Source organism: Streptomyces sp. HUAS MS02 (genome assembly GCF_055702265.1).
In genome coordinates, this window is record NZ_CM146747.1 from 5,686,400 (window position 1) to 6,609,145 (window position 922,746).

746 protein-coding genes, 15 tRNA genes, 3 rRNA genes, 1 other RNA gene, 11 pseudogenes and 1 riboswitch (2 of these 777 only partly in view) are annotated in these 922,746 nt (G+C 71.1%); of the genes and pseudogenes, 446 read left to right on the forward strand and 330 right to left on the reverse strand.

The window, feature by feature from the left end:
- The 4 genes from ACZ9QC_RS24575 to ACZ9QC_RS24590 form a co-directional block, all read left to right on the forward strand.
- Window positions 1-918, forward strand: the 3' portion of a protein-coding gene (locus ACZ9QC_RS24575; protein WP_472915097.1) for an aldehyde dehydrogenase family protein. The gene continues 486 nt to the left of window position 1, outside the view; only the last 918 of its 1,404 coding nucleotides appear in the window; the start codon falls outside the window, past its left edge; its stop codon occupies window positions 916-918.
- A gap of 138 nt (window positions 919-1,056) precedes the next feature.
- The gene (locus ACZ9QC_RS24580) at window positions 1,057-2,211 is read left to right on the forward strand and encodes an ABC transporter ATP-binding protein (RefSeq protein WP_472921792.1); all 1,155 of its coding nucleotides are present in this window, start codon (window positions 1,057-1,059) and stop codon (window positions 2,209-2,211) included.
- Window positions 2,212-2,214: 3 nt separating this feature from the next.
- Window positions 2,215-3,069, forward strand: coding sequence for an ABC transporter permease (locus ACZ9QC_RS24585; RefSeq protein WP_472915098.1), 855 nt, complete (start codon window positions 2,215-2,217; stop codon window positions 3,067-3,069).
- Between the two features lie 3 nt (window positions 3,070-3,072).
- Window positions 3,073-3,903: an ABC transporter permease gene (locus ACZ9QC_RS24590; protein WP_472915099.1), complete on the forward strand. Its 831-nt coding sequence runs from the start codon at window positions 3,073-3,075 to the stop codon at window positions 3,901-3,903.
- Window positions 3,904-3,924: 21 nt separating this feature from the next.
- Here the strand turns inward: ACZ9QC_RS24590 and ACZ9QC_RS24595 are convergent, their stop codons facing one another.
- The 3 genes from ACZ9QC_RS24595 to ACZ9QC_RS24605 all read right to left on the reverse strand — a co-directional run bounded on the left by ACZ9QC_RS24595 (window position 3,925) and on the right by ACZ9QC_RS24605 (window position 8,039).
- A complete protein-coding gene (locus tag ACZ9QC_RS24595) occupies window positions 3,925-4,665 on the reverse strand; it encodes a TetR/AcrR family transcriptional regulator (RefSeq protein ID WP_472915100.1) in 741 nt (246 codons plus the stop codon).
- Between the two features lie 157 nt (window positions 4,666-4,822).
- Entirely contained in the window at window positions 4,823-6,511 is a 1,689-nt protein-coding gene (locus ACZ9QC_RS24600) for an IclR family transcriptional regulator domain-containing protein (protein WP_472915101.1), read from the reverse strand.
- Window positions 6,512-6,734: 223 nt separating this feature from the next.
- On the reverse strand, window positions 6,735-8,039 hold the full coding sequence (locus ACZ9QC_RS24605; protein WP_472915102.1) for a M6 family metalloprotease domain-containing protein: 1,305 nt from the start codon (window positions 8,037-8,039) through the stop codon (window positions 6,735-6,737).
- A 305-nt stretch (window positions 8,040-8,344) separates the two neighbouring features.
- Here ACZ9QC_RS24605 and ACZ9QC_RS24610 point away from each other — a divergent pair, with 305 nt between their 5' ends.
- The gene (locus tag ACZ9QC_RS24610; protein WP_472921793.1) at window positions 8,345-8,968 is read left to right on the forward strand and encodes a TetR/AcrR family transcriptional regulator; all 624 of its coding nucleotides are present in this window, start codon (window positions 8,345-8,347) and stop codon (window positions 8,966-8,968) included.
- A gap of 162 nt (window positions 8,969-9,130) precedes the next feature.
- Entirely contained in the window at window positions 9,131-10,696 is a 1,566-nt protein-coding gene (locus ACZ9QC_RS24615; protein ID WP_472915103.1) for an MFS transporter, read from the forward strand.
- A gap of 204 nt (window positions 10,697-10,900) precedes the next feature.
- Here the strand turns inward: ACZ9QC_RS24615 and ACZ9QC_RS24620 are convergent, their stop codons facing one another.
- Window positions 10,901-11,407 carry a MarR family winged helix-turn-helix transcriptional regulator gene (locus ACZ9QC_RS24620; protein WP_472915104.1) on the reverse strand — a complete coding sequence of 169 codons (507 nt, stop codon included), beginning with the start codon at window positions 11,405-11,407 and terminating at the stop codon, window positions 10,901-10,903.
- Window positions 11,408-11,615: 208 nt separating this feature from the next.
- Here ACZ9QC_RS24620 and ACZ9QC_RS24625 point away from each other — a divergent pair, with 208 nt between their 5' ends.
- Complete coding sequence (locus tag ACZ9QC_RS24625) at window positions 11,616-12,401, forward strand: dioxygenase family protein (protein ID WP_472915105.1); 786 nt, start codon at window positions 11,616-11,618, stop codon at window positions 12,399-12,401.
- Window positions 12,402-12,622: 221 nt separating this feature from the next.
- Window positions 12,623-12,988 carry a DUF1330 domain-containing protein gene (locus ACZ9QC_RS24630; protein ID WP_472915106.1) on the forward strand — a complete coding sequence of 122 codons (366 nt, stop codon included), beginning with the start codon at window positions 12,623-12,625 and terminating at the stop codon, window positions 12,986-12,988.
- A gap of 74 nt (window positions 12,989-13,062) precedes the next feature.
- On the opposite strand, the gene ACZ9QC_RS24635 is transcribed toward ACZ9QC_RS24630, so the two are convergent.
- The gene (locus tag ACZ9QC_RS24635; RefSeq protein WP_472915107.1) at window positions 13,063-13,581 is read right to left on the reverse strand and encodes a GNAT family N-acetyltransferase; all 519 of its coding nucleotides are present in this window, start codon (window positions 13,579-13,581) and stop codon (window positions 13,063-13,065) included.
- A 193-nt stretch (window positions 13,582-13,774) separates the two neighbouring features.
- Between ACZ9QC_RS24635 and ACZ9QC_RS24640 the strand changes: the two genes are divergently transcribed.
- Entirely contained in the window at window positions 13,775-14,773 is a 999-nt protein-coding gene (locus ACZ9QC_RS24640; protein ID WP_472915108.1) for a sigma-70 family RNA polymerase sigma factor, read from the forward strand.
- A 594-nt stretch (window positions 14,774-15,367) separates the two neighbouring features.
- Here the strand turns inward: ACZ9QC_RS24640 and ACZ9QC_RS24645 are convergent.
- Window positions 15,368-16,342: a helix-turn-helix transcriptional regulator gene (locus tag ACZ9QC_RS24645; protein WP_472915109.1), complete on the reverse strand. Its 975-nt coding sequence runs from the start codon at window positions 16,340-16,342 to the stop codon at window positions 15,368-15,370.
- A 62-nt stretch (window positions 16,343-16,404) separates the two neighbouring features.
- On the opposite strand from ACZ9QC_RS24645, the gene ACZ9QC_RS24650 reads away from it, so the two are divergent.
- The 5 genes from ACZ9QC_RS24650 (at window position 16,405) to ACZ9QC_RS24670 (ending at window position 22,897) form a co-directional block, all read left to right on the forward strand.
- On the forward strand, window positions 16,405-18,024 hold the full coding sequence (locus tag ACZ9QC_RS24650; RefSeq protein ID WP_472915110.1) for an MFS transporter: 1,620 nt from the start codon (window positions 16,405-16,407) through the stop codon (window positions 18,022-18,024).
- A gap of 243 nt (window positions 18,025-18,267) precedes the next feature.
- A complete protein-coding gene (locus ACZ9QC_RS24655; protein WP_472915111.1) occupies window positions 18,268-19,131 on the forward strand; it encodes a DeoR/GlpR family DNA-binding transcription regulator in 864 nt (287 codons plus the stop codon).
- Complete coding sequence (gene pfkB, locus ACZ9QC_RS24660) at window positions 19,128-20,075, forward strand: 1-phosphofructokinase (protein WP_472915112.1); 948 nt, start codon at window positions 19,128-19,130, stop codon at window positions 20,073-20,075. The genes ACZ9QC_RS24655 and pfkB overlap by 4 nt, the downstream gene beginning before the upstream one ends.
- Window positions 20,076-20,277: 202 nt before the next feature.
- Window positions 20,278-22,440, forward strand: a complete 2,163-nt coding sequence (locus tag ACZ9QC_RS24665; RefSeq protein WP_472915113.1) for a PTS fructose transporter subunit IIABC — start codon at window positions 20,278-20,280, stop codon at window positions 22,438-22,440.
- Window positions 22,441-22,618: 178 nt separating this feature from the next.
- The gene (locus ACZ9QC_RS24670; protein WP_316727834.1) at window positions 22,619-22,897 is read left to right on the forward strand and encodes a hypothetical protein; all 279 of its coding nucleotides are present in this window, start codon (window positions 22,619-22,621) and stop codon (window positions 22,895-22,897) included.
- A 32-nt stretch (window positions 22,898-22,929) separates the two neighbouring features.
- On the opposite strand, the gene ACZ9QC_RS24675 is transcribed toward ACZ9QC_RS24670, so the two are convergent.
- The 4 genes from ACZ9QC_RS24675 to ACZ9QC_RS24690 form a co-directional block, all read right to left on the reverse strand.
- Complete coding sequence (locus ACZ9QC_RS24675; RefSeq protein ID WP_045556191.1) at window positions 22,930-23,688, reverse strand: DUF6227 family protein; 759 nt, start codon at window positions 23,686-23,688, stop codon at window positions 22,930-22,932.
- Between the two features lie 157 nt (window positions 23,689-23,845).
- On the reverse strand, window positions 23,846-25,063 hold the full coding sequence (locus tag ACZ9QC_RS24680) for a L,D-transpeptidase (protein ID WP_472921794.1): 1,218 nt from the start codon (window positions 25,061-25,063) through the stop codon (window positions 23,846-23,848).
- A gap of 251 nt (window positions 25,064-25,314) precedes the next feature.
- Window positions 25,315-26,346: a P1 family peptidase gene (locus ACZ9QC_RS24685; protein WP_472915114.1), complete on the reverse strand. Its 1,032-nt coding sequence runs from the start codon at window positions 26,344-26,346 to the stop codon at window positions 25,315-25,317.
- The gene (locus ACZ9QC_RS24690; protein WP_472915115.1) at window positions 26,336-27,595 is read right to left on the reverse strand and encodes a low temperature requirement protein A; all 1,260 of its coding nucleotides are present in this window, start codon (window positions 27,593-27,595) and stop codon (window positions 26,336-26,338) included. The genes ACZ9QC_RS24685 and ACZ9QC_RS24690 overlap by 11 nt, the downstream gene beginning before the upstream one ends.
- Window positions 27,596-27,770: 175 nt before the next feature.
- On the opposite strand from ACZ9QC_RS24690, the gene ACZ9QC_RS24695 reads away from it, so the two are divergent.
- Window positions 27,771-27,959, forward strand: coding sequence for a hypothetical protein (locus tag ACZ9QC_RS24695; RefSeq protein ID WP_215456031.1), 189 nt, complete (start codon window positions 27,771-27,773; stop codon window positions 27,957-27,959).
- Between the two features lie 28 nt (window positions 27,960-27,987).
- Here ACZ9QC_RS24695 and mscL read toward each other — a convergent pair whose 3' ends face one another.
- The 6 genes from mscL to ACZ9QC_RS24725 form a co-directional block, all read right to left on the reverse strand.
- Window positions 27,988-28,464 (reverse strand): large conductance mechanosensitive channel protein MscL, encoded by a 477-nt coding sequence (gene mscL, locus ACZ9QC_RS24700; protein ID WP_472915116.1) that lies wholly within the window; start codon window positions 28,462-28,464, stop codon window positions 27,988-27,990.
- Window positions 28,465-28,593: 129 nt separating this feature from the next.
- Window positions 28,594-29,241, reverse strand: coding sequence for a hypothetical protein (locus ACZ9QC_RS24705; protein WP_472915117.1), 648 nt, complete (start codon window positions 29,239-29,241; stop codon window positions 28,594-28,596).
- A gap of 156 nt (window positions 29,242-29,397) precedes the next feature.
- Complete coding sequence (locus ACZ9QC_RS24710) at window positions 29,398-30,348, reverse strand: S-methyl-5'-thioadenosine phosphorylase (protein WP_472915118.1); 951 nt, start codon at window positions 30,346-30,348, stop codon at window positions 29,398-29,400.
- Window positions 30,349-30,597: 249 nt separating this feature from the next.
- Entirely contained in the window at window positions 30,598-30,927 is a 330-nt protein-coding gene (locus ACZ9QC_RS24715) for an FmdB family zinc ribbon protein (protein WP_472915119.1), read from the reverse strand.
- A 69-nt stretch (window positions 30,928-30,996) separates the two neighbouring features.
- The gene (locus ACZ9QC_RS24720; RefSeq protein ID WP_472915120.1) at window positions 30,997-32,286 is read right to left on the reverse strand and encodes an MFS transporter; all 1,290 of its coding nucleotides are present in this window, start codon (window positions 32,284-32,286) and stop codon (window positions 30,997-30,999) included.
- Between the two features lie 265 nt (window positions 32,287-32,551).
- The gene (locus ACZ9QC_RS24725) at window positions 32,552-34,135 is read right to left on the reverse strand and encodes a potassium/proton antiporter (protein WP_472915121.1); all 1,584 of its coding nucleotides are present in this window, start codon (window positions 34,133-34,135) and stop codon (window positions 32,552-32,554) included.
- Window positions 34,136-34,397: 262 nt separating this feature from the next.
- On the opposite strand from ACZ9QC_RS24725, the gene ACZ9QC_RS24730 reads away from it, so the two are divergent.
- Window positions 34,398-37,205, forward strand: coding sequence for a penicillin acylase family protein (locus ACZ9QC_RS24730; protein WP_472915122.1), 2,808 nt, complete (start codon window positions 34,398-34,400; stop codon window positions 37,203-37,205).
- 89 nt (window positions 37,206-37,294) lie between these two features.
- Here the strand turns inward: ACZ9QC_RS24730 and ACZ9QC_RS24735 are convergent, their stop codons facing one another.
- Window positions 37,295-37,870: a 5-formyltetrahydrofolate cyclo-ligase gene (locus ACZ9QC_RS24735; RefSeq protein ID WP_472915123.1), complete on the reverse strand. Its 576-nt coding sequence runs from the start codon at window positions 37,868-37,870 to the stop codon at window positions 37,295-37,297.
- Window positions 37,871-38,003: 133 nt separating this feature from the next.
- Here ACZ9QC_RS24735 and galU point away from each other — a divergent pair, with 133 nt between their 5' ends.
- The 7 genes from galU to ACZ9QC_RS24770 all read left to right on the forward strand — a co-directional run bounded on the left by galU (window position 38,004) and on the right by ACZ9QC_RS24770 (window position 43,840).
- Window positions 38,004-38,906 (forward strand): UTP--glucose-1-phosphate uridylyltransferase GalU, encoded by a 903-nt coding sequence (galU, locus tag ACZ9QC_RS24740; RefSeq protein WP_472915124.1) that lies wholly within the window; start codon window positions 38,004-38,006, stop codon window positions 38,904-38,906.
- Between the two features lie 5 nt (window positions 38,907-38,911).
- On the forward strand, window positions 38,912-40,234 hold the full coding sequence (glp, locus tag ACZ9QC_RS24745) for a molybdotransferase-like divisome protein Glp (protein WP_472915125.1): 1,323 nt from the start codon (window positions 38,912-38,914) through the stop codon (window positions 40,232-40,234).
- An 84-nt stretch (window positions 40,235-40,318) separates the two neighbouring features.
- On the forward strand, window positions 40,319-40,801 hold the full coding sequence (moaC, locus tag ACZ9QC_RS24750) for a cyclic pyranopterin monophosphate synthase MoaC (RefSeq protein ID WP_329900540.1): 483 nt from the start codon (window positions 40,319-40,321) through the stop codon (window positions 40,799-40,801).
- The gene (locus ACZ9QC_RS24755; RefSeq protein ID WP_472915126.1) at window positions 40,798-41,379 is read left to right on the forward strand and encodes a MogA/MoaB family molybdenum cofactor biosynthesis protein; all 582 of its coding nucleotides are present in this window, start codon (window positions 40,798-40,800) and stop codon (window positions 41,377-41,379) included. The genes moaC and ACZ9QC_RS24755 overlap by 4 nt, the downstream gene beginning before the upstream one ends.
- Window positions 41,380-41,438: 59 nt before the next feature.
- Window positions 41,439-42,038: a GNAT family N-acetyltransferase gene (locus tag ACZ9QC_RS24760; RefSeq protein WP_472921795.1), complete on the forward strand. Its 600-nt coding sequence runs from the start codon at window positions 41,439-41,441 to the stop codon at window positions 42,036-42,038.
- Between the two features lie 209 nt (window positions 42,039-42,247).
- The gene (sepX, locus tag ACZ9QC_RS24765; protein ID WP_472915127.1) at window positions 42,248-43,618 is read left to right on the forward strand and encodes a divisome protein SepX/GlpR; all 1,371 of its coding nucleotides are present in this window, start codon (window positions 42,248-42,250) and stop codon (window positions 43,616-43,618) included.
- 148 nt (window positions 43,619-43,766) lie between these two features.
- Window positions 43,767-43,840, forward strand: a tRNA-Ala gene (locus ACZ9QC_RS24770).
- A gap of 49 nt (window positions 43,841-43,889) precedes the next feature.
- Here ACZ9QC_RS24770 and ACZ9QC_RS24775 read toward each other — a convergent pair.
- Both ACZ9QC_RS24775 and ACZ9QC_RS24780 read right to left on the reverse strand, forming a co-directional pair.
- A complete protein-coding gene (locus tag ACZ9QC_RS24775) occupies window positions 43,890-44,846 on the reverse strand; it encodes a hypothetical protein (protein ID WP_472915128.1) in 957 nt (318 codons plus the stop codon).
- A 1-nt stretch (window position 44,847) separates the two neighbouring features.
- Window positions 44,848-45,243 (reverse strand): hypothetical protein, encoded by a 396-nt coding sequence (locus ACZ9QC_RS24780; RefSeq protein WP_472915129.1) that lies wholly within the window; start codon window positions 45,241-45,243, stop codon window positions 44,848-44,850.
- 144 nt (window positions 45,244-45,387) lie between these two features.
- Here ACZ9QC_RS24780 and ACZ9QC_RS24785 point away from each other — a divergent pair, with 144 nt between their 5' ends.
- Window positions 45,388-50,028 (forward strand): CHAT domain-containing protein, encoded by a 4,641-nt coding sequence (locus ACZ9QC_RS24785; RefSeq protein ID WP_472915130.1) that lies wholly within the window; start codon window positions 45,388-45,390, stop codon window positions 50,026-50,028.
- 183 nt (window positions 50,029-50,211) lie between these two features.
- Here the strand turns inward: ACZ9QC_RS24785 and ACZ9QC_RS24790 are convergent, their stop codons facing one another.
- Complete coding sequence (locus ACZ9QC_RS24790; RefSeq protein ID WP_217177882.1) at window positions 50,212-50,694, reverse strand: GNAT family N-acetyltransferase; 483 nt, start codon at window positions 50,692-50,694, stop codon at window positions 50,212-50,214.
- 74 nt (window positions 50,695-50,768) lie between these two features.
- Between ACZ9QC_RS24790 and ACZ9QC_RS24795 the strand changes: the two genes are divergently transcribed.
- Window positions 50,769-51,572 (forward strand): exodeoxyribonuclease III, encoded by an 804-nt coding sequence (locus ACZ9QC_RS24795; RefSeq protein WP_472915131.1) that lies wholly within the window; start codon window positions 50,769-50,771, stop codon window positions 51,570-51,572.
- 157 nt (window positions 51,573-51,729) lie between these two features.
- On the forward strand, window positions 51,730-54,021 hold the full coding sequence (locus ACZ9QC_RS24800) for an ATP-binding protein (RefSeq protein WP_472915132.1): 2,292 nt from the start codon (window positions 51,730-51,732) through the stop codon (window positions 54,019-54,021).
- A 174-nt stretch (window positions 54,022-54,195) separates the two neighbouring features.
- Here ACZ9QC_RS24800 and ACZ9QC_RS24805 read toward each other — a convergent pair whose 3' ends face one another.
- Window positions 54,196-54,573 (reverse strand): hypothetical protein, encoded by a 378-nt coding sequence (locus tag ACZ9QC_RS24805; protein ID WP_472915133.1) that lies wholly within the window; start codon window positions 54,571-54,573, stop codon window positions 54,196-54,198.
- Window positions 54,570-55,841, reverse strand: a complete 1,272-nt coding sequence (locus ACZ9QC_RS24810) for a hypothetical protein (protein ID WP_472915134.1) — start codon at window positions 55,839-55,841, stop codon at window positions 54,570-54,572. Before ACZ9QC_RS24810 ends, ACZ9QC_RS24805 begins: the two co-directional genes overlap by 4 nt.
- Window positions 55,842-56,164: 323 nt before the next feature.
- Between ACZ9QC_RS24810 and ACZ9QC_RS24815 the strand changes: the two genes are divergently transcribed.
- Entirely contained in the window at window positions 56,165-59,374 is a 3,210-nt protein-coding gene (locus tag ACZ9QC_RS24815) for an AfsR/SARP family transcriptional regulator (RefSeq protein WP_472915135.1), read from the forward strand.
- A 231-nt stretch (window positions 59,375-59,605) separates the two neighbouring features.
- On the opposite strand, the gene ACZ9QC_RS24820 is transcribed toward ACZ9QC_RS24815, so the two are convergent.
- On the reverse strand, window positions 59,606-60,307 hold the full coding sequence (locus ACZ9QC_RS24820) for a MerR family transcriptional regulator (protein WP_472915136.1): 702 nt from the start codon (window positions 60,305-60,307) through the stop codon (window positions 59,606-59,608).
- A 155-nt stretch (window positions 60,308-60,462) separates the two neighbouring features.
- Here ACZ9QC_RS24820 and ACZ9QC_RS24825 point away from each other — a divergent pair, with 155 nt between their 5' ends.
- From ACZ9QC_RS24825 to ACZ9QC_RS24840, 4 genes are all read left to right on the forward strand, one after another.
- Window positions 60,463-62,022, forward strand: coding sequence for a flavin-containing monooxygenase (locus ACZ9QC_RS24825; RefSeq protein WP_472915137.1), 1,560 nt, complete (start codon window positions 60,463-60,465; stop codon window positions 62,020-62,022).
- On the forward strand, window positions 62,019-62,954 hold the full coding sequence (locus ACZ9QC_RS24830; protein WP_472915138.1) for an alpha/beta fold hydrolase: 936 nt from the start codon (window positions 62,019-62,021) through the stop codon (window positions 62,952-62,954). Before ACZ9QC_RS24825 ends, ACZ9QC_RS24830 begins: the two co-directional genes overlap by 4 nt.
- Complete coding sequence (locus ACZ9QC_RS24835) at window positions 62,951-63,847, forward strand: SDR family oxidoreductase (RefSeq protein ID WP_472915139.1); 897 nt, start codon at window positions 62,951-62,953, stop codon at window positions 63,845-63,847. The genes ACZ9QC_RS24830 and ACZ9QC_RS24835 overlap by 4 nt, the downstream gene beginning before the upstream one ends.
- A 101-nt stretch (window positions 63,848-63,948) precedes the next feature.
- Window positions 63,949-64,248 carry a hypothetical protein gene (locus ACZ9QC_RS24840; RefSeq protein WP_215456009.1) on the forward strand — a complete coding sequence of 100 codons (300 nt, stop codon included), beginning with the start codon at window positions 63,949-63,951 and terminating at the stop codon, window positions 64,246-64,248.
- Window positions 64,249-64,412: 164 nt separating this feature from the next.
- Here ACZ9QC_RS24840 and ACZ9QC_RS24845 read toward each other — a convergent pair whose 3' ends face one another.
- Complete coding sequence (locus ACZ9QC_RS24845; protein ID WP_472915140.1) at window positions 64,413-67,775, reverse strand: S41 family peptidase; 3,363 nt, start codon at window positions 67,773-67,775, stop codon at window positions 64,413-64,415.
- 220 nt (window positions 67,776-67,995) lie between these two features.
- Here ACZ9QC_RS24845 and ACZ9QC_RS24850 point away from each other — a divergent pair, with 220 nt between their 5' ends.
- From ACZ9QC_RS24850 to ACZ9QC_RS24860, 3 genes are all read left to right on the forward strand, one after another.
- On the forward strand, window positions 67,996-68,601 hold the full coding sequence (locus ACZ9QC_RS24850; RefSeq protein ID WP_472915141.1) for a TetR/AcrR family transcriptional regulator: 606 nt from the start codon (window positions 67,996-67,998) through the stop codon (window positions 68,599-68,601).
- A 167-nt stretch (window positions 68,602-68,768) separates the two neighbouring features.
- Window positions 68,769-71,114: an MMPL family transporter gene (locus ACZ9QC_RS24855; RefSeq protein ID WP_472915142.1), complete on the forward strand. Its 2,346-nt coding sequence runs from the start codon at window positions 68,769-68,771 to the stop codon at window positions 71,112-71,114.
- Window positions 71,115-71,291: 177 nt separating this feature from the next.
- Complete coding sequence (locus tag ACZ9QC_RS24860) at window positions 71,292-71,834, forward strand: DinB family protein (RefSeq protein WP_472915143.1); 543 nt, start codon at window positions 71,292-71,294, stop codon at window positions 71,832-71,834.
- 77 nt (window positions 71,835-71,911) lie between these two features.
- On the opposite strand, the gene ACZ9QC_RS24865 is transcribed toward ACZ9QC_RS24860, so the two are convergent.
- Window positions 71,912-72,376 (reverse strand): hypothetical protein, encoded by a 465-nt coding sequence (locus ACZ9QC_RS24865; protein WP_472915144.1) that lies wholly within the window; start codon window positions 72,374-72,376, stop codon window positions 71,912-71,914.
- A gap of 60 nt (window positions 72,377-72,436) precedes the next feature.
- Here ACZ9QC_RS24865 and ACZ9QC_RS24870 point away from each other — a divergent pair, with 60 nt between their 5' ends.
- Complete coding sequence (locus ACZ9QC_RS24870; RefSeq protein ID WP_472915145.1) at window positions 72,437-72,967, forward strand: hypothetical protein; 531 nt, start codon at window positions 72,437-72,439, stop codon at window positions 72,965-72,967.
- Window positions 72,968-72,988: 21 nt separating this feature from the next.
- Here the strand turns inward: ACZ9QC_RS24870 and ACZ9QC_RS24875 are convergent, their stop codons facing one another.
- Window positions 72,989-73,219, reverse strand: coding sequence for a hypothetical protein (locus ACZ9QC_RS24875; RefSeq protein WP_472915146.1), 231 nt, complete (start codon window positions 73,217-73,219; stop codon window positions 72,989-72,991).
- Window positions 73,220-73,688: 469 nt separating this feature from the next.
- Here ACZ9QC_RS24875 and ACZ9QC_RS24880 point away from each other — a divergent pair, with 469 nt between their 5' ends.
- Entirely contained in the window at window positions 73,689-74,570 is an 882-nt protein-coding gene (locus ACZ9QC_RS24880; protein ID WP_472915147.1) for an intradiol ring-cleavage dioxygenase, read from the forward strand.
- On the opposite strand, the gene ACZ9QC_RS24885 is transcribed toward ACZ9QC_RS24880, so the two are convergent.
- Together ACZ9QC_RS24885 and ACZ9QC_RS24890 are read right to left on the reverse strand one after the other, a co-directional pair.
- Window positions 74,554-75,393, reverse strand: coding sequence for a histidine phosphatase family protein (locus tag ACZ9QC_RS24885; RefSeq protein WP_472915148.1), 840 nt, complete (start codon window positions 75,391-75,393; stop codon window positions 74,554-74,556). The two genes, ACZ9QC_RS24880 and ACZ9QC_RS24885, sit on opposite strands and share 17 nt — an antisense overlap.
- A gap of 231 nt (window positions 75,394-75,624) precedes the next feature.
- Complete coding sequence (locus ACZ9QC_RS24890) at window positions 75,625-75,969, reverse strand: SsgA family sporulation/cell division regulator (protein WP_472915149.1); 345 nt, start codon at window positions 75,967-75,969, stop codon at window positions 75,625-75,627.
- A gap of 280 nt (window positions 75,970-76,249) precedes the next feature.
- Here ACZ9QC_RS24890 and ACZ9QC_RS24895 point away from each other — a divergent pair, with 280 nt between their 5' ends.
- The 6 genes from ACZ9QC_RS24895 to ACZ9QC_RS24920 all read left to right on the forward strand — a co-directional run bounded on the left by ACZ9QC_RS24895 (window position 76,250) and on the right by ACZ9QC_RS24920 (window position 81,439).
- Entirely contained in the window at window positions 76,250-77,341 is a 1,092-nt protein-coding gene (locus ACZ9QC_RS24895; RefSeq protein ID WP_472915150.1) for an energy-coupling factor ABC transporter permease, read from the forward strand.
- 1 nt (window position 77,342) lies between these two features.
- A complete protein-coding gene (gene cbiQ, locus ACZ9QC_RS24900) occupies window positions 77,343-78,104 on the forward strand; it encodes a cobalt ECF transporter T component CbiQ (RefSeq protein WP_472915151.1) in 762 nt (253 codons plus the stop codon).
- Entirely contained in the window at window positions 78,092-78,877 is a 786-nt protein-coding gene (locus ACZ9QC_RS24905; protein ID WP_472915152.1) for an energy-coupling factor ABC transporter ATP-binding protein, read from the forward strand. The genes cbiQ and ACZ9QC_RS24905 overlap by 13 nt, the downstream gene beginning before the upstream one ends.
- Window positions 78,878-78,983: 106 nt before the next feature.
- Window positions 78,984-79,457, forward strand: a complete 474-nt coding sequence (locus ACZ9QC_RS24910; RefSeq protein WP_472915153.1) for a MarR family winged helix-turn-helix transcriptional regulator — start codon at window positions 78,984-78,986, stop codon at window positions 79,455-79,457.
- A 128-nt stretch (window positions 79,458-79,585) separates the two neighbouring features.
- Window positions 79,586-80,044: an organic hydroperoxide resistance protein gene (locus tag ACZ9QC_RS24915; protein WP_472915154.1), complete on the forward strand. Its 459-nt coding sequence runs from the start codon at window positions 79,586-79,588 to the stop codon at window positions 80,042-80,044.
- 105 nt (window positions 80,045-80,149) lie between these two features.
- The gene (locus ACZ9QC_RS24920; RefSeq protein WP_472915155.1) at window positions 80,150-81,439 is read left to right on the forward strand and encodes a serine hydrolase domain-containing protein; all 1,290 of its coding nucleotides are present in this window, start codon (window positions 80,150-80,152) and stop codon (window positions 81,437-81,439) included.
- 303 nt (window positions 81,440-81,742) lie between these two features.
- On the opposite strand, the gene ACZ9QC_RS24925 is transcribed toward ACZ9QC_RS24920, so the two are convergent.
- From ACZ9QC_RS24925 to ACZ9QC_RS24940, 4 genes are all read right to left on the reverse strand, one after another.
- Entirely contained in the window at window positions 81,743-82,747 is a 1,005-nt protein-coding gene (locus ACZ9QC_RS24925) for a helix-turn-helix domain-containing protein (protein WP_472921796.1), read from the reverse strand.
- Window positions 82,748-82,921: 174 nt separating this feature from the next.
- Window positions 82,922-83,197, reverse strand: coding sequence for a DUF1876 domain-containing protein (locus ACZ9QC_RS24930; RefSeq protein WP_033532019.1), 276 nt, complete (start codon window positions 83,195-83,197; stop codon window positions 82,922-82,924).
- A gap of 115 nt (window positions 83,198-83,312) precedes the next feature.
- Window positions 83,313-84,158 (reverse strand): EamA family transporter, encoded by an 846-nt coding sequence (locus ACZ9QC_RS24935; RefSeq protein ID WP_472915156.1) that lies wholly within the window; start codon window positions 84,156-84,158, stop codon window positions 83,313-83,315.
- Window positions 84,155-84,697, reverse strand: coding sequence for a YbaK/EbsC family protein (locus ACZ9QC_RS24940; RefSeq protein WP_472915157.1), 543 nt, complete (start codon window positions 84,695-84,697; stop codon window positions 84,155-84,157). The genes ACZ9QC_RS24935 and ACZ9QC_RS24940 overlap by 4 nt, the downstream gene beginning before the upstream one ends.
- Before the next feature lie 399 nt (window positions 84,698-85,096).
- Between ACZ9QC_RS24940 and ACZ9QC_RS24945 the strand changes: the two genes are divergently transcribed.
- Entirely contained in the window at window positions 85,097-85,756 is a 660-nt protein-coding gene (locus tag ACZ9QC_RS24945) for an RBBP9/YdeN family alpha/beta hydrolase (RefSeq protein WP_472915158.1), read from the forward strand.
- A gap of 77 nt (window positions 85,757-85,833) precedes the next feature.
- On the opposite strand, the gene ACZ9QC_RS24950 is transcribed toward ACZ9QC_RS24945, so the two are convergent.
- From ACZ9QC_RS24950 to ACZ9QC_RS24960, 3 genes are all read right to left on the reverse strand, one after another.
- Window positions 85,834-87,603, reverse strand: coding sequence for a penicillin-binding transpeptidase domain-containing protein (locus ACZ9QC_RS24950; RefSeq protein ID WP_472915159.1), 1,770 nt, complete (start codon window positions 87,601-87,603; stop codon window positions 85,834-85,836).
- A 421-nt stretch (window positions 87,604-88,024) separates the two neighbouring features.
- On the reverse strand, window positions 88,025-89,659 hold the full coding sequence (locus ACZ9QC_RS24955; RefSeq protein WP_472915160.1) for a penicillin-binding transpeptidase domain-containing protein: 1,635 nt from the start codon (window positions 89,657-89,659) through the stop codon (window positions 88,025-88,027).
- Window positions 89,660-89,958: 299 nt separating this feature from the next.
- The gene (locus ACZ9QC_RS24960) at window positions 89,959-90,456 is read right to left on the reverse strand and encodes a MarR family transcriptional regulator (RefSeq protein WP_472915161.1); all 498 of its coding nucleotides are present in this window, start codon (window positions 90,454-90,456) and stop codon (window positions 89,959-89,961) included.
- 24 nt (window positions 90,457-90,480) lie between these two features.
- Here ACZ9QC_RS24960 and ACZ9QC_RS24965 point away from each other — a divergent pair, with 24 nt between their 5' ends.
- Both ACZ9QC_RS24965 and lepB read left to right on the forward strand, forming a co-directional pair.
- Window positions 90,481-91,062 (forward strand): peptidase inhibitor family I36 protein, encoded by a 582-nt coding sequence (locus tag ACZ9QC_RS24965; protein WP_472915162.1) that lies wholly within the window; start codon window positions 90,481-90,483, stop codon window positions 91,060-91,062.
- 92 nt (window positions 91,063-91,154) lie between these two features.
- Window positions 91,155-91,817 (forward strand): signal peptidase I, encoded by a 663-nt coding sequence (gene lepB, locus ACZ9QC_RS24970; RefSeq protein ID WP_472915163.1) that lies wholly within the window; start codon window positions 91,155-91,157, stop codon window positions 91,815-91,817.
- Window positions 91,818-92,173: 356 nt separating this feature from the next.
- On the opposite strand, the gene ACZ9QC_RS24975 is transcribed toward lepB, so the two are convergent.
- Window positions 92,174-93,913, reverse strand: a complete 1,740-nt coding sequence (locus tag ACZ9QC_RS24975; protein ID WP_472915164.1) for a dolichyl-phosphate-mannose--protein mannosyltransferase — start codon at window positions 93,911-93,913, stop codon at window positions 92,174-92,176.
- A 131-nt stretch (window positions 93,914-94,044) separates the two neighbouring features.
- Between ACZ9QC_RS24975 and rsmI the strand changes: the two genes are divergently transcribed.
- The 14 genes and pseudogenes from rsmI (at window position 94,045) to ACZ9QC_RS25045 (ending at window position 112,206) form a co-directional block, all read left to right on the forward strand.
- On the forward strand, window positions 94,045-94,902 hold the full coding sequence (rsmI, locus tag ACZ9QC_RS24980) for a 16S rRNA (cytidine(1402)-2'-O)-methyltransferase (protein ID WP_472915165.1): 858 nt from the start codon (window positions 94,045-94,047) through the stop codon (window positions 94,900-94,902).
- A 320-nt stretch (window positions 94,903-95,222) separates the two neighbouring features.
- Window positions 95,223-95,639 carry a hypothetical protein gene (locus tag ACZ9QC_RS24985; RefSeq protein WP_472915166.1) on the forward strand — a complete coding sequence of 139 codons (417 nt, stop codon included), beginning with the start codon at window positions 95,223-95,225 and terminating at the stop codon, window positions 95,637-95,639.
- Window positions 95,640-95,697: 58 nt separating this feature from the next.
- A complete protein-coding gene (locus tag ACZ9QC_RS24990; protein ID WP_472915167.1) occupies window positions 95,698-96,573 on the forward strand; it encodes a TatD family hydrolase in 876 nt (291 codons plus the stop codon).
- Between the two features lie 155 nt (window positions 96,574-96,728).
- Entirely contained in the window at window positions 96,729-98,090 is a 1,362-nt protein-coding gene (locus tag ACZ9QC_RS24995; RefSeq protein WP_472915168.1) for a ubiquitin-like domain-containing protein, read from the forward strand.
- A gap of 278 nt (window positions 98,091-98,368) precedes the next feature.
- Window positions 98,369-99,247, forward strand: a complete 879-nt coding sequence (rsmA, locus tag ACZ9QC_RS25000; RefSeq protein WP_472915169.1) for a 16S rRNA (adenine(1518)-N(6)/adenine(1519)-N(6))-dimethyltransferase RsmA — start codon at window positions 98,369-98,371, stop codon at window positions 99,245-99,247.
- A gap of 73 nt (window positions 99,248-99,320) precedes the next feature.
- Window positions 99,321-100,250 carry a 4-(cytidine 5'-diphospho)-2-C-methyl-D-erythritol kinase gene (locus ACZ9QC_RS25005; protein ID WP_472915170.1) on the forward strand — a complete coding sequence of 310 codons (930 nt, stop codon included), beginning with the start codon at window positions 99,321-99,323 and terminating at the stop codon, window positions 100,248-100,250.
- A 67-nt stretch (window positions 100,251-100,317) separates the two neighbouring features.
- Window positions 100,318-101,742: an acyltransferase family protein gene (locus ACZ9QC_RS25010; protein WP_472915171.1), complete on the forward strand. Its 1,425-nt coding sequence runs from the start codon at window positions 100,318-100,320 to the stop codon at window positions 101,740-101,742.
- A 240-nt stretch (window positions 101,743-101,982) separates the two neighbouring features.
- Window positions 101,983-102,762, forward strand: a complete 780-nt coding sequence (locus ACZ9QC_RS25015) for an MHYT domain-containing protein (protein ID WP_472921797.1) — start codon at window positions 101,983-101,985, stop codon at window positions 102,760-102,762.
- A 111-nt stretch (window positions 102,763-102,873) separates the two neighbouring features.
- Window positions 102,874-104,889 (forward strand): sensor histidine kinase, encoded by a 2,016-nt coding sequence (locus ACZ9QC_RS25020; protein WP_472915172.1) that lies wholly within the window; start codon window positions 102,874-102,876, stop codon window positions 104,887-104,889.
- 385 nt (window positions 104,890-105,274) lie between these two features.
- A pseudogene (locus tag ACZ9QC_RS25025) lies at window positions 105,275-105,691 on the forward strand (ATP-binding cassette domain-containing protein); the annotation flags it as partial.
- 171 nt (window positions 105,692-105,862) lie between these two features.
- Window positions 105,863-107,089 (forward strand): ABC-F family ATP-binding cassette domain-containing protein, encoded by a 1,227-nt coding sequence (locus tag ACZ9QC_RS25030; protein ID WP_472921798.1) that lies wholly within the window; start codon window positions 105,863-105,865, stop codon window positions 107,087-107,089.
- Between the two features lie 265 nt (window positions 107,090-107,354).
- Window positions 107,355-109,124 (forward strand): outer membrane protein assembly factor BamB family protein, encoded by a 1,770-nt coding sequence (locus ACZ9QC_RS25035; RefSeq protein ID WP_472915173.1) that lies wholly within the window; start codon window positions 107,355-107,357, stop codon window positions 109,122-109,124.
- A gap of 67 nt (window positions 109,125-109,191) precedes the next feature.
- Window positions 109,192-111,210, forward strand: coding sequence for an outer membrane protein assembly factor BamB family protein (locus ACZ9QC_RS25040; protein WP_472915174.1), 2,019 nt, complete (start codon window positions 109,192-109,194; stop codon window positions 111,208-111,210).
- 303 nt (window positions 111,211-111,513) lie between these two features.
- On the forward strand, window positions 111,514-112,206 hold the full coding sequence (locus tag ACZ9QC_RS25045; RefSeq protein ID WP_472915175.1) for a helix-turn-helix transcriptional regulator: 693 nt from the start codon (window positions 111,514-111,516) through the stop codon (window positions 112,204-112,206).
- A 30-nt stretch (window positions 112,207-112,236) separates the two neighbouring features.
- Here the strand turns inward: ACZ9QC_RS25045 and ACZ9QC_RS25050 are convergent, their stop codons facing one another.
- The 5 genes and pseudogenes from ACZ9QC_RS25050 to ACZ9QC_RS25070 form a co-directional block, all read right to left on the reverse strand.
- Entirely contained in the window at window positions 112,237-113,415 is a 1,179-nt protein-coding gene (locus ACZ9QC_RS25050; RefSeq protein WP_472915176.1) for a serine hydrolase domain-containing protein, read from the reverse strand.
- Window positions 113,416-113,486: 71 nt separating this feature from the next.
- Window positions 113,487-113,690: a DUF397 domain-containing protein gene (locus ACZ9QC_RS25055; RefSeq protein ID WP_472915177.1), complete on the reverse strand. Its 204-nt coding sequence runs from the start codon at window positions 113,688-113,690 to the stop codon at window positions 113,487-113,489.
- Between the two features lie 51 nt (window positions 113,691-113,741).
- Window positions 113,742-113,936, reverse strand: coding sequence for a DUF397 domain-containing protein (locus ACZ9QC_RS25060; RefSeq protein WP_472915178.1), 195 nt, complete (start codon window positions 113,934-113,936; stop codon window positions 113,742-113,744).
- An 8-nt stretch (window positions 113,937-113,944) separates the two neighbouring features.
- Window positions 113,945-114,268: pseudogene (locus ACZ9QC_RS25065) on the reverse strand (Scr1 family TA system antitoxin-like transcriptional regulator); the annotation flags it as partial.
- A 24-nt stretch (window positions 114,269-114,292) separates the two neighbouring features.
- A pseudogene (locus ACZ9QC_RS25070) lies at window positions 114,293-114,556 on the reverse strand (Scr1 family TA system antitoxin-like transcriptional regulator); the annotation flags it as partial.
- Window positions 114,557-115,169: 613 nt separating this feature from the next.
- Here ACZ9QC_RS25070 and ACZ9QC_RS25075 point away from each other — a divergent pair.
- On the forward strand, window positions 115,170-115,865 hold the full coding sequence (locus ACZ9QC_RS25075; RefSeq protein WP_472915179.1) for a class I SAM-dependent DNA methyltransferase: 696 nt from the start codon (window positions 115,170-115,172) through the stop codon (window positions 115,863-115,865).
- Here ACZ9QC_RS25075 and ACZ9QC_RS25080 read toward each other — a convergent pair.
- Both ACZ9QC_RS25080 and ACZ9QC_RS25085 read right to left on the reverse strand, forming a co-directional pair.
- Window positions 115,846-116,055, reverse strand: coding sequence for a DUF397 domain-containing protein (locus tag ACZ9QC_RS25080; protein ID WP_472915180.1), 210 nt, complete (start codon window positions 116,053-116,055; stop codon window positions 115,846-115,848). The two genes, ACZ9QC_RS25075 and ACZ9QC_RS25080, sit on opposite strands and share 20 nt — an antisense overlap.
- An 8-nt stretch (window positions 116,056-116,063) precedes the next feature.
- Entirely contained in the window at window positions 116,064-116,915 is an 852-nt protein-coding gene (locus ACZ9QC_RS25085) for a helix-turn-helix domain-containing protein (RefSeq protein WP_472915181.1), read from the reverse strand.
- Between the two features lie 223 nt (window positions 116,916-117,138).
- Here ACZ9QC_RS25085 and ACZ9QC_RS25090 point away from each other — a divergent pair, with 223 nt between their 5' ends.
- From ACZ9QC_RS25090 to galK, 9 genes and pseudogenes are all read left to right on the forward strand, one after another.
- Window positions 117,139-117,549: an ATP-binding protein gene (locus ACZ9QC_RS25090; RefSeq protein WP_472915182.1), complete on the forward strand. Its 411-nt coding sequence runs from the start codon at window positions 117,139-117,141 to the stop codon at window positions 117,547-117,549.
- An 86-nt stretch (window positions 117,550-117,635) separates the two neighbouring features.
- Window positions 117,636-118,461: pseudogene (locus tag ACZ9QC_RS25095) on the forward strand (hypothetical protein).
- 700 nt (window positions 118,462-119,161) lie between these two features.
- Window positions 119,162-119,716: a GntR family transcriptional regulator gene (locus ACZ9QC_RS25100; RefSeq protein WP_472915183.1), complete on the forward strand. Its 555-nt coding sequence runs from the start codon at window positions 119,162-119,164 to the stop codon at window positions 119,714-119,716.
- On the forward strand, window positions 119,713-120,660 hold the full coding sequence (locus ACZ9QC_RS25105) for an ABC transporter ATP-binding protein (protein WP_316727910.1): 948 nt from the start codon (window positions 119,713-119,715) through the stop codon (window positions 120,658-120,660). The genes ACZ9QC_RS25100 and ACZ9QC_RS25105 overlap by 4 nt, the downstream gene beginning before the upstream one ends.
- Window positions 120,657-121,685 carry an ABC-2 transporter permease gene (locus ACZ9QC_RS25110; RefSeq protein ID WP_472915184.1) on the forward strand — a complete coding sequence of 343 codons (1,029 nt, stop codon included), beginning with the start codon at window positions 120,657-120,659 and terminating at the stop codon, window positions 121,683-121,685. Before ACZ9QC_RS25105 ends, ACZ9QC_RS25110 begins: the two co-directional genes overlap by 4 nt.
- Before the next feature lie 121 nt (window positions 121,686-121,806).
- Window positions 121,807-125,190: a S8 family serine peptidase gene (locus ACZ9QC_RS25115; protein ID WP_472915185.1), complete on the forward strand. Its 3,384-nt coding sequence runs from the start codon at window positions 121,807-121,809 to the stop codon at window positions 125,188-125,190.
- Window positions 125,191-125,370: 180 nt separating this feature from the next.
- Window positions 125,371-126,432, forward strand: coding sequence for a galactose-1-phosphate uridylyltransferase (gene galT / locus ACZ9QC_RS25120; RefSeq protein ID WP_472915186.1), 1,062 nt, complete (start codon window positions 125,371-125,373; stop codon window positions 126,430-126,432).
- Window positions 126,429-127,430, forward strand: a complete 1,002-nt coding sequence (galE, locus tag ACZ9QC_RS25125; RefSeq protein ID WP_472915187.1) for a UDP-glucose 4-epimerase GalE — start codon at window positions 126,429-126,431, stop codon at window positions 127,428-127,430. The genes galT and galE (ACZ9QC_RS25125) overlap by 4 nt, the downstream gene beginning before the upstream one ends.
- A 140-nt stretch (window positions 127,431-127,570) precedes the next feature.
- Window positions 127,571-128,731, forward strand: coding sequence for a galactokinase (galK, locus tag ACZ9QC_RS25130; RefSeq protein ID WP_472915188.1), 1,161 nt, complete (start codon window positions 127,571-127,573; stop codon window positions 128,729-128,731).
- Window positions 128,732-128,792: 61 nt separating this feature from the next.
- Here galK and ACZ9QC_RS25135 read toward each other — a convergent pair whose 3' ends face one another.
- Complete coding sequence (locus tag ACZ9QC_RS25135) at window positions 128,793-129,236, reverse strand: GNAT family N-acetyltransferase (protein WP_472915189.1); 444 nt, start codon at window positions 129,234-129,236, stop codon at window positions 128,793-128,795.
- Window positions 129,237-129,497: 261 nt separating this feature from the next.
- Between ACZ9QC_RS25135 and ACZ9QC_RS25140 the strand changes: the two genes are divergently transcribed.
- Window positions 129,498-130,280, forward strand: a complete 783-nt coding sequence (locus ACZ9QC_RS25140) for a LuxR C-terminal-related transcriptional regulator (RefSeq protein WP_472915190.1) — start codon at window positions 129,498-129,500, stop codon at window positions 130,278-130,280.
- A gap of 69 nt (window positions 130,281-130,349) precedes the next feature.
- Here ACZ9QC_RS25140 and tamR read toward each other — a convergent pair whose 3' ends face one another.
- Entirely contained in the window at window positions 130,350-130,847 is a 498-nt protein-coding gene (gene tamR, locus ACZ9QC_RS25145) for a MarR family transcriptional regulator TamR (protein WP_467329224.1), read from the reverse strand.
- A 165-nt stretch (window positions 130,848-131,012) separates the two neighbouring features.
- Between tamR and ACZ9QC_RS25150 the strand changes: the two genes are divergently transcribed.
- From ACZ9QC_RS25150 to ACZ9QC_RS25165, 4 genes are all read left to right on the forward strand, one after another.
- Window positions 131,013-131,831 (forward strand): trans-aconitate 2-methyltransferase, encoded by an 819-nt coding sequence (locus tag ACZ9QC_RS25150; RefSeq protein ID WP_472915191.1) that lies wholly within the window; start codon window positions 131,013-131,015, stop codon window positions 131,829-131,831.
- A complete protein-coding gene (locus ACZ9QC_RS25155; protein WP_472915192.1) occupies window positions 131,828-132,196 on the forward strand; it encodes a VOC family protein in 369 nt (122 codons plus the stop codon). The genes ACZ9QC_RS25150 and ACZ9QC_RS25155 overlap by 4 nt, the downstream gene beginning before the upstream one ends.
- Window positions 132,197-132,403: 207 nt before the next feature.
- Window positions 132,404-133,270: a PaaX family transcriptional regulator gene (locus ACZ9QC_RS25160; protein WP_472915193.1), complete on the forward strand. Its 867-nt coding sequence runs from the start codon at window positions 132,404-132,406 to the stop codon at window positions 133,268-133,270.
- A 454-nt stretch (window positions 133,271-133,724) separates the two neighbouring features.
- Window positions 133,725-135,812: a glycosyltransferase family 4 protein gene (locus tag ACZ9QC_RS25165; protein WP_472915194.1), complete on the forward strand. Its 2,088-nt coding sequence runs from the start codon at window positions 133,725-133,727 to the stop codon at window positions 135,810-135,812.
- A gap of 220 nt (window positions 135,813-136,032) precedes the next feature.
- Here ACZ9QC_RS25165 and ACZ9QC_RS25170 read toward each other — a convergent pair whose 3' ends face one another.
- The gene (locus ACZ9QC_RS25170; RefSeq protein ID WP_472915195.1) at window positions 136,033-136,710 is read right to left on the reverse strand and encodes a TetR/AcrR family transcriptional regulator; all 678 of its coding nucleotides are present in this window, start codon (window positions 136,708-136,710) and stop codon (window positions 136,033-136,035) included.
- Window positions 136,707-137,738 (reverse strand): acyl-CoA desaturase, encoded by a 1,032-nt coding sequence (locus ACZ9QC_RS25175; RefSeq protein WP_472915196.1) that lies wholly within the window; start codon window positions 137,736-137,738, stop codon window positions 136,707-136,709. The genes ACZ9QC_RS25170 and ACZ9QC_RS25175 overlap by 4 nt, the downstream gene beginning before the upstream one ends.
- A gap of 382 nt (window positions 137,739-138,120) precedes the next feature.
- Between ACZ9QC_RS25175 and ppc the strand changes: the two genes are divergently transcribed.
- A complete protein-coding gene (gene ppc / locus ACZ9QC_RS25180) occupies window positions 138,121-140,853 on the forward strand; it encodes a phosphoenolpyruvate carboxylase (protein ID WP_472915197.1) in 2,733 nt (910 codons plus the stop codon).
- A gap of 176 nt (window positions 140,854-141,029) precedes the next feature.
- On the opposite strand, the gene ACZ9QC_RS25185 is transcribed toward ppc, so the two are convergent.
- The 7 genes from ACZ9QC_RS25185 to ACZ9QC_RS25215 all read right to left on the reverse strand — a co-directional run bounded on the left by ACZ9QC_RS25185 (window position 141,030) and on the right by ACZ9QC_RS25215 (window position 146,729).
- Window positions 141,030-141,563, reverse strand: a complete 534-nt coding sequence (locus ACZ9QC_RS25185) for a hypothetical protein (protein WP_472915198.1) — start codon at window positions 141,561-141,563, stop codon at window positions 141,030-141,032.
- A 78-nt stretch (window positions 141,564-141,641) separates the two neighbouring features.
- The gene (gene pth / locus ACZ9QC_RS25190; RefSeq protein ID WP_467329241.1) at window positions 141,642-142,244 is read right to left on the reverse strand and encodes an aminoacyl-tRNA hydrolase; all 603 of its coding nucleotides are present in this window, start codon (window positions 142,242-142,244) and stop codon (window positions 141,642-141,644) included.
- Window positions 142,245-142,318: 74 nt separating this feature from the next.
- The gene (locus tag ACZ9QC_RS25195) at window positions 142,319-142,912 is read right to left on the reverse strand and encodes a 50S ribosomal protein L25/general stress protein Ctc (RefSeq protein ID WP_472915199.1); all 594 of its coding nucleotides are present in this window, start codon (window positions 142,910-142,912) and stop codon (window positions 142,319-142,321) included.
- Between the two features lie 200 nt (window positions 142,913-143,112).
- On the reverse strand, window positions 143,113-144,087 hold the full coding sequence (locus tag ACZ9QC_RS25200; protein WP_472915200.1) for a ribose-phosphate diphosphokinase: 975 nt from the start codon (window positions 144,085-144,087) through the stop codon (window positions 143,113-143,115).
- A 109-nt stretch (window positions 144,088-144,196) separates the two neighbouring features.
- Window positions 144,197-145,645: a bifunctional UDP-N-acetylglucosamine diphosphorylase/glucosamine-1-phosphate N-acetyltransferase GlmU gene (gene glmU / locus ACZ9QC_RS25205; protein ID WP_472915201.1), complete on the reverse strand. Its 1,449-nt coding sequence runs from the start codon at window positions 145,643-145,645 to the stop codon at window positions 144,197-144,199.
- A 136-nt stretch (window positions 145,646-145,781) separates the two neighbouring features.
- Window positions 145,782-145,854: transfer RNA gene (locus ACZ9QC_RS25210), tRNA-Gln, on the reverse strand.
- 14 nt (window positions 145,855-145,868) lie between these two features.
- A complete protein-coding gene (locus tag ACZ9QC_RS25215) occupies window positions 145,869-146,729 on the reverse strand; it encodes a GNAT family protein (RefSeq protein ID WP_472915202.1) in 861 nt (286 codons plus the stop codon).
- A 168-nt stretch (window positions 146,730-146,897) separates the two neighbouring features.
- Between ACZ9QC_RS25215 and ACZ9QC_RS25220 the strand changes: the two genes are divergently transcribed.
- Window positions 146,898-148,265, forward strand: a complete 1,368-nt coding sequence (locus ACZ9QC_RS25220; protein ID WP_472915203.1) for a sensor histidine kinase — start codon at window positions 146,898-146,900, stop codon at window positions 148,263-148,265.
- Between the two features lie 183 nt (window positions 148,266-148,448).
- Here ACZ9QC_RS25220 and ACZ9QC_RS25225 read toward each other — a convergent pair whose 3' ends face one another.
- Both ACZ9QC_RS25225 and ACZ9QC_RS25230 read right to left on the reverse strand, forming a co-directional pair.
- Entirely contained in the window at window positions 148,449-148,943 is a 495-nt protein-coding gene (locus tag ACZ9QC_RS25225; RefSeq protein WP_184893163.1) for an SUKH-3 domain-containing protein, read from the reverse strand.
- 188 nt (window positions 148,944-149,131) lie between these two features.
- Window positions 149,132-149,632 carry a YwqJ-related putative deaminase gene (locus tag ACZ9QC_RS25230; RefSeq protein ID WP_472915204.1) on the reverse strand — a complete coding sequence of 167 codons (501 nt, stop codon included), beginning with the start codon at window positions 149,630-149,632 and terminating at the stop codon, window positions 149,132-149,134.
- A 324-nt stretch (window positions 149,633-149,956) separates the two neighbouring features.
- On the opposite strand from ACZ9QC_RS25230, the gene ACZ9QC_RS25235 reads away from it, so the two are divergent.
- From ACZ9QC_RS25235 to ACZ9QC_RS25245, 3 genes are all read left to right on the forward strand, one after another.
- Window positions 149,957-150,943: an SMI1/KNR4 family protein gene (locus tag ACZ9QC_RS25235; protein WP_472915205.1), complete on the forward strand. Its 987-nt coding sequence runs from the start codon at window positions 149,957-149,959 to the stop codon at window positions 150,941-150,943.
- 7 nt (window positions 150,944-150,950) lie between these two features.
- Window positions 150,951-153,854 carry an SUKH-4 family immunity protein gene (locus tag ACZ9QC_RS25240; RefSeq protein WP_472915206.1) on the forward strand — a complete coding sequence of 968 codons (2,904 nt, stop codon included), beginning with the start codon at window positions 150,951-150,953 and terminating at the stop codon, window positions 153,852-153,854.
- Between the two features lie 306 nt (window positions 153,855-154,160).
- Entirely contained in the window at window positions 154,161-155,036 is an 876-nt protein-coding gene (locus tag ACZ9QC_RS25245; RefSeq protein ID WP_472915207.1) for a cellulose-binding protein, read from the forward strand.
- A 162-nt stretch (window positions 155,037-155,198) separates the two neighbouring features.
- Here the strand turns inward: ACZ9QC_RS25245 and ACZ9QC_RS25250 are convergent, their stop codons facing one another.
- Window positions 155,199-156,782: a sodium/solute symporter gene (locus tag ACZ9QC_RS25250; protein WP_472921799.1), complete on the reverse strand. Its 1,584-nt coding sequence runs from the start codon at window positions 156,780-156,782 to the stop codon at window positions 155,199-155,201.
- A gap of 95 nt (window positions 156,783-156,877) precedes the next feature.
- The gene (locus ACZ9QC_RS25255) at window positions 156,878-157,366 is read right to left on the reverse strand and encodes a DUF485 domain-containing protein (RefSeq protein WP_472915208.1); all 489 of its coding nucleotides are present in this window, start codon (window positions 157,364-157,366) and stop codon (window positions 156,878-156,880) included.
- A gap of 361 nt (window positions 157,367-157,727) precedes the next feature.
- Here ACZ9QC_RS25255 and ACZ9QC_RS25260 point away from each other — a divergent pair, with 361 nt between their 5' ends.
- The 3 genes from ACZ9QC_RS25260 to ACZ9QC_RS25270 all read left to right on the forward strand — a co-directional run bounded on the left by ACZ9QC_RS25260 (window position 157,728) and on the right by ACZ9QC_RS25270 (window position 168,416).
- Window positions 157,728-161,390 carry a LamG-like jellyroll fold domain-containing protein gene (locus ACZ9QC_RS25260; protein ID WP_472915209.1) on the forward strand — a complete coding sequence of 1,221 codons (3,663 nt, stop codon included), beginning with the start codon at window positions 157,728-157,730 and terminating at the stop codon, window positions 161,388-161,390.
- Between the two features lie 120 nt (window positions 161,391-161,510).
- Window positions 161,511-168,059, forward strand: a complete 6,549-nt coding sequence (locus ACZ9QC_RS25265; protein ID WP_472915210.1) for a polymorphic toxin type 30 domain-containing protein — start codon at window positions 161,511-161,513, stop codon at window positions 168,057-168,059.
- 12 nt (window positions 168,060-168,071) lie between these two features.
- Entirely contained in the window at window positions 168,072-168,416 is a 345-nt protein-coding gene (locus tag ACZ9QC_RS25270) for a hypothetical protein (RefSeq protein WP_472915211.1), read from the forward strand.
- Between the two features lie 80 nt (window positions 168,417-168,496).
- Here the strand turns inward: ACZ9QC_RS25270 and ACZ9QC_RS25275 are convergent, their stop codons facing one another.
- On the reverse strand, window positions 168,497-170,002 hold the full coding sequence (locus tag ACZ9QC_RS25275; protein WP_472921800.1) for an MFS transporter: 1,506 nt from the start codon (window positions 170,000-170,002) through the stop codon (window positions 168,497-168,499).
- Window positions 170,003-170,711: 709 nt separating this feature from the next.
- Here ACZ9QC_RS25275 and ACZ9QC_RS25280 point away from each other — a divergent pair.
- Together ACZ9QC_RS25280 and ACZ9QC_RS25285 are read left to right on the forward strand one after the other, a co-directional pair.
- Window positions 170,712-171,500 (forward strand): ABC transporter ATP-binding protein, encoded by a 789-nt coding sequence (locus tag ACZ9QC_RS25280; RefSeq protein ID WP_316727936.1) that lies wholly within the window; start codon window positions 170,712-170,714, stop codon window positions 171,498-171,500.
- Window positions 171,497-174,076, forward strand: coding sequence for an ABC transporter permease (locus tag ACZ9QC_RS25285; RefSeq protein WP_472915212.1), 2,580 nt, complete (start codon window positions 171,497-171,499; stop codon window positions 174,074-174,076). The genes ACZ9QC_RS25280 and ACZ9QC_RS25285 overlap by 4 nt, the downstream gene beginning before the upstream one ends.
- Before the next feature lie 119 nt (window positions 174,077-174,195).
- Here the strand turns inward: ACZ9QC_RS25285 and ACZ9QC_RS25290 are convergent, their stop codons facing one another.
- Window positions 174,196-175,662, reverse strand: a complete 1,467-nt coding sequence (locus tag ACZ9QC_RS25290) for a DUF2079 domain-containing protein (RefSeq protein ID WP_472915213.1) — start codon at window positions 175,660-175,662, stop codon at window positions 174,196-174,198.
- 397 nt (window positions 175,663-176,059) lie between these two features.
- Between ACZ9QC_RS25290 and mfd the strand changes: the two genes are divergently transcribed.
- From mfd to ACZ9QC_RS25310, 4 genes and pseudogenes are all read left to right on the forward strand, one after another.
- Complete coding sequence (gene mfd / locus ACZ9QC_RS25295; RefSeq protein ID WP_472915214.1) at window positions 176,060-179,593, forward strand: transcription-repair coupling factor; 3,534 nt, start codon at window positions 176,060-176,062, stop codon at window positions 179,591-179,593.
- Window positions 179,594-179,717: 124 nt separating this feature from the next.
- Window positions 179,718-179,957 (forward strand): annotated as a pseudogene (locus tag ACZ9QC_RS25300) (hypothetical protein); the annotation flags it as partial.
- Between the two features lie 130 nt (window positions 179,958-180,087).
- The gene (locus ACZ9QC_RS25305; protein ID WP_472921801.1) at window positions 180,088-180,813 is read left to right on the forward strand and encodes an HNH endonuclease family protein; all 726 of its coding nucleotides are present in this window, start codon (window positions 180,088-180,090) and stop codon (window positions 180,811-180,813) included.
- A 170-nt stretch (window positions 180,814-180,983) separates the two neighbouring features.
- Window positions 180,984-181,163 carry a hypothetical protein gene (locus ACZ9QC_RS25310; protein ID WP_472915215.1) on the forward strand — a complete coding sequence of 60 codons (180 nt, stop codon included), beginning with the start codon at window positions 180,984-180,986 and terminating at the stop codon, window positions 181,161-181,163.
- A gap of 168 nt (window positions 181,164-181,331) precedes the next feature.
- Here ACZ9QC_RS25310 and ACZ9QC_RS25315 read toward each other — a convergent pair whose 3' ends face one another.
- The 3 genes from ACZ9QC_RS25315 to ACZ9QC_RS25325 form a co-directional block, all read right to left on the reverse strand.
- Window positions 181,332-182,336: a HEAT repeat domain-containing protein gene (locus tag ACZ9QC_RS25315; RefSeq protein ID WP_472915216.1), complete on the reverse strand. Its 1,005-nt coding sequence runs from the start codon at window positions 182,334-182,336 to the stop codon at window positions 181,332-181,334.
- A 3-nt stretch (window positions 182,337-182,339) separates the two neighbouring features.
- On the reverse strand, window positions 182,340-183,011 hold the full coding sequence (locus tag ACZ9QC_RS25320) for a HEAT repeat domain-containing protein (protein WP_472915217.1): 672 nt from the start codon (window positions 183,009-183,011) through the stop codon (window positions 182,340-182,342).
- A gap of 142 nt (window positions 183,012-183,153) precedes the next feature.
- Complete coding sequence (locus tag ACZ9QC_RS25325) at window positions 183,154-183,891, reverse strand: hypothetical protein (protein ID WP_472915218.1); 738 nt, start codon at window positions 183,889-183,891, stop codon at window positions 183,154-183,156.
- 238 nt (window positions 183,892-184,129) lie between these two features.
- Here ACZ9QC_RS25325 and ACZ9QC_RS25330 point away from each other — a divergent pair, with 238 nt between their 5' ends.
- From ACZ9QC_RS25330 to ACZ9QC_RS25400, 15 genes are all read left to right on the forward strand, one after another.
- Window positions 184,130-186,160, forward strand: coding sequence for an N-6 DNA methylase (locus ACZ9QC_RS25330; RefSeq protein ID WP_472915219.1), 2,031 nt, complete (start codon window positions 184,130-184,132; stop codon window positions 186,158-186,160).
- A 217-nt stretch (window positions 186,161-186,377) separates the two neighbouring features.
- Window positions 186,378-187,019: a hypothetical protein gene (locus tag ACZ9QC_RS25335; protein ID WP_472915220.1), complete on the forward strand. Its 642-nt coding sequence runs from the start codon at window positions 186,378-186,380 to the stop codon at window positions 187,017-187,019.
- A 71-nt stretch (window positions 187,020-187,090) separates the two neighbouring features.
- The gene (locus ACZ9QC_RS25340; protein ID WP_472921802.1) at window positions 187,091-188,557 is read left to right on the forward strand and encodes a protein kinase domain-containing protein; all 1,467 of its coding nucleotides are present in this window, start codon (window positions 187,091-187,093) and stop codon (window positions 188,555-188,557) included.
- Between the two features lie 137 nt (window positions 188,558-188,694).
- On the forward strand, window positions 188,695-189,366 hold the full coding sequence (locus ACZ9QC_RS25345) for a SurA N-terminal domain-containing protein (protein WP_472915221.1): 672 nt from the start codon (window positions 188,695-188,697) through the stop codon (window positions 189,364-189,366).
- A gap of 56 nt (window positions 189,367-189,422) precedes the next feature.
- Window positions 189,423-190,439: a nucleoside triphosphate pyrophosphohydrolase gene (locus tag ACZ9QC_RS25350; RefSeq protein WP_472915222.1), complete on the forward strand. Its 1,017-nt coding sequence runs from the start codon at window positions 189,423-189,425 to the stop codon at window positions 190,437-190,439.
- Between the two features lies 1 nt (window position 190,440).
- Window positions 190,441-190,932: a hypothetical protein gene (locus ACZ9QC_RS25355; protein ID WP_472915223.1), complete on the forward strand. Its 492-nt coding sequence runs from the start codon at window positions 190,441-190,443 to the stop codon at window positions 190,930-190,932.
- Between the two features lie 85 nt (window positions 190,933-191,017).
- On the forward strand, window positions 191,018-192,328 hold the full coding sequence (locus ACZ9QC_RS25360; protein WP_472915224.1) for a cytochrome P450 family protein: 1,311 nt from the start codon (window positions 191,018-191,020) through the stop codon (window positions 192,326-192,328).
- 205 nt (window positions 192,329-192,533) lie between these two features.
- On the forward strand, window positions 192,534-193,547 hold the full coding sequence (locus ACZ9QC_RS25365) for a transglycosylase family protein (protein ID WP_472915225.1): 1,014 nt from the start codon (window positions 192,534-192,536) through the stop codon (window positions 193,545-193,547).
- A 182-nt stretch (window positions 193,548-193,729) separates the two neighbouring features.
- Window positions 193,730-193,929, forward strand: a riboswitch (cyclic di-AMP (ydaO/yuaA leader).
- 4 nt (window positions 193,930-193,933) lie between these two features.
- Window positions 193,934-194,608, forward strand: a complete 675-nt coding sequence (locus tag ACZ9QC_RS25370) for a transglycosylase family protein (RefSeq protein ID WP_472915226.1) — start codon at window positions 193,934-193,936, stop codon at window positions 194,606-194,608.
- A gap of 442 nt (window positions 194,609-195,050) precedes the next feature.
- The gene (gene eno, locus ACZ9QC_RS25375; protein ID WP_472915227.1) at window positions 195,051-196,331 is read left to right on the forward strand and encodes a phosphopyruvate hydratase; all 1,281 of its coding nucleotides are present in this window, start codon (window positions 195,051-195,053) and stop codon (window positions 196,329-196,331) included.
- 111 nt (window positions 196,332-196,442) lie between these two features.
- Complete coding sequence (locus tag ACZ9QC_RS25380) at window positions 196,443-196,925, forward strand: FtsB family cell division protein (RefSeq protein WP_472915228.1); 483 nt, start codon at window positions 196,443-196,445, stop codon at window positions 196,923-196,925.
- Between the two features lie 58 nt (window positions 196,926-196,983).
- Entirely contained in the window at window positions 196,984-197,535 is a 552-nt protein-coding gene (locus ACZ9QC_RS25385) for a DUF501 domain-containing protein (protein WP_472915229.1), read from the forward strand.
- Window positions 197,532-198,473 carry a Ppx/GppA phosphatase family protein gene (locus tag ACZ9QC_RS25390; protein WP_472915230.1) on the forward strand — a complete coding sequence of 314 codons (942 nt, stop codon included), beginning with the start codon at window positions 197,532-197,534 and terminating at the stop codon, window positions 198,471-198,473. The genes ACZ9QC_RS25385 and ACZ9QC_RS25390 overlap by 4 nt, the downstream gene beginning before the upstream one ends.
- Window positions 198,474-198,955: 482 nt before the next feature.
- Window positions 198,956-200,338, forward strand: coding sequence for an NAD(P)/FAD-dependent oxidoreductase (locus ACZ9QC_RS25395; RefSeq protein WP_469075406.1), 1,383 nt, complete (start codon window positions 198,956-198,958; stop codon window positions 200,336-200,338).
- Between the two features lie 399 nt (window positions 200,339-200,737).
- The gene (locus ACZ9QC_RS25400) at window positions 200,738-202,039 is read left to right on the forward strand and encodes a class I SAM-dependent methyltransferase (RefSeq protein ID WP_472915231.1); all 1,302 of its coding nucleotides are present in this window, start codon (window positions 200,738-200,740) and stop codon (window positions 202,037-202,039) included.
- A gap of 82 nt (window positions 202,040-202,121) precedes the next feature.
- Here the strand turns inward: ACZ9QC_RS25400 and ACZ9QC_RS25405 are convergent, their stop codons facing one another.
- Together ACZ9QC_RS25405 and ACZ9QC_RS25410 are read right to left on the reverse strand one after the other, a co-directional pair.
- Window positions 202,122-204,662 (reverse strand): ABC transporter permease, encoded by a 2,541-nt coding sequence (locus tag ACZ9QC_RS25405; protein ID WP_472915232.1) that lies wholly within the window; start codon window positions 204,660-204,662, stop codon window positions 202,122-202,124.
- A 112-nt stretch (window positions 204,663-204,774) separates the two neighbouring features.
- The gene (locus tag ACZ9QC_RS25410) at window positions 204,775-205,545 is read right to left on the reverse strand and encodes an ABC transporter ATP-binding protein (protein WP_472915233.1); all 771 of its coding nucleotides are present in this window, start codon (window positions 205,543-205,545) and stop codon (window positions 204,775-204,777) included.
- 511 nt (window positions 205,546-206,056) lie between these two features.
- On the opposite strand from ACZ9QC_RS25410, the gene ACZ9QC_RS25415 reads away from it, so the two are divergent.
- A tRNA-Leu gene (locus ACZ9QC_RS25415) sits at window positions 206,057-206,139 on the forward strand.
- Between the two features lie 513 nt (window positions 206,140-206,652).
- Window positions 206,653-207,534, forward strand: a complete 882-nt coding sequence (locus tag ACZ9QC_RS25420) for a Bax inhibitor-1/YccA family protein (RefSeq protein ID WP_215455904.1) — start codon at window positions 206,653-206,655, stop codon at window positions 207,532-207,534.
- 100 nt (window positions 207,535-207,634) lie between these two features.
- Here the strand turns inward: ACZ9QC_RS25420 and ACZ9QC_RS25425 are convergent, their stop codons facing one another.
- Window positions 207,635-207,865 carry a DUF4287 domain-containing protein gene (locus ACZ9QC_RS25425; RefSeq protein WP_033524870.1) on the reverse strand — a complete coding sequence of 77 codons (231 nt, stop codon included), beginning with the start codon at window positions 207,863-207,865 and terminating at the stop codon, window positions 207,635-207,637.
- 103 nt (window positions 207,866-207,968) lie between these two features.
- Between ACZ9QC_RS25425 and ACZ9QC_RS25430 the strand changes: the two genes are divergently transcribed.
- A complete protein-coding gene (locus tag ACZ9QC_RS25430) occupies window positions 207,969-208,280 on the forward strand; it encodes a hypothetical protein (protein ID WP_472915234.1) in 312 nt (103 codons plus the stop codon).
- Between the two features lie 67 nt (window positions 208,281-208,347).
- Here ACZ9QC_RS25430 and ACZ9QC_RS25435 read toward each other — a convergent pair whose 3' ends face one another.
- From ACZ9QC_RS25435 to ACZ9QC_RS25445, 3 genes are all read right to left on the reverse strand, one after another.
- The gene (locus ACZ9QC_RS25435; protein WP_472921803.1) at window positions 208,348-209,130 is read right to left on the reverse strand and encodes a hypothetical protein; all 783 of its coding nucleotides are present in this window, start codon (window positions 209,128-209,130) and stop codon (window positions 208,348-208,350) included.
- A gap of 294 nt (window positions 209,131-209,424) precedes the next feature.
- Window positions 209,425-210,642, reverse strand: coding sequence for an acetyl-CoA C-acetyltransferase (locus tag ACZ9QC_RS25440; RefSeq protein WP_472915235.1), 1,218 nt, complete (start codon window positions 210,640-210,642; stop codon window positions 209,425-209,427).
- Window positions 210,643-211,426: 784 nt separating this feature from the next.
- Window positions 211,427-212,521, reverse strand: a complete 1,095-nt coding sequence (locus ACZ9QC_RS25445) for an SGNH/GDSL hydrolase family protein (RefSeq protein ID WP_184893231.1) — start codon at window positions 212,519-212,521, stop codon at window positions 211,427-211,429.
- A gap of 159 nt (window positions 212,522-212,680) precedes the next feature.
- Here ACZ9QC_RS25445 and ACZ9QC_RS25450 point away from each other — a divergent pair, with 159 nt between their 5' ends.
- Entirely contained in the window at window positions 212,681-214,075 is a 1,395-nt protein-coding gene (locus ACZ9QC_RS25450) for a cystathionine beta-synthase (protein WP_472915236.1), read from the forward strand.
- A gap of 516 nt (window positions 214,076-214,591) precedes the next feature.
- Here the strand turns inward: ACZ9QC_RS25450 and ACZ9QC_RS25455 are convergent.
- Window positions 214,592-215,032, reverse strand: coding sequence for a hypothetical protein (locus tag ACZ9QC_RS25455; protein WP_472921804.1), 441 nt, complete (start codon window positions 215,030-215,032; stop codon window positions 214,592-214,594).
- Between the two features lie 179 nt (window positions 215,033-215,211).
- Between ACZ9QC_RS25455 and ACZ9QC_RS25460 the strand changes: the two genes are divergently transcribed.
- The 3 genes from ACZ9QC_RS25460 to ACZ9QC_RS25470 all read left to right on the forward strand — a co-directional run bounded on the left by ACZ9QC_RS25460 (window position 215,212) and on the right by ACZ9QC_RS25470 (window position 218,367).
- Window positions 215,212-216,813: an aromatic amino acid ammonia-lyase gene (locus ACZ9QC_RS25460; protein ID WP_472915237.1), complete on the forward strand. Its 1,602-nt coding sequence runs from the start codon at window positions 215,212-215,214 to the stop codon at window positions 216,811-216,813.
- The gene (locus ACZ9QC_RS25465; RefSeq protein ID WP_472915238.1) at window positions 216,810-217,670 is read left to right on the forward strand and encodes a MurR/RpiR family transcriptional regulator; all 861 of its coding nucleotides are present in this window, start codon (window positions 216,810-216,812) and stop codon (window positions 217,668-217,670) included. The genes ACZ9QC_RS25460 and ACZ9QC_RS25465 overlap by 4 nt, the downstream gene beginning before the upstream one ends.
- A gap of 121 nt (window positions 217,671-217,791) precedes the next feature.
- Window positions 217,792-218,367: a hypothetical protein gene (locus tag ACZ9QC_RS25470; protein WP_472915239.1), complete on the forward strand. Its 576-nt coding sequence runs from the start codon at window positions 217,792-217,794 to the stop codon at window positions 218,365-218,367.
- A 57-nt stretch (window positions 218,368-218,424) separates the two neighbouring features.
- On the opposite strand, the gene ACZ9QC_RS25475 is transcribed toward ACZ9QC_RS25470, so the two are convergent.
- The 7 genes from ACZ9QC_RS25475 to ACZ9QC_RS25505 form a co-directional block, all read right to left on the reverse strand.
- Window positions 218,425-219,786, reverse strand: a complete 1,362-nt coding sequence (locus ACZ9QC_RS25475; protein WP_472915240.1) for an APC family permease — start codon at window positions 219,784-219,786, stop codon at window positions 218,425-218,427.
- Between the two features lie 96 nt (window positions 219,787-219,882).
- Entirely contained in the window at window positions 219,883-220,596 is a 714-nt protein-coding gene (locus ACZ9QC_RS25480; RefSeq protein WP_472915241.1) for a lipoprotein, read from the reverse strand.
- 104 nt (window positions 220,597-220,700) lie between these two features.
- Complete coding sequence (locus ACZ9QC_RS25485; protein WP_215455894.1) at window positions 220,701-221,075, reverse strand: roadblock/LC7 domain-containing protein; 375 nt, start codon at window positions 221,073-221,075, stop codon at window positions 220,701-220,703.
- A gap of 16 nt (window positions 221,076-221,091) precedes the next feature.
- Entirely contained in the window at window positions 221,092-221,700 is a 609-nt protein-coding gene (locus tag ACZ9QC_RS25490) for a roadblock/LC7 domain-containing protein (RefSeq protein ID WP_472915242.1), read from the reverse strand.
- Between the two features lie 37 nt (window positions 221,701-221,737).
- Window positions 221,738-222,979 carry a hypothetical protein gene (locus tag ACZ9QC_RS25495; protein ID WP_472915243.1) on the reverse strand — a complete coding sequence of 414 codons (1,242 nt, stop codon included), beginning with the start codon at window positions 222,977-222,979 and terminating at the stop codon, window positions 221,738-221,740.
- Complete coding sequence (locus tag ACZ9QC_RS25500; protein ID WP_009327980.1) at window positions 222,976-223,374, reverse strand: hypothetical protein; 399 nt, start codon at window positions 223,372-223,374, stop codon at window positions 222,976-222,978. Before ACZ9QC_RS25500 ends, ACZ9QC_RS25495 begins: the two co-directional genes overlap by 4 nt.
- 324 nt (window positions 223,375-223,698) lie before the next feature.
- Window positions 223,699-225,120, reverse strand: coding sequence for a type III PLP-dependent enzyme domain-containing protein (locus ACZ9QC_RS25505; protein ID WP_472921805.1), 1,422 nt, complete (start codon window positions 225,118-225,120; stop codon window positions 223,699-223,701).
- Window positions 225,121-225,277: 157 nt separating this feature from the next.
- Between ACZ9QC_RS25505 and hutU the strand changes: the two genes are divergently transcribed.
- The 4 genes from hutU to hutI all read left to right on the forward strand — a co-directional run bounded on the left by hutU (window position 225,278) and on the right by hutI (window position 230,992).
- Entirely contained in the window at window positions 225,278-226,948 is a 1,671-nt protein-coding gene (gene hutU / locus ACZ9QC_RS25510; RefSeq protein ID WP_472915244.1) for a urocanate hydratase, read from the forward strand.
- Window positions 226,949-227,127: 179 nt separating this feature from the next.
- A complete protein-coding gene (locus ACZ9QC_RS25515; protein ID WP_472915245.1) occupies window positions 227,128-228,333 on the forward strand; it encodes an allantoate amidohydrolase in 1,206 nt (401 codons plus the stop codon).
- Entirely contained in the window at window positions 228,330-229,670 is a 1,341-nt protein-coding gene (locus tag ACZ9QC_RS25520; RefSeq protein WP_472915246.1) for a formimidoylglutamate deiminase, read from the forward strand. The genes ACZ9QC_RS25515 and ACZ9QC_RS25520 overlap by 4 nt, the downstream gene beginning before the upstream one ends.
- A complete protein-coding gene (gene hutI, locus ACZ9QC_RS25525; RefSeq protein ID WP_472915247.1) occupies window positions 229,667-230,992 on the forward strand; it encodes an imidazolonepropionase in 1,326 nt (441 codons plus the stop codon). The genes ACZ9QC_RS25520 and hutI overlap by 4 nt, the downstream gene beginning before the upstream one ends.
- 82 nt (window positions 230,993-231,074) lie before the next feature.
- Here hutI and ACZ9QC_RS25530 read toward each other — a convergent pair whose 3' ends face one another.
- Window positions 231,075-232,973: a ricin-type beta-trefoil lectin domain protein gene (locus tag ACZ9QC_RS25530; protein WP_472915248.1), complete on the reverse strand. Its 1,899-nt coding sequence runs from the start codon at window positions 232,971-232,973 to the stop codon at window positions 231,075-231,077.
- A gap of 230 nt (window positions 232,974-233,203) precedes the next feature.
- A complete protein-coding gene (locus ACZ9QC_RS25535; protein WP_215457863.1) occupies window positions 233,204-234,106 on the reverse strand; it encodes an RNA polymerase sigma factor SigF in 903 nt (300 codons plus the stop codon).
- A gap of 247 nt (window positions 234,107-234,353) precedes the next feature.
- Between ACZ9QC_RS25535 and ACZ9QC_RS25540 the strand changes: the two genes are divergently transcribed.
- The 4 genes from ACZ9QC_RS25540 (at window position 234,354) to ACZ9QC_RS25555 (ending at window position 237,901) form a co-directional block, all read left to right on the forward strand.
- Window positions 234,354-234,722: an STAS domain-containing protein gene (locus ACZ9QC_RS25540; protein WP_230221066.1), complete on the forward strand. Its 369-nt coding sequence runs from the start codon at window positions 234,354-234,356 to the stop codon at window positions 234,720-234,722.
- A gap of 390 nt (window positions 234,723-235,112) precedes the next feature.
- Complete coding sequence (locus ACZ9QC_RS25545; RefSeq protein WP_472915249.1) at window positions 235,113-235,628, forward strand: ATP-binding protein; 516 nt, start codon at window positions 235,113-235,115, stop codon at window positions 235,626-235,628.
- A gap of 206 nt (window positions 235,629-235,834) precedes the next feature.
- Window positions 235,835-236,581 (forward strand): LPXTG cell wall anchor domain-containing protein, encoded by a 747-nt coding sequence (locus ACZ9QC_RS25550; protein ID WP_472915250.1) that lies wholly within the window; start codon window positions 235,835-235,837, stop codon window positions 236,579-236,581.
- A 207-nt stretch (window positions 236,582-236,788) separates the two neighbouring features.
- Window positions 236,789-237,901, forward strand: a complete 1,113-nt coding sequence (locus ACZ9QC_RS25555; RefSeq protein ID WP_472921806.1) for a hypothetical protein — start codon at window positions 236,789-236,791, stop codon at window positions 237,899-237,901.
- A gap of 161 nt (window positions 237,902-238,062) precedes the next feature.
- On the opposite strand, the gene ACZ9QC_RS25560 is transcribed toward ACZ9QC_RS25555, so the two are convergent.
- Window positions 238,063-239,607: a peptide MFS transporter gene (locus ACZ9QC_RS25560; RefSeq protein WP_472915251.1), complete on the reverse strand. Its 1,545-nt coding sequence runs from the start codon at window positions 239,605-239,607 to the stop codon at window positions 238,063-238,065.
- Window positions 239,608-240,241: 634 nt separating this feature from the next.
- Here ACZ9QC_RS25560 and ACZ9QC_RS25565 point away from each other — a divergent pair.
- Window positions 240,242-240,919, forward strand: coding sequence for a response regulator transcription factor (locus tag ACZ9QC_RS25565; RefSeq protein ID WP_184893268.1), 678 nt, complete (start codon window positions 240,242-240,244; stop codon window positions 240,917-240,919).
- Window positions 240,920-241,132: 213 nt separating this feature from the next.
- Window positions 241,133-242,401: an ATP-binding protein gene (locus ACZ9QC_RS25570; RefSeq protein WP_472915252.1), complete on the forward strand. Its 1,269-nt coding sequence runs from the start codon at window positions 241,133-241,135 to the stop codon at window positions 242,399-242,401.
- 240 nt (window positions 242,402-242,641) lie between these two features.
- Here the strand turns inward: ACZ9QC_RS25570 and ACZ9QC_RS25575 are convergent, their stop codons facing one another.
- Window positions 242,642-243,184: a GtrA family protein gene (locus tag ACZ9QC_RS25575; RefSeq protein WP_472915253.1), complete on the reverse strand. Its 543-nt coding sequence runs from the start codon at window positions 243,182-243,184 to the stop codon at window positions 242,642-242,644.
- A 271-nt stretch (window positions 243,185-243,455) separates the two neighbouring features.
- Here ACZ9QC_RS25575 and ACZ9QC_RS25580 point away from each other — a divergent pair, with 271 nt between their 5' ends.
- The 4 genes from ACZ9QC_RS25580 (at window position 243,456) to ACZ9QC_RS25595 (ending at window position 247,850) form a co-directional block, all read left to right on the forward strand.
- Window positions 243,456-244,616, forward strand: coding sequence for a 5-(carboxyamino)imidazole ribonucleotide synthase (locus ACZ9QC_RS25580; protein WP_472915254.1), 1,161 nt, complete (start codon window positions 243,456-243,458; stop codon window positions 244,614-244,616).
- The gene (gene purE, locus ACZ9QC_RS25585; RefSeq protein ID WP_472915255.1) at window positions 244,613-245,146 is read left to right on the forward strand and encodes a 5-(carboxyamino)imidazole ribonucleotide mutase; all 534 of its coding nucleotides are present in this window, start codon (window positions 244,613-244,615) and stop codon (window positions 245,144-245,146) included. The genes ACZ9QC_RS25580 and purE overlap by 4 nt, the downstream gene beginning before the upstream one ends.
- A 59-nt stretch (window positions 245,147-245,205) precedes the next feature.
- Window positions 245,206-246,384 carry a dipeptidase gene (locus tag ACZ9QC_RS25590; RefSeq protein WP_472921807.1) on the forward strand — a complete coding sequence of 393 codons (1,179 nt, stop codon included), beginning with the start codon at window positions 245,206-245,208 and terminating at the stop codon, window positions 246,382-246,384.
- Between the two features lie 164 nt (window positions 246,385-246,548).
- Window positions 246,549-247,850 carry a dipeptidase gene (locus ACZ9QC_RS25595; RefSeq protein ID WP_472915256.1) on the forward strand — a complete coding sequence of 434 codons (1,302 nt, stop codon included), beginning with the start codon at window positions 246,549-246,551 and terminating at the stop codon, window positions 247,848-247,850.
- A 97-nt stretch (window positions 247,851-247,947) separates the two neighbouring features.
- On the opposite strand, the gene ACZ9QC_RS25600 is transcribed toward ACZ9QC_RS25595, so the two are convergent.
- On the reverse strand, window positions 247,948-248,310 hold the full coding sequence (locus ACZ9QC_RS25600; RefSeq protein ID WP_472915257.1) for a VOC family protein: 363 nt from the start codon (window positions 248,308-248,310) through the stop codon (window positions 247,948-247,950).
- Window positions 248,311-248,420: 110 nt separating this feature from the next.
- Between ACZ9QC_RS25600 and ACZ9QC_RS25605 the strand changes: the two genes are divergently transcribed.
- Window positions 248,421-248,927, forward strand: coding sequence for a CGNR zinc finger domain-containing protein (locus ACZ9QC_RS25605; protein WP_472915258.1), 507 nt, complete (start codon window positions 248,421-248,423; stop codon window positions 248,925-248,927).
- A 169-nt stretch (window positions 248,928-249,096) separates the two neighbouring features.
- Here ACZ9QC_RS25605 and ACZ9QC_RS25610 read toward each other — a convergent pair whose 3' ends face one another.
- On the reverse strand, window positions 249,097-250,440 hold the full coding sequence (locus ACZ9QC_RS25610) for a UDP-glucose dehydrogenase family protein (protein WP_472915259.1): 1,344 nt from the start codon (window positions 250,438-250,440) through the stop codon (window positions 249,097-249,099).
- 230 nt (window positions 250,441-250,670) lie between these two features.
- On the opposite strand from ACZ9QC_RS25610, the gene ACZ9QC_RS25615 reads away from it, so the two are divergent.
- Both ACZ9QC_RS25615 and ACZ9QC_RS25620 read left to right on the forward strand, forming a co-directional pair.
- Entirely contained in the window at window positions 250,671-251,828 is a 1,158-nt protein-coding gene (locus ACZ9QC_RS25615) for an acyl-CoA dehydrogenase family protein (protein WP_472915260.1), read from the forward strand.
- A gap of 178 nt (window positions 251,829-252,006) precedes the next feature.
- A complete protein-coding gene (locus ACZ9QC_RS25620) occupies window positions 252,007-252,372 on the forward strand; it encodes a four-helix bundle copper-binding protein (protein ID WP_215455871.1) in 366 nt (121 codons plus the stop codon).
- A 100-nt stretch (window positions 252,373-252,472) separates the two neighbouring features.
- Here ACZ9QC_RS25620 and ACZ9QC_RS25625 read toward each other — a convergent pair whose 3' ends face one another.
- Entirely contained in the window at window positions 252,473-253,750 is a 1,278-nt protein-coding gene (locus ACZ9QC_RS25625; RefSeq protein ID WP_472915261.1) for an LCP family protein, read from the reverse strand.
- A 244-nt stretch (window positions 253,751-253,994) separates the two neighbouring features.
- Entirely contained in the window at window positions 253,995-255,446 is a 1,452-nt protein-coding gene (locus ACZ9QC_RS25630; RefSeq protein ID WP_472915262.1) for an LCP family protein, read from the reverse strand.
- Between the two features lie 134 nt (window positions 255,447-255,580).
- Between ACZ9QC_RS25630 and ACZ9QC_RS25635 the strand changes: the two genes are divergently transcribed.
- A complete protein-coding gene (locus ACZ9QC_RS25635; protein WP_472915263.1) occupies window positions 255,581-256,609 on the forward strand; it encodes a glycosyltransferase family 2 protein in 1,029 nt (342 codons plus the stop codon).
- Between the two features lie 161 nt (window positions 256,610-256,770).
- Here the strand turns inward: ACZ9QC_RS25635 and ACZ9QC_RS25640 are convergent, their stop codons facing one another.
- The 4 genes from ACZ9QC_RS25640 to ACZ9QC_RS25655 form a co-directional block, all read right to left on the reverse strand.
- The gene (locus tag ACZ9QC_RS25640) at window positions 256,771-258,447 is read right to left on the reverse strand and encodes an LCP family protein (protein ID WP_472915264.1); all 1,677 of its coding nucleotides are present in this window, start codon (window positions 258,445-258,447) and stop codon (window positions 256,771-256,773) included.
- Window positions 258,448-258,736: 289 nt separating this feature from the next.
- Window positions 258,737-260,488, reverse strand: coding sequence for an LCP family protein (locus ACZ9QC_RS25645; protein ID WP_472915265.1), 1,752 nt, complete (start codon window positions 260,486-260,488; stop codon window positions 258,737-258,739).
- A gap of 244 nt (window positions 260,489-260,732) precedes the next feature.
- Entirely contained in the window at window positions 260,733-261,929 is a 1,197-nt protein-coding gene (locus ACZ9QC_RS25650; protein ID WP_472915266.1) for an LCP family protein, read from the reverse strand.
- Between the two features lie 249 nt (window positions 261,930-262,178).
- Window positions 262,179-262,934 carry a TIGR03089 family protein gene (locus ACZ9QC_RS25655; protein ID WP_472915267.1) on the reverse strand — a complete coding sequence of 252 codons (756 nt, stop codon included), beginning with the start codon at window positions 262,932-262,934 and terminating at the stop codon, window positions 262,179-262,181.
- Window positions 262,935-263,054: 120 nt separating this feature from the next.
- Between ACZ9QC_RS25655 and ACZ9QC_RS25660 the strand changes: the two genes are divergently transcribed.
- Window positions 263,055-264,512, forward strand: a complete 1,458-nt coding sequence (locus ACZ9QC_RS25660) for a peptidoglycan recognition protein family protein (protein WP_472921808.1) — start codon at window positions 263,055-263,057, stop codon at window positions 264,510-264,512.
- A gap of 201 nt (window positions 264,513-264,713) precedes the next feature.
- On the forward strand, window positions 264,714-265,796 hold the full coding sequence (manB, locus tag ACZ9QC_RS25665; protein WP_472915268.1) for a mannose-1-phosphate guanylyltransferase: 1,083 nt from the start codon (window positions 264,714-264,716) through the stop codon (window positions 265,794-265,796).
- A 215-nt stretch (window positions 265,797-266,011) separates the two neighbouring features.
- On the opposite strand, the gene ACZ9QC_RS25670 is transcribed toward manB, so the two are convergent.
- From ACZ9QC_RS25670 to ACZ9QC_RS25685, 4 genes are all read right to left on the reverse strand, one after another.
- Window positions 266,012-267,013 carry a DNA-3-methyladenine glycosylase family protein gene (locus ACZ9QC_RS25670; RefSeq protein ID WP_472915269.1) on the reverse strand — a complete coding sequence of 334 codons (1,002 nt, stop codon included), beginning with the start codon at window positions 267,011-267,013 and terminating at the stop codon, window positions 266,012-266,014.
- Between the two features lie 123 nt (window positions 267,014-267,136).
- Entirely contained in the window at window positions 267,137-268,438 is a 1,302-nt protein-coding gene (locus tag ACZ9QC_RS25675) for a coenzyme F420-0:L-glutamate ligase (RefSeq protein WP_472921809.1), read from the reverse strand.
- Window positions 268,439-268,500: 62 nt separating this feature from the next.
- On the reverse strand, window positions 268,501-269,460 hold the full coding sequence (gene cofD, locus ACZ9QC_RS25680) for a 2-phospho-L-lactate transferase (protein WP_472915270.1): 960 nt from the start codon (window positions 269,458-269,460) through the stop codon (window positions 268,501-268,503).
- Between the two features lie 114 nt (window positions 269,461-269,574).
- Window positions 269,575-270,072, reverse strand: a complete 498-nt coding sequence (locus tag ACZ9QC_RS25685; protein ID WP_472915271.1) for a cysteine dioxygenase — start codon at window positions 270,070-270,072, stop codon at window positions 269,575-269,577.
- Between the two features lie 627 nt (window positions 270,073-270,699).
- Between ACZ9QC_RS25685 and ACZ9QC_RS25690 the strand changes: the two genes are divergently transcribed.
- The 3 genes from ACZ9QC_RS25690 to ACZ9QC_RS25700 all read left to right on the forward strand — a co-directional run bounded on the left by ACZ9QC_RS25690 (window position 270,700) and on the right by ACZ9QC_RS25700 (window position 276,332).
- A complete protein-coding gene (locus ACZ9QC_RS25690) occupies window positions 270,700-270,963 on the forward strand; it encodes a WhiB family transcriptional regulator (RefSeq protein WP_003975777.1) in 264 nt (87 codons plus the stop codon).
- Window positions 270,964-271,164: 201 nt separating this feature from the next.
- Window positions 271,165-274,797: a glycosyltransferase family 2 protein gene (locus tag ACZ9QC_RS25695; protein ID WP_472915272.1), complete on the forward strand. Its 3,633-nt coding sequence runs from the start codon at window positions 271,165-271,167 to the stop codon at window positions 274,795-274,797.
- A complete protein-coding gene (locus ACZ9QC_RS25700; protein ID WP_472915273.1) occupies window positions 274,794-276,332 on the forward strand; it encodes a DUF5719 family protein in 1,539 nt (512 codons plus the stop codon). Before ACZ9QC_RS25695 ends, ACZ9QC_RS25700 begins: the two co-directional genes overlap by 4 nt.
- A 172-nt stretch (window positions 276,333-276,504) precedes the next feature.
- Here ACZ9QC_RS25700 and ACZ9QC_RS25705 read toward each other — a convergent pair whose 3' ends face one another.
- A complete protein-coding gene (locus tag ACZ9QC_RS25705) occupies window positions 276,505-276,960 on the reverse strand; it encodes a metallopeptidase family protein (protein WP_316731763.1) in 456 nt (151 codons plus the stop codon).
- 347 nt (window positions 276,961-277,307) lie between these two features.
- On the opposite strand from ACZ9QC_RS25705, the gene ACZ9QC_RS25710 reads away from it, so the two are divergent.
- The 9 genes from ACZ9QC_RS25710 (at window position 277,308) to ACZ9QC_RS25750 (ending at window position 287,707) form a co-directional block, all read left to right on the forward strand.
- Complete coding sequence (locus ACZ9QC_RS25710; RefSeq protein WP_086804662.1) at window positions 277,308-277,730, forward strand: DUF3499 domain-containing protein; 423 nt, start codon at window positions 277,308-277,310, stop codon at window positions 277,728-277,730.
- A gap of 263 nt (window positions 277,731-277,993) precedes the next feature.
- Window positions 277,994-279,610 carry an L-lactate permease gene (locus tag ACZ9QC_RS25715; protein WP_472915274.1) on the forward strand — a complete coding sequence of 539 codons (1,617 nt, stop codon included), beginning with the start codon at window positions 277,994-277,996 and terminating at the stop codon, window positions 279,608-279,610.
- Between the two features lie 118 nt (window positions 279,611-279,728).
- A complete protein-coding gene (locus tag ACZ9QC_RS25720) occupies window positions 279,729-281,093 on the forward strand; it encodes a phosphomannomutase/phosphoglucomutase (protein ID WP_472915275.1) in 1,365 nt (454 codons plus the stop codon).
- A gap of 209 nt (window positions 281,094-281,302) precedes the next feature.
- Window positions 281,303-281,473, forward strand: coding sequence for a Trm112 family protein (locus tag ACZ9QC_RS25725; RefSeq protein ID WP_005485663.1), 171 nt, complete (start codon window positions 281,303-281,305; stop codon window positions 281,471-281,473).
- Window positions 281,474-281,582: 109 nt separating this feature from the next.
- The gene (locus tag ACZ9QC_RS25730) at window positions 281,583-282,710 is read left to right on the forward strand and encodes an SIS domain-containing protein (protein ID WP_472915276.1); all 1,128 of its coding nucleotides are present in this window, start codon (window positions 281,583-281,585) and stop codon (window positions 282,708-282,710) included.
- 96 nt (window positions 282,711-282,806) lie between these two features.
- Window positions 282,807-283,958 carry a mannose-6-phosphate isomerase, class I gene (gene manA, locus ACZ9QC_RS25735; protein WP_472915277.1) on the forward strand — a complete coding sequence of 384 codons (1,152 nt, stop codon included), beginning with the start codon at window positions 282,807-282,809 and terminating at the stop codon, window positions 283,956-283,958.
- A gap of 198 nt (window positions 283,959-284,156) precedes the next feature.
- Window positions 284,157-285,134 (forward strand): cation diffusion facilitator family transporter, encoded by a 978-nt coding sequence (locus ACZ9QC_RS25740; RefSeq protein WP_472915278.1) that lies wholly within the window; start codon window positions 284,157-284,159, stop codon window positions 285,132-285,134.
- A 353-nt stretch (window positions 285,135-285,487) separates the two neighbouring features.
- Window positions 285,488-286,945, forward strand: a complete 1,458-nt coding sequence (gene ahcY / locus ACZ9QC_RS25745; RefSeq protein WP_472915279.1) for an adenosylhomocysteinase — start codon at window positions 285,488-285,490, stop codon at window positions 286,943-286,945.
- 147 nt (window positions 286,946-287,092) lie between these two features.
- Entirely contained in the window at window positions 287,093-287,707 is a 615-nt protein-coding gene (locus tag ACZ9QC_RS25750; RefSeq protein ID WP_472915280.1) for a hypothetical protein, read from the forward strand.
- Window positions 287,708-287,729: 22 nt separating this feature from the next.
- Here the strand turns inward: ACZ9QC_RS25750 and ACZ9QC_RS25755 are convergent, their stop codons facing one another.
- On the reverse strand, window positions 287,730-288,746 hold the full coding sequence (locus ACZ9QC_RS25755) for an RDD family protein (protein WP_472915281.1): 1,017 nt from the start codon (window positions 288,744-288,746) through the stop codon (window positions 287,730-287,732).
- Between the two features lie 167 nt (window positions 288,747-288,913).
- Here ACZ9QC_RS25755 and ACZ9QC_RS25760 point away from each other — a divergent pair, with 167 nt between their 5' ends.
- From ACZ9QC_RS25760 to rrf, 4 genes are all read left to right on the forward strand, one after another.
- Window positions 288,914-289,921 (forward strand): stage II sporulation protein M, encoded by a 1,008-nt coding sequence (locus tag ACZ9QC_RS25760; protein WP_472915282.1) that lies wholly within the window; start codon window positions 288,914-288,916, stop codon window positions 289,919-289,921.
- Between the two features lie 599 nt (window positions 289,922-290,520).
- Window positions 290,521-292,046 (forward strand): 16S ribosomal RNA (locus ACZ9QC_RS25765).
- A 300-nt stretch (window positions 292,047-292,346) separates the two neighbouring features.
- Window positions 292,347-295,470 (forward strand): 23S ribosomal RNA (locus tag ACZ9QC_RS25770).
- 95 nt (window positions 295,471-295,565) lie between these two features.
- Window positions 295,566-295,682, forward strand: a 5S ribosomal RNA gene (rrf, locus tag ACZ9QC_RS25775).
- Together the 16S, 23S and 5S rRNA genes form the textbook arrangement of a ribosomal RNA operon.
- Before the next feature lie 101 nt (window positions 295,683-295,783).
- Here rrf and ACZ9QC_RS25780 read toward each other — a convergent pair.
- The 5 genes from ACZ9QC_RS25780 to ACZ9QC_RS25800 are packed head-to-tail and all read right to left on the reverse strand — an operon-like array spanning window position 295,784 to window position 301,397.
- Window positions 295,784-297,094 (reverse strand): DUF58 domain-containing protein, encoded by a 1,311-nt coding sequence (locus ACZ9QC_RS25780; protein ID WP_472915283.1) that lies wholly within the window; start codon window positions 297,092-297,094, stop codon window positions 295,784-295,786.
- Entirely contained in the window at window positions 297,094-298,083 is a 990-nt protein-coding gene (locus ACZ9QC_RS25785) for an AAA family ATPase (RefSeq protein WP_472921810.1), read from the reverse strand. The genes ACZ9QC_RS25780 and ACZ9QC_RS25785 overlap by 1 nt, the downstream gene beginning before the upstream one ends.
- A complete protein-coding gene (locus tag ACZ9QC_RS25790; protein WP_472915284.1) occupies window positions 298,083-299,276 on the reverse strand; it encodes a DUF4350 domain-containing protein in 1,194 nt (397 codons plus the stop codon). The genes ACZ9QC_RS25785 and ACZ9QC_RS25790 overlap by 1 nt, the downstream gene beginning before the upstream one ends.
- The gene (locus ACZ9QC_RS25795; protein ID WP_472915285.1) at window positions 299,273-299,962 is read right to left on the reverse strand and encodes a DUF4129 domain-containing protein; all 690 of its coding nucleotides are present in this window, start codon (window positions 299,960-299,962) and stop codon (window positions 299,273-299,275) included. The genes ACZ9QC_RS25790 and ACZ9QC_RS25795 overlap by 4 nt, the downstream gene beginning before the upstream one ends.
- Before the next feature lie 40 nt (window positions 299,963-300,002).
- On the reverse strand, window positions 300,003-301,397 hold the full coding sequence (locus tag ACZ9QC_RS25800) for a DUF7847 domain-containing protein (protein ID WP_472915286.1): 1,395 nt from the start codon (window positions 301,395-301,397) through the stop codon (window positions 300,003-300,005).
- A 140-nt stretch (window positions 301,398-301,537) separates the two neighbouring features.
- Between ACZ9QC_RS25800 and mtnA the strand changes: the two genes are divergently transcribed.
- The 7 genes from mtnA to ACZ9QC_RS25835 all read left to right on the forward strand — a co-directional run bounded on the left by mtnA (window position 301,538) and on the right by ACZ9QC_RS25835 (window position 310,422).
- Entirely contained in the window at window positions 301,538-302,683 is a 1,146-nt protein-coding gene (mtnA, locus tag ACZ9QC_RS25805; RefSeq protein WP_472915287.1) for an S-methyl-5-thioribose-1-phosphate isomerase, read from the forward strand.
- Window positions 302,684-302,691: 8 nt separating this feature from the next.
- Window positions 302,692-303,381: a two-component system response regulator MtrA gene (gene mtrA, locus ACZ9QC_RS25810; RefSeq protein WP_189823911.1), complete on the forward strand. Its 690-nt coding sequence runs from the start codon at window positions 302,692-302,694 to the stop codon at window positions 303,379-303,381.
- A 1-nt stretch (window position 303,382) separates the two neighbouring features.
- Window positions 303,383-305,476: an MtrAB system histidine kinase MtrB gene (mtrB, locus tag ACZ9QC_RS25815; RefSeq protein ID WP_472915288.1), complete on the forward strand. Its 2,094-nt coding sequence runs from the start codon at window positions 303,383-303,385 to the stop codon at window positions 305,474-305,476.
- Between the two features lie 28 nt (window positions 305,477-305,504).
- Window positions 305,505-307,292, forward strand: a complete 1,788-nt coding sequence (locus ACZ9QC_RS25820) for an LpqB family beta-propeller domain-containing protein (protein ID WP_472921811.1) — start codon at window positions 305,505-305,507, stop codon at window positions 307,290-307,292.
- Window positions 307,293-307,664: 372 nt separating this feature from the next.
- Window positions 307,665-308,459 carry a ComF family protein gene (locus ACZ9QC_RS25825; protein WP_472915289.1) on the forward strand — a complete coding sequence of 265 codons (795 nt, stop codon included), beginning with the start codon at window positions 307,665-307,667 and terminating at the stop codon, window positions 308,457-308,459.
- Between the two features lie 315 nt (window positions 308,460-308,774).
- Window positions 308,775-309,467 carry a ribosome hibernation-promoting factor, HPF/YfiA family gene (gene hpf / locus ACZ9QC_RS25830; RefSeq protein WP_472915290.1) on the forward strand — a complete coding sequence of 231 codons (693 nt, stop codon included), beginning with the start codon at window positions 308,775-308,777 and terminating at the stop codon, window positions 309,465-309,467.
- 205 nt (window positions 309,468-309,672) lie between these two features.
- Entirely contained in the window at window positions 309,673-310,422 is a 750-nt protein-coding gene (locus tag ACZ9QC_RS25835) for a response regulator (RefSeq protein ID WP_184893352.1), read from the forward strand.
- A gap of 3 nt (window positions 310,423-310,425) precedes the next feature.
- On the opposite strand, the gene ACZ9QC_RS25840 is transcribed toward ACZ9QC_RS25835, so the two are convergent.
- Both ACZ9QC_RS25840 and ACZ9QC_RS25845 read right to left on the reverse strand, forming a co-directional pair.
- Window positions 310,426-311,616, reverse strand: a complete 1,191-nt coding sequence (locus ACZ9QC_RS25840) for a winged helix-turn-helix domain-containing protein (protein ID WP_472915291.1) — start codon at window positions 311,614-311,616, stop codon at window positions 310,426-310,428.
- A gap of 304 nt (window positions 311,617-311,920) precedes the next feature.
- Window positions 311,921-312,490 (reverse strand): GNAT family N-acetyltransferase, encoded by a 570-nt coding sequence (locus ACZ9QC_RS25845; RefSeq protein WP_472915292.1) that lies wholly within the window; start codon window positions 312,488-312,490, stop codon window positions 311,921-311,923.
- Window positions 312,491-312,770: 280 nt separating this feature from the next.
- Between ACZ9QC_RS25845 and secA the strand changes: the two genes are divergently transcribed.
- Window positions 312,771-315,617, forward strand: a complete 2,847-nt coding sequence (gene secA / locus ACZ9QC_RS25850; RefSeq protein WP_472915293.1) for a preprotein translocase subunit SecA — start codon at window positions 312,771-312,773, stop codon at window positions 315,615-315,617.
- A gap of 174 nt (window positions 315,618-315,791) precedes the next feature.
- Here the strand turns inward: secA and ACZ9QC_RS25855 are convergent, their stop codons facing one another.
- A complete protein-coding gene (locus tag ACZ9QC_RS25855; RefSeq protein ID WP_472915294.1) occupies window positions 315,792-316,349 on the reverse strand; it encodes an Rv3235 family protein in 558 nt (185 codons plus the stop codon).
- A 381-nt stretch (window positions 316,350-316,730) separates the two neighbouring features.
- Between ACZ9QC_RS25855 and ACZ9QC_RS25860 the strand changes: the two genes are divergently transcribed.
- The gene (locus tag ACZ9QC_RS25860; RefSeq protein WP_472915295.1) at window positions 316,731-317,252 is read left to right on the forward strand and encodes a DUF6912 family protein; all 522 of its coding nucleotides are present in this window, start codon (window positions 316,731-316,733) and stop codon (window positions 317,250-317,252) included.
- 254 nt (window positions 317,253-317,506) lie between these two features.
- Entirely contained in the window at window positions 317,507-318,175 is a 669-nt protein-coding gene (locus ACZ9QC_RS25865) for an HAD family hydrolase (RefSeq protein WP_472915296.1), read from the forward strand.
- Between the two features lie 54 nt (window positions 318,176-318,229).
- On the opposite strand, the gene ACZ9QC_RS25870 is transcribed toward ACZ9QC_RS25865, so the two are convergent.
- Entirely contained in the window at window positions 318,230-318,796 is a 567-nt protein-coding gene (locus tag ACZ9QC_RS25870; RefSeq protein WP_472915297.1) for a DJ-1/PfpI family protein, read from the reverse strand.
- A gap of 535 nt (window positions 318,797-319,331) precedes the next feature.
- Between ACZ9QC_RS25870 and ACZ9QC_RS25875 the strand changes: the two genes are divergently transcribed.
- Window positions 319,332-324,305: an NAD-glutamate dehydrogenase gene (locus ACZ9QC_RS25875; protein WP_472915298.1), complete on the forward strand. Its 4,974-nt coding sequence runs from the start codon at window positions 319,332-319,334 to the stop codon at window positions 324,303-324,305.
- A 65-nt stretch (window positions 324,306-324,370) separates the two neighbouring features.
- On the opposite strand, the gene ACZ9QC_RS25880 is transcribed toward ACZ9QC_RS25875, so the two are convergent.
- Together ACZ9QC_RS25880 and ACZ9QC_RS25885 are read right to left on the reverse strand one after the other, a co-directional pair.
- Window positions 324,371-326,329: a serine/threonine-protein kinase gene (locus tag ACZ9QC_RS25880; RefSeq protein WP_472915299.1), complete on the reverse strand. Its 1,959-nt coding sequence runs from the start codon at window positions 326,327-326,329 to the stop codon at window positions 324,371-324,373.
- Window positions 326,330-326,556: 227 nt separating this feature from the next.
- Window positions 326,557-327,600 carry a serine/threonine-protein kinase gene (locus ACZ9QC_RS25885; RefSeq protein WP_472915300.1) on the reverse strand — a complete coding sequence of 348 codons (1,044 nt, stop codon included), beginning with the start codon at window positions 327,598-327,600 and terminating at the stop codon, window positions 326,557-326,559.
- A gap of 181 nt (window positions 327,601-327,781) precedes the next feature.
- On the opposite strand from ACZ9QC_RS25885, the gene ACZ9QC_RS25890 reads away from it, so the two are divergent.
- Window positions 327,782-330,823, forward strand: coding sequence for a bifunctional glycosyltransferase/CDP-glycerol:glycerophosphate glycerophosphotransferase (locus ACZ9QC_RS25890; protein WP_472915301.1), 3,042 nt, complete (start codon window positions 327,782-327,784; stop codon window positions 330,821-330,823).
- Window positions 330,824-330,909: 86 nt separating this feature from the next.
- Window positions 330,910-332,004 carry a glycosyltransferase gene (locus ACZ9QC_RS25895; protein ID WP_472921812.1) on the forward strand — a complete coding sequence of 365 codons (1,095 nt, stop codon included), beginning with the start codon at window positions 330,910-330,912 and terminating at the stop codon, window positions 332,002-332,004.
- A gap of 88 nt (window positions 332,005-332,092) precedes the next feature.
- Here ACZ9QC_RS25895 and ACZ9QC_RS25900 read toward each other — a convergent pair whose 3' ends face one another.
- A complete protein-coding gene (locus tag ACZ9QC_RS25900) occupies window positions 332,093-332,950 on the reverse strand; it encodes an ABC transporter ATP-binding protein (protein WP_472915302.1) in 858 nt (285 codons plus the stop codon).
- Window positions 332,943-333,875 (reverse strand): ABC transporter permease, encoded by a 933-nt coding sequence (locus ACZ9QC_RS25905; RefSeq protein ID WP_472915303.1) that lies wholly within the window; start codon window positions 333,873-333,875, stop codon window positions 332,943-332,945. Before ACZ9QC_RS25905 ends, ACZ9QC_RS25900 begins: the two co-directional genes overlap by 8 nt.
- A gap of 196 nt (window positions 333,876-334,071) precedes the next feature.
- Between ACZ9QC_RS25905 and ACZ9QC_RS25910 the strand changes: the two genes are divergently transcribed.
- On the forward strand, window positions 334,072-334,710 hold the full coding sequence (locus ACZ9QC_RS25910) for a TetR/AcrR family transcriptional regulator (protein ID WP_033524948.1): 639 nt from the start codon (window positions 334,072-334,074) through the stop codon (window positions 334,708-334,710).
- A 101-nt stretch (window positions 334,711-334,811) separates the two neighbouring features.
- Window positions 334,812-335,309: a DUF6174 domain-containing protein gene (locus ACZ9QC_RS25915; protein ID WP_472915304.1), complete on the forward strand. Its 498-nt coding sequence runs from the start codon at window positions 334,812-334,814 to the stop codon at window positions 335,307-335,309.
- 9 nt (window positions 335,310-335,318) lie between these two features.
- Here the strand turns inward: ACZ9QC_RS25915 and ACZ9QC_RS25920 are convergent, their stop codons facing one another.
- The 7 genes from ACZ9QC_RS25920 to ACZ9QC_RS25950 form a co-directional block, all read right to left on the reverse strand.
- On the reverse strand, window positions 335,319-336,302 hold the full coding sequence (locus tag ACZ9QC_RS25920) for an ADP-ribosylglycohydrolase family protein (RefSeq protein WP_472915305.1): 984 nt from the start codon (window positions 336,300-336,302) through the stop codon (window positions 335,319-335,321).
- Window positions 336,299-336,922, reverse strand: coding sequence for a pentapeptide repeat-containing protein (locus ACZ9QC_RS25925; protein ID WP_472915306.1), 624 nt, complete (start codon window positions 336,920-336,922; stop codon window positions 336,299-336,301). The genes ACZ9QC_RS25920 and ACZ9QC_RS25925 overlap by 4 nt, the downstream gene beginning before the upstream one ends.
- Window positions 336,923-336,938: 16 nt before the next feature.
- Window positions 336,939-339,206 (reverse strand): hypothetical protein, encoded by a 2,268-nt coding sequence (locus ACZ9QC_RS25930; protein WP_472915307.1) that lies wholly within the window; start codon window positions 339,204-339,206, stop codon window positions 336,939-336,941.
- Window positions 339,203-339,637 carry a DUF6507 family protein gene (locus ACZ9QC_RS25935; RefSeq protein WP_230211395.1) on the reverse strand — a complete coding sequence of 145 codons (435 nt, stop codon included), beginning with the start codon at window positions 339,635-339,637 and terminating at the stop codon, window positions 339,203-339,205. Before ACZ9QC_RS25935 ends, ACZ9QC_RS25930 begins: the two co-directional genes overlap by 4 nt.
- Before the next feature lie 131 nt (window positions 339,638-339,768).
- On the reverse strand, window positions 339,769-340,731 hold the full coding sequence (gene galE / locus ACZ9QC_RS25940) for a UDP-glucose 4-epimerase GalE (protein ID WP_472915308.1): 963 nt from the start codon (window positions 340,729-340,731) through the stop codon (window positions 339,769-339,771).
- Window positions 340,732-340,807: 76 nt separating this feature from the next.
- A complete protein-coding gene (locus ACZ9QC_RS25945; RefSeq protein WP_472915309.1) occupies window positions 340,808-342,427 on the reverse strand; it encodes a glycosyltransferase in 1,620 nt (539 codons plus the stop codon).
- Between the two features lie 134 nt (window positions 342,428-342,561).
- A complete protein-coding gene (locus ACZ9QC_RS25950; RefSeq protein WP_472915310.1) occupies window positions 342,562-343,089 on the reverse strand; it encodes a MarR family winged helix-turn-helix transcriptional regulator in 528 nt (175 codons plus the stop codon).
- Between the two features lie 139 nt (window positions 343,090-343,228).
- Here ACZ9QC_RS25950 and ACZ9QC_RS25955 point away from each other — a divergent pair, with 139 nt between their 5' ends.
- Window positions 343,229-343,642, forward strand: coding sequence for an organic hydroperoxide resistance protein (locus tag ACZ9QC_RS25955; protein WP_184893393.1), 414 nt, complete (start codon window positions 343,229-343,231; stop codon window positions 343,640-343,642).
- Between the two features lie 88 nt (window positions 343,643-343,730).
- Here the strand turns inward: ACZ9QC_RS25955 and ACZ9QC_RS25960 are convergent, their stop codons facing one another.
- The 9 genes from ACZ9QC_RS25960 to ACZ9QC_RS26000 all read right to left on the reverse strand — a co-directional run bounded on the left by ACZ9QC_RS25960 (window position 343,731) and on the right by ACZ9QC_RS26000 (window position 362,441).
- Window positions 343,731-345,374 (reverse strand): hypothetical protein, encoded by a 1,644-nt coding sequence (locus tag ACZ9QC_RS25960; RefSeq protein ID WP_472915311.1) that lies wholly within the window; start codon window positions 345,372-345,374, stop codon window positions 343,731-343,733.
- 39 nt (window positions 345,375-345,413) lie between these two features.
- Window positions 345,414-346,751: a hypothetical protein gene (locus ACZ9QC_RS25965; RefSeq protein WP_472915312.1), complete on the reverse strand. Its 1,338-nt coding sequence runs from the start codon at window positions 346,749-346,751 to the stop codon at window positions 345,414-345,416.
- Between the two features lie 7 nt (window positions 346,752-346,758).
- The gene (locus tag ACZ9QC_RS25970; RefSeq protein WP_472915313.1) at window positions 346,759-349,005 is read right to left on the reverse strand and encodes a bifunctional glycosyltransferase/CDP-glycerol:glycerophosphate glycerophosphotransferase; all 2,247 of its coding nucleotides are present in this window, start codon (window positions 349,003-349,005) and stop codon (window positions 346,759-346,761) included.
- Window positions 349,006-349,009: 4 nt separating this feature from the next.
- On the reverse strand, window positions 349,010-351,250 hold the full coding sequence (locus ACZ9QC_RS25975; protein ID WP_472915314.1) for a bifunctional glycosyltransferase/CDP-glycerol:glycerophosphate glycerophosphotransferase: 2,241 nt from the start codon (window positions 351,248-351,250) through the stop codon (window positions 349,010-349,012).
- Between the two features lie 263 nt (window positions 351,251-351,513).
- Entirely contained in the window at window positions 351,514-353,757 is a 2,244-nt protein-coding gene (locus tag ACZ9QC_RS25980; protein ID WP_472915315.1) for a bifunctional glycosyltransferase/CDP-glycerol:glycerophosphate glycerophosphotransferase, read from the reverse strand.
- A 142-nt stretch (window positions 353,758-353,899) separates the two neighbouring features.
- On the reverse strand, window positions 353,900-354,787 hold the full coding sequence (locus ACZ9QC_RS25985; RefSeq protein ID WP_472915316.1) for a carbohydrate ABC transporter permease: 888 nt from the start codon (window positions 354,785-354,787) through the stop codon (window positions 353,900-353,902).
- Window positions 354,784-356,148, reverse strand: a complete 1,365-nt coding sequence (locus ACZ9QC_RS25990; protein ID WP_472915317.1) for a carbohydrate ABC transporter permease — start codon at window positions 356,146-356,148, stop codon at window positions 354,784-354,786. The genes ACZ9QC_RS25985 and ACZ9QC_RS25990 overlap by 4 nt, the downstream gene beginning before the upstream one ends.
- A gap of 9 nt (window positions 356,149-356,157) precedes the next feature.
- The gene (locus tag ACZ9QC_RS25995; protein WP_472915318.1) at window positions 356,158-357,585 is read right to left on the reverse strand and encodes an ABC transporter substrate-binding protein; all 1,428 of its coding nucleotides are present in this window, start codon (window positions 357,583-357,585) and stop codon (window positions 356,158-356,160) included.
- Between the two features lie 590 nt (window positions 357,586-358,175).
- Window positions 358,176-362,441: an FHA domain-containing protein gene (locus ACZ9QC_RS26000; protein WP_472921813.1), complete on the reverse strand. Its 4,266-nt coding sequence runs from the start codon at window positions 362,439-362,441 to the stop codon at window positions 358,176-358,178.
- 506 nt (window positions 362,442-362,947) lie between these two features.
- Between ACZ9QC_RS26000 and ACZ9QC_RS26005 the strand changes: the two genes are divergently transcribed.
- From ACZ9QC_RS26005 to ACZ9QC_RS26030, 6 genes are all read left to right on the forward strand, one after another.
- Window positions 362,948-364,660: a protein kinase domain-containing protein gene (locus ACZ9QC_RS26005; protein WP_472915319.1), complete on the forward strand. Its 1,713-nt coding sequence runs from the start codon at window positions 362,948-362,950 to the stop codon at window positions 364,658-364,660.
- Window positions 364,661-365,054: 394 nt separating this feature from the next.
- Entirely contained in the window at window positions 365,055-366,287 is a 1,233-nt protein-coding gene (locus ACZ9QC_RS26010; RefSeq protein WP_472915320.1) for a serine/threonine-protein kinase, read from the forward strand.
- 6 nt (window positions 366,288-366,293) lie between these two features.
- Window positions 366,294-366,530 carry a hypothetical protein gene (locus ACZ9QC_RS26015; protein WP_472915321.1) on the forward strand — a complete coding sequence of 79 codons (237 nt, stop codon included), beginning with the start codon at window positions 366,294-366,296 and terminating at the stop codon, window positions 366,528-366,530.
- A gap of 108 nt (window positions 366,531-366,638) precedes the next feature.
- Window positions 366,639-366,917, forward strand: coding sequence for a hypothetical protein (locus ACZ9QC_RS26020; protein ID WP_472915322.1), 279 nt, complete (start codon window positions 366,639-366,641; stop codon window positions 366,915-366,917).
- A gap of 130 nt (window positions 366,918-367,047) precedes the next feature.
- Complete coding sequence (prfB, locus tag ACZ9QC_RS26025; protein WP_472915323.1) at window positions 367,048-368,151, forward strand: peptide chain release factor 2; 1,104 nt, start codon at window positions 367,048-367,050, stop codon at window positions 368,149-368,151.
- Window positions 368,152-368,459: 308 nt separating this feature from the next.
- Entirely contained in the window at window positions 368,460-369,359 is a 900-nt protein-coding gene (locus ACZ9QC_RS26030) for a hypothetical protein (RefSeq protein ID WP_472915324.1), read from the forward strand.
- A gap of 126 nt (window positions 369,360-369,485) precedes the next feature.
- Here ACZ9QC_RS26030 and ACZ9QC_RS26035 read toward each other — a convergent pair whose 3' ends face one another.
- The gene (locus tag ACZ9QC_RS26035) at window positions 369,486-369,677 is read right to left on the reverse strand and encodes a hypothetical protein (protein WP_005486830.1); all 192 of its coding nucleotides are present in this window, start codon (window positions 369,675-369,677) and stop codon (window positions 369,486-369,488) included.
- A 268-nt stretch (window positions 369,678-369,945) separates the two neighbouring features.
- Between ACZ9QC_RS26035 and ftsE the strand changes: the two genes are divergently transcribed.
- The 5 genes from ftsE to ssrA all read left to right on the forward strand — a co-directional run bounded on the left by ftsE (window position 369,946) and on the right by ssrA (window position 374,032).
- Entirely contained in the window at window positions 369,946-370,635 is a 690-nt protein-coding gene (ftsE, locus tag ACZ9QC_RS26040; protein WP_472915325.1) for a cell division ATP-binding protein FtsE, read from the forward strand.
- Window positions 370,636-370,669: 34 nt separating this feature from the next.
- Entirely contained in the window at window positions 370,670-371,587 is a 918-nt protein-coding gene (gene ftsX / locus ACZ9QC_RS26045) for a permease-like cell division protein FtsX (RefSeq protein WP_472915326.1), read from the forward strand.
- Window positions 371,588-371,654: 67 nt separating this feature from the next.
- The gene (locus ACZ9QC_RS26050; protein ID WP_472915327.1) at window positions 371,655-372,878 is read left to right on the forward strand and encodes a S41 family peptidase; all 1,224 of its coding nucleotides are present in this window, start codon (window positions 371,655-371,657) and stop codon (window positions 372,876-372,878) included.
- Window positions 372,879-372,990: 112 nt separating this feature from the next.
- Window positions 372,991-373,533, forward strand: coding sequence for an SsrA-binding protein SmpB (smpB, locus tag ACZ9QC_RS26055; protein WP_254408619.1), 543 nt, complete (start codon window positions 372,991-372,993; stop codon window positions 373,531-373,533).
- 112 nt (window positions 373,534-373,645) lie between these two features.
- Window positions 373,646-374,032: a transfer-messenger RNA gene (gene ssrA, locus ACZ9QC_RS26060) on the forward strand.
- 75 nt (window positions 374,033-374,107) lie between these two features.
- On the opposite strand, the gene ACZ9QC_RS26065 is transcribed toward ssrA, so the two are convergent.
- The 3 genes from ACZ9QC_RS26065 to ACZ9QC_RS26075 all read right to left on the reverse strand — a co-directional run bounded on the left by ACZ9QC_RS26065 (window position 374,108) and on the right by ACZ9QC_RS26075 (window position 379,120).
- Window positions 374,108-375,121 carry a LacI family DNA-binding transcriptional regulator gene (locus ACZ9QC_RS26065; RefSeq protein ID WP_472915328.1) on the reverse strand — a complete coding sequence of 338 codons (1,014 nt, stop codon included), beginning with the start codon at window positions 375,119-375,121 and terminating at the stop codon, window positions 374,108-374,110.
- Window positions 375,118-377,403, reverse strand: a complete 2,286-nt coding sequence (yicI, locus tag ACZ9QC_RS26070) for an alpha-xylosidase (RefSeq protein ID WP_472915329.1) — start codon at window positions 377,401-377,403, stop codon at window positions 375,118-375,120. The genes ACZ9QC_RS26065 and yicI overlap by 4 nt, the downstream gene beginning before the upstream one ends.
- A gap of 247 nt (window positions 377,404-377,650) precedes the next feature.
- A complete protein-coding gene (locus tag ACZ9QC_RS26075; protein WP_472915330.1) occupies window positions 377,651-379,120 on the reverse strand; it encodes an MFS transporter in 1,470 nt (489 codons plus the stop codon).
- 83 nt (window positions 379,121-379,203) lie between these two features.
- Here ACZ9QC_RS26075 and ACZ9QC_RS26080 point away from each other — a divergent pair, with 83 nt between their 5' ends.
- The 15 genes from ACZ9QC_RS26080 to ACZ9QC_RS26150 all read left to right on the forward strand — a co-directional run bounded on the left by ACZ9QC_RS26080 (window position 379,204) and on the right by ACZ9QC_RS26150 (window position 398,501).
- Window positions 379,204-380,178: a LysR family transcriptional regulator gene (locus tag ACZ9QC_RS26080; RefSeq protein ID WP_472915331.1), complete on the forward strand. Its 975-nt coding sequence runs from the start codon at window positions 379,204-379,206 to the stop codon at window positions 380,176-380,178.
- 160 nt (window positions 380,179-380,338) lie between these two features.
- The gene (locus ACZ9QC_RS26085) at window positions 380,339-381,343 is read left to right on the forward strand and encodes a hypothetical protein (protein WP_472915332.1); all 1,005 of its coding nucleotides are present in this window, start codon (window positions 380,339-380,341) and stop codon (window positions 381,341-381,343) included.
- Window positions 381,343-383,658: a glycosyltransferase gene (locus ACZ9QC_RS26090; protein ID WP_472915333.1), complete on the forward strand. Its 2,316-nt coding sequence runs from the start codon at window positions 381,343-381,345 to the stop codon at window positions 383,656-383,658. Before ACZ9QC_RS26085 ends, ACZ9QC_RS26090 begins: the two co-directional genes overlap by 1 nt.
- Window positions 383,655-384,911 carry an acyltransferase family protein gene (locus tag ACZ9QC_RS26095; protein WP_472915334.1) on the forward strand — a complete coding sequence of 419 codons (1,257 nt, stop codon included), beginning with the start codon at window positions 383,655-383,657 and terminating at the stop codon, window positions 384,909-384,911. The genes ACZ9QC_RS26090 and ACZ9QC_RS26095 overlap by 4 nt, the downstream gene beginning before the upstream one ends.
- A 118-nt stretch (window positions 384,912-385,029) precedes the next feature.
- Entirely contained in the window at window positions 385,030-385,836 is an 807-nt protein-coding gene (locus ACZ9QC_RS26100) for a hypothetical protein (protein WP_472915335.1), read from the forward strand.
- A gap of 149 nt (window positions 385,837-385,985) precedes the next feature.
- Entirely contained in the window at window positions 385,986-386,441 is a 456-nt protein-coding gene (locus ACZ9QC_RS26105) for a helix-turn-helix domain-containing protein (RefSeq protein ID WP_472915336.1), read from the forward strand.
- 368 nt (window positions 386,442-386,809) lie between these two features.
- A complete protein-coding gene (locus ACZ9QC_RS26110; RefSeq protein ID WP_472915337.1) occupies window positions 386,810-388,189 on the forward strand; it encodes a serine hydrolase domain-containing protein in 1,380 nt (459 codons plus the stop codon).
- A gap of 202 nt (window positions 388,190-388,391) precedes the next feature.
- Complete coding sequence (locus ACZ9QC_RS26115) at window positions 388,392-389,774, forward strand: nitrate/nitrite transporter (protein WP_472915338.1); 1,383 nt, start codon at window positions 388,392-388,394, stop codon at window positions 389,772-389,774.
- Window positions 389,775-390,007: 233 nt separating this feature from the next.
- A complete protein-coding gene (locus tag ACZ9QC_RS26120) occupies window positions 390,008-391,171 on the forward strand; it encodes a uroporphyrinogen-III synthase (protein ID WP_472915339.1) in 1,164 nt (387 codons plus the stop codon).
- 292 nt (window positions 391,172-391,463) lie between these two features.
- A complete protein-coding gene (locus ACZ9QC_RS26125) occupies window positions 391,464-392,054 on the forward strand; it encodes a CGNR zinc finger domain-containing protein (protein WP_472915340.1) in 591 nt (196 codons plus the stop codon).
- A gap of 290 nt (window positions 392,055-392,344) precedes the next feature.
- The gene (locus ACZ9QC_RS26130) at window positions 392,345-392,920 is read left to right on the forward strand and encodes a sigma-70 family RNA polymerase sigma factor (RefSeq protein ID WP_079049401.1); all 576 of its coding nucleotides are present in this window, start codon (window positions 392,345-392,347) and stop codon (window positions 392,918-392,920) included.
- A gap of 29 nt (window positions 392,921-392,949) precedes the next feature.
- On the forward strand, window positions 392,950-393,738 hold the full coding sequence (locus ACZ9QC_RS26135) for an anti-sigma factor family protein (RefSeq protein ID WP_472915341.1): 789 nt from the start codon (window positions 392,950-392,952) through the stop codon (window positions 393,736-393,738).
- A gap of 124 nt (window positions 393,739-393,862) precedes the next feature.
- Window positions 393,863-396,160, forward strand: a complete 2,298-nt coding sequence (locus ACZ9QC_RS26140; RefSeq protein ID WP_472915342.1) for a HelD family protein — start codon at window positions 393,863-393,865, stop codon at window positions 396,158-396,160.
- Window positions 396,161-396,535: 375 nt separating this feature from the next.
- Entirely contained in the window at window positions 396,536-397,948 is a 1,413-nt protein-coding gene (locus tag ACZ9QC_RS26145) for an NAD-dependent malic enzyme (protein ID WP_472915343.1), read from the forward strand.
- Window positions 397,949-398,219: 271 nt separating this feature from the next.
- Window positions 398,220-398,501, forward strand: coding sequence for an HU family DNA-binding protein (locus ACZ9QC_RS26150; protein WP_152169247.1), 282 nt, complete (start codon window positions 398,220-398,222; stop codon window positions 398,499-398,501).
- Window positions 398,502-398,655: 154 nt separating this feature from the next.
- On the opposite strand, the gene murA is transcribed toward ACZ9QC_RS26150, so the two are convergent.
- On the reverse strand, window positions 398,656-400,002 hold the full coding sequence (murA, locus tag ACZ9QC_RS26155; protein ID WP_472915344.1) for a UDP-N-acetylglucosamine 1-carboxyvinyltransferase: 1,347 nt from the start codon (window positions 400,000-400,002) through the stop codon (window positions 398,656-398,658).
- 311 nt (window positions 400,003-400,313) lie between these two features.
- On the opposite strand from murA, the gene ACZ9QC_RS26160 reads away from it, so the two are divergent.
- The 10 genes from ACZ9QC_RS26160 to ACZ9QC_RS26205 all read left to right on the forward strand — a co-directional run bounded on the left by ACZ9QC_RS26160 (window position 400,314) and on the right by ACZ9QC_RS26205 (window position 412,630).
- Window positions 400,314-400,886 carry a YqgE/AlgH family protein gene (locus ACZ9QC_RS26160; RefSeq protein ID WP_472915345.1) on the forward strand — a complete coding sequence of 191 codons (573 nt, stop codon included), beginning with the start codon at window positions 400,314-400,316 and terminating at the stop codon, window positions 400,884-400,886.
- Between the two features lie 29 nt (window positions 400,887-400,915).
- The gene (locus ACZ9QC_RS26165; RefSeq protein WP_005486786.1) at window positions 400,916-401,197 is read left to right on the forward strand and encodes a DUF3039 domain-containing protein; all 282 of its coding nucleotides are present in this window, start codon (window positions 400,916-400,918) and stop codon (window positions 401,195-401,197) included.
- 259 nt (window positions 401,198-401,456) lie between these two features.
- Window positions 401,457-402,758, forward strand: a complete 1,302-nt coding sequence (locus ACZ9QC_RS26170; RefSeq protein WP_472915346.1) for an extracellular solute-binding protein — start codon at window positions 401,457-401,459, stop codon at window positions 402,756-402,758.
- Window positions 402,736-403,734 (forward strand): carbohydrate ABC transporter permease, encoded by a 999-nt coding sequence (locus tag ACZ9QC_RS26175; RefSeq protein ID WP_472915347.1) that lies wholly within the window; start codon window positions 402,736-402,738, stop codon window positions 403,732-403,734. The genes ACZ9QC_RS26170 and ACZ9QC_RS26175 overlap by 23 nt, the downstream gene beginning before the upstream one ends.
- Window positions 403,731-404,573: a carbohydrate ABC transporter permease gene (locus ACZ9QC_RS26180; RefSeq protein WP_472915348.1), complete on the forward strand. Its 843-nt coding sequence runs from the start codon at window positions 403,731-403,733 to the stop codon at window positions 404,571-404,573. Before ACZ9QC_RS26175 ends, ACZ9QC_RS26180 begins: the two co-directional genes overlap by 4 nt.
- A gap of 4 nt (window positions 404,574-404,577) precedes the next feature.
- Complete coding sequence (locus ACZ9QC_RS26185; protein ID WP_472915349.1) at window positions 404,578-406,230, forward strand: beta-N-acetylhexosaminidase; 1,653 nt, start codon at window positions 404,578-404,580, stop codon at window positions 406,228-406,230.
- A gap of 358 nt (window positions 406,231-406,588) precedes the next feature.
- Window positions 406,589-407,482, forward strand: a complete 894-nt coding sequence (locus tag ACZ9QC_RS26190) for an FAD binding domain-containing protein (protein ID WP_467332839.1) — start codon at window positions 406,589-406,591, stop codon at window positions 407,480-407,482.
- The gene (locus ACZ9QC_RS26195; RefSeq protein ID WP_472915350.1) at window positions 407,479-409,527 is read left to right on the forward strand and encodes a (2Fe-2S)-binding protein; all 2,049 of its coding nucleotides are present in this window, start codon (window positions 407,479-407,481) and stop codon (window positions 409,525-409,527) included. Before ACZ9QC_RS26190 ends, ACZ9QC_RS26195 begins: the two co-directional genes overlap by 4 nt.
- Window positions 409,524-411,839: a xanthine dehydrogenase family protein molybdopterin-binding subunit gene (locus ACZ9QC_RS26200; protein ID WP_472915351.1), complete on the forward strand. Its 2,316-nt coding sequence runs from the start codon at window positions 409,524-409,526 to the stop codon at window positions 411,837-411,839. The genes ACZ9QC_RS26195 and ACZ9QC_RS26200 overlap by 4 nt, the downstream gene beginning before the upstream one ends.
- Before the next feature lie 194 nt (window positions 411,840-412,033).
- Window positions 412,034-412,630: an SUKH-4 family immunity protein gene (locus ACZ9QC_RS26205; RefSeq protein WP_472915352.1), complete on the forward strand. Its 597-nt coding sequence runs from the start codon at window positions 412,034-412,036 to the stop codon at window positions 412,628-412,630.
- 82 nt (window positions 412,631-412,712) lie between these two features.
- On the opposite strand, the gene ACZ9QC_RS26210 is transcribed toward ACZ9QC_RS26205, so the two are convergent.
- Window positions 412,713-412,784: transfer RNA gene (locus ACZ9QC_RS26210), tRNA-Cys, on the reverse strand.
- 258 nt (window positions 412,785-413,042) lie between these two features.
- Here ACZ9QC_RS26210 and ACZ9QC_RS26215 point away from each other — a divergent pair.
- From ACZ9QC_RS26215 to ACZ9QC_RS26235, 5 genes are all read left to right on the forward strand, one after another.
- Window positions 413,043-414,551 (forward strand): MFS transporter, encoded by a 1,509-nt coding sequence (locus tag ACZ9QC_RS26215; RefSeq protein ID WP_472915353.1) that lies wholly within the window; start codon window positions 413,043-413,045, stop codon window positions 414,549-414,551.
- Between the two features lie 46 nt (window positions 414,552-414,597).
- A complete protein-coding gene (locus ACZ9QC_RS26220; RefSeq protein ID WP_037710693.1) occupies window positions 414,598-414,798 on the forward strand; it encodes a ribbon-helix-helix protein, CopG family in 201 nt (66 codons plus the stop codon).
- Window positions 414,795-415,175 carry a type II toxin-antitoxin system death-on-curing family toxin gene (locus ACZ9QC_RS26225; RefSeq protein WP_472915354.1) on the forward strand — a complete coding sequence of 127 codons (381 nt, stop codon included), beginning with the start codon at window positions 414,795-414,797 and terminating at the stop codon, window positions 415,173-415,175. Before ACZ9QC_RS26220 ends, ACZ9QC_RS26225 begins: the two co-directional genes overlap by 4 nt.
- A 168-nt stretch (window positions 415,176-415,343) precedes the next feature.
- Complete coding sequence (locus tag ACZ9QC_RS26230; RefSeq protein ID WP_184893467.1) at window positions 415,344-417,140, forward strand: DEAD/DEAH box helicase; 1,797 nt, start codon at window positions 415,344-415,346, stop codon at window positions 417,138-417,140.
- A 404-nt stretch (window positions 417,141-417,544) separates the two neighbouring features.
- Window positions 417,545-418,186, forward strand: a complete 642-nt coding sequence (locus tag ACZ9QC_RS26235; protein ID WP_472915355.1) for an IclR family transcriptional regulator — start codon at window positions 417,545-417,547, stop codon at window positions 418,184-418,186.
- A gap of 130 nt (window positions 418,187-418,316) precedes the next feature.
- Here the strand turns inward: ACZ9QC_RS26235 and ACZ9QC_RS26240 are convergent, their stop codons facing one another.
- Window positions 418,317-419,147 (reverse strand): alpha/beta fold hydrolase, encoded by an 831-nt coding sequence (locus ACZ9QC_RS26240; protein WP_472915356.1) that lies wholly within the window; start codon window positions 419,145-419,147, stop codon window positions 418,317-418,319.
- Window positions 419,148-419,233: 86 nt separating this feature from the next.
- Here ACZ9QC_RS26240 and ACZ9QC_RS26245 point away from each other — a divergent pair, with 86 nt between their 5' ends.
- Complete coding sequence (locus tag ACZ9QC_RS26245) at window positions 419,234-419,710, forward strand: MarR family winged helix-turn-helix transcriptional regulator (RefSeq protein WP_472915357.1); 477 nt, start codon at window positions 419,234-419,236, stop codon at window positions 419,708-419,710.
- Between the two features lie 105 nt (window positions 419,711-419,815).
- Window positions 419,816-420,616, forward strand: coding sequence for a S16 family serine protease (locus ACZ9QC_RS26250; RefSeq protein WP_472915358.1), 801 nt, complete (start codon window positions 419,816-419,818; stop codon window positions 420,614-420,616).
- A gap of 62 nt (window positions 420,617-420,678) precedes the next feature.
- Here ACZ9QC_RS26250 and ACZ9QC_RS26255 read toward each other — a convergent pair whose 3' ends face one another.
- Entirely contained in the window at window positions 420,679-421,203 is a 525-nt protein-coding gene (locus ACZ9QC_RS26255) for an Lrp/AsnC family transcriptional regulator (RefSeq protein WP_472921814.1), read from the reverse strand.
- Between the two features lie 122 nt (window positions 421,204-421,325).
- Between ACZ9QC_RS26255 and hppD the strand changes: the two genes are divergently transcribed.
- Window positions 421,326-422,489 (forward strand): 4-hydroxyphenylpyruvate dioxygenase, encoded by a 1,164-nt coding sequence (gene hppD / locus ACZ9QC_RS26260; RefSeq protein WP_472915359.1) that lies wholly within the window; start codon window positions 421,326-421,328, stop codon window positions 422,487-422,489.
- Between the two features lie 180 nt (window positions 422,490-422,669).
- Here hppD and ACZ9QC_RS26265 read toward each other — a convergent pair whose 3' ends face one another.
- Window positions 422,670-424,184: a tetratricopeptide repeat protein gene (locus tag ACZ9QC_RS26265; RefSeq protein ID WP_472915360.1), complete on the reverse strand. Its 1,515-nt coding sequence runs from the start codon at window positions 424,182-424,184 to the stop codon at window positions 422,670-422,672.
- Between the two features lie 89 nt (window positions 424,185-424,273).
- Between ACZ9QC_RS26265 and ACZ9QC_RS26270 the strand changes: the two genes are divergently transcribed.
- Window positions 424,274-425,680: an FAD-binding oxidoreductase gene (locus ACZ9QC_RS26270; RefSeq protein WP_472915361.1), complete on the forward strand. Its 1,407-nt coding sequence runs from the start codon at window positions 424,274-424,276 to the stop codon at window positions 425,678-425,680.
- Window positions 425,681-425,717: 37 nt separating this feature from the next.
- Here the strand turns inward: ACZ9QC_RS26270 and ACZ9QC_RS26275 are convergent, their stop codons facing one another.
- On the reverse strand, window positions 425,718-426,131 hold the full coding sequence (locus tag ACZ9QC_RS26275) for an SsgA family sporulation/cell division regulator (protein WP_472915362.1): 414 nt from the start codon (window positions 426,129-426,131) through the stop codon (window positions 425,718-425,720).
- A 265-nt stretch (window positions 426,132-426,396) separates the two neighbouring features.
- On the opposite strand from ACZ9QC_RS26275, the gene ACZ9QC_RS26280 reads away from it, so the two are divergent.
- Window positions 426,397-428,121, forward strand: a complete 1,725-nt coding sequence (locus tag ACZ9QC_RS26280) for an RDD family protein (RefSeq protein WP_472915363.1) — start codon at window positions 426,397-426,399, stop codon at window positions 428,119-428,121.
- An 87-nt stretch (window positions 428,122-428,208) separates the two neighbouring features.
- Window positions 428,209-428,919, forward strand: coding sequence for an RDD family protein (locus tag ACZ9QC_RS26285; RefSeq protein ID WP_472915364.1), 711 nt, complete (start codon window positions 428,209-428,211; stop codon window positions 428,917-428,919).
- Window positions 428,920-429,014: 95 nt separating this feature from the next.
- On the opposite strand, the gene ACZ9QC_RS26290 is transcribed toward ACZ9QC_RS26285, so the two are convergent.
- Entirely contained in the window at window positions 429,015-429,314 is a 300-nt protein-coding gene (locus tag ACZ9QC_RS26290) for a hypothetical protein (RefSeq protein ID WP_472915365.1), read from the reverse strand.
- A gap of 447 nt (window positions 429,315-429,761) precedes the next feature.
- Here ACZ9QC_RS26290 and ACZ9QC_RS26295 point away from each other — a divergent pair, with 447 nt between their 5' ends.
- Together ACZ9QC_RS26295 and ACZ9QC_RS26300 are read left to right on the forward strand one after the other, a co-directional pair.
- Entirely contained in the window at window positions 429,762-432,116 is a 2,355-nt protein-coding gene (locus ACZ9QC_RS26295; protein WP_472915366.1) for an immune inhibitor A domain-containing protein, read from the forward strand.
- A 135-nt stretch (window positions 432,117-432,251) separates the two neighbouring features.
- Window positions 432,252-432,614, forward strand: a complete 363-nt coding sequence (locus tag ACZ9QC_RS26300) for a hypothetical protein (RefSeq protein ID WP_472915367.1) — start codon at window positions 432,252-432,254, stop codon at window positions 432,612-432,614.
- Window positions 432,615-432,713: 99 nt separating this feature from the next.
- On the opposite strand, the gene ACZ9QC_RS26305 is transcribed toward ACZ9QC_RS26300, so the two are convergent.
- Both ACZ9QC_RS26305 and ACZ9QC_RS26310 read right to left on the reverse strand, forming a co-directional pair.
- Window positions 432,714-433,301: an isochorismatase family protein gene (locus tag ACZ9QC_RS26305; protein WP_472915368.1), complete on the reverse strand. Its 588-nt coding sequence runs from the start codon at window positions 433,299-433,301 to the stop codon at window positions 432,714-432,716.
- A gap of 262 nt (window positions 433,302-433,563) precedes the next feature.
- A complete protein-coding gene (locus tag ACZ9QC_RS26310) occupies window positions 433,564-434,892 on the reverse strand; it encodes a nicotinate phosphoribosyltransferase (protein ID WP_472915369.1) in 1,329 nt (442 codons plus the stop codon).
- Window positions 434,893-435,069: 177 nt separating this feature from the next.
- On the opposite strand from ACZ9QC_RS26310, the gene clpS reads away from it, so the two are divergent.
- The 9 genes from clpS to ACZ9QC_RS26355 all read left to right on the forward strand — a co-directional run bounded on the left by clpS (window position 435,070) and on the right by ACZ9QC_RS26355 (window position 442,327).
- A complete protein-coding gene (gene clpS, locus ACZ9QC_RS26315) occupies window positions 435,070-435,387 on the forward strand; it encodes an ATP-dependent Clp protease adapter ClpS (RefSeq protein WP_472915370.1) in 318 nt (105 codons plus the stop codon).
- Window positions 435,388-435,398: 11 nt separating this feature from the next.
- Window positions 435,399-436,001 carry a DUF2017 domain-containing protein gene (locus tag ACZ9QC_RS26320; RefSeq protein ID WP_472915371.1) on the forward strand — a complete coding sequence of 201 codons (603 nt, stop codon included), beginning with the start codon at window positions 435,399-435,401 and terminating at the stop codon, window positions 435,999-436,001.
- A gap of 333 nt (window positions 436,002-436,334) precedes the next feature.
- A complete protein-coding gene (locus ACZ9QC_RS26325; protein WP_472915372.1) occupies window positions 436,335-437,780 on the forward strand; it encodes an amino acid permease in 1,446 nt (481 codons plus the stop codon).
- A gap of 98 nt (window positions 437,781-437,878) precedes the next feature.
- Complete coding sequence (locus ACZ9QC_RS26330) at window positions 437,879-438,301, forward strand: M67 family metallopeptidase (protein WP_060884533.1); 423 nt, start codon at window positions 437,879-437,881, stop codon at window positions 438,299-438,301.
- A gap of 88 nt (window positions 438,302-438,389) precedes the next feature.
- Window positions 438,390-439,457 carry a LacI family DNA-binding transcriptional regulator gene (locus ACZ9QC_RS26335; protein WP_472915373.1) on the forward strand — a complete coding sequence of 356 codons (1,068 nt, stop codon included), beginning with the start codon at window positions 438,390-438,392 and terminating at the stop codon, window positions 439,455-439,457.
- A gap of 210 nt (window positions 439,458-439,667) precedes the next feature.
- Window positions 439,668-439,763, forward strand: a complete 96-nt coding sequence (locus ACZ9QC_RS26340; RefSeq protein ID WP_020115562.1) for a putative leader peptide — start codon at window positions 439,668-439,670, stop codon at window positions 439,761-439,763.
- 113 nt (window positions 439,764-439,876) lie between these two features.
- Complete coding sequence (locus ACZ9QC_RS26345; protein WP_215455756.1) at window positions 439,877-440,155, forward strand: MoaD/ThiS family protein; 279 nt, start codon at window positions 439,877-439,879, stop codon at window positions 440,153-440,155.
- A 6-nt stretch (window positions 440,156-440,161) separates the two neighbouring features.
- Window positions 440,162-441,112, forward strand: coding sequence for a PLP-dependent cysteine synthase family protein (locus tag ACZ9QC_RS26350; protein ID WP_472915374.1), 951 nt, complete (start codon window positions 440,162-440,164; stop codon window positions 441,110-441,112).
- Window positions 441,113-441,574: 462 nt separating this feature from the next.
- The gene (locus ACZ9QC_RS26355; RefSeq protein ID WP_472915375.1) at window positions 441,575-442,327 is read left to right on the forward strand and encodes an MBL fold metallo-hydrolase; all 753 of its coding nucleotides are present in this window, start codon (window positions 441,575-441,577) and stop codon (window positions 442,325-442,327) included.
- Window positions 442,328-442,473: 146 nt separating this feature from the next.
- On the opposite strand, the gene ACZ9QC_RS26360 is transcribed toward ACZ9QC_RS26355, so the two are convergent.
- The gene (locus tag ACZ9QC_RS26360) at window positions 442,474-443,751 is read right to left on the reverse strand and encodes a PTS transporter subunit EIIC (RefSeq protein ID WP_472915376.1); all 1,278 of its coding nucleotides are present in this window, start codon (window positions 443,749-443,751) and stop codon (window positions 442,474-442,476) included.
- A gap of 285 nt (window positions 443,752-444,036) precedes the next feature.
- Between ACZ9QC_RS26360 and ACZ9QC_RS26365 the strand changes: the two genes are divergently transcribed.
- The 4 genes from ACZ9QC_RS26365 (at window position 444,037) to rdgB (ending at window position 446,364) form a co-directional block, all read left to right on the forward strand.
- Window positions 444,037-444,270: a PTS sugar transporter subunit IIB gene (locus tag ACZ9QC_RS26365; protein ID WP_045560653.1), complete on the forward strand. Its 234-nt coding sequence runs from the start codon at window positions 444,037-444,039 to the stop codon at window positions 444,268-444,270.
- 60 nt (window positions 444,271-444,330) lie between these two features.
- Window positions 444,331-445,068 carry a ribonuclease PH gene (gene rph, locus ACZ9QC_RS26370; RefSeq protein WP_472915377.1) on the forward strand — a complete coding sequence of 246 codons (738 nt, stop codon included), beginning with the start codon at window positions 444,331-444,333 and terminating at the stop codon, window positions 445,066-445,068.
- 207 nt (window positions 445,069-445,275) lie between these two features.
- Window positions 445,276-445,674, forward strand: a complete 399-nt coding sequence (locus ACZ9QC_RS26375) for a hypothetical protein (RefSeq protein WP_472915378.1) — start codon at window positions 445,276-445,278, stop codon at window positions 445,672-445,674.
- Between the two features lie 87 nt (window positions 445,675-445,761).
- On the forward strand, window positions 445,762-446,364 hold the full coding sequence (gene rdgB / locus ACZ9QC_RS26380) for an RdgB/HAM1 family non-canonical purine NTP pyrophosphatase (protein ID WP_472915379.1): 603 nt from the start codon (window positions 445,762-445,764) through the stop codon (window positions 446,362-446,364).
- A gap of 58 nt (window positions 446,365-446,422) precedes the next feature.
- Here rdgB and ACZ9QC_RS26385 read toward each other — a convergent pair.
- The 4 genes from ACZ9QC_RS26385 to bcp form a co-directional block, all read right to left on the reverse strand.
- Window positions 446,423-446,498 (reverse strand) — tRNA-Leu (locus ACZ9QC_RS26385).
- A 10-nt stretch (window positions 446,499-446,508) separates the two neighbouring features.
- On the reverse strand, window positions 446,509-447,369 hold the full coding sequence (locus ACZ9QC_RS26390) for an HNH endonuclease signature motif containing protein (RefSeq protein WP_472915380.1): 861 nt from the start codon (window positions 447,367-447,369) through the stop codon (window positions 446,509-446,511).
- The gene (locus ACZ9QC_RS26395) at window positions 447,366-447,992 is read right to left on the reverse strand and encodes an HNH endonuclease (RefSeq protein WP_472915381.1); all 627 of its coding nucleotides are present in this window, start codon (window positions 447,990-447,992) and stop codon (window positions 447,366-447,368) included. The genes ACZ9QC_RS26390 and ACZ9QC_RS26395 overlap by 4 nt, the downstream gene beginning before the upstream one ends.
- 161 nt (window positions 447,993-448,153) lie before the next feature.
- Window positions 448,154-448,621 (reverse strand): thioredoxin-dependent thiol peroxidase, encoded by a 468-nt coding sequence (gene bcp, locus ACZ9QC_RS26400; protein WP_472915382.1) that lies wholly within the window; start codon window positions 448,619-448,621, stop codon window positions 448,154-448,156.
- A 105-nt stretch (window positions 448,622-448,726) separates the two neighbouring features.
- Here bcp and ACZ9QC_RS26405 point away from each other — a divergent pair, with 105 nt between their 5' ends.
- Window positions 448,727-449,056 carry a DUF3618 domain-containing protein gene (locus tag ACZ9QC_RS26405; RefSeq protein ID WP_472915383.1) on the forward strand — a complete coding sequence of 110 codons (330 nt, stop codon included), beginning with the start codon at window positions 448,727-448,729 and terminating at the stop codon, window positions 449,054-449,056.
- A gap of 22 nt (window positions 449,057-449,078) precedes the next feature.
- On the forward strand, window positions 449,079-449,420 hold the full coding sequence (locus ACZ9QC_RS26410; RefSeq protein ID WP_033525031.1) for a GroES family chaperonin: 342 nt from the start codon (window positions 449,079-449,081) through the stop codon (window positions 449,418-449,420).
- Between the two features lie 139 nt (window positions 449,421-449,559).
- Here the strand turns inward: ACZ9QC_RS26410 and ACZ9QC_RS26415 are convergent, their stop codons facing one another.
- Window positions 449,560-453,177, reverse strand: a complete 3,618-nt coding sequence (locus tag ACZ9QC_RS26415; RefSeq protein WP_472915384.1) for a transglycosylase domain-containing protein — start codon at window positions 453,175-453,177, stop codon at window positions 449,560-449,562.
- Between the two features lie 298 nt (window positions 453,178-453,475).
- Here ACZ9QC_RS26415 and ACZ9QC_RS26420 point away from each other — a divergent pair, with 298 nt between their 5' ends.
- Genes ACZ9QC_RS26420 through ACZ9QC_RS26435 form a run of 4 tightly spaced genes read left to right on the forward strand, consistent with a single transcriptional unit; the run spans window position 453,476 to window position 457,145 of the window.
- Window positions 453,476-454,276, forward strand: a complete 801-nt coding sequence (locus tag ACZ9QC_RS26420) for an ABC transporter permease (RefSeq protein ID WP_472915385.1) — start codon at window positions 453,476-453,478, stop codon at window positions 454,274-454,276.
- Window positions 454,269-455,150 carry an ABC transporter permease gene (locus ACZ9QC_RS26425; protein WP_472915386.1) on the forward strand — a complete coding sequence of 294 codons (882 nt, stop codon included), beginning with the start codon at window positions 454,269-454,271 and terminating at the stop codon, window positions 455,148-455,150. Before ACZ9QC_RS26420 ends, ACZ9QC_RS26425 begins: the two co-directional genes overlap by 8 nt.
- 47 nt (window positions 455,151-455,197) lie before the next feature.
- On the forward strand, window positions 455,198-456,247 hold the full coding sequence (locus ACZ9QC_RS26430) for an ABC transporter ATP-binding protein (RefSeq protein WP_472915387.1): 1,050 nt from the start codon (window positions 455,198-455,200) through the stop codon (window positions 456,245-456,247).
- A gap of 34 nt (window positions 456,248-456,281) precedes the next feature.
- The gene (locus ACZ9QC_RS26435; protein WP_472915388.1) at window positions 456,282-457,145 is read left to right on the forward strand and encodes a DUF1707 SHOCT-like domain-containing protein; all 864 of its coding nucleotides are present in this window, start codon (window positions 456,282-456,284) and stop codon (window positions 457,143-457,145) included.
- 117 nt (window positions 457,146-457,262) lie between these two features.
- Here the strand turns inward: ACZ9QC_RS26435 and ACZ9QC_RS26440 are convergent, their stop codons facing one another.
- A complete protein-coding gene (locus tag ACZ9QC_RS26440; RefSeq protein ID WP_472915389.1) occupies window positions 457,263-458,588 on the reverse strand; it encodes an SGNH/GDSL hydrolase family protein in 1,326 nt (441 codons plus the stop codon).
- 238 nt (window positions 458,589-458,826) lie between these two features.
- Here ACZ9QC_RS26440 and ACZ9QC_RS26445 point away from each other — a divergent pair, with 238 nt between their 5' ends.
- From ACZ9QC_RS26445 to ACZ9QC_RS26455, 3 genes are all read left to right on the forward strand, one after another.
- Window positions 458,827-460,164, forward strand: coding sequence for a DUF445 domain-containing protein (locus ACZ9QC_RS26445; protein ID WP_472915390.1), 1,338 nt, complete (start codon window positions 458,827-458,829; stop codon window positions 460,162-460,164).
- A gap of 58 nt (window positions 460,165-460,222) precedes the next feature.
- On the forward strand, window positions 460,223-461,710 hold the full coding sequence (locus ACZ9QC_RS26450) for an MFS transporter (protein ID WP_472915391.1): 1,488 nt from the start codon (window positions 460,223-460,225) through the stop codon (window positions 461,708-461,710).
- A 169-nt stretch (window positions 461,711-461,879) separates the two neighbouring features.
- Complete coding sequence (locus ACZ9QC_RS26455; RefSeq protein WP_472915392.1) at window positions 461,880-462,428, forward strand: hypothetical protein; 549 nt, start codon at window positions 461,880-461,882, stop codon at window positions 462,426-462,428.
- Between the two features lie 31 nt (window positions 462,429-462,459).
- On the opposite strand, the gene ACZ9QC_RS26460 is transcribed toward ACZ9QC_RS26455, so the two are convergent.
- Both ACZ9QC_RS26460 and ACZ9QC_RS26465 read right to left on the reverse strand, forming a co-directional pair.
- Window positions 462,460-462,960 (reverse strand): levansucrase, encoded by a 501-nt coding sequence (locus ACZ9QC_RS26460; protein ID WP_472915393.1) that lies wholly within the window; start codon window positions 462,958-462,960, stop codon window positions 462,460-462,462.
- A 57-nt stretch (window positions 462,961-463,017) separates the two neighbouring features.
- The gene (locus tag ACZ9QC_RS26465; protein ID WP_472915394.1) at window positions 463,018-463,533 is read right to left on the reverse strand and encodes a protease; all 516 of its coding nucleotides are present in this window, start codon (window positions 463,531-463,533) and stop codon (window positions 463,018-463,020) included.
- 143 nt (window positions 463,534-463,676) lie between these two features.
- Here ACZ9QC_RS26465 and ACZ9QC_RS26470 point away from each other — a divergent pair, with 143 nt between their 5' ends.
- Window positions 463,677-464,645 carry a GlxA family transcriptional regulator gene (locus ACZ9QC_RS26470; protein ID WP_472915395.1) on the forward strand — a complete coding sequence of 323 codons (969 nt, stop codon included), beginning with the start codon at window positions 463,677-463,679 and terminating at the stop codon, window positions 464,643-464,645.
- 114 nt (window positions 464,646-464,759) lie between these two features.
- Here the strand turns inward: ACZ9QC_RS26470 and ACZ9QC_RS26475 are convergent, their stop codons facing one another.
- A complete protein-coding gene (locus tag ACZ9QC_RS26475; RefSeq protein WP_472915396.1) occupies window positions 464,760-465,062 on the reverse strand; it encodes a hypothetical protein in 303 nt (100 codons plus the stop codon).
- Between the two features lie 461 nt (window positions 465,063-465,523).
- Here ACZ9QC_RS26475 and ACZ9QC_RS26480 point away from each other — a divergent pair, with 461 nt between their 5' ends.
- From ACZ9QC_RS26480 to ACZ9QC_RS26495, 4 genes are all read left to right on the forward strand, one after another.
- Window positions 465,524-467,056 (forward strand): hypothetical protein, encoded by a 1,533-nt coding sequence (locus ACZ9QC_RS26480; protein ID WP_472915397.1) that lies wholly within the window; start codon window positions 465,524-465,526, stop codon window positions 467,054-467,056.
- A 119-nt stretch (window positions 467,057-467,175) separates the two neighbouring features.
- Complete coding sequence (locus ACZ9QC_RS26485; RefSeq protein ID WP_472915398.1) at window positions 467,176-468,351, forward strand: winged helix DNA-binding domain-containing protein; 1,176 nt, start codon at window positions 467,176-467,178, stop codon at window positions 468,349-468,351.
- Between the two features lie 92 nt (window positions 468,352-468,443).
- Window positions 468,444-468,923 carry a hypothetical protein gene (locus ACZ9QC_RS26490; RefSeq protein WP_472915399.1) on the forward strand — a complete coding sequence of 160 codons (480 nt, stop codon included), beginning with the start codon at window positions 468,444-468,446 and terminating at the stop codon, window positions 468,921-468,923.
- Window positions 468,920-469,279 carry a hypothetical protein gene (locus tag ACZ9QC_RS26495; protein ID WP_472915400.1) on the forward strand — a complete coding sequence of 120 codons (360 nt, stop codon included), beginning with the start codon at window positions 468,920-468,922 and terminating at the stop codon, window positions 469,277-469,279. Before ACZ9QC_RS26490 ends, ACZ9QC_RS26495 begins: the two co-directional genes overlap by 4 nt.
- Here ACZ9QC_RS26495 and ACZ9QC_RS26500 read toward each other — a convergent pair.
- The 3 genes from ACZ9QC_RS26500 to ACZ9QC_RS26510 are packed head-to-tail and all read right to left on the reverse strand — an operon-like array spanning window position 469,233 to window position 470,602.
- Window positions 469,233-469,514, reverse strand: coding sequence for a DUF4240 domain-containing protein (locus tag ACZ9QC_RS26500; protein ID WP_472915401.1), 282 nt, complete (start codon window positions 469,512-469,514; stop codon window positions 469,233-469,235). The two genes, ACZ9QC_RS26495 and ACZ9QC_RS26500, sit on opposite strands and share 47 nt — an antisense overlap.
- Window positions 469,515-469,562: 48 nt before the next feature.
- Window positions 469,563-469,757 (reverse strand): DUF397 domain-containing protein, encoded by a 195-nt coding sequence (locus tag ACZ9QC_RS26505; RefSeq protein WP_472915402.1) that lies wholly within the window; start codon window positions 469,755-469,757, stop codon window positions 469,563-469,565.
- Window positions 469,757-470,602 (reverse strand): helix-turn-helix domain-containing protein, encoded by an 846-nt coding sequence (locus ACZ9QC_RS26510; protein ID WP_472915403.1) that lies wholly within the window; start codon window positions 470,600-470,602, stop codon window positions 469,757-469,759. The genes ACZ9QC_RS26505 and ACZ9QC_RS26510 overlap by 1 nt, the downstream gene beginning before the upstream one ends.
- A gap of 200 nt (window positions 470,603-470,802) precedes the next feature.
- Here ACZ9QC_RS26510 and ACZ9QC_RS26515 point away from each other — a divergent pair, with 200 nt between their 5' ends.
- Entirely contained in the window at window positions 470,803-471,477 is a 675-nt protein-coding gene (locus ACZ9QC_RS26515; RefSeq protein WP_472915404.1) for an ATP-binding protein, read from the forward strand.
- Window positions 471,478-471,942: 465 nt separating this feature from the next.
- Here ACZ9QC_RS26515 and ACZ9QC_RS26520 read toward each other — a convergent pair whose 3' ends face one another.
- The 4 genes from ACZ9QC_RS26520 to ACZ9QC_RS26535 all read right to left on the reverse strand — a co-directional run bounded on the left by ACZ9QC_RS26520 (window position 471,943) and on the right by ACZ9QC_RS26535 (window position 477,171).
- Complete coding sequence (locus tag ACZ9QC_RS26520; RefSeq protein WP_472915405.1) at window positions 471,943-472,755, reverse strand: DUF6551 family protein; 813 nt, start codon at window positions 472,753-472,755, stop codon at window positions 471,943-471,945.
- 805 nt (window positions 472,756-473,560) lie between these two features.
- Window positions 473,561-473,974: a very short patch repair endonuclease gene (locus tag ACZ9QC_RS26525; RefSeq protein ID WP_472921815.1), complete on the reverse strand. Its 414-nt coding sequence runs from the start codon at window positions 473,972-473,974 to the stop codon at window positions 473,561-473,563.
- 507 nt (window positions 473,975-474,481) lie between these two features.
- On the reverse strand, window positions 474,482-475,492 hold the full coding sequence (locus tag ACZ9QC_RS26530) for a tetratricopeptide repeat protein (RefSeq protein WP_472915406.1): 1,011 nt from the start codon (window positions 475,490-475,492) through the stop codon (window positions 474,482-474,484).
- A 116-nt stretch (window positions 475,493-475,608) separates the two neighbouring features.
- Window positions 475,609-477,171: a glycoside hydrolase gene (locus ACZ9QC_RS26535; RefSeq protein WP_472915407.1), complete on the reverse strand. Its 1,563-nt coding sequence runs from the start codon at window positions 477,169-477,171 to the stop codon at window positions 475,609-475,611.
- 172 nt (window positions 477,172-477,343) lie between these two features.
- Between ACZ9QC_RS26535 and ACZ9QC_RS26540 the strand changes: the two genes are divergently transcribed.
- The 4 genes and pseudogenes from ACZ9QC_RS26540 (at window position 477,344) to ACZ9QC_RS26555 (ending at window position 480,546) form a co-directional block, all read left to right on the forward strand.
- Complete coding sequence (locus tag ACZ9QC_RS26540; RefSeq protein ID WP_472915408.1) at window positions 477,344-478,078, forward strand: class E sortase; 735 nt, start codon at window positions 477,344-477,346, stop codon at window positions 478,076-478,078.
- A 56-nt stretch (window positions 478,079-478,134) separates the two neighbouring features.
- On the forward strand, window positions 478,135-478,446 hold the full coding sequence (locus ACZ9QC_RS26545) for a DUF6412 domain-containing protein (RefSeq protein ID WP_472915409.1): 312 nt from the start codon (window positions 478,135-478,137) through the stop codon (window positions 478,444-478,446).
- Window positions 478,447-478,624: 178 nt separating this feature from the next.
- A pseudogene (locus ACZ9QC_RS26550) lies at window positions 478,625-479,347 on the forward strand (YidC/Oxa1 family membrane protein insertase); the annotation flags it as partial.
- A gap of 341 nt (window positions 479,348-479,688) precedes the next feature.
- Entirely contained in the window at window positions 479,689-480,546 is an 858-nt protein-coding gene (locus ACZ9QC_RS26555) for a fumarylacetoacetate hydrolase family protein (protein ID WP_472915410.1), read from the forward strand.
- 124 nt (window positions 480,547-480,670) lie between these two features.
- Here the strand turns inward: ACZ9QC_RS26555 and ACZ9QC_RS26560 are convergent, their stop codons facing one another.
- Both ACZ9QC_RS26560 and ACZ9QC_RS26565 read right to left on the reverse strand, forming a co-directional pair.
- The gene (locus ACZ9QC_RS26560) at window positions 480,671-481,144 is read right to left on the reverse strand and encodes a heme-degrading domain-containing protein (RefSeq protein WP_472915411.1); all 474 of its coding nucleotides are present in this window, start codon (window positions 481,142-481,144) and stop codon (window positions 480,671-480,673) included.
- Entirely contained in the window at window positions 481,141-482,226 is a 1,086-nt protein-coding gene (locus tag ACZ9QC_RS26565; protein WP_472915412.1) for a Gfo/Idh/MocA family oxidoreductase, read from the reverse strand. The genes ACZ9QC_RS26560 and ACZ9QC_RS26565 overlap by 4 nt, the downstream gene beginning before the upstream one ends.
- Before the next feature lie 119 nt (window positions 482,227-482,345).
- On the opposite strand from ACZ9QC_RS26565, the gene ACZ9QC_RS26570 reads away from it, so the two are divergent.
- The 6 genes from ACZ9QC_RS26570 to ACZ9QC_RS26595 all read left to right on the forward strand — a co-directional run bounded on the left by ACZ9QC_RS26570 (window position 482,346) and on the right by ACZ9QC_RS26595 (window position 489,148).
- Entirely contained in the window at window positions 482,346-483,668 is a 1,323-nt protein-coding gene (locus ACZ9QC_RS26570; protein ID WP_472921816.1) for an ROK family transcriptional regulator, read from the forward strand.
- A 338-nt stretch (window positions 483,669-484,006) separates the two neighbouring features.
- Window positions 484,007-484,816: a cell wall protein gene (locus tag ACZ9QC_RS26575; protein ID WP_472915413.1), complete on the forward strand. Its 810-nt coding sequence runs from the start codon at window positions 484,007-484,009 to the stop codon at window positions 484,814-484,816.
- 259 nt (window positions 484,817-485,075) lie between these two features.
- Window positions 485,076-485,855, forward strand: a complete 780-nt coding sequence (locus ACZ9QC_RS26580; protein WP_472915414.1) for an HAD-IIA family hydrolase — start codon at window positions 485,076-485,078, stop codon at window positions 485,853-485,855.
- Window positions 485,856-486,076: 221 nt separating this feature from the next.
- Window positions 486,077-486,865, forward strand: coding sequence for a hypothetical protein (locus ACZ9QC_RS26585; protein ID WP_472915415.1), 789 nt, complete (start codon window positions 486,077-486,079; stop codon window positions 486,863-486,865).
- Window positions 486,866-486,874: 9 nt separating this feature from the next.
- The gene (locus ACZ9QC_RS26590) at window positions 486,875-487,609 is read left to right on the forward strand and encodes a class F sortase (protein WP_472915416.1); all 735 of its coding nucleotides are present in this window, start codon (window positions 486,875-486,877) and stop codon (window positions 487,607-487,609) included.
- A 507-nt stretch (window positions 487,610-488,116) separates the two neighbouring features.
- A complete protein-coding gene (locus ACZ9QC_RS26595) occupies window positions 488,117-489,148 on the forward strand; it encodes a glycoside hydrolase family 6 protein (protein WP_472915417.1) in 1,032 nt (343 codons plus the stop codon).
- Window positions 489,149-489,277: 129 nt separating this feature from the next.
- On the opposite strand, the gene glxA is transcribed toward ACZ9QC_RS26595, so the two are convergent.
- The 4 genes and pseudogenes from glxA to ACZ9QC_RS26615 all read right to left on the reverse strand — a co-directional run.
- The gene (gene glxA, locus ACZ9QC_RS26600) at window positions 489,278-491,215 is read right to left on the reverse strand and encodes a radical copper oxidase GlxA (protein WP_472915418.1); all 1,938 of its coding nucleotides are present in this window, start codon (window positions 491,213-491,215) and stop codon (window positions 489,278-489,280) included.
- Window positions 491,212-493,206 carry a glycosyltransferase family 2 protein gene (locus ACZ9QC_RS26605; protein WP_472915419.1) on the reverse strand — a complete coding sequence of 665 codons (1,995 nt, stop codon included), beginning with the start codon at window positions 493,204-493,206 and terminating at the stop codon, window positions 491,212-491,214. The genes glxA and ACZ9QC_RS26605 overlap by 4 nt, the downstream gene beginning before the upstream one ends.
- Window positions 493,207-493,684: 478 nt before the next feature.
- Window positions 493,685-493,758 (reverse strand) — tRNA-Lys (locus ACZ9QC_RS26610).
- A 113-nt stretch (window positions 493,759-493,871) separates the two neighbouring features.
- Window positions 493,872-494,009 (reverse strand): annotated as a pseudogene (locus tag ACZ9QC_RS26615) (IS701 family transposase); the annotation flags it as partial.
- 92 nt (window positions 494,010-494,101) lie between these two features.
- On the opposite strand from ACZ9QC_RS26615, the gene ACZ9QC_RS26620 reads away from it, so the two are divergent.
- The 8 genes from ACZ9QC_RS26620 to ACZ9QC_RS26655 all read left to right on the forward strand — a co-directional run bounded on the left by ACZ9QC_RS26620 (window position 494,102) and on the right by ACZ9QC_RS26655 (window position 502,702).
- Window positions 494,102-494,506, forward strand: a complete 405-nt coding sequence (locus ACZ9QC_RS26620) for a type II toxin-antitoxin system PemK/MazF family toxin (protein WP_472915420.1) — start codon at window positions 494,102-494,104, stop codon at window positions 494,504-494,506.
- A gap of 240 nt (window positions 494,507-494,746) precedes the next feature.
- Window positions 494,747-496,465, forward strand: coding sequence for a peptidoglycan-binding protein (locus ACZ9QC_RS26625; RefSeq protein WP_472915421.1), 1,719 nt, complete (start codon window positions 494,747-494,749; stop codon window positions 496,463-496,465).
- Window positions 496,466-496,617: 152 nt separating this feature from the next.
- A complete protein-coding gene (locus ACZ9QC_RS26630) occupies window positions 496,618-497,763 on the forward strand; it encodes an SPFH domain-containing protein (RefSeq protein ID WP_472915422.1) in 1,146 nt (381 codons plus the stop codon).
- A gap of 96 nt (window positions 497,764-497,859) precedes the next feature.
- Entirely contained in the window at window positions 497,860-498,477 is a 618-nt protein-coding gene (locus ACZ9QC_RS26635; RefSeq protein WP_230211507.1) for a lytic polysaccharide monooxygenase auxiliary activity family 9 protein, read from the forward strand.
- Between the two features lie 119 nt (window positions 498,478-498,596).
- Window positions 498,597-499,067, forward strand: coding sequence for a DUF3592 domain-containing protein (locus ACZ9QC_RS26640; RefSeq protein ID WP_472915423.1), 471 nt, complete (start codon window positions 498,597-498,599; stop codon window positions 499,065-499,067).
- 40 nt (window positions 499,068-499,107) lie between these two features.
- Window positions 499,108-500,754 (forward strand): long-chain-fatty-acid--CoA ligase, encoded by a 1,647-nt coding sequence (locus ACZ9QC_RS26645; RefSeq protein WP_472915424.1) that lies wholly within the window; start codon window positions 499,108-499,110, stop codon window positions 500,752-500,754.
- 71 nt (window positions 500,755-500,825) lie between these two features.
- Complete coding sequence (locus ACZ9QC_RS26650) at window positions 500,826-502,064, forward strand: sensor histidine kinase (protein ID WP_472915425.1); 1,239 nt, start codon at window positions 500,826-500,828, stop codon at window positions 502,062-502,064.
- Entirely contained in the window at window positions 502,049-502,702 is a 654-nt protein-coding gene (locus ACZ9QC_RS26655) for a response regulator transcription factor (protein WP_472915426.1), read from the forward strand. Before ACZ9QC_RS26650 ends, ACZ9QC_RS26655 begins: the two co-directional genes overlap by 16 nt.
- A 123-nt stretch (window positions 502,703-502,825) precedes the next feature.
- Here the strand turns inward: ACZ9QC_RS26655 and ACZ9QC_RS26660 are convergent.
- From ACZ9QC_RS26660 to ehuB, 6 genes are all read right to left on the reverse strand, one after another.
- A tRNA-Lys gene (locus ACZ9QC_RS26660) sits at window positions 502,826-502,899 on the reverse strand.
- 114 nt (window positions 502,900-503,013) lie between these two features.
- A complete protein-coding gene (locus ACZ9QC_RS26665) occupies window positions 503,014-503,772 on the reverse strand; it encodes an IclR family transcriptional regulator (protein WP_472915427.1) in 759 nt (252 codons plus the stop codon).
- Between the two features lie 214 nt (window positions 503,773-503,986).
- Window positions 503,987-504,763, reverse strand: a complete 777-nt coding sequence (ehuA, locus tag ACZ9QC_RS26670) for an ectoine/hydroxyectoine ABC transporter ATP-binding protein EhuA (RefSeq protein ID WP_472915428.1) — start codon at window positions 504,761-504,763, stop codon at window positions 503,987-503,989.
- Between the two features lie 10 nt (window positions 504,764-504,773).
- Window positions 504,774-505,424 carry an ectoine/hydroxyectoine ABC transporter permease subunit EhuD gene (ehuD, locus tag ACZ9QC_RS26675; RefSeq protein ID WP_472915429.1) on the reverse strand — a complete coding sequence of 217 codons (651 nt, stop codon included), beginning with the start codon at window positions 505,422-505,424 and terminating at the stop codon, window positions 504,774-504,776.
- Window positions 505,424-506,140, reverse strand: a complete 717-nt coding sequence (gene ehuC, locus ACZ9QC_RS26680) for an ectoine/hydroxyectoine ABC transporter permease subunit EhuC (RefSeq protein ID WP_472915430.1) — start codon at window positions 506,138-506,140, stop codon at window positions 505,424-505,426. The genes ehuD and ehuC overlap by 1 nt, the downstream gene beginning before the upstream one ends.
- Window positions 506,137-507,060, reverse strand: a complete 924-nt coding sequence (gene ehuB, locus ACZ9QC_RS26685; protein ID WP_472915431.1) for an ectoine/hydroxyectoine ABC transporter substrate-binding protein EhuB — start codon at window positions 507,058-507,060, stop codon at window positions 506,137-506,139. The genes ehuC and ehuB overlap by 4 nt, the downstream gene beginning before the upstream one ends.
- 131 nt (window positions 507,061-507,191) lie before the next feature.
- Between ehuB and ACZ9QC_RS26690 the strand changes: the two genes are divergently transcribed.
- Window positions 507,192-507,686 carry a DUF3830 family protein gene (locus ACZ9QC_RS26690; RefSeq protein WP_472915432.1) on the forward strand — a complete coding sequence of 165 codons (495 nt, stop codon included), beginning with the start codon at window positions 507,192-507,194 and terminating at the stop codon, window positions 507,684-507,686.
- A gap of 228 nt (window positions 507,687-507,914) precedes the next feature.
- Here ACZ9QC_RS26690 and ACZ9QC_RS26695 read toward each other — a convergent pair whose 3' ends face one another.
- Together ACZ9QC_RS26695 and ACZ9QC_RS26700 are read right to left on the reverse strand one after the other, a co-directional pair.
- Window positions 507,915-509,330, reverse strand: a complete 1,416-nt coding sequence (locus tag ACZ9QC_RS26695) for an amidase (RefSeq protein WP_472915433.1) — start codon at window positions 509,328-509,330, stop codon at window positions 507,915-507,917.
- A 20-nt stretch (window positions 509,331-509,350) separates the two neighbouring features.
- Window positions 509,351-510,310 carry a D-2-hydroxyacid dehydrogenase gene (locus ACZ9QC_RS26700; protein WP_472915434.1) on the reverse strand — a complete coding sequence of 320 codons (960 nt, stop codon included), beginning with the start codon at window positions 510,308-510,310 and terminating at the stop codon, window positions 509,351-509,353.
- A 174-nt stretch (window positions 510,311-510,484) separates the two neighbouring features.
- Here ACZ9QC_RS26700 and ACZ9QC_RS26705 point away from each other — a divergent pair, with 174 nt between their 5' ends.
- The 3 genes from ACZ9QC_RS26705 to ACZ9QC_RS26715 all read left to right on the forward strand — a co-directional run bounded on the left by ACZ9QC_RS26705 (window position 510,485) and on the right by ACZ9QC_RS26715 (window position 513,391).
- Entirely contained in the window at window positions 510,485-511,294 is an 810-nt protein-coding gene (locus ACZ9QC_RS26705) for a maleate cis-trans isomerase family protein (RefSeq protein ID WP_472915435.1), read from the forward strand.
- On the forward strand, window positions 511,291-512,022 hold the full coding sequence (locus tag ACZ9QC_RS26710; protein ID WP_472915436.1) for a maleate cis-trans isomerase family protein: 732 nt from the start codon (window positions 511,291-511,293) through the stop codon (window positions 512,020-512,022). Before ACZ9QC_RS26705 ends, ACZ9QC_RS26710 begins: the two co-directional genes overlap by 4 nt.
- A 253-nt stretch (window positions 512,023-512,275) precedes the next feature.
- Complete coding sequence (locus ACZ9QC_RS26715; RefSeq protein WP_472915437.1) at window positions 512,276-513,391, forward strand: LLM class flavin-dependent oxidoreductase; 1,116 nt, start codon at window positions 512,276-512,278, stop codon at window positions 513,389-513,391.
- On the opposite strand, the gene ACZ9QC_RS26720 is transcribed toward ACZ9QC_RS26715, so the two are convergent.
- Window positions 513,382-515,142, reverse strand: a complete 1,761-nt coding sequence (locus ACZ9QC_RS26720) for a putative bifunctional diguanylate cyclase/phosphodiesterase (protein WP_472915438.1) — start codon at window positions 515,140-515,142, stop codon at window positions 513,382-513,384. The two genes, ACZ9QC_RS26715 and ACZ9QC_RS26720, sit on opposite strands and share 10 nt — an antisense overlap.
- A gap of 592 nt (window positions 515,143-515,734) precedes the next feature.
- On the opposite strand from ACZ9QC_RS26720, the gene ACZ9QC_RS26725 reads away from it, so the two are divergent.
- Window positions 515,735-517,156 carry a M6 family metalloprotease domain-containing protein gene (locus ACZ9QC_RS26725; protein WP_472915439.1) on the forward strand — a complete coding sequence of 474 codons (1,422 nt, stop codon included), beginning with the start codon at window positions 515,735-515,737 and terminating at the stop codon, window positions 517,154-517,156.
- Between the two features lie 91 nt (window positions 517,157-517,247).
- Here ACZ9QC_RS26725 and ACZ9QC_RS26730 read toward each other — a convergent pair.
- The 7 genes from ACZ9QC_RS26730 to ACZ9QC_RS26760 all read right to left on the reverse strand — a co-directional run bounded on the left by ACZ9QC_RS26730 (window position 517,248) and on the right by ACZ9QC_RS26760 (window position 523,986).
- A tRNA-Lys gene (locus tag ACZ9QC_RS26730) sits at window positions 517,248-517,321 on the reverse strand.
- Complete coding sequence (locus ACZ9QC_RS26735) at window positions 517,312-517,983, reverse strand: bifunctional DNA primase/polymerase (RefSeq protein WP_472915440.1); 672 nt, start codon at window positions 517,981-517,983, stop codon at window positions 517,312-517,314. The genes ACZ9QC_RS26730 and ACZ9QC_RS26735 overlap by 10 nt, the downstream gene beginning before the upstream one ends.
- A gap of 320 nt (window positions 517,984-518,303) precedes the next feature.
- Window positions 518,304-518,666, reverse strand: a complete 363-nt coding sequence (locus tag ACZ9QC_RS26740; RefSeq protein WP_184893663.1) for a hypothetical protein — start codon at window positions 518,664-518,666, stop codon at window positions 518,304-518,306.
- 182 nt (window positions 518,667-518,848) lie between these two features.
- The gene (locus tag ACZ9QC_RS26745; RefSeq protein ID WP_472915441.1) at window positions 518,849-520,192 is read right to left on the reverse strand and encodes an AAA domain-containing protein; all 1,344 of its coding nucleotides are present in this window, start codon (window positions 520,190-520,192) and stop codon (window positions 518,849-518,851) included.
- A complete protein-coding gene (locus ACZ9QC_RS26750; RefSeq protein ID WP_472915442.1) occupies window positions 520,189-521,820 on the reverse strand; it encodes a hypothetical protein in 1,632 nt (543 codons plus the stop codon). The genes ACZ9QC_RS26745 and ACZ9QC_RS26750 overlap by 4 nt, the downstream gene beginning before the upstream one ends.
- On the reverse strand, window positions 521,811-523,004 hold the full coding sequence (locus ACZ9QC_RS26755) for a hypothetical protein (RefSeq protein WP_472921817.1): 1,194 nt from the start codon (window positions 523,002-523,004) through the stop codon (window positions 521,811-521,813). The genes ACZ9QC_RS26750 and ACZ9QC_RS26755 overlap by 10 nt, the downstream gene beginning before the upstream one ends.
- A complete protein-coding gene (locus ACZ9QC_RS26760) occupies window positions 522,955-523,986 on the reverse strand; it encodes a phosphatase PAP2 family protein (protein WP_472915443.1) in 1,032 nt (343 codons plus the stop codon). Before ACZ9QC_RS26760 ends, ACZ9QC_RS26755 begins: the two co-directional genes overlap by 50 nt.
- Window positions 523,987-524,183: 197 nt before the next feature.
- On the opposite strand from ACZ9QC_RS26760, the gene ACZ9QC_RS26765 reads away from it, so the two are divergent.
- Window positions 524,184-524,780: a histidine phosphatase family protein gene (locus ACZ9QC_RS26765; RefSeq protein ID WP_215455680.1), complete on the forward strand. Its 597-nt coding sequence runs from the start codon at window positions 524,184-524,186 to the stop codon at window positions 524,778-524,780.
- A gap of 28 nt (window positions 524,781-524,808) precedes the next feature.
- On the opposite strand, the gene ACZ9QC_RS26770 is transcribed toward ACZ9QC_RS26765, so the two are convergent.
- Window positions 524,809-526,320, reverse strand: coding sequence for a hypothetical protein (locus ACZ9QC_RS26770; protein ID WP_472915444.1), 1,512 nt, complete (start codon window positions 526,318-526,320; stop codon window positions 524,809-524,811).
- Window positions 526,321-526,578: 258 nt separating this feature from the next.
- Between ACZ9QC_RS26770 and ACZ9QC_RS26775 the strand changes: the two genes are divergently transcribed.
- Both ACZ9QC_RS26775 and ACZ9QC_RS26780 read left to right on the forward strand, forming a co-directional pair.
- On the forward strand, window positions 526,579-526,953 hold the full coding sequence (locus ACZ9QC_RS26775) for a hypothetical protein (RefSeq protein ID WP_472915445.1): 375 nt from the start codon (window positions 526,579-526,581) through the stop codon (window positions 526,951-526,953).
- A 159-nt stretch (window positions 526,954-527,112) separates the two neighbouring features.
- Entirely contained in the window at window positions 527,113-527,985 is an 873-nt protein-coding gene (locus ACZ9QC_RS26780; protein ID WP_472915446.1) for a spermidine synthase, read from the forward strand.
- 20 nt (window positions 527,986-528,005) lie between these two features.
- Here the strand turns inward: ACZ9QC_RS26780 and ACZ9QC_RS26785 are convergent, their stop codons facing one another.
- Window positions 528,006-528,569 (reverse strand): hypothetical protein, encoded by a 564-nt coding sequence (locus ACZ9QC_RS26785; protein ID WP_472915447.1) that lies wholly within the window; start codon window positions 528,567-528,569, stop codon window positions 528,006-528,008.
- 100 nt (window positions 528,570-528,669) lie between these two features.
- Between ACZ9QC_RS26785 and ACZ9QC_RS26790 the strand changes: the two genes are divergently transcribed.
- The 7 genes from ACZ9QC_RS26790 to ACZ9QC_RS26820 all read left to right on the forward strand — a co-directional run bounded on the left by ACZ9QC_RS26790 (window position 528,670) and on the right by ACZ9QC_RS26820 (window position 537,749).
- Complete coding sequence (locus tag ACZ9QC_RS26790; protein ID WP_472915448.1) at window positions 528,670-529,368, forward strand: response regulator transcription factor; 699 nt, start codon at window positions 528,670-528,672, stop codon at window positions 529,366-529,368.
- A 37-nt stretch (window positions 529,369-529,405) separates the two neighbouring features.
- Entirely contained in the window at window positions 529,406-530,848 is a 1,443-nt protein-coding gene (locus ACZ9QC_RS26795) for a sensor histidine kinase (protein WP_472915449.1), read from the forward strand.
- Window positions 530,849-531,114: 266 nt separating this feature from the next.
- Entirely contained in the window at window positions 531,115-532,425 is a 1,311-nt protein-coding gene (locus tag ACZ9QC_RS26800) for an ABC transporter substrate-binding protein (RefSeq protein ID WP_230211530.1), read from the forward strand.
- On the forward strand, window positions 532,422-533,414 hold the full coding sequence (locus ACZ9QC_RS26805) for a carbohydrate ABC transporter permease (protein WP_472915450.1): 993 nt from the start codon (window positions 532,422-532,424) through the stop codon (window positions 533,412-533,414). The genes ACZ9QC_RS26800 and ACZ9QC_RS26805 overlap by 4 nt, the downstream gene beginning before the upstream one ends.
- The gene (locus ACZ9QC_RS26810; RefSeq protein WP_351408980.1) at window positions 533,411-534,328 is read left to right on the forward strand and encodes a carbohydrate ABC transporter permease; all 918 of its coding nucleotides are present in this window, start codon (window positions 533,411-533,413) and stop codon (window positions 534,326-534,328) included. Before ACZ9QC_RS26805 ends, ACZ9QC_RS26810 begins: the two co-directional genes overlap by 4 nt.
- Before the next feature lie 83 nt (window positions 534,329-534,411).
- Window positions 534,412-535,734 (forward strand): glycoside hydrolase family 36 protein, encoded by a 1,323-nt coding sequence (locus ACZ9QC_RS26815; protein WP_472915451.1) that lies wholly within the window; start codon window positions 534,412-534,414, stop codon window positions 535,732-535,734.
- A complete protein-coding gene (locus ACZ9QC_RS26820; RefSeq protein WP_472915452.1) occupies window positions 535,731-537,749 on the forward strand; it encodes a beta-galactosidase in 2,019 nt (672 codons plus the stop codon). Before ACZ9QC_RS26815 ends, ACZ9QC_RS26820 begins: the two co-directional genes overlap by 4 nt.
- 54 nt (window positions 537,750-537,803) lie before the next feature.
- Here ACZ9QC_RS26820 and ACZ9QC_RS26825 read toward each other — a convergent pair whose 3' ends face one another.
- Window positions 537,804-538,250: an NUDIX domain-containing protein gene (locus ACZ9QC_RS26825; protein ID WP_472915453.1), complete on the reverse strand. Its 447-nt coding sequence runs from the start codon at window positions 538,248-538,250 to the stop codon at window positions 537,804-537,806.
- 171 nt (window positions 538,251-538,421) lie between these two features.
- Here ACZ9QC_RS26825 and ACZ9QC_RS26830 point away from each other — a divergent pair, with 171 nt between their 5' ends.
- Both ACZ9QC_RS26830 and ACZ9QC_RS26835 read left to right on the forward strand, forming a co-directional pair.
- A complete protein-coding gene (locus ACZ9QC_RS26830; RefSeq protein WP_472915454.1) occupies window positions 538,422-538,904 on the forward strand; it encodes a GNAT family N-acetyltransferase in 483 nt (160 codons plus the stop codon).
- Between the two features lie 312 nt (window positions 538,905-539,216).
- Window positions 539,217-539,828 (forward strand): calcium-binding protein, encoded by a 612-nt coding sequence (locus ACZ9QC_RS26835; protein WP_472915455.1) that lies wholly within the window; start codon window positions 539,217-539,219, stop codon window positions 539,826-539,828.
- A gap of 76 nt (window positions 539,829-539,904) precedes the next feature.
- On the opposite strand, the gene ACZ9QC_RS26840 is transcribed toward ACZ9QC_RS26835, so the two are convergent.
- From ACZ9QC_RS26840 to ACZ9QC_RS26855, 4 genes are all read right to left on the reverse strand, one after another.
- Window positions 539,905-541,347 (reverse strand): GH1 family beta-glucosidase, encoded by a 1,443-nt coding sequence (locus ACZ9QC_RS26840; protein WP_472915456.1) that lies wholly within the window; start codon window positions 541,345-541,347, stop codon window positions 539,905-539,907.
- A gap of 129 nt (window positions 541,348-541,476) precedes the next feature.
- A complete protein-coding gene (locus ACZ9QC_RS26845; protein WP_472915457.1) occupies window positions 541,477-542,382 on the reverse strand; it encodes a carbohydrate ABC transporter permease in 906 nt (301 codons plus the stop codon).
- Entirely contained in the window at window positions 542,379-543,407 is a 1,029-nt protein-coding gene (locus tag ACZ9QC_RS26850) for a carbohydrate ABC transporter permease (RefSeq protein WP_467296361.1), read from the reverse strand. Before ACZ9QC_RS26850 ends, ACZ9QC_RS26845 begins: the two co-directional genes overlap by 4 nt.
- Window positions 543,404-544,726: an ABC transporter substrate-binding protein gene (locus ACZ9QC_RS26855; protein ID WP_472915458.1), complete on the reverse strand. Its 1,323-nt coding sequence runs from the start codon at window positions 544,724-544,726 to the stop codon at window positions 543,404-543,406. Before ACZ9QC_RS26855 ends, ACZ9QC_RS26850 begins: the two co-directional genes overlap by 4 nt.
- Window positions 544,727-545,149: 423 nt before the next feature.
- Here ACZ9QC_RS26855 and ACZ9QC_RS26860 point away from each other — a divergent pair, with 423 nt between their 5' ends.
- Window positions 545,150-546,205: a LacI family DNA-binding transcriptional regulator gene (locus ACZ9QC_RS26860; RefSeq protein ID WP_184898479.1), complete on the forward strand. Its 1,056-nt coding sequence runs from the start codon at window positions 545,150-545,152 to the stop codon at window positions 546,203-546,205.
- 251 nt (window positions 546,206-546,456) lie between these two features.
- Here ACZ9QC_RS26860 and ACZ9QC_RS26865 read toward each other — a convergent pair whose 3' ends face one another.
- The 5 genes from ACZ9QC_RS26865 to ACZ9QC_RS26885 all read right to left on the reverse strand — a co-directional run bounded on the left by ACZ9QC_RS26865 (window position 546,457) and on the right by ACZ9QC_RS26885 (window position 550,066).
- On the reverse strand, window positions 546,457-546,912 hold the full coding sequence (locus ACZ9QC_RS26865) for a DUF5707 domain-containing protein (RefSeq protein WP_472915459.1): 456 nt from the start codon (window positions 546,910-546,912) through the stop codon (window positions 546,457-546,459).
- 289 nt (window positions 546,913-547,201) lie between these two features.
- A tRNA-His gene (locus ACZ9QC_RS26870) sits at window positions 547,202-547,274 on the reverse strand.
- Between the two features lie 108 nt (window positions 547,275-547,382).
- Window positions 547,383-547,985 (reverse strand): oligoribonuclease, encoded by a 603-nt coding sequence (gene orn / locus ACZ9QC_RS26875; protein WP_467332707.1) that lies wholly within the window; start codon window positions 547,983-547,985, stop codon window positions 547,383-547,385.
- A gap of 134 nt (window positions 547,986-548,119) precedes the next feature.
- The gene (locus tag ACZ9QC_RS26880) at window positions 548,120-549,346 is read right to left on the reverse strand and encodes a helix-turn-helix domain-containing protein (protein ID WP_467332706.1); all 1,227 of its coding nucleotides are present in this window, start codon (window positions 549,344-549,346) and stop codon (window positions 548,120-548,122) included.
- Window positions 549,347-549,724: 378 nt separating this feature from the next.
- Complete coding sequence (locus ACZ9QC_RS26885; RefSeq protein WP_472921818.1) at window positions 549,725-550,066, reverse strand: hypothetical protein; 342 nt, start codon at window positions 550,064-550,066, stop codon at window positions 549,725-549,727.
- 509 nt (window positions 550,067-550,575) lie between these two features.
- Between ACZ9QC_RS26885 and ACZ9QC_RS26890 the strand changes: the two genes are divergently transcribed.
- Window positions 550,576-551,106, forward strand: coding sequence for a universal stress protein (locus tag ACZ9QC_RS26890; RefSeq protein WP_184893726.1), 531 nt, complete (start codon window positions 550,576-550,578; stop codon window positions 551,104-551,106).
- 300 nt (window positions 551,107-551,406) lie between these two features.
- Here the strand turns inward: ACZ9QC_RS26890 and glmS are convergent, their stop codons facing one another.
- The 3 genes from glmS to ACZ9QC_RS26905 all read right to left on the reverse strand — a co-directional run bounded on the left by glmS (window position 551,407) and on the right by ACZ9QC_RS26905 (window position 554,616).
- Entirely contained in the window at window positions 551,407-553,224 is a 1,818-nt protein-coding gene (gene glmS / locus ACZ9QC_RS26895; protein WP_472915460.1) for a glutamine--fructose-6-phosphate transaminase (isomerizing), read from the reverse strand.
- Window positions 553,225-553,240: 16 nt separating this feature from the next.
- On the reverse strand, window positions 553,241-553,498 hold the full coding sequence (locus ACZ9QC_RS26900) for a hypothetical protein (protein ID WP_472915461.1): 258 nt from the start codon (window positions 553,496-553,498) through the stop codon (window positions 553,241-553,243).
- Window positions 553,499-553,746: 248 nt separating this feature from the next.
- A complete protein-coding gene (locus ACZ9QC_RS26905; protein ID WP_472915462.1) occupies window positions 553,747-554,616 on the reverse strand; it encodes a DUF4429 domain-containing protein in 870 nt (289 codons plus the stop codon).
- A gap of 104 nt (window positions 554,617-554,720) precedes the next feature.
- On the opposite strand from ACZ9QC_RS26905, the gene ACZ9QC_RS26910 reads away from it, so the two are divergent.
- A complete protein-coding gene (locus tag ACZ9QC_RS26910) occupies window positions 554,721-556,328 on the forward strand; it encodes a beta-N-acetylhexosaminidase (protein WP_472915463.1) in 1,608 nt (535 codons plus the stop codon).
- Between the two features lie 230 nt (window positions 556,329-556,558).
- Window positions 556,559-558,313: a hypothetical protein gene (locus tag ACZ9QC_RS26915; protein WP_472915464.1), complete on the forward strand. Its 1,755-nt coding sequence runs from the start codon at window positions 556,559-556,561 to the stop codon at window positions 558,311-558,313.
- Window positions 558,314-558,401: 88 nt separating this feature from the next.
- Here ACZ9QC_RS26915 and ACZ9QC_RS26920 read toward each other — a convergent pair whose 3' ends face one another.
- From ACZ9QC_RS26920 to ACZ9QC_RS26965, 10 genes are all read right to left on the reverse strand, one after another.
- A complete protein-coding gene (locus ACZ9QC_RS26920; RefSeq protein ID WP_472915465.1) occupies window positions 558,402-560,174 on the reverse strand; it encodes an IucA/IucC family protein in 1,773 nt (590 codons plus the stop codon).
- Entirely contained in the window at window positions 560,171-560,716 is a 546-nt protein-coding gene (locus ACZ9QC_RS26925; RefSeq protein ID WP_472915466.1) for a GNAT family N-acetyltransferase, read from the reverse strand. Before ACZ9QC_RS26925 ends, ACZ9QC_RS26920 begins: the two co-directional genes overlap by 4 nt.
- The gene (locus ACZ9QC_RS26930) at window positions 560,713-562,020 is read right to left on the reverse strand and encodes a lysine N(6)-hydroxylase/L-ornithine N(5)-oxygenase family protein (RefSeq protein ID WP_472915467.1); all 1,308 of its coding nucleotides are present in this window, start codon (window positions 562,018-562,020) and stop codon (window positions 560,713-560,715) included. Before ACZ9QC_RS26930 ends, ACZ9QC_RS26925 begins: the two co-directional genes overlap by 4 nt.
- The gene (desA, locus tag ACZ9QC_RS26935; protein WP_472915468.1) at window positions 561,974-563,419 is read right to left on the reverse strand and encodes a lysine decarboxylase DesA; all 1,446 of its coding nucleotides are present in this window, start codon (window positions 563,417-563,419) and stop codon (window positions 561,974-561,976) included. Before desA ends, ACZ9QC_RS26930 begins: the two co-directional genes overlap by 47 nt.
- A gap of 140 nt (window positions 563,420-563,559) precedes the next feature.
- Window positions 563,560-564,417, reverse strand: coding sequence for a siderophore-interacting protein (locus ACZ9QC_RS26940; protein WP_472915469.1), 858 nt, complete (start codon window positions 564,415-564,417; stop codon window positions 563,560-563,562).
- 191 nt (window positions 564,418-564,608) lie between these two features.
- Window positions 564,609-565,658: an ABC transporter substrate-binding protein gene (locus tag ACZ9QC_RS26945; protein WP_472915470.1), complete on the reverse strand. Its 1,050-nt coding sequence runs from the start codon at window positions 565,656-565,658 to the stop codon at window positions 564,609-564,611.
- A gap of 364 nt (window positions 565,659-566,022) precedes the next feature.
- Window positions 566,023-567,183, reverse strand: a complete 1,161-nt coding sequence (locus ACZ9QC_RS26950) for an acyl-CoA dehydrogenase family protein (RefSeq protein ID WP_472915471.1) — start codon at window positions 567,181-567,183, stop codon at window positions 566,023-566,025.
- Window positions 567,184-567,188: 5 nt separating this feature from the next.
- Window positions 567,189-568,145 carry a hydroxymethylglutaryl-CoA lyase gene (locus ACZ9QC_RS26955; RefSeq protein WP_472915472.1) on the reverse strand — a complete coding sequence of 319 codons (957 nt, stop codon included), beginning with the start codon at window positions 568,143-568,145 and terminating at the stop codon, window positions 567,189-567,191.
- On the reverse strand, window positions 568,142-570,142 hold the full coding sequence (locus ACZ9QC_RS26960; RefSeq protein WP_472921819.1) for an acetyl/propionyl/methylcrotonyl-CoA carboxylase subunit alpha: 2,001 nt from the start codon (window positions 570,140-570,142) through the stop codon (window positions 568,142-568,144). The genes ACZ9QC_RS26955 and ACZ9QC_RS26960 overlap by 4 nt, the downstream gene beginning before the upstream one ends.
- Before the next feature lie 22 nt (window positions 570,143-570,164).
- Window positions 570,165-571,781 carry a carboxyl transferase domain-containing protein gene (locus ACZ9QC_RS26965; RefSeq protein ID WP_472915473.1) on the reverse strand — a complete coding sequence of 539 codons (1,617 nt, stop codon included), beginning with the start codon at window positions 571,779-571,781 and terminating at the stop codon, window positions 570,165-570,167.
- 86 nt (window positions 571,782-571,867) lie between these two features.
- Here ACZ9QC_RS26965 and ACZ9QC_RS26970 point away from each other — a divergent pair, with 86 nt between their 5' ends.
- A complete protein-coding gene (locus ACZ9QC_RS26970; RefSeq protein WP_472915474.1) occupies window positions 571,868-572,494 on the forward strand; it encodes an SACE_7040 family transcriptional regulator in 627 nt (208 codons plus the stop codon).
- 607 nt (window positions 572,495-573,101) lie between these two features.
- Here ACZ9QC_RS26970 and ACZ9QC_RS26975 read toward each other — a convergent pair.
- The 3 genes from ACZ9QC_RS26975 to ACZ9QC_RS26985 form a co-directional block, all read right to left on the reverse strand.
- On the reverse strand, window positions 573,102-573,935 hold the full coding sequence (locus tag ACZ9QC_RS26975) for an NAD(P)H-binding protein (RefSeq protein WP_472915475.1): 834 nt from the start codon (window positions 573,933-573,935) through the stop codon (window positions 573,102-573,104).
- A 64-nt stretch (window positions 573,936-573,999) separates the two neighbouring features.
- The gene (locus ACZ9QC_RS26980) at window positions 574,000-574,920 is read right to left on the reverse strand and encodes an RNA polymerase sigma-70 factor (RefSeq protein WP_472915476.1); all 921 of its coding nucleotides are present in this window, start codon (window positions 574,918-574,920) and stop codon (window positions 574,000-574,002) included.
- Between the two features lie 178 nt (window positions 574,921-575,098).
- On the reverse strand, window positions 575,099-575,572 hold the full coding sequence (locus ACZ9QC_RS26985) for a carboxymuconolactone decarboxylase family protein (protein WP_472915477.1): 474 nt from the start codon (window positions 575,570-575,572) through the stop codon (window positions 575,099-575,101).
- 172 nt (window positions 575,573-575,744) lie between these two features.
- Between ACZ9QC_RS26985 and ACZ9QC_RS26990 the strand changes: the two genes are divergently transcribed.
- Window positions 575,745-576,125 (forward strand): DoxX family protein, encoded by a 381-nt coding sequence (locus tag ACZ9QC_RS26990; RefSeq protein ID WP_472915478.1) that lies wholly within the window; start codon window positions 575,745-575,747, stop codon window positions 576,123-576,125.
- On the opposite strand, the gene ACZ9QC_RS26995 is transcribed toward ACZ9QC_RS26990, so the two are convergent.
- Window positions 576,118-576,534 (reverse strand): Lrp/AsnC family transcriptional regulator, encoded by a 417-nt coding sequence (locus ACZ9QC_RS26995; RefSeq protein WP_472915479.1) that lies wholly within the window; start codon window positions 576,532-576,534, stop codon window positions 576,118-576,120. The two genes, ACZ9QC_RS26990 and ACZ9QC_RS26995, sit on opposite strands and share 8 nt — an antisense overlap.
- 54 nt (window positions 576,535-576,588) lie before the next feature.
- On the opposite strand from ACZ9QC_RS26995, the gene ACZ9QC_RS27000 reads away from it, so the two are divergent.
- The 4 genes from ACZ9QC_RS27000 to ACZ9QC_RS27015 all read left to right on the forward strand — a co-directional run bounded on the left by ACZ9QC_RS27000 (window position 576,589) and on the right by ACZ9QC_RS27015 (window position 580,131).
- Window positions 576,589-577,098, forward strand: coding sequence for a GNAT family N-acetyltransferase (locus ACZ9QC_RS27000; RefSeq protein WP_472915480.1), 510 nt, complete (start codon window positions 576,589-576,591; stop codon window positions 577,096-577,098).
- 29 nt (window positions 577,099-577,127) lie between these two features.
- Window positions 577,128-577,802 (forward strand): maleylpyruvate isomerase family mycothiol-dependent enzyme, encoded by a 675-nt coding sequence (locus ACZ9QC_RS27005; protein WP_472915481.1) that lies wholly within the window; start codon window positions 577,128-577,130, stop codon window positions 577,800-577,802.
- Window positions 577,803-578,020: 218 nt separating this feature from the next.
- Window positions 578,021-579,178 carry an acyl-CoA dehydrogenase family protein gene (locus tag ACZ9QC_RS27010; protein WP_467296326.1) on the forward strand — a complete coding sequence of 386 codons (1,158 nt, stop codon included), beginning with the start codon at window positions 578,021-578,023 and terminating at the stop codon, window positions 579,176-579,178.
- Window positions 579,179-579,213: 35 nt separating this feature from the next.
- Window positions 579,214-580,131, forward strand: coding sequence for an acyl-CoA thioesterase (locus ACZ9QC_RS27015; protein ID WP_472915482.1), 918 nt, complete (start codon window positions 579,214-579,216; stop codon window positions 580,129-580,131).
- Here ACZ9QC_RS27015 and ACZ9QC_RS27020 read toward each other — a convergent pair.
- The 3 genes from ACZ9QC_RS27020 to ACZ9QC_RS27030 form a co-directional block, all read right to left on the reverse strand.
- On the reverse strand, window positions 580,118-580,912 hold the full coding sequence (locus ACZ9QC_RS27020; RefSeq protein WP_472915483.1) for a phosphatase: 795 nt from the start codon (window positions 580,910-580,912) through the stop codon (window positions 580,118-580,120). The two genes, ACZ9QC_RS27015 and ACZ9QC_RS27020, sit on opposite strands and share 14 nt — an antisense overlap.
- 61 nt (window positions 580,913-580,973) lie before the next feature.
- Complete coding sequence (locus ACZ9QC_RS27025; protein WP_472915484.1) at window positions 580,974-581,522, reverse strand: AAA family ATPase; 549 nt, start codon at window positions 581,520-581,522, stop codon at window positions 580,974-580,976.
- A gap of 44 nt (window positions 581,523-581,566) precedes the next feature.
- The gene (locus tag ACZ9QC_RS27030) at window positions 581,567-583,171 is read right to left on the reverse strand and encodes a helix-turn-helix domain-containing protein (protein WP_472915485.1); all 1,605 of its coding nucleotides are present in this window, start codon (window positions 583,169-583,171) and stop codon (window positions 581,567-581,569) included.
- Between the two features lie 108 nt (window positions 583,172-583,279).
- Here ACZ9QC_RS27030 and ACZ9QC_RS27035 point away from each other — a divergent pair, with 108 nt between their 5' ends.
- The 5 genes from ACZ9QC_RS27035 to ACZ9QC_RS27055 all read left to right on the forward strand — a co-directional run bounded on the left by ACZ9QC_RS27035 (window position 583,280) and on the right by ACZ9QC_RS27055 (window position 597,576).
- Window positions 583,280-584,734: a sodium:solute symporter family protein gene (locus tag ACZ9QC_RS27035; protein ID WP_472915486.1), complete on the forward strand. Its 1,455-nt coding sequence runs from the start codon at window positions 583,280-583,282 to the stop codon at window positions 584,732-584,734.
- A gap of 55 nt (window positions 584,735-584,789) precedes the next feature.
- Window positions 584,790-585,770, forward strand: coding sequence for an agmatinase (gene speB / locus ACZ9QC_RS27040; protein ID WP_472915487.1), 981 nt, complete (start codon window positions 584,790-584,792; stop codon window positions 585,768-585,770).
- A 34-nt stretch (window positions 585,771-585,804) separates the two neighbouring features.
- Entirely contained in the window at window positions 585,805-587,490 is a 1,686-nt protein-coding gene (locus ACZ9QC_RS27045) for a thiamine pyrophosphate-binding protein (RefSeq protein ID WP_472915488.1), read from the forward strand.
- Window positions 587,491-587,683: 193 nt separating this feature from the next.
- On the forward strand, window positions 587,684-590,599 hold the full coding sequence (locus tag ACZ9QC_RS27050) for a LamG-like jellyroll fold domain-containing protein (protein ID WP_472915489.1): 2,916 nt from the start codon (window positions 587,684-587,686) through the stop codon (window positions 590,597-590,599).
- 74 nt (window positions 590,600-590,673) lie between these two features.
- Window positions 590,674-597,576, forward strand: a complete 6,903-nt coding sequence (locus ACZ9QC_RS27055; protein ID WP_472915490.1) for an RHS repeat-associated core domain-containing protein — start codon at window positions 590,674-590,676, stop codon at window positions 597,574-597,576.
- 59 nt (window positions 597,577-597,635) lie between these two features.
- Here ACZ9QC_RS27055 and ACZ9QC_RS27060 read toward each other — a convergent pair whose 3' ends face one another.
- Entirely contained in the window at window positions 597,636-598,088 is a 453-nt protein-coding gene (locus tag ACZ9QC_RS27060; RefSeq protein WP_472915491.1) for a DUF5959 family protein, read from the reverse strand.
- 34 nt (window positions 598,089-598,122) lie between these two features.
- Window positions 598,123-598,737, reverse strand: coding sequence for a TetR/AcrR family transcriptional regulator (locus tag ACZ9QC_RS27065; RefSeq protein WP_472915492.1), 615 nt, complete (start codon window positions 598,735-598,737; stop codon window positions 598,123-598,125).
- Between the two features lie 87 nt (window positions 598,738-598,824).
- Here ACZ9QC_RS27065 and ACZ9QC_RS27070 point away from each other — a divergent pair, with 87 nt between their 5' ends.
- Complete coding sequence (locus ACZ9QC_RS27070) at window positions 598,825-599,754, forward strand: alpha/beta fold hydrolase (RefSeq protein ID WP_472915493.1); 930 nt, start codon at window positions 598,825-598,827, stop codon at window positions 599,752-599,754.
- Between the two features lie 185 nt (window positions 599,755-599,939).
- Here the strand turns inward: ACZ9QC_RS27070 and ACZ9QC_RS27075 are convergent, their stop codons facing one another.
- Both ACZ9QC_RS27075 and ACZ9QC_RS27080 read right to left on the reverse strand, forming a co-directional pair.
- The gene (locus ACZ9QC_RS27075; protein ID WP_472915494.1) at window positions 599,940-601,433 is read right to left on the reverse strand and encodes an FG-GAP-like repeat-containing protein; all 1,494 of its coding nucleotides are present in this window, start codon (window positions 601,431-601,433) and stop codon (window positions 599,940-599,942) included.
- 284 nt (window positions 601,434-601,717) lie between these two features.
- Window positions 601,718-602,521, reverse strand: a complete 804-nt coding sequence (locus tag ACZ9QC_RS27080; RefSeq protein WP_472915495.1) for an endonuclease I family protein — start codon at window positions 602,519-602,521, stop codon at window positions 601,718-601,720.
- A 691-nt stretch (window positions 602,522-603,212) separates the two neighbouring features.
- Here ACZ9QC_RS27080 and ACZ9QC_RS27085 point away from each other — a divergent pair.
- Window positions 603,213-604,472, forward strand: coding sequence for a phosphatase PAP2 family protein (locus ACZ9QC_RS27085; protein ID WP_472921820.1), 1,260 nt, complete (start codon window positions 603,213-603,215; stop codon window positions 604,470-604,472).
- A 33-nt stretch (window positions 604,473-604,505) separates the two neighbouring features.
- Here ACZ9QC_RS27085 and ACZ9QC_RS27090 read toward each other — a convergent pair whose 3' ends face one another.
- Entirely contained in the window at window positions 604,506-604,871 is a 366-nt protein-coding gene (locus ACZ9QC_RS27090; protein ID WP_472915496.1) for a DUF4180 domain-containing protein, read from the reverse strand.
- Here ACZ9QC_RS27090 and ACZ9QC_RS27095 point away from each other — a divergent pair.
- The 3 genes from ACZ9QC_RS27095 (at window position 604,870) to ACZ9QC_RS27105 (ending at window position 607,322) form a co-directional block, all read left to right on the forward strand.
- Window positions 604,870-605,010 (forward strand): hypothetical protein, encoded by a 141-nt coding sequence (locus ACZ9QC_RS27095; protein ID WP_472915497.1) that lies wholly within the window; start codon window positions 604,870-604,872, stop codon window positions 605,008-605,010. The genes ACZ9QC_RS27090 and ACZ9QC_RS27095 overlap by 2 nt on opposite strands.
- 219 nt (window positions 605,011-605,229) lie before the next feature.
- Window positions 605,230-606,237, forward strand: a complete 1,008-nt coding sequence (locus tag ACZ9QC_RS27100) for a serine hydrolase (RefSeq protein ID WP_472915498.1) — start codon at window positions 605,230-605,232, stop codon at window positions 606,235-606,237.
- 59 nt (window positions 606,238-606,296) lie between these two features.
- On the forward strand, window positions 606,297-607,322 hold the full coding sequence (locus tag ACZ9QC_RS27105; RefSeq protein WP_472915499.1) for an esterase-like activity of phytase family protein: 1,026 nt from the start codon (window positions 606,297-606,299) through the stop codon (window positions 607,320-607,322).
- Between the two features lie 143 nt (window positions 607,323-607,465).
- On the opposite strand, the gene ACZ9QC_RS27110 is transcribed toward ACZ9QC_RS27105, so the two are convergent.
- Entirely contained in the window at window positions 607,466-608,482 is a 1,017-nt protein-coding gene (locus tag ACZ9QC_RS27110) for a LuxR C-terminal-related transcriptional regulator (protein ID WP_472915500.1), read from the reverse strand.
- Between the two features lie 149 nt (window positions 608,483-608,631).
- On the opposite strand from ACZ9QC_RS27110, the gene ACZ9QC_RS27115 reads away from it, so the two are divergent.
- The 15 genes from ACZ9QC_RS27115 to ACZ9QC_RS27185 all read left to right on the forward strand — a co-directional run bounded on the left by ACZ9QC_RS27115 (window position 608,632) and on the right by ACZ9QC_RS27185 (window position 627,365).
- Complete coding sequence (locus ACZ9QC_RS27115) at window positions 608,632-608,769, forward strand: hypothetical protein (protein ID WP_472915501.1); 138 nt, start codon at window positions 608,632-608,634, stop codon at window positions 608,767-608,769.
- Window positions 608,770-609,101: 332 nt separating this feature from the next.
- Window positions 609,102-609,290: a lysine biosynthesis protein LysW gene (locus ACZ9QC_RS27120; RefSeq protein ID WP_046703902.1), complete on the forward strand. Its 189-nt coding sequence runs from the start codon at window positions 609,102-609,104 to the stop codon at window positions 609,288-609,290.
- On the forward strand, window positions 609,287-610,165 hold the full coding sequence (locus tag ACZ9QC_RS27125; RefSeq protein ID WP_472915502.1) for a RimK family alpha-L-glutamate ligase: 879 nt from the start codon (window positions 609,287-609,289) through the stop codon (window positions 610,163-610,165). The genes ACZ9QC_RS27120 and ACZ9QC_RS27125 overlap by 4 nt, the downstream gene beginning before the upstream one ends.
- Window positions 610,166-610,410: 245 nt before the next feature.
- A complete protein-coding gene (locus ACZ9QC_RS27130) occupies window positions 610,411-611,085 on the forward strand; it encodes a degT/DnrJ/EryC1/StrS aminotransferase (protein ID WP_472915503.1) in 675 nt (224 codons plus the stop codon).
- Window positions 611,082-612,401, forward strand: a complete 1,320-nt coding sequence (locus tag ACZ9QC_RS27135; RefSeq protein ID WP_472915504.1) for a DegT/DnrJ/EryC1/StrS family aminotransferase — start codon at window positions 611,082-611,084, stop codon at window positions 612,399-612,401. Before ACZ9QC_RS27130 ends, ACZ9QC_RS27135 begins: the two co-directional genes overlap by 4 nt.
- A complete protein-coding gene (argC, locus tag ACZ9QC_RS27140) occupies window positions 612,394-613,464 on the forward strand; it encodes an N-acetyl-gamma-glutamyl-phosphate reductase (protein WP_472915505.1) in 1,071 nt (356 codons plus the stop codon). The genes ACZ9QC_RS27135 and argC overlap by 8 nt, the downstream gene beginning before the upstream one ends.
- Window positions 613,465-613,487: 23 nt before the next feature.
- Window positions 613,488-615,437, forward strand: a complete 1,950-nt coding sequence (locus ACZ9QC_RS27145) for a M20/M25/M40 family metallo-hydrolase (RefSeq protein WP_472915506.1) — start codon at window positions 613,488-613,490, stop codon at window positions 615,435-615,437.
- The gene (locus tag ACZ9QC_RS27150; RefSeq protein WP_472915507.1) at window positions 615,434-616,255 is read left to right on the forward strand and encodes a thiamine pyrophosphate-dependent enzyme; all 822 of its coding nucleotides are present in this window, start codon (window positions 615,434-615,436) and stop codon (window positions 616,253-616,255) included. Before ACZ9QC_RS27145 ends, ACZ9QC_RS27150 begins: the two co-directional genes overlap by 4 nt.
- Window positions 616,252-617,337, forward strand: a complete 1,086-nt coding sequence (locus ACZ9QC_RS27155) for a transketolase family protein (protein WP_472915508.1) — start codon at window positions 616,252-616,254, stop codon at window positions 617,335-617,337. The genes ACZ9QC_RS27150 and ACZ9QC_RS27155 overlap by 4 nt, the downstream gene beginning before the upstream one ends.
- A gap of 34 nt (window positions 617,338-617,371) precedes the next feature.
- A complete protein-coding gene (locus ACZ9QC_RS27160) occupies window positions 617,372-618,625 on the forward strand; it encodes an ATP-grasp domain-containing protein (protein WP_472915509.1) in 1,254 nt (417 codons plus the stop codon).
- Entirely contained in the window at window positions 618,622-619,980 is a 1,359-nt protein-coding gene (locus tag ACZ9QC_RS27165) for an amidohydrolase family protein (protein WP_472915510.1), read from the forward strand. The genes ACZ9QC_RS27160 and ACZ9QC_RS27165 overlap by 4 nt, the downstream gene beginning before the upstream one ends.
- Window positions 619,977-621,206, forward strand: a complete 1,230-nt coding sequence (locus ACZ9QC_RS27170; RefSeq protein ID WP_472915511.1) for an MFS transporter — start codon at window positions 619,977-619,979, stop codon at window positions 621,204-621,206. The genes ACZ9QC_RS27165 and ACZ9QC_RS27170 overlap by 4 nt, the downstream gene beginning before the upstream one ends.
- 353 nt (window positions 621,207-621,559) lie before the next feature.
- Window positions 621,560-625,306 carry an ABC transporter ATP-binding protein gene (locus ACZ9QC_RS27175; RefSeq protein ID WP_472915512.1) on the forward strand — a complete coding sequence of 1,249 codons (3,747 nt, stop codon included), beginning with the start codon at window positions 621,560-621,562 and terminating at the stop codon, window positions 625,304-625,306.
- A 107-nt stretch (window positions 625,307-625,413) separates the two neighbouring features.
- Window positions 625,414-625,794: a hypothetical protein gene (locus tag ACZ9QC_RS27180; protein WP_472915513.1), complete on the forward strand. Its 381-nt coding sequence runs from the start codon at window positions 625,414-625,416 to the stop codon at window positions 625,792-625,794.
- Window positions 625,795-625,934: 140 nt separating this feature from the next.
- The gene (locus tag ACZ9QC_RS27185) at window positions 625,935-627,365 is read left to right on the forward strand and encodes a S28 family serine protease (protein WP_472915514.1); all 1,431 of its coding nucleotides are present in this window, start codon (window positions 625,935-625,937) and stop codon (window positions 627,363-627,365) included.
- A gap of 108 nt (window positions 627,366-627,473) precedes the next feature.
- Here ACZ9QC_RS27185 and ACZ9QC_RS27190 read toward each other — a convergent pair whose 3' ends face one another.
- The 4 genes from ACZ9QC_RS27190 to ACZ9QC_RS27205 form a co-directional block, all read right to left on the reverse strand.
- The gene (locus ACZ9QC_RS27190) at window positions 627,474-628,151 is read right to left on the reverse strand and encodes a hypothetical protein (RefSeq protein ID WP_472915515.1); all 678 of its coding nucleotides are present in this window, start codon (window positions 628,149-628,151) and stop codon (window positions 627,474-627,476) included.
- A gap of 165 nt (window positions 628,152-628,316) precedes the next feature.
- The gene (locus tag ACZ9QC_RS27195) at window positions 628,317-630,125 is read right to left on the reverse strand and encodes a glycoside hydrolase family 3 protein (protein ID WP_472915516.1); all 1,809 of its coding nucleotides are present in this window, start codon (window positions 630,123-630,125) and stop codon (window positions 628,317-628,319) included.
- Between the two features lie 1,278 nt (window positions 630,126-631,403).
- Complete coding sequence (locus tag ACZ9QC_RS27200; protein ID WP_472915517.1) at window positions 631,404-632,255, reverse strand: hypothetical protein; 852 nt, start codon at window positions 632,253-632,255, stop codon at window positions 631,404-631,406.
- 66 nt (window positions 632,256-632,321) lie between these two features.
- Window positions 632,322-633,443, reverse strand: a complete 1,122-nt coding sequence (locus ACZ9QC_RS27205) for a hypothetical protein (RefSeq protein ID WP_472915518.1) — start codon at window positions 633,441-633,443, stop codon at window positions 632,322-632,324.
- A gap of 907 nt (window positions 633,444-634,350) precedes the next feature.
- Between ACZ9QC_RS27205 and ACZ9QC_RS27210 the strand changes: the two are divergent.
- Together ACZ9QC_RS27210 and ACZ9QC_RS27215 are read left to right on the forward strand one after the other, a co-directional pair.
- Window positions 634,351-634,534, forward strand: a pseudogene (locus ACZ9QC_RS27210) (3-phosphoshikimate 1-carboxyvinyltransferase); the annotation flags it as partial.
- 81 nt (window positions 634,535-634,615) lie between these two features.
- Window positions 634,616-635,359: a Type 1 glutamine amidotransferase-like domain-containing protein gene (locus ACZ9QC_RS27215; RefSeq protein WP_472921821.1), complete on the forward strand. Its 744-nt coding sequence runs from the start codon at window positions 634,616-634,618 to the stop codon at window positions 635,357-635,359.
- A gap of 222 nt (window positions 635,360-635,581) precedes the next feature.
- Here ACZ9QC_RS27215 and ACZ9QC_RS27220 read toward each other — a convergent pair whose 3' ends face one another.
- The 9 genes from ACZ9QC_RS27220 to ACZ9QC_RS27260 form a co-directional block, all read right to left on the reverse strand.
- Window positions 635,582-636,538 (reverse strand): MHYT domain-containing protein, encoded by a 957-nt coding sequence (locus ACZ9QC_RS27220; RefSeq protein ID WP_472915519.1) that lies wholly within the window; start codon window positions 636,536-636,538, stop codon window positions 635,582-635,584.
- A gap of 233 nt (window positions 636,539-636,771) precedes the next feature.
- Entirely contained in the window at window positions 636,772-637,578 is an 807-nt protein-coding gene (locus ACZ9QC_RS27225) for a sugar phosphate isomerase/epimerase family protein (protein WP_472915520.1), read from the reverse strand.
- A 234-nt stretch (window positions 637,579-637,812) separates the two neighbouring features.
- Window positions 637,813-638,730 (reverse strand): bifunctional helix-turn-helix transcriptional regulator/GNAT family N-acetyltransferase, encoded by a 918-nt coding sequence (locus ACZ9QC_RS27230; RefSeq protein WP_472915521.1) that lies wholly within the window; start codon window positions 638,728-638,730, stop codon window positions 637,813-637,815.
- Between the two features lie 107 nt (window positions 638,731-638,837).
- On the reverse strand, window positions 638,838-640,364 hold the full coding sequence (locus ACZ9QC_RS27235; protein WP_472915522.1) for an FAD-dependent oxidoreductase: 1,527 nt from the start codon (window positions 640,362-640,364) through the stop codon (window positions 638,838-638,840).
- A 15-nt stretch (window positions 640,365-640,379) separates the two neighbouring features.
- A complete protein-coding gene (locus ACZ9QC_RS27240; protein WP_472915523.1) occupies window positions 640,380-640,676 on the reverse strand; it encodes a CDGSH iron-sulfur domain-containing protein in 297 nt (98 codons plus the stop codon).
- 185 nt (window positions 640,677-640,861) lie between these two features.
- Window positions 640,862-641,857, reverse strand: a complete 996-nt coding sequence (locus ACZ9QC_RS27245; protein WP_472915524.1) for an iron-containing redox enzyme family protein — start codon at window positions 641,855-641,857, stop codon at window positions 640,862-640,864.
- Between the two features lie 395 nt (window positions 641,858-642,252).
- Window positions 642,253-642,462 carry a CsbD family protein gene (locus tag ACZ9QC_RS27250; RefSeq protein WP_472915525.1) on the reverse strand — a complete coding sequence of 70 codons (210 nt, stop codon included), beginning with the start codon at window positions 642,460-642,462 and terminating at the stop codon, window positions 642,253-642,255.
- A 96-nt stretch (window positions 642,463-642,558) separates the two neighbouring features.
- Window positions 642,559-643,263 carry a hypothetical protein gene (locus ACZ9QC_RS27255; protein ID WP_472915526.1) on the reverse strand — a complete coding sequence of 235 codons (705 nt, stop codon included), beginning with the start codon at window positions 643,261-643,263 and terminating at the stop codon, window positions 642,559-642,561.
- Window positions 643,264-643,617: 354 nt separating this feature from the next.
- Window positions 643,618-644,661 carry a LacI family DNA-binding transcriptional regulator gene (locus ACZ9QC_RS27260; protein WP_472915527.1) on the reverse strand — a complete coding sequence of 348 codons (1,044 nt, stop codon included), beginning with the start codon at window positions 644,659-644,661 and terminating at the stop codon, window positions 643,618-643,620.
- 260 nt (window positions 644,662-644,921) lie between these two features.
- Between ACZ9QC_RS27260 and ACZ9QC_RS27265 the strand changes: the two genes are divergently transcribed.
- The 5 genes from ACZ9QC_RS27265 (at window position 644,922) to ACZ9QC_RS27285 (ending at window position 648,842) form a co-directional block, all read left to right on the forward strand.
- Window positions 644,922-646,079: a Gfo/Idh/MocA family protein gene (locus ACZ9QC_RS27265; protein ID WP_472915528.1), complete on the forward strand. Its 1,158-nt coding sequence runs from the start codon at window positions 644,922-644,924 to the stop codon at window positions 646,077-646,079.
- Complete coding sequence (locus tag ACZ9QC_RS27270; protein ID WP_472915529.1) at window positions 646,076-647,230, forward strand: dihydrodipicolinate synthase family protein; 1,155 nt, start codon at window positions 646,076-646,078, stop codon at window positions 647,228-647,230. Before ACZ9QC_RS27265 ends, ACZ9QC_RS27270 begins: the two co-directional genes overlap by 4 nt.
- A 38-nt stretch (window positions 647,231-647,268) precedes the next feature.
- Window positions 647,269-648,066, forward strand: coding sequence for a sugar phosphate isomerase/epimerase family protein (locus ACZ9QC_RS27275; protein WP_472921822.1), 798 nt, complete (start codon window positions 647,269-647,271; stop codon window positions 648,064-648,066).
- A 105-nt stretch (window positions 648,067-648,171) separates the two neighbouring features.
- Window positions 648,172-648,453, forward strand: coding sequence for an Arc family DNA-binding protein (locus tag ACZ9QC_RS27280; protein WP_472915530.1), 282 nt, complete (start codon window positions 648,172-648,174; stop codon window positions 648,451-648,453).
- Window positions 648,450-648,842, forward strand: coding sequence for a PIN domain-containing protein (locus ACZ9QC_RS27285; RefSeq protein WP_472915531.1), 393 nt, complete (start codon window positions 648,450-648,452; stop codon window positions 648,840-648,842). The genes ACZ9QC_RS27280 and ACZ9QC_RS27285 overlap by 4 nt, the downstream gene beginning before the upstream one ends.
- A 326-nt stretch (window positions 648,843-649,168) precedes the next feature.
- On the opposite strand, the gene ACZ9QC_RS27290 is transcribed toward ACZ9QC_RS27285, so the two are convergent.
- The 6 genes from ACZ9QC_RS27290 to ACZ9QC_RS27315 all read right to left on the reverse strand — a co-directional run bounded on the left by ACZ9QC_RS27290 (window position 649,169) and on the right by ACZ9QC_RS27315 (window position 652,660).
- A complete protein-coding gene (locus ACZ9QC_RS27290; protein WP_472915532.1) occupies window positions 649,169-649,534 on the reverse strand; it encodes a hypothetical protein in 366 nt (121 codons plus the stop codon).
- Between the two features lie 12 nt (window positions 649,535-649,546).
- Entirely contained in the window at window positions 649,547-649,927 is a 381-nt protein-coding gene (locus ACZ9QC_RS27295) for a hypothetical protein (protein ID WP_472915533.1), read from the reverse strand.
- 25 nt (window positions 649,928-649,952) lie between these two features.
- Window positions 649,953-650,480, reverse strand: a complete 528-nt coding sequence (locus tag ACZ9QC_RS27300) for an RICIN domain-containing protein (RefSeq protein WP_472915534.1) — start codon at window positions 650,478-650,480, stop codon at window positions 649,953-649,955.
- Window positions 650,481-650,590: 110 nt separating this feature from the next.
- Window positions 650,591-651,595: a helix-turn-helix domain-containing protein gene (locus tag ACZ9QC_RS27305; RefSeq protein WP_472915535.1), complete on the reverse strand. Its 1,005-nt coding sequence runs from the start codon at window positions 651,593-651,595 to the stop codon at window positions 650,591-650,593.
- A gap of 7 nt (window positions 651,596-651,602) precedes the next feature.
- Window positions 651,603-651,803 (reverse strand): DUF397 domain-containing protein, encoded by a 201-nt coding sequence (locus tag ACZ9QC_RS27310; protein ID WP_472915536.1) that lies wholly within the window; start codon window positions 651,801-651,803, stop codon window positions 651,603-651,605.
- Window positions 651,800-652,660 (reverse strand): helix-turn-helix domain-containing protein, encoded by an 861-nt coding sequence (locus ACZ9QC_RS27315; RefSeq protein WP_472915537.1) that lies wholly within the window; start codon window positions 652,658-652,660, stop codon window positions 651,800-651,802. Before ACZ9QC_RS27315 ends, ACZ9QC_RS27310 begins: the two co-directional genes overlap by 4 nt.
- Before the next feature lie 150 nt (window positions 652,661-652,810).
- Here ACZ9QC_RS27315 and ACZ9QC_RS27320 point away from each other — a divergent pair, with 150 nt between their 5' ends.
- Window positions 652,811-653,377, forward strand: a complete 567-nt coding sequence (locus tag ACZ9QC_RS27320; protein ID WP_472915538.1) for an ATP-binding protein — start codon at window positions 652,811-652,813, stop codon at window positions 653,375-653,377.
- On the opposite strand, the gene ACZ9QC_RS27325 is transcribed toward ACZ9QC_RS27320, so the two are convergent.
- Window positions 653,276-653,854, reverse strand: a complete 579-nt coding sequence (locus ACZ9QC_RS27325) for a hypothetical protein (RefSeq protein WP_472915539.1) — start codon at window positions 653,852-653,854, stop codon at window positions 653,276-653,278. The two genes, ACZ9QC_RS27320 and ACZ9QC_RS27325, sit on opposite strands and share 102 nt — an antisense overlap.
- Before the next feature lie 57 nt (window positions 653,855-653,911).
- The gene (locus ACZ9QC_RS27330) at window positions 653,912-654,607 is read right to left on the reverse strand and encodes a hypothetical protein (RefSeq protein ID WP_472915540.1); all 696 of its coding nucleotides are present in this window, start codon (window positions 654,605-654,607) and stop codon (window positions 653,912-653,914) included.
- A 149-nt stretch (window positions 654,608-654,756) separates the two neighbouring features.
- Here ACZ9QC_RS27330 and ACZ9QC_RS27335 point away from each other — a divergent pair, with 149 nt between their 5' ends.
- Both ACZ9QC_RS27335 and ACZ9QC_RS27340 read left to right on the forward strand, forming a co-directional pair.
- Window positions 654,757-656,763, forward strand: coding sequence for a sensor histidine kinase (locus ACZ9QC_RS27335; RefSeq protein WP_472915541.1), 2,007 nt, complete (start codon window positions 654,757-654,759; stop codon window positions 656,761-656,763).
- On the forward strand, window positions 656,760-657,455 hold the full coding sequence (locus tag ACZ9QC_RS27340; RefSeq protein ID WP_472915542.1) for a response regulator: 696 nt from the start codon (window positions 656,760-656,762) through the stop codon (window positions 657,453-657,455). Before ACZ9QC_RS27335 ends, ACZ9QC_RS27340 begins: the two co-directional genes overlap by 4 nt.
- 13 nt (window positions 657,456-657,468) lie before the next feature.
- On the opposite strand, the gene ACZ9QC_RS27345 is transcribed toward ACZ9QC_RS27340, so the two are convergent.
- The 16 genes from ACZ9QC_RS27345 to ACZ9QC_RS27420 all read right to left on the reverse strand — a co-directional run bounded on the left by ACZ9QC_RS27345 (window position 657,469) and on the right by ACZ9QC_RS27420 (window position 678,090).
- Window positions 657,469-658,596, reverse strand: a complete 1,128-nt coding sequence (locus ACZ9QC_RS27345; protein ID WP_472915543.1) for an ABC transporter ATP-binding protein — start codon at window positions 658,594-658,596, stop codon at window positions 657,469-657,471.
- Complete coding sequence (locus ACZ9QC_RS27350; RefSeq protein WP_472915544.1) at window positions 658,589-660,361, reverse strand: ABC transporter permease; 1,773 nt, start codon at window positions 660,359-660,361, stop codon at window positions 658,589-658,591. Before ACZ9QC_RS27350 ends, ACZ9QC_RS27345 begins: the two co-directional genes overlap by 8 nt.
- A 49-nt stretch (window positions 660,362-660,410) precedes the next feature.
- A complete protein-coding gene (locus ACZ9QC_RS27355) occupies window positions 660,411-661,565 on the reverse strand; it encodes an ABC transporter substrate-binding protein (protein ID WP_472915545.1) in 1,155 nt (384 codons plus the stop codon).
- Window positions 661,566-661,693: 128 nt separating this feature from the next.
- Complete coding sequence (locus tag ACZ9QC_RS27360) at window positions 661,694-663,250, reverse strand: DUF6177 family protein (RefSeq protein WP_472915546.1); 1,557 nt, start codon at window positions 663,248-663,250, stop codon at window positions 661,694-661,696.
- The gene (gene eccCa / locus ACZ9QC_RS27365; RefSeq protein WP_472915547.1) at window positions 663,247-667,278 is read right to left on the reverse strand and encodes a type VII secretion protein EccCa; all 4,032 of its coding nucleotides are present in this window, start codon (window positions 667,276-667,278) and stop codon (window positions 663,247-663,249) included. Before eccCa ends, ACZ9QC_RS27360 begins: the two co-directional genes overlap by 4 nt.
- 31 nt (window positions 667,279-667,309) lie before the next feature.
- Window positions 667,310-668,947, reverse strand: coding sequence for a hypothetical protein (locus ACZ9QC_RS27370; RefSeq protein ID WP_472915548.1), 1,638 nt, complete (start codon window positions 668,945-668,947; stop codon window positions 667,310-667,312).
- Between the two features lie 16 nt (window positions 668,948-668,963).
- A complete protein-coding gene (gene eccD, locus ACZ9QC_RS27375) occupies window positions 668,964-670,352 on the reverse strand; it encodes a type VII secretion integral membrane protein EccD (protein WP_472915549.1) in 1,389 nt (462 codons plus the stop codon).
- 16 nt (window positions 670,353-670,368) lie between these two features.
- Window positions 670,369-670,686, reverse strand: a complete 318-nt coding sequence (locus tag ACZ9QC_RS27380) for a hypothetical protein (RefSeq protein WP_217177788.1) — start codon at window positions 670,684-670,686, stop codon at window positions 670,369-670,371.
- A 42-nt stretch (window positions 670,687-670,728) separates the two neighbouring features.
- Window positions 670,729-671,040, reverse strand: a complete 312-nt coding sequence (locus ACZ9QC_RS27385) for a pore-forming ESAT-6 family protein (RefSeq protein ID WP_472915550.1) — start codon at window positions 671,038-671,040, stop codon at window positions 670,729-670,731.
- A 43-nt stretch (window positions 671,041-671,083) separates the two neighbouring features.
- Window positions 671,084-671,416: a hypothetical protein gene (locus tag ACZ9QC_RS27390; RefSeq protein ID WP_184893891.1), complete on the reverse strand. Its 333-nt coding sequence runs from the start codon at window positions 671,414-671,416 to the stop codon at window positions 671,084-671,086.
- 374 nt (window positions 671,417-671,790) lie between these two features.
- On the reverse strand, window positions 671,791-672,180 hold the full coding sequence (rbsD, locus tag ACZ9QC_RS27395) for a D-ribose pyranase (protein WP_472915551.1): 390 nt from the start codon (window positions 672,178-672,180) through the stop codon (window positions 671,791-671,793).
- A complete protein-coding gene (locus ACZ9QC_RS27400; RefSeq protein ID WP_217177784.1) occupies window positions 672,177-673,082 on the reverse strand; it encodes a ribokinase in 906 nt (301 codons plus the stop codon). Before ACZ9QC_RS27400 ends, rbsD begins: the two co-directional genes overlap by 4 nt.
- A 104-nt stretch (window positions 673,083-673,186) precedes the next feature.
- Entirely contained in the window at window positions 673,187-675,148 is a 1,962-nt protein-coding gene (locus ACZ9QC_RS27405) for an ABC transporter permease/substrate-binding protein (RefSeq protein ID WP_472915552.1), read from the reverse strand.
- The gene (locus ACZ9QC_RS27410; protein WP_472915553.1) at window positions 675,138-676,667 is read right to left on the reverse strand and encodes a sugar ABC transporter ATP-binding protein; all 1,530 of its coding nucleotides are present in this window, start codon (window positions 676,665-676,667) and stop codon (window positions 675,138-675,140) included. The genes ACZ9QC_RS27405 and ACZ9QC_RS27410 overlap by 11 nt, the downstream gene beginning before the upstream one ends.
- Window positions 676,664-677,716: a LacI family DNA-binding transcriptional regulator gene (locus ACZ9QC_RS27415; RefSeq protein ID WP_472915554.1), complete on the reverse strand. Its 1,053-nt coding sequence runs from the start codon at window positions 677,714-677,716 to the stop codon at window positions 676,664-676,666. Before ACZ9QC_RS27415 ends, ACZ9QC_RS27410 begins: the two co-directional genes overlap by 4 nt.
- Window positions 677,717-677,883: 167 nt before the next feature.
- Entirely contained in the window at window positions 677,884-678,090 is a 207-nt protein-coding gene (locus tag ACZ9QC_RS27420; protein ID WP_472915555.1) for a hypothetical protein, read from the reverse strand.
- 32 nt (window positions 678,091-678,122) lie between these two features.
- Here ACZ9QC_RS27420 and ACZ9QC_RS27425 point away from each other — a divergent pair.
- The 5 genes and pseudogenes from ACZ9QC_RS27425 (at window position 678,123) to ACZ9QC_RS27445 (ending at window position 683,031) form a co-directional block, all read left to right on the forward strand.
- Window positions 678,123-678,315 (forward strand): annotated as a pseudogene (locus ACZ9QC_RS27425) (DUF397 domain-containing protein).
- 119 nt (window positions 678,316-678,434) lie between these two features.
- Window positions 678,435-678,815 carry a type II toxin-antitoxin system RelE/ParE family toxin gene (locus tag ACZ9QC_RS27430; protein WP_472915556.1) on the forward strand — a complete coding sequence of 127 codons (381 nt, stop codon included), beginning with the start codon at window positions 678,435-678,437 and terminating at the stop codon, window positions 678,813-678,815.
- Entirely contained in the window at window positions 678,812-679,135 is a 324-nt protein-coding gene (locus tag ACZ9QC_RS27435) for a helix-turn-helix domain-containing protein (protein WP_472915557.1), read from the forward strand. Before ACZ9QC_RS27430 ends, ACZ9QC_RS27435 begins: the two co-directional genes overlap by 4 nt.
- An 86-nt stretch (window positions 679,136-679,221) precedes the next feature.
- On the forward strand, window positions 679,222-681,483 hold the full coding sequence (gene recD2, locus ACZ9QC_RS27440) for an SF1B family DNA helicase RecD2 (protein WP_472915558.1): 2,262 nt from the start codon (window positions 679,222-679,224) through the stop codon (window positions 681,481-681,483).
- Window positions 681,484-681,741: 258 nt separating this feature from the next.
- Window positions 681,742-683,031, forward strand: a complete 1,290-nt coding sequence (locus tag ACZ9QC_RS27445) for a citrate synthase (protein WP_033531335.1) — start codon at window positions 681,742-681,744, stop codon at window positions 683,029-683,031.
- A gap of 854 nt (window positions 683,032-683,885) precedes the next feature.
- Here the strand turns inward: ACZ9QC_RS27445 and ACZ9QC_RS27450 are convergent.
- The 3 genes from ACZ9QC_RS27450 to ACZ9QC_RS27460 all read right to left on the reverse strand — a co-directional run bounded on the left by ACZ9QC_RS27450 (window position 683,886) and on the right by ACZ9QC_RS27460 (window position 687,266).
- Window positions 683,886-686,213 (reverse strand): heavy metal translocating P-type ATPase, encoded by a 2,328-nt coding sequence (locus ACZ9QC_RS27450; RefSeq protein WP_472915559.1) that lies wholly within the window; start codon window positions 686,211-686,213, stop codon window positions 683,886-683,888.
- A gap of 34 nt (window positions 686,214-686,247) precedes the next feature.
- Complete coding sequence (locus tag ACZ9QC_RS27455) at window positions 686,248-686,487, reverse strand: heavy-metal-associated domain-containing protein (protein ID WP_472915560.1); 240 nt, start codon at window positions 686,485-686,487, stop codon at window positions 686,248-686,250.
- Between the two features lie 131 nt (window positions 686,488-686,618).
- On the reverse strand, window positions 686,619-687,266 hold the full coding sequence (locus ACZ9QC_RS27460) for a TetR/AcrR family transcriptional regulator (RefSeq protein WP_472921823.1): 648 nt from the start codon (window positions 687,264-687,266) through the stop codon (window positions 686,619-686,621).
- A gap of 218 nt (window positions 687,267-687,484) precedes the next feature.
- Between ACZ9QC_RS27460 and ACZ9QC_RS27465 the strand changes: the two genes are divergently transcribed.
- Together ACZ9QC_RS27465 and ACZ9QC_RS27470 are read left to right on the forward strand one after the other, a co-directional pair.
- A complete protein-coding gene (locus ACZ9QC_RS27465; protein ID WP_472915561.1) occupies window positions 687,485-689,764 on the forward strand; it encodes an MMPL family transporter in 2,280 nt (759 codons plus the stop codon).
- A gap of 56 nt (window positions 689,765-689,820) precedes the next feature.
- The gene (locus ACZ9QC_RS27470; RefSeq protein ID WP_472915562.1) at window positions 689,821-690,864 is read left to right on the forward strand and encodes a zinc-dependent alcohol dehydrogenase family protein; all 1,044 of its coding nucleotides are present in this window, start codon (window positions 689,821-689,823) and stop codon (window positions 690,862-690,864) included.
- Between the two features lie 31 nt (window positions 690,865-690,895).
- On the opposite strand, the gene ACZ9QC_RS27475 is transcribed toward ACZ9QC_RS27470, so the two are convergent.
- Together ACZ9QC_RS27475 and ACZ9QC_RS27480 are read right to left on the reverse strand one after the other, a co-directional pair.
- The gene (locus ACZ9QC_RS27475) at window positions 690,896-691,099 is read right to left on the reverse strand and encodes a helix-turn-helix transcriptional regulator (protein ID WP_215455564.1); all 204 of its coding nucleotides are present in this window, start codon (window positions 691,097-691,099) and stop codon (window positions 690,896-690,898) included.
- Window positions 691,100-691,447: 348 nt separating this feature from the next.
- Window positions 691,448-692,374 (reverse strand): sugar phosphate isomerase/epimerase family protein, encoded by a 927-nt coding sequence (locus tag ACZ9QC_RS27480; RefSeq protein WP_472915563.1) that lies wholly within the window; start codon window positions 692,372-692,374, stop codon window positions 691,448-691,450.
- 126 nt (window positions 692,375-692,500) lie between these two features.
- Between ACZ9QC_RS27480 and iolC the strand changes: the two genes are divergently transcribed.
- The 9 genes from iolC (at window position 692,501) to ACZ9QC_RS27525 (ending at window position 706,295) form a co-directional block, all read left to right on the forward strand.
- Window positions 692,501-693,451, forward strand: a complete 951-nt coding sequence (iolC, locus tag ACZ9QC_RS27485) for a 5-dehydro-2-deoxygluconokinase (protein WP_472915564.1) — start codon at window positions 692,501-692,503, stop codon at window positions 693,449-693,451.
- Between the two features lie 32 nt (window positions 693,452-693,483).
- Window positions 693,484-694,362 carry a Cgl0159 family (beta/alpha)8-fold protein gene (locus tag ACZ9QC_RS27490; protein WP_472921824.1) on the forward strand — a complete coding sequence of 293 codons (879 nt, stop codon included), beginning with the start codon at window positions 693,484-693,486 and terminating at the stop codon, window positions 694,360-694,362.
- Window positions 694,363-694,369: 7 nt separating this feature from the next.
- On the forward strand, window positions 694,370-695,218 hold the full coding sequence (gene iolB, locus ACZ9QC_RS27495; protein ID WP_472915565.1) for a 5-deoxy-glucuronate isomerase: 849 nt from the start codon (window positions 694,370-694,372) through the stop codon (window positions 695,216-695,218).
- Window positions 695,215-697,140, forward strand: coding sequence for a 3D-(3,5/4)-trihydroxycyclohexane-1,2-dione acylhydrolase (decyclizing) (gene iolD, locus ACZ9QC_RS27500; RefSeq protein ID WP_472915566.1), 1,926 nt, complete (start codon window positions 695,215-695,217; stop codon window positions 697,138-697,140). The genes iolB and iolD overlap by 4 nt, the downstream gene beginning before the upstream one ends.
- 16 nt (window positions 697,141-697,156) lie before the next feature.
- Window positions 697,157-698,659 carry a CoA-acylating methylmalonate-semialdehyde dehydrogenase gene (gene mmsA / locus ACZ9QC_RS27505; protein WP_472915567.1) on the forward strand — a complete coding sequence of 501 codons (1,503 nt, stop codon included), beginning with the start codon at window positions 697,157-697,159 and terminating at the stop codon, window positions 698,657-698,659.
- Window positions 698,660-698,918: 259 nt separating this feature from the next.
- Window positions 698,919-701,576, forward strand: a complete 2,658-nt coding sequence (locus tag ACZ9QC_RS27510) for an alpha/beta fold hydrolase (RefSeq protein ID WP_472915568.1) — start codon at window positions 698,919-698,921, stop codon at window positions 701,574-701,576.
- A complete protein-coding gene (locus ACZ9QC_RS27515; RefSeq protein ID WP_472915569.1) occupies window positions 701,573-702,469 on the forward strand; it encodes an ABC transporter permease in 897 nt (298 codons plus the stop codon). The genes ACZ9QC_RS27510 and ACZ9QC_RS27515 overlap by 4 nt, the downstream gene beginning before the upstream one ends.
- A 159-nt stretch (window positions 702,470-702,628) precedes the next feature.
- Window positions 702,629-704,248 carry a vWA domain-containing protein gene (locus ACZ9QC_RS27520; protein ID WP_472915570.1) on the forward strand — a complete coding sequence of 540 codons (1,620 nt, stop codon included), beginning with the start codon at window positions 702,629-702,631 and terminating at the stop codon, window positions 704,246-704,248.
- Between the two features lie 121 nt (window positions 704,249-704,369).
- Window positions 704,370-706,295 (forward strand): AMP-dependent synthetase/ligase, encoded by a 1,926-nt coding sequence (locus tag ACZ9QC_RS27525; protein ID WP_472915571.1) that lies wholly within the window; start codon window positions 704,370-704,372, stop codon window positions 706,293-706,295.
- A 90-nt stretch (window positions 706,296-706,385) separates the two neighbouring features.
- On the opposite strand, the gene ACZ9QC_RS27530 is transcribed toward ACZ9QC_RS27525, so the two are convergent.
- Together ACZ9QC_RS27530 and ACZ9QC_RS27535 are read right to left on the reverse strand one after the other, a co-directional pair.
- On the reverse strand, window positions 706,386-706,784 hold the full coding sequence (locus tag ACZ9QC_RS27530; protein WP_472915572.1) for a rodlin: 399 nt from the start codon (window positions 706,782-706,784) through the stop codon (window positions 706,386-706,388).
- 111 nt (window positions 706,785-706,895) lie between these two features.
- Complete coding sequence (locus ACZ9QC_RS27535) at window positions 706,896-707,300, reverse strand: rodlin (protein ID WP_472915573.1); 405 nt, start codon at window positions 707,298-707,300, stop codon at window positions 706,896-706,898.
- A 255-nt stretch (window positions 707,301-707,555) separates the two neighbouring features.
- Here ACZ9QC_RS27535 and ACZ9QC_RS27540 point away from each other — a divergent pair, with 255 nt between their 5' ends.
- From ACZ9QC_RS27540 to ACZ9QC_RS27550, 3 genes are all read left to right on the forward strand, one after another.
- Window positions 707,556-707,960, forward strand: coding sequence for a rodlin (locus ACZ9QC_RS27540; RefSeq protein ID WP_472915574.1), 405 nt, complete (start codon window positions 707,556-707,558; stop codon window positions 707,958-707,960).
- A 248-nt stretch (window positions 707,961-708,208) separates the two neighbouring features.
- Window positions 708,209-708,466 (forward strand): chaplin, encoded by a 258-nt coding sequence (locus ACZ9QC_RS27545; protein WP_472915575.1) that lies wholly within the window; start codon window positions 708,209-708,211, stop codon window positions 708,464-708,466.
- Window positions 708,467-708,576: 110 nt separating this feature from the next.
- Complete coding sequence (locus ACZ9QC_RS27550) at window positions 708,577-709,662, forward strand: chaplin (protein ID WP_472915576.1); 1,086 nt, start codon at window positions 708,577-708,579, stop codon at window positions 709,660-709,662.
- Window positions 709,663-709,722: 60 nt separating this feature from the next.
- On the opposite strand, the gene ACZ9QC_RS27555 is transcribed toward ACZ9QC_RS27550, so the two are convergent.
- Entirely contained in the window at window positions 709,723-710,982 is a 1,260-nt protein-coding gene (locus tag ACZ9QC_RS27555; protein WP_472915577.1) for an NAD(P)-binding domain-containing protein, read from the reverse strand.
- Window positions 710,982-712,319 (reverse strand): carboxylate--amine ligase, encoded by a 1,338-nt coding sequence (locus tag ACZ9QC_RS27560; RefSeq protein ID WP_472921825.1) that lies wholly within the window; start codon window positions 712,317-712,319, stop codon window positions 710,982-710,984. The genes ACZ9QC_RS27555 and ACZ9QC_RS27560 overlap by 1 nt, the downstream gene beginning before the upstream one ends.
- Before the next feature lie 179 nt (window positions 712,320-712,498).
- On the opposite strand from ACZ9QC_RS27560, the gene ACZ9QC_RS27565 reads away from it, so the two are divergent.
- On the forward strand, window positions 712,499-713,887 hold the full coding sequence (locus ACZ9QC_RS27565; protein ID WP_472915578.1) for a glycoside hydrolase family 26 protein: 1,389 nt from the start codon (window positions 712,499-712,501) through the stop codon (window positions 713,885-713,887).
- A 22-nt stretch (window positions 713,888-713,909) separates the two neighbouring features.
- Here ACZ9QC_RS27565 and ACZ9QC_RS27570 read toward each other — a convergent pair whose 3' ends face one another.
- The 9 genes from ACZ9QC_RS27570 to ACZ9QC_RS27610 all read right to left on the reverse strand — a co-directional run bounded on the left by ACZ9QC_RS27570 (window position 713,910) and on the right by ACZ9QC_RS27610 (window position 724,982).
- A complete protein-coding gene (locus ACZ9QC_RS27570; protein WP_472915579.1) occupies window positions 713,910-715,091 on the reverse strand; it encodes a GNAT family N-acetyltransferase in 1,182 nt (393 codons plus the stop codon).
- The gene (locus ACZ9QC_RS27575; protein ID WP_472915580.1) at window positions 715,088-715,756 is read right to left on the reverse strand and encodes a YveK family protein; all 669 of its coding nucleotides are present in this window, start codon (window positions 715,754-715,756) and stop codon (window positions 715,088-715,090) included. Before ACZ9QC_RS27575 ends, ACZ9QC_RS27570 begins: the two co-directional genes overlap by 4 nt.
- The gene (locus ACZ9QC_RS27580; RefSeq protein WP_472915581.1) at window positions 715,753-716,901 is read right to left on the reverse strand and encodes a glycosyltransferase; all 1,149 of its coding nucleotides are present in this window, start codon (window positions 716,899-716,901) and stop codon (window positions 715,753-715,755) included. The genes ACZ9QC_RS27575 and ACZ9QC_RS27580 overlap by 4 nt, the downstream gene beginning before the upstream one ends.
- Window positions 716,902-716,908: 7 nt before the next feature.
- Window positions 716,909-717,601 carry a polysaccharide deacetylase family protein gene (locus tag ACZ9QC_RS27585; protein WP_472921826.1) on the reverse strand — a complete coding sequence of 231 codons (693 nt, stop codon included), beginning with the start codon at window positions 717,599-717,601 and terminating at the stop codon, window positions 716,909-716,911.
- Window positions 717,602-717,764: 163 nt separating this feature from the next.
- Window positions 717,765-719,414 (reverse strand): lipid II flippase MurJ, encoded by a 1,650-nt coding sequence (locus ACZ9QC_RS27590; RefSeq protein ID WP_472915582.1) that lies wholly within the window; start codon window positions 719,412-719,414, stop codon window positions 717,765-717,767.
- Between the two features lie 341 nt (window positions 719,415-719,755).
- A complete protein-coding gene (locus ACZ9QC_RS27595; protein WP_472915583.1) occupies window positions 719,756-721,135 on the reverse strand; it encodes an O-antigen ligase family protein in 1,380 nt (459 codons plus the stop codon).
- Window positions 721,136-721,137: 2 nt separating this feature from the next.
- Window positions 721,138-722,592 carry an exopolysaccharide biosynthesis polyprenyl glycosylphosphotransferase gene (locus ACZ9QC_RS27600; RefSeq protein WP_472915584.1) on the reverse strand — a complete coding sequence of 485 codons (1,455 nt, stop codon included), beginning with the start codon at window positions 722,590-722,592 and terminating at the stop codon, window positions 721,138-721,140.
- Window positions 722,589-723,761 carry a glycosyltransferase gene (locus tag ACZ9QC_RS27605; RefSeq protein WP_472915585.1) on the reverse strand — a complete coding sequence of 391 codons (1,173 nt, stop codon included), beginning with the start codon at window positions 723,759-723,761 and terminating at the stop codon, window positions 722,589-722,591. Before ACZ9QC_RS27605 ends, ACZ9QC_RS27600 begins: the two co-directional genes overlap by 4 nt.
- Before the next feature lie 39 nt (window positions 723,762-723,800).
- Window positions 723,801-724,982, reverse strand: coding sequence for a DUF3344 domain-containing protein (locus ACZ9QC_RS27610; protein ID WP_472915586.1), 1,182 nt, complete (start codon window positions 724,980-724,982; stop codon window positions 723,801-723,803).
- A gap of 299 nt (window positions 724,983-725,281) precedes the next feature.
- Between ACZ9QC_RS27610 and chpG the strand changes: the two genes are divergently transcribed.
- The 8 genes from chpG (at window position 725,282) to ACZ9QC_RS27650 (ending at window position 730,513) form a co-directional block, all read left to right on the forward strand.
- A complete protein-coding gene (gene chpG / locus ACZ9QC_RS27615; RefSeq protein ID WP_045557607.1) occupies window positions 725,282-725,521 on the forward strand; it encodes a chaplin ChpG in 240 nt (79 codons plus the stop codon).
- Between the two features lie 191 nt (window positions 725,522-725,712).
- A complete protein-coding gene (locus ACZ9QC_RS27620; protein ID WP_472915587.1) occupies window positions 725,713-726,540 on the forward strand; it encodes a hypothetical protein in 828 nt (275 codons plus the stop codon).
- Window positions 726,541-726,664: 124 nt separating this feature from the next.
- Window positions 726,665-726,955, forward strand: a complete 291-nt coding sequence (locus ACZ9QC_RS27625) for a hypothetical protein (protein ID WP_467338572.1) — start codon at window positions 726,665-726,667, stop codon at window positions 726,953-726,955.
- A gap of 209 nt (window positions 726,956-727,164) precedes the next feature.
- Window positions 727,165-727,662 carry a DUF5949 family protein gene (locus tag ACZ9QC_RS27630; protein ID WP_217184543.1) on the forward strand — a complete coding sequence of 166 codons (498 nt, stop codon included), beginning with the start codon at window positions 727,165-727,167 and terminating at the stop codon, window positions 727,660-727,662.
- Between the two features lie 125 nt (window positions 727,663-727,787).
- Window positions 727,788-728,381 (forward strand): vitamin K epoxide reductase family protein, encoded by a 594-nt coding sequence (locus tag ACZ9QC_RS27635; RefSeq protein WP_472915588.1) that lies wholly within the window; start codon window positions 727,788-727,790, stop codon window positions 728,379-728,381.
- A gap of 214 nt (window positions 728,382-728,595) precedes the next feature.
- Window positions 728,596-729,102: a hypothetical protein gene (locus ACZ9QC_RS27640; protein ID WP_472915589.1), complete on the forward strand. Its 507-nt coding sequence runs from the start codon at window positions 728,596-728,598 to the stop codon at window positions 729,100-729,102.
- Between the two features lie 108 nt (window positions 729,103-729,210).
- The gene (locus ACZ9QC_RS27645; protein ID WP_472915590.1) at window positions 729,211-729,663 is read left to right on the forward strand and encodes a tyrosinase family oxidase copper chaperone; all 453 of its coding nucleotides are present in this window, start codon (window positions 729,211-729,213) and stop codon (window positions 729,661-729,663) included.
- Window positions 729,647-730,513, forward strand: a complete 867-nt coding sequence (locus ACZ9QC_RS27650; protein WP_472915591.1) for a tyrosinase family protein — start codon at window positions 729,647-729,649, stop codon at window positions 730,511-730,513. The genes ACZ9QC_RS27645 and ACZ9QC_RS27650 overlap by 17 nt, the downstream gene beginning before the upstream one ends.
- Window positions 730,514-730,696: 183 nt before the next feature.
- On the opposite strand, the gene ACZ9QC_RS27655 is transcribed toward ACZ9QC_RS27650, so the two are convergent.
- Complete coding sequence (locus tag ACZ9QC_RS27655) at window positions 730,697-730,993, reverse strand: chaplin (RefSeq protein WP_472915592.1); 297 nt, start codon at window positions 730,991-730,993, stop codon at window positions 730,697-730,699.
- Between the two features lie 283 nt (window positions 730,994-731,276).
- Between ACZ9QC_RS27655 and ACZ9QC_RS27660 the strand changes: the two are divergent.
- Window positions 731,277-731,621: pseudogene (locus ACZ9QC_RS27660) on the forward strand (DUF2087 domain-containing protein); the annotation flags it as partial.
- Window positions 731,622-731,801: 180 nt separating this feature from the next.
- On the opposite strand, the gene ACZ9QC_RS27665 reads toward ACZ9QC_RS27660, so the two are convergent.
- From ACZ9QC_RS27665 to ACZ9QC_RS27675, 3 genes are all read right to left on the reverse strand, one after another.
- Window positions 731,802-731,884, reverse strand: a tRNA-Arg gene (locus ACZ9QC_RS27665).
- A gap of 67 nt (window positions 731,885-731,951) precedes the next feature.
- The gene (locus ACZ9QC_RS27670; protein WP_472915593.1) at window positions 731,952-732,149 is read right to left on the reverse strand and encodes a hypothetical protein; all 198 of its coding nucleotides are present in this window, start codon (window positions 732,147-732,149) and stop codon (window positions 731,952-731,954) included.
- A 50-nt stretch (window positions 732,150-732,199) separates the two neighbouring features.
- Window positions 732,200-732,955: a GntR family transcriptional regulator gene (locus ACZ9QC_RS27675; protein ID WP_472915594.1), complete on the reverse strand. Its 756-nt coding sequence runs from the start codon at window positions 732,953-732,955 to the stop codon at window positions 732,200-732,202.
- Window positions 732,956-733,032: 77 nt separating this feature from the next.
- Here ACZ9QC_RS27675 and ACZ9QC_RS27680 point away from each other — a divergent pair, with 77 nt between their 5' ends.
- The 3 genes from ACZ9QC_RS27680 (at window position 733,033) to ACZ9QC_RS27690 (ending at window position 735,334) form a co-directional block, all read left to right on the forward strand.
- Window positions 733,033-733,314, forward strand: coding sequence for a hypothetical protein (locus ACZ9QC_RS27680; RefSeq protein ID WP_097250152.1), 282 nt, complete (start codon window positions 733,033-733,035; stop codon window positions 733,312-733,314).
- A gap of 537 nt (window positions 733,315-733,851) precedes the next feature.
- On the forward strand, window positions 733,852-734,157 hold the full coding sequence (locus ACZ9QC_RS27685) for a hypothetical protein (RefSeq protein WP_472915595.1): 306 nt from the start codon (window positions 733,852-733,854) through the stop codon (window positions 734,155-734,157).
- Between the two features lie 385 nt (window positions 734,158-734,542).
- Window positions 734,543-735,334: an IS5 family transposase gene (locus tag ACZ9QC_RS27690; RefSeq protein WP_472915596.1), complete on the forward strand. Its 792-nt coding sequence runs from the start codon at window positions 734,543-734,545 to the stop codon at window positions 735,332-735,334.
- Here ACZ9QC_RS27690 and ACZ9QC_RS27695 read toward each other — a convergent pair.
- Both ACZ9QC_RS27695 and ACZ9QC_RS27700 read right to left on the reverse strand, forming a co-directional pair.
- Complete coding sequence (locus ACZ9QC_RS27695; RefSeq protein ID WP_472915597.1) at window positions 735,291-735,842, reverse strand: hypothetical protein; 552 nt, start codon at window positions 735,840-735,842, stop codon at window positions 735,291-735,293. The two genes, ACZ9QC_RS27690 and ACZ9QC_RS27695, sit on opposite strands and share 44 nt — an antisense overlap.
- Before the next feature lie 425 nt (window positions 735,843-736,267).
- On the reverse strand, window positions 736,268-737,959 hold the full coding sequence (locus tag ACZ9QC_RS27700; protein ID WP_472915598.1) for a DUF262 domain-containing protein: 1,692 nt from the start codon (window positions 737,957-737,959) through the stop codon (window positions 736,268-736,270).
- 306 nt (window positions 737,960-738,265) lie between these two features.
- Here ACZ9QC_RS27700 and ACZ9QC_RS27705 point away from each other — a divergent pair, with 306 nt between their 5' ends.
- From ACZ9QC_RS27705 to ACZ9QC_RS27720, 4 genes are all read left to right on the forward strand, one after another.
- Window positions 738,266-739,732, forward strand: a complete 1,467-nt coding sequence (locus ACZ9QC_RS27705; RefSeq protein ID WP_472915599.1) for a restriction endonuclease — start codon at window positions 738,266-738,268, stop codon at window positions 739,730-739,732.
- Between the two features lie 1,103 nt (window positions 739,733-740,835).
- Window positions 740,836-742,635 carry an IS481 family transposase gene (locus ACZ9QC_RS27710; protein ID WP_472921788.1) on the forward strand — a complete coding sequence of 600 codons (1,800 nt, stop codon included), beginning with the start codon at window positions 740,836-740,838 and terminating at the stop codon, window positions 742,633-742,635.
- Window positions 742,636-742,830: 195 nt separating this feature from the next.
- On the forward strand, window positions 742,831-744,630 hold the full coding sequence (locus ACZ9QC_RS27715; RefSeq protein ID WP_472921788.1) for an IS481 family transposase: 1,800 nt from the start codon (window positions 742,831-742,833) through the stop codon (window positions 744,628-744,630).
- Between the two features lie 165 nt (window positions 744,631-744,795).
- A complete protein-coding gene (locus tag ACZ9QC_RS27720; RefSeq protein ID WP_472915600.1) occupies window positions 744,796-745,590 on the forward strand; it encodes a GntR family transcriptional regulator in 795 nt (264 codons plus the stop codon).
- Here the strand turns inward: ACZ9QC_RS27720 and ACZ9QC_RS27725 are convergent.
- Entirely contained in the window at window positions 745,574-746,614 is a 1,041-nt protein-coding gene (locus tag ACZ9QC_RS27725) for an XRE family transcriptional regulator (protein ID WP_472921827.1), read from the reverse strand. The genes ACZ9QC_RS27720 and ACZ9QC_RS27725 overlap by 17 nt on opposite strands.
- 425 nt (window positions 746,615-747,039) lie before the next feature.
- Here ACZ9QC_RS27725 and ACZ9QC_RS27730 point away from each other — a divergent pair, with 425 nt between their 5' ends.
- From ACZ9QC_RS27730 to ACZ9QC_RS27775, 10 genes are all read left to right on the forward strand, one after another.
- Window positions 747,040-747,387, forward strand: a complete 348-nt coding sequence (locus tag ACZ9QC_RS27730) for an SCO3933 family regulatory protein (protein WP_472915601.1) — start codon at window positions 747,040-747,042, stop codon at window positions 747,385-747,387.
- Between the two features lie 2 nt (window positions 747,388-747,389).
- Window positions 747,390-748,745 carry an FtsK/SpoIIIE domain-containing protein gene (locus tag ACZ9QC_RS27735; RefSeq protein WP_472915602.1) on the forward strand — a complete coding sequence of 452 codons (1,356 nt, stop codon included), beginning with the start codon at window positions 747,390-747,392 and terminating at the stop codon, window positions 748,743-748,745.
- 82 nt (window positions 748,746-748,827) lie between these two features.
- Window positions 748,828-749,514 carry a DUF2637 domain-containing protein gene (locus ACZ9QC_RS27740; protein ID WP_472915603.1) on the forward strand — a complete coding sequence of 229 codons (687 nt, stop codon included), beginning with the start codon at window positions 748,828-748,830 and terminating at the stop codon, window positions 749,512-749,514.
- Window positions 749,504-749,698, forward strand: coding sequence for a hypothetical protein (locus tag ACZ9QC_RS27745; protein ID WP_472915604.1), 195 nt, complete (start codon window positions 749,504-749,506; stop codon window positions 749,696-749,698). Before ACZ9QC_RS27740 ends, ACZ9QC_RS27745 begins: the two co-directional genes overlap by 11 nt.
- A gap of 1 nt (window position 749,699) precedes the next feature.
- On the forward strand, window positions 749,700-749,891 hold the full coding sequence (locus tag ACZ9QC_RS27750) for a mobile element transfer protein (protein WP_472915605.1): 192 nt from the start codon (window positions 749,700-749,702) through the stop codon (window positions 749,889-749,891).
- A gap of 12 nt (window positions 749,892-749,903) precedes the next feature.
- On the forward strand, window positions 749,904-750,059 hold the full coding sequence (locus tag ACZ9QC_RS27755; RefSeq protein ID WP_319674235.1) for a hypothetical protein: 156 nt from the start codon (window positions 749,904-749,906) through the stop codon (window positions 750,057-750,059).
- 30 nt (window positions 750,060-750,089) lie between these two features.
- Window positions 750,090-750,407, forward strand: coding sequence for a SpdD-like protein (locus ACZ9QC_RS27760; RefSeq protein ID WP_472915606.1), 318 nt, complete (start codon window positions 750,090-750,092; stop codon window positions 750,405-750,407).
- 229 nt (window positions 750,408-750,636) lie between these two features.
- The gene (gene repSA / locus ACZ9QC_RS27765; protein WP_472915607.1) at window positions 750,637-752,001 is read left to right on the forward strand and encodes a replication initiator protein RepSA; all 1,365 of its coding nucleotides are present in this window, start codon (window positions 750,637-750,639) and stop codon (window positions 751,999-752,001) included.
- Window positions 751,998-752,195, forward strand: a complete 198-nt coding sequence (locus tag ACZ9QC_RS27770) for a helix-turn-helix transcriptional regulator (RefSeq protein WP_472915608.1) — start codon at window positions 751,998-752,000, stop codon at window positions 752,193-752,195. Before repSA ends, ACZ9QC_RS27770 begins: the two co-directional genes overlap by 4 nt.
- A complete protein-coding gene (locus tag ACZ9QC_RS27775; RefSeq protein WP_472915609.1) occupies window positions 752,195-753,625 on the forward strand; it encodes a tyrosine-type recombinase/integrase in 1,431 nt (476 codons plus the stop codon). The genes ACZ9QC_RS27770 and ACZ9QC_RS27775 overlap by 1 nt, the downstream gene beginning before the upstream one ends.
- A gap of 177 nt (window positions 753,626-753,802) precedes the next feature.
- On the opposite strand, the gene ACZ9QC_RS27780 is transcribed toward ACZ9QC_RS27775, so the two are convergent.
- Window positions 753,803-753,875: transfer RNA gene (locus ACZ9QC_RS27780), tRNA-Arg, on the reverse strand.
- 271 nt (window positions 753,876-754,146) lie between these two features.
- Between ACZ9QC_RS27780 and ACZ9QC_RS27785 the strand changes: the two genes are divergently transcribed.
- The 7 genes from ACZ9QC_RS27785 (at window position 754,147) to ACZ9QC_RS27815 (ending at window position 763,526) form a co-directional block, all read left to right on the forward strand.
- Window positions 754,147-755,829, forward strand: coding sequence for a dynamin family protein (locus ACZ9QC_RS27785; RefSeq protein WP_472915610.1), 1,683 nt, complete (start codon window positions 754,147-754,149; stop codon window positions 755,827-755,829).
- Window positions 755,826-758,066: a YfjP family GTPase gene (locus ACZ9QC_RS27790; RefSeq protein WP_472915611.1), complete on the forward strand. Its 2,241-nt coding sequence runs from the start codon at window positions 755,826-755,828 to the stop codon at window positions 758,064-758,066. The genes ACZ9QC_RS27785 and ACZ9QC_RS27790 overlap by 4 nt, the downstream gene beginning before the upstream one ends.
- A gap of 215 nt (window positions 758,067-758,281) precedes the next feature.
- Window positions 758,282-758,761, forward strand: coding sequence for a single-stranded DNA-binding protein (locus ACZ9QC_RS27795; protein ID WP_472915612.1), 480 nt, complete (start codon window positions 758,282-758,284; stop codon window positions 758,759-758,761).
- A 291-nt stretch (window positions 758,762-759,052) separates the two neighbouring features.
- On the forward strand, window positions 759,053-760,486 hold the full coding sequence (locus tag ACZ9QC_RS27800) for a Cys-Gln thioester bond-forming surface protein (RefSeq protein WP_472915613.1): 1,434 nt from the start codon (window positions 759,053-759,055) through the stop codon (window positions 760,484-760,486).
- A 269-nt stretch (window positions 760,487-760,755) separates the two neighbouring features.
- Window positions 760,756-762,420 carry an energy-dependent translational throttle protein EttA gene (ettA, locus tag ACZ9QC_RS27805; RefSeq protein WP_472915614.1) on the forward strand — a complete coding sequence of 555 codons (1,665 nt, stop codon included), beginning with the start codon at window positions 760,756-760,758 and terminating at the stop codon, window positions 762,418-762,420.
- Between the two features lie 6 nt (window positions 762,421-762,426).
- The gene (locus tag ACZ9QC_RS27810; protein ID WP_184893989.1) at window positions 762,427-762,837 is read left to right on the forward strand and encodes an acyl-CoA thioesterase; all 411 of its coding nucleotides are present in this window, start codon (window positions 762,427-762,429) and stop codon (window positions 762,835-762,837) included.
- A complete protein-coding gene (locus ACZ9QC_RS27815; RefSeq protein WP_472915615.1) occupies window positions 762,834-763,526 on the forward strand; it encodes a DUF8010 domain-containing protein in 693 nt (230 codons plus the stop codon). Before ACZ9QC_RS27810 ends, ACZ9QC_RS27815 begins: the two co-directional genes overlap by 4 nt.
- A 6-nt stretch (window positions 763,527-763,532) precedes the next feature.
- Here ACZ9QC_RS27815 and ACZ9QC_RS27820 read toward each other — a convergent pair whose 3' ends face one another.
- Entirely contained in the window at window positions 763,533-763,946 is a 414-nt protein-coding gene (locus ACZ9QC_RS27820; RefSeq protein ID WP_472915616.1) for a globin, read from the reverse strand.
- A 125-nt stretch (window positions 763,947-764,071) separates the two neighbouring features.
- On the opposite strand from ACZ9QC_RS27820, the gene ACZ9QC_RS27825 reads away from it, so the two are divergent.
- On the forward strand, window positions 764,072-765,052 hold the full coding sequence (locus ACZ9QC_RS27825) for a methyltransferase domain-containing protein (RefSeq protein ID WP_472915617.1): 981 nt from the start codon (window positions 764,072-764,074) through the stop codon (window positions 765,050-765,052).
- A 120-nt stretch (window positions 765,053-765,172) separates the two neighbouring features.
- Here ACZ9QC_RS27825 and ACZ9QC_RS27830 read toward each other — a convergent pair whose 3' ends face one another.
- From ACZ9QC_RS27830 to ACZ9QC_RS27900, 15 genes are all read right to left on the reverse strand, one after another.
- Window positions 765,173-766,945 (reverse strand): FHA domain-containing protein, encoded by a 1,773-nt coding sequence (locus ACZ9QC_RS27830; RefSeq protein WP_472915618.1) that lies wholly within the window; start codon window positions 766,943-766,945, stop codon window positions 765,173-765,175.
- A gap of 145 nt (window positions 766,946-767,090) precedes the next feature.
- A complete protein-coding gene (locus ACZ9QC_RS27835; protein ID WP_472915619.1) occupies window positions 767,091-768,437 on the reverse strand; it encodes a vWA domain-containing protein in 1,347 nt (448 codons plus the stop codon).
- 142 nt (window positions 768,438-768,579) lie between these two features.
- Window positions 768,580-769,899 carry a PP2C family serine/threonine-protein phosphatase gene (locus ACZ9QC_RS27840; protein ID WP_472915620.1) on the reverse strand — a complete coding sequence of 440 codons (1,320 nt, stop codon included), beginning with the start codon at window positions 769,897-769,899 and terminating at the stop codon, window positions 768,580-768,582.
- Window positions 769,900-772,701 carry a serine/threonine-protein kinase gene (locus ACZ9QC_RS27845; RefSeq protein ID WP_472915621.1) on the reverse strand — a complete coding sequence of 934 codons (2,802 nt, stop codon included), beginning with the start codon at window positions 772,699-772,701 and terminating at the stop codon, window positions 769,900-769,902.
- The gene (locus ACZ9QC_RS27850) at window positions 772,698-774,023 is read right to left on the reverse strand and encodes a hypothetical protein (RefSeq protein WP_472915622.1); all 1,326 of its coding nucleotides are present in this window, start codon (window positions 774,021-774,023) and stop codon (window positions 772,698-772,700) included. The genes ACZ9QC_RS27845 and ACZ9QC_RS27850 overlap by 4 nt, the downstream gene beginning before the upstream one ends.
- A 67-nt stretch (window positions 774,024-774,090) precedes the next feature.
- A complete protein-coding gene (locus tag ACZ9QC_RS27855; protein WP_472915623.1) occupies window positions 774,091-775,140 on the reverse strand; it encodes a glutamate ABC transporter substrate-binding protein in 1,050 nt (349 codons plus the stop codon).
- A gap of 20 nt (window positions 775,141-775,160) precedes the next feature.
- Entirely contained in the window at window positions 775,161-776,648 is a 1,488-nt protein-coding gene (locus tag ACZ9QC_RS27860) for a hypothetical protein (protein ID WP_472915624.1), read from the reverse strand.
- A 276-nt stretch (window positions 776,649-776,924) separates the two neighbouring features.
- Complete coding sequence (locus ACZ9QC_RS27865) at window positions 776,925-777,881, reverse strand: N-acetylglucosamine kinase (RefSeq protein WP_472921828.1); 957 nt, start codon at window positions 777,879-777,881, stop codon at window positions 776,925-776,927.
- A 128-nt stretch (window positions 777,882-778,009) separates the two neighbouring features.
- Complete coding sequence (locus tag ACZ9QC_RS27870) at window positions 778,010-779,275, reverse strand: 6-phospho-beta-glucosidase (protein WP_472915625.1); 1,266 nt, start codon at window positions 779,273-779,275, stop codon at window positions 778,010-778,012.
- Between the two features lie 7 nt (window positions 779,276-779,282).
- A complete protein-coding gene (locus ACZ9QC_RS27875; protein WP_472915626.1) occupies window positions 779,283-780,182 on the reverse strand; it encodes a carbohydrate ABC transporter permease in 900 nt (299 codons plus the stop codon).
- Window positions 780,182-781,123 carry a carbohydrate ABC transporter permease gene (locus ACZ9QC_RS27880; protein WP_472921829.1) on the reverse strand — a complete coding sequence of 314 codons (942 nt, stop codon included), beginning with the start codon at window positions 781,121-781,123 and terminating at the stop codon, window positions 780,182-780,184. The genes ACZ9QC_RS27875 and ACZ9QC_RS27880 overlap by 1 nt, the downstream gene beginning before the upstream one ends.
- 40 nt (window positions 781,124-781,163) lie before the next feature.
- The gene (locus ACZ9QC_RS27885; protein WP_472915627.1) at window positions 781,164-782,501 is read right to left on the reverse strand and encodes an ABC transporter substrate-binding protein; all 1,338 of its coding nucleotides are present in this window, start codon (window positions 782,499-782,501) and stop codon (window positions 781,164-781,166) included.
- Between the two features lie 135 nt (window positions 782,502-782,636).
- Entirely contained in the window at window positions 782,637-783,911 is a 1,275-nt protein-coding gene (locus ACZ9QC_RS27890; protein WP_472915628.1) for an ROK family transcriptional regulator, read from the reverse strand.
- 144 nt (window positions 783,912-784,055) lie between these two features.
- Window positions 784,056-784,889: a hypothetical protein gene (locus ACZ9QC_RS27895; RefSeq protein WP_472915629.1), complete on the reverse strand. Its 834-nt coding sequence runs from the start codon at window positions 784,887-784,889 to the stop codon at window positions 784,056-784,058.
- Between the two features lie 236 nt (window positions 784,890-785,125).
- Entirely contained in the window at window positions 785,126-785,662 is a 537-nt protein-coding gene (locus tag ACZ9QC_RS27900) for an HNH endonuclease (protein ID WP_033526416.1), read from the reverse strand.
- 315 nt (window positions 785,663-785,977) lie between these two features.
- On the opposite strand from ACZ9QC_RS27900, the gene ACZ9QC_RS27905 reads away from it, so the two are divergent.
- The gene (locus ACZ9QC_RS27905) at window positions 785,978-787,078 is read left to right on the forward strand and encodes a mechanosensitive ion channel family protein (RefSeq protein WP_472915630.1); all 1,101 of its coding nucleotides are present in this window, start codon (window positions 785,978-785,980) and stop codon (window positions 787,076-787,078) included.
- A gap of 132 nt (window positions 787,079-787,210) precedes the next feature.
- On the opposite strand, the gene ACZ9QC_RS27910 is transcribed toward ACZ9QC_RS27905, so the two are convergent.
- Genes ACZ9QC_RS27910 through ACZ9QC_RS27920 form a run of 3 tightly spaced genes read right to left on the reverse strand, consistent with a single transcriptional unit; the run spans window position 787,211 to window position 789,836 of the window.
- Complete coding sequence (locus tag ACZ9QC_RS27910; RefSeq protein ID WP_472921830.1) at window positions 787,211-788,569, reverse strand: ABC transporter permease; 1,359 nt, start codon at window positions 788,567-788,569, stop codon at window positions 787,211-787,213.
- Between the two features lie 32 nt (window positions 788,570-788,601).
- Entirely contained in the window at window positions 788,602-789,306 is a 705-nt protein-coding gene (locus tag ACZ9QC_RS27915; RefSeq protein ID WP_472915631.1) for an ABC transporter ATP-binding protein, read from the reverse strand.
- Window positions 789,303-789,836: a PadR family transcriptional regulator gene (locus ACZ9QC_RS27920; protein WP_319245788.1), complete on the reverse strand. Its 534-nt coding sequence runs from the start codon at window positions 789,834-789,836 to the stop codon at window positions 789,303-789,305. Before ACZ9QC_RS27920 ends, ACZ9QC_RS27915 begins: the two co-directional genes overlap by 4 nt.
- Before the next feature lie 186 nt (window positions 789,837-790,022).
- Between ACZ9QC_RS27920 and ACZ9QC_RS27925 the strand changes: the two genes are divergently transcribed.
- The 3 genes from ACZ9QC_RS27925 (at window position 790,023) to ACZ9QC_RS27935 (ending at window position 792,912) form a co-directional block, all read left to right on the forward strand.
- Window positions 790,023-790,259, forward strand: coding sequence for a hypothetical protein (locus ACZ9QC_RS27925; protein ID WP_215455510.1), 237 nt, complete (start codon window positions 790,023-790,025; stop codon window positions 790,257-790,259).
- Window positions 790,260-792,371 carry a 4-alpha-glucanotransferase gene (gene malQ / locus ACZ9QC_RS27930; protein ID WP_472915632.1) on the forward strand — a complete coding sequence of 704 codons (2,112 nt, stop codon included), beginning with the start codon at window positions 790,260-790,262 and terminating at the stop codon, window positions 792,369-792,371. It begins immediately after the preceding gene.
- 283 nt (window positions 792,372-792,654) lie between these two features.
- Window positions 792,655-792,912 carry a hypothetical protein gene (locus tag ACZ9QC_RS27935; protein WP_472915633.1) on the forward strand — a complete coding sequence of 86 codons (258 nt, stop codon included), beginning with the start codon at window positions 792,655-792,657 and terminating at the stop codon, window positions 792,910-792,912.
- Between the two features lie 112 nt (window positions 792,913-793,024).
- Here ACZ9QC_RS27935 and ACZ9QC_RS27940 read toward each other — a convergent pair whose 3' ends face one another.
- Window positions 793,025-793,600 (reverse strand): TetR/AcrR family transcriptional regulator, encoded by a 576-nt coding sequence (locus ACZ9QC_RS27940; protein WP_472915634.1) that lies wholly within the window; start codon window positions 793,598-793,600, stop codon window positions 793,025-793,027.
- A 110-nt stretch (window positions 793,601-793,710) separates the two neighbouring features.
- Here ACZ9QC_RS27940 and ACZ9QC_RS27945 point away from each other — a divergent pair, with 110 nt between their 5' ends.
- Window positions 793,711-795,324 carry an FAD-dependent monooxygenase gene (locus ACZ9QC_RS27945; RefSeq protein ID WP_472915635.1) on the forward strand — a complete coding sequence of 538 codons (1,614 nt, stop codon included), beginning with the start codon at window positions 793,711-793,713 and terminating at the stop codon, window positions 795,322-795,324.
- Between the two features lie 30 nt (window positions 795,325-795,354).
- Here the strand turns inward: ACZ9QC_RS27945 and ACZ9QC_RS27950 are convergent, their stop codons facing one another.
- Window positions 795,355-795,873 (reverse strand): MarR family winged helix-turn-helix transcriptional regulator, encoded by a 519-nt coding sequence (locus ACZ9QC_RS27950; protein WP_472915636.1) that lies wholly within the window; start codon window positions 795,871-795,873, stop codon window positions 795,355-795,357.
- Between the two features lie 111 nt (window positions 795,874-795,984).
- Here ACZ9QC_RS27950 and ACZ9QC_RS27955 point away from each other — a divergent pair, with 111 nt between their 5' ends.
- Window positions 795,985-796,980 (forward strand): EamA family transporter, encoded by a 996-nt coding sequence (locus ACZ9QC_RS27955; RefSeq protein WP_472915637.1) that lies wholly within the window; start codon window positions 795,985-795,987, stop codon window positions 796,978-796,980.
- 40 nt (window positions 796,981-797,020) lie between these two features.
- Here ACZ9QC_RS27955 and pepN (ACZ9QC_RS27960) read toward each other — a convergent pair whose 3' ends face one another.
- Both pepN (ACZ9QC_RS27960) and ACZ9QC_RS27965 read right to left on the reverse strand, forming a co-directional pair.
- Window positions 797,021-799,600 carry an aminopeptidase N gene (gene pepN / locus ACZ9QC_RS27960; protein ID WP_472915638.1) on the reverse strand — a complete coding sequence of 860 codons (2,580 nt, stop codon included), beginning with the start codon at window positions 799,598-799,600 and terminating at the stop codon, window positions 797,021-797,023.
- Between the two features lie 237 nt (window positions 799,601-799,837).
- The gene (locus ACZ9QC_RS27965; protein WP_472915639.1) at window positions 799,838-800,857 is read right to left on the reverse strand and encodes an aspartate-semialdehyde dehydrogenase; all 1,020 of its coding nucleotides are present in this window, start codon (window positions 800,855-800,857) and stop codon (window positions 799,838-799,840) included.
- A 357-nt stretch (window positions 800,858-801,214) separates the two neighbouring features.
- Between ACZ9QC_RS27965 and ACZ9QC_RS27970 the strand changes: the two genes are divergently transcribed.
- Together ACZ9QC_RS27970 and ACZ9QC_RS27975 are read left to right on the forward strand one after the other, a co-directional pair.
- Complete coding sequence (locus ACZ9QC_RS27970; RefSeq protein ID WP_374116909.1) at window positions 801,215-801,745, forward strand: RNA polymerase sigma factor; 531 nt, start codon at window positions 801,215-801,217, stop codon at window positions 801,743-801,745.
- 1 nt (window position 801,746) lies between these two features.
- Window positions 801,747-802,775, forward strand: a complete 1,029-nt coding sequence (locus ACZ9QC_RS27975) for a hypothetical protein (protein ID WP_472915640.1) — start codon at window positions 801,747-801,749, stop codon at window positions 802,773-802,775.
- Between the two features lie 110 nt (window positions 802,776-802,885).
- Here ACZ9QC_RS27975 and ACZ9QC_RS27980 read toward each other — a convergent pair whose 3' ends face one another.
- The gene (locus tag ACZ9QC_RS27980) at window positions 802,886-806,200 is read right to left on the reverse strand and encodes a S8 family serine peptidase (RefSeq protein WP_472915641.1); all 3,315 of its coding nucleotides are present in this window, start codon (window positions 806,198-806,200) and stop codon (window positions 802,886-802,888) included.
- Between the two features lie 224 nt (window positions 806,201-806,424).
- Here ACZ9QC_RS27980 and ACZ9QC_RS27985 point away from each other — a divergent pair, with 224 nt between their 5' ends.
- The 3 genes from ACZ9QC_RS27985 to ACZ9QC_RS27995 all read left to right on the forward strand — a co-directional run bounded on the left by ACZ9QC_RS27985 (window position 806,425) and on the right by ACZ9QC_RS27995 (window position 810,350).
- Window positions 806,425-806,889: an NUDIX hydrolase gene (locus ACZ9QC_RS27985; protein WP_472915642.1), complete on the forward strand. Its 465-nt coding sequence runs from the start codon at window positions 806,425-806,427 to the stop codon at window positions 806,887-806,889.
- Window positions 806,890-807,243: 354 nt separating this feature from the next.
- Window positions 807,244-809,025 (forward strand): TIGR03767 family metallophosphoesterase, encoded by a 1,782-nt coding sequence (locus ACZ9QC_RS27990; protein WP_472915643.1) that lies wholly within the window; start codon window positions 807,244-807,246, stop codon window positions 809,023-809,025.
- Between the two features lie 113 nt (window positions 809,026-809,138).
- A complete protein-coding gene (locus tag ACZ9QC_RS27995) occupies window positions 809,139-810,350 on the forward strand; it encodes a serine hydrolase domain-containing protein (RefSeq protein ID WP_472915644.1) in 1,212 nt (403 codons plus the stop codon).
- A 79-nt stretch (window positions 810,351-810,429) separates the two neighbouring features.
- Here ACZ9QC_RS27995 and ACZ9QC_RS28000 read toward each other — a convergent pair whose 3' ends face one another.
- A complete protein-coding gene (locus tag ACZ9QC_RS28000; protein ID WP_472915645.1) occupies window positions 810,430-811,506 on the reverse strand; it encodes a hypothetical protein in 1,077 nt (358 codons plus the stop codon).
- A 285-nt stretch (window positions 811,507-811,791) separates the two neighbouring features.
- Window positions 811,792-814,392 carry an aminopeptidase N gene (gene pepN, locus ACZ9QC_RS28005; protein ID WP_472915646.1) on the reverse strand — a complete coding sequence of 867 codons (2,601 nt, stop codon included), beginning with the start codon at window positions 814,390-814,392 and terminating at the stop codon, window positions 811,792-811,794.
- A 176-nt stretch (window positions 814,393-814,568) separates the two neighbouring features.
- On the opposite strand from pepN (ACZ9QC_RS28005), the gene ACZ9QC_RS28010 reads away from it, so the two are divergent.
- Window positions 814,569-815,225 (forward strand): mycothiol-dependent nitroreductase Rv2466c family protein, encoded by a 657-nt coding sequence (locus ACZ9QC_RS28010; protein WP_472915647.1) that lies wholly within the window; start codon window positions 814,569-814,571, stop codon window positions 815,223-815,225.
- A 183-nt stretch (window positions 815,226-815,408) separates the two neighbouring features.
- On the opposite strand, the gene ACZ9QC_RS28015 is transcribed toward ACZ9QC_RS28010, so the two are convergent.
- The 9 genes and pseudogenes from ACZ9QC_RS28015 to ACZ9QC_RS28055 all read right to left on the reverse strand — a co-directional run bounded on the left by ACZ9QC_RS28015 (window position 815,409) and on the right by ACZ9QC_RS28055 (window position 824,745).
- The gene (locus ACZ9QC_RS28015) at window positions 815,409-815,627 is read right to left on the reverse strand and encodes a hypothetical protein (RefSeq protein ID WP_472915648.1); all 219 of its coding nucleotides are present in this window, start codon (window positions 815,625-815,627) and stop codon (window positions 815,409-815,411) included.
- Between the two features lie 230 nt (window positions 815,628-815,857).
- Window positions 815,858-816,499: a superoxide dismutase gene (locus ACZ9QC_RS28020; protein ID WP_472915649.1), complete on the reverse strand. Its 642-nt coding sequence runs from the start codon at window positions 816,497-816,499 to the stop codon at window positions 815,858-815,860.
- A 148-nt stretch (window positions 816,500-816,647) separates the two neighbouring features.
- A complete protein-coding gene (locus ACZ9QC_RS28025) occupies window positions 816,648-818,033 on the reverse strand; it encodes an amino acid permease (RefSeq protein ID WP_472915650.1) in 1,386 nt (461 codons plus the stop codon).
- Window positions 818,034-818,144: 111 nt separating this feature from the next.
- Window positions 818,145-819,062, reverse strand: coding sequence for a TauD/TfdA dioxygenase family protein (locus tag ACZ9QC_RS28030; protein ID WP_472921831.1), 918 nt, complete (start codon window positions 819,060-819,062; stop codon window positions 818,145-818,147).
- A gap of 24 nt (window positions 819,063-819,086) precedes the next feature.
- Window positions 819,087-820,442: pseudogene (locus ACZ9QC_RS28035) on the reverse strand (LLM class flavin-dependent oxidoreductase); the annotation flags it as partial.
- On the reverse strand, window positions 820,439-821,215 hold the full coding sequence (locus ACZ9QC_RS28040; protein ID WP_472915651.1) for an ABC transporter ATP-binding protein: 777 nt from the start codon (window positions 821,213-821,215) through the stop codon (window positions 820,439-820,441). The pseudogene ACZ9QC_RS28035 and the gene ACZ9QC_RS28040, both read right to left, overlap by 4 nt.
- On the reverse strand, window positions 821,191-822,126 hold the full coding sequence (locus tag ACZ9QC_RS28045; protein WP_472915652.1) for an ABC transporter permease: 936 nt from the start codon (window positions 822,124-822,126) through the stop codon (window positions 821,191-821,193). The genes ACZ9QC_RS28040 and ACZ9QC_RS28045 overlap by 25 nt, the downstream gene beginning before the upstream one ends.
- Window positions 822,123-823,187, reverse strand: a complete 1,065-nt coding sequence (locus tag ACZ9QC_RS28050) for an ABC transporter substrate-binding protein (RefSeq protein WP_472915653.1) — start codon at window positions 823,185-823,187, stop codon at window positions 822,123-822,125. Before ACZ9QC_RS28050 ends, ACZ9QC_RS28045 begins: the two co-directional genes overlap by 4 nt.
- A 247-nt stretch (window positions 823,188-823,434) precedes the next feature.
- Window positions 823,435-824,745, reverse strand: a complete 1,311-nt coding sequence (locus ACZ9QC_RS28055; RefSeq protein WP_472915654.1) for an ROK family protein — start codon at window positions 824,743-824,745, stop codon at window positions 823,435-823,437.
- Between the two features lie 460 nt (window positions 824,746-825,205).
- Here ACZ9QC_RS28055 and ACZ9QC_RS28060 point away from each other — a divergent pair, with 460 nt between their 5' ends.
- Entirely contained in the window at window positions 825,206-825,790 is a 585-nt protein-coding gene (locus ACZ9QC_RS28060; RefSeq protein WP_472915655.1) for a biotin transporter BioY, read from the forward strand.
- 223 nt (window positions 825,791-826,013) lie between these two features.
- Here ACZ9QC_RS28060 and ACZ9QC_RS28065 read toward each other — a convergent pair whose 3' ends face one another.
- Window positions 826,014-826,754 carry a cell wall protein gene (locus ACZ9QC_RS28065; protein ID WP_472915656.1) on the reverse strand — a complete coding sequence of 247 codons (741 nt, stop codon included), beginning with the start codon at window positions 826,752-826,754 and terminating at the stop codon, window positions 826,014-826,016.
- Between the two features lie 261 nt (window positions 826,755-827,015).
- On the opposite strand from ACZ9QC_RS28065, the gene ACZ9QC_RS28070 reads away from it, so the two are divergent.
- Complete coding sequence (locus tag ACZ9QC_RS28070; RefSeq protein WP_472921832.1) at window positions 827,016-829,178, forward strand: serine/threonine-protein kinase; 2,163 nt, start codon at window positions 827,016-827,018, stop codon at window positions 829,176-829,178.
- A 113-nt stretch (window positions 829,179-829,291) separates the two neighbouring features.
- Here ACZ9QC_RS28070 and ACZ9QC_RS28075 read toward each other — a convergent pair whose 3' ends face one another.
- Window positions 829,292-830,758 (reverse strand): amino acid permease, encoded by a 1,467-nt coding sequence (locus ACZ9QC_RS28075; RefSeq protein ID WP_472915657.1) that lies wholly within the window; start codon window positions 830,756-830,758, stop codon window positions 829,292-829,294.
- 276 nt (window positions 830,759-831,034) lie between these two features.
- Between ACZ9QC_RS28075 and ACZ9QC_RS28080 the strand changes: the two genes are divergently transcribed.
- Complete coding sequence (locus tag ACZ9QC_RS28080) at window positions 831,035-831,520, forward strand: ribose-5-phosphate isomerase (RefSeq protein WP_472915658.1); 486 nt, start codon at window positions 831,035-831,037, stop codon at window positions 831,518-831,520.
- 216 nt (window positions 831,521-831,736) lie between these two features.
- Window positions 831,737-832,588, forward strand: a complete 852-nt coding sequence (locus ACZ9QC_RS28085; protein WP_472915659.1) for an Fpg/Nei family DNA glycosylase — start codon at window positions 831,737-831,739, stop codon at window positions 832,586-832,588.
- 25 nt (window positions 832,589-832,613) lie between these two features.
- On the opposite strand, the gene ACZ9QC_RS28090 is transcribed toward ACZ9QC_RS28085, so the two are convergent.
- Window positions 832,614-833,861, reverse strand: a complete 1,248-nt coding sequence (locus ACZ9QC_RS28090) for a GNAT family N-acetyltransferase (RefSeq protein WP_472915660.1) — start codon at window positions 833,859-833,861, stop codon at window positions 832,614-832,616.
- A 225-nt stretch (window positions 833,862-834,086) separates the two neighbouring features.
- On the opposite strand from ACZ9QC_RS28090, the gene ACZ9QC_RS28095 reads away from it, so the two are divergent.
- Both ACZ9QC_RS28095 and ACZ9QC_RS28100 read left to right on the forward strand, forming a co-directional pair.
- A complete protein-coding gene (locus ACZ9QC_RS28095) occupies window positions 834,087-835,259 on the forward strand; it encodes a PP2C family protein-serine/threonine phosphatase (RefSeq protein ID WP_472915661.1) in 1,173 nt (390 codons plus the stop codon).
- 755 nt (window positions 835,260-836,014) lie between these two features.
- The gene (locus tag ACZ9QC_RS28100) at window positions 836,015-836,491 is read left to right on the forward strand and encodes an HD domain-containing protein (RefSeq protein ID WP_472915662.1); all 477 of its coding nucleotides are present in this window, start codon (window positions 836,015-836,017) and stop codon (window positions 836,489-836,491) included.
- A gap of 45 nt (window positions 836,492-836,536) precedes the next feature.
- Here the strand turns inward: ACZ9QC_RS28100 and ACZ9QC_RS28105 are convergent, their stop codons facing one another.
- Entirely contained in the window at window positions 836,537-837,739 is a 1,203-nt protein-coding gene (locus tag ACZ9QC_RS28105; RefSeq protein ID WP_472915663.1) for an acyltransferase family protein, read from the reverse strand.
- 579 nt (window positions 837,740-838,318) lie between these two features.
- Between ACZ9QC_RS28105 and ACZ9QC_RS28110 the strand changes: the two genes are divergently transcribed.
- Window positions 838,319-838,513 (forward strand): hypothetical protein, encoded by a 195-nt coding sequence (locus tag ACZ9QC_RS28110; RefSeq protein WP_033526477.1) that lies wholly within the window; start codon window positions 838,319-838,321, stop codon window positions 838,511-838,513.
- On the opposite strand, the gene ACZ9QC_RS28115 is transcribed toward ACZ9QC_RS28110, so the two are convergent.
- The 3 genes from ACZ9QC_RS28115 to ACZ9QC_RS28125 form a co-directional block, all read right to left on the reverse strand.
- Window positions 838,510-838,770 (reverse strand): hypothetical protein, encoded by a 261-nt coding sequence (locus ACZ9QC_RS28115; RefSeq protein WP_472915664.1) that lies wholly within the window; start codon window positions 838,768-838,770, stop codon window positions 838,510-838,512. The genes ACZ9QC_RS28110 and ACZ9QC_RS28115 overlap by 4 nt on opposite strands.
- 367 nt (window positions 838,771-839,137) lie before the next feature.
- A complete protein-coding gene (locus tag ACZ9QC_RS28120; protein WP_472915665.1) occupies window positions 839,138-839,890 on the reverse strand; it encodes a hypothetical protein in 753 nt (250 codons plus the stop codon).
- 119 nt (window positions 839,891-840,009) lie between these two features.
- Window positions 840,010-840,083 (reverse strand) — tRNA-Gly (locus ACZ9QC_RS28125).
- Window positions 840,084-840,260: 177 nt separating this feature from the next.
- On the opposite strand from ACZ9QC_RS28125, the gene ACZ9QC_RS28130 reads away from it, so the two are divergent.
- The 5 genes from ACZ9QC_RS28130 to clpX all read left to right on the forward strand — a co-directional run bounded on the left by ACZ9QC_RS28130 (window position 840,261) and on the right by clpX (window position 845,206).
- Window positions 840,261-840,337: transfer RNA gene (locus ACZ9QC_RS28130), tRNA-Pro, on the forward strand.
- A 198-nt stretch (window positions 840,338-840,535) separates the two neighbouring features.
- A complete protein-coding gene (tig, locus tag ACZ9QC_RS28135; protein ID WP_472915666.1) occupies window positions 840,536-841,933 on the forward strand; it encodes a trigger factor in 1,398 nt (465 codons plus the stop codon).
- A gap of 408 nt (window positions 841,934-842,341) precedes the next feature.
- Window positions 842,342-842,956 (forward strand): ATP-dependent Clp protease proteolytic subunit, encoded by a 615-nt coding sequence (locus tag ACZ9QC_RS28140; RefSeq protein ID WP_239760336.1) that lies wholly within the window; start codon window positions 842,342-842,344, stop codon window positions 842,954-842,956.
- A gap of 79 nt (window positions 842,957-843,035) precedes the next feature.
- On the forward strand, window positions 843,036-843,716 hold the full coding sequence (locus tag ACZ9QC_RS28145; RefSeq protein WP_467338435.1) for an ATP-dependent Clp protease proteolytic subunit: 681 nt from the start codon (window positions 843,036-843,038) through the stop codon (window positions 843,714-843,716).
- Window positions 843,717-843,919: 203 nt separating this feature from the next.
- On the forward strand, window positions 843,920-845,206 hold the full coding sequence (clpX, locus tag ACZ9QC_RS28150) for an ATP-dependent Clp protease ATP-binding subunit ClpX (protein WP_472915667.1): 1,287 nt from the start codon (window positions 843,920-843,922) through the stop codon (window positions 845,204-845,206).
- A 65-nt stretch (window positions 845,207-845,271) separates the two neighbouring features.
- Here clpX and ACZ9QC_RS28155 read toward each other — a convergent pair whose 3' ends face one another.
- Window positions 845,272-846,219 carry a hypothetical protein gene (locus tag ACZ9QC_RS28155; RefSeq protein ID WP_472915668.1) on the reverse strand — a complete coding sequence of 316 codons (948 nt, stop codon included), beginning with the start codon at window positions 846,217-846,219 and terminating at the stop codon, window positions 845,272-845,274.
- A 138-nt stretch (window positions 846,220-846,357) separates the two neighbouring features.
- Here ACZ9QC_RS28155 and ACZ9QC_RS28160 point away from each other — a divergent pair, with 138 nt between their 5' ends.
- From ACZ9QC_RS28160 to ACZ9QC_RS28210, 11 genes are all read left to right on the forward strand, one after another.
- Window positions 846,358-848,982 carry a valine--tRNA ligase gene (locus ACZ9QC_RS28160; protein ID WP_472915669.1) on the forward strand — a complete coding sequence of 875 codons (2,625 nt, stop codon included), beginning with the start codon at window positions 846,358-846,360 and terminating at the stop codon, window positions 848,980-848,982.
- 215 nt (window positions 848,983-849,197) lie between these two features.
- The gene (folC, locus tag ACZ9QC_RS28165) at window positions 849,198-850,682 is read left to right on the forward strand and encodes a bifunctional tetrahydrofolate synthase/dihydrofolate synthase (protein WP_472921833.1); all 1,485 of its coding nucleotides are present in this window, start codon (window positions 849,198-849,200) and stop codon (window positions 850,680-850,682) included.
- A 10-nt stretch (window positions 850,683-850,692) separates the two neighbouring features.
- The gene (locus ACZ9QC_RS28170; protein ID WP_472915670.1) at window positions 850,693-851,058 is read left to right on the forward strand and encodes a DUF4233 domain-containing protein; all 366 of its coding nucleotides are present in this window, start codon (window positions 850,693-850,695) and stop codon (window positions 851,056-851,058) included.
- A 76-nt stretch (window positions 851,059-851,134) separates the two neighbouring features.
- Entirely contained in the window at window positions 851,135-851,548 is a 414-nt protein-coding gene (gene ndk / locus ACZ9QC_RS28175) for a nucleoside-diphosphate kinase (protein ID WP_184894113.1), read from the forward strand.
- A gap of 473 nt (window positions 851,549-852,021) precedes the next feature.
- Entirely contained in the window at window positions 852,022-853,041 is a 1,020-nt protein-coding gene (locus ACZ9QC_RS28180) for a rod shape-determining protein (protein WP_005479350.1), read from the forward strand.
- A 173-nt stretch (window positions 853,042-853,214) separates the two neighbouring features.
- Window positions 853,215-854,168, forward strand: a complete 954-nt coding sequence (gene mreC / locus ACZ9QC_RS28185; RefSeq protein ID WP_472915671.1) for a rod shape-determining protein MreC — start codon at window positions 853,215-853,217, stop codon at window positions 854,166-854,168.
- A 28-nt stretch (window positions 854,169-854,196) separates the two neighbouring features.
- Window positions 854,197-854,868, forward strand: coding sequence for a rod shape-determining protein MreD (gene mreD / locus ACZ9QC_RS28190; RefSeq protein WP_230211721.1), 672 nt, complete (start codon window positions 854,197-854,199; stop codon window positions 854,866-854,868).
- Window positions 854,869-854,973: 105 nt separating this feature from the next.
- On the forward strand, window positions 854,974-857,337 hold the full coding sequence (gene mrdA, locus ACZ9QC_RS28195) for a penicillin-binding protein 2 (protein WP_472915672.1): 2,364 nt from the start codon (window positions 854,974-854,976) through the stop codon (window positions 857,335-857,337).
- Window positions 857,334-858,530: a rod shape-determining protein RodA gene (gene rodA / locus ACZ9QC_RS28200; protein WP_472915673.1), complete on the forward strand. Its 1,197-nt coding sequence runs from the start codon at window positions 857,334-857,336 to the stop codon at window positions 858,528-858,530. Before mrdA ends, rodA begins: the two co-directional genes overlap by 4 nt.
- An 89-nt stretch (window positions 858,531-858,619) precedes the next feature.
- Window positions 858,620-860,167 (forward strand): CYTH and CHAD domain-containing protein, encoded by a 1,548-nt coding sequence (locus ACZ9QC_RS28205; protein ID WP_472915674.1) that lies wholly within the window; start codon window positions 858,620-858,622, stop codon window positions 860,165-860,167.
- A gap of 116 nt (window positions 860,168-860,283) precedes the next feature.
- A complete protein-coding gene (locus ACZ9QC_RS28210; protein WP_472915675.1) occupies window positions 860,284-862,248 on the forward strand; it encodes a TIGR03960 family B12-binding radical SAM protein in 1,965 nt (654 codons plus the stop codon).
- A 77-nt stretch (window positions 862,249-862,325) separates the two neighbouring features.
- On the opposite strand, the gene ACZ9QC_RS28215 is transcribed toward ACZ9QC_RS28210, so the two are convergent.
- Complete coding sequence (locus ACZ9QC_RS28215; protein ID WP_472915676.1) at window positions 862,326-863,729, reverse strand: collagen-like protein; 1,404 nt, start codon at window positions 863,727-863,729, stop codon at window positions 862,326-862,328.
- Window positions 863,730-863,967: 238 nt separating this feature from the next.
- On the opposite strand from ACZ9QC_RS28215, the gene ACZ9QC_RS28220 reads away from it, so the two are divergent.
- The 8 genes from ACZ9QC_RS28220 to obgE all read left to right on the forward strand — a co-directional run bounded on the left by ACZ9QC_RS28220 (window position 863,968) and on the right by obgE (window position 875,560).
- Window positions 863,968-865,134 (forward strand): glycosyltransferase, encoded by a 1,167-nt coding sequence (locus ACZ9QC_RS28220; RefSeq protein WP_472915677.1) that lies wholly within the window; start codon window positions 863,968-863,970, stop codon window positions 865,132-865,134.
- An 87-nt stretch (window positions 865,135-865,221) separates the two neighbouring features.
- Entirely contained in the window at window positions 865,222-866,307 is a 1,086-nt protein-coding gene (locus ACZ9QC_RS28225; RefSeq protein ID WP_472915678.1) for a hypothetical protein, read from the forward strand.
- A 48-nt stretch (window positions 866,308-866,355) separates the two neighbouring features.
- Entirely contained in the window at window positions 866,356-867,177 is an 822-nt protein-coding gene (locus tag ACZ9QC_RS28230) for a TIGR03936 family radical SAM-associated protein (protein ID WP_472915679.1), read from the forward strand.
- A 244-nt stretch (window positions 867,178-867,421) separates the two neighbouring features.
- Window positions 867,422-871,606, forward strand: coding sequence for an Rne/Rng family ribonuclease (locus ACZ9QC_RS28235; RefSeq protein ID WP_472915680.1), 4,185 nt, complete (start codon window positions 867,422-867,424; stop codon window positions 871,604-871,606).
- Window positions 871,607-871,893: 287 nt separating this feature from the next.
- Window positions 871,894-873,192 (forward strand): phospholipase D-like domain-containing protein, encoded by a 1,299-nt coding sequence (locus tag ACZ9QC_RS28240; RefSeq protein WP_472915681.1) that lies wholly within the window; start codon window positions 871,894-871,896, stop codon window positions 873,190-873,192.
- Window positions 873,193-873,388: 196 nt separating this feature from the next.
- Complete coding sequence (gene rplU, locus ACZ9QC_RS28245) at window positions 873,389-873,709, forward strand: 50S ribosomal protein L21 (protein ID WP_033525816.1); 321 nt, start codon at window positions 873,389-873,391, stop codon at window positions 873,707-873,709.
- A 14-nt stretch (window positions 873,710-873,723) separates the two neighbouring features.
- Window positions 873,724-873,978: a 50S ribosomal protein L27 gene (gene rpmA / locus ACZ9QC_RS28250; RefSeq protein ID WP_033525817.1), complete on the forward strand. Its 255-nt coding sequence runs from the start codon at window positions 873,724-873,726 to the stop codon at window positions 873,976-873,978.
- A gap of 145 nt (window positions 873,979-874,123) precedes the next feature.
- The gene (gene obgE, locus ACZ9QC_RS28255) at window positions 874,124-875,560 is read left to right on the forward strand and encodes a GTPase ObgE (protein WP_472915682.1); all 1,437 of its coding nucleotides are present in this window, start codon (window positions 874,124-874,126) and stop codon (window positions 875,558-875,560) included.
- Window positions 875,561-875,896: 336 nt separating this feature from the next.
- On the opposite strand, the gene ACZ9QC_RS28260 is transcribed toward obgE, so the two are convergent.
- Window positions 875,897-877,966 (reverse strand): hypothetical protein, encoded by a 2,070-nt coding sequence (locus ACZ9QC_RS28260; RefSeq protein ID WP_472915683.1) that lies wholly within the window; start codon window positions 877,964-877,966, stop codon window positions 875,897-875,899.
- A gap of 355 nt (window positions 877,967-878,321) precedes the next feature.
- Between ACZ9QC_RS28260 and proB the strand changes: the two genes are divergently transcribed.
- From proB to ACZ9QC_RS28285, 5 genes are all read left to right on the forward strand, one after another.
- Entirely contained in the window at window positions 878,322-879,428 is a 1,107-nt protein-coding gene (gene proB / locus ACZ9QC_RS28265; RefSeq protein ID WP_472921834.1) for a glutamate 5-kinase, read from the forward strand.
- A gap of 174 nt (window positions 879,429-879,602) precedes the next feature.
- Window positions 879,603-880,070, forward strand: coding sequence for a hypothetical protein (locus ACZ9QC_RS28270; protein WP_472921835.1), 468 nt, complete (start codon window positions 879,603-879,605; stop codon window positions 880,068-880,070).
- Between the two features lie 102 nt (window positions 880,071-880,172).
- On the forward strand, window positions 880,173-881,459 hold the full coding sequence (locus tag ACZ9QC_RS28275; RefSeq protein ID WP_472915684.1) for a glutamate-5-semialdehyde dehydrogenase: 1,287 nt from the start codon (window positions 880,173-880,175) through the stop codon (window positions 881,457-881,459).
- Window positions 881,460-881,579: 120 nt separating this feature from the next.
- Window positions 881,580-882,182 (forward strand): SCO2584 family spore wall biosynthesis protein, encoded by a 603-nt coding sequence (locus tag ACZ9QC_RS28280; protein ID WP_472915685.1) that lies wholly within the window; start codon window positions 881,580-881,582, stop codon window positions 882,180-882,182.
- 122 nt (window positions 882,183-882,304) lie between these two features.
- Window positions 882,305-883,375, forward strand: coding sequence for an SCO2583 family membrane protein (locus ACZ9QC_RS28285; protein ID WP_472915686.1), 1,071 nt, complete (start codon window positions 882,305-882,307; stop codon window positions 883,373-883,375).
- A gap of 136 nt (window positions 883,376-883,511) precedes the next feature.
- Here the strand turns inward: ACZ9QC_RS28285 and ACZ9QC_RS28290 are convergent, their stop codons facing one another.
- Window positions 883,512-884,588: a M48 family metallopeptidase gene (locus tag ACZ9QC_RS28290; RefSeq protein WP_472915687.1), complete on the reverse strand. Its 1,077-nt coding sequence runs from the start codon at window positions 884,586-884,588 to the stop codon at window positions 883,512-883,514.
- Between the two features lie 98 nt (window positions 884,589-884,686).
- Between ACZ9QC_RS28290 and ACZ9QC_RS28295 the strand changes: the two genes are divergently transcribed.
- The 9 genes from ACZ9QC_RS28295 to ACZ9QC_RS28335 all read left to right on the forward strand — a co-directional run bounded on the left by ACZ9QC_RS28295 (window position 884,687) and on the right by ACZ9QC_RS28335 (window position 890,214).
- Entirely contained in the window at window positions 884,687-884,857 is a 171-nt protein-coding gene (locus ACZ9QC_RS28295; RefSeq protein ID WP_184894148.1) for a hypothetical protein, read from the forward strand.
- A 176-nt stretch (window positions 884,858-885,033) separates the two neighbouring features.
- Window positions 885,034-885,201: a hypothetical protein gene (locus ACZ9QC_RS28300; protein WP_472915688.1), complete on the forward strand. Its 168-nt coding sequence runs from the start codon at window positions 885,034-885,036 to the stop codon at window positions 885,199-885,201.
- A gap of 58 nt (window positions 885,202-885,259) precedes the next feature.
- Window positions 885,260-885,970 (forward strand): nicotinate-nucleotide adenylyltransferase, encoded by a 711-nt coding sequence (nadD, locus tag ACZ9QC_RS28305; protein ID WP_230211737.1) that lies wholly within the window; start codon window positions 885,260-885,262, stop codon window positions 885,968-885,970.
- Between the two features lie 16 nt (window positions 885,971-885,986).
- A complete protein-coding gene (locus ACZ9QC_RS28310) occupies window positions 885,987-887,789 on the forward strand; it encodes an LCP family protein (RefSeq protein WP_472915689.1) in 1,803 nt (600 codons plus the stop codon).
- A gap of 157 nt (window positions 887,790-887,946) precedes the next feature.
- Window positions 887,947-888,393, forward strand: coding sequence for a ribosome silencing factor (gene rsfS / locus ACZ9QC_RS28315; protein WP_184894153.1), 447 nt, complete (start codon window positions 887,947-887,949; stop codon window positions 888,391-888,393).
- The gene (locus ACZ9QC_RS28320; RefSeq protein WP_472915690.1) at window positions 888,390-889,058 is read left to right on the forward strand and encodes a histidine phosphatase family protein; all 669 of its coding nucleotides are present in this window, start codon (window positions 888,390-888,392) and stop codon (window positions 889,056-889,058) included. The genes rsfS and ACZ9QC_RS28320 overlap by 4 nt, the downstream gene beginning before the upstream one ends.
- 132 nt (window positions 889,059-889,190) lie before the next feature.
- Window positions 889,191-889,263 (forward strand) — tRNA-Ala (locus ACZ9QC_RS28325).
- A gap of 399 nt (window positions 889,264-889,662) precedes the next feature.
- Entirely contained in the window at window positions 889,663-889,896 is a 234-nt protein-coding gene (locus ACZ9QC_RS28330) for a hypothetical protein (RefSeq protein ID WP_005479297.1), read from the forward strand.
- A gap of 245 nt (window positions 889,897-890,141) precedes the next feature.
- A tRNA-Ala gene (locus ACZ9QC_RS28335) sits at window positions 890,142-890,214 on the forward strand.
- 128 nt (window positions 890,215-890,342) lie between these two features.
- Here the strand turns inward: ACZ9QC_RS28335 and ACZ9QC_RS28340 are convergent.
- Window positions 890,343-891,959 carry an NADH-quinone oxidoreductase subunit NuoF family protein gene (locus tag ACZ9QC_RS28340; RefSeq protein ID WP_215455403.1) on the reverse strand — a complete coding sequence of 539 codons (1,617 nt, stop codon included), beginning with the start codon at window positions 891,957-891,959 and terminating at the stop codon, window positions 890,343-890,345.
- A complete protein-coding gene (locus tag ACZ9QC_RS28345) occupies window positions 891,956-893,272 on the reverse strand; it encodes a ferric reductase-like transmembrane domain-containing protein (protein WP_472915691.1) in 1,317 nt (438 codons plus the stop codon). Before ACZ9QC_RS28345 ends, ACZ9QC_RS28340 begins: the two co-directional genes overlap by 4 nt.
- A gap of 500 nt (window positions 893,273-893,772) precedes the next feature.
- On the opposite strand from ACZ9QC_RS28345, the gene leuS reads away from it, so the two are divergent.
- The 9 genes from leuS to holA all read left to right on the forward strand — a co-directional run bounded on the left by leuS (window position 893,773) and on the right by holA (window position 905,135).
- Window positions 893,773-896,640 carry a leucine--tRNA ligase gene (gene leuS, locus ACZ9QC_RS28350; RefSeq protein WP_472915692.1) on the forward strand — a complete coding sequence of 956 codons (2,868 nt, stop codon included), beginning with the start codon at window positions 893,773-893,775 and terminating at the stop codon, window positions 896,638-896,640.
- Between the two features lie 238 nt (window positions 896,641-896,878).
- A complete protein-coding gene (locus ACZ9QC_RS28355; protein WP_472915693.1) occupies window positions 896,879-897,634 on the forward strand; it encodes a hypothetical protein in 756 nt (251 codons plus the stop codon).
- 90 nt (window positions 897,635-897,724) lie between these two features.
- Window positions 897,725-898,570, forward strand: coding sequence for a DegV family protein (locus ACZ9QC_RS28360; RefSeq protein WP_472915694.1), 846 nt, complete (start codon window positions 897,725-897,727; stop codon window positions 898,568-898,570).
- A 226-nt stretch (window positions 898,571-898,796) separates the two neighbouring features.
- Entirely contained in the window at window positions 898,797-899,843 is a 1,047-nt protein-coding gene (locus tag ACZ9QC_RS28365) for a ComEA family DNA-binding protein (protein WP_472915695.1), read from the forward strand.
- A gap of 92 nt (window positions 899,844-899,935) precedes the next feature.
- On the forward strand, window positions 899,936-902,440 hold the full coding sequence (locus tag ACZ9QC_RS28370; RefSeq protein WP_472921836.1) for a ComEC/Rec2 family competence protein: 2,505 nt from the start codon (window positions 899,936-899,938) through the stop codon (window positions 902,438-902,440).
- A 4-nt stretch (window positions 902,441-902,444) separates the two neighbouring features.
- Window positions 902,445-903,299 carry an arylamine N-acetyltransferase family protein gene (locus ACZ9QC_RS28375; RefSeq protein WP_472915696.1) on the forward strand — a complete coding sequence of 285 codons (855 nt, stop codon included), beginning with the start codon at window positions 902,445-902,447 and terminating at the stop codon, window positions 903,297-903,299.
- 32 nt (window positions 903,300-903,331) lie between these two features.
- Window positions 903,332-903,748, forward strand: a complete 417-nt coding sequence (locus ACZ9QC_RS28380) for a hypothetical protein (RefSeq protein ID WP_472915697.1) — start codon at window positions 903,332-903,334, stop codon at window positions 903,746-903,748.
- Window positions 903,749-903,814: 66 nt separating this feature from the next.
- Complete coding sequence (locus ACZ9QC_RS28385) at window positions 903,815-904,060, forward strand: hypothetical protein (RefSeq protein WP_184894173.1); 246 nt, start codon at window positions 903,815-903,817, stop codon at window positions 904,058-904,060.
- A gap of 88 nt (window positions 904,061-904,148) precedes the next feature.
- Window positions 904,149-905,135: a DNA polymerase III subunit delta gene (holA, locus tag ACZ9QC_RS28390; protein WP_472915698.1), complete on the forward strand. Its 987-nt coding sequence runs from the start codon at window positions 904,149-904,151 to the stop codon at window positions 905,133-905,135.
- A 351-nt stretch (window positions 905,136-905,486) separates the two neighbouring features.
- Here holA and rpsT read toward each other — a convergent pair whose 3' ends face one another.
- Window positions 905,487-905,753 (reverse strand): 30S ribosomal protein S20, encoded by a 267-nt coding sequence (rpsT, locus tag ACZ9QC_RS28395; protein ID WP_184894177.1) that lies wholly within the window; start codon window positions 905,751-905,753, stop codon window positions 905,487-905,489.
- 214 nt (window positions 905,754-905,967) lie between these two features.
- Here rpsT and lepA point away from each other — a divergent pair, with 214 nt between their 5' ends.
- Window positions 905,968-907,836: a translation elongation factor 4 gene (gene lepA / locus ACZ9QC_RS28400; RefSeq protein WP_319099567.1), complete on the forward strand. Its 1,869-nt coding sequence runs from the start codon at window positions 905,968-905,970 to the stop codon at window positions 907,834-907,836.
- A 301-nt stretch (window positions 907,837-908,137) separates the two neighbouring features.
- Window positions 908,138-910,015, forward strand: coding sequence for an AMP-dependent synthetase/ligase (locus tag ACZ9QC_RS28405; protein WP_472915699.1), 1,878 nt, complete (start codon window positions 908,138-908,140; stop codon window positions 910,013-910,015).
- A gap of 82 nt (window positions 910,016-910,097) precedes the next feature.
- Here ACZ9QC_RS28405 and ACZ9QC_RS28410 read toward each other — a convergent pair whose 3' ends face one another.
- Both ACZ9QC_RS28410 and ACZ9QC_RS28415 read right to left on the reverse strand, forming a co-directional pair.
- On the reverse strand, window positions 910,098-910,670 hold the full coding sequence (locus ACZ9QC_RS28410; protein ID WP_472915700.1) for a response regulator: 573 nt from the start codon (window positions 910,668-910,670) through the stop codon (window positions 910,098-910,100).
- Complete coding sequence (locus tag ACZ9QC_RS28415; protein WP_472915701.1) at window positions 910,667-914,737, reverse strand: HAMP domain-containing protein; 4,071 nt, start codon at window positions 914,735-914,737, stop codon at window positions 910,667-910,669. Before ACZ9QC_RS28415 ends, ACZ9QC_RS28410 begins: the two co-directional genes overlap by 4 nt.
- Window positions 914,738-914,943: 206 nt before the next feature.
- On the opposite strand from ACZ9QC_RS28415, the gene ACZ9QC_RS28420 reads away from it, so the two are divergent.
- The 3 genes from ACZ9QC_RS28420 to ACZ9QC_RS28430 all read left to right on the forward strand — a co-directional run bounded on the left by ACZ9QC_RS28420 (window position 914,944) and on the right by ACZ9QC_RS28430 (window position 919,360).
- Window positions 914,944-917,388, forward strand: coding sequence for a SpoIIE family protein phosphatase (locus ACZ9QC_RS28420; protein WP_472915702.1), 2,445 nt, complete (start codon window positions 914,944-914,946; stop codon window positions 917,386-917,388).
- Window positions 917,389-917,446: 58 nt separating this feature from the next.
- The gene (hemW, locus tag ACZ9QC_RS28425) at window positions 917,447-918,679 is read left to right on the forward strand and encodes a radical SAM family heme chaperone HemW (protein WP_472915703.1); all 1,233 of its coding nucleotides are present in this window, start codon (window positions 917,447-917,449) and stop codon (window positions 918,677-918,679) included.
- A gap of 102 nt (window positions 918,680-918,781) precedes the next feature.
- The gene (locus tag ACZ9QC_RS28430; RefSeq protein WP_472915704.1) at window positions 918,782-919,360 is read left to right on the forward strand and encodes a Uma2 family endonuclease; all 579 of its coding nucleotides are present in this window, start codon (window positions 918,782-918,784) and stop codon (window positions 919,358-919,360) included.
- On the opposite strand, the gene ACZ9QC_RS28435 is transcribed toward ACZ9QC_RS28430, so the two are convergent.
- A complete protein-coding gene (locus ACZ9QC_RS28435; protein WP_472915705.1) occupies window positions 919,338-920,153 on the reverse strand; it encodes a DUF3097 domain-containing protein in 816 nt (271 codons plus the stop codon). The two genes, ACZ9QC_RS28430 and ACZ9QC_RS28435, sit on opposite strands and share 23 nt — an antisense overlap.
- Before the next feature lie 42 nt (window positions 920,154-920,195).
- On the reverse strand, window positions 920,196-920,927 hold the full coding sequence (locus ACZ9QC_RS28440) for an MBL fold metallo-hydrolase (protein ID WP_472915706.1): 732 nt from the start codon (window positions 920,925-920,927) through the stop codon (window positions 920,196-920,198).
- Window positions 920,928-921,312: 385 nt separating this feature from the next.
- On the opposite strand from ACZ9QC_RS28440, the gene hrcA reads away from it, so the two are divergent.
- Together hrcA and dnaJ are read left to right on the forward strand one after the other, a co-directional pair.
- Window positions 921,313-922,329 carry a heat-inducible transcriptional repressor HrcA gene (hrcA, locus tag ACZ9QC_RS28445; protein WP_472915707.1) on the forward strand — a complete coding sequence of 339 codons (1,017 nt, stop codon included), beginning with the start codon at window positions 921,313-921,315 and terminating at the stop codon, window positions 922,327-922,329.
- A protein-coding gene (dnaJ, locus tag ACZ9QC_RS28450) for a molecular chaperone DnaJ (protein WP_472915708.1) crosses the window boundary here: on the forward strand, window positions 922,330-922,746 show its beginning. 720 nt of this gene lie beyond the right edge of the window; only the first 417 of its 1,137 coding nucleotides appear in the window; its start codon is at window positions 922,330-922,332; the stop codon falls past the right edge of the window.

Here is a 922,746-nt window from a genome sequence, read left to right on the forward strand (position 1 = left end):
CTCCTGCCGCTCCACCTCGACCCGCAGGCGGTGGCCGTTGTCGAGGGCGGCGTCCCCGAGACCACGGCCCTGCTGGAACAGCGCTTCGACCACATCTTCTACACCGGCAACGGCGCCGTCGGCCGGATCGTGATGGCCGCCGCCGCACGCCACCTCACCCCGCTGACCCTGGAACTGGGCGGCAAGAGCCCCGCCGTGGTGGAACCCGGCACCGACCTGGCCACGGCCGCCCGCCGCATCGTCTGGGGCAAGTTCATGAACACCGGCCAGACCTGCGTGGCACCGGACTACGTCCTCGCCGTGGGCGAGACGGCCACCGCACTCGAACCGCACCTGGCCTCAGCGGTCCGCGAGATGTACGGCGACGACCCGGCCACCAGCCCCCACTACGGCCGCATCGTCAGCACCCGCCACTTCGACCGGCTCGTCGGCTTCCTCAAGGACGGACGCACCGTCGTCGGCGGAGACCACGACCGCGACAGCCGCTACATCGCCCCCACCGTCCTCGCCGACGTCGACCCCGGAGCGCCGGTGATGAACGAGGAGATCTTCGGCCCCGTCCTGCCCGTCGTCGCCGTCCCCGACCTGGACGCGGCCATCTCGTTCATCAGCGAACGGGACAAACCCCTGGCCCTCTACGCCTTCACCGCCTCCGCCGGCAGCAAGCGACGCCTGACCGCGGAGACCTCCTCCGGCGCCCTGGCCTTCGGCGCCCCCAACGCCCATCTGACCGTCCCCGGCCTGCCCTTCGGGGGCGTCGGCGAAAGCGGCTTCGGCCGCTACCACGGCGAGCACTCCATCGACACCTTCAGCCACACCAAGGCCGTCCTCGACAAGCCACTCTTCGCGGACCCGCTCCGGCTCGCCTACCCGCCCTTCACCACCTGGAAGGACCGACTGCTGCGCCTCCTGCTGTGAACGACGGCAGAACGGCTCACCTGCCGGCTCCGGCGGGCGAGAAATCGGTTTCCCCGTGCGGGGCATGGGCCTAGCATGCCGCAGTCGTTCCGGATGACGTTCGGGACGTCGAACGGGCGGTGAAGGGGAGTGATGCCGTTGTCCGCGGTGATCGAGGCGCGTGGGTTGTGCAAGGTGTTTCGGACGACCGTGCGGCAACCCGGATTCGCGGGCGCGCTCAGGTCGCTCGTCAGTCCGCGGCGCGTGGACAAGGTCGCGGTGCAGGACGTCGACTTCCAGGTGGGCAGAGGGGAGTTGCTCGCCCTCCTCGGTCCCAACGGCGCCGGCAAGTCCACCACCATCAAGATGCTCACCGGCATCCTCACACCCACCTCCGGCGAGGCCCTCGTCGCCGGGGTCGTCCCGCACCGGGACCGGGAGCGCAACGCCCACAACATCGGGGCCGTGTTCGGGCAGCGCACGCAGCTGTGGTGGGATCTGCCCGCCCGGGAGTCGTTCGAGATCCTGCGGGACATCTACGGGGTTCCCGAAGGGCAGTTCCGGGCGCGGATCGAGGAGTTCGACGAACTCCTCGAACTCTCCGAGTTCTGGGACACCCGGGTCCGGCATCTGTCGCTCGGGCAGCGGGTGCGTTGTGATCTCGCCGCCTCGCTGCTGCACGACCCGCCCGTCGTCTTCCTCGACGAACCCACCATCGGCATGGATGTGGTGGTGAAGGAGCAGGTACGGCGGTTCCTGCGGCACCAGGTCGAGGAGCGCGACCGTACCGTCCTGCTCACCACGCACGACATGACCGAGGTGGAACGCCTCGCCGAACGCGTCGTGCTCATCAACCACGGCCGGATCGTCCTCGACGGCTCCCTCCAGGAGATCCGGCAGCGTTTCGGCGGCACCTGGCAGGTCCGGGCCACCCTCACCGACCCGGCCGACGTCGAGGTCGTGGAAGCCGTCGAGCAGGGGGAAGGAGCGGGTGGCTCCGTTCCGCTGCCCGGGTTCGCCGGTATCGGTGTGGTGCGGCAGGAAGGGCCACGCGTCGTCTTCGGACCCGTGGAGGAGGACGCTCCCACCGTTCACGAGGCCCTCAAGGTGATCATCGGGCGGTTCCGGGTCGCGGACCTCGCGCTGGAGGAGAACGACCTGGAGGACGTCATGCGCGCCGCCTACCTCAGCGACGTACCCGCCCAGGAGGGAGAGGGCCCACACCTGGCCGCCGTCGCCGCCGCTCCCACCTCGGCTTCCGCCTCAGCCGCCAACGCCACCGCCGACTCACCCTCCACTCCCCAGGGCGGCTGAACCATGGCCGCGACCACCCCGTCCACCCCTGCCCCCGCCTCCCGCACCCTCACAGCCGCCCTCTCCCGTGCCTGTCGCGTCTCCTGGATCACCCCCCGGGGCGAACTGCTCGCGCCGCCCCGGATGACCGCCACCGCCATACGACTCTTCGTCCAGGTCTGCCTGGTCGTCTACCTCTGGCGCGGGCTGTACGCGAACACCGAGTCCAGCGCCGGGCTCGACGAGACCCAGGCCGTCGGCTACGCCGTACTCGCCGTCCTCGCGAGCCGTATCCGCGGCCTCGACCGGCAGGCCGGCCGCGACATGGTGATCCAGCACCTGCGCTTCGGGACGATCGTCTACTGGTACCTGCGGCCGATGAAGCCCCAGCGCTACTACGCACTGCGCGCCCTCGGCGACCAGCTGTACGGCTTCGGCTGGGTGCTCGCCGGATACGTGCTGTGTCTCGCCGTGGGCGTCGTCCCCCTGCCCGCGTCCCCCTCGGTCGCCGGGGTCTTCGCGGTGAGCATGCTGCTCGGCCAACTCGTCCTGTACTACGTGATGATGCTGGTCGACCTGCTCTGCTTCTGGACCCTGCGCAACGAGGCGGCCCTGCTGATCCTCGTCTTCGCGCAGAACCTGCTCTCCGGCGTGTACGCCCCGCTCTGGTACTTCCCGGACTGGTTCATCACGTTCAGCTCGTTCCTGCCGTTCCAGGCGACGCTCAGCGTGCCGCTCTCCATCTACGTCGGCCGTATCGACGTCGGTGACGCCTTCGGGCAGATGGCGGTCCAGGCCGTCTGGGTCGTCGTGCTCGCGCTGCTCACCCGCCGGCTCTGGGACCTGGCCGGCCGTCGTGTCGTGTCCCAGGGAGGATGACCGATGACCACGGAGACCACACCCAACGGACCCGCGCACGCCTGGCGCGTCGTCTGGCGGATCACCAAGCTCAACTTCAAGGCCCGGCTGGAGTACCGGGGCGAGTTCCTGATGGGGGTCGCCGTCGGGGCGATCTGGCAGGTCTCCATCGTCGTCTTCGCCTCCGTCCTGCTCACCCGGTTCCCCGGCCTCGGCGGCTGGTCCAGCTCCGACGTGCTGCTCATCGCCAGCATGCGCATGCTGGCCCACGGCCTGTACGTGCTCTTCCTCGGCCGGATCCAGTACATGAACACGCTCGTCCAGGAGGGGATTGTCGACCCCTGTCTGATCCGCCCGATGCCGGTCTACCGACAGGTCCAGCTGACGTTCTTCCCGGTCAACGCCATCGGCGACCTGTTCGTCGCGGTCGGCCTGTTCGTCGCCGCGCTCCACCGCAGCTCCCTGGACTGGACGGCCGGCCGGATCACGTACGTGGTGGCCGGTGTCCTCGGCGGCATGCTGGTGGAGGCCGCGCTCTTCACGGCCCTCGCCGCCGCCGCGTTCCACTTCCCGGCCACGTCGTACTGGAGCCAGTGGCTGGAGGAGTTGATGGGCACGTTCGGCAGCTATCCGCTGAGCATCCTCCCGAAGGCCGCGTCCGCCGCGTTCACCTTCGTCGTACCGCTCGCGTTCATCGCCTACTTCCCGGCCGGCGTCCTGACCGGCCACGGGGACGCGATGGGCGTACCGGAGGCGCTCGCGGTGGCCTCACCCTTCATCGGCCTCACCGCGTTCGTCCTGTCCCGGCTGCTGTGGAACTGGAGCCTCGGCAAGTACACGGGCGTCAACGGCTAGACGGACAAGGGGAATCGAGGGTCACTTCAGCCGCGTCGCCAGTCCGTCCAGCACCCGGTCAAGGCCGTACTGGAACCCCTCCTCCCGGGCCGCCCGGGGGTCCGTGCCGCGCTGTTCGGCGTAGCCCTCGCGCAGCAGTGGGTAGTCCTGGGCGGCCTCCTCGGCTGCGGGCCACAGCTGTTCGACCACGCTCTGCTCGTCCTGGCCGCTGCGGGCGAGGACGTTGAGCCAGGCGGCCTCGGCGGTCGCCGTGCCGGTGACGTACGCGACGACCGTGGTGAGCGCCCGGTCGGCCTCGTCGGCCGGGAATCCGGCGGTGGTCAGCAGCCTCAGCATGGCCTCCGAGACCCGCATCCAGTTCGGGCCGAGATAGGACATGCCCAGCTCGCCGAGGACGGCGGCGAGCCACGGGTGGCGCAGGATCGTGGTGCGCAGGTTGTGGGCACAACTGGCTGTGTCGGTACGCCAGTTCGCCGGGTCGGGAATGGCGGTGACCTCGATCTCGCCGTAGATCTCGTCGACGGCCAGCTCCAGCAGCTCGTCCTTGTTGGCGACGTGGCGGTAGAGGGAGGTCGCGCCGGCTCCCAGGCGGGCGCCGAGCTTGCGCATGCTCAGCGCGTCGATGCCCTCCTCGTCGAGCAGCCGCAGCGCCTCGGCCACGATCTGTTCCCGGCTCAACGCGGGCTGCTCCCGCCCGGTCCGGGGCCGGGTCCAGACCGACGGGAACCCCTCCTGCTTCTTGACCGGCTTCTCGGGTGCCATGGGGTGCGTTCTCCTCTACCTGCGCCTGATCTTGCCGCTCACGCCTTTTGATACCGCGACTGGGACTGCGACCGCGTCCTGCGTACGGCTGACGCGACCAGCGTACGGTGTGCGCAGGGCTGGTGGGGCACGAGGTGTGCCGTCCGTCCGGGCGACGTCAGACGCCCGGTACCCGCCGGAACATCCCCGCCACCGCCAGTTCCGCCTCGATCCGGCTCGCCGCGTCCCGCAGCGCGGGCAGTACCTCCGCCACGCACTCCTCGACCGACCGCCGGCTGCTGTGCATCGCGACGTTCACCGCGGCGACGACCCGCCCGCCCCGCTCCCGCACGGGTACGGCGATGGAGCGCAGCCCCTCCTCCAACTCCCCGTCGACGAGGGCGTATCCGGCGTCGCGTACCCGTTCCAGGATCGTCAGCAGTTCCCGGCGGTCGGTGACCGTGTGCGGGGTCAGCGGGGCGGGAGTCTCCGGCAGGGGGACCTCGGGCAGCAGGTCGGCGAGCATCACCCGGCCCAGGGACGTCGCGTACGCCGGCAGCCGCGTCCCGAGGGTGATGTTGACGCTCATGATGCGGCTGGTGGCGACCCGCGCCGTGTACTGCACCTCGTGCCCGCCGTCGGTGAGGACCGAGAGGGACGCCGATTCGTGGACGCGCGCGGAGAGTTCGGCCAGGTGCGGCGCGGCGATCCCGGAGAGGGGCAGCATCGACAGGGGCGGGAAGCCCAGGCCCAGCACCCGGGGTGTCAGACGGAAGACGCGGTCGTACGACTCCACGTACCCGAGGTGTTCGAGGGTGATCAGCGCCCGTCGGGCCGTCGCCCGGGCGAGCCCGGTGGCCTGCGCGACCTCGGTGAGGGTGAGCGCGGCCCGGCCCTCGCCGAACGAGGTGATCACGGTCAGCCCCCGGGCTAGCGACTCGACGAACTCCCGGCCCAGTTCCTGCTTGGAGGCGCCCGTCCAGTCGGCGAGGCCGGAGGACGCCGGCCCACCGCCGTCCACCGCCGCGGCGGCTGCCCGTGGCTTCGCCGACTCCCGCAGCTCTCGTTCCATCTGCGCCACCGTCGCCCGCAGTCGGGGCAGCAGCGTCTCGCGCAGCGAGTCGGCGGTGTGCCGGCTCGTGTGGCTGACGACGCTCGCCACGCACGCGACCCGTCCCGTACGGGGATCCCGCACGGGTACGGACACGGCCACCAGCCCCGGTTCGATCAACTGGTCGTCCAGCGCCCACCCCTGCGCGGCCGCCCGTGCCGTGCGGTCCTCGAAGTCGTCGTAGGCGCCGCCGCGCGGAGGCACCGCCGGAAAGCCGTGGCCCTCCGGGTCGGCCGTGCGGCGGGCGCGCCAGCGGGACCAGTCGGCCGGGTCCCACTCGGTGGCGAACAGCGGGCCGGGCGCGGTGCGTTCGGCGGGGAGGAGGTCGCCGATGCGGAAGCTGAGGGACATCGCGCGGCGGCGGGTGGCCTGGTGGATGAAGCGGACGCCGTCCTGGTCGCGGACCGCCAGGGACACCGACTCGTCGAGCTCGTCGGCGAGGGCGTCCGCGTGGGCGTCCAGGAGGCGGGGGAGGCGGATGGCGGCCAGGTAGGCGTTGCCCAGCTCCATCAGGCGGGGGGCGAGGACCGCGTCGCGGCCGTCCAGTCGTACATAGCCCATGCGGGCCAGCGTCCCCGTGATGCGGTCCACGGTGGAACGCGCGAGGCCGGTCGCCTTCTCCAGCGCGCTCGGGCTCAGCGTGCCGTCCGCTTCGGTGAGCCGGCGCAGCACGGTGATCCCCCGCATCAGGGGGGCGACGGCTTCGGGGGGCGCGGGGGAGGGGGTGGCGGCCGCGTCGGAGGCGTTCGGGAGCATGGGTTCACGGTAGTGCGGTGGGGCTGCGCCGCTGTGCCGGGCGCCTTGGGGCTCGGGGGTGCGGGTTCGTTTGCGGCCGTGGGCCCGGTGGGGCTTCTCGCGCAGTTCCCCGCGCCCCTGAAAAGCAGGGGCTGCGCCCCGTGCTTTTCAGGGGCGCGGGGCCGGAGTCGTTCAGCGCCGCGCGGCCGCAAACGCACCCACTACCCACTACCCCCCGCCCCCCTCACCGCCGACTCACCACCACCCGATGGTTCCCCCCGACATCCACCCCCGCCACAGCGATCTCCACCCCCGCCCGCGCGTCCTTGAACGTCTCGCCAGGCACGAGCGGCGCGTCGGACAGTTCCGCGTGGACGTTGGGGCTGCGCGTGCACCCCCCGCTGTCGCGCCGCGCGTCGTGGACCTTGATCGGCCCGTTCCCGGTGTCGACGGCCGCGTCGACCCGGTACACCAGCACCCCCGGCCGGCACACCACCGCATCGTTGCCCGCCCGCGTCCGCAACTCCGCGACGTACGCCGCACGGGAACTCAGCGGCACGACGACCAGCTTCGCCCCACCCCCGGCGGCGAGCGGCGTCAGCACGTACTCCGCGGAGCCGACGGCCGCCACGCACGAGACCTGCGTCTCGTCGAGCCACCCCAGCTTCCACTTGTGCCAGCCCAGCAGATCGTTGTCGACGCCCCAGTCCTCGCTCATGATGTCCCAGTGGCCGACCGCGCCCCCGCCCTCATGGGTGTAGAGGTCGGGAAGGCCGAAGACATGCCCGTTCTCGTGCGGCAGCACCCGGTACCCGGTCTCCCCGTACGACCCCGAGCCGTCGTCCTGGCGGCTGTAGACGAAGGACGCGTTGGCGACCGGCACCCCGTCCGCGACCGGCGCCTCCCGGTTGCCCGCGAACGTCACCGACAGGACCGTGTCCAGGGCGGAGGGACCCGCGTTCGGGGTGACGAGGACGTTGACGAGGTCGTACGAGCGGAAGTCCACCAGCGGATCGGCGGCCCGCACCATGTCCTGGACCAGCCGGCGGTAGCCGGGGTCGAACGGGGCGCCGCGCTCTATGTCGTAGGAGCGGAAGGATCTCGGCATCCGCAGCCACTCGGTGAGCGGCGCCTCGGGACGGTAGTCGATACGGCCGTACGAACTCGTCCTGAACCATTTCTGCGTCTGGGGCGCGAACTCCGCGAAGCGGTCCATCGCGCTGCCCTCACCGGGGGCGTCCGAGAAGTCGATCATCAGGTTGAGGGCGCGGACCGTGCCGGTGGAGCGGGAGTAGCCCGGCGGGGTCGGGATGCCCTCGGACATCTGGGTGCCGAGCGAGCCGCGGATCAGGCAGGGGCCGAGCGCCGAACCGCGGACCACGGCGGTGGCCCCCGCGGCCGTCGTCGTGCTGTCCTTCGCCATCAGGCGCCCGGTGCCGGCGGAGGTGCTGACCGCGAGCGTGAGGGCGGTGACGGACGCGAGCGCGACGGCCCGGCGCGGACGTATCCGGCGCGGAGGTATCCCGTTTCTGCGGAACAGCTGCTGCATGCCCGCGCCCTTCGCTCCACGGCAGCCGTCCGGTGACGAGGCTGCGCCCTTTGATCACCCTGGTTCGACGGGTGCGCGGGCGCGCGCTGGAAGGGCCGAACGTGGGTCCCGCCCCATGTGTGACCCAGGTCACGCCAAAAGACTTCGGCGAGGGGAAATAACCGGGGACCGTTTCCCCGTTTACCCCTTCGTCCGAGCGAAACGGGGACTCCATCCCCGGATCGTCACCGGCGCCCCCCACACCACTGGATCAGGCAGAGGAGTACGTCGTGGAGAGCAGCACCGCCACCGCCGTGCGTCGCAGGATGCCTCGCCCTCGGGCGGACGCCCTGCGCAACCGGGAGCGGATCGTCACCGCCGCCCGGGAGATGTTCGTCGAGTTCGGCCCCGAGGTGCCGCTCGACGAAATCGCCCGCCGGGCCGGTGTCGGCAACGCCACGCTGTACCGCAACTTCCCGGACCGCGACGCGCTGGTCCGTGAGGTCGTCTGCTCGGTCATGGACCGCACGACCCTCGCGGCCGAGGCCGCGCTCACCGAGACCGGTGACGCGTTCGAGGCGCTCTCGCGCTTCGTGCACACCTCGGCCGACGAACGGGTCAGCGCCCTCTGCCCGATGATCCAGAGCACGTTCGACAAGCACCACCCCGACCTGGAGGCGGCACGCGAGCGCCTGGAGGAGCAGATCGAAAAGATCATGCGGCGCGCCCGGGAAGCCGGGCAGCTGCGCTCCGACGTGGGTGTCGGCGACCTGATGATCGCCGTCAGCCAGCTCAGCAGGCCACCGGCCGGCACCCAGTGCGCGGGCGTCGACCGCTTCCTCCACCGCCATCTGCAACTGTTCCTGGACGGGCTGCGCGCCCCGGCCCCCTCCGAACTGCCCGGCACCCCGGTGACCGTGGAGGACCTGCGGAGGCCCTGCCCGTCCTGAACCCCCTTACCGAACCGCCTGTCCTGATCCTTGTCCGGGCCCTGTCCGGACCCCGTCCTGATCCTGTCCTGACCAGCTGAGTTCAACGCCCGTCGCCGTCGCCGCCGGCGGGCCGCTCACCGATCTTTTTTTCCGTCACGAAGTCCCGAAGTGGGTACCTCCATGTCCGAAACAGTCGGCACATCCAAGTCGTCCGAGGCATCACAGACAAAGGCATCAGAGGCAGACGACGCGCACGCCAACCGCTGGAAAGCGCTCGTCTTCATCGCCCTCGCCCAGCTGATGGTCGTGCTCGACGCGACCATCGTGAACATCGCCCTCCCCTCCGCCCAGCAGGACCTCGGCATATCCGACGGCAACCGGCAGTGGGTCATCACCGCGTACGCCCTGGCCTTCGGCGGTCTGCTTCTCTTCGGTGGCCGCATCTCCGACCTCTGGGGCCGCAAGCGCACCTTCGTCACCGGTCTGATCGGCTTCGCCGGCGCCTCCGCACTGGGTGGCGCGGCCACCGGTGAGGCGATGATGCTGGGCGCCCGCGCGCTCCAGGGCGCCTTCGGCGCGCTGCTCGCGCCCGCCGCGCTCTCCCTCCTCGCGGTGATGTTCACCGACGCCAAGGAGCGCGCGAAGGCGTTCGGCATCTACGGCGCGATCGCCGGTGGCGGCGGCGCCGTCGGCCTGATCCTCGGCGGCTTCCTCACCGAGTACCTGGACTGGCGCTGGACGTTCTTCGTCAACATCCCGTTCGCGGTGATCGCCGCGGTCGGCGCGTACTTCGTCATCCGGGAGCCCGCGGGCGGCCGCAACCGCTCCCCGCTCGACATCCCCGGCGTCGTCCTGTCCACCCTGGGCCTGGTCTCCCTCGTCTACGGCTTCACGCGGGCCGAGTCCGACGGGTGGGGCGACTCGATGACGATCACCCTGTTCGTCGCCTCGGCGGCACTCCTCGCCGCCTTCGTGTTCGTCGAGTCCAAGGTCAAGGCCCCGCTGCTGCCCCTGCGCGTGATCACCGAGCGCAACCGTGGTGGTGTCTACCTCTCCCTCGGCCTCGCGATCATCGCGATGTTCGGCCTGTTCCTCTTCCTGACCTACTACCTGCAGATCGTGAAGGGGTACTCCCCGGTCAAGACCGGCTTCGCCTTCCTGCCCATGATCGCGGGCATGATCATCGGCTCGACGCAGATCGGCACCCGTCTGATGACCCGGGTCGCGCCGCGCCTGCTGATGGCCCCGGGCTTCCTGGTCGCCGGTCTCGGCATGCTCCTGCTGACCCAGATGGAGGTCGGTTCCTCGTACGCCACCCTGCTGCTGCCGGCCCAGTTGCTGCTCGGCCTCGGTATGGGTACGGCGTTCATGCCGGCGATGTCCCTGGCGACCTACGGGGTCGAAGCGCGTGACTCGGGCGTGGCCTCCGCCATGGTCAACACCTCCCAGCAGGTCGGTGGCGCCATCGGTACGGCCCTGCTGAACACCATCGCCGCCTCCGCCACCACGTCCTACGTCGCGGACCACATCGGCTCGGCCACCTCGAAGCCGGCGGCCCAGCTGGTCCAGCTCCAGGGCATGGTCCACGGGTACACCAACGCCATCTGGTTCGCCGTGGGCATCCTCGTGGCCTCCGCCGCCATCGCCTTCACCTTCGTCACGACGGGCAAGCCCGACATGACGGCGACCACGGCCGAGGGCGAGGGCGCGACGAACGAGGCCAAGGTCCCGGTGATCGCCCACTGACCACGGCACCGGAACCCGACGGACACCGATGACGGAACGGGTGGAGCAGGGGCCCCAAAGCCCCTGCTCCACTCCCGCGACGGCGCCCGGTCAGGGGCGCGGGGAACTACGCGACCAGCCCCCGCTCACCCGCACATCTCCACGCCGGTATCCATGCCGGTATCCACGCCTGTATTCACGCCGGTATCCACGACGGAAGAACCCCTACCGCAGCCAAGGCAGATCCGCCCCCGCCTCCGACGGCTGAAGCCCCTCCGCGACGATCTCCATGATCTCGCCGAGGGCTTTCTGCTGTTCCGGCGACAACCGGTCGAACAGCGCCTGCCGCACCGCCGCCACATGCCCGGGCGCGCTCTTGCGAAGCGTCTCGTACCCGCCGTCCGTGAGAACCGCGAACTGCCCCCGCTTGTCCACGGGGCAGTTCTCGCGCCGCACCCACCCGTTCTTCTCCAGCCGGGCCACGGCGTGCGACAGGCGCGAACGCGTGATCTTCGTCTGCATCGCCAGCTCCGTCATCCGCAGCCGCCGCTGCGGCGCGTCGGACAGCACCACGAGCATGTGGTAGTAGAGGTGCGGCATGCCCGCGTCACGCTGCAACTGGCGATCGAGATGGTCTTCGAGCAGGGTTTTGGCGTGCACATAGGCGACCCAGGTGCGCTGCTCCTCGTCCGTGAGCCAGCGGGGTTCTTCGTCGGCGGATGCGGTCTTCATGCCCCCACTGTACGAGGCCCCTCCTTGAAATTTGAACTATAGAGATGTAATGTGAAACAAGAACTATTGAGACTTCAACTACTGGGGAGTTGGGAGAGGTCTCAAGCGCCCGGAGTGCCGGGCGTGACCAAGGAGACAGAAGCGACTGCCAGGCCCACCGAGGCGTGTGTGTCGTGTGCGTCGCGCAGGTTTTGAGGGAGTCACCCCTATGTCCGCCGCCACCGTCGAGCGCATGCCCGCCCTGTACCTGAGTCACGGGGCCCCACCGCTCGCCGACGACCCGATCTGGCCCGGCGAACTCGCCGCCTGGGCCGCGAAGCTGCCCCGCCCCAAGGCCGTCCTCATGGTCTCCGCCCACTGGGAGGAGGCCCCCCTCGCCCTCGGCGCGGTCCACACCGTCCCCCTGGTCTACGACTTCTGGGGCTTCCCCGAGCACTACTACCAGGTCCAGTACGGCGCTCCTGGCGCCCCCGAGCTGGCGGCCTCGGTCCGCAAGCTGCTCCAGGCCCCCGGCACCCCCGTCCAGGACATCCCGGACCGGGGCCTCGACCACGGCGCGTACGTCCCCCTCGTCGAGATGTACCCCGACGCCGACATCCCGGTCCTGCAGATCTCCATGCCGACCCTGGACCCGCTGAAGCTGATGGACGTCGGCCGCAGGCTCGCGCCCCTCCGCGACGAGGGCGTGCTGATCATCGGCTCCGGTTTCTTCACCCACAACCTCGCCGCCCTGCGGCAGGCCGGGGTGCCGACCTGGTCCACCGAGTTCGACGACTGGGGCCGCCGGGCCCTGGAGTCCCGCGACTGGGACGCCCTCCTGGACTTCCTCCACAAGTCCCCGGCCGGACGGCTGGCCCACCCCCGCACGGAGCACTTCGCCCCCCTCTTCGTCACGATGGGCGCGGCCGAGGCAGCCGGCGAACTCGACGCCCAGAAGTCGGTGATCGACGGCTTCTGGATGGGCCTGGCAAAGCGCTCGGTCCAGTTCGGCTGACACACCACGGGCGCGGGTGCAGGGCGCAAGGGCGGGGGCGCGTGTACGTGGGACACGGGGAACGGGCACGGCGCGGGCCGGGGGCGGTTACCTGACAGGTCATCGACCCGGGCCCGTACGCCTGCCAGGCTCGACGACGTACACAGCCCAACCGCCCCGGTCGACGGGGGCCGCCCTCGACGGGGCCGCCCCGGTCGACGGGACCGACCGGAGGGACGCGCATGCCCGCCTACGCCATAGCCCACCTCAAGGACGCCGCCCCGCACCCGGAGATCGCCGAGTACATCGAGCGCATCCCGACCACCTTCGAGCCGTACGGCGGCCGCTTCCTCGTGCATGTCACCCCGCACGAGGTGAAGGAGGGGAGCTGGCCCGGAGCCGTCGTGGTGATCGGCTTCCCCGGCATCGCCGAGGCGCGCGCCTGGTGGGACTCGCCCGCGTACCAGGAGATCGCCCCGCTGCGCTCACGCCACATCCAGGGCGACATCATCCTGGTCGAAGGGGTACCCGAAGGCTATGACCCCCGCACCACCGCGAAGACCATGAGGAAGGCCATGAGGGACTCCTCGGCAGCCGCCGAGCAGTGAGCCCGAGGGCCGGGCGGCGGTCAGTGGGCCGACGTTCCGGGCGGCGGTCAGCGGGCCGGAGGCGTCGGAGGGAGTCACAGTTCCTTCTCGTACCACGCGACATCCCAGTACCGCCCGAACTTCCGCCCGACCTCGCGATAGGTGCCGACGTACCGGAACCCGAAGCGCTCGTGCAGTCGGGTCGACGGCAGGTTCGGCTGGGCGATGCCCGCGTAGGCGCGATGGACGTCCTCGTCGGCGAGCGCCTCGAACAGTGCCTTGTACAGCAGCGTGCCCACGCCCCGGCCGCCCGCGTCCGGGGCGAGGTACACCGACACCTCCACCGAGGTGGCATAGGCCGGCCTCGCGCGAAACGCGCTGCTCGTGGCGTACCCCAGAATCCGCTGTGAACCGGTCTCGACGGCAACCATCAGGCGATGCCGTCCGTCTTCAAGGTGGGAGAGCAGCCAAGGGCGGCGCTCTTCCGGGGTGAAGACAGCGGTATCGAATGTGATGGGCGTCTCACGGACGTAGTGGTTGTAGATGTCGGTGAGAACGGCGAGGTCGGTCTCGACTCCTGGTCTGACCTGCACCTCTACGGACTCCGCCGACATCACGCCCCCTCCTGTGGCGGCACAGGGTACTGCAAGATCAGAAAAATAGTGGGATGGCTTGGGAATTCTGTCCTGATTCCAGTCGTTGTTTCCTTCGGAAGCCGGGCACTCGGGAGAGTGTCCGAGCGGCCGCATCACGACCCACGTAGGACCAGATACGACCCTGCCAGCCCACCATCGCAAGGGAGCACGCATGGCAACCCGTGCCGTCGCCGCTCGTCGTTCGTCCGCCTCCGGCCGGACCGACGCGGCTCGCAGCGTTCGCGCCTCTGGCGGCGAGATCGCCGACCGCGACCTGGTCGGCATGTACCTCGACGAGATCGCGCGTACACCGCTGCTCGACGCCGCCAAGGAAGTCGAGCTGTCCCAGATCATCGAGGCGGGTGTGTTCGCACAGCAGATCCTCGACGGCGAGGAGCAGGCCAGGGCGGACGCCAGCCGCGAGGAGCTCGAAGCCCTGGTCGCCGACAGCGAGCGGGCCAAGGACATCTTCATCCGATCCAACCTGCGCCTCGTCGTGGCCGTCGCCCGGCGGTACCCGCGCAGCGGCCTGCCCCTGCTCGACCTGATCCAGGAGGGGAACGCCGGCCTGGTCCGCGCGGTGGAGAAGTTCGACTACCGCAAGGGCTTCAAGTTCTCGACGTACGCCACCTGGTGGATCCGTCAGGCCATCACCCGCTCGATAGCCGACCAGTCGCGCACCATCCGGCTGCCCGTCCACCTCGTCGAGGAACTGGGCCGGATCCGCCGTGTGCAGCGCGAGTTCAACCGCGAGCACGGGCGCGACCCCGAGCCCGCCGAGATCGCCGCCGAGCTCGGTTCCAACGCGGACCGCGTCAGCGACGTCCTCGACTGGGCCCGCGACCCGGTCTCGCTGAACATGTCGGTGGACGACGACGGCGACACCCAGTTCGGCGACCTGCTGGAGGACACCTCCGCGGTCTCGCCCGAGCAGTCCGTGCTCACGCTGCTGCGCAGCGAGGAGTTGGACAGCCTCATCGGGCGCCTCGACCAGCGCACCGCGTCCATCATCAAGATGCGGTACGGCATCGAGGACGGCCGCGAGCGCACCCTCACCGAGGTCGGCAAGGAGCACGGTCTCACCCGCGAGCGGATCCGTCAGATCGAGAAGCACGCCCTGCTCGAACTGAAGAAGCTCGCCCGCGACACCGGCTTCGACGCCGTCGCCTGATCCGGCCGCACACCGACCAGGGCCCCGTCACGGCGCGCCCCCTGGGGCCGCCACGGGGCCCGGCCCGGCCCCTCCGCCCACACCTCGGCAGTGCGTCGGCCATGACCGGCCATGTCCGGCCGGATGTCCGACCGAACGTCCGCCTGCTGTCCACGCTTGACCGCACGCAGTCCACGCCTGACCACACACCGTCCACGCCTGGCCGTACCTTGCCGCCGATTGGCTGTACTACGCCGCTACTTGGCCGTACTGCATCGCTTCAACTCCCCGTTCCCGGGGCACAAGACTTCCGGGCCCAGACTTCACCGGCCCGGAGCCTCAGGCCCGGGACCGGAGTTCGACCGCCGCGACCGCAGTCATCCGAAGCCGAGTCCCGACGCTCTCCCCCCAGCGCCGGGACTCTCCCAGAGCCGGGCTTCGGCGCCTCCCCCCTGGCGCCGAAGCCCGGCTCGATTTCCGCCCCCTGAGGCGCCGACGGGCCACCCCGGACCTGAACCCCGGGGTGACCCGAGCGGCAGATTCTGCCACAGAGCCCACCCCGCCGGATCCCGTCGAGGGCCGTCTGCGCACGTCAGAGGCGTCGGCACCCGCGCCTCACCCTTCGGCGTCGCCCGCCGCCCGCGTCAGCCGCGCCCCCAACTCCCTTACGTGGGAGACCAGTTCCGGCGGCTGATGCACCGTGAAGTCGCAGTCGAGCATCGCGAGCCGGAACGCCAGCCACTCCACGGAGTCACCCACGGAGGCCCGCAACCGGCAGCTGTGCTCGTCGACGGGCTCGGGCGTACCGACCCAGCGGGGCACCCGGGCCGCGACGACCTCGGCCGGCGCGGCGAAGGTGACGTCGCACTCGTACGTCTCCTGCCGCTGGTAGATCGACTGCTTCAGATACTCCTCCGCGCTCCCCGTCGGCAGCTCGCGCGGCGCGAACCGGGCGCCCGTGGCGAAGGGTTCCTCGACCCGGTCCACCCGGAAGGTCCGCCAGTCGGCGCGGTCGAGGTCGTACGCGACGAGATACCAGCGGCGCCCGGTCGACACGAGCCGGTACGGCTCGCAGTGCCGACGCGAGTCCGTCCCGTCGCCGGAGCGGTAGGCGAACCGCAACCGCTCGTGCCCCGCCACCGCCGAAGCCATCACGGTCAGCGTCTCGGGCGTCACGGTCGCCCCGTCACCACTGGTCAGGGGAGTGGTGGCGGCCTGCAGGGTGGAGACCCGGTGGCGCAGCCGCGACGGCAGCACCTGTTCCAGCTTGGCGAGCGCCCGTACGGAGGCCTCGTCCACCCCCTCCACGGCGTGCCCGGCCCCGGCCCGCAGCCCCACCGCGATCGCCACCGCCTCCTCGTCGTCCAGCACGAGCGGGGGCATGGCCTTGCCCGCGACCAGCCGGTAGCCGCCGTCGGCCCCCATCGTCGCCTGCACGGGATAACCCAGCTCCCGCAGTCGGTCGATGTCCCGCCGGACGGTGCGCCGCGAGACCCCGAGCCGGTCGGCCAGTTCACCCCCGGGCCACTCGCGGGGCGTCTGCAGGAGGGACAGCAGCTGGAGGAGCCGCGCCGGAGTGTCGGTAGTCATGCCCCCGAGCATGCCGGAGAACTAGGACACAGACTGACCTACTCGACCTCTACCTTCAAGCCATGACCTCGACAACGAGCGCCCTGAAGGGGCGCGGGGCTGATGCATCCGCGACTCCGTCGCGTGGGCGCGATCAGCCACGAACAACCCGCACGGAACCCCCGGCGGAAACCCCGACGGCGCTCGACGCACCCCCCACGCTCGACGCACACCCCGGCGGAGCCGACCGCCGCCGCTGGATCGCCCTGGCCATCGTCATGACGGCCGCCTTCATGGACCTCGTCGACGTCACCATCGTCAACATCGCCGTCCCCTCCATCCAGCGGAGCGAAGCCGCCAGCTTCACTCAGATCCAGTGGATCACCGCCGGTTACGCCCTCGCCTTCGCCGCGGGACTCGTCACCGGCGGCCGGCTCGGCGACATCCACGGCCGCCGCCGGATCTTCCTCCTCGGCATCGGCGGCTTCACGCTCGCCTCCGCGCTGTGCGGGCTCGCCGCCAACCCGGAGATGCTGGTGGCGGCGCGGATCGCGCAGGGCGCGACCGCCGCGCTGATGGTGCCGCAGGTCCTGTCGATCGTGCACGCGACCTTCCCGGCACACGAACGCGGCAAGGTCTTCGGGCTGTTCGGCGCGGTCGTGGGCCTCGGCGCGGTCTCCGGCCCCCTGCTCGGCGCCCTGCTCATCGAATGGAACCCGCTCGGCCTGGAATGGCGGGCGATCTTCCTGATCAACCTCCCGGTCGGTGTCGCGGGGCTCATCCTGGGCCGCCGCTTCATCACCGAGTCGAAGGCCCCGCACGCCCTGAAGCTGGACCTCGTCGGCGTCGCGCTCGTCACCGGCGGGCTGCTGATGCTGCTCTACCCGCTCACCCGGGGCCACGAGACGGGCTGGCCGCTGTGGGGCCACATCTCGATGGCGGGCTCGCTCGTCGTGTTCGCGGCGCTGGTGGCGTACGAGCGGCGCAAGGCCGGGCGCGACGGCTCCCCGCTGATCGAACTGTCCCTGTTCCGGGTGAAGAGCTTCGCGGCCGGCATCGCCGTTCAGACCGTGTTCGGAATCGCCCTCGGCGTCTTCTTCCTCGTCTGGACCCTCTACCTCCAGACCGGCCTCGGCTGGAGCGTCCTGAAGGCCGGCCTCACCGGCATCCCGTTCTCCCTCGCCGTGTCGGTCGCGGCCGGGATGTCCGTCCAGAAACTCGTCCCGCGCTTCGGCCGCAAGGTCCTCCAGGCGGGCGCGCTGCTGATGGCGGCCGGTGTGCTTCTCTACCTGGCGGAGTCCGAACGGTACGGCCTCGCCATCACCCCGTGGCAGATGGCGCTCCCGCTGATCGTGATGGGTGCGGGCATGGGGCTCATCGTCGCCCCGCTGACCGACGCGATCCTCTCCGGGGTGCCGCGTGAGCACGCCGGTTCCGCGTCCGGGCTGATCAGCACGGTCCAGCAGATGGGCAACGCCCTCGGGCTCGGTCTGGTCGCCGTGGTCTTCTTCGGCGTCATGGACGACCGTCTCGCGCCGGCCGACATCGGCCCCGCCTTCGTCGACGCCTTCGAGTACGCGCTCGGCTGGGTGGCGGCGGTCCTGGCCGCGATCTTCCTGCTGATGTTCGCCCTGCCGGGACGCTCCGCCGCGAGCCCCGAGGAGTTCGCCGACGCCGAGGATCCGGCCATCTCGGCCGGATAGTCCGGGCGCGTGAGCGGCACGCGAGGAGCACGCGAATGGCGCGCGAGGACCACGCGAATGGCGCGCGAGGAGCGTGCGAGGGGCCCCGCACCTGAGGTGGTGCGGGGCCCCTCGCCGTCCGCGTCACGCCCGATCATGTCCGAGTCGGCCCGAGTGTTGCCCGAACCTGTTTACTTTCCTGAAATCCAGGCGTAGCCTCCGAGCGAAACCACAGAATCGGGCATCAGTCGGAGGCGAACGGACATGTACGCACCGGAGCGGCAGCAGGAGATCCTCCGGCTCGCCCGTGACGGCGGCCGGGTGGACGTGGTGTCGCTGGCGGAGGAGTTCCAGGTCACGGCCGAGACGATCCGTCGCGACCTGAAGGCCCTCGACCGCGCCGGCCTCGTCCAGCGGGTGCACGGCGGCGCGATCCCCGCCGGCCGCCTGGACTTCGAGCCCGACCTCGCCGAACGCGAGGGCACCGCGGCCGACCAGAAGGACCGCATCGCCCAGGCGGCCCTCGCCGAACTCCCGAACGACGGCACGGTTGTCCTCGACGCCGGTACGACGATCGCGCGCCTCGCCGCCGCCATCCCGCTGGAGGCCACGCTCACCGCGGTCACGCACAGCCTGCCGATCGCCGCCCGCCTCGCCGACCACCCTGGCATCCAGCTCCACCTCGTCGGCGGCCGCGTCCGCCACCGCACTCGCGCCGCCGTCGACGCGTGGGCGCTCCGCGCCTACGGCGAGATCCGCGCCGACGTCCTCTTCGTGGCCGCCAATGGTTTCTCCGCCGACCACGGCCTGACCACCCCCGACCTCGCCGAGGCCGCCGTGAAACGGGCGGCGGTGAGCGCCGCCCGCCGCGTGGTGCTGCTCGCCGACTCCTCCAAGCACGGCCAGGAACACTTCGCCCGCTTCGGCGACCTGAGCGACGTGGACCTGCTGATCACCGACTCCGGCCTGAGTCCCGAGGATGCCCTCGCCATCGAACGCAAGGGCACCGAAGTGCTGCGCGTCCCGGGCACCGAGCCTGTCGGCGGCTCGGGCGGCCCGGGCGGCTCCGCCGGCGCGGGCGCCCTCGGCGTCCCCGGTGCCAACGGCCGGAAGGACCACCGCTCATGATCCTCACCGTCACCCCCAACCCCTCCCTCGACCGCACCTACGAGGTCCCCTCCCTCGACCGCGGCGAGGTCATCCGGGCCACCGGCGAACGCATGGACCCGGGCGGCAAGGGCGTCAACGTCTCCCGAGCGGTCGCCGCCGCCGGGCGCCGGACCGTGGCCGTGCTGCCGCTCGGCGGCGCGCCCGGCGCACTGGTCGCGGACCTGCTCGACGCACAGGGCATCGAGGTCGCCCGCGTGGCGGTCGCCGGGGCGACCCGCTCCAACATCGCCCTCGCCGAGGCCGACGGCGTCCTGACGAAGATCAACGCGCCCGGCCCGGAGCTCTCCGCCGCCGAACAGGAACTCCTCCTGGAGACCGTCCGCGCCCAGTCCGCCGACGCCTCCTGGATCGCCTGCTGCGGCAGCCTCCCGCGCGGCCTAGCCCCGTCCTGGTACGCCGAACTCGTCGCCCGCGCCCACGCCGCCGGCGCCCGCATCGCCCTGGACACCTCCGGCCCGGCCCTCATCGCCGCGCTCCGCGAACGCCCCGACGTCGTCAAGCCCAACGCCGAGGAACTCGCCGAAGCCGTGGGCCGCCCCCTCACCACCGTCGGCGACGCCGTCAAGGCCGCCGAGGAACTCCGGGAGATGGGCGCCACCGCGGTACTGGCCAGCCTCGGCGCCGACGGCCAACTCCTCGTCGACGCCGACGGCTCCTGGTACGGCACCGCCCGCGTCGACACCGTCCGCAGCAACGTCGGCGCCGGCGACTCCTCCCTCGCCGGCTTCCTCATCGCCGGCGGCCAGGGCCCGGTCGCCCTCGCCTCGGCCGTCGCCCACGGCGCCGCGGCCGTCCAACTCCCGGGCAGCGTCATGCCCACCCCCGCCGACCTGGACCCGGCGGCGGTGACGGTGACACGAGAGGTGCCCACGGACCGGGTGCTGAGGGAGCCGGTGTCATGAGGAGAACCGGCGTCATGAGGATCACCGGCGTCATGAGGATCACCGGAAGCCGCCATCCGCGAACGAACATTCGTTTTGGCTTACCCGCCGCCCCGGCACTCCCCCTCCCTCCGTCGGCCCCCGAGGCCCCCGCCCCCCACACTTCCGTCCCCACCCCCGCCCTGCCCAGCCCCCGGGCGATACGCGTGCGAAGGAGCCCGCGATGAGCGAGATGATCACCGCGGATCTGGTCGACCTCGACCTGTCCGCCGAAACGAAGGAAGCGGCGGCGCGTGCCCTCGCCGAGCGCATGGTGGCGCAGGGCCGGGTCACCGACCTGGACGGCTTCCTGGCCGACGTGGCGGCCCGTGAGGCGCAGATGCCGACCGGCCTCGACGGCGGCATCGGCATCCCCCACTGCCGCAGCGAGCACGTCACCGAGCCGACCCTCGCCTTCGGCCGCAGCGCGGCCGGCGTCGACTTCGGCGCACCCGACGGCCCGGCCGACCTGATCTTCCTGATCGCCGCCCCGGCGGGCGCGGACGACGCGCACCTGACGATCCTCTCCTCCCTCGCCCGCCAGCTCATGAACACCGAGTTCACGGACGCGCTGCGCGCCGTGGACGACGCCGCCCGCGCGGCCGCCCTGATCCGGGGCGACGCCCCGGCCGAGAGCGCCGCAGGCACCGACACCAAGAGCACCGAGGGCACCGAGAGCACCGAGAGCACCGAGAGCACCGAAGACTCCGCGGCGGCGTCGGGCGGAACGGCCTCCCCCGACGCCGCCGCGGTCAGCACCACCCCGGCCCCGGCGACCCCCGCCCCGGCTGCTCCGGCCACCCCGGCCGCGACGGTCCCGGCGGCGCCCGAAGCGACGGCCCCCGCCGAGGCCCGCCCCTTCCGGATCGTCGCCGTCACCTCGTGCCCCACCGGCATCGCCCACACCTACATGGCCGCCGAGTCGCTGGAGAACGCGGGCCGCGACGCCGGTGACGTCGAGATCGTCGTCGAGACACAGGGCTCGGCCGGCTTCACCCGCCTCGACCCGGCCGTCATCGCCGCCGCCGACGGCGTGATCTTCGCCCACGACGTCCCCGTACGGGAGAAGGACCGATTCGCCGGGAAGCCCACCGTCGACGTCGGGGTGAAGGCGGGCATCAATCGCCCCGCCGAACTGATCTCCGAGGTCCGCGGCAAGGCCGAACGCGGCGAGGTCACGGCCGCCCGCCCCGGCGGCACCCCCGTCGACCGCGCGGGCGACTCCGGCGACGGCTACGGCACCAAGCTGCGCAAGTGGCTGATGTCCGGCGTCAGCTACATGGTCCCGTTCGTCGCCGCGGGCGGTCTGCTCATCGCCCTCGGCTTCGCGATCGGCGGCTGGGAGATCAACAGCGCCAAGCCCGTCACCGAGCACTTCGACTGGCTGCAGGTCGACAGCTGGGCGGCCCTGCTGTTCCAGATCGGCGTCGTCGCCTTCGGCTTCCTGATCCCCGTCCTCGCCGGCTACATCGCGTACGGCATGGCGGACCGGCCCGGCCTCGTCCCCGGCTTCGTCGGCGGCATGATCGCCGCCAACATCAACGCCGGCTTCCTCGGCGGCCTGGTCGCCGGCCTGATCGCCGGCGGGGTCGTCCTCGCCATCCAGCGGATCAAGATCCCGCCGGTGCTGCGCGGCATCATGCCGGTGGTCGTGATCCCGCTCGTCTCCTCGACGATCGTCGGCTTCCTGATGCTGGTGGTCATCGGCAAGCCCATCGCCGAGGCCCAGAAGGGCATGACGGACTGGCTGAGCGGCCTCTCCGGCAGCAACGCGATCCTGCTCGGCGTCCTCCTCGGCCTGATGATGTGCTTCGACCTCGGTGGCCCGGTCAACAAGGTCGCCTACGCCTTCGCCACCGCCGGCATCGCCGTGCAGGACCCCAGTGACTCCGCGATGAAGATCATGGCTGCGGTCATGGCGGCCGGTATGGTCCCGCCGCTGGGCATGGCCCTCGCCACCACCCTGCGCAAGAAGCTGTTCACCACCGCCGAGCGCGAGAACGGCAAGGCGGCCTGGGTGCTCGGCGCCTCGTTCATCTCCGAGGGCGCGATCCCGTTCGCCGCCGGCGACCCGCTGCGCGTGATCCCCGCCTCCATGGCCGGCGGCGCGGTCACCGGCGCGCTGGCCATGGCCTTCGGCTCGACCCTGCGCGCCCCGCACGGCGGCATCTGGGTCACCCCGCTGATCGGCAAGCCGTTCCTCTACCTGCTCGCCATCGCGATCGGCACGGCCGTCACGGCCGGTCTGGTCATCGTCCTGAAGGGCATGCGCAAGACCCAGCCGGGCGCGGCCCCGCAGTCCGCCCCCGCCGCCACGGCGGAGACGAAGGAACCGGTCGCGGCCTGAACCCGGGACCGTACGACGGCCGCGGGCCCCCTCCCACGCGAGGGGGTCGCGGCCGTCGTGTTTCTGCCCCGTGCGCCCCTTTGAGATCCTTTACAACCCGTGTGACGTGTAAGCCGTACCTGCGAGATACGTCACGGTCCGGGCTCAAAGTCCCATCCGGTGGTGTCTACTGGACGGCATGCCTGAGCACGTGTCGATACTTCAGCTGATGGGCGGGACCGCCCTCGCCCTCGCCGCGGTCATCTGGGTCGCCGTGCTCGTCCGCGTCCTGCGCCGTGACCGCGACATCCACCGAGGCCGCTTCGCCGACCTGGCCCGCCGACGCGGACAGCGACTGCGCGGACTGCCTCATCAGCTCCGCAAGGGCCCCCACGTGGAACACGTGGAGCTGACCCCGGCGGAACAGGACGCGTTCGCGTTCCTGGCCCGTCAGTTCAGCGACGACCGCCTGGCCTGAGCACACCGCTCCCGCGAGGTGGGCCCGGCCGACTAGCCGAGCGTCCCCGCCCGTCGCTCCATCGCGTCCCGTGCCGCGTCCTCCGAGACGTACACCTCGCACATGTGACGGCCGTCCGGAGTTGCCGTGTGCTCGACCTCCCAGAGAGAGATCTCCTGCCCGTCGGTGAGCAGGAAGGCGTGCTCGTACAGCGAGAAACTGAGACCCGGCCGACCCCGGCGCGCGGGACGGTGCGGGCGGCCGAAGGCCTGCGTGATCTCGTGCGCGAACGCGGTCCGCAGCAGTAACGTGGCCAGCTCGTCCCCGGGAGGATCCGGGTTCTCCGCGCGCCGCAGCAGTCGACGGGCATGATCCGCCGAGTCGTCCGGCACGTACTCATGCCGCGGCTCGGGGAACGCCGCCAGCTCCACCGTGACGGGCAGCTCGAAGTCGGGGGCGTCCGGTGGCAGCGGCAGCCGCGCGGTGGCGGCCCGCAGCTCCTCGTCGTCCGTGTACACCTCGTGCTGGGTGTCACTTCCCGGCACCGTGTTGTGCACCAGCTCCCACAGGGTGACGGCCGAACCGTCGGCGAGCAGCCAGGTGTGCCGGTACGTCGCCCGGTGCAGCCCCGAACTGTAGTGCGCGGAGTGCAGCGAGCTGTCGTGCGCGAGGGCGCAGTCGAGCTGCCGTATGGTCTCGTCGGGCAGCTCGAAGGAGTTCAGGGCGCGGCCGAGGAGTCGCGCGAGGTGCTCCTCAGGAGACTCGGGCGACTCGGGTGGCTCGTACGCTGCCGTCTCGTACGGAACGCTCAAGGTTTCTCCCGGCGTTGCTGCATGTCACCTTGTGGGTGCATACCGTAGCCCCTCGGTCGGACATCATGTCCGGGAACCGAGAAAACGTACGCCTGTAAAACGCCGGAGCCGCGCGGTTGGTTCCCGCGCGGCCCGACGAACTACCGGAAAGACGTGGTCAGATGGCGTCCCCCGCCGTCCACTCGCTCCACGGCATGTTCCAGCCGTTGAGGCCGTTGTCCGGCGCGACCGTCTTGTCGGGGGAGTTCTTGACGGTCACCACATCCCCGATGAGCGAGTTGTCGAAGAACCACTTGCCGAGCGTGTCGCTGTTCGCGCCCCGGGCGTCCGCGAGACCGATGCAGCCGTGGCTGGTGCCCTGCCGCCCGAACGGCGGGTTGCCCTGGTTGTACCAGTAGTTGCCGTGGACGAAGGTGCCCGACGTCGTCAGCCGCATCGCGTTCGGCACGTCCGAGATGTCGTACTCACCGCCGAAGCCCACCGTCGACCCGTTCATCCGCGTCTGCCGGAACTTCTCCGAGATCACCATCTGGCCGTTGTACGTCGGGGTCGCCGCGGCGCCGGCCGAGATCGGCACGGTCTTGATCGTCTTTCCGTCCCGCACCACCGTCATGGTCTGCGTGTTCACGTCGACCGTGGACACCTGGGACCGGCCGACCGTGAAGGTGACGGTCTTGTCCTGCACCCCGTAGAGCCCGTTCGCGCCCTCCACGCCGTCCAGGTCGATCTTCATCGTGACCTTGGAACCGGCCTTCCAGTACTCCTCGGGCCGGAAGTCGAGCCGCTGCGCCCCGAACCAGTGCCCCACCACCTCCTGCCCGCTGCTCGACGTCACCGTGATGTGCGACTGCACGGCCTTGCGGTCCGTGATCGCCTTGTCGAAGGTGAACGACACCGGCATCCCCACCCCGACCGTGGTGCCGTTGTCCGGCGTGTACGTCCCGATGAAGCTGTTGGCCGTCGACACGGTCGTGAAGATCGAGTTGGCCGCCGACGTCTTCCCTTCGGCGTTCTTCGCCGTCGCCGAGATCCGGTACTTCGTGCCGCGCTCCAACTGCTCCTTCGGCTTCCAGGACCGCCCGTCCGCCGATATCTCGCCCGGTACGGCCGCGCCGCCCTCCGCGACGGTCATCTTCACGTCGGTCAGCTTGCCGCCGCTGACCTTCACCCCGGTCGCATTGATGGACGCGCCCGTCGAACCGTCCTTCGCGGAGATCGTGATCCGCGCCGCGGTGTCCTCGGCCGAAGTCCCCTTGCCGCCACCCTTGTTGTCCGCCTGGGCGTCCCCGCCACAGCCGGTGAGGGTCAGCGCACCGACCACCAGCACGGCACAGGTCCCCAGTGCCCGCCGTACAGCAATCTTCGGCCTTGTCACGATCTGCTCCAGCTTCTTCGCTTCTAGGCGATCCACGTCATCCGCTCCGGTACGTGGACATAGAGCGAGCGGCGGCCGAGCGGGTTCCCGCCGTTGCCTTCTCGCCGCATCACGTGACAGAACCGCGACAATCGCTCGCTACGGCCCGACGGGAACCACCGGCCCCGCAATCCCCGGGGGCTCTCCCCCTCCCCCTCCCCCTCCCCTCCCGCCCCCTCCCCCTCGACCCTCAACCCCTCCTGCCCCGTCCCTCAACCCCTCCCGTACAACTCCCCGTACGACGGCCACGCTCCGCCCGGGCCCGTCACCGACTCGGCCGCCCTGGCCGCTCGTACGATCGCTCGGGTCACCAAGTCCGCTCCCGCCGCCAGGAGTTCGTTCAGGGCGAGGGGGCCGGCCTGGGGTGGCAGCGGGCGCGCGCCTGTCGCCAGGGTGAACACGGTGTCCCCGTCGTTGAGCAGATGCACGGGGCGTACGGCGCGGGCGATGCCGTCGTGTGCCGTGCCGGCCAGCTTCTGGGCCTGTGCGCGGGTCAGGTCGGCGTCGGTGGCGACCACGGCCAGCGTGGTGTTCATCGGGGGAGGGGGGCTCTTCGCGGCGGCCTCGGCCAGGCGGCGACGCGCTCTCTCCTGCACCTCCGGCGCCGGATACGTCGCACGCCCTTGGAACAGCTCCCCGTACAGCACCCCCGTCTCCGGATCCGTCACCGATCCCGCCGCGTTGGCCACCACCAGCGCGGCCACCGTGATTCCCGAGTCCAGCACGGTGCTCGCGGTGCCCATGCCGCCCTTCAGCAGCCCGACCGTCGCCCCCGTCCCGGCCCCCACGCATCCCTGCGCCACCGGGGCGCCGGGCCCGCTCGCGTCCGCCGCCTCGACCGCGGCCCGGCCGAGGGCGGCATCCGGTCTGGCCTTGAAGTCGCCACCCCGGCCCAGGTCGAAGACACAGGCGGCCGGCACGACCGGCACCACGTGCGCCGGGTCACGGCCGACCCGCACGCCCCGTCCGCGCTCCTCCAGCCAGGCCATCACCCCCGACGCGGAGTCCAGCCCGTACGCGCTGCCGCCGGTCAGCACCACCGCTTCGACCTTCTGCACCAGGTTGCGCGGATCGAGCGCGTCCGTCTCCTTGGTGCCGGGCCCGCCGCCGCGCACGTCCACGGCCGCGACCGCGCCGCCCTCCGGGGCCAGCACGACCGTGGTGCCGGTCAGCCAGCCCCCGCCGACCCGGGTCGCGTGCCCGACCCGCAGGCCGAACACATCGGTCAACGCGTCAACTGCCATGAGCGTCTCGGGTGTCGTGGGCCCGCGCGGGCTGTCCCGACTCGTGGCCGCGGGCGGCGAGTGCCACCCCGACCGCGACCGTCACCGCCGACACGGCGCCCGCCGCCGGCACCGCCCACTGCCCCAGGAAGGTGCACATCACCACAGCCAGGGCGGCGAGCGGCAGCACCGTCTGCTGTGCCGTGCCCACCTTGAAGTGGCGGGCGTGCAGCGCCCACACGGAGATCAGATACAGCGCCGTCGGCAGCGTCACCGCCGCGGACGCGGCCAGGGTGGAGATGTGCGCCTTGTGCACCGTCTCCTCCACCGCGACCTCCAGACCGGCGCCGATCGCGGCGGCCGACGCGAAGATCAGGTAGTGGCCGTACCCCCACAGGAAGCTCTCCCTGCTGGAGCGCAGATGACCGTGGATGGGAACGGTGAAGTAGATCCACCACGCAGAGAAGACGATCAGCAGCCCGCCCACCGCGATCGGCAGCAGTTCCCCCAGCGCGTCGTTCTCGTCGGCCGCCGACTTCACCGCGACCGTGGCCGCCAGGATCGTCTCGCCCAGCACGATGATGGTGAACAGGCCGTACCGCTCCGCGATGTGGTGCGGATGCCAGGACGTCTGGAAGCCTCTCTCCGCGTACACCGGGACCGACAGCTCGGCGATCGCCATCGCCAGGAACAGCCACGGTCTGGCCGGCTCCGGCAGGACCAGCAGCCCCAGCCAGCCGATCTGGCACAGCGCCACACCACCCGCGTACCGCAGGGCCGTGACCCGTTCCGCGTCCGTCGCGGTGCGCGCGGCTCTCAGCCACTGCGCGGTCATCGCCAGCCGCATGATCACGTAGCCGAGCACGACCAGGGACCAGTCGTGGTCCTCGAAGGCCCGGCCGACTCCGGCGGCGAGCACCAGCACACCCGAGATCTGGATGAGCGTCACCAGTCGGTAGGGCACGTCGTCGTTGTCGTACGCCGACGCGAACCAGGTGAAGTTCATCCAGGCCCACCAGATGGCGAAGAAGACCATCGCGTAGTTCAGGATGCCCTCGGCGGCGTGCGCCTCCGCCACGGAGTGGACCAGTTGGACGCCCGCCTGGGCGACGGCCACGACGAAGCACAGGTCGAAGAAGAGCTCCAGCGGCGAGGCGACCCGGTGTTCCTCTCCGCGGCCCCGTGCGACCAGCCTGCGCACCGGTGGCTTTCCGGCGCCGGAGGAGGGGACGGGAGCCGAGGGAGGCGGAGGTGTGGAACTGGACGTCATGGGGCCAAGCACACCAGAAAAGCCGGTGGAATTCTCGCGCAGGTGTTCACCCGTTCCGGGGCGGACCGGAGGTGTGCGCGGACGGGCCCGGGGCGGGTGCGGAGAGGCCGGGGGAGGGGCCGTGGAAGCAGCCGGTGCTGACGGCGGTCCGGGCGCGGGGCCGTACCCTGGACTCATGAGTACCGCTCCCGCCCCCGGCTCCGAACCGCGTGACCCCAAGGCCGCGCTGGTCTTCGACGACCCGCTCAGCCGGCCGTCGTCCGACGACTCGGACCACGGCTGGGGCGAGCGCTCGGGTGAGGGCGGCGACAGCGCGGCCGACCTGAAGCGCTTCCTCGACGAGAAGCCGCCCCACCACATCTGACCCTGCCCGCCGCAGGTCTCCGCCCCCGCTACGTGCGGTCGTGGCCCGAACCGCGCTGGGCCACCAGGGCGTCGCGGATCTCCTTCAGGACCTCCAGCTCGGTCACCTCGATGACCTCGTGCGTGCCCTCCTTCGCCTTCCGGCGGGCTTCCTGGCGGGCCAGGTACTTGGACATGGGGAGCACCATCAGGAAGTAGACGACGGCCGCGGTGATGAGGAACGTGAGCGTCGCGTTCAGCACCGTGCCCCAGAGGATGGCGACGCCGTCGGTGACCGTTCCGTCCGCCGAGACCTTGCAGGGGTCCTTCAGGCAGTAGCGGTACTGGTCGAGGTTCTTCGTGCCGAACGCGCCCACCAGCGGGCTGATGACCCCCTTCACCACCGAGTTGACGATGTTGGTGAAGGCCGCGCCGATGACCACGGCGACGGCCAGGTCGACGACGTTCCCCCGCATCAGGAAGGCCTTGAAGCCCTCCCAGACGCTCGGCTCCTTCTTCTCGCTCACCACGAGGCCTCTCTGCGCTGGTTGTGGAACAAACGACTCCGCAACCTACGTCAGGGCCCGGGCCCAATGTCCAACTGGGTCCCTCCATCGTGGGACTTGACGGGCGAGTGCCGGCGATACGGCGAGCGGTCACCACAGCGTCACCGCCAGGCGGGACGTGGCGCCCGCGCCGGCCAGTCGGGCCGCCGTGCGCCGGGGCACGGTCAGGACGACCAGGGCTCCGCTCTCGGCCGCGTCGGCGGTGGGCACCTCGGAGACACGGGCGCCCCGGGCCACGACCCTCGCGGCACCGCCCGTCGCGGACTCCTCGGCCGCGATCACGTCGACCCGGTCGCCCGGGCGCAGCAGCCGTACCGTCGCGGCGTCGGCGATGCGGACCGGGGCGGTCACCGTCCCCACGCGGGCGGGCCGTTCGGGGACCGGGTCGGCCACGGGGTGGCCCCTGACCCGTTCCGCCTCCCTCGGGCCCGCCCCTGTCACCAGCAGGGCGGCGGCGGTCACCGCCAGACCGGCGGCCATGGCTCGCCGTCGGCAGCGGGCGAGGCGGCGCAGCCGGTGCGCTCCGCCGCGCACCCGCAGCGGGGCGAAGTGCGGGACCTCGCAGGTGGGAGGGGCGTCGGTGCCGGGTGGGCCGGCGGCCCAGGACGGGACGCGTGCGGACGAGGGCGACGACGAGCGCGAGGAGGGCGACGGCGACGGCGAGTGCGAGGACGGCGAGGGGGAGGGCGAGAAGGGGCTCGGGGGCACCGGCACGGACGGAGACGGAGTACGGGACATGAGGCCACCACCTGCTGTGTGAGATCGGCTTGCGGTCCCACGATGAGGCTTCGCGGCGAGACCCGCCGAGGCCTGTGGACCACCCACCGGTTGTGGAAAACCTCGCCACTCGAACGAGGAGTTCCGCTCCGCCTCGGCGCCCCGGCCCTCACCCCGTCACGGCAGCACGAACCCCGGATCCATCCCGCCCAGCGCCTTTGTGCACAGGCAGTCGCGGCCGTCGTTCGGCGGCAGGGCGGCGACCGCCTCGAAGAGGACGCCCCGGAGGCGGTCGATGTTGGCGGCGAAGACCTGGAGGACCTCCTCGTGGGACACGCCCTCGCCGGTCTCGGCACCGGCGTCGAGGTCGGTCACGAGGGTCAGGGAGGTGTAGCAGAGCTCCAGCTCGCGGGCCAGGATGGCCTCGGGGTGGCCGGTCATGCCGACCACGGACCAGCCCTGGGCCTGGTGCCACAGCGACTCGGCGCGGGTGGAGAAGCGGGGGCCCTCGACGACGACGAGGGTGCCGCCGTCCACCGGTTCCCAGTCCCGTCGGCGCGCCGCTTCCAGGGCGGCCTTGCGGCCGACGGGGCAGTAGGGGTCGGCGAGCGAGACGTGCACGACGTTCGGGACGGCGCCCCCGGGCAGGGGGAGGCCGTCGAAGTAGGTCTGGGCGCGGGACTTCGTACGGTCCACGAGCTGGTCCGGGACGAGGAGCGTGCCCGGTCCGTACTCGGGCCGCAGACCGCCCACCGCGCACGGGCCGAGCACCTGGCGCGCGCCGACGGAGCGCAGGGCCCAGAGGTTGGCGCGGTAGTTGATGCGGTGCGGCGGCAGGTGGTGGGCGCGGCCGTGGCGCGGGAGGAAGGCGACGCGGCGCCCGGCGATCTCGCCGAGGAAGAGGGAGTCGCTGGGCGGCCCGTAGGGGGTGTCGACCTGTATCTCGGTCACGTCGTCGAGGAAGGAGTAGAACCCCGATCCGCCGATGACACCGATCTCGGCCAGACCGGCCGCCCCCGTACCTGCCGCTGCCGTGTCATGCGCCGTGGCCGCCGCTGCTGTGCCGTCCGCCGTGCCCGTACCGCCCGCCGGCCCGACCCCGCTGTCCACGTGTTCCGTGTTCGCCATGCCCGCACCTTAACCGGGCCCGGAAACGCCGAAGACCCCGCCGGTCGTCGTACGACGGCAGGGTCCTGGACACAAGCGGTGGCACGGCCGAAATGCGGCCCGAGCGCCACCGGCCCGAAGCGCTGATGCGGCGGGAGCGCCACCGGCCCGAAGCGCTGACGCGGCGGAAGCGCCACCCGCCCGTCGCGCTACGCGGGCCGTCGCGCTACGCGGCGAGGGCGCTCCGCGGCGATGTTACGCGGCGATGCGTTACGCGGCCGACGTGCTGCTGGCGGAGGAGGAGCCCGAGGACGACGACTTCGCGTCGGAGGACGACGAGGACGAGGTCGAGGACTTCGTGTCCGAGGAGGACGAGGAGGCCGTCGAGGACTTCGCCGTCGCCGGGCTGCTGCTCGACGACGAGCCACGGCTGTCGTTCCGGTAGAAACCGGAGCCCTTGAAGACGATGCCGACCGCCGAGAACACCTTCTTGAGGCGGCCGTTGCAGCTGGGGCACTCGGTCAGGGCGTCGTCGGTGAACTTCTGCACCGCTTCGAGGCCCTCACCGCATTCGGTGCACTGGTACTGGTACGTCGGCACTGGTCTTCCTCCTGGCACTCTCACTCGATGAGTGCTAACGACGGTCCATAGTGACCTATTCCCCGGGGATCAGTCCACTGTCACCGGCACTCGGTGACCGACGACACGCGCGACGGTGCGGCCGCGAGGGCTGCCCGCCAGCCGCGTACGCAGGGCCAACAGGGTGGCCAGGGCCAGTGCCGTACCGGCCGCCGGCACCAGGAATCCGGCGCCGGTCCACAGCCGGTCCTCCAGCTGACCGGCGGCCGTGACGGCGGCCGCCTGGCCGAGCGCGACCGCGCCGGTCAGCCAGGTGAAGGCCTCCGTGCGGGCGCCCGCGGGGACCAGGGAGTCGACCAGCGTGTAGCCGGTGATCAGGGCGGGGGCGATGCACATGCCGACGAACAGGCCGAGCGCGGCGAGGACGAGCACGGAGTCGGCGGTCCACAGGGCGGAGGCGACGACCGCCAGAGCGGTGTAGCCGACGACCAGGCGCCGCTGCGGGGCCGTCTTCCAGGCGATGGCGCCGCAGACGATGCCGGAGAGCATGTTGCCGGCGGCGAACACGCCGTACAGGACGCCGTTCAGGCCGGGCTCGCCGATCGACTCGGAGAAGGCCGCGAGGGAGACCTGCATGCCGCCGAAGACGGAGCCGATGCCCAGGAAGGTGACGATCAGGACGCGCACCCCGGGGACGGACAGGGCGGAAACGCGCTCCACGCGCGCGTGGGACGCGGGTACGGCCCGCGGTTGGGTGCCGCGCTGCGCGGCGAACAGCAGACCGCCGATCAGGGTCAGCGTCGCCTCGGTGAGCAGGCCGGCGGCCGGGTGCACGGCGGTGCACAGCGCGGTCGCGAGCAGCGGGCCGAGGACGAAGGTCAGCTCGTCGGTGACGGACTCGAAGGCGGCGGCGGTGCCCATCAGGGGCGAGCCCTGGAGCTTGACGCCCCAGCGGGCCCGCACCATGGGGCCGACCTGCGGCACCGAGGCCCCGGTGGGCACGGCGGCGGCGAAGAGCGCCCACAGGGGGGCGTCCATCAGGGCCAGCGCCGTCAGGGACAGGCCGGCCGCCCCGTGGACGAGGACGCCGGGGATCAGGACGGCCCGCTGGCCGTGCCGGTCGGCGAGACGGCCGCTCCAGGGCGCGAACAGGGCCATGGAGACGCCGGTGACGGCGGCCACGGCACCGGCCGCGCCGTAGGAGCCGGTGGTGTGCTGGACGAGCAGCACGATGGAGAGCGTCAGCATCGCGAACGGCTGGCGGGCCGCGAAGCCGGGCAGGAGGAACGTCCACGCGCCACGGGTGCGCAGCAGCTGCCCGTAACCCGGCCGGGACGCCGTGGAGGTGTTCGAGGTGTTCGAGGTGACCGTGGACGCCACGGCCGTGCCTTTCCGCCGCCTGGTAGCGCGCCCGTGCGGGGGGCGCCGAGAGCTGTCCTCTTGCGCCACTGCGGTAGATGCCGGGCCCGCGGAAGGGGGGCGTGACGGCCGCCATACGGTCGCGCCAGCTCTGCGTCAGACAGAGTTGGTCCGATCAAGTGCGCCTTCATCGTACAGGGGGATGGAGGGAATCACCTGTGAAAGTGAGCACTATGGGCGGCCGCACCCCTGCTTCCGGAGGGTGTGAACAGTGTGAAATCTGCCCTTAACGACGGGAGCCCCTGGTGCCGTGGCCACCGCCGTCGCCCGTGCCCAGCCAGTCGGCCAGCTTGCCGCCCTGGCCGACGGCCCTGAGCCGGCGCTCCGCCTGGTCCCGTACGGGGTCGGTGGCGACGACGAGGAGCTCGTCGCCGCGGCGCAGGACGGTGGTCGGCAGGGGCACGAAGGACTTGCCGTCGCGGACGACGAGGGTGACGGCGGCACCCGCGGGCAGCCGCAGCTCGTTGACCTCGACGCCGTGCATACGGGACTTCTCGGGGATGTCGACGGACAGCAGGTGGCCGCGCAGCCGCTCCAGCGGCGCGGATTCGATGCCGAGGTCGGCCGCCTCGTCGCCGGAGCCGCCGAGGCGCAGCTTGCGGGCCAGCCAGGGCAGCGTCGGTCCCTGGACGAGGGTGTAGACGACGACGAGCACGAAGACGATGTTGAAGATCCGGCGGCTGCCCTCGACGCCGCTCACCATGGGGATCGTCGCCAGGATGATGGGGACCGCGCCGCGCAGTCCGGCCCAGGAGAGCAGGGCCTGTTCGCGCCAGGGCACCCGGAACGGCAGCAGTGCGGCGACGACGCTCAGCGGCCGCGCCACCATGGTCAGCACCAGGCCGATGACGAGGGCGGGCCAGATGTCGTCGCCCATCTCGTGCGGGGTGACCAGCAGCCCCAGCAGGACGAACATGCCGATCTGGGCGATCCAGCCGACTCCCTCGGCGAAGCCCCGGGTGGCGGGCCAGTGGGGCAGCTTGGCGTTGCCGAGGACCATGGAGGCCAGGTAGACGGCGAGGAAGCCGCTGCCGTGGGCCAGGGCGCCGGCCGAGTAGGCGGTGACGGCGATGGCCATGACGGCGATCGGGTAGAGGCCGGAGGCGGGCAGCGCCACATGCCTCAGGCCCCAGGAGCCCAGCCAGCCGACGGCGAGGCCGATGGCAGCGCCGATCACCAGTTCCAGCGCTATCTCGCCGATCAGGACGTACCAGTGCTCGACCGGTCCGGCCATGGAGAGCGAGGCGACGAGGATGACGACCGGGGCGTCGTTGAAGCCGGACTCGGCCTCCAGGGTGCCCGTCACGCGCGCGGGGAGCGGGATCCTGCGCAGCACGGAGAAGACGGCCGCCGCGTCCGTGGAGGACACCACCGCGCCGATGATGAGCGACTGCCGCCACTCCAGCCCGATCAGATAGTGCGCGCCCGCGGCGGTGACGCCGACGCTCACCGCGACTCCGACCAGCGCCAGTGAGCTGGCGGCGGGCAGGGCCGGCCCGATCTCCTTCCACTTCGTGCCGAGGCCGCCCTCCGCCAGGATCACGACGAGGGCCGCGTAGCCGATGACCCGGGTCAGGGCGGCGTCGTCGAAGTGGATGCCGCCGATGCCGTCCTGACCCATGGCGATGCCGATGCCCAGGTACACGAGCAGGCTGGGGAGCCCGCTGCGCGACGAGATCCGGACCGCGGCGACCGCGACGAGAAGGACGAGCGAGCAGACGAGCAGGAGCTGGTTGAGATCGTGGACAGTCAGCGGGCCGTACCTTTCTTGCCGAACCGCACGTGGTTCCGAGTGTGGGGCGTCGAGCACTGGATGCGGGCACGCGCGCGTGGGGGCATGCGAAGCCGATCACGGAAACCGTGCGATTGCGGTTACGTCAGTGCGAGTACTTCGTTACCTTACCTAACTCTTGACGATTTCTTGACGCTCGCGAGGGCAAGATCGAACAGTCGTCCGTGCCAGTTCCCGACTCCGCGTCAAGTCGTGTCGGGCCCTGCGCCTATGGTTGCTCCAGCGTTCAGTACAAAGCACAGCCCGACCTGCCGCTCGTGTTAGGACAGCAAGGACAGCGATGCCCACCGACACCACCCCCTCCGGCCAGCAGCCGGGCAAGTCCGGCAGGAAGAAGGGGCGCAAAGTCCGTCTTCTCCTGATCGTCCTGGTCCTGGCCATCATCGGTGGCGTCGGCTACGGGGCGTTCTGGTCCGTCTCCACCGTGCGCGCCTCCTTCCCGCAGACCAAGGGGTCGATAACCCTGGACGGTCTGGCGGGACCGGTCGACGTCAAGCGCGACGGCTACGGGATCCCGCAGATCTACGCCTCCTCCGACGAGGACCTGTTCATGGCGCAGGGCTACGTCCAGGCGCAGGACCGGTTCTACGAGATGGACGTGCGCCGCCACATGACGGCCGGCCGCCTCTCGGAGATGTTCGGCGAGAGCCAGGTCGACAACGACGAGTTCCTGCGCACCCTCGGCTGGCACCGGATCGCCGAGGAGGAGTACAAGAAGACGCTCTCGGCCGAGACGAAGAAGTACCTCGACGCGTACGCCAAGGGGGTCAACGCCTACCTCGCCGGCAAGGACGGCGACGAGATCTCCGTCGAGTACGCGGCCCTCGGCTTCTCCAACGACTACCAGCCCGAGGAGTGGACCCCGGTCGACTCGATCGCGTGGCTGAAGGCGATGGCGTGGGACCTGCGCGGCAACATGCAGGACGAGATCGACCGCGCCCTGATGACCAGCCGCCTCGGCCCCAAGCAGATCGCCGACCTGTACCCGCAGTACCCGTACAGCCGCAACGGGACGATCGTGCGCGAAGGCCAGTACGACGAGCTGACCAAGACCTGGTCCGACGGGTCCGGCTCGTCGCAGAACACGGGCGGCTCCACGCAGGGCACCGGGACGGGTACGGGCACCGGGACGGGCACAGGCACGGGTACCGGGACGGGCACAGGCACCGCCGCCGGCACCTCCACGGACTCCGGAGCCCTCCAGACCCAGCTGGACGGCCTCTACAACGTCCTGGAGGACCTGCCCGAGGCCGTCGGTGTGAACGGCAACGGCATCGGCTCCAACTCCTGGGTCGTCTCCGGCGACCACACCATCACCGGCAAGCCGCTGCTCGCCAACGACCCGCACCTGACGGCGTCGCTGCCGTCGGTCTGGTACCAGATGGGCCTGCACTGCAAGGCCGTCTCCGCGAAGTGCCAGTACGACGTCTCCGGCTACACCTTCTCCGGCATGCCCGGCGTGGTCATCGGCCACAACGCCGACGTCGCCTGGGGCATGACCAACTCCGGCGTCGACGTCACCGACCTCTACCTGGAGAAGCTCACCGGCGACGGCTACCAGTACGGCTCCAAGGTCCTGCCGTTCGACACCCGCGAGGAGACCATCGAGGTCGCCGGCGGCCCGTCCAAGAAGATCGTCGTCCGCACCACCAACAACGGCCCCCTGCTCTCCGACCGCAACGACGAACTCGTCCAGGTCGGCAAGAAGGCCACGGTCGACCAGGACGCCCCCGACCGCGGCGACGGCTACGGCATCGCCCTGCGCTGGACCGCGCTCGACCCCGGCACCTCCATGGACGCCGTCTTCGCCATGAACAAGGCCAAGGACTGGGACGACTTCCGCGAGGCCGCAACCCTGTTCGACGTCCCCTCGCAGAACCTGATCTACGCCGACACCGAGGGCCACATCGGCTACCAGCTGCCCGGCAAGATCCCCACGCGCGGCAAGGGCGACGGCTCGCTGCCCGCTCCCGGCTGGGACCCCGCGTACCGCTGGAACGGCTACGTCGACCAGGACGAACTGCCCTACGAGTACGACCCGGAGCGCGGCTACATCGTCACCGCGAACCAGGCCGTCGTCGACAAGAAGTACCCGTACACCCTCACCACGGACTGGGGCTACGGCACGCGCGCGCAGCGGATCACCAGCCTGATCGAGTCCAAGATCAAGGGTGGCGGCAAGATCTCCACCGACGACATGCGGCAGATGCAGATGGACAACAGCAGCGAGATCGCCAAGCTGCTGGTGCCGCTGCTGCTCAAGATCGACGTCGGCGACAAGCACATCCGCGAGGCCCAGAAGCTCCTGGAGGGCTGGGACTACACCCAGGACGCCGACTCGGCGGCCGCGGCGTACTTCAACTCGGTCTGGCGCAACATCCTCAAGCTCGCCTTCGGCGACAAGCTGCCCAAGGAACTGCGCGTCGAGGGCCAGTGCCTGTCGGTCGAACCGGTCGACAGCACCGGGCCCGCCGACGAGGACCAGCGGGTGCGCGAGTGCGGCAGGCGCGACGCGGACCAGGCGCAGCCGGACGGCGGCGACCGCTGGTTCGAGGTGGTCCGCCGGCTCGTCGACGACCAGGACAACGCCTGGTGGTCCACGCCGAAGACGCGCAACCTGGACGCCGCCGACACCCGTGACGAGCTGTTCCAGCGGGCCATGCGGGACGCCCGTTGGGAGCTGACCGCCAAGCTCGGCAAGGACATCGACAGCTGGAGCTGGGGCCGACTGCACCGGCTGTTCCTGAAGAACCAGACCCTCGGCACCGCGGGCCCCGGTTTCCTCCAGTACATGCTCAACCGCGGCCCCTGGAAGCTCGGCGGCGGCGAGGCCACGGTCAACGCCACCGGCTGGAACGCGGCGGGCGGCTACGAGGTCGTCTGGGTGCCCTCGATGCGGATGGTGGTGAACCTCGGGGACCTCGACAAGTCCAAGTGGATCAACCTCACCGGCGCCTCCGGGCACGCCTACAACGCGCACTACACCGACCAGACCGACAAGTGGGTCAAGGGCGAGCTGCTCACCTGGTCGTTCTCGGACAAGGCGGTCGAGGAGAACACGAGCGACACGCTGCTGCTGAAGCCGTAGCGCTCCGCTCGGTGGGCCGTTCTTCGGCTGCGGCGCCGTCGTGGCTGGTCGCGCAGTTCCCCGCGCCCCTTTCGGGGCGCGGGGAACTGTCATGTGAAGCGCCGTACGCCCGACGGCGTCACCACCGCGTGCACCGGGCGGTCGTGCTCCTCCTCCGGCACCCGGTCGACCACCTCCGTGTCGTACAGCAGGACCACCAGCGCCGGGTCGGCGCCCGCGCGGTCCAGACGGGCCAGGACGCGGTCGTAGGAGCCGCCGCCCCGGCCCAGACGCATCCCGCGCCCGTCGACCGCCAGGCCCGGGAGCAGGACGACGTCGGCGTCGGTCACGGCGTCCGGACCGAGCCGCTCGCCGGCGGGTTCGAGGAGCTCCATGCGGCCGCCGTGCCGCACGCGCGCGAGCGAGGTCTCTCCCTCGTAGACGCCCCAGTCCAGGTCGTTGTCGGGCAGCAGCACCGGAAGCAGGACGCGCACGCCCCGAGCGCGGAGCGCGTCGAGGAGCGCGAGGGTGCCCGGTTCACTCCCTACGGACACATACGCCGCCACCGTGCGCGCCTGCGCCAGTTCGGGCAGATCCAGGGCCCGGTCGGCAAGGGCACCCGTCGTTTTCCGGACGTCATCCGCCGTCAACCCACTCCTCACCAGGAGGAGCTCTCGACGCAACATTCGCTTGGAAAGCTCCGGTTCAGGTCCCATCCGGCCCACAGGTGACTCCAGTATTCTTCGTAATCGGCTCATATGAGAACGAATTCAGCGGAGCCACAGATTCCCCACAAAGGCACCGGATATGGTTCCGCCCATGAGTGAGGCGAACCCCAGGATCAGCAAGGCTGTCATTCCCGCGGCGGGTCTGGGAACCCGGTTCCTGCCGGCCACCAAAGCGACTCCCAAGGAGATGCTGCCGGTGGTGGACAAGCCGGCGATCCAGTACGTGGTGGAGGAGGCCGCGGCGGCGGGACTCGACGACGTGCTGATGATCACCGGCCGCAACAAGCGCCCCCTCGAGGACCACTTCGACCGTAACCACGAGCTGGAGTCCGCCCTCCAGAAGAAGAACGACGCCCACCGGCTCGCCAAGGTCCAGGAGTCCAGTGACCTCGCGACCATCCACTACGTCCGCCAGGGCGACCCCAAGGGCCTCGGCCACGCCGTGCTGTGCGCCGCTCCGCACGTCGGCGAGGAACCCTTCGCGGTCCTCCTCGGGGACGACCTGATCGACCCCCGCGACCCGCTGCTGCAGCGCATGGTCGAGGTCCAGGAGCAGAACGGCGGCAGCGTGATCGCCCTCATGGAGGTCGCGCCGGAGCAGATCCACCTCTACGGCTGCGCGGCCGTCGAGGCCACCGAGGACGGCGACGTCGTCAAGGTCACGGGCATGATCGAGAAGCCCGACCCGGCCGACGCCCCCTCGAACTACGCGATCATCGGCCGCTACGTCCTCGCCCCGCAGATCTTCGACGTCCTGCGCCAGACCGAACCGGGCCGCGGCGGCGAGATCCAGCTCACCGACGCCCTCCAGCAGCTCGCCGCGGACGAGAAGGTCGGCGGCCCCGTGCACGGAGTCGTCTTCAAGGGCCGCCGCTATGACACCGGAGACCGTGGCGACTACCTGCGTGCCATTGTCAGACTCGCGTGCGAACGTGAAGACCTGGGCCCGGACTTCCGGACCTGGCTTCGCAGTTACGTAGCCGAGGAGATGTAGCCACATTGAGCACCGCCGCGACCCGCACCACCGGCCGGGACCACCTCTGGTCGGTGACCGAGCACCTGGAGGACATCCTCGCCACCGTCCGCCCCCTGGACCCCATCGAGCTGCAACTCCTCGACGCCCAGGGCTGCGTCCTGGTCGAGGACGTCACGGTGCCGGTGTCACTGCCGCCGTTCGACAACAGCTCCATGGACGGGTACGCGGTGCGGGTCGCGGACGTCGCGGGCGCGAGCGAGGAGTTCCCCGCCGTGCTCACGGTGATCGGCGACGTCGCGGCGGGCCAGGCCGAACAGCCCCGGGTGGGCCCGGGGGAGGCCGCCCGCATCATGACCGGCGCCCCCCTGCCGCCCGGCGCCGAGGCGGTCGTCCCCGTCGAGTGGACCGACGGCGGCCTCGGCGAGGGCCCCGTCTCCGGGATGCGCGCCCGCAGCGCGAACCCCGAGGGTGCCACCGGCCAGGTCGCCGTGCACCGCGCCGCCGAGGCACGTGCGCACGTGCGCGCGGAGGGCAGCGACGTCAAGGCCGGCGAACGCGCCCTGGCGGCCGGCACCGTCCTCGGCCCGCCCCAGCTCGGCCTGCTCGCCGCCATCGGCCGCGCCTCCGTGCACGTACGCCCGCGCCCGCGCGTGGTGGTGCTCTCCACCGGCAGCGAACTGATCCCGCCCGGCGAGACCCTGGCCACCGGCCAGATCTACGACTCCAACAGCTTCGCCCTCACCGCCGCCGCCCGGGACGCGGGCGCCATCGCCTACCGCGTCGGCGCCGTCGCCGACGACGCCGAGACCCTCCGCTCCACCATCGAGGACCAACTCGTCCGCGCCGACCTGGTGGTCACCACCGGCGGGGTCAGCGTCGGCGCGTACGACGTCGTCAAGGAAGCCCTGGAGTCCGTCGGCGACGAGGACGAGGAAGGCGCCGGCATCGACTTCCGCAAGCTCGCCATGCAGCCCGGCAAGCCGCAGGGCTTCGGCACCATCGGCCCCGACCACACCCCCCTGCTCGCCCTCCCCGGCAACCCGGTGTCGTCGTACGTCTCCTTCGAACTCTTCGTCCGGCCCGCCATCCGCACCCTGATGGGCCTCGACGACGTCCACCGGCCGACGACCACGGCGACCCTGCGGGCTCCCAAGGCCCTGACCTCGCCCGCGGGCCGCCGGCAGTACCTGCGCGGGACGTACACCGACGGCGAGGTCACCCCCGTGGGAGGTGCCGGATCGCACCTCGTCGCCGCCCTCGCGCACGCCGACGCGCTGATCGTGATCCCCGAGGACACCGAGTCGGTCGAGCCCGGTACGGAGGTCGAGGTCGTCCTGCTCGGCTGAACCGTCGAGGGTGGCGTACCGTGTCGCGCACAACAGGCCGCGCGCCGCACCGCGACGGGCCCCGACCGGGAGCGCCACACCACCATGAGTACGCCGCAGGACCGACTGACCCACATCGACGAGGCGGGCGCCGCCCGCATGGTCGACGTCTCCGGGAAGGACGTGACCGCGCGCACCGCCCGCGCCAGCGGCCGGGTCCTGGTCTCGCCGGCGGTGGTGGAACTGCTGCGCGGCGAGGGGGTGCCCAAGGGCGACGCCCTCGCCACCGCGCGCATCGCCGGAATCATGGGCGCCAAACGCACCCCCGACCTGATCCCGCTCTGCCACCCCCTGGCGGTCTCGGGCGTCAAGGTCGACCTGGCGGTCGCGGACGACGCCGTCGAGATCCTCGCCACCGTGAAGACCACCGACCGCACGGGCGTCGAGATGGAGGCCCTCACCGCGGTCTCCGTCGCCGCCCTCACCGTGATCGACATGGTGAAGGCGGTCGACAAGGGCGCGGTCATCACGGACGTCCGCGTCGAGGAGAAGACGGGCGGCAAGTCGGGCGACTGGAGCCGGGCATGACGGCCCCTGCGGAGCCGCCGCTCGGGGGCGCCCTCACCGCGCCGTACGCCGCCCTGGTCGTGACCGCCTCCAACCGGGCCGCCGCCGGGGTCTACGAGGACCGGGGCGGGCCCCTGATCGCCGAGGGGCTCCGGGCGTTCGGCTTCGCCGTCGACGGCCCCCAGGTCGTGCCCGACGGCGACCCGGTCGAGGCCGCGCTGCGGGCAGGCGTCGACGCCGGCTACGACGTGATCGTGACGACCGGCGGGACCGGCATCTCGCCGACCGACCGCACCCCCGAGGCCACCCGCGCGGTCCTCGACCGCGAGGTCCCCGGCATCGCCGAGGCGATCAGGGCGTACGGCCGGGACAAGGTGCCCACGGCCGCGCTCTCCCGGGGCCTCGCCGGAGTCGCGCGCGGCACGCTGATCGTCAACCTGCCGGGCTCGACCGGCGGAGTACGGGACGGCCTGGCCGTCCTGGAGCCCCTGCTGACCCATGCCGTCGACCAGATCCGCGGCGGCGACCACAAGAGGCCGGCCACCGGCGGCTCACCGGCCGAGGAGGACCCCTCCAGACCCCGTGGGGGTGCGAGCTGAACAGTCCATCCTGGCCCGTGGTGCTGGTGGACGGCGATGTCGTCCTCCGGCCCATAAGGATGCGCGACCAGCGGGTCTGGCGCGAGGTCAACCGGCGCAACCGGGACTGGCTGCGGCCCTGGGAGGCGACCATCCCGCCCCCCACGCCCAGCGGGCCGATCGCGCACCGGCCGACGTACCGTCAGATGGTCCGCCATCTGCGGTCGGAGGCGAACGCGGGCCGGATGCTGCCGTTCGTGATCGAGTACCAGGGGCGGCTGGTGGGGCAGTTGACGGTCGCCGGGATCACCTGGGGCTCCATGTGCTCCGGCCATGTCGGCTACTGGGTCGACGAGTCGGTCGCCGGGCGGGGGGTGATGCCGACGGCGGTCGCGCTCGTCGCCGACCACTGCTTCCGGACCGTCGGTCTGCACCGCATCGAGGTCTGTATTCGTCCCGAGAATCGGCCCAGCCGACGGGTCGTGGAGAAACTCGGATTCCGTGAGGAAGGCCTTCGTCCACGATATCTTCACATCGACGGTGCCTGGCGCGACCACCTCGTCTTCGCGCTGACCGCCGAAGAGGTGCCCGAGGGTCTGCTCGGCCGCTGGCAGCGGGAACGCGCGCGGAACGCGCGGAACGCGGGTTCCGACGCCGGCAAGCCAGGCCATCCGCAATAAATGAAATACGTGTTCGAACAATGGTGGGGCGGCGACCGGGCGACGATCAGGTTGAACGACTCGGTGCGTTCTCGGCACGTTAATTTCGTGCTCTCGATGGCCCGCTGATCGGATCGGTCACAAAAAAAGCTCGAAATATCAGCCAGATCGTGCGACACACCGGCTCAATTGGCGGATGGCCTCACGCAAACCCCTCTACCGTGTGAGGCGTGAGCAGCAGCGGCCTCATCTACGCAGTCATCGTCGGGGCCTGGGCCGCCTACTTGGTGCCGATGTGGCTCCGTAGGCAGGACGAGCTGAACGAAGCCCGTCCGACGGAACGCTTCAGCACCGCCATCCGGCTGCTTTCCGGCCGGGCGGGGATGGAGCGCCGATACGCCAGGGACCGGGCGCGCTCCACCGAAGAGGGGGAGCCCAGCGCCGAACCGGACGGCGTCACCGACTCGGTGGACGTCCGGGCCTTCGCCATGCCCCCGCTCCGGGAGCACACGAAGGCACAACTGCCGGTGGAGCGGGGTGAGTCACCGCAGGCCGGTCAGCAGCCGCAGCAACCGGGGAAACCGGCGACGCAGGCGCCCGCGCAGGTGCACGCGAAGCCGGTGCCGCAGCAGGGCGGTGCGCCGGCGGCCCAGCAAGCGGCGGCCGCCAAGCAAGGAGCGGGCAAGCAGGCGACGGGCAAGCAGGGGGCGGCCCAAGTGCCCGCTCCCGCGCGGTCGAAGCGGTCGGCCAAGCAGACGGCGGGCGCACGCCGGGGCGAGACGGCGGAGGCCAAGGCGCGGGCCCAGCGCTTGAAGGTGCTCGCGCGCCGACGGCGTACGACCGTGATGCTCTTCCTCGCCTTCACGCTCGGCGCGGTCGTCGCGGCGGTCGGCGGACTCGCCTTCCTGTGGGCGCCGGGGGTGCCCGCGGTACTGCTGAGCACCTACATCGCGCATCTGCGGCACCAGGAGCGGAAGCGGTTCGCGTACACCATGGACCGGCAGCAGGCCGAGGCGGCGGCGCAGCGACTGCGGGAGCGGCAGCCCCAGCGGCGGCGCCCCGCGCCGGACCAGGTCGACACCGACGAGCCGGAGGACGGACCCGAGAGCGAGGAGACCCGGGCCGACCTGAGCGCGCTCGCGGCCGACCGGCGGGCCCTCGTCGAGCAGACCGACCACGCCGAGTGGGTCGACCAGCAGCGCGAGCGCCAGCGGCGCCCCGGTCAGGGCGACAGCTGGGACCCGGTCCCGGTGCCGCTCCCGACCTACGTCACCGCGCCGGTCGCACCCCGGGCCACGTCCGGGGTCGACCTCGGCGCCCCGGACGCGTGGAGCTCAGCGCGCTCCAGCGCGGCCGACCCGCACGGCTCGTCGGGCGCCCCCGCGAACTCCCCGAGCGCCTCCGGGCGCGCGCCGGAGGGGGGCGAGGGCGGCGAGGGGAACGCGGAGGCCGCCGGCCCGGGTGAGGCGGCCGACGCACCCGACGGCGGCCGCTCCGACGCACGGCGGGCAGCGTCCGCACGCCGCTCCCGGGAGCGGGGGCGCACCCCGCTCTTCGACCAGTACGAGGACGGCGACCGGCCGCGCGCGGCCAACGAGTGACCTCCGGCCTCCGGCTCCCGCCCCTCCCGCTGACCAGCCACGAGCCGCCCGTGAGCCGCCCACGCGCCGCCCCCGGGCGGCTCCCCGGCCGCCCGGGAACGGATTTCCAAGCACCGCGATGGGGATGCTAGAGTTTCACTCGTTGCAAGGGCCTGTGGCGCAGTCCGGTAGCGCACCTCGTTCGCATCGAGGGGGCCAGGGGTTCAAATCCCCTCAGGTCCACGCATCACAGAGGCTCGCTCCCCATCGGGGAGCGAGCCTCTGGTCGTTTTCAGGGGGTGGGTGAGGGCGGGTCACGGCGGGCCGTGGGGCGGCCCTCGGCGAGATGGGCCGTGAGGTCCGTGCCCTGCCGTCGGGTGAAGGGGCCGTCGTTCTCCAGGCCCAAGTGGCGGGCCAGGTCGCCGACATGAAGGCGCGTCGCGGCCTCCACCAGCGTGGCGTACGCGTCGGTGGTGGCACGGAAGCGGTGCCAGGCCGTGGTCATGATCGCGGCGGAGAGCAGAGCACCCGGCCACCACACGACGGCGACGCAGAGGTACAGCAGCGCCCAGCCGGCCAGCGTGGTGGCCCGCTGCATCGCGTCCCGGGCCGCGGTGATCTCCGCCCGTGTGGTGTCGGGAGCGTGCAGCCACAGAAGCGGCCAGACGGCCGCCACCTCCACCCCGAGTTGCGCGCCCAACCGCGCGTCGACCGCGTCGAGACGATCCCCCGGCCCCGTCGGGCGGACCGGGCGGGTCTCGGCGATGCGGCGCAGCCGATGACTGGCGACCGCCGTGCGCAGGCCCGTGCCCGCCGGACCGCTCGCGTCCCCCAGGACGTGGTCCTCCGCCGCGCTCCTCGCGACCCGCTCGCGGCGCTCGTCGTACCGGCGCTGTCGGCGGGCGATGAGCCGGAGGATTGCCGGATGCGCGTGCTCGGGCCAGTTCGGCCAGTCGGCCGCCAGCCACACGCGCTCGACCAGCGAACCCAGAGCCTGTGCGGCGAGCCCACAGGCCGCGGCAGTGAGCAGGAACACGGAGAGCAGGAGGAACAGTCTCGCGGCGGACCCCGTCGACTGCGTGGTGTGGGCGTCGAGACGGTCCGGCAGGGTCGCCACGTCGTACCAGCGCGCATGGCCCAGCAATCGTCCCGCGGCCAGGACACCGAGGAAGAGGGCTCCGGGGAGGACGAGGAGGGAGAGCCACCGCTCGGCGAGCTTCTTTCCCAGTTCGCTCAGGAAACCGTTCACGTCAGACGCTCTTCGGCAGCAGGGGGGTGCCGTCGACACCGCACGCCTGGGGCGCGGCGGGGTCGGGCCACTGGTGGCGGGTGCAGCGCCGATGCGGGCAGAGCAGGACCGTCAAGGGACGTCCACCGCCGTCGATCCCCGCGATCTCCGTGCCCGGGCTCCGCGTACGGCCGTACAGGCCGCGGGCGTCGCCGCTCGCCTGGAGACGCTCGTGCAGAAGGCGAACGGCCGCGCCGACGTCCTGACCTTCCCGTACGGCGGCCAGCAGTTGGTCCACGGACGTGTCGTCCGTGCTCTGCCCCGCGCGCAACTGGTCGCGGATCTCCTCCACATGGGTGCAGAAGTACGCCAGCGCGTCGGCCGTGCGACGGGTCTTCCGGTCGGACAGGTCGGTCATGGAACCTCCGGTCGGCGTGCGGCCTCCCGCCGATCGGTGTCCCACCGCCGGTCGGTCGGGCCGCTCGGGAGGCGGTGTGACGATACCGAGGCTGCTCGGACAACTCCACCTGGGCGTTCGGCCGTTGCTCTACTCTCGGCGGACATGTGCACAGAGGGGGAGGCGCCCGCGCGGGATCGACGGCTGGCGTCCGCACGCAGGCTGCTGCGGCGGGGCAGGGGATCCGACGGCCTTTCGGAGGCATGGAGGGTGGAGGCACGGGCCGAGATCGCGGGCCTGCTGGAACTGCGCCGCGTCGACGGCGAGGACGTCGAGGTCAACTACCGTCTCGGCTGGGCGCTGTTGCTCCTGAACCTCGTGGAGACAGTGGAGGACGCCCAACTGGAGACCATGGCGGACTCCTTCGCGGTCTGTCTCCTGGCCGGTGTCGACGACCTGCCGTCCCGCCTCCTCTCCGGGATCGCGTCCGCTGCCGAGGGCCGGGCCGTCGCCCTGCTGCGGCGGACCCTCGCCGACGCCGATCCCGACCTGCTGGACGCCGCTGTCGTCCAGTGCCGCAGGGTGCTGGGAGCGACCCCGGCCGAGCACCCCGGCCGACCGCAGCGACTCGCCAACCTGGGGGTGGCCCTGCACACCCGTTTCGACCGGCAGCACACCCGCGCGGACCTCGACGAGGCACTGGCCCTGCACCGCGCCGCGACAGAAATGACCCCGGCGCAGGACCCGGAACTCACAGGCCGCCTCAACGGGCTCGCGGGAGTCCTGCGCGCCCGTCACGAGGTGACCGGCGATCTCGCCGACCTGGATGCCGCGGTCGACGCCATGCGCCGGGCGGCCGACTCCACCGCGGCCGACCCCGCGCACCACGCGATGTGCCTGTCCAACCTGGGACTGGCGTTACGGGACAGGTTCCGGGCGGGCGCGGACCCGGCGGACCTCGACGCGGCGCTCGACGCCGCCCGGCAGGCCTGGGAACGCACCGGCCCCGACGAGCCCTACCGCGGGGTACGGCTCAACAACCTGGGTGCCGCACTGCTGCTCCGGTGCCGCCAGGCCCGGGGCGAGGCCGCACTGCTGGAGACCGCCACCGGGGTACGGGCGGCAGCGGCCGCCGTCCCCTGGGGGCAGCCCTGGTTCAGCGCGGCCGCGAACGCCGTCCCGCAGGGGCCACCCGGAAGCCCCTCGCCCACCGCCACGCTCGAACTGTTCGCGCTCTGCTTCCTCTCCGGTCTCCACGAGCTCCCGACCGAGGTGGTGTCCGGCGTCGTGCTCATCGCCACCAACTACGCCACCGGCCTGACCATGCCGCTGTACCGCTCGTACGACCCGGATGCGCACGAGGGGGTCGTCTCGCTGTGGCGGCGCATCGTGGACCTCGCTCCGGCCGGTGACCCCCATCGGCACATCCCCCTCGCCAACCTCAGCTTCGTCATGCTGCTCCGCTATCAACGCACCGGAGCGAGCGCGGACCTCGGCTCGGCGCTCGACGCGGCACGACGGTCGGTGCGGGAGGCGCCGGTCGGACATCCCGACCAGGGCCGGGGGCTGAGCAACCTGGCTGTGGCCCTTCTGGAGCGGTTCCGGCGCGAGAACGAGGCGGAGGACCTGGACCTGGCCATCGATCTGACGAGGGAGGCCCTGGCGTACATCCCCGAGGGACACGGCAACCGGGCGCGGTGCCTCAGCGATCTGGGAGCCGCGCTGGCGCTGCGCTTCCAACAGCAGAACGACCCGGCGGACCTCGACGACTCCGTGGCGGCGCTGCGCGAGGCCACCCAGGGCGCCGCGGTCGATCCCCTGGGGCAGGGGATGGCCCTGGCCAACCTCGGTGAGGTGCTGGAGCGGCGCTATGTCGTCCGGGGAGACACCGCGGACCTCGACGAGGCCGTCGGTGTGCTGCGGGCGGCCGTCGAGGCGACCGCCGAGGGGCACGCGGCCCATGTCGGCTGCCTCGCCTCGCTCGGGGCCGTACTCCAGACCCGCTTCGCACGGCTGGGAGGTGTGTCCGACCTGGAGGAGGCGATCGGTGTCCTGCGGGAGGCCGTGGCCGTCGCGCCCCCGGGCTCGCCCGTACGGAACAGGTCGCTGCACAACCTGGCCGGCGCCCTGTACTCCCGGCTGGAGGCGCGTGGTGAGGCCGACCCGGACGAGATCGTGACGCTGACCCGGGAGGCGCTCGCCCACACGCCCGTCGACAGCGCCGAGCACGTGGCGCTGCTGGCCCTGCTGACGAACGCCCTCCGCAGCCGCTTCGAGCTCATCGGTGATCCCGCGGACCTCGCCGAGGCCGCGGAACTCGGCAGGACCATGACCCGCGCGGCCTCCGGCGGAGCACACCATGGCCTGGCGGCGCGGCTCTCGGCGGGGGCCGGCGCACTGCTGGTGCAGCAGCTGCGCACCTTCTCGGCGACGGATCTCGACGAGGCGATCACCGTGCTCCGTACGACGCTGGGCACGCTGGCCCCGGGACACGCGGAACGTCTGGTGGCCCTGCACAATCTCGCCCTGGCCCTGATGGCCAGATGCGCGCGGACCCTGTCCGCCGTGGACCTCGACGCGGCGATCGGCGCGCAGCGAGCCGCCCTGGAAGAGGCCGGCCCCGCGCACAGCCATCGACCCATGCTGTTGAACGCGCTCGGCACGATGCTGCAGGCCCGAAGTGCCCTCACCGGTGTCGTGGCCGACCTGTCCGAAGCGATCACGGTCTTCGGGTCGGCCGTCGAGGCGGCACCTCCCCATCATCCGACGCTGCATCTGATGGTCGCGAACCTGGGGAACAGCCTGCTGCTGAAGGCCGAGGTCACGGGGGATGCGGCCGATCTCGATGCCGCTGTCACCACCGCCCGCCTGGCGGTCGACGCCGCCCCCGCGGGCAGTACGCGGAGGTTCTGGAACGTGAGCGTTCTCGGCCGGGCGCTGCTGCACCGTCACCGACGGAACGGTCGGGCCTCGGACCTGGACGAGGCGGTGACTGTGCTGCGCTCCGCCCACCGTGACAGCGGGCACGGTCACCCGGTCCAGCAGATCGCGCTCTCCGCGCTGGCGGAAGCCCTGCACCTGCGATCCGTGCGCTCCGGGAGCGCTGACGATTTCGAGGAGGCGGTGCGCCTGTACGAGGACTGCGCGGCACTCGCGACGGCGTCGGCGGGGATGCGGGTGATCGCCGCGGTCAAGGGCGGCAGACTCGTGGCAGGCTCCGACCCGGCAAGGGCGGCGGACCTGTACGAGGCCGCCGTGCACCAGCTCCCGTATCTGGCGCCGCGCCAACTGCACCGCAGCGAACAGCAGTTCATGCTCGGACGGTTCGAGAGCATGGCGGCGGACGCGGCCGCCGCGGCGCTCGACGACACCACCAGGCCGCCCGGAGAACGCGCCCTGCGCGCGCTGCGGCTGCTGGAGACGGGCCGGGGGGTGATGCTGAGCCAGGCGCTCGACACCTTCGGCGACGTCTCCCGCCTGCGGCGGCGTTCGCCGGAACTCGCCGGCCGCTACGAGGCGTTGCGGGACCTGCTCGACCTGCCGGAAGGGGGTACGGACGCGTTGACCGGGCTCACCACGGGCGTGGGGCCGGACGGCGTTCCCGTCACCGGCGATCGACACCGGCTCGTCGCCGACCTCGCCGAGGTGCTCGCCGAGATCCGGCGGCTGGACGGGTTCGGCGGGTTCGGGCTGCCGCCCTCCACGGAGGAACTCCTCATGGAGGCCCGGGAGGGCGCGATCGTCGTCCTCAACGTCGGCTCGCTGCGCAGTGACGCGCTGCTGCTCACCGGCGCGGGGGTCACCGCCGTGCCCCTGCCCCGGCTCACCCCGGAGGTGGCGGCGGAGGCGGCGGACGCCTTTCGGGTCGCCACGCACGACGCGACGGAGGCCCCGGACGAGGCCGAACGCCGTATGGCGCAGGGCCAGTTGTCGGAAGTTCTGGGCCTGCTGTGGGACACCGTCGCCGAGCCCGTGCTCACGGCTCTCGGTCATGACAGGGCGCCCGAGGACGGTGTTCCGCCACGCGTGTGGTGGGTGCCCTGCGGGCCGCTGAGCTCGTTGCCGATCCACGCGGCGGGCCGCCACGACGTCCCCGGCGCGGCCGTGCTCGACCGGGTCGTCTCCTCGTACACCCCCACTGTCCGCGCCCTCCACCACGCTCGGCGGCCGCTTCCCGGGGACGGCGTGACCGCTCGGACCCTGGTGGTGGCCATGCCCACGACACCCGGGCACGCGCCGCTCGACTGGGCGCTGGACGAGGTCGACGTGCTCCAGGAGCACTTCCCGGACCGGGTGGTCCTCGGTGGCGCGGACGGGCCGCCGACGTGTGCGGCCGTACTGGAGCGGCTGTCGGGGTGTTCGATCGCCCACTTCGCCTGCCACGGCGCCGCCGACGCCGTGGATCCGTCACACAGCCTGGTGCTCCTCGAGGACCACGAGCGGGCGCCCCTCACGGTCGCCAGGCTGGCCACCGTGCGGCTCGATCACGCCCGACTGGCCTATCTCTCCGCGTGCCGCACGGCCGTCTCCCACGCCGAGTCCCTGCTGGACGAGGCCATTCATCTGACGACGGCCTTCCAACTGTCCGGGTTCCGCCACGTCATCGGCACCCTGTGGCCGGTCGTCGACGACACCGCGGTCGACGTCGCCGAGGCCTTCTACGCCGGCCTTCGTCCGCAGGGCGGCGCCGGGGCCCCGGATCCCGACCGGTCGGCGTACGCCCTGCACACCTCGGTGCGGGCGCTGCGGTCGCGACTGCCGGGGACGCCTTCCCTGTGGGCGTCACACATCCATGCCGGGGCCTGAGGCCGGGAGGGCCTTCGCCTCCGTCGGGGCGGTGTTCGGGTCCGCCGTGCGCGTCAGCCGGGTCGGCCGCCTCCGCGTGGGCCGTGATCGCCGCGTCCGTGATCGCGTCGACGTACGGCCGGCCGTTCACCTCGATGCAGGGGCCCGACACCCCGGTGGGCACCGGGATTCACGGGTCCGGGGTCAGGGGTGGAGCGGCTTGGCGAAGCAGAGGCTCAGCTCGTGGAAGCGGTAGTAGCCGAACTTGGCGCAGGGTTCGTAGCCGCTGGAGGTGTAGAGGGCCACGGCCTCGGGCTGCTTGGAGCCGGTCTCCAGGACCATGCGGGTGCGGCCGCCGGCGCGGGCGTCGGCCTCCAGTTCGCCCAGTATGCGGCGGGCCAGACCCAGGCCCCGGGCGCCGGGGGTGACGTACATACGCTTGATCTCGGCGTCCCCGTCCTGGTACCCCTCGTCATTGGTGTCCTGGGTGCGCCAGCCGCCCGTGGCGACGGGGCTGTCGTGCTCGTCGTAGGCGATCAGGTACAGCCCGGCCGGGGGGACGAAGTGCGCCGGGTCCATGGGGGTGGCGTCGCCCTCGTCGCCGTAGCGGACGCTGTACTCGGCCTGGACCTCGTCGTTCAGCTTGACGGCGTCGGGGTGGTCGAAGGGGACCCGGCGGATAATCATGTCAAGCATCGTACATCTATGCATGCGCATGCTCCATATCTGGACCTTGTCCAAGGTGCGGGTATCGTGCCCGGGTGCTGACTGTGACCTCTGTGAATGTGAACGGGCTGCGGGCCGCCGCGAAGAAGGGCTTCGTGGAGTGGCTCGCCGGGACCTCCGCCGACGTGCTCTGCCTCCAGGAGGTGCGGGCCGAGCCGGAGCAACTCCCCGCCGGGGTGCGGCAGCCCGACGGGTGGCACGTGGTGCACGCCCCGGCCGCCGCCAAGGGGCGCGCGGGGGTGTCGCTGTACAGCCGTCGCGAGCCCGACCGGGTGCGGGTCGGCTTCGGATCGGCCGAGTTCGACGGCAGCGGCCGGTACGTCGAGGCCGATCTGCCCGGTGTCACCGTCGCCAGCCTCTACCTTCCCTCCGGCGAGGTCGGGACCGAGCGGCAGGACGAGAAGGTCCGGTTCATGGACGAGTTCCTCGCCTACCTGAAGGAACTGCGCGAGCGCGCGGCCGCCGACGGGCGCGAGGTCGTCGTCTGCGGCGACTGGAACATCGCCCACCGGCCCGCCGACCTCAAGAACTGGCGGGCGAACCAGAAGAACTCCGGGTTCCTGCCCGAGGAGCGGGAGTGGCTGGGGCGGGTCCTCGACGAGGCGGACGGGGCGTACGTCGATGTGCTGCGCGCCCTGTACCCCGACGTCGAGGGGCCCTACACCTGGTGGTCCTACCGGGGGCGGGCCTTCGACAACGACTCGGGATGGCGCATCGACCACCACGTGGCCACGGCCGGGCTCGCCGGCAAGGCGGTCAAGGGGCTGGTGGAGCGGGCCGCGAGCCATGACGAGCGGTGGTCGGACCATGCTCCGGTGACGGTCGTCTACGACCTCTGAGAGCTGCCCCGCCCGGTGACCGGGGTCCGAGGCGTGGCGGGCGAGCGACCGACATCACAGATCCTTGACACTCTGTGCCGCACTGCATCGGTTGTTCGATTGCTGTGCGGAAATACTCATCCCCAGGGGACGGTGCCTACCGGCCGGAGGGGGACACGTGCGGGGGCAGGGGCCAGGCGGCCACAACGAGCTGAGCGGCGTCGTGCACGGTCCCAGCGTGCAGGCCGCCGTCGTGTACGGCGGGGTCCAGGTCAGGACCGGTGACGCGGTCGCGCCGCGGCCGCGCGCCGCGGTTCCGTGGCAACTGCCGCCCGCGGTGCCGCTCACCGCTCGCACGGCCGAGGTCGAGCGACTGGAACACCACCGCGTCTCCGTGTCCCGCAGGGGCCATCCCGTCCTCGCCGCGGTGAGCGGACTGGGCGGGGTGGGCAAGACCGCGCTCACCCTCTCCTGGCTGCACGGGCTGCGGCCCGACTTCCCGGACGGCCAGTTGTACGCGGACCTGGGCGCCCAGTCGCCGTCCGGACCGGCCGATCCCGGCGAGGTGCTGAGCGGATTCCTGCGCGGCCTGGGTGTGCCGCCGCGACAGGTTCCCCACGAGCCGGAGGAACGGGCGGCGCTGTACCGGTCGTTGACCGCCGAGCGCGCGCTCGTGGTCCTCCTCGACGACGCGGCGACGGCGGCGCAGGTACGGCCGCTGCTGCCGGGCGGCCGCAACCTCACCGTCGTGACCGGTCGCCGGCGGATGTCCGGCCTGGCCCTCGAAGGCTGCTACCAGCTGCAGTTGGAGCCCCTCGCTCCGGAAGCGGCGCTGGAACTCCTCGCGGCGACGCTCGCCGACGACCGGGTGGCCACCCAGACCGACGACGCCCGAGCCCTCGTGCGGCTGTGCGCGGGGCTGCCGCTCGCCGTGCGGGTCGCGGGCGCACGGCTCGCCGCCCGGCCGGGCAGGCGGATCGGCACGATGGTGCGGGCCCTCGCCGCCGAGCAGGGCAGACTCGACGGGCTCGCCATCGAAGGAGATCACGGTGTGCGTGCCGCGCTGGATCTGTCGTACCGGGGCCTGCCCGAGACGTCGGCCCGGCTCTACCGGCTGCTCGGCGTGCACCCCGGACGCGAGTTCCAGAGCGCGGTCGCGACGGCGGTTCTGGCTCGCGGGTCCGCCGACGGCGCGTCGGGGTCCGCCGGCGCCACCGGGCCGGGACCCGTCGGCGCCAGCGGGCCGCCAGGCGCGGAGCGCGCGCTGGAGAACCTGTACGACGCCAATCTGCTGATCGACGTGGGCGAGGACCGCTACCGCTTCCACGACCTCGTCCGGCTGCACGCGGCCGAGAAAGCCGCGCAGGACGAGTCCGAGGCGGAACGGGCTGCCGCGTTCCGCCGGCTCGCGGACCACTATGTGGCCACCGCGACCCGGGCGGAGAAGGCCGTCGAGCCGTACCACCCCTTGCGGGAGCGGTTCTACGGCCTCGGTCCGGTGATCGAGGGCGACCCCGGGCCCGGACCACGGGCCGCACTGGATTGGCTCGAGCGGGAACTGCCCCAGCTGATGGCGGTGATCCGCCGTGCCAGGGCGGCGGGCGCGGCGGAGGCCTGCTGGCAGCTCGCCGATGCCATGGGGCCGCTCTTCGTCCGGCGTAAGCACTACGACGAGTGGCTCGCCGCGTACGAGGAGGGGCTGGTGGCGGCGCGCGAGGTGGGCGACACCCAGGCCGCGTGCCGGATGCTGACGTCCGGGGGCCAGGGCGCTCTGGGGAGCGGCGGGCACGGGCGGGCGCTGGAGATGTTCGAGGAGGCGGCCGGGCTGTTCGCCTCCATCGGCGACACGCTCGGCCACGCCCGTACGCTCAACTACCGAGGGCTGGCTCACCAGCGGCTGGGGCAACTGGACGAAGCGGCCGTACTGTTCGCGCGCGCGGCCGTCGAACTCCCCAGACACGGGGACGAACGCGCGGGCGGGCTCGCCCGGCTCAACGCCGCCGACGTCGACCTCGACCTCGGCCGTCCGGAGCGGGCCGCCGAAGCGGCCGCGGCCGCACGGGAGACGTTGCTGGCCGTGGACGACCCCTACAACGCCGCGCGGGCCGCCACGCTGCTCGGCCGGTCCGCCCTGCTTCGGGGCCGGCTCGACGAGGCGGAACGCCTGCTCTCCGGTGCGCTCGACGACCTGGGCGCCGTGGGGGCGGACTCCGAGACGGCCCGGGCGCTCGGTGCGCTGGGCGAGGTCGCCGAGCGCCGCGGCGAGCCCGCCCTCGCCCGGGAGCGCTACGGCCGGGCCCTCGCGCTGGCCACCGCGGCGGGGCAGTCGAGGCGGGCCGACGAACTGCGCGAACGGTTGAGGCTGTCGGCCGATTCCGGTGCCGATGCCGACGCTTCGGTCGACAGCGGTGCCGGTGCCGGTGCCTCGGCCGACTGCGACGCCGATGCCCAGGCCGACGCCGCCGGATGACCGGGGTGATCGGCGGGGCCGGCGGGGTGGGTGCTGCTGGGTGCTGCTGGATGACCCGGGGTGACCGTCCGGGCTGGTGCTGCCGGGTACCCTGCCTCGGTTGCCGGGCGCCCGGCGGCGTCGACGGCTGGGCACGGCGGTCGGGTCGGAGCCCGGTGGGGTGATGTGTGTAGTTCAGCCGGTGCCTGTCACCAGCCATGTGTGGGCCAGGGACGCCCAGACCGGCCAGGGGTGTACGGCCGCGTGTCGTTCGGTCAGGTGCAGCCGTAACGGTATGCGGCCGTGGGGGCCTACGCGCAGCCAGCACCTCCCGGTCCCGGTGTGCACCGCCACCACCGCCGTGCCCGGGTGGGCGGCGGCCAGCGCGTCGGCCGCGGCGTCTCCCCATCCCGGCGCCACCAGCACGTCGGCGAGGGCGGGCCAGGGCCAGGGGGCGGGCAGTTCCACCCGCAGGTGCTCGTCGACGAGCGCGGGCGGGCGGGCCGGTCCGGGCGGAATGATCCGGACGTACCGGCCCCACGGGCGCTGCGTCTCCTCTCCCGCCGTGTTCACGATCCGGCTCCGCCCGGCACGCCGTAGCGCACCAGGACCGGCGGCGGCGCCGCCTCCGCGGCGGGGCGGGCGACCGGCGCGCGCAGCCGCAGCTTCCGGTAGAGCAGCGCGCGCATCCGCCGGGCGAACCGGCCCGGTTCCGAACTGATCCGGGCCGCGACCCGCGCGTACCGGTCCGGGCGGTGGGCGACGGAGCTCTGCCGCAGCTGGCGGAGCAACGGCCGGCCCGTGTCGATCCACGGCACCAGCGAGCGCAGTTCCGCCATGGGCGAGGCGGGGTCGAGGTCGGTGTCCGGTGAGCCGGCGGCCAGCAGACGGGCGCCCGTCATCGTGCCGTACAGCGACACCGAGCCGTGGTCCCCGACGATGTAGTCGGCCGCGACGACGGCGCCGCACCACTCCGCGTGCTGGCTGACCAGCCCGATGCCGCAGCGGCTGAGGCCGGCGAACGCGCTGCGGATGTGCCATTCGCTGTGGGCGTTCCAGACGTTCGAGTGCAGCATGACGACGATGCGGAAGTCCTCCCGGGGGAGCTGGTCGGCCAGTTGCTCCAGCAGGTCCCAGTGCCGTCCGAGCAGGGACTCGGGGCCCCAGGTCGAGCAGACGAGGACGAGCTCCTGCCAGGGCGCCGCGCCGAGCGCGCGCCGGTACAGGTCCCGGGCGGGCAGGCTCGCCGCGACGCGGTCGTAGCAGGGGTCCCCGACCACCTCGGCCACGGGCAGGGCCTCGGGGCACTCCCGGCCCAGACGGGTGCGGTCGTCCTCGTGGGCCAGGACGATCGCCGCGGGCACCACCACTCCGTCGCGGACCAGCCACTGCCGGCCCAGCCCGTACACCTCGCGCATCGCGGGGAGGCGGCCAAGGCGGCCGCGACGGTCGTCGGGCACGGAGACGCGCTTGTTGTACGAGGCGCCGTGCGGCAGCACGATCACCGGGACGTTCAGTTCGTGCAGGCTCCCGTAGCTCGCGGTCAGCGCGAGGTCGAAGCGGGTGTGCACCGCCTGTCCCCACGGCACGACGAGGGCCCTGGTGTTCTCCAGGAACTCGTCCACGCCGTGGTTGAAGACGTCACCGGCCACCGTGAAGAGCACCTGCACCCGCGGGTCCCCCTCCAGCAGCCGGACCGCGTCCAGCAGCCGACGGGCGGAGGTCACGGTGTGGACCACCGCGAGCACCCGCTTGCGGATGCGGAAGGTCGCCCAGCGCTCGACATCCAGACGCAGGGGTACGGCAGGGCGCCGGTCGGCGTCCGGCATCAGCAGGCTCATCTGAACTCCCCCGTGAAGCAACAGAGTTGAGGTGCGGGCCGACAGCTCGTCGTCGGCCGCTGTAACTGCGTCTCCCCGGACGGGTGGACGGCCGGCTTGCAGAAAACTTGCACCTCGGGCGTGCGGGTCCGTCGGCGTGCTTCGTGCGCCCCTTCGCGCGACTGTGCGCCCTGCGTTGCACCTCTGTTCAGTCCGGCACGGTGGCGACAGTGAGACATCTGGTGGACAGATGTGCGATCCACCGGCCGCCCGTGCGGAGACCGCCGGTGCGAGGACAGCACGACCGAGGCACGCGCCTGGACGAAGCGAACCACCTGGGGGAAGTGGTGCACCTTCTTGCGCTCGGGCCGCTCGAACTGTGGCACGGGGGACGGCAGTACCCGCTCGGCTCGCTGAAGGAGCGGCGGGTGCTGGCGGTCCTGCTGTACGCCCAGGGTGATCCCGTCGCCGTCGATACGCTCGTCGAACGGGTCTGGGACGACGACGAGGTGCCCGTGACCGCCGTGGAGACGCTGCACTCCTATCTCTCCCGACTGCGCACCCGGCTGCGTCGCGCCGTCGGTGATCTGGCCGTGCTGGAGCGCCCGTCCCCGCGCCGCTACCGGCTGCGCGTCCGGCACGCGGACGACGTGGACTTCGTACGGCTGCAGCGGCTGCGTGACGAGGCCCGTGCGGCGGCCGGGCGCGGGGACCGGGAGTACGCCGTCGGTCTGCTGCACACCGCCGCGTCGCTGTGGCGGGGGGAGCCGTTCGCCGAGTTCACCGGCGACTGGGCCGCGTCCGCCCGGGCACGGCTGACCGAGGACCACCGCCGGGTGCGCGAGGAACGCATTCGGCTGGAACTGGAGCTGGGCCGTCACGCCGACCTCCTCGGCGAACTCCACGAACTGGTTTCCCTGAACCCGCTGGCCCAACAGGCGGTCACCGCCCTGATGCTGGCCCTGTACCGGTCCGGGCGGGACGGCGAGGCGCTGGCCCTGTACCGCACCACGCGCCGGCGGCTGAACGAGGAGCTCGGCATCGACCCCGGTACCGAACTCCAGGCACTGCAGCGGCGGATCCTCGGTCAGGACCCCGCCCTGCGGGAGCACCACGCGGCGGAGACCGAGCCCGGCACCGGCCGGGGGAGGGGCGCCCCGCAGGCGGCGGACCGTGCCGCCGGGCACCCGGGAAGCAGTCTGCCGCGGGACACCCGGGACTTCACCGGCCGCGCGAGCGAGCTGGGCATGCTGCTCGCCGGCCAGGGACCCGGTGGCAACGGGACCGCGCTGCCGGTCACCGTCGTGCACGGCATGCCCGGCGTCGGCAAGTCCGCGCTGATCGTGCACGCCGCGCACCGGATGCGCGAGCGCTATCCGGACGGCCAGTTCTACGTGGACCTGCGCGCCTACAGCGACCAACCGCCCCAGGATCCCGCGGACGCCCTGGCGTTCCTGCTGCACACCGTCGGAGTCCCCGATCCGCTGCCTGTCACCCTGGACGAGCGGGCCGCGCGCTGGCGTGAGTGGACCGCCCGCCACCGGGTCCTGGTGGTGCTCGACAACGCCCGGGACGCCGAGCAGATCCGCCCGCTGCTGCCCGGCTCGCCGGACTGCCGCGCGATCGTCGCCAGCCGTAACCGGCTCACCGAACTGGACGGCGCCACGCCGCTGTTGCTGGACGTGCTGTCCGTGACCGAGGCCGGTGCGCTCTTCGCCCGGATCGCGGGGGCGGCCCGGGTCTCCGACACCGCCGCGCTGCGCCGCGTCGTGGAACTGTGCGGCAGGCATCCGCTCACCCTGCAGCTGCACGCGAGCCGGTTCCGGCACCGGGACACCTGGGACCTGGAGTACGTCGCGGACCGGCTCGACGGGGCCGGCGACCGGCTGGAGGAGTTCGACGAACGGGTCGCGGCCGCGCTGGAGATGTCCTGCGCCGATCTGGACGCCTCGGCGCGCGGCCTGTTCCGCCGGCTCGCGCTGCACCCGGGCCCCGACATCACCCTGGAGGCGGCGATGGCGCTGTCCGGGGACGTCGATCCGGGCGCGGTGCGCCGCGCGGCCGAGACCCTGCTGGACCGCCACCTGCTGGACGAACCGGTCCGGGACCGCTATCAGCTCCACGATCTGGCCCGTGCGTTTGCCGGTCGCCTCGGCCGCCGGGAGGATCCGCGGCCCGAGCGGCGCGCGGCCCTGCGGCGGCTGCTGTCGTACTACCTCACGGCCGCCGACCGCGCGGACCGGCTCGCCCACCCGCGACGGCGCAGACGACCCGTCCCGAGGGAACTGATCGCACCGGTCACCCCCGGGTTCGCCGCGGAGCCGCCCACCGAGTCCGCCGCCGACGAGGCGTCGGTGTGGCTGACCGTGGAGCGAGGCAACCTGCTGGCGGTGGCACGTACGGCCGCGGCGGAGTTCCCCGAGTTCGCGGCGCTCTTCCCGCACGTCCTCGCGCACTCCCTGCAACGCTGGGGCACGCACGACATCACCGCCGAGCTGCAGGCGGCCGCGCTGACCGCGCTGCGCTCGGGCGAGGACCGGCCGGCCCTCGCCCGGACCCTGGTGGAGCGGGCGAGCGTCCTGGCCCGGGAGAACCACAACGCGGCTCTGGAGCACGCCACCGAGGCGTTGACCCTGTTCGAGGATCTCGGTGACCCCCGGGGCCGGGCCGACGCGCTGCTCGAGATAGGCCGTGCCCATCTCGGGGCGGGCCGCGGCGAGGCCTGTCTGCGGGAACTGGACCGGTGCCTCGTCCTCTACCGCGCCGTCGACGACCCGCACGGCATCGCCGCCACCCTCAATGTGCAGGGCACGGCGAGGGTGCATCGGGCGGAGTACGCCGAGGCGACGCACTGCTTCCGGACCATGCTCGGCATCAACCGGGAACTGCGTGACCGTCACGGTGAGGCCGTCGCATGGAACAACCTGGGGGACATCCGGCTCGCCCTCGGGCTCCCCGAGGAGGCCGGCTACCACTACGAGCACGCCCTCGTCCTGATGCGCGACATCGGAGGGAAGAAGGACCTCGCGATCCTCGACACCAATCTCGGTGCCGTGTACTCCGCCACCGGTCAGCCGGGTCGGGCGCTCGCCTGTTTCCGCCGGGCCCTGGCCAGTCATCGGGCGGGCGGGGACGCCATCGGTGAGGTCAACACCCTGATCTCGCTGGGCGAGACCTGTGCGGGTTCCGGTCGCACGAAGGATGCCCTGGACCACTTCGGCGCGGCGGAGAAGGTCGCCCGCCGCATCGACAATTCCTACGAGCGGCAGAGAGCGCTTCTCGGAATTGCTGACACGTATTACAGGGAGAGGCGGTGGGGCATCTCGCTGGAGACCTATCGGAAGGCACTTTCCATCGCGCACGAGCACAGTTATTCGTTGTGCTCGGCGCGGGCGCTGGCCGGTATTTCCCGGGTGAGCCTCCGAATGCACGACATCCCGTCCGCCCGAGCCCACGCGGAACGCGCGCTGGCGATGTACCGGAGGCTCGGGGCGGACGGGGAGGCGGCTGAACTGGGCCGCTTGTTCGACGACTGGGGGGCTACCGGCTCGTGAGAGCCGGTGGGGTCACCAGATGCATTCCGCGTACGCGGCCGTCATGTTCATGACGAAAAGGGCGGCGGTGGTGAAGCTGAGGGTGAGTACGCGGTTCACTTCTCTCCTGGTTCGAAAGTGGATCCGAAGGGGAAGCGTCTGAGCGACGATTGGGCCCCACATTAGTCGATTCGATGGGCCGTCGAATCGATTCTGCTAACCCGTTCGAGTGAATGTCGCGGCCGTGCGGGTTTAACTCCCGCCTTGTTGACTTGTCGACTTCCGCAGCCGTCGGTCCAGCGCCAGAGAAAGTTCCGCTTCCGCCACGCTCTTCGCCAAGGGCCGCAGGCGGGCGAGGTCCTCGGTGGTGCGGCCCGGCTGGGTGAGGATGAGGTCGGTGAAGAGGGCGGCCAGGGCCTCGGCGTGTTCGCGGACGCGGCGGCCCGCGCCGAGGACGTCGGCGAGGGGGACGCCCTCGCGGACCAGCGCGGCCGAGACGTCGAGGAGACGGCGGCTGATGTGGACGATCTCGCCGCCGTCGGTGCCGAGGTAGCCGAGGTCGAGGGCGGCGGCGAGGTTCTCCGAGGTGGCCTGGTCGCCGAAGTGGTCGGCCAGTTCCTCGGGGGTGAGGCGGACCGGGACCTCCTCGGTGGGGGCGCCGAGGCCCAGCAGGTCGCCCACGTCGCGGCCCTGGTCGAACGCCTCGGCCAGCTCCGCTATGCCGCTGAGGGTGTGGCCGCGCTCCAGCAGGGCCGCGATCGTGCGCAGCCGGGCCAGGTGCGTGTCGTCGTACCAGGCGATGCGGCCCTCGCGGCGCGGCGGCGGGATCAGTTTGCGCTCCCGGTAGAAGCGCAGGGTGCGTACGGTGATGCCGGCCGCCTCGGCCAGCTGTTCCGTGCGGTACTCGTGTCGCTCGCCGTCTTCTGCCGGGTCTGCCGCCGCTGCTTCTGCCACCCGCGCAGCCTATGTCGTACCGCTGGTAACTCCAGAGGCCCCAACCCCTACCCATCGGTACGGTCCTGCCCTACGCTCCCCATTGCGCCAGTGATTACTGGCGCGGACATGGTGCGAACGCGGTGTGCGCACGCGATGAGGCGTGGAGGTACCGGATGGGCGGGCACAGGGGCGGGAACGGGCCGCATGTGCGGGTGGCGGTGATCGGGTCCGGGTTCGGCGGGCTCGGGGCGGCCGTACGGCTGCGGCGCGAGGGGATCACCGACTTCGTCGTCCTGGAGCGGGCGGGTTCGGTCGGCGGCACCTGGCGGGACAACGACTATCCCGGGTGCGCCTGCGACGTGCCCTCCCACCTCTACTCGTTCTCCTTCGCCCCCAACTTCGAGTGGCCCCGCGCCTTCTCCGGGCAGGAGCACATCCGGGCCTATCTGGAGCATGTGACGGACGTCTTCGGGCTGCGGCCGCACATCCGCTTCGACTCCGAGGTGCTGCGGATGGCCTGGGACGGGGAGCGGCTCTGCTGGGACATCGAGACCAGCGGTGGATCGCTCTCCGCCGACTTCGTCGTCTCCGCGACCGGGCCGCTGTCCGACCCGAAGGTGCCGACCGAGGCCGAGCTGCCGGGGCTCGGGTCCTTCCCGGGCAAGGTGTTCCACTCCGCCCGCTGGGACCACGGCTACGACCTGCGCGGCAAGCGGGTCGCGATGATCGGTACGGGTGCCTCCGCGATCCAGATCGTGCCGGCGATCCAGCCCGAGGTCGGCCGGCTGACCCTCTTCCAGCGGACCCCGCCCTGGGTGCTGCCCCGCGTCGACCGCGGCATCAGCGGGGCCGAGAAGTGGCTGCACAAGCAGCTGCCGTTCACCGCGCAGGCCCGGCGCGGACTGCTGTGGGGCGTACGGGAGCTGCAGGTGCAGGCCTTCACCAAGCGGCCGAACCAGCTGGGGCTGGTGGAGCGGATGGCGAAGCGGCACATGGCCCGGAGCGTCGCGGATCCGCAGCTGCGGGCCCGGCTCACCCCTGACTACCGCATCGGGTGCAAGCGCATCCTGCTGTCCAACACCTACTATCCGGCGCTCACCCGGCCCAACGTCGACGTCATCGCGTCCGGGCTGTCCAAGGTCGACGGCTCCACGCTCGTCGCCGCCGACGGCTCCGCCGCCGAGGTCGACGCGATCGTCTTCGGCACCGGGTTCCACGTCACCGACATGCCCATCGCCGACCGGGTGGTGGGCGTCGACGGGCGCACGCTGGCCGAATCCTGGGCGGGCGGGGGGATGCGGTCGCTGCGCGGGGCCTCCGCGGCCGGGTTCCCGAACTGGATGACGATCATCGGACCCAACACGGGTCTGGGGAACTCCAGCATGATCCTGATGATCGAGTCCCAGCTGAACTACATGGCCGACTTCGTACGGCAGTTGGACGTGCTCGGGGGCCGGGTGGCCCTCGACGCCCGGCCCGACGCCGTCGACGCCTGGAACGAGCGGGTGCAGAAGCGCATGGAGCGCACGGTGTGGAACACCGGCGGCTGCACCAGCTGGTACCTCGACGCGAGCGGTCGCAACACGACCGTCTGGCCGGGTACGACCACCGAGTTCCGCGGCGCGACCCGGCGGGTCGACCTGAGCGAGTACGAGGTGGTGCGGGCCGCCCCGCCGGGTACGGGGAACAGCGGCGGGGCTACGGACACGGTGAAGGTGGAGGCCGGAGCGTGACCCGACTGACCCATGTGAAGCACGGGCCCTACGCGCCGCCCGTCGCCGTCCGGGAACTGGCGGCCGTGTCCGCCGACGGTGCGCGGCTGCACGTCGAGGTGCACGGTCCGCAGGAGGCGCCGACGGTGGTGCTCGTGCACGGCTGGACCTGCTCCACGGCGTACTGGGCGGCGCAGGTCCGGGACCTCTCCGTCGACCACCGGGTCGTCGTCTACGACCAGCGCGGGCACGGGCGCAGTCCCGCGTCCGCCGCGTGCAGCGCGGACGCCCTCGCCGACGATCTGGAGGCGGTGCTCGCTGCGACGCTCGCGCCGGACGAGAAGGCGGTGCTGGCCGGGCACTCCATGGGCGGGATGACGCTGATGGCCGCCGCCGGACGACCGGGCTTCCAGGAGCACGCGGCGGCGGTCCTGCTGTGCAGCACGGGCAGTTCGAAGCTGGTCGCCGAGTCGCTGGTCGTGCCGCTGCGGCCGGGGCGCGTGCGGGCCTGGCTGACCCGGAAGGTCCTCGGCTCCCGGGCACCGCTCGGGCCGGTCACACCGATCGCCCGGCGGATCCTCAAGTACGCGACGATGGGCCCCGGTTCCTCGCCCGTGATGGTCGAGGCGTGCGCGCGGATTGTGCACGCGTGCCCGGCGAGGGTGCGGCACGCCTGGTCGCACGTCCTCGCCTCGCTCGATCTCGACCACGGCGTACGGGCGTTGGCGGTGCCGACGGCCGTGGTCGTGGGCACCGCGGACCGGATGACGCCGCCCGTGCACGCGCGGGCGCTGGCCGCCGCGCTGCCCGACTGCCTGGGCGTGAGCGAGCTGACCGGGGTCGGACACATGGCGCCGGTGGAGGCGCCGGAAGCGGTCACCGCGCACATACGAGAGCTGGCCGCGCTGTACGTACGTGCCGGGCGGGACGAGTTGGAGGAGGCGGGCGCATGAGCAACGGCAGCACCCTGGAGGGGCGGGTCGCAGTCGTCACCGGGGCCGCGCGGGGCGTCGGGGAACTCCTCGCGCGCAAGCTCTCGGTGCGGGGGGTGAAGGTCGCGCTCGTCGGCCTCGAACCGGACGAGCTGAAACGGGTGTCGGAACGGCTGTACGGAGAGAGCGAGTTCTGGCACGCCGATGTGACCGACCACGAGGTCATGACGCGGGTCGCGGCCGAGGTGAAGGAGCGGTTCGGGAGGGTCGACATCGTCGTCGCCAACGCGGGCGTCGCCAACAGCGGGCCGTTCGTGGACTCCGACCCCGACTCCTGGCGGCGGGTCATCGAGGTCAACCTCGTCGGATCGGCCGTCACCGGGCGGGCGTTCCTGCCGGCGCTGATCGAGAGCCGGGGGTATCTGCTGCAGATCGCCTCCCTCGCGGCGATCACCCCGGCGCCGATGATGACGGCGTACTGCGCGTCCAAGTCGGGCGTCGAGGCGTACGCGCACTGTCTGCGCGCCGAGGTCGGGCACCAGGGCGTGGGGGTCGGGGTCGGGTATCTGTCCTGGACCGACACGGACATGGTGCGCGGGGCCGACAAGGACGAGGCGCTGCGGGAGTTGAGGGAGCGGCTGCCCTGGCCGGCGGGCAAGACGTACCCGCTGGGGCCGGCCGTGGACCGGCTCGTCGCCGGGATCGAGCGGCGGTCCAGCCATGTGTACGGGCAGTGGTGGCTGCGGGGGATGCAGGGCGTGCGCGGGTATCTCCCGGGGCTCATCGGGACGTTCGCGCCGCGCGAGGTGCGGCGGATGGAGCCGCGGCTGCGCGGGGTGGCCAAGGGGCTGGTGGGGGCCGGTGGGGCCGCGGACGAGCGGACCCGGGGGGTTGGGGCCACGGAGCCGGAATAGCTCTGGGTCACCGAGCGTCACTGATCGAAATGCGTGGGATGTCCGTGCGTGTTTGTCTGGTCGAGGCCCGATCCCCTCACCCACAACGGGAGTGAATCCACATGGGCATGAAGGACCAGTTCCAGGACAAGGCTGAGCAGCTGAAGCGGAAGGCCGGGCAGTCGCCCGAGGAGCGGCAGCGGGCTCAGCGGCCTGGTGAGCGCGCGTCCGAGCGTCAGCCGCAGCAGGCGCAGCGCGAGCACGGCCGGCCCCAGCGCGAGCACGGGCAGCCGCAGCGCGAGTCCGGCCGGCCCCAGCGTGAGCACGGCCAGCCGGAGCGCGGCGCGCGGCGCCGTGACGAGGAGTCGGAGCGGCTGATGCGGGACGAGGAAGACCGCGTCCGCCAGGACTTCGACGTGTAACTCCCGCACCCGGCCCCGGCCGTGTGAGACGCGGGGCGCCCTCCTTGAGCGGAGGGTGCCCCGCGTTCGCGCGTTGCGGGGCGCCGGCCGGGCGTGGCGAGGCGCTGGCCGGGCGTGGCGAGGCCGTCAGGATGCTCCGTCAGGACGTGCCGCTTGCATGCCCTTTACGGGATCGCCCTCGGCGGCAGTTGCGGGCGGGCCCTGTTCGGGACGTTGCTGTAGTCCGGGGGGTCCGCCGCGGGGTGGGTCTTCAGGAGGTCCAGGGCCAGGTTCACCGCCGCCTCCAGCTGGGTGTTGCGGCCCTCGGCCCAGTCCAGGGGAGTGCGCAGGGTCTCCAGGTCCGGGGTGACGCCCCGGTTCTCGACGGTCCAGCCGTACGCGTCGAACCAGGCGGCGTTCATCGGGACCGTGATGACCGTGCCGTCGCCGAGCTGGTGGCGGCCGGTCATGCCGACGACACCGCCCCAGGTGCGCAGGCCCACCACCGGGCCGAGGCCCAGGAGTTTGAACGCGGCGGTGATCATGTCGCCGTCGGAGGCGGTCGCCTCGTCGGCCAGGGCGACGACGGGACCGCGCGGGGCGCTCGACGCGTACGACACCGGCTGCGCGTTCCTCGTCAGGTCCCACCCGAGGATCGTGCGGGTCAGCTTCTCCACCACCAGTTCGCTGATGTGGCCCCCCGCGTTGCCGCGCACGTCGACGATCAGGGCGGGCCGGGAGACCTCCATACGCAGGTCGCGGTTGAACTGGGCCCAGCCGGAGCCGCCCATGTCCGGGATGTGCAGGTAGCCGCAGTGGCCGCCGCTCAACTCCCGTACGACGGCACGGCGTTTGGCCACCCAGTCCTGGTAGCGCAGGGGCCGTTCGTCGAGGAGGGGGACCACGGCGACGCGGCGGGAACGGCCGGCCGCCGTCTCCGTGTCGGAGAGGTCCGAGGGGACCTCCCCGGAAGGGGGCTGGGTGAAGGTCAGCTCGACCGTCGTGCCGCCCGCGCCCATCAGCAGGGGGTACGGGCCCGTCGTCGGGTCGACCGGGCGGCCGTCGACGTGGGTGAGGACCGCGCCCTCCCGGATGCCGGTGCCGGCCAGCGGCGAGCGGGCCTTGGAGTCGGAGGAGTCGCCGGGCAGGATACGGCGGATCGTCCACGCGTCGTCCCGGCGGACGAGGTTGGCGCCCAGGAAGCCCTGGCGGCGCTGGTAGTGGGGCGGGCCCTCGTTGCGGCGCGCCGGGGAGACATAGGCGTGGGAGGTGCCGAGTTCGCCCAGCACCTCGCGCAGCAGGTCCGCGAACTCGTCGGGGGACGCGACCCGTTCGACCAGCGGGCGGTACTGGTCGAGGACCCCGTCCCAGTCGATGCCGCTCATCCTCGGGTCCCAGAAGTACGCGCGGATCAGCCGGCCGGCCTCCTCGTACGCCTGGCGCCACTCGGCGCCCGGGTCGACCTCGTGCGGGATGCGCCGCAGGTCGATCCAGACGGTGGAGTCGACGTCGCCGGACTCGGTGGAGGGCACGGCCCGCAGGTCGCCCTCGTCCACGACGACGAGCCGTGAGCCGTCGCCGCTGACCGCGAACCAGTCCAGGTGGTCGACGAGTTCGGACCTCTTCGCCTTGCTGATGTTGAAGTATTCGAGCGTCGGGCGGCCGGTCATGTCGTCCGGGTTGGCGAAGGTCTCGCCCAGGGCGCCGGAGATCGGCCAGCGCAGCCAGACCAGGCCGCCGCCCGCGACCGGGTACAGCGCCGAGTACTTGGAGGCGGTGACCGGGAACGGCGTGACCCGGTTCTCCAGGCCCTCGGTCTCCACGGTCACCGTGCCGTCGGTGTTCTCGTCCTCGGTGGGGTCCATGCCCCCGGCGACCGGCCGCCCGTCGGGGTTCAGGGCGAAGGGGGAGGGCGTGGCGGAGGAGAGCGGGACCAGGTAGGGGCGGCAGCCGAGCGGGAAGGACAGGTCGCCGGTGTGCACGTCGTACACCGGGTCGAAGCCGCGCCAGGACAGGAAGGCGAGGTAGCGGCCGTCGCTGGTGAACACCGGGTTCTCGTCCTCGAAGCGGCCGTTCGTGACGTCCACGACCACCCGGTCCTTCATCCGGGCCATCTTGATCTGGCGCAGGGTGCGGCCGATGCCCGGGTGGGACCAGGTCAGCCAGGCGCCGTCGGGGGAGAAGGCGAGATCGCGGACGGGGCCGTTGAGGGAGGTGATGAGTTCGGTGACCTCACCGTCCGGCTGCTCGGTGCCGGTGCCGGTGCCGGTGGCGGCCGCCGCGTCGTCGGGCACGGTCAGCAGGAGGACGCGGCCGTCGTGCGAGGCGACGGCGAGGCGTTCGCCGCGCGGGTCGGACACCAGTTCCAGGACGCGGCCCAGGCCGCCGGAGGCGAGGCGGCGGGGCTCGCGGGTGCCGGTGGCCCCGGGGAGGTGGGCGATCTCGATCGCGTCCTCGCCGTCCGCGTCCGTCACGTACGCCACCCGGCCGCCGGAACCCAGCATCTCCGGCAGCCGGACGCGGACGCCCGGGGTGTCGGCGATGGTCCGGGCCGGGCCGTCGCGGTGGGTCAGCCAGTAGAGGCTGCCGCGGACGACGACCGCGCTCGCGCGGCCCGTGTCGTCCACGGAGAGGCCGTCGACGTGCTGGGCTGCCGGCACCTGGTACGGCCGCCGCCCGGTGCGCGCACCGCCGAGCCGTACGTCGAGGCGGCGCGGCACGGCGTCGGCGGCGAGGTCGTCGACCAGCCACACCTCGCCCGCGCACTGGTACACCACCCGGGTGCCGTCGCTCGACGCGTGCCGGGCGTAGAAGGCGTCGTGGTCGGTGTGGCGGCGCAGGTCGGAGCCGTCGTACGCGCAGGAGTAGAGGTTGCCGACGCCCTCGTGGTCGGAGAGGAAGGCGATCCGGCCGCCGACGAACAAGGGGGAGTGCAGATGCCCGTCGAGGTCGGCCAGCAGCCGCTCGCCGTGCAGCCAGAGGCGGCCCGTGGCCCCGCCCCGGTAGCGCTTCCAGGAGGCCGGTTCGTGCGGGGGTGTGCCGGTGAGCAGCAGGGTGCGGCGCTCGCCGTCGATCTCGGCGGACTGGATGTCGGAGACCGGGCCCCAGGGCAGTTTGCGGCCGGGGTCGCCGTCCGTGCCGACCTTGTACGCCCAGGTGAAGTGCGAGAACGGCTCGCCGTGGGAGGCGACCGCCAGGATGTCCGAGCGGCCATCCGGGCTCGGGGGTGTCCAGCCGCGGACCTCGGTGTCGGGGCTGCCCCAGTGGGTGAGCCGGCGGGCGGGGGCGCCGCCGTCCACCGGGGTCAGATGGATCTCCGGGAGGATGCTCCGCCAGCTCGTGTACGCGATGTGCCGGCCGTCGGGCGAGAAACGCGGTGTGGCGACCTTCGTGCGGTCGACGGTGAGCCGCCAGGCGCGGTCCGAGCCGTCCAGCGGGGCCAGCCACAGGTCGTCCTCGGCGACGAAGCAGAGGCGGTCGCCGCTGAGGTGGGGGTGGCGGAGGTAGCCGGGGTCCCGGCCCGTTCCTTGCTCGTAGCTGTCGCTCACCCACCCATGCTTTTCCGGCCGGGGGACACCGGCAACTTCAACCAGGTGACTCACTAGGCGAACGAAACGGTTTCGTTTTCTTCGACCTTCGGGGTATCGTCTTAAGCGTACGAAACCGTTTCGTTCGCGAGGTGGGGTGTCCGTTCGGTGTCATCCGTGAGATGCCGCCCGGCCGGTAGCCTTGTCGTCTCGAACGCGTAACCGCAGCAAGGGGAGTGGGATGACTGAGACCGCGACGGCGCGCCGCAGTCGGATCACGCCCGAGCGCGAGGCCGAGCTCTACGCCGCCGTCCTCGACCTCCTCCGGGAGGTCGGCTACGACGCCCTCACCATGGACGCCGTGGCCGGCCGCACCCGGTCCAGCAAGGCCACCCTCTACCGCCAGTGGGGCGGCAAGGCCGAGCTGGTCGCGAGGGCCATGCGGCACAACAAGCGGGGCGCCGACATCGGCGCCATCGACACCGGGTCCCTGCGGGGCGACCTGCACGCCCTGGTGATGAACACCGACGACTGCGCCATGGAACAGAACAACGCGCTGATGCGGGGTCTGGCCATGGCCGTCCATGGAAACCCCGACCTGCTGAAGGCATTCCGTGAAGTGATCATCGAGCCGGAGATGGTGGAGATGCGCCGTGTGGTGCAGCGCGCCGTCGACCGGGGCGAGGTCCGTCCGGACAACCCCGCCATCGACTACGTGATGCACATGTTCGTCGGCGCCTTCGTCGCGCGCGGCATGATCGAGGACCAGCCGCCCACGCAGAGCTTCCTCCGCTCGTACCTCGACGCCGTCGTCCTCCCCGCCCTCGGCGTCTCGACCTCCCGGTAGCTCACCGCGGTTCGCCGCGCATCCCCACCTGACCCACCGCTCATGCCGTCGGGCTGATCACCCCTGCCCCGCCATGCCCTGCCCCGCCCTGCCGCCTCCCTCCCCACGGCACGGGCCGATCCGTCCTGCCCTCCGCACGTCCACGACTTGAACGGGAGTACCGCCCCGTGGCCACATTCCTCTACAAACTCGGTCGACTCGCCTTCCGGCGACGACACCTCGTCGTCCTGATCTGGGTGGCACTGCTGACGCTCGCGGGCGTCGGCGCCGCCTCCGCGCCCGCCGCGGGTTCGTCCTCCTTCTCCATCCCCGGCACGGAGGCCCAGAAGGCCTTCGACCTGCTGGAACAGCGTTACCCCGGGATGAGCGCCGACGGCGCCACCGCCCGCGTCGTCTTCAAGGCGCCCGAGGGCGAGAAGATGGCCGACGCCGCCAACAAGCGCATCGTCGAGAAGACCGTCGGGGAGCTGCGTGACGGCTCCGAGGTCGTCGCCGTCAGCGACCCGTTCACCACGAACGCGGTCAGCCGGGACGGGACGATCGCCTACGCCTCGGTGACGTACAAGGTCCCGGCCATGGAGCTGGAGGACGCCTCCAAGGAGTCCCTGGAGGCCACCGCGCACAAGGCGCAGGACGCCGGGCTGACCGTCGAGATGGGCGGCGACGCCCTGCAGCCCGAGCCCGAGACCGCCGTCACCGGTGAGATCATCGGCCTGGCCATCGCCGCCGTAGTCCTCGTCATCACCCTGGGCTCGCTCGTCGCGGCCGGGCTGCCGCTGCTGACGGCGATCATCGGCGTCGGTATCGGCGTCGCCACCATCACCGCCCTCGCGAGCGCGCTCGACCTCGGCGACACCACCTCCACCCTCGCCCTGATGATCGGCCTCGCGGTCGGGATCGACTACGCGCTGTTCATCGTCTCCCGCTACCGCTCCGAACTGGCCGAGGGCCGCGAGCGCGAGGAGGCGGTCGGCCGGGCCGCCGGCACCGCAGGCTCGGCGGTGGTCTTCGCCGGGCTCACGGTCGTGATCGCGCTGGCCGGTCTCGCGGTCGTCAACGTCCCGATGCTGACCAAGATGGGTCTCGCCGCGGCGGGCACGGTCGTCGTCGCGGTCCTCATCGCCCTCACCATGATCCCGGCGCTGCTCGGCTACGCGGGCCGCAAGGTCCGGCCGGCCGGGGAGAAGGGCGGGCTGCCGGGGCGCCGCAGGGGGAAGGGCTCCGCCGAGGGCAAGCCCGCGGCAGAGGCGTCCGCCGGGGCCAAGCCAGCGGCAGAGGCGTCCGCCGGGGGCAAGCCCAGCCTGGGCACCCGCTGGGCGAGCTTCGTCGTCCGCCGCCCCGTCGCCGTGCTGCTGCTCGGCGTGGTCGGCCTGGGTGCGATCGCGCTGCCGGCCACCCAGCTCGAACTGGGCCTGCCCGACGACGGTTCGCAGCCGACGTCCACCACGCAGCGCCGGGCGTACGACCTGCTCTCCGAGGGCTTCGGCCCCGGCTTCAACGGCCCCCTGATGGTCGTCGTCGACGCCCGGGACAGCGCGTCCCCGAAGGAAGCCGCCACCGCGGTGACCGACGGGATCAAGGGGCTCAAGGATGTCGTGACGGTGACCCCGGCGACGTTCAACAAGGCCGGGGACACCGCGATGATCACGGTCATCCCCGAGTCCAAGCCGTCCTCGACGCAGACCGAGGACCTGGTGCACACCATCCGGGACGCGGGCGCCGACGTGGCGACCGACACCGACGCCAAGGTGCTGGTCACCGGCGCCACCGCCATGAACATCGACTTCTCGCAGAAGCTCACCGACGCGCTGGTCCCGTATCTGGCGCTGGTGGTGGGCCTCGCCTTCCTCCTGCTGATCGTGATCTTCCGGTCGATCCTGGTGCCGCTGAAGGCGGCCCTCGGCTTCCTGCTCAGCGTGCTCGCCGCGCTCGGCGCCGTGGTCGCGGTCTTTCAGTGGGGCTGGCTGGCGGGGCTCATCGGGGTCGAGGAGACCGGCCCGATCATGTCGATGATGCCGATCTTCATGGTGGGTGTCGTCTTCGGCCTGGCGATGGACTACGAGGTCTTCCTCGTGACCCGGATGCGCGAGGCGTACGTCCACGGTGAGAACCCGAACCAGGCCGTCGTGACCGGCTTCCGGTACAGCGCCCGGGTGGTCGCGGCCGCCGCGGCGATCATGATGGCCGTCTTCGCCGGCTTCATCGGCTCCGGCGAGTCGATGATCAAGATGATCGGCTTCGGTCTCGCCATCGCCGTCTTCTTCGACGCGTTCGTCGTCCGCATGGCCATCGTCCCGGCCGTCCTCGCCCTGCTGGGCGACCGCGCCTGGTGGTTGCCGAAGTGGCTCGACCGCGCGCTGCCCAACGTCGACGTCGAGGGCGAGGGCCTGCGGACGCACGACGACGCGGCGAAGAAGCCGGCCGAGGACGGCAAGCACCACGAGGGCGACAAGGGAGACAAGGGCGACAAGGGCGACAAGGGCGACGAGGACAGGTCGCTGGTCCGCGTCTGACGTGGGAGCGGCGCGCGTCTGACGCGCGGTGAGGGAAACGGCGGCCGGACCGGGGAAACCGAGGGACGGCCGCCGGGCAGGACCGCCGGTGAGGGCCCGTGGGGACGGGCGCCCTCACCGGCTTCCGAGGGTGATGGGGGCGGCGTGCCGGGGTCCGCGGTCAGGTAGGCATGAGGGGTGACCGAAGAAATCGAACGCCCTGAACGCATCGAAGACCTCGACGACCGCGTGGGTCCGCCGTATCGCGGCACCGAACGCGAGACGCTCCGCGCCTTCCTCGACTACCACCGCGCCACGCTCGCCATGAAGTGCGCGGGGCTGACGGACGAGGAGCTCCGCCGACGGTCGATGCCCCCGTCCACGCTGTCCCTGCTGGGTCTCGTACGGCACATGGCGGAGGTGGAACGCGCCTGGTTCAGGCGGGTGTTCGAGGATCACGACGCGCCGATGGTGTGGTCGAAGGAGATCGACTTCCAAGCGGCGTACGACGCGAGCGCCTCGACGCGGGCGGAGGCGTTCGGGGCGTGGGAGGCGGAGGTGGAGACCTCGCGGCGTATCGAACGGGAGGCGGAGTCCCTGGACCTCATCGGCCGCCAGCCGCGCTGGGACGAGGAGGTCTCGCTCCGCATGGTCGTGATCCACGTCCTGCTGGAGTACGGCCGCCACAACGGTCACGCGGACTTCCTGCGGGAAGGGGTGGACGGGGTGGTGGGGGCGTGAGGGCGCGCGCGAGTGACAGGGACGGCCGGGATACTTCCGGATGGTCCGGGCGACTCGGGTGAGGTGACTCTCGGCACCTAAAGATGCTGCTTGGCGGTGCTGATGAGGCGGGCGATGCCGTCCCGGGTCCGCACCCGGCGTGTGTCGAACTCCGGTCTGCTGTCGGTCTTGAGGACGGCGGTGACGTCGGCGAGGACGGCCTCGGCGGTCCGGCTCAGTTCGTCGTCGGGCGTGAGCATCTGCACGCGGAACAGTGCCTCCTGGGCGGCGGACCGCAGGTCGTACGTGCGGACGCGGACCGTGTCGGGGTCCTCGGGCGGGGGCTGTTCGTGCTCGCAGAACCACAGGTGGACAAGGGAGCGGCGGTAGTTGAGGAGGGCGCCGGCATACACGGAGTAGGCGTCGAGACGTTCCTGGCGGAGCTTCTCCCGGCGGGTGAACTCGTGGGTCCGGTCGGTGGCGCGCTGCTGGTAGGCGAGGGTCAGGCCCGACCCGAGCAGGGTCCCGAGCACGGCTATGCCACTGGCGATGATGGTCTCCACACCCCAAGCTGATCACGCGGCGACGGCCGCCGACAGACAGGGTGGGGAAGGGGCGGGGTGGTGGTGGCGGGGTTCCTGGAGAGGTTGCGGCGGGCATTCCTGAGATTCGACCGGCGTCTCGGCGGGGCGGAGCCGCCCCCGAGGGCACAGGTGTTCCTGGCCCGGCATCCGGTGGGCGCCGGAACGGTCTTCGGCGTGCTGCTCGGAGGTCTGGTCGCGTGGGCCCTGGCCGCGTTCCACGACCCGGCGCGGCTGGTCCAGGCGGTGGCGATCGGGCTGAGCGGGGGCCTGTTCATCTGGCTCTGCTGCCGCTTCGAACGCCGCCGTCAGGCCCACTACGCGCGCGCCGGAGGCTTCCGCTGGGCCCCTCCCCGGCCGCCCGCCCGGGACGAGGACACCCTGCCGCTCTGGTACGAGGGCCTGCTCTGGCTCAGCCACTGGACCGTCTGCCTCGTGCTCCTCTGGCTCATCGGCCGACTACGGAACGAGCCCTTCACCTGGGTCCAGAGCGCGATCTACGCCGGTGTCCTCGTGGTCGGTGGCTGGGCCGTACGCCTGAGCAAAGAGCGTCGCCGCCGACGAGGACACTGAGCAGGTGGCCGAGTCCCAGGGTCACTTCTCGGCGAACACCTCGGCGGCGGAGGTGGCCGTGATCGCGCGGGTGAACCAGCGGTTGAGGATGTCGAGGTCGTGGCAGGACATGACGCGGTCGCGGTCGGCGGCGGAGACGTGGACCTCTCGACCGTCCAGGAGCAGCAGGATGTCCTCGGCCTTGCCCTTGGCGCGGCCTTCCTCCCGGATCTCCTCGGAGATCGGCGACGTGAAGAACGAGAGGTCGGTCATGAGAGCCCTCCAGGTCTTGGCGGCCGGGGCTTCGCCCAGCCCCTGAGATGTCAGTTCAACGAAGATCGTCGCGGTGTCCGGATCGCGGGCTTCGAGGCCCTTCAGAGCGTCTACCAGAACTTTGAGTATGGCATCGGCCTGTGGGTCACGGCGGTGCAGGACTGCGGACAGCACGGTCAGCGGGATGTCCCGGCGAGCTTGGACCGGATCGTCGATGACCGGCACGTCGTCAGGTCCCAGGACGAGAGGGCGCAGAGTGAGGGAGGGCCACTCGGGCGGCCCGAAGTCGACGGTCTCCGACGCCCGGGCGGCATAAGGGTGGAGTCCTCTCTCCGGTTGACCGAGGGTGGCCGGATGTCATCGAGCTCGCACAACAACGCCAAGGCGAAGACCTGGGAAGCGCACAGGAACAGCCCATAGCATCACGCGCATTCCATGACGGGGACATTCGGAAAGCGCGGTTCCGCAGATGAGCGCAGCATCCAAGAGCAGCGGCCACGGGCACGACCACCACCAGGGTCACGACCACCACCACCACGACGAGTTCGACAAAGGGCTCTCCCACGACCTGCCCGTGTTCGCCCGCCGCCGCATGATCAGACTGCTGGCCGGCGCGAGCATGGTCCCGCTGGTGGCGGCCTGTTCCTCGGACAACTCCAGCGGCGGTTCCGCGTCGGACTCGGCCTCCTCCGCCCCGTCCTCGTCCGGCACCACCGGCGCCGACTGCGAGGTCATCCCGAGCGAGACGGAAGGCCCGTACCCCGGCGACGGCTCGAACGGCCCCAACGTCCTGGAGGAGAGCGGTGTCGTCCGGCGCGACATCACCAAGAGCTTCGGCTCGTCGAACGGCGTCGCCGAAGGCATCCCGCTGACGATCACACTCACCGTCGTCGACCAGTCCTCCGGCTGCGACACCCCGAAGAAGGGGGCGGCCGTCTACCTGTGGCAGTGCGACCGGGAGGGCCGGTACTCCCTCTACTCCGACGGCGTCACCGACGAGAACTACCTGCGCGGCGTCCAGGAGACCGGCGACGAGGGCCGGCTCACCTTCACCTCGGTCTTCCCCGGCTGCTACCCCGGCCGCTGGCCCCACCTCCATTTCGAGGTCTACGACAGCCTCGACGACGCCACCGCCGCGCGGAACATCGCGGTCACCTCGCAGCTCGCCTTCCCCAAGGACGTCTGCGACACCGTGTACGCGACGGACGGCTACGGCGACAGCGTCCAGAACCTCGGCGAGCTCTCCCTGGAGACCGACATGATCTTCAGCGACGGCTACGACCAGCAGCTCGCCACCATGGAGGGCGGCACCGACAAGGGCTACACCGCCACGCTCACGGTGCGGGTGTAGCCGGGGCCGGGGAGCCGACCGGGCCCGGCTGTTCGAGGTGCCTCGTGTCGCCCCACCGCGTCGGCCGCAACCGTCGTCCGTCGTTGTCCCACCGCGAGACCGAGGCGTTGGGGACGGGCGGCAGCCGGTCCGGCGCCGTCGCGCCGAGCCCCGCGCACACGAGACGTACGGCGACGGCGATCGCGTCGTGGGCGACCAGCAGGACCCGGCTGCCGGGGGCGACGCGGTCCAACTCGCCCACGAGGTCCCGCACCCGCAGCACCACATCGGCCAGCGCCTCACCGCCCGGCGGACGGTAGAACCAGTCGCCGGTCTGCGCCCGCCGCGCCGCCTCCTCGGGTGCGCGGGCCCGCAGCGCGGCCGGCGGATGCATCTCGAAGACCCCCATCTCCCGGTCCCGCAGCCGCTCGTCGACCAGCAGCGGCGGCGGGACCACACCGGGGTGCCCCGCCATCAGCTCCCACGTCTGCCGCGCCCGCACGTACGGCGAACACACCACCAGGTCCGGACCCGGCACGCCGCCGTCGTCGCCGCGCGCGAGCCCCGCCAGCCACCCGCCCAGCGCCTGGGCCTGCGTGCGGCCCAGGTCGGAGAGGGGGACGTCCGCACCCCGGCCCGGCAGCGGCTCGGTCGACCCCGTCCGCTCGGCCTCGGCGTACGCGACGTTCGCGGTGCTCTGCCCGTGCCGTACGACCCACAGCGAGGCCAGCGTGTACGGCGGCGCCAGCCCTTCGCCGGGCACAGTCCTGATCCCGGTGGCCGTGGTGTCCGTGGTGCCCCCGGTGCCCCCGGTGTCCGTGGTGTCGTTCGCCCGCGCTGTCATGCGTCCCCCGTGCTCGCGGTACCTGCGGCGACCAAGGCTCCGCGTCGGTCGCCGTCCCGTCAGCCGTCAGCCGTCGTCCGTCCGTCGTCCGTCCGTCGTCCGTCCGGCGTCGTCCCGTCCGTCGCCGTCATGCGTACCCCCGGGAGGCGCACCGGACGCACCGGACGCCGCACCGAACGCGCCTCCGGACGTGCCCGCCCGTGCCACGCCCGTGCCGCGCCCGCGCTCCGCTCAGTGCGCCACCGGCGTGGCCGTGTACGTCCGTCGCAGGAAGCGGATCAGTGCCTTGGTGTCGAACTGCATCACCGCCACCCCTTTCGCGGAGTGGAACTCCATGACGGCCTGCACCCGCCCGCAGGGCCAGATGCTCACGGGGCCGACGGTGGTGGGGGTGCGCAGCCCGCGTTCGAGCAGCTCACGGGGGAAGGCCCACTCGTCGGGGCCGGGGAGGCGCACGCGTACGGCGGCGGCGTCGGTGTCGGGGTCGTAGCGGAGGACGACCGGCACGGTGTCCCGGTCCTCGGGGGAGTCCGTGACGACATGGGCTCGGGCGTACTGCTCGACGGTGACGGACATCGAACGGCTCCTCACGCTGAGTGACAAGCAGAAGCTGTGAATCCGCTGTCCACTGCCTCTCCAATGTCGCATATTTTCGGCCGCGCGCCCCCTGAAGCCCTGGAAGGGCACTGCAATCCGCCTGTAAGAGCCATGGTGTCCGGCGAGTCGTTGGCTAATCGGTTTGGAGACGCTCTTGCAAGAGACTCGCAATAAGGCTCTATCATCGTAAGGTTCCAGCCAGCGCGTCCCCACTCTGTGGCCCGGCCCTACCAGGCCTACCAGGAGAGCGAGCCCTCGTATGCATGTCCCCGACGGATTCATCAACGCCCCCGTCTCGGCGGCCGCCGGAGTCGTCGCCGCCGGTGCGGTCGCGCTGAGTCTGCGCGGTGCCCGGCGCGAACTGGACGAGCGGACGGCGCCCCTCGCCGGACTCGTCGCCGCGTTCATCTTCGCCGTGCAGATGCTGAACTTCCCGGTCGCGGCAGGGACCAGCGGACATCTGCTCGGCGGGGCCCTGGCCGCGATACTCGTGGGCCCCTACACCGGGGTCCTCTGCGTGTCCGTGGTGCTCCTCATGCAGGGCATCCTCTTCGCGGACGGCGGTCTCACCGCCCTCGGCGTGAACATCACGATCATGGGCGTGGTCACCTCCGTCGTCGGCTACGCCCTCTTCCGCGCGCTGGTCAGGATCCTCCCCCGCAAGCGGCGTTCGATCACCGTCTCGGCGTTCGTCGCCGCCCTGGTCTCCGTGCCCGCCTCGGCCGCCGCCTTCACCCTCGTGTTCGCGATCGGCGGCACCACGGACGTGCCGATCGGCTCGGTGCTCACCGCCATGGTCGGCGTCCACACCCTCATCGGCATCGGCGAGGCCGCGATCACCGCCGCCACGGTCGGCGCCGTCGTCGCCGTACGCCCGGACCTCGTGCACGGCGCCCGGGGCCTGACCGCCCCGCTCAAGCTCCGCGTGAACGGCGAACTGGTGGACGCCCCCGCCGCCGAGCCGGCCACCACGCCCACGCCCGTGCCCGCGACCGCACCCGCCGCCGCCCGCTCGACCCGCAAGCTGATCCTCGCCGGCCTCGGCACCTCCCTCCTGCTCGCCGGTGTCGTCAGCTTCTACGCCTCCGCCAGCCCTGACGGCCTGGAGAAGGTCGCCGCCGACAAGGGCTTCGACGCCAAGGTGGAGGACCACGCCGCCGCCGACTCCCCGCTCGCCGACTACGGCGTCGAGGGCCTCACCGACGCCCGCCTCGCCGGCGGCCTGGCGGGCGTGATCGGCGTCGGCGTCACCGTCGTCGCCGGCACCGGGATCTTCTGGGCCGTACGCAAGCGGCACGGTGGCGAGGACGACGCCGCGTCGTCCCCCACCTCCGTACCCGAGAACGTCTGACATGGGCGCGGGCCACGTCCACAAGCTCTACCGGCACGCGCACTCGCCCGTGCACGCCCTGCCGCCGCACACCAAACTCGCGGCCGTCTTCGCCTTCGTGGTCGTCGTGGTGTCGACGCCACGGGAGGCGATGTGGGCGTTCGGGCTGTACGCCGTGCTGCTGGGCGTGGTCGCGTACGTGGCGCGCGTGCCCTACGGGTTCCTGCTCCGGCGCCTGCTGATCGAGGTCCCCTTCGTCGCGTTCGCCGTGCTGATGCCGTTCGTGGCGCAGGGCGAGCGCGTCGAGGTCCTCGGGATGTCGCTGAGCGTCAGCGGACTCTGGGGCGCCTGGAACGTCCTCGCCAAGGGGACTCTGGGCGTCGCCGCCTCCGTCCTCCTCGCCTCCACCACCGAACTCCGCGCCCTCCTCCTCGGCCTCCAGCGGCTCAGACTGCCGCCGCTGCTCGTCCAGATCGCGTCCTTCATGATCCGTTACGGCGACGTCATCACCGACGAGCTGCGGCGGATGCGGATCGCGCGCGAGTCACGCGGGTTCGAGGCGAGCGGCGTACGGCACTGGGGCGTGCTCGCCAAGACCGCCGGGGCGCTGTTCATCCGCTCGTACGAGCGCGGCGAGCGGGTCCATCTGGCCATGATCAGCCGGGGGTACGCGGGCACCATGCCCGTCATCGACGAGGTGACCGCGTCCCGGGCGCAGTGGTCGTACGCCTTCGCCCTCCCGGTCGCCGCGCTCGTCGTCTGTCTGCTGGGATGGAGCCTGTGACCGCGTCCGAACCCCTTCTCGCCCCGTCCCTCGAAGTCGCCGGCCTCGCCTTCGCCTACCCCGACGGCCACCAGGCCCTCTTCGGGGTCGACTTCACCGTCGGACGCGGCGAACGCGTCGCGCTGCTCGGACCCAACGGGGCCGGCAAGACCACCCTCGTCCTGCACCTCAACGGCATCCTCACCGGGGGCGCCGGCTCGGTGACCGTCGCCGGGATGCCCGTCGGCAAGCGGCACATGGCCGAGATCCGGCGGAAGGTCGGCATCGTCTTCCAGGACCCCGACGACCAGCTCTTCATGCCGACCGTGCGGGAGGACGTGGCCTTCGGGCCGGCGGCGGCGGGCATGACCGGGGCCGAGCTGGAGGCCCGGGTGGACCGGGCGCTCGAACAGGTCGGCATGGCGGAGTTCAAGGAACGGCCGCCGCACCACCTCTCCTTCGGGCAGCGGCGCCGGGTGGCCGTGGCGACGGTGCTCGCCATGGAGCCGGAGATCCTCGTCCTCGACGAGCCGTCCTCCAACCTCGACCCGGCGTCGCGGCGCGAACTGGCCGACATCCTGCGGTCGTTGGACGTCACGGTCCTCATGGTCACGCACGATCTGCCGTACGCGCTCGAACTGTGTCCCAGGTCGCTGATCCTCAGCGAGGGGGTGATCGCGGCGGACGGCCCGACGGGTGAACTCCTGGTCGACGAGGACCTGATGCGGGCGCATCGGCTTGAACTGCCGTTCGGGTTCGATCCGCGCTCGGTGAACGGCCGGACGGGGGTCTGAGAAGGCTGGGGCGCAGCCCCGGCTCTTCAGGGGCGTCAGGGGCGCGGGGAACCGCGCGAGCAGCCGGCCCCCACCGGCCCCGCGGACGAATACCGCGTCCGCGACAATGGACCCCGTGACGAACCAAGCGGATGCGCCCCGGCACGGCTCACTGCTCCTCGACGAGCAGTTGTGCTTCGCGCTCTACGCGGCCCAGCGCGCGGTCACCGCCGCGTACCGCCCGCTGCTCGACGAACTCGGCCTGACCTACCCGCAGTACCTGGTCATGCTCTCTCTCTGGGAGCACGGGGAGACCAGCGTCAAGGACCTGGCGGGCGCCCTGCGCCTCGACTACGGCACGGTCTCGCCGTTGCTGAAGCGGCTCGAGTCGGCCGGCCTGCTGCGCCGGGAGCGGTCGCCGCGCGACGAGCGCTCCGTGCGGATCGCCCTCACCGGGCGCGGCGAACAGCTCCGCGACCGCGCGGCCGCCGTCCCCGCCACCCTCGCCGCCGCCACCGGACTGCAGGGCCCCGAGGTGACCCGGCTGCGTGAGGAGCTGTGGCAGCTGACGGCACGGGCGACCAGGGCGGCGGGCCGCTGAGCCCGGTTACTCGTGGTTACTACCCCCGGGTAACCATATTTCCCTACCGGCCGGTACCTTGTGCACGATGTATTCGTGCGCGCCTGTCCTGGGGAGGCCACGCGCTCGTCCCGGGGGAGGCCAAGGGAATGACTGACGACACCGCGGTGGAGACCCGCACCGACACGCGTCCGACGAAGATCATGTACGTCGCCGAGGCGACCGCGCACGGCGGTCGCGACGGCTACGTCACCAGTCAGGACGGCCAGATCGACCTCAAGGTCGCGATGCCGCCGGCGCTGGGCGGCGACGGCGACGGCACCAACCCCGAGCAGCTGTTCGCCGCCGGGTACAGCTCCTGCTTCCACAACGCGCTGGTCCTCGTCGGCCGCCGCGCGGGCTACGACCTCACCGGCTCCACCGTCGCCGCGAAGGTCGGCATCGGCCCCAACCAGCAGCGCGGCTATGGCCTCGCCGTCGCCCTCAGCGTCTCCCTCCCGGTCATCGACCAGGGCATCGCGGCCGAGCTCGTCGACGCGGCCCACCAGGTCTGCCCGTACTCGAACGCGACCCGCGACAACATCGACGTCACGATCGTGCTGGGCTGAGACGGGCCCCACCGCGCCCCGGCCGGGGGAATCCGGGGCCGTGCGTGTACGTTGCACCCGTCGCCGTGACGAACGCGGCGGGTGAACGGACAGGGGAGCACCGGCGTGGACGTGAACGGTACGGTCGCCGAGGGCTTCGAACCGGTCAGGGCCGCGTTCGTACGCAACTTCGAGGCGCTGGGCGAGCGGGGTGCGGCGGTCGTCGTGTACCGGCACGGGCGCAGGGTCGTCGACCTGTGGGCCGGCACCCGGGACGTCGACGGCACCGAGCCCTGGCGGCGGGACACCGCCCAGATCATGCGCTCGGCGACCAAGGGCGTCGCCGCCGCCGTACCGCTGATGCTGGCCGAGCGCGGTGAACTGGACCTGGACGCGCCCCTGGGCCGGTACTGGCCGGAGTTCAAGGCGCACGGCAAGGGCCGGGTGCTGGTGCGGCACGTGCTCAACCACCGGGCCGGGCTCCCCGCCCTCGACCGCCCCCTCACGCCCGCCGAGGCACTGGACCCGCGCCGGGGCCCCGAGGCCGTCGCCGCGCAGACGCCCGCATGGGAGCCCGGCACCGCCCACGGCTACCACGCCCTCACCTACGGCTGGCTGCTCGACGAACTGGTCCGGCGCGTGACCGGCCGCGGTACCGGCGAGTGGATCGCGTCCGAGATAGCCGCCCTGCTGGGCCTCGCCGACGACCTGTGGCTGGGCCTGCCGGACTCGGTGGCGGCGACGGGCCGGGTCGGCCGCGCCGGGCGCCTGGAAGCGGCGCCCGAGCCCACCGGCGGCCTGAGGGTCCGCGCCAAGCGGTCGGTCACCGAGGCGTACGACGACCCGGACTCCCTCACCCGCCGCGCCTTCGCCGCGATCACCCCGTTCCCCGACCAGAACGACCCCGCGTACCGCGCGGCTGCGCTCCCGGCGACCAACGGCATCGCCACGGCCGAGGGCCTGGCCCGCTTCTACGCGGCACTCGTCGGTGAGGTCGGGGGAGAGGGCGGGGTCGGCGGCGAGGCTGAAGGCTCGGTCGGCGGCGAGGCTGAAGGCTCGGTTGGCCGCTCGGTCGGTGGCGCGGTCGAAGGCGCGGTCGAAGCCTCGGTTGGCGGCGTACGGCTGTTCGGGTCGGCGACGCTGGCGGCGGCCCGCGCGGAGGAGTCCTCCGGCCCCGACCGCGTCCTCGTCGTCAACACCCGCTTCGGACTCGGCTACATGCTCCACGGGACCGCCTCCCCGCTGCTGGCCCCGACGTCCTTCGGCCACCCCGGCCGCGGCGGCCCCCTCGGCTTCGCCGACCCTGAGTCCGGCATCGCCTTCGGCTACGTCACGAACGGCTACCGCCAGACGGTGACGGCGGACCCGAGGGCGCAGGCGCTGGTGCGGGCGGTGCGGGAGGCCCTGAAGGGCTGAGGGGGCGCGACCCCGCCTCGGCACGGGGCGTACCTCGCGCTTCGGTACGGGGCGTACCTCGCGGAGGGCGGCCGCCACGGTGAGCGGCCGGACCGGCCCAGGGCTCCCCCGTAGTGTCCTGGCACGATCCTGGAGATTCGGACGACCGCCCTCCGCGGCGGCGCTCACCAGGATGCGACGAATTTCCCCGCATGTCGTTGGCAGGCGGTCCACTGTCACTTGGCAACGAGTCCACTGTTCACGGCCCCCTCGGCGGCCACGCGACTCACTCGGTGGGACCCCGGTTCACTTCGGCGCCGTAGCTCACTCGGCGGCGATCCGGCTCCGCAACTCGCTCGGCGGCACCCCGTACGCCGCGCGGAACGCCCGGCTGAACTCGGCCGCACGCGGAAACCCCCAGCGCGCCCCGACAGCGTGGATCGGCGTGGCCCGCAGCACGGGGTCGGGGGCGGTGAGATCGCGGTACGCGTTCCGTAGCCGCTGGTCGCGGACGTATGCCGCGACGGTCAGGCCCTCCGCCTGGAAGAGCCGGTGCAGATAGCTGCGGGAGATGTGGTGGGCGGCGGCGATGGTCGCGGGCGTGAGGTCGGGGTCGCCCAGGTGCCGCCGTATGAACACCTTGACGTTCAGCAGCAGTGTCCGTCTGTGGGCCTCCGGCGTCAGCCGCGGCTCCGTGTCGGCGACATGGCCGAAGAGTGCGGTGATCAGGTCGGCGACGACCGTGCCCAGGCGGGACGCGTCAGCCGGCCCGTACGGGTTCGTGTCCTCCGCCAGCCGCATCAGGAACTGCGCGAGCAGCGCGCCGACGCCTTCCCGGCCCGACAGACGGCTGCCGATCACCTGGTCCGCCTTGCGCGCGGGCAGGGCGACGAGGGAGCGGGGTATCTCGACGCCGACGGTGGTGACCGGTTCGGTGCCGGTGAGGATCTCGTACGCCATCGAGGTGCAGTTGACGTGGAAGTCCTGCGCCTCGTACGCGGTTTGCTGTCGGCCCCAGCTGGCGGCGCCCTCGCCCTGGAGGAGCAGGGAGAGATGGAACGTCTCCGGGTCGGACTGCCGGACCATCCTCGGGGTGCGGCGGAAGACGATCGGGTCGAAGGTGGCGGGCCAGATCGTCACGTCGCCGAGGGCGATCAGGCGTTGGTGGGCGTGGTAGTCGGCGCCGGGGTGGTGGCCGCGGTCGGCCGTCGACAGCGGGATGGGGACCAGGTCCATGGGCGCGTGCGTCTGCCGCAGCAGCTCCGCCCAGGCCTCGAACCGGGCGTCCACCGGGAGATCCACGGACCGGAAGACCGACTCGTGCAACACGGGGTCAGTCAACCACAGGAAGGAATCAGGCCTGTTGGGCCCCCGGGGGCTCCGCAGCCCCGGCCGACGGATCCCCGGCCGACGGGTGTCGGCCGGGGAGTGGGGTCGCGTCGCGCCGCCGGTCGCCCGCCGGGCGCCTCCTGCTCGCCCGCCTGGCGCCCGTCGACCGCCGGCTCAGAGGGCTATCGGGTGGGACGTCCTGCCCGATGCCTCGTCTATCTCGTCGTGGGCCTTGGTGAGGAGCTTCATGGCGAGCTCGTTCAAGGCCCTGGCCCCGGCTATCTCCTCGCCGACCCGGGGCTGATTGGCGTCCGTCTGGTGGCGGCTGGCGTAGCCGTTGGCGCGTACTTCCTTCCCGTCGGGGAGCCGTACGAGGGCCGCCGCCCGTGTGCGCTGATCGTCCTCCTGGAACTCCAGCTCGATGTGCCATCCGACAGCGGTTTTCATCATGACGATCACCTCCGGAACCGCTCTTTCCAGAGTGCTCCTCCCCGCCGACGGATGCACGACCTGCGCACGGCCCGCCCGATGCCCGTCCCGTCTCCCGGTTCTCCCGTCTCCCCGCCTACCCGGCCCGCAGCATCAGCCCGATCCCCACCACCAGTAGTCCGGCCGCCACCAGGCGGGGCGCTCCGAACCGTTCCTTGAAGAGCACCGCGCCGATCGCCGCCCCCACGATGATCGACGACTCCCGCAGGGCCGCGATGGGCGCCAGCTCGGCCTTCGTCTGGGCCCACAGGACCAGCCCGTACGCCGCCACGGACAGGGCGGCGCCGAGGAGGCCCACACCGGCGTACGGCCGGAGGCGCGCGACCGTCTCCCCGCGCCATCGCCAGGCCGCGTACGCGGGGATCGCGAGTCCCTCCAGCGCCATCAACCAGGCGATGTAGGCCATCGCGGACCCGGAGGCCCGGACACCGAGGCCGTCCACGACCGTGTACGCGGCGATCGACAGGCCCGTGGCCAGCGCCGCCCCGATCGCCGCCCAGTGCGGCCGGCCGCCACGCAGTCCCCACAGCGCGACGCCCGTCAGCCCGGCGCAGCTCAGCAGGATGCCGGCCATCGCCCAGCCGTCCGGCACCTCGTCCGCGAAGACCGCGGCGAGGACGGTGACGACTAGGGGCGCGGAGCCGCGCGCGATCGGGTACGCCTGGCCGAAGTCGCCCAGTCGGAAGGACGCCATCAGCAGCACGTAGTAGACGAGGTGGATGACCACCGACGCGATCAGGTACGGCCACGCGGCGGACTCCGGGAGCGGCACGAAGGGCACCATCGCGAACCCGATCAGCGCGCCGCCGCCGGCTATCAGCGTGAACCCGACGAGCTTGTCCGTGATCCTGTGCGCGATCGCGTTCCAGCTGGCGTGGGTCACGGCGGCGAGCAGCACCGCCGCGGTGACGAGCGGCGTCACGCGTCGGTCTCGTCGGTCTCGTCGGCGGCGGTCGTGGTCTCACGGACGTCCACCAGGGTGGCGCCCGCGTGCGCGATCAGCGTTTCCGGGGCCATGGGGAAGACGGTGTGCGGCGTGCCGGCCGCCGCCCACACCGTCGCGTGCGCGAGGAGCGAGCGGTCCGCGAGGACGCGCGTCCTCGTCCGGTGCCCGAAGGGCGGGACTCCGCCGATCGCGTACCCGGTCGTCTCCCGTACGACGTCGGCGCGGGCGCGGGTGACCTTCGTGGCGCCGAGTTCACGCCGGACCAGCTCCACGTCTACGCGGGAGGCGCCGTCCATGAGCACCAGCACGGGGACGCCGTCCGCGGCGAAGATCAGTGACTTGCAGATCTCGCTGAGTTCGCAGCCGAGGGCGGCGGCCGCCTCGGCCGCAGTGCGGGTGGCCTCCGGGAAACGGCGGATGCGGTGGCGCAGTTCGTCGAGGCCCAGGGTGGTGAGTGCCTCGGTGAAGAGGGGGTGGGCTCCGGAGTCGGTGGTGTCCTGTGCGTCGGTGGTCATGTGCGGCACGGTAGTGGTGGGTGTAGCGGCCATGCGAGTGGGTTGTCGGGGTGCGTCGACGCGGTGGGCCGGGGTGGGTGCGTCGTCGGGTGCGGGTGCGTGGGGGCTGGTCGCGCAGTTCCCCGCGCCCCTCAAGAACCAGGCCCTGCGGGCCTGAAGAGCACGGGCACGGCCCCATGCTTTTCAGGGGCGCGGGGAACTGCGCGAGAAGCCCCACCGGACCCGCACCGGAGCCGCACCGGACCCGCACCGGACGACGCACCGGACCCGCACCGGACGACGCACCCGACGACGCACCGGGCGACACACACGACGACTCACCAGCCCCCGCCCCCGAAAACCCATCCAGCAACAGAGACGGCACTGGACCGACTGATCCGTTTCGCTGACGATCGGGGGATGACAGAAACCCCATCCGCCGACGACACCCGCGCCTTCCTCATCCTGCACGGCTGGCAGAACCACCGCCCGCCCGCCCACTGGCAACACTGGCTGGCCGACCGTCTCACCGACCTGGGCCACGAGGTCGCCTACCCGCAGCTCCCGGAGGCGGACGACCCGGACCTGGAGCGCTGGCTCGCGGAACTGGACGCACTGCTCGGCGAGTTGGAAGGTCGGCGGATCACGGTGGTCTGCCACAGCCTGGCCTGTCTGCTGTGGCTGCACGCGGTCGCCCGGGACGGCATCCTGTCCGGCCCCGTCGACCGCGTCCTCCTCGTGGCCCCGCCGTCCCCCGAGTTCGCCCTGAAGCAGCCGGAGATCGCCGAGTTCGCCCCGCCGCCGCTGACCCCGGAGCGGCTGGCCGCGTCGGCCACGTACACCCGGGTCGTCGGCAGCGACAACGACCCGTACTGCCTGCCGGGCGCGGCCACCGCGTACGCGAGCCCCCTCGGCCTGCCCGCCGACGTGCTGCCCGGCGAGGCCCACCTCAACCCTGACTCGGGCTACGGCCCGTGGCCGTCGATGCTCGACTGGTGTCTGCGGCCGTCGTCCGACCCGTACGAGGAGATGCCGATCCAGGAGCGCTCCGTGCAGCGGACGGACGCGGCCGGCGGCTGAACCGCTCGCGCGCCCGGCCGCCCGCGCGCCCGGCCGCTGCCCGCCGGCCTCGCCTCGCGACTCGTGCGCGCCGTCGCTCAGCCGCCGCTGCCCGCCTTGAGCAGCGCGGCCACGATCGGGCCCGCCGACTCGCTGCCGTGGCCGCCCTGCTGGACGACCCCGGCGGAGGCCAGGTCTCCCTTCCAAGCGGTGAACCAGCCGTTGGGCTTCTTCTGGCCGTCGACCTCGGCCGTGCCGGTCTTGGCGCCGTAGTCGGGCCCGAGGCCGGACATCGTCTCGGCCGCCGTGCCGGCCGCGGCGGTGTACTGGAGGAGTTCCCGCAGCTGGGCGCGGACCGTGGCGGACATGGGCCGGGAGGCGGTGGCCAGGGTGCGGTCGTCGACGGACGGCGGGACCAGATAGGGCTGCTTGAAGACGCCCGTCTTGGCCGTCGCGACCACCGACGCCATGTTCAGCGGGTTCATCCGCACCCCGCCCTGGCCGATGAGCGAGGCCGCCATCGGGGCGGCGCTCTGCACCGGCACCGCGCCGTCGAAGCTGGAGACGCCGATGGCCCAGTTGTTCAGTCCGAGCCCGAAGACCTGCTGGGCCTCCTTGGTCAGGGAGTCGTCGTCCAGCTTCTTCGCCTGGGAGATGAAGGCGGTGTTGCAGGAACGGGCGAAACTCGCCTTGAACGTCCCGCCCTTGATCTCGAACTTGTCGTCGTTCTGGAACTTCCAGCCGCCGTACGACGAGTACTTGGGGCACGGGTGGCCCTTGTCGGCCGAGGCCAGGCCCTTGTCGATGAGCAGGGCCGACGACACGATCTTCATCGTGGAGCCGGGGGCCAGCGAGCCCTGGAACGCCACGTTGAAGCTGCTGGAGTTGGCCGCGGCCAGGATCTCGCCGGTCGAGGGGCGCATCACGACCACCGACGCCCGCTTCGTGGCCGCCACCTTCTCCTCGGCGGCGGCCTGCAGCGCCGGACTGAGCGTGGTTCTCAACTCCCCCGGGGTGCCCTCGCTCAGCTCCAGCAGCGTCTTGTCGGCGGCCTTCTCCTTGCCGGACTTGGTGGACTTGGTGGAGTTCGCGGACTTGGCGGACTTGGCGGCGTCCGTGGGCTCGGCGGAGGACTTGCCGTCGGACCCGTCCTCGGCCGGGTCGGCGCGGACGATGCGCAGCTCGACGCCCGCCTTGCCGCCCGCCTTCTTGCCGTACTTCTCCCGCAGACTGTCCAGCACCGAGCCCAGCGACGGGTACTTCTCGGTCGTCAGCTCGCCGCCGTCCCGGTCGAGGGCCTTCACCGGGGGAGTGCCGGCCTCGCCGGTCACCAGCCGGTCGCCCTCGGCGAGTTCGGGGTGGACGACGGACGGCTGCCAGTCGACGACGGGTTCGCCGTCCTTCTTCGCCCGTACGACGGTGAGGGCGGACTTGTAGGTCAGCGGCTTCTCGGTGCCCTTGAAGGAGACCGTGCCCTTCACCGTGAACGGCACCTCGTCGCCCGCGCGCTTGCCCCGGGTGAGGGTGACGTCCTTGATGTGGGCGTCCTTGGTGAAGCCGGTCAGCGCCGCCGTGGCGGCCGCCGAGTCGTCGGTGGCGGCGGCGGCCTTGGCGACCGTGCCCTTCTGCCAGGCCGTGAGGAACATGGTCGCGGCGGTGCGGACCTCGGCGGCGGACAGGGGGCCGCTCTTCACGGCCTTGCCGTCGGACGAGCCGTCCTCGGCGGCCGCGCCGGCGCCGAACACCGTGTAGACGGCCATCGCGCCGCCGCCGAGGGCTGCGACCGCGACTCCGCCCAGCACGAGGTGCCGCCGTGACCTCCCCGACTTCGTGGTCTTCCGCTCGTCGACGCGCCTTCTCTTACCCACGTTCCGACCTTCCGCTGCCCCCGGCTGCCTCTCGTTCCTCAACGAGAACCACCACACTAGAGTCCCGCGGATCACTCCGTGGGCCGGGCCGCTCTTAAGCACGGGCCCGGTGAGGCTTCTCGCACAGTTCCCCGCGCCCCTGAAGGACCGGGCCCTGCGGGGCTGAACGGTGAGGGTCGTGCGGGTTGAGAAGCATGGGGCGCGGCCCCTGCTTTTCAGGGGCGCGGGGAACTGCGCGACCAGCCCCCACGCACCCGCACCCCGCAACGAATCCGCGCCCCTTCGACGCGGATCCGCACCCCTACGGCGCGGATCCGCACCTCGACTCGCCGCCCCGCCGCTCACGACCACACCTCTACGGCTCGACGGCTCTACGGCCCGAACCGGCAACTCACCCCAAACCCAGGGACCCGAACCACGCTCACCCCCCGGCCTTCAGCACATCCACCACGATCGGACCGGCCGCCTCACCCCCGCGGCCGCCACCCTCCGACATCGCCGCCGCCGCCACATCCCCACGGAACCCGGTGAACCAACTGTCCGCCACCGCCTGCCCGTCGATCTCCGCGGACCCGGTCTTCGCCCCGATGTCCCCGTTCAGCCCGGCCATGACGGTCTTCGCAGTCCCCTGCGTCGCGGTCAGCCTCATCATCTGCTTCAGCTGCGACGCGGTACTGGCCTTCAGCCCCTCCGCCGTGGCCAACTCCCGCTCGTCCAGCTCCGGCGACACCAGATACGGCTGCCGGAACCGCCCCGTGATCGCCGTGGACGTCACCGACGCCATGTTCAGCGGGTTCATGAGCACGTCGCCCTGCCCGATGGCGTTGGCGGCCCGGTTCGGCCCGCCGGACGGCGGTACCTTGCCGTCCATGGAGGCGATGCCCGTCTTCCAGTCGTCCCGGCCGATCCCGAACCGTTCCTGCGCCTCCTCGGTCAACGACGCGTCGGTCAGCGGCTCCTCGTCGATCAGCTTGATGAAGGCCGTGTTGCAGGACCGCTCGAAGCTGTTGGCGAGCGTGGCGTTCGCCGTCTCGTCGGCCTTGAGACCCGGCAGGTTCTTGAAGGTCTGGCTCTGCCAGGTGGCCGTGTCGGGGCAGGGGGCGGGGCCGTTCATGGAGGTCACGCCGTTGTCGATGAGCATCGCGGCGGTAATGATCTTCATGGTGGAGCCGGGCGGCAGTTCGCCCTGGAAGGCCGCGTTGAAGCCGTCGCCGCGGTTGTTGGCGACGGCGAGCACCTGCCCGGTGCTGGGCTGGAGCGCGACCACGGAGGACTCCCCGAACTTCTTGACCGCCTGCTCGCCCGCCGCCTGCACCCCCGCGCTGATCGTGGTCTCCAGCTTGCCCGCCTTGCCCTCGGCGAGGGTCAGCAGGGTGGTGTCGCCCGCGTTCGTGGTGGTGTGCCGGATGCCCAGTTCGACACCGGGGGTGCCGCCCGCGTCGGGGCCGTACCGTTCCCGCAGGGTGTCGAGGATCGGTCCGAGGGAGGGGTACTTCTCCTTGGTCAGCACCTTGCCGTTCCGGTCCACGGCCTCGATGGGCGGCGCCGCCGCCTCGCCGAGGAACAGGGTGTCGCCGGCCTTCAGCTCGGGGTGCACGACGGACGGCCGCCAGTCGACCAGGGCCCGCCCGGTCGTCTTGCCCCGTACGACGGTCAGCCGGCTCTTGTACGCGAGGTCCTTGCTCTTCCCCTCGTACGACACGGTCGCCCTGACGGAGAACGGGACGGTCCGCCCTCCGCTCCCGGCCGGCTTCCCCGGCTCGATCCTCACGTCCTCGATCCGCGCGGTGTCGACGAAGCTGCCGAAGACCTTCCCCGCGTCCGCCGCGTTGTTCGTGTACGACGACGCCGTGACCGCGTCGCCCTTCTCCCAGGCCGCGAAGAACTTCTCCGACGTCTCCCGCACCTCGTCCGCACTCGGCGGCCCGGTCCGTTTCTCCGTTCCCCCACCGCCCCCGTTGAGCGCGGTCACGACGTTGTACCCGCCGTACCCCGCACCCCCCACCATCGCCGCGAACACCCCGCCGACTATGGCGACCTTGACCCCCTTGCGCATGACGCGATCCTCCCCGTTGCGCGGTCTGTGTGGCTTGTACGGCCTGTGTGGCCCGCGCGGTCCGCGTGGCCTGTACGGCCCGTCGTACGCCACCTTCCGAACGCCGTTGAACACGTTCAGAAAACACTTTCCGAGACTCACTGTAAACACGCCTGGGTGACGCGTGGGGCTAATGCTTCGCTTGTGTGCCTCGATTGTTAGCCCGGTCGCGCCGGGGGGCGCATTCAGGCCACCGGGGCCCATTCATCCGGACATCCCCGCGGTGCGGACCGCCATCCACGCGGTGCGGCCCCGAGGGGTCACGCCGACCGGGCGCCGACCCGGTGTGGGAGCGGGGCCGGGACCCGGGGCGTGGGGAGCGCCACCGCGTCCGGCCGACGTCCTTCCAGCAGGGCCTGGCCGAGCGGGGACACTGTGTGCCGCACGGTGTTCGTCACCCGCTGGCTGATGATCAGGTTCGCGTCCCGCATGGTCGCGGTGTGCTCGCTCGCGGAGGCGGCCGAGATGCCCAGCCGCCGGGCGAGTTCCCCTCCGGTGATGCCGTTGGACGCCGCGATCTCCTCCAGGACCGCCGCGCGCGTACGCCCCAGGAGGCGGGCCAGGGCGGTAGGTCCCGATGTCATGGGGTCCTCCGTGAGCGGCTGGAGAGTGCGGTTGGCCGGATACACCAGTACCGGGTCCAGCGTGGTGTCACCGAGGGAGAGGGGGCGCCCCCAGCAGAAGTACGAGGGGATCAGGAGCAGTCCTCGGCCGCCCAGGAACAGATCTTGGCGCACCGGGTAGTCCACCCTGAGCACCGGCGGCTCCCAGCGGACCAGCGGATGGATGCTGCCGAGCAGCCGTTCGACGCCGCAGTCGAGGAGATCGCGATGATGAAACGGTACATGCGCGGTGTCCTGACGGCGGCTGCCGTGATCGGGCTGGTCGCGACCGCCGGTCCCGCCCTGGCGGCCTCGGACGCCAAGCCGTCCGCCCCGGCGAAGGCCGCCCCCGGCGCGCCGACCCCGGTACGCCCCGGCGCCAAGCTCAGCGGACTGGCCGCGGCCGACGGCGCCGACGGGTACCTCTACGCCTACGACCTGCCGGGCTTCAGCGGGGCCTCGTGCCGGTGGAAGGGCAACGACGGGTACTGGGGCGACGAGTGCGGCAACTTCAACGACCGCGCCACCTCCCTGTGGAACAACGGGTTCCCCGGCAACTTCAGCGAGGTCGCTCTGTACCGTGACGTGAGCCCCGGTGCGGGCCAGTCGGTGTTCTGCATCGAGGCCGGCAGTTACTGCGGAGACCTGTCCCTCGGCTACGAGAAGTTCCTCGACGGCGGCTCGGCGGACAACGCGATCAGCGCCCACACCTGGTTCACCGACGGCGCGGACTACATCAACGACCCGTACTACGGCTGCTGACCGGAGCGTCGGATACGGCACGGGCCCGCACCGGCCGTTCACACACGCCCGCTACCGTGCCGCTGCGGATGTGCCGCGAGGGGGAGGAAACGATGTCGGGCAAGGGACGGCGACTGTGGGTCACGGCGGTCGTGGTGGGGTTGGCGGGGGTGGCGTTGACGGTCGCCTCCCTCGTGTACGCGCGGAGTTCATACGGGGCTTCCGTCGTCAGCAGCCGGAACATGGCGCCGACGTACGAGCCGGGCGACCGGATCTTCTCCGAGAAGGTCGACGGCGGTGAGGTGCGGCGCGGTGACGTCGTGCTGTTCTCGGCACCGGAGCGCTACGAGTCCGGCGTCGGCGTGGCGCAGCGGGTGATCGGTGTCGGCGGCGACCGGGTGGTGTGCTGCACGGGCGAGGGCCCGGACGCGCGGCTCAGCGTCAACGGGAAGCCGATAGCGGAGCCGTATGTGAACGGCGGCGACGCGAACGGCGTGAACAGGTCGTACGACGTCACGGTCCCGAAGGGGCGGCTGTTCCTGCTCGGTGACAACCGGGCGGACTCCCTGGACTCGCGCTTCTTCGCGAGCGACCACGACGGGACGGTGCCGGTATCCGCGGTACAGGGCCGGGTGACCGACGACCGCACGATCCCCGCCGTCATCGGTACGGCCGTCATCGCCGGGGCGGTCCTCACCCTGGTCGGCCTCGGCCTGGCGATCGCCGCGTTCGTCGCACTGCGGCGGAGGAGGACGGTGCCGGTGGCGACCGCCTGACAAGGACGATGCCACGACGCCTGAGCGTTCGTCGTGGTCATCGTCGTGTCAGACCCGCCAGACCCAGGTGTCCAGCCACATCCGCGACCGCCAACTGCCGATCGGGATCGGTGGCCCGTGTAGATGGTGTGATCACGGTGTCGCAGCTGGCTCCATCTCGTCAGGCGCCCCCAAAGCGGCTGGCTTACGGAAAGCCGCAGGCCGTGGAAGGTGGATTGAGCCCGCTGTGAATCTGCCCACGAATGGAGCCGGGCCGTTTCCGAGCCGTCCGAGGAGGACCAGTGACGGCCACTAATGACCGCCAATGACCTTGCGGGCACGGCGCGCTGCTGTGCCCGCAAGGCCCGTCTGCCCAGCTAGACCCAGGTGTCCATCCACATCCGGGAGCGCCAGTTGTCGATGGGGATCGGTTCGCCCGTGTACAGGGGCCAGAAGTAGATGAAGTTCCAGGTGATGAGGAGGAACAGGACGCCGGCTGCCGCCGCGCCCGCGACTCGGCGGCGTTCCGGGGCGCCGGGTGGGCCGAGGATCGCGCCGATCATCATCGTGACCGCGAGGCAGAGGAAGGGGAGGAAGACGACGGCGTAGAAGAAGAAGATCGTGCGTTCCTGGTAGAGGAACCAGGGAAGGTAGCCGGCGGCGATGCCGCAGGCGATCGCGCCCGCGCGCCAGTCGCGGCGGAAGAGCCAGCGCCACAGGACGTAGAGGACGGCGAACGCGGCGGCCCACCACAGCAGGGGCGTGCCGATGGCCAGGACCTCGCGGGCGCACTTGTCGGCGGTGTCGGCCGCGCAGCCGTCCTTGCCGGGGGACGGGGACTCGTAGAAGTACGAGACCGGGCGGCCGAGGACGATCCAGCTCCACGGGTTCGACTGGTACGTGTGCGGGGACGACAGGCCGACGTGGAACTCGTAGACCGCGTGCTCGTAGTGCCACAGGCTGCGCAGCCAGTCCGGCAGCCAGCTGAACCAGCCGCCCTTGCCCTCGGTCGCGGCCCAGTTGCGGTAGTAGCCGCCGGAGCCGTCGTCGGGGGAGAGGATCCAGCCCGTCCAGGACACCAGGTAGGTGGCGATCATCACCGGGACCGTGGACAGGAACGCGAGGCCCAGGTCGCGCTGCATCGTCGCGATCAGCGGCCGGCGGGCGCCGGCGACCTTGCGGGCCGCGTAGTCCCAGAGCACCGTCATGATCCCGAAGAACACCATGAAGTACAGGGCGTTCCACTTGGTGCCGAGCGCCAGGCCCAGGCAGAGTCCGGCCAGCCAGCGGTACGGGCGCCAGCCGAGGCGGGTCGTCTCGGCGACGAGGGAGTTGGGGCGTACGATCCCGTCGCCGTCCGGAGGGAGGGCGGCGGCCAGGCGTTTGCGCGCCCTGTCACGGTCGATGACCAGGCAGCCGAACGCGGCCAGCACGAAGAACATCAGGACCTGGTCCAGCAGCGCCGTGCGGCTCATCACGAAGTGCAGTCCGTCGACGGCCATCAGGGCGCCCGCGAGGCAGCCGAGGAACGTCGAGCGGAAGATACGGCGCCCGATACGGCACAGCATGAGGACGGAGAGCGTGCCGAGCAGGGCCGTCATGAAGCGCCAGCCGAACGGGTCGAAGCCGAACATCAGCTCGCCCAGACCGATCACGTACTTGCCGACGGGCGGGTGCACGACGTACGCCGCGTCCGTCGGGATCGGGACGTTCCCGTTGTTCTGGAGGATCAGCTCGTTGGCGTTCTTGGCCCAGTTGACCTCGTAACCGCGGTGGACGATCGCCCACGCGTCCTTGGCGTAGTACGTCTCGTCGAATATCACCGCCCTGGGGCTGCCCAGGTTGTGGAACCGCATCAGCCCGGCGAGCAGCGTGACCAGCAGGGGACCGCCCCACGACGACCAGCGGACGAGGCGGGCCGCGACCTCCTCGCGCACGCCGAGCACGGCCCAGAAGCGCGGGCCGGGGCGGGTGTACGGGGGCACCAGCCGGGTGCGGACGTCGCTTCTCGGCGCCGCCGTGTAGCCGAAACGGCGCAGGCGGTGCTGCCACGACGGCCGCGGGTCTTCGGTGGCCTGGTCCTGCCGGGTGTCCGTGGAGGACGCGGTACTGGTCACCGCGCCATCGTAGGGAACACGGCTGTGGGAGTCCCGTGGATGGGGATGTGGGGCGCCTAATAGCCGCGGTACAGCCCCGCGCCCCTTTTGGGGCTGCGCCCCTCAGGGGCGGGCCCTGGGAGGATGGGGAGGTGACTGGAATCCTTGTGCTGGCAGGTACCCCCATCGGTGAGATCGCGGACGCGCCGCCTCGGCTCGCCCAGGAGTTGGCCGGGGCGGATGTCGTCGCCGCCGAGGACACACGGCGGCTGCGGCGGCTCACGCAGGCGCTGGGGGTGCAGCCGGGCGGGCGGATCGTCTCCTACTTCGAGGGCAACGAGGCCGCGCGTACGCCGGAGCTCGTCGAGGCGCTGGTGGGCGGTGCCCGGGTGCTGCTGGTCACGGACGCGGGGATGCCGTCGGTCTCCGACCCCGGGTACCGGCTGGTGGCCGCCGCCGTGGAGAAGGACATCCGGGTCACCGCCGTACCCGGTCCCTCCGCCGTCCTCACCGCCCTCGCGCTGTCCGGGCTGCCCGTGGACCGGTTCTGCTTCGAGGGGTTCCCGCCGCGCAAGGCCGGGGAGCGGCTCGCCCGGCTGCGCGAGGTCGCGGAGGACCGGCGCACGCTCGTGTACTTCGAGGCGCCCCACCGGCTCGACGCCACGCTCGCGGCGATGGCCGAGGTGTTCGGCACGGGGCGGCGGGCCGCGGTGTGCCGTGAGCTGACCAAGACGTACGAGGAGGTCAGGCGGGGACCGCTCGGGGAGCTGGCCGAGTGGGCGGCGGACGGGGTGCGCGGGGAGATCACCGTGGTGGTCGAGGGCGCGCCGGAGAAGGGGCCGGAGGAGCTCGACGCGGAGGAGCTGGTGCGGCGGGTGCGGGTGCGGGAGGAGGCGGGGGAGCGGCGCAAGGAGGCGATCGCCGCGGTCGCGGTGGAGGCGGGGGTGCCGAAGCGGGTTGTTTTTGACGCGGTGGTGGCTGCGAAGCGGGATGGGGGCCGGGGCGCCTGAGAGGGGTGGGGGTGCGGGTTCGCTGGCGGGTGCGGGTGCGGGTGGGTGGGGGCTGGTCGCGCAGTTCCCCGCGCCCTTGAGAAAGCGGGTTGCGCCCTGTTTTTTCGGCCCACCCCCCGGCACCCACAACCGGTCGACCCATGCCGCGGCAAAGCCGAGCAAAGCGCAGCCCTCGTGGGGCGGGGCTTCCCACAAGGGGAGGCCAAATGCCCTTCAACAGTCGGCAGATGGGGTGCCCACCGGGTCCGTGAAGGCGTCCACTGGGTGGTGGGGACGTACACGTCACGTCCCCACCGTCCAGCGGACAAGAGGAGCTGGCAATGACCGAGATCGCAGAGCGCGCGATGCTGCGCGACACCGCCACCGCCGTCGTTCACGAGTCGTACGCCTTCGCCTGCATGCGGTGCGGGCACGGCTGGGAGCAGTCGTACGAGATAGAGCACCACAACGACGCCCAGGGGCGCGACTTCGTGATGTACGTGGCCGACGGCACGGTCGTGCCGTCCCCGCTGTCCCGGCCCACGTGCCAGAACTGCGACGGTCATGTCGTCCGGATCATGCGGGCGGGCCAGGTGTCGTCGGTGCGGGACGCCGAGCGTCGCCGGCATCTGCCGAAGCCCCGCCCGGTGGCGGACACGGACACCCCGGCAGCGGCGGAGTCCCGGGAACAGCCGCAGGACGACCACCACTGGCACCTGTCCGACCTGCTGCACCCGTTCCACCGCAAGGCGAGCTGACCTCCCCCCAGCGAGCCTGTGGGGCATGCCCCGATCGTGCGATTCGTAGGATCGGGGCATGCCCTCGAACGACAAGAACGCCGCGCCCCCGCTCCCCGAACCCCTCCGGGTGCCGGTCGCCGATTCGCACACCCATCTGGACATGCAGTCCGGCACCGTCGAGGAGGGCCTCGCCAAGGCCGCCTCCGTGGGGGTGACGACGGTCGTCCAGGTCGGCTGCGACATCAAGGGCTCGCGCTGGGCCGCCGAGACGGCCGAGCGGTACGAGGCCGTGCACGCGACCGTCGCACTGCATCCGAACGAGGCGCCGCGCATCGTCCATGGCGACCCGGACGGCTGGTCCCGGCAGGGCGCACGGACGCCCGGCGGGGACGCGGCGCTCGACGACGCCCTCGCCGAGATCGACCGGCTGGCCGCGTTGCCGCAGGTCAAGGGTGTCGGGGAGACGGGGCTCGACTACTTCAGGACCGGACCGGAGGGCAAGGCCGCCCAGGAGCGGTCCTTCCGCGCGCACATCGAGATCGCCAAACGGCACGGCAAGGCGCTGGTCATCCACGACCGCGACGCCCACGACGACGTGTTGCGGATCCTGAAGGAGGAGGGCGCGCCCGAGCGGACCGTCTTCCACTGCTACTCCGGCGACGCGGAGATGGCGGCGGTCTGCGCCGCGCACGGCTACTTCATGTCCTTCGCCGGGAACATGACGTTCAAGAACGCCCAGCCCCTGCGCGACGCGCTCGCCGTCGCGCCCCTCGAACTCGTCCTCGTGGAGACCGACGCGCCCTTCCTGACGCCCGCGCCGTACCGCGGACGGCCCAACGCGCCGTATCTCGTTCCGGTCACGGTTCGGGCGATGGCCGAGGTGCGGGGCACCGACGAGGACGCGCTGGCGACGGCGATCGCGGCGAACACGGCGAGGGCGTTCGATTACTGAGGGGTCACGTCCCGTAGGCCGTCCGGGGGACCCAAAAAGATGATCAGTGTCCCGTGTCGCGACACTGAGTGACCGCGTTGCTTTGGAGGGTGACCGGAGTCCGCTAGGTTCACGTCGCCCGACCCGGACCCGGATCCCCTCTGGAGCGTGTCGTCGTGAGCAATGCGCAGTCGCCGCAGTCGCCGCAGTCGCCGTACGAGGCCGAGACCCTGCCCTACGGGGTGCGCCCGGACCCCCTGGACCACTTGGACCACGTGGATCACCCGGACTACCCGGACCTCGTGGATCACCCGGACCACCCGGACACCTACCGGCCCGCCTACGAGGACCGGCTCGCCCAAGAGGCCGCGGGAGAGCCGGAGGGCGGAAGCGGTGGCCGGAGCGGCTCCCGGCGGGCCGTGCGGCGCAGGCGGGCCGCCGACCGGCCCGGTTCGCTGCGGCGGCTGGTGCCGCAGGCCCTGGTGGTGGCCTTCCTCGCGGGCGGCACCTCCGCGTTCGTGGCGAAGGACAAGGCGATCGAGCTGACCGTCGACGGGCGGCCCCGGACGCTGCACACCTTCGCCGACGACGTCACCGAACTGCTCGCCGACGAAGGGGTCGCCTTCGGCGCGCACGACGTCGTCGCCCCCGCCCCCGGTACGCCGCTGAGCAGCGGGGACGAGGTCGCCGTGCACTACGGGCGTCCCGTGGCCCTCACCCTCGACGGGCAGCGGCGCAAGGTGTGGACGACCGCCCACACGGTGGACGGGGCGCTTCAGCAGCTCGGGGTGCGTGCGGAGGGCGCGTACGTGTCGACCTCGCGCTCCCAGCGGATCGGGCGTGCGGGGCTGGAGCTGGACGTCCGTACCGAGCGCACCGTCACGATCCTCGCGGACGGGCGGGCGCGGACGATCCGTACGAACGCGGCGACCGTGGGGGAGGCCGTGGAGCAGGCCGGGGTCACCCTGCGCGGCGAGGACACCACCTCGGTCGCGCGGTCGAGCTTCCCCCGGGACGGGCAGACGGTGACCGTGTTGCGGGTGACCGGGTCCGAGGAGGTCCGAGAGGTGCCGATTCCGTTCCGGGTGCGCCGTACCGAGGATCCCTCGCTCTTCCGGGGCACGGAGGTCGTGGAGCGGGCCGGGCGGCCGGGGGTGCGGCGGGTCACATACGCGCTCCGGACGGTCAACGGGGTGCGGCAGCGGCCGCGGCTGGTGCGGACGGAGGTGGTTCGTGAGCCGCGGGAGCAGGTGGTGAAGGTGGGGGCGAAGGCGATGCCGACGTCCGTGGCGGGGGCGGAGGGGTTGAACTGGGGTGGTCTCGCCGCGTGCGAGTCGGGAGGGCGGCCGAACGCGGTCGACCCTTCCGGGACGTACGGGGGGCTGTACCAGTTCGACACCGGGACGTGGCGGAGTCTCGGGGGGAGTGGGCGGCCCCAGGACGCGCCGGCGGCGGAGCAGACGATGCGGGCGAAGAAGCTGTACGTGCAGCGGGGGGCGAGCCCTTGGCCGCATTGTGGGGCTCGGTTGCGGGGATAGGGCGCGTTGGGGGTGGAGGTGCCGGGTTCGTCGGCGGGTGCGGCCCGGTGGGGCTTCTCGCGCAGTTCCCCGCGCCCCTGAAAAGCAGGGGCTGCGCCCCGTGCTTCTCATCGCCCGACCGACCGCCGTTTTCCAGGCCCGCAAGGGCCTGGCCCTTGAGGGGCGCGGGGAACTGCGCGAGAAGCCCCACCGGAGCCGCAGTCGCCAACGCACCCGCAGCCCCCAGCTACCAGGCGCCCAAGAACCTGGCGGAGCCCCCCGCCCCGTACCCTGGTGCCGTGAGCAGCCCCTCCTCCGACGCCCTCCTCGGCCCCGCCGACGTCCGTGAACTCGCCGCCGCGCTCGGTGTGCGTCCGACCAAGCAGCGCGGCCAGAACTTCGTGATCGACGCGAACACGGTTCGCCGCATCGTGCGGACCGCGGACGTCCGCCCGGAGGACACCGTCGTCGAGGTGGGTCCGGGCCTCGGCTCGCTCACCCTCGCCCTGCTGGAGGTGGCGGACCGGGTCACGGCCGTCGAGATCGACGACGTCCTCGCCGCCGCGCTGCCCGCGACGATCGCCGCCCGTATGCCCACCCGCGCCGCCCGCTTCGCCCTCGTCCACTCCGACGCGATGGACGTGACGGAACTTCCCGGCCCCGCCCCCACCGCCCTCGTCGCGAACCTCCCCTACAACGTCGCCGTCCCCGTACTGCTGCACATGCTCGACACCTTCCCGACCATCGAACGCACCCTCGTGATGGTCCAGGCCGAGGTCGCCGACCGGCTGGCCGCCGGGCCGGGCTCGAAGGTGTACGGCGTGCCGTCGGTGAAGGCCAACTGGTACGCGGAGGTGAAGCGGGCCGGGGCGATCGGACGGAACGTCTTCTGGCCGGCGCCGAACGTGGACAGCGGGCTCGTCTCCCTGGTCCGCCGCACGGAGCCGATCAAGACCACCGCCGCCCGACGGGACGTGTTCGCGGTGGTCGACGCGGCCTTCGCCCAGCGGCGCAAGACCCTGCGGGCCGCCCTCGCGGGGTGGGCCGGTTCCGCGGCCGCCGCCGAGGCCGCCCTCGTCGCCGCCGGGGTCTCCCCGCAGGCCCGCGGCGAGTCCCTGACGGTCGAGGAGTTCGCCGCCATCGCGGAGAACCGCGTCACCGAGGGAACCGTCGCATGACGGACCACAGGGTTCAGCCGAAGCCTCACCCCGAGGTCCACCACCAGGCCCACCCCGAGGAGTGCCGTACCCCGTGAGCGTCACCGTTCGCGTTCCCGCCAAGGTCAACGTGCAGCTCGCGGTCGGCGGTGCCCGGCCCGACGGGTTCCACGACCTGGCCAACGTCTTCCTCGCCGTCGGGCTGTACGACGAGGTCACCGCCACCCCCGCCGACGAACTCACCATCACCTGCGAGGGCCCAGGCGCCGACCAGGTGCCCCTGGACCGGAGCAACCTCGCCGCCCGCGCCGCGCTCGCACTGGCGGAGCGGCACGGCATCGAGCCCGCCGTCCACCTCCACATCGCCAAGGACATCCCCGTCGCCGGCGGCATGGCCGGCGGCAGCGCGGACGCGGCCGGCGCGCTGCTGGCCTGCGACACGCTGTGGGGCACGAACGCCTCCCGTGCCGAACTGCTCGACATCTGCGCCGAGTTGGGCAGTGACGTGCCGTTCAGCCTGGTGGGCGGCGCGGCGCTCGGGACCGGGCGGGGCGAGCGGCTCCAGACCCTCGACGTGGGCGGGACCTTCCACTGGGTGTTCGCCGTCGCCGACGGCGGTCTCTCCACGCCCGCCGTCTACCGCGAGTTCGACCGGCTGCACGAGCACGACACCGTCCCCGAGCCCGTCGCCTCCCAGGTGCTGCTGCGCGCGCTCGCCAAGGGCGACGCCGACGCGCTCGCGGCCTTCCTGCCGGACTCCAACGGCCTCCAGCCCGCCGCCCTCTCCCTCTTCCCGCGGCTGGCCGACACCCTGTCCGAGGGCCGCGCGGCCGGCGCGCTCGCCGCGCTCGTCTCCGGCTCGGGCCCGACCACGGCCTTCCTCGCCCGGGACGCGGAGTCGGCCCGCGCCGTCGCCGACGGGCTCCTCGCGTCCGGTACGTGCAAGGCGGCGCGCGTCGCCGTCTCACCCGCGCCGGGAGCCACCGTGGTCCAGAGGGCCGGGGGTCGGGACGGACAACCGTAGGTACTCAGATGTGAGTTGAGTACGGGAGCGCTGCCGCCCACAGCGGCGCCCGCGCGACCGTACTCCCATGACCGCAACAGCCGACGCAACAGCAGGCGCGACAGCAGGCGCAAGGACCGCCGCGAGCGCGAGCGTGAGTGCGCGTGAACTCGCCGCCGCCACCCCGGCCGACAGGGACCGCTACGTCGACCTGCTCCGCGTCGCCTCCCTCGGCACGGTCGTGCTCGGGCACTGGTTGATGGCCGCGGTCACGAACGGCGCCGACGGCCAGGTGGAGGTGGGCAACCTCCTCGCCGTCGAGCCGAAGCTCCAAGTCCTCACCTGGGCCTTGCAGATCATGCCGGTGTTCTTCTTCGTCGGCGGCTTCTCGCACGCCCTCTCCTACCGTTCGCTCAGCCGCAGGTTCCCGGACGGGGGTTCGGTCTACCCCGCCTTCCTGCGCGCCCGCCTCCAACGGCTGCTCCGCCCCACCATGGTCTTCATAGGGGCGTGGGGCGCCGCTGCCGTTCTCCTCCATCTGGCGGGCGCCGGCGGCGGGTTGCTCGACGTGGCGCTGCGGCTGGTCGCGCAACCGCTGTGGTTCATCGGGATCTATCTCGCGATGGTCGCCTTCACCCCGCCGCTGCTGAAGCTGCACGAGCGGTTCGGCTGGGGCGCGTTCGGGGCGCTGGTCGCTGCCGCCGCGCTCGTGGACGTCCTGCGGTTCGCGCTCGACGTGCCCTTCGTCGAGTTCCTCAACTTCGCCTTCGTGTGGCTCGCGATCCATCAACTCGGCTTCCTGCGCGCCGACGGGCGGTTGACCCGGCCGTATCTGCTCGCCGGTGCCGGGCTCGCGGGGGCCGCGCTGCTGGTGGCGTACGGGCCGTATCCGCTGTCGATGGTCGGGATGCCGGGCGAGAAGGTGTCGAACATGGCGCCGCCGACCTTCGCGCTGCTGTGCCACGGGCTGTGGCTGGTCGGCGCGGTGGAGTGGGTGCGCCGGCCCGTCGCGCGGTGGCTGGAGCGGCCGAAGGTGTGGCGGACGGTCGTGGCGGCCAACGGCATCTCGATGACCGCGTTCCTATGGCATCTTTCGGCCATGCTCGGGGTGTACGGCGTGCTGTTGGCTCTGGACGTCGACCTGCCGACACCGGCGACGGGCGCCTGGTGGGCCCAACTGCCCCTGCGGATCGGGGCCGCGGCCGTCCTCACGGCGGTTCTCGTCGCCGCCTTCCGACGCTTCGAGCGGCCCGCGGCCCGACCCTCCGGACCGTCTCGGCCGAGCGGTTCCCGCAGGTCGGGGGCGTATTCGGGGCCCGCCGCGGCCCTCGGGGCGACCCTGTGTCTGTTCGGGGTGCTGGGGCTCTCCATGGTCGGATTCGGCGGGCTGTTCGAGGGGCGTACGGCCCTGTTGATCGCCGTCCAGGTCAGCGCTCCGGTGGCCGTGGCCATGACGCTCGCCGGATGGGCGCTGGTGGAACTCATTGGTTGTGGAACACGGTCAAGTGCCTGACCGGTGTGGCCCGGTGGAGGAAATGTGCAGGTCATGCAATGGTTTGTCATACCCTTCAGTTTGTTACCCACGCCACAGTACTTTAATTTTCACAGAAGTGCCCTTTGGTCCCCCTTCGGGTGATTTGCCGGTCATCTTCGAGTGGCATGATCTCGATCCCCGGTGCCCAGTTACCGGTGGTACTTCCCGCGCGCGTGGTGTCGTCCACGCGGCGGGCGAGAGGGGTTCCTCATGGAACACATGGACCACATCGACCACTTCAGTGCCGGATGGGTCACTCCCGTCCTCTCCTACGTCATGGCCTGCGTCGGCTCCGCGCTCGGACTGCGCTGCACCGTCAGGGCACTTGAGGCCGAGGGGGCCTCCAAGCGGAACTGGCTCACGCTGGCGTCGTTCGCGATCGGCTCGGGCATCTGGACGATGCACTTCGTCGCGATGATGGGCTTCGGCGTGCAGGGCACCCCGATCCGCTACGACGTCCCCATGACCGTCCTCAGCCTGGTCATGGCGATCGCCGTGGTCAGCGCCGGTGTCTTCACCGCCGGTTACGGCCGCTCCCGGGTCCGCGCGGTGGCCTTCGGCGGCCTCGGAACCGGCCTCGGCGTGGCCGCGATGCACTACACCGGCATGGCCGCGCTCAACCTGCACGGCGAGGTCGGCTACGACCCTTCACTGGTCATCGCCTCCGTGGTGATCGCGGTCGTCGCCGCGACCGCCGCGCTGGCGCTGACGCTGGTCGTGCGCGGCGGTGTCCTCGCCGCGATCGCCGCGCTCGTGATGGGGCTGGCGGTGAGCAGCATGCACTACACCGCGATGTACGCCGTGAGCATCGATCTGGCGCCCAGCACGGCACAGTTGTCGGGGGCGACGGCCACCGAGTTCCTGTTTCCGCTGGCCGTGCTGCTGGGGTCGTTCCTCTTCCTGACCTCGGCGTACGTGGCGTTGTCGCCGACGGGGAAGCGGGCGGAGTCCTCCTTCGCCGACGAGCTGTTGCGTGAGGTCGAGCTCTCCACGGCGTGAGTCTTCCGCTCGACCTTCAGTGAGTACCTGCGCGCCCGTGGGGGCTGGTCGCGCAGTTTTCCGCGCGCCTGACGGGGCGCTTGATCCTCCCCTCCCCTTGCGAGGTCCCCAATGAAAATCTTCCACGCGGCCACCCGGCTGCTGCGCCCCAGATCCGTGCGGGCGAAGATCGTCGCCTTGTTGATGCTGCCCATCGTGTCGCTGATGGCGTTGTGGAGCTACGCCGCCGTGACGACCGTCGCCGCCATCGGTGACACCGAGCGGGCCAAGGACGTCAACAGCGAACTGCTGGCGCCGGTCGCCGCGTTCGTGACCGCGGTGCAGAACGAGCGGACGGCCGCGATGCGGTACGCCGCCCACCCCACCGAGACGGGTCTCGACGACCTGAGGGCCGACCAGCAGGCCACCGACAAGACCGTGACGGCGCTCCGCGCGGGCCTCAGCACCTCCAGTTCGGACGCCGCCCTCATCGACCCGGCGCTGCCCGACCGACTGGAGACCCTCGAAGGCGACTTCAGCGACCTCGCCGCCCTGCGCGCGGGCGCCACCGGGTCCGACGCGAAGGACACCAGGACCACGGTGTCGACGGCGTACACCGACTACTCCGCCGTCATCGACCACGCCTTCGCCGTGACCGGCGCGCTCACCAGCGAGCAGGGCACCGACGCGACCTCCGAGGCGCGGGTCGTCCTCGAACTCTCCCGGGTCCGCGACGCCGTGGCCCGCGAGCAGGCGCTGCTGACCGCCGCCACCGCGTCCGGGACGCTGGGCAAGGAGCAGTACGCGCGGTTCGTCGGCGCCGTCGCCACCCAGCGCGAACTGCTGAGGCCGGCCGTCGCCGACCTCAAGGCCGAGCACCGGCCCGCCTACGACGTGCTCCTCGACAGCGACAGCTACGCCACCCTCGTCAAGGTCGAGGACGGGGTGACCGACGCCGGGCCGGGACCGGTGTCGACGGCCGTGCTCAAGGACTGGGACGCCTCCTCGACGGCCGTGCTGAAGGGCCTGGCGGCGGCCGAGGAGGACGCGGGAACGGGCGCGGCGGCCAAGGCGGACGTCTTCGGCTGGGACAACCTCGGCGCGTCCGGCGTCGCCGTCGTCCTCGGTCTCGCCGGTGTGCTCCTGTCGCTGCTGGTCTCCGTGGGCGTCGGCCGCGGCCTCATCGTCGAACTCCTCGACCTGCGCAACTCCGCCCTGGAGGTCGCCGGGCGCCGGCTGCCGCAGGCGATGCGCAAGCTGCACGCCGGGCAGGGCGTCGACATCGACGCCGAGGCCCCGATGCGCCGCCTCGCCGGTGACGAACTCGCCCAGGTGGGCACCGCGCTCACCGCCGTGCAGCGGGCCGCGCTCAAGGCGGCCTCCGAGCGTGCCGAACTCCTCAGCGGCATCTCCGGGGTGTACGTCAGTCTCGCCCGCCGCAGCCAGGTGCTGCTCCACCGGCAGCTCGACCTGCTCGGCGTCATGGAGCAGCGCCAGCAGGAACAGCAGAACCACGCCGAGCTGTACGACCTGTACCGCGTCGACTACCTCGCCACCCGGATGCGGCGCCACTCCGAGTCGCTGCTCATCCTGTCGGGGATCGCGCCCGGCCGGGGCTGGCGCGATCCGATCGCGCTGACGGACGTCCTGCGGGCCGCCGTGGCCGAGATCGAGGACGCGACCCGGGTCGAGGTGTGGGCCGTACCGAAGGTGTCGCTGAACGGCGGTTCCGTCGCCGACGTCATCCATCTGCTCGCCGAGCTCGTCGAGAACGCCGCCGCGTTCTCCCCGCCCTCCACCAAGGTCCAGCTGCGCGCGGCCCGGCTGCGGGACGGCATCCTCATCGAGGTCGAGGACAGCGGCTTCGGCATGAACGAGGAGGCGATGGCCGAGGCCAACCGCAAGCTCCGGTCGGAGCGGGTCGACCTCCTCGACGCCAAGCAGATCGGCCTGTTCGTGGTGAACCGGCTCGCCGACCGCCAGGGTCTGCGCGTCGAATTGCGGCAGTCGACCAACGCAGGCGTCGCCGCGGCCGTCTTCATCCCCGAGAACCTGATCCGCGACGACATGCCCGTGCACCGGGAGCCGGCCGGCCGCGGCCGTTCCACGGACCAGGGAACGGCGCTGATCCAGCAGCGGCGGAGGTAGGCCGCACAGGACCGCCGTGCGCCCCGGGTGGTGGTTTCCCCGGGGCGCACGGCCTTTTCTCGTGGGGGGAATCGCTGTGCGGCCGCTGCCGATCCGTGGAGCCTGGAAGGTCAGCTTCCACCTTTACGGTGATGGCTGTGACGCGTCCACGTCAATTAGGGGAATCCCTCGGCCCGGGCGGGGGACCGCGGGTGCGTCGTCGGGTGCGGGTCCGGTGGGGCTTCTCGCGCAGTTCCCCGCGGCCCCTGAAAGCTCCAGGCCCTGCGGGCCCACCGGACCCGCACACGACCACCACCGCGCTCCCCGTCCGCCAGGCGCCGCCCGTCACACCCGTGCGCCCCGCCGACTACCCTGGAGGGTCGATCGTCCCCGTGGCAGGAGAGTAATGGCCGTCAACCTGGTCAATGTCGAGAACGTCAGCAAGGTGTACGGCACCCGCGCCCTGCTCGACGGGGTCTCGCTCGGCGTCTCCGAAGGGGACCGGATCGGCGTCGTGGGGCGCAACGGGGACGGCAAGACCACCCTGATCCGGATGCTCGCCAAGCTGGAGGAGGCCGACACCGGGCGGGTCACCCACTCCGGCGGCATCCACGTCGGCGTGCTCACCCAGCACGACTCCCTCGACCCCACCGCCACCGTCCGGCACGAGGTCATCCGAGACCTGGCCGACCACGAGTGGGCGGGCAACGCCAAGATCAGGGACGTACTGACGGGGCTCTTCGGCGGGCTCGACCTCCCCGGCTTCCCGCAGGGGCTCGACACCGTCATCGGCCCGCTCTCCGGCGGTGAGCGGCGGCGCATCGCGCTCGCCAAGCTGCTCATCGAGGAACAGGACCTGATCGTCCTCGACGAGCCCACCAACCACCTGGACGTCGAAGGCATCTCCTGGCTCGCGAACCACCTGCGCGAGCGGCGCTCCGCCCTCGTCTGCGTCACCCACGACCGGTGGTTCCTCGACCAGGTCTGCACCCGGATGTGGGACGTGCAGAAGGGCTCGGTCTTCGAGTACGAGGGCGGCTACTCCGACTACGTCTTCGCCCGCGCCGAGCGGGAGCGGATCGCCGCCACCGAGGAGACCAAGCGGCAGAACCTGGTCCGCAAGGAGCTGGCCTGGCTGCGGCGCGGCGCCCCGGCCCGTACGTCCAAGCCCCGCTTCCGGGTCGAGGCGGCCAACGAGCTGATCGCGGACGTACCGCCGCCGCGCGACACCAGCGAGCTGATGAAGTTCGCGTCGTCCCGGCTGGGCAAGACCGTGTTCGACCTGGAGAACGTCACGGTGCAGGCCGGTCCGAAGGTGCTGCTGAAGCATCTGACCTGGCAGCTCGGGCCGGGCGACCGGGTCGGCCTCGTCGGTGTCAACGGCGCCGGCAAGACCTCCCTGCTGCGGGCCATGGCGGACGCCGCGCGCAGCGAGGGGGAGAAGCAGCCGGCCGCCGGGCGGGTCGTCACCGGCAGGACCGTCAAGCTGGCGTACCTGTCCCAGGAGGTCGCCGAACTCGACCCGACCTGGCGGGTGCTCCAGGCCGTGCAGCAGGTCCGCGACCGCGTCGACCTCGGCAAGGGGCGCGAGATGACGGCGGGGCAGCTCTGCGAGACCTTCGGCTTCAACAAGGAGAAGCAGTGGACGCCGGTGGGCGACCTCAGCGGTGGTGAGCGGCGGCGGCTGCAGCTGCTGCGGCTGCTGATGGACGAGCCCAACGTCCTCTTCCTCGACGAGCCGACCAACGACCTCGACATCGAGACGCTCACACAGCTGGAGGACCTGCTCGACGGGTGGCCCGGCTCGATGATCGTGATCTCCCACGACCGGTTCTTCATCGAGCGGACGACGGACAAGGTGTTCGCGCTGCTCGGCGACGCGACGCTGCGGATGCTGCCGCGCGGCATCGACGAGTACCTCGAGCGGCGCCACAAGATGGAGGAGGCCGCGGCGGCGTCCGCCGGGGTCGCCGCGAAGCCCGCCGCCGAGGCCGCGTCGCAGAAGAGCGCCGCCGACGCCCGCGCCGCGAAGAAGGAACTCCAGAAGATCGAGCGGCAGTTGGACAAGGTCTCCGAGAAGGAGGCGAAGTTGCATGCGCGGATTGCCGAGAACGCGACGGACTTCTCGAAAGTGGGGGAGCTGGACGCCGAGTTGAGGGCGCTGCTCGCCGAGAAGGAGGAGCTGGAGATGCGGTGGCTCGAACTGGCTGATGACGCCTAGTCGACGCCTGGTCGGCCGATCCGGTCGGCCACCCGCCGTTGGGGCTGGTGTTCGACGCCAAGACCCCGCGCACGTCCCGTGAAGGGGGCGTGAAGGAGCGTAACGGGGGCATCACGGGCCGGTTCTCCCTTGGGAACAGGGGAGCGACCGGCCCCATGTGCGAGCACGTCACAGTGATAGAAAGAGCCGTCTGAGAACAGTCTGAGAAGCGATACCACGCGGTCACACGGGTGGCTCGAAAGCAGCGAACAGGGGGAGAGCGCTGATGGTTCAGCCGCCCGATCAGCCGCCGCAGGGCGGTTACGGAGTACCGCAGAATCCACCACCGCCGTCGCATCCGCAACAACCACAACAGCCGTACGGCTACCCGCAGACGCCCCCGCCGCAGGGCCCGCCCGCACCGGGCCCCGGCTACGGCTACCCGCCCCAGCAGCCGCCCGCGCAGCCCGGCCCGTACACCCAGCCCGGCCCGTACGCGCAGCCCGGCCCGTACAACCCGGCCTCGCAGGCCGGTTACGGCTACCCGCAGTCGCAGTACGCGGGCGCGCCCACGCCCCCGCCGGTCGGTGGCGGCGGTGGCTCGAAGAACCCCTTCAAGGGCCGGCCCGCGATGGTCGTCGGTGCCGCCGTGGCCGCACTGCTCGTGGTCGGCGGCGCCGTGTTCGCCGCGACGAGTCTCGGGGACGACGGCGAGAAGAAGCCGGTCGCCAAGGAGAGCACGGGCCCGTCCGAGGACGGCAAGCCCTCCGACGCGCCCTCCGCGCCCGTCAACCAGGGCGACGGCAGCGGCGACGGCGGCGAGGACCTCGACATCTCCGACCTCAACGCGGACCGCGAGGACGGCGAGGCGAAGGTGCTCTGGTACAAGAGCGCGCCCGACGCCCCCGGTTCCGGCGCGAGCGCCCCCGGCCTGTGGGTCACCGACAAGGTCGCGGTGAAGCCCGCGTACAAGCAGCTGTTCGCCTACAACGTGGGCGACGGCGACCCGGCCTGGGACCCGATCGAGTTCCCCGGCAAGATCTGCGCGGTCACTCCGCGACCGACCTCGGACGACCAAGCCGTGGTCGCGTACCAGAAGAGCACCGCGAAGAACGCCGACTGCGACCAGCTCCAGCAGATCGACCTGAACACCGGCGAGAAGGGCTGGTCGGCCCAGCTGGAGAAGGGCGACCTGTTCGACAGCGCCCACAGCGTCTCCCTGGCCGTCGCCGGTGACACCCTCGTGGTGGGCCGCTCGCAGTCCGGGACGGCGTACGACATCGGCACGGGCAAGAAGCTGTTCGACAAGAAGACCTACGGCCAGTCCTGCTACCCGTCCGGGTTCGCGGGCGGCACGCGGCTGGTCGTCGTCTCCTCCTGCGCGGTGACCACGGACAAGGAGCACGACGAGGTCCAGGAACTCGACCCGCGCACCGGCAAGGCCAAGTGGACGCGGAAGATCCCCAAGGGCTGGAAGGTCGAGAACGCCTACTCCGTGGACCCGCTCGTCCTCTACCTCACCAACGAGGAAGAGAACACCTGGAACATCTCCACCTTCAAGGCCGACGGATCGACCCGTTCGCAGGTCGACTCCGACGCCTCGTTCGCCCCCGACTGCGACGGCGGGATCCTCAGCGGGGACCTGGCCGGCTGCACCGGTGTCGCGAGCGACGCGAACACGCTCTACCTGCCGACCGAGGAGAAGGACGGCACCAACGAGATCGTCGCGCTGAACCTGGCCACCGGCAAGGAGAAGTGGCGCGTCAAGTCGCCCTCCGCCGACGCGGCGATGGAGCCGCTGCGGACCGAGGCCGGGAAGCTGATCGTGTACGTCGAGCCGTCGGACGCGGGCGGCCGGATCGTGTCGTTCCCGACCACGGGCGGCAAGCCCGCGGCCACGACGCTGCTGCAGATGCCGGCGAGCGCCGCGGCGATCGAGGGCTCCTTCTACTCGAAGGCCGTCGACTACGTGGACGGGCGCTTCTACATCTCCTCGACCCTGCTGAGTGGTGCCGACGAAGCGAAGGAGAAGTTGATGCTGGCCTACGGCAAGTGACAGCCCCGCTCGTCCTCCACCCGACCACCGAGATCCGCTCCGAGATCCGCTCCGAGGTATCCACGTCATGACGCAGCCGCCGCCCCCGCCGAACCAGCCGCCGGGCCCGCCCCCGAACCAGCCGCCGGGCCCGCCCCCGAACCAGCCGCCGGGCCAGTCCTTGTCCAAGGACCAGCCGCCGGCCCAACCGCAGGCCCAGCAGCCGCCGGCGCAGCCCCCGGCCCAGCAGCCCCCGGCCCCGGGTCAGCAGCCTCCGCAGAGCGCACCGCCGCAGGGCGGTTTCGGCGCGCCCACCCCGCCGCCGGCCGGCGGCTTCGGCGCCCCGACACCCCCGCCGCAGGGCCCGCCCGCGCCGGCCCCGGGCTACGGCTACCCGCAGACGCCCCCGCCGCAGCAGCCCGGCTACGGCTACCCGGGTCAGCCCGGTCAGCCCGGTCAGCCGGGCGCCTACGGCCACCCGCAGCCCGGCCCGTACGGCCAGCCCGCGCCCGGCCCCTACGGGCAGCAGCCGTACGGCTACCAGCCGCAGACCATGCCGATGCAGCCGCAGGTCGGGCACGCCCCGGGCGCTCCCGGCGGCCCCGGCGGCAAGAAGAAGGTGAACTCCGCGGTGATCATCATCACCGCGGCGGTCGCGGCCATCGCGCTCATCGTCGGCGGCGGCGTCTACATCGCCACCTCCAAGGGCGACGACGACAACGGCAAGAAGGACACCGCCAGTTCGGAGGGCACCTCCGGCGGCAAGGACGACACCAAGGGCGACGACGACGGCGGTTCCTCCTCGTCCGGCGGTTCGTCGTCCGGTGGCGTCGAGATCCCGACCACGGCACAGGAGAAGGCACCGTCCAGCCCCAGCGCGAAGATCCTCTTCCAGGTGCCGGCGCACGAGGTCAAGGAAAAGCTCCAGATCGACAGCGTCAAGGGCTCTTGGCTGACGAAGACCACGTACGCCAAGTCCGCGCTCAACAAGATCGTCGGCTACGAACCGGACAGCGGCAAGACCAAGTGGACGCTGGACCTGGCCGGTCAGACCTGCGCGGGCTCCCGTGAGATCACCACCGAGGGCATCGCCGTCGTGGTGACCGAGTCGGCCAAGCGCAAGAACAACGACGACCGCCAGCCCTGCACCGAGATCACCGCGTTCAACGTCGAGACCGGCAAGGAGGTGTGGACCAAGAGCGCCGACCTCAGCGGCAGCAAGGTGCCGTTCGGCGAGGTCACCATCTCCGGTACGACGGTCGCCGCGGCCGGCGGCTACTCCGGCGGCGCCGCGTTCGACGTCAACTCCGGCAAGGTGCTGTGGTCGCCGAAGGCCGGCGAGTGCACCGACGAGGGCTACGCGGGCGGCGCCCAGCTGATCGCGGTCCGCAAGTGCGGCGACTACGGCAGCGAGACCTTCGAGATCCAGCTCCTCGACCCGAAGTCGGGCAGCGTCAAGTGGACGTACAAGGTGCCCTCCGGCATCCAGCGCGCCAAGATCATCTCCACCAACCCGGTCGTCTTCGGCGTGGTGACCGGCAGCGACGTCCCGCTGACCGGCACGACCGACATCTTCTCCCTGGACGACAAGGGCAAGCTGCGCGCCAAGATCTCCATCCCGGACGAGAAGTACGACTACGAGTGCCCGGTCCGTGGTGTCTGGGCCTGCAAGGGCATCTACGTCGGCAACGACAAGGTGTACATGCCGACCAAGAGCCACGACGGCACCGGCGCCTACAGCTCCACCAACGAGATCGTCTCCTTCTCGCTGGCGACCGGGAAGTCCACCGGCGACCGTGTGGACGCGGGCGACGACCACGAGCTGTTCCCGATCCGGATGGACGGGCCGAACATCATCGCCTACAAGGACGGCCCCTACGACAAGGGCGCCCAGATCGTCTCCATCGACGGCAAGACGCTGAAGCAGACCAAGCTCCTGGAGACCCCGGCCTCCGAGTCGGTGCTCCGCGCGATCAGCGCCATGACGCCGACGATGAGCGAGATGCTCTACACCGACGGACGCTGGTTCATCGGCTCTGAACTCGTCAGCAAGCCGTACTCGGACGACGAGAAGGAGTACACGGCGCTCGGCTTCGGGGCGAAGTAACCCCACGCGCCCCCTCGGCCTCGTTCCACGGCCCCGCCCCAGCTCAGGGGCGGGGCCGTGCACGTATCCGTCATCACGCTCGAATAGGAGGGAATTTCGGTAATCCGGGGCACTTCTCTCCCATAGGGGGAGCGCAACGTCGAACAAGCGTGTAGCTTCCGGGGGCATGAGGAGCGGGCGTCGGCGGGTGAGTCGACGGGAAGTCGGGGGGCTTCTGTCCGCGAGGTCCGGTGGGCGGCCATAGTGGGCAACCATCTGGGGGACTGTGGGGGACTGTGGGGGACTGGGGGGTGGGGTGGCTCGATGGGAGTGCGGCTCATGGTGGTCGACGACCACCGACTGCTGGCCGAGGCGCTGGCCTCGGCCTTGAAGCTGCGGGGACACCGGGTGCTCGCGGCGGCGGCGCCCGCGGCGGGCGCGGCGGAACTGGTGATCACCAGGGCACCGGAGGTGTGCCTGCTCGGCACGGCGACACCCGCCGAGCCGGGGATATTCGACCCGGTGGTGAAGATCAAGAGGGAACGCCCGCAGGTGGCGGTACTGGTCCTCGGCCCGGTACCCAACCCGCGCGGCATCGCGGCGGCGTTCGCCGCGGGAGCGTCCGGCTACGTCCGCCACGACGAACGCATCGAGGGCGTCGAGCGGGCCATCATGAAGGCCAGGGCGGGTGAGGCGGCGGTGGCGCCGCAGCTGCTGCAGAGCGCGTTCGGTGAGCTGCTGAACCCCGCCGCCCAGCCGGACGACGAGGGGCAGCGGCTGCTCCAGATGCTGACCCCGCGGGAGGTCGAGGTCCTGGTCCGCGTCGCGGACGGCGAGGACACCCGCCTGATCGCGGCGGGCATGGGCATCGCCCCGTCGACGGCCCGCACCCACGTGCAACGGGTCCTGATGAAGCTGGGCGTGGGCTCCCGCCTGGAGGCGGCGGCACTGGCGGCCCGAACGGGGTTGCTGGACCGGGCGGGGCCGGTGCGGCAGGGGCCGGGGGTGGAGGGGTAGAGGTCCGCTACGTCGTGGCCCGGTGTCTGGCTACTTCCTGTCCTGTCGACACAGGGCGTGGTCGATGAGGTCGGTGATGCCCTGGATCTGCCGCGCGGCGGTCTCCTCGTCGCCCGGCCGGCTGTGGACGGCGACGGTGACGGAGGTACGGCCGTCGGCCGTCGTCCCGGGCCAGGTCAAGGAGCCGAAGTTGCTGCCGCTGTGGCCCCAGTAGCCGCCGCCGCACGTCAACGGTGTCCACGCCAGCCCGAGTCCGTAGCGCGACCCCGGCACCTCGCCGGGCGCGTCCGGCACGGCGACGGTACGACGCATCTCGGCGAGCTGGGCGGGGGCGAGGAGCCTGCCGCCGAGCAGGGCGGAGAAGAACCGGTTGGTGTCGGCGGCCGTACTGATGATCGAGCCGTCGGCGTCCCCGTCGAAGGGGAGGTAGGCGAGGGTGGTGTCGGTCCACGGGGCGTCGTCCCCCGGCTCGAACTGCTGGTAGTTACGGGCGTGGGGGCGGGGCAGCGTCGGATCGTCGCCCGGCGCGTAGGTGCGCGTGAGCCGCAACGGCCGCAGGATCCGCTCGCGCACCTCCTCCTCCCACCTCCTCCCGGTGACCGCCTCGATCACCATCCCGGCGAGGATGTAGTTGGTGTTGGAGTACTCCCAGCGGGCGCCCGGCTCGAACACGGGAGGGTGCGTCATGGCGAACGCGACGCGCTGCGCCGAGGTGTACGTCGTCGACCGGTGCTTCAGATAACCGGCGGCGCTCAGTTCGGGCACGACGTCGCCGATGTAGTCGGGCAGCCCGCTGGTGTGCTGCAGCAGCTGCCGCACGCTGATCCGGTCGCCGTCGTTCCCGTTCCCCTTCACCACCCCCGGCAGCCACCGCTCCACCCGGTCCTCCAGCGACAGCCGCCCCTCCCCGACCAGCTGGAGGAGGACGGTCGCGACGTACGCCTTGGTGGTGCTGCCGATACGGATGTACCCGGCGGGGGGTACGGGTGCGCCGGTACGAAGATCCCCGACCCCACTACGGGCGCCCCGCGACCCCCGGGCCCCGTCCAGCCGCACGGCGACCCCGGTCACCCCACTGTCCCGCAGGGCGTCGGCGTCGCGTTGGAGGGGGTCCGCTGCGGCTTGCGCGCGGGCCGGGACGAGGGTGCCGACAAGGGCGAGAGCGAGGGCGACGAGGGTGGTCGGGGCGGTGCGGGGGGAGGTGGTCATGGGGCCACGCTAGAAACGGGCGACCCCGACCTGCCATCCAGAGAACCCCCGCGTGTCGCCGGGGGCTTACCTCAGCTTGTCGTACGAAACCCGCCGGTCTTTATGTGGTGGAGGAGCCCGGCGAGGGGGGTGGGGGTGGTGCGGAGGTGGGTGGCGGGGGTGTCGGATTCGCGCAGACCGAGCAAGTGTGTCGATATGGTCGCCAGTTCGATACAGGTGTTGCCTTCGCCGCCCCCGGAGAACGTGGACTTCTGCCAGGCGCCTGGGGATGTCATAAGTTGCCTCCCGTGTCCGACGTCCGAAGAGGCTCAGTGATCACGGCGATGCTAGGTGAACCTGCCGGTGGCTATCGCGCGGAGGAGTTGGGCAAGGGGTGTGGTCGTGGTGGTGACGACGGACGTGGGGACATCGGACTCACGTAGACCGATCACGTGGGCCGGGAGGGCGCAGACTTCGACACAGTCGTTGCCGTCGCCAAAGCCTGAGAACGAGGATTTCTGCCAGATCTCGGGGGTCGTCATGGGCTGCCTCACAGTTCCTTCACCAGCCTGTGGATGAAGTTGCGGGAACGCTCGGGGTCCAGTGCCACAGCTTCTACTTTACGGAAAAGCGTTCGAAGCGCACCGAGTTGGGCCTCGGCATCGATGAAGGCTGTGCCGTGGGGCGCGTCACGCAAGGCCGTGTCCAGCTTTGCGACCGGCCCGCCCACGTATGTCATGCCACTCGTGGCCCCGGCGTAGCCGTCCAGGTCGAACGGGATGACACGTACGGTGATGTGCTCAGCTTCGGAGGACTCCAGGACGCGGGTGAGCTGAGCGCGTGAAGCGGCCCGGTCCCCGACCCGGATGAGCAACGGGCGGGCACTGACGCTTGCCTTTCAGGGCAGAGCCTCGATGGCCTTCAGGATCAGGGCCCGCGCTTCGGCCCCGTACACGGCCATGCTCCGCAGTTGCTCGAACGCCTTCACGTACTGGTCGATCTCACTGGGCTGCATCACGTTGATCTGCGCCGAGACCAACTCCACCGCCACCAGCGAGTCGTCGTAGATGTGGAACGTCTCCTCGGGCCACCGTGTCCGGTCGGTCGTGACCATCGGGATGATGCCGAGGGACACTGCGAGCAGCGCGCCGGCCGGGAGCAGTCGAGGGTGTCGGACCTGAACGTGGAGATGCGGGCCCACCACGTGCCGCGCCGGAAGGGGGTTGGTGACCGTGGCCCCCGATCAGGACCTCGACGTGGGTGACGCATTCGCCCATCGCGCCTGGCACGAGGACCACAGCCGCAGTGCCCGCCTCGTACGCCTCCCTGACAACCAGGGCTCAGGCTCAGGCTCCGGCACCGGCGAACTGTCCGCCTGCGCCTCCTGCCGCCACGCGTACGACCGCGCCCCGCTCGCCGGTCAACCGCTGCGACAGGTGCGGAGAAGACGCCGGAGTGCGAGCACGGCATGCACCGGTACTGCTCAGGCCCGGAGGTCGTACGGCGTGAGGGAGCGCCCGTTTGGGAGGCGCCGCTGATGACGCTGAGCTGCGGATGCCGGTGTCATGGCAGAAGCCCCTGGTCGGGCCGAGCACTCCAGGCATGATTCGGCCGTATCGGGCCCGTCCGAGCGCATAGCGCGTCACCGCATCCGATATATCCACCGTGTTGTGCCCCCTGACACCGCACCGGACCCTGACCTGTCTGACCGCGATGCGGGTCGCGTCGCTCCGGGCGCTGCTGCCGATGTCAGTGGCACCCGCTACCTTCCCGGCATGGCCGAACTGGACTCCCTCTCCGCCACCCGCGACGCCTACGACGCCGTCGCGGCGCGCTACGCACAGCACTTCGCCGACACTCTGCGCGACCGGCCGCTGGAGCGTGCGCTGCTCGCCGCGTTCGCCGAGTCGGTGAGCGGTGATGGTGAGGGCGAGGTCGCGGATCTAGGCTGCGGACCCGGGCATATCACGGCTCATCTAGGGCGGTTGGGACTGCGTGCCTTCGGTGTCGATGCGTCGCCCGCCATGATCGGGCTGGCACGGGAGGCCCACCCGGGGCTGCGTTTCGAGGTGGGCTCGATGGCAGCGCTCGACATCGCGGACGGCGCCCTGGGCGGGGTGCTCTCGCGATCCTCGATCATCCACATCCCACCGCAGGACCTCCCGACCGTGGTCGCGGAGTTCGCCCGGGTACTGGCTCCTGGTGGCCACCTGCTGATCAGTTGCTTCGCCACCGACGACTCCGCGATCCCCACGCAGTCCTTCGACCACTCGGTGGTGACGGCCTATCGCTGGTCGCCCGACCGCCTGACGAGGCTGCTGCGCGATGTGGGCGTAAGCGAGACCGCCCGTGTGCTGTGCGAGCCGAAGCCCTCCGACAAGCGGCAGTTCCACGAGCTGCACTTGCTGGCGACCAAGAACTGGTTGTCCTACGAGAAGAACCCCTTGGTGATCACGGGCGGCGCGGGGTGAACCTGCCGGTGGTTATCGCGCGGAGGAGTTCGGCGACGGGCGCAGGGGAGCTGGTGAGGACGGCGGTCGGCGCTTCGGATTCGCGGAGGTGGAGAGCCGGAGGGCCGGCGGCTGCCGCGAGTTCGATGCACGCGTTGCCCTCCGCGCCGCCGGAGAAGCTGGACTTCTGCCAGTTGAGAGCCTGAGCCATAAGGCGCCTCACAGTTCCTTCGACAAGCGGTGGATGAAGTCCCGGGACGCCAGGGGTGTCAGCGTCGCCTCCTCCACTTTACGGAAAAGCGTTCGAAGCGCTCCCAGTTGGAGTTCGGCATCGATGAACGCCGTGCCTGTGGCGGCTTCCCGGAGGCCTGTGTCGAGTTGGGGCACCGGACCTCCCATGTACATCATCGAGGCACCGGCCCCGCCGAAGCCGTCCTGATCGACCGGGATGACGCGCACGGAGACGTGACCCTGCTCGGTCCGGTCGAGGATCTGCCGCAGCTGAGCGCGGGAGACCTGTCGGTCGGCCACGCGGATGCGCAGGGCGAATTCGTGGACGATCGCCTCGTACGGGGTTGGGGAGTCCCCCTCGATAACAGTGCGTCGCCGCATGCGATGTTCCACTCGGGGTGTCAGCTCACTGTCTGGCAGTTCCGGTCGCATGTAGCCGAACACTGCTCGCGCGTAGTCGGGGGTCTGGAGGAGCCCCGGAACATAGGTGATGACGACCTCGCGCAGGAATGCCGAGTGGTGCTCCGTCTCGGCCAAGTCCAGGTTGACCGGGGGCAGTACGCCTCGGTACTCCTCCCACCAACCTCGGGTCCGATCGGTCGCCATCGCCACCAGGGCCTCGATCAACCCGTCGTCTGTGCAGGCGTAATGAGCGGCGAGGCGACGCACCCGAGCGGCGCTCACGCCTGCGACCCCGGACTCGATCTGGCTCATCTGGACCGAATCGGCCCCCAGGAGCGCCGCGGCCTCGCGGGCCTTCATGCCAGTTGCTTCGCGCAGTCTGCGCAGCTCCGTGCCGAGCCGCACTCTGCGGGCCGTGAGATGCCTCTTTGGCGGCAACCGTGCCTCCTGCCTCAACTGCCCTGCGCGCGTCGCTCTTTCGGGGTCAGAATACGGCAGCCGCTTGCAGCATCCTAAATTTAGGAAATACCGTCAGTTGCGCGCCGCTCACTCTGCGGTATCGCCGGGCCCCGGAAGCGCACCACTCCGTCATGCCGCGACGGCTGAGGCATTGCCACCGCCCGCCCGATCAACTCCCCACCCCAACGAACGGAGTTCACCCATGCCCGAAACGGCAGCGGAACCCTGGGAGTACGTCCTCCACATCCCCCACGACCCCCGAGCTGTCACCGTCTCCCGCCGCACCCTCCGGCTGATCCTCGCCGCGCACGGCCTGGCCGCCCTGCTCGACCCCGCCGAACTCCTCGCCACGGAACTGATCGCCAACGCCGTACTCCACACGAAGGGCCCGGCGGCCCTGCGCGTCCGCTGGTCCGGCAACACCCTGTGGATCGGAGCCTGGGACGCCGACCCCGAACCCCCGGAACCCCCATGCCGCTTGGCCGCGCCCGACATCGAGACCGGCCGGGGCCTCGCTCTCGTGCGCGCGTGCACGGACATCTGGGGCTGGCAGCCGTCGTCCCGGTTCGGCCACCCAGGCAAATACGTGTGGTGCGAACTGATGGCCGCGTAGCTCGTTGAGCATCCCGACAGAAAGGAGATCCGATGGTCAGCTCGCCCCACGAGGCGCTGCATCGCATCTTTCAGAAGGACCCCTAGCTGCTCACCCGCACCCTGCAACGGGTGTTGCACGTGCCCTTCCCGGAGCCGCGCGAGTTCGCCGCCATGAATGTCGACCTCACGGAGATCGAACCGGTCGAGCGGCGCGTGGACACGCTGTTACGGGCGGAGACCGACGAGGGGACGTATCTCCTGGTCGTCGAGTCCCAGGGCAAGAAGGACGAGGCCAAGCAGCGCAGTTGGCCGTACTACCTCAGCTACCTGTATGCGAAGTACCACTGCGACCCGGTGCTGATCGTGATCACCCAGAGCCGTGCCACGGCGCGCTGGGCGGCGCAGCCCCATCCATCTCGGAGTGCGTGGGCGTCCCTCTCTGACGGTACGGCCGCTCGTGCTGGGCCCGGACAACGTACCGGTCATCGCGGACGAGCGGGCGGCCGAGCGGGACGTATCTCTCGCGGTGCTCTCGGCGATGACGCATGGCAAGGGCCCTGAGGCTGCCGTCATACTGGAATCCCTGGTGGCCGCCCTGCATACCATCGACGCGGAGAGCGCCGCGGTCTTCGTGCAGTTCGTCGACTCGTGCCTGAAGGACCCCGAGGCACGGCAGATCTGGAGGGACCTCATGACGGATACGCAGTACTTCTGGCGGCACCCACTCGCTGAGCAGACGCGTGAGGAAGGCAGGGAGGAAGGCCGGATCCAGGCTCAGATCGAGATGATCTTCAAGACCCTCGAATGGCGTGGCATCCCGGTGCCGGACCAGGTCCGCGAACGAGTCACCAACTGTCCTGACCGGGCCCAGCTCATGATCTGGGCGGAACGAGCCCTTCGGGTGACCGCGGCCGAGGATCTGTTCCGCTGATCGGGTAGTGCGTATGGGGGTCGAGCGCCTGTGCGGGGCAGCTCCGGGCGCTCCCCCTCGGCATTCTCTGACTTCGCGGCGGTTCTGCGGGCCGTGGATCCGGACACCGAAGCAACTCATGATGCCTGTGAACTACTTCTTCAGGAACCCGGTCGCCGTGAAGCTGCGGGAGGAGGGCCGGGTGGAAGAGTGAATCGCCAGCGTCCTGCGCACGCTCGACCGGCGGCACATCGACGTACCTGACTCCGTCCGGCAGGGCCTACGCAACTGCACCGATCCCGATCTCCTCCAGATCTGGGTGGACCGCGCGTACGGCGTCACCGACGCCGCCGAGCTGTTCGACGACGACCAAGCCTGACCCGGCCGGCGTCTTCGCTCACTGGTGCGTCTCGGACGAGGGCGCACCAGCGGCAGTGTTCGCCGCCGCGATCTTCGAGGCAGCGGCGCCATCCTCGGGCTGACTGAGGCCTTCGGCGGCCCCCGGCGTGAGGACTTCGAACCGCCCCCACGGGTCATCGGAACGGATCCCCTGAACACCCGCCGGTCCTTCCGATGGCCGGTGGTGCCCCCGCCGCACGCGACGCGTGCCCTCACGCCCTCGCCGACGCGTGCCCTCATGCCCTCACCCGTGCCCCGACCTGTGGGCTTTGACAGGTTCGCGATCTGTGCTCCATAGTCATTTCACTAGTCGACTAGTGAAATGGTGGTGAAGGGGTTGGAGTTCCGCATCGACAGGCGGAGCGGAGTCGCCGCCTATCAGCAGATCGTTCAGCAGACCAAGCAGGCGCTGCGGCTCGGCGTACTCGGGCCCGGCGACCAGTTGCCCACGGCCAAGTCGGTGGCGCAGACCTCCGCGGTCAACCCCAACACCACGCTCAAGGCGTACCGCGAGCTGGAGCGGGAGGGGCTGGTCGAAGCACGGCCGGGGCTGGGGACGTTCGTGAGTCAGTCGCTGGCCCGTCCGCAGGCGCCGGTGGATTCGCTGCTGCGCGGCGAGCTGGAGAGCTGGATGGACCGGGCCCGCGAGGCGGGTCTTGAGCAGGACGACGTGACCGCTCTGGTCACGTCGGTGATGGAGGAGCGGTACGCCGGGACCGGGCCTGCCGCCGAGCACACGGGACCAACGGGACCAGTGGGACCTGCAGAAACCACAACACCAGCAGGAACCACAGCATCAGCCGGAATCACAGGAGCTGCGGGAACCACAGGAACCGCAGAAACCACAGAAACGACGGGGACAAGGGGACACGCATGACGAGTTACGAGACGGGCTACGGGGGGCCGGCGGACACGTCCGCGATAGAAGCCCGCGGGGTGGGACGGAAGTACCGCCGGGGCTGGGCGCTGCGGGACTGCTCCTTCCGGCTGCCGGCCGGGCGGATCTGCGGTCTGGTGGGTCCCAACGGGGCCGGCAAGACCACGCTGATGGCCATCGCCGCCAACCTGATGGCGCCGACCACCGGCACCCTGCGCGTGTTCGGCGCGGCCCCGGAGTCGGCGGAGGCCACCCGGCGTACCGCGTTCCTCGCCCAGGAGAAACCCCTGTTCCGGCGCTTCACCGTCGCCGAGACCCTGCGGATGGGGCGAGAACTGAACCCCGGCTGGGACCAGCGAGCAGCCGAGAACATCGTGCGCGCGGGCAACGTGCCCTTCGACGCGAAGATCGGCACCCTCTCCGGCGGCCAGCGCACCCGGGTGGCCTTCGCCGTCTCCTTCGGCAAGCGTCCCGACCTGCTGCTCCTCGACGAGCCGATGTCCGACCTCGACCCGCTGGTGCGCCATGAGCTGATGGGCACCCTGCTGGCCGAGGCCGCCGAGCGCGGCACCACCGTGCTGATGTCCACCCATATGCTCGCCGAGCTGGAGAACACCTGCGACTACCTGCTGGTCATCGCGGGGGGCCGGCTGCGTATGGCCGGTGAGGTCGACGAACTGCGCACCTCCCACGCCGTGCTGACCGGGGTCCACTCCGACGGGCGGACGCCCCCGGAGCTGGCGTACCACACCGTGGTCGAGACCCGCACCAGCGGACGGCAGTTCACCTCACTGATACGCCCCGACGGGCCGGTGGCCGGCGGCCCCTGGGAGGCGAGCACCCCGAACCTGGAGGAGCTCCTGCTCGCCTATCTGCGCTCGCCCGAGGCCCCGCCGCTGATCAGCCCAAGTTCCTACGTCGCCCCGCAGGCGGTGGCGGCATGAGCACGATGACCAGCACCGGCAGCGCCTCCCACGACCCCGCCGCCGCAGAAGCCGGCCGTGGCCATGGCCGTGACCGTGGCCGCGGCCTCCGGCTCAGCGGCATGAACTGGCTCGTCTGGCGTCAGCACCGCGCCGCCTACTGGACGCTGCTGGCCGCCGCCGCGGTCACCGTCGCGGTGCTCGTCTACCAACGCCAGCAGATGATCACGTACCTCGACGGGTACGGCTATCCCCACCTCCAGTCCGGCTGGGAGGACAAGTTCGACCAGAATCCGCTCAACGCGGCCGCCGGTCTGCTCGGGCTCCTGCCCGTCGTGATCGGCGTGCTCCTCGGTCCGCCCCTGCTCGCCGGCGACCTGGAGAGCGGCACCGCCAAGCTGGTCAACGCGCAGTCCGTGAGCCGTGTCCGCTGGCTCGCCACCAAGCTCGGTATGACCACGCTCGTGGTCGTGGTGTGCGCCACGGCGGTCTCCGCCGCGTTCACCTGGTGGTGGTCGCCGGTCAAGTCGACGTCGTACGTCCTGTCGTGGGCCGAACCCGGCGCGTTCGACAACAGCGGACCCGTGCCCGTGGCGCTCACCCTGCTCACGGTCGTCGGTGGCGTGGCCATCGGCATGCTGCTGCGCCGGACCCTGCTGGCCATGGTCGTCACCCTGGGCTTCGCCGTCGCGCTGCAGGTGGCGTGGTCGTACGTCAGGACGTCCCTCGGGAACGTCATCACGGTCACCAGCCACAACGGTGTGGGTGACAACAGCCAGCCGAACCTGCCCGACAACGCCTACGTCCTGGACGAGTTCTACCTCACGGCCTCCGGCGACCTCATGGGCTGGGGCAGCTGCGCCGAGGCCACGGAGAAGGCCCGCAACGCCTGCCTGGACGAGGCGCAGGTCGTCGGCTGGTCGGTCGACTACATCCCGTTCTCCCAGATGGCGTCCATGCAGTGGCTCGGCGCCTCGATCCTGCTGGCCCTGACCGCCGGCATCGCGGCGTTCGTCATTCTCTGGGGTCGCAAGCGCCTCGTCTGACCGTCCGGCCAGGCGCCTCGTCCGACCCGAATCCTCCCGGAAGCACGCGGTCTTCCGCCCCACGCGGTCTTCCGCCCTCCCACGCGGCCGAGCGGCCACCGTGTCGCTCGGCCGCGCCCTCATGCTGCCCCGAACCGGCGAGCACATCGCCATGAACCATGTCGAAAGGCCTGAGTTGAAATCGCACAAGCGCAGAAAACGAGTGGTCACCACCGTCCCGTTGGCGGCCGCCCTGGCGGCCGCGCTCGGCGCCGGGCTGCTGGTGAGCACGTCCGACAGTGCCGAGGCCGCCCGGCCGGGGCCCCCGGTCGGCGTCCCCGCGAGGACCGTCACCCTCGTCACCGGCGACAGAGTGACCCTCGACGCCGAGGGCAAGGTCACCGGCGTGGTGGCCGCCGAGGGTCGCGAGGGGATGGCCTTCCGCGTCCAGCAGGCCGAGGGCCACGCGTACGTCCTGCCGCGCGACGCCGAACCGCTGATCGCGAACGGGACCGCCGACCGGCGACTGTTCGACGTGACGAGACTGGTGAGTTCGCGCTACGACGACGCCCGCCGCTCCGACCTGCCGCTGATCGTCACCTACGACAAGGGCACGTCCCTGTCGGCGAGCACGTTCCGCGGCGCGGGTGCGACCGTCCGACGGGATCTGCCGAGCATCAACGGTGACGCCGTACGCGCCCGTAAGTCCGAGGGCTCCGCGCTGTGGGAGACCCTCACCAGCGCGACCGGCTCCGCGAAGGTCAAGAAGATCTGGCTGGACGGCAAGGTCAGGGCGACCCTGGACCAGAGCGTGCCGCAGATCGGCGCGCCCGCGGCGCACACGGCGGGATACGACGGCAAGGGTGTCGAGGTCGCCGTCCTCGACACCGGCATCGACGCCACGCATCCGGACCTCAAGGACCGTATCGAGGCGGTGAAGAACTTCTCCGCGTCCGCGGACACCGTCGACCGCGCGGGCCACGGCACCCATGTGGCCTCGACGATCGCGGGCTCCGGGACCGCGTCCCCCACGGGTGCGAAGTACGCGGGCGTCGCGCCCGGCGCCCGGCTCCTCGTCGGCAAGGTGCTCGACGACTCCGGCGAGGGCGACGACTCCGGCGTCATCGCCGGCATGCAGTGGGCCGTCGCGCAGGGCGCCAAGGTCGTCAACATGAGCCTGGGAGGGGAGGACCGCCCCGGCATCGACCCCGTCGAGCAGGCCGTCAACGACCTGTCGGCCAGCTCCGGCGCCCTGTTCGTCATAGCCGCCGGCAACGAGGGACCGGGCGAAGGCACCATCGGCACCCCCGGCAGCGCCGCCGCCGCGCTCACCGTCGGCGCGGTCGACCGCCGGGACGCCATCGCCGAGTTCTCCAGCCGCGGTCCCACGGCCGACGGCTTCCTCAAGCCCGACGTCACCGCACCGGGCGTGGACATCGTCGCCGCCAAGGCCGCCGAAGGGAACATGGGCGACCCCGCCGCCGACGGCTATGTCTCGATGAGCGGTACGTCGATGGCGACCCCGCACGTGGCGGGTGCCGCGGCGATCCTGGCGCAGGAACACCCGGACTGGACGGGCCCGCAGATCAAGGCCGCCCTCACCGCCTCCGCGAAACCGGCCGCCGCCACCTCCGCCTACACACAGGGCACCGGCCGGGTGGACGTCGCCAGGGCGATCACCCAGCAGCTCACCAGCAGTCCGACCGCGCTGGGCTTCGGGACACAGGCGTACCCCCACACCGACGACCGGCCGATCGCCAAGGACGTCACCTACCGCAACGCGGGCACCGAGCCGGTCACCCTCGACCTGGCCACCGAGACCTACGGCAACGACGGAAAACCGGCCGCCGAGGGCCTGTTCACCGTCTCGCCGCAGCGGCTCACCGTCCCGGCGGGCGGTGAGGCGAGTGCCACCGTGACCACCGACACCCGCGTGGGAACGGCCGAAGGCAGCTTCGGCGGATCGCTGACCGCCACCACCGCCGACGGCACGACGACCGCGCGCACCTCCCTGGGCGTGGTCCGCGAGGTCGAGTCGTACGACCTGACCCTCAAGCACCTCGACCTCAAGGGCAAGGCCCTCGGCGACGCCTCGACGAGTATCTACGGCCTGGACAACGACATCTGGACGGAGGCCTTCGACGAGAAGGACGGCGAGGTCACCATCCGTCTGCCGAAGGGGCGTTACGCCCTGGAAGGCCTGCTCCGCACCGGCGGCGACGGAGGGTCCGTGCTGCTGCACCCGAAGTTCGCGCTGACCAAGGACACGACCCTGGTCATGGACGCCCGGAAGACGAAGCCCGTCAGGATCACCGTGCCGGACGGTGCGGCCAAGCCCGCGGGCGCGATGTTCTTCCTCCACGTCGACGTCAACGACAAGCCGTACACCTCCATCTACGACGGCCCCTCCTTCGGCAGCATCCGCGTCGGACAGCTCGGCGCCCCGGCGCCGGCCGCCGAGGTGTCGGCGATGTACCACGGCATCTGGACCCACAAGGCCGTCAACTACCGGCTGGCCTGGAACCGTACGGGTGACCTGTCCGGCTTCACCAAGAACGTCGAGCGGGCCCAGCTCACCAAGGTCAAGGTCGTCGTCGGTGCGCCCGTCAAGGGCAAGACCACGACGATCACCGCCGCACCACTGATGTACGGCGGCTTCTACAACCTGCACTCGACCACGGGTCGTCTGCCGCTGACCGGCACCGACTACGTGCTGCCCAACGGAATCAAGTGGTTCTACCAGGCCAGCCAGTACGGCGCCCCCGACGCCGAGGGCGAGCCGACGTGGGAGAGCACGCAGGCCGGCATTCCCCGGGCGTACGCGGCGGGCAAGGCCCACACCCAGCGGTTCAACGTCGGCGTCTTCGGTCCGTCCCTCCCCTCGGGCCCCCTCTCGGCCGTCCTCGACCGGCCCGAAGCGGTCCGCGTCGGCGACACCTTCACGGCGTACCTACCGCTGTTCTCCGACGGCGTCGGCAACCTGGGGACCTCCGACCACACCAAGGCCAGGAGCTCCCTCCACGCCGACGGCGAGAAGATCTTCGCCGTGAACGCCCCGCTCGACGGCCAGGCGTACACGGTTCCCGCGGGCAAGCGCACCTACAAGCTCGCCGTGGACGTCTCCCGCGCCCCGGCACGGTTCGCGGTCAGCACCCGGACGACCGCCACCTGGACCTTCACCTCGGCCCATGTCCCCGGCGACACCCCCGAGCGGCTCCCGCTGACGGTCGTCCGCTACACGCCCAAGCTGTCGACGGCCAGTACAGCGAAGGCCGGTACGACCCTCACCGTGCCCTTCAGCCTCCAGGGCGCGGCCACCAAGGCCGCCACGCTGCGCAAGCTGGCCTTCACCGTCTCCTACGACGACGGCAGGACCTGGAAGAAGGCCCCCGTGGTGAACGGCAAGCTGCTCAAGCTGCGCAGCCCCGCCGAGCCCGGCCCCGTCTCTCTTCGGGTCGCCCTCACCGACGCCGACGGCAACACCCTGACCCAGACCATCCACCGCGCCTACCGCACCACCAAGTAGACGACAACGACGCAGTCGGCCCCCGCCGGGCAATCGGCGGGGGCCGACTGCGTCGTTGTCGGGCAGCGAAGCCCATAGTCTGGATCTGGTGATCTTTGTTTGTTTGTGACGGTGACGAACGTCGGAACCTGTGCTTTGATGTGTTTGGTTCTGTTTGATGGGTGGGATGGGGAGTCCGGCGTGAAGAAGACCTCGACCCGGCTGGCCGACGGTCGTGAGCTGATCTACTACGACCTGCGCGACGACGCCGTGCGCGACGCGGTGGACAAGCGGCCCCTGGAGCGCACCGTCACCACCTCGGAGGTACGCCGGGACCCGCTGCTCGGCGACTCCGTCGCGATCGCCTCGCACCGCCAGGGCCGCACCTACCACCCCCCGGCGAACGAGTGCCCGCTCTGCCCCTCCGAGGGCGACCGCCTCAGCGAGATACCGGACTCCTCGTACGACGCCGTCGTGTTCGAGAACCGCTTCCCCTCGCTCGCCGGTGACTCCGGCCGCTGCGAGGTCGTCTGCTTCACCTCGGACCACAACGCGTCCTTCGCCGACCTGACCGAGGAACAGGCCCGCCTCGTCCTGGAGGCCTGGACCGACCGCACCGCCGAACTGTCCCACCTCCCCTCCGTCGAGCAGGTGTTCTGCTTCGAGAACCGCGGTGCCGAGATCGGCGTGACCCTGGGCCACCCGCACGGGCAGATCTACGCGTACCCCTTCACCACCCCCCGCACCGCGCTGATGCTGCGCGCCCTCGCGGCCCACAAGGACGCCACCGGCGGCGGGAACCTCTTCGACACCGTCCTGGAACGGGAGCTGGCGGACGAGCGGATCGTCCTCGAGACCGAACACTGGGCGGCCTTCGTGCCGTACGCGGCGCACTGGCCGTACGAGATCCACCTGTACCCCAAGCGCCGGGTCCCCGACCTGCTCGCGCTCGACGAGGACGCGCGCTCAGAATTCCCCAAGGTTTATCTGGAACTCTTGAGGCGCTTCGACCGGATCTTCGGCGAGGGTGAGCCTCCGACCCCGTACATCGCGGCCTGGCACCAGGCCCCGTTCGGCACGCTGGAGGAGTTCGAGGGTGTCCAGCGCGAGGACTTCGCGCTCCACCTCGAGCTCTTCACCATTCGCCGCACCACCGGCAAGCTGAAGTTTCTCGCGGGTTCCGAATCCGGCATGAACGTGTTCATCAACGACGTGCCGCCGGAGCGCGCGGCCGAGCGACTGCGAGAGGTAGCGAGTTCATGAGCGGGCAGCAGGACGGGCAGCAGGGCGGGAAGCACCGCGGCAAGTACCTGGTCACCGGTGGCGCGGGGTATGTCGGCAGCGTGGTCGCCCAGCATCTGCTGGAGGCGGGCCACGAGGTCGTCGTCCTCGACAACCTCTCGACCGGCTTCCGCGAGGGCGTCCCGGCCGGCGCGGCCTTCGTCGAGGGCGACATCCGCGACGCCGGCAAGTGGCTCGACGGCTCCTTCGACGCCGTCCTGCACTTCGCCGCGTTCTCGCAGGTCGGCGAGTCCGTCGTGAAGCCCGAGAAGTACTGGGACAACAACGTCGGCGGCACCATGGCCCTGCTCGCCGCGATGCGCGAGGCGGGCGTGCGCAAGCTGGTCTTCTCCTCCACCGCCGCCACCTACGGCGAGCCGGAGACCACCCCCATCGTCGAGTCCGCGCCCACCAGGCCGACCAGCCCGTACGGCGCCTCCAAGCTGGCCGTCGACCACATGATCACCGGCGAGGCCGCCGCCCACGGCCTGGGCGCCGTCTCCCTGCGCTACTTCAACGTGGCCGGCGCGTACGGCACCTGCGGCGAGCGCCACGACCCCGAGTCGCACCTCATCCCGCTGGTGCTCCAGGTCGCCCAGGGCAGGCGGGACGCGATCTCCGTCTTCGGCGAGGACTACCCGACCCCCGACGGCACCTGCGTCCGCGACTACATCCACGTCGCCGACCTCGCCGACGCCCACCTGCTGGCGCTGGACGCCGCACAACCGGGCGAGCACCTCATCTGCAACCTGGGCAACGGCAACGGGTTCTCGGTGCGCGAGGTGATCGAGACCGTCCGCCGGGTCACCGGCCACCCGATCCCCGAGGTCGTCGCCCCGCGCCGGGCCGGCGACCCCGCCACCCTGGTCGCCTCCGCCGACACCGCCCGCGAACGGCTCGGCTGGAACCCGTCGCGCGCGGACCTCGCGGAGATCGTGGCGGACGCGTGGGAGTTCACGCAGGCGCGGGCGGCTCAGTAGTCCGCGCAGGCGCAGGCACGGTAGTCCACGCGGGAGCGGGCGCGGGCCCGCACCCGTTCGCGCCCAGTAGTGTGCCGGCTCGGCCAGTTCAGCGGCCGAGCCGGTTCGTCGGTCCAGTACGGAAAGGTCAGGGTCACGGGATGAGCGAGGCTGTCGTCGTCGCCGGGCGGTTCGAGGAGCTCTACGGGGCGGCGCCGGAGGGAGTGTGGGCCGCGCCGGGCCGGGTGAACCTCATCGGCGAGCACACCGACTACAACGACGGCTTCGTCATGCCCTTCGCCCTCCCGCACACCACCGTCGCGGCCGTCTCCCGGCGCACGGACGGCGTCCTGCGCCTGCACTCCGACGACGTCGAGGGCGGCGTGGTCGAACTGTCCCTCGACGCACTCACCCCCCAGGCCGACCGCGCCTGGACGGCGTACCCGTCGGGTGTGGTCTGGGCCCTGCGCGAGGCGGGCCACACGGCGGTGACCGGCGCGGACGTGCACCTGACGTCCACGGTCCCCACGGGCGCCGGCCTCTCCTCCTCGGCGGCCCTCGAAGTGGTCGTCGCCCTCGCCCTCAACGACCTCTACGACCTCGGCCTCAAGGGCTGGCAGCTGGCCCGCCTGTGCCAGCGCGCGGAGAACGTCTACGTCGGCGCCCCGACCGGGATCATGGACCAGACGGCCTCCGCGTGCTGCGAGAGCGGCCACGCCCTGTTCCTCGACACCCGGGACCTCTCCCAGCGGCAGATCCCCTTCGACCTGGCCGCCGAGGGCATGCAGCTGCTGGTCGTCGACACCCAGGTCAAGCACTCCCACAGCGAGGGCGAGTACGGCAAGCGCCGGGCCGGCTGCGAGAAGGGCGCGGCCCTCCTCGGCGTCGACGCGCTGCGGGACGTCGCCTACGACGAGCTGGACGCGGCCCTCGACCGCATCGGCGACGACGAGGAGGTCCGCCGCCTGGTCCGCCACGTGGTCACCGAGGACCAGCGCGTCGAGCGCGTGGTCTCCCTCCTGGAGTCGGGCGAGACCCGCGCGATCGGCCCCGTCCTGGTCGAGGGCCACGCCTCCCTCCGCGACGACTTCCGGATCTCCTGCCCCGAGCTGGACCTCGTCGTCGACACCGCCCTGGCCGCCGGCGCCCTCGGCGCCCGGATGACCGGCGGCGGCTTCGGCGGCTCCGCGATCGTCCTCGTCGACGCGACCGACGCGGACGCGGTCACCAAGGCGGTGGAGGAGGCCTTCGCCGACGGCGGCTTCACGGCCCCGCGTGTCTTCGTGGCGGTCCCGTCGGCCGGAGCGCGCCGGATCTCCTGACCCGCGGCGCCCATCGACGCCGGGCTCGCGGCACCGATCGGCGCCAACGCTCGCGCCGTGCTCAGCCGAGCCTTTTCGTGAGCGTGTACTCCGTGATCCCCGGCGGATAGTCGGGGATCACGCACACCACCTCGTAACCGAGCCGCTTGTAGAACTCCGGCGCCTGGAAGTCCCAGGTCTCCAGACGGCAGGAGCGGGCGCCCCGTTCCCGGACGGCGATGTGCTCGGCCTCGGAGAGGATGCGCGAGCCCAGGCCCCGCCCCCGGTGGCGCTCGTCGACCCAGAGATAGGTGACGTGGAGCCAGGTCGTCCAGGTGTGGCCGACCAGGCCGCCCGCGAGATCGCCGGCCTCGTCCAGGATCCATACGTGGAGCGGGACTTCGCGTTCACCGGGGGTGCCGCGCAGGTCACGGAGGATCGGCGAAGCGGCGGCATTGGTGGCACGCAGCCGGGAAAGCAGCAATTGGCTTCGATCCCTGTCGACTTCTGTCTCCATACGAAACATGCGGCACACGATAAACGCGCTGGACAACCAGTTCTGCAAATTACCTTCCGCTCCAGCCCCCCGGCCTTACTCTGATGAACAGCGCCGGTGGGGGCCGGTGCTGATCAGGGGGCGAGACAGTCGGGTACGACGCCCGGAGTGGGGGTAGCGGTTCAGCACGGCGGCGGCCGTGCGGCTGCGACGCCCCGTCCCAGGTGTACACCGGGGCACGCTCCGGGCGCCGTACTCGCGCCGGTCGTCCCCCGACCAGTGGGGGTTTCAGTGGTTCGCATCCGAGTCCTGGTCGTCGACGACCACCGTATCTTCGCCGAGTCGCTCGCGGCGGCGCTGGCCGCCGAGCCGGACGTCGACGTGTCCGCGGCCGGCAGCGGCCCCGCGGCGCTGCGCTGTCTGGACCGCGCGGCGGCGGAGGGGCGCAAGTTCGACGTGCTGCTGGTCGACGCCGACCTGGGGGGTCATGCCCAGGTGCCCGGCGCGCGGCCGACCGCCGTACCCTCGCCGGACGGCGGCGAGGACGGTCTCGTGGACGGCATATCGCTCGTCGCGGGCGTGCGTTCGGGACAGCCGAGCGTACGGATCGTCGTCCTCGCCGAGAAGGACGATCCGCGCAGAGCCGCACTGGCCCTCCAGGCGGGCGCGTCCGGCTGGGTCGCCAAGGACTGCTCGCTGTCCCGGCTGCTCACCGTCATCCGGGGCGTGCTGCGCGACGAGACGCATCTGCCGCCCGCGCTGCTCACGGGCGTCCTGCGGGAGTTGACCGCCGCGCGCAAGCACCGCACGGAGAGTGAGCGGCTCGTCGAGTCCCTCACCCCGCGTGAGCGCGAAGTGCTCCGGTGCATGGTGGCGGGGCTGGGGCGCAAGGCCGTCGCCGAGCGCCTGTTCCTCTCCCCGCACACCGTCCGCACCCATATGCAGAACGTCCTCGGAAAGCTGGGCGTCCACTCCACCCTCGCCGCCGTGGCCCTCGCCCGCCGGGCGGGTGTGGGTCCGGTGGACCTGGGGCCTGCCGGGCGGATCATGCCGGAGGAGAGCAGCAGCGCCTGACAACCGCCGCTGAGCGGGGTCCGGTGCGTGCCGGACCCGCGTCTCCGGCAGGATCCGGTCGGCAGGCCCTCAGCCGGGGATGTTGTCGAACGGGGCGGTCAGCTGACGTAGGAGGCCTGCCAGTTCGCCGCGTTGGGCGCGGGTGAGTTCGGCCAGGATCGCGCGTTCCTGGTCGAGGAGTCCGGCGAGCGCCTGGTCCGCCCGGTCCCGGCCCTCGTCCGTGAGCCGGACGAGCACGCCACGGCGGTCACTGGGGTCGGGCAGTCGTTCGACCAGGCCCTTCTTCGTGAGCCGGTCGATACGGTTGGTCATCGTGCCCGACGTCACCAGCGTCTGGGTGAGCAGCTGACCGGGCGAGAGCTGGTACGGGGTTCCCGCCCGCCGCAGCGCCGTCAGCACGTCGAACTCCCACGGCTCCAGCTGGTGCTCCGCGAACGCCAGCCGGCGCGCGCGATCCAGGTGCCGGGCCAGTCTGCTCACCCGGCTGAGTACTTCCAGCGGCTCCACGTCGAGGTCGGGGCGCTCCCGGCGCCACGCTGCGACCAGCCGATCGACCTCGTCCTCCATGACGATCAGTGTAGTGGTTGTGTCGATGTGAAGTCTCTTGAGATCAAGATGATTAGATCAAAGTCTCTTGACTTCGAGATATATGCGGTCGAGAGTGGGAGTGCCGTCCGGCAGCTGAGTGATGACGAGAGTCATGACGAGAGCGATCACGAGGAGGACGTCCCCATGCCCGCCACCAGCCCCACCTGGGACCCCCAGCAGTACCTGCGGCACGCCGGCCACCGCGCCCGCGCCTTCGGGGACCTGCTCGCCCACGTCCCCGACCCGCCCGCCGCGCACCCCCGCATCGCCGACCTCGGCTGCGGCCCCGGCAACGTCACCCGCCTGCTCGCCGACCGCTGGCCCACCGCACGCATCACCGGGTACGACAACTCGCCCGAGATGCTCGACCGGGCCCGGGCCGACCACGAGGGGCCCACCCCGGGCGGCGGGCACATCGACTTCGCCGAGGCGGACGTCCGTACCTGGGTACCCCCGGAGCCGTACGACCTGATCGTCGGCAACGCCACGTTCCAGTGGGTGCCCGGGCATCTCGCCCGCTTCCCCGCCTGGGTCGAGGCACTGGCCCCCGGCGGCACCTTCGCCTTCCAGGTCCCCGGGAACTTCGACTCGCCCAGCCACCGCCTCATGCGCGAACTGGCGCACTCCGCCCGCTGGAAGGACCGCCTCGGCGACACCCTCCGCCACGACGACGCGGTCCACGCCCCCGTCGCCTACCAGGCCGCCCTCGCCGACCTCGGCTGCGAGGTCGACGCCTGGGAGACGACGTACGTCCACCTCCTCCAGGGCGAGGACCCGGTGCTCGACTGGGTCGAGGGCACGGGCCTGCGCCCGGTCCTCACCGAACTGGGCCCGGACGCGGCGCCCTTCGTCGCCGAGTACCGCACGGCCCTGCGCGAGGCGTATCCGCGCACGGCGCACGGCACCCCCTTCCCGTTCCGCCGCATCTTCGCCGTCGCCCACAAGCCGGACACGCCCCGATGATCACCGCGGTCGACCACGTCCTGCTGGCGGCACCGCCGGGCACGGAGGGCCGGCTGCGGGAGTACTACGTGGGCGTCCTCGGAATGGCGGAGATCCAGAAGCCACCCGCACTCGCCGTACGGGGAGGGTGCTGGTTCGCGGCGGGGGAGGTGTTGCTGCATCTGGGGGTGGAGGCGGGGTTCCGGCCGCCGCGGAAGGCCCACCCCGGGCTGCGGGTGCGGGGCATCGACGCGTTCGCCGCCCGGCTGGCCGCGCGCGGGGCCGTCGTGACCTGGAACGACGACCTGCCGGGGTACCGCCGCTTCTTCTCCGAGGACCCGGTGGGAAACCGGTTGGAGTTCTTGGAACCGGGCCGGCCGGGCTGATTCCGGGGCGCGCCCCGGCAGGGGCGCGGGGAACCGCGCGAGAAGCCCCACCGGCCCGCGGCCGAGCAACGCGCCAACCTCTCCCGGGCTCCTGACGAACCGCGTCGCCGCCGGACCGCGCCCCTGACGGAACCCCTGCCCCGCCCCCCTGACGGAACCCTTCCTCGCCCCCTGACCCGGCCCCGACCACCCCCGTACCCTTGCGCTGTGGAGGACGAGATCCCGGGTGTCGAGGCCGTCGACGTGCCGCAGTTGCGGCCGCAGTCGCTGGTGCTCTCCTTCTTCGGCAATCACGTGCTGGACCGGGGGGAGAGCGGCCTCGGCGTGTACTCGGGGAGCATCATCGACGTGCTCGGCCGGGTCGGCACGGGCGAACAGGCCGTGCGGTCCACGCTCACGCGGATGGTCAACCGGGGGCTGCTGAGGCGCCAGCGCGAGGGCCGGCGGATGTTCTTCGGCCTCACCCCGCACGCCGAGGACATCCTGCGCGACGGCGGCCGGCGCATCTGGCGCGACGGCGCGGTGAACGAGGACTGGGACGGCACCTGGACCCTCCTCGGCTTCTCCCTCCCCGAGTCCTGGCAACGCCAGCGGCACGACCTGCGCTCCCGGCTCACCTGGTCCGGCTTCGGCGCCCTCTACAGCGGGCTGTGGATCGCCCCGGGCCGGGCGGACGTCCGGGAGATCGTCTCGGAACTCGGACTGGACGCGCATGTGAAGGTGTTCCACGCGCGGGCCGACGAGTTCACCGACGTCGGCCTGATGATCCGCGAGAGCTGGGACCTGGGGACCCTCGCCGCACGGTACGCGGCCTTCGACAAGCGGTGGAGCACCGCCGACGTCGCCGAGGCCGACCCGATCGCCACCCGGCTGCGCCTCGTCGCCGAGTGGCTGCGCGTCATCCGTATCGACCCGCGGCTGCCCGTGCGGCACCTTCCGACCGAGTGGCCCGCGCGGCAGGCCCAGGACACGTTCCGGCGCATCGCGGAACAGACGGCGGGCCCGGCCGGGCGGATGGCGGCGGACGTTCTGGAAACGACCCCGCTGCGCCCCGCGCCGCTCGAAATGCCGTAGCCGAAAAACGGATTTCCTTATTCCGTGCGGACCGCCCGCTTCCCGGTGCCTCTGGTGCGGGAGTGGCTGATATTGTTCTTTGGCTTTCCTTTGTGATGGATATATTCTCAGTTCACTTTTGTTGTCTCCCGCCGGATGTTCGGGGAAGCGGGAGTTCGTGCTGTGACCAGGGGGGATCTGGGCCAGTGGTGATCTGCTGAGCCGCTCGGCGCGTTTGACGGGGATTGTGACGCGCGCCACATAGGCTTTTTGTCGTCCGGTCGGGATTTCGTTTCCGCGACTCTTCTCGCGGATTACCCGATCGGCCGATTTCCGCTGCGCCGAATCATGCATTTCTTGATTGTCGACCACGTATCACGTATATAGCCGTGCCCGTGCGCATCCCTTGCCCGACCAGCAGGGGGTGCGGGCGCGATGCTGCCCGCCCTCGGGCGGTTTCCAGGGGGAAAAACATATGAAGATCGCGTTCCTGATCAACAATGCCTTCGGTATCGGAGGCACCATCCGCTCGACCGCCAACCTCTCCGCCGCATTCGCCGACCGGCACGAGGTGGAGGTCGTCAGCGTCCACCGCTCCCGCGACGAACCCGCCCTCCCGTTCGACCCGCGCGTCCGTCTGACCTCGCTGATCGACCTGCGGGAAGGCAGCCCCGGATTCGAGGGCGACCACCCGCTCACCCAGCGGCCCGGCACGATGTTCCCGTACACGGGGGCCACCGGGAACCTGCCCTACACCGGCCTGCAGGACGAACGCATCGGCGGCTTCCTCGCCGACACCCAGGCCGACGTCGTCATCGCCACCCGCCCCGACCTCAACGGCTACCTCGCCCGCGACGGCCGGCGCCGCTGTCTGCGGATCGGGCAGGAGCACCTCAGCCTCGACCAGTACCGGGAACCGCTGCGCGGCGACCAGAACCGGGCCATCGGCGGACTCGACGCCTACGTCACCGTCTCCGAGGCCGACGCCGCCCAGTACCGCGCCGCCCTGCCCGACGTCCGCACCACCATCGTCTGCGTCCCCAACGGCGTCCGGGCCCCCGCAGTGGAGCGGTCCACCCTGGACTCCCGGGTCATCGTCGCCGCCGGCCGGCTCATCCCCATCAAGCGCTACGACCGCCTGGTGAACGCCTTCGCCAAGGTCGCCGCCGACCACCCCGGCTGGACCCTGCGGATCTACGGCCGCGGGCCGCAGAAGGAGAACCTGCGCGAGCTGATCGACCGGCTCGGGCTGCACGACCGGGCCTTCCTCATGGGAGCGGTCTCCCCGATCGAGACCGAGTGGGCCAAGGGCGCCGTCGCCGCCGTCTCCTCCGACATGGAGTCCTTCGGCATGACCATCGTCGAGGCCATGCACTGCGGCGTCCCGGTCGTCGCCACGGACTGCCCGCACGGCCCCGGCGAGATCATCACCCACGGACAGGACGGCCTCCTCGTCCCGCTCGACGGGGACGTCGACGCCTACGCCGACGCGCTGAACCGCGTCGTCTCCGACGAGGCCCTGCGCGAACGGCTCGGCAAACAGGCCCTCATCAAGGCCGAGACCTACGCCCCCGACGCCATCGCCCAGCGCTACGAGGACCTCTTCGAGGAACTGACCAGGTCCCGGCGGCGCGGATGGGACGGCGCCGCCCGGCTGAAACGGCTCGCCGCCCGCGCCGTCCGGCCCCGCCCCGCGAAGGCCGCCCCCGCCGCCGAGGCCGACGGGAGCGCTCCCACGCCCACCGTGCACGCCCGCGCCCTCGCCGACGGCGGCCTCACCGTCCTCCTCGACCCGGCCGAGCTGCCTTCCGGGCCCCTCGACCTCGTCGCCCGGCTGCGCCGCGACCCCGGCAAGCGGCAGGTCAGGGTGGAGGTGCTGCCGAGCGCCGACGCGCCGGACACCGTGGTGCGGGCGACCCTGCGCCCCGCCGAGCACACCCTCGCCGAGGGCCGCTGGGACTGCTACGTCGCGCCGCGCGGCTCGAACAAGCGGGTGCGGCTGGGCGCACGGCTGGTGGAACAGGCCGCGCTGGTCGGTCGGCCGCCGTGGGTGGACCCGCGGGGGGTCGGGGCGTGGATCCCGTATCCGACCGTCGACGGGTTCCTCGCGCTGCGGACGTGGCTGCGGCCGGCCCACGCGGAGATCGACGCGGTGGAGGTGGGGGAGGGGACGGTGACCGTGACCGGGACGGTTCTGGGGGCCGCCGAGTCCGTGGCCGGTGCGGTCGCGGAGGGGGCCGTGGTGCGGGTGGTGTCACGGGCCGACAGTGCGTACGACTTCGATGTGCCTGTGTGGGCCGTGGGGGAGCGGGGGTTCCGGTTCACCGTTCCCTACGGCGAGCTCCTGCGGCGGCGGAGTGTCGAGCACGATCTGTGGGACCTGCGGCTGGGGGACGTACCGGTGGGGCGGATCGGGGGTGATGTGGTGGAACGACGGAAGACCGATCGGGTGCCCGGGCAGATGTTCGAGCATGGTGAGCGGGGGTGGACGCGGGTGCGGCCGTATTTCACCGTGAACAACGAGCTGGCGCTCAGCGCGAAGGATGTGGACGGGGGCGCCTGATAGCTCGGGGGTGCGGGAGCGATGGCGGGTGCGTGGGGGCTGGTCGCGCAGTTCCCCGCGCCCCTGAAAAGCCGGGGCTGCGCCCCGTGCTTTTCAGGCCCGCGGCCCCGTCGCTTTTCAGGCCCGCAGGGCCTGGTCTTCTAGGGGCGCGGGGAACTGCGCGAGAAGCCCCACCGGACCCGCACCCGACCACGCACCGCCCCCACCACGCACCCCCGGCTCAAGACTTCCGGTGGCCGATCAGCCGCGGCTTCTGGTTCAGGCCGTCCAGCCCGTGCCACGCCAGGTTCACCAGATGCGCCGCCACCTCCGCCTTCTTCGGCCGGCGGACATCCAGCCACCACTGGCCGGTCAGGGCGACCATCCCGACCAGTGCCTGCGCGTACAGCGGTGCGAGCTTCGGATCGAAGCCGCGGCTCTTGAACTCGCGGCCGAGAATGTCCTCCACCTGCGTGGCGATGTCGGAGATCAGCGACGCGAAGGAACCCGTCGACTGCGGGATGGGCGAGTCACGGACCAGGATGCGGAAGCCGTCCGTGTGCTCCTCGATGAAGTCCAGGAGCGCGAACGCGGCCTGTTCGAGGAGTTCACGCGGGTGCCCTGCCGTCAGCGAACTGGTCACCATGTCCATCAGCCGGCTCATCTCGCGGTCCACCACCACCGCGTACAGCCCTTCCTTGCCACCGAAGTGCTCGTAGACCACCGGCTTGGACACCCCGGCCTTCGCCGCGATCTCCTCCACCGACGTGGCCTCGAAGCCCTTGGCGGCGAACAGAACGCGCCCGACCTCCAGCAGCTGTGCCCGGCGTTCGGCGCCCGTCATCCGGGTGCGGCGCGTACGCCGCGGCTTGTCGTTGCTCGGGGTGCTGCTGGAGTCGGTCGCCACGGCGTCAATCATGCCGCCTCGGCGGGCGCCTTCCGGTGTTCGGTGCCGTCCTCACCCGTCTTGCGCCTGGAATCGATACGCGAGCGTGACGGCCAGCGGACGTCGTACGCCCAGCCGCACACCTCGAACCACCGGATCAGCCGAGCGGAGGAGTCCAGCTGGCCGCGCTCCACCCCGTGCCGGGCGGAGGTGGGGTCGGCGTGGTGGAGGTTGTGCCAGGACTCGCCGCAGGAGAGGACCGCCAGCCACCAGACGTTGCCCGAGCGGTCGCGGGACTTGAAGGGGCGCTTGCCGACCGCGTGGCAGATCGAGTTGATCGACCAGGTCACGTGGTGCAGCAGGGCCACCCGGACGAGGGAGCCCCAGAAGAACGCGGTGAACGCGCCCCACCAGGACATCGTCACCAGACCGCCGATCAGCGGCGGAAGGGCGAGGGAGAGCATCGTCCAGTAGATGAACTGGCGGGAGATCGCGCGGAGCGCCGGGTCCTTGACCAGGTCCGGGGCGTACTTCTCCTGCGGCGTCTGCTCCTCGTCGAACATCCAGCCGATGTGGGCCCACCACAGGCCCTTCAGCAGGGCGGGGAGCGTCTCGCCGTAGCGCCACGGCGAGTGGGGGTCGCCCTCGGCGTCGGAGAACTTGTGGTGTTTGCGGTGGTCGGCCACCCAGCGCACCAGCGGGCCCTCAACCGCCATCGAACCGGCGATCGCCAGCGCGATCTTCAGCGGGCGCTTCGCCTTGAACGAGCCGTGGGTGAAGTGCCGGTGGAAGCCGATCGTGATGCCGTGGCAGCCCAGGTAGTAGAAGAACACCAGCAGGCCGAGATCCAGCCAGCTCACACCCCAGCCCCAGGCCAGCGGCACGGCCCCGAGGAGCGCGAGGAACGGGACGGTGATGAAGAGGAGCAGCGTGATCTGCTCGATCGAACGCTTCTGCTCGCCGCCCAGCGTGGCCGACGGTGCGGGGGAGTCGGTCGGTGCGGAGCCTGGAGAACCTGTCGCATTCGGCGCGTCTTCGATCACATCGGACCTTGAGCTCATGGGGCGTCCCCTGGGGGGTCGAGGGTGGAGAGCGGGGGAAAGTGCCTGCGGAACAGCATGCGGGGGATACCTGTCGGCTTTCCCTACGGTTCCGTAACCTACGGCATCGTAAGTATGGCAGCGCGGTGCCGGGCGGCAAGGGTCCGCCCGTCTGCGCGTCCAGGTGTAACCAGCGGGCCCGACGGACAGGTGGCACTGAGTGCCGCAAAAGTGGCACCTGTCGCCGAGGGCGCCCAGGTGGACGCCTATCCTGGACTCGTTCGGACAGCGCGGTCCGCTCTGAATCCTGTCCCGCGGCCAGGCCCCACGACGAAGGCCGGGCCGCCGGGCCCCCACCCGGGTTCCCCTCAGCCGAGCTTCAACACTGCAAGGAGCCGCACCTGTGAGCAGTGCCGACGACCAGAACACCACGGTCAGCAGCGAGCTGCGCGCCGACATCCGGCGCCTGGGTGACCTACTGGGCGAGACCCTCGTACGCCAGGAGGGCCCCGAACTCCTGGACCTGGTCGAGCGTGTCCGCCGCCTGACCCGCGAGGACGGTGAAGCCGCCGCCGAACTGCTGCGCGGCACCGAGCTGGAGACCGCGGCCAAGCTGGTCCGCGCCTTCTCCACCTACTTCCACCTCGCCAACGTCACCGAACAGGTGCACCGGGGCCGCCAGCTGAGGGCACAGCGTGCCGCCGAAGGCGGTCTCCTCGCCCGTACGGCCGATCGCCTGAAGGACGCAGACCCCGAACACCTGCGCGAGACGGTCCGGAACCTCAACGTCCGCCCCGTCTTCACCGCCCACCCCACCGAGGCCGCCCGCCGCTCGGTCCTCAACAAGCTCCGCCGCATCGCCGCGCTGCTGGAGACCCCCGTCATCGAGTCCGACCGCCGGCGCTACGACATCCGGCTGGCCGAGAACATCGACCTGGTGTGGCAGACGGACGAACTCCGCGTCGTCCGCCCCGAACCCGCCGACGAGGCCCGCAACGCCATCTACTACCTGGACGAGCTGCACGCCAACGCCGTCGGCGACGTCCTGGAAGACCTCACCGCCGAACTGGAACGCGTCGGCGTCACCCTCCCCGACACCACCCGCCCCCTCACCTTCGGCACCTGGATCGGCGGCGACCGCGACGGCAACCCCAACGTCACCCCCCAGGTGACCTGGGACGTCCTCATCCTCCAGCACGAACACGGCATCAACGACGCCCTCGACCTCATCGACGAACTGCGCGGCTTCCTCTCCAACTCCATCCGCTACACGGGTGCCACGGAGGAACTGCTCACCTCGCTCCAGGCCGACCTGGAGGCCCTGCCCGAGATCAGCCCCCGCTACAAGCGCCTCAACGCCGAAGAGCCCTACCGGCTCAAGGCCACCTGCATCCGGCAGAAGCTCGAGAACACCAAGGAACGCCTCGCCAAGGGCATCCCGCACGAGGACGGCCGCGACTACCTCGGCACCGCCGAACTCCTGCACGACCTCACCCTCATCCAGACCTCCCTGCGCGAACACCGCGGCGGCCTCTTCGCCGACGGCCGGATGAACCGCACCATCCGCACCCTCTCCGCCTTCGGCCTCCAGCTCGCCACCATGGACGTCCGCGAACACGCCGACGCCCACCACCACGCCCTCGGCCAGCTCTTCGACCGCCTCGGCGAGGAATCCTGGCGCTACGAGGACATGCCCCGCGAGTACCGCCACAAGCTCCTCGCCCGCGAGCTGCGGTCCAGGAGGCCGCTGGCCCCCACACCCGCGCCGCTGGACGCCGCCGGCGCCAAGACCCTCGGCGTGTTCGAGACCGTGAAGAAGGCGCTCACCGTCTTCGGCCCCGAGGTCATCGAGTCGTACATCATCTCCATGTGCCAGGGCGCCGACGACGTCTTCGCCGCCACCGTCCTCGCCCGCGAGGCCGGGCTCATCGACCTCCACGCCGGCTGGGCCAAGATCGGCATCGTCCCGCTGCTGGAGACGACGGACGAGCTGAAGGCCGCCGACACGATCCTCGAAGAGATGCTCGCCGACCCCTCCTACCGGCGGCTCGTCTCCCTGCGCGGAGACGTGCAGGAAGTCATGCTCGGCTACTCCGACTCGTCGAAGTTCGGCGGCATCACCACATCACAGTGGGAGATCCACCGGGCGCAGCGCCGCCTGCGCGACGTCGCACACCGGTACGGCGTACGACTGCGGCTCTTCCACGGCCGCGGCGGCACGGTCGGCCGCGGCGGCGGCCCCTCCCACGACGCGATCCTCGCGCAGCCCTGGGGCACCCTGGAGGGCGAGATCAAGGTGACCGAGCAGGGCGAGGTCATCTCCGACAAGTACCTCGTCCCGTCCCTGGCCAGGGAGAACCTGGAGCTGACGGTCGCCGCCACACTCCAGGCCTCCGCCCTGCACACCGCCCCCCGCCAGTCGGTCGAGTCCCTCGCCCGCTGGGACGCGGCGATGGACCTCGTGTCGGACGCCGCGCACGCCGCGTACCGCAAGCTCGTCGAGGACCCGGACCTGCCGACGTACTTCCTCGCGTCGACGCCGGTGGACCAGCTCGCCGACCTGCACCTCGGCTCACGGCCCTCCCGCCGCCCCGGCTCGGGCGTCTCCCTCGACGGACTGCGGGCCATCCCGTGGGTCTTCGGCTGGACCCAGTCACGGCAGATCGTGCCCGGCTGGTTCGGCGTCGGCTCCGGCCTGAAGGCGCTGCGCGAAGCGGGCCTGGACACCGTGCTCGACGAGATGCACGAGCAGTGGCACTTCTTCCGCAACTTCCTCTCCAACGTCGAGATGACGCTGGCCAAGACGGACCTGCGGATCGCCCAGCACTACGTCGACACCCTCGTCCCCGACGAGCTCAAGCACGTCTTCGACACGATCCGGGCCGAACACGAGCTGACCGTGCGCGAGGTGCTGCGCATCACCGGCGAGGACAAGCTGCTGGACGCCAACCCCGTGCTGCAGCAGACCTTCTCCATCCGGGACGCCTATCTCGACCCGATCTCGTATCTCCAGGTCGCCCTGCTCAAGCGTCAGCGGGACGCTGCCGCTGCGGGGGAGCCGGCCGATCCGCTGCTGGCGCGGGCGTTGCTGCTCACGGTCAACGGGGTGGCGGCGGGGCTGCGCAACACGGGGTGACTTCGGGGGGTTCGTTCGCGGCTGACCGGTTCGGTGGGGCTTCCCGCGCAGTTCCCCGCGCCCCTGAAAAGCAGGGGCTGCGCCCCTTGCTTTTCAGGCCCGCAGGGCCTGGTCTTTTAGGGGCGCGGGGAACTGCGCGACCAGCCCCCACCGGGCCATCAGCCGAAAACGTACCCTCAGAGCGCAACCCACGCCGCCGTGATCAGCGCGACCCCCAACCCGCCCAGCACCCACGCCGAGCGCACCATCCGCAACCCGCCGGCCACGACCACCGCCGCCAACAGCAGCGCACCACCCAGCGGCACCCACGCATGCAGCAGGCCCGCCGGGCCCGTCCGGACCACATCGCTGCTGCCCGGCTTCACGACCACGGTGTACGTCTGTCCCGTCTCCACCGCCACGGACCGCTCGATGTCGACCCGCTCACGGGCCCGCGACCCCGTGGAGACCGGCTCGTACGGCCCCCAGCAGGTCTCGTCCCGGCACTCGGACACGGTCAGCGTGCCCTGCTCGCGCCCCTTGCTCAGCATCACGTGCTGGGCGTAGCCCCAGGACCCCCACACCCCGGCGATCAGAATCACCACCGCGGTCACACTCATGGCCACCAGCCGCCCGTACCGCAGCGCGGCGGACGCGCCACCGGCGCTCGGACGCGCACGGCGCCGCGCACGGTGAGCGGGGGCTTTCCTGTCGGGCATGGCCGGGATCATTGGCCATGGCACAGCGGTCGGTCAACCCTCGCAGGCCAGCGCGCGATGACCGACGAAACAGGATATGTGCGGACCAGGTCAGGAGTTGTACGTCCCCTGCGCCCGCTCCAACCCCTCGATCACCAGACACTCCACCGCGTCCGCCGCCCGGTCCACGAAATAGTCCAACTCCTTGCGCTCCGTGGCGGAGAAGTCCTTCAGCACGAAGTCCGCGACCTGCATCCGACCCGGCGGACGACCGATCCCGAACCGCACCCGGTGGTAGTCCGACCCCATCGCCTTCGTCATCGACTTCAGCCCGTTGTGACCGTTGTCACCACCGCCGAACTTCAGCCGCAGCGTGCCGTAGTCGATGTCCAACTCGTCATGGATCGCGACGATGTTCGCCACCGGCACCTTGTAGAAGTCCCGCAACGCGGTCACCGGCCCACCCGACAGGTTCATGTACGACATCGGCTTCGCCAGGATCACCCGACGGTTCCCCGGCCCCGGCGGCCCGATCCGCCCCTCCACGACCTGCGCCTGCGCCTTCCCGGCCCGCTTGAACCTCCCCCCGATCCGCTCGGCCAGCAGATCGGCCACCATGAACCCCACGTTGTGCCGGTTCGCCGCGTACTCGGGCCCGGGATTGCCCAGCCCGGCGATCAGCCAGGGGGCACTCGGATCGGTCGTCACGTCCATCTCTCCTTGATACGCGCCAGCCGCCGCCCCCCGAAGGGAAGCAGCGGCTGACGAACCGATGACGGAGCCGGGGCTCAGGCCTGCGCGGCCTCGTCACCCTCGGCGGACTCCTCCGACGGCTCCTCCGCCTGCGCGGCCAGAACCTGCAGAACGACCGTGTCCCCGTCGACACCCAGCTTGGTGCCCGACGGCAGCGGGATGTCCTTGGCCAGCACGGAGTCACCAGCCGACAGACCCTCGACGGACACCGTCACCGACTCGGGGATGTGGGTGGCCTCGGCCTCGACCGGCAGCGCGTTCAGCACGTGCTCCAGCAGGTTGCCACCCGGGGCCAGCTCACCCTCGGTGTGCACGAAGATCTCGACGTTGACCTTCTCGCCACGCTGGACCAGCTGCAGGTCCACGTGCTCCAGGAAGCCCTTGATCGGGTCACGCTGCACGGACTTCGGGATCGCCAGCTCGCTGGTCTTGCCGTCGATGTCCAGGGAGATCAGGACGTTCGGCGTACGCAGCGCGAGCAGCAGGTCGTGACCCGGCAGGGTCAGGTGCAGCGGGTCGGAACCGTGACCGTAGAGAACACCGGGAACCTTGGCGTCACGGCGGATACGGCGGGCGGCGCCCTTGCCGAACTCGGTACGCGTCGACGCGGTGAGCTTCACCTCGGACATGATCACTCCTCGTAGAAAATAGGAACGGACGTGGTCACCCGGCCACGAACGGCCTGCTACGAAGAGCGCGTCGATAACGGACAGCCGCACCACCGTCCTGAGACGGAAACGCGTACGGCCTCCCTCGCCGAGCAACTTTCGCAGTCTACTCGGAGAGGAAGGCCGTACCCAAAACGATCTCCGGCGAGAGCCGGCGAACCCTACTGCTCGTCGAACAGGCTCGTCACCGAACCGTCCTCGAACACCTCACGCACCGCGCTCGCGATCGTCGGCGCGATCGACAGCACCGTGATCTTGTCCAGCTCCAACTCGCTCGGCGTCGGCAGCGAGTTGGTGAACACGAACTCACTCACCTTCGAGTTCTTCAACCGATCGGCCGCCGGACCCGACAGCACACCGTGCGTCGCCGTCACGATGACGTCCTCCGCACCGTGCGCGAACAACGCGTCCGCCGCCGCGCAGATGGTGCCACCGGTGTCGATCATGTCGTCCACCAGGACACACACGCGACCCTTGACCTCACCCACGACCTCATGGACGGTCACCTGGTTCGCCACGTCCTTGTCACGCCGCTTGTGCACGATGGCCAGCGGCGCACCCAGACGGTCGCACCAACGGTCCGCCACCCGCACCCGACCCGCGTCCGGCGAGACCACCGTCAGCTTGTCCCGGTCCACCTTCGCGCCCACATAGTCCGCGAGCAGCGGCAAAGCGAACAGATGATCGACAGGCCCGTCGAAGAAACCCTGGATCTGGTCCGTGTGCAGATCCACGGCCAGAATCCGGTCCGCACCCGCCGTCTTCATCAGATCCGCGATCAGACGCGCCGAGATCGGTTCACGACCACGGTGCTTCTTGTCCTGCCGCGCGTAACCGTAGAACGGCACGATGACGGTGATCGAACGGGCGGAGGCACGCTTCAGCGCGTCGATCATGATCAACTGCTCCATGACCCACTTGTTGATCGGAGCCGTGTGGCTCTGGATCAAGAAGCAGTCCGCACCTCGCGCCGACTCCTCGTAGCGGACATAGATCTCACCGTTCGCGAAGTCGAAGGCCTTGGTCGGGACGACCTCGACACCCAGCTGCTGGGCGATCTCCTCGGCAAGCTCGGGGTGGGCGCGGCCGGAGAAGAACATCATCTTCTTCTCGCCGGTCGTCTTGATCCCGGTCACAGCACTGTCTCCTCAGAGGTTCTCAGCCAGGCGCGCGGAAGCCGCTCGCCAGCTGGGGTGCGGGTGTGCATGTATCACGGTACGACGTCCTTGGCGCACCTGTTTCCAGTCAGCTTTCGCTCTCGCCCTCCCGGGACGCCGCCTCGGCCGCCTTCGCCGACGCGCTCCCCGGCCGCTTACGCGCCACCCAACCCTCGATATTCCGCTGCTGGCCACGGGCCACGGCCAGCGAACCGGGCGGCACATCCTTCGTGATCACGGACCCGGCGGCGGTGTACGCACCGTCCCCGACCGTGACAGGCGCCACAAACATGTTGTCCGAACCCGTCTTGCAGTGCGAGCCCACAGTCGTGTGGTGCTTGTTCTCACCGTCGTAGTTCACGAACACGCTCGCCGCGCCGATGTTCGAGTACTCACCGATGGTCGCATCACCGACGTACGAGAGATGCGGGACCTTCGTCCCCTCACCGATGGTCGCGTTCTTGGTCTCGACATACGTGCCGATCTTCGACTTCAGCCCGAGACGGGTACCGGGACGCAAGTACGCGTACGGCCCCACGCTCGCCTGCGGGCCGACCTCGGCACCGTCCGCCACCGTGTTGTCCACGCGCGCGCCCGCCCCGACCGTGGTGTCCTTCAGCCGGCTGTTCGGGCCCACCTCCGCACCCTCGGCGACGTGCGTGGCCCCCAGGAGCTGGGTACCGGGGTGGACGACCGAGTCCTGCTCGAACGTCACGGTCACATCGACCCAGGTGGTGGCGGGGTCGATCACGGTCACCCCGGCGAGCATGGCCTCCGTGAGCAGCCGGTCGTTCAGGATGCGGCGCGCCTCGGAGAGCTGCACGCGGTTGTTGATCCCGGCGATCTCCCGGTGGTCGCCGGCGACGGAGGCGCCGACCCGGTGCCCGGCCTCACGCAGGATGCCGAGGACGTCGGTCAGGTACTCCTCGCCCTGGCTGTTGTCCGTCCTGACCTTCCCGAGTGCGTCCGCGAGCAGCTGGCCGTCGAACGCGAACACCCCGGAGTTGATCTCACGGATCGCGCGCTGCGACTCGGTGGCGTCCTTGTGCTCCACGATGGCCGTCACGGCACCGGAGGCGCCGTCCCGCACGATGCGGCCGTAGCCGGTGGCGTCCGGGACCTCGGCGGTCAGCACGGTCACCGCGTTGCCGTCGGCGGAGTGGGTGGCGGCCAGCGCCCGGAGGGTGGCGCCGGTGAGCAGCGGGGTGTCGCCGCAGACGACGACCACGGTGCCGTCGACGACGCCGCCCAGCTCCTCCAGGCCCATCCGTACGGCGTGCCCCGTGCCGTTCTGCTCCGCCTGGACGGCCGTGCGTACGCCGGGGTCGGCCTCGGTGAGGTGGGCGGTGACCTTCTCGCGGGCGTGCCCCACGACGACGACCAGGTTCTCGGGCTCCAGCTCGCGCGCGGCGGCGAGGACGTGGCCCACCAGGGAGCGGCCGCAGATGCTGTGCAGAACCTTGGGTGTGGCCGACTTCATACGGGTGCCCTCACCCGCTGCGAGTACGACGACGGCTGCCGGGCGGGTTGCGCTCACGGGGATGCCCTTCGGCTGTGGATGTGTGGGGTGTGGACATCCGCAGGATACCGGGGCGTTGAGAGGGGGAAATGTGAGCGGGTCCTGACCGTGGTGCTTGGGTCAGGACCCGAACTGAGGACGCGTGTGCGGTGAGCTCCCCCGCAAGGATTCGAACCTTGTCCTGCTAGATCCAAAATCTAGTGTGCTGCCAGTTACACCACGGGGGACAGCGCCTCAGACCTTACCGGAGACGCTCCTGCGCCTGCGCCACGATTCCCTGCCACCAGCCTTCGATGCGGTTGTATAGATGGGCGCTTCTGGCCACCGTGACGACCAGGCAGCCGTGGTAGTCCTCACCGGTGTTCTTGCGGACGGTCTTCGGGTTGTGCCTCTTGAGCGTCGGCCTTGCGAAGACCGACGTGTCGACCTGCACCAGCTCGGCCCAGTACCGGTGCGCGGCCTCGACGTCCGCAGACTCGTGGATGAGCACTCGGTAGCGCAGCCGCTCGCGATCGACGTCCAGGAGGTCCAGCCATGCGAGGTAGGTCTCGATGACGCCTGGGTCGCTGTTGACGAACGTGACGCGCTCGCGGCGGTCGTAGGACTTGCTCTTCGCGCCCTCGGCCCAGTACAGAGCGACGCCGACCATGAAGAGCTCGCGAGCCGACAGGGTCTGGACATCTTGATGCGCCGCGTGCTTCCTCTCCGAGCGCGCCTCGTTCTCAGCGGCACGGAGGCGGGCCAGCCCCTCGTGCATGAGCGCCTGTCGCTCTTCAGGCGTGTAGCGAGGTTGGGGCTTCGGCAGGTCTCGCACCCAGAGTGAGATCGAACTTCGCGAGCAGCCGAGCTCCAGTTGGATCTGGTCGTACGTCCAGCCCTGGAGCCGCAGCTCTCTTGCCTTCGCCTTGAGGTCGTCCTTGGCGTTGGGGCGCTTGGTCCACTCCGGTGGGGGTTCGCCCTTGACGAGTCGGTTCAGCAGGTCGTTGTTGAAGATCTTCAGCTCGTCGCGGATCTGCCGGAGGCTGTGGCCCTCGCGGCGCAGGGCCACGGCCTGGTCGCGGAGGGACTCGAAGTCGGCGTACTTGCCGTGGGGATGTGCCATGGGCATACCGTCCGGGCGGAATGAGGGGTTCCGGGGTCGAACGGTGGGCGATTCAGCAGTTCGAGGGAAAGTGGGTGGTTTCGCTTCTGTTCGAAGGTGGGGCGTGGTGTGGGGCACTACGGGAAACTCGCCGGAAAAGCGGGGGCGCTCGAACGTAGGCTTGGGTGTATGACCACGACGGGGGAAGACCACACCGCGGCCGGGACGGGGGACGGGGCCGGACCGTGGTGGTGGAACCGGTGGCGCAGCGCGGTCCTCGACGGCGGGCTGGCGCTGGTGTCGGCGGTCGAGTGTTCGATCGAGGGCGTCGAGTTCGCCCGTAACGCCGCCCTGCCGGAGGCCGTCGGCGTGCTGTTCGGCGCGCTGGCCGGGTCCGTGCTGCTGGTCCGGCGGATGTGGCCCGTCGCCGTCGTGCTGGTCTTCATCGCTGTCGCGCCCGCGCAGATGGGTTATCTGATGGGGCTCGTCGGGCTGTACACGCTGGCGGCGTCGGAGGCGCCGAGGCGGATCATCGGGGCGTTGTCGGGGATGGCGTTCGCCGGTGTGTTCATCGTGTGGTTCGTCGAGGCGACCCGGAGCAATCTGCAGGGGGACGGGGCGGTCGGCGGCGGGGACGCGTTCGCCGTGTTCCTCGCGTCCACGATGGCGATCGGGCTGACCGCGCCGCCGGTGCTGCTGGGGCTGTACGTGGGGGCGCGGCGGCGGTTGATGGAGAGTCTGCGGGAGCGGGCGGATTCGCTGGAGCGGGAGTTGCAGCTGCTCGCGGAGCGCGCGGAGGAGCGGGCGGAGTGGGCTCGGGGGGAGGAGCGGACCCGGATCGCGCGGGAGATGCATGACGTCGTCGCGCATCGGGTGTCGTTGATGGTCGTGCACGCGGCCGCCCTACAGGCCGTGGCGCGGAAGGATCCGGAGAAGGCCGTGCGGAACGCGGCGCTGGTGGGGGACATGGGGCGGCAGGCGTTGACCGAGTTGCGGGAGATGCTCGGGGTGTTGCGGTCGGGGGAGGGGTTCTCGTCGATGGGGCGGGTGCGGTCGGGGCCGGCGTCCGCGTCCGGGGTGGCGTCGGCGCCGGTGCCTCTGGCGGCGGTGGGGGCGGCGGCCGCGGCGGCGGCTTCGCGGGCCGAGAGCGAGGCGGCGGAGGGGCCCAGTCTGGCGGAGCTGGAGGTGCTGGTGGGGCAGTCTGCGGCCGCGGGGATGGTCGTGGAGTTGTCGGTGGAGGGGGAGGTGCGGGTGTATGCGGCGGAGGTGGAGCAGACGGCGTACCGGGTGGTGCAGGAGGCGTTGACGAACGTCCACAAGCACGCGGCGGGGGCGAAGACGCGGGTGCGGCTGGCGCATCGGGCGGCGGAGATCGCGATGCAGGTGGAGAACGGGCCGCCGCCGGAGCCGGGGGCGGCGGGTGCGGCGCGGTTGCCCAGTGGGGGGAACGGGTTGCTCGGGATGAAGGAGCGGGTGGCCGAGCTGGGGGGTGTGTTTGTGTCCGGGCCTACGGATGCCGGGGGGTTTCGGGTGTCTGCGGTGATTCCGGCGGCGTAGGGGGTGGGGGAGCTGGGTGCCTGGGGTCTGGGCGCCCGGGGTGCTCAGGGTGCCCGGCGGCTGGGGTGGGGCGGGGGCGGGTTCCGCTGCTCGGCGGTTACGAGGTGCCGCTGCGCCCACCCGTGCCGCCCCAGCGGCACGATTGCCCGCAGCGAGGCGCGAGGTCCGTAGTTGCGTGTGGGCTCAGCTTGCTGTGAGGCGGGTTGGGGTCGTGCCGGTGAGGAGGGTGGTGAGGGCTGTGTCGATGGTGGGGCCCAGGTACCAGTCGCCGGTGTGGTCGAGGGCGTAGGTGCGGCCCTCCGTGTCGATGGCGACGAGGGCGCGGGTGGCGGTCTCGTGGCCGAGGGGGCAGACCTCGGTGTCGAGGGCGCGGCCGAGGTCGCCGAGCGTGCGGGCCATGTGGAGGCCGTGCAGCGGGTCGAGGTGCAGGTCGGCGGGGGCGAGTCGGCGGCCGGGTCCCTGGGCGGTGAGGCGGAGGCCGCCGAACTCGGCCCAGGCCTCGACCGCGGCCGGGAAGACCGCGTGGCGGTGGCCGGCGGGGGAGGTGTGCTCGCGCAGGGTGTCGGCCCAGATCTCGGCCTGCTTTATGTCCCAGCGGCCCGGCTGCCATCCGGCGGCCCGCAGGGCGGCGTCGACGGGGACGGAGAAGCGCGTGGTGGAGGTGCGGTCTGTGTGCATCTGCCCTTTGTTCGTCGGTGGTTCGTCGGTGGCTCGTGGGTGGTTCGGTGGGTGGTTCGGTGGGTGGTTCGTATGCGGGTTCGTGGGTGGTTCGTGGGTGGTTCGTGGTGTGCGTCGGCGGTGGTCGTTCGTGGCCGGGTTTCGTGCCCTGGTCTGTGCTCTGGACGCGATCTCCGGGTGGTGGGTTCCTAGGGCTCCTGGGTCGGGTCCACGATGCGGACGCCGAAGTGGGCGCTGAGGGCCGCGCAGGAGCGGCAGGGCGTGGCGAACGCGCCGTGCAGGGGGTCGCCGTCCTCGCGGATGTGGCGGGTGGTGAGCTTGGCCTGCTTGAGGACCTTGCGGGCCTCGCCGTTGGACATGGGTCTGCGGGCGGCGCGCTTGCTGCGGGCCGCGTCGGCGCCGGTGATGTGGCGGGAGATGAGGATGGCCTCGGCGCAGCGGCCGGTGAAGCGGTCGCGCCGGTCGGTGGCGAGGGAGTCGAGGAACTCCTGGACCAGGGGGTGCAGGGGCGGCGCGTGGTCGCCGCGGGCGGCGGTGCCGGTGAGGGTCTCGCCGCGTACGGAGAGGGCGGCGGCCACGGTGGGCAGGATGCCGTCGCGGCGGTGGAGGAGGGCGGGGGCGTGCGGCTGTTCCGCGGTGCTCCAGCCGATGCGGGGGTCGCCCGAAGGTCCCGCCTGCGTCGCGCTCATGATCGTGATCCCCTCCTATTGCATCCCCCGCCAGGGGACACAGAGTGCCAAACGGTGTGGCCGGTGCGGAAGCTGGGGCAGTGCGACACGCCCGGTCTTCGGCGTTGCGTGAGGGTGGTGTGACGGCTGGTCACGGAACTGGAGGCCCGATGACCGGTGTGGCCGTACCGCTTAGGCTGTCGACAACCGCGATCCGTTCGGTCTTGCGATCGAGGGCGGACAGAACAGGCCGTACCAGGGCCTTTTCTGCTGTCGGAGAGCAGTACGACACAGCAACAACGCAGCCAGAACAGGTCTCACAGAACGCCGCAGGGGGCTACCGCCATGACGACAGGTCGGCTCGGGCAGCAAGCCGCGCCGCCGAACGCGGCCTACGCCGGGCAGGTCGTGCAGTTTCCGGACCCGGTCCGGGCGGCGCGTCACCCGAGGGGTGTCCGTGTTGACGCGCACGGCTATCCGGACTTCTCGCCCTACGCGCGCGCCGCGGCGGAGATCGCCGATCCCCCGGAGGGCTTCGGCGTGGACGAGCTTCGGTTGACGGACTATGTGTCCGCGAACGCGGCGCTGGCGGCTTCGGGGCACGAACTGTGGGACACGATCCCGCCGGTGGCGACGCCGCACGGCTGGACGTGGCACCACGCGCCGGGTGGCCGGCGGCTGGAGCTGGTGCCGGTCGAGGTGAAGGCGCTGCTGCGGCACCACGGTGGTATCGCGACGGCCCGCGTCGACCAGCACAAGCGTGGTACGCGGCCGTTGCAGGAGACTCGGCCGGCGCACTTCGGGCTGCCGAAGTCGTCGGCGGTGGCGGTGACCGAGGCGCAGGTGCAGGGCGTCGAGGAGGATCTGGGGTACCGGTTGCCGGGCGCGTACCGGTCGTTCCTGAAGGCGGCGGGCGGTTGCGCTCCCGTGGGGGCGGCGCTGGACGCGGAGTTGGGGCTGCTGGTCGACCAGCCGTTCTTCACGGTGCGGGACGAGGCCGCGGTCAACGACCTGGTGTACGTCAACAAGTGCCTGCGGGACCATCTCACCAAGGACTATCTGGCCGTGGCGTTCGCGCAGGGCGGGATCCTCGCGGTGAAGGTGAAGGGTGACCGGATCGGGTCGGTCTGGTTCTGCGCGTACGACGACGCCCGTGACGTCGATCCGTCGTGGCCGCCGGCCGCGCGGGTGGAGCGGTTGCTGCTTCCGGCCGGTGACGACTTCGACGCGTTCCTGTCCCGGCTGGCGGGCAATCCGCCGGAACTGGAGACGGTGGCCAACCTGATGGTGGACGGTGGCTTCGCGCGTGCCGTGCCGGTCGCGGGGGAGTGAGTTTTCGATGGTGACGTTCGCTCAGGCGCAGGAGCGCGCCGAGGAGTGGATCAACGGTGATCTGCCGGGCTACCAGCACCGTGAGGTGCGGGTGCGGGAGTTCGAGCTCGGGTTCGTGGTGTGGGCGGAGGACCGGGCGGACGGCCCGCGTTCCGACGGTGGCGCGCAGCGGCTGGTGATCGCCCGGGACAGCGGGGAGGCCACGCTGTGGCCGTCGCTGCCGGTGGGTGAGGTGATCCGCCGGTTCGAGGAGGAGTACGGCCGTACGGAGGCCGCTCCGGCCGCGGCGCCGGAGCCTCCGGCTCGGGTGGACCTGAACCAGACGTCGTTCCTGCTGACTCCGCCGGAGTGGTTGCAGGACGCGGCGGACCGGATGGGGATTCCGGACCACCGCACTGGTGCGGGTGCGGGCTCGGGGGTCGGCTCCGGGTCCGGCTCTGGTGCCGGTGCGTCCGATGGTGGCGGGTCCCGTTCTGCGGCGGCCGCCGCCGCGGGTGCCGTCGATTCCGGTTCAGGTACGGGTGGTTCCGGTGTCCCGGGTGCCAACGGGGTGTCCGGGGGCGGTGGTTCGCTGCCCGAGACGATGGCGGGGCCGGTCGGCCAGTCGCCCTCGGTCGGCCGTGGGGCGCCCGACGTGCCCGCTGACGCCACGCCGTGGCCGGCCGCGGCGTCGGCGGACGACGAGGTGCGGGACGCGGTGCCGCCGAGGGACGCCGAACCGCACGACGCGGTGCCCGCCGGGGCGACCCCGTGGGCCGGTACGGACACCAACGCCGAGGCCGAGGACGACCGTTCGGTGCCGTTGCCGGACACCGTGTTCGCGCCCCAGCTGTCCGAGGTCAGTGACGCGGACGACGCCCCGCCGCCCAGCGCGCTGCCGGAGGCCAGGACGGCGTTGATCTCCGGCGGCAGCCAGCTCCCGCGTACGACGGTGGCGCCGGCCCTCGGTGCCCCTGGTGCCGACTCGGGCGCACCGGGCGGCCCCGCGCAGTCTTCGCAGCAGCCTCCGTCCGGCCCGGGAACCCCGCCGCCGGGCGCGCCGCAGTCGTACGGCTACCCGCAGGGGCCCGGTGCTCCCCAGGGACCCGGTCCGCAGGGTCCGGGGACCCCGCCGCCCGGTACGCCGCCTCCGGGGCCCTCGCTCGCGCCCCACGCCGGTGACATCGCCGACGCCGCCACCAGCAAGGCCGCGCCGCCGCCGCGCCGGGGCGGTGCGGCGGGTGCGCCGCCGCCTCCGGCTCCGCCCGGGGCCCCCGGGACGCCGGGTGCGCGTCCGGGCGCCACGCCTCCGCCGCAGTCCGGTCCCGGTGTTCCGGGTACCCCGGCGGGCGGGTACGTGCCGACCCAACTGGTCTCCTCCCTCGGGCCGGACGGTCCGGGGGGCCCGGGGGCTCCCGGTCAGCCGGGTGCCCCGGGTGCGCCTGGTGCTCCTGGTGCGCCGAATCCGCCGGGGGGTACGCCCGCCGGTGGTGTGCACCATGCGGCGACGATGCTCGCCGGGCCCGCCGTGGGCGGACCGGGCGCGCCGCTGCCGCCGGGACCGCCTGGGGCTCCGGGCCAGCCGGGCGCTCCGCACGCTCCCGGTGCCCCGGGTGCGCCTGGTGCTCCTGGTGCGCCGAATCCGCCGGGGGGTACGCCCGCCGGTGGTGTGCATCACGCGGCGACGATGCTCGCCGGGCCCGCCGTGGGCGGTCCGGGTGCCCCCGGGGCTCCGGGGACGCCGCCGGGTGCCCCCGGTCCCGTGCACCACGCCGAGACGATGCTGGCCGGGCCGCCGCTCGGCGGTCCGGGTGGGCCCGGGGCCCCGCAGCCGCCCGGTCCGCCCGGGATGCCGCCGGGTGCTCCCCACGGGATGCCCGGACAGCCGATGCCCGGTCAGCCGGGGCCGCCGATGGGCGCCCCGCCGGCGTACGGCTATCCGCAGCCGCCCGCCGGGCAGCCGACCGTGGGCCCCGGCTACCAGGCCGTCCTGCGCTTCCGGGCGCCGGACGGGTCCGAGCAGCAGGTGATCCGGCGTTCGGCGCCGGGCACGCCGCACCCGGAGTGGCAGATCTTCCACGAGCTGCGCGGGATGAACATCCCGCCGGAGGCCGTGCTGGAGCTGCACACCGAGCTGGAGTCGTGCGAGCTGCCCGGGGCGTACTGCGCGCGGATGATCCGTGAGCAGTGGCCGAACGCGCGCATCACCTCCATCGCCCCGTACGGCAAGGACCACGCGAGCCGGCAGCAGGGTATGGCCCAACTCCTCGCTCACCAGGGCGAGTTGCATCAGGTCGCGGACGGTCCGGCGCGGCCCGCGCCGGTGCGGGCGCCGTTGCCGCCGGTGCAGCCGGCGCCGCCGGTCCCGCCGGAGGTGATCGGGCAGGAGCTGGCGGCGGCCTTCGGGCCGGGGGTGTTCCGGTTCGACCAGCAGGCGGTGTCGCGGCAGGGCGTCCCGCCGATCGTGGCGCACACCCTGGTCGTCGCCGGGCTGCCGGTGGACATGGGTCCCTTCTTCTGGGCGCAGGCCCAGCCGGGCCGTCCGGTGCCGACGCTGGCGGAGCTGGCGCAGGAGCGGGGGGTGCAGCCGGCGGCCGACGCGGGCTCGTACCTCGTCATGGGCAGCGACTTCGGCAAGGCGCTCTGTGTGCAGTACGGCACGGCGAACATCGTGGCCGTGCCGGTGGAGGCGGGGCCGGGCGGTGCGCCCGTACCGCCGCAGTTCGTGAACACGGGTCTGCCCGAGTTCGCGCGCTGCCTGGCGCTGCTCGGGCGGATGTGGCGGCTGCGGTTCGGTCTCAACCAGGAGCAGGCGGGCCGGTGGACCGTCGACTTCCAGGCGCAGCTCGCGGCCCTCGACCCGGCGGCGCTCGCGTCGCCGGAGAGCTGGTGGTCGGTGCTGCTGGAGGAGATGTGGGACGGGTTGCTGTGACCCGTCGCGGCTGAGTTCCACGTCGGCCGCCCGCCATCGGAGGGACGCGAGGGCCCGGCCCGGACACGAAGGTGATCCGGGCCGGGCCCTCGCGCGTGTCCGAGGCGGTGCCTCGCACGCGTGCTGGACGGTGCCTCGCACGAGTGCGGGACGGTGTGGCGCTGGGCGGTGCGGGGCCCTGTGGGCGTCTGGCTGTCCGCTCCCGTGACCTCGCACGGAGTGTCGCGTTATGAACCCTTTGGTCCGATCCATCAAGATGTGGCGCGAAATCATCATTTCGTGTGCGTCCGGCGGAGAGGGCCCAGCATGAGCAGCGCACCGACGGCACCCCATGACTTCGAGTTCGATGTCGTACGGCGTGGCTACCGTCCCGAGGAGGTCGACGCCCACGCGGCGGCCCTCTCCCGGGACCGTGACGCCGCCTGGGAGCGGGCCGCCCGGCTGACCGTGCTGGCCCGGGAGATGGGCGCGGACCTCGACGTGCTGCGCGAGACGGTCGCCGGGCTGGCCCCGCAGACGTACGAGGCGCTCGGCGGGCGGGCGCGGGAACTGTTCGAGCTCGGTGCCGCGGAGGCCGAGGCCGTCCGTGCGGGCGGGCGCGAGGACGCCCGGCGGATCGTGGCGGACGCGGAGGAGGCGGGGCAGCGGCTGCGGGGGGCTGCGCAGGCGTACGCCGACAAGGTGCGGGACGAGGCCGAGGAACGGGCCCGGCAGGTGCTGTTGGCGGCCCAGGCCGAGGCGGACGAGCTGCGGATCGAGGCCCGGCGTGGGGTGAAGGAGGGGCGGGGCGAGGCGTTGGCCGCGCTGCGGGAGACGCGGGAGCGGGCGGAGGGGATGCTCGCGGAGCTCCAGAAGGAGTACGACGAGCGGGTGGCCGGGATCGAGCGGGAGGTGGCCGAGCGGGAGGCCGCGTTCGACGAGGGGCTGGCCGAACGGGTCGCGCGTGCGGAGGCGGAGCTTGCCGCGGCCGAGCGGGGGTTCGCCGAGGCGGAGGCCGATGCGGCGCGGATGGGGGAGGAGGCGGAGGAGCGGGCCGCGGAGGCGTTGGCGGAGGCTCGGCGGCGGGAGGAGTGGGTGGCTCGGGAGACCGAGAGGGTGTTGCGGGAGCACGGGGAGAGGTGGGACGACGTTCGGGCCCACATGGACTGCATTCGGGAGAGTCTGTCGGCGCTGACGGAGTAGGGCGGCGGGGAGGGCGGCTGCGGCGGGTCGGCTGGTGGGTGCGTTGTCGGGTGCGGGTGGGTGGGGGTTCTCGCGCAGTTCCCCGCGCTCCTGGAGGGGCGCGGGGAACCCGGGGGTTTCAGGGCGGCCGGGGATTCGGCCGCCCCCGAGTCAGTCGCTCTGTCAGTCGCCCCTTCGTGTCGCGCCCGCCAGGATCCAGCCCTCCACCGCCTCGTACTGGCGGCGTTGTTCCTCTGCCTTGGAGCGGCCCGAGAGGGTGGTGCCCAGCCAGCCGAAGGCGAAGCCCAGGGGGATGGAGACGAGGCCCGTGGTGGTGAAGGGGAACCAGTTGAAGTCTGCTTGGGGGAAGGCCGCGTGGGGGGAGCCGGAGACCAGGTTGGTGCCGGTCATGAGGACCAGGACCGAGAGGGAGCCGCCGATGAGGGTGTACATCAGCCCCGTACGGGTGTAGCGGCGCCAGAAGAGTCCGTAGACGAGGGCGGGCGCGATGGCGGAGGCGCCCAGGCAGAACGAGAGCGTGACCAGCGGCTGGAGGTTGCGGTGCTGGACCATCGTGGCGAGGACGATCGCCGTGACGCCGACCGCGCACGCCGAGAGCCTGGCGATGGTCATCTCGCGGCGGGGCGTGAGCGGCCTGCCGGCGCGGGCCGCGAAGACGTCGTGGGCGAGGGAGTTGGCGCAGGCGAGGATCATGCCGGCCACGGAGGCGAGCAGCGTCAGGAAGACGGCCGTCGTGACCGTGGTGAAGAGCAGTGTCTCCGCCGTGGACACCTCCGTGCCGAACGCCGCCATCGACCCCAGCAGGTAGGCGGTGTTGCCCTGGGGGTCGGCCGTCGCGATCACCTCGCGGCCGATGAGCGCCGTCGCGCCGAATCCGATCACCGAGATGATCAGGACGAAGAGGGCCACGGAGGGGACCGCCCAGGACAGTGAGCGGCGGACCTGGCGGGCGCTGTTGGCGGTGTACATGCGCATGGTGATGTGGGGGAGGCAGGCTCCGCCGAGGACGACCGTCAACTGGGCGCTGATCATGTCGAGTTCGGGGTGCGGGCCGCTGGAGAACTGCAGGCCGGAGTGGAGGTAGCCGGTGCCGATGCCGCTCTTCTCGGCCGCCGCGTCGAGCAGCAGGCCGGGGTTCCAGTCGAACTTGTGCAGGATCAGGACGGCGATGAGCGCGCCGGAGCCGAGCAGCATCACGATCTTGAGGATCTGGATGAGGGCGGTGCCCTTCATGCCGCCGATGGCCGCGTAGCCGATCATCAGTGCGCCGACCACCACCACGACACCGGTCTTCAGGCTGTCGCTGGAGAAGCCGAGAATGAACGCCAACAGGTCTCCGGTGCCCGCGAGTTGGACCAGCATCATCGGCATCAGCGCGGCGATCGTGACCACACAGGCGACGACGCGGACGGAGCGGCCGGGCATCCGCCGGGCGAGCGCGTCGCCCATGGTGAACCGGCCGGCGTTGCGCAGGGGTTCGGCCAGCAGGAACATCAGCAGCATCAGGGAGAGCGCCGTGCTCAGGGCGAGGACGACCCCGTCGTAGCCGAAGAGGGCGATCACGCCGCCGGTGCCCAGCACCGTCGCCGCCGAGATGTAGTCGCCGGCGATGGCGAGGCCGTTGCGCATGGGGGAGAGCGAGCCGTAGCCGGTGTAGAACTCGTCGAGGTCGTCCCGGTCGGGACCCGTCATCACGCACAGCAGGAGCGTGATGGTGGCGACCGCCGTGAAGCCGACGAGTGACATGGCCTGCGCCGACCCGCTGAACTCGGCGAGCCCCGCGGCCGTGGTCGAGGGGAGGGCCGTGGGCGTGGGGGCGGTGGTGAGAGCGGTGGTGACGGTCATCGGACGGCCCCCCGCCTCGCGTCGACCGCCGCCAGTTCGCGGATGCGGTCGGCCAGCGGGTCGACGCGCAGGCGTGCCGTGTGCTCGTAGAGCCAGATGGCGAGGCAGGTCACCGGTACCTGGAGGAGGCCGAGCAGCAGGCCCGTGGAGAGTCCGCCGCTGACCTCGCTCGTCATGAACGAGGGGGCGAACGCGGACAGCAGCAGGAACAGCACGAAGTAGCCGAGAGCCGTCAGGGTCGCCACCCGTCGCTGCCAGCGGTAGGCGCCGCGCAGTACCCGCAGGTCGCTGTGGTGGCCGGGGGAGGGGTGGCGCGGGGCGTCCTGGGGCGGCTGCTGTTCCGGTTCCTGGGGGACCCAGGGATAGGTCTGGTACGAGGGGGACGAGTACGAGGGGGACGAGGTGTGCGGCGGGTACGGGCGATGCTGCGGGGACGGGTTCGGGTGTGGGGTTCGGTGCGGGGGTGACGAGAACGGGTCGGTCATCCCTTGGTCTCCTTGCGCGGCTCGGGTCCGGGTGCGGACCGCAGGGAGGGGGGCGGGCGTGAACGCTACTCGTGGGTTCGGTTGAACGCGAGCCTTTCGGCAAACTGATCGGTCGGTATGCGCTTACTTGGAGGATCTGGCCCTGACCTGGGGTGTTACCCGGATTAACTCAGGTTTTTGAACGAGGGTCAGACGGGGACTGTGGGGCTGCTGTGCGCACTGTGTGAGATGTGCCTCACGGATCGCCACTTGGTCAACAAAACGACACTGGTTAACCTCCCTTCGACCACGAATAACCAAAAAATAAAAAGCGGGGGGAAGAGTGCGACGACACAGTCGCAGTCGAGCCATGCGCGGAGCGATGACCGTCGCGTCCGCGGTGCTCGTGCTGGCCGGCGGACTACAAGCCGCTCCGGCGCAGGCGACGGGCACGGACCAGGACACGGGGAACAAGAACACGGGGAACACCGGCCGGACGGCCGACGACGGGGCACGGGGCAAGGACTTCTGGGAGGACGACGAGCTGCCGGCCGCCACGGCCGAGGCACGCGCCTCCGAGCGGGCCGTCGCCTCCGGAAAATCCGTCACCGTCGACGAGTTGACGTCGTCGACCAGCAGGGTCGTCGCCCATCCCGACGGCACCTTCACCGCCGAGACGGCGACCTCGCCCGAACGCGTCCGCAAGGACGGCGAGTGGACCGCCATCGACACGACGCTCGTCACCCGGGCAGACGGCTCCCTCGCGCCACGCGCCGCCGAGGACATCCGTTTCTCCGGCGGCGGCACCGGCGAACCGCTCGCCCGGATGGTGCTGGCGGGCAAGGAGTACGCGGTCTCCTCCCCGTGGGAGCTGCCGAAGCCGGAGGTCGACGGCTCGTCGGCGGTGTACCGGTCGGTGCTGCCCGACGTGGACCTCGCCGTGCAGGCCCACTCGGACGGGTTCACCTACCACCTCGTGGTCCACAGCCGTGAGGCCGCCGCCGACCCGGCCCTGCGGGAGGTGAGTTTCCCCGTCGAGACCGAGGGGCTGTCCGTGCGCCCGGACGACTCCGGGGCCGCCTCGTTCGTGGACGCCTCGGGGCACGCGGTCGTCTCCAGCGGCTCGGCGCTGATGTGGGACGCGGGCAGCGAGGCGAAGCCGTCGGCGGACTCCCCGGTGCGGAAGACCTCGTCGGCCGGGAAGAACTCCGCGCCCGGCACGGCCTCTTCGGCCTCTTCGGCCGCCGCGACCTCCTCGGCATCGTCGTCGGGCTCCGCCGAGGCCGTCGCCGACGCGCTCAGCGCCGACGCCACCTCCCGTACGGCCGTCATGGACACGGCCGTCACCGACGACACCCTGACCGTCGTCCCCGACCAGGACTTCCTGACCGACCGGGACACCACCTACCCGGTGGTCATCGACCCGCCCGCGGTCAAGGCGACCCTGACGGGCTGGACGGCGCTGTGGTCGGACTCGCCGGGCACCAGCTTCTGGAAGACCAAACACGCCCTCGGTGTGGGCTACGACGCGTTCGTGGACAACAAGAAGTCCCGCTCGCTGTTCCAGTTCGACACCCGCAGGGTGGCCGGCAAGAAGATCCTCAACGCCACCTTCACGGCGTACGCGATCTGGTCGGCCAACTGTGACAAGCGCGACGTCCACCTGTACCGCACCAGCCAGATCTCCTCGTCCACCACCTGGAACTCGCAGGAGCGGTCGCTCAAGTGGCACGCGAAGGTCGACACGGTCTCCGCCGCCAAGGGGCACTCCGTGGACTGCAAGGACGGTGACATCGAGTTCGACGCCACCGCGGCCGTCGCGCACACCGCCAAGGCCAAGGACACGCTGACCACGCTCGGGCTGCGCGCCGACGAGGGCGACCCGATCGCCTGGAAGCAGTTCATGTCGCCGCTGGACCCGGACGCCACCGCCGCGCGCAAGCCCCGGCTGTCCATCACCTACGTCACCCCGCCGAACAGCAAGCCGTCGTCGGTGAAGATGTCCGACCCGAAGATCGCCTGCTCGGCCTCCTCGGCACCCGCGCAGATCCGGGACGCCACGCCCCGGCTGACCGCGACGCCCACGTCCAGCGACGCCTCCAACGCCTCGCTGCGCCCCCACTTCGAGCTCTACAAGGGCAGTTCGACCACGGCGACCTCGCTGAAGCCGACCACCTGGACGGACAGCGGCACGGCCGGCACCTCCCTCACCGCGACCCTGGACGAGAAGGTCACGTACAAGTTCCGGGCCCGCACCGAGTACAAGTACACCTGGAAGGGCGACACCCACTCCCTCTACGGGCCGTGGTCGGGCTACTGCTACTTCACGGTGGACTCCAAGGGTCCGCTCCTGCCGAAGGTCTCCTCGACCGTCTACAAGGAGTGCGCGGGCACCAGTTGTGACGCCGCCGACCCGGAGCAGGGCAGCGTCGGCATGACCGCCGGCTTCAAGGTCGAGGGCGGCGCGGGCGATGTACGCCGCTACGACTGGTGGCTCAACGGCGTGAAGCTCGGCAGCAAGTCGTTCACCGCCAACACCCCCACGTACGAGATCGAGGCCGCGCCCGACAAGCGGCTCACCAACACCCTGCGCGTGCAGACGTACGACGGGGCGGGCAACGCCAGCCCGCACGCCGACTACCAGTTCCGGGTGGCCAAGGGCTCCGACCCGGTCGCGAGCTGGAAGTTCGACGACGGCGGCGGGACGACCGCCGCGGACTCCTCCGGCAACAACCGCACGCTCACCCTGACGTCGACGACCTGGACGGACAAGGCACGCCTCGGCGGCGGGCTGCGCACCGCGGGCGTCGGCGGACAGGGCGGTGTCACCGCGTCCACCGTGCTCGACACCACCAACAGCTTCGCCGTCGGCGGCTGGGTACGGCTGACCTCCAAGGACCACATCTCCACAGTGGCCACCCAGAGCGGCACCCGCGCGGGCGCCTTCCAGCTGTACTTCTCGCAGTCGCTGGACCGCTGGGTCTTCAACCGGTACGCCACCGACGCCGACGAGCCGACGATCGTGCGCGCCCAGTCCAAGAAGCCGCCGGTGGTGGGCGCGTGGACCCATGTCATGGGCGTCTACGACCACAACAGGAAGCAGATCAGGCTCTACGTCAACGGACAGCTCCAGGCGGCCACCGAGTTCACCACGCCGTGGGCGGCCAAGGGCACCTTCGAGGTCGGCCGGATGAAGGCGAGCGGCCGGTACTCGTCGTGGTTCGAGGGCGACCTCGACCACATCCAGGTCTGGAACCGCGTGGTCTTCGACCACGAGATGGGCGCGATCGCCAACGCCGAGAACCCGGCCACCGGGCAGACCCAGCCCGCGCTGCTCGCCAACTGGGGCTTCGACGAGACCTCCGGCACCGTCGCGGCCGACGCCACCGGCCGGGGCCACGGCCTGACCCTCGAACAGGGCGCGGCCTTCGCCACCACCGACGACCCCGCCCACGGCAGTGTCCTGGAGCTCGACGCCGCCCAGTACTCGCGGGCCACCTCGCCCGTGTCCCTGGACGAGTCCGGCAGCTACACCCTGGCCGGCTGGGTCGACCTGGCCGCCCAGTCGCGGCTGGAGAACCTCGACATCGCCCACTCGCCGACCGTCTTCTCCCACCCGGGCGCCGAACGGAACTCCTTCCGCCTCTGGTACCGGCAGCCGGAGGGCCAGAGCGTCGGCGACTGGAACTTCGGGCGGTACGAGACGGACGTCCTGCTCGGCCCGGCCGCGACGGTCACCTCCGACGAGGTCAACGCGCCCGGCGGCTGGGTGCACGTCGTCGCCGTCTTCGACTCGGTGAACAGCTCCATCAAGCTGTACGTCTCCGGGCAGCGGCAGGGCGACGAGGACGGTGTGCTCAGCGAGGACACCTACCAGCCCGCCGGGCCGCTGATGGTCGGTGGTTCACGCCGCCACGACAACGGTGAATGGGGCAACCCGCTGCCCGGCCGCCTCGACGACCTGCGTGTCTACGCGGGCGTGCTGTCCGACGCGGAGATCACGCAGCTGGCGACGGTGGACGAGCCGCCGGTGCCGATCGAGTAGCGCCGCGCGCACCTCCTGACTCCGGTGCGCCACGACTCTCCACGGCGTGCCGGGCCTCGGCCCGGCACGCCCCCGACCCTCTTCTCTTTCCTCATCCCTTCATCCAGGAGAACCCCTCACGTGTTGTCCAGGAACAGCTCACTGCTGCCCGAAAGCTGGGCATGGAGCAGAGCGGGCCGGCGCCGGCTGGCGTCCGTCGTGCTGCCCGTGTCCATGGCGGTCGTCGCCACGCTGCTGAGCGCCGCCCCGGCGCTCGCCGCCGACGACGAGCGCGCCCACACCGCCCTGCAGAAGGCCAAGTACGGCAAGGCCCAGCCCTTCGACCCGAAGGTCACCAAGGTCAAGGACCCGACCGTGGCCGCCGCGCGCGAGACGCTCGCGAAGGCCCGCGCGAAGGTGACGTGGCCGGACGAGTCCGCCGTGACGGTGAAGCCGTCCAAGCCGTCCAAGCGGTCCGGGGCGTCCGGGGCGTCCGACCCCTCCAAGGCGTCCGACCCGTCCGAGGCCGCCAAGACGTCCTCGTCGGTTCGAGGGGCGAAGGCCGCCGGGAGCGAGGCCCGGGCGCCGCAGGTGCGGGTCCTCGGCCGCAAGGCCACCGGTCGACTCGGCATCGACGGCCTGGTGTTCACCGTCTCCGGCGGCGACGGCACCAAGGCCGCCACCACCGTCGACTACAGCTCCTTCGCCGACGCCTACAGCGGCAACTGGTCCTCCCGGCTGCGTCTCGTCCAGCTCCCCGCGTGCGCCCTGAGCACGCCGGAGAAGGCGGAGTGCCGCAGGACCACACCGGTCGCGTCCGAGAACGACGCCGAGGCGGAGACGGTGACGGCCCAGGTCGCCCCGCCGAAGGCCAAGGTGGGCGGGGCCGCGAAGCCCGCCGCCCTGGTGATGGCCCTGTCCGCCGCGGCCGGCTCCGACCAGGGCACCTACGAGGCCACGCCGCTGGCGGCGTCCTCCACCTGGTCGGCCGGCGGTTCCAACGGCGACTTCACCTGGAACTACCCGCTGGAGACCCCGCCGGCGCCGGCCGGTCCGGCGCCCAACCTGTCCATCGGCTACTCCGCGCAGAGCGTGGACGGCCGTACCTCCTCCACCAGCGCGCAGTCGTCCTGGATCGGTGAGGGCTTCGACCTGTCGACCTCGTACGTCGAGCGGGCGTACGGCAGTTGTGAGGACGACGGCCAGGACAAGAAGTACGACCAGTGCTGGAAGGAGGACAACGCCTCCCTCGTCCTCAACGGCAAGTCCACGCCGCTGGTCAAGGGCTCCGACGGCAAGTGGCGGCCCAAGAGCGACGACGGCGAGCGGATCGTCCACGACACCGGCGCGGCCAACGGCGACGACGGCGACACCGGGGACAAGGGCGACAAGGGCGAGTTCTGGACGGTCACCTCGACCGACGGCACCCAGTACGTCTTCGGCAAGAACCGGCTGCCCGGCTGGAGTTCGGGCAAGCCGGAGACCAACTCGGTGTGGACGCTGCCGGTCTTCGGCGACGACTCCGGCGAGCCCGGCTACTCCTCCGGCGACTCCTTCTCCGGCCGCGCCAAGACGCAGGCCTGGCGGTGGAACCTCGACTACGTCGTGGACCCGCACGGCAACGTCATGACGTACTGGTACGACAAGGAGCTCAACCACTACGCCAAGAACGGCACCACCGGCAACGGCACCGCGTACGTCCGGGGCGGCTGGCTCAAGCGCATCGACTACGGCCAGCGCACCGACACCATCTTCTCCACCACCCAGCCGGCCGCGGCCCGGGTGAAGTTCACGGTCGCCGAGCGCTGCCTTCCCGTCTCCGGCGGCGAGAGCTGCGGCTCGCTCACCTCGTCCAACCGCAACGCCTGGCCGGACGTCCCGTTCGACCAGATCTGCGCCGCCGACAAGCCCTGCACCGACCAGCCCAGCCCGTCGTTCTTCACCCGCAAGCGGCTGACCGACGTCACCACCCAGGTGTACGACGGTGCCGGCAGCGCCGAGAGCGACTACCGCGCGGTCAACGCCTGGCACCTGGGGCAGACCTTCCCCGACCCGGGCGACGGCTCCGACGCCGGCCTGTGGCTGGACTCCATCAAGCGCACCGGCAAGGTGGGCGGGGACGCCTCCCTGCCCGCGGTCACCTTCAGCGGCGTCCAGCTGCACAACCGTGTCGACCGTACCGGTGACGACGTCGCCCCCTTCATCAAGTGGCGCGTCCGTTCGGTCCTCTCGGAGACCGGCTCCAAGCTGACGGTGAACTACTCCAAGGAGGACTGCGTCGCCGGCAGCGACGTCCCCTCCGACCTGGACTCCAACACCCGCCGCTGCTACCCGGTCAAGTGGATCCCGCCGTCCAACCCGACGCCGGGCACCGACCCCAAGCCGCGCACCGACTTCTTCCACAAGTACGTCGTCACCCAGGTCACCGAGTCCGACCCGTACGGCGGCGCCCCGCTGAAGCAGACGGACTACACCTACAGCGGCGGCGGCGCGTGGGCGTTCGACGACGAGTCGCCCATCACCCAGGCCAAGTACCGCACCTGGAACATCTGGCGCGGCTACCAGAAGGTCACCACGACCACCGGCGAGCCCTCCGGCACCCGCTCGAAGTCGACGACCCTCTACTACCGGGGCATGGACGGCGACAAGCAGTCCGGGGACACCACCCGCAAGGAGACCGTCACCGACTCCACGGGCAAGACGGTGACGGACTCCGAGCAGTTCGCCGGCCAGGCCCGTGAGCAGATCACGTACAACGGCGTCGACGGCCCCGAGACCAGCGGCACCGTCAACACCCCCTGGTCCCGCACGACCGCCACGGACAAGCACTCCTACGGCACGGTCAACGCGTACATGGTCCGCACCGCCTCCACCGTCACCCGCACCCCGGTGACCGGCGGCACCACGCTGACCTCCACCAAGTCGACGACGTACGACCCGACGAGCGGTCTCGCCCTGAAGGAGGAGACCGACGCGGCCGGCGAGAAGGACTGCGTCGTCACGGAGTACGCCACCAACGAGACGGCGTGGATCCTGTCCCTGCCGAAGCGGGTGGAGAAGGTCTCCACGTCCTGCGACGCCACACCGAAGCGGACGAACGACCCGAAGACGACCGATGTGATCTCGGACGTCCGCACCTCGTACGACGACCAGGCCTATGGCAGGGCCCCGACGAGGGGTCTCGCGACCCGCGAGGAACGGGTCACGGGTTACAAGGCCGACGGCTCCGCGGTGCTGCAGACGGTCACGACCAGCAAGCACGACGCTCTGGGGCGGGTGACCGACAGCTGGGACACCCACGGCACCAGGATGAAGCACACCGAGTACACCCCGGCGGCCGGCGGACCGCTTACCAGGACGGTCGAGACCAACGCGCTGGAGCACACGGTCACCACGGACCTCGCGCCGGAGTGGGGAGTGAACCTCTCCACCACCGACCCGAACGGCAATCGGACAGAGATGGCCTACGACGCGCTCGGCCGCCTCACCGACGTCTGGCTCGCCGACCGGAACCGGTCCGCCGACCAGGCCCCCAACCAGAAGTTCGAGTACAAGGTCCAGAACACCGCCGCGTCCTGGGTCGCCACCAAGGCGATGCGCAACGACGGCAAGACGTACGACACCCGTTACGCCATCTACGACTCGCTGCTGCGTCTGCGTCAGACCCAGACACCCGCCGCGACGGGGACAGGCCGGGTGATCACCGAGACGAAGTACGACACCCGTGGTCTGGAGGTCGCGGCCGTCTCCGACTACGTGGACACCAAGGCGCCCTCCGGAGAGCTGGCCGATCTGCTGACCGCCGCACCGGCCGGAACCGCGGTCGAGTACGACGGAGCGGGCCGGCCCGTGGTGGAGAAGATCCTCGTCAACGACAAGGAGTTCTCCCGCACCAAGCACACCTACCTGGGCGACACCACCGTCGTGGAGCCGCCCGTCGGCGCGTCAGCCGTACGGCAGAAGGTGGACGCACGCGGCCGGCTCGTCGAGAAGCTGGAGTACGACGGAAACACGGCCGGGGGCGGCTTCACCCGGCTCACCTACGGCTACGACCACGCCGACCGGCTCACCAGCGTCAAGGACGACGACGGCAACACCTGGACGTACGGCTTCGACTTCCTGGGCCGTGAGACCAGCGCGAGCGATCCCGACGCGGGAGCGACCTCCTCCGAGTACAACGACCTCGACCAGGTCGTCGCGACCACGGACGCGCGGAAAAAGACCATCGGCTACACCTACGACCTGCTGGGCCGCTCGACGGGCAAGCTCGACGGCCAGGTCGCCGTGGTCGACGGCAAGCCCGCTCCCGACGACACCAAGTACCTGGCGCGCTGGACGTACGACTCCATCGCCAAGGGGCAGCTCACGTCGTCGATCCGGTACGTCGGCGGCAAGTCCGGCAACGTCTACGCCTCCACCAACGCCAAGTACGACAAGGTCTACCGCGTCCTGAGCGAGCAGTACACCGTCAGTAAGGCCGAGGGCGACCTGGCCGGCGCAAGTGGTGTGTACACGATCACCAACGAATTCAACCTCGACGGCACACAGAAGAAGCGCACCATCCCCGCCATGGGCGGTCTGGCCCAGGAGGTCCTGGAGTACGGATACACGGAGAAGGGATCACCCGACACGCTCCAGGGTCTCACCGGCATCGTCCAGAACACGGACTACCTGCCGGCCGGCGAACAGATCCGCGTGACGCTCGGCGTGTCGTCCACGGCGAAGTGGACGGAGATCAACCGGAGTTACGAGACCGGCACCAAGCGACTGGCCCGTCAGAACGTCGTCTCCGAGACCAACTCCGGCACCGACTCGGACGTGTACTACCGCTACGACCTCTCCGGTAACCCCGTGGAGGTCGAGGACAGGGCCACCAGCCCCAGTGACCGGCAGTGCTTCACCTTCGACGGCCACCGCCGGCTGAAGGCCGCCTGGGCCACGACCGCCGACTGCGCCACGGCTCCCACCAGGACCAACGTCGGTGGACCGGCTCCGTACTGGCAGTCGTTCTCCTTCGACGCGGCCGGCAACCGCAAGTCGGTCACCAACCATCTGACGTCGCAGACGACGTCGTACCAGTACAAGACCGCCGACCAGCCGCGTCCGCACGCCCTGGCCTCGACCGAGACCAAGAACGCGGCCGGGACCGTCACCGCCGAGTCCGGGTACACCTATGACCCGTCGGGCAACGCCATCACCCGTACGACGGGCGGGAAGACGCAGAGACTCGACTGGAACACGGAGGGCAAGCTCGACAAGGTCACCGAGGCCGACGGCACCACCACCGAATACCTGAACGACGCCGGCGGCAACCGCCTGATCCGCCGGGACAAGACCGGTACCACGCTGTACCTGGGCGAGACGGAACTGCGCCTCGACAAGGCGAGCGGCAAGGTCGAGGCCACCCGCTACTACGGTCATGCCGGGCAGACGGTGGCGGTCCGCACGACGGCTGGGCTCACCTGGATCGCCAGTGACCACAACGGCACGGCGAGCGTGCAGGTCGACGCGGTGACCCAGGCTGTCACGCGCAGACACATGACCCCCTTCGGCGAGGCCCGAGGGACGGCGGCGAAGTCCTGGGTGGGTGACCGGGGATTCGTGGGAGGCACCCAGGACCCGACGGGTCTCACTCATCTGGGGGCACGCGAGTACGACCCGGCCACAGGGCGGTTCATCAGCGTCGACCCCGTGGCCGACGTCACCGATCCGCAGCAGATCAACGGCTACGCGTACAGCAACAACAACCCCGTCACCTTCGCCGACCCGGACGGGAAGTTCTTCGGTGCGATCTTCGCCTTGATCCGGGCCATCGTCCGCATCATCGTCGCGGTGATCAACTACCTGCGCTGGCGGGCCGCCTCCTCCTCGCAGTCCGGCGGGATGTCCACCATGGGCAGCGCCAACTACGCGAGCAGCGGTGGGACCGGCACGGACTGTTCCGCCACGTACCCGGCATACAAGCCCGGCTGCAACACCAATGTGGAACCGGAGGACCCGCGCGCGGAGGGCTCGTTCAAGGACAGCCTGGGAGGCATCGGCCACAACCTGGTGTCGGGCTTCGAGGCCATGTCCAACTTCAGCCCCGTGTGCTGGTTCGAGGACTGCAGCGGTGGCACCGACATGTACGACGACTTCGTCGAGAAGCACGGCGTCGACACCGACTCGCAGGCCTACGACTCCGGGGACAAGGCGGCCGAGGCGGCGGGCTTCGCGACGGGAGGCATCGGGTTCCTGAGGTCGCTCGCGAAGAAGCTGTTCAAGAACACGAGCAAGAAGGCGCCCAAGGGCGACGTGCCCCAGGCGAAGGCCGCGACCAGGATCAAGGACGGGGGCTGGGACCTCCAGGGCGGCGCCGACCCGCTCAGCATCGTTCCCAAGAACGCCACTCCGGAGACGTGGACGCAGATTCCGGGCGGTGCGGCGAAGGGCGCCAAGTGGAAGTGGACGGATCCGGTGACCGGCAAGACGGTACGTCTCCGCGTGCACAGCGCGGACCCCAGCGCGCCGGCCGGCAGCAACGCGGCCAAGGGCGACATCGTCCGTATCCAGATCGGAAATCAGTTCCAGGACGTCACCGGTAAGCTCTACCACAAGAACATCCACAAACCGGCCAGCCCGAATTACAGTGCAGCCGCCGCGAACGCGACGCATATTCCCTGGCCCAGTCAGCACAAGCTGCCGTACTGATCGGAGAGCGCGATGGGTATCGGCAACAGAAGACTGGCCGAGTTGATCAGGGAGCTGGTCAGCGACGACGGACGGCTGCGCGAGACCGGCAGTGACCGTGTCGAGGACTGGATGAATTCCTACTCCCCGAAAGAGGCGAGGTTCATCGCCGAGACACTGGCGCTCATGGCGTCCTTCGAGGAGTCACGGGAGTGCCTGGAAGCTCAGCTCCACGCCCTGTCCGAGTTGGACACCGCCGACCTGATCGGCGTTGCGGACCTGACTCCGCTCCGGGACATTCCCGACGCTCGCGTTCACGTCGAGCACCGGGAGTATCTGGAGGATCTCGCCCCCTATCTCGAAAAGGGAGCGGAATAGCCAGGAGGTTCGGGACGACAAACCGTAAGTGAGATGTGCGGGGCGGACACGCGTCATGGCGTGCCCGCCCCGCGCCGTGCTCAGTCCTTCAGCACCGGAAACCTCCGAGGCGCCAGCACCAGCAGCACCAGCAGTGCCGCCACCGCCGCGCACCCCGCTCCCAGGTAGACCGCGTGGACCGCGTCCGCGATCGCGTGGCGGTACGGCTCGGCCGCCGCTCCGGTGCCGAGGCCGTGGGTGACGGCGTCGAGGTTGCCCGAGCCGCCCAGCCGGGACGCCAGCACCCCGTTCGCGACCGCCCCGAACACCGCCGCGCCCAGGGTCTGCCCGGTCTGGCGGCAGAACAGGATCGAGGCGGTGGCGGTGCCCCGCTCCTCCCACTCCACCGACGACTGCACGCCGATGATCAGCGGCAGTTGGAAGAGCCCCAGCGCTGCGCCCAGCAGGAGCATCAGCAGCGTCGGTTGCCAGGGTTCGCCGGGGTAGGGGAGGAAGGCGAACGAGAAGAGGGCGAGCGCGGCGACGGTGATCCCGAGGACCGACGTGTTCCGGAAGCCGATACGGCGGTAGACGTGCTGGCTCAGGGCCGCCGACAACGGCCAGGTCAGCGTCCAGACCGAGACCAGGAAACCGGCGGCCAACGGCGCCAGGCCCAGTACGGACTGGGCGTAGGTCGCGAGGAACACCGTGGGCGCGACCATCAACAGGCCGAGCGCGCCGAGCGCCAGGTTCACCGCCGCGATCGTGCGCCGGCGCCACACCCAGCCCGGGATGATCGGCTCGGCGGCCCGGCGTTCGACCAGCACCAGCACGCCGATCAGGCCGACTCCCGTGCCCAGCAGCGTGATCGAGGGCCAGGAGAGCCAGGGCCAGGCCACCCCGCCCTGCACCAGCGCCGTCAGCAGGGCCCCTCCGCAGGCGAGGATCGTCAGGGCGCCCGCCCAGTCGACCCGGGGCCGGCTGCCCGTCGACTCCCTGGGCGGCTCGTGCAGATGGCGGACCAGCAGCCACAACGCCACCGCGCCGAGCGGCAGGTTGATGAGGAAGATCCAGCGCCAGTCCGCGTAGGCGGCCAGCACACCGCCCACGCCGGGGCCCGCCACCGCCGACACCGCCCACACCGTGGACAGTCTGGCCTGGATCTTCGGTCGTTCCTCCAGTGGGTACAGGTCCGCCGCCAGCGTCTGCACCGTGCCCGCGAGGGCGCCGCCGCCGAGGCCCTGGACGATCCGGAAGGCAATCAGGGCGGCCATGTTCCAGGCCAGCGCGCACAGCAGCGAGCCCAGCAGGAACACGGCGGCGCCCACGACGAGGACCGGCTTGCGGCCGAAGGTGTCGGAGAGCCTGCCGTAGACCGGGAGGGTGACGGTGGCGGCGAGCAGATAGCCGGAGAAGAGCCAGGAGAAGACGGAGAAGCCGCCGAGGTCGGCGACGATCTGCGGGACGGCGATCGAGACGATCGTGGCGTCCAGCGCGGCCAGCCCCATGGCCAGCATCAGTGCGACGGTGACGGCTCTTCGGCGGCCGGTCCCTCCGGTCGGCTGTCGGGCTAGTTCGGTGGGTTGTCGGGCTCGTTCGGTTGGCAGTCCGGTTCCTTCGGTTGGCAGTCCGGCTCTGCCGGTGGGTTGTCCGGCCCCTGCGGCAGGCAGTTCGGTCCCTGCGGCAGGCAGCCCGACTCCTCCGGTCGGCTGTCCGGCCCGTTCGGTGGGCTGGCCGATCGCTCCGGCGGGCTGTTGGGGTCCTCCGACGGGCTGCCCGGTCCCCCCGGTCGGCCGTGCCGAGTCGTGTGGCGCGGGCCGTGCGCCGCCCGTCCGATCGCCGCCTTGACCGGCGCCCGCCTCGTCGCCGCCCGTCCGATCGCCGTCCACCGGATGCCTTCCCCTTGCACCTATCCGCCGCCGACCAACATGCCATTGACCCTCACGCCACGCCAGGGTGCAGCCTGGTCGTGCCGGTGGGGGACGGAGGGAGGAGGTGAACCCCGAGACGGTCTCCTCCCCAGGGGCGAGATCCCTTAGGGGTACCTCCGTACTACTGCTGGGGGCCGGTTCGTACTGCCGGAGGACGAGACGGGACGCCGTCCGTCCTTAATCTGGCTTTACGCCGCTGGGGGGCGGCGTACCGGACCCGCGGGGGTGGGGTTTACCCCCGCAGAAGACTGCGCTGGGCACCAGCGCGCCGGGCCCCGTCCGGGGGCCAGACTCATCGGCATACCAAGTCGAGCCGCTCCTACGGCTCACCCGGATCGTCCACCGAGCGGCGTAACCATCCGCTGCCCGACTTAGGAGACATACCGTGACATCGGCTGTGACCATCACCAGGCACGGGGGTACTGGAGGGACTACGGCCGTTGCCGCGCGGGCGCGGCAGGTCGTGAAGGCGTACGGGTCCGGGGAGACCCGCGTCGTCGCCCTCGACCACGTGGACGTGGACATCGCGCGGGGCCAGTTCACCGCGATCATGGGCCCTTCGGGGTCCGGCAAGTCCACCCTCATGCACTGCCTCGCCGGACTCGACACCGTGACCTCGGGTCAGATCCACCTCGACGACACCGAGATCACCGGGCTCAAGGACAAGAAGCTCACGCAGCTGCGCCGGGACCGGATCGGGTTCATCTTCCAGGCGTTCAACCTGCTGCCCACGCTGAACGCGATAGAGAACATCACGCTCCCGATGGACATCGCGGGCCGGAAGCCGAACAAGGAGTGGCTGGGCCGGGTCGTCGAGACCGTCGGCCTGAGCGACCGCCTGAAGCACCGGCCCACCCAGCTCTCCGGCGGCCAGCAGCAGCGCGTCGCCGTGGCCCGCGCCCTGGCCGCCCGGCCGGAGATCATCTTCGGTGACGAGCCGACGGGCAACCTGGACTCGCGGGCCGGCGCCGAGGTGCTGGGCTTCCTGCGCAGGTCGGTCGACGAGCTGGGCCAGACCATCGTGATGGTCACCCACGACCCGGTGGCCGCCTCGTACGCGGACCGGGTGCTGTACCTGGCCGACGGCCGCATCGTCGACGAGATGTTCAAGCCGACCGCCGACGCCGTGCTGGACCGCATGAAGGACTTCGACGCCCGGGGGCGTACGTCATGACTGTCATGAAGACCTCGATGCGCAACTTCTTCGCGCACAAGGGACGCATGGCCCTCTCCGCCATAGCGGTCCTGCTGTCGGTGGCGTTCGTGACCGGGACCCTGGTCTTCACCGACACGATGGGCACCACCTTCGACAAGCTGTTCGCGGCCACCTCCTCCGACGTCACGGTCAGCGCCAAGGGCGCCTCGGACAGCGGTGAGACGCAGTCCGACAACGGCAAGCCGCCGGTCATGCCGGCGTCGGTCGTGGACAAGGTGGGCGGCGCGGACGGCGTGAAGTCGGCCGAGGGCACCGTGTTCTCGACCTCGGTGACGGTCGTCGACGCCGACAAGGACAACCTCTCGCCCACCAGCGGCGCCCCGACCATCGTCGGCAACTGGAACGCCAACGACGCCCGCACCATGAAGATCGCGTCCGGCAACGCGCCGCGTGGCCCCGACCAGATCGTGGTCGACGCGGACACCGCCGACAAGCACGACCTGAAGCTCGGCGACGAGATCGGCGTCATCAGCGCCGTCGGCACGCACGAGGCGAAGGTCTCCGGCATCGCCGAGTTCCAGGTCACCAACCCGGGCGCCGCGATCTTCTACCTCGACACCGAGACCGCGCAGAAGGCCCTCGTCGGCGAGACCGGCGTCTACACCAACGTCAACATCACCGCCGCGAACGGCTTCACGGACGCGCAGGTCAAGAAGAACGTCTCCGCCGAACTGGGCGGCGCCTACAAGGTGCAGACCGCGAAGGAGATCGCGGACGCCAACGCCAAGGACGTCGGCGAGTTCATGAGCGTGATGAAGTACGCCATGCTCGGCTTCGCCGGGATCGCCTTCCTGGTCGGCATCTTCCTGATCATCAACACCTTCTCGATGCTGGTCGCCCAGCGGACGCGCGAGATCGGCCTGATGCGGGCCATCGGCTCCAGCCGCGGCCAGGTCAACCGGTCGGTCCTCGTCGAGGCCCTGCTCCTGGGCGTGTTCGGCTCGGTCCTCGGTGTGGCCGGCGGGGTCGGCCTCGCCGTCGGCCTGATGAAGCTGATGAGCGCCACCGGCATGAACCTGTCCACCGACGACCTGACCATCGCCTGGACCACCCCGGCGGTCGGTCTGCTCCTCGGCATCGTCGTCACCGTCCTCGCCGCCTATGTGCCGGCGCGGCGGGCCGGCAAGGTCTCCCCGATGGCCGCCCTGCGCGACGCCGGCGCCCCGCTGGACGCCAAGGCGGGTCTCGTCCGGGCCGTGGTCGGTCTGCTCCTGACCGGTGCCGGCGGCTACTGCCTCTACCTGGCCTCCGCCGCCGACAAGGCGAGCGAGGGCTCGATGTGGCTCGGCGGCGGCATCGTCCTGTCCCTCATCGGCTTCGTCGTCATCGGCCCGCTGCTCGCCGGCGCGGTGGTGCGGGTGCTGGGCGCGGTCCTCCTGCGGGCCTTCGGACCCGTCGGCCGCATGGCCGAGCGCAACGCGCTGCGCAACCCCCGCCGGACGGGGGCCACCGGCGCCGCCCTGATGATCGGCCTCGCCCTGGTCGCCTGTCTCTCCGTCGTCGGCTCCTCCATGGTGGCCTCGGCCACCGATCAGCTCGACAAGACGGTCGGCACGGACTTCATCATCCAGTCCGACACCGGCCAGCTGATCACCCCGCAGGCGGTCCGGGCCGCGAAGTCCGCCGAGGGCGTCAAGAGCGTCACCGAGTACAAGTGGACCCAGGCCGACTTCACCACCCCCGACGGCAAGACGCTGGAGAAGACGGCGATCACCGCCGCCGACCCGAGCTACGCCACGGACCTCGCCACCGAGGTCGTCGCGGGCAAGCTGGCCGACGCCTACAAGCCCGACTCGATGTCCGTCCACGAGAAGTTCGCGAAGGACCACGGCGTCGAGCTCGGCTCGAAGATCGCCGTCGACTTCAAGGACGGCCGCACCGCCGACCTGACCGTCCGCGCCATCACCAGCAGCGACGTCGTCATCGACGCCGGGGCGATGTACACCTCCATCGACACGATGGCCACGTACGTCCCGGCCGAGAAGATGCCCCTCGACCAGCTGCTCTTCGCCTCGGCGAAGGAGGGCCAGGAGGCGGCCGCGTACAAGTCCCTCAAGGACGCGCTGCACGACTACCCGCAGTACGAGGTCCGCGACCAGACGGACTACAAGGAGGCCCTGAAGGGCCAGATCGACCAGCTCCTCAACATGATCTACGGCCTGCTCGCCCTGGCGATCATCGTCGCGATCCTGGGAGTGGTGAACACGCTGGCCCTGTCGGTCGTCGAACGGACGAGGGAGATCGGCCTGATGCGGGCGATCGGCCTCTCCCGCCGCCAGCTGCGCCGCATGATCCGGCTGGAGTCGGTCGTCATCGCCCTCTTCGGCGCGCTCCTCGGCCTGGGGCTGGGCATGGGCTGGGGCGCCACCGCGCAGCAGCTCCTCGCCCTGGAGGGCCTGAAGGTCCTCGACATCCCGTGGCCGACGATCATCGGGGTCTTCATCGGCTCGGCCTTCGTGGGCCTGTTCGCCGCGCTGGTCCCGGCGTTCCGGGCGGGCCGGATGAACGTCCTGAACGCGATCGCCACCGAGTAGCCACCGGCTGCCACCGGACACGGGGGAACGGGGACACGGGGGAGAACGGGGGAACGGGGGAACGGGGGAGAGCCCGGCGCCCGGAGGCGGAAGCCTCCGGGCGCCGGGCTCCAGCCGCGTCAGGAGGACGGGGGCGTGGTGGCGGGCGACGTACGCTCCAGCAGCATGTACCCCTGGATGACGCCCCGCAGCCTGTACGTGTCGCGCGGATGCAGTTGGCGGGCGAACGCGGGGGCGTCCTTCACCCAGTGCGAGCGGTTGTTGAAGACGATGTAGTCGGGCGAGAGCCCCTTCGCGCGGCCGATCCAGAAGACCCGGCAGCGGGACGTCAGACGGGCTATCGGGCCGATGTTGGCCTCGACGGTCGCCCCGTCGGGGATGGTGTCGAGCAGCCTGTCGACCGCTCCGACCTCGGCGGGCACCCGATAGGCGTCCGCCTTGGTCAGGTTGCCCAGCGGCAGCGCGGTCGTCAGCGCGAGCGAGGCCGCGAGGACGGCGGCGGGCAGATGCAGCGCGTACGAGCGCAGCCAGGGCCGGGAGCTGTGGCGGGCGGCCGGGAGCGCGTCGACGAGCGCGAGCGTGATGATCGGCATCAGGACGGCGCTGTAGTGCCAGGCCGTGCCCCAGTAGTTGTCGTCGGAGGAGACGAACCGCCAGCCCAGGGTGGGCAGGACGGCGAGGAGGACCGGGGAGCGCAGGGCGAGCAGTCCGCTGGTCGGGATCAGCAGCCAGAGAACGGTGCGGATCTTGACGTCGAGGCCGTCGAGGGGGCCGGAGCCGCCGACCTTGGCCAGGTAGTCGGAGGCGCCGGCGGTGTTGAAGGCCGGGATGATCAGGGTGAACGTGAGCAGCGTGGCGACCGCGCCGAACGACGCCACGCCGATGGCGTACGGCACCACGCGGGGCGATCCCTCGCGCCGGGCCCGTAGCGCGACGACCACGGCGATCGCCGCCAGGGTCAGCCCCTGGTCCTCCTTGACCAGCACCAGCGGCAGTCCCCACAGGAGCGCCGCCCGCCAGCGCCGCCGCAGCAGCGCCTCCAGGGAGAACGCGATCAGCGGGACCGCGAAGCAGATCTCGTGGAAGTCGAAGTCCACGGCGTTCTGCAGCCCCCACGACAGCCCGTACGCCACCCCGAGCGCGAGCCCCCGGGCCCGCCCCAGCGTCCGTGTGGCCGCCCGGGTCACCGGCACCGCCGACAGCGCGAACAGCGCGGCCTGGATCACCAGCAGGGTCACGGGGGACGGGAACACCCGGTAGAACGGCGCCAGCAGCATGGTGACCGGGCTGAAGTGGTCGCCCAGGACGTTGTAGCCCAGCCCCTTCAGCTCGACGATCGGCGCCTGGAGGTGCGCGTACGCCCGCACGGCCTGCTCGTAGATGCCGAGGTCGTACGAGCGGGTCCCCAGCCGCAGGTACCGCCCGACCGACACCGTTGCGTACGCCGCGAACAGCAGGGCCGCGAGCACGTACGGCTCCCGGCCCGCCAGGGAGAACCGCCGACCGGGGCCACCGGGCGCGCCCGAAACCGTGACCGGCGCGGATATGAGCGCCGACGGATTCGTGGACGGGGCGCTCGGAACCATGGGGACTCACGTTCGGGTGGGGGCAGGGGTGCCCTAAGAGGGTAGGCGCCCGGAAAACCGCCCCGAAAAGCAGAGGGCGCAGCCCTGCTTTTCGGAGGCTCGGGGGCTCGGGGAGGGCAGAGGGCGCAGCCCCTGCCCTCCAGGGGCGCGGGGAACCGCGCGAGAACCCCCAGCGAACCCGCATCCGCCCACCCACCCCGCGCGGAGCGCGAAAGGGGGTCGAAGGGGCGCAGCCCCTGGAGACGGGACGGGTAGGGGCGGCGGGGGCGAGGAAAGTCCCCCACGACCCCCTCACCGCACGTCGTACCCTGGACACCCCCGGCCGTTCACACGAGTCCGGGCGTTCGTGTTGCCCCAGTAACCCCCATCTTGCCCACCCGGACGGGAAACGCCCCGAATGAGTCTCCACGGTCTGCTAGACGCCGTAGTCAAGGACGCCCCCCTCGCGGAAGCGATCAGGGCGGCGTCCGACGGCCACCGCACCCACATCGACCTGGTGGGCCCCCCGGCGGCTCGCCCCTTCGCCGTGGCCGCCCTGGCCCGTGACGCCGGCCGCCCCGTGCTCGCCGTGACGGCGACGGGCCGCGAGGCCGAGGACCTGGCGGCGGCCCTGCGCTCCCTGCTGCCCCCGGACGGCGTGGTGGAGTACCCGGCCTGGGAGACCCTTCCGCACGAGCGCCTCAGCCCGCGCAGCGACACCGTGGGCCGTCGTCTGGCCGTCCTGCGGCGCCTGACCCACCCCCGCCCGGACGACCCGGAGACCGGCCCGGTGTCGGTGGTGGTCGCGCCCATCCGCTCGGTCCTCCAGCCGCAGGTCAAGGGCCTCGGCGACCTGGAGCCGGTCGCGCTGCGCACGGGCGAGACGGCGGATCTGAACCGTACGGTCGAGGCGCTGGCGGCAGCCGCGTACTCCCGGGTCGAGCTGGTCGAGAAGCGCGGGGAGTTCGCCGTGCGCGGCGGCATCCTGGACGTCTTCCCGCCCACCGAGGAGCACCCCCTGCGGGTGGAGTTCTGGGGCGACGACGTCGAGGAGATCCGGTACTTCAAGGTCGCCGACCAGAGATCGCTGGAGGTGGCCGAGCACGGCCTGTGGGCCCCGCCCTGCCGTGAGCTCCTCCTCACGGACGACGTGCGCGCCCGCGCCCGCGACCTCGCCGAGCGCCACCCCGAGCTGGGTGAGCTCCTGGGCAAGATCGCCGAGGGCATCGCCGTCGAGGGCATGGAGTCCCTCGCCCCGGTCCTCGTCGACGACATGGAACTGCTGATCGACGTCCTGCCGAAGGGCGCGATGGCGATCGTGTGCGACCCGGAGCGGGTGCGCACGCGTGCGGCGGACCTGGTGGCCACCTCGCAGGAGTTCCTCCAGGCGTCCTGGGCGGCCACGGCCGGCGGCGGCGAGGCCCCCATCGACGTCGACGCGGCCTCCCTGTGGTCCATCGCGGACGTCCGCGACCGGGCCCGTGAGCTGGACATGATGTGGTGGTCGGTGTCGCCGTTCGCGGCGGACGAGGAGCTGTCGGCCGACACCCTCAAGCTGGGCATGCACGCCCCCGAGACCTATCGCGGCGACACCGCGAAGGCGCTGGCCGACACCAAGGGCTGGCTGGCGGACGGCTGGCGCACGGTGTTCGTGACCGAGGCCCACGGCCCGGCCGCCCGTACGGTCGAGGTGCTCGGCGGCGAGGGCATCGCGGCCCGGCTGGAGGCCGAGCTGGGGGAGATCGCCCCGTCGGTCGTGCACGTGGCCTGCGGCTCCATCGACTACGGCTTCATCGACCCCGCGCTGAAGCTCGCGGTGCTCACCGAGACCGACCTGTCCGGGCAGAAGGCGGCCGGCAAGGACGGGGCCCGGATGCCCGCCCGCCGCCGCAAGACCATCGACCCGCTCACCCTGGAGGCGGGCGACTACATCGTCCACGAGCAGCACGGTGTCGGCCGCTACATCGAGATGGTGCAGCGGACCGTGCAGGGCGCGACCCGTGAGTACCTGGTCGTCGAGTACGCCCCCGCCAAGCGCGGCCAGCCCGGCGACCGCCTTTACATCCCCACCGACCAGCTGGAGCAGATCACCAAGTACGTCGGTGGCGAGGCGCCCACGCTGCACCGGCTCGGCGGCGCCGACTGGACGAAGACCAAGGCGCGTGCGAAGAAGGCGGTCAAGGAGATCGCCGCCGACCTCATCAAGCTGTACTCCGCGCGGATGGCGGCGCCCGGTCACGCGTTCGGCGCGGACACACCCTGGCAGCGCGAGCTGGAGGACGCCTTCCCTTACGCGGAGACGCCCGACCAGCTGACGACGATCGCCGAGGTCAAGGAGGACATGGAGAAGACGGTTCCGATGGACCGTCTGATCTGCGGCGACGTCGGCTACGGCAAGACGGAGATCGCGGTCCGGGCCGCGTTCAAGGCCGTCCAGGACGGCAAGCAGGTGGCGGTGCTGGTGCCCACGACCCTGCTGGTGCAGCAGCACTTCGGCACCTTCAGCGAGCGGTACTCGCAGTTCCCGGTGAACGTCCGGGCCCTGTCCCGCTTCCAGACGGACACCGAGGCCAAGGGCACCCTGGAGGGCTTGCGCGAGGGCGCCGTGGACATCGTGATCGGCACCCACCGTCTGTTCTCCTCCGAGACCAAGTTCAAGGACCTGGGCCTGGTCATCGTCGACGAGGAGCAGCGCTTCGGCGTCGAGCACAAGGAGCAGCTGAAGAAGCTGCGCGCCAACGTGGACGTGCTGACGATGTCGGCGACCCCGATCCCGCGCACACTGGAGATGGCCGTCACGGGCATCCGCGAGATGTCGACGATCACGACGCCCCCGGAGGAGCGCCACCCGGTCCTGACGTTCGTCGGCCCGTACGAGGAGAAGCAGATCGGCGCGGCGATCCGCCGCGAACTCCTGCGCGAGGGCCAGGTCTTCTACATCCACAACCGGGTGGAGTCCATCGACCGGGCGGCGGCCCGGCTGCGGGAGATCGTCCCCGAGGCGCGGATCGCGACCGCCCACGGCCAGATGTCGGAGCAGGCCCTGGAGCAGGTCGTCGTCGACTTCTGGGAGAAGAAGTTCGACGTCCTGGTCTCCACCACGATCGTCGAGTCGGGCATCGACATCTCCAACGCCAACACGCTGATCGTGGAGCGCGGGGACACCTTCGGTCTGTCGCAGCTGCACCAGCTGCGCGGCCGGGTCGGCCGGGGCCGGGAGCGCGGTTACGCGTACTTCCTCTACCCGCCGGAGAAGCCCCTGACCGAGACCGCCCACGAGCGGCTCGCGACCATCGCCCAGCACACGGAGATGGGCGCCGGCATGTACGTGGCGATGAAGGACCTGGAGATCCGGGGCGCGGGCAATCTGCTGGGCGGAGAGCAGTCCGGCCATATCGCGGGCGTCGGCTTCGACCTGTACGTGCGGATGGTCGGCGAGGCCGTGGCGGACTACCGGCGGCAGTTGGAGACCGGGGGGATCGAGGAGGAGCCGCCCCTCGAGGTCAAGATCGAGCTGCCGGTCGACGCGCACGTCCCGCACGACTACGCGCCGGGGGAGCGGCTGAGGCTGCAGGCCTACCGGGCCATCGCCTCGGTGAACACCGAGGCCGACATCGCCGCCGTGCGCGAGGAACTCGTCGACCGGTACGGCAAGTTGCCCGAGCCGGTGGAGAACCTGTTGCTGGTGGCCGGGCTGCGCATGCTGGCCCGCGCCTGCGGTGTCGGCGAGATCGTCCTCCAGGGCACCAACATCCGCTTCGCCCCGGTGGAGTTGCGGGAGTCGCAGGAGCTGCGCCTGAAGCGGCTGTACCCGGGCACGGTCATCAAGCCGGCCGCCCACCAGGTGCTGGTGCCGCGCCCCAAGACGGCGAAGGTGGGCGGGAAGCCGCTGGTCGGGCGGGAACTGCTGGGCTGGACCGGGGAGTTCCTGGCGTCGATCCTGGGGTCGTAGGGGTCGATCCTGGGGTCGTAGGGTTCGGTCACCCGTCCCCCCGGTCGGCCGCGGTGTCGAGCCGGGGGGACGGGGAACCCTCGCAGGACCGCGTGCGAGCACAGACAGAGGAAAGGGGTGTCGCGTGGTGCGACAGAGGGGTGGGGTCGCCGCCGTCGCTCTGGTACTGGTCGCCGCGACCGGCTGCGAGCCGGACAACGCGGGCGGCTCGGCCGGACCGGGGGAAGTTCCCGGCGGGGGCGGTGCCGCGTTCGCGGCGGCGGAGGCACTGACCGTCAAGGGCCGGGTGCCCAGGACCGGTTACGACCGTGACGAGTTCGGCAGTCCCTGGGCCGACACCGACTCCAACAGCTGTGACACCCGCGTCATCTCTGTGCTTTGCCGGGTGATGGAGACGTTTGCGCAGCTTGCGCGGGGAAGGGTGAGCTGTGCTTACTGAGAGGTACGTGAGTCACAAGGCTGTTGGAAGTGCACGTTTCTTCCGCGCGGTGACAGTGTCCGCGGCTGCCGTACTCCTCCTTGCGGGATGCGAGGGTCTCGGCGAAGACCGTTCCCCTACGGGCTCAGGCCCGACTGCCTCGGACGGGCGGGCGGTCAGTCCTCTCAAGAACCCGGACGGAACGAAGCCAGGGCTCGCGCCCCTGACGACGGACGCGGACAAGGCCGCGGCCCGCAAGCTCATCGAGGAGCTGTACACGAAGGGGCGGGGGCCGAAGACGGGCTACGACCGCGACGAGTTCGGCTACGCGTGGATGGACACGGCCGACGGAGTGCCGCTCGCGAGGAACGGGTGCGACACTCGAAATGATCTCATTCGTCGTGATGGCCAGGACCTTCGTTTCCGAACCGGCTCCGACTGTGTGGTCATGGCTATGACGCTGGACGACCCGTACACCGGGACAACCATCGAGTGGCGCAAGCAGCAGGCCGCCGAGGTGCAGATAGATCACGTGGTGCCGTTGTCCTACAGCTGGCAGATGGGCGCCTCCCGCTGGGCGGAGAGCAAGCGCGAGCAACTCGCCAACGACGTGCTCAATCTGATGCCGGTCGAGGGGCGGGCCAACTCGGCCAAGGGCGATTCCGGACCCGCGTCCTGGCTGCCGCCCAACAAACAGATCAGGTGCGCCTACGCGGTCCGGTTCGCCCAGGTCGCCACCAAGTACGAGATGCCGGTCACCGAGCCGGACAAGCAGATGATGTTGCGCCAGTGCGGCGGTTGACGGGCACCGCAGGCCCAACAAGGGCGGATCGGCTGGTTGTGGACAGCGGCCCGTGCCCGGCCTGTTGACGCTCCGGACATCCGGCTGCCCGGCGCCATGATGCGGCGGGCCAGGGCGAGCACCGTAAGCATGGAGTACTGCCGCCAGCGGCTGGCGGATGATCCACATCTGTGGGGAGCACGCTCTTCGACGAGGTCCGCGAACTCGGCTACGGGGGTGCGTACTCGACGTTCACCCGGGCTCTGCGCCGGCACCAGGCGCGCCCGCACTGCGGCAGGTGGCGGGCGGTGCTGACGGAGTCGGAGGACTTCCCGCACCTGGTCCACCCGCTCGATCAGGTGGAGGCATGAGCGGTCGGTGGACGGACCGATCCAGGTGGCTCCGTCGGGTCCGCCCGGAGCGGGAGCCAGTGGCGTGAACGACGTCCCTTGGTCCGCTGTACCCCCTCGGCGGACGGCGACGGATCCAGGCCCGTCCGCCCCGCGGGACTCGTGCGGGCAACCGGGGGAAAGATGCTGTCACCCCACGTCGCGAAGCTGAAGCAGGTAAGTGGCGGTTAGCGCGACAGCACGGTCCTCGTCATGGGACAGCTCCACGAGGGCACGTGACGCCGTCGTCCCCGGGATGTCCGCCAGTGCTTGGGTCAGCCGCCCGCGTGCAGGTGCCTTGGTCGTGTCGTGGGCAAGGCGGTCGACGAGCCTGGTCGCGATCTGATCTGCCGTCGCGGTGTCGCTCGCCAGCACGCTCAGTGCATCGGCTGCATCGGTGTCGTTCCTTCCCTCCACGATCATGTCGATGAGCGCCGGGACCGCATCGGCCACACCACAGGTACCGAGCGCCAAGGCCGCATACCCACGGACCACGGCGTCGGAGTTCGCAAGGGCATCCCGCAGCTGCGCGGTAGCTTCAACACCAGGTATCTCGACGAGGGCCTGAACGGCACGCTCCCGCACCGCGGCCACCGGTGAGCTGAGGCCCTCTGCCAGCAGGGGCAGGGGATCGTCGTCCGATCGCGCCAACGCCCATCGCAGGGCTCCCGCGACGTTCGGCTCCGTCTCGCTGAGTGCCGCCTCGACCAGGGCCTCCACCGGCACGGTAACCTCGTCGCCCGAGGAGAGGACCGCGCGCTGGCGCGCGTCGGCGCTCTTCGACCCCAGTGCTTGGAGGAGCGCAACGACCTGGAGCACGTCCTCCCAGCCGACGGGGTCCGTGGCATGGATCCGGCGGAGCCGCGTGAGTAGCTCGGTCTCGGCCGCGATGCGGTCGCGCGTCTGCCGGATGAGGCCGCCGACGAGCGCCGAGGGCGTGAAATCGGGATCGTCGAGCGCGCGCCCGATCTCACGCAGCGACAGGCCCAGCGACCGCAGGCTCTCGATGTGGAAGATCCGCCGGATGTCCTCCGCGGAGTACTCCCGATAGCCGGATCCCGTACGGCCCGAAGGCCGCACGAGGCCCAGCGATTCGTAGTGCCGGAGCATGCGGGCACTGACTCCGGACCGTTTGGCCACCTCACCGATCAACACAGGTCAATCGTCTGCCCTGGGGGCTCCGGCGAGGGCCGCGACGCGCTTGGCCTCCTCGATCGCCAGCTCGAATCCGGCGTCGGGGTCCCGGAGCAGCCGTTGGGTGGCGAGCGCGTGTGCACGCACGCGCGGGTCTTCGGCCGTCGTCGCGGCGTGCAGGGCCGGCCCGGCCACTTCACCCAGTGCCACCAGCGCCTGGCTGAGACTCAGCTGCGTCTCCCGCTCACCGCGCCCGAGCTGCGTCGCCAGGCCCGTGGCCAGGGCGGGCTCCTCGCCTTCCGGAACGAGCACGACCGCGGCCCGCCAGGCGCTGCGCGCCACCTCGTCGTCGGCGTCGGACAACAGTGCCCGGGTGATCACCGGCCACACCTGCCGGTCCCCGATCTTGGACAGCGTGTGCAGCGCCTGGCTGCGTGCCTGCGCACGCTCGGAGCGGACCTCGCGGAGCAACTCGGGGAGCGTCAGGGACACCGGGTGACGGGTGAGTGCCCAGGTCAGCATGTCGCGGACGAAGAACTCGGGCTCGATCGCGCATCGTTCGATCAGCTTGTCGACGAAGCAGGGGTCGGGCGCCGTACCGACCGCCAGAGCGGCCCGCAGCCGGACGGACGCACGCCTGTTCTCCAGCCCCCGGAGCGCTCGTATCGCATCCGTGTCCCCTCTCATCATGGTCATCGGGACCACCTCCTCGGGAAGCAGTCAAGGCCTTGTCACCGTGTCAAGGTCAAACGTCGGCATCGCCGGCCGGCACGCGGACCGGCGCCTCGGCGGTGCCGCCTCCCGGCGGGCCAGGGCCTGTCCGACAGGCCCTGGCGGTTCAGCTGAAGTCCTCGTCGAGGTCGATGACCTTGCCCTTGGGGGCCTTGGCGGGCACGGGCTCGTCGAAGTCGGTGAAGACGAGGTCGCCGGGCTCCTTCGCGGACTGGCTGACGACCCGCAGCAGGTACGGCTTGCCCTCGGTGGCGACGTACAGGGTGTAACGGTCCTTGCCGTCCTTCTCGTTCAGGGTGAAGGCGGGGGTGCCGTCGACCTCGGCGGTCTTGCCGCGAGTGGCGCCGGAGTCGACGTCCTCGAAGTCGGCGAGGACGGTGTCGAGGTCGCAGAAGCCCGCGATGTCCTTGGAGTCCGAGGCGGTCGCGGACGTCTTGGTCCACTTGCCGGCGAGCATGTCGACGACCATGTCGGCCTCCTCCTCGGAGGAGTCCTTCGACTGGGCGCGCAGGAAGGCCTCGTCGTACTTCATGTAGAGGGTGTCGCCGACCTTGATCAGCTCGGCCTGGCCCTCGCCCCCCATGCTCATGGTGCCGGCGCAGTCGCCCTTCTTGTTCATCGCCATGTCCATCTGGACCGTGCCGCCGGCGGACTCGTCCTGGATCTCGCCCTTCATCCGGAGCGATTCGGCGTCCGAGGTGGCCTTCACGGCCTTGTCGGCGATCTCGCCGCCGGTCAGACCCGCGAAGGGGCCCTCGGCCTTCTCCTCGCCGGGCAGACAGCCGGTGAGCGAGAAGGTCGCCGCGGCGGCGATGCAGAGAGCGGCGAGAGCGGTGCGACGCATGGTTGTTCCCCCCTGGGAATCGATGAGTGAGCGGAGCGGCGGGCGTCGATACACAGCGCGCAGACGTGTGATGGCTTGGATCGAGCGGTCCGCCGTTCGATGGGTCAATAAGAGCAGAGCCTGTGAACCGAGTCAACACGGTTCACGGAATCCGGGGAGTTCACGGCGTGAAGGGGTAGATCTTGCGTGCGTCGGTATGCTCGACGTCACACCACCAGGTACGAGGGGAGCCGGGCGCGTGCAGGGGAACCAGACAGAGGTCACGGCCGCGGACATCGCGCGGCTCGCCGGGGTGGGTCGCGCCGCCGTCAGCAACTGGCGCCGTCGGCACGCCGACTTCCCCAAACCGGTCGGCGGCACCGAGACCAGCCCGGCCTTCGCGCTCAGCGAGGTCGAGGAGTGGCTGCGCGACCAGGGCAAGCTCGCCGAGGTGCCCCTGAAGGAGCGCGTCTGGCAGCAGGTCACCGGTCACCCGGAGGGCCCCGTCACCGCCCTGGTGCACGCGGGCTGCGCCCTGCTCCTCCTGCACGACCGGCCCCTGGCCTGGCTGGGGTTGAGCGCCGTCACCGACGACGGGGAACTGGCCCGGCTGCTGCCCGAGCCGCTCGGGGAGGTCCTCACTCCGCGCTTCGGCCCGGCCCGTGAGCCCGCCGTCTCCCGGCCGCTGCCCGCCGAGATCCTGCCCTCGATCCCGCTGCTGCGCGGCGCCACCGAACTCGCGGCCGACCTCGGCGCGCGGCAGACCTTCGAGTTCCTGCTCGCCCGGCACCTCGACGCCAACCCGCGCCAGTACACGCTCACTCCGGGTGAACTGGCCGAGCTGATGGCCGAACTCGCCGGACCCGCCCGGTCGGTGCTCGACCCGGCCTGCGGCACCGGCGCCCTCCTGCGGGCCGTCGCCGCCCGCCCCGGCCAGGAGCTGTACGGCCAGGACAGTGCCGCCGAACTGGCCGCCCTCACCGCGCTCCGCCTCGCCCTGCGCACCGGCAGCACCGTCCGCACCGCCCCGGGGGACAGCCTTCGCGCGGACGCCTACGAGAACCTCAGGGCCGAGGCCGTCCTGTGTCACCCGCCGTTCAACGAGCGCAACTGGGGCCACGACGAACTCGCCTACGACCCGCGCTGGGAGTACGGCTTCCCGGCCCGCACGGAGTCCGAACTCGCCTGGGTGCAGCACGCGCTGGCCCGCCTGGAGGACGGCGGCACCGCCGTGCTGCTGATGCCGCCGGCCGCCGCGAGCCGCCGCTCGGGGCGCCGGATCCGCGCCGACCTGCTGCGCCGGGGCGCCCTGCGCGCCGTGATCGCCCTGCCGGTCGGCGCGGCACCCCCGTACAACATCCCGCTGCACCTGTGGGTGCTGCGCAGGCCCGGCAGGGCGTCCGTGCCACCGCGGCTGCTGCTCGTCGACACCGGACGGCTCGTGCCCGAGGGACGGAGCGGGTTCGACTGGGCGGCGGTGCGCGCCGCCGTGCTCGACGCCTGGCGGCCCTTCGACCGCGCGGGCGATGCGGTGGAGCAGCCGGGGATCAGCCGTGCGCTGCCGGTCATCGACCTGCTCGACGACGACGTGGACCTGGCCCCCGCCCGGCACCTGCCGCCCCCGGCCGCGGGCGGCGGCGCCGAGGAACTGACCGCCGTACGCGCACGCCTCGGCGAGACCCTTCGGCTGACCGCCGACCTCACACCCCCGCTCCCCGAGGAGGCGCGGCCGACGCGCTGGCCCCTCACCACGGTCGGCGAACTCGCGCGCGGGGGAGCCCTGGTGCTGCGCACCGGCGGGAACGGCCCCCACGCGCGCGTGCTCACCGACCACGACGTCCTGGCCGGCACGGCGCCCTCCGGAACGCTGCCCGAGACCGCGGGCGAGGCGCCTGTGCTGGTGGCGCCCGGCGACGTCGTCGTCCCCGTCCTCGGCGGGGGCGGGATCGCGCGGGTCGTCGACGAGGACACCGCGGGCGCCGCCCTCGGCCGCAACCTCACCCTGCTGCGTCCCGACACGGCGGCGCTCGACCCCTGGTTCGTCGCCGGGTTCCTGCGCTCGACCGCCAACAGCCGCCAGGCCAGCAGCTACGCCTCCACCGCGACCCGGCTCGACGTCCGCCGCCTCCAACTGCCCCGCCTGCCGCTGGAGCAGCAGCGCCGCTACGGCGAACGGTTCCGTGCCCTGGCCGCCTTCGAGGACGCCCTGCGGCAGGCCGGCCGCCTCGGCGAACGCCTGGTGCGCGGCATGTACGACGGCCTGACGGACGGCACGGTCGCCCCGGACTGAGCCTGCGCACGGCCGACCGCGCGCCGCCAACTCCCCCCGCGCGTCCACCGCTGATGCCTTGCACGCCTAGCGGACGGAACCGCTCCGGTCCGGGACGGCGTGACCAGCACTGCGGTACTACAACGGTTGTCCACAACCCTGGACCTCATGTCGCGGTCGACCGATACCCTCGGGACGACATCGCACGTCCACTCTCACCAGGCCCTCAGGAGCAGCCATGCAAGGCCACGGCTACGCGCCGACACCGCCCCCCGGCCCCGATCAAGGGGGCCAGATCACACTCCGTGTGATCTTCGTGGTGGTCGCGGTCATGAGCTGTGGCCTGCTCGCCTGGGCCTGCCTGCTGCGGCTCGCCTCGGTGACCCGCAGGCCCCGCGACTGGTGGCTGTTCGCCCTGGCGCTCGTCCACATCGTCGTGACGCTGTACATCATCGGCACCGACCCGGGCAAGGACGAGTTCACCACCTGGCGCGGTGACGTCGGCATGGGGCTGCTCTTCGGCGGACTCGTGGCGATCGTCGCGTACTACCTGTCCGCGGACATACGTCACTTCAGCCGCTCCCGTGCGGTGCCGCCGTCGCCGTTCGCCGGGACCACGGCGTACTCGGGCCAGAGCGGGTACAACACCCAGCCCTCCGGCTACAACCCCCAGCAGTCCGGCTACAGCTACCCGCCGGTCCCAGCCCCCCAGCCCTACACCCCGACCCCGCCGGTCCCGCAGCCGCCCGTGCAGCAGCCCCCGCCGCAGCACCAGCAGGCCCCGGACCCGCAGCGCCCCGGGCCCGCCCGAATCGACCAGGTGCGCGCCGAGCTGGACGAGCTCAGCGACTATCTCCGCAACCACGAGGGAGACAGGTGACCCAGGGGCAGGGGACCGGCCGCCTGATCACCGGCCGCTACGAACTGTCCACGCTCATCGGACAGGGCGGCATGGGCCAGGTGTGGACGGCCTACGACCAGCGCCTGGACCGGCGGGTGGCGGTGAAACTGCTGCGCCCGGACAAGGTCGCGGGCCAGGAGGCCGACGAACTGCGCCGCCGTTTCGTGCGGGAGTGCCGCGTCACGGCCCAGGTCGACCACCCCGGCCTGGTGACCGTGCACGACGCGGGCAGCGAGGGCGAGGAGCTGTTCCTCGTCATGCAGTACGTCGACGGGGCCGACCTCGCCGACCACCTCGCCGAGCACGACCCCTACCCGTGGCAGTGGGCCGTCTCGGTCGCCGCCCAGCTGTGCGCCGTGCTCTCCGCCGTGCACGCGGTACCGATCATCCACCGCGACCTCAAGCCGCGGAACGTCATGGTCAAGCAGGACGGCACGGTCACCGTCCTCGACCTCGGCGTCGCCTCCGTCATGGACAGCGACACCACCCGCCTCACCCACACCGGTTCACCCATCGGCAGCCCCGCCTACATGGCCCCCGAGCAGGCCATGGGCGGCGCGGTCGGCCCCTACACCGACCTGTACGCCCTCGGTGTGCTGATGCACGAACTGCTCAGCGGGAACGTCCCGTTCACCGGCTCGACCGCCCTCGGCGTGCTCCACCGCCACCTGTACGATCCGCCGGTCCCGGTCCGCCGCATCCGCCCCGAGGTCCCCGAGAACCTGGAGGCCCTGGTCCTCCGTCTGCTCTCCAAGGATCCGCAGCACCGCCCGTCCTCGGCCCAGGAGACGTACGAGCAACTCCTCCCGCTGCTGCCCGCGCGCGGTATGCCCACCGGGTCCCCGCTCGACCCCGCGCGCCCCTTCCTGCGCCCGCACGCCCCCTGGCCGGACCGCGCCCGCATCCCCGCGCCCCAGCCGTCGGCCGCGCCCGACCCCGCGCCCGCGGCCGACAAGCCCGACGTGGCCGGCGCCGTCGACGAGGTCAAGCGCCTCCTCGGCGAGGGCCGCATCACCCAGGCCGTCGACATCCTCGGCGCGATCCTCCCGGCCGCCGCCGCCCAGCACGGCGAGCACTCACCCGTCGTCCGCACTCTGCGCAAGCAGTACGCGGCCACGCTCATGGACGACGGCCAGTACCGCCGCGCCCTGCCCGAGCTGCGCCGCCTCGCCGACGAGCGCGCCGCCGAGGCCGGCCAGGCCGACACCCAGGCCCTGCGCTACCGCTACGACTCCGCCCAGTGCCTCGAACAGCTCGGCGAACCGGCCGCGGCCCTCGCCGAGTACCGCTCCCTGCTGCCGTACTACGAGAACCAGTACGTCGGCGGCGACCCCGAGCTCTCCCTCGACGTCCGCCGCCGCATAGGCCACCTGCTCCTCGCCCTCGGCGACCGCGGCGCCGCCCACGAGACCCTGGGCCGGCTGCTGCTCGACGTGGAACGGCTGCGGGGACCGGGCCACCCGCTGGCGGGCGAGGTGCGGCGCACCCTGCAGTGGCTGGGGCAAGTGCGGGGCTGAGCCGGACGTGGCACGAGGCGGTGCCGGAAGTCGACGTGAATCGTTGGTCGAATGGCTGGCCGAGAGCAGGGCCACTGCCTACCATCGATCACCGCAAGACCTTGTGCACCGCCGCACAATCTCCTCGGGAGGCCAACTTGCACCGCCGCCGTCGCACCGCGCTCCTCCTCACCGCCGCGCTCACCGCCGCGGCCCCGCTCCTCACCGCCTGCGGAGGCGATGCGCACCCCGGTGCGGCGGCCGTCGTCGGCGACGACCGGATCACCGTCGCGCAGCTGGAGAACCGGGTGAACGAGGTGCGCGCCGCCCAGCGCGCCGCGAGCACGGACGACAGCCAGTACCAGCAGGCCGTCGCCCAGACCAGCGCCCTCACCCGCAACACCCTGAACGGCATGGTCCTGGAGAAGGTCCTCGACCAGGCGCTGAACGACGCGGGCGTGACCGTCACCCGCAAGGAGGTCCAGCAGTACCGTTCCGGCCTGGAGACGGAGGCCGGCGGCGCCGAGGCCCTCGAAGCGGCCTACCTGCAGCGCTACAGCGTCGCCCCCGAGCAGTTGGAGGAGAGCCTCCGCAGCGATGTCGAGGTCCAGAAACTCGCAGCCGCCCTCGGCGCCGACCTGAACAGCCCGGAGGGCGGCACGGTCTTCTGGAAGGCCCTCTCGGAGGCATCCGAGAACCTCGGCGTCGACCTCAACCCCCGCTACGGCAGCTGGGGCGTCGACAAGGCATCCGGCCGCATCGGCCTCCTGGAGGCCAAGACCCCGTGGCTGAAGGAAGTCACCGGGGCGGGGACACAGCAGCCGGCGTAGCGCGGGGCGGAACCGGTGCTTCGGGGGCCGTCGGCGGCGTGGGTTACGTTCGTGGGGTGAACGCACACCGCCCCGACGGCGACCCCGGTCCCACGGCCCCCCAGACGTCGTCCCCCGACCCCGGCCGAGTCGTCCTGCTCACCACCAGCCACCGGGTGGCGCCCGGTCTGCTGTCCTGGCCCGCGTGGCAGGCACTGCACGGGGCGGACCGGGTCCTCTGCGCGGACGAGGCGCATCCGCAGCTCCCGTATCTGCGCGAGGCCGGCGTCACGGTCGAGCGGGCGACCCCGACGGCCGAGGAACTGGTCGACGCCTGCGCCGGCGGCCGCACCGTGGTCGTGGTGGCCACCGCCGAGGGCGAACCCCGCCTCACCGACGGCCTCGCCCGCCTCGCCGGTTCGGGCCGCCTCACGATGCCGTCCCTGGAGCTGCTCCCCGCCTCCTACGACCTCCCCGGCGCGCGCCTCCTCGACCTCGTCCAGGTCATGGACCGCATCCGGGCCGAATGCCCCTGGTCCTCGCAGCAGACCCACAAGGGCCTCGCCAAGTACGGCATCGAGGAGGCGTACGAACTCGTCGAGGCCATCGAGGAGGGCGACCGCGAGGAACTCCGCGAGGAACTGGGCGACGTCCTCCTCCAGGTCGTCTTCCACGCCCGTATCGCCGAGGACGACCCCGACGCCCCCTTCTCCATCGACGACGTCGCCGCCGGCATCATCACCAAGCTGATCCACCGCCACCCCCATGTCTTCGGCGACGCCACGGCCACCACCCCGGAGGAGGTCAAGGCGCACTGGCTGCGCACGAAGGCGATAGAGAAACGCCGGGAGTCCGTGACCGACGGCATCCCCCTCGGCCAGCCCGGCCTCGCCCTCGCCGCCAAGCTCTCCTCCCGCGTCCGCACCGCCGGCCTCGCCGTCCCGCCGCCCCAGGGCCACGGCATCGGCTACGAACTCCTCACCCTCGCCGCCCGCGCCGAGGCCGAGGGCACCGACCCCGAAGCGGCCCTGAGAGCGGCGTCCCGCGCCTACCGCGACGCGATCCGCACCGCGGAGGGCCTGGACACGGACTGACATGCCCCGGAGCGACGAAACCCCCGACCTGCCGTGGGACGAGGTGAAGGAGCGCTTCGACCCCGACCTGATGGGCGCCCTGCCGGACCTGTACGTCCCGAACGCATCGGCGCGGCACTGGCAGGCGCTCCTCGACCTCGTCGCACGGAGCGGCTGGAAGCACGAGTACATGGAAGGCGCCACGCCGCTGGCCGTGCCGAGTGCCGCCCACGTCCTCGCGCGACCGCCCGGCGCCGAATGCCCCCAGCTGAGGGTGTGGCCGACGCGGGACATGCTGGTGATCTTCCGCTTCCTCTCGGACGAGGAGATCGACTTCGACATGGACCTGCGGGAGATCCAGGGCCAGGACCGGCTCGACGCGTTCTGCGACTTCCTGCGCGGCCTCGGTCGCCACCTCGCCAGGCCGGTCGTGATGTGCCCGGAGGGTGCGTACGACCACCCGGTGCTCGGGTTCGACCCCGTGCTCGACCGAGTCCGGGTGCTGGGCGACTGAGGCCCGTCGCCCCCCCCGGGGCGCGCGGGACGAGAAGATCCTGGCCGGGAGGGAGGCCGCCCGGGGCGCCCGCTACCGTCGACGGGTGACCGAGCAGCCCGCACCCACCCCCACCGGCACTCCCGCGGCACCCCCCGCGCCCGACCTCTTCACCTGGGAGTTCGCCACCGACCCCTACCCGGCGTACGCCTGGCTCCGGGAGCACGCGCCGGTCCACCGGACCCGGCTCCCCAGCGGTGTGGAGGCCTGGCTGGTCACCCGCTACGCCGACGCCAAGCAGGCCCTCGCCGACGCGCGCCTGTCGAAGAACCCCGCGCACCACGCCGAGCCCGCCCACGCCAAGGGCAAGACCGGCATCCCCGGTGAGCGCAAGGCCGAGCTGATGACCCATCTGCTCAACATCGATCCGCCGGACCACACGCGGCTCCGCCGCCTCGTCTCCAAGGCGTTCACACCCCGCCGCGTCGCCGAATTCGCCCCGCGGGTCCAGGAGTTGACCGACCAGCTCATCGACCGCTTCGCGGAGACGGGCGAAGCCGACCTCATCCACGACTTCGCCTTCCCCCTGCCCATCCACGCCATCTGCGACCTGCTCGGCGTCCCCCGCGAGGACCAGGATGATTTCCGGGACTGGGCGGGCATGATGATCCGGCACGGCGGCGGCCCGAGGGGCGGTGTCGCGCGCTCGGTCAAGAAGATGCGCGGCTATCTCGCCGACCTCATCCACCGCAAGCGGGAAGCCCTCACCGAGCACCCCGCCCCCGGCGAGGACCTCATCTCCGGCCTCATCCGCGCCTCCGACCACGGCGAGCACCTCACCGAGAACGAGGCCGCGGCGATGGCGTTCATCCTGCTCTTCGCCGGCTTCGAGACGACCGTCAACCTCATCGGCAACGGCACCTACGCCCTGCTCACCCACCCCGAGCAGCGCTCCCGCCTCCAGACCTCCCTCGCCGCGGGGGAGACCGCGCTGCTCGAGACCGGCGTCGAGGAACTCCTGCGCTACGACGGCCCCGTGGAACTAGCCACCTGGCGCTTCGCGACCCGCCCCCTCACCGTCGGCGGGCAGGACATCGCCCCGGGTGACCCCGTCCTCGTCGTCCTCGCGGCCGCCGACCGCGACCCGGCCCGCTTCGAGGACCCCGACACCCTCGACCTCTCCCGCCGTGACAACCAGCACCTCGGTTACGGCCACGGCATCCACTACTGTCTCGGCGCCCCCCTCGCCCGCCTCGAAGGCCAGACCGCGCTGGCGACACTCCTCAGCCGCCTCCCCGACCTTCGACTCGCGGTGGATTCAGCCGATTTGAGATGGCGAGGAGGGCTCATCATGCGGGGATTGCGCACGCTTCCGGTGCAATTCACCCCGCAGGGGCGGTTCGTGGGCGGCGCGTGAACGGTACGTAGTAGTACCCGGGCAGCCCGTAGCAGTAACGCATTCCATGGCGGAAAATGACGCTCCCTCAACTCTGTGATCTTCACGTGATCTGCGCTGCATTAACTTGTGACAACTGATCGACTGCGGCTACGTTCACACGTCAGTGCGAAGGGGTCATCACGCCCTTCGCACCGGTCACTGCTGTCGTGTGAAAGGCAACCGCATGCTCTCCGGGAACGGTCGTCACCGTCGCCCCCGTCAGGCGCCCGCCCTCCTCGTCGCGGCCGGAGTGACCGGCTCGGCCATCGCGATCCCCCTGCTCGGCGCCACCGGCGCGAGCGCGGCCGACGGGACCACCTGGGACCAGGTGGCGGAGTGCGAGAGCGGTGGCTTCTGGAGCGCGGACACCGGGAACGGGCGCTACGGCGGCCTCCAGCTCACCCAGGCGAACTGGGAGAAGTACGGCGGCCTCGACTATGCGACCAGCGCCGACCAGGCCAGCCGTTCGCAGCAGATAGCCGTCGCCGAGAAGGTGCTCGCCGACCAGGGCGTCGGCGTCTGGGCCACGTGCGGTCTGCTGCACAACCTCGGTGGCGACTCCGGTTCGGCCGACGTGGACACGGGCGTTGCGGACGACTCGGCGAAGTCGGGCGGTTCCTCCGATTCCTCCGATTCAGCCAACTCGTCTGGTTCTTCGGATTCGTCAGGTTCATCTGATTCGTCCACTTCGGCCGGGAAGGGTGACGGGTCCGACTCGGCCGAGCCCTCGGACTCGACCGGCTCGACCGCCGACGGCTCCACCGAGGCCGAGGTCGAGGCCGGCGCGGACGACTCCGCGACCTCCGAGGGGGCAAAGTCGGACAAGTCTGAGCAAAGCGACAAGTCTTCGGCCGGTGAGAGTGATGCCGGTACCGGTCGCCACCGCGGCGCCAGCGCCGACGAGAGCGCCGCCGTCGACGCGGAGGCCGGTGTGGACGCGACCGAGGGCTCCCGCGCCGCCGACCCCACCCCCTCCGGCCGTCACGCCTCCCGTGGCGGCGACGCGGCGCAGGCGGCCACGGACGGCGCGTACACCGTCCGTGCGGGCGACAGCCTGACGCGGATCGCCAACTCGCTGGACCTGACCGGCGGGTGGCGCGAGCTGTACGCCGAGAACGAGACCACGGTCGGAACCGACCCGGACCTCATCCTTCCCGGTCAGACCCTCGAAGTCGGTGCCGAAACGGGCGAAAAGTAGCGAGAGTTCGGGTCACCATTCGCCCCTGAATGCCCGTTTTGATCTCCATGGGAGATGAATCACAGACCCCCTGATCGTCTTTGAAATTCGGGCAATCACCTGTTTACGGTCGTGACCGCTCGCCACAGCGGGCCCCTGCGGTCGGTACGCCGAATCCTGCCAACGGCCGCAAGGAACAGTCGTCGCGTCAAGCGCCGTAGGCAGGAGCGGGGGACCCAAGGTAAGTGCCGGGTCCGGTGGTTGCGGCCCTTCGGGGGCGTACGTCCGGAACCGGCTCGGGGTGAAGCCGCGCCATGTGAGCCGAGAGGCGAGCGGACGCGGCCGGGCAACTCAACCGGCCCGAACCCGACAGCTCACCTCGCAGGCGTCGGTGAGGGGATCTCTCCATGCTGTTTTCCAGCAAGGGCAAGCACCGTCGCCCGTCCAAGGCTGTTCGCGCCATCGCCGTCGCCGGTGTCACCGGCGCCGCCGCCGTCGCCGCCCCGCTGATGGCCGCCGGCAGCGCCTCCGCCGCCACCGCCTCCGAGTGGGACGCCGTCGCCCAGTGCGAGTCCGGCGGCAACTGGTCCATCAACACCGGCAACGGCTACTACGGCGGCCTGCAGTTCGCGGCCTCCACCTGGGCCGGCTACGGCGGCACGCAGTACGCCTCCACCGCCGACCAGGCGACCAAGGCCCAGCAGATCGCCATCGCCGAGAAGGTCCTCGCGGGCCAGGGCAAGGGCGCCTGGCCGGTCTGCGGCAAGGGCCTGTCCAGCGCCTCGTACGACGGCGCCGCCGCCTCCTCCTCGAACTCCGGCACCTCGCAGAAGAGCACCGAGAAGAGCGGCGAGGAGACCCGCGCCTCCCGTTCCTCCGAGCGCGCCACCGTCGAGACCCCGACCGGCAAGAAGGTCAAGAAGGGCGACGGCGAGTACAAGGTCGTCAGCGGCGACACCCTCAGCGGCATCGCCGAGAAGAAGAACGTCAAGGGTGGCTGGGAGAAGCTCTTCGAGCTGAACAAGGACATCATCGACGACGCCGACTTCATCTACCCGGGCCAGCAGCTCCACCTGAGCTGACCCCGGGCGAGGACGACGACTACCACACGCCTGCCGTCCCCCACGGCCGCCCCCATGGCCGGGCAGGCGGGGCTGGTTCGGCCGGGCCGAGAAATTCGGGCCGCTTCCCGGCTGAACCACAGCCCGCTCACATCCGTGTCCTCCATAGTGAAGACCTCGTGAGGCCGTCCCCCGTCCCCACGAGCTCCCCGCCCCGGTGCGCATTCCCCCGTACGCACCGGGGCGGGGTTTTTCATGCCCGTGCACCTCCAGGCCCGCCCCGCGGGACCCTTCCCGTTCACTTTCTGGCCCACCCCCCTTTGTTCCGGACTGAAACAATGGGTACGGTCTGTCTGTCCACGGGACGGTCGGTCGGCTGCCGACGCGCCCGGGGCGGTTAGGCTCTAGTCGCAAGGCCCGCGGGCCCCGCACTTCCGCGTCACATCCCATGAAGGAGATGCTCGTGCCGTCCATCGACGTCGTCGTAGCCCGGGAAATCCTCGACTCGCGAGGCAACCCCACCGTCGAGGTCGAGGTCGGCCTCGACGACGGCAGCACCGGTCGTGCCGCCGTCCCGTCCGGCGCCTCCACCGGTGCCTTCGAAGCCATCGAGCTCCGTGACGGCGACCCCAACCGCTACCTCGGCAAGGGTGTCGAGAAGGCCGTCCTCGCCGTGATCGAGCAGATCGGCCCGGAGCTCGTCGGCTACGACGCCACCGAGCAGCGCCTCATCGACCAGGCGATGTTCGACCTGGACGCCACCGACAACAAGGCCTCCCTCGGCGCCAACGCCATCCTCGGCGTCTCCCTCGCCGTCGCCCACGCCGCCTCCGAGGCCAGCGACCTGCCGCTCTTCCGCTACCTGGGCGGCCCGAACGCGCACCTGCTGCCCGTTCCGATGATGAACATCCTGAACGGCGGCTCGCACGCCGACTCCAACGTGGACATCCAGGAGTTCATGATCGCCCCCATCGGCGCGGAGTCCTTCTCCGAGGCCCTGCGCTGGGGCGCCGAGGTCTACCACACCCTCAAGAAGGTGCTGAAGACCAAGGGCCTGTCCACCGGCCTCGGCGACGAGGGCGGCTTCGCCCCGAACCTGGAGTCCAACCGCGCCGCCCTGGACCTCATCCTCGAGGCCATCAAGGAGGCCGGCTACACCCCCGGCGAGCAGATCGCCCTGGCGCTCGACGTCGCCGCCTCCGAGTTCTACAAGGACGGCGTCTACGTCTTCGAGGGCAAGGAGCGCTCCGCCGCCGAGATGACCGAGTACTACGCCGACCTCGTCGAGGCGTACCCGCTCGTCTCCATCGAGGACCCGCTGTTCGAGGACGACTGGGCCGGCTGGAACACCATCACCGCGAAGCTGGGCGACAAGGTCCAGATCGTCGGCGACGACCTCTTCGTCACCAACCCCGAGCGTCTCGCCCGCGGTATCGAGGAGGGCTCCGCCAACGCCCTGCTGGTCAAGGTCAACCAGATCGGTTCGCTGACCGAGACCCTGGACGCCGTCGAGCTGGCCCAGCGCAACGGCTTCAAGTGCATGATGTCCCACCGCTCCGGCGAGACCGAGGACGTCACCATCGCCGACCTCGCCGTCGCCGTGAACTGCGGCCAGATCAAGACCGGCGCCCCGGCCCGCTCGGACCGCGTCGCCAAGTACAACCAGCTGCTGCGCATCGAGGAGATCCTCGACGACGCCGCGGTCTACGCCGGCCGCAGCGCCTTCCCCCGTTTCAAGGGCTGACGGCAACAGTAGGAAGCGTCGTACGTACGTCCCCGTACCGGTCCCGTACCGTGTGCGGGGACGTACGCGCGTGCGCGCGGGAGAAGGCAGAAGCGGAAGGGGAAGCGGGACATGGCCGTGAAGGACCGGGACCGGGACCGTTTCTCCACCGCGACCCGGCTGAAGGTGCTCGGTGAGCAGACGGCCGCCCGGGTCTACCGCTCCCAGACCAAGCGCCAGGCCCGCCGCTCCCGGCTGACCGGCCGGGCCGCGCTCCTCGCCCTCGTCCTCTGTTCGATGATCGTGGCGCTCGCCTATCCCATAAGGCAGTACGTCTCCCAGCGTGCCGAGATCGCCGACATGCAGCGGGAGCGCGAGGAGGCGCGCGAGCGGGTCGAGGAGTTGCGCGACCTCAAGGCGCGCTGGCAGGACGACGCGTACGCCGAGCAGCGCATCCGCGAGCGGCTGCACTATGTGATGCCGGGCGAGACCGGTTACACGATGATCGACCCGGACGCGGCGAAGCAGTCCCGTACGACCCAGGGGGCGGCCGACCGTCCCTGGTACACCAATGTCTGGGACGGGGTCGACAAGGCCGACGCCGCCGACAGCTGAACGGTCACCTTCGTGACCGTCAACCGATGAGCCACACCGAGGACTTGAGTAGCAGGTTATGCAGACCCCTCCGCCGCCCACCCCGCGCACCGAGCCGACCGACGCCGACGTCGAGGCCTTCCAGCAGCAGCTCGGGCGCCCGCCGCGCGGGCTGCGCGCCATCGCGCACCGCTGCCCCTGCGGACAGCCGGACGTCGTCGAGACGGCTCCGCGCCTGCCGGACGGGACGCCCTTCCCCACGACGTACTACCTGACGTGCCCGCGCGCGGCCTCCGCGATCGGCACGCTGGAGGCGAACGGCGTGATGAAGGAGATGACGGAGCGGCTGGGGACCGACCCGGAGCTGGCCGCCGCCTACCGGTCCGCGCACGAGGACTACATCGCCCGCCGTGACGAGATCGAGGTCCTGGAGGGCTTCCCGAGCGCGGGCGGCATGCCGGACCGGGTGAAGTGCCTGCACGTCCTCGTCGGCCACTCGCTGGCCGCCGGTCCCGGCGTCAACCCGCTGGGCGACGAGGCGATCGCGATGCTGCCGGAGTGGTGGGCCAAGGGCCCGTGCGTGGTGCCGGCGTCGGCGCCCGAGAAGACCGAGCAGGGGGAGGACCAGTGACCCGGGTCGCCGCCGTCGACTGCGGTACGAACTCCATCCGGCTCCTCGTCGCCGACGCCGACCCGGCCGCCGGTGAGCTGGTCGAGCTGGACCGGCGGATGATCATCGTGCGGCTGGGCCAGGGCGTGGACCGTACGGGACGGCTGGCGCCCGAGGCGCTGGAGCGGACCTTCGCGGCCTGCCGCGAGTACGCGGCCGTCATCAAGGACCTGGGCGCCGAGCGGATCCGTTTCGTGGCCACCTCCGCCTCCCGGGACGCCGAGAACCGGGACGACTTCGTGCGCGGGGTGTTCGACATCCTCGGCGTCGAGCCCGAGGTGATCTCCGGCGACCGGGAGGCCGAGTTCTCCTTCACGGGCGCCACCAAGGAGCTGACGGGCCGCACCGACCTCACCACGCCGTACCTGGTGGTGGACATCGGCGGCGGCTCCACGGAGTTCGTCGTCGGCGACGGGCGGGTGCGCGGCGCCCGCTCGGTGGACATCGGCTGCGTACGGCTGACCGAGCGGCACCTCGTCCGGGACGGGGCGGTCGTCGACCCGCCCGGGCCGGAGCAGATCGCCGCGATCCGCGCCGACATCGAGGCGGCGCTCGACCTCGCCGAGCGGGACGTGCCGCTGCGCGAGGCGCACACCCTGGTCGGGCTGGCGGGTTCGGTCACCACCCTGTCCGCGATCGCCCAGGACCTGCCCGCGTACGACTCGGCGGCCATCCACCACTCGCGGATCGCCTACGACCGGGTCCGTGAGATCACCGAGTGGCTGCTGCGGTCCACGCACGCCGAGCGGGAGGCGGTCCCGTCGATGCATCCCGGGCGGGCGGACGTGATCGCGGCGGGCTCCCTGGTGCTGCTGTCGATCATGGAGCGGATCGGGGCGGCGGAGGTCGTGGTGAGCGAACACGACATTCTGGACGGCATCGCCTGGTCCGTGGCGTAGTCCGGGGGTGACCGCCGGGGTCCTCCCGGCGGCCCGCGGACGCTTGTGAGCGAGTGTTTACTACTCACTGGTAGCCCTCGCTTGAGCTGTTCGGATAACGTATGAGCGCGTCCGAGGGGTGCTCCGGCACCTCTCGTCGACCCGGCGCCGAGAAAGTTCGTGAAGTTCTTCACAAGAGAATCGCCCCTGTTGAGCGATGTTTTGAGGCTCCGCAGAGCGTTCCGGGGCTCCAAGGGGTCAACGGGGCGCCCTCGAAGGGTTTTCGCGGGGGTCTCGTCCGTGTGAAACGGAAGGGTGGTCCAGGGCCCCCGAGAGGCCGGAACGGCAGTTCACGCGGCCTTGACAACGGTCAAACCCCCCGGCCGGTCCCCTGGTGGGCGGTGGGCCCGGCCAAAGGGGTCGCGCAGTGTATCAGAGGGCGTGGAGAAGCTTGTGAAGGGGCGCACGAGCGACCCCCGGATGGCGGGTACATACTCGATGGCATGAGCACCACGGAGCGTCCCAGGATCCTCGTAGTAGGCGGTGGGTACGTAGGCCTGTACGCAGCTCGGCGCATCCTCAAGAAGATGCGCTACGGAGAGGCGACCGTCACGGTCGTCGACCCCCGGTCGTACATGACCTACCAGCCCTTCCTCCCCGAAGCCGCCGCCGGCAGCATCTCCCCCCGACATGTCGTCGTCCCGTTGCGACGCGTGCTCCCCAAGGCGGAGGTCCTCACCGGCCGGGTCACCACCATCGACCAGGACCGCAAGGTCGCCACGATCGCCCCGCTGGTCGGCGAGGCGTACGAGCTGCCCTTCGACTACCTGGTGATCGCGCTCGGCGCGGTCTCCCGCACCTTCCCGATCCCCGGCCTCGCCGAACAGGGCATCGGCATGAAGGGCATCGAGGAGGCCATCGGCCTGCGCAACCACGTCCTCGAACAGCTGGACAAGGCCGACTCCACGACCGACGAGGACGTCCGCCGCAAGGCGTTGACCTTCGTCTTCGTGGGCGGTGGCTTCGCGGGTGCGGAGACCATCGGCGAGGTCGAGGACATGGCCCGCGACGCCGCGAAGTACTACAAGAACGTGTCCCGCGAGGACATGCGCTTCGTGCTCGTCGACGCCGCCGACAAGATCCTCCCCGAGGTCGGCCCGAAGCTCGGCCTCTACGGCAAGGAGCACCTGGAGGGCCGTGGGGTCGAGGTCTACCTCAACACCTCCATGGACTCCTGCGTCGACGGCCACGTCGTGCTGAAGAACGGCCTGGAGGTCGACTCCAACACGATCGTCTGGACCGCCGGCGTCAAGCCGAACCCGGTCCTCTCCCGCTACGGCCTCCCGCTCGGCCCCCGTGGTCACGTGGACGCCTCGCCGACCCTCCAGGTCACCGGCACCGACTACATCTGGGCCGCGGGCGACAACGCCCAGGTCCCGGACGTCGCCGCCCGCAAGGCCGGCATCGAGAACGCCTGGTGCCCGCCGAACGCGCAGCACGCGCTGCGTCAGGCCAAGGTCCTCGGCGACAACGTGGTCTCCGGCATGCGGGGCTTCCCGCAGAAGGAGTACGCGCACTCCAACAAGGGCGCGGTGGCGGGTCTCGGCCTCCACAAGGGCGTCGCGATGATCGTCATGGGCAAGATGAAGATCAAGCTGCGCGGACGCCTGGCGTGGTACATGCACCGTGGCTACCACGGTCTCGCCATGCCGACCTGGAACCGCAAGATCCGGGTCTTCGCCGACTGGACGCTCGCGATGTTCCTCAAGCGCGAGGTCGTCTCCCTCGGCGCGATCGAGACTCCGCGCGAGGAGTTCTACGAGGCGGCCAAGCCCGCGCCGGTCGCTGCCGCGAGCAAGACCGGGGAAAAGGCCAAGGCCTCCTGACCCGCTGAGCTGTCCGAAGGGCCTCCCGCCATCCGTGGTGCGGGAGGTCTTTTGGCGTTCGCGGTAGGGGGTGGGGGGTTCGGTTCGTCGGCGGGTGCGGGTGCGTGGGGCTTCTCGCGCAGTTCCCCGCGCCCCTGAAAAGCAGGGGCCGCGCCCCGTGCTTTTCACCCCGCGGCCCCGCCGCTCTTCAGGCCCGCAGGGCCGTGGTCTTTCAGGCCCGCAGGGCTTGGTCTTTCAGGGGCGCAGGGCCTGTCTTTCAGAGGCGCGGGGAACTGCGCGACCAGTCCCCACTCACCCGCAGCCGAAAACACACCTCCCGCCGGGAATACGGCACAGCCCCGCGGGTGATTACGTTTGTCGTTGGACATTCCGGGATCTGTTGTCACGGAGGTGTGCGCCATGCAGGACGCCGCGTCGCGGCTGAAGACCCTGTTCGAGCAGTTGTCGGGGACCCCGCTCCCGGTCCGCCTGCGAGCCTGGGACGGATCGACGGCGGGACCGCCCCAGGCCCCCGCCCTCGTCGTACGCAACCGCAGGGCCCTGCGCCGAATGCTGTGGAAGCCCGGCGAACTGGGCCTGGCCCGCGCCTGGGTCGCCGGTGACCTCGGTGTCGAGGGCGACCTCTACGCCGTACTGGACCTGATGGCCGCACACGTGTGGGAGCGGGACGAGGACGCCCGGAGCCTTGCCGACGTCCTGCGCGACCCCCGGGCGCGGACGGCCGTCAAGGAGCTGCTGAAGCTGGCCGGCCCCGCCGTCCTGGTCCCGCCCGGACCGCCCCGCGAGGAGGTCCGCAGCCGCCACCGGCACACCAGACGCACCGACAGACGAGCCGTCAGTCACCACTACGACGTGGGCAACGACTTCTACGAGGCCGTCCTCGGCCCGTCGATGGTGTACTCCTGCGCCTACTGGGCCGCCTCCGACGGCACCACCACCCTGGAGGCCGCCCAGTACGACAAGCTCGACCTCATCTGCCGCAAGCTCGACCTGCGCCCGGGACAGCGGCTCCTGGACGTCGGCTGCGGCTGGGGCTCGATGGCCGTGCACGCCGCCCGCGAGTACGGCGTCCGGGTCGTCGGCGTCACCCTCTCCCAGGAGCAGGCCGCCTACGCCCGCAAACGCGTCGCCGACGAGGGCCTCACCGACCGCGTCGAGATCCGTGTCCAGGACTACCGCGACGTCACCGACGGGCCCTACGACGCGATCTCCTCCGTCGGCATGGCCGAACACGTGGGCGCGGACCGGTACCTGGAGTACGCCGAGGACCTGTACCGGCTGCTCGCTCCGGGCGGCCGGCTGCTCAACCACCAGATCTCCCGGCGGCCGCGGCGCGACGAGAGCGCGTATTCCGTCGACGGCTTCATCGACGCGTACGTCTTCCCGGACGGCGAACTCGCCCCGATCGGCACCACCGTCACCCAGCTCGAACGCGCCGGGTTCGAGGTCCGCGACGTGGAGTCCCTGCGCGAGCACTACGCCCTGACCCTGCGCGCCTGGGTCACCAACCTCGAAGCCCGCTGGGCCCACGCGGTCGCCCTGGTCGGCCCCGGCCGCGCCCGTGTCTGGCGCCTGTACATGGCCGCCTGCGCCCTCGGCTTCGAACGCAACCGCCTCGGCGTCAACCAGGTACTGGCCGTACGGCCGCCGGAAGGGGGTGCGTCGGGCCTCCCGCTCAGGGCCCGGACCTGGGGGGCCTGAACGCACGGACGGGGGCGCGTACGGCCATGTACGCGCCCCCGTCCTTATGTCTCCCGCCGGGCTCCCGCCGGCTCCCGCGCGGCTACTCCGACTTGATCGCCGCCAGCATGTTCAGCTTCGCCGCGCGGCGGGCCGGCCACAGGGCGGCCAAGATGCCGACGGTGGCGGCGAGGAGGAGGAAGACGGCCATCCGGGCCCAGGGGACGACCAGTTCGTACGTGGGCATCCGGCTGGCGATCAGCTCGCCGGCGGCCCAGCCGAAGAAGACACCCAGGCCGATGCCGAGGACACCGCCGAAGAGGGAGATGACCAGGGACTCCAGACGGACCATCCGCTTGATGCCCCGCCGGTCGAGACCGATCGCCCGGAGCATGCCGATCTCCTGCGAGCGCTCGAACACCGACATGGCGAGGGTGTTGATCACTCCGAGGACGGCCACGATCACCGCCATGGCCAGCAGGCCGTACAGCATGTTCAGCATCAGCGTGAACATCTGCGCGATGTCGTCGGAGAGGTCCTGCCCGCTCTGGACCTTGATCGCCGGGTTCTCGCCGAGGGCCTTCTCCAGCCGGTCCTTGGTGGCGTCGGAGGCACCGGCCGAGGTCTTGACCATGACCATCATGTCGGCCGGGGCCGCGTCGGCCGGCAGCCGCTTCGTGAGCGTCGCGTTGTCCAGCAGGATGCCCCGGATCAGCTCGTTGCTCTCGTAGACCCCGGAGACGGTCAGCTTCTCCTTCTCGCCGCCTTCGAACCCGGCGGTGAACTCGGAGCCGGCCTTCCAGCCGCGCCGCTCGGCGGTGTCCGCGTCCACCACGACCTCGCCGCCGCCGACCTTGAACGCCCCGTTGTCCACCGGCAGGCTGGTGAGCTTCCCGATGGCCGCGCCGTTCACGCCCGTGAGGTACTCGGTCTCGTCCCCGATCCGGGACTCGGCGTTGCGCAGCGGTGAGACGGCGGTGACGCCCTCGGTGGCGGAGAGCTTCTTCTCCACGTCCGGGGAGAGGTAGTTGCCGTTGGCCATCGAGACGACGTAGTCCGCCTTGATCGCGTCGGCGGCCATCTTGCCGATGGACTTCTGCAGGCTGCCCGCCATCACCGTCATCCCGGTGATCAGCGTCAGGCCGATCATCAGCGCCGAGGCGGTCGCCGCGGTGCGGCGCGGGTTGCGTACGGAGTTCTGCCGGGCGAGCTTGCCGGAGATCCCGAACACCCGCATGAGCGGGGCCGCGGCCGCGATCAGCGGGCGGGACAGGAGGGGGGTGAGGACGAAGACACCGATGATCAGCAGCACCGCGCCGATGCCCATCGGCGCCTGCCCGTCCGAGCCGTCCATGGTGGTGGCGTACAGCACGGTGGCCACGCCCGCGCCGGCGAGCAGCGCGCCGATCGTGTTCCGGACGACCAGCGACTTGGTCGTCGCCTTCGCGTGCACACTGCTCATCGCCGCGACCGGCGGGATCTTCGCCGCACGACGGCCCGGCAGCCAGGCCGCCAGCATCGTGATCAGTACGCCGACGAGCAGCGCGGTGGCGACCGTGCCGGGGGAGACCACCAGCGGGCCGGCGGGGACGGTCTCGCCGAGGGCGCTGATCAGCGCCCGCATCCCGGCGCCGATCCCGACACCGGCGGCCAGGCCGGTGACCGCGGCGACCAGGCCCACCACGAACGCCTCGATCAGCACGGAGCGCGTCACCTGGCGGCGGGAGGCACCGACCGCGCGCAGCAGCGCCAACTCCTTGGTGCGCTGGGCCACCAGCATGGTGAAGGTGTTGGCGATGATGAACGTGCCCACGAACAGGGCGATCCCGGCGAAGACCAGCAGCGCGTTCTTCAGGCCGCTCATCTCGGTGGCGATCTGCGTGGCCTGGTCGTCCGCGAGCTGCTGACCGGTGGTGGTGTGGACGGAGTCCTTCGGCAGGACGTCCTCGACGGACTTCCGCAGCTGGGTCTGGCTGGTGCCGGCCGCCGCCGTCACGTTGATCGTGTCGAACTCGCCCTCCAGGTGGAAGAGCTTCTGTGCGGTCGCCGTGTCGAACAGGGTGAGGCTGCCGCCGGCGGCGACATTGCCGTCGTCCGTCGTGAAGATGCCGCTGACGGTGGGGGTGAGGACCGGGCCGTCGACGGACAGCCGCACGGTGTCGCCCACCTCGTACCCGGCACGCCTCGCGGTCTCCGAGTCGATCGCGACCTCGTCGGCGCCCTTCGGCGCGCGGCCGCCGTCCCGGATGGGATACCGGGGGTCGTCCGTCCCCCAATAGTTCCCGCCCTGCGACTGGAAGTCGCCGCCGATCAGCTTGCCGTCCTTGCCGGCGAGGGCGGTGAACCCGCTCACCACCCCGATCGCCGACTCGGCGCCGGGTGCCCGCTCGACCTTCTCCAGCACCTCGGGAGTCAGCTTGGGCTGGTCGGCGACGGTGTCGCCCTCGTCGGGCTGGTACCCCGGCCGGATCGCGACGTCCACCTGGTCGAAGCCCTTGGCCGAGCTCTTCTGCAGCGCGTCGGAGATGGTGTTGGTGAAGACGAGCGTGCCGGACACGAAGGCGACGCCGAGCATCACCGCGAGCACGGTCATGAGCAGCCTGGCCTTGTGCGAGAGCACGTTGCGCAGGGCGGTACGGAACATGAAGGGGTCCTGTGGTCGGGGCGGGCAGGGCGGAGCGGATGTGCGCGCGGGTGCGCGGTGTGCGGGTGCGCGGGATGCGCGCGGGGGATGTGAGCCGGGGTGGCGAACTCCCTCAGCTGGTCCGCCCCTTGGTGTCGAACCTCTTCATCCGGTCCAGCACCAGGTCCGCCGTCGGCTCGTGCATCTCGTCCACGATGCGCCCGTCGGCGAGGAAGATGACCCGGTCCGCGTACGCCGCGGCCACCGGGTCGTGCGTCACCATCACCACCGTCTGCCCCAACTCCCGTACGGAGTTGCGCAGGAAGCCCAGCACCTCGGCGCCCGAGCGCGAGTCCAGGTTTCCGGTGGGCTCGTCCCCGAAGATGATGTCCGGCCGTGAGGCGAGCGCCCGCGCCACGGCGACGCGCTGCTGCTGGCCGCCGGAGAGCTGGGCGGGCCGGTGGCTCAGCCGGTCGGCCAGGCCCACCATCCGGATCACGGTGTCCAGCCACTGCTTGTCCGGCTTGCGGCCCGCGATGTCCATCGGGAGGGTGATGTTCTCCAGCGCGGTCAGTGTGGGCAGCAGGTTGAACGCCTGGAAGATGAAGCCGATCTTGTCCCGGCGCAGCTTGGTGAGCTGCTTGTCCTTCAGCGAGCCCAGTTCGGTCTCGCCGATGCGGACGGAGCCGGCCGAGAAGGTGTCCAGGCCGGCCACGCAGTGCATCAGCGTGGACTTGCCGGACCCCGAGGGCCCCATGATCGCGGTGAACTGGGCCTGCCGGAAGTCGACGGTGACCTGGTCCAGCGCGACCACCCGGGTCTCGCCCTGTCCGTAGACCTTCGACAGTTCCGTGGCGCGGGCGGCCACGGCGGTGGACCGGGTGGCGAGGGGGGTGGTGGTCACGGGTGGAACTCCTGTCGGGACGACGGTGTTTGGGGTGTGCGGGAACGGCCGGGCGGGCCGGGCGACGGGCGGTTCGTGGCGCGTGCCGAGGGCATGCCGGGGCCGTTCGCTTCTCGTTTCGTGGAGGGCTCCATCGTCTCGACGCGCGAGCGCCGTGTAGTCAGCCGCTGTTCCGGTTCCGGGGGCAGACTTCTGACGGACCGGCGGGCGTCGCGTCATACCTGGGGATGACGGTGGGCTCCGACCCCGAGGGGCGGGGCCCTGACCGACACGAGTCACCGCGTCACCGCGCGTGTGACACGGGGGACCGCTCGTTCGGGCGGTGAAATTCCGTCATTCCGCACACGGGCGGTCTTGCCGTCCGTAAGGCTATTGGCAAGTGCGGATGGCGTGTTCCGTGGGCTGATGCACCCTCAGACGTCAATAAAATAAGACAACATCGGTCCGCTCTTCGACTGTTCGGGGGAAGCGTCCCGATAGGCTCGGGACCTCAGCGCGGAGCCCATGGCCTGCCCGGATGGTGGAATGCAGACACGGCGAGCTTAAACCTCGCTGCCCCTCGCGGGCGTACCGGTTCAAGTCCGGTTCCGGGCACCTCCGATCAAACCAGACCATTTCCCCCCAAACCCCCACACACCTCCCACCGGCAAGGTGCGCCTCTCACTCGCCGCATTACACCGTCCGGCAGGCCCCGGCCGGCGCGGAGAAGTCGCCTCCCGCACGCGGCGGCCGTTCTCCTCGGTCCGGTGATCGGGGCGGGCGTCGGGTTCGCCTCCGGCGGTGACTCCGGGCGGTGCACCGCGAGACGGGCCCAAGAACCCACTGACACGGAGAGCGACAAGGCCTTCAGCGTCAAGGGGTGCCGGCCGTGGCTGCCGGCCGTGGGTGCGGGTCGGGTGATGTGAGGGGCGCGGTAGGTCTCCGGGAGGTCACGGGGGTGTAGCGGGGTGGGGTCGGGTTGAGGGGGGTGGGGCGGGGAATCATGGGGACGCGTAGCGTGTTCGATGTCAGGGCATGGGAAAGATCCTCCCCAAGCACTAGGGTCAATCCTTTGCCTACCTATTACTCTTGAGCCAAGGCCACGCAGGGTGGCCATGGAGGAGTGAAATGAGGAGCAGCAACCCGGTCTTCTCGCGACGGGGGTTCAGCCGCGACAACGGCTACGCGGGCTTCAACACCGCGCCGCAGGCCGGGGGAGCAGCTGTCGGCACCCAGGGCAACCCCTACGCCCAGCAGGGCGGTAACCCGTACGCGACGAACCCGTACGCCCAGCAGGGCGTCCAGCACGGCACGCCGCCGCAGGCCCCGGCCCGCACGGGCGCCATGACCATGGACGACGTCGTCATGCGCTCGGCCATGACGCTCGGCACGGTCGTCGTCGGCGCGGTCCTCGCCTGGGCCCTCCTGCCGGTGTCGCCCACGAGCTACGGCCTGGCCATCGGTGCCGCGCTCATCGCCTTCGTCCTGGCGATGGTGCAGTCCTTCAAGCGCAAGGCCTCGCCCGCGCTGATCCTGGCGTACGCCGCCTTCGAGGGCGTGTTCCTCGGCGTGCTCAGCGAGATGTTCAACGCGCAGTGGAGCGGTGCGCCCTTCCAGGCGGTGCTCGGCACCATGGCCGTCTCCGGAGCCACCCTCCTGGTCTACAAGGCGGGCTGGATCCGGGTCACCGCGCGGTACGCCCGCATCGGTATGACCATCGCGATCGCCTTCATTCTGGTCATGGCGGTCAACCTGCTGCTCGTCGTCTTCGGGCTCGCCCCCGACGGCGGACTGCGCAGCATGGGCCCGCTCGGTGCGATCGTCGGCATCCTGGCGATCCTGCTCGGCGCGTTCTTCCTGACCCTGGACTTCAAGCAGATCCAGGACGGCATCGCCTACGGCGCCCCGCGCGAGGAGGCCTGGCTGGCCGCGTTCGGCCTGACCATGACCCTCGTGTGGATCTACATCGAGATGCTCCGCCTGGTCGCCATCTTCAGCGGCGACGACTAGGAGTGACGAGCGGCGGCCGGGACCGACCCCAGCCGCCTCCCCCTCGTGGAAGGGCCCCCGAACCTCACGGTTCGGGGGCCCTTCGTGGTTCTCGGCGGCTTCACCGGAGCTTCCGCGCGGCCCTCCTCAGGTCGTACTCGTGAATGATCGCTTTGGCGTGGCCGTACGCGAGGTCGTACTCGTGCCGGAGCCAGCTGACCTTCTCCTCGAAATTGAAGAGAGCGGGGCCTTCATCGACTTTGCGGATCCAGTCGGAGACTTCACGACCGGTGCAGTGTGGGATGCGGGCGAGCAGGTTGCGATGGGTCTCCTCGGAGAAGACTTGGGACATCGGCGCCTCCGGACGAAAGGGAATGTAAGCCGGTCCTTCAGGTCACGTTGCCTGAGTGGCGGCCTGTTGGCAACAGTCCGGCAGAGGCGCGTACTCTCGCGGCGTGCTTGATACGACGCCGTTGACCCGTGCCGTGGATCATTTCGCCGACCGGCTGCGGGCGGCCCCGCAGAGCCGGCTCCAGCGGAGCGCCGCCGCGGAGGCGCTGGCGCTGGCCAGGGAGTTCGCACTGCGTGCCCAGCGGTTGGAGACGCCCGAGGGGCCGCTCCACGAGATGCCGGACGCGGGCATGTTCGCGGCGGCCGACCAGGTGACCGTCGCGGGAAACGATCTCGCGCTGGTGCTGGGCGACGAGGCTGCGCTGGCGGAGGCGGTGGCCCTCGTGGAGGAGGCTCAGCGGAGGGCCGGGGTGTGAGGGGCTCGCGCGGTTCCCTGAGCCCCTGAAGGGCGCTGCACCACCCGGCGGCGTGAGAGGCGCCGCCCTACAGCGACGCGATCACCCTGTCCGCCAGGATGTAGACCATGTCCTCGCCGCACTCGAAGGTGAGCGTGTAGGCGCCCGAGATGCCCGAGCCGCCCAGCAGGACGGGGACGTCGCCGGTCTGGAGGGCCGTGGCGAGGCGCTCGGCGGTCTCCCGGTGGCCGGGGGTCATGCACAGGGTGGTGCCGTCGGCGAAGACGTAGACGTCGAGCGTGCCCAGCGGGCCCGGGCGGACGTCGGCCAGCTCCGTGCGGGACGCGGCGAGGTCCTCCAGGCAGGCGACCGTGCGCTCGTGGTCGTTGGTGAGGGGTGACTGCACCGGTACGAAATCGGGGTGCGAGGGGTGACGGCGGCGGGCCGCGGCCAGCTCGGCGGAGTCCCCGGCGTACTCGTCGCTCTCCAGGCCGGGCTCGATCGCCGGCTCCAGGTGCTCCAGGCCGGCGAAATCGGACTGCCGGGGCAGGAACAGGTCGCTCTCGGGCAGACCCAGCAGCGGAGGCGTGTCGGTGACGTCACGGGACTCCTGGGCGGCCCAGAAGGCCCGGGCCTCGGCGAGCTCACGCTCCCGCTCCTCGGCGAGGGCCTCGGCGACGGCCGCGCGTATCTCCTCCGTGTCGGCCGCCGGACGGGCGGCCGGCACCAGGGCGCGCGTCCCGGCGGCCCGGCTCTCGGCCAGCTCGGTGCGCAAGGCAGCGACCTGTCGGCGCAGACCCATGAGGGTGCGCAGGACGGCGACGCCCACGGCGGCGGTGGCGGCCGTGGTGAGCAGCAAGGCGATCGGCATAGCGCTCACTGACGTACTCCCGGTTCAAAGTCGACCCCCGACTTCCTACATCAGCTTGAAGGGCGGACTAACCAGCTGTCAGTGCGTAACGTCACGAAACGGGCAGGAAACTTGCCCCGATGTTTGGTGCTGAAACGGCTCTGACCTGCGTAAATCGCTCTCCGGGGGGAGATAGGTCACATCCTGGGGGAGATTGGATCACAAAACGGCCCGGAGCCCCCGGTTTCCGGGACTCCGGGCCACGGCATCACCGGGCGCGTCCGTGCGGTCACGGCCGCGCACGGGGCCGCACGGTCAGCTGAGGCGCTCGATGACCATCGCCATGCCCTGGCCGCCGCCGACGCACATCGTCTCCAGGCCGAACTGCTTGTCGTGGAACTGGAGGGAGTTGATGAGCGTGCCGGTGATGCGGGCGCCGGTCATGCCGAAGGGGTGGCCGACGGCGATGGCGCCGCCGTTCACGTTCAGCTTGTCCAGCGGGATGTCCAGGTCGCGGTAGGAGGGGATCACCTGGGCGGCGAAGGCCTCGTTGATCTCGAACAGGTCGATGTCGTCGACGGTGAGACCCGCGCGGGACAGGGCCTGCTTCGACGCCTCCACGGGGCCGTAGCCCATGATCTCGGGGGAGAGGCCGGAGACGCCCGTGGAGACGATCCGGGCGAGCGGGGTGAGCCCGAGGTCCCGCGCCTTGGTGTCGGACATGATCACCAGGGCGGCGGCGCCGTCGTTCAGCGGGCAGCAGTTGCCGGCGGTGACCAGGCCGTCCTCGCGGAAGACCGGCTTCAGGCCCTGTACGGCCTCCAGGGTGACGCCGGCGCGGGGGCCGTCGTCCTTGCTGACGACCGTGCCGTCGGGCAGCGTCACCGGGGTGATCTCGCGCTCCCAGAAGCCCTTGCCGATGGCCTCCTCGGCGAGGTTCTGCGAGCGGACGCCGAACTCGTCCATCTCCTGCCGGGTCACGCCCCACTGGCGGGCCAGGTTCTCGGCGGTCTGCCCCATCGCGATGTACGGGTCGGGGAGCAGACCGTCCTCGCGCGGGTCGTGCCAGGAGGCGCCGACCGACTTGGAGACCGCCTCCGTGCGGGCCTCGGCCTCGGCGAAGAGCGGGTTGCGGGCGGTGGGGATGTCGCTGGTGCCGCGCGCGGTGCTGCTGACGACCTCGACGCCGGCCGAGATGAAGACATCGCCCTCGCCGGCCTTGATGGCGTGCAGGGCCATGCGGGAGGTCTGCAGCGACGAGGAGCAGTAACGGGTGATCGTGCAGCCCGGCAGGTGGTCCATGCCCAGCTGGACGGCCACGATGCGGCCCAGGTTGTGGCCCTGCTCGCCGCCGGGGAGGCCACAGCCGAGCATCAGGTCGTCGATGTCCCTCGGGTCCAGCTCCGGGACCTTCGCGAGGGCGGCCGCGACGATGGTGGCGGTCAGGTCGTCGGGGCGCAGGTCCTTCAGCGAGCCCTTGAAAGCGCGGCCGATGGGGGAGCGGGCGGCTGAGACGATCACGGCTTCGGGCATCACGGCTCCATTGGCATGCGTACGGAAAGCGGGGCTGTGGGGGAAGTTACCCGTACGTATGGTCCGGGTCACGGCCAACAGGGTGTGACGCCGACCGCACTTTTCTAAGCGCTTGCTTTGTGAGGCGGGGTGCGCGGGGCGTGTTGGGGGTGCGGGGCGTGTTCGGGCGCGTTGGGGGGTGGGGGTGCCTGTGACCGGGCGACTGCGGGTGCGTCGTGGTTGCTCGCGCAGTTCCCCGCGCCCCTAAAAGATCCGGACCCCGCGGCCCTGAAAGGCGCCGGCGACGGGCCGAAGGCAACGGGCGACTGTCGATGAACCGCGAGGCGACTGGCGATGGGCTGTGAGGCGGTGGGCGGTGGGCCGCGAGGCGGTGGGCGGTGGGCGGTGGGCGGTGGGCGGTGGGCCGCGAGGCGGTCGGCGGTGGACCGTGAGGCGATGGCGGTGGGCCGCGAGGCGGTCGGCGGTGGGCTGTGAGGCGGTGGGCCGCGAGGCGGTCGGCGGTGGACCGTGAGGCGATGGGCGATGGGCGATGGGTGATGGGCGGTGGACCGTAAGGCGGTGGGCGGTGGGCCGTGAGGCGAGCGGCAGTGGGCCGAAGGGTGATCGGCGGCGGACACAAAGCCGACCGACAGCAAGGGAAAAGCCAGGGGCGCAGCCCCGGCTTTTCAGGGGCGCGGGGAACTGCGCGAGAAGCCCCACCGAACCTGCACTCGCCGGCGAACCCGTACCCCCCGAGCTATGAGGCGCCCGGACCCGCACTCGCCGGCGAACCCGTACCCCCGAGCTATGAGGCGCCCGGTTGGGCCTCCGCAGGGGTGGCTGGGGTGGGGTCCGATGCCGGTACCCGCCGGCGGCGGCGTCGCTTCAGCAGGGCCCACGGCCCGCGCGGCCCCGTCGGCATCGCCGCCGTCACCTCCGTACCGGCCTCCGACGCGGCCTCCGCGGCGGCCCGAGCCACCGGCAGGAAGCCCTCGCGGCGGCTGACGTCCGGCCGCTCCTCCTCCGCCGGCCACAGACCCAGCGCCGCGCACACCGTCGGCAGCACGGCCATCGCCGCGGTCGCGTACCCCTCGGCGGAGGGGTGGTAGTTGTCGGGGCCGAACAGCTCCCGGGGGTTCTGTTCGAACTCGGGGCCGAGAAGGTCGCCCAGCGACACGGTACGGCCGCCCTGTTCGACGGTTCCGATCGTCTGGGCGGCCGCCAGCTGCCGCGAGGCCCGGCGGGCGAGCCAGCGCAACGGCTGCTGCACGAGCTCGATCGTGCCGAGGTCGGGACAGGTGCCCACCACGACCTCGGCCCCGGCGGTCCGCAGCCGCCGTACCGCCGCGGAGAGGTGGCGGACGGAGCGGGTCGGCGGCATCCGGTGGGTCACGTCGTTCGCGCCGATCATGATCACGCAGACGTCGGGGACCTGGGCCGGGTCCTCCAGGACCAGGGCCACCTGCCGGTCGAGGTCGTCCGACTGGGCACCCGGCAGCGCCACGTTGCGCAGCAGCACCGGGCGCTCGGCGACGGCCGCCAGCCCCGAGGCGATCAGCGCGCCCGGGGTCTGCCGGGACCGGTGGACCCCCTGGCCGGCGGCGGTGGAGTCACCGAGCATGACGAGCCGGAGCGGGGGATCGTCAGGGACGTCGTACGAACTGCCGTACGAGCCGTAGCCGTACGCGCGGCCGTACCGGCTGCCGTGCGTGTGGCCGTACACGCCCTCCGCGCTCGGCGGGTGCGGGCTGTGCCCGTTGCCCACGACCCGCTTGGCCATCCGCACCTCGGCCAGCAGCACACCCACCGCCGCCGCGCCCAGCAGACCGATGCCGCCGCCGCCGTACGCCGCGCCCGCCGCGATGCGGCGGGCCACCCTTGCTCTGGACATGCTCGTCATGCGTCGCCGCCACCTCCTCGTAGCCGTACACCCACTCCTTGCCCCGTACCGGCCCTCGGCCAATCCCGGCGGAAGGTGAACAGGGAGGAGAACAGTGAGGGCGGGGCTTAGGCTGGCTGGACATTACGACCATCCCTTTTTGCGGCTCCGGAGACAACGGTGCAAATCCACGACTCGATGATCAGCCTCGTCGGCAACACCCCGCTGCTGAGGCTCAACAGAGTGACCGAGGGCATCCAGGCGACCGTCCTGGCCAAGGTCGAGTACTTCAATCCCGGCGGTTCCGTGAAGGACCGCATCGCACTGCGCATGATCGAGGCGGCGGAGAAGAGCGGGGAGCTGCAGCCCGGCGGCACGATCGTCGAGCCGACCAGCGGAAACACAGGTGTGGGCCTCGCCATCGTGGCCCAGCAGAAGGGGTACAAGTGCATCTTCGTGTGCCCCGACAAGGTGAGCACGGACAAGATCAACGTGCTGCGGGCCTACGGCGCCGAGGTCGTCGTCTGCCCCACGGCGGTCGACCCCGAGCACCCCGACTCGTACTACAACGTCTCCGACCGGCTGGTCCGTGAGACGCCCGGCGCCTGGAAGCCGGACCAGTACTCCAACCCCAACAACCCGCTCTCCCACTACCACTCGACCGGCCCTGAGCTGTGGGAGCAGACGGAGGGGCGGATCACCCACTTCGTGGCGGGCGTGGGCACCGGCGGCACCATCTCCGGCACCGGCCGGTACCTGAAGGACGCCAGCGACGGCCGCGTCCAGGTGATCGGCGCCGACCCCGAGGGTTCCGTGTACTCCGGCGGGTCCGGGCGGCCGTACCTCGTCGAGGGCGTCGGTGAGGACTTCTGGCCGACCGCGTACGACCGGACCGTCGCCGACGAGATCGTCGCCGTGTCCGACAAGGACTCCTTCCAGATGACCCGGCGGCTGGCCAAGGAGGAGGGCCTGCTGGTGGGCGGCTCCTGCGGCATGGCCGTCGTCGCCGCCCTGGAGGTCGCCAAGCGCCTCGGCCCGGACGACGTCGTGGTCGTCCTGCTGCCCGACAGCGGGCGCGGCTACCTCAGCAAGATCTTCAACGACGAGTGGATGGCCGACTACGGCTTCCTGGAGGACGAGGGGCCGAGCGCGCGCGTCGCCGACGTCCTCAGCCACAAGGAGCACGGCGCCATTCCGTCCCTCGTCCACATGCACCCGGACGAGACGGTCGGTCAGGCGATCGAGGTGCTGCGCGAGTACGGCGTCTCGCAGATGCCGATCGTGAAGCCGGGCGCCGGTCACCCGGATGTCATGGCCGCCGAGGTCGTCGGGTCCGTCGTCGAGCGCGAGCTGCTGGACGCCCTCTTCACCCAGCGCGCCTCGCTCGACGACCCGCTGGAGAAGCACATGTCGGCGCCGCTGCCGCAGGTCGGCTCCGGTGAGCCGGTCGGCGACCTGATGACCGTGCTCGGCTCGGCGGACGCGGCCATCGTGCTGGTCGAGGGCAAGCCGACCGGTGTGGTCAGCCGACAGGACCTGCTCGCGTTCCTCGCCAAGGGCGGGGTCAAGCAGTAGGGCGGCTGTCCGCCGACCCGGGCGACGGGAGGGGCCTCTCCCCGACGGGAGGGGTCTTTGCCCGACGGAAGGGGGCGCCGTCGAGGCGAGGTCTGCCTGACGGGGAGGGGGCGCCGTCGGTGCGAGGGCCGCTGCCGAGGGGCGGGGCGCCTGATTCGGGGGAAAAAATCCCGGGAAGACCCCTTCTTCATCGAAGATTTGCGCGAGTCGAGGGTTTGGCTTCGCAGAAGTGGTACGAGCGCGTCACGTCCGCGCAGCACCCGCTTAACACGGGTCCGGCACATTAGTGGATGTCGGCAGGGCGGGAGCGGCTCCCCGCCCCGGCCGGCAACCGAAACGGCGTCAAGGACCTCCGGAGCGGCTCCCGGACCTCCATGGACGCCACGGACGCGCCAGCCCGGTCCTGACCCGGCCCGCGTCCCTCGCGGGGACCGCCGTCGTCCCGCCCCCCGTCACACGGGGGTGCGGCGGTCCCCGCGCATATCTCTTCCACCTTCTCCGGGAACGCGGGGGAGGTCACCCTTCCCGTTCCCCATCCCCGCTCGTGCCCCGGCGCCTGCCCAGGGTCGGTGAGTTGCGCAGGGCCCAGGCCACGTTCACGCCCACGATGCCCGCCCAGGTGACGAACAGGCCGGGCAGTTCGGCCACCCCGCCGCCGATGCCGGACAGGGGGATGGCGGCGACGAGGGAGACCACGCCGAAGCCGTAGCGTTCGCCCCAGCTGTCGGTGGACCTGTCGGGGGAGCGGCTGCCACGGGCCACCACCATCTGCTGCTCGGCCACCTGACGCCGGACCCGGCGGTCGACCGCGCTGTCGATGCGCTGGTCGACCTTCTCCAGGAACGAGTCGACGAGCGCGGACTCGTAGTCCTCGCCCAGTTCTCTGCGGGCGTGCAGGGTGGCGGCGAGTTCCTTCTTCAGCTCGGTGTCGCCGAGCTGCGCGTCACGGGCATCCATACCGGTCATGCTCTTCACGGTAGGGAGCCGGGGGCCGCCTGGCACTGGGGTTAGCCCCCCAGTCGGCGTACGGCTCTCCACGTTTCCCGTCCGGCCGCCCTTGCCCGTCCTGCATAGCTTCATGCAGAGTTCTCGGTGTCTGAATATGTGATTCCGCCGAGGCTGAGGAGGCTACGGGTATGTCCTCTCGGATCATGGGCGCGACGGACACCCCCGCCGCCGTCACCGAGCCGACCGCGCAGGCCGGGCTGGTCGTCCTCGACGGGCGTGCGCTGGGGGTCGCCGACGTCGTCCGGCTCGCCGACGGTGTCGTCCGACCGGTGCCCGACGGCGCCGCCGTGCGACGGGTCGAGGAGTCCTGGGACGCCGCCCGGCTCATCGCGGCGACCGGGCGCGTGTACGGCCGTTCCACCGGCGTCGGCGCCAACCGCACCGAGGACGTGCCCACCGAGGCCGCCACCGAGCACGGCCTGCGGCTGCTGCGCAGTCACGCCGGGGCCATCGGGGAGGAACTGCCCGCCCGGCAGGTGCGCGCCATGCTCGCCGTACGCGCCAACCAGCTGCTCGCGGGCGGCGCCGGGCTCCGCCCGACCGTCGTCACCGCGCTCTGCGCCGCGCTGGAGAGCGGGGCACACCCCGTGGTCAACGAGTTCGGTTCGGTGGGGACGGGCGACATCGCGGCCCTGGCCCAGGTGGGGCTGGCGCTGGCGGGGGAGCATCCGTGGCGTGTGCCTGGGGTGCCGGAGGCGCGGCTGGAGTATGGGGGCGGGCCAGGCGTCGGCGTGCCCGAGGCGCAGCCGCTGGACAACAACGACGCCCTCGCGCTGATCAGCAGCAACGCGCTCACGCTCGGGCAGGCCGCGCTCGCGCTGCACGAGCTGCGGGGGCTGATCGCGGCCACGCAGGTCGTCGCCGCGCTCTCGCTCCTCGCCGTGGACGGCTCGCACGAGGCGTACGCGGCGCCCGTGCACCTCGCGCGCGCCCACCGGGGGTCGCGCGAGGTGGCCCGGCGCATGCGGGAGCTGATCGGTGCGGCCGACCGGCCCACGCCCCCGCTGGGGCGGATCCAGGACCCGTACGGCTTCCGGTGCCTGCCGCAGATCCACGGTCCCGCGCTGGACGCGGCGGACGCGCTGGAGGGCGTTCTGGAGGTGGAGTTCAACGCGGCGGCGGAGAACCCGCTGATCATCCCGGAGGACATGGCCGCGTACCACCACGGCGGCTTCTACCAGGCCCAACTCGCCCTCGCCCTGGACCACTTCAGGCTCGCCGTGACCCAGGTGGCCCGGCTGTCGACCTCCCGGCTCTCCTCGCTCAACGAGCCCGCGTACACCCGGCTGCGGCCCTTCCTCGCCGACCACGAGCCCGCCTCCTCGGGCGTGATGATCCTGGAGTACGCCGCCGGGGCCGCCCTCGGTGACCTGCGGGCCTTCTCCGCGCCCGCGTCGCTCGGCCACGCTGTACTGTCCCGGGGCGTCGAGGAACAGGCCAGCTTCGCCTCGCTCGCCGCCCGGCAGACGCTGCGGGCGTGCCGCGCGTACCGGCTCGTCGTCGGCTGTGAACTCGTCGCGGCCGTACGGGCGTTGCGCCAGCGGGACCTGCGGCCGGACCCGGGGCTGCCGGTCGGACGCGCGCTGGAACTGGCGGAGGCCGTGCTCGATCCGGATCCGGCCGACCGGCCGCTGACGGCGGACGTGGGCGCGGCGGCCGTACTGCTCGATCGGTTCACCGAGATCTGGACGGACGTCCAGGCGGACCCACTGAGGGGGAGCGCGTCATGAGCGCGGACAACGGCACGGGCGTGACGGACGGTCCCGCCGCGCGACTGCAGGCGCTCTTCGAGGGGCACCGGCTGACGCCCACCCAGCGGCGCATCGCCCACAGCATGGTGCGGCGGGCGGCCGACGTGCCGTTCCTGTCGAGTGTGGAACTGGCCGAGCTGGCCGGGGTGAGCCAGCCGTCCGTGACCCGGTTCGCGGTGGCGCTGGGCTTCGACGGCTACCCGGCGCTGCGCCGGCACCTGCGGGACGTCGGGCCCGTGGAGCCGGCCCCGGACACCACCGCGTACAACGAGTACCAGCAGGCCGTCGAGGCCGAGATCGAGAACCTGCGGCACCTGGCCGAGGTGCTCGCCGACCCCGCCCCGGTGGCCCGGGCCGGACGGCTGCTGGCCGCGTCCCGGCCGCTGCCGGTGCTCGGCCTGCGGGCGGCGGCCTCCCAGGCGTACGGGTTCGCCTACTTCGCCGCCAAGGTCCACCCCGACGTACGGCTGCTGCACGAGGGCGGCAGCATGCTCCGCGACCGCATCGACGCGGCCGTGCGCGGGGGCGCGACCGCGCTGCTCTGCTTCGCGCTGCCCCGGCATCCCCGCGAGGTCGTCGAGACCCTGGCGTACGCCAAGGAGGCCGGGCTCTTCGTCGTCACGGTCGCCGACTCCGCCTTCGCGCCCGTGGCCAAGGTCTCCGACCTGCTGCTGCCCGCCGCCGTCGGCACCGGGCTCGCCTTCGACACGGCCTGCGCCCCCATGCTGCTGGGCCGGGTGCTCCTGGAGGCCATGTGCGACGACCTGCCGGAGGCCCAGGCCCGGCTGGAGGAGTTCGACGCGAAGGCCGCGACCAGGGGACTGTTCGTGGAGTAGTCCGCGTCGTGGAGCAGTCCGCTCGATCGGCCGAGGTTCGCGATTCTCAGGCGCGTCTCACGTTCTCCCGCTAGCGTGCCCGCGACTGTCGTACGACCTGAGTTCACGGGAGGCGGGGAGCGTGGCGCGCGGAGGGCAGGGGCTTGCTCGGGTGGCCGTCGTGGTGCGGGCAGGGGCGGCGCCGTTGTGGTGGCTGGGAGTGCTCGCGGCCGGGATCGGTGTCCTGCCGTCCGGGCTGACCGGGCGGCGGATCGGGGTGCTGGCGGGGGCCGCCGTGTTCATCGTCGCGGCCGCCGTGGTGGCGTGGGTGGGGCGCGGCCGGTATCTCGCGCCCGCGCGGGAGGCCGTGCGCGCCGGCAAGCACGATGTCCTCCAGGACCGTGCCGTGACGCTGCGCGCCTGGCGCCGGGGTCACCGCTGGTGGCTGCTGCTCGGCTTCGCGGCCGCCCTGGGCTCCTCCTTCGCGCTCCCCGCGGCGGGTGGGCTGCTCCTCGCCGGCCTCGGCACCGGCCTCCGGCTCAAGGCCGCCTGGCTCGGCCGCCGCGAACGGGCCGCCGGGCAGCTCTTCTGGGTCCGGGTGGACTGGCTGTCCGCACGGGCCGGCCGCCCCACGGGCAAGCGGGTGCCCTCCTACCGGCTCACGGGCATCGAAGCGGGCGACGCGGCACCCGGGGGCGGCCGAGCCAGGCGGCCGTAGGGCCGCCGCCCGACGACGGCGGGCGCGTGGGCTCGCTCCGGTGGGGCGGTGCGGGCGCTACTCGTCGCGCGTGCGCAGGACCAGCTTGTTCACCGCCCACAGGGCGATGCCGATGGCCAGGAGCACACCCGCGCGGATGTAGACGTCGGCCGGGCGGTCGGCCAGCGGGCTCGCCAGGATCAGGGCCGTCAGGGCGCCGAGCACCGGCAGGGCCGTCGGCGTCCGGAAGTGGGCGTGGTCGACGCGGTCACGGCGCAGGACCAGGACCGCGATGTTGACGACGGCGAAGACACAGAGCAGCAGGAACGCGGTGGTGTCGCCGAGGCCCTCGATCTCGCCGGTGGAGACCAGGCCGATCGCGAGGAGGGTGACGAAGACGATGCCCACGACGGGCGTACGGCGGCGGGGCAGGACGCGGGCCATGCCGCGCGGGAGGATGCGTTCGTTGGCCATGCCGTAGCAGAGGCGGGAGGCCATCATGATGTTGATCAGGGCCGAGTTGGTGACCGCGAAGAGGGCGATCAGGGCGAAGAGTTCGTGCGGGAAGTCCACCCCGCCGGCCTTCACCACTTCGAGGAGCGGACCGCTGGAGCCCTCCAGGGTCCCGGCGTCGACCAGCAGCGACGACACCAGGGCCACCAACACGTAGATCGTGCCCGTCACGGCCACCCCGATGAAGATCGCGCGGGGGAAGGTCCGGGTCGGGTTCTTCGTCTCCTCCGCCATGTTCACCGAGTCCTCGAACCCGACGAAGGCGAAGAACCCGAGGGCCGTGGCGCCGAGCACGCTGGTGAGCAGGGCGTATCCCGTGCCGCTCGCCTCGAACTCGGTCAGCCGGGACGGCTCGCCGTCACCGTTCAGCACCGCCCAGGCGCCGATCGTGAGGATGATCAGCAGGCCGGTCAGCTCGACCAGGGTCAGCACCACGTTCGTCTTCACCGACTCCGAGACGCCCCGCAGGTTCAGGGCGGCCAGCAGGACGATGAAGGCGATGGCGACGAGGGTGGGCGGCAGGGCCCCGTTCGTCAGCTCCTCGAGATAGTCACCGCTGAAGGCGCGCGCGGCGGCGCTCGCGGAGGACAGGCCGGAGCACATCACCATGAAGGCGACGATGAACGTCAGGAAGGGCAGCTTGAACGCCTTCTGCGTGTAGAGCGCCGCCCCGGCCGCCTTCGGGTACTTGCCGACCAGTTCGACGTACGACGCCGCCGTCAGGATCGCCACCACGAAGTCGATCACGAAGGGGAGCCAGAGCGCTCCGCCGACCTTCCCGGCGACCTTGCCCGTGGTCGCGTAGATGCCGGTGCCGAGGATGTCGCCGATCACGAAGAGGATCAGCAGCTTGGGGCCGAGCACCCGCTTGAGGCCGGTCTCCTCGGCGGGCGCGGGTGCCGCGGCGGTGCCTTCGGCGGTGGACAAGAGAACCTCCCCCGGTCGGTGATCCGTCCGGGGGACTCATGCCCGGTCGCGGGCCGTGGATGCCTGCGCGACCGGTTCTCGGCGCCGGGAGGGTGATCAGGTCGTGCTCAGTGTCCGCTTGGCCAGCTCGTACGCCGGGAGCATCTGCTCGTGCTCCTGTGTGTCGAGGCCGCCGAGATGGACCACGACGGGCCCGTCCGGGGTGACGGTGACGAAGGCCCGCTCCTGCTTGGTCTCGTCCAGCGCCTCACTGGTGTAGAGGTACTCGACCTCGGTGCCCCGCACGTCGGAGTCGGAGGTGAACTCGCCGTACTTCGCCTCGCTCGTGTCCCCCTCAGCCGCCACGAACTCCTTGAGCAGCGCCTCCGCGTCGCCCTCCTCGGCCCCCTTCTCGCCCGTCCAGACCCGGATGAAGCCGATGTTCCCGGCCGGCTTGGCGTCGATCTCGCACGCGGCGGTGAACGGGCCCTGCCGGAGCAGCCCCTCGGCCAGCTCGGCCGCGAGCTCGTCCTCCTCGGAACCGCCGCCGGCGCCGGGCGTGCCGGCCTCGACGGCCTCCGGCCGCCACTTCTCGGCCGTGTCGAAGGTGACCGGGAGGGGGCAGGCGGAACCGGCCGCGCCGACACTGCCGCCGCTCTTCGCGGCCTCCTCGGTGCCGGCGGCGGTGTCCTTCCCTGCGGCGGACGCCGCGCCGCCGGTGCTCGCCGACGGCTTCGCGTCGTCGTCCCCCGCCGGCTCCGAGCACCCTGTCAGCACCCCGGCCAGCAAGGCCAGCTGCGCCGGCACCGTCCCCCGTACCGCTCTTCCCACGGTCACCCTCCCCTTGTCGTTCGAGGTCGGACACGGTAGCCGAGGTGCGCGCGGGCGGCGCTCCCCGGTTGGGGGGCGCCGCCGGAGCCGTCGGATCAGGCCGGTCAGACCTCCAGTTCCGCCTCGATCCGCCGCAACTGGTGCCGGGCCATGGCCAGGTTGGCGCGCTTGGCGTCGAGCACCAGGTAGAGGAAGAGGCCGTTGCCGCCGCGCCCGGTGATCAGGCGGATCAGGTGGTACGCGTCGGTCAGGGTGATCAGGATGTCCTCGATCTCGCCCTTGAGGCCGAGGTGTTCCATGGTGCGCAGCTTGGCGCGGACGACGTCGGTGTTCCCGGCGGCGGCGACGGTGAGGTCGAACCCCTTGCTGCCGCCGATCGTGCCCAGTGCCATGCCGCTGGTGTAGTCCACGAGGGCGGCGCCGGTCGCACCCTCGATGGACGCGAGGGCCTCTTTCAGCGCGGTCTCGGTGTTGGTCATGGTGTGCGGTGTCCTTTCAACTCTCACTGGTGGTAGGTGTGTTGGGAGTGGTTCGGGGGGTGGGGCGTGGGGTGGTGGCGCGTGGTGTCCGGCGGGGCATGGTCGACCTGACCGTGGCCTTGGCCGGTGCCTGGGGCGAGATCGCGGCCGCGGTCGCGTCGGAGCCGTTCGCCCCGTTGGCGGTTCGGGCCACGGACCGGGCCAGGTTCCTGGTGGCCGCCCTGGCGCCCGCCGCGGCCTGCTCGTCGGGCCGTGGCAGCGCATCCACCAGTTCGCCGATCCGGCCGCCCGCCCGGCGGCCCTCCAGGTGCAGCCGGCCCACGTTGACGCGGTCCTGGGTGAGCAGCGTCAGTACGGCGGAGGAACCCGCCGCGTACGTCGCCACATAGCCTTGGTCGCCGCGCAGCAGCAGTTCACGGAGATCGCCCCGGCCGGCGGCGTCCGTCATCCGTACGGCGACGCCCAGCGCGGCCGCGGTGAGCGCCGCCAGGCCCTCGGGTTCCACCCCGGGGGTGTCGTGGGCGAGGACCAGCCCGTCCACGCTGGCCGCCAGCGCGCCGGTCAACTGGGGTACACGGGCCCTCAACCGGTGTAGTTCGTCGAGGACTTCGGCCTCCGCGGCCATGAGCAGTCTCCTCTCGGCGGGACGCTCCCGCTGCCGCTCAAAGGGCCTCCAGCGCATCCCTGAGCCTTTGCAGTAGAGCCACGTCGGGGTCGGGGGTGGTGAGCGGCCAAGGTGGGGTGAAGGGTGCGGCCCCGACACCGGCCGTGAGCCCGGCCGACGGATCACGGCCCGGGGCGGACGGTGCGGGGTGCCCCGGGACGACCCGGGTGAGGTGCCCGGGGGCGACCGGTGCGAGCGGGCTCGGGTGGCCGGGGTCGGCCGGTGGGAGCCGGTGCGGGTCGAGCGGCGCGGGGTGGCCCGACTCGACCGGTGTGAGGTGCCGTGCGTCGGCCGGTGCGAGACCGCCCGGGGCCGTCGGCGTGTGGCGCTTCGCGTCGGCCGGGGTGAGGTGCTCCGGGTGGGGGAGCGGGGACTGGTCCGGGCCGGGTGGTGGTGGGGGAGGGCCCGGCGGGCGGGCGGGGGCGGGGTCCCGGCGGGTGGCAGGGGCGGGGTCCGGCCCTGCCGGAGCCAGCGGTGCGGGAGCCGGCGTTGTCGAAGCCCGCCCTGCGGGAGCCGGGGGTGCCGGGGCCGGGACGCGTCGGGCCGTGGATATGAGGCCGGCCGCCGCCAGTCTTCGCACGTCCACGAGGGTGTGGAAGGCGGGGCGCCCCAGACTCAGGGAGATCTCGGCGGCCGTGCGGAAGCCGTCGACCTGCCCGAGCACGGCTCCCTGCCGGGCCGGGACCGACGGTGCGTCCGGGCCGACCGCTCTGACCAGTGGAGCCTCGTCCGTCGCCGGGTCGGGCCAGATACGGTGCAGAAGGTCGCGGCGGCGCCGGGCCTCGCGCTCCACGGCGGCCACCGGCACCGGCCGGATCGGCCCCAGCCAGTGCGCGGCCCCGTAACGGAAGCTGGCCGGCGCGCTGCTCGGGCCGAGGACGAAGTACGCCGCGTCGAAGAGCGCGCCCGCGTGGCACAGCTCCAGCGCGCCCCGGGCGACCCGGCCGCTGTCCACCAGGAACCGCCCGACCCGCAGCCCCGCCCCGGCCGTGTCGACCGCCTCCCGCCAGCCGTCGGAGTCCAGGATGCCGCCGGTGGCGAGCAGGACGTCGAGACCCGGGGAGCGGGGGCTCTCGGCGTGCACGACCTTCCCCTCGGACAGGTACAGCGACCCGCTCTCGCGCAGCAGGACGCCGGTGGCCCCCTCGGCGGCGAGCCGGCTCAGCATCGGGGAGACGGCCTGCCGGAAGTGCTCTCCGCGCACGGGCAGCGGGGGCGCCGGTGTGGTGATCACGCTCATGCCAGCACCAGCCGTCCGGCCATCTCGCCGAGCCGGATCCGGGCCAGCGCGAGGTTGCCGTCCGTACGCGCCAGCCACAGGTGCAGGAACACACTGCTGTCGAACGTCGTCCGCACGAACCGCAGCACGTGGTACGTGTCCCGGTTGCTGACGATCAGGTCCTCGACCGGCAGATCAGCCCCGGACCAGTCGGAACCCTCCTCCGGTGCGAACGCCCGGTGCTCCGCCGCGAGCCGCGCCAGTTCCGCCGCCTCCGCCGCTGTCGTCTCGTGGTCACCGCCGGGTGCCTCCCCGACCGTGCCCAGCGCCAGTCCGCTGGTCCAGTCGACCACCGCGGCGCCCAAGGCACCGGGCAGCCTCATGGCTTCCACCAGACACTCGTCGATTCCGGGCACCGTGGCTCCCCTCCTGCCTGCGGTTCGGCTGAGTGACGCAGACGCTACGCAACGTGTGCGCGAGGGGTGAGAGATCTGGCATTTTCCAGCGGAACATGCGGACAGGTGACTAGGGTGGGTCGACTTGCCTGCTTTTCACCGCTGTTGGGCCCGGGAACAGGCCCGGCGCGCTGAGGTGGACCTATGCGGCCGACCTGCATGGCGGGCGCGGACGGAACGCCGCGCCTTCACCATTCTGAGGGGCGCGAGGGGCGCGCGAGAGGGAGCTTCTGCGAACTTGGGGCGCGGGCAAGTCCTTCACGGGCGCGAGCCGGCAGGCGCCGGTCAGAGCCCCAGCAGTCCCGACCGCTCCCCTCCCCCCGCCTCTGCCACGATCTCCTCCACGCTCTGCGCCTGCCGTACCACCGCGAACCGCATCTGCCCCTCCCCGGGCGCGTACCCGTAGATCCCGGGCCGGGGCAGGGAGTTGTACGCGTAGTGGTGCGCGAAGTAGTACGCGCCGGTGTCCAGCGCGGCCGCGTAGTCCCCCGGCTCGAACAACGGCAGCGAACGCCCCTCCGCCAGCAGATCCCCGGCGAAACAGGCGGGCCCCGCGACGTCCTGCGGCACCGCCGGCCCCTCCTTCACGCGGCCCTTCGCGTCGTACGCGGCGATCCGCAGCGGCCAGGACCCGGGCGCGTACACCGTCCGGGTCGCCACCTGCACCCCGGCGTGGGTGACCGCGATGGCCCGGCCGCCCGCGCTCTTCGTGTACTCCACCCGGGCGACGACCGTCCCGTGCTTCGCCAGCAGCGACCGCCCGAACTCGGTCACCAGCCCGTACCGCCCGTCGAACAGCCCCGGCACCGCCTCCGCCAGCAGCCGCGCGTACTGCTCGTACGTCGGTGTGGCCGCCTCCGAGGCGAAGTTCACCGGCAGCCCGCCGCCGATGTCGATCGTGTCGATCTGCCGCCGCCCGATCCGCCGGTTGATCTCCTCCGCCAGTTCGTACGTCTCCGTGATCCCCCGCGTCATCAGCGACAGCGGGATCCCCTGCGACCCGGTGTGCGCGTGCAGCCGGCTCAGCCACGGCCGCTTCAGATACGCCTGGACGACCCACTCCCGGGCCCCCTCGTCCCGGAGTGCCACCCCGAACTTCGAGGTGGCCGTCGCCGTGGACAGCGCGTCGATCGCGCCACCGCCGACCTGCGGGTTCACCCGGATGCCGACGGGCGAGCGGGTGGTGGCCGACCGGACGAGCGCGTCGATACGGTCCAGCTCCTGCGGGTTGTCCGCGTTGACGGCGATGCCGAGCGCCAGCGCCTCCCGCAGCTCGGCCGGCGTCTTGGCGGGGGAGTCGAGCACGGTCAGCGTCGGCGGCACCCCGGCCGCCCGAGCCAGGGCCAGCTCCCCCGCGCTCGCCACCTCCGCGCCGATCCCCGCCTCGCGCAGCAGCCGCAGCACGGGCACGAGCGGCGTCGCCTTCACCGCGAACGCGTGCAGCACCGGCGTCCCCGGCGCCGTCACCGCGTCGAAGGCCCTGCGCAGTGCCCCGGCCGACGCCCGGATCCCGGTCACGTCGAGCAGGGCGACGACCGGCTCGCCGGGACCGAGGAGCCCCTGCTCCACCGCCGCCCGCACCGCCTCGTCCCGTCGCGCGGCCCGCTCGCCGTCGGTGTCGAACAGGCGCAGCGTGCGCTCGGCCTCCTCCTCGTCGTGCCGACCGCCGGGCCGCTCCCCTTCGGTCCCGTGCGTCACGTCTCCCATCTCTTCCCCCGTTGTCGTGTCGTCGTCCGCACCCATAGGGCCAGTGTGTCCAGCCAAACATCCACGGCGTGCCGCCGCTGGCCCTACGGGTGTATTGACTAGTTCTATTCAGCAAGTCAGGATGTGAATAGTTGCTGTAAAGCGAGGAGGCAGACCCGTGTCAGGACCCCGCCCCGTCCGAGCGCCGCGCGGTACGGAACTCAGCGCCCTGGGCTGGCAGCAGGAAGCCGCCCTGCGCATGCTCCAGAACAACCTCGACCCCGAGGTCGCCGAGCACCCCGACAAGCTCGTCGTCTACGGCGGCACGGGCAAGGCCGCCCGCGACTGGCGCTCCTTCGACGCCATGGTCCGCACCCTGAGGACGCTCAAGCAGGACGAGACCATGCTGGTCCAGTCCGGCCGCCCCGTCGGCGTCATGCAGACCCACGAGTGGGCCCCCCGTGTCCTCATCGCCAACTCCAACCTCGTCGGCGACTGGGCCAACTGGGAGGAGTTCCGCCGGCTGGAACAGCTCGGGCTGACCATGTACGGGCAGATGACCGCCGGTTCCTGGATCTACATCGGCACCCAGGGCATCCTCCAGGGCACCTACGAGACCTTCGCCGCCGTCGCCGCCAAGAAGTTCTCCGGCACCCTCGCCGGGACGATCACCCTCACCGCCGGCCTCGGCGGCATGGGCGGCGCCCAGCCCCTCGCCGTGACCATGAACGACGGCGTCGCGCTCTGCATCGACTGCGACCCCCGCGCCATCGAGCGCCGCATCGAGCACCGCTACCTCGACGTCAAGGCCGACTCCCTCGACCACGCCCTCCAGTTGGCCGTCGAGGCCCGTGACGCCCGCCGCCCCCTGTCCATCGGCGTCCTCGGCAACGCCGCCGACCTGGTCCCGCAGCTCCTCGCCATGGGCGCCCCCATCGACATCGTCACCGACCAGACCTCCGCCCACGACCCGCTCGCCTACCTGCCCGTCGGCGTCGACTTCGACGACATGGCGTCGTACGCGGCCAAGGACCCGGCCGGTTTCACCACGCGCGCCCGCGAGTCCATGGCCCGCCACGTCCAGGCCATGGTCGGCTTCCAGGACGCCGGGGCGGAGGTCTTCGACTACGGCAACTCCATCCGGGGCGAGGCCCAACTCGCCGGGTATGAAAGGGCGTTCGCCTTCCCCGGTTTCGTCCCCGCCTACATCCGGCCGCTGTTCTGCGAGGGCAAGGGCCCCTTCCGATGGGCGGCCCTCTCCGGCGACCCCGCCGACATCGCCAAGACCGACAAGGCGATCCTCGACCTGTTCCCCGAGAACGAGTCCCTGCACCGCTGGATCAGGATGGCGGGCGAGCGCGTCCATTTCCAGGGCCTCCCGGCCCGCATCTGCTGGCTCGGCTACGGCGAACGCGACAAGGCCGGCGAGCGCTTCAACGACATGGTGGCCTCCGGAGAGCTGGCCGCGCCGCTCGCGATCGGCCGCGACCACCTCGACTGCGGCTCCGTCGCCTCCCCCTACCGCGAGACCGAGGCCATGCTCGACGGCTCGGACGCGATCGCCGACTGGCCGCTGCTGAACGCGATGGTCAACGTGGCCTCCGGGGCGTCCTGGGTGTCCCTGCACCACGGCGGTGGCGTGGGCATGGGCCGCTCCATCCACGCCGGCCAGGTGACCGTGGCAGACGGCACGAAGCTGGGCGGCGAGAAGATCCGCCGGGTACTGACCAACGACCCCGGCATGGGCGTCATCCGGCACGTGGACGCCGGGTACGACATCGCGGAGTCCGTCGCCGACGAGCGGGGCGTACGGGTACCGATGCGCGAGGGTGAGGGCGAGGACGCGTGACGCGGAGCGAAGGGGGGTGTGGCGGCAGCGCTTCGGTGGGGGCCGAGGCCTCGTCGCCGCATGCTGGTCCGGCCGCGGGGAGCGGTGCCGCCGACCGGACCGGTGCGGGGAGCGGTCGTGCCGGGGCCCCGCAGGATCCTGGGCGAGCGCCCCTCGCGCGGGGTGCCTCCTTCCATGAGATGTGGCGGGAGCTCAGGCCCATCGGGCGGCACTCCGAGTCCGGGGGATACCGCCGGTTCGCGTGGACCGGGGCCGACGCCGAGTGCCGGGCCTGGTTCGAGGAGCAGGCCCGGGACCGGGGGTTGGACTACGAGGTCGACCGCAACGGGAACCAGTGGGCCTGGCTCGGCGACCCCGCCGCCGGGGATGCTGTCGTCACCGGGTCGCATCTCGACTCCGTGCCCGACGGCGGCGCCTTCGACGGCCCCCTCGGCGTCGTGTCGTCCTTCGCCGCGCTCGACGAACTCCGCGCCCGGGGCGCCCGGTTCGACAAGCCGCTCGCCATCGTCAACTTCGGCGACGAGGAGGGCGCCCGGTTCGGGCTGGCCTGCGTGGGGTCCAGGCTCGCCGCCGGGCACCTGACCGTCGAGCAGGCGGGCCGGCTGACCGACGCGGACGGGGTCACCCTGCCGCGGGCCATGGAGGCGGCCGGGTACGACCCGGAGGGCATCGGCCCGGACCCGGAACGGCTCGCACGGATCGGCGCGTTCGTCGAACTGCACGTCGAGCAGGGACGGGCCCTGGACCTCTCCGGCGACGCCGTCGGCATCGCCAGCTCCATCTGGCCGCACGGCCGGTGGCGGTTCGACTTCCGCGGCGAGGCCAACCACGCGGGCACCACACGGCTCGTGGACCGCCGGGACCCCATGCTGTCGTACGCGGAGACCGTGCTCGCGGCCCGCCGTGAGGCGCGGCTCGCCGGAGCCGTCGCCACCTTCGGCAAGATCTCCGTCGAGCCGAACGGCGTCAACGCCATCCCCTCCCTCGTACGCGGCTGGCTCGACTCCCGTGCCGAGGACCAGACGACACTGGACACGGTCGTCGGCGCGATCGAGGAGGCGGCCCGTGATTTCGCCCGCGAGCACGGCGTCGAACTGGACGTCGTCCGGGAGTCCTTCACCCCCGTCGTCGAGTTCGAACACGCCCTGCGGGACGAGATCGCCCGCATCCTGGGCCAGGACACGGCCGACCTGAAGGTGCCGGTGCTCGGGACCGGCGCCGGACACGACGCCGGGATCCTCTCCGGGACCGTCCCGACCGCCATGCTGTTCGTACGCAACCCGACGGGCGTCTCGCACTCCCCGGCCGAGCACGCCGCCGAGGACGACTGCCTGGCCGGGGTGACCGCGCTCGCCGACGTACTGGAAGGGCTGGCCCGCAGGTGACGGAGACGACCTACTGGCTCGAACACGCCTGGCTCGGCACCGACGTCGAGCCGGGGGTGACCCTCACGGTCACCACCGAAGGCCGCGTCGGCGCCGTGCGCACCGGCACGCCCACCCCGCCCCCGGGCGCGGTCGTCCTGCGCGGCCTGACCCTGCCCGGTCTCGCCAACGCCCACAGCCACGCCTTCCACCGCGCCCTGCGCGGCACAGTCCAGGTCGGCTCGGGCACCTTCTGGACCTGGCGCGAGGTCATGTACCGGGTGGCGGACCGGCTGACCCCGGACACCTACCACGCACTCGCGCGAGCCGTGTACGCGGAGATGGCGCTGGCCGGGATCACGGCCGTCGGCGAGTTCCACTACGTGCACCACGCCCCCGGCGGCACCCCGTACGCCGACCCGAACGCCATGGGTGAGGCGCTGATCGAGGCCGCCGCCGAGGCGGGCATCCGGATCACCCTCCTCGACACGGCCTACCTCTCCGCCGGCTTCGGCAAGGCCCCCGACCCCCACCAGCTCCGCTTCTCCGACGGCACGGCCGAGGCCTGGGCCGAACGCTGTTCAGTTCTCAAGGACCGGGATCACGCGCGGATCGGTGCGGCCGTGCACTCCGTACGGGCCGTGCCGGCGGGACAGTTGGCGACGGTGGCGCGGTGGGCCGAGGAACGGCGGGCCCCGCTCCATGTGCACCTGTCGGAGCAGACGGCGGAGAACGACGCCTGCCTGGCGGCGCACGGCTGCACCCCCGCCCGGCTCCTCGCCGACCACGGCGTGCTGGGCCCCCGTACCACCGGCGTCCACAACACCCACCTCACCGACGAGGACATCGCCCTCCTCGGCGGCAGCGGCACCGGCACCTGTATGTGCCCCACCACCGAACGGGACCTCGCGGACGGCATCGGACCGGCCGTCGCCCTGCAACGCGCCGGCTCCCCGCTCTCCCTCGGCTCCGACAGCCACGCCGTCATCGACCTGCTCGAAGAGGCGCGCGCGATGGAGCTGAACGAGCGCCTGCGCACCCGTACGCGCGGTCACTGGACGGCGGCGGCCCTCCTGCGGGCGGCCTCGGCCGACGGCCACGCGGCGATCGGCTGGCACGACGCCGGCACCCTGGAGACGGGCGCGCTCGCCGACTTCACGACGATCGCGCTCGACTCCGTCAGGACAGCGGGGCCGCTTCCACGGCTCGGCGCGGAGACGGCTGTATTCGCCGCGTCGGCAGCAGACGTGTCGCACACGGTGGTGGGAGGTCGGCACGTCGTACGGGACGGGGCGCACGCGCTCGTACCGGATGTGCCGAGAGCCCTCGCGGACGCCGTCGCCGCACTGCGCGGATGACCCCCGGCGGCACGAGCGAACGGCCCGCCCCCGGACCCGACTCCGCCCGCGAACCCCACTTCGCTCCCGAACCCGACCCGACCGCCGACCAGGCAACCAAGGACGCCATGAGCAGCCCGACGACCGACAGCCCCGCCCACTCGGCGAGCACCGCCAGCACGCTCATCACCAACATCGCTGCCCTGGTCACCAACGACCCCTCCCTCGGCGACGGTTCCCCCCTCGGACTGATCCAGGACGCGGCCGTCGTCATCGACGGTGAACGCATCGCGTGGACCGGTGATCAAAGCAAAGCACCCGCCACTGACAATCGCGTCGACGCCGGTGGGCGGGCGGTGATCCCGGGCTTCGTGGACTCCCACTCCCACCTCGTCTTCGCGGGTGACCGGACCGCCGAGTTCAACGCCCGTATGTCCGGCCGGGCCTACAGCGCGGGCGGCATCCGCACGACCGTCGCCGCCACCCGCGCCGCAACCGACGAGGAACTGGAGGCCAACCTCACCCGCTACCTCGGCGAGGCACTCCGCCAGGGCACGACCACCTTCGAGACCAAGTCGGGCTACGGCCTGACCGTCGAGGACGAGGCACGGGCGCTGCGCATCGCCGCGCGGCACACGGACGAGGTGACCTACCTCGGCGCCCACATCGTCTCCCCGGATCACGCCGAGGACCCCGCCGCCTACGTGGCCCTCGTCACCGGCGAGATGCTGGACGCCTGTGCCCCGTACGCCCGTTGGATCGACGTCTTCTGCGAGAAAGGCGCCTTCGACGGCGACCAGGCCCGCGCGATCCTCACGGCCGGCAAGGCCAGGGGCCTGCACCCGCGCATCCATGCCAACCAGCTCTCCTACGGCCCCGGCGTCCGGCTTGCCGTGGAACTGGACGCGGCCAGTGCGGACCACTGCACCCACCTCACCGACGCCGACGTGGACGCCCTCGCGAACAGCCGTACGGTCGCCACGCTGCTCCCCGGCGCCGAGTTCTCCACCCGCGCCGAGTGGCCGGACGCCCGGCGCCTCCTCGACGCGGGCGTCACCGTCGCCCTCTCCACGGACTGCAACCCCGGCTCGTCCTTCACCTCGTCCGTCCCCTTCTGTGTCGCGCTCGCCGTGCGGGACATGGGGATGACGCCGGACGAGGCCGTCTGGTCGGCCACGGCCGGGGGTGCGAGGGCGCTTCGCCGCGACGACATCGGACGCCTCACGCCGGGCGCGTACGCCGACCTCGCGCTGCTGGACGCACCCAGCCACGTCCACCTCGCCTACCGGCCGGGCGTCCCCCTGGTCAGCGGGGTGTGGCGCAGGGGAGCGCGCGTCGCCTGACCACAGCCGGGCGCTGACCGGCGCGGGCGGACCGGTGTGGGGCGCGGGCGGCGGTGCCCGGTGCCGGCGGCGGTGCCCCGTGTCAGCTGGAGACCGGTCCCGCGCCCGCGCGCCAGCGCTGCCCGTCGCGTCCGGACGCCTCGGTGAAGGAGACGGAGCCGAGGGCGTCCGGGGTCACGGCGTGCCCCGGCGCGATCGCCGGGCGGATCATGCCGCGGGAGTCGACCTCGAACCGCAGGTTGTCGCCGTTGTCCCCGTCGAGCGAGTCGCAGTCCCAGATGCCCACGCCGTCGTCGGTCGCCCCTCGGCTGTCGAGGCACAGGTCGGGATCGGCGAACGACTGGAGGGCGTCCCGGCGGGAGTCGAGGCGCCAGCGCTGGGTGTCCCGCGAGGAGCAGGTGGCCGTGACGACGTCGGTGCCCTTCTCCAACTCGCCCCGGATGTCCAGGCACAGGCCCGACGCGACGTTCACCACCTGGGTGTAGGCGCCGTTCAGCGGGGGCCCGTACGGCAACGACGGCTTCGTCGGGCCAGGCGTCGACGGATCCGGACTCGGGCTCTTGGTCGGCTTCTCCTTCTCCGGAGTCTTCGAGGGGCTCGCGGTCTCCGAGGGGGTCGGGGACGGTGTCGGGCTCGGCGGGACGGTCGGGGGCACCGTGCTCGGGGGCGGTACGACGGGCGTGGTGCCGGAGCCCGCCTCGTCGTCGGACGAGGAGCCGACCGACCCCGAGAACACCAGGAACGCCAACAGCGGCGCCAACGCCACGCCGAGCGCCACCGAGGTCAACGCGACCCGACGCGACGACGACCACCTGGCCCCCGAGGCCCCGGCCCCGTCCTCGCCACCACTCGAACGCAACGACCGGGTCCAGCCCACACTCCGGGCCGCCCCGCCACCGACTCCCGCACCGAACCCGGGCCCGCCACCGAACTCGGTCCCGCCACCGCTCTCCGCGCGCTCCCCACCACCGACATCGGAACCGCTGCCCGAACCCGCAACCGAACCCGAGTCGGAACTGAAGTCGGAACTGGAGCCAGGGCCGGCAGGGCCGGCAGGGACGGCGGCCCAGGCCTCGGCCACCGCCTCGGCCGCCGCTGCCGAGCCCTCGGTCCGCGTCCCGGTCGCGCCCCGCGTGTATTCCGTACCGCCCCACGGCAGCAACCCCTCCGCGAGAGTCGCGCGCGGGCTGTCACGCAGGGCGCACAGCTCCTCGTACGCGCCGGCGCAGTGCCGGCAGTGCTCCATGTGGGCCTGCAGATCGGTGCTGTGGCGAGGGGTGTCGGGCCGTACGGACTCCTCGATCAGCCGGCGGAAGTCCTGGCAGCGCGGGTCGTCGGAGGCGGCCAGCCGCACGCTCAGACAGGCCCGGCGCAGGGCGTGGAGCGCGGACTCCCGCTTGTACGTGACGTCGGCGGGGGTGAGGCCGAGCAGGACGGCCGTACGGTCGTCCGGTTCCCGCTCCACGACGCCGTACCAGATGAGGCCCTGCGGTTGGGGCGGCAGCAGTTCGAACGCCGCGAGCAGGGGCGGGACCCGGCCATCGGGGCCCGTCGTGTCCAGCACGCCCCGCAGGGCGGGGGCGAGACCGGTCGCGCCGCCGTCGGTGGCCCAGCCGGCGGTGACCCGCGCGGTCAGCAGGAGCAGCCGGTGGCGCCAGGGCACGGTCGGTTCGACCCCCCGGGCCGTCTCCTTGGTGGCGACCGTGAACGCCTGGGTGGCCAGCTCCCGTGCCGCGGACTCGCTCGCGGCGCACAGCCGGGCGTAGGCGAGGACCGAGGCGTGGTGGCGCTCGCGCAGTTCGCGCAGGGCCACGTACGCGGTCGGTGAGTCGGAACGTAACAGCGCGGTGAGGCGGGTGTCGGACGCGTTCGCGTGCCGGTGCTCGGACCCGTCGCCGGGGCGTGCGCCCGGCGTGCCGGTGTTCCGGTGGTCCTCATGGCCGTCGTCGCCGTCGGGGCGCTCGTCCCGAGCCCGAGTCATCCTCGTGCCTCCTCGCACCCCCGTGTCCACCCGTCGGCCTCTGGCATACCGAACAGTCTGACGCGTGACCATAGTGGCTGAAGGTGAACCGAGGGGAAGGGGTTTCTTGCGGTAAGGGGGTGATAGGGGAGGAGACAGGGGTCGGGCCGGGAACGGTTCGGCCGGGTACGTCAGGAGTGTCGCAACTCCCGCCGCACCCGGCCGACTTCGATCTCCGTCGCGACGGACGGTCACTCCTCCAGCGTCAGTCCCTTGCGCAGACGCACCAGCGTGCGCGACAGCAACCGGGACACGTGCATCTGGGAGATGCCGAGTTCGTCCCCGATCTCGGACTGCGTCATGCCGGCCACGAACCGCAGCGACAGGATCTTCCGGTCGCGCGGCGGCAGTTCGGCGATCAGCGGCTTCAGGGACTCGACGTACTCGATGCCTTCGAGGCCGTGGTCCTCGTAGCCGATCCGGTCCGCCAGGGCGCCCTCGGAGTCGTCCTCCTCGGGCTGGGCGTCCAGGGACGAGGCGGTGTACGCGTTGGACGCCGCCATGCCCTCGACGACCTCGTCGTTCGTCAGCCCGAGGCGCTCCGCCAGCTCTCCCACCGTCGGAGCGCGATCGAGCTTCTGGGCGAGCTCGTCACCGGCCTTGGCCAGATCGAGCCGGAGTTCCTGGAGTCTGCGCGGCACCCGCACGGACCAACTCGTGTCGCGGAAGAAGCGCTTGATCTCGCCGACGATCGTCGGCATCGCGAACGTGGGGAACTCGACGCCCCTGCTCAGTTCGAAGCGGTCGATCGCCTTGATGAGGCCGATCGTGCCGACCTGGATGATGTCCTCCATGGGTTCGCTGCGCGAGCGGAACCGGGAGGCGGCGAACTTCACCAGAGCCAGGTTGAGTTCGACCAGGGTGTTGCGGACGTACGAGTACTCGTACGTGCCTTCCTCAAGGGATTCGAGCCGCTCGAAGAGGGTCTTGGACAGGGCACGTGCGTCCACCGGTCCCACCTCGTCGTACGGGGGGATCTCCGGGAGGTCGGCGAGCGCGTCGCCCGGATGGTGGGCGAGGTCGTCCTGCGTCTCTTCCGGGGCGGATGCCGACGTCGCCCTCTGGGTATGCGATTCGTCGAGCCGGGGTGACATGATGTCCTCCATCGTTCTCGGCATATGGCCGCCGATGCCCATACGTGCACTGCGGTGTGCGGCGCCTCCAAAGCCGGCCGTGTCGATTGGTGTCACTACTAGCCCTACCCGGTTTCCCGAGGTCGTCGCAAGTGCCTCCTGTGGCGAAATGTCCCTTTGTGGGCGATTGTTCGGGTGTCGGAGAGTGTGGAGAAGGCGTAGTGTTCGAGGGCGAGTCAGCAGTCACAACGGTCGGGAGAGAGACGGCATGGACCGTGGGACGGTCGGCAGCGCACAGTCGGGCCGACTACGGGTCGAGGTGCGGGAAGAGGGCCCCAGCGCCGTCGTGACCCCGGCGGGTGAGCTCGATCACCACACCGCCGATCTGTTGCGTGAGCCACTCGAGAGCTGCCTGGACAAGGGGTTCACCCGTCTGGTGGTGGACTGCTCACGCCTGGAGTTCTGCGACTCCACCGGGCTCAACGTCCTGCTGGGCGTGCGGCTCAGGGCGGAGGCGGCGGGCGGCGGCGTCCATCTGGCGGGCATGCTCCCGGCGGTGGCGCGGGTCTTCGAGATCACCGGGGCGGACGCGGTGTTCACCGTCCACGACAGCCTTGAGGCCGCCCTGGGTGACTAGGGCCGCCGACCGGCCCGCCCGTGACCTCCGTCACGGGCGCCGTCGACCGTGACGGTCGACGCCGTCGGGTCGGCGGCCTCCGCCGCTCGTACGTTCCGGGGCGTCCCCGGGTGTCGCACCCCGACCGTCGGGTTATTCGCGTCACAGGTTCTGTGCCGAAAACGTGGGTGTTCTGACGGTTCGCTCGGGCAGGAGACATCCTGGACGCGTCGGTGGTGACCCGGATACGACCGGGTCATGGCCCGGTGGCACGGATGTACCGCGAGGTGTGACGGAAGTACGGATGGCGCAACGGATGACTGCAGAGAACGGCATGCACCGCGGGTCTTCGTCCCGCACCCTTGATAAGTCCTGAATCGTGAACTGGTGAATCGGTGAGGTGAAGCGCTGATGAGCACCACCCGGCCTTTCTCGCCGGGCGACCGCGGCCCGGAACCGGGTGCCGGCGGCGCTTCCGGGATGCCGGGCGGAGACCCGCCCGAGGCCCCCGCCGCGAACCGGCTTCCCCGTCGACTCGGCTTCGACGGCGAGAGCGGCGTGGTGCCGCTCGCCCGTGACTTCACCCGCCAGGCGCTGTACGAGTGGGGGTGGCTGCCGGCCGCGACCGCGGACCAGCGGGCCGCGGCCGAGGACGTGCTGCTGGTCGTCTCCGAACTGGTCACCAACGCCTGCCTGCACGCCGGGGGTCCGTCCGAACTGCGCATCGGGTGCGACAACAAGGTGCTGCGCATCGAGGTTTCCGACCGGGGGACGGGCAGCCCGGCCCCGCGCACACCGCACCGGGCCGGACGGCCGGGCGGGCACGGGATGTTCATCGTGCAGCGGCTCTGCCTGGACTGGGGGGTCGTACGGGCTCCCGGGGCGTCCGGGAAGACGGTGTGGGCGGAGCTGGGAGCACCCGCGTAGCCGCTCCCGCGTGGCCGCTCCCGCGTGGCCGCACCCGCGTGGCCGCACCCGCGTAGCCGCTCCCTCCCTTTCGTGAACCGCGGGCGGCCGTCGAGGCGTGCGCCGAAGCCGTCGCCACGCATCCGAACACATCCGACACTTGCGCGTGTCTTCCTTCTCCGAGGGCCCCGGCGTACCTTGAGCCGCCGATCTGATGTTCCGTCAGAATGTGGGGTGCCGAGGTGTCGTACCGGACGTACCAGAAACGAACCGCCGCGCTCGCGACCCTCGCGGCCCTGGCCGGCTCGGCGGTGCTGATGGCCGCCCCGGTGGCCCATGCCGAGGTCGTGGACGTCGAGTACAACTGCAAGACGCCGATCGGGGACAAGTCCGCGGTGTCGCCGATCGACATCAAGGGCGTCGAGAGCGGTGACGGCTACAAGATCACGATGTCGTGGCAGAAGGGCGTCTCGTCCAGCCCGGTCGAGCTGGGCAAGGGTGCGATGACGCCGAGCGCCACGATCGAACTGGGCGGGGCCGAGAGCGGCACGCTCACGGTGACGGGGCCGGCGAACCAGGAGGCGATCCCGGCCAACACCCCGATCAAGATCAACGACCTGAGCGGCACGTACACCCCGAAGGAGACCGGCAAGGTCGAGTTCACGGCGGGTGTGCTCACCATCAAGGCCCTCGGCACGGTCACCACCTGCACGCCGGGCAACGATCCCGGGCCGTCGCTGACCCTCGACGTCACCGCCGCGGGCGGTTCGGGGGGCGGGTCCGCCACGGGTGGTTCGGGCGGGTCGAGCACTACGGGCGGTACGGGTGGTTCGGGTGGTTCGGGCGGCGAGTTGCCGCAGACCGGGCCCCTGGACTCGGCGGTCGCCCTCGGCACACTCGGCGGCACGGTGCTGCTCGCGGGCACGGCCGGCGTGCTGTGGGTGACGCGCAGGAACCAGGCGGTACGTCGCTGACGGGAGCCGAATGTGATCAGAAGGCGGCGGAGGCGGATCCCGGCGTCGTGCGTGACCCCGTACGCGAGCTCGTACGTGACCTCGTACGTGACCTCGTACGCGGCTTCCCGCGCGGCGTCGGTGAGGGTGCTCACGGTGACGGTGCTCGCCCTCGCCCTGGGGCTGCCGGCACCGCTCGCGGACGGTCTCGCACAGGCACAGGCACGGATGCGGACGCAGGCGTCCGCGCAGCCGCAGGGGCGGGCGGCCGCGGGGGAGCAGACCGTGAAGCTGTCCAAGTCGGAGGCGGGGACCGGTGGTTCGGTCACCGTGACCGGCAGCGGCTGGCGGCCGAAGGCGATCCTGATGGTGCTGATCTGCGGTCGGTCGACGCCGTCGAGGGGGGTGCCCGGGGGCACCGACTCCTGTGCCAACGCCGACGGACGGGCCGTCACCGCCGACGACAAGGGCGCGTTCCGCCGGGAGTTGCCGGTGGCGGAGCCCCCGGTGCCGTGCCCGTGCGTCGTGCACGTCTCCACCATCACCGGCCCCAAGGCCGAGGCCGACGCGGCGTTCCGGGTCGCCGGGCACTCGGTCGAGCCGCTGCCGCGGGAGGCGGCCGGCGGACGGCTGTCCCTGTTGGCGGACGGCCGACTGACGGGCTCCAGCGGGCTGTTGACCTGGTTCGGGGCACCGCCCGCCCGTGAACTGGTCCTCACCGTCGGCAACGTCGGTACCTCCCCGGTGAAGGACCCGGTCTTCCAGGTCGGCACCTCCCACGGCGTGTTCGCGCCGCGCTGGGAGGAACAGCGGTGGCGCGGCACGGTCCGGCCGGGCGGCGAGGCCCGCATCACCCTGCCCGTCGACCTCGCGGCCGGGGCCCACGGCGACTACACCGTCTCCCTCAAGTACGGCGGCAGGGTCCTCACCGAGCAGACGTGGAGCGTGGGCCGCCCCTGGGGCGTCACCCTCTTCTGGCTGATGCTGGGCCTCGTCGTGCCGGCCGCGCTGTTCCGGATCGGCATGGCGGTGGTGGACCGCGTGCGGCCGGGGCGCGAGGCTCCCGCGCGGAAACGCCGGAGGCGCCGGCTCCCCGACCTCCCCGCCTGGTTTCCCAAGCCGCCCCCGTCGACCGCCGCCCACGCCCAACCCCGGGCGCCGGCCGCGTCCCGCACCCCCTCGACCCTCCCGTGGTTCACGCCGGACACGGACACGGACACGGAGACGGACGCGAGCGCGAACGCGAACGCGAACGGGGATACGGGCATGGATGCGGGCGCGAGCGCGGACGCAGGGGCGGCACGGGCCGCGCACCTCTCCTCGTCGCCGGAAGACAGGTAGGCGTGAGCGTGAGGAGCGTGGACGCGAATGACGCGAATGACGCGAAAGGGGCCGCCGCACCCTCCTGGGTGCGGCGGCCCCTCCCACGACCGTCGGGTACGAACCGTCGGGTACGAACCGTCGGGTACGAACCGTCGGGCACGAACCCTCGGGCCTCGGCCTCAGTCGACGTCGCCCGTGAGGGCCCTGACCTTCTTGCGGTACATGTAGATCGCGAAGCCGGCCAGGACGGCGAGGGTGGCCTCGACGGCGACCATGCCGGTGCCGCTGAGGTCGAAGCCGCCGACGGCCGGGTTGGAGAGCAGCCCGGTGATCGAGTCGCCCGCGGTGACCGCGAGGAACCAGACGCCCATCATCTGGCTGGCGTACTTGGCCGGCGCCATCTTCGTCGTCACCGACAGGCCGACGGGGGAGAGACACAGCTCACCGACGGTCTGGATGAAGTAGATGCCCACCAGCCACATCGGGCTGGCCAGGGTGCCGTCCGCCGCCATCCCCAGCGGAATCAGGAAGAAGAAGAACGAGACACCGATGAGCACCAGGGCCATCGCGAACTTCACCGCCGTACTGGGCTCCCTGCCCTGGCGGTTGAGCCACAGCCAGAGCCAGGCGAAGACGGGGGCCAGCGCCATGATGAACAGCGGGTTCAGCGACTGGTACCAGGAGGTCGGGAAGTCGAAGCCGAGCAGCGAGCCGGCCACCTTCTCGTCGTTCGAGCCGAACGCCTGGACCGTGGACGCGCCCTGGTCGTAGATCATCCAGAACACGGCGGCGGCGACGAAGAACCAGATGTAGCCGGTCATCTTCGACTGCTCGGCGGTGGTCAGCTCCTTGTCCCGCTTGATGCGCAGCAGCACACCGGCCGGGACGACCAGACCGATGACCGTGAGCGGGATCATCGCCCAGTTCAGGGTGAAGTGGCCGCTGAGGCCCACGGCGCCGTAGAAGACGGCGGCGACGGCCAGCCAGAGCAGGCCCTTGCGCAGCCAGGCGGCGCGCTCCTCGGCCGCCAGCGGCTTGGGGACGACGTCGCTCTTCGGGCTCAGGCTGCGGCTGCCGGCGAGGAAGGCGGCGAGACCGATGGCCATGCCGACCGCGGCCAGACCGAAGCCGAGGTGCCAGTTGACCTTCTGCCCGACGGTGCCGATGGCAAGCGGGGCGAAGAAGGCACCCGCGTTGATGCCCATGTAGAAGATCGTGAAGCCGCCGTCGCGCCGGGGGTCCCCGGGGCCGTCGTACAGGTGGCCCACCATCGTGGAGATGTTGGCCTTCAGCAGACCGGAGCCCGCCGCGACCAGCGCGAGGCCCGCGAAGAACGGTGCCTGGCCGCCCGGCAGGGCGAGCACCAGATGCCCGGACATGATCGTGACGGCCGCGATCGCCACCGTCTTGCGGGGGCCCCAGACACGGTCGCCGAGCCAGCCGCCCGGCATGGCGAGCAGATAGACCATCGCCGAGTAGACGGCGACGATCGTGGTGGTGGTGGCCAGGTCCATGGCCAGGCCGCCGCCCATGCTGTCCTTGCCGGCGTCGGGGCCGCCGGAGAGCAGGTAGACGGTGAGGAGGGCCTTCATTCCGTAGTAGGAGAACCGCTCCCACATCTCGGTCATGAAGAGAGTGGCCAGTCCGCGGGGGTGGCCGAAGAAGGTCCCCTCGGCGCCGGGGGTTCCCCGGCCGGCCGAGTCCTTCGTCAGGCTGGACGCCATGGTCGTTCCTTGCAGTTCGGGACGGCGTCGTGGGGGCGCGCGCCCGGTGGAGGGGCGGCCGGCACCGGCGGGTCGGGACGCCCACCCCACGCCCACGGGGATTCCGCCCGGATCACGGGACGGCGGACGGCGACCACCGGGATCCACGCCCCTCTACGCGCGTCAACCTATCGATGCGTCCACGCGCTCGGGGCCCGGCCACAGGTCATTACGCACATAAAAGAGACCTTCAGCGCGGATATGCCACTAAAGGTCCCCACATGTAGCTACAGGCGTTCCGTCACCATACGCCAGGAGGATGTGGGAACCGGAAGGGCTTGAGAGCCGGATCACAGGTAAGAAGACGCTGGCTATCGCACATTCGAAGGTCGGTCGGGGGTTCGGGTCGTGCGGGTGCAGGAAGGGAGCGCACAGGGCGCGGCGCGGTGACGCACTGTTCACGGCATCGGCTCGGGATCCCCACCGGACCCGGCCGCCGTCTCCACGCGGCGACGCGGATCTTCACCGGTGACGGGCGAAACGCCCAGCGCAGTGGATCATGCCTGGGGAGAGTAAGAGAACCGTTGGACAAAGGTGTGAATCGTGCTTGCCGATCACCCTCCACCTGCGGTTCTCGGCGGACTACCATCACCCCATGACCCGTGTACTGCTCGCCGAGGACGACGCGTCCATCTCGGAGCCGCTGGCCCGCGCACTGCGTCGGGAGGGGTACGAGGTGGAGGTCCGCGAGGACGGCCCCACCGCGCTGGACGCCGGAATGCAGGGTGGTGTCGACCTGGTCGTCCTGGACCTGGGGCTGCCCGGCATGGACGGCCTGGAGGTCGCCCGACGGCTGCGGGCCGAGGGCCACACCGTGCCGATCCTCATCCTGACCGCGCGCGCGGACGAGGTGGACACCGTCGTCGGCCTCGACGCCGGCGCCGACGACTACGTCACCAAGCCCTTCCGGCTCGCCGAGCTGCTCGCCCGCGTGCGGGCCCTGCTGCGGCGCGGCTCGGCGGAGCCGGCGCAGCCGCCCGCCACCCACGGCGTGCGGATCGACGTCGAGTCCCACCGGGCGTGGATGGGGGACGAGGAACTCCAGCTCACGGCCAAGGAGTTCGACCTGCTGCGGGTGCTCGTGCGCGACGCCGGCCGGGTCGTCACCCGTGACCAGCTGATGCGCGAGGTCTGGGACACCACCTGGTGGTCCTCGACGAAGACCCTCGACATGCACATCTCCTGGCTGCGCAAGAAGCTGGGCGACGACGCGGCGAATCCGCGGTACATCGCGACCGTGCGCGGCGTCGGCTTCCGGTTCGAGAAGAACTGACCCCTGCCGAGAGCTGAGCCGGGCGCCTCATGGCCCGGGGTGCGGGGTGCGGGGTGCGGGGCCGTCGGGCGGCCGCGGGTACGGCGTGGCTGGTCGCGCAGTTCCCCGCGCCCCTGACGGGGCTTCGCCCCGGCATCGCCCCCCGCTCCGCGGCGGGCGCCGGGTGCCGCACAATCAGAGGTCCAGGAACACCCGCCCGCCCGGAGGGCAACCGTGCGTCGCCGTCTCATCCAGTCCACCCTCGCCGTGGTCCTCGTGGTCATCGCCGTCTTCGGCGTCTCCCTGGTCATCGTCGAGACCCGGACGATCAGCAACAGCGCCGAGGAACGCGTGGAGTCCGAGGCGGTCCAGCTGACGAGCATCGTGGACAGCCGGATCATCGGCGACGAGAGGATCACCGCCGAGGTCCTCCGGGACCAGGTCGGCGACGAGCGCTACGCCCGTATCGAGATCCCCGGCCAGTCCACGATCGAGATCGGCGAGAAGCCCGTCGGCGACGTCATCAGCCACCAGGCCAAGGGGGAGAAGGACGAGGTCGTCACGGTCGAGGAGTCCCGCTCGGCGGTCAGCCGCGAGGTCGGCCGGACGCTGCTGATCATCGCGGCCGTCGCCCTGCTGGCCGTCATCGCGGCCGTCCTCCTCGCCGTACGCCAGGCCAACCGCCTCGCCTCCCCCCTCACCGACCTCGCCGAGACCGCCGAACGGCTCGGCTCCGGCGACCCGCGCCCCCGCCACAAGCGCTACGGCGTCCCCGAGCTGGACCGGGTCGCCGACGTGCTGGACGCCTCCGCCGAGCGCATCGGCCGCATGCTGACCGCCGAGCGGCGGCTCGCCGCCGACGCGTCCCACCAGCTGCGCACGCCGCTGACCGCGCTGTCGATGCGGCTGGAGGAGATCACCCTCACCGACGACATCGACACGGTGAAGGAGGAGGCGCACATCGCGCTCACCCAGGTCGAGCGGCTCACGGACGTCGTGGAGCGGCTCCTGACCAACTCCCGCGACCCCCGCAACGGCTCCGCCGTCTCCTTCGAGCTCGACGAGGTCATCAAGCAGCAGCTGGAGGAGTGGCGGCCGGCCTACCGCAGTGCCGGGCGGGCCGTCGTCAGCTCCGGCAAGCGGCACCTCCAGGCCGTGGGCACGCCCGGCGCGGTCGCGCAGGTGCTGGCCGCGCTGATCGAGAACTCGCTGATGCACGGGGGCGGCACGGTGGCGCTGCGCACCCGCGTCACCGGGAACCAGGCGGTGATCGAGGTCACCGACGAGGGCCCCGGCGTACCGGCCGACCTCGGCGCGCGGATCTTCGAGCGGGCGATCAGCGGGCGCAACTCGACGGGCATCGGGCTGGCCGTCGCGCGCGACCTCGCCGAGGCCGACGGCGGCCGCCTGGAGATGCTCCAGGCGCAGCCGCCGGTGTTCGGCCTGTTCCTGTCGCGCACGCCGGTGCGCACGTCTGCCGGCGAGCACCGGCCGGTCAGGTAGAGCGGCGGTCACTCGGCACCCGGCACCCGGTGGTCGGTGGTCGGTGCGAGGGTTCGCGGATGAGGCCGCGGCCTTCTGGGCCGTAGGACGGCGGCTGCCGGTCCCGTGGGGCCTCCCGTGGGGCTTCCGGTGGGGCTTCCCGTGGGGCTTCTCGCGCAGGTCCTCGCGCCCCCGAAAAGCAGGCCCCCGCGCCCCTGAGAAGCAGGGCGTGCCCCCTCGGTGGCGTTTGCCCGTGACCGTTCAGCGGCGTTTGCCCGTGACCGTCCGTGGCTGGGCGGATTCCGCTTCCAGGAACGATTCCGCGTCGGCCACCGTCTCGCGGGCCGGGAGGGCCCGGAACACCCAGCTGCGGTACGACCAGAACCGGAAGAGGGTCGCGATGCCGATGCCGAGGAACTTGAAGATGTTGGACTGCAGGGGGCTGTCCCAGCCGAAGCCGTAGGTGGCCGTGTAGAGGACGCCGTTCTCGATGACCAGGCCGACCGCGCTGAACAGCAGGAACAGCGTCAGCTCCTTCGTGCGGCGGCTCTTGTCGCGGTCCCGGTACGTGAAGTAGCGGAAGCCCACGTAGTTGAACGCGATGGCGACGACCGTGGCGATGACGCTGGCCCGGACCACCTGGAGCTCGGTGGTGTGCCGCACGAGGTTGAAGACCCCGAGGTTCACCAGCAGCCCCGCACCGCCCACCGCGCCGAACTTGGCGACCTCGCGGACCAGCAGGTCGAGTCGGCGGCGCAGGGCGCCACGGGGCCTCGTATCGAACCCCGTGCTGGTACTTCCCATCGGGTGCGGCCCCCGTCGCTCGGTTCCGGTCGGTGTCGTGCCGGTGGTCAGCCGGGTCGCTGTCCCGTCCGAAAAGATCTGGATGATCGGAAAAGAATTGATCTTCCGTCGATATCCACTGGTTCAGCCATGCTAACCAGCGCCCCCGGGCCCTGCCTGTGCAGAACCTCACAGCCCGGCCCCGGAGGAGGTCCGGGGCCGGTCCAGGGGGAAAGGGCGGGGAAATCGGGCACCTGGAAGTGGCCGATTCCGTGGCCGATACCCTGGGGGCGTGACGTTCCCGGTAGTCGGCATGGTCGGCGGTGGCCAGCTCGCTCGTATGACACACGAGGCGGGCATCCCGCTCGGCATCAGGTTCAAGCTCCTCAGTGACACCCCTCAGGATTCCGCGGCGCAGGTCGTCGGCGATGTCGTCATCGGCGACTACCGCGACCTGGACACGCTGCGTGCGTTCGCGCAGGGCTGCGACGTGATCACCTTCGATCACGAACACGTACCCACCGAGCATCTACGGGCACTGGAGGCGGACGGCATCCCCGTGCGCCCCGGCCCGGAGGCGCTGCAGCACGCCCAGGACAAGGGGGTGATGCGGGCGAAGCTCGTCGAGATCGGGGTGCCCTGCCCACGGCACCGCATCGTCGCCGACCCGGCCGACGTGGCCGCGTTCGCCGCCGAGGGGCTCCCCGAGGGCGCCGAGGGCGACGGGTTTCCGGTCATTCTCAAGACGGTCCGCGGCGGCTACGACGGCAAGGGCGTGTGGATCGTCCGCTCGGTCGAGGACGCCGCCGAGCCGTTCCGCGCCGGGGTCCCGGTCCTCGCGGAGGAGAAGGTCGACTTCGTGCGGGAGCTGGCCGCGAACGTCGTACGGTCGCCGCACGGCCAGGCCGTCGCCTACCCGGTGGTGGAGTCGCGGCAGGTCGACGGCGTCTGCGACACCGTGATCGCCCCGGCGCCCGACCTGGACGAGGCGCTCGCCCTGCGCGCCGAGGAGATGGCGCTGCGCATCGCCAAGGAACTGGACGTGATCGGCCACCTGGCGGTCGAGCTGTTCCAGACCCGCGACGGCCGCATCCTGGTCAACGAGCTGGCGATGCGCCCCCACAATTCCGGCCACTGGAGCCAGGACGGCGCGATCACCTCGCAGTTCGCCAACCATGTGCGGGCCGTCCTCGACCTCCCGCTCGGCGACCCGCGCCCCCGCGCCCGGTGGACCGTCATGGTCAACGTCCTCGGCGGCGACTACCCGGACATGTACTCGGCGTACCTGCACTGCATGGCCCGCGACCCGCGGCTCAAGATCCACATGTACGGAAAGGACGTGAAGCCCGGCCGTAAGGTCGGTCACGTCAACACCTACGGCGACGACCTCGACGACGTGCTGGAACGCGCCCGTCACGCCGCCGGATACCTGAGAGGCACGATCACCGAATGAGCCCTGTGAGCCCCGTCGTAGGCATCGTCATGGGGTCGGACTCCGACTGGCCCGTCATGGAGGCCGCCGCGCAGGCCCTCGACGAGTTCGAGATCGCGTACGAGGTCGACGTCGTCTCGGCGCACCGGATGCCGCGCGAGATGATCGCGTACGGCGAGGAGGCCGCGGACCGCGGCATCAAGGTGATCATCGCGGGTGCGGGCGGTGCCGCCCATCTGCCCGGCATGCTCGCGTCCGTGACCCCGCTGCCGGTCATCGGCGTGCCGGTGCCGCTGAAGTACCTCGACGGCATGGACTCCCTGCTGTCGATCGTGCAGATGCCGGCCGGTGTGCCCGTCGCGACGGTCTCCGTCGCCGGCGCCCGCAACGCCGGTCTGCTGGCCGCGCGCATCCTCGCCGCGCACGACGAGGAACTCCTCGGCCGTATGCGGGAGTTCCAGCAGGAGCTGAACGACCAGGCGACCGAGAAGGGCAAGCGCCTGCGCACCAAGGTCGAGGGATCGGGCAGCGGCTTCGGCTTCGGGAAGTAGACGTAGAAGCAGACGTTACCGACATGACCGGCATCACGGGCGACACGGGGGAGACGACCATGACATCGCTGGAGGCGGCCCGGGAGCTGCTGCGGGAGTTCCCGGTCGCGGACGGGCACAACGACCTGCCCTGGGCGCTGCGTGAGCAGGTCGGCTACGACCTGGACGCGCGGGACATCACCGGCGACCAGAGCGCCTTCCTCCACACCGACCTGGCGCGGCTGCGCGCGGGCGGGGTGGGAGCACAGTTCTGGTCGGTGTACGTCCCCTCCGACCGGCCGGGCGCCGTCACCGCGACCCTCGAACAGATCGACTGCGTACGGCGGTTGCTCGACCGTCACCCCGCGGAGCTGCGGGCCGCGCTGACCGCCGCCGAGATGGAGGCCGCCCGCGCCGAGGGCCGGATCGCCTCGCTGATGGGCGCCGAGGGCGGCCACTCCATCGACAACAGCCTCGCCACGCTGCGGATGCTGTACGCCCTCGGTGTCCGCTACATGACGCTCACCCACAACCACAACATCGCCTGGGCGGACTCCGCGACGGACGAGGCGGCCGTCGGCGGCCTCACCGACTTCGGCCGCGCGGTGGTGCGGGAGATGAACCGCGAGGGGATGCTCGTCGACCTCTCGCACGTGGCCGCCACGACGATGCGGGACGCGCTCGACGCGTCCGTCGCCCCGGTGATCTTCTCCCACTCCTCCTCGCGGGCCGTCTGCGACCACCCCCGCAACATCCCGGACGACGTCCTGGAGCGCCTCCCGGCCAACGGGGGAGTGGCGATGGTGACGTTCGTGCCGAAGTTCGTGCTCCAGGCCGCCGTCGACTGGACGGCCGCCGCCGACGAGAACATGCGGGTCCACGGGCTGCACCACCTCGACACCACCCCCGAGGGGATGGCGGTCCACCGCGCCTTCGAGGAGCAGAACCCCCGCCCGGTCGCCACGGTGGCCACGGTCGCGGACCATCTCGACCACATGCGCGAGGTCGCCGGCATCGACCACCTCGGCATCGGCGGCGACTACGACGGCACCGCCTTCACCCCGGACGGTCTGGGCGACGTCTCCTGCTACCCGAACCTGATCGCCGAGCTGCTCGACCGGGGCTGGTCGCGGACCGACCTGGCCAAGCTGACCTGGCGGAACGCCGTCCGGGTGCTGGGCGCGGCGGAGGACGTGGCCCGGGACCTCCAGGCCCGTACGGGCCCGTCCCACGCGACGCTGGACCAGCTGGACGGGTGACGCCGGCCGGGTGACGCCGGGCGCCGCCCGGGCCTCACCCGGGTGGCGTAGCGGCGGCCCCGCGACGGCCGTTCAACCCGAACGCCCCACCCACCAGGAAGGCGGGCGGCCTCCGTGCCACGGTGACGAGTACTGCGATCACCCAACGGCTACGGAGGTTTGCCATGGCAGATCTGCAGGACGAACTGCAAGCCGCCGGGGAGGCCGGCGAACTCGACACACCCCCCGCCTCCACCCGCGCCAAGCCCGCGCGCAAGCGCGACAGGCGCCCACCGGCGGCGGAGCCGATACCCCCCGGCGCCGACGGCCACCCCGACGACGGCGAGGCGGACGACGTCCGCCCCCATGGCGCGACCGACGTCCGTCGCGGTGGAGCGGACGTCCCCGGGGCCCCCGACGGCGAAGCCGTCGTGGTGGCCGGACCCGCCGCATCCCCTTCCCCCTCGGCGTCCTCGCCCTCCTCGGAGCTGGCCGAGGCGGACGCCTTCCTCGTCGCGCACCCCGTCGCCGACGGCTACAGCGGACTGCCGTGGGTGCTGCGTCAGCTGCCCCGGTACGACCTGGAGCTGGGCGAGGGCGGCGTGGACACCGACGTGCCGCGCATGCGCAAGGGGCACATCGGCGCGCTGTTCTGGTCGCTGCACCTCCCGGAGGGCCTCGCGGGTGAGCGGGCCGTGGGAGCCACGCTGGAGCAGCTGGACCTGGTCAGGACGGTCGTCGACGCCCACCCCGAGGGCCTGCGGCTCACGCACAGCGCCGGCGAGACCACCGACGCCCGCAACTGCGGTCGGGTGGCCGTCCTGCTGGGCCCCGCCGGAGCCCCGGCGATCGGCGACTCCCTCGGCATCCTGCGCTCCCTGCACGCGCTCGGCCTCAAGGCCCTCACCCTCGCCGGCGCGTCCTGGGCGGGCGAGTCCGGGCTGAGCAGGTTCGGTGAGGAGGTGGTCCGCGAGATGAACCGCATCGGCGTCCTCGCCGACCTCTCCGGAGCCTCCGAGGAGACGGTCCGCCGAACGCTCGCGGTCTCCCGCGCCCCGGTGGTGTGCACCCGCTCGGCGGCCGCCGAGCTGCGGTCCCACCCGGCCAACCTCCCCGACGACATCCTCGCCGCGCTGGGCGAGGCGCGGGGCCTGTGCATGGTGCCGCTCACCGCCGAGCAGACCGGCCCCTCGGTCCGCGACGTCGCCGACCACCTCGACCACGTCCGCGCGATCGCCGGCCCCGAGTGCGTCGGCCTCTCCGGCACCTACGACTCCGGTGCCGCCCACCCGCGGGACCTCACCGACGCCTCGTGCTACCCCCGCCTCGTCGCCGAACTCATGCACCGGGGCTGGTCCGAACCCGACCTCGCCCTCCTCACCTGGGGCAACGTCCAACGCGTCCTGCGCACAGCCGACTTCACCGCGAGGGCGGCACGCGACCGCCGCGAGGCCTCGACGGCGAGGATCGCGGAACTGGACGGCTGACGGGCCGGGCCCCGTAGGGGCGCGGGGAACTGCGCGACCGGCCACGTACGACCCGCGGCCGCCGGCTTCCCCGCACCCCCCTCCCCCTGTCGCGCACTCAACTCCGGCAAAGACAGAACGGATGCCCCGCCGGATCCGCGTACACCCGGAACCCCCGCTCACGGTCCGCCGCGTCCAGTACCGTCGCCCCCAGCGCCAGCACCTCCTTCTCCGCGGCGTCCATGTCCGCCACGTTCAGGTCGAGATGGAACTGCTGCGACCGCTCCGCCGAGGGCCACTCGGGCGCCACGAACCCCGGCGCCTTCTGGAACGCCAGCCGCGCGCCCCCGCCCGGCACCTCCAGATCCACCCAGTCCCCCTCCCCACTGACCTTCCCGCCGACCACCTCGGCGTAGAACCCGGCGAGGGCGGCCGGGTCGGGACAGTCCAGAACGACGACATCCAGCGTGGCGATGGCCATGGCCTTCTCCTTGCTCGTTCTCTGCTCATCCGAACTTCTTCGGTTACCTGAAGAGGAGAGTAACCAGTAACGGTTACCTTATGCATCCCCTGAAGAGGTAACCTCCCGGCATGAGTGAGAGAGCGTCCGCCCCCGGCGGCCTGGCCCTCGTCGAGAGCCTGGTCAACACGCTGGACCTGGAGACGGGCGCCGACAGCCTGGAGACCCCTGAGGCGCGCGCCGGCCTGGGCCTGGCGGCGGACGAGGACCTCACGGCCGTGCGCGAGCTGCGGGAGTCCCTCCGCGCGACCCTGCTGGCCCACGCCGGTCACGCCCCGCACCGGCCGGTGACCCCGCTGGGCACCCTCCTGGCCGCGGCACCGCTCGTCGTCGCGGTCTCCGCCGAGGACGGCTCGGCGAGCCTGCGCCCCGCCGCCGACCCGGCTCCCCTGCTCTCCCGCGTGGCCGCGGCCGTCGCCGAGGCCCTCACGGCGGGCACCTGGCAACGCCTCAAGGCCTGCCAGGCATCCGACTGCCACTGGGCGTACTACGACCGCAGCCCGGCCGGCCGCGGCCGCTGGTGCTCGATGCAGGTGTGCGGTGCCCGTGCGAAGATGCGCCGCTACCGGGCGAAGTGAACGCTTCGGCCCCGGGCGAAGTAAGCGCTTCGCCCCCGCCGGGCGCCGGAACGTGGACAATAGGAAAAGACGCCGTTCCGGCCGACTGAGCCTCGGCCGGAACGGCGTCACCTTCCGCTGCCCTCCGCAGGGGCCGGAGCACCCGCCGATGCGGCCCCGCCGCGCGGCCCTACGCGGTCGGCCGCCCCATCGCCCGGTACGTCCACCCCGCCCGGCGCCACAGCTCCGGGTCCAGCGCGTTGCGGCCGTCCAGCACGAGCCGCGTCGACGCGACCTCGCCCAGCTGTGCCGGGTCCAGCTCGCGGAACTCGCTCCACTCCGTCAGATGCAGCACGATGTCCGCGCCGCGCACGGCGTCCAGCGCGGTGTCGGCGTACCCGAGCGTCGGGAAGAGCCGGCGCGCGTTGACCATGCCCTTGGGGTCGTAGACGGTGACCTGGCCGCCCTGGAGGTGGATCTGCCCGGCCACGTTGAGGGCGGGGGAGTCGCGTACGTCGTCGGAGTCGGGCTTGAAGGTGGCGCCGAGCACGGCGACCCGCTTGCCCAGGAAGGAGCCACCGCCCAGCGCCTGCCGGGCCAGCTCCACCATCTGACCGCGCTGGCGCATGTTGATGGAGTCGATCTCCCGCAGGAACGTCAGGGCCTGGTCGGCGCCCAGCTCACCGGCGCGCGCCATGAACGCCCGGATGTCCTTGGGCAGACACCCGCCGCCGAAGCCGATGCCGGCCCGCAGGAACTTCTTCCCGATCCGGTCGTCGTGCCCGATGGCCTCCGCCAGCTTGGCGACATCGCCCCCGGCGGCCTCGCACACCTCGGCCATGGCGTTGATGAAGGAGATCTTGGTGGCGAGGAAGGAGTTCGCGGAGGTCTTCACCAGCTCGGCGGTGGGGAAGTCGGTGAGGACGAAGGGCGAGCCCTCGCCGACCGGCGTCGCGTACACCTCGCGCATCAGCTTCTCGGCGCGCTCGCTGCGCACCCCGACCACGATCCGGTCCGGGTGCAGCGTGTCGTTCACGGCGAAGCCCTCGCGCAGGAACTCCGGGTTCCAGGCCAGCTCGGCGTCCTCCCCGGCGGGCGCGTGCTCGGCGAGATACGCGGCCAGCCGGTCGGCGGACCCCACCGGCACCGTCGACTTGCCGACGACCAGCGCCGGCCCCGTCAGATGCGGGGCGAGCGAGGCGAAGGCGGCATCCACGTACGACATGTCACAGGCGTACTCGCCGTGCCGCTGCGGGGTGTTGACACAGACGAAGTGGATGTCGCCGAAGGCCGCGACCTCCGCGTAGTCGGTCGTGAAGCGCAGCCGCCCGCTGGATCCCTCGATCCCGGCGACGTGCTTGCGCAGCAGCTCCTCCAGGCCCGGCTCGTACATCGGGACCTCACCGCGCCGGAGCATGTCGATCTTCTCTTCGACGACATCGAGCCCGAGCACCTCGAACCCCAGCTCGGCCATGGCCGCGGCGTGTGTCGCGCCGAGATAGCCGGTGCCGATCACGGTGATCTTGAGGGCCATGGGTGCTCCTGGGGTGTCCGGCCGAGGGGGGCGTACACGCCCGCACAGCCGCGTGCGGGGCGTGCACGTGAGCATAGTCGGGGCGTGTTCGAGTCCTTGACCGGGCAGATTCCCCCCGCAGGGGGCGAGGCCCGTCGCCCCCTGTCGTCAAACTCACGTACCAGTGGAGTGGCCAGACCTTTAAAATTTGAGTTACTTAACGGTAGTTAGCGTCAGGAGCGTGAGAGACCTTGGCCGGATCGGCTGATTTCGACCTGTACCGCCCGTCCGAGGAGCACGACATGCTCCGTGACGCGATCCGTTCCCTCGCCGAGGCGAAGATCGCGGCCTACGCCGCCGCCGTGGACGAGGAGGCCCGCTTCCCGCAGGAGGCGCTGGACGCGCTGGTCGCCAACGACCTGCACGCCGTGCACGTGCCCGAGGAGTACGGCGGCGCCGGCGCCGACGCGCTCGCCACGGTCATCGTGATCGAGGAGGTGGCCCGCGCCTGTGTGTCCTCCTCCCTCATCCCGGCCGTCAACAAGCTCGGCTCGCTGCCCGTGATCCTCTCCGGCTCCGAGGAGCTGAAGAAGAAGTACCTGGGCCCGCTCGCCAAGGGCGACGCGATGTTCTCGTACTGTCTCTCCGAGCCGGACGCGGGCTCCGACGCGGCCGGGATGAAGACCCGCGCGGTCCGCGACGGCGACCACTGGATCCTCAACGGCGTCAAGCGCTGGATCACCAACGCGGGCGTCTCCGAGTACTACACGGTCATGGCCGTCACGGACCCGGAGAAGCGCTCCAAGGGAATCTCCGCGTTCGTCGTCGAGAAGTCCGACGAGGGCGTCTCCTTCGGCGCCCCGGAGAAGAAGCTCGGCATCAAGGGCTCCCCGACCCGCGAGGTCTACCTCGACAACGTCCGTATCCCCGCCGACCGCATCATCGGCGAGGAGGGCACCGGCTTCGCCACGGCGATGAAGACCCTGGACCACACCCGCATCACCATCGCCGCCCAGGCCCTCGGCGTCGCCCAGGGCGCCCTCGACTACGCCAAGGGCTACGTCCAGGAGCGCAAGCAGTTCGGCAAGCCGATCGCCGACTTCCAGGGCATCCAGTTCATGCTCGCCGACATGGCCATGAAGATCGAGGCCGCCCGCGCCCTGACCTACCAGGCCGCCGCCAAGTCCGAGCGCGGCGACAAGGACCTCACCTTCCAGGGCGCCGCCGCCAAGTGCTTCGCCTCCGACGTCGCCATGGAGGTCACCACGGACGCCGTCCAACTCCTCGGCGGCTACGGCTACACCCGCGACTACCCGGTCGAGCGCATGATGCGCGACGCCAAGATCACGCAGATATACGAAGGCACCAACCAGGTCCAGCGCATCGTCATGGCGCGCAATCTGCCGTAACCCCATCGGCGCAGTCCGCGCACAGCCCCCGGCGGTCCGCCGGGGGCTGTTGTCGTACGGGGCCGACGGGGCGGATTGTTTCCGTCCGCCCGATGGCGGTCGGGGGCGGGGAGGCGTAGGACGGAAGTGCGCGGGGTCCGGTCCCGGGTCCCGTTCTCCCACCACCCCAGGAGGAGCCATGACGCAGCAGGCCGGGAACATGACCGCGATGAGCAAGGAGATGCAGGACTGCGTCAACGCCTGCATGACGTGCCACAGCGTGTGCGAGGAGACCATGAGCTCCTGCATGCAGGCCGGCGGTCAGGCCCAGATGCAGATCATGCGCGCCCTGATGGACTGCGCCGAGATGACCCGTATGTGCGCGGACATGATGATGCGGCGCTCGCCGCTGTCCGCCGAGATGTGCGCGATGTGCGCCCGCGCCTGTGACATGTGCGCCGAGGCGTGTATGTCCATGCCGGACGATCAGCAGATGATGCGCTGTGCCGAGGCGTGTCGCCGCTGCTCCGAGATGTGCCGGACGATGGCGGGCGCGACCGCCTGACGCGTCGCGCGAGACGTCCGCACGACCCGAACGCACCAACGACCGAGGGGCACCCCCCCATGGATCAGGGGGGTGCCCCTCGGTCACACGGTCCGCCGGGTCAGTTGCCCGACACCGTCACCGTCTCGTCGTTCTTCAACTGCTCCACGAGCTGCTTGACCTTCGCGGTGTCCCACTGGAGGTTGCCGTTGGCGGAGTTGCCGGAGATCGGCATGTTCATCGACTTGCCGTCGCCGCCCGTCACGCCCTTCATCGCCCAGAACATGTCGGCCAGGTCGAACAGGCTCATGTCCTCGTCGACGATCAGGGTGTCCAGACCCGCGCTCATCGTCGGGTACAGCTTGAAGGGGTTCAGCACCGTGCTCGGGGTCGCCGTCTGGCTGGCGAGGGCCGCGAGGAACTTCTGCTGGTTCTTCGTACGGTCCAGGTCGCTGCCCGCGAGGGCGTAGCGGGTCCGGACGAACGCGAGGGCCTGCTCGCCGTTGAGGGTCTGCTTGCCCGCCTCGAAGTCGGCACCGGACTTGGTGTCCTTCATGCCGCCCTTCGGGATCTCGATCTCGACCCCGCCGACCGCGTCGACGATGTTCGCGAAGCCCGCGAAACCGATCTCGACGTAATGGTCGATGCGCAGCCCCGTGTTGGCCTCGACGGTCCGGACGAGCAGCTCGGGCCCGTCCTCCGCGTACGCCGCGTTCAGCTTCACCTGGCGGCCGGAGCCCTTGTACGTCTTGCCGGACTCCGAGCCCACGAACGTCGGTATCTCCACGTTCGAGTCGCGCGGCAGCGAGATGAGGGTGGGGCCGCCCGAGCCGGTGTGCAGGATCATCATCGAGTCCGTGCGCTTGCCGTCGGCGGACCCGGTGTGGAGCTCCTTCTTCTGCTCGTCGGACAGGCCCGCGCGGCTGTCGGAACCGACGATCAGGTAGTTGGTGCCCTCGCCCTCGGCCGGCCGGTCGATGACCTTGGAGAGGTCGACCTCGCGGTTCAGCTTGGAGTCGGCCCAGAAGTAGGTGCCGATCGTCGTGGCGAGCAGTACGACGGTGACCGTGATCGCGGTCAGCTTGATGCGGCGCCCCCAGTTCGGTGCGCCACGCTCGCCCCGGCCACCACCGTGACCGCCGCCGCCCACCCCGCCTGCGCCGTAGACCTGGCCGGTGTTGTAGTCGCTGTTGTAGCCGCCGCCGTACTGCTGCTGGTCGGGGCCACTGTTGCCGTAGCCGTCACCGTACGAGTCGCCGTACGACGGCTGCTGGGGCACGCCACCCTGAGGGGGTGCCGACGGGCCGCGACGGACCTGGCGCATCACGCGCGGTCCCTCGGGCTGGGCGTAGTCGCCGCCGCGGTTGTTGCCGGACCATCCCTCGGGCCAATCGTTCATGCGCCCCAGTGTGCCGGGTCGGGCCATGGGCTTTACAAGGGTCGATGAAAAACAAAGGCGAGGCTGTTGCGAAGCCGACACAAATTGCACGGTTTTGTAGGGGCCGGGGCGCCTATTGAGCTGGGGGGAGCGGTTTGAGGGCGGGTGCGGGTTGTTCGTGGTTGCTCGCGCCCACGCGGCGGAGCCGCATATGTCACAGCCCCGCGCCCCTCACGGGGCGCAGCCGCTCACGGGGCGCAGCCGCTCACGGGGCGCACGTCACCTGGTCGCCGCGTACCACTCCCGACTCGCCGCGCTCCGGGTCCTCGGCGCGTACCTTGCGGACGCCCTTGAAGTCCGTGCCGGCGACCACCTTCATGACAGGGCCCTGGGCACGGACCGGGCGGAGCTGCGAGCCCGGGAGGGCGGCCGCGAGGGAGCGGGCGGAGCGGTCCCAGCGCGGGTCGTGGAAGACCAGGGTGCGAGTGGCGTTCGGCCGCGCGGCGTTGACCGGGGTCCTCGTGGTGCGGAAGCCGGTGGCGGCCAGCTGACGGTCGACCTTCTTGCCGAGGCCCGGGACGGCGGTGCCGTTCTCGACCTGGACGTGGATCTGCTGCGGGGCCACGTCGACGAGCGCGTAGGAGCCGCGCGCCTTGTAGGGGGCGAGGGGGCGGTCGTCGCGCAGGGCGTCGAAGAGGCGGGCGGCCTTGGTGTCGTCCCACTTCAGGGTCGAGCCGACGCCCTCCACCGCGTACCCCATGCGCCCGATGGGCACGGTGGTGAACTCCGACGAGGCCGGGGTGAGGTTGCGCATCGCGCGGCCGAGGTCGATCAGCTCACCGGTGCCGAACTCCTTGTCGGCGCGGACGGAACCGAGGACGGCCTGGGTGATGTCGCGGAACTTCATCGGGTTGAGCAGGACCCCGGAAGAGGTGGCCTGGGACATCAGGGCCGCCATGAACCGCTGCTGGCGCTTCATCCGGCCCAGGTCGGAGGAGCCGTCGGCGTGCCGGGAACGGACGTACTGGAGGGCCTCGCCGCCGTCCAGCTCATGGGTGCCCGCGTCCAGGTCGAGGCCGGTGTAGGAGTCCTTGAGGGGGCGGGTGGTGCAGATCTCGACGCCGCCGAGGACGTCGACGGTGCGCATGAAGCTGGTGAAGTCGACCTCGACGTAGTGGTCGATCTTGACCTTGGTCATGTGCTCGACCGTGCGCACGGTCAGCTGCGGCCCGCCCTCCGCGTAGGCCGCGTTCAGCTTGATCGGGTGGGAGCGCGAGACCTTGCCGGTGGCGCGGTCGGTGTGCTCGGGCGTCTCGGCGTACGAGTCGCGCGGCAGGCTCACGACGCTCGCGCGCTCCCTGTCCTCCGAGATGTGCACGATCATCATCGTGTCCGTGCAGTGGCAGGGGGCCCCGCCCAACCGGTACCTGCGCCGCTCCTCCTCGCTGATCCGGTCGCGGCCGTCGGTGCCGACCAGCAGCACGTTCATGCCGTGGCCCGCCTCGGGGCGGTTCTTCATGTCCTTGAAGGCGTCGACCCGCTTGATCTCGCCGTCCAGGCGGGTCACCACCGCGTGCCCGATGCCCGCGGCGGCCAGCACCACCACCGAGAGCGTGGTCACCGCCCGCATGGCCCAGCCCCGCCGCCGGGGGCGCACGGGGGGCCGGGGCTGCTGCGGACGGGCTGGACGGCGGGGCGGTGCGGACACGGGGGACACCTCCGCGAGACCGGTCAGGGGAAGGGGAGAAGTCAGAGAACCTTGAGCACCGTAGGGTCCCGGCATCCGCGCCCCGCGCACGCGACCGGGCGGCGCGCGTTCGTGTCCCCCGTTCGCGGTAACGTGAGCCCCCTATGAACGCCAAGCCCGACGTGCAGCTCCCCGCCGTGTCCGTGATCATGCCCGTCCTCAACGAGGAGCGGCATCTGCGCGGAGCCGTCCAAGCGATCCTCGCGCAGGAGTACGCCGGCGAGATGGAGGTCGTGATCGCCCTCGGTCCGTCCACGGACCGCACGGACGAGATCGCCGCCGAGCTCGTACGCGAAGACCCGCGCGTCCACACGGTCCCGAACCCCACCGGCCGGACGCCCGCCGCCCTCAACGCCGCGATCAAGGCCTCCCGCCACCCGATCGTGGTCCGGGTCGACGGCCACGGCATCCTCTCGCCGAACTACATCGCCACCGCCGTCCGGCTCCTGGAGGAGACCGGCGCGCAGAACGTCGGCGGCATCATGCACGCCGAGGGCGAGAACGACTGGGAGCACGCGGTCGCCGCCGCGATGACCTCGAAGATCGGGGTCGGCAACGCCGCCTTCCACACCGGCGGCGAGGCGGGCCCGGCCGAGACGGTCTACCTGGGTGTCTTCCGGCGTGAGGCGCTGGAGCGGCAGGACGGCTACAACGTGGAGTTCATCCGCGCCCAGGACTGGGAGCTGAACTTCCGGATCCGTGAGGCGGGCGGCCTCATCTGGTTCTCGCCCGAGCTGCGGGTGTCGTACCGGCCCCGGCCCAGCGTGAAGGCGCTCGCCAAGCAGTACAAGGACTACGGGCGCTGGCGGCACGTCGTCGCCCGCTACCACGAGGGCTCCATCAACCTGCGCTACCTCGCCCCGCCGACCGCGGTGTGCGCGATCGTGGCCGGCACCCTGGTGGGCGCCCTGGTGACCCCGCTGGGCTTCGTCGTCCCCGGCGGCTATCTCGCGGCGATCGTCGCGGGCTCGATCCCGGCGGGCAAGGGGCTGCCGCTCAAGGCCCGCCTGCAGATCCCCGTCGCCCTCGCCACCATGCACATGTCCTGGGGCTTCGGCTTCCTCACCAGCCCCCGGTCCCTGGCGAAGAAGGTCATCGCGTCCCGCCGCCCGGCGGTGCTGACCGAGGGCTGAGCCCCACGTACGAACGAGCAGGGCCCCTCACGTCGGTCATCTGAGGGGCGCTGCTCGTTACGGGCGGAGGCTCGCGGCCCGGCTCACGTCCGGACGGCTCGCCGCCCGGCTTCAGGTACGGGCGGCTCGCGGCCCGGCTCCCGCACGGGCCGCTCGCGCGGTCACCAGGTGAAGCCCGGATTGACCTTCATGCAGGCCTTCTTGTTGGCGCCGTTGAGGGCGTCCGCCGACTCGGGAGTCGTGTCGTCCTCCTTCTCGGCCTGGTACGACTGCCCCTCCCGCCAGTCGGCCCCGACGACGAGCGTGACACCGCTGACGTTCGTGGACTTCTCCACCTGGCCCAGCGGGATGCCGAGGGCCTTGGCGACGGCCTGGGCGTCGCCCTCCAGCTCGGCGCTCGGGAAGCGCACGACCGTCTTGTCCTCGGCGGTCGCGGTGGTCGCGTCGGACGAGGACTTGGCGAAGCCCTCCTCGACGAGCAGCTGGGACACCGTGTGCGCGCGGCCGGCGACCGGGGCGAGGGTGGAGGTCATGGTGCCGTTGACCACCAGCACCCCGATCTCGTCCTTCGCCGCCGCCGGGTCGTCGGAGGTCGCGTCCTCGGTGGTGGCCTTCTTCTTGTCCTTGCCGTCCAGGGAGATGTCCTCGCGCACCAGCCGGAACAGCTTCTCCGCGTCGCCCTCCTTGGGGACGACGCGCGCGCCGGCGTACGTGTACGGCATCGTCGTCATCGTGATCCGGGCCGGCTCGACCTTGCGCAGCTCCGTGCTGAGGTCGTAGAGCTTGGCGACGTCGCCGAGGCCCTCGTCGACGGTGAGCGCGTCGGTGGCCTCCTCGGCGAGCCTGCGCAGCTTGTTCGGGTTGGTGATCGTGGCGTTCTCGCGCAGCTCGCGGACCATCGCGTTCATGTACTGGTGCTGCGCCTTGGCGCGCGCGATGTCGCTGCCGTCCTCGAAGCCGTACCGGGTGCGCAGCCACTGAAGGGCCTGCTTGCCCTTGATGTAGGTGGTGCCCTCCTCCAGCTTCAGCCCCGAGCCCTTGCCGTCGCTGGTGTGCGAGTAGATGTTGGCGTCCACGCAGACGGGCACGCCGCCGATCGCGTCGGCCATCGACACCACGCCGGAGAAGTCGACCATCATGAAGTGGTCGATGCGGATCCCGGTCAGCTTCTCCCAGGTGGCGACCGTGCAGCCGGGGCCGCCGCGCTCCAGCGACTGGTTCGTCATCACATGGGTGAGCGACTCGTACACCTCGCCGCTGTCCGGGTCGGTGCACTTGGGGATGTCCAGCAGGGTGTCGCGGGGCATGCTGACGACCGACATGTTGGTGCGGTCCGCGGACAGGTGCAGCAGCATCTGGACGTCGGCGAGCGCCGGTCCGCCGAAGTTCTCCTTGGCGCCGCCGAGCTTCTGGTTCTCGGCGGTGTCCCGCGCGTCCGAGCCGATCAGCAGGATGTTCAGCGGGGTCTGGCCGGCCGCGTTCGGCGTCGGCTCGGCGATCTTCGTGTCGCCGAGGTTCAGCTTCTCCTTCTTGATGTTGCCGTTGAGGTGCTGGTAGTAGAGGTAGCCGGCACCGGCGGTGCCGAGTATCACCACCGCCAGGACCGTCGCCGACCAGCGCAGCACCCGTCTGCGCCGGGGCCTTTCGGGGGCCTTCGCGCGCCCCCGGCCACCGCCTGAGCCGTCGCGGCGCTTCCGTCCGCCCTGCTCGGGCACCCTGACGTCCGTGTCGCCGCCCGAGCCGGACGCCTCACCCTTCGGACCCGGGACCCCGTCCTGCTCGCCGGGTTCCTCGACACGCGGTCGCCCCCCGTCCCCGCGCACGTCGCTCCGTACCATCTCCCTGCCCCTCCCCACCCTGCCGTGGCGGGGCCGTCCCCGCCTCCTGTTGGACCGTCGAGAACCCAACTGGGATGTACTCATGTTCTGTTGAACGCGTCATGTGTTCCGACCGGATGACACGCGGACACGGGTCGGCCGGCGGCACGTACCGCCCCACGGCACTTTCGACGACATTCAGAACCGACCGGGCGGGCGCGTCGTCGCGCCCGCCCGGTGCGTCACCGGATCTCTCGGCTGTCCTGTACTGCTCGCGTCCGGTAGGACGCGCCACGACCCCCTCAGGTCATCAACTGGCGCACTTTTCCTTGTCCGCGGTGTTCTTCTGGACGTCCAGATCGGCCGCCGAGCCGCCGCTGAGCGGCACCCCGGCTCCCTTGAAGTCCTCGCCCAGGGTCAGCACCATCGAGGGCAGGCCCTGGGAGTTGGTCTCGCTGTTGCCCTTGCCGGGCTTCAGCGCGGACGCGGACAGACCCATGAGGTCGGCCAGCTTGCGCGCCTGGTCGGCCTGGTCCGGGTCGTACGCGAGGGTCGTCTTCGTCAACGTCTTGTCGGCGTTGCCGAGTTGGCTGGACTTGGTCACGCCGACATCATTCTGCAGCCAGTTGAGAGTGGCCTGTGCGCTGCCGGCCTTGGCCCCGCCGTTGTAGACGTTGACCCGGACCTCGGAGGCGTCGGCGCGCGAGCCCTTGAGCTTCGCGGCCTCCTTCTCCTTCTGCTGCTTCTTCACCTCGGTGAGCGAGATGTCGTTCCTGATGGTCTCGAAGAGCTGCTCGGCCTTGCCCGGGGTGGGCAGCACGGTCGCGCGGTCGTCGTTGTCGATGACCGGCACGGTGGTGAAGGTGATGTTCTTCGTCTTCACCTTGCCGACCTCCTGGCCGAGCGAGGCCAGCACCTTGATGTCGGAGATCTTGGAGTCGACCGAGAGCGCGCTGGTGGCGGCCTCCGCGAGGTCCAGCACCTTCGTCGGGTCGGTCAGCGTGTCCTTGGACTTCATCTGGCGGATCATCGAGCTGAGGAACTGCTGCTGCAGCTCGATCCGGCTCAGGTCGCTGCCGAGGCCGACGCTGTAGCGGGTGCGCAGGAACGCCAGCGCCTCCTCGCCCTCGATGGTGTGCTTGCCCGCGGTGAGGTCCAGCTTGGACTTGGAGTCCTTGATGTCCTTCTCCAGGCACACCTCGACACCGCCGATGGCCGTGGAGAGCGTCTTCACCGCGTTGAAGTCGGCGACCATGAAGTGGTCCGACTTGATCCCGGTCAGCTCCTCCACCGTGCGCATCGTGCAGCTCGGGGTGCGGCCGTACTGGCCGAGGCTCGTGTTGAACCGGACGTTCGGCGTCCCCGCGATGTTCTTCTTGGAGCCGTCCTCCTGCGTGGTCAGACAGTCGGGGACGTCCACGATCATGTCGCGCGGGATGCTCATCGCGGTCGCGTTCGTACGGTCCTTGGAGACGTGCAGCAGGATCGTGGTGTCGGCGTGGCCGACGCTGTCCTTGTCGCCGTAGCTCCCGTTGCCCGCGCCGGTCCGCTTGTCCGTGCCGATCACCAGCAGGTTGATCGCCCGGTCCTTGCTGAAGCCGCCGGTGCTCGCGCCGTCGTCCGAGATCTTCTGGATGTTGTTGTTGAGGTGCTGGTAGTAGAGGTAGCCCGCGGCGGTCACCCCGACCAGCACGAACGCGAGCGTGCCGCCCGTCCACACCAGTATCCGTTTGCCCGTCGACTTCTTGGGCTTCGTCTTGCCCCGGCCGCCCCGGCGGCCCGGCAGCGGGTCCTCCTCGGGCGTGCCCCGGCGGCGCCGGGGTCCCGGCAGCGTGTCGGGGATCTCCCGGGTGTCCGTGCCCGCCGACGCGGAGCGCGCGGACGTTCCGCCGCCCGCGTTCCTGGCCCCCGCCGCCGCGGGCGTGGCCCGGCGCGGCCTGGGCACCGCCGATTGCGGTGCGGAAGGGGTCAGTCGCAGTTCGTATTCACCGGTGCTCGGGTTGAGTACCCACTGGTCTGCGGGGTCGATGTCGTCCGCCCGCCCACGGCCTTGCGCGTCCACGGTTGTCTGATTCCTCCGTCGGGGCCACGCGGCGCCTTCCCCCTCAAAAGACGCTCGGGTCTCGCTGCAAGTGGTGCGTGACCGGAAGGCCTGACACACCGGATCGCTCACACTAGCCGCACGATCAGGTGTCCAGCGACGGCGGTGACAAATTGCACGTCCCTACAAGCGGGCAATTCGCCCATTTCCTAGAGCATTTGTTCCTTGTGTTGACGTGCGCTTTACATGCGGAACCCCTCCGGAGTCATCCGCAGTCCTTCTCGGCGGCCGTACTGCCGCGGAAAGTCGGTACGGGATCGGGTGTCCCGGAGAGGCTTCCCGAAAGCTTTTCCGCATGCCCTTCCCTTGTCCCCTCGGGGAGTTCACGCGCCACCGCCACGGGTGCGTCGGCGCGCAGCCGTGCGAAAAGGCTCCGCGCCGCCGGCTCGACGAGCTCGTCACGATTGGCGTCGTACGCATACGACTTCCGGGGAACGGTCAGGAATTGCACCTTTTCCATGGGGACAGTGCGCAGGCCCCGCACAAGATCGTAGAGTCCGCGCAGGCTCGCCAGTCCCGGGTCCGTGGTGAGCGACGAGGTGGCCGCGTCGAGCACCGGGTACAGCTTCACGGGATTCAGCAGGACGTCGTTGCCGCGCACCTTCTTCGCCAGCGCCGCGAGGAACCGCTGCTGCCGGTCCATCCGTTCCGTGTCGCTGCCGTCACCCAGTGACTTGCGGGCCCGCACATATCCCAGTGCCTGTTCCCCGTCGAGTTTCACCCTGCCCGCGGGCAGCCGCAGGTCGGCCTGTTTGTCGTGAATGGGTTCGGTGAGGCACACCTCCACCCCGTCCACGGCGTCGACCATCTCCTTGAAGCCGCTGAAGTCCACCACGATGTGATGATCGATCCTGATATCGGTCATGCGCTCGACCGTCCGAATCGTGCAGGCCGAACCGCCGCTCTGGAACGCGTAGTTGAACATGGTGAAGACCGGTTCGGTGTGACTGCCGTCCGGCCGCCGGCAGCTCGGCACGTCCACCATCAGGTCCCGGGGCAGCGACACCGCCGTCGCGCTGCGCCGGTCCGCCGCGAGATGCAGCAGGATCGTCGTGTCGGACCGCTCGGTGCCCGAGTCCCGCCCGTACTCGCCGTTCTCGTCCCCCGACCGCGAGTCCGACCCGATGACGAGGATGTTCTGCGCGCCCCGCACCAGTGCCGTCGGCCGCTCCTTCTCGTACCGCGCCAGCTCGTCCGCCGCCGTCCGGTCGGAGGTGATGTTCCCGTCCAGCTTCTGGTACGCCGCCCACCCCACCCCCAGGGCTCCGGCGACCACCAGGACGGCGCCGGCCCCGACCCACCGTGCCCACCGACGCCGACGGCGACGCCGGGGGCCGAGCCCGGTGGGCGAACCGCCCGCACCGGGCCCCAGCCCACGCGCCTGCCCTCCGACGTCGTCCACTTCCGGCCACCCCTCACGGCGTACGAGCGAGTCGTTGCTCCTACGACGATGGCCCGGGCGGGAGCAGGGGGCGGCCGGTGCTAGGCCGAACGGGGGATGGCCGCGCCCCGAAGGGGCGCGGGGAACTGCGCGAGCAACCACGACGCACCCGCGGCCGCCGACGGACCTCACTCCCCAGGGCGGCTCCGCGAGCCGGACCCCCGCTACCGCGGCCCCGCGGCGTCAGCGCGCACAGTCACCGAGAACACGTCACCGCGAGACCGAAGTGACCCGCTCGCTGTCGATCCGCTTGGCGAGGGCGTCCTCCCCCAACCGCTCAAGATGCCGACACAGCACCACGGACCCCCCACTGGCGAGCGGCCCGTACATCCCGGCGGCCAGCCCTTCCCACGTGTCGTACCCCAGCCCCGACAGCAGACGGGACCCCGGCCCCGTCAGCCCCAGTCCGGCGGCTTCGGCCCGGGCCCGCTCCACGACCTCCGCCCCGCTGAACTCCCGCCCGGCCACGACCAGCGCCGCGTCCTCGGGATCCACCGGCGCGTACGCCACGAACCGGTCCCCCTGCGACGGCACCTCGACGGCGTAGTCCGCGAACCCGGCGGGCGCCTGCGGGAACCGCCCCCCGAGCGGCCGCAGCGCGAGAGCGATCCGCTCCCCGGAGCACGCCCGGGCCGCGTCCAGCGTGTCCGGTCCGCTCACCACGACATCGGCCGCCGCCGGGTCGCCGCCGACCTCGGCGACCACCCCGACCGATGAACAGGCGAGCAGCCACACCGCCGTCTGCCAGTGCGCCGGCAGCAGCAGCGCGACCCGGTCGCCCGGCTCGGCCGACAACTCGCCCTGGAGGAGGTTCGCGGTCTTGGCCACCCAATTGGCGAAGGTGGCCACGGACAATTCGACCCGTTCGCCCGTGGCGTCGTCGTAGAAGGTCACCAGCGGGCGCGCGGGATCCGCGGCCAGCGCGGATCGCAGCAGGTCGGCAGGGGTGCGGTCGGTGGTGTTCATCCGCGTAAGGGTACGCGGGGACCGCCGCGCCCGTGGTTCCCGGCGGACCGGAAAGCTAACCGGTTCGGCGGAGCGGAACCGACGACCCGTCAATTCCGCAATGGACAGATATGTATGACTATGTCCAGGATCGGACGCATGCGTAGATCACGATTCCTCGCGTCCTCGATCGGCGTCACCTGCGCCGCGGCACTCGCCCTCCCGGCGGCTCTCCCGGCGACGGCCTCCGCGGCGACCCCGACGGACTCGTCCTCCGCGGCGGTCCACACCCCGGCGCGATCCTCGACCCCCACCCATCCGCTCGCGCTCGCCCCCGCGTCGGGCAGCACACAGTCGCTCCCTCTCGTCCCGCTGGGAGCGGACCGCAACCTCGGCCCGGCCGCCCCCGAACAGGGCCTCGGCAAGCGGGACGTACGGTCGTTCTCCCTCGTCGGCGTCGTCTGGGACAACCCGGACGCCGAGCTGGAGGGCCGCGTCCAGGTCCGCACCCGTGCGACGGACACCGCCCGCTGGTCCGGCTGGCAGGACGTCGAGACGCACAACCACGAGCACGCCGCCGACCCGGACACCGCCGAACGCTCCTCGGGCCGGGTGCGCGGCTCCACCGCTCCGCTGTGGGTCGGCGACTCGGACGGCGTCGAGGTGCGCGTGCGCGCCGAGACCCGGGGCCGTACGGCCGCTCCGGGCGTCCAGTTGCTCCCGGACGGCCTACGTCTGGAGCTGGTCGACCCAGGCGTCGGCGCCCCCGGCGGCGCGGCGGGACCGGCTGCCGTGACGGGTGCCGCGCACATCGCGGAACCCCCGCCCGTCGGCACCGTGGACGCCCCCAGGCTGGGCACGCTGACCGTCGAGTCGGCCGCCGCCTCCGCCGTGAACGCCGATCTCGCGCCGCTCGGCTCCACCGCCATCCCGCCGCTCTCGCGCAAGGAGACGGTGGAGCGGCTGGCGACGGCGGTGCCCGGTGCGAAGCCGTACATCGGGCCGCGTCCCCGCATCGTCACGCGGGCCGGCTGGGGAGCCGACGAGAAGCTGCGCGAGCGCGACTTCCGCTACACCAAGCGGGTCAGCGCGGCCTTCGTGCACCACACCGCGTCGGGCAACAACTACAAGTGTGCGCAGGCCGCTTCGGTCATTCGCAGTATCTACCGCTACCACGTCGTGAGCAGCGGCTGGCGCGACATCGGCTACAACTTCCTCGTCGACAAGTGCGGAAACATCTACGAGGGACGCGCGGGTGGTGTCGCGAAGCCCGTCATGGGTGCCCACACCCTCGGTTTCAACACGAACAGCATGGGTGTCGCGGTCATCGGCAGTTTCAGCAGCACCAAGCCGCCCGCTGCGACGGTCAAGGCGATCGCGCAACTAACAGCCTGGAAACTGGGTCTTTACGGAGCGAACCCGAAGGGGAAGACATACCTCACCTCGGGTGGCGGCAATCTCTACCCAAAAGGCAAGAAGGTACGACTGAACGTGATCTCCGGCCACCGTGACGGGTTCGCGACCGAGTGCCCGGGGGGGCGCCTTTACGGAAAGCTCGGTACGGCCCGTTCGGAGGCGGCCCGCTTGCAGGGCCGGTGACCGGTCGGAGGTCACGCGGACACCACACACAGCACAGGTCGAGGGCGCGCCCGTCGCGCCCTCGACGCACACCACCGTTGACGTGCCTCATGGCACGTCAACAGCCATACGCACGGCCGCGAAGGCGCCATGGAACGGTCTGCATACACTGGCCGGTCGAATGACAGTTCGGCCGGTCCCGGCAGGAAGCAGAGACGACAGGTGACAGAAGCGATTCTCCTGGTCGGCGGCAGAGGTACCCGGCTGCGTCCGCTCACGGTGCACACACCGAAGCCCATGGTCCCGGCGGCCGGAGTCCCTTTCCTCACGCACCAGCTGGCGAGAGCCAGATCGGCGGGCGTGGACCACATAGTCCTCGCCACCTCCTACCTCGCCGAGGTCTTCGAACCCCACTTCGGCGACGGTTCCGCCCTCGGCCTCCACCTCGAGTACGTCACGGAGGAGGAGCCGCTGGGCACGGGCGGCGCGATCCGCAACGCCGCCTCGCACCTCCACTCCGGCCCCGAGGACCCCGTCCTCGTCTTCAACGGCGACATCCTCACCGGCCTGGACATCCGCCGCCTGGTCGCCACCCACGAGACGACCGGCGCGGACGTCTCCCTGCACCTCACCCAGGTGACCGACCCCCGCGCCTACGGCCTTGTCCCCACCGACGAGACCGGCCGGGTCCTGGCCTTCCTGGAGAAGCCCCAGACCCCCGAGGAGATCGTCACCGACCAGATCAACGCGGGGGCGTACGTCTTCCGCCGCTCGGTCATCGACACGATCCCGGCGGGCCGCCCGGTCTCGGTGGAACGCGAGACGTTCCCGGACCTCCTCGCCGCGGGCGCCCACCTCCAGGGCATGGTCGACTCCACGTACTGGCTGGACCTCGGCACCCCCGCGGCCTTCGTCCGCGGCTCCGCCGACCTGGTCCTCGGCCGCGCCCCGTCCCCGGCCGTCCCGGGCCGCTGCGGCGACCGGCTGATCCTGCCCACGGCCCGGGTCGCGGGCGACGCCAAGCTGACCGGCGGCACGGTGGTGGGCGAGGGCGCGTTCGTCGGCGAGGGCGCCCGGGTCTCCGGCAGCACGGTCCTGGCGGGCGCGGTCGTCGAACCCGGCGCCGTCATCACCGACTCCCTGATCGGCGCCCGCGCCCGCATCGGCGAACGCTCCGTCCTCACGGGCGCGGTCGTCGGCGACGGCGCGATCATCGGCGCCGACAACGAACTCCGCACAGGGGTCCGAGTCTGGTGCGACGCCCAAATCCCCACGGGGGCGCTCCGCTTCTCGTCGGACCAGTAACTGCCGGCGCGTTGTCGGGTGCGGGTTCGGTGGGGCTTCTCGCGCAGTTCCCCGCGCCCCTGAAGAGCAGGGGCCGCGCCCCGTGCTTTTCGATGAAGGGCCGAAGGCACCTTCAGGGGCGCGGGGAACTGCGCGACCAGCCCCCACCGGACGGACGCTGGGGGTCGAAGGGGGCGCAGCCCCTGGGGACGGGACGGGTAGGGGCGGCGGGGGCGCTACAACTTCCCGATGTCCCACCGAGGCATCTTCGGCACCCTCCGCCCCGGCACCCGCCCCGACAACAGAATCAACCGAGCCGCCCGATGCCGCTGCCCCGCATACGGCTCCAACAGCGACAACATCACCGAGTCGTCCGCATCCCGATCCCCCGCCAACGCGAACCCCACGATCCCCGGCAGATGCAGATCCCCCGTGGTCACCTCGTCCGCCGCCCCATGACTGCGCTGCACGGTCTCCGCCGAGGTCCACGGCCCGACCCCCGGCACCACTTCCAACCGCGCCCGCGCCTCCACCGGCGACATCCCCACGGCCTCCTCCAGCCGCCCCGCCACCCGCACCGCCCGCAGGATCGTCGACGCCCGCTTGTCGTCGACCCCGGCCCGATGCCACTCCCAGGACGGGATCAGCGCCCACTCCCGGGCCCCCGGCATCACACACATCCGCCCCGGTGCGGGCCCCGGCGCCGGCTCGCCGAACTGCCGTACGAGCAGCCGCCACGCCCGATACGCCTCGTCCGTCGTGACCTTCTGCTCCAGGACCGACGGAATCAACGACTCCAGCACCAGCCCGGTCCGCGTCAGACGCAACCCGGGCCGCCGCCGCCAGGCCATCGCCACGACCCGGTGCCGGGGCGCGAAGGCCTCTGGCTCGTCCGACGCGCCGAGCATCGTGGGCACCTGATCGAGCAGCCACTCGGCCCCCGGCCCCCAGGCATCCGCCTCGACGACCCCGCCCCGCAGCGCGACCCGCAGCGTCCCCGCGCCGACCGGCGTACGACAGGCCCGCCACACGGACCCGTCCGGCATGGCGCGGAAGGTCGGATCCCCGGGCCCCCGCCGCAGCGGCCCCAGCACGAGCCCCAGATCGAGCGCTCCCTCGGGCACCCAGGTCCGCCGCCGCCCGGCCACGGCCCCTTGCCGGGGCACCCCACCGGGCACGACGACATGCCCACCCCGCACGGTCGCACGAGTGGGCCGCTGAGGAAATCGTCCGGCCACGAAGAGGTCCTAGGTAGTGAAGGGCGCCCTATGAGCGTAGGGGTGTTTCAGGAGCGGGAGGAACCGCGCAGCGGTGACGCCCAAGGGGGCGCGGGGAACCGCGCGAGAAGCCCCACACACCCGTCACCGCACCTCGATGAACGCCCCCGCATCCCGCTCCCCCCGAGCCGGAGGCGCCCCGGCCGCGTGCCCCACGGCCACCGCCCCCATCGGATCCCACTCCGCCGGCAGCCCCAGCACCTCCCGTACGACATCCCGGCAGAACATCGTCGACGACACCCACGCGGACCCCAGCCGCTCCCCGGCCAGCGCGACCAGGAAGTTCTGCACGCCGGCCCCGGTGGCGACGACGAACATCTCCCGCTCGGCCGCGTCCCGCCGCGTGTCCCCGTAGACGTGCGAGCCGTCCATCACCAGACACGGCACCACCAGATACGGCGCGTTGCGCAGCACGTCCCCGCGCCGCACCCGCTTCGCGATGGACTCCTCGCTCTTGCCGTCCCGCCGCAGATCCGCGATCCACGCGTCCCGCATGGCGTCGAGCAGCCGCACCCGCGACTCCTCGGACTCCAGCAGCACGAACCGCCACGGCGTCGTGTGGTGCGGCGCCGGCGCGGTCACGGCCGCGGCCACGGCCCGCCGCACCGCGCCGGGGTCGACCGGCTCGTCCGTGAACGCCCGGACCGTACGCCGCTGGGTCACCGCCAGCCGTACGGCCTCGGAGGTGCCGAGCCGGAACATGTCGTCCGCCGCGCCCCGGACCAGGGCCCGGGTCCCCTCGCCGGCGTCCTCGGCCACCACCTGCGCGAGCCCCCGGACCACGGCGACCGGCAGCCCACCGGCCTTGCCCTTCACCAGGTCACCGGCGCCGGCCAGCTCGTCGGCGGTGGCGACGACGGTCGCGCTGAGCGGATTGCCGTGCGCGTCGGTGCCGCCGCGCAGGTCGTCGAGGACCCGCACCCCGGCCGCGCCGATGGCGACGTCCGTCAGCCCGCTGCGCCAGGGTCGTCCGAACGTGTCGGTGACCAGGACCCCGACCTCGACGCCGAGCGCGTCCCGGATGCCGTCCCGGATCGCCCGCGCGGAGGCATCGGGGTCCTCGGGCAGCAACAGCACGGTCCCGGAAGGGGTGTTGGAGGCGTCGACCCCGGCCGCGGCCATGACGAGCCCCTGCCGGTTCTCCACGATCCGCAGCGGCCCGCGGCGGGCCACCACCCGCACGGTCTCGGCGTCGATCGCGGCCTCCCGGTCGGCCGCCTCGACCACCCGTCCCTCCGCCTTGGACACGATCTTGGAGGTGACGAGCACCACGTCCCCGTCGGCCAGCCGAGGTTCGGCGGCGGCGATCAGCTTGGCCAGATCGTCCCCCTGCTGGACCTCGGGGATCCCGGTCGGCGCCCAGACCCGGTAGGCGGGACCGGGCAGACCGTCCGAGGCCGCCCGCCCCTCTCCGCCCGTATCCCCGAGCCCACCGCTCAGCCCGTCGCTCACGCTCCGCGTACCTCCTGTGCCAGTGCCAGCGCCTCACGTGCCATCTGCGCCGTCGCGTCCACGTCGGTCATCATCAGGGGCACGGCCCGGCACCGGATCCCGGCCGTCTCGACCCGCTCGACGACGCCCGCGTCCACCGTGTCGACGAGCCAGCCGTCCAGCAGCCCGGAGCCGTAGTGCTCCGCGACGGCGGCGGCCGTGGACTCGACGCCGACGGCGGCGAGGACCTTGTCGGCCATACCGCGCACGGGCGCGTCGCCGACGATGGGGGAGAGGCCGACGACGGGGACCCCCGCCTCGGCGATCGCCTCCCGGATGCCGGGCACGGCGAGGATGGTGCCGACGGAGACGACGGGGTTCGACGGCGGGAAGAGGATCACGTCCGCCTCGGCGATCGCCTCCAGGACCCCGGGCGCCGGCTTCGCCTGCTCGGCGCCGACGGGCACGATCGCCTCGGCCGGCACGGAGGCCCGCAGCCGTACCCAGTACTCCTGGAAGTGGATCGCCCTGCGCTCGCCGTCCTGCTCGACGGCGACATGGGTCTCGACACGGTCGTCGGTCATCGGGATGAGCCGCACGCCGGGCTTCCACCGGTCGCACAGGGCCTCGGTGACGGCGCTCAGCGGATATCCGGCGCCGATCATCTGGGTCCGCACGATGTGCGTGGCGAAGTCCCGGTCGCCGAGCCCGAACCACTCGGGCCCGACGCCGTACGCGGCCAGCTCCTCCTTGAGGTGGAAGGTCTCGTCGGCCCGGCCCCAGCCCTGCTCCTCGTCGATGCCGTCGCCGAGGGTGTACATCACCGTGTCGAGGTCCGGGCAGACCTTCAGCCCGAAGAGGTGGATGTCGTCCCCGGTGTTGCCGATGACCGTGATGTCCGCGTCCGGCGCGGCCCGCTTCAGACCGCGCAGGAACCGGGCACCACCGATGCCGCCTGCCAGAACCACAATGCGCATGGCACTCAGTCTCGCAGGCGGGTGCGACAACGGGTCCCCCGGCCGCGATCACGACCGGTTTCGCGCGCTCCCGGTGGAGGGGCCCCGCGGGCTCGGCGGGGCCCGGGTGACCGCTCAGGCCGTGACGGTCGCCGTCCGCGCCGCGCAGGCCTTCGTGTGCATCGGCATGTCCGTCAGGCCGGGGTAGTAGACGTGCAGGCTGATGGCCGGCTCCAGCGTGTCGTTGACGACCTCGTGCGCGTAGCCCGGCGCGAACACCCGCTGCGCGCCCGCGTCGAGCACGCGCGTGCCCCGGTCGGTGCGCTCGGTCAGCGTGCCGTCGAGCACGGTCAGCACGCCGGAGGAGCCCCCGTGGTCGTGCAGCCCGGTGCCCTGGCCCGGCACCCAGGACAGCAGCCACACCTCGTACCCGGGCCCGGTCTGCAGCCGGTGGTACCAGCGGGTGGTCGCGTCGTACTCGACGAGGTGCTCCCACCGGGAGCGGTCGTCGGCGAGGGAACGGGCCAGGCCCGCGAACTCGGCCACGGTGACGGGGTGTTGGCGCGGCGCCTGGAGGAGGTGCGGTACTTCGAGGAGGTCGCCGGCGATCTGGAGGTCGCTGTCGCTGTTCATGAAGAGAGGTGGTCCTCAACGATGAGTGCGTGGGGGAGGGCTGGGTTTCGCGTGCGGGAACAGCAGCCGAGCCGGGACGGGCTCAGTGGCAGCCGGAGCGGGGAAGGCTCAACAGCTGGGACAGCAACAGCTACAGCGGCAGCGGGCAGCACCGTGGGACCCGGCGGTCCGGGTCGTGGTGAGTGCCAAGTGCGCGAGCATGCCCACAAGCACAGCGGTTCACACCTCCGCTGTCAACTTCGCGTCCGGTATGTGGATGCCCGTTCACCTCTTCCGGTGCAACCGCACGGTGAAAGGTTTGTGCTGGGGGAGTCGGGGACACATGGGGCACAACCCGGAACGAGCGAGTCGGATCGGGTCGGAACGAGATCGAACTCCTGGGCGTCTTTCCCCGTAAGGAAGGGTGATCCGGTGAGAACTCCCCTCTGCGGCTGCGCTGCTGTCAGGTTTATGCCGATTTGAACACTTTCCGCATAGCCTTGGTTCCGCAGAGTGAATAAGGGGCTCAATAGCAGATCTCGGCTTGACTCGCCCGTAGCAGCACACTTGTAATTTCACTCGTGTCGTTCAGCCGAAATCGGTAACGGCCGCACGACGGGGACGCGAAAAGACGGACGAGGGGCGCACATGACCGAGCTCGTGCAGCAACTGCTGGTCGACGACGCGGACGAGGAACTCGGCTGGCAGGAGCGCGCGCTGTGCGCCCAGACCGATCCCGAGTCCTTCTTCCCCGAGAAGGGCGGCTCGACCCGCGAGGCCAAGAAGGTCTGCCTCGCCTGTGAGGTCCGCTCCGAATGCCTCGAATACGCGCTCGCGAACGACGAGCGGTTCGGCATCTGGGGCGGCCTGTCGGAGCGCGAGCGCCGTCGTCTCAAGAAGGCGGCCGTCTGACCCGTCCCGGAACCCGACCCGTCCCGGGAGCAGTCGAACAGAAACAACCGAACATGTCCGGCCCGTCGCGCGTGGGTTGTCCACAGGCGGCGGGCCGCCGTGCTGCTCAGCCGTTAGTGTGGGCCCTCGTCCGAGACGTCCCGCTGTCCTCGCCGGACACAGACGTCCACCACAGTCCACCGAACCGGGGCCCGTACCTCGATGTCCGTGCACAGCCACACCGCAGCCCACCACGACGCTGCCACGCCCGAATTCCCACGTCATGTGGTGACCGCGGTCCTCGTCGCGCACGACGGCGCGCGCTGGCTGCCCGACGCGCTCGCCGGGCTGCTCGGCCAGGAGCGTCCCGTCCAGAGCGCCATGGCGGCCGACACCGGCAGCGCGGACGACTCCGCCCAGCTCCTCTCCGACGCCCTCGGCGCGGACCGCGTCCTGCACCTCGCCCGGCGCACCGGCTTCGGCCAGGCCGTCGAGGAGGCCAACCGGACCGCGGGCGTCCTCACCCAGGACGACCTCGCCTACCTCCGCCGCCCCAGCGGCTGGGACCCGGTCACCCGCAGCTGGCGCGACGACGCGTACGACATGCCCGAGCTCCCCCACGGGGAGCCGGTCCAGTGGCTGTGGCTGCTGCACGACGACTGCGCCCCCGAACCCGACGCCCTCGCCGAACTGCTGCGGGTCGTGGAGAACGAGCGCGAGCTGGGCCGTGACGACGTCGCCGTCGTCGGCCCCAAGCTGCGCGGCTGGTACGACCGCCGTCAGCTCCTGGAGGTCGGCGTCACCATCGCCCCCTCCGGCCGCCGCTGGACCGGCCTCGACCGCCGCGAGCAGGACCAGGGCCAGCACGACCACGTGCGGCCCAGCCTCGCCGTGTCCACCGCAGGCATGCTGATCCGCCGCGACGTCTTCGAGGAGCTGGGCGGCTTCGACCGCCGACTGCCCCTCATGCGGGACGACGTCGACCTGTGCTGGCGCGCCACCGCCGCCGGACACCGTGTTCTCGTCGCCCCCGAGGCCGTCGTCCGGCACGCCGAGGCATCCTCGCGCGAGCGCCGCACCGTCGACTGCGTGGGCCGCAGCGCCGCCTCCCCGCACATGGTCGACAAGGCGGGCGCGGTCTACACCCTCCTCGTCAACTCCCGCACGGCACAGCTCCCCTGGGTGCTGCTGCGCATCGTTCTCGGCACCCTGCTCAGGGTCGTCGCGTATCTCGTCGGCAAGGTCCCCGGACAGGCCGTCGACGAGGTCCGGGGCCTGCTGAGCGTGCTGCTGCGGCCCGAGCGGATCATCGCCGGTCGGCGCAGACGAGGCCGTTCACAGCTGGACAAGGGCGAGCTGCGGGCGCTGTTCCCGCCGCCCGGAGCGACCGTCCGGGCCACCGTCGAACAGGCCGCCGGTGATCTGTTCGGCCGTTCCGACGCCGAGACCTCCCCGGCCGGACGGCACGGCGGCGGGATCGAGTCGGGCCCCGGCGACGACGACGCCGAGTTCCTCCAGGTCGAGCAGTTCGCCCGGCTCAAGCGGGTCGCACGCGCCCCCGGCCCCGTCCTCTTCGCCCTCCTGCTGCTCGCCTCGCTCGTCGCCTGCCGTGGACTGCTCGGCGGTGGCGCGCTGGCCGGCGGTGCCCTGCTGCCCGCGCCCGCGGACTCCGCCGAGCTCTGGTCGCGCTACCTCGACGCCTGGCACCCGGTCGGCGCGGGCGACGCCGAGGCCGCTCCGCCGTATCTGGCCGTCGTGGCGCTGCTCGCCTCGCTGCTGTTCGGCTCCACCGGGCTCGCGGTCACCGTCCTCCTCGTGGCCTCCGTGCCGCTGGCCGGCTTCACCGCGTACTTCGCCTCCCGCCGCCTGGTCGAGTCCCGGCTGCTGCGCGCCTGGGCCGCGATCGCGTACGCCTTCCTGCCGGCCGTCACCGGCGCGCTCGCGACCGGCCGCCTGGGCACCGCCGTCCTCGCGATCCTGCTGCCCCTCATCGCCCGCGCGGGCGCCGCGGCCGCGGGGCTCACGAACAGCACGGGGGCGCGCGGCAGTTGGCGCGCCACCTGGGCGTACGCGCTGCTGCTGACGATCACCACCGCGTTCACCCCGATCGTGTGGCCCATCGCGCTGCTCCTCGGCCTCGGGCTCCTCGTCGTGCGCCGCCGCGAGATCACCGCCTACGGCCTGCGCTTCCTCGCCCAGCTGGGCACGCCGCTGCTGATCCTCGCCCCCTGGTCGCTGACGCTGCTGCCGTTCGGCTTCTTCGAGGAGGCCGGCCTGGAGTACGGCTCCGGCACGGCCTCGGCGACCGATCTGCTCGGCATCAGCCCCGGCGGACCCGGCACGGTCGGCGGGCTCACGCTCATCGGCGTCGTCCTGGCCGCCCTGGCCGCCCTGCTGCGCGCGGAACGGCAGCCGGCCATCCGGACCGCCTGGACGGCCGCCCTGGTGGCCCTCGTCCTCGCGGTCCTCTCCAACGGCTCCACCTGGGCCGGCCCCGCGACGCTCGTCTACGGCCTCGCCCTCCTCGCCGCCGCCACGCTGGGCGCCGACGGTGCCCGCCACCGCGTGGCCGAGCAGAGCTTCGGCTGGCGCCAGCCGGTCGCCGTGCTCATCGCGCTCGCCGCCGCCGTCGGCCCGCTGCTGGCCGCCGCCGGCTGGGTGCTCGGCGGTGCCGACGGCCCCCTGGAGCGCCGCGACCCCGTCCAGGTGCCCGCGTTCGTCGCCGAGGAGAGCGGCACCCGCGACCAGGCCCGCACCCTGGTCCTCGACAGCGACTCCACCGCCGAGGTCGGCTACACCCTGGTCCGCGGTTCCGGCGTCCGCCTCGGTGACGCCGAACTCACCGCCGGCGCCGGGGAGAACGAGCGGCTCGACAAGGTCGTCGCCAACCTCGTGGCAGGCTCCGGCGCCGACCAGACCGACGAACTCGGCGGCTTCGCCGTGCGCTACGTCCTCGTCCGGCCCGGCGCGCCCCGCGAGGTCAGCCGCGTCCTGGACGCCACACCCGGCCTGAGCAGGCTCAGCCAGCAGGACGGCAGCGCCCTGTGGCGGGTCGACCGCCAAGTCGCGCGCGTCACGATCGAGGCCTCCTCCGGCGCCCCCCGGGCCGTCGCCGCCGGCCCCGTAGAGGTGCACACCACCGTTCCGGCCGGTGGCTCGGGCCGGGTCCTGCGTCTCGCCGACACCGCCGACGAGTCCTGGACGGCCACCCTCGACGGCAAGCCCCTCACCCCGACCACGGTCGACGGCTGGGCCCAGGGCTTCCAACTGCCCGTCGACGGCGGCAGGCTGGACGTCACCTTCGACGCCCCGGTGACCCACACCGGCTGGCTGTGGACCCAGGGCTCGCTCGCCGTCGTCCTCGTGGTCCTCGCCCTGCCGGGCCGCCGCCGGGACGTCGACGACGACCTCCCCGACGAGCCCGTCGCCGTGCCCGCTGAGGACCTCACCGGTGACGGCCGTCGCGCCCGCCGGCTGCGCGCCCAGGCGGAGGCGGAGGCCGAACAGTCCACCGACGCGGGCCTCCCGTCCCCGGCGGAGGAGGTTCCGGCCGGGGCCCCCGTCCCGCAGCAGCAGCCGTACGGGGAGTGGGCGACCGCGGACCAGGCGGGCGCCGAGTACGGCCACTACGACCAGGCCTACCAGGGCGGACAGCAGTACCCGGCGGGCACCTACGACCAGCAGCACTACCAGGCCGACCCCTACCAGGGCGCCCAGTACGACCCGTACGCCACCTACGGCAACCACACGGCCTCGTACGACCAGACGTACGCCCAGGGCTACGACGCGACGTACGACCCGTCGCACCGCACCGGCGCCGCCGACACCGAGCGCCCCGACGGGAGCCAGCAGTGAACCGCCAGACCCTGTCCCTGATCGCCGGCGCGACCGCCCTCGCCGCCGTCACCGGCTTCGCCACGCTCTCCGCGCCCGACGCCTCGGGCGGCGACACCACGGCGAAGGCGGCCGCCCAACTGCCCGTGCAGCGGACGAATCTGCTCTGCCCGCAGCCCAGCACCTCTGACGTCGCGGAGACGGCGTACACCGCGTTCACCCCCGTCACCGAGGGCACCGGCGAAGAGGGCGGCGCGGAACTCGTCGCGGCGGGCGGGGGATCGACAGCTCCCGACGAGAGCGGCGATGCCGGCAAGGACGACAAGGGCGAAAAGGGCGGCGACAGCGGCAAGGGCAAGGCCGCCAAGCCGGTCATCGAGGTCAAGGAGCCCGGCAAGCCCGTCACCGACAGCACCGACGGCGGTGACTCGCCCGCGCTGATCGGCACCGCCGAGGGGAAGTTCGCGCCCGGCTGGACGGTCCAGGAGACCACCGAGGTCGCCGCCGGCACCGGCCGCGGTCTGCTCGGCGTCAACTGTGCCGCCCCCGACACGGAGTTCTGGTTCCCGGGAGCGAGCACGGCCGCGGGCCGCACCGACTACGTCCACCTCGTCAACCCGGACGACTCGGCGGCCGTCGTCGACATCGAGCTCTTCGGCAAGGACGGCGCCCTGAAGTCCACGGTCGGCGACGGCATCACGGTGCAGCCCAGCTCCGACGAGCCGGTCCTGCTGTCGACGCTCGCCACGGCGAAGGAGGCCGACCTCACGGTCCACGTCAGCGTCCGCAGCGGCCGGGTCGCCGCCGCGGTCCAGGCCCTCGACGACAAGCAGGGCGGCGACTGGCTGTCCGCCGCGGCCGACCCGGCCGGCAGCCTCGTCTTCCCCGGCATCCCCAAGGACGCCTCCTCCGTCACCCTGGTCGCGTACGCCCCCGGCGAGACCGACGCCGACCTGAAGCTCCGCCTCAACTCGCCCAACGGCCCGATCACCCCGGCAGGCAACGAGACGCTGCACGTCAAGGGCGGCATGACCGCCACCGCCGACCTGGGCGACATCACACGTGGCGAGCCCGGATCCCTCGTCCTCACCCCCACCGGCGACTCGGTCCCGGTGGTGGCCGCCCTCCGGGTCGTCCGGGGCAAGGGCGCGAGCCGGGAGACGGCCTTCATCCCGGCGACCCGCGCGGTCGGCGCGCGTGCCACGGTCACGGACAACCGCGCCAAGGGCACGACCCTGGCCCTCACGGCGCCCACCGCCGCGGCCAAGGTCAAGATCACCGCGTCCGCCGGCAGCGGGGGAGGTGAGGCCACGACGAAGACCTTCACGATCAAGGCCGGCACCACCCAGAACGTGGAGATGCCCGCCCCGAACGGCCTCAGGGGCGCCTACGCGCTCACCGTGGAGTCGACGTCGGGCGGCCCCGTCTACGCCTCCCGCACCCTGGAATCCAAGTTCGACAACATCCCCGCCTTCACCATCCAGACCCTCCCGAACGACCGAGGCACGGTAGCGGTCCCGAAGGCCCACCAGGACCTGTCGATCATGCAGCGCTAGGGGGGGGGAACGGGGTCCCCTGAGTGGCCGTAGGCCCTCAAGGGGCGCGGGGAACTGCGCGAGAAGCCCCACCGGACGAACGCTTGGGGGTCGAAGGGGCGCAGCCCCTGGGGGATGGGAAGGGTAGGGGCGGCGGGGGCGAAATCCCTCCGGGGCGCGCCCCACCCCCCGGTCAGTCCTCCCCGTACCGAGGATCCACAGTCTCCGGATTCAGCCCCAACAACTCGGCAACCTGCTCCACCACGACCTCATGCACCAGCGCGGCCCGCTCCTCCCGCCCCTTGGTACGGATCTCCACCGGCCGCCGATACACGACCACCCGAGCCGGCCGTCCCTCCCGCGCCCCCACGATCCCCCCGAGCGGCACCGCCTCGTCGTTCCACGCCCCGTCCGACGGCCCGTCGAGCCGCGGCACCTCCAGCACGAGGAAGTCGATGTCGGCCAGCTGCGGCCACCGCCGCTCCAGCCGCTCCACGGAGTCCTGCACGAGATCGGCGAAGACGTCCGCGCGGCTCGCCGCGAGCGGCACCTGCGGCGGCGCGATCGGCCCGCGCATCCCCCTGCCGTGCCGATCACGGCGGCGGGGCCCGGGTGCGGAGGCGGCGCGGGGCGGTACGAGGTCGTCCATCACCTGTGAAGCGTAGTCCCCGGACGGTCCGCCCGCCCGGCTCCACACTCCCGGCCGCGCCCCCCGGACCCGCACCGCTGACCTGGCATGTCCAACCGGCGCGCCGTACGGCGGTACTCCGGCGCGCCGGTTTGCGTGTCGCCGGATGACCATTCCAGCCAAGGTTGGGCTCGTTTCCGTATCTCCACGAGACCGGCGAACTCGCGCCAATTGGCCTGGTTTGTACAGAAAATTGATCGCGATCGGCGTCGTTCGGCATTCCGGACGCGGGGTTACTCGCAGGTCAACGCCGTGGGTTCGGAGGGGCGTGTGGGGCGTTTCACAGCACGACACGGGGGAGTGACCTGGTGCAGAGTCGTCGCGGCCCGCTCAAGAGTGCGGTACCGTCCAACGTCGTGAGCCCTGTACGTCGCTGTTCGCGCACCGCTTGCGGCCGCCCCGCCGTCGCGACGCTGACGTACGTCTACGCCGACTCGACCGCGGTCCTCGGCCCCCTCGCCACCTACGCCGAACCCCACTGCTACGACCTGTGCGCCGAGCACTCCGAGCGCCTCACCGCGCCGCGCGGCTGGGAGGTCGTACGGCTGCTGGACGCCTCGGCCCCCGCGCGCCCCAGCGGTGACGACCTGGAGGCCCTCGCCAACGCCGTGCGCGAGGCGGCGCGTCCGCAGCAGCGTGCGGCCGAGGCCGGTGGCGGTGCCCGCACGGCCGACCCCATGGAGGTCGCCCGGCGCGGCCATCTCCGGGTGCTGCGCTCCCCGGACAACTGAGCACGCGCTCCCCGACGGCCGACCCCCGGACGCACCTCGCGAACTGAAGCCCCGCGAGGGCTCGTTGCGGTGAGCCGGTGAGCCCGTGAATCCGTCCCGTCGCCGTCCGTCCCGTCGCCCTCCATCCTGTCGTGGCTGTTTCCGTTCGCGCCGTTCCGCTCCGTGGCGCGCACCCGTTGACGTCCTGTTGGTGTGGACGCGATCATTCCGGGCGCCCGTGCCGTGAGAAGCCGCTTCCGTATCGCGGAATCTGGGGAGGCTCCGTGTACGTCCAGCAACTGGAACCCGTGGCCGGTTCACTCGGCCTGTCCGCCCTCGTCGCGACCCTGCCCCTGGTCACCGTCCTGGTCCTGCTCGGCGGTGTGCGACTGAAAGCCCATCTGGCAGGCCTCGTCGGCCTTCTGGCGGCCCTTCTGGTCGCCTGGCTCGCCTTCCGCATGCCGCTCGGCCAGACGCTCTCCAGCGCCGCCCAGGGGGCCGCTTTCGGCCTCTTCCCGATCATGTGGATCGTCGTCAACGCCCTGTGGGTGTACCGGATGACCGTCCACACCCGGCACTTCGACATCCTGCGCCGCTCCTTCGGACGGCTCTCCGACGATCCGCGCATCCAGGCGCTCGTCGTCGCGTTCTGCTTCGGCGCGCTCCTGGAAGCCCTCGCCGGCTTCGGCGCGCCGGTCGCCATCTGCTCCGTCATGCTCGTCGCGCTCGGCTTCGCACCGGTGAAGGCCGCCGTGGTCGCCCTGGTCGCCAACACCGCGCCCGTCGCCTTCGGCGCCATGGGCACCCCGGTCGTCACCCTCGCCCAGGTCACCGAACTGCCCCTGGACACCGTCGCGTCCGTGGTCGGCCGCCAGACGCCGCTGCTCGCCCTCGTGGTGCCCCTGGTCCTGGTCTGGCTCGTCGACGGGCGGCGCGGGCTGCGCGAGACCTGGGCGCCCGCTCTGGCCTGCGGACTCGCCTTCGCCGTCGCCCAGTTCATCGCCTCCAACTACGTCTCCGCGCAACTCGCCGACATCGGCGCCGCCTTGCTGGGCGCGGGCGCCCTCGTCGCCATGCCCCAGGCGCGACGCCCCGCCGCCGAGCCCGTACGCGCCGCCGTCCTGACCGGCGTACGCGGCGACGACCTCGACGAGCGGGACCTCCGGCGCGAAGTCCTGCGCGCCTACGCCCCGTACGCGCTGATCGTCGTGATCTTCTCCGTCGCCCAGATCCCGGCGGTGAAGGGCCGGCTGGCCGGGGCGACGCGGACGTACGACTGGCCCTTCCTGAACGTCGCGGACCCCACCGGCGACCCCGTGGGAGGCAACGTCTTCACCTGGCCGATCGTGTCCACCGGCGGCACGCTGGTGCTGCTCGCCGGTGTGTGCACGGCCGTCGTCCTGGGGGTCCACGCGCGCGTGGCGGTCAGGGAGTGGGCCGCGACGGTCCACGAACTGCGGTTCGCGATCCTCACCGTGACGTCCGTGCTCGCCCTCGCCCACGTCATGAACCTCTCCGGACAGGCCGCCACCATCGGCCACTTCGTGGCGGCGGCCGGCGCGGGACTCGCCTTCCTGTCGCCCGTCCTCGGCTGGTTCGGCGTCGCGGTCACCGGCTCGGACACCTCCGCCAACGCGCTGTTCGGCGCCCTCCAGGTGAGCGCGGCCCGCGAGTCGGGCCTGTCGCCCGAACTGCTCGCCGCCGCCAACAGCTCCGGCGGGGTCCTCGGCAAGATGATCTCCCCGCAGAACCTCACCATCGCCTGCGCCGCCGTCGGCCTCGCCGGGCGAGAGGGCGACCTGCTGCGCAAGGTGCTGCCATGGAGCCTCGGGCTGTTGCTGGTGATGTGTCTGATCGTGGTGGGGCAGAGCACGCCCGTACTGGAATGGATGCTTCCGTGAGGGCTCTCCGGCCGGGACCGGCGCCGTCCCGGGCGGCCACTCGGAGGTACCACCGTCGGTCGTCGGTCCGCCCGGGTAGTTTGGGGTGATCCGGTGGGGACTTCAGGAGGGTGTGGCCGTGGCGGCTGATCTGTCGACGATCGTGAAGGCGTACGACGTACGCGGGGTGGTCCCGGACCAGTGGGACGAGCCCCTGGCCGAGCTCTTCGGCGCGGCCTTCGCCCAGGTGACCGGCGCGGACGCCGTCGTGGTCGGCCACGACATGCGGCCCTCCTCGCCCGGCCTGTCCCGCGCCTTCGCACGCGGCGCGGCGGCGCTCGGCGTGGACGTCACCGAGATCGGCCTCTGCTCCACGGACCAGCTCTACTACGCGTCGGGCGCGCTGAACCTGCCCGGCGCGATGTTCACCGCCTCCCACAACCCCGCCCAGTACAACGGCATCAAGATGTGCCGGGCCGGAGCCGCCCCCGTCGGCCAGGACACCGGTCTCGCCGAGATCCGCGAGCTGGTCGAGGCCTGGAGCGAGTCGGGAGCCCCGGCCCCGGCCGCCACACCGGGGACGATCACCCACCGGGACACGTTGGAGGACTACGCGGCGCACCTGCGCGGCCTCGTCGACCTCACCTCCGTCCGCCCCCTGAAGGTCGTCGTCGACGCGGGCAACGGCATGGGCGGCCACACCGTCCCCACCGTCTTCGCGGGCCTGCCGCTGGACCTGGTCCCGATGTACTTCGAGCTGGACGGCACGTTCCCGAACCACGAGGCCAACCCCCTCGACCCGGCGAACATCGTCGACCTCCAGAAGCGCGTCCGCGAGGAGGGCGCCGACCTCGGCATCGCCTTCGACGGCGACGCCGACCGGTGTTTCGTGGTCGACGAGCGCGGCGACGCCGTCTCGCCCTCCGCGATCACCGCCCTGGTCGCCTCCCGGGAACTCGCCAAGCACGGCGGCAAGGGCACGGTCATCCACAACCTGATCACCTCCTGGTCCGTCCCGGAGGTGGTGCGCGAGAACGGCGGCACGCCGGTGCGCACCCGTGTCGGCCACTCCTTCATCAAGGCCGAGATGGCCAGATCCGGCGCCATCTTCGGCGGCGAGCACTCCGCCCACTACTACTTCGCGGACTTCTGGAACGCCGACACGGGCATGCTGGCCGCCCTCCACGTCCTCGCCGCCCTCGGCGGCCAGGACGGCCCCCTCTCCGGCCTCCTCGCCGAGTACGACCGCTACGCCGGCTCCGGCGAGATCAACTCCACGGTCGCCGACCAGTCGGACCGCCTGGCCGCGATCCGCTCCGCGTACGAGAACCGCGAGGACCTCACCCTCGACGACCTCGACGGCCTCACGGTCTCCGCCACCGACTGGTGGTTCAACGTCCGCCCCTCCAACACGGAACCCCTCCTGAGACTGAACGCGGAGGCGAGGGACGAGTCGACGATGGCAAGGGTGAGGGACGAGGTCCTGGCGATCATCAGGGCGTGACCGCGCCCTGAAGGGGCGCGGGGAACTGCGCGACAGCCCCCACCGGAGGGACGTCCGGGGGTCGAAGGGGCGCAGCCCCTTGAGGGAGGGACGGGTAAGGGCGGCGCGGGCGAAAACGGCACCGGCCCCCAACCCCGGCGCCAACCCCCGCACGGCGGTACTCTGACCAGGCCGCACCGCACGAACCCGCCCCCCGAAGGGACCCCGACATGCCGCTCGAAGCCGGCCTCCTGGAGATCCTCGCCTGCCCGGCGTGCCACGCCCCCCTCACGGAGGAGGACACCGAGCTGACCTGCACGAGCCAGGACTGCGGCCTCGCCTACCCGATCCGGGACGGCATCCCCGTGCTCCTCGTCGACGAGGCCCGCCGCCCCGCGTGACCCGCAGGTCCCGCGCGATCACGCTCACGCGCAAGGCGTAACCCCGCACGAGCCGGGAAACCCGGCGAAAAGGCGCATCAGGGCACCCGGCGATCGGAGGCTGCCGCCCATGCTCGACGAATCGCTGCTAGACACCCCCGACGCCCTGTCGGAGGCGGACCGCCGCGACCTGCTCCGCGGCGCCGCCGAGGCAGGCGCCCGGGTCCGCACGGCCATCCGTCTCGGCACCGAGGCCGGCATCCCCGACCTGAAACCCGACGGCAGGCCACGCGCCCTCATGATCGCGGGCCCCGGCATGGCCTCCGCGGGCGTCGCCGACCTGCTCGGCGCCCTCGCGGGATCCAGCTGCCCCATCACCCGCCTGCACCCCACCGGCGTCGCCCCCGCGGCGGGCGCCCTGCGCTGGGACCTCCCGGGCTGGGCGGGCTCGGTCGACCTCCTCCTGATCGCCACCGCCGACGGCGCCGAACCCGGCCTGTCGCTCCTGATCGACCAGGCCTACCGCCGCGGCTGCACGGTCGTCGCCGTCGCCCCGCCCCGCACCCCGGTCGCCGAGGCCGTGGAAGGCGCCCACGGACTCTTCGTACCGATGGCGACAGGCCCGTACGAGCAGGAGGTGCCCCTCGGCGCCGCCGCCCCCGGCGTGCTGTGGGCGCTGCTCACCCCGATGCTCGCGCTGCTGGACCGCACCGGCGTGGTCGCCGCCGCGCCGGACGCCCTGCAGAAGGTCGCCGACCGCCTCGACCACGTCGCCGAGCGCTGCGGCCCCGCCATCGCCACCTACGGCAATCCGGCCAAGACGCTCGCCGCCGAGCTGGCCGACGCCCTTCCGGTGATCTGGACCGAGGGCCAGGCCGCGGGCCCCGTGGGCCGCCGTTTCGCCTCCGCGCTCGCCGAACTGGCGGGGCGCCCGGCCCTCGTCGCCCAGCTGCCGGAGGCGCTCGCCTCGCACAGGGTGCTGCTGTCCGGTCCGCTCGCCGCGAGCGCCGACCCCGACGACTTCTTCCGCGACCGCGTCGAGGACCCGCCCGCCCTCCACGCGCGCGTGGTGCTCCTGCGCGACCGCCCCACCGGTGGCCTCAGCGCCGTCCCGGCCGCCCGCGAGCTGGCCCTCGGCCACGACACCGCGATCAGCGAGCTGGAACCCGAGGAGGGCAGCGACCTGGAGACCCTCGCGGAGATGATCGCCATCACTGATTTCGCCGCCGTTTACCTGTCGCTCGCTTCCGGAGCCTGATCCTCACGGACGCTTCCGAAGCCCGACCCGCGCGGAGCCCGGTCCCGACCTCGACCGGGGCCCGGCCGGCTCCCCACGTACGGAGAAACACACACCATGGACCGCCTCGACAACACCGTCCGCCCCTACGCCTGGGGCTCGACCACCGCCATCCCGGCGCTCCTCGGAGTGGCCCCCACCGGCGAGCCGCAGGCGGAGATGTGGATGGGAGCCCACCCCGGCGCCCCCTCGCGCACCGGACGCGGCCCCCTCACCGAGGTGATCGACGAGGCACCGGAACGCGAGCTGGGCACCCGGACCGTCGAGAAGTTCGGCCCCCGCCTCCCCTTCCTCCTGAAGCTCCTCGCCGCCGGCGCGCCCCTCTCCCTCCAGGTCCACCCCGACCTCGAACAGGCCAGGGAGGGGTACGAGGACGAGGAGCGGCGCGGCATCCCGATCGACGCGGGCCACCGCAACTACAAGGACGCCAACCACAAGCCGGAACTGATCTGCGCCCTCACGGAGTTCGACGGCCTGTGCGGCTTCCGTGAACCGCTGCAAGCCGCCGAGCTGCTGGACGCCCTCGACGTCGACTCCCTCAAGCCCTACGTCGACCTCCTGCACGCCCACCCCGAAGAGGCGGCGCTGCGCGAGGTGTTGACCGCCGTCCTGGGCGCCGACCCCGAGGAGATGGCCCACACCGTCACCGAGGCCGCGGCCGCCTGCGCCCGCCTCGGCGGCGCCCACGCCCCCTACGCCGACATCGCCCACCACTACCCGGGCGACCCAGGCGTCATCGCCGCCATGCTCCTCAACCACGTACGCCTGCAGCCCGGCGTGGCCCTGTTCCTGGGCGCCGGGATCCCCCACGCGTACCTGAACGGCCTCGGCGTCGAGATCATGGCCAACTCCGACAACGTGCTGCGCTGCGGCCTCACCCCCAAGCACGTCGACGTCCCCGAACTCCTGCGCATCGTCCGCTTCGAGGCGACCGACCCGGGTGTGCTGCGTCCGGAGGCGTCCCCCGACGGCGAAGAGGTCTACGAGACGCCCATCGACGAGTTCCGCCTCTCGCGCTTCGTCCTCCCCGAGGCCACCGCCCCGCACGACCTCACCCGCGCCACCCCGCAGATCCTTCTCTGCACGGCCGGTTCGGTCCGGGCGGGCGAACACACCCTCGCCCCCGGCGAGTCCGTCTTCGTACCGGCGGACGAGAAGGCCGAGGTGTCCGGCCCGGGCACGCTGTTCCGCGCGACCGTGATCGCGTGACGGCCTGACGTACCTCCGTTCCACGCCCCCTTCCGCTCCACCTCCCCGCCCGATCCACGACCCGACGCACCGACATGGGGCCGGGCTGCAACAATGCCCCCTGCAAAAGGCGGGCAAAGCCCGGCCGGTGACGGACCGAAGCGTGGGTACCCATCCCACGCGCAGACGTATGCGTAGGCGAAGGGACACCTCGGACACATGAGCGCGTCAGGCGGCACCAAGGCGATCGTGGCGGCACTCGCCGCCAACCTAGCGATCGCGGTAGCGAAGTTCGTGGCGTTCCTCTTCAGTAACTCGTCGTCGATGCTCGCCGAGTCCGTGCACTCGCTGGCCGACTCGGGCAACCAGGCCCTGCTGCTCCTCGGCGGCAAGAAGGCCAAGCGTGAGGCGACTGCCGAACACCCCTTCGGATACGGCCGCGAGCGCTACATCTACGCCTTCCTCGTCTCCATCGTCCTCTTCTCCGTCGGCGGCATGTTCGCCCTCTACGAGGGCTACGAGAAGATCAAGCACCCGCACGAGATCGAGGCCTGGTACTGGCCGGTCGGCGTCCTCGTCTTCGCGATCATCGCCGAGACCTTCTCCTTCCGGACCGCCATCAAGGAGTCCAACGTCCTGCGGGGCAACAAGTCCTGGACCGAGTTCGTCCGCCACGCCAAGGCCCCCGAGCTGCCGGTCGTCCTCCTGGAGGACCTCGGCGCCCTCGTCGGCCTGATCCTCGCCCTCGGCGGCGTCAGCCTCGCCCTGATCACCGGTGACGGCGTCTGGGACGGCATCGGCACCCTCTGCATCGGCGTCCTGCTCATCCTGATCGCGATCGTCCTCGCCGCCGAGACCAAGTCCCTCCTCCTCGGCGAGTCCGCCGGCGCCGAGGACGTCGAGAAGATCGCGCGGGCCGTCGTCGACGGCGACACCGTCACCCGCGTCATCCACATGCGGACCCTCCACCTCGGCCCCGAAGAGCTCCTCGTCGCCGCCAAGATCGCCGTCCAGCACGACGACACGGCCACCGAGGTGGCGAACGCCATCAACGCGGCCGAGGCCCGCATCCGCGAGGCCGTCCCGATCGCCCGCGTCATCTACCTGGAGCCCGACATCTACAGCGAGGCCGAAGCCTCCCGGGGCGCCGACCCCGAGGCCGCGCCCGGCGGCCCGACCGCTCCCGCCGAACACTGACCCACCGGCCCTATCGGGCCGTTCCACCAGGCACCGAACACCGGGGCCCGTCGCACGAACGACCGCGACGGGCCCCTGCCCGTTCCCCGCCGGACCGCTCTCTTCGGCTCGATCTGTACGCAGGCGGACTGGGGCAGGCCGAGCCAACCGGTGTAGCTTGGGACGGAGCCAGACGTCGCTGCTGATGGCGGTCGGGCGGTCCCCCTGCGGACCGACCGAGGGAGAGAGGGCCTCCGACGGACTGCGCTGCGCGCACGCGGGCATGCCCGTGTCTCCTTCGGGGCACCCCTGTGCCCGCCGCCGCGCAGACCAGCCCTACCCACCCTCGACCCGACACCGAGGAGCAGTTCGTAATGACGACTGTCGACAACCGGCAGGACTTCAAGGTCGCCGACATCTCCCTGGCCGCGTTCGGCCGCAAGGAGATCACCCTCGCCGAGCACGAGATGCCCGGTCTGATGGCGATCCGCAAGGAGTACGCCGAGTCCCAGCCGCTGGCCGGCGCCCGTGTCACCGGCTCCCTGCACATGACCGTGCAGACCGCTGTTCTCATCGAGACCCTGGTCGCCCTCGGCGCCCGGGTCCGCTGGGCCTCCTGCAACATCTTCTCCACCCAGGACCACGCCGCCGCCGCGATCGCGGTCGGCCCGAACGGCACGGTGGACAACCCCCAGGGCGTCCCGGTCTTCGCCTGGAAGGGCGAGACGCTGGAGGAGTACTGGTGGTGCACCGAGCAGGCGCTGACCTGGCCGGACAGCCCCACCGGCGGCCCGAACATGATCCTGGACGACGGCGGTGACGCCACCCTCCTGGTGCACAAGGGCGTCGAGTACGAGAAGGCCGGCGAGGTCCCGGCGGTCGACACCGCCGAGAACGAGGAGCACCGCGTCATCCTCGAACTCCTCAACCGCACCATCACCGAGGGCTCGCAGAAGTGGACCCAGCTCGCCTCGGAGATCCGCGGCGTGACCGAGGAGACCACCACCGGCGTCCACCGCCTGTACGAGATGCAGCGCGACGGTGTCCTGCTCTTCCCGGCGATCAACGTGAACGACGCCGTCACCAAGTCGAAGTTCGACAACAAGTACGGCTGCCGCCACTCCCTGATCGACGGCATCAACCGTGCCACCGATGTCCTCATCGGCGGCAAGACGGCCGTGGTCTGCGGCTACGGCGATGTCGGCAAGGGCTGCGCGGAGTCCCTGCGCGGTCAGGGCGCCCGTGTCATCGTCACCGAGATCGACCCGATCTGCGCCCTGCAGGCGGCGATGGACGGCTACCAGGTCACGACCCTCGACGAGGTCGTCGACAAGGCCGACATCTTCATCACCACGACCGGCAACAAGGACATCATCATGGCCTCGGACATGGCCAAGATGAAGCACCAGGCCATCGTCGGCAACATCGGCCACTTCGACAACGAGATCGACATGGCCGGTCTCGCCAAGGTCCCCGGCATCGTCAAGGACGAGGTCAAGCCGCAGGTCCACACCTGGACGTTCCCCGACGGCAAGGTGCTCATCGTGCTGTCCGAGGGCCGTCTGCTGAACCTGGGCAACGCCACCGGTCACCCGTCGTTCGTGATGTCCAACTCGTTCGCGGACCAGACCCTGGCCCAGATCGAGCTGTTCACCAAGCAGTCCGAGTACCCGATCGGCGTGTACACGCTGCCCAAGCACCTCGACGAGAAGGTCGCCCGCCTCCACCTCGACTCGCTCGGCGTGAAGCTCACGACCCTCCGTCCGGAGCAGGCCGCGTACATCGGCGTCGAGGTCGAGGGCCCGTACAAGTCGGACCACTACCGCTACTGATCCGCCCGGCGGTGGGTGCGTCGCACCTCGACGCACCCACCCAGGCAGAAGCACCCAGGCAGGCCCCCGCACCCCCGTGCCGGGGGCCTGCCCGTTCGGCGCCTCAGTCCCGTCGGCCGGACCCGCCCGTCAAGACCCAGGACCCCCATGCCCCGCGGCCGGTATTCGCTCCATGACCCGCACGACCACACCCTCCTCGCCGAGGAACACTTCCACTGCGCGCCCGGCCCTTCCGGCTGGCGCTATGTCTCCCAACTGACCGCCCCCTCCGGCGACCACGCCGGCTCCGTCGACCTGGCCATCGACGAACTCGGCCGCCCCATCCGCCTCGAACTCCACGCCGCGAGCTGGCAGGTCCGCGGCGCCGCCCTGGACGGCGTCACCTGGGTGCGCACCGATCCCACCGGCACGGAGGCCACCGAAGGCAATGTCCGCGCCCACGCCTTCACCGGCACCTCCCCGGCGTTCCTGATCGCCACCGCCCGCCTGCTGCGCCTCACCCCCTCCGCCCCGGCCACCCGCGTACGCCTCGTCGCCTTCACCGAGCCGGTCCTGGCACCGCGCACCCTCGACCAGTCCTGGGCCTTGATCGAAAGAGAAGCACACGCCACTGACAACGGCCCCCTGATGGTGGATGAATACCAGGTCACAGCCCTGGACACGGGCGAGCGGCACACCGTTCACATCGCGGGCGACGTCGTCCTGGCGGCACCCGGAATCGAGCTGGAGCACCTGGAGACACCGCCGTCCACGTTCGACTGAGGCGGGACTCGGCGGCGGGGAGTCAGGCGGGCGGGGCGAACCCGGTGCTCGGCGGCCGCTCGGGAGACAGCGCGTGCGGCGACTCGGGAGCGGGCGGGATGCCGGGGGCGGCCGGACCGGGAACGCCGGCGGCGGGCCCAGAGGGTGCGAGTGGGGATAGGGGTGCGGGACCTGCGGCTCCCGCGGGCGGCGCATACCCGAAGCCGCCCGCAGCGGGGGACGGGCCACCAGCGGCCGGGGCCGGACCACCCGCAACGGCACCCACACCAGCACCCGAACCCACCCCGGCCGTGCCCTGGAAGGCCTGGCGAGCCTCCCGGGCCTGCCGCTCGTGCACCACGGCCGCCAGATACGCGCCCGGCGGCACCCCGTAGGGCGCCGGAGCCCCGGTACGGGCCGCGAGGTCAGAGGCGAGACGTTCCGCCATGGCCGCGCCGACGTGCGGGTCCAGCTGCCGCATCCGCGTCAGGTACTGGCGGATGGCCAGCCACAGCCCGTCCGGCACGGCGGAGAGGTCGAGCGCGGAGAACCGTCCCGCGAGCCACGGCGGGGGCGGCGGCACGAACGCCGCCCGCCCGGCCGGAACCCGCTCCCGCACGACCAAGGTCCCCGCGAACACGTCACCCAGCCGACGCCCGCGCGCCGACGCGAGCGAGGCGATGCAGGCGACGACCCCGAACGTCATCAGGATCTCGACCACCCCGACCGCCCCGCGCACCAGCGCGTGCCTGAACCGGATCGGTCCCCCGTCGTCGCGCACCACCCGCAGCCCGCAGGCGAGCTTCCCCAGCGAACGCCCATGGCTCAGCGTCTCGACCGCGATCGGCCCACCCACCAGGACGAGCAGGAAGCTCGCGATGGATATCGCCGTCTGCGCCGCCTCGTCCAGACCGGCCGTCGACAGCACCAGGACCAGGACCACCGCGAGGTAGACGACCACGGCCACGACCAGGTCGAGCAGCACGGCCAGCGCTCGGCTCGGCAGCTTCGCGGGACGCAGCTCCAGCGCCACCGCCTCGCCCGTCACTAGCTCACTCACACCCGTAGTCCCTTCCGGATTCATCCCCTGACCTGCCCCGAGAGTGGCCAGTCTGCCAAGCTGAGGGCATATCGCGCCCCAGTACGACCAGTACGACCAGTGCGATGAGTAGGACCAGCGCGACAAGCCGGCACGCAGTGCGAGAGGGACAAGGAGCAGCACACCCGATGGACCTCGATGTCTTCGTGTCAGCCCATCGTGCCGAGTGGGACCGCCTCGACGCCCTGCTCCGCCGCCAGCGCCGCCTCGACGGAGCCGAGGTCGACGAACTCGTCACCCTCTACCAGCGCACCGCCACCCACCTCTCACTGATCCAGTCGAGCGTTCCGGACCCGCAGCTCACCGGGCGCCTCAGCCAACTGGTGGCACGCGCGCGCAGCGCCGTCACGGGAAACCGGCGCGCCTCCTGGCGCGACGTCACCCGCTTCCTGACCCATGGCTTCCCCGCAGCGGTGTACCGCTCCCGTCACTGGTGGGTCCCCACAGCCCTGCTCTCCACCCTCGTCGCCGTGCTCCTGGGGTGGTGGATCGGTACCCATCCGGAAGTCCAGGCCGGCATCGCCGCCCCGGACGCGCTCCGCGAGATGACCCGACCCGGTGGTCAGTACGAGACGTACTACTCCAGCCACCCCGCCGCGTCCTTCGCGGCCCAGGTGTGGACGAACAACGCCCAGGCCGCCGCGATGTGCCTGGTCCTGGGGATCTTCCTCGGCCTGCCGGTCCTCTGGATCCTGCTCCTGAACATGCTCAACCTTGGCGTCGGCATCGGCCTGATGACCTCGGCCGGCCGTCTCGACGTCTTCCTCGGCCTGATCCTCCCGCACGGCCTGCTGGAACTGACCGCCGTCTTCGTGGCAGCCGGCACCGGGCTGCGGCTCGGCTGGACCGTCATCGATCCCGGGCCCCGCACCCGCCGGTCCGCCCTGGCCGAGGAGGGGCGAGCCGCCCTCGGGATGGCGATAGGCCTGGCCCTGGTCCTCTTCGTGTCCGGCGCCATCGAAGGCTTCGTCACTCCGTCCGGCCTCCCCACCTGGGCCCGCATCAGCATCGGCGTCCTCGCCGAGCTCGCCTTCCTCGCGTACGTGTACGTCCTGGGTGGGCGCGCCGTCCGGGCCGGTGACACGGGCGATGTCGAGGAGCACGAACGCAGCGCCGCGGTCCCTACCGCCGCCTGATGTGCATCCACCCCCGTCGGGCTGTTAGTCTCCTCTTCGTTCCCGCGAGAGCCGTTGACACGGCCGATGTGGGGAGGTAGATTAGAACAGTTGCCTAGAGGTGGTCATACCCCAGGGGCGGCCGTGAAAAATCTACCGACTCCTTGTGAATGCAACATTCCCGAGCGAGTCCACCCGATGAATCAGGAACGCAGGGCCGGTAAGTCCGGTCAAAAACTTCTGATAAAGTCGGACTCACCGAAAGAAAGCCGCAAGGCAATCAATTAGGTAAGGCCCTCCAACGGCCACCGGAAAAGAATTCCGACCGGAAACGGAACGGAAAACGGATCTGGTAAGGTTGGAAACGCAAGACAGCAAGACCGAAGGGAAACTGCCCGGAGGAAAGCCCGAGAACAGCTTGGGTGAGTACAAAGGAAGCGTCCGTTCCTTGAGAACTCAACAGCGTGCCAAAAATCAACGCCAGATATGTTGATACCCCGTCTCCAGCATCTGCTGGGACGAGGTTCCTTTGAAACAAACACAGCGAGGATGCTGTGAACCATCGGATTATTCCTCCGGTGGTTCCGCTCTCGTGGTGTCGACCCGATCACGGGTAAACATTCACGGAGAGTTTGATCCTGGCTCAGGACGAACGCTGGCGGCGTGCTTAACACATGCAAGTCGAACGATGAACCACTTCGGTGGGGATTAGTGGCGAACGGGTGAGTAACACGTGGGCAATCTGCCCTTCACTCTGGGACAAGCCCTGGAAACGGGGTCTAATACCGGATACGACACTCTCGGGCATCCGATGAGTGTGGAAAGCTCCGGCGGTGAAGGATGAGCCCGCGGCCTATCAGCTTGTTGGTGAGGTAACGGCTCACCAAGGCGACGACGGGTAGCCGGCCTGAGAGGGCGACCGGCCACACTGGGACTGAGACACGGCCCAGACTCCTACGGGAGGCAGCAGTGGGGAATATTGCACAATGGGCGAAAGCCTGATGCAGCGACGCCGCGTGAGGGATGACGGCCTTCGGGTTGTAAACCTCTTTCAGCAGGGAAGAAGCGAAAGTGACGGTACCTGCAGAAGAAGCGCCGGCTAACTACGTGCCAGCAGCCGCGGTAATACGTAGGGCGCGAGCGTTGTCCGGAATTATTGGGCGTAAAGAGCTCGTAGGCGGTCTGTCGCGTCGGATGTGAAAGCCCGGGGCTTAACCCCGGGTCTGCATTCGATACGGGCAGACTAGAGTGTGGTAGGGGAGATCGGAATTCCTGGTGTAGCGGTGAAATGCGCAGATATCAGGAGGAACACCGGTGGCGAAGGCGGATCTCTGGGCCATTACTGACGCTGAGGAGCGAAAGCGTGGGGAGCGAACAGGATTAGATACCCTGGTAGTCCACGCCGTAAACGGTGGGAACTAGGTGTTGGCGACATTCCACGTCGTCGGTGCCGCAGCTAACGCATTAAGTTCCCCGCCTGGGGAGTACGGCCGCAAGGCTAAAACTCAAAGGAATTGACGGGGGCCCGCACAAGCAGCGGAGCATGTGGCTTAATTCGACGCAACGCGAAGAACCTTACCAAGGCTTGACATACACCGGAAACGGCCAGAGATGGTCGCCCCCTTGTGGTCGGTGTACAGGTGGTGCATGGCTGTCGTCAGCTCGTGTCGTGAGATGTTGGGTTAAGTCCCGCAACGAGCGCAACCCTTGTTCTGTGTTGCCAGCATGCCCTTCGGGGTGATGGGGACTCACAGGAGACTGCCGGGGTCAACTCGGAGGAAGGTGGGGACGACGTCAAGTCATCATGCCCCTTATGTCTTGGGCTGCACACGTGCTACAATGGCAGGTACAATGAGCTGCGATGCCGTGAGGCGGAGCGAATCTCAAAAAGCCTGTCTCAGTTCGGATTGGGGTCTGCAACTCGACCCCATGAAGTCGGAGTTGCTAGTAATCGCAGATCAGCAGTGCTGCGGTGAATACGTTCCCGGGCCTTGTACACACCGCCCGTCACGTCACGAAAGTCGGTAACACCCGAAGCCGGTGGCCCAACCCGTAAGGGAGGGAGCTGTCGAAGGTGGGACTGGCGATTGGGACGAAGTCGTAACAAGGTAGCCGTACCGGAAGGTGCGGCTGGATCACCTCCTTTCTAAGGAGCATCTAGATCTCGCAAGAGATCCAGGGCCACAACGTCGGCGAACGTCCGACGGTGGTTGCTCATGGGTGGAACGTTGATTATTCGGCCGGTTTCACGGGCCGGAGGCTGTTAGTACTGCTCGCAAGAGCGTGGAAAACATGATCTCCGGACGGGACCCGGTCGGGCACGCTGTTGGGTGTCTGAGGGAATGAACTTCCTTCAGTGCCGGCCCCAGTGCACTCGAACCGCTGGTTCGGGGTGATGGGTGGTTGGTCGTTGTTTGAGAACTGCACAGTGGACGCGAGCATCTGTGGCCAAGTTTTTAAGGGCGCACGGTGGATGCCTTGGCACCAGGAACCGATGAAGGACGTGGGAGGCCACGATAGGCCCCGGGGAGTCGTCAACCAGGCTTTGATCCGGGGGTGTCCGAATGGGGAAACCCGGCAGTCGTCATGGGCTGTCACCCGCTGCTGAACACATAGGCAGTGTGGAGGGAACGCGGGGAAGTGAAACATCTCAGTACCCGCAGGAAGAGAAAACAACCGTGATTCCGGGAGTAGTGGCGAGCGAAACTGGATGAGGCCAAACCGTATGCGTGTGAGACCCGGCAGGGGTTGCGTATACGGGGTTGTGGGATCTCTCTTCTGTTGTCTGCCGGCAACAGGACGAGTCAGAAACCGTTGATGTAGGCGAAGGACATGCGAAAGGTCCGGCGTAGAGGGTAAGACCCCCGTAGCTGAAACGTCAACGGCTCGTTTGAGAGACACCCAAGTAGCACGGGGCCCGAGAAATCCCGTGTGAATCTGGCGGGACCACCCGCTAAGCCTAAATATTCCCTGGTGACCGATAGCGGATAGTACCGTGAGGGAATGGTGAAAAGTACCGCGGGAGCGGAGTGAAATAGTACCTGAAACCGTGTGCCTACAAGCCGTGGGAGCGTCGGACATCAAGCTTGCTTGGTGTCTCGTGACTGCGTGCCTTTTGAAGAATGAGCCTGCGAGTTTGCGGTGTGTTGCGAGGTTAACCCGGGTGGGGTAGCCGTAGCGAAAGCGAGTCCGAACAGGGCGGTTTTAGTAGCACGCTCAAGACCCGAAGCGGAGTGATCTAGCCATGGGCAGGTTGAAGCGGAGGTAAGACTTCGTGGAGGACCGAACCCACCAGGGTTGAAAACCTGGGGGATGACCTGTGGTTAGGGGTGAAAGGCCAATCAAACTCCGTGATAGCTGGTTCTCCCCGAAATGCATTTAGGTGCAGCGTCGTGTGTTTCTTGCCGGAGGTAGAGCACTGGATAGGCGATGGGCCCTACCGGGTTACTGACCTTAGCCAAACTCCGAATGCCGGTAAGTGAGAGCGCGGCAGTGAGACTGTGGGGGATAAGCTCCATGGTCGAGAGGGAAACAGCCCAGAGCATCGACTAAGGCCCCTAAGCGTACGCTAAGTGGGAAAGGATGTGGAGTCGCAGAGACAACCAGGAGGTTGGCTTAGAAGCAGCCACCCTTGAAAGAGTGCGTAATAGCTCACTGGTCTAGTGATTCCGCGCCGACAATGTAGCGGGGCTCAAGCGTACCGCCGAAGTCGTGTCATTCCAGCATGAGGGCCAACGCCCGCTGGGATGGGTAGGGGAGCGTCGTGTGCCGGGTGAAGCAGCCGCGGAAGCGAGTTGTGGACGGTTCACGAGTGAGAATGCAGGCATGAGTAGCGATACAAACGTGAGAAACGTTTGCGCCGATTGACCAAGGGTTCCTGGGTCAAGCTGATCTGCCCAGGGTAAGTCGGGACCTAAGGCGAGGCCGACAGGCGTAGTCGATGGATAACCGGTTGATATTCCGGTACCCGCTGTGAAGCGTCAAACATTGAACCAGGCGATGCTAAGTCCGTGAAGCCGCCCCGGATCCTTCGGGTGAAGGGGAGTGGTGGAGCCGACGAACCAGACTTGCAGTAGGTGAGTGATGGGGTGACGCAGGAAGGTAGTCCATCCCGGGCGGTGGTTGTCCCGGGGTAAGGGTGTAGGACGGTGTGTAGGTAAATCCGCACGCCATTAAGTCTGAGACCTGATGCCGAGCCGATTGTGGTGAAGTGGATGATCCTATGCTGTCGAGAAAAGCCTCTAGCGAGTTTCATGGCGGCCCGTACCCTAAACCGACTCAGGTGGTCTGGTAGAGAATACCGAGGCGTTCGGGTGAACTATGGTTAAGGAACTCGGCAAAATGCCCCCGTAACTTCGGGAGAAGGGGGGCCACACCTGGTGATCCGATTTACTCGGTGAGCTGGGGGTGGCCGCAGAGACCAGCGAGAAGCGACTGTTTACTAAAAACACAGGTCCGTGCGAAGCCGTAAGGCGATGTATACGGACTGACGCCTGCCCGGTGCTGGAACGTTAAGGGGACCGGTTAGTCACTCTTCGGGGTGGCGAAGCTGAGAACTTAAGCGCCAGTAAACGGCGGTGGTAACTATAACCATCCTAAGGTAGCGAAATTCCTTGTCGGGTAAGTTCCGACCTGCACGAATGGCGTAACGACTTCTCGACTGTCTCAACCATAGGCCCGGTGAAATTGCACTACGAGTAAAGATGCTCGTTTCGCGCAGCAGGACGGAAAGACCCCGGGACCTTTACTACAGTTTGATATTGGTGTTCGGTTCGGCTTGTGTAGGATAGCTGGGAGACTGTGAAGCTCGGACGCCAGTTCGGGTGGAGTCGTCGTTGAAATACCAGTCTGGTCGTGCTGGATGTCTAACCCGGGTCCGTGATCCGGATCGGGGACAGTGTCTGATGGGTAGTTTAACTGGGGCGGTTGCCTCCCAAAGGGTAACGGAGGCGCCCAAAGGTTCCCTCAGCCTGGTTGGCAATCAGGTGGTGAGTGTAAGTGCACAAGGGAGCTTGACTGTGAGACCGACGGGTCGAGCAGGGACGAAAGTCGGGACTAGTGATCCGGCGGTGGCTTGTGGAAGCGCCGTCGCTCAACGGATAAAAGGTACCCCGGGGATAACAGGCTGATCTTCCCCAAGAGTCCATATCGACGGGATGGTTTGGCACCTCGATGTCGGCTCGTCGCATCCTGGGGCTGGAGTCGGTCCCAAGGGTTGGGCTGTTCGCCCATTAAAGCGGTACGCGAGCTGGGTTTAGAACGTCGTGAGACAGTTCGGTCCCTATCCGCTGCGCGCGCAGGAATATTGAGAAGGGCTGTCCCTAGTACGAGAGGACCGGGACGGACGAACCTCTGGTGTGCCAGTTGTTCTGCCAAGGGCATGGCTGGTTGGCTACGTTCGGGAGGGATAACCGCTGAAAGCATCTAAGCGGGAAGCCTGCTTCGAGATGAGTATTCCCACCCACTTGATGGGGTAAGGCTCCCAGTAGACGACTGGGTTGATAGGCCAGATATGGAAGCCTGGTAACGGGTGGAGTTGACTGGTACTAATAGGCCGAGGGCTTGTCCTCAGTTGCTCGCGTCCACTGTGTTGGTTCTGAAACCACGAACAACCCCATGCCTCATGGTCACGAGGGATGGTGCGGTATTCACAGTTTCATAGTGTTTCGGTGGTCATAGCGTGAGGGAAACGCCCGGTTACATTCCGAACCCGGAAGCTAAGCCTTACAGCGCCGATGGTACTGCAGGGGGGACCCTGTGGGAGAGTAGGACGCCGCCGAACAATTTTTGAGAAAGCCCCTGCCGGGTGACCGGCGGGGGCTTTCTGCATTTACGGGCCCTTTCCGGGATTCCCTCTCCCGTGGGAATGAACGGGAATGGGAGCTAGAGGCGCCCGGCTGCCTTCAATGACAGGTAGGCGTCTGCCAGAGCCGGCGGCAGGTTGTCCGGGGTCGCATCGACGACCGTGACGCCGTGGCGACGCAGTTGATCGGCGGTGCGGTGGCGGTCCGCTTGGGCCTGGGCGGCCGCGGCGGCCTCGTAGACCGCATCCGTGGTGCCTCGGGAGTTCGCCATGCGGGCGATGTGCGGATCGGCCACGGAGGCCACCACGACCGTATGGCGTTGGGTGAGGCGGGACAGGACGGGGAGGAGGCCCTGTTCGACAGGGGCCGCGTCGAGGGTGGTGAGGAGGACGATCAGGGCTCGGCGGGGTGCCGTACGGAGCGCGGTGGCGGTGAGGCCCCGGGCGTCCGTTTCGACGAGTTCGGGTTCCAGCAGAGCCATGGCGTTGACCAGGGACGGAAGGACGTCTCCCGCTGTGCGGCCCTGGACGAGGGCGCGTACGCGACGGTCGTAGGCCAGCAGGTCCACGCGGTCGCCGGCCCGGGAGGCGAGCGCGGCCAGGAGCAGGGCCGCGTCCAGGGAGGCGTCGAGGCGGGGGGCGTCGCCCACACGAGCCGCCGAGGTTCGGCCGGTGTCCAGGACGAGCAGGATGTGGCGGTCGCGTTCGGGACGCCAGGTGCGTACGGCCACCGATGACTGTCGGGCTGTGGCGCGCCAGTCGATGGAGCGGGTGTCGTCGCCGGGGATGTACTCGCGGAGGCTGTCGAACTCCGTGCCCTCGCCTCGGGTCAGGACGCTGGTGCGGCCGTCCAGTTCGCGCAGGCGGGCCAGTTTGGACGGCAGGTGCTTGCGGCTGGTGAACGGGGGCAGCACCCGTACGGTCCAGGGCGCTCGGTGGCTGCCCTGGCGGGCGAAGAGGCCGAGGGGGCCGTACGAGCGGATCGTGACCCTGTCCGCCTGGCGGTCTCCCCGTCGAGTGGGGCGCAGGCGGGTGGTGACGCGACGGCGCTCGCCCGGGGGGATCGTGAGGCGATGGCGGGACGCGGCCACCTCGGTGCCGGGGAGCCAGCTGCTGGGGGGCCAGGCGTCGCGGAGGTGGGCGCGCAGGGGCCGGCCGGAGGGATTGGTGACCGTGAGGGTGACGTCCGCGGTCTCGCCCAGGCGTGCGGAGGTGTCGCCGGAGCGCAGGAGGCCCAGGCGGCGCACGGGTGCGGCCAGGGCGTAGTCGCAGGCGCAGGCCAGGGCCAGCGGGGCGTTAACGGCCAGGATGCCCGTCCAGCTGGGTTCCCAGATGCCGACGGGGAGGGTGCCGAGGGCCGCGAGGAGCGCGGCACGTCCGGTGGGGGCCATCAGCGGGGCACGGGGACGTGGGCGAGGATCGCGTTGATGACCGAGTCGGCCGTCACGCCCTCCATCTCGGCCTCGGGGCGGAGTTGGACGCGGTGGCGCAGGGTCGGGAGCGCGAGCGCCTTCACGTCGTCGGGGATGACGTAGTCGCGGCCCGTCAGCCAGGCCCAGGCGCGGGACGCCGCGAGGAGAGCAGTGGCGCCTCGGGGGGACACGCCGAGGGTGAGGGACGGGGATTCGCGGGTGGCGCGGCAGATGTCCACCACGTAGGCGGTGATCTCGGGGGAGATCGTCGTCTTGGCAACGGCGGCGCGGGCGGCTTCGAGGTCGGCCGCGTTCGCGACGGGGCGTACGCCGGCGGCGCGCAGGTCGCGGGGGTTGAAGCCCTCGGCGTGCCGGGTGAGGACGTCGATCTCGTCCTGCCGGGACGGGAGGGGGACCGTCAGTTTGAGGAGAAAACGGTCCAGTTGGGCTTCGGGGAGGGGATAGGTGCCCTCGTACTCGACGGGGTTCTGGGTCGCGGCGACCAGGAACGGGTCCGGGAGCAGGCGGGGTGTGCCGTCGACCGTGACCTGGCGTTCCTCCATGGCCTCCAGCAGGGAGGACTGGGTCTTCGGCGGGGTGCGGTTGATCTCGTCCGCGAGGAGGAGGTTGGTGAAGACCGGGCCGGGCTGGAAGGAGAACTCGGCGGTGCGGGTGTCGTAGACGAGGGAGCCGGTGACGTCGCTCGGCATCAGGTCCGGGGTGAACTGGACGCGCTTGGTGTCGAGATCGAGCGCGGCTGCGAGAGCCCGCACGAGCAATGTCTTGGCCACCCCGGGGACTCCTTCCAGCAGGACGTGTCCGCGGCAGAGGAGGGCGACGACGAGACCGGTCACGGCGGGGTCCTGGCCGACCACGGCTTTGGCGATCTCGGCGCGCAGGGCCTCCAGGGAGGCACGGGCGGTGCCCGGGTCCCCGGTGGTCCCGGCGTTGTCAGTGGTCGGGTCCATCATGAACGGCGTACCTCTCTTTCGAGGGCGTCGAGTTGGTCGGTCAGGGCGATGAGGGCCTTGTCGTCGCCGGGTGGCGGGCCGAAGAGGAGGGTGTGCAGGCGCTGTCCGTCGCCGTGGAGGTGCGTGGACAGGGCGGGGAGCAGGGCCTCGGGCGTGTGGGCCCGGGAGACAGGGACACCTACGAGGGGGGCGAGGCGCGTGCGGGTGGTGGAGCGAAGAGCGGCGGCCGCGCGGTCGCGGGCGTTGGCCTTGCGGTAGAGGCGGGCGCGGCCTTCGACGGTCTCGGAGGCGCGGATCGCGACGGGGAGTTTCTCGGGCACCAGGGGGCCCAGTCGGCGTGCCCGCCAGAGGGCGGCGAGCACTCCGGCGACGAAGAGCTGCAGGGTGCCCCAGAACCAGCCCGAGGGGAGCAGGTCGAAGAAGCTGCGGTTGCCCGCGTCGGGGGCCGAGTCGTCGGAGAGCGAGGGGAGGTACCAGATCACATGGGGGCGCGAGCCGAGGAGTTGGAGGGCGAGGGAGGCGTTGCCCTGCTCGTCGAGGCTGCTGTTGAGGAGGATGTCGGGGGCGCCGAGGACGATGGTGTCACCGTCTCCCTCGGCCGCCGGGACGCGTACCAGGGTGGGCAGGCCGACCTCGGGGTAGCAGGTGTCGGCGGCTCGCGCGGTGACGTGGTAGCGGAGCCCGCCGGTGTCGGCGCTGCCCGCGCGGCGGGCGGCGGGCAGTTCGCAGCGGGGCGTGAGGGTGGAGTCGAGGCTGAGGGCCGCGTCGGCGGTGACTCCGGGGGCGAGGGTGTGCACGGACGGCGGGCCGGGGGCGACGAGGATCGTGCGGCCGCCGGAGGCCTCGGTCGCCTCGCGCAGGCGGCGCTGCTGCGATTCGGTGAGCAGGTCGGGGACGGCGACCAGGAGGGTGGTGTCGGGGCCGGCGGCGGCGCGTGCCTCGTCGAGGGTCGTGACCAGTCGGGTGGACACGCCCCGGTCGTCCAGGAGTTCGGCGACGGCTCGGCTGCCGTCGGTGTCGGCGGAGCGGGGGTCCAGGCGGCCGTGTTCCGCGCCGGAGCGGATCACGGCGATCACGGCGGCGGCCGCCAGGAGGACGACCGCCGCGAGGACGACACCGCGCGCGCGGGTCCACACCTGACGGGCCGTGGGCGAGACCGAGGTGGAGGGGGCCGTGGTCCCGGTGGTCATTCGGCGGCTCCCGGGTGGGTGTTCCGGGCCGTGCTCGTGGCGCCGGGGGTGCTGTGCGCCGGGGCGGGCCTGGTGCGCTCCAGGTCGGTGTCGAGGTCGGCGAGGCGGCGGTACGTTCCTTCGGCGGCGGATCGGCCGCCGTACGTGACGTCGTCGAAGTCCCGGGCGGCGGTGTGCAGTCGGTCCGCGTGGGCGGGGAGCACCGAGCCCGCCTCGGAGGCCGCCTCGTCGGCGGTGCGGCCCGGGCGTACGTCGAGCAGGGCGCGTTCCTCCAGGGAGCGGACGACGGCGCGCATGCGTTCCTGGACGGCCTGGTTCCAGTGGCCCTGGGCGGCCTGTGCCTCGGCGGCGGCGCGATGTTCCGCGGCGCTGCGCGGCCGGTCGTCGAAGAGCACGGCGGAGGAGGCGGGGGCGCGGCGCGGGGTGCCGAGGCGCCACCACAGTGCTCCGAGGAGGGCGAGGACGGCCAGGACGATGACGACGAGGCCGAGTGTGCCGCCGGGTGTGGCGGTCGAGGCGGCACCGAACACCTTGTCGAGCCAGTCCCAGAAGGCGTCCAGGGCGCGCTCGTACCAGCTGGGGTCGTTCTGGTGGTACATGCCCTTGGACAGCTCGCGTCGGGCCGCCTCCCGCGCGGGATCGCGCGGGAGGGTGATGGGCGGCTCGTCCGCCGTGAGCCACGACATCGGTACGGCTGTCAGTGCTCCCCCCGACCGTGTCACCCCATCAGCTCCCCGGGGTGGCGCCCGGAACGTCGCCGTAGCCCTGGAGGCCGGCGGCGCGGCCCAGTTCGAGGTCGAGAGCCTCGCGGCGGATGCGCTGGTCGATGTAGAGGAGCACGGTGACACCGGCGCTGATCGGGAAGGTGAGCGTGGAGCCGATCACCGCGCCGACGCCGCTGATGACGAGGTAGGTCCAGCCCAGAGCGGTGCCGCCGGTGGCGAGGAGGCCGGAGATGCCGTCGCCGTCGAGGGCCGCGCCCGCGAAGGAGAAGGGGATCACGACGATCGATGCGACGACGTAGGCGATGATCGCGGCGAGCAGCTGGATGCCGAGGACGCGCCACCACGAGCCGCGCACGAGCTTGGCGGAGCGGCTCATCGACTTGCGGACTCCCTGCTTCTCCAGCATCAGGGCGGGAGAGGCGAGGGAGAAGCGGATCATCAGCCACACGGTGAGCACGAAGGCGCCGAGGCCGCCGAGGAGGGCGAGGAGCACGCCGGCTCCGGTGGAGCCGCCCGCGGCGAGCAGGACGCCGGGTGTGATGCCCACGGTCATGATCAGACCGGCGATCACGAGGAGCAGGACGGTCAGGCCGCCCAGGCGCAGGAGCTGCGGGCGGGCGTCCCGCCAGGCCTCGGCGGTCGTGACCGACTTGCCGAGGACGGCGCGGCTGGTCACGGTCGTGAGCAGAGCCGTCGCGATGATGGTGCCCAGCAGGGAGATCACCATGACGACGGAGGTGCTCAGCAGGGTGTCGCCCAGGGCGCGGCCCAGTTCGCCGGGGGTGGCGGTCGGGTCGTTGAGGGCGTCCATGCTCGCGGTGTCGTTGAGGACGAGGCCCTGGAGCAGGATGACCCCGATCTGGGTGACGACCGCGACGGCCAGGGAGATGCCGAGGACCGTGCGCCAGTGCGTGCGCATGGTGGAGACGGCGCCGTCGAGGATCTCGCCGATGCCGAGCGGGCGCAGCGGGATCACACCGGGCTTCGCGGCGGGTGGGGGGCCTCCCCAGCCGCCGCCCCAGCCGGGAGTGCCGTAGCCGGGGCCGGGGGCGCCGTATCCGGGGTGGCCACCGGGGGCTCCGGGGCCGCCGGGCGGGCCGTAGCCGCCGGGAGCGGGGTGCTGGGGGCCGGGCTGGCCGCCCCAGCCCGGGACGGGCGGGGGCGGTGGCGAGGTCTGGCCGGGGGCCTGCGGGTTCGGAGCGGACCACTGGGCGGGCGGCGGCTGGGCCTTGGACCACTTGGACGGTGGCTGCGCCTGGTCCGTGCCGGGCTGGTCCGTCGGCTGCGCCTGGGCGGTGCCGGTCGGGTCCGTCGGCTGTGCGGAGTCCTGCTGGTCCGGCTGCTCGCCGCCCGAGGGGGCGGATCCGGGCGAGGCCCAGCCCGGAGTGTCCTTCATCGTCGCTCCTTCATGGTGCCCGTCCGCGGTCGCGGCGGCAGGTTGGCGCCCATCGTGCCACGCGGTGTCCGGGAAGTGACCGGGGGCCGTATCGGCTGCGCACCTTCAATTGTCCGACGGATACGGGGCAGACTGACCGCATGGCTGATCAGTACGCGCGATCCGGCGACGACATCCGGCCGACCGGGATACCGGCGATCCGTTGGGACGAGCCACCCGAAGGTCCCGTCCTGGTCCTTCTCGACCAGACGAGACTGCCGGTCGAGGAGGTCGAGCTGGTCTGCACGGACGCGCCGGCGCTGGTGGAGGCGATCCGTTCGCTCGCCGTCCGCGGGGCGCCGCTGCTGGGGATCGCCGGGGCCTACGGCGTCGCGCTCGCCGCCGCGCGGGGCTTCGACGTGGAGGACGCCGCCGACGCGCTGGAGGGCGCCCGGCCCACCGCGGTGAACCTCGCGGTCGGCGTGCGACGGGCGCGGGCCGCGCACCGGGCCGAGCTCGGTCGCACGGGGGACCAGAAGCAGGCCGCGGAGGCGGCGCTCGCCGCGGCGCGGGCGCTGCACCGGGAGGACGCCGAGGCCAGTACCCGTATGGCCGCGCACGGGCTGGCGCTGCTCGACGAGCTGCTGCCGGGCGGTGGGCACCGGGTGCTCACGCACTGCAACACCGGGGCGCTGGTCTCGGGTGGTGAGGGCACGGCGTTCGCGGTGGCGCTCGCGGCGCACCGGGTGGGGCGGCTGCGGCGGCTGTGGGTGGACGAGACGCGGCCGTTGCTGCAGGGCGCCCGGCTGACCGCTTATGAGGCGGCGCGCAGCGGAATGGCGTACACCTTGCTCACGGACAATGCCGCGGGCTCGTTGTTCGCCGCGGGTGAGGTGGACGCGGTGCTGGTGGGTGCCGACCGGATCGCCGCCGACGGTTCGGTGGCGAACAAGGTCGGGACCTATCCGCTCGCGGTGCTCGCCCGGTACCACCATGTGCCGTTCATCGTGGTGGCGCCGGTGACGACGGTGGATCCGGGCACCCCGGACGGGGCGTCCATCGAGGTGGAGCAGCGTGCGGGTCATGAGGTGACGGAGATCACGGCGCCGCAGGTGCCGGTGGTGGGAGCGGAAGCGGGAGGTGGGATCGCGGTGGCACCCCTGGGGACCCAGGCGTACAACCCGGCGTTCGATGTGACGCCGCCCGAGTTGGTGACGGCGATCGTCACCGAGGAGGGGGTTGTTTCGCCAGTGACCGGTGAGGCGCTGGCAGGGCTGTGTGACAGGTCACGCCAGGTAACGATTTAGTTAATGGGATGATGGCATTCATGAAGGGACGAGTCCTTGTCGTCGACGACGACACCGCACTGGCCGAGATGCTCGGCATTGTGTTGCGTGGTGAAGGTTTTGAGCCGTCTTTCGTAGCCGACGGCGACAAGGCGCTGGCCGCGTTCCGTGAGGCGAAACCGGACCTGGTGCTGCTGGATCTGATGCTGCCGGGCCGGGACGGAATCGAGGTGTGCCGTCTGATCAGGGCGGAGTCCGGGGTGCCGATCGTGATGCTCACGGCCAAGAGCGACACCGTCGATGTGGTCGTGGGCCTGGAGTCGGGCGCGGACGACTACATCGTGAAGCCCTTCAAGCCGAAGGAGCTGGTCGCCCGGATCCGGGCCCGGCTGCGGAGGTCGGAGGAGCCGGCGCCGGAGCAGCTCGCCATCGGTGACCTGGTCATCGATGTGGCCGGGCACTCCGTGAAGCGCGAGGGGCAGTCCATCGCGCTGACGCCGCTGGAGTTCGATCTGCTGGTCGCGCTGGCGCGCAAGCCGTGGCAGGTGTTCACCCGTGAGGTCCTGCTGGAGCAGGTCTGGGGGTACCGCCACGCGGCGGACACCCGGCTGGTGAATGTTCACGTGCAGCGGCTGCGTTCCAAGGTCGAGAAGGACCCGGAGCGGCCGGAGATCGTGGTGACCGTCCGTGGTGTCGGATACAAGGCAGGGCCCAGCTGACATGTCCGGTGACAGTGCCGCTTCGGCGCCCGGCCAGCCGGGGACCCGCGCGGAGCGGCCTGTCGGCCGGAAGTCGGGTTCCCGCTGGGGGCGTCTCCTCGATGGCGGGTTGCTGCAGGGCGGGGTCCAGGGCAGCCCGGTCCTGAGGCTGTTCATGCGTTGGGTGCGTCGACCGCTGCTGCCCGTGATGCGGCTGTGGCGGCGCAACATCCAGCTCAGGATCGTGGTGACGACCCTGCTGATGTCGCTCAGCGTCGTGCTGCTGCTGGGCTTCGTCGTCATCGGGCAGGTCCGTAACGGGCTGTTGGATGCCAAGGTCAAGGCTTCGCAGAGCCAGGCCACTGGTGGCTTCACCGTCGCCGAGCAGAAGGCGGTCAGCGACGCGGACGCGACGGGGACCGACAGCACGGAACCGGGTGGCGACCGGTCGCAGAACGTCGTCGAGTGGATGACCACCCTGGTGGACTCGCTCTCCAGCGGCGGCCAGGGCGCGTTCGACGTCGTGACGCTCAGTCCCGCCTCCGCCGACGGCGACACCGGGGGGCTCGCACCGCGTGCCTCCGGGGGCGTGCAATGGGACCTGAGTGTGCCCGTGGAGCTGCGTGAGCGGGTCGACGACGGCACCAGTGCCGTCCAGAGCTATACGCGGATCCACTACGACAACGGTCAGGAGCCCCAGCCGGGGTTGATCATCGGTAAGCAGGTCAGCGACCCCAAGAGCAACCAGTACCAGCTGTACTACCTCTTCCCGCTCACTCAGGAGGAGAAGTCCCTGAGTCTGGTCAAGGGGACGCTGGCGACGGCCGGGCTGTTTGTGGTCGTGCTGCTCGGGGCGATCGCCTGGCTCGTGGTGCGGCAGGTCGTCACGCCCGTGCGGATGGCGGCGGGCATCGCCGAGCGGCTGTCCGCCGGGCGTCTTCAGGAACGGATGAAGGTCAGCGGCGAGGACGACATCGCGCGGCTCGGCGAGGCCTTCAACAAGATGGCGCAGAACCTCCAGCTGAAGATCCAGCAGTTGGAGGACCTGTCGCGGATGCAGCGGCGGTTCGTCTCCGACGTGTCGCACGAGCTGCGGACGCCGCTGACGACGGTGCGGATGGCGGCGGACGTCATCCATGACGCGCGCGTGGACTTCGATCCCGTGACCGCCCGGTCGGCCGAGCTGCTCGCCGATCAGCTGGACCGGTTCGAGTCACTGCTGGCGGACCTGCTGGAGATCAGCCGGTTCGACGCGGGTGCGGCGGCCCTGGAGGCCGAGCCGATAGATCTGCGCGAGGTCGTGCGGAAGGTCGTCAGCGGGGCCGAGCCGCTCGCCGAGCGCAAGGGGACCCGGATACGGGTGCTGGGGGACCAGCAGCCCGTCGTGGCCGAGGCCGACGCCCGACGGGTGGAGCGGGTGCTGCGCAACCTCGTGGTCAACGCCGTGGAGCACGGCGAGGGCAAGGACGTCGTGGTCAAGCTCGCGGCGGCCGGCGGAGCGGTGGCGGTCGCGGTGCGCGACTACGGAGTGGGACTCAAACCGGGCGAGGCGACGCGGGTGTTCAGCCGCTTCTGGCGGGCGGACCCGGCACGCGCGCGTACCACCGGTGGTACGGGTCTGGGGCTGTCGATCGCCCTGGAGGACGCGCGGCTGCACGGGGGCTGGCTGCAGGCGTGGGGTGAGCCGGGCGGCGGTTCCCAGTTCCGGCTCACGCTGCCGAGGACGGCGGACGAGCCGCTGCGCGGGTCCCCGATACCGCTGGAACCGAAGGACTCCCGGCGCAACCGCGGACTCAGCGACGCCGGTCTGCCGCTCGGCGGTGGCGGCAAGCTCGCCACGGTGCCGGTCCAGGCCGGTGAGCATGCCGGCGGGCGGTCGGCCATAGGGCCCCGGCCGGGCGCCGGACAGGCTCCCACGGCGGACCCGACGGCGCTGCCGGGCAGTGGCGCGCGTGTGGTGCCCCGGCCCGCCACACCGTCCGCGGCCCCGTCCCCGGCGGTGCCCGCGCGGCGGACCGAGGACGGCGAGGAACGCGAGGGCCGAGCCGAGGAGCAGCCGGCCGAGAGCGCCGTGGAGCGGCGGCACGAGCAGGGGGAGGCTTTCCGTGGACGCTGACCGCGCGAAACGCGGCCGTGGGCGTCCGATGCGGGCGACGGCGTACGTCGGCATCGGTGCCGTCCTGCTGGCGGGATGCGCCTCGATGCCGGACAGCGGGGACATGCGCGATGTCGAGTCCACGCCCAGGCAGGACGCCAAGGTGCGGGTCTTCGCGGTGCCGCCCGCACCGGACGCCGAGCCGCAGGAGATCGTGCAGGGTTTCCTGGAGGCCCTGACCAGCGACGACCTGAACTACGAGACGGCCCGCAAGTACCTCACCGGTGACGCGCTGAAGACCTGGGACCCGGCGCGGTCGACCACCGTCCTCGACGAGGCGCCCACCGCATTCACCCGGGTCACGGGGGAGCGGCCGGAGGCCGACGAGTACGGGTTCGAGCTGTCCGGGAAGAACGTCGCCCGGGTCGACGAGCAGCACGCGTACACGCCCACCGGCGGTCAGTACCGCAAGCCCGTGCACCTCACGCGTGTGAAGGAGACCGGGCAGTGGCGCATCGACGAGCTGCCGCAGGGTGTGGTGCTCGGCCGCTCGGACTTCGAGCGCAACTACGAGTCGATCAACAAGTACTACTTCACCTCCGCCGCGCAGTCCGGTGCGCCGGGGACGGTCGCCGACCCGGTGTATGTGCGCAGCCAGGTCGACCCGGTGACCCAGGTGGTCCGGGACCTGCTGAAGGGCCCCACCAGCTGGCTCAACCCGGTCGCGCGGACGAGTTTCCCGTCCGGTACGGCCCTGTCGAAGGGGACGAAGGCCCTGACGCCCGACGACCAGAACAGGCTGGTCGTGCCCCTGAACAGGAAGGCCGACCGCGTCTCGGACAGCAGATGCCGGGAGATGGCGGCCCAACTCCTGTTCACGCTCCAGGACTACATGCCCACGGGTGTTGACGAGGTGGAGCTGCAGGGGTCGAAAGGCGCCCTGTTGTGTGCGCTCGGAGAGAACGACGCCAGTACGGTCGCCTCGCACGGCGTCGACGGGGGCGCGGGGTACGAGTACCTCATCGACGGTGACCACAAGCTCGTGCGGCTGTCCGATCGGGATCCGGTGACGACGCCGTCGCCCGTTCCCGGGGCGCTCGGTGAAGGCGAGAAGCAGCTGAGGTCCGCGGCCGTGTCGCGTGGCGAGGACCGGGCGGCGGGAGTGTCGGCCGACGGCAGTGAGCTGTATGTGACACCGATGACGGCCGGGGGCACGCTCGGCGATCCCGTGCTGCGCAGCGGCGGTGCCACCGCGAAGGACCGGCTGACGACGCCCAGTTGGGACGGGCGGGGCGACCTGTGGGTGGCCGACCGCGATCCCGAGAAGCCGCGGCTGCTGGTCCTGGCGGACGGCATGGGTGAGCCGCTGGAGGTCCGGACGCCCAACCTCGACGGGCGCATCGAGGCGGTGCGGGTGGCCGCCGACGGGGTGCGCATCGCGCTGATCCTGGAGAGCGAGGGCAAGCGGGCGCTCTACATCGGGCGCATCGAGCGGGACGCCGACGCGGAGAGCACCACCGTCTCGATCGTCGAACTGCGGTCCGTGACGCCGGACCTGGAGGACGTCACCGCCATGTCGTGGGCCGGCGACAGCCGGCTCGTGGTCGTGGGGCGCGAACCCGGTGGGGTGCAGCAGATGCGGTACGTCCGGGTCGACGGCTCACCGATACCGGGTGCCGGGCCCTCCGCGCTCACCGGGGTGGACGAGATCGCCGCGTCCGAGGACGAGAGCCAGCCGCTGGTCGTGCACTCGGCCGACGGCATCGTGCGGCTGTCGCCGGGGCAGCAGTGGCAGACGGTGGTCAAGGAAGGGTCGGCGCCGGTCTATCCGGGGTGAGGGCCGGGCGACCGTGCCTCGTCTCGTCGGAGTCGGCGCCGGTTCGTGGGCTCGCCACGGGGCCTTCGGGACTTCGGTGGTGAAGGCGCGGTGTCGGCCGGGTCGGCCAGGACGGTGACTGTCGGCCGATGGGGCGACCGGAGGGCTTGGCTGGGTTGGTTCCTGCCGCTCTCCCGGCCTCCTGGTCTCCCGGTGGTGGGTTTGGCTGTGGCCGGTTTTTTGGGTGGTTGGTCATTTTGGGGTGGCGTTCGGTCTTCTTCGGGCACCCGTCCTTCGTGTGGGTGACAACCCCTCTGTCGTTGCGGTGAGTTGTCCACAGGTGGTTGTCCACAGGGGTGGCAGGGGGCCGCATGCGTTGGCACAGTGGTGGGCATGCGGGGGTGGTGGCAGGACCTCACGGATCTGGTGCTGCCGGCCGAGTGCGGAGGCTGCGGGAGGCCTCGCGCGGTGCTCTGCCCTGAGTGCCGCGCGGCTCTGACCGGGGCCGTGCCGTGTCGGGTGCGACCGGAGCCTGAGCCGTCCGGGCTGCCGGTGGTGCACGCCGTGGCGCCGTACGAGGACGCGGTGCGAGCCGCGCTGATCGCGCACAAGGAACGGGGTGCGCTGGCGCTCGCCGGACCACTCGGCACGGCCTTGGCGGGGGCCGTGCGGGCGGGTGGCGGTGAGGGGCCGGTGCTGCTGGTTCCGGTGCCGTCCGCGCGGCGGGCGGTGCGGGCGCGGGGGCACGACCCGGCGCGGCGGATCGCGCTCGCGGCCGCCGGGGTGCTGCGGCGCACCGGGACACCGGCCCGGGTGGCAGGGGTGCTGCGGCAGCGGCGGGCCGTGGCCGATCAGTCGGGGCTGGACTCCCGGCAACGGCTGGACAACCTCGCGGGCGCCCTGGAGGTGGCCGCCGGGGGTGCCCGGCTGCTGGACGGTGGTGCGGTCGTGCTGGTGGACGACCTGATGACGACCGGTGCCTCGCTCGCGGAGGCGGCCCGGGCGGTGCGGGCGGCGAGGGACCCGCGGGTGGCGGTGGCGGGGGAGTGCGGAACGGGAGCGAAGAGAAAGGAGGCGGCGCGAACACGAGGGGTGACGGGAAGGGTCCGCTCGGAAGACGCCGAGCACGGGCTCCGGGCGGCGGTGGTCGCCGCGCCTCCCGACTCTTTCCAAATAAACCGGAACTGACCGCTGACTTGCATCGTTGCAGGTAATGAGAGGGTCAATTCACCTGAACGGAGGTACGTCTCGGTAGAGGGTGACGACATCCGTCCGGGCGAGATATGTTCGGTTGTGAGGGAATGGCCCCGGCCGTTCACCACATATCCGAATGCTGTGCTGCGGGTTTTCTGAATCACCCCGCGCCGGTGGGGTGGAGATCTTGCCCACGGGGGAGGAGGAGGTGGAAGTCACCGAGTCCGCGGTTCCGGGAGTTGCCGGAACCTGGTGCACAAGGGAGATGCTCCGCCAGTGGAGCGGAGCGATCCGGGAACGGAGTTCTGCGTGGACATCGTCGTCAAGGGCCGCAAGACCGAGGTGCCCGAGCGGTTCCGCAAGCACGTGGCCGAGAAGCTGAAGCTGGAGAAGATCCAGAAGCTCGACGGCAAGGTGATCAGCCTCGACGTCGAGGTGTCCAAGGAGCCCAACCCCCGACAGGCCGACCGCAGTGACCGGGTGGAGATCACGCTTCACTCACGCGGACCGGTGATCCGGGCGGAGGCAGCGGCCAGCGATCCGTATGCGGCGCTCGACCTGGCGGCGGACAAGCTCGAAGCCCGGCTGCGCAAGCAGCACGACAAGCGTTACACGCGCCGAGGCGCGCGCAGGCTCACGGCCGCGGAGGTCGCCGACCACGTCCCCGGCGTGGCCACCCTCAACGGCAACGGATACGTCACCGACGAGGAGCAGCCGGACGGCGTACCCACCAAGAAGATCGGCTCGCTGGAGGTGAAGGGTGAAGGCCCCCTCATCGTCCGCGAGAAGACCCACGTCGCTTCCCCGATGACCCTCGACCAGGCTCTCTACGAGATGGAGCTGGTCGGGCACGACTTCTACCTCTTCGTCGACTCCGAGACCAAGGAACCGAGTGTCGTCTACCGGCGGCACGCCTACGACTACGGCGTCATCCACCTCAGCACGGACCCGATGGTCGCCCAGGCGCACCCGGACGCCGCGGGCGGCGCGCTCGGCGGCTGACCGCGCCGGGTAACAGCTGAGCGGGTGCCCCTGGAGCGCTTGTGCGCCCCCAGGGGCACCGGTGTGCGACCCCTTGTGGCCCGCTCTGTCACCGCGGTGTCGGCGGGGCATGAAATCATGGCCGAACCGGCCCCAACCGGCGGGCCGTTGCCTTGGGTTGGCGATGGCACAGAAAGACAGGCCACGGCCTTCAGGGGGAGGAACGATGGCGGACAGCAGTTTCGGACCGATGCGTGACCAGGATGCCGACGAAGGCTCCGTCGGCATGGGATCCGCCGCGGGCTCCCCGCGCAAGGAACCGATCCGCGTTCTCGTGGTGGACGACCACGCGCTTTTCCGCCGCGGACTGGAGATCGTGCTCGCCGCCGAGGAGGACATCCAGGTCGTCGGCGAGGCCGGTGACGGGGCGGAGGCGGTCGACAAGGCCGCGGATCTGCTGCCCGACATCGTGCTGATGGACGTACGGATGCCCAAACGCGGCGGTATCGAGGCGTGCACCTCCATCAAGGAGGTGGCCCCCAGCGCGAAGATCATCATGCTGACGATCAGCGACGAGGAGGCCGACCTCTACGACGCGATCAAGGCGGGGGCGACCGGTTATCTCCTCAAGGAGATCTCCACGGACGAGGTGGCCACCGCCATTCGCGCGGTGGCCGACGGGCAGTCGCAGATCAGTCCCTCGATGGCGTCGAAGCTGCTCACCGAGTTCAAGTCCATGATCCAGCGGACGGACGAGCGGCGCCTGGTGCCGGCGCCGCGGCTGACCGACCGGGAACTGGAAGTGCTCAAGCTCGTGGCGACCGGGATGAACAACCGGGACATCGCCAAGGAGTTGTTCATCTCCGAGAACACCGTGAAGAACCATGTGCGCAACATCCTGGAGAAGCTGCAGCTGCACTCCAGGATGGAGGCCGTGGTGTACGCGATGCGGGAGAAGATCCTGGAGATCCGCTAGACCCTAGGCGAGTGCGCGCTGCAGGGGCTCGCGCAGTTCCGGGGCGTCCACCCGTTCCACGCGTACGTCGGTGCAGTCGACCCAGGTCGCGGCCTCCAGGAGGGCTTGGGCGACCGCCGGGATGGCCTTGGGGCCGTCGAGACTCACCTGCTTGGCGACCAGGGTGCGGCCGTCGCGGGCGGGGTCGACGCGGCCCACCAGACGCCCGCCGGACAGAACCGGCATCGCGAAGTAGCCGTGGATCCGCTTCTGTTTGGGGACGTAGGCCTCCAGGCGGTGGGTGAAGCCGAAGATGCGTTCCGTGCGGGCCCGTTCCCAGATGAGGGAGTCGAACGGGGACAGGAGCGTGGTGCGGTGGCGGCCGCGCGGGGGTGCGGCCAGGGCCGCGGGGTCGGCCCAGGCGGGCTTGGCCCAGCCCTCCACCGCCACCGGGACCAGGCCCGAGTCGGCCACCACCGCGTCGAACTGCTCGCCCTTGAGACGGTGGTAGTCGGCGATGTCCGCGCGGGTGCCGACGCCCAGGGCCTCGCCGGCCAGGCGGACCAGACGGCGTACGCACTCCGTGTCGTCCAGCTCGTCGTGGAGGAGGTCCGCCGGGATCGCGCGCTCGGCGAGGTCGTACACCCGCTTCCAGCCGCGGCGTTCCACGCAGACCACCTCGCCGTGCATCAGGGCGCGTTCGACGGCGACCTTCTCGCCCGACCAGTCCCACCACTCGCTGGTGCGTTTGGCTCCGCCCAGTTCCGTGGCGGTCAGGGGGCCCTCCGCACGGAGCTGCTTGATGACACGGTCGTAGGCGCCGTCCGGGAGTTGGTGGCCCCACTGGGGGCGCGCCCGGTAGGCGCGGCGGCGGAAGGCGAAGTGGGGCCACTCCTCGATGGGGAGGATGCAGGCGGCGTGGGACCAGTACTCGAAGGCGTGGGGGCGGGCCGGTGAGGTGTTGGTGGCCGCCGTCGACCAGTAGGCCTTGTCGACCGTGGCGCGGCCCACGGCGCCGAGGCGGGCGTACGGGATGAGTTCGTGGGAGCGGGCGAGGACCGAGATGGTGTCGAGTTGGACCGCGCCCAGGTGTCGCAGGACGCCGCGGACGCCGGATCTGCGGTCCGGGGCGCCGAGGAAGCCCTGTGCCCGGAGGGCGATGCGGCGGGCCTCGTCTGCGGTGAGTTCAGTGGTGGGGCGCGGGAGGGAGGTCATGCTCCGCAGGGTAGGGGAGGGGACTGACAGGGCGGGTTGAGCTGGGGAAATGGGTGGGGGACCGGGGTGGCTGGGAGTGGTGGCACGGGAGGTGGGGCTCTGCGATGCGGCGCCCGGGAGCGGGGTTGAGCGGGGGTGGGTCCCGCTGCTCGGCGGTTACGAGGTGCCGCCTGCGCCCACCCTCCCCCACTCTCGGCTTCGCTAGAGCGGGAGGTGCCCCCATCGCCCCAGCGGCACGATTGCCCGCAGGTGGGACGGGTTGACCGTCCGCAGGTGGGACGGGACGGCCGATTGCGCCCGCACCTCAGGGGCGGGCCGGTAGGTAGGGCGCCGGCGAGGGGAGGCCCAGGTCTGAGGGGAGTAGGGAGGCTATCCAGCAGTCTCGGCGGACTCCGTTGTTGTCCAGGGCGGAGCGGAGGGTGCCTTCCAGGGTGAAGCCGGTGTGTTCGGCGACCGCGCGGGAGGCGGTGTTGCCCACCTCGGCGCGCCATTCGAGGCGGTCCAGCGCGAGAGTCGTGAAGGACCAGTGGGCGGCGGCGCGGGTGGCCTCCGCGATGTAGCCGCGGCGGCGGTGCTCCCTGGTGGCCCAGAAGCCGATCTCGCCGGTGCCGGGGGAGCGCATGGTGATGCCGAGCATGCCCGCCAGTTCGCCCGAGGCCGGGAAGAGGCCGAAGGTGAACATCGAGTCGGTGGCCCAGCCCTCGGGAACGGCCTGCTCCACGAAACCCACCGCGTGCTCCCACCGGTAGGGGGAGGGGATCGTGGTCCAGCGCTGGATGTCCGGGTCCTGCGCGGCGGCGTACACCGTGTCGGTGTCGCGCTGGTCCACGGTGCGCAGCAGCAGGCGCTCGGTGGTCAGGGTGACGGGGTCCATCGGGCGATTCTGCTCGCCGGAGCGGAAGGGCGCCATGTCGTTGCGGAGGCGGGCGCGGCGGCACGTGCCGTGAAGGGGCGGTCACAATTCGCACATTTCGTGGGTGGAACGCGGCACCATCCGCAACGCCCACCCGTTGTCCTGGTAGCTGTCACCGCCAGACCTCCCGGCGCGGCGGGGTCCTCGCTTACGATGGCCGTTGCTCAAGCTGTGATTGAAAACTGCCAACTGTCATTGAAACCGACCGTCCCAGGCCCGACCGGCAAGGAGACAAACCCCCGTGTCCGTCCTCTCGAAGATCATGCGTGCAGGCGAAGGCAAAATCCTGCGCAAGCTGCACCGCATCGCGGACCAGGTCAACTCCATCGAAGAGGACTTCGTCGACCTCTCCGACGCCGAGCTGCGAGCCCTCACCGAGGAGTACAAGCAGCGGTACGCCGACGGTGAGACCCTCGACGACCTGCTCCCCGAGGCGTTCGCCACCGTTCGCGAGGGCGCCAAGCGCGCACTCGGTCAGCGCCACTACGACGTGCAGATCATGGGCGGCGCCGCCCTCCACCTCGGCTACGTCGCCGAGATGAAGACCGGTGAGGGCAAGACCCTCGTCGGCACGCTGCCCGCGTACCTGAACGCGCTGGCCGGCAAGGGCGTGCACCTGATCACGGTCAACGACTACCTGGCCGAGCGCGACTCCGAGATGATGGGCCGCGTCCACAAGTTCCTGGGTCTGAGCGTCGGCTGCATCCTCGCCAACATGACGCCGGCCCAGCGCCGCGAGCAGTACAACTGCGACATCACCTACGGCACGAACAACGAGTTCGGCTTCGACTATCTGCGCGACAACATGGCGTGGTCCAAGGACGAGCTCGTCCAGCGCGGCCACAACTTCGCGATCGTCGACGAGGTCGACTCCATCCTCGTCGACGAGGCCCGTACGCCGCTGATCATCTCCGGCCCGGCCGACCAGGCGACCAAGTGGTACGGCGACTTCGCCAAGCTGGTCACGCGCCTGAAGAAGGGCGAGCCCGGCAACCCTCTCAAGGGCATCGAGGAGACCGGCGACTACGAGGTCGACGAGAAGAAGCGCACCGTCGCCATCCACGAGGCCGGTGTCTCCAAGGTCGAGGACTGGCTGGGCATCGACAACCTCTACGAGTCGGTGAACACCCCGCTGGTGGGCTACCTGAACAACGCCATCAAGGCCAAGGAGCTCTTCAAGAAGGACAAGGACTACGTCGTCATGGACGGCGAAGTCATGATCGTCGACGAGCACACCGGCCGTATCCTCGCCGGCCGCCGCTACAACGAGGGCATGCACCAGGCGATCGAGGCGAAGGAAGGGGTGGACATCAAGGACGAGAACCAGACGCTCGCCACGATCACCCTGCAGAACTTCTTCCGCCTCTACAAGCGTCACGACCACAACGGCAAGGAGCAGCCCGGTCTGTCCGGCATGACCGGTACGGCGATGACCGAGGCCGCCGAGTTCCACCAGATCTACAAGCTCGGTGTGGTGCCGATCCCGACCAACCGGCCGATGGTCCGCAAGGACCAGTCCGACCTGATCTACCGCACCGAGGTCGCGAAGTTCGAGGCGGTCGTCGACGACATCGTCGAGAAGCACGAGAAGGGCCAGCCGATCCTCGTCGGCACGACGTCGGTCGAGAAGTCCGAGTACCTGTCGCAGCAGCTCAGCAAGCGCGGTGTGCAGCACGAGGTGCTCAACGCCAAGCAGCACGACCGGGAGGCGACGATCGTCGCCCAGGCCGGCCGCAAGGGCGCCGTCACCGTCGCGACGAACATGGCCGGCCGTGGTACGGACATCAAGCTCGGCGGCAACCCCGAGGACCTCGCCGAGGCGGAGCTGCGCCAGCGCGGCCTCGACCCCGAGGAGCACATCGAGGAGTGGGCGCACGCCCTGCCCGAGGCGCTCGCCAAGGCCGAGGCCGCGGTGAAGGCCGAGAAGGAAGAGGTCGAGTCCCTCGGCGGCCTGTACGTCCTGGGCACCGAGCGGCACGAGTCCCGCCGGATCGACAACCAGCTGCGCGGCCGTTCCGGTCGTCAGGGCGACCCGGGCGAGTCCCGCTTCTACCTCTCGCTCGGCGACGACCTGATGCGTCTGTTCAAGGCCCAGATGGTCGAGCGCGTGATGTCCATGGCGAACGTGCCGGACGACGTGCCGATCGAGAACAAGATGGTCACGCGCGCGATCGCCTCCGCCCAGTCGCAGGTCGAGCAGCAGAACTTCGAGACCCGGAAGAACGTCCTCAAGTACGACGAGGTCCTCAACCGGCAGCGCGAGGTCATCTACGGCGAGCGTCGCCGCGTCCTGGAGGGCGAGGACCTGCAGGAGCAGATCCAGCACTTCATGGACGACACCATCGACGCCTACATCCAGGCGGAGACGGAGGAGGGCTTCGCCGAGGAGTGGGACCTCGACCGGCTGTGGGGCGCCTTCAAGCAGCTCTACCCGGTGAAGGTCACCGTGGAGGAGCTGGAGGAGGCCGCCGGGGACCGGGCCGGGCTGACCGCCGAGTTCATCGCCGAGTCCATCAAGGACGACATCACCGAGCAGTACCAGGCGCGTGAGGCGCAGCTCGGCTCCGAGATCATGCGTGAGCTGGAGCGCCGTGTGGTGCTGTCGGTGCTGGACCGCAAGTGGCGTGAGCACCTCTACGAGATGGACTACCTCCAGGAGGGCATCGGCCTGCGCGCCATGGCCCAGAAGGACCCGCTGGTCGAGTACCAGCGTGAGGGCTTCGACATGTTCACCGCCATGATGGAGGGCATCAAGGAGGAGTCCGTCGGCTATCTGTTCAACCTGGAGGTCCAGGTCGAGCAGCAGGTCGAGGAGGTGCCGGTCGAGGACGCGAAGCCGTCCCTGGACAAGAGCGACGCGGTGCCGGCGCAGGCGGGTGCCTCGCGGCCGGAGATCCGGGCGAAGGGTCTGGAGGCGCCGCAGCGGCGTGACCGTCTGCACTTCTCCGCTCCCACGGTCGACGGCGAGGGCGGCATCGTCGAGGGCGACCTGCCCGAGGACGAGCCGATCCGCTCCGAGGCCGACGGCCTCACCCGCGCGGAGCGCCGCAAGCAGCAGGGCAAGACGAGCCGCCGCCGCAAGAAGTGAGGGTTCGCCCCGGGAGGGGCGAGCGCGCGCCGCGCTGGGCGCTCCGTGCGGGACGTTTCCTGCGGGACGTTTCGTGCGGGGCGCGCGGTGAGCGGCAGCTCGTGAGGCTGTGAAGGGCCGGGCATCTTCGGGTGTCCGGCCCTTTCGCTGTCTCGGCGCGGGGCGTCGTGCGGCTCAGTCGTCGTGCGGGAGGGGGAGCCTCGGGCCGTCGAGTTCCAGTGCTGTGCAGCGCCAGCGGTGGTCGGGGCCGTGTTCCAGGCGGAAGGCCATGGCACGGACGCGGTCGCCCGCGCCGATACGGACGAAGACCTCCAGGGCGCCCGGGGCCGCCACGTAGTAGCCGATGTCCCGGACGACGGGGTGGGTGCCGTGGGGGCTGCGCAGGGGGCCGCGTTCGGCGAGCCAGGCCAGTTCGTCGTAGGCCCTGCCGGCGGTGTGGCGCAACATGCTGTGGACCGGGCGGCGGCCGCTGAGTACGGCGAGGAGGAGGTCGGCGAAGCGGTCGGTGGGGCGGGGCTGGGGGACGGGGCCGGTGAGGGCTGGGGGTGTCGTGGGTGTCGTGGGTGTGGCGGCGGTGGTGGATGCGGTGGCGGGTACCTGGCGCTGGGGGGTCGCGAGGCGGCCTCCTCCCGGCTTTGTGCGGGCGGGGGTGCGGCCGGGGCGGCGGGGGTCGTGGCGGACGGGCGGGCGGGTGCCGGGGTGGCGCTTGGTCCTGGTCATGACCTTGTTCATCGGGGATCCCCGTTCGTCGGTGAGGCCGCCGGGTACCAGTCGGTAACTTGGCGTTGGGGATCTTGTTACGAGGGTGGAGGGGGCGCTCGCAAGGGAGCGCGGCGGGGCGGTGGGAGCCGCTCAATGTTCACCTATCAGGGTGACGGTGAGGGGGAGCGGGCCCGGCAGGGCGGGGGCGTACCGGGTGAGTCGGAGGGCGTGGGGTGGACGCCTCCGGAGGGCTGGGCGGGGGCTCGAAAGGGGACGCCCGCACGTATCCTGAAGCTCCTCTGGAGGAGGCTTCGCGAGGGCCGTCGACATGCTGTGCGTCGCGCGGAGAGTGCTCCGCGGTCCTCCGACGTGATCCGAGAAGCGTGACAACGACTACGAAAGCGGACTGCCATGCGCGTCTACGTCCCCCTGACCCTTCCCGGGCTCGCCGAGGCGTACAAGACGGGTGAGCTGGGGGAGGGGGCGTTCGTCGCGTACGCCGTCACGCCCGCTCTGCGGGAGTGGTATCTGTCCGACGACATCGAGGAGTTGGAGTACGCGGCGCTGAACCGGGCGGCGTTCGCGTCGTTGCGGCTGGTGGCCGTGGATCCGGGGGCGGCTCGGCGGCGGGTCGTGGTGGCTGTGGATGTGGCCGACCGGGATGCGGTGGCCGATCCCGATCGGGGGCTCGATCCGGTGGCGCTCGGGGAGGTGCGGGTGGCCGGGCCGGTGCCGCTGAGCAAGGCCGCGGCTGTGCATGTCGACTCGGTGGAGGCCGAGGGGGAGGTGGGGGAGGCCGCGGATGCGTTGGGGGCGGCGGATCAGGGGGACGATGATGCGCAGTTCATCGTGGACGGGGCTGATGATCATGAGTTGCTCTGGTATGCGACGCAGGAGATTCCGAACCTGGTGGGGTTGGGGGACATGGGCTGACCTCGGGGCGGGGGTGTGCGGTGCCCTCTGCTGGGGCTGAGCGGGGGTGGGTTCCGCTTACCGGCGCTTGCAGGGTGCCGCCTGCGCCCACCCTCCCCCGCTCTCGGCTTCGCTCGAGCGGGAGGTGCCCCCATCGCCCCAGCGGCACGATTGCCCGCAGAAGAGAGCGGCCAGGATAGGGCGCTCGGCGTTCGGGCATGGCTGCTCGTAGCTGGCAGGACTGGCCTGTCAGTGGGGCGGGGTACGTTTTCGGTATGGGGATGAACGGAGTCGGGGCTCATATCGTCTGGGACTGGAACGGGACGCTGTTCCATGACAACGAGGCGATCATCGGGGCGACGAACGCGGCCTTCGCGGAGCTGGGGATCGAGCCGATCACGCTGGAGCGGTACCGGGAGCTGTACTGCGTGCCGGTGCCGAAGTTCTACGAGCGGCTGATCGGGCGGCTGCCCACGGACGAGGAGTGGGAGGCCATGGATGTGGTCTTTCACCGGTACTACGCCGAGCATCGTGTCGCCTGTGGGCTGACCGAGGGGGTGCCGGGGCTGCTCACCGAGTGGGTCTCCGGCGGGCGCAGTCAGTCGATTCTCAGCATGTATGTGCACGAGGAGCTGGTTCCGCTGGTGCGGGGGTTCGGGATCGAGCCCCACTTCGTACGGGTCGACGGGCGCACCGGGCCCTCCGGCGGCAGCAAGACCGAGCACATGGTGCGGCATCTGCGTCGGCTCGTGGGGGTCGAGCCGAGACGGACCGTGGTGATCGGGGACGCCGCGGATGACGCGGTCGCCGCCCGGCACGTGGGCGCACAGGCCGTGCTCTACACCGGGGGCTCCCACAGCCGGGCCAGCCTGGAGGGGGTCGGCGTGCCCGTCGTGGACACCCTGGAGGAGGCTGTCGAGGAGGCCCAGCGGCTCGCCGCGTGAGCTGACCCGGCCGGCCGCGTGACCCCCGGCCCACCTCACCCCCCACCCGTCACGTCACGTCACCGGCGCCTTCGCCCGCAGCACCGTGAGGAACTCCCGCATCCAGGCGGAGTGGTCCGGCCAGGCGCGGGCGGAGACGAGGGTGCCGTCGACGACGGCCTCGGCGTCCTGGAAGGTGGCGCCGGCGGTCTGCATGTCGAGTTCGAGGGCGGGGTACGCGGTGACGCGGCGCCCCGACAGCGCGTCCACGGCGGCCGTGAGCAGCGGGCCGTGGCAGATCTGGGCGACCGGCTTGTCGGTGTCGAAGAACGACTTGAGGATCTTGCGCAGCTCGGGGTCGTTGCGCAGGTACTCCGGGGCCCGGCCGCCGGGGACGACCACGGCGACGTACTGACCGGGGTCGACCTCGGAGAAGGCCAGGTCGGCGGGCCAGGTGTAGCCGGGTTTCTCGGTGTAGGTGTCGTAGCCCGGTTCGAAGTCGTGGACCACGAAGCGGAGCGTCTTGCGGCTGGGGGCGGCGATGTCGACCTCGTACCCCTCCTCGCGGAGGCGTTGGTAGGGGTAGAGGACCTCCAGCGACTCCGCCGCGTCGCCGGTCACGATCAGGATCTTGGCCGTCATGGTGGGCTCCCCTCGCTGCAGCAGGGTTCTCCTCGTCAGGCTATGGCTTCCCCGGCGGCGCGTATAGGCTCGCTTGCGCGGAGGTAAGCTCAAAAGTGCGCGGTGGGTACTGTGCAGAACGTCAAAGTTCGACCCTCGGATTTGTACACATACGGCTCATGACGTGCCCCCCGTCCGGAGGGATAGCCTTGTGGCGTGATCAGCGCGATAGCTCGCGGGGACGTCGTCGTCCCTGCCCTGCGCCCGGTGAGCACGGACGACATCCGTGTCCGGGCGGCGGTCGCTGGTCCTCGCGGGCGGGAGGGAGCCACCGAGGCTCCCGGGAGGCCGGGCGCACCCACGGGACGGACGGTGCCGAGAGCAGCGTCACATCCCTGCCGGGCACCGAGAATGGCTGATTACCCCCCGCTCGTCTCCCCCTGCGGCATAGCGTCGAGACAGACCGGACACCCCGTGTCGTGGTGGCGCTTCGGAGGGGACGAGTACGTACTTCCTTCTACGTCACGCAACGGCGCGCGACAGGAGCCAGAGGACAATGCAGACCAAGCTGGACGAAGCCAAGGCCGAGCTGCTCGAACGGGCCGCCCGGGTAGCTGAGAACAGCCCGGTCGGGGGGTATCTACCGACTGGGACGACGAGCGAGAGTACGTCCGACATCCCGGACCGGGAGACCGTGCTCGCGTTCCTCCAGCGCTACTACCTGCACACCGCCCCGGAGGACCTGAGCGGCCGCGACCCGGTCGATGTCTTCGGAGCCGCCTACTCCCACTACCGGCTGGCCGAGAACCGCCCCCAGGGCACGGCCAACGTACGGGTGCACACCCCGACCGTCGAGGAGAACGGCTGGACGTGCAGCCACTCCGTCGTCGAGGTCGTCACCGACGACATGCCTTTCCTCGTCGACTCCGTGACCAACGAGCTGTCACGGCAGGGACGCGGGATCCACGTCGTCATCCACCCCCAGGTCGTCGTCCGGCGGGACGTCACCGGCAAGCTCGTCGAGCTGATCGTCGACCCCGCCGCCGTCGCCGCGGCGTCCGCCGCCGTGGCCGCCGGGGAGACGCTGCCGCACGACGCGCACATCGAGTCCTGGATCCACGTCGAGATCGACCGCGAGACCGACCGCGCCGACCTCAAGCAGATCAACAACGATCTGCTGCGCGTCCTGTCCGACGTCCGCGAGGCCGTCGAGGACTGGGAGAAGATGCGGGAGGCGGCCGTCCGGATCGCCGACGGCCTGCCCGCCGAGCACACCGCCGACGACCTGCGCGAACAGGAGGTGGAGGAGGCTCGCGAGCTGCTGCGCTGGCTCGCCGACGACCACTTCACCTTCCTCGGCTACCGGGAGTACGAGCTGCGCGAGGACGACTCGCTCGCCGCCGTCCCCGGTACCGGCCTCGGCATCCTGCGCGCCGACCCGCACCACGCCGGGCACGACCACCACCCCGTCAGCTCCTCCTTCGAGCGGCTGCCCGCCGACGCCCGCGCCAAGGCCCGGGAGCACAAGCTCCTCGTCCTGACGAAGGCCAACAGCCGGGCCACAGTCCACCGGCCGTCCTACCTCGACTACGTGGGCGTGAAGAAGTTCGACGCCGAGGGCAACGTGATCGGCGAGCGGCGCTTCCTCGGACTGTTCTCCTCCGCCGCCTACACCGAGTCCGTGCGCCGGGTGCCCGTCATCCGCCGCAAGGTCGACGAGGTCCTCGTCGGCGCCGGGTTCTCGCCCAACAGCCACGACGGACGCGACCTGCTCCAGATCCTGGAGACCTACCCGCGCGACGAGCTGTTCCAGACGCCGGCCGACGAACTGCGGTCCATCGTCACCTCCGTGCTCTACCTCCAGGAGCGCCGGCGGCTGCGGCTCTACCTGCGCCAGGACGAGTACGGGCGCTACTACTCCGCCCTCGTCTACCTCCCGCGCGACCGCTACACCACCGGCGTACGCCTCAGGATCATCGACATCCTGAAGGAGGAACTGGGCGGCATCAGCGTCGACTTCACCGCCTGGAACACCGAATCGATCCTCTCCCGGCTGCACTTCGTGGTCCGCGTCCAGCCGGGCACCGAGCTGCCGCACCTCAGCGACGCCGACAAGGACCGGCTGGAGGCCAAGCTCGTCGAGGCCGCCCGATCCTGGTCCGACGGGTTCGCCGAGGCGCTGAACGCCGAGGTCGGCGAGGAGCGCGCGGCCGAGATGCTGCGCAAGTACGCGGGCGCCATCCCCGAGGGGTACAAGGCCGACCACAACCCCCGCTCCGCCGTCGCGGACCTCTGCCGCCTCGAAGCCCTCGACCAGGACGAGGACTTCGAGCTCAGCCTGTACGAGCCGGTGGGCGCCGCGCCCGACGAGCGCCGCTTCAAGATCTACCGCAAGGGCGGCTCCGTCTCGCTCTCCGCGGTGCTGCCCGTCCTCAACCGCATCGGCGTCGAGGTCATCGACGAACGGCCGTACGAGCTGCGCTGCTCGGACCGGACGACCGCGTGGATCTACGACTTCGGGTTGCGCATGCCCAGGGCGCAGGCCGGGAGCGTGGACTACGCCGGGGACGACGCCCGGGAACGGGTGCAGGAGGCCTTCGCCGCCACCTGGACCGGGCAGGCCGAGAACGACGGGTTCAACGCGCTGGTGCTGAGCGCCGGCCTCACCTGGCGGCAGGCCATGGTGCTGCGCGCGTACGCCAAGTACCTGCGGCAGGCCGGGTCCACCTTCAGCCAGGACTACATGGAGGACACCCTCCGCAACAACGTCCACACCACCCGGCTGCTGGTGTCGCTGTTCGAGGCGCGGATGTCGCCGGACCGGCAGCGGGCGGGCCGGGAGATCGTCGACGCGCTCCTCGAGGAGGTCGACGCCGCCCTCGACCAGGTGGCGAGCCTGGACGAGGACCGGATCCTGCGGTCCTTCCTCACCGTCATCAAGGCGACGCTGCGCACGAACTTCTTCCAGGAGGCGGCCGGCGGCAAGCCGCACGACTACGTCTCCATGAAGTTCGACCCGCAGGCCATCCCCGACCTGCCGGCGCCGCGGCCGGCGTTCGAGATCTGGGTGTACTCGCCGCGCGTCGAGGGCGTGCACCTGCGGTTCGGGAAGGTCGCCCGAGGCGGGCTGCGCTGGTCCGACCGGCGCGAGGACTTCCGGACCGAGATCCTCGGCCTGGTGAAGGCGCAGATGGTGAAGAACACCGTCATCGTGCCCGTCGGCGCCAAGGGCGGCTTCGTCGCCAAGCAGCTGCCCGACCCCTCCGTGGACCGGGACGCCTGGCTGGCCGAGGGCATCCGCAGCTACAAGACCTTCATCTCCGCGCTGCTCGACATCACCGACAACATGGTCGCGGGCGAGGTCGTACCGCCGGCCGACGTCGTACGGCACGACGAGGACGACACCTATCTCGTCGTCGCCGCCGACAAGGGCACCGCGACCTTCTCCGACATCGCCAACGAGGTCGCCGAGAGCTACAACTTCTGGCTCGGGGACGCCTTCGCCTCCGGCGGCAGCGCCGGCTACGACCACAAGGGCATGGGCATCACCGCGCGCGGCGCCTGGGAGTCGGTCAAGCGGCACTTCCGGGAGCTTGGGGTCGACACCCAGACCGAGGACTTCACGGTCGTCGGCATCGGGGACATGTCCGGTGACGTGTTCGGCAACGGCATGCTGCTGAGCGAGCACATCCGGCTGGTCGCCGCCTTCGACCACCGGCACATCTTCATCGACCCCAGCCCCGACGCGGCCACCTCCTACGCAGAGCGCCGCCGCGTCTTCGAGCTGCCCCGCTCCAGCTGGGCCGACTACGACACCGATCTGATCTCCACCGGCGGCGGCGTCTTCCCGCGCACCGCCAAGGCGATCCCGATCAACGCCCACATCCGCGACGCCCTCGGCATCGAGGACAAGGTCGCCAAGATGACCCCGGCCGACCTGATGAAGGCCATCCTCAAGGCCCCGGTCGACCTGCTGTGGAACGGCGGCATCGGCACCTATGTGAAGGCCGCGTCCGAGTCGCACGCCGACGTCGGCGACAAGGCCAACGACGCGATCCGGGTCGACGGCGCCGACCTGCGGGTCCAGGTCGTCGGCGAGGGCGGCAACCTGGGCCTCACCCAGCTGGGCCGGATCGAGTTCGCGCAGAACGGCGGCCGGGTCAACACCGACGCCATCGACAACAGCGCGGGCGTGGACACCTCCGACCACGAGGTGAACATCAAGATCCTGCTCAACGGCCTGGTCACCGACGGCGACATGACCGTCAAGCAGCGCAACAAGCTGCTCGCCGAGATGACCGACGAGGTCGGCCGGCTCGTCCTGCGCAACAACTACGCGCAGAACACGGCGATCGCCAACGCCCTCGCCCAGTCTCCGGACATGCTCCACGCCCAGCAGCGCTTCATGCGCCACCTGGTCAGGGAGGGCCACCTCGACCGGGCGCTCGAATTCCTGCCCAGCGACCGGCAGATCCGCGAGCGTCTCAACACCGGGCACGGCCTCACCGGTCCCGAGACGGCCGTCCTGCTGGCGTACACGAAGATCACGGTCGCCGAGGAGCTGCTGCACACCTCGCTGCCGGACGACCCCTACCTGCGCAAGCTGCTCCACGCGTACTTCCCGGCCGCTCTGCACGAACGGTTCCCCGAGCATGTCGACAGCCACCCGCTGAGCCGTGAGATCGTCACGACCCTGCTGGTCAACGACACGGTCAACACGGGCGGTACGAGCTTCCTGCACCGGCTGCGCGAGGAGACCGGGGCCTCGCTGGAGGAGATCGTCCGCGCGCAGACCGCCTCCCGCGCCATCTTCGGATCGGGTGCCGTGTGGGACGCGGTCGAGGGCCTGGACAACAAGGTCGACGCGGCCGTGCAGACCCGGATCCGGCTGCACTCCCGTCGCCTGGTCGAGCGCGGCACGCGCTGGCTGCTCAACAACCGGCCGCAGCCGTTGCAGCTCAGCGAGACCATCGCGTTCTTCTCCGAGGGCGTGAACCAGGTCTGGGGCGAGCTGCCCAAGCTGCTGCGCGGCGCCGACCTGGAGTGGTACCAGAAGATCTACGACGAGCTGACGGGCGCCGGAGTCCCTGAGGAGCTGGCCTCGCACGTCGCGGGCTTCTCCTCGGCCTTCCCGACGCTCGACATCGTCGCGGTCGCCGACCGGGTCGGGCGGACGCCGATGGAGGTCGCCGAGGTGTACTACGACCTCGCCGACCGGCTGCGCATCACCCAGCTCATGGACCGCATCATCGAGCTGCCGCGCGCGGACCGCTGGCAGTCCATGGCCCGCGCGGCGATCCGCGAGGACCTGTACGCGGCCCACGCCTCCCTCACCGCCGAGGTCCTCTCGGCGGGCAACGGCTCCTCCACGCCGGAGCAGCGCTTCAAGGTGTGGGAGCAGAAGAACGCGGCGCTGCTGGGCCGGGCGCGGACGACCCTGGAGGAGATCCAGGGCTCCGACGCGTTCGACCTCGCCAACCTGTCGGTGGCGATGCGGACGATGCGGACACTGCTGCGCGCGCACTCGTAGCGGTACGGCGAAGGGGGCGCTCCACGGCTGTGGGGCGCCCCCTTTCCGCGTGCGGGTCGCCGGGGCTACTCGGTGATCTCCCAGAGGGTCAGCTTGCCCTGCACCGTGGGGACTTCCCAGCTGTACTCGCCCGGGGTCAGTCCGGTGATCTCGTACATGGCGAGGTTGCCCTGCTTGGTGATCGTGCAGAGCCTGACGCCCTTGTCGATCTCGGCTTCCTCGCCGAAGGCACCGGAGTCCAGGCTGGAGGGCAGCACATCGGTCCCCGTGCCCTCGGCGCACTCCTGCGGTGTGGTGCCCGCGCTCTTGCCCATCGTGGTGTCGAAGTACCAGTAACTGCTGTCGAGGTACATGTCCTTCAGGGTGTCGACCATCTCGTCCTCGGTGTCGACCTCGGGCTTGTCGAAGTCGACGTTGACGTAGGCCGAGCCCGCGGGTGTGCGGAGCGTGAAGGACTTGCCCTCGAAGATCGCCGTGTACCGGGCGTTCGCGGGGATGGAGGGGGAGGCGCTCGGGTCTGTTCCGTCCCCTTCGCCGCCCTGGTCGCCGGAGCCGGTGTCGGAGCCGGTGTCGGCCTTCGTCGGGGACGGGCTCGGTGTGGAGGCGCCCTTGTCGCCGTCGGCACCGTCCTTCTTGCCGCTGTCCTTGGTGTCGTTGCTCGCTGAGTTCTTGCCGTCGTCGTCCTTGCCCATCACGTACACGGCGGCGGCCGCGCCGGAGCCGGCCACGAGGACCAGGGCGAGGGCGACCAGGGCCGCCTTCAGGCCGCGGCGGCTCTTCTTGGGCGGGGCCGGGGTGGGGGCGGGGGCCTGCGGGGTGAGGTTGTAGGTGTCGGTGGCCGGGGGCGGGTAGCCGTAGCCGGGGGTCGGGGCCTGGCCCTGGGCCGGAGGGCCGAAGCCGGTCGGCGGCGGGGTCGGGGCCGCCTGGGGTACGCCCTGGGTGGTGCCCTGGGCGTACGCGTGGCCCTGGGCCGTCGGGTCGTGGGGCGGGGGCGCGGGGGCCGACGGGGCGGTGGTCGGGGGCGCGGCCGGCATCTGGGGCGCCGTCGGCTGGGGCGGGGCCTGGGCGGACTGCTCGCGGCGGGCGATCTCGGCGGTGAGCGGCTCCGGGAGCCAGCCGGTGAAGTCGCCGATGCCGCGGCCCGCCGACTCCTGGCAGAGCGCGGCCAGTTCCTCGGTGCCGATGCGCTCGGCCGGGTCGGCGGTCAGGCAGCGCTCCAGCAGGGGGCGCAGCCGCTCGTCGTAGCCGTCGAGCTTCGGCGGGCGCTGGGAGGTGTTGGCGATCTGCGCGGCGATGGTGATGGCGCCGCCGTCGCCGTACGGGTGGCGTCCGGTGGCGGCGACCGCCGCGATCAGGCCGAGCGAGAAGACGTCGGTGGCCGGGGTGACCTGCTCGCCTAGGGCGTGTTCCGGCGACATGTACTGCGGAGTGCCGATCAGACCGCCGGACTGGGTGAGGTGGGTGGCGTCGGCGGCCCGGGCGATGCCGAAGTCGATGACGTACGGGCCCTGGGAGCCCAGCAGGATGTTGCTGGGCTTGAGGTCGCGGTGGATGACTCCGGCGGCGTGGATCGAGGTGAGGGCGCGGGCCGCGCAGCCGACGAGCTGGAAGACGGCGGGCAGGGGGAGCGGGCCGAAGGCGACCAGGGCGTCGTGCAGGGGGATGCCGGCGATGAACGCCGAGGCCAGCCAGGGGAGTTCGCCGGTGGTGTCGTGGTCGACGACCGGGACGATGTGGTAGCCCTGCACGCGGCGGGCGGCCTGGACCTCCTGCTCGAAACGGCGGCGGAAGTCGGCGTCCTGACCGTACTCGCGGCGGATGACCTTCAGGGCGACGGGCTGGCCGCCGCGGGTGTGCGACAGGTAGACCGTGCCCATGCCGCCCTCGCCGATGCGGGCCTGCAGGTGGTAGCCGGCCGTCTCTCGTGGGTCCTGCGGTCCCAGAGGGCTCAGGATGTCGCCGGTGCTGGTGCTGATGGGAGCCTCCCCCGGTGCGGTGCCGAACTCTGGTGCCGTCGTGGGCACTTGGAGCCGTCCGAAGCTTATACGGCACTTATGACACTTGGGGTGGGTGTTGCGGTTCCCGGCGGTTGGGGGCGCCTGATAGCTCGGGGGTGCCTGTTTCGTTGGCGGGTGCGGGTCCGGTGGGGGTTCTCGCGCAGTTCCCCGCGCCCCCAGAAGACCGGGCCCTGCGGGCCTGAAAAGCACGGGGCGCAGCTCCACCGGAGCCGCACCCGGCACCGCACCCGAAGTCACGGCTCCCGGCGAACCCGGCGCTGCCACTCCTCGTCCCGCACGGTGATCGGCGCCGTCGCCGGAAGGCGCCGGGCCGTCGGGGCCTCCGAGATGTGCGGCGTCGGGGCCGTCGGCGCCTCCGTCAGGGACAGCGTCCGGAAAGCCGTCTCGATGATGCTCACCGACGTGGCCACCGGCCCCGGGAGCCAGCCCGCGAAGTCCCGGACGTCCCGGCGGGCCGCCCCCGCGCAGTGCTCCGCGACGGCCGCCGCGGAGGGCCGGGACGCCGGGTCGGCGGTCAGGCAGCGGCGGATGACGTCCACGAGGGGGCGCCCGATGCCGTCCAGCGAGGGCGGGGCCACGTCCGTGGCGGCGATGCGCGTGGCGATGGCCAGCGGGTTGCCGCGCCCGTACGGATGGCTGCCGGTCGCGGCGACCGCGGCGATCAGGCCCAGCGCGAACACGTCGGACGCGGAGGTGACCCGGTGGCCGAGGGCGTGCTCGGGGGACATGTAGCGCGGGGTGCCGATCAGGCGTCCGGCGGTGGTGAGGGTCGCCGCGCCCGCCGCCCGGGCGATGCCGAAGTCGAGCAGCCAGGGCCCGTCCGCGGCCAGCAGCAGGTTGGCGGGCTTGACGTCACGGTGGATCACCCCGGCGGTGTGCACGGCGTCCAGGGCGTACGCGGCGCATGCCAGCAGTTGCAGGACCGTGGCGACCGGGAGCGGGCCGTGGGCCTCCAGTGCCTGGTCGAGGGGGACACCCGGAACGTAGTGCGTGGCCAGCCAGGGCCGCTCGGCACCGGCGTCGTGGTCGACGATCGGCACCAGGTGGTAGCCGGACACGCGGCGCCCGGCGGCCACCTCGCGGGCGAACCGTTCACGGAAGGCGGGGCTGCCCGCGTACTCCGGGCGGACCAGCTTCAGCGCGACCGGCTGGCCGCCCCGGCTGCGGGAGAGATAGACGGTGCCCATGCCGCCCTCACCGATCCGGGCGTACAGGGGATACCCGGCGATCTCCCGCGGATCCTCCGTCCGCAGCGGCTCAGGTACCACCCCACGCATCGACCGCCCCCTCCGCTCAGCACGTCTTCGGAGGGTATCGCGGCAGGGAGCCGTCAGAGGGCGGTGAGGCAACCCGCGTACCGCCGAGGACATCTACCCAAGTGGCCCTCAACCGCACCACGGTCTATAGAGGGTAGAAGCAGGGATGCACGGAACAAACGGAACGAACGGGATTGATGGGGTGAACGCGTACGTGGACCAGCGACCCGCCGTATCCGTCGTCGTGATCGTCTACAACGACGAGGCCAGGCTGCCCACGGCCGTCCGCTCGGTGCTGGAGCAGACGCTGCGGAGCGTCGAGGTCGTGATCGTCGACGACCACAGCACGGACGGCTCCTACGAGGTGGCCGCCCGCCTCGCCGCCGAGCACCCGGACCGCGTGCGCGCGTACCGGCTGCCCGAGAACAGCGGCGGCTGCGGCGCGCCCCGCAACGCGGGCATCCGGGAGACCAGAGGCGAGTACGTCGTCTTCCTCGACAGCGACGACGTCCTGGAGCGCAACGCCTGCCGCAACCTGCTGGAGGCCGCCGAGAGCACCGGGGCCGACCTCGTCTCCGGTCTCTGCGTCCGCGTCCACGTGGACACCCGCAATCGGAAGGAGGTCCCGTGGTACCCGTGGCTGTACACCCGCACCCGTACCCTCGACTCCGTCTCCGAGCTGCCCGACCTGCTGGTCTACGACACGCTGTCCACCAACAAGTGCTACCGGCGGGACTTCCTCGTCGAGGGCGGGCTGCTGTTCCCCGTCGGCATCCACTACGAGGACCTGTTCTTCTCCGCCCAGGCGTACGCGGCCGCCCGCCGCATCACCCTGATCCCCAACCGGGTCTACGACTGGAACGTGGCCGAGAAGGCGCAGGCCAAGTCGATCAGCAACCGGCGGGCCGAGATCGCCAACTTCGCGCACCGGATGGAGATCCACCGCCGGGTGGACCGGCTTCTCGCCGACCAGGGCATGGCGGAGCTGAAGTTCCACAAGGACGTCAAGTTCCTCAAGCACGACCTGGTGCTGCACCTGCGTGACCTGCCGTTCCGCGATGCGGCCTACCGTCAGGAGTTCGCCGGACTGGCCCGCGCCTATCTGGCGTCGATCGACCCGGCCGCGTACGACGAGGTCGAACCCATCCACGCCGTCTGCGCCTATCTGCTGCGGATGGGTGACTGGGACAACCTGCTGCCGGCCGTGGACACGCTCACCAACCGCGACAAGGTCTCCGCGCCCCTCGTCGAGCGTGACGGGCGGATCTACTGGTGCGCCGAGCACCTGGACGCCCCCGGGGCGGAAGGGGAGTTCGCGCGCCGGATCCTGGACGTCACCGAACTCGGCTACCACGCCCGACCGGTCCGGAAGCTGTTCCTGCGCAACGAGCTGACGGAGTACGAGGAGTACGGGGGACACGAGGAGTACGGGGGGCTCGGGGAGTACGAGGGGCACGAGGAGTACGCGCGGGACGCGGCGGAGGCGGGCCGGGAGCAGGGCGCAGCCCGGGGACCGGGCGCGAGCCGGGGCCGAGGCGCCGGCGCCGGCCGGGGCGGTCGTGTGCGTCTCGCCGGGCGGGTCACCAACCCGCTCGGGGTCATTCCGGCCGACGCCCGGCTCTCCGCCTCCCTGGAGTTCTACGCCCGCCGCCCCGGCGTGCGGTTCCAGACCTTCCGGGTGCCGGTGGCCACCGTCCGGCACGACGGGCCGTACATCACGTGGCGGGCCGACGCCGACATCTCCCAGACGCTTCGCCCGCTGGGCATCGTGGACGCCGTATGGGACGTACGCCTCCACCTCGACGTCGACGGCGAGCGCACCACGAGCCGGCTGACGGCCGCCGAACCGGGGCTGGCGGGTGGCGAACTGCCGGTCCGGCCGCGGCTCACGCGGCTGGTCGCCGACCGGGTCGAGCCGCAGATCTCCGCCCGCGGCCATCTCGCGTTCCGGCTGGTCCCCGACAAGAAGGCCACCGTCCTCGTCACCCGGGGCCTCCAGGGAGCGCCCGGCAGGCTCGCCAAGTCCGGGTACCGCAAGGCGAAGGCGCTGCGCAAGAAGGCCACCTCCGGAGACGCCAAAATCCGCCTTTACCACGAGGTTTTCCAGCGCATGCCGAAACAGCGGCGGCTGGTGGTGTTCGAGAGCCACCTCGGACGGCAGTACAGCGACAGCCCTCGGGCGATCTACGAGGAGATGCGCCGCCAGGGTCTCGACTTCGAGGCGGTGTGGTCGTACACGGGCCGCCCCGAGGGGTTCCCGGCCGACGCCACCCTGGTCCGGCGCTGGTCGCTGCCGTATCTGCGGGCGCTGGCCCGCGCCGAGTTCTGGATCGACAACCAGAGCTTCCCGCTGAAGCTGACCAAGCGTCCCGGCACGACCTACCTCCAGACCTGGCACGGCTCCGCGCTCAAGCGCATGGGCTTCGACGAGCCCGGCTGGAAGCTCAAGTCCCGCGCCGAGCAGGCCGAGCAGCAGCGCACCCTCGACCGCTTCGACCACTTCCTGATCCGCTCGGAGCACGACGTGCGCACCCTGGCGAAGGCCTTCCGGCTGCGGGAGAAGGTGCTGCTGCGGGTGGGCTATCCGCGCAACGACGTGCTCGTCCGGGCCCGGGAGACGGACCGGGCGGACCGGGCGGACCAACGCGCGCGGCTTGCCGCCGAGTTGGGCATCCCGGAGATCTCCGCGATCCCGGCGGACAAGAAAATCCTGCTCTACGCCCCCACCTTTCGCCAGCAGGGGCAGCGCCGCTTCGCCCTCCCCTTCGACGTGGAGCGTTTCGCGGAGACCTTCGGCGACGAGTACGTGCTGCTCGTCCGCGCCCACTACCTCAACCACGTCGTGCTCCCGCCGTCGGTGCGGGGCCGCGTCGTCGACGTGTCCGACCACCACGACGTGACCCCCGTCCTCGCCCTCGCGGACGCGCTGATCACGGACTACTCGTCGGTGATGTTCGACTACGCGCTGCTCGACCGCCCGATGTTCTTCTTCACGTACGACTACGAGGAGTACGTCCACGAGGGCCGCGGCACCTACTTCGACCTCCTCGAACGCGCGCCGGGACCGATCGTGCGCACGGAGGACGAACTGCACGCCGTCCTGCGCGACTCCTCGCTGGACGAGCAGACGCTCAAGTACGCCGCCGCGCGGGAGCGGTTCACGGCCGCCTTCGGCGAGTACGACAAGGGGACGGCGGCCCGGAGCGTCGTCGACCAGTTCTTCTCCGAGTGGAGGCGCAAGTGATCGGCCGGGACAGGGCTGTCGTGCGGGACGAGGCCAGGGCCTCCGGGCGGGACGAGGTCCGCGATGCCGGGCGGGACGGCGCACGGGTGCCCGGGGCGCGGGACGTCTTCCTGGTGTCCAACAGCGTGGACGAGACGGGCGGTGTGACCAGCTGGACCCATCACCTGGCCCGGCTCCTCACCGAGCGCGGCCACCGTGTCCACGTCATCGGGATCACCACCCCCGAGGACCCGCACCCCCTCGGCGAACTCCCGTACCCCACCACCCGGTTGTACGACGGCCAGCCGCCGCCCCCCGGCCGGGCGCGGGACGCGAGCATGCGGGACCGGGCGACCGTGCTGACCGGCCTGTTCCGGGCCGCGCGCCCCGGTGGGGTGGTGATCGTGACCCAGGTGTGGGCGATGGAGTGGGTGCGGCTCGCCGACACCGGCGGTCTGACCGTCATCGGGATGAGCCACGAGTCCTTCGAGACCTCCCGCCGCTCCTCCCGCTTCCGGCGGGTGCTCACGTACTACCGGGACGTCGACCGGATGCTCGTCCTCACCCGCGAGGACGCCGACCTGTGGATCGGGCAGGGCCTCAACAACGCCTCGTACCTGCCCAACGCCGTGCCCTGGATTCCGGAGGAGCCCTCGCCGCGCACCGCCAAGGCCGTCGTCAGCATCGGCCGGCTCAGCGACGAGAAGGGTGTCGACATGCTCCTCGACACCTGGGCCGAGGTGGCGCCCAGGCACCCCGACTGGACGCTGCTCGTCTACGGCTCCGGCGAGGACGAGGAACTTCTCAGGAAGCAGTGCACGGCCCTCGGTCTCGACGGCTCGGTGTCCTGGATGGGCCGTACGCACGACGTGCCGGGCGCGCTGCGCGGCGGCTCGGTCTTCGCGCTGTCCTCCCGGGGCGAGGGCTTCCCCCTCGCCCTGATGGAAGCCATGGCCATGGGCGTCCCCTGTGTCGCCTTCGACTGCGCGCCCGGCGTCCACGAGATCGTGCGCGACGGCGAGGACGGCCTTCTCGTCCGCCCCGGCAACACGGGTGAACTGGCCCGCAAACTGGACCGGTTGATGACCGACAAGACCCTGCGCGACCGCATGGGCGACAAGGCGAGACAGAACATCCGCCGCTACGGCACGGAGGAGATCGTGGACCGGTGGGAGGCCCTGTTCACGTTCCTGGAGAGGTGAGCACGGAAGGGGCGCGGGGAACTGCGCGAACAACCACGACGAGCCCGCACTCGCCGAACCACAGTTCCCCCCCGAGTTCTCAGGCGACCTACTTCTTCCCGCCGGTGAACTTCTCGTACTCCTTCAGCACCTCATCCGTGGGCCCGTCCAAGCGAAGCTCCCCCCGCTCCAGCCACAGCACCCGATCGCACGTGTCCCGGATCGACTTGTTGTTGTGGCTGACGAGGAACACCGTCCCCGCGTGCTTCCGCAGCTCACGGATCCGCGCCTCGGAGCGCTTCTGGAAGGAACGGTCCCCGGTCGCCAGCGCCTCGTCGATCAGCAGCACGTCGTGGTCCTTGGCGGCGGCGATGGAGAACCGCAGCCGGGCCGCCATCCCGGAGGAGTACGTACGCATGGGGAGCGTGATGAAGTCCCCTTTCTCGTTGATGCCCGAGAAGTCGACGATCTCCTGGTACCGCTCCTTGACCTGCTCCCGGGACATGCCCATGGCGAGCCCGCCGAGGTGGACGTTCCGTTCCCCCGTGAGGTCGTTCATCAGGGCCGCGTTGACACCCAGCAGGGAGGGCTGGCCGTCGGTGTAGATACGTCCGTTCTCCACGGGGAGGAGTCCGGCGACCGCCTTGAGCAGGGTCGACTTGCCGGAGCCGTTGGTGCCGATGAGCCCGATGGCCTCGCCCCGGTACGCGGTGAACGACACGTTCCGCACGGCGTGCACCTTGCGGACGCCGGCCGCCTTCTCCGCCTTCTTGCGCCGCAGGATGCGGTTGAGCGCGGCGGTGGCGGTGCCACGACCGGCCCCCGTGCCGTTGACGCGGTAGACGATGTCGACACCGTCGACGACGACGGTCGGGACGGGCTCGGGGGCGGCGGTGCCGGTGTCGGTGACCTGGTCGGCTGTCCGCCGGGTGCCGGGAACAGTGGGGTTGATGATGGTCTCAGCCACGGCCGTACGTCTCCTCAGCCTTCCAGAAGTAGATGAACCCGCCGACGCCCGCGAGGAGCGCCCAGCCCGCCGCGATCGCCCAGACGTGCGGCGGCAGCTGGCTTCCGTGGAAGCTGTCGATCAGCGCGAACCGCATGAGGTCGATGTAGACGGCGGCCGGGTTGCACTCCAGCAGCAGGTGCACGAACGCCGGGATGTTCCGGTTGGCGAGCATGTGGTCGATGCTGAACATCACGCCCGAGGCGTACATCCAGGTGCGCAGCACGAAGGGCATCAGCTGCGAGATGTCGGGCGTCTTGGCGCCGATCCGCGCCATCACCATCGCGACGCCGGCGTTGAACACGAACTGCAGCGCCAGCGCGGGGACGATCAGCAGCCAGGACGCGGCGACCGGCACCCCGAAGGCCAGCAGGATCACGACCAGCGCGGCCATGGAGAACAGCAGTTGCTGGAGCTGCTGGAGGCAGTACGACAGGGGGAGCGAGGCCCGGGGGAAGTGCAGGGCCCGGACCAGGCCGAGGCTGCCGGATATGGCGCGGGTGCCCGCCATGATCGAGCTCTGGGTGAAGGTCCACACGAACACGCCGGTCACGAGGAACGGGACGTAGTCCGGCACGCCCTTCTTGGTGCCCATGAGCAGGCCGAAGATCAGGTAGTAGACCGCCGCGTTCAGCAGGGGGTTCGCGATCTGCCAGACCTGGCCGAGCTTCGCCTGGCTGTACTGCGCGGTCAGCTTCGCCGTGGCGAACGCGGTGATGAAGTGCCGCCGCGCCCACAGCTGCCGTACGTACGCGCCGAGCGAGGGGCGGGCCCCGCTGACGCTGAGGCCGTACCGCTCGGCGAGCTGGGCCGGGGTCTCGGCGACGGGGGCGCTTCGGGGGGTGTCCGCCCTGGTCGGGGGCGGTGTGTGGAGGACCTGGCTCACATCCGCTGCTTTCGCTAGTGAGGTCGCTGGTGGGGGCGTCCCGCGTGCTGCTCGCAGTGCCTGTACCGCTGGCGCTTCTTACGGCGTCCTTGCCCCGTTCTTACGTCGGGACGGGACCGTATCGTCGCAACGCGAGCGTAAGCCGATTCGACGTCGGAACGCAACCGTTTCGTCGTCGCGGCCTATGCTGGGCACCATGACGACGAACGCCGACCCCTCCGAGGGGCAGCCGCCGCCACGGCCGCGCCGCCGGGCCCCCGCCGGGGCGGCCGTGCTCCGTGAGGACGTGACGGAGGCGATCCGGGCGGCGGTCTTCGAGGAACTGGCGGCCGTCGGCTACGCCCGGATGTCCATCGAGGGCATCGCGCGCCGCGCGGGCGTCGGCAAGACCGCGGTGTACCGCCGCTGGCGCTCCAAGCTGCATCTGGTGCTGGACCTGGTGTCGGCGGTGGCGGTCCAGGGCCTGCCGATGCCGGACACGGGCTCGCTGGAGGGCGATCTCCGGCTGCTCTACGAGGTCACGTCCCGCGCGCTGCGGCACCCGGTGGCCGGCCAGATCATCCCCGACCTCCAGGCCGAGGCCGCCCGCAACCCGGAGATCGCCGAGGCGATGCAGAAGGCGCTCAGGGAGGGGCAGCAGAGCGTGGCCACGGGGATCGTCGCGGCGGCGGTCGCCCGGGGCGAGGTCCGCGCGGGCGTGGACGAGGACCTGGCCCTGGACGTGATCTCGGGCCCGCTGTACTGGCGCTCGGTGGTCGTCCGCGCGCCGAAGCTGCCGAAGGGCTATCTGGAGAGCCTGACGCGGGCCACGGCGGGGGCGTTGCGGGCGCTGTAGGGGAGCGGCGGCGGGAGACCGGCGCGATTCCACGGCTGCGGGACCGAACGTTCCAGCGGCGGATGGCGTCTTAGTCACAGCCGCTCAGGAATGGGGTCGCCGTGACTCTCTTGTGCTCCCGTGCTCGTTCCGTGCTCCTCGCCGCCACGCTGATCGTGGGGACGGCGGGGACGACCGTCGCGTGCGACGGCGGGACGTCCTCGGAACCGAAGGAGCGTGTCCTGCCGACGCAGACCAGCACCACCGCGGGGACGCCCATCACCTGGGAGGAGCCTCCCTCGTACGTCTACACGCTCACGTCGACCTCGATGGTCCTGGCGGGGACGTTCCGGGTGACGGTCCGGGACGGCAAGGTGACCGAGGCGGTCGGCCTCGACGAGGGCAGCCGGGCGGTGGTGGAGCAGGGGCCCGACCGAATACCGAAGATCGGCGACCTGTTGGACATGCTGGAGAGGGCCTGGCAGGAGCAGGCGGACACGGCGGAGATCCAGTACGCCGCCGGCGGGCATCCCGCGCGGATCACCCTGGACGTGGACGAGAACGCCATCGACGACGAGGCGGAGTACGTCATCACCGGCTACAAGCCGGGCGCGGGCTGAGAGCGAGGGTCAGCGGGCGTCGCGCCGGGCCGCCAACTCCGTTGCCAGGTGGATGAGTTCCGGAGTGCGCAGGACGCGCTCCCCGAACCCCGGCAGGGGCACGTGCAGCGGCTCCAGCCAGCGCTCCGGGATGGCCTCGACCCCGTGCACCGCGCCCGCGAGCCCGCCGGTCACCGCCGCGACCGTGTCGGTGTCGCCGCCGAGGTCCACGGCCGCGCGTACGGCGTCCTCGTAGGAGTCGGTCGTCCGTACGGCCCAGACGGCGGAGCCCAGGCAGGGCCAGACGGCGCCGTTGAACTCCGTGGCGCGGTCGGGGTGCCAGTCGGGGGCGAGGACGACCTCGTACCGCGGGCGGTGGTCGGGGTGGAGCGCGGCCAGGGTGGCGGGGAGCGCGGTGAGCGGGTCGCCGCCGGCCAGCGCGATCCGGACCAGTTCGTGGAGGACGGCGGTGCCTTCCCAGGCGGCCGGGTCGCCGTGCGTGAGGGCGGACAGGCGCCGGGCCGCGTCCATGCTGGGGTCGCGCCCGTACGGTGCGAAGAACACGGCCGAGGTGGCGGCCCGCATCAACGCGCCGTTGCCCGCGGCCCGTTGGTTCACCTGGAAGTGGAGTGCGGCGGCGAGGTCCCAGGGGTCGCCGCCGGTGAGGACGTCCTCGGTCTGGATGCCGATGTCCTTGGGCCCGGAGGCCGCCCAGCGCTGGAACCTGCGGAAGACGTCGGGCAGTTCGAGCCCACCGTGCTCGACGAGGGACTCCCCGACGAGGACGGCCATCTGGGTGTCGTCGGTCGCCTCACCGGGGTCCCATCCGCCGCCCCCGCACATCTCTCCGCCGTGCCCGGCCTTCGGGAAGCGCGCGGAGAAGGCGCCTTCAGGACCGAACTCGAAGGGTGCGCCGAGCGCGTCCCCGACGGCGGAGCCGAGCACCGCCCCGAGGGCGCGCCGCGGGTCGACTGCGTCCGGGAGTGGCTGGGGCCGCCGGTGAATCCCGGTCACAGGCCGCGCTTTGCGTCAGGGACGGGAAGCACCTCGACGGATCCGCCTCGCTCGCTCACCCAACGTTCCAGTTCCGCTCCCGCGATTTCGTGCTCGACGCCCTGATCGTCGATCACCCGGACAGGGCCGAAGACGGTTCCCGAAAGGCCCTCGACCTTGGTGCGGTGATCGACGGTCACCTTGAAGGAATTCTCCCGCAGAACGGCATGGGAGAGGTCCGCACCGCGGAAATCCACATTGAGGAGGGAAGCGCCCAGGACGCGTGTGCCGCGCAAGGAGGCATTCGTCGCGTCGACGTCGTAGAGCGAGGCCTTGACCAGATCCGCGCCATCCAGGATCGCGCCCCGGAGCACGGCGTCGTCGAGGTTGACACGGACCAGCGAGGCCCGCGTCAGATCGGCTCCCGTGAGGTCGGCCCCTTCGGCGTCGGAACGGTAGAGGTCCGCCCCCACCAGCTTGACCCCGGCCAGTTTCGCGTCGGTGAGCCAGGACTCCTGGAGGTTCGCCTCGGAGAGGTCCGCGTCACGCAGGTCGAGGCCGATGACGTCGAGGGCGCCCTCGCCCCCCGCGCTCAGCCACTCCTCCAGACGGGCTTTCGCCTGCGGATCCGTCGGGAACACGCGGGGTGCCCAATTCCTACGGGTACCAGATGACATCGTCTTCCCAGCCATTCTTCTCGACGATGGACTTGATGTCGTCGATCGCCGCCTGATTCGCATTGCGCATGTCCAGGATAACGACACGCTGCTTCTCGACGATCTGTTCCGCCAGCTTCTTGACCCAGCGTTCGTTCTTGGCGGGGTCATAAGCTCCCTTGAACGGCAGGGACTTGTCCCGGACATTGTTGAAGGGGGGCCAGTCGGAATGGACGCCCTTGATGTCGTAGTAGCGTCCGGTGCTCGGTGAGTAGAACTCCCCGCGGTCCGCTTCCGTGGGGCGCTGGATGTCGTCCGGGAGACGCCCCTGCTCGCTGAGGTCCAGACCGACCCTGGCCTCGTCCTTGGAGGGCTCGGAGATACCACCGTTCTTGTCGGGGTCGCGCTGGAGCTGGTCGAACTCCTCGGGGTTCCGGGACTCGACCTCGTCGAGGTGGTCCCAGTGACCCGCCTTCTGCTCCGGCGTGAGCTCGGGCGGTGGCTCGTTGCCGCGCTCGGGGGCCGGCGTTCCCTCCGCGGGCTCGTGCGGGGCCCCTGTGCCTTCGTCGCCCGGGGTGCCGCCGTGCCCGCCGGTGGGGGGCTCGGTGTGGCCGCCGCCCGGTGTTCCGCCGTGACCACCGCCGGAGGGGGCCCCGGTGTGGCCACCGCCCGAGGTCTCGGTGTGGCCGCCGGTCGGCGTCTCGGTACGGCCGCCGGTCGGGGTCTCCGTACGGCCGCCTCCGGTGCCACCGGTCCGGCCGTCGCCGCCGGGCCCTCCGTTGCCACCCGGCGTCTCATGGTTCGCCGACGGCAGGCGGTCGTCGCCGACGCGCCCCACAGCCGTGCCGCCGTCGCCCACCTTCGCCCCCGCACCCACCAGCTCGGTCTCGGGTCGCGTGGCGTCGGCGCCCCGCTCGGTCGCCGTGCCCTCGTGCCTGATGGCGTCCAGGGACTCCCGTACCGTGCCGTCCGCGTTGTGGACGACGAGGGTCTGGGTGTCGAGGTAGACGACCTCGCCCTGCGGCGTCTCCATCCGGACACTGTTCTCGGGGGTGAGGCCGGCCGGCAGCTCGTCGGCGATGCTCGGCGGGTCGGCGATCTGGTACGTGCCCTCGCCGAGCCGGATGTGCGTGCCGTCGGTGATGCCGCGCAGGCTCGCCATGACGTCGCTGATCTTCACCGCCGTCGCGCCGACGCCCTTGGTGAGGTACGTCATCGGGTCGACGATCTTGCCGGCCCTGCCCGCGAAGGAGATCGCCTTGGCGATGGCACCCGCCTTGCCCGCGCCGGAGACCGCCCCGCCCGCGCCGCCGGTGAAGATCGTGGTCAGGACGTTGAAGGTGACCGCCCCGGCGGCCCGGGAGGGGTTCTTGCCCCACTCGTCGTACGCGATCAGCGCCTTGCCGGTCTCCACGACCGCCGTACGGGAGTCACGCAGCCAGGAGGGCAGCTTGTCGTCGGGCGCGAGCCAGTACGCGGCGCCCACCACCGGTACGGCCGTGATGACGATGCCGGTGGCGAGTTTGCCGAGGCCGACCCAGGCCTGGCCCGCCGCGTCCCAGCCGTTGAAGCCGACCAGCGTGCCCAGGCCCTTGATCGTGCCCCATACGCCGTCCACGACGAAGCCGACCGCGAAGTCCCAGGCGTGCTCGTGGATGTAGTACCAGGGGTTGGACTCCTCCACCGGGTCGCCCCAGGGCAGACCACCGGCGCTGTCGAGGTCCTCGCCCCGGTAGCCGTACATGTTCTCTTTGTTCGAGCCGTCGTTGACGACGAGCGCCTCGCCGCCGACCAGCCCGACGATCTTGTTGTAGCAGTCGCGTTCGGCGGCCTGGAACGCGGCGTACGCGGCGTTGATGTCGGAGCGGCGGTTGTTGTTCTCCTCGACGAGGTCGCCGTCGGCGCGCCACTCGTCGTCGCCCTCGATCTTCGCGCGGAAGGCGATCGCGTCCCGGCGGAGCTGGTCGAACTTCTGCTTGAGCGGGCCGACGGCGGCGGCGTACGTGTCCAGCGCCGAGGCCACGGTCTCCAACTCGGTCGCGAACTCACCGCCCTTGGCCGCCACCGGCGCGGTCGTCGCGAACAGTGCCTCCGCCTCGGGCGCCTTGTAGTACGCGGAGAGGCCGCCGAAGCGGGTGTGGATCGCCGATCCCGAGTCCTTCAGCGAGGTACCGGCCGAACGGACGCCCGCGATGTGCTGGTCGAGCAGCTCCAGGTTGCCGGTGAACTCGGGGACCTCCTCCGGGATGACGGGGATGTCGTCGCTCACTTCGGCCCCTGCCCGCCGTTCCCGTCGACACCCGGCGGTGGCGGTACGACCGTCGCCTTGAGCGCGTTGGCCTGGTGCGTGGCGGCCATGTCCAGGTCGCCGGTGACGTAGGCGTTGGTGGCATCGGCGGCGCCCTGCACGGAGTCGATGGTCCGCTGCGCCATGTACGCCAGCTTCTGCTGCCGCTCCTGGAGGTACGTGCTCAGCGCCGCCGCGACCGGTCCGACCGGCACCCGTGGCGTGCCCGCGGCCACCGGCCCGATCATCGGTCCGTTGAACTGCCCGCCCGGCACGGCCGTACCGGCCGACTCGGCCGCGCTCGCCATGTTCGACACCAGCGAGTTGGCGGCCTTCTCCAGGCCGCCGGCCGCCTCACCGGTCGACTTCAGCGTGGTCTGCACGTTGATCGGATCGATGTCCCAAGCCGGCACCGTCGCTACCCCCGTAACGCCCTGTCGTACTCGTACGCGTACTCGTGGTCTGCTCGTCGTTCGCTTCCCCTAGTACACACGAGCAAACGGCACCGAACAGTTCCCACTGCTCGTCGATTCCGTCACAGGTGCTACCGCCGCTCCGTCCACCCCGCCCACGCGGACGCGATCATGTCCTCGACGCCGTACCGCGCCTTCCAGCCCAGTTCGGCGGCGATCCGTTCTGCCGAGGCGACGACGCGAGCGGGGTCGCCGGGCCGCCGGTCGACCACCACGGGCGGCAGGTCGTGACCGGTGAGCGCGGTGATCCGGTCGACCATCTCGCGCACCGATACGCCCTCCCCGCGCCCGATGTTGAGGGTGAGGTCCGTGCCCGGCGCCTCGCGCAGCCGCCGCGCGGTCGCCACGTGGGCCTCCGCGAGGTCGACGACATGGATGTAGTCCCGGACGCAGGTGCCGTCGGGGGTCGGGTAGTCGGCGCCGAAGATCCGGGGCGGGGCGCCCTCGGAGAGCTTCTCGAAGACCATGGGGACGAGGTTGAAGACACCGGTGTCGGCCAGTTCGGGGGTCGCCGCGCCGGCCACGTTGAAGTAGCGCAGGGACGCCGTCGACAGCCCGGTGGCCCGGCCCGTGGCCCGGACCAGCCACTCGCCGACCAGCTTGGTCTCGCCGTACGGGCTCATCGGCAGGCACGGCGTCTCCTCGGTGACGAGGTCCACGTCGGGCATGCCGTACACGGCGGCGGAGGACGAGAAGACGAAGGACGCGACCCCGGCGTCCGTGACGGCGGACAGCAGGGTGCGCAGGCCCTCGACGTTCTCCCGGTAGTAGTGCAGCGGCAGTTCGACGGACTCGGCGACCTGCTTCTTCGCCGCGAGGTGCACGACGCCGGTGACGTGCCGGTCCCGGATCACCCGGGCCAGCCGCTCCCCGTCGAGGGTGGAGCCGACCTCCAACGGGACGCCGCCGGGCACCCGTTCGGCGACGCCGGTGGACAGGTCGTCGTAGACGACGGCCTCCTCGCCCGCGTCGAGCATCGCGCGCACCACGTGCGCTCCGATGTATCCGGCGCCACCGGTGATCAGCCAGGTCATGGACGACCGTCCCGTCGTAGTCGTAGTCGTAGTCGTAGTCGTAGTCCCAGTCGCGGGGCCGTGCCCGCGTCGGTTCTCAGTGAAGCAGGCGTTTGAGGCGCCGGCGGACGACTTCGGTCAATCCTCGCCAACCGGGCGCGAGTCGCACCGCGAGCGCTCCCGCGTGGGTCGCGTACGGCTGCGCCAGGAGCACTCCGTGGCGTGCGCTGAACAGTGCGCTCCGGCGGAGGAGCCCCGCGCCCGCGACGGCACGCGCGGTGGTCTCCCGACGGCTGCCGTCCGCGAACCGCAGCCGTAGCCGGAGGTCCCACGTGCCGCTGCCCAACGCGGCCAGGTCCAGTGGTACTTCCGCCGTCCAACTGTCGACGTCCGGCTCCTCCGCGCCGCTGTCGCCCTCCGCCTCGGCCAGGAGGGGCGCCGTACCGGCGAAGCCCACCCGTCCGTCGTTCCGTTCCGTGAACTCCACCTGCACGGTCAGCGGCCCCGCCTCCGCCATCCGCCCGTACAGCTCGTGGAGCCGCAGTCGGAGCACCGTCCCCCGCGCGCGGGGCCGCAGTTCCGCGTCGACGGCGGCGGGCAGCAGCTCCACGGGGCGGACGAGGAGATGGTCCAGCTCCACCTGCGGCAGATCGGCCGACCAGACGGGCGAGCCGTCGGCCCCGCGCGCGTACGGCGGGGTCAGCCGGGCCGGGCGGGCCGACATCTCCCTGAGGCGGGGCAGGTCGCGCGGCTCCTCGGCGGCGAGGATCACCCGGGCGACCACCCGGCCGGGCGCGGGCGCCGGCGCGAAGTCGCCCTCGTCGAAGGTGGCCAGGTAGGCGCGTGTCAGCGTCCACCACTCGCGCCGGTACTCGGTGCCGCGCAGGCCCAGCTCGCGGGCGTACATCCGCAGCGAGTGGTCGAGGAAGCGCGTCCGCGTGGCCCGTGCCGGGCCCTTCTCGCCGGCGCCCAGCAGGATGTCGTACGACAGTCGGTCGGCGTCCAGGCGGGCCCGCCAGTTGGTGATGTCGGAGCGGTCCAGGGAGATGGACAGCCGGGCCGCCGAACGGCGCACGTGCCAGACGTACACCGGGTCGGGGATGAGCGCGACGCGCGGCGCGGCGGCCAGGACGCGCGCGCCGAACACGAAGTCCTCGTACGGGAAGCGGCCCTCGGGGAAGCGGATGGCGCGCTCGCGCAGGAAGGAGGTCCGGTAGAGCTTGTTGACGCAGAGGGTGTCGTGCACCAGGCGTGCGCGCTGGGAGGAGTGCTCCAGCAGCGCGCGCCGGGCGTACAGCTCGGGCTGCCAGGGGGTCTCGCGGCCGGACGGCAGTTCCTTGCGCACGCACAGCCCGGACGCGACCGGCGCGTCGTGCTCCAGGGCCGCCTCCAGCAGCGCGTCCGCGGCGCCGGGCGGCAGCACGTCGTCACTGTCCAGGAACATGACGTACGGCGAGGTCACGACGTCCAGCCCGGTGTTGCGCGGGGTGCCGCAGCCGCCGCTGTTGGCCGTGCGCCGGACCACCCGCAGCCGGGGCTCGTCCCCGGCGAGCCGCTCCAGCAGGTCCGCGCTGCCGTCGGTCGAGCAGTCGTCGACGGCGATCACCTCACGGACGGCCGGCCCCTGCGCGAGCGCCGATCGCACGGCGTCCGCCACATGGGCCGCGTCGTCGTACCCGATGACGACGACGGAGACCTGCGCCTGCTGAAGAGCCATGGTTGCCCCGCACCTGTGAGAGGTATGTGTGCAAATCTTCCCTTACGGGCGGCTTCGCGGCCCCGTGGGGAAGATGGCGGGCGGGGGGTTCGGGTTCCGTATGGAGTTGTCGGATTCTGTGCGGGTGCCGGCGGCTACCCGGCCGGTTCCGCGAGCGCCGCCTCGTCCAGCGCGGCCGTCAGCCGGTCCAGGCGGTCGCGCAGATCGCGGATCTCGTCGAGGTCGAAGGTGGTCGCGGAGACGATCCGGCGCGGCACCGCCAGCGCGCGTTCCCGCAGGGCCGCGCCCTCCTCGGTCGGTCGCACCACCACCGAGCGCTCGTCGCGCGCGCTGCGCTCGCGCCGGACGAGGCCGGCCGTCTCCAGGCGCTTGAGCAGCGGTGAGAGGGTTCCGGAGTCGAGCCGGAGGTGCTCGCCCAGCTTCTTCACGGGCAGTTCGCCGTGCTCCCAGAGAACCAGCATCACCAGGTACTGCGGATAGGTGATGCCGAGGTCCTTGAGGACCACGCGGTAGACACCGTTGAAGGCGCGCGAGGCGGCGTGCAGGGAGAAGCAGATCTGCCGGTCGAGGCGGAGGAAGTCCTCCTCCGAGACCTGTCCGGAGACCTGCCCGGAGATCTCCTGGGAGATCCCCTCGGGCGTCGGTGCGGCACTCGTGCTCATGACTCCAGGGTAACCCCTGTCCACCATTTAGTTGTGGACAATTGAATTGTGTGCTCTACTGGAGCCCGTGAACAGCGGTCGGACCGGACCGCCGGGCACGACTCGACCTGACTTGACCTGTGAAAGGGATGGTTCTCCCATGGACGCGCTCTACACCGCTGTCGCCACCGCCACCCACGGCCGCGACGGTCGCGCCGTCAGCAACGACGGAAAGCTCGACCTCGACCTGGCCCTCCCGGTGGAGCTCGGCGGCAACGGCCAGGGCACCAACCCGGAGCAGCTCTTCGCCGCCGGCTACGCCGCCTGTTTCGCCAGCGCCCTCGGCCTGGTCGGCCGCGCCGCCAAGGTCGACGTCAGCGACGCCGCCGTGACCGCCGAGGTGGGCATAGGCAAGGAGGGCGAGGGCTTCGCCCTGAAGGCGACCCTCCGCGTCGAACTCCCCGACACCGTCGACGAGGCCACCGGCCGCAAGCTCGTCGAGCAGGCCCACCAGGTCTGCCCCTACTCCAACGCCACCCGCGGCAACATGCCGGTCGAGCTGGTCGTCGAGTAACACCTCCGCGGTAGCACCTCCGCGCGTCCCCGCCGCATGGGGCGTGACAGGCCCCCGGGCCGTCCCGCGGATCGCTCCGTAGCACCCCCTACGGAGCGATCCGCGCCAGCACCTCCCCGGTCCGCGGACTCCAGTCCACGACCACCGCCTCCTCCGGCACCTTCTGCCACCGCGTCAGCAGCAGCCAGCGCACCCGGTAGCGCCGCGCGACTGCCGCTCGCCGGTCCCGCTGCGACGCCGGATCCAGGTACGCCCGCACCTCGGTGTGCCGCTCGACCCGCTCTCCCTCCTCCAGCGCGGGATCGGGCCAGGGCGGCGCCGCCATGTTCACCCCGTACCCGGCGAGCGCGCGCATCGCGAAGTACCCGTCGGTGATCAGCACCTCGCCCGCCCGCACATGCCGCGCCGCCCAGTCGTACGAAGGCCAGCGCGGCGGCTGTTCGAAGCCGACGGGGTCCAGCGCCCGGGGTACGACCGCCCCCGCCTGGGCGGTCAGGAAACCCACGCAGACGCCGACGGCGGCGGCCCCGCCCAGCGCTCGCCGGGCCCACCCCCATGGCCGGGGCGCCGCCAGTTCCACCGCCAGGGCGAACTGCGCCGGCACCGCCGCGAGCGGCAGCACCCGTCCGTACGTGTAGTGCCCGCTGACCCAGCCGTACGCCGCCACCAGGCATTCCGCCGCGCACATCAGCACCAGCGGGTCCCTGCGCGACCGGCGACCCCGCGCCCACAGCGCCGGCAGCCCGAGCAGTGCCAGCCAGAGGTTCCCCGTCGCGCTCTCGTACAGCAGACGGTGCATCCCGTCCACGCCCGTGTGCCCCGCCAGTGCCAGGACGGCGTAGTACGGCCAGGACACCGCCACCGCGAGGGCGGTCCCGCCCGCCGCCGCCCACCGGGCCACCACCGGGCGCGACCAACCCCGCTGCCAGGCGGTCACGATCGCCACGGCCCCGGCCAGCGAGGCCACCGCCGTGATCGGGTGCACCAGCGTGATCAGCCCGTACAGTGCCCCGAGTCCGGCGTACGCCCAGGCGGTGCCGAGGCCGCTCGGTCCGACGTACCGCACCCGCCCGGCAGGACCGCCGCCCCGCGCGCGTGCCCCCGTCCACGCCCAGGCCCAGAACGTCAGCCCGGTGGCGAACGCCGACGGATAGCCGAGGTTCAGGGTCAGCGACATCAGCCCGAGGAAGCCGCTCCACAGGAGCCGCTCGGTGCCCCACAGCAACGTCATGAACAGCACCGCGAGGACCGGCGCCCACGGCCGGGGCGTCAGTACGCGCACGAAGCGGCCGATCCCGGTGAGCAGCACCAGCAGGTTCACCGGTCCGGCCAGCTTGACCAGGGACCAGCCGCTCAGCCCGGTCAGCCGTGCGAGCACGCCTTGCGCGACGGCGTAGGGGGAGTAGTACGGGCTGCCCGCGCCCGGCAGATCGGCGGTCGGGTGGGCCGGATGCAGCAGGTCCCAGCGCAGCCGTTCGACGACCGCCGCGTGCTGACCGGCGTCGCAGCACAGCGGCACCCGCCAGTACGCCAACGTGATGACCAGCCAGAACAGCGCGCCCATGACGAGGTACGGCGTCGGCCGCCGGGACAGCCGGGTACGGCCGCCGCGCAGCGCGGTGACCCCGAGCGCGCCCCGCCGACGGCGCCGGGCGCGCGGTTCGGCACCGGCATCGGGCCGGATGCCCGGGTCCGGGCCGGAACTGGGAAAGGTCTGGGCTGTACGGGGCATTTGCCGTGTATTCCCGGTATGGCGGGACCGGTCAACGGCTCAGCTCGCGGTCACCACATCGAGTGAGTCTCGGGTGGTGGTGATGCGCTCCAGCAGCAGCGGCAGCCCCAGCACGGGCAACAGCCACGCCACGACGATCAGCCGGTCGCCCCAGATGGTGATGTCCGGATGCCCGGCCTGGTTGAGGATCCCCGTGCACGCGGCGGCCAGCACGAACCAGCCGAACACCGGCCGCTGCCGCAGCGCGCCCCACGCGCCCGCCGCCAGCGCCGCGAGGAACAGCGGCTGGATCAGCTGCCGACGCCCCCACTCCGCCCAGAAGTTCGCCTCCAGGCGCAGGAACTCCGCCCAGGGCCGGGCCCGGTCGGGGCGCGTGAAGTGATCGGTCAGCAGATCTTGGAGGCTCTCCGAGGCCGCCGGGTAGTGCAGGAGCGAGGCGAGCGCCGGCGTGCACACCGCCGCGCCCGCGGACACGGCTCCGACCGCCAGGACCCCCGGCTCGACCGCCCGCACCCAGGCCCCGACCGGCCCGCGCCCGCGTCCCGTACGTTCACCACCGCGTGCGCGCCGTGCGGCGACCACCGCGCACGCCCCCACCAGACACACCCCCAGGAACAGCGCCTGCGAGTGCTTCACCGTGAAGAGCGCCGCCAGGGAACCGCCGACCAGCAGCGCCCCCGCCCGCACCCGCCCCTCCCGCGCCAGGGCGCACCCCCAGAGCGCCGTCAGCGTCAGGGCCAGCAGCGCCCCCTCGGTCATGGGCCGCATGGCGGTCGCGCCGCACGGCAGCACGTAGTAGAGGGCCTGGCCGGTGAGGGCGACGGGGACCGGGGCACGGACGGCACGCAGGACGAGGAAGGCCAGGACGCCCCCCGCCGCCGCGATCAGCACGCTCGCCAGCCACACCCCCCACAGGACCCCGAACACCGCGACGAACGGGGCCAGCAGCACCGGATAGCCGGGCCGCACCTCGAAGATCCGCAGGAACCGCTCCGAGGCGAACGGCGCGACGGGGACGCCCGACTGCCCGGCCGCCAGCCGCCGGTCCACCTCGCGCCACAGCTCCCGTCGGCACTCCTCGGCGACCCGCGCGGCCGGGGACGGCGCCCGGAACCGCACCACGTCCACACGCCGCTTCCGCTCGGCCGTCGCCGCCCGGCTCCCGCAGTAGTGGTCGATGGTCCCGGCCGCCGACTCCCGCACGCTCGCACCGCCCAGCGTGAGGGCGTACGAGACGTAGTTCTTGGTGTCGGGGGTGGCGCGCCCGGTGACGCTTGCCAGCTGGAGCAGCGCGAAAACGGCGGCGAACAGCAGCACCCACGCCCGCGCGCGCGTCGCGAGGACGCGCGCTCGTCCGCCGACCGTGGACCCCCTCATGACGCCCTCATGACGACGACGGGGAAACGGCCGACGACGACGGGAAAGCGGCGGCCGCCGGGGACGGGGCCTGCCGGGGCGCGGGCACCGCGCCCGTCGCCTCACCCAGCATCAGCGTCCGGACGACCCGCTCGGACGCCCGCCCGTCGTCGAACTCGCAGTACCGCTCCCGGAACCCCGCCCGCAGCCGCGCCGACTCCCTGTCCCGCCACTGCCCGGAGTCGAACAGCCAGGCCAGCTCCCGGTAGGACCGGGAGACATGGCCGGGCGGGTCGGCGGTGATGTCGAGGTACATGCCCCGGCCCGCGGTGAAGGCGTCGAGGTCGTCGGCGTGGACGACGATCGGCCGGTCCAGGTTGACGTAGTCGACCATCAGGGCCGAGTAGTCCGTGACCAGGACGTCGGAGGCGAGCATCAGCTCCTCCACATGCGGTTCGTCGGTCGCGTCCACCACGACACCCCGCCGGTGCAGCTCGGCGAGCCCGAACCCGCGCGCCGGCCCGTCCGCGAGCGCCGGATGCAGCCGTACGACGAGGGTGAGCGCCTCGCCCAGGCTGCGCCGCAGATCGGCGGCGAACCGGGCGAGGTCGAAGCGCTCGGCATGGCCGCCGCGCCGGTGGTCGCGGGGCGTGGGCGCGTACAGCACGACCGTGTGCCCGGGCGGGACGCCCAGCCGCTCACGGACCGCCGCGCCGCTTGCCGGCCCGGCGTTCACCAGGACGTCGTTGCGCGGGCTGCCGGTCCGCAGCGAGGTGAAACCGCACGGGTACGCCCTGCTCCACACCAGCTCGGAGTGGCGGTTGGCGACGAGGCTGTGGTCCCAGCGGTCGGCCCCCCGCAGCACGCCCGGCACGTCCACGCCGAGCCGGGCACCCGGCTTGTGCAGCAGGTCGGCGCCCATGAACTTCAGCGGCGTCCCCTGGTGGGTGTGCACGTGCACGCTGCCCGGCCGCTTGGTGAGGGCGCCGGGCCAGTCGGCGTTGCCGACGAAGTACGTCGCCCGCGCGGCCAGCCGCCGGTACTCGGCCGAGCCCGGCGTCACGTATTCCACGCCCGGCGGCAGCGCCGACACCCGCTCCGGGCGCACCACCCACACCCCCCGGATGTGCGGCGCGAACTCACGGGCGGCCTGGTACACGGCCGCCGGGTCCCCCAGCACCCCGCGATGGGAGAACGCCGAGTACAGGGCCAGATGCGGGTCCAGCGGCAGCCGCTCGTGGGCCAGCGACCAGCCCCGCCCGACCCACTCGGCGCCGACGGCCAGCACGCGCTCCCCGCGTACGCCGAGCGCGCTACGGGCGCGGGCCGCGCACCGCCGGGCCCGGTAGGCGGCCCAGCCGCCCTCCAGCACCTGGTGGGCGGGGGCCGGGGAGTCGTCGTCCGACCGGTGCTTGCGGTACAGCCCCGCCGTCCGCCGGAAGAACTCGGCCCGGTCCCCGGACGGCACCCGGTCCGGTGCGGCGAGGATCTCCAGACAGTGGACCGCCATCGCCTCCCGCACCCGGCCCCGCCAACCCGTCAGCTCCGGACGGGAGTTCAGATGGGCGAAGACCCGCTCGTACTGGTCGTGCACATCGAAGTGCCCCCGGCCGGTGGTGGACAGCAGGGTGCCCCGCGGCCGCTGCCGGCAGGACACACAGATCCGGTCCAGCGTGGCGATCCGCCCGGCGCCGAGCAGCACCGGCAACGTCCACGGCGTGTCCTCGTAGTGCCCCGGCGGGAACCGGAAGCCGTGCGCCTCCAGGAACTCCCGCCGGTACGCCTTGTTCCACACGACCCTCGGCAGGCCGAGGAACTCAGGGCGCTCGGCCACCGTGAACGTGCCCTCGCCCGCCGCGCCCAGGAGGTGCGCGTGGGTGTCGCGCCGCGTCTCGCCCCACCAGTACGTCCGGGCGTGGTCGAAGACCAGCACATCGGGGTCCCCGGCCTCCTCCAGCCGGTCCGCCAGCGCGCGCAGCGCGCCCGGGACCAGCGTGTCGTCGCCGTCGAGGAAGAGGACGAAGTCTCCGGTGGCGTACGGCAGTCCGGCGTTGCGGGCGCGGCCCGGGCCCACGTTCGCGGGCAGGTGCAGCACCCGCACCCGCGGCTCGCGGGCGGCGTACGCGTCGAGGATCTCGCCGCTTCCGTCCGGCGAGCAGTCGTCGACGGCGATCACCTCCACGTCCCCGTACGACTGCTCCAGGACCGAGTCCAGGCACTCGCGCACATACGCCCGGACCTCGAAGACGGGGACGACGACACTGAAACGGGGCATGTCCTCAGCTCCTCACGAGGGTCGCGGCGGCGGGTGTCGGGACGGCGGGTGCCGGAGCAGCGGATGCCGGAGCGGCGGGCGGTGGGGCGGGGGTGCGCTCGGCGAGCGGCAGAACCGGCGGCAGCGCCTCCGGCCGCTCGCCGAGGAACACGCGCCGTACGACCCGCTCCGCCGCCCGCCCGTCGTCGAACTGGCAGAACCGCTCCCGGAAGACGGCCCGCAGCCCGTCCGCCGCCACGTCCGCGTACGAGCCGTCCCGGAACAGCTCCGCCAACTCCCGCCCCGTGCACGCCACATGACCGGGCGGCGCGGCCGGCAGGTCGAAGCAGGCGCCCCGGATCTCCCGGAACACCTCCCAGTCCTCCGCGAGGATCACGACGGGCCGGTCGAGGTGGGCGTAGTCGAACATCAGCGACGAGTAGTCGGTGATCAGCGCGTCTGCGGCGAGACACACCTCCTCGACGCGGGGGTGCGCGGTGACGTCGATGATCCGTCCGCCGCTCGCGCGCGGGGTACCGGCGGCGGAGCGGTGGTGCGCTCGCAGCAGCACCACGAACTCCTCGCCCACCGCCTCGCAGAACGCCTCCAGGTCGAGCCGAGGCTCGTGGTCGCGGTGGGTCGGGGCGTAGAGGAGAGCCTTCCTGCCCCCGGGTACGCCCAGCGTGCGCCGGGCGCGCGCCACGTCCTCGGCCGTCGCCGTGTAGAGGCGGTCGTTGCGCGGGCAGCCGTACTCCAGCCGTTCGTACCTCCCGGGGAAGGCCCGCTCCCAGGTCTCGGTGGAGTGCCGGTTGGCGGAGAGGGCGAAGTCCCAGCCGTCCACGCGCCCGAGGAGAGCGGCCGAAGCGGCGGGCCCGGCGGGCCCGCCGGAGGCGGCCGCCACCGCCGGATACGCGGACCGGTCCAGGCCCGTCGCCTTCAGCGGGGTGCCGGGCGAGGTCCGGACGTGGACGCCCCCGGGACGCCCGACGGGGGTGTCGCAGAGATCGCCGAGATCCGTGAGGTCGGTGAGGTCCGTGAGATCGGCGTCGTCGACGAGGTACTTGGCGCGGGCCAGCAGCCGCCCCGCGCGCGGACTGCCGAGCACGGCGTGCTCCACGCCGTGCGGAACCCGGTCCACCGCGTCCGCCGGGACGAGGAACACCGAGCGGACCCGGGGGGCGAGTTCACGGGCCTTCGCGTGGAGCGCGGCGAGGTCGCCGCCGACACCGCGCACCCGGTGCGCGCGGTACACGGCGAGGTTCGGGTCCAGCGGCAGACGGCGCCGCACGGCGCAGATGGCGCGGGCCAGGGGCGTGCGGGGGCGGGGGAGCGCCGCCAGGGCGCCGGCGGCGGCGCGGCGGGCGGCGTGCAGGACCCGGAATCCTCCGTACGAGCCGCTCGCGAGCAGCCGGTGCTGGAGTCCGAGGTGGCCGGCGGGCACCTGGAAGCAGGTCGGGCGGTGGAGGCCGTAGAGGTGGGTCGCGCGGCGGAAGAAGTCACGGCGGTGGTGGGCGGGCAGTCGCTCCGGGTGCGCGAGACTCCGCAGCACGATCGCGAAGAGCCGCCCGAACAACGCCTCCGTCAGCGCCTGCCCGGCCGCGGCCCGGGCGAGCACCAGCTCCACCTGGTCGAGGAGTTCGAGGTGGTGGGCCCCGGGCGCGTACAGCCGGCTGCCCTGTCGGCGCAGCAGATGGCGTACGCAGACCGTGCCCGGCAGTTCGGCGGTGCGGTCGGCGGCGAGGGCGACCAGGCCGTTCCAGCCGACGTCGGTGAAGTGGCCGATGGGGAAGGTGAGTTGGCGCGTGTTGAGGAAGTCCCGGCGGTAGGCCGCGCTCCACGCCGGGGCGTCCGGGCCGACCGGGCGCACGACGGTCGTGCCGCCCTCCCACCAGTGCGCGCGCTCGTGCGCGAAGCGCAGGACGTCCGGGTCGTCGGTCTCGTCCAGCCGGTCCGCGATCGCCCGCAGCGCGCCGGGCGCGAGCGTGTCGTCCCCGTCCAGGAAGACGACGTACGTCCCGTGCGCCGCGGCCAGTCCCGCGTTGCGGGCGGCGCTCAGGCCGCCCGCCGGCGGCGACTCGACCGGGGCGACGCGGGTGTCCCTGACGGCGTACGCGGCGCTGATCGCCCCGGCCGGTGAGTCCGCCGCCGCCTCGTGCACCGGAATCAGCTCGAAATCACCGAACGGCTGACCGAGAACCGACTCCAGAGCGAGTGGCAGCCGCCCTTCCACGCCGTAGGTGGGGACGATGATGCTGAAGCGGGGCATTCTTTCCTTTCTGGGGGTGCGTTGTCGGGTGCGTGGTCGGGGGTGCGTGGTCGGGTGCGGGTCCGGTGGGGCTTCTCGCGCAGTTCCCCGCGCCCCTAAAGGATTCAGGCCCTGCGGGCCTGAAAAGCGGGGGGCGCAGCCCCCGCTTTTCAGGGGCGCGGGGAACTGCGCGACCAGCCCCCACCGGGCGGACGTCTGGGGGTCGAAGGGGCGCAGCCCCTGGGGGAGGGGACGGGTAGGGGCGGCGGGGGCGAGGAAACCGCCTACGTGCCCAGCACGTCATCCGCACCCGGGCGGACCGCCGACGCCGACGGAACCGGCCGCCGCTCCCCCAACGGCACCACATCCCCCGGCGGCACACACTCACCCAGCACCACCCGCCGCACCACCCGCTCCGCCGCCCGCCCGTCGTCGTACGGGCAGAACCGCTCCCGGAACGCCGCCCGCAACTGGGCCGACCGCGACCCCCGCCAGTGCCCGGTCGCGAAGATGTCGATCAGCTCGTCCTCGCTGCGCGCGACCGCGCCCGGCGCACACGCCCGCAGATCGAAGTACGTGCCGCGCGCCGCCTCGTACGCCTCCCAGTCCTCCGCGTGGATCACGATGGGCCGGTCGAGGTTGGCGTAGTCGAACATCAGGGACGAGTAGTCCGTGATCAGGGCGTCCGAGGCCAGGCAGAGGTTCTCCACGCTCGGATACCCGGTGACGTCCAGCAGCCGGCCGTGCGCCAGGTCGGTCAGGGGGGAGTCGTACGCGTGGTGCGCCCGGGCCAGGACGACGAAGCGCGGCCCGAGTTTGCGCAGCACCCGCTCCAGATCCAGATGGGCGCGCTGCGAGTGCCGGTAGTCGCGGTGCGTCGGGGCGTACAGGACGGCGACCGCGCCCTCGGGCACCCCGAGGTGCTCGCGCACCCGGGCCACGTCCGTCGAGTTCGCCCTCAGCAACACGTCGTTGCGCGGCGAGCCGTATTCGAGGGTGGTGAACGGGGAGGGGTAGACCCGCTCCCAGACGAGCGTGGAGTGGCGGTTGCCGGACAGGACGTAGTCCCACTGGTCGCTGCCGCGCAGGACGTCCTCGAAGTCCGTGCCGCGCGCCGCCGCCGGCCGGTCCCGCAGGTCGAGACCCATGTGCTTGAGCGGGGTGCCGTGCTGGGTCTGCAGCAGCACCTGACCGCGCCGTTTGACCAGCCGCCTGTCGAAGTCGACGTTGTTCACCAGGTACTTGGAGCGGGCGAGCGCCGTCCAGTACGCCATCGAGCCGGGCAGCACACGCCGGGTCGCCACCGGCAGCGTGTGGTGGTGCTCCGGGTGCGCGACCCACGAGGTGCGCATCGTGGGGACGTACGTCCGGAACGCGTTCTCCAGCGCGGCCGGGCTGCACTCGTAGCCCCGGCCCCCGTACGCGGCGAACACCGCCCGGTCCGCGCGCAGCGGGAGCAGCCGCTGGACGCGGTAGTGCAGGCGCAGACCGGCGGAGCGGAACAGCCCGGCCACGCCCCGCACCAGGCGCCCGGCCCCCCGGCCCAGGCGCGCTCCGGCCCACAGGGCGCGGTAGAGGCGCGGGCTGCCCAGCCGCAGGAGCGCGTGCCGGAGCCGGGCGCGGGCGCGGAGGGGCACGCCGGGGGTGCGGTAGCGGACGCAGTGCGCGCGGACCGTCCGCAGGAACTCGGCGCGCGCCTCGCGCGGCAGCCGGTGGCGCCGGGAGTACACGGAGGTGAGGTGGTCGAGCATGCGCCGGAAGAGCACCGGTCGCCACTGCGCCAGCTCCGGCCGCTCGTCGATGTGGGCGAACACCCGGTTGTACTGACCGAACACGTCGAAGTGACCGTACGTAGTCGCCCCGAGGAGGCTGCCGTGGCGGCGCAGGCGGTGGTGGACGCAGACCCGGTCGAGGGTGGCGACGGACTCGGCCGTCATCAGGACGGGGTACGTCCAGGCCGTGTCCTCGTAGATGCCGGGCGGGAACCGGAAGGCGTGGTCCTCGACGAACTCCCGTTTGTAGGCCTTGTTCCACGCCGCCGGGCGGACGGTGAGCAGGCCGGGGCGGTCGTCGAGCCGGAACGGGGCCGGGCCCTGCTCGGTGAGCCGGCGGTCACGCGCGTCGTGGACCGGCTCGCCCGTCCACGCGACACGCGCGAAGTCATGGACGAGGACGTCGGGTTCGCCGGTCTCCTTGACGCGGTCGGCGATGGCCTGGAGCGCGCCCGGCGTGAACGTGTCGTCGCCGTCGAGGAAGAGGAGGTAGTCGCCCCTGGCGTGCTCCATCCCCGTGTTGCGGGCGGCGCCGGGCCCCGCGTTCTCCCGCAGGCGCACGGTGCGGCGCACCCGGGGGTCGCGGGCGGCGAACTCGTCGGCGATCGCACCGCAGTTGTCGGGCGAGGCGTCGTCGACGACGATCAGTTCGAGGTCGGTGAAGGACTGGGACAGCACAGAATCCAGGCATTCGTGCAGGTACGCCTGAACCTTGTACGCGGGAACGATGACACTGAACCTGGGCAAGGAGGACATCCATGGGTCGGCGCGGGCATACTGCCCGGAAACGGCCGATGGGATGATTTGGTTACGGTGCGTGTTCCATACGGGGGATTCTCACGGGAGTTGGGGGCGCACGGGTGTGTTCCGCGGTGCGCACGCCCCCACTTGGCGGTCGCTACTTCACCGCCCCGGCCATCACCCCCGACACGAACTGCCGTTGGAACGCGAAGAACACGGCCAGCGGGATCACCATCGAGATGAACGCGCCCGGCGCCAGGACCTCGATGTTGCTGCCGAACTGCCGTACCTGCTGCTGGAGTGCCACCGTCAGCGGCTGGGAGTCGGAGCTGGAGAAGACCAGCGCGACCAGCATGTCGTTCCACACCCACAGGAACTGGAAGATCCCGAGGGACGCGAGCGCCGGTGCGGCCAGCGGCAGGACGACCGTCGCGAACAGCCGTACCTCACCCGCCCCGTCCAGTCGCGCCGCCTCCAGCAACTCCCTCGGGATCTCCGCGAAGAAGTTCCGCAACAGGAAGATCGCGAACGGCAGTCCGAAGCCGACGTGGAAGAGCACCACGCCGATGATGTCGCCGAAGATCCCGAGGTCCCGGAAGAGCCCGGACAGCGGGATCAGCGCCACCTGCACCGGCACCACGAGCAGCCCGACCACGCCCATGAACCACCAGTCACGGCCCTTGAAGTCCAGCCAGGCGAAGGCGTATCCGGCCATCGCGCCGATCAGGACGACCAGCAGCGTCGCGGGCACCGTGATCCAGACCGTGTTGAACAGGGCGTCCGTGACGCCGTCGTTCTCCAGCAGCGATGCGTAGCTCTTGGTGGTGAGTTGGGCCGGAGCCGAGAACACCTTCCACCACCCGGAGGTGGAGATGTCGGTCGGGTCGCGGAACGACGAGACCAGCAGCCCGAAGGTCGGCACCAGCCAGAACAGCGCCACCAGCAGCAGGAACACACGCAACACGCCCCCCGCCGCGCCGCTCGCGAGCCGGGCGGCGACGGAGCGTTTCTCGACAGGTGTGGAGCGATCCTCGACAGTCGTCACCGCTGGCGCTCCTTCCTGAGGCGACGGATGTTGACCCACATCACCGGCAGCACGAGCAGCAGCAGGACCACACCGATCGCACTGCCGAGACCGAAGTCGCCGCCACCGCCGTACGACACCAGATAGAGCTGCAGGGCGAGGACGTTGGCCTCGTCCTGGGTGGGCTGGGGCGCGATGATGTAGACGAGGTCGAACACCTTCATCACATTGATCATCAGCGTGACGAGGACGACGACCAGGACCGGCGCCAGCAGTGGCACGGTGACCTTCCGGAACACCTGCCACTCGTTCGCGCCGTCGACCCGGGCCGCTTCGAGCAGATTGCGGTCCACCCCGGCCAGCCCGGCCGCGATCAGCACCATCGCGAAGCCCGCCCACATCCAGACGTACGAGCCGATGACGGCAGGGGTGACCAGGGTCGGGCCGAGCCAGTCGATGCCGTTGTAGGGCACGGCGAAGTTCGAACCGGGCAGCCGGAGCCGGGACCCGTCGGCGGACTCCGGCAGGCTGAAGGTGCCGTCGGAGCCGCTGGTCGCGGTGGCGACGACCTTGCCGTCCTTCACCGCCTGGACCTCGACGCCCTCCAACGCCTTCTCACCCGGGTCGACGACACCCTTCTCCCCGCCGCCACCGAGCCGGAAGTCCAGCCAGACGGTGCCGGTGACACCGTCCCCGGTGTCGGCGCCGGGGGCCTTCGCCTCCCGCGCGTCACCGGGCAGGCTGCCCGGCGCGATCCCGACGAGCGGGAGGAGCGCCGGGGTGCCCGCCCGGACGGTCCCCTCCGTGGTGAACGACCCGCCGCCGGACGCCTTCAGGTCGCTCACCTGAGCGTTGGGCCGGGCCTTCGGATACACGGACTCGTCCACGAAGATGTCGTGCACGGACGTCACGACCGCGTTCGCCACACCCTGGTCCGGATCCTGTTCGTACACCAGCCGGAAGATGATGCCGGCGGCCAGCATTGAGATCGCCATCGGCATGAAGACGATCAGCTTGAACGCCGTTCCCCAGCGCACCCGTTCGGTCAGCACCGCGAAGATCAGCCCGAGCGCGGTGACGACCGCCGGCGCCACCGCGACCCAGATCGCGGTGTTGCGTACGGCGACGAGGGTCGCGTCGTCGGTGAAGATCTCCGCGTAGTTGTCGAGGCCGACGAAGCCCGAGCCGTCCGCGTCGAACAGGCTCCGCCAGACCGAGTACCCGATGGGGTAGACCACGAGCGCGCCGAGCAGCACCAGCGCGGGCAGCAGGAACAGCACCGCCACCCACAGCCGGGTGCCCGTCACGCTCTTGCGCGGTGCGGCGGGGGGCGTCGGCAGCGCGCCGGCGCCCCCCGCCGTCTTCGTCGCGGCGGACGACATGAGTCGCCGTCAGCCGTTCCCGTAGGCCTTGGCCGCGTCGGTCTCCAGCTGTTTCTGGGCACCTGCGACGTCGTCGGGGTTCTTCAGGAAGTCCTGAAGGTCCTTCCACTCACCGACGCCCTGGGTGCCGCCGAACGCCGCCGGGGCCTGGTCGGACATGTCGAAGCGGAAGTCGTCACCCGCCGCGAGCAGCGCCTTGGCGATCTCCCGGGTCACGTCGTCCTTGTAACTGCCCTGGTCCATCTCCTTGTTGGGGGAGAGGAAGCCGCCCTGGGCCGCCCAGATCTCCGCCGCGTCCGTCGAGGCGAGGAAGGTGAGCAGCGCCTGCGCGCCCTTGCCGTCCTTCAGCGCCACGGCCGCGTCGCCGCCGGTGACCACGGGGGAGTCGTCGCCGACCGCCGGGAACGGGAAGACCTTGGCGTCCGTGCCGATCTCGGCGTCCGTGTCCCCGTTGATGGTGACGGCCACGAAGTCGCCCTCGAAGACCATGCCGGCCGGGGCGTCTCCGGTGAAGGTCTGCGTGATCGACTTCGGGTACTCGGTCTGCAGCGCGCCGGAGGCCCCGCCGGCGATCAGCTCGTCCTTGCCCCACAGTTCGGCGAGCGTCGTGAGGGCGTCCTTCACGGACGGGTCGGTCCACTTGATCTCGTGCTGGGCGAGCTGGTCGTACTTCTCAGGGCCGGCCTGCGACAGATAGACGTTCTCGAACCAGTCGGTGAGCGTCCAGCCGTCGGCGCCGCCGATGGAGACGGCGGGCGAGCCGGCGTCGGAGAGCGTCTGCGCGGTCTGCAGGAACTCGTCCCAGGTCCCCGGCTCCTCGGTGATGCCGGCCGCCTCGAAGGCGGCGGTGTTGTACCAGACCAGGGACTTGTTGGCGGCCTTCGCGTAGACGCCGTACCGCTTGCCCTCGTACGCGCCGAGGTCCTTCCAGCCGTCCGAGAAGTTCTTGTCCAGCTGGGCCAGGGCCTCGGTGCCGAGCGGTTTCACCCAGCCCTTCTCGGCGAACTGGTGCAACACGCCGACCTGCGGCAGGAACGCCACGTCCGGCGGTTTGCCGCCCTCGATCTTCGTACCGAGGAACGTGGACGTGTTGTTGCCGGTCGGCACGAACGTCACCGAGGCGCCGGTGCGTTTCTCGAACTCGTCCAGCACCTTCTGGAAGTTGTCCAGCTCCGGGCCGGTGAAGACGGCCGCGACCTCCAGCTTCTGGCCGTCCAACTTGGGGAGTTGGACGGTGGCCTCGTTGCCGCCGTCGTTGCCGTTGTCGGCGCCGTCGCCCTTGTCGTCGTCACCGCCGCACGCGGTGAGGGAGAGGGCGAGGACGCCGGCGGCGAGGGCCGCGACGGCCTTGGCGGCGGGAGCGTTGTGCGTGGTGGCCCTGGACGTGGGGGGATGGGTGGGCTTGCCAAGGAAAGTGGGCTTGCGTGTGCGAAGCATGCGACCCGTGCGAACCATGCGGTGGATGTTGCGCATCTCTGACCCCGTTCTCCGTGCGTCGTCGAACGTAGAGCGCTGTCCCGTGGGCTCTGGTCTACGCCGGGTGCTCGGGGGCGGCAAGAGCGCCTGCCGTGTCAATGTCTTGATCGTGACCGCGTCGTGACCATGACCCGGCGACGGGGCGCTGCCGCTGCCGCGGGCGGGTGCCTATGGGCCGTGGGGGACTTCGCCGTTGGTGGGTGGCCGGTCCGTCGTGGTTGCTCGCGCAGTTCCCCGCGCCCCTGGGAGGGGCCTGCGGCCCCGTCCCTCGGAGCAATGGCTTGGCGAGGGGGCGCTGTCGGGTGCCGGGTGCGGGGTGCCTATGGGCCGTGGGGGACTTCGCCGTTGGCGGGTGGCCGGTCCGTCGTGGTTGCTCGCGCAGTTCCCCGCGCCCCTGGGAGGGGCCTGCGGCCCCATCCTCCGACTCCCTCCCCCTGCGGGCAGTCGTGCCGCTGGGGCGGCACGGGTGGGCGCAGGCGTTGCCCTGCCGGCGCCGGTGAGCGCCCACGCCTTCCGGTCCGCCCCTGCGCCGGTAGCCGCGTGCACCGCCGTCAGAGCAAGGACGGGGCGGCCGGTGCCGAGACCTCGCGGGCCGCTCGGTCCAGGGCGCTGGCCAGGAGAGCCAGGTCCGTGGGGCCGTTGCCCAACTCCCGTACGGGGCGCCGCGCGGGCGGGTCGCCCATCCGCGTCCAGTCGAGCGGGACGACCGTCGGACGGAGGGTGGCCGTGCGTGGGATGCGGCCCGTCACCCGTCCCGCCTGGAAGGCGGTCGTACGACCCCCCTCGCCCAGCAACTCGCCGCGCCCCGGCGCCGGTTCGTCGGGACCCGGCACCGGCGCGCTCAGGACGACCCGCCCGCCGGCCGCCCGCCCCAGCTCGCTCTCGCTCTTCCGTCCGCCCCCGCCGGTCGTGGCCACGAGATGCACCCCGAGCCGCTCGCCCTCCCGGGCCACCGCCTCCAGGGCCCGGACGACCGACCCCGCCGCCGGCCGACCCGTGGAGCCCAGGGGCGGTGACAGCAGCGCGTCGAGGTCGTCGACGATCACGACGAGCCTGGGCAGCTCCGAGGCGAGGCCCTTCCCGGCCCCACCCCTGCCGTCCTGCTCGGTGTTCCGTCGGCTCGGCCGCAGCCGCAGCGTGGAGCTGGAGGACGAGTCGAGATCGGCGGCCCCGGCCGCCGACCCGCCCGGCCCGGAGGACCCCGCCCCCGGAGCGGCCGACTTCGCCGCCCCGGACCCTGAAGCCGCCGAAGTCGCCGAAGTCGCCGAGGTAGCGGAGCGCTGCGGGACGATACGGCCCGACACCTCGCGCCGCGTGTGCCACTCCACGAACCCGAGCCCGTCGAGCAGTTCGTACCGACGCTTCAGCTCGGCGATCAGGGACTGGGCGAACTCCCGCATCCGGACGGGGTCGTTGGCCGTCAGATGGGTCCCCACATGGGGCAGGTCGGTACAGACGCCGAGCCCTTCCCCGGCGCGGCCCGCGCCGCCGGCGGCGGCGCCCCCCGCACCGGCGTCCCGCCCGTCGACGAGGACGATGCCCAGCCGGTCGGGCCGCTCGGCGGCGGCCAGCGACGCGGCGACGGCCCGCAACAGCTCCGTACGACCGCTGCCGACCGGCCCCTCGATCAACAGGTGCGGGCCCTCGGCGACGAGGTCCACAGAGACGGGCCCGCGCGGACCGGCGCCGAGCACGGCCCAGGCGCGCCCTCCGAGCGCCGTCGTGTCGTCGCCCGCGTCCGCCCAGCGCGCCATCAGCGACGCCGGTGTGGCCCGCGCGAGCCCCAACTCGTCCAGCAGTCGCGCCGACTGCGGCAACGGCGCCGACACCCGCGCCTGCCGGTCGCCGGCCGCCCCGTCCGTCCGCAACGGCGCCAGCGCCCGCGCGAACCGCTCCGCCCACGCCGCCGAGACCGCGTCCAGCGTGGCCACCGTGCCGTGGTTCAGCAGGCCGGGCGCTTCCCGCGCGTCGAGCGAGGGGATGTCCCGGGTGCCGGGGTGTGTCCGCTCGTCGGCATCCGAGAGCGCGCCCTGCGAGAGGTCGAGGGCGGTGTGCGTACGGCTCACCACGGCGGGGTCCGCCTGAGCGGAGCCACGGGCCCGGTCGGACCGTACGGGCTCCGTGTGGTCGGGGCGGGGGCGGCCCGGCGAGGCGTCGGAGGCCGTACCGCGCGCGTGGTCCGCGGGCTCCCGCGACGGGAGACCGGAGGCCCCGGCCCGCCCGGCCGCACCGCCGTGCTCGGCTCCCGAGCGTCCGCCGGCTCCGCCGGAACCGGGTCCCGCCCCCGTACGCCCGGGCCCGGCCCCAGCCGCCCCAGCCGCCGTGGACGCCGTACCGGTGGTATTCGTCGTGCCGGTCGCGTTCGTCGTGCCCGTCGCCCCGGAGCCCTTCCCTCCGGCGTACCCGGCCGAGGTGACACGCAGCAGCCGCAGCGCCGTGGCGACGTCACCGCTGAGCAGGGCGACGGCCCCGCACGCGCGGAACGCGGGGGAGACCTCGCAGGCCGCCGTGTACGTCTCGGTCACCGGTGAGGCGGGCGACGCGGACTCCGTCTCGGCGAGGCAGACGACATGGATCCCGGCGGCCGGCCCCTCCTGCGCCAGCCGCACCACGGCCTCACGCACATCCGCGCCCCCGGGATCCCCGTCCACGATCACCACCGTGTACGGCCCCGCGAAGTCGCCGCCCGCCGGTTCGTCCTCCCGGGCCCACGACGGCCGCCGCGCGCTCCGCCGGGCCGAGCCGCTGTCGCCCGCCCCGGCACCGTGACCGGCCGGATCGGCCGGATCGGCTGAGGTCGAGGCCGTGGCCCTGCCCGTCGTCGTACGTCCGCCGCCGGCGCCCGGCGTGCTCCCTGGCGCGTGGCCCGCCGTGTCCGCCGCGTGGTCCTCCACGCGGCGCAGCAGTTCGTCCAGCCGGGCCGTCGTCTGCTCACGGTCGTAGGCGAGGAGGAGCCGGCAGTCCTGGCCGTGCGCGGGGCGCAGATGGGGGAGCCAGCCGAGCCAGGACCAGTCGGTGGTGCGCTCCTCGGCGGGCCGGGCGCGGTCCGCGCTGATCAGCACCAGTTCCAGGGTGTCGGGGGAGTGCAGCGCGGCGAGCTGGGCCACGACCGCGCGGGTCAGCCCCATCAGCCGGGGGCGCGGTCCGGCCAGCCCCAGCGCGCCGACCTCCCGGAGTCCGGTGGTCACCGGCACGGCAGGCAGCAGGCCCGATCCGTCCGGCGCGGGACGGTCCGCCGTGCCGAGCCGCACCGTCAGCGCCTCCGGATGCCCCGGACCGCGCTCCCACAGCCGGGCGCCGGGCCCGAGCGCGGTGAGCAGCAGCGCGGCGAGGTCCGGCCAGGTCTCCGGCAGCCGCTCCCCGGCTGCCGGGAGCACCGAGGCCAGCGCCCCGCGCTCGTCCTCGTCGTACTCCGCGTCGTACTCGTACGGGTCGTACTCGGCCCCCGACTGGGTCCGCCCGCCGGTCAGCCGCCGGGCCCAGGCGCCGAGCCCACCCCGTTTGCGCACCCCGCGCGGCACCTCCGTGCCTCGGAGGGGCGTGCCTTTGCGGGTACCGGACCCGGGGGCCTCACCGCCGTGCGCGAGACCGCCGTCACCGGGTCCGCAGGCACCGGCACCCGGCCCACCGGGCTCGCCGACGGCGCGGGAGTCGTGGGAGTCGTGGGACCGGCGGGAGGTGCCGTGGCCGTGGGCCTCACCGGCGCGCGGGTCGTCGAATCCGTGCGGGGCGTCGGCGGCGCGGGAGCCCGCGGCACCGCCGAGGGGATCGTGGCCGTCGCGGGGACGGCCGTGGCTCTCCGCCCCGAGCCCGCTCCCGCCGCCCTCACCGGCGCCCTCGCGCACCGGCCCTTGGCCGGCGCTCGGCACGGCCCCCCGGCCGGTGCCCCCGGTCGTCCCGGGCCCCGTGCTCCCTGTCGTCCGCTCGATGCCGGGCACCCCGCCCTGCCCCGGCACCGTCCGCCGCTCGGCCCGCCCGTGCCCGGAACCCCCGGCCCCCGGCGCGCCCGTACTCCCACGAGCCACGCCGCCGTACCCGGAACCGGAACCGGACCCGCCGACGGACCCGCCGCCGGACCCGCCGCCGGAGCCGCTGTCACCTGCCGCCGCTGCCCCGGCCCCCGGCGTCGCCCCGGCCCCCGCCGCAACCCGTACGTGTCCCTCGCCGTCGGGTGTCGTGCCGACCCCGCGCGCTCCCGACGACGAGGCCAGCCGGAGCGCGGACTCGCCGATGCGCAGCAGCGCGCCCGGGGTCAGGCGGACCGGGCGGTCGCCGACGCGGGTGCCGTCGAGCGTGGTGCCGTTGGTGGAGCCGAGGTCGACGACGGAGACACGGCCGTCGGCGGAGAGGGTGACCGCGCAGTGCAGGCGGGAGACGTCCGGGTCGTCGAGCGGGACGTCGGCGTCGGCAGAGCGGCCGATGTGGATCTTGCCGCCGTGCAGCAGATGGACGCCGCCCGCGTCGGGGCCGGCCACGACGTGCAGCTGCGCGGCGGCCTCGTCGACCTCGGGGCCCGGCTCGGAGGGGGCGCCCAGGGAGAGCACGGCGCCGTCGATGAGGGGCGGCTCGCCGAGAGTGCACCGCTGGGCGTCGAGGCGCTCGGCACCGGCGTACAGCACGACCTGTCCGCCGCCGACCTCCCGGCTGCGCTCCAGACGCTCCGCACCGCCCTCCCCGACGGCGGAGGCGAGGCCCGAGGCCACGGCGGCGAGAGCCGTCCCGGCGGGCGCCGTGACCAGCACGTCGCAGGCCGTGGCACGTCCTCGCGGCTCGGAGGGCGGTCCCAGCGGGTCTACGACGGTCAGCCGGATCTGCATCGCCGTCAGCGGTCCCTTCCGCGCGGGCACCCGCGACGACGAGGACGAGACTGCGCGGTCCCCACCGCAGACTTCCCCCACCGCTTCACGGGCACGTCGGCCAGTACTGGAGGCATCCTCGCACCTGCCACTGACAGCTCGCCCGCCGCCCGGCGTCAAGTGATCTTGATTGGTCGGCTCTGCCCACAAAAATGCCTGACCAGTGCCCGCCAGTTGATCACTTGAGATCGGTCACGTCCGCAACGCGGCCGCATTCGGGATCGGTCACGTCCGCATCCGGAACCCGACATACCCCCGCACGGCAACCAAGCGCCCACGAGGGAGCGTCTTTCCACCGAACGGACACGGGTACCCGTACGTACTCGAGCCACAGCGAACGGACAGAGTGGGCAGGAAGAGTCGGGAAGTGAACAGCCCGGTCCCGGGGACGGCCGCACTACAGTGGTCGGAACGTCCGCGTGAGTCCAGGGCGTGACCAGGCAAGCAAGCAACAGGGAGCGCATGACGTGCGGCCGGTAGGCAGTAAGTACCTCCTTGAGGAGCCGATTGGACGCGGCGCCACAGGCACTGTCTGGCGCGCCCGCCAGCGGGAGACCGCCGGCGCCGAGGCGGCCGTGCCGGGCCACCCCGGTGAGACCGTCGCGATCAAGGTGCTGAAGGAAGAGCTCGCGAGCGACGCGGACATCGTGATGCGGTTCCTGCGGGAGCGCTCCGTCCTGCTCCGGCTCACCCACCCGAACATCGTGCGCGTCCGTGACCTCGTCGTCGAGGGCGATCTGCTCGCCCTGGTCATGGACCTGGTCGAGGGCCCCGACCTGCACCGCTACCTCCGGGAGAGCGGCCCCCTCTCGCCGGTCGGCGCGGCCCTGATGACCGCCCAGATCGCCGACGCGCTCGCCGCCAGCCACGCCGACGGCGTCGTCCACCGTGACCTGAAGCCCGCGAACGTCCTGCTCAAGCAGGGCGGCGGCGAGATGCACCCGATGCTGACGGACTTCGGCATCGCCCGCCTCGCCGACTCCCCGGGCCTGACCCGGACCAGCGAGTTCGTCGGCACGCCCGCGTACGTCGCCCCCGAGTCCGCCGAGGGCCAGCCGCAGACCTCCGCCGTCGACATCTACGGCGCCGGCATCCTGATGTACGAACTGGTCACCGGGCGCCCGCCGTTCAACGGCCAGTCCGCGCTCGAAGTCCTGCACCAGCACCTCAGCGCCGAACCGCGCCGCCCCTCCACCGTCCCCGACCCGCTGTGGACGGTCATCGAGCGCTGTCTGCGCAAGAACCCGCGCGAGCGGCCCAGCGCCGTCAACCTCGCCCGCGCGCTGCGCATCGTCGCCGAGGGCGTCGGCGTGCACGCGAACTCCATGCAGATCGCCGCCGCCGAGGGCGTGGGCCACATCCTCGCCCCCGACCCGGCGCCCGCGCAGGTGCCGGGCTCCCCGGAGCCGTTCGGCTCGGCCGACCCGACGCAGGTACTGCCGCACGGCGCGGGCGCGTACGACCCGAACGCCGCGACGAGCGTCCTCCCGCACACCTCGGGGCCGGCGGGCTCGGGCGACCCCACGACCGTGCTCCCGCACACCTCCGGCGCCGACCCGACGTCCGTCATGCCGCCGGTGCCGTCGCACGACCCCGGCGGGCAGCCGCCCGAGCAGCCGCACCCCTGGCAGAACCAGCTCCGCGCGGCCCGCGACCGCAACGAGCAGACCCAGGTCCAGTACCTCGACCCCAGCGAGGACCCGCTGCGGCGCCGGCCCCAGCGGCAGGCCGGCCGTGCGCAGCAGCCCCAGCAGCCGCCGCGTCGGCAGCAGCAGCGGCCGCCGCAGGGCGGGCCCGGCCCCGGGTACGGCCACCCGCAGCAGCAACAGCCGTACGCCCCGGCGCCCGCGCCGCAGCCGCAGCGGCGTCAGCCGGAGCGGTACGCGCCCGCGCCTCAGCCGCAGCAGCCGGCGCCGCGGCCGCAGCGGGAGCCCCGGCCGCCGCGCCAGCGCAGCGCCAATCCGATGCGGATCCCCGGGCTCGGGTGCCTCAAGGGGTGCCTGTTCATGATCGTCCTGCTCGTCGTCGGCGGCTGGCTGATCTGGGAGTTCACGCCGCTGCAGGAGTGGGTCGGCACGGGGAAGAGCTGGTGGGGCCAGCTGTCCGACTGGGTCGGCGAAGTGGGCAAGTGGATCGGCGAACTGGGCAACGGCTCCGATTCGGGGGGCTCGGGGCAGTAGAGCGCCTGGTAGCTCGGGCGTTCGGGTTCAGTGGCGGGTGCGGCCCGGTGGGGCTTCTCGCGCAGTTCCCCGCGCCCCTAAAAGACCAAAGACCAGGCCCTGCGGGCCTGAAGCCCACGGTTCTGCGGCCGAAAGGCGGCGGGGGCTGCGGCGGATGAAAAGCACGGGGCGCAGCCCCTGCTTTTCAGGGGCGCGGGGAACTGCGCGAGAAGCCCCACCCACCCGCACCCGCCGACGCACCGATCCACCCCACCCCCTCCGCGCACCCCGCCCCAAGACGGAGTCCCACGTTGGGGACTTGTCGACATCCGAGGGGTGATTTCCGCCTCGGCGGTGAACCTTGGGTCCCCGGGCGCGTAGCTTTGTCGCCAACACGCGGCCTGTAGGAGCAGTCTTGGGACGGAAGATCGGAAGCCGGTACACCGCGAACCAGATTCTGGGGCGGGGCAGCGCCGGCACGGTGTGGCTGGGTGAGGGCCCGGAGGGCCCCGTCGCCATCAAGCTGCTGCGCGAGGACCTCTCGTCCGACGAGGAACTGGTCGGACGCTTCGTCCAGGAGCGCACCGCCCTGCTGGGCCTCGACCACCCGAACGTGGTCTCCGTACGCGACCTCGTCGTCGACGGCAACGACCTCGCCCTCGTCATGGACCTCGTCCGGGGCACGGACCTGCGCACCCGCCTCGACCGGGAGCGCCGTATGGCCCCCGAGGCGGCGGTCGCGATAGTGGCCGACATCGCCGACGGCCTGGCGGCGGCGCACGCGGCCGGGGTCGTCCACCGGGACGTGAAACCGGAGAACGTGCTGCTGGACATGCAGGGCCCGCTGGGCCCCGGCGGCGCGCACCCGGCCCTCCTCACCGACTTCGGCGTCGCCAAGCTGATCGATTCCCCCCGGCGCACCCGCGCCACGAAGATCATCGGAACACCGGACTATCTCGCCCCCGAGATCGTCGAGGGCCTGCCGCCCCGCGCGGCCGTGGACATCTACGCCCTGGCGACCGTGCTGTACGAGCTGCTGGCCGGTTTCACCCCGTTCGGCGGCGGTCACCCCGGCGCCGTCCTGCGCCGCCATGTCACCGAGACCGTGGTCCCCCTCCCCGGCATCCCCGAGGAACTGTGGCAGCTCCTCGTCCAGTGCCTGGCGAAGGCCCCGGCCTCCCGCCTGCGCGCCTCGGAACTGGCGACGCGACTGCGCGAGCAGCTGCCACTGCTGGCCGGGATGCCGCCACTGGACGTCGACGAGCCCGGGACGGAGACGGAGGAGGCGGCCGAGGAGCAGACCGTGCCGGTGGTGCCCGGGGAGCGGGTGCGGCGAGGCGCCGTACCGCTGGTGCCCGGGGCGAAGCCGGACTCCAATCGGGACACGCACACGTCGATGAGGGTGCCCGGACCGGACGAGCTGGCGGGCGGGGCCCGGGGGACTGCACGGGTGCCCAGGGCCTCGGGGGCGCCCCGGCCGGGCTCGGCCCGCCGTCGGGCGATGGCCCGTCGCCGACGGATCACCCTCGGAGCCGCGGCGGTCGCGCTGGTGGTCGCGGCGGGCGTGGGCACCTGGGCGGCGACATCGCAAGGCGACCCGGGCGGCGGGTCCCAGGACACCAACAACTCCACGCCGACGTCGCCGTGATGTGACGTGAACACCGCGCATCCCACGCGTGAAACCCCCGACGAGGTCGACGGCGGAATCCACGCCCCCGGCCGGGCCGGACGCCTCATCACCCGAGGCGCACGAGCAGGCGCCGCGCTCAAGGGCGCACTCGTCCTCGCCGCGATCGTCTCGCTCGGCTCCTGCGGTTCTTCGGGACCGCGGGGGTCCTCTACAGGGACGGACAGCGCCCCGGCGGGCTGCGAGATCCGTGACACCACCTAGCAGGTCGCCGACCGCTTCTCCGCGCTGGGCAAGGTCGTCACCACCGAGTGGTGCGCGATTGACCTCGCGGGCGGCTCGTCCCGCGTCCCCGGCCCGACCGACATCAGAATGGTCGGCTACTTCGAGACCACGGCCGAGGACATGAAGGCCGTCCTCGACGCCCCTGACAGGACGTTCGAGAAGGCCGAGCCCGAGGACATCCCTGATGCCTTCGGCGCTTCGACGTCCGAGAAAACCGAGTGGCTGACCAGCCCCGATGTGGACGAGGAGATCACGGAGGGCCTGTACACCGCGACGTTCTCTTTCGACCGCGCTTCCAACAAGATCCTCTTCGACGCCGTCAACCCGACCAGAACCGAGGACGAGGGGGTGGTGGTCGGAGGGTGAGGGACGAGGTGGGGGCCTGCGCGACCGGCCCCCACCCACCCGTAGGCGAACCAGCTGCACAAACGCCGGCTGCACCCCTGGCCGAGGGCGCCCCACCCTGGTCACCCGGCGGAGCCGTTAGGCTGGGGGTGTGGCAGTCGTCGATGTATCCGAAGAGCTGAAGTCCCTCTCCTCGACCATGGAGTCGATCGAGGCCGTTTTGGACCTCGACAAGCTGAGGGCAGACATCGCCGTGCTCGAGGAGCAGGCGGCCGCGCCGTCCCTGTGGGACAACCCGGACGAGGCGCAGAAGATCACCAGCAAGCTCTCCCACCTCCAGGCCGAGGTCAGGAAGGCCGAGGCGCTGCGCGGTCGCATCGACGACCTCGCCGTCCTCTTCGAGATGGCCGAGGAGGAGGACGACCCGGACACCCGCGCCGAGGCCGAGTCGGAGCTGGTCATCGTCCGCAAGGCGCTGGACGAGATGGAGGTCCGTACCCTCCTGTCCGGCGAGTACGACTCCCGTGAGGCCCTCGTCAACATCCGCGCCGAGGCCGGTGGCGTCGACGCCGCCGACTTCGCCGAGAAGCTGCAGCGGATGTACCTGCGCTGGGCGGAGCAGAAGGGCTACAAGACCGAGGTGTACGAGACCTCGTACGCGGAAGAGGCGGGCATCAAGTCCACCACCTTCGCCGTGCAGGTGCCGTACGCCTACGGCACGCTCTCCGTCGAGCAGGGCACCCACCGGCTCGTCCGCATCTCGCCCTTCGACAACCAGGGCCGGCGCCAGACCTCCTTCGCCGGTGTCGAGGTGCTGCCCGTGGTCGAGCAGACCGACCACATCGAGATCGACGAGTCCGAGCTGCGCGTCGACGTCTACCGGTCCTCCGGGCCCGGCGGCCAGGGCGTCAACACCACAGACTCGGCGGTGCGGTTGACCCACCTCCCCACCGGCATCGTCGTCTCCTGCCAGAACGAGCGGTCGCAGATCCAGAACAAGGCCACCGCGATGAACGTGCTCCAGGCGAAGCTGCTGGAGCGGCAGCGCCAGGAGGAGCGGGCCAAGATGGACGCCCTCAAGGACGGCGGCAGTTCCTGGGGCAACCAGATGCGTTCGTACGTCCTGCACCCGTACCAGATGGTCAAGGATCTCCGCACCGAGTACGAAGTCGGTAACCCCGAGGCCGTGTTCAACGGCGAGATCGAGGGGTTCCTGGAGGCCGGAATTCGCTGGCGCAAGCAGCAGGAGAAGTAAGGCCCCGGAATTCAGCGCTTTGTCGACAAGGCAACTGCCCTCCACTGGAGGGCAGTTGCCTTGTCTGTATGGGGATGTCTGGGTCTTACGTCACACTCACATGTTCGTGGCGAGGTCAAAAGCGGTGAACGGGACATCGCGTACGCAACGACCTTGACGTTGCTGGGAAAACTGGGAAGGTTGGCGTATGGCATGCGCATTACTGGGGCGCATGTGAACCGGGGGACTTCGACCCAACCGACTGCTCCCGTTGATCGCGGCCCCGGGCGCTGCTCCATTTACTGATAGCTACTGGGGGTAGCAGCCATATGACGAAGAAGACGCGGATCCGCGTGGCGCGCATAGCCGCGGGTGCCGTGATCGCCGCCGGTGCGTCGCTGACCGCCGCGGGCGCCGCTTCCGCGCTGGACCTCGGAGTCGGCGTCGGTGTCAGCACCGACGACGGTGGTTCCATCGGGGCCGGCGTCTCGGTCCAGACCGGCAACGACACCGAGGGCAACACCAACGTGGGTGCGACCACGGGTGAGACCACCGGTGAGACCACGACCGGTGAGACCACCGGCGAGACCACCAGCACCGGCAGTGTCAGCACGACCGGCAGCGTCAGCACGACGGGCACCGTCGGTACGACGGGTACCACGGGCGGCGACACCGGCACGACGGGCACGACCGGCACCACGGGTACCACCGGCACGACCGGTACCACGGGCACCACCGGCACGACCGGTACCACCGGTACCACCGGCTCCAGCTCGAACGGGACGTCCAACGGCACGTCCAACGGCACCTCCGGCGGTTCCACCTCCAACGGAACCTCCAACGGCACGTCCAACGGCACCTCGGGCGGCTCCACCTCCAACGGGACCTCCGGCGGTTCCTCCGACGGTGGCTCCACCTCCGGCGGTTCGTCCGACGGCGGCACCGACGGCGGTTCCTCCACCTCCGGCGGTTCCTCCGACGGCGGCTCCACCTCCGGTGGGACCGACACCGACGGCGGCAACGACGAGTCCGTGCAGCAGGAGGGCTCCTCGGCCCTCACCGACACCGGCTCGGAGGCCGAGGCCCAGGGCGCCGGCACCGGCGAGCTGGCCGAGACGGGTGCCGCCGAGACCACGTTCCTGCTGGTCGGCGCCGCCACGATGATCGTCGGCGGTATCGGCTTCCGCCTGCTGCCGCGCCTGATGGCCGGCCGCGGCGCCGCCGCCTGATCCCAGAGGATCGGGCACAGCACGGCACATGTACGACGAGGGCCCGGGGCAGCCAGCCCCGGGCCCTCGTCGTTCTCGTCGGACGTCCCGTCCGTCCCGCGCACGCCCCGTGTCGGTGAGGCGCCCCTATGCCGTCTGGTGCGCCAGCAGGGCCACAGCCGCTATGAGGATCGCCAGCAGGGCGATCAGGGTCATGGGGCTCAGGCTCGCGAAGGGGTTCTCCTGCTGGAGCCGCTCGCGGCTGGCCCGGCACACATGGCAGCGGCCCTCGGCGACGGGGGACGCGCAGTTCGCGCACACCAACCGGTCGTACGTCATGCGCCTCGCCCTCCTTGCAATGGCCTCACACATACCTCAACGCTTCGCGGAGCCGGACCGTTCCTCTACACCACTGTGCCAGGTTCCTCCGGAGGTTGCGCGGGGGCCTCGGAAAGGGGTGGGTGCCGGTTGTCGGAGGGCTGCGGGTCGGTGGGGGCCGGTCGCGCAGTTCTCCGCGCCCCTTTTATTCGGGCTGCGCCCTCACCGGGGCCGGCTGGCGGCGCGGTACAGTCTCGTCCATCCATCCCCGACGGCTTGTGGTGCATCCGTGATCCGATTCGACAACGTGTCCAAGGTCTACCCCAAGCAGACCCGCCCCGCACTCAGGGATGTCTCCCTGGAGGTGGAGAAGGGCGAGTTCGTCTTCCTGGTCGGCTCCTCCGGCTCCGGAAAGTCCACGTTCCTGCGGCTGATCCTCCGGGAGGAGCGGTGCAGCCAGGGACAGGTGCACGTCCTGGGCAAGGATCTCGCGCGGCTGTCCAACTGGAAGGTGCCGCAGATGCGGCGCCAGCTGGGGACGGTCTTCCAGGACTTCCGGCTGCTGCCCAACAAGACGGTCGGCGAGAACGTCGCCTTCGCGCAGGAGGTCATCGGCAAGTCGCGCGGCGAGATCCGCAAGTCCGTGCCGCAGGTGCTGGAACTGGTCGGCCTCGGCGGCAAGGAGGGGCGGATGCCGGGCGAGCTGTCGGGTGGTGAGCAGCAGCGGGTGGCCATCGCGCGGGCCTTCGTGAACCGGCCCAAGCTCCTCATCGCGGACGAGCCCACCGGCAACCTCGACCCGCAGACCTCCGTCGGCATCATGAAGCTGCTCGACCGCATCAACCGCACGGGCACCACCGTGGTGATGGCGACCCACGACCAGAACATCGTGGACCAGATGCGCAAGCGCGTCATCGAGCTGGAGAAGGGCCGCCTCGTCCGCGACCAGGCACGCGGCGTCTACGGCTACCAGCACTGACCGCCCCCGTCCACGAAAGGCTCATCGAGACGCCATGCAGGCCCAGTTCGTCCTGTCGGAGATCGGTGTCGGTCTCCGCCGCAACCTCACGATGACCTTCGCGGTCATCGTCTCCGTCGCCCTCTCCCTCGCCCTGTTCGGCGGCTCGCTGCTGATGAGCGACCAGGTCAGCCAGATGAAGGGCTACTGGTACGACAAGGTCAACGTGTCGATCTTCCTCTGCAACAAGAGCGACGCGGAATCCGACCCCAACTGCGCCAAGGGCGCCGTCACGACCGAGCAGAAGAACCAGATCAAGTCCGACCTGGGCAAGATGGCGGTCGTCGAGAACGTCGCCCACGAGTCCCAGGACGAGGCCTACAAGCACTATAAGGAGCAGTTCGGCGACTCCCCGCTGGCCAGCAGCCTCACCCCGGACCAGATGCAGGAGTCGTACCGGATCAAGCTGAAGGACCCGGAGAAGTACCAGGTCATCGCGAGCGCCTTCAACGGCCGTGACGGTGTGCAGTCGGTGCAGGACCAGAAGGGCATCCTGGACAACCTCTTCAAGCTCCTCGGCTACCTGAACCTCGCGGCGCGCGGTGTGATGGCGGTCATGCTGGTCGTCGCGCTGCTGCTGATCGTCAACACCGTGCGTGTCTCCGCGTTCAGCCGTCGTCGTGAGATCGGGATCATGCGGCTGGTGGGCGCCTCGGGCTTCTACATCCAGGCGCCGTTCATCATGGAGGCGGCGGTCGCCGGCGTCATCGGCGGAGTGATCGCCTGCGTCTTCCTGGGCCTCGGCCAGTACTTCGTGATCGACAACGGTGTGGCACTGTCCCAGAACCTGCCGTTGATCAATTTCGTCGGCTGGGACGCGGTCCTCATCAAGCTGCCGCTCATCCTCACGGTGAGCTTCCTGATGCCGGCGTTGGCCGCGTTCGTCGCGCTGCGCAAGTACCTGAAGGTGTGACGCATGCCCCTGGGGCCGTACCGGCAAGGGCCGGTGCGGCCCTTCGCGTTGTCCTAGACTCGCCGACATGTCAGGCCGCGACCTGTTTTCCCAGCCCCGCCGCATCCGCCGCGGGGCGGCCCTGACATTGGTCTTCGCGAGCGTGCTCGCCACCGGTGCCGCGACCGGCTGCTTCGACGACCCGCGCCGGGAGGCCACGGCCGTCGCGAACCCCTCCCGCTCCAACCCGGCCTCCACCCCGGACTCCACCTCGGCCGACAAGGAGCAGGAAGTCGCCGACGCCGCGGCCGAGGCCATGGCCGAGGGCAAGTCCCCCGTGGAGGCCGCCGAGCGGGCCGTCAGCCGCAGCGGCGACCGGTGGGGCGCGGTCTACTCCGAGGGCGAGTACGAGCAGTTCGAGGAGGCTCTCGACGGCGAGTACACCGGCGTCGGCCTCTGGACCCGGCTGGAGCGCGACGGCCGGATCGAGGTGATCCGGGTGCAGGACGGCTCGCCCGCCGCCCGCGCCGGGATCCGCGCGGGCGACCGCCTCGTCGGCGTCGACGGCGAGAAGGTCGACGGCCGCCCGGTCACCGAGGTCGTCTCCTTACTCCGCGGCGACGTGATCGACGAGGGCTCGGGGAACACCGGGACCCCGAAGAGCGCGGCCGCCGGTACGAAGGTGCGGCTGGAGCTGGAGCGCGCCGGCCGGACCTGGTCCGCGACCCTGCGCCGGGCCCGCCTCTCCACCGAGGACGTGACCGTGAGCCGCACCGCGGGCGGGGTCAGCGTCATCACGGTCGACGCGTTCACCAAGGGCTCCGGCGACGTCGTACGAGCCGCCGTCGAGCAGTCCGCCGACGCCGCCGGCTTCGTCCTCGACCTCCGTGGCAACGCCGGCGGTCTGGTCTCCGAGGCCGTCACTGCCGCCTCCGCCTTCCTCGACGGGGGCCTCGTCGCCACGTACGACGTCAAGGGCAGGGAGCGGGCCCTGCACGCCGAACCCGGCGGCGACACCACCAGACCCCTGGTCACGCTGGTCGACGGCGGCACGATGAGCGCGGCCGAGCTGCTCACCGGAGCCCTCCAGGATCGGGGCCGCGCGGTGGTCGTGGGCTCCCGCACCTTCGGCAAGGGCTCGGTGCAGATGCCGAGCCGCCTCCCGGACGGCTCCGTCGCCGAGCTGACCGTCGGCCACTACCGCACCCCCTCCGGCCGGGGCGTCGACGGCCGGGGCATCACCCCCGACCTCGAAGCGGACGAGGACGCGCTGCAGCGGGCCGAGACCGTGCTGAGCGGCCTCGGGCAGTGAGCCACGCCCGTTGATCGTGCTCGCTTGACCGTGCACGCTGACCGCGCCCGTTAATCGGTTTCCCCCGCACCCCCTCCGTGGTGCCAAAATGGACGGCACTATGAGCAAGGGAATGTACGTACCGAAGGAGTCCCAGCCCAAGCAGGGCGGGGCGGCCGCCAAGGCCAGGGACGGCGAGAAGGGCGGCAAGAAGAAGATCGTCGCCCAGAACAAGAAGGCCCGGCACGACTACGCGATCATCGACACCTACGAGGCCGGGCTCGTCCTCATGGGGACCGAGGTCAAGTCGCTGCGCGAGGGACGGACCTCGCTGACCGACGGCTTCGTCCAGATCGACCGGGGTGAGGCGTGGCTGCACAACGCCCACATCCCCGAGTACCACCAGGGCAGCTGGACCAACCACTCCGCGCGCCGCAAGCGGAAGCTGCTGCTGCACCGCGAGGAGATCGACAAGCTGGAGTCCAAGGCGCAGGAGACGGGTCACACGATCGTGCCCCTCGCCCTGTACTTCAAGGACGGCCGGGCCAAGGCCGAGATCGCGCTCGCGCGAGGCAAGAAGGAGTACGACAAGCGGCAGACGCTGCGGGAGAAGCAGGACCGGCGGGAGTCGGACCGGGCGATCGCGGCGGCGAAGCGGAGGCAGCGGGGCCAGTAGGGCGAGGCCGCCGGGAATACGGTGGCACGCGCTCGCGTTGGTCACGTACGATGGCTCTGCACCTCACAGCGGGTGCGCCAGTCCCCTTCGGGGGGCGTTGAAAAAACAACATGGGGATGATCGGTTTCGACAGCGGATGTTGAGGCAGGGGAAGCGTGTCGAGGAAGCGGCAATGATCTCGTTAACCATATGTCGCACCAAATAATCGCCAACACCAAGCGCGATTCCCAGACCTTCGCTCTCGCTGCCTGATAAGCAGTGATCGAAGGCCCTAATGGGTGTCAGCCCGGGAGCGTTCCCGGCCCGGATCCTGGCATAATCTAGGGAACTAAACCATTGAGCCCGGTCACGGGGTTCAATGGGAAATCAAACAGTGACTGGGCCCGTCGGCGACTTGTTCGCGTGATCGCCGGGGCCGAGAAAATCACAGCGAACTGCACACGGAGAAGCCCTGGTTCTACACCGTTGGACGCGGGTTCGATTCCCGCCATCTCCACAATTCCCATGTGGGCGAGGCCCCGCTGCCGTATGGCAGCGGGGCTTTCGTCATTTCTCAGCGGGCACCGACACCCGGTCATCCCGTCACCCGGCGGACCGTGCTCGCGCGCACGGTCAGCCGGGGCGCGAGCAGGGTGGCCTCCGGGACGGGCGTGCCGGAGAGCTTCTTCATCAGCAGGGCCACCGCCTGTTCGCCCACCTCAGCCGCCGGGATCCCGATCGAGGTGACGGGGACGGGGAGGGAGGTGGCGAGGTCGTCCGGGCACAGGGCCGTGATCGAGAGGTCGGCGGGGACGCGCAGGCCCAGGTGCTCGAAGGCGTCGACGAGGGGCTCCAGGACGGCCTCGTTGTGGATCACCACACCCGTGAGGGCCGGTTGTTCGCGCAGGAGCCGTTCCGCGACCGCGCGGGCCGCCGCCGGGGTGGCCCCGCAGGGGTGGACGGTGGAGGCCATGCCGTTGCGGGTGGCGGCGGAGGTGAAGCCCTGGACGACGCGCTGGGCGAAGGACGTCTGGCGGACGTAGACCTCGGGCGGCGAGCCGATCAGACCCACCACCCGATGACCCAGACCGGCCAGATGCTCCACGCACAGCTCGCCCGCCGTCCTGAAGTCCAGGTCGACGCAGGTCAGGCCGGAGGGGTCGGCGGGAAAGCCGATCAGGACCGAGGGGCGGTCCAGCGTGCGCAGCAACGGCAGCCTCGGGTCGTGGAGTTGGACGTCCATCACGATCAACGCGTCCACCAGGGCCGAGTCCGCCACCCGCCGCAGGCCCTCGTCGCCCTCCTCCTGCGTCAGCAGCAGGACGTCGTGGTCGTGCGCGCGGGCCGTCGTGACCGCCGAGACCGCGAACCGCATGACCACCGGCACATGGATCCCGGCCCGTAACGGCATGACCATCGCCAGCACCTTGGACTTGCTGCCGGCCAGGGCGCGGGCACCCGCGTGCGGGCGGTACCCCAGCTCGCGGACGGACGCCTCGACCCGCGCCCGCGTCTCCGCCGAGATCGGGCGCTTGCCGCTCAGCGCGTACGAGACGGTGCTCGGGGAGACGCCCGCGTGCCGGGCCACGTCCGTGATCTTCACCGTCACTTCGACCTCGTTTCCGCGGGAGCGGACTCCCCGTCCAGCTCCATCGTCAGGAATCCCGTGCCCGCCTCCGCCCGGACCTCACGCCCGTCCGCCGCCAGCCCCCAGGGCGCTTTCGGGTCGCCGCAGGCGGCCCGCAGCACGTTCCCCTCCCGTACGACGGTGAACGTCACCCCGCCCACCGGGACCGTCACCTGGGCGCCGTGTGCGAGGCCGTACGCGTGCAGGGTGACCCCGTCGGCGTGGTCGTGGTCCGGGCGGTCGACCCTCGCGCCGACCGGGACGACCGCGCCCGGCCGGACCAGCAGCGGCACGCTCAGGAAGTCGTGGCGCTCACGGACCCAGCGGGGGCCGGTGACCGTGCCGCCGTCCGGGAAGCGGGTCCAGGTGCCCTCGGGGACGTAGTACGTGACGTCCCCTTCGTCGTTGAAGACGGGCGCCACGAGGAGGTCCGGGCCCAGCATGTACTGGCGTTCGAGGTGCGCGCAGCCCGGGTCGTCCGGGAACTCCAGCACCATCGCCCGCATCATCGGCACCCCCTCGGTGTGGGCGGTGCGCGCGGCCTCGTAGAGGTAGGGCATGAGGCTGAGCTTGAGGTGGGTGAACTTCCGCAGCACGTCGACCGATTCGTCGTCGAAGAGCCAGGGGACCCGGTACGACGACGAGCCGTGCAGCCGGCTGTGGGAGGAGAGCAGGCCGAAGGCGATCCAGCGTTTGAAGAGGCCGGGCGAGGGGGTGCCCTCGAAGCCGCCGATGTCGTGGCTCCAGTAGCCGAAGCCCGACAGGCCCAGCGACAGGCCGCCCCGCAGGGACTCGGCCATCGACTCGTACGTGGACTCGCAGTCGCCGCCCCAGTGGACGGGGAAGCGCTGGCCGCCGACCGTCGCCGAGCGGGCGAAGAGGACCGCCTCGCCCTCGCCCCGGTGTTTGCGCAGGACGTCGAAGACGGTGCGGTTGTAGAGGTAGGTGTAGTAGTTGTGCATCCGCTCCGGGTCCGTGCCGTCGGACCAGGCCACGTCCAGGGGCACCCGCTCGCCGAAGTCGGTCTTGAAGCAGTCGACGCCCTGGGCGAGCAGCCTCTCCAGCTTCGACGCGTACCACTCGCGGGCCGCCGCGCTGGTGAAGTCGACCAGCGCCATGCCGGGCTGCCACAGGTCCCACTGCCAGACACCGCCGTCCGGCCGGCGCAGAAGATGGCCGAGGGCCTTGCCCTCCGCGAAGAGCGGGGAGCGCTGGGCGATGTACGGGTTGATCCAGACGCTGATCCTCAGACCCCGGCGTTTCAGACGGGCCAGCATGCCCTCCGGGTCGGGGAAGACCCGGGGATCCCACTCGAAGTCGCACCACTGGAACTCGCGCATCCAGAAGCAGTCGAAGTGGAAGACGGACAGGGGCAGCCGGCGTTCCCGCATGCCCTCGATGAAGGAGGTCACCGTCTCCTCGTCGTAGGAGGTGGTGAAGGACGTCGACAGCCACAGGCCGAACGACCAGGCGGGCGGGAGGGCCGGGCGGCCGGTGAGGGCCGTGTACTTGCGGAGGATGTCCTTCGGGGTGGGGCCGTAGATGACGTAGTACGTGAGCTGTTGGGTCTCCGCGCTGAACTGGACCCTGGACACGACCTCCGAGGCGACCTCGAAGGACACCTTGCCGGGGTGGTCGACGAAGACGCCGTAGCCCGCGTCGGTGAGGTAGAACGGCACGTTCTTGTAGGCCTGTTCGGTGGCCGTGCCGCCGTCGGCGTTCCAGATGTCCACCACCTGGCCGTTCTTGACCAGCGGCCCGAAGCGTTCGCCGAGGCCGTAGACGGAGGTGCCGACGCCCAGGTTGAGCTGTTCGCGCAGGTGGTGGGCGCCGGACGCCTCGCGCATGATGCCCATCGACTTGGGGCCGCTGGTGGTGAGCGTGCGGCCGTGGGCGAGGAAGTCGACCTGCCAGGGGCCGCCGCGGGAGACACGGACCGACAGTTCTCCGGCGGTGAGCGTGGCGTGCTCGTCGTCGTAGGAGGCGTGCGGGGTGAACTCCTCGCCGGTCAGCTCGAAGCGCGGGCCGCGGGGCCGTTCGCCCTCGAAGTGGGTGAACGTGACACCGATGACGTCCGGCATCGGGGCGTGGGCGCTGATCGTCACGACCGGTCCCTTCAGCAGGTCGCCGCGGTGGCGGATGGGCCGGGTCGGGGCGTGCACCTCCAGGGCGCCGCCGTCCGTCGCGGTGACGTCGAGCACCTCGACCGGGTACGCGGCGGTGACACCCTCGCGCAGCAGCCAGTAGCCGTCGGTGAACTTCATCGGGGCCTCCCTCTGTGGATGCCCCCGACTTCAGCCGGGGGAGGAAGCGAAGCTCCTGCGGAGCAGGGCGGGAAGAGCCGGTTCGCCGCGCGGGGCGGTCGTCGGTGAAGCAGGAACCCCAGCGGGCGACCGCTGGAATCCGCCGCGGAGGAGGAAGCGTGCGGAGTGGGCCCCGATCGTCGAACGGTGCGGTCGAATCGCTTCGATGAATGGCATCGAAGCGCTTCGATGGAAGCTAAGGGTGACCTCAGAGCGCGTCAATGGGCGGGCGGGAATTCGTCCGGATCGCCGCGATCAGCAGGGCCAGGGCGGCCGCGACCACCGGTACCGCGAAGCCGGTGGTGCCGGGGGCGAGGCCGGTGCCCGCTGCCGGGTCGTGTTCCGCGAACCAGCCGCCGAGGGCCGAGCCGCCCGCTATCCCGCCGAGCAGCCCGGTGACCGCGAGGGTCATGCCCTCGTTCAACTGGCCTGGTGGGGTGCGGTGCTGGACCACCGTCATGGCGGTGACCATCGTGGGGGCGGTGGCCATGCCGGCGAGGAGGAGGGCCGGGGCGAGGAACAGCAGGGAGCCGGTGGTGGCGGCGGTGAGCCAGGGCAGCGCCATCAGGGCGGTCATCGCGGCCAGGCACCGGCGGAAGCGGCGTTCCGCCGGGCCCGTCACCCGCAGCGCGCCGTACGCCAGGCCCGCCGCGCAGGAGCCGGCCGCCTGGAGGCCGAGGATCACCCCCGCCGAGGAGGCGTGGCCCCGGGCGTCCGCGTAGGCGATGGTGACGACCTCCATGGAGCCGAAGACCGCGCCGGTGGCGAGGAAGACGGCGAGGAGTTGGGGGATCCCGGGGGTCCTGAGGGGGGACTTCGCGGTCGTACGGCCCGTGGGCGGCGGTTCCGTGGTGCGCTGGGCGGCGAAGAGCAGGACGCCCGTCATGCAGAGCAGACCGCCGATCAGGGTGCCGGCCTCGGGGAACAGGGTGGTGCAGAGGAAGGCGGCGATCACCGGGCCGAGCATGAAGCAGAGCTCGTCCGCCGCCTGTTCGAAGGAGTTGGCGGTGTGCAGGGCGGCCGGGTCGTCCTTCAGGAGATGGGCCCAGCGGGCGCGGGCCATACCGCCGGTGTTGGGGGCCGTGGCGGTGGCCGCGTAGGAGGCGAACAGGGCCCAGTCGGGGGCGTTCCAGTGGACACAGGCGATCAGGCCGAGGCCGCCGAGGAGGGCGACGGCGGCGGCGGGGACGGCGATCCTGGCCTGGCCGTGGCGGTCCACCAGCCGGGCGGTCCAGGGGGCGACCAGGGCGGTGGCGGCGAGGCCGGTGGCGACGACGGCGCCGGCGAGGGCGTAGGAGCCGCGGGTGCCGGCGATCATGAGGATCGCGCTGATGCCGAACATGCCCATGGGGAGGCGGGCGAGGATGCCTCCGGCGGTGAAGCGGAGGGTGCCGGGGTGTTGGAAGAGGGCGCGGTAGGGGGTGGTGGCGCCTGATGGGGTGGGGGTGGTTGTGCGTCGGCGGGTGCGGGTGCGTTGTGGCTGGTCGCGCAGTTCCCCGCGCCCCTGAGAAGCAGGGGCTGCGCCCCTGCGTCGGCGGGTGCGGGGCCGGTGGGGCTTCTCGCGCAGTTCCCCGCGCCCCTTTCGTCGGCGGGGGCGGAAGTCGGCTGCGACGAGGGTGTCGGCGGTGACAGTGAGCAGCGGGCCGTGCTGTTCGGCGGGTTCGGGTCGGTGCGGCATGGGGCTACCGTCGCCCCGGTCATGATCCACCGTCCAACACCTGGTCCGTGGTGATTCACGCGGTCCGGTTGTAAATTCGGCGGATGCCCACCGTGCCCTTTGCCGTCGAGCCCCGGTTGCTGCGGGGGTTTCTCGCCGTCGCCGAAGAGCTGCACTTCACCCGGGCCGCCGCCCGGCTCTACGTCGCCCAGCAGGCGCTCAGCCGGGATGTGCGGCGGCTGGAGCGGGAGTTGGGGGTGGAGCTGTTCGTGCGGAGCACCCGGCAGGTGGTGCTGACGGGGGACGGGGAGCGGCTGGTGCCCCACGCGCGGCGGGTGCTGGACGCGCACGAGGAGCTGATGGCCGCGTTCCGGCAGGTGCGGCCCCTGCTGGTGGACCTGAACTCGCCGGGACTGGCCACCGGGGCACGCGTGCTGCGGCGGGCCCGTGAACTCGCGCCGGAGCTGGAGTTGATGGCCCGCTACGAGAGCGGGCTCACGTATGCGGCCGCCGAGATCCTCGCCGGGCGGCTGGACGTGTCGTTCGGGAGGTTCGCCGGGCTCGAACCGGCGGTGCGGGCACGGCTCGCGCAGCAGCCGGTGCGGTACACGCCGATGACGGTGATCCTGCCCGAGGACCACCGGCTGGCCGCGCTGGACGCCGTACCGCTGGCGGAGCTCGCGGGCGAGCGGGTGTACGCGGGCGCCGGGAACCCCCGTACGCCGGAGTGGACGGATCTGGCGGCGCGGCTCTTCGAGGGGCGGGGCATCGAGGTCGCGGCGCCCGCCCCGTTGGCCGTGGGGGAGGAGGAGTTCCAGCGGATCATGGCCAAGACGAGGTCACCGGTGCTGGCGGTGGTGGACTTCCCGCCCATGCCGGGCACGGTGACGCGGCCGCTCGTCGACCCCGTGCCGCTGTCCCCGGTCTCGCTGGTGTGGCGCAAGGGGTTCGGTCACCCGGGGCTCGACGCGTTGCGGAGGGCCGCGGCCGAACTCGGGCGGGCGGAAGTATGGCTGTCACATCCGGAGGACGGGTGGATTCCGCCCACAGATGCACTCATCATGATGACCTTCACCTGACGTCACACACATACACATCTTTCCCGCCCCTACATTCGTTGGCCCGGGTGCGTGTGATGGGTGGGGCGCCCCGGATCGGGTGGGGGCCCGGTCCGGTACAGGAAAGTGCGACCGTCCGGCATCGACCACGCGCTCGGAACGATCCCGTGGGGGGAAGTGCGTGCACGTCGACAACTGGCCCAAGGGCATTCAGCCGAAGCGGACCGAGGGCGAGGGCCCGGGTCCGGGCCGTGGTGGCAGTGGCAGTGGCAGTGGCAGTGGCAGCGGTGCGTCGGACGAGCTGGTCTGGCCCGACGCCGCCGGCAGAACGGGAGCCGTCTCCCAGGTGGAGGCCAGGCCCTGGGAACAGCCCGACCAGCCCGGGCGCAACCACGATCCGCACGAGGTGACCGTGCAGCTCGACGGCGTCGGGCGTGAGGTGGAGGAAGGGACCGGCAGGCACGCCGGCTGGAACGGGGACGCGGCGGGCGCCGGTCAGGACTCCGACGGGCCGGTCTTCGTCGACGAGTCGGGGCGGCGCCGCAACCTCTACCGGCGGCTCGGCATCGCCGTCGGCACCGCCTGCGCGGCGTACGCCGTGGTCATCGTCGGCACCCTGGTGTCGGGCAACTCCGACGCGCCCTGGCTGCCGGTGCCGATGCAGAAGGACGACAAGCCGGCGGGCAAGGTGGACACGCCCCCGGAGCCCGCCGAGTCGGACGAACGGTCCGACACGGCGGACGGTTTCGTGCCGGACTCCGGTCCGGGCGGCGGCCGCGCGGGCGCCACGGCCTCGCCCGGCGGCAAGTCGCCCACCGGTGCGTCGGGCCGGGCCAGGCAACCGGAGAAGTCCGCCGGTGCCGAGCCCTCGGCCGCCCCCAGCGCCGGCGTGGTGCCGCGGCCGAAGCCGAGCACCAGCGCCAAGGACCCCGAGCCGTCCGACTCCGCGTCCGAGCCGCCGAAGGTCGACCCCAGCCCCTCGGACTCGCCTTCGCCCGCGCCCTCGGACACCACCGACCCCGGACCCGCTCCGGACGGCGGCGGCACGGACACCGTCGCCGGCGGTCCCGCCTCGCCGGCACCCGTCGAGCCGGCCCCGGCGACCTCGGACAGTTCGGACAGCTCGCAGAGCCCGCAGGAGCCGGCGGGCCCGCAGGACCCGCAGAACCCGGAGACACCCGCCTGATGACCCGCTCCCAGCGCGGCGGCACGCCTTCGCGTGCCGCCAAGCGCCCCTCCCGCCCACCGCGCTCCTCGAACACAAGTACGGATAGTGCCGCCGACAGCCCGGGGAACGGCTCAGCGAAGGCCAAGCGGTCGCGCAAGAGCCCGAAGAAGCGTTCCGGGCGGCGCCTGCCGCTGCGCTACCTGCTGCCCAGTGTGCTGCTCCTCGCCCTGATGGCCATGCTCATGCTGCGCGGATACGTGCACAGCGAGATCCTCGCGGACCACCGGGTCGGGCCGCCCATCTCGAACGACCGGGTGCCGAAGAAGATACTGAACGGCGGGCCCGTGATCGACACCCGCTCCGGACGGCAGCTCGCCCTCGACGTCCCCGACTACGAGCTGGTGCTGACCTTCGACGACGGGCCCGACCCCAAGTGGACGCCCAAGGTCCTCGACATGCTGAGGAAGCACGACGCCAAGGCCGTCTTCTTCATCACCGGCACCATGGCCTCCCGCTACCCGGACCTGGTCCAGCGGATGGTCGACGAGGGCCACGAGATCGGTCTGCACACCTTCAACCACCCGGACCTCTCGCTCCAGACCAAGGACCGCATCGACTGGGAGCTCTCCCAGAACCAGCTGGCGCTCGCGGGCGCCGCCGGCATCCGCACCTCGCTGTTCCGGCCGCCGTACTCGTCGTTCTCGGAGCGCATGGACAACCGGACCTGGCCGGTGACGCAGTACATCGGCAGCCGCGGCTACATCACCGTCGTCAGCGACACCGACAGCCAGGACTGGAAGCGGCCGGGCGTCGCCGAGATCATCCGCCGGTCCACGCCCGAGCGCGGCGAGGGCGCGATCGTGCTGATGCACGACTCCGGCGGCGACCGCTCGCAGACCGTCGCCGCGCTGGACCGCTACATCCCCCAACTCCAGGTCAAGGGCTACAAGTTCGACACCCTGACCGGAGCCCTGAAGGCCCCCAGCGCACACACCCCGGTCACCGGCCTCGGCCTGGTGAAGGGCAAGATCTGGGTCACCCTGGTGCAGGTCTCGGAGCAGACGACCAGCGTCCTCGTCGTCGCCCTCGCGGTCGTCGGCGTCCTCGTCCTCGCCCGCTTCGGCCTGATGCTGGTCCTGTCCCTCGTGCACGCCCGCCGGGTCCGCCGCCGGAACTTCCGCTGGGGCCCGGACGGGCCGGTCACGGAACCCGTCTCGGTGCTCGTCCCCGCGTACAACGAGGCCAAGTGCATCGAGACGACGGTCCGTTCCCTGGTGGCGAGCGACCACCCCATCGAGGTGCTGGTCATCGACGACGGCTCCAGCGACGGCACGGCCGGCATCGTCGAGGAACTGGGCAAGGACCTGCCGGGCGTCCGCGTCGTACGGCAGCTCAACGCGGGCAAGCCCGCCGCCCTCAACCGGGGCATCGCCAACGCCCGGCACGAGATCATCGTCATGATGGACGGCGACACGGTCTTCGAACCGTCCACCGTCCGTGAGCTGGTCCAGCCCTTCGCCGACCCCCGCGTCGGCGCGGTCGCGGGCAACGCCAAGGTCGGCAACCGGGACACCCTCATCGGGGCCTGGCAGCACATCGAGTACGTGATGGGCTTCAACCTCGACCGCCGGATGTACGACATCCTGCGCTGCATGCCGACCATCCCCGGCGCGGTCGGGGCGTTCCGCCGCACGGCCCTCGAACGCGTCGGCGGGATGAGCGAGGACACCCTCGCCGAGGACACCGACATCACCATGGCCATGCACCGCGACGGCTGGCACGTCGTCTACGCCGAGAACGCGCGCGCCTGGACCGAGGCACCGGAATCCGTCCAGCAGCTGTGGTCCCAGCGCTACCGCTGGTCGTACGGCACCATGCAGGCGATCTGGAAGCACCGAGGCTCACTCTTCGACCGGGGCCCCTCCGGCCGCTTCGGGCGCGTGGGCCTGCCGCTGGTGTCCCTCTTCATGGTCGTCGCGCCCCTGCTGGCCCCGCTCATCGACGTCTTCCTGCTCTACGGGCTGATCTTCGGGCCCACGGAGAAGACGATCGGCGCCTGGCTGGGCGTCCTCGCCGTCCAGGTGGTCTGCGCGGCCCTCGCGTTCCACCTCGACAAGGAACGCATGACCCACCTGATCTCCCTCCCGCTCCAGCAACTCCTCTACCGCCAGCTGATGTACGTCGTCCTGCTCCAGTCGTGGATCACGGCGCTCACCGGCGGCCGGCTGCGCTGGCAGAAGCTGCGGCGGACGGGGGCCGTGGGGCTGCCCGGCGGCTCCCCGGAAGGGGCCGTGCCTCAGCAGCAGTCGGGCGAACGGAGGCCCGTCGGATGAGCACCCTCGCCCACGGCTCCACGCCACCGGACTCCACGCCGCCCGACTCCGCGCAGTCCGACTCCGCGCAGTCCGGTTCCACCGCGCCGGGCGTGCCCCCGCAGGCCGGTGCCGGACCGCAGGACCCGCCCGCCCGCGCCCCCGGCCGGGACCGGTACTTCGACCTCCTCAGGGCCCTCGCCCTCTTCCGGGTGGTGCTCTACCACCTCACCGGCTGGGCCTGGCTGCCGCTCCTCTTCCCCTCCATGGGCGTGATGTTCGCCCTCGCCGGCAACCTCATGGCACGCTCGCTGAAGCGCCCGGCCCTTGGCGTCGTCCGCGGCCGCCTGCGCCGACTGCTGCCGCCGGTGTGGCTGCTCGGCGTCGTCGGCGTGACCGCGATGGTGGTCCAGGGATGGGGGCCGGACGCGGACGGACACCCCGCCTGGTGGTGGTTCCACCTCACGTTCTGGGTCCTCCCGGTCAGCGACCCGCCGTACGCCGAGGGCCTGCCCGGAGTGCACGGGCTCGTCGGCGCCGACTGGGCCGCGGAACTCGCCGGACCGCTCTGGTACGTCCGCGCCTACATCTGGTACGTCGTCCTCTCCCCGCTGCTGCTCCGCGCGCTGCGGGCGGTGCCGGCGGTGACGGTCCTCGCGCCGATCGCCCTGGCCGGCGTCTTCGAGCTGGGCCTGCTCCAACTGCCGGGCGAGCGGTTCGCGTCGGGGCTGACGGACTTCAGCACCTTCGGCGCCTGCTGGATCCTCGGCATGGCCCACCAGGAGGGCATCCTCGCGCGCCTGCCGCGCTACCTCGTCCCCTCCGTGGCCCCGGCGGTCGCCCTGACCGGCCTCTGGTACGCCCTGAACCACGACTTCGGCACCGGCAACGACCTGGACAGCATGCCGTTCGCCCAGGCGCTCTATTCCGTCGGCACGGTGGCGCTGCTGCTGCACATCAGCCCGTCGTGGCAGGAGTGGCCGGACCGGCTGCGCCGCTGGGACGTGCTGATCACCCTGCTCAACGCCCGTGCGGTGACGATCTATCTCTGGCACAACACCTGCATCCTGATCGCCGCGACCCAGTGGGACCGGCTGTGGAGCGTGGTGTTCCTCGAACAGAACGTGCCCTGGCTGCTGGAGAGCGTCTGGCCCGTGCTGGTCCTGACGTGGCTGCTGATCGCCGTCTGCGTCGTCGCCTTCGGCTGGGCGGAGGACCTGGCGGCCCGGCGCAGGCCCCGGTGGTGGCCGAGCCGTCGTGTACTGACCCGGTAACCAACCGGGATACGCACTTGCGTACGACTGACCGGGTGTTGGATGTTGAGGTCGCTTGAGGCAGGTGTTCCGCGCACTGCTCGCCTCGCCGAAGCGACTCAAGGAGTGACACCCGCCGATGACCCAGCCTCCTCCCGGCCAGCCGCCGTACGACGGCTACGGAGCCCAGCCGCCGCAGCAGCCGTACCCGGGGGCGTACCCGCCCCCGGGCCAGGTGCCCGGCCAGCCCCCGAACCCGTACGCGACGGCTCCGCAGCAGCCGTACGGGGCCGGCGGGCAGCAGCCGTACGGGGTGCCGGGGGCGCCGAACTACGGCCCGCAGTACGGGGGTTACCCGCCTCCGCCACCGCCCTCCGGCGGTAGCGGTGGCAAAGTCGCGATGATCGTCGTGGCCGCCGTGGCGGCGCTCGCGGTGATCGGCGGGGGCATCTTCCTCCTCACCGGCGACGGGGACGACGACACCACGGCCAAGCCCCGGCAGAGCGTCTCGGCCTCGGAGACCGACGCGGCGACCCCGACGGAGGAGGCCACCGACGACGCCGGCGACGGGGGCCTCGGAACGCCCGACGGCGGTCTGGACGACGGCGGTTCGACCACCGCGCCCGCCAAGGGCGTCGAGGGCCAGTGGCAGGACGACGACGCCCGGACCCTCACCATCGGCGCCGAGCAGACCAGCGGCGACGGCAAGGGCCAGCACCCGCTCTCCTACATAGACATGGTCGGCGGCAAGGGCATCCTGACCGGCGTCGGCGCCTACCGCGACGACAACAACTTCCGTATGGCGCTGACCCCCATGGCCTCCAAGGACGTCAGCGACGAGGACGTCACCTTCGCCACGGTCCGCCGCTCCGGCGACGACGTGATCATCACCTGGGAGAAGGGCGGTACGGACCGGCTCAGCTACGTGGGCGAGTCGTCGAGCTGACGCGCCCGGGTACGTCGATGGGGGTGGGCCGTGGTCGGGGGCCCACCCCCACCGCTGTGTCCCGGGGCAACCAAGCGGCGGAGCGGTGACGACTACATCGTCCGGGGGCCGGCTCGGGGCCGGTTCCGGTCGGAGGAGGAGCGTCGACCATGAAGAGCGATGCCGGACACATCGACGCGTTCGCGGCCTGGATGGAGGGCGTGATGCGGGCGCGCGGGTACGACATCGACAGCCCGCGCGGCGGTGGGAAGACCAGGCCGGCCGAGGACGCGGGGGTGCACCGGGCGGCCGTCACCCGGCTGCTGCAGCGGCGGAGCATGCCCGATCTGGAGACGATGCGCGGGCTGTCCCGGGCGCTCGGTGTCCCGGTGCGTGACATCCTGATCCGCTCGGGCAAGCTGACCGAACAGGACCTGCCCCAGCCCTCGACACCGCCCGGGCCCGGCACGGCCCCCGGCGGTCACCCCCTCTCCGCCGAGCAGGCGGCGACCGCGCTGGGCATCCCGGAGCACCTCCGGGCAGCGTTCGTCCGGATCACCGAACAACTCAGACACGGCCCGGAGCGGGCCCCGGCCCCGGGCCCGCACGACCGCGCGGACGACTGACGGCCGCCGCCGCGTGTCGTCGGCTGACGGCCGCCGCCTCGCCGACTGGCTGCCGCCTCGTCGGCTGAGGGCCGCCTCCCCGATGGCTGTCCGCTGCCCCGCCGACCCGCCGGCTGACCGCCGTCCCCCCGCCCGCTGATCGCTCCGCCCACCGAGACACCCCGCCCTAAGCCTCCACGCTTCTGAACCCTCCCCCCACCCCCAACCACCCCCGACCGCGCCCGGCAGTCGCCGTGCGCGGCCTTCTGCGCGCCCACCTGGGTACGTCGTCCTCTGTTGCGCACAGTGTTCGCAGTGCGTACAGTGTTCCGTGTCGCCGCGCAGGACGCGGCGGCGGCCCCGCACCCACGCTTCCCGGAGGTTTCGCCATGTCCCAGCCCACCGCCCCCGCCCTCGACCTCGCCCACTGGCAGCGCCGCCTCGACACCCTCCGCGCCACCCACGACGTGCCGGGCGCGAGCCTCGCGTTCGTCGTGGACGGTGAGGTCCACGAACTCGCGAGCGGGGTGCTGAGCCGTGCGACCGGCGTGGAGGCCACCACCGACTCCGTCTTCCAGCTCGGCTCGATCGCGAAGGTCTACACCGCCGCCCTGGTCATGCAGCTGGTGGAGTCCGGCGAACTCGATCTGGACGTCCCGGTGGTGAAGGTGCTGCCGGAGTTCGCGACCGTCGACCCGGCCGCCACCGAGGTCATCACGCCCCGCATGCTGCTCTCCCACACCAGCGGCCTGACCTGCGACTTCCACATCGACACCGGGCGCGGCGACGACGCGATCGCCAAGTACGTCGAGGCCGCGAAGGGTGTGGCGATGGACTGCCCGCCGGCCACGGCGGTGTCGTACAGCGGCATCGGGTACGTCGTCCTCGGCCGGATCGTCGAGGTCCTGACCGGGCTGACCTGGGACCAGGCCCTCAAGGAGCGCGTATTCGCGCCGCTCGGCCTGACGCACTCCATGACGCTGCCGGAGGAGGCGCTGCCGTTCCGCGTGGCGATGGGGCACCTGGCGGGGGAGGACGGGGCGCAGACCCCGGCCCCGGTCTGGGACCTGATGCCGCGCGCGGCAGGCCCGGGCGCCCGGGTGCTCGCCACCGCCGGCGACGTCGTCCGGTACGCCAAGGCCCACCTCGACGGGGGCGCCGGCGTCCTCCGCCCCGAGACGGTGACGGCCATGCAGACCCGCGAGACCGACGTCCCCGACAAGTGGACGGTCAGCGCCGACGGCTGGGGCCTCGGCTGGACGCTCTACGACTGGGACGGCGTCCCGGGCTACGGCCACGACGGCGCCGCGACCGGCCAGTACGCCTTCCTGCGCGTGGTGCCCACCCGGGGCGTCGCCGTCGCGCTGCTCACCAACGGCGGTTCCTCCCGCCTGCTCTACGCCGACCTGCTGCGCGAGCTGCTGGCGGAGCTGGCCGGAATCACCCTGCCCGTCCCGTTCGCCCCGCCCGCCGAGCCGCCCGCCGTCGACATCACGCCCTGGACCGGTACGTACAAGAGGGAGGGAGTCGTCATCACGATCAGCGAGAGGAACGGCACACCGCACCTGACGTACGCCTTCGTGGACGGCATGGTCGGCTACTCGCCTGACCTGGAGATGGAACTCGTGCCCCTGTCGGAGACGGTGTTCGCCGGTGCGGGCGGCGGTGCCTCGTTCGCGGAGGACTGGATGCCTGTGGTCTTCGCCACGCTGAGCGACGGCACGCGGTGCGCCTACATTGGCATGAGGGCCGCGCCGAAAGTGGCGTGACCACCGGGTATCCACCAGGTGACGGCCCGGTATGACGCCCTGCTCACCGATTCCTCACCGACCGGTCCGCCCGCTCGTGAGAGCAAAGTTCCCTTCCGGTCACCCGGTGCCACAGCCAGGAAACGCGCTCTCCCTACCTTCGGGACTCATCACCCCTCATCACCGCATCGCGACACCGGAGCCCGGAGAACGTGGAGGCGTCATGACAGCCCCGAGCACTGCCCCCGCATCGAGCAGGGGAGGCCGCTGGATTCAGCACTGGGACCCTGAGAACGAAGCCTTCTGGAACGAGACCGGCGAGAAGGTCGCCCGCCGCAACCTCTTCTTCTCGGTGCTCTCGGAGCACATCGGCTTCTCCATCTGGACCGTCTGGTCGGTGATGGTGCTCTTCATGGGCCCCGAGTACGGACTCACCCCGGCCGACAAGTTCTTCCTCGTCTCGATGGCCACCCTGGTCGGTGCCATCGTCCGCATCCCGTACACCTTCGCGGTGGCGATCTTCGGCGGACGCAACTGGACGGTGGTCTCCGCGAGCCTGCTGCTGATCCCGACCATCGCGGCCTTCGTCGTGATGGAGCCGGGGACCTCGTTCAACACGTTCCTGATCTGCGCGATGCTCGCCGGCATCGGCGGCGGCAACTTCGCCTCCTCCATGACGAACATCAACGCCTTCTTCCCGCTGCGGAAGAAGGGCTGGGCGCTCGGTCTCAACGCGGGCGGCGGCAACATCGGTGTCCCGGTCGTGCAGCTCATCGGTCTCGCCGTCATCGGCGCCTCCGGCGGCCCCCGCGTCCTGCTCGGGATCTACATCCCCTTCATCGTCGTTTCCGCGGTCCTCGCCGCCGTCTACATGGACAACATCGCGTCCGTGAAGAACGACACCGGTGCCGCGAAGGACGCCGTGAAGGAGGCCCACACCTGGATCATGTCCTTCCTCTACATCGGCACCTTCGGCTCCTTCATCGGCTACAGCTTCGCCTTCGGCCTCGTCCTGCAGACCCAGTTCGGCCGTACGCCCCTGGAGTCCGCCTACGTCACCTTCATCGGCCCGCTGCTCGGCTCGCTGATCCGGCCCCTCGGCGGCGCGCTCGCCGACAAGTACGGCGGCGCCAAGATCACCCTGTGGAACTACGTCGGCATGGCCGCCGCCACCGGGATCATCGTCATCGCCTCCATGCAGAAGTCGCTGCCGCTCTTCACCACCGCCTTCATCGCGCTGTTCGTCCTCACCGGACTCGGCAACGGCTCCACCTTCAAGATGATCCCGGGCATCTTCCAGGCCAAGGCCCTCGCCAAGGGCCTGGAGGGCGAGGAGGCCGCGGCCTACGGACGCCGTCTCTCCGGTGCCTCCATGGGCATCATCGGCGCGGTGGGCGCCCTCGGCGGCCTCGGCATCAACCTGGCCTTCCGGCAGTCCTTCCTCTCCGTGGGCTCCGGCACCGGCGCCTTCGTCGCCTTCCTCGCCTTCTACGGACTCTGCTTCGCGGTGACCTGGGCCGTATACCTTCGCCGAACGGCCTCGAACACGGCTGCGACCACCGCCACGACCGAAACGAAGCCGCAGCTCAGCTACGCCGAGGTGTGACATCGCCCATGCCGCGCGAGGTGTGGCGTAACACCAGCGACATCAAGCCGAACCGAGCCTGTCACGCGCCGTTGACAGGCTCGTTCGGCATGTGGGTCCACCAATCGGTGCACCCGCACGCACAGAGCTTCGACTGAGTGCAACGACTCGACTGCGGGACGAGAGCCATGTACGACGAACAGCAGCGACCCGAGCGATCAGATCGAGCCGATCGACCAGACAGGACGGTTCTGATGGATCGGATGGACCGGACGGGCCGGGAGGCGCGGACCGAACACGGGCCGCTCGCGGGCTTCACCGTGGGTGTCACCGCCGCCCGCAGGGCCGACGAACTCGCCGCACTGCTTCAGCGCCGCGGAGCCGCGGTCCTGCACGCCCCCGCCCTGCGCATCGTGCCGCTCGCGGACGACAGCGAACTGCTCGCCGCGACGAAGGACCTGCTCGACCAGGCCCCCGACATCGTGGTGGCGACGACGGCCATCGGCTTCCGCGGCTGGATCGAGGCGGCGGACGGCTGGGGCCTGGGCGAAGCCCTGCTCGACCGGCTGCGCGGTGTCGAGGTCCTGGCCCGCGGACCGAAGGTGAAGGGCGCGATCCGCGCCGCCGGCCTCACGGAGGAGTGGTCACCCTCCTCCGAGTCCATGGCCGAGGTGCTCGACCGGCTGCTGGAGCACGGCGTCGAGGGCCGCCGGGTCGCCGTCCAGTTGCACGGCGAACCGCTCCCCGGCTTCGTCGAGTCCCTGCGCGCCGGGGGAGCGGAAGTGGTCGGCGTCCCCGTCTACCGCTGGATGCCCCCCGAGGACATCACCCCCATGGACCGCCTCCTCGACGTGACGGTCGCCCGTGGCGTCGACGCCCTCAGCTTCACCAGCGCCCCCGCGGCGGCGTCCCTGCTCTCCCGAGCCGAAGACCGGGGCATGCTCCCGGAGTTGCTCAACGCGCTGAACCACGACGTCCTGCCCGCCTGCGTGGGCCCGGTGACGGCGCTCCCCCTCCAGGCCCAGGGCGTGGACACGGTCCAGCCCGAACGCTTCCGCCTCGGGCCCCTCGTCCAACTCCTCTGCCAGGAACTGCCCGGCCGCGCCCGTACGCTGCCCATCGCCGGCCACCGGGTGGAGATCCGCGGCCACGCGGTCCTCGTCGACGGCGCCCTGCGCCCCGTCCCCCCGGCCGGCATGTCCCTGCTCCGCGCGCTCTGTCGCAGGCCGGGCTGGGTCGTCCCCCGCTCCGACCTGCTGCGCGCCCTCCCCGGCGCCGGCCGCGACGAGCACGCCGTGGAGACGGCGATGGCCCGCCTCCGCACGGCCCTCGGCACGCCCAAACTGATCCAGACGGTGGTCAAACGCGGTTACCGCCTGGCCCTGGACCCCGCGGCGGACGCGAAGTACGACGCGTAGGCGGGAACGGCGCGGCCGGTTGGTCTTCTGCGGGTGAGCGGGGCTGGTCGCGCAGTTCCCCGCGCCCCTGAAGAGCAGGGGCTGCGCCCCGTGCTTTTCGATGAAGGGCCGAAGGCCGCTTCAGGGGCGCGGGGACCTGCGCGAGAAGCCCCACCGGGCGGACGTCTCGGGGTCGGAGGAACCGGACAAGAACCGGAGGGTTCCCCCACCGTGTGCGCCCAGGCACTGTAAGGGGTACGTACCCCTCAAACGCACCCCTGCCGGCCGACAACCCCAGGGCGGTGACAGGCACATGGCACACCCCCAGCCCCCTCGCTTCGACTGCGGCCACCTCTGCCTGGACTTCCTCACCACCACCCACCCCGAGGAACAACTCGACACCCCCACCGGCCTGCGCACCTGGATCACCGCCGCCCACCTGGTCCCCGAGGCCACCCCCCTCGACCACATCACCCCCCACTGGCTGGTCGGCTTCAGAGAACTCCGCGGCCACATCGACCGGTTGGTGCGTCCCATCCGCGACCGCGCCCCGGACCCCCGCGCCGTCGACATCTCCCTGGCCAGGGTCAACGACCTGGCCCGCGCGGCGACTCCGGCCCTCCGCGCCGTCCGCGCCGCCGACGGGACCCTCATCCGCGCGCTGGACCGCGTCCCCGAGTGCGCCGCCCTGCTCGCCGTGCTGGCCCGCGACACCGTGGAGCTGCTCACGGACCCGGTGGCCTGCGCGAGCCTGCGCCAGTGCGCCGGCGACAACTGCCCCGTGGTGTACGTCGACACCTCCCGCGGCAGGCGCCGCCGCTGGTGCTCCAGCGAGATCTGCGGCAACCGCGAACGCGTGGCCCGGCACCGCCGCCGAGCCGATCTGGCCCGCGCCCGCGCGTAGTTGAGACCGAAATGCCCATCCGCCTTACCCTGCCCGGTGGTTGGGCAAACCCCGGGTAGCCGTAAAGAAGCAGCAGTGCTGTTTTTCACATCGCGATGCGGGTGTCTTCACAATTCCCGTCCATGCGTGCCGGTTTAAGCACGGATATGGCCACACTTGTCCCCCACGTGCCTCATCCTTCCCACGTTTAATCGAGAAAGTTGTGGCTCAACTCTGAACACACAACTGGTTACCTACGTATCCCGATGTGAGCGACCGACTGGGGGAACCCCCGGACACCGGAGGTAGCCGTGCGCAAGGATTCCGCTGTGGCCGATGACCGCCCGCACAGGGCACGACATCGCGCATCACAGCCCTCAGAGCCAGACGAGGAGCTGATGCGCGCGCTGTACCGCGAGCACGCTGGACCCTTGCTCGCGTACGTGCTGCGTCTGGTCGCGGGCGACCGCCAGCGTGCCGAGGACGTTGTGCAGGAAACTCTCATCAGGGCCTGGAAGAACGCCGGTCAGCTCAATCGAGCGACCGGATCGGTACGCCCCTGGCTGGTGACGGTCGCACGCCGCATCGTCATCGACGGCCACCGCAGCCGGCAGGCCCGGCCGCAGGAGGTCGACCCGTCGCCGCTGGAGGTCATCCCCGCGGAGGACGAGATCGACAAGGCGTTGTGGCTGATGACACTGTCGGACGCGCTGGACGACCTGACCCCTGCCCACAGGGAGGTCCTGGTCGAGACCTATTTCAAAGGGCGTACGGTCAATGAGGCGGCCGAGACGCTTGGCATCCCCAGTGGCACCGTCCGCTCCCGGGTGTTCTACGCCCTGCGGTCGATGAAGCTGGCTCTAGAGGAGCGCGGGGTGACGGCATGAGCAACATCTACGGGGGGTATGGACCGGGAATGCCCGGATCTGTGCAAGGAGCCCAAGGTTCCGGCGACAACATCCACGAGACCGTCGGCGCGTACGCCCTCGGGATACTGGACGACGCCGAGGCCACACAGTTCGAGATGCATCTCGCCACGTGCGAGTGGTGCGGACAACAGCTCGACGAGCTGGCCGGCATGGAACCGATGCTGGCCGCGCTCGCGGACCTGCCCGCGGCCCAGGGAACGCCCGCCATCGGCGAGTCCCTGGCCGTGAAACCGACCACCGGTCTCGCGGACCGGCTCGTCGGCGAGGTGGTCCAGCACCGGGCGAAGAAGAGCCGACGGAACTTCTTCATGCTGGCGGCCGGCGTGGCCCTGATCGTCGGCGGCCCGACGGCGGTGTTCGCGACGACGGGCGGCGGGGACGACGGGGCGAAGGACGTCGAAACGCTCAGTACGGCGCAGCAGTCCTTCACGCACATGGGGGCGAACGAGAAGGTCTCCTCCACCGACGCGTCCACCCAGGTCACCGCCACGGTCGGCATGGAGACCAAGGCATGGGGCACGCACGCGGTGCTGGAGCTGAAGAACGTCAAGGGTCCGGAGAAGTGCTCGCTCATCGCCGTCGGCAAGAACGGCGAGCGTGAGACGGTCACCTCCTGGTCCGTCCCGAAGTGGGGCTACGGCATCAAGAACGCCACGACCGAGCAGGCGAAGCAGCCGCTCTACGTCCACGGCGGCGCGGCCTTCACCCCCGACGAGATCGACCACTTCGAGATTCTGACCTTCAGCGGCAAGAAGCTCGTCTCGGTCAAGGCGTAACGCGTCCAGGCGAAACGGACACGCTCACGGCGAACAGCGGACGGACCCCGGTCGGGCACATAGCCTGTCGGGGTCCTTTTCGCGTACGGTGGACGGCTGCCCAGCACGTCAGAAGGGGGCCCGGGTGGCCGCTCAGGTTCAGCAGGAAACGCTCGACTCCGCTCACGACTCGGTGCGTGAGAAGGAGATCGGCGTCGAACAGGAACATCTGGACCGGGTCTACCGGCGCCTCGAGGAGAAGATCCACGAGGCCGAGTTCCTGATGAACGACGCGGCCAAGCGCGGTCAGGTCGGCACCCCCGGCGCGCTCGCCGAGCGGGACGCCCAGGTCTTCCGGGCGGGCGTCCACCTGAATCGCCTGAACAACGAGTTCGAGGACTTCCTCTTCGGCCGGATCGACCTGCTGCAGGGCAAGGACGGCAAGAAGGGCCCGGACGGCGCGTACACCGCCGTCGAACCGGCCGAGGGCGCGGTGCGCCCCGACCGGACCGCCGACATCGCCGAGACCCTGCACATCGGCCGTATCGGAGTCCTGGACTCCGAGTACGCGCCGCTGGTCATCGACTGGCGGGCCCCGGCAGCCGCCCCCTTCTACCGTTCGACGCCGGTCGACCCCGGCCGTGTCGTCCGCCGCCGGGTCATCCGCTCCAAGGGCCGCAAGGTGCTCGGCGTCGAGGACGACCTGATGCGCCCCGAGCTGACGGCCTACCTCGACGGCGGCGAACTGCCCGTCATCGGCGACGGAGCCCTCATGGCCGCCCTCGGCCAGGCCCGCAGCCACACCATGCGTGACATCGTCGCCTCCATCCAGGCCGAACAGGACCTGGTGATCCGCGCCCCCGCCGCCTCCGTGACGTACGTCGAGGGCGGCCCCGGCACCGGCAAGACGGCCGTCGCCCTGCACCGCGCCGCCTACCTCCTCTACCAGGACCGGCGCCGGTACGCGGGCGGCATCCTGATCGTCTCCCCGACCCCGCTCCTCGTCGCCTACACCGAGGGTGTCCTGCCCTCCCTCGGCGAGGAGGGCCAAGTCGCCATCCGCGCCATCGGCTCACTCGTCGACGGCGCCGAGGCCACGCTGTACGACTCCCCGTCCGTGGCCCGCGCCAAGGGCTCGTACCGCATGCTCAAGGTGCTGCGGAAGGCCGCGCGGGGCGCCCTGGAGTCGAGCGACGCGCCCACCCGTCTGCGAGTCGTCGCCTTCGGTCGGCGCCTCGAACTGGAGGCCCCCGACCTGGACCGCATCCGCCGCAACGCGCTCAGCGGCACGGCCCCGGTCAACCTGCTGCGCCCTCGTGCGCGCAAGCTGCTGCTGGACGCGCTCTGGGACCGCTCGGGCGCGGCGGGCCGCCACACCGACCCGGAGCTGGCCGCGGAACTGCGCTCCTCCTTCGACGAGGACATCACGACCGAGGACGAGTTCATCGCCTTCCTCGACGCCTGGTGGCCCGAGCTGACCCCGCGCGGGGTGCTCACCGCCATGGCCGACGAGCGCCGCCTCGGCCGCTGGGCCCGCCGCATCCTCAACCCGGGTGAGGTCCGCCGCGTCGCCCGCTCCCTGAAACGGGACGGGCTGTCCGTGCACGACGTCGCCGTGCTCGACGAACTCCAGGCGATCCTCGGCCTCCCGGCCCGCCCCCGGAAGAAGCGCGAATTCGACCCGCTGGACCAGCTCACGGGCCTGGAGGAGCTGATGCCCGTACGCGAGGAGACCCAGCGGGAGCGGGCCGAGCGGCTGGCGCAGGAGCGCACCGAGTACGCGCACGTCATCGTCGACGAGGCGCAGGACCTGACGCCGATGCAGTGGCGGATGGTGGGCCGCCGCGGCCGCCACGCCACCTGGACGGTCGTGGGCGACCCCGCCCAGTCGTCCTGGTCCGACCCGGACGAGGCGGCCGAGGCCCGCGACGAGGCTCTGGGCACCCGCCCGCGCCGCCGCTTCACCCTCACCGTCAACTACCGCAACCCGGCCGAGATCGCCGAGCTGGCGGCGAAGGTGCTGGCCCTGGCCATGCCGGGGTCCGAGTCCCCGTCGGCGGTCCGCTCCACCGGGGTGCGGCCCCGCTTCGTCACGGCCGCCCGCGACACCCTGGCCCGCACGGTCCGCGCGGAGGCCGCCCGCCTGCTGGATCTCGTGGACGGCACGGTGGGCGTCGTGGTCGCCATGAACCGCCGGGACGAGGCCGCCCGCTGGCTGGCCGGCCTCGGCGACCGGGTGGTGGCCCTCGGCAGCCTGGAGGCCAAGGGCCTGGAGTACGACGCCACGGTGGTCGTCTCCCCGGCGGAGATCGCGGACGAGTCCCCGGCGGGGCTGCGTGTGTTGTACGTGGCGCTGACGCGGGCCACGCAGCAGCTGACGGTCGTCTCGGCGGAGCGGGACGACCCGGACGCGGACGGGGTCCCGGACCTGTTGCGCGACTGAGGGGGTGGTCGGTCGGCTGCGGGCGCGGGGAACTGCGCGAGCAACCACGACCCACCCGCACCCGCCGACGCACCATCAACTCCCCGAACTCCGAGGCGCCTGTTAGCCTTGACGGTGGCACCGGCTCGATCCAAGCCCCCGGGCCCAACCTTCGTCGCTACGAGCGACCACTTGCCGCGAGGCGAGCATGGCGGGTCGGTGCCACTGACCGTACGAAGAGGTCCACGTCGAATGTGACGTGGACCTCTTCTCGTTGAGAACAAAACGTTCTCAACCCGGGACGGCTAACGCCTACTCGACGGTAGGTGCGACGATCGGACGGCAAAACGCAGCAAACGCAGTAGCAGAAGTACGCGAAAGCAGAGGAAGTCGGCCATGGCAACGGCGCCCAGCGTCTCCTACTCGATGACGGTCCGGCTGGAGGTGCCCGCGAGCGGAACCGCGGTGTCCCAGCTCACCGGAGCCGTCGAGTCCCACGGAGGCTCGGTGACCGGCCTCGACGTGACCGCGTCCGGCCACGAGAAGCTCCGCATAGACGTCACCATCGCCGCCACCTCCACGGCGCACGCCGACGAGATCGTCGAGCAACTGCGCCACATCGAGGGCGTGACGCTCGGCAAGGTGTCCGACCGTACGTTCCTGATGCACCTCGGCGGCAAGATCGAGATGGCGTCCAAGCACCCCATCCGCAACCGTGACGACCTCTCGATGATCTACACGCCGGGCGTGGCCCGCGTCTGCATGGCGATCGCCGAGAACCCCGAGGACGCCCGTCGCCTCACCATCAAGCGCAACTCCGTTGCGGTCGTGACGGACGGCTCCGCCGTGCTGGGCCTCGGCAACATCGGCCCCAAGGCCGCGCTGCCCGTCATGGAGGGCAAGGCGGCCCTCTTCAAGCGGTTCGCCGGCATCGACGCCTGGCCGCTCTGCCTGGACACCCAGGACACCGACGCCATCGTCGAGATCGTCAAGGCGATCGCCCCCGGCTTCGCGGGCATCAACCTGGAGGACATCTCCGCGCCCCGCTGCTTCGAGATCGAGGCCCGCCTGCGCGAGGCCCTCGACATCCCCGTCTTCCACGACGACCAGCACGGCACCGCGATCGTCGTCCTCGCCGCCCTCACCAACGCCCTTCGCGTGGCGGGCAAGGCGATCGGGGACATCCGCGTGGTCATGTCGGGCGCCGGCGCGGCCGGTACGGCCATCCTCAAGCTGCTCGTCGCCGCCGGTGTGAAGAACGCCGTCGTGGCCGACATCCACGGTGTCGTGCACTGCGACCGCGACGACCTGGTCGGCGCCGCCACCGACTCGCCGCTGCGCTGGATCGCCAACAACACCAACCCCGAGGGCCTCACGGGCACCCTCAAGGAGGCCGTGCGCGGCGCCGACGTGTTCATCGGCGTCTCGGCCCCGAACGTCATCGACGGCGACGACGTGGCCGCCATGGCCGACAACGCCATCGTGTTCGCGCTCGCGAACCCCGACCCCGAGGTCGACCCCGCGGTCGCCCGGCAGACGGCGGCCGTCGTGGCCACCGGCCGCTCCGACTTCCCGAACCAGATCAACAACGTGCTGGTCTTCCCGGGTGTCTTCCGCGGTCTCCTCGACGCCCAGTCCCGGACCGTCAACACGGAGATGATGCTCGCCGCCGCGACCGCCCTCGCGAACGTCGTCACCGAGGACGAGCTGAACCCCAACTACATCATCCCGAGCGTCTTCAACGACAAGGTCGCGGGAGCGGTCGCCGGCGCGGTCCGCGAGGCCGCGAAGGCGGCGGCCTCGGACTGAACCCCCGTTGTGACGGTGGCCACGGCCCCGCGCCCTCGGCGCGTCGCGGGGCCGGAGGGCTTGCGCCGCCCTTTAGTGTGGCGGCCAAGCTCAGGCCTGCCGCGACTCCCAAGGGTGTTCATATGACTCCCAGGGGTGTTCGTGTGACTCCCTCAGGGGTGCTGGATTGGCTTTCCCGCCGCAGGTGAGTGCAGGATGCGTTTCTGGGCGCGAGGGTCTGACGACGGACCCGGGTCCGCCTCAACGGCAAGAAGAACACGGGAGTAACAACATGAACCGCAGTGAGCTGGTGGCCGCGCTGGCCGACCGCGCCGAGGTGACCCGCAAGGACGCCGACGCCGTGCTGGCCGCGTTCGCTGAGACTGTCGGCGACATCGTCTCCAAGGGCGACGAGAAGGTCACCATCCCCGGCTTCCTGACCTTCGAGCGCACCCACCGTGCCGCTCGCACCGCTCGCAACCCGCAGACCGGCGACCCGATCCAGATCCCCGCCGGCTACAGCGTGAAGGTCTCCGCGGGCAGCAAGCTCAAGGAAGCGGCGAAGGGCAAGTAGCGCCTGCGCGCCGTGAGGGCCCGGCGTCGTGGGCGGCTGCCGGTCCGCTGTGGCGGGCCGCGCAGTTCCCCGCGCCCCTTCAGGGCGCCGCACTGAACGCCGATGGGGCGGTCACCCGGACTCGGGTGACCGCCCCATCGGCGTGTCGAGGTGATCAGCCCAGCGCCTTGCCCGGCAGCTCGACCTTCGCGCCCAGCTCCATGAGCTTCTCCATGAAGTTCTCGTAGCCGCGGTTGATCAGGTCGATGCCGTGGACCCGGGAGGTGCCCTGGGCCGCGAGGGCGGCGATGAGGTACGAGAAGCCGCCGCGCAGGTCGGGGATGACCAGGTCGGCGCCCTGCAGCCGGGTGGGGCCGGAGACGACCGCCGAGTGCAGGAAGTTGCGCTGACCGAAGCGGCAGTGGGAGCCGCCGAGGCACTCGCGGTAGAGCTGGATGTGCGCACCCATCTGGTTCAGCGCGGAGGTGAAGCCCAGCCGGGACTCGTAGACCGTCTCGTGGACGATCGAGAGGCCGGTGGCCTGCGTCAGCGCGACGACCAGGGGCTGCTGCCAGTCGGTCTGGAAGCCCGGGTGGACGTCCGTCTCCAGCGCGATCGACTTCAGCTGGCCGCCCGGGTGCCAGAAGCGGATGCCCTCGTCGTCGATCTCGAAGGCACCGCCCACCTTCCGGTAGGTGTTCAGGAACGTCATCATCGAGCGCTGCTGGGCGCCCCGGACGTAGATGTCGCCCTCGGTCGCCAGCGCGGCGGACGCCCAGGAGGCGGCCTCCAGGCGGTCCGGGAGCGCCTTGTGGTTGTAGCCGCCGAGCGAGTCCACACCGGTGATGCGGATCGTGCGGTCGGTGTCCATCGCGATGATGGCGCCCATCTTCTGCAGGACGCAGATCAGGTCCTCGATCTCCGGCTCGATCGCCGCGTTCGAGAGCTCCGTCACGCCCTCCGCGAGGACGGCGGTCAGCAGCACCTGCTCCGTGGCGCCCACGGACGGGTACGGCAGCTGGATCTTCGTGCCCCGCAGCCGCCGCGGCGCCTCCAGGTACTGGCCGTCCTCCCGCTTCTCGATCTTCGCGCCGAACTGCCGCAGCACCTCGAAGTGGAAGTCGATCGGCCGGCCGCCGATGTCGCAGCCGCCGAGACCGGGGATGAAGGCGTGGCCGAGGCGGTGCAGCAGAGGGCCGCAGAAGAGGATCGGGATGCGGGAGGAGCCCGCGTGGGCGTCGATGTCGGCGACGTTCGCGCTCTCCACGTTCGTCGGGTCCATCACCAGCTCGCCCGGCTCGTCGCCCGGGCGGACCGTTACGCCATGCAGCTGCAGCAGCCCGCGCACGACCCGTACGTCGCGGATGTCGGGCACGTTGCGCAGCCGGCTCGGACCGCTGCCGAGCAGCGCGGCGACCATGGCCTTGGGTACGAGGTTCTTCGCACCGCGGACACGGATCTCGCCACTGAGCGGGGTGCCGCCGTGTACAAGCAGTACGTCGTCAGAGCCGTTGACGGTCATGGATCTCGCGTTCCGTGGAGTTGGGCAGAGGCGTGTGCGGCGTAGGCGGACGGCCGACGGACCCGTTGTGCGGGGGCCGGCGCGGCGCGAGCCGGAGAGCTAGCGTAATCGCCGCCCACCCCCCTTCCGTAAGCCCAAGGGCCTCTCAGCCACGTCATGGATTGGACACAACACGAACCGTTCATCACCGGCCACGGGGGGTCACCGTGCGGCCCGTGCGCCCCGCCCGCTTCCCTGAGCCGTGAGCTGCGCGCACACCGCTGGGGGGATTGGCTCCCCGTACGGGGGCGGGATGCGGGATCATGTCTGGCATGACCGAGGTGTCCTCGCTCACAGGGCGGCTGCTCGTGGCCACGCCCGCCCTGGCGGACCCGAACTTCGACCGCGCTGTCGTGCTGCTCCTCGACCACGACGAGAAGGGCTCGCTCGGCGTTGTCCTCAACCGGCCCACCCCGGTGGACGTCGGCGACATCCTGGAGGGCTGGGCGGACCTCGCCGGCGAACCCGGGGTGGTCTTCCAGGGCGGCCCGGTGCAGCTGGACGCGGCGCTGGGGGTCGCGGTGATCCCCGGCGGGGGCTCCGCGGACCGGGCGCCACTCGGCTGGCGGCGCGTGCACGGTGCGATCGGCCTGGTCGACCTGGAGGCCCCGCCGGAGCTGCTGGCCTCCGCGCTCGGCTCGCTGCGCATCTTCGCCGGGTACGCGGGCTGGGGCCCCGGCCAGCTGGAGGACGAACTGGCGGAGGGGGCCTGGTACGTCGTCGAGTCGGAACCCGGTGATGTCTCCTCGCCCTGCCCGGAACGGCTCTGGCGCGAGGTCCTGCGCCGCCAGCGCAACGAACTCGCGATGGTGGCCACCTATCCGGACGACCCTTCGCTCAACTGATGCGGGTGCGCTTCAGTACCCTTGGCGTCATGAGCACTCTTGAGCCCGAGCGCGGTACTGGTACGGGGACCCTCGTCGAGCCGACGCCGCAGACGTCGCACGGCGATGGTGACCACGAGCGCTTCGCCCACTATGTCCAGAAGGACAAGATCATGGCGAGCGCCCTCGACGGGACGCCCGTCGTGGCGTTGTGCGGCAAGGTGTGGGTCCCGGGCCGCGACCCGAAGAAGTACCCCGTGTGCCCCATGTGCAAGGAGATCTTCGAGTCCCTCGGCGCGGGCGGCGACGACCAGGGCGACGGCAAGAAGTAGCCGGGCACGAACTGCTCGGGGGTCATCGGTTCGTCGGCGGGTGCGGGTGGTGTGTGGTTGCTCGCCAGCCACCACTCACCCGCACCCGCCGACGAACCGATGCTCCCGGGCTTTGTGATGCCCTTCTCTGGATCACAAGGTGGTTGAGACCTCTTGTGGTCATGTTCATGTACTCCATAGCCTCCGGTGTGTTGTGTAGAGCAGAACGCCCGTTGCAGAGAATGCAACGCTCCGCTCCCCCCTCCGGAGGATTCGCTCGATGAAGCTCGCCGCCCGACTCGCCGCGCCCGTAGCGGCACTGGCCCTCGCCGGGCTGACCGCCTGTGCCCCCCAGACCTCCGACAACTCCTCCACCGGGGAGGACGAGAAGACCGGCACCCTGCGGGTGTGGCTCTTCCAGGAGGTGAGCAACGAGCCGAAGCAGAAGGTCGTCGACAAGGTGGTCGCCGCCTTCGAGAAGGCGCACGACGGCGCGAAGGTCAAGGTCGAGTACATCCCCGTCGAGACCCGCGCCCAGCGCATCAAGGCCGCCTTCAACGACCCCAAGAGCGCCCCCGACGTCATCGAGTACGGCAACACGGACACCGCCGGCTACGTGAAGGACGGCGGACTCGCCGACGTCACCGCGGAGTTCAACGGCTGGTCCGAGGCCAAGGACTCCGACCCGACCGCCAAGACGTCCGTGACGGTCGAGGGCAAGGTCTACGGAGCGCCCTTCTTCGTGGGCGTGCGGGCCCTCTACTACCGCACCGACGTCTTCGACGAGCTCGGCCTCGAACCCCCGAGGACCCTGGACGAGCTGGCCACCACCGCCCAGCAGATCCGCGCCGCCAAGCCCGACCTGTACGGGCTCGTCGTCGGCGGCGCCTACACCTACGGCGCCATGCCCTTCGTCTGGGCCCACGGCGGCGAGATAGCCGAGGGCAAGGGCGGCTCGTACGCCTCGACCATCGACAGCGCGGCCGCCCAGAAGGGCATCACGGCGTACACCTCGCTCTTCGGCGACGACAACTGCCCCGCCGCCAAGTGCGCGAGCATGGGGGGCAACGACACCGTCACCGCGTTCGCCGCCGGCAAGGCGGGCATGGCGATCGGCGGTGACTTCAGCCACGCGGCCGTGGAGGCCGGCAAGGTCAAGGGCAAGTACGCGGTCGTACCGCTGCCGGGCGTGAAGTCCGGCTCGGTGGCCCCGGCCTTCGCGGGCGGCAACAACGTCGGCGTCCTGAAGAGCACCACGCACCGCACGCTCGCCGTCGACCTGATGAAGCGGCTGGCGTCCAAGGAGACCCAGGGCGAACTCTTCGACGCGATGGGCTTCCTGCCCACCTACACGGACGTGCGGGCGGAGGCGGCGAAGGAGGAGCCCTTCATCGAGCCGTTCGTGAAGACGCTGGCCTCCGGCACGAAGTTCGTGCCCGCCTCCCCGGCGTGGGCGCAGATCGACGCGTCGCTGGTGCTGCCGACGATGTTCCAGGAGATCGTCAGCGGCAAGAAGGACGTGGCCGAGGCGTCCGAGGACGCGGCGAAGCAGATGAACGATGTGTTCGGCTCCGCCGGTTGAGCGGGGGGCGCCTGAGGGGGTGGGGGGTGCGGAGCGTCGGCGGGTGCGGGTGCGGGTGCGGGTTCGGCGTGGCTTGTCGCGCAGTTCCCCGCGCCCCTACGGGGGCGCCGCAGTCACCCCTTGGCTCTATCTCGCCCCGGCGCTTGTCGTTCTCGGTGGGTTGCTCGTCCATCCCGTCTATCAGCTTGGGCTGATCTCGTTCTTCGAGTACACGCAGGCTCAGGTCAGTGGTGGGGAACCGGCCACGTTCCAGGGGTTCGGGAACTACGCCGAGCTGTTCGGGGACGGGCAGTTCTGGCAGGTGCTGCTGGCCACCGTCGTGTTCGCGGCGGCGTGCGTGGTGTCCACGCTCGCCGTCGGGTGCGCGCTCGCCGTGCTGCTGACACGAGTACGGGCCGTGCCGCGGCTCGCGCTGATGCTGGCGGCCCTCGGCGCGTGGGCGACCCCGGCCGTCACCGGCTCCACGGTCTGGCTCCTGCTGTTCGACCCGGACTTCGGGCCGGTCAACCGCGTACTGGGCCTCGGAGACCACTCCTGGACGTACGGGCGGTACAGCGCCTTCCTCCTCGTCCTGCTCGAAGTGGTCTGGTGCTCCTTCCCGTTCGTGATGGTCACCGTCTACGCGGGCATCCGATCCGTACCGTCGGAAGTACTGGAGGCCGCCGCCCTGGACGGCGCCTCGCAGTGGCGGATCTGGCGGTCGGTCCTCGCGCCGATGCTCCGCCCGATTCTCGTCGTCGTCACCATTCAGTCGATCATCTGGGACTTCAAGGTCTTCACCCAGATCTATGTGATGACGGGCGGCGGCGGAATCGCGGGCCAGAACCTCGTACTGAACGTGTACGCCTACCAGAAGGCCTTCGCGTCCTCCCAGTACGGCCTCGGTTCGGCGATCGGCGTGGTGATGCTGGTGATTCTGCTGGCGATCACCCTGGTGTATTTGCGACTGCTGCGCAGGCAAGGGGAGGAGCTGTGAATTCACCGGGTTTCACACGGCGGCCCTGGCGGCTCGCCGCGGAGGCGTCCGCCCTGGTCATCGCGGTCGTGGTGGCGTTCCCGCTGTACTGGATGGTGTTGAGCGCCGTCAAGCCGACGGGTGAGATCGAGTCGTCCGAGCCCCGGCCGTGGACCCTCGCGCCGACCCTGGATTCCTTCCGCCGTGTCTTCGGGCAGCAGGAATTCGGCCGGTACTTCGCCAACAGCCTGATCGTCGCCTGCGCGGTGGTCGTCGCCTCCGCGCTCATCGCGTTTCTCGCCGCGACGGCGGTCACGCGATTCCGCTTCCGATTCCGGACCACCTTGCTGATCATGTTCCTGGTGGCCCAGATGGTTCCGGTGGAGGCGCTGACCATTCCCCTCTTCTTCCAGATGCGGGACCTCGGTCAACTCAACACCCTGGGCGCGCTGATCCTGCCCCACATCGCCTTCTCGCTGCCGTTCGCGATCTGGATGCTGAGGGGTTTCGTGAAGGCCGTACCGGAGGCGCTGGAGGAGGCCGCGTATCTCGACGGGGCGAGCCGTTCCCGGTTCCTCTGGCAGATCCTTTTCCCGCTCGTCTTCCCGGGCCTGGTCGCCACCAGCGTCTTCTCCTTCATCTCGACCTGGAACGACTTCCTGTTCGCCAAGTCGTTCATCATCAGCGACACCTCCCAGTCGACCCTGCCGATGGCCCTGCTGGTCTTCTACAAACCGGAAGAGCCGGACTGGGGCGGTGTGATGGCCGCCTCCACGGTGATGACCGTGCCGGTGCTGGTCTTCTTCGTACTCGTACAGCGGCGCCTGGTCTCCGGACTGGGCGGCGCGGTGAAGGACTGACGCGATGTACACGGACCTGATTCCTGCGCCCGTCTCTGTCGAGGGGCCCCTGCGGTGCCGCGTGGCGCTCGGCGAGAACACCCCGCTGTGGGCGGCGCCGGGCACGGAGGCGACGCAGCGGTGGCTGCGCTCGACCCTCGGCGCGGCCCTCGGGCTGTCGCTGCCGCCCGGCCCCGAGGGGGCGCGCGACGCGGTGCGGCTGTGCCTGGACGAGAGCCTGGAGCCCGAGGGGTACCGGCTCAGCGCCGTCACCGACCGGGGCATCGAGATCCGTGGCGGCGGCCCGGCGGGTGTCTTCTGGGGGGCCCAGACCCTGCGTCAGCTGCTCGGGCCCGAGGCGTTCCGGCGGGCCCCGGTCCGCCCGGCCACCACGTACGGCGTCCCGCACCAGATCATCGACGACAGCCCCCGTTTCGCCTGGCGCGGCCTCATGCTCGACGTGGCACGGCACTTCCTGCCCAAGGACCAGGTGCTGCGCTATGTCGACCTGATGGCCGCGCACAAACTCAACGTTCTCCACCTCCACCTGACTGACGACCAGGGCTGGCGGGTGGAGATCAAGAGGTACCCCCGGCTGACCGAGGTCGGTTCCTGGCGGGCGCGCACCAAATCCGGCCACCGGGCGTCACCGCTGTGGGAGGAGAAACCGCACGGGGGCTACTACACCCAGGACGACATCCGCGAGATCGTCGCCTACGCGGCCGAGCGGCACATCACCGTGGTCCCCGAGATCGACATCCCCGGGCACAGCCAGGCCGCCATCGCCGCGTACCCGGAACTCGGCAACACCGATGTCGTCGACACGGCCTCCCTCGGCGTGTGGGACACCTGGGGCGTCAACAAGAACGTCCTCGCCCCCACCGATCACACGCTGCGCTTCTACGAGGGCGTGTTCGAGGAACTCCTGGAGCTGTTTCCGGCCGACGCCGTTGTGTCCTCGGGGTTTTCGGCGTTCGTGCACATCGGCGGCGACGAGTGCCCCAAGGACCAGTGGCGGGAATCCGCTGCCGCGCGGGCCCGGATGCGGGAACTGGGGCTCGCGGACGAGGACGCGCTGCAGTCCTGGTTCGTCCGGCACTTCGACAACTGGCTGACCGCGCGCGGGCGTCGCCTGATCGGATGGGACGAGATCCTGGAGGGCGGCTTGGCGCCGGGTGCCGCCGTGTCGTCCTGGCGGGGGTACGCGGGCGGGGTCACGGCGGCCCGCATGGGCCACGACGTGGTCATGTGCCCCGAGCAGCAGGTGTATCTGGACCACCGTCAGGACGGCGGCCCCGACGAGCCGGTGCCCATCGGCTGGGTCCGCACCCTGGAGGACGTCTTCCGCTTCGAGCCGGTCCCACCGGAGTTGACGGCCGAGGAGGCCCGGCACGTGCTGGGCGCCCAGGCCAACGTGTGGACCGAGGTGATGGAGGACCACGCACGCGTGGACTACCAGATGTTCCCGCGCCTGGCGGCCTTCGCCGAGGTGGCCTGGAGCCGGCTGCCGGCCCCCGCCGAGCGTGACTTTGGCGACTTCGAGCGGCGGATGACGGCCCACTACGCGCGACTTGACGCCCTGGGGGTCGGTTATCGGCCGCCTTCGGGCCCGCGTCCGTGGCAGCGGCGACCCGGGGTGCTCGGACGTCCGATCGAGGGGGCGCCCCCGAACGTGTGAGGCGGGGGCGAAGACGTAGGACCGAAAGCGCGTGCCCTGCGACGGTGGCCGCTCGGAGAACGAGTGGGGCAAGAGGTGCGTGAGTCGACGGAAGGTGCCGATGTGCGCCTATGGGAGATGCCGTATCAAATCGGACCATCTCTCGGGTGAGGCGGGCGAATGCCTCCTGGCGGACCCCCGCGTTCGGGCCTCGCGAGAATGTGCCAGAGTTGCCACGTCCGCCCTGTCAGCACGTACCGTACGGCAACACAGGCGGACCAGGGCCTGTCGTTCGGAGCATGCCGGACTGGGGCCCTGCGGCCCAGGCGTGATCCGAACGACACGCCCTACGGTGGGGCAGCGGGAAGGGGCAGCCGGTTTGACCACGCACGCACCGCAGGCGGCGCAGGCCGTGACCCTGCCCGGCTCGCTGGACGAGGCCGTGGCGGCCCTCGCCGCCATGCCCTGGGCGGTTCCGGTGGCGGGCGGCACGGACCTCATGGCCGCGGTCAACTCCGGGCAGCTCAGGCCCGCGGCACTGGTCGGCCTCGGCCGGATCAGCGAGATCCGCGGCTGGCAGTACCAGGACGGGCATGCCCTCCTCGGGGCGGGACTGACGCACGCCCGGATGGGGCGCCCGGACTTCGCGGCGCTCATTCCGGCGCTCGCCGCCGCCGCGCGCGCCGCCGGACCACCGCAGATCCGCAACGCCGGCACCCTCGGCGGCAACATCGCGACGGCCGCCCCCACCGGGGACGCGCTGCCCGTGCTCGCCGCCCTGGAGGCCACGCTGATCATCGCGGGCCCGGGCGGGGCCCGCCGCGAGATGCCCGTTTCGCACCTGCTGGCCGGCATGGAAATGTTGCGACCCGGTGAACTCATCGGCTTCGTGCGCGTGCCGCTGCTGCACGCCCCCCAGGTCTTCCTGAAGGCCACCGGCCGCACCGGCCCCGGCCGTGCGGTCGCCTCCGTCGCCCTCGTCCTGGACCCCGCCCGGCGCGGGGTGCGGTGCGCCGTCGGAGCCATAGCGCCGATGCCGCTGCGCCCGCTGGACGCCGAGGCGTGGGTCGGCCGACTGATCGACTGGGACGGCGAGCGCACCCTGGTGCCCGAGGCGCTCCAGGCCTTCGGCGAGTACGTGGCCGCCGCCTGCATCCCGGACCCGGCCCCCGAGGTGGACGGCTCCGTGGCACCGCTTCCGCCCGCCGTACTGCACCTGCGGCGCACCGTCGCCGCGCTGGCCCGACGAGCACTGGGGAGGGCACTGTCGTGACCGACGACCAGCACGGGGAGGGCACCCCGCAGCAGGGGGGCCAGGGCGGCTGGGAGCGGCTGCCGCAGGGCGACTACGACGACGGCGCCACCACCTTCGTCCAGCTCCCCGAGGGGGGCATCGACGCACTGCTCGCCGCCGACAGCCCGCTGGCCGCGCCCGGCCACGGCTATGTGCCGCCGCAGATAACGACGAGCGCCATCAACCCGGCCAACGCGGTCGACCCGGCCCACACGGGTCAGGTCGGTGACACGGCCCACACCGCCGGTACCGACCCGTCCGTCCCGGGCACCTGGGCGATGCCGGCCGGGGGCACCGAGTGGCACGACCCGAACGCCGGGCAGCCCTCGCCCCCGACGCAGCACGGGTTCACGTACAACCCCGGCTCGACCGGGCAGTGGACGTTCGAGGAGCCGGCCGCTCCGGAAGGCGCCGCCCCCGGTCACGATGTGACCGGCGAGTGGTCGATTCCGGTCGCCGGTGGTGATCTTCCGGACGAATCCGGTGAGTTCAGCACCTCGGCCCTGGTCGAGCAGTGGGGTGGCACCCCGCCCGCCACGCTCCCCGGCGGTGCGGCCGCGCCCTGGGCGACGGAGGAGATCGGCACGGCGTGGACCGCGCCGCCGCCCCCCGCCCGGACCGAGGAGCACCCGGCCGGTGAACACCCCGGCGGGGAACGCCCGGCCGAGGGCCCGGTGGCGGGCGAGAGCGCGCCGGGCACGGCCCCGGACGCCTCCGACGAGTCCTCCGCGACGTCCGCGACTTCCGGGCACTCTGAGGGCTCTGGGGCCGCGTACGTCGGTCAAGGGCCCGAGAGTGCCCAGGAGGCCCGGGAAGGCGCCCAGGAGCCCGCTGGACCGACCGGCGGGGCCGACGCGGAGCCCTCGGGCCCCGAGCGGACCGAGAAGCCGGAGACGGGCGCCGACGCGCCGGGGGCCGCCGGGCCCGCCGAGTCCACGGACCGCGCCGAGCCCACCAAGTCCGTCGAGCCTTCCGGGGCCGGGGACGAGGTCGATCCGGCCGCGGCCGAGGAACCCGCCCCGACCCCGCCCCCGCACGACGACCACCCCCTCGCCTCCTACGTCCTGCGCGTCAACGGCACCGAGCGGCCCGTCAGCGACGCCTGGATCGGCGAGTCGCTGCTCTACGTGCTGCGCGAGCGGCTCGGCCTGGCCGGCGCCAAGGACGGCTGCTCGCAGGGCGAGTGCGGCGCCTGCAACGTGCAGGTCGACGGCCGCCTCGTGGCGTCCTGCCTGGTGCCCGCGGTCACCTCCGCCGGCAGCGAGGTGCGCACCGTCGAGGGCCTCGCCGCCGACGGCCGGCCCTCGGACGTGCAGCGGGCCCTCGCCAAGTGCGGTGCCGTGCAGTGCGGTTTCTGCGCGCCCGGCATGGCGATGACCGTGCACGACCTCCTGGAGGGCAACCCCGCCCCCACCGACCTGGAGACCCGCCAGGCGCTCTGCGGCAACCTCTGCCGCTGCTCCGGCTACCGGGGCGTCCTCGCGGCCGTCCGTGACGTCGTCGCCGAGCGCGAGGCGCACACGGCCGCCGAGAACGAGGCCGCCGCCGACACCGACGAGGCGCGGATCCCGCACCAGGCGGGCCCCGGCGCCGGCGGCGTCAACGCGGCGGCGTACGACGCCCAGCAGGCACCCCCACCGGCCCCGCACGACGCCGACCGGTCCTACGGCGGCCAGGGGCTGTCGTTCACCGGCCCGGACGACTCGTACGGCGGCCAGGGCCAGTCGTTCGGCGGCAGCGGCGACACCTACGGCGGTCAGGGCCAGTCGTTCGGCGGGCAGGACCAGTCCTTCGGCGGGCAGGACCAGCCCTTCGGTCAGGACCAGTCGTTCGGCGGCCAGGACCAGTCGTTCGGCGGCCAGGACCAGTCGTTCGGCGGTCCCGGGGACACCTACGGCGGTCAGGGTCAGTCCTTCGCCGGGCAGGGCGACACCTACGGCGGCCAAGGGCAGTCCTTCGGCGGTCAGGACGACTCGTACGGCGGTCAGGGCCGGTCGTTCGGCCAGGACGGAGGCCAGGCGTGAGCAACGAAACCGTCATCGCGACGCCCGCGGGCCCCGGCGAGACCGCGCCCGCCCCCGAGCAGTTGCCGCACGGCCTGGGCGCGTCCCTGCCGTCCGCCGACTCCCGGGCCAAGTCGGAGGGCACCTTCCCGTACGCGGCCGACCTGTGGGCCGAGGGCCTGCTGTGGGCCGCCGTGCTCCGCTCGCCGCACCCGCACGCGCGCATCGTGTCCATCGACACGTCCCACGCCCGCGAGATGCCCGGCGTACGGGCCGTCGTCACCCACGAGGACGTGCCGGGCGTCGCCCTGCACGGTCGCGGCAAGGCAGACCGGCCCCTGTTCGCCTCCGAGGTCGTACGCCACCACGGCGAGCCCATCGCGGCCGTCGCCGCCGACCACCCGGACACCGCGCGGATGGCCGCCGCCGCCGTCATCGTCGAGTACGAGGTCCTCGACCCGGTGATCGACCCGGAGCAGGCCTTCGAGGCCGAGCCCCTGCACCCCGACGGCAACCTCATCCGCCACATCCCGCTGCGCCACGGCGACCCGAACGCGGCGGGCGAGATCGTCGTCGAGGGGCAGTACCGCATCGGCCGCGCGGACCCGGCCCCCATCGGCGCCGAGGCCGGCCTCGCCGTGCCCCGCCCCGACGGCGGCGTCGAGCTGTACGTGGCCTCCACCGACCCGCACACCGACCGCGACGCGGCCGCCGCCTGCTACGGCCTGCCGCCCGACCGCGTCAAGATCGTCGTCACCGGCGTCCCCGGCGCCACCGCCGACCGCGAGGACCAGGGCTTCCAGCTCCCGCTCGGACTGCTCGCCCTGAAGACCGGCTGCCCGGTCAAGCTGACGGCCACCCGCGAGGAGTCCTTCCTCGGCCACGCCCACCGCCACCCCACCCTGCTGCGCTACCGCCACCACGCGGACGCCGAGGGCAAGCTCGTCAAGGTCGAGGCGCAGATCCTGCTCGACGCCGGCGCGTACGCCGACACCTCCTCGGAGGCGCTGGCCGCCGCCGTCTCCTTCGCCTGCGGCCCGTACGTCGTCCCCAACGCCTTCATCGAGGGCTGGGCGGTCCGCACCAACAACCCGCCCTCCGGCCATGTGCGCGGCGAGGGCGCGATGCAGGTCTGCGCCGCGTACGAGGCGCAGATGGACAAGCTGGCCAAGAAGCTGGGCATCGACCCGGCGGACCTGCGCATGCGCAACGTGATGTCCACGGGCGACATGCTGCCGACGGGCCAGTCGGTGACCTGCCCGGCGCCGGTCGCCGAACTCCTCCAGGCCGTCCAGGAGTTCCCGCTGCCCGCCCTGCCCAAGGACACCCCCGAGGAGGAGTGGCTGCTCCCGGGAGGCCCGGAGGGCGCGGGCGAGCCGGGAGCCGTCCGGCGCGGCGTCGGGTACGGCCTCGGCATGGTCCACATGCTCGGCGCCGAGGGCGCGGACGAGGTCTCCACGGCCACCGTGAAGGTCCACGACGGCATCGCGACCGTGCTGTGCGCGGCCGTCGACACCGGCCAGGGCTTCTCCACGCTCGCCCGGCAGATCGTCCAGGAGACCCTCGGCATCGACGAGGTGCACATCGCCCAGGTCGACACCGACCAGCCGCCGGCCGGCCCGAGCTGCCGGGGCCGCCACACCTGGGTCTCGGGCGGCGCGGTGGAGCGCGCGGCGAAGATGGTCCGCACGCAGCTGCTGCAACCGCTCGCCCACAAATTCGGCATGTCCACGGAGCTGCTGCAGATCACCGACGGCAAGATCACGTCGTACGACGGTGTGTTGTCCACCACGGTCGCGGAGGCGATGGACGGCAAGGAGCTCTGGGCCACCGCCCAGTGCCGCCCGCACCCCACCGAACCGCTGGACGAGGCCGGACAGGGCGACGCGTTCGTGGGCCTCGCGTTCTGCGCGATCCGCGCGGTCGTCGACGTCGACATCGAACTCGGTTCCGTACGGGTCGTGGAGCTGGCCGTCGCCCAGGACGTCGGCCGGATCCTCAACCCGGACCAGCTCGCCGCGCGCATCGAGGCGGGCGTCACCCAGGGCGTGGGCATCGCGCTGACCGAGAACCTGCGCACCCCCCGGGGCCTGATCCGCCACCCCGACCTGACCGGCTACGCCCTGCCCACCGCCCTCGACATCCCCGACATCCAGCTCGTCAAGCTGGTGGAGGAACGCGACGTCGTCGCCCCCTTCGGCGCGAAGGCGGCCAGCGCGGTGCCGGTGGTGACCTCGCCGGCGGCCATCGCGGCGGCGGTACGGGCGGCCACGGGACGCCCCGTGAACCGGCTGCCGATCCGCCCGCAGGCGGCGGTGGTGACAGGGGCGTAGGGCCGGGCGAGGCGGCTGCGAGCCGCCTCCGGCACCGCCCCTGAGGTGCGTGTTCGCGCGTACGGCCGGTGTTGTCAGTGGGGCGGCGTAAGGTTCTCGGAAGTGGGGACGACGACCGCTCGGCGACTGTTCGGCGGTGCGGCGGTCCCCGCCGCTGGGGGACGCACGCCGAGAAGCACGTGCCGGGGGGAGCCATGAGCACAATGACGATGGGGACAATGGGCCTGACGGACCTGAACGACCTGCGCGATCCGACCCTTTCGAGCGACGTGGCGGTGCTGGCCGGAGGCCCGGTCACCCGCTCCGGACTGGCGCTGGACCTGCCGGCCCGGCTGCTGGACGAGGAGTTCGGCCAGAGCAGGGTGTGGCGCTTCGAGGACTTCGACTTCCCGGCCACGCTCACCCACGAGCCGACCCGCCGCTTCCTGCGGGACATGGGCCTGCCCGAGGACCACGGGTTCTTCCACCTCGACACGGACATCCCGCTGCCGACCCTCGCCGAGTACTACGCGCACGAGAGCGCCGACGCCCTCACCCCCGGCCGACTGCCCTCCAGAGCCGCCCACTTGATCCGCCTCGGTCACTTCGTCGAGGGCAACAGCGTCGTGGTGGACGGCACCACCGGCGCGGTCCTCAACTGGAGCGAACCCGAGTCGACCCTCTGCCCCCTCGACGCCGACCTCTCCACCCTCGCCTTCACCCTCTGGCTCCTCCACCGCGAGAAGCACGAGAAGACGGCAACGGGTTGCTGGGTGGACCGCCTCCGCAACGAGGCGTGCGCGGAGCTCTGACCCGCCGGGCCCGCACGGGCACGTGCCACGCCACAACAGGAAGGGCCGACCGCTTCTCAGCGGCCGGCCCTTCCTCACACGGAGGCCGTGGCGGGAATCGAACCCGCGTAACTCGCTTTGCAGGCGAGTCCCTGAACCACTCGGGCACACGGCCGGGTCGGGAGCGGGGGACCGGTGAGGTCCTGTCGCTCCGAACTCGATGTCTCGACCGTAGGCGGCGGGCTGGTGGGGGCTCAAGGGCGGTGGGGGTGCTGCAACGGGACTGCCATACGCCGTTCATGAACGGGGTTCGGGCGGGCGCACGGGGTGGGTGTCCGGGCTGGGCGTACTGGTGGACGTACGACCAAGGTCCTGGGGGGTGGGGGACTTCGGACAGGGGCGAAACTGTTTTGTGCCCCTTACGCTGGCTCGCATGGCCGCTTCCGAACCGCGTGGCGCTGGTGTCACGCAGACCCCTGCCCCGACGTCGGTCGCCGACGGTGAGGAGAGCGTGCTGAGCCGCTCCTACCGGGGGCTCAGTATCGGGATCGTCTCGGTCGTGCTGCTGATCGCGTTCGAGGCCATGGCGGTCGGTACGGCGATGCCGGTCGCGGCGCGTGAGCTGGACGGGATCCCGGTCTACGGCTTCGCGTTCTCCGCGTACTTCACGACCAGCCTGTTCGGGATGGTGCTGGCGGGTCAGTGGGCGGACCGGCGGGGGCCGTTGGGGCCGCTGACGGCGGGGATCGGTGCCTTCGCGACCGGGCTCGTGCTGTCGGGGACGGCCGGCGCGATGTGGCTCTTCATCCTCGGACGGGCCGTGCAGGGTCTCGGCGGCGGGCTGGTGATCGTCGCGTTGTACGTCGTGGTCGGGCGCGCGTACCCGGAGCGGCTCCGGCCCTCGATCATGGCGGCCTTCGCGGCCAGTTGGGTCATCCCCTCCGTGGTCGGCCCCCTCGCGTCGGGCGCGGTGACGGAACAACTGGGCTGGCGGTGGGTGTTCCTGGGGATCCCCGCGCTGGTGGTCCTGCCGCTGGGGCTCGCGCTGCCGCAGATACGAAGGCGTGCTTCCGGGCCGGTTGCTTCGGCTTCCGGGCCAGTCACTCCTCCTTCTGCCTCTGCCTCTGCCTCTGCGTCTGCGTCTGCTTCCGCCCCTTCCTTCGACCGCCGTCGTATCCGGCTCGCCTTCGGGATCTCGCTCGGGGCCGGGCTCTTGCAGTACGCGGCTCAGGATCCGCGGTGGTGGTCGCTGGTGCCGGCGGTCGTGGGCGTCGCGCTCCTTGTGCCGGCCGTGTCGGGGCTGCTGCCGAGGGGGACGTACCGGGCGGTCCGGGGGCTGCCGTCGGTGGTGCTGCTGCGCGGGGTGGCTGCGGGCTCGTTCGTGGCGGCCGAGTCGTTCGTGCCGTTGATGCTGGTGACCCAGCGGGGGCTGTCGCCGACGCTCGCCGGGTTCTCGCTGGCGGCCGGCGGGGCGACCTGGGCGCTGGCGTCGTGGGTGCAGGCGCGGGCGCGGGTGGAGCCGTACCGGGAGCGGCTGATGACGGTGGGGATGGTGCTGGTGGCGGCGGCGATCACCACGCTGCCGGGGGTGCTGGTCGACTCCGTCCCGGTGTGGACCGTGGCCGTCGCCTGGGCGTTCGGGTGCTTCGGGATGGGGCTCGTGATCTCCTCCACCAGCGTGCTGTTGCTCCAGCTCTCCGCCCCGGAGGAGGCCGGCACCAACTCCGCGTCGCTCCAGATCTCCGACGGTCTGTCCAACGCGCTCCTCCTCGCGGCGGGCGGCGCCGCGTTCGCCGCGCTGGGCGGTGGCGCGGTCGGGCACGGGGCCACCACGACCGCCGCCGCCGCGTCCCACCCGGCCGCCTTCGTCGTGGTGTTCCTGCCGATGGCGGGGGTGGCGATGGTGGGGGCTTGGGTGACCACGCGGTTGCGGGCCCGCTAGCCGGATCTGGTACCGATGTGACCCCACCCGGTGGTACCGTTCTGGTATGGCTATGAACCTGCGTCTCCGCGACGACCAGACGGAAGCTCTGAAGCTGCGCGCCGAGGAGGAGGGTACGAGCATGCACGCCATACTGCTGCGGGCCGTGGACGACTACCTGGCCAGGACGGCGCACGAGGCGCTGGTCCGCAAGGCCGCCAAGGAGCAGACCGTCAAGTGGGCCGAGCTGCTGGAGCGGCTGAAGTGAGCTGTGTCTACCTCTCGGCCGAGGACGTTCTGGCCATCGCCGGGCACGCGGTGGACGACCAGGTCGTCGTCGTGCGCGATGCCGGCCTGCTGGAATCGGCCGTGCACCGCCCATCGGCCGCGATGTTCGGGCAGGAGGCCTACACCGACCTGTTCGACAAGGCGGCCGCCCTGTTGCAGTCGCTGGCGATCAACCACCCCTTCCTCGACGGGAACAAGCGCACGGCCTGGGTGTCCTGCGTCGTGTTCCTCGCCATGAACGAGGTGCAGTTGCGGCCGGACATCGACGCGGCGGAGCGCCTGGTCATCGCCGTTTCGACCGGCGCTCTCGACGAGGTCAAGGTCATTTCCGAGGCGCTGCGAGACCTGGCCGAGTAGCGATGTGACCTCGGTCCCATCCCTGGGCGGCCCGGCGGAATGAGCGCGTTGGCGCGACCGCACCGCCGGTAGGGTGGCCCGGTTGTCATACGTAGCCGTGGTGTCCGAGTCGCTGCGCGGGTCGCCCGGGGCTACCCGCCGAGCCGCTCGACCACCAGACCGGAGACCGTGACTACCACCGCCACCTCCTCCTCGAACCACCACCTCTCGCCCGCCTTCCCCGGCCGTGCCCCCTGGGGTACCGCCAGCAAGCTGCGTGCCTGGCAGCAAGGGGCGATGGAGAAGTACATCCAGGAGCAGCCGCGGGACTTCCTCGCGGTCGCGACCCCGGGCGCCGGTAAGACGACCTTCGCGCTGACGCTCGCGTCCTGGCTGCTGCACCACCACGTCGTCCAGCAGGTGACGGTCGTGGCGCCCACCGAGCACCTGAAGAAGCAGTGGGCCGAGGCCGCGGCGCGGATAGGGATCAAGCTCGACCCCGAGTACAGCGCGGGGCCGCTCAGCAAGGAGTACGACGGCGTCGCGGTCACCTACGCGGGTGTGGGCGTACGACCCATGCTGCACCGCAACCGCAGCGAGCAGCGCAAGACCCTGGTGATCCTCGACGAGATCCACCACGCCGGTGACAGCAAGTCCTGGGGCGAGGCCTGCCTGGAGGCCTTCGAGCCGGCCACCCGCCGGCTCGCGCTCACCGGTACGCCCTTCCGGTCCGACACCAACCCCATCCCCTTCGTCACGTACGAGGAGGGGGCGGACGGCATCCGGCGCTCCTCCGCCGACTACACCTACGGCTACGGCAACGCCCTCGCCGACAACGTCGTGCGGCCTGTCATCTTCCTCTCCTACAGCGGCAACATGCGCTGGCGCACCAAGGCGGGCGACGAGATCGCCGCGCGCCTCGGCGAACCCATGACCAAGGACGCGGTCAGCCAGGCCTGGCGCACGGCGCTCGATCCGCGCGGCGAGTGGATGCCGAGCGTGCTGCGCGCCGCCGACCAGCGGCTCACCGAGGTCAGGAAGGCCATCCCGGACGCCGGCGCCCTCGTCATCGCCACCGACCAGGACTCCGCCCGCGCCTACGCCAAGCTGATCCGGGAGATCACGGGGACCAGCGCGACGGTCGTCCTGTCCGACGATTCCGGCGCCTCGGACCGTATCGACGAGTTCAGCCACAACACCGACCGGTGGATGGTCGCCGTGCGCATGGTGTCCGAGGGCGTCGACGTGCCCCGGCTGGCCGTCGGGGTCTACGCCACCACCATCTCCACCCCGCTGTTCTTCGCCCAGGCCGTGGGCCGGTTCGTACGGTCCCGGCGGCGCGGCGAGACCGCGTCCGTGTTCCTGCCGACCGTGCCCGACCTGCTCACCTTCGCCAACGAGATGGAGGTCGAGCGGGACCACGCCCTCGACAAGCCGAAGAAGGCGGGCGAGGAGGACCCGTACGCCGAGGAGGACAAGCTCCTCGCGGAGGCGGAGAAGCAGCAGGACGAGGACACCGGCGAGCAGGACATGCTGCCCTTCGAGGCGCTGGAATCCGACGCCGTGTTCGACCGGGTCATGTACAACGGCGCCGAGTTCGGTATGCAGGCCCACCCGGGGAGTGAGGAGGAGCAGGACTACCTCGGGATCCCGGGGCTCCTCGAACCCGACCAGGTGCAGTTGCTGCTCCAGAAGCGGCAGGCCCGGCAGATCGCGCACAGCCGCAAGAAGCCGGACGCCGAGGCCGACCTGGTGGAGCTGCCGGCCGACCGGCGGCCCGTGGTCACCCACAAGGAACTCCTTGAGCTGCGGAAACAGCTCAACGGCATGGTCGGCGCGTACTCCCACCAGAGCGGCAAGCCGCACGGGGTCATCCACACCGAGGTACGGCGGGTGTGCGGCGGACCGCCGAGCGCCGAGGCCACGGCGGGACAGCTGCGCCAGCGGATCGCCAAGGTGCAGGAGTGGGCGACTCGGATGAAGTGAGGGGTGCGTACTGAGGCGCGTACCGAGAGGGCGCTCCGGGGGAGAGTCGGGAGGGTGCGCGCCGGGGCGCGCACCGAGGGGGCGCCCCCGGGTGGCGTGCGCTGCCTTGCGGGGTGTGTGGCGTGCGTCGTGCGCCCGTACATTTCGCGACAAAGCGAAGTAGTCCGTACCGGTCACTGACCGGATTCTGGACGGAGTCTTCCGCTCAGCGAACCGGCTCGTCTACTGTCCCGCTACGCACACGCCCCGTGGCAGCGCCGCCGCGGAGCGCAGCCGTGAAGCGACTCCGCCCGGATCATCCGGGTTCAGCCGATCGGCGGCCTCTGTAGCGCGTCGCCGAACGGGACCGGTGACGCATCAGCCATGACAGGGGTCGCCGCCCTCACCACGAAGGAGTGGGCGTCGTGACCGCGGAGACCTCTCAGACGCTTGATCGGGGACTGCGCGTCCTCAAGTTGCTCGCCGACACCGACCATGGCCTGACCGTCACCGAACTGTCCAACAAGCTCGGGGTCAACCGGACCGTTGTCTACCGCCTGCTCGCCACCCTGGAGCAGCACTCCCTCGTCCGCCGTGACCTGGGCGGACGCGCCCGGGTGGGGCTGGGGGTGCTGCGGCTCGGGCGGCAGGTGCACCCGTTGGTGCGGGAGGCCGCCCTGCCCGCGCTGCGGGCGCTGGCCGAGGACATAGGGGCGACCGCCCACCTCACGCTCGTCGACGGCACCGAGGCACTGGCCGTGGCCGTCGTCGAGCCGACGTGGACGGACTACCACGTGGCGTACCGGGCCGGGTTCCGGCACTCGCTGGACCGGGGGGCCGCGGGGCGGGCCATCCTGTCGGGGCGGCAGCAGCCGGGGGACTGGCCGGGGTACGCGCTCACGCACGGCGAGCTGGAGGCCGGGGCGAGCGGGGCCGCCGCCCCGCTGCTCGGGGTGACGGGCGTCGAGGGCAGCGTGGGAGTGGTGATGCTGGCCGACGCGGTGCCGGAGCGGGTCGGCCCGCGGGTGATGGACGCGGCACGGGAAGTGGCCGACGCGCTCCGGTGACGTGACGTGACGTGAAGTGAAGTGAAGTGAAGTGGCATTGCGTGACGTCCTTCGGGCGCCCTTCGGTTACGCGCACGCCCTCGGGTGACTGGCACGTCCTCCGGTGTCGCGCACGCCTTTCCGGCCGTCCCTAGGGCAGTCGGTTCAGCCAGTCCAGCACGTGTGCGGTGAAGGTGTCCGGCTGCTCCATGTTCACGTAGTGTCCGGCGCCCTCGACGCTGACGGTGTGGCCCTTCGCGGCGACCGTGGCGACCAGGCGTTCGGCCATGGCGATGAGGTCGGGGGCGTCCAGGGCACCGTTGACGGCGAGGGTGGGGACCGTGATGGTGGCGGCGCGGGCCCAGGTGTCCGTGACCGGCACGTACCAGTCCTGCTCGCCGACGGTGTGCTTGAGGGCGGTGGCACGGCTCATCTCCCGTACCCGCCGGACGATGTCGGGGTCCACGTCGTCGACCTCGCGGTGCGGGCCGGCGACCGCCTCGGCGACCACTTCGAGCCAGCCCTCCAGATCGCCTGACATCAGCGTGCCGTAGTACCGGGCGACGCTGTCCTTGGTCCAGGGATCCGTGTACTCGGGCTCGCTGGTGCCGACGCCGCTGACGACGAGGGCGCGTACCAGGTCGGGGTGTTCCAGTGCCGTGTCGACCGCCGTGCCGCCGCCCATCGACATGCCGACCAGGATCGCCGGGCCCGTGTCCAGGTGGCGCAGCAGCGCGGCGAGGTCGTCGGTGAAGCGGAACGGCCTGCTCGCGTTCGCGGAGGCGCCGTGCCCTCGCGCGTCCGGGGCGATGACCCGGTGGCCGGCCGCCGTCAGGGCGGGTACCAGGTCCCGCCACATGGTGTGGTCCGTGAAGCCGCCGTGCAGCAGTACGAGCGGGGTGCCGGAGCCGGTGTCCAGGTAGGCGAGGAGGCCGTCGTCGGACGGGAACGTGTGGGTGCGGACCTGCGAGGCATCAGTCATGACAACCAAGGTGTCATGTTGGTGAGAGAATGACAACCCAGTTGTCATTCTGTGGTGCGGTGGGGGGCGTGGCAGACAATGAGCCCGTGACAGAGACCAATGAGCCGCTGCCGCCCGACGCGCTCGCCGGGCGGCTGTCCGAGGTGTTCGCCGTCCTGGGGCCCCTCTACCGGAGGACCACCCGCGCGCTGGAGCTGAAGGAACGGAAGGAGGGGTTTCCCGTCGGCGTACGCGCGGTCCTGGAGCTGTTGCGCATGGCCGAGCGGCCGATGACCGTGCCGCAGATGGGGCGGACACTGGCGCTGAGCAGGCAGTTCGTGCAGCGCATGGTCAACGAGGCGGCCGGGCGGGACCTCGTCGAGGCCATCCCCAATCCGGCCCACCAGCGCTCCTCCCTGATCCGGCTGACCGACACCGGCCGCACGGCCATCGACGCGCTGGTCGCCCGGGAGAGCGCGCTGCTGAAGCAGGCCGGAGGCGATCTGACAGCGGCCGACGTCGACTCCTGCGTACGGGTCCTGACGCAGCTCCTCGAACTCTTCGAGGACGTGGACGTCAACTGACAGCCGGGCTCGGCCGCCCGCCCGGAACCATGTCGGCGCCCGTCGCGGGCCCGAGGGACACCACCGCCCCCTGGCCGGAAGTACCCCTCACGTTAGATTGACTCCGTGCTCTCTCGTCTCTCCAGTCTTTCGCGTCCCGTCGCCGTAGCCGTGAGTTCCCTGCCGGTGGTGGGGCTGCTCGTCACGGTGGCGTTCGCGCCGTTGCCGTTCTCCGTGGCGCAGCCGGGGATGACGGCGAACGTGCTCGGTGAGAACAAGGGCGAGCCGGTGATCACCATCAGCGGCGCCCCGGCCCGGAAGACCAGCGGCCAGCTGCGGATGACGACGATCGAGGCGACGGGACCGGACGCCCGTGTCGGCCTCGGCGACGTGCTCGACGGCTGGTTCCGCAGCGACCAGGCCGTCATGCCCCGCGAAGCGGTCTACCCCAGTGGTGACACCACCGAGGAGATCCAGGAGCACAACAAGGCCGAGATGAAGGAGTCCCAGGACACCGCCACCGAGGCCGCGCTCGCCTACCTCGGCGAGGACTCCGGTGACGTCGAGGTCACCCTGCGGCTCGCCGACGTCGGCGGCCCCAGCGCGGGCCTGCTCTTCTCCCTCGGCATCATCGACAAGCTCGACGGCGACGGCAGCGGCGGCGACCTCACGGGCGGCCGGGTCATCGCCGGTACGGGCACCATCGACACCGCCGGCAAGGTGGGCGCGGTCGGCGGGGTCGCCCTCAAGACCCAGGCCGCCCGGCGTGACGGCGCCACCGTGTTCCTGGTCCCCAAGGCCGAGTGCGCCGACGCCAAGGCCGAACTGCCCAGGGGGCTGCGGCTCATCCCGGTGACGACCCTGAAGGGCGCGGTGGGCTCCCTCGTCGCGCTGGAGACGGGCAAGGGGACCGTACCCAGCTGCTGACGGCGGCCCTTTCAGGCCCTCAGGCCGGTCAGCCAGTCAGGCCGGTCAGCCAGTCAGGCCGGTCAGCCAGAGGGGCCAGGCATGCCTTCGGTCGGCGTCTCCCGAGGTCCGTCGGCGCGTTCGCGGAGCGCCTCCTGCTCCACCAGCGGGATGATCCGCAGCGGAACGGGGTTCTCCATCACGATCGCGGTGGCGGCCCGGACGATGCCGTCGATACCGACGACCCGGTCGATCACCCGCTGGAGATCGGCGTTCGAACGGGCCACCAGCCGGCACAGCATGTCCCCGCTGCCGGTCGTCGTGTGCAGTTCCAGCACCTCCGGCACGGTCGCCAGGTGAGCCCGTACCTCCGCGCCCTGCCCCTGCCGGATCTGCAGGGTCGCGAACGCCGTGACCGGGTAGCCGAGCGCCGCCGGGTCCACCTCGGGGCCGAAGCCGCGGATGACGCCGTTCGACTGGAGCCGGTCGAGCCGGGCCTGCACCGTGCCCCGCGCGACCCCCAGCCGCCGCGACATCTCCAGCACCCCGATACGGGGCTCACGCGCGAGCAGGACGATCAACCGCCCGTCCAGATGATCGATCGCCACCAGACCTCCCGGGTTGGTCATGCTGTGGGGAACACGGCCCTCGACGCGCCTGCCGCTGAACAGATTGTCCACCGGATCCGTCAACTGTTGCACACCTTGTGAGCGCGGAGGACGCTGCGGTCATGGCAGCCACCTCCGCGCACACACCCGGCACGCACGACGTCCCGCGCACCGCACGGCAGGCTGATCCCTTCCCGGTCAAGGGAATGGACGCGGTCGTCTTCGCGGTGGGCAACGCCAAGCAGGCCGCCCACTACTACTCCACGGCGTTCGGCATGCGCCTCGTCGCCTACGCCGGCCCCGAGACCGGCAGCCGCGAGACGGCGAGCTACGTCCTGGAGAACGGCTCGGCCCGGTTCGTCCTCACCTCGGTCGTCAAACCCGCCACCACCTGGGGCCACTTCCTCGCCGAGCATGTCGCCGAGCACGGCGACGGCGTGGTCGACCTCGCCATCGAGGTCCCCGACGCCCGCCGCGCGTACGCCTACGCCGTCGAACACGGCGCCCGTTCCGTCGCCGAGCCGTACGAGCTGAAGGACGAGCACGGCACGGTCGTGCTGGCCGCGATCGCCACGTACGGCACGACCCGGCACACCCTCGTCGAACGCGCCGGCTACGACGGGCCGTACCTCCCCGGGTACGTCGCCGCCGAGCCCCTCGTCGAGCCGCCCGCGCAGCGTACGTTCCAGGCCATCGACCACTGTGTGGGCAACGTCGAGCTCGGGCGCATGAACGAGTGGGTGGAGTTCTACAACCGGGTCATGGGCTTCACCAACATGAAGGAGTTCGTGGGGGACGACATCGCCACCGAGTACAGCGCGCTGATGTCGAAGGTCGTGGCGGACGGCACGCTCAAGGTCAAGTTCCCCATCAACGAGCCCGCCATCGCCAAGAAGAAGTCCCAGATCGACGAGTACCTGGAGTTCTACGGCGGCGCGGGAGTCCAGCACATCGCGCTCAACACGAACGACATCGTGCGGACGGTACGGACGATGCGGGCGGCGGGGGTCGAGTTCCTCGCCACGCCCGACTCGTACTACGACACGCTGGGGGAGTGGGTCGGGGACACCAGGGTGCCCGTGGACACCCTCCGCGAACTCAGGATCCTGGCGGACCGGGACGAGGACGGGTACCTGCTGCAGATCTTCACCAAGCCGGTCCAGGACCGGCCGACGGTCTTCTTCGAGATCATCGAGCGGCATGGGTCGATGGGGTTCGGCAAGGGGAACTTCAAGGCGCTGTTCGAGGCGATCGAGAGGGAGCAGGAGAAGAGGGGCAACTTGTAGGGCGGGGCGCCCCGTAGCTCGGGGGTGCCTGTTTCGTCGGCGGGTGCGGCTCCGGTGGGGGCTGGCCGCGCAGTTCCCCGCGCCCCTGAAAAGCAGGGGCGCGGGGAACTGCGCGAGAAGCCCCACTCACCCGCACCCGACCAACGCACCCCCGCACCCGACCAACGCACCCCCCGTTCCCTACAACGCACCCCCCGCCGCCCCGTACGCCGCCCCATACGGATTCAACCGCCGCGCCTCCTCCAGATGCCGCCGCCCCGCCGCCTCCAACCCCACCGCCCGCTCGATCACCCCCCGGTGATACGCGTAGGCCGCACTGCGCACCTCCCCACCCCGTGCCCGGTCCGTCGCCCGCCGTGCGAACCCCAGCGCCTCCCCGTCCCGCCCGGCCCGATGCAACGCCCACCCCAGCGCGTCGGCCACCCGCAACCCCGGCTGTCGCTCCCACTCCGCCCGCAGCACCCGCACCGCCTCCGCCGGATCCCCGTGGTCCGCCTCCAGCGCCCCGAGGACGAGCGACTCGTTCACCCCGGCCGCGGTGGACCGCGCCACCAGCGCCCGCACCACGCCGTACTGCTTCCGCGCCTCCCTCGGCCGCCCCAGCGACTCGTACAACTCCCCCAGCCGCAGGGCGACTTCGGCGGACGGCCGCCGCGCCAGCGCCGCCCGGTACGCCCGTACCCCCTCCGCCGTACGCCCCAGCGCGACCAGCGCCCGCGCCCGGCACGCCCCGGCCTCCGGGACGGGATCGAGCTCACTTCCCGCGGAGGCGGACCCGCCGGCCTCGCAGTAGCGCAACGAATGCTCCGCGTCCCCCCGCTCCCAGGCCAGCTCCCCGGCCCGTACCCACCACGCCGCCCCCGCGGCCGACGGGCCCGCCGCCGAGGTCTCGGCGGCCGCCGCGTCCGAGAGCGCCGCCGCCGCGTCCTCACGCGCCCCCTGGTCCCAGGAGACCCGCGCGGCCCGCGCCCTGGCCGCCGGCCCGGAGTCGACGGCGAGCATCCTGTCCCGGGTCGCGCGGGCGGCCTTGTACCGGCCGAGCCCGTCGTACGCGTCGATGAGCAGGGCGTACGAGGTCCAGCGCCCCGGTGCCACCCGTACGGCCTCCTCACCCCACCGCCCCGCCGCCCGGAAGTCGCGGCGGGCGACCGCGAGGGCGGTGAGGCCTTCGAGGGCGTCCGCGTTGCCGTCCGGCCTGAGCCGCAGCGAGGTGCGCAGGGCGCGTTCGGCCCGGGGGTAGTCGGTGACGTCACCGGTCCGCCGGGCCCGCTCGACGTACGCCACGCCGAGCACCGCCCAGGAGGCGTGGTCCCCCGGACGGGCCCGCACCCGGGCCTCCCGCTCCCGCACGGTCGCGACCACGTCGGGCAGCGCGGCGGGCACCCCGGCGGTCAAGCGGGCGGACGAGCGGGCGGGCGCCCCGGCAGCCGCGCCGGCCCCGGCCCGCCGGCCCTCGGCCCCGGCCGCGCCCACGACCCGCGACTCCCGACCGCCGCCCCCGTCACGCCCGTCACCCCCGTCCGGCGGCACCACCATCAGCACACCCCCGAGCACGAAACACCCGACGACGGCCCCCGCCACGCCTCCACCCTGCCCCCAGGCCGGCACCCGGCCCCGCCACCGGCCGGACACCCGCTCCAGCCACGGCACCACCCGTGCCGCCCACGCAGCCCGCTCCTCGTTCTCCACAGACATGTCGTCACTGTGCGTCAATACGACGACCACATCCCGCACCCGAACGCTCGCGCCGACGGGTTCACACCGATGGCCGCGAGTGCGAACCTGTGATCATGAGCCGTATCCAAGCCCCGCCCGACGAGACGACCGGCAACCTCGTCGACCGACTGCTCAGCGGCCTGCCGCCGGAGGCGGTCCTCGTCGACCCGGACGTCACCACCTCCTACGCGAACGACATGGCGAGCTTCTGCGAGGCCGGTGCCCCGGCGGTCGTCGTCCTGCCCCGGACCGTCGAACAGGTGCAGCACGTCATGCGCACCGCCACCGAACTGCGCGTCCCGGTGGTCCCGCAGGGTGCCCGCACCGGCCTGTCCGGCGGCGCCAACGCCTCCGAGGGCTGCATCGTGCTGTCCCTGACGAAGATGGACCGCATCCTGGAGATCAACCCGGTCGACCGCATCGCCGTCGTCGAACCCGGTGTCGTCAACGCCGCCCTCTCCCGCGCGGTCGACGAGCACGGCCTCTCCTACCCGCCGGACCCCTCCAGCTGGGAGATGTGCACCATCGGCGGCAACATCGGCACGGCCTCGGGCGGCCTGTGCTGTGTGAAGTACGGGGTGACCGCCGAGTACGTCCTCGGCCTGGACGTCGTGCTCGCCGACGGCCGGCTGATGTCCACCGGCAGGCGCACCGCGAAGGGCGTCGCCGGTTACGACCTCACGCGGCTCTTCGTCGGCTCCGAGGGCTCGCTCGGCATCGTCGTCCGCGCGACCCTCGCCCTCAAGCCCCGCCCGCCCCGGCAGCTGGTGCTGGCGGCGGAGTTCGCGTCGGCGGCCGCCGCCTGCGACGCGGTGTGCCGGATCATGGCCGGCGGGCACGTCCCCTCACTGCTCGAACTCATGGACCGTACGACGGTGAAGGCCGTCAACGACCTGGCGCACATGGGACTGCCGGAGACCACCGAGGCGCTGCTGCTCGCCGCCTTCGACACCCCGGACCCGGCCGCCGACCTCGCCGCCGTCGGCGCGCTGTGCGAGGCCGCGGGCGCCACCCAGGTCGTCCCGGCGGACGACGCGGCGGAGTCCGAACTGCTGCTCCAGGCACGGCGGTTGTCGCTCACCGCGCTGGAGGCGGTGAAGGGCACGACGATGATCGACGACGTGTGCGTGCCGCGCTCCCGGCTCGGCGAGCTGCTCGACGGCGTCGACCGCATCGCCGAGAAGTACGACCTGACCATCGGGGTCTGCGCACACGCGGGCGATGGCAACACGCACCCCACCGTCTGCTTCGACGCGGCGGACCCCGACGAGTCCCGGCGCGCCCGCGAGTCCTTCGACGAGATCATGGCCCTCGGTCTGGAACTCGGCGGCACGATCACCGGCGAGCACGGAGTGGGCATCCTCAAGAAGGAGTGGCTGGCCCGGGAGCTCGGCCCGGTGGGCATGGAGATGCAGCGGGCGGTGAAGTCCGTCTTCGACCCGCTGAACATCCTCAACCCGGGCAAGCTGTTCTGACGCGTGCTCCGACGCCGTCGTTCCCGAGGAACGTGCCTCACTGGGCGAGGAGTTCGGCCAGGCCGTCGTCGATGCCCAGCATGTCGAACTCCGAGCCCGGCGGGACCATCCGCAGGGTCCGCTCCAGCCAGGCCGACACCGCGGTGGCCGACGCTTCGAGCAGCGCGTCCCCGTCCGGCGAACTGAGCGCCATCAGGACGACGCTGCGGCCCGACACCTTCGTCGGCCACACCCGCACGTCCCCGTGCCCGCACGGCCGGAACACCCCCTCGACCAGCAGCTCCCGCGCGAACGTCCAGTGCACCGGCCGGTCGGAGTTGACGTGGAAGGTGATGTGGACGGCGTACGGGTCGTCGCCGCGGTAGGCCAGTCTGGCCGGCACGGGGATGCTGCGCTCGGGCGACAGGACGAGTCTGAGCTCCAGCTCGCGTTCCACGACGGTGTGCCGCATGGTGATCGTTCCTCTCTCGTAGAGGGCCCCGTGGGCGGGCCCGTACGAGTGAGAGGGGCGTGGGCCCCGAAGCATTACGCGGGTTCGCGAAACTCTTTTCCGACGAGTCCGCCGACCGCCCGCGGACGCCGACGCCTCCCGCTCCGCCCGTAGCAGATCCGTGGGCGAATGGGGCGGGTCCGGAGGCAGCGGTCATGGACCGGGCCGGCGTCTGGTAGATCTGGATGCCTCCACCCGACCCACGAGCAGATACGGGACGACGGACATGAGCGCCCCAACCCCGGCCCCCGGCGACGACAGGCCCCGCGAAGGGTATTACCCGGACCCGTCCATTCCTGGATATGTCCGGTACTGGAACGGCGCGGCCTGGGTGCCGGGTACGAGCCGTCCGGCGCCCTCGGACGGTGAGCCGCTCGCCCCGCCGCCCGGCTCCGGCCCGTCCGGCGCCGTGGAGGAGACGGGCCCGCACTTCTTCGACGAGGACCCCGCGGGCGACGGCGGCGCGGCGCGGCCGGCCGCCGACAGCGCCCTGCACGGCTCCCGCCCCGAGCCCGCCTCCGCGTGGGGCGCCGACCGCTCCCGCCAGACCGGCTTCGGCGGCGACAACGACCGCCGGGTGTCCTGGGGTTCCGCCCGCGGCGCCGACCCCCGCCTCTCCCTCTCGGCCGGCGCGGGTGGTACGGCCGGCACGGGGGACACCGGTGGCGCCGCCGACGGCTCCGCCGTCCCGGCCGCGCCCGCCGGCTCCCCGGCCTTCGGCGACCCCGGGCGGACGGCGAGCACGGACGGCACGGCGACCATCCCGCCGGCGGACGAGGCCGGGGCCACGCCGGGCACGGTCGTCTTCCGGCGCCCGAACGGCTCCGGGCGCCCGGATTCGGCCGAGAGCGCGGAACCCGCGCCGTCGGACGGCACCATGACCTTCCGTCCGTCCTCGCCCACGGGGCAGCAGGACGGGGCCGCCCCCGTGGCCCCCGCCGCCTTCGGCGTGCCCCTGACCCCGGCGCAGGTCGCCGCCCAGCAGGCCCTGGGGCTCGCCCCGCAGTCCTCGTCGCCCGCGTCGGCGCCGTCCGGTCCTCAGCAGGGCCCGCAGACGCCGCCCGCCGCGCAGGACCCGTCGGTGCCGCAGCAGGGTCCGCGGCCTGGCCCGGCGGTCCCGGCGGCAGCGGCCGCCGCCCCGGCCCCGGCGCCCTCGGCCACCGCTCCGGCGACCCCGGCCGCTCCTGCCGTGCCGGGCCCGCAGCAGCCCCCGTTCGGTGGCGCCTTCCCACCGGCCCCGCAGTCCCCGCAGTCGGCCCCGGTCCCCAACCTCGCGCCGGGTGTGCCGCCGCAGTCCACCGCCCCGCAGTCCGCCGACACCCCGATGGCCGCGGGCATCGGCGGCGGGCAGCCCTCCTGGGCCCAGCAGGTGCACCAGTTGGCCGGGGGCGACGGGGAGCAGCCGGTCGCGCCGTGGAAGCCGGTCGTCGAGGACCCCTTCCAGGCGGCCGCGCGGCGGCAGTCCGAGGCCAGACCGGCGGGGCTCGGCAGACGGCTGGCCGCCCGGCTGGTGGACAGCCTGGTCGTCGGCGGCGTCACGGCCGTGGCCGCCGTGCCGTTCGGCACCAAGGCGGTCGACCACATCGACGAGAAGATTGAGGCGGCCAGGCTCTCCGGCGAGCGGGTCACCGTCTGGCTGGTCGACGGCACGACCTCCGTCTACCTGGGCATCGTCCTGGGCGTCCTGTTCCTCGTCAGCGCCCTCTACGAGGTGCTGCCCACCGCCAAGTGGGGCCGCACCCTCGGCAAGAGGGTGTTCGGCATCGAGGTCCGGGACATCGAGGGCCACGAGCCGCCGTCCTTCATGGGCTCACTGCGGCGCTGGCTCGTCCACACCGTCTCCGGGCTGCTGGGCGTCGGTGTCCTCGGTCTGCTGTGGTGCGTGTGGGACAAGCCGTGGCGCCAGTGCTGGCACGACAAGGCGGCCCATACGTTCGTGGCGGGCGACTAGCGGGCCCCCCGGGCTCCTCGCCGGGGCCGTACTCCGGACGGCCCCGTGCCGGATGCGGAGGCGGGGGGTTCGCGGTCGACTCGGGCCATGAGTACCGAACCGCCGCCCTTCGGCTCCGGTCAGTCCCCGGACGACGACCCGTTCAGGAAGCAGCAGCCCCCGCCGCGGCAGGGCGGCGGCTCCCCGTACGACCCGCCGCCCCAGCAGCCGCCGTACGGGGAAGGCGGCGGGCAGCCGCCGCACGGCAGTCAGCCGCCGCCCTACGGTGGCCAGCAGCCTCCCTACGGCGGCGGTCCCTACGACGGTGACCCCTACGGCGGCGGGCCGTACCCCAACGACCCGCTCTCCGGCATGCCGCCGCTCGCCGACAGCGGGAAGCGGGTGCTCGCGCGGATCCTCGACATGATCCTGGTGGGGATCGTGGTGGGGCTGCTCGCCTGGGCGTTCCGGATCAGCCAGTACACCGTGGACTCGGACGACTTCGAGTTCGGCAAGTCCCTGGCCCAGGAGGCGCTGGCGGCGGTCCTCTACATCGCCTACGACACGTACTTCACCGTCCGGAACGGCCAGACTCTCGGCAAGAAGCTGCTGCGCCTGCGGGTGGCGAACCTCAACGACGGCTCCACGCCCTCCGTGCAGACCGCGCTGCTGCGCGCGGCCGTGCTGTGGATCCCCTTCGCCTTCTGCTGCGCCTGCGTCTGGACGGCGATCGCGGGCGGCTGGAGCTTCTTCGACAAGCCCTACAAGCAGGGCCTGCACGACAAGGCGGCCAAGACGGTGGTGGTCAGCACCGGTTGAGCGGCGCGAGCGGGCACGGGGGGCGCACGACGACGGCGGGTCCGTGGACCACGGGCCCGCCGAAGCGTTTCCTCAGGCTGTCACCGAGTGCCGGCTCAGGAACCCATCCGTTCGTGCACGGGCTCCCGTACGGCCTCGGACCGCGCGGTCACCCGGCTTCGGGCCGGGGCGGCGGCGGAGGCCTTGGAGCGTGCCGCGGGGCGGGCGGAGGCGCCTGGCGCGGACTTGGGCAGCGGCACCGCCAGCGCGACGAGCAGGCCCAGGGCCAGGGCGGACAGGGCGATCACCGCGATGCCCGCGCCGGAACTCGTCTGTGACAGCAGCAGCATGGCGAGGGTGGACAAGATCACGGTGCAGGAGCCGTAGGCGAGCTGTGCGGTCGTCGGACGAGGCATGGCAATCGTGTCCTCGGGTGGGAATCAAAGGTGAAGCAGTGCAGTCGGCTTGGCTTCTGCCGACCTCCGGCGTTCCGCCAATCGACTCTATTCGCCAGGGTGCCCGAGTGGAACGACGGGTAAGCGTGACCTGACACACGGTGCCGGGTGCACAGGGGGCGCACGGATTCATGGGGTCCGGCAAGTGGACGCATATGCGCGCCGGTTCGAGAGGCGGACGAGAGGGCGGACGGGCGGCGGGGCCTCACGCGTAACGACCGGATAACGAACAAGCGCTTCCCCTGGACGCCGATAATCCACTTGACCTGATCAAGTCAAGATCTGTTTTTTAAGTCGAAACTCCGGTCGAATGACGCCACTTGACTACACGCGTATACCGCGCGCGGACTCCTCCACGATCGGGGCCATCCCCCTTCCGCGCGAACGGTACGCGGGGGAGGAACTCAAGTGACCAGTAGACCCTGGACGTACAGGGCGGCGGCGATCGGCGTCGCGGTCGCCACGGCGGCGGCGACCCTGTCCGCGTTCACCGTGGCGCAGGCCGCGGACACCGCTCCGGCGGCGTCCGCCGACCGGCACGACCCGGCGGACCACGAGCACGCCGACGACCACGACCTCGAAGGCCCCCTGAGCAAGACCCAGGAGGCCCAGCGCGAGGAAGCCCTGCAGCAGGTCATATCCGGCGACGCCACGGTCAAGGACCGCGACGGCTCGCAGGTCGTGCAGCTGAAGAGCAAGAAGGGCAAGAGCAAGTACGTCGAGCTCGGCCGCGAGAAGACCGACAAGATCTTCACGATCCTGGTCGAGTTCGGCGACGAGATCGACAGCCGCTACGGCGGCACCCCCGGTCCGCTGCACAACCAGATAGCGGAGCCGGACCGCACCCAGGACAACTCCACGGCCTGGCAGGCGGACTACGACCAGAAGCACTTCCAGGACCTGTACTTCGGCACCGGCAAGAAGACCGAGTCGATGAAGAAGTACTACGAGAAGCAGTCCTCGGGCCGCTACTCGATCGAGGGCGAGGTCTCGGACTGGGTCAAGGTCCCCTACAACGAGGCCCGCTACGGCAACAACGCCTGCGGCCAGAGCACCTGCTCCAGCGTGTGGAACGTGGTCAGCGACGGTCTCACCTCCTGGGTCGCCCAGCAGAAGGCAGCGGGGCGCACCGACGCGGAGATCAAGGCGGACGTCGCCGAGTTCGACGAGTGGGACCGTTACGACTTCGACGGCGACGGCGACTTCAACGAGTCCGACGGCTACATCGACCACTTCCAGATCGTGCACGCCGGTGAGGACGAGTCCGCGGGCGGCGGCGCGCAGGGCGAGGACGCCATCTGGGCGCACCGCTGGTACGCGTTCGGCTCGGACGCCGGCGCGACGGGCCCCGAGGGCAACAAGCTCGGCGGCGCCAAGATCGGTGACACCGGCATCTGGGTCGGCGACTACACCATCCAGCCGGAGAACGGCGGACTCGGTGTCTTCGCCCACGAGTACGGCCACGACCTCGGTCTGCCGGACCACTACGACACCCAGGGCGGCGACAACTCCACCGGCTTCTGGACCCTGATGTCCTCCGGTTCCTGGCTCGGCACCGGCAAGGAGGCCATCGGCGACCTCCCCGGCGACATGACCGCCTGGGACAAGCTCCAGCTCGGCTGGCTCAACTACGACACGGCGAAGGCCGCGACGAAGTCGAAGCACAAGCTGGGTGTGGCGGAGTACAACACCAAGGACAAGCAGGCCCTCGTGGTCGAGCTGCCGAAGAAGAAGGTCACCACCGAGATCGTCGAGCCCGCGCAGGGGTCGGCCCAGTGGTGGAGCGGCAGCGGTGACAACCTCTCCAACACGCTGACCCGTTCCGTGGACCTCACGGGCAAGTCCTCGGCCGCGCTGACCCTGGACGGCTGGTACGACATCGAGGCCGAGTACGACTACCTCTACACCGAGGTGTCGACCGACGGCGGCGCCAACTGGACCGCGGTCGACGGCACGGTGGACGGCGCGGCGATCCCGCGCGACGCGAGCGGCAAGCCCGCGCTGACCGGCTCCTCCGCCGCGTACAAGAAGCTGTCGTACTCCCTGGACGCCTACGCGGGCCAGAAGTTCGACCTCCGCTTCCGTTACCAGACCGACGGCGGTGTGGCCCCGAAGGGCTTCGCGGCCGACTCGATCACGGTGACCGCCGACGGTTCCGCCGTCTTCTCGGACGACGCGGAGAGCGCGGACGCGGCCTGGACCGCCAAGGGCTTCTCCCGCATCGGCGCGTCGATCACGGACGACTACGCGCAGTACTACATCGCCGAGAACCGTCAGTACGTGTCGTACGACAAGACGCTGAAGGTCGGCCCGTACAACTTCGGCTTCTCGACCACGCGTCCGTCCTGGGTGGAGCACTTCCCGTACCAGAACGGCCTGTTGATCTGGAAGTGGGACACCTCGCAGGCGGACAACAACACCAGCGTGCACCCCGGTACGGGTCTGCTCCTGCCGGTCGACTCGCACCCGGCGGCGCTGAAGTGGGCCGACGGCACGGTGATGCGCAGCCGGATCCAGTCCTACGACTCGCCCTTCAGCCTCTACCGCACGGACGGTCTGAAGCTGCACAAGGCGGACGTGCTGACGAGGATCCCGTCGTCGAAGGGTGTGTCCACGTTCAACGACCGGACCAACACCTACTACGACGAGGCGACCCCGCTGGCCGGTGTCAAGATCACTGACACCAACACCAAGATCAAGATCGTCAAGGAGGCCGTGGATGGCTCCACGATCTCGGTCCAGGTTGGCCCCGCGGTGAAGTAAATAGCGTTTGCGCAGGTCAGAGCATGTTCGGCCGTGACCCTCTTGGCGGGTCGCGGCCGGACGTGTTTAGGTGCGGGGTGTGGTCTTCTTATTGACACCGACATCGACTCTGACGCTCACGGGGGTGTGACCTGCATGGCCGCAGGAGGTTTCTGCAAGCTGCCGGACGGCAATGTCGTCGTCGCCCTGAACCTGCCGGGGGCGACGGCGCCGGGCCCTCCGGGCACCAGCTGGGCCCCGGCGGACGACGGCTCCGTACGGGTCCTGGTCCTCGCCGCGAACCGGGCGCGAGCCCTGACCCGGCTCCGCAATCTGGGCATGCGAGCGGTCTACCTCCGCGGCAACGCGGCGCCTCCGACCCCGGACGAGATCACGGCCGTCCTGCACCACCCGGACGGCCTCATATGGCGCACGTCCCCGGTCGGCCCGGCCCCGACGACCCCGGAGCTGTGGCACCCGATCAGAGCGCTTCTGAGGAGGCCGACGGTACGGGTGTGACCGCCGGCCGGGCTCGTCCAGCGCGCTCCCGGCCACGCCTGTCCAGTGGGGCTCCTCGGCCGGCTCCCGTCCAGCGGGGCGGGACCGGGGCGGGGCCCGCTACACCACCGGCTTGCCCGACAGTTCCACGCCCGCCTCGCGGAGTTCCTCCAGGGCGCGTTCGGTCGTCTCCTCGGCCACGCCTGCCGTCAGGTCCAGGAGGACCTGGGTGCGGAAGCCCTCACGGGCGGCGTCCAGGGCGGTGGCGCGCACGCAGTGGTCCGTGGCGATGCCGACGACGTCGACCTCGGTGATGTCACGGGCCCGGAGCCAGTCGGCGAGGGAGACACCGTTCTCGTCGGCGCCCTCGAAACCGCTGTACGCCGCCGCGTACGCCCCCTTGTCGAACACGGCGTCCACCGCGCCGGAGGCGATCGCCGGGGCGAAGTTCGGGTGGAAGCCCACCCCCTCCGTACCGGCGACACAGTGCGCCGGCCAGGAGTGCGCGTAGTCGGGGTTGTCGGAGAAGTGGCCACCGGGGGCGATGTGGTGGTCACGGGTGGCCACCACATGCTGGTAGCCGGGACCGGCCGCCTGGCCGATCAGCTCGGTGATGGCGGCGGCCACATCGGCACCGCCGGCCACCGCGAGGCTGCCCCCCTCGCAGAAGTCGTTCTGCACGTCGACGACGATCAAGGCGCGGCGCATGGTGTCGGTGTCCTTACGACTCTTCGGTTCTCGGGTGTGGGGTGAGTGCGGGTACGGGTGCGATGGGAAACTGCGAACTTCCGAGCCTAGAGACTTCGAGGGCTGTTCGGGAGGGGGCATCCGGCGCTCGCTCGATGCGCGGGCCGGAGCACGGGCCCACCACGCGGGCGCCAGGGGGCTCGCAGGAGAGCGCACCGGACACATTCGCTCCGGCCCACCCCCAGCGTGCCCCCGCCCGCCGCCCCTCACGTACCCGAGCGGCTCAGACGTACTCCGTCGGAATGACCGCCTCGCCGCGCGACAGCTGCGTCGCCGACAGCGGCAGACCGGCCCGCGCGGTCGCGTGCCGTTCGCGGACGACGTCCAGCGGCTCCCGGGAGAGCACCCGCCCGTCCTTGACCAGCGGGACCAGCAGCTGACGGTCCTGGAGGTCGTCCGGTACCGGCCCGGTGCCGATCACCTCGGCCTCCGCCACCCCGTGCTCGTCCAGCCGCCGGGCCGCCCACTTGCGGCCCCCGACGGACGTCTTCCCGCCGCTGGACTTCTTCGCCACCGGCACCAGCGGGTCCGTGGGGTCCGCCGACTCCGCCCGGGCGACGAGCTTGTAGACCATCGAGCAGGTGGGGTGCCCGGACCCGGTCACCAGCTGCGTCCCGACGCCGTACGCGTCCACGGGCGCCGCCGCCAGCGAGGCGATGGCGTACTCGTCGAGGTCCGAGGTCACGATGATCCGGGTGTCCGTCGCGCCCAGCTCGTCCAGCTGCTGCCGCACCCGGTGGGCCACGAGGAGCAGGTCGCCGGAGTCGATGCGCACGGCGCCGAGCTCGGGCCCGGCGATCTCCACGGCGGTCCGTACGGCCTCGGTGACGTCGTAGGTGTCGACGAGCAGCGTGGTGTTCCGGCCCAGCGAGTCCACCTGGGCCTGGAAGGCGTCCCGCTCGCGGTCGTGCAGCAGGGTGAAGGCGTGGGCGCTGGTGCCCACCGTCGGGATGCCGTAGCGGAAGCCGGCGGCCAGGTCCGAGGTGGAGGTGAAGCCGCCGACGTACGCGGCGCGCGAGGCGGCCACGGCGGCCAGCTCGTGCGTGCGCCGGGCGCCCATCTCGATCAGCGGGCGCCCCCCGGCGGCGCTGGACATCCGGGAGGCGGCGGCCGCGATCGCCGAGTCGTGGTTGAGGATGGACAGGATCACGGTCTCCAGGAGCACGCACTCCGCGAAGGTGCCCTCGACCCGCATGATCGGCGACCCCGGGAAGTACACCTCGCCCTCCTGGTAGCCCCACACGTCCCCGCCGAAGCGGTAGCCGGCGAGCCAGTCGAGGGTCTCGGCGTTGACGATGGAGCGCTCGCGCAGGAAGCCGAGGACGCCCGGGTCGAAACGGAAGTTCTCCACGGCGTCCAGCACCCGTCCGGTGCCGGCGACCACGCCGTACCGGCGTCCCTCCGGAAGCCGCCTGGTGAAGACCTCGAACACCGATCGCCGCTCGGCCGTGCCCGCCTTCAGGGCGGCCTGCAGCATCGTGAGTTCGTAGTGGTCCGTGAAGAGCGCGGTCGAGGGGACGTCGACCGGCAAACCAAGGTCCGCTGTGTTCATGGCAAGGGATCGTACTCCCATTTCGTCAGTCTGACGATTTCCGGTCGATCTCCGGTGGATCTCCGGTGGATCTCCGGTGGATCTCCGGTGGATCTCCGGCCGATCCGCGCCGGATCGTTTCTCGTAGCCCCAGGTCGGAGGCCCGCATTTGTGCGGGCACCCCCCTGTGGTGGCAGCATGGGCCGTGTGACGGCAGCCGTACCCATGGAGATCGAGAAGACCGAGTCGGCGGAGGAGGCCTTCGCCGTACCCGAACCCGACGTGCCGTGGGTGACGATCGTCCACAACGACCCGGTGAACCTCATGAGCTACGTCACCTATGTCTTCCAGACGTACTTCGGGTACTCGAAGGACAAGGCCACCAAGCTCATGCTCGACGTCCACCACAAGGGCCGCGCGGTCGTCTCCAGCGGAACACGCGAGGAGATGGAACGCGACGTGCAGGCCATGCACGGCTACGGTCTGTGGGCCACCCTCCAGCAGGACCGGAAGTAGCGACGCACCTGATGCCAGGACAATTCGAATCGCTCCCCGGCGGCGGCGCGGCCGTCGCGCTCGACGAGGTCGAGATCTCCATCATCCGCTCGCTGGCGGTGCAACTCCTGGAGCTGATCGGGCCGGGGCCCGCCGGGGACGCCCCCGACGACCCGCTCGCCGAGCTCTTCGCCGAGGGTCCGAGCGAACCGCCCAAGGATCCCGTCCTGCTCCGGCTGTTCCCGGACGCCTACAGCGACCCCGAGGGCACCCCGACGGCCCGGGAGGCCGAGGAGCAGCGGGCGTACTCCTCGGAGTTCCGCCGCTTCACCGAGAACGACCTGCGGGCCGGTAAGCGCGACAACGCCCTCGCGGTGATCCACTCCCTGGACGCGCTGGCCGCGACCGGTGAGGGCGGGGCCGTGCTCAAGCTGTCGACCCAGGAGTCCCGGCAGTGGCTCGGCTCCCTCAACGACCTGCGGCTGGCCATCGGCTCCCGCCTCGACGTCGTCGACGAGGAGGACACCGACCTCCTCTACCACCTACCGGACGAGGACCCCCGCAAGCCGATGGTGATGGCGTACCTGTGGCTGGGCGGCCTCCAGGACTCCCTCGTCGCCACGCTGATGCCCTGAGGAATCCGTCTCGGTTTTCCCGGGTGTTCGCTCAGAGGACACTCAAATCCGAATAACGATCGCGTCACCACGCCCGCGAGGGATGCCCTCGCGGGTGTTTTTTGTCCGCTTCTCCCTGTGCCGTGCGCCACACGGCGTCCAGTTGATCACTACGGCGGCCGTGTTAAATCTTCACGATCGCCCGACGGACGCCACCCATGTCCGCTCGGGTGCGCCACCGAGTCGGCCATCGCCGGCCAGGCACCGCTCCATCACATCCGGGGGGATCGGAACCCGATCCGGGGTCGACGAACGACTCTGATCGGCCCAGCGTGGAGAAAGGCGCAACGACACATGACCTCCGCTCAGGTCAACAACAGCGGCGACGAAGCCGTGCGCGGCGACGCACCCGAAGAGGGGTACGAGCGCGGGCTCGGCAGCCGCCAGGTCCAGATGATCGCGATCGGCGGCGCCATCGGCGTCGGCCTCTTCCTGGGAGCCGGGGCGAACATCGCCAAGGCCGGTCCCAGCCTGATCTTCATGTACGCCCTCGCCGGCGTCATCATCTTCTTCATCATGCGGGCCCTCGGCGAGCTGCTGCTGTACCGCCCGGTCTCCGGCTCCTTCGCGGAGTACTCCCGCGAGTTCCTCGGCCCGTTCTTCGGCTATTTCACCGGCTGGACGTACTGGCTGATGTGGGTCGTCACCGGCATGGCCGAACTCACGGCCGCCGCGATCTACGTCAACTACTGGTGGCCCGACATCCCGCGCTGGGTGACCGCCCTGGTCTTCCTGGTGATCCTCTTCGGCGCCAACCTGATCTCGGTGAAGCTCTTCGGCGAGATCGAGTTCTGGTTCTCCATGGTCAAGGTCACCGCCCTGCTCGGCATGATCGTGATCGGCCTCGGCGTCCTCACCTTCGGCTTCAGCGCCGCCGGTGACACGGCCGCCGTCTCCAACCTGTGGGCCTTCGACGGGTTCTTCCCCAAGGGCGTCGGCTCGTCCCTGATGACCCTCCAGGGCGTGATGTTCGCCTACCTCGCCGTCGAACTGGTCGGCGTCACGGCCGGTGAGTCGGAGAACCCCGAGAAGACCCTCCCCAAGGCCATCAACACCCTGCCCTGGCGGATCGCGCTCTTCTACGTCGGCGCCCTCACCGTCATCCTCTGCGTGGTGAAGTGGACCGAGTTCGCGCCCGGCGTGAGCCCCTTCGTCGCCGCCTTCGCCAAGATCGGCATCCCGGCGGGCGCCGCCATCGTCAACTTCGTGGTCCTGACGGCGGCCCTGTCCTCCTGCAACTCGGGCATGTACTCCACCGGCCGCATGCTGCGCACCCTCGCGGACAACGGCGAGGCCCCGCGCGTCTTCAGCAAGCTGTCGTCGACGAAGACCCCGGCGTTCGGCATCACCGTCTCGGTGCTCTTCATGGGCATCGGCGTGATCCTGAACTACATCGTCCCGGAGAAGGCCTTCGGCTACGTCGTCTCCGTCGCCACCGCCGCCGGCATCTGGACGTGGCTGATGATCCTGATCAGCCACGTCCTCTACCGCCGCGGCGTGGACGCCGGCCGCCTGCCCGCCTCGTCCTTCCCGGCCCCCGGCGGCGCCAAGTGCAGCTGGGTCGCCATCGTCTTCCTGCTCTTCGTCACCGGCCTCATCGCCTACGACGCCGACTCCCGCGTCTGCCTCTACGTCATGGCCGGCTGGGCCGTGGCCCTCGGCATCGGCTGGCTCGTGCTGAAGAGCCGCAACCCGGAGGTCACCGAGCGCCGCGACGCGGAGTTCGAGAAGGTCGGCTGACCCGGCACGCCAAGGGCCGCGCGCCCCTGGTCCCAGCATGTGGGCCGTTCCGTACCACCCCCCGGTACGGAACGGCCCTTCTGCATATCCTGGCGACCATGCTGACCATCACCCAGGCCCTCGTCGACCAGATCGTCGCCCACGCGCGCAAGGACCACCCCGACGAGGCGTGCGGCGTCGTCGCCGGACCGGCGGGCTCGGACCGCCCCGAGCGCTTCATCCCGATGCTGAACGCGGCCATGTCGCCCACGTTCTACGAGTTCGACTCCGGCGACCTGCTCAAGCTCTACCGCGAGATGGACGACCGCGACGAGGAGCCCGTGGTCATCTACCACTCCCACACCGCCACCGAGGCCTACCCCTCGCGCACCGACATCTCCTACGCGAACGAGCCCGGCGCCCACTACGTCCTGGTCTCCACCGCCGACACCGACGGCCTCGGCGACTTCCAGTTCCGCTCGTACCGCATCGTCGAGGGCGAGGTCACCGAGGAGGACGTGCGGATCGTCGACGCCTACTGAACCGTCGGCGGACCACGTTCACGGCTACGGTGGTCCTGCCCAGGCGTACGCCCGCGCACGCACCCAACTGCCCGTGACGGAGACGGTGTTGACACAGCAGACGCGACGACTGCCCGGCCGGCGCCCCACCCTCGACGACGTGGCACGCGGCTCGGGTGTCTCGAAGTCCACCGTGTCACGGGTGATCAACGGCGAGGACAAGGTGCGCGCGGAGGTCGTCGAACGGGTCCGGGAGGTCATCGCCGAACTGGGCTACGTCCCGAACTCCGCCGCCCGCCAGCTGGTCACCCGCCGCAACAACGCCATCGCCGTCGTCGCCAGCCAGCCGCAGAACCGGCTCTTCATCGACCCCTTCTTCGACCTCCACATCCGGGGCATCCGCAAGGAACTGGTGGCCCACGGCGCCCAGCCCGTCCTGCTCTTCCTGGAGGAGCCCGAGGAGTACCCCCGGGTCGGTGAATTCCTCGGCGGCGGCCACGTCGACGGCGCCCTGCTGTTCTCCCTGCGCGCCGACGACCCGCTGCCCGGCATGATCGACCGGCTCGGCCTGCCCGCCGTCTTCGGCGGCCGGCCGCTGGTCCGCGACGGCGAGCCCGCGCACGACCGCGTGTACGTCGACGCCGACAACCGGGGCGGGGCCCGCGAGGCCGTCCGCCACCTGGTCGCCCTGGGCCGGGAACGCGTCGCCACGATCACCGGCCCCGTCGGCCAGGAGGCATCGGCGCTCGACCGCCTGGACGGCTACCGGGACGTCCTGCCGGACGCCTCGCCCCTCCTGGTCGAACACTCCGACTACACCCGGCAGGGTGGGGTCGACGCCATGACCGCGCTCCTCGACCGCCGCCCCGACCTGGACGCCGTCTTCGTCGCCTCCGACCTCATGGCCTCCGGCGCGCTCCAGGTGCTGCGCGAGCGGGGCCGCCGGGTGCCGGACGACGTGGCCGTCGTCGGCTTCGACGACCTCGCGCCCATCGCCGAGCACACCGATCCGCCGCTGACCACCGTCCACCAGGACATCGAGGGCATGGGCCGGCTGATGGCCCGGCTGCTGTTCACTCACGGCGACGACGGCCCCACGGACGGCGGGGCGACGGCGCCGGGCCCCCAGTCGTCGGTGATCACGCCGACGCGGCTCGTCGTACGGCAGTCCGCCTGACAGGCGTACGGGCGGCGTACGGGCGGTGGCCGAGCAGTGGTCGAGCGGTGTTCGGGCGGTGTTCGGGCGGTGCTCGGGCAGCGGCTGAGCGGTGGTCGAGCGTGTGACCGAACCGCCGCTGAGGTGGGTGGTCTCACTCCCCGGCCCGAAAACGTCCGGCATGTGGGATCACATTCCGGGACCCGGACCGGGAATCGATACGATGAGCGCATGGTTTTTGACGACGTGAGCGAGAAGACGCCGGGCGCACTGCTCGTGGCGCGGCTGCACGTCGACCTGTGCAGGCTTGCCAGCGCCATCTGTTGACGCCGACCCCTGCCGCCGTACGGCCGTGAGCCGCGGCGCCGACACCTGTGTGACCACGCACTCCGCGCTGCCGCGCGCCACCGACCCACCACTCCCGACAGGAGCCGCACACCATGGCCATCGAGGTCCGCATCCCCACCATCCTCCGCCAGTACACCGACGGTCAGAAGGCGGTGGAGGGGGCCGGCGCCACCCTCGCCGAGCTGTTCACCGACCTCGAGAGCCGTCACGCGGGCATCCAGGCGCGCATCGTGGACGGCGGTGAACTGCGCCGCTTCGTCAACGTCTACCTGAACGACGAGGACGTCCGCTTCCTGGAGGGCATCAACACCAAGCTGTCCGACGGCGACAACGTGACGATCCTGCCGGCCGTGGCCGGCGGCATGGCCTGATCACCCATGCGCTACGACTCCCCGCTGGCCGCGGTCGGCAACACCCCTCTGGTGTGCCTGCCGCGGCTGTCGCCGTCCGCCGACGTCCGGATCTGGGCGAAGCTGGAGGACCGCAACCCGACGGGTTCGGTCAAGGACCGGCCCGCCCTGCACATGATCGAGCAGGCGGAGAAGGACGGGCGGCTGACCCCCGGCTGCACCATCCTGGAGCCCACCTCGGGCAACACGGGCATCTCCCTCGCCATGGCGGCCAAGCTCAAGGGCTACCGCATGGTCTGCGTCATGCCCGAGAACACCTCGCAGGAACGGCGTGACCTGCTCGGCATGTGGGGCGCCGAGATCATCTCGTCCCCGGCCGCCGGCGGCTCCAACACGGCCGTACGCGTCGCCAAGGAACTCTCCGCCGAGCACCCCGACTGGGTGATGCTCTACCAGTACGGCAACCCCGACAACGCGGGCGCCCACTACGCGACGACGGGCCCGGAGATCCTGGCGGACCTCCCCTCCATCACCCACTTCGTCGCCGGTCTCGGCACCACCGGCACCCTGATGGGCGTGGGCCGCTACCTCCGCGAACAGAAGCCGGACGTCAAGATCGTCGCCGCCGAGCCGCGCTACGACGACCTCGTCTACGGCCTGCGCAACCTCGACGAGGGGTTCGTGCCGGAGCTCTACGACGCGTCGGTCCTCACCACCCGCTTCTCCGTCGGCTCCGCCGACGCGGTGACGCGCACACGGGAGCTGCTGCAGCAGGAGGGCATCTTCGCTGGCGTCTCCACGGGGGCCGCGCTGCACGCCGCTATCGGGGTCGGCAACAAGGCGGTCAGGTCCGGCGAGCCGGCCGACATCGTCTTCGTGGTCGCCGACGGCGGCTGGAAGTACCTGTCGACGGGCGTCTACACCGCCGCGACGACGGAAGAGGCCATCGAGACGCTGCAGGGCCAGCTCTGGGCGTAGGGGCGCGTTCCGGGGTGGGCCGGGGGGTGCGTTGTCGGGTGCGGCTCCGGTGGGCCTTCTCGCGCAGTTCCCCGCGCCCCTGAAAGACCAGGCCCTGCGGGCCTGAAAAGCCAGGGGCGCAGCCCCTGCTTTTCAGGGGCGCGGGGAACTGCGCGAGCAACCCCACTCACCCGCACCCGACAACGCACCCCCTTCGGCTCCCTCCTTCGGCTCCCCTCTCCGGCTCCCCCGGACGGGCCCATCACCAGCCGAACCGGTGACAGCACAGGTGAGTTCGCCCACAACGGCCCCTGGCGGAGGAGCGACGCACCCTTTTGCGCCTTACGCTCAACGGACCGCACCAACCGTGTTGCACCCATGTCCGTCCTTCGCAACCCCGCCACCCGCAAAACGCAACCCGTCTGCACGTCACGACTGACACGACTGTCACGACTTCACGCCAGCGCGGAGGTTACAGCTCCCATGAAGCTCACCGTCGTCGGCTGCTCGGGGTCGTTCCCGTCCGCGGAATCGGCCTGTTCGAGCTACCTCGTAGAGGCCGACGGCTTCCGGCTGCTCCTCGACATGGGCAACGGTGCCCTGGGCGAGCTGCAGCGCCACTGCGGTCTCTACGACCTCGACGCGATCTTCCTCAGCCATCTGCACGCCGACCACTGCATCGACATGTGCGCGTATTTCGTCGCACGGTACTACCGCCACGACGGCGGCCGCTGCGACCCCATCCCGGTCTACGGACCCGAAGGCACCGAGCAGCGCCTGACCACGGCCTACGCCGACACCCCGTCCGCCTCCTCCATGAGCGAGGTCTTCGACTTCCACACGGTCAAGCCGAGCACGTTCGAGATCGGCCCGTTCACCGTCCACACGGAACGGGTCGCCCACCCCGTCGAGGCGTACGGCATCCGCATCGAACACGGCGGCCGGGTCCTGACGTACTCCGGGGACACCGGCGTCACCGACACCCTGGACGAACTGGCGCGCGACGCCGACCTGTTCCTGTGCGAGGCCGCCTTCACGCACGGCAAGGAGAACATCCCGGACCTCCATCTCAACGGCCGCGAGGCCGGTGAGACGGCCGCCCGGGCGGGCGCCCGCCGTCTCGTCCTCACCCACGTCCCGCCGTGGACGGACCCCCAGGTCAACCTCGTCGACGCCCGCGCGGTGTACGACGGCCCGGTGGAGCTGGCGATGCCCAGGGTGTCGTACGAGGTCTGAGGACGCCGTAGGCGATACGCGGTATCCGAGCACGACGTACGCGAAGAGCCGAGCGCTACGTACGCGAGGAGCCGAGCGCGACGTACGCGAAAGGCCCCCGGAGCGGACTCCGGGGGCCTTCCTCGTGCTCGGGGGAGCCTTGGCGGCTACTTCGCCTCCGCCTTCTGGAGCTCGGCGAGCTCCTCGTCCGACTCCCGGCCGGGGGTCGGCAGGTTGAAGCGGACGATCGCGAACCGGAAGATCACGTAGTAGAGGGCGCCGAAGCACAGACCGACCAGGATCAGGGCCCAGGGCTTGGTGGCGATGCCCAGGTTGAGGCCGAAGTCGATCACGCCGGCCGAGAAGCCGAAGCCGTCCTTCATACCGAGCGCCCAGGTCAGGGCCATGGAGACACCGGTGAGCACCGCGTGGATGGCGTACAGGACCGGGGCGATGAACATGAACGTGAACTCGATCGGCTCGGTGACACCGGTGATGAACGAGGTCAGCGCCATGGAGAACATCATGCCGCCGACCACCGCGCGCCGCTCCGGACGAGCCGTGTGGTAGATCGCGAGACAGACGGCCGGCAGGCCGAACATCATGATCGGGAAGAAGCCGGTCATGAACTGTCCGGCGGTCGGGTCACCGGCCAGGAAGCGCGCGATGTCACCGCTCTTGCCCTCGTACGAACCGGCCTGGAACCACGGGAACGAGTTCAGCAGGTGGTGCATGCCGACCGGGATCAGCGCACGGTTGGCGACACCGAAGATGCCCGCGCCGACCGCGCCCGAACCGACCAGCCACTCGCCGAAGTTGTGCAGACCCGCGCCGAGGACCGGCCAGATGTAGCCGAAGACGATGCCGATGAGCAGGCCCGCGAAGGCGGCCAGGATCGGCACCAGGCGGCGGCCGCCGAAGAAGCCGGCCCAGTCGGGCAGCTTGGTGCGGTGGAAGCGCTGGTAGAGCAGGGCGACGACCAGGCCCATCACCACACCGCCGAGGACACCGGCGTTGACCGCCGCGTCCACCATCACGACCTTGCCGTCGACGACCGTGGCCTTCTGGGGGAGGTTGGAGTCGGTGAAGGTGGCCAGCACCTTCTGGAAGACGAGGTAGCCGACGACCGCGGCGAGGGCGGTCGAGCCGTCCGACTTCTTCGCGAAGCCGATCGCGATGCCGACGGCGAACAGCAGCGGCATGTTGTCGAGGATGGCGCCGCCGCCGGCCGCCATGAAGCTCGCGAACTTGGTGATGAAACCGGGGAGCGACTCGCTGCCCAGCATGTCCGTGGTGCCGAGCCTGACGAGCAGGGCTGCGGCCGGCAGCACGGCGACCGGCAGCATCAGGCTGCGGCCGATACGCTGCATGACAGCCATCGTGCGGGGGCCCCAGCCGGGGCCCTTGTTGTCTGCGGCCGGGGGAGCGGCGCTGGCCGTGGTCACAACTTCCTCCATGAGTGCAGGGCGCCGCCCGGGGACGGGAGTGTGGGGGAGGGGCAGCACGGAGAGGTCTACACCATTCAGTGGTGTAGACCTGTTGTAGCACGGTGGGGGGTGGCCAAGGAACCCGCGATTCCCGTTTTATGCCTTCGTGATGTCGCCGGGACTTCGCCCTCCGTTCCCGGCCCCGCTTGGCGGGCATGCCCTGCGTGGTGTAGACCAGTCGCGAACGATGCGCGGCGATTCGCAGACGCTCCGCACTCCACACGGTCATCAGGGAGAGACGCCATGGCCACCAAGGCTGAGAAGATCGTCGCCGGGCTCGGCGGCCTCGACAACATCGACGAGGTCGAGGGCTGCATCACCCGCCTGCGCACCGAGGTCCATGACGCCTCCCTCGTCGACGAGGCCGCCCTCAAGGCCGCCGGCGCGCACGGCGTCGTCAAGATGGGCACCGCCATCCAGGTCGTCATCGGCACCGACGCCGACCCCATCGCCGCGGAGATCGAGGACATGATGTAGGGCCCCGCGGCCCCGAACGCGATGAGGGGGTGTCGCACGACACCCCCTAAGCTCAGCGGCATGTCTCGAATCGACGGCCGCACGCCCGAACAGCTCCGCCCGGTCACCATCGAACGCGGGTGGAGCAAGCACGCCGAGGGCTCCGTCCTCATCTCCTTCGGCGACACGAAGGTCTTCTGCACCGCCTCCGTCACCGAAGGCGTCCCCCGCTGGCGCAAGGGCAGCGGCGAGGGCTGGGTGACCGCCGAGTACTCCATGCTCCCCCGCGCCACCAACACCCGCGGCGACCGGGAGTCCGTACGCGGCAAGATCGGCGGCCGCACCCACGAGATCTCCCGCCTCATCGGACGCTCCCTGCGCGCCGTCATCGACTACAAGGCGCTCGGCGAGAACACCATCGTCCTCGACTGCGACGTCCTCCAGGCCGACGGCGGCACCCGCACGGCGGCCATCACCGGCGCGTACGTCGCGCTGGCCGACGCCGTGTCCTGGGCCCAGGGCAAGAAGCTGATCAAGGCGAACCGCCAGCCCCTCACCGGCACCGTCTCGGCCGTCTCCGTCGGCATCGTCGGCGGCGTCCCCCTCCTCGACCTCCGCTACGAGGAGGACGTGAAGGCCGACACCGACATGAACGTCGTCTGCACCGGCGACGGCCGCTTCGTCGAGGTCCAAGGCACCGCCGAGGCCGAGCCGTTCGCCCGCGAGGAGCTCAACTCCCTGCTGGACCTTGCCGTTTCCGGCTGCGACGAACTGGCTGCCCTCCAGCGCAAGGCGCTTGATACGGTCCTCGAAAGGTAAAGAAGGGTAAAGGGCGCGCCAAGAGCGACGGCCGCCGGTGGCAACCACCTCGGCCCCGCCCGCGTCCTTGCACATACGGGTGCACGGCACACCACCGTGCACCCGGCCACACCGCAACAGCCGTACACGCAGCACGCGGCAGTAGCCGTTCATGCACCACACAGGGGGCCGTCAGGCCTGCACCCAGTACCCCAGGAGGACCGTTCCATGGCCGCGAGTCGCCGACGTCGTACGACCACCATCGCCGGAGCCGTAGCCGCCGTCGCCCTGACGGTCGGGCTGACCACCGGCTGCGACGCTGTGAACAAGGCCCTGGACTGCGTCCAGACCGCCGACGCCATCGCCCAGAGCGTGGACGACCTCCAGCAGGCCGTCCAGAACGCGGCGGACGACCCCACGCAGCTGGAGGAGTCCCTCGCCTCCATCGACAAGAACCTCGACGAGATCGGCGACAAGACCGACAACGCCGACGTCAACAAGGCCGTCGACTCCCTGCAGAAGGCCGTCACCGACACCCAGACCGCGGTGGAGAACGGGGACACCACCCCCGACATCAGCGGCATCACCGACGCGGCGGGCGAACTGACGAAGGTCTGCACGTCCTGACCCCGCGGAACTCGGCGGAGGCGGAACTCGGCCGGAGCCAGTGAAACTCGGCGGAGCCGGGCGGCGGGGATCGCGATACTGGTGGGCATGACCCGCCTGATCCTCGCCACCCGCAACGCCGGCAAGCTCACCGAACTCAAGGCCATCCTCGCCGACGCCGGTCTGACCCACGACCTCGTCGGCGCCGACGCCTACCCGGACGTCCCCGACGTCAAGGAGACCGGCGTCACCTTCGCCGAGAACGCCCTGTTGAAGGCCCACGCCCTCGCGCAGGCCACCGGCCTCCCCGCCATCGCCGACGACTCCGGCCTCTGCGTCGACGTCCTCGGCGGCGCCCCCGGCATCTTCTCCGCCCGCTGGGCCGGCCGCCACGGCGACGACAAGGCCAACCTGGAACTGCTCCTCGCCCAGCTCGGCGACATCGCCGACGAACACCGCGGCGCCCACTTCACCTGCGCGGCGGCCCTGGCCCTGCCGGACGGCACGGAGCGGGTGGTCGAGGGCCGGCTCAGGGGCGTACTGCTGCACTCCCCGATCGGCACGAACGGCTTCGGCTACGACCCGATCCTCCGGCCGGAGGCCGACACGAGAAGCTGCGCCCAGCTGACGGCGGAGGAGAAGAACGCGATCAGCCACCGGGGGCAGGCGTTCCGAGCGTTGGTGCCGGTGGTGCGGGAGCTGTTGAGCTGACCGATCATACGAACACGCCCCGCACCCTCGAAACGAAGGTGTGGGGCGTTGTTTTACGTGGGCCCGGTGGGACTCGAACCCACGACACACCGGACCTAAACCGGCGCCCTCTTGGCCAGCTGGGGTACGGGCCCGCAGCGTCGCCTACTCTACCGGGCCTCGGGGACGTGGAACGCGGCTGGATCGGTTTGCGTAAGTGGCTGTCTGGCTGTGGCAGGAGGGGCACAGATACCGGAGGTTTTCGCGACGGTTGTCCAACCGGTCGCCGTTGATGTGATCGATCTCCAGGACCAGTGTCCTGCCTTGCCAGATGTCGCCGATGCCACACGCGGTGCAGACGTGCGGCACACCGAGGTCATCGAGGGCGCGACGCAGCAGAGCGGTCCTGGTGCGGTTCGAGCCCGGCTCCAATCGGCGCAGGATCTGGTCGGGAGACTTTCGGTGCCGCGATACAGTGCCGCGAAAGTGGCCCTGCCCGGTGAAGTGATCAGTGGCGATGCCGTGTGCCAGGAGAGTGCGCTTCACTCGTGTGCGGGCGGCACCATTGGTGTGGTGATAGCCGAGGATCTTGAGCAGGCCGGCAACGCTGGTGGCTCGGGCAGCCGCTGAAGCGAGAACGTCCGGGGGAAGAGCTTCGACAGTGCGTCCACGACTACGTGAGAAGTGCGACGTGTCGATGCCGTATTGGTGAAGTCGCTTTTTGACGAGCCAGTAAGGACTGTCCTCCGGCGGATAGCCCAGATACTCGAACATCTCGCGGATGCTGTGCGAGTGGGCCGCCGCCTCTTCCAGTAGTTCGCGTGAATAGGACCGCTTCTCTCGGGGCGGAAGCGGCTCTTCGACGAAGTGTGAGGTATCGATCCCGTAGTGCTCCAGTCTGCGGCGCAGGTAGCGCCGAGGACCGCTGCCCAAAGTCGTGCCCAGCCGCCTCATCATGTCCACCAGGCTGGTCGAGGTGGCCGCAGTCCTCATCAGTACGTCCTTGGTGTACTTGAGATTGCTCATGCGCTCTTCCGCTTCCGCCGTCCCCGGTAAGTGTCGGTCGTGGCATGACAGTTGGGGCACAGCAGCCGTAGATTCCCCGGGCGGTTGTCCCACCAGTCGCCGTTGATGTGGTCGACTTCGAGGCGGAGCGGTTTGCTGTTCCACTCCGGCCCTGTGCCGCATGACGCGCAGGATTCGCGAACTCCCCTGCGCAGGAGCCCTCGGAGCAGTCGGTCGCTTGGGACCCTTCCGTCGTCGGGGCTGCGCAGGGTGAGCGGGTCGCCGAGTGATCCCTTCGGGCGCCCTTTGCGCACGGAGTTGAAGTGGGAAGTGTCGATTCCGAGCGTGGCGATCCGGCGACTGATGTGAGTTTGGTTGCCCCCGACCTGGCTGATTCCGAGGTGGCGCACTGCGTCCTTGACACTGGTCGACTCCGCCACGGCAGCACGTAGGCGCTCTTCCGTGTGCCGGACCCGGCGTGTAGCGAAATGCGAGATGTCCACGTCGGCCTGGGCCATCTTCTGGCGTAGGTAGCGCCTGCTTCCTGGAGTCGGTCTGCCGCCGCACCACCGAACGGCCTCGTCGATGTGCGTCGTCTCGCGTGCTGCTTCCTCCAGCAGTTCGCGGGTGAACCTGACGGTCATGATTTCTCCGTTCCAGGCCGCCTGTTCGTGTCTCGTACGGAGTAACGAGCCGTAAATCGGACAGTCACGCACGAAATGCGGAACGGCCCGTACCGGGGTGATCCGGTGCGGGCCGTTCTGTGGGGCGGAGGTGGGGGACGGAGGTGGGGCGGTAGTGGGGGTCAGATACCCAGGTCCTTGATGATCTTCGCCACGTGGCCCGTCGCGCGGACGTTGTAGAGGGCGTGTGACACCTTGCCCTCCTCGTCGACGATGATCGTGGAGCGGATGACGCCCAGGTACGTCTTGCCGTAGTTCTTCTTCTCGCCGAAGGCCCCGTACGCGTCCAGCACCGTCTTGTCGGGGTCGCCGAGAAGGGTGACCTTCAGGGACTCCTTCTCACGGAACTTGGCGAGTTTCTCGGGCTTGTCGGGGGAGATGCCGATCACGTCGTACCCGGCGTCCGCGAGGAGCTCCAGGTTGTCGGTGAAGTCACAGGCCTGCTTGGTGCAGCCCGGGGTCAGGGCGGCCGGGTAGAAGTAGACGATGACCTTGCGGCCCTTGTGGTCGGACAGGGACACCTCGTTGCCGTCGGCGTCCGGGAGGGTGAAGGCGGGGGCCACGTCCCCGGGCTGGAGTCGCTCGCTCATCGGTCCAGCGTAATGGCGGGCCCTGGCGGTCCCGTGCCGGGTGGAGCTGACAGACTGTGCGGAACCAAGGGATTTCAGGGACAACCGACTACGGGAGGCCGCGCGGTGGCGGAGAGCTCGGACATCAGGACCCCGGCCGAGATCGAGGCGGACATCAAGCGCCGCCGCGAGAACCTCGCCGAGACGCTCGACGAGATCGGCGTTCGGGTGCATCCCAAGACCATCGTGGGCGACGCCAAGGCCAAGGTCGTCTCCAACATCGACCACACCCTCGGCGCGGCGTACGTCTCGGTCAACCGGGTGGTCAGTGACGTCAGGGGCCAGTTCGTCGACGAGGACGGCGCGCCCCGGGTCGAGCGCATCGTGCCCGTCGCCCTCGTGGTCGTCGCGGTGGTGGGGCTCCTCGCCCTCGGCACTCGGCGTCGTCGGGTCTGACGAGGACAGGTAGGTTCGGAGTGTGAGCGAGAAGACCCAGCACGACAAGTTGCCCATTCGGATGCTGCACGACCGCGTGCTCGTGCGGCAGGACACCGCCGAGGGCGAGCGGCGTTCCGGCGGCGGCATCCTGATCCCCGCGACGGCGGCCGTCGGCCGGCGTCTCGCCTGGGCCGAGGTCGTCGCGGTCGGCCAGAACGTCCGGACCGTCGAGCCCGGCGACCGGGTCCTCTACGACCCCGAGGACCGTGCCGAGGTGGAGGTGCGGGGTGTGGCGTACGTCCTGATGCGGGAGCGCGATCTGCACGCCGTGGCCGCGGACCGGTTCGAGGGGTCGGAGGACTCCACGGGCCTGTATCTCTGAGACGTGTCTCTGAGACGCATCTCTGCGATGTATGTCTGACTCGTAGATGTATCTCTGCGATGCGTCTCTGATGCGCGGGCTGTGACAGGCGGTGGGGGCTGGTGACCTGGTCACCAGCCCCCACCGCCTTCTGCTTGGGCTACCCGAACGGCCCCACGGAGGTGTCGCCTCCCGAGTTCGCTCCGCCGTCCCCGGTTCCTCCGTCGGCTGTGGCTCCGCCGCCGGTGGAGGAGGCTCCTCCGTCGGCTGTCCCTCCGCCGGTGGAGGTCGCTCCGCCGTCGGTCGAGGTGCCGCCGGTGGAAGCCGTGCCTCCGTCGGTCGTCGCCCCGCCCGTGGAACTCGTGCCGCCGTCGGTCGTGGGTGTGCCGCCGGTGGTGGTGGTGCCGTTGTCGGTGCTGTCGTCCGTCGGGCCGCCGGTCTCCTCGTCGCCCGTGGGGCCGCCGGTCTCCTCGTCGCCGGTGGCGTCGGGCTCGTCGGCCGGGGTGCTGGGCGGGGTGATCACGACGTCCGCGCCGACCTGGAGGTCGAGGTCGAACTCCTTGACCTTCTTGCCCTTCAGGGCGGCCTTGGTGAACTGCGCCCAGATCTGGGTGGGCGCTCCACCGCCGTTGATACGGGGCAGGCCCATCGCGCCGTAGAGCGGCTTGTGGACGCCCGTCTTGGGGTCCTGGCCCATCACGGAGACGACGGTGGCGAGATCGGGGGTGTAGCCCGCGAACCAGGCCGCCTTGTCCTCCTCGGCGGTGCCCGTCTTGCCGGCGACCGGGTGACCGGAGGCCTGCGCGGCGGTGGCGGTGCCGTTCTGGACGACGCTCTGCAGGACGGAGGTGGTGGTGTCGGCGGCCTTGCGGCTGACGGCCTGGGTGGACTCCGTGCTCGGGAGCTTGATCACCTCGCCGTCCTTGCTGATCTTCTCGATCATCGTGTACGTGCCGTGCTTGCCGTGGTTGGCGAGCGTGGCGTACGCCTCCGTCATGTCGAGGATGCTCGCGGTGGCGGTGCCCAGGGCGATGGACGGGTACGGGTTCATGTCCGGTGTGTTCTTGGGCAGCCCGAGGTCGATCGCGGTCTTCTCGATCTTCTCGGGGCCGACGTCCACGGCCATCTGCGCGTACACCGAGTTCACGGAACTCTCGGTGGCCTGGCGGACGGAGATGTTGCCGTAGTTGACGTAGTCCTCGTTCTCGGGGGCGTACGCCGGGCCGGGCCAGCCCGTCACGGGGCGCTTGTTGGTGCCGTCGTAGACGGTGTTCGGGGTGATCGCCTGGCCGCTCTGGGTGTTGGAGGCGTGCTCCACGGCGGCGGTGAACACGAACGGCTTGAAGGTGGAGCCGACCTGGAAGTCACGGCGGGTCGCGTTGTTGACGTACTGCTTGGTGTAGTCGATGCCGCCGTACATCGCGATGACCTTGCCGGTCTTCGGGTCGATGGAGACACCGCCGGCGCGTACGTAGTTGTCGACCTTGCGGTTCTTCTTGTCGAGCTTGTCCATCAGCTGGTCGTCGACGGCCTTGATGAAGGCGTTCTGCATCTTGGGCTGGATGGTGGTGGTGATGCGGTAGCCACCGCCGTTCTCCAGCGCCTCCTCGTCGATGATCTTGTGGTCGTAGAGGTACGACTTGATGGCCTCGACGAGGTAGCCGCGCTGGCCGGAGAAGGCGGTGGAGGTGGTGGCCTGCTTCGGCATCGGGAACTTCGCGCCGGTGCGCTCGGACTGCTTGAGCCAGCCCTCCTTCACCATGCCGTCGAGGACGTAGTTCCAGCGGGCGACCGCCGCGCCCTTGTTCTCCGGGTGGGCGACCACGTCGTACATGCTCGGCGCGTTGACGAGCGCGGCGAGGTACGCGCCCTGCTCGGCGGTGAGTTCGTCGGCGTCGACGCCGTAGTAGGCCTGGGCGGCGGCCTGGATGCCGTAGGCGTTGCGGCCGAAGAAGCTGGTGTTGAGGTAGCCCTCCAGGATCTCGTCCTTGGTGACCTCGCGGTCCAGCTTGATCGCGATGAAGAACTCCTTCACCTTGCGGGTGACGGTCTGGTCCTGGGCCAGGTAGTAGTTCTTCACGTACTGCTGGGTGATGGTGGAGCCGGACTGCTTGCCCTTGCCGGTCGCGGTGTTCCAGGCCGCGCGGACCATCGCCTTGAGGTCGATGGCCGGCTCGGAGTAGAAGTCGCGGTCCTCGGCGGCCAGTACGGCGTGCTGGGCGGCCTTGGAGACCTTCGACAGCGGGACGTTCTCGCGGTTGACCTCGCCGTCGCGGGCGATCTGGGTGCCGTCCGCGTAGAGGTAGACGTTGCTCTGCTTGGTCGCGGCGTCCTGCGGCTTGGGGATGTGGACCATGTTGTAGCCCAGCACGAAGGCGCCGACGATCAGCATGATGCCGAGCACGAAGGCGCCGAGCACCATGCGCCAGGTGGGGATCAGGCGCTTGAAGCCGGTGCGCTTGGGCCGCTTGGGCTTCTTGCCCTTGCCGCCGCCGGCGGGGGCCGGGGTGATGTCGGGCACGGCGGCGGGTGCGGCGGCGGACGCGGTCGCAGCGGTGGCCGTGGGGCCGGTGGTGGGGGTCGCCTTCTCGGCGGAGATGACGCCGAGCGCCTGCGTGGGCGTGTCGGCGCCGGGCCGGGAGGGCGCGGCGGCCGGCTTCGGGGCGGCCGGTGTGATCCCCAGGGTGGTGGTGGGGGTGTCGTCGGCGGGGCCGCCCGGTGCCGCGCCGGGGGTGGGGGTACGGGGGGTCTGGGCGCCGGTGGCCTTGCTGCCGGAGGTCGCGGCGGTGTCGCCGTCGCGGGGTCCGGTCGGGACGGCGCCGCCCGCCGCGCCGGCAGAAGCTGCGGATCCCGCGGCCCCCGTGGACCCGGCGAGCCCGGCGGCCTTGGCGGCGCGGGCCGCGCGGGCGGCCCTCGCGGCCCGGGCGTCCGGAACCCCGGCCGCCTTGCCGTCGCGCCCCGCGTCATGCCCGGCGTCACGGCCGCCTGCGGAGTCGCCACCGCGCGCGCCACCGGTCTGGCCGTCCCGAGCGCCGGCGGACTGACCGTTCCGGGCCCCGGCGGACTGACCGTCCCGAGCGAGTGCGGGCTGGCCGCCGCGACCGCCGGTCTGCCGGCCGTCGCGCGTCCCGGCGGGCCGGCCGTTTCGGTCGTCGGCCCGCTGGCCGTCGCGCGCGCCGGTGGACCTGTTGTCGGAGGGTGACGCCGACTCGGTCCGCGGCGCCTGGCCGGCTGCCGCACCGGTCTGCCCGCCGGATGCCGAGGTGGGAGGGGCGGAGCCGGGCCGGCCGCCGGCCGCCGCGCCGGGCCGTCCGTCCGGCCGCGTGCCGGACGCGGAGCCGGGCCGGCCGCCGGGCCTCCCGCTGGCACCGGAGGCCCCGGAAGAGGCACCGGAAGCACCGGCTGCCTTGCCTGAGCGTGCGCCGGAAGTCGGGTCGGGCTGTCCGCCGGGGGCCGCGCCAGGCCTCCCGTCGCCGGAAATGCCGGAAGTGCCAGGCGCGCCGGACGCGTCGGAAGCCGTGCCGGAGCGCGGGCCGGAAGGCCGGGTGCCTTCGGAGGGTGTTCCGGGGCGGGCGCCGGGGTTCGCCGGAGGTCGGCCGTTCGGCTGTCCGTCGGTCGCGGCTCCCTTGCCGGAGGCCGGGCCGGCGTTGCCGGTGGGCGTTTTCCTGGCGGCGTCGGCGTCGGCACCGGGTCCCTGAGGTGTGCCCGGAGTGCGTGGCTCCGGGTCTCTCGGTGCCCAGCCCGGGCCGTTCCGCTTCGGCTGCGGCTCGTCGCTCATCGTGCTGCCGTGCTCCTGTTTCCGCGTCGTACGTTCATTTCCGTACGGACTCGTACGCTTTGCGCCCACTCCGGGCCGGTTCTGCGCCCTTGAGTGAAGACTCTCGTACCGTGCGATCCGTTCCCGGATCCCGGCACGTGCCCCGCACGCCTCATGAGCGCCACCGTCCGCCCCGCTGTCCGCCCCGAAAACGCGTGGCAGGCCACTCCGGCCACGGACTAGGCTTCTTCGCTTCGGCCCGAATCGGTCCAGGCCTCGGCCTTTCGCCTAACTCTTCGCAGCGGATGGGGGTTTCCTCGTGGGCACAGGGCGGTTGTACGCCGCCGTCGCCGCCGGTGGTTTCAGGCGGTACGCGACATATCGGGTGGCCACCGCCGCGGGGGTGTTCACCAACACCGTCTTCGGCTTCATCCTCGCATACACCTACCAGGCCCTCTGGCACGAGAAGCCCCACCTCGGCGGCTACGACCAAGCACAGGCCCTCACCTATGTATGGGTCGGCCAGGCGATGTTCGCGGTCATGGTGCTGGGAAGCGTCGGCTTCGAGGAGGAGTTGATCGAGCGGATCCGGACGGGCGACATCGCGGTCGACCTGTACCGGCCCGTCGACCTCCAGCTGTGGTGGCTCGCCGCGGACATGGGCCGCGCCCTGTTCCAGCTGCTGGGACGCGGTGTCGTGCCCATGCTGTGCGGCGCGCTCTTCTTCGACCTGGCCCTGCCCTCCGGCCCGCTGCCGTGGCTGGCCTGTCTCGTCGCGGTCGCTCTCGGCGCTCTCGTCAGTTTCGCGATCCGTTACATCGTCGCGCTGTGGGCCTTCTGGCTCCTCGACGGCGCCGGAGCGATGCAGATCACCTGGCTCACCGGAGTCTTCTTCTCCGGGATGCTCCTCCCGCTGAACGTCTTCCCCGGCGCGCTCGGCGACCTCGCCCGCGTCCTGCCCTGGTCCGCGCTGCTCCAGGCCCCGGCGGACGTCCTGCTCGGCGAGGCAGACCCGCTGGGGACGTACGCCTTCCAGCTCGCCTGGGCGGCGGCCCTGCTCGCGGTCGGACGGCTGATCCAGTCGGCGGCGACCCGGAAGGTGGTGGTCCAGGGTGGCTGACGTGGACGAGCGCCCCGTCACGGGCGCCGAGCGGGAGGACCCGTTCGCCGAGTACGGCACGTACAGCCGTGTCCGCGACGGGCTGCGCGCCTACCGCATGATCGCCGCCATGTGGATCCGCTCCACGATGGCCTACCGCGCGTCCTTCGCCATGACGACCTTCGGGAACTTCGCGGCGACCTCCTTCGACTTCGTCGCAATCCTGCTGATGTTCTCCCAGGTCGACGAGTTGGGCGGATTCACCCTGCCCGAGATCGCCCTGCTGTACGGCACCTCCGCCGTCGCCTTCGGCCTCGCGGATCTGATGATCGGCTCGATGGACCGGCTCGGGCGCCGAGTCCGCGACGGCACGCTGGACACCCTCCTCGTACGCCCCGTGCCGGTGCTCGCCCAGGTCGCCGCCGACAAGTTCGCGCTGCGCCGCCTCGGCCGGATCACCCAGGGGCTGTTCGTCCTCGGCTACGCCCTGGTCACCCTCGACATCGCCTGGACCCCGGCCAAGGTGCTGATGATCCCGCTGATGGTGGGCAGCGGCGGGCTGATCTTCGCCGCGGTGTTCGTCGCGGGCGCGGCCTTCCAGTTCGTCGCGCAGGACGCCTCCGAGGTGCAGAACGCCTTCACGTACGGCGGCGTGACCCTCCTGCAGTACCCGCCGGCGCTCTTCGCCAAGGACCTGGTGCGCGGCGTGACCTTCGTCCTGCCGCTCGCCTTCGTCAACTGGGTGCCCGGACTGTACGTCCTGGGCCGCCCCTACCCCCTCGACCTGCCGGCCTGGCTCGCCTTCGCGCCCCCGCTGGTCGGCGTGGCCTGCTGCGCCCTGGCGGGGGTCGCCTGGCGGGCGGGGCTGCGTTCGTATCGGAGTACAGGGAGCTGAGCGTGACAGACAGCGGCCGGCAGGCATGCGTGACAGACAGTGCGTTCGTGACGGACGGTGCGATCGCGACGGACAGCGCGTTCATCGAACTCGACCGCGTCGAGAAGGTGTTCGACGTCCGCAGGAAGACCGGGTTCCTGCGCCGGGAGCGGCGTGAGGTGCGGGCGGTCGACTCGATCTCGTTCACGGTGGCGCGCGGCGAGATGGTCGGCTACATCGGGCCGAACGGCGCCGGGAAGTCCACCACCATCAAGATGCTGACGGGGATCCTGACGCCGAGCGGAGGACGGCTGCGGGTCGCCGGGATCGACCCGTCCCGGGAACGGACACGGCTGGCCCGGCGGATCGGGGTGGTGTTCGGGCAGCGGACGACCCTGTGGTGGGACCTCCCCCTCATCGACTCGTACGCGCTGATGCACCGCATGTACCGCATCCCGGACGCCCGTTACCGCGAGAACCTCGACCGGTGTGTCGAGCTCCTCGAACTGGGCGAGCTGTTGGACGTGCCCGTACGGCAGCTCTCGCTCGGGCAGCGGATGCGCGGGGACATCGCGGCGGCCCTGCTGCACGACCCGGAGGTGCTGTACCTGGACGAGCCGACGATCGGGCTCGACGTCATCAGCAAGGCCAAGGTCCGTGAGTTCCTCAAGGACCTCAACACCGAGCGGGGCACGACCGTGCTGCTCACCACGCACGACCTCCAGGACATCGAGCAGCTGTGCCGCCGGGTGATGGTCATCGACCACGGGCGTCTGATGTACGACGGACCACTGACCGGGCTGCACGAGGTGGGCGAGAGCGAGCGGACACTCGTCGTGGACCTGGAGCGAGAGCTGCCGCCGATCGAGGCCGCGCCCGCCCGGGTCGTACGGGTGGAGGGGCCCCGGCAGTGGCTGGCGTTCCCGGCGTCGGAGTCGGCGGCCCCGCTGGTGGCCCGGATCGCGTCCGCGTATCCGCTGGTGGACCTCTCCGTGCGGGAGCCGGACATCGAGGCCGTGATCGCCCAGATGTACGCGCAGCAGGCAGAGCGGGTGGGGAGCGGGGTCGAGGGCAGGGAGGAGGGAGGGGTGGGGGAGCCCGGGGCGGCGGTGTCGTAGCCGCCCGTACGGGGTTCCTCGTAGGCTGATTCGTATGACGGACGACCTGCCGGATCTTCCGGCCGCCGCGGACCTTCGTGCCTCCGACGCCGATCGTGAACGAGTCTCCGAGCAGCTGCGGGACGCCCTCGCGGAGGGGCGGCTCGACATGGAGGAGTTCGAGGAGCGACTGGACGCGACGTACAAGGCGCGGACCTACGGCGAGTTGGCGCCGATCACCCGGGATCTGCCCGGCGCGGGGGCGGTGGCGCCGCCGGCCGTCGTGCCGCAGCCGCCCGTGTCCCTGGTCAAGGGGCCTGCGGAGGACGCGAGTTGGCCGGAGCGGATCGTCGGGGGCGACGGGTCGTCGACCTGGGGTGTGGCGATCATGTCCGGGTTCGAGCGCAAGGGGCGGTGGACCGTGCCCGCGCGGTTCGACTGCTTCGCGTTCTGGGGCGGCGGGGAACTGGACCTGCGGGACGCGTACTTCGCGGAGCGTGAGGTCGTCATCAACTGCGTGGCGATCATGGGTGGGATCAATGTGATCGTGCCGCCCGGGGTCGAGGTCGTCGTCCGGGGCATCGGCATCATGGGCGGCTTCGACCACGGCGAGGAGGGGGTGCCCGGGGAGCCGGGCGCTCCGCGGGTCGTGCTCACCGGGTTCGCGTTCTGGGGCGGGGTCGGGGTGGAACGCAAGGTGCCCAAGGCCGAGCGCCAGCGGTTGAAGGAGGCGCGTCGGCAGGAACGGCTGGAACGCCGTGCAGCGCGGCGCGAGTTGCACGCGTCGCATCGCGACCACCCGCATGAGCTGCGCGAGGCACATCGGGAGGCGCATCGGGAGGCGATGGAGCAGGTGCGGGACGCCCTGCGGGACCGTCGGGACGCGGAGCGGGAGCGGCGGCGGGGGAGAGGGGACTGAGCCGTCTGCCGGGTGCGGCCGCGTCGTGGTTGCTCGCGCAGTTCCCCGCGCCCCTTACGGGCGCCCCTTATGGGCCGCGCCCCTTACGGGCCGCGGCCTCCCGTATCGCCGTGACCGTCACAGCTTCGCCGGTGCCGATCCCTTCAGTTGCTCCAGGTCGAAGACCTCCGCCATGCGCTTGTAGCCCTTGTCGCTGGGGTGCAGGTGGTCGCCCGAGTCGTAGTCGGGGCGCAGGCTGCGGGGGTCGTACGGGTCGCGCAGGGCCTTGTCGAAGTCGACGTAGGCGTCGTACACGTCGCCGGAGCGGATGATGGCGTTGACGGCCTGGCGGACGGACTCGCGCTGGTCGGAGTAGCCGCGGTGGCCGTGGAACGGCATGAGGGTGGCGCCGACGACGCGCAGGCCCCGTGCGTGCGCCTGGTCGACGAGTCGGCGGAGGCCGTCGGTGATGGCCACGGGGTCGGCCCGGCCGGGGTTCTTCAGGATGTCGTTGACGCCGAGGTCGATGACGACGGCCTTGACACCCGTACGGCCTAGCACGTCGCGCTGGAAGCGGGAGAGGCCGCTGGGGTTCTCGGCGGGCCGTCCGTTGCCGTCGGTCAGGACGCGGTTGCCGCTGATGCCCTCGTTGACGACGCTGTAGCGGGGCGTGTCGGAGGAGCCGGCGGCCGCGCGGATCCGTGCGGAGAGGACGTCCGTCCAGCGCCGGTTCTCGTTCACGGTGGAGCTGACGCCGTCGGTGAGCGAGTCGCCGAGGACCACGACCGTTCCCTCGGACTCGTTGCTCAGCACGTCCAGGGCGGTGACGTACCGCCAGTGCAGTGTCTGTGTGGTGTAGAGCTCGCCGGTGACGTCCGCGACCTGGTCGCCCTCGGCGGTGTAGGAGATCTGCCGCGCGTGCGCGTGGTAGGTCGCCGGGCCGGAGGGGGTCGGGGAGTAGGTGGTGATCAGTACGTCGCTGTCGTGGGGGATCGGCACCCGTACGGCGTCGCTCACCACCTGCCGGCCGGCCGCGATGACGACCGTCGGGTTGCCGGCGAAGGTCAGGCGGCGCATGGTCTCGGCCGCCGCGGCCGGGGTGTCGCTCGAAGCGGCGACGGCGAGCGAGGCGTGAGTGATGGTCAGCGGCTGCTGGCCGTAGAGATTGGACAGGGTGACACGGGCACTCGTACCGGCGGCGGTCGTGTGCACCACGTTGCGCACCGAGCGGCCGGCGAGTCCGTCCCGCTCGGTGCCCGGCTCGGACCCGCTCGGCGACGCGGCCCAGGCGCCGACCCAGACGCCGGTGGAGGCGGGGGCGGCGCTGTTGTGGGGCGCGCGGGCGAAGGTCTCCTGCCGCGGGGTGCCGTCGTCGATGCCGACGCCGACGTATATCGCGGCCGAGACGGCCACGATCAGGGCGGCCATGGCCGCCAGAAGTGCATAACCGTGCTGCTTGGTCATGCGGTGTGTGACTCCTCGGGCTGTGGAGCCCCGGGGCTCCGATGTGATCACCCCATGATGCGTCATGGGATGGGGGTCGCTTGCGAGAACCCCCATCGGTTCCCCCGCCCGGACAGACGCGGGGAACTCCTGTTCCGTTCCGGGAGTCGGTCATGCAGTGGGTCACGTCACGTCACCGAGCGGTGAAGAGACGGGAAACGGGACAATGTGTACGGGGGACAGGGAACGGGTGGAGTGAATGGACCGTACGAAAGCGGAAGAAGCGCAGCCCGGGGCGGCGGAGGGCGCCGGGCCGCGCGCCTCGCACCGCACCATGACCACGTTCAGCGCCGCCGACGAGGAGAAGCAGCGCGGCGTCCGGCAGATGAAGCTCATCGCGGCCGGACTGCTGCTCTTCGTGGCGCTGGTCTACGTGCTGGCCAAGTGGGCCGCGCACGAGGGGGCGGGCGCCTGGGCCGGCTATGTCGCGGCGGCGGCCGAGGCGGGCATGGTGGGTGCGCTGGCCGACTGGTTCGCCGTGACCGCGCTGTTCCGGCATCCGCTCGGGCTGCCCATCCCGCACACCGCGATCATCCCCACCAAGAAAGACCAACTGGGCGTCTCCCTGGGTGAGTTCGTCGGCGAGAACTTCCTCTCCCAGGACGTCGTACGACAGCGGCTGCGGGCCGTCGGCATCGGCAGCCGGCTCGGCGCGTGGCTCGCCGAGCCGCAGCACGCCGACCGGGTGACGGCCGAACTGGCGACCGCGCTGCGGGGCGCGCTGACCGTCCTGCGCGACTCGGACATCCAGGCCGTGGTGGGGGAGGCGATCACCCGGCGGGCGAACGCCCAGGAGATCGCGCCCGGCATCGGCAAGATGCTGGAACGGGTCGTCACCGACGGCGGCCACCGGCGGGTCGTCGACCTGATCTGCACCCGCGCCCACGACTGGCTGGTCCTGCACGACACGCAGGTCATGGACGCCGTCGAGGGCGGCGCGCCCGGCTGGACCCCCCGGTTCGTGGACCGCAAGGTCGGCGAGCGCGTCTACAAGGAACTGCTGCGCTTCGCCACCGAGATGCGCGACTCGCCCACGCACCCGGCGCGCGGCGCCCTGGACCGTTTCCTCACCGACTTCGCCACCGACCTCCAGTCCGACACGGAGACCCGGGCGCGGGTGGAGCGGCTGAAGGGCGAGGTGCTGGGCCGGGGCGAGGTCCAGGACCTGATCGCCTCCGCGTGGACGGCCGTACGGGCGATGATCGTGTCCGCCGCCGAGGACGAGCGCAGCGAGCTGCGGCTGCGGGTGCGCGCGTCCCTGCTGTCGCTGGGGACGCGCATGGCCACCGAACCGAGCGCGCAGGCCAAGGTGGACAAGTGGGTCGAGGGCGCGGCCGTGCACGTCGTCACCACCTACCGCGCCGAGATCACCTCCCTCATCACCGAGACCGTGGCGAGCTGGGACGCCGAGCACACCACGAAGAAGATCGAGGCCAACATCGGCCGTGACCTGCAGTTCATCCGGATCAACGGCACGGTGGTGGGTTCGCTGGCCGGGCTGCTGATCTACACGGTGTCGCGGGCGCTGGGGGCGTAACCGCTGTTCGGCGGGGCACCCGGGGCGAGTTCGCTCGATGTGGAGGGAGCCCGAACCCATGTCCGTCACCGCTCCGAAGTCACCGGGATCACCGGGATCACCGGGATCACCGGGAGTGATCACCACCTCCGTTCCGGCGCGCCTGGACCGGCTGCCCTGGTCGCGCTGGCACTGGACGATCGTGATCGGACTCGGCACCGTGTGGATCCTCGACGGTCTGGAAGTGACCGTCGTCGGCAACATCGCGGGCCGGCTCTCCGAGGAGGGCAGCGGGCTGCCGATCACGTCCGCGCAGGTCACGGGCATAGCGGCCGCCCTGTATGTCGCGGGCGCCTGTGCGGGCGCCCTTTTCTTCGGCCACATGACCGACCGGTTCGGCCGCAAGAAGCTGTTCATGGTGACGCTGCTGGTCTATCTGGCGGCTACCGCGCTGACGGCGGTCTCCTTCTCCACCTGGTGGTTCTTCCTCTTCCGCTTCCTCACCGGCTTCGGTATCGGCGGCGAGTACGCGGCCATCAACTCGGCGATCGACGAGCTGATCCCGTCCAAGTACCGGGGCCGCGTCGACATCGTCATCAACGGCAGCTTCTGGCTCGGCGCGATCGGCGGGTCGCTGCTGTCGATCGTCGCGCTGAACACCGACCTCTTCTCGGCGAACGTCGGCTGGCGGCTGACGTTCGCCCTCGGTGTGGTGCTGGGCCTGGTGATCCTGCTGGTGCGCCGGAACGTCCCCGAGAGCCCACGGTGGCTGCTGATCCACGGCCGGGAACAGGAGGCCGAACGGCTGGTCGCGGAGGCGGAGGGGCTGGTCGAGGAGGAGAAGGGGCGCCCGCTGGCGCCGGCCGACCGGGAGATGACCATCCATCAGCGGGGCGGTGTCGGCTTCGGCCTGATCGCCCGTACGGTCTTCTCCCGCTACCGCCGCCGCGCCGTCCTCGGCTTCTCCCTCTTCATCGGACAGGCGTTCCTCTACAACGCGATCACCTTCGGTTTCGGCGCGATCCTCACGACGTTCTACGACGTCCCGACCTCCGACACCGGCTACTACTTCGCCTTCATCGCCGCCGGCAACTTCATGGGCCCGCTGCTGCTCGGCAAGCTGTTCGACACGGTCGGCCGCCGAATCATGATCTCCGGGACGTATCTGCTCTCCGGTCTGCTGCTCTTCGGCACGGCCTGGCTCTTCGACCGGGGCTCGCTCGACGAGGTGACCCTGACGGCGTGTTGGTGCGTGGTGCTGTTCTTCGCCTCGGCGGGGGCGAGCAGCGCCTATCTCACCGTCTCCGAGGTCTTCCCCATGGAGACCAGGGCCATGGCCATCGCCTTCTTCTACGCCATCGGCACGGCGGCCGGCGGTATCAGCGGGCCGCTGATCTTCGCCGAGCTGACAGAGTCCGGCGTCGTCGCCGACACCGTCCTCGCCTTCCAGATCGGCGCGGCCCTGATGTGCGCGGCGGGCCTGGTGGCGGCGTTCCTCGCGGTACGGGCGGAGCGGCGGTCGTTGGAGGACATCGCGGAGCCGTTGTCGGCGAAGGGCTCCGCGTAGGGCTCCGCCCAGGGGCCGGGTGGGGTTGTTCGTCGGCCGGCGCTCAGTGGGGGCTGGGCGCGCAGTTCCCCGCGCCCCTTTGGGGCGCGGCTCCGGCTGGCGTCTTCTGGGTACGGTCTGAGTATCCGTACTCTGTCGGGTCGGCTCCCGTGCCGGAAACCTCGTACGCATGACCGAGAAGCTGCTCCGCCCCCTGCGCACGCGCCCCTGGCCGGAACGCTGGCTGACCCGCCTGCTCGGCGCCGCGCTCGCCGCGGCCGCGTACCGCCTGTGCCTGCCCTGGGATCTTCGCGACCGCCCCGAGCTGGAGGGATCCCTCACGGAGACGACGCCCGTGACCGTCACGGGCGGCGTCGTCCTCGCCCTCGTCCTGCTGCTCCTCGCGGCCTACTTCGGCCACCGGGACGCCCTGGCCTGGCCGCTGCTCCTGGTCGCCGTGCCGCCGTCCGCCCTGATGTACGTGTCCTTCCACGCGCACCCCGAGCCTCCGGACGCGAACGTATGGCCTCTGTCCTGGGCCTTCTTCACGCTGGTGCTCGGCGCGTGGGTACTGGTCGCGTCCTCGGTGGCACGCCGGTTCCGGACGGATCCGGTGGACGAGCGGTGGCTGATCCACAGCCGGTCCCAGGACGGTGGCCGGTCCCAGGACGGTTCGGTCACCGCCCGGTTCGCCGAGCAGCCGCCGCCGGGCCGCCGTCCGGGAGCCCGTCAGCCGTAGAAGTACCGTCCGGGCGTCGTTCGGGCGCCCGTCAGCCGTAGAAGTACTGCCGGGCCTTCTGCTCGAAGAACGACGAGTAGGCGAGGCCGATGGCCGGGGTGCCGCGGTACGAGCCCACGTACTGCTGGGTGCTGTCGACCACCACGGGGCGGGCCATGCACGCCCACTTGTTGCGCTGCTGGGCCTCCGCCCAGCGGACGGCCGCCGGGTCCACCCGGTCGCTGACCAGCACCGGGAACGCGCCGATGCCGTTCTGGATCCCGGCCGGCAGACCGCCCTTGGTCTTCTTCGCGTACGTCAGCACCTGGTCGGTGAAGGTCTCGATGGTCGGGATGGTTATCTCCTGGACGGCCGCCGCGACCGTGAACAGGTGCAGCTTCGTCCCCATCCAGCTCCACCGGAAGTCGGCCCGGCGCCCGATGAGCACGGGCACCCCGGCCCACTCCTCCCACCAGGTACGGCACTCGTCGGCGGCGAGACGGGCGGCCACGGAGGCGAGGTAGGTCTGGGAGGGCGTCTGCTGAGGATGCATGGCCGGATCATGCACCCGCCGGTGGGCGCGTGTGAAGCCGGGGGCGGCTTCAGGACGTCAGGCTCCGGTGGTCGAACCGGGCCGCACGATCATGAGGATCGTCACGGTCGCCCACAACAGGTTGAACACGCCGGTGAACATGGCGAGTCGGGCGGTGGCCCCCGCTGCGGCTTCGGCCCCGGCTCTGGCTCTGGCATCGGCTCCGGTGCCGGCTCCGGTGTCGGGGACAGTGCCCCCGATCCCGTCCAGGATCTCCTCCTGCCGGGGCAGCACCAGCGCCAGCAGGACCATCGCCGCGAGGGCGGTCAACAGCATCGACACGATCAGCCAGGCGTCCTTCAGCACCCCCATGCTCAGCGCCGTGGCGAACCCGAGCACGGGCACGGCGATGCCCACACCGCCGTACACCCGGCAGATCCGGTGCAGCAGCCGTACGGCCGACGCCGCCCGCTCGCTGTCGGGTTCGGCCAGTGCTTTGCGGGCGCTCGGCGGGAACATGCTGGCCGCGACGGTGACGGGCCCGACGGCGATGATCGCGGCGAGCACGTGGAGGGAGAGGAGGAACTTGGTCACAGGGGGACGGTAGGGCGGGGCAGGATCACAGGGGAGTGGCTGGACTGCCATGCCTCAACGGATTCTCGCCAGCGCCGCCACGGCAACATGGGAGAAGCCCGGGGCTTGTTGGCCGGAACCCCGCGGGGGCCTACGCTCCCGCCATGCACACCGTGGCCGTACTGGCGCTCGACGACGTGATCCCCTTCGACATGTCGGCCCCCGTCGACACCTTCGGCTGGGCGCGGCTGCCGGACGGGCGGGAGGCGTACCGGGTGCGGGTCTGCTCGGCGGCGGAGGGGATGGTGAAGGCGGGGCCGTTCAGCGTCCGCGCGCCGTACGGGCTTCAGGCGCTGGCCGAGGCGGACACCATCATCCTGCCGGGGACGGCCGACCCGACCCGGCCCTTGCCGCCGGGGGTGACGGAGGCGCTGCACGCCGCGGCGGCGAGCGGGACGCGCATCGCGTCGATCTGCGTGGGCGCGTTCCTTTTCGCGGCGACGGGGCTGCTCGACGGGCTGCGCGCCACCACGCACTGGATCGCGGCCTCCGATCTGGCGGCCCGTCACCCGAAGGTCACCGTCGACCCGAACGTGCTCTACGTCGACAACGGCCAGTTCCTGACCTCGGCGGGCGCCGCCGCGGCCATGGACATGTGCCTGCACATGATCCGCAAGGACCACGGCTCGGCGGTCGCCGCGTTCACCGCGCGGATGTGTGTGATGCCCCTGGAACGGGAGGGCGGACAGGCGCAGTTCATCGTGCAGGACCTGCCCCCGGCGCCCGCCGGCACCACCATGGAGCCCCTGCTGCGCTGGCTGGAGCAGAACGTGGAGCGGGATCTGACCCTCGACGACATCGCCCTCCACGCCGGCACCAGCACCCGCACGCTGAACCGCCGCTTCCGAGAGCAGACGGGCACGACGCCCTTGCAGTGGCTGCACCGGGCGAGGGTCCGTCGGGCCCAGTACCTGCTGGAGTCCACCGATCACACCGTCGACCGCATCGCGACCCAGGCGGGCTTCGGCTCCCCGACGGCTTTCCGTGACCGCTTCAAGAGGGTGGTGGGAACGAGCCCGTACGCGTACCGGAGGGCGTTCCGGGGGGAGGGGATTGGGCCGCGGGGGAGCTGAAGGAGGGGCCGTGCCCCGTAAGGGGCGCGGGGAACTGCGCGAGCAACCACCGACGACCCGCAGCCCCCGACCGGCCCGACCCCCTACCCCTTCGGGGCGTACCCCGCCCGTCGGCTACCCCTTCCGGTCGGCCACCACCCAGGACGCCAGCGCGACCACCCCGGCTACCCCGAACACCGCCGGCCAGGCCCCCACCTTCTTCGCCAGCGGGTGCGACCCGGCGAACGCGGCCACGTACCCGGCGGTCAGCGCCCCCGCGGCCCTGCCGCCCGCCGCCTTCTGCCACTGCTGGGCCGCCGCGGCACCCGCCACCGCGAGCACCGCCCCGCCCAGCGGCCGCTTCTTCGTCCAGCGAGCCACCCCGTACCCGCCGATGAGCCCGCTCGCGGCCACCGCCGCCGTCGGAACCCTCACCATCACTGCCTCCCGCGTCCTGCACCAGGTCCGTCGCGCCCGAGGCTACTGCGCCGCCACCCGCCGGGCGCCCCGAGGCCCCCGCCGCCGCGAGGATGCCGAGGGGTCGCTCCCCGGGCACCCGCACCGACCTCACCGTCGTCGAGGGCGCGGGTCACGTCGTGCATCTGGACCAGCCGCGCAGTCCGGACGCGGCGACGTCCGATACCTCAACTCTCCTCCTTGAGAAGGAAGTTGGGACCCACAACAAGGGCGAGCGGCGTGAGTCAGGTCACAGGCCGACTGAGGGGGAAGTGGTCCACGGCATCCCCTGAGCCTGGCATGCTCATGCGTGGCTACTGGGGGGTAACCACCGTGTGTGCGCTGCCGTGAGGGCATGTGTGCCGCCATGCCCGCCCTCCACCGCCTCGTTCTCTCTCCCTCCTGAAGCGCACCCCCCTGTCACCGCTCCCGAGGACTCACGCGTGCACAAGCTCAGAAGACACACCCAGCTGTCGGCACTGTCGGCGATCACCGTCGCGACCCTGCTGATCACCGGCTGCTCCACCGACTCCCCCTCCACCGCCGACAAGGCGGCCGCCACGACGGCCGAGTCTCCCGCAGCCGGCGCGGCCGAGGAACAACTCGCCGTCGTGTCCGCCCCGACCGGTGACGCCACCCCCACCGCCGTGGCCGACGCGAACGCGGCCGACCGGGGCAAGGCCAAGAGGTCCGCGCTCAAGGTCGCGTCGTACGACAGCAAGAGCGGCCGGGCGGTGATCACGGCACCGTCGTCCGGGTCGGACGCCGAACCGTCCGCGACTCCGTCGAGGACCCCCTCCGCCTCCCAGGACTCCGACGAGACCGACACGGGAGCCGATCCCGGAACCGCAACCGGAACCGCAACCGATCCCGGAACCGGAACAGGCGCGAAGCCGAAGCCGAAGCCCGCCGTGGCCGTCGGAGACGTCATAGCCAGCGCGCCCGCCCCCGGCGCCCCGGACGGCGTGCTGGCCGAGGTGACGGAGATCGTCGGCACGGCGGCGGACGGCGGCACGACCGTCGAGACGGAGCCGGCCGAGCTCAACTCCGTCCTGGGCGAGGGCAAGGCGGACGGCACGGTCCCTGTCGACCCCTCCACCCTGGACGTCGACCCGCTCGTCCAGGGCGTGAAGGTCTCCTGGGCGAAGACCGGCGACCTCACCTTCGGCCCCGAGGGCGCGAAGCTCCCGCTCGGCAGCCTGCGCATCGACGTGGGCGCGGCGGTGGAGACCGCGCCGGGCGCCCCCGCCTCGGCGGCGGCCTCGGTCGAGGGCTTCGTCCAACTCGCCCCCGAGGTCGCCTTCTCGTACGACGGCTCCGGCGCCGGCACGGGCTCGTCGCCGGGCGGCGCGTTCCTGGGCCTGACCGGCGACTGGGCCTCGCAGTGGTCGCTGAAGGGCCGCGCGGCCGGCTCGACCGACGGCAAGCCGATCCGTATCCCCTTCGCCGAACTGCACGCCGATCCCGTCATCCAGGTCGGCCCCGTCCCGATCGTCGTCAACCTGGACCTCGTCTGCTACTTCCAGGTCGACGCCGACGGTCGCGTCACGGTCGACGTCGAGCAGGACCTCAAGGGTGACTTCCGCGCCGGCGGCAACTTCACCTGGGCCAAGGGCTGGCAGGGTGTGAGCGAGTCCCACATGACCGGAGAGCCCCTGAAGACGACGGTCACGGCCGTCGGCGACGTCAAGGCCGCCATGGGCGCGGAGGCGACGGTCGGCCTCTACGGCACGGTCGGCGTCACCGCCGACATCGCCCCGTACCTCCGCGCCGAGGCCGACGCGACCGCCGAGGGCTCGGCGAACGGCACGGGTTCGGCGAAGGGCTCCTGGGCCCTGTACGGCGGCATCGACCTCACCGGAACCCTGAACCTCCAGCTCTCCATCTTCGGTACACCGATCTTCCAGAAGAAGATCCCGCTGGGTGCCGTGCATGAGGAGTGGCTCCTGACGAAGGGCGAGGCGAAGACGCCATAGGGCGCGCCCGGCCCCTATGACCGTAGGCCCTGCCCTCCTCCCGCCGGGAAGGGCAGGGCCTACGGCTCAGACCGAAGAGGGCGCAGGAACCGCGGAGGGCGACGGGAGAGAATCCCCCCATGGGGACCACGAAACTCACCGCCCGCGCCCTCAACCGAGCGACACTCGCCCGCCAACTCCTCCTCAGCCGAGCCGAGTTGGACGTGCCGACGGCGATGCGACGCATCGTGGCTCTCCAGGCCCAGCACCCGGCGTCCCCGTACATCGCCCTGTGGAACCGCCTGTCCCCCTTCGACCCCACCACCCTGGACGCGGCGCTCGCCGACCACCGCCTCGTCCGGGCGACCTTGATGCGCGTCACGGTCCACACGGTCCACGCGGACGACTACACCCCGTTCCGCGAGGCGCTGGAACCGACCCTCCGGGGCTCCCGTCTGGGCGATCCCCGCTACCGCGCCTCCGGCCTGACAGCCGCCGACACCGACGCCTTCCTCCCGCACCTCCTCGACCACGCCGACAGCACCGTGCGCACGGCCGCCGAACTCCGCACCTGGCTGGACGACCACCTCGGCGACGCCGCCACCCCGGACACCGGCGCCCACCGCATGCTCCGCCACTACGCGCCCCTGTGGCACGCCCCCACCGGCGGCCCCTGGTCCTTCGACACCCGCCAGTCGTACGTGGCGGCCTCCCCGCGACCGTCCCTCACGGACCCGGAAGCGGCCGCCGAAGGCCTCCGCACCCTCATCCGCCGCTACCTCCAGGGCTTCGGCCCGGCGACGGTCGCGGACATGGCCCAGTTCGCACTGATCCCACAGCGCCGCATCAAAACGGCCCTGTCCGCCATGACGGAGGAACTGGAAACCCTGCAAGCCACCGACACCGGCCAAACCCTGTACGACATCCCGGGCGCCCCACGCCCCCCGGAGGACACCCCCGCCCCACCCCGCCTGCTGGCCATGTGGGACAGCACGCTCCTGGCCTACGCGGACCGGGGCCGCCTCCTCCCACCCGAGTACCGCACGTACGTGACCCGCGTGAACGGCGACGTACTCCCGACCCTCCTGGTGGACGGCAAGGTGGCCGGCATCTGGCGCCCCCTGGCCGACTCCATCGAGGCCACGGCCTTCCACCCCCTCCCCACCGCTGTCTGGGACACCCTCACGGAGGAGGCCACGGCCCTGCACGCCCTCCTCACCACCCGCGCGGACCCCACCCCGTACCGCCGCCACGACCACTGGTGGACCAAGCCGCTCCCGACCACGGCGGAGACGCGCGTACTCCCCGCCGATTGACGGGGCCCCGCTCCTTGCCGCACCTCGCCCACCACTTCTTCCACTCCTCCGAGTGATGGCGGGCGTACCAATTTCGAAGTAATTTCAAAGTCATGGGTACCGAGAGCGCCGCCGTGAACTTCTCCGAGCTGGTGAACAAGAACAAGCAGACACTCGCTCGGCTACAGGAATCGCCGAGACTGCTACTGCACCGCCGGGACGGGGAAGATCTGGTCCTCACCACCGCGGCGAGGGCGGAGCAGGACCAGACGGTGGTCTCCGCGGCCACTCGCATGCTGGCTGCGATGGCTCGCCGGGAGCCCGGCAGCATGGAACTGCTCCTCGACATACTGCCGGAGGCGTTCCCCTGGGTCCGTTTCCTGCCCGAGCCCGATCTCCACGCCTTCGCCGTCGAACTGGTCGACACCATGCGGGCCGCCGACTCGGTCGGCAATAGCGCCTCCGTCGCCCAGTTGCTCATCGCCTGGCAGCACACCGCGGAGGTCTACTCCGACCCGGAACTCCTGGCCGCGCTGACCCGGCACCACTCCGAGGACTACGGCCCGGTACCCGACCCCAGGAACATCGCATGACCGGGGGCCGCGGAGACCGCGCCGCCCCACCGGCGCCCCACGGACACTGGGAAGTCCGCTTCGCGGACGCGGCTTCGGCCAAGGGCTGGGAGAGCCTCGCCCAGCAGGCCCGCGAGAACACCTACCGCGCGTGGATCACCATGCGCACCACCCCGAGGCCGACCATCGAGACACCCCGGCACCATCGACTCAAGGGCGCCTTGGCACACGGCACCCATCGAGGACAGACCTGCGAGCAGTGGCAGATCGAGGTGACCGGCGGAGGCCGCGTCTGGTACCTCCTGGACACAGCGAACGACACGTGCTGGATCACCTTCGCCGGCACCGGGCACCCGAGAGCCACGGACCGACGCTGACCCTGACGGCTCCGCCCAGATGATAGGGAAAGCCGTCGCCGGAGAGTCCGTCTCCGAACTCCTTCCGATCCAGCCGATAGAGAGCCCACGCCAACTGCTCCGCGAACCCCACCACGACCGAAACCGGCTCACGCACAAGCCGATCCACCAACGCGTCCGCAAGGCCCTCGGCATCAGGGTCGGGCCCCGCCGGGTGGCACTCGTCGATGAACTGCCAGAACATGTCCTCATCCATGCCGGAGGAGCATGATGGACACCACTGACAAGAGGCTCCCTGAAGGCTTCAGAGACGGGCTTCCTGAAGAGCGGTGACGAACTCAATCCAGGCTCTGTCGCTAAACCCCAGCCACGGCATGCTCAGGTCCTTGCTGTCCCGTACGGCCGCACCACCTGGCCCGAAGGCGGTCTCCACGCACTCGGTCCCGCTCCCTCCGCTGTAGGAGGACTTGAACCACTGGCGCTCGGACCGTATCGGCATCACGACTCCCGGCTTATGCGGTGGATCAGCTGTGTTGAGGACTCAAGATCGAGGGCTTGGGCCTTGAGGTACTGGAACGCCAACCTATACCGCTCCAGTTCCTGCGGCTTTTCCATGAAGAGGCCGCCGCCGATCAGGTCCACGTAGACGACATCGAGGTCGGGAGTCTGACCGGCCAGGATGAGGAAGCTGCCAACGGCCGGTGCATGGGCTCCCGTTGAGAATGGCAGCACTTGAATGGTGATGTGCGGAAGCTCTGCCATGCCCAGCAGGTGGCGAAGTTGGTCGCCCATGACCTTGGGTCCGCCAACGGCCCGTCGGACTGTGGCTTCGTCGATCACGCACCAGATGTGCGGAGGATCTTCTCGCTGGAGGAGCTCCTGTCTCTTCATGCGAATGTCGACCATGTGTTGTACCTCCCGCTCTGGGCACTGCTTCTCCGAGGCGCGATGAACAGCCTCGGCATAGTCCCGTGTCTGGAGCAGGCCCGGAATGAACATGCAGGCGTAGTGATCTTCCCGAAGAACCTCGTTCTCCAGGGTGAGCATGAGGTTCATGGAATCAGGGATGGGATCGGCCAGGGATCGCCACCAGCCTTGAATCTTGGCCGCCTTGGCGAGCTCGATCAGTGCGAGACGCTCCCCTTCGGGCGTGTCGTACTCGCGGCAAAGGGCGTCCACAGTAGGCCACTTGACCGCGCCCTCCTTGGTTTCATAGCGGCTCAGGGTTGCCTTGGAGATGCCGACGCGCGCTCCCGCCTCCTCAAGGGTGAGCCCTTTGAGCTCGCGTAGGCGGCGTAGGTCGGCGCCCAACTGGCGTCTGCGGGTGGTGGGGCCAACTGCCATGCTCTGGGCCTTTCAATGTGAACCGTCAGATCCTGGGGCTTCCGTGCCTGGCTTCGCAACGCGATGCGCGCCGGGGGCGTGCGATGAACGCGCGTGCTCCCGGCAGCCAGAAATGAGAGTTCCATTTTGGGAGTTCCAATGCAACTCTCTGTGTGCAGAAGAATGCAGAGTGCCACCTGTGGCAACTGGAGGAGTGGAAGATGGACTGCATCGCGGGAGTGCTGAGGAAGCCTTGGAGTCTCCGCTTCGTGGCCGAGCCTCAGGAGGTGGCGGCTCTCCGTCGGCTCATGCGGCTCCACTTGGGCCTCTGGGGTCTCCACGAGGTCATTGAGCCTGCCCAACTCTGTGTCAGCGAGCTGGTGTCCAATGTCATCAACCACGTGGGTGCTGGCACTCCCACCACCCTCGCAGTCTCCATGAACGGAACACGTCTACGAATTGAAGTCCGTGACCCCGACGCGCGCACGCTGCCAACGCTCCTCAACGTTGCCGACGGTGACAGCGAGCGTGAGAGCGGTCGAGGCATGGCGCTGGTCGATGCCATCGCAGTGCGGTGGGGCGTCCAGCCTTACGCGGACTGGAAGACGACATGGTGCGAGCTGGCGACCGGGTTGGCCTCCGCCAGCGGCCATACGGGAGGTCTGCCCGTCAGCAGATCAGAGGCCATCCTCGGGCTGTACGGGACTGGAAGACTGTCGCAGTCGTTCAGGTCAGGTCCACTGTTCAGGGGTGTCGCCGAGGACTTGGTTAGATCTCTCATCGCCGACCTGCTGCACTGGCTGCGAGTTCATGGATGTGATGCTGACGCCGCACTTGATGGGGCCCAGAGGCGTTACGACGCCGGGATGCTGAGCAAGGGTGCTCCGCTTTCCTGACCGATGTGTCATGACTCCCCCGCCATGGATTCGCGGGGGAGTCATGAGTTCCGGTAGGAGTGGCATCGACTCATTCGCTGCTATCGGGCAGGCTGCGCATCCTTGCACGTCAGAGAGAATCCGAGAAACCGCGCTGCTTTTCCATAGTGGTGACGCGGCCCGCTGATCTTCTTGACCCCTAGGGCCACAGTAAGCGCCAGGCAGACGACGTCTATGCTGAGGGCGCCCCGCAGGCGCACAGGCGAGAACCGGTAAGAGCACTCTTGCTGGATCGCGAGTCACCTCGCGCGTGCGCGAGGTGACTCGACCATACGATTCCCGGAATGACGCACACAGCGCTGTCCCATCCGCACAGCGCTGGTGATCGAGTACGAATGTATGCCCCAGGGTGGTCTGCGCTCAGGTCGGGCCGGTGATTGATCGCCCCGGCTCAGTTGGAGAAGGTGCTGGCTTGTCGTCCAATTACTATGCCTCGATGCGGTTTTCTGCCTTGCGGCCCTTGTTCCAGGCGTTCGCAACGAGTCGGTAGGCGGTGGATATCCGGGACCCCGTGCCACTGTTGTTGAATCCGCCGCGAGAGGACTGGCTGAGGATCTCCGAGCGCCACTTGGCTGCAGTGCCCATTGCAAGGATCTTCCTACCGAGTTCCTTGTCGTCGACGAGGTCGCCCCATCGGCCAAGAAACATGCCGATACCGCCGAGGAGCATGCCATCCCAGGTCTCCGCAGAACGTCCCCAGGCTTCCTCCGCGACCGTCAGCGTGCGATCGAAGACGGAGGCTCCATAGCGGTCGACGATCTGAAGGGCGCCGGAAACCGCACCGACGCCGTTGGTCGATGTCGAGCCGAGAGCGAGTTCGTGCTTCTTCAGAATCCTGTCGGTGTCGACGAAAAGCGGGACACCACCGGTCAAGCCCACGTGGTACTCGTCGATGGGGCGGGGCTTGTGGGACTCCCGATTTTTGATCAAGAACAGGATCGCTTCTTCAGCCTGCGTCAGTCCATGATGGACCTCGGCCATGATGGTCGGGAGCCCTGCCAGCGCACAGGCCCGCCAACGGTGCTGTCCGTCGACGATGTAGAGGTCGCCGTCTGTGCGCTCTGACACGATCACTGAGCCGATGGCTTCGCGGACCATGTTGTCGGCGATGTTCTGAGCGCGCCTCTCGTTGAGAGTGCGCTGCGCTTGTGGGTCGATGTTGAGGTCCTTTATCGAAACCTCGACCCCGTACTCGACCCTGTGCTCAGGGAGTTCGAAGGTGTACCGAGCCTTAGGCATAGCTGTGCCCTTCAGCGCTGCGTTAGGGGGAAGTTCGGCAAAGCCGGGATTTTGGGATACAGCGCGAGACGCAGGAAATCATATGATCGCTTGTTCCGCAAGTTGCTTCCCAGTGTGCGAAGTTGACGAGGTGTAGCTGCGTCCTGTCGATGGCGGCACAGTCGTAGAGAAGTAGCCGCTCCGCGTAAGCGCGAGGTCTACAAGCCGAGTTGGCTGACGCTGTGCTTCGCACCGACTGCTGGCGATGGTGTAAACACATCTCCATAGGCTCGTCCGACGTGGAGTTGCGCGTACGCAAGAGGCCTTCGGTCGGTGCGAGGCTCAAGAGGGGTGCCGGCGTGCGTATTGAGCGGCGCCGCCTCGGCAGGTGGGAAGCAAGGGCCGCGTTGGCATCGAGTGTGCGGTCTTCGTAGGAGCTGTCGACGACCGACCTCGGTCCGGCGTCTTCTTTGGCAGTGGCGCGAGTTCACCCTTCTCAGCCCTGGTGAGCAGGTCGGGTCGGTCACCTTGGTCCGCCCTCGGCGCGGGGGCTCACTGCCGTAAGGCCGTTTATGGACACTCGGATCCCGCGCGACGTGCACGACCGGACTGGCTCAGGTCTGGTCCTCGCTCGCAACACGGTCACGCAGCTCGTCGGGGTACTACCGTGGCGCAGGAATGGGATCTGGGTTCCCCCACCAGTCGGGGTGATCATGCCTGTACTCAGGGCTGCCACGAAGTTGGATTCAGTTCACTGAAGGGCGATCGTTCCAGCCCGAGGCCGAGTTGCCTGTTTCCGCAGCACACGTCGACCTCGTCAGCCCACTCACTGAGTTCCGTGTTTGGATCGGTCTTCTCCCACGACCGCACGTCGCCGCTGCACCGCCGCCGCGATGCTCACAGCCACCGCATCGGGAGCCTCATGCTCCCAGAACCGCATGACCTCCCACCCGGCGGCGACGAGGTGCTCGGTCGTCTCCGCGTCACGAGCCATGTTCCGGTCCAGCTTCTGGCGCCACCACTCTGCGTTCGACTTCGGCTGCGTCGCGTGTTCAGGGCAGCCGTGCCAGAAGCAGCCGTCGATCAGGACGGCCAGTTTGACCGACGGGAAGGCCACGTCGATCCGGCGTCGGGCCATGCCAGGCACGGGGTATTCGACGCGGTAGCGCAACCCGCCGGCGTGGAGCAGACGACGGACCGCCAGCTCGGCGGCGGTGTCTTTGCTGGCTTGCCTGCTCATGCGTGCCGAGACGGCCGGCGACAACGGCTTCATGGTGCTCAAGGCGGCTGCGCCTCACGATCTTGGCTCGGACCGGTCGAACTGCGAGTCCGCAGGGCCCGATCAGTCGAGCCGTTGGACTACGGCTGCGCTTCGATTCCATCACAGGGGCGGGGCCGATCGCATCGGGTCTTGGCGACCCTCGTCGTACCCTCCAGGGGAACCGGCGTCGCCTTGGGCACCCTAGGGCCACTCGCTTCCTCGCAGTGTCGTGATTCCGCGGCCCGCCTCAAGGGCGCTGCGCGTCGCCTTCGGCGATGGCCCTGCGGGCCACCCTTGACCCGGGCCGCGGAATCACTGGGAGAGAAGCGAGCGAGCGGCCCGGGAAAGTGGGGGCCCGGCCGAGTTCAGGTGGAGGCTGGCTGGGCTGTTGGGCGGGGGTGCGTGGCGCGGTCGCATTTCGCAAGCACGCCGGGTTTGCTTAGCGGCTCACAGGGAGTGGATGGGGTGCGGCCCGTGCCCCAACGGCTACGCCCCGTGGCACGTTTCGTACGGCCGGGTCGAGCCGCACCAGCACTCGGTTCCCCTCTGTGGGGGCCAGGAGATCGCCAGCCCCCGCGCCGCCAGCGTCGTCGCGTACTGCGGCAGCAGGGTCACGTCGTCCGGGGACGAGCTCTCCGATGCCGCGAACGCCTCGTACGACGGGACCGTGCCCGTCACGATGCCCAGGTTCGGGGTGCCGGAGACCGACAGCTCCCGTAGGGAGGCCTCTATCGTCGCCAGGTGTTCCTCGTGGGACGGGTACTCGGCGGTCAGGCCGGGGTAGGCCGAGACGAGTTCCGACAGCTCGGCCGTCGGCCAGTGCAGGACCGCCACCGGGAACGGGCGGGAGAGGGCCTCCCGGTACGCGCCCAGCTCCGCTCGTAGGCGGGAGATCTCGGCCTGGAGTTCCGCCGGGTTGTCCGAGCCCAGGGACCAGACGCGTTTCGGGTCGTGGAGTTCGTCCAGGGAGATCGAGGACGAGTGGAGGGTGTCCGCCACGGCGTCCCAGTTGTCGTGCGTCGCGCCCAGCATGCGGCGGACCCTGTGACGGCCGAAGAGGAGGGGGCGCGTGGCGTACGGGGGCTCCTCCACGTCCGTCAGGAGGAGGGTCACGGCTGCGGTGAAGGTGTCCTGGGCCGCTTCGAGTTCGTCGTGGGCCTCCAGGGCCTCGGCGACGATCACCCACGGAGCCGGGTCGCGCGGAGCGGCCGCGCGGACTCCGTCGATGATCGCGCGGGCCTCGGCCTCGTGGCCGTACTCCCAGAGGTTGGAGGCCTTGAGGGCGCGTACCAGGTGGGGGTTGTCGAGAGGGGCGGACGACGACAGCAGGCGGTCGTAGAGGGCTGTCGCGGTGGGGCGGTCGCCGGCCAGTTCCCGGTGGGCCGCTGCCTGCAGCAGCAGGTGCTCGGCGTCCTCCGGGTAGAGGTCGGCGGTCCGCTCCAGGCGTGCCGCTTCGGCGGTGTGGTCGACGTTCTCGGCAGGCGTGTCGGGGCGCATGGACGACACCGTACTGCCGATGGGGGACGGAAAGGGGGCGGAGGCGAGGTGCGGGTGGAGGCGGGGAGGTGGGAGGGCGCCACCGCCGGGGCGCGCACGCTCCCACCCCCACCCCGCTAGATCGTCACCCCGTCGATCTGCAGCGTCTGCACCGCGCCCGCCGCGAACGGGACCGCCACCGACTTGCCGTTCAGGAACGTGTCCGAGTACGCGCGGTAGCGGTCGGAGCCGCCTGAGGTGTGGGTGTTCCAGCGGGGGACCAGGCCGTTCGTGCCGCCGGTCACCGCCGTGAAGTTCGAGAGGTTGAAAGTGAAGGTCTGGGCCGTGGTCGCGGTGTTGATCGCCACGATCACCAGGCGCCGCGCCGCCGCGTCGTACGCCGCCGCCGTGTAGCTGGAGCCCGTGTCCAGGATCGTCATGCCCGGGCGGATGTGGCGGCTGAACTGCGCCATCACGTAGTACTTCGTCTCGATTGCGCCCGGCTGGAGCGTGTTCGCGTCGTACTTGATCATGCCCCAGCCCGCCGTCGGGTCCATCACCTGCCAGTAGACCCAGGCCGTGGGGTGCAGCCAGCGGAAGTCGTAACAGAGGTTGCGGGCGAGGGTCCAGCCCGAGCCGTCGCTGTCGCCCGTCTCCGAGTTCCACAGCTTCTTGCCGGACGTCGTCACCACGTCCGTGTAGAGGAGGTCCCGGCGGCCGTTCGCGCCCTGGTAGCCGTGCACGTTCACCTGGCTGACCAGGGACTTCGTGGAGGCGTTGAAGGAGCTCCACGTCGAGCGGGCCGTGTCGTAGTTCGTCTCGTCGGAGGCGGCGATACGGATGTTCGTCAGGCCCCGCTTGTCCAGCTCGCTGCGCATGTGGGGGAGTACGGCGGCCTGGACCGCCGGGTCCATGTGGCAGCCCTCCTGGGTGCCGGTCGCCGTCCACCACGACGACGCCGGCTCGTTGAAGGGGTCGACCGTCGCGAAGTTCACGCCCCAGTTGTTCTTGGCGCGCAGGGCCGTCGCCGCCAGGTGGGAGGCGTGCTGGCGGTAGTTCCAGGACTGGAGGTTGTTGCCGCCGCCGGAGGCGCCCGAGGGGTTGTGGTTCAGGCACATCCACCACATCGGGGAGTTCGCGAAGAGTTCGGTGGTCGCGCCGCGCGCCACCGCCTTCGTCAGGGCCGCGCGCTGGTTGCCGTCCGCGTTCCAGTTCCAGGCCGAGGACGCCGGGTCCTCGTTGGTCCAGTCCTGCCAGAAGCCCTCGATCTGCTTGAAGGCGGGGATGTTCGGTGACTCGACCATGGTCGAGCCCTCCACCGTGTTCCAGCTGCACGCGCCGAGGTTGTAGCGGGCGATGTTCATGCCCAGGCCGGGCAGCGCCGTGCCGTTGTACGTCGTCGTCTTCGTGGTGAACCACAGGTCGGCGAAGTCGTCCCGGGCGCCGAACACATTGGCCCACCAGGCGAGGGAGGTGCCCCAGCCCTCCCAAGTGCCGTACTTCGTGGCCGGGTTGATGGCGATCGTCGCGTCCGCGCTCGCCGTGCCCGTGCCGAGGGCCGTGCCGACGACCGCGCCGCCGGCCGCCGCCAGGAGTGCTCTGCGGCCGAAGGAGGGCGCGTTCCCCACGGTCCTGTCGGGTGTCGGGGACTCCGCCGTCGGTCTCTGTCGGTCGTTCGTGGGGTCGGGGGATGCGGTCATGTCAGCTCCGGGGGGTGCGGGTGCCGAGGAGAGGGAAGGAGGACGGGCGGGGATCCGTCGCCTTCCGGACTGCTGAGTGGGGACATCGGAAGAGTCAGGGGTGAGTGGTGAGGTTGTCGAGAGGTCTGACAGCGCTTTCTTCGGTTTCTTCCAAGGGTTGTGAGAAGGGGAGATGAAAGGCCGGTCGCTGTCGGGCCGGGCCCGCCTGCTCTGGGTCGCCGCGGAGTGCGCCGTCACCCTCGGGCTTGTGCTCCTCCTCTTCGTCGCCCATCAGTTGTGGTGGACCAACCGGCAGGCCCAGGAAGGGGCGGCCCGGGAGGTGGCCGCGCTGGAGCGCGCGTGGGCGCAGGAGGCACGGACAGAGAGGGCCTGGGCGGTACGGGCAGAGGGGAGCGACGGGGGTGAGGGGAGCGTCAAGGGCGACAAGGGCGGCGCGGGCAGCGTGGGGTCGGGGGCCGTTCGGGCCTACGCCGTGCTCGTCATCCCACGGCTCCATCTGCGGGCACCCGTCGCCGAAGGGGTCGGGAGGGCGGAGGTCCTCGACAAGGGGTTCGTCGGGCACTACCCGGGTACCGCGCTGCCGGGGCGGCCCGGGAACCTCGCCCTCGCCGGGCACCGCACCACCCACGGCGAGCCCTTCCGCCACCTCGACCGGCTCGAAACCGGTGACGAGGTGCGCGTCGAGACGCGGGACGCCGTCCACACGTACGTCGTCGACAGCACGCTCCCGCAGACCGCGCCCGGCGACGGCGGGGTCCTGCGGCCCGTCCCGCGCAGCGACGTGCGGCCGTCGTACGGGTATCGCGAGCCCGGTCACTACCTCACGCTCACCACCTGCACGCCCGCGTACACCTCCACGTACCGGCTCGTTGTCTGGGGGAAGCTGCGCTCGGTGCGCCTCAGATGAGAGCATGTGTGCGAGAGTCGTTCGAGAGTTGCGAGAGTTTTTTGAGAGGGGGAGCCGTGATCCGTAGCTGGGCCAGTCTTCGCCCCGCCGCGATGTTGCTGCTGCTCCTCTTCGAGGTCGCCGTCCTCGACACCGGCACGCTCTCCGCCGCCGTCGCCTTCGCCGCGACCGCCGCGGCCGGCTCCGCGTTCGCCGCCTGCGCGCTGATCGCCGCGCGCTGCGCGCCCGTCGTACCCCGCACGCGCGTCCGAACGGCCATCCGGGACCGTGAACGTCGTACGGCGTTCCTGCCCCAACGCGATCCCGACGCACGCGGGCGTACGCGCCCCCGCGCGCCCGGACATGCCCTCCTGACGGCCACCGCGTAGGGCACACCCGCACCCACATCTGCTCCACCCCACCTCGCCTCATCTCTCCGCTGTCCTGGCTGAGGTGGGTCTGTGCTCCGCACGCGGGCCGTCGCGCCGAGTCCGGTCGTCCGACCACGTTTCCGGTCGTCCGACCACTTCTCACCGGTACGACGAGACCCCTGGAGGGCTCACACCCATGTCCGTATTCGCCGACCTTGTCGCGCACCTCGCCGATCTGCTCCAGCCGCTGTTCCACGCCTCCGCGACCGCCGTCGCGATCGTCCTGTTCACGGCGCTCGTACGACTGCTCGTGCACCCCCTGTCGCGGGCGGCGGCGCGGGGGCAGCGGGCGCGGATCGCGTTGCAGCCGCAGATCGCGGAGCTGCGGAAGAAGCACGCGAAGAACCCCGAGAGGCTGCAGAAGGCACTGCTGGAGCTGCACACGAAGGAGAAGGTGTCGCCGCTCTCCGGCTGCCTGCCGAGCCTCTGCCAGCTGCCGGCCTTCTTCCTGCTCTACCACCTGTTCTCCAACACCACGATCGGCGGCGAGACCAACGCCCTCCTCACCCACCGGCTCTTCGCCGCCCCGCTCGGCGACCGCTGGGCCGACGCGCTCGCCCACGGCGGTGTGTTCGGGGCGCAGGGGCTCGTCTACGTCGGGCTGTTCGTGATCGTCACTGGGGTCGCGGCCTTCAACTTCCGGCGTACGAAGCGGATGATGGCCGCCGGTACGGCCGGGGTGCCGGCCGTGTCCGACGAGCAGCTGCCCGGGATGGCGGCGAGCATGGGGGCCGTCAGCAAGTTCATGCCGTTCCTGTCCTTCTTCACGCTGGTCACCGTGGCGGTGGTGCCGCTGGCGGCCGCGTTGTACGTGGTGACCAGCACGACGTGGACGGCGGTGGAGCGGGCGGTGCTGTATCCGTTGCCGGAGGCCGAGAACGACGGGGCCGCCGGGGCCGGGGCCGAGGTGGCGGCCGCCAAGACCGGCAGGGCCGCAAAGACGGCCAAGACCGCCAAGACCGCCAAGACCGCCAGGACCGCCGGGGTCGCAAAGACCACCAAGGTGGGGGCTGCCAAGACATCGGGGAGGCCGGGTAGGTCGGCGGCTGCTACCAAGCGGTAGTGATCCGAGGCGCGGGGCGAGCGGTCCAGTCCGTGAAGCGGGTCTTGCGGAGTGGACCATGACCTTGGACGATCGACCAGTCCTCCGATGGCTGCACCCATCGGTCGGGCGGCGGACGATCGAGGGAGTTGGCGACCATGAAGCTGCTACGAGTCGGTACGGCGGGCGCGGAGCGGCCCGCGCTGCTCGACGCCGAGGGGGTCCTGCGGGACCTCTCGGAAATCGTGCCGGACATCGACGGCGCGCTGCTCGCGGACGAGGCGGCGCTCGGGCGGGTCCGCGAGGCGGCCGAGAGCGGTTCGCTGCCCGTGCTGGACGCGGCGGGGCTGCGCGTCGGACCGCCGGTCGCCCGGATCGGCAAGATCGTCTGCATCGGGCTGAACTACCACGACCACGCGCGCGAGACGGGGGCCGAGCCGCCCGCCGAGCCGGTGATCTTCTTCAAGGCGGCGGACACGGTCGTCGGGCCGCACGACACGGTGCTCGTGCCGCGCCGGTCGACGAAGACCGACTGGGAGGTCGAGCTCGCCGTCGTCATCGGGCGGACCGCCCGGTACGTCGAGTCGCGCGAGGCCGCGCTGGAGCATGTCGCCGGGTACGCCGTCTCGCACGACGTGTCCGAGCGGGAGTTCCAGCTGGAGCGCGGCGGGACCTGGGACAAGGGCAAGAACTGCGAGACGTTCAACCCGTTGGGGCCGTGGCTGGTCACCGCCGACGAGGTACCGGACCCGCAGAAGCTGGGGCTCCGGCTGTGGGTCAACGGGGAGCTGAAGCAGGACGGCACGACCGGGGAGCAGATCTTCGCGGTGGGTGAAGTCGTGCGGTACGTCAGCCAGTTCATGACGCTGTATCCCGGGGACGTCATCAACACGGGGACGCCGGCGGGGGTGGCCCTGGGGGAGCCCGAGCCGAAGCCGTTCCTGCGGGCCGGGGACGTCGTGGAGCTGGAGATCGACGGGCTGGGGCGGCAGCGGCAGGAGTTCGGCAACGCGTAGGCGCTCCGCTCGGGGCCGGGTGCCTAAGGGGTGGGGGGCTGCTGTTTGTTGGCGGCTGCGGGTGCGTGGGGGCCTGTCGCGCAGTTCCCCGCGCCCCTGAGGGCGCGGGTGGACCCGGCGGTTGTCAGGTGCTCTTGAAGCGTTGCAGGGCCTCCACCACCATGGCGTGGTCCTCCAGTTGGGGGAGGCCCGAGACCGTCACCGTGCCGATCACGCCTGTCCCCTCCACCGTCAGGGGGAAGGAGCCGCCGTGTGCGGCGTACTGGTCCGGGTCCAGGCGGGAGGACTCCTCGAAGGTCGTGCCCTTGGCGCGGAAGCGGGCGCCGACGAGGTAGGAGGAGTTCGCGTAGCGCTCCACGACCCGGCGTTTGCGGTCGATCCAGGCGTCGTTGTCCGCGGCCGAACCGGGCAGGGCGGCGTGGAAGAGCTGCTGGGGGCCGCGGCGGATGTCGATGGCCACGGGGGCGTTCCGCTCGCGGGCCAGCTCCACCAGCAGGGAGCCCAGGGTCCAGGCGTCCTCGTGGGTGAAGCGGGGGAGCACCAACTGGCGCTCCTGTGCTTCCAGTTCCTCGATGGTCGGGGTCTCGTGGGTCGTCACAGCTTCACCGCCACACCCTCGCGCGCGGACTTGCGGGCCGCCTCCAGTACGTCGAGCGCGGCGGCGGCCTCGTACGCCGTGACCGGGTTCTCGCCGGTGCCCTGCAGCGCGGCGGCCACGGCCGCGTAGTACGCGGGGTAGTCGCCGGGGAGGGTCGGGACGGGGCGGCCGCCGTCGGTCAGCGGGGAGTCGCCGGCGCCGACGCGGCCCCAGAACTCCTCGGGCTCCTGGCCCCAGGCGGCGCCGGGGGTGGGGCGCTCGCCCTCGCGGAGGGCCGCCTCCTGGGGGTCGAGGCCGTACTTGACGTAACCCGCCTCGGAGCCCAGCACGCGGAAGCGCGGGCCGAGTTGGGGGGTCACGGCGGAGGCGTAGAAGTGGGAGCGGACGCCGTTCGTGTGCGTCACGGCGATGAACGTGTCGTCGTCCGTCTCGGCGCCGGGGCGGCGCAGGTCGGACTCCGCGTACACCAGGGTGGCGGGGCCGAAGAGGGTGAGGGCCTGGTCCACGACATGGCTGCCCAGGTCGTAGAGGAGACCTCCGATCTCCGTGGGATCGCCGGACTCGCGCCAGCCGCCCTTCAGTTGGGGGCGCCAGCGTTCGAAGCGGGACTCGAAGCGGCGGATCTCGCCCAGTTCGCCGTCGGAGAGGAGGCGGCGGAGGGTCAGGAAGTCGTTGTCCCAGCGGCGGTTCTGGAAGACGGAGAGCAACAGGCCGCGCGCGTCCGCGAGGGCGGCCAGCTCGCGCGCCTCGGCCGCCGTACCGGCCACCGGCTTGTCGACGACGACCGCGAGGCCCGCCTCGAGGGCGGCGGTGGCGATCGGGACGTGCGTCTTGTTGGGGGAGGCCACGACGACCAGGTCCAGCTCGTCCGCCCGGGACCAGAGCTCGTCCGCCGTGGCCGCGAGCCGTACGTCCGGGAACTCGGCGCGGGCCTGCGCCTGGCGCTCCGCGTTCGACGTGACGACCGTGTCGAGGGTCAGGCCGTCCGTCGCGGCGATCAGCGGGGCGTGGAAGACGGAGCCGGCGAGGCCGTAGCCGACGAGGGCGACGCGCTGGGGCCTGTCTGTGCTGGTGCCTGTCATACCACCCACTTAAGCAACGCTGTTGCCAAAGTGCAAGCGCGAGGGACAATGGGGGTGTGGACGGCAACGGGATCGGTGACGGGTTCGGCGACAGGGTCGGCGACGGGATCGGCGACGGGATCGGTCGAGGGCGGCAGAACGGCAACGGCGGCGGTAATGGCGGTGGCAACGGGGGCGGTCTCGGGCGGACCGGTGGTGTCGCGGGCGTGAACCTGCTCGCGTTGCGCAGTCACAACGGGGCGCTGGTGCTGGATCTGTTGCGCAGGGCGGGGGCGGCCGGGATAAGCCGGCTGGAGCTGGCGGAGCGGACCGGGCTCACTCCGCAGGCCGTCAGCAAGATCACCGCACGGTTGCGGGCGGACGGGTTGGCGACGGAGGCGGGGTACCGGGCGTCCACCGGTGGCAAGCCGCGCACCGTACTGCGGCTCGTGCCGGACGCCGGGCACGCGATCGGCCTCCACCTCGACCGCGACGAGCTGACGGCCGTGCTCTGCGATCTGACCGGGGCGGTGGTCGCGCTGCGACAGGCGCCGCTGTATCTGGGCGCCGGGGCGGACAACGTGGTCGAGGGCGCGGCGCGTGAGGTGGAGGCTTTGCTGGCGGAGGCGAGTGAGGGGCGGAGGGTGGGGGCTGGGGGTTATCGGGGCGGTGACGTCGCCGACGCCGGTTCCGGTCCCGGTTCCGGTTTGGGTTTCGGTTTCGAGGGCGGCACCGGCACCGATGCCGCGTCCGTGGCCGACGTGGCTTCCGGCTCCGATCCTCATGGTCCCCCTCTCCTCTCCGTGCTCGGTGTCGGAGTCGCTCTGCCCGGGCCCCTCGATCATCTGCACGGTGTCTTGCACCGGGTCACCGGGTTTCCCGAGTGGGACGGGTTTCCGTTGCGGGCGGCGCTGGCGCGGCGGCTGGGGATGCCGGTGGTCGTGGACAAGGACACCAACGCGGCGGCCCTGGGGCTCGCGGCGGCCGCGGGGTCGCACGGGTCGTTCGCCTACCTCCATCTCGGTACGGGCCTGGGTGCCGGACTCGTGATCAACGGGTCCGTCCACCGGGGGGCCCGGACCAGGGCCGGGGAGTTCGGGCACCAGGTCGTTCAGCTGGACGGGCCGAGGTGCGAGTGCGGGAACCGGGGGTGCGTCGAGGCGCTGTGCCTCGCGGCGGTGGCGCGGGGGGACGTGGCGGAGGCGGCGCGGGTGCTCGGGACGGGGGCCGCCAACCTCGTGGGGCTCCTCGACATCGAGCTCGTGCTGTTGGGCGGGCGTACGGTCGAGGCTCAGCCGGAGGAGTTCGTGCGGGGGGTCGGGTTCGTGCTCGACGAGTGGGCTCGGTTGCAGGGAGAGGATCCGGCCGTGCCGGTGCGGGTTGCCGGGGGCGGGGTGTCGGCGGTTGCGGAGGGGGCGGCTCAGCTGCTGCTCGCGCCGTTGTTCGGGCGGGAGGACGGGTGACGGGGTAGTCGGTGAGGGGGTGGGGGCGATGCGCCCGGGCGCGGTGGGGGTGGGGGCCGATGCGCCGGGGCGCCGTGGGCGCCGTGGGGGGCGGTTGGTGGGCGGCTGCGGGTTGTGTGGGGTTGCTCGCGTAGTTCCCCGCGCCCCTGAAAACGACCCGGGGTGTGCGCAGCCGGCGCCTGAAGAGTGGCCCGCGGCTTTCTCTGCCCCATCGATGGCCCGCGGTTCTTGAAGTGAGCCGGTCGCTCCGCTGATCGAGCGGATATTCGGGTCTGATCCCGGGGCCCCGGGGCGTGGCGGGGCTTGTCGGGGCGGGTGGGTGGCATGGTCATGTGTTCATGCGACTGTGTACGTGCCTGACCCTTGCCCTCGCCGCCGCAGCCGCGCTCGTCAGTGGTCCCGCGGCGGCGGCCACCGTGCCCGCGCCCGCGTCGGACGCCCTGCGGACCGGCTGCGTCGGTGACGACAGCGGCGCCTTCCCCATCCGGACCCGTATCCGCGGCGGCCCCACCACCTACGTCGCCGGCGGCGGCTTCCACACCTGGGCCGTGGAGCTCACCAACACCACCTCCCGGACCTGCGGCAACATCCACCCGGTCGTCGTGCTGGCCGACACCGCGCGCACGCTGAAGCGGAGCCAGCCGCAGTTGGAGTTCTACGACGACGCCGACGACACCACCCCCCGGCCGGTGACCTTCGAACGGACCGACGCGGACGAACTGGTCGGCGTTCTCGGCGGGGACGGGAACGGCGGCGGAACCGGCTTCACCGTGCTGCCCGGCCGCACTCTGGCCGTCAAGGTCCGCCTCTCCCTCACCTCCGACGCGACCGCGCCGAACGAGGTCGTGGCGAACGCGGCCGTCGTCGAGCGGCGCGGCGACGACGGCACGTGGGTGGGGGAGTCGAACGACTACCGCTTCCGGATCACCGACGAGGAGGAGGACGAGGACGGGACGGAGGCCGGCCAGGACAGCGGCGGGGCGGCGAAGGAGAGAGGCGGCACGACGGCCGTACCGGACGAGCGGCGGCCGTACCCCGACGAGCTGGCCGCCTCGGGCATGCGCGAGGCCCTCCCGTACGTCACCGGCCTCCTGCTCCTGGCCGCCGGCGGCCTGCTGACGGCCACGGTCCGCAGACGGGCGCGCTGACGACACGAGACCGACACCCGCCCGCCGACGTCCACCCGTGCATGGCGCCCCCGACCCCCACACCCCGCTGACCTGAAGCGACCCCGGTCTCAGCGGCCAAGATCGGCCTCCTCTTTTCGGCCAGGCCTCACTAGGGTTGGGGCGGACCCGGACGTACGGACGACGGATGCACAGGCGTACGGACGTACGGGCGTGCGGATGTACGGACGGACGTACGGACGTACGGCAGGTACCGACAGACGCCGGCAGGAGATCGCACATGGCAGAGCGCAAGCCCATCGAGTCGTGGCTCACCGACATGGACGGGGTGCTCATCCATGAGGGCGTGCCGATCCCCGGCGCCGACGCCTTCATAAAGAAGCTCCGCGACTCCGGCCGCCCCTTCCTGGTGCTCACCAACAACTCGATCTACACCCCACGCGACCTGCACGCCCGCCTCTCCCGCATGGGCCTGGACGTGCCCGTGGAGAACATCTGGACCTCCGCCCTGGCGACCGCCCAGTTCCTGGACGACCAGCGGCCCGGCGGCACCGCGTACGTCATCGGCGAGGCGGGGCTGACGACCGCCCTGCACGACATCGGGTACGTCCTCACCGACCACGAGCCCGACTACGTCGTCCTGGGCGAGACCCGCACGTACTCGTTCGAGGCGATGACGAAGGCGGTCCGGCTGATCAACGGCGGCGCCCGTTTCATCGCCACCAACCCGGATGAGACCGGCCCCTCCACCGAGGGCCCGCTGCCCGCGACGGGGGCCGTGGCCGCGCTGATCACCAAGGCGACCGGGCAGAAGCCGTACTTCGCGGGCAAGCCGAACCCGCTGATGATGCGCACCGGGCTCAACGCGATCGGCGCGCACTCCGAGACCAGCGCGATGATCGGCGACCGTATGGACACCGACGTCCTCGCGGGCATTGAGGCCGGGATGGAGACCTTCCTCGTCCTCACCGGTCTGACCACCCCCGAGCAGATCGAGAAGTTCCCCTACCGCCCCTCGAAGGTCGTGAACTCGATCGCGGACCTCGTGGACCGTCTCTGAGTCCGGGAGTCCGGGAGTCCGGGAGTCCGGGAGTCCGGGAGTCCGGGAGTCCGGGGGTCCGGGAGTCCGGGGGTTCGGTCGGCCGATCGCCCGCCCGGCGAGGTCGCCGAGTGCCCGGCCCCGGATAAACCCCCTGACACCCGTACGGAGCAGTCGGGGCGCCTCCCCGGATGCGTCCCGGCACCCGGCGGGGGAGTCTCAGGGGTGTCTGGAGGTTCACCATGGGCTCAGTGCGAGTCACTCTCTGTGCCGGGACGGTGGTCGCGGCGGCGCTCGCCGCGTCGGCACCCTCGGCCCACGCGACCGACCCGGCGAACGTCTCGGTGGTGCCGGCCTCGCCGGTCCCGGGCACCGACATCCAGGTACGGGCCGGGGGCTGCGGCGGGCAGACCGGAACGGCCGTCTCGGCCGCGTTCGTCGCGGACGCGCGGCTCACCCAGCTCACCGGCAGGAGCCCCGGCACGCTTGCCGGGGAGACCCGCGTCCGCTCCTCGCTCGACCCCGGCACCTACGCGGTACGGATCACGTGCGACGGCAGGGAGGACAAGGTCGCGGGGACGATCAAGGTCGGCGGCGAAGGAAAGCCCACGACCGGTCTCAGGCCCCCGCCGGGCCTCAGACCCCCGACCGGCACCACACTCCCGTCGACGAAGCCGTCCGGGATCAAGCCGCCCGTGACCGGGCCGACCGCGACCGAAGCACCGCCGGTGGCCGAGCGGCCCGTCGGCGATCCGCCCGCCGGTGAACGCCCCGCCGCTCGGCAGCCCTCGTCGCCCTCCTCCCCGATCGCCCCCGTCCGTGCGGGCGGTGGCGGCGCGGCTGCCCAACTCGCGGCGGCCGACCCGGTGGACGCGCGTGGCTCGGCCGACCCGGCCAACTCCTTGGACGACGCCCGGCACACCGGCCCCGGCGCCCGCCACGCGGTGGTCGGCCTGGTCCTCGCCGGGGTCGCGGCGGTGGCGGTCGTGGCGCGTGGTGCGCGCCGGGGCCGCGACCGCCGTACGGAATAGGGGGCCGTCGTGTCCGGACGGGACTATTCCGACCGCGGCTACGACAACGGCTACGACTACGGCGGCGTCGGCGAACGCGGTTTCGGCGGAGGGTCCGGCGGCGGGACCGGCCGGGTCGTCACCGGTGTCGCGTGGGCCGTACTGCTGCTCGGGCTGTGGCTGTGGGGCCGCGAGGTCACCGACGTACGGCAGGGCGGCTCCGCGCCGACCACCGGGGACGTGGCCGCCGTGGGACGGCCCGCCCAGGCCGAACTGCCGCCCGCCGCCGAGCCGTTGAAAGGCGCGCGACCGCAGCGGCTGGACATCCCCTCGATGGGGGTGCAGGCGCCGGTCGTGGCGCGCGGCCTCGACCGGGACGGGGCGGTCGAGCCGCCGTCGTACGCTCAGCCGGGCGTCGTCGGCTGGTACGCGGGTGGCGCGCGGCCCGGAGCGTCGGGGGCCGCGCTGTTCGTCGGGCACGTCGACACCGAGACCCGGCCGGCCGTCTTCTACAAGCTGAGCGCGCTGCGCGTCGGGGAGAAGATCCGGGTGGCCCGCAGCGACGGGCGGATGGCCGAGTTCACCGTGGACGACGTGCGGGTCATCGGCCGCGACGAGTTCGACGCCCGACAGGCCTACGGCGTACGGCAGTCCGGGCGGGCCGAACTCCGACTCGTCACCTGCGGCGGCACGTTCGACAAGGCGAGCCGCACCTACACGGCGAACGTCGTCGTCAACGCGTACCTCAGCGGAACGGGGCCGTGACCGACACGGTACTTCGACCGGCACGGCGCCTTGACAGGCGGGACTTTGACCGGAAAGCGATCAGTGCACAGCCCCCGGTGGTACGCAACCCCGGCACCTGCGAAGACGCCGTGCTCCCGGCCCGGTCGGCGACCCGCTCCCCCCGGGGCCGCCGACCGGGCCGGTCCTCGACCGCGGGTGCTCGGGTCGCGGGAGTGACCCGGCGCCGACGCGGGAGGTCTGGGGGCGTGGAGCCCGCGGGAGGGTGTGACGGGCCGGAGGCCGGGGCCGTTCGACTGCGACTCTAGGGCGTGGGGGCGCCACCGGCTAGAGGCTGTCAGAGGCTGTTTGACGCCAAGTCTAAGGATCGTTGCTCTCTGTCATGGGGGCAGGTGGCGGCCGTGCGGGCGCGTTCCGGTGCGTGTGTTCCCGGCGGTGCCGCCGGGCGGATGGTGATGACCTCGTGGGCGAGGCGGGACTTATGTCAGGATTGGGGCTTACGACACGCTGCACCCAAGGGGGAGTTGGATGTACGGCGGTAGGGGGGCCGGGGTTCGGGCGTGCGGGGCGGTGATGGGGGTCGCGTTACTGCTCGCCGGCTGCTCCGGGGGAGACGACGGGGACGACGGCGACGGCGGGAAGGGCCGGGCCTCCGGTTCCGGCATCACCCAACAGCCGAACGGCACGGACCCGTTCTGGGTCAACCCGGAGGGGAACGCGGCGGCGCAGGTCGCCGCCTATGAGAAGGCCGGCAAGGACAAGGACGCCAAGCTGATCCGCAGGATCGCCGAGCAGCCGACCGGCGAGTGGATCGGCCCGGAGAACCCGGAGCGGGAGGCCAAGGGCTTCACCGTGGCCGCGGATGAGGCCGACCGGGACGCCGTGCTCGTCCTCTACAACATCCCGCACCGCGACTGCGGCCAGTACTCCGGCGGGGGCGCCGCCGACGGCGACGCGTACCGGGCGTGGATCGACGGCGTGGCCCGGGGCATCGGGGACCGTCCGGCCACGATCGTGCTGGAGCCGGACGCGGTGCTCCACGTGGTGGACGGCTGTACGCCGCAGGAGTTCCACGAGGAGCGTTACGACCTGCTGAAGGGCGCGATCGAGACGCTGGGCGGGCTGAAGAACACGAAGGTGTATCTGGACGCGGGCAACGCCGGCTGGGGCGACCCCGAGGAGATCTACGACCCCCTCAAGTGGGCCGGTGTCGAACAGGCCGACGGCTTCGCCGTCAACGTGTCGAACTTCTACACCACCGAGGATTCCATCGAGTACGGCAGGCAACTCTCCGCGAAGATCGGGGACAAGCCCTTCGTCATCGACACCAGCCGCAACGGCAACGGTCCTTGGAACGAGGGCGACGAGGACGAGCGCTGGTGCAATCCGCCGGGGCGGGCGCTCGGGGAGACCCCGACGACGAAGACCGCGGACCCTCTCGTGGACGCGTACCTCTGGGTCAAGCGCCCCGGGGAGTCGGACGGGGAGTGCAAGGGCGGGCCCAAGGCGGGCGAGTGGTGGCCGGAGTACGCGCTGGATCTGGCGAAGGCGTCCGACTGACCTCGCGCAGTTCCCCGCGCCCCTGAAAGCGAAAAGCACGGGCTGCAGCCCGTGCTTTTCAATGCGCGGGGAACTGCGCGACCAGCCCCCACGCACCCGCACCCGAAAACGGCGAAACCCAGCGGAGCGCTACGGCACCTTCACCCAGCGCGCCTCGCTCGGCACCCCCGCGTCATCCGTCACGAACAGCATGTACCAGCCCGACTGCACCAGATTCCGGTTCTTCGGCACGGTCACCGTGATCTCGTCCCCGGTCACCTCGAAGTCCACCTCGATCGACTTCTGGTCCACGTCGGTCACATGCGTCGACGCGCTGGGCCGGATCAGCCGCGCCGACTCGATCGACGACCCGTGCCGCGTGCCGAACGTCGCCTTCCCGCCCCGCGCGGCCGTCTTGGGCCCCCCGGTCAAGGTCGGCCGGGCGTCCTGGAAGAGGTACGGCGGCGTATAGATCTCGATCCGCTGTTCGAACTCTCCCGGCTTGGTGTTGGCCTTGTCGGCGTACAGGGAGTCGGATCCGAAGAACACGACCCGCCCGTCCGGCAGCAGGATCGACCCGGAGTGGTAGTTCCGGCCCACCAGGGGGTCGGCGACCCGTCGCATCTGGCCCGTCCGCGCGTCGTACAGCCGCGCTTCGAGGATGTTGGAGTCGCCGCGCCCCCGATAGTCCTCCGAGCCGCCGGAGATGAGGACGGTGTCGTCGGGCAGGATCGAGGCCTGCGGGTACCGCGTGCCCTTCGCCAGCCGCGGCCCGTCCACGAACCGCGGCCGGTCGGCCAGCAGATCGATCACCCGGGTCCGCTTGCTGGAGCGCTCCGACTCACCGACCCCGCCCCCGCCGATGACCATGTACGTCTCGTCCTGCGCCGGGGGCAGCAGCACGGTCCCGGCGGTCTCCAGCAGCTTGCTGTCGCTCATGCCGGGGACCTTGGTGAACTTGTTGGTTTTCAGATCCCAGATCCCGGGGTCGCGCCCGATGTCGTCCGGCCCGTACCCCGCGTTGGCGCCCGAGTAGAACAGCTTGCCGTTCTGCATCAGGGAGATCGCCGGGTAGGTCGGGAACTGCTGTTCCTCCTTCGTGTACGTCCACTTCTGCGTCCCGGGGTCGTAGATCTCGTTCTTGCCCGGGACCAGCTGTCCGATCTCGTCGAGGCCGGACAGCGAGAGCACGGTGCCGTCCGACAGGGTCGTCAGCGTGGGGTACCAGCGGGCCTCGTTCATCGGGTCGACCTTGATGTACTTCTCGGCGACCGGATCGAACTCGTAGGCGTCCTTGATCCCCTGGAAGTCCTTCTTGTCGAGGGCGAGCTTCTGCGCGATGCCGTACGTGTTCCGCGCGTCCTCGCCCTTCAGGCCGACGACCTTGTAGTTGTCCTCCGTCCCCGTCTCGTACCGCTTGCCGCTGCGCTCGGCCTCGACGTAGGCGCGGGCGATCCCCGGCTCGTTGCCGGTGAACTTGCCGGTGTCCGGATCGAAGGTCTTGACGGCCTTCTTGAGCTCGACGTCGTCCTTGAGGACGAAGGTCTTGCCGTTCGCCTTGCCGACGAACCGGGTGCCCGCCTTCAGGCTCATCCCCTTGTCGGGGTTCTCGTTGTGGATGATCATCAGGCCGCCGGCCTTGGTGACATCGCCCTTCAGCTTCTCGTAGCGCTTGGTGCCGCCCGCGATCAGCAGATTGCCGTTGGACAGCTGGGTGTGACCCGTGCAGAACAGGTCGGCCGGGGTCGGCACCCGCTTGATCGTCTGCTTGACCGGGTCCCAGACACGGGTGTCGAACTTCTTCTTGTCGAAGTTCTCCGCGTCGTTGCCCGAGCCGGCGATCAGCAGGATCTTGCCGGTGTGCAACAGGGCGGCGTGGATGGTGTTCTGCCGGTACTTCTCCGGGAACTCCACGATCTGCCAGTGCCCGTTGGCGGCCTTGTACTCGGGTCTGCTGATCTTGTACTCGTGGTACTTCTCGGTACTGAAGCGGTACACCCACGGCCCGTTCATCCCGGCGAGCGCGAGGACCACCGCCGCGCCGATCGCGAGGCGACGGGCGCGGCGGCGGCCTGCACGGTCCTTCATTCCTTACGTCCCCCAAGTCCGCCCAGGGCGATCTGCATGGTCTGGTCGCTACCCCCGCCGCCCGACCCGGACGCCGCCCAGCTCGGCTTGTGCTGCGGAGCGTGCGGCGCGTGTGGGGCGTGCGGTGCGCGGGGTGGCGCGAACGGTGTGGGAGCCGCCTCGGGCGGCGCCACCATGGACCCCTGCAGTTCGGCCGCGGCAGCGGCCTTCTTCCGGTCCTGGCGCAGCATGTAGCGCCAGGCGAAGATGGGGAGGGCGGTGATCATCATGGCGAAGGTGGCCCAGATGATCATCGCGGGGTGCGCGTTGCCGAAGACGAACCCGGCGGCGATCGAGGCACCGAAGATGACGATGAAGTACCAGTGGTACCGGAAGGTGCCGAACCACCGGTCCGGGCTCGCCGAGTCCCCCTTGGGCGTGACCACGAACTTGCTCTTGCGCCGCAGCGCCGAGTCGATCAGGGCCTTCGCGTAGAGCGGCGCGGACAGCGCGGACATCACCATGCCCGCCACACCGCCGGAGCCCTCCGGCTCGTGCGGGGAGACGTTGTGCCGGCGGTTCCAGACGTACAGGCCTATCTGGAGCGCGGAGGCGTTGCCGTAGAGCATCAGCCACACCACCGGGTCGATGTTCACGCCCGAGGCACCGAGGCCCAGGAACAGAGCGCAACTCAGCGCCGCCAGAATCCAGTTGAGCGCCGACATCGGGTAGAAGATGATCATCATCGTGTAGTTGAAGAGCTTGGTCGGCGGCAGCGAGTACCAGCCCTTCCAGTACTGCTTGAGGATCGTCTCGTACGTCCCGCGCGACCAGCGCATCTGCTGGGTGAAGAAGTCCGTCCAGGCGCTGGGCCCCTCACCGACCGCGAGGACGTCCGGGGTGTATACGGAACGCCACTTGCGACCCGTCGCCGGGTTCTTGTGGCGGTGGATCTCGAAACCGGTGGCCATGTCCTCGGTGATCGAGTCGTACAGCCCGCCGATCTGCTTGAGCGCCTTGATCCGTACGGCGTTGGAGGTGCCGACGAACATGGGGGCCCCGTACTTGTTGCCGGCGCGCTGGATCAGCGCGTGGAACAGGAACTGCTGGGACTCGGCGGCCTTGGTGACGAAGTTGTCGTAGTTGCCGTACACCTGGGGGCCGATGACGAAGCCGATGTCCGGGTCCCGGAAGAAACCGAGCATCCGCTCCAGGTAGTTGGGCAGCGGGATGTGGTCGGTGTCGACCGAGGCGAAGAAGTCGTAGTCGTCGCCGTGCGCGTCGAGCCAGGCGTTGTAGTTGCCGTGCTTGGTCTTGGCGCGGTGCGGCCCCTTGGGCTGGTTCCACTTCGCGATGCCCTTGCGGGAGAAGTGGTGCACGCCCAGGCGCGCGCAGACCGCCTTCACGTCCGGGTCGTCGCCCTCGTCGAGCAGCCAGACGTGCAGCAGTCCGCGGTGGCGCAGCCGCACCGCGGCCTCCAGGGTCTTCGTCACCATCTCCAGCGGCTCCTTGCCGGGCACGAAGGAGGTGAGGAAGGCGACTCTGGTGCCGGTCTCGGGCACCACCGGGATCGGGTCGCGGGCGACCAGGGTGGCGTGCGCGTTCGACAGCACGTTCATGCAGCGGAAGAACTCGATCAGGCCGATCGAGATCAGCATGACCAGGTCGAGGGCGGGCAGGAACTCGTACTCGACGTAGTCGCGCTTGGTCCAGTGCTCCTGCTGCAGCAGCCAGGCCAGCAGGACCAGGGAGAGCAGCGGCGCGGCGGCCAGCATCAGGGCGACCCTGAGGCGGTGCGGCTCCTGGGAGATCAGCGACCGGTACTGCACCTTGTACGGCTTGGTCGGGTCGGGTTGGGTGAGCGGGCCGGCGAGGCGGCTGTAGTGCTCGTAGTCGTATCTCGGAAGGGTCTTCCTGAGCTTGCGCAGGGCTCCGGTGCGGGACGGCACCTTGAGCCGGGTCGTATCGGATGGGTCGTGGTTGTGCCGGGCGCCCGTCGGCGTCGACGTCATGAGTCATCCCCCCGCACACACATCGAGTGTGTGTTCGTCGGTTTTTCGTCCGAATCGGTCCCCCTCGACCGTTACGGACGCATCAGTGGGTCATCGTCACCATGTGATCTACACCATGGAGACACGGGACGAAGACCATCCGGTTGCATTGATGCCCCCTCGGCATCTTTTGTGCCCGAGCGCGTACGGCGCGCACCTCGTCGAGGGCCCCAGATCCCCACCCCGGGGCACAAACCGCCCAAGGCTCCCCAACCGTCATGTATCCGCAGTCTCTTACGGCCCAGGGTTCTATGGTGCTCATCTTGATCGCAAGATGCGAAACACGGCGTTTACCGGTCATACGCGGACATGGGTGTATTGGTGGAGGAACTGTGGGGAGTGGGAGGGGAGTGCGAGGGGGGCGAGGGGAGTGCCCGGGGTGATGCGCACATGCGGAGAGGCCCCTCGCGATTCGCTCGCGAAGGGCCTCTCCGGTCGGTGCGCCGCCAGGGACTCGAACCCCGGACCCGCTGATTAAGAGTCAGCTGCTCTAACCAACTGAGCTAGCGGCGCGCGGGAAGAACTTTACCGGAGGGACGGGGGTGCTCCCGACCACGCGCGCTCCGGTCGGGCGAGGTGCCGCGGGCTCAGTCCTCGACCTGGAACACATTGTCCGCCGAAACGGGGTCCGAGAGCGGTCGAAGGACCAAGTCCCGGACTCGGCCCCGGTGTTCAACCCGCGCGAAGCGGCCCGCGATCCGCTGCGTCAGGCCCTCGAATGACTCCTGCCGACGGGCACGGTCTACGCTGTGACCGGCGGCCACCGCATGATCTCCAGTCTTCACACCCTGATGATCAACGGTGGTCGCATGCGTTTTTCACGGCGCCCTCACCGCAGATCGTGCCAGGAGGACATATGCGACACGGTGAAGTCTGGTGGGTCGAGTTTGATGAGCGACGGCCGGTCGTGCTGCTGCCGGGAGACGAGGCGTCCGGGTTTCGGGCGATGCAGGTCGTCGCTCCGGCGGGCGTCGACATCAGCGGTCTGGGCGTGGAAGTGGCCGTGGGTGCCACGGAAGGACTGCCCTTCGAAGGCGTGCTGCGGTTCGCGTTCGCGCGTCCGGGCTTCACCCCGTGCACGTGGCTGACCATCGTGTCCCGGGACGACCTGGTCGAGCGGGCAGGCGTGCTGTCCCCCGGGAAGCTCAGCGAGATCGAGGACGCCCTCCGTGTTACCGGACAGCCGCAGGAGTGGACCGAGTCGGCAGCCGCGAAGCTCAGCGAGATGAAGGATGCCCTCCGCCTCGGCGGACTGGAGTGAGCGGGCAAGGGGCGGACGCCGCCGACGGCGTATCCGACCTCGGGGCGGTTCGCCACCTGGCCGAGGAGGTCGACGTGTCGTCAGGTTGCGACGCGCGGCGCCGGCGCTCGGTGCCGACGCCCCGCCGAGGCGGCCGGGTACATCATTTGGACCGTCAACATGCGACACCCGAGGACGGTTGAGAAACTGACGGGCGTGCAGAAGCGTGGAATTCTTCGGTCGGTTCGCGAGGGGAATCGTATGGGGACTCCGGTATTCGAGGAGATCGATCCGGGGGCCGATTGCGAATGCCCCGGCTGTGTCCACTGGCGGCGGGTCATGCCGTACTCGACGCGGTACGCCCATCTGAGTCATCCGGCGGCCAGGACCGCCCGGAACGCCCTCGTCGTGGCCACCGCCGCCGGTGCCGCACTCGGCGCGGGGCATGCCGTACCGGCGTTCGCGGCGGCCCACGGTCCGACCGTCCCCGGTGCCGTTCCCGCAGGTGAGGAACCGAAGACCCCGCAGGGGAAGAAGGCGCCGCTGCACGGCCCCGGCGGACGTCCGACGGGCGGGGGCAAGCCGCTGAAGGGGGTGAGGACACCGCCCACCACACGCGCCGAGATCATCGAACGGGCCAAGAAGTGGATCGCGGACGAGGTGCCGTACAGCATGCGCGAGTACTGGTCCGACGGTTATCGCCAGGACTGCTCGGGGTTCGTTTCCATGGCCTGGAACCTCCCCGGAAACGAATGGACGGGCAGCCTCGACAAGTTCGCGCAGCGGATTTCCAAGGACCGGCTGGAACCCGGTGACATTCTGCTCTTCCACAATCCGAAGGACCCGCAGCAGGGCTCGCACGTCGTGATCTTCGGCGGCTGGACGAGCCGTGCGCGGACCCACTACATCGCCTACGAGTCGGCCCGCCCGTACGCCCGCAGGCAGGCCACGCCGTACGGGTACTGGAACAACGCGACCCGCTATGTGCCGTACCGCTACAAAGGATTGGTCCCCGACGGCGCGGGTTCTCCGGACGACGAGACGGACGGCCTGAACGGCTCCGGCGGCTCCGACGGGTCCGCCGGCGAGGGTTCCGGCAGTGGCTCCGGCGGCGTCGAGAGCGCCGCCGCACCGGGGGGCGAGCCCGGCGCGAAGGGGGCCGCCGGGCCGTCGGCCGGGGATCGCTTCCCCGGCGCCGCCGCCTTCGGGCCCGGCGCGCGGAACAAGCACGTCGCCCGGCTGGGGCAGATGCTGGTGGCGCGCGGCGGGGCCCGTTTCTACACCGGTGGCCCGGGACCGATCTGGTCGGACAGCGACCGCAGGGCCACCCGGGCGTTCCAGCGGGCGCAGGGCTGGTCCGGCCGGCACGCCGACGGGATTCCGGGGCCGCTGACCTGGTCGTACCTGGTCACCGGGAGGGGCAGGGACATCCCGCCGGCGCCGGCGGGGAGCCCCGGCCCCCAGGGCGCACCGGCCGGCCGGCCCAGGCCCCCCGTGGTGCACCGCCCGACGGGGAATCCGGGAGCACCGGACAGGCCGGGCCCGTCCGCCAGACCCGGCTCATCCCACAAGCCCGGCTCCCCCCACGATCCCGGCTCACCCCTCAGGCCCAGCTCACCTCTCAAGCCCGGGTCGGCCGTCAGGCCCGGGGCGTCCGCCAGGCCCGGCTCGTCCGGGGTGCCCGTCGAGTCCGGTGCCCCGGACACCGTGGGCACCCCCCTGACACCCGCCTCGCACGGTGTCCGCGGCTATCCGGGGCGCGGCATGTTCCGCCCGGGCGCGGACAACGTGTTCGTCACCAGGTTGGGGAAGCGGCTGGTCGAGAAGGGGTTCGGGAAGTACTACACCTCGGGCCCGGGGCCGCGTTGGGGCGAGTCGGACCGGCGGAACGTGGAGGCGTTCCAGCGGGCCCAGGGGTGGCGCGGCGGCGCGGCGGACGGCTATCCGGGTCCGGAAACCTGGCGCCGCCTGTTCTCCTGACCCTCGCTCCAGCCCCCTCACCCTCGCCCCTTCCCTCCTCGTCCCTCGCCCTTCCCCTCTGGCCCCTTCCCTCTCACCCCTCACCCCTCGCCCCTTTCCCCCCTCACCGACTCTCACCACGGTTCTTCCTGCGCGGAGGCATGGAGGCACGTATGGGTACGACCACCTCACACACCCCGGAGCCCGAGGGGGCCGCGCGGCCCGCCCGGCTCATCCAGAACGAGACGACCACCGAGATCCCCGTCCATCTGCTGTTCCGTGACGACCCCGCCCCGGTCTCCGTTCCGGTCACCCCCGCCGTCGTGGGCCGTCGGCGCGGCACCGGCGAGCAGCCGAGGGTGCGGCAGGGGCCCGCGTCCATGAAGCCGCGTCCCACCGTCGAGGTCGATCCCGAACTGGTCGAGCGCCCGGCGCGGGTGGTGCCCGGGATGGTGGGAGTGCTGGGCGGGGCGTGCGGGATGGCCGGGTGCGTGCTCACCTCCTGGTGGGCCGGGGTGCTGCCGGGCCTCGCGGTACGGGCGCTCGGGCTGCCGGCCGTGTACGCGGGCGCCGGGCTCGGGCCGGCGCAGTGGGCCGCGTACGCGGGGGCCGGGGCGCTGACGATGTTCGGCTTCGGCGGGCTGGCCCGGGGGCAGACGGGGCGGGCCTGGGTGCTGGGGCTGTTCGGCCGGTACCGGGGGACCGTCCGCCGCACCGGACTGCTCTGGGTGAACCCGCTCGTGCTGCGCCGCCGCGTCGACGTACGGCTGCGGCACTGGCGGAGCGAGCCGATGGCGGCCGTCGACGCGAACGGGGTGGCGCTGCGGGTCGTCGTCCTCGTGGCGTGGCGGGTCAGGGACACCGCGCGGGCCCTGCTCGGGATCGAGGACCACGAGCGGTATCTGCGCGAGTGTGTGGAGGCGGCGGTCTCCCGGGTGCTGTCGCAGCTGCCGGCGGACGTGGCTCCGGGCGCGCTGGTGCGGGACTCGACGCTGCGCAACACGGAGGCGGTGGGGGAGGCGCTGACCCGGCTGGTGGCGGCGGACACGGCGCCGGTCGGGATGGAGGTGTTCTCGGTCCAGCCGGTCCGGATCGAGTACGCGCCCGAGGTGGCCGCCGTGATGCAGCGCCGCCGGATCGCCGCGCTCGACGCCCAGCACCGGGACACCGTGCTGACCTCCGTCGTCGACTCCGTCGAGGACACGGTGACCCGGCTGACCGTGCGCGGTCTGGTCGAACTCGACGACTACGAGCGCAAGGCGCTGGTGAAGGACCTGACGGTGGCGTTCTATACAGGGCGCCGCGAAGTGTCCCCGTGAACCCGGGAATTGGTATGGACATGTTCAATCCGCACCCATAATCTGGGACTTGGTCTAGACCTGGAAACACCCCCACGTACTCCAGGGAGCGGCAGCATGCGCACACGCACGCACAGCAGGACCAAGTGGTACGCCGTCGGGGTCGGCCTCGCCACCACCGGAGCGCTCGTCCTCTCCAGTGGTGGCGCCACCGGCCACGGCTACACCGACCTTCCCGTCAGCCGGCAGAAGCTCTGTCAGAACGGCACCGTGACCAACTGCGGCGACATCCAGTGGGAACCGCAGAGCGTCGAGGGACCGAAGGGCTTCCCGGGCTCAGGGCCGGCTGACGGCCAGATCTGCTCCGGCGGCAACAGCAGGTTCAACCAGCTCAACGCGTCCACGAAGCCGGGCGGCGGCGCCTGGCCCACCACCAGGGTGACGGGAGGTCAGAACTACACGTTCCGCTGGCAGTTCACGGCCATGCACGCCACCACCGACTTCAAGTACTACGTCACCAAGGCGGGCTGGAACCAGAACCACGCCCTGGCCCGCTCCGACCTGAACCTGACCCCGTTCTTCACCGTCCCCTACAACGGTCAGCGCCCCCCGTCCACGCTCTCCCACACGGGACGCCTGCCGTCCGGGCTGAGCGGCCGCCATGTGATCGTCGCCGTCTGGACGATCGCCGACACCACCAACGCGTTCTACGCCTGCTCGGACGTCACCTTCTGAGCGGCTCCCCCTCCGGCCCCGCCAGTTCTGAGGATCTCTTGAGCTGCGCGGGGCCCCCACCCGGGTACGTTCCCCCCACGCCACCGACCAGGGTGGCGGCCGGACTTCGGGGGAACACCATGGACGTCTTCTTCTACCTGATTCCCACGGTCATGATGACCGTCATCGGGTTCATGGCCTACCGCGTGCTGAGCCGCTGGCTGCGGATCCGCCGTGCCTGGAACAGCGGACTGACGGCCGAGGCACGCTGCCTGAAGGCGTTCACGACGGTCAGCAGGGGCGCGGGGGACCACAGCTCGGTGCACACCACGATCCATCACGTGTACGAGTTCAGCACCCATGACGGCCGCCGGATCCGGTTCGAGGAGGAGAGCGGGCCCCTGACGACGGTCGAGGGCGACTTCGTCACCGTCCACTACACCGACGGCCCGAACGTGGTGGCCACCGCCCACGCCCCCGGCGAGCGGGTCAAGCAGGCGGCGGCCGGTGTCGGACTCCTCGCCTTCCTGGGGGTGGTCTTCGCGTTCTGTGTCTTCTTCATGGTCACCTACCACCAGTTCTCGACGGACCCCTCGTTCCCGACGCCGTGACCCTCCTCAACTGACGGTCTGTCAACTACCGTGCGCCGACATGGAGTCCACAAGGCGCACGGTCGCACAGCTCGTCGCCGACCGGTGGGGCGACCACCGGCCCGGGCTGTGGTTCGAGGAACAGGTCCTGACCCACCACGAGGTCACCGCCGCGGCCGCCGCCCGCGCGGCCCTGCTCGCCGACCTCCTGCCACCGAACGCCCACCCGCACATCGGCGTCCTCCTCGACAACACCCCCGAGTTCGCGCTCTGGTTGAGCGCGGCGGCCCTCGCGGGCGCCGCCGTCGCCGGTGTCAACCCCACCCGGCGGGGCCCCGAACTGGCCCGCGACATCCTGCACACCGAGTGCCGCCTGCTGATCACCGAACGGGCCCACCTCCCGCTCCTCGACGGCCTCGAACTGCCCGGCGTACGCGTCCTGGTGACGGACACCGAGCCCTACACCGACCTCCTCGCCCCGTACGCGGGCGCCGAGCCCGACCCCACCCGGGCCACCCCCGCCGACCGTCTCCTCCTCTACTTCACCTCCGGTTCCACCGGCGCGCCCAAGGCCGCGATCTGCTCCCAGGGGCGGCTCGCGGCGGCCGGCCGGGCACTGGTGGACCGCTTCGGGATACGCCGGGACGACGTGCACTACGTCTGCATGCCGATGTTCCACGGCAACGCGGTCATCGCCGACTGGGCCCCCGCCCTGGTCGCCGGGGCCGGCGTCGCCCTGCGCCGCCGGTTCTCCGCTTCCGGGTTCCTGGACGACGTACGGGCCTACCGGGCCACGTACTTCACCTACGTCGGCCGGGCCGTGCAGTACCTCCTCGCCAGCGAACCCCGCCCCGACGACCGGGACACCCCGCTGCGCATGGGCTTCGGCACGGAGGCGGGCGCGGTGGACGCGGCGGCGTTCGAGGAGCGGTTCGGGGTGCGGCTGGTGGAGGGATACGGGTCGTCCGAGGGCGGGGCGGCGATCCAGCGCACGCCCGGGGCGCCGCCGGGCGCGATCGGACGGGCGGCACCCGGTGACGACCTCGCGGTGGTGGACCCCGAGACCCGGAAGGAGTGCCCGCCGGCCCTCTTCGGCGACGACGGCCGACTGCTCAACGGAACCGACGCGATAGGGGAGTTGGTCAACCGGGGCCCCAATCCCTTCGAGGGCTACTGGCGCAACCCGGAGGCGGACGCCGCCCGCCTCCGCGACGGCTGGTACTGGACCGGCGACCTCTTCTACCGCGACGCCGACGGCTTCCTCTACTTCGCCGGCCGCACCGACGACCGCCTCCGCGTCGACAGCGAGAACCTCGCCGCCGCCGTCATCGAGAACATCCTCGCCCGCTACGAGGGCGCCGAGGCCGTCGCCGTGTACGCGGTCCCCGACCCGGTCGCCGGGGACCAGGTCATGGCGACCGTCGCGGGCACCTTCGACCCCTGCCGCTTCGCCGAGTTCCTGCTGGCCCAGCCCGACCTGGGCACCAAGATGACCCCGCGCTTCGTCCGGGTCGTCCGGTCCATGCCGGTCACCGCCACCAACAAGATCCAGCGTGCCGCCCTCCGCCGCGAGGGCTTCCGCTGCCCGGACCCGGTCTGGTGGCGCCCGCCCGGGAAGTGGGCGTACCGCAAGTTCTCGGCGGTGGACCTCGCACGACTGGTGACGGAGTACCGGGCACGCGGACGGGAGGACCTGCTGACGAGGTAGGGCCGGCCCTACCTCCCGAACACCACCTGGGCGTATGGCCGCCGCCCGTGGCCCCCGCCTACCGTGACCCCATGATCCGAACGGTCGTACGGGATGTGCCGCGCGCGGTGGCCTACCTGCTGAGCGGTGTCCTCGTCGGCGCCCCCCTGCTGGTGGTGCTCCTGGTCCTGGGCACCCTCGGCCTCGCCCTGGCCCCCGTCCTCGTGGGCCTGCCGCTGCTCGCCGTGGCCGTCCTGTCGGGCATCCCCGTCGGCGCCCTCGAACGACGGCGGCTCACCCTCACCCGCACCCCATTGCCGCCCGACCCGCACGCCACCCCGGCGGAACCCGGTCTCGCGGCCTGGGCCCGGCTGCGGCTGACCGAGCGGGCGACCTGGCGTGAGCTGGCGTACACCGCCCTGCTCGCGTTCGTGCTGTGGCCGCTGGACGTGGTCGTGCTGTTCGTCGCGCTTGCGCTGCCCGCGGCGCTGATCGGGGCGCCCGCGCAGCTGGCGACGACCAGCAGCGTCAGCGGTGACGCGCGCATCGCCAAGCTCTGGCTGATCGACTCCTACGGCCAGGCCCTGCTGTGCACGGCCGCCGGCGCCGTCCTCCTCCTCGTTCTGCTGTGGCCCCTGGTCCGCTACGTGCGACTCCGCGCCGCGCTCGCCCGGCTGCTGCTCGCGCCGAGCGAGGCGGAGGCGGAACGGCGCCTGGGCGAGGTGACCCGGTCGCGCGCCCGGCTGGTGGCCGCCTTCGAGGCGGAGCGGCGCCGCATCGAGCGCGATCTGCACGACGGGGCCCAGCAGCGCCTGGTGTCCCTGAGCATGACCCTGGGCCTGGCCCGCCTCGACGCCCCGCCGGAACTGGCCGACCGGCTCGCCGCCGCCCACCGGGAGGCCGACCAAGTCCTCGGCGAGCTGAGGGAGTTGATCCACGGCATCCACCCCCAGGTGCTGGCCGACTACGGCCTCCCGGACGCCCTCGCCGACGCGGCCGACCGGTCCGTAGTCCCCGTGGAACTGGACGTGGACCTGCCCCGCTTCGCCGAGTCCGTGGAATCGGCGGCCTACTTCGCCGTCCGCGAGGCGCTCGCCAACATCGGTCGGCACAGCGGGGCGGGGCGCGCGTGGATCACCGGGCGGCACACCGACGGACGACTGCGGGTGGAGGTGCGCGACGACGGCACGGGCGGCGCCGACCCCGCACGGGGCACGGGACTCACCGGGCTCGCCGACCGGCTCGCGGTGCTCGATGGGACACTGACCGTCCACAGCCCGGCCGGCGGCCCGACCGTCCTGTCCCTGGAGATTCCGTGCCCGCAGCGCTGAAGATCGTGCTCGCCGAGGACAGCGTGCTGCTGCGAGAAGGGCTGGTCGGCGTCCTGACCCGCTTCGGACACGATGTCGTCGCGGCGGTCGGGGACGCCGACGCGCTGCTCACGGCCGTGTCCTCGTACGCCCCCGACCTGGTCGTCACCGACGTACGCATGCCGCCCGGCCTCACCGACGAGGGCCTGCGCGCCGCGCTCGCACTCCGCGCGGCGAACCCCGCCCTGCCCGTCCTCGTCCTCAGCCAGTACGTCCAACGGGCGTACGCCGCAGACCTGTTGGACACCGGGGACGGCACCGGCGTCGGCTATCTGCTCAAGGACCGCATCGGCCAGGTCGAACAGTTCGCGGAGGCGGTGGAGCGGGTCGCGGCCGGCGGCACGGTCGTCGACCCCGAGGTCGTACGGCAGCTGCTGCGGCGCCGGCGCGATCCGCTGGCGGCGCTCACCCCGCGCGAGCGGGAGGTGCTCGCGCTGGTCGCCGAGGGGAAGTCGAACGGGGCCGTCGCCCGGGAGCTGGTGGTCACCGAGGCGGCCGTCGGCAAGCACATCGGCAACATCCTGGCCAAGCTGGACCTGCCGCCGGCGGAGGACACCCACCGGCGGGTGCTGGCCGTCTTGGCGTACCTGCGAGGCTGAGGCCCGCACGGCGCGAGGGGGTGTGGGTGGCGGAGCCCCCACAACGCGCGGCGGAGCCGCGCAAGAACGACGATGGCGAGGTATGTTCGCGCTTTCCGCGAACATACCTCGCCATCGTCATCGTGCGCCGCCAGGGACTCGAACCCCGGACCCGCTGATTAAGAGTCAGCTGCTCTAACCAACTGAGCTAGCGGCGCAGACTCCGTCGCTCTTCCGCTTTCGCGGCTGGCGACAGAGAAAATACTACCTGGTCCGTGGGGGTGCCCTCGACCACTTAAACGTGAGCTGGATCTCGGGCGACCCGTCGGTTTCTAGATCGCCAACGACAGCAGCACCGGTGCCGCTCCCCGGTTCAGCGAGTTCGCCGCCGCCCGCAGCCGGTGCGCCTGCCGCAGCGGCAGGGACAGGGCGAGGCAGCCGACGGCGGAGCCTGCGGTGAGGGGGACGGCCGCGCAGACCGTGCCCGGCGCGTACTCCTGGAGGTCGAGGACCGGGACCGTGGGTGTCTGGGCGTCGAGTTTGCTCAGCAGCACCTTCTCGTTGGTGATCGTGCGGGCGGTGAGCCGGGCCGGACGGTGCCGCGAGAGGTGGTCGCGGCGACCGTTGAGGTCGAGCTGGCCCAGCAGGCCCTTGCCGAACGCGGTGGCATGGGCGGAGGAACGGAAGTCGACCCACTCGTGGACCGCGGGCATGGCCGGGCTGTCGGCCCAGCCGGTGACCTGGATCTCCCCGTCCAGATAGCGGGTGACGTACACGGCCGCGCCCACGGAGTCGCGCAGCCGGTCGAGGGTGTGCTGGAGCTGCTCGCGCAGGGCCTGGTCGTGACCCTGCGCGGAGCCCAGCCGGGCGAGTGCGGCACCGGTGACATAGGCGCCGTCGGTGGTCTGCTCCACATACCCCTCGCGACGCAGCATCCGCAGGAGCGCGGTCAACCGCTCACTGTCGACGCCGGTGCGACGGGCGATCTCGGCGTCGGTGACGCCACCTGCGTGCCGCGCCACCGTCTCCAGGACGCGCAGCGCGTCCTGGGCCGAGTGGTACGGCGCGGTCGGCTCGTGCTTGAGCGCCACGGTTTCCCCCTGCGCTTCTCGGGCCGTTTTTCGGACAGCTTGCCGTGTCCCACGATACGGGCCAAGAAGCGTACGTGGAGGGGTTGTTCGCGAGAAAATGCCGGTACCACCGGGCCTCCCAACAGCCGGACCAGCACCCTGGCATATGCCAACGGCATGGCCCGGCGGAGGGACCTCGGACGTTCCCGCGTGATCAGTCGTTCACGTGCCGTAGTCAGAGGACCGCGCCGAGGAATTCACGCGTACGTTCGTGCGACGGGTCGCCGAAGATCTTCTCGGGGCTGCCCGACTCGATCACCTGGCCAGAATCGAACATCAGAACTTGATCCGAGATGTCCCGGGCGAAGTTCATCTCGTGGGTCACGCAGAGCATCGTGATGTCGGTGGTGCGGGCGATGTCCCTGAGCAGGTCGAGCACGCCCGCGACCAGCTCGGGGTCGAGCGCGGACGTCACCTCGTCGAGGAGCAGCACCTGCGGGCGCATCGCCAGGGCCCGCGCGATGGCCACCCGCTGCTGCTGCCCGCCGGAGAGCTGGGTCGGGTAGGCGTCGCACTTGTCGGCGAGCCCGACCATGTCGAGCAGTTCACGGGCCCGCGCCTCGGCCTCGTCCTTGGAGAGCCCGAGGACGGTGACGGGCGCCTCGGTGATGTTCCGCAGCACCTTCATGTTGGGGAAGAGGTTGAACTGCTGGAACACCATCCCGATGTTCTTGCGGACCTCACGGCACTGCTTCTCGCTCGCCGGGAACAGCCGCTGCCCGCCGACGGTGATCGTGCCCTCGTCGGGCTTGGTCAGGGTCATCAGCAGGCGCAGGATCGTCGTCTTGCCGGAGCCGGACGGGCCGATCAGCGTGACGTGCTTGCCCGCGTCGACGGAGAAGTCCAGCCGGTCGAGGACGGTGTTGCTGCCGAATCGTTTGGTCACGTTCTCGAAGCGGATCAGCTCGCTCGTGTCCGCCACGCGCTCGCCGGGCGACTCGGGATCTTTCATCAGCGGGGTTTCAGCGGACAAGGCGTCGCTCCAGGGTTCGCAGAAGCAGGGAGGCCGAGTAGGAGATGAGGATGAAGGCCACCCCTATGACGGTCAGGGGCTCGGTGAAACGGAAGGTCTCCTGGGCGTAGAGCCGTGCCTCGCTCAGCATCTCCGGGACGGTGATCACCATCAGGATCGGAGTGTCCTTGAGCATCGAGATCACGTAGTTGCCCAGCGCGGGCACCACCCGGCGGACCGCCTGCGGCAGGATCACCACCGTCCAGGTGCGGCGCAGCGGCAGGTTCAACGCCGTGGCCGCCTCCCACTGGCCCGTCGGCACCGCCTCGATACCGGCCCGGTAGACCTGCATCGTGTACGTCGAGTAGTGCAGGCCGATCGCGAAGACGCCCGTGGTCAGCGCCGAGAAGGTCAGCCCCCACTCCGGCAGTACGTAGAAGAGGAAGAACAACTGGACCAGCAGGGGAGTGTTCCGGATGAACTCCGTGACCACGCCCACCGGCCAGCTCACCCAGCGGGTCGGCGTCCGCACCAGCAGCGCCCACACCAGGCCGAGCAGGAAGGAGACGACCGAGCCCAGGGCCAGCGCCTGCAGCGTGACCAGCAGTCCGTCCCGGAAGTGCGGCAGGAAGTCGGTGACCGCGTTCCAGTCCCAGTTCATCAGGCACCACCTCCCGCGCCCGCGCCCTCGGGGACACGAGCCGACGGCACAGCCGCCTTCCGCACCGGGGCCTTGCCCACCCCGGCCTTCAACCGCCGCTCCAGCACCCGCATGGCCCGGGTCAGCAGGAAGGCGATCACGAAGTAGATGAGCAGCAGATACGCGTAGATCTCCACGCTCTCCTGGAGCGCCAGCCGCACCAGGCTGCCGCTGAACGCCAGGTCGCCCATGCCCATGACCGACACCAGTGCCGTGCCCTTGAGGAGTTCGACCACCAGGTTGGCGAAGGGCGGGATCATCTCGGGGACCGCCTGCGGCAGCAGGATCAGCCGCATCCGCTGCCACGGGGTGAAGCTCAGCGCGATACCGCCCTCGCGCTGCGCCGGATCCACCGCGGTCAGGGCGCCGCGCACGATCTCGGCGCCGTACGCCCCGTACGTCAGTCCGAGGGCGAGGACGCCCGCCCACATCGGGACGAGCTGCCAGCCGAAGGCCAGCGGCAGCACGAAGTACACCCAGAAGATCATGATCAGCGCGGAGGTGCCGCGGAACACCTCGGTGTAGAGGCCCGCGGCGAAGCGGACGATCCACCGCCGGTGGGTGCGGGCGACCCCGACCACGAAGGAGACGGCCGTGGCCAGCAGCGCGCCGAACACCAGCAGCTGGAGGGTGACCCAGACACCGCGCAGTACCAGTTCCCAGAGTCCCGGTGTCATGCGCGACAGAGCTCCTTCGTGGTCAGGTCGGTCATCTCGACCTTGGTGAACCCGAAGGGCCGCAGGACGCGCAGCAGTTCGCCGCTCTCCTTCATCTTCCGCAGCTCGACGTCGAAGGCGTCCCGCAGCCGGGTCTCGGCCGGCCGGAACGCGAAGCCCGCGCCGTCCACCCGCGGCTTGCCGTCGACGAGCGCGGCGAACGGCTTCGTGGCCTCCGTCGTACGGGACTTCCTGACCACCTCGCGGGTGGTCAGCGAGGTCCCCGCGAACACGTCGACCCGGCCCGCCTCCACGGCGTTCAGCCCGGCCACCTGGTCGGGCACGATGACGATGTCGCTCTCGGAGTACCCGGCCTCGACGGCGTGCGCGATCTGCGCGTACCCCGACCCCGTGGCGAACCTCGCCTTGGCCCGGATCACGTCCGCGTAGTCGTTCAGCCCTTTCGGATTGCCCTTCTTCACCACGAACGCGTCCAGCATCTGGTGGTCGGGCTCGGAGAAGATCACCTCCGCGCAGCGCTCGGGGTTGATGTACATCCCGGCCGACACGACATCGAACTGCTGGGAGTTCAGCCCGGGTATGAGCGACCCGAACTCGGTGGGCACGGGCTGGACCCGCTCCACACCGAGCCGCTTGAAGATGACCCTGGCCACTTCCGGCCCCTCGCCGGTCAGCTCTCCGTCGGTGTCGATGTATCCGAACGGGATCTCACCCGCGATACCGAGCCTGACGACGCCCTGCGCCCGCAGCCGGTCCAGCAGCTCACCCCCCTCCGCGCCGGAGGCCGTGGCCACCCTGCTGCACCCGGCGGCGCCCAGCGCGCCCGCCGTGGCGAGCGCGGAGGCGCCGACGAGCAGGGACCGGCGGCTGGGATCGCGTGTCTTCCCGGTTCTCCCGGAGGTCTTCGTTGCTGGAGCCATGGGCGCGCGGCTACCCGACCCCATGCGATGTATTCACGCCACCGCCGGTGCCTTCACGCCCCCTGCACACAGCCGTCCGGCATAGGCCGTGCCCCTCAGGCGCCCTTGACCCCGCCCGCACCATGGAGGACATGACCGACCGCTACATAGAGATCTCCCTGCTCAAGCGTCAGGTCGTGTGCCGGGCGAAGCTCCTCGACGACCTCGCGCCGCGAACGTGCGCCGCCGTCTGGGACGCCCTGCCGCTGTCCGGGGACGTCTACCACGCCAAATACGCCCGCAACGAGATCTACGCGCTCTTCCCGCCCTTCGCCCCCCACGAGCCACCCCTCGAGAACCCCACCGTCACGCCCATCCCCGGCGACCTCTGCTACTTCTCCTTCGCCGGCACGGAACTCGCCACGCACGCGTACGGCTACGACGAGCAGGTCCGCCCCGACACCACCCTCGTGGACCTGGCCCTCTTCTACGAACGCAACAACCTGCTCCTCAACGGGGACGTGGGCTGGGTACCGGGAATCGTGTGGGGCCAGGTGGTCGAGGGCCTGGAGGAGATGGCAGCCGCGTGCAACGACCTGTGGAGAACGGGAGCGGCGGGGGAGACACTACGGTTCAGCAGGGCGTAGGGGCGCCTCACAGCTCGGGGGTTCGGGTGCGTGGGCGGCGGGATGAAAAGCACGGGGCGCAGCCCCTGCTTTTCAGGGGCGCGGGGAACTGCGCGAGAACCCCCACCCACCCGCACACGCCCCAACCACCCCAACCCCCCACCCCTCCGACACCCCACCCACCCACCCCCTCGGGGGCGAAGGGGCAGCGCCCCTGGGGGTGGGACGGGTAGGGGCGGCGGGGGCGAATCAACCGCGGGAGCCACCGACGGCAGGCGCAGCCACCCCCGCCACCCCCGCCTCGTACAACGCATGCCCCACCCGCAGCACCAGATCGTCTCGATGCCGGGCCGCCACCACCTGAAGCCCCACCGGCAGCCCACCCCCGTCCACCCCCACCGGCACACTCGCCGCCGGCTGCTGCGTCAGGTTGAAGGGATACGTGAACGGCGTCCACCCCGTCCACCGCCGATGCCCCGAACCCCCCGGCACCTCCACCCCCGCCTCGAACGCCGTCACCGGCAACGTGGGCGTCACCAGCACGTCGTACCGCTCATGGAACGCCCCCATCCGCCGCCCGAGATCCGTCCGCGCATCCACCGCGGCCAGATACTCCAGCGCGGACACCCGGGCTCCGGCGTCCCGGATCTCCCGCAGCCCGGGATCCAGCAGCGCCCGCTGCCCCGCCCCCATCCGCTGCGTCACCCGCGCCGCCCCGCTGAACCACAGCGTGTGGAACGCCTCCACGGGATCACAGAAGTCGGGGTCGGCCTCGCTGACGTACGCCCCGAGCCCGGCGAGCCCCTCCACCGCCCGCCGCACCGCGCCCGCGACCTCCGGCCGCACGGCGACCTGCCCGCCCAGCGTCGCCGAGTACGCGACCCGCAGCCCCCGCACCCCGCCCGCGAGCGCGTCCACGAAGGATCCGGAGACCGGTCCCAGCCCCGACCAGTCCCGCGCGTCGGGCCCGGAGACGACGTCCAGCATCAGCGCGGCGTCGGCAGCGTCCCGGGTCAACGGCCCCACATGCGACAGCGTGCCGAACGCGCTCGCGGGATACAGCGGCACCCGCCCGTACGTCGGCTTCAGCCCGAACACCCCGCAGAAGGCGGCCGGAATCCGCACGCTGCCACCCCCGTCCGTGCCCAGCGCCAGCGGCCCCGCCCCGAGCGCGACGGCCGCCGCCGCGCCCCCGCTGGACCCTCCTGCCGTACGCGAGAGGTCGTACGGGTTCCTGGTCACCCCGCTGAGCGGCGAGTCCGTGACGCCCTTCCAGCCGAACTCGGGCGTCGTGGTCTTCCCCAGGAAGACGGCCCCCTGCTCCCGCAGCCGGGCCACGGAGGGCGCGTCCTCGTCCCAACTCCCGTTTACGGAGATCGTCCTGGAGCCCTTCAGGGTGGGCCCGCCCCGCATCAACAGGATGTCCTTGACCGTGACCGGCACCCCGTCCACGGCCCCGGCGGGCTCCCCGCGCCGCCAGCGCCCCTCCGACTCCCGCGCCTGCCCGAGGGCCGCCTCGGCGTCGATCCGTACGAACGCGTTCACGTCCGGCTGCACCCGCTCGGCCCGCTCCAACGCCGCCCGCGCCACCTCCACGGGACTGAACTCGCCCTTGCGGTACCCCTCGACCAGTCGTACGGCGGACAGTTCCGTGAGCTCCGACATCCGGCCCCTCCCAGGGGAGTTCAATGCCCGGGCACGTACCCGCGCTGCTTGTCGACCACGTTGGGCAGCGGCTTTCCCGCCTCCCACAGCTCGAACAACTCCACGAACTGGGCGCCGAGTTCGTCCCGCCACCCCACCGTGTCCCCGCTCATGTGGGGCGAGACGATCAGCCCGGGGACGTCCCACAGCGGGTCGTCCGGGCCCAGCGGCTCGCGCTCGAAGACATCCAGCGCCGCCCCCGCGATCCACCGCTTGCGCAGCGCCTCCACGAGCGCGTCCTCCACCACGAGCTGCCCGCGCCCCACGTTGACGAACCGCGCGGACGGCTGCATGACCCCGAACCGCCGGGCGTCGAACATGCCGTACGTCGCCTCCGTCAGCGGCGCGGCCGCGATCACCCAGTCGGCGCGGGCCAGCAACCGGTCCAGCTCCTCCGGACCGTGGACACCGGGCCGCGCGACCCGCCCGACCAGGGCAGTGTGCAGACCGAGGAGCCCCAGGTGACGCGCGATCGCCCGCCCGATCGGCCCGGACCCCACCACACACGCCCGGCCGCCCGCCACCCGCAGCGCCTCCCGGTGCCGCCACTCACGCCGCCCCTGCAACTCCCAGCTGCGCGGCAGATCCTTCGCCATGGCGAGGACGAGCGCGGCCACGTACTCGGCGATCGGCGCCTCGAACACGCCACGCGCGTTCGTCACCACCGTGTCCTCGGCGGCGGCCAGTTCGGGACAGAGCAGATGGTCGACGCCCGCGCTGGCCGTGTGCACCCAGCGCGGCCGGGGCCCGCCCCCCGGCCAGGCGGCGCGCACCGCGCGGGAGGTGAAGTCCCACACCAGCAGAACATCGGCGTACGGCAGCCGCTCGGCCAGCGTCGAGGCGTCGGCGTACTCGACCGTCGCCCGCCCGGTGAGCCGACCGAGCCGGGGACGCGGTTCGGCGTCGAGGACGAGGAGGGTCGGTCGGGGAGTCGAGGCCATGGACGAAAGCAACCCCTCACATGCGGAAGTGACTCCACCGGCCACCTGCCGCCCAACGAGATGCGTGTGACATGCACTGATTGACCACGCTCGCACCCGAACCTACCTTCGTCAACACGGACTTGCGCACGTTCTGTCGTCCGCACATCTCTCTCCGTGAGGCCGGTGCCTGTCATGAGCGTCTCCTTCCTCGGTGGACCCCGTCCGCAGCGCGGTGTCGGTGTCATCGCCCCGTTCGACTTCGCCCTCGACCGCGAGCTCTGGCGCTGGGTCCCCGACGACGTCTCCCTGCACCTCACCCGGACCCCGTACGTCCCCGTCGAGGTGAGCCTCGACCTGGCCCGGCTGGTCTCCGAGCACGAGACGCTGCACGAGGCGGTCCGGGCCCTGAACGAGGTCGCGCCCGAGGTCGTGGCCTACGCCTGCACCAGCGGCAGCTTCGTCGGCGGGGTCGCGGGGGAGCGCGCGATGGGCGAGGCGATGATCCGCGCGGGCGCCGCGCACGCCGTCACCACCTCCGGCGCGATGCTCGCCGCCCTGGCCGAGCTGAACGCGCACCGTATCGCCCTGGTCACCCCGTACACCGACTCGGTCACCCAGTCCCTGGAGGAGTACCTCGCCGAGGCGGGCATCCTGGTCACCGGCCGCGCCTCGCTCGGCCTGGTCCGGCACATCTGGAAGGTCCCGTACCACGACGTGGTCGCCATGGCCCACCGCGCGGTGCGGGCGACCGCACCGGACGCCCTCTTCATCTCCTGCACCAACCTCCCCACCTACGACGTCATCCCCCAGCTGGAAGCGGAACTGCGGATGCCGGTGATCTCGGCCAACCAGGTGACGATATGGGCGGCACTGCGTCAGCTGGGTACTCGGGCCGTGGGTCCGTACCAGGCTCTGCTCGACGAGTCGGCCAGGCAGACGTTCGGTGCGGGACCTGTTCCACCACCGCCGGTACTGCCGGAAGAACAGGAAGGTTGGGCATGACCGCACTCGGTTTCCTCTATCCGGGCCACTCCGCCGAGGACGACTATCCGCGCATGGAGCAACTGCTCGGCAGCGACATCCGGGTGGACGTGGTGCACACCGACATCGGCGAGGACGCCCACCGCGTCGACGCCCTGCGGGAGATGGGCGCCCCCGAACGGCTCGCCGCCGGCTGCGAGGCCCTCCGCCTGTCGGGCGCGGAGGCCGTCGTCTGGGCCTGCACCAGCGGCAGCTTCGTCCACGGCTACGAGGGCGCGCACGACCAGATCCGCACCCTCGCCCGCACCGCGGGCCTCCCCGCCTCCTCCACCTCGTTCGCCTTCGCCCACGCGGCCCGGGAGGTGGGCGCCACCAGGGTCGCGGTCGCGGCGACCTACCCCGACGACGTGGCCCGCCTCTTCGTCGACTTCCTCGCGGCGGCCGGCATCGAGGTCCTCTCCGTCCGGGGCGCCGGCATCATCACGGCGGCGGAGGTGGGCACCTGGACCCTGGACGACGTCCTCACCCTCGCCCGCGCGGCCGACCACCCCGACGCCGACGCCCTGCTCCTGCCGGACACGGCCCTGCACACCGCCTCCCACATCCCCACCCTGGAGAAGGAACTCGGCAAACCGGTCCTCACCGCCAACCAGGTCACGGTCTGGGAGGCCCTGAGGCTGGCCGACAGAAGGGTCAACGCCCCCGAACTGGGCACCTTGTTCACCCGCGAACCGATCGTGCAGGCGTAGCACCCGAAGGAACCCCGCGCCCCCGGAAAGGAGGCCCGCAGGGCCGATCTTTTCCAGGGGCGCGGGGAACTGCGCGAGAACCCCCACCGGACCCGCAGACGAACACGAACCCAGGGGTCAAAGGGGCACAGCCCCTTGAGGACGGGACGGGTAGGGGCGGCGGGGGCGAGGAATAACCGGAGCCACCCTCCTGTTACCCACCCCGTACGCGCCCGCGCACCCCGCGACCCCCCACGCCCCAGGAGGCCCCACCGTGACCACAGACGAGATACGAGGCGAAACCAAGGGCACGGCCCAGTTCCCCCTCTCCGTCCTCGACCTGGTCACCGTCGGCGCCGGCCGCACCGCCACGGACGCCCTCCGCACCAGCGTCACCCTCGCCCGCCAAGCGGAGCGGAGGGGCTTCCACCGCTACTGGGTCGCCGAGCACCACTCCATGCCGGGCGTCGCATCCTCCTCCCCGGCCGTGATCCTCGCCCACCTCGCCGCCCACACCACCCGCATCCGCCTCGGCTCGGGCGGCGTGATGCTCCCCAACCACGCCCCCCTGGTGATCGCGGAGCAGTTCGGCACGCTGGAAGCCATGGCCCCCGGCCGTATCGACCTCGGCCTCGGCCGCGCCCCCGGCACGGACGGCGCCACCGCCGCCGCCCTGCGCCGCTCGGCGCGCCTCAACGAGGGCGCCGACGACTTCCCCGAGCAACTCGCGGAGCTCACCCGCTTCCTGGACGACGACTTCCCCGACGGCCACCCCTACCGCCGTATCCACGCGGTCCCGGGCCCGATCCAGAGCACCTCACCGGGCGGCGTCCAGTCCCCGCACCGGCCCCCGGTCTGGCTGCTCGGCTCCTCCGGATTCAGCGCCCGTCTCGCCGGTTCCCTCGGCCTCCCCTTCGCCTTCGCGCACCACTTCTCCGCGCGCAACACGATCCCGGCGCTCCACCTGTACCGCGAGTCGTTCCGCCCCTCACCGGTCCTGGACGCCCCGTACGCGCTGATCGGCGTCTCCGCCCTCGCCGCCGACGAGGAGAAGGAGGCCCGCCGTCAGGTCAGGGCCGCCGCGCTCAACATGGTCCGGCTGCGCACCGGCCGCCCCGGTCTCGTCCCGACGCCGGAGGAGGCGGAGGCGTACCCGTTCAGCGTGGTCGAACAGGACTTCATCGACTCCTGGAACGCGGACGTCGTCCACGGCACCGTCGACGAGGTCCGCACCCGCCTCGACGACCTCCACAAGCGCACGGGCGCCGACGAGCTGATGCTCACCACCCACGCCCACAGCGCCGACATCCGCCTGCGCTCGTACGCCCTGATCGCGGACGCCTACGACCTGCCGCACGTCCCGCCCGCGGAGGGCGGCCCTCAGGCCTGAGGGCAGGCCGCCGCCCCCAGCAGTTCCGCGATCCGTTCCGGCGGCACCGCGCGGGAGTACAGCCACCCCTGCCCGGTGTCGCAGCCGAGCCGGCGCAGCCGTGAGGCCTGCGCGTCGGTCTCCACGCCCTCCGCCGTGACGGACAGCCCGAGCCGGTGGGCGAGCTGCACGAGCGCCTCGACGATGATCTCGTCGGCGGGGTTGGGCTGTCCGGCGTCCCCGACGTCACCGGCGGGGACGGCGTCGGCCCCGACCCCGCCGGGGCCCCCGCCCTCCTTGCCGTCCTCGTACTGGAACCCCCGGACGAACGCCCCGTCCAGCTTCAGCACCGACACGGGCAGGCGGCTGAGGTAGGCGAGGTTGGAGTACCCGGTGCCGAAGTCGTCGATGGCGATGCGGACGCCCATGTCGCTGAGGGCCTTGAGCGCCTGGAGGGGACGTCCGGCCGAGCCCATGAGCGCGGACTCGGTGAGCTCCAGCTGGAGCAGGTGCGGGGCGAGGCCGGTCTCCGCGAGGATCTCGGCGACGTCGGCGACCAGGTCGGAGTCCCAGACCTGGCGGACGGCCACGTTCACACTGACGAAGATCGGGGCCCGGTCGGGATGGTCCGTCTGCCAGCGGCGCGCCTGCCGACAGGCGGTGGCCAGAATCCACCGCCCGAGCTGGACGATCGAACCGTCCTCCTCGGCCAGTGAGATGAACCGATTCGGCGTCAACAGGCCGAACTGCGGGTGATGCCAGCGCACCAGCGCCTCGACCCCGCGCACCTCGCCCTGCGCCATGCCCACCAACGGTTGGTACTCCAGGACGAACTCGCCCCGCCCGACGGCCGCCCGCAGCGTGGACGACAGGGCCTGACGGGTCATCCGGTGGGCGTTGCGCTCCGGGTCGAACAGCGTCCAGCGGGCCTTGCCGTCGGCCTTCGCCCAGTACAGCGTCGTGTCGGCGGCCTGCATCAGCCCCGTCGCCGTGGTGCTCGCCGACTGCCGTTCGACGACCCCGATCGAGGCGGAGACGGAGAGCCGCTGACCGGCCAGGTCGAAGGGCGCCTGCAGCGCCTTGAGGACCGAGTCGGCCAGATCGGCGAGTTGCTCCGTACCGGTGGAATCCTCCACGAGCAGCGCGAACTCGTCACCGCCGAGTCGGGCCACCAGCGGTGCCCCGGCAGCCGTTCCGGCCGTGCGCAGCAGCGCGGCCTCGTCGGCGCAGCGGGTGAGCCGCTCGGCGACGGCCGTGAGGAGCCGGTCGCCGACGCGGTGGCCGAGGGTGTCGTTGACCGCCTTGAACCCGTCCAGGTCCAGGTAGACCAGGCCGATACGCCCGGTTCCGGCCTCGTCGTACGCCTCCCGTTCAAGGGCGGCGGAGAGCTGTTCGAAGAACAGGGTGCGGTTGGGGAGGCGGGTCACCGGGTCGTGCATCTGCAAGTGCCGGAGCCTGGCCTGAAGCTGACGGTTCGCGCTGATGTCGGCGACCGAGAGCAGGACCGCCCGCTCCTCCTCGGGCAGCGGTGCCACCGAGACCTGTACCCACAGCCAGGTCCCGTCCGGCTGTTTCAGCCGTCGGGTACAGCGCAGCCGGGCCTGCCGTCCGCGCAGCACCTCGCGGTACGCGTGCCAGGTGCGGGTGTCCGAGGCGAGGTCCACCAGGTCGGCGGCGACCCGCCCGACGAGCGGTTCGGAGCCCGTACCGAGCAGGGTCTCCATCGCCCCGTTGGCGGTGACGACCAGCCCGTCCCGGTCGACGACGGCCATGGCGAGCGGCGCGAGGGAGAAGGCGGCGGGTGTCGTGGGACTCTCCTCCGACGACTGAGGCGGCCGAGGTGGCTGGGGCGACTGAGGCGGCTGGGACGGCTCAGACGACTGAACTGAGGCATTGGCGTGACGCTCTGTAATCGCCGGCCGGACGAGATCTGCCGCGGGCGCCGGCCCTTGGGACGTTCCGCTCACCGTTCGCTCCCGCAGTGCACTCGTTTTCGTACGGATCTCATATGTCTCGTCGGAGCGGCCGAACCTGGTACGTAGGGGCGCTCAAGCCGTGTCCGTGCAGGAAAGTGTGCCGATCATAGAGGCTGACCCCAGGGCCTTCTAGCCACTCTCCAGTCTCCCTGAACAACGACCTGATCTGACAGATCGTTTCTGCCCCGAGCTGAACGGCTTCCCCGTTCCGTGGATCGCTTGTGACGTTCCGTGAGCGTCCGGGGTGTCGACGGCCGTGCCCCGGGGTGCGGGCGGACGGGGTCGAGTGACCGCTCCTCACCCTTCTGGTGCAGGCAAACAGGGCGTAGTACTACAAATTCCGAAAATCTGGACGCGGTGTCCCCAAGATCCGCATCCGGAGGTTCCCGTGCAGCGTCCGCTCCCCTGGAAGGAACTCCTCGGCGACCGGGCGCCCGTGCTGCGCAGCACAGCGGCCATGCTCACCTCCCTCACCGCACTCGCCGCGACCTCCCTGATCGCGGCCCCTTCCGCCGTACCGCTGTCGGAGCCGTGCACCCTGCGGCGCACCCAAGCGCACCACTCGGAGGGCCTCGACACCTGGAATTCCGCGTATCCACGCCCCACCCGCGACCTCGACGCCGTACTCGTATTCTTGTCATTCCCGGACGCGGCCCCTCTCACCACACCGGCCGAGCTGACCGCGGATCACTTTCCGGCCACCAGCGAGTTCTTCGAACGCGCGTCGTACGGCAAGTTCGCCCTCCGTTCCCATCCGCGCCGCGAGTGGCTGGAGATGCCCCAGCCGTCGACGGCGTACGCCATACGCCGTGACTGGAACGCGACGCACCGGGCCGCCTACCTCAGGGACGCCCTCGCCACGGCAGACCCGCACGTCGACTTCTCCCGCTACGACATCGTGTACTTCGTGGCCGACCCGCACGCGCCCGGCGTCGACTCGGACGCGACGAAGGTGGTGAACCTCCAGACCCCGCTGAAGGTCGACGGCACGGGTCTGCGTCGGGTGGTCACCGTGTTCGAACGGCATCCGCCGGACCGCCTCGTCCTCGCCCATGAGACCGGCCATGTCTTCGACCTCCCCGATCTCTACCACCGCCCCGCCGACGGCAAGGGCGACTGGGACACCCACGTCGGCGACTGGGACCTCATGGGCAGCCAGTTCGCCCTCGCCCCGGACCTGTTCGCCTGGCACAAGTGGAAGCTGGGCTGGCTGGAACCCCACCAGGTGACGTGCGTACACGGCGCCGGGACGACCCGGTTGACGCTGGAGGCGGTGGGGGCGGGCCCGCGGGGGCCGTACGAGGGGGAGACGGAGGAGGACGCCGAGACCGGTGCCGGCGAGGTGGGGTACGCGGGCGGAGGGGGACGGCGCGTGGGGGGTGCCGGCGCCGGTCCCGGTTCCGGTCCCGGTGTCGGCGACGCTGGTGGAGGTGTCGCCGGCGTGGCGGCCGGGGTGCGGGGGTTCGGCGCCGGCCGGGGTACGAAGCTGGCGGTCGTCCGTACGGGTCCCGACAGCGCGCTCGGTATCGAGGCACGGGGTGCGGTCGGGAACGACGCCGCCGTCTGCAGGCAGGGCGTCCTCGTCTACCGCATCCGCAGCGGGGCCGAGTCCGGCGGCGGCCCCATGGAGGTCCTCGACGCCCACCCGCGCACCGAGGCCTGCTGGGAGGAGTCCGTCTACCCGCCCCTCGCGGACGCGCCGGTCGGTGTGGGCGAAAGCTTCACGGTGCCGGGGGAGTCGGTGCGGGTGGACGTGGAGGGGCGTACGACGTCCGGCGCGTGGACGGTGCGGATCACGACGGGGCGATGAGGGACGCTGTGCATGGGGGGCGGAGGGCCGCGTGGCGGCGTACGCACACGAAGGAAGCCCCTCGCTTCCGCGAGGGGCTTCCTTCGTGTCGTGCGCCGCCAGGGACTCGAACCCCGGACCCGCTGATTAAGAGTCAGCTGCTCTAACCAACTGAGCTAGCGGCGCCTGCTGACGTCGTAGACCTTAGCACCCTGATCGGCGGGAGGAAAAATCGATACGCGCACGGTCGCGGAGGCGCTCGACCGGGCCGCCCGCACCGCCGCCCAGAGCAGTACCTCGGGCCCCGGAAGCCAAGGTCGCCGGGTGTCCGGGGCGACGAGCCAACGGGAGCCGAGGCGGGTGACACCGGGAGTGCCTGAGGTCCCGGAGGCCCGGGAACCGTCGGCGTCGCGGGAGCCCTCGGGGGCGAGCACGGCCGGGACGGTGACCGCGTCACCGGCGCCGTGACAGAGCAGGGGCGGGACCGCGCCGGTGCGGCCGGGGGAGCCCCACTCCTCCCACTCCAGGAGGGTGGGCAGCCGCTGGGCGGTGCCGGGGGCGGCGAACAGGAGCACGCGCCCGCGGTAGACGGCGACCGGGCCGGAGCCGGGGCCCTCGGCCCATAACCGGTCGAGCATGCGCCGCCCGAAGAGCGCCGGCACGCTGACGACGTCGAAGACGGAGCCGCACGGCAGCACCACGGGGGCGGTCGGCCTCTCCTCCCACAGCGTCAGCGTGCTCCGCGGATACGTTCCTGCCGAGGCGAGCCAAGCGGCCCCCTCCGCCGTGACCCCGGCGACGTCGACCCCGTCCTCCGGATACCTGCCCGTCCCCACTCCACCGCTCATGCGTCCAGGTCTACCGCCCGTGACCACGCACCCCCGAGCAGTTACCGGAAACTGGTACACGAGATGAGCAAGTGGGGTATCTTGCCCGCCCGGCATATGCCAGACGGTGTTTCGGGTCGTATCTAGCTGCGGGCAATCGTGCCGCTGGGGCGATGGGGGTACCTCCCGCTCGAGCGAAGCCGAGAGTGGGGGAGGGTGGGCGCAGGCGGCACCCGGCAAGCGCCGGCGAGCGAAACCACCCCCGCCCAGCCCCGACCCCGGGCCACGTGCAAGCAACCCCACCCCCACCCCGCCAAGCTCAGCGGTCCCAGCACGTGCCCTCAGATGGACTCCGGCCCACTCACATCCCGCCCCCGCAACAGATCCCGCCCGAACTCCACCATCTTCTTGGCGTAGTCCTCGGTCCACTCCGCCCGCTCCGCGATGTCCGCCGAGGTCAGCCGGTCGAACCGCCGAGGATCGGCGAGCTGGGCCGCGGCGATCGCCTGGAACTCCACGGCCCGGTCCGCCGCCGCCCGGAACGCCTGCGCCAACTCCGTCGCCCGCGACAGCAACGCCCGCGGATCGTCGATCGACTCCAGATCGAAGAAGTGCTCGGGGTCGCCGGCCGCCTCCGCCGGCTCGAAGAGCAGGGGCGCTGGCCGCAGCCGCGGTTCGTTCCGACGCGACGTGGGCTCCGCCATGTCTTCTCCTCCTCGTACGACGGTTCAGTCGGCCGGCCTCCGGGGCGTCCCGGGAGGAGGGCCACCGTCCATTCTCTCGTGACCGCGCAAGTGGGCATCGAGCCCGACCGGCGCCCCACACGCCGGCCCTCGCGCGCCCACGCCCTCGCGACGCCCCTGCCCACGCCGACCGGCCCGGCTGCTCAGGGCTCCCAGCTCACCCGATGCTCCGCCAGCGTCGCCAGCACGGCGTGGTTCGCCTCCCAGCCGTCCGGGAACTTCACGGTCACCCCCAGTTGGACCGGCTCGGTGGACGGGTGGTCGTCGAGCAGGTCGGTCACGCCCGCCCGGCACACCACGATGCAGGCGTGCCGGTGCCGGGAGGCGAGGACGCACAGGCGCCCGGTCTCCAGGTGGAACGCCGTCGCGTCGGGGCGCCCGGAGAGCGGATGGAGGACGACGGTGACGTCGTACTCCCGGCCCTGGAGCCGGTTCGCCGTGTCCACGACCACATCCGCGACCCCCAGCTCGGCCAGCGCGGAGCGCACGGCGGCGGCCTGGTCCCGGTGGGCCGTGCCGACGGCGATCCGGTCGGCCGTCAGCGGCACGGGCTCCTCGGACCGCTCCGAGGTCGCCGCCCCGCCCCGGTCGAGGAGCCGCCGGACGACCAGCGCGACGGCCCGTACCGCCTCGGGGTCGGTCCGTGGGGTGTGCCGGGTCGGCAGCTCCAGCAGCCCCCACCCCGACTCGGCGGCCTCGTCGATGACCCGGTCCGGGCCGGAGCCGTCCGACGGCACCGCGAACCCGAGCCGCCGGTCCCCGTGCCCGGTGCCGCTGCGGAAGGGCGTGAAGGGGTAGAACGCGTCGGAGACCAGCGGCGCCGCCGACGCCGGGAGCCGCCACGACACCGGCAGCCGGTGCTGCGGCAGGTCGGGGTTGTGGGCCAGCAGCGTCGTCACCGCCGAGGCCGACGGGTCGTACGACAGCCCCGCCCACTGCTCGCTGCCCACGATCGCGAACGGGTCCAGCTGCCCCGGGTCACCCACGAACAGCGCCCGCTCGAAGAGCCCGGCCACCGCCAGCAGCGCGTCCGACCGCATCTGGTACGCCTCGTCGACGATCGCGTGCCGCCACGGCTCGACGCCCTTGACGTGCGCCCACTTCGCGGCCGTGGAGATCACCACGTCCAGCCCGGTCAGATCGGCGGCCTTCGTCGACTTCCGTACGTTCGGCAGGGCGTCCAGCGCCTTGTCGTAGGGGTCGCTGTCGCTGCTGTGCAGCCGGCCGACCGGGAGCTCCGGGTCCCTCTCGGCGAGCCGGAGCACCAGGTCGTCGACCTGCGCGTTCGTCTGCGCGATGACCATCAGGGGCCGCCCGGCCGAGGCGAGTTCGAGCGCGGCGCGGACGACGAGCGTCGACTTCCCGGCGCCGGGCGGCGAGTCGACGACGACACCACGCGCGTCGCCGTGCAGCGTGTCGCGCAGGATCGCATCGGTGGCGCGGCCGGCCGCCGCCCCCGGATCGAGCACGGCCTCGGTGAGGGTCACAGCACGTCCTCCTCGGTCACCGGGTCCGGCAGCGGTACGGCGTCCGGCTCACCCGGCGGCCCGCCGTGCGTCCACGGTGTCTCCTCCGGGTCCGGCAGCTTCGCCCCGCCCCGCTGGTCGTGTTCGAAGAGGGTGAAGCAGAGCTGGTCCCCCTTCTCGGGGACGGACCCCACCTCCGGCTCCTTGCCCCGGCCCATCTTGTCCATGATCCGCAGCACCAGCAGGGTCTCGCCCGCGTCGGCCGCCTCGCCAGGCTCGTCGGGCCCGCCCGGCTCGCGCCCCACGAACTCCGCCGTCTGCGGCTTCCCGCCCAGCGAGCGGTACACCTTCGCGCGCTCCCCGAGATGCGGCCGGTCCCGCGTCCGTACGGTGACCAGCGGCCGCGGGCTCGGGCGCTTGCCCTCGCTGTACGCCATCACGACGTCCACGACCTCACCGGCGAACGCCTCCCCGGACAGCCGTCGCCCGGCCATCACGAGGGGGTCGTCCAGGGCCTCCTGGGCGTCGAGGCGGGCCTGTTCACGCTCGCGCGCGGCCAGCTTGTTCGCGGCGGTGACCGCGTCGTCGACGCGCGGCTGCGGGGGCTCCCCGGCGACGATCCGGTCGCGGTGGCCGGTGAAGGACCAGCGGTCGCGGGTCCACCGGTCGGCCGCGTGGGCGCCCTCCGGCAGGGCGCGCAGCAGATCCAGGCCGTGCCAGACCGCGTCCCAGGTGGGCCGGGTGCGGCTCTCGACCAGGGCGCGGATCTCCCGCTCGGCGGCGGTCAGCGCCCCCAGCCGGTCGTCGGCCTCCAGTCCGTCCTCGGCGGCGGCCAGCGCGAGCCGCGCCCGGTCGTACCGCTCGATGGCCGGGGCCAGCAGCTTGTTGTCGAACGCCGGGTCGGTCGCGGGCCCGGCGGGCGGGCACAGCAACTGGCCCTCGGCGTCCCGCGCCAGCTCGGCCCGCCGCGCCGCAGCCTCGCCCGACTCGCCCTGCGGCGGGTCGATCCAGGCGAGCAGCGAGGCCAGGTGCTGGTCCTCCACCCCGGACTGGCCGGTGGCCCAGTGCCGCGACAGCAGGTCGGTGAGCGCGAGCAGCAGCGAGGAGCCCGGCACCCGCGCCCGCTCCCCGAAGTGCGTGAGCCACCGCCCGAGCAACGGCACGCGCGGCGGCGCCGGATGGGGCGCCTCCGGGTCCTGCTCCGCGGTGCGCCGGAACCGCATGGAACGCCCGAGGAGCCGTACGAAGTCGATGCCCGTCCGGCTCGGCAGGATCAACTGCGGGGCGTCCGCGCACAGTTCGACCTCGACCTTGACGCGTTTGCCGGTCTCCGGGTCGGTCTCGTTGCGCTCGGCGGCCTCCACCACGTCGGCGTAGCCGTCCACGTACGGCAGGACGATGTCCGCCAGCTCGGCGAGGAACGCGAAGCGCAGGTCACGGTCGCGGGGCTGGGGGACCACCAGCAGCCGGGGCGCGTCCCGGTCGGTGCCGACGAGCGCGCCGAGCGGGGCCCCGGCCTCACCGGCGGTGGTCAGCGGCACGAGGACGAGGGGGCGGGCGGAGAGATGCCGGTGCAGGACGGTGGCGGCGGGCTGGGCGCGGCCCGAGCTGACGGCTTCCAGACGGGCGAGGGTGGCGATCAGCGACACGGAACCCCCTCCGGCGCCGAGCCGGGCAGCGCGGCGGCGGACCCGCGCGCGGCCGCGGCCCCCAGCGCCTCGGCCCTCAGCTCCGCCGCTCTGCGCAGCGCGGCCACGGCCGGGTCGTCCGGGTCGCCGGCGAGGCCGTGGGCCGCCGCCAGGACGTCGTCGACGGTGGTGAGGCCGCCCAGCTCCGCGCGTGCGGCCCGGCCCAGGGACGTCACCGCGCCCTCGGAACGGGAGCGGGCCCGGCAGTGGAAGGCCAGCTCGCAGGCGGCGAGGCACTCGGGCGCGTAGGTCGCGGACAGCGCCTCGACGGCCGTGGTCAGCTGCTCCCGGGGCAGGTCCGGGGCGAAACAGGTGCCCTCGGGGAGGTCGTCCGCGATCTCCTCGATCCGGGTCAGCCGGGTCAACTGGCGGCGGGTGACCGCGCGTTGCTTGCGGATGTCCACCGCCGCGGCCGTGGGGAGGTTGGTGAAGTCCTTGGGGCACACCAGCAGCACCCGGTGGCGCACCTCGGGCGCGGGTGCGCCGCCGCGCGCCTCGCCGCCGAGCCGGGCGGCGACCTCCTCCAGCGCCAGCACGTACACCGCGGACTGGCGGGCGGCGGCGCCCACCTTCGCCGGGTCCGCCGAACCGTCCAGCATCGGGAAGGACTTGATCTCGACGACCGACCAGGTGCCGTCCGGGTGGACCACCACCGCGTCCGGCTCCAGGAACGTGGGGGAGCCCGCGACGTCGAGCGCGAGCATGGGGTGGTCCAGCAGTGTCCAGCCGCCGGTGTCCGTGGCGTCGCGCAACGCCAGTGCCGTACGGGCGGCGCGGCCCTCGGGGCCGACGGCGGCGAGGTCGGGGACCGAGGCCGAGGCAGGCGGCTCGGCACCGGGGTCCAGTCTCTCGTGCACCAGCCGCAGCAGTTCGGCGCCGCCGTCGGCCTTGACCCGGGCCTCGAAGGCGTTGCCCCGCATGAAGGCGAACTGGGACTGGCCGAAGGCGGAGGGCGAGCCGAGCGCGTCCGCCAGCACCGCCTTGTTCACCCCCGCGCCGTCCAGCAGCGCGCGGCGCTCACAGCCGGGGTTGGCCGCGAGCGCGGCGAGGGCGCGCGCGTCCAGCGCCTTCGGGGGAACCTCGGGTCCGCGCAGCTCAGCGAGCCGCTGCCGCAGCGCCGTCCCCTGTCTGCGAGGGGGCGGCACCCGGCTCGGGGTCGGTGATCCGCTGCCGTGGAATTCGCTCACCCGGGGAAGTCTGGCACTCACCACTGACAATGGGGGAAACCGAGGCCCGGGAGACGGCGGTGGCCGCACCGGCGCGCTCCGTCACGGGCCGCGGGCCGCCGCCGTCGAACCGGCTCGCGGCCGCGGTGCCGAGGCCGAGCGAGTCCCGCCACTGGTCCGCGAGCCGAAGCACCAGCGGGGTCAGCAGCAGGCCCGCCCCCATCACGGCGGCGCCCGCCACCGCGTCGAGGAAGTAGTGGTTCGCGGTGCCCATCACGACGATCGTGGTGATCAGCGGATACAACACGGCCGCGGTCCGCACGAGCCGGGAGTCTCCCGCGAAGCGCCACAGGATCACCCCGCACCACAGGGCCCAGCCGACGTGCAGACTCGGCATGGCCGCGTACTGGTTCGTCATACCGCCCAGGCCCCGGGGCGCGCTGGCCTCGCCGCCCCACCAGCCCCACGAGCTGTAGTACGCCATGGTGTCGACGAAGCCGTGGGCCGGGTTCAGCAGCCGGGGCGGGCAGGTGGGCAGCACGGTGAAGCCGATGAGGCCGATGAAGGTGGAGGTCAGCAGCCAGGTGCGGGCCGCGCGGTAGCGCACGGCGTGCGACCGGAAGAGCCACACCAGGAGCGCGGGGGTGACCAGGTAGTGCAGCGAGGCGTACCAGAAGTCGGCGGGTATCCCGATCCAGGGTTCACGGGTGAACAGCCGGTTCAGCGGATGCTCGGCGTTGAGCCGGAACGCCTTCTCGATCCGCAGGATCGCCAGACCGTGGTCGACGGCGTGGGAGGTGTCGCCGCGGGCGAGCAGCCGGCCGGCCGAGTACGCCCCGTACACCAGCAGGATCAGCGGTAGCTCGGTCCACCAGCGGAGCCGCGTGCCCGGCGTCGCCTCGGTAACCGGTGTACCGGTCCTTCTGATAACCGGTGCCTCGGTCGCCTCGGTCTGCGGCATCCGAACGTCCTCCCCCGTCTGTGCGCGTCGACGCGTCGATGTTCATCTGTGTGTGGTGCTGGTGTGGCCCTTGAGCAAGACGATGTCCAAGACGCTGAGATCGCCTGTCGGGTTGCCCCACGACAGCGTGAGCGATGATGGAAGCATCCGCCTCCCATTTCTCCCTTCTCGCAGAAGGTCCCCCGGAAAGGTCGCTCATGGCACCGCGCATCCTGCTGGCCCGGCACGGACAGACGGAATGGTCCCTGCTCGGCAAGCACACCGGCAGGACGGACATCCCGCTCCTCGAAGAGGGCCGGCGCGGCGCCAAGCTCCTCGGGGAGCGTCTGCACCGGGCGCCCCTGAACGGGTTGCCCGGTGTCGACGTCCGTACGAGTCCCCTCTCCCGCGCGCGTGAGACCTGCGAACTGGCCGGCTTCGGCGACCGCGCCACCGAGTGGGACACGCTCATGGAGGTGGACTACGGGGCGTACGAGGGGCTCACCCCCGCCGAGATCCAGGCCTTCCGGCCGGGCTGGCTGATGTGGCGCGACGGCGTCCCCGAGGGAGAGACCCTGCGGCAGCTCTCCGCGCGTGCGGACGAGGTGGTCGCGTGGGCGCGGTCCGCCGAGCGCGACGTGCTCGTCTTCGCCCACGGCCACGTGCTGCGCTCCATAGCCGCCCGCTGGCTCGGTCTGGACCTCGACTTCGCCGCCCGCGTCCGTCTCAACCCGACGTCCCTGTCGGTCCTCGGCTGGGCCTACGGCGACCCGGCGATCGAGTCCTGGAACGACACGGGGCACCTGGCGGGCTAGGGTCACCGCCGCGGGCCGGGATCGACGGTCAGGCCGTCCGCGCGACCCCCGCGTGCCGCTCCAGGAACGCCGACACCCCCGACGCCCGCCGGTGCGGCAGCAGCACCCGTGCCGTGCCGGCCAGCATCTGCTGGACACGGGAGGACTGGACCTCGTCGAGGAGGTCGAGGACCCGCATACCGGCGGCCGCGGCCTCGTCGGGACGCCCCCCGCGCGCGAGGTCGTCCGCGAGCTCGGCGGTGTAGAGCGCGATGTTCCGAGTGAAGTGCGGGTTCTGCAGACCGGCCGCCCGGCGCGCGTGCCGGGCCGCCCGGGGCCAGTCGCCCAGCGTGGACCAGCACTGCGCCTCCAGGCCCTCCAGCTCGGCCTCCCCGTAGAAGCTCATCCACTCCGGGTCGGCCTCGGTGGCCCCCCGCCCGAACAGGGCGTGCGCCCGGGCCAGCGCCTGCTCGCACCCGGTGCGGTCGGCGAGCCCCGCCCAGCCGCCCGCCTCCCGCAGCGCCAGCAGGGACATCAGCCGAGGAGAGCCCAGCGGCCGGGCCACCCGTTGCGCGGCCTGCGCCGCCCGCACCGCCTCGCGCGGGCGTCCCGCGTCCCGCGCCAGGAACGCCGTGTTGCAGAACGCGTGCGCCTCGAGGCCCGGGTCCCCGGACATCCGGGCCGTGGCGAGCGCCTCCGCGTAGTGCGAGCGGGCGTCGTCGAACCGCCCCGAGTCATGTGCCAGCCAGCCCACGGAGATGGCGAGTTCGCCCGCCCCCGCGTAGAGCCGGTCGGCGGTGGTCTGCCGGGTGGTGCCCGCGTCGAGCAGCGCGTACGCGGCCCGTAGCGGTGCCGAGGCCCTGCGGTACAGCCCGTCCGCCCCGTGCCGGTCGTCGAGCAGCCGGATCTTGCGCACGGCCGCTTCGAGGGCCCCCGCCTCTCCCGTGCCCGCCCGGTGCACGGGCCGGGTCGCGGCCGAGGCCGCGCCGCCGAGGGTGAAGGGGCCGAAGGAGGCGGCCGCCATCGCGGCGGTACCTCCGGTCATGAACGCGCGACGCTGCACGTCGCTCTCCTCGTCGTTCTGGTACGCCTGCTGCGTGCCCCGCCGGCCGCGCACGTAGCCCGTGTCGCCCCGCGGGTCCTGCATGTCGTACATCTCTTGCGTGTCATACGGCTCGTACGCCCCTTCCGTCTCACCCCCCGTTCGGTACGAGGAGTGCGAGCGGCTCTCGTTGCGAGGGGAGGGCGCCTCGGCGGCGGGGCGCGCCCCCCGACCGCGTACCTCCGCGCGGGGCGCGAAACCCAGGTCGGTCAGCGTTCGGCCGGGAAACATATGCAGGAACACCCGTTCGTACGCGTAGTTGGGGCAGCGGATCTCGCCCGCCTCGACCCGTCCGACGTACCGAGCGTCACAGCTCACCCGCTCGCCGATCTCACGCGCGGCCCGTCGTACCGCAGCGGCGAACTCGCCCGGCGAACGCTGCCCGCGCAGCTGCCTGAAGACGAGATTCGGTCGTTGCGGACGGGGGGACTGGGACGAGGTCACCGATGACGACGTCATGGCCGGGCCCTCTCTCGCGAACCGTCGAACCATGCCGGATTCAGTAGGACTTGTGTGCGTGGTGCACGGTTGGTTCCGCTGTGTCCGGCGGGGCAAGAACGTACCCGCCCCATCGGGGCCCCCACGCGAGGTTTGGCTACAAACCGGATATCTCATCCTGGATCTGCCATGAACTGCCATCCTTTGCGGCGCAGTTTCGCCGTAGCCGTTGACAGGGCGGCGCGTTGGGCAGGGCGCTGGTAGGCGTGGGAGGCCCGGATGAAGAACCTCGAACCCCGTTCGGATTGCGACCTGGTGACCGTGCCCGCGCGGCAGGGACTGGAGGCGGTCGACATCCTCCGCCGCGGCGCCCTCGACGCGGTGGGGCCCGTCATGACCGTGGGGCCCGTGCTGCACGACGACGCGTGCGACACCCTCGGGTTCCTGGTGCCGCCCGGTACGGCGGACGCGTGGGACGTGCCCGGGAGCACGTGCACGCAGAGCGACGGGCGGGGGGCCGTGCTGGCTCCTCCGGAGGGGGCGGACTGGTTGTTGCCGCCCGGGGAGGCGGACCTCGCCACGGATCCGACGGTGCTGCGCGCCGCGCTGGGCGAGGCGGCGCGGTTGATCGAGGCCGCGGACAACTGTCGGTGAGGTGCTGTGCCCGGTCGCCGTGGGGGTTCTGTCCCCTGGCGGCCGCGGGTTCGTCGTGGCTGATCGCGCAGTTCCCCGCGCCCCTGGAACGGGCCTGCGGCCCGAGCGGGGCGCTCACCCTGCGGCGTGGCTGTCCGCGGCCAGGCAGATAATGGGTGAATGGGCAGGTCGAAGAAGGGGCGCGGGCGGCGGGGGCAGGATGCCGACGCCGTGGTCGAGGAGGTCGACGGGGGGCTCGCCGAACTGCTTCCCGATCGGGAGCGGGCCCGGGCCTGGACGTTGCTGGTGGACGGGGCTCCGCAGTCGCACGTCGATCTCGACGATCCCGCGTATCTGTCCTTCGAGTACCAGCGGCGGCTCGGTCATGTGATCGATCTGGTCGCCCCGGCCGGACGGCCCGTGCACGCCGTGCACCTCGGCGGAGGCGCCTTCACCCTCGCCCGGTACGTCGCCGCCACCCGCCCCCGCTCCACCCAGCAGGTCGTCGAGCGCGACGCGGCCCTCGTCCAACTCGTCCGGCGGGAGCTGCCGTTGGACCCGAACGCGCGGGTGCGGGTGCGGTCGACGGACGCGCGCGAAGGGCTCGCGAAGGTGCCCGACGGGTGGGCGGACCTGGTGATCGCGGACGTGTTCAGCGCGGCGCGCACCCCGGCGCACCTGACGTCGACGGAGTTCCTCACGGACGTACGGCGGGTGGTGAAGCCCGGCGGCTGCTACGCCGCCAACCTCGCCGACGGCCCGCCGCTGGCCCACCTGCGTGCGCAGATCGCCACCGCGGCCGTCGTCTTCCCCGAACTGGCGCTGGTCGCCGACCCGACCGTGCTGCGGGGCAAACGATTCGGCAACGCGGTCCTCGTCGCCTCCGACCAACCGCTCCCGATCGCCGAACTCACCCGCCGCGCCGCCTCCGACCCGCACCCCGGCCGCGTCGAACACGGCCGCGCCCTCACCGACTTCACGGGCGGAGCGGTGCCGGTGACGGACGCGGCGGCGACCGCCTCACCGGCACCGCCGTCGTCGGTGTTCCGCTGAGCCACCGCCCCGTCGGGCCCTCAGAAGTTCTGGACGTCCACCCGGGGCGCGCTGTCGTGCCAGGTGCAGAACACCGACACCCGGTCCGCACCGGCGGCGAAGTCGACCCGGATCCACGTCTCCGTCTTCCACACCTGCATCGACCAACCCGAGCCGGGCGTCGCCGACACGAGGGTCGCGTACTCCTCGCCCAGCGAGAACACCACTCGGCCGCCCTCGGTGTCGTAGGACTTGACCTCACCTGAATCGGCCGGGCCGCCCGACCCGGTCGGGGCCCCGGTGCCCGGACGGGGGCCGGGCTTCGCGGACTTCGACGGTTCGGACGGGGTCGGGGACGGCTCGTCGCGGTCGTCCTCCCGCTGCTCGTCGGCCTTGCGTGACGGTTCCGGGAGCGCGGTCGGCGTGCTCGACGCGGGCGCGCCCCGGCCCTGGGTGTCGGCGGCCGTGATGGGCAGGGCGCGGGGCGGGTCGTAGGCGGTGCCGGCCATCACCGTGTGGACGGCCCACCACGTCAGCGTGACCGCCGCGCCCGTGGCGAGCAGCCAGGCCAGTACGTGTAGGAGTCCTCTGCGCATCGCGGCCATACTGCCCCACCGGCCCCGGTGGTGTCGTGGCCGAGCCGGTGGCGCCTGAGTTGTCCACAGGCCCCGACCGGCCCGGCCCGTTTGGCGTACGGTGCGGCGCATGGCAAGTGTGCTCGTGGTCGAGGACGACCAGTTCGTACGCTCGGCGCTGATCAGGCATCTGACGGACGCCGCCCACACCGTGCGCAGCGTCGGTACGGCACTGGAGGCGCTGCGCGAGGTCGCGCACGTCCGCTTCGACGTGGTCATCCTCGACCTCGGGCTGCCCGACCTCGACGGCTCGGAGGCACTGAAGATGCTGCGCGGCATCACGGACGTCCCCGTGATCATCGCGACCGCGCGGGACGACGAGTCGGAGATCGTCCGCCTGCTGAACGCGGGCGCGGACGACTACTTGACCAAGCCGTTCTCGGTCGAGCACCTGTCGGCCCGGATGGCGGCGGTGCTGCGCCGCTCCCGGGCCCTGGCCGGCGAGGTGCCGCCGCCCACGGTGATCCGGGTCGGCGGCCTCGCGATCGATCCGCTGCGCCGCCAGGCCGAGCTGGACGGCGTACGGCTCGACCTCACCCGGCGCGAGTTCGACCTGCTCGCGTTCCTCGCCGGGCGGCCCGGTGTCGTCGTCGCGCGCAAGGAGCTGCTGGCGGAGGTGTGGCAGCAGTCCTACGGCGACGACCAGACCATCGACGTGCATCTGTCCTGGCTGCGCCGGAAGCTGGGGGAGACGGCGGCGCGGCCCCGCTATCTGCACACGCTGCGGGGCGTCGGCGTGAAGCTGGAGCCGCCGGGGGCGCGGCCATGAGGCGGGCGCCGGTCGGGACGGGCGGGGTGGTGCGGCCATGAGGTGGGCGCTGGTCAAGGTGTGCCTGGCGGTGACGGCGATGGTCGTGGTGGCCTTCGCGGTGCCGCTGGGGCTGGTCATCAAGGAGATGGCGCGGGACCGGGCCTTCTCGGGCGCCGAGCGGGAGGCCGCCGCGATCGCCCCGGCGCTCTCCATCACCACCGACCGGGAGCAGTTGGAGCGGGTCGTCGCCTCGGCCGGGTCGGACGACGGGATGGCGGTGCACCTACCGGCGGACGGCGCGGGCACCGCCGCGCTCGACCTGGGCCGGCAGCGGGCCTCCGACGAGGACATCGCGACCGTGCGGAAGCTGGGCCGTGCCTCCACCACCGAGGTGCCGGGCGGGTCCACGCTGCTGCAGCCCACCGCGCTCAGCTCCGGCGAGATAGCGGTCGTCGAGGTGTATGTGCCCGAGTCGGAGGTGAGCAACGGGGTCGCCACGGCGTGGGCGGTGCTCGCCGGGGTGGGCCTGCTGCTGATCGTCGGCTCGGTCGCGGTGGCCGACCGGCTCGGGGTGCGGATGGTCCGGCCCGCGCGGCGGCTGGTCGAGAGCGCGCACGAGCTGGGGGAGGGGCAGCTGGGGGCGCGGGTCCCGGAGAAGGGGCCGAAGGAGCTGCGGCTGGCGGCGGTGGCGTTCAACGCGATGGCGGACCAGGTGGTCCAGCTGCTGGCGAACGAGCGGGAGCTGGCGGCGGACCTGTCGCACCGGCTGCGCACCCCGCTGACGGTGCTCCGGCTCAACGCGGCCTCCCTCGGCGACGGGCCGGCCGCCGAGCAGACCCGGGCGGCGGTCGAGCAGCTGGAGCGGGAGGTCGACACGATCATCCGCACGGCACGGGAGGCCAAGCCGCAGACGGCGGTGGCGGGGCCGGGCGCCGGGTGCGACGCGGCCGAGGTGGTCCGGGAGCGGATGGCGTTCTGGTCGGCGCTCGCCGAGGACGAGGGCCGCAAGTGGCGGGTGGCCGGGGTCGAGCGCCCGGTGCGCATACCCGTGGCCCGGGCGGACCTGGCCGCCGCCCTGGACGCGCTGCTCGGCAATGTCTTCCGGCACACGGCGGAGGGCACGGCGTTCGCGGTCGACGTTCACAACGGCGAGGACGCGGTGATCGTCCTCGTCTCCGACGCCGGTCCGGGGATCACCGATCCGGAGGCCGCGATGGCCCGGGGCCGGGGCTCGGGCACCGACGGCTCGACCGGTCTGGGCCTCGACATCGTGCGCCGCCTCGCCGAGTCGACCGGCGGCGATGTGCGAATCGGGTCGTCGGTGCTGGGCGGGACCGAGGTGCGGATCTGGATCCAGCTGACCGGGGGCGGCACACGAGGCGGCGGGGCGGCGGGGAGCAAGGGACACCGGGGCGCGTCCATACGCCGGCGCAAACACACCAGGGCCCTGTTCGCCCTCGGGCAGTCCCGTGTCGGGCAGTCCCGTGTCTCGTCGTGATCGGGCCTGTGCGATCGCCTGTCGGGTCGCCGTGTCCCGTATGGGGGTGCATGTCCGTGAGTGATGTGGCTCACGTGTATGTCGGTCACGTTTCGACATCCAGGGATTACGTTTCAACAAAGGGGGACATGAAGTCTTGACGTATGACATGACATGGGGCTGTTATGGCGGCCAACGTGTTCGGTCGAGTTGGTTTCTGATTGTTTTCGATCAGTCACCGGCGAGGGCCATTGAGACCGAACGACCTGTCCCCCAGGGAGCCGTACATGCAACTCACACCTTCTGGTCTCGCCGTGCCCGGTCCGAGCCGCCGTACCCTGCTGCGTGGCATAGGCGGCGCCGCCGCACTCGGCGCGGGCATCCCCCTGCTGAGCGCCTGCGGTGGCAGCGGCACGGCCGCCGACCCGAAGACCGTCACCCTCGGCTCCAAGGCGTCCGACCCGGTCCCGAAGAAGGCGTTCGCCGAGATCTACGCGGCGTACAAGAAGCAGTCCGGCATCGCGGTCGACGTGAACACCAAGGACTCCAACACCTTCCAGGAGCAGATCAACTCCTACCTGCAGGGCACGCCGGACGACGTGTTCACCTGGTTCGCCGGCTACCGCATGCAGTTCTTCGCGGCCAAGGGCCTGGCCTCGCCGATCGACGACGTGTGGAAGACCATCCAGGGCAACTTCCCCGAGGCGATGCAGAAGCTCAGCAAGGGCGAGGACGGCAAGTACTACTTCGTGCCGCTGTACACGTACCCCTGGGCGCTCTTCTACCGCAAGAGCGTCTTCGCGGAGAAGGGCTACGAGGTCCCCACCACGTGGGACCAGCTGATCGCCCTGTGCAAGCAGATGAAGAAGGACGGGCTCACCCCGATCGCGTTCGGTGACAAGGACGCCTGGCCCGCGCTCGGCACCTTCGACCAGATCAACTTCCGCAAGAACGGCTACGACTTCCACGTCGAGCTGATGGCGGGCAAGGCGTCCTGGACCGACGCCAAGGTCAAGTCCGCCTTCGACCTGTGGGCCGAGCTCCTCCCGTATCACCAGGAGGGCGCTGTCGGCCGTACCTGGCAGGACGCGGCACAGACCCTGGTGTCGAAGAAGGCCGGCATGTACCTGCTGGGCACCTTCGTGGCACAGCAGTTCACCAACAAGGACGACCTCGACGACCTCGACTTCTTCGCCTTCCCGGAGATCGACCCGGCGTACGGCCAGGACACCGTCGAGGCGCCCACCGACGGCTTCATGATGAGCAAGAGCCCCAAGAACAAGGCCGAGGCCGTCAAGCTCCTGGAGTTCCTGGGCACCACGGAGGCCGAGGACATCTACCTCAAGGCCGACCCGAGCGTCGTCCACGCCGCCTCCGGCGCCGACACCTCGTCGTACACGCCGCTGCAGAAGAAGGCGTACGACATGATCTCGGGCGCCAAGAGCCTCACCCAGTTCATGGACCGCGACAGCCGCCCGGACTTCACGTCCACGGTGATGCAGCCCTCGCTGCAGAAGTTCATCCGTGACCCCAAGGGCATCGACAGCCTGCTCTCGTCGATCGAGCGCCAGAAGAAGACGATCTTCGCCTCCTCATGACGACGACCGACACCCCCGAGAAGTCGGGCGACCCGGAAGCGGCCAAGGCGCCGCTTCCGGGCTCTGCCCATGTCCCCGCCAAGCAGCCCGCGACCGGCCACAAGCGCCTGCTGACCAGGCGCGACCGGCTGGTCCTCGGCGTGATGGCGGGCCTGCCGACGATCCTGCACGTGCTGCTGGTGTGGGTGACGGCCCTTGCCTCGATCCTCCTCGCCTTCACCACCTGGGACGGCATCGGCTTCGACGCCATCAAGTGGGTCGGCCTGGAGAACTTCAAGGAACTCTTCACCAACAACCCGCAGTTCTGGCCGGCCGTCGAGCACAACGTGGTCTGGTTCGTCGTCCTGATCCTGATCCCGACGCCCATGGGCCTGTTCCTGGCCGTGCAGCTGGACAAGAAGATCCGGTTCAGCCGGGTCTACCAGACGGCGTTCTTCCTGCCCGTCGTGCTGTCCATGGCCGTCATCGGCTTCGTGTGGCAGCTCGTCTACAACCCCGACACCGGCCTGATCAACAGCCTGATCGGCGCCAACGAACCGGGCAAGTACATCGACTGGATCGGCGACCCGGACCTCAACCTCTGGGCCGTCCTCATCGCCGCGTCCTGGCGCCACACCGGCTACATGATGATCCTCTACCTGGCCGGCCTGAAGGGCGTCGACCCCTCGCTGCGCGAGGCCTCCGCGCTCGACGGCGCCAACGAGTGGCAGACCTTCAAGAACGTCATCTTCCCGACGCTGCGCCCCACCAACACCGTCGTCCTGGTCGTCACCATCATCGAGGCACTGCGCGCCTTCGACCTGGTCTTCGTCTTCAACGGCGGAGCCCAGGGCACCGAGCTGCTGTCGATCCTCGTGACCAGCAACATCATCGGTGAGTCCAGCCGGATCGGATACGGGTCGGCGATCGCGGTCGTCCTCCTGCTGATCTCCCTCGTCGTGATCATTCCGTATCTGATCAGCACCTTCCGGAAGGAGCGCCGCGCATGAGCGCCTCCACCGCCCCCACCGTCGCCGACGGCATCGTGACGGGCCCGCAGAAGAAGCGCACCCCCGTCCGCCCTGCCCGGATCCTGCTGCACGTGTTCCTGGCCGGTACCGCGCTGGCCTGGCTCGCCCCGCTGCTCTGGGCGATCTACGCGGCGCTGCGGCCGTACTCGGAGACCAGCGAGAAGGGCTATGTCTCCTGGCCCGACAAGCTGACCTTCGAGAACTTCACGAACGCGTTCACGCAGTCGGACATGACGCACTACTTCGTGAACACGCTGATCATCGCCGTCCCGGCGGTGCTGCTCACGCTGTTCCTGTCGTCGATGGTCGCGTTCTACGTCAGCCGCTTCGACTTCCGCCTCAACCTGGCACTGCTGCTGGTCTTCACGGCCGGCAACCTGCTCCCGCAGCAGGTCATCATCACTCCGCTGTACCGCCTGTACCTGCTCATCGACCTGCCGGGCATCACGATGAGCGGCAAGCTGTACGACTCGGCGCTCGGTCTGGTCCTCATCCACATCGCGTTCCAGTCCGGGTTCTGTGCCTTCGTGCTCAGCAACTACATGCGCTCGCTGCCGCACGAACTGACCGAGGCCGCGCTCGTCGACGGCGCCTCGGTGTGGCGGATGTACTGGCAGATCGTGCTGCCGCTGTGCAAGCCCGCGATGGCCGCCCTCGCCACGTTGCTGTCCATCTGGATCTACAACGACTTCTTCTGGGCGCTCGTCCTGATCTCCACCGGCGAGAACATGCCGATCACCTCGGCGCTGAACAACCTCTCCGGCCAGTTCTTCACCGACAACAACCTCGTCGCCGCCGGGGCCCTGCTCACCGCGATCCCGACCCTGATCGTCTACTTCCTGCTCCAGCGGCAGTTCGTGGGCGGTCTGACCCTGGGCGCCAACAAGGGCTGACAGCAGACCTCGTACAGGTTCGGCGCCGGGTCCGAGCGGGCCCGGCGCCACCCGTTTCCGCATCTTTCCGAGAGAGAACCACCGTGCCCCACCCCTTCACCCCCGTGGTCTCCGTGCCCGTGGACACCAGTACGGCACGGGTCCACGAGGAGGGCTGGCAGTCCTGGAGCCCCAGCGGCTCCTACGCCCTCGACGCGACCCCGTACCGTCCGACCAACGACAACTGGGCGACGGTCTGCTACCGCCCCGGGGTCACCGCCCCCGCCGGCGCCTTCCAGGGCGAGGGCCTGCTGGCCCTCGCCCCCGGCGACGGCTCGCCGGTCCGCCTGTGGGCCGCACCCGACCCCGTGCGCGAGGTCCCCTCCGTCCGCCTGGTGGTCCGGGACGGGATCGCCGAGATCAGCGCCGACGGCCCGGTGAAGGAGTGGACCGGCACCGACATCCAGGCGGTGCTGGGCGAGTGGGCGGCGGGCCTCGGCCTCCCGGCCCCCCGTCCGGCCCCCACCGTCTGGTGCTCCTGGTACGAGTACTTCACCTCCGTCACCGAGGACGACATCCACGAGAACCTCCGTGCGATGGACACCCTCGACCTGCCCATTGACGTCGTCCAGATCGACGACGGCTACCAGAAGGCCCTGGGCGACTGGCTCAGCCTCTCCGGCCGCTTCCGCTCCCGCGCGGGCATCGCCGAGGTGATCCGGGCGCGGGGCCGCCGCGCGGGTATCTGGACGGCCCCCTTCCTCGTCGACCCGTCCAGCACGCTGGCCGCGGAGCACCCCGAGTGGCTGGTGCGCGACGAGAACGGCGGCTTCGCCCACGCCGGCCGCAACTGGGACCACGACCTGTACGTCCTCGACACCACCCACCCCGAGGCGGCGGCCTACCTCACCGAGGTCTTCACCACCCTGCGCGCCGAGGGCTACGACTACTTCAAGGTCGACTTCCTGTACGCGGGCGCGCTGGACGGCGTACGCCACGCCTCCGTGGACGCCCTCACCGCGTACCGCCAGGGCATCGAGCTGATCCGCTCCGCCATCGGCCCCGACGCCTACCTCCTGGGCTGCGGCGCGCCGATCCTTCCCTCCGTCGGCCTGTTCGACGCGATGCGGGTCAGCCCGGACACGGCCCCGCACCGCCGCTCGGAGGCCGACGACCACAGCCAGCCCGGCCAGGACGCCGCCGAGTTCACGGGCGCGGGCCGCCAGTGGCAGCACGGCCGCCTCTGGGTGAACGACCCCGACTGCCTGATGGCCCGCCCCGCCGTGGAGACCCGCGAGCGCTGGGCGGCCCATGTCGAGGCGACGGGCGGCCTGATGGCGTCCAGCGACCGACTGCTGTCGCTCGACACCTGGGGCGTGGAGACGACCCGCCGACTGCTGACCAAGGGCCTGGAGGCCGCTGAATGAAGCGCGAACTGAAGGTCCCCGGCATCGCCTACGGCGGTGACTACAACCCCGAGCAGTGGCCCGAGGAGGTCTGGGCCGAGGACGTACGCCTCATGCGCGAGGCGGGCGTGAACATGGTGAGCGTCAACATCTTCGCGTGGGCGCTCCTGGAGCCCCGCGAGGGCGAGTACGACTTCACCCGCCTCGACAAGATCCTCGCCCTGCTCCACGAGAACGGCATCGCCGCCGACCTGGCGACCCCGACGGCCGCCCCGCCGGCCTGGTTCTTCGTCAAGCACCCGGAGGCGCTGCCCGTCGACCGGGACGGCCGCACCCTCTCGTACGGCAGCCGGCAGACCTTCTGCCCGTCGAGCCCCGCCTACCGGGAGGCCGCGCTGCGGATCGCCCGCGTCCTGGGCGAGCGGTACGCCGACCACCCGGCCGTCGTCATGTGGCACGTCCACAACGAGTACGGCTGCCACAACGGCGAGTGCCAGTGCGACACGAGCGCGGCGGCGTTCCGGGTCTGGCTGAGGGAGAAGTACGGCGACGACCTGGCGGCGCTCAACCACGCCTGGGGCACGACGTTCTGGAGCCAGTGGTACTACGACTGGGACGAGATCATCCCGCCCCGTGCGACGGGCGCGGTCCCGAACCCGACCCACCAGCTGGACTGGCGCCGCTTCTGCAGCGACGCGCTGCTGTCGCTGTGCACGGCGGAGCGTGAGGTGCTGCTGGAGGCGGCCCCCGCCACCCCCGCCACCACCAACTTCATGGTGATGTTCAACTTCGACAAGCTCGACTACTGGCGCTGGGCGCCGGAGTTGGACATCGTCTCCAACGACCACTACCTCCAGTCGACGGACCCCGAGTCGCAGATCGACATCGCGCTCAGTGGCGACCTGGTGCGCTCGCTGGCGGGCGGCAGCCCGTGGCTGCTGATGGAACACTCCACCGGCGCGGTCAACTGGCAGCCGGTCAACCGGGCCAAGACCGCCGGGGAGATGCGCCGCAACGCCCTGTCCCATGTGGCGCGGGGCGCCGACGGCATCGCGTACTTCCAGTGGCGGGCCGCCAAGGCCGGTGCCGAGCAGTGGCACTCGGCGATGCTGCCGCACGCGGGCACGGACAGCCAGATCTGGCGGGACGTGGTCCGACTGGGCGCGGATCTGCGGTCGTTGGCGGAGGTGCGTGGCAGCACGGGCGTCGCCGAGGTGGCGATCGTGTGGGACTGGAACGCCTGGTGGGCGGTGGAGCTGCCGTCCCAGCCGAGCGGTGAACTCCGCTTCCAGGAACTCGTCCGTGCCTGGTACGAGCCGCTGTGGCGCTCGGGCGTAGCGGTGGACTTCGTCCGCCCGGACGCCGACCTGTCCGCCTACAAACTGGTGCTCGCCCCCAGCCTGTACCTGGTGGACGACGAGGGCGCAGCGAACCTGACCGGCTTCGCGGCGGCCGGGGGCACCCTCGCGGTCGGCTTCCACAGCGGCGCGGTGGACGAGAACTGCCATGTCCGGCTGGGCGGTTACCCGGGCGCGTTCCGCGAGGCCCTGGGCGTCCGCACGGACGAACTCTTCCCGCTGCTGCCGGGGGAGTCGGTGGGCCTGAGCGACGGCGGTACGGCTTCCCTCTGGTCGGAACGGGTCGCCCTGGTGGGGGCCGAGGCGGTGACCTCGTACACCTCCGGCCCCCTGACCGGAGTCCCGGCGGTCACCCGTCACACCCACGGCTCGGGCACGACCTGGTACCTGGCCACCCGCCCGGACCCGACGACCCTGACGTCCCTGCTCGACCGGATCCGCGCCGAGGCGGGCGTGGAGCCGGTCCGGAAGACCCCGGAGGGTGTGGAGGCGGCGGTGCGCCGGGGCCCCGACGCGGACTACCTCTTCCTGATCAACCACGGCGGGACGGCGGCCGAGATCGCGATCTCCACGGACGCGTCCGAACTGCTGACGGGCAAGGGCATCACCACGAACGCCGACTCGACGACGGTACGGGTGGAGCCCGGGGACGTGGCGGTCGTACGCGAACCACGCTGACCGACACCGATCACGACGCAGGGCCGCGGCTCCTTCCGGGGGCCACGGCCCTGTTCACTGCTCCCAGTCGTGTAGGGACAGCCGTGGTCCGCCGGCGAGATAGCCGTGCAGTGCGGCCGCGTCGCCCTCCACGAAGTCGTCGGGGAGCGCGCCGGTGTCGGTCCAGCGGACCTGGGTGTGTTTGTGGGGTTCCCGGTTCTCCAGCTCGCCGCTCCACTCGTGGGCGGCGAAGACGACGGTGAGGAAGCCGTCCGGTGCGTCGACGCCCCGGGCCGCGTGGACGAGGTGCACGACCTCCAGCGCCTCGGGTTTCACGGTCAGTCCGGTCTCCTCGTACAGCTCGCGCACGGCGGTCCGGGTGATCGGCTCCCCGGGCTCGCTCTTGCCGACCGGCAGATGCCATCTCCCCCGCGCGAACCTGGCGTTCTCGCCCCGCTGGAGGATCACGACCCGCTCCGCGTCCCGGTCGTGGACGATGACGGCGGCGACCAGCAAAGTCATATGACCTGTCCTTCCGTAGGCCGCTAGCATGCCGTGCATGGAGTGCTTCGCTTCCTGGCGTACTCGCCACTGAGGGTCGGCCCGCCGACACGTCCCACGTGATCGGTGAGTGAGCCATGCCCCGCTTCCCTCAGTCGACGAAGTCACCGAAGCCACCGAGAGGTCCACTCCATGCTCATCCGTGCGTTCGTCCAGGACGACCTGGCACGACTCACCGAACTCACCATCGACACGTTCCGGCCCTTCTTCGAGGACTCCGTCGGACCGCTGCTCGACGGGCTCGTCCTCGGCACGCTGCACGCCGACTGGCGCGGCGACTACCGCGCGCTCGTCCCCACCCTGCACGACCCGGACCGGCACAAGTACGTCGCGGTCGCCGAGGCCGACGGGCTGATCGTCGGCTACGTCGCCTGGCAGGCCGACCCCGCCCGCCGCCACGGCGAGATCATCCTGCTCGCCGTGGACGAACGCCACCGCGGCGACGGCACCGGCACCGCCCTGTGCGAGCACGCCTTCGCCGACCTGCGCGCCCGGGGCACGGAACTCGTCGAGATCGGCACCGGCGGTGACCCGTTCCACGCTCCCGCCCGCGCTCTGTACGAGAGCCTCGGCTGCGTCCCGTTCCCGACGGTGCACTACTACCGGCAGCTCTGACCACCGCCGTCAGGAGAGCGTTGTCCGTGGTTGACCGCGCGGAGCGGTGAGTCGCTGGTGAGGACGCGCCGCCGCCCCGCGTCCCGCCCCTCCTGTCCCCCGGTGCGCCCGTCCCGACCCTTGCCCTCTCCGAGGGCAAGGGTCTTCCTCGGGGGCAGGTGCGGACGGCATCATCACCCCGAACTCCCATAACGTAGAAGGTAATTGGGGGTTCGCTCCCCATGCCCCGGCACCGCCCCGGCTCCTAAGGTCGATCACGGCAAGACCAGCCAGTGTTCATCAGGGGGAAGAGGAGGAGCATTGAAGACGTCCATGCGCAGAGCGGTACAAGCCGGCGCGACGACCATGGTGCTGGGCGCGGCGACGGTGCTGTCGGCCGGACAGGCGCACGCGGCGACCGGCGTGAGGTCGGACACGGTTCGCATCTACGTCAACGCCGTGGCGGGGAAGGCAAACACCCTTTCCATCACCCGGTCCAACAACTCCGTCCTCATCAGCGACGACGGCGACACCGTCACCGCGGGATCCGGCTGCACCCAGGTCGATGTCGACACGGTCCGGTGCCCGTTCGACGGTCGCACCCTCACTCTCGACTCGGGGGACCGCGCTGACATAGTCACCATCACGGGCAGCGTGCCCGCCAACATCACCGCCGGCGCGGGCGACGACGTCATCACGCTCGACCCCGCCGCCATCGCGGGGACCACCGTGGACGGTCAGGCCGGACACGACACCGTCTTCGGCGGTGGCGGGGCCGACAGAATCACCGGTGGCTTCGGAGACGACGTCATGTTCGGCAGGAACGGCGACGACCGCCTGGATGCCCTCGACTCCTCACAGGGCAACGACCGCTCCTTCGGGGACTCCGGCAACGACACCTGCATCGGGGACATCAACGACCGCGAGGACAGTTGCGAGAGCTGAGCGCTTCGCCCCCTCGGCCATGAACGCGGCGGGCACCCCGTGGAGGGTTCCCGCCACGTCACCACCCCTGTGGCCGTTACGCCGAGGTCGTCACCAGCGGCGGCAGGGCGCCCGTCTTCGCCGCCTGGCTGTACCAGTACGCGCTCGACTTCGGCGTACGGGCGAGGGTCGCGTAGTCGACGTACACGGCACCGAACCGCTTCCCGTACCCGTACGCCCACTCGAAGTTGTCCATGAGGGACCAGAGGTAGTAGCCGCGGACGTCCGCCCCCTCGGCGATCGCGCGGCGGACCGCGCGCAGATGGCCGTGGAGGTAGGCGATGCGCTCGGGGTCGTGGACGCGGCCGTCGGAGTCCATCTTGTCGTCGTACGCGGCCCCGTTCTCCGTCACGTACATCGGCAGCCCCGGAGCCTCCCGCGCGTACCGCATGATCAGCTCGTGCAGGCCCGACGGGTCGATGGTCCAGCCCATCTCCGTACGCTCGCCCGGGGTCTGGTGGAACAGGACGTCGTCCGCGCCCGGCCACGGCGAGTGCGGGCTCGCCCCGTGGCCGTCCGCCCGCGGGCCCTTCAGGTCCGCGTCCGCAGCGCCCACCAGCGTGGGCGTGTAGTAGTTCAACCCCAGCGCGTCCAACGGCTGGTGGGCCGTCGCCACGTCACCGTCCTGCACGAACGACCAGTCCGTCAGCGACGAGGTCGCGGCGAACAGGGTCTGCGGGTACGCGCCGTGCAGCATCGGACCGTGGAAGACACCGTTGGCCAGGTCGTCGATCTTCCGCGCCGCCGCCACGTCCTCGGGGGAGTTCGTGATCGGCCGTACCACCGACGAGTTCAGGCTCACCGCGATCGCGTTGCGGGACGGCATCACCGAGCGGAGGGCCGCGACACCCAGCCCGTGCGCCACGTTCAGGTGGTGGGCCGCGCGCAGCGACGCCACCGGATCCGTACGGCCCGGCGCGTGCACCCCGGAGCCGTAGCCCAGGAACGCGCTGCACCACGGCTCGTTGAGCGTGATCCACTGCTCGACGCGGTCGCCCAGCGCCTCGCCCACGATCCGCGCGTAATCGGCGAACCGGTGCACGATGTCCCGTTCGGGCCAGCCGCCCGCGTCCTCCAACTCCTGGGGCAGGTCCCAGTGGTAGAGGGTCACGGCCGGCCTGATGCCCTTCTCCAGCAGCTCGTCGACCAGCCGCCGGTAGAAGTCCAGGCCGCGCTGGATCGCCGGGCCCCGGCCCGTCGGCTGCACCCGCGACCAGGAGATGGAGAAGCGGTACGAGTTGAGGCCCAGGTCGGCCATCATCGCCACGTCGTCGCGGTAGCGGTGGTAGTGGTCGACAGCGATGTCACCGGTCTCGCCACCGGCGGTCTTGCCCGGGGTGTGGCTGAAGGTGTCCCAGATGGAGGGCGTACGTCCGTCCTCCCGCACCGCTCCCTCGATCTGGTAGGCGGAGGTGGCCGCGCCCCAGAGGAAGGCGGGAGGAAAGGTCACCGGGGTGGCCGGGTTCACGGGTTCAGGCATGGAAGCGCTCCCATAGTGGTCGTGGAGACCGACAGTGGCGGGTGGGGGGAGGAGAGAACGGGGGGCCGGGACGGCGGTGGCCCAGCCCCCGAGGGGGTTCATGAGGTGGGGCGGTCGGCGCGAGCCGGGTCACCCCTTGATCGCGCCCTGCATGATGCCGCCCACGATCTGCTTGCCGAACAGGAGGAAGGCGATCAGCAGCGGCAGCGTGCCGAGCAGCGCACCCGCCATGATCACCGACTGGTCGGGGATGTAGCCGGTACCGAGGGCGTTGAGGGCCACCTGGACCGTCGGGTTCTGCTGGTTCAGCGCGAGGATCGGCCACAGGAAGTCGTTCCAGGCCATCACGAACGTCAGCAGCCCGAGCACCGCCATCGCCGGCCGCGCTGCCGGGAACACGACGTGCCACACGATCCGCACACTGCTCGCGCCGTCGACCCGCGCCGCCTCGATCAACTCGGAGGGCAGCGCCTGGACCAGGTACTGCCGCATGAAGAACGTACCGAAGGCGCTGACCAGCGTGGGCAGGATGACCGTCTGCAGCTGGTTGGACCAGTTCAGGTCGCTCATCCACAGGTACAGGGGGACCACCGCCAGCTGCGGCGGGATCATCATCGTGCCGATGGTCAGCAGCAGCAGGACGCTGGAGAACCGGAACCGCAGCTTGGCGAAGGCGAACCCGGCGAGCGTGGAGAACAGCACCGTACCGACCGTGATCGTGCCGGCCACGAGCGTGGTGTTGAGCATCGCCGTGCCGAGCCCGGCCTGCTCCCAGGCGGTCTCCAGGTTCTTGAACAGGTTCCCGCCGAACCACAGTGGCGGCGGGGCCTCGGCGAGCCGCTGGTTGGTGCGCGAGGCCGCGATCGCCGTCCACACCAGCGGTGCGAGCGAGCCCACGGCGAAGACGGTCAGGACGACGTAGGTGAGCGGCCCCGCGTGCATCTGCCTGCCCGCGCCCCTCACCCGGCGGCGCGTGGCCTTCGTCTCCGGGGCCCGCTTCGTCGCCCCGGGGCGGGTCAGTTCGCTCGTGGTCATGGGGACTTCCTCAGCCGTCGGGTGATCAGCAGGTTGATCGCGGCCACGATCAGCAGGATCAGGAACATCGACCAGGCGATGGCGGACGCCTTGCCGAGGTTTCCGATCATGAATCCCTGGTCGTACATGTACAGGCCGAGCGTCTGGTACTGGTGCTCGGAGCCGCCCTTGGAACCGTCGGCCCCGCCGAACAGCAGGGGCTCACCGAAGAGCTGGGTCGCGCCGATCGTGGAGACGACCGCCGTGAACAGGATCGTCGGCCGCAGCTGCGGGATCGTCACATGGATGAACTGCTGCCAGCGGTTCGCCCCGTCGATGGAGGCCGACTCGTACAGGTCGGAGGGGATCGCCTGCATCGCCGCGAGGTAGATCAGCGCGTTGTAGCCGGTCCACCGCCAGATCACGATCGTGGAGACCGCGAACTTCGAACCCCAGTTGGATTCACGCCAGTTGACGGGGTCGATCCCGATGAAGTCGAGCAGCCAGTTGACCATGCCGCCGTCCCAGGAGAACAGCAGCACGAACACCAGCGTGGCCGCCGCCACCGACGTGGCGTACGGGGTCAGCATGATGACCCGCCACACGGTCGAGCCGCGCAGCCGGTAGTTGAGCAGGTGCGCGATACCGATCGCCACCATCAGCTGGGGCACGGTCGCGATCACGCCGATGGTGAAGGTGACCCACAGGGAGTTCCAGAAGAAGTCCGAGGACAGCAGGTTCTGGTAGTTGTCCAGGCCCACCCAGGTCTGGTTGTCCAGGTCGGCCAGCTGCACGCTGTGCAGCGAGTACCAGCCGGTGTAGAGCAGCGGGACGAGCGAGAACGCCCCGAAGATCAGGAAGAAGGGGGAGATGAAGACGTACGGGGATGCCTTCATGTCCCAGCGGTACAGCCGGCTGCGCCACGAGTCGGTGCCGGTCGGCGGCGTACCGCGCCCCTGAGCGCCCCGGACCGCGCCCGGCTCATCGCCGGGCGCGGTCTCGGCGCTCGCCGCGGAATGCGCGAGTGCCTCTTTGGAGCTGGTCACTGGCCGAGCACGTCCTTGATCTCCTTGCTGGCGGCCGCCCAGCCCTCCTCAGGGCTCTTGCCCTTCTGCTCGACCTGCACGATGCCGATGTCGGCGATCGCGGTGCCGATCGGCTGGTCCTTGATGCCGAACTGCTGCACCGGGATCGTCTTCGCCGAGTCGGAGAAGATCTGCGTCAGCGGCGCGTCGGAGAAGTACGCGGTGGTGTCGGGGCTCGGCTTGAGGGTCGGGTACGCCGACGGGGTCGACGGGAAGCTGGCCTGCTTGGCGAAGACCTTGGCCTGCTGCTCGGGAGCGGTCAGCCACTTCGCCAGCGCGATGGCCTCCTTCTGGTGCTTGCTCGCCGTCGGTACACCGATGAACGCGCCACCCCAGTTGGCCGCGGTCGGCGCCGCCGCCACGTCCCACTTGCCCTTGCCGGCGTCACCGGACTTCTCCTGGATGTAGCCGATCATCCATGCCGGGCAGGCCACGGTGGCGAAGGAGCCCTTGGCGTACCCCTGGTCCCAGGGCGCCTCGAACTGCTTCAGCTTCGCCGACATGTCGCTGGTCGCCACGGACATGGCCGCGTCCCAGGCGTCCTTCACACCCGTGGACTTCTCCCAGATGGCGTTGCCGTCCTTGTCGTAGTAGCGCTCGGTGGCGCCGCCGAGGGCCGCGTTGTAGACCGAGGAGGCCGAGTCCACGTACTTGGTGCCCTTCGGCGCCTTCTTCATGTACTCCTCGCCGAGGTCGACGTACTTGCTCCAGTCGCCCTTCCACTGCTCGGCGAGCTTGGTGCGGTCGGTCTCGAGGCCGGCCTTCTCGAACAGGTCCTTGCGGTAGCAGATCGCCATCGGGCCGATGTCGGTGCCGAGCCCGATGAGCTTGCCGTCCTTGGTCGTGGCCTGCTGGTTCTTCCAGTCCAGCCACTGCGACTTGTCGACCTCCTTGCCGAGGTCGACGAACTTGTCGCCCTGCGTCTGCACGGCCTCGGTGACGTTGCCGATCTCTATCGCCTGGATGTCGTCGGTGCCGGAGCCGGCCTGCAGCCGGGTGAGCGTCTTGGGCCAGTACACCGACGTCTTGGTGGTGACGTTCTCCTTGATGACGATGTCCGGGTTCTGCTTCATGTACTCGTCGTACAGGCCGGCCTGCTTGTAGCCGAAGACACCGAAGGTGCCGACCGTCAGCGTGGTCTTGCCACCGCTGCTGCCGCCGCCCTCGTTCGACGTGCCGTCGTCCGGGTCCTCGGAACAGCCGGCCAGTAGCCCGGCGCCCAGGGCGGCGACGGCTGCCAGGACCACCGTGTTGCGGGCGGTTCGGGTACGTGCTCGCATTGCGTCCTCCTGATGCCCTGACGTGCCGACCCCCCGGCCAACGGCGTTGTTGGGCCCGTTATCTCATACTGCGGCTCGGGCGGGGAACGTGCGGGTTGTGTAAGTGCCAGGTACCGTGGGAGCGCTCCCACAAGTGATGTGTTGAAGAGTCGTCTGTTCCTGCGGGGGTGTCAAGGGAGCGAGCGCGGAGAGATGTCTTCGGTTATCGGGCTGTTAACTAACCTGAGGGCCGACGGGGGTGGGGGCGGGGGCCCACGGGAGTGGGGGCGAGGGCGACGTGAAGGACCTGTGGGACCGTTGGACTCGTGTAACCAGTCGTCTCGCCGGTCGCGCCGAAAGCCGAAGGGTCACCTTCCGGACGTCGTACGAGGATCAGGACTGTTAGATTCCACGCCAGCGCGGTGTGAACGGGAGGCGACCATGGTGGCAGGCCACGGAGCACGGGGCCGGAGCGGTGGGCGGCCGACGTTGGAAGAGGTCGCCGCACGGGCCGGTGTGGGCAGGGGGACGGTGTCCCGGGTGATCAACGGCTCGCCCCGGGTCAGTGACGCGACCCGCGCGGCGGTCGAGGCGGCCGTCGCGGAGCTCGGCTACGTCCCGAACACGGCGGCTCGCGCGCTCGCGGCGAACCGCACGGACGCGATCGCGATGGTCGTGCCCGAGCCGGAGACCCGCTTCTTCGCGGAACCGTACTTCTCCGACATCCTCAAGGGCGTCGGCGCCCAGCTCTCCGACACGGAGATGCAGCTTCTGCTCATCTTCGCGGGCAGCGACCGGGAGCGCCGCCGGCTGGCCCAGTACCTGGCCGCGCACCGCGTCGACGGGGTCCTCCTGGTCTCCGTGCACGCGGACGACCCGCTCCCCGACCTGCTGTCGCAACTGGAGATCCCGGCGGTGATCAGCGGCCCCCGCTCGGAGCACGAGACGCTCCCGTCCGTCGACTCCGACAACTACGGCGGCGGCCGCTCGGCGGTGGAGCACCTGATCGCGCGGGGCCGCACCCGGATCGCCACGATCACCGGGCGCCTCGACGTCTACGGTGCCCAGCGCCGCGTCGTCGGCTACCGCGAGGCCCTCGTCGACGCCGGCCGCGAGGTCGACGAGCGGCTGATCGTCCCCGGCGACTTCACGGAGGAGGGCGGCCGCAGGGCGATGAAGGAACTGCTGGCCCGCCGCCCCGACCTCGACGCGGTCTTCGTCGAGTCCGACGTGATGGCGTCGGGCGCCCGCCAGGTGCTGCGCGAGGCGGGCCGCCGCATACCGGACGACGTCGCCCTCGTCGGCTACGACGACTCGGCGATCGCCCGCCACATGGATCCCCCGCTGACGAGCGTCCGCCAGCCCATCGAGGAGATGGGCCGCGCCATGATCGACCTCCTCCTCGACGAGATCGCGGACCGCCGCCCGGCGGTGTCCCGGGGGTTGGAACGACGCCAGGTGGTGCTGCCTACGGAGTTGGTGGCGCGGGCTTCCTCGTGAGCGCGGGCGCGGGGCGCGCCCGGCTCGCGGGCTGCGAGAACGGGGCCGGTGACGTCGTTCTGTCAGTCGGCGGATTCGGCGTCGTCGGCTGACTCGGTGACCGCGCGCTCGATGACGAACGACACCTTGCCGACGACCGTCCGTACCCATCTCGGCCGGCAGCACCAACGTCTTGCGGGCCGTTCTCCGATCAAACGCCCCGAGACCCTCAAGGCCATCGGCAGACCTGGCCGGTCCTGGTGGGAACGAGCTCAGTCGACGGTGAAGGTCGCGGTCCTGTCGTTGAAGGCGGTGTCGCCGTTGTCCGCCGTGGCGAGGGTGGCGACGTGCCAGCGGCCCTTGGCGGACTCGGCGGCCTCGGCAGCGGTCACCGTGACCTTGTAGGTGCAGCGGGCGGTGTCGTCACCGGCGGGCTTGCACGTGGCCGACTCCACGGCGGCCATGTCCTTCTCGGTCAGCGGGTTCTTCGCGACGAAGGGGGAGTCGGCGGGCCAGGCCAGTACCTTGAGACTCTTGACGCCGGAGGCCGCCGTGACGTCGGTCGTGAACGTGAAGGAGCCCTCGCGGTCTGCGGCCGGGGCCGTATAGCGGGCGGTGCTGTTGTTCAGGGCGGGCGGCCGCTCCCCGGCGTGGGCCAGGGCGAACGCACCGGTACCGCCGAGGACGACGAGTGCGGCGGCCGAGCCCAGGATGATGCGTCGAGACATGTCAGTTCTCCCCGTGATCGCGTCAATCTCAGCGGCGCGCTTGGCTGCGCCGCTGCGTCAATGATCACCGCGCGGGGCAGCCCGGCCGTGAGTACGCATACTCAACTGTGGATGGGGACTTGGGCTCCTGGCCCTGCCCCTTCGCGCACCTTGTCCGTGCGAGAAAAAGAACAAGCTTCAGTGCCTGTGCCTGAAGTCGGTGATCGCTCCGACGGGGGGCTTTGCCTGGTGACCGACCGCACACGGAACAAGCCCCGATCCGTTCCCGGATCGGGGCTTGTTCCTCAAGGGTGAGTGACGGGACTCGAACCCGCGGCATCCTGGACCACAACCAGGTGCTCTACCAGCTGAGCTACACCCACCATGACCGGCGGTTCATCCGAAGGTTTCACCGACCGGCCGAGAAAAAGTGTACAGGGTGTTCAGGGGTGCCCGTGCACGCGTTTCCGTGGGGGCGGTACGGGGCGGGGCTACTGTCCGGGCAGGACGTGCTTCGCCGCGATCGTGCGGGCCGTGTCCGAGTCGGGGCCGGGCTGCGGGACGAAGATCGCCTCGCGGTAGTAGCGGAGTTCGGCGATGGATTCGCGGATGTCGGCGAGGGCCCGGTGGTTGCCGTTCTTCTCCGGGCTGTTGAAGTACGCCCTCGGGTACCAGCGCCGGGCCAGCTCCTTGATCGAGGAGACGTCCACGATGCGGTAGTGCAGGTACTCCTCCAGCGTCGGCATGTCCCGCAGGAGGAAGCCCCGGTCCGTGCCGACCGAGTTGCCGCACAGCGGCGCCTTGCGCGGTTCCTTCACGTGCTCCCGTACGTACGCCAGGACCTGCTCCTCGGCGTCGGCGAGTGTCGTGCCGCCGGCCAGGACGTCCAGCAGGCCGGACGCGGTGTGCATCTCGCGCACCACCTCCGGCATCGTCTCCAGCGCCGAGTCCGGCGGGCGGACGACGATGTCCACTCCTTCGCCGAGCACGTTCAGCTCGGAATCGGTGACGAGGGCGGCCACCTCGATGAGCGCGTCGTCCGACAGCGAGAGGCCGGTCATCTCGCAGTCGATCCACACCATGCGATCGTTCATGTGTCTCACCTTACGGCCCGTGACAGCCGTACGGCCCGGTCCTGCACCAGGGTGATCACGGCGTGATCAGGCGCGGGACCGGGCCGTACGGCCGGTACGTGAACTACTCCACTACGCGGTACACGGCTGCCACGCTACGGCGCACTGCGCTGGCCCGGCAGGCGGCCCGTCGCGTACAGCTCCGGCTTGGCGCCCTCCGTGGACATGGACGCCGACGGCGCCAGGGCGCTCGCCGCGGCCGTGCGCCGCGCCTGCAGCGGCACCGGCGCGTGCTCCGGCGCCATCGAGGACGGCCCCGGGACGCCGTGCGGTCCGTCGTGGTGGTCGCCGGGCTTGTCGCCCTGCGGCCGCCGGGCCCGGTACGCCGCCCGGTACGCCGCCGGGGACGAACCCAGCTGCCGCCGGAAGTGCCCGCGCAGCGCCACCGGCGAACGGAAGCCGCACCGGCCCGCGACCTCGTCCACCGAGTAGTCCGACGTCTCCAGCAGACGCTGCGCCTGCAGCACGCGCTGAGTGATCAGCCACTGCAGGGGAGCGCTCCCGGTGAGCGAGCGGAACCGGCGGTCGAACGTCCGGCGGCTCATGTACGCCCGTGCCGCGAGCGTCTCCACGTCGAACTGCTCGTGGAGGTGCTCCAGCGCCCAGGCGACGACCTCGGCGAGCGGGTCGGCGCCGATCTCCTCGGGTAAAGATCGATCGAGGTAGCGCTCCTGGCCGCCCGATCGACGGGGTGGCACGACGAGACGCCGGGCCAGGGCCCCTGCCGCCTCGTTGCCGTGATCAGTCCGCACGATGTGCAGACAGAGATCGATTCCGGCCGCGGTACCGGCCGAGGTGAGTACGTCCCCGTCGTCCACGAAGAGCTCTCGTGGGTCGACGTGGACGGACGGATAGCGCTTGGCCAGCGTCGGCGCGTACATCCAGTGCGTCGTCGCGGGCCTGCCGTCCAGCAGGCCGGCGGCGGCCAGCACGAATGCGCCGGTGCACAGGCCGACGATGCGGGCACCCTCTTCGTGCGCTCGGCGCAGTGCGTCGAGCGCCTCCTCCGGCGGCGGTGAGGTGATCGAACGCCATGCGGGCACGACCACCGTGCCCGCCCGCGAGATCGCCTCCAGGCCGTTCGGTGCGGTGAGTTCCAGGCCCCCTGTGGTCCGCAGCGGGCCTTCCTCGCCCGCGCACACCAGCAGGCGGTAGCGCGGTACGCCGGCGTCCTGGCGGTCGATCCCGAACACCGACAGTGGTATGGAACTCTCGAAGATGGGACCGCCGCTGAACAGCAGCACCGCGACGATCTCCTTGCGGCGTCGCCCGGACAGCTTCCGGGCCGCGGCTTCCGGCGCGGCGGTGGAGTCGTGGCTCATACTGCTAAGCCCCCCTCGGTGGTCGCGGCTCCTCGGTTGTGTCGCTCCTGCACGTTTCCCCTTGGTCCTGCACGAGTCCCCCGCCGTAAGACAGTCATGATCGAATCTACTGTGTCCCGTGGTGCCGACGTGACCAGATCGCCAACCGGCACATTGTCGACATGGCAACTTGGCGTAAAGCATTCGATCACGAAGCGTTGCACTCGTGGGCCGCGCAGGGAAGTGCGCCTTGTCCCGGTGGCCGGTCCACGTAGGGTGCGCGAGGCGCCAGGACCCCTTTCAGTGCAGGTCGAACGGGGGGTGGAGGGGTGTTCGACCAAGGGGCGCGCAGGTGGCCGAAGTTGGCTGAAAAGATACGGGGGTGTGCGCGGAAACCGGTCAGTCGACCGGCGTACTCGTGCCGGAGTTCCGTCCGCCCCCGTGCGCCCCTGAGGTCGAGTGTCCGCGTCGGCCGCGTGCGGGGGTGCGATCTTCGGCCATCGAACGGGCGGCGGTGGTGCGGGCCGCGCGGGCCGCTCCGCGCTCGGACTGGCGGAGGAGGACGCGGCAGACGCCGGTGACGGCGGCGAGGCCGAGGGCCGCGCCCGTCGCGCCGGCGAGCGAGGTGCCGTACCAGACGAGGACGACCGGGACGAGGACGCAGCTGAACGCCGCCCAGCGGACCACATCCGTGGCGGTGTCGGCGGGGACGGGCGCGGGGGCCGGGGGCGGCGCCGGGATCGAGCCCCGGGGGGTGTCGTCGGGTCCGCCTTCGGCTTCGGGGGCGGGGGCAGGGGGGCGGACGGGCTGGGGCGCGGTGCTGTGGGGTGCTGTGCGGGGTGCGGTCCGGTGTGCTGTGCGGTGGGCGGGCACTGCGGGCTCCCTCCTGGCTCCCTCGGGGTCGGCTTACGGGGGTTCAACGCGTGTTCGACCCGTCGGTCACTGGTGCTGCCTGATCGGGTTACCGTCGGTGCTGCCTGATCCGGGTTGCCGTCGGTGCCGCCCACGCCCGGCTGCCGCCTCCCTGTCCAAACCGGCTGTACGTGGCAGCAACCATTGCGTTACGGGGCGGTGCTCGTGCATGCTCCCTGGAACCCCGCGCAGCCGGTGCGGGATCTGGGCGGAGGAGGCGTGCGGTCGTACCCTTGAGGGTATGGGGTTGGGAAGATGTTTCCCGGACACGGCTCCGCCGCGCACCGACGTCCCATCCACGTCGTCCCATCCACGAGGATCCGAACGCCGAGACACCCATGGCCGGTCACGAATTCTTCGACTCCGCGGACCGCAAGCGGCGGCCCGTCGCCGACCCCACGGCGGCAGAGCCCCTTGCGGCGGAAGAGGCGCGTCCTTCCTGCGACCCCGCCTTCAAGCACGGCGTCGTCGTCGGCTTCGACGGTTCGACGTCCAGTGAGCGTGCCCTCGCGTACGCCATAGGCATGGCCCGCCGCTCCGGTTCGGGCCTGATCATCGTGCACGTCGCCAACCGGCTGCCCACGACCGTGTGGGCCGGCTGCGAGCCGCCCGTCTTCGTCGACGTACCCGATCACCGGACCGAGGTCCTCGGGCTGGAGCTCGCCTGCGCCGACTACCTCGTCGAAGTGCCCTGGATCCTCGTCGAGCGCGGTGGCGACATCTGCCACGAACTCGAAGAGGTGGGGCGGGAGTACGAGGCCGACGCGATCGTCGTCGGATCGACACACGGGATCGTCGGGCGGATCTTCGGGTCCGTCGCCGGGCGGCTCGCCAAGCGGGCGCAGCGGCCGGTCATCGTCATTCCCTGACGCGCCGTCATTCCCGGACGCGTCGTCGTTTCCCGGACGCGCCGTCGTTTCCCGGACGCGTCGTCGTTTCCCGGACGTGTCGTGGTTTCCCTGGCGCGTTCGAGAACGCGCAAGTCTACTGGCGCGTAGGGGTGTTTGTGGCCTTGTGAAGGGCATAACCCGCGTGATGCCGCACGGAGTGGTGTGACGGCCACGGTAGTTGGCAGCGACGCCGGGATATTGGGCGACCCCGGCGTCATGGAACGGACCCCCTTGTGAGCGGTGGCATCACGTGGGGGTCCGTCTTCGTCGTACGGCCTCTTACTCGACGGTGACCGACTTGGCGAGGTTGCGCGGCTTGTCGATGTCGCGGCCCAGGGCCAACGCCGTGTGGTAGGCGAGGAGTTGGAGGGGGATGCCCATCAGGATCGGGTCGAGCTCGTCCTCGTTCTTGGGGACGACGATCGTCTGGTCGGCCTTCTCCTGCTCCTGGTGGGCGACGGCGAGGATCTGGCCGCTGCGGGCCTTGATCTCCTCCAGGGCGGCGCGGTTCTTCTCCAGCAGGTCGTCGTCGGGGACGATGGCGACCGTCGGGAGGGCGGGCTCGATGAGCGCCAGCGGGCCGTGCTTGAGCTCGGAGGCGGGGTAGGCCTCCGCGTGGATGTAGGAGACCTCCTTGAGCTTCAGGGAGGCCTCACGGGCGACCGGGTAGCCCCGGACGCGGCCGATGAAGAGCATCGAGCGGGCCTCGGCGTACTGCTCGGCCAGCTTCTTGATCTCCTCCTCCTGCTCCAGCATCTCGGAGATCTGGGCGGGGAGCTTGCGCAGGCCCGCGATGATCCGCTTGCCGTCGCGGACGGAGAGGTCGCGGGTGCGGCCCAGGTGCAGCGCCAACAGGGCGAAGGCGACGGTGGTGTTGGTGAAGCACTTGGTGGAGACGACGCAGACCTCGGGGCCCGCGTGGACGTAGATGCCGCCGTCCGCCTCACGGGCGATCGCCGAACCGACGACGTTCACCACACCCAGCACCCGCGCGCCCTTGCGCTTCAGCTCCTGGACGGCCGCCAGCACGTCGTAGGTCTCGCCGGACTGGGAGACGGCGATGTAGAGGGTGTCGGGGTCGACGACCGCGTTGCGGTAGCGGAACTCGGAGGCCGGCTCGGCGTCCGCGGGGATACGGGCCAGCTCCTCGATCATCTGGGCGCCGATCATGCCCGCGTGGTACGAGGTGCCGCAGCCGAGGATCTTGACGCGGCGGATCTGGCGCGCCTCGCGGGCGTCCAGGTTGAGGCCGCCGAGGTGCACGGTGGAGAAGCGGTCGTCGATCCGGCCGCGCAGCACGCGGTCCACGGCGTCGGCCTGCTCGTGGATCTCCTTGTGCATGTAGGTGTCGTGGCCGCCCATGTCGTACGAGGCGGCCTCCCACTCCACGGTGGTGGGCTCGGCCGTGGTGCGGGTGCCCTCCGTGGTGTAGGTGCGGAAGTCGTCGGCCTTGAGGGTGGCCATCTCGCCGTCGTCGAGGGTGACGATCTGGCGGGTGTGGGCGACCAGAGCGGCTATGTCCGAGGCGACGAACATCTCCTTCTCGCCGATGCCGAGCACGACGGGGGAGCCGTTGCGGGCCACGACGATCCGGTCGTTGAAGTCGGCGTGCATGACGGCGATGCCGTAGGTGCCCTCGACGATCCGCACCGCCTGGCGGACCTTCTCCTCCAGGGTGGTGGCCTGGGAGCGGGCGATGAGGTGGGTGAGGACCTCGGTGTCGGTCTCGGAGAGGAACTCGACGCCGTCCGCCTCCAGCTTCCTGCGCAGGTCGGAGGCGTTGTCGATGATGCCGTTGTGGACGACGGCGACCTTGTTGTCGGCCGACATGTGCGGGTGGGCGTTCACGTCGGACGGGGCGCCGTGGGTGGCCCAGCGGGTGTGGGCGATGCCGGTGGTGCCCTTGAAGCGCGCGGGGACCTTGGCCTCCAGGTCACGGACCCGGCCCTTGGCCTTGACCATCTTCAGGCCGGCCGTCTTGGGCGAGGTGACGACTATGCCCGCGGAGTCGTAGCCCCGGTACTCCAGGCGCTGCAGGCCCTCGAGGAGCAGCGGCGCGACGTCGCGCTTGCCGATGTAACCGACAATCCCGCACATATATACGTATCCCGTTTCAGCCGTAGACGATGCGGCGCAGCTGCCTGAGCGTGAGCTCCGGTGGTGCGACCGCCCGGTATTTCAGGTCCGCCTCGATCTGTTCGAAGATCGCCGCGTTGACCAGGCCCTGGGCCTGGAGCTCGCGGTGGCGGCGACGGACGTACTCCTCGGTCGTCTCGTCGAAGTAGGCGAGCACGTCCTGGATCACGCGCAGCGCCTCGCCCCGGTTGAGGGGCGAGGATCGCGTCAGGTGATCAACAAGTTCGTCGTGCACTCGGTAGATCCTGGGGTACCGGAGGGCGTTTCGCAAGAATCCTGCCCGATATCGGGCAGGGTGCTGTTACTCGCCCTTGAGGGAACGTTGAACGTGTTATGAGTGCCTGTTCGTGCGCCGTCCACCCCGGGGGCCTGTGTCCCGTCGCCTGAGGCGACGACTCTCGGACGCCATGGACATTCCTCGCACCCCGGCGGGGGCCCGCCGTGCCATGTGACCCCGGTGACCGGGCAGGCGGTCCTCGCGCGTCACAGGCGCTTGAGGACCGCCTGCTTGGCCAGGGCGAACTCCTCGTCCGTGAGCACTCCGGACCGGTGGAGGTCACCCAGTTCGCGCAGGCGGCGCAGCAGGGCGTCGTGGTCCTCCTCCGGGGCGGGCCGGTCCGCGGCCGGCGCGGGCAGCTGCTTCGGCGCCGGGGTCGCCGGGTGTGGGAGCCGCGCCTGCACGGCCGCCGCGACCAGGGCCATCAGCGGATCCTTCTTGAAGCCCCACAGCTCCACGGAGTTGGGGTCGTACTTGGGCGGGGCCTTGGTCGGCGCGTTCCGCACGGTGAAGCGGAGGTAGCCGTTCTCCAGGCCGACCGAGGGGTGCCACTCGACGCCCGCTATGTCCGCCAGGGAGAGCGTGCGCGCCCCGGCGGCGGCCTTCGCGTCCTCCGTCTTCCAGTTCCACTCCAGCCGTACGTGGTCGCCGTCGAAGCTCGCGGTGCCGTCCCCGGCGGAGACGGAGAGCGGGACGGCCGGACCGGTGAGGAGGTAGGAGTCGACCGCGTCGGTCGGGACCTCGTCCAGGAGCAGCGCGTTGCGGATCTCGTCCACGAAGTACTCGGCGACGCCGTAGCGGTCGGCGTCGACGCTCAGCTGGTACGGGTCGTTGGTGTCGGTGAGCCGTCCGCCGGTCGCCTGGAGGAGCGGGTCGGAGCCGTCGCGCAGCCGTAGCCGCAGCCGTCCGGACCTCCTGCCCTGCTCGAAGGAGATGCCCGCCAACGCGCCCAGTGGGACGGCCAGTTCACCCAGTGTCTTGCGGAGCAGGCTCACGCTCTTGTCACGGCCGGGGGTCAGCCGCAGTGTGTCGCCGTCGAAGGTCCACGTGCCGTCCCGCTGGAGGATTTCCGCCATGCGGGGATTCTTCCACCGGCTGCGGGGAGAGATGGTCTAGACCTGGAGGGGGTGGAGGGGTGATGGTGGGGAGCGCACCGTTCGATACGTGGAGGGAGCTCGTCGTGAGATCGCACCACAGATCGACCCGCCTTCTCGGCTCGCTGCTGCTGGTGGTGACGGCCGGGATCTTCGCCGTGGGAGCCGCACCCGTGTCCGAGAACGCCCCTGCCGACGCCGCCCCGGTCCCGCTCGGGCAGGTGATCCCGGCCCCCGCCTCGGTCCGGGCCGACGGATCGCCGTACCGGCTGACGAGCGGTACGCGCATCGTCGTGGACGGCGGGCCCGAGGCGCGCCGGGTGGGGGAGTACCTCGCCGGGATCCTGCGGCCCTCGACGGGGTACCGGCTGCCGGTCACCGAACGTCAGGAGGCCGGAATCCGCCTCCGGTTGGCCCCGGGGGAGACGGGTCTCGGCCAGGAGGGCTACCGGCTGCGGAGCGGCAGGTCCGGCGTCACCCTCACCGCCCGCGCGCCCGCCGGGCTGTTCCACGCCGTCCAGACCCTGCGCCAACTGCTGCCCGCCGCCGTCGAGGAGGACTCCGTGCGGCCGGGCCCCTGGCTGATCGCGGGCGGCACGATCGAGGACACCCCGCGCTACGGCTGGCGCGGCGCGATGCTGGACGTCTCCCGCCACTTCTTCACCGTCGGCCAGGTCAAGCGCTACATCGACCAGTTGGCGCTCTACAAGTTCAACAAGCTGCATCTGCACCTCTCCGACGACCAGGGCTGGCGCATCGCGATCGACTCCTGGCCGCGTCTCGCCTCGTACGGCGGCTCCACACAGGTCGGCGGCGGCCCCGGCGGCCACTACAGCAAGGCCGACTACCGCGAGATCGTCCGCTACGCGGCCTCGCGCCACCTCGAAGTCGTCCCCGAGATCGACATGCCGGGCCACACCAACGCGGCGCTCGCCTCCTACGCCGAGCTGAACTGCGACGGCGTCGCGCCCCCGCTCTACACCGGCACCGAGGTCGGCTTCAGCTCCCTGTGCGTCGGCAAGGACGTGACGTACGACTTCGTGGACGACGTCGTACGGGAGCTGGCCGCGCTGACACCGGGGCGGTATCTGCACATCGGCGGCGACGAGGCGCACTCCACCAGCCACGAGGACTATGTGAAGTTCATGGACCGGGTGCAGCCGGTCGTCGAGCGGTACGGGAAGACCGTGGTCGGCTGGCATCAGTTGACCGGGGCGACACCGGCGCGCGGCGCGCTCGCGCAGTACTGGGGACTCGACAGCACGGGCGCGGAGGAGAAGGAGCGGGTCGTCGCGGCGGCGCGCAACGGCACCGGCGTCGTGCTCTCGCCCGCCGACCGGATCTACCTCGACATGAAGTACGACAAGGACACGCCGCTGGGGCTCGACTGGGCCGGGTACGTGGATGTGCGGCGGTCGTACGACTGGGATCCGGGGAGCTATCTGGAGGGGGTGCCGGCGGCGGCTGTCCGGGGCGTCGAGGCGCCGTTGTGGACGGAGACGATCGTGACGCCGGCCGACATGGATGTCATGGTGTTCCCGAGGTTGCCGGGGGTCGCCGAGTTGGGGTGGGCGCCTGCCTCCGCGCTCGACTGGGACGGTTACCGGGGGCGGCTCGCCGCTCAGGGGCCGCGGTGGGAGGCGCTCGGGATCGGTTACTTCCGGGCGCCGCAGGTGCCGTGGCCCGCGCCCTAGCTGACGGGGTGCTATTCCCGTGCCCCGAATGGGCGGGATGCGACGTCCAGGGCCCGGCGCTAGCATGAAATGAAAGGGCCGCGCGAGCCCAGTGCCCGATGGCCGGATGCCGAATTCCCGCGACGTCGCCTCGCGTTCCTCGCGTTCCTCGCATTCCTTGTGTTTCGTCGCACACCTTCGTGCCGCACGTTTTCTGGGCCCGCGCACCGCGGAAAAGGAGATGGGGCACGATGGGTCAGACGGACACCCTCATCGCCATCGAGAAGACCGAAGTGGGATACCGCGAAGGCTTCTCGAACGGCCACTACAACAACCGTCAGAAGTTCTCCCCCGCAGTCCCCGGACTGGAGTGGTCGCAGAACCAGGCCTGGTGCCAGACCTTCCAGTCCTGGGCCTTCCAGCAGGCCGGTGTGAAGAGCCTGGCTCCGGTGACCGCCTCGTGCATCGCGGCGGTCAACTGGTACAAGAGCCGCGGCAGGTTCTCGTACTATCCCGCGATCGGGGCGATGGTGTTCTTCGGTTCTTCGGGCGGGCAGCACGTCGGGCTCGTCCACAAGTACGACGCGGACTACACGTACACCATCGAGGGGAACACAAACGCCAACGGTTCGGCCGAGGGCAACGGGGTGTACCTGAAAAAGCGTGCCCGCCGGGACGCCTATCTCTATGGATACGGGCTGCCGCAATTCGAGGAGGGAGTCGTCACGGCCGATCCGGGGCTGAAGAACAAACCCGGATTCACGTACATGGCCACCGCCGTCTCCCGTGAGTCCGACGGCCTGTTCGAGGCAGAGGCCGAGGAGGCGCTGCCCTGGGTGTCCACGCACCAGATCACCTGGGCGGCCACCCACCCCACGGCCGAGGACCAGGTCGCGGGCAACGGCCACGGCTCGGCTGCGGACGACGTCGCTCTCGTCCAGGACGCGCTGGAGAAGGTCATGGGCGTCGCCCCGGACGACCCGCACTCCGTCTTCGAGGCGGAGACACAGGAACTCTTCGAGCGGTTCCGCACGGAGAAACTCGGGCACTACGGGCCGGACGGCCACGGCGTACCCCAGGCCGGGGAACTGGCCGAACTGGGCCGGCGGTCGGACCTGTTCAACGTCCGGGCCGGCTCCTCCCCCGCCGTGGAGCAGCCCTGGGTCAGCCTGAACCAGGTGGTCTGGGCCTCGACGCACAGTGCCGAGGAGGAGCGGGCGCAGCCGGGCGGGGACGCCAGTCCCAAGGCCGATGTGGCTCTGGTGCAGGACGGGCTGGAGAAGGTCATGCACACCGTCGCGGCCGACGAACGAGGGATCTTCGAGACCGGGACCCAGGCCCTCTACGACGAGTTCCGCCGGACGGTGCTGCACTTCTCCGGCAGTGACGCCGTCGGGACCCCGGGCATGCAGTCGCTGACGGAACTCGGGCAGCGCGCCGGACTGTTCCGGGTCCGTGCCGCGTACCCGGCGGGCGGGCCGACGGGCGGGGGCGGTATCGAGGGCATGGGGCAGATCGACCCGAAACAGGTGACGTTCCACCGGTTCACGGGCGAGGGCACGCCCGAGGAGTGGATCGACCAGGCCGCCACGGCTGCGGGGGTCCAGCCGAGCCAGTACTGGGTGAAGGGCTTCAAGACAGCCATCGCGCGTGAGTCGTCGGGCAACCCCAACGCCTGCAATCTGTGGGACACCAACGCCATAACTCCTGCCGGCTTCAGCAAGGTCAAGGACTACGGGGACGGCTACCGCAAGAACGGGCCAATCGTGCGGCTCAACGGCGCGCTCACGCACTTCCAGTGCTCCCGGGGCATCGTGCAGTGCATCCCCCAGACCTTCGCCCAGCGCCACGCCCCCGGTACCTCGGTGAACATCTACGATCCGGTGGCATGCATCGCCGCCGCGATGCGGTACGTCCGCAACCGGTACGGCGTCACCGCCGACGGGTCCAATCTCGCCAAGCGGGTCCAGCAGTTCGACCCCAGCCGGCCTCCCCGCGGATACTGACGGCGAGGGTCGGCGGACTACGACGGGCACCTCGGAGGACCGTACTCCGAGGTGCCCGTCTGTCTGTGGGGGCCGTGCGGTGCCGGGGCTACAGGCCCGCGATGGGGTTCTTCAGGTTGCCGACGAGCTGTAGTGCGCCCGCCGGGTCCGCGAGGTCGACCATCTGCTTGTTGTTGCGCAGCTGGAGGCGGTTGAGGCAGGACAGCGCGAACTCGGGGGCGAACATGTCGTACTGGGCGAACTTGTCGGCGAGTTCGGGCATCGCGTGCCGGTAGTCGCGGACGGTCTCGGCGACCGTGCGCCAGAAGTCCTCCTCGTCCAGGACGCCCTCCTCGGCGAGGTTCGCGGCCAGGAAGCGGAAGAAGCAGTCGAAGACGTCCGTGAAGATCGAGAGGAGCTTCTTGTCCTCGGGGACGTCCACGCGGAGGCGTTCGACCGTCGGCGGGAGCACCGCGTCCGGGTCCATGACCGCGATCTCCTCGGCGATGTCCTTGTAGATCGCCCGCTCGACGACACCGTCCTTCAGAACGAGGATGACGTTCTCGCCGTGCGGCATGAAGACGAGGTCGTAGGCGTAGAAGCTGTGCAGGAGCGGGGTGAAGTACGCCTTCAGGTAGCGGCGCAGCCACTCCGTGGGGGTCAGGCCCGAGCGGGCGATCAGTGCCGCCGCGAAGCCCCTGCCCTCGTGGTCGACGTGGACCAGGGAGGCCATCGTCGCCAGGGACTCGCCCTCCTGGAGGGACGACACCGGGCTCTCGCGCCACAGCGCGGCCAGCATCTTGCGGTACGGGGAGAACTTGTCGGTGGCGGCCTCGTACTCCAGGTGCCGGTAGCCGACGGCCGCCCGCTCGCGGATGATCGACAGGCCGGTGGACTTCAGGACCGGGTCGTTGTCGATGAGACCGGCCAGCCAGTCGTTGATCGCCGGGGTGGCCTCCATGTACGCCGCCGACAGGCCGCGCATGAAGCCCATGTTGAGGACGGACAGGGCCGTCTTGACGTAGTGCTTGCCGGGGGCCGAGCTGTTGAAGAACGTCCGGATCGACTGCTGGGCCAGGTACTCGTCGTCGCCCTCACCGAGGCACACCAGGTTCTGCTGGGCGACCTCGGCGGCGAAGGTGACGCTGAGCTTGTTCCACCACTGCCAGGGGTGGACGGGGATGAAGAGGTAGTCGGCGGGGTCCAGCTCCAGCTCCGTGAGGACGGAGTGGAAGCGGTCGACGGTCTCCGCGCCCAGCTCGTCCCGGAGGAACGCCTCGTACTCGATGCCGACGCCCGCCGTGAACGCCGCCCGTGAGCGGTGCGCGGCCAGCCAGACCAGGCGGACGGGGCTCGCCGTCTCGGGGGCGTACGACAGGTACTCGTGGACGCCGAAGCCGAGGCGGCCGTTGTTGGCGACGAAGCAGGGGTGGCCCTCGGTCATCCCGGTCTCGATGGCCTGGAAACCGGCGTCCACCAGCTCGGCGACCGGCGTCTGCGGCTTGGTGAGCTTGTAGCAGGTGCCGGACAGGGTGGAGGAGATCTCCTCCAGGTAGACCGGGAGGATCTCGTCGCTCAGGCCGAGGGACCCCTTCAGCTCGATGAAGAAGTCCAGGGCGGCGAGGGGGAGGTCGACGCCGTCCCGGCGACGGGTGATCGAGTCGGCGTCGACCTGCCAGTGGTCGAGGGCGCGTCGGACGGCGGTGAACCCGTAGCGGGTCGCACCGTCGTCGCTGCGGACCTCGAAGCGGCCGTCGGCGGTGGCCTCCGGCGTGATGAGCCGCTCGTGGGCGAACTCGGCGAGGGCCTTGCGGACGAGCAGGCGGTTGGCCCGTGCCCAGCGGTGGGGGGACAGATGCGCCACGGCGTCGGACAGGGTCATACGGCTACTCCTCGGGCAGCCAGGCTCTGGCTGCGAAAGAACTGCTCTCGCGTGCAGAAGCTCAGCAGTGCGCGCTTCTCCGGCTTGTCGATCTCGCGGTCGGGGACGAAACCGACGACTTCGTTGAGGGCGTGGACCGCCTTGTTGGACACGTCCGGCTCGACGACGACCCGGTGGGTGGCGGGGTCCTCGAAGAGGTGCGCCATCACGGCGGTGATGACGGACCGGGTGAAGCCGTGCACCGGGGTGTCCGTCGGCGGCACCAGGAAGTGCATGCCGACGTCGCCGGGCTCGGGCTCGTACAGGCCCACCAGCTCGCGGTGGGCGGGGTCGTACTTCTCCATGAGGAACGCGGGTTCGCCGTCCAGCAGCCCCAGCAGGGCGTGGTGGTGGGGGTCGGCCGCGATCTCCATGTACGCCCGCTCGACCTCCTCCAGCCGGGCGTCCTGCATCATCCAGTACGCGGCTTTCGGGTGGGTGACCCAGCCGTGCAGCAGTTCGGCGTCCTTCAGCGGGTCCAGGGGGCGGAAGGTGAAGGTCATACCGCGAACTCCTGGAAGGCGATGGTCTTCTCGACGGGGTAGTACTCGGTGCCGAGCAGCTCGCGGATGATGTACGAGTTCCGGTACGGGCCCATGCCCAGGTCGGGCGAGGTGATGCTGTGGGTGTGGACGCCGGCGTTCTGCAGGAAGATTTCGCGGCCGGTGGTGTCGATCGCGTAGTTGCGGGCCACGTCGAAGTTTCCCCGCGAGTCGTAGCGCAGCCGGTCGCGGACGGGCCTGAGGAACTCCGGCTCGGCGTACCTGTAGCCGGTGGCGAGGATCAGGCCCTGCGAGGTCAGCTCGAAGTCTTTCTCCTGCTCCTCCTGGCGCAGCCCGAGGGTGTACGTGCCGTTCTCGTGACGGGCGCTGTGGAGTGCGGAGTTGGTGAGCAGCCGGGTGGGGAGCGGGCCGCCCAGGCTCTTCTGGTAGAGCAGGTCGAAGATCTCGTTGATGAGGTCTCCGTCGATGCCCTTGAAGAGCCCCTTCTGCTCCTGGGTGAGGCGGTAGCGGGTGGGCTCCGGCAGCTCACGGAAGTAGTCGACGTACTCCGGGGAGGTCATCTCCAGCGTGAGCTTGGTGTATTCGAGGGGGAAGAAGCGCGGGGAGCGCGTCACCCAGTTCAGCTGGTAGCCGTGGACGTCGATCTCGCTGAGCAGGTCGAGGTAGATCTCGGCGGCCGACTGCCCGGACCCGACCAAGGTGATCGACTTCTTCTTCTGCAACTCCTCCTTGTGGGCCATGTAACGGGAGTTGTGGATGAAGTCGCCGCCGAGGCCCTGGGCCGCCTCCGGGATGTACGGGGGCGTACCGGTGCCCAGGACCAGCCGCCGGGCGCGCAGGACGTCCCCGTCGGCCGTGCGCACGGCGTAGACCTCGTCCTCGTACGTCACCTCCGTCACCGTGGTGCTGAAGCGGACGTTGCTCAGCCGGCCGGCGGCCCAGCGGCAGTAGTCGTCGTACTCGACCCGCAGGGGGTAGAAGTTCTCGCGGATGTAGAACGAGTACAGGCGGCCCGAGTCCTTCAGGTAGTTCAGGAAGGAGTACGGGGACGTCGGGTCGGCGAGGGTGACCAGGTCCGACATGAACGGGGTCTGGAGGTGGGCTCCGTCGAGGAACATCCCCGAGTGCCACTCGAAGTTCGGCTTCGAGTCCAGGAAGATCCCGTCGAGTTCGGCGATGGGCTCGGTGAGGCAGGCGAGGCCGAGGTTGAAGGGTCCCAGTCCGATGCCGATGAAGTCGTAGGTCTGCACGGCGGGTTCAGGAAGCGACGCGGTCAAGGGATTCTCCCAGGTACTGCTCGGCATGGCCGGCGATCAGATCGAGCACGGTGGCGATGTCCTCGGCCGTGGTCTCGGGGTTGAGCAGGGTGAACTTCAGGTAGTGGCGACCGCCGACCTTGGTGCCCGCGACCACGGCGTCGCCGGAGGCGAACAGGGCCTTGCGGGCGTACAGGTTGGCGCGGTCGATCTCCGCCGGGTCGGTGACGGCCTCGGGGATGTAGCGGTAGACCAGTGTGGAGAGCTGGGGCTCGACGACGACGTCGTAGCGCGGGTCGGCGGCGAGCAGTTTCCAGCCCTCCTCCGCCAGGTCGCAGACCTCGTCGAAGAGCTGGCCGATGCCGTCGGCGCCCATCGTGCGCAGTGTCATCCACAGCTTGAGCGCGTCGAAGCGGCGGGTGGTCTGCAGGGACTTGTCGACCTGGTTGGGGACGCGCTCGGTGACCATACGGCGCGGGTTGAGGTACTCCGCGTGGTAGGTGGCGTGGCGCAGGGTGCTCCCGTCGCGGACCAGGACGGCGGACGAACTCACCGGCTGGAAGAAGGACTTGTGGTAGTCCACGGTGACGGAGTCGGCGCGCTCGATGCCGTTCAGCAGGTCGCGGCGCTTGCGGGAGACGAGGAGGCCGCAGCCGTAGGCCGCGTCGACGTGCATCCAGGTGTCGTACTGGGCGCACAGCTCGGCTATCTCGGGCAGCGGGTCTATGGAGCCGAAGTCGGTGGTGCCGGAGGTGGCGACGACGGCCATGGGGACGAGGCCGTCGTTCCTGCAGCGCTCCAGCTCCCGGGCGAGCGCCAGGGTCTGCATGCGCTTGTCGCCGTCGACCGGGATGGAGACGACCGCGTCCTGGTCCAGGCCCAGCAGTTTCGCGGACTTCTTCACACTGAAGTGGCTGACCTCGGAGGCGAAGATCCGCAGTTTGGCGGTGCTGTCGGTCTTGGCCTCCTCCCGGGCGAGGAGCAGGGCCTGGAGGTTGGACTGCGAGCCGCCGGAGGTGAAGACGCCGTCGGCGGCGGGACCGAACCCGATGCGCTCATTGGTCCAGTCGATCAGTTTGCGCTCGATCAGGGTGCCGCCGGCCGACTGGTCCCAGGTGTCCAGGGAGGAGTTGACGGCGGAGAGGACCGCCTCGCCGAGCACGGCCGGGATGACGACCGGGCAGTTGAGGTGGGCGAGGTAGCGCGGGTGGTGGAAGTAGACCGCGTCGCGCAGGTACACGTCCTCCAGCTCGTCGAGGACGGCGGCCGTGTCGTGCAGCGGCTTGTCGAGGTCGATCTTCTCGATGAGGGGAGAGAGGGCGTCGACGGTGACACCGGTGAACGGTCGTTCGGTGGTGGCGAGTTTGGCCGCCACCCGCTCCACGCCTTCGGTCACGGTGCGGCGGTACCGCTCCGCGGTCGTGTCATTGAGCAGGTGCGAGCGCATGGGGAGGTCCTCCGAGCGGGGCGGTCCGGGTGGGACGGAGAAGTGAGTGGGGGGTGACATCACGTCGTCCAACTTAGGTAAGCCTAACCTAATTAACTTGCGGGAAACCCGGGCTCGTCCGTGACCGTGGTCACTTCGAACTACTCGCCGCGCTCCCGCAACTGTTCCTCCGTCAGACCCTCGCGCCAGTACCCGACGAAGGTGACGCGCCGCTTGTCGATCCCGCGCTCCCGCACGAGATGACGGCGCAACTCCTTCACCCGGCCGGAATCGCCGGCGATCCAGGCGTACGGCGCCTCGCTGGAGGGCAGTCGGGCGGCGCGGACGGCGTCGAGGGCGGTGGGCGCGCCCTCGGTCCGCACCAGCCAGGTGATCTCGGCGTCGGCCGCGGTGGTCAGGTCCTGGATGTCCCCCGCGTGGTGGACCTCCAGCCAGACCCGGGCCGGGGTGCCGGCCGGCAGCGACTCCAGGATCGCGGAGGCGGCGGGCAGCGCCGTGTCGTCACCCCGGATCAGCACCAGATCGGTGTCCACCGGCGGACGGAACCGGATCGCGCGGTTGTCGGCGATCGCGGGCCCGAGCAGGACGACCCGGTGGCCAGGAGCGGCTTGGGAAGCCCACCGTGAGGCCGGCCCGGCGGGCACGGCCGCCCCCGGCTCGACCCCGTGCAGCACGAAGTCGATGTCGATCTCGACGGTGTCCCCGTGGGCGTCCGCGCGGAGCCCCCGCAGGGTGTACGAACGCATCACCGCCCGCACGTCGTCCGGCAGTTCGCGCCACGCCTGCCACCAGCCGTCGCCCAACTCGTAGGGGACGGCCGGGACTTCCTGCCCGGGATGCGGCAGGAACAACGACAGCGACTGGTCCCTGCCGTCGGAGTGGAAGAACCGCAGATCGTCCCCCGCGAACGAGACACGCACAAGAGACGGCCCCAGCCGCTCCGTCCGCACGACCTGAAGGGAGAAGAAACGGAAGGGAGCGGCTACGGCCGTCGTCATGGGGGGCTCCTGGGTAGGGGCGGGAGCGTGTGGGGGTTCGTGGGTGGGTTCGTGGGCGGGTGCGGGTCCGGTGGGGCTTCTCGCGCAGTTCCCCGCGCCCCTAAGAGCAACGGCCCCTGCCTTTTCAGGGGCGCGGGGAACTGCGCGACGCGCCCCCACCGAACCCGCACCCGCCCCCCCGGGCCTCAGCCCTAGCTGACCTTCTTCGCCTTCTCGATCGCCTCGGCCAGCTCTTCGAGAAGCGGCGCGCACTTGTCGTAGGACAGGATCGGCTCGGGGTTACGCCCGATGACCTGCCCCGCCTTCACCGCGGGAAGCTTCTTCCACGTCGCCTCCTCGATCGCGTCCGGCTGGATCGCCGACGTGCGGTTGTCCATGATGATGACGTCCGCGGCGTACTTGTCGACGTTCTCCCAGCTGAGGTTCTCGAACCAGCCCCCGCTGGCCTTCAGCGCGGCGGCGCTCGGCTCGACGAAGTTCACGCCGAGGGCCTTGAAGTACTCCAGGTCGATGGAGAGGTTCGAGCCGGAGACGTAGAAGATGTCCTGGCTGGCGGAGCCGGCGAGCACCTTGATGTCGGGCTTGGCCTTGGTGGCCGCGCGCAGCCGGGCGGCCGCGTCCTCGAACCGCTTCTTCGCGGCGGTGATCTTCTCGGACTCCGCGTCCGCGCCGAGCGACTTGGCCAGCTCCAGCATGCGCTGCAGCGGCTCGGTCAGCTGACGGTCGTACACGGAGATGCCGACGCTCGGCGCGAGCTTGGCGATCTTGTCCTTGGAGGCCTCGGGCACGTACCAGAGAGTGCCGGCGTCGTCGAACAGCGTGGTGATGAGGACGTCGGGGGCGAGGGCGGCGTACTTCTCGACGTTGAACTCGTCCCAGACGTTGCCGAGGATCTCGACCTTGCTGATGTCGAGGTCGCCGGCCTGGACGTCGGCCTTGCCGTCCGTCGTCTTCGTCGGGCCGAAGACGCCCTTGACGCCGATGCCGTAGTCGTGGAGCGCGGCGGCGACGCCCACGAACGCGACGATGTTCGACGGCACCTTGTCGGTCTTGACGGTCTCGCCGCGGTCGTCCTTGAACGACCAGGGGCCCTTCGCGGCGGCCGTCTCCTTGTCGGAGCCAGTGCCGCTGCTCGTCGAGCTCTCGTCCCCGCAGGCGGCGAGCACGGCACCGAGACCGAATGCGCCACCGGCGGCGAGGATGCCACGGCGGGTGAGGTGAGCGGCTCTGGCGTTGGACATGTGTATGGCTACTTTCGAACGGGGCGGAGTGCCGCCCGAGGGCGAGTTCGAAGGTAGGTTAGCCTAACCTCACTGGTTGTCCAGAGGGTGGTTCCAGGTAGTGGAATGCCCAGGTCCACCCCGGCTTCAATCTTTGACTTTCCTGTGAATCGAAGGTGTGTTGGCCAGCGGGTGCGTTGTTGAGACCTGAAGAAGTGGGCTGCGTCACCAATGCGCAGGTGCTCCAACTGGCCTCACGGGCCCCGCGAAGGGGACAAAGAGGTACCCGGCTCGCGAGTGGCGAGCCGGGTGAGGGGGCGCCGGAGCCGCGCTGTCATCGCTGATTCCGGCCATCATTCGAACGTGCGCTGTCGATCGGCGGCGCTCAGCCCACCAACCCCAACTCCCGTGCGATCAGCATCCGTTGCACCTCGCTCGTGCCCTCGCCGATCTCCAGGATCTTGGAGTCGCGCCACATACGGGCGACGGGGTACTCGTTCATGAAGCCGTAGCCGCCGTGGATCTGGGTGGCCTCGCGGGCGTTGTCGACGGCGATGGTGGAGGAGTACAGCTTGGCGAGGGCCGCCTCCTTCTTGAAGGGTTCACCGGCGACGAGGCGGTAGGCCGCGTCGCGCCAGGCGAGCCGGGCCGTGTGGGCCTTCATCTCCATGTCGGCGATCTTGAACTGGATCGCCTGGTTGGCGCCGATCGGCCGGCCGAAGGCGTGCCGCTCCTTCGCGTACTTCACCGACTCGTCCACACAGCCCTGGGCGAGGCCCGTGGCGAGCGCGGAGATGGCGATCCGGCCCTCGTCGAGGATGCGCAGGAACTGGGCGTAGCCGCGGCCCTGTTCGCCGAGGAGGTTCTCCGCCGGGACCCGGACGTCGGAGAAGGACAGTTCACGTGTGTCCGAGGCGTTCCAGCCGACCTTTGAGTAGGGGGCGGCCACCGTGAAGCCCGGGGTGCCGGACGGGACGATGATCGAGGAGATCAGCGGCTTGCCCTCCGGGGTGCGGCCGGTGACCGCCGTGACCGTGACCAACCCCGTGATGTCCGTGCCCGAGTTGGTGATGAAGCACTTGCTGCCGTTGATGACCCATTCGTCTCTCGACTCGTCCAGGCGGGCGGTCGTCCGGGTCGCTCCCGCGTCCGAGCCGCCGTCGGGCTCGGTCAGGCCGAAGGCGCCCAGCATCTCGCCGGAGCAGAGCCGCGGCAGCCACTCCTCCTTCTGCGCCGGTGTGCCGAAGAGGTGGATCGGCATCGCGCCCAGGGACACCCCGGCTTCGAGGGTGATCGCCACGGACGAGTCCACCCGGGCCAGCTCCTCCAGCGCGATGCCCAGCGCCAGGTAGTCGCCGCCCATGCCGCCGTATTCCTCGGGGAACGGCAGTCCGAACAGCCCCATGCGGCCCATCTCGCGCACGATCTCGTACGGGAACTCGTGCCGCTCGTAGAAGTCGCCGATCTTGGGCGCGACGACGTCGTGCGCGAACTCCTCGACCGTGCGGCGGAGTTCTTCCAGCTCGGGGGAGAGGCGGTGGTTCATGGACGTCACTGCTCCTTGGTGTCCTCGTGGCCCTTGTCGTCCTCGTGGGACAGGGCGCGTACGGTGCGGGACGGGCTGGGTCGGCCCAGGTGTTCGGCCATCCACGCGCTGGTGGCGACGAGACGGCCGAGGTCGACGCCGGTGTCGATGCCGAGTCCGCGCAGCATCCACACGAGGTCTTCGGTGGCGAGGTTTCCGGTGGCGGACTTCGCGTACGGGCAGCCGCCGAGGCCGCCCGCGGAGGCGTCCACGGTGGTGACGCCGTGCTGGAGCGCCGCGTAGGTGTTGGCGAGGGCCTGGCCGTACGTGTCGTGGAAGTGCACGCCGAGCCTGTCGACGGGGACGTCCGCGGTGAGTTCGGTCAGCAGGGCCCGGACATGGCCCGGGGTCGCCACCCCGATCGTGTCGCCGAGGCTGAGCTCGTCGCAGCCCATGTCGAGCAGGGCGTGGCAGACCCGGGTGACCTGGGGGACCGGGACCGCGCCCTCCCAGGGGTCGCCGAAGCACATGGAGAGGTAGCCGCGGACGTGGACGCCCTCGGCCTTCGCCCGTGCCACCACCGGTGCGAACATCGCCAGTGCCTCGTCGACCGTGCGGTTGAGGTTGGCCTTGGCGAAGGACTCGGTGGCGCTCGCGAAGACGGCGACGCCGCGGGCGCCGAGCGCGAGGGCGCGGTCGAGGCCGCGCTCGTTGGGGACGAGGACGGGCAGGGCCACCGGCAGATCGCTCACCCGCGGGAACAGCTGCTCCGCGTCCGCCAGTTGGGGCACCCACTTGGGGTGGACGAAGCTGGTGGCCTCGATCGTGGTGAGCCCCGCGTCGGCCAGGCGGCGGACGAACTCCGCCTTGACCTCGGTGGGCACGGTCGACTTCTCGTTCTGCAGGCCGTCCCGGGCGCCGACCTCGTGGATGCGGACCCGGGCCGGCAGGCCGGCCTCGGGGACCGTCATGGGCAGGGTCACCGCGCCACCTCCTCGCGCTCCTCGCGCTCCTCGCGCTCCTCGCGCTCCTCGCGCTCCTCGTGCTCCTCGTTCTCTTCGTGGGGCGCGACGACCGCCAGCACCTGGTCCATGGCCACGGTCGTGCCCGGTGTCACGTCCAGCTCGGTGACCGTCCCGGCGTGCGGCGCGGAGACGACGTGCTCCATCTTCATCGCCTCCACCACCAGCAGGCTCTGACCGGCGGTCACCTCGTCCCCGACGGCCACCTTCACCACGGTGACGGTGCCGGGCATGGGGGCGGTCAGCGAGTCGGCGCCGGCGTGCGCGGACCGGCTCAGGGACGCCGCCACGGGGTCGTGGTCGCGCACGTGCCAGGCGTCGCCGTCCCGGCCGATCCAGTCGGCGGCGCGGTGGAAGGTGTGGCGGACACCGTCCAGCGTCACGGCGACCCGGTCGTCGGTGACGGTGTGGGCGCCCCGCGGGCGGTGGGTGACGGGTTCGAGTCCCGTCACGCGCAGGTCGAAGGCCGGCGGCAGGGGTTCACCGCCGAGACGCCACCCGTTCGGGACGGAGAAGGGGTCGGTCCAGCCGCTCGCGCGAGGCCGCAGTTCGTCGAGCCGTACGGCCGCGGCCGCCTCGTACACCGCCTCCGGGACTTCCGTGGAGACCAGCCCCGCCACCTCACGCTCCACCAGCCCCGTGTCCAACTCGCCCGCCATCACCGCCGGGTGGGCCAGCAGCCGTCGCAGGAACCCGGCGTTCGTCTGGACGCCGAGGGTGACCGTCTCCGCGAGGGCCGCCCGGAGCCGGCGCAGGGCGGTGGCGCGGTCGGGGCCGTACGCGATGACCTTGGAGAGCATCGGGTCGTACAGCGAGCCGACCTCCGTGCCCTCGCTGAGGCCGGAGTCCGTGCGGACGCCGTCGCCCTGGGGCTCGCGCAGCCGCAGGATCGTGCCGCCGGAGGGGAGGAAGCCGCGCGCCGGGTCCTCGGCGCAGAGGCGGGCCTCGACCGCGTGCCCCGTCAGCGTCACGTCCTGCTGCGCGAAGGCGAGCCGCTCGCCCGCCGCGACCCGCAGCTGCCACTCCACCAGGTCGACACCGGTGATCAGCTCGGTCACCGGGTGCTCGACCTGGAGCCGGGTGTTCATCTCCATGAAGTAGTACGAGGACGGGTCGCCGCCGGGGACGATGAACTCGACCGTGCCCGCGCCCGAGTAGCCGCAGGAGCGGGCCGCCTGGACGGCCGCCTCACCCATCGCCGCACGGGTCGCCTCGTCGAGCAGGACGCTCGGCGCCTCCTCGATGATCTTCTGGTGGCGGCGCTGGAGGGAGCACTCGCGCTCGCCGAGGTGGACCACGCCCCCGTGGCCGTCGGCGAGGACCTGGATCTCGATGTGCCGGGGGCGGTCGATCCACCGCTCCACGAGCAGGGTGTCGTCGCCGAAGGAGGCGCGGGCCTCGCGCCGGGCGGCGGCGATCTCGTCGGCCAGCACGGCCGCGTCCCGGACCAGCCGCATGCCCTTGCCGCCGCCGCCCGCGCTGGGCTTCAGCAGCACCGGCATGCCGATCTCCCGTGCGGCGTCGGCGAGTTCACCGTCGCTCAGGCCGCTGCCACTGGAGCCCGGCACCACCGGCACGCCGGCCGCCCGGACCGTCTCCTTGGCGCGGATCTTGTCGCCCATGAGGGAGATGGCGTCGGCGGGAGGGCCGATGAAGACCAGGCCCGCGTCGGCGCACGCCCGCGCGAACGCGGCGTTCTCGGCGAGGAAGCCGTACCCGGGGTGGACGGCCTGGGCGCCGGTGCGGGCGGCGGCCTCCAGCAGCCGCTCCGCCGACAGATAGCTCTCGGCGGCCGGTGCCGGGCCGATCCGTACCGCCGTGTCGGCCTCGCGGACGTGCCGGGCGTCGGCGTCCGCGTCGGAGTACACGGCGACGGAGCGGACGCCCAGCGCGCGGAGGGTGCGGATGACGCGGACGGCGATCTCGCCCCGGTTGGCCACCAGCACGGTGTCGAACATGGTCGGCTTCATGGGTTCCCCCTCACATCCGGAAGACGCCGAACTGGGGGTCACCCAGGGGCGCGTTGGCACAGGCGGTCAGGGCGAGGCCCAGGACCTGGCGGGTGTCGAGGGGGTCGATGACCCCGTCGTCCCAGAGCCGGGCGGTGGCGTAGTAGGCGTTGCCCTGGCGCTCGTACTGGGCGCGGATCGGGTCCTTGAAGGACTCCTCGTCCTCGGCCGCCCACTCCTCGCCGCGTGCCTCCAGCTGGTCCCGCTTCACGGTCGCGAGGACGGACGCGGCCTGCTCGCCGCCCATCACGGAGATCTTGGCGTTCGGCCACATCCACAGGAAGCGCGGCGAGTACGCCCGGCCGCACATCGAGTAGTTGCCCGCGCCGTACGAGCCGCCGACGACGACCGTCAGCTTGGGGACGCGGGTGCAGGCCACCGCCGTCACCATCTTGGCGCCGTGCTTGGCGATGCCCCCGGCCTCGTAGTCCCGGCCGACCATGAAGCCGGAGATGTTCTGCAGGAAGACCAGCGGGATGCCGCGCTGGTCGCACAGCTCGATGAAGTGGGCGCCCTTCTGGGCGGACTCGGAGAAGAGGATGCCGTTGTTGGCGACGATCCCGACCGGGTGCCCGTGGATCCGTGCGAAGCCGGTGACCAGGGTCTGCCCGAACTCCGCCTTGAACTCCGCGAACCGCGAGCCGTCGACCACGCGCGCGATGACCTCGCGGACGTCGTACGGGGTGCGGGAGTCGACCGGCACCGCGCCGTACAGCGTGTACGGGTCGACCTTGGGCTCGACGGCCGGCTCGACCGACCAGGGCAGCGGACCCCGGGCGGGCAGGGTGGAGACGATGGTCCGCACGATGCGCAGGGCGTGGGCGTCGCTCTCCGCGAGGTGGTCGGTGACCCCCGAGATCCGCGCGTGCACCTCGCCGCCGCCCAGCTCCTCGGCGGTGACGACCTCACCGGTGGCGGCCTTCACCAGGGGCGGGCCGCCGAGAAAGATGGTCCCCTGCCCCCGGACGATCACGGCCTCGTCGCTCATGGCGGGCACGTACGCGCCGCCCGCCGTGCACGACCCCAGCACGGCGGCGATCTGCGGGATGCCCGCCCCCGACATCCGCGCCTGGTTGTAGAAGATCCGGCCGAAGTGCTCCCGGTCGGGGAAGACCTCGTCCTGCATGGGCAGGAAGGCGCCGCCCGAGTCGACGAGGTAGAGGCAGGGCAGCCGGTTCTCCAGGGCCACCTCCTGCGCGCGCAGGTGCTTCTTCACCGTCATCGGGTAGTAGGTGCCGCCCTTGACGGTGGCGTCGTTGGCGACGACCACGCACTCGCGACCGCCGACCCGGCCGATCCCGGCGATCACCCCCGCCGCCGGTGCCTGCCCCTCGTACATCCCGTCGGCGGCCAGGGGCGCCAGCTCCAGGAACGGGGAGCCGGGGTCGAGGAGGGTGTCGACCCGGTCGCGCGGCAGCAGCTTGCCGCGCGCGGTGTGCCGGGCGCGCGCCTTCTCGCCGCCGCCGAGCCGGGCGGCGGCGAGCTTGCCGCGCAGCTCGTCCACCAGCGCGCGGTGGGCCTCCTCGTTGGCCCGCCAGGCTTCCGACGCGGGATCGGCCGCGCTGTGAAGCTCCGGTGCCTCGTGCATCCTGCGAACCCCTCACCTTGTTAATGAGCGTTAACGCATTTCCTTCAGGTTAACGACCGCTAACCTCCCTGTCTAGAATTGCTCCCATGACCACCAGAACCGACGCCCCCACCCGTCGCGAGCAGATCCTCAAGGAGGCCGCGCGGCTGTTCGCCGAGCGAGGCTTCCACGGGGTCGGCGTCGACGAGATAGGCGCCGCCGTGGGGATCAGCGGTCCCGGCCTCTACCGTCACTTCGCCGGCAAGGACGCGATGCTCGCCGAGCTGCTGGTCGGCATCAGCGGGCAGCTCCTGACGGGCGCGAAGCGGCGGCTGGCGGAGGCCGACGGGGGGCCGGCCGAGGCGGTCCTCGACTCGCTCATCGAGGGGCACATCGACTTCGCCCTGGACGACCGCCCCCTGATCACCCTGCACGACCGTGAGCTTGACCGCCTCCGCGACAGCGACCGCAAGCTGGTCCGCCAGCTCCAGCGCCAGTACGTCGAGCTGTGGGTGCAGGTGGTGCGCGAGGTCCACCCGGGCCTCGCGGAGCCCGCCGCCCGCTCCGCCGTGCACTCGGTCTTCGGCCTGCTGAACTCCACGCCGCACCTGGGCCGCCCCGGCCCCCTCCCGGGCCGCACGGCCACCGCGGAGCTGCTGCACCGGATGGCGCGGGGGGCGTTCGGGGCCGCTGCCGCGCAGGGAGGGGATGACTCTCCACCTCGCGCGCTCTGACGGGTGCCCACGGCCAGGCGGGAGCCACCCCGAATGATCACCCGGTGGCTGTCGCGGGCTGCCGGGCCGACGACCGGTTTCCCGCCGCCAGGATGATCCGCGACCCGCCCTTCGACGAGCGCGCACCTGGCGCCGTTCGTCGCCCTCGGCCGATCGGGTGACGGCACGCGGCCGGTGCGGCCGATGACGACCTGGGTGCGCCGACGTGTTTCGTGGTCTTCGGCGTCGGGTGGATCTCGGGGGCGAGGATGCGCCAGGCGTCCACGATGGCCTGGTCGACCGTTGCGTGGGAGCCGACTGTTGGGAGTGCAGGGCTCCCCCTTGCCGGTGCGTTCGTCGCCGGGCGGCCTCGGTCCTGCCGGTGCCGGACGCGTGCACGCTCGGCCGGCAACCTTCGCGGGCCAAGCGGACAGTACGGCGTCGGCGTCGCGTACCGTCGCGGCGAGCGTGCGCATGTCGGGGCGGGTGAGGTCGACGGCGACCGTCCGGGCCTCACCCGGCAGCCCACGGGGGAGGCGGGCCACGGCCGTGACGTCGTGCCCGCCGGTTACCGTCTGCTAGACCAGGTGCCGTCCGATACCGCCGGTGGCGGCCACGGTCGTCAGTTTCATCGAAGTCCTCCCGCGGTGAAGGCGGCTCGGTGGTCTTGCGCCCAGGTGGCGTACGTGCGTGCCGGGCGGCCCAGCAGCCGCCGCACGGTGTCGCTGGTGGGCCCCGCTTCGCGGGCGTAGTCGGCCAGCGAGCCGAGCAGCCGGTCGGGTACCTCGTCGGGCAGGCCGGCGGCGAGCATGCCGCGGCGGATCTCGTCCGGTGCGGCCTCGCTGAAGGACAGCGTCCGGTCGAGCGCCGCACCGAGCGCGGCGACCTTCTCCGGCTGACTCAGCGACTGCTCTCCGGTGAGCAGGTACGTCTGACCGCGGTGCGGCGGGCGGGTCAGGGCGAGGGCGGCCACCGCGGCGATGTCACGCTCGTCGACGGTCGAGGTCCTCGCCTGCGGGTATGCCCCCCGCACGGTCCCGGTCGCCCGGATCTGCCCGGCCCAGGCCAGGGTGTTGGCGGCGAAATCGGCGCAGCGCAGGATCGTCCAGTCCAGGCCGCTTCCCCGGGCGATGTCCTCGACCGCGTGGAACTGCTGCCGGAAGCGCGCGTGCCCGGCCGGGTACTGCACGGTCACGGCGGACAGCACGACCACCCTTGCCGCACCCGTCTCGCGGGCGCGGGCCAGCAGGTCGACAGCGGTGGGACCGGCGGCACGCGGGCTGAGCAGGATGGCCTCCACGCCGTCGAGGGTGGGAACCTTCGCGGGGTGGACGAGCTGTGTCCCCGCGGGGAATTGGGCGTGCGGGTCGCGGGTGACAGCGGCGACTTCCGCTCCCCCCTCGACCAGGAGGCGGACGGTTTCCCGGCCGACGACGCCGGTGGCCCCGGTGATCAGGATCATGACTGAACCTCTCGTGGGAGTGTCGAAAGTCGCTCTTGCGCGGTGGTGATCGCTGGTCGGGAGATCACTGGGTTCTACGGGCCTGCTTCACTTCCCGGTCGACGGCCCAGGCGTCGGCGACCGGGCCGAGGTGGCTGAGCTTGTCGGGGTTGATGACCGCGTGGACCGTCTGGATCTGCCCGTCGAGTGTGTCGAGGGCGAGGATGTGGAGGATCTTGCCGTCGCGGTCGCGGAAGCGCGCGCCCGGCTGGCCGTTGACCTCGTGCGGTTCGAACGTGATGCCGCTCCGGGCCATGAGCGGGTGGACGGTGGCGAGCAGCCTGGCCACGTTCTCGGCGCCGGTGACGGACCTGGCCAGCTGCGGCGCCTTGCCACCGCCGTCCCCGACGAGCTGGACGTCGGCGGACAGCAGATTCCGCAGTCCGTCCACGTCTCCCTGCGTCAGTGCCTCGAAGAACCGTCTCGCCAGCTCCTGCCGCTCCTGGCGGTCCGCTTCGAACCGGGGCCGTCCCTCGTGCATGTGGCGGCGTGCCCGTACGAGCAGCTGCCGGCACGCCGCCTCCGAGCGCCCCACCGCGGCGGCGATCTCGTCGAAGCCGAAGGCGAAGACCTCCCGCAGCACGAACACCGACCGCTGCAGCGGACTGAGCCGCTCCAGGAGCAGCAGCGCTGCCATGGACACCGAGTCGGCCAGCTCCGCCGCGCGGGCCGGGTCCTGGTACGGATCGTCCAGCAGCGGCTCGGGGAGCCACGGTCCGACGTACTTCTCCCGCCGCACCCGGGCGGAGCGCAGCACGTCGATGGCGATCCGGGTCACCGTGGCCGACAAGAACGCCCTGGCCGACGCGGGCCGGGTGGTCGAGGCGTCGTAGCGGAGCCAGGTCTCCTGCACCGCGTCCTCCGCCTCGCCCACGCTGCCCAGGATCCGGTACGCGATCGAGAACAGCAGCGGCCGCAGTTCCTCGAACTCCTCGACCTTGCCCACGCCGACTCCCCCTGTGCGGTCTGTGTGCCCGGCCGGACCCGCGCCGACGAGGCATCCTTCGAAGATCATTCAATGTGTGGGCGGAGCGGACAACGCGCGTACCGCGACCGCCCTGCCCGCCTTGACCACGGCGTCCAGGCCCCGGCGGGCCTGACCTGGGTCAGGGTGCGGTGGTGGTTCAGTGGAACTGGCCGACCCGGTAGTCGCCGGCCGGCTGCTGGGTGATGATGTTCAGTCGGTTCACCGTGTTCATGAACGAGACCAGCAGCACGAGGGCCGTGAGCTGCTCGGCGTCGTAGTGCTGAGCGGCGCGGGCCCACACCTCGTCGCTGACCCCGGTGGCCGCGTCCGCGACCCGGGTTCCCTGCTCCGCCAGCTCCAGTGCGGCGCGCTCGGCCGCGGTGAAGACCGTCGCTTCCCGCCAGGCCGCGATCAGGTTCAGCCGCACCGGCGTCTCGCCGGCCGCGGCGGCTTCCTTGGTGTGCATGTCGATGCAGACCGCGCAGCCATTGATCTGGCTCACGCGCAGCGCCACCAACTCCTGCGTCGTGGCCGGCAGCGGCGATTCCTTCAGCTCCCGGCCGGCCGACATGAAGTACTTGAGGGCCTTGCCGGCGGCCGGGTTGGCGAAGTAGTTCAATCGCGCGTCCATCGTGTTGCTCCTCCGTGTTCGTCGCTGCTTCCACCCCCAGGACGAGGCGGTCCTCACTCCTGTGACACGGAACGCTGTGACCCACGTCTCTCCGCTGTCCCGGTTGGGGCATGTCACAGGCCGAGTCGCTGCCTCGTCTCGGGTACGGAAGTCCTCGATCAGGGAGTTGACGATGAACGTCGCGCTGTGGATCACCGCTGGGGTGCTCGCCGCTGTCTGCCTGGTGGGCAGCTCCAAGATGTTCGTGCCGCAGGAGAAGCTGGCCACGTTGGGCTCCTCCGCGCAGTGGGTCCTGGAGTTCAGCCCCGGCGCTCTCAAGGCCATCGGCGCCGTCGAGCTGGTGGCTGCGGTCGGCCTGACGCTGCCCGCGGTGCTCGACATCGCGCCGGTGCTGGTGCCGTTGGCCGCGACCGGACTTGTTCTGCTGTTCGCCTGCGCGGTCACCATGCGTCTGCGCCGTGGCGAGAAGGCCACGATCGCCGGCGACCTGATCTACCTCGCCCTGGCCGCCTTCGTCGCATGGGGCCGTTTCGGCCCCGAGTCCTTCACCTGACGGTGTCACCCCGAGGCATTCCCGGGCCGCGCAACGGGAGCGTCCGGCCGAGGACGAGGTTGGTGGTGGTGCTCCCGAACTCGGCCAGCTCGTCGACGAGCTCCTCCAGGTGGGCCATCGACGTGGCCGCCACCTTCATGACGTAGGAGTCGTCTCCGGTGGTGCGCAGGCACTCCAGGATCTCCGGGCGCTCCTCCAGCAGTCGGCGCAGCGGCTGGTGCCGGGTTCCCGGCCCCGGGTACTTGAGCCGGACCACCGCCGTCACCGGGTGACCGGTCCGCTCCGGGTTCACCTCAGCGCGGTACCCCGTGATCACCTCGGCCTCCTCGAGCCGGCGCACCCGCTCCCTGGTCGCCGACGCGCTCAGGTTCACCCGTCGTGCCGGCTCGATATCCGAGTTCGCGTCCATGCCGCGGGTAGGGCGGTTGGACAGGGTTCGGCGCGGTGGCTGATGATCTCTGGCATGATCCGGGCCGCCACTGTGGACGACATCACGGAGATCCGCGCGATGATCCGTGAACTCGCTGAGTACGAACGGGCTGTTGAGCAGGCCCGAGCGACCGAGGAACAGCTTCGCGAGGCGCTGTTCGGAGCGGATCCGGCTGCTTCCGTCCTGATCGCCGAGGACGACGAGACGGGGCGGATCGTGGGTTTCGCCCTGTGGTTCACCCGCTTTTCGACCTGGACCGGCACGCGCGGGATGCACTTGGAGGATCTCTACGTTCGGTCGCACGCCCGAGGCGGAGGCCACGGCAAGGCGCTGCTCGCCTCACTGGCCGCGATCTGTCAGCACAACGGCTACGAGCGTTTCGAGTGGTGGGTCCTGGCCTGGAACGAACCGACCATCGACTTCTACAAGTCGCTCGGCGTGGAGCTGCTCGACGAGTGGACGGTATGCCGGCTGAGCGGTGATCCGCTCAGGGAACTCGCTGTCCAGGCTCCGGCGGGCCCCGACCGGGCCCCGGCCCTGTAGGACGCTTCATGCAACCTCCTGTCGCAACTGTGATCGAAGCCCACCAGACCTTGGAGGGGCTCGTAGCCGGGCTGAGCGACCAGCAGGTCGCCGAGGCGTCCGCCCTTCCGGGCTGGTCGCGCGGTCACGTCCTGGCGCATCTCGCCGACAACGCGCGCATGTTCGCCCGTCTCGCGGACCACGCCCTGCGCGGTGAACTCGTGGCGGGCTACGACGGCGGGGTCGACGAGCGCAACGCGATCATCGAGGCGGCGGCGGGCCGAAGCGCGGCCGAGCACCGCGCGCGACTCGCCGCGCACACGGCCGGGCTGGAGGCGTCCTGGGCGCGCGCCACCGACATGGACTGGAGCCGGCCCGTCACGTTCCGCAACGCGGACCTTGCCGCCACCGTCTTCGCACGCTGGCGCGAGGCATGGATCCACATGGTCGATCTGGAACTCGGCGTGCGGCCGGACGACTGGCCCGAGGACCTGGCCGCACACGCCATCGACTTCCTCCTCGGCCGTCTTCCGGCAGGCACGCGCGTGCATCCCGAGGATGTGGGCCGCCACTGGTCCGTCGGCGACGGGCCGCCGGGCGTGGCGGTGACCGGACGCGTGCGCGACCTGGCGGCCTGGCCGGCCGGACGTACGCCCGCGGTCTCACCGGTGGCGGCGGCGGAGCTGCCTGTCCTCGGACCCTGGCCGCCTCACCCCCCAGCGTGAACGGGCCTGGTGACCACGCCGTTCTCGGTGGCGGTGCACGGGGCTGTGGCCGCGCGGTCGCCGGAGTGGTGCGGGCAGCGTGACGAGCGTTACGGGGGGAGGTTCTGGACGGGCTTCTCTACCCGCCGGTACGGTTGCCTGAGCAAGCGCTTAGCCGACTCGGATTGCGTCCGGTGGGGCGCTGGGCACATCCGAAAGCACTCAGTGGAGGTGACGGCGTGCGCCGTACGGTGTTCAACGAGGATCACGAGGCGTTCCGGGAGACCCTCCGTGCCTTCATCGAGGCCGAGGTCGTGCCCGTCTACGACGAGTGGCTCGCCGCGGGCCAGGCGCCGCGCGAGTTCTACTACAAGCTCGCCGAGCTCGGCGTCTTCGGCATTCGCGTCGACGAGGAGTACGGCGGCGCCGGCATCGACTCCTACAAGTTCGAGGCCGTCCTGTACGAGGAGACCGCCCGCGCGGGCATCACCTTCGGCGGCTCCGGCGTGCACGTGCTGCTCGGCCTGCCCTACATCAAGCTGCTCGCCACCGACGAGCAGAAGAAGCGCTACCTGCCGAAGTTCTGCTCCGGCGAGGAGATGTGGGCCATCGCGATGACCGAGCCGGGCACCGGCTCCGACCTCGCGGGCATGCGCACCACCGCCAAGCTCTCCGAGGACGGCACGCACTACGTCCTCAACGGCGCCAAGACGTTCATCACCGGCGGCGTCCACGCCGACCGCATGATCGTGTGCGCCCGTACGGCCGCCCCGACCAAGGAGGACCGCCGCCACGGCATCTCCCTCTTCGTCGTGGACACCAAGGCCGAGGGCTACTCGGTCGGCCGCAAGCTCGACAAGCTCGGCCTGAAGACCTCCGACACCGCCGAGCTGGCGTTCGTCGACGTCAAGGTGCCCGTCGAGGACCTCCTCGGCGAGGAGAACAAGGGCTTCTACTACCTCGGCCACAACCTCGCCTCCGAGCGCTGGGGCATCGCCTACGGCGCCTACGCGCAGGCCAAGGCGGCCATACGGTTCGCCAAGCAGTACGTGCAGGAGCGCGTCGTCTTCGGCCAGCCCGTCGCCGCCTTCCAGAACACCAAGTTCGAGCTGGCCGCCTGCCAGGCCGAGGTCGACGCGGCCGAGGCCGTCGCCGACCGCGCCACGGAGGCCCTCGACGCCGGTGAGCTGACGCCCGCCGAGGCCGCCAGCGCCAAGCTGTTCTGCACCGAGGTCGCCCACCGCGTCATCGACCGCTGCCTCCAGCTGCACGGCGGCTACGGCTTCATGAACGAGTACCCGATCGCCCGCCTGTACGCGGACAACCGCGTCAACCGCATCTACGGCGGCACCAGCGAGATCATGAAGACGATCATCGCCAAGGACATGGGCCTGTAAGGCACCGGAAACCGCTGCACAGTACAACTGACCCCATGAGTCAGCCCGCACTTCAGTCTCTCCTCGATCTGCTCGACCTGGAGCAGATCGAGGAGAACATCTTCCGCGGCCAGTCCCGGCCCGCCATCGTCCCCCGGGTCTTCGGCGGGCAGGTCGCGGCCCAGGCGCTGGTCGCGGCCGGGCGGACGGTCCCCGCCGACCGGCTGCCGCACTCCCTCCACGCGTACTTCCTGCGCATCGGCGACGCCGGCGCGCCCATCGTCTACACCGTGGAGCGGATGAACGACGGCCGCTCCTTCACCGCGCGCCGCGTCGTCGCCGTCCAGCACGGCCAGCCGATCTTCGCCCTCTCCGCGTCCTTCCAGCGGTACGAGGACGGCCTCGACCACCAGGCCCCGATGCCCGCCGCGCCCGACCCGGAGACCCTCCCCACCGCCGAGGAACGCCTCCCGGCGTACGGCCTCGACCCGGCCGTGGTGGAGAAGATGCTGGAGGCCCGGGCCGCCGTCGACCTGCGTCACGTCGAGGACCCGCCCTACGGCCGCTACGGCGAGCCCCGCGAACCCCACTCCCAGGTCTGGTTCCGCGCCAACGGCAAGCTCGACGACGACCCCTTGCTGCACGTCGTGCTCGCCACCTACGTCTCCGACATGACGCTGCTCGACTCGATCCTGCTCGCACACGGACGCGGCGGCTGGGCCGTCGGGGACGTCGTCGGCGCCTCGCTCGACCACGCCATGTGGTTCCACCGGCCCTTCCGCGCCGACGAATGGCTCCTGTACGACCAGGAGTCACCGTCGGCGGCGGCCGGCCGGGGCCTCGGCCAGGGCCGGATCTACACCCAGGACGGCCGGCTCGCGATCTCCGTGATCCAGGAGGGTGTCGTCCGCGTCCCGAAGGGGCGGCCGAAAGAGCCGGCGGAGCCGGGGCAGCCCGGGGCTACGCCTCGCTGAGCCCCGCCTGCTCCAGCAGGTACGCCGACATCGGGTCGTAGTGGCGCGGGCTGACCACGTGGTCGTCCAGGGGCACCACGACCTGGAGGGTGCCCTCGGACTCGCCGAGGAAGAGGGCCGGGTCGTTGGAGTCCGCGTACCCGACGGAGTCGATGCCGAGCTGGCCGGCGCAGCCCGCCCAGCCGTGGTCGGCGACGACCAGGTCCGGCAGCGGCAGCCCGGCACCCTCCAGGCCCCGCAGGATGGCGCGCATCGGCTCGGGGGAGTGGGTGTGCCACAGGGTGGCGCCGTGTTCGAGGACGGCCACGTCCGCGAACTGCATGACGTACCCCTCCTCCGTCTGCAGGCCGTCCGGGATGACGACGATCTCGCAGCCGGCCGCGCGCAGCGCCCGCGCGGTCTCGTGGTGCACCTGCAGCAGGCCGCCGGGGTGCCCGGTGGCCAGCAGGACGCGCTGCCCGCCCTCGGCCGCCTTGCGCAGCCGCGCCGCCATGCGCTCCAGCGCGTCGACGGTCAGATCCGGGTCGATGGTGTCCTGGCCGTAGCGGTGCCCCGGGTCGTCGTTCACGCCGACGCGCTCCGCCATCACGGCCAGCACGTCCTGCTCGTCGCTCCAGCGGTCCCCGAGCTCCAGGCCGAGCCAGTAGTGGCGGTTGCCGTTGGCCAGTTCGCGGTAGTGGGAGAGGTTGTTCTCGCGCGGCGTGGCGACGTCGCCCGCGATACGCGTCCGTACGAGGTGCTCGACGAGCTCGGTGCGGCTGGGGGTCCCGGATATCGGCATGCGTCCATTGTGAGGCAGACGACAGCGGGAGTCGCGGGCGTCCCGCCCGCTGCGACCCGCGTCACTCCGCACGGCGTTCGGGGAGCACCGCCTCGACCGTGGCGATCCGTCGGGCGAGGTCACCGGCGGGAACCTCGACGAGCTCGTGGCCGAAGGCGCGGTAGACGTCCTCGTGGATCCGCTCGAACTCCAGCGACTGCCGGAAACTGATGCGGCGTGCGGCGGTGGGCTCGCAGAACCCCAGGTTGCGGACGAAGAACACCTGCCGCTCGTAGACGCCTTGGGTGGTGACCCGCTCCACCTCGGCGGTCAGCGCAGGGGACGGCACGCGGCCCTGGTAGGTGGCGAGCGCGAGCGTGCACAGTGGTGAACGGTCGTACAGCTGGACGTGGTCGGTCGGCGGGGCCGCCAACTGCCGCTCCCTCTGCAGCCCGACGATCTCGTCGACGAACGACTCCCGGGTCCACGGCTCGTCCTCGCCGTGCGCCTGTGCCCACGCGATGACATCGGTGGCGGCCTCCTCGACGACCGTGCGACCGCGTGCGGCGAGGCCCCGCAGGAGGGTCGTCTTGCCCGCGCCGGGTGTGCCGGTGAGTACGTATCTGCGCATGCCGCCCAGGCTAGGTTCCCGGAAGCTTTCTTACCCGGCGTCGCTCACCCGTCCCGCAGTGCGAACCACAACTCCATGCGGATGTCCGGGTCGTCGAGGTCCACCGCCAGCAACGTGGCGCAGCGGCCGACGCGTTGGCGGACCGTGTTGCGGTGGACGGACAGGGCCACGGCCGTGCGGTCCCAACTGCCGTGCAGGGACAGCCAGGTGCGCAGGGTCTCGGTGAGCGCGGCGGCGCCGGGGGCGGCGGTGACCGGGGCCAGGAGGGCCTCGGCGTGGGCGGTCGCCTCGTCCGGCGGCACGAGTTGGGCCAGCGTCGTCGGGAGCCCGTGCCGGACCAGCGCCGTCCGGGTGGCCCTGGCGCGGGCCAGCGCGCGGGCCGCCTGCACGTCGGCGACGGGCCACGTGTGGGGCTCGGCGGGAGCGCTGACGCCGCAGATCCAGCCCGGCTGCTCGGCGATCTCGCGGTCGGCGGGGACGAGGACGCGTACGACGTCGCCGTGGGCGTCGACCAAGGGCGAGCCGAGGGCGGCGCCGAGCGCGGCCGCGGCGAGGGCCTCCGGCCGGGGGGTGCCGTCGGTGAGGCGGGCGTGGACGACGTGCCAGTGGGTGCCTGGGCCCAGGAGGGGCGCGGCCTCCTGCGGTTCGGCGCCGAGCAGGAGTCGGACCAGGGCCGAGGTGCGGGCCGCGCCGGTGCCGATCTGGCGTTCGCCGGTGAGGAGGGAGAGGAGGACCGCCGCGACCGAGGCGACGGTGTGGTCGCCGGGGGTGCGGTGGGGGGTGGCGACGGCGAGGGTGAAAGCGGGGGCTGTGGGGGTGAGGGCGTAGGCGGTGAGATGGGTGCCGTGGATGGTGTCCGTGGCGGAGGTGGGGGTTGGGCTGCGCGGGGAAGGGGTGGGGGATTGGGGTGAGTCGGCGGGTGCGGGTGCGTGGGGGCTGGTCGCGCAGTTCCCCGCGCCCCTTTCGGGGCTTGGGCGGACCACGGTCGCCAGGGCTGCCAGGCCTTGGTGGACCGCTTCCCCGGGCTCGCGTCCCGCAGACGCCACTTCCGTGCAGTCCGGGCCGTACAGCACGACTCGGCCCGAGACCCGGCGGGCCAGTTGCCGCAGGACCGCGTGGACCGGGTCCGGGCGGGACGCGGCTGCCGCCAGGGCCTGCTGGGCCTCTGTCACGCGGCGGAGTTCGGCGTGGCGGGCGAGGGCCATCAGCTGCCAGACCGCGCGGGCCACGCCCGAGAAGGTCGTCCGGGGCGGGACCTCGATCAGGGGCAGGCCGTAGGAGTCGCAGGACGCGACCAGGGCCCTGGGGACGCTGTCGTGGACGGGGGCGACGCCGAAGCCGAGGGCCGCGCCGCCCGCCGCGACGATGCGCGAGACGTAGTCGTCGAAGTAGGTGCCCGAACCGGCCGCCTCCGGGATGTGGACGCCGGCCGTGAGCAGCAGCTCGCCGCCGAGCAGATACGGATACGGGTCCGACATCTCCGAGGTGTGCGCCCAGTGGACCGCCGTGCCCGCGTCCACCGGCCCGGCGATCTGCCGCAGGCCCAGGTCGTCGCGGGCCAGCAGCGCCGAGAGGAGGACGGGCGGGGTGGGCGGGACCGACGGGGTCGGTGGGGCGGACGGGTCCGGCATGGTGTGCGTTCCTTCCATCCGGCACGGCTCCAATGGATGAAACGTACACTTCGCAGTCGCTTTCCGGCCACCTAGTGTCAGTGCCCATCACCCGCCACCGAGCGTGCGCGAAGGAGGCCTCTCACCATGGCCGTCGACTACACCGTGATCGTCCTCTATCTGGCCGGGATGCTGGCCATGGGCTGGTGGGGCATGCGCCGCGCCAGGTCGAAGAGCGAGTTCCTGGTCGCCGGGCGCCGGCTCGGCCCGACGATGTACTCCGGCACCATGGCGGCCATCGTCCTCGGCGGTGCCTCCACCATCGGCGGGGTCGGGCTGGGCTACCGGTACGGGCTGTCCGGCGCGTGGATGGTGTTCACCATCGGGCTCGGGCTGCTCGCCCTCTCCGTCTTCTTCTCGGCACGGATCGCCCGGCTGAAGGTCTACACGGTCTCCGAGATGCTCGACCTGCGCTACGGCGGCCGGGCGGGAGTGATCTCCGGGCTCGTCATGTGGGCGTACACCCTCATGCTGGCCGTCACCTCGACCATCGCCTACGCCACGATCTTCGACGTCCTGTTCGACATGAACCGCACGCTCGCGATCGTCCTCGGCGGCTCGATCGTCGTCGCCTACTCGACGCTCGGCGGCATGTGGTCGATCACGCTGACGGACATGGTCCAGTTCGTGGTGAAGACGATCGGTGTGCTGCTGCTCCTGCTCCCCATCGCGGTCGTCAAAGCCGGTGGGTTCGGCGAGATGCGGGACGCGCTCCCCACCTCGTACTTCGACCCGCTGGGCATCGGCGGCGAGACGATCTTCACCTACGTCCTGATCTACACGTTCGGCATGCTCATCGGACAGGACATCTGGCAGCGCGTGTTCACCGCCCGCAGCGACCGCACCGCCAAGTGGGGCGGCACGGTCGCGGGCACCTACTGCCTGGCCTACGCCCTCGCCGGCGCCGTCATCGGCACGGCGGCCAAGGTGCTGTTCCCCGACCTGGCCAACGCCGACGACGCCTTCGCGACCGTCGTGAAGGAGGAACTCCCCCTCGGCGTACGGGGGCTGGTGCTCGCCGCCGCCCTGGCCGCCGTGATGTCGACCTCCTCCGGCGCGCTCATCGCCTGCGCCACCGTCGCCAACAACGACATCTGGTCGCGGCTGCGGGGGAGGACCGCCGACGGCGACCACGACGAGGTACGGGGCAACCGTGCCTTCATCCTCGTCATGGGGGTCGCCGTCATCGGCACGGCGATCGCCCTCAACAACGTCGTCGAGGCGCTGACGGTGGCGTACAACCTCCTCGTCGGCGGACTCCTGGTGCCGATCCTCGGCGGGCTGCTGTGGCGGCGCGGCACCGCTCAGGGCGCCCTCGCCTCGGTGGTCGTCGGCGGCCTCGCGGTCATCGGCCTGATGGCGTCCCACGGCATCCTCGCCAACGAGCCCGTCTACTACGGCCTGCTCTCCTCCCTGGCCGCGTACGTCGCCGTCTCCCTGGCGACCCCGGCGACCGACGCCGCCGTGCTCGACGCCTGGCGCGAGCGTCTGGCCGGGCGGACCCCCGAACTCGTGACCGAACCCGTACCGACTCACCAGTAGAGTCGTCAGCAAGCACCACATACGCGACGAAGCGTAGGAAAGAAGGCTTCACCCCATGAGCAGCACCGAGACGCCCCGCGGCCCCGTCGACTCCTCCCGTGTCCCCCGGTACGCCGGGCCCGCGACCTACGCCCGGCTGCCGCGCCTGGACGAGGTGGGCCGGGCCGACGTCGCGGTCGTGGGCGTGCCCTTCGACTCGGGTGTCTCCTACCGGCCGGGCGCCCGCTTCGGCGGCAACGCGATCCGTGAGGCGTCCCGGCTGCTGCGCCCCTACAACCCGGCCCAGGACGCCTCCCCCTTCGCCCTCGCCCAGGTCGCGGACGCCGGTGACATCGCCGCCAACCCGTTCAACATCAACGAGGCGGTGGAGACGGTCGAGGCGGCCGCGGACGAGCTGCTCGGGACCGGGGCCCGGCTGATGACCCTCGGCGGCGACCACACCATCGCCCTGCCGCTGCTGCGGTCGGTCGCCAAGAAGCACGGCCCCGTGGCGCTGCTCCACTTCGACGCGCACCTCGACACCTGGGACACGTACTTCGGCGCCGAGTACACGCACGGCACCCCGTTCCGGCGGGCGGTCGAGGAGGGGATCCTGGACACGTCCGCCCTCTCCCACGTGGGCACGCGCGGACCGCTGTATGGCAAGCAGGACCTCACCGACGACGAGAAGATGGGCTTCGGCATCGTCACCTCGGCGGACGTGATGCGGCGCGGGGTGGACGAGATCGCCGACCAGCTGCGCCAGCGGATCGGGGACCGCCCCCTGTACATCTCCATCGACATCGACTGCCTCGACCCGGCCCACGCGCCGGGCACGGGGACGCCGGAGGCGGGCGGCATGACCTCCCGCGAACTCCTCGAGATCCTGCGGGGCCTCTCCTCCTGCCACCTGGTCTCCGCCGACGTCGTCGAGGTGGCGCCCGCGTACGATCACGCCGAGATCACCGCGGTGGCCGCCTCGCACACGGCGTACGAACTCACCACGATCATGTCCCGGCAGATCGCCGCGGCCCGTACGGAGAACGCCGGCGAGTGATCCGCGACAAGGAGAAGAAGGAGAAGGCAGCGCAGTGACCCACGACCACGACCTGGTACTCCGCCCGTCGGCCGCCCAGACGGAGGCCGCGCTGAACCCTCCCCCCGGCCGCAACGGCGGGGACCTGGTCGTGGAGACACTGGCCGGGCTCGGCGCGACGACGGTCTTCGGGCTGCCCGGCCAGCACGCTCTCGGCATGTTCGACGCGCTGCGGCGGTCGGATCTGCGCTACATCGGCCTGCGGGTCGAGAACAACGCCGGGTTCGCGGCGGACGCGTACGGCCGGATCACCGGGGAGGCGGCGCCGCTGCTGCTGTCGACCGGGCCGGGCGCGCTGACCTCACTGGCCGCGCTCCAGGAGGCCGCGGCGGCCTCGGCCCCCGTCCTGGCGATCAGCAGCCAGGTCCCGACGGCGGGCCTGGGCGGCGGCCGCCACGGCTACCTGCACGAACTCCCCGACCAGGCGGCCTCGTTCCGGGGAGTGGTGAAGTCCGTCCACACCGTCCGCACCCAGTCCCAGATCCCGTCCGCGATCGAGGCGGCCTGGAAGTCGGCGCTGTCGGCCCCCCACGGCCCGGTGTGGGTGGAGATCCCGCAGGACGTGCTGCTCGCCGAGACGCCGATCCCGGTGGTGACGGGCGGCGACGCCTTCCCGGAGGAGCTGCCCCCGCGCCCCGAACTGACCGCCGTGGCCGCCCACCTGCTGTCGTCCGCCGCGCGTCCCGCGATCATCGCGGGCGGCGGGGTCGTCCGGGCGGACGCCTCCGGCAAGCTGCGGCAGCTGGCGGAGGTGCTTCAGGCGCCGGTGGTCTGCACGCCCGGCGGCAAGGGCGCGTTCCCCTGGACGCACCCGCTGTCCCTCCAGTCCTGGATCGAGGACCGCCACACCACGGACTTCCTGGAGGACGCGGACGTCCTGCTGGTGGTCGGCTCCGGCCTCGGTGAACTCTCCTCCAACTACCACACGTTCAAGCCCCGCGGCCGGGTGGTCCAGATCGAGGCGGACCTCGGGAAGCTGGAGTCCAACCACCCCGCGCTCGGCATCCACGCGGACGCGCGCCTGGCGCTGACGGCGCTGCTGGAGACGATCGAGGGGACGCGGGAGGACGAGTCGGCGCCGGAGCGGGTGCGGGAGGTGCTCGCGCGGGTGCGTGAACGTATCGACGGCCAGCAACTCACCCTAGAACAGGACCTGTTGGCGTCCATCCGCCGGGCTCTTCCGCCCCGTGCGCCCTCCTTCTGGGACATGACGATCCTGGCGTACTGGGCCTGGTCGGCGTTCGACCCGAAGGGCCCCAACACCATGCACTCGGCGCAGGGTTCGGGTGGCCTCGGCTACGCGTTCCCGGCGGCCCTCGGCGCGGCGGCGGCCGACCCGACCCAGCCGGTGCTGGCCGTCTCCGGCGACGGCGGCGCGCTGTACTCGATCGCGGAACTGGCCACGGCCCGGCAGTACGACCTCGACGTCACCTGGCTGATCGTCGACGACGGCGGGTACGGGATCCTGCGCGAGTACATGACGGACACGTTCGGGGAGACCACCGGCACGGAACTGACCCGGCCGGACTATGTGGCACTGGCGGAGTCCTTCGGCGTCCCGGGCACCCGGACGACCCCCGAGACCCTCACCACGGACCTGACCAAGTCCCTTGCCACACCGGGCCCTTCGGTGGTGGTCCTGCCGGCTGTGCTGAGGATGTTCGCGCCGACGCACCTCTGACGCACATGTGACGCAGATCACTTAGCGGGAGTTGGTGATTCCCCCGGGGAATCGCCCATGTGTCCGACTTAATCCTCCTTCCCGGATTCACAGGCGCCACTTTAGGTTGCAACGGACCACGACTGTCACACAGTTCGGTCACACAAACTTCATAAGGGCTCCGGGGGAGCTCACGGGGGAAGGAGCAACGGGAATGACCGCCCGTTGGCACAGGCGGCCTCGCGCTGCCCGAAAACTCGGCGTGCTGCTCGGCATCGCCGTCGTACTCACCGCGACAGCGGGAACACCGGCCATCGGTGCGACCGCGAACACGAACACGACTACGACCACTTCCACAACAGAACCTGCCACGAACGGCGCACCCGTCGACGCCGCCGAGGCGTCCGCCTTCGCGAAGGCCGCCGCGACCGGTGAGCCCGTGGAGATCGTCGACCGGCGGGCCGAGGACGAACTCGTCTACGCCAACCCGGACGGCTCGCTGACCAGCGAGACCAGCGTCCAGCCGCAGCGGGTGCGGCGTCCCGACGGCACGTGGGTGCGGGCCGACGCGACCCTCGAACGCCGACCGGACGGCACGGTCGGCCCCAAGGCCGCCGTCGTCGACCTCACCTTCGCGAAGGCCGGCTCGTCCGACTTCGTCACCCTCGGCGAGGAGGGCAGGTCCTTCACGCTGAGCTGGCCCACGCCACTGCCCGAGCCGGTCCTCTCCGGGGACACCGCCGAGTACCGCGAGGTGCTCCCCGGCGTGGACCTGCTGGCGAGCGCCTCCGTCACGGGCTACTCGTACGTCCTGGAGGTCAAGACCCCCGAGGCGGCCAGTAGCTCCGAACTGGCCGAACTGCGGCTGCCCGTACGGTCGCAGGGCCTGGACCTCGGCACCGGCCCGACCGGTGGCCTCCAGGCCGTGGACGCCTCCGGCGAGCGGGTCTTCGGCGGTCAGGCACCCAAGATGTGGGACTCCTCCACCACCGGGGTCCCCGCCGGCGCCGTCCCCGCCTCGGGCGCGGACACGCCCGCCCAGGAGGCTCCCGACGCCGGCGCCAAGGTCGCCGACATGGCGCTCGACGTCTCCGCGTCCGCCGTCACCGTCGAGCCCGACCGCGCCCTGCTCACCGCCGCCGACACCGACTTCCCGGTCTACATCGACCCCGAGGCCGGGATGTCGAAGAGCGAGTGGCTGTACGTGTCCAGCGCCAACCCGAGTACCGAGTTCCACAAGTTCAAGAAGGACGAGGGTGTCGGCCGCTGCTCGGCCGACACGATCGGTGGCATCTACTACGTGTGCAGCGGCTCGCCGTACACGAACCGGATGTACTTCCAGTTCTCCACCGACGGCTGGAAGAACCGCACCATCTCCAAGGCGGTCTTCGAGGTCTACGAGACCTTCTCCTTCTCCTGCACCAAGAGCACCGTCAACCTGCACATGGTCGCCGAGGGTGGTGTCGACTCCGCCACCAACTGGAACAACAAGCCCAAGGACGGCGACCTGATGGTCGACAAGACCGTCGCGTACGGCCGGGGTGAGAGCTGCAGTCCGGACGCGCCGCCGAGCTGGGTCGACTTCGCGGACAACGCCGACGAGAGCAACGAGAACCTCACCTCCTCCGTTCGCAGGAAGGCCGCGGGTGAGGACCCGATCGCGTTCTCGCTGCGGGCTGCAGACGAGGGCGACCCGAACTCCTGGAAGCGGTTCCGGGGTGACAACGCCAAGCTCGTCATCACGTACAACACCCGCCCGAACAAGCCCACCGGTGAGCGGCTGACCAATCCGGACGAGAAGACCTGCACCACCGACAACACCAAGCGCCCGTGGATCCGGGACGCCACCCCGACCATGTCCGTCACCGGCACCGACGCCGACTCGTACACCGACGGCACCGGCCAGAACCTCACCGCGACCTTCCGGGTCTGGGACCAGGTCGAAGGCCGGCCCATGGTCTACGAGGGCAAGGACGGACCGCAGAACGAGGGCAAGTTCGAGCGGGGGATCCCGGTCAGGGAGCTGAAGCACGGCCACGGTTACCGGTGGCACGCCCAGACCTACGACGGCTCGACCGGCAAGCTCAAGGACTCCGGGTACTCCGAGTGGTCCGACTGGTGCGAGTTCGTGGTCGACGTGGAGAAGCCCGACACCAAGCCGCGCGTCGAACCCGTCGCCGACGAGGCCGACCTTCCGGCGGGCGCCAAGCGGCACTTCACCCTCTCCGCGAACGGCAACTCCGACTCGGTCTTCAAGAACGACGTCGAGTTCTACGAGTGGGACCTCGGCAACGACACCCCGACCCGCAAGGCCGACCCGGCCGCTCTCGGTGGCAACGCCACTATTGAGGTGCCGACCAGCACCTTCGGGCCGAACGTGCTCTACGTCCGCAGCGTGGACCGGGCCGGTAACCGTGGTCCCCTGGAGAAGCACTTCTTCACCGTCACCCGCGCCTGCGCCGACGTCCTCGCCGACACCTGCGCCGCCGCCGTCTACGGCCTCGACCAGACCTCCGGAACCACGGCCCCCGACAGCTCCGGCCACAACCGGACGCTGACCGTGAAGGGTGCCGACTGGGTCGCGGGCAACAACTCCGCGAGCGACCCGGCTGACAAGGCGCTGCGTTTCAACGGCACCACCGACCACGCCTTCGCCGGGTCCGCCGTGCACACCGGGCAGGCGTTCACGGTCTCGGCGTGGGTGCGGCCCACGTCGCTGGCCAAGAACATCTCGGTGGTCAGCCAGGCGGGCAGCCAGGGCAACGGCTTCAACCTCTACTACTCCACCGCCTACAAGCGCTGGATCTTCGGCCGGCACATCAGTGACACGGCGGACTCCGACCTCGTACGCGCCATGGCGAGCAGCGAGCGCCCCGCGACCGTGAACCAGTGGGTCCACCTGGCGGGGACCTACGACCCGGTGGCCCGGAAGTTCACGCTCTTCGTCGACGGCGAGGAGCAGGGCAGCGCCACCGTCACCGACGTCTGGAACGCCTCCAAGGGGCTCAACATCGGCCGCGCCCAGTACGGCGCCGACTGGTCCGACCCCTTCGCCGGTGACATCGACGACGTACGCCTCGCCCCCGGCCTGTTGTCCGGCACCGAGATCTTCCGGCTGGCGCGCGGCTGAGCCGCGGCAGTACGCCACCGACCAGCGGCGCCCCTGACCAGGGCGCCCTTCACACCACGCAGAGGGGAACACGCGTGCGCCCATCACGCAGACGCAAGCCCTATGGCTGGGCGAAAGCCATCGCTGTCACGATCACATCCGCCCTGACCGTCACCCTGCTCCAGGGCACCCCGGCCCTCGGCGACGACCCCGACGAGGCCCGGGAGAAGCGGCGGCCCAAGACCCAGGACGTCGCCTCGACGCCGGTGGTCGATCAGGACGGCCAGGCCAGCCCGCTCAAGCACACCAAGGGGTACGGAAAGCCGCTGAACCCCAAGGCCACCTGGCCGAAGGCGGGTTCCGCGACGGTCGAACTCGCCGGTGCCAACGCCAAGAAGCGCGGCGCGCTGTCGAGCACCAAGACCGGTTCACTGCCGGTCCGTATCGGTCCGCCGCAGGGCATGACCCGTTCCACGATGGCGGCCGTCACGCCCACCCGCGCCAAGGTGGACGTACTCAGTCACGCCGCCGCGCGGAAGGCCGGCATCGACGGCCTGCTCCTGAAGGTGACCCGGGCGGACTCGTCTGCCACGAACGGCAAGGTGTCCGTCGAGGTCGACTACGCGGCCTTCGCGCAGGCCTACGGCGGCGACTGGGCCCAGCGGCTGCGCCTGGTCGAACTGCCCGCCTGCGCGCTGACCACGCCCACGGCGGCCAAGTGCCAGACGAGCACCCCGCTGAAGACCGACAACGACGTGCGCGAGCAGCGGCTCACCGCCGACGTGGCCGCGCTGCCCGCCGCGAAGGCCCCGCTGCTCGCGGTCGCCGCCGCGGCCTCCGGCGGCTCCGGCTCCTACACGGCGACCTCGCTGGCCCCGTCCGCGTCCTGGCAGGTCGCCGGGCAGACCGGCAGCTTCACCTGGCAGTACCCGCTGCGCGTGCCGCCCGCCATCGCCGGTCCCTCCCCGCAGCTCGGCCTCGGCTACAACTCCGCGGCCACGGACGGCCGGACGGCCTCCAGCAACAACCAGACCTCCTGGATCGGCGAGGGCTTTGATCTCTCCGCCGGCTACATCGAGCGTTCGTACCGCTCCTGCACGGAGGACGGCCACGACGAGGCCGGGTCGCAGAAGTACGACCTGTGCTGGCACTCCGACAACGCCACCATGAACTTCGGCGGCCGGGCCGGTGAGCTGGTCAAGAAGGGCAAGGACGAGTGGCGTCTGAAGCAGGACGACGGCACCCGTATCGAGCGCAAGTACGACGGCTTCAACGCCGACAACAACAACGAGTACTGGGTCGTCACCACCACCGACGGCACCCGCTACCACTTCGGCAAGGGCAAGCGCGAGTCCGCCGACACCGAGTTCACCGGCTCCTCCTGGGAGGTCCCGGTCTTCGGTGACGACAAGGACGAGCCCTGTCACGCGGACACCTTCAAGGGGTCGCGCTGCCAGCAGTCGTGGCGCTGGAACCTCGACTACGTCGTCGACGTGCACGGCAACACGATGACGTACTACTACGGCACCGAGACCAACAAGTACGACAGCGTGCGCGGCGACAAGGTCGTCTCCTACGACCGCGGCGGTTACCTCAAGCGGATCGAGTACGGGGAGCAGGCGGGCAAGGAGAACACGACCGCCGCGCCCTCGCAGGTCGTCTTCGACGTCGCCGAGCGCTGCACGGGTGCCGCCGCCGACTGTGAGCCGGGCGACCTGAAGGAGTCCACCGCCAAGCGCTGGCCGGACGTGCCGTTCGAGCAGATCTGCACCTCGGACACGGAGTGCAAGGACCAGTGGTCCCCGACCTTCTTCTCCCGCAAGCGGCTCGCGAAGGTCACGACGCAGGTCCTGGGTTCCGACGGCAAGACGTACGGGGACGTCGACGAGTGGGATCTGGCGCACAAGTACCAGAGCGCCGACACCACGCACGCCCCGGCCCTGTGGCTGGAGTCGGTCACCCACTCCGGCAAGGACGGCGCGAACAAGCTTCCGAAGGTCACCTTCTACGAGCGGCAGGACGCCAACCGCGTCGACACCGCCTCCGACGACCGGCTGCCGATGTACAAGTGGCGCATCCGGGCGATCCAGTCGGAGACGGGCGGCACGATCTCGGTCAACTACAAGCCGAACGAGTGCACCCCCTCCAACCTCCCCACCCCCGAGACCAACACCAAGCGGTGCATGCCGTCCTTCTGGTCGAAGGAGGGCACGGTCGGGGAGAAGGAGGACTGGTTCCACAAGTTCGTCGTCGACACGGTGATCGAGGACGAGGTCACGGTCACCGGCCCCAACAAGGTCACGTCCTACGACTACGCGGGCGCCGCCTGGGCCTTCGACGACAGCGAGCTGGTCAAGACCAAGAAGAAGACCTGGAACCAGTGGCGCGGCTTCCGCTCGGTCACCATGAAGACCGGTGAGGCGGGCAGCAAGCAGCTCCGCACGGAGACCACCTACCTCCAGGGCATGGACGGCGACCGGGAGAAGGAGTCCGGCGGTACGAAGTCGGTCACGGTCACCGCCTCCGACGGCACGAAGATCCGTGACGACGCCCGCCACCAGGGCTTCGCCGTGGAGCAGCGCAGCTTCAACGGCGCCGCCGAGGTGACCGGTTCGGTCAGCACGCCCTGGAAGTCCGAGCCCACGGCGACGGAGGGCAAGGACGAGGCGTCCTACGCGGCCGTCAAGTCGGTGAAGACCCGCACGGCTCTCGACGACGGCAAGGTCCGCCGCGCCGCCATCGAGCACTTCTACGACTCCTACGGCATGCTGTCCCGCTCCTCCGACTCCGGTGACCTGGCGGTCGAGGACGACGACACCTGCACGACGAACACGTACAACCGCAACACCGACGCGAACCTGCTGACCCTGCTGAAGCGGGTGACCGTCCTCCCCGTCAACTGCGACGACGGCGCGCCCACGTCCTTCAAGGGCGAGGCGATCTCCGACGTCCGCACCTGGTACGACGACCGTGACACCTACGGCACCACCCCCACCAAGGGTGATGTGGTGCGCAGCGAGAAGGTCAAGGGCTACACGGCCGACGGCACCCCGCAGTACGTGACCACGTCGACGGCCAAGTACGACGTCCACGGCCGAGTCGTGGAGTCCGCCGACCAGGCGGGCAACGCGACGAAGACGACCTACACGCCGACCACGGGCGGCCCGGTCACCGGCATGAAGTCCGAGGACCCTCTCGGCAACACCACGACCTCCACCGTCGACCGCCGCTGGGGCCTGGTGACCGCCACGGTCGACGCCAACAAGCAGCGCACCGACCTGGAGTATGACGCCCTCGGCCGCCTGCTGAAGGTCTGGCTCCCGGGCCGCGCCAAGGCCTCGGACACCCCGAGCCTCGAATACGCCTACCTGATCCGCAACAACGCGCCGGTGGTCACCACCACCAAGTCACTCCTTCCCAACGGCTCGGTGGCCACCAGCCATCAGCTCAGCGATGGTTTGTTGCGCCCGCGTCAGACGCAGACGCCGGCGGCGAACTCGGGCCGCGTCATCACGACCACCGAGTACGACAGCCGGGGCCTGGCGGTGAAGGAGATCGGCCCGTTCTACAACACGGCGGCCGTCGGCACGACGTTCGTCAACGTCGTCGACGCCTCCGAGGGCACCCCGCGCGAGACCGAGACCGTCTACGACGCGGCCGGCCGCGCCACGGACTCGATCTTCCGCGTGGCGGGCACCGAGAAGTGGCGCACGAAGACCGCGTACCACGGCGACCACACGACGGTGGACCCGCCGGCGGGCGCCACACCGACCGCGACGTACACCGACGCGCAGGGTCAGACGACCAAGGTCCTGGAGTTCAAGGCGTCGTCGCCCACGGGAGCGGCGGACACGACGTCGTACGACTACGACGCGGCGGGACGCCTCACCGAGGTGAAGGACACGTCGGGCAACGTCTGGTCGTACCAGTACGACGTGCGGGGGCGGCAGACCAAGTCGGTGGACCCGGACGCGGGTACAACGTCGGTGACGTACAACGATCTCGACCAGTTGAAGACGTTCAGCAACGAGCGCGGGATCACGCTCACCTACACCTACGACAAGCTGGGCCGTCAGCGTTCGCTCTTCAATGGCGACAAGAAGCTGACGACCTGGGAGTACGACAGCGCGACCGTCCCCAACGGCAAGGGGCGCCTGGCCTCCGCCACGAAGTGGGTGGGCGACGACGGCTACACCTCGTCGGTCGACGCGTACGACGTGGCGGGCCGCCCGACGAAGACCTCAGTGACCATCCCCGCCTCCGAGGGCAAACTGGCCGGTACGTACACCTCGACGGCGTCGTACAAGCCGGACGGCTCGATCGGCGACGTCGGCCTCCCGGCGATCGGGAGCCTTCCCGCGGAGACGATCACCGCCGGTTACACAGCGACCGGTCTGCCGTCGTTCACGCTGGGCGACGCGACGGACTACGCCCGCGAGACCCGGTACTCCAACTACGGCGAGATGCTCCAGCTGACGCTGGGCACCGCCAGCGCGGACAAGTACACCTGGCTCACCAACACCTACGAGGAGGGCACCCGGCGCCTGGAGCGCGCCCGCATCGACCGGGAGATCGTCAAGACCCCCGACTCCGACATCACCTACGGCTACGACGCCACCGGCAACATCCAGAAGATCGCGGACACGCCCGAGGGCAAGACCGCGGACGTCCAGTGCTTCACGTACGACTACCTGCGCCGCCTGACCGAGGCGTGGACGCAGACGGCCACCGCCTGCGCGCCCAGCGCCGGTGAGGCGACCGTCGGCGGCCCGGCACCGTACCGGCACTCCTACGCCTACGACGCCGCGGGCAACCGCACGAGCGAGGTCCGCCACGCCACCGGCACCACCGGCGACGCGGCGATCACGCAGACGACGACGTACGAGCCGAAGGCCACGGACACCAAGGGCGGCACGCACGCGCACGCCCTGAAGTCGGCCGAGGTGCGCACCGCGACGGCGGCCAAGGAAGTGACGGCGGCCCAGAGCTTCCAGTACGACGAGACGGGGAACACCGTCCGCCGCACCAAGGCGGCGACGGACCTCTCCCCGGCGGTCGACCAGAAGCTGGACTGGGACGAGGAAGGCCACCTGAGCGCGGTCACCCCGTACCTGTCCGGCGACACCCTGGACGAGGCGAACAAGACCTCGTACGTGTACGGCCCGGACGGAGGCCGCCTGCTCCGCAAGGAGAAGGGTGCCGTCACGCTGTACCTGGGCAGCCAGGAGATCCGCCTCGACACGGTGAAGAACACTCTGTCGGGTACGCGTTACTACTCCCACGGCGGCAAGAAGATCGCCGTGCGGACGTCGGCCGGCGTGACCTGGCTGGTCGGTGGCCAGAACGGCACCGCGGAGATCGCCATCAAGGCGGCGGACTCGGCGATCACGCAGCGTCGGACGCTGCCCTTCGGTGAGGTGCGTGGCGCGAAGCCGCCAGCGGGCGCGTGGCCCGGCGACAAGTCTTTCGTGGGTGGCACGGCTGACGCGACGACCGGTCTGATCCAGCTCGGCGCCCGCGCGTACGACCCGTCTTCCGGACGATTCGTGTCTGCGGACCCGCTGTTGAACCTCGGGGACCCACAGCACCTCAACGCCTACGCGTACGGCCGCAACAACCCGCTGGCCTTCCCGGACCCGACGGGTCTCTACTGGGGCGAGTCCTGGATCAGCCCGATCGGTCACGGTGCCCTCGACGTCGTGGGCCTGGTCCCAGGCTTCGGTGAGCCGGCCGACCTGCTCAACGGCCTCTGGTACACGGCCGAGGGCAACTACATCGACGCGGGTCTGTCCTACGCCTCGGCGATCCCGATCGCGGGTTACGCGGCCACCGCCGCGAAGGGCGCGCGGTACGTCAACAAGGCGGTCGACGCCGTCGACACGGCGTCGGATGCCACCAAGGCGACGAAGAAGACCGAGGACGCGGTCGACGCGGCCGACAAGGTCACGCCGCCGGTCACCCCGAAGCCGAAGGAGAAGCCTGCCCCCGCCCCGCCGGCGAAGGCCAAGGAAGCACCCCAGGTCAAGAAGGGGGACTCCGGCGGAAAGAAGAACGACGGCGCGGAGAAGAAGTCCGATACCGGAGGTGGCAAGGACGCTGACGCGCCTGCCCAGGGCAAGACCTGCAAGACGGACAACAGCTTCACCCCCGACACGCAGGTCCTGATGGCGGACGGTTCCACCAAGCCGATCGAGGACGTCGAGATCGGCGACAAGGTCCTCGCGGCGGACCCCGAGACCGGTGAGGTCACCGCTGAAGCGGTCACCGCCGAGATCATGGGTGAGGGTGTCAAGCGCCTGGTCGAGCTGACTGTCGACACGGATGGTGCCGCCGGCACGTCCACTGACAGGATCACCGCGACCGACGGGCATCCCTTCTGGGTCCCGGAAGCCGAGGCATGGGTCGACGCCACCGACTTGAAGAGCGGTCAGTGGCTGCGTACCAGTGCGGGCACGCTCGTCCAGATCACTGCGGTGGACCGTTGGACGGCAACGGACGAGACAGTCCACAACCTGACCGTTGCCGACCAGCACACGTACTTCGTGCTGGCGGGGGCGACCCCGCTTCTGGTCCACAACTGCGGCGGTGAGATCGACTACGGGTCGATTGATGCGGACGGTCGCCGGTCGGGAATCGTCGCGATCGTCACGCCCTCGATGCTGGGTACCGGAACCAAAGCCACCCGCAGGATGGGAGACGACCTGCCGGGCTTTGTGAGCGGAGCCAACGGAGACGCTCGTGGACACCTTCTGCCGAGGGCCCTCGGGGGATCAGGGACGACGAAGGAAAACATCGTCAGAACGACCGAATCCGTCGACAACGGCGTCATGAACGAGTTCGAGAAGAAAATCGCGGCTTATGTCGCATCAGGGAACGGGAACACCATCATGTATGCTGCGACACCGCATTATCGGCCGGGCAGCAATGTCGCCTACGCGGTGACGATCGAAGCATTTGACGATACCGGTTGGAACATGACGCAAAAATTTATGCAGTGACCATGATCGGGTGAAATGCGTGGGGGTGGGGTCGACATTTCGACTCCACCCCCTTCTGTTCACTTCTTCCACTCGTAGGATCCCGTTGACGTCTCCGCGACCTCCACGGGCCACGCCTTCACCGCTTCGTCGAGCAGCCTGCGCTGCTGTTGAACCCATCCGGTGGGCAGAGCCATGGGGATGATCGCCGTCGCGTTCGAGTCCGAGGTGTCCTCGACGAAGACTGTCGAGTCATCGTTTTCGCTCCGGGCGCACTCGATCCTGATCGTGGGACCGTTTCCCATGTCCAGCCACTCGGCGTCCTGGCCTCGCTCGAGTGCTTCCAGGGCCGAGGACCATTGCCGCAGAGCGGCGAGGAAGAAATAGACGCGACAGCTGCCGCTGACGAAATTGGTGGTCACGATCACTTCCCCCACCATCAGATCGTGCTCCGGGAGGACACCGGGTTTGTGGCGGCCGTGAATACGTAGACGGACACTGTTGGTGCTGTCGGAGAGGTTGAGCAGGTCCATATCGTCGCTCTCGTCGGAGGGTGTGCCGAGGTGATCAGGGGCGGAGGCGGGCCGTCAGGCCCTCGAAGTAGCCGCGGTGTACGGCGGGCAGGTCCACCTGGTCCGGGTCCAGGAGCCAGAGGAGGTGGGCGCCCTCCAGGAAGGCGGCGACCTCCGTGGCCAGTGCCGTCGGGTTCACGTCCGGGCGGGCCGTGCCGTCCGCCGTCGCGCGGGTGAAGAGGGCGGTCAGGTGAGCGCGTAGGGCGCGGCCCCGGTCGCGGAACCAGGTGTGGAGGGTGGTGCCTGGTTCCAGGTTCTCGGCCGTCAAGGTGGTGTGCAGGGCTGTGAGTTCACGTTCGGCTGCCGCCGTGTGTGCGGCGTCCCGGACGAACCAGTCGAACGCCTCCGTGAGCGTGGGCTCGGAGGTCGGGGTGGCCGACAGGCGGGCCAGGGCACGGCGGTCGGCCTCCTCCAGGACCGCCTGGACCAGGCCCTCCTTGCTGCCGAAGTGGTGGATGAGGGCGGACGGGGTGACGCCTGCGCGTTCGGCGATCGCGGCGACGCCCGTGCCGCGTACGCCCTGCTGGGAGAAGAGCGTGATCGCCGCGTCCACCATCGCGCGGCGGCGTTCCACGCCCCGCCTCTGCACCTGTCCCTTGACTCCGGCCATGGTCATCAGGGTGCCGGGTGGGGTGCGGGGGCGTCCACCTCGAAAAGGGCGTGCGGGATCCGTGTCCGATCATTATCTTGAACGACCATGCAGGAAAATAGAGAGAGGGACGACGTCGTCCTGGTCGGCCGCGAGCGGATCGTTCCCGTGGACGGCATCGAGTTGTGGGCCGAGGAGTTCGGCGGTTCCGAGCATCCGGTCGTGCTGTTGGTGATGGGCGCTCAGGCGCAGGGCATTCAGTGGAACGACGGGATCGTGCGGCGGCTCGTCGAGGGCGGGCGCCGGGTCATCCGGTACGACCACCGCGACACCGGGCGGTCCTCCGTGGTCGACTTCGCCGTACGGCCGTACACCGTCGCCGACCTGGCCTCGGACGCGCTCGCCGTGCTGGACGCGTTCGGTGTCGAGAAGGCGCATCTCGTCGGGGCCTCGCTGGGCGGGATCATCGCGCAGCGGATCGCCGTCACCGATCCGGAACGGGTGCTGACCCTGACGAGCCTGTCGTCACAGCCCCTGGGTACGGACACGGCGGCCGCAGTGAACCGGGCCATGGCGGGGGAGCCCCCGGCGCACGGTGAACTGCCCCCGCCCAGCGCCGAGTTGCTGTCCGCGCTCGCCACCACCTTCCCCGATCCGAAGGCCGGCCCGGACGAGCACCTCGCCCTGCGGCTGCCGTTGTGGCGGGTGCTGCACGGGGCGGTGCTGCCGTTCGACGAGGAGGAGTACCGGGCCATGGAGCGGCGGGTGTTCGAGCGGGCGCGTGATCTGGCGGCCGGGGTCAACCACACGCTCGCCGGGGCGGCCGGCGGGGACGACACGGCGGCCCTGGCCTCGGTCACCGCGCCGACGCTCGTCCTGCACGGCACCGAGGACCCGATGTTCCCGCCGGCGCACGCGGAGGCGACGGCCGCCGCCGTGCCGGGGGCCCGGCTGGTCATGATCGAAGGGCTGGGGCACAGCCTGCCCAGGGTGATGGACGCCCGGCTGGCCGAGGAGATCCTGCGGCACACGGGCTGACAAACGGATGGCCCGACACATGGCCTGACACGCGGCCCCGCACATGGCTCCGCACATGGCTCGGCACATGGCTCGGCACATGGCCCGGCACGCGGCCTGACGGCCGCTCGCCGACATGATGCGGCGCGCGCACCCGGCACCGCCGGGCACGCGCGCCGCTACCGCCTCAGCACGGAGCGACAGGCTCAGCGCAGTGTCGCTCCGAACATCGCGTCCGTGGCCGGGCCCGCCACGTCGCCGGGGCCGAAGGCCAGGGCCGACGTGGTGGTCAGGCCGGTGGTGGTGCCGGGGAGGACCCAGACGGCGCCGTTGTCGCTGTTCTCGGCGGGGGCGCCCACGGCCAGGTCGGGGTGACCGTTGCCGTTGAAGTCCAGCAGGGCCGTCGTGGTGCCGAACTTGTCCTCCGCCTCGGCGACCCCGGGGACCCCGGCGGTGTTCTGGTGGAAGACCTTGGTGCCGGCGCCCGTGACGCCGGAGGCCGTGCCGGGGACGAGAGCGACCGAGCCGGTGTTCACGATGCCGTCGACGTCCTCGTACGCGATGCCGAGCGCGATGTCGGCGTACCCGTCACCGGTGACGTCGGCGACCGAGACCGCCGAGCCGACCAGGTCGCCGTCCTCCTGCGCGCCGGGGAAGCCGGGCAGGTTCTGGTCGAAGGTCTGGACGTTCGACTCGGACGTGCCGGTGGGCGAGCCGTAGGCCACGCGGACCTGGTCGGACCAGCCCTCCGCGCCCACGACCACGTCGTCGTAGCCGTCACCGTTCACGTCGCCGATGCCGGTGCCGGCCGGGTCGCGGCTCGTGTCGTCCCCGGGTGCGAAGCCGCGGGTGAAGCCCGAGGCGCCGCCCAGGAGCAGGCGGTTGCCCCAGGTGCCGTCGCCCGTGTAGTGCCACTGGACGATGTCGTCCCGGCCGTCGCCGTTGACGTCGCCGACCTGGCCGGAGACGACCGGGCCGGTGATGGACGACGGCCCGTCCTCGCAGCCCCCGCCGGTCGCGCAGGAGGCGTCGTCCTCCTCCCAGCCCCACCACAGGGACTTGTCGAGGAGGTTCAGTACGGCGGCGGGCTTGCCCGCGCGGGAGATCGGGCCCTTCCACAGGGCCGCCGGCGCGCCCTCGGGGTCGTCGCCGCCGACGGACTGCGCGGAGAACAGCGCGAGGTCGGTCTTGCCGTCACCGTCGAAGTCGCCGGCCTGCGGGGCCGCCCCGTACTGGGCGATGTTCGTCCCGCCGGTCAGCCCGGACGCCGAACCCCAGAGGATCACCGAGCCCGCCGTGCCGCCCGCGATTACCAGGTCGCCGTAGCCGTCCCCGTCCAGGTCGCCCTTGGTGAAGGTCGAGCCGAAGCGCTGGTTGGCGGTGGCGGAGCCGGGCACACCGCTCGTCGAGCGGCTGATCAGCTTCTTCTTGGTGGGGGAGATGCCGCTCTTCGAGCCGTAGAGGACGGCCACGTAGCCCGCCTTGGCCTTCGAGGACACCGTGGCGTTCGGGGCGCCGACGACCAGGTCGGCGTACCCGTCAGCGTTGAAGTCGTCCGCCACGCCCACCTTCGCGGGGGCGGCCGAGGCCGTGCCCAGCGACAGTGCGGTCAGGCCGCCGGCCAGCAGTACCACCGCTGCCAGGGGGGCGGTCACGCGTGCCGTACGGGTGCTGCGTCGTGCTGCTCGTGCTCGTGACATGCACGTGCCTTTCGAGTCGGTGGAGATCCTGGTCCGGCGGGCGGAACTGCCGCGTCCATGTAGTTCGACTCGATCGGGAGTTCGTCGGTTGTGCGTCCGAATGTCATGGGTACGTAACTGACCTACTCCACCCACCGACTTACTCCACCCACCGACCTGCTCCACCCACCGACCCACTTCACGTCCGACGGGTCCCAGGCCGTCGGCTCCACCGGGGTGGCTGTGGGAACGGTGGACCCCCCGGCCCGTGCGGGCCGGGGGGTCCACCGTTCTCGGTGCGCGGACTACCAGATCGCCTCGACCCACTCCGGGTGGTCGATGAACGGGTTCCGGTTGCCCTGGTAGTCGCTGTGAATGAGGTCGTTGCGGCGCTCCTCGAAGGAGTCCGGCGGGTCCGCCTCGTTCCAGGCCTTCAGGACGGACAGGCGGCCGTGGAAGCGGGTGCCGCCGTTGTTGACGGAGTCGTTGGGCTCCAGGTCGGGCCAGCCGTCGTCGCCCTCGTACCGGACGGCCATGTAGAGGATCATGCGGGCCACGTCGCCCTTGACCGCGTCCCTGGGCTCGAAGGAGTTCGAGTCGTAGCGGCTGCCGCCGCTGTTGGTGAAGGTGCTGCCGCCGCTGTCGAAGTCGAGGTTGCCCCGGGTGGCGTTGACCGTGACGTCCTCGGGGCGCAGATGGTGCAGGTCGGTGCCGGGGCCGGCGGAGGTGCCGAAGTCGCCGTGCGACTGGGCCCACACGTGCTCGCGGTTCCAGTTGCCGGAGCTGCCGCCGTTCAGGGACTTGCTGCGCGAGATGCCGCTGTAGAGCAGCTTCACGTTGTTGCTGTTGTTGGGATCCTGGTCGGTGACCTTCAGCGCGTTCCAGACCGCCGAGTACGAGATGGTCGTGTGACCGTCGATGATCGAGTGCAGCGAGGACTTCAGGGCGGTACCGGTCTTGCCGATCGCGCTCGCGTAGTACGTGTCGTCGTACGCGGTCGTCGTCGCCGAGGCGGGGGTGGCGGTGGCCGCCGGGAGGACGATACCGACGAGCACGGCCGACGTCGCGAGAGCGACCGACTTCCAACTGCGTATCCGCGCAGCGGGCATGAGGGGTGTCCCTTCCCAAAGGGCCGCGCAGGACGAGGAGTTGCCAGTTGCTTCGGGGAGTCTCGTTCTACGCGGGTTGACTGTGTGGGTAACCGAGAGATTGGCATGGACGGGTCAGTCGAGGTGTTACAACTGGAAGGCGATCCGATGACAATTCGGCCAACGGGGCAACCTTCGTACCTCAACTCCACTTCACCTGCCGCGATTCAAGGGGAGACCCTCATTGACGTGCGGATTTCGGCGTGCTGGGCCGGTGGACGGTCTTGCGTAGTTGTCGGGTGCAGAGCAACCTCAACGGGGGGTGAACGGTCTTCTTCAGGGGGGTGACGTCTGGCGTGATCCGGTCTGCCGACCGGCCCGTCCACCTGCACGCCCGCCTGCACGCCCGACTTCCTGTCGACTTGTCCGCCCGCCCGCCCGACCGCTCGTTCGTCCGCCCGTCCGTCTGTCCGCTTGCTGGTCCCGTCAGTCCCGCCCGTCCCGTCCGTCGTCCACCCGTCGGCACCCACACCGGAAAGTCATGTTGCCCACCACGAAGAGACCCGGCCGCTCGCACGAGACGACGGCCGGATAATTGATATCCATATTCTCGCGGGCGCTCCCGCGAATACGCAGCAGGGTCGCGTCCGTCAAGTGGCGCCGGCCGAAGGTGATTCTGTGGACCGCGGCGGTGGTCGTGGGCATCGGATTCATGCTCGCGCTGGAGGTCGCCGCACGGGGATACGGTGTGCCGGGGCCGATCACCAATCAGGCGAGCGAGGTGATATTCGCCCCGAAATCAGGGCCGTTGCTCTACGCCAGCATGGCGTTGACGATGGTGGTGCTCACCTGGCGCGAACGGTTCATCGCGGCGGGTGTCGCCGTCGGAATCGATATCGTCTTCTTTCTGGTCCGATGGCTTGTCGACGCCAGAATGATGTTCGGCAACGGCGCGCTGTGGGTGATCCTGGGTTGCGCGGTCGTCGCCGTCACCCGCCGCACCGGCCGTGAACGGGCGCTTCTGCTGAAAGGCGTCGGGCTCGGTCTGCTGCTGGTCGCCGGCCGCAAGACGGGCGACGCGTGGCTGCTGATCACGTCCAAGACGCGACCCATGGTGCTCGACCCGTACCTCGCCACCGCCGACCACGCGCTGGGCAACCCCTCGTGGCTGGTGGGCCGGCTGGTCAGGGCCACGGGGCCCGTCGGCACCCATCTGCTCGACTGGGTCTACATCCAGCTCGCGGTGGCGGCGGTCATCGTGACGCTCTACCAGCTGCGGCACGTGGCGGCCGAACGCCGCTTCCCGCGCCACCACCTGGTGCGCACCTTTCTGGTGATCGGCCTCCTCGGACCGAGCGTCTACATGATCTTCCCGGTGGTCGGACCGGTCTTCGCCTACGGAACGGGCGCGTTCGGCACCGGCGGCGAGCACTGGGCGCTGGCCAACATCTGGCCCGACACACCACCGTCGCTCACCGTGCCGCACCCGATGGTGTACGACGAGATCACCCCGCGCAATTGCATGCCCAGCCTCCACACGGCGTGGGCCACCGCGATATTCATCCACTCGCGCCGGGGCCCGCGCGCTCTGCGGTACGCGGGAACCTTCTGGCTGATCACCACGCTTTCCGCGACGCTGGGATTCGGATATCACTACGGCGTGGATCTCATCGCCGGTGTCGTCTTCACCATCACGATCGAGGCGGCGCTGCGGACGTACGACCGCGGCTGGGACCGGGCGGGAATCGCGCTCGTCGTCCACGGTGCGGCGGTATTCGTGGGGCTTCTGCTGGCCTATCGCTATCTGCCGGTGGAAATGGCCCGACACCCGTGGGTGTACGGGCCGCTTCTCCTCATGGTGATGGGCTCGGTCGTATACGGCTACGTTCGTGTCGACCGACGCTGGACGCCGGAAGCCGCGTCGCCGCGACAGCCGGAGCGGCGGGCGGAACGGCATCCCGAGCTGGTGTGAGCGGGCGGAGGGAGCGGCGGCCCCGGCGAGGGCTCAGCCCTTGAGCCGCTCCCGCAGCTCGGCGACATCGGTGAGGAACCACGTCTGACGGTTCCGGTTGCACTCCCGGACGAAGTCGCGCAGGGCCGAACTGGCTTCCGTGTGCCGGGAGATGTCGCCGACGACGGCGAGGCCGACGCGGTACTGCACGAACTTCTGGATGATGTCGCCCGCGACGCGGGTGCTCAGCCGGAAGAACCGCTCGTCGAACCGCTCGACGGGGACGGCGACCCACGCGGCGCCCTGGTACCCGGCATCACCGATGAGGTCCAGGGCGTCCCCCTCGCCCCCGATCACCCCGCCCTCGGCGTCACACATCAACACGGGCACGTCGTGGATCGCCTGCAGGGTGGTGGGCATGGGGCGAGGTTACTGCGCGGTCGGTGCCCGCAACCCCGGGATCGAAGAGCCCGGCCGGGCGACCAGCCCCCGAGGGCGGGCCGTCGGTCACTTCATCAGGGTGTCGTGGGCGGCGTACGCGGCGGACTGGGTGCGGTAGCCGGTGAGGAAATCGCCCTGGGGCCCCGGGTGCGCCCGGCGAGCAGCTGCTCACCCACCCGTGTGTCGGCCGATCCGGCTCTCCTTCTCCATCGGGAACGGGGGGCAAGGGAACTGGACCAAGGGAACTGATGTACAACTATCGATCGTCTTTGCGAGTCGACTGTGGTGAATCCGTCAGAGGCGGGTTCCAGTCGCACAAGGGGATGGGACAGGTTTGATGACTCACCGGATATCGGGGGTATCCCGGGTGTCGCCGGCGTCCAGGCGGACGCGTGTGGTCGCGGCGGGGATCGGGGCCGGCATGGCCCTCACGTCGGCGGCCGCGGCGTTCGCGCCGGCCGCGGTCGCCGCGTCGCAGGTCACATGTACGTCGAAGCAGGCCGGACTGGCCGAGAAGCTGCAGAAGGACATCACGGCGGCGCTCGCGAAGCGGAAGGGCACGGTGGCGGTCGGCCTGTACGACCGGGCGACCGACACCACCTGCACGCTGCGCGGGGACACCGCCTTCGACTCGGCCAGCGTCGTGAAGGTGACCGTGCTCGCCGCGCTGCTGTACGACGCCAAGAAGACGAACCGGTATCTCACCGACCGTGAGACCAAGCTCGCCACCGCCATGATCACCAAGTCGGACAACAATTCCACCAGCACCCTGTGGAAGCAGCTCGGCGTCAAGAAGATCCAGGCGTTCCTCACGGCCGCCAAGATGACGCAGACCAAGCCCGGCGCGAACAACTACTGGGGCCTCACCCAGATCACCGTCCGCGACGAGCAGCGGCTGCTCGCCCTGCTCACCGCGAAGAACACTGTCCTGAGCGACAACGCGCGCGCGTACATCCTCAAGCTGATGAACAAGGTCGTCGCCGAGCAGCGCTGGGGCACCCCGGCCGGGGCGCCCTCCACCGTGAAGGTGCACGTCAAGAACGGGTGGCTGTCCCGCGCCACGCACGGCTGGCGGGTGCACAGCGTCGGCACGTTCAAGGGCGGCGGACGGGACTACACGATCACCGTCCTCACCCACGGCAACCCCGACATGCGGTACGGCGTGAACACGATCCAGGCTGTCTCCAAGGCCATCCACAAGGATCTGGTGCCCGCCCCGAAGACCTCCTCCGGCATGGCGAGCGTGCAGCGCTACGAGCCCACCGACCAACCGCGGGAGGCGACCGTCCCGGTGCCGGAGACCGGCACCGCCGACGGGACGGGAACCGGGAACGGCAACGGCTGATATCGGACGTTCACGGCGAGGCCATCCGCGGCTCACCGGCGTCGCCCTACCGTGACGCCATGCCTCTGAGAAGCCTCGTCGCGACCCTCACCGCCGGTCTGGCGGCGGCGGCCACCACGCTCGCCGCCGCCGGACCCGTCCACGCCGACTCGGCGCGCGGCCATGCCTGTTCGCCGACCGTGTCGATCGAGAAGTACTCCGACGCCCTCGACAAGACGACGTACGCGGGCACCTTCGTCGGGAACCTCTCCGGCCTCGCCGTCGACCACGACGGCTCGCTCCTCGCCGTCTCCGACCGGTCGGCCCTCTTCACTCTCGACCGCCCCACCCTCGCGCCGAAGGGCGTCCTGCCGCTCGCCACACAGAGCGGCGCCGCGCTCGACTCCGAGGCGGTCGCCGTCGACCGGGACGGCACCCTGCTCGTCGCCTCCGAGACCGAGCCGACCGTACGGCGCTACGACCGGCAGGGGCGGATCCTGGCCGGCCTGCCCGTGCCCGACGAACTGGCGGTCGCCCCGGCCGGCCGGGCGGTCGCCAACCAGACCTTCGAAGGGCTCACTCTCCTTCCCGGCGGACGCACCCTGCTCGCCTCGATGGAGGGCACCCTCACCGGGGACACCACCGGGGTGGTCCGCCTTCAGACATGGCAACGGCACGGCAGCACAGGGGAGTTCAGGCTCTCCGCGCAGTACGGCTACCGCGTGGACACCGGCCTCGGGGTCGTCGAGGTGGCCGGCCTCCCGGGCGGGCGGCTGCTCGTCCTGGAGCGCGGATTCACCGCCGGGGTCGGCAACACGGTCCGCCTCTACGTCGCCGACACGCGCCGCGCGACCGACACCGACGGCCTTCGGCTCGTCCGCAAGACGCTGCTCGCCGACCTCGTGGACTGCCCCAGCCTCGGGGCCACGGCCAAGCAGCCCCAGCCGAACCCGCTGCTCGACAACATCGAGGGCATGACCGTCACCGGGGCCGCACGGCCCGGCGGGCGGCTGGACGTGCTGCTGGTCAGCGACGACAACCAGAACACCGTCCAGACCACCCGCTTCTACTCCCTCTCCCTCTCCCTCCGGACCCGGACCGCCTGAGCCACGCCTGGACGCCGGTGGGGGTGACCCTCGCCGGCGGTCGCATCCTCGGCTACCGGCTACCGGCTACCGGCTACCGGCTACCGGCTACCGGCTACCGGCTACCGGCTACCGGCTCCGCCGTCGCCGTCGGCGTCGGGACGTCAACTCCGCTGTTCGCAGCCGCAGTCGGTCGTCGCCCCGTCCTCCAGCAGCCCGCTCCTGGCCGTGAGATAGGCGAGCTGGGCACGGCTGTTGCTGCCGAGCAGGTCGCCCACCTTCTTGAGGTGGCTGGCGACGGTACGGGGGCTGATGCCCAGCCGGCTGGCGATGGCGGCGTCGGTGTAGCCGTCGACCATGAGGCGCAGCACATGCAGCCGGGTCTCGTCGGTCAGGAGCGCGGGGCGCTGCTGGTCCTGCTCGTAGACGACCGGCCTCGCCCGTTCCCAGGCGTACTCGAAGGCGGAGACCAGGAAGTGCACGACGCCCGGGTCGGTGACCTTGAGGGCGTGGGTGCCGTGGTCCTTGCCCATGTCGGGGATGAACGCGACGGACCGGTCGCAGATGATCATCCGGTCGAACACCTCGTCCACCGTGCGGACTTCGACGCCCAGGTCGGTGACCTGCTTGATGTAGTCGAGGGTCGGTCCGTGGGCGCGGACGGTGTGCTGGTAGAGCGTGCGCTGCTTGACGCCCTTGCGGTGGGCCTCCAGGGTGCGCGGCAGGGCCTTGACCAGGACCTCCTCGGGCCGCCTGCCACCCGGGTGCGCGGTCAGCAGCTCGTTCCGCGTGCCCCGGATCGCCTCGTCCAGCGCGGCGGTGATCGCCGGCGCGGGGGTGAGTCGCTGGGAGGACTCGCTCTCCTTGCGGCGGGCGGTGCGGTAGACGCTCTCCGCCTGTGACATCGAGGCCCGTACGGCGGCCAGGGCCTGCTGCTGTTCCAGGATCAGCCGTTCCCTCGGGTGGGCCAGCGCCGCCGTCGCCACCGAGGGCGGGATCGGCACCAGCGCCTCCGGGTCGTCCACCGCCGGGGCCACGAGACCGAACGCGCCCACACAGCGGGGAGCGTCCGCGCGCGCGGCCCTTCCCGCCAGCAGTGCGTTGCGATAGAACTCCAGTCCCGCACCGCACACCTCTGCAGGGGACTCGTCGCCCCCGGGTATGTCCGACTCCTCGCACATGCCATCCCCCTTCAGATTCCTGCAGTGCACGATCATGACCCCTTCAATCGCTTCCGGCAACCGGCCGCCCACGGCATGCTCTTCGTGTGGACACCGGCGAAGAGCCGCGAGTCCGAGAATTCTTCTGGGGGGAACAAGAAATGAAGTACATGCGCAGAATGGTCGGGGCGCTCGCGTTTGTCGCCGCCGCGGTACTGACCCTTTCTGTCGCCGCCGAGACGGCCGAACGCACCACGGTCGCGAACGCCCAGGCGTCCAACGCGCCGAGCGACCCCGGCTGGCCGTGAGCCGAAGGCGCCGACCCGCTCAACGCGGGTGAAGCGTACGCAAATCGCGCGTAGTGCGCCCGCGGAGTGTGTGTGCGATCGCACAGTGCTCATGGGGCGCTCACGCAGCGTTCGTACGGCATAGGCGCGTCGCGCAGTATCTGATGGAACGTCAAGTGACTTGCTGGCCGTGCGAGTTAGCAAGGAAAGCGGTTGACGGGAGAGCCGTCCGGCCGGGGCGGGATCCCATTCGGGGACCGCCGAGATCCATTCCATGTCCGGTGAATTCCTGCTGCCGGTTCACGGGTTTCGGCAGTTGGTTTCACAGTAAACGAACGAGGGAGCTCAAGGAAATGACCACCGCCATTGCCGCACCGAAGTGCTTGGTGTGCGACACCGAATTCGAGGTCCAGGAGGACTGGGAAAAGGGGGAGATCACCGAGTGCACGGCCTGCGGCCAGGAGCACGAGGTGGTCGAGCGGTCCGCCGCCGGCGCCCGGCTCGACCTCGCCCCCGAGGTGGAAGAGGACTGGGGCGAGTGACGACCGCCGATCAGGTCCTGCTCTCGGTGACGATGCTGCGGCCCGAGGAGAAACTGCTCCTCGGGGCGCTGCGGGCCGAGGGGCTGACGGCCCGGCCGTTGCTGATGGAGGATCTGGCGGAGGTCGTGGCGGGCCGCACCGGCGGCCCGCCCGCTCTCGCCGTGATCCGCAACCTGTCCCACCGGGACGCCATCAGCGTCTCCCGGCGGCTGGAGTACGCCGGGGTGACCACCCTCAACCGGTCCTCCGTCATCGAGGCCTGCAACGACAAGGGGCTGCAGTCACTGCTGTTCGCCCGCCACGGCATTCCGCACCCGGTCACCCGGCATGCCTTCAGTTACGACCAAGTGCGTTCCGCCGTCGATGAGTTGGGGATGCCGGCCGTCGTCAAGCCGGTGAGCGGCTCGTGGGGGCGGGGGGTCACCAAGATGGCCAACGCGGAGTGTGTCGAGGCGTGGGCCGGGGGACGGGAGTCCGCCGACGCGGGCGGGAAGCTGTTTCCCGTGGTCGTCCAGGAGTACGTCGACAAGCCGGGGCACGATCTGCGGGTCGTCGTGGTGGGGCGGACGCCCGTGGTGGCGATCCGGCGGGTGTCGGAGGACTGGCGGACGAACACGCATCTGGGGGCACGGGTTCAGCGGGTCGAGGTGACCGCCGAGATCGACAAGCTGTGTCAGCAGGTGGTGGATGTGCTGGGGCCCGGGTTCTATGGGGTCGACCTGGTGGAGGACCGGGCGGCGGGGGAGCTGTTGGTCCTCGAGGTCAACGCGAATCCGGAGTTCGCCAAGTCGTCCGCGGAGCATGGGGTGGATGTGGCGGGGTTGTACGCGGCGTATGTGGCCGAGCAGGTGTCGCTGACCGCGGTGGCCGTCTAGCGGGGTCTTTTTCGCCCCCGCCGCCCCTACCCGTCCCATCCCCAGGGGCTGCGCCCCTTCGCCCCCGCTCTCGGTGGGTTCTTCGGGTGCGGGTGTGTGGGGCTTCTCGCGCAGTTCCCCGCGCCCCTTCAGGGGTGCGGGGAACTGCGCGGCCCGCCCCCACCGGGCCGCACTCGACCATGCACCCCGCCCCACCCCCACCCCACCCCCTCCTCACGCAAGCGCATCAGAGAGGCCTATGTCCTATGGAACTGTTCGACACCGCCACCGTGCTCACCCGGGTTCTGACCTCGGGCGTGGTGATGAGCATCGAGAAGAGTGACCGGGAACTGCCCGGTCTCGAAAGGCTGTTGACGAAGAAGACGCGGCGCAGCAAAGCCGTGCTGCTCAACAGCCGGACAGGGGCGATACACGCCGCGCTGGCCGGTCAGGGGATCGGCCACGGGGACAGCGTCGCCCTCGCGGAGCCGGACGCGGAGACCGCCGCGTTCCTGGCCTGGCTCGGCGTGCGCGTGACGTCGTACGAGGAGCCCGCCGCGTACGACTACCTCGCGCTGGACCAGGCCAACGCCGACCGGCTCGGCGAGTTGGCCGCGGGGGCCACCGCGCCGGCGCTGGTCGTCGACCTGACCGGCCTCGGCTTCGGTCCGGCCGCCGCCGTGCTCACCGACGACCCGAAGCTCTGGGCCCGTGCCGAGCGGCTGAAGATCTTCGGCGCCTACGACCTGCGCACGATGTGGACGCAGGAGGAGGCGGACGCCGACCTCGTCCCCGGCGTGCAGTTCAACTACCGGCTCAGCCCGCTGGTCGCCGCCTGTGTGCGGATGGCCCTGACCCAGGCCGCGGCACAGACCCAGACGGCGCAGACCCAGACGGCCCAGACCCGCCCCGCCGCGATCTCCGGAGCGAACCAGTCATGATCACTGATTTCCCCAACTCTCCGCTGCCGCTGCCGAATCCGGCGGACCTCGACGACGAGCTCGCCGCCCTGGGCGGCGCCGAGATCATCCCCAAGGCGCTCCGCCGCACGCTCTTCCCGGTCATCACCAAGGAGGACGTGTTCAACCTGATGCTCGCCCAGCGGCAGGCGCCCGAGAAGGTCGTCGCCGACTTCGCCGAGGCCTACCGGGCGTACGTGGGCGCCGGGTTCGCGCTGCCCACCGCCAGCGGCACCTCCAGCCTGCACATGGCGCTCGTCGGCGCCGGGGTGCGGCCCGGTGACGAGGTCATCGTGCCGGCGTTCACGTTCATCGCCACCGCGCAGGCGGTCGTCGCGGCCCACGCCGTCCCCGTCTTCGTCGACGTCGACCCGGTCACGTACTGCATGGACCCGGCCGCCGCCGCTGCCGCGATCACCGAGCGGACCCGGGCGCTCATGCCCGTACACGTCCACGGGCTGCCCGCCGACGTCCCCGCGCTGCGCGCGCTCGCCGACCGGCACGGCATCGCCCTCGTCGAGGACGCCTCCCACGCCCACTCCGCGAAGATCGGCGACCGGGTCGCCGGCTCCTTCGGGGACGCGGCCGGGCAGAGCCTGATGGCCGACAAGAACTTCCCCCTGGGCGGGGAGGGCGGCATCGCCTTCTTCGCCGAGGAGGCCTCGTACGAGCGGGCCGTCGCCTATCTCGCCGAGCACGGCATCCACTACGGGATGTCCTGGGTCGCCGCCGCCTTCGGCAGCAGCCAGCTCAAGCGACTGCCGTACTACGACGAGATCCGCGCCCGCAACGCCGCGCTGCTCGGGGACGCCCTGCGCGAGACCGGGTTGTTCACGCCGCCGCACGTGCCGGACGGGCACGTCCACGCGTACAACATGTACCGGATCACGCTGCACCCCGAGGCCGTCGGCCTCGACGACCTGCCCGTGTACGCCGTCAAGGAGGCCGTGCACGAGCTGCTGGTCGCGGAGGGGGTGCCGGCCCGCGAGTGGCAGAACACGCCGATCCCGTGCCACCTGCCCTTCCGGCACCGGGACGGGTTCGGCAACGGCTACCCCTTCAGCCTCAACCCGGGCGCCGTGCGCGACCACCGGCCGGAGGACTTCCCCGTCACCCTCGGCATGCTCGACTCCACCCTCGTCCTCTGCCGCGAGCTGCGCTCCCCGGTCGAGTACGAGCGGATCCTGCGGTACGCCGACGCCTTCCGGAAGGTCGCCCGCCGCCCCGACGCCATCCGCAAGCTCGTCCAGGACCGCGACTACGTCCGGCCGTACGAGAAGGCGGCCCGCCTTGGCTGACATCCAGAATCCCGAGCGGATCCGGGTCGCCGTCGTCGGGGCCAGCGGGTACACCGGGGGCGAGGTCATCCGGCTGCTGCTCGAACACCCCCACGTCGAGCTGGCCTTCCTCTCCGCCGAGCGGGCCGCCGGTGCCTCCATCGGCAGCGTGCACCCGTGGCTGCGCAACCACCCGAAGGCGGGCGGGCTGAAGTTCCGGCCGCTGGCCGAACTGGCGGAGACCGACCCCGTCGACGTGGCCTTCGGCTGTCTGCCCACCGGGGCGCTGCCCGAGCGGCTGCCGCTGATCGCGGCGCACGCCAAGCGGGTGCTGAACCTGGGCGGCGACTTCCGGCTGCGCGCCGAGGACGAGGTGCGGACGCACTACCCGAGGACGGCCGAGCACCCGCCGCTGGAGGACTTCGCCTACTACGTACCGGAGTTGAGCGGCGACGTGCCCGAGGGGCGGTTCGTGAACCTGCCCGGCTGCATGGCCGTCACCACGATCTACGCCCTGTATCCGCTGTTCGCCGGCGCCGAGCAGCTGGCCACCGACCGGGTCGTCGTCGACGCCAAGACCGGATCGACCGGCGGCGGCCGGAACGGCAACGAGCCGCCCGCGGAGCGCAGCGGGAACTTCCGGGTGCACAAGCTGTACGGGCACCGGCACGCGCCCGAGGTCCGGCAGGCCATCGCCGACTTCACCGGTGCGGCCGTGGACCTCCGCTTCTCCACGCACAGCCTGGACGTGGCCCGGGGCATCCTCGTCACCGCGTACGCCGAACTCCGGGACGGCGTCACCTCGTTGGACGTCAAGCGGGCCTACGCCAAGGCGTACGTCGGCAAGCCGTTCGTCCGGGTCCGCCCGGCGCCGAAGGCCCCGCAGGACTTCCCGATGCTGAAGGCGGTCGTGGGCTCGAACGTCGCCGAGGTCGCCATCGCCGTCCAGGGCGGGCAGGTCGTCGCCGTCGCCGCCCTGGACAACCTGATCAAGGGCGCGGCGGGCCAGGCCGTCCAGGCGATGAACCTGATCCACGGCTTCGACGAGACCGCAGGCCTGCCGACCACGGCGGTGTCCCCATGACGACGCAGATGGAACGACCGGTCATGACCCCATCGATCCCGGCGGCCGCCGCCACCGCCCCCGACGCGCGGGCCGCGTCCCTCTCCGCCCCCGCTCCCGCCCTCCGCTCCACCCGACCCCTCTACGTGGTCAAGGCCGGCAGTGCCACGCTCGATCGCGGCACCATCCACAAGGAGCTCGCCGATCTGGTGGCCCGGGGCGCCCGGGTGCTGCTGGTGGCCGGTGGGGCCACCGGGATCGAGCGGCACTACGCGGCGATCGACCGGCCCATGCCGCACCTGCGGCTGGCCAACGGGGACTCCGTGCGGTACTGCCCGCCGGAGGAGATGGCCCACCTGGTCGACGCCTACGAGCGGGTGACGCTGCCCGCCGTGGAGCGGGAGCTGCGCGCGCTCGGGCTCAGTGTGTTCACCTCCGTCGCCGCGCGCGGCGGGCTGGTCAGCGGCAGGGCCAACCGGCCGCTGAAGGCGGTGACCGACGAGGGCCGGACCCTGGTCGTCCGCGACCACCGGGCCGGTGTGCCGACGGGCGTCGACGTCGACGGGCTGACCGCGCTGCTGGAGGCGTACGACGTCGTCTGTCTGTCTCCGCCGGTCGCCGACCCGGCGGGCGGCGCCCCGCTGAACGTGGACGCCGACGTGCTCGCCGCCGTGCTGACCGGCGCGCTCGGCGCCGACCATCTGCGGCTGGTCACCGGCACCGCCGGACTGCTGACCGACCCGTCCGTCCCCGACTCCACGCTGTACGACGCCTATCCGGGCGAGGGCGCGAAGTACGCGGGCGGCAGGATGCGGCAGAAGGTGCGGGCCGCCGAGATCGCCATGCAGGACAGCGGCGCCGACGTCGCCATCACCGGCCCGCACACGATGGGCGTACCGTCCGGCTGGACCCGGTTCTGGCGCACGAAGGAACCGGCGGCCGACCTCGGGCTGCTCACCCGGGTCGCCTGTGTGCCGTCGGTGTCGCGGGACGAGGCCGAACTCGCCGTCTACCTGGCCGAGTGGTGCCGGGAGCGCGGCATCGACGCCCATGTGGACGAGGTCGGCAACCTCGTCGCGACCCGGGGCGACGGCCCCCGGCGCCTGCTGCTCCTCGGTCACCTCGACACGGTTCCGCACCACTGGCCGGCCGAGTGGCGCGAGGGCGAACTGTGGGCGCGGGGCAGCGTCGACGCCAAGGGCAGCCTGGCGAACTTCCTGGAGGTGCTCGCCCACGCGGACATCCCCGAGGACGCCCAGCTGCGTGTGGTCGGCGCGGTCGAGGAGGAGATCTCCTCCTCCAAGGGCGCCTTCCACGTCCGCGACCGGTACCCGGCCGACGCCGTCGTCATCGGCGAGCCCAGCGGCTCGGGGACCCTGACTCTCGGCTACTTCGGCCTGTTCAAGCTCCGGATCACGGCGTCCGTGGCCAGCGGCCACTCCGCCGGGATGGACGCCGTGTCCGCGCCGGACCACCTGATCGACGTGCTCGGCCGGATCCGGGCGTCGGTGCTCGCCGAGGCGCCGGACGCGCTCAGCGCGGTCATCGACGTCCGCGTGGAGAACGGGCGCGAGCGCTCGACCGCCGTCGGGATCCTCAACTTCAGGGTGCCGCCCAAGGCCGACGTGGCGGCGCTCACGGCCGCCGCGCTGGGCCACGCCGCCGACGACGTACGCGTCGAGGTGCTGCGGGGCACCCCCGGGCACGCCGGCGGCCGGTCGAGCGCGCTGGTCAAGGTCTTCACCCGGGCCTTCGCACAGGCCGGGATCAGGCCCCGCTTCGTGGTGAAGAAGGGCACGTCCGACATGAACACGCTGGCCACCACCTGGCACGACGTCCCGATGGTGGCGTACGGCCCCGGCGACTCCGCCCTGGACCACACCGACGAGGAACGCATCGACCCCATGGAGTACCGCATCGCCCGCAGCCTGCTCGCCGACGCGGTCCACCGCTGGTTCACCCTGCCCGCCGGGCCCCAGGGGAGCCGACGATGACCACGGCCGTACTCGAAGACCTCCAGGCCGACGACGATGTGACGGCCACTCTCGCCGAACGTGCCGTCCAGGCGCGGCGGTTGGTCGTCGACATGGCGGCGAGCCCGCGCGGGTGCCACCTCGGCGGCAGTCTCTCCGTCCTCGACATCCTGATCGCCGCCCTGCACCGGGCCTCCGCCGGCGACGGCACCGAGGTCGTCCTCAGCAAGGGCCACGCGGCCGCCGGGCTCTACGCGGCCCTGCACGTCAGCGGGATCCTGCCGGAGAACCCGGCCCCGCTGTACGGCCTCGCCGGCCACCCCTACACCGGCCACCCCGGCCCCAAGGTGCCCGGTGTCCGCTTCCCCACCGGCAGCCTCGGCCACGGCGTCCCGTACGCCGCCGGCTGGGCGCTCTCACAGCGGCTGCGGGGACGGCACGGGCTCGGCATCGCGGTCGCCGGGGACGGCGAGCTGCAGGAGGGCCTGGTCTGGGAGACCTGCCAGGTCGCCGCCGCGCAGGAGCTCGGCAACTTCGTCCTCGTCGTCGACCGCAACGGCGGCCAGAACGACGGCATGGTCGCCGACATCTCCCCGCTGCCCCGGCTCGCCGAACGGTTCGCCGCGTTCGGGTTCGACGTCACGGAGGTGGACGGCCACGACCTGGGCGCCCTCACCGCCCTCCTGGCCGAGGACCGCACGGCCGCCCGCCGCCCCCTCGCGGTCGTCGCCGACACCGTCAAGGGCAAGGGCGTACGGGCCGTCGAGGGCAAGGCCGCCTGCCACTACGTGACCATCGACCAGGCGCGCGCCGCCAAGTGGAAGCGAGCGATCCGATGAGCCTCTCGGCAACCGTGGCCGCCGCGTCCAACGCGGCCAACGCGACCACGGATACCACCGCGACCACTGATACCACCGCGACCACCTCGACCCTCACCGACGAGCGGCCGGTGACCCTCTCCGGCCGCGACGCCTACCGGGACGAGCTGACCCGGCTCGCCGCCTCCGACGACACGATCGTCTGCCTGGAGGCGGACCTGGGCGGCAAGGGACACCCCTTCCAGGCCGCCCACCCGGAGCGCTTCCTCAACCTCGGGATCGCCGAGGGCGCCATGGTCGACATGGCGGCGGGCCTCGCGGCCGGCGGCCACAAGCCGTTCGTCAGCACCTTCGCCCCGTTCGCCGCCCTGCGCGCCGCCGAGAGCCTGAAGCTGACGCTCGGCTACCTGGCCGCCGGTGTCACAGTCGTCGCGCCCTACGCCGGAGTCTCCGGCGCCTGGTTCGGGACCACCCACCACTGCCTGGAGGACCTGGCGATCCTCCGCAGCGTGCCGGGCGTGACCATCGCGGCCCCCTACGGCGACGCCGAGATGCGCGCGGTGGTCCGGGAGGCGGTCCGCTCCGGACGCCCGCACTACATCCGTACGGGACGCAACGCGACGTACGAGTCCCTGCCGGTGACCGGAGACGAACTCCCGCTCGTCAACTGGGAGTTCGACGCCACTGCCACTGCCACTGCCACTGCCACTGGGACTGGCACTGGCACTGACACCGGCAACGCCACCGTCCTGGACCCCGTCTGCCTCGTCTCCGTCGGCGAGGAGGGCACCCGTCTCGCCCTCGACGCCCGGCGGACCGTGCCCGGCACCTCCCACGCGCACCTCGTCTACCTGGACCACGAGAACCTGACGCGCGCCGCCGCCGAACTCGCCCGCCACCACTCCCGGTTCGTGGTCGTCGAGGAGCACCGGGGCCAGGGCGGCGTCGCGGAGGCGCTCGCGCTGCTGCTGCCGGAGTGCCGGGTCACGTCCGTCAGCGCGGACCGGAGCTGGCCCTCCCAGGGCGGCGACCACAGCGAGGTCATGGCCGCCCTCGGCCTGGACCTGCCCGCCGTACTGGACGCACTGGTCCCCACGAACTGATCGCCCCCACACAACCTCTTCAAGGAGCCCTGACATGCACATCCTCATGATCGAGTGCAACCCGAACGGCATGGCCGGTATCGCCAACGCCCTCGACCTCGGCCACGACGTCACCCTCGTCTCGGTCGACCCCGACTTCTACCTCGCCGTCTCCCCGCTCACCGAGGCCGCCTACGCGCACCCCAACTGCCGGGTCATCAAGAGCGAGAAGGCCTTCTCCATCGAGGAGCTGACCGCCCTGGCCCGCGAGGTGCACGCCGAGCGTCCGGTGCACGGTGTGACCACGTACAGCGAGTACCACACCGTCCACACCGCCGCCGTCGCCGAGGCGCTGGGCCTGCCCGGGATGAGCGTCGACGGCGCCCGCAACGCCCGCCACAAGCACCTCACCCGCCTCACCCTCGACGGCACGGGCATCCGGCAGCCGCGCTTCGCACACGTCTCGGACCCGACGAAGGTCGAGGCGGCCGTCCGTGAGATCGGCTTCCCCTGTGTGGTCAAGCCGTCCGACGGCACCGCCAGCCTGCACGTCCTGCACCTGAAGGACGAGGACGACCTGACCGCCTACCTCGCCGAACTGGCGGAGGTCGTCGACTACGGACGCGGCGTCGTCCGTATCCCCGACATCCTGATCGAGGAGTTCGTCACCGGTGAGCTGATCTCCGTCGAGTCGTGCGTGCTCGGCAAGGGGGAGGTCGTCAACCTCGGTCTGACCGACCGTCCGCTGAGCGGCTTCCCGCACTTCATCGAGATGGGCGCCACCTACTTCACCGGACACCCGCTCCAGGACGAGCTGTTCGCGATGACCACGAAGGTCCTCGACGAGCTGGGCGTCGACTTCGGCTTCATCCACACCGAGTTCCTGCTGGGCCCCGACGGCCCGGTGCTGTGCGAGGTCAACGGCCGGCTCATCGGCGGCATCGTGCCGAGCCTGATGCAGATCAGCTCCGGCGTCGACGCCTACCTGGAGGTCATCCGCCAGGCCCTCGGCGAGCGCCCCGAACTGCCCTTCCCCGGCGAGACGATCGCGGGCGGCCACTGGTTCGGCTCACCGGTCGCCGGCACGGTCGAGTCCATCGGCTTCGACGGCCTGAAGGACCTGCCCGGCTTCCACAGCGCCCTCGCCTACAAGAAGCCCGGCGTCGAGGTCAGCCGGCTCTCCAAGAGCAACTTCGACTGGATCGGCCACATCATCTTCACCGGCGCCGACCGCGACGAGGTCAACAAGCGCAACGAGGAGGCCCTGGACGCCATCGACCTCCGGCTGAAGGTCGAGGTCGCCCGATGAGCCAGGCCGTACCGGGCCAGGGGGTGTGGAGCGAGGAAGGGACGGTCACCCTGCGCGGGGTGGCCGTCCCGGCCCTCGACCCCGAGGCGCTGTACGACGTCACCACGGAGAACGGCGTCTTCACGGCCTTCACGCCGGCCGGCCCCCGGCAGGGCGGCGAGCACGAGCTCTGGCCCGGCTACACCGAGACCCACGCCCATGTCTCGCTCCCCGCGAACTGGGACGACACGGTCGAGGACCCCCGGATCGTGGCCCTCCAGTACCTCTACCACGGGGTCACCCACGTCGTGGACATGTTCGGTTTCCCGCTGGTCGCCGACGCCTGGGCGGCCGGCCGGGAGGCCTCCCCGTGGCCGTACCCGGAGATCGTGCACTGCGGCTACGCGGTGACGGCGACGACCGACGCGGCCGGCCGCACCGGCCACGGCGTCGAGTTCCCGGCCCCGGTGTACATGCTGGCCGTCGAGTCCGACCTCGACCACGCCCTGCGCGCCAACGCCGAACGCGGCGGCACCTTCCTGAAGGTGATGTTCACCGACGGCACCGAACAGCCCGGCAGCCCGGTCCGCTTCTCCCGCCTGTCGGAGCGGGTCCTGCGCTTCACCGCCCGCATGGCGCGGGAACGCGGCGTCACGGCGGTCATCGACTGCAACACCCTCCAGGAGACCCGCTGGGCGTACGAGTGCGGCTTCCGCCTCTTCGCCCACACGGTCCGCGACCGCACGCTCGACGCGGCCGACTGGAAGGAGTTCGAGGAGGCGCGCTTCGTCTCCACCCTCGCCGGGCTCCGCCCCATGATCATGACCGGCGAGGAGTTCCTGACCGAATACTCCCGCGAGGGCTTCGCCGAGACCCAGGACGTCCGCAACCTCGACTTCGTCAAGGGCATCGAGAAGCCGTACGGCATCGAGTACGGCGTCCAGGAGACCCGCACCGCCGCCCTCGCCGACATGCGCCGCAACGCCCTCGCGGCCCTCGGCCGGGGCGATCTGCTGGTCGGCACCGACTCCGGCAACACCGGCGCCTACCACGGCTACTCCCTGCTCAGCGAGCTGGACCTGCTGCGCGGCGACGACGCCTCGCTGGACGGGATGCTGCGCCACCAGGCCACGGTCGGCGGCCGCCGCTACTTCGCCGAGCTGAGCGGCGACACGACGGGCGAGCACCCCCTGCGGCCCGGCGCCCCCGCCACGTACAACCTCCTCCACCCCTCCGCCCCCGACCGCCCGCTCTCGGCCCTGCCCGTCCGCACGGTCGTCCGGGGCACGGAGATCGACCGCCCGGCGCTGGCCCGCGAGATCGCGGAACTCCGGGCGGGCACCGCCACCACCGACCTGAAGGGAACGGCCGCGTGACCATCGAACGCAGGCGGGCGCTGATCGGCGTGAACGCCGGCATCTTCCTCGCCCACATCGGGAACTTCATCTGGTTCCCCGTCCTCGTCGCCTCCCTCGGCGGCACCGACAGCGGCTTCTGGGCCGGCGTCGTGATGTGCATGACCTACGTGGGCCGCCTCGCTGCGACCTTCTTCTACGAGGGGGTCGCGGCCCGGATCGGCATCCGGGGCGCGGTGTTCGCGGGCACCGCGACGGAGGCGGTGGCCCTGTTCCTGATGGGCTTCGGCGACGGCGTCGTCGTCTACTCGGTGCTCGCCTTCCTCATCGGCCTCGGCTCCGGCACGGCCTTCCCCGGCCTGAAGAACATCCTCGTCTCGTACCCCGACGACGAGCGCCCGAAGGCCTTCTCGACCTTCCAGATGTCGGCGCAGGTGGGCCTCTTCGGCGGCGCGCTGGTCGGTGGTCTGCTGGCGGACGTCGACCTGCGCACCCTCTTCTCCGTCGTCTTCGCCATCTTCATCGGCTTCTGCCTGGCGTCCTCGGCGTTCATCCCGAGGGACGGGTTCGGCGAGGCCCCGGCGGCGGACCAGGCCAAGCCTCCGCTGCTGAGCACGGCCGTCTTCAAGGGCATCGAGGTGCGCGGGGCCACCCGCTACTTCCTCCTCTCCGCCGTCTTCTGGTTCCTCTCCATCGGCTTCATGGTCGGCATCCCGCTGCACATGGAGGAGTACGCGTCCGGGTGGGCCCCGTCGGCCCCCTTCTGGATCACGGGGCTGACGGTGCTGGTGCTCCAGTACCCCCTGTTCAAGTTCCTGATCAAGCACCTGCGCCCGGGGGCCGTGATGGCGCTCGGTCTGGCGGGCATGACGGTCGCCTTCACCGCGTTCGGCGCGGGCCGCACCGTCCCCTGGGTGGTCGTGGGCTGCCTCACCGTGGTGCTGGGCGAGATCCTCTTCGTCCCCTCCTTCGACATCTGGGTCGCCCGCAAGGTCCCGGCGGACCGCCTCGCCAAGGCCATGGGCGCGATGCACTTCTTCCGCAGCGCCGGCAACATGATCGGCTCCCTGCTGGCGGGCATCCTCTTCGACCTGGCGCTGTCCTGGGACGTCCCGGGCGCGAACTGGTACGTCGCCGCGCTGATCGCCGCGGGGTGCGCCGCGATCTGCCTGTTCAGTGCGGACGAGGGTGCGGCTGCTGCCGCCGCCGAGACCGCGGAGGAGGAGCGGGAGGGGGCGGCGGCGTAGGGGCGCCTGGGCGCCTCATGGCTCGGGGGTTCCTGTTTCGTCGCCGGGTGCGGCTGCGTGGGGCTTCTCGCGCAGTTCCCCGCGCCCCTAAAAGACCAGGCCCCTGCGGGCCTGAAAGACCACGGCCTTGTGGGCCTGAAGGGCGACGGGGGCGGCGGGATGAAAAGCACGGGGCGCAGCCCCGGCTTTTCAGGGGCGCGGGGAACTGCGCGAGAAGCCCCACCGGGCCGCACCCGCCAACGAACCAGTCGCCCCCCACCCACTAGGCGCCCTCCAAATATTGCGGCGGGATGAAATCCCTCTCCCGCCGTGTTGGTCATGTGCGAAGACCAGGACGAACGGAGGGCACCGGCGTGGCAGCGCAACAGGGGGGCGACCGAGGTTGGGCGCGCAGACTGGCCGGATACGCCTGGCGGTACCCCAAGGACGTGATCCTCGCCCTCGGCTCGTCCCTGGCCGGTATGGCCGTGATGGCGCTGGTCCCCCTGATCACCAAGGTGATCATCGATGACGTGATCGGGGACAAGACCCGGGACATGGCCCCCTGGGCGGCGGCCCTGATCGGCGCCGCCCTCCTCGTGTACGTGTTCACCTACATCCGCCGCTACTACGGCGGCCGCCTCGCCCTCGACGTCCAGCACGACCTGCGGACCGAGATGTACGGCACGATCACCCGCCTCGACGGCCGCCGCCAGGACGCGCTGTCCACCGGCCAGGTCGTCGGCCGCGCCACCAGCGACCTCCAGCTGATCCAGGGCCTGCTCTTCATGCTGCCGATGACCATCGGCAACATCCTGCTGTTCCTGATCTCCCTCGTGATCATGGCGTGGCTGTCCGTCCCGCTCACCCTGGTCGCGATCGCCGTCGCCCCGGCCCTGTGGTGGATCGCCCAGCGCAGCCGCACCAAGCTGCACCCCGCCACCTGGTACGCCCAGGCCCAGGCCGCCGCCGTCGCGGGCGTGGTCGACGGCGCCGTCAGCGGCGTACGCGTGGTGAAGGGGTTCGGGCAGGAGGAGCAGGAGACCGGCAAGCTCCGGGAGGTCGGGCGGCGGCTGTTCGCCGGCCGGCTGCGGACCATCCGGTTCAACTCCCGGTACACCCCCGCCCTCCAGGCCGTCCCCGCCCTCGGCCAGGTCGCCATGCTGGCGCTCGGCGGCTGGCTGGCCGTCCGGGGCCACATCACGCTCGGTACGTTCGTGGCCTTCTCCACGTACCTCGCCCAGCTGGTCGGCCCGGTCCGCATGCTCGCCCTGGTCCTCACCGTCGGCCAGCAGGCCCGCGCCGGCACGGAACGCGTCCTGGAGCTGATCGACACCGAGCCGACGCTCGCCGACGGCACGAAGCCCCTCCCCGCCGACGCGCCCGCGACCGTCGAGTTCGACGACGTGTCCTTCGGCTATGAGGGCGCCGACGGCAAGACCAGCCCGGTTCTCGACGGCCTCAGCTTCGAGATCCGGCCCGGCGAGACCCTCGCCGTCGTCGGCTCCTCCGGCTCCGGCAAGTCGACCGTCTCGCTCCTCCTGCCGCGCTTCTACGACGTGACGCGCGGCGCCGTCCTCATCGGCGGCCACGACGTCCGCGAACTCACCCTCGACTCACTGCGCGCCGCGATCGGCCTGGTCCCCGAGGACTCCTTCCTCTTCTCCGACACGGTCCGCGCCAATATCGCGTACGGTCGCCCGGACGCCACCGACGAGCAGATCCGGACGGCCGCCCGCGCCGCCCAGGCGGACCGTTTCATCGACGAGCTCCCCGACGGCTACGCCACCAAGGTCGGCGAGCACGGCCTCACCCTCTCCGGCGGCCAGCGCCAGCGCGTCGCCCTCGCCCGCGCCATCCTCACCGACCCGCGCCTGCTCGTCCTCGACGACGCGACCTCGGCGGTCGACGCCCGCGTGGAGCACGAGATCCACGAGGCGCTCAAGCACGTCATGGAGGGCCGCACCACCCTCCTCATCGCCCACCGCCGCTCCACCCTCGGCCTCGCCGACCGCATCGCCGTCCTCGACGAGGGCCGCCTCGCCGACCTGGGCACCCACGAGGAGCTGGAGCGCCGCTCCGCCCTCTACCGCAGGCTGCTCACCGACCCCGACGAACTGGGCGGCGTCTCACCCGGCCACACCCCGCCGACCTCGCTCACCAAGGCCGAGGACACCACCGTCCGCGACTCGATACGGGACGAGCTGGACGCCGAGTTCGACGCCGAGCGCGGCATCACCCCCCGGCTGTGGACGGGCGACCGGGAGCCCCGGGACACCGCGTTCGACGGCACCCCCGCCACCCCCGAACTCCTCGCCCAGGTGGAGGCGCTGCCCCCGGCGACCGACACCCCCGGCATCGACGAGGCCCGCGCGGTCGCACCGGAGGAGTCGTACGGCCTGAAGCGGTTGCTGCGCGGCTTCGGCGCGGCCCTCGCCCTCAGTCTCGCCCTGGTCGCCGTCGACGCGGGCATGGGCCTGCTGCTGCCGGTGCTGATCCGGCACGGTATCGACGACGGTGTCTCGCAGGCGGCCCTCGGCGCGGTCTGGGCCGCGTCCCTGCTCGGGCTGCTCGCGGTCCTCGCCCAGTGGGCGGCCCAGATCGGCGAGATGCGGATGACCGGCCGTACCGGCGAACGCGTCCTCTACTCCCTCCGTCTGAAGATCTTCGCCCAGCTCCAGCGCCTCGGACTCGACTACTACGAGCGGGAGTTGACCGGCCGCATCATGACGCGGATGACGACCGACGTCGACGCGCTCTCGACCTTCCTGCAGACCGGACTGGTCACCGCGTTCGTCTCCGTCGTCACCTTCTTCGGGATCATGGTCGCCCTGGTCGTGATCGACGTACAGCTCGCCCTCGTCGTCTTCGCCACGCTCCCGCCGCTGATCGTCGGCACGGTCTACTTCCGCCGGGCGAGCGTGAAGGCGTACGAGCTGGCCCGCGAGCGGGTGTCCGTGGTCAACGCGGACCTCCAGGAGTCGGTGGCCGGGCTGCGGATCGTGCAGGCGTTCCGGGGCGAGCGCGAGGGCGGCGAGCGGTTCGCGGCCGGCAGCGACAGCTACCGCCGGGCACGCGTCCACGGCCAGTGGCTGATCTCGGTCTACTTCCCGTTCGTGCAGTTCCTGTCCTCGGCCGCCGCGGCCGCCGTCCTGATCGTCGGCGCCCACCGGGTCGACGCGGGCACCCTCACCACCGGCGCCCTGGTCGCCTACCTCCTCTACATCGACCTGTTCTTCGCCCCCGTCCAGCAGCTCTCCCAGGTCTTCGACGGCTACCAGCAGGCCACCGTCTCCCTGGGCCGCATCCAGGAGCTCCTCCAGGAGCCGACCTCGACGAAGGCGGCCCGCGAACCGCTGGAGGTGCTCTCTCTGCGCGGCGAGATCGCCTTCGAGGACGTCGACTTCGCGTACGGGGGCTCCGGCGAGGAGGCCCTCAGCGGTGTGGGGCTCACCATCCCCGCCGGCCAGACCGTCGCCTTCGTCGGCGAGACCGGCGCCGGCAAGTCCACGCTGGTCAAACTCGTCGCCCGCTTCTACGACCCCACCGGCGGCCGGGTCACGGTCGACGGCACCGACCTGCGCGACCTCGACCTCACCTCGTACCGGCACCGGCTCGGCGTCGTCCCGCAGGAGGCGTACCTCTTCCAGGGCACGATCCGGGACGCCATCGCCTACGGACGCCCCGAGGCCACCGACGCGGAGGTGGAGGCCGCCGCCCGTGCCGTAGGCGCCCACGACATGATCGCCACGCTCGACGGCGGCTATCTGCACGGGGTCGCCGAACGCGGCCGCAACCTCTCCGCCGGCCAGCGCCAGCTGATCGCGCTGGCCCGCGCGGAGCTGGTGAACCCCGACATCCTGCTCCTCGACGAGGCGACGGCGGCCCTGGACCTGGCCACCGAGGCGCAGGTCAACCAGGCCACCGACCGCCTCGCCGGCCGCCGCACGACCCTGGTCGTGGCCCACCGCCTCACCACGGCCGCCCGCGCCGACCGCGTCGTCGTGATGGACCACGGCCGGGTCGTCGAGGACGGCACCCACGACGAACTGCTGGCCCGCGAGGGCCGGTACGCCGCCCTCTGGCGCACCTTCGTGGGCGAGCCGGCGCTGCGGTCATAACTGCGGCCATAGAGGACCTTCGGGGTGTTCCGCCCCGCGCGCGCAACCGTTCGACGGGGGTCGTGCGTCCGTACATCAGTACGGCCATGTGACGGGAGGGGCAGCGGGTGAGCAGACGGGGGACGTGCCGGCCGGCGGCGCTCGTGCTGGCCGTACTGACGATCGCCGGTCTGCTGACCCTGGCGGGCCCGGCGGCGAGCGCGGAGGCCGCCGGCGCGTCGTGCCCCGGGCGCAAGGTACGGACCCTGACCTTCGACACCGGCACCGTGAAGGTCTACCGCAAGGGCGCGCGCTACGTCTGCGCCGTCCTCGTGCCCAGGAAGCAGGCCGGCAAGGGCACCATCCGGATCCGGGCCTGGGGCGGCCAGTGGGTCCTCAACAAGAAGCGCCCCGCCGGCCCCGTGACGGTCCACGCCGGCCGCCGCGCCGTATGGATCAAGGCCCGCGCCGGCGGCAAGACCTTCGACTCGGGCTGGATCCTGCGCTGAACCTCCCCTAGGGCACAGGGTTTTCCCTATCGCTCCCATCTGCGGCCGAAAGCAGTCCAGTTGGCCCCTTTCTTCCCTGGTGCCCCGGCGGTCGCTCCGATAGCTTCCGGCGCACAGCCGCTGCATAGGGGAGAGAACGCATGCGCAAAGCACTCGGATGGGTGCTGTCGTTCGTCGTGCTCATAGGCACGTTGAGCACGGCGGGGACGGCCCACGCCGCGGGGTCGGACGCCGGTGACATCAAGGACCGGCTGCTCGCGATACCGGGGGTGAGCCTGATCGAGGAGAAGCCGTACCCGGGTTACCGCTTCTTCGTCCTCAACTTCACCCAGCCGGTGGACCACAGGAACCCGAAGAAGGGGACGTTCAAGCAGCGGATCACCGTGCTGCACAAGGACACGGCCCGACCGACGGTCTTCTACACCGGCGGCTACAACGTCTCCACCAACCCCGGCCGCCGTGAGCCCACGCAGATCGTGGACGGCAACCAGATCTCCATGGAGTACCGCTTCTTCAACCCGTCCCGGCCCGACCCGGCCGACTGGTCCAAGCTCGACATCTGGCAGGCGGCCAGCGACCAGCACCGGATCTTCAAGGCGCTGAAGAAGATCTACGGCAAGAAGTGGATCTCCACCGGTGGCTCCAAGGGCGGTATGACGGCCACCTACTACGAGCGCTTCTACCCGAAGGACATGGACGGCGTCGTCGCGTACGTCGCCCCCAACGACGTCGTCAACAAGGAGGACGCGGCGTACGACCGGTTCTTCGCGAAGGTCGGCACCAAGGAGTGCCGCGACCGGCTGAACGCCGTGCAGCGCGAGGCCCTCGTCCGTCGTGAGCCGCTGAAGAAGAAGTACGCGGAGGTCGCCGCCGCCGAGGGCTTCACCTTCACGACGGTCGGCAGCCTCGACAAGGCGTACGAGGCGGTCGTCCTCGACTACGTCTGGGGCTTCTGGCAGTACAGCACGCTCGCCGACTGCGACAGCGACGTCATCCCGAAGGACGCCAAGAAGGCCACGGACGACGAGATCTGGACGTCCGTCGACACGATCTCCGGCTTCTCCTTCTACACCGACCAGGGCCTGGAGCCGTACACGCCGTACTTCTACCAGGCGGGTACGCAGCTGGGCGCGCCCACGATCAAGTTCCCGCACGTCGAGAAGAAGTACATCCGCTACGGCTACCAGCCGCCCCGGAACTTCGTCCCCCGGGACATCAAGATGAAGTTCCAGCCGAAGGCGATGCGGGACGTCGACACCTGGGTCCGCAACAACGCCAAGCAGATGCTCTTCGTCTACGGGCAGAACGACCCGTGGGGCGCCGAGCCGTTCCACCTGGGCAAGAAGGCCCGTGACTCGTACGTGTTCACGGCCCCCGGCGCCAACCACGGTGCCAATGTCGCCGGTCTCGTCGAGGCGCAGAAGGACCTGGCCACGGCCCGGATCCTGAAGTGGGCGGGTGTCGCCCCGGCCGCCGTCCAGGCGGACCCGAGCAAGGCGAAGCCGCTGGCGAAGTTCGACTCCAAGCTCGACAAGCGTGACGTCGAGCGGGAGCCCGCGCTGCGGCCGTAGTACGCCTGGCGCCCGAGCGTCACAGCGAGTCGAGCCCCGGGGCCGCCGAACAGCGGCCCCGGGGCTCGACCCCTGTCCGGCCCTTGTCCGGCTCCTGTTCGGCCTATGTCACACCGGCACCGCGCACCCCACCGGTCGGCTGCCGCCCAGCCGTACGTACAGGTCGGTCGTGGCCGGACACCGTGCCTCGCTGTCGACGGCCGTCGTCACCTCGTACTCCGGAGCGTGCTTGCCCCCGCCGTCACAGGCGGTCTCCCGGACCTCGCCCCGGCCGGCGCCGTAGACGCAGTCGCCGACGATGGTGCGGGGGCCGCCCCCGCCGCCGGGATCGCCCGGATGCGGGGGCTGGAGCTTGCGCATACAGGCGTAGCCCTGCGCGACGGAACCGTCGCCGTCCTCGTCGTGGCCGTTCCGCTCGTCGGCGGACTCGCTGATGTGGAGGACGAAGTCGGTGGTCGGCGGGCACAACGGCCCCTGCCCGACCCGGCCGTCGTGCCGGGCCACGACCCGGGCGGCGGCCCGCTCGCTCGCACAGGGCACCTCGCTGAAGCTGGTCGTCCCGAACGAACTGCACTCGTCCACCCCGAGGAACACCGTCCCGTACCCGGCCGGGCGGGTCGGCGCGGTGGACGCGGTCGCGGTCGCCCGCTCCCCGGACTCCTCGCCGACCCCGCCCGACCAGGCCTGACAGCCGGTGAGCGCCGCGACGGCGAGCAGGACGGCGGCCGCGAACACTCCTGTGCACACCTGCCGAACCACCTGTCGAACGAGACACACACGCCCCATGACCACCCCCCGATGAACCCCTGTCCAGCGTGACCCCGTACCGAGGGCCACGCCAGACATACCGTGTGCTTTGCGCCACTTGGGGGTGGTGTGCGAGGAGTGCGGCGTAGGCCCCGTACGTCAGGAGCCGTACGTCAGGCCGGTCCGTACGTCAGGAGCCGTTCGTCAGGCCGGTCCGTACGTCAGGCCGTGTCCGATCGGGTACAACACCTTCGTCGGCTTGTCGGCCCGCTGCACCGGTACCGGCAGCTTCCCGCGTGGGGCCACCCGCCCGGCCAGCACGCGCGCGGCCGCCCGGACCTCGACGTCCGTCCACGAGTACGAGGCCAAGTAGCCCTTCACGTCCCGCAGTTGGGCCACGTCGTACGGGTTGCGGATCGCGACCGCCGCCACCGGCACCCCGGTGGCCAGCAGCCGCGCGACCAGGGTCCGCTGGGTGCTGTCCGCCGTCACGTTGTACGTCCCCACGACCACGGCGTCCTTGCCCCGGGCCGCCGCCACGGCCTGGTCGACGACGGCCGGGGTGGGGGCCGTACCGGTGGACAGGCTGGTGGCCGAGAAGCCCAGCGAGGTGAGTTCGGCGGCGAGGACGGCCGTGGGCGGTCCCGTGGTGCCCGACGGGGAGGCGGGGTCGGCGCCCACCACCAGCACATTGCGGTGCGTGCGCCGGGACAGCGGCAGCAGCGAGCCCTCGTTGACCAGGAGCGTGGTGGTCCGTTCGGCGATCCGGTCGGCGGCGTCGAGATGCCGCCGGATCCCCACGACCCGGTCGACCCCGGCCTCACTCACGTACGGCCGCTCGAACAGCCCGAGCTTCGCCTTGAGCCGCAGGATCCGCAGGATCGACTTGTCGAGCCGAGCCTCGGTCAGCTCGCCGGAGCGTACGGCGGCCAGGACCGCGTTCCACGCCACGTCGATCGAGGGTGGGTTGAGAAGCTGGTCCACGCCCGCCTTCAGCGCCAGCACCGGCACCTGGTCGTCGCCGTACTTCTCCCGTACGCCCTGCATGCCGAGCGAGTCGGTGACCACGACCCCGTCGTAGCCGAGCTGTTCGCGCAGGATGCCGGTGAGGATCGGACGGGAGAGGGTGGCCGGGTCGCCGGAGGGGTCCAGCGCGGGGACCATGATGTGCGCGGTCATGATCGAGTCGATGCCGGCGCGGATCGCGGCCCGGAACGGCGGGGCGTCCAGGGTCGTCCACTGCTCCCGCGTGTGCTCGATGACCGGGAAGCCGTAGTGGCTGTCGACGGCCGTGTCGCCGTGGCCCGGGAAGTGCTTGGCGGTCGCCGCGACCCCGGCCCCCTGGTACCCCTTCACCTGCGCGGCGACCAGCCCCGCGACGGCGTCCGGGTCGGCGCCGAAGGAGCGGACGCCGATGACGGGGTTGGCCGGGTTGACGTTCACGTCGGCGACGGGGGCGTAGTCCTGCCGGATGCCGAGCGCGCGCAGCTCGGCCCCGCCGACGCGTCCGGCCTCGCGGGCGTCCGTGCGGGATCCGCCCGCGCCGAGGGCCATCGCACCCGGCAGCAGGGTGGCGGGCCTGCCGACGCGGGCCACGATGCCGTGTTCCTGGTCGGTGGAGACGAGGACGGGGAGGCCCCGGGGGAGGGCGAGGGAGGACCGCTGGATGCCGTTGGAGAGCGCGGCGATCTGGTGCGGGTCGCGGGTGTTGTGCGCCCAGGAGAAGTAGATGATCCCGCCGACCCGGTACCTCTCCAGCAACTCGGCGGCCGTGCGGACGCCCAGTTCCTGGAGGTTGGCATCGATGTCGGCCTGGTCCGGCGCGGTCGCCGAGTGCCCGTAGACCCGCATCACGAAGAGCTGGCCGACCTTTTCCTCCAGGCTCATGCGCGCGATGAGGGCGCGGAGCCGCGTGTCGTGGGGGCCGCCGGTGTCGGCCTGTGCGTCGGTGCCGAGGGCCAGGGCCGAGGTGACGCCTGCGGTGGCGGCGAGAACGGTACGTCTGGAGGGCACGTGCGTCGCTCCTTCCGGAGGACTGAAGGAAACTTCCAAGGAGTCACGATTATCCGGGAAGTTTCTTCCGGTCAAGGGAACGCGACGCGGGCGGGTGGCGGGTGGCGGGGCTGAGGGGCCGTCACCGGCGCTGTGGAGGGGGGCGCGCCGGTGACGGCGTGCGGCCGGCCGCAGGCGGCGGAGAGGGTTGGTCAGCGTTCGCAGCCAGCAGCGAGGCCGACACCGCACTGCGGAGACTCATCCGGCGGCATGGGGGTTGGACGGGGCGGGGCGGGTTCGGGTTCCCGGGGGCGGGGGCATTTTCGGAAGTGGTGCGGGTGGGGTGGGCTCTGCGACTTGGGCTCGGGGGGCGTCGGCGAGTGCGGGCCCGATGGCGCTTCCCGAGCCGGTCCCCGCGCCCCTGAAAAGCAGGGCTGCGCCCCACGCTTCTCAGGCCCGCTGGGCCATGGCCTTTCAGGCCCGCAAGGCCTGGGCCTTTGAGGGCGCGAGGAACGGCGCGACCAGCCCCCACTCAGTCGCACTCGCCGACGAACCGCACCCCCGAACTCCAAGGCGGCCCCACCTCACCCCGTCCACTCCCCGGACACGTGGTGCTGTGGGCGGCCCGCCTCTCCTCGGCCGGACACGACGGCACTACGCCTGCTCTCGGCCTGGCCAGCCGGTTACGGGTGCCGGTGGCGGCAGGGCTGGCGGAACAGGCGCCGCGTACGGCCCGCAGTGTTCACGGCGCGGCGGTGGCTGCTGTACCTGACACCGAAATAGATGGAGTCGGTGGCGTACGGGTTCTGGCGGCACCGGATGACCGGTTCGGCGATGGAAGCCAACCACGTCGCCCGCGATCACGGGCTCACCCACCACCCCGGTCCACCCTCCGGGGCAGGCATCTCCCGGCATCTGCACGGCCGACCAGCCCATACGAACAGCCATGAGTGGCATCATGGCGTCCGGATCCGCCTTGGCCTCCGCCGCACTGCGGACCGCGCTGGAGAGGCTGTTCCCGGGACGGTTGTGAGCCCCGCGGCCTGCCCACGGTTTGCCAGGGGCACCGGTTAGCCGGCACAACGCGCAGCAGGCCGACGTGCACTCGTACACCCAGAGCGGATCCGAGCGCGACAGCGACGGCCACGTCTGCTAACGCTTTTGAGCCCTCTCACAGGAGGCGTCACTCTTTCCCTGCCCCACCCAGCCGCGCGGCTGGAGGGGGCGACGGCATACGGTCTGGTTCCGGCGTTGTTCCGATCGCGTGGAGCTGTTGGGGTCTCGAACGGCGGGGCAAACCTACTTGTCGGTCAGACGGCTGATGTAGGCGGGCGCCACAGCGCGGATCGTGGGCTCGGGGATGTCACCGGCGTGGGCTGCAACGGCAAGGTCGACACCTGGGGCGGCGCTGCGTCCGAAGAGTTCCTGAAGGCGTTTGAGGCCCTCTGCGGCGGTGGAGCCGATGCGCGGGTCCTGGACGAGCGTGGCGAAGGATTCTGCTACCTGGCGGGCCGGTACAGCAGCCATGATGCGGTAGACGTCACCGGCGTCCTTGTTGGTGAGCCGGTCGGGCTTGGCGACGGCTCCGGCGACGCGTTCACTGATCTTGTACGCCTTGGCGACCAGGAGCGCCGCAGGGCCGGCCACATTGACACTGATACTGCGTGGGTCGGCTTCCTCCAGGCTTGCGATGAGCATCGGAGAGCGGTCGACGGCGCAGGCCTCCAGCCCCGGGGTTTTGCGGGCGGACATTTTTCCGTGTGGGGGGAGCCTGGCGCCCCGGCCTCCGTCGGCCAGCTCGGCGGCTACGAGTAGATCCAGCTCGATGTCGACGTGCTTCCCGCTTACCTGCTCGGAACGTCCCCACAGCCCGGGCTGGTTGTCGTACAGCAAGTCGAATCCGGCCCCGCGCAGTGCGTTTTCGAGGTCTGGCTCGTCTTCGAGCAGTATCGGGTCGATGCTCAGGTCACCATCGGATGTGAAGGGTGCGTTGCGAATGGCCGCGTCAGGAGTGCGCAGATAGACAGCTTGGGCCCCAACTACGGTGATGGCGTCCAGATGCGGGTGCAGGGCGGTGAGGCCGTCGAGCAGGACCCGCCGTGCGGCGATGGTCAGCTCCTCCCGCTCCACGCCTTCAGGAACCTTGGACACGCCGCGCCTCGCCTTCGCCGGACCACCTTGTCAAGAAGGCTGATCCTAGTGGCGCAACTGCGCCGATCAGAGGGGAAGTTGTTCCAAACGCCACAGATGCGGGTCTTCCTGCATGCGTTCCAGTACGGCTTCGCCCTCCGCCGGCATCCGGCCCGGCCCGGAAAGGCAGTCAAGGACAAGCTGGCTCAGGGCGACGCGGTGCAATCCCGCGTCCCACACGGTCCGCTCGAAGACCACCTCGTCATGGGCCCGGAGCAGCAGTACATCGGCGCCCTTGTCGACCCGCAGCAGCCCGAGTTCATCCCCGATGTCATCAGGGGTGTGCGGTCCGGGGGGAACGTAGACCATCAACTGGCCGCCCACCGAGATCGGGGCAACGAGGCGCGCAGCGTAGGACCCGGTAATGACAATCTGCTCGTTGTACTCTTTTGCGAGCCTGTGCAGGCCGTTGAGCACTGGGGGGATCCCCATCGGGGCGACCATCCCGACGTAGGGATTGTGCCGGAGCAGGTTGAGGTGCTCCGCGCGAGCTCGCAGTAGCTGCGGCCAGTCCACGTCTGTGATGACGCGTCCGTCGCGCCGGATCAGCAGCTGGTCTTCGAGCGTGTCCAGGAGGCGGGACACGTAGGGCAGGCTGAGGCGGGCCGACTCGGCTAGTTCTCCCGCCCTGTAGGGCGGAGCCACATCGGCCAGAAGCCGCACGAGACGGCCCACCTTCGGCCCGGCCAGGGTTGCCTTGGTCTTCCGTGTGGGGCTCGAGCGCGGCGGCCGTGTGTCGCCCTCGGTGTAGATGACGATGGCCGGCTTGGTGACGCGCAGAGACGTGTTGCCGGTCAGGTCGATGTAACCGATGCCGTTCTCCCGAAGCATCAGCTGCACACGCGGCGCGATCCAGGGAGTGATCACTACTGGATTTGTGTAGTGGTTCACCTGTCGGACCAGATCGAGCTTGGGCAGCAGCTGCTCTTCGACCATGCGAGGAGTTATGTTGCGCTTCAGGTCGATCAGTAGCTGTGTGAACACACTGTCGCCGTGCGACTGCACTTGCACCAGCGCGTCGCGGTTCCTGCTGCTGGCCCCCTGCGACGGCGGCTGGATGGTGATAGTCCAGTCGGGACCGAGCAGGTCGCTCAGAACTTGCAGGCCTCGCGTCAGAAGCTCCTGCGGGGCCACGTCGTTGAGATCCACTCGTCAATCTTGGCACGAAGAGCTACCCCAAAGAAAGAAAAGTTGCTCCAATGGGGAACTTTCTTGGGACAGGCAAGCTGCTGTTCTGGGCAAGTTTTCCGAAGTGTGGACTTGCCCGGATGCGAAAAGTGCGTGCCTGTGCAAGTTCTGGGCACGCCATGGTGCCCCCAACCTAGGGGAGCTGAAGGTTCAGGTGCACGCGGCGAGCGATTGACCAGGCCGCGCCAGCGGTCGCGGACACCTTCTTCTCCATCGAGCCGGCGGATAGCGGGTCCGTCGGGCCGAGGCCTGGCCATTGCTGCGGCCATGGGGACGTAGTAGGCGAAGTCGCCGTTCGCGGTCGCCTCCCGCAGCTGGCCGATGGTCGCGGGCCAGTCGCAGCCCCTGGCGCAGGCAGGCGACCAGCAGCAGCCATCGCTGCTCCCCCCGCTCGGCCGACCGTGTACCTCCCGTCTGTGAGCAGCCGGATGGGCCCGGCGCGGGCCCTGGGGCAGGGAGTGGTGACGTGGCGGTCAGCCGGACACGGAAAGAGAAGAGCAACCGGAGTCGGACCACCCCCGGTCTGGGAGGGCCACACCGTCCACGGCCTGGGAAGGAAGCAGCCGGGCCCGGGGCGCCGTCGCGCGGAAACGTGGCGGCGGGACATCGGGCAGCTGAAGCTGGCCGGATGTGGTTCGACCGGAACGCCGACGCCTCGGTGCGCGTGCGTCAGGCGCTGCCCGGCGAGCACGACCACCGCGCGCTTCGGCTCCGAGCCCCTCGCCTCGAATCAGAAGGTCGCGGTGGTGATGCAGGCCGCCCCTGGGCGCCGCACCCGTATTTCCCAACACCTGGCAGGTCGACGGCCGCCGCAGGGTCCCCGCGCTCCGGGGGCGGACGTATACCGCAGGGACGGCGTCGCCACCGCCCGCTCACCCCCACCGGCCTCCGCATCACTGTCACGGATCTGGTCTCCGTGCCGCACGTGGGGATCGCGCTTTTAGGGGCGTTCGGGGGAGGAGGAAGTCGGCCGGGAGGGCGACACCTACCTCGTCCCGCCGGGCGGCTACTGCGCGACCACCTACCCGATCGAGCCCGATGCCTCCACGGCCGTTCGACGCTCCGGGCTGCGTGCGCAAGACGTTCCCGGCCTTCCACGAGGCCTTCGCGGCCCTGCCGCTACCCTCCTGATCATGACCGCTCCCGAGCCCACCATCGTCGCGACCTCGGGCGGCCACCGCATCGGTGACCGCACCCGGGTGACCTTCCACTCGCTCGTGCACCACGCCGTGGAACTGTCGGGGGTGAACGGGCGGAGGCCGAAGGTCATGTACGTCGGTACGGCGGTCGGGGACTCCGAGCACATGACCGCGCGCATGAGCGAGGCCGCGCGGGTCGCGGGCTTCGACCTGACGCCGCTCGCGCTCTTCCCGATGCCCAACATCGAGGACATCGAGTCGGCGGTCCTGGAACAAGACGTCGTGTGGGTCATGGGCGGTTCGGTCGCCAACCTGCTGGCCGTCTGGCGCGTGCACGGCCTCGACCGGATACTCCGCCGCGCCTGGCGGTCCGGCGTGGTCCTGAGCGGCGTCAGCGCGGGTTCCATCTGCTGGTTCCGGGGCGGGACGACGGACTCCTTCGGCCCCCGACTCCGCCCGGTGACAGACGCGTTGGCGTATCTCCCGTACGGCAACGGCGTGCACTACGACAGCGACGAGGGGCGGCGGCCCCTGGTGCACCGCCTCGTCGCCGACGGGACGCTGCCGGAGACCCACTGCACGGACGACGGGGTCGGGCTCGTCTACCGGGGCACGCGCCTGGTGGAGGCGGTCGCCGAACTCCCGGGCAAGGGGGCGTACATGGTGCGACGCGAGGGCGACACGGCGGTGGAGGAGCGAGTCACGCCCCGCCTCCTTCCCGAGCCGCGCCGGTCGTAGCAGCACGACGGGGAAGGGAGGGTCCCGCGGTGTCGGGTGCTCGTGTGGAAGAGGCGCTGGCCCGATCGCCGGGGCCTCGTTCACACCGAGTCCGAGGCGGAGAGGCGTCGACGGCTGCTCGTCGAGATCTTCGGGTCGATCGGCACCATCCGTACTGACGCCGGGCGTTAGGCGGTCGCGCGACGGGGCCCCGGGCGGCCTCGCCCGGGGCCGCGTGCCACGTCACCACTCCTGGACGCGGCGTCCCGCGCCCTGCGGCTGCTCTCGGGGGCGGCGGGGCTGGGGTTCGAAGAGGGACGCGGGGGCGGAGTCGTCGGGGTGCTGGAGGGGAACGTCCGGGCGGTCGGCCTGCCAGGCCCGCCAGGACTGCCGGGGTTGCCGGGATTCCCGGGGCTCCGGCCGCTCCCGCTGCCGCTGCCGGGTGGCCGTGCGGTCCCACTCGCCGTCGCCCAGCACGAGCAGCGGGTCGAACATCACGACGACGCCCGCGAGGAGCAGAAAGATGACCGGCCCGATGAGCATGGGCAGGAGGATCGTCGTGGGTGATTCGCCGGTGAACGTGCCGCCGGTGGTGCCGTGGAGGTGCACCCCGACCGCGGCCATCCCGGTGTAGTGCATGCCGGACACGGCGACCCCCATCACCAGGCTGGCCCCCAGGCTGGTCAGGAAGCCCCGGATCGACACGGCCGCCCAGAGCGCGGCGGTCGCGGCGACGATGGCGATGCCCACGGAGAGGGCCACGATGGCGATGTCGTACTGGATATAGCCGTTCAACTGGATGGCGGCCATGCCCAGGTAGTGCATGGCGGCCACGCCGAGGCCCGTGACGGATCCCGCCGCGCAGAGGGTGGACCTGCTGACGCCGCGGTAGCCCACGGCGAAGACCCCGATGCCGACGACGGTGATGGCGACGGCGAGGCTGAGCACCGTCAGTCCGACGTCGTAGTGGATGGGGCTCTCCTTCACGCGGAAGCCGACCATCGCGATGAAGTGCATCGTCCAGATGCCGCAGCCGATGCTCGCGGCCCCCAGGGCCAGCCAACCGGGCTTCCAGGAGCGCTCGTTGTAGACCGACCTGACCACACAGCGCAGTCCGAGCGCGGCGCCCAGACAGGCCATGACATACGCGGCCACCGGGGTGACCGCACCGTAGCTGAAACCGTCGACCGTGCCTTGCATATGCCAAATCCCCCCGATACATGGCCAGTTGCGCAGTGGCTGGTTGCGGGAGGCAAGTCTGGTGCAAGCGCGTACCGCAGCGCTCCGTTTTCCAAGAGTTACTGTCGGTATCTGTTCGGCGGGTGATCGGCTTTGGGTGACTCGATACTGATTCGCGGTCAAAATCCGCGACGCACAGGGCCTGAGCTTGAGTTTTCAAGCTCAGGCCATGGGTTGACGGCAGGTGGTCGGTGTTACGCCGCGTCGTTGAGGAGCCGCCCAAGGTGCTCCCGTCCCGCCGCAAGGAGTTCCGGCAGCGGCGCGGCGCCCTCGTACCACCGCTTCTCGTACTCCCAGCAGAGCCAGCCGTCCCACTCCTTGCGGGAGAGGAGTTCGACGCACTCGCCGAGCGGAAGGACGCCCGCGCCGAGCGCGAGCGGGGTGGTGTCCTCGGCGGAGGCGATGTCCTTGACCTGGACGTAGCCGAGGAAGGGGGAGAGGGCGGCGTAGGACTCGGCGGGCTGTTCGCCGCCGAGCCAGGTGTGCATCACGTCCCAGAGCGAGCCGACGCTGCCGTGGCCGACGGGACCGAGCACCCGGATCGCGTCGGCGCCGGTGCGGTGCGAGTCGTGGGTCTCCAGCAGGACGCGTACGCCCCGGTCGGCCGCGTCCTCCGCCGCCGTGCCGAGGCGCCGTGCGGCGATCGCGTCGGCCTCCTCCATGCTCTGGCCGCCGGCCAGGTCGGCGCCGGGGAAGACACGGACGAAGGGGGCGCCCAGGTCCCGGGCCAGGTCGAGGAGGGCGCGGATCTCGTCCAGCACGGGGCCGTCCTCGCCGGGCGCGGCGACCCGCGCGTAACCGGCGACCCCGAGGATCTCCACGCCCGCCGCCTTGAACTCGGCCACCACCTCGGCCCGTTCACCGGCCCCGATGCCCGGATGCACCGGCTCCTCGGGATGGGCACGCAGTTCGACGCCGTGATAGCCGTGCGTCGCTGCGAGCCGCACGACGTCGGCGATGGGGAGACCGGGAACACCGAGGGTGGAAAACGCGAGCTTCATGCCTTCGCACCGTACACGCCGACCGACACGGCGGGGCACCCCACCGGGGGTGGCCGCTCCGAGGGACACCGCGCGGCGGACCTCACGGTCACACACGGCCGGTGGGCGCGCAGGCGCCTTTTAGGGGCGCGGGGAACTGCGCGAGAAGCCCCACTCACCCGCACAGCCCGCGCAGCGCGACCGGCACGTCCAGCGCGGCCCTGCCCCCTCGGCCGCCGGCCGGAGGCCCCCGGTCTACAACCCCAACCGCCAGTCCTGGCCCGTCAGGTCCACGCCGAAGGAGTGGTGGCGCTTCTCGGTGACGAGGGTGAAGCCGTGGCGCTGGTAGAGGCGCCGCGCGGCGGTGAGGCAGTCGTTGGTCCACAGGACCACCTCGCGGTAGCCGGCGGAGCGTGCGAAGTCCACGACCGCGCCGACGAGCCGGTCACCGATGCGCAGCCCCCGCGCGTCCGGTTCCACGAGCAGCAGCCGCAGCCGCGCCACCCCGGGCGCCTCGTCCCGTACGCACATCACGCACCCCACCGGCCGCCCGTCCAGCTCGGCGATCCACACCCGCTCCCGGCGCGGATCGTGGTCCTCCGCGTAGTCCGCGACGATCCGCGCCACCAGCGCCTCGTACTCCCCGTCGAACCCGTACTCCGCCGCGTACAGGGCCGCGTTGCGCTGCACGATCCAGCCCAGGTCGCCGGGGTGCGGCTCGCGCAGCCGGACGTCGTCGGGGCCCGGCCGCCGACGGTCCTCCAGGATGGCCCGGATGTCGCCCATCGCCTCGGTCAGCCGGGTCCGATCGGCGGGTGGCACGGTCGACAGCAGCGATGCCACCGCCTCGTCGGACCGCTCGCTCAGCAGCGCGGCCGTCTCCCGCCCGCGCGCGGTGAGCGTCACCCGCTGCCGGCGCGGATCCTCCGCCGACCGCGACCGCTCGGCCAGCCCGTCCTTCTCGAACTTCGCCAGCAGCCGGCTCAGGTACCCCGAGTCCAGCGACAGCTCCGCCCGTAGCTCCGCCGCCTCCGCGCGCGCGGTGTGCGCCAGCTCCCACAGCACCCGCGCCTCCGTGAGCGTGTAGGGGGCGTAGACCTGACGGCCGTAGTCCAGCGCGCCGATGACGTTCGTGTAGAAGCGGTTGAACGCGCGGATGTCCTGCACGGTCATGACGGATCGCCCCCTCCTGGCCTGCTTTTCTCTGACCCAGTCAGCAGAATAGCTGACTGGGTCAGAGAAGGTGGCTCGGAGAAGGGTGAGTGGTGTGTGGGGCCGCCTCAGATGTCCCGCCGTTCCAGCGGCTTCGTCGCCGGGCCCTGGACGATGCGGCCCTCGGTGTCGAAGCGGGAGCCGTGGCAGGGGCACTCCCAGGTGCGTTCGGCGCGGTTGAAGCCGACCAGGCAGCCCATGTGCGTACAACGGGCGGAGACGGCGTGGAGCGAGCCGGCCTCGTCGCGGTGGACCGCGCAGGGATGGCCGCCGACCCGGACGATCGCGCCGTCCCCCGGGGCGATGGCCTCCACGGAGTTGCCCCCGGCCGCGCCGATCCGGTCGCCGACGAAGTGCCGGGCCACCTGCGCCTGGTGCTTGAGGAAACTCGGCGCCTCCCGCATCGCGCTGAGCACCCGGCGCGGGTCGTACAGGTCGCTCCACGGCGACTTGTGCCCGGTGATCTGCTCGGCCAGCAGCCGCCCGGCCATGATGCCGCCGCTCATGCCCCAGCCGCCGAACCCGGTCGCCACCCAGCTGTGCCGGCTGCCCGCGTGGAAGGGACCGACGAGGGGGACGGAGTCGGTGGAGTCGTTGTCCTGGGTGGCCCAGCGGTGCGTGAAGTCGAGAGGGCCGAAGCGCTCGGTGGCCCAGTCCGCCAGCAGCCCGAACCGTTCTTCGACCTCGGCGGTGCCCGGAGTGAAGTGCTCCCCGGTGACGATCAGCAGCCGCCGCCCCTCGTCGTACGGGGCGGTCCGCACCGAACGGGTGCGCTGCTCCTGCGTGATGTACATGCCGTGCGGGTCGGCGTCGGCCGGGACCGGCGCGGCCAGGACGAGTTCGCGGCGCGAGGAGAGCCGGGTGAAGAGCAGCGCCCGGTCGAAGACGGGGTAGTGCGTGGCGACGACGACGTCCCCGGCGGTCACCGTGAACCCGGCCTCGGTCGTCAGCCGGCACGGCGACCCCTCCTTGAGCCGCACCACCCGCGTCCCCTCGTGCACGGCCGCGCCCTGCCGCACCAGATCGTCGACCAGGGCGAGGAGGTACCTACGGGGATGGAACTGTGCCTGCTCCGCGACCCGCACCGCCCCCGCGACCGGGAACGGCAGCCCCGTCTCCGTCACGAACTCGGCGGGCAGCCCGGCCTCCCGCGCCGCCTCCGCCTCGGCCCGCAGCTCCGCCACGCCCCCCTCGTCCTCGGCGTACGTGTAGGACGCCGCGTCCTCCCAGTCGCAGGCGATCCCCAGCTCCTCCACCACCTCGGCGGCGTGCCGGATCGCCTCGGTCTGCGACCGCGCGTACAGCGCGGCGGCCTCCGCGCCCCGGGTCCGCCGCAGCCGGTCGTAGATCAGGGTGTGCAGGGCGGTCACCTTGGCGGTCGTGTGCCCGGTGACGCCGGCGGCGACCCGGTCCGCCTCCAGCAGGGCCACCCGCCGCCCCCGCCGCGCCAGCTCCCACGCCGTACTGATCCCCGCGATCCCCGCCCCCACCACCGCCACGTCGACGACCAGCTCCCCGTCCAACGCCGGGTACGCGCCCTCCTGTGGGGCGCTCTCGATCCAGTACGACTTCTGCTCCGGCTGCTTGTGCTGCATGACTCGGGGGTCCCTTCAGTCGGACGGCGGCTGGGTGCGGCGCTGGTCGTCGGCGGCGGCTGCTGCGCTGGGGGCGGTGGGGGTAGTGCCCTGGGTGAGCCCGCGTTCAGCGGCGGGGGTCCGGCGCCGGTGGCTGGTGTCGCACCACGGGTAGATACGGCTGCGGCGGCAGGTGCACAGGGCCACGCAGAAGCGGTCCGACGACACGGTCGTCCCGTCCTCCAGCGTGACCTCGACCGGCCCTTCGACGAGGAGCGGACCGGGGCGACGCTGCAGGGTGACGCGGCGGCGTCCGGCGGGAACGTCAGACACGGATGATCACCTGTTCTTCCTTCTCGCGGACGACTCCCGGAGATCCGCCCGTCGACCGTTGTCCAATCGACCGCCGTGCCGTCGACTGCCGTGCCGTCGACTGCCGTGCCGTCGACTGCCGTGCCGTCGACCGCCCGGCCATCGACGTGGCCCTCCGCCCCCCGAGGGGGCGTGATCCGTCCTCCTCAGACCGGTGTGCGGAGTGACGACCGGCCCGCTCGCCACGCTCCGAGGAGACGGTCGGCCAGGGCGTCCTCCAGGTGGTTGGTGGCGTCGACGCCGAAGGCGACGTCGGCGTCCAGCTGTGGCTCCTCCTCCAGCAGCCCGGCGACGACCTCCCGCCGTACGACCTGCTCGTGCACGGCGTCGGCCTCGACGTGCTCGTCGTAGAAGTGCTCGGCGGCGGCGCCGGCCCCGGTCCGCCGCATGGCGCGGGCGAGCCGGCGGGAGCCGGGGGAGGAGGTGATCTCGACCGTCGCGAAGTGGCCCACCAGGGCGCCGCGCAGCGCCCGGTGCAGGCCGAAGAGGGACATCAGGTTCACCAGGGCGAGCGCCTCGGCTCCGGCGGCGTCCACATAACGGCCGTACGTCGGGTCGAGCCCGAGATCGGTCATGAGGTCGGCGAAGAGGCGTGCGTGCACCCGCTCGGCGCGGCCCCCGCCGAACTCGTCGAACTCGACGGCCGCCATGCCCGCCTTGGCCCGCCCCCACAGCCGGGGCAGCACCCAGGCGTGCGGGTCGGCCTCCTTGAGGTGGTACAGCGACCGCTGCGCCGCGTACTCGCGCACCTGCCACAGTTCGCCCTCGTCCTGGAGGAACTCGCCGATCCCGCCGCCGTCGTCGGCCGCCGGTTCCACGAGCAGCTCGTCCAGGGCCTCCCGGGCGCTCACGTGCAGGGTCGCCCGGTCGCGCAGGCTTTCGAGGAACGGCCACTCCAGGGCCGCCCGGCAGCGCAGCAGCTCCGGGTCCCATTCGAGGTCGGCGTCGACGTCGGCGAAGCCTCGGTAGTGCAGTTCGTAGCAGAGGTAGAGGGCGAGCTGGAGGTCCTCGCCGAAGGGGTCGGCCCCGGCGATCTCCCGGCTCTCGGGCGGCGCCCCCTCGCCCCGCAGAAACCGCGTGACGGCAGCCGAGACCGCCCCCCTGCTCTCCGGCAACACCGGCCCTGCCACCTGGGTCTCCATGCGCGCCGAGTACCCGTGAACCACGAGCTACTCACCGGCCGCCCGAGCGAAGGGGGCTCCCCTGTGCGGGGAGCCCCCTTCCACTCCGCCCGGTCGCGCGACCACGGCCGGGGTCCCAGGGGCCGTGGCCCGTGAGACCCCGGCGAGGAGCGGCAGAACCATGCGCGAACCACGCGCCACCGGTCACGGGCCACGGATGCGAGTTCACCGCCCGCTGGCCCTGACTCCCTGGCCGCGGGCGGCCGACCACAGGTCGTTGCCGCAGGTGGCAGGTGGCAGGTGGCAGGTGGCAGGTGCAGGTGGCAGGCCACCGGTCGCCGCCAGGGGCCGCAGGCCGCGGGTCGTGCCCACGGGCCGCGGCCCCGGCTCGCACCGGTCGCGCTCGGGCGGCGGCGTCAGATGCCGGCGCGTCGCGCCGGGCGCTGCGGCTCGCCCGTGCGCTCCTGCACGCGCTCCTGCGCCTTGCCCTTCATCTTCTTCGCCTCGCCGCGGGCCTGCTGCATCTTGCCCTCGGCCTGCTGGGCGCGGTCGCCGGTGACCTTCCCGGTCATCTCCTTGGCCTTGCCCTTGATCTTGTCCATGTTGCCCTTGTCCTTGGCAGCCATGGTTTCCTCCTTGGTGGGGGGTGACTTTCCCGCCCAACGTACGGCGGCCCGGTGACGCTCGCGCGTCGAAGCGTCACGTTCCGTGAAACCCCGTGCTCAGCCGAACGCGATGCGCTCGACCTCCCGCAGCTGAGCAGCGCCGACGCGGCCGTCCTCCAGGGACAGCAGCCACGGCACCAGTTCGGGCGTGGCGTGCGTCTCGCCGTAGAAGCCGAGGCGGAGGTCGGCGAGCCCGTCCTCGACGAGCCAGCGGTCGAGCGCGTCGGCGAGGTGCAGGTCCGCCGCCTCGGTACGGGCCTTGGCCCAGACGTCGAGCCAGGGCGCGAGGGTCCCCGTGGTGACCGAGAGCGTCTCCAGCACGTCGGTGACGTGTCCGACGCTCGGGTGGGTGTGCAGGGCCGCGCGCCACCAGAGGTACCAGACCTCCTCCAGGGCCCGACGCTCCGCCGTGGGCCAGTCGCGCCAGCCGGCGGCGAGCAGCCGGGAGGCGACGAGCCCGTGGTCGAGCTCGTCGGCGACGAGGAGGCGGACGATCCGGGGTGTCAACCGGCGGTACAGGGCGGGGAAGTCGTCCCAGTGGTCCGGGGCCTTGTGAGCGACGGAGTACACCAGCTTCTCCGGCACCGCACCCAAGGGACCGGCCAGGAAGTCGAGTTCCGCCTCGGTGAAGCAGTGGGTGCAGCCGCCCAAGGGCGCCGAGGACTTGGCGAGAGGCGCGAAGGCGGCGTCCAGGGTGTCGAGCGCGTCCCGCAGCCGCTGCCGGGGGAGATGGACCGAGATGCCGGCCGAGAGATCGGTCACGGAAACACACCTGACGGGACTCCATCCGGCCACGCCGGAGAAGAGAGCGAAGCTACCACGGGCGCGGCGGTTTTCAGGGGCGCGGGGAACTGCGCGAGAACCCTCACCGATCCCGCACTCGAACGCGGCCCTCGCGGGGATGCGGCCAGGTTTTCAGGGGCGCGGGGAACTGCGCGAAAACCCCCGCCGACCCCCACCCAAACCCAAACCCGAACCCCCGCCGACCCGCACCCCCGCCGACCCGCACCCAAACCCAAACCCGAACCCCCGCCGACCCGCACCCCCGCCGACCCGCACCCAAACCCGAACCCCCGCCGAGGCACACCACCCCGCCCCCCCCCGGCGGAGCCCCCGTCACCCCTCCCGAGGCACCCCACTGGACCCCCGCACCATCAACTCTCCCCGGACCGTGGCGATCCCACCCGGCGGCGGCTCCTCGCGCCCCATCGCGATCCGCCCGGCCCGAGCCCCCGCGTCCGACAGCGGCAACCGCACCGTCGTCAGCGCCGGCACCGCGTCGATACTGAACGGCAGGTCGTCGAACCCGGCCACGGACACGTCGTCCGGGATCCGCAGCCCGGAGTCCCGCAGCGCCGCACAAGCTCCCAGCGCCACCGTGTCGTTGGCGGCGACCACGGCCGTCAGCGAGGGATCCCGGCGCAACAGCTCCAGCGTCGCCTCGTACCCGGAGAGCCGGTCGTAGCGGCCGTACACGGTCCACCGGGGATCGTCCTCGATCCCGGCGGCGGCCAGCGCCGCCCGGTGGCCCTCCAGCCGGTGCCGCGTCGTCGTCCGCTCCTCCGGCCCGGCGATGTACCCGAGCCGCCGGTGCCCCAGCCCGATCAGGTGCTCGGTCAGCAGCTGACCGCCGCCCCGGTTGTCGAAGGTGATCGCGATGGCCTCCGGCGTGGGCGGCCGCCCGCACAGCACCACCCGCGTCCCGGCCTCCGCCAGCTTCCGCAGCTTGTTGCCGACGGCGGCCAGATGCGCCGGGTCCTCGATGGCCCCACCGGTCAGCACCACGGCCGCGGCCCGCTGCCGCTGCAACAGCGTGAGATAGGTCAGCTCGCGCTCCGGGGAGCCGCCCGTGTTGCACACCACACCCAGCCGCTCCCCGCCCGCGCGCCCGCCCGGCCCGCCGATCTCGGACTGGATGGCCGCGGCCATGATCCCGAAGAAGGGGTCGGCGATGTCGTTCACCAGGATGCCGACCAGGTCGGAGGTGGCGGCGGCGAGCGCGCTCGCGGGACCGTTGAGGACGTACTCCAGCTCGTCGACGGCCTTCAACACCCGCTCGCGCGTGGACGCGGCCACCGGATAGTTCCCGTTGAGCACCCGGGAGACGGTCGCCGGCGACACCTGCGCACGGGCCGCCACGTCCGCCAGGGTCACAGTCATCGTTTTCTCGTCCTCCGGTGCGCGTCTCGTTCGGGCTGTCGGGGAACCATACGACCGCGACCACTGTTCGCCCCCTCGAACAGCTCGCCGTTCGCCCCCTCGAACAACTCGACCCCCTCGCGGTCTTGTCCAGACCGCTGCTCAGAGGCTAGCTTCTTATCGAATAGAAAGCGCTTGCTGTGACGCTCACCCTTTCGTCGGGCGTACGCGGCGCCCGACGCGTACGCACAAACGAACGCACACCAACGAAGGGACCGGCCGTGACACGCAAAACCGTTCGGATCGCCATGAACGGCGTGACGGGACGCATGGGCTACCGCCAGCACCTCGTCCGCTCGATTCTCGCCATCCGAGAGCAGGGCGGTCTCGACCTCGGCGACGGCACCGTGCTGTGGCCGGAGCCGATCCTCGTCGGCCGCCGCGAGCACGCGCTCAAGGCGCTCGCCGAGCGGCACGGCCTGGACCCGGCGAACGTCTCCACCGACGTCGACGCGGTCCTCGCGGACCCGACCGTCGAGATCTACTTCGACGCCCAGGTCACCTCGGCCCGCGAGGCGGCGATCAAGAAGGCCATCGCCGCCGGCAAGCACATCTACACCGAGAAGCCGACCGCCACCGGCCTCGACGGCGCCCTGGAGCTGGCCCGGCTCGCGAACGCCGCCGGCATCAAGCACGGCGTCGTCCAGGACAAGCTGTTCCTGCCGGGCCTGCTGAAGCTCAAGCGCCTCATCGACGGCGGCTTCTTCGGCCGCATCCTCTCCGTCCGGGGCGAGTTCGGCTACTGGGTCTTCGAGGGCGACTGGCAGGAGGCCCAGCGCCCCTCCTGGAACTACCGCGCGGAGGACGGCGGCGGCATCGTCGTCGACATGTTCCCGCACTGGGAGTACGTCCTGCACGAGCTGTTCGGCCGCGTGAAGTCCGTGCAGGCGCTCACCGCCACGCACATCCCGCAGCGCTGGGATGAGCAGGACAAGCCCTACGACGCCACGGCCGACGACGCCGCGTACGGCATCTTCGAGCTGGACGGCGGCGCGATCGCCCAGATCAACTCCTCCTGGGCCGTCCGCGTCAACCGCGACGAACTGGTGGAGTTCCAGGTCGACGGCACCGAGGGCTCGGCGGTGGCCGGCCTGCGCAACTGCCGCGTCCAGCACCGCTCCGCCACCCCCAAGCCGGTGTGGAACCCCGACATCCCCGCCACCTACTCCTTCCGCGACCAGTGGCAGGAGGTGCCGGACAACGCCGAGTTCGACAACGGCTTCAAGGCGCAGTGGGAGCTGTTCTTCAAGCACGTCTACGCCGACGCGCCCTACCACTGGGACCTGCTGGCCGGCGCGCGCGGCGTCCAGCTCGCCGAACTGGGCCTGAAGTCCTCCGCCGAGGGCGTCCGTCTCGACGTACCGGAGATTCAGCTGTGACGATCCAACTCCCGGGCACCGATGGGGTGTTGAAGGCTTACACCCCGCGCACCGAGCCCCTGGCGGTGTCCCCCGGCACCCCGCTCACCTCCCGTACGGTCTTCTCGGCGGCGCACGTCGTCGCGGACCCCTTCGCGGACGTCTCCCCGGACTCGCCCGCCGCCGTCGACTGGGACGCCACCCTCGCCTTCCGCCGCCACCTGTGGTCGCACGGCCTGGGCGTCGCCGAGGCGATGGACACCGCGCAGCGCGGCATGGGCCTCGACTGGACGGGCGCGGCGGAGCTGATCCGCCGCAGTGCCGCGGAGGCTCGGAGCGTGGGCGGCCGCATCGCGTGCGGCGTCGGCACCGACCAGCTCACGGGCCCCGCCTCCCTGCCGGACATCCGCAAGGCGTACGAGGAGCAGTTGGCGCTCGTCGAGGAGTCGGGCGCCCAGGCCATCCTGATGGCCTCGCGCGCGCTGGCCGCCGCCGCGCGGGGCCCCGAGGACTACCTGGAGGTCTACGGCCACCTGCTGCGCCAGGCCGCCGAGCCGGTCGTCCTGCACTGGCTCGGCCCCATGTTCGACCCGGCCCTCGACGGCTACTGGGGCTCGCCGGACCTGGACGCGGCGACGGAGACCTTCCTCGCCGTGATCGCCGCGCACCCCGACAAGGTCGACGGCATCAAGGTCTCCCTGCTGGACGCCCAGCGCGAGATCGACATCCGCCGCAGGCTCCCGCAGGGCGTCCGCTGCTACACGGGCGACGACTTCAACTACCCCGAGCTGATCGCGGGCGACGAGAAGGGCTTCAGCCACGCGCTGCTCGGCATCTTCGACCCGCTGGGGCCCCTGGCGGCCGAGGCGGTCCGCGTGCTGGACACGGGTGACGTGCAGGGCTTCCGGAACCTCCTGGACCCGACCGTCGAACTCTCCCGCCACCTCTTCCAGACGCCCACCCGCTTCTACAAGACGGGCGTGGTCTTCCTGGCGTGGCTGGCCGGCCACCAGTCGCACTTCACGATGGTCGGCGGCCTCCAATCGGCCCGCTCCCTCCCGCACTTCGCCCGCGCCTACGAACTCGCCGACGGCCTGGGCCTGTTCCCGGACCCGGCGCTGGCGGAGACCCGGATGAAGAACCTGCTCTCCCTGTACGGAGTGGCCCAGTGAGCACCGGTACCGGACTTGAGCGCTTCTCCATCAACCAGATGACGGTCAAGCAGTTGTCGATGCCCGAACTGGTCGCCGGTTGCGTGGAGTTGGGCATCACTGGCGTGGGCCTGTGGCGTGAGCCGGTGGCCGAACACGGCCTGGAGGCCACGGCCAAGCTGGTTCGCGACGCGGGCCTCGCGGTCACGACCCTTTGCCGGGGCGGCTTCTTCACGGCGATCGACCCGGCCGAGCGGGCGGCGGCGCTGGCTGACAACCGCAAGGCGATCGACGAGGCGGCGACGCTCGGCACGGACACCCTCGTCCTGGTCTCGGGCGGCCTCCCGTCCGGCTCGAAGGACCTGCACGGGGCACGGGAGCGCATCGCCGACGCCCTGTCGGAACTGGGCCCGTACGCGGCGGCGAACGGCGTCCGTCTTGCCATCGAGCCGCTGCACCCGATGTTCGCCTCGGACCGCTGTGTGGTGTCGACGCTGTCCCAGGCGCTGGACATCGCCGAGCGCTTCCCGGCGGAGCAGGTGGGTGTGACCGTGGACACCTACCACATCTGGTGGGACGACACGGCCCCGGCGGCGATCGCCCGCGCGGGCGCCTCCGGCCGTATCCACACCTTCCAACTCGCCGATTGGATCACCCCGTTGCCCCAGGGCGTCCTGACCGGCCGCGGTCAGATCGGCGACGGCGCGATCGACATGCGCGAATGGAAGTCCTACGTCGAGGCGGCGGGCTACATCGGCCCGATCGAGGTGGAGCTGTTCAACGACGAGCTGTGGGCGGGCGACGGGCGGGAGCTCCTGGCCGAGACGGCCCGGCGGTTCGTGGAACACGCGGTGTAGTCCTTCGGTGGTGAGCCGGGCGGGTGGTCGGCGCCCGGCTCACCACCGATCACACACCACCGACACTTGCCGCCGACGGGCGTATACGTCGCGTATACTCGCCGCATGTCCGACGTCATGATCCGTGTGCCCGCCGAAGTCCGTGACCAGCTCGCCGCCGTGGCCGAGGCCCGGGGGACGAGTCTTCGCGCCCTCATGCAGGACATAGCCGCTCAGACACTGACACCCGAGCAGATCAAGGAGCGTGCAGACCGCACCCGGGCCCTGCTCGCCGAACGCTTCGGGCACGAGGTGTCCGAGGAGGAGTCGGCGGAGATGCGGCGCAAGATGCGGGAGGCCACGGCTGCCCACAGGGCCGCCCTCGCGCAGGTGGAGCCGTCGCCTTGAGCCAGATCGAACACTATGTCCTCGACGCGCCCACTCTGGTGGCGCTGGGTGGTGACAAGCAGGTCTCCGGCCTCATCCACGCCGCGGCGGCCAGCGACGATGTCCGCCTGTGGGTGCCGGTGCTGTGTCTGCTGGAGGCCGAGCGCCGTCGTGCGGGCATGGTCGACCACGTGGGTGTCCTGGTGGACGTGCTGTCCGTGATCGACGACGACTACGCGATGGCCGTGACGGTCGCCGACCTGGGGCGAACAGGGGTCGCCCAGGACGCCTCGGCCGCCGTTCACGCCGCGAGGCCGAACCAGATGATTCCGACGGGGGCGTTGATCGCCACAGTGGAACCGCGTGCGTACGACGGACTCGGCGTCGGGGTCATGGACCTGAGACGCTGACCGGCGGAGCGGGGGCGGGGTGACGTGAGTCCGGCTCACCGCCCGGGTCGGACCTGGCGGACCTCGACCTGCTTGCCGTAGAGCGGCTTGAGATCGTCGAGGTCGGAGGTCAGGACGGTCACGGGGGGGGCGTGCCGCGCGGGCGGTGGGGGCGACGATCGCGTCCAGGGCGTACTTGTGCCGGCCGATCCTGCCGCCCGGTCGCCGAACATCTCACGCTCTGCCGCGTCGAGTTCCTCTTGGGAGGGGGCCGCGCATCCCCTCGTTCGCGGCGATGAGTTCGTCGAGCTGGTCCCGCTCGATCTGCCGCTGGACGGCGCCACGGCTCACCGCAGCGGGATCACGACGGCCATGCTCACCGCGAAGCTGAGGGTGATGACCGCGTAGTGCCTGGCCTTCAGCTTCTCGATGGGGCGGCCGAGGCGGATCAGTTCGTCCTGGCGCTTGGACCAGCCGGTGAAGGCCACGTGGTTGATCGCGAAATTGATCGCGACGGCGATGAACACCAACACGGCCATGCGGGGCTCCCCGTTCCTCTCCAGGGGCAGCCCTTGCAGGGCCCCGTAGGCCGCCACGGCCAGCACGAGCGCCACCGCCTCCCACTTGCCCCTGCGCGTACTGGGGAACAGGGACGCGAACAGCGTCGCCAGGGCGACGGCGGCCACGGCGGCGAGAATCCACAGAGTGTCCAAGGTCCGAGTCTCCTACAGAAACCGGGCCATGAGCCCCACGGTCGCGGTGAAGGTGAGGAAGAAGACCACGGTCTGCCTGGTGGTGAGTCTGTCCCACGGTTGGCCCGAACGCGCCCGCTCCTGCTGGCGCCTGATGTGTCCGGTGAAGACTACGCGCATCAGCGCCAGGCCGAGCGCGGTGGCGGTGAACAGCATCAAGGCTATGGGGTCCCCGTCGGCCTCCTCGGCAGGAACAGTCAGACCCACGAAGACGGCCGCCCCGAGGACGGGCAGGACGGCCTTCCACCAGTCCTTCCTCGCGGGGACCAGCGACCAGAGCGCCACGGCCAGGGCGACCCCGGCCACGGCGGCGGCGATCCACCACTCGGTGCGGGAGAAATGGGAGGTGAACATGGGCGGGCCTCGTGAAGTACCCGGGTCAGAGCGACGGGTCGATCACAGTGACCGGTGTCCAGTTCCAGCGTTGCTCGCTGTCCAGCGTGCAGCCCCACTGGATCAGCTCCACGTCGTTCGCCCTGCTGGCGTGAGGAACGGCGAGACAGTAGTCGCTGCTGAGGTTGCGCAGCCGGTGGGCGGAGTCCCAGATCCAGGTCTGCTGTTCGTTGCCGCTGCACGGCCGTTGGATGACGGCGGCCCCTTGGTTCTCGGACGCGATGGAGAGACACATATTGCTGTCGTAGTTGCTGAGTCTGACGCGGTCCCCGTTTCCTCCCGGGATGCTCAGGGTGCGCCAGACCTGGTCCCGGTTGCTGGTGCACTCCCACTGGACCGCGGCCCTTCCGCTGACCTGGCTGCTGCCGGGAATCGCCATGCATTTTCCGGAGTTGCCGTTCTTGATCCGCCTGTGCTCGTCGAGCGCACTGGCCGTCGACGACGAGAACAGCACGGACGTGGCCGCGAGTGTGAACCCGGCGGTGCCGATCACCGCTTTGCGCAACGTGGACATGAGGGAGCTGTGACTCGCTTTCCTGGTCAGGGAGTTGTGCGGGAGCCGCCTGATCAGGATGCGCGGTGCGTCCCGGGCTGTCCTTAACTGTGCGTCCACGGACGCGTTGCCTACGCGTCCACCCCGTTCGCCCGCGCGCGCCCCGCCCCCGCCCGGTACTCCGTCGGCGACATCCCGTACGCCCCCCGGAACGCCCGTGTGAAGTCGGACGCTCGGACCAGGCCCCAGCGGGCGGCGATGGTGTGGATGGGCGTGGCGGCGAGGGCCGGGTCCGCCAGGTCGCGGCGGGCGCCTTCGAGGCGTTGGGCGCGGATCCAGGCCGCGACCGTCTCCCCGGGGCTGTGCTCCTGGAACAGCCGGTGCAGATAGCTCAGCGAGATGTGGTGCGCCGCCGCTATCACCGGCGGCGTCAGCTCCGGGTCGTGCAGGTTCTGCCGGACGAACGCCCGTATCCGGGTGGTCAGCGCCCGCTCCCGCGTCTCCGGCGGCAACTCCTCCTCCGCCTCCAGCACCTGCGCGAACCAGGCGGCCAGCAGGTCCACCACGACGGTGCCCAGGCGCGGCGCGTCGGACGGCTGGAGGGCGTCGGCCTGCTGCTCCAGACCCGTGAGGAACCCGGTCAGCAGCGCGCCCACCCCGTCCCGCGCCGCCAGCCGCCGCCCCAACAACCGCTGGACGCGCGCGGGCGGCAGCGGCAGCAGCGCCTTCGGGAAGTCCAGCCCCACGCCCCAGATCACCTGACGGCCCATCCCGGCCGGCGCGTGCACCTCGTACGGCCGTGACGTGTCGCTCAGCCACAGGTCGCTCGGGCCGTACGCCTCGGTCCGCCCCACATGCTCGAACCCCAGCCCGCCGCCGAGCACCAGCGACAGGTGGTACATCTCGGGATCGGACTGCCGCACCAGCTTCTCGGTGCGCCGGAACCCCGTCACCAGATGCGCCGTCGGCCACACCAGCACCGGCCCCAGCTCCATCAGCCGCTGCCGCGCCCAGAAGTCGTCAGCGAACTCACAGTGCATCTCGCTGGGCGCGATCGCCTGGTGCATCAACTCCCGCCAGTAGTCGAACCGGTGCTCCTTGAGCACGTCGTCGCTCCGGAACACCGTTCCGATCATGGTGCGTTCAGCCCTGGGCGACGGCCGCGTACGGGACGAAGTCGGCCCAGGCGGTGGGGGAGAGGGTGAGTTGGGGTCCGGTGGGGTTCTTGGAGTCGCGGATGTGGATGGTGTGGGGGAGAGGTGGGGCTACGGCCACTTCGACGCAGTCGTCGCCGTCACCGCTGCTGTAACTGCTCTTGAACCAGGACAGTTCGCTGGTGCTCATAGGTCCCCTCGCATCCGCTGCAACAGGCTCACAGAGTCCGGGATGGTGAGAGCCTGTGACCGCATCCTGGCATATCGGCTTTGGAGGACGCTGATCTCTTTTGTCTCGGCGACAAACATCCCGCCACGTTGACCTTCGCAGTACGCGAACCAGCGGTTCTCGGGGGTCTCCAGCAGTCGGATGGGACCGGCCAGCCCGGCGTGCGACTCCCGGACGAGAGGCATGATCTGGATCTCCACGTTCCGCTGCTCGGCGATCTCCAGCACATGATCGAGGAGTTCTCGTGTGACGTCCACACCGCCCGTGCGCCGCAGGAACAACTGCTCTTCCAGAATGAAGCTGAACGCGGTGTTCGGCCGCTCCCGAAGCAGGCGTTGCCGCTCGGCCCGAGCCGTCCACTGCTCCTCGATCTGCTGGTCGTCCAGCAGCGGCAGCCGATCGTCGAACAGCTTCCGTGCGTAGGACTCCGTCTGCAACAGCCCCGGCACCAACCGGCACTCGTACGTATAGAGAGTGATCGCCGATGTCTCCAGCCTGGCCCACTTCCTGAACCACGCCGCCAACCCCGGCTGGCGCCCCAGATGCTGAGCCGCGCGGATCAGCGCACCGGTGTTCCCCAGCGCCCGATCCACCCCCTCCACGAACGCCGCGTCCGGCATCCTCCGACCCAGCTCCACGGACGCCACCATGTGCTTGGAGTAGCCGATGAGGTCCGCCAACTCCTCCCGGCTCAGCCCCGCGTGTTCGCGCAACGCCTGGACCATCGCCCCGAACGTCCGCAGACTGTCGGACGACTCCGGCTCGCCGCCCCCGGCGACTCCGCCGATCCCCGCCACGCCGCCGCTGTCGGCCACCATGGGCCACCTCCCGCGCACCGAACCGCACCATTCCGGCACCCATGGTTACGGGGTGTCACCAGTACCGTCCAGTACGTAACCGTGTACGCTCGCGCAGCGTACACGGGGCGAAGCTGGTGAACCGGCGTCCCCGCAGGCCACATTGGGGGCATGACCGCACCGCCCGCTCCGCAACACCTCATCACCGTGCCCGCGTTCACCCAGCGGTTCAGCTCGACACCGCTGGGCGCCCGCCTCGCCAGACACCTGGCCCTGAACCAGCTGCACGCCTGGGGCATCCGGTACGGCTCGGAGGCCTCCGAGAAGGCGGCCGTGGTCGTCGCCGAACTGGCGGCGAACGCGGTGACGCACGGCCGGGTCCCGGGCCGGGACTTCGAGCTGCGCCTCTCCCTGCCCACCGGCTCCCTCCGCATCGAGATCACCGACACCCGCGCCGAACGGCTGCCGCCCGGCCCCGGCGCCGTACAGCCGGCGGGCCCGCTGGACGACCGCGGCCGTGGCCTGACCCTCGTCGACGCACTCGCCGACCGCTGGGAGGTCCAGGACCGCGTCCCGCCCGGCAAGACGTTCCTGGCCGAGATCGACCTGCCCCGCTGGCTGTCCCTGGTCAGGCGCCTAGGAGTTACAGCTGCCGGGCAGGTAGCTGTAGCCGTCGAGGAAGAGGAGAGGTCCCAGGACGGGGTCCTCGACCACTTCCCAGGACGACACGAAAGGTGACTCGCCGGGCACGTGGAAGGTCATGGACCGGGCGTCGCTGACAACGAAACCCGAGAAGCCCGCGTCGCCCCTGCTGGCCATGAACTCACCGGTATCGGCGAACTCGTACGTCCAGTGCCCTTCGGCGTTGCTGCCGCCGCACCAGACACCGACGACGCTCTCGGGCATCGATGCCTCGACCGGCTCGACTAGCTCGGTGGGTTCTTCCGTGAACTCCTCCGTGAACTCCTCCGTCGGTTCGTCCGTCGGTTCATCGGTGGGTTCCTCGGTGGGCTCGTCCGTCGGCTCCTCGGTGGGCTCGTCCGTCGGCTCCTCCGTGGGCTCGTCCGTCGGGTCCTCCCTGTAGTCGTAGTTCGAAAGATTGCCGGAGTCGTTCGGCGGGGAGTCCGGCCCGCAGGCGCTCGTGGACAGCAGCGCGGCTATGAGAAGCGCCGCATACGCGGCGCCGCGACGGGCGGCAGGGGAGAGGGACAGCATGGGGCCTCCTGATGTGCGAGGTCGTACGAGGTCGTACCGGGTCGTACGGGGGTCGTGTCAGCGGACGATCGCGCTGCGCCCCCACGCCAGTCCGAGGAAGGTGACCAGCATCCACACGGGGCCGACGACGCCCTGGAAGCCGGGCAGGCCGGTGATGCCCGTGAACAGGACGACCGCCAGTACGGGTACGACGCTGAACCAGCCGATCCACCGTGAGATCGTGCGTTCCCGCAACGCCATCCAGGCCACCGCACCGGCCGCGACCACGACGCCGAGCCAGCCGATGAACCCGCCGAAGTCGTTCAGCATGAAGTAGACGAACATCCCGTCCTCGCCGAAGGACCCCTCGTTGAGACCGTCCGGCAGATAGATCGCCAGGGCGCCCTTCCAGCCGTAGCCGTAGGTCAGTCCCGCGGCCGAGGCCGTCAGGGCGCCGCTGACCACGTACGCGGCGGTGCTGGACGGCACCCGCGGCTCGACCTGACGCCGCCACGCCGCCGCCAGGACGAGCAGTAGGGAGACCGTCAGGAAGCCGGCCACGACACCGAGATGCGCCACGGAGCGGCTCAACTCGTCGAGGACCGAAGCCTCGGTGGGGGTCCGCTCGACCGTGCCGGCCCGGACGTCCGCCAGGAGCGTGGCGACTCCTCCGAGCAGGCCCGCCCCGGCCCCGTACAGGGGCCACTTGGCCCTCCCGTCACCGTCCTGCCGAGCCGTGCGCGCCGGGCGGGCATCCGGATCGATGGTGGTCATACCGTCAACTCCCTCTGTGGGTACGAGCGTTACCGATCGGACTGTCGTGGGGGACCAGTCCCGCCGCCCAGGGACACCGGTCCCGTACGGTCGGGACGGTTTCGCCGGATCGCGCCCGGAAAGGTCCTGGATTACGGGAACATGTGGGTGTGAGTCGGGGGCGACGACGGGTGGATCGGCTGCTGCGGCACACCGCGTACGGCATCGCCGGGCTGGGCACGGCGGGTTGTGTGGCGGCGGTGCCCGTGCACGACTGGCTGGCGGAACGCGCGGTCGTCTCGCCCCTGTACTGGTCCGACCTCGTGCTCGGCACGGTCTGGCCGCTGGTGGGCGCCGTCGTCGCCAGGGTCCGTCCGCGCAATCCCGTCTGCTGGCTGATGCTGCTGCCCGCGACGATCGGGCCGTACCACCTGCTGGCCTACTACGCCGGTTACAGCCGCCTGGTCGCCGCCGAGCCCCTTCCCGGTTGGGAGGTGGGGGCCTGGGTCGGCTGCTGGGGCTTCGTCGGTTACTGGTTCGCCACGCCTCTGGTGCCCTTGCTCTTCCCCAACGGCCGCCTGGAAACGGCACCGCGCCGCGTGTGCGCCCGGGCCGTCGTCACGGTCGCCGGGATCGGAACGCTGGCCGCCATGCTGCGGCCCAGTGGTACCGACCCCGTTCCCGGTGTCCCGAATCCCCTGGGGATCGCGGGCTGGGAGTGGCTCCACGCCGTGATGTTCACCTGTTCCGTGGCCACCATGCTCGGCGGCACCCTCGCGGCCGCCGTCTTCCTCGTTCTGCGTACCCGAGCGGCGACCGGCGCGGAACGGGCCCGACTGCAGTGGCTGATGCTGGGCGGGCTGCTGATGGTGTTCTCCTTCTTCTCCCTCCTGCTGGACGACGTCGAACAGCCGGCTCTCGTCGACGATCTCGTCATGCTGATCGGCCTGCTCGGCCCGCCCGCGAGTGTGGCGGTCGCGATGCTGCGGCACGGACTGTTCGACGTGGAACTCGTCCTCGGCAGGGCCATCGTCTTCACCTTGCTGAGCGCGCTCGTCCTCGGGGTGTACGCCGGAGTCGTCGCCGGTGCGCGACTGGTCGCGCCCGGGTCCCTGCTCGGGACCGGTCTGCTCGCCTTCACCGCGCTGATCGCGGCCAACGGACGCGGCGCCGTCCAGGCGGCCGTGGACCGGACGCTGTTCGGGCACCGCCACGATCCGTACGCCGTCGTGGCCCACGTCGGTCGCCGGATCGCTCCGGCCGGCGAGCCCGCGGAAGCCATGCAGCATCTCGTCGACGCCCTGCGGTCCGCGCTGCGACTGCCCTACGCGGCCTTCGAGAGCCCCACCGTGGCGGCGGCCTCCGGCAGACCGGCCGCCGGAGCGGGCCTGCGGTCCTTCCCCTGCCGGGCACTGGGGCGCGAACTCGGCATACTGCGCGTAGGGCGGCGCAGCGTCAACGACCCCTGGACGGAGAAGGAGCAGGCCGCGGTCGAGGAGGTCGCGGACCGCGCCGGAACACTCGCCTACGCCGCCGGTCTCGTCGAGGACATCGCCCGCAGCAGATCACGCATCCTGTCCGTGCGCGAGGAGGAGCGGCGGCGGCTGCGCGCGGACCTCCACGACGGCATCGGCCCCTCCCTGGCCGGCACCGCCCTCCAGCTCGACGCCCTCGTCCGGCGCATCGACGACCCCCAACTCGCGGGCTGCGTCCGGACACTCCGGGACCGGCTCCGCTCCACCGTCACCGATCTGCGCACCCTGGTCCAGGGGCTGCGGCCCGCGGTGCTCGACCAGCTCGGGCTGCCCGGAGCCCTGCGGGAACTGCTGGCCGGATACGACACACCGGCCTGCCACAGCAGTGTCGACGACGCCTGTCACAGTCTGCCGGCCGCCGTCGAGGTCGCCGCCTACGCCATCGCGGCGGAGGCGGTCGCCAACGCCGTCAGACACAGCGCCGCCGGCCGCCTCGAACTGACCGCACGTATGGAGGACACCGTCTTGATCCTGTCGATCCGCGACAACGGACGCGGTATTCCGCCCAAGCACAGGGCCGGTGTCGGACTCCACAGCATGCGGGAGCGCGCGGCCGAGGTCGGAGGCCGCCTCGACGTGACCAGCGCGCCCGGCGAAGGGACCCTCATACGAGCCGGTCTCCCGGTGGGGGAGCAGAGATGAGCTCTCCCAGCCCTGTCCCCGCCCCCGTCCACGACCCGGTCACGGTCCTCGTCGTCGACGACCATCCCGTCTTCCGGGCCGGAATGGCCACCGTCCTCGCCGATCTCCCGGACGTGACGGTCGTCGGTGAGGCGTCCGACGGCGCCGAAGCCATCACCGCCGCCGACCGGCTGCGGCCCACGATCGTGCTCATGGACCTGCGTATGCCGAACGTCAACGGCCTGGAGGCCACGGCCCGGATCACCACGGCCCACCCGGGGATCGCCGTGCTCATCCTGACCATGGACGAGGACGAGGACTCGGTCTTCGCCGCCCTGCGGGTCGGCGCACGGGGCTACCTGCTCAAGGAGTCGGACGGCGCCGACGTCCACCGCGCCCTGCTCGGTGTCGCCCGCGGTGAAGCGGTCTTCGGTCCCCGGATCGCCCAGCGCGTCCTGGCCCACTTCGCCACCCCGCCCGCCGCCCGGTCCACCCTCCCCTTTCCGCACCTCACCGACCGGGAACGCGAGACCCTCGACCTGATCTCCTGCGGCCTCGACAACGCGTCGATCGCCCGCCGCCTGCACCTGTCCGAGAAGACCATCCGCAACCGGGTCAGCGACGTCCTGGCGAAACTGCACGCCCGGTCCCGCGCGGAGGCGGCTGCCCTCGCACGGGACGCGGGCCTGGGACACCCACGACACCGGTCGTAGGTGTCCCAGGGGGCTACGACGTCACCGTCAGCAAGTCCCGCTGGTCCTCCGGCAGTTCGACCTTGTCCGCGTACAGCAGCGCGTGCCCCGGGTCGAAGACCAGCGCCACCTCGCCCGCCAGCCCCCCGTTGCCGCTCAGCACCTGCACCACCTGGTCGCCGAGGCGGACGTCGTACTCGTAGCGGGAGCCGACGTAGGAGCTGGTGATGACCTGGGTGTCGAGGCGGTTCATGCCCGCCGGGGTCTCCGCCGAGGCCACGACCTCCAGGCGCTCGGGGCGGACCGCGACCGTGACCGAGTCGCCCGTCGGGACGCGCCGGTCGCTGTCGACCCGTACGACCTCCCCGCTGGCGTCGAGGAGCACGGTGTGCCGGGTGCCGTCCACGCTCACCACCTTGCCGGTGAGGAAGTTGCAGCGGCCGACGAAGGCCGCCACCGCCGGCGCGGCGGGCTTCTCGTAGATCTCGTGCGGGGTGCCGATCTGGATCATGTTGCCGCCCTCCATCACCGCGATCCGGTCGCTGAGGGCGAGCGCCTCGTCCTGGTCGTGGGTGACGTAGACGGTGGTGATGCCCAGCTCCTCCTGGAGCCGCTTCAGCCAGGCACGGGCCTGCTCGCGCAGCTTGGCGTCCAGGTTGGAGAGGGGCTCGTCGAGGAGCAGGACGGTCGGGGAGTACACCAACGCCCGTGCCAGGGCGACACGTTGCTGCTGGCCGCCCGAGAGCTGGTGGGGGTAGCGGCCGCTGAGCGCGGCGAGGCCCACCTTGTCCAGGGCGTCGTGGATCAGCGTCCTCTGCTTCTCCTTGGGCACCTTGCGGATGGTGAGGGGCAGGGCCAGGTTCTTCGCGATGGTCATGTGCGGCCACAGCGCGTACGACTGGAAGACCATGCCGAGGTTGCGCTCCTCGGGCGGAAGGAAGACCCCCGCGGCGGCGTCCACGAACGGCCGGCCGCCGACCGCGATCGAGCCCTCCGTCGGCTGCTCCAGGCCCGCTATGCAGTTCAGCGTCGTCGACTTGCCGCAGCCGCTCGCGCCGAGCAGCGTGAAGAACTCGCCGTCCTTGATCGTGAAGGTGACGTCCCGCAGGACGGAGTTGTCGCCGAACGTCTTGGCGAGGTTCTTGACGGTCACCTCAGGCATGGTGCTTTCCCTTCATGAGCAGTCCAGCGAGTGCGACGAAGACCGCGGTGATGCCGATCTGGAGGGTGGCCAGCGCGGCGACGGATCCGGCCCTGCCCTGCGTCCAGAGACTGAGCATGGTGGTGCCGAGGATGTTGTTGTCGGCCGAGGAGAGGAAGACGGCCGGGGAGTACTCCTTGAGCATGATCACGAAGGTGAGGATCAGCGCGCCCGCGAACGCCGGTGTGATCAGGGCCCGCAGGACGCGGAAGAACGTCATCAGCCAGTCGGCGCCGGAGACCCGGGCCGCGTTGTCCAGTTCGCCGCCGATCTGCATGATCGCCGGGGCGACCGAGCCGAACGCGCTGGGCAGCGCCCGCATGCCGAAGGCGATGATCACGGCGTAGATCGTGCCCTGGAGGACGGATCCCATCCCGAAGGGCGCCAGTGCGAAGGCCCAGAAGAAGCCGATACCGATGATGATGCCGGGCAGGGACTGCGGGATCAGGGCCAGGTACTCCACCGCACGGCCGAAGCGGAACGTCGAGCGCCGGGCCACCATCACCGCGAACACGGCCAGGGCGGAGACGACGACCGAGCCGACACCGGCCACGATCATGCTGTTGTACAGCGACTGCACGTAGTTGTCGGAGTCGAAGACGATCTCGTAGTTCTTCGTCGTCACCGTCCGGAACGGAGACTGGAGCGGGGTGAAGACGAGCGTGAAGGACCGCATCACCAGGCCGGCGATCGGGACCAGCGCGCCCACGATCACGTAGAACCAGATGCACGCGATGCTGACCCACTTCAGCCAGCCCAGGTCCAGCTTGCGCGGCCGGGTGACCTTGCCGCGTACGGACACGAACCGGGCCGCGTCCTTCAGCAGCTTCGCCTGGACGGCGACCAGGCTCAGGGTGACCACGAGGATCACGGTCGAGGCGGCCCCGAGCATCGTGTAGTCGGGGTCAACCGACTGAAGTCCGTTGTGGTAGAGGAAAGTCGAGAAGACGTCGATGCTGACCGGCTGGCCGTAGAGCAGCGGCACGCTCAGCGTCTCGATGGAGACGGAGAAGACGAGGATCGCCGAGTACACGATCGGCGGCCGCAGCAGCGGCACGATCACCTGCGTCAGGATCCGGAAGGGGCCCGCCCCGCAGACCTGGGCGGCCGATTCCAGGGAGGCGTCGGACTGCCTGAGCGCGTTGGCGCAGAAGACGTACGCGATCGGGGCGAGCGCCACGGCCTCCGTGAGCGCCATGCCGGGGATCGAGTACAGGTTCCACGGCACCGAGCCGAAGAGCTGCTGCACCTTGACGCTGACGAACCCGGCCGGGCCGTACATGATGATCCAGCCGAAGCCGAGGATCAGCGACGAGATGAAGAACGGCCACTGCATGGCGAGGGCGATCAGCCGCCCGCCGGGCAGTTTGGTCCGGACGACCACGATGGCCATCGGGATGGCGATCGCCAGACTGAGGACCGTCGTCAGCGACGCGAACAGCAGGGTGTTCAGGGCGACTTCACCGAAGCCGGCCTTGGTGAAGAGGTCGGTGTAGCCGCTGAGGGTGAACGCCCCGCCCGCCTCGTAGAGCGGGCGGTTGCGGATGCTCTGGTAGAGGGTCGGGACGATCGGGGCCAGCACCAGCACGGCGAGGAACGCCAGGACCGCGTACTGGACGACCGTGTCCCGTCCGATGCCGAAGGGGCGGCGGTAGCGCGGTGGCGGGAACGTCTCCGCCGGTGACTCGTCCGCCGGGGTGCGGGGTGGCTGGGTGAGGGTTGACATCTGAGCTGACTCCGATCGTCCTTGAAAGCTGCCTGCCTACGGAGTCCGTCTACTTACGGAGTCCGTCGAAGCGCTCCAGCCAGGCCGCGGAGTCGTCCTTGGAGACCTGCTCGTACTTGACGTGGATGATGTTCTCCTCGCCGACGGCGTCCACGACCTCCTGGTAGGTGTGCAGGCCCTTGCCCTTCACACCGTCGCGGTACGAGGCCAGACCGCCCTCGGCGACCGCGCGCTGACCCTCCTCGGAGAGGGCGAAGTCCATGAAGAGCTTCGAGGTGGCCGGGTGCGGCGCCTCGGCGGCGATGCCCATGCCGCGCGGCAGGACGACCGTGCCGTCCTTCGGGAAGACGATCTTCACAAGACCGGCGCTGTCTTCCACCACGGGGTACGCGGGCGAGGCGCTGATCAGGAAGCCGGCCGTGTACTCACCGGCGACGATCTTCTCCAGCTGGGTGCCGGAGGAGGTCTCCGGGCGGGTCAGCGGAAGGATCTTCTCCAGGTCGTTCCACGCCTCCGGGTTGCCCTCGGTGAGCGCCCGCGTGACGGTGAAGCCGAACGAGCCCTCCGGGTCGCGGACCGTCACCTTGTTCTTGTACTTCGCCTCGTCCCCCGTCACGATCTTGGCGAAGTCCGTCAGGGTGGTCGGCGGGGTCTCCATCAGCGAGGTGTTGTACGCGATGGTCATCGGGTCCTGCGACAGCGAGTACACGCTCGGCAGCAGCTCGGCGCTCGCGCCCAGCTCCTTCAGCTCAGGCGACTTGTACTCCAGGACCGTGTCCTTGCGGGCCGAGAAGTCCGACCACGCGGTCGCCGCGCTGGAGATCAGCACGTCCGCCGGGGAGGAACCGGCCGCGTTCTCCGACAGGGTCTTCTGGAACAGCTCGTCGCTGTCCAGCTCGTTGACGGAGACGGTCTTGATGAAGTCGTACTTCTTCTTGAAGTCCCGGACGATCGGCGCCATGTTCTCGTCGCCGAGGTTGGAGTAGACGGTGAGCTTGCCGCCCTCCTTCTCCGCGGCCGCGATCAGGTCGGCGTAGTCCGCCGGGTAGTAGTCCGGCACCTTGCCCGCCGAGATCTTGTTCTCCGCCACCTTCGGCGCGTCGGTCTCGCCACCGCCGCAGGCGGCCAGGGTGCCGAGGGCGAGCGTCGCGGCGCACGCGGTGACGACGATGCGTCGAGTGCTGGTCTGGCTGGATCTGGCCATGGTTCTCCTCCTGGCGCATGCCGTGTGGCAGCTGTTGCCGGGAGGTTAGGGATCCAGGTCAGGCCGGTAAATCCTTCACCCGTCAGAGCTCTTACTGCTCGTATTGGTCGTTGAGTTAGTGACGCGAGTCACCCTCGCTGAGCAGGGGTGGATGGCCGAGAATGATCGCCCTTGAGATGTGCCGTGAGCTGCTGGAGTCGCTCCCAGGCCCCGGGGTCCGTCCCGTCCCCGAGGGGGTAGTGCAGCGCCGGGCGGGTCGTCGGGCCGAGGTGTTTCGGGCGCACCTCGACCGGTGGCCGGCGGGCGCGGTCCAGGCCGATCGTGTGCACGTCGTCCGGGCCGAGCGTGAAGGTCGCGGGCAGCGGGGGCCCCTCCAGCCGGGGCGCGGTCGTCAGGTCGGCGCGGGCCGCGCGCACCGACGTCAGCATGGTCCGCAGCCCGTGCTCGCGGACCAGGGTGTCGGCCAGCGCCTCGATCCGGTCCAGCGGCGGGTCCTCGTCGGCGGCGTACCCGAGGGTGAGGACCGTGTCCTCCTCCACGCCCTTCGTCGTCCGGGTCACCCGGACCGTCGCCATCGCCGGCCGGTCCGGGGTGCCGACCACGATCAGCTGCGAGGGCTCGGGCGCCCGCTCCCGGGCCAGATCGGTCAACTGCCGTGGCGACCAGGGGAGGTTGACCGGCTCGGCCGTGCCCCAGCCCGCCGGTGCCGTGCCTGTCAGCGCCTGCCAGGCCGCCTCCAGGCCGCCGCCCAGCAGGAGGTGCTCGTCGGCCCGGTGCACGGTCCGCAGGGCCACGATCAACTGCCGGCCGGGGGCGTCCTCGTCCGCCTGGGCGCCGTGAGGGTCGATTGCCGTCCCGTCCGCCTGGGCGCCGTGAGGGTCGATTGCCGTCCCGTCCGCCGGGCCGCCGTGGGGGCCGTTCGGCGTCCCGTCGGCCGGGCTGCCCGTCGCGCCCCGCGGCCCCCGCGTGAACGCCGCCGCCACCGCCGCCGTCCCGTCCTCCGCGAGCGCGGGCGAGAACGCCCCGTCCCGCCAGCGCAGCACCGCCCCCGACAGGCCGTCGTAGTACCCGCACTCCGGATCCTGGACGACCCAGCGGTTGGGGACACGCGCCAGCGTCGTACGGGCTGCGGGGGTCAGCCGTACGCCGCCCGGCGTGACGATCTGCAGGGACCTCCGGGACACCACCGCCGTCCGCATGATCTCCGCGAGCCAGCTGGTCAGCGCCACCACCGGCCGGTCGATGAGGACGACGGCCGCGTGGTCGGTCACCACGTCCACCGCGGGCTGCCCCGACCCCGCCGACGGTACGGCGGACACGTCGACCACCTTCGTGCTCGCGGCCCCGGGCGGCCAGGTCGAGCCGCCCAGCAGGGCGTTGAGCCGCCCGCACACCACTCCCGCGAGCCGCTCCGCCTCCGGGACGGCCGTGGAGGCCCGCGCCTCCGTCCACCAGTACGGGGTCGCCGCGCTCTGCCCGAGCAGCCGCTCCGCCTCACCGGGGACCTGGACCAGCACCGGCGACTCCACGGACACCAGCGGGCGGCCCCCGGGCCCGTGCAACTGGACTACCGCGCCCTCGGCCGCCGCCGACAGGTCCAGGTCGGAGCCGCCGGCGTACAGGCTCGCCATGAGGGCCCAGACGTCGGGCATCTTCGGGGTGAGCGCGATGACGTCCCTGGTCACGGGCGGTGGCCCTCCTCGCTGTCGGGTGCGCTGTCGAGCGCGGTCTGGATGAGCTGGTGGGGCCGGCCCCGGCGGATCAGCGTGCCCCGCCCGGCCGGCTGCGCCGAGGCGTACAGGCCGGGGAAGAGCTGGCCCTCGCTGCGCTCGCCGGTCATCAGCAGCGCGGCCGTACCGGTCTCGCGCAGGGTCTGCAGCAGCGGCTCGTACATCGCCCGGGAGGCGCCCGCCACCCGGCGCGTGATCACGAAGTGCAGCCCGATGTCCTGCGCCGACGACACATACGGCAGGAACGGGGCCAGCGGCTGCTGTCCGGCGGTGGTCAGGATGTCGTAGTCGTCGACCAGGATCACGATCCGCGGGCCCTGGAACGCGGGCTCGTCGGTCAGCGCGTCCGGGTCGGCGCTCTCCGGCATCCGCTTCTCCAGCTCGCTCGCGATCCCGTTGGACAGCCCCGCCGCGAGCTTCGCGTTGTGCGCGTACCCGCCCCGGTACGGCTCCGGGATCACCCCCCGCAGTCCGCGCCTCGGGTCGAACACCCCGAAGACCAGCTCCTCGTCCGAGTACCGCTCGACGAGGCGCGCCGCGACCAGCTTCAGCAGGTTCGTCTTGCCGCACTCGTTGTCGCCGAGGATCAGCAGGTGCTGGTCCGAGCCGAACAGGTCGAGCAGCGCGGGCGCGAGGGCGTCCTGGTCCACCCCGATCGGCACCCGGTGCGGCTCGGCGACCACCGACGGCAGCCGGTCCGGCGGCAGCCTGGTCGGCAACACCCTCACCGGAGCGGCCAGTTCGCCGTGCCAGGTGGAGCGGATCGTACGGGCCGCGTCCTCCAGCGCCGGGGCGAGATCACCCGTCGACGGCCGTCCGTCGAGGCGGGGGAGGGCCGCCTGCGCGAACAGCTTGCCGTCGGTCAGGACGCGCCCCGGGGTGTCCGGCGACAGTGTCTCGGAGAGCTTGCGGTCCACGCTCGAATCGCTCGGGTCGTTGAGCCGCAGCTCCACCCGTGTCCCGAACATCGACTGCGTCGCGATCCGCACGTCGTTCCAGCGCAGCATGCCCCCGACGACATGGATGCCGTACCCGCCGCCGCGCTTGAGCAGCTCCACGACCGTGTCGTCCAGCTCGGCGAACTCGTCGCGCAGCGCGCCGAATCCGTCGATGAGCAGGACGATGTCCGTCGACCCCAGCTCCCGCAGCCGGCCCTGTCGGCGCAGCTGCCTCAGCTGGTCGACGGAGTCGATGCCGTGCTCACGGAAGAGTTCCTCCCGCTCGATCAGCATGGTCCGCACCTCGGCGACCGTGCGCGCCGCCCGCTCCCGGTCCGCCCGCCCCGCGATCCCGCCGACGTGCGGCAGCCCGGAGAGGGCCGAGAGCCCGCCACCGACCAGGTCGAGGCCGTAGATGCCGACCTCGGCGGGGGTGTGCGTCGTGGCCAGCGACAGGGCGAGCGTGCGCAGCAGGGTCGTCTTGCCGGACTGCGGGCCGCCGATCACCGCCGCGTGACCGCCCGCGACCGTCAGATCGAGCACCCAGTGCCCCTGCCACTGCTTCGCCGGGTCGTCCAGCACGCCGAGCGGCACCCGCATCGGGCCGGTGGTGGTGGCCAGCCGCAGCCCCCGCTCGTCCACCCGCACCGGGCCCGCCGCCGCGTCCAGGGTGATCGCGTCCGGCAGCGGCGGCAGCCAGATCCGCCGCACCGGGCGTGCGGCGGCGGCCAGTTGGTCCACCATCACCGACATCACGGTCGGCCCGGTCTCCCGCTTCGTCGCCTTCGGCTCGTCGGCGACCTCACCGGCGGGGGGCGCGCTCTCCAGCGTGTTGTACGTCGGATACGGCCAGGCGAGCGGCGTGTCGTCCTCCTGCGCCACCAGCGCCGGACCCCGGTACGCGCCCGACACGTACCCCGCCTTGAACCGCTCGTACGTCGAGGTGTCCACCTTCAGATAGCCGAAGCCCGGCAGCGGCGGCAGATGGAAGGCGTCGGTGGTGTCGAGGACGGTCCGCGACTCGTCGGCGGAGAAGGTGCGCAGCCCCAGCCGGTACGACAGGTAGGTGTCGAGCCCCTTCAGCTTGCCGCCCTCGATGCGCTGGCTGGACAGCAGCAGGTGCACGCCGATGGACCGGCCGATGCGCCCGATGGAGAGGAACAGATCGATGAAGTCCGGCTTGGCGGTGAGGAGTTCACCGAACTCGTCGATCACCACGAAGAGGTGGGGCAGCGGTTCCAGGTCGGGCCGCCGGGTGGCGCGCAGGGCGGCGTAGTGCCCGATGTCGGCCACGTTCCCCGCGTCCTTCAGCACCTGCTGCCGCCGCTTGACCTCGCCCGCGAGGCTGGAGTGCACGCGCTCGACGAGCCCCGCCTGGTTCTCCAGGTTCGTGATCACACCGGCCACGTGCGGGAGTTCGGTGAACGGGGCGAAGGTCGCGCCGCCCTTGTAGTCGACCAGGACCAGGGCCAGGTCCTCGGGGGAGTGGGTGGCGGCCAGCGCCAGCACGAGGGTGCGCAGCAGCTCGCTCTTGCCGGAGCCGGTCGCGCCGACGCACAGACCGTGCGGGCCCATACCCAGCTCCGAGGACTCCTTGAGGTCCAGCAGCACCGGCTCATGACGGTCCGTCACCCCGATGGGCACCCGCAGGAACTCCCGCTCGCCGCGCGGCGCCCACAGGTCGTGCAGGTTCAGCAGGGCCGGGTCGTCGATGCCGAGCAGGCCCGGGAAGTCGACGGGCCCGGTGACCGGGGTGCCCTCGGCGGCCGACTCGGCGGACAGCCGCAGCGGCGCGAGCAGCCGGGCGATCCCCTCGGCACCGGCGGCGGTGACCTGGTCGGAGGTGCCGTGCGCGGCCGGGACGGTGTGGGGTTCCGCCGTCGCGAAGGGGTCCGGGACGCGCAGGTCCTCCACCACGACCCGGTCGCCCCGCACGGTGATCCGCACCGACACCTGATCGGGCTCGTGCACCTGCTCCTCCAGCAGGTGCAGCACCGTGACGCCCATGTCCGCGAGCCCCACCGCCGTGTCGGGGCGCGGCAGTTCGACGGCCGTCTCCCCGTACTCGTCGCTCACGACGAGCATCCGGGACGCCAGCCCGAGCGCCTTGCGGTCGGCGAGCCCCCGGCGCACCTCCGCCGCGTACGACGCGCGCCGCCCCAACTCGTGCCGGAAGTGCCGGGCCAGCTGCGGCAGGCTCGGCGCGATCCGGCGAGCCGCCACCGGGCCGTCGTGCTCCTGTCCGTCCAGCACATGCGGCAGCCACTTGGCCCACTCCCAGTCCGCCAGCCGCTCACCGGGCACACCGAGCGCCACGGCCACGTCGTCGGGCGCGTGCGAGACGGCTACCTGGACGAGGAGCGCGCGGGCCACCCGCAGCACGCCCTCCCGGTCGCCGACCACGCTGACGTTGCCCGCGCGGTCCAACGGCACGGTGATCGGGCAGTCGTTGGCCACGGAGTAGCGGCCCAGCAGCGCCCGCGCCTCGTTCAGCATGAACGGGTCCGGCGGGGTCATCACCCCGCCCTGGTTCTGCCCGATGGCCAGCCCCGCCACGGGTACGTCACCGGTGCCGACACGCACCCGCAGGAAGTCCACGTCCTGCCGCCGCCGCTCCCAGAGCCGGGCGGGGTCGCGCACCAGGTCGTACAGCGCCTCCGGCGGCGGATTCAGCACCCGCGCGAGCGCTCGCCGCTCCCGCTCCTCGGCCCCGAACTCCTCGCGCAGCTCCTCCAGATACTCCAGGTACCGCTCGCGCTGGGTGCGCCGGGTGCGCTGGGCCTTGCCGCGCTGGGAGAGGAACAGGGCGACCGCGCCGAGCAGCGCGATGACCAGCACCATCGCGCCGATGGCCGCGAACTGGCTGTTGCGGATCACGGTCATCATCACGACGGAGCCCATGACCCCCGCCATCGGCAGCAGCGCCGTGGCGGCCGTCCCGGCCTTGCCCTCCGGGAGGTTGGGCGGCGGCTCGATGGTGCGGGCCCCGGCGGCACCGAGCGGCCGGGTGCTGCGAGCGGGCCGGTGAATCAACTCCTGGGTCACGGACGGACCCCTTCCGCACACGACTGGTCGTTCATCGCATCCTCACCGCGCGGGTCATCGCCTCCGCCGCCAGAGTGATCGCCGCCGCGCGGGTCTCCTGGCCCAGCAGGGCGGTGCGGATGGGGCCGCCCTGGGCGAGGTGACGGTCGTAGGGGACGGTGACGACATGGACGCCGGACTCCTTGAGATGGGCGACGGCCGTGGCGCGGTCCAGCGTGACGTCGGGGGAGTTGGCGGTCAGCGCGACGACGGTCGAGGAGAGCGCGGAGTGCGGCAACTGGCCCAGCCAGTCCAGAACCTGGCGGGTGCCGTTGACACCCTCGGCGGTCATCGGCGCGACGACCACGCGCGCGTGCGCGGTGTCCATCGCCGTACGGGCCACCTCGCCCGGCAGGGTCTCGCAGTCCACCACGGTCACCGCGAAGTAGCGCCGCAGCGCGAGGGTCACCGTGCGGTACGTACGGATGTCCAGCGGGGCCCCGACCCGGCCCTGGCTGGCGGGCAGCAGCCAGCCGCCGTCCGAGACGGGCACGAGGTAGCCGGTGACATCGGTGAGCTGCATGGCCGGGTTGAGGATCCGTGCGAGGTCGGCCGCCGCCCAGCGCACCGAGTCGGCGCCCATCCGCACCGGCAGGGTGCCCAGCGCGGCGTCGGCCTCCAGCGTCAGCACCGGGTCGTGCCGGTAGTGGTTGAACGTCCGTCCCAGCAGCGCGGCCATCGTCGACTTCCCGACGCCGCCCCGGATGGACGTCACCGCGATCACGCGCCCGGTGGTCACCGGCTGCTGCAACTCCCGCGCGATCCGCGTCTCCTCGGCGACGTCCTGCGCGGCCGACCCGGCCAGCTTCCGAAGGGACCGCCCCGTCCGCCGGGCCACGGACTCCCCGTGCTGAGGCCGCCCGAGCGCATGCGCCAGCCGAGGATCGATGGTGGGCACGGAGTCGGGGGCGTGCAGGGGGGTCTGTGGGGCGTGGGTGTTCCGGGGGGCGGGGGCGCCGGGGGAGGGGCTGGGGGCAGGGGAGCCGCCGGGTGCGGTGGGCTCTCCGGGCGCGGTGGGCTCTCCGGGCGCCGGGGAGGTCCCGGGAGCCGGGTAGGGGTCATCGGCGGGGCGCCGGGCCCCGGCGGATTCCGCTGCGAGGTAGGCACCATGGCCGGGTTGACCGACTCCGGCCGTCGGCCCGGCCGTCGGTCCGGCCGTCGGTCCGGCTGAGAAGCGGGGGTCGCCGCCGAGTTGCCCGACTTCGGCCGGGACACCGGCATGGCCCCGCCCCACGCCGCCGCCGTGCGACCCTGGCCGCGCCGCGTCACCGGCACGGCCCCACTCACCGGCGCGCCAGGCGCCACCGGCCGCACCCGCCGACTGCGGGGCAGCCTGGGGGACCCCCGTCCGAGGATCCAGGTCGGGGACATGAGGCACGCCCGTCTCCGGCCTGCCCGTCGGCTCGGCCCCCTCGGGCGTGCCCGGCGTGCCGGCCGTGCTCGGCCGTTCCGGAGGCTCCGAAGGTCCCGCCGCCTCCGTCGGCACCGACCGCACCAACCTCAACGTCGGCTCGGCCCGGCGGCCCGGGGCCCGTGGCGGCTCGGGGGCGGCCTGGTCGCCCCCGCCGACCGCTTCCTCTCGTCCCAGCTCGCGCAGCACATCCCGCTGCCAGTCCCCTGCCTGCGCCATGTGCGGCCCCCAGCTCCTAAGCGAACGTGTCGAGCAGTCGTCCGTACACGCCGAACACCCCGATGAGCAGCGGGAACAGGGCGATGACGCCGATCGATTCGAGGGTGTCGCCGAGGCGCCGGAGCCGTACGCGGACATGCTCGGCGGGCTGCACGGCGAGCACCAGCAGCGGCAGGGCGGCGAGCAGGACGAGGACGGCGAGCGGACCGGCCGCTCCGCCGGAGTGGTCCAGCCACGCCGACACCAGCCGCACTGCGAGCACGGCCGCCGCACCGAGCAGCACCACGACCTCGACGACCAGCGGGAACGCCCGCGCGCGCAGCGCGAGGACGACCGTGGTGACGACGGCCAGCAGCACGGTCCACTTGGTGGGCGCCCGCAGTGCGAACACCCCGGCCGCGGTCGCCGACACGGCCATCGTGACCGTCGCCAGCGCCAGCCCCCGGTGCGTGGCGGTGAGTGCCGCCGACACCTGGAAGCGGCTCACGGACGCACCCCCGGAGCGTCGGTCGTCGAGCCCGGAGAGCCCCGACGCCATCAGCGCCAGCCTGGGCAGCAGTCCGAGCACGACCACGGAGACCACGGCCAGCACGGCCCCCACCTCGGCCTGCTCCGGCACCGAGGACGACACCATCCCCGACACCGCGACGGCGACCCCCAGCCAGCACACCGAGACCCCGGCCAGCGCCCCCGCCCCGACCAGCCCGCCCCGCCCGAGCGGCGTGAACAGCCCGAGCAGCGCGAGCGTGCCGACCCCGGTGGCGGCCATGGCCGCCACCTGTGGCATCCCGGTCCACCGCTCCGCCTCCGCCCACGTCGACGCGCCCAGCAGCCCCAGCGCACCGGCCGTCACGATCAGCGTCGTGGCGAGCCCCCGCTTCCCCGCCCGCCCCAGCAGCGCGCCCGCGAGCGCAGCCACCAGCGCGACACCGAGGAGCGTGCCGGCGACGACCCCGGGCTCGTACGCGTCCCGTGCGAACAGTCCGGCGGCGACGGCCCAGCCGACCGTGGCGAGCCCGGCGGTGATCCGGCGCGTGGCCGGTCCCCAGCGCAGGCCCCGGGCATCGAGATCCTCGGCGGCCTCGTCCGTGACGTCGTGCACGACGGGCGCCGACGGCGCGTCCTCCACCCGGACGAGCCGCAGCACCGCGCCGTCCGGTATCCCGGCCGTCTCCAGGGTGCTGTCGTGCGCCAGCGCGGATCCGTCCGCCGTGACGAGATGCCGCAACTCGGGCCGCTCGCCCACCCGGTCGTCGAGCAACCGCATGATCTCCGGCAGCAGCAGCCCGACCGGTTCCCGTGACGGCAGCACGAGGTCCACCCGCCGCCGCTCACCGACCAGCGTGACCCGGCTGAGCGCCGTCCGCGCACCACCCGTGACCTGCCCCAACGTCCCCGTAGCCATCACGTGATCGAACCTATCACCGGGTGGATTCGCCGGTCGGGGCTGTGGAAAACCCTGTGGAAAACGTGGATGACGGGGTGGCGGACGGGGTGACCGACGGCTGCACCGAACCCCCGTACGGACTCTTGCCGATGATGCGGTTCGACACGAACGACCACCCCACACACCCCGCGCACAACACCGCCGCGATGACGATCCCGGCGAAGACCTTCCCGACCCGTTCGTCCACCGAGCGCCGTTGCCGCTGCGCCCCGAACAGCAGGGCGTCCCGCAGCCGCCGACGCCGCACCGACACCGACTCCAGCAACTGGCTGTCGTAATCCTGCGCTGCCACGGCTACGGAACCCCGTTCACTTCGTCTCTCGGAGCCGGCCCGTCAGCCGATCTGGTCGACCGCCGCGCGGGCCCTGGCCAGCGTCGACTGGGCCGTGCCGTCGTTCTGTTCGAGCGTGGTGCGCACCAGGCGGATGATCTCGCGGACCTCGGCCGCCGCCTTCTTCCAGCGCTCTTCCTTGCCGTGGTAGTCGTCCGAGACACCGTCCGCCTGGAACTCGGTCATCGCGGCCTTCACGGCGGCGTCGCGGTCGGTGAGCACCCGCTCCAACTGCCCCACGATCGTGCCGAGCGCGGTCTGCACCTCGCCCGAGGCGCCGGTGTCGTACGAACGGCGGTCCTGGTTCTGAGCCATGAGTACTTCCCCCTCGTTCCTACTCGTTCCTGCTCGTCGCTGCTTATCGGGCGCCGAAGCGGGCCGCGTCGAAGTTGGCCAGGCCCATGTTCTGGTTGGCGTTGTCCTGGGACTCCACGTCACCGGTGCCGAACGCGTTGTCCATGCCCGACTGACCGCCCAGGATCGCGGCGAGCGAGCCGTTCAGGTCGGCGGTGATCTCGTCAGCGCGGTTCTTGAACGAGTCGAACGCCACCTTGCCCGCGCCGTTGAACTTGCCCTCCAGCGGTTCCGCCGCGCTGATCAGCAACTGGATCAGCGTCCCGAGGTCGTCGCTCGAACCGAGCGTGCTCTTCCCGAGCTCCGCCAGGGTCGTCGCCCCCATGTCGAACTTCACGTCGTGTCCACCCCCGTGTGTCTGGGTCACCTACGTCTCGAACATGGTCTCCCACAACGCGTTGCACCCGCAACGCGCTTGCCGGACCGGTGACACCACCGGAACATAATTCGAACACCGTTGTGTCGCGTCACCGGCTCCCGACGACGAAAAAAATCCCGAACCGCCGTGCAACCCTCCCCCCACCCCGCGGGTCGTACTTGGCATCAGGACTTCTCGGAGGGGGATCTGGGGGGATCGCGGGGGTTCTGATACGGAGGGGAATACCGAGGGGCCCGGTCCACTGAACTGGGCCCCTCGAAGCATTCCGGCGTGCTCGCCGACAGGGTCGCTGGAACTCACCAACAGGTCGCTGGAACTCGCCGACAGGGTCGCTAGAAGAACACCCCGCACCGCAGCAGCACATTCGCGTACGGCCGCGCCTCCCCGGTCCGTACGACCAGCCGCGCGCCCGCCGACAGCTCCTTCAACTCCTCGTGGGGGACCAGCTCCAGCTCGGGGAAGCGGTCCTCCAGCAGCGCCGTCGCCCCCAGATTCGCCTCGCGCACCTCATACGCGGCCGTCGCCCCCTCGACCACGATCTCGTCGAGCAGCCCGTCCAGCACTTCCGCGAACGACGGCACCCCCGCCCGGAACGCCAGGTCGACCACGCGCGGCCCCTCGGGCACCGGCATCCCCGCGTCGCACACCAGCACTCCGTGCCCGTGCCCCAACTCGGCGATGGCGCCCGCGAGATGACGGTTGAGTATCCCGGCCCGCTTCACAGCGCCGCGACCTCCTCGGCGGTCGGGAACGAGACCTGCGCCCCGGCTTTCGTGACGGCGGCGGCCCCCACCCGGGCCGCGTACGCGGCGGCCTCGGCGGGCTCCGCGCCCGCCCCCAGCCGCCACGCCAGCGCCGCCGTGAACGCGTCCCCGGCCCCCGTGGTGTCCACGGCGTCCACCTTCACGGCCGCCACCCGCGCACTCCCCTCGGCGGTCGCGACCAACGCCCCCTCCGCGCCCAGCGTCACGACCACCGAACGCGGCCCGAGGGCCAGCAGCGCCCGCGCCCAGTCCTCCGGCGACGGCGACCCCGCGAGCTCGCCCCCGACGATGACCCGGGCCTCGTGCTCGTTGACGATCAGCGGATCACAGGCGGCCAGTACCTCCGCGGGCAACTCCCTCGGCGGCGACGGGTTCAGGACGAAACGGGTCCCCTCCGGCAACCGCCGCACGACCTCCACCACCGTCTCCAGCGGGATCTCCAACTGCGCGGAGACGACCCGGGACGCGCGCAGCAGGCCCTCCGCCGCGCGCACGTCCCCGGGCGTCAGTTTACCGTTGGCGCCGGGCGACACCACGATGCTGTTGTCGCCCGACGGGTCCACCGTGATCAGCGCGACCCCGGTGGGCGCCCCGCCGACCAGCACCCCGGCCGTGTCGACCCCGGCCGCCCGCTGCGAGTCCAGCAGCAGCCGTCCGTTGCCGTCGTCGCCGACCCGCGCCAGCAGCGCCGTACGCGCCCCGAGCCGGGCCGCCGCCACCGCCTGGTTGGCGCCCTTGCCGCCGGGGTGGACGGCCAGGTCGGAGCCGAGCACGGTCTCCCCGGCCCCCGGCCGCCGCTCGACACCGATCACCAGGTCGGCGTTGGCCGATCCCACGACCAGAAGGTCGTAGTCGTACATGCGTGCTCCTTCGTGCGTCCTCGTGGTCAACCGCTGAACCGGCCGCCGCCGTCAGCCGCCGAACGCGGCCTTCGACCGTATGCGCGGCCGGCTCGCCGCCGCCGTCAGCCGCTGAACTCGGCCACGTTCTCGGACGTGACCACCTTCACCGGCACCATCACCGACTTCTCGACCTTCTCGCCCTTGGCGGCCTCGACGGCGTTGCGTACCGCGATCCTGCCGAGTTCCGCGGGCTGTTGCGCCACCGACGCGTACAGCGTGCCCGCCTCGACGGCCTTCAGCCCGTCGGCGGTGCCGTCGAAACCGATGACCTGGACCGACTTCCCGGCCTTGGCGCCGAGCGCCTTGATCGCGCCGAGCGCCATCTCGTCGTTCTCCGCGAAGACACCGTCGACGTCGGGGTTGGCCTGGAGCAGGTTCGTCATCACGTCGAGGCCCTTGGTGCGGTCCCAGTCGGCGGGCTGCTTGGCGAGGACCTTGATGCCCGGGTACGCCTTCAGCCCCTCGGCGAAGCCGGCACCGCGCTCCCGGCTGGCGGAGGTGCCCGCCTGGCCCTGGAGGATGACGATCTCGCCCTTGCCGCCCAGCTTCTCGGCGAGCGACTTGGCGGCGAGTTCGCCGCCGCTGACGTTGTCGGAGGCCACGAGCGCGGCCGTGTTCGCGCCGTTCACCGCGCGGTCGACGGCCACCAGCGGGATGTCCGCCTTGTTGACGGCCTTGGCCGCCGGGGTCACCGCGTCGGAGTCCACCGGGTTCACGATGATCGTGCCGAGGCCCTCACTGGTGAAGTTCTGCAGCTGGTTGGCCTGCTGCGAGGCGTCGTTCTGCGCGTCCGTGACCGACAGGTCCACGCCCAGCTTCTTCGCCTCGTCCTGGGCGCCCGCCCGGATCTGCACGAAGAAGGGGTTGTTGAGCGTCGACAGCGACAGCCCGATCTTCTCGCTCTTCGCCGCCGAGGACCCGGTGTGCAGGAACGAGGTCGCGCCCACGACCGCCGCCGCGACCACCGCGGCCAGCACATAGGTCACCGCCTGTTTCCTGCGGTCGCCGGAGCCACCGGCACCGGCCGCCACCGGGGTCGCCCCCGCCTTGCGCCGCACCGTGTCCAGCAGCACCGCCAGCGCGATCACGACACCGATGACGACCTGCTGCCAGAAGGCGGACACGGACAGCAGGTTGAGGCCGTTCCTGAGCACCGCCAGGATCAGCGCGCCGATCAGCGTCCCCGACGCCTTGCCCGTACCGCCGGCCAGCGAGGCGCCGCCGATGACGACCGCCGCGATCGCGTCCAGCTCGTAGCCCTGCGCGGCCTGCGGCTGCGCGGAGGAGAGCCGGGAGGCGAGCACGATGCCCGCGGCGGCGGCGAACAGCCCGGACAGCGCGTAGATGACGAGCTTCTGCCGCTTCACCCGCAGCCCGGAGAGCCGGGCCGCCTCCTCGTTGCCACCGATCGCGTACATGGCACGCCCGATGTACGTACGCCCGAGGATCACGGCCGTGACGGCACCGAGGACCAGCATCACCAGGACCGGCACCGGCAGCCAGCCGCCGAGGTTGTCACCGAGGTGCGACACCGACTCGGGGAACGCGATCGGGCTGCCCTGCGAGATCACCAGCGACAGACCGCGCCCCACCGACAGCATGGCGAGCGTCGCGATGAACGGCGGCAGCTTCCCGTACGAGATGAGGAAGCCGTTGACGAGACCGCACGCGATGCCGGTGACGACGGCGAGGAGCACGGCTATCGGGACCGGTACGCCCTCCGAGGTCGCGCTCCAGGCCAGCACGGTGGCCGACAGCGCCGCCACCGAACCGACCGACAGGTCGATGCCCGCCGAGACGATCACGAAGGTCACACCGAACGCGAGGATCGCGGTGACGGCGGCCTGGACACCGATGTTGAGCAGGTTGTCGGCCGTCAGGAAGTCGCCGGACAGCACCGACATCCCGACGACGAGGACGATCAGCGCGGTCAGCGCGCCGTTGTCGAGCAGGAGCCGACGCAGCCCCGATGCTCCCGAGGCGCCACTCGCGCCCGTCGTGCTCTTGAGCGTGTCAGCGGCCATCGGGGGCCTCCGTTTCAGTCGCAGAAATGTTCGGGTTCGAGACGGCGAGCGCCATCACCGCGTCCTGGGTGGCCTCGGCGGCGGGCAGTTCACCCGCGATCCGCCCCTGGGCCATGACCAGCACCCGGTCGCTCATACCGAGCACCTCGGGCAGGTCACTGGAGATCATCAGCACGGCGGCACCGGCGGCCGTCAGCTCGTTGATCAGTTCGTAGATCTCGACCTTCGCGCCGACGTCGATCCCGCGCGTCGGCTCGTCGAGGATCAGCACCTTGGTGTTCGCCAGCAGCCACTTGCCGATGACGACCTTCTGCTGGTTGCCGCCCGAGAGGGTGCGCACGTGCTGGTGCAGCCCGGCCATCCGCACCCCGAGCCGCTCGGCGACCCCGGCCGCGTTCGCCCGCTGCCCCTTGAGGTCGACGAACCCGCCCCGGGTCGCGCCCCGCAGGGTCACCAGGCCGAGGTTCTCCTCCACGGACGCGTCCAGCACCAGCCCCTGGCCCTTGCGGTCCTCGGGCACGAGCCCGATCCCGGCGGCCATGGCGGCGACCACGTCGTCCTTGGGCACCGCGGAGCCACTGACCCGCACGGCCCCCGCGTCGTACGAATCGGCGCCGAACACGGCCCGCACGACCTCCGTACGGCCGGCCCCGACGAGCCCCGCGACGCCGACGACCTCACCTGCCCGCACCTCGAAGCTGATGTCGTGGAAGACGCCGTCCCGCGTGAGTCCCTCGACGACGAGCAACCCCTCGCCGGAGTCGCCCCGCTCCCTCGGGTACTGCTGCTCGATGGACCGCCCGACCATGAGGCGTACGAGCTCGTCCTGCGGGGTGGTGGCGGGCACCTGCCCGACGCTCTTCCCGTCCCGGATGACGGTCACGCGATCCCCCAGGGCGGGGATCTCCTCCAGGTGATGGGTGATGAAGACGATCCCGACCCCGTCCTCGCGGAGCCGTCGCACGATGGCGAAAAGCCTCTCGACCTCCTCGGTCGTCAGCACGGCGGTCGGCTCGTCCATGATCAGCACACGCGCGTCGAGGCTCAACGCCTTGGCGATCTCGACCATCTGAAGCCGGGCGATCCCGAGTTCACGCACGCGCGCGCGTGGCGAGACCGACACACCCACCCGTTCCAGCAGCTCGGCGGCCTCGGCCTCCATCCGCTTCCGGTCGATCATCCCGAAGCGGCGCGGCTGCCGCCCCAGGAAGATGTTCTCGGCGACGGTCAGATCGGGAACGAGATTGAACTCCTGGTAGATGGTGGCGATCCCGAGCCGCTCGGAGTCCTGCGCACCATGGATGCGCACCTCCTCGCCGGCGGCCAGGATCCGCCCCGCGTCGGGCGTGTAGGCGCCGGAGAGCATCTTGATGAGCGTGCTCTTGCCTGCACCGTTCTCACCGAGCAGTACGTGCACCTCGCCCCGGCGCAGATCGAAGTCGACGCCGTCCAGCGCGACCACACCGGGGAAGGACTTCCGTATGCCTTCGATGCGCAGCAACTCGTCCGCGTTGCTCACGTCTGGCTCCTGTTCGTTACGGGGGACGGCTCTGGGGAAGCCGGTCGCTCGGGGGGAGCGGTCTCGCCGCACGAGCGGCGTACGACGAGACGGGCGGGGAGGGTGACGGACTGCGGGGGCCGCCCCTCGATGCGGTCGACCAGCGCGCGCACGGCGGCGCGCCCCAGCTCGCCCGTGGGCTGGGCGATCGCCGTGATCGGCGGATCGGTGTGCACGAACCAGGGGATGTCGTCGAACGCGGCCAGCGCGATGTCGTCCGGAACCCGCATCCCACGCGCGCGGATGGCGTCCAGCGCACCGAGCGCCATCAGGTTGTCGGCCGCGAACACGGCCTCGGGCGGCGTGGCCAGATCGAGGAAGCCCTCGGTGACCCGGCGCCCGCTCTCGGCCTGGAAGTCGCCCTGCCCTATGTACTCCTCGGGCAGGTCGAGTCCGTACGTGTGCAGCGCCTCACGGAAGGCCGCCACCCGCTCCTGACCGGTCGTGGTCGCCGCCGGGCCCGCGATGATGGCCAGCCGCCGGTGCCCGAGCCCGTGCAGATGCGCCACGAGATCCCGCACGGCGGCCTGCCCGTCGGCCCGGACCACCGGCACGTCGACACCCGGGATCCACCGGTCGACGAACACCATCGGCGTGCCCGCCCGCACGGCGTCCAGCATCAGCGGGGAGACGCCGTCGGTGGGGGAGACGAGCAGCCCGTCGATCCGCCGGTCGAGCAGGTTCCGTACGTGGTGATCCTGCAGCTCGGGCCGCTCGTCGGCGTTCCCGATGATCACGCTGTACCCGAGGGCGCGCGCCTCCTCCTCGACGGACCGCGCCAGCTCGGTGAAGTACGGGTTCATCACGTCACTGATGACCAGCCCGAGCGTGTGGGTCTGATCCGTGCGCAATGACCGCGCGACGGCGTTCGGCCGGTACCCCAGCGTCTCGACGGCGGCCAGCACCCGCGCCCGCGCCTCCGCGCTGACCGACGGATGGTCATTGAGCACCCGGGACACGGTGGCGACGGACACCCCCGCCTCGGCCGCGACATCCTTGATGCTCGCCATCGCTGGCCCACCTCCTCGTGGAATCGATTACATCGACGTCACGGAGGATTGGAATCGATTACACGGGGCGGGGGCAAGAGTCGGACAGTGGCCGAAATCCAATCGTGACCCGAAGTCGTGACCCGAAGTCGTGACGTGCAGCGGACCGGCTTTGGTGGCCGACCCGTTCAGAGCACCTTGATGACGGCGAGGGTGATCAGGACGGCGACGGCACAGATCCCGCCGAGGACGCCGACACCCACGCCGATCTTCACGCTGAGCGGCTGAGCCTCCCGCCGGCCCGGTTCACCGGCCGCACCGCGGATCAGGCGGTGCTCCTCGGCGGACGAGAAGGTGTACTCCTCGGGGCCGTTCAGGGAGTCGCGCGACTTCATCGACCGGCTGGCGAAAGAGCTGTGAGGTGCCCATGCGCAACTGGCGGAAGTCGTCCTACTCGGGCCCGGACGACGGCAACGCCTGCGTCGAAATGGGCCCCCACCCCCACCCGCATGGCCGTCCGCGACTCCAAGACCCCCTCCCAAGCCACCCTCACCTTCTCCACCCCCGTGTTCGCCTCGTTCCTCGAAGTCCTCAAGGGGTCCGCCGAGGAGGGCACATGAGACGGGGGTGTGTTGCCGTCGGTGTGGACTCGTGCGAGTGAACGCCCCCGCTTTCGTCGTCTGCGTACCACTGCGCCTGTGTTTAGTGAATGCTAAACTCGCGGGAAGGGTCGAAGGAGGTGGAAGAGCAGTGGGACGTCTACCTGACGCACGAGGTGGATCAGTGGCTGCACGATCTGGAGAAGTCCGACGCGGACTCGTACGTGCTCGTGAACCAGGCGATCTGGATCCTCGCCTGCCATGGACCTGCCGAGGGGCGCCCCTTGGTGGACCGGATCAAGGGGTCGGCGCTGCACAACCTCAAGGAGTTGAGTCCTGGGTCCTCCGGTCGGAGCGAGGTGCGTGTCCTGTTCGTGTTCGACCCGTGGCGCTCCGCGATCCTGCTGGTGGCCGGGGACAAGGCCGGAAACTGGGAGGCTTGGTACGACGAGGCCATTCCGCTGGCCGAACGCCGGTACGCCGAGTATGTCGCCGATCGGAAGAAGGAGTCGGGGAAGTGAGCGGACACGTCGCATGGTCGGCGAGCGGACATCGTGAGCGGGCGGAGGAGCTGGCCGACGGCCGGGACGCGTTCCTCGAAGGCACCCACGCCATGCTCGCCGAGGCCCGTGCCTGGCGGTTGGCCGACATGCGTCAGGAGCGCGGGATCACCCAGGCCCAAGTGGCCGAGCGCATGGGCGTGACCAAGGGAAGGGTCTCGCAGATCGAGAGCGGCCAGGTCTCCGGGACGGACGTCGTGGCGAGGTACGTCGAGGCGCTGGGCGGGAACCTCGTCATGGTGGCGGTCTTCGGCGACGGGGAACTGCGCAAGGTCGGGTAGGCGCCGATGGTTCCGGCCAGGGACGCCGAGGCATCGGCCCCGCTGCTCCCACCCCGGCCGTCAGACCCTGACGGTACCGTCGGATCATGTCCAAGCAGGCGGGGAACACCGAGTCCACAGAGCGGCGACTCGCCGTACTCGAAGGCGTCCTGGAACGGATCACGTACGCCAACGAGGACAACGGCTACACGGTCGCGCGCGTGGACACCGGCCGGGGCGGCGGCGATCTCCTGACCGTCGTCGGTGCCCTCCTCGGCGCCCAGGTCGGCGAATCCCTCCGGATGGAGGGCCGTTGGGGCTCGCACCCCCAGTACGGCAAGCAGTTCACGGTGGAGAACTACACGACCGTCCTCCCGGCCACTGTCCAGGGCATCCGCCGCTACCTCGGCTCCGGCCTCGTCAAGGGCATCGGCCCGATCTTCGCCGACCGCATCACCCAGCACTTCGGCCTGGACACCCTCCAGATCATCGAGGAGGAGCCGAAGCGCCTCATCGAGGTCCCCGGCCTCGGCCCCAAGCGCACCAAGAAGATCGCCGACGCCTGGGAGGAACAGAAGGCGATCAAGGAGGTCATGCTCTTCCTCCAGACGGTCGAGGTCTCCACGTCCATCGCGGTCCGCATCTACAAGAAGTACGGCGACGCCTCGATCGGCGTCGTGAAGAACCAGCCGTACCGGCTCGCGGCCGACGTCTGGGGCATCGGCTTCCTCACCGCTGACAAGATCGCCCAGTCCGTCGGCATCCCCCACGACAGCCCGGAGCGCGTCAAGGCGGGCCTGCAGTACGCCCTTTCGCAGGCCACCGACCAGGGCAACTGCTACCTCCCGGAGGAGCGCCTGATCGCCGACGCGGTCAAGCTCCTCCAGGTCGACACGGGCCTGGTCATCGAGTGCCTGGCCGAACTCGCCCTGCCCGACGAGGAGTCCGGCGAACCCGGCGTCGTACGCGAGAAGGTGCCGGGCCAGGACGGGGGAGACCCTGTCACTGCCATCTACCTCGTCCCCTTCCACCGCGCCGAACTCTCCCTCTCCGCACAGCTGTTGCGCCTCCTGCGCACCGACGGCGACCGCATGCCCGGCTTCCACGACGTGGCCTGGGACAAGGCGCTGGCATGGCTGCGGGGGCGCACGGGCGCGGAGTTGGCCCCGGAGCAGGAGGCGGCCGTACGCCTCGCGCTGACCGAGAAGGTGGCCGTGCTGACCGGTGGCCCGGGATGCGGCAAGTCCTTCACGGTCCGCTCGATCGTGGAGCTGGCCCGCGCCAAGAAGGCGAAGGTCGTGCTCGCCGCCCCCACCGGCCGGGCCGCCAAGCGTCTCGCCGAGCTGACCGGCGCCGAGGCCTCCACCGTCCACCGCCTCCTGGAGCTGAAGCCCGGCGGCGACGCGGCCTACGACAAGGACCGCCCGCTGGACGCCGATCTGGTGGTGGTCGACGAGGCCTCCATGCTGGACCTCCTGCTCGCCAACAAACTGGTGAAGGCGGTGCCGCCGGGCGCGCACCTCCTCTTCGTCGGGGACGTCGACCAGCTCCCCAGCGTCGGCGCCGGCGAGGTCCTCCGCGATCTCCTGGCCGACGGCAGCCCGATCCCCGCCGTCCGCCTCACCAAGGTGTTCCGCCAGGCGCAGCAGTCCGGTGTGGTGACCAACGCGCACCGGATCAACTCCGGGCAGCACCCGGTCACCGACGGCATGAAGGACTTCTTCCTCTTCGTCGAGGACGACACGGAGGAGGCGGGGCGGCTCACGGTCGACGTCGCGGCCCGTCGTATTCCGGCCAAGTTCGGGCTCGACCCGCGCCGGGACGTCCAGGTGCTGGCGCCCATGCACCGGGGCCCGGCCGGCGCGGGCACCCTCAACGGTCTGCTCCAGCAGGCCATCACCCCCGCCCGCCCCGACCTGGCCGAGAAGCGGTTCGGCGGCCGGGTCTTCCGCGTCGGCGACAAGGTCACCCAGATTCGCAACAACTACGAGAAGGGCGAGAACGGCGTCTTCAACGGCACCGTCGGCGTCGTCACCGCGCTCGACCCGGTCGACCAGCGGCTGACGGTCCTCACCGACGAGGACGAGGAGGTGGCGTACGAGTTCGACGAACTGGACGAGCTGGCGCACGCCTACGCGGTGACGATCCACCGGTCCCAGGGCAGCGAGTACCCGGCCGTGGTGATCCCGGTCACCACCGGAGCCTGGATGATGCTTCAGCGCAACCTCCTCTACACGGCCGTGACCAGGGCGAAGAAACTGGTGGTCCTGGTCGGCTCCCGCAAGGCGATCGGCCAGGCGGTGCGCACGGTCTCCGCCGGCCGTCGGTGCACGGCCCTCGACTTCCGGCTCGCACCACGGGTTTTGTAGTCCTGGGCCCGCTTCGGGGGAACCTCTCGTGCCGCTCCGGCGGCTCGTGAGTGAAATTTGATCGATCAAACGAGTCGTAAAGGTCACACAGCCCTTCCAGATGGCGGACGGAGGGGGCAGGATGAGCAAGTTGGCGGCACTGAGTGCCGCCGATGGGCCCGATGGTCGACCCCGAGTGCACTCTCCAGAGCCAATTGGGGGATGGTAGAGACAGTCAGGGCACCTCGAAGAAGAGGCACTACGTCGGTGAGGGATGACGTGAGCGACAACTCTGTAGTACTGCGGTACGGCGACGGCGAGTACACCTACCCGGTGATCGACAGCACCGTCGGCGACAAGGGCTTCGACATCGGGAAGCTCCGGGCCCAGACCGGTCTGGTCACCCTGGACAGCGGCTACGGCAACACCGCTGCCTATAAATCCGCCATCACCTATCTCGACGGTGAGCAGGGCATCCTCCGCTACCGCGGCTACCCGATCGAGCAGCTGGCCGAGCGTTCCACCTTCCTCGAGGTGGCGTACCTGCTGATCAACGGTGAGCTTCCGACCGTCGACGAGCTCTCCACGTTCCAGAACGAGATCACGCAGCACACCCTGCTGCACGAGGACGTCAAGAACTTCTACCGGGGCTTCCCCCGGGACGCCCACCCGATGGCGATGCTCTCCTCCGTGGTCAGCGCCCTGTCGACGTTCTACCAGGACAGCCACAACCCGTTCGACGAGCGGCAGCGCAACCTCTCCACGATCCGCCTGCTCGCCAAGCTGCCGACCATCGCGGCGTACGCGTACAAGAAGTCGATCGGTCACCCGTTCGTCTACCCGCGCAACGACCTCGGTTACGTCGAGAACTTCCTGCGCATGACCTTCTCGGTCCCGGCTCAGGAGTACGACCTCGACCCGGTCGTCGTCTCGGCGCTCGACAAGCTCCTCATCCTGCACGCCGACCACGAGCAGAACTGTTCGACGTCGACGGTCCGCCTGGTCGGCTCGTCCCAGGCGAACATGTTCGCGTCGATCTCCGCCGGTATCTCCGCGCTCTGGGGCCCGCTGCACGGCGGCGCCAACCAGTCCGTCCTGGAGATGCTGGAGGGCATCCAGGCGAACGGCGGCGATGTCGACTCCTTCATCCGCAAGGTGAAGAACAAGGAGGACGGCGTCCGTCTGATGGGCTTCGGCCACCGGGTCTACAAGTCCTTCGACCCGCGCGCCAAGATCATCAAGGCCGCCGCGCACGACGTCCTCTCGGCCCTCGGCAAGTCCGACGAGCTGCTGGACATCGCGCTGAAGCTGGAGGAGCACGCGCTCTCCGACGACTACTTCGTCTCGCGCAACCTCTACCCGAACGTGGACTTCTACACGGGTCTGATCTACCGCGCCATGGGCTTCCCGACCGAGATGTTCACGGTCCTCTTCGCCCTCGGCCGCCTCCCGGGCTGGATCGCCCAGTGGCACGAGATGATCAAGGAGCCGGGCTCCCGCATCGGCCGCCCTCGCCAGATCTACACGGGCGTCGTCGAGCGCGACTTCGTCCCGGTCGAGGCACGCTGACCGAGTACGCGTAGCAAGGGCCCGTACGGAGAGCCGTCCGCACGGGCCCACTGCTTTTCCTCCTTGGGCCCGCTCACTGCCGCACGGTTTTGCCCCGGGGCCTCTCACTGCCGCACGGCTTCTGCCTCTGGGCCTCCTCACTGCCTGACGGCAGCAGAGGGCGCCCTACGGCGAGTGAGCCGAAGGGGCGCGCCTGTGTCGAGAGCCCATGGGGGCACCTCCCGCTCGAGCGAAGCCGAGAGTGGGGGAGCGCGCAGCGCCCGACGAAGGAGGGCCGAGCACGATCGGGCTCTCGACACAGGCTGAGGCGCCCCGGAGGCGAACCGAGCCCCAAAAAATAGCGAGAAGGCGCCCTGCAACGCTGGTCCCCCCACGGGCCGGCGAGCAGGGCGCCTTCCCATGTCCCGGTGCGGATTCCCCCCACGGGATCCGGCCGGGCGTCTGGTGGGCACAGCGCCTGAATCGCTGAGCTCGACGAGCAGAACTCGTCGTCCTACCTGTATGCGGTTGTCGAGCGGCGGTGTGCGGTCTGCCGGGACGCGTACGTACGGGAGGGCCGCTCAAAGCTCCCCGGTGCACGTGCCCCGGCAACGCAATTCCGGGAACGTCCCCCAAGACATCCCCAGATGTCAGTCACGCCCCCCAAGACGCTTCTGACATCGCCAACTTAGACTCACGAACCCCTTCAGTGGTTACGTTCACATCACTGTGATCTGCGTCTCCTGCGAAATGTCCTGAAGATGCGCAAGAGACCAGATTCAGCGATCGAGGCCCAGCGTAAGGATGATGCGCGAGCCTTGTGAAGAGCTTATGTGAGGCTACTTCCGGACTCTAGAGGGACTTTTGCCCGGCGGTCACGAAAATGTCCTGAGTCGCAAGCTGTTCGTTACCACGAAAACGGACGAAAAGGCCATAGTCGCCCCCGCGATCATCGGGTTGAGCAATCCGGCGGCGGCCAGCGGCAGCGCGGCCACGTTGTATCCGAACGCCCAGGCCAGATTGCCCTTGATCGTGGACAGGGTCCGCCGCGACAGCCGGATGGCGTCGGCGGCCACCCGCAGGTCCCCGCGCACCAGCGTCAGGTCGCCCGCCTCGATCGCCGCGTCCGTCCCCGTGCCCAGGGCGAGCCCCAGGTCGGCCACGGCCAGCGCGGCGGCGTCGTTGACACCGTCGCCGACCATCGCGACCGTACGGCCCTCGCCCTGGAGGCGGCGTACGACGTCGACCTTGTCCTCGGGCAGCACCTCGGCGATCACGTGCTCGGGGGCGACGCCGACCGCCGCGGCCACGGACCGGGCCACGCGCTCGTTGTCCCCGGTCAGCAGCATCGGGGTGAGCCCGAGCGCCCGCAGCCGCCGTACCGCCTCGGCGCTGGTCTCCTTGATCGCGTCGGCGACGGTGACGACACCGAGTGCCACACCGTCGCGGAGGACGACGACCGCCGTGTGCCCCTCGTCCTCGGCGGCCTCCTTGGCGCGCCGCAGGGCCTCGGGGAGCGGTTCGTCGTGGAATCGGCCCACCCGGACGTTGTGGCCCTTCACGAGGCCGCGTACGCCCCTCCCGGGCATGTTCTCGAAGTGCTCCACGGGCGGCAGGGCGCCCACGCGCTCCTCGGCGCCCGCGGCGATGGCCCGGCCCACCGGGTGTTCGGAGGCGTGTTCGACGGCACCGGCGAGACGCAGGAGGTCGGCCTCGGCGTCTCGGGCCTCGGTGCCTTGGGCTTCGGTGTCGTGGGCCTCCGTGTCGTGGGCGTCGATGCCGTGGGGGGCCCCGGCGACGTACACCCGCTGGAGCGTCATCCGGCCGGTGGTGACGGTGCCGGTCTTGTCCAGGACGACGGTGTCGACGCGGCGGGTGGACTCCAGGACCTCGGGGCCCTTGATGAGGATGCCGAGCTGGGCGCCGCGGCCGGTGCCGACCAGCAGAGCGGTCGGGGTGGCGAGACCGAGCGCGCACGGGCAGGCGATGATCAGCACCGCGACGGCCGCCGTGAACGCGGCGGTGGCGTCGCCCGTGGCGCCGAGCCAGGCGCCGAAGGTGGCCACCGCGATCAGGATGACGACCGGCACGAACACCGCCGAGATCCGGTCGGCGAGCCGCTGCACCTCCGCCTTGCCGTTCTGCGCGTCCTCCACCAGCCGCGCCATCCGCGCCAGCTGGGTGTCCGCGCCGATCCGGGTCGCCTCGACGACCAGCCGCCCGCCGGCGTTCACGGTCGCGCCCGTGACGGCGTCGCCGACGGTCACGTCCACCGGTACCGACTCTCCGGTCAGCATCGACGCGTCGACGGCGGAGGCGCCCTCCACGACGGTGCCGTCGGTGGCGAACTTCTCCCCGGGGCGTACGACGAAACGGTCGCCCACGGCCAGCTGTCCGACCGGGACGCGCACCTCCCGCCCCTGCCGGAGCACCGAGACGTCCTTGGCGCCGAGCCTCAGCAGCGCCTTGAGCGCGGCGCCCGCGCGGCGCTTGGAACGGGCCTCCAGATAGCGGCCGAGCAGGATGAACGCGACCACCCCGGCGGCCACTTCGAGATAGATCGTCGACGAGCCCGCCGCGCGGGAGACGGTGAACTCGAAGCCGTGCCGCATGCCCGGCATGCCCGCGTGCCCGAAGAACAGAGCCCACAGGGACCAGCCGAAGGCGGCGAGCGTGCCGACGGAGACGAGGGTGTCCATCGTGGCCGCGCCGTGCCGGAGGTTGGTGAACGCGGCCCGGTGGAAGGGCAGCCCGCCCCAGACGACGACCGGCGCGGCCAGCGTCAGCGAGAGCCACTGCCAGTTGTCGAACTGGAGGGCGGGGATCATGGCCATGAGGACGACGGGCACCGCGAGCAGCACCGAGACGGTGAGCCGTTGCCGCAGCGAGGCGAGTTCGGGGTCCGCCTCCTCCGCGGGGAGGGCCTCTTCCTGCTCGGACCGCGGCGGGGCCGGGGGCGGGGGCTCCTCGGCCGTGTAGCCGGTCTTCACCACGGTGGCGATGAGGTCGGCGATCTCCGTCCCCGAGGGGTAGCTGACCTTCGCCTTCTCCGTCGCGTAGTTCACCGAGGCGGTGACCCCGTCCATGCGGTTGAGCTTCTTCTCCACGCGGGCCGCGCAGGAGGCGCAGGTCATCCCGCCGATGGTCAGCTCGACCTCGTGGACGGTGCCGCTCGTGGCGTCTGCCGCGGTGGTGCTCGTCATGTCCGTGCCCGTACGTCCGTGGCCGTGCCCGGTCTCAGGCCTTGCCGACCAGTTCGAAGCCGGCCTCGTCGACGGCGGCGCGGACGGCCTCCTCGTCGAGCGGGGCGGCCGAGACCACGGTGACCTCGCCGGTGGAGGCGACGGCCTTCACCGAGGACACGCCGTCGAGCTGGTTGATCTCGCCCGAGACGGAGCCCTCGCAGTGCCCGCAGCTCATGCCGCTCACCTTGTAGACGGCGGTGACGGAGCCCTGGGTGTCGGTGTCGGTGGCCATGTCGTTACTCCTCATCGGGGCGTGTGGGGGACTGCGTCGGGGTCGGGTAACCCTTCAGAACATCCACCTTATACCCCCTAGGGGTATGAATCCAAGAGGGGTCCGCGCGGGGAGGTGGGGCGCCGGGGGCGCTAGGGGTCGACTGGCGGGCGGTCGCCCACCAAGGGTTCCAGGTAGCGGAGCAGGACGTTCTTCAGCTCCTGGACGTAGGCCTCGCGCTCCTCGCCCTCGCGGCCGAGGATCAGTTCCAGGCCGGCCTTGTACATGGCCATGCAGACGTGGGCGGTGCGGGTGATGTCGGCGGCCGGCGTGCCGGGCAGGAGCGGGGTGAGCAGGGCCTCGATCCGGGTGACCAGGGCCGTCTGCAGGGCGTCGTGCTGCTCGGCGATCCGGCCGGGGACGTCCGGGCCGTGCATCAGCGTGTAGACCACGGGGTGGCGGCAGTTGAAGTCGATGAAGCGGTCGACGGCGGTGGTCACGGCCACCTCCAGCGGGGTCGCCGGGTCCACCGGGGCGAGCGCCTCACCGTAGGTCTCGCGCATCTCCAGCATGAGCCGCTCGCTCAGCTCGATCGCGATCGCTTCCTTGTTCGGGAAGAACTGGTACAGCGTCCCCGGCGAGACCCCCGCCTCGCGGGCGATGGCGTTGGTGCTGGCCGCGGTGTACCCGGTCGAGCAGAACACGGAGGCCGCCGCTGCGAGCAGCTGGGCGATACGGCGCTCGCCGCGGGCCTGGCGACGGCGCGGCTGCTCCTTGGCCTGGGGCCGCTCACCGGTCAGGGGCTGCTCTGCGGCCTGGGGCTGTTCCTTCTCCTGGTGGGTGGGCACGCGGTTATCCCCAGCTTTCCGGACGTGATTGACAAACACGAGTGGTCGCTCGCATTCTGGAGAAACGCGAGCGATCTCTCGTGTTTGCCAGTGTATGGCTTGGCGCTTCCATGCTGCCCGGCTGCGCACAGCACGGACCACAGTGATCAGAGTGAAGGGGACACCGCACCATGACCGAAGTCAACCGGCCACCCCGAGCGGGAGGCTGGACCCGGTTCGTGACCGCCCGCCCCCGGCTCTCCCTGCTCGTCGCCCTGGTGCTCACCGCCCTGGCGGTCGTCGCGGGCAGCGATGTCGCCGACCGTCTCGGCAGCGGCGGCTGGGAGGATCCGGCCGCCCAGTCCACCTACGCGACGAAGGCCCTGGAGCGCGAGTTCCCCGACTCGCAGCCCAACTTCCTGCTGCTCGTCGACGCGGGCGAGGCCTCGGTCGACGACCCGGCCGTCGCCGCCGAGGCGAAGAAGCTGACCGAGCGGCTGTCCGCCGAGAAGGGCGTCACGGGCGTCGGCTCCTACTGGCAGACCGGAGCACCGACCCTGCGCTCGGAGGACGGGAGCGAGGCGCTGATAGCGGCCCGCCTCACCGGCGACGAGACGGCCGTGAACAAGACCCTGGACCGTATCGCCCCCGAACTGCGCGGCACGCACGGCCCGGTCGAGGTCAAGGTCGGCGGCATCCTCGCCGTGCGCCACGAGATGCAGACGATCATCCAGGAGGACCTGCTGCGGGCCGAGATGATCGCCCTGCCGGTGACCCTCGTGCTGCTGGTCATGGTCTTCGGCAGCGCGGTCGCCGCCCTGCTGCCGCTCGGTGTGGGCGTCGTCGCGATCCTCGGCACCAACGCGATCCTGCGCGGCCTCACCGAGGTCACCGACGTCTCGGTCTTCGCCCTGAACCTCACCACGGCCATGGGTCTGGGTCTCGCGATCGACTACGCCCTGTTCATCGTGCGCCGCTTCCGCGAGGAGCTGTCCACCGGCGCCGACTCCCTGACGGCCGTCGCCACCACCCTGCGCACGGCCGGCCGCACGGTCCTCTTCTCCGCCCTGACGGTCGCCGTCTCCCTGGCCGCGATGATGGTCTTCCCGCAGTACTTCCTGAAGTCCTTCGCCTACGCGGGCATCGCCGTGGTCCTCCTGGCGGCGGCAGCCGCCCTGATCCTCCTCCCGGCCGCGCTCGTCCTCCTGGGCGACCGCGTCAACGCCCTGGACCTGCGCAAACTGTTCAAGCGCCGCAGCAAGGCGAAGACCACGGGCGACGGCTCCCCGGCCGTGGAGGAGGGCGCCGCCTGGGGCCGTATGGCGGCCCTCGTCATGCGTCGCGCCCCCTTCTTCGCCGTCGCCACGACCGCCGGTCTGCTCCTCCTCGGCCTCCCCTTCCTGGGGGTGAAGTTCGGTACGGCCGACGACCGCCAACTCCCGGCCAGTGCCGAGTCCCACGTCGTGCAACAGCACCTGCGCGAGGGCTTCCCGGGCACTCCCGGAGGCGGCCTGGAGATCCTGGCGGAGGGCGAGGCCACGAAGGCGGAGTACACCGCCTACAAGGAGCGGCTGGCGGACCTCCCCGAGGTGCTCCGGGTGGAAGGGCCCCTGGTCAAGGGCGACTGGGCCTACTTCACGGTGCAGCCGAAGGGCGAGGCGGTCGACGAGGGCGCGCAACGCCTGGTGAAGGAGATCCGGTCGACGGACGCTCCCTTCGACACCTCGGTGACGGGCACGGCGGCGGTCCTGGTGGACACCAAGGCGGCGATAGGGGACGGCCTTCCCTGGGCCCTCGCGTTCATCGCGATCGTCACCCTGATCCTGGTCTTCCTCCTCACCGGCAGTGTGCTGATCCCCCTCCAGGCGGTCCTGCTGAACGCCCTCAGCCTGACGGCCATGTTCGGCGCGCTGGTGTGGGTCTTCCAGGACGGCCACCTCTCCGGCCTGCTCGCCTTCACCAGCCCCGGCTCCATCGAGACGACCCTGCCGGTCCTGATGTTCTGCGTGGCCTTCGGGCTCTCCATGGACTACGGCGTGTTCCTGCTCTCCCGCATCAAGGAGGAGTACGACCACACCGGCGACCACACAGGCTCGGTCCGCTTCGGGCTCCAGCGCACGGGTGGCCTGATCACCGCCGCCGCCGTCATCCTCGCCGTCGTCATGATCGCCATAGGCACCTCCCGGGTCACCAACACGAAGATGCTGGGCCTCGGCATAGCCCTCGCCGTCCTCATGGACGCCATGGTCATCCGCAGTCTCCTGGTCCCGGCGGTCATGCGCCTGACGGGCCGCGCGACGTGGTGGGCCCCGGCTCCGCTGAGGAGGTTCCACGAGAGGTTCGGCCTGAGCGAGGGGGAGTCGGCGCCCGCCGCGCGGGCGACGGGGACGACGGACGCCGAGACCGCCACACCCGACGTGCCTGCCCCGGGCAAGCAGCGCGACGACGACAAGGTGGAGATCTCTGGCTAGCGTTCGCTCCGAAGAGGACGGTCGGTGGCCGTAGGCCGATGAGTGGAGGGCGACACATGCGCGCGGTGGTGTTCGAGCGGTTCGGAGAGCCGGCCACGGTGAAGGAGCTTCCCGCACCCACCCCCGCCCCCCACGGTGTCGTCGTCCGTGTCGAAGCGACGGGCCTGTGCCGCAGCGACTGGCACGGCTGGCAGGGCCACGACCCGGACATCACGCTCCCGCACGTCCCCGGCCATGAACTGGCCGGGGTCGTGGAGGCCACCGGCGCGGCGGTGACGGGTTGGCGCCCCGGCGACCGGGTCACCGTCCCCTTCGTCTGTGCCTGCGGCACCTGTGCCGCCTGCGCGGCCGGTGACCAGCAGGTGTGCGAGCGGCAGACCCAGCCGGGCTTCACGCACTGGGGCTCGTTCGCCGAGTACGTCGCGCTGGACCACGCCGACGTGAACCTGGTGGCACTGCCCGACGAGCTGTCGTACGGCACGGCGGCCTCGCTCGGCTGCCGCTTCGCCACGGCGTTCCGCGCGGTGGTCGCGCAGGGCCGGGTCGCGGCGGGGGAGTGGGTCGCCGTCCACGGCTGCGGGGGTGTGGGCCTGTCCGCGGTGATGGTGGCGGCGGCCTCCGGGGCCCGGGTGATCGCCGTCGACGTATCGGCCCGGGCCCTGGACCTGGCCCGGAAGTTCGGGGCGGCGGAGTGCGTGGACGCCTCGGCGGTCGAGGACACGGCCGAAGCGGTCCGCGACCTCACCGGCGGCGGCGCCCACCTCTCCCTCGACGCGCTCGGCTCCCCGGCCACCTGCGCGGCCTCCGTCAACGGCCTCCGCCGCCGGGGCCGCCACATCCAGGTGGGCCTGCTTCCCTCCGGGACGGGCACCACCCCCGTCCCCATGGCCCGGGCGATCGCCCTCGAACTCGAACTGCTGGGCAGCCACGGCATGGCGGCGCACGCCTACCCCACGATGCTGAAGCTGGTCGAGGCGGGCGTCCTCCGCCCCGACCTCCTGGTGACCTCGACGATCGGGCTGGACGCGGCCCCGTCCGCACTCGCGGCGCTGGGCACGGCCCCGGGCGGCGGAGTGACGGTCATCGAACCCTGGAACTGACCGTTCCCGGACGGGGTGAGGGAAAAGGGGTTCACTCCACCTTGCGCCCCCGGTTGCCCGGTCTGGAGGCGACCCAGGTGCGGATGGTGTCGGCGTACCAGTAGGGCTTGCCGCTCTCGACGTGGTCGGGCGGCGGCAGCAGCCCGTGTTTGCGGTACGACCGGACGGTGTCGGGCTGCACACGGATGTGCGCCGCGATGTCCTTGTACGACCAGAGAAGCCGGTCGGTCGTCATCTGTGGCACCTCCCTGCGCGCGCACCACGGCGGCGGCCGGGAAGACCGCAGGGGGAGCCGGGCACTGCGCTGGCGATCACAAGCCTGTGCTCGGCCAACGACACACAGTGATCAGCGAGAGCGCCCGTGGGTCACACGTGACAAAAGACCCGCGTACACGTGACGGACGTGACGAGACGGTGTCCTTTGTGACACAAGTGGCGAATTGGAGTGCCATGTTGACCGGGGGCGGGCAGCCGCGCCCCAAAAGGGGCGCGGGGAACTGCGCGACCAGCCACGAACCACCTGCGGCCCGCCGGCAACTCGCAGTTCCCCGACGCTTCTCGGCGCCGGCCCGCAGCGGAGCGCCTATGCCCCGCAAGACCTCAAGAACGCCCGCGTCCGCTGAGCGATCGGCAGCGGAGCGTCCGGCTCGCAGGGATACATGTCCTGCTCGACGATCGCGAATAGATCCACGTCCAGCTTCGCGGCCGCGGCCAGCACCGGCCCCAGCTCGGGCACGCCCTTCGGCGGCTCGCACATGACGCCCCTGGCCACGGCCGGCCCGAACGGGATCTCGTTCGCGCGGACGTCGGCCAGGATCTCGGGGTCGACCTGCTTGAGGTGCAGATAGCCGATGCGCTCGCCGTAGGTCTCGATCAGCTTGACGCTGTCGCCGCCGCAGTAGGCGTAGTGCCCGGTGTCGAGGCAGAGCGAGACCACCGAGGAGTCGGTGCCGTCCAGGAAGCGGACGACGTTCTCCTCGCTGTCGATGTGGGTGTCGGCGTGCGGGTGGACGACGATCTGGAGGCCGTACTTCTCCCGCACCTCCCGCCCGAGCCGCTCGGTCAGCTGCGTGAGGTGACGCCACTGCTCGACGGTCAGTTCGCTGGGCTCCAGAACCTTGCCCGTCTTGTCGTCCCGCCAGAACGACGGGATGACGACGAGGTGCTTGGCGCCCATGGCCTGCGCGAGGACCGCGTTGTCGGCCACGTGCGCCCAGGTCTTCTCCCAGACGTCCGGACCGTGGTGCAAGCCGGTGAAGACGGTGCCGGCCGACACTTTCAGGCCACGTTTGGCCGTCTCCTCGGCGAGGACCGCCGGGTCGGTCGGCAGATAGCCGTACGGGCCCAGCTCGATCCACTCGTAGCCGGAAGCGGCGACCTCGTCGAGGAAGCGCTGCCAGGGGACCTGCTGGGGGTCGTCGGGGAACCAGACGCCCCAGGAGTCGGGCGCCGAGCCGACTCGGATGCGCGAGACCCCGGAAACTTGAGACTGAGGTGACAACGACGTCATGGGAGTCAGCTTCAGCCCCTGGAGCTGAGGGTGTCAATAGGTAGTCCGAATGTCTGGACAAAGTATTGACAGGGTCGCTCCGACGGGGCTAGACCTTGACGGGAACCGGCGCGTGAAGGGAACTCGATGGCGTACGACCTGATCACCATGGGGCGGATCGGTGTGGATCTCTACCCGTTGCAGACGGGGGTCCCGCTGCCGCAGGTGACGTCCTTCGGCAAGTTCCTCGGCGGATCGGCGACGAACGTCGCGGTGGCCGCGTCCCGACTCGGCCGCTCCACCGCCGTCATCACCCGCACCGGCCAGGACCCCTTCGGCGACTACCTGCACCAGGCGCTGCGCGACTTCGGGGTGGACGACCGCTGGGTGACCCCGGTCCCGGGCCTCGCGACCCCGGTGACGTTCTGCGAGGTCTTCCCGCCGGACGACTTCCCGCTGTACTTCTACCGCAAGCCCAAGGCGCCCGATCTGGAGATCGACGCCCATGAGCTGGACCTCGACGCCATCGCCGGGACCCGGATCTTCTGGGTGACCGGCACGGGCCTGAGCGAGGAGCCCAGCCGTACGGCGACGCTCGCGGCGCTCGCCCACCGGGCCAAGGCCGGCACGACGGTCTTCGACCTCGACTGGCGCCCCATGTTCTGGAACGACCCGGCCGAGGCCCGCCCGTTCTACGAGGAGGCCCTGCGGCACACCACCGTGGCCGTCGGCAACCTGGACGAGGTCGAGGTCGCCACCGGCGTCCGCGAGCCGCAGGCCGCGGCCCGCGCGCTGCTCGACGCCGGCGTGGAACTGGCGGTCGTCAAGCAGGGCCCGAAGGGCGTCCTCGCGGTCAACGCCAAGGGCGAGTCCGCCGAGGTCCCGCCCCTGCCCGTCGACGTCCTCAACGGCCTCGGCGCCGGTGACGCCTTCGGCGGCTCCCTCTGCCACGGCCTGCTCGAAGGCTGGGACCTGGAGAAGATCATGCGGTACGCCAACGCGGCCGGCGCGATCGTCGCCTCCCGCCTGGAGTGCTCCTCCGCGATGCCGACCGTCGACGAGATCGAGACCGCGGTCGCTGCTGGAGCGGTGCTGTGACCACCACCCGCCCCGTGGGCCCCCTCGGCCCCATCGACGTCTCCGCCCTCGTCCGCACCCGGGTGCACCACCCCGAGGCGATCGCCGAGGCCGCCGCCCGCCGTACCCGGCGCTCCCTGATCGGCGACTCCGGCCGGCTGATGATCGTCGCCGCCGACCACCCGGCCCGTGGCGCCCTCTCCGTCGGCGACCGCAGGCTCGCCATGGCGAACCGCGTCGACCTCCTCGAACGGCTGTGCCTGGCGCTGTCCCGTCCCGGTGTGGACGGCGTCCTCGCCACCGCCGACATCCTGGACGACCTGCTGCTCCTCGGCGCGCTCGACGGCAAGGTCGTCATGGGCTCGATGAACCGGGGCGGCCTCGCGGGCGCCAGCTTCGAACTGGACGACCGCTTCACCGGCCACCGCCCCGAGGACATGCAGCGCCTCGGCTTCGACGCCGGCAAGCTCCTGCTCCGCGTCGACTACGACGACCCGGGCTCCCTCACCACCCTGGAGTCCACCGCCCGTGCCGTGGACGCCATGGCCGAACGCCGACTCCCCGTGTTCGTCGAGCCGTTCATCAGCCGCCGCGACCCGGCCACCGGCAAGGTCAAGAACGACCTGAGCGCCGAGGCGGTCACCAAGTCGATCGCCATAGCCGCCGGGCTGGGCGGCAGTTCGGCGTACACCTGGCTGAAGGTGCCCGTCACCGACAACCCCGACGACATGGCCCAGGTCATGGAGACCTCGACGCTGCCCGCCGTGCTGCTCGGCGGCGATGTCGGCGAGGACCAGGAGGGCGCGTACGAGAAGTGGCGCGGCGCGCTGCAACTGCCCACCGTGCAGGGCCTGGTGGTCGGACGCTCGTTGCTCTACCCGGCGGACGACGACGTGACCGCCGCCGTGGACACCGCCGTAGGACTGCTGTGAGGGCCGCATGACACAGAAGACCGAGCTGTACGTACCCAAGGGCGCCACCGCGAACGCCCAATACGCCGTGGACATCGACCCGAAGCGGGCCGGATGGACCCACAGCAGCCTCAGGATCGTGGAGTTGGAGCCGGGCGGCTCGCACATGTTCACGACCGGGGACAGTGAGTGGATCGTGCTGTCCCTGGGCGGCGGTTGTACGGTTCAGGTGTCGGAGGAACCGGGCAATTCAGACGGTGGCGGCATCACGGAGTTCCAGATCCTGGGCAGGGAGAGCGTGTTCGCCGGAGTCTCCGACTTCGTGTACGCGCCCCGCGACGCCCGGGTACAGATCGCCTCCGGCGCGGGAGGCCGCTTCGCTTTGGCAGGAGCGAAGTGCGAGCGACGACTCCCCGCTCGTTACGGCCCCGCGCCGGAGGTCCCCGTCGAGGACCGGGGCAGCGGCACCTGCGCCCGCCAGGTGCGCAACTTCGCCTCCGCCGACGCCTTCGAGTGCGACAAGCTGATCACCGTCGAGGTCATCACCCCCGGCGGCAACTGGTCCTCGTACCCGCCGCACAAGCACGACGAGAACCGCCCCGGCGAGGAGACCGAACTCGAAGAGATCTACTACTTCGAGATCGACGGCCCGAACGGCTTCGGCTACCAGCGCGTGTCGCCCTCCCGCGAGGGCGGCTCCGAGGTGCTCGCCGAGGTCCGTTCCGGTGACACGGTGCTCGTACCCGACGGCTGGCACGGCCCGTCCATCGCGCAGCCCGGCCACAGCATGTACTACCTGAACGTGATGGCGGGCCCCGGCCCCGAGCGGAAGTGGCAGATCTGCTTCCACCCCGACCACACGGAGGGGTACCGATGAGCCCGACCTCGAACACGACCCCGGCCTCGAACACGACCCCGGCCACGACCCGGCTCACGGTCGCCCAGGCGCTGGTCCGCTTCCTCTCCGCCCAGTACACCGAGCGCGACGGCGAGCGGCGGCGGCTGATCGGCGCCACCTGGGGCATCTTCGGCCACGGCAACGTCGCGGGCCTCGGCCAGGCGCTCGTCGAGTACGCCGACGCCATGCCCTACCTCCAGGGCCGCAACGAGCAGTCGATGGTGCACGCGGCCGTCGGCTACGCCCGGCAGTCGAACCGGCTGTCCACGCACGCCGTGACGACGTCCATCGGCCCCGGCGCGACCAACCTGGTCACCGGCGCCGCCCTCGCCACCATCAACCACCTGCCGGTGCTGCTGCTCCCCGGCGACATCTTCGCCACCCGGCCGGCCGACCCGGTCCTCCAGCAGCTCGAAGTGCCGTACGCGGGCGACATCAGCGTCAACGACACCCTGCGTCCGGTGTCGAGGTACTTCGACCGGATCACCCGCCCCGAGGCGCTGATCCCGGCCGCGCTCCAGGCGATGCGCGTCCTCACCGACCCGGTGGAGACGGGCGCCGTGACCCTCGCCCTGCCGCAGGACGTGCAGGCGGAGGCGTACGACTGGCCGGAGGAGTTCTTCGCCGAGCGGACCTGGAACGTGCGCCGCCCGGCTGCCGACGTCGTCGAACTGACCGGCGCGCTCGACGCGATCCGTGCGGCCCGCCGCCCGCTGATCGTGGCCGGCGGCGGCGTCCACCACGCCCGCGCGGAGGAGGTGCTCGCCGAACTCGCCCGCGCCACCGGCATTCCCGTCGCCTCCACCCAGGCCGGCAAGGGCTCCCTCCGCTTCGACCACCCGCAGGACGTGGGCGGCATCGGCCACACCGGCACGGCGACCGCCAACGAACTGGCCCGCACCGCCGACCTGGTGATCGGCGTCGGCACCCGGTACACGGACTTCACCACGGCCTCGAACACCCTCTTCGCCGCCGACGGTGTCCGCTTCCTCAACCTCAACATCGCGCCCTACGACGGCCACAAGCTCTCCGGCCTGCCGCTGATCGCGGACGCGCGGTCGGGTCTGGAGGCGCTCGCCGAGGCGCTGGAGGTGCACGGCCACCGGGTCGCGGACGCGTACGTCGCCGAGTACGCGGAGGACAAGCAGCGCTGGGAGCACCGCGTCGACGCCTGCTACGAGGCCGACGAACCGGACACCCGGCCCACCCAGGCCCAGGTCCTCGGACTCCTCGACGAACTCGTCGACGAGTCCGACATCCTGATCAACGCGGCCGGTTCCCTCCCCGGTGACCTGCACAAACTGTGGCGGGCCCGGTCGCGGGACCAGTACCACCTGGAGTACGGCTACTCGTGCATGGGGTACGAGATCCCGGCCGCGATCGGTGTCCGGCTGGCCGCCCCCGGGCGCCCGGTGTGGGCGCTGGTCGGCGACGGCACGTATCTGATGATGCCGACCGAGATCGTCACGGCCGTCCAGGAGAACGTCCCGATCAAGGTGCTGCTGGTGCAGAACCACGGGTACGCCTCCATCGGCGGCCTCTCGGAGTCGGTCGGCGGTGAGCGGTTCGGCACCGCCTACCGCCACCGCGACCCCGCCGAAGGCACCTTCACGGGCACCCCGCTGCCCGTGGACCTCGCCGCCAACGCGGCCAGTCTCGGCATGCGCGTCCTGCGCGCCAAGACGGTCCGTGACCTGCGCGCCGCCCTCGCCGAGGCACGGGCGGCCGACACTCCCACTTGTGTCTACGTGGAGACCGAAACGGCAGACACAGTGTCGGGCCCGCCTCCCGCGCAGGCCTGGTGGGATGTACCTGTGGCCGAGACCGCGACCCGCGCGTCGGCGGTCAAGGCACGCGAGGAGTACGACCGGCACGTCTCAACCCGACGCCGCCATCTGTGAGCAAGGAGTTTCTGGAATGACGAAGATCGTCAACCACTGGATCGGCGGCAAGACCGTCGAGGGCGCGTCGGGTACGTTCGGGCCGGTCACGGACCCGGCGACCGGCGCGGTCACCACCAAGGTCGCCTTCGCGACCGTCGACGAGGTCGACGCGGCGGTCCGCACCGCCAAGGAGGCCTTCGTGACCTGGGGCCAGTCCTCGCTGGCCCAGCGCACCTCGATCCTCTTCAAGTTCCGCGCGCTGCTCGACGCCAACCGCGACGCGATCGCCGAGCTGATCACCGCCGAGCACGGCAAGGTGCACTCGGACGCGCTCGGCGAGGTCGCGCGCGGCCTGGAGATCGTCGAACTGGCCTGCGGCATCAACGTGCAGCTGAAGGGCGAGCTGTCCACGCAGGTCGCCAGCCGCGTCGACGTCTCCTCCATCCGCCAGCCGCTGGGCGTCGTCGCGGGCATCACGCCGTTCAACTTCCCGGCGATGGTTCCGATGTGGATGTTCCCGATGGCGATCGCGACCGGCAACACGTTCGTGCTGAAGCCGTCCGAGAAGGACCCCTCGGCCTCCATCAAGATCGCCGAGCTGCTCGCGGAAGCGGGTCTGCCGGACGGTGTCTTCAACGTCGTCCACGGCGACAAGGTGGCCGTCGACCGCCTCCTGGAGCACCCGGACGTCAAGGCGGTCTCCTTCGTCGGCTCGACCCCGATCGCCCGCTACATCCACACCACGGCCTCGGCGCACGGCAAGCGCGTCCAGGCCCTCGGCGGCGCCAAGAACCACATGCTGGTCCTGCCCGACGCGGACCTGGACGCGGCCGCCGACGCCGCCGTCTCCGCCGCGTACGGCTCGGCGGGCGAGCGCTGCATGGCGATCTCGGCGGTCGTGGCCGTGGGCGCCATCGGTGACGAACTGGTGGAGAAGATCCGCGAGCGCGCCGAGAAGATCAAGATCGGCCCCGGCAACGACCCGACCTCCGAGATGGGCCCGCTGATCACGGCCGTCCACCGCGACAAGGTGGCGTCGTACGTCACGGGCGCGGCGGCCGAGGGCTGCGAGGTCGTCCTCGACGGCACCGGCTTCACGGTCGACGGCTACGAGGACGGCCACTGGATCGGCATCTCGCTGCTGGACAAGGTGCCGACCACGGCGAAGGCGTACCAGGACGAGATCTTCGGCCCGGTGCTGACCGTCCTGCGCGTCGACACCTACGACGAGGGCATCGCCCTCATCAACGCCTCCCCGTTCGGCAACGGCACCGCGATCTTCACCCGCGACGGCGGCGCCGCCCGGCGCTTCCAGCTGGAGGTCGAGGCGGGCATGGTCGGCGTCAACGTCCCGATCCCGGTCCCGGTCGGCTACCACTCCTTCGGCGGCTGGAAGGACTCCCTCTTCGGAGACCACCACATCTACGGCAACGACGGCACCCACTTCTACACCCGCGGCAAGGTCGTCACCACCCGCTGGCCCGACCCGGCCGACGGCCCGTCGGCCGTGGACCTGGGCTTCCCGCGCAACCACTGACCGAGTCACCCCGCGCCCCGCAAGGGGCGCGGGGAACGGCGCGAGAAGCCCCACCGGACGGTCGGCCGGGGGTCGAAGGGGCGCAGCCCCTTGAGGACGGGTCGGGCAGGGGCGGCGGGGGCGACCTATCAGGTTGCTGTCGGCCAAGGACGTACCGCACCCGCTGTATGCCGAATTCCTCCCGTACGACCGTGGGATGTCCCACTCTTCCCCCCTGAGAGGGCCTCGGGGGACCGGCAGGGCCCCGTACCGTTGACGCATGGATCTTCGACTGACCGGCCCGCGCCTGCGCGGAGCGCTGCGGCGGCGGCCGCGGCGGACCGTCGCCGCCGCGGCCGCCGTCGTCGTGCTCGCCGGGGCCGGCACCTGGACGGCCACCGCCTCGGACGAAGCGGCGCCGGTGAAACGCGCCGACCGGGCCGTACGGACGGCCGAGGGCGTGCGCATCGACACCTCGTACTTCACCTCCGGCGGTGACGGCCGCCGCCCCGCCGTCCTGCTCGGCCACGGCTTCGGCGGCAGCAAGAACGACGTCCGCGAGCAGGCCGAGGACCTCGCCCGCGACGGCTACGCGGTGCTGACCTGGTCCGCCCGCGGCTTCGGCAGGTCGACCGGCAAGATCGGGCTGAACGACCCCGAGGGCGAGGTCGCCGACGTCTCGAAGCTGATCGACTGGCTCGCGACCCGCCCCGAGGTGCAGCTCGACAAGGAGGGCGACCCCCGCCTCGGCATGGCCGGCGCCTCCTACGGTGGGGCGATCGCGCTGCTGACCGCCGGGTACGACGATCGCGTCGACGCCATCGCGCCCGCGATCACGTACTGGAACCTGGCGGACGCCCTCTTCCCGAACGGCGTCTTCAAGAAGCTGTGGGCCGGGCTCTTCGTCAACACCGGCGGCGGCTGCGCGAAGTTCGAGACCCAGCTGTGCGAGATGTACCAGCGGGTCGCCGAGTCGGGCGCGCCCGACGCGGAGGCCGTGAAGCTGCTGGACGCCCGTAGCCCCGAGGCCGTCGGCGACCGCATCGAGGTGCCCACCCTGCTGAGCCAGGGCCAGACCGACTCCCTCTTCCCGCTCGGCCAGGCCGACGCCGCCGCGAAGGCGATCAAGGCCAACGGCGCGCCCGTGGACGTCGACTGGATCGCCGGCGGCCACGACGGCGGCGACATGGAGACGAGCCGCATCCAGGCCCGGACGGAGGCCTGGTTCGACCGCTACCTCAAGGACGACAAGGGCGCCGACACGGGCTCCGCGTTCCGTGTCACCCGCACCCTCGGCACCGGCTCCGGCGACGGCGAACCCCGTCTCGCCGGCACCACCGACGACAGCTACCCGGGCCTGGAGAGCGACCTCACGAAGATCGCCCTCGCCGGCCGTGAGCAGAGCTTCGAGAACCCGGCCGGCGCCAACCCGCCCGGCATCTCGGCCCTGCCCGGCCTCGGCGCGGCCGGCGGCCTCGCCCAGCTCTCCTCCCTCGGCGTCGGCATCTCCCTGGACTTCCCCGGCCAGTTCGCCGCGTTCCAGTCGAAGCCCGTCACCGACGACCTCCAGATCACCGGCTCGCCCACGGCGACGGTCCATGTGAAGTCGACCAGCGAGGACGCCGTGCTCTTCGCGAAGGTTTACGACGTCGGCCCGGACGGCAGGTCCCAGGTCCTCCCGTCCCAGCTGGTGGAGCCGCTGCGCGTCGAGGGCGCCAAGTCCGGCAAGGACGTGACGCTCACCCTCCCCGCCATCGACCACGAACTCGACGACGGCCACAGCCTCCGTCTGGTCCTCGCCTCCACCGACCTCGGCTACGCCTCCCCGACCACCCCGGCGACGTACACCGTCTCCCTCAAGGGCGACCTGGAGGTGCCCACGCCGCTCGGCCGGGCCGACCGCGGCGACGTGCTGCCCGCCTGGGTCTGGTACCTGCCGATCGCCGGCGCCGTGATCGCGGCGGTCCTGCTGGTCACCGGCCGCCGCCGGATCGTCACCCCGGCCCCGGACCCGGCGCTCGCCGAGGTCCCGCTGCAGATCACCGACCTGAGCAAGAAGTACAAGAACGGCGACCGCTACAGCGTCCGCGACCTCTCCTTCCAGGTGGAGAAGGGCCAGGTCCTCGGTCTGCTCGGACCGAACGGCGCGGGCAAGACGACGACCCTGCGCATGCTGATGGGCCTCATCCAGCCGGACGGCGGCCAGATCCGGGTCTTCGGTCACGCGATCGTGCCGGGCGCCCCGGTCCTCTCCCGGGTCGGCGCCTTCGTGGAGGGCGCGGGCTTCCTCCCGCACCTGTCCGGCCGCGAGAACCTGGAGCTGTACTGGGCCGCCACCGGCCGCCCCGCCGAGGACGCGCACCTCGACGAGGCCCTGGAGATCGCCGGTCTCGGCGACGCCCTGGCCCGCGCGGTCCGCACCTACTCCCAGGGCATGCGCCAGCGCCTGGCCATCGCCCAGGCCATGCTGGGCCTGCCCGACCTGCTGATCCTCGACGAGCCGACGAACGGACTCGACCCGCCACAGATCCGCGAGATGCGCGAGGTCATGATCCGGTACGCGGCCGCCGGCCGCACGGTCATCGTCTCCAGCCACCTGCTGGCGGAGGTCGAGCAGACCTGTACGCATCTGGTCGTCATGGACCACGGACAGCTCGTCCAGGCGGGCCCCGTGAGCGAGATCGTCGGCTCCGGCGACACCCTGCTGGTCGGCACGTCCGAACCCGTGGACGAGCCGGTCGTCGAGAAGATCGCCGCCCTGCCGGGCGTCGACTCGGCCGTCCGCACCGACGACGGCCTAGTGGTCCGCCTCGACGCCGACGGCAGCGCCCGGCGCCTGGTCGCCGAACTCGTACGGCTGGAGGTCCCCGTGTCGTCGGTCGGCCCCCATCGCCGCCTCGAAGACGCCTTCCTCACCCTGATCGGAGAGCACGCATGAGCACGCTGACCGAGCGTGCCGAGCACGCAGAACCCGGGACCACGCGGCCCGTCGAGGTCGCCGACGGCTACCGCGCCGGCCGCACCCTCCCCCTGCGGGTCGAGCTGGTCCGCCAGCTGAAGCGCCGCCGCACGATGGTCATGTTCGGCATCCTGTTCGCCCTGCCGCTGGTGCTGCTGATCGCCTTCCAGGTCGGCGGCACACCGGGCGAGGGCAACAACCGGGTCAACCTGATGGACACGGCGACGGCGTCCGGCGCGAACTTCGCCGCGGTGAACCTCTTCGCCGCGGCGGGCTTCCTCCTGGTCATCCCCATCGCGCTGTTCTGCGGTGACACGGTCGCCTCGGAGGCCAGCTGGTCCTCCCTGCGCTACCTCCTCGCCGCGCCCGTGCCCCGTGCCCGGCTGCTGTGGTCCAAGCTCGTCGTCGCCCTCACCCTCAGCCTTGCCGCGCTGGTGCTGCTGCCGGTCGTCGCGCTCGCCGTCGGCACGGCCGCCTACGGCTGGGGTCCGCTGGAGCTGCCGACCGGCGGCGAACTCGCCGCCGGTGCCGCCGCGCAGGCCCTGGTGATCACCGTGGCGTACATCTTCGTGTCCCAACTGGTCACCGCCGGCATGGCGTTCTGGCTGTCCACGAGGACCGACGCGCCGCTCGGCGCGGTCGGCGGCGCCGTCGGCCTCACCATCGTCGGCAACGTCCTCGACGAGGTGACCGCCCTCGGCGACTGGCGCCACTTCCTGCCCACGCACTGGCAGTACGCCTGGCTGGACGTCGTCCGCCCGCAGCCCGAGTACACCGACATGATCCAGGGCGTCTCGATTTCCATAACGTACGCCCTGATCCTGTTCGCCCTGGCCTTCCGGGGTTTCGGCCGCAAGGACGTCGTCTCCTAGGTCAACGGAAGATCACCCACCGGTCTCGACGGGCCCCCGCCGTGGCCGCTTCGAGACGCATCCGCAACACCCCGTGGCGCACATCCGGGCTCCCATCACCGTCACAGTCACAACAGTCGCCCACGAAAAGGCGACAGATGACGTGGCTAGGGGGCCCGGATGCACACGTATCGCAGGACCAGTCCGACGACGAGGCCGCTGCCGACGACACCACGGCACCGGCGACGACTCGGCACCGCGCTCCTCGCCCTGGGCACGGCCGGCGCCCTCCTGCTCACCGGGTGCAGCGGCGGCGCCGACGGGCAGGGCGACTCCTCCTCCTCGTACGACCGGGGCAACGGCGGGAGCCGCCCCGAGGACGGCTTCCCGGGCCCCGCACCCGAGGGCACCGGCCCCCGCGAGCAGCGCGAGGGGCAGACGGACGAGGAGTCCCGGGACATCGCCCCGACGCCCGACGACTTCCTGTCGACCTTCGCCCTCGACGTCGACACCGCCTCCTACGGCTACGCCCGCCGCACCCTGGAGGACGGCAGCCTGCCCGACCCGTCGAGCGTCCGCCCGGAGGAGTTCGTCAACAGCTTCCGCCAGGACTACGAACGCCCGGACGGCGACGGCTTCTCGGTGTCCGTCGACGGCGCCCGCACCGGCGACGACGCGTGGTCCCTGGTCCGCGTCGGACTCGCCACCCGGGCCGCCGGGCGCGACAGCGAACGCCCGCCCGCCGCCCTCACCTTCGTCATCGACGTCTCCGGCTCCATGGCCGAACCGGGCCGCCTCGACCTCGCCCAGGACGCCCTGCGCACGATGACGAACCGGCTGCGCGACGACGACTCGGTCGCCATCGTCACCTTCAGCGACGAGGCCGAGACCGTCCTGCCGATGACCCGCCTCGACGACGACCGGGACGAGGTCCTGGACGCCGTCGACCGTCTGGAGCCCACCGACTCCACCAACCTCGCGGCGGGCGTCGAGACCGGCTACGAGACCGCCGTCGACGGCCTGCGCAAGGGCGCCACCAACCGGGTCGTGCTGCTGTCCGACGCCCTCGCCAACACCGGCGCCACCGACGCCGACACCATCCTCGAACGTATCTCCGGCGAACGCCGCGAGCACGGCATCACCCTCTTCGGCGTCGGCGTCGGCAGCGACTACGGCGACGAGCTCATGGAACAGCTCGCCGACCGGGGCGACGGCCACACCACCTACGTCTCCACCGAGGAGGAGGCCGAGAAGGTCTTCTGCGAGGAACTCCCGCGCCACGTCGACCTCACCGCCCGCGACGCCAAGGTCCAGGTCTCCTTCGACCCGGCGACGGTGGAGGAGTTCCGCCTGATCGGCTACGACAACCGGCAGGTCGCCGACGAGGACTTCCGCGACGACCGTGTCGACGGCGGCGAGGTCGGCCCCGGCCACACCGTCACCGCCCTCTACGCCGTCCGCACCGAGGAGGGCTCCGGTGGCGGGCACCTCGCCACCGCCACCGTCCGCTGGCTCGACCCCGACACCCGCACCCCGCACGAGGAATCCGCCGAGCTGGAGGCCACGGACCTCCACGGCGACCTGTGGGCATCCTCACCGTACGGACTGCGGGTCGCCGCCGTGGCCGCCTACTTCGCCGACGCCCTCCGCCGCGAGGACACCCGGTGGACCGACCTCCCCGCCCGCCCCACCCTCCGCCAACTGGGCCGCCACGCCGACGACTTGGCCCGGGACCGCGAGGACAGGGACCTGTACGACCTGGCCGGGTCGATCAGGACCGCCGACACCCTGCTCGGCTAGCGCCCCGGAGGCCGCCGCCCGCCCGGTCGCCCGGAGTCGGCCGAAACCATTGAAAATTCCTTACGCACTAGTAAGTTGACTCGTCGGTAATGAAGCGGTCGTGGGGCCCCGGGGAGTCGTGATGGGCGTACGCAAGGACTTGAACCAGGCGAAAGCGCGCGGCGGCCTCACCGACCGTGTCAAGGTCGAGGTCGTCAGGGACGAGCGGGGCGTCGTGCGCGAGGCACGCACCCCCGCCCTCGCGCCCCCGCTGGGCGGCGGCAGCATCGCCGACCTCCCGTACGTCAACGCGACCGAGGCCCCCGACGCGGTGGTCCTGCGCCGCGCCGACAGCCACGGCACCTTCCACCCGGTCACCGCCTCCGCCTTCGCCCGCGAAGTGACCGCCACCGCCAAGGGGTTGATCGCCGCCGGGCTCGAACCCGGCGGCCGCGTCGCGGTGATGTCCCGCACCCGCTACGAGTGGACGGTCCTCGACTTCGCCGTCTGGGCCGCCGGCGGCCAGTCCGTCCCCGTCTACCCCACATCCTCGCCCGACCAGATCGAGTGGATCGTCCGCGACTCCGGCTGCCGTTTCGTGGTCGTGGAGACCGCCGACAACGCGAAGGCCGTCGCCACCGCCACCGCCGGCCACTCCCAGCCCCCGCACGTCTGGCAGATCGACCGGGAGGCCCTCGCCCACCTCGCCGACCTGGGCCGGGGCGTCCCCGACGACGAGGTCACCAAGCGCCGCGCCGCCCTCACCCCCGACACGGCCGCGACCATCTGCTACACCTCCGGCACCACCGGCCGCCCCAAGGGCTGCGTCCTCACCCACGCCAACCTGCACGCGGAGGCCGCCAACACGGTCCAACTGCTCCACCCGGTCTTCGAGGCGGTCACCGGCCAGGCCGCCTCCACCCTCCTCTTCCTCCCCCTCGCCCACATCCTCGGCCGCACGATCCAGATCGCCTGCCTCATGGCCCGCATCGAGATCGGCCACTGCCCGAGCATCAAGCCCGACGAACTCCGGCCCGCCCTCAAGAAGTTCCGCCCCACCTTCCTGGTCGGCGTCCCGTACCTCTTCGAGCGGATCCACGCCACCGGCCGCGCCACCGCCGAACGCCTCGGCCGGGGCGCCTCCTTCGACCGCGCCCACCGCCTCGGCGTCCGCTTCGCCCGCGCCCACCTGGACAAGTTCCTGGACCGGGGCCCCGGCCCGACGCCCGGCCTGCACGCGGCCTGGGCCCTGTACGACCTGCTGGTCTACCGCCGCGTGCGCAAGGAACTCGGCGGCCGGATGCGCTACGCCATCAGCGGCGGCTCCCCCCTCGACCGCGACCTCAACCTCTTCTTCTACGCCGCTGGGATCATCGTCTACGAGGGCTACGGCCTCACCGAGACCACCGCCGCCGCCACCATCGTCCCGCCGCTGAAGCCCCGCCCCGGCACGGTCGGCCAGCCCGTCCCCGGCACCACGATCCGCATCGCCGACGACGGGGAGGTCCTCATCAAGGGCCCCATTGTCTTCGGCACCTACTGGAACAACCCGGTCGCCACCTTCGCCGCCCTCACCGACGACTGGTTCGCCACGGGGGACCTCGGCGCGCTCGACGAGGACGGCTACCTCACCATCACCGGCCGCAAGAAGGACATCCTCGTCACCTCCGGCGGCAAGAACGTCTCCCCGGCCGTCCTGGAGGACCGGCTGCGCAGCCGCCCCCCGGTCGGGCAGTGCATCGTCGTCGGCGACAACCGCCCCTTCGTCGCCGCTCTCATCACCCTCGACCCCGAGGACGTCACCCACTGGCTGCACGTCCGCGGCATGTCCCCGGACACCCCGCTCTCCGAGATCGTCGCCGACCCCCGGATGCGCGCCGACGTCCAGAGGGCCGTCGACTACGCCAACCAGGCCGTCTCCCGGGCCGAGTCCATCCGCGAGTTCAAGCTGGTGGAAGGCGAGTTCACCGAGGAGAACGGCCTGCTCACCCCGTCCATGAAGGTCAAACGCCACGCGGTCACGGCGGCGTACGCGGCGGCGATCGAGTCGCTGTACGCGAAGAAGTGAGTGACGGGCGGGACGCGTGTCCGCACACGGGAAAGCGGGCCGCCGACGACTCGGCGACCCGCTTCCTTCTGTCCGGTGGTGGCGTCGGTGCTACTTGCCGTTGCCGTTGTCCGAGAGGATCGGGATGTCGGACAGGATGTGCGACAGCGGCTCGTCGCCCTTGGCCTGGGTGGAGTTCTCGGTGCACTGCTGGTTCTGCGGGGCCGACAGGATCGGGACGTCCTGCAGCGCGGAGACGCCGATGAGTCCGATGCCGCCGAGGTTGAGCTTGGCCGGCAGGCCGATGCAGGGCTTGTTGAGCGACCCCTGGACCAGCGAGAGCTGCGGGCTCATGTCGCCCTTGGTCACCGAGTTGCCGAACGCCTGGCTGGCGCCGTTGCCGCTGAAGGACGTGGTCCCACCGTCGTCGGCGAGCGCCTGCGGTGCGGTCGCGGCACCGAGGCCGGCGATGGAAGCAGCAACAGCCGCGGTGGCCCACAGCTTGTTCATGTTGGATCCCTTCGGAAAGCGGACTCCGTTGCGGAGTTGCACCCTGATCAACAGGGCATCCGGCCAACGGTTGCGTGGATTGCACCTTTTGGCGCAATAGGCGTCATAACGTCAGTGCTTGCCGTTGCCGTTGTCCGAGAGGATCGGGATGTCGGACAGGATGTGCGACAGCGGCTCGTCGCCCTTGGCCTGGGTGGAGTTCTCGGTGCACTGCTGGTTCTGCGGGGCCGACAGGATCGGGACGTCCTGCAGCGCGGAGATCCCGAGGAGTCCGATGCCGCCGAGGTTGAGCTTCGCGGGCAGGCCGATGCAGGGCTTGTTGAACGAGCCCTGGATCAGCGCCATCTGCGGGCTCATGTTCCCGTACGTGGCCGAGTTGCCGTAGACCTGGTGGGCGTCGTTCCCGCTGAAGGTGGTGGTGCCGGCGTCGTCGGCGAGCGCCTGGGGCGCTGCGGCGGCCGAGGCTCCGACGACGGAGGCGGCGATCGTCGCTGCGGTCATCATCTTCTTGATCACTTGCGATTCCCTTCTGGAAGAACCCCGTTTCCACCGGAGCGCCATGGACAACTTCCGCCCCTGCTTCCCGGTTGCTCCGATTCACTCCGTCGGCCCATGTGACGGAGTGAGAGAGGGGGCGTGCGAGGTTTTGCGGATGCTCCGGAAATCGCCGGTGCGAGCGGGCCGAACGGGTGATGCGGCGAAACCGGTGGAGGCGCGTCGCCGTTGCTGCCAGGGCAGGGACCTGAGGGTCCGCCAGGAAAGGAACGCGAAATGCTCAAGAAGGCAATGGCTGCGGTCTCGGTCGCCGCTTCCATCACCGGCCTCGCGGCCGCCGCCGCCCCCCAGGCTCTCGCCGACGACGGTGGGACCACGTCGTTCAGTGGCAATCACGCCAGCCAGGCGTTCGGCAACTCGGTGACCAAGGGCGACATGAGCCCGCAGCTCTCGCTGGTCCAGGGGTCGCTCAACAAGCCCTGTGTCGGTCTGCCGGTCAAGGGCAACCTCGGTGGCCTCGGGCTCATCGGTGTCTCCCTGCTGCAGGACGTGCCGGTCCTCTCCGCGCCGCAGAACCAGCAGTGCACCGAGAACAGCACGCAGGCCAAGGGTGACGAGCCCCTGTCGCACATCCTGTCTGACATCCCGATCCTCTCGGACAACGGCAACGGCAAGCACTGATCGGAAAATCATCAGGCAACTCGGGTCGCGCGCGGTGCGTCCGGCCCGAGTTGTTCGTCTGTATCCAGGCATGTCATTCGGGTGATGCCGATATGCCTTTCCGATAATCTCGCGGGGCGATCGGGTGAATTACCCCGCGCGCCGCGTTCGGAAGTTTCTTCCGCTGTCTATTCCTCGTTTCACATGCTGCAGGTCATGATGCGAGCCGTTCATGCTGTGCTCGCTCGGTTTCGGCCGTCAATCAAGGCATGACCGCAGAGAAGGGAAATGACGTGAAGCTCAAGAAGAGCGCTGTCGTCGTCGCCGGCGCGATCATGGCCGTGAGCATGGCCACCCCGGCCTTCGCCGACGCCGAGGCCAAGGGTGCCGCCATCGGGTCCCCGGGTGTCCTCTCGGGGAACGTGGTGCAGGTTCCCATCCACATCCCGATCAACGTGTGCGGTAACTCCATCAACATCGTCGGCCTGCTCAACCCGGCAGCCGGCAACGTGTGCGTCAACCACTGACGTCGTAACGCCTCGCACCAGCCGCTCGGCGGTGCCTCAGCCGGTCTTGGAGTGTCCTCAACGGCTCCAAGGCCGGCTTTTCCCACTTCTTCGAGCAGGAAGAACACGAGATGCGACAGACCCTGCGCAAGAGAATGGTCGTGGCCGCCGCGACGACGGGCCTGCTGTCCCTCTACGGCACGCCGGTCCTCGCCAACACGGGCACGCACGGGGCCGCCGCGAACTCGCCCGGCGTGGCCTCGGGCAACGCGGTCGAGGTGCCGGTCACCGTTCCGGTGAACGTCTGCGGCAACACGGTCGATCCCGCCGCCATCGGCAACCCGGCCGTCGGCAACGCGTGCGGCAGCGCCGGCGACCACGCCCCGGAGAGCACCGAGAGCGGCACGAGCACGAAGAGCGGTACAAGCACCAAGAGCGCCCCGGAGCGGCAGGCCGCCCCGGTCGCGGAGCCCGTGTACACGCCGGCCCCCGCGTCAGGGCCCGAGGAGTCGGTCTCCTCCGCGCCGGAACCCGGGGACTCCTGGGCAGCGCCGTCGTACGAGGAGTACCTGGAGCCCGACGCGCCGCAGAACCCCGAGGCGCACCAGGGGTCCGACGCGTACCAGGGAACCGACGAGCACGAGACGTACGACGAAGGCGCGGCGTACGAGGAGTTCACGCAGGACTGGGACGACGGCGGTTACGGACATCACGACGACTCCCCGGGCGGCTACGGCGACGAGCAGCCGAACGACGAGGAGCCCGAGGGCGGTTACGGCGACCATCCGCCGACGAACCCGCCCACCAAACCCCCGCACCCGACCAAGCCGCCGACGAACCCTCCGACCAAGCCTCCACACTCGACGCATCCGCCGACCAAGCCGCCGCACCCCACGAAGCCCCCCACACAGACGCCGCATCCCACGAAGCCGCCGCACTCGACGCATCCGCCGACGAAGCCGCCGCACTCGACGCACCCGCCGACGAAGCCCCCGCACTCGACGCACCCGCCGACCAAGCCGCCGCACTCGACGCACCCGCCCACCAAGCCCCCGCACACGACCCACCCGCCGACTTCGCCGCCCACCAAGCCGCCCACGCTCCCCGAGACCGGCAGCGACCGGGAGGCGCTGATCGCCGCCGGGGTCGCGAGCTTCGCGCTGATCGCGGGTGGGGCCATCGTGTACCGGCGGGGCCGGGCCGCGTCCGGCCGATGACGCGACGGTGATCCGTTCCGGGTGCCGGGGGCGCGCCGCGCCGCCCGGCACCCGAGCCCGTCACGACCCGGCGGTGGAGGCCAGGTCGGCCCGTGCCCCCGGCACCGGGACCCGTCCGCCGGGCACCCCCGCGCGCAGCCGCCGCCGTACCCCTCGTACGAGCGTGGGCGCCGTGAACGACGCGCCCTGCACGAAGCGCATCGCGGGGCCGAAGCCCGCGGCGGTGGTCAGGCCCGCGAGGAACAGACCGGGGACCGTGGACTCGAAGTCCCGCCCGACCGCGGGCGAGCCGTCGGACAGGGGCGCGAGGTCCGCGCGCACCTCCGGCGCGAGCAGGTCCAGCCGGTCGCATCCGGCCCGGAACCCCGTGGCCGCGATGACGTGTTCGGTGTCCAGCGAGGTCAGCTCACCGTCCCGGCCCACCGTCTCCAGACGTACGGCGTCGCCCGTCTCGTACGCCACCGCGACCTCCAGGCCGAGCCGTACCTCGACGGTGCGCTCGACGCGGTCGCGCACCCACCAGGCGCCCGCCGGCCCCAGCGCCTCGGCGGCGATCCGCACCCGTCTCGCCTCCGGCAGACGGCGGTACCAGTCGGGCCGCTGCGCGTAGAACCAGTTGCGCCAGCCGCAGCCCAGACCGCTGTGCGGGGAGCGGACCGAGTGCCGCAAGGGGCGTGTCAGCGGGGGCGGGACGTCGTTCCATCGGAGGGCGGGGGAGCGGGCCAACACCCGTGCCCGGGTGCCCTGTTCGGCGAGGAGCGCGGCCGTCTCCAGGGCCGCCTGACCGCCGCCGATCACTGTGACGTCCATCCCCCGGAACCGGCCGAGGTCGTGGTGCCGACTGCTGTGGGAGACCCGGTCGGCCGACAACTCGCTCAGCACGGAAGGCACTTCGACGAAGGGGATCACGCCGACGGCGAGAACCACCGTGCGGGCGCGGACCACCTCGCCGTCGGACAGGACCGCCTCGAAACCGCCGCAGCGCCGCTGCACGCGCGTCACCATCCGTTCGTCGACGGGCGGGACGGCGTTGCGCGCGAACCACATGCCGTACGAGGCGAAGGTGCCGACTGGGATCGGCAGACCGTGACGGGCCTCGACGCCCCGCTGCGCGCAGTACACGTCCAGCCGCCAACGCCCTTCGGGGTCGGAGAGGTTGGAGGCCCATGGTTCGGACTTGAGGAACATGCCGGGCGGCATGTGGTTGCGCCAGGACGCCATGGGTCGGCCGACGACGCGCAGGCTGAGCCCGGCGGCCGCGGCGTGGGACGCGATGGACAGGCCGTACGGGCCGGCCCCCACCACCAGCAGGTCGTACATCAGGCGCTGCTCGCTTTCTCGTTCTCGTTCTCGGCGCGGTTCTCGGCTCGGGGGCCGGGGGCGCGGTGGTCGGGAGCGTGCCCGACCGGGTGCCCGGCCGGGTGGTGGTCGTCGGGGGAGTGCTCGTGCCGTCCGGGAGGGGAGGCGCGGGGGGCCAGCAGTCGGCCGAGCGCGTGCCGGGGCCACAGGGACCACAGCGCGAGGCCGGGGGCGCGGTCGTCCCGCGCGTACCAGGCCAGCTCGCGCGTGCCCGGCCGGGGCGGTGGGCAGGGGAGGGGGTGCGGGCGCAACGCGGTCAGCGGCGCGTAGTTCTCGACCACGAAGGTCCGGCCAGGCACCGGCGACCCGTCCGGCACCCGACGGCCGGTCAGGTCGAGGTGCAGGGCGCGGACGACATCGATCCCGGCCGTGTCCGTGAACAGCCGGAACTGGGCGCCGGGACGCGGGTTGAAGTCGAGCAGGTGGTAGACGTCGGTCCGGCCCTCGCGGCGGAAGTCGAGGTCGAACACGCCCCGGTAGCCGAGGGCTCCGGTCAACCGCTCGGCCAGGGCCTGGACCTGCGGGTTCGGGGTCCAGCGGCCGACGGTGGTCAGGCCCGCGCCGGGCGGCCAGGCGCCCAACTTACGGCCGGGCCCGCCGCAGCGCACGACACCGGCGCGGTCCACGTAGCCGTGGAAGAACCAGTCGCGGTCCAGCCCCGGCGGCAGGAAGGCTTGGAGCAGTAGCCGGCTGCCCGCCTGCTCCGAGCGCCGGTACAGGGCCGCCGCCTCCCCGGCCGAGCGCACCACCACTGTGCTGCGCAGTCCCGTCCCGGCGGGCAGCAGCCACGGGCGGCTCCACTTGGCGACCACCGGCAGACCCAGCTCGCGGGCGGCGGCCTCCGCCTCCGCCGCGCTGTCGGGGACCGTGGTCGCGGGGTGCGGGAGGCCCAGGCGCCCGCACAGCGCGGCGAGTTCGGCCTTGTCGGCCACCTGTTCGGTGAGGTCGGGAGGCCCGTCCGGCAGCAGGAAACGGTCCGTCAGATCCGCGCGCAGCCGGGCGACCGCCACCGCACTCGCGTCGTCCAGGGCCACCAGGACGGCCGGGCGGCCGACCCGGTCCGCCACCCGGCCGAGGACGCCCGCGAACTCGTCGAGGCGGGCACCCGGGCGGGGCGGGGCGTGGATCGCGCAGAGGAACCGTGAACTGCGCACGGGGCTCGCCGCGCAGTCGGCGACCAGATGCACCTCGACCCCGGCCCGGCCCAAGGACCGTACGGCTCCGAGGGTTCCGTGATGGAAGGGGTTGCGGTCCGTCCGCAGCAGGACGGCCGGAACACGGGTGTCGAGCGGCGACACATTCATTTCGTCGGGGTCCTCGCACATTTCTTTGACGTCGGGTCACCCGTGCGGGCGATTCGGGCACCCGAAGGCCGGAGCCCCAGTTGGCGGAATTCATATTCGTATGACTGATTGTCAGTAGGTGGAAATCGGCGGCGGAAAGCAGTGAAGTGAAGAAAGCGGAGAGGGGAGCGGACATGGCTCCACAACAGCGGCGGCATCGGCACAGGAGGCCCCGCGGCAGACGGCTGGCGCTCGTCGCGGCCGGCGTGGTCGCGTCGTTCGCCCTCGCGTCCGTGCCGGTGTACGCCGGCACGCAGCTGGTGGTCCGGGTGACCGACCCACCGGCACCGGCGGCCCCGGCCGCCTCCACGACTCCCACCGGCACCACGGTCCCGGCCGCCACGGCGTCGCCCGTCCCCACGGTCCCGGCCGCGCCGACGGCACCCCTCGTCCCGAACGCGTCCGCCCTGCCGCAGAGCCCCTCGCCCCTGCCGGCCACCCCCTCCGAGGCCCCGAAGCCTCCCGAGCAGCTGCCGGCCATGGGCGCCTATCTGCACTACGGGCCCCGCGGCGTCGCCCGGATCGCCGAGCTCAGCGACTGGCTGGGCGGCTCCGACCTGCGGGTGGCGCACACCTATCTGCCGGGCGACCGCTGGTCCAACATCGAGGGACTGCCCGGCTTCCTGGACTCCTGGGCGGAGTGGCGGCGCGACGAGGACGACCGGATGTTCGTCCTCAACGTGCCCATGATGGAGCGCAACGAGGAGGGCGTATCCGACTGGGAGGTCCGCGCGCTGCTGCGCCGCGCCGCCGCCGGTGCGTTCGACCATCACTACCGCCGACTCGCGGAGCGGCTGGTCGAGTTGAAGATCCCGGACACGGTGATCGTGCTCGGCTGGGAGATGAACGGCATCACGTACACCCATCGCTGCGGGCCCGACCCGGAGAGCTGGAAGAAGTACTGGAACAGGATCGTCACCACGATGCGCGCGGTGCCGGGCCAGAAATTCAAGTTCGACTGGACCCCGAACCGCGGCCGGGACGCCATTCCCTGGACGCAGTGCTATCCGGGGGACGACACCGTCGACATCATCGGCATGGACTCCTACGACCAGCCGCGCGGCATCACCTTCGACGAACAGATCAGCGAACCGTACGGTCTGCAGGCACACGTCGATTTCGCGAAGGCGCACAAGAAGCCCATCTCCTACGCGGAATGGGGACTCTTCCGCAACGGCGACAACCCGGAGTACATGCGGCGCATGCTCGCCTGGATGGACGAGCACAAGCCGCTCTACAACACGCTCACGGACTACTGCCCGCACGGTGTCTGGCAGTGCGCGAGCAACCCGAAGGCGGCCCAGGTCTACCGGTCGATGCTCTTCGGCCGTGACACGCCCGCGACCGCCACTCCGAAGCCGACTCCCACGCCCACCCCGACGCCGACCCCCACGCCGAAGCCGGCTCCCACCACGCCCGTACGTCCGCCGAACTGCTCCCCGCTGGAGCTGGGCGACTGGGTGGAGTACTGGATCGGCGGGAAGCTCTGCATCCGCACGGACTGGTGGGCGCGCTACCGGTGACCCGCGGCCGGCGGCGGGCGGCTCACCGCCCGTCGCCGCCACCACGGTCCTTCCGGCCCGGGTCCTTGGCGCCCTCCGGGCTCTTCGCCTCCTTCCGCGCGCGCCAGCGGCGGACCAGTTCCCTGCCCTGGTCGCGGGCCGCCGCGTCGCAGGCCGCCGCGGACAGCAGCGGTGCGGTGCGGCGGCGGGCGAGCAGCAGCCGCTGGTTGACGACGGTCTCCGGGCGCCAGCGCAGTTTGTACGGCTCGGCGCCCCGCAGCAGGCTCAGCACCTGCTGGGCGCCGGAGCCGACCTGCCCGGCGCAGGCGTCGAGCAGCATCGTGGCGACGTCCGCCTTGCGTTCGCGCAGCCGCGGATGGGCGCCGTAGAGGTAACCGCCGGCCAGCCGTCGCGAGAGCAGGGTGACGTCGACGGCCAGGACGTCGCCGCCCAGCCGGAACTCGGTCACCACCGCGTCCCCCGAGCGCACCATCGGCCCGACCGAGCGGACCAGATGCTCGGAGAAACGGGGCCGCATGTGCTCGGTCGTCACCTTGCGGTCCTGCCACTGGAGCCGGTGCAGGTCCAGCATCGTCCGCAGCGCCGCGTCCACCTCGTCGGGGCGCACGGCACGCGGCTGGATGCCGAGGTCACCGAGCTTGCGCAGCTTGGCGCGCACCCGCTGGGCCCGGGAGTTGGGCAGCCGCCTGAGCAGCTCGTCCATGGGCCGGGCGGGCAGCTCCAGACAGACCGAGTCGGCCACCTTGCGGCGTGGACCCCGCCAGCGGTCGTAGATCCGTTCGACGGCTGCGCCCGGTCGTACCTCGCGGAAGTCGATCAACGCCGTCCGGGCCACGGCCGACAACCCCTCGGCGAGCGCGGCCGACGCCTGCTCGGCGTACTCGTCGTCGAGGAGCACGTCCGCGAAGTCGGAGATGGGGCAGCCGAGCGGGACGAGGGTCGGCAGCGGACGCCGTACGAGCATCAGCGGGGCGACCGCGCGCAGCTCCGCCCCGTCGCGGACCAGCACCAGCCGGAGTCTGCCGGGGGTGCCGTACGACAGCCACCAGGAGTGCAGCCAGGCGTGGTTCTGGAACGGTGTGGCCGCGCCGCACCGCCGGTACAGCCGGTCCCAGGCCTCGCTCAGCTCGCCGAACTCGCCCTCGTCGGTGCAGAGTTCGGCGCGCAGGGTGGTGCTCGCCCCCGTGTGCAGGGTGCTGGTCACAGCTGTCCGTGAGTGTCGGCGGCGAGAGCGGGGCCCGGTACGGAGGCGGCGGGTGGGGTCTGTGGGGTGCGCCGGGGGCGGACCAGCAGGGCGAGCCCGCCGAGCAGCCCGCCGGCTGCGGTGCCCACCAGACCGGTCACCGTCGACGACGCCGAGGACGCCTCGGTCGGCCTGGTCGCGCGGGCGAACTCCTGCAGTTCGACGCGCGTCGACCGCTCGGAGTCGTTCGCGTGCCGGGTCAGTGCCCGTGAGACGGCGTTGGCCATGTCGGCGGCGAGGTCCGGCCGTGCGGAGGTGGCCGACACGGCGACCATCGGCGCGTCCGGTGACGTCGCCGTCCGCACGTTCTTCCGCAGCGTCCCGATCGGCACCCCCGCCCACACCTGGGCGTCCCCGAGCACCGCGACCTGGGTGGCGACCCGCCCGTACGCCTGCGCGAAACCGAGCGCCGACTGAGGGTCCGACCCCTCGGCGGGCACGGCCACGACATAGCTGGTGGCGGTGTACACGGGAGCCTTCACCACGCCGTACGCGCCCCCGGCCAGGCCCCCGAGCAGCGCACCGGCGGCGAGCAGGGACCAGGGGGGCAGGGACCTGGCGCGGGAGAGGGGTGCCGACCCGCGGGCCGGGCTGTCGGACGGGCGTTCGGGCGTACGGTCGGTCATACGGAACTCACTCCCAGGGGCGGGGTCGGCGAGGGCGTGCTGGAGACGGCGGCCGCGTACACGTCCATGAGCTGGGCGGCGCTGCGGGTGATGCAGTAGTGCTGGGCGGCGGCGGGGACGGCACGGGAGCGGGCTCCCTGCGCGCGGACGTCCAGCAGGGCGCGTACGAACGAGTCCGCGCCCCCCTGGACGCGTCGGGCGCCGGTGGTCGCGTCCGGGGGCAGGTCCTCGACCGCCGGGCAGGAGACATAGAGCACGGGCAGCCCGGACGCCATCGCCTCCACCACCGCGAGCCCGAACGCCTCCTCGGCGCTGGGCGAGGCGAGCACGTCCATGGCGTTCATCAGGGAGGGCAGATCGGCCCCGGGGGCCCCGGCGGCCGGACGTTCCCCGGTGAGCAGCACCCGGTCGGCCACCCCGGCCCGCTGGGCGGCCCGCCGCAGCACGCTCTCCTCGGCGCCGCCGCCGACCACCAGCAGCCAGCAGTCGTCCGGCAGCCGGCCGAGGGCACGGATCAGCACGTCGAACCGCTTGCTCGCCGCGAGCCTGCCGACGCCCCCGACGACGTAGGCGTCCTCCGGCAGTCCGAGCCGCCGCCGGGTCAGCTCCCGCAGGTCCGCGTCGAAGCGGAAGCCCGCGAGGTCGATGCCGTTGGGCACGACCTCGATCCGGGGCGCCGGCACGCCCCAGCGCTTCAGCCGGTCGGCGACGCTCGGCGAGACGGCGACCGTGGACCGGCCGAGCCGCTCGCTGGCGAGGTACAGGGCACGGACCCCGGTGGAGAGCCTTCTGCCCTCCATCTGCGAGTCGCCGAGGGAGTGCTCGGTGGCGACGACCGCGCGGACCCCCGCCAGCCGGGCGGCGATCCGGCCGTAGACGCAGGCCCGGTAGAGATGCGTGTGGACGAGGTCGTAGCCGCCCGCGCGGATCAACCGCACCAACCGGGGGAGCGCGGCGAGATCGCGGTTGCCGGCCATGCCGAGGTGGGTGACGTGGACGCCGTCGGCGGTGAGACCGTCGGCGACCGGACCCGGGTTGGTCAGCGTCACCACGTCGCAGTCGACCGGGAGGTGACGCAGCAGCAGCCGCAGTTGCTGTTCCGCACCGCCGACGCCGAGACCGGTGATGATGTGCAGCGCCTTCACGTCGGCCTCAGACCCCCTCGACGGGACGCCGGCGCAACCGGTGCAGTTTCCGCTTCAGCAGCAGCCGCAGGGCCGTGTCCTCCTCGCCGATGTGCACCCGGGGCAGCGCGTACGGGCCGTTCAGCGGGCCGGGGTCGATGGCGCAGGCGTAGGCGTACCCGGCGTCCCGTACGGCGTCGGCGGCGCGCTGGTCGAGGGTGCCGTACGGATAGCAGAACCCCTGGACCGGAGCACCGGTCAACTCCGCGAGCAGGGTCCGGCTGTCGGCGGTCTCGGCGCGCAGGGTCTCGTCGTCCGCCTGCGTGAGGTCGACATGGGTCAGGCCGTGCGAGCCGATCTCGATGCCCTCGGTGGCGGCGGCCACCCGGATGCCCTGTTTGTCGAGGAGCGGCTTGCGCGGGCCCAGCGGGTCCCAGGCGTTCTCGCCGCCGAGCCGTCCCGGCAGCACGAAGAGGGTGGCCCCGCAGCCGTGCGCCCGCAGGCGCGGCAGCGCGCTGTCGACGAAGTCGGCGTACCCGTCGTCGAAGGTGAGCCCCACCAGATCCCGGCCCTCGCCCCGGGCCCGGGCGGCGAGCAGCTCGGCCATGCCGACCCCGCGCAGCCCCCGCCGCCGCAGCCAGCCGAGCTGCGCGTCGAGGCGGTCCGGCGAGACGGTGATGCGGTACGGGTCGTCGGAGCAGTCGCCCACGGAGTGGTACATGGCCACCCAGAGGGGCGCGGCGGCCCCCGGCCGTCCACGGCCGACGGAGACGCGCGGACGCGCGGCGGGGACGGCCGGGTGGTCGGACGCGGACGGGCGACCGCTGGACGCGGACGAGCGTCCGGCGGGGACGGGCGGGCGATCAGCGGGCACGGACGGACGATCAGCGGATACGGACATGGGCGAGCCTTCGTGTGACGGAACGGAGTGCGGGCGTGACGCCGGAGGCGCCCATGGCCCAGGCCAGCAGGACGAAGACGAAGGCGACGACCGCGCCGCCGACGGCGAGACCGAGGACGGGCGAGTCGATCCGGTCGGCGCAGTACATCCCCACCGCGCCCGCGGCCACCGCCGCCCGTACCGGCCGGCTCATCTCGGTCACCACCTGCCGGGTGCGGATCGGCACCGCCCGGCCGCCCATGCCGTACAGCAGGAGCAGGGCGGTCAGGGTGATGCCGACGGCGTTGGCGGCGGCGATGCCGAGGACGCCCCAGGAACCGACGGTGGCCGCGCCGATCCACGAGGTCGCCACGATCCCGGCGGCCATGGCGACCAGGGGGTACCAGGTGGGCCGGCCGGCCGAGAAGTAGGAGCGGACCAGCGCGCTCACCAGGGCGTGCCCGAGCAGCCCGAGGGCGTACACGCGCATCACCGAGGCGGTGGCCGCCGTGTCCCGGGCGGTGAACGCGCCCCGCTGGAAGAGCAGTTCGATGATCTGCGGGCCGCACGCGAAGATCGCCGCCGCGCCGAGCAGCACGATGCACGACACCAGCGCGAGGTCCTTCTCCACCCGGCTGCGGGCCCGCTCGGTGTCGCCCTCCGCCATCGCCTGCGCCACCACCGGGAGGGTGACGGTGCACAGCATCAGCGAGAACGTCATCGGGATCTGGGCCACCTTCTGCGCGTAGTTGAGGTGCGAGATGGCTCCGGCGGGCAGCGTCGAGCCGAGGAAACGCTCGATGAGGACCTGGGACTGACGGCAGAGCGCGAAGAGCAGGACCGTGCTGATGAGGGCGAACTCGACGGGCCGGGCGCCCTCGCCGTCGGCCACCGGCAGGACGCCCGGCTCCTGCGGTGCCTGCTCCTTTCTCCGCAACTGGCGCAACAGTGACGGGAGTTGGGTGAGGATCATCAGTACGCCGCCCACCGCGACGCCGACGGCCGCCGCCCGTACCCCCCAGCGGCCCCCGAGCACGAACATCGCCGTGATGATCCCGACGTTGTAGGCCACGTAGATCGCCGCGGGGGCCACGAACCGGCGGTGGGCGCGCAAGGCCGCGCTGCAGTAGCCGGCGAGGCCGAAGGAGAGGGCGCAGGTGCCGGTCAACCGGGTGCAGTCGACGGCCAGTCGGGGGTTGGGGAGACCGGGGGCGAGCGCCTCGACCAGGTAGGGCGCGCCGACGATCAGCAACAGGGCCGCCGCGACGAAGGCCAGCGTCAGCCGGGGCAGCGTCGAGGCGACCAGGGAGCGAACGGGGTCGCCCACGCCGCCCCGGGCACGGCGGGCCACGGCCACGCTGAACGCCGGCACCAGCACGAACGCCATGCCGTCCTCGATCAACAGCGTCGCCGCGAACTCCGGCACCGTCCAGGCGACCAGGAAGGCGTCCGTCTCGCTGCCGGCCCCGAACAGATACGACAGCGCCTGGTCACGGCCCAGCCCCAGCAGGGCCGCCGCCGCGGTGAGCGCCGCCGTGACGAGCGTGGCCTTGGCGAGGAACCGGCCGGTGGGGGGCGCCACCTCCGAGAGATCGGCGGCACGGGCACCGGGCACCGGCACCGAGGGACCGACGGACGGGGAGGCCGACGGCACGGGGGTGACGGGGCCGGAGCCCGACGGCCCGGTGTGCGTTGGGTCGGAGACGGACGGAACTGCGGTGCGGGCGGGGTCGGAAGCGACGGAAGCCGTCGACACGAGGCCGGAGGGGCCGGCAGTCGGTGGCACGAGGCCGGAGGCACCGGCGGACGGCGACCCGGGGGCAGGGGAGTCGTCAGTCGGCGACACCGGCCCGGCTGGGCCGGAGACCGTCGGCACAGGGTCGGCAGGGGACGTCGTCGACGTGTGGCCGGCGGAAGCGTGCGCCGCAGGAGCCCGGTGCGGCGGCTGCTGTGGCTGCGGCGGTGTCCCGCGCGGTGCGCGAGGAGGCGTCGAGGTCATCGTGCGCCGGCCTCCTCCGGAACACGGGCCGAGGCGGCCCCGACCGGTGCTGCGTCCGTGGCCGTGCGGTCCGCCAGGGCCCACCACGCCACCAGCCCGAAGCACACGGCGGTCAGCACGGTCGTCGGCCCGCCGATGTCCGCGTACACGAAGTCGACCAGCACCCAGGTGACCAGGCCACAGGCGACGAGCCCGCAGTCGACACCACCGAGGCCGCGTTCGCGCCCGCCGACACCCCGTACGTGTCCGCCCGGACCGGCTTCGCGCCGAGCCCGTGCCAGCCCCCGGGCCCCGCACGCCCCCAGGGCCAGCCAGCTCCCCCCGAGCGTGAGCAGGCCGATGAGCCCCTGCTCGCTCAGGACCAGCAGGTACATGTTGTGCGGAGAGAGCAGCGGCTGCTTCTGGTAGGCCGTGCCGGCGCCGGCGATGTCGCTGCCGGAGGAGAGCGCCAGCGAGGCATGGCTGTCGCGCTGCTCGGGGAAGCCCTTCAACCCGACGCCGGTCAGCGGCTGCTCGCGCCACATGCCGACGGCCGCGGCCCACATGGTGTACCGGTCGGTGACCGACTGGTCCGGCGCGTCGGCGACCCGGGTGATGCTGCTGATCCGCTCCTGCAGCATCGCCGACCCGATGCCGAGCCCGCCGACGAGGACGACACCCACGGCGGCCACGGCGGCGAAGACCACCACCGCCCGCCGCAGCCCGGCCAGCACCACCTGGAGCCCGCACGCCACGGCCGTGGCGATCCACGCGCCCCGGCTGAACGACACCGCGAGCGGCAGCACCAGCAGCGCCGAGCAGACCAGCGCCCAGGCCCGCTGCTTCGCCGTGGCGGGCGCCAGCGCGAGACCCACCGCGCACACCAGCCCGAACGACACCACGGTCGCCATCCCCATCACGTCGCCGGCCCCGAAGGTCCCCACGGCCCGGATGTCCTCACCGGCGTAACTGGCCCCGGTCCCGGTGGCGAACTGGTGCACCCCGACCGCGCCCTGCCACAGCGCGAGCCCCACGAACGACCAGGCCAGCACCCGGAAGTCGGACCGGCTCCGGACACAGAGCAGAACCGCCATCGGGACCAGCACGAACACCTGGAGGTACCGGCTCAGCCCGGCGAGCCCGGCCCCCGGGTCGCCCGCCCCGGCCGCGGCCAGCGCGAGACCGGCCACCGGCAGGCCGAGGACCACCGCGGCCGTACGGGTCAGGGGCCGCCGCCGTTCCCGCAGCAGCCGTACGGCGCACCACAGCACGAGGAGGCCGGATACGGCGTCGGCCGGGGTCGCGCCGCCCTCGGCGTCCGGCGTGATCGGCAGCGCGAGCGCGGCGACCACGGCGACGACGGGCAGGACGGGCGTCGCAGCGCGCGCAGAGGTCACGGTCAGCTCCCCGTCGGACGGACGAGCGCGGCGGCCGTGCGGACCAGGATGCAGACGTCCTGCCACAGCGACCAGTTGTCGATGTACGCGTTGTCGAAGCGGGCCCGGTCCTCGATGGAGGTGTCCCCGCGCAGGCCGGTGACCTGGGCCAGTCCGGTGATGCCGGTCCGCATCCGGTGCCGGGCCGCGTAGCCCGGGTAGGTCTGCCCGAACTTGGCTACGAAGTAGGGCCGTTCGGGGCGCGGGCCGACCAGGCTCATGTCGCCGCGCAGCACGTTCCACAGCTGGAGCAGCTCGTCCAGCGAGGTGCGGCGCAGGAAGCGGCAGAACCAGCCCATCTCCTGCTCGTTCGCCACGCTCCACCGGGTCGCCGCCTCGTGCGCGTCGACCGGCCGGTGGGTGCGGAACTTCAGCAGCGTGAACGGCAGTCCGTCCCGCCCGATCCGCTCCTGCCGGAACACCACGCCGGGCCCGTCGCTCAACCGCAGCACCACCGCGCACACCAGCAGCAGTGGACTCACCAGCAGCAACAGCACCCCGGACACCAGCACGTCCACGAGCCGCTTGCCGACGGGCTCTTGACCGCCCGTCAGTTCCAGCCGACGGCACGCGAACCCGGCGAGCAGTTCGGCCGAGCCGTCCCGGTCGTACGAGGGGGACTCGGCGTCCACCTCCCACAGCGCGCATCCGCCGTCCTGCAAGGTCCGCAGCAGCGGGGCGCGATCGGTGCGCGAGCCGACGACGAGCACGGTCTGCACGCCGTTCTGCAGGACGGCCCGCCGCACCTCCTCGGCGGTGGTCAGCACGGGCAGGCCGTCGGTCCCGCCGGCCTGGTCGGCGACGACACCTACGGGCCGGATGCCGCACCCCGGGTGGCGCAGGAACGCGGCGGCCACGCGCTGCGCGGTCGCCGCCGGGCCCACCACCAGGGCCGTCCCGGGACGCCGCACGAGCGCCCGGCGGCGGTACAGGTGCACCGTGCCCCGGCCGAGACAGGCCGCCGCCGACTGCAGCGCGCAGCCGAGGGCCAGCTCATGGGCGGTGAGGGCGTGATCGGGGGAGTGCGCGGCCACACCGGCGCCGAGCACGCACCAGCCCAGCACGATCCGCCCGCACACGGCGGGCAGTTCGTCGAGCGCGGCGGGCACGGCGGGCGGCCGGTAGAGGCGCGCCCGGGTGTTCAGCCACGCCACGGCGAGGGCCAGCGCGGCCGCCATCAGGGGGCGCCCGGGAGTCGTGTCGCCGGTGAGCATCAGCACCGCGAGCAGGGCGGCGCCGCCGTCCACGGCGAGCAGCGGCAGCCCTGAGGGAGGGCGCGCGACGGGCCGTCGGCCGGCCGGGAAGGTCAGGCCGCCGACGGTCTCGCGCGGCGGGGCCACCGAGACGGACGCGCCGCCGAACTCGCGTTGCCGCCCACCGGAGGAGGGGACGGTGCTTTCCGTACGTTCCGCAGTCACGTGTGGATTGACTCCCTGCACTCGGTGGCTTCCCCGCGCCGGCCGTCCGCACCGCCGAGCAGTTCGCGGTACACGCCCGCGACGGCCTCGTTGGTGTGCCGTACGTCGTGCGTGGTCAGTACGTGATGGCGCCCCTGGTGGCCGAGCGACTCCCGCAGCAGCGGGTCGAGCAGCAGACCGGCGACGGCTCCGGCGAGCGCCGCGGGGTTCTCGACGGGCACCGGCTCCTGGCCGGGCGGCAGACTCTCGCGGGCCCCGTCCACCTCGGTGAGCACGACCGGCCGTCCGCAGGCCATGGCCTCCAGCGGCGCCAGCGCCATGCCCTCCCACCGCGACGGCAGGACGACCAGATCGGCCGCCTGGTACCAGGGCACCGCGTTCGCGACCGCCCCGGCGAACAGCACGCTCTCGGGCGCCAGCGCCCGCAGCCGCTCGTCGTCCGGTCCGTCCCCGACCAGCACCAGACGCGCCTCCGGCACCCGCCGCAGCACCTCGTCCCACGCCGCGAGGAGCACGTCCTGCGCCTTCTGCCGGCACAGCCGTCCCACGCACACCACCAGGGGCGCGGCCGGATCGATCCCGCAGAGCAGCGGCAGCTGGGCGCGCACCGCGTCGACGGCGGCGGGGTGGAAGCGCCCGGCGTCGACCCCGTTCGGGATCACCGTCCAGCGCGCCCGGATCCCGGCCCGCTCCCCGGTGATCCGCTCCGCCTTGCTGACGCACACCACCCGCGAGGCCCAACGCGCCCCCGTTCGCTCCCATCCGAGCGCCAGCGCCGCCATCGCGCCGTCGACCGCCTCGAACGACCAGGCGTGCGGCTGGAACACGGTCGGCACGCGCCCCCGTACGGCGAGCCGGCCCGCCAGCCCGGCCTTCGCGCTGTGCGCGTGCACCAGGTCGGGCCGTACGTCGTCGAGGATCCGCCGCACCCCGCGCACCTCGGACAGGAGCGAGGGCCCCGGCGACCGGGTGGCCGCCCAGTGCCGTACGTCGGCGCCGAGCGCGCGCAGCTCGGGGGCGAGCGGACCGTCGGGGCAGGCCACCGCGACGCACAGGCCTTCGGCGAGCTGGGCCCGCACCAGGTCCGTCACGACACGGGCCACGCCGCCGTCGACCGGCTGGGTGAGGTGCAGGACCCGCGACGGAGGGTCGGATGGTGACAGTTGCATGCGGGTTCCTCGCTCAAGGGCGGCGCCGGGCGGCGCGCGTCACGGCTTGGCGTCGACGGCGACGAAGAGCGCCCCGACCCAAGCCGCGTCCCGCTGCGAAACGAGCCGGAAGGCCAACTGGTCACCGCCGCGCCCGATTTCGTCGTCCAGTTCGAGAACGTCCGAGTCGTATCCGAGAGTGTTCGTGTACGCCGGCGTACGCCCCGCGACGACCGCTCCCGGCTGGCTGATCGTCGAATTCAGGATGTCGTCACGAGGGTTGGCGGCGTCCCCGAGCGCTACGGCCGGACCCCGCCCGGTCGAAACGGTGAGCGAGTCCCCCGCGCTCCCGCGATCCCCGTCGTACGCGACCAGCCCCACGGTCCCGCGCGCCCGCTCCGGCAGCGCCGCCCCGGTCAGCCGGATCCGCTGCTCACCGCCCGTCAGGAGTGTGCCGAGGCCCGTCGACAGCGAGTCGAACCCGTCCCACATCGCCAGATGCCGCAGCGGCTCCGCCGGGTTCTCGTAGGCCACCATCAGCGTCCAGCCGCCCCACGCACCGGCAGTCGAACGGCCCATGGCCACATTGACCTGCGCCACCGTGTACAGCCCCGAACCGCTCGACCGCACCAGCTCCGTGACGTCCGCCGAGGCCTGGTACGCGTCCGCGTCCCGTGTCACCCGGTGACCCACCACCGTGTCCGCGAGCAGCTCCTTGTACGCGCCACCCGGCTCCGCGATCAGTACCCGCCCGTTGTCCTTCGGCGGCTTCTGCTCGCCGACCCGCAGGTTCCCGCCCCAGTACAGCCGCGCGTACGACACCCGCGCGCCCGGCGGCAGCCGCACCTCGCCCCGGCTGGAGTTGTAGGTGTTCGGGTCCCGGTCGACGTCGATGTAGAACATGTCGAAGTCGTCGTTCGCGGCGGTCCGCCCCCCGCGCGCGTCGGCGCACGACGGCGTGGCCGGCGGGGGTGCCGAGGTCCGGGGGGACGCCGAGGGCAGGGGGGACGGCGCGGGCTGAGGGGCCGTCACCTGTGTGCGGCAGGTGATGGAGGAGTTGGCCGCGCGGACGATCCCGCCGTGCTGCGACGCCCGGTAGCGCTGGACGAAGGCCAGGCGCTCGGCCTCGGGGGAGGGGGCGGTCGGGGCGGCCGTCGCGGGAGCGCCGGGCCCCAGGAGGAGCACGAGGGCGCAGCAGCCCATCCATGCGCGGCGCAGCGGAGGACCCGGATGAATTCGCATGACCGTCGGTGCCCTTTCGGGAGCTCGTTCGGGTGCTTGTCGGGGTAATTCCGCAGACCGTCTACGTGTCGAATATCTGTGGATCCGATAAAGGCCGCGGCGGGCTGAGGAGGTGCGCAACTCTAGCCCGCCCCGCCCAGGTATTCGCGGAACATGCCAACTGTGTCGGAACGGTGAAGCAAGCGATTTGGGAGATCACCCCTTTGGAGGCACAACCCCCGGCCCATGCCGCGCGTTGACTCCAGCGCCGGGCATCCCCGCCCGAGTGTTTTTGCATCAACTCCAAGGAGCACCTCTCCATGTCGCGTATCGCGAAGGGCCTGGCCCTGACCTCCGTTGCTGCCGCGGCCGTGGCGGGCACCGCCGGCGTCGCCACCGCCGACAGCGAGGCGAAGGGCTTCGCCGCCCACTCCCCGGGCGTGCTGTCGGGCAACGTCGTTCAGGTTCCGGTTCACGTGCCGGTCAACGTGTGCGGTAACACCGTCAACATCATCGGTCTGCTGAACCCGGCGTTCGGCAACAAGTGCTTCAACGACTGACGTTCGAAAACTGACGTCCTCGGACTGACGTTCGCACGTTCACAAACGAACCGGCCGTCCTCCCCGCAGGGAGGGCGGCCGGTTCGTTGTTGCCCCGAATGGGGTCCCTCGGTTGCAGACGGAGAACACCGATTTCACGGTGAAAAGACAAGGTGAAAAGCCAATCCGTCGCACCGTTGAAAGGAACATCCATGCGTGCTCTGCCCGCACGGCGTCTCGCGGTCCCCGCCCTCTGCACCACGCTCCTGCTCGGCGTCACCGCCCCCGCCGCCCTGGCGGCCGACGTCGAGACGACGCGTGACCGCGCCCGGTCGGCGTCCGCCCCCGTCCCCGGCGCGGACGCGCTCCTCACCCAGCTCAAGGGCCTGGGCGACCTCGGTGGCGTACTGAACCCGGTGACCGATCTGCTCGACGCCGTGCTCAAGGCGGACAACGGTCAGCTCTCCGCCGAACAGGCGGCCTCGCTGGGCAAGGCCGTGCAGGAGGCCATCGACAAGGCCAAGGCGGCGGCACCGGCGACCCCGCCGGCCGCCCTGCCGGTCGACCCGGCCGCACCCGCCGTCCCGGTGACTCCGCCCGCGCCGGCCGTGCCCCCGGCGCCCGTCACGCCGCCCGCACCCGCTGTGCCCCCGGCACCCGCCGTGCCGCCGGCGCCGCCCGCCGTGACCGCGCCCGTCGTCCCCGCGGCGCCGTCGTTGCCGGCCGCGCCGCAGCAGGCCGTCACGCTGCCGGCGTTCGACCGGGGCCTCGCGCAGCCGGTCGGCAGAACCGTGGCGGACCCGGTGACCGACGCGCTCACCGCCCTCCAGGCCGCTGTCGACGCCCTGCTCAAGGCGGTCACCTCCGGCGAACTCGCCCAGGTGGTGCCCGCCGTCACCGGTGTGGTGACCAGCCTGGTCAAGCTCATCGCGGCCATCCTGGTCGGCAGCGGCCTGCCCGTCCCCGCCGACCTGCCGCCGGTCCAGCCGCCGGCGGAACTGCCCGCGACGCCGCCCGCGGCCGCGCTGCCCGTGCGCTAGACAGCTGGTTCGTATGACCTGTCGTTCGGCGTCAGATATGACGTGTCCGGTACGGGGTTTCCGCCGGCGCGAGGGCTCGTTGGACACGGCGCAGTGCTTCCAGTATTCCGAGGAGAGGAACACGATGAAGTCCCTGAAGGCCGCCGCTGTCGTTGCCGGGACCATGGCCATCGCTGGCGCCGCCGCGCCGGCCTCCGCCTACGACGCCACGGACGTCACGCCCACCAGCCTCAACGGCGCGGTGAACACGCTCTTCAAGGAGCCCATCTCACCCGCACCCCTGCAGCAGCAGTCGAACGCGCTCGACACCGAGAACAAGGACTCCGTGCTCCACACGGTGAGCGGCGCGACCAAGACCCTCAACTCCTCCGGAGGTCCAGGCCAGCTCCTCGGTGGTCTGCCCCTCCAGCGCTGACCGTTCCCCTCGCGGTCCCACGGGGCCGGTTCCGCGAAGCCGCGGGACCGGCCTCGCTCGTTCTCCCGCCCCGGAGAGGGAAGTCCGCATGAGGGACGTCCGCGATGTTCGAGGCGCGTGTCCCTCGTTCGTGTGGTCGGTCGTCGGCTGTCGCCCGGGCGGGTGAAAAGGCGGCAGGCTCGTTTGGCGGGCGTGGATAGGGTTCCGCGGTGACTTCAACTTCCGCTGAAACCCGCCCTTTCCGCCCCGCAGACCTCGGCACGCTCGTCGTCATGGCATGGAGCGGTGAAGCCCCCGACGGGGACATGCCCTACCTGCTCGCCTACACCCTGGGTGACGGGCAGAGCGGTCCGGAGGGCTCCACGGCCGCCGTCGCGGATCTGCTGACGAGCCTCGGTCTGTCCATCGGCGAGAAGGTCGTCGACGGCGCCGCCCACCCCAGTCTGCCGGTCACCCTGCTCGTCGAGGCGGGCCAGGCCGTCGTCACGATGCCGCAGCTCAACGCCCAGTGCCCCGCGCCGCCGGAGTGGCTCGCCGCCGTCGACCGGCGGGGCTTCGCCTACCTGCTCTTCGCGACCCGCCCCTGGCCCGAGGCCCGGCCCGGCACGCCCGTCGAGCCCGAGGCCCTCGCCGCCTTCGCCGGCGACACCGAGACGCTGACCAGCGCGGCACACGTCCTCCTGCCGGCCCGCAGCCTGCGCGGCTGATGGCCGCCCCGGCAGGGTGGTCGGAGAGTCGGGCCGGTACGGCGAGTGCCGCGAGTGCGACGGGATCCGCTGGTTCCGCTGGTGCGACGGGTGCGACGGGTGCGGCGGGCGTGGCGGGTGCGGGCGTGAAGGGCACGCAGCGCGCGGCGGGCGGCAGTCGTGCCTTCGCGGTCCTGCTGCTGATCACCGGTGCGGCCGGGCTGCTCGCCTCCTGGGTCATCACGCTCGACAAGTTCAAGCTGCTGGAGGACCCGAACTTCACCCCCGGGTGCAGCCTCAACCCGGTCGTCTCCTGCGGCAACATCATGAAGAGCGACCAGGCCTCCGCGTTCGGGTTCCCCAATCCGATGATCGGCCTGGTGGCCTACGGCATCGTCATCTGCGTCGGCATGAGCCTGCTGGCCGGAGCGGCCTTCCCGCGCTGGTACTGGCTGACCTTCGAGGCGGGCGCGCTGTTCGGGGTCGGCTTCGTGACCTGGCTCCAGTTCGAGTCGCTGTACCGGATCAACTCGCTCTGTCTGTGGTGCTGCCTGGCCTGGATCGCCACGGTCGTCCTCTTCTGGTACCTGACCTCGTTCGTCGTCCGCGAGGGCTTCCTGCCCGCGCCCGCCGGGCTGCGGAGCTTCCTGGGCGAGTTCACGTGGGTCTTCCCGGTGGTGCACCTAGGAGTGATCGGGATGCTCGTCCTGACCCGCTGGTGGGATTTCTGGACCAGCTGACCAGCTGACCGGCCGATCAAACGACCAGGCGCCCGGACGACCGAACGATCAGACGACGAAACGAACAGACGAACAGACGACCAGTGGGCCGATAGGCCTCTCGGACTATTGCGGCAGTCGGGCGAATCTTCCGCTGAGGGTGATCTCCGGATCGTTCACCAGATACGGACGCCGAGCCCCGGATCCGCCCATTCCTGAAAGGGACCGTACCGAGATGAAGCCGACCACACGAGGAACCCTTGCCGCCGTCGTCACCGGTGTGGCGGCCGCGGTGGGCGCCTCCGCAGCCCCCGCCGTCGCGGCCGAGACGGTGCCCGTCCCCGTACCGCTCGAAGGGGTGGAGCACTCCCTGAACGTGAAGATGCCCAGGCTGGGCGGGGAGCTGCCGCTGCTGTCGCCGGGCGCCCCCGAGGGACCGAGGTACGTCGAGGGCCGGCTGCTGCCGGCCAGTGCCGTGCCGCAGGTGCCGCTGGGCGCCGCGCTGCCGGGGCTGTGGGCCGAGACCCCGCTGCCCCGGATCGTCGGGGAGGGCTTCGAGCGCGTCGGCGTCGACGCCCCCGCCGCCGACCTGCGGACCCTCACCCCCGGGCTGAACGTGGACACCCCGCTGACCGCGCCCAACCCCGACGCGCTGGGCCTGCCCAGCCTCAAGGACCCCCAGGCGGCCGTCCTCACCCCGGTGCTGCGGACGGCGCCGACCGCGAACCTCGGGCTCGTCTGAGCCCGCGGCGACACGGAGGACGAGGCCCGGGCCGCACGCGCCCGGGCCGGCCACCCGGGGGTCACCGCTACCGAACACGACGAGGAGAGAGTGTTGTTCGTCGGCAGAGTGACGAGCAGAGTGACGGCGGACCCCGACGCCGGCCGGAGCAGAACGCGCCGCAACGCGCTGCGCGCCCTGGGCGTGTCCGCCCTCGCCCTGGCCGTGGCCCCCGTCGTCGCCGCCGCGTGGCCACGCCGGTCGGCGCGCCCCGAGGAGGCCGACTTCGAGGAGACCTACCGGGGCCACCGCATCCGCGGCGCCAGGGCCGACACGGGCCAGGCCGCCTATCTGGCCGCGCGGACACCCGGCGGCGACACCTGGGACATCACCGTCGACGGACGCCCGCTCCACCTGATGCGGCGCGCCGACGGCACGTACCTGAGCATGATCGACCACTACCGCTCGTACCCGACGGCCCTGGACGCGACCCGCGCGGCGGTCGACGAGCTGGGCACGGTCCAGCGCCTGCGCGTGTCGGAGATGGTGGAGGGAGCGGTCGGCCATGGCCTACACGCGTAAGGACGTCAGCACCCTCACCCGCAGCGAGCGGCGGCGGTTCGTCGGAGCCCTGTTGCAGCTCAAACAGCGCGGTGAGTACGACGAGTTCGTGCGTATGCACATCGACCACTACGTCTCCGACGGCGACGGCGGTCTGCGGACGGCCCACATGGCGCCCTCCTTCCTCCCGTGGCACCGCCGGTTCGTGCTGGAGCTGGAGAAGGCCCTGCGCCGGATCGACGACTCGGTGACGGTGCCCTACTGGGACTGGACCCGGGACCGTACGACCACGTCGGTGCCCTGGACCGCCGATCTGCTCGGCGGCAACGGCCGACGCTCCGACAAGCGGGTGATGACCGGCCCCTTCGCGTACGGGACGGGCAGGTGGACCATCACGGAGGGGCTCACGGACATCGAGTACCTCACCCGGGACTTCGGTTACCCCCGCAACCCCGTCGCTCTGCCCACGGCCCGTGACCTGGACGCGGCCCTCGCCGAGCCGGTCTACGACAAGGCCCCCTGGAACTCGGTCACCCGTGGGGGGTTCCGTAACCGGCTCGAAGGGTGGGGGCAGGGGACCGGCAACGGCTCGTGGCTCAACCACAACCGCGTGCACCGGTGGGTCGGCGGACATATGGTCGGCGGCGCCTCCGTCAACGACCCCGTCTTCTGGCTGCACCACGCCTTCATCGACCTGCAGTGGACGCGCTGGCAGCGCCGGCACAAGGGGGCGCGCTACCTCCCGGCCAAGCCGCCGGCCCGGGGCGACGCCCAGCGGGGGCGGATCCTCGCCCGCGACGAGCGGATGCCGCCGTGGAACGTGACGCCGGGGCAGATGGAGGAGATCGGGAGCGTGTACCGGTACGCGTGACCGGTGGGGCCGTGTGACCGGGCTGCGGGAATGGGCTCGGGACGGGCTCCCGAAGCGGCTCCTGGAACGGCGAGAAGCCCCCGACGGTGGGACACCGTCGGGGGCTTCCTGGTACTGCCGTGCACTTCCTGGTCCTGCCTGGTACTGCTCGTACTGCCGTGCCGCTCGGGGTGTCGGCCCCCGTCAGTGGCCGTAGCCGGACGGGCCGGGGCTGCCGGGGTTGCCCTTGTGGTTGTCGTCGCTCTTGTTGACGCAGACGTTGCCGAAGGCCGGGTTCAGCAGGCCGATGATGTCGATCGTGTTCCCGCACAGGTTGATCGGCACGTTGACGGGGACCTGGACGACGTTGCCCGACAGGACACCCGGGGAGCCGACGGCCTTGGCCTCGGCGCCCGCGTCCGCCGAGGCCAGGCCGGCGCCGCTGAGCACGACGGCGGACGTGCCGAGCGTGACGACGGCTGCCTTCGCGATGCGAGACATCACGTTCTCCTTCTTGATTCGGTGAGCGCGACCGCTTCTTCGTGGCCGCACGCCCCTTCAACGCGCCCGCGCACCGAGGGTCACGGCGTTCATCGGGGGATCACCCTTTCCGAACGCGAGTGTGGAGGCGGCGCCTTCGGACGCCTTGCGTCGCCCGGAATTCCGGTGCGCCCACGGGAGCCGGGCGGCTAGCCTCCGGGCGACCGGACGGCAGCCGGACAGACAGAGGGGCGGAAGAGTGAACAGCGTGGAGGAGCAGGCGGCGACAAGGGACTTGAGTGCCGCGAGGGCGGAGGGGACCGAGACGACAGGACGGACGCCCGCGTCCGGGCGAGCCGGAGAGCCGGAACAGACCGATCCGGTGCTGCGGACCTTCGTGCGCGACGGGCGCCTCGTCCGGCTGCCGGCCCGGTGGCAGCGGAAGCTGGTCGTGCTGCGGCACGTGGCGGAGCGGACCTTCGAGCCGGGCATCGAGTACCCCGAGCGCACCGTCAACGAGAAACTGCGCGCCTGGTGCGAGGACGCCCCGGTGGACCACGTGACCCTCCGCCGCTACCTGGTGGACCTGGGCCACCTCCACCGCCGGCACGGCTCCTACTGGGTCCCGGACGCCGGCCCTGCGGCCTGACACCACCCGCCAAAGATCCATGCGAAGGTGCGAAGGCGGGCCGCCGCGCCGGGCCGCTGTGGCTTGATTCTGTTGGGTCGGTCGCCGCGGGCGATCGCGAGCCCATATGGATGACCGGCGGCATCGCAGCCTTGCTCTGAACAGCAAAAATGCCCTCCCGGAGGGAGGGCGGGGTGTGGGCGCCCCCGGCAGGACTCGAACCTGCGGCCAAGCGCTTAGAAGGCGCCTGGCGTGTTCGTCTGGGACCGGCTACTGACCTGGGCAGTTACCCCTTCCGCTGGCGGCTCGTCACCTGCCGTCGACACGCATTCGACATGGCCCGGAGCCGGTTCACGGTCGCCGGTAGGCCGAGGGGTCGACACTCGCTTCTGGCGTCCTGCTGAAGGACACGTAGGCGGGGTACTCGGGGTCTCCCACCTGCATGAGGGTGAAGAGATCAAGGTCATGGTTCGCGAACCTGTGGAGGTACTGGAGGAACAGCTCCAACTCCTTGTCCGACAGCCGCTCATCGTGCCTCTCGTTTCGCATGAGGTCACGATACGGGCCGGGGATTACGGTCTTGAGACGGAGCTGTCCGGCTAGCGGTTGATGGGGATCTCGTAGACGATCTCGCAGTGAGCGGCGGGCACCACGATGTCCGCGGTTTCCACGGGCCGCCCCTCGTCGCTGTAGTACGTCCGCCGGATGTGCGTGACGAGCGCTGCCTTCTGGATGCCGAGGAGGGAGGCTTCCTCGGCGGTGGCCTGGCGGGGCTCGGGCTGCTCGACGGCGTGGCTGACGGTGACGCCGATGGCGGCCATGCGGTTGGCGACGCCTGCCCCGGCGTGGGGCCCGCCCTCGGGGAGGACGACGAGGGTTCCGGCGGTGAGGTCATAGGGTTCCCAGCTCGTGGAGAGCTGCACGGGCCGGCCGTCGGCGAGGAATTCGTACGCGGTCCGGACGCACAGATCGCCCTCGCCGATACCGAGTCGTGCGGCGATGTCCGCTGGCGCTGGCACCTTGGCGTCGGTCCGGCTCTCCCAGTCGCCTTGCTTGCCGACAGCCCTCATGTCGGCGCGGAACGGCGACTCTTGGGAGTCCTCGCGCGCGGAGGACCGTACGACACGGACGCGTTGGCGGGGCTCGGCGACGTAGGTGCCGGATCCGGCCCGGCCCTCCAGTACGCCCTGGGAGATCAGCAACTCTTGCGCCCGACGGACGACGTTCTCGCCCACACCGCACTCGTGACCGATCTGGGCCCGCGACGGCAGGCGGTCCCCCGGTTCCCAGACCCGCTCGGCGACCCGCCGTCGTAGCTCGTCGGCGATGCGGAGATAGGGCGGCTGCTCAGGCATGTGGAAAATCTAGTCCACTAGCTCTAATCTAGTTAACTAGCTTCACTGAAAGTGATCGCTGGTGACGGAGGCTGCCTGTGCCCGCTTCGGGATCAAAAGCGGCGGCCATCGCCGCCCGGCTGTCCGCCGTCGGACTCTCCGTGCGCGTGGAGGAGCACGCCGACCGCACGTCGGTCGAGGCGGAGTTACCGGATTCGCTCTCCACCGAGTCGTGGAGGGAGGTCCTGGATGCGGTGGCCGAGGCGGACCGGTTCGGGCTCCTCGCCGCCAGTGTGAACGGCCGCACTCTCTGGGCGGCGGTGGTGAAGAAAGAGGTCCCCACGACGGGCGATGTCGGGGGACCTGGCCGTCAGCGATAGGAGCTGATTCAGCGTGCTCAACCGTATCCGCCGCGCCGTCTCCCTTGCCAGGGTGCGGCGTTCCCCCAAGGGCCGGCACCGCCGCCCGTTAACCCGCGCCCGTTCACTGTCCCGTCCGGCCCCCGCGGCACCCCTTGAGGAGCAGACGGTGGCTTTGGGGCATGCCTTGGTGCGGGCGAGGTACCGCCGCCCGCTGAGGGGCGAAGACGTCGCCCTCGTCCGCCCGTACGTCCTGGCGTGGGAGCAACGGGCGCAGCATCCGGTACGGGTCTCTGGGGGACGCGAGCGGCCGGCCGAGGGACACCCGGTCCTCTGGGGGGTCGGCTGATGTCCTCGCAGGAACAGCCGCGTAGCCCGAACGTCGCCTACAGATCGGCGGCATGCCGGATCGGGACGCACCGCGACTGCGCCGAATCATCTCCGGCTGCGGCGCCGACGGGTATCCCACTGATCTACGAGACCTGCGACTGCCCGTGCCACGCGGCGACGGGCGTCAAACCGTCACTCCCCAACTAGGTGACCGAGAGGCGCGCAGATATGACGGCACAGAGGGGGCTGAGACTCCTGCCCTGGGCGGGACCGGACGGCAAGCCGTGCTACCTGAGCACTGACGACCCAGAGGGCTACATGTCCCGCTTGGCGGACCACATCGAGTCAGTTCAGCTGGGCATGGCACGCGAGCTCCTGGAGGAAGCGCGTCAGGTCCCCGATGGCACGCCCATGAACGTGCACAAGCTGAGCCTCCTCGCGGGCCAGCTGGCGGGCGCCCTACGAGACGTGATCCGCGTTGCGACGAGCCGCGGAGAGCGCCTGGCGGTACCCGGACACCCTGACGACGAATGACCGTTTGATCAGCGACCCGGAACTCTGGGACAGAGGTATGCAGTACAAGAGGAGCCTCGCCGTCGGGCGGGGCTCCTGCTCATGTACAAGAATCGTGTACGTCTCGCTGCCGGGTCTGAATAGCTGTTGTCGTTCCGATCTTGAGGGGTGTGTGTCGAACGGGAGTCTCGATCGGGTGGTTGCCGGCGGCTGCGGGCATGAAGGCAGGGCCTCTTGGTAGCTCGGGGTTGCGAAGCCAACCGAGATCCAGGAGACCCTGTTTCCGCAGTTGTACGTGCTCACGCCGGTGGAGTTCAACTCGGCTGCACCGACGTGTGATTGTGTCGCCCACCGGTTCGGAAACGCGGCCGATCACCCGGAACGTGTTCGGCGGTATCCCTCGGACATGACGGACGCGGAGTGGGCCGTGGTCCGGCCGCTGCTGCCGGTGCCGGGCTGGCTGCGGGGCCGGGGCGGACAGCCGGAGGCGTACTGCCACCGGGCAATACTCGATGCGATCCGCTACCTCGTCGACAACGGCATCAAGTGGCGGGCCATGCCGGCCGACTTCCCGCCGTGGGACCGCGTCTACGCGTTCTTCCGCCGCTGGCGCGACCACGCCCTGGTCAAAGAGTTCCACGACCGGCTGCGATCGAGGACCCGCGAGAGGAACGGACGCGACACTGAGCCGACAGCCGGGGTGATCGACTCGCAGTCCGTCAAGGCGGACGCGGTAGTCGGCGCCGACAGCCGCGGCTTCGACGGCGGAAAGCTGGTCAACGGCCGCAAGCGCCACGTCGTGGTCGACACCCTCGGTCTGCTGCTGGGGGTGATGGTCACCGCCGCGGACATCGGCGACCGTGCCGCCGCCCAGGTCCTGCTGCGGCAAGTCGTAGACACACACCACCGGTTGGAGCTGGTCTGGGCCGACGGCGGCTACACCGGCAACCTCGTCGCCCACTGCCTCACCGTGCTCGCACTGGCCCTGGCGATCGTCAGACGCAGCGACGACATGCGCGGCTTTGTGGTGCTGCCCAAACGGTGGATCGTCGAACGGTTTTTCGCCCACCTGATGCGCACCCGCCGCCTGGCACGCGACTACGAGCGTCGCACCACCAGCGCCGAGGCGATGATCTACTGGTCGATGACCCTGCTCATGACCCGCCGCCTGGCCCGGCCACACCCGCAGCGAGCGTGAACCGGCCCGGCTGCTCCTCGGCCAGCCAGCCCCGCGCGACCAGGCGCTTCGCCTTCGACCGCAACGCCTCCACCCGTGTCGGCACCACGTCCATGCCGAACGCCGCGGCCATTTCCTGGCAGGTCAGCGGCCCTTGACGGAGCCGGACCCGGTCCGCGAGCGCCCTCAGGATGCGCTGGTAGTCCACCGACAGCACCGACCAGGCCAGCCCCTGGCGCCACATCGGAACCTGCGACTTCGTCTTCGCTGCCTCCGGCACCTGCGGCGTCTTTCCGGTCTGCTCTCCGGCGGTCGGCGCGGTCACCTCGGCCCGGGCGGGGTCCTGCCCGCTCTCGTCCACGGGGGCCAGCACCTCGCCGACCCGCGAGCGGGCGATGGCCCACTCCCTCCATTCCCGCTCGGCCACGGCCAACTCGGCCTGGACACGGTCGGCTTCCTCCCGCAGTTCGTCAACACGACGGCGAGCACCCAGCTCACGCTGTTCCAACAGACCAACCACCGACGGCATCCACGACCTCCCGGGCAGCGACAGCACGACAGGCCACAACTCCCACGGGATCGCCGACCCTATACCTGACCAGCGGAAACGCAGTCCTCAAGTCCGGAAAGACAACAGCCTCTGAAGATGCACACGGCTCCGGAGGGGCCTTCGGTTCCAGACGTGTGCGCAGGTCACCGGCTTAGGGCTAAGCGATTGGCGGTCGCTTGTCCATGGATAGTCCATGGGGCGCTGCTGCTGGCATCCCCTCGGTGCGAACCACGGCCGGGTAGGTCGCGGAAGTCTCCTGGCGTGGTCAACGGGACGTTACCGGCAAGGGACGGCGTCTTGCGGTTGCCGTATGCCCGTGCTGTACCGCAGTCGAACTGCGTCACGCATTCGACTGCGGTGGTCGCCTTGTTGTGTACGGTGACACCCGTTGGCGGAGGCGTCGGTCAGCGTGGCCAAGCGAGCACGGCCTTCTCGGCAAGGCGCTTCTGCCTCGCGGCAATCTCAGCCGAAGTCCATTGCGCATGCGCACCTACTTCGGCCGTGAGAGTTAGCGCAGAGGACTTAAGAATAGGCGATTTGACGGCGAATGACTTGTTGCCAATCTTCCCATTCTTTCCCTTCTGGAGCAGAGTCATGTTCCCAAGGCGATAGGCCCAGTTGTAGCGATCCTCCGCTGTCTTGAATGTCGGCCAGTCTGATTCGGTCGCGTTCTGAGGAAGCACGTGCTCAAGGTTAAGTTTGTCGCCATCCTCGTTGGGCACCAGTTCAGGCTCAGGGTTCTTCGTTTCGTAGCGCTCCAGGGCGAGAAGGTAGTAGCGTGCCGTAATATTTTTCGGCACACGCATAATTGCAAAAGCTTCTCTGAACTGATCGTCGGATGGGAGGGCACTTCCCAACCTTTCCCTCACGCTTTTCGCGGTTTTCAACTGGCCGGCACGGATCGCGGCAGCGGCGTCGCAGTAGCGCTCCTCGGTACTCCCAGAGTTGATCGTCTCTGTAACTGTTCCTCGAACGGACCAGCTCACGAGTGCCCGGAGGAGTTTCTTGAGCTCCGTCTGAGAGAATTTCTCCATTGCGGAAAGTAGTAGGGGTCTGTTAGGGGCGAGGTTGAACCTGGCGAGGATTTGCAGATCGGCCTTTCCTGCATAATCCAGGTTCACCCAGAAGTCGTGACCTGGATTTGTGATAGCCGCGTATTTCTCGGCTGCGCGAGAGAGGTCAACCGTGAATTGTGATGCTTGACTCCTCGTCTTGATCTTTTCCTTGATCTTCCCGTATAGGTCCCGCTCTCGCGTCAATCCGTATCGCGAGCTCCAGTAGTGTCGCAGGAAAGCCGTGAACTTGCTGTCTGCGGCAGAGAGCTCCAGGGCTCCGAGAGTGCGCATCCAGTAGTCACGCACCTTGTCGAGTTCGCTACCCGCCCGTCCAAAGATATAGTTCTTGAGGAGATCGGCGGTAGTAAGATCTGCTCCTCGGTTGTTCAGAGTCTCGAAAATGACGTACGCATCCGATTCGGATGGAACCTCGATGACCCCCACGCGCACGCGTTCACGAAGGAAAGCAGCCCATTGTAGAAGTCTCTTTTCTCCTTCATCACCAACAGAATCAGCGACCGCGCCCATCGATTTCGACAGGAATGCGTACGACTTCATTACAGAAGCCGCCTTGCCGTCAGCCGCTTCTGGGTCGGCATCTCCCGATACGATGGTACTGAAAGTGGAATCGTCTTCGGGGTTCAACACTAGGCGAGGATCTTTCCCTTCTGATTGAAGGGTTTCTTTGGCAAGGTAATCCCGCTCGATTACACTGTACTTGTCATTTCCTCGGCCTTTGAGGTGATCGCGAATCGCCGCCAATAGCAATGAGGTAGTCACGATTCGTTGCTGACCATCGATAATAGTCTTCCGTGAACCGTCCCCCTCTGTGGTGAGTACAATCGTTCCCAAGAAGTACTCATCGGTTTCGCCGAAAGCGTGGAGTAGATCGGTCCAGTATTGGGAGACCTCCGCGTCCGGCCGCCAGCGGTACGAGCGCTGATAGATGGGGACGCGCATCTCTTGCATTTCGATCAGCTCGGCCACACCGACAAGCTGAAATTTAATCGATGTGGGCGTCGATTTGGCAGCAGAAGGCATGCTTCGCATCGTAGGGCACTGGTGGAGTGTGGCGTGCAGACTTGGCCAATCGGACTGCAAGTCAGAGTGGAGTCCGGCCCGGGCAGCGACCCACTTACTGCACCACTGGATCAGAAGAGGCCGTTTTGCTCTCTTTGTCCCATTAAGGTGATGGCCACGACACCACACGCTCCGGTCGCTGGACGGGGCGCGCGTTCTAGCGATCCCAGGTTGCACTGTGTCATCATGTCGGGCTTGTTACGAAGCGGCATGCACCAGATCGCGCGCCTCAGCACGCCGCGGTAAGGGGAGGGGGAAGGGGCCCGGATGCGTGACGAGGTCAAGCGCTTAGCTGAGCACCACGGCTTGCGGTTCCATGCAGGTGAGGAGGCGCTGCGTATAGATACTTCCTGTTCCCCACTCGGATTGATCGTCGCGGACAGGGAAGGTGATACGGCGCTCGTATATTTTTATTTTCGCACGCTGTCTAACGATTGGCCGGCGGGCGAGCGTACGGACCTTAATGATGTCCTATCTCTTTTAGCGGCAGCCTTCTTTCAAGCGTCGGGGATAGCCTCGCTACGCCTCCTTGATGAGGAAAACACCTTCTCTCGTGTACCTGGGGAGCTCTACGCTCGTTACATGCTGCTAGGGGGAGCTCGTGGAGAGATTTTCCACCAGGATGAAGTGCCCGAACTGTTGAGCACTCTATTGCCCGCCTATCATCAGTTTGACATGATGGCTCATCAATTGCTTCCGTTCTGGCATCCGGACGATCTTGACGCAGTTGACTGCGATTTAGGTGTCGAGGTTCGCGATTGGGCTGAAAAGATATCTTTGGCTCTGCGGCCTTTAGGCATCGGCTCTTTAGGTGAAGACATCTGGGGACGTAGGATCTCCACGGACTGGGACTTCTGTAGGGTGGTTAGTGGCAATATGGCAATTGTGTCATGTTCCCGAGTCTTCGCGCTTCTTTCCTGGATGGCGAGCTATCAGCGAGAGGAAGTTCCCGGTGTAACTGGGTCGGTTGAGCTCAGTGGCGACCTTAGGAACTTTGTTGGCGAGAACGAAGTCAGGGCCGTCCAAGACGTCGTTCACGCTCTGAACGAGCAGGTGGGAGGAAGCTGTAAACGTTTGACTGTAATTCCTTTAGAGAACAGATTGATCGGCCTGTCGCACCCTTGGGTAATTTCCATGGTTGCGGACTGCGGTCTCATGGCGTTCAAAGAAGAGCGTATTCGAATTCTTGAGCGAAATAATCGTGAGCTGGCCTTGCTCGCGCCCCCAAGCTCATTTGCTTGGGTTGAAAAGATCCCGGATGACCGCTTCGAGCGACTAATTTTAGATCTGCTTTCGGTCGAGCCGGGGGTTCGGCGGGTCTACCAAGTAGCACCAACTCGGGAAAGAGACGGTGGTCGAGACTTAATTGCACACTGGACGACTCCGCTTTTGGTGGGTGAACAGCCGGCCGACTCCTATGCGGGAGATCCGGAGCGCGTTCTCCGTGAACGCAAAGTCGTTGTTCAGTGTAAGGTTCGCAAGAAGAGTGTTGGTAGGCGAGACCTGGACGCCGGCATTCTTGACACTCTCTACCTATCGAAGGCCACCGGGTATTTTTTGGCAGCCTCGTCCCAGCTGGCGGCGTCTGCCACGGAGGTTTTGGAAGAAATTGAGAATAGGGGTGACTTTTACGTATACTGGTGGGGCAGGTCGGAAATTGAGGAACGGCTAAGAAAGAACTCTCATATCCTACGCAGGTTCCTCGATATCGTCCGACCGGTGCCTGAAACCTAGCGGTACAGCCTGGTTATTCGACCCCTAATAGCTGATTAATCGCTCTCTCTGAACCATCCGCAACCCCAGCTCATATTTACCGACCGGCGGCGATCTATGCGCCGTGGGCAGGCGAGGTTGCCGGAAAGAAATCTCAAGGCAGTCCGCCAACTCATGGTCGTGCCCGTGCCAACGATTGCTACTCCGGGTCCTGACTACGCGGTCGGCGTAGCGACTTTGGCCGGGAGCTGCTTTGGCGCGAGTGATCATGGCCCCGTAAGCTTCCGGCGCGTCGGGCAGTCTGTGGACCTGCCCGGTAAAGCACGACGTTGGGGCCATGATCTTCGAGGCTCGCGCCAAAGTGGCTGGCTAAAGTCGCGAAGCCGACCGCCCCAGCCACAACGGGTCTCTCCCCCTGCTCGTGGCTGTGCTCGCCGTCTGGCCGGTGGCCCGGTGCGGGATCAGCGGGCCCGTACGTACGCCCGCGCATCTGGCAGCGTTGGCCCGCATGCCACCGCTACCACGATCCGGCCTCTTTCCGTAACGCAAAGCGTCTTTGACCTGCACCGTTGGGGATCACCGTTTCGCCCCCCCCGTGCCCGTGTTGGAATGTGGCCGCTGCGGGCGGCGACGGGCGGGCGGCGACGTGCGCCGGTGGCGAAGACATGGAGGCGGTGCGGCGGCGACCGATCGTCGCCGCCGCGCTTGGCGCGGCCCTCGGTTGATCCGACCTACTGGTGTAGGCAACCGGGTGGAAAGGGGTGCGACGTGGCCCCAGAGGCGGGGCGTTGGGGGCTAGGTACTGTGGCCCCTTTCCCTTCCTGAGGCCGGATCGTGGTGGCGGTGGTGTGCGGGCCAGGAGCGGAGGTTGATGCGCTTGGGTGGCGTGTGCGGCAGTCGGGTTGCCGATGATCGACAAGCGCCGTCGGTCGCTGGGCGAGCGAGCGTAGCGAGCCTTGATGAACGTAGAGAAAGTCCTACCGCGCTCTCAGGCGCCTCCTTGTCCGGTCCCGGTAGATGCTTGACACTTCGGTCCCAGCTGATGGTTGACAGTGGCCGTGTTCGGCTTTTCTGTGCGCGTCGTTGCGGCGTGTGTGGGGAGGCCGGGATTGGCGCTGGTGGAGTTGTCGGTTGTCGAGCAGAGATACCGGGCTGTGCTTGCGGTGCTGGCGGGTTCGACGGTGACGGAGGTTGCCGCGCAGCTGGGTGTGTCGCGGCAGACGGTGAGCGGGTGGAAGTCTCGGTATGAGGCCGCGGGGCTGGCCGGGCTGGCGGACCGGTCGCGCAGGCCAGCGTCGTGTCCGCATCAGGCGTCTGCCGACGTGGAGGCGGCTGTGTGCGAACTGCGGCGCAAACATCCGAAGTGGGGGCCGCGGCGGGTCGCTCATGTGCTGGAGAAGTCCGGGACGGTGGATCCGGTGCCGTCACGGATGACCGTGTATCGGATCCTGGTCCGCCATGGGCTGGTGGAGCCGGGAGTGCGGCGCCGGAAGCGGTCCGATTACAAGCGCTGGCAGCGCGACCGTGCGATGCAGTTGTGGCAGATGGACATCGTCGGCGGGGTCATGCTGGTCAACCAGGTCACCGGCGAACTGTCCGAGGCGAAGGTCGTGACCGGTGTGGATGACCATTCCCGGTATTGCGTGATCGCGTCGGTGGTCGAGCGGGCGACCGGGCGGGCGGTCTGTGCGGCGTTCGCCCGGGCCTTGCAGAGGTTCGGGGTGCCGGAAGAGGTGCTGACCGACAACGGCAAGCAGTTCACCGACCGGTTCGGGCCCGGGGGTGAGGTGCTGTTCGACCGGATCTGCCGGGAGAACGGGATCGCGCACCGGTTGACCCAGCCGGCGTCTCCGACCACGACGGGCAAGGTGGAGCGGTTCCATCAGACGCTGCGGCGTGAACTCCTCGACGACTGCGGGGCGTTCGAGAGCATCGGGGCGGCTCAGGCGGCGCTGGATGCGTGGGTGGAGGAATACAACTCCGTGCGGCCGCATCAGGCCCTGGACATGCAGTCTCCGTCGGACCAGTTCACCCCGGTTCCCGAGCAGGAACGGGATGTGCTGGGCCTGCGGGTGCCCGGAGTGCTCGGGCTGGTGCCGCAGCAGAGGCCTGCCCCCGCCGAGCAGGAACCGGCTGAGGCGATGCCGGTCAGTCCGCTTGAGGAGATCGCGCCATCGGCGCAGGTGCAGGACGGCGGACCGGTGGAGTTCGAGCGGGTGGTGCCTGTGAGTGGGAATCTGCAGGTCGCGGGCAAGCAGTTCTGGCTGGGCCCGGCCCGCTCGGGCCTGACGGTGACGTTCTGGGCCGACACGCAGGTGATCCACCTGCTGATCGCCGGGTCGCGGATCAAGTCGGTGCGGTCCCACCTGTCGGTGGCGGACCTGGCCCAGCTGGCAGCCCGGGGTGGGCGTGCGGCGGGGCCGTCGCCGCTGCCGACGGGTGACGGCACTGCGTTCGAGGTGGACCGGACAGTGAACAACCACGGACTGGTGGGCCTGGGCGGGCGCCAGGTGCTGGCGGCGGAGATCCTCGGCGGGCGGCGGGTGAGCATCCGTATCGAGGAGGCCACGCTGTCGTTCTTCGACCTGACCTCGAGGGAGCTGCTGCGAGTGCGGCCCAACCCGCTCACCAGCGAGGAGGTGCAGCGGTTGCACGGCCTGCGGCCCGCGGGCCCGCCGCCCCGGCCCCGGATGGAGCCGGTGCGGGTCCAGCGGCGGGTCAGCGCGGTCGGCACGGTCATGGTCTGCCGCCAGGTCGTCCACCTCGGCCGGCCCTACGCGGGGCAGACGGTGATCATGCACGTGTCGGAGTCGACGATCACCGTCGAGCTGGACGGTCAGGCCCGGGTCATCCAGCGCACCACCGACATGCCCGTCCGCAACGTGAAAGCGAACAAGCCCTACAAGGTGTCCGATGTTGTCTAGGCCCACCGTCAAGCATCAGCTGGGACCAGAACGTCAAACATCACCTGGGACTAGACACTCAGGCGCCTCCTTTGTCCGGTCCCGGTAGATGCTTGACACTTCGGTCCCAGCTGATGGTTGACAGTGGCCGTGTTCGGCTTTTCTGTGCGCGTCGTTGCGGCGTGTGTGGGGAGGCCGGGATTGGCGCTGGTGGAGTTGTCGGTTGTCGAGCAGAGATACCGGGCTGTGCTTGCGGTGCTGGCGGGTTCGACGGTGACGGAGGTTGCCGCGCAGCTGGGTGTGTCGCGGCAGACGGTGAGCGGGTGGAAGTCTCGGTATGAGGCCGCGGGGCTGGCCGGGCTGGCGGACCGGTCGCGCAGGCCAGCGTCGTGTCCGCATCAGGCGTCTGCCGACGTGGAGGCGGCTGTGTGCGAACTGCGGCGCAAACATCCGAAGTGGGGGCCGCGGCGGGTCGCTCATGTGCTGGAGAAGTCCGGGACGGTGGATCCGGTGCCGTCACGGATGACCGTGTATCGGATCCTGGTCCGCCATGGGCTGGTGGAGCCGGGAGTGCGGCGCCGGAAGCGGTCCGATTACAAGCGCTGGCAGCGCGACCGTGCGATGCAGTTGTGGCAGATGGACATCGTCGGCGGGGTCATGCTGGTCAACCAGGTCACCGGCGAACTGTCCGAGGCGAAGGTCGTGACCGGTGTGGATGACCATTCCCGGTATTGCGTGATCGCGTCGGTGGTCGAGCGGGCGACCGGGCGGGCGGTCTGTGCGGCGTTCGCCCGGGCCTTGCAGAGGTTCGGGGTGCCGGAAGAGGTGCTGACCGACAACGGCAAGCAGTTCACCGACCGGTTCGGGCCCGGGGGTGAGGTGCTGTTCGACCGGATCTGCCGGGAGAACGGGATCGCGCACCGGTTGACCCAGCCGGCGTCTCCGACCACGACGGGCAAGGTGGAGCGGTTCCATCAGACGCTGCGGCGTGAACTCCTCGACGACTGCGGGGCGTTCGAGAGCATCGGGGCGGCTCAGGCGGCGCTGGATGCGTGGGTGGAGGAATACAACTCCGTGCGGCCGCATCAGGCCCTGGACATGCAGTCTCCGTCGGACCAGTTCACCCCGGTTCCCGAGCAGGAACGGGATGTGCTGGGCCTGCGGGTGCCCGGAGTGCTCGGGCTGGTGCCGCAGCAGAGGCCTGCCCCCGCCGAGCAGGAACCGGCTGAGGCGATGCCGGTCAGTCCGCTTGAGGAGATCGCGCCATCGGCGCAGGTGCAGGACGGCGGACCGGTGGAGTTCGAGCGGGTGGTGCCTGTGAGTGGGAATCTGCAGGTCGCGGGCAAGCAGTTCTGGCTGGGCCCGGCCCGCTCGGGCCTGACGGTGACGTTCTGGGCCGACACGCAGGTGATCCACCTGCTGATCGCCGGGTCGCGGATCAAGTCGGTGCGGTCCCACCTGTCGGTGGCGGACCTGGCCCAGCTGGCAGCCCGGGGTGGGCGTGCGGCGGGGCCGTCGCCGCTGCCGACGGGTGACGGCACTGCGTTCGAGGTGGACCGGACAGTGAACAACCACGGACTGGTGGGCCTGGGCGGGCGCCAGGTGCTGGCGGCGGAGATCCTCGGCGGGCGGCGGGTGAGCATCCGTATCGAGGAGGCCACGCTGTCGTTCTTCGACCTGACCTCGAGGGAGCTGCTGCGAGTGCGGCCCAACCCGCTCACCAGCGAGGAGGTGCAGCGGTTGCACGGCCTGCGGCCCGCGGGCCCGCCGCCCCGGCCCCGGATGGAGCCGGTGCGGGTCCAGCGGCGGGTCAGCGCGGTCGGCACGGTCATGGTCTGCCGCCAGGTCGTCCACCTCGGCCGGCCCTACGCGGGGCAGACGGTGATCATGCACGTGTCGGAGTCGACGATCACCGTCGAGCTGGACGGTCAGGCCCGGGTCATCCAGCGCACCACCGACATGCCCGTCCGCAACGTGAAAGCGAACAAGCCCTACAAGGTGTCCGATGTTGTCTAGGCCCACCGTCAAGCATCAGCTGGGACCAGAACGTCAAACATCACCTGGGACTAGACACTCAGGCGCCTCCTCCGTCGGTCGGTGTCTACTTGCGTGAGCTGGCGCGCGGCTACGCTGTTGGCTGCACCCAACGAAGCCCAACGACGGCAGGAGCGTGCTCAGCGGATGGGACCGAAGTCAGAGCGGGTCTACCGCACGATCCGAGAGTGGATCGCTACGGGGAAGTATTCGCCGGGGTCCAAGCTCCCGTCTGAGCGGGCACTGTCGGAGGAACTGGAGATCGGCCGTACTGCTCTTCGGCAGGTGCTGGCCAAGCTCGTTACCGAGGGCGTCGTGGAAGTGCACGGCCGTAGCTCCTACCGGGTGCCGGACCGGTCCGTGACCATTGAGGCGCCGGCTGACGTTGAGCCTTGGCAGATCCATGGTGAGCGGACGCTGTATGACAACCGGTGGGTGACGCTGAGCCTCGTCGACGTCGAGCCGCCCGGCGTCGAACGCTTCGAGCATCACGTCGTAAAGCTGCACCACGTAGCCGTTGCCGCTGTCGTCGACGACCGGGACCGCGTGTTGATGATGTGGCGGTATCGCTTCGTCCCGGACGCCTTCGGATGGGAGTTGCCCGGAGGCATCGTCGACCCGGGGGAGGAGCCTCTCCAGACCGCCTTCCGCGAGGTGGAGGAGGAGACCGGCTGGCGGCCGAGTGCGCTTGAGCATCTGGTGACCTATCAGCCCATGGTCGGGATGGTCGATTCGCCGCATGAGATCTTCATCGGGCAAGGGGCCAAGCTCGTCGGTGAGCCGACCGACCTGGAAGAGGCCGGGCACATTGCCTGGGTGCCTCTGTCGGACATTCCCGGGCTGATGGCCCGTGGCGAGTTGATGGGGTCCGGGACGCTGGTTGCGCTTCTTCACCTCCTCGGCTCGCGTAGGGCTGGCACGTCACCTACAAGCGCTGCGTGAGCTGTTCGATGCGGCGCCTGTGACGGACTGACCTGGTGCGACTCGCCAGCAGTCGGGCTTCTCGTAGGTGCTTCTGTGCCTCGTCGTACTCGCCGCGGGACACATGGGCCTGGGCCACGTCGCAGTGCAGCCCCGCCTTCGCGCGGATGAATGTGGGGTCGGTCGTCTCCAGCGCGGCGTACAGGTTGTCGACGGCTTCCGCGTCGCCTATCAGGGCGAGTGCGTTCCCCCGCCATCTGGTGAGGTGGCGTTCGTTCAGGAAGATGCTCAGCATGTCCGGGTCGCGGTCCTCCTGGCCGGCCGGGAGATGCTGCATCGCAAGTTCCAGAGCTCTGCGGCAGTCGTCGTGGAGCCCGGCTCGGGCGCAGATCTCCGCCTCTGCCGCGTACAGCCACGCCCGGAGGCGTGGAGACATGCCCTGCCCGCCGAGCCGTTGGGCGTCCCGGACCAGTTGCACGGCTAGCTCGGGGCGGTCGGCGTCACACAGCACGTATGCCTGCTCGGCGGTGGCATGCGCGAGGTACATGGGTTCCTCGGCCTCCTGGGCTGCCCGCTTGCCCAGTTCGTAGTGGCGCCAAGCTCGTTGGACGGCTCCGACGTCGAGGGCCTGCCAGGCTGCCAGGGTCGCCGCTCCCGTCAGTGCCAGTGCGACCGGGCGTCGTGTGGTCGGGAGTACGGCGAAGGTGAGGGCGTCTTCCAGCCGGGTCAAGTGGGCCGTCATCTGGTCGACCAGACTCGCGGCACCCATCTGGCGATCGATGGTCCGCAAGAGTTCGGTCTGGTCCATGAACGTGTCGACCATGGTCAAGCTGACGTTCCGGGCTTCATCGATCCGCTCTATCAGCTCGTCGTATCCATCGGCGGTCGGTACCGCCAGCGGCTGCGGTTCGCTCGACAACTCGTCGTCGGTGATACCGAGCAGCGAGCGGAGGATCTTGGCGTAGTGGCCGGAGATCGTCCGTCGGCCGTTCTCCCATTCTGATACGTACACCCGCAAACTCGCCGTCGACGCGATGGGGAGCATGTGCTGGCGCGCGTGGTGTTCGATCTCCCGCACGAGTCGTTCCTGTGACCATGCTCGGGCCGTCCTCGCTGCCTTGAGTCCACTCATCGCGTACTACCGCTCCACGTCCGGGTGTTGAGCCGTCGCAGCAGCATGCCTCACATCGGCCCAGCTCGGCAGGGGTTAACCGGTCGGTTGTTAACCCCTGTTGGCTACCGCCTGGTTGCTCGGCGCGCTTCTCTTGAGGTGTCGCAGTCAGGTGAGTTGAGCAACCGGGTCCGCCACATTGCTTGACAACTGGTGCGCACCAGAAGCAGTCTACTGGTGCGCACCAGTTGAGAACTGTGAACGATCCGCGGCTTTGCTGCGGCATTCCGTCAACGTTCGGGAGCGGCGACCCACCGCCAAGCAAGTACGCCGCTCCCGCCCCTGAAGGGACCTCCATCATGCGTCAGATTCCCGTCGACACGTCAGCCGCGACCGTGATGGTCGCCAAGCCCGCGCAACCCAAGGTCCGTGACCGCCGTACCGGAGAGATCGCCACGGACGCGGACGGAGTGAAGCTGATGACCGTGGACGTGATGTTCGCGGCCAACGAGGACGTCGAGATCCTCTCCGTCACGGTCCCCGAGACCGGCATCTCCGGTGAGCTGGCCATGGGCACGCCGGTCGCGCTCACGGGCCTCATCGCCCGACCGTGGGAGAACGACTTCAACGGCCAGCGTCGACACGGGATCGCCTTCCGTGCCGTCGCCGTCACCTCTCTGGCCGGCGCAGGCGCTGAGGCGGCCTGACCATGACCTGGTTCATGGTCGCCGTGGTGGTGGTCGCCGCCGTCGCAGGACTCCTGCGGTGGCGGCGCCCCGCCTGGTACTGGCTCTCCTTCGGGGTCGCGCTCGCCGCCGTGCGCGTCCTGGTCCGCTACTCCTCGGTCATGGATGCCTGCGGACTGACCGTTCCGCCTGCCCGTTGGCGCCTGGCTCTGGCCCGGATGACCAACCGGGAGGTGCCGGAGTCCCGGCCCCCGCGCGTGCTTCGGATCCGCCCGACCCGTACCGGTCTCGTGCTGCGGCTCAAGCTCCGGCCCGGACAGGACGCTTTCGACTTCGCCGCCGCCACTGATCGACTGCGCCACTCCTTCGGCCTGTACGGGATCACTTCGCGAGAGATCCGCTCGGGCTTGGTGGAGTTGCGCATGACCGGCTACGACGTGCTCAAGCGGGTTCAGATGCCTGCCCGGCTCGACACCCGCCCGATGCGTGTCCCGGTTGCCCTACGCGAAGACGGTTCGGTCCACTACCGCGACTACAGGGCCGTGCCGCATGGGCTGACTCTGGGCGCCACGGAGTCCGGGAAGTCCGTCTACCAGCGGAACCTCGTCGCGGGGCTCGCCCCGCAACGTGTCGCCCTGGTCGGTATCGACTGCAAGCAAGGGGTGGAGTTGTTCCCGCTGGCTCGAAGGTTCTCCGCCCTCGCCGACAACCCCGACACAGCGCTTGAGCTGCTGGAGGCGCTGGTGACACACATGGGGGACGTGTACCAGCTCATCCGGGCCCAGCAACGGATCAGTGTCGCCGTCCCGGACGCGGAGATCGCCGCCGACATCTGGGACCTGCCCGAGGACCTGCGGCCGGTGCCAGTCGTGGTCCTCGTGGACGAGGTCGCCGAACTCGCCCTGTACGCAAGCAAGGAGGAGGAGAAGCGCCGGGACCGGATCGTCACCGCTCTGGTCCGCCTCGCCCAGCTCGGCCGCGCTGCCGGCATCTACCTGGAGATCTGCGGCCAGCGGTTCGGCTCGGAACTGGGCAAGGGCATCACGATGCTCCGAGCCCAGCTCACCGGCCGCACCGCCCACCGCCTCAACGACGAGACCTCCGCCAACATGGCCTTCGGAGACGTCGCCCCCGACGCTGTCCTGGCCGCGATCCAGATACCCGCCGAGACCCGGGGCCTCGCCATCGCTGGGGACTCGACGGGCGGTTGGCACCGCATCCGCGCCCCGCACACCTCGCTGCGCGGAGCCGTGAACATCTGTAACAAGCACGCCCACCGCACTCCCGACGTGCCCGCTCTGGAGCCGTTCCGGCCCTCCGTCGGTGCGGTGCCCGGGGCCCGGATCCGATTGACCAAGACGGCCCCCTCCACGGCCTGAAACTCACTCCTCCTCGGCCGGCGCGACCGCCTCGCGCCAAGTCCCTACCCCCTCCATGTCCGACGACAGGAAGGAACCCGTGATGGCCCGTCCGCGAGTCGACGCCGTCCTGGTCCAAGCCGTCATCGCCGGAGCGCTGTCCTTCGCTCATCTGCACGACCTCGCGGCCGCTGCCGGTCAGGACGGCTGGAAAGCCTGGGCCTACCCGATCAGCGTCGACCTGTTGCTGGTCGCCGCTTGGCGCCGACTGCGTACGGACGGGCCGTCCCGGCTGGCCTGGGGCTGGTTCGTGATCGCCTTGGTGGCTTCCCTCGGCGCCAACATCGCCACGGCCGGGCTCCTCGACCTCGACCGCGTTCCGGCCTGGCTGCGGATCCTCGTCGCCGCATGGCCCGCCCTTGCCTTCATGGGCGGCACTCTCCTCGCCCACTCCGCCGGCCGCCCGGAACAGGAAGCGCCGACACCAGCAGGTACTGCGCCCGAACCGCCGGTCGTCGAGTCGGATCGGGGCCGGGCGCCCGCGACGGACGCCGACGAACCGCCCGCCATCCAAGCCCCCGCCCCCGCCCCGCCCGCTGTGACGAGCCTGCCGGTTCCGGCTGCTCTGGTCGACCACGCCCGCAAGGTTGCCGACGACCACCGCGCCCGCACCGGAACCGCCATCGACACCAACACGCTCCGCGCCCGGCTCGGCGTGCCGGCCCAACTCGCGGACGCCGTCGCCGCTCAACTCGCCGACCGCCACGAGAGGAAGACCGATGATCCGTGACCTCGGCGACCTGACGGCCGCCGACTACCTCGATGCCGCCCGTGAGATGACCGCCGCCAACCGGCCCTACCTGGCGCACCTCCTCGCCGAGGAAGCCGCTGACCGTACCGCCGACCCGGCCACCGCCGCAGGTATCCGGGCCAGTTACCCCCATCCGTCGATCGCCCGGAAGGAGAGCGACTGACATGTCCGCCCGCGACCACTTCCACTCCGTGATGCGGATAGGCCCCGTGCAGATCGCCACCCACCGCGACCGTGCCGGCCGCACCGTGCATGCCGCCGTCTGCACCGCCGACCGCTGCGGCTGGTCCGCCGACTACAGCAGCCGCTCCGCCGCTCAACTCGCCGCCCGCACCCACCGCTGCAAGGTCCGTTAGGAGATCGCTGTCATGGAAGTTCCCCTCTGGCTCGCCCTGCTCGTCGTCGGCTGGCTCGGAGTCAAGCTCTTCCGTCCGCCCGGATGGCTGATCGCCGTGCTCCTGCTGGGCGGCTTCCTCCTCGCCGACAGCGTCCTGGCGCCCGTTGTCAACGACCTCGTCAAGTAACCAGCCAAGAACAAGAAAGGGAGACCGCACATGCTCCGGCCGAAGATCCCGACCAACCCCGTGCCGACCGGCCGAGTGACACCGTCCGCGGTCGTCACACCGACAGCAGTCGTCCCTGGGACCCACATCCCGCCGACCGTCCCGAGCGCCTCGGCACCCCCGCGGCGCACGGTCCCGCTCACGCCCGGCACCGTGCTCGTCCTCGTCGGCGGCGGCACCGCCGTGGTCCTGGTCGTCGGCGCCGTCCTCGTCTCCATGCTCCTGGCGGTCGCCGTCACCGGCACGTCGGTCGCCCTCTGCGCCGTCGTCCTGCGCTCGCTGCTCGCCTCCGAGAACAAGCGGCGCTGACCGGCACCCGGGCGGCTCCGATACCGCCAAGCATCCGCCGCCCGGGTGCCGTCCCTGCCCGATCCACTGAACCGGAAGGAAGTCCCAGCATGCCGCAGCTCGGCGCCCCGCGTCTGCTCCAACCGCGACCACTTCGCCGCCAAGATGCCCGGCGGCCACCGCCGTACCGTCACGGTCACCCTCCCGGCCCTCCACGGCACCGCCATGCGATGCAACAGGGAGGGCGCGGATGTCTGAGGCGCTCGACCCGATCACCCTCGGCGACCTGCTGAGAGTGGCTTCCGCTCCCGACTACGACCGCTGGGAAGACCAGATCCGCCGCACTGGCGGCTGCGCCGACCCGATCCACCTCACCGGCTGGGTCCTGCACAGGGACAGGACGACCGGCGAGACCCTGCACCACTACGCGACCGCGACCGAACCGGGCGGACGGCTCCGCCTCGCCTGCGGCAACCGCCGCGCTTCCCGGTGCCCCGCCTGTGCCTGGACCTACGCGGGCGACACCTACCACCTCATACGGGCCGGGCTCGCCGGAGACGACCGCCGCGACATCCCGGGTACCGTCCGCGATCACCCTCGCGTCTTCGCAACGCTCACCGCACCCTCCTTCGGACCGGTGCACAACCGCCCCGATCACGGGGTGTGCCGCTGCGGTGTCCACCACGCCCTGGACGCTCCCGAACTGGGCACGGCCCGCGACCCGGGAACGTATGACTACGCTGGCGCCGTCCTCTTCAACAACCACGCCGGAGAGCTCTGGCAACGCTTCACCAACCGGCTCCGCCGTGAGATCGCCGCCCACGCCGGCCTCACCCAACACGAACTCGGCGAGGTCTGCCGGGTCTCCTACGGCAAGGTCGCCGAGTTCCAGAAGCGCGGCGCCATCCACTTTCACGCGGTGCTCCGGGTCGACGGCCCAGACGGACCCGATACCGCCCCGCCGTCCTGGGCCAGCGTGCAACTACTCGCCGACGCCATACGCGCCGCAGCCGCGCACTCGTACACCTCGGTATCCGTCCCGGCCGTCGACGGTCAGCCTGCCCGTACCTTCCGTTGGGGGCGACAGCTGGACGTACGGCCGGTCAAGGCCTTCGGCGACGGCTCGGACATCACGGAGCAGGCGGTTGCCTCGTACGTCGCCAAGTACGCCACCAAGGCGGCCGAGACCACCGGCACCCCCGACCGCCGCATCGGTGAACTCGCCGAACTCGACCGCCATCAGGTCCCCGACCACACCCGCCGCCTCATCGAAGCGTGCAAGCAACTCGACCCGCTGTACCCGGACCGGCGCCTGTGGGCCTGGGCGCACATGCTCGGCTTCCGCGGCCACTTCTCCTCCAAGTCGCGCCGCTACTCGACCACCCTCGGGGCGCTGCGCCAGGCACGGGCCGACTACCGAGCCGCCGAGGAACAGGCGGTCCTCGGACGTGAGGCGCCAGCCCCGAACACCGTCCTTGTCCTGGCCGACTGGCAGTACGGCGGCCATGGCCACACCCCTGGTGAATCCGCCCTCGCCGCCACCATCCACCGGGGTCTGCAACTCAACCGCGAGACAGCCCGGGAAGCCCTGCGCGCCGAAGGGAGCACAGCATGACCACAGCCGTCCGCTCGCGCACCATGCTCACCCTCGCCGAGGTGTGCGACGAGCTGAGCATTTCGCGTTCCACCTTCTACGACTGGCGGGCCAAGCGGCGCGCGCCTCGCTGCATCAAGCTCCCGAACGGAGATCTGAGGATCCGGCGGACCGACCTCGACCACTGGCTGGACGACCGGGAGGACGCGGCCTGATGGAGACCACCAACGACGTCAAGGTCTACAAGATCCTCACGTACAAGGGTTCACAGAAGACCACGTACACAGTGCGCTGGGTGGTCGCCGGCAAGCGCTGGCGGGAACCGTTCGACACCAAGGCCCTCGCCGAGGGGTTCCGCTCTGGACTTATCCAGGCCACTAGCAAGGGTGAGGCGTTCGGCATAGTGACGGGTCTGCCCGTCTCCCACCGGTCCAAGGCGGCAGACGTGAGCTGGTACGCGTTCGCCCTTGAGTACGTGGATGCCCGCTGGCCCCAGCTCGGTGGCAACAGCCGGAAGAACATCGCCAAGACGCTCACCACGACCACGCTCGCTCTGCTCCGAGCGCGCCCCACTCAGTTCGAACCGGTGGCTGTGCGTACGGCCCTGCGTGAGTGGGCCTTCAACGCGAACCGCCGACCGGAAGCACCGCGGGACGTCGTGGCCATCCTTCGATGGGTCGAGCGGAATTCCCTGCCGGTCTCAGCCTGGGAGGATCCCGCGAAGGCTGACGCCGTTCTCCAGGCCCTTGATACCCGTCTCGACGGCAAGCAGGCGGCGGCCTGGTCCCGCAAGCGGCACCGCAGGATCCTCAACGTCGCCATGAAGCACGCGATCCGGCGCGGTCTCCTCCGGGACAACCCTCTGCCCAAGGGCAAGGAGGCGACGGCCGTCACCAGGACGAGCAATGCGGTGGACAAACGCTGCCTCCTCAACGCCGATCAAGCGGCGGCACTTCTTGGCCACATCCGGAAGCGGTCCCGGGGAGGCAAGCGGCTGCATGCGTTCTTCGCGACGCTGTACTACTGCGGGCCGCGTCCGGAAGAGGCCGTAGCCATGCGCGTGGCCGATGTGAAGCTGCCCGGTAGCGATGCCGCCGACCAGTGGTGCGAACTGGTGATCCACACCGCGACTCCGGAAGTCGGCAAGCAGTGGACCGACACGGGGGAGATTCATGAACGGCGCGACCTCAAGGGCCGGGCCGAAGGTGACACACGCACGGTGCCGGGGCGTCCCGCCCTTACCCGCATCCTGCAGCAGCACATCGAGGACGAGGAGCTGAAGCCGGGTGATCTCCTCTTTCAGGGTGAAAACGGCGGCGTCCTCGCGGGGTCCGTCATCCGTCGCGCCTGGCGCGGCGCCCGGCAAGCAGTGCTGCCACCGCATGTCTTCGACTCGCCGACCGGCAGACGGGTCTACGACAACCGCCACTCACGTCTCACCAAGTGGCTCAACGACGGCGTACCGCCCGCTCAGGTCGCCGAGTGGGCCGGCAACAGTGTGCCCGTGCTGCTGGCCACCTACGCCCGGTGCGTCGACGGGCAGCTGCCTGACCTGAAACGGCGGCTCGAAGCCGCTGGAGACCTGCCGGATCCTGTCGAAGATCAGTGCGCTGATTCCCCCGGGGCTCGCCGGAAGTCGTCGTGATCGGCGCCCAGAACTTCGACACGTATTCGACACGGCGACCCGCAGAATCCCGTTGACAGCCGTACAGCCCCGGAATCCCACCCTCGGCCACGGAGGGGGCTCCGGGGCTTTCTGGCGGGTCCCGATATGGCGTCTGACCAGCAAAAAAGCCCTCCCGGAGGGAGGGCGGGGTGTGGGCGCCCCCGGCAGGACTCGAACCTGCGGCCAAGCGCTTAGAAGGCGCCTGCTCTATCCACTGAGCTACGGGGGCCGGGTGTGGTGGCCTCTGTCTTGGTGCCCGGGTGTGGGCTGATCCGTGACGTTGCCGGGGACAAGGATAGGGCTCCCGAGTCCTTGTCCCTGTTGCTTCGCCTCCGTGGCTCAATGTGGAGGTTCAGTGAAGCGGTCCTGATAATCGCAGGCAGGTACGAATCGTGCACCTCTTTTGCCGCCTCGGACCCCGGGTGTTGTGCACTCGTTATGCCTGCGCCCCTCTCGTCCCCTCCATCCCGTGTGTCCTGTCGGCGCGCAGACGTACTTATATGCTTCAGAAAGTCCACAAAATTGGGCATTCTTCGCATGTGGTGACCTTGGACGTACGGCCTCAGCTGCTCGACGCGCTCTCCGCCCTGCGCGACCGTGTCGCCGCCGCGCGCTTCCCGCTGCCCCTGGCAGGGGCCCCGCGCGCGCGTGCCAACCGCGACGAACTGCTCGCGCAACTCGACGACTACTTGGTGCCCCGGTTGCGACAACCCGAAGCACCGTTGCTGGCGGTGGTCGGCGGGTCCACCGGTGCCGGCAAGTCCACGCTGGTGAACTCCCTGGTGGGACGGAAGGTGAGCGAGGCCGGCGTACTGCGGCCGACGACCCGCACGCCGGTCCTGATCTGCCATCCAGAGGACCATCACTGGTTCAGCGGCATGCGGGTCCTGCCGAACCTCACGCGCGCGTGGGCGCCGCCGCGGGACCCCGGTCAGGACCCGGACGACGACGCGTTCCCACCGGACGCCGACGGCGACGGGGGCGGCGGCAAGAGAGGCGAGCGCTTCCTGCGCATCGAGACCGCCGACAGCATGCCGCCCGGTCTCGCCCTCCTCGACGCACCCGACATCGACTCCCTGGACGCCGACAACCGGGTCCTCGCCGCCGAACTCATCTGCGCCGCCGACATCTGGGTGATGGTCACCACGGCTTCCCGCTACGCCGACGCCGTGCCGTGGCACCTGCTGCGGTCCGCGAAGGAACACCGGGCGACCCTGGTCACCGTGCTCGACCGAGTGCCCCACCAGGTCGTCTCCGAGGTCTCCCGGCAGTACGGGGCGCTGCTGACCAAGGCCGGACTCGGTGACGTACCCCGGTTCACCGTCCCCGAACTCCCCGAGTCCGCCTGGGGCGGCGGGCTGCTGCCGGGCACCGCCGTCGCGCCGCTGCGGACCTGGCTCATCCAGCAGGCGACCGATCCGGCGGCCCGTCACCAGGCCATGGCACGCACCGCGCACGGGGTCCTCGACTCGCTGCGGTCCCGGATGCCCGAGCTGGCGAGCGCGGCGGCCCAGCAGTACTCCGCCGCCCTCCGGCTCACCGCCGCCGTCGACTCGGCGTACGACAGCGAGCACGCGCGCGTGAAGGGCCGGTTGCAGGCGGGGGCCGTGCTCGCGGGTGACGCGCTCAAACGATGGCGCAGTTACCCCCTCGACTGCACCGCCGGCGAACTGCTCGACGCCCTCGTCGAGAGCCTCGGCACCCTCTTGCTGTGCGCGGTCACCGCCGCCGACGAACGCATCGGCGAGGCGTGGAGCCGCGAACCGGCCGCCGTCGCGGCGGGACTGACGGAGCGTGACACGACGGGGGAGAGTGTCGAGCACCGCATCGGGATGACCGTACGGCGTTGGCGGCGCGTCCTGGAGGAGTACGCCGAGGAGGAGGTGCGTGACCTCGACCGGAGCGTCGCTCCGGACACGGAGGTGGTGGCCGCCCTGGGCGCCACGGCCCTGCTGGGCGGCCGTCGGGCCCGGTCCGCCGGCGAGGGGCTCGCGCAACGGATCGGGGCGCACGGCGCGCTGCGGCTGCGCGACCGCGGTGGACGGCTGCTCACCGACTACCTCGAACGCGCGCTCGACGCCGAGCGCGACCGCCGACTCGCCCCGCTCGACGCCCTCGAGGTGCACCCCGACCCGCAGGCCGAACTCATCGCTGCCCTGTCCGTACTGCAGAAGGAGAGGTGACCGTCGTGACCGCCGTCACTGATCACACGGATCAGACCGGGGACGACCTCCCCGGGAAGGGTGACGACAGACCGGCCCGTCAGGAGCCCCGCAGGGAGCTCGGCAAGGAATTCGGCAAGACGTTCGGCAAGGAGATCGACGGGAAGTTCGGCAAGGACTTCGGCTATGACGTCGGCGCGGAGTTCGGCAAGAAGGTCGGCAAGATGGTCGATGAGAAGGGCGAGGGCCGGGCCAACGGCCTTGCCGCCGGGGCCGAGCGTCCGGAAGGTGCCGGAGAACGGGGCGCGAGCGGGGGGCGGGACAGGGCCACCGCCGGTCCGTCGACGCGCCCGCACCGTGAGCCGCGTCCGGGGGCCGGCGAGAACGACCTCCACGCGCGCGTGGACGACCGTTCCGGGGGCGGAGCGTCCCGCCGTGAACTCCCCGGAATGCCCGGTGACGGGTTCCGGGGCGCGTCCGCGCGTATGGAGTCGGGACCTGCACGTACGGAGTCGGGACCTGCACGTACGGAATCGGGCGCCGCGCCTGCGGAGTCCGGTGACCCCTGGGACGACGGGCTCATCGCCCGGCGTGCGACCGAGGCGGGGCCAGCCGAGCGGCTGCCGACCGTGGAGACCAGGGCCCCGGTCGCGCAGTCGGTCGTCCCGCTCGCCTACGACGGGCAACTGCGGTCGCGGCTCGACGCGCTGCGCGAGCTGGTGGGACAGTCCCGCACCCGGCTGGACAGCGCGACCCTCGCGGAGGCGGGGCGGGTGCTGGACGAGGCGGCGGCGCGGCGCAGGCTCTCCGGGCAGCACACGGTCGTCGCCATCGCGGGCGCCACCGGCAGCGGCAAGTCGACGCTGTTCAACGCGCTCGCGGGGGTGGCGATCTCGGAGACGGGCGTCCGCCGGCCCACCACGGCCGCGCCCATCGCGTGCAGTTGGAGCGACGGAGCGGCGAGCCTCATCGACCGGCTGGGGATTCCGGGACGGCTGCGGCGGCGGCCGTTGCAGAGCGCCGAGGCGGAGGCGCAGTTGCGCGGCCTCGTCCTCGTGGATCTGCCCGACCACGACTCGGCGGCCGTGCAGCACCGTGAACAGGTCGACCGGATCCTGGCGCTGGTGGACGCCGTCATCTGGGTCGTCGACCCGGAGAAGTACGCCGACGCCATCCTCCACGAGCGCTATCTGCGGCCCCTGGCCGGGCACGCGGAGGTCATGTTCGTCGTCCTCAATCAGGTGGACCGGCTTCCGGGGGATGCCTCCCACCAGGTACTCGACGATCTGCGGCGGCTGCTCGACGAGGACGGCGTCGCACTGGGGGAACACGGCGAGCCCGGGGCCACCGTGCTCGCGCTGTCCGCGCTCACCGGGGACGGCGTGGGCGAACTGCGGGACGCGCTGGAACAGTTCGTGGCCGAGCGGGGTGCCCCCGCACGCCGGGTCCGCGCCGATCTGGACGCGGCGGCGGCGCGGCTGTGGCCGGTGTACGCCAATCAGCGGCGCGCGGGGCTCAGCGAGAGGGCGCGCGACGAGTTCGCCGCGCGACTCGCTGACGCCGTCGGCGCCACCGCTGCGGGCGAGGCCGCCGAGCGTGCCTGGCTGCGCAACGCCAACCGCGCGTGCGGGACGCCGTGGCTGCGGCTGTGGCGCTGGTACCAGGACCGCAGCGAACCCCCGACGGGGCGGCTCGCCCTGAAGACGCCCGTGGACGAGGAGGCCACCGCCCGGCAGCGTGTCGAACAGGCCGTACGTACGTTGTCCGAGCGCGCGGCGAGGGGGCTGCCCCAGCCCTGGGCCCAGGCGGTGCGGGAGGCGGCCGTACGGGGGGCGCAGGGGCTGCCCGAGGCGCTGGACGAGCTGGCGGTGCGGGCCGGGGCTCCGACGGGGCGGCCGCCGCGGCCGATCTGGTGGCCGGCGGCGGTGCTCGCACAGGCCTGCATGACGCTGGTCCAAGTCGTGGGAGGGCTGTGGCTGTTGGGGCAGATCATCGGGTTCATGGCACCGAATCTCGGGGTGCCGGTGCTGCTGATGGTGATCGGCATCGTCGGCGGTCCGGCCGTCGAGTGGGGATGCCGGCTGGCGGCACGCGGTCCGGCACGGCGTTACGGCCATGAGGCGGAACGGCGGCTGCGGGAGGCCGCCGCCGGTTGCGGCCGGGCTCGGGTGCTGGATCCGGTGGCCGCCGAACTGCTGCGGTACCGGGAGGTGCGGGAACAGTACGGACGGGTGTTGGGGGCGGCGCCGGTGAGGTGAGGCGAGCTCGGTGTTTCACCCCCTCGGGTGACGGAGTTTTCCACAACCGGCGAGTAGCACACAGGGCTCAGCGGGCTCGGCCCGGCGGCGGCAGTCTGGATTCGCGGCGATCGCAGGACAGCCGCACGACGGACGCAGCAGCCGTACGGGACGGGCCCGTACGCGTGTCCGATGCCGACGGCGTCCGACGCCGGCGTGAAGGAGGGGTTCGCGAGATGAACGAGACGATGGTGTGCGTGGTGGGGAACGTGGCGACCCAGCCGGTCTGCAAGGAGTTGGCGACGGGTTCGTCGGCCCGCTTCCGGCTCGCGGTGACCTCGCGCTACTGGGACCGGGAGAAGAACGAGTGGACCGACGGGCACACCAACTTCTTCACCGTGTGGGCCCGGCGCGCGCTCGCCGCGAACGTGGCGTCGTCCGTCGCACTGGGTGATCCGGTCGTGGTGCACGGGCGGTTGAAGGTGCGCACCGAACAGCGCGACGGGCAGAGCCGGGTCTCGGCCGATGTCGACGCGGTCGCGGTCGGCCACGATCTGTCGCGGGGGACGTCCGCGTTCCGGCGGACGTCCAGGGGCGAGGCGGCGATCGCGGCCCAGTCCCCGTCCCGGCCGGAGCCGGCCTGGGAGACACCGCCGCCCGGCAGCGGGCTCGACGCCACCACTCAACTGCGCCCGGAACCTGCGGGGGTGACGTGACGCCGGATCGCGCTCGCGGAACAGCCGTGGCAGGTCGGTACATCGGTCCGTGGCCCATCGACGGACATGCCGTGAAGAGCCCGTGTGCATCTCTCATCGACTTGTCGATAAGTGCTGTTGGCGAGCTGTGCGACCGATAACGATTCCGATTCGGATCGGTTGTCCGACGATAGGACTGGGAAGAGAGGTGCGCCGCATCCCTAGGATGCCGGGCATAGCTCACGGGGCTTCTGATTCTGCTGGTGGGACCGCACCCCCCACGTCAACGGGTCCTGCTCGAAGGGAATTTCTGTGGTTTCTTGGTTCTCGGCGTCGATCTCCGGTGGGTCCAGGCGGGCCGCACGCAGGCGAAAGGCCGGCCGACTGGCCGCCGTGTCGCTCGTGTCCGGCCTCGTCGTCGCGGGCGCGATCGCCACCGCGAGCCCGGTCGCCGCCGACGGGACGCCGCAGAGCTCCGGCGGGGCGACCGCGACCATAGGCGGCCTCAAGACGTACGGGACGGCCGTGCTCCGTACCGACGAGGGCCGGGAACAGCAGCTCCCCGCAGGGCTGTTCGAGATGTTCGTCGACGGCGGCGGCACCCTGCAGACCTACTGCGTCGACGTCCAGAACCCGACGCAGAAGGACGCCAAGTACCAGGAGACCCCCTGGAGCGGCACCTCCCTGGGGGCCAACAAGGACGCGGGCAGAATCCGCTGGATCCTGCAGAACTCCTACCCGCAGGTGAACGACCTCGCGGCGCTCGCCGACAAGGCGGGGGCCAAGGGCCTCACGGAACAGGACGCCGCGACCGGTACCCAGGTGGCGATCTGGCGGTACTCCGACGGAGCCGATGTGACGGCCCTGGACCCGGAGGCGGAGAAGCTCGCGGACTATCTGCAGAAGAGCGCGCGGAACCTGGCGGAGCCGACCGCCTCCCTCACCCTCGACCCGCCGGCGGTGTCCGGGCGGGCCGGCGAGCGGCTCGGCCCGGTCACGGTGCGCACCAACGCCGACGGTGTGAGCGTGACCCCGCCCTCGGACGCGACGGCGGACGGTGTGAAGGTCGTCGACGCCGAGGGTGAGGCCGTGACCTCGGCCGGGGACGGCAGTGAGCTGTACTTCGAGGTGCCCGAGGACACCGTGGACGGCACGGCCGAGCTGACCGTGGAGGCCTCGACGACCGTCCCGGTCGGCCGTGCCTTCGCCTCCGAGACCCGCAGCCAGACCCAGATCCTCGCGGGCTCCAGCGAGTCCACGGTCTCCGCGACGGCGACCGCGCACTGGGCCGAGAAGGGCGCGATACCCGCACTGTCCGCCGAGAAGAACTGCGCCGAGGGCGGCCTGGACATCACGGCCGCCAACGAGGGCGACAAGCCCTTCACCTTCGACCTGATGGGAATCACGTACACCATCGAGGCGGGCGGCACCCGGACGGTGACGATCCCGCTGCAGGAGGACCAGGCGTACGACTTCACGATCGAGGGCCCCAACGGCTACGCGAAGCAGTTCCGGGGCGTGCTCGACTGCCGCACCGAGACCGAGGCCGGGGTGGGCGGCGACTCGGTCCAGACGCTGAGCGAGCCGAGCCCGGCGACGGTCGGGGGAGGCACGGTGACCGACACCGGGAACGACCTCGCCGAGACCGGCAGCTCCGGCGCGACGCCGGTGATCGGTGGCATCGCGATCGGGCTGCTCGTGATCGGCGGCGCGGTGATGGTCCTCATCCGCAAGCGGAACCCCTGAGGGATCGCCGGACGCGGAACGGCGGCCGGGCGGTCGAGGAACGGCGGCCGGTCTGTCGACCGTGTGAGAAAGAGAGCTCCTTGACAACTCGACAGTGAGTGACCGCGCGGTGACACGTGCGTTCTACGCGGCCCCGGTACGCCTCCCAGGCGCCGGGGCCGCGTCGTTCTTGCAGAGGGCTCACCATCCGGTTTCCGTCGAGGGCTGGCCGTGCGGCAAGATGGGTGGTACTGCCCACTGCCAGATCTCAAGTTGCCGGACGGTTTCTCTTGGCTGAGTACATCTACACGATGCGCAAGACACGCAAGGCGCACGGCGACAAGGTGATCCTTGACGACGTCACGCTGAGCTTCCTGCCCGGCGCGAAGATCGGTGTGGTCGGCCCGAACGGTGCCGGTAAGTCCACCGTCCTCAAGATCATGGCGGGCCTGGAGCAGCCGTCCAACGGTGACGCGTTCCTGTCGCCCGGCTACACCGTCGGCATGCTCCTCCAGGAGCCCCCGCTGGACGAGTCCAAGACGGTCCTGCAGAACGTGCAGGACGGCGCCGCCGAGATCATGGGCAAGCTCAAGCGCTTCAACGAGGTCGCGGAGCTCATGGCGACCGACTACTCGGACGCGCTCCTCGACGAGATGGGCAAGCTCCAGGAGGACCTGGACCACGCGAACGCCTGGGACCTGGACACCCAGCTGGAGCAGGCCATGGACGCCCTGGGCTGCCCGCCCGGCGACTGGCCCGTCACCAACCTGTCCGGTGGTGAGCGCCGCCGCGTCGCCCTGTGCAAGCTGCTGCTGGAGGCCCCCGACCTGCTGCTGCTCGACGAGCCCACCAACCACCTGGACGCCGAGTCGGTGCAGTGGCTGGAGCAGCACCTCGCGAAGTACCCCGGCACCGTCGTCGCCGTCACCCACGACCGGTACTTCCTCGACAACGTCGCGGGCTGGATCCTGGAGCTCGACCGAGGCCGCGCGATCGGCTACGAGGGCAACTACTCCACGTACCTGGAGACCAAGCAGACCCGTCTCAAGGTCGAGGGCCAGAAGGACGCCAAGCGCGCCAAGCGGCTCAAGGAAGAGCTGGAGTGGGTCCGCTCCAACGCCAAGGGCCGCCAGGCCAAGTCCAAGGCGCGTCTGGCCCGCTACGAGGAGATGGCGGCCGAGGCCGACAAGATGCGGAAGCTGGACTTCGAGGAGATCCAGATCCCGCCGGGCCCCCGTCTGGGCAACGTGGTCGTCGAGGTCAACAACCTCAGCAAGGCCTTCGGCGAGAAGGTCCTCATCGACGACCTCTCCTTCACGCTGCCGCGCAACGGCATCGTGGGCATCATCGGCCCGAACGGCGCCGGCAAGACGACCCTGTTCAAGATGATCCAGGGTCTGGAGAAGCCCGACTCCGGTTCGATCAAGGTCGGCGACACCGTCAAGATCTCCTACGTCGACCAGAGCCGCGAGAACATCGACCCCAAGAAGACGCTCTGGGCCGTCGTCTCCGACGAACTGGACTACATCAACGTCGGCCAGGTCGAGATGCCCTCGCGCGCCTACGTCTCCGCGTTCGGCTTCAAGGGCCCGGACCAGCAGAAGCCGGCCGGGGTGCTCTCCGGCGGTGAGCGCAACCGCCTCAACCTGGCGCTCACCCTCAAGCTCGGCGGCAACCTGCTGCTCCTCGACGAGCCGACCAACGACCTCGACGTCGAGACCCTGTCGTCGCTGGAGAACGCGCTCCTGGAGTTCCCCGGCTGCGCCGTGGTCGTCTCCCACGACCGCTGGTTCCTGGACCGGGTGGCCACGCACATCCTCGCCTACGAGGGCGAGTCCAAGTGGTTCTGGTTCGAGGGCAACTTCGAGTCGTACGAGAAGAACAAGATCGAGCGTCTCGGTGCGGACGCCGCCCGTCCGCACCGCGCCACCTACAAGAAGCTGACCCGGGGCTGATCGATCTTGCGGCACATCTACCGCTGCCCACTGCGCTGGGCGGACATGGACGCGTACGGCCACGTCAACAACGTGGTCTTCCTCCGCTACCTGGAGGAAGCCCGTATCGACTTCCTGTTCCGCCCGGAGAAGGACTTCAAGCAGGGGTCCGTGGTGGCACGCCATGAGATCGACTACAAGCGGCAGTTGGTCCACCGGCACCAGCCCGTGGACATCGAGCTGTGGGTCACGGAGATAAGAGCGGCGTCGTTCACGATCACCTACGAGGTCAAGGACCCGGACCAGGTCTACGTCCGGGCCTCCACGGTGATCGTGCCGTTCGACTTCGCGACGCAGCGACCCCGCCGGATCACCTCCGAGGAACGCGAGTTCCTGGAGGGGTACAGGGATGACGAGGAGGAGGCCGTCGCCGCATGACGGTGCTCCACCTCGCCGACGAGGGGGAGGCGGCGGATCTCGCGGCCTTCCTCTCCCGGCTGCTCCACTACGACCGTGGAGCCGCGGTGCGCCTCCAGGCGGCCGGCACCGCGCTGGCCGTCTTCGGCCGGCCACCGTCCTTCGAGGTGCTGGCGATCCGGGCCGTTCGCCTCGCCAAGCCCTACGAGAGCGGGCTCGACGCCACGCTCGACGTGACCGTGTCGGCCGGTGAACTCCTGGAGTCCATCGACGAGCCGGGCGCCACGGCGGTCGTCCCGGCGGCGGTGACCGGACCGCCGTGGGCCGGGGTGCTCCCCCCGCGCGGCGGCTGGCGGCCGGAGGCGGGACTGCCCGCACCGGACGCGCTGGCGGCGATGGTCTCCGCTGCGGTACGTGAATTCCGGTCCCGCACCGAGGAGTTGCCGCCCGAGCGCCGTACACGGGCCGAGCTGGACGGCATCGGGCGGGAGATCTGGTCCCGGACGGTCGGGGACACGCCGCTGCCGGTGCGCGCCGTGCACGCGGCACAGTCCCTCGGCTTCCTCCGCCCCCCGCGCGCGTCCGGCACGACCGGGACGGCGACACCGGGGCTGTTCTCGTCGGGCGCGTGGCTCCGCCTGCGCACACCGTACGGGTCGATCGCCGTGCGCAGGGCGGGACTGGGAACGCTGGGCGTCAGCGTCCGCTGAACCCGCTCAGCCCGGGGCGTTCACCATCGAGGCGGCCGCGTAGGTGAGGTAGTTCCACAGGGTGCGCTCGTGTTCCTCGGAGAGGCCGAGATCGTCGACGGCGTCGCGCATGTGCTTCAGCCAGGCGTCGTGGGCGGCGCGGTCGACGGTGAAGGGGGCGTGGCGCATGCGGAGCCGCGGGTGGCCCCGGTTCTCGCTGTACGTGGTGGGACCACCCCAGTACTGGATCAGGAACAGGGTGAGGCGGTCCTCGGCGGGGCCCAGGTCCTCCTCGGGATACATGGGGCGCAGGATCGGGTCCTCGGCGACACCCTCGTAGAAACGGCGCACGAGGCGCCGGAAGGTCTCCTCGCCACCGACCTGCTCGTAGAAGGTCTGCTCCTGAAGCGTGCCGCGCCGAATCTCATTCACGCTCCCCATGGTCTCAGACGCGGCGGCGGAGGTCTTGAGGCTTAGGACCATCCCGAAAGGGCGCGGACCGGCTGATTCCGGACCGAAGCGTCGAGGTGCTCGCCTCCGGGGGCGTCCGGCCGCACAGTGGAGGTATGGGCACGCACACTGTGGACCACGACTTGGAACGCCTCGCCGCCGAGGCCCGATCGGCGCTGGTGCGGGAGATCGAGGCGAGTGGGGCGTGGGACGCCGACCCTCAGTGGCGGAAGGCGTTCGAGAGCGTCCCCAGGCATCTCTTCGTCCCGTACTACTACGTGGGCGCCCTGGGCGGCTTCGAGCGGCTGTGGGGCGAGGAGCGCGATCCCAGGCGGCGGGAACGCTGGGTGCGGGGCGCGTACGCGGACACACCGCTCGCCACGCGGGTGCGGGACGGGGAGCTGATCTCCTCCAGCAGCCAGCCGTCGCTGATGGCCAAGATGTTGGCCGAGCTGGAGGTGGAGGACGGCGACCGGGTACTGGAGATCGGCGCCGGCACCGGTTACAACGCCGCCCTGCTCGCGCACCGGCTCGGGGACGACCTGGTCACCACCGTCGATCTGGACGCCGACATCACCGAGGCGGCGCGCAGGCACCTGGACGCCGCCGGGTACCACCCGACCGTCGTCACCGGGGACGGGGCACGCGGGGTGCCCGAGCGGGCGCCGTACGACCGGATCATCGCGACCTGCACACTGCCTTCGATCCCGCGCGCCTGGCTCGCCCAGTGCACCGCCGGCGCGCGCATCCTGACGCCGCTGGCGACGGGGCTGGTCCGGCTTCGGGTCGAGGACGCCGAGACCGCGGAAGGGCGTTTCCTGCACACCTCGGCGTACTTCGTGCCCCTGCGCGGAAGCAGTGAGCCGGAAGCGGTCCACCCGCATCTGGGCGGTCTGCCGCACCGGGCCAGGGATCACGAGCTCTTCCGGTTCCTGCTGGCCCTCACGGCGGCCAGTCTCGACCCGCACGAGGCACTCGCCCTGTGGCAGCGCGAGGGGATGCCGTCCCGCGAGCGGTACGGCATCACGGTCCGCGGCGACCGTGCCTGGGCCTGGCTGGACGACCCGGAGGGCCCGTACGCCTGGCCGCTGCCCTGACCGGGGCCCCCGCGGGGAGCAGCGACGACTTGTGGCCGTCTTCGGGCAGCACAGACGGCCTCAGGGCCGACCGAGGTGTCCGGTCGGCCCTGAGCCGTGTCGCACTGCCGGTGGGGCGGGTCAGCCCCGGCGGATCGTGATCGTCGTCCACGCGCCCACGTGAACCCGGTCCCCGTCCTGGAGGGGGATCGGGACGAAGGGCTGGATGGGGTCCTCGGAACCGTTGACCGTGGTGCCGTTCGTGGAGTTCTGGTCGACGACCGCCCAGCTGCCGTCGGGCTGCTGCACCAGTACCGCGTGCTGGTGGGAGACGCCCGGGTCCTCCGGCGGCACCGAGAGATCGATGTCGGGGGTGTCGCCGGTGGAGTGGCGGCGCCGTCCGATGGTGATCTGGTTGCCGGTGAGGGCGCGCCGCTGCTCCGGGGAGTACGCGGGCAGGTTCAGGCCCGCGGCCTCCGGGCCCGAGCGCTGCATCATCGCCATGAAGTAGTCGCGATCGGGGCCGATGGTGGCGCTCCAGGTCGTCGGCGCCTGCGGGTACGCGGGGCCGGGCGGGGCCTGGGTGGCACCGGGCTGCGGGTAGCCGTAGCCACCCGGACGGGCACCTGCGCCGCCGGGACCCCCGGGGCCGCCGGGTCCACCCGCACCGCCGGGACCGCCGGATCCGCCCGGGCCGGTCGACGGCGGGGAGATCACCCAGTCGTCGTCACCGCCGAACGAGGGGCCGCCGCCGGAACCGGGGCCGCCGGGGCCGCCGGGCTGCGGGCGCCGGGTCTCCTGCGGGAAGGCGGGCGGAGCGGTGGCTCCTGCCTGTTGGAACGCCTGCGGCGCGCCACCACCGGGACCGCCGCCGTGGCCCTGACCGCCGCCGTGGCCCTGACCGCCACCGGGACCCTGGCCACCCGGGCCGCCGGGGAAACCGGAAGCGCCAGGTCCACCGGGCCCGCCGCCATGTCCGCCAGGTCCACCGGGGCCGCCCGGCGTAGGCCCGGGCGGTGGCGGAACCGGTCGTGAGGGGTCGCCGCCGAAGCCGGAGGGCCCGGGACGTGAGGGGTCGCCGCCGAAGCCCGAGGGGCCGGGTCGCGAAGGGTCGCCGCCGAAGGCCGAGGCCCCGGGGCGTGACGGGTCACCGCCGAACGCGGACGGACCGCCCTGGCCAGGACCGCCCTGGCCGGGCCCCGGCTGGCCCGAAGGCCCGCCGCCGAACCCGGAGGGACCTCCCTGCCCCGACGGGCCACCGGGACCGCCAGGACCACCGGGACCCCCCGGGCGTCCGGGTCCACCGGGACCCTGACCGGCGTGCCCGCCGGGCCCGCCCGGCCCCGACGGCTCGCCGCCGAACGGCGGGCCCGGCGGGATCGGCTCGGCGGGACGGTTCACCTGGGAGGGGCGGGAGCTCTGGTAGTCGTACCCGTCACCGCCGCCGCCGTAGGACGGCGGAGGCGGCTGCTGGAAGCGGAGCGCCGGGTTCCCGCCGGCGCCAGGACCGCCGGGGCCGGGGCCGCCGGGACCGGGACCAGGGCCACCAGGACCCGGCCCGGGGGCCGGGGGCCTCGGGGCGGCAGGCGTGTACGTCGTCGCCGTGTTGGTCAGGAAGTTCCACCGGCACTCCTCGCAGAAGGGCGCGCCGCCCTCGCGGGGCGTGCGGCACTGCGGGCAGAGTTCTGGCTCGGCTCCGAGGCGCGGGCGTCCACCGGGACCCCCTGGACCTCCAGGTCCCCCCGGGCCGCCCGCGCCGGGAGGCGGGGGCGGGGAGCCGGGCGGCGGGTATCCGTAACCGGCGCCCGGGGGCGGCGGTGGAGGCGGCGGGGGTACGGCACCGGCCATACGGTGACCGCAGACCTCGCACCAGTCGTCGGAACCCGACTGGTGTCCGTTCGGGCAGGTCGGCATGTCGGCGCTTCCCCCTCTCCTTTCCGGCCTCACGGCCGGTTCCTGTGGCCGCGACGGGCCGGTGTGGCCGCTTCCGTCCGGATCCCCGGTGGGGGAGCCAGGCTCTGTGCAGCGGTGTTTCCGGGTGTTTCCTGTTTGCTTGCAGCTACTTCTTTACACGAACAGTCTTTGTCGACCGTGTCTCGAGAGTCATCTCGTCGGCCTCCGTGACCTTCGCCTTCAGTCGCACAGTACCTGTCGCCGCGTCGACCACGTCCACCACCTTCGCAAGCAGTTTCGCAGTATCCGCGTTCCCCGAGGCGCTGGCGAGCTGAACGGCCCGCCCCAGCTTGGCCGTTGCTCCGTCGAAATCGCCGGATTTACGGGCATCCAGACCTTGCTGGATGACTTGTGCCAGTTCGGCCTGACCCGTGTAGTGCGCGACCTGGGGGTTGATCGACGTGGACGCGACCATGTCGTCGGTCCACACGGCCTTCACCAGACCCTGGGCGCCGAGGTTCTGCGCGCTGCCGTCCGACTGCGGGATGACGAGGGAGACCCGGGCGGCCAGCATCTCCTGGCCGAGGTCGGCGGCCGGGACCTCGACGCACACGTGGTAGTCGCGGGACTCGTCCCCCCACGAGCCGGTCGGGTAGTCACCGGCGCGCGGTCCCGCCTCGGTGCGACGGTCGGTCAACTCCTCGACCGTGGGCGCCACTTGCTTCACGAACTTGATCTTCGTGCCGACCGGGGTCCAGACCCGGAGGGCGACGTCGGCGACCTCCTTGCCCATGGCCGCCTCCATCATCTGTGTGAAGTCCGCGGACAGGGCGGCCGGGTCGGCCACGATGTCGGCGGTGCCGAGCAGCGCGGAGGCGATGCCCGTGACCTCTTTCACTTCCCAGTCGGTGCCCACTCCACGCGCGTCACACGTGAACCGTCCGGCACAGGCGTCCAACGCGGCCTTCAGATCCTCGGGCGACTCGTGCTCGTTGCGACCGTCGGTGAGCAGGATGCCGTGCCGGATGGCGACGTCCGCCGAGGCGAGCAACCGGTCGGCGAGCTTCAGCCAGGTGCCGATGGCGGTGCCGCCGCCCGCGCTGAGCCTGCGCAGAGCCTGCTTGGCCTGGTCCCGGGTGGTGGAGTCGGCGACCGCGAGCCGCCCGCCGCCGGGGTAGACCTCCCGGGCCACGTGGGTGCCGTCGATCACCGCGAAGTGGACGCCGTCGCGCAGGGTGTCGATCGCGGCGGCCGTGGCGTCCCGGGCGTTGCGCATCTTGGTCGGCGGGTAGTCCATCGATCCCGAGCAGTCGACCATGAGTGCCACGGCGGCGGACGGCCCCTGCCCGGGCGAGTACAGGTGCGGCGCGGCGACCGCGCTGCCGATGGTGCCGCCGCCGGTCGCGCTGACCGTCACGATGGCGTTCACCTCGCGGCCGCCCTCGGGCAGGTACTCGTTCTGGTACACCTCGACCGAGAACTGCGGCACGTTCGACTTCGAGAAATTGGCCATGCCTACTCTGATCCCCCTCGCGGCCCCACAGCACGTGGGGTGATGATCGTGCGTGCCCGTACCCGGACCGGTCCCCTCCGGTCCGTCGGCCCTTCCCGTCCGGCCGCCGGGGCGCCCGCGAACATCCGGCCCGCGCGCACCCTCAGGCCGATCCTGCCCCCTGAGGAGGGGCCGGGAACGGCAGGATCGCCACTGTTACGTTGTCGTGGCCGCCTCCGTCGAGAGCGCGGCCCACCAGGACCTGCGCACAGCGCAATGGCCGCTCGGCCGCGTCCAGCGGCACGGCCTCGGCCATCTCCTCGGCGGCCTCCGCGTAGTTCCACAGTCCGTCGGTGCACACCACCACTACACCCGGCCGGTCCGGTTTGAAGGAAGCGGTGTGCGGCTCCAGTTCGTACGCGTCCGCACCGAGCCAGCCGGTGATCGCGTGGGCGCGCTCGTCGGCGTACGCCTCGGCCTCGTTCATCAGTCCCGCGGACACCATCTGTGCCGCCCACGAGTCGTCCTCGGTGAGCCGGGCCGGGGGCGCGCTGCGGTCCACCGGCACCCAGTAGGCGCGGCTGTCGCCGACCCAGCCGACGACGAGCAGGCTCGGGGTGACGATCGAGCCGACGATGGTGCAGGCCGGCGCGTTCTGGTGCGGAGCGTGCTCCTGGGCCGTCTCCGGCTCCTCCGCGAGCGCGTTGACGGCGCTCGCGGCGGCGACGATCGCGTCGTGCATGGCCTGCTGCGGGTGGGTGCCGCGCGGCAGCGACTCCAGGACCGTCTCGTTGGCGGAGCGGGCCGCGGCGAGCGAGGCGTCGTCGGGGCGGGTCGCGGAGGACACGCCGTCGCAGACGATCGCGACGACCGCGGGGGAGCCGTCGGGCAGCGCGGTCGAGGAGATCGCGAACGCGTCCTCGTTGCGGTGGTGGCGCAGGCCCCGGTCGCTGACCGCGGCGACCGCGCCCAACTCCAGTTCCATGTGGTCGCGTTCACGGGGCTGGGCGTGGCCGCAGTTCTCGCAGTAGCCGTCCCGGTCGACGTGGCCCGCGCGGCAGGCCACGCACACCTTCATGCCGGCCGGCGGGGTGGCGAGGTCGGTGGTGCGGGGGTCCGGCGGCTGGGGCGCGGCCAGCGGGTACTCGTCGGGCTCGCGGGGCCGGTCGAACCGTACGCCCCGTCCCGGTCCGGGCAGTTCGCCGCCGCCGGAGTCGGTGCCCGGGATGTCGGTGGGGCGGACCACCGGCGGGGGTGTGTCGGTGCTGGGTTCGGAGGCGACGGGCCAGTCCACGGGCGCCGCCTCGTCGGGCGCGGCGCCCGACGTCCCGTTCATGGTGAGGGTCGGCTGGTCCTGCGGCCGTGCGGGGGCCGCCGAGAGGTCATGGCCGCACGCACCGCAGAAGCGGTCGTCCGATGCGAGGGGCCACTCGCAGATCGGGCACTTCGTCAGCGCGGTCGGCTGGGGCATCTGCGACATCAACTACACCCACGTCCGGGGGCGGTAACGGTTGGCACGTTCCACCAGGTCGATCCTCTCCTCGCCGCCTTGGGCGAGCCGGGCCAGTGTGCGGTACGACCGCTCCAGTCCGAAGCGGAGGCCGCGCTCGTCCAGCGTGCTGCCCAGCAGCACCCGCTCGCCGGCCGGGGGCGCGGCGCCCTGGCCTCCGGAGAGTACCCAGTCCAGGGCGCAGCCGAGGACCTCTGTGGACAACTGCTCGCGGCGCACCGCGTCCAGACCGTATCCGCCGAGCGCCTCGATCTGCCCGGCGGCCGCGGTCAGGTCGTCCAGGAAGGACGTTTCGGGCGAGGCTCCGGTCGGCACGGCCGCGGAGGGGACGGTTCCGGACGGGTCGGCCCCAGTCGGGATGGCTCCGGACGGGTCGGCCCCAGTCGGGACGGTTCCGGACGGGTCGGCCCCGGAAGGCGTGGTCCCGGCCGTCGCGGTCCCCGGCGTCGCCGTTCCCGCCGCCACGGATCCGCCCGCCAGGGTTCCGCCCGTCAACGCTCCCGCTCCGAGCGTCGCCTCGGCGCGGTGTCTGAGGCGGGCCCGTACGGCGGCGACCCGGGCGGCGGTGTAGTGGATCGACGCCTCCGGTACGGACTCCAGGGTCAGCACGGCGTTCTGCCGGTCCCCGGCGGTCAGCCGCACCCGGGCGAGCCCGAACGCGGCGCTGACGAAGCTGGGGTCGGTCGTCCACACCAGGCGGTAGTACTCGGCGGCGTTGTCCAGCTGCCCCAGCACCTCGGCGCACAGGCCGAGGGCCAGCTTGGGGGCCGGCTCACCCGGGAAGGCGTCGTAGATCGCGTCGAAGGACAGCGCGGCGTTCTCGTGGTCGCCGGTGGCGAGCGCGGCCACGCCCCGGTACCAGACCACCCGCCAGTCGTCGGGGTGGTCCCGCTCCAGGGCGTCCAGGGTGGCCAGGGCGATCGTGAACTCGGCCATCTCCAGCCGGGCCCGCAGCTCGCGCAGCCGCAGCTCCAGCGAGCCGCTGGGGGCCGCGTGCAGCGCCGTGATCAGCTCGGTCGGGGCGGAGGTCATCAGCCCCGCCAGGAACCCGGCGTTCGGGTCCCCCGGGTCCACGCGCGGCACGGGCAGCGCGAGGGCCGCGGCGGCGGTGTCGAGCTGTCGGGTGAGCCGGACGGGGGCGGCCGGGCCACCGGTCAGCAGCGCGGACGTACCGGAAGCCGAACCGGAAGCCGAGCCGACGGCCGTACCGGAGGCCGTACGGGAGGCCGAACCGCCGTTCCTGGCGGTCGGCTTGTCGCGGCGCCGGCCCAGCCTGGACACATCCCCGTCCAGCTTCGCGAACAGCTCCGTGTCCGTGACCTTCACCTCGGGCCCGAAGATCGTCGACAGGGCGGGCCGGGCCCGGCCCGTCTGGAGGGAGACGACCTCCCGCAGCACACCCGTCAGCTGCTCCGACATCTCCTGCGCGGAGGCGAACCGGCGGGCCGGGTCGGGGTCGGTGGCACGTACCAGCAGCCGGTAGAACGACTCGTACTGGCGGAAGACCTTGATGTTGTCGGGGTCGGGCAGGGAGTCCACGAACACGTTCGTGTAGCCCTGGAAGTCGAAGGTGAGGACCGCCAGCGTCCGCGCGACCGTGTACAGGTCGGAGGCGACCGACGGGCCCACGTCGGCGACCTCGGGAGCCTGGTAGCCGACGGTGCCGTAGATGGCCGACTCGTCGTCGTCCATCCGGCGCACCGCGCCCATGTCGATCAGCTTGAGCTGGTCCTCGGTCTGGATCGCGTTGTCGACCTTGAAGTCGCAGTACAGCAGGTTCCGGCTGTGCAGGTGCCCGAGCGCCTCCAGGGCCTCGATGCCGTACGCGCACGCCTGCTCCACCGGCAGCGGATCGCGGCGCCCGTCCGCCGTGCGGCGGCCGTTGGCGATCTCCTTCAGCGACTTGCCGCCGACGTACTCCATGACGATGTACCCGTCCAGCGAACCGGTGCGCTGGTCGAGGTGCTCGACGAAGTTGTAGATGCGGACGATGTTGGAGTGTTCGATCTCGGCGAGGAAGCGGCGCTCGGAGATCGCGGCGGCCATCGCGTCCTGGTCGCCGGTGTCCAGCAGGCCCTTCAGCACGACCCAGCGGTCCGACACCGCCCGGTCTATGGCCAGATAGATCCAGCCCAGACCGCCGTGCGCGAGACAGCCCACCACCTCGTACTGGCCGCGCACGATGTCGCCCGCGTGCAGTTTCGGCACGAAGGAGTACGGGTGGCCGCACTTGGTGCAGAAGCCCTCCGTGCGGCCGGGCCGGTCACCGCGCGCCCGGCCGACCGGGGCGCCGCAGTCGGAGCGCGAGCAGAACCGCTTCCGCTCGGGCACCTCGGCGGTCTCCAGCACCATCGAGCGCGGGTCGGGACGGGGCACGTCCGGGACCTGGACGAGACCCACGCCGAGCCGCGCCCGCCCCGAGGTGCCGGAGGTCTTGCCGGAGCTGCGCACCGACACCGAACGGCCCGTCGACCGCCCGGACAGGGCGCGGGAGAGCCGCCCGGAGACCGAGCGCCGGGACTGCGAGGAGCGCCCGGAGGTGCGCGAGGAGCGCGAGCTGCCGGAACCGGAGCCGCGCGAGCCCCGCCCGCCCCCGGTGATGCCGGTCGGCGGGGAGTTGACCATGCCGCTCGCCGAGACGACCGGCGCGAGACCGCACTCGTCGCAGTACAGCTCGCCGCCGCCCACGTCCTCGTACGCACCCGAGCAACCGGGCCGCTGGCACGACTGCCGCGGCGTCTCCTCACCCGCCGGGCTCTCCTGCGTCTGACTCACGACTGCTCCTCCCTCCGGTCCTGCGGAGCACGTTGGACCGGCACCGACTGGCCCAGCAGCTCGGCGGCCGCCTGCTGGTAGCGCAGCACCGCCATCTCGGCGACCCGCAGGTCGCACGGGGCGCTCCACAGCATGCGGCGCGCCGCGTCGTACCGCTCGACGAGCAGCGAGTCCTCCGCGAAGCCGTGCCGTGCGACCTTCGCCTTGTACGCGTCGAGTCGGCCGCGCAGCTCCGCGCGGATCGCCAGCGGCGCGGTGACCGCCGTCAACGACTCGCGGGCCCGCAGCAGTTCGTCGTCGGCCTTCTGCTCCAACGACTCCAGGAGCGGGGAGAGCCGGTGCCACTGCGCGTGTCTGCGGTACTCCGCCGCCATCGCCAACTGCTCCTGCAACACCGTCGGCGGGCCGCTCACCACAGGCACCTCCGTCGCGGCGATCTTCGCCAACACCTCACCGCGCGCGCTGCGCGCCTCGGCCAGCGTGCGGTCCGCGCGGCTGAGGACGTCCCGCAGCTTCACCAGCCGGGCCTCCGCGTCCTGCCGGACCGTCAGCACGGCGTCGATCTCCCGCCGCACGTCCTCCAGGGCCCGTGCCTCCCGGTCGTACGTGGAGGTGTCCGGGCGGCCGCCGCCGGGCGCCGAACTGCCCGGCGCGGGCACCCAGAAGGCCAGCGGGTCCGAGACGACCTGCTCACGGAGCCGGGTCAGGGTGCGGGTGATCCGCTCCAGGTCGTCGCCGGCCGGATGCTCGCCGGGGCGTACGCCCACGGAGTGTGCGAGCTGACGGGTGCGCTGGAGCTCGGCGGCCAGTAGATCGATTCTGGCGGGCAGCGCTGACCACACCGCGTCGGCGGCCACGACCATGTCCAGCGAGGACGCGTACAGGTCGTTCATCCGGTCCACGAGCGTGACCAGCGAGAACTGTTCGCTGAGCCGGGTCGTGCCCTGCAGTGTCGGCGCGTTCGCCATCGCCGTCGCGGAGCCGGCGACCGTGACCGCCTCGCCGCGCAGCAGTTCGGTCAGCTCCACCAGGTCCTCACGGCTGGACCAGCGGCGCCGCGAACGGATCTCCCGGGCGCTGTGCAACGCGTCCGTGTACGCGTCGAAGTACGCCCACAGCAGCGTGATCGACGCGTCCGCGGCGGTCCAGCGCTCCTTGGTGACGCCGGTCAGCTCGGCGCCTTCGAGCAGCCTGCGGCCCGCGTGGTCCTGGAGGGCGAGCAGCGAGGTCTCGATGGCCTCGTGCTCCGCGCCGAGCCGCGCGAGCGCACGGTCCACCTCGTCCCGGTCCATCACCGGCCCGGTGGATCCCGCGACGCCCATCGATCACCTCTCGCTGCTGTCGGTGTCCGTCAGTTGAATGCGGTCCTTGTACGTCGGTCCCGGTGCGTCAGTCCCTGTACTGCTGGGGGGCGAGTGGCCTGGACCGCGCCAAGTCGGGCCCGAGGGTCTCGGACAACCAGTTGTCGTACGACTCCTGCCAACCGTCCTTGAGATAGTCCACCAGCACCTGATTGACCCGGCGTACCAGATCCGTGTCCTCCTGGTTCATCGCCACGCCGTAGTACTCGGTGGTGAAGGGCTCGCCCACCAGCTTCACGGTCGGATCCTGCGCCGCCTGGCTCGCGGCGAGGGCGCCGTCGGTGACCACGGCGTCGACCTGGCCGAGCTGGAGCCTTACCAGGCAGTCGAGTTGGTTGGGAACGGTCAGGGAGATGTCGGTGGAGGCGGGCAGCTTGCCCGACTCCTTCCCCGCCTTCAGGGTGGACCAGGCGGTGGAAGTGTCCGCCGTACAGATCTTCTTGTCCGCCAGCGTCCTGCCGTAGCCCTTGATCGGCGAGGACTTGGGGGCCAGGATCTGCTGCCCGGTCTTGAAGTACGGCTGGGAGAAGGCGACATCCTGCATGCGGTCGCAGCTGATCGTCATCGTGCGGACCACCATGTCGACCTCCTTCTCCTGGAGCGCGGGAATGCGTCGGCTGGTGGGAATCGCCTTGAACCGCACCTTCTCCCGGTCGCCGAGTATCTCCTCGGCGATGCGGTGCGCGATGTCGATGTCGAAGCCCTCCAGCTGGGCGTCGTCGTTCGTGCTGTTCGGGTCGCGGTAGCCCCAGCGGTAGCTGTTCTGGTCGACGCCGACCGTGATGTAGTCGTTCTTCTCGATGCGCTCGACCGCCCTGCCGGAGGCGTCGGTGGAGGGCCGCAGGCTCTGGTTCTCCGGGTCCTTCATGGTCTTGCAGTCGTCGGCCCGCACCTGTGTACCCCGGGCCATGCCCTGACCCCCGGTGCCCGTTCCGCCGTCGCTGCGGGTGCTCTTCACCGGCAGCACCAAGGCGAAGACCAGGGTCAGGGCGCAGAGGACCGCCATCGCGCCCACGCCGCCCCAACCACTGAGGCCGGCCCGCAGGCGCCGTACCGCATGTATCGCGAGCCCTTCCACCGTGCCTCCTCCCGCCGCCGTCACCGGTACTCCGAAAGCCTGCGTCCGATGCCCAGCACCGCGCCCGCCGCGCCCAGCACGGCCAGTACGGCGGCGCCCAACGGGAGTCCGAGCATGGCGCCACGGCCACTCTGGGCAGCGGTCTTGAACTCGTTCCACTCGTAGGTGCTCGCAAGGCCCAGATTCGTGTCGACCTGGTCGAAGCACTGCCCTGTCGGCTTGGCACCGTCCGGGCAGTCGTCCGTGGCCTTGCCGCCGATCACCTGGTCCCGGGCGCACTGGTAGTCGCCCCTGTCGTCGGCGGCGCGGGCCTTGTCGTGCCGCGTGTTCCACTCCTCCATGGCGAGGCCCGCGGCCCGCACGGGCTTCGCGCCGCCGCTGTCGTCGGCCAGCCGCTCGGCGGCGGCCAACCGGTCCTGCAGGTTGCGCATTTCCTTCTCGAACATGTGGTCGAACTCGTCCACGCTCACCTTCTCACCGTCGACCGTGATCTTGATCGACTGCGCGCCCCGGCTGATCAGCGTCAGGTTCTCGTTGCCCCGGGCGGTGAGAGAGGCGATGCGGGCGTCGTTGAGGACGGTCAGCGACCGTACGCCGTGTTCGTAGGAGTCGTTCAGCCCCGCACGGGCGAGGGTGTGGCCCCCGGCCAGCCACAGCAGGACCACGGTCGAGGCGGCCGTCGCCGCGACCAGGCCGTGGTTCAACACCCGATTGGTGCGCCGGTAGTTGCGCCGCTGGGCCCAGACGAGGCCGCCGATGGCGAGGGCGCCGAGGCCGAGCGCGGCCCAGGGGTACGACGTGGCGTCCGCGTAGTCGTCGCGGAGCCGCTCGTTCTCGTTGTCGTAGATGCTCTTCGCCTCTTCGAGCATCTTCTGCATCTTGTCGTTGGCGTAGCGCAGGTAGGCGCCGCCCAACGGGTAGCCCAGCCGGTTGTTGGCGCGGGCCCGCTCCACCAAGCCCTTGTACTCGGGCAGCAGGGCGTTCAGCTTGGCGATGCGCTGCTCGGAGTCGGAGCCGGACTCCGACGCGGTCGCGGCGAAGGCCAGCTCCTTCGCCGCATCTCCCATCTCCCGCTCGTACACCTCGCGCGACTCCGGGGTCTCCTGCCCACCCGCGAGAAACCCGCTGGAGGCCGCCGTGTTGGCGGCGGCCAGGGAGCTGTAGATATCCGCCGCCGCGGAGCTGAGCGGCTGGCTGCCGTGGAGGACGTCGTCGGCGGCGGCCGCGCGGTCGTTCATCTGCCAGGCGGTGACCGAGCCGAACGCGACGACCAGGAGGGCGAGGACGGCGCCGATGATGCGCAGCCGGCCGGGCTCGGTCGTCGCGGCCGCGCGGAGTTGGTCGACGCCCTCCGCGAACGCCGTCCTGCGCGGCGGCCCGCCGTCCGGGGCCGGGGCCGGCGCGGGGGATCTCGGTACGGGTACGGGTGCGGACTGCGACGGCACGGCGGGGCCCGGGCCCGTGGGTGGTGCCGTAGGTGCCGCGCTGCCCTCCGGCGTGAATGTCACCTGACCTCCCCCTGGTCATCCGTCCATCGCTTCCGCCCGCTCGCGCGGACAGAGGTGCACGGCCGCAAGTATCGCCGTCGGGACTGACGACGCACAGACCTTGACTCGATCTTGTTCCCCGATCGTGTCCGTAGGCACCGTGCGTGTCGAATTCCGGCGCAGCACAAGGCTTCCCGCACCACCCCCTGCCCATGAATACGCGGTTGGTTCGGGTTCGGTTCCCTGGGGGTTCGAACGCGTTCGAGGGGGAGATCCGGGGGTGGCGCGGGGGCGGAGTCAGCCTCTTTCGTAGTGCGCCCGCACGCGCGCGTGCGCGCCGCGCGGCGCGCCCACGTGGTCGAGGCCGAGCAGCGCCGCGCCCAGCACGGGGGCGGCCGTGACCACCCGGGGGACGGCCTTGGGCGCGGCGGCGGCCAGCGCCTCACGGATCCGGGCGTCGAGGAGGGGATGCCGGGCCGCGAGGACCCCGCCGCCGAGGAGGACGGGGGTCTCCTCACCGAGGAGGTCCAGGCGGGTCAGGGCGACCGTCGCCATGGCCACCACCTCCTCGGCCATCCGGTCCACCAGTGCGCGGGCCACCGGGTCGCCGCCGGTCGCCGTGGCGAAGAGGACCGGGGTCAGCTCGTGGCGGCGGACGGCGGGGATGTGTCCCAGGTGCAGGGTCTCGATCAGGGCGTACATGGAGTCCAGGCCGAAGTGCGCGGGCAGCGTCCGGGCGAGTGCCGTGGGGCCGCCCCGCCCGTCCTCGGCACGTGCCGCGTGCCACATCGCCTCCTCGGCGAGGCCCCAACCGCCGCCCCAGTCACCGGAGACGCGCCCCAGCGCGGGGAAGCGGGCGGTGCGGCCGTCGGGGCGCATGCCGACGCAGTTCACGCCGGCACCGCACACCACCGCCACGCCCCGGGGCTCGGCCACACCGGCCCGCAGGATCGCGAAGGTGTCGTTGCGGACCTCGACGGTCGTGCCCCACGCGCGCGTGCGCAACGCCGCCGCCAGGCCCTGTTCCTCCACGGGGAAGTCGGCGTTGGCGAGGCAGGCCGAGACATGGTCGACCGAGGCGACCCGGGCCTCGGCGAAGGCCCGCCGTACGACCTCCGCGAGACCGTCGACCGCCGTGGTCACCCCGACCGTCGGCGGCTGGAACCCCCCGCCGCGCGCCGCGCCCAGCACCTCCCCGTCGGGCGCGATGACGGCGACGTCGGTCTTGCTGTTGCCCGCGTCGACGGCGAGCACACTGCCGGGCCCGGCGCCCGGCCCGCGCCCACCACCGCCCTCAAGCTCATCACCGCCCGCAAGGTCGCCGTCGTCCTCACGCCGGCCGTCGTCCTCGTGCCCGCCGTCACGCCCGCGCACGCCGTCGCTCATGCCCACGCGAGGTGCTCCCGGTTGTGGGCGAGGAGCCGGTCGGTCAGGGCCTCGGCGTACTCGTACTGGCCGATCAGGGGATGGGAGAGCAGGGCCCGGAACACCCGGTCCCGGCCGCCGCGCAGGGCCGCGTCGAGGGCCAGGTCCTCGTACGCGGTCACGTTCGCCATCAGGCCCGCGTACAGCGGGTCCACGGTCGGGACCGGCAGCGGGGCCGCGCCGTCCGGGCCCACGGCCGCCTGCACCTCGATCACGGCGTCGGCGGGCAGGAACGGCAGCGTGCCGCCGTTGAGGGTGTTCACGACCTGGTACGGGCTGCCCCCGTCGCCCAGGAGCGACGCGGCGAGGTCGACGGCCGCCTCCGAGTAGAAGGCCCCGCCCCGCCTGGCGAGCAGCGCGGGCTTCTCGTCGAGCGCAGGGTCGGCGTACATCTCCAGCAACTCCCGCTCCATCGCGGCCACTTCGGCGGCACGGGAGGGCTTGGTCCCCAGCTCCCGTACGACCTCGTCGTGGGCGTAGTAGTAGCGCAGGTAGTACGACGGGACCACGCCGAGGCGGTCCAGGACCGGGCGGGGGAGGTGCAGTTCGGCCGCGATCCGCTCGCCGTGGTCGGCCAGCAGCCTCGGCAGGATGTCCTCGCCCGCGGGGCCGCCGAGGCGGACCCCGGTCTCCCAGGTGAGGTGGTTGAGGCCCACGTGGTCCAGGTGGACCTCGGCCGGGGCCACGCCGAGATGCGCGGCGAACCTCCGCTGGAGGCCGATCGCCACATTGCACAGACCGACCGCCTTGTGGCCGGCCCGGAGCAGGGCGCGGGTCACGATCCCCACCGGGTTGGTGAAGTCGATGATCCAGGCGTCCGGGCTGGTCCGGCGCACCCGCTCGGCGATGTCCAGGACGACCGGGACCGTGCGCAGCGCCTTCGCCAGGCCGCCCGCGCCGGTGGTCTCCTGCCCGACGCAGCCGCACTCCAGCGGCCAGGTCTCGTCCCGCTCACGCGCGGCCTGGCCGCCGACGCGCAGCTGGAGGAGCACGGCGTCCGCGCCCTCGACGCCCCGGTCCAGGTCACCGGTGGTGACGATCCGGCCGGGGTGTCCCTGCCGGGCGAAGATCCGGCGGGCCAGGCCGCCGACCAGCTCCAGCCGGTCGGCGGCCGGGTCGACGAGCACCAGCTCCTCGATCGGCAGCGTGTCCCTGAGCCGGGCGAACCCGTCGACGAGTTCGGGCGTGTAGGTCGACCCTCCGCCGACCACGGTGAGCTTCATAGCTGTATCAACCCTTTACTCCGGTCAGGGTGACGCCTTCGACGAACGCCTTCTGAGCGAAGAAGAACACGAGGATCACCGGGGCCATGACCAGCACGGTCGCGGCCATGGTCAGGTTCCAGTCGGTGTGGTGCGCGCCCTTGAAGGACTCCAGCCCGTAACTGAGCGTCCAGGCGGCCGGGTTCTCGGAGGCGTAGATCTGCGGTCCGAAGTAGTCGTTCCAGGCGTAGAAGAACTGGAAGAGCGCGACGGCCGCGATGCCGGGCTTCGCCATCGGCAGGACGACCCGCAGCAGGGTGCGCAGTTCGCCGCAGCCGTCGACCCGGGCCGCGTCCAGGTACTCGTTGGGGATGGTCATCAGGAACTGGCGCAGCAGGAAGATGGAGAACGCGTCCCCGAACGCCATCGGGATGATCAGCGGCCACAGCGAACCGGACAGGTCCATCTGCTTGGCCCAGAACAGGTACATCGGGATCACCACGACCTGTGGCGGCAGCATCATCATCGAGATGACCAGCATCAGCGTCAGATGACGGCCGCGGAAGCGGAACTTGGCGAGCGCGTACGCCACGGGGACGGACGACACGACGGTGAGGACCGTGCCGAGGCCCGCGTAGACCAGGGTGTTGCGCCACCAGGTCAGAAAGCCGGGAGTGTCGAGGACCTGGCGGTAGTTGCCCCACTCCCAGGTGTCCGGGAGCAGATCGCGGGTGAGCGCCTGCTGGTCGCTCATCAGCGAGGTCAGCACGACGAAGACGAAGGGCAGGGTGAAGAAGAGCGCGGCGGCGACGCCCAGCGAGTGGACGGCGATCCACTCCAGCAGGGCCCGGCGGCGGGCGGCCCGCCGGCTGTCCGGGGCGGTCACCGTCGCCAGGGGTTCCTCGCGCACGTCCAGTACCTGGGTCATCAGTCACCCGCTCCGATCAGTCCGCCCCGGCGCCGCATCAGCAGCGCCGTGAACACCATCGACAGGGCGAACAGCACGAGGGCGACCACACAGGCGGCGCCGTAGTCGAAGCGCTGGAAGCCCAGGTTGTAGACGAGCTGGGGCAGCGTCAGGGTCGACTTGTCCGGGTAGCCCGGCTCGAACTGCTGCCCGGAGCCGCCGATGATGCCGGAGGCGACCTTCCCGGCCACCAGGGGCTGCGTGTAGTACTGCATGGTCTGGATCACGCCCGTGACCACGGCGAACATCACGATCGGCGAGATGCTCGGCAGGGTGACGTACCGGAACCGCTGCCAGGCCGACGCCCCGTCCAGTTCGGCGGCCTCGTACTGCTCCTTCGGCACGTCGAGCAGCGCCGCCATGAAGATCACCATCAGGTCGCCCACGCCCCACAGCGCGAGTGCGGTGAGCGCCGGCTTGGACCACGTGGGGTCGGTGAACCAGCCGGGCGTCGGCAGACCCAGGTCGCCCAGGACCGCGTTGACCGGCCCCGTCCCGGGGTTGAGGAGGAAGACGAAGGCCAGGGTCGCGGCGACCGGCGGGGCGAGGTACGGCAGATAGAAGAGGGTGCGGAAGACCCCCGCCCCGGTCCTGATCCTGGTGATCAGCAGACCGACGCCGAGCCCGAAGAGCACCCGGCAGGTCACCATGACCAGCACCAGCCAGAGCGTGTTGCGCAGGGCCGGCCAGAACATCGGGTAGTCGTCGAAGACGTAGGACCAGTTGCCCAGGCCGCGGAAGACCGGGGTGCCGAATCCGTCGTACTTCATCAGCGAGAAGTACACGGTGGACACCAGCGGATAGGCGAAGAAGACGCCGAACCCGATCAGCCAGGGGGACAGGAAGGCCACCGTTCGAAGCGCCGACCTGCGGCGCTTCGAACGGAGCGTGTGCGAGGACACGCGCGGCGAGTGCGTGGACATCCGACGGATACCGCTGCCGCTACTTCGCCTGCGCGATGTCGGTGTCGATCTGCTGGGCGGTCTTCTCCAGCCCCTTCCGCAGGTCCGTCACCTTGCCGGACTCGTACTGGTAGCCGAAGTCCTGCAGCGTCGTCTGGTACGTGGAGCCGTTGACCGAGGCCGGCGGGGTGTTCGAGTGCTCGTTCTGGGCGATGTCCAGGAAGGTCTGGAAGCCCTCGTCCACCTTCAGGTCGGGCGACTTCAGCGCCGCGAACGTGGACGGCACGTTGTGGATGGCGTTGGCGAAGGACACGACGGCCTCGGTGTCGGTCGTCAGGTACTTCACCAGCTCCCAGGCCGCGTTCTGCTTCTCGCTCTGCGGAGCGATACCGATGATCGTGCCGGAGAGGAAGCCCTTGCCGTACTCGTCCACCTCGTCGTCGGCCACGGGCATCGGCGCGGTGCCGATCTCGAAGTCGGTCCCGGCGGCCTTCGCCATCCCGAGCCGCCACTCGCCGTCCAGCTGCATGGCCACCTGACCCGTGTGGAACGGGTGCTTGGCCCCCCACTCGTCACCGAAGGTGTTGCGGTACTTCTCCAGCTTCGCGAAGCCGCCGAGGGAGTCCACCAGCTTCTTCTGGTACGTGAACATCTCCGCGAACGCCGGGTCCTTGGCGATGTTCGACTTGCCGTCCGCGTCGAAGTAGGCGTGGTCCCACTGGGACATGTAGTGGTCCACGACCGTCTCGTAGCCGTGGTAGTTCGGCATGAAGCCCAGCTGGGAGTAGCTGTCGCCCTTCGACTCGGTCAGCTTCTTCGCGACCTCGGCGAACTCGGACCACGTCTTCGGCGGCGCCTCGATGCCGGCCTTCCGATACGCGTCCTTGTTGTAGTACAGCCCGTACGCGTCCCCCAGCAGCGGCAGCGCGCACCGGGTGCCCTCGAACTGCGTGTAGTCCAGCATCGGCTTCGGGATGATCTTGTCGAGGTCGAGCTTCGACTTCTCGATGAAGGGCTTCAGATCGGCGAAGGCCCCGGAGGAGCAGAACTTGCCGATGTTGGACGTGGTGAACGAGGACACCACGTCCGGCCCCTTCGAACCGCCCGCTCGCAGCGCCTGGTTGAGCTTGTCGTCGTTGATGTTCCCGACGACCTTCACCGTGATGTTCGGGTGCTCCTTCTCGAACTGGTCCACGTTCGCCTGGATCGCCTCCACCTCGCCGGGCGCGCTCCACCCGTGCCAGAAGGTGATGGTCGTCCTGGCGTCGGGGTCGTCGGAGGCGGTGGACCCGGACTGCCCCGTACAGGCGGTGGCGAGGAGGGCGAGGGAGGCGGTGGCGGCGACAGCGATCACCGCGTTCTTGGATATTCCGGACATGGCGGAGTCTCCTGAGGAAGGAAGGGGGGATCTGCGAGGAATGGGGCGCGCCCGGGAAACCCCAGGGGCGCGGGGAACTGCGCGACCAGCCACGACGGGCCGGCAGTTGTGAAACGACCCCGAACGCGGCCGAACTCAGCGGAGTGTCAACGTGTTGAAGACTTCGTCACGCGTCGCCGCGAGCGCACTCTCCAACGCGCCCCGCAGCACAGGGTGTTCACGTACGTCACCGAGCACGAGCCGCGGCCGGGAAGCCGCCAGCTCCGCCAACTCGGCCTCGACGAGCGCCCGCAGCGGCTCACCGCCGGCGGTCAGTGCCGTACCGCTGAGGACGACGAGTTCGGGATCGAGCACGGCCACGAGTGACGCGATACCTGTGGCGAGCCCCGTGGCGTACGTGGCCAGAAGTTGCCGGTGGGCCCCCGAGTCGACCTCGGCGGCCCGGGCCACGAGCGCCGCCGCGACCTCGGCGTACGGCCCCTCCGGCACCGGAGAGATCCCCAGCTCACGGGCGAGCCGGGGAATGATCTGCGAACCGGCGAGCTCCTGGAAGCCGCCGCTGTTCGCCTTGGTGACATGGCGGACCAGCGGCACGCCCGGGACCGGCAGGAAGCCGACCTCGCCGGCGCCCCCGGTGAACCCCCGGTGCAGCCGTCCACCGAGGACGACCGCGGCGCCGAGACCGCCCTCGTTCCACAGCAGCACGAAGTCGTCGTGGCCCTTGGCCGCACCCAGCCGCTGTTCGGCCAGCGCGGCGAGGTTCACGTCGTTCTCGTACTCCACCGGCATCGGCAGCGCGGCGGCGATTTCGTCGAGGAGGGCGGGGGAGTGCCAGCCGGGCAGGTGCGAGGCGTACCGCAGCCGTCCGGTGGTGGGGTCGAAGGCGCCCGGTGTGCCGATGACCAGCCGATGCACGTCGGACCGGGTGAGCCCGGCGGCCTTGACCGCTCCGTCGAGGGCGGCGGTGACCTGCCGTACGACCGGCTGGGCGGCGCGGCGTCCGGGGGTGGGGACGGCGTGCTCGCCGACCGTGCGGCCGGTGATGTCGGCGACGGCGGCCAGCACTCGTTCGGGGGTGACGTCGAGGCCGGCGGCGTACGCGGCGGTCGGGTCGACCGCGTAGAGCTGGGCGTTGGGGCCGGGGCGGCCCGTACCGGACCCGCCCGTACCTGACCCGCCGGTGCCGGACCCGCCTGCGTCGGGGCCGCCGTCGCGGGGTCCGTCCGTGCCGGTGCCGGTGGCGACCACGAGGCCGGCGGCTTCGAGGCGAGCCAGGAGCTGGGAGGCGGTCGGCTTGGACAGCCCCGTCAGCCTGCCGAGCCGGGTCCGGGAGAGCGGGCCGTGCTCCAGCAGCAGATCGAGTGCGGCGCGGTCGTTCATGGCGCGCAGTACGCGAGGGGTTCCTGCCATGGGTCCGCCACCTGCCCAACTGTTAGGAAAGTTTCCTATCGGATGCCAGGACGATAGGACTAGACCAGGCGAGCGTCAATAACCGGCCATGAAAAAAGCCCCCGGGCGGCGGAGTCGCCGTCCGGGGGCCGGGGTGTGGTGCTGTTACCGCACGTCGACGAAGTCCGCCACGGACGTCTTCGCCGCGGTGGTGGACGTACCGGCGAACTTGTAGCGGAACGAGCCGTCCTTCGACGCCTTCACGGTGGTGGACAGGGCCCCGCCCGTGCCGGAGGTCACCGTCTTCACATCCGTGTAGGCGGTGGCGCCCTTCGCCTTGAACTGGAGGGTGACCTTCTGGCCCTTGTAGCCGGCGTACTTGCCGGTGTACCAGTCGGCGCGGGTGAGCGCGCCCTTGACGGTCAGGGTCCTGCCCTTGACGACCGGCTCGGGGGTGGCGTTCACGGTGACCTTGGAGATCCGCTGGAGCTTGGCGGTGCCGAGGTTGCCCCAGACGTCGACGCCGCTGTGGAAGCCGATGTGGCCGTCGGAGTCGTCCTCGTCGATCGCGGACTCGACGTAGAGGGCGGCGGCCTTCCAGTCCGTGGCGTCAGCGGCCGTGTAGAGCATGCGGGGGTCGATGGTGAGCTTCGTCGAGCAGGACTCGGTCACCGTGGTGTCGGTCGTCGCCGTCGTCGTGCAGGTGGGCTTCCTGGAGGAGCTCTCGATGGCGTTGGCGGGCTCCGCGAGCCTGCCCCGGTAGATGGCGACGCCCAGGAAGTTGTTCTTGTAGTCGATGACGAAGTCGTCCGGCCGGGTGAAGCTGTACGTGACCGGCACGGTCACCGCGGCCCTGGTGCCCACGGCGATCGGCTTGCCGTTGTTGACCGTGATGGTGCCGAAGGTCAGAGCCGGCGAGTCGGCCAGCGCGGCGGGCGCGGCCAGGCCGGTGAGAGCCAGGGCGCCGGACACGGCGGCGCCTATGGCGAGCTTGCGCATGAGTCCCCACATTCGTGGCGGGCCCCTGGGCGTTGCGCTCCAGAACAAGGGCCCGCTGTAGGGGCGACACTAAGCGATCACGCGTGCGAAGGGAATGCGGGGCACCTGTGAAGGCGGTCGAGAAGGTCCGGGTGAAGCCCCAGGTCAAGCGGATGCGAGCGTTCCAGGCGCCTCCTCGCGATGCGTACCGGGTGCCCTTGCGGCGAGGGCACCCGGCCATGCAAAAACCCGGACCGTCAGGCGGAGATGCCGTCGATCCGGGCCAACGCGTCGTCCGCGCCGTACGGCTGCAGGTAGGGCAGCCAGCGCGGGTCCCTATGCCCCGTGCCGATGATGCGCCAGGCCAGCCCGGTGGGCGGTGCGGGTTTGTGACGGAGTCGCCAGCCGATCTCGACGAGATGGCGGTCGGCCTTGACATGGTTGCAGCGGCGGCACGACGCGACGACGTTGTCCCAGACGTGCTTGCCCCCGCGACTGCGCGGGATGACGTGGTCGACGCTGGTTGCGACGCCACCGCAGTACATGCACCGGCCCCCGTCGCGGGCGAACAGCGCCCGACGGGTCAGAGGAACGGGCCCCCGATAGGGAACCCGGACGAATCGCTTGAGCCGGACCACGCTGGGTGCGGGGACTGTGACGGTCGCGCTGTGCAGATAGGCGCCGGATTCTTCCAGGGAGACGGCCTTGTTCTCCAGGACGAGGACGAGCGCGCGGCGGAGCGGTACGACGCCGAGCGGCTCGTACGACGCGTTGAGGACCAGGACGTGCGGCACGGATGCCTCCTTGTACGCCGGCGGCGCGTGGCTCGCGCCGTGGACGATCCGTAGTCAGTCTCCCCTCAGGCCTGGTGGAAGCGCCACCATGTCCCGGTAACGGGCTGGGAGTGTTTTCGACCACACCTCATTCATCCCCCGCAGCGTGCGCCCTTCACTCCCTGGTGAGCGCCCTGTCTCCCTCGAACATTGCGGCGACCTCCACACAATGCCCCGTTAGTGTGGTGAGCCTGCCCGTCCGGTGACCTTTCCGTGACCCGTTGGATCTTGACCGCCGTGTCGGAGGGCAGATAACGCACCTTGGAGGTTCCCGCCGTGCCGTCCGTTTCTTCCCTGTCCCTCCTACTGGCCGCCGCCACGCCGTCGCCGTCCCCCTCGGAGACGGCGACGACACCGGCCGTGCCGTCGCTGGAGGACGCACAGGAGAGCGCGACCAACGCCGCCAGCTGGGTGGAGGAGAACTGGTCCACCTGGCTGGCCATCGGTCTCCGTGTCCTGCTGATCGTGGTGATAGCGGCGGTGCTGAGAGTGGTGGTCCGGCGGGCCATCACCAAGCTCATAGACCGGATGAACCGCTCCGTGCCGGGCGTCGAGGGCGGCACCCTCGGCGGTCTGCTGGTCAACGTCGAGCGCCGCCGCCAGCGCTCCCAGGCCATCGGCTCGGTGCTGCGCTCGGTCGCGTCGTTCCTGATCCTGGGCACGGCCGCCCTGATGGTCCTCGCCACCTTCGAGATCAACCTCGCCCCGCTGCTGGCCTCCGCCGGTGTCGCGGGCGTCGCCATCGGTTTCGGCGCCCGGAACCTGGTCACGGACTTCCTCTCCGGTGTCTTCATGATCCTGGAGGACCAGTACGGCGTCGGCGACACCGTCGACGCGGGCGTCGCGTCCGGCGAGGTCATCGAGGTCGGCCTGCGCGTCACCAAGCTGCGCGGCGACAACGGCGAGATCTGGTACGTCCGCAACGGTGAGGTCAAGCGCATCGGCAACCTCTCGCAGGGCTGGGCCACGGCCGGCGTCGACGTCACCGTCCGCTACGACGAGGACCTCGACAAGGTCCGCCGCACCCTCACGGAGGTCGGCGAGGCGATGAGCAAGGAGGAGCCCTGGAACGAGCTCCTGTGGGGCCCCATCGAGGTCCTCGGCCTCGACGACGTGCTCCTGGACTCGATGGTCGTCCGCGTCTCCGCCAAGACCATGCCGGGCAAGGCCCTCACGGTCGAGCGCGAGCTGCGCTGGCGCATCAAGAAGGCCTTCGACGCCGCCGACATCCGCATCGTGGGCGGCGCCCCGGCCCTCGCGGCCGACGAGGACGCCGACCCGACGGCCGGTGTTTCGGCCCCGTCCGTCTACGCCAACACGACCTCGCCCCAGTCGGAACGGGCGACCCCGATCACGCCCTCGGCCGTGCCCAAGTAGAGCGAGGGCGCGCAGGGGGGCGTGCGTGACGGTGGGGGCGCCCGGATCTCTCCGGACGCCCCCATCGCCCTTCCCGCCTCCTCGGCTGCCCAGGAGCACCCCCGTGTCTCCTGGGACGCCGGCCGCTCGGGTCTACGCGAACCGCAGCTCCGCGGGCCGGACCGTGCGGCGCAGCAGGGGCAGCGAGGTGGCCGCAGCCAGGAGGCATGCGCCGTACGCCGCGAGCGGGACCAGGAAGGCGCCGTAGGGGACGACCAGGGTGTCGCCGAGGGCCGTGGCGTAGGTGATGGCGATGGCCGTGCCGCCGAGTCCGGCGACCAGCACCGACGGCGCCAGCGGCAGGGCCGTCTCCAGCAGCATGGCCCGTCCCAGCACCTCGTACGGCACCCCGGCGGCGACCTGCGCGACCAGGCCCCGGCGGCGGGTGGCGAGGGACTCGGCGGTGCCGACGCCCAGCGCGAAGAGGGCGATGGCGAAGCCGACCAGGATGGCCGTGGCGGTGAGGTCGAGCCCGGCGATGTAGAACTCCTTGCGCTCGGCCAGGTAGTCGTATGTGGCGATGTCCGTGAGCAGCGCCTGTCGTACGCCGATGAAGCCGCTGCCGACCACGACCCCCATGAGGACGGCGGCATGGGTGCGGGCCGAGGCCCACGGGTCGTCGCGCAGCCGCTCGGCGGCGATCAGCACTGCGGGACTCCCGGTGCGCCGGGCCAGCAGCCGCCCGGTGAGCAGCGAGACCGCGCCGGACAGCAGCACCGCGCCCGCGCCCACGGCGAGCACCGCCCCGGCGACGATCAGCGGCGCCTGGCCGAACTTGCCGCCGGGCATGTAGCGGTTGGTGTTGGCGACGGCGAGCAGCGCCCCGAGCACCACCACGGCCACCGCGCCCAGGAAGACCCACCCGGGTCCGCGGCCCGTGCCCGGCCGCACCCGGCGCACCCGGCCCAGCGGCGAGGCCACCACCCGGCGCAGTGCCAGCACGCTCGCGACCGCGCCCAGCGCTGGTACCCCGAGCGCCACCAGGGCGACACCGGCCCAGGCCAGGGCGGGCGCGGTCCATGCGCTCAGCAGGACCAGCACGAAGAGGACCGTGGTGACCAGGGACCCGAGCAGACACGCCACCCCGGTCTCCAGCGCCGCGATCCGCCGCACCTGGGCCGCCGACGCCCCGGCCAGCCGCAGCCCCGCCAGCCGCCGGTCGCGGTGGACGGCGCCGACCCGGGTGCACTGGCCGAGGAAGCCCAGCACCGGGACCACCAGGAGCAGCAGGGTGACGATCACCCCGGAGCGCTCACCGGGGTGGTCCAGCAGGCCGTCGCCGAACCCCACGCTGTACTGGCCCTCCAGCGAGGCCAGCGCGGCCGCCGCCATGCCGAAGCCGGCGGCCAGGGCCGCCCCGAGGGCCGTCAGCGTCACTCGCCACCACTCCCGCCGGTCCGACCCGCGGGTCAGCAGAACGGCGAGACGGAGATCGTTCCGCAGCGCCCGCACCGACGTCCGGACCGACACCCGCACTGACGCCGTCACTGGGACACCCCCAGCGCCGCGCCTGCCACGACCCCGTCCCGCAGCACGACCTCGCGGTCCGCGTACGCCGCGGTCTGCGCGTCGTGCGTGATCAGCAGCACCGCCGTACGGGACTCCCGGGCCGCGTGCGTCAGTGCCGTCATCACCTGCTCGCTCGCCAGCGAGTCCAACGCCCCGGTCGGCTCGTCCGCGAACACCACACTCGGCCCGGTCACCAGGGCCCGCGCCAGCGACACCCGCTGCGCCTGGCCGCCGCTCATCTCCCCGGGCCGCTGTTCCTCCTGCCCCCGCACCCCGAACCGCTCCAGCCACTCGCCGGCCCGCTCCCGCGCGGCGTGGCGGTCCGTGCCGGCCAGCAGCAGCGGCAGCGCGACGTTGTCGACGGCCGTCAGCTCGGGTATCAGCTGGCCGAACTGGAAGACGACCCCGAAGTCCGTCCGGCGCAGCTCGCTCAGGTCCTTCTCGGGGAGCTGGTCGAGCCGCTTCCCGGCGTACGCCACCGAGCCCTCGTCCGGCCGGACGATGCCCGCCAGACAGTGCAACAGCGTGGACTTCCCGCTGCCGCTGGCCCCCGTGACGGCGAGGATCTCGGCCTCCCGGAGCTCCAGCGAGGCACCCCGCAGCGCCCGTGTCCTGCCGTGCTCCTTGACCAGTCCGCGGGCCGTGAGCACCGGCGAGGGACGGGTGTTCTTCTCGGTCATGCTGCGTCGACCTCCGCGGTCAGGGTGGTCAGCCGGGCCGCCGTGGTGTTCATCCAGCGGAGGTCGGCGTCGAGGTGGTTGAGGGCGTAGTCCGCCGCGAGCACGGTCGAGAGGTCGGCGCCCGGCGCGGTCTTCACGGCGGTCAGCTCCCGCATGCGCGCCATGTGCGCGGTGCGCTGCCCCCGTAGGTAGGCGGCCGGGTCGCCGTCGGCGAGGATCGAGACGACGAGCTTGGCGAAGATCTCGTTCGTCACGAACGGCGCCGGCGCGGTGATCTCCCCGGCCCACCTGGCCAGCTCGCGCGCTCCCTCGTCCGTCGAGCGGTACATCGTCCGTTCCGGGCCGCTGTCCGCCTCGGTGCCGTCGACCTCGGCGAGCCCGTCGCGGACCAGCCGCTGCAGGGTCGTGTAGACCTGCCCGTAGGCCAGCGGACGGGCCTGCGGGAAGCGTTCGTCGTGCCGTCGCTTGAGGTCGTAGCCATGGCTCGGCCCACCGGCGAGCAGCCCCAACAGGATGTGACGGGTGCTCATGCCCACCAGTATGCACCGAGTATATGTACTGAGTGAATAGCGGCTCCTGGAGTATGTTCCGGATCCGGCGAGGAAGTGAACAAGCCCACGATGTCCGCCCGCCCACGTCTGCGGCGGCGCGCGCTGGGTAGGGCTGGAGTACCCCGGACCCGCACCCCATCGCCGTACGACGACTAGGAGGCCCCCGTGGCCACGACCACCCCCCTGCCGACCCAGGCCCGCTCCAAACGCGAGGCGGAGCCCTACGAGCTCCACGAGCCGCACGTCTGCGTGTTCAGCGCCGAGGGGCCCTGCGCCGACGTCCCGCTCACCAGCGAACCGCCGCTCCCGGACGCGGCCCCCCTCACCAGCGAGCCGCCCCTCGCCGACGCGGCTCCCCTCACCAGTGAACCCACGTCCCACGGCGCCGCATCGGGGGTCTAGATGACAGAAGACCCAGGGGGTTCGGGCCCGGCGCCCGAGACCCCGCTGGCCCGGCTCGCCGCCCTGCACGGCGTGGCCACCTCCTACAGCCCCTCACCGGACCGTACGGTCGCGGCCTCGGACGGCGCGGTCGTGGCCGTCCTCGCCGCGCTCGACGTCGACGCGAGCACCCCCGAGGCCGTGCGCGCCGCCCTCGCCGCCCGCGAACGGCAGCTCTCCGCACGACTGTTGCCGCCGACCCTGGTCCAGTGGGCCGACGGCGGACCCCCGGTCGCGCTGGCCGCCCTCCCCGAGGGCACCCGGCTGCACGTCGAGACCGAACAAGGTGAACTCCACTCGACGACGGAGCAACTGCCCCCGGGTGTGCACGCGCTGCGCGCCACCGCCCCCGACGGCCGCACCGCCGAGGCCCACCTGGTCGTCGCCCCGGCCCGGCTGCCCGCCCCGCCCGGCCGCACCTACGGCCTCCTCGTCCAGCTCTACTCCCTCCTCTCGCGGCGCAGCTGGGGCATGGGCGACCTCGGTGACCTCGCCGAGCTCTCCGCCTGGGCCGGCCGCGCCCTCGGCGCCGGATTCGTCCAGGTCAACCCGCTGCACGCGGCCGTGCCCGGCGCCCCCACCGACCCCTCCCCGTACCGCCCCTCCTCCCGCCGCTACCCGGACCCCGTCCACCTGCGCGTGGAGGACATCCCGGAGTACCCCTACGCCCTCGCGGAGGCCGCCCCTTCCCCCGACGACCGCGACCGCTTCGGCGCGCTGTCGGAGCGGGCCGCGCGGCTGCGGGACTCCGTGCTGGCCAAGGGTGAGCTGATCGACCGGGACGCGGTGTGGGACCTCAAACGGGAGGCCCTGGAGCTGGTGCGCGCCGTACCGCTCGGTCCCGGGCGCAGAGCCGCGTACTGGGACTTCCTCGCCGAGGAGGGCCAGGCGCTGGAGGACCACGCCACCTGGTGCGCGCTCGCCGAGGTCCACGGCTCCGACTGGTCGCGCTGGCCCGCGGCCCTGCGCGACCCGCGCTCCGCCGAAACCGCCCGCGCGCGCGGCGAGTTGATGGACCGCGTCGACTTCCACACCCGCCTCGCCTGGCTCACCGACGCCCAGCTCGGCACCGCGCAGCGCTCCGCGCGCGACGCCGGCATGCCCATCGGCCTGGTGCACGACCTGGCCGTCGGGGTGCACCCCGGCGGCGCCGACGCCTGGGCCCAGCAGGAGTACTTCGCGGCCGGCATGTCCGTCGGCGCGCCCCCCGACGCCTTCAACTCACGGGGCCAGGACTGGGGCCTGCCGCCCTGGCGCCCCGACCGCCTCGCCGAGTCCGGGTACGCCCCCTACCGGCGCCTCCTGCGCGCCCTGCTGCGCCATGCGGGCGCCCTCCGCATCGACCACGTCATGGGCCTGTTCCGCCTCTGGTGGGTCCCCCAGGGCGAGGCCCCGACCGAGGGCACGTACGTCCGCTACGACGCCGACGCCATGCTCGCGATCCTGGTCCTGGAGGCGGAGCGGGCCGGCGCCCTGGTGATCGGCGAGGACCTGGGCACGGTCGAACCCGGCGTCCGCGAGGCCCTCGACGCCCGCGGGGTGCTGGGCACGTCCGTGCTCTGGTTCGAACGCGACTGGGAGGGCACGGGCCGCCCCCTCCCGCCCGAACGCTGGCGCGCGAACTGTCTCGCCACCGCCACCACGCACGACCTGCCGCCCACCGCCTCCCGGCTGACCTGCGACCACGTCGACCTCCGTCACGGCCTGGGGCTGCTGACCCGCTCCCTGGACGAGGAGCGGGCGGAGGCGGCCGCCGACGCGGGGGAGTGGCTGGCCCTCCTCGCCCGGCTGGGGCTGCTGGACGGGGCCGGCGGGGGCATCTCCACGACCTCCGAGGAGGCGCAGATCCAGGCGCTGCACCGCTTTCTGCTCCGGACCCCCGCGCGCATGATCGGCCTCTGGCTCCCCGACGCGCTCGGCGACCGGCGCCCGCAGAATCTGCCGGGGACGTGGGATCAGTATCCGAACTGGCGTCTGCCGATCGCTGACGCGGCGGGGCGGCCGGTGACGCTGGAGGAACTGGCGGCGTCGCCCCGGTTGCACGCGTTGGTGGATGTGCTGCGGGGGGTGTGAGGGGGCGCCTGGTAGCTCGGGGGTGCGGGGTTCGTGGGCGGGTGCGGGTGAGGTGGGGCTTCTCGCGCAGTTCCCCGCGCCCTTGAGGGCCTACGGCCCTCTCGGGCCGGAACAGCACGGGGCGCAGCCCCTGCTTTTCCAGGGGCGTGGGGAACTGCGCGAGCAACCACGACGCACCCGCACCCGCCCACGAATCCCGCACCCCGAGCTCTTAGGCGCCCGAAAGCCCGCAAGGCGCACCCCCGCCCGCGCGCGGCCCACCCGCGTTCGTTACCTTTAGCGCGTGGACAAGAAGAACGCCCTGCGCGCCGGCGCCCTGGCTGCCGGTACGACGCTGATGATGCTGCTCATGTCGTCCCCCGCCCTCGCGCTGGTGCCCGACGACGGCGACGACCCGGGCCCGGGCCTCAGCGTGATCGAGACGCTCGGCCTCTTCGTCGTCGCGCCGCTCGCCCTGTTCGCGGTGATCACCGGCCTCGTCATGGTCCTGGACGGGTCCACGGACCGTCAGCCGAAGGCCAAGGCCAAGGCGAAGGCCTGACCGCCTCCGCCCCACCCTTCCTCAACACGTTCCGCCGAGGGCACCCTCCGCACACCAGTGCGCCGAGGGGGCCCTCGGCGCGTTGGCTCTGGGCCCGGTCTCCGCGCCCGCCCTACGCCCCGTGAGCCGTGAGATACCGCTGCACCGTCGGCCCCATCCACTCCACGATCTCCTCGCGGCTCAGCGCCACGGCCGGCGGGAACCGCAGGACGTAACGCGTCAGAGCCAGCCCCAGCACCTGTGACGCGCAGAGCGCGGCGCGGGTCCCCGCCTCCTCGGGGCGCGGGCACACATGCCGGGCGAGCGGCAGCAACTGGTCCCGGAAGACCCCCTGCATCCGTTCGGCACCCGCCTGGTTCGTGGTGCCGACCCGGAGCATCGCGGTGAGCATCTCGTTCTCCTCCCAGAGGTCGAGGAAATGGCTCACCAGCACCCGGCCCACCTCCCGCGCGTCGAACGCGCCGGGGTCCGGCAGCCGCAGGTCGACGTCGAGCGCCGCGGCGTACAGCCCCTCCTTCGAGCCGTAGTACCGCATGACCATCGACGGATCGATCCGCGCGTCCTTGGCGATCGCCCGGATGGTGGCCCCGTCGTACCCGTCGGCCGCGAATCGCTCGCGCGCCGCCCGGAGGATCGCGTGCCGGGTCGCGTCGGACCGGCGGGGTGCGGGTGGTGCCGTGTCGTTCATGCCAACAAACGTAGGCCAACAGCTGTTGACAGTCCAGGGCGGCGTCTCTACGTTTGACAACAAGCGTTGGCCAACAACCGTTGACCAACGCGTGTTGGCAGGAGGCCGCCATGAACGGCAAGCGCGACGACGACACCACCCGCACCCCTCGCCCCCAGAAGGTCCGCGACGCCCAGGACGCCCACGACCCCCGCGGCGTCGTCGTGGTGGGCGCCGGCCCCACCGGGCTGCTGCTCGCCGGCGACCTCGCCGCCGCCGGCGTCCCCGTCACCCTCGTCGAGAAGCGCGAGCACCGGATCAGCAACCTCTCCCGGGCCTTCGTCGCACACGCCCGCACCCTGGAGCAGCTCGACGCCCGGGGCCTCGCCGACGAGCTGGAGGCCAGGGGCCGGCGCCTCGACCGCATCGCCCTCTTCGGACGCCTCTCCGTCCGCCTCGACACCCTCCCCTCCCGCTTCAACCACCTCCTGGTGATCCCGCAGTATGAGGTCGAGGAGGTCCTGGAGCGGCGGGCGGTGGAGGCCGGGGTGCGGTTCCGGTACGAGACGGAGGTGACGGCGGTCGTGCAGGGCGAGGGCGAGGGTGAGATCGCGGGCGGCGCCGGGGGTGCGCACGGTGCCGGGAGCACGCACGGTGTCGCGGTCGACGTACGGACGGCGGACGGTGGCACCGACCGGCTGACCGCCGCGTACGTCGTCGGGACGGACGGGCACCGCAGCGCGGTCCGCGAGGCGGTGGGGCTGCCGTTCCCGGGGAAGTCCGTCATCCGTTCCGTGGTCCTCGCGGACGTACGGCTCGACGAACAGCCGGAGGAGGTGCTGACCGCGAACGCCGTCGGCGACGCCTTCGCCTTCATCGCACCCTTCGGCGACGGCTACCACCGGGTCATCGGCTGGCACCGGGGCCGTGACGTCCCCGACAGCGAGCCGCTCGACCTCGACGAGGTCAGGGAGATCACCCGGCTCGCGCTCGGCCGCGACTACGGCATGCGGGACGCCCGCTGGATGTCCCGCTTCCACTGCGACGAGCGCCAGGCCCCCGCGTACCGGGTCGGCCGGGTCTTCCTCGCCGGTGACGCCGCCCATGTGCACACCCCGGCCGGCGGGCAGGGCATGAACACCGGGCTCCAGGACGCCGCCAACCTGGGCTGGAAGCTCGCCGCCGTCCTGGGCGGCCACGCGGACCCCGCCCTTCTCGACAGCTACCAGGCCGAACGCCACCCCGTCGGCAGGGCCGTGCTCCGCAGCAGCGGCGGCATCGTCCGTCTCGCCATGGCCAAGTCCCCCTGGATGCTGGCGCTCCGCACCGCCCTGACCACCTTCGTCAACCACGTCCCCCCGGCCCGCACCCGCGCGATCGGCCAGATCACCGGGATCGGCTACGAGTACCCCGCCCCGCGCGGCGCTCACCGCCTGGTCGGCACCCGTGTGCCGGACGTCGCCCTGTCCACCGGGCGCCTCTACGAGGCCCTGCGCGGCGGCCGCTTCGTCCTCGTCGGCCCGCGCGGCGCGGACCGGTCCACCGCCCCCGACGGCCCCCAGGGCGCGGACGAGTCCCTCGTCCTCGGCGCGCGCAAGGACCGCCTCACCGCGGCGACCTGGACGGGCGACCGCCGCACCACCGTCCTCGTCCGCCCGGACGGCTACGTGGCCTGGGCGGCGGAGGACGCGGACGACGCGGCGGTCGAGGGGGCGCTCGCGCAGTGGGTGGGCGCGGCCGCCTAGCGGGTGGCTCGGGCGGCGCTCAGGACCCGCTCACGCCCCCGTGCCCACCACCAGCAGCCTCAACAGGTCGGCCAGTTGGCCGGCCTGTTCGTCGTTCAGGTGGGCGAGCGCCTCGGTCTGCACGGCGACGCCCGCTCCGGCGGCTTCGTCGATCAGGCGCAGGCCCTCCTCGGTGAGGGTGACCTGGAGGGCGCGGCGGTCGTGCGGGTCGGGGGAGCGGCGCAGGAGGCCCGCGCGTTCGAGCTTGTCGAGGCGGCCGGTCATGCCGCCGGTGGTGAGCATGAGCGTGGCGGAGAGCTGGCGCGGCGAGAGCGTGAACGGCTCGCCGGAGCGCCGCAGGGTCGCGAGCACGTCGAACTCGCCGCGCGAGATCCCGAACCGCCCGTACGTCTTCTCCATCAGGTCGCCGAGGGTCCGGGAGAGCCGGTTGACGCGGCCGAAGACCGCCATGGCGGTGGTGTCGAGGTCGGGCCGGGCGACCGCCCACTGGTCGATGATCGCGTCGACGGGGTCGCGGAGCGGCTGGTCGGGCTCGGAACGCGGGTTCATGAGGTGAGTATCCGACGCCGATGGGTCGGCCGCAAGAAACTGGCTTGACGGAAAGTTACTTAGCGCTAAGCTAATGGAGAGTAAGCTAAATCCTCGGGAAGGACGCGTCCCATGACCGCGCGCAGCGCACACGCCGGGCACACCGCGCACTCCGCACCCGCCGCGAGCCGGCTCTCCCTCATCGCCCTGACCGCGCTCGCCCCCATCTCCTGGGGCACCACCTATGCCGTGACGACGGAGTTCCTGCCGGCCGACCGCCCCCTGTTCACGGGCCTGGTGCGGGCGCTCCCGGCGGGCCTGCTGCTCCTGGCGATCTCCCGCACGCTGCCGCGCGGGATCTGGTGGGGGAAGGCCGCGGTGCTGGGCGCGCTGAACATCGGCGCCTTCTTCCCGCTGCTGTTCCTCTCCGCCTACCGGCTGCCCGGCGGAATGGCGGCGGTCGTCGGCTCGGTCGGCCCGCTCTTCGTCGCGGGACTGGCGACCGTGCTGCTGGGGGAGCGGCCCACCCTGCGCACCCTGCTCACCGGGATCGCCGCCGCCCTCGGCGTCAGCCTGGTCGTCCTGAAGGCGGCGGGCGCGCTGGACCCGGTCGGCGTCGTCGCGGCGCTGGCCTCCACGGCCTCCATGTCCACCGGCACGGTCCTCACCAAGCGCTGGGGCCGCCCGGCCGGTGTCGGGCCCCTCGCCCTCACCGGGTGGCAACTCACCGCGGGCGGCCTGCTGATCGCCCCGCTCGCCCTGCTCGTCGAGGGCGCGCCCCCGGCCCTGGACGGCCGGGCGATCGGCGGTTACCTCTACCTCGCCCTCGCCAACACCGCCGTCTCCTACTGGCTCTGGTTCCGGGGCATCGGCCGTCTCTCCGCCACCCAGGTCACCTTCCTCGGCCCTCTCTCTCCCCTCACGGCGGCCGTGGTCGGCTGGGCGGCGCTCGGTCAGGCCCTCACGCCCCTCCAGCTCCTGGGCATGGCCATCGCCTTCGGCGCGACCGTCCTGGGCCAGCTCCGCCCCCGCCCGACCCGCCCGACCCGCCCGACCGCGCCCAGGACCGGCCCCGCCAAGGACCACCGCTCACCGCGACCGACGACGACGGCGGGGGGCGCCCGGTGAGATCACCGGGCGCCCCCCGCCGTCATGGCGGCGGCTCTCGTCACTCCGAGGGGGCCGCCGCGTCCGCGGCCTGGGCCCGCAGGGCGCGTTCGACGCCCGAGCGGGACTCCGAGACCAGGCGGCGCAGGGCCGCGTTCGGCTCGGCCGTGGCGAGCCAGGTGTCCGTCTTGTGCAGGGTGTCGGCCGAGACCTGGACGGTCGGGTAGAGGCCGACCGCGATCTGCTGGGCGATCTCGTGGGAGCGGGAGTCCCAGATGGACTTGACGACCTCGAAGTACTTGTCGGTGTACGGGGCGAGGAGGTCACGCTGGTCGGTCTGGACGAAGCCGCCGATGACCGCTTCCTGGACCGCGTTGGGGAGCTTGTCCGACTCGACGACCTGCGACCAGGCCTCGGCCTTGGCCTCGGGCGTCGGGCGGGAGGCACGGGCGGTGGCCGCGTGACGCTCACCGGCGGCCGTCCTGTCGCGCTCGTACTCGCCGGCGATCTCCGCCTCGTCGTAGCGGCCCACGGCCGCGAGCCGCTGGACGAACGACCAGCGCAGCTCGGTGTCGACGGCCAGCCCCTCGATCGTCTGCGTCCCCTCCAGCAGGGCCTCCAGAAGGTCCAGCTGCTCGGGGGTGCGGGCGGTCGCGGCGAACGCGCGGGCCCACGCCAGCTGGTGGTCGGAGGCGGCCTCGGCCGCGCGCAGGTGCGCGAGCGTGGCGTCCGTCCAGCGCGTCAGCAGCGCCTCGCGGGCCGTCGGGTCGGCGTACAGCTCGATCGCCAGCTTCACCTGACGGTGCAGCGACTGCACGACACCGATGTCGGACTCCTTGCCGATGCCGGAGAGCACCAGGGACAGGTAGTCGCGGGTCGCGAGCTCGGCGTCGCGGGTCATGTCCCAGGCCGAGGCCCAGCACAGGGCGCGGGGCAGGGAGGACTCGAAGTCGCCGAGGTGCTCGGTGACGAAGGCGAGGGACTGCTCGTCGAGGCGGACCTTGGCGTACGACAGGTCGTCGTCGTTGAGGAGGACCACGGCCGGGCGGCGCCTGCCCACCAGCTGCGGCACGGCGGTCAGTTCACCGTCGACGTCCAGCTCGACCCGCTCGTCACGGACCAGCTTGCCGCTGTCGTCGTCCAGTTCGTACAGGCCGACCGCGATGCGGTGCGGGCGCAGCGTCGGCTCGCCCTTCGCGCCCGTCGGCAGCGCCGGGGCCTCCTGGCGGATCGCGAAGGAGGTGATGACGCCGTGCTCGTCGGTCTCGATCTCCGGGCGCAGGACGTTGATGCCGGCCGTCTCCAGCCACGCCTTCGACCAGGCCTTGAGATCGCGGCCGGAGGTCTCCTCCAGGGCGCCCAGCAGATCGGACAGGCGCGTGTTGCCGAACGCGTGCGCCTTGAAGTACGCCTGCACGCCCCGGAAGAACTCGTCCTGGCCGACGTACGCGACGAGCTGCTTCAGGACGGAAGCACCCTTCGCGTAGGTGATGCCGTCGAAGTTGACGAGGACGTCGTCCAGGTCGTTGATCTCCGCCATGATCGGGTGCGTGGACGGCAGCTGGTCCTGCCGGTACGCCCAGGTCTTCATGGAGTTGGCGAACGTGGTCCAGGAGTGCGGCCAGCGCGAGCCGGGGGCGTCCGCCTGGCAGGCGATCGACGTGTAGGTGGCGAACGACTCGTTCAGCCACAGGTCGTTCCACCACTCCATCGTCACCAGGTCGCCGAACCACATGTGGGCCAGCTCGTGGAGGATGGTCTCGGCGCGGACCTCGTACGCGGCGTCCGTCACCTTCGAGCGGAAGACGTACTGGTCGCGGATGGTCACCGCGCCCGCGTTCTCCATCGCGCCCGCGTTGAACTCCGGTACGAACAGCTGGTCGTACTTCTCGAACGGGTAGGCGTAGTCGAACTTCTCCTGGAACCAGTCGAAGCCCTGCCGGGTGACCTCGAAGATCGCGTCGGAGTCCAGGTACTCGGCGAGCGACGGGCGGCAGTAGATGCCGAGCGGCACGCTCTGGCCGTCCTTCTCGTACACGCTGTGCACCGAGTGGTACGGGCCGACGATGAGCGCCGTGATGTACGTCGAGATCCGGGGCGTCGGCTCGAAGACCCAGACGTCGTCCTTGGGCTCCGGCGTCGGCGAGTTGGAGATGACGGTCCAGCCGGACGGGGCCTTCACGGTGAACTGGAACGTGGCCTTCAGGTCCGGCTGTTCGAACGACGCGAAGACCCGGCGCGCGTCCGGGACCTCGAACTGGGTGTACAGGTAGGCCTGTTCGTCGACCGGGTCGACGAACCGGTGCAGACCCTCACCCGTGTTGGTGTAGGCGCAGTCGGCCACGACCCGCAGGACGTTGCGGCCCTCCAGCAGGCCGGGCAGCGCGATCCGGGAGTCCTCGAAGACCTCCGCCGGGTCCAGCGCGTCACCGTTGAGGGTCACCTCGTGGACGGTCGGGGCCACCAGGTCGATGAAGGACGTGGCGCCGTTCTCCGCGACGTCGAAGCGCACCGTGGTCACGGACCGGTAGGTGCCGCCCTCCTGCGCGCCGGAGAGGTCGAGATCGATCTCGTACGAGTCGACGCTGAGCAGCGCCGCCCGCTGCTGAGCCTCGTCGCGGGTCAGGTTTGTGCCAGGCACGCGGTCATCTCCTCGGTATGTGTGGGTTGCGCCATCCTTCCATGGCACCGGCGGCGAGCGCGATGTCCGTTTCCCGCGCCGACACGGCGCCGCTCACCCGACGACCGGGGCACCCGAGCGAGCCGTTCACAGCAGAGGAGGAAGGAGCGGACGGGGCCGATCCGATGCCGTACCGCACATACCGGCGGGGCGGCCGCCCCGGGTGGGGTGGCCGCCCCGTCAGGACGTGAGGTGCGCCTACTTCTCGCTCAGCTCCGCCGCCACCAGCTCCGCGATCTGGACCGCGTTCAGCGCGGCGCCCTTGCGGAGGTTGTCGCTGGAGACGAACAGGGCGAGGCCGTTGTCCACGGTCTCGTCGGCGCGGATGCGGCCGACGAAGGAGGGGTCCTGGCCGGCGGCCTGGAGGGGGGTCGGGATGTCGGAGAGGGCGACGCCCGGGGCACCGGCCAGCAGCTCGGTCGCGCGCTCCACGCTGATCGGGCGGGCGAAGCGGGCGTTGACCTGGAGGGAGTGCCCGGAGAAGACCGGGACACGGACACAGGTGCCGGAGACCTTGAGACCGGGGATCTCCAGGATCTTGCGGGACTCGTGGCGGAGCTTCTGCTCCTCGTCCGTCTCGTGCAGACCGTCGTCGACGATCGAACCCGCGAGCGGGAGCACGTTGAAGGCGATGGGCCGCTTGTAGACGCCGGGCTCGGGGAAGTCGACCGCCGAGCCGTCGTGCGTCAGCTTGTCCGCGTCGGCCGCGACCTTCTGGACCTGGCCGTGCAGCTCGGCGACGCCCGCGAGACCGGAGCCGGAGACCGCCTGGTAGGTGGCGACGACCAGCGCTTCGAGGCCCGCCTCCTCGTGCAGCGGACGCAGGACCGGCATGGCGGCCATCGTCGTGCAGTTCGGGTTGGCGATGATGCCCTTGGGGCGGTCCGCGATCGCGTGCGGGTTCACCTCGGAGACCACGAGGGGCACCTCGGGGTCGCGGCGCCACGCGGAGGAGTTGTCGATCACGACCGCGCCCTGCGAGGCCACCTTCTCGGCCAGCGCCTTCGAGGTCGCGCCGCCCGCGGAGAACAGGACGATGTCGAGGCCGGAGTAGTCGGCGGTCGCCGCGTCCTCGACCGTCACGCCGTCGATGACCGAACCGGCCGAGCGGGCGGACGCGAACAGGCGCAGCTCGCGCGTCGGGAAGTCGCGGTCCTTGAGGATCTTGCGCATGACCGTGCCGACCTGACCGGTGGCTCCGACGATTCCGACCCTCACGGCGACTCCTTTGACGTGGCTTGTGTGTGTCTGCGGCATGGCCGAGGCCTTTCCATCATGCGGTCAGCCCGGGTCCGCCTGTCCAATCCTTTGACCGGAACGCCCAAGGGACGGGACGGCCCCGCCCCCGCCAGGGGAGCCGCTTCTTCGGGTGGCACCCCTGCTGAGCTGGAGAAATTCGCCCTACGGCGGCTCCGTGCCGCAAGCTGTGCTGCCTCGCCCCTGCCCACGCCGACCGGGTGCACGCGAAGGTGTGACGTACGCCTCTGCGCCGAACCGTGAAAGACGTGCCGAACCCGCCGAACGTTTCGGCCCGCGGCGGCGTCGTAGGGGAAACGCGGGAGGGGAGGGGTGGCTGTGCTGCGCAGAAAGGCGCGCCACGTCCAGGGGGTCCAGGAGCCGGACGACCCACTGGACGCGGCCCAGGAGCGGCGGGTGCGTGCCGTGCTCGCGCTCGGCGGTGTGCCGCAGTCGGACCTGCTGGACGGGGTACAGCAGGTACGGCTGCGGCTGCTGGAGCGGGCCGCGAGCGGCCGGGAGGCGCCGCGGGACGTGTCCGCGTGGGCGGCGGTGGTCGCCTCCAACCTGGCGATGGACTGGCACCGCGCCAAGCGCCGCCAGGAGCGCCTGGGGGAGCGGCTCGCCTCGCTGCGCCAGCACGAGCACCCCTCGGGCGAGGACTCCAGCGTGCTCTCGCTCGCCGTCGCCCGAGGCCTGGACGAGCTGCCCGACGCCCTGCGTCAGGTCCTCGTCCTGCGCTTCTACGCCGACCTGCCGGTACGCGGGATCGCCGACGAGCTCGGCATCCCCGAGGGCACGGTCAAGAGCAGGCTCCACTCGGCGGTCCGCGCCCTGCGTACCCGCCTGCACGAGGACGAGGTGGTGTGACATGACCGCCCGGGACGACAGCCGACGCGACACCGAGCAGGAGGCGCTCCGCGCCCACGAGGGCCCTCCGCCCGACGGCCACGGCCACGACGGCCACGGACAGGACGGCCACGGACAGGACGGGCCCGCGCACGACGAGCCCACGTACGACGGGCCCACGCACGACGGCACCGCCTACGCCGGCATGGACGCGCTGATGGCGGCCCTTCTCGACGAACCGTTGCCCGAGGACGCCCTGCGGGACGCCGAGTACGTGGCGTCCCACGAGGCGGCCGTCGCCGACCTCGCACTGCTGCGGGAGCAGCTGGGGCTGATCGGCGAGGCGCTGGCGGCGCCGGGCGAGGACGCCGCGACCGGGGTCGCGCCGGGGCGAGTGGGGGCCGCGCGGCCGGGGGACACGGCCGGTGCCGAGACGGAACCCGGGCCGGTGTCCGGGCCCGCGTCGGCCCCCACCGCGTCGGTGACCCCCCTGCCGTCGCGGCCGTCCCGCGCCCGGCGCGCGCTGCGGATCACCGGTGGCACCCTCGCCGCCGCGGCCGCCGCCTCCGTGGTCCTCGTCATCGGCTGGGGGGTCATGCAGACCGGTGACGGGGCGGACGGGGCGGACAGCGCGAAGTCGTCCGACGCCAGTGTCTCCGAGCAGTCGAGCGGGGACACCGGCAAGCACGACAACGGCGGCCGGGGGGACGACTCCGCCTCGCTCAGCCGGGAGGGGTACGTGGCCTGCGCCCGCACGATCGTGGAGGGCACCGTCACCGAGGTCGAACCCGTGCCGGGGGCCGAGCAGGACCGGATCACGGTGGAGGTGGACCACTGGATCAAGCCCGACAAGGGCGAGGACCGGATCGTCTTCCCGATGAGCCAGGACGTCGACCCCCGTCTGAAGAAGGGCGACCACGTCCTCCTCGGCATCCCCCGGGACAGCGCGCAGCCGGACATCTGGACCACGAAGGACGCGGAGATCGCCCGCGAGCGGGCCTGGATCGAGGCGGCGCTGCCGGAGTCGGAGCGGATCAAGTGCGGAGGCTGACCCGCTGAACGAACGGCGAAGCCGGAGGGGGAGCAGAGCGAAGGGGCGGGTGTCCATCCGGACACCCGCCCCTCCGTTCGCCTCAGTACGGCTCACTCACTACCGACGCACTACGGCGTGACCTTCTCGATCCGCACGCTGCCGGTGCCCGCGGCGGTGCCCCGCGCGTTCACCAGCTGCACCTGGCCGAAGAACTCCCGGCCGGCCGGGGCCTCGGCGGCCGCGACGACGTCACCGGAGACGGTGGCCGATGCGCCCGTGCCGAGCTTGACGGCGGTGTCCGCGACCTTCACCTCGCCGAGGGCGGAGGAGAAGAAGACGTCGCGGTAGTCGTACGCGGTCGACCCGGCCGGAACCGCGTAGCCGACGACCTCGATGGTGTACGTACCGGCGGCCGGCTTCGGCACGGAGACGGACTCCTCGGAGTCACCGTCCGCGGAGCTCCCGACCTCGGTGCCCGCGGCGTCGTAGACGTACAGGTCCAGGTCGGCGCCCGTGTCCGCCGTGTTGCCGATGGTGACGTCCAGGGACTCGGCGCCCGCGGGCACCTCGACCGTGGTGGTCTGGGTGACACCGGTGGCGATGGTCGGCCGGTCGGTCTTGGCCGAGCCCAGCGGGCCGCCCACCAGCTTGCCGTCGACGGGGGCGAGAGCGTTGGTCACCTTCCAGGTGGCGGCGGTCGGGGTGCCGACCTTGGCCTCGGGGACGGTGACGACCTCAGGGTCGAAGCTCGCGCCGTAGACCGCGAAGTTCAGCTTGTAGGGGTTGTCGAGCAGCGGCGACGTACGGCGCGACTCGACCTCGATCTCCCAGACACCGGGCTGCGGGTTGGCGTACGAGCGCACGTCCGGCTTGCAGCCGTTGCCGTCGAGGTAGTTGTTGTAGCAGGACAGCGAGCTGGTGCTCTCGACCGCCAGGCCGTACGGGTGGTTGGCGATGAACCGGGTCTGGCTCTTGTCCTTCAGCCCGCTGATCGCGACCTCGAGGGTCTTGGCGCCCTCGGGGACGGTGATGAAGTACGACTTGAAGGAGTTGCGCTGGACCGTGCCGGACGCCGAGTGGGTGTACTTCAGCGGCGTGGACGCGACCACCGTGTTGAGGACCTGCCGGTCGATGCCGACGGTCTTCGGGTCGTCGATCTCCAGGATCGCGCTGCTGATGCCGGAGTTCTCCGGCTTGGCGGCGATCTTCACGGTGACCGGCTTGTTGAGCGGCAGGGAGACCTCGTCGTCGCCGACGATCCGGAACGTGTCGTCCCGGTTGTTCTCCAGGTGCAGCTCGTGGCGGATCGCCTTGTCGGCGCCGGAGGTACGGGTGACGGTCACCTCGTACGTCTTCTTCTGCCCGACCTTCAGGCCGCCCTCACGGTCGTAGATGCCGGTGCCGAAGCCCGGCGTCTTCAGCGCGAAGTCGATCGCGGTGTCGACGGGTGCCTTGACCGAGTACTCGTGCGCGGTCGCGCCCTTCTTGATCGACTTCCACGCGTCGACGATGTTCATCAGGCCCGCGCCCTCGGCGTACGCCTGGACGCCGCTGATGTGGTCGGCGGTCGAGGTCAGCGCGGTGCGCAGCTTCACGGGCGTCAGGTCGATGCCCTTCTGCTTCGCGGCGCTGAGCAGCAGCGCGGAGGCGCCGGCCGCCTGCGGGGAGGACATCGAGGTGCCGTTGAGCATCTGGTAGCCGGCCGGGAGCGTGTAGCCCGCCTCGGGGGCGATGACGCCCGGCAGCCAGGTCTGCGCGGTGTTGACCGCGGCACCGGGCGCCACCAGGGTCGGCGTGAAGCCGCCGTCCTCACGCGGGCCGCGCGAGGAGAAGTTGAACAGCTGGTAGTCCTTGGCGACCTGCGAGCCGTAGTTGGAGGCCCAGGTCTCCTTGGAGATGGCCGCGCCGACCGAGATGACCTTGTCGGCCAGGCCAGGGTCGCCGATCGTGTTGGCACCCGGACCGGAGTTGCCGGCCGAGATGACCAGCTGGACGCCGTAGGTGTCGATGAGGCGCGTGTAGAGCTCGGCGCGCGCGTTGTTGCCGTCGTTCAGTGCCGGGAGGCCGCCGATCGACATGTTGACGATGTCGACACCGCGGTTGACGACGAGGTCGATCATGCCCTCGGTGAGCGCCACGTTGGTGCAGCCGGGGCCGAACTCGCAGGCGCGGGAGGAGACGATCTGCGCGCCGGGAGCGGCGCCGTTCATCTTCCCGCCGAACAGGCCCTTCGCGGCGGTGATGCCGGCGACGTGGGTGCCGTGCTCGCTGGAGATGAGACCGATGTTGACGAAGTCGGCCTTCTTGCCGACCCAGTCGCCCCCGAAGGGGTCCATCGGGACGTCCTTGCGGTACTCCACGACGAACGGCTGGCGCTCGGCGACGTCGGTCGACGGGTCGTCGGTGCCGAAGTAGCCGATCTGGTAGCCGTCCTTGTACGGCTTCATCGGCTTGTCGTCGGTGAAGTCGAAGTTCTGGTTGACGTCGACGGTGACCGTGCCGGCCGCCGCGTCGTAGAGCACGCCCCACGTGTCGGTGGTGTCGCCGTCGCGGTTCACGTCGCCCGCCGCGTCACCGGCCGCCGTGATCGACTCACGGAAGAGGTTGACGGAGTACGAGCCCGCGGGCGCAGTCCAGGTCCGGCCGCCGTAGGTGAAGGTGGGACCGGCGACCGAGTTCGTCATCGGGCGCCAGCTGCCGTCGCCGTCGACGATCGGGTCGGTGGACGTCACCCAGTCGACGATCTTGCGCTCGCCGGTGGTGGTCTTCTGCAGCGCGGGGTGCCCGAGGTCGACGCCGGAGTCCAGGACGCCGATGGTGATGCCCCGGCCGTCCGCCTTCGGGTTCTGCTTCACGAAGTCGACGGCGCCCGTCTCGAAGGACGGGTTGTACGGGTTCTCGGCCGGGGTGTTCTTGCCCGGAGCCGGGTAGGTCTTCGCCGTCGTGGCCTGCGACTTCGCGTCCTTGTCCGAGACCGGCGAGGGGTCGTCGAGGACGATCTCCTGGCGCAGGTCGATGCCCTGGACGGAGGAGAGCTTCGCGGCGGCCGAGATGGCCGAGTCGGCGCTCTTGGTCGGGACCGTGGCGCGGACGTAGCCGAGCTTGTCGTAGGTACGGCCCACGGAGCTGCCCTTGACCGCGTCCAGCTGCTCGGCGACCTGTTCGGTCTTGCCGGGCGTGGTGGCGATCATCATCGTGACGTTCTTGTCGCCGTCGGCCTTGGCCTCGGCGAGCAGATCGGCGTCGGTCGAACCGAGCTTGTCGTGCGCGGACTTGACGCCGCCGTCCGCCGGGACGGCGGCGGACGGGTCGTCCGCCGAGAAGGCCATGGGTATCGGCCCGGCCGCGGAGAGCGCGGCGACCAGTCCCGCGGCCACGGCTATCCGGGCCACGCGTCTCGCACCCGGGCCAGAGCCGGGGTGGGGGGTGAGGGTCATCAGCATCCCTGTAGGTAAGGAATTCAGGTGAGAACGAACATTGATGATCCGAGCGGCGGGTTCGGATCGGTCCGGTCCGTTATGCGGTGCCGGATGATCGCTCAGCCTTACCGAAGTGACACATGTTTGGGGAGGGTTGACCGAGGCGGGATTGTGTCATGGCGTAAACCCGCCACCCGGCATGGGGGCGATGACCGTGCATGAGCGGACATTTTGGCTAACGTCTGTGCATGCGCCAGGAGTTGAGGGTGGCGGCCTACGCCGTCTGTGTACGCGACGGACAGCTGCTGCTGGCCCGCTGGGTCGCCAAGGACACCGGGGAGAAGCGGTGGACCCTGCCCGGCGGCGGCATGGACCACGGCGAGGACCCCTACGCCACGGTCGTCCGGGAGGCCGCCGAGGAGACCGGCTACACCGTCGAGCCCACGGTCCTCCTCGGCATCGACACCGGCCGGCGCACCTACGCCCGCCGCCTCGGCGCCCGCGCCGACCACCAGGCCCTCCGCATCGTCTACGAGGCCCGTGTCACCGGCGGCGACCTCCGCCACGAGACCAACGGCTCCACGGACATGGCCGCCTGGCACCCCCTGGACGAGATCCCGACCCTGGAGCGGGTGGGCCTGGTGGACGTGGGCCTACGCCTGTGGCGGGAACGCCCGGAGAACGGCCACCTGATACCACCGGTGACCCTTTAGCGGCGCGGGGCAGTACTGAACATGCGGCTACCGCCGCGGGGCGCGGGCGACCACCACGCACCCGCAGATACATCATCACCGAAGCTCCCACGGCGAACAGGTGCCCTACCCCATCAGATGAACATGGAGTGACCCCTTCCCGGCCCTCTTCCTCACATTCGGGAACCCCCAGGGGACGCACCCCGCCCCCGAAGATCGACGTACGGTGATCGGCGCCACCCGTTGCGACGTCGTTAACGTCCAGGCCACCCCCGCTGCCAAGCATCGAGGAAGAGCGGGAACCCCACTCCGGCCCCCACCGCGGAGCGGCCCCGCGACCACTTCCGACGCGTTCGCACTCGGGGAGACCGCGCCATGTCGCGCATACGCTCAGTCGCTGCCGCCGCCACCAACCCTGACCGCCGGGCCTTCCTCGCCGCCACCGGCGCGGTCGGCCTCGCCGCGGGCGTCGGCTTCGCCCTGCGGCCGGAGACCGAAGCCCACGCCGCCGCCTCCACCGCCGGCCGTGCCGCGGCCACCGAGGTCCCCTTGGCCAACCTCTCCAACAGAGAGGCCCCGGCCGCGCCCCTCGCGCCGTACACCCGGGGCACCACCCTCGCCTCGGTCGCCGCGCCCCGCGGCTCCTCCGGCTACCGCCGCCTCGGCTCCGGCCCGGCCTGGGCGCGGGTCGTGCGCGGCGACCTCGCCACCCCCAAGGCCGGCCGCGAGAAGCGCCGTACGACCCTGGCGTCCTTCGTGCAGTTCACCGATCTGCACGTGGTCGATGTCCAGCACCCGCTGCGCTACGAGTACCTGCGCGCCCAGACCGCCAGCGCGTGGCGGCCCCAGGAGGCGCTGTCCGTGGCCGGCGCCGTCTCGCTCGTCGAGCGGGTGAACGCGCTGCGCGGCGCCCCGGTGACCGGCTCCCCGCTCCACTTCGTGATGACGACCGGCGACAACACCGACAACAACTCCCGCACGGAACTGGACTGGTTCCTGAAGGTGATGAGCGGCGGCCGTGTCACCCCCAACTCCGGTGACCCGCGCCGCTACGAGGGCGTCCAGAACAGCGGCCTGAAGCTCTACTGGCAGCCCGACGCGGCCCTGCGCGACGCCGACAAGCAACTCGGCTTCCCCCGCCTGGACGGCTTCCTGGCCGCCGCGATCCGCGAGGTCAACAGCCCCGGCCTGAACGTCCCCTGGTACTCCACGGTCGGCAACCACGACTCCCTCCCGGGCGGCTGCTACGCCCCCGGCGACTCCTTCTTCGCGGACTTCGCGGTCGGCGGCAAGAAGCTGATGACGCTGGACGAGCAGGTCGGCAAGGCCCTCTGGGACAACGTCAAGAGCGGCGGCGACCCCAAGGGCGCCGACTGGAAGGCCGTCCTCAAGGCCCAGGCGAAGAAGATGCGTTCGGTCACCCCGGACGAGAACCGCGCCCCCTTCACCCCGCAGGAGTACCTCCGGGCCCACCTGGACCCGGCCCACACCGGCCCCGGCCCGGTCGGCCACGGCTACTCGCAGGCCAACCTCGACGCCCGCACCCAGTACTACGCCTTCCGCGTCGCCGACGACGTCATCGGCATCAGCCTCGACTCCACCGACCCCGGCGGGCACTACGAGGGCTCGCTCGGCACGGCCCAACTCAAGTGGCTGGACCGTACGTTGAAGGAGGCGGCCAAGGACGGCTCGTACGCCGTCGTCTTCAGCCACCACACCAGCAAGTCGATGCGCAACCTGCGCAAGGACCCCGCCCGCCCCACGGAGGCCCGGCACGGCGGCGACGAGGTACTGGCCCTGCTCGGCCGCCACCGCAACGTACTGGCCTGGGTGAACGGTCACAGCCACCGCAACCGCATCACCCCGCACTCGGCATCGGGCGGCGGCTCGTTCTGGGAGATCTCCACGGCCTCCCACATCGACTTCCCCCAACTCGCCCGCGTCATCGAGCTGGTGGACAACAAGGACGGCACGCTCTCCGTCTTCACCACCCTGATCGAATCGGCCGCCCCGCACGCCACCGACTTCACGGACCTCTCGCAGACCGGCCTCGCCGCCCTCTACCGTGAGCTCTCCTACAACGCCCCCGGCCGCCGCGACACCCTCACCGGCAAGGCCGGCGACCGCAACACCGAGCTGGTCCTCCGCAAGGGCTGAAACACGCTCAACCGGTGTCGACCCGCTCAACCCGGGTCTGCGATGCCGTGTCCCCTTTCGCGACCGGACGTTCTCGGAGTCACCGAGAGGACCGGGCGAAGGGGGAGAACCACATGTCAGCAGGTACGACACGCACAGCACACGCGGTCCGCACAGCCCGCACGGGACGCAGGACCCGTACGGCACGCGCGGGTCTCGTGGCCGCCACCGCCGTCGTCGCGGCGCTGGCGCTCGCCGCTCCGGCGGTCGCGGCGGCACCCGCCGCCGCGTCGGCCGGAGGCGACCACCGCGCGACGCGGAAGGCCATGGACGCCAATGTCGAGGACGGCGTCGTCGGCATCGCGGCCCAGGCGAAGGACGAACGCGGTGTCTGGAAGGCGACGTCGGGCGTGGGCGACCTCAGGACGGGCAAGCCACGCTCGGCCCACGACCACTTCCGCGTCGGCAGCATCACCAAGACCTTCACCGCCACCGTGCTGCTCCAACTGGCGGCCGAGGGCAGGCTGTCGATGGACGACACGGTGGAGAAATGGCTGCCGGGCGTGGTGCGCGGCAAGGGCCACGACGGCCGCCGGGTGACGCTGCGCCAACTCCTCAACCACACCAGCGGAATCGCCGAGTACACCTCGGACGAGCAGTTCGTGAAGGACGTGTTCCTCGCCGAGGGGTTCCTCAAGAACCGTTACCGCACCTGGACCCCGCGCCAACTGGTCGGCATCGCCATGAAGCACGAGCCGACCTTCGCCCCGGGCACCGACTGGAGCTACTCCAACACCAACTACGTCCTCGCCGGCCTGGTGATCGAGAAGGCCACCGGCAACCCGTACGGCGACGAGGTCCGCGCCCGGATCATCGAACCCCTCGGCCTGCGCGACACGAAGGTCCCCGGCACCGTCCCCACCCTCCCCGGCCCGCACAGCCGCGCCTACTCCAAGCTGGCGGAGACGCCGGAGGGCAGGACGTACGACGCGACGCCGCTCAACCCCTCGATCGCCGGCGCCGCGGGCGAGATGATCTCCGACGCAGACGACCTCAACAGCTTCTACTCCGCCCTGCTGCGCGGCAAGCTCCTCCCGAGGAAGCAGCTCGCCGAGATGAAGACCGTCGTCCCCGTCGACGGCGACCGCGGAGGCTACGGCCTCGGCCTCATCACCTACACACTCTCCTGCGGCGTCCGGCTCTGGGGCCACAGCGGCGGCATCCACGGCTCCCTCTCCGAGACCGCCACCACCGCCGACGGCCGCCACACCCTCACCTACAACTTCAACAGCGACTGGACGGGCGACAGCCTGCCGATCATGGAGGCGGAGTTCTGCACGAAGTAGCCCCCGCCCTGACATGAGGAAGGGCCGCCGAGGTGATCGGCGGCCCTTCCCCTCCCCTCCTGGTGGTCCGAGTTCCCGGTTACCGGGGAAGCACCACGACGTACGCCGCCGGATCTCGGTCGCACGACGCCATCAACGCGGTGCGGACGACGGCCGCCTGCTGCTCCAGCGAGTCACGCAGCTTCCGCGGCGTGACGTGCACGACGGTGATGCCGAGCCGCTCCAGCACCTCGCGCTTGCGGGCGTACTCCGACCACAGCGCGTCGTCCTCCTGGCGCGGGGCCCGCGTGTCCAGTTCGACCGCGACGGCCTGCTCCGGCCAGTACGCGTCGAGGCCGCCGAGGTGCGGCCCGCCCGGGAGGCGGAGGTCCACGTTCCAGACGGGGTCCGGGAGGGCGTGCTCGCGGACCATCCGGTACAGGTGGTCCTCCGCGACGGCCCGTCCCTCCGCGAGCAGCGACTCCACCGCGTCGGCCACGTGCGGACGGTTCAGCAGCCGCGCCTCCGTCAACTCCCGGATGACGGCGGCGGGTTCGGTGTGCCCGCCGCGCACCGCCTCCGTGAGCAGTCTGCGCACGGTGGCCGCGTCGGAGAGCTCCCCGGCCGCGTCCGCGAGGGCGCGCGGCACGGGGGCGACGGGCAGGCCGGTCACGTACGACGGGGTCGGCACGGCCGGGGTGCGCACGATCCGCGCGCACCCCACGGTCCGCAGCCGTCGCAGCCGCGGGACCAGGACGTCGATCGTGTCGAGGGACGGGAGCGGGGGAGCGGAAGCGAAGCCGTGCAGCGTCAGGGCGGCGAGCCCGGTGATCACCGCGTCCGGGTAGCGGGGTGCCGCCGCCGGACGGGGCTCGTCGGCGTTCGGCTGCGCGGGTACCCCGGCGACGCCGCCGGCCCCGGTGGAGGTCTCGCGGAAGGGGGAGCGGGCCGCGTACGAGAGCACCGCGTGCAGGCGCTCCTCCGAGGTGGGCGGGCCCGGGTGCAGCAGGAACACACCCGGCAGGATCTGCTGCCAGGAGCCACCGGGCCGGCACTGCTCGTTCGTCTCGGCGGCGGTGACACCCTGCGCGCGCAGCTGCGCGGCCGTCAGCACCCGGCGCGTGACGTCCGAGAGGCGACGGAGGGGGCGGGGGGAGAGCGGGGTGTTGTGCGTCATGACCCGGAGGTTCCCGCGTCGGACCCGCCCATGAACCTCTGTTACACGCCCGTCGACAAATCCGGACAAGACCGCACTAAAGTACGTGCGTTCGACTGCCGATATCCGCTGGTCCGGGCGGGGGCCGAAAAAGGTTACGGCTCTGATTACCCGAATTTCGTAACTCTGAACCGGGTCCGGGGCGCCCATGAGCTCGGGGACGCGTGTACTCGGGCGGCCGCGGGGCCGCGGGGGACTGCTCGCGCAGTTCCCCGCGCCCCTCAAAGGGCCACGCCCTCGCGGTAGTTACCCCGCCGCCGCGTCACACTCCTGACCCCGCAGCCCCCGGGCCAGGTCGTCCCGGGCCTCGATCACCAGCCTCCGCAGCGCCGGTGCCGCCGACTCGTGCGAGGCGAGCCACGCGTCCGTCGCCTCCAGCGTCCCCGGCGAGTCCTGGAGCGACGGGAACAGCCCCCGCACCACGTCCATCCCGATCTGGATGGACCGCTCGGCCCACACCCGCTCGATCACCTCGAAGTACTTCACCGCGTACGGAGCCACCAACTCCCGCTGCGACGGCCGCGCGAACCCCGCGATCGTCGCCTCGACCAACGCGTTGGACAGCTTGTCCGACTCCACGACCGACGCCCACGCCTGCGCCTTGACCGCGGCGGACGGTCGCGCCGCCAGACACCGCACCTGATGCCGCTTCCCGGAGGCCGTGTCGTCCCGCGCCAACTCGGCGGCCAGGGCGCCCTCGTCGGCGGCCCCGTGCGTCGCCAGCGGCTCCAGGAAGGCCCACCGCAGCTCCTGGTCGACCTCCAGCCCGTCGACCTTCTCGGTCCCGGTCAACAGACCTTGCAGCACTGCCAGTTCGGCCTCGTCCGACGCCACCGAAGCGAAGAACCGGGCCCAGGTCAGCTGGTGCTGGCTCCCCGCCTCGGCGGCCCGCAGCTCCCGCAGCGCACCCTCCGCGAGCAGTCGGCCCCCGGTCTCCCGCCACTGGGGCGCCGCGTAGTGAGTCAGCGCCGAATTGGCCCACGCGTGCAGCATCTGCAGCACCCCGATGTCGGACTCGCGCCCGGCGAAGCGCAGCACCAGGTCGACGAAGTCCCGCGCCGGCAGCAGCGCGTCCCGCGTCAGGTTCCACAGCGCCGACCAGCACAGCGCCCGCGCCAGCGGGTCGGTGATGTCCCCGAGCCCGGCCCGCAGCGTGTCCAGTGACGCCGCGTCGAACCGGATCTTGCAGTACGTCAGGTCGTCGTCGTTGACCAGCACCAGCGCGGGCGCCTCGGCCCCCGCCAGCTCGGCCACGACCGTACGCGGCCCGTCGACGTCCACCTCGGCGCGCGCGTACCGCTCCAGCGCGCCGGAGCCGCCCTCCCCGTCGGCGTCCGCGCGCCGGTACAGACCGATCGCCACCCGGTGCGGCCGCAGTTCGGGGTGCGACTCCGCCGCCTCCTGCACCACTGCCAGCTCGTCGATCCGGCCCTCGGCGTCCAGGAGCACCTGCGGGGTGAGGGAGTTGACCCCCGCCGTCTGCAGCCAGGCCCGCGACCAGGACGCCATGTCCCGGCCGCTGGTCTCCTCCAGGACCGACAGCAGGTCGCCCAGCTTCGTGTTGCCGTACGCGTTCCGCTTGAAGTAGCGCCGGGCGCCCTCCAGGAACGCCTCGCGCCCCACGTACGCCACCAGCTGCTTCAGTACGGACGCGCCCTTGGCGTAGGTGATCCCGTCGAAGTTGAGCTTGGCGTCCTCCAGGTCACGGATGTCGGCCGTGATCGGGTGGGTGGAGGGCAGCTGGTCGGCGCGGTACGCCCAGGACTTGCGGTTGTTGGCGAAGGTGACCCAGCCGTTGGTGAAACGGGTGGCCTCGACCATCGAGAAGGAGCCCATGAAGTCCGCGAAGGACTCCTTCAGCCACAGGTCGTCCCACCACACCATGGTCACCAGGTCGCCGAACCACATGTGCGCCATCTCGTGCAGGATGACGTTGGCCCGCCGCTCGTACGACGCCCGGGTGACCTTGCCCCGGAAGATGAACTCCTCGCGGAAGGTGACCAGCCCCGGGTTCTCCATCGCGCCGAGGTTGTACTCGGGCACGAACGCCTGGTCGTACTTCCCGAACGGGTACGGGTAGTCGAAGTGGTCGTGGAAGAAGTCCAGGCCCTGCTTGGTGATCTCGAAGACGTCGTCGGAGTCGAAGTAGGGGGCGAGACCCTTGCGGCACATCGCGCCGAGGGGGATCTCCAACCGCGTACCGTCCTCGAAGACCCGCTCGTAGGTGTCCGTCACATAGTGGTACGGGCCCGCGACGACCGCCGTGATGTACGTCGAGATCGGCTTCGTCTCCGCGAACCGCCACACCCCGTCCGTCCGCTCGCCGGCCCCGTTGCTCCACACGACCCAGTCCTCGGGCGCGCGCACCTCGAAGCGGTACGGGGCCTTGAGGTCAGGCTGCTCGAAATTGGCGAAGACGCGGCGCGAGTCGGCCGGCTCGTACTGCGTGTAGAGGTAGACCTCGCCGTCCTCGGGGTCGACGAAGCGGTGCATGCCCTCGCCGGTGCGGGAGTAGGCGCACTGGGCGTCGACCACCAGCTCGTTCTCGGCGGCCAGGTCGTCCAGGGTGATCCGGGAGCCGTCGAAGACCTCGCTCGGGTCGAGGTCCTTGCCGTTGAGGGAGACGGCCGTCACACGCGGCGCGACCAGATCGGCGAAGCTCGTGGCGCCCGGGTCGGCGCACCGGAAGCGGATGGTCGTCACCGACCGGAACGTACGCGGTTCGCCGCCGAGGTCACCGGAGTCCCCGACGGCGGACCGCAGGTCGAGGGAGACCTCGTAACCGTCGACGGACAACAGCGCGGCCCGCTCCTGGGCCTCGTCACGGGTCAGATTCTCACCGGGCACGGGCGGCACTCCCTCGGGGTGGTGTTCAGTATGCGGACAGCCTGATCCTGCCATGCACCACGGGAATGGCCGGAGCGGTCCTTGGTGTTGCCGGGTTTGTTGCCCGGGAGACCGAGCCCGCACGACTCCGCCTTCGTAGCCCTTTCAAGCCCCTTCAACCCCTTTCGAGGAGAACCATGTCCGAGCAGACCTCCGGCAAGACCCCTGTCGACTTCTGGTTCGACCCGCTGTGCCCCTGGGCCTGGATGACCTCGCGCTGGGTCCTGGAGGTGGAGAAGGTCCGGGACATCGAGGTCCGCTGGCACCTGATGAGCCTCGCGGTCCTCAACGAGCCCAAGATCGACGAGCTGCCCGAGGAGTACCGCGAACTGCTGGCCACCAAGGCCTGGGGCCCGGTGCGGATCGTGATAGCCGCCCAGCAGGAGCACGGCCCCGAGGTGCTCGGCGACCTCTACACCGCGCTCGGCACCCGGATCCACAACCAGGGCGAGGGCCCCGAGAAGGAGACGGTCGCCGCCGCGCTGAAGGACGTCGGCCTGCCCGAGTCCCTCATGGACCACTGGGACGACACCCCGTACGAGGCCGAGTTGCGCGCCTCCCACAAGGAGGGCATCGACAAGGTCGGCCAGGACGTCGGCACCCCCGTCATCGCCGTCCCCGGCGCCGACGGCGAGCAGATCGCCTTCTTCGGCCCGGTCGTCACCCCCGCGCCGAAGGGGGAGGAGGCCGCCCGGCTCTGGGACGGCGCCCTCCTCGTCGCCTCGGTCCCCGGCTTCTACGAGATCAAGCGCACCCGCACGAAGGGCCCCGACTTCAGCAACTTGATTTCTTAGGGCTCGGTTCGCCTCCGGGGCGCTCGTGCCTGTGTCGAGACGGCGATCGTGCTCGGCCCTCCTTCGTCGGGCCTCCGCGCGTTCGCCGTCTCGACACAGGCGCGCCCCTTCGGCTCACTCGCCGTAGGTGGCCGTCGGCTCAGTCGCCCTTCGGTGACCGGTGGCCGTAGCACCGGGAAAAGCTCACCGGAAGGACTCGGGCAGGGTCAGGCCCTCGCTCTGCCTGCCGTACGGCTGGACGAAGAGGCAGCGGCCCTTCTCTCCGTGGTTGCCGCAGCGCCACCAGCCGGCCGGGTTCTTGCCCAGGGACTCCAGGTACTGCCGTACTTCCTTGTCCGCCTTGTAGAACGGCAGGGGCTTGCCGCCGCCGCACGGTGGGCAGTGCTTGTAGCTCGTGTCCACGCGACCTCCCGTCGGTCCGGTTCCGCCGGATCGGTAATCCGGCCGGAAACGGGAGCATAGGGCGAAAGCCGAGGAAGCGGGCAGACCGGAATGAGTCCCGCCGTGGCGTGTTCCGGCGGCCCGGAGGGCGAGAACCCCCGCGAGTCACGTCCTCGCGGGGGTTCTCCCTTTTCCGCCTGCCCGGTGAAGGTTGAGAAGACGATCACGAGCAGGACGTCTCGGCCGCCGGCTCAGGGGGCCAGCAGCAGCACATCCGCGCGGGACCGGGCCGCCGCGTAACGGCGGGCCACGTCCTGCCAGTTCACGACGGCCCACATGGCGTCGATGAAGTCGACCTTCTGGTTCTTGTACTGCAGATAGAAGGCGTGCTCCCAGGCGTCGAAGACCAGGATCGGGGTCGAGCCCTGGCCGACGTTGCCCTGGTGGTCGTAGACCTGCTCGACGACCAGCCGCCCGCTCAGCGGCTCGTACGCCAGTACGCCCCAGCCCGAGCCCTGGGTGGTCGCGGCGGCCTTGGTCAACTGGGTCTTGAAGCCCGCGAAGGAGCCGAAGGACTCGGCGATGGCGTCCGCCAGCTCACCGACGCCGTCCTTCTCCAGGGGCTCCCCGCCGCCGTCGCCGGTCATGTTCTGCCAGTAGATCGAGTGCAGGATGTGGCCGGAGAGGTGGAAGGCCAGGTTCTTCTCCAGGCCGTTGATCGCTCCCCAGGTCTCCTTGTCCCGCGCCTCGGCCAGCTGCTCCAGGGTGTCGTTGGCCCCCTTGACGTAGGCCGCGTGGTGCTTGTCGTGGTGCAGCTCGATGATCTCGGGGCTGATCACGGGTGCCAGCGCCGCGTAGTCGTACGGCAGTTCAGGAAGCGTGTAGACGGGCATGGGGGTCCCCTCCGACCTCTTATTGCAAAGTACTTGCAAGTGCACGCTAGCAGCAAGAGACTGTAGGGGTGTGCCCGGGCACGCGAAAGGGCCCTCGCGCGAACCGACCGTCCGTCCTCCGCGCGAGGGCCCCGAAGTGCGAGCGGGATCAGCGCGTGGCGCGCGCCCGCTGCCGGGCGTACCCGACCGCCGCCAGGATCAGTGTCATCCCGCCGGTCCAGTACAACTGTGTCCGCGTTCCCGGCTCCCGGGCCATGAGGACGAAGACGGCGGCCATCCCCGCGAGCGCCACCCAGGTCAGCCACGGGAACGCCCACATCCGCACGACCAGCCGCTCCGGGGCCTCCCGCTCGATACGGCGGCGCAGCAGCAACTGGGAGACGGCGATGAGGATCCAGACGACGAGGACGACCGCCCCGATCATGTTCAGCAGCCAGGGGAAGACGTCGTCGGGGCGCCAGTAGCTGAGCAGGACGCAGAGAAAGCCGAAGACACTGGAGGCCAGCACCGCGATCCGGGGGACCCCGCCCGACACCCGGCCGATCGCCTTCGGGCCCTGCCCGCGCGCCACCAGGGAGTACGCGATCCGGGACGAGCCGTAGATGTTGGCGTTCATCGCGCTCAGCAGGGCCACCAGCACGACCACGTTCATCACCTGACCGGCGCCGGGGATCCCGAGGTGGTCGAGGGCGGCGACGTACGGCCCCTTCTCCACGACCTCCTGGGAGTCCCACGGGACGAGGGTGACGATGACCGCCATGGAGCCGATGTAGAAGAGGGCGATGCGCCACATCGCCGTACGGACCGCCGTGGCCACGCCCTTCACCGGGTCCTCGGACTCGGCCGCGGCGATCGTCACGGTCTCCAGACCGCCGTACGCGAAGATCGACGCCAGCAGGCCGATGACCAGACCGTCCGTGCCGCCCGGCAGCAGGCCGCCCTCACCGGTGAGGTTGGTGAGGCCGGGCGCGTCGGTGCCGGGCAGGACACCGGCGACGGCCAGCACACCCAGCACCAGGAACAGGGAGATCGCGCCGACCTTCAGCGCGGCGAACCAGAACTCGAACTCGCCGAAGTTCTTCACGGCGGCCAGATTGGTGCCCAGGAACACCAGCATGAACAGTGCCACCCAGGCCCACTCGGGCGTCCCGGGCAGCCATCCCGTCACGATCTTCGCGGCGCCGATGCCCTCCAGACCGACGGCCGTGCACAGCAGCACCCAGAACGACCAGCCGGCCGTGAAGCCCGCCCATGGACCGATGGCGCGTTCGGCGTGCGCGGAGAAGGAACCCGAGGAGGGGTACGCGGCGGACATCTCGCCGAGCATCCGCATCACCAGCATGACGAGGAGCCCGGAGAGCGTGTACGCGAGGACGATCGAGGGACCGGCGGCGGCGATGCCCGCCCCCGACCCGACGAAGAGGCCCGCGCCGATCACACCGCCGAGGGCGATCATCGACAGGTGACGCTGCTTGAGGCCGTGGGACAGGGACGCGTCGGACTCTTGTGGAGCCTTGACGGAGGTGCTGGGCATGGGCGCGGTTCGTCCAATGCGTGAGACGGCAAAACGCCGACAGTCTGAACAGCCCCTCCACGCACATGGAGGGGCTGTCCGCTATCCGGACGCGGTCGGCACGGAAGGTGACTACACGGCTACGGGGGTGGCCTCCTGTCGGGCGGCGACGGACGTGTAGTGCGAGGCGTCCCCCTCGATCGAGTAGCTCTCCTTGCCCTCGACGCCCACCGGGACGTCACCGGCGACGGTCACCCGGTGCAGCCGGCGCGGCAGACCGTCGTAGTTGTCGATGGCGTAGTGCTGGGTGACGCGGTTGTCGAAGACGACCAGCTGGTTCTCCGACCAGCGGTGGCGCAGCACGTTCTCCGGCCGGGTCACATACGACTGGAGCAGGTCCAGGACCTTGCGGGACTCGCCGAGCGACAGTCCAACGATCCGCTGCGCGAACCCGCCGACGAACAGGCCCCGTTCACCGGTCAGCGGGTGCACCCGGACCACCGGGTGGGCCGTGCGGTACGTGATCGACGTGAACTGGGCGCGCTGCGCCGCCCGCTCCGCGTCGATCTCCTCGTCCGGCACCGCGTAGTCGTAGTCGTTGGTGTGCTCGGCCCACAGACCGTCGGCCAGCCGCCGCAGCGGTTCGGGCAGGTCGCGGTAGGCCGCCGCCGCGTTGGCGATCAGCGTCTCGCCGCCGTACGGCGGGATCGTGATGCTGCGCAGGGTGGTGGCCTGCGGCGGGTTGAGGACGAACGTGACGTCGGTGTGCCAGTGGTTGGCGCGGCCTCGCTCGCTGTCCACGGGCAGGACGTTCGCTGCGCCCGCGACGGCCGACACCGTCGGGTGGGCGGTGGTGATGTCACCGAAGTGGCGGACGAAGGCCTGATGACCGTCGTCGTCGAGGTGCACGTCGTCGAACACGAGCGCCTTGTGGACGTTGAGCGCCTCACGCAGCGCGGCGACCGTCGCCTCGCCGAGGGGCCGGGAGACGTCCACGCCGGAGACCCGGGCGCCGATGTTCCCGGTGACCTTCTGGATGTCGATGCTCATGGCGTTGGTTCCTTTCGCGGATCGGACGAGGGCGGGTGCGGGTGCGGATTCGGGCGTGCCGACGTGCTGGTTGGCGGGGCGGGGCAGGCCGTAGCGGTCCCGCAGGGTCCGGCGCGGGCCGTACTCCGTGCGGAGCAGACCGCGGGCGCGCAGGATCGGGACGACGTGCTCGACGAAGGCGTCGAGGCCGGACGGCAGCACCGCGGGCATGATGTTGAAGCCGTCGGCGGCGCCCTGGGTGAACCAGGTCTCGATCGTGTCGGCGACCTGCTCGGGCGTCCCGGCGAAGGTGAGGTGCCCGCGCCCGCCGCCCAGCCGCCCGATCAGCTCCCGTACGGTGAGCCGGTCGCGCCGGGCCAGCTCGACGACGAGCGTGTAGCGGCTCTTGGCCCCCTCGATCGCGCTCTCCGGCGGCAGATCGGCCGGCAGCGGCGCGTCCAGCTCCAGGGAACCGGCGGGCAGTTGCAGCAGCCGCTCCAGATTGCCCACCCCGTGCGTGTACACGATGTGGTCCTCCAGGACCCGCTCGGCCGCCCGCGCCTCGGCCTCCGTGGACCCGAGGACGGGCACGATCCCGGGCAGCACCTTGATGTGCCCGGGGTCCCGGCCGGCCGCGACCGTACGGGCCTTGAGGTCGGCGTAGAAGGCCTGCGCGTCCTCGATCGTCTGCTGGGCGGTGAACACGGCCTCCGCGTACCGGGCCGCGAACGCCTTGCCGTCCTCGCTCGACCCCGCCTGCACGAGCAGTGGATAACCCTGGGGCGTACGGGGGACGTTGAGCGGACCCTCGACACTGAAGTACGTCCCCCGGTGCCGGGGCGGATGGATCTTCGTGTCGTCGCCCCAGACGCCGGTCTCCTTGTCGGCGACGATCGCGTCGTCCTCCCAGCTGTCCCAGAGCTTCAGGGCCACGTCGAGGAACTCGGCGGCCCGGGCGTACCGCTGGGCGTGCGCGGGCTCGGCGTCCAGACCGAAGTTGCGGGCGGCCTCGGCACCGGCGGTGGTGACGATGTTCCAGCCGGCCCGGCCACCGCTGAGGATGTCGAGGGAGGCGAACTTGCGGGCCAGGTTGTAGGGGGAGTTGTAGGAGGTGGAGGCGGTGGCGATCAGACCGATGTGCTCGGTGGCCGTCGCCAGCGCGGTCAGCAGGGTCAGCGGCTCCAGGGCGCCCGCCGGACGCTGGCCCACGCTGCCCCACAACTGCGGCCCGTCGGCCAGGAACAGCGAGTCGAACGTGCCGCGCTCCGCGATCCGGGCCAGCCGCACGTAGTGGTCCAGCTCGACGTGCGCGTACGGATCGGACTCGGGCAGCCGCCACGAGGCCTCGTGGTGCCCGGTGTTCATCAGGAAGGCGTTGAGATGGAGCTGTCTTGACGTCATTGGTGGTCCTCTTTCACACCGAGCGCTGCCAGCAGCCGCTCGCGGTACTCGCCCAGCAGGGGGTCCCGGTACGAGCGCGGGTGCGGGCGGTCGATGGTCAGGTCCAGGCCGATGCGGCCCTCTTCGAGCACGAGGACCCGGTCGGCGAGCACGATCGCCTCGTCCACGTCGTGCGTGACGAGCAGGACGGACGGGCGGTGGCGCTCCCACAGCTGCCGGAGCAGGGTGTGCATCCTGATCCGGGTGAGCGCGTCCAGCGCGCCGAACGGCTCGTCGGCCAGCAGGAGTTCGGGGTCTCGGACGAGGGAGCGGGCCAGTGCAGCGCGCTGCGCCTCCCCGCCGGACAGCTCGTTCGGCCAGGCCCGCTCGCGGCCCTTCAGGCCCACCTCGGCGAGCGCCTCACGGCCCCGGCCCACGGCCTCCTTGCCCTCCGTGCCGAGCAGTACGTTGTCCAGCACCCGCCGCCAGGGCAGCAGCCGGGAGTCCTGGAAGACGACGGACACCCTGGCCGGGGCGGTGAGCCGGCCACTGCCCGCCACCTCGTGGTCGAGCCCGGCGACCGCCCGCAGCAGCGTGCTCTTGCCGGAGCCGCTGTGCCCGAGCAGGGCGACGAACTGCCCGGCGGGGATGTCCAGGTCGACCCCGTCGAGGACCTTGCGGCCGTCGAACGACCTGGTCAGGTCCCGGAGCTGGACGGCGGGGCGGTCGACGGTGGCCGTGGCCGTCGGCGATTCGGGGCCCGCGGGCGTCAGCTGCTCAGTGTGCGTCGCCATGACAGCACCCTCCGTTCGATGAGGCGGACCGCGCTGTCGGAGGCCAGGCCGAAGATCCCGTAGACGGCCAGGCCGACGAGGATGACGTCGCTCTGGCCGTAGTTCGTGGCCTGGAACATCATGTAGCCGAGTCCGTTGGTGGCGTTGATCTGTTCCAGGACGACCAGGCCCAGCCAGGAGCCGGTCACCCCGAGCCGCAGACCCACGAAGAAGCCGGGCAGCGCGCCGGGGATGACGATCTGCCGGACGAACCGGTACCTCGACAGGCCCTGCACCTCGGCGAGTTCGACGAAACGGCTGTCGATCCCGGCCAGCGCGGCATGGGTGTTGAGGTAGATCGGGATGTAGACGACGATGGCGATGATCGCGATCTTGAAGGTCTCGCCGATGCCCAGCCAGAGGATGAACAGCGGAATCAGACCCAGCGTCGGGATCGCCCGGTTGAGCTGCACGGTCCCGTCGATCAGCGCCTCGCCGGTCCGGCTGAGCCCGGAGGCCAGGGCGAGCAGGACACCGGCGGTCAGCCCGATCGAGAACCCGTACCCGGCCCGTTCCAGCGAGGTGACGATGTCCGTCGGCAGCGTCCCGTCGGTCCACAGCCGGACACCGGTCTCCAGCACGGTCCAGGGCGCCGGGATCGCCGCCGGATCGAGCTGCCCGGCGGCGGAGGCCACGGCCCAGAGGGCGAGGACCAGTGCCGGTCCGACCAGCCGGGAGGCGGGCAGCCGCTTGCCGGGGGAGAGCCGACGACGCCTGCGGACCGGGACGACCTCCTCCCCGGCCGTGCCGGAGCCGGACGCGGGGACGCCGGAACGGGACGTGTCGACGGTGGCCTCGCTCGCCGTGGTGACCGCTTCTTCCGTGGTGGCCGTGCCCGCCGCGGTGGCCGCACCCGTGGTCACGGCGCTCACTTCCGGTACTCCGCGGGCACGGCCTTCGCGGCGATCCCCTCGAACCGCCGGTCGAAGAGCGTGCCGACGTCGAACTTCTTCACGAAGCCGCCCTCGGCCAGCAGATCGGCGGTCTCCTGCTCCCACTTGATCGCCTCGTCCCAACTCGGCGGGAACAGCGGCTTGTTGGCGAGCTCACTGATCGACTCGGCCTGGGCGGTCGTCAGGTTCTGGGTCTTCACGTAGAACTCCTCGTTCCAGATGTCCGGGTTCTCGTACTGCCAGACCGCGCCCTTCGCCCAGAACGGGATGTACGCGGCGACGGCGGCGGCCTTCGCGGAGTCGGCCAGCACGGAGGCCGGCGCCCACAGGAGGCTGAGCAGGTCCACCACGTCGGTCGGGATCGTGCGGGCGCCCTTGGACTCGTACTGCTGGAGATAGGCGGGCGCCTGCTGGTTGGCGAGCGGCGCGACGTCCACCTGGCCCGACTGGAGGGCCGTCAGGAACTGGTTGCTGGTCAGCGGGACCAACTCGGCGTCGTCATAGGCGAGTCCCGCCTCCTTCAAGGCCCGAAGGAGGACGACACCCTGCGCCTGCCCCTGGGAGAAGGCGAGCTTCTTGCCGCGGAAATCCTTGACGGTGGTGATGTCGCTGCCGGGTTTGGTGGCGAAGAGATAGTTCGGTTTCCGGGTGATGTTGATCGCGACGATCTTCGCGTCGTATCCCTGGTAATGCGCCTGGATCGGCGGGATCCCCGCATTGTTGGCGACGTCCAGAGACCCCGCCCGGAAAGCGTTGATGACATCCGGGCCGGCGCCGATGTTCGCCCAACTGCTCACCCGGAAAGGCAGATCGTCGAGTTGTGCGAGCTTGAGCTGCAACTGCTGTTGATTCTGGAACGAGGAGATCTTCAGGCTCGTACCCGCGGGGACCTTGGTCGGCAGCGGCGCGTCCGCCGCCGTGCGGGCGGTCGCCGCGCTGCTGTCGGCGCAGCCGCTGAGCCCGGCCGCCGCGGCCGTGACGCCGAGCAGAGAGGTGAGGAAGAGTCGCCGGTCGAAACCGGACGCGGCGGAAGAAGGCATGGAGAACCCCCAGAGGGAAACGGTGGGACCGCGCACGGAAGCGCGCATGGATGGCCCGCGGAAGCGGACGAAAAAACAGGGAGCCGCGGAAGTGAATTCACGCAGAAAGAAGTGCCGCGTAGCCGGGGCGCGGTGGGCACCCCGGGACGTCAACGTGTCAGCAACAGTGGGTGCGACAACTCGTGAGCAGCATGAATACGATGTTCCCGGTCTTCGGCAAGGCCTGTCAACATTCGGAGTTTCTGAATTAACCGATCCCGGCCGAGGCGTGCTCCAGACGCTCCACGGACCCCAGCGGATCCCGGAACAGCACGTCCAGGGCCACCGCCCCGCCCGCCGTGGCCGGCACGGAGTCGGGGAAGCTCGTCGGCCTCACGGCCGCCGCCCGGCCCGCCCCGACCGCCTCGTGCAACGCGGCGAGACAGTCCGCCCGGCCGATCACCCCGATCTCGGTGACGACCACGGTCTCCGGGTTCAGCACGTCGAGCAGCAGCTCCGCCGCCCGCCCCACCATCCGGGCCCGCTCCACCAGCAGCCGTACGGCCGTCGCGTCACCGTCCGCCGCGGCGGACAGCACCCGCATCGGGTTCGTCCCGTCGGCGACCTCGGCCTCCCGGGCCCGCCGGCACAGGGTCCGCTCGCTCAACTCGGCCTGGAGGCAGCCGACCCGCCCGCAGTCGCAGGGCTCGGTGCCCCCGGGCAACGGCAGATGCGCGACCGAACCCGCCTGCGAGCGCGGCCCGTGGTGCACCTCGTCGTTGGTCGCGAACGCCGCGTCGACCATGTTGCCGACGAACAGGTGCAGCATGCTCCTGCTGCCCCGCGCCCGCCCGAACAGCTGCTCGGCGGCCACCAACGCCCGCGCGTGCCCGTCCACATGGACCGGCAGGCCGGTGAGACCGCCGAGCACCTCCCGCACCGGCACCTCGCGCCAGCCCAGCAGCGGATGCTCGACGACGGTCCCGCTCTCACGGTCCACCCAGCCGCCGGCCGCGAAACCGACGGCCAGGGGCCGGCAGCCCGGCATCTCGTCCAGCAGGGACCGGAGTTCGTCGGCGGCCCTCGCCAGCACCGGTCCGGGCTCGGTGGACGCGTGCTTCGACCGCCGCTCCACGAGCACCCGTCCGCGCAGATCGAGCAGGGCGACCGTCGTGTACGGGACGGCCACATGCACCCCGCCCACCACGAACCGCGAGTCGTCCAGGTCCAGGGGTACATGCGGACGGCCCGCCCCCTTGGAGCGCCGGGGAGGTTCGGCCTCACGGATGAGACCGAGCCCGGTGAAGCGGGCGCAGTAGTCGGTCACCGACGCCGGCGACAGCCCGGTCACCCGGGCGATGACGCTGCGCGCGACGGGACCGTGCTCCAGCACGGACCGCAGGACCACGCTGGCACTGGTCCTGCGCCGGTCGCTGTCGGCGGCACGCGGCACGGGGGACCCGGCAGCGGCGGGAGGGGCCGACGGGTGAGCGGCCCGAAAGGCGCCCGGAGAAACGGGAGTAGGGAGAGCGGGGGGAGCGGGAGCGTGAAGGGTGGGTGCTGTCGCGGCACGCGGCATGGCGATCATCCTCGGGAACGGGTCCGACACTGCGCCTCACGGAGGGCGAGACGTGCCGGAGCCGCCTCACCCGGGTCGGCGACAGGCGGCCGCGCCCACGCGTCGCAGGTCGACGTAGCGACGCGACGAGAAGTACCGGGCCTGGGCAACCATGAGTCCGAAGCTAGCAAAACGGCCCACCGCTGCCCAGACGGCGACCGACGGGCGAGACGGCGCCTGTCCACCCCGTCGACCCGATTGGTGAAACCCTACAGATGCGAGTCGACGCCCCGTCAGGCCCCAAGCCGCTCCACCTCAGTGACCGGTGTCACGCCGTACCGGGTGTAACCGGCATCCTTTGTCCGAAGTCAACCAAGCCGTCGTTCATGCCTTTGTCGAGCGCTGATGATGTCCGGCCCGAGTCGCCTGGGATAGCGTCACCGTGTCCCCGCCCCCGTCACCCGCCGGAGTGAGCCCCAGCATGAGCACCGCCGTCGCCACGTCAGCCCGCCCCGGCGAGGTCCTCGCCGACCGTCTGCCCTTCACCGGCGCCCGCGCCCGCGACATCGCGCTCGTGGTGGGCGGTGCCGCGCTCACCGGCCTCGCCGCCCAGATCGCGGTGCCCGTGCCGGGTTCGCCGGTCCCGGTCACCGGCCAGACCTTCGCGGCCCTGCTCGTCGGCACCACCCTCGGCGCGGGTCGCGGTGTCGCCTCCCTCGCCCTGTACGCGCTGGCCGGCCTGGCCGGTGTGCCGTGGTTCGCCAACGGCACGTCCGGCGTCGGCGTCTCCTTCGGCTACATCCTCGGAATGATCCTGGCGGTCGCCGCCGTGGGCGCCCTGGCCCGTCGGGGCGGCGACCGCTCCACGCTGCGGATGGCCGGCACGATGCTCGTCGGCGAGGCGATCATCTACGCCGTCGGCGTCCCGTACCTCGCGGCCACCGCCGACATCAGCCTCACCTCCGCCGTCGCGCTCGGCCTCACCCCCTTCCTGATCGGCGACGCCCTCAAGGTCGTCCTGGCCATGGGGCTGCTGCCGACGGCGTGGAAGCTGCTGAAGAAGTGACGCAGGTGACGCCCCGCCACTGAGCGGGCGCCGCACCCGAAGAGGCTCGCCGGGTCGTCCACCGACCGCACCACGGCGAGCCTCTTCGGCCTTCAGGCCTGCGCGCTTCCCGCGTTCACGCGTGCGCGCTTCCCACGTTCGGGCCTCCTGCGTTCAGGCTTCCCGGGTCAAGCGTCCCGGGTCAAGCGTCCCGGGTCAGGCTTCCCGGGGCAGGCTTCCCGGGTCAGGACTCCTGCCGGGCCCGCCGCTGGTTCCACCACAGGCCCGCCGCACCGGCGGAGACGAGCGCGGCGCCCGCCAGGCCCAGCGGCAGGACCCGGTCGGCCGGACCGGTCTGCGGCAGCTCGTCCGGCTTGTCGTCCTTCCCACCGCCACCGGGGGTGACCGGACTGTTGTCGGTGCCGAGGAGCAGTGGGGTCGCGGGCTCGTTCGGTGCCTGGTTGGTCGTGCCGAACGGGACCGGACCCTGCTGCCAGTACGTCTTCGACCCGTCGGCGTTCTGCACCGGCAGGCAGATCTTGCCCTGCTTGCTCAGGTCGTACGTGGCGTCGATCGCATAGGTCTTCGACTTTCCGGCCGCCAGATCGTCGATCGCGCACGCGAAACCGCTGTTCGCGCCGTCGGGAAGATCCCCCTCCGGAATTGTCGAACAACCCTCGACGTTCTTGACCGTCATGCCGTCGAAACCGACCACGAGCAATCGGATTTCGCCACTCGCCTTGCTTCCCTCGTTCTTCACGACGCCGGTGATATCGGTTTCCCCGGACTTGTTGTCGACTTTGATCTCCTTGGACAGCAGCGTCGAGAGCTTCACGTCCGCCGGTGCCGCGTCCACGGTCTTTCCGCCATGATTGCTCAATCCTCCCTCGTCGTCCGCCCAGGCCGTGAAGCCGAGGATCATCACCGACGTGAACGACGCGGTGAGCAGCGATCCGGCGATGGCAGTCTTACGATGAGAACTCATGTTCCATCCCCCTTGCGTCCCCCTGGCCGTGCCTGAATTCACGGCCTATGAAGAGGTACCACAAGATTTCCCAGCACTATGCTGGTGCGGCACGAAGTGTGACCAATGCGCGACGATGTGGTTCATCTGTGGCGTGTGCGGTCAGTTGTGAAAGCGTTGCCGAAGGGGGGCATGGGGGTGCCGGAAATAACACGGGGCGGTGTTCCAGGTCTTATCGTGGCCGACCGTTATCGGCTGGTCGAATGCATAGGCCAGGGCGGAATGGGTCGGGTCTGGCGGGCCACCGACGAAATACTCGACCGGCAGGTCGCCGTCAAGGAAATGCGTATCGACGGTCAGGACCCGGAGGACAGCCGCACCCGACGCGAGCGGACCCTGCGCGAGGCCAGGGCCACGGCCCGGATCGACCACCCCAACGTCGTACGCGTCTACGACGTCGTCGACGCGGGCGAGCGGCTCTGGATCGTCATGGAACTGGTCGACGGCCGCTCCCTGGAACGGCTGCTGGCGGAGGACGGCCCCCTGGACGCGCACGACACGGCCCGGATCGGCCTCGAACTGGTCGACGCCCTGGGCCAGGTGCACGCCCAGGGCGTCCTGCACCGCGACATCAAACCGGCCAACGTCCTGATCAGGCGTACGGGCATCCACCGGGCCGTCCTCACCGACTTCGGCATCGCCGCCATCCAGAACGCCGAGGCCCTCACCATGGCCGGCATGCTCGTCGGCTCCCCCGACTACATGGCCCCCGAGCGGATCTCCGGCCGCCCCCAGGGCCCGCCCTCCGACCTCTGGTCCCTCGGCGCCACGCTCTGCGCGGCCCTCGGCGGCCGTTCCCCCTTCTCGCGCTCCACCACGCTCGCCACCCTCCACGCCGTCCTCTACGAGGAGCCCGAACTCCCGGCCGCCGCGGGCCCCCTCCAGCACATCCTGGCCGTCCTCCTCGACAAGGACCCCGAGGCCCGGCCGGGCCTGCCCCACCTCATCGAGGCACTGCGCGCCGTCGCCACACCCCCGGCGGCCACCTCACAGGCGGCCAGGGGGCCGACGGAACCGATACCGCCGGAGCCGGAGGAAGGCCGACCCACCGACGAGCCGAGCGAACCGGGCCAGGGGGGCCCTGGAGCCGACCACGCCCAACCGGGCCGTGAAGAGGCGGAGTCAGGCATCGCAGCATCAGGCACCACGGCATCAGGTATCACCACAGCGGACGCCACCGCACCCGGCAGCACGGCAACGGCATCCGTCGCCGCCGGCCTCGACCAGCCGACCGCGAGCCCTCCGATGCCAACGCCAACGCCGACGCCGGCGCCCGAGGAGAGGCCGGGGCCACCGGACGGAAACGGGCCACCGGACGGAAACGGGCGACCGCCGACCGGCCCCGCCCCGGAAACGGAGACGACGCCCCCTTCCCCCGTACGACACCCCACGCCCGCACCCCTCCCCACTCCACCAGCACACCGCACCCCCACAGTCCGTTCCACCCCGGAACCCGACCGAGCCACCACGCCCGTCCTCCGCCGCACCCCTCCCTCCACCCCTTCCTCCGCCCCTCCCTCCCCTCCCACATCTCAGCCCCCGGCAGACCCCCGCCTCCCCGTCCCTGCCCCCGGCCCCGATCCGGCGCCCGAGCACTCCGCCCACAGCGACCTACCGACCAGGCCCCGGCGCACCTCGTCTCCCACCCCCGCAGCCCACCCCACTCCCACTCCCACGCCCACCCCCATGCAGCCCGGCGAACTGCCCGGCCCGCCCGTGCCCTCCCGGCGTACGGAACCGGACGGTCCCACGGGTCCCGAGGGCCGTCGGCGGCGCAACCGCCGTATCGGCCTCGTCGCGGCCGCCGCCGTGGCCGCCGCCGTGGCCGCGGTCGTCGTACCGGCGGTGAACGGCTCGCCCGACGACAAGGGCGGCAAGGACGACAAGGCGTCGTCGACGACGGCCTCGCCCTCCGCCTCCTCCCCGTCCCCCACCGTCGCCGGCACGTCCCGGCCACCGAAGCTGCCGCCGGGCGCCCGTACGGAGGCCGGTGTGTTCGCCTGGGTCCCGCCCGACGGCTTCTCCCGGGAGGTGCACGCCGGCGCGGAGGTGCACTACACCTCGCCGGACGCCCGGCAGGAGATCGTCGGCAAGGCCTCGCTCGCGCGGGGTGACCTGCTGGAGCAGTGGAGGAAGAAGGAGAAGAGCACCAGCGAGGGGCCGGGATACCAGCGGATCCGCCTGGAGGAGACGGAGTTCCGTGGCAGGCCCGCCGTTGTGTGGGAGTACACCGTCATCGCCCAGGAACTGCCCTGGCACGTCCGCTCCCTGGGCTTCAACACCGGCGGCAAGTCCTACCAGCTGACCACCTGGTACCACCCCGACATCGAGGACCGCGCCCTCCCGATCTACGAGAAGGTCGAGGAGAGCTTCACCCCGCTGTAGGCCCATGCAGGCCCCATACGAGATACGAGCCTTGTGCAGGCCCATGGGCACGAAAAAGAGGCCCGGCGGCGGAAGCACCACCACCGGACCCCTCATCCGGACCTACGAGCCGGTCAACGCACCGTGTCGGACACCTTGTCGGCGGACTCGGCGGCGGACTTCCCGCCACCGACCTTCTCCTTGACGAGCGCGATGCCGACGACGACCGCCGCGACCAGCAGCGACAGCAACAGGATCTCGCGGTTGCCGTGTTCGGTGTCGGTGAGCATGTAGCCGAGGACGAAGAGGATCAGTCCGATGGTGGCCCACGTCAGATACGGGTAGAGCCACATCTTCACGACGAGCTTCTCCGGCGTCTCCCGCTCGATGATCCGCCGCATCCGCAGCTGGGAGAAGCAGATGACGAGCCACACGAACAGGGCGACCGCACCGGAGGAGTTGACCAGGAAGAGGAAGACGCCCTCGGGGAAGAAGTAGTTGAAGATGACCGCGACGAACCCGAAGACCACCGAGGACAGGATGGCCGCCATCGGCACACCCCGCGCGTTCGTACGGCCGAACGCGCGCGGCGCGTCCCCGCGCGTCCCCAGCGAGAACGCCATCCGCGACGCGGTGTAGAGGCCGGAGTTGAGACAGGACAGCACCGAGGTCAGCACGATGAAGTTCATGATCTGCCCGGCGTGTGCGATGCCGAGGGAGTCCAGGGCGGCCACGTAGGAGCCCTTCTCCTTGATGGACGGGTCGTTCCACGGCAGCAGGGTCACCACGACGAAGATCGAGCCGAGGTAGAAGACGCCGATCCGCCAGATGATGCTGTTGGTGGACTTGGTGACCGCCTTCTGCGGGTCCTCCGTCTCCCCGGCGGCCAGCGTGGCGATCTCGCTGCCCATGAAGGAGAAGACGACCAGCAGCACGCCGATGAGGATGGCGCCCGCGCCGTTCGGCAGGAACCCGCCGTGGTCGGTGAGGTTGGCCAGTCCGGCCTTCTCGGAGTCGACGCCCGGCAGCACCCCGAAGACCGCCAGTCCGCCCACCACGATGAACGCGGCGATCGCGACGACCTTGATCCCGGCGAACCAGAACTCGAACTCACCGTAGGAGCCCACCGACACCAGGTTCGTGGCGGTCAGCACGATCATCACGATCAGTGCCCAGCCCCACTGCGGTACGGCGGGGATCCAGCCCTCCAGGATCACCGCACCCGCGGTCGCCTCGACCGCGAGCACGACGACCCAGAAGAACCAGTACAGCCAGCCGATCGAGAACCCGGCCCAGCGCCCGAGCGCGCGGTCGGCGTGGGCGGAGAACGAACCCGAGGTCGGGTTGGCGGCGGACATCTCGCCGAGCATCCGCATCACCAGCACCACCATCGTGCCGACGAGCGCGTACGACAGCAGGATGCCGGGGCCGGCCGTGGCGATGCCGGAACTGGACCCGACGAAGAGACCGGCGCCGATGACACCACCGATGGCGATCATCGACAGATGACGGCTCTTGAGGCCGGCGTGCAGACCGGGGGAGGGGGGAGAGGAGGAGCCCGGGGTGTCTGCCTGGTCCGGCAGAGTCGGCTGGGAGGTCATGGGGGGAGGTGTCCTTTGCGCCTTTGTGGGGACTTCCGTGCGTCTGCCCAAGGACCACCCGATCGACTCTCGTCAGAGCGGGAGACGAGAGTGCACAGCTGGGGGCCGATGGGCCGCTGTAAAGATCGGTCCAGTGAATCGGAGGTGAAAGGAATCCTGAACCTTTGAATCCAGATCGTTACTTGAGGTTTACTTGAGGTTCCGTGGTGCGGGTCGCGCTCCCCCGGTCCCGCACCCCGTCGTGCCGCGCCGAAACACGCGTGTCACACTCGGACCATGCGCGTCTACCTCGGCTCGGATCACGCCGGATACGAACTCAAGAACCACCTCGTCGAGTGGCTGAAGGCCGCCGGCCACGAGCCCGTCGACTGCGGGCCCCACATCTACGACGCCCAGGACGACTACCCGCCGTTCTGCCTCCGCGCGGCGGAGCGTACGGCCGCGGACCCCGGGTCCCTCGGCGTCGTCATCGGCGGCTCGGGCAACGGCGAGCAGATCGCCGCGAACAAGGTGGCCGGCGTCCGCGCGGCCCTCGCGTGGAGCGCCGAGACGGCCGCGCTGGGCCGTGAGCACAACAACGCGAACGTCGTCGCTGTCGGCGCCCGGATGCACTCCGAGGAGGACGCGACCAAGTTCGTCGAGACGTTCATCAACACGCCGTTCTCCGGTGACGAGCGTCACATCCGCCGCATCGACATGCTGGCGACGTACGAGACGACGGGCGACCTCCCGCCGATCCCGCCGCACCACCCGCAGCCGTAGCCCCGCCTCCGCGAACCTGAAAAGCGGGGGCCGCGCCCCATGCTTTTCAGGCCCGCAGGGCCTGGTCTTTCAAGTCCGCAGGGCCTGATGCTTTTAGGCCCGCAGGGCCTGATGCTTTTAGGGGCGCGGGGAACTGCGCGAGAAGCCCCACCGGACCCGCACCCGACGACGTACCCCCAACCACCCCCACCCCCTGCCGAACCCCCGGAGGACCCCGTGCCGGAGGGGCACACCATCCACCGCCTCGCCGAAGACTGCCGCACCCACTTCGGCCCGGAGGGCGACGGCCCCGAAGGCAACGGCGTCGGCCGGAACGTCCATGTCACCAGCCCCCAGGGCAAGTTCGCCGACGCCGCCGCCCTCCTCACCGACACCCCCCTCCACGCGGCCGAGGCCCACGGCAAGCACCTCTTCCTGCACTTCGGCGACGCGGCCGCCGAGGAACGCGTCCACATCCATCTCGGCCTCTTCGGCAAGGTCGCCTTCGGCCCGGCCCCCGCGCCCCCGCCCACGGACACCGTCCGCCTCCGGCTGCGCAACGACACGTCGTACATGGACCTCCGGGGCCCCACGACCTGCGCCCTCATTACGGACGCCGAGAAGCGGGCCGTGCACGCCCGCCTCGGCCCGGACCCGCTGCGCCCCGACGCCGACCCGGCCCGCGCGTACGCCCGGATCTCCCGCAGCCGTACGACGATCGCCGCGCTCCTCCTGGACCAGAAGGTGATCGCGGGCGTCGGCAACGTCTACCGCGCGGAGGTCCTCTTCCGGCACGGCATCGACCCGTACCGCGCGGGCAGGGACGTCACCCCGGCGGAGTGGGACGCGATCTGGGCCGACCTCGTCGCCTTGATGCGCGAGGGCGTACGCCACAACCGCATCGACACGGTCCGCCCCGAGCACCTCCCGGAAGCGATGGGCCGCCCGCCGCGCGTCGACGACCACGGGGGTGAGGTGTACGTGTACCGCAGGGCGACCCTGCCCTGTCACATCTGTGGCGGCGAGATCCGCACCGCCGATCTCGCCGCCCGCAACCTCTTCTGGTGCCCGTCCTGCCAACACCGCTGACAACGCGCGCTGTTGCCCCGGTGTCCTAGAACCCGTGCGGCAGCCAGGGCGCGAGCCCCGAGGGCAGGAAGCCGGTGGACGCCTCCGCCAGCGCCCCCTCCCGCAGTTCCCGCACCAGCCCGGCCGCGCCCAGCGAGGCCAGGCTCACGCCGCCCAGATAGGCCGCCCCCAACTCCCGTACGGAGAGGGAGAGATCGGCGGCGTCGGCGGTCCGCTCGCAGGTCGCGCCCTTCGCGTCGCCGGTGAGCCGCCAACGTCCCTCGTTCCAGGGGCAGAAGGCGTCCTCGACCTCGAACACGACGTCCAGCGGCGTCTGATAGGTCCGTGTCCGCAGCGCTGTACCGACGTCCACGAGCCGCACGTACAGATCGTCCTTGACCCGCAGTCCGCACCGGCGGACGTCCGACACCAGGTGCAGCACCGGCTCGTCCACCGGCAGCCGGTGGGCGACCACGCACCGCGTGAGGTCGATGTCGAACAGGAACCGCCACAACGCGGCCCGCGCGGCGGGGTCCACGGCCTCCAGCGAACTCACCTGGACGACCCCCTCCGGTCCGGCGTGCCCCCAGTCGGACTTGATCCGGAAACGGGCGTACCCCACGACCCCGGAACCGGCCCCCGCACCCGCCCGCTCGGCCACCACGCACTGCAACGGCGAGGCCCCCTCCCGGTGGCGCTCCGTGTCGAGCAGTTCCACCCGCTCCCAGCCGGGCCGCCGCTCCATCATCCCCGGCCGCTCCGGCACCAGACGGGCGTACACCTCCTCGCACACGTCGAGCACCTCGGCCGGATCCGCGTACCGCAGCCGTACGTCATCGGTGCCGGGCGGCACGGACAGCCGTACCCGGGTGGTGTCGATGTCGGCGGTGATCCGTTGCGTGGCCTGGCCGTACCCGAAGCGGCCGTAGATCACCGGCTCGGACGCCGTCAGCACGGCCAGCGGCTCGCCCCAGGAGCGGATGTCGTCCAACTGCCGCCGCATCATGGACGTCAGCACCCCGCGCCGCCGGTGCGTGGCCGCGACGCCGACCATCGTGACGCCCGCCGTCGGGACGACCGTGCCGCCCGGGACCGTCATCCGGAAGTCGAACGCCCCGGCCGTGCCGACGCATTGATCGCCGTCCCACACACCGATCGACCGGTCGTACGGGGTGAGCGCCTTCCACAACTCCCGTTCCTCGGCGGGTTCGGGAGCGCCGCCGAAGGCGCGGAGGAGGTTGTCGTACCAGACGTTCCAGTCTTCCTTGCGCAGCGCCCGCAGCTCAGTCGTCATACGCCATGCCTAGCAGGGCGATCCGGTACGAGCGAACGAATTTGCCCCGCGCGTCGCCGTTCGACGTGGGATCCTTCCCAGGTGCCGCACGGAGGGCACACGGGGGCCGAAGAGCGCGTTCCGGTGTGAGATCTGTGTGAGATTCGTCGTGAACCGGCCCTCGGAAGGGGGACAAGTAGGACCTCCTGTGCACAGGGGCTGGTCCGATGGATAAGGTCCCGAACAATGGCAGCAGGACGAGAGCGGCGCGCGGCGGCCGATACGCTCACGGCCCGGATGAAGAAGCTGGTTCACCGGGCCCGCACCGGCGTGCGCAAATCCGCCGTCGACTACTTCCGCGGGGACGGCTCCGACTGGATCGCCCTGGCCGGTCTGCTGCTGATGATCCCGCTGATCGCCTGTCTCACGATGATCAACGAGGTGTGGTTCTCACCCGCCGCTCTCGTCCTCCCCATCGTCGCCGGCGGTCTGCTGCTCCGGCCCGCCAGCCTCCTCGGCCTCTACGCCGCCGCCGCGACCGCCCTCATCGTGGAGTCCGTCAAGCTCGGCCCGTACACCGACGGCCCGGCCCGGGTGACGCCCGGCACCGTGCTCGTGGTCGCCGCCTGCGGTTTCTTCGGTCTGCTCATCGCCCAGTTCCGCAGCCGCGTCGGCGTCCCGTGGCGGCGCGGCGGCACCATGCTCTTCGACCTGCGCGAACGCATCCGGGTGCAGAGCAAGTTGCCGCAGCTGCCGACCGGTTGGCACCGCGAGATGGCACTGCGCCCGGCGGGCGGCCAGTCGTTCTCGGGCGACTTCGTCGTGGCCGCCCGGACGAACGGCGGCCGCACCCTGGAAGTCGTCCTCACCGACGTCTCCGGCAAGGGCATGGACGCCGGCTCCCGAGCCCTGCTCCTCTCCGGCGCCTTCGGCGGCCTGCTGGGCTCGCTCCCACCGCACGCGTTCCTCCCGGCGGCCAACGGCTACCTCCTGCGCCAGGACTGGGACGAGGGCTTCGCGACCTCCATCCACCTCGTCCTCGACCTCGACTCCGGCGACTACGAACTCTTCTCCGCCGGCCACCCGCCGGGCCTCCAACTCAGCGCAGGCACCGGCCGCTGGGAGGAGAAGGCCGCCGAGGGCCCCCTCCTCGGCGTCTACGACGGCGCCCAGTTCGACCCGGTCAAGGGCTCCCTGCGCCCCGGCGACGTCCTGATGCTCTTCACCGACGGCCTCGTCGAGACGTCCGACCGCGACATCGTCGAAGGCATCGACCGGCTCACGGGCGAGGCCGACCGCTACGTCGCCGGCGGCTTCCACGGCGCGGCCTGGCACCTGATCGAGGCGGTGGCCAAGGACGTCAACGACGACCGAGCCCTCCTGCTGATCTGCCGAGAAGGCCCCACCCCCACGAGGTAGCCCTCCCACCGCCCCACCCGAACCGCACACCCCGCCGCCCCACGAAGCCGCAGCCCGCCGAGCGACACGGGGATTCGACCGACCCCGATCGCCCCGCAGGGTTCAACCGGTGCCAGTCGGCAAGGGGCGGGGGTTGACCGACGCCGGTCGGCACGGGGTGGGCGGTTGAGCGTCGTGGTTCGGCGCGGGGTGGGGGTTGAGCATCGTGGTTCGGCGCGGGGTGGGGGGTTGAGCGTCGTGGTGTGGCGCAGGCGTGGGGGGTTGAGCGTCACCGATCGCCCCGCAGGGTTTGACCGTCGTGGTTCGGCGCAGGCGTGGGGGGTTGAGCGTCGCCGATCGCCCCTCAGGGTTTGACCGTCGTCGATCGGCACGGAGGTGGGGTTGACCCTCGCGGTTCGGCCCGCGGTGTGTGAGCGTCGTGCATCGGCCCGCCGGGGACCTGCGCGCCCTTCAGGGGCGCGGGGAACTGCGCGAGCAACCACGACGAACCCGCACCCGACAACCCACCCATCCCCACCCCAATCTCACCCACCCGCCCCACCCCGCCCCCCGAACCCCAAACCCCGACCCCTCAGGCACCCAAGGGGGTCGAAGGGGCACAGCCCCTGGAGGACGGGACGGGTAGGGGCGGCGGGGGCGACCCCCAAAACCGCAGCCAACGAACCCGCAAGCCCGCAAACCACCACAGAACACAGACCAACAAACCCAACGCACCCACACACTCACGCACCCACACACTCACAAAGGAGCCCCCGATGCCCCCGACCCACCTCACCCTCCCCGAAGTGGAGACCCTCGCCCGCACCGCCCACGCCACCCAGACCGACAAGGCCGGCCACCCCTACACCGAGCACCTCCAAGCGGTCGCCCACGGCGTAGCCACCCGCGGCGGCGACCCCGACCAGATCGCCGCAGCCTGGCTGCACGACGCCATCGAGGACCACGCCCTCACCGAGGAATGGCTGACCACCGCCCCCCTGACCCCCCGCACGAAGGCCATCATCCGGGCCCTCACCAAACACCCCGGCGAACCCCCGGAGGCCTACGCCGCCCGCATCCTCACCACCCCCGGCGCCCTCCTGGTCAAACAGTCCGACCTCGCCCACAACGCGAACCCCGCCCGCCTGGCCGTCCTCGACGCCCCCACCCGCACCCGCCTGACCGCCAAGTACGCCCACATGCGAAACCTCCTCGGCCTGCCGGACGAACCGACGGCCGAGGAGGCGACGTGACGCACCCGGCGAGAGGGGGGCAGGAAGGTGAAACGGCCCGCGGGTCTAGGCCTTGGCCCCGGCCTTCCCCCGCTCCCGAGCCAACTCGGCGGCGTCCCTCTTGAACGCCCACTCCATCTTCGGCTCCATGGCGAACCGGAACATCCGCTGCACCGGCGGCGTGCACAACACGGTGATGACGGCCGCGGCGATGACCGTGACGACCAGCTCGCCGAGGGGCTGGTACACCCACGCGTTGGCGTCGTACCAGTCCCAGAAGCGCGAGCCCTTCGCGAGGAACCCGTGCAGCAGGTAGCCGTACAGCGTGCCCGCGCCCAGCACGGTGAACCACATCTTCCGCCGGGGCACCCAGGCGAAGAAGCAGGTGGTGAGCACCATGGAGCAGCCGAAGAGCGCGAAGGTCATGACGACCCCGGCCCACCACGGCGCACCCAGCTCCTGCGCGCTGTCCCGGTGGTAGAACCACGCCGAGTTCATGTGCGGCCCCACCCAGTACGCCATCGCCAGCGCGGCGGCCGCCACCGGCACGGACAGTATCCGCACCTCACGGCGCCGCATGAACTGGAAGTGCGCGGGCTTCATGAAGAGACCGACGACGAAGAAGGGCAGGAACTGCAGGACGCGTTGCAGGTCCAGGTCGTCGCCGATGTCGGGCGAGACGGAGGCGAGCGCCGCGATGCCGAGCGCCACCGGGATCGGCCAGCGCACCACCTTCCACAGCGGGGTCGTCAGCCGCCACACGAACAGCGCGATCAGGAACCAGGTGAGGTACCACGGGTCGAGCAGGCTGATCGGATGCGAGGGATCGTCGTTGCCGTACTGCTTGAAGACGGAGTACGCGATCTCGAAGAGGACGTACGGCACGGCGATGCCGGTGATCAGCCGGCGGAGCCGGTCGGCGCGCATGTCGAAACTGCGCGAGAAGTAGCCGGAGATGATGATGAACGCCGGCATGTGGAACGTGTACACGAACATGTACAGCGCCTCGGCGGCGCGGCTGTGATCGGTCAGCGGCTCCCACGCGTGCCCCATCGCGACGAGCACGATGGCGAGGTACTTCGCGTTGTCGAAGAACGCGTCACGCTGTTTGGCCGGTCTGGCCTCCGGGGAGGCGCCACCCGGCGTCGGATGAGGGGACGAGGACTTCAGCGAGCGCGGACTCGGCACTCCGTCGGCCGGCGACTGTGGTGACTGTGCCGGCGGGAGCGGCGTCCTGGACCGGTCGTGCGGTCGCAGCGAGTTCGTCACGGACCCTCCCGCCGGGAACTGCGGGGGACGGTCCGAGCACTCGCTGCGCAAGCGGGGGACGAGGCAGCGGTGAACATCTGAGGCACCCTAGCGTTGTCTGTGCGATTTCGTAAAACCACCGACGTGAATCCTGTATTGAGGGGTACGTGTCACTCACGGGTACCCGGGATTCGGTGAAGTGTGCCTCACGCAGAACATCACCGTCCGTACACCCCAAGGCGCATGGCCTGCACTGGTCTGTCCGCATTCATCTCGACTAAATGGTGCATAACGTGCGCAGGCGATTCCGGTGAAATGTCCGGTTAATTACCGCCCTGGGTGGGCCCCTTGGTGTGTCTGTGGCAACAATTCGAATTCCCTGCGCCCGGGTTGTGTGTGCACGGAAACGATCACGCCGAATTCACCTCCGGGGTCCCGCCGTTGGCCGGGGACGGGGGTGGCGCGGGTGCGGTGCCGTGGTCGACGTTGTCTCAGCCGCTGCATATGACGGCCTGGTTGGTGGCACGATGGTTCTTGCGGGGTGCGCGTGGGGTCGGCGCCCCGGGCCGGGAGTGCGGACCGACCGAGGGTGTGATCTGTGTGGCCATTTCGCTGTCAGTGGTCCTCTTGCTGGGGATCATCCTGGTGGTTCTGATGCGAGGGGGGACGATCAAGGCCGGCCCGGCCGTCGTCGCCATCCTCTTCGGCTTCTTCCTCGCCTCGACGGGCATGGCCGACGACATCCAACGCTTCCTGAACTCGATAGCGGACACGATCAACTCGATCCAGTTCTAGTGCCCGCCCGACCGCGCACCGCGAGACGGTGAACCCGGGCCGCCGGCACACACCATGCGGTGGGCCGGCACGACGGGTTCGCCCGGCAGCGGATCGATCCCGCGCACCCGCACGGCCACGACGTCCGTGGATAAGGGGGAGAGCTCCGGAACCCTCGTCAGACGCCACCGGAAGGCCTCCGGCACGTCCTTGGCGGGCAGTTCCACCATGGCGAGGCTGACCCAACGGTCGTAGTTCGTCGGGTATATGCGGACCAAGGCTCCGCATTCAGGGCAAACCGGCGGCTCGATCCACGTCACGTCATCGGGTCCGGGGTCGGGTCTCGGCGCGGCCGTGGCTCCCTCGGTCGCGGCCATCTCGTTGGCGAAGGTGTTCCAGCACCTCTCGCAGAGCCACGCCAGCAGCCGGAACCGACCGCGCTCGCCCGCGCTGACACCGGTCTCGCCGCATTCATCGCATGCCGACCGGTCGCCATCCCGAATCGCCCCCATAAAGCCGAGTGTGAGCGAATCCGACCGGATCCCAGTAGGGCGCGATTCGGCCTCTTCACGCGATGTCGTCAGCCATCATGGGCCGCCTCGGGCGCCATGTGCCGCCCCGGAAGGGTGCGGTGGTCGCCCGGGCTTACTCGGGCGCGCTCACGGTCACCGGGCCCCTGAAGCCCTTGAGGGTCACGACGTTGCGCGCCGCGTTGCCGGACACCTCGAGCCGCTGCTCGAACCGCACGACCCGGCCCGCCTCGTCGACCCACACCTCGCAGGCGAACTCCTTGGTGCCCGTGGCACGCATCTTCTCGTACAGCCGACGGTCCACGGTCCGGAGCCGGTCCTGGGTGACCTCGCCGGAGAGTCGATACGTCCGGATCCCGTCCACCTCCTCCGGCCCTCTGCGAGCCTTCGGCCCGAGGTCCAGGAGGAGTTGTGCGTAAGCGCCGTAGTCGGCCACCTCGGCCCCCGAGGAGCCCGGTCCCGTACGGCGCCACTCACCGGCCGCTCCGTCGCCGTCCACGGCGCGTGTGTAGGTCGCGTCCGCCAGCAGGATCGTTTCCGCCTCGAACGCCTGGTCCTTCGGGACGCTGTCGAAGGTCGCCACGGTCAGCCTGCCCGTAGGGCTCGACGCGTTGAAGTTCATCCGGCCGGTCATGACCACCGTCAGCGTGGACCCCGCATAGGTCTCCGTCCGAACCTCGGCCGAGTAGGGCGCCGGATCCGCGTTCTCGAGCGCCGCCTCGACGTCGAACGAGCCGTCGGCCCCCGGCGAGGCGGACGCTCCGCTCTTCGGCGTCGGCGCGGGTGCCTCCCCGGCACTTCCGGAGCCACAGCCGACAAGCAGGGCGGCGGCCGCGACACCGACCGCCGCGGCGACCGAGCGGTGCATGGCAGGGAACCTCCTCAAAGCTCACTCCGACCGTGATGAAGAAGGGCTCACTCCGACTGTCATGAAAAACGATCAGGGCCAGGCGGAGAGAAGATCCTCCGGCCTGACCCTGAGCGGTATGGAGCGGGCGACGGGAATCGAACCCGCGTAGCTAGTTTGGAAGACTAGGGCTCTACCATTGAGCTACGCCCGCACAGTGCGCGCCGCAGGTCGGAGGACCGCGGCACTGAAGGCATCGTAGCGGGTCGGACGGCTCCGCCGCACACCCCTTCCGGGCCGCGCCCGGCGCCCGCCGTCGCACGCGCCCGCGCACTCGGTAAATCCGGCAACCGTATGGCCTGCGGGCATGTACCCTACGTGTCGCACCAGACGGGGTGTGGCGCAGCTTGGTAGCGCGTCCGCTTTGGGAGCGGAAGGCCGTGGGTTCAAATCCCGCCACCCCGACCACCGCGCCGGTACGGCGCGCCCGCCCACCGGCAAGATCGCCTTTTGGGGCGTGTACCGCCTGCGGTTACTATGCAAGCTGCGCGCCCGTGTGTCTGCACTCTCACGTCTCTCAAGGGCCGCTAATCCGCTGAAGCCCCGCCGCACCGGCGGGGGACGTCAGCAGAACCCAAAGAAGTCAGCCCCCAAGGAGACCGAACCGTGAAGAGCGCCGTGGAGACCCTGAACCCGACCCGGGTTCGGCTCAGCATCGAGGTGCCCTTCGAGGAGCTCAAGGACAGCCTCGACGCGGCGTACAAGAAGATCAACCAGCAGGTCACGGTGAAGGGCTTCCGCAAGGGCAAGATCCCGGCCCGCGTCATCGACCAGCGGTTCGGCCGCGGTGCGGTCCTGGAGGAGGCGGTCAACGACGCGCTTCCGAAGTTCTACACCGACGCGGTCAACGAGGCCGAGCTCAACGTCCTGGGCCAGCCCGAGGTCGACATCACGGAGCTGAAGGACGGCGAGACGCTGAACTTCACCGCCGAGGTCGAGGTCCGCCCGACCATCGAGATCCCGGACTACTCCGGCATCGAGGTCGAGGTCGACGCCGTCGAGGTCACCGAGGAGGACGTCGAGAAGGCGGTGGAGCAGCTCCGTGAGCGCTTCGCCTCCACCTCCCCGGTCGAGCGCGCCGCCGAGGACGGCGACGTCGTGACGCTCGACCTGGAGGCCAAGGTCGACGGCGAGGTCCTCGAGGACGGCGTCGCCGAGGGTGTCTCGTACACCATCGGCTCCGGCGAGCTGCTGGACGGCATCGACGACGCCGTGAAGGGCCTGGAGGCCGGTGGCGAGGCCACCTTCACCTCCGAGCTCAAGGGCGGCTCGGCGGCCGGCAAGGAGGCCGAGGTGACCGTCAAGGTCTCCCAGGTCGCCGCCCGTGAACTCCCGGCCCTGGACGACGAGTTCGCCCAGCTCGCCTCCGAGTTCGACACCCTCGAGGAGCTGCGCGCCGACAGCCGCAAGCGCCTGGAGAACATGAAGCAGTACGACCAGGCCACGCAGGCCCAGGAGCGCGTCCTGGAGAAGCTGCTGGAGCTCGTCGAGGTGCCCGTCCCCGAGAAGCTGCTCGAGGACGAGATCAACACCCGCAAGCACAACCTGGAGCACCACCAGCTCGGCCAGATGGGCCTGGACCTCGAGAAGTACCTCGAGATCCAGGGCAAGACGGTCGAGGAGTTCGACGCCGAGACCAAGGAAGCGGCCGTCAAGGGCATCAAGACCCAGTTCGTCCTCGACGAGCTGGTCGCCAAGGAGAAGCTGAACGTCAACCAGGAGGAGCTCACCGAGCACCTCATGCGCCGCGCGGCCTCCTCCGGCATGTCCCCGGACCAGTTCGCCCAGGCCGTCGTCCAGAACAACCAGGTCCAGCTCCTCGTCGGCGAGGTCGCCCGCGGCAAGGCCCTGGCCCTGGTCGTCGAGTCCTCCACGGTGAAGGACACCAACGGCGAGATCGTCGACCTGGACGACGACGAGGACGAGGACGCGTCCGCTGAGAGCACCGAGGAAGCCCCGGCCGCCGCCGAGGCCGAGGCCGAGGAGAAGGCCCCCGAGGCCTGATCACTCCGCGAACAGCAGGCTTGAGACGGGCCCCCGGATCACTTTGTGACCCGGGGGCCCGTCGGCCTACCCAGGGGCGCGGGGAACTGAGCGAGCAACCACGTACAAGCCGCACTCGCCATGGCACGGACGATGGCAGACGCGTCTGCGGCTCGCAGGGGGCCGGTCGCGCAGTTCCCCGCGCCCCTTCGGCGTCCGGGGGCGACCAGCCACCCCCCGCCCAGCCAGCGCAGCACATGCGCTGACAGCGAACAGTTCCCTCTGCGGGATTCACCGGCGGAGCCACCGCGTTAGGGTCCATGAATACGAGGGCGGAGCCGTCGGGAAAACGGCTCGGCCCCCGGAAGGGAAACGTGAAGACGGCCCGGCGCCGTCGTAAGACGAGCAGGTGGATACGTGACGAATCTGATGCCCTCCGCCGCCGGCGAGCCTTCCATCGGCGGTGGCCTCGGCGACCATGTCTACAACCGGCTGCTCAACGAGCGGATCATCTTCCTCGGCCAGCCGGTCGACGACGACATCGCGAACAAGATCACCGCACAGCTGCTGCTCCTTGCCGCCGACCCGGACAAGGACATTTACCTCTACATCAACAGCCCGGGCGGCTCCATCACGGCCGGCATGGCGATCTACGACACGATGCAGTACATCAAGAACGACGTGGTGACCATCGCCATGGGTCTGGCGGCCTCGATGGGGCAGTTCCTGCTCAGCGCGGGCACCCCGGGCAAGCGCTTCGCGCTGCCGAACGCCGAGATCCTGATCCACCAGCCCTCCGCGGGCCTGGCGGGCTCCGCCTCGGACATCAAGATCCACGCCGAGCGGCTGCTGCACACCAAGAAGCGCATGGCCGAGCTCACCTCCCAGCACACGGGCCAGTCGGTCGAGCAGATCACCCGTGACTCGGACCGCGACCGCTGGTTCGACGCCTTCGAGGCCAAGGCCTACGGCCTCATCGACGACGTCATCGCCACCGCCGCGGGCATGCCGGGCGGCGGCGGCACCGGGGCCGGGCAGGCGTGACGGCACCCGCCGGCACGCACGCCCCCGTAACGCCCCCAGCCGACCGCCTCAGCCCCTCTCAGGCTCCCAGGAGACACAAGTGAACGACTTCCCCGGCAGCGGCCTCCACGACAGCGCACGCTCCCAGTACTCGGGTCCGACGGCCGAGTCCCGTTACGTCATCCCGCGCTTCGTCGAGCGCACCTCGCAGGGCATCCGCGAGTACGACCCGTACGCGAAGCTCTTCGAGGAGCGGGTGATCTTCCTCGGTGTGCAGATCGACGACGCCTCCGCCAACGACGTCATGGCTCAGCTGCTGTGCCTGGAGTCGATGGACCCCGACCGGGACATCTCGGTCTACATCAACAGCCCCGGCGGCTCCTTCACGGCGCTCACTGCGATCTACGACACGATGCAGTTCGTGAAGCCCGACATCCAGACGGTCTGCATGGGTCAGGCGGCCTCCGCCGCCGCGATCCTGCTGGCCGCCGGTACGCCGGGCAAGCGCATGGCGCTGCCGAACGCCCGCGTCCTGATCCACCAGCCGTACAGCGAGACGGGCCGCGGGCAGGTCTCCGACCTGGAGATCGCCGCCAACGAGATCCTCCGTATGCGTGCGCAGCTGGAGGACATGCTGGCCAAGCACTCGACCACGCCGATCGAGAAGATCCGCGAGGACATCGAGCGCGACAAGATCCTCACGGCCGAGGACGCGCTTTCGTACGGCCTGATCGACCAGATCATCTCCACGCGGAAGATGAACAACAACAGCGTCCGCTGACCGCGAAAAGGCTGTAATGTCTGCCGCCCCTTGGCATGGTTGGCACCGTTTGACCCAGTGCACGACAAGGTGCACGACAAAGCGAACCGTGCCAAGGGGGGCCCGAACGGGGGGCCCGGCAAGGTACCGTCGACATAAGGCAGCACCAGGAGCCGCTGGATTCCAATCGTCCAGGCGTCTCCCAGGCGAAGGGGAAGCACACCGTGGCACGCATCGGTGACGGCGGCGATCTGCTCAAGTGCTCGTTCTGCGGCAAGAGCCAGAAGCAGGTCAAGAAGCTCATCGCAGGGCCCGGTGTGTACATCTGCGACGAGTGCATCGACCTCTGCAACGAGATCATCGAGGAGGAGCTCGCCGAGACCAGCGAAGTGCGCTGGGAGGAGCTCCCGAAGCCCCGCGAGATCTACGAGTTCCTCGAGGGGTACGTGGTCGGCCAGGAGGCGGCCAAGAAGGCGCTCTCCGTGGCGGTCTACAACCACTACAAGCGCGTCCAGGCAGGTGAGAACGGCGGCGGTCAAAGCCGCGAGGACGCCATCGAGTTGGCGAAGTCCAACATCCTCCTGCTGGGCCCCACGGGCTCCGGCAAGACCCTCCTCGCCCAGACCCTCGCGCGCATGCTGAACGTCCCGTTCGCGATCGCGGACGCGACCGCGCTGACGGAGGCCGGCTACGTCGGCGAGGACGTCGAGAACATCCTGCTGAAGCTCATCCAGGCCGCCGACTACGACGTCAAGAAGGCCGAGACCGGGATCATCTACATCGACGAGATCGACAAGGTGGCCCGAAAGAGCGAAAACCCGTCCATCACCCGCGACGTATCGGGTGAGGGCGTCCAGCAGGCCCTGCTGAAGATCCTGGAAGGCACCACTGCGTCGGTCCCGCCCCAGGGCGGCCGCAAGCACCCGCACCAGGAGTTCATCCAGATCGACACGACGAACGTCCTGTTCATCGTGGGCGGTGCCTTCGCGGGCCTGGAGAAGATCATCGAGTCCCGCGCCGGGGCCAAGGGAATCGGCTTCGGTGCCACGATCCGCTCCAAGCGCGAACTCGAGTCCAAGGACCAGTTCGAGGACGTCATGCCGGAGGACCTGGTCAAGTTCGGCATGATCCCGGAGTTCATCGGCCGTCTCCCGGTCATCACCTCCGTCCACAACCTGGACCGCGAGGCCCTTCTGCAGATCCTGGTCGAGCCCCGCAACGCGCTGATGAAGCAGTACCAGCGCCTCTTCGAACTCGACGGCGTGGAGCTGGACTTCGAGCGCGAGGCCCTCGAAGCCATCGCCGACCAGGCCATCCTCCGCCAGACCGGCGCGCGCGGCCTGCGCGCCATCATGGAGGAAGTCCTGATGTCCGTGATGTACGAGGTCCCGTCCCGCAAGGACGTGGCCCGGGTCGTCATCACAGCGGACGTCGTCCACTCGAACGTGAACCCGACCCTGATCCCGAGGGACGCGCGCGGGCGGGGGCCGGGGGAGCAGAAGACGGCGTAACTCCGCAGCGCTGCCCAGACATCGAAGGGGCCCCGGTCAACCGACCGGGGCCCCTTCGAGGTTGATCAGACCTTGACGCGAACTTCCTTGCGCAGCTTGGCCGTGATGTCGGCCGCGTCCTCGGGATCGGTGCTCTTGCCCGCGGCGATGTCCGCGAACTCCATCGGCAGGACGAAGCCGAGCGTGCTGTAGTCGCCCCACACGCAGTAGGTCATGTTGACCTTCTTCGGCTCGGTCGCCGAAGTGCTGTCGGAGTTGTCCATCTGGACCTCCTGGCACTTCAGGACGGCGCCCTCGAGAGCGTCGGGCGTGTACTCCTTCGGGTCGCCGACGAACGTGACGTCCTCGTCCTCGTCCTGGGCGTCCTTCTTCATGAAGGCGAAGAAACCGTCGACCGCCGCCTCGGGGTCCTCGATCTCGCCGTAGACGCCGCCGAACGAGAGCATCTTCCCGGCGAGCGGGTTGCTCTCGTCGCCCGACTGGTAGCTGGCGCTGACGTCCTTGGGGTTCTTGACGCCCCAGTTCTCGGCGTCCTTCAGATCGTCCTCGGACATGGCGCCGCTGTCGCCGCCGCTGTCGGACTTCTTGTACTCGCCGAGCACCGTCGCCGGCGTGGTCAGCTTGTGCGGGCCGTCGTCCGCGATGTCCGCGCCGCCACTGCCGCCGAGGACGAAGTACGCGCCCACCGCTACCGCCGCCACCACCGCGACCGCGCCGAGGATGATGCCGACCTTCTTGCCGCCACCGCCGGAGGGAACCGGAGGCTGGGGCACGGTCGGGTACGGCTGCTGGCCGTACGGGGCCTGGCCGTACGGCGGGGTCTGGGGCGGGACGCCCTGGGGAGCCTGCTGGGGATACCCGTAACCCGGCTGCTGCGGCGGCGCCTGCTGCGGGTAGCCGTAGCCGGGCTGGGGGGCGGCCTGCGGCGGCTGCTGGCCGTAGGGGCCCGGCTGTCCGTACGGTCCAGGCTGCTGGGGCTGCCCGCCGTACGGGCCCGGCTGGTTGTGACTCATGTTCTGGGTTCCCCTCCAGAATGCTTATGTGTTCCTGACATCCTGGCGCAAACGCGATGGGTCCCACGCACCGGGGGTCACACCGTTACGGAAGAATCCGGTTTCGGGACGACCCCGTGACACCCCTAAACTGACCGGGTGACCGAGAACGCTCAGCAGCAGCCTCCAGCGCCCGCCACCGATCTGCCGACCCAGTACGCGCCGGCCGATGTAGAGGGGACGCTGTACGAGCGCTGGGTAGAGCGTGGTTACTTCGCGGCCGACGCCAAGAGCGACAAGCCCGCGTACACCATCGTCATCCCCCCGCCGAACGTCACCGGCAGCCTGCACCTCGGGCACGCCTTCCAGCACACCCTCATGGACGCCCTGACGCGCCGTAAGCGCATGCAGGGGTACGAGTCCCTCTGGCTCCCCGGCATGGACCACGCCGGCATCGCCACGCAGAACAAGGTCGAGCAGCAGCTCGCCGAAGAGGGCAAGTCCCGCCACGACTTGGGGCGCGAGGAGTTCGTCGAGCGCGTCTGGCAGTGGAAGGAGGAGTACGGCGGCAAGATCCTCGGCCAGATGCGCCGGCTCGGTGACGGGGTCGACTGGGACCGTGAGCGGTTCACGATGGACGAGGGCCTGTCCAAGGCCGTCCAGACCATCTTCAAGCGCCTCTATGACGACGAGCTGATCTACCGCGCCGAGCGCATCATCAACTGGTGCCCGCGCTGTCTGACGGCCATCTCCGACATCGAGGTCGAGCACCAGGAGGACGCCGGCGAGCTGGTCTCCATCCGGTACGGCGAGGGCGAGGACAGCGTCGTCGTCGCCACCACCCGCGCGGAGACGATGCTCGGTGACACCGCCGTCGCCGTCCACCCGGACGACGAGCGGTACAAGCACCTCATCGGCAAGCTGATCAAGCTGCCGCTGACCGACCGCTCCATCCCGGTCGTCGCCGACACCCACGTCGACCCGGAGTTCGGCACGGGCGCCGTCAAGGTGACGCCGGCCCACGACCCGAACGACTTCGCGATCGGCCAGCGCCACGACCTGCCGTCCATGACGATCATGGACGAGCACGGCGTCATCACCGTCCACGGCCCCTTCCTCGGCCAGGACCGTTTCGAGGCCCGTGACGCCGTCGTCGGCGCGCTGCGCTCGCAGGGCCGGATCGTCGCGGAGAAGCGCCCGTACACCCACTCCGTCGGCCACTGCTCCCGCTGCAGGACGACCGTCGAGCCGCGACTGTCGATGCAGTGGTGGGTCAAGGTCGCGCCCCTGGCCAAGGCCGCAGGCGACGCGGTCCGGGACGGCCGGGTCAAGATCCATCCCGAGGACATGTCGAAGCGCTACTTCGACTGGGTGGACAACATGTTCGACTGGTGCATCTCGCGCCAGCTCTGGTGGGGCCACCGCATCCCCGTCTGGTACGGCCCGAACGGCGAGACGGTCTGCGTCGGCCCCGACGAGCAGCCGCCCACCGGCGAGGGCTGGACCCAGGACACCGATGTCCTCGACACCTGGTTCTCCTCCGGCCTGTGGCCGTTCTCCACGCTCGGCTGGCCCGAACAGACCGAGGACCTGCGGAAGTTCTACTCCACCGACGTCCTGCTCACCGGCCACGACATCATCTTCTTCTGGGTCGCCCGGATGATGATGTTCGGCCTGTACGCGATGGACGGAGAGGTCCCGTTCAAGACCATCGCCCTGACCGGCCTGGTCCGCGACGAGCGCGGCAAGAAGATGTCGAAGTCCTTCGGCAACGTCGTCGACCCGCTCGACTGGATGGACAAGTACGGCTCCGACGCGCTCCGCTTCACCCTCGCGCGCGGCGCCAACCCGGGCACCGACGTCCCGATCGGCGAGGACTGGGTCCAGGCCTCCCGCAACTTCGCCAACAAGATCTGGAACGCGACGCGCTTCGCGCTGATGAACGGCGCGACGGTCGAGGGCCCCCTGCCGGACCCGTCCCGCATGTCGGCGACCGACCGCTGGATCCTGGCCCGCCTCAACGAGACGGTCGAGCAGGTCGACGCCTACTACGAGGACTTCCAGTTCGCCAAGCTCAGCGACGCCCTGTTCCACTTCGCGTGGGACGAGGTCTTCGACTGGTACGTGGAGCTGTCCAAGACGACGTTCCAGGCGGGCGGCGAGCCGGCCGAGGTCAGCAAGCGGGTCCTGGGCGAGGTCCTCGACGTCACCCTGCGCCTGCTCCACCCGGTCGTCCCGTTCGTCACGGACACCTTGTGGACGACGCTGACCGGCGGAGAGTCCCTCGTCATCGCCGACTGGCCCAAGGACAGCGGGTTCCGTGACGAGGCCGCCGAGCGCGAGATCGAGCTGGTCCAGCAGGTCGTCACCGAGGTCCGCCGGTTCCGCGCCGACCAGGGCCTCCAGCCCGGCCAGCGCGTCCCGGCCCGGCTGACCCTCGACGGTACGGTCCTGGCCCCGCACGAGGCCGCGATCCGTCAGCTGCTGCGGCTCCAGCCGGAGGGCGAGGGCTTCGCCGCCACCGCGACTCTGCCGGTGGCGGGTGCCGAGGTCGCCCTCGACCTCTCCGGTGTCATCGACGTCGCCGCCGAGCGCAAGCGCCTCGCGAAGGACCTCGCGGTCGCGGAGAAGGAGAAGGCCCAGGCCACGGCCAAGCTCGGCAACGAGGCGTTCCTCGCGAAGGCGCCGGACCAGGTCGTCGACAAGATCCGGGGGCGCCTCGCCAAGGCGGACGAGGACATCGCCCGCATCACCGCACAACTGGACCGACTGCCGAAGGCATAGCCCTTCGTAGGCCATGCGAAGGCCCCGGTGCTTCTCAAGCACCGGGGCCTTCTGCTGGGCGGGGGAAGGGCGCAGCCTTTCCAGGGGCGCGGGGAACTGCGCGACCAGCCACATACCACCCGCAGCCGCCCTACCGCGGGTACCCCCGAGTTCTCAGGCGCCCGGTCCGTAGACTGGGCCCCGTGAGCGAACGCAGTGACCAGCAGCCCGACCCGATCGACCCGACCGACCCGTTCGAGGAGATCATCGCCGCGGAGACCGACCGGGATCCGGACCTCGCGGTGATCGAGGCCGGCAGCCGAACCCTGCGTGCCCAGGGCGGCGCACCGCAGGCCGACGTGCCGGCCAGGCCCGCCGACCCGGCCCTCGACAAGGCCCTGCGCGACGTCGAGGCCGACCTCGCGACCCGCTGGGGCGAGACCAAGCTGGAGCCCTCGGTCAAGAGGATCGCCGCGCTGATGGACGTCCTGGGCGAGCCCCAGCGCTCGTACCCCTCCCTCCACATCACCGGCACCAACGGCAAGACCTCCACCGCCCGCATGATCGAGGCCCTCCTCGGCGCCTTCGAACTGCGCACCGGCCGGTACACCTCCCCGCACGTCCAGTCGATCACCGAGCGCATCAGCCTCGACGGCGCCCCCATCTCCGCCGAGCGGTTCATCGAGACGTACGAGGACATCAAGCCGTACATCGAGATGGTGGACGCGGCCCAGGAGTACCGGCTCTCCTTCTTCGAGGTGCTCACGGGGATGGCGTACGCCGCCTTCGCCGACGCGCCCGTGGACGTGGCGGTCGTCGAGGTCGGCATGGGCGGCACCTGGGACGCCACCAACGTCATCGACGGGGACGTCGCCGTCGTCACCCCCATCGACCTCGACCACACCGACCGGCTGGGGACGACGCCCGCCGAGATCGCCGCCGAGAAGTCCGGGATCGTCAAGCAGGACGCGACGGTGATCCTGGCGCAGCAGCCGGTCGACGCGGCGCAGGTGCTGCTGAAGAAGGCCGTGGAGGTCGACGCGACCGTGGCCCGCGAGGGTCTGGAGTTCGGTGTCGTCTCCCGTCAGGTCGCCGTCGGCGGACAGATGCTGACCCTGCGCGGCCTGGGCGGCGAGTACCCCGAGGTCTACCTCCCGCTGCACGGCCCGTACCAGGCGCACAACGCGGCCGTCGCGCTCGCCGCCGTGGAGGCGTTCTTCGGCGTCGGCTCGCAGCGGCCCGAGCCGCTCGACCTCGACACGGTCCGCAAGGCCTTCGCGACCGTCTCCTCGCCGGGTCGGCTGGAGGTCGTACGGCGGTCCCCGACCGTCGTGCTGGACGCCGCGCACAACCCGGCGGGCGCCCGGGCCACGGCCGAGGCCGTCGGTGAGGCGTTCGACTTCAGCCGGCTGATCGGTGTGGTCGGCGCGAGCGGCGACAAGAACGTGCGGGGTGTCCTGGAGGCCTTCGAACCGATCTTCGCCGAGGTCGTGATCACGCAGAACTCCAGCCACCGGGCGATGGACGCCGACGAACTGGCCGGTATCGCGGTGGAGGTGTTCGGCGAGGAGCGGGTGCAGGTCGAGCCCCGGCTGCCCGACGCCCTGGAGGCGGCGATCACGCTCGCCGAGGAGGAGGGCGAGTTCGCGGGCGGTGGCGTCCTCGTCACCGGTTCTGTCATCACCGTCGGTGAGGCCCGGCTGCTGCTGGGGAAGGGCTGAGTTCCACGACATGCGTACTCTCTGTGCTTCGACGCTGATCGGCGAGTTCTTCGTCATCGGCTTCGCCGGGCTCGTCGCCATGAAGGACCCGGATCTGGCCATGACCACGGTCTGGACGGTCAGCGGCATCGCCATGTTCCTCTGCGTCCTGCTGTGCGGTCTGGTCACCAGGCCCGGTGGGATCCAGCTCGGCTGGGCGCTCCAGATCGCGCTGATCCTCTCCGGGTTCTTCGTTCCGACGATGTTCTTCCTGGGCGCGGTCTTCGCCGCCCTGTGGTGGGCCTCGATCCACTACGGACGGAAGATCGACGAGGCCAAGGCCCGGTTCGCCGCGCAGGCATCCACCGGGGCCGGTGCGTCCTCCGGTGCGTCCTGACGCTGCGTAACAGGGTGCCGGGCGCGCCCTGTAGCCTCTGAGCTCCGCACCCGCGTGAAACGAAGGAGTCACCACAGTGAGCCAGCGCACCCTCGTCCTGCTCAAGCCCGACGCCGTCCGGCGGGGCCTGACCGGCGAGATCATCAGCCGTATCGAGCGCAAGGCCGGCTGGCAGATCACCGCGCTGGAGCTGCGGACCCTGGACCAGGAGACGCTGGAGCAGCACTACGGCGAGCACAAGGGCAAGCCGTTCTACGAGCCGCTCGTCGCGTTCATGGCCTCCGGTCCGGTCGTCGCCCTGATCGTCGAGGGCGAGCGGGTCATCGAGGGTGTCCGCGCGCTGGCCGGACCGACCGACCCGATCGCCGCCGCGCCCGGCTCCATCCGCGGTGACTACGGCGTGATCGTGCGCGAGAACCTCATCCACGCGTCGGACTCCGAGGAGTCGGCCGAGCGCGAGGTCAAGATCTTCTTCCCCGGGCGCGCGTAGTAGCGTTCGCGACGGCGGGGGCCGGCGAGTCGCTCGCCCCCGCCGCGCGAACACCGCTGGACTCCGACAACCACGGCTGGACTCCGGCCACCACCTCTGGCAGACCCGAACGACCCCTGGCAGACCGGGAAAGCCTCCGGAACCCCCGGGACACTTCCACCACACCCGGCCACCACCCACACGGCCTACACCCCGGCTGACCAGCCAACCCCGCCTAGAATTGGGCCGTACAACGGCATATGCGCGGCGATCGGGGGAACGCACACCCCCGATGGACCGTCTCCACAGGCGAGGCGGCGCATCGCATGCCCACAATGGCGAAGACCCTCGCGCAGTGTTCGTGCGGGCGAGACTACGATGTAAGCCTTCACGTCACAGCACCCACTTCGCCGACCCGAAAAAGCCCTGAAAAGCCCTCAAAAGCCGTCAGTGCTCCGCTTGGGAAGGCCACACGAATCCTGATGGGGAACTCAATGTCGTTCATCGGCCGTGACATGGCTGTCGACCTCGGGACCGCCAACACGCTGGTGTACGTCAGGGGTCGCGGGATCGTACTGAACGAGCCGTCCGTCGTCGCGATCAACACCAACACCGGTGGCATTCTCGCGGTCGGCGCGGAGGCGAAGAAGATGATCGGGCGGACCCCCGGCAACATCGTTGCCGTACGTCCGCTGAAGGACGGTGTCATCGCCGACTTCGAGATCACCGAGCGGATGCTCCGCTACTTCATCCTGAAGATCCACAAGCGGCGGTATCTCGCCCGTCCTCGGGTCGTCGTCTGCGTGCCGTCCGGCATCACCGGTGTCGAGCGTCGCGCCGTCATCGAGGCGTCCTCCCAGGCAGGCGCCCGTCAGGTGCACATCATCGAGGAGCCCATGGCCGCGGCCATCGGCTCCGGCCTGCCGGTCCACGAGGCCACGGGCAACATGGTGGTGGACATCGGCGGCGGCACCACGGAGGTCGCGGTCATCTCCCTCGGCGGCATCGTCACCGCCCAGTCCATCCGCGTCGCGGGCGACGAGTTGGACAACGCGATCATCCAGCACATCAAGAAGGAGTACTCACTCCTCCTCGGTGAGCGGACGGCCGAACAGATCAAGATCACGATCGGTTCGGCGTACGACCTCGACGCTGACGAGCACACCGAAATCCGCGGCCGGGACCTGGTGTCCGGGCTGCCCAAGACCGTCGTCATCTCCGCCGGGGAAGTGCGGAAGGCGATCGAGGAACCCGTCAACGCCATCGTCGATGCCGTCAAGACGACCCTCGACAAGTGCCCCCCGGAACTCTCCGGCGACATCATGGACCGGGGCATCGTCCTCACCGGCGGCGGCGCCCTGCTGCGCGGTCTCGACGAACGGCTGCGCCGGGAGACCGGAATGCCGATCCATATCGCCGAGGACCCGCTCGACAGCGTGGCGCTCGGCTCCGGCAAGTGTGTCGAGGAGTTCGAGGCGTTGCAGCAGGTGCTCGACGCCCAGCCCCGCAGATGACTTCACCCTTCGATTCCGCCGTACGGGACGTTCTCCTCTCGTGCGGCGGATCGTTGATATTGAGGCATAAGCTCCACAAAGCGCCCCTGTCGTTCCCGTGCCGGGATTCCCAGGGGCTACCCGAATTCCCCCATTCCTGTTGAATTCCTATGAGGAAGGCACGGCCGCCGCACGTGAGGGACACACGAGAGAGCCGGCTGCTCCTGGTGCTGCTGATCGCCGTCGCGTTCGCGCTGATCACGGTGGACATCCGCGGCGGGAAGGACTCACCGGTCGACGGTGCCCGACGTGCCGCCGCCACCGTCTTCGGCCCGATCGAGGACGGTGTGTCGACCGCCGTCGACCCCATCGGCAACGCCATAAGCGCCGTCCGTGACTCCGGCTCCCGCCACGACCGCCTCGCCGCGCTGGAGAAGGAGAACGCCGAACTGAAGGCGGCCCTCGGCAGCGACGACCGCAACAGCAGCAGGGTCGAACAGCTCGACAAGATGCTGAAGACCGCCGCGAACGGCCGGTACGGCATCAAGGGCGCCGAGGTCATCGCCATAGGAGCGGCCCAGGGCTTCTCCTGGACCGTCACCATCGACATCGGCACCGAGGACGGCATCACCCGCGACATGACCGTCCTCAACGGCAACGGGCTGGTCGGCCGCGTCACCACCGTCGGGCCGAACACCGCGACCGTCCTCCTCGCCAACGACCCCGACTTCACCGTCGGCACCCGGATGGAGGCCACCGACGAACTCGGCTTCGCCTCCGGCCAGGGCGACCGGCCGCTGCGCGTCGAACTGCTCAACGGCAAGGCCAAGGTGAAGGAGGGCGACCGTCTCGTCACCTTCGGCTCCCAGGCCGACAAGCCGTTCGTCCCGGGCGTCCCGGTCGGTGTCGTCTCCCGCGTCGACCCCTCCGGCGGCGACCTCACCCGCACGATCTACGTCAAGCCGTTCGTGGCCTTCACCCGGTTGGACATCGTCGGCGTCGTCGTCCAGCCACCCCGCAAGGACCCCCGCGACACCGTCCTGCCGGCCAAGCCGAAGGCCACCCCCACGCCCACCGTGACGGTCACGGTCACACCGGGCGCGGACGAACCGGGCGCCGGCGCCGACGGACAGTCGCAAGAGCAGTAGACGTAGGACAGTAGGAGCTGACCCCCTGATGCGCTTCAACCGGATGCTGCTCTCCACCACCCTGGTGATCGTCGCCCTGGTGATCCAGGTGAGCGTCCTCGCCAGACTCCATCTCCCGGGCGCCGTACCGGACCTGGTGCTCCTCACCGTGCTCGGCCTCGCCCTGGTCTACGGCCATGTCGGCGGCGCCCTGATCGGCTTCGGCGCCGGGCTGCTGTCCGACCTCGCGCCGCCCGCCGACCACGCGGCCGGGCGGTACGCCCTGGTCCTGTGCGTCATCGGCTACCTCGCGGGACTGGCGAAGCCCGAGACGGGCCGACTGAAGTCGGCGACCGGACCGATGGTCGTGGTCGTCGTCGCCGCCCTCGGCTCCACCCTCCTGTACGCCGGTGTCGGCGCCCTCGTCGGCGACGACGCCGCCCGCCACGTCGGCCTGCCCAGCCTGCTGTTCACCGCCGCGCTCTACGACCTGCTGCTCGCGCCCTTCGTCGTCCCCGGCGTCATCGCGCTCGCCCGGCGCGCCGAGAACGACCCGCTCGCCGAGACCGGCAGCGCCGCCAAGGCGACCGACGTCGCCTCCGGCTGGCTCTCCTCCGGCACCGGCCTGCGCATCGGCAACCAGCGCGGCGGACTCCGCATCAAGGCCGCGCGCTCACGGATGGCCAGGGCGGGACGCATCAAGGGGGTCAAGCGGCTGTGACGGCACGGCAATCGGACAGCGGAACCGATCACCGCCGAGCGGTGTACCCCATGTACCGGCACCACGCGCACCACCCGCACACGCACTGAGAGGGGGAGACAGGCAGTGACCAACATCCCGGAGACCGGGCGGACCCCACGGGTCCAGATCCGGCTCGTCATCATCCAGATCCTCGTCTTCTCCCTCCTCGGCACCCTCGGCGGCCGCCTCTGGTACCTCCAGATCCGCGAGGGCGACGCCTACGCCAAGGAAGCCTCCGGCAACCACGTCCAGCAGGTCGTCCAGCCCGCCGTACGCGGCTCGATCCTGGACGCGCGCGGAGTGCCGATCGCGGACAACGAGACCCGCCTCGTCGTCTCCGCCTCCCGCACCGACCTGCTCAAGATGGACGACGACGGCAAGGCCGTCCTCACCAAGCTCGCAGGCGTCCTGGACATGAAGCCCAAGGACGTCATGGACAAGGTCCGCCTCTGCGACTCGGAGACCCCCCAGCCCTGCTGGAACGGCTCGCCCTACCAGCCGATCCCCATCACCGACGAGGCCACCGCCAAGCAGGCCCTGCAGATCCGCGAGCGCTCCGAGGACTTCCCCGGCATCACCGCCGAACCCCAGGCCGTCCGCCGCTACGCCAGCCCTGGCGGCTCCAAGACCTCCCAGGTCCTCGGGTACCTCTCCCCGGTCACCGACGAGGAGATCACCAAGGCCCAGGACACCGACTCGCCGTATCTGCGCTCCGACCAGGTCGGCCGCTCCGGCCTGGAGCGCCAGTACGACAAGGAGCTGCGCGGCAAGGCCGGCGTCACCCGGTACGAGGTCGACAACCTCGGCCGGGTCATCGGCGAGGCCGAGGCGGACCCCGCCCAGCCCGGCGCCAACCTCGTCACCAGCATCGACGCCCGCGTCCAGCGCATCGCCGAGTACGAACTCAACGAGGCGATGAAGGAAGCCCGCAAGCAGAACGACCGCAACACCGGGACCAACTACAAGGCGGACTCCGGCGCGGTCGTCGTGATGGAGGCCAAGACCGGCCGTGTGGTCGCCATGGCCTCCAACCCGGACTACGACCCCAACGCATGGGTCGGCGGCATCTCCGCCAAGGACTACGCCAAGCTCACCGGCAAGAAGTCCAACTACCCGCTGCTGAACCGCGCCATCCAGGGCCAGTCGGCCCCCGGCTCCGTCTTCAAGGTGATCCCGACGGCCGCCGCGGTGAACGCCGGCTACTCCTTCAACGGCCCCTACCAATGCTCCAGCTCGTACTCGATCGGCGGCCAGGTCTTCAAGAACTTCGAGTCCCAGAGCCATGGCGCGATCAGCCTCGGCAAGGCGCTGGAGGTCTCCTGCGACACCGTCTTCTACCGCCTCTCCCACGAGGAGTGGAAGCGCGACGGAGGCATCAAGCCCAAGAAGGGCGCCAACGACTGGTTCTACAAGACCGCCCACCAGTTCGGCCTCGGCGCCGAGACCGGCATCGACCTGCCGAACGAGGTCACCGGCCGCATCCCGGACCGCCAGTGGAAGCAGAAGTACTGGGAGGACAACAAGGACGCCTGGTGCAAGTACGGCAAGAAGGGCGGCTCGTACGCCGAGCAGATCGCGTACGAGAACTGCCTCGAAGGCAACCGCCTGCGTGCCGGTGACTCCGTCAACTACTCCATCGGCCAGGGTGACACCCTCGTCACCCCCATCCAGATGGCCACCATCTACGCGGCCATCTCCAACGGCGGCACCCTCTACGACCCCACCGTCGGCAAGGCGATCATCAGCGCCGACGGCAAGAACGTGCAGGAGATCGCACCCAAGTCGCACGGCAAACTGCCGATGACGAAGAAGACCCGCGACGAGATAGACGAAGCCCTCGCGGGAGTCGCGACCCGAGGTACGGCAGCCTGGCGCTTCCAGGGCTGGCCGCAGGACGAGATCCCGATCCACGCCAAGACGGGTACGGCCGAGGTCTACGGCAAGCAGACGACCTCCTGGTTCACCACGTACACCAAGGACTACTCGATCGTCATGACGATCTCCCAGGGTGGTACGGGCTCCGGCGCCTCGGCACCCGCCGTGCGCAAGCTCTACAACGCGCTCTACGGCGTCTCCGAGGACGGAAAGATCGACAGGAAGAAGGCACTGCTGCCCACCCCGCAGAAGGGCCTGCCGAAGATCGAGTCCGACGGCTCGATCGACTCCCCGAAGCTGGAGTCCTACCCGCCGAAGAAGTCCAAGAAGGAGGCCGCCGAGGACGGCACCCAGACGGTCGCCGCGGGGCCCGGCGCCCGACCGGTCTCCTTCGACGTCCCGGCGGCGATCCTCGACACGCGCGGCGGCGGCACCAACCGCGCCGCCCGCCGACGCGACGATCGAGGTCGACGGCGCAGGGGCGGCGGCGGAGGCCGTTGCGCCAGCGGCAGTTGCGGTATCGGCAGTGACAGCGGCAGTCGTGGTGTTCGGGGACGGAGGAGGTCCGGATGACCGGCAACAGCTTCTCCGTCTCCGGGTACGGGCCCGAACGCACCGGCTGGACCCGGCTCTTCGCCCGCGACTCGCTCGCCCGCCGGCTCGACTGGCCGATACTGTTCTCGGCCATCGCGCTCTCCCTGATCGGCGCGGCCCTCGTCTACTCGGCGACCCGTAACCGCACCGAGCTCAACCAGGGCGACCCGTACTACTTCCTGCTCCGGCACCTGCTCAACACCGGCATCGGCTTCGCCCTGATGATCGGCACGGTCTGGCTCGGCCACCGCACCCTGCGCACGGCCGTGCCCATCCTGTACGGCATCTCGGTGCTGCTGATCCTGCTGGTGCTCACCCCGATGGGCGCGACCATCAACGGCGCGCACGCATGGATCGTCATCGGCGGCGGCTTCTCGCTCCAGCCCTCCGAGTTCGTGAAGGTCACGATCATCCTGGGGATGGCGATGCTGCTGGCGGCCCGGGTGGACGCGGGCGACAAACCCCACCCCGACCACCGCACGGTCGTCCAGGCCCTCGGGCTCGCCGCCGTCCCCATACTGATCGTGCTGCTCATGCCCGACCTCGGCTCGGTCATGGTCATGGTGGTCATCGTGCTCGGCGTCCTGCTCACCTCCGGCGCCTCCAACCGGTGGGTCCTCGGCCTCATCGGCACGGGCGCGGTGGGCGCGATCGCCGTCTGGCAGCTCGGGGTGCTCGACGAGTATCAGATCAACCGCTTCGCGGCCTTCGCCAACCCCGAACTCGACCCGGCCGGCGTGGGTTACAACACCAACCAGGCCCGGATCGCCATCGGATCCGGCGGGCTGCTCGGCACCGGGCTGTTCAAGGGCTCCCAGACCACGGGACAGTTCGTGCCCGAGCAGCAGACCGACTTCGTGTTCACGGTGGCGGGGGAGGAGCTCGGCTTCGTGGGCGCCGGGCTGATCATCGTGCTGCTCGGTGTCGTCCTGTGGCGGGCCTGCCGGATCGCCCGCGAGACCACCGAGCTGTACGGCACGATCGTCGCCGGCGGCATCATCGCCTGGTTCGCCTTCCAGTCCTTCGAGAACATCGGCATGACCCTCGGCATCATGCCGGTGGCGGGCCTGCCGCTGCCGTTCGTGTCGTACGGCGGTTCGTCGATGTTCGCGGTGTGGGTGGCGGTGGGGTTGCTGCAGTCCATCAGAGTGCAGCGCCCGATGTCGGCGTAGGGGCCCGGCCCTCCTCAGGGGCAGACCTCCGCTCCCTCCATGGGAGCGATGGTCTGCCCCTTCGCCGAATATGCGACTAGATTCATTTCATGGCGGACACGAAGCGGGAGATCGAGCGGAAGTACGAGTCCGACGAGAGCGGCCTGCCGGACCTCACCGGTGTGGCGGGGGTCGCGACCGTCATAGACAAGGGTGTGGCGGAGCTGGACGCCGTCTACTACGACACCCCGGACGAACGCCTCGCCGCCGCCTCCATCACCCTGCGTCGCCGTACGGGCGGCAGTGACGCGGGCTGGCATCTGAAGTTCCCCGTCTCCTCGGGCGTACGCGACGAGATCCGGGCTCCGCTGTCCGACACGCTGCCCGACGAGCTCGCCGGGCTGGTCCGCTCCCGGGTCCGGGCGGTGGAGCTGGTCCCGCTGGTCCGCCTCCTCTCCACCCGCGCCGTCAGCGAGCTGCTCGACGCCGACGGCAGGCTCCTCGCCGAGGCCAGCGTGGACGCCGTGGTCGCCGAGCGGCTCACCGAGAAGGGCCGGACCGCACAGTGGTCCGAGATCGAGGTCGAACTCGCCGACGACGGCGACCCCGCGTTCCTCGACAAGGTGGAGAAGAAGCTGCGCAAGGCGGGCGTACGGCCGTCGGACTCGCCGTCCAAGCTCGCCAGAGCCCTCCAGGAGACGGCACCGGCGAAGGGGAAGAAGGGCGAGAAGGGCAAGGGGAAGGCCCAGCGGCGGGCGGAGGATCAGGGGCCCGGTGAGCCGGTCACGCCCGGTGATCACGTTCTCGCCTACGTCCGGGCCCAGCGGGACGCGATCGTCGAGCTGGACCCCGCCGTCCGCCGGGACGTCTTCGACTCCGTCCACAGCATGCGGGTCGCCACGCGCCGGCTGCGCAGCACCTTCAAGTCGTTCGGGAAGGTCCTGGACCGGACGATCACGGACCCGATCGGCGAGGAGCTGAAGTGGCTCGCAGGGGAGCTGGGTGTCGACCGTGACCAGGAGGTCCTGACGGAGCGGCTCACCGAGGCGCTGGACGGCCTCCCCGAGAGCCTGGTGACGGGCCCGGTCCACGCACGGCTGCGGGCCTGGTCGCGGAAGGACGGCGGTACCGGCCCCCGGACCGAACTGATCGAGGCCCTGGACGGACCGCGCTATCTGGAGCTGCTGGAGTCCCTCGACGCCGTGATCGCGGACCCGCCGCTGCTCAAGGCCGCCCACGGTGACCCCGAGAAGGTGATCACCAAGGCGGTCGAGAAGGACTTCGGCAAGGTGGCGGCCCTCGTCGAGGAGGCCCTGGCCCAGCCGCCCGGCGCCGACCGGGACATCGCCATGCACGAGGCCCGCAAGAAGACCAAGCGCACCCGGTACGCGGCCGAGGCGGCACGTCCCCTCCTGGGGAAACCGGCCAAGGCGCTCGTCAAGGACATGAAGTCCCTGCAGACCCTCCTCGGCGACCACCAGGACAGCGTGATGGCCCGCAGGGCCCTGCTCGACCTCGCCCACCAGGCCCACGCGGCACCGGGGGAGAGCGCCTTCACGTACGGGCTGCTGTACGGCAGGGAGGAGCGCCGGGCGGAGCTGGCGGAGGCGGAGCTGCCCGGGGAGTGGAAGAGGATCAGCGCGGACATGCCCTTCTGAGCTGCGCCGTCAAGCCCTGCCGTAGAGCCCCGCCGTTAAACGGGCGTGCGAGGGGTGTCCCTGGGGGCGTTACGCTAGATGGTCACCCCTGTCAGCTCACGAAGGTAACCCCCGCGATGTCTGTCGAGTCGGTCTTCCCACAGCTAGAGGCCCTGCTCCCGCATGTGCAGAAGCCGATCCAGTACGTCGGCGGTGAGCTCAACTCCACCGTCAAGCCCTGGGAGTCCGCGGACGTCCGCTGGGCGCTCATGTACCCGGACGCGTACGAGGTCGGTCTGCCCAACCAGGGCGTCATGATCCTCTACGAGGTGCTGAACGAGCGCGAGGGCGTGCTCGCCGAGCGCACGTACAGCGTGTGGCCGGACCTGGAGGCGCTGATGCGGGAGCACGGCGTCCCGCAGTTCACCGTCGACAGCCACCGCCCGGTGAAGGCGTTCGACGTGTTCGGTCTGTCCTTCTCCACGGAGCTGGGCTACACCAACATGCTGACCGCCCTGGACCTCGCCGGGATCCCCCTGGAGTCCAAGGACCGCACGCTCGACGACCCGATCGTGCTGGCCGGCGGCCACGCGGCCTTCAACCCGGAGCCGATCGCCGACTTCATCGACGCGGCGATCATCGGCGACGGCGAGCAGGCCGTGCTGGACATGACCGAGATCATCCGCGCCTGGAAGGCGGAGGGCAGGCCCGGCGGCCGCGAGGAGGTCCTCTTCCGCCTCGCGAAGACGGGCTCGGTGTACATCCCCGCGTTCTACGACGTCGAGTACCTCGCGGACGGCCGTATCGGCCGCGTCGTGCCGAACAGGTCGGGCGTGCCGTGGCGGGTGTCCAAGCACACCGTCATGGACCTGGACGAGTGGCCCTACCCCAAGCAGCCCCTCGTCCCGCTCGCCGAGACGGTGCACGAGCGGATGTCGGTGGAGATCTTCCGCGGCTGCACCCGCGGCTGCCGCTTCTGCCAGGCGGGCATGATCACCCGCCCGGTCCGCGAGCGTTCCATCACGGGCATCGGCGAGATGGTCGAGAAGGGCCTCAAGGCGACCGGCTTCGAGGAGGTCGGCCTGCTCTCCCTCTCCTCCGCCGACCACAGCGAGATCGGTGACATCGCCAAGGGCCTCGCGGACCGGTACGAGGAGGACAAGATCGGCCTGTCCCTCCCCTCGACCCGCGTCGACGCCTTCAACGTGGACCTGGCGAACGAACTGACGCGCAACGGCCGTCGCTCCGGCCTCACCTTCGCCCCCGAGGGCGGCTCCGAGCGCATGCGCAAGGTCATCAACAAGATGGTCTCGGAGGAGGACCTGATCCGCACGGTCTCCACGGCGTACGGCAACGGCTGGCGCCAGGTGAAGCTGTACTTCATGTGCGGCTTGCCCACGGAGACCGACGAGGACGTCCTCCAGATCGCCGACATGGCGACCCGTGTCATCCAAAAGGGCCGCGAGGTCTCCGGCTCGAACGACATCCGCTGCACGGTGTCGATCGGCGGCTTCGTCCCGAAGCCGCACACGCCGTTCCAGTGGGCGCCGCAGCTCTCCGCCGAGGAGACCGACGCCCGGCTCGAAAAACTCCGCGACAAGATCCGCGGCGACAAGAAGTACGGCCGTTCCATCGGCTTCCGCTACCACGACGGCAAGCCGGGCATCGTCGAGGGCCTGCTGTCGCGCGGCGACCGCCGCATCGGCGCCGTCATCCGCGCGGTCTACGAGGACGGCGGCCGCTTCGACGGCTGGCGCGAGCACTTCTCCTACGACCGCTGGATGAGCTGCGCGGACAAGGCCCTCGCGGACTTCGGCCTCGACGTCGACTGGTACACGACCCGCGAGCGCACCTACGAGGAGGTCCTGCCCTGGGACCACCTGGACTCCGGCCTCGACAAGGACTGGCTCTGGGAGGACTGGCAGGACGCCCTCGACGAGACCGAGGTCGAGGACTGCCGCTGGACACCGTGCTTCGACTGCGGCGTGTGCCCGCAGATGGACACCCACATCCAGATCGGCCCGACGGGCAAGAAGCTGCTGCCGTTGTCGGTCAAGCAGCCGGTGGGGAGTGCGCCGCAGAGTCACAGTCACGGTCACTGACCCGGCCGCGATCGGCAGGTCGTAGAGGGGTGTCCGGAGGGCCGTTCGGCCGGTCTCCGGGCACCCCTTCTCACGTACTACCGGCCGGTCACGCGGGGCGTGACGGTCGAGCCGCCGTTGACGATGTTGTTCGCCGGCTGGAGTTCGACCCGGTACCACGGCCGCGGGTTGCCCTGTTCGTCGTCGCAGTTCAGGGTGGCGTGGGGCCGCGTGTCCACCGGCACGCAGGTGGTCTCCCAGATCTGGCCCACGGTGGTGACGACGTTGAACTTGACGAGCCCCTTCGAGGTGCCGGCCTGGTCACCCTTGGGCTGGCCCTTGTCCTCGCCGTGGTCCGTGCCGGAGCTGCCGCCATGGTCCTTGCCGGTGTCCTGGGTGTGACCGCTGCTCGTGCTCTGGCTGTGGCTCTGCCCGGTCTGCTGGGTGTGTCCGCTGCTCGTGCCCTGGCCGTGGCTCTGCCCCGTGTTCTGGCTGCTGTGGCCCTGGCTCTGGCCGGTCTGCTGGGCGTGCCCCTGGCTCTGGCCGTGCTCCTTGCCCGTGTCCTTGCCGGTTTCCTTCTGCCCGTGCCCGTGCCCGCCGTGGCCGCTCGTGTTGACGGAGACACCGCAGGCGAAGCCGACGTAGCGGTCCTGCGAATCACGGCCGCCCGCCGGGAAGTTGGGGTGGGTGGTGAGGTCGGTCCACAGGAACGGGTGGGCGACCTCGCCCTGGAGGTCGCGGATGCCCGCGAAGACCCGTCCGTCGCTCAGTACGACCCGGAACTCGCGCTTCTTGGAGTCCTGTACCGCGTCGATGTCGGCGCAGGGGCCGGCGGGCCCCGTGGCGCCCGTGGCACCGGTGGCTCCCGTCAGCCCGTTCGCTCCGGTGGGTCCGGTGGGTCCGGTGGGTCCGGTGGGTCCGGTGGGTCCGGTGGGGCCCTCGGGCCCGACGGAGCCGTCCGCTCCGGTGGGGCCGGTGGGGCCCGTCGCGCCAGTGAGTCCGGCGGGACCGTCCGCGCCGGTCGCGCCAGTGGCTCCGGTGGCTCCGGTCGGACCGGTGGGGCCCGTCTCGCCGGTGTCACCTTGGGGGCCCTCCGGGCCGACCTCCCCCTGGGGACCGGTGTCGCCCCTGGGGCCGGTCGGGCCCTGGGGTCCGGTCGGGCCGGCGGGGCCCACCTCGCAGTGGTCGTCGTTGCCACCGAGTGCCGCCGTGCGGTTCTGGTCCTGATCGTCGTACCAGTCGGGCGACGATCCGTCGTACTGGTCCTGATGTTGTCCGTCGTCGGTGTGGTGCTGATCACCGTGATCGTCGGCGGGCGGGCACTCGTCGTTGCCGCCCCTCGTCACGGTGGAGTGGTCGGACACGCTCAGCGTCGCCGCCGTGGCGGGGCCGGCCAGTCCGGCGGTCACCGCCAGTGCGAGCGAGGCATACGTGCTGACCTTGGTGATCCTGTGGCGTGCCAGCGGGCCTATCAGCGAGATCGTCCTGCGCTCAGGACTCATCTATGTGCTCCTTGTTTCGACCGGTTCGGGGCTTTTCCCCGCACTCGATCGTGAGCCTCGCCCCTGTCAACCGACTCGACCAGCGAGCGGGACCGGACGAGGATGGAGATCATCAAATCAGCCTAAACAGGTCTCACGGGTGGGCTAATTCGGCGTCGGTGACAGGCATTTGTGAGATATGAGGTGATACGTCACGCGGCCGTCGGGCGGCGTTCCCACATCCCTGGACCGGTGAGCCGTGAAGCCGCAGACCATCTGCCTCTGCATGATCGTCAAGAACGAGGCGCGGGTGATCGAGCGCTGCCTCGCCTCCGTCCGGCCGCTGATCGACACCTGGGTCATCACCGACACCGGCTCCACGGACGGCACTCAGGACCTGATCCGCGCGGCGCTGGACGGCATCCCGGGCGAGCTGTGCGAGGAGCCCTGGGTCGACTTCGGCCACAACCGGACGCGGAACATCCAACACGCCCGGGGAAAGGCCGACTTCCTGCTCACCGTCGACGCCGACCACGTACTGCGGCAGGACGCGCCGCTGCGCCGGCTCACGGCGACCTCGTACATGCTGCGCTACGACACCCCGGGCACCCAGCACCGCTTCAAGCACCTGATGCGCGGGGACCGGCTCTGGCGCTACGAAGGGGTCACCCACGAGTACCCGTGCACCGACGGGCCCGATGTCCAGGAGAACCTGGACGCCCTCGTCATCGAGGACCACGCGGACGGCGGCTGCCGCAGCGACAAGTTCGAACGCGACGCGGGTCTGCTCAGACGTGAACTGGAACGCGATCCCACCAACCCCCGCACCGTCTTCTACCTGGCCAACACCGAACGTGACCTCGGCCACGCCCGGGAGGCGATCGACCTGTACGAGCGACGCGCGGCGATGGGCGGCTGGGGCGAGGAGGTCTACTGCTCGCTCCTGGAGGCGGGAATCCTCCGGGCGGACGAGGAAGGGGACTGGCCGGGAGCCATGGACACGTTCTCCCGCGCCTGGGAGTCACGCCCCACCCGGCTCGAAGCCTGCTACGAGCTGGCCTCCCGCCTCCGGCTCCGGCGGCGCCACCACACCGCGCACGCCCTTCTCGTCGACGTCGTCGACCGGCCCGCGCCGGACGACCTGCTCTTCACCAAGCCCTGGGTCTACCGCTGGGGCCTGCTGTTCGAGTTCTCCATCACCGCCCACTGGGTGGGCGACCACGCCGCCGCGCTCGGGGCGTGCGACCGTCTGCTGGCCATGCGGGACCTGCCCGAACGCGTCCGCCGCCAGGTCGAGATCAACCGGGAGTTCTCCGCGCCGCACGCTGTCACCTCGGACCTGTCGGCGGTGGTGCGCCGTCCCAAGGCTGCCCGGGCCGGCAAGTCGGCTGCGAAGTCCGCGAGGGCCTCCGGGCGCAAGCGGTAGCGGGCGCGGGCGGCCACCTGGTCCGGAGCGGTGGAACTCGTCGGTGACGGCTGGATCCGGACGACACGCTGAGGCGTCTATGTAGTCATGGACCTGGAGAAAAGGCCCGCCCAGCAGGCACAGCCGGCGCCCGAGGGGTGTCTCGTCGTCGCGATCCGGATTCCGGTGCGGATCGTGGTGCTCGTGCTGGTCGTGCCCGTGCGCATGGTGTGGGACGCGCTGGTGGCGGGCGGGCGGCTGTTGACGGACACCGTGCTGCGACCTGCGGGCCGTGCGGCGCTGTGGCTCGGCCGGGTCGTCCTCGTGTGGCCCTGTGTGGCGCTGTGGCGGTACGTCGTCGTGCCGCTCGCCCAGGGGCTGGGATGGCTGGGGTACCGGCTGCTGGTCGTACCGGCGGTGTGGACGTACCGGCACGTCCTGACGCCCCTGGGGCACGCGATCGCCTGGCTGGCGGCCGGTGTCCGGGCCGGGTGCGGCTGGGCCGCCCGAGGCGTCCTGGCCGGGCTCCTGTGGCTGTACCGGTGGACCGTGGTGCCGGTCGGGCAGGGCATCGCCTGGCTGGTCGTCCACCTCCTCGTCGTGCCGGCCGGGTGGCTGTACCGGTACGTGCTGACGCCCGTGGGGCACGCGATCGCGTGGGTGGCCATGGGGGCAGTGTGGCTCGTACGGATGATCTTCACCGGGCTCTGGCTCGGCGTGTACTGGACGCTTCGTGTGCTGCTGGTGCTGCCCGCGCTCGCCGTGTGGCGCTGGGTGCTCGCGCCCGTCGGACGGTTCCTCGCCGTCGTCGGCCGGGAGATCGGGGAGGCCCTCGGGCACGCGTGGCGGGTGGCCGGGTGGATCTCGCTCGCCGTCGGGCGGTTCCTGGCGAACCTGTTCCGGTGGCTCCTGGTCGAGCCGACTCGGTGGGTGTACCGGACCGTCCTCACGCCGGCCGGTCACTTCGTGCGGGACGCGGTGTGGAAGCCGGTCACGGCGGCCGGCCGCGCCGTGGGCCGCACCACCCGGCAGGCCCTGACCACCGCCCGCGAGACCGTCCGCCAGGCCCGCGCGAGCGTGCGCTCGGCCCTCTTCGGACAGCCGACGGAACCGAAGCCCGTCCACAGGCGGGAACCGAGGGCCGCCGAGGCACGTACTCTTGGTAGCAGTACGACCGCTCTCACGAAGGACTGAACGACACTGGGCAAGCGACAGCCCGAAGGCCCGCCGCCCGCACCCGCGGTGCAGCGCATCCGACTGCGCTACACCAAGCGCGGCCGCCTCCGGTTCACCAGCCACCGTGACTTCCAGCGCGCCTTCGAGCGTGCGCTGCGCCGTGCCGAGGTGCCGATGGCGTACTCGGCGGGGTTCACGCCGCATCCGAAGGTGTCGTACGCCAATGCCGCACCCACCGGCACGGGCAGTGAGGCGGAGTATCTGGAGATCGCGCTCACCGAGGCGCGTGATCCGGAGAAGCTCAGGATCCTGCTCGACGAGTCGCTGCCCACCGGCCTCGACATCGTCGACGCGGTCGAGGCCCGCACCTCAGGGCTCGCCGACCGGCTCACGGCCTCCGAATGGGAGCTGCGCCTGGACGGCGTGGACCCCGAGGACGCCGCGCGCGCGGTCGAGGCCTTCAAGGCGGCGGACCTCGTCGAGGTCCAGCGCAGGACCAAGAACGGCGTACGGACCTTCGACGCCCGTGCCGCCGTCGTCGACCTCGACAGCCGTGACGGCCATGACGAACGTGACGGAAGCGCCGGAGCGGTCGGCGCCGCGCCCCTTGCTGGGCCGACGGACCAGCCCTGTGCGATACTGCGGCTGGTTGTTCGGCACGTGACGCCTGCCGTACGACCCGACGACGTCCTGTCCGGTCTCCGCGCCGTGGCCGACCTGGCGCCGCCGGTCCCCGCAGCGGTGACCAGGCTGGCGCAGGGGCTTTTCGATGATGAGACCGGCACGGTGACCGACCCGCTCGCGCCCGACCGCGAGGCAGCGCCGGCCCCCTCAACGGCCGAACCCGCTGCCGCCGCGAAGGCGTCGGCGCCGGTAGGCCCCGCGTAGGACGGACGTCGTAGCGCCGCCCTCTGATCCGGGAGCCACCTGGGTCGGGCAGCGCACCGACCACAAGACTTTCGCCAGGCCGTACGCAACATGGCGTACGGAACCGGCGAGACAGGACACAGAGAGCTCCCGTGCGGCGCCCGCGCCCCGGACGGCGGCAGTCGCGTACGACGCGAGCCGCGGACGTCACCGGCCACGCCGGACCGGGTGCGGCGCCCGGGAGCCTGACGGGAGAAACGCCCGCATGCCCGAAACGATCGAACCCGCCGAGCCCGCGCAGGGCTCCGACCACACCACGCCGAGCGACACCCTGCCGCCGCGCCGTCGCCGCCGTGCCGCGTCCCGCCCCGCGGGACCGCCGTCCGCCGCCGAAGCGGCCGCGGAGATCACCGCGCCGGCCATACCGGCCGCCGAGTCCGAGGACCTCGCGGCCGTCGAGCCGACCGAGGCGGACGAGACCACCGAGATCGTCGAGGACGGCGTGACCGGTGAGGACGCGCAGGTCACCGAGGCCGAGGAGACGGAAGAGGCCGAGCCCGCCGCCGTCGCCGAGGCGCCCGCCGTCGAGGAGGCCGCGCCCGCCGGGCGTACGCGCCGTCGCGCGACCCGCCGCGCCTCCGCGCCCGCCGGTGCGCCCAAGGACGCCGAGGTCGTCGAAGTCGTCGAGACCGTGGCACCGGCCGCCGTCGCCGAGGCGGCAGCCGAGCCCGCCGCCGTCGCCGAGGCGCCCGCCGCCATCGAGGAGGCCGCGCCCGCCGGGCGTACGCGCCGTCGCGCCACCCGCCGCGCCTCCGCGCCCACGGGCGCCCCCCAGGCAGCCGAGGAGACCCCCGCCGCGACCGCGAAGGCGGCCGAGCCCGAGGCAGCCTCCGAGCCCGCCGCCGTCGCCGAGGCGTCGGCCGTCGAGGAGGCCGCGCCGCGTCCGCGCCGTCGTGCCACGCGCCGGGCGTCCGCGCCCGCCGGTGAGCCGAAGGCCGCCGAGATCGTCGAGGCCCCGGCGGAAGCCGTGGAAGCCGCGCCCGCCGCTGTTCAGGAGAGCGCGCCGGTGGAGACGACGGCCGAGGAGGCCGCGCCCCGGCGTACCCGTCGGCGTGCCACGCGCCGGGCCGCCGCGCCCGAGGCCGAGGCCGTGGCCGCCGAGACCGTGTCGGCCCCGGCCGAGCAGACGCCCGCCGCCGAGGCCGTCCCCGCGACCGCCGAGCCCGAGCCGGTCGAGGCGCCGCGCGCGGCCGCCGAGGCGGAGGCCGAGGACGCGGGTCCGCGTCGGGCCCGTCGTCGGGCCACCCGTAAGGCGGCAGTCGGCTTCTCCGCGCCGGCGGCGCCGGTCGCGGAGGACGCGCCCTCGCGTCCGTCACGGCCCGCCGTGGCCGTGTTCCAGGCGCCGGTGTTCACCGAGCCGATGTTCCAGACGCCGGAGCGGGCCGCCGCGCAGGCCGCCGCCGAGGCGGAGGCCGTGACGGCCGAGCCGGCTGAGGTTGCCGAGAGCGCCGGGACCACCGACCTGGGCGGGTTCGCCGAGGAGGAGTCCACCGGTGGGTCGCGGCGTCGCCGTCGTCGCCGGGGCGAGCCGGCCGAGGCCGAGCAGCCCGCGGCCGCTCCCGTGGCGGCCGACGAGCCGGAGGAGCCCGAGGAGTCCGAGGAGAGCGCCGAGGACGCCGCCGAGGGCGACGAGTACGGCGAGGAGGAGTCCACCGGGTCGCGGCGCCGCCGTCGCCGGGGTGGCCGCCGTCGTCGCCGGGGCGAGTCGGCCGAGGCCGAGGACGCCGCCGAGGGTGACGAGCTCGCCGCCGAGCAGGCCGAGCAGGACGCCGAGGACACCGCCGAGCAGCTGGACGAGGACGCCGAGGACGAGGGCGACGAGCGCGAGGAGTCCGGTTCGGGCTCCAGCAGCAGCCGTCGGCGCCGTCGCCGCCGTCGCCGTGCCGGGGACTCCGGCACCGAGGCCGAGGTGGCCTCCGACGACCCCGAGCGGACGGTCGTCAAGGTCCGCGAGCCGCGGGAGCGGCGCGCCAAGGAGACCGAGCTGTCCGACGAGGTGCAGTCCATCAAGGGCTCCACCCGGCTGGAGGCCAAGAAGCAGCGCCGCCGGGAAGGCCGTGAGCAGGGGCGCCGACGCGTCCCGATCATCACCGAGGCCGAGTTCCTCGCCCGCCGCGAGGCCGTCGAGCGCGTCATGGTCGTCCGCCAGAGCGGCGAGCGCACCCAGATCGGCGTCCTGGAAGACAACGTGCTCGTCGAGCACTACGTCAACAAGGAGCAGTCGACCTCCTACGTCGGCAACGTCTACCTCGGCAAGGTGCAGAACGTGCTGCCGTCGATGGAGGCCGCCTTCATCGACATCGGCAAGGGCCGCAACGCGGTCCTGTACGCCGGTGAGGTCAACTTCGAGGCGCTCGGCATGGCCAACGGGCCGCGCCGGATCGAGTCCGCCCTGAAGTCCGGCCAGTCCGTGCTCGTCCAGGTCACCAAGGACCCGATCGGGCACAAGGGCGCGCGTCTGACCAGCCAAGTCTCCCTGCCGGGCCGCTACCTGGTCTACGTCCCCGAGGGGTCGATGACCGGTATCAGCCGCAAGCTGCCCGACACCGAGCGGGCCCGGCTGAAGACCATCCTCAAGAAGATCGTCCCCGAGGACGCGGGCGTCATCGTGCGCACCGCCGCCGAGGGCGCGAGCGAGGACGAGCTGCGCCGCGACGTCGAGCGACTGCAGGCGCAGTGGGAGGACATCCAGAAGAAGGCCAAGAACGGCAACGCGCCGACGCTGCTGTACGGCGAGCCGGACATGACCGTCCGGGTCGTCCGCGACATCTTCAACGAGGACTTCTCCAAGGTCATCGTGAGCGGCGAGGAGGCCTGGGAGACCATCCACGGGTACGTCTCGCACGTCGCGCCCGACCTGGCGGACCGTCTGCAGAAGTGGACCTCCGAGGTCGACGTCTTCGCGACGTACCGCATCGACGAGCAGCTGATGAAGGCGCTGGACCGCAAGGTCTGGCTGCCCAGCGGTGGTTCGCTGGTGATCGACAAGACCGAGGCCATGATCGTGGTCGACGTCAACACCGGCAAGTTCACCGGCCAGGGCGGCAACCTGGAGGAGACGGTCACCAGGAACAACCTGGAGGCGGCCGAGGAGATCGTGCGTCAGCTGCGGCTGCGCGACCTCGGCGGCATCGTCGTCATCGACTTCATCGACATGGTCCTGGAGTCCAACCGGGACCTGGTGCTGCGGCGCCTGCTGGAGTGCCTGGGGCGCGACCGTACGAAGCACCAGGTCGCCGAGGTCACCTCGCTGGGCCTGGTGCAGATGACCCGGAAGCGGGTCGGCCAGGGCCTGCTGGAGTCCTTCTCCGAGACCTGCGTCCACTGCAACGGGCGCGGCGTGATCGTGCACATGGACCAGCCGACCGCTCCCGGCGGTGGCGGCAAGCGCCGCAAGCGCGGTCGTGGCGGTGCCGAGCACGACCACGAGCACGTGTCCGCTCCCGAGGGCGTCGAGCCCGCTGAGTCGGCCGAGCCGGTCGAGACCGAGGCGGCCGCCGAGGTCGCCGCCGAGGTCGCCGAGCCCGTGGCGCTGCCGTCCCCCGAGTTCGAGCCGGACGAGGAGCTGTACAGCAGCGTCGCCGAGGCCGAGGCGGCGGTCGGGCGCGGCCGTTCGCGTCGTCGGGCCACCCGTCGGGCGTCCGCGCCCTCCGGTGCCCCGAAGTCCCGTGAGACGCGTGAGTCCCGTGAGGCCGTGGCCGTCACCACCGTCTCCGAGGACCGTGCCCCGAAGTCGCGGGAGGCCGCCGAGGCGGAGCCGGTCGCGGTGGAGGACCCGGTCGTCGAGACGCCGGCCGCCGAGCCGAGCACCGAGGAGGCCGCTCCCAAGGGCCGTACGCGTCGCCGGGCGACCCGGAAGGTGTCCGCTCCGGCGGGCGCTCCGGCAGGAGCGGCGGCGGAGGAGACCGTGGTCACGGTGGCGGCCGCCGAGCCGGCGCCGGAGCCCGTGACCGAGCCGGTCGCCGAGCCCGTGGCCGAGGAGGCCGCGCAGCCCGAGGCGGCGGCCGTCGCCGAGAGCGCGGCTCCGGCCCGTCCGCGTCGGCGTGCCGTCCGCAAGGCGACCGCGCCCACCGCGTCCGAGGAGGCGGCCGTGGTCGTGGTCCCGTCGGCTCCGGCCGAGGACGCGGCCGAGGCCCCGGTCGAGGAGTCCGCTCCGGCGGCCGAGGAGACCGAGGCCGAGGCGCCCGCCAAGAAGGCGGCGGCGCGCAAGACGGCCAAGAAGGCCACGGCGAAGAAGGCCGCCACGAAGAAGACGGCGGCCGCCAAGAAGACGGTCGCGAAGAAGGCCACGGCCAAGAAGGCGGCCACGAAGAAGTCGGCCGCGAAGAAGACCACGGTGGCCGCCGAGCAGTCCTCGGCCACGGTGACGGCCTCGACCGACGAGAGCTGAGCCCCACGGGGCGGATGCCGATCCGCTCCAACTGGTGCCCCCACCGGGTGGTTTGACCATCCGGTGGGGGCACCGGCCCGTTCCGGGAGAGTAACTTCACACCGGCTGGGGAGATTTGCGGAGTATTGCTCCTCTCTGCCGTCTCACCGGTACCCCCTCCCCCCTTGAGCACCCTCGGGCGCCTGTAACACTCACGTAGTCGAAATCGCAGTCGTGAGCGATGGCGTGAGCGTAGGTGTGAGCGCTGTCGTGGACCTACGGGCAGGGCGGGAACGGGGAGGGATCGCATGGCGCGCGTGCGTGTGCGGGGGGCGGTGGCGCTGGCCACCGTGTTGGCGGCGGCCGGTGCGCAGGTGACGGCCGCGGATGTCGCGCAGGCCTCGCCGAACTGGACCGAAGGCCCGCTCTTCAACGACCCGTTGGGCGACGAGGCCGCGCAACTCGCGATACGCACCCGGCTCGTCGAGCTGACGGACGCCGCGCTCCCCGGCTCCACCATCAAGGTCGCCGTCTACCACGTGTGGGAGGCGTCCGTCGTCAACGCGCTCGTGGCCGCCAAGGACCGGGGCGTGCGCGTCCAGGTCCTGCTGGACGAGTCGAGCGTCAGCGACCGCCCCACGAACACCGCGTACGGCAGCCTGGCGGCGGCGCTCGGCACCGACCGGACGAAGGGGTCGTACATAGCGACCTGTGCCGTCGACAGGTCCTGCCTCGGCGATCCGAAGTACGGGCAGTCGATCATGCACAACAAGTTCTGGCTGTTCTCTGCGGTCGAGGGTGCCACCAACGTGGTCGTGCAGACCACGTCGAACTCGACCCCCTCCGCGCACACCAAGTTCTTCAACGACGCGCTGCTGCTGCCGGACAACCCGACGATGTACGACGCGTACGCGGACTACTTCGACACGATGGTGGGCCGGGACTGGGCGGCCTGGGAGTACCGGACCGTCAGCAACGGCCTGTACAAGGCGTACTTCTTCCCCCGGGCCGGGAACACCCGGGCCACCGACACCGTGTACTCGGTGCTGAACAACGTGCAGTGCTCGTACAAGGACAGCGCCGGGGTGGCGCGGAAGACCTGGGTGCGGGTCGCGATCTTCAAGATCACACGGTTGGCGATCGCCGAGAAGCTGGTGGCCCTGAAGAAGGCCGGCTGCAACGTGAGCATCGTGTACGCCGAGTCCGACAGCGCCAAGAGCAGCGGCGGGACCAAGGGGACGTGGGAGAAGATGCACACGTCCGGCGGGCCGACGGTGCGGTGCTACAACGACGACCGGGACCCGCTGAACCCCGGGAAGAAGCTGACCACGCCGTACATCATCCACACCAAGTACATCCTCGTGGACGGCCAGTACGACGGCGTGCGCAACAAGATCAGCTTCACCGGGTCGGGCAACTACACCGGGCCCGCGCTGCGCGAGAACGACGAGGCGATCGTCAAGGTCGACGACGACGCGGTGCACGACATGTACCGGACGCACTTCGACAGGGTGATCGGCGTCGCCTACCCGGGCAAGGCCGACACCACCGACCTGTGCAAGGGCGTGAAGCCGCTGCCGGCGGACGGCGAGAAGCCCGCCGGGTAGCGGGGGAGGGGCTCGGTTTGACCCCTTCGGGCGTGGCCCCGTAACCTTGACCGTCGGCGTGTCCGTAGGTAGCGACGCGTCACATCCCCGTAAACCTCATTCCTTCCGCGCGCCCGGCGCCGTGGGAGAGGCCGCCCGCCATGTCGGGTGGCTGGACTGCGGGGGTGCCGTTCCGGAGCGAGAGAGTGAGATCCGCGTGTACGCCATCGTGCGCAGCGGTGGTCGCCAGCACAAGGTTGCTGTCGGCGACATCGTTGAGGTTGACAAGATTTCCACCGCCAATGTCGGCGACACGGTCGAGCTCTCGACCCTGCTCGTCGTCGACGGTGACGCCGTGACCAGCGACCCGTGGGTCCTTGCCGGCATCAAGGTCCAGGCCGAGGTCGTGGACCACCACAAGGGGCAGAAGATCGACATTCTGCGCTACAAGAACAAGACCGGCTACCGCCGTCGTCAGGGCCACCGCCAGCAGTACACGGCGATCAAGGTCACTGAGATCCCCGCGGCTGCGAAGTAAGGGACTGAGGAGAGATGGCACACAAGAAGGGCGCATCGTCCACCCGGAACGGTCGCGACTCCAACGCTCAGCGGCTCGGCGTGAAGCGCTTCGGCGGTCAGGTCGTCAACGCCGGTGAGATCCTGGTCCGCCAGCGTGGCACGCACTTCCACCCGGGCTCGGGTGTCGGCCGCGGCAAGGACGACACGCTGTTCGCGCTGAACGCCGGTGCGGTCGAGTTCGGCACCGCCCGCGGCCGCAAGGTCGTGAACATCGTTCCGGTCGGCTGATCGGAAAAGTCTTCGGACAGTCTTTCGCGAGGCGGACCTCACTTCCCGTGTGGGAAGGCGGGTCCGCCTTTCGCGTGTTACCCAGTAACCGAACCCGTACCACCCCCGTCCGTCGGCCGGGGGGACCCCCAGGAGGCACCCCACCATGACCACCTTCGTGGACCGCGTCGAACTGCATGTCGCCGCGGGTAACGGAGGTCACGGCTGTGCCTCCGTCCACCGGGAGAAGTTCAAGCCGCTCGGCGGCCCCGACGGCGGCAACGGCGGCCGGGGCGGCGACGTCATCCTGACCGTCGACCAGTCGGTGACGACCCTCCTGGAGTACCACCACTCCCCGCACCGCAAGGCCACCAACGGCAAGCCCGGCGAGGGCGGCAACCGCTCCGGCAAGGACGGACAGGACCTGGTCCTGCCGGTCCCGGACGGCACGGTCGTGCTCGACCGGCAGGGGAACGTCCTCGCCGACCTCGTCGGCCACGGCACCTCCTTCGTCGCCGCGCAGGGCGGCCGGGGCGGCCTCGGCAACGCGGCCCTCGCCTCCGCCCGCCGCAAGGCGCCCGGCTTCGCGCTGCTCGGCGTGCCCGGCGACATGGGCGACATCGTCCTGGAGCTCAAGACCGTCGCCGACGTGGCGCTGGTCGGCTACCCCAGCGCCGGGAAGTCCTCGCTGATCTCGGTCCTGTCCGCCGCCAAGCCGAAGATCGCCGACTACCCCTTCACGACCCTCGTCCCGAACCTGGGCGTGGTCACGGCCGGCGAGACGGTCTACACGATCGCCGACGTGCCGGGCCTGATCCCCGGCGCCAGTCAGGGCAAGGGCCTCGGGCTCGAATTCCTCCGCCACGTCGAGCGGTGCAGCGTCCTCGTGCACGTCCTCGACACCGCGACGCTGGAGTCGGACCGCGACCCCGTCTCCGACCTCGACATCATCGAGGAGGAGCTGACGCAGTACGGCGGGCTCGGCGACCGGCCCCGGATCGTCGTCCTCAACAAGATCGACGTGCCCGACGGCAAGGATCTCGCCGAGATGGTGCGGCCGGACCTGGAGGCCCGCGGTTACCGGGTCTTCGAGGTGTCCGCCGTCGCTCACACCGGGCTGCGGGAGCTGTCCTTCGCGCTCGCCGACCTCGTCGGCCGGGCGCGTGCCGCGAGGCCCAGGGAGGAGGCGACGCGGATCGTCATCCGGCCCAAGGCCGTCGACGACGCGGGCTTCACGGTCGTGCGCGAGGAGGACGGTCTCTACCGCGTGCGGGGCGAGAAGCCGGAGCGCTGGGTGCGGCAGACCGACTTCAACAACGACGAGGCGGTCGGCTATCTCGCCGACCGGCTCAACCGCCTCGGTGTCGAGGAGGAGCTGATGAAGGCGGGCGCCCGCTCCGGCGACGGCGTCGCCATCGGACCCGAGGACAACGCGGTCGTCTTCGACTGGGAGCCGACCGTCATGGCCGGTGCGGAGATGCTGGGGCGGCGTGGTGAGGACCACCGCTTCGAGGCGCCCCGGCCGGCGGTCCAGCGCCGCCGCGACCGACAGGCGGAGCGGGACGAGCTGCAGAAGGAGTACGACGACTTCGAGCCGTTCTAGGGCTGTCGTCGGGCTCTGCGGAGCCCGGAGTTCCGCGGCACCGTCCGCTGGGGCTGGGCAAGGGCGGGGTTTCGCTCACCGGCGCTGGCGGGGTGCCGCTGCGCCCACCCTCCCCCACTCTCGACTTCGCTCGAGCGGGAGGTACCCCCATCGCCCCAGCGGCACGACTGCCCGCAGCTAAGCCCCGTAAGGCGCGCGGGGAACTGCGCGAGCAACCACATACCTGCCGCAGTCGCCGCACAAGCTCAGCACCCGAGCTATTGGGCGGCTTCGGCCGAACGCACACGACGAAGGGCCCCGGTAGTGAACCGGGGCCCTTCGTCGTCGCTGCCGGCGTCAGGCGAGCGCCTCCGAGGGTTCGCCCTCGGAGAGCTCGTCGCCCGACTCCTGCGCCTTCCGGGGCGCCGGAACCTCGTCGGCGAGACGGGACTCCATGCGGGTGCGACGGTCGTCGGCCTTGGCGCAGAGCGCCTTCACCGCGAGGTCGAAGCGGACCAGCGAGGGCGGGTCCGAGGGGCCGAGCAGCTGCTCCTTGAGCTCGGCGCGGGCCTGCGCGAAACGGTCCTTCTCGGGGTTGCGCACCGACTCCAGCAGCGCCGGCACCCCGCCCGCCTTGGGCGTCAGCACGACACCCGCCGAGACCGTCGGGAACGCCGCCCGAAACGCGACCTCCGGCAGCCCGGACGTGTTGGCGACCGAGTACGGCTTCTCGCTCGACAGCCAGTCGGAGACCACCGACGACACATCACTGATCAGCAGGTCCGACACGTTGAAGCAGGCGAAGATCGCGGGCCGCGCCTCGGTGATGATCCGGTGCTCCCACTCCGGGAACGACGCCCAGTACGCCTTCTCCCAGGCCAGCGTCGCCTCGGCGATGGCCGTCTCACGGTCCCCGCTCGGCGCACCCTGCAGCAGCATCCGCTCCATCTCGTCCGCGCTGGACCGGAACGACGTCGAGGTCAGCTTGTCCAACTCGGCCGTACGGCGAGCGAGTTCGGCGGCGGCCTCGGGGCCGGGGCGAGCCCCGGACCGCTTGGTGTTGGCCTCCCGGATCATCGCCTTGATCCGCTCGTTCGCGGCACCCGCGCGCGGGTCGACCGAGCCGGTCATCGGGTGCGGCTTGTACAGCAGCCGGACCTTGTCGTCGGCGAGGAGCTGCCGGACGATGTTCTCGCCGGCCAGGACCACGGACGTGTTGCCGGGGTTGCCGTCCCAGCCCTCCCAGGTGGGGGCGTAGAGGACGGTGGTGTACGTGCCGGTCGGCGGGCCCGCGTACGGGCGGATCGGCGCCAGCTGCGGGCGGCCGACCTCGACGATGTCCTTGTCCTCCACGCCGACCTCGGCGAGCGCGTACCGCTCGCGCGCCGCGGGACCGGCGACCCACACCTCGTCGTACGCCTTGGCGTACGGGTTGCAGGAGGAGAGCTTGTCGCTCTCGCCGTGGTTGATGAAGGCGTGCTTGATCGTGGGGATGCGCAGCACCTGGGAGGTCTTCGCGGCGTTGGCCGGGTGCAGCATCATCTTCAGCGTCGAGGTCTCCAGGGAGAACATCGTCGAGACCTTCGGGAAGCAGATGACCGGGACGTCCGTCGCGTCGATCTTCTGCACCATGAAGCGTTCACGCAGCACGATCAGCGGCTTCTCCAGCTGGGAGAGCGTGGAGAGCCACATGTTCGCCTGGTAGGCCGACGTCGTACCGCCGGAGAAGTACATCGCGGTGGTCGGCCGGTAGTCCGCGAGCCACCGGTCCAGCCACTCCATGACCTGCTGCTCGTTCTTCGCGCGCTTCTTCGGCAGCAGCCAGGTCGCGAGGTGGGCGGTGCCCAGGACGAGCAGGGCGAGCCCGGTGCCGACACCGGCGAAGCCCCAGAGGGCGTCCTGCGTGGCCGCGGTGAGCATCAGGCCGGCCGTGACGGGCAGCGAGAAGGTCAGCAGCCGGTGGGCCTGGCGGCGGGCCAGGATGCGCGGCGGGGCGGCCGTCAGACGCAGCTCGGAGGCGTCGATGTTGCGGGTGACGATCGGCAGGGTCCGGGTGCGGCGGACCAGCACCGAGACGGCCTGGCAGGCGAAGTGCACCGCGTAGAAGGCGATCAGGGCGACCAGGAGAGGCGCCTGCTCGCGCAGCGGATCGATGCCGTCGATGCGCAGCAGCCCCACCAGGATCAGCATGTCGCGCAGCAGCTGGCGCACCAGCGCGTCGAAGCGGACCTTGCTCAGCAGCGCGAGCAGTCCGGGGTCCCGGTACTGGAGGAACGTGTCCAGGACGAGGCCCGCCGCGCCGGCGGCGACGAACACCGTGATGTTCGGCAGCAGTGCGGAGACGATCTGGGCCGTGAAGAGCGCGAACATCGCGAACAGCGCTGACAGCTGCGCGATGCGGCGGGGTGCGAGGCCTGCGGAGGGCACGGGCTGGGCTCCTGCGGAGGGTGCGACGGACGAAGGGGGGAAGTGAGTCTTGGGGGTGGCCTGAGGAGGCCGATCCCTGACCGTATGACCTAGGGAGGCCGAGGAGCAATCTGCCGCGAGGGCAATAGCCGCTAGTCGGACAAAACGCTTGGAACCTTGAGCGACGTCACACCGTCTCCTCATAAAGGGCTCCGAGCCCGACCGCCCCCTTCCGCCCCTTTCGCCCCGTGGACCCGCGCCGTCCGCCCCTCGAAATGAGAACGCGTCCGGACCGCCCGCTCCCGTAGATTGCGCAGTGCACACACCGGGCTGGTTCGGAACATTGGGGATACAGGTGTCAGCGGCAAGGCAGGGCGTGCGGGACGCGCACCGGATCGTGGTCAAGGTGGGCTCCTCGTCGCTGACGACGGCCTCCGGGGGCCTCGACGCGGACCGGGTGGACGCCCTCGTGGACGTCCTCGCCAAGGCCCGCAGCGGTGGCGAGCGGGAGATCGTGCTCGTCTCGTCCGGTGCCATCGCCGCCGGGCTCGCGCCCCTGGGCCTGCGCCGCCGCCCCAAGGACCTCGCCCGGCAGCAGGCCGCCGCCAGCGTCGGCCAGGGCCTGCTGGTGGCCCGCTACACGGCCTCCTGCGCCCGCTACGGCATCCGGGTCGGACAGGTGCTCCTGACCTCCGACGACATGAGCCGCCGGGCCCACCACCGCAACGCCTCCCGCACCCTCGACAAGCTCCTCGCGATGGGCGCGCTGCCCGTCGTCAACGAGAACGACACCGTCGCCACGGACGAGATCCGCTTCGGCGACAACGACCGCCTCGCCGCCCTCGTCGCCCACCTCGTCCGGGCAGACCTGCTGGTCCTGCTCTCGGACGTGGACGGTGTGTACGACGGCGACCCCAGCAAGCCCGGCACGTCGCGGATAGCGGAGGTACGGGGCCCCGAGGACCTCGCGCACGTGGAGATCGGCAGCGTCGGCAAGGCGGGCGTCGGCACCGGCGGCATGGTCACCAAGGTCGAGGCGGCCGGGATCGCCACCGGCGCGGGCGTCCCCGTGGTCCTGACCAGCGCCGTCCACGCGGCGGACGCCCTCTCCGGCGGCGACACCGGTACGTACTTCCACCCCACCGGCAAGCGGTCCGCCGACCGGCTGCTGTGGCTCCAGCACGCCTCCACCCCGCAGGGCGCGCTCGTCCTCGACGAGGGCGCCGTCCGCGCGGTCGTCGAGCGGCGTACGTCACTGCTGCCGGCCGGCATCGCGGCCGTCGAGGGTGACTTCACCGCAGGCGACCCAGTCGAGCTGCGCGACGGCACGGGCCGGGCGGTCGCGCGCGGACTGGTGAACTTCGACGCCAAGGAGATCCCCCAGCTGATCGGCCGCTCGACCCGGGAACTGGCGCGCGAGCTGGGTCCCGCGTACGAACGAGAGGTCGTACACAGGGACGACCTCGTCCTCCTGCGCCCCTGACCAGCGGCCCCCCGGGAGGGCCGGAGCACGGGCCCCGGCGGTGCGCGTTCCGTAAAACCGCCACGCGAAGCCCCTGAGCCTGCTCAACTTTGTCTCAGGGAGATTCCGCAGGACCCCTTGCACGACCCATTGACGAGGCACGACATCGTTGCGAAGGAGGCCGTCGTGAGACGAGTGCGCCCCGGGGCCGCCGCGTCCCGTGGTGGTGGTTCCTCCCGTGCGGCCGGCGAGGAGCGGACGCTGACCAGCGTCGCCGCCTCGGACACGTACGAGGGCGACAGCGTCGAGAAGCCGCAGGACCTGCCCCGGCTGTGGCACGTCACGCTGAGCCTCTCCGGACCCAAGGCCCCCCTCACGGAGGTGCGGCGCGGACTCGAACAGCTCGCCCACGACCACCCCTTCCTGCTGACCAGCCGCTACGCCCACGACCACGCCGAGATCCGCTACTGGGAGGAGGCCCGCGACCTCCACGACGCGGCCGCCGTAGCCCTGCGCCTGTGGGGTGAACACCGCCGGACGGCCGGCCTGCCGCCCTGGGAGATCGTCGGCCTGGAGGTCATCGACCGCCAGACGTACCACCAGCGCATCGCCGAGGGCCACGGACCCGCCCCCGCCACACCCGTAGGGGTCCACCCGTACTGACCTCCCGCGCACCCGTCCCGCCGGAAACGCGTCCTTCGCCCAGGTGTCTCGCGCTGTGGAACACGCGAGGGGCGCCTCCGCCGGGCGGACTACCCTTCCTGTATGACCTCGCTCTCGCCTTACGACTCCATGACGCCGGTCACCCGGGCCGCCTACCGTGCCAAGGCCGCCGCCGCCGACCTCGCGCCGCTCCCGCGCGCCGACAAGGACGACGCGCTGCTCGCCATCGCCGACGCGCTGGAAGTCCGTACGAGTGAAATCGTCGAGGCCAACGCCAAGGACATCGACAAGGCCCGGGAGGCCGGCACCAGCGAGGCGATCATCGATCGGCTGACGCTCACCCCGGAGCGGATCCGCGCCATCGCCGCCGACGTCCGCGACGTCGCCGCGCTGCCCGACCCGGTCGGCGAGGTCGTGCGCGGCTCCACCCTCCCCAACGGCATCGACCTGCGTCAGGTCCGCGTCCCGCTCGGCGTCGTCGGCATCATCTACGAGGCCCGCCCGAACGTGACCGTCGACGCGGCGGCCCTGTGCCTGAAGTCCGGCAACGCGGTCCTGCTGCGCGGCTCCTCCTCCGCCTACGAGTCCAACACCGCCCTCGTACGGGTCCTGCGGGACGCCGTCGGCGGCGCGGGGCTGCCCGCCGACGCCGTCCAGCTCGTCCCCGGCGAGAGCCGCGAGTCGGTGCGCGAGCTGATGCGCGCCCGCGGCCTGGTCGACGTGCTCATCCCGCGCGGCGGCGCCTCCCTGATCCGCACGGTCGTCGAGGAGTCCACCGTCCCTGTGATCGAGACCGGCACCGGCAACTGCCACGTCTACGTCGACGCGAACGCCGACCTCGACACGGCCGTCGAGATCCTGATCAACTCCAAGGCCCACCGCGTCAGCGTCTGCAACGCCGCCGAGACCCTCCTCGTCCACCAGGACATCGCCCCCGAGTTCCTGCCCCGCGCCCTCGACGCGCTCGCCGACGCCGGGGTCACCGTCCACGCCGACGACCGGGTCATGGCCTACGCCAAGGACTCCAAGGCCACGGTCGTCGAGGCCACCACGGAGGACTGGGAGACCGAGTACCTGTCGTACGACATCGCCGCCGCCGTGGTCGACTCGCTCGACCGGGCCGTGGAACACATCCGGCTGTGGAGCTCGGGCCACACCGAGGCCATCGTGACGACCTCCCAGCAGGCCGCCCGCCGCTTCACCCAGCTGGTCGACTCCACGACGGTCGCCGTCAACGCCTCGACCCGCTTCACCGACGGCGGTCAGTTCGGATTCGGCGCCGAGATCGGCATCTCCACGCAGAAGCTGCACGCCCGCGGCCCGATGGGCCTGCCCGAGCTGACCAGCACGAAATACATCGTCACCGGTGACGGACACGTCCGACGCTAGGCGCGGGCGGGCCCGTGGGGCGTCGGTCCGTTCCTGTGAACAGCCTGGCGCCCGGCCAGCCCAACGGATGAATTTCCTTACCGTCTGCCCAAATTGACCACCCCGGTCTACTCTGGATCCGTGCCGGAGGACGTGGGGGGCACGCCGTTCCCTGACGGCTGGGAGCCCGACGACGACCGCGACCGCGGGGGTATGGACGAAGAGTTCGCCTCCGTGGTCTTCGACGAGGACTTCGTCCGGGCGGCCGTGGTCCACGAGCCGACCGCGGTCGAACGTCTGCTCGCAGCGGCGGAGGCCCGGGCCGCAGCCCAGGAGGCCGAGGCCCGCCGGGCGCACCGCAGAGGCGTCCGCGGCGACGACGACCGCTACGAAGACGGCTTCGGCCCGGACGGCCCCGGCTTCGGCCACGGCCGCGACGACGACCTGGACGACTACGACGACACCGAGGTCCTGGAGGGCCGCTACGGCCCCGACGGACCCTACGGCAGGCCGTACGGCAAGCAGACCCGCTGGCACCGGCCCGTCGCCTGGATCCTCGCCCTCGTGATGGGCATCGGCATGGTCGCGCTGGCCTTCACCGCGGTCTACCGGGGCGCCTCCCCCGGCCGGGGCGAGACCCTGCCGCCCGCCACCAGCGGCGTCGAACAGAACCCCCCGACCGGGCCATCCGCCTCCGCCGACTTCTCCCAGCCGGCGGTCTCCGCCGACCCCCGCATGCCCTGACCAGGCCCCGTACGGTCCCGGCCCGGCCCTTGGGCGGCGCTGCGCGAACCTGGTGAGGACCTGTCACAACTTGTCGTGCACCACGGCGTTTACCGAGGCTCCGGAAGACCTACTCTCCAAGTATGGGCGGGCCAGGAAACCCACCTGAGGGGACTCCCGAGGGCGCCCCCGGCGGTGGAGAGGACGAATACCGATCCGTCGTCTTCGACGAATCGTTCGTCCGCGCTGCCCGCCTCCAGGAGTTCTCCGCCCAGGAGCGCCTCTCCGACCACGCCCCGGCCGTACGCCGCCGCCCGCCCGTGCGCCGCGGCCTCTCCCGGCAGGCGCTGGTCCTCGTCCTGCTGATCGCCCTCGCCTTCGGCACCGCGATCTACATGGGTGTGCGCCACCCGTCCCGCACCCCGGCCGCCAAGCCCACGGAACCGCTCAGGATGACCGTGATCCCGCTGTCCCCGCAGTCCGCGGTGCCCGGCGCGGAGAACGCGGAGACGCTCTACGCGCACAGTCCCGCCGCCCAGTTCCGGATCGGCGCCGAGGGCATCACGATGCCGGCCACGCGGCGCACCGCCCACTTCACCGACAGTCAGGTCGTGTCCGCGCTGACCATCGCCAAGGAGTACCTGGTCGCCTCCGCGCTCGACCCGGAGGTCCTCGGCGGCGGCACCGTGCAGCCCGTGCGGCGGCTGCTCGACTCCGAGCAGCTCGACCAGTTCGAGCAGAGTTTCGATCAGCCGACGGCGGACGGGCGGCACGCCCCCACGGGCTGGCTGGTCCGCTTCGACCCCTCCCGGGCGGAGCTCGCCGACCGCCGGATCCGCGTCCAGGGCACTCTCCAGGCCGCCGAATTCGACTCCGGCACGCTGGAGGTCGTCGCCGCCCACACCCTCGTGTACGCGCTGCGGCCGGCCGGCGCCGAGGCCGAAGCCGAGGCCTCGCTGTTCACCGTCCGGCGGGAGCTGCACTTCCGCTTCGACCAGGACGACCTGCGCACCCACCAGGTCGAGGTCGTCGTCTCCTACGTCCAGGCCGGACCGCTGGCCTGCGCCGACGACGTCACCAACCATCTGCGGCCGCTGCTGGCCGGGCAGACGGCGAAGGCGGGCGGGCCGTCCGCCGGGACCGACCCGTACGGCACAGGTGCCGCGACGGCACTGTGCGGGACCCTGGCGGAGAGTGCGCAGCCGAAGGTGTGACGCCGGGGGTGCGTGGGGTGCGTTGTCGGGTGCGGGTGGGTGGGTGGGGCTTCTCGCGCAGTTCCCCGCGCACCTGAAAAGCAGGGGCTGCGCCCCATGCTTTTCGGCCGCACCCCACCCACCCGCAGCCGACCGACTACTCGTCGTCGCGCGGCCGGTCCTCCTGGGCCGTGGCCGTGCCGCCGCCGAAGCCGCGGCGGACCCGGCTGCCGAGGTCGCCCGCGCCGCCCGCGATGTCGGTGACCAGCTTCATCAGCGGGTCCTTGGAGTTCTTCACGTTGCTCGTGTAGTGCGAGGCGGACTCGCGGAAGGAGTCGGTCACCGAGGCGTCCTTGTCCTCGCTGCGCCGCGGGTAGTGCCCGTCCATGATCCGCTGGAAGTCACGGGACTCGGCCCACTTCTTCAGCTCGGCCGCGCGGACCGTGGTGAAGGGGTGCGAGCGCGGCAGCACGTTGAGGATCTTGAGGACGGAGTCGCGCAGGTCGCCCCCGGCCTCGTACTCCTCGGCCTGCGCGAGGAACGCGTCGACGTTCATCTCGTGCAGGTGGTTGCCGCCCGCGATCTTCATCAGGCCGCGCATGGAGGCCTGGACGTCCTGGCCGACCAGGAGGCCCGCGCGGTCGGCGGACAGCTCCGACTTGCGGAACCACTCGCGCAGCGCGGTCACGATCGCCATGATCGCGAGGTTCCCCAGCGGGATCCACGCGACCTTCAGCGCGAGGCTCGTCAGGAACAGCAGTATCGTCCGGTACACCGAGTGGCCGGAGAGCGCGTGGCCCACCTCGTGACCGATGACGGCCCGCATCTCCTCCTCGTCGAGCAGCTCGACGAGCCCGGTGGTCACGACGATGATCGGCTCGTCCAGACCGATGCACATCGCGTTCGGCTGCGGGTCCTGGTTCACGTACATCGGCGGGACCTTCTCCAGGTCCAGGATGTAACACGCGTCCCGCAGCATGTCGTTGAGGTGGGCGAACTGCTGGTCCGAGACCCGTACGGAGTCGGACAGGAACAGCAGCCTGAGGCTGCGCTCCGGCAGCAGACCGCTGAGTGCCTTGAACACCGTGTCGAAGCCGCTGAGCTTGCGCAGCGCCACCAGCGCCGAGCGGTCCGCGGGGTGTTCGTACGCCCGGGAGGAGATCCCCTCGAAGCGCCTGCGCTGCCTGCTCGGCACGTTCTCGTGCCCGTTCTGCTCGTGGCTGTCGTCCGGCATGTTTCCCCCATGCTCTGTTTGCCCATGTTGCCCCCGAAGCGGGGTCCAGCCTAGGCGGAGTTACCGTGGCAGGGCATCAACCGTAAGGAGCGATCTCCATGGGACATCTCCCGCACCCGCCCGCGTCCGCCTGGCTCACCGAGGCCGCGGACGTCGCCGCGAAGGAACAGGGAGCGGGCAATCTGCTGCGGGTGGTGCTGATCGTGATGGTCCTGGGCTCCGTCCTCATGGCGTGGTTCCTGCTGCGTGGCTACAAGCGGGACGACTGACGCCCGCCGACGGGAAGGACGTGCGGCGCGCGTGAACGGTTGCCCGCTGGTGAAGTACGCGCCGGGCGGCGCCCCCGTTCACTCCTGGGCGGAGTCGGCGTGATCGCCGACGGACCCCCCGCTTACGATGGGCGGGTCTTCATCCCGATCCCACACCCGGATAGGTCACGCCGACGATGAGCTTCCACAGCACCGCTGCCGACTTGGTCACTTTCGCCGCCGAGGGCGGCGGGGAGCACGGCGGCAACCACGAGAGCCTGAACCCCTACCTGACCGGCGGCGGAGCCTTCGTCGCCCTGATGCTGCTGCTGTGGATCACCACCCGCTTCAACCGCGATCGCTAATCCGCGCAAAAGGACGTTCGAACGGTGTGCGCCTGCCGGGCCGGTAGGCTCTCCACGCATGGGAGAGCAGGAAATGCCTACCGGTCCGGAGCCCGACAAGGCGGCGGACCAGGCGAACGACACCACGGACGGCCGGGCCGACAGCGCCTCCGGCGCACCGGGAAACCGCCCGTCGGAGCCCGGTAGGCGCCGCCTCGGCGTGATGGGCGGAACGTTCGACCCGATCCACCACGGGCACCTCGTGGCGGCCCAGGAGGTCGCCGCCCAGTTCGGTCTCGACGAGGTCGTCTTCGTGCCGACCGGCCAGCCCTGGCAGAAGTCCCACCGCTCGGTCTCGGCGGCCGAGGACCGCTATCTGATGACGGTCATCGCCACGGCCGAGAACCCCCATTTCTCGGTGAGCCGCATCGACATCGATCGCAAGGGCCTCACCTACACGATCGACACCCTGCGCGAACTGCACGAGCTCAACCCCGAGTCGGACCTGTTCTTCATCACGGGCGCCGACGCGCTCGGCCAGATCCTCACCTGGCGCGACGCGGAGGAGCTCTTCTCCCTCGCGCACTTCATCGGGGTCACCCGTCCGGGGCACACCCTGGCCGACCCGGGCCTGCCCGCGGGCGGGGTCTCCCTGGTCGAGGTCCCTGCGCTCGCCATCTCCTCCACGGACTGTCGTGCGAGAGTCGCCAAGGGCGATCCCGTCTGGTACCTGGTGCCGGACGGCGTCGTGCGCTACATCGACAAGCGGCAGCTGTACCGCGGCGAATGAGCCGAGAGGGGCACCGGTGAACGACCGATACGACGCCGGCTACGGGGGCGGCGACCAGAGTTACGAACTCGTCGGCTACGACGAGTACGGGCAGCCGGTGTACCGACAGGCGCCCGCCCAGCAGGTGCCTCAGCAACAGGCGTACGACCCCTACGGGACACAGCAGCCCCAGGGGCAGGGGTACGGCCAGGGCTACGGCTACGACCCGTACGCGGCCGGCCAGACCCAGCAGCAGTACCCGCAGGGGTACGGCACGGGCAGTGCGGGCGGCGCGGGCTACGACCCGGGCCACCAGGCGGCGGGGCCCGGCTACGACCCGTACGACCCCTACGGGCAGACGGCCGCCACCGGCCTGCAGACCCCCGTCCCGGAGCAGACCGCCTACATCCCCCAGCAGTCGGCACCGCCGACGACCGCCGGGGAGAGCGGGCACCTCGCCGACGACGGCTCCCCGGAGAGCGGCTCCGGGGAACGGGAGTACCGCACCGAGCAGTTCGCCTTCGTCGAGGAGCCCGACGGTGACTCCGAGGACGTCATCGACTGGCTGAACTTCACCGAGAACCGCACCGAACGCCGCGAGGAGGCCAAGCGGCGGGCCAAGAGCCGGATGGTCGCCCTGGTGGTGGTGCTCGCCCTGGTCGCGGTCGGCGGCGTCGGCTACGCGTGGTGGGCGGGCATGCTGCCCGGGTCGTCCTCGGACGAGCGGACCGGCACCACCACCTCGGCGGCCGCCCAGAAACGGGACGTGATCGTCGTCCACCTGCACGACACCAAGGGCGGCGGGACCTCCACGGCGCTGCTGGTGAACAACACCACCGCCGAGCGGGGCGCCACCGTCCTGATCCCCAACGCGCTCGCGCTCACCGGCGACGACGGCACCACGACCACCCTCGCCAAGTCCGTCGACGACGACGGCTCCTCCGGCACCCGCGACGCCCTCGACACCGTCCTCGGCACCGACATCGAGGGCACCTGGCGGCTCGACACCCCCTATCTGAACAACCTCGTCGGCCTCGTCGGCAACATCGACGTCGACACGAACACGGACGTGCCCGACCCCGAGACGAAGAAGAAGGGCACCGCCCCTCTCGTCACCAAGGGCAAGGCACAGACCCTCAGCGGCAAGATGGCCGTCGCCTACGCCACCTACCGGGCCTCCGGCGAGTCGCAGGACGCCCAGCTGAAGCGGTTCGGCCAGGTGATGCAGGGCGTGCTGCGCAAGCTGTCCTCCGACGCCCAGGCCGCCACCGTCACCGTGCAGACGCTGGCCCAGATCCTCGACCCCTCGCTCAGCGACAAGGACCTCGGCACCTTCCTGGCCAAGCTCGCCGACCACGCCAAGGGCGGCGACTACGAGACCGAGCTGCTGCCCGTCCAGCAGGACGGCACGCTCAGCGCCGAGGACTCCGACAGCGTGGTCAAGAACCTGCTCGGCGGCGCCGCGAAGAGCCCCGACGCCGGGGACGCCGTCCGGGTCGGCATCCGCAACGCCACCGGTGAGAAGGACGCCACCGAGCAGGCCCGCGTGGTCGTCCTCAACGGCGGGTTCACGTTCCTCGACGCCGGTGCCACCGCCACCGCCCAGGCGACCTCCCGGGTCACCTACTCCGACGCGGCCCGCAAGCAGGACGCCATCGAGGTCGCCAAGACCCTCGGCCTGCCGACCGGCGCCGTCAAGAAGGGCGAGACCACGTCCAACGCCGACGTCTCCGTCGTCCTCGGCCAGGACTACGAGACGACGGCCACGACAGGTACGACGGGAACGACAGGTGCGACCGGCACGACCGGGGCCACCGGCACGGCCGGCACCACCGGCTGACCCGACCGCCCGACCGCCCGGGCGTCAGGGGCCCCGGAGCCGCCGTATCGGCGCTGCTCCGGGGCCTGATCCGTTAACCCGTGGGGCGGTGTCGGTGGGGCGTGAGATCCTTGCAGTAGCCCGCGAGGGTTCCTGACCGACGACCGAAAGCCGTGCAGTGACCGCCACCGACCGTTCCCTGGAGCTCCTCCACACCGCCGCGCAGGCGGCCGCCGACAAGCTCGCGCACGATGTCATCGCGTACGACGTCAGCGACGTGCTGTCCATCACGGACGCCTTCCTGCTCGCCTCAGCGCCCAACGACCGCCAGGTCAAGTCCATCGTCGACGAGATCGAGGAGCGGCTGAACAAGGAGCTCGGCGCCAAGCCGGTCCGCCGCGAGGGCGACCGCGAGGCCCGCTGGGTGCTGCTCGACTACGTCGACATCGTCGTGCACGTCCAGCACAGCGAGGAGCGGGTCTTCTACGCCCTGGAGCGGCTCTGGAAGGACTGCCCCGAGCTGGAGCTGCCCGCCGACGCCAAGGCCACCCGCGGCAAGGGCGAGGAGCACGCCAAGCTGCGGGCCGCCGAGGAGGAGGCCGAGCTGGGCGGGGAGCTGCGGTGACGGCCGGCATCGGCTCCGCGGATCGCAAGGGCAGGGACCGCCGCATCATCCTGTGGCGGCACGGCCAGACCTCGTGGAACGTGGAGCGCCGCTTCCAGGGCACCACGGACGTCGAGCTGACCGAGACCGGTCTCGGTCAGGCCCGACGCGCCGCCCGGCTGCTGGCCTCCCTCAAGCCCGACGCGATCGTCGCCTCCGATCTCATGCGCGCCGCGAACACGGCCGCCGAGCTGGCCGCGCTCACCGGGCTGGAGGTCAGCCACGACGAGGGCCTGCGCGAGACCTACGCCGGTGTCTGGCAGGGCCTCACGCACGACGAGATCATCGCCCGGCACGGCGAGGAGTACGCCGCGTGGAAGCGGGGCGAGCCGGTCCGCAGGGGCGGCGGCGAGTTGGAGACCGAGGTCGCCGACCGCGCGGCCCCCGTGGTGCTCCGGCACGCCGACAAGCTCCCGGAGAACGGCACCCTGGTGGTGGTCAGCCACGGCGGCACCATCCGCACCACCATCGGACGCCTGCTCGGTCTGGAGCCCCGTCACTGGGAGGGCCTCGGCGGCCTCTCCAACTGCTGCTGGTCCGTCCTCGGCGAGGGCGCCCGCGGCTGGCGGCTGCTGGAGCACAACGCCGGCACGCTTCCCGAGCCGGTGCTCGGCGACGACGACTGAGCCCCGTAAGAGGCCTGGTCACACGGCTCGGGACCCGGATTTCACTTTCCGGCTGGTCGCAGGCTAGAGTTCTTCTTGTTCGCCCCGCCGAGCGGGGCGAAACACCGAGCGACCACCGTCCGTGTGGTGCGAGGGGCTATAGCTCAGTTGGTAGAGCGCCTGCATGGCATGCAGGAGGTCAGGAGTTCAATTCTCCTTAGCTCCACAGATCGGTACAGAAGATCCCGTTCCCGCGAGGGGGCGGGATTTTTCGTGTGTGACCTGCGTCCCTTCTTGAGCAGGTGCTGCTCCGGAGGCGTATACCTCTGAGGACGGCCTTCTTTCCCGCTCCGTGCTGGGACTGGTACGAAGGCGTCGCTGACCGTATTGGTCCGGCCGTGGCAGAATCAAACGGCCGGAAGGGGGCGCGGCCCGACGGGAGGGAGAAGCGATGCCTGCGAGCATCCGCGGGAGGGTCCACGACCTTCCCGCAGCGGTGGTGATGCGGAGCAAGACCACCCTCCTCTGCCCTTCCTGCGGCTCGCTCCACGTTGCCCAAGTCCTCGGTGACAACGGAGGGATCTCCTACGTGTGCACGGCCTGCGGCCACAGCTGGAGCTGATCGATGGGTGCACACAGGAGGAAGTGCGACTGGTGCGGCAGCGGCACCCCCATCGTTCGCGACATGGAGCCCGTCAACGCCGACTACCAGTACTGGTGCGAGGAATGCGCCCGGGCGCTGATCATAAAAGGCGACCCGATCGAGACGTACCGCGAGCTGGAGGGTGAGCCGATCTACGGTCGGCTCCTCGAAGAGCACTGCACACTCAAACGCTTCTACTCGTTCGTGACGGCCTGAGGGTCAACTCGGCGCCCGCCCCTGGGCGTCGCCCCTCCTCGGGCCGCCACGGCCGCCCCAGCGGCCTTGCGGCAGCCGTCGAGGCGGGAGCGTGAACGGCGGCTGGGCGGTGACCTCTTGGAAATCCGGCAAAAGGGTACCGATCCATCCATAGTTCGCGGCCGACGGAAACGATTTGGTGGTGTGCGTGGGAGACCGGTAATGTTGGCGTCGTCGCCAGGGAGACCGGGCGGACAACACCGCAAGGGGCTATAGCTCAGTTGGTAGAGCGCCTGCATGGCATGCAGGAGGTCAGGAGTTCAATTCTCCTTAGCTCCACAGAAAAGACCCCGTCCAAGTGGACGGGGTCTTCGCGTTGTTGGCGACGCGTTGTTGGCGACGACGCACATGAGAAGGGCGGGCCACACCCGAGTGGGGTGGCCCGCCCTTCTCTGTGCGTCCGTGCGTCAGCGACCGCTGCCCAGGGCCCGGCGGCCGCGGCCCTGCGAGAGGACCGGGAGGTTGCGGGAGGGGGCGGAGGGACGGTTGTCCTCCTCGATGCGCAGGGCGAGCGCGGGGCAGCGGCGCACCGCGCGCAGCGCCTTCGCCTCGGCGTACTGCGGGACCTTGGCCTGGGCGACGGTGGGGAAGCCGTCGGCGCCGAGCTGGAAGACCTCCGGGAGGATGTCGGCGCACAGGCCGTGGCCCCGGCAGAGCGTCCAGTCGACGAAGATCTTCTGACGGCTCGCGCCGCTCTCCTCCTCGCCGGAGCCGCCCGGGATGCCGGTGGGCATCCTGCCGCCCTCGAAGAGGGGCAGCACGCCCTCCACGGGCCTGCCGCAGCCGTTGCCCAGGACGTGTGCGGCGAGGTCGTCCGTGAACGCCTTGATGGTCGACTCCAGGAACATCGCGGAGCCGTCCGGGTGCGAGCACGCGCCGCGCCGCTTGACGTTCTTCGCGACCTGCTTGAGAGCCTCCAGGGCGGCCGGACCGCCGCCGTTGAGGATGTCCTCCATACCGCGTGCGGCGGCCGGCAGTCCGAGGTAGCAGGGGCCGCACTGGCCGGCGCTCTCCTCGGCGAGCCACTTGGCGACCTGCAGCGACTCACCGAGCGGGCAGGTCTCCTGGCTGATGGGCAGGATCGCGCCCGCGCCGAGCGCACCGCCCACCGCGTCCAGCGAGTTGCGCGAGACGACCGCCTCGTTGACCGTCGCCGCGTCGATCCACTTGCCGTGGTAGCCGCCGGTCAGCACGCCCTGCGGGACGGGCGGCGCGCCGGCGAGCTGGAGGATGTAGCGCAGCGGCACGCCGGTGGGCGCCTCGATGACCATGGGGCGGGCGACCGCGCCGGAGACGGTGAGCATGACAGTGCCCGGCTCGTCGTACAGGCCGGTGTTGCCGTACCGCTCGGAGCCGATGCGGGCGCCGATGGCGAGCTGGGCGAACGTCTCGGCGTTGGAGAGCAGCGTCGGCGCGCCGCCGACACCGCTCTTGGACGCGCTGGTCTTGCGACCGGGCGGGATGGGCGGCCCGCCGTCGATGGAGCGGATCAGCGAGCCGGCGGCGCCGGTGACCATGCGGACCGGGTTGCGCTGCACGCTCGCGCGGATGGCGGCGCCGCGGCGGTTGCTCAGACCGCGCTCGGAGAGGGCTGCCTCCATCGAGCGCTGGGTGGATTCACGTGTCACCCCGATGACGAGCTGGCGGGCGCCGAGGGCCTCCGCGACCAGCAGGGCGCCGTCCAGGATGAGGTGCGGGGCACGGTTGATCAGCACCGTGTCCTTGCGGCAGGCGGGTTCGTCCTCGCTGCCGTTGACGACCACGACGGGCCGGATGCCACGCTTGATCGCCGACTCGGCCACCGAGCGCAGTTTCTTGTGGAACGGGAAGCCCGCGCCGCCCCTGCCCTTCAGGTTGATCCGCTCGGACAGCTGGGCGAGTTGCTCGCCGCCCATCGGTTCGAGCGGACCGTGCACCTTCAGGTGCATGGGGAGGTCGAGTCTCTCGACGAGGTCGAAGCCCGAGGTGAGCTGGGGGAGACCCACCACTCGGACTTCGGGGACGTCGGGAAGGGCCTCGTTCACTTAAATCCTCCGGAAGGCGCGTTCCAGGGTTCGCCTGAGCCCGGCTGGTTGTAGTCGTCGTAGCCGGACAGCGTTTCAGTGGCGGGACCGCTGTTGTACGTGTCGTTCGGGTTGTACGTGCCGTAGGGGGCGTTCGTCTCAGCCGTTCCGTAAGAAGTTTCGGAAACCACGGGATTGGCCCCGGTGTTGTACGTCTCGCCCTGGTAGGTCTGGCCCGGGTACGCCTGGCCCTGGTACGACTGCCCGCCCAGCGGCTGTCCGGCGAAGGTGTCCTGCATCGGGTCGTACGAGGACGGGGGCGCCTCGCCGACCGGCGGCGGGGACGGGGCCGGCCAGCGGGTGCTGCCCGTGGTCGAACCGTCGTCCATGCGGGGCATGGCCTGTGTGGGCTGCATGTCCAGCGGCGGCTGCTGCTGGGTGAGATAGGGCGCCGTGGGTTCCTGGGCGCGCGGGGTCATCGACACCGCGCGGTACGCGGCCGCGAAACCGGGGCCGCTGTCGGCGGAAGCGGCCGCCGCGCGCTGCGGGGGCACCAGCGGGTCGCCGAGCGGGGGGTTGCCCTGTCCGCCGCCGAAGCCGGGGAGCGGGAACTGGCCGGTGTCCCGCATCTGGTCGCGCTGTCCGCCCTCGCGCCGGCCGCCCTCACGGCGCCCGCCGGTCTCGTCCAGGCCCTGCAACGCCGACCGGGACTTCACGAGCTCGTCGACCTCGGGGGGCCGCTGGCCGTCGGTGCCCAGGACGGCGGCGACACGCTCGACCACCTGGCGCTTGACCTCGCGCGGCGCGGCGCGCAGCAGCAGGGCGGCGGCGACGGCGATGAGGCCCGCGGAGTAGAGGATCACGAAGATCGGCTTGGCTTCGCGACCCGCGTAGAGTCCGTGCACGAGCGCGAAACACCAGGCTGGGTAGGCCATCATGTGCATCGCGCGCCAGCGTGCCGCGACCGGCGCCGGGGAGGCGAAGTTGCTGCGGAGCGCGCCGGTGATCGCGACGAAGATCATCATGGAGCCGGCGGTCGCGCCGAAGCCGATGAGCGCTCCCGACCCTGTCACGCCGAGGGCGAAGGGGAACAGGGCGAGCGCGGAGACGTGGTTCAGTGCCAGCTTGACCGACACATGCAGCACGAGGAACGCGACCGCCGCGATGGCGGTCGTCCGGTGGACGGCCTGGCCGATGATCCGCTGACGGACCGTGAGCAGGGTCCGGTCCTGGGCGACGAGCCCCCAGAGCACCGAGCACGTCAGCGAGACGAGTGAGAGAACGCCCGCGCCGAAGTCGAGGAACTCCCGGTACGCGTCACCTCCGACCAGCACACTTACGGGTATCAGCAGCAGAGCGGCAGCCGTGGCTATCCCATAGGCCGAGCGGCCTGTCTGGGGCAGCGAGCTGTTACTGCGACGAGGGTTCATGGGGGCAACTCCGAACAGTTCGGGAAAGCGGTCCCGTCGTCGAACTGTAAGTGGTGCCAATACCGGGCGGTACGAGGTTTGAGTTATTGCGCTGTTATCAAGGGTCAATCTCACATCAGTGATGTCCCTTAGCGGCTGTTACGCGAAGTAAGATTTGAATAAAGTTCAACTTTTTTGGCCGGATCTTGTGGCCGACACGCGGCGGGTCCCTGTCCATCGAGGCTGCGGTACCCTGATCGCATGCGTGCCGTACGCCTTCTGCTTAGCGAGCCGCGCTGATCAGTCCCGACCGCCGTTGACGGCGTGGTCGGCATCAGCGCGGCGTCCCCTCCTGTGTGAGGGGATTTTTCGTTTCCTGGACGAACAGCCCGCTGGCAGAGACGATCGATGGAGCTTTGAGGATCATGAGCGAGACGAACCCCGCTGCCGCCGAAGTGGCCGCGCACCGCTACACGGCCGCCGTCGCGGCCGAGATCGAGGCACGCTGGCAGGACTTCTGGGACGCCGACGGCACGTACGCGGCGCCCAACCCCACGGGCGACCTGGCGGGCGACGCGGAACTGGCCGCCCGGCCCAAGAAGTTCATCATGGACATGTTCCCGTACCCGTCCGGTGCGGGTCTGCACGTCGGTCACCCCCTGGGTTACATCGCCACCGACGTCTTCGCCCGCTACCAGCGGATGACCGGCCACAACGTCCTGCACACCCTGGGCTTCGACGCCTTCGGCCTGCCCGCCGAGCAGCACGCCGTGGCCACCGGCGAGCACCCCCGGGTCACCACCGAGGCCGCCATCAACAACATGAAGTCCCAGTTGCGCAGGCTGGGTCTGGGTCACGACAAGCGCCGGTCGTTCGCCACGATCGACCCGGACTACTACAAGTGGACCCAGTGGATCTTCCTGCAGATCTTCAACTCCTGGTACGACGACGAGGCGAGGAAGGCCCGCCCGATCGCCGAGCTGGTCGCCCAGTTCGAGTCCGGTGAGCGCGCGCTGCCCGGCGGCGGCTCCTGGGGCGCGCTGAGCGCCGGCGAACGCGCTGACGTCCTGGGCGAGTACCGCCTGGCGTACGCCTCCGACGCGCCGGTCAACTGGTGCCCCGGCCTGGGTACCGTGCTGGCCAACGAGGAGGTCACCGCCGACGGCCGCTCCGAGCGGGGCAACTTCCCCGTCTTCAAGGCCAAGCTGCGCCAGTGGAACATGCGGATCACGGCGTACGCCGACCGTCTGCTGGACGACCTGAACGAGCTGGACTGGCCCGAGGCCATCAAGCTGCAGCAGCGCAACTGGATCGGCCGTTCCGAGGGCGCCCGCGTCGACTTCCCGATCGACGGCGAGCGCATCACCGTCTTCACCACCCGCCCCGACACCCTGTTCGGCGCGACCTACATGGTGCTGGCCCCCGAGCACCCGCTGGTCGACAAGTTCACCCCGGACGCCTGGCCCGAGGGCACCCACGACGTGTGGACCGGTGGGCACGCGACCCCCGCCGAGGCCGTCGCCGCCTACCGCGCGCAGGCCGCCTCCAAGTCCGACGTCGAGCGGCAGGCCGAGGCGAAGGACAAGACCGGCGTCTTCACCGGCTCGTTCGCCACCAACCCGGTCAACGGCGAGCGGATCCCGGTCTTCATCGCCGACTACGTCCTGATGGGCTACGGCACCGGCGCGATCATGGCCGTCCCGGCGGGCGACCAGCGCGACTTCGAGTTCGCGCGTGCCTTCGAACTGCCGATCGTCTGCATCGTCGAGCCCACCGACGGCCGCGGCACCGACACCTCCACCTGGGAGGACGCCTTCGCCTCGTACGACGCGAAGATCATCAACTCCAGCGGTGAGGGCGTGTCCCTGGACGGCCTGGGCGTCGTCGAGGCCAAGGCACGCATCACCGAGTGGCTGGAGCGGACCGGCATCGGCGAGGGCACCGTCAACTTCCGGCTGCGCGACTGGCTGTTCAGCCGCCAGCGGTACTGGGGCGAGCCCTTCCCGATCGTCTACGACGAGGACGGCGTCGCCCACTCGCTGCCCGAGTCGATGCTGCCGCTGGAGCTGCCCGAGGTCGAGGACTACAGCCCCCGCACCTTCGACCCGGACGACGCCGACACCCAGCCCGAGACACCGCTGTCGCGCAACGCCGACTGGGTGAACGTCACGCTGGACCTGGGCGACGGCCGTGGCCCGCGCCCGTACCGCCGTGAGACCAACACCATGCCCAACTGGGCCGGTTCCTGCTGGTACGAGCTGCGCTACCTGGACCCGCACAACTCCGAGAAGCTGGTCGACCCGGAGATCGAGCGGTACTGGATGGGCCCGCGCGAGGGCCAGCCGCACGGCGGCGTCGACCTGTACGTCGGCGGCGCCGAGCACGCCGTGCTGCACCTGCTGTACGCGCGCTTCTGGTCCAAGGTCCTGTTCGACCTGGGGCACGTCTCGTCGGCCGAGCCGTTCCACAAGCTGTTCAACCAGGGCATGATCCAGGCCTTCGTCTACCGCGACAGCCGTGGCTTCGCGGTGCCGGCCGCCGAGGTGGAGGAGCGCGACGGCGCCTACTACTACCAGGGCGAGAAGGTCAGCCGCCTGCTGGGCAAGATGGGCAAGTCCCTGAAGAACGCGGTCACTCCCGAGTCCATCTGCGCGGAGTACGGCGCCGACACACTGCGCCTGTACGAGATGGCGATGGGCCCGCTGGACGTCTCCCGGCCGTGGGACACCCGCGCGGTGGTGGGCCAGTTCCGGCTGCTGCAGCGGCTGTGGCGCAACGTCGTCGACGAGGCCACCGGCGAGGTGACGGTCGTCGACACCGAGCCCGGTGAGGACACCCTGCGGGCGCTGCACAAGGCCATCGACGGTGTCCGCCAGGACCTGGAGGGCCTGCGGTTCAACACCGCGATCGCCAAGGTCACCGAGCTGAACAACCACCTGACCAAGGTGGGCGGCCCGGTGTCCCGCTCCGTCGCCGAGGCCCTGGTCCTGCTGGTCGCGCCGCTGGCCCCGCACATCGCCGAGGAACTGTGGCGCAAGCTGGGGCACGGCGACTCGGTCGTGCACCAGGACTTCCCCGTCGCCGACCCCGCGTACGTCGTCGACGAGGCCGTCACCTGTGTCGTCCAGATCAAGGGCAAGGTCAAGGCCCGGCTGGAGGTGCCGCCGACCATCTCCGAGGAGGAGCTGGAGAAGGTGGCCCTGGGCGACGAGAAGGTCGTCGCGGCGCTGGCCGGGGCGCCGATCCGGAAGGTGATCGTGCGGGCGCCGAAGCTGGTGAACATCGTCACGTGAGTGCGGGAGCGTGCCGCGCCGTGAGTGTGGCGGAGTGCGGTGGGCCCTGTGGTGGCCTTAGGTGACCTGCGGTGACCTGGGGTAGCCGTCGGTAGGTGCACCGCTGTCGCCGGTCGCGTTCGGGGGTGTCCCCTACGGGCAGGTTCCGGGTTCCGATGGAACCTGGGACCTGCCTGTTGCGTTTACCGTGGAAGAGCGCCGCTGCACATGCCCGTGCCGGTCGGAGAAGGAGCGCGTCGTGGAAGCCGTCATCGCAGTCGTCGCCCTGTTCTTCGTGCTGTTCGTGGTGCTGGGCGTGTACGCCACGGTGAAGGCGGTCGGCGCGGCCAAGCGCGGCGTGGACCGTACGATCACGCAGGCCAAGCGGACCGTCGAGGACACCACCCTGCGCGCCAGAAGCCTGGCCCAGCCGGGCCCGGCCGGACAACTGGCCGACCTGCGGCTGAAGTTGCGCACCTCGATGCGGGCCACCCAGGAGGCGTTGCGCGCGAGCGTGGGCGAGGACGAGTCGCTCAAGGAGTCCCTGGCCCTCTTCGAGCAGCTCAACAAGCACGGCCGGGAGCTGGACGACGAGCTGCGACGCCTGGAGCCGGAGCCCGACCGCGCCAAGCTGGCCCAGCGGCTGCCCGCGCTGCGCGAGCGCGCGGAGCGGATCATCGAGTCCTCCGACTCGCTGCGCTGGGCGGCGCACGACCGGGCCCGCAAGTTCGCCGAGGACGACCTGGACACGCTCAGCGCGCAGATCGACGTCGAGGCGGGCGCGCTGCGGCACTGGACGACGGAACCCGCCGCGGTGTGGCCCGAGGCGCCCAAGCCCGAGCCGACCGCCTCCACGGGGCAGACCTGGCAGGAGACTCGCGAGTCGGCCGGGGGCGCGTCCCGGGACGGGGAGTCCCGTGGTGGTCAGGAGCCGCCCAGGCCCGCGATCACGCCGCCGAGCGCGCGGCCGACCTACCCGTGGCAGAAGAAGCACCGTCCGGAGAGCACCACTTGAGCCACTCGGCCCGGTCGGACCGCTCCGCGCGGTCGCGGGTGACAGGGGCCGGGCTGCCGTCCACGCGGCTCGGCGGGTAACCTCCAGCTCATGTCCCGCCATGTCGCGATCGTCACCGATTCAACGGCCTACCTGCCGCCGCCGGCGATGGAGCGTCACCACATCACCGCGGTGCCGTTGACCGTGGTCATCGGCGACCAGGCGTTCGAGGAAGGGACCGAGATCTCGGCCCGCTCCCTGGCCCAGGCGCTGCAGAAACGACGGTCCGTCACCACCTCCCGCCCCAGCCCCGAGCTGTTCGCCGAGACCTACCGCAGGGTCGCGGAGTCGGGCGCCACCGGCATCGTCTCGCTCCACCTCTCCGCCGAGTTCTCGGGCACGTACGACGCGGCCGTGCTCGCGGCCCGCGAGGCACCCGTGCCGGTGCGCGTCGTGGACACCGGGATGGTCGCGATGGCGCTCGGGTTCTGCGCGCTGGCTGCCGCCGAGTCCGCGGAGGCGGGCGGCACGGTGGACGAGGCCGTCACAGCCGCCGAGAAGCGGGCCGCCGGGACGTCCGCGTTCTTCTACGTCGACACCCTGGACTACCTCCGCCGGGGCGGACGGATCGGTGCGGCACAGGCGCTGTTCGGATCCGCGCTGGCGGTCAAGCCGCTGCTGCGGCTGGACGGCGGCCGTATCGAAATGCTGGAGAAGGTCCGCACGGCCTCCAGGGCGATCGCCCGCCTGGAGGAGATCGTCGCCGAGCGGGCGGGCGGGGCGCCGGTCGACATCGCCGTCCACCACCTCGCGGCGCCCGAGCGGGCCTCCGCGCTCGCGGAACGGCTGCGGGGCCGGGTGTCCGGGCTGGCCGACCTGCATGTGAGCGAGGTCGGGGCGGTGATCGGGGCGCACACGGGGCCCGGGTTGCTGGGCGTGATCGTGTCGCCTCGGTGAGGCGTGCGTCGTCTCGGTGAGGTGGCGAGGCGGGTTTGTCCTGGCTCGGTCTGGCCGGGCTTGGCGGCTTGGGCCGGCTCGGCTTGTTGCGGCGCGGCGCGGTACGGCCGTGTTCGGCTCGGTTTGGTCGCTCGTGTGGGTGGCGGAGTTATCCACAACTGGGTAGTAATCCACGGGAATTGAGCAAGATCATCGCGAGTGGGTCCGTCTGCCCGATCCTCGTCGCATGGCACTTCGATCACGTTCACGCACGGCTACGGTCACCAGCGGCCCCGGCAGGGGTCCCTCCTCCGACGGGCGCGCCCGTCACCCTCGTCCTCGGCGGCCGAGGGGCAGGGCCGGCCGCCGCCACCAGGCGTCGGCGGAGACGCTCCGCCTGCGCGCGGAGGCGCTGTTTCCCGAAAGGACCAGGGAGCCCCGTGAGTTGGGGCATGGGCCGCCGCCGGAGTCCTCCGAGGACGAGGACGGGGCCCGCGGTCGTGACGCGAGTCCTGCGTGGCGTGAGCGGGTGGGGCCCGCCGTCCGGGAGCGGCTGCCGCTGTGGTTGCAGGCGCGGTGCGGCATCGAGCGGAAGAGCGTGGTCGCGCTCAGTGTGGTGCTGGTCGTCGCGGCGGTGTTCGCGGCACAGCACTTCTGGGCGGGCCGGACCCAGCCGGTGAGCGCGCCCGAGGTGGTGCGGGCGGGAGCTCCGGGTGCCTCACCGATGCCAGGGGGTGGGGAGGCACCGTTCGGTGAGCCGGGGCACGGCGGTGCGGCGGTGTCGGGCGCCTCGCCCGGGGTGGGGGCTCCCTCGGCCGTACCCACGATCGTGGTCGACGTCGGTGGCAAGGTGCGCAGACCGGGGGTCCAACAGTTGCCGGCCGGTTCGCGGGTCGCCGACGCGCTGCGCGCGGCGGGCGGGGTGCGGCCGGGGGCGAACACCGACGGGCTCAACCGCGCCCGGCTCCTCGTGGACGGCGAACAGGTCCTGGTGGGCATTCCGGCGCCGATGGCCGGACCGGGGGCGCCAGGGACAGGAGCGGGCGCGGGTGGCGGTGGTGCGGGCGGGGCAGGCGGAGCCGTCGCCGGATCGGCGCCCACGACCCCCGTGTCGCTCAACACGGCCACCGCCGACCAACTGGACACCCTGCCCGGAGTGGGCCCGGTCCTCGCCCAGCACATCATCGACTACCGCGCTCAGCACGGCGGCTTCCGCTCGGTGGACGAGCTCCGCGAGGTGAACGGCATCGGCGACCGCCGCTTCGCCGACCTACGGAATCTCGTACGGCCATGAGGGCGACGGGGGAGGAGGAGAGGGTGTCGGCCGGGGCCGGGGCCGGGGCCGGGGCCGGGGCCGGGGTGCGGGGTGGTCCGCCGCGGCCCGCCGTGCACGTGGCCTCCGGCAGTCGGCTCGGTGACCCGCATCCCAGGCAGGAGGGGCCCACGGATCTGCGCCTGGTGCCATCGGCGCTGGCCGCGTGGGCGACGGCGGCGCTGACGGTGCACGCCTCGCCGGGGTGGGTCACGGGAGTGGCCGTGCTCTGTGCGGTGGCGGGCGTGGCTCTGCTCGCCTGGCAAGGGCAAGGGCAAGGGCGGGCGTGGGCGCGGGGGCAGGGGCTCGGGTATCGCCGGGGGCGTGGGGGCGTTGCGTGGACGAAGGTGTCCGCTGCCGCCGTGCTGCTCTGTGCGGGCGCGGCCGCCGTCTCCGCCGGGCTGCACGGGGCGGATCTGCGGCGGGGGCCGGTGCCCGGGCTGGCCGGGGGGTACGCCCGTGTGACGGCGGAGGTGGAGCTCACCTCCGACCCGCGTCTCACCCGCCCCCGGATCCAGGGCCATCGCGCGGCCCCGGCCGCGGTGCTCCTCCAGGCCGAGGTGCGGCGTGTGCGGAGCCCGGACGGGTCGGTCGCCGACACGCGGACCCCGGTGCTGGTCGTCGTCGACGTGGAGGCGGGGGCCGGTCGGGCGGCCTGGCTCTCGCTGCTGCCGTCCACGCGGGTGCGGGTGGTGGCGCAGGCCGTGCCGGCCATGGCCGGGGGAGACCGGGTGGCGGGCGTGCTGCGGGTGCGGGGCGCTGGGGCGCCGGCCGTGGTGGAGGAGGCGAGCGCCGTGCAGCGGGTCGCGGGGCGGTTGCGCGCGGGGCTGCGGGAGGCGACCGACGGGCTGGACCCGGACGCGCGGGCCCTGCTGCCCGGGTTCGTCGTCGGGGACACCTCACGGGTTCCGGCGGAGTTGGACGAGGCGTTCAAGGCGACCGATCTCACCCATCTCCTGGCTGTCAGCGGTGCGAACTTCACGATCCTGCTGGCCCTGTTCATCGGCCCGCCGGGGCTGGCGCAACGGGCCGAGCGGAAGGGGCTGGCACCCCGGCTCGGGATCCCGTTGCGGGCGACCGCGCTGGCCGGTGGGGCGCTGACCCTGGGCTTCGTGATCGTGTGCCGACCCGATCCGAGCGTGGTGCGGGCGGCGGCCTGCGGTTCGATCGCGCTGCTGGCCATCGCGACCGGGCGCCGCCGGTCCCTGATCCCGGCCCTGGCGACGGCGGTGCTGCTGCTGGTGCTGTACGACCCGTGGCTGGCCCGCAGTTACGGCTTCCTGCTCTCCGTCCTCGCGACCGGCGCCCTGCTCACCCTCGCCCCGCGCTGGAGTGCGGCGCTCCAGCGGCGCCGGGTGCCACCGCGTCCGGCCGAGGCGCTGGCGGCGGCGGGGGCCGCGCAGGCGGTGTGCGCGCCGGTCGTGGCCGTGCTGTCGGCGAAGGTGAGCCTCGTGGCGGTGCCGTGCAATCTGCTGGCGGAGTTCGCGGTGGCCCCGGCGACGGTCCTCGGGTTCGCCACCCTGGCGACGGCGCCGGTGGCGATGCCCGTGGCCGAGGGTCTTGCCTGGTGCGCGAGTTGGCCGGCCGGTTGGATCGCGGACATCGCCCGCACCGGGGCCTCGATGCCGGGCGCGGGCGTGGACTGGCCGGGCAGCTGGACCGGCGCGCTGCTGCTCGCCCTGGTCACCGTGGTCGTCGTCCTCGTCGGCCGGCGGCTGGTGAGCCATCCGTGGCTGGTGGGCGCCTGCATGACGGCGTTCCTGCTGGTCGTGGTGCAGCCACCGCCGCTGACCAGGGTGATCACGGGGTGGCCGCCGCCGGGCTGGCGCTTCGTGATGTGCGACGTGGGCCAGGGGGACGCGACCGTCCTCGCGGCGGGAGACGGGGCCGGGGTGGTCGTGGACGCGGGTCCCGATCCGGTGCTGGTCGACCGCTGTCTGACCTCGCTGGGCATCACCGAGGTCCCGCTCGTGGTCCTCACCCACTTCCACGCCGACCATGTGGTGGGGCTGCCGGGGGTGCTGCGGGGGCGCTCGGTGGGGGCGATCGCGACCACGGGGTTCGAGGAGCCCGTGGAGCAGGCCGCGTTCGTGCGCGGGGAGGCGGCGGCCCGGGGGATCCCGCTGACACGGGCCGTGGCCGGGGAGGAGCGGCGCACGGGCGGTCTCGCCTGGCGGGTGCTGTGGCCGCCGGGTGACGCGGTCACGCCGGACGGCCCGAACGACGCCAGTGTGACCATGCTCGTCCGCTCGGGAGGGCTGACCCTGCTGCTCCTCGGCGACCTGGAACCGCCCGGCCAGCGTGAGCTGGCGAGGTCTTCGGAGGCGGCCGCGCTGGCAGCCGTGGACGTGGTGAAGGTCGCCCACCATGGTTCGGCCTACCAGGATCCGGGACTGATACGGGCCATGGCCCCCAGGCTGGCGCTCATCTCCGTGGGCGCGGACAACCCGTACGGCCATCCGGCGCCCGGTACGGTCGCGGCGCTGAGGGCCGGGGGTGCCACGGTGCTGCGTACGGACGAGGACGGCGCGGTCGCCGTCGCGGGTACGGCGAAGGAGTTGCTCGTGGCGAGAGACTGAGGGCATGGACACCGCAGAGCTTGACGCCTACCTTCGCCGCCTCGGGGCCGAGCAGCAGGCCTGGCCCACCGTCGACGTACTGCGCGAACTGCACCTGCGCCATCTGCGGGCGGTGCCGTTCGAGAACCTGTCGATCCACCTCGGGGAGGAGATCGTCCTGGAGGAGAAGCGGCTGCTGGACAAGGTGGTCGGGCGGCGCAGGGGCGGGTTCTGCTACGAACTGAACGGCTCGTTCGGGGCGTTGCTCTCGAAGCTCGGGTTCGATGTGACGCTGCTCGCGGCGCGGGTGTACGGGGAGGAGGGGCGGGTCGGCATCCCGTACGACCATCTCGCGCTGCGGGTGCGGACGGTGGACGGGGGAGACTGGCTGGCCGATGTCGGGTTCGGGGCGAACAGCCACTATCCGCTGGAGTTCGGGAACCGGACGGAGCAGGAGGATCCGGGCGGCATGTTCCGGGTGGCGGAGGTGGACCGGGAGAGCGGGGGCCGGGAGTTCGGGGACCTGGACGTGTTCCGCAACGGCAAGCCGCAGTACCGGTTGGAGACGCGGCCGAGGGCGCTCGGGGACTTCGTGACGGGGGCGTGGTGGCACAGCACCTCGCCGGCCTCCCACTTCACCCGCTCGCTGGTCTGCTCTCTGCTCACGGAGGACGGCGGCCGCATCACCCTCAGCGGTCGTACGTTCACCGTCACCTCGGCGGAGGGCGCCCGTGAGGTGACCGAGCTGGGCTCGGACGCGGAGGTGCTGGCGACGTACCGGGACCGCTTCGGGCTGGAGTTGGACCGGGTGCCGGAGGTGGGGAAGGGCCGTGAGGAGCGGGCGGGCGCGCTCGTAGAGGGGGGTTCCGGGGGCTTGTAGCCTGACGGCGCCGTACGACGGGGGAGCTGACTGTGGGGAACGTCCTGCCCGTGGCCATAGGGGCGGCCATCGGTCTCATGGGGGTGGTGTTCGGTTCGTGGTTCACCGCGCGCCGACAGGACCGCATGTGGCTCCGCGAGCAGAAGCTCAAAGCCGGGGTCGGCTTCAACACGGCCGTCGTTCAGCTCCTGGACCACCTGAAGGAGACGCGGCTGGGTGACGACGGCCCCGGGGCCGACGAGTTGGTGAACCGGATGCAGGAGGCACGCTCGGCCCTCTACCTGCTCTGCTCCAGCGACACCGTCGACCTCGCCGATGCCCTCGCGGTCAGGGTCTGGAGCACGCGGCCCACCGACGGCAGGGACGACCGCCGGGCCGAGTTCCGGGAGACCTTGGACCTCCTGCGTCGCTTCACCCACCAGCTCCGGCAGGAGATCGCCAGGTCGTAGACCCTCTGGGGAGGGGAGGGGAGGGGAGGGGAGGGGGCAGGGATGGGGGTGGCGGAAGATGGGGGTGTGAGTGATGTGAGGCATGTGTTGGTGTTGCCGGATCGGGATGCCGCGGAGGAAGTGGTCGAGGCGCTGCGGGAGCGGTTCGGGCTGGATGAGGAGCCGCAGCTGGTGCGGGACGCGTTGGCCGGGGAGGACGACGCCGAGGACGCGCAGTGGCTGGTGGTGCTGCGGGACGAGCGGGAGCGGCTCGACCCGGTGGCGTTGGACGAGTTCGCGGGGGAGTGGGAGGGATGGCGGGAGGAGCCGTAGTGCTCCCGCGCGGCGTCTCCGTGCGCTGAGGGGGATGCCCGGTCGGTGGGCGGTCGGGTTGTCAGTGGGCCGTGGGATGCTGTCCGGGATGGCCAAGAAGACTGTGAATGATGATCCTCTCGCCCCCGTGACGTTGGCCGTGGGGCAGGAGGAGCTGCTGCTCGACCGGGCTGTGCGGGTGGTGGTGGCCGCGGCGAAGGCCTCGGACGCCGACACGGACGTGCGGGATCTGACCTCGGACCAGTTGCAGCCGGGCACCCTCGCCGAGCTGACCAGTCCGTCGCTCTTCGCGGAGCGCAAGGTCGTGGTCGTGCGCAACGCGCAGGATCTGTCGGCCGACACGGTCAAGGACGTGAAGGCGTACCTGGGGGCTCCCGCAGAGGAGATCACCCTGGTGCTGCTGCACGCGGGCGGCGCCAAGGGCAAGGGGCTGCTGGACGCGGCGCGCAAGGCGGGGGCGCGGGAGGTGGCGTGCCCCAAGATGACGAAGCCGGGGGATCGGCTGGCGTTCGTGCGGGGGGAGTTCCGGACGCTCGGGCGGTCCGCGACGCCCGAGGCGTGCCAGGCGCTCGTGGACGCGATCGGGAGCGATCTGCGGGAGCTGGCGTCCGCGGCGTCGCAGCTGGTGGCGGACGTCGGGGGGACCATCGATGAGGCGGTGGTCGGCCGGTACTACACGGGGCGGGCCGAGGCGTCGAGCTTCGAGGTGGCCGATCGGGCCGTCGAGGGGCGGGCGGCGGAGGCGTTGGAGGCGCTGCGGTGGTCGCTGGCGACGGGAGTGGCGCCGGTGTTGATCACCAGTGCACTGGCCCAGGGGGTGCGGGCGATCGGGAAGCTGTCGTCGGCGCGGGGCGGGCGGCCGGCGGATCTCGCGCGGGAGTTGGGGATGCCGCCGTGGAAGATCGATCGGGTGCGGCAGCAGATGCGGGGGTGGACACCCGACGGGGTGGCTGTCGCCTTGCGCGCGGTGGCGGAGGCGGACGCGGGCGTCAAGGGTGGCGGAGATGATCCCGAGTACGCGTTGGAGAAGGCGGTTGTGGTCATCGCGCGGGCGGCGCGGTCGCGTCGGGGGTGACTTTCGCCCCCGCCGCCCCTACCCGTCCCGTCCCAGGGGCGCCGCCCCTTAGACCCCGGGCCGAGGGGGAACGGCGGTGAGTAAGTACGTGCGGGTGCGTGGGGGCTTGTCGCGCGGTTCCCCGCGCCTCTGAAAGACCTGCAGTCACCTCCGACCCGGCTGCCCTACGGCATGCCGAAGGCCCCGTCGGCCGCCCCGGGGAAGGGGCGGGCGGCGGGGCCTTCGGTTCAAGACGGTGGATCCGCACCCGCGTGGCGAACGCAGGCCGCGTGCGGATCCGGGGTGTCGGGTGGGAGCGGATGAGAGAGGGCCCGCCCTGGGTCCAGCCGACGATCAGATCAGAGGTGAAGCTCAGCCCTGGAGGGAAGCGACCTTGGAAGCAAGCGCCGACTTCTTGTTGGCGGCCTGGTTCTTGTGGATGACGCCCTTCGAGACGGCCTTGTCGAGCTGACGCGCGGCAGCGCGCTGGTACTCGGTGGCCTTCTCGACGTCACCCGCGGCAGCGGCCTCACGGGCCTTGCGGACCGCGGTCTTGAGCGACGACTTGACGGCCTTGTTGCGAAGGCGCGCCTTCTCGTTGGTCTTGTTCCGCTTGATCTGGGACTTGATGTTCGCCACGAATGAGCCTTTTCAGCTTGGTTTTCCTTGGGATGTGCCTCCTGCAGAGAGGGCATGAGACACAGCCGCCCACGTTACCAGCAGCTCTCGCGTCGGCCCAAACCGGTCCCAGCCCTCCACCCGTGGGACCATGGTGCCTACGTACAGCCCCGCCAGACCCGATCCGACCCGAGACCGCAGACGGCTGCGGACGCCTCAAGAATCAGGACCCTGCGTGCCCGCGATCCCTAGCCATGTGCCCGAGCCGAGCCGTACCGACCCGGCTCTGATCCGCAATTTCTGCATCATCGCGCACATCGACCACGGCAAGTCCACGCTCGCCGACCGGATGCTCCAGCTCACCGGTGTGGTCGAGCAGCGGCAGATGCGTGCTCAGTACCTCGACCGCATGGACATCGAGCGTGAGCGCGGCATCACGATCAAGTCCCAGGCGGTCCGTCTGCCCTGGGCGCCGACCGACGATCCGGGCAACACGCACATCCTCAACATGATCGACACCCCCGGGCACGTCGACTTCACCTACGAGGTGTCGCGGTCGCTGGCGGCCTGTGAGGGGACCGTCCTCCTCGTCGACGCGGCCCAGGGGATCGAGGCCCAGACCCTCGCCAACCTCTACCTGGCGATGGAGAACGACCTCAAGATCATCCCCGTACTGAACAAGATCGACCTGCCGGCCGCTCAGCCGGAGAAGTTCTCCGAGGAACTGGCGAACCTCATCGGCTGCGACCCCGCGGACGTGCTGAAGGTCTCCGCCAAGACGGGTGTCGGGGTCGACGCGCTGCTCGACCGGGTCGTGGCCGAGGTTCCGGCGCCGGTCGGCGTCAAGGACGCGCCCGCCCGCGCGATGATCTTCGACTCGGTGTACGACTCGTACCGGGGCGTGGTCACGTACGTCCGTGTGATCGACGGGCAGCTCAACAAGCGCGAGCGGATCCGGATGATGTCCACCGGCGCCACGCACGAGCTGCTGGAGATCGGGACCAACTCGCCCGAGATGCTGCCCGCCGACGGGCTGGCCGTCGGTGAGGTGGGTTACCTCATCACCGGCGTGAAGGACGTCCGGCAGTCCAAGGTCGGTGACACGATCACCAGCCAGGCCAAGGGGGCGACCGAGGCGCTCGGGGGGTACAAGGACCCCAAGCCGATGGTCTTCTCCGGCCTGTATCCGCTGGACGGGTCCGACTACCCCGAGCTGCGTGACGCGCTCGACAAGCTCCAGCTCAACGACGCCGCGCTCGTGTACGAGCCGGAGACGTCCGCCGCGCTGGGCTTCGGTTTCCGCGTCGGTTTCCTCGGGCTGCTGCACCTCGACGTGATCCGGGAGCGGCTGGAGCGCGAGTTCGGGCTCGACCTCATCGCGACCGCGCCGAACGTCGTGTACCGCGTCGTCATGGAGGACGGCACCGAGCACACGGTCACCAACCCGAGCGAGTTCCCCGAAGGCAAGATCAACGAGGTGTACGAGCCCGTCGTGCGGGCCACCATCCTCGCGCCGACCGAGTTCATCGGCTCGATCATGGAGCTGTGCCAGACCCGGCGCGGCACCCTGCTCGGCATGGACTACCTGTCGGAGGACCGGGTCGAGATCCGGTACACGCTGCCGCTCGCGGAGATCGTCTTCGACTTCTTCGACCAGCTGAAGTCGAAGACACGCGGGTACGCGTCGCTGGACTACGAGCCCACGGGCGAGCAGACCTCCAGCCTCGTCAAGGTCGACATCCTGCTGCACGGCGACAAGGTCGACGCCTTCTCCGCGATCACGCACAAGGACGCGGCGTACGCCTATGGGGTGCGGCTCGTCGCCAAGCTGCGCGAGCTCATCCCGCGGCAGGCCTTCGAGGTGCCCATCCAGGCGGCCATCGGCTCGCGCGTCATCGCCCGCGAGACCATCCGCGCCATCCGCAAGGACGTCCTCGCCAAGTGCTACGGCGGTGACATCTCCCGGAAGCGGAAGCTGCTGGAGAAGCAGAAGGAAGGCAAGAAGCGGATGAAGATGGTGGGCTCCGTGGAGGTTCCGCAGGAGGCCTTCATCGCCGTACTGTCCAGCGACGACAGCGCCGGCGGCGGCAAGGGCAAGAAGTAGCCAACGGCGACCGGTGGTCGCCGACCGCGGGGTAGCCACCGTTACCCGCGGAAACTCGGGCACAATGCGGGCCCGTCGCGTTTCGGCGCGGCGGGCCCGCAGGTCTTCCCAGAGGCGCCGGGGCGTGTCCGTACGGTAGTTCTCGGTGGAAAGTGACTGCCCGCCGCCCCTTACCAACCGGCCGACCTCGCTCTACCCTGATCACCACTCGATGGTTACTCGCGAGTTAAACAACAGCCGCTTTGAGCCAGCCGCACAGTCCCGTGAGCCAGCTGTACTGTCGCGTGCCCCGGAGGATGTCGTGAGCGACACACAGACCCTGATCGAGAACCGTCCGCCCTCGGTGGCGGCCCTCTTCCTCGAGCGCGTGGCGGCCACGCCCGACGGCGAGGCCTACCGCTACCCGGTGCCACCGGCCTCCGGGGAGGGGCCCTCCGACTGGAAGTCGCTGAGCTGGGCGCAGTCGGCCGAACGGGTGTACGCCGTCGCGGCCGGACTGATCGAGCTGGGCGTGCAGCCGGAGCAGCGGGTCGCCCTCGCCTCGTCGACCCGCATCGAGTGGATCCTCGCCGACCTCGGCATCATGTGCGCCGGCGCCGCCACCACGACCGTCTATCCGCAGACCAACGCCGAGGAGTCGGCGTACATCCTCGCGGACTCCGCCAGTCGGGTCCTCATCGCCGAGGACGCGGCTCAGCTCGCCAAGGCCCGGGAGAAGAAGGCCGAGCTGCCCGACCTGACGCATGTCGTCGTCATCGACACCGAGGGCGCCGACCTCTCGGAGGAGTGGGTCCTCTCCCTGGCCGAGCTGGAGAAGCGCGGCGCCGCGTACCTGGAGAAGAACCCCGACCTGATCAAGGAGAAGGTCGGCGCGATCACCAAGGACCAGCTCGCCACGCTCATCTACACCTCCGGCACCACCGGGCGCCCCAAGGGTGTCCGGCTGCCGCACGACAACTGGTCGTACATGGCGAAGGCGATCGCCGCGACCGGGCTGGTCAGCGCCGAGGACGTGCAGTACCTGTGGCTGCCGCTCGCGCACGTGTTCGGCAAGGTGCTCACCAGCGGGCAGATCGAGGTCGGGCACGTCACCGCCGTCGACGGCCGGATCGACAAGATCATCGAGAACCTTCCGGTGGTGCGGCCGACCTACATGGCGGCCGTGCCCCGCATCTTCGAGAAGGTCTACAACGGCGTCGTCGCCAAGGCCCGCGCGGGCGGCCCGGCCAAGTACAAGATCTTCCAGTGGGCGGCCGGGGTCTCCCGCGAGTACGCCAAGGCCAGCCAGGACAACTTCCGCCGCACCGGCACCGCCTCGGTGCCGTTCGCGCTCGGCGCGAAGCACAAGATCGCCGACGCGCTGGTGTACGCCAAGCTCCGCGAGGCGTTCGGCGGCCGGCTGCGGGCCTGTGTCTCCGGGTCGGTCGCGCTCGCGCCCGACATCGGCTTCTTCTTCGCCGGCGCCGGCATCCACATCCTGGAGGGCTACGGCCTGACCGAGACCTCGGCGGCGTCCTTCGTGAACCCCGGCGAGGCGTACCGCACCGGCACGGTCGGCAAGCCGCTGCCCGGCTGCGAGGTGCGGATCGCGGAGGACGGCGAGATCCTGCTGCGCGGCCCCGGTGTGATGGAGGGCTACCACGGGCTGCCGGAGAAGACGGCGGAGGTGCTGGAGGCCGACGGGTGGTTCCACACCGGTGACATCGGGGAGCTGTCGCCCGACGGCTACCTGCGGATCACCGACCGGAAGAAGGACCTGTTCAAGACGTCCGGCGGCAAGTACATCGCGCCGACCGAGATCGAGGGGCAGTTCAAGTCGCTGTGCCCCTTCACCTCCAACGTCATGGTGATCGGCGCGGACCGGAACTTCTGCACGGCGCTCATCGCCCTCGACGAGCCGTCCCTCCAGGGGTGGGCCGCGGAGAACGGGCTGGCCGGGAAGTCGTACGAGGAGATCATCGCGGCGCCCGCCACGGTCGAGATGGTCGACGGGTACGTCAAGCAGCTCAACGAGGGCTTGCAGCGGTGGCAGACGATCAAGAAGTTCCGGTTGCTGCCGCGGGACCTGGATGTGGAGCACGGTGAGCTCACGCCGAGCCTGAAGCTGAAGCGGCCGGTGGTGGAGAAGGAGTACCAGCACCTGATCGAGGACATGTACGCGGGTGCGCGCGAGGCGTAGCGCTCCGCGTGAGAACCGGGGAACTGCGGGCCGTCCTTCAGCTGCGGGTTCGTGGTGGCTGGTCGCGCAGTTCCCCGCGCCCCTACAGGGCGCGGTTGCTCTCCACCAGGGTTCGAAGTTCGCGTATCTGCGTGCTCAGCTCGGTCAAGTCCGGCGAAGAAGCAGCCAGTTGCTTCTCGAAGGACGACAGCCGGGTGTCGATCTCTTCCGCGTGCTCCCGTTGGATCGCCCGCAGGGTTTCCAGCTCCCGGGTCTTGCGGTGCAGGTCCAGGAAGACGCTGACCTTCGCCCGTAACACCCAGGGGTCGAAGGGTTTGGTGAGGTAGTCGGCGGCGCCGGTGGCGTACCCGCGGAAGGCGTAGCCGGTGTCGGCGTCCGTGCCGGTGAGAAAGATGATCGGGACGTCCTTCGTCTGGTCGAGGCGCTTGATGTGGGCGGCGGTCTCGAAGCCGTCCATGCCGGGCATCCGGATGTCGAGGAGGACGACGGCGAACCGGTGCCGCAGGAGGGCCTTCATCGCCTCCTCGCCCGAACGGGCGCGGACGAGCGGCTCGTTGAGGGATGCCAGGACGGCCTCCAGGGCGAGCAGGTTGTCCTCCATGTCGTCGACGAGGAGGATGCCCGCGCTTTGGTCGGTCCGGTCCTGAGGGGTCATGGTGAGGGTGCCTCGTTCTCTTCGGTGCGTTTCCCCGGGGACGGCTCGGCGCTCTCCGGAACCTGCGGGGTTTCCGGGTCGAGGACCGCGCAGACGACCGTGAGCAGCTGGTCGACGTCCACCGGCTTCGGTACGTAGTCGTTGGCGCCGCGGGCGATGGACTTCTCGCGGTCGCCGGGCATCGCCTTGGCGGTGAGGGCGACGATGGGCAGACCCGCCCAACGCGGGGTGCGGCGGATGGCGGAGATCGTCTCGTAGCCGTCCATCTCCGGCATCATGATGTCCATCAGAACGAGTTCGACGTCCGGGTTGCGATCCAGGGTCTCGATGCCCTCGCGCCCGTTCTCCGCGTACAGGACGGGCATGCCGACCCGGCCCAGGACATGGGTGAGTGCGAAGACGTTGCGGATGTCGTCGTCGACGATCAGCACCCGGCGGCCGGGCAGCACCTGGCCCGCGCGGCCCACCTTCCACGCCTCCAGCTTGGTGGGCGCCGGCCAGGAGTCGTCGCCGTCGTGCATCTCGCCGTCGTGCGCGGCCGGGTAGGGCTCGTTGGCCAGCTGCTCGGGGACGAGGCTGCCGTGCTCCTCGATCACCGGGCCCGTCACCCCGTGGCCCGGGCTGAAGACCGGCACGTACAGGGTGAAGGTCGAGCCCTTGCCGGGGACGCTCTCCGCGATGATGCGGCCGCCGAGCAGGCCGGCGATCTCGCGGCTGATGGACAGACCGAGGCCGGTGCCGCCGTACTTGCGGTTGGTGGTGCCGTCGGCCTGCTGGAACGCCTCGAAGATCACCGGGAGTTTCTCGGCCGCGATGCCGATGCCGGTGTCCGAGACGGCGAAGGCGATCACCTCGTCGTGGTCCTCGCGGGTGTAGCGGTGGTCGGGGTCCTTGACGCGGCTGACGGTCAGCTCGACTCGGCCGGACGCGGTGAACTTGATCGCGTTGGAGAGGAGGTTGCGCAGGATCTGCTGGAGGCGCTGCTCGTCCGAGTACATCTCGCGGGGGACGTCCTCGCCGACCGCCACCTCGAAGGCCAGGCCCCGGTCGAGGGTGAGCGGCCGGAACGTCGCGTGGACGTAGTCCAGGAGCTTGATCAGCGGGAGGCGCTTCGGGCGTACGTCCATCCGGCCCGCCTCGATCTTCGACAGGTCGAGGATGTCGTTGATCAGCTGGAGGAGGTCGGAGCCGGAGCGGTGGATCGTGGTGGCGAACTGGACCTCCTGGTCGGTGAGATGGCCGTCCGGGTTGTCGGAGAGCAGCCGCGCCAGGATCAGCAGGGAGTTCAGCGGGGTGCGCAGCTCGTGGGACATGTTCGCCAGGAACTCCGACTTGTACTGCGAGGAGGTCGCCAGCAGCGCCGCCTTCTCCTCCAGTTCGGCGTTGGAGCGCTGCAACTCCGCCTGCTGCATCTGCAGTTCGTCCGAGCGCTCCTGGAGCTGCATGGCCAGGCGCTGGGACTCGCCGAGGAGGGACTCCGTGCGGGAGTTGGCGATGATGGTGTTGATGGCGACACCGATGGTGTTCACGAACTGGTCGAAGAACGCCAGGTGGACGTCGGAGAAGCGGGAGAAGGACGCCAGCTCGATCACCCCGAGGAGCTTGTCCTCGAAGAGGATCGGGATGATGACGACGCTGGACGGGGAGGCCTCGCCGAGGCCGCTGTTGATCTTGATGTAGTCCGGCGGGGCCTCCTCCACCAGGATCCGCTTCTTCTCCCGGGCCGCCTGTGCGACCAGACCGTGCACGGGCAGGCCGCCGGTCTCGACGGTCGCGCCCTGCGCCGCGCCGTAGCCCGCGATGAAGGCGAGGCCCTTGGTGGGCGCCACCGGCAGCGGGGCCGCGCCGTCCTCGTCGGGGTCGGCCAGGTAGAAGGCGCCGTACTGGGCGTTCACCAGCGGGGTCAGCTCGCGCAGGATCAGGTCGGCGACCTCCATCAGGTCGCGGTGGCCCTGCATCAGGGCGGCGAGCCGGGCGAGGTTGGACTCCAGCCAGTCCTTCGCGCGGGTCGTCTCGCGGAGGTTGGCCACCATCAGGTTGATGTTGTCCTTCAGCTCGGCGACCTCGCCGCGCGCCTCCACCGTGATGGAGCGGGACATGTCGCCCTGGGCCACGGCCGAGGCGACCTCGGCGATCGCGCGGACCTGCGTGGTCAGGTTCAGGGCGAGCTCGTTGACGTTCGTCGTCAGCCGCTTCCAGGTGCCGTAGACGCCCTCCACCCGTGCCTGGCCGCCGAGTTGCCCCTCCGAGCCGACCTCGCGGGCCACCCGGGTGACCTCGGAGGAGAAGGAGGAGAGGGTGTCGACCATCGTGTTGATGGCGGTCTTCAGCTCCAGGATCTCGCCGCGCGCGTCCACGTCGATCTTCTTGGAGAGGTCGCCGTTGGCCACCGCCGTGGTGACCTGGGCGATATTGCGGACCTGTGAAGTCAGGTTGTCCGCCATGTAGTTGACGTTGTCCGTGAGGTCCCGCCAGACACCGGACACGCCCAGCACCTGGGCCCGGCCACCGAGCGCGCCGTCGGTGCCGACCTCACGGGCCACCCTCGTCACCTCGTCGGCGAAGGCCCGCAGCTGCTCCACCATCGTGTTGACGGTGTCCTTCAGTTCCAGGATCTCGCCGCGCGCGTCGACGGTGATCTTCTTGGAGAGGTCGCCGTTGGCGACGGCCGTGGTGACCTGCGCGATGTTGCGGACCTGCGAAGTCAGGTTCAGGGCCATGAAGTTGACGTTGTCGGTGAGGTCCTTCCAGACGCCCGACACACCCCGCACCTGCGCCTGACCGCCGAGGTTGCCCTCGGTGCCGACCTCGCGGGCGACGCGGGTGACCTCGTCGGCGAAGGCGGAGAGCTGGTCGACCATCGTGTTGATGGTCGACTTCAGCTCCAGGATCTCGCCCTTGGCCTCGACGGTGATCTTCTTGCCGAGGTCGCCCTGGGCGACGGCCGTGGAGACGAGGGCGATGTTGCGGACCTGGGAGGTCAGGTTGTCCGCCATGAAGTTGACGTTGTCGGTGAGGTCCTTCCAGACGCCGGAGACGCCCCGGACCTGGGCGCGGCCGCCGAGGTTGCCTTCGGTGCCGACCTCGCGGGCGACGCGGGTGACCTCGTCGGCGAAGGCGGAGAGCTGGTCGACCATCGTGTTGATGGTCGACTTCAGTTCCAGGATCTCGCCCTGCGCGTCGACCGTGATCTTCTGGCTGAGGTCGCCGTTGGCGACGGCGGTCGTGACCTGGGCGATGTTGCGGACCTGGGAGGTCAGGTTCGACGCCATGAAGTTGACGTTGTCGGTGAGGTCCTTCCAGACGCCGGAGACGCCCCGGACCTGCGCGCGGCCGCCGAGCTGCCCCTCGGTGCCGACCTCGCGGGCCACGCGGGTGACCTCGTCGGCGAAGGCGGACAGCTGATCGACCATCGTGTTCACGGTGAGCTTCAGTTCGAGCAACTCGCCGGTCGCCTCGACCGTCACCGTACGGGTGAGGTCGCCGCGCGCCACCGAGGTGGTCACCAGGGCGATGTCCCGCACCTGGGCGGTCAGCCGGGCGGCCATGGTGTTGACCGCCTCGGTCACGTCCCGCCAACTCCCGGACAGACCCCGGACCTTGGCCCGGCCGCCGAGCCGGCCCTCCGTGCCGACCTCGCGGGCGACCCGGGTCACCTCGCCGGTGAACAGGGACAGCTGGTCGACCATCTTGTTCACGGCACGGCCCAACCTGCGCAGGTCGCCCCGGAGCTGACGGTTGCCGTCGTGCAGGTCGACCCGCTGGGTGAGGTCGCCGCCGGCCACCGCGTCCAGGACCCGGGTGGCGTTGGCGGCGGGGGCGACCAGGGCGTCGAGCGTCTTGTTCACGTCGTCGACGCGGGTCGCCCAGGCGCCCTGACCCGGGCTGGCCGACAGCCGCTCGTCGAGACGGCCGTGCCGGACCAACTCCCTCCTTACACGCTGCACTTCGGTGCCGAAGTGGGCGCTGCGGTCGATGATCTGGTTGAAGAGGGCGCACAGCTCCGCCACCGGGGCGGGGCCCGCCTCCGGGACTTTCGTGAAGCTGCCGTCGCGGGCGGCGGTCATGGCCGCGGTCAGCGCGCGGAGATCGGATGCCCGGATCAGAACGTCCGTTTGGCTGTCTTTTTGACCGTCTCGGAGCACCCGCGTAGCACTGTTCTCACTCATGGTGGCCCACTTCGGTAACTCGGCGCTTATGGGCGTGGTCAGTCTGTCACTCTGTCCGTGCCGCCTGAGGCCTATTCGTCCGAACTTTCTCAGGGAGCCGCTCAGTGGGGGCCATTCCGACGCAACGGGAGACCGCGTCCTGCGCGCCCGATGCGCCCGCGCGCGTCGGGGCGGAGGCGCTGTCTGCCGCGCCCGCGTACGCGGGCGCGGACCGGCGCGCGGTGGTGCATGTGTCTCTGCCCGGCGGACCGCTCGCGCCGGGAGCCGCCCGGCGCTTCGTCGGCAGCGCGTTCGCGGAATGGGCCGAACTCGACCTGCCGGGCGCCGCGGCCCTCTCCGCCCGCCTCGTCGAGGACACCCTCGTCGTGGTCAGTGAGCTGGTCACCAACGCGGTCGTCCACGCGGGCACGGATGTGGATCTGCTCTGCCGTCTGGGGCGTGACGATCCGGCCTCCGCCGGGTGGCTGCTCGTCGAGGTCTCGGACCACCACCCCTCCCGGGCGGTACGGGACGAGGGCGCCGAACGCCCCTACCTCGTCGAACGGCCTTACGGGGCCGCCGAGTACGGACGCGGCCTGCGCCTCGTCGCGGCGCTCTCCGAAGCCTGGGGGATCACCTACCGGACCGGCATGAAGACCGTCTGGGCCCGGCTGTCGGTCGACGGGGCGATGGCGGTGGAGGACGCGTTCGGGGCGTACGGCGGTGACGTGTCCGGGGTGGGGGTCGGGGCCGCGCGGGCGTACGCCGGCGACGAGGATGTGCGGGGACTCGACGATGCGCGGGCGTACGCCGGTGCGGAGGACGCGCGAGAGCACGGCGGTGCGCGGGCGTACGCCGGTCGCGTCGCAGACGGCGCCGAGGGCGCCCGTGAGCAGGGCCCGGACCCGCTCGATCTGGTCGCGCCCGTGCCCCGGCGGCATGCGGAGCGCGACCGGGAGTGGTTGAACCGGGGCGCGCTCTCCTTCCTGGCCGAGGCGTCCGACTTGCTCGCCGGGCAGCTCGACGAGGATCTGGTCGCCGCGCTCGCCGGGCAGCTGCTGGTGCCGAGGCTGGCCGACTGGTGCGCGGTGTGGCTGGAGGACGAGGGGCTGGGCTGGCGCGGCGGCGACGGTTGGCTGGGCCCCGCGCCCCGGCTCGCCCGCGTCTGGCACGGCAGCGAGAACCGCATCGAGGAACTGCGCCGGGCCCTGGAGAGGAACCCACCGAGACTGCCGGATTCCGTGCGGTCGAGGGCGGTCCCCGTCCCGTGGCCGGAGCCGGAGCCGGAGCCGGAGGACCGGCCGGTGGGGGTGAGTGCGGGCGGGTCGTCGGGGGAGAGTGCCGAAGGGGCGTCGGGGGCGAGTGCGGGCGGGCCGGTGCAGGAGCCTGAGGGCGGGGCGGAGCGAGAGCGTGCCGGCGGGCTGGTGCAGGAGCCTGACGGCAGGTCGGAGCGGGAGCGTGCCGGCGGGTTCGAGCGCGGGCAGGGTGGCGGTCCCGTGCGGGAGCGTGACGATGGGCCCGTGCGGGAGTGTGAAGGTGGGCCCGCGCGGGACTCTGAAGGCGGGGCCGCGCGGGAGTGTGAAGGCGGGCCCGTGCGGGAGTGTGAAGGTGGGGCCGCGCTGGCCTATCGGCTGATCGCCGGGGGGCGGCCGCTCGGGACGCTCGTCATCGGGCGAGCCGGGCTGCTTCGGTTCCCGGACGAGGTGACCGGGCTGGTCGAGGACCTCAGCCGACGCATCGCGCTGTCCATCGGCACGGCCCGCCAGTACGCACGCCAGGTGACCATCAGCCGGGTGCTCCAGCGCGGCCTGCTGCCGGGCGCGGTCGCCGAGATCCCCGGGGTGTCGAGCGCCCTGGTGTACGAGCCGTGCGACAAGGGCGGACCCAGCGGCGACTTCTACGACCTGTTCCCCGCCGGCCGGGGCCGCTGGTGCTTCGCGATCGGCGACGTCCAGGGCAAGGGCCCCGAGGCCGCCGTGGTCATCGGTCTGGCCCGGCCCTGGCTGCGGCTGCTCGCCCGCGAGGGCTACGGCGTGGCCGACGTGCTCGACCGCCTCAACCAGCTTCTCCTCGACGACGCGACCGAGGCCGCCGACGCCGCCGCCCGCGCCCTGGTCACCGCCGGCGACCCCGGCCTCGTCGACCCCGACGCCTCCCAGACCCGCTTCCTCTCCCTCCTCTACGGCGAGCTGGTCCCCGTCCCCGGCGGTGTCCGCTGCACCCTCGCCTCCGCCGGGCACCCGCTGCCCCTGCTCCTCGGCCCCGACGGCGACGTCCGGACCGTGGCCGAGCCGCAGACGCTGCTGGGCGTGATCGAGGACACCGAGTACGTCTCCGAGACGTTCGAGCTCCGCTGCGGCGACACGCTGCTCTGTGTGACCGACGGGGTCACCGAGCGCCGCAGCGGCCCGCGCATGTTCGACGACGGGGACGGCCTCGCCACCGCGCTCGCGGGCTGCGCCGGTCTCGACGCCCAGCTGATCGCCGAACGCATCCGCCGACTCGTGCACGAGTTCGGGGAACGGCCACCGGACGACGACCTCGCACTGCTGGTGCTGCGGGCGGAGTGACGACCGCCGCAGCCGGCGACGGGAACCGTCGGCCGGGCCGTGCTGGACAATGGAGGACATGCCTTCCGCACTCCCCGACGGTGAGCCCGTCCCCGACGACGGGGCGCTGCCCGCGCACGCCCTGGCCGACGCGGCCGAGCGGCCCCTCGGGTTCTATCTCCACGTCCCGTACTGCGCGACCCGCTGCGGCTACTGCGACTTCAACACCTACACCGCCACCGAGCTGCGCGGCACCGGCGGCGTCCTCGCCTCCCGCGACAACTACGCGGACACGGTCGTCGACGAGATCCGCCTCGCCCGCAAGGTCCTCGGCGACGACCCGCGCCCCGTCCGTACGGTCTTCGTCGGCGGCGGCACGCCCACGCTGCTGGCCGCCGACGACCTCGTACGGATGCTGGGGGCGATCCGGGAGGAGTTCGGGCTCGCGGACGACGCGGAGGTCACGACGGAGGCGAACCCGGAGTCGGTCGACCCCGCCTACCTGGAGACCCTGCGCGCGGGCGGCTTCAACCGGCTCTCCTTCGGGATGCAGAGCGCGCGGCAGCACGTGCTGAAGATCCTCGACCGTACGCACACGCCGGGGCGCCCCGAGGCGTGCGTGGCGGAGGCGCGCGCCGCCGGCTTCGACCACGTCAACCTCGACCTGATCTACGGCACGCCCGGCGAGTCCGACGACGACTGGCGGGCCTCCCTGGACGCCGCGCTCGGCGCCGGGCCGGACCACATCTCGGCGTACGCGCTGATCGTGGAGGAGGGCACGCAGCTCGCGCGGCGCATCCGCCGGGGCGAGGTGCCGATGACGGACGACGACGTGCACGCCGACCGGTATCTGATCGCCGAGGAGACGCTCTCGGCCGCCGGGTTCGACTGGTACGAGGTCTCCAACTGGGCCACGTCCGACGCCGGGCGGTGCCTGCACAACGAGCTGTACTGGCGGGGCGCCGACTGGTGGGGCGCGGGACCGGGCGCCCACAGCCACGTCGGTGGCGTGCGCTGGTGGAACGTCAAGCACCCCGGCGCGTACGCGGGCGCGCTGGCGGCCGGGCGCTCCCCTGGCGCCGGGCGTGAGCTGCTGTCGGCCGAGGACCGCCGGGTCGAGCGCATTCTTCTGGAGCTGCGGCTGCGGGAGGGCTGCCCGCTGTCCCTGCTCCGGGAGGAAGGGCTTGCCGCGGCGGGTCGGGCACTCGCCGACGGCTTGCTGGAGGCGGGGCCGTACGAGGAGGGACGCGCGGTGCTCACGCTGCGGGGGCGGTTGCTTGCGGACGCGGTGGTGCGGGACCTGGTGGACTGATCACTCGGGTGGGTGAGTCGGTGCGGAACGGGGGTTCGGTACCTAACCTGGTTCGTAGGCTGCTGCCGTAACTGACGGTGGCGGAATCTTGAGGCTGCGGAGATGACCGCTGTGGACGAGCGCGGGATGACCAGGTTCTTCGAGAAGTTCGAGCCGCCCGAGGGTGTCAAGGCCGAACTTCTCCGGGGAGAAATCGTGATGATGGCCAGCCCTGACCTGGTGCACAACGTCATTGTGATGTTGCTGGGCAGGCAGATTCCGGTTGATCACTGGTACGCCCTTCAGACACAGGACGTCGACATCGTCAGCGAGGCGAGCGAGCCTATTCCCGACTTGGTTGTCGTGGCCCCCGAGATTCTGCCCGCCTCGGGGCGACTGCTCCCGTCCACGCTGATCACCATGGTCGTCGAGGTCGTCTCCAAGACCAGTATCGACCGCGACTACGGTGTGAAGCGGTCGATCTACGCCGCAGGTGGAGTGCCTGTCTACCTGATCGTCGACCCGGTCATGGCGCAGTGTGTCGTGCTGACGGAGCCCGAGGGCGTTGGAGAGAAGGCCGACTACAAGGGGCAGAAGATCTGGAAGTTCGGGGAATCAGTGCCCCTGTCGCCTCTGCGACTGGACATCGACACCAGTGGATTCAGTACCTTCCCCAACGTCAGGCCCCACCGCTATCCGTGACGAAGTCGATCAACTCCTCCACCCGCCCCAGCAGTTCCGGCTCCAGGTCCTTGTAAGAACCCACCCGCCCCAGAATCGCCTGCCACACCGCCCCGGTGTTCTCCGAAGGCCACCCCAGAGCACGGCACACCCCCGTCTTCCAGTCCTGCCCCCGCGGCACGCGCGGCCACGCCTCGATGCCCACCGAGGACGGCTTCACGGCCTCCCAGATGTCGATGTACGGGTGGCCGACGACGAGCGCGTACTCGCTCGTGACCGACGCGGCGATACGGGACTCCTTGCTGCCGGGCACGAGGTGGTCGACCAGGACGCCGAGCCGCGCGTCCGGCCCCGGGGCGAACTCCTCGACGATCGCGGGGAGGTCGTCCACGCCCTCCAGGTACTCCACCACCACGCCCTCGATGCGCAGATCGTCGCCCCACACCTTCTCGACGAGCTCGGCGTCGTGCCGGCCCTCGACGTAGATGCGCCCGGCGCGGGCGACACGCGCGCGGGCGCCCGGGACGGCCACCGAGCCGGACGCCGTACGACTCGGCCGCGTGGGGGCCGCGGCGGCGGGGCGGACCAGCGTCACCACGCGGCCCTCCAGCAGGAACCCCCGCGGCTCCAGCGGGAACACCCGGTGCTTGCCGAAGCGGTCCTCCAGCGTCACCGTGCCCGCCTCGCAGCGGATGACCGCCCCGCAGAACCCGGTGGTGGGCTCCTCGACGACCAGACCCGGATCGGCCGGGACCTCGGGGGCCGGCTTCGGCTTCTTCCAGGGAGGGGTCAGGTCGGGTGAGTACTGGCGCATTCGAGTGACGATAGGAGAAGCCGCGCCCGGATGTCCCCGCACTCAGTCCGACACGCCGAAGCGACGTGCCAGCGCGTCGCGTTGGGCCCGGACGAACGCCGCGTCCACCACCGCCCCGTGGCCAGGCACGTACAGCGCGTCCTCGCCGCCGAGGGCCAGGAGCCGGTCCAGGGCGGCCGGCCAGCGGGACGGGATCGCGTCCGGGCCTGCCTGCGGCTCGCCGGACTCCTCGACCAGGTCCCCGCAGAACACCACCTCCCGAGCGTCCTCCGACACCAGGACCGCGAGGTCGTGGCCGGTGTGGCCGGGGCCCACGTTCGCCAGCAGCACCCGGACGCCGCCGCCCAGGTCGAGCGTCCACTCGCCGGAGACCGGGTGACGGGGGAGGACGAGGAGGTCGGCGGCCTCGGTGGCGTCCGCCGGGGGCAGACCGTGGTGCACGGCGTCCGCGCGGAGGGCGTCGCGGTCACGGGTCAGGACACCGTCGACGCCCACCGCGCCGAAGACCTCCACCCCGGCGAACGCGGCCGCCCCGAAGACATGGTCGAAGTGGGGGTGGGTGAGCGCGAGATGTGTCACACGGGCGCCACCGAGCAGTCGGCACGCCTCGGTACGCAACCGCGCGCCCTCCCGCACGCTGGAACCCGCGTCGATCATGAGGGCCGCACCGTCCCCGGCCACCAGTCCCACGGTGCAGTCCCAGCCGGGAAGGCGGCACCGTCCGACCCGGGGCGTCAATCCCTGCCACCCGCACTCTTCCCAAGTCACCGTCATGCGCCGACGCTAGCCGTAGCACCGCACGGGCCGGTGAAGGAGGGTGCCGGGGAGGTGCCGGGGAGGTCGCCGAACGGCGGTCGGGAGCCGCCGAGCAGGCGGTGGGCGGGCTGTGGTGAGGGCCACGGAGGTGATCGCCGTGGGCGGTTCGGAGGTGGTCACGGGTGGGCGTACCCGTCGGTAGGAAGTGCGCGACACGTGCCCCGGTGGTGGTCGGGCCGGGGTCCGACATCGCCGGACAGGTCGGTACACGTCGGCATGACCTGGCTGGACCGGCCTTGCCGGGGGCGTACCCCACCGCCGTACACTGGGCGGGGAGTATTGGCACTCGCCCGGGGTGAGTGCCAAGGGGGAGTCACGGAAGAGCGATCTGGAGGTGTGCGCGATGCTGAGTGAACGCAGGCTCCAGGTGCTGCGCGCCATCGTCCAGGACTACGTGGGCACCGAGGAGCCGGTCGGTTCCAAGGCGCTCACGGAGCGGCACAACCTGGGGGTCTCCCCGGCGACCGTCCGCAACGACATGGCGGCGCTGGAGGACGAGGGCTTCATCGCCCAGCCCCACACCAGCGCGGGCCGCATCCCCACCGACAAGGGGTACCGGCTCTTCGTCGACAAGCTGGCCGGCGTCAAGCCGATGACCCCGCCCGAACGGCGCGCCATCCAGAACTTCCTGGACGGCGCGGTCGACCTCGACGACGTGGTGGCACGGACCGTGCGGCTGCTGGCGCAGCTCACGCGGCAGGTCGCCGTCGTGCAGTACCCCTCGCTGACCCGGTCGACGGTGCGGCACGTGGAACTGCTGTCGCTGGCCCCCGCCCGGCTGATGCTCGTGCTGATCACGGACACCGGACGGGTGGAACAGCGGCTGGTGGACTGCCCGGCGCCGTTCGGAGAAACGTCACTCGCGGATCTTCGCGCCCGGCTGAACAGCAAGGTCGCGGGCCGCCGGTTCACCGATGTGCCGAAGCTGGTCGAGGACCTGCCGGAGGCGTTCGACGTCGAGGACCGGGGGACGGTGGCGACGGTGCTCTCCACCCTCCTCGAAGCACTCGTGGAGGAGAGCGAGGAGCGGCTGATGATCGGCGGAACCGCCAATCTCACCCGCTTCGGACATGACTTCCCCCTCACCATCCGGCCCGTTCTGGAAGCCTTGGAGGAGCAGGTCGTCCTCCTCAAGTTGCTTGGCGAGGCCGGGGATTCGGGCATGACCGTACGCATCGGTCATGAGAACGCGTATGAGGGACTCAACTCCACGTCCGTCGTCTCCGTCGGCTACGGTTCGGGCGGCGAGGCAGTAGCGAAGCTGGGCGTGGTCGGACCTACGCGCATGGACTATCCGGGAACGATGGGAGCGGTACGAGCGGTGGCACGGTACGTCGGACAGATCCTGGCGGAGTCTTAAGTGGCCACGGACTACTACGCCGTGCTCGGCGTGCGCCGCGACGCGTCCCAGGACGAGATCAAGAAGGCGTTCCGGAGGCTCGCTCGCGAGCTGCACCCGGACGTCAATCCCGATCCGAAGACCCAGGAGCGGTTCAAGGAGATCAACGCCGCCTACGAGGTGTTGTCGGACCCGCAGAAGAAGCAGGTCTACGACCTCGGCGGCGACCCGCTGTCCCAGGCGGGCGGCGGAGGCGCGGGCGGCTTCGGCGCCGGTGGCTTCGGCAACTTCTCGGACATCATGGACGCGTTCTTCGGCACGGCGTCCCAGCGCGGCCCTCGGTCGCGTACGCGCCGGGGCCAGGACGCGATGATCCGGCTGGAGGTCGACCTCGACGAGGCGGCCTTCGGCACGACGAAGGACATCCAGGTCGACACG

Bases quoted from the DNA above. Each gene is read 5' to 3' on its own strand.
- ACZ9QC_RS25885 (WP_472915300.1), bottom strand. From the start codon at position 327,600: ATGCGTGGGGTGGTACCTGAGCCGCTGCGGACGGAGGATCCGCGGGAG.
- ACZ9QC_RS27480 (WP_472915563.1), bottom strand. From the start codon at position 692,374: ATGACGTCGTTGTCACCTCAGTCTCAAGTTTCCGGGGTCTCGCGCATC.
- ACZ9QC_RS24650 (WP_472915110.1), top strand. From the start codon at position 16,405: ATGACCTCGACAACGAGCGCCCTGAAGGGGCGCGGGGCTGATGCATCC.
- yicI (WP_472915329.1), bottom strand. From the start codon at position 377,403: ATGAAGTTCACCGACGGCTACTGGCTGCTGCGCGAGGGTGTCACCGCC.
- ACZ9QC_RS27420 (WP_472915555.1), bottom strand. From the start codon at position 678,090: ATGAAGTCGCGCGACTCCCTGAACGGCCCCGAGGAGTACACCTTCTCG.
- ACZ9QC_RS28070 (WP_472921832.1), top strand. From the start codon at position 827,016: ATGGGTCGGGTCTGGCGGGCCACCGACGAAATACTCGACCGGCAGGTC.
- ACZ9QC_RS26355 (WP_472915375.1), top strand. From the start codon at position 441,575: ATGAAGCTCACCGTCGTCGGCTGCTCGGGGTCGTTCCCGTCCGCGGAA.
- ACZ9QC_RS27750 (WP_472915605.1), top strand. From the start codon at position 749,700: ATGTCCGCCCGCGACCACTTCCACTCCGTGATGCGGATAGGCCCCGTG.
- ACZ9QC_RS25945 (WP_472915309.1), bottom strand. From the start codon at position 342,427: ATGGCTCTTCAGCAGGCGCAGGTCTCCGTCGTCGTCATCGGGTACGAC.
- ACZ9QC_RS24910 (WP_472915153.1), top strand. From the start codon at position 78,984: ATGGACCCCGTGACGAACCAAGCGGATGCGCCCCGGCACGGCTCACTG.
- ACZ9QC_RS24645 (WP_472915109.1), bottom strand. From the start codon at position 16,342: ATGACTACCGACACTCCGGCGCGGCTCCTCCAGCTGCTGTCCCTCCTG.
- ACZ9QC_RS26565 (WP_472915412.1), bottom strand. From the start codon at position 482,226: ATGACAGGCACCAGCACAGACAGGCCCCAGCGCGTCGCCCTCGTCGGC.
- ACZ9QC_RS26920 (WP_472915465.1), bottom strand. From the start codon at position 560,174: ATGACCCTGTCCGACGCCGTGGCGCATCTGTCCCCCCACCGCTGGGCA.
- ACZ9QC_RS26375 (WP_472915378.1), top strand. From the start codon at position 445,276: ATGGCCGCGAGTCGCCGACGTCGTACGACCACCATCGCCGGAGCCGTA.
- ACZ9QC_RS27955 (WP_472915637.1), top strand. From the start codon at position 795,985: ATGACCGCGCGCAGCGCACACGCCGGGCACACCGCGCACTCCGCACCC.
- ACZ9QC_RS25075 (WP_472915179.1), top strand. From the start codon at position 115,170: ATGGCCGAACTGGACTCCCTCTCCGCCACCCGCGACGCCTACGACGCC.
- lepB (WP_472915163.1), top strand. From the start codon at position 91,155: ATGTCGGGCAAGGGACGGCGACTGTGGGTCACGGCGGTCGTGGTGGGG.
- ACZ9QC_RS25725 (WP_005485663.1), top strand. From the start codon at position 281,303: ATGCCGCTCGAAGCCGGCCTCCTGGAGATCCTCGCCTGCCCGGCGTGC.
- cofD (WP_472915270.1), bottom strand. From the start codon at position 269,460: ATGCGCATTGTGGTTCTGGCAGGCGGCATCGGTGGTGCCCGGTTCCTG.
- ACZ9QC_RS27825 (WP_472915617.1), top strand. From the start codon at position 764,072: ATGGGCACGCACACTGTGGACCACGACTTGGAACGCCTCGCCGCCGAG.
- ACZ9QC_RS24585 (WP_472915098.1), top strand. From the start codon at position 2,215: ATGGCCGCGACCACCCCGTCCACCCCTGCCCCCGCCTCCCGCACCCTC.
- ACZ9QC_RS26795 (WP_472915449.1), top strand. From the start codon at position 529,406: ATGAGGTGGGCGCTGGTCAAGGTGTGCCTGGCGGTGACGGCGATGGTC.
- ACZ9QC_RS27405 (WP_472915552.1), bottom strand. From the start codon at position 675,148: ATGGCCGCTGACACGCTCAAGAGCACGACGGGCGCGAGTGGCGCCTCG.
- ACZ9QC_RS26630 (WP_472915422.1), top strand. From the start codon at position 496,618: ATGGGTACGACCACCTCACACACCCCGGAGCCCGAGGGGGCCGCGCGG.
- ACZ9QC_RS27920 (WP_319245788.1), bottom strand. From the start codon at position 789,836: ATGAGCACCCGTCACATCCTGTTGGGGCTGCTCGCCGGTGGGCCGAGC.
- ACZ9QC_RS26275 (WP_472915362.1), bottom strand. From the start codon at position 426,131: ATGCGGCACACCGTCGTGGAACGCGAGCTGGAGCTCAGACTCGTCCTG.
- ACZ9QC_RS24785 (WP_472915130.1), top strand. From the start codon at position 45,388: ATGTGCACAGAGGGGGAGGCGCCCGCGCGGGATCGACGGCTGGCGTCC.
- ACZ9QC_RS28330 (WP_005479297.1), top strand. From the start codon at position 889,663: ATGGGTGCACACAGGAGGAAGTGCGACTGGTGCGGCAGCGGCACCCCC.
- ACZ9QC_RS26690 (WP_472915432.1), top strand. From the start codon at position 507,192: ATGACCGACCGCTACATAGAGATCTCCCTGCTCAAGCGTCAGGTCGTG.
- ACZ9QC_RS24635 (WP_472915107.1), bottom strand. From the start codon at position 13,581: ATGTCGGCGGAGTCCGTAGAGGTGCAGGTCAGACCAGGAGTCGAGACC.
- ACZ9QC_RS26835 (WP_472915455.1), top strand. From the start codon at position 539,217: ATGCGCAGAGCGGTACAAGCCGGCGCGACGACCATGGTGCTGGGCGCG.
- ACZ9QC_RS25485 (WP_215455894.1), bottom strand. From the start codon at position 221,075: ATGACCAACACCGAGACCGCGCTGAAAGAGGCCCTCGCGTCCATCGAG.
- ACZ9QC_RS25595 (WP_472915256.1), top strand. From the start codon at position 246,549: ATGGCAGATCTGCAGGACGAACTGCAAGCCGCCGGGGAGGCCGGCGAA.
- ACZ9QC_RS27155 (WP_472915508.1), top strand. From the start codon at position 616,252: ATGAGCCTCTCGGCAACCGTGGCCGCCGCGTCCAACGCGGCCAACGCG.
- ACZ9QC_RS26855 (WP_472915458.1), bottom strand. From the start codon at position 544,726: ATGCGAGCACGTACCCGAACCGCCCGCAACACGGTGGTCCTGGCAGCC.
- ACZ9QC_RS26620 (WP_472915420.1), top strand. From the start codon at position 494,102: ATGCGACACGGTGAAGTCTGGTGGGTCGAGTTTGATGAGCGACGGCCG.
- ACZ9QC_RS25110 (WP_472915184.1), top strand. From the start codon at position 120,657: ATGAGCACGATGACCAGCACCGGCAGCGCCTCCCACGACCCCGCCGCC.
- ACZ9QC_RS26435 (WP_472915388.1), top strand. From the start codon at position 456,282: ATGACGGACGACCTGCCGGATCTTCCGGCCGCCGCGGACCTTCGTGCC.
- ACZ9QC_RS25220 (WP_472915203.1), top strand. From the start codon at position 146,898: ATGACCACGACGGGGGAAGACCACACCGCGGCCGGGACGGGGGACGGG.
- ACZ9QC_RS26455 (WP_472915392.1), top strand. From the start codon at position 461,880: ATGACCGAGAAGCTGCTCCGCCCCCTGCGCACGCGCCCCTGGCCGGAA.
- ACZ9QC_RS24600 (WP_472915101.1), bottom strand. From the start codon at position 6,511: ATGCTCCCGAACGCCTCCGACGCGGCCGCCACCCCCTCCCCCGCGCCC.
- ACZ9QC_RS28275 (WP_472915684.1), top strand. From the start codon at position 880,173: ATGACCTCGCTCTCGCCTTACGACTCCATGACGCCGGTCACCCGGGCC.
- ACZ9QC_RS25845 (WP_472915292.1), bottom strand. From the start codon at position 312,490: ATGGACCCCGTCACCCTGACCACCGAGCGCCTGCTGCTGCGCACCGTG.
- ACZ9QC_RS27015 (WP_472915482.1), top strand. From the start codon at position 579,214: ATGAGTCAGCCCGCACTTCAGTCTCTCCTCGATCTGCTCGACCTGGAG.
- ACZ9QC_RS27470 (WP_472915562.1), top strand. From the start codon at position 689,821: ATGCGCGCGGTGGTGTTCGAGCGGTTCGGAGAGCCGGCCACGGTGAAG.
- ACZ9QC_RS27725 (WP_472921827.1), bottom strand. From the start codon at position 746,614: ATGCTCCCCATCGCGTCGACGGCGAGTTTGCGGGTGTACGTATCAGAA.
- ACZ9QC_RS26775 (WP_472915445.1), top strand. From the start codon at position 526,579: ATGAAGAACCTCGAACCCCGTTCGGATTGCGACCTGGTGACCGTGCCC.
- ACZ9QC_RS25285 (WP_472915212.1), top strand. From the start codon at position 171,497: ATGACTGTCATGAAGACCTCGATGCGCAACTTCTTCGCGCACAAGGGA.
- ACZ9QC_RS25040 (WP_472915174.1), top strand. From the start codon at position 109,192: ATGACGCAGCCGCCGCCCCCGCCGAACCAGCCGCCGGGCCCGCCCCCG.
- ACZ9QC_RS25215 (WP_472915202.1), bottom strand. From the start codon at position 146,729: ATGGCACATCCCCACGGCAAGTACGCCGACTTCGAGTCCCTCCGCGAC.
- ACZ9QC_RS25105 (WP_316727910.1), top strand. From the start codon at position 119,713: ATGACGAGTTACGAGACGGGCTACGGGGGGCCGGCGGACACGTCCGCG.
- ACZ9QC_RS27120 (WP_046703902.1), top strand. From the start codon at position 609,102: ATGACCACCGCCATTGCCGCACCGAAGTGCTTGGTGTGCGACACCGAA.
- ACZ9QC_RS27245 (WP_472915524.1), bottom strand. From the start codon at position 641,857: ATGGAGACCCAGGTGGCAGGGCCGGTGTTGCCGGAGAGCAGGGGGGCG.
- ACZ9QC_RS26710 (WP_472915436.1), top strand. From the start codon at position 511,291: ATGACCGCACTCGGTTTCCTCTATCCGGGCCACTCCGCCGAGGACGAC.
- ACZ9QC_RS27260 (WP_472915527.1), bottom strand. From the start codon at position 644,661: ATGACTGTGACCCTGGCGGACGTGGCGGCCCGTGCGCAGGTGTCGCCG.
- ACZ9QC_RS27450 (WP_472915559.1), bottom strand. From the start codon at position 686,213: ATGACGAGCACCACCGCGGCAGACGCCACGAGCGGCACCGTCCACGAG.
- ACZ9QC_RS27275 (WP_472921822.1), top strand. From the start codon at position 647,269: ATGACGGTCAAGCAGTTGTCGATGCCCGAACTGGTCGCCGGTTGCGTG.
- ACZ9QC_RS25565 (WP_184893268.1), top strand. From the start codon at position 240,242: ATGACCCGTGTACTGCTCGCCGAGGACGACGCGTCCATCTCGGAGCCG.
- ACZ9QC_RS25055 (WP_472915177.1), bottom strand. From the start codon at position 113,690: ATGACATCCCCAGGCGCCTGGCAGAAGTCCACGTTCTCCGGGGGCGGC.
- ACZ9QC_RS28080 (WP_472915658.1), top strand. From the start codon at position 831,035: ATGCGCGTCTACCTCGGCTCGGATCACGCCGGATACGAACTCAAGAAC.
- ACZ9QC_RS27695 (WP_472915597.1), bottom strand. From the start codon at position 735,842: ATGCCGTCGGTGGTTGGTCTGTTGGAACAGCGTGAGCTGGGTGCTCGC.
- ACZ9QC_RS26985 (WP_472915477.1), bottom strand. From the start codon at position 575,572: ATGGACGCGCGATTGAACTACTTCGCCAACCCGGCCGCCGGCAAGGCC.
- ehuA (WP_472915428.1), bottom strand. From the start codon at position 504,763: ATGAAAGATCCCGAGTCGCCCGGCGAGCGCGTGGCGGACACGAGCGAG.
- ACZ9QC_RS27655 (WP_472915592.1), bottom strand. From the start codon at position 730,993: ATGTCTCGCATCGCGAAGGCAGCCGTCGTCACGCTCGGCACGTCCGCC.
- ACZ9QC_RS25010 (WP_472915171.1), top strand. From the start codon at position 100,318: ATGACCGCAACAGCCGACGCAACAGCAGGCGCGACAGCAGGCGCAAGG.
- ACZ9QC_RS28030 (WP_472921831.1), bottom strand. From the start codon at position 819,062: ATGAGCATCGACATCCAGAAGGTCACCGGGAACATCGGCGCCCGGGTC.
- ACZ9QC_RS25560 (WP_472915251.1), bottom strand. From the start codon at position 239,607: ATGGCGTCCAGCCTGACGAAGGACTCGGCCGGCCGGGGAACCCCCGGC.
- clpS (WP_472915370.1), top strand. From the start codon at position 435,070: ATGGGCCGTGTGACGGCAGCCGTACCCATGGAGATCGAGAAGACCGAG.
- bcp (WP_472915382.1), bottom strand. From the start codon at position 448,621: ATGAGCGAGCGACTCCAGCCCGGGGACGTGGCCCCCGCCTTCACCCTC.
- ACZ9QC_RS27620 (WP_472915587.1), top strand. From the start codon at position 725,713: ATGCGTGCTCTGCCCGCACGGCGTCTCGCGGTCCCCGCCCTCTGCACC.
- eccD (WP_472915549.1), bottom strand. From the start codon at position 670,352: ATGGCTACGGGGACGTTGGGGCAGGTCACGGGTGGTGCGCGGACGGCG.
- ACZ9QC_RS28210 (WP_472915675.1), top strand. From the start codon at position 860,284: ATGTCTGTCGAGTCGGTCTTCCCACAGCTAGAGGCCCTGCTCCCGCAT.
- ACZ9QC_RS25060 (WP_472915178.1), bottom strand. From the start codon at position 113,936: ATGACGACCCCCGAGATCTGGCAGAAATCCTCGTTCTCAGGCTTTGGC.
- ACZ9QC_RS27610 (WP_472915586.1), bottom strand. From the start codon at position 724,982: ATGCGAATTCATCCGGGTCCTCCGCTGCGCCGCGCATGGATGGGCTGC.
- ACZ9QC_RS27095 (WP_472915497.1), top strand. From the start codon at position 604,870: ATGGGGCGAGGTTACTGCGCGGTCGGTGCCCGCAACCCCGGGATCGAA.
- ACZ9QC_RS26075 (WP_472915330.1), bottom strand. From the start codon at position 379,120: ATGCCGCACCGACCCGAACCCGCCGAACAGCACGGCCCGCTGCTCACT.
- ACZ9QC_RS26975 (WP_472915475.1), bottom strand. From the start codon at position 573,935: ATGATCCTGATCACCGGGGCCACCGGCGTCGTCGGCCGGGAAACCGTC.
- ACZ9QC_RS27700 (WP_472915598.1), bottom strand. From the start codon at position 737,959: ATGCCTTCTGCTGCCAAATCGACGCCCACATCGATTAAATTTCAGCTT.
- ACZ9QC_RS25640 (WP_472915264.1), bottom strand. From the start codon at position 258,447: ATGGTACGGAGCGACGTGCGCGGGGACGGGGGGCGACCGCGTGTCGAG.
- ACZ9QC_RS26930 (WP_472915467.1), bottom strand. From the start codon at position 562,020: ATGCCGAGCAGTACCTGGGAGAATCCCTTGACCGCGTCGCTTCCTGAA.
- ACZ9QC_RS25445 (WP_184893231.1), bottom strand. From the start codon at position 212,521: ATGACGAGCATGTCCAGAGCAAGGGTGGCCCGCCGCATCGCGGCGGGC.
- ACZ9QC_RS25090 (WP_472915182.1), top strand. From the start codon at position 117,139: ATGCCCGAAACGGCAGCGGAACCCTGGGAGTACGTCCTCCACATCCCC.
- ACZ9QC_RS27940 (WP_472915634.1), bottom strand. From the start codon at position 793,600: ATGAACGACACGGCACCACCCGCACCCCGCCGGTCCGACGCGACCCGG.
- ACZ9QC_RS26700 (WP_472915434.1), bottom strand. From the start codon at position 510,310: ATGGCCTCGACTCCCCGACCGACCCTCCTCGTCCTCGACGCCGAACCG.
- ACZ9QC_RS26505 (WP_472915402.1), bottom strand. From the start codon at position 469,757: ATGCCGATACGGTCCGAGCGCCAGTGGTTCAAGTCCTCCTACAGCGGA.
- ACZ9QC_RS25910 (WP_033524948.1), top strand. From the start codon at position 334,072: ATGACGACGAACGCCGACCCCTCCGAGGGGCAGCCGCCGCCACGGCCG.
- ACZ9QC_RS26890 (WP_184893726.1), top strand. From the start codon at position 550,576: ATGGCCGGTCACGAATTCTTCGACTCCGCGGACCGCAAGCGGCGGCCC.
- ACZ9QC_RS24955 (WP_472915160.1), bottom strand. From the start codon at position 89,659: ATGCGCAAGGGGGTCAAGGTCGCCATAGTCGGCGGGGTGTTCGCGGCG.
- ACZ9QC_RS26090 (WP_472915333.1), top strand. From the start codon at position 381,343: ATGACCCGCTCCCAGCGCGGCGGCACGCCTTCGCGTGCCGCCAAGCGC.
- ACZ9QC_RS25515 (WP_472915245.1), top strand. From the start codon at position 227,128: ATGTGGCGGGAGCTCAGGCCCATCGGGCGGCACTCCGAGTCCGGGGGA.
- speB (WP_472915487.1), top strand. From the start codon at position 584,790: ATGAGCAGCACCGAGACGCCCCGCGGCCCCGTCGACTCCTCCCGTGTC.
- ACZ9QC_RS27325 (WP_472915539.1), bottom strand. From the start codon at position 653,854: ATGCTGTCCCTCTCCCCTGCCGCCCGTCGCGGCGCCGCGTATGCGGCG.
- ACZ9QC_RS26515 (WP_472915404.1), top strand. From the start codon at position 470,803: ATGGACTGCATCGCGGGAGTGCTGAGGAAGCCTTGGAGTCTCCGCTTC.
- ACZ9QC_RS28140 (WP_239760336.1), top strand. From the start codon at position 842,342: ATGCCCTCCGCCGCCGGCGAGCCTTCCATCGGCGGTGGCCTCGGCGAC.
- ACZ9QC_RS25590 (WP_472921807.1), top strand. From the start codon at position 245,206: ATGACATCGCTGGAGGCGGCCCGGGAGCTGCTGCGGGAGTTCCCGGTC.
- ACZ9QC_RS25875 (WP_472915298.1), top strand. From the start codon at position 319,332: ATGCAGACCAAGCTGGACGAAGCCAAGGCCGAGCTGCTCGAACGGGCC.
- ACZ9QC_RS25690 (WP_003975777.1), top strand. From the start codon at position 270,700: ATGACCGAGCTCGTGCAGCAACTGCTGGTCGACGACGCGGACGAGGAA.
- ACZ9QC_RS26320 (WP_472915371.1), top strand. From the start codon at position 435,399: ATGCCAGGACAATTCGAATCGCTCCCCGGCGGCGGCGCGGCCGTCGCG.
- ACZ9QC_RS26325 (WP_472915372.1), top strand. From the start codon at position 436,335: ATGACCTCCGCTCAGGTCAACAACAGCGGCGACGAAGCCGTGCGCGGC.
- ACZ9QC_RS24905 (WP_472915152.1), top strand. From the start codon at position 78,092: ATGGAGCCTGTGACCGCGTCCGAACCCCTTCTCGCCCCGTCCCTCGAA.
- ACZ9QC_RS24690 (WP_472915115.1), bottom strand. From the start codon at position 27,595: ATGACGTCCAGTTCCACACCTCCGCCTCCCTCGGCTCCCGTCCCCTCC.
- ACZ9QC_RS25165 (WP_472915194.1), top strand. From the start codon at position 133,725: ATGAAGATCGCGTTCCTGATCAACAATGCCTTCGGTATCGGAGGCACC.
- ACZ9QC_RS26805 (WP_472915450.1), top strand. From the start codon at position 532,422: ATGACGACGACCGACACCCCCGAGAAGTCGGGCGACCCGGAAGCGGCC.
- ACZ9QC_RS26095 (WP_472915334.1), top strand. From the start codon at position 383,655: ATGAGCACCCTCGCCCACGGCTCCACGCCACCGGACTCCACGCCGCCC.
- ACZ9QC_RS26390 (WP_472915380.1), bottom strand. From the start codon at position 447,369: ATGAGCAATCTCAAGTACACCAAGGACGTACTGATGAGGACTGCGGCC.
- ACZ9QC_RS28120 (WP_472915665.1), bottom strand. From the start codon at position 839,890: ATGCACCGCTCGGTCGCCGCGGCGGTCGGTGTCGCGGCCGCCGCCCTG.
- hppD (WP_472915359.1), top strand. From the start codon at position 421,326: ATGGCAGCCACCTCCGCGCACACACCCGGCACGCACGACGTCCCGCGC.
- ACZ9QC_RS25785 (WP_472921810.1), bottom strand. From the start codon at position 298,083: ATGGACCCGACCACTGACAACGCCGGGACCACCGGGGACCCGGGCACC.
- ACZ9QC_RS28095 (WP_472915661.1), top strand. From the start codon at position 834,087: ATGGCAGCAGGACGAGAGCGGCGCGCGGCGGCCGATACGCTCACGGCC.
- ACZ9QC_RS28240 (WP_472915681.1), top strand. From the start codon at position 871,894: ATGGCGCGCGTGCGTGTGCGGGGGGCGGTGGCGCTGGCCACCGTGTTG.
- ACZ9QC_RS27835 (WP_472915619.1), bottom strand. From the start codon at position 768,437: ATGGCCAATTTCTCGAAGTCGAACGTGCCGCAGTTCTCGGTCGAGGTG.
- ACZ9QC_RS26145 (WP_472915343.1), top strand. From the start codon at position 396,536: ATGGCAACGGCGCCCAGCGTCTCCTACTCGATGACGGTCCGGCTGGAG.
- rph (WP_472915377.1), top strand. From the start codon at position 444,331: ATGTCTCGAATCGACGGCCGCACGCCCGAACAGCTCCGCCCGGTCACC.
- ACZ9QC_RS25260 (WP_472915209.1), top strand. From the start codon at position 157,728: ATGACCGTCGCGTCCGCGGTGCTCGTGCTGGCCGGCGGACTACAAGCC.
- ACZ9QC_RS25505 (WP_472921805.1), bottom strand. From the start codon at position 225,120: ATGGGAGACGTGACGCACGGGACCGAAGGGGAGCGGCCCGGCGGTCGG.
- hrcA (WP_472915707.1), top strand. From the start codon at position 921,313: ATGCTGAGTGAACGCAGGCTCCAGGTGCTGCGCGCCATCGTCCAGGAC.
- hemW (WP_472915703.1), top strand. From the start codon at position 917,447: ATGCCTTCCGCACTCCCCGACGGTGAGCCCGTCCCCGACGACGGGGCG.
- ACZ9QC_RS26995 (WP_472915479.1), bottom strand. From the start codon at position 576,534: ATGGACGCGAACTCGGATATCGAGCCGGCACGACGGGTGAACCTGAGC.
- ACZ9QC_RS27625 (WP_467338572.1), top strand. From the start codon at position 726,665: ATGAAGTCCCTGAAGGCCGCCGCTGTCGTTGCCGGGACCATGGCCATC.
- ACZ9QC_RS24890 (WP_472915149.1), bottom strand. From the start codon at position 75,969: ATGTCCGTCACCGTCGAGCAGTACGCCCGAGCCCATGTCGTCACGGAC.
- mtnA (WP_472915287.1), top strand. From the start codon at position 301,538: ATGGCTGATCAGTACGCGCGATCCGGCGACGACATCCGGCCGACCGGG.
- ACZ9QC_RS27400 (WP_217177784.1), bottom strand. From the start codon at position 673,082: ATGTACGACTACGACCTTCTGGTCGTGGGATCGGCCAACGCCGACCTG.
- ACZ9QC_RS26760 (WP_472915443.1), bottom strand. From the start codon at position 523,986: ATGCCGCAGACCGAGGCGACCGAGGCACCGGTTATCAGAAGGACCGGT.
- ACZ9QC_RS25610 (WP_472915259.1), bottom strand. From the start codon at position 250,440: ATGGCCCTCAAGATCACCGTGATCGGCACCGGCTATCTCGGCGCGACA.
- ACZ9QC_RS27320 (WP_472915538.1), top strand. From the start codon at position 652,811: ATGACCGCACCGCCCGCTCCGCAACACCTCATCACCGTGCCCGCGTTC.
- ACZ9QC_RS26300 (WP_472915367.1), top strand. From the start codon at position 432,252: ATGGCCGCAGGAGGTTTCTGCAAGCTGCCGGACGGCAATGTCGTCGTC.
- ACZ9QC_RS26695 (WP_472915433.1), bottom strand. From the start codon at position 509,330: ATGTCGGAGCTCACGGAACTGTCCGCCGTACGACTGGTCGAGGGGTAC.
- ACZ9QC_RS24840 (WP_215456009.1), top strand. From the start codon at position 63,949: ATGGGCATGAAGGACCAGTTCCAGGACAAGGCTGAGCAGCTGAAGCGG.
- ACZ9QC_RS26520 (WP_472915405.1), bottom strand. From the start codon at position 472,755: ATGCCTAAGGCTCGGTACACCTTCGAACTCCCTGAGCACAGGGTCGAG.
- ACZ9QC_RS28010 (WP_472915647.1), top strand. From the start codon at position 814,569: ATGTCCGAGCAGACCTCCGGCAAGACCCCTGTCGACTTCTGGTTCGAC.
- ACZ9QC_RS25250 (WP_472921799.1), bottom strand. From the start codon at position 156,782: ATGTCACTCGTCGGCTTCACGGCGGTCGCCACCATCACGCTCCTGCTG.
- ACZ9QC_RS28075 (WP_472915657.1), bottom strand. From the start codon at position 830,758: ATGACCTCCCAGCCGACTCTGCCGGACCAGGCAGACACCCCGGGCTCC.
- ACZ9QC_RS28415 (WP_472915701.1), bottom strand. From the start codon at position 914,737: ATGACCGCCGCCCGCGACGGCAGCTTCACGAAAGTCCCGGAGGCGGGC.
- ACZ9QC_RS25050 (WP_472915176.1), bottom strand. From the start codon at position 113,415: ATGACCACCTCCCCCCGCACCGCCCCGACCACCCTCGTCGCCCTCGCT.
- ACZ9QC_RS26470 (WP_472915395.1), top strand. From the start codon at position 463,677: ATGCACACCGTGGCCGTACTGGCGCTCGACGACGTGATCCCCTTCGAC.
- ACZ9QC_RS26240 (WP_472915356.1), bottom strand. From the start codon at position 419,147: ATGACTGATGCCTCGCAGGTCCGCACCCACACGTTCCCGTCCGACGAC.
- ACZ9QC_RS27775 (WP_472915609.1), top strand. From the start codon at position 752,195: ATGGAGACCACCAACGACGTCAAGGTCTACAAGATCCTCACGTACAAG.
- ACZ9QC_RS27730 (WP_472915601.1), top strand. From the start codon at position 747,040: ATGCGTCAGATTCCCGTCGACACGTCAGCCGCGACCGTGATGGTCGCC.
- ACZ9QC_RS27305 (WP_472915535.1), bottom strand. From the start codon at position 651,595: ATGATCGGAACGGTGTTCCGGAGCGACGACGTGCTCAAGGAGCACCGG.
- ACZ9QC_RS24730 (WP_472915122.1), top strand. From the start codon at position 34,398: ATGCCCACCGACACCACCCCCTCCGGCCAGCAGCCGGGCAAGTCCGGC.
- ACZ9QC_RS27135 (WP_472915504.1), top strand. From the start codon at position 611,082: ATGATCACTGATTTCCCCAACTCTCCGCTGCCGCTGCCGAATCCGGCG.
- ACZ9QC_RS25860 (WP_472915295.1), top strand. From the start codon at position 316,731: ATGCGCGTCTACGTCCCCCTGACCCTTCCCGGGCTCGCCGAGGCGTAC.
- ACZ9QC_RS25545 (WP_472915249.1), top strand. From the start codon at position 235,113: ATGAGCACCACCCGGCCTTTCTCGCCGGGCGACCGCGGCCCGGAACCG.
- ACZ9QC_RS25020 (WP_472915172.1), top strand. From the start codon at position 102,874: ATGAAAATCTTCCACGCGGCCACCCGGCTGCTGCGCCCCAGATCCGTG.
- ACZ9QC_RS28040 (WP_472915651.1), bottom strand. From the start codon at position 821,215: ATGGCGACGCACACTGAGCAGCTGACGCCCGCGGGCCCCGAATCGCCG.
- ACZ9QC_RS27950 (WP_472915636.1), bottom strand. From the start codon at position 795,873: ATGAACCCGCGTTCCGAGCCCGACCAGCCGCTCCGCGACCCCGTCGAC.
- ACZ9QC_RS27760 (WP_472915606.1), top strand. From the start codon at position 750,090: ATGCTCCGGCCGAAGATCCCGACCAACCCCGTGCCGACCGGCCGAGTG.
- ACZ9QC_RS28365 (WP_472915695.1), top strand. From the start codon at position 898,797: ATGGCACTTCGATCACGTTCACGCACGGCTACGGTCACCAGCGGCCCC.
- ACZ9QC_RS25340 (WP_472921802.1), top strand. From the start codon at position 187,091: ATGGGCCAGGTGTGGACGGCCTACGACCAGCGCCTGGACCGGCGGGTG.
- ACZ9QC_RS27455 (WP_472915560.1), bottom strand. From the start codon at position 686,487: ATGGCCACCGACACCGACACCCAGGGCTCCGTCACCGCCGTCTACAAG.
- ACZ9QC_RS26575 (WP_472915413.1), top strand. From the start codon at position 484,007: ATGCGACTGTGTACGTGCCTGACCCTTGCCCTCGCCGCCGCAGCCGCG.
- ACZ9QC_RS26785 (WP_472915447.1), bottom strand. From the start codon at position 528,569: ATGGCCGCGATGCGCAGAGGACTCCTACACGTACTGGCCTGGCTGCTC.
- ACZ9QC_RS25490 (WP_472915242.1), bottom strand. From the start codon at position 221,700: ATGGCCGCGGAGGCCGAAGTCCTCGACGAACTACACCGGTTGAGGGCC.
- ACZ9QC_RS27545 (WP_472915575.1), top strand. From the start codon at position 708,209: ATGACCGCAGAGAAGGGAAATGACGTGAAGCTCAAGAAGAGCGCTGTC.
- ACZ9QC_RS26820 (WP_472915452.1), top strand. From the start codon at position 535,731: ATGAAGCGCGAACTGAAGGTCCCCGGCATCGCCTACGGCGGTGACTAC.
- ACZ9QC_RS25405 (WP_472915232.1), bottom strand. From the start codon at position 204,662: ATGTTCCGTACCGCCCTGCGCAACGTGCTCTCGCACAAGGCCAGGCTG.
- ACZ9QC_RS27280 (WP_472915530.1), top strand. From the start codon at position 648,172: ATGTCCGACGTCATGATCCGTGTGCCCGCCGAAGTCCGTGACCAGCTC.
- ACZ9QC_RS27370 (WP_472915548.1), bottom strand. From the start codon at position 668,947: ATGGCGCAGGCAGGGGACTGGCAGCGGGATGTGCTGCGCGAGCTGGGA.
- ACZ9QC_RS24835 (WP_472915139.1), top strand. From the start codon at position 62,951: ATGAGCAACGGCAGCACCCTGGAGGGGCGGGTCGCAGTCGTCACCGGG.
- ACZ9QC_RS27160 (WP_472915509.1), top strand. From the start codon at position 617,372: ATGCACATCCTCATGATCGAGTGCAACCCGAACGGCATGGCCGGTATC.
- ACZ9QC_RS25780 (WP_472915283.1), bottom strand. From the start codon at position 297,094: ATGGCCCCCACCGGACGTGCCGCGCTCCTCGCGGCCCTCGGCACCCTC.
- nadD (WP_230211737.1), top strand. From the start codon at position 885,260: ATGGGAGAGCAGGAAATGCCTACCGGTCCGGAGCCCGACAAGGCGGCG.
- ACZ9QC_RS24930 (WP_033532019.1), bottom strand. From the start codon at position 83,197: ATGATGAAAACCGCTGTCGGATGGCACATCGAGCTGGAGTTCCAGGAG.
- ACZ9QC_RS25550 (WP_472915250.1), top strand. From the start codon at position 235,835: ATGTGGGGTGCCGAGGTGTCGTACCGGACGTACCAGAAACGAACCGCC.
- ACZ9QC_RS25100 (WP_472915183.1), top strand. From the start codon at position 119,162: ATGGTGGTGAAGGGGTTGGAGTTCCGCATCGACAGGCGGAGCGGAGTC.
- ACZ9QC_RS28180 (WP_005479350.1), top strand. From the start codon at position 852,022: ATGTCGTTCATCGGCCGTGACATGGCTGTCGACCTCGGGACCGCCAAC.
- ACZ9QC_RS24605 (WP_472915102.1), bottom strand. From the start codon at position 8,039: ATGCAGCAGCTGTTCCGCAGAAACGGGATACCTCCGCGCCGGATACGT.
- ACZ9QC_RS25235 (WP_472915205.1), top strand. From the start codon at position 149,957: ATGACGACAGGTCGGCTCGGGCAGCAAGCCGCGCCGCCGAACGCGGCC.
- ACZ9QC_RS28060 (WP_472915655.1), top strand. From the start codon at position 825,206: ATGAGCACCGCCGTCGCCACGTCAGCCCGCCCCGGCGAGGTCCTCGCC.
- ACZ9QC_RS27850 (WP_472915622.1), bottom strand. From the start codon at position 774,023: ATGGGCGTCGCGGGATCCACCGGGCCGGTGATGGACCGGGACGAGGTG.
- ACZ9QC_RS28430 (WP_472915704.1), top strand. From the start codon at position 918,782: ATGACCGCTGTGGACGAGCGCGGGATGACCAGGTTCTTCGAGAAGTTC.
- ACZ9QC_RS27150 (WP_472915507.1), top strand. From the start codon at position 615,434: ATGACCACGGCCGTACTCGAAGACCTCCAGGCCGACGACGATGTGACG.
- ACZ9QC_RS28360 (WP_472915694.1), top strand. From the start codon at position 897,725: ATGTCCCGCCATGTCGCGATCGTCACCGATTCAACGGCCTACCTGCCG.
- ACZ9QC_RS25530 (WP_472915248.1), bottom strand. From the start codon at position 232,973: ATGACTCGGGCTCGGGACGAGCGCCCCGACGGCGACGACGGCCATGAG.
- ehuC (WP_472915430.1), bottom strand. From the start codon at position 506,140: ATGACACCGGGACTCTGGGAACTGGTACTGCGCGGTGTCTGGGTCACC.
- ACZ9QC_RS24705 (WP_472915117.1), bottom strand. From the start codon at position 29,241: ATGTCCCGTACTCCGTCTCCGTCCGTGCCGGTGCCCCCGAGCCCCTTC.
- ACZ9QC_RS24755 (WP_472915126.1), top strand. From the start codon at position 40,798: ATGACGGCCCCTGCGGAGCCGCCGCTCGGGGGCGCCCTCACCGCGCCG.
- ACZ9QC_RS26945 (WP_472915470.1), bottom strand. From the start codon at position 565,658: ATGTCCAACGCCAGAGCCGCTCACCTCACCCGCCGTGGCATCCTCGCC.
- ACZ9QC_RS25840 (WP_472915291.1), bottom strand. From the start codon at position 311,616: ATGACCTCCCTCCCGCGCCCCACCACTGAACTCACCGCAGACGAGGCC.
- ACZ9QC_RS26925 (WP_472915466.1), bottom strand. From the start codon at position 560,716: ATGACCTTCACCTTCCGCCCCCTGGACCCGCTGAAGGACGCCGAACTG.
- ACZ9QC_RS27555 (WP_472915577.1), bottom strand. From the start codon at position 710,982: ATGTACGACCTGCTGGTGGTGGGGGCCGGCCCGTACGGCCTGTCCATC.
- ACZ9QC_RS27515 (WP_472915569.1), top strand. From the start codon at position 701,573: ATGAGCACGCTGACCGAGCGTGCCGAGCACGCAGAACCCGGGACCACG.
- rdgB (WP_472915379.1), top strand. From the start codon at position 445,762: ATGACCCGCCTGATCCTCGCCACCCGCAACGCCGGCAAGCTCACCGAA.
- ACZ9QC_RS26810 (WP_351408980.1), top strand. From the start codon at position 533,411: ATGAGCGCCTCCACCGCCCCCACCGTCGCCGACGGCATCGTGACGGGC.
- galU (WP_472915124.1), top strand. From the start codon at position 38,004: ATGAGTGAGGCGAACCCCAGGATCAGCAAGGCTGTCATTCCCGCGGCG.
- ACZ9QC_RS26030 (WP_472915324.1), top strand. From the start codon at position 368,460: ATGACGAAGAAGACGCGGATCCGCGTGGCGCGCATAGCCGCGGGTGCC.
- ACZ9QC_RS24880 (WP_472915147.1), top strand. From the start codon at position 73,689: ATGAGCGCAGCATCCAAGAGCAGCGGCCACGGGCACGACCACCACCAG.
- ACZ9QC_RS26035 (WP_005486830.1), bottom strand. From the start codon at position 369,677: ATGACGTACGACCGGTTGGTGTGCGCGAACTGCGCGTCCCCCGTCGCC.
- ACZ9QC_RS25655 (WP_472915267.1), bottom strand. From the start codon at position 262,934: ATGAACACCACCGACCGCACCCCTGCCGACCTGCTGCGATCCGCGCTG.
- ACZ9QC_RS27795 (WP_472915612.1), top strand. From the start codon at position 758,282: ATGAACGAGACGATGGTGTGCGTGGTGGGGAACGTGGCGACCCAGCCG.
- ACZ9QC_RS24885 (WP_472915148.1), bottom strand. From the start codon at position 75,393: ATGACAGCGCGGGCGAACGACACCACGGACACCGGGGGCACCGGGGGC.
- ACZ9QC_RS24810 (WP_472915134.1), bottom strand. From the start codon at position 55,841: ATGAGCCTGCTGATGCCGGACGCCGACCGGCGCCCTGCCGTACCCCTG.
- ACZ9QC_RS27915 (WP_472915631.1), bottom strand. From the start codon at position 789,306: ATGACCGAGAAGAACACCCGTCCCTCGCCGGTGCTCACGGCCCGCGGA.
- ACZ9QC_RS28290 (WP_472915687.1), bottom strand. From the start codon at position 884,588: ATGCCGGACGACAGCCACGAGCAGAACGGGCACGAGAACGTGCCGAGC.
- ACZ9QC_RS25245 (WP_472915207.1), top strand. From the start codon at position 154,161: ATGAGCAGCGCACCGACGGCACCCCATGACTTCGAGTTCGATGTCGTA.
- ACZ9QC_RS26445 (WP_472915390.1), top strand. From the start codon at position 458,827: ATGGACCGTACGAAAGCGGAAGAAGCGCAGCCCGGGGCGGCGGAGGGC.
- desA (WP_472915468.1), bottom strand. From the start codon at position 563,419: ATGCGCTCGCACCTGCTCAATGACACGACCGCGGAGCGGTACCGCCGC.
- ACZ9QC_RS24945 (WP_472915158.1), top strand. From the start codon at position 85,097: ATGACAGAAACCCCATCCGCCGACGACACCCGCGCCTTCCTCATCCTG.
- ACZ9QC_RS26720 (WP_472915438.1), bottom strand. From the start codon at position 515,142: ATGGCCGTCGTCGACCGGGACGGGCTGGTCGTCACCGCCAACGGGGCG.
- ACZ9QC_RS27690 (WP_472915596.1), top strand. From the start codon at position 734,543: ATGACGGACGCGGAGTGGGCCGTGGTCCGGCCGCTGCTGCCGGTGCCG.
- ACZ9QC_RS27565 (WP_472915578.1), top strand. From the start codon at position 712,499: ATGGCTCCACAACAGCGGCGGCATCGGCACAGGAGGCCCCGCGGCAGA.
- ACZ9QC_RS26840 (WP_472915456.1), bottom strand. From the start codon at position 541,347: ATGCCTGAACCCGTGAACCCGGCCACCCCGGTGACCTTTCCTCCCGCC.
- ACZ9QC_RS24620 (WP_472915104.1), bottom strand. From the start codon at position 11,407: ATGAAGACCGCATCCGCCGACGAAGAACCCCGCTGGCTCACGGACGAG.
- ACZ9QC_RS26555 (WP_472915410.1), top strand. From the start codon at position 479,689: ATGAAGCTGCTACGAGTCGGTACGGCGGGCGCGGAGCGGCCCGCGCTG.
- ACZ9QC_RS26110 (WP_472915337.1), top strand. From the start codon at position 386,810: ATGTCCCAGCCCACCGCCCCCGCCCTCGACCTCGCCCACTGGCAGCGC.
- ACZ9QC_RS27640 (WP_472915589.1), top strand. From the start codon at position 728,596: ATGAAGCCGACCACACGAGGAACCCTTGCCGCCGTCGTCACCGGTGTG.
- ACZ9QC_RS25290 (WP_472915213.1), bottom strand. From the start codon at position 175,662: ATGGTTCCGAGCGCCCCGTCCACGAATCCGTCGGCGCTCATATCCGCG.
- ACZ9QC_RS26740 (WP_184893663.1), bottom strand. From the start codon at position 518,666: ATGGCGGAGCCCACGTCGCGTCGGAACGAACCGCGGCTGCGGCCAGCG.
- ACZ9QC_RS27165 (WP_472915510.1), top strand. From the start codon at position 618,622: ATGAGCCAGGCCGTACCGGGCCAGGGGGTGTGGAGCGAGGAAGGGACG.
- ACZ9QC_RS26940 (WP_472915469.1), bottom strand. From the start codon at position 564,417: ATGACGACGGCCGTAGCCGCTCCCTTCCGTTTCTTCTCCCTTCAGGTC.
- ACZ9QC_RS24685 (WP_472915114.1), bottom strand. From the start codon at position 26,346: ATGGCAGTTGACGCGTTGACCGATGTGTTCGGCCTGCGGGTCGGGCAC.
- ACZ9QC_RS26215 (WP_472915353.1), top strand. From the start codon at position 413,043: ATGGCCGCTTCCGAACCGCGTGGCGCTGGTGTCACGCAGACCCCTGCC.
- ACZ9QC_RS26415 (WP_472915384.1), bottom strand. From the start codon at position 453,177: ATGAGCGACGAGCCGCAGCCGAAGCGGAACGGCCCGGGCTGGGCACCG.
- ACZ9QC_RS26475 (WP_472915396.1), bottom strand. From the start codon at position 465,062: ATGGTGAGGGTTCCGACGGCGGCGGTGGCCGCGAGCGGGCTCATCGGC.
- ACZ9QC_RS28050 (WP_472915653.1), bottom strand. From the start codon at position 823,187: ATGCCTTCTTCCGCCGCGTCCGGTTTCGACCGGCGACTCTTCCTCACC.
- ACZ9QC_RS25175 (WP_472915196.1), bottom strand. From the start codon at position 137,738: ATGAGCTCAAGGTCCGATGTGATCGAAGACGCGCCGAATGCGACAGGT.
- ACZ9QC_RS25370 (WP_472915226.1), top strand. From the start codon at position 193,934: ATGCTGTTTTCCAGCAAGGGCAAGCACCGTCGCCCGTCCAAGGCTGTT.
- ACZ9QC_RS27525 (WP_472915571.1), top strand. From the start codon at position 704,370: ATGGGCGTACGCAAGGACTTGAACCAGGCGAAAGCGCGCGGCGGCCTC.
- ACZ9QC_RS25420 (WP_215455904.1), top strand. From the start codon at position 206,653: ATGAGGAGCAGCAACCCGGTCTTCTCGCGACGGGGGTTCAGCCGCGAC.
- ACZ9QC_RS24990 (WP_472915167.1), top strand. From the start codon at position 95,698: ATGCCCTCGAACGACAAGAACGCCGCGCCCCCGCTCCCCGAACCCCTC.
- ACZ9QC_RS25865 (WP_472915296.1), top strand. From the start codon at position 317,507: ATGGGGATGAACGGAGTCGGGGCTCATATCGTCTGGGACTGGAACGGG.
- ACZ9QC_RS27605 (WP_472915585.1), bottom strand. From the start codon at position 723,761: ATGCAACTGTCACCATCCGACCCTCCGTCGCGGGTCCTGCACCTCACC.
- ACZ9QC_RS28020 (WP_472915649.1), bottom strand. From the start codon at position 816,499: ATGCCCGTCTACACGCTTCCTGAACTGCCGTACGACTACGCGGCGCTG.
- obgE (WP_472915682.1), top strand. From the start codon at position 874,124: ATGACCACCTTCGTGGACCGCGTCGAACTGCATGTCGCCGCGGGTAAC.
- ACZ9QC_RS24850 (WP_472915141.1), top strand. From the start codon at position 67,996: ATGACTGAGACCGCGACGGCGCGCCGCAGTCGGATCACGCCCGAGCGC.
- ACZ9QC_RS26960 (WP_472921819.1), bottom strand. From the start codon at position 570,142: ATGTTCGACACCGTGCTGGTGGCCAACCGGGGCGAGATCGCCGTCCGC.
- ACZ9QC_RS26485 (WP_472915398.1), top strand. From the start codon at position 467,176: ATGGGGACCACGAAACTCACCGCCCGCGCCCTCAACCGAGCGACACTC.
- pfkB (WP_472915112.1), top strand. From the start codon at position 19,128: ATGATCCTCACCGTCACCCCCAACCCCTCCCTCGACCGCACCTACGAG.
- ACZ9QC_RS26825 (WP_472915453.1), bottom strand. From the start codon at position 538,250: ATGACTTTGCTGGTCGCCGCCGTCATCGTCCACGACCGGGACGCGGAG.
- ACZ9QC_RS24710 (WP_472915118.1), bottom strand. From the start codon at position 30,348: ATGGCGAACACGGAACACGTGGACAGCGGGGTCGGGCCGGCGGGCGGT.
- mtrB (WP_472915288.1), top strand. From the start codon at position 303,383: ATGTCCGGTGACAGTGCCGCTTCGGCGCCCGGCCAGCCGGGGACCCGC.
- ACZ9QC_RS27035 (WP_472915486.1), top strand. From the start codon at position 583,280: ATGGCCGTCGACTACACCGTGATCGTCCTCTATCTGGCCGGGATGCTG.
- ACZ9QC_RS25685 (WP_472915271.1), bottom strand. From the start codon at position 270,072: ATGAACAGCGACAGCGACCTCCAGATCGCCGGCGACCTCCTCGAAGTA.
- ACZ9QC_RS28055 (WP_472915654.1), bottom strand. From the start codon at position 824,745: ATGCCGCGTGCCGCGACAGCACCCACCCTTCACGCTCCCGCTCCCCCC.
- ACZ9QC_RS25695 (WP_472915272.1), top strand. From the start codon at position 271,165: ATGTCCGTGCACAGCCACACCGCAGCCCACCACGACGCTGCCACGCCC.
- ACZ9QC_RS25325 (WP_472915218.1), bottom strand. From the start codon at position 183,891: ATGCGTCGCACCGCTCTCGCCGCTCTCTGCATCGCCGCCGCGGCGACC.
- ACZ9QC_RS25990 (WP_472915317.1), bottom strand. From the start codon at position 356,148: ATGTCGTCCGCCGCGACGAAGACGGCGGGGGGCGCCGGCGCGCTGCCG.
- ACZ9QC_RS26450 (WP_472915391.1), top strand. From the start codon at position 460,223: ATGTCCGTCACCGCTCCGAAGTCACCGGGATCACCGGGATCACCGGGA.
- ACZ9QC_RS26540 (WP_472915408.1), top strand. From the start codon at position 477,344: ATGAAAGGCCGGTCGCTGTCGGGCCGGGCCCGCCTGCTCTGGGTCGCC.
- ahcY (WP_472915279.1), top strand. From the start codon at position 285,488: ATGACGACTGTCGACAACCGGCAGGACTTCAAGGTCGCCGACATCTCC.
- ACZ9QC_RS26585 (WP_472915415.1), top strand. From the start codon at position 486,077: ATGGGCTCAGTGCGAGTCACTCTCTGTGCCGGGACGGTGGTCGCGGCG.
- ACZ9QC_RS25760 (WP_472915282.1), top strand. From the start codon at position 288,914: ATGGACCTCGATGTCTTCGTGTCAGCCCATCGTGCCGAGTGGGACCGC.
- ACZ9QC_RS26125 (WP_472915340.1), top strand. From the start codon at position 391,464: ATGGCACACCCCCAGCCCCCTCGCTTCGACTGCGGCCACCTCTGCCTG.
- ACZ9QC_RS27705 (WP_472915599.1), top strand. From the start codon at position 738,266: ATGCGTGACGAGGTCAAGCGCTTAGCTGAGCACCACGGCTTGCGGTTC.
- ACZ9QC_RS25635 (WP_472915263.1), top strand. From the start codon at position 255,581: ATGAACGCCAAGCCCGACGTGCAGCTCCCCGCCGTGTCCGTGATCATG.
- ACZ9QC_RS26205 (WP_472915352.1), top strand. From the start codon at position 412,034: ATGAGCACAATGACGATGGGGACAATGGGCCTGACGGACCTGAACGAC.
- ACZ9QC_RS25995 (WP_472915318.1), bottom strand. From the start codon at position 357,585: ATGCTTCGCACACGCAAGCCCACTTTCCTTGGCAAGCCCACCCATCCC.
- rodA (WP_472915673.1), top strand. From the start codon at position 857,334: ATGACCGGCAACAGCTTCTCCGTCTCCGGGTACGGGCCCGAACGCACC.
- ACZ9QC_RS24615 (WP_472915103.1), top strand. From the start codon at position 9,131: ATGTCCGAAACAGTCGGCACATCCAAGTCGTCCGAGGCATCACAGACA.
- ACZ9QC_RS25435 (WP_472921803.1), bottom strand. From the start codon at position 209,130: ATGCCGATCGCCTTGCTGCTCACCACGGCCGCCACCGCCGCCGTGGGC.
- ACZ9QC_RS26525 (WP_472921815.1), bottom strand. From the start codon at position 473,974: ATGAGCAGGCAAGCCAGCAAAGACACCGCCGCCGAGCTGGCGGTCCGT.
- ACZ9QC_RS28295 (WP_184894148.1), top strand. From the start codon at position 884,687: ATGGGACATCTCCCGCACCCGCCCGCGTCCGCCTGGCTCACCGAGGCC.
- ACZ9QC_RS27330 (WP_472915540.1), bottom strand. From the start codon at position 654,607: ATGACCACCATCGATCCGGATGCCCGCCCGGCGCGCACGGCTCGGCAG.
- ACZ9QC_RS24695 (WP_215456031.1), top strand. From the start codon at position 27,771: ATGAGTACCGCTCCCGCCCCCGGCTCCGAACCGCGTGACCCCAAGGCC.
- ACZ9QC_RS27215 (WP_472921821.1), top strand. From the start codon at position 634,616: ATGACCGCTCCCGAGCCCACCATCGTCGCGACCTCGGGCGGCCACCGC.
- ACZ9QC_RS27190 (WP_472915515.1), bottom strand. From the start codon at position 628,151: ATGGGGCGTGTGTGTCTCGTTCGACAGGTGGTTCGGCAGGTGTGCACA.
- ACZ9QC_RS26915 (WP_472915464.1), top strand. From the start codon at position 556,559: ATGGGTCAGACGGACACCCTCATCGCCATCGAGAAGACCGAAGTGGGA.
- ACZ9QC_RS25135 (WP_472915189.1), bottom strand. From the start codon at position 129,236: ATGTTTCGTATGGAGACAGAAGTCGACAGGGATCGAAGCCAATTGCTG.
- ACZ9QC_RS27000 (WP_472915480.1), top strand. From the start codon at position 576,589: ATGATCCGGGCCGCCACTGTGGACGACATCACGGAGATCCGCGCGATG.
- ACZ9QC_RS27250 (WP_472915525.1), bottom strand. From the start codon at position 642,462: ATGGCTGCCAAGGACAAGGGCAACATGGACAAGATCAAGGGCAAGGCC.
- ACZ9QC_RS28235 (WP_472915680.1), top strand. From the start codon at position 867,422: ATGCCCGAAACGATCGAACCCGCCGAGCCCGCGCAGGGCTCCGACCAC.
- tamR (WP_467329224.1), bottom strand. From the start codon at position 130,847: ATGGAGGACGAGGTCGATCGGCTGGTCGCAGCGTGGCGCCGGGAGCGC.
- ACZ9QC_RS25185 (WP_472915198.1), bottom strand. From the start codon at position 141,563: ATGATCCCGGCCATGCCCGACAGGAAAGCCCCCGCTCACCGTGCGCGG.
- ACZ9QC_RS27670 (WP_472915593.1), bottom strand. From the start codon at position 732,149: ATGCGAAACGAGAGGCACGATGAGCGGCTGTCGGACAAGGAGTTGGAG.
- ACZ9QC_RS27145 (WP_472915506.1), top strand. From the start codon at position 613,488: ATGACCCCATCGATCCCGGCGGCCGCCGCCACCGCCCCCGACGCGCGG.
- ACZ9QC_RS25460 (WP_472915237.1), top strand. From the start codon at position 215,212: ATGTCCTCTCGGATCATGGGCGCGACGGACACCCCCGCCGCCGTCACC.
- ACZ9QC_RS26280 (WP_472915363.1), top strand. From the start codon at position 426,397: ATGAGCGCCCCAACCCCGGCCCCCGGCGACGACAGGCCCCGCGAAGGG.
- ACZ9QC_RS27550 (WP_472915576.1), top strand. From the start codon at position 708,577: ATGCGACAGACCCTGCGCAAGAGAATGGTCGTGGCCGCCGCGACGACG.
- ACZ9QC_RS27105 (WP_472915499.1), top strand. From the start codon at position 606,297: ATGCCTCTGAGAAGCCTCGTCGCGACCCTCACCGCCGGTCTGGCGGCG.
- ACZ9QC_RS26490 (WP_472915399.1), top strand. From the start codon at position 468,444: ATGGGTACCGAGAGCGCCGCCGTGAACTTCTCCGAGCTGGTGAACAAG.
- ACZ9QC_RS27575 (WP_472915580.1), bottom strand. From the start codon at position 715,756: ATGACCGACCGTACGCCCGAACGCCCGTCCGACAGCCCGGCCCGCGGG.
- ACZ9QC_RS25740 (WP_472915278.1), top strand. From the start codon at position 284,157: ATGAGCGCGTCAGGCGGCACCAAGGCGATCGTGGCGGCACTCGCCGCC.
- moaC (WP_329900540.1), top strand. From the start codon at position 40,319: ATGAGTACGCCGCAGGACCGACTGACCCACATCGACGAGGCGGGCGCC.
- ACZ9QC_RS26765 (WP_215455680.1), top strand. From the start codon at position 524,184: ATGGCACCGCGCATCCTGCTGGCCCGGCACGGACAGACGGAATGGTCC.
- ACZ9QC_RS25535 (WP_215457863.1), bottom strand. From the start codon at position 234,106: ATGTCACCCCGGCTCGACGAATCGCATACCCAGAGGGCGACGTCGGCA.
- ACZ9QC_RS25960 (WP_472915311.1), bottom strand. From the start codon at position 345,374: ATGCCCCGTACAGCCCAGACCTTTCCCAGTTCCGGCCCGGACCCGGGC.
- ACZ9QC_RS27025 (WP_472915484.1), bottom strand. From the start codon at position 581,522: ATGCGCAGATACGTACTCACCGGCACACCCGGCGCGGGCAAGACGACC.
- ACZ9QC_RS26830 (WP_472915454.1), top strand. From the start codon at position 538,422: ATGCTCATCCGTGCGTTCGTCCAGGACGACCTGGCACGACTCACCGAA.
- ACZ9QC_RS27990 (WP_472915643.1), top strand. From the start codon at position 807,244: ATGTCGCGCATACGCTCAGTCGCTGCCGCCGCCACCAACCCTGACCGC.
- ACZ9QC_RS25465 (WP_472915238.1), top strand. From the start codon at position 216,810: ATGAGCGCGGACAACGGCACGGGCGTGACGGACGGTCCCGCCGCGCGA.
- ACZ9QC_RS27975 (WP_472915640.1), top strand. From the start codon at position 801,747: ATGACCGCCCGGGACGACAGCCGACGCGACACCGAGCAGGAGGCGCTC.
- ACZ9QC_RS27060 (WP_472915491.1), bottom strand. From the start codon at position 598,088: ATGGACCTGCTCAACCTCTCCGACAGCACCAACAGTGTCCGTCTACGT.
- ACZ9QC_RS28100 (WP_472915662.1), top strand. From the start codon at position 836,015: ATGCCCCCGACCCACCTCACCCTCCCCGAAGTGGAGACCCTCGCCCGC.
- ACZ9QC_RS25625 (WP_472915261.1), bottom strand. From the start codon at position 253,750: ATGAACGATTGGCCCGAGGGATGGTCCGGCAACAACCGCGGCGGCGAC.
- ACZ9QC_RS26645 (WP_472915424.1), top strand. From the start codon at position 499,108: ATGGAGTCCACAAGGCGCACGGTCGCACAGCTCGTCGCCGACCGGTGG.
- ACZ9QC_RS25385 (WP_472915229.1), top strand. From the start codon at position 196,984: ATGCAGACCCCTCCGCCGCCCACCCCGCGCACCGAGCCGACCGACGCC.
- ACZ9QC_RS26290 (WP_472915365.1), bottom strand. From the start codon at position 429,314: ATGCCTCGTCCGACGACCGCACAGCTCGCCTACGGCTCCTGCACCGTG.
- ACZ9QC_RS28065 (WP_472915656.1), bottom strand. From the start codon at position 826,754: ATGAGTTCTCATCGTAAGACTGCCATCGCCGGATCGCTGCTCACCGCG.
- ACZ9QC_RS25620 (WP_215455871.1), top strand. From the start codon at position 252,007: ATGACGCAGCAGGCCGGGAACATGACCGCGATGAGCAAGGAGATGCAG.
- ACZ9QC_RS28170 (WP_472915670.1), top strand. From the start codon at position 850,693: ATGCGTACTCTCTGTGCTTCGACGCTGATCGGCGAGTTCTTCGTCATC.
- ftsX (WP_472915326.1), top strand. From the start codon at position 370,670: ATGCAGGCCCAGTTCGTCCTGTCGGAGATCGGTGTCGGTCTCCGCCGC.
- ACZ9QC_RS27415 (WP_472915554.1), bottom strand. From the start codon at position 677,716: ATGGCGAGCATCAAGGATGTCGCGGCCGAGGCGGGGGTGTCCGTCGCC.
- glmS (WP_472915460.1), bottom strand. From the start codon at position 553,224: ATGTGCGGGATTGTCGGTTACATCGGCAAGCGCGACGTCGCGCCGCTG.
- ACZ9QC_RS27585 (WP_472921826.1), bottom strand. From the start codon at position 717,601: ATGTACCACTCCGTGGGCGACTGCTCCGACGACCCGTACCGCATCACC.
- ACZ9QC_RS24915 (WP_472915154.1), top strand. From the start codon at position 79,586: ATGACTGACGACACCGCGGTGGAGACCCGCACCGACACGCGTCCGACG.
- ACZ9QC_RS25365 (WP_472915225.1), top strand. From the start codon at position 192,534: ATGCTCTCCGGGAACGGTCGTCACCGTCGCCCCCGTCAGGCGCCCGCC.
- ACZ9QC_RS27350 (WP_472915544.1), bottom strand. From the start codon at position 660,361: ATGTCAACCCTCACCCAGCCACCCCGCACCCCGGCGGACGAGTCACCG.
- ACZ9QC_RS24790 (WP_217177882.1), bottom strand. From the start codon at position 50,694: ATGATTATCCGCCGGGTCCCCTTCGACCACCCCGACGCCGTCAAGCTG.
- ACZ9QC_RS26845 (WP_472915457.1), bottom strand. From the start codon at position 542,382: ATGACCACGAGCGAACTGACCCGCCCCGGGGCGACGAAGCGGGCCCCG.
- ACZ9QC_RS25080 (WP_472915180.1), bottom strand. From the start codon at position 116,055: ATGGCTCAGGCTCTCAACTGGCAGAAGTCCAGCTTCTCCGGCGGCGCG.
- ACZ9QC_RS24940 (WP_472915157.1), bottom strand. From the start codon at position 84,697: ATGACCACCGACGCACAGGACACCACCGACTCCGGAGCCCACCCCCTC.
- ACZ9QC_RS25540 (WP_230221066.1), top strand. From the start codon at position 234,354: ATGGACCGTGGGACGGTCGGCAGCGCACAGTCGGGCCGACTACGGGTC.
- ACZ9QC_RS25355 (WP_472915223.1), top strand. From the start codon at position 190,441: ATGCCCCGGAGCGACGAAACCCCCGACCTGCCGTGGGACGAGGTGAAG.
- iolC (WP_472915564.1), top strand. From the start codon at position 692,501: ATGGCGTACGACCTGATCACCATGGGGCGGATCGGTGTGGATCTCTAC.
- ACZ9QC_RS26770 (WP_472915444.1), bottom strand. From the start codon at position 526,320: ATGACGTCGTCATCGGTGACCTCGTCCCAGTCCCCCCGTCCGCAACGA.
- ACZ9QC_RS26800 (WP_230211530.1), top strand. From the start codon at position 531,115: ATGCAACTCACACCTTCTGGTCTCGCCGTGCCCGGTCCGAGCCGCCGT.
- ACZ9QC_RS27520 (WP_472915570.1), top strand. From the start codon at position 702,629: ATGCACACGTATCGCAGGACCAGTCCGACGACGAGGCCGCTGCCGACG.
- ACZ9QC_RS25035 (WP_472915173.1), top strand. From the start codon at position 107,355: ATGGTTCAGCCGCCCGATCAGCCGCCGCAGGGCGGTTACGGAGTACCG.
- ACZ9QC_RS25705 (WP_316731763.1), bottom strand. From the start codon at position 276,960: ATGGACGACCTCGTACCGCCCCGCGCCGCCTCCGCACCCGGGCCCCGC.
- ACZ9QC_RS26115 (WP_472915338.1), top strand. From the start codon at position 388,392: ATGACAGCCCCGAGCACTGCCCCCGCATCGAGCAGGGGAGGCCGCTGG.
- ACZ9QC_RS25820 (WP_472921811.1), top strand. From the start codon at position 305,505: ATGCGGGCGACGGCGTACGTCGGCATCGGTGCCGTCCTGCTGGCGGGA.
- ACZ9QC_RS25230 (WP_472915204.1), bottom strand. From the start codon at position 149,632: ATGAGCGCGACGCAGGCGGGACCTTCGGGCGACCCCCGCATCGGCTGG.
- ACZ9QC_RS27685 (WP_472915595.1), top strand. From the start codon at position 733,852: ATGACGGCACAGAGGGGGCTGAGACTCCTGCCCTGGGCGGGACCGGAC.
- ACZ9QC_RS27895 (WP_472915629.1), bottom strand. From the start codon at position 784,889: ATGCGCAAGCTCGCCATAGGCGCCGCCGTGTCCGGCGCCCTGGCTCTC.
- ACZ9QC_RS27720 (WP_472915600.1), top strand. From the start codon at position 744,796: ATGGGACCGAAGTCAGAGCGGGTCTACCGCACGATCCGAGAGTGGATC.
- ACZ9QC_RS27740 (WP_472915603.1), top strand. From the start codon at position 748,828: ATGGCCCGTCCGCGAGTCGACGCCGTCCTGGTCCAAGCCGTCATCGCC.
- ACZ9QC_RS25045 (WP_472915175.1), top strand. From the start codon at position 111,514: ATGGGAGTGCGGCTCATGGTGGTCGACGACCACCGACTGCTGGCCGAG.
- ACZ9QC_RS24590 (WP_472915099.1), top strand. From the start codon at position 3,073: ATGACCACGGAGACCACACCCAACGGACCCGCGCACGCCTGGCGCGTC.
- ACZ9QC_RS27080 (WP_472915495.1), bottom strand. From the start codon at position 602,521: ATGCCCGCTGCGCGGATACGCAGTTGGAAGTCGGTCGCTCTCGCGACG.
- ACZ9QC_RS27650 (WP_472915591.1), top strand. From the start codon at position 729,647: ATGGCCTACACGCGTAAGGACGTCAGCACCCTCACCCGCAGCGAGCGG.
- ACZ9QC_RS28155 (WP_472915668.1), bottom strand. From the start codon at position 846,219: ATGAGTCACAACCAGCCGGGCCCGTACGGCGGGCAGCCCCAGCAGCCT.
- galK (WP_472915188.1), top strand. From the start codon at position 127,571: ATGAGCGAGGCTGTCGTCGTCGCCGGGCGGTTCGAGGAGCTCTACGGG.
- ACZ9QC_RS24665 (WP_472915113.1), top strand. From the start codon at position 20,278: ATGAGCGAGATGATCACCGCGGATCTGGTCGACCTCGACCTGTCCGCC.
- ACZ9QC_RS26340 (WP_020115562.1), top strand. From the start codon at position 439,668: ATGGTTTTTGACGACGTGAGCGAGAAGACGCCGGGCGCACTGCTCGTG.
- ACZ9QC_RS25855 (WP_472915294.1), bottom strand. From the start codon at position 316,349: ATGAACAAGGTCATGACCAGGACCAAGCGCCACCCCGGCACCCGCCCG.
- ACZ9QC_RS27235 (WP_472915522.1), bottom strand. From the start codon at position 640,364: ATGCAGCACAAGCAGCCGGAGCAGAAGTCGTACTGGATCGAGAGCGCC.
- ACZ9QC_RS27745 (WP_472915604.1), top strand. From the start codon at position 749,504: ATGATCCGTGACCTCGGCGACCTGACGGCCGCCGACTACCTCGATGCC.
- ACZ9QC_RS28440 (WP_472915706.1), bottom strand. From the start codon at position 920,927: ATGACGGTGACTTGGGAAGAGTGCGGGTGGCAGGGATTGACGCCCCGG.
- ACZ9QC_RS27770 (WP_472915608.1), top strand. From the start codon at position 751,998: ATGACCACAGCCGTCCGCTCGCGCACCATGCTCACCCTCGCCGAGGTG.
- ACZ9QC_RS25600 (WP_472915257.1), bottom strand. From the start codon at position 248,310: ATGGCCATCGCCACGCTGGATGTCGTCGTTCTGGACTGTCCCGACCCG.
- ACZ9QC_RS26050 (WP_472915327.1), top strand. From the start codon at position 371,655: ATGTCAGGCCGCGACCTGTTTTCCCAGCCCCGCCGCATCCGCCGCGGG.
- ACZ9QC_RS28215 (WP_472915676.1), bottom strand. From the start codon at position 863,729: ATGAGTCCTGAGCGCAGGACGATCTCGCTGATAGGCCCGCTGGCACGC.
- ACZ9QC_RS27315 (WP_472915537.1), bottom strand. From the start codon at position 652,660: ATGGTGGCCGACAGCGGCGGCGTGGCGGGGATCGGCGGAGTCGCCGGG.
- ACZ9QC_RS25750 (WP_472915280.1), top strand. From the start codon at position 287,093: ATGCCCCGCGGCCGGTATTCGCTCCATGACCCGCACGACCACACCCTC.
- ACZ9QC_RS27075 (WP_472915494.1), bottom strand. From the start codon at position 601,433: ATGTCACGAGCACGAGCAGCACGACGCAGCACCCGTACGGCACGCGTG.
- ACZ9QC_RS27065 (WP_472915492.1), bottom strand. From the start codon at position 598,737: ATGGCCGGAGTCAAGGGACAGGTGCAGAGGCGGGGCGTGGAACGCCGC.
- ACZ9QC_RS25155 (WP_472915192.1), top strand. From the start codon at position 131,828: ATGATCACCGCGGTCGACCACGTCCTGCTGGCGGCACCGCCGGGCACG.
- ACZ9QC_RS25440 (WP_472915235.1), bottom strand. From the start codon at position 210,642: ATGCCCGAAGCCGTGATCGTCTCAGCCGCCCGCTCCCCCATCGGCCGC.
- ACZ9QC_RS24780 (WP_472915129.1), bottom strand. From the start codon at position 45,243: ATGACCGACCTGTCCGACCGGAAGACCCGTCGCACGGCCGACGCGCTG.
- orn (WP_467332707.1), bottom strand. From the start codon at position 547,985: ATGAACGATCGCATGGTGTGGATCGACTGCGAGATGACCGGCCTCTCG.
- ACZ9QC_RS27085 (WP_472921820.1), top strand. From the start codon at position 603,213: ATGCTCGCGCTGGAGGTCGCCGCACGGGGATACGGTGTGCCGGGGCCG.
- ACZ9QC_RS26160 (WP_472915345.1), top strand. From the start codon at position 400,314: ATGACCGAGGTGTCCTCGCTCACAGGGCGGCTGCTCGTGGCCACGCCC.
- ACZ9QC_RS26905 (WP_472915462.1), bottom strand. From the start codon at position 554,616: ATGGCGGAAATCCTCCAGCGGGACGGCACGTGGACCTTCGACGGCGAC.
- mreD (WP_230211721.1), top strand. From the start codon at position 854,197: ATGCGCTTCAACCGGATGCTGCTCTCCACCACCCTGGTGATCGTCGCC.
- ACZ9QC_RS26535 (WP_472915407.1), bottom strand. From the start codon at position 477,171: ATGACCGCATCCCCCGACCCCACGAACGACCGACAGAGACCGACGGCG.
- ACZ9QC_RS25320 (WP_472915217.1), bottom strand. From the start codon at position 183,011: ATGACCATGATGAGAGGGGACACGGATGCGATACGAGCGCTCCGGGGG.
- chpG (WP_045557607.1), top strand. From the start codon at position 725,282: ATGTCGCGTATCGCGAAGGGCCTGGCCCTGACCTCCGTTGCTGCCGCG.
- ACZ9QC_RS27820 (WP_472915616.1), bottom strand. From the start codon at position 763,946: ATGGGGAGCGTGAATGAGATTCGGCGCGGCACGCTTCAGGAGCAGACC.
- ACZ9QC_RS25395 (WP_469075406.1), top strand. From the start codon at position 198,956: ATGAGCACCACGGAGCGTCCCAGGATCCTCGTAGTAGGCGGTGGGTAC.
- manA (WP_472915277.1), top strand. From the start codon at position 282,807: ATGGACCGCCTCGACAACACCGTCCGCCCCTACGCCTGGGGCTCGACC.
- ACZ9QC_RS25195 (WP_472915199.1), bottom strand. From the start codon at position 142,912: ATGTCCGAGGTGAAGCTCACCGCGTCGACGCGTACCGAGTTCGGCAAG.
- ACZ9QC_RS27050 (WP_472915489.1), top strand. From the start codon at position 587,684: ATGACCGCCCGTTGGCACAGGCGGCCTCGCGCTGCCCGAAAACTCGGC.
- ACZ9QC_RS25730 (WP_472915276.1), top strand. From the start codon at position 281,583: ATGCTCGACGAATCGCTGCTAGACACCCCCGACGCCCTGTCGGAGGCG.
- ACZ9QC_RS27185 (WP_472915514.1), top strand. From the start codon at position 625,935: ATGCGCAAAGCACTCGGATGGGTGCTGTCGTTCGTCGTGCTCATAGGC.
- ACZ9QC_RS24760 (WP_472921795.1), top strand. From the start codon at position 41,439: ATGCGCGACCAGCGGGTCTGGCGCGAGGTCAACCGGCGCAACCGGGAC.
- ACZ9QC_RS26970 (WP_472915474.1), top strand. From the start codon at position 571,868: ATGACCACCAGAACCGACGCCCCCACCCGTCGCGAGCAGATCCTCAAG.
- ACZ9QC_RS25555 (WP_472921806.1), top strand. From the start codon at position 236,789: ATGCGGACGCAGGCGTCCGCGCAGCCGCAGGGGCGGGCGGCCGCGGGG.
- holA (WP_472915698.1), top strand. From the start codon at position 904,149: ATGGCCAAGAAGACTGTGAATGATGATCCTCTCGCCCCCGTGACGTTG.
- ACZ9QC_RS24735 (WP_472915123.1), bottom strand. From the start codon at position 37,870: ATGTTGCGTCGAGAGCTCCTCCTGGTGAGGAGTGGGTTGACGGCGGAT.
- ACZ9QC_RS27510 (WP_472915568.1), top strand. From the start codon at position 698,919: ATGGATCTTCGACTGACCGGCCCGCGCCTGCGCGGAGCGCTGCGGCGG.
- ACZ9QC_RS27090 (WP_472915496.1), bottom strand. From the start codon at position 604,871: ATGCCCACCACCCTGCAGGCGATCCACGACGTGCCCGTGTTGATGTGT.
- ACZ9QC_RS25955 (WP_184893393.1), top strand. From the start codon at position 343,229: ATGGACGCGCTCTACACCGCTGTCGCCACCGCCACCCACGGCCGCGAC.
- ACZ9QC_RS26285 (WP_472915364.1), top strand. From the start codon at position 428,209: ATGAGTACCGAACCGCCGCCCTTCGGCTCCGGTCAGTCCCCGGACGAC.
- ACZ9QC_RS25225 (WP_184893163.1), bottom strand. From the start codon at position 148,943: ATGCACACAGACCGCACCTCCACCACGCGCTTCTCCGTCCCCGTCGAC.
- ACZ9QC_RS25660 (WP_472921808.1), top strand. From the start codon at position 263,055: ATGTCCAGGATCGGACGCATGCGTAGATCACGATTCCTCGCGTCCTCG.
- ACZ9QC_RS25425 (WP_033524870.1), bottom strand. From the start codon at position 207,865: ATGTCCCAAGTCTTCTCCGAGGAGACCCATCGCAACCTGCTCGCCCGC.
- ACZ9QC_RS26330 (WP_060884533.1), top strand. From the start codon at position 437,879: ATGCTGACCATCACCCAGGCCCTCGTCGACCAGATCGTCGCCCACGCG.
- ACZ9QC_RS26950 (WP_472915471.1), bottom strand. From the start codon at position 567,183: ATGAACCACCGCCTCTCCCCCGAGCTGGAAGAACTCCGCCGCACGGTC.
- ACZ9QC_RS28205 (WP_472915674.1), top strand. From the start codon at position 858,620: ATGGCGGACACGAAGCGGGAGATCGAGCGGAAGTACGAGTCCGACGAG.
- ACZ9QC_RS26965 (WP_472915473.1), bottom strand. From the start codon at position 571,781: ATGCACGAGGCACCGGAGCTTCACAGCGCGGCCGATCCCGCGTCGGAA.
- ACZ9QC_RS26530 (WP_472915406.1), bottom strand. From the start codon at position 475,492: ATGCGCCCCGACACGCCTGCCGAGAACGTCGACCACACCGCCGAAGCG.
- ACZ9QC_RS27755 (WP_319674235.1), top strand. From the start codon at position 749,904: ATGGAAGTTCCCCTCTGGCTCGCCCTGCTCGTCGTCGGCTGGCTCGGA.
- ACZ9QC_RS25975 (WP_472915314.1), bottom strand. From the start codon at position 351,250: ATGCCCCGCTTCAGCATCATCGTCCCCACCTACGGCGTGGAAGGGCGG.
- ACZ9QC_RS25980 (WP_472915315.1), bottom strand. From the start codon at position 353,757: ATGTCCTCCTTGCCCAGGTTCAGTGTCATCGTTCCCGCGTACAAGGTT.
- ACZ9QC_RS25970 (WP_472915313.1), bottom strand. From the start codon at position 349,005: ATGCCCCGTTTCAGTGTCGTCGTCCCCGTCTTCGAGGTCCGGGCGTAT.
- smpB (WP_254408619.1), top strand. From the start codon at position 372,991: ATGTACGTACCGAAGGAGTCCCAGCCCAAGCAGGGCGGGGCGGCCGCC.
- ACZ9QC_RS28410 (WP_472915700.1), bottom strand. From the start codon at position 910,670: ATGACCCCTCAGGACCGGACCGACCAAAGCGCGGGCATCCTCCTCGTC.
- ACZ9QC_RS27890 (WP_472915628.1), bottom strand. From the start codon at position 783,911: ATGGCAGGAACCCCTCGCGTACTGCGCGCCATGAACGACCGCGCCGCA.
- ACZ9QC_RS26135 (WP_472915341.1), top strand. From the start codon at position 392,950: ATGCCCGGATCTGTGCAAGGAGCCCAAGGTTCCGGCGACAACATCCAC.
- ACZ9QC_RS27345 (WP_472915543.1), bottom strand. From the start codon at position 658,596: ATGCCTGAGGTGACCGTCAAGAACCTCGCCAAGACGTTCGGCGACAAC.
- mtrA (WP_189823911.1), top strand. From the start codon at position 302,692: ATGATGGCATTCATGAAGGGACGAGTCCTTGTCGTCGACGACGACACC.
- ACZ9QC_RS24655 (WP_472915111.1), top strand. From the start codon at position 18,268: ATGTACGCACCGGAGCGGCAGCAGGAGATCCTCCGGCTCGCCCGTGAC.
- ACZ9QC_RS26365 (WP_045560653.1), top strand. From the start codon at position 444,037: ATGGCCACCAAGGCTGAGAAGATCGTCGCCGGGCTCGGCGGCCTCGAC.
- ACZ9QC_RS25605 (WP_472915258.1), top strand. From the start codon at position 248,421: ATGAGTGAGAGAGCGTCCGCCCCCGGCGGCCTGGCCCTCGTCGAGAGC.
- ACZ9QC_RS25270 (WP_472915211.1), top strand. From the start codon at position 168,072: ATGGGTATCGGCAACAGAAGACTGGCCGAGTTGATCAGGGAGCTGGTC.
- ACZ9QC_RS25150 (WP_472915191.1), top strand. From the start codon at position 131,013: ATGCCCGCCACCAGCCCCACCTGGGACCCCCAGCAGTACCTGCGGCAC.
- ACZ9QC_RS27300 (WP_472915534.1), bottom strand. From the start codon at position 650,480: ATGTCCACGTTGCGCAAAGCGGTGATCGGCACCGCCGGGTTCACACTC.
- galE (WP_472915308.1), bottom strand. From the start codon at position 340,731: ATGACCTGGCTGATCACCGGTGGCGCCGGATACATCGGAGCGCACGTG.
- ACZ9QC_RS27225 (WP_472915520.1), bottom strand. From the start codon at position 637,578: ATGAAGCTCGCGTTTTCCACCCTCGGTGTTCCCGGTCTCCCCATCGCC.
- ACZ9QC_RS27385 (WP_472915550.1), bottom strand. From the start codon at position 671,040: ATGGCTCAGAACCAGGACCGCCGTTCGTACGACACCGGCGCCTCGGGC.
- ACZ9QC_RS28285 (WP_472915686.1), top strand. From the start codon at position 882,305: ATGGGCGGGCCAGGAAACCCACCTGAGGGGACTCCCGAGGGCGCCCCC.
- ACZ9QC_RS26605 (WP_472915419.1), bottom strand. From the start codon at position 493,206: ATGACGTCGACGCCGACGGGCGCCCGGCACAACCACGACCCATCCGAT.
- galE (WP_472915187.1), top strand. From the start codon at position 126,429: ATGAGCGGGCAGCAGGACGGGCAGCAGGGCGGGAAGCACCGCGGCAAG.
- ACZ9QC_RS25965 (WP_472915312.1), bottom strand. From the start codon at position 346,751: ATGAGGGGGTCCACGGTCGGCGGACGAGCGCGCGTCCTCGCGACGCGC.
- ACZ9QC_RS27675 (WP_472915594.1), bottom strand. From the start codon at position 732,955: ATGCCTGAGCAGCCGCCCTATCTCCGCATCGCCGACGAGCTACGACGG.
- ACZ9QC_RS25030 (WP_472921798.1), top strand. From the start codon at position 105,863: ATGTGGGACGTGCAGAAGGGCTCGGTCTTCGAGTACGAGGGCGGCTAC.
- ACZ9QC_RS26650 (WP_472915425.1), top strand. From the start codon at position 500,826: ATGATCCGAACGGTCGTACGGGATGTGCCGCGCGCGGTGGCCTACCTG.
- ACZ9QC_RS24985 (WP_472915166.1), top strand. From the start codon at position 95,223: ATGACCGAGATCGCAGAGCGCGCGATGCTGCGCGACACCGCCACCGCC.
- ACZ9QC_RS27980 (WP_472915641.1), bottom strand. From the start codon at position 806,200: ATGCTGATGACCCTCACCCCCCACCCCGGCTCTGGCCCGGGTGCGAGA.
- ACZ9QC_RS28300 (WP_472915688.1), top strand. From the start codon at position 885,034: ATGAGCTTCCACAGCACCGCTGCCGACTTGGTCACTTTCGCCGCCGAG.
- ACZ9QC_RS24595 (WP_472915100.1), bottom strand. From the start codon at position 4,665: ATGGCACCCGAGAAGCCGGTCAAGAAGCAGGAGGGGTTCCCGTCGGTC.
- ACZ9QC_RS25015 (WP_472921797.1), top strand. From the start codon at position 101,983: ATGGACCACATCGACCACTTCAGTGCCGGATGGGTCACTCCCGTCCTC.
- murA (WP_472915344.1), bottom strand. From the start codon at position 400,002: ATGACCGTCAACGGCTCTGACGACGTACTGCTTGTACACGGCGGCACC.
- ACZ9QC_RS27340 (WP_472915542.1), top strand. From the start codon at position 656,760: ATGAGCTCTCCCAGCCCTGTCCCCGCCCCCGTCCACGACCCGGTCACG.
- ACZ9QC_RS26080 (WP_472915331.1), top strand. From the start codon at position 379,204: ATGCCCACCGTGCCCTTTGCCGTCGAGCCCCGGTTGCTGCGGGGGTTT.
- ACZ9QC_RS27875 (WP_472915626.1), bottom strand. From the start codon at position 780,182: ATGACCCAGGTACTGGACGTGCGCGAGGAACCCCTGGCGACGGTGACC.
- ACZ9QC_RS27540 (WP_472915574.1), top strand. From the start codon at position 707,556: ATGCTCAAGAAGGCAATGGCTGCGGTCTCGGTCGCCGCTTCCATCACC.
- ACZ9QC_RS25400 (WP_472915231.1), top strand. From the start codon at position 200,738: ATGCAGGACGCCGCGTCGCGGCTGAAGACCCTGTTCGAGCAGTTGTCG.
- ACZ9QC_RS26510 (WP_472915403.1), bottom strand. From the start codon at position 470,602: ATGGCAGTTGGCCCCACCACCCGCAGACGCCAGTTGGGCGCCGACCTA.
- ACZ9QC_RS25335 (WP_472915220.1), top strand. From the start codon at position 186,378: ATGCAAGGCCACGGCTACGCGCCGACACCGCCCCCCGGCCCCGATCAA.
- ACZ9QC_RS25455 (WP_472921804.1), bottom strand. From the start codon at position 215,032: ATGGATGCCCGTGACGCGCAGCTCGGCGACACCGAGCTGAAGAAGGAA.
- ACZ9QC_RS26635 (WP_230211507.1), top strand. From the start codon at position 497,860: ATGCGCACACGCACGCACAGCAGGACCAAGTGGTACGCCGTCGGGGTC.
- ACZ9QC_RS26020 (WP_472915322.1), top strand. From the start codon at position 366,639: ATGGTCGGCTACTTCGAGACCACGGCCGAGGACATGAAGGCCGTCCTC.
- ACZ9QC_RS26990 (WP_472915478.1), top strand. From the start codon at position 575,745: ATGAACGTCGCGCTGTGGATCACCGCTGGGGTGCTCGCCGCTGTCTGC.
- ACZ9QC_RS26500 (WP_472915401.1), bottom strand. From the start codon at position 469,514: ATGGATGAGGACATGTTCTGGCAGTTCATCGACGAGTGCCACCCGGCG.
- ACZ9QC_RS24610 (WP_472921793.1), top strand. From the start codon at position 8,345: ATGCCTCGCCCTCGGGCGGACGCCCTGCGCAACCGGGAGCGGATCGTC.
- ACZ9QC_RS25495 (WP_472915243.1), bottom strand. From the start codon at position 222,979: ATGAGCGTGATCACCACACCGGCGCCCCCGCTGCCCGTGCGCGGAGAG.
- ACZ9QC_RS26350 (WP_472915374.1), top strand. From the start codon at position 440,162: ATGCGCTACGACTCCCCGCTGGCCGCGGTCGGCAACACCCCTCTGGTG.
- ACZ9QC_RS27885 (WP_472915627.1), bottom strand. From the start codon at position 782,501: ATGTCCGGAATATCCAAGAACGCGGTGATCGCTGTCGCCGCCACCGCC.
- ACZ9QC_RS26880 (WP_467332706.1), bottom strand. From the start codon at position 549,346: ATGAGCCACGACTCCACCGCCGCGCCGGAAGCCGCGGCCCGGAAGCTG.
- ACZ9QC_RS28025 (WP_472915650.1), bottom strand. From the start codon at position 818,033: ATGCCCAGCACCTCCGTCAAGGCTCCACAAGAGTCCGACGCGTCCCTG.
- ACZ9QC_RS26170 (WP_472915346.1), top strand. From the start codon at position 401,457: ATGAAGCTCGCCGCCCGACTCGCCGCGCCCGTAGCGGCACTGGCCCTC.
- malQ (WP_472915632.1), top strand. From the start codon at position 790,260: ATGACAGAAGACCCAGGGGGTTCGGGCCCGGCGCCCGAGACCCCGCTG.
- ACZ9QC_RS24895 (WP_472915150.1), top strand. From the start codon at position 76,250: ATGCATGTCCCCGACGGATTCATCAACGCCCCCGTCTCGGCGGCCGCC.
- ACZ9QC_RS26265 (WP_472915360.1), bottom strand. From the start codon at position 424,184: ATGTCTGTGGAGAACGAGGAGCGGGCTGCGTGGGCGGCACGGGTGGTG.
- iolB (WP_472915565.1), top strand. From the start codon at position 694,370: ATGACACAGAAGACCGAGCTGTACGTACCCAAGGGCGCCACCGCGAAC.
- ACZ9QC_RS26305 (WP_472915368.1), bottom strand. From the start codon at position 433,301: ATGCGCCGCGCCTTGATCGTCGTCGACGTGCAGAACGACTTCTGCGAG.
- ACZ9QC_RS26165 (WP_005486786.1), top strand. From the start codon at position 400,916: ATGAGCACTCTTGAGCCCGAGCGCGGTACTGGTACGGGGACCCTCGTC.
- ACZ9QC_RS25825 (WP_472915289.1), top strand. From the start codon at position 307,665: ATGCGGGGGTGGTGGCAGGACCTCACGGATCTGGTGCTGCCGGCCGAG.
- ACZ9QC_RS26595 (WP_472915417.1), top strand. From the start codon at position 488,117: ATGTACGGCGGTAGGGGGGCCGGGGTTCGGGCGTGCGGGGCGGTGATG.
- ACZ9QC_RS27110 (WP_472915500.1), bottom strand. From the start codon at position 608,482: ATGTGCGAGGAGTCGGACATACCCGGGGGCGACGAGTCCCCTGCAGAG.
- rpmA (WP_033525817.1), top strand. From the start codon at position 873,724: ATGGCACACAAGAAGGGCGCATCGTCCACCCGGAACGGTCGCGACTCC.
- ACZ9QC_RS25380 (WP_472915228.1), top strand. From the start codon at position 196,443: ATGGCCGTGAAGGACCGGGACCGGGACCGTTTCTCCACCGCGACCCGG.
- ACZ9QC_RS26705 (WP_472915435.1), top strand. From the start codon at position 510,485: ATGAGCGTCTCCTTCCTCGGTGGACCCCGTCCGCAGCGCGGTGTCGGT.
- ACZ9QC_RS27100 (WP_472915498.1), top strand. From the start codon at position 605,230: ATGACTCACCGGATATCGGGGGTATCCCGGGTGTCGCCGGCGTCCAGG.
- ACZ9QC_RS27995 (WP_472915644.1), top strand. From the start codon at position 809,139: ATGTCAGCAGGTACGACACGCACAGCACACGCGGTCCGCACAGCCCGC.
- ACZ9QC_RS26395 (WP_472915381.1), bottom strand. From the start codon at position 447,992: ATGACCGTCAGGTTCACCCGCGAACTGCTGGAGGAAGCAGCACGCGAG.
- ACZ9QC_RS24640 (WP_472915108.1), top strand. From the start codon at position 13,775: ATGGCAACCCGTGCCGTCGCCGCTCGTCGTTCGTCCGCCTCCGGCCGG.
- ACZ9QC_RS25170 (WP_472915195.1), bottom strand. From the start codon at position 136,710: ATGATTGACGCCGTGGCGACCGACTCCAGCAGCACCCCGAGCAACGAC.
- ACZ9QC_RS28435 (WP_472915705.1), bottom strand. From the start codon at position 920,153: ATGCGCCAGTACTCACCCGACCTGACCCCTCCCTGGAAGAAGCCGAAG.
- ACZ9QC_RS28000 (WP_472915645.1), bottom strand. From the start codon at position 811,506: ATGACGCACAACACCCCGCTCTCCCCCCGCCCCCTCCGTCGCCTCTCG.
- ehuB (WP_472915431.1), bottom strand. From the start codon at position 507,060: ATGGCTCCAGCAACGAAGACCTCCGGGAGAACCGGGAAGACACGCGAT.
- iolD (WP_472915566.1), top strand. From the start codon at position 695,215: ATGAGCCCGACCTCGAACACGACCCCGGCCTCGAACACGACCCCGGCC.
- ACZ9QC_RS26460 (WP_472915393.1), bottom strand. From the start codon at position 462,960: ATGCATCCTCAGCAGACGCCCTCCCAGACCTACCTCGCCTCCGTGGCC.
- ACZ9QC_RS26580 (WP_472915414.1), top strand. From the start codon at position 485,076: ATGGCAGAGCGCAAGCCCATCGAGTCGTGGCTCACCGACATGGACGGG.
- ACZ9QC_RS27945 (WP_472915635.1), top strand. From the start codon at position 793,711: ATGAACGGCAAGCGCGACGACGACACCACCCGCACCCCTCGCCCCCAG.
- ACZ9QC_RS24825 (WP_472915137.1), top strand. From the start codon at position 60,463: ATGGGCGGGCACAGGGGCGGGAACGGGCCGCATGTGCGGGTGGCGGTG.
- ACZ9QC_RS26120 (WP_472915339.1), top strand. From the start codon at position 390,008: ATGGATCGGATGGACCGGACGGGCCGGGAGGCGCGGACCGAACACGGG.
- ACZ9QC_RS27070 (WP_472915493.1), top strand. From the start codon at position 598,825: ATGCAGGAAAATAGAGAGAGGGACGACGTCGTCCTGGTCGGCCGCGAG.
- ACZ9QC_RS27130 (WP_472915503.1), top strand. From the start codon at position 610,411: ATGGAACTGTTCGACACCGCCACCGTGCTCACCCGGGTTCTGACCTCG.
- ACZ9QC_RS25575 (WP_472915253.1), bottom strand. From the start codon at position 243,184: ATGGGAAGTACCAGCACGGGGTTCGATACGAGGCCCCGTGGCGCCCTG.
- ACZ9QC_RS26150 (WP_152169247.1), top strand. From the start codon at position 398,220: ATGAACCGCAGTGAGCTGGTGGCCGCGCTGGCCGACCGCGCCGAGGTG.
- ACZ9QC_RS28225 (WP_472915678.1), top strand. From the start codon at position 865,222: ATGGACCTGGAGAAAAGGCCCGCCCAGCAGGCACAGCCGGCGCCCGAG.
- ACZ9QC_RS26100 (WP_472915335.1), top strand. From the start codon at position 385,030: ATGACCCAGCCTCCTCCCGGCCAGCCGCCGTACGACGGCTACGGAGCC.
- ACZ9QC_RS27310 (WP_472915536.1), bottom strand. From the start codon at position 651,803: ATGAGCACCAGCGAACTGTCCTGGTTCAAGAGCAGTTACAGCAGCGGT.
- ACZ9QC_RS25835 (WP_184893352.1), top strand. From the start codon at position 309,673: ATGGCGGACAGCAGTTTCGGACCGATGCGTGACCAGGATGCCGACGAA.
- ACZ9QC_RS27870 (WP_472915625.1), bottom strand. From the start codon at position 779,275: ATGAAGCTCACCGTGGTCGGCGGAGGGTCGACCTACACGCCCGAACTC.
- ACZ9QC_RS25795 (WP_472915285.1), bottom strand. From the start codon at position 299,962: ATGTCGTGGCTCACGGCGGACGAGCCGCCCATCACCCTCCCGCGCGAT.
- ACZ9QC_RS26640 (WP_472915423.1), top strand. From the start codon at position 498,597: ATGGACGTCTTCTTCTACCTGATTCCCACGGTCATGATGACCGTCATC.
- ACZ9QC_RS25115 (WP_472915185.1), top strand. From the start codon at position 121,807: ATGCTGCCCCGAACCGGCGAGCACATCGCCATGAACCATGTCGAAAGG.
- mfd (WP_472915214.1), top strand. From the start codon at position 176,060: ATGAGTCTCCACGGTCTGCTAGACGCCGTAGTCAAGGACGCCCCCCTC.
- ACZ9QC_RS27735 (WP_472915602.1), top strand. From the start codon at position 747,390: ATGACCTGGTTCATGGTCGCCGTGGTGGTGGTCGCCGCCGTCGCAGGA.
- ACZ9QC_RS26310 (WP_472915369.1), bottom strand. From the start codon at position 434,892: ATGAACACAGCGGACCTTGGTTTGCCGGTCGACGTCCCCTCGACCGCG.
- ACZ9QC_RS26440 (WP_472915389.1), bottom strand. From the start codon at position 458,588: ATGACCAAGCAGCACGGTTATGCACTTCTGGCGGCCATGGCCGCCCTG.
- ACZ9QC_RS27030 (WP_472915485.1), bottom strand. From the start codon at position 583,171: ATGGAAGGAACGCACACCATGCCGGACCCGTCCGCCCCACCGACCCCG.
- ACZ9QC_RS27475 (WP_215455564.1), bottom strand. From the start codon at position 691,099: ATGACGACCGACCGGCTTCTCTGGTCGTACAAGGACATCGCGGCGCAC.
- ACZ9QC_RS27830 (WP_472915618.1), bottom strand. From the start codon at position 766,945: ATGCCGACCTGCCCGAACGGACACCAGTCGGGTTCCGACGACTGGTGC.
- ACZ9QC_RS26185 (WP_472915349.1), top strand. From the start codon at position 404,578: ATGTACACGGACCTGATTCCTGCGCCCGTCTCTGTCGAGGGGCCCCTG.
- ACZ9QC_RS27295 (WP_472915533.1), bottom strand. From the start codon at position 649,927: ATGTTCACCTCCCATTTCTCCCGCACCGAGTGGTGGATCGCCGCCGCC.
- ACZ9QC_RS24625 (WP_472915105.1), top strand. From the start codon at position 11,616: ATGTCCGCCGCCACCGTCGAGCGCATGCCCGCCCTGTACCTGAGTCAC.
- ACZ9QC_RS26495 (WP_472915400.1), top strand. From the start codon at position 468,920: ATGACCGGGGGCCGCGGAGACCGCGCCGCCCCACCGGCGCCCCACGGA.
- ACZ9QC_RS24875 (WP_472915146.1), bottom strand. From the start codon at position 73,219: ATGACCGACCTCTCGTTCTTCACGTCGCCGATCTCCGAGGAGATCCGG.
- ehuD (WP_472915429.1), bottom strand. From the start codon at position 505,424: ATGAACTGGGACTGGAACGCGGTCACCGACTTCCTGCCGCACTTCCGG.
- ACZ9QC_RS27815 (WP_472915615.1), top strand. From the start codon at position 762,834: ATGACGGTGCTCCACCTCGCCGACGAGGGGGAGGCGGCGGATCTCGCG.
- repSA (WP_472915607.1), top strand. From the start codon at position 750,637: ATGTCTGAGGCGCTCGACCCGATCACCCTCGGCGACCTGCTGAGAGTG.
- ACZ9QC_RS27465 (WP_472915561.1), top strand. From the start codon at position 687,485: ATGACCGAAGTCAACCGGCCACCCCGAGCGGGAGGCTGGACCCGGTTC.
- cbiQ (WP_472915151.1), top strand. From the start codon at position 77,343: ATGGGCGCGGGCCACGTCCACAAGCTCTACCGGCACGCGCACTCGCCC.
- ACZ9QC_RS25870 (WP_472915297.1), bottom strand. From the start codon at position 318,796: ATGACGGCCAAGATCCTGATCGTGACCGGCGACGCGGCGGAGTCGCTG.
- ACZ9QC_RS26625 (WP_472915421.1), top strand. From the start codon at position 494,747: ATGGGGACTCCGGTATTCGAGGAGATCGATCCGGGGGCCGATTGCGAA.
- ACZ9QC_RS26175 (WP_472915347.1), top strand. From the start codon at position 402,736: ATGTGTTCGGCTCCGCCGGTTGAGCGGGGGGCGCCTGAGGGGGTGGGG.
- ACZ9QC_RS25240 (WP_472915206.1), top strand. From the start codon at position 150,951: ATGGTGACGTTCGCTCAGGCGCAGGAGCGCGCCGAGGAGTGGATCAAC.
- ACZ9QC_RS24630 (WP_472915106.1), top strand. From the start codon at position 12,623: ATGCCCGCCTACGCCATAGCCCACCTCAAGGACGCCGCCCCGCACCCG.
- ACZ9QC_RS26000 (WP_472921813.1), bottom strand. From the start codon at position 362,441: ATGCAGATCCGGCTGACCGTCGTAGACCCGCTGGGACCGCCCTCCGAG.
- ACZ9QC_RS28090 (WP_472915660.1), bottom strand. From the start codon at position 833,861: ATGACGACTGAGCTGCGGGCGCTGCGCAAGGAAGACTGGAACGTCTGG.
- ACZ9QC_RS26105 (WP_472915336.1), top strand. From the start codon at position 385,986: ATGAAGAGCGATGCCGGACACATCGACGCGTTCGCGGCCTGGATGGAG.
- ACZ9QC_RS24965 (WP_472915162.1), top strand. From the start codon at position 90,481: ATGGATGCTGCCGAGCAGCCGTTCGACGCCGCAGTCGAGGAGATCGCG.
- leuS (WP_472915692.1), top strand. From the start codon at position 893,773: ATGAGCGAGACGAACCCCGCTGCCGCCGAAGTGGCCGCGCACCGCTAC.
- ACZ9QC_RS27785 (WP_472915610.1), top strand. From the start codon at position 754,147: ATGCTTCAGAAAGTCCACAAAATTGGGCATTCTTCGCATGTGGTGACC.
- ACZ9QC_RS26345 (WP_215455756.1), top strand. From the start codon at position 439,877: ATGGCCATCGAGGTCCGCATCCCCACCATCCTCCGCCAGTACACCGAC.
- purE (WP_472915255.1), top strand. From the start codon at position 244,613: ATGAGCCCTGTGAGCCCCGTCGTAGGCATCGTCATGGGGTCGGACTCC.
- ACZ9QC_RS26735 (WP_472915440.1), bottom strand. From the start codon at position 517,983: ATGAGCGGTGGAGTGGGGACGGGCAGGTATCCGGAGGACGGGGTCGAC.
- ACZ9QC_RS27230 (WP_472915521.1), bottom strand. From the start codon at position 638,730: ATGACCGTGCAGGACATCCGCGCGTTCAACCGCTTCTACACGAACGTC.
- recD2 (WP_472915558.1), top strand. From the start codon at position 679,222: ATGTCCAAGCAGGCGGGGAACACCGAGTCCACAGAGCGGCGACTCGCC.
- ACZ9QC_RS27355 (WP_472915545.1), bottom strand. From the start codon at position 661,565: ATGGCCAGATCCAGCCAGACCAGCACTCGACGCATCGTCGTCACCGCG.
- ACZ9QC_RS24670 (WP_316727834.1), top strand. From the start codon at position 22,619: ATGCCTGAGCACGTGTCGATACTTCAGCTGATGGGCGGGACCGCCCTC.
- hutI (WP_472915247.1), top strand. From the start codon at position 229,667: ATGACCCCCGGCGGCACGAGCGAACGGCCCGCCCCCGGACCCGACTCC.
- ACZ9QC_RS27985 (WP_472915642.1), top strand. From the start codon at position 806,425: ATGCGCCAGGAGTTGAGGGTGGCGGCCTACGCCGTCTGTGTACGCGAC.
- pth (WP_467329241.1), bottom strand. From the start codon at position 142,244: ATGGACGTGACGACCGATCCGAGTGCCCCCTGGCTGATCGCCGGGCTG.
- ACZ9QC_RS27220 (WP_472915519.1), bottom strand. From the start codon at position 636,538: ATGCAAGGCACGGTCGACGGTTTCAGCTACGGTGCGGTCACCCCGGTG.
- ACZ9QC_RS25790 (WP_472915284.1), bottom strand. From the start codon at position 299,276: ATGACCACCGGGACCACGGCCCCCTCCACCTCGGTCTCGCCCACGGCC.
- ACZ9QC_RS26790 (WP_472915448.1), top strand. From the start codon at position 528,670: ATGGCAAGTGTGCTCGTGGTCGAGGACGACCAGTTCGTACGCTCGGCG.
- ACZ9QC_RS27115 (WP_472915501.1), top strand. From the start codon at position 608,632: ATGCGCAGAATGGTCGGGGCGCTCGCGTTTGTCGCCGCCGCGGTACTG.
- ACZ9QC_RS25255 (WP_472915208.1), bottom strand. From the start codon at position 157,366: ATGACCGACCCGTTCTCGTCACCCCCGCACCGAACCCCACACCCGAAC.
- glxA (WP_472915418.1), bottom strand. From the start codon at position 491,215: ATGAAGGACCGTGCAGGCCGCCGCCGCGCCCGTCGCCTCGCGATCGGC.
- ACZ9QC_RS27020 (WP_472915483.1), bottom strand. From the start codon at position 580,912: ATGCCGATATCCGGGACCCCCAGCCGCACCGAGCTCGTCGAGCACCTC.
- ACZ9QC_RS25800 (WP_472915286.1), bottom strand. From the start codon at position 301,397: ATGAAGGACACTCCGGGCTGGGCCTCGCCCGGATCCGCCCCCTCGGGC.
- ACZ9QC_RS28375 (WP_472915696.1), top strand. From the start codon at position 902,445: ATGGACACCGCAGAGCTTGACGCCTACCTTCGCCGCCTCGGGGCCGAG.
- ACZ9QC_RS26220 (WP_037710693.1), top strand. From the start codon at position 414,598: ATGGCTATGAACCTGCGTCTCCGCGACGACCAGACGGAAGCTCTGAAG.
- ACZ9QC_RS27530 (WP_472915572.1), bottom strand. From the start codon at position 706,784: ATGAACAAGCTGTGGGCCACCGCGGCTGTTGCTGCTTCCATCGCCGGC.
- ACZ9QC_RS26865 (WP_472915459.1), bottom strand. From the start codon at position 546,912: ATGTCTCGACGCATCATCCTGGGCTCGGCCGCCGCACTCGTCGTCCTC.
- mmsA (WP_472915567.1), top strand. From the start codon at position 697,157: ATGACGAAGATCGTCAACCACTGGATCGGCGGCAAGACCGTCGAGGGC.
- ACZ9QC_RS26780 (WP_472915446.1), top strand. From the start codon at position 527,113: ATGGGCAGGTCGAAGAAGGGGCGCGGGCGGCGGGGGCAGGATGCCGAC.
- ACZ9QC_RS25950 (WP_472915310.1), bottom strand. From the start codon at position 343,089: ATGAGCACGAGTGCCGCACCGACGCCCGAGGGGATCTCCCAGGAGATC.